The organism is Sporomusa sp. 246TCP1 (assembly GCF_057319775.1).
Genome location: NZ_CM170492.1, coordinates 1,496,544 through 2,419,289, shown reverse-complemented (window position 1 = coordinate 2,419,289; position 922,746 = coordinate 1,496,544). Strand labels below are relative to the sequence as shown.

General features: G+C 43.5%; 793 protein-coding genes, 15 tRNA genes, 1 other RNA gene, 17 pseudogenes, 27 riboswitches and 3 other annotated features (1 of these 856 cut by a window edge). Of the genes and pseudogenes, 435 read left to right on the top strand and 391 right to left on the bottom strand.

What is annotated here, in order from left to right; translation table 11 throughout:
- The first annotated feature begins 269 nt into the window (after positions 1 to 269).
- Positions 270 to 439: riboswitch (M-box (ykoK) riboswitch) on the top strand.
- Between the two features lie 174 nt (positions 440 to 613).
- The 3 genes from AC1ECB_RS11640 (at position 614) to AC1ECB_RS11630 (ending at position 4,372) form a co-directional block, all read left to right on the top strand.
- A complete protein-coding gene (locus tag AC1ECB_RS11640) occupies positions 614 to 1,900 on the top strand; it encodes a magnesium transporter (protein ID WP_485668841.1) in 1,287 nt (428 codons plus the stop codon).
- 2 nt (positions 1,901 to 1,902) lie between these two features.
- On the top strand, positions 1,903 to 3,177 hold the full coding sequence (locus tag AC1ECB_RS11635; protein WP_485668840.1) for an Nramp family divalent metal transporter: 1,275 nt from the start codon (positions 1,903 to 1,905) through the stop codon (positions 3,175 to 3,177).
- A 667-nt stretch (positions 3,178 to 3,844) separates the two neighbouring features.
- Positions 3,845 to 4,372 carry a nucleoside-triphosphatase gene (locus AC1ECB_RS11630; protein WP_485668839.1) on the top strand — a complete coding sequence of 176 codons (528 nt, stop codon included), beginning with the start codon at positions 3,845 to 3,847 and terminating at the stop codon, positions 4,370 to 4,372.
- On the opposite strand, the gene AC1ECB_RS11625 is transcribed toward AC1ECB_RS11630, so the two are convergent.
- Both AC1ECB_RS11625 and AC1ECB_RS11620 read right to left on the bottom strand, forming a co-directional pair.
- Entirely contained in the window at positions 4,373 to 5,353 is a 981-nt protein-coding gene (locus AC1ECB_RS11625; protein WP_485668838.1) for a hypothetical protein, read from the bottom strand.
- A gap of 306 nt (positions 5,354 to 5,659) precedes the next feature.
- Entirely contained in the window at positions 5,660 to 5,935 is a 276-nt protein-coding gene (locus AC1ECB_RS11620) for a LysM peptidoglycan-binding domain-containing protein (RefSeq protein WP_485668837.1), read from the bottom strand.
- Positions 5,936 to 6,083: 148 nt separating this feature from the next.
- Here AC1ECB_RS11620 and lexA point away from each other — a divergent pair, with 148 nt between their 5' ends.
- The 3 genes from lexA (at position 6,084) to rocF (ending at position 8,453) form a co-directional block, all read left to right on the top strand.
- Positions 6,084 to 6,701: a transcriptional repressor LexA gene (lexA, locus tag AC1ECB_RS11615; protein ID WP_485668836.1), complete on the top strand. Its 618-nt coding sequence runs from the start codon at positions 6,084 to 6,086 to the stop codon at positions 6,699 to 6,701.
- 55 nt (positions 6,702 to 6,756) lie between these two features.
- Positions 6,757 to 7,308 carry a flavoprotein gene (locus AC1ECB_RS11610; RefSeq protein ID WP_485668835.1) on the top strand — a complete coding sequence of 184 codons (552 nt, stop codon included), beginning with the start codon at positions 6,757 to 6,759 and terminating at the stop codon, positions 7,306 to 7,308.
- 233 nt (positions 7,309 to 7,541) lie between these two features.
- Entirely contained in the window at positions 7,542 to 8,453 is a 912-nt protein-coding gene (rocF, locus tag AC1ECB_RS11605) for an arginase (RefSeq protein ID WP_485668834.1), read from the top strand.
- A gap of 431 nt (positions 8,454 to 8,884) precedes the next feature.
- On the opposite strand, the gene AC1ECB_RS11600 is transcribed toward rocF, so the two are convergent.
- From AC1ECB_RS11600 to AC1ECB_RS11550, 11 genes are all read right to left on the bottom strand, one after another.
- Positions 8,885 to 9,091, bottom strand: a complete 207-nt coding sequence (locus AC1ECB_RS11600) for a DUF1657 domain-containing protein (RefSeq protein WP_485668833.1) — start codon at positions 9,089 to 9,091, stop codon at positions 8,885 to 8,887.
- A gap of 14 nt (positions 9,092 to 9,105) precedes the next feature.
- The gene (gene spoVAE / locus AC1ECB_RS11595; RefSeq protein WP_021170884.1) at positions 9,106 to 9,459 is read right to left on the bottom strand and encodes a stage V sporulation protein AE; all 354 of its coding nucleotides are present in this window, start codon (positions 9,457 to 9,459) and stop codon (positions 9,106 to 9,108) included.
- A gap of 14 nt (positions 9,460 to 9,473) precedes the next feature.
- A complete protein-coding gene (gene spoVAD, locus AC1ECB_RS11590; protein ID WP_485668832.1) occupies positions 9,474 to 10,475 on the bottom strand; it encodes a stage V sporulation protein AD in 1,002 nt (333 codons plus the stop codon).
- Entirely contained in the window at positions 10,476 to 10,955 is a 480-nt protein-coding gene (gene spoVAC / locus AC1ECB_RS11585) for a stage V sporulation protein AC (RefSeq protein ID WP_485668831.1), read from the bottom strand. It abuts the gene before it with no gap.
- 13 nt (positions 10,956 to 10,968) lie between these two features.
- Positions 10,969 to 11,829 carry a DUF421 domain-containing protein gene (locus AC1ECB_RS11580; protein WP_485668830.1) on the bottom strand — a complete coding sequence of 287 codons (861 nt, stop codon included), beginning with the start codon at positions 11,827 to 11,829 and terminating at the stop codon, positions 10,969 to 10,971.
- Positions 11,830 to 11,844: 15 nt separating this feature from the next.
- Complete coding sequence (locus AC1ECB_RS11575; protein ID WP_485668829.1) at positions 11,845 to 12,051, bottom strand: DUF1657 domain-containing protein; 207 nt, start codon at positions 12,049 to 12,051, stop codon at positions 11,845 to 11,847.
- Between the two features lie 198 nt (positions 12,052 to 12,249).
- Positions 12,250 to 12,954, bottom strand: a complete 705-nt coding sequence (locus AC1ECB_RS11570; RefSeq protein ID WP_485668828.1) for a zinc dependent phospholipase C family protein — start codon at positions 12,952 to 12,954, stop codon at positions 12,250 to 12,252.
- A 36-nt stretch (positions 12,955 to 12,990) separates the two neighbouring features.
- Entirely contained in the window at positions 12,991 to 14,118 is a 1,128-nt protein-coding gene (locus AC1ECB_RS11565) for an MGDG synthase family glycosyltransferase (RefSeq protein ID WP_485668827.1), read from the bottom strand.
- A gap of 100 nt (positions 14,119 to 14,218) precedes the next feature.
- A complete protein-coding gene (locus AC1ECB_RS11560; protein WP_485668826.1) occupies positions 14,219 to 15,331 on the bottom strand; it encodes a YibE/F family protein in 1,113 nt (370 codons plus the stop codon).
- Positions 15,332 to 15,405: 74 nt separating this feature from the next.
- Positions 15,406 to 16,890, bottom strand: coding sequence for an alkaline phosphatase (locus AC1ECB_RS11555; RefSeq protein WP_485668825.1), 1,485 nt, complete (start codon positions 16,888 to 16,890; stop codon positions 15,406 to 15,408).
- 134 nt (positions 16,891 to 17,024) lie between these two features.
- Positions 17,025 to 18,848, bottom strand: a complete 1,824-nt coding sequence (locus AC1ECB_RS11550) for an EAL domain-containing protein (protein ID WP_485668824.1) — start codon at positions 18,846 to 18,848, stop codon at positions 17,025 to 17,027.
- 253 nt (positions 18,849 to 19,101) lie between these two features.
- Here AC1ECB_RS11550 and AC1ECB_RS11545 point away from each other — a divergent pair, with 253 nt between their 5' ends.
- The 3 genes from AC1ECB_RS11545 (at position 19,102) to budA (ending at position 21,371) form a co-directional block, all read left to right on the top strand.
- Entirely contained in the window at positions 19,102 to 20,214 is a 1,113-nt protein-coding gene (locus AC1ECB_RS11545) for a GGDEF domain-containing protein (RefSeq protein WP_485668823.1), read from the top strand.
- 132 nt (positions 20,215 to 20,346) lie between these two features.
- The gene (locus tag AC1ECB_RS11540) at positions 20,347 to 20,499 is read left to right on the top strand and encodes a peptide-methionine (S)-S-oxide reductase (RefSeq protein WP_485668822.1); all 153 of its coding nucleotides are present in this window, start codon (positions 20,347 to 20,349) and stop codon (positions 20,497 to 20,499) included.
- A 116-nt stretch (positions 20,500 to 20,615) separates the two neighbouring features.
- Entirely contained in the window at positions 20,616 to 21,371 is a 756-nt protein-coding gene (gene budA, locus AC1ECB_RS11535; RefSeq protein ID WP_485668821.1) for an acetolactate decarboxylase, read from the top strand.
- Between the two features lie 141 nt (positions 21,372 to 21,512).
- Here budA and AC1ECB_RS11530 read toward each other — a convergent pair whose 3' ends face one another.
- Positions 21,513 to 23,180 carry a PucR family transcriptional regulator gene (locus AC1ECB_RS11530; protein WP_485668820.1) on the bottom strand — a complete coding sequence of 556 codons (1,668 nt, stop codon included), beginning with the start codon at positions 23,178 to 23,180 and terminating at the stop codon, positions 21,513 to 21,515.
- Between the two features lie 766 nt (positions 23,181 to 23,946).
- On the opposite strand from AC1ECB_RS11530, the gene allC reads away from it, so the two are divergent.
- The 15 genes from allC to AC1ECB_RS11455 all read left to right on the top strand — a co-directional run bounded on the left by allC (position 23,947) and on the right by AC1ECB_RS11455 (position 43,656).
- Positions 23,947 to 25,182, top strand: a complete 1,236-nt coding sequence (allC, locus tag AC1ECB_RS11525; RefSeq protein ID WP_485668819.1) for an allantoate deiminase — start codon at positions 23,947 to 23,949, stop codon at positions 25,180 to 25,182.
- A 15-nt stretch (positions 25,183 to 25,197) separates the two neighbouring features.
- Positions 25,198 to 25,959 (top strand): (S)-ureidoglycine aminohydrolase, encoded by a 762-nt coding sequence (gene allE / locus AC1ECB_RS11520; RefSeq protein WP_485668818.1) that lies wholly within the window; start codon positions 25,198 to 25,200, stop codon positions 25,957 to 25,959.
- A gap of 49 nt (positions 25,960 to 26,008) precedes the next feature.
- A complete protein-coding gene (gene allD, locus AC1ECB_RS11515) occupies positions 26,009 to 27,058 on the top strand; it encodes an ureidoglycolate dehydrogenase (RefSeq protein ID WP_485668817.1) in 1,050 nt (349 codons plus the stop codon).
- Between the two features lie 68 nt (positions 27,059 to 27,126).
- A complete protein-coding gene (allB, locus tag AC1ECB_RS11510; protein WP_485668816.1) occupies positions 27,127 to 28,485 on the top strand; it encodes an allantoinase AllB in 1,359 nt (452 codons plus the stop codon).
- A gap of 146 nt (positions 28,486 to 28,631) precedes the next feature.
- The gene (locus AC1ECB_RS11505; protein ID WP_485668815.1) at positions 28,632 to 29,882 is read left to right on the top strand and encodes a porin; all 1,251 of its coding nucleotides are present in this window, start codon (positions 28,632 to 28,634) and stop codon (positions 29,880 to 29,882) included.
- 134 nt (positions 29,883 to 30,016) lie between these two features.
- Entirely contained in the window at positions 30,017 to 31,369 is a 1,353-nt protein-coding gene (allB, locus tag AC1ECB_RS11500) for an allantoinase AllB (RefSeq protein ID WP_485668814.1), read from the top strand.
- A 67-nt stretch (positions 31,370 to 31,436) separates the two neighbouring features.
- Entirely contained in the window at positions 31,437 to 32,837 is a 1,401-nt protein-coding gene (locus AC1ECB_RS11495) for an NCS1 family transporter (protein WP_485668813.1), read from the top strand.
- Between the two features lie 300 nt (positions 32,838 to 33,137).
- Positions 33,138 to 34,082 (top strand): oxamate carbamoyltransferase subunit AllH family protein, encoded by a 945-nt coding sequence (locus AC1ECB_RS11490; RefSeq protein ID WP_485668812.1) that lies wholly within the window; start codon positions 33,138 to 33,140, stop codon positions 34,080 to 34,082.
- On the top strand, positions 34,069 to 35,619 hold the full coding sequence (fdrA, locus tag AC1ECB_RS11485) for an acyl-CoA synthetase FdrA (RefSeq protein WP_485668811.1): 1,551 nt from the start codon (positions 34,069 to 34,071) through the stop codon (positions 35,617 to 35,619). Before AC1ECB_RS11490 ends, fdrA begins: the two co-directional genes overlap by 14 nt.
- Position 35,620: 1 nt before the next feature.
- Positions 35,621 to 37,027, top strand: a complete 1,407-nt coding sequence (locus tag AC1ECB_RS11480; protein ID WP_485668810.1) for a YlbE family protein — start codon at positions 35,621 to 35,623, stop codon at positions 37,025 to 37,027.
- A gap of 11 nt (positions 37,028 to 37,038) precedes the next feature.
- Positions 37,039 to 38,634 (top strand): L-lactate permease, encoded by a 1,596-nt coding sequence (locus AC1ECB_RS11475; RefSeq protein ID WP_485668809.1) that lies wholly within the window; start codon positions 37,039 to 37,041, stop codon positions 38,632 to 38,634.
- Positions 38,635 to 38,638: 4 nt separating this feature from the next.
- Entirely contained in the window at positions 38,639 to 38,794 is a 156-nt protein-coding gene (locus tag AC1ECB_RS11470) for a hypothetical protein (RefSeq protein ID WP_485668808.1), read from the top strand.
- 26 nt (positions 38,795 to 38,820) lie between these two features.
- Complete coding sequence (gene arcC, locus AC1ECB_RS11465) at positions 38,821 to 39,840, top strand: carbamate kinase (RefSeq protein ID WP_485668807.1); 1,020 nt, start codon at positions 38,821 to 38,823, stop codon at positions 39,838 to 39,840.
- Between the two features lie 265 nt (positions 39,841 to 40,105).
- Complete coding sequence (locus tag AC1ECB_RS11460; RefSeq protein ID WP_485668806.1) at positions 40,106 to 41,338, top strand: pyridoxal-phosphate-dependent aminotransferase family protein; 1,233 nt, start codon at positions 40,106 to 40,108, stop codon at positions 41,336 to 41,338.
- A 257-nt stretch (positions 41,339 to 41,595) separates the two neighbouring features.
- Complete coding sequence (locus AC1ECB_RS11455; protein ID WP_485668805.1) at positions 41,596 to 43,656, top strand: methyl-accepting chemotaxis protein; 2,061 nt, start codon at positions 41,596 to 41,598, stop codon at positions 43,654 to 43,656.
- Positions 43,657 to 43,807: 151 nt separating this feature from the next.
- On the opposite strand, the gene AC1ECB_RS11450 is transcribed toward AC1ECB_RS11455, so the two are convergent.
- Positions 43,808 to 43,954 carry a hypothetical protein gene (locus tag AC1ECB_RS11450; RefSeq protein WP_186450840.1) on the bottom strand — a complete coding sequence of 49 codons (147 nt, stop codon included), beginning with the start codon at positions 43,952 to 43,954 and terminating at the stop codon, positions 43,808 to 43,810.
- A gap of 190 nt (positions 43,955 to 44,144) precedes the next feature.
- Between AC1ECB_RS11450 and AC1ECB_RS11445 the strand changes: the two genes are divergently transcribed.
- The 6 genes from AC1ECB_RS11445 (at position 44,145) to AC1ECB_RS11420 (ending at position 46,590) form a co-directional block, all read left to right on the top strand.
- Complete coding sequence (locus AC1ECB_RS11445; protein WP_485668804.1) at positions 44,145 to 45,026, top strand: CPBP family intramembrane glutamic endopeptidase; 882 nt, start codon at positions 44,145 to 44,147, stop codon at positions 45,024 to 45,026.
- A 79-nt stretch (positions 45,027 to 45,105) separates the two neighbouring features.
- On the top strand, positions 45,106 to 45,741 hold the full coding sequence (locus AC1ECB_RS11440) for a LysE family translocator (protein WP_485668803.1): 636 nt from the start codon (positions 45,106 to 45,108) through the stop codon (positions 45,739 to 45,741).
- 55 nt (positions 45,742 to 45,796) lie between these two features.
- Positions 45,797 to 45,881, top strand: a tRNA-Leu gene (locus tag AC1ECB_RS11435).
- Positions 45,882 to 45,979: 98 nt separating this feature from the next.
- A tRNA-Pro gene (locus AC1ECB_RS11430) sits at positions 45,980 to 46,056 on the top strand.
- A gap of 99 nt (positions 46,057 to 46,155) precedes the next feature.
- Positions 46,156 to 46,485, top strand: an RNA gene (gene rnpB / locus AC1ECB_RS11425) — RNase P RNA component class B.
- Between the two features lie 28 nt (positions 46,486 to 46,513).
- A tRNA-Arg gene (locus AC1ECB_RS11420) sits at positions 46,514 to 46,590 on the top strand.
- Between the two features lie 75 nt (positions 46,591 to 46,665).
- Here AC1ECB_RS11420 and AC1ECB_RS11415 read toward each other — a convergent pair.
- The gene (locus AC1ECB_RS11415; protein WP_485668802.1) at positions 46,666 to 46,872 is read right to left on the bottom strand and encodes a hypothetical protein; all 207 of its coding nucleotides are present in this window, start codon (positions 46,870 to 46,872) and stop codon (positions 46,666 to 46,668) included.
- A gap of 223 nt (positions 46,873 to 47,095) precedes the next feature.
- Here AC1ECB_RS11415 and AC1ECB_RS11410 point away from each other — a divergent pair, with 223 nt between their 5' ends.
- Entirely contained in the window at positions 47,096 to 47,515 is a 420-nt protein-coding gene (locus tag AC1ECB_RS11410) for a hypothetical protein (RefSeq protein WP_485668801.1), read from the top strand.
- A 397-nt stretch (positions 47,516 to 47,912) separates the two neighbouring features.
- Positions 47,913 to 49,391 (top strand): nitrilase-related carbon-nitrogen hydrolase, encoded by a 1,479-nt coding sequence (locus tag AC1ECB_RS11405; RefSeq protein ID WP_485668800.1) that lies wholly within the window; start codon positions 47,913 to 47,915, stop codon positions 49,389 to 49,391.
- A 35-nt stretch (positions 49,392 to 49,426) separates the two neighbouring features.
- Here the strand turns inward: AC1ECB_RS11405 and AC1ECB_RS11400 are convergent.
- A pseudogene (locus AC1ECB_RS11400) lies at positions 49,427 to 49,627 on the bottom strand (VOC family protein); the annotation flags it as partial.
- A gap of 311 nt (positions 49,628 to 49,938) precedes the next feature.
- Here AC1ECB_RS11400 and AC1ECB_RS11395 point away from each other — a divergent pair.
- The 4 genes from AC1ECB_RS11395 (at position 49,939) to AC1ECB_RS11380 (ending at position 51,383) form a co-directional block, all read left to right on the top strand.
- Positions 49,939 to 50,334: a flavodoxin family protein gene (locus AC1ECB_RS11395; protein WP_485668799.1), complete on the top strand. Its 396-nt coding sequence runs from the start codon at positions 49,939 to 49,941 to the stop codon at positions 50,332 to 50,334.
- Between the two features lie 284 nt (positions 50,335 to 50,618).
- Positions 50,619 to 51,050: a flavodoxin family protein gene (locus AC1ECB_RS11390; protein ID WP_485668798.1), complete on the top strand. Its 432-nt coding sequence runs from the start codon at positions 50,619 to 50,621 to the stop codon at positions 51,048 to 51,050.
- Between the two features lie 30 nt (positions 51,051 to 51,080).
- A complete protein-coding gene (locus AC1ECB_RS11385; protein WP_485668797.1) occupies positions 51,081 to 51,212 on the top strand; it encodes a hypothetical protein in 132 nt (43 codons plus the stop codon).
- Between the two features lie 3 nt (positions 51,213 to 51,215).
- Positions 51,216 to 51,383, top strand: a complete 168-nt coding sequence (locus tag AC1ECB_RS11380; protein ID WP_485668796.1) for a GNAT family N-acetyltransferase — start codon at positions 51,216 to 51,218, stop codon at positions 51,381 to 51,383.
- Positions 51,384 to 52,252: 869 nt separating this feature from the next.
- Here the strand turns inward: AC1ECB_RS11380 and AC1ECB_RS11375 are convergent.
- Together AC1ECB_RS11375 and AC1ECB_RS11370 are read right to left on the bottom strand one after the other, a co-directional pair.
- Positions 52,253 to 52,576 (bottom strand): hypothetical protein, encoded by a 324-nt coding sequence (locus tag AC1ECB_RS11375; RefSeq protein WP_485664417.1) that lies wholly within the window; start codon positions 52,574 to 52,576, stop codon positions 52,253 to 52,255.
- A 34-nt stretch (positions 52,577 to 52,610) separates the two neighbouring features.
- Positions 52,611 to 53,776 (bottom strand): IS3 family transposase gene (locus AC1ECB_RS11370; RefSeq protein ID WP_485669255.1). Its coding sequence is split into 2 segments (ribosomal slippage): positions 52,611 to 53,503 and positions 53,503 to 53,776, totalling 1,167 coding nucleotides; the frame shifts between segments, so codons are not numbered across the junction.
- Between the two features lie 188 nt (positions 53,777 to 53,964).
- On the opposite strand from AC1ECB_RS11370, the gene AC1ECB_RS11365 reads away from it, so the two are divergent.
- The 32 genes from AC1ECB_RS11365 to AC1ECB_RS11210 all read left to right on the top strand — a co-directional run bounded on the left by AC1ECB_RS11365 (position 53,965) and on the right by AC1ECB_RS11210 (position 86,328).
- Complete coding sequence (locus AC1ECB_RS11365; RefSeq protein WP_485668795.1) at positions 53,965 to 54,189, top strand: type II toxin-antitoxin system HicA family toxin; 225 nt, start codon at positions 53,965 to 53,967, stop codon at positions 54,187 to 54,189.
- 74 nt (positions 54,190 to 54,263) lie between these two features.
- Entirely contained in the window at positions 54,264 to 54,638 is a 375-nt protein-coding gene (locus tag AC1ECB_RS11360) for a type II toxin-antitoxin system HicB family antitoxin (protein WP_485668794.1), read from the top strand.
- Between the two features lie 483 nt (positions 54,639 to 55,121).
- Entirely contained in the window at positions 55,122 to 56,078 is a 957-nt protein-coding gene (locus tag AC1ECB_RS11355; RefSeq protein WP_485668793.1) for an aspartate carbamoyltransferase catalytic subunit, read from the top strand.
- On the top strand, positions 56,062 to 57,351 hold the full coding sequence (locus AC1ECB_RS11350) for a dihydroorotase (protein WP_485668792.1): 1,290 nt from the start codon (positions 56,062 to 56,064) through the stop codon (positions 57,349 to 57,351). Before AC1ECB_RS11355 ends, AC1ECB_RS11350 begins: the two co-directional genes overlap by 17 nt.
- On the top strand, positions 57,348 to 58,424 hold the full coding sequence (carA, locus tag AC1ECB_RS11345) for a glutamine-hydrolyzing carbamoyl-phosphate synthase small subunit (RefSeq protein WP_485668791.1): 1,077 nt from the start codon (positions 57,348 to 57,350) through the stop codon (positions 58,422 to 58,424). Before AC1ECB_RS11350 ends, carA begins: the two co-directional genes overlap by 4 nt.
- A 2-nt stretch (positions 58,425 to 58,426) precedes the next feature.
- Positions 58,427 to 61,648 carry a carbamoyl-phosphate synthase large subunit gene (carB, locus tag AC1ECB_RS11340; protein WP_485668790.1) on the top strand — a complete coding sequence of 1,074 codons (3,222 nt, stop codon included), beginning with the start codon at positions 58,427 to 58,429 and terminating at the stop codon, positions 61,646 to 61,648.
- On the top strand, positions 61,641 to 62,408 hold the full coding sequence (locus AC1ECB_RS11335; RefSeq protein WP_485668789.1) for a dihydroorotate dehydrogenase electron transfer subunit: 768 nt from the start codon (positions 61,641 to 61,643) through the stop codon (positions 62,406 to 62,408). The genes carB and AC1ECB_RS11335 overlap by 8 nt, the downstream gene beginning before the upstream one ends.
- Positions 62,402 to 63,328, top strand: a complete 927-nt coding sequence (locus AC1ECB_RS11330; protein ID WP_485668788.1) for a dihydroorotate dehydrogenase — start codon at positions 62,402 to 62,404, stop codon at positions 63,326 to 63,328. The genes AC1ECB_RS11335 and AC1ECB_RS11330 overlap by 7 nt, the downstream gene beginning before the upstream one ends.
- Positions 63,329 to 63,352: 24 nt before the next feature.
- Positions 63,353 to 64,072, top strand: coding sequence for an orotidine-5'-phosphate decarboxylase (gene pyrF / locus AC1ECB_RS11325; RefSeq protein ID WP_485668787.1), 720 nt, complete (start codon positions 63,353 to 63,355; stop codon positions 64,070 to 64,072).
- Entirely contained in the window at positions 64,072 to 64,644 is a 573-nt protein-coding gene (gene pyrE / locus AC1ECB_RS11320) for an orotate phosphoribosyltransferase (protein WP_021171469.1), read from the top strand. The genes pyrF (AC1ECB_RS11325) and pyrE overlap by 1 nt, the downstream gene beginning before the upstream one ends.
- 376 nt (positions 64,645 to 65,020) lie before the next feature.
- A complete protein-coding gene (gene thiC / locus AC1ECB_RS11315) occupies positions 65,021 to 66,322 on the top strand; it encodes a phosphomethylpyrimidine synthase ThiC (RefSeq protein WP_485668786.1) in 1,302 nt (433 codons plus the stop codon).
- A 236-nt stretch (positions 66,323 to 66,558) separates the two neighbouring features.
- On the top strand, positions 66,559 to 68,565 hold the full coding sequence (locus AC1ECB_RS11310; protein ID WP_485668785.1) for a sigma-54-dependent Fis family transcriptional regulator: 2,007 nt from the start codon (positions 66,559 to 66,561) through the stop codon (positions 68,563 to 68,565).
- A gap of 272 nt (positions 68,566 to 68,837) precedes the next feature.
- Complete coding sequence (locus AC1ECB_RS11305) at positions 68,838 to 69,200, top strand: Lin0512 family protein (protein ID WP_021171466.1); 363 nt, start codon at positions 68,838 to 68,840, stop codon at positions 69,198 to 69,200.
- A gap of 48 nt (positions 69,201 to 69,248) precedes the next feature.
- The gene (locus tag AC1ECB_RS11300; RefSeq protein WP_485668784.1) at positions 69,249 to 70,211 is read left to right on the top strand and encodes a thiamine pyrophosphate-dependent dehydrogenase E1 component subunit alpha; all 963 of its coding nucleotides are present in this window, start codon (positions 69,249 to 69,251) and stop codon (positions 70,209 to 70,211) included.
- Between the two features lie 22 nt (positions 70,212 to 70,233).
- On the top strand, positions 70,234 to 71,205 hold the full coding sequence (locus AC1ECB_RS11295) for an alpha-ketoacid dehydrogenase subunit beta (protein ID WP_485668783.1): 972 nt from the start codon (positions 70,234 to 70,236) through the stop codon (positions 71,203 to 71,205).
- A gap of 27 nt (positions 71,206 to 71,232) precedes the next feature.
- Positions 71,233 to 72,228 carry an ATP-NAD kinase family protein gene (locus AC1ECB_RS11290; protein WP_485668782.1) on the top strand — a complete coding sequence of 332 codons (996 nt, stop codon included), beginning with the start codon at positions 71,233 to 71,235 and terminating at the stop codon, positions 72,226 to 72,228.
- 28 nt (positions 72,229 to 72,256) lie between these two features.
- Positions 72,257 to 73,453 (top strand): dihydrolipoamide acetyltransferase family protein, encoded by a 1,197-nt coding sequence (locus AC1ECB_RS11285; RefSeq protein ID WP_485668781.1) that lies wholly within the window; start codon positions 72,257 to 72,259, stop codon positions 73,451 to 73,453.
- Between the two features lie 47 nt (positions 73,454 to 73,500).
- The gene (locus AC1ECB_RS11280) at positions 73,501 to 73,845 is read left to right on the top strand and encodes a carboxymuconolactone decarboxylase family protein (protein ID WP_485668780.1); all 345 of its coding nucleotides are present in this window, start codon (positions 73,501 to 73,503) and stop codon (positions 73,843 to 73,845) included.
- Positions 73,846 to 73,859: 14 nt separating this feature from the next.
- Positions 73,860 to 74,729: a lipoyl synthase gene (gene lipA, locus AC1ECB_RS11275; protein WP_485668779.1), complete on the top strand. Its 870-nt coding sequence runs from the start codon at positions 73,860 to 73,862 to the stop codon at positions 74,727 to 74,729.
- A 33-nt stretch (positions 74,730 to 74,762) separates the two neighbouring features.
- A complete protein-coding gene (locus AC1ECB_RS11270; protein ID WP_485668778.1) occupies positions 74,763 to 75,062 on the top strand; it encodes a DUF6506 family protein in 300 nt (99 codons plus the stop codon).
- Complete coding sequence (lipB, locus tag AC1ECB_RS11265; protein WP_485668777.1) at positions 75,043 to 75,756, top strand: lipoyl(octanoyl) transferase LipB; 714 nt, start codon at positions 75,043 to 75,045, stop codon at positions 75,754 to 75,756. The genes AC1ECB_RS11270 and lipB overlap by 20 nt, the downstream gene beginning before the upstream one ends.
- Positions 75,719 to 76,813 (top strand): lipoate--protein ligase family protein, encoded by a 1,095-nt coding sequence (locus tag AC1ECB_RS11260; protein ID WP_485668776.1) that lies wholly within the window; start codon positions 75,719 to 75,721, stop codon positions 76,811 to 76,813. Before lipB ends, AC1ECB_RS11260 begins: the two co-directional genes overlap by 38 nt.
- Before the next feature lie 21 nt (positions 76,814 to 76,834).
- A complete protein-coding gene (locus AC1ECB_RS11255; protein ID WP_485668775.1) occupies positions 76,835 to 77,254 on the top strand; it encodes a glycine cleavage system protein H in 420 nt (139 codons plus the stop codon).
- A 45-nt stretch (positions 77,255 to 77,299) separates the two neighbouring features.
- Positions 77,300 to 78,760 carry an FAD-binding oxidoreductase gene (locus AC1ECB_RS11250; protein WP_485668774.1) on the top strand — a complete coding sequence of 487 codons (1,461 nt, stop codon included), beginning with the start codon at positions 77,300 to 77,302 and terminating at the stop codon, positions 78,758 to 78,760.
- Positions 78,757 to 79,926, top strand: coding sequence for a (Fe-S)-binding protein (locus tag AC1ECB_RS11245; RefSeq protein ID WP_485668773.1), 1,170 nt, complete (start codon positions 78,757 to 78,759; stop codon positions 79,924 to 79,926). The genes AC1ECB_RS11250 and AC1ECB_RS11245 overlap by 4 nt, the downstream gene beginning before the upstream one ends.
- A gap of 30 nt (positions 79,927 to 79,956) precedes the next feature.
- On the top strand, positions 79,957 to 80,367 hold the full coding sequence (locus tag AC1ECB_RS11240) for a glycine cleavage system protein H (RefSeq protein ID WP_485668772.1): 411 nt from the start codon (positions 79,957 to 79,959) through the stop codon (positions 80,365 to 80,367).
- Positions 80,360 to 81,469, top strand: a complete 1,110-nt coding sequence (locus AC1ECB_RS11235; RefSeq protein ID WP_485668771.1) for a lipoate--protein ligase — start codon at positions 80,360 to 80,362, stop codon at positions 81,467 to 81,469. Before AC1ECB_RS11240 ends, AC1ECB_RS11235 begins: the two co-directional genes overlap by 8 nt.
- A 15-nt stretch (positions 81,470 to 81,484) precedes the next feature.
- On the top strand, positions 81,485 to 82,564 hold the full coding sequence (locus AC1ECB_RS11230; RefSeq protein WP_485668770.1) for a geranylgeranyl reductase family protein: 1,080 nt from the start codon (positions 81,485 to 81,487) through the stop codon (positions 82,562 to 82,564).
- A 38-nt stretch (positions 82,565 to 82,602) separates the two neighbouring features.
- Positions 82,603 to 83,676 (top strand): radical SAM protein, encoded by a 1,074-nt coding sequence (locus AC1ECB_RS11225; protein ID WP_485668769.1) that lies wholly within the window; start codon positions 82,603 to 82,605, stop codon positions 83,674 to 83,676.
- Positions 83,669 to 84,556, top strand: coding sequence for a radical SAM protein (locus AC1ECB_RS11220; RefSeq protein WP_485668768.1), 888 nt, complete (start codon positions 83,669 to 83,671; stop codon positions 84,554 to 84,556). Before AC1ECB_RS11225 ends, AC1ECB_RS11220 begins: the two co-directional genes overlap by 8 nt.
- A gap of 46 nt (positions 84,557 to 84,602) precedes the next feature.
- Positions 84,603 to 85,166, top strand: a complete 564-nt coding sequence (locus AC1ECB_RS11215; RefSeq protein WP_485668767.1) for a DUF116 domain-containing protein — start codon at positions 84,603 to 84,605, stop codon at positions 85,164 to 85,166.
- Positions 85,167 to 85,281: 115 nt separating this feature from the next.
- The gene (locus AC1ECB_RS11210; RefSeq protein WP_021171447.1) at positions 85,282 to 86,328 is read left to right on the top strand and encodes a PocR ligand-binding domain-containing protein; all 1,047 of its coding nucleotides are present in this window, start codon (positions 85,282 to 85,284) and stop codon (positions 86,326 to 86,328) included.
- Positions 86,329 to 86,409: 81 nt separating this feature from the next.
- Here AC1ECB_RS11210 and AC1ECB_RS11205 read toward each other — a convergent pair whose 3' ends face one another.
- Positions 86,410 to 87,504, bottom strand: a complete 1,095-nt coding sequence (locus AC1ECB_RS11205) for a hypothetical protein (protein ID WP_485668766.1) — start codon at positions 87,502 to 87,504, stop codon at positions 86,410 to 86,412.
- A gap of 592 nt (positions 87,505 to 88,096) precedes the next feature.
- Here AC1ECB_RS11205 and AC1ECB_RS11200 point away from each other — a divergent pair.
- The 19 genes from AC1ECB_RS11200 (at position 88,097) to AC1ECB_RS11110 (ending at position 126,083) form a co-directional block, all read left to right on the top strand.
- Positions 88,097 to 89,479, top strand: coding sequence for an S-layer homology domain-containing protein (locus AC1ECB_RS11200; RefSeq protein WP_485668765.1), 1,383 nt, complete (start codon positions 88,097 to 88,099; stop codon positions 89,477 to 89,479).
- Between the two features lie 600 nt (positions 89,480 to 90,079).
- Positions 90,080 to 91,135, top strand: coding sequence for a 2,3-butanediol dehydrogenase (locus AC1ECB_RS11195; protein ID WP_485668764.1), 1,056 nt, complete (start codon positions 90,080 to 90,082; stop codon positions 91,133 to 91,135).
- 192 nt (positions 91,136 to 91,327) lie between these two features.
- Positions 91,328 to 91,591: a hypothetical protein gene (locus AC1ECB_RS11190; RefSeq protein ID WP_485668763.1), complete on the top strand. Its 264-nt coding sequence runs from the start codon at positions 91,328 to 91,330 to the stop codon at positions 91,589 to 91,591.
- A gap of 461 nt (positions 91,592 to 92,052) precedes the next feature.
- On the top strand, positions 92,053 to 92,859 hold the full coding sequence (locus tag AC1ECB_RS11185; RefSeq protein WP_485668762.1) for a LytR/AlgR family response regulator transcription factor: 807 nt from the start codon (positions 92,053 to 92,055) through the stop codon (positions 92,857 to 92,859).
- 290 nt (positions 92,860 to 93,149) lie between these two features.
- A complete protein-coding gene (fabD, locus tag AC1ECB_RS11180) occupies positions 93,150 to 94,001 on the top strand; it encodes an ACP S-malonyltransferase (protein WP_485668761.1) in 852 nt (283 codons plus the stop codon).
- Positions 94,002 to 94,152: 151 nt separating this feature from the next.
- On the top strand, positions 94,153 to 98,775 hold the full coding sequence (locus AC1ECB_RS11175; protein ID WP_485668760.1) for a type I polyketide synthase: 4,623 nt from the start codon (positions 94,153 to 94,155) through the stop codon (positions 98,773 to 98,775).
- Positions 98,736 to 103,325 carry a type I polyketide synthase gene (locus AC1ECB_RS11170; RefSeq protein WP_485669323.1) on the top strand — a complete coding sequence of 1,530 codons (4,590 nt, stop codon included), beginning with the start codon at positions 98,736 to 98,738 and terminating at the stop codon, positions 103,323 to 103,325. The genes AC1ECB_RS11175 and AC1ECB_RS11170 overlap by 40 nt, the downstream gene beginning before the upstream one ends.
- On the top strand, positions 103,286 to 111,424 hold the full coding sequence (locus tag AC1ECB_RS11165) for an SDR family NAD(P)-dependent oxidoreductase (RefSeq protein WP_485669322.1): 8,139 nt from the start codon (positions 103,286 to 103,288) through the stop codon (positions 111,422 to 111,424). The genes AC1ECB_RS11170 and AC1ECB_RS11165 overlap by 40 nt, the downstream gene beginning before the upstream one ends.
- Positions 111,425 to 111,581: 157 nt before the next feature.
- A complete protein-coding gene (locus tag AC1ECB_RS11160; RefSeq protein ID WP_485668759.1) occupies positions 111,582 to 114,509 on the top strand; it encodes an acyl-CoA dehydratase activase in 2,928 nt (975 codons plus the stop codon).
- A 4-nt stretch (positions 114,510 to 114,513) separates the two neighbouring features.
- Positions 114,514 to 115,914 carry a hypothetical protein gene (locus tag AC1ECB_RS11155; protein ID WP_485668758.1) on the top strand — a complete coding sequence of 467 codons (1,401 nt, stop codon included), beginning with the start codon at positions 114,514 to 114,516 and terminating at the stop codon, positions 115,912 to 115,914.
- A gap of 141 nt (positions 115,915 to 116,055) precedes the next feature.
- Positions 116,056 to 116,880, top strand: a complete 825-nt coding sequence (gene nudC / locus AC1ECB_RS11150; protein ID WP_485668757.1) for an NAD(+) diphosphatase — start codon at positions 116,056 to 116,058, stop codon at positions 116,878 to 116,880.
- An 89-nt stretch (positions 116,881 to 116,969) separates the two neighbouring features.
- Positions 116,970 to 118,070, top strand: coding sequence for an efflux RND transporter periplasmic adaptor subunit (locus AC1ECB_RS11145; RefSeq protein ID WP_485668756.1), 1,101 nt, complete (start codon positions 116,970 to 116,972; stop codon positions 118,068 to 118,070).
- Complete coding sequence (locus AC1ECB_RS11140) at positions 118,067 to 121,153, top strand: efflux RND transporter permease subunit (RefSeq protein WP_485668755.1); 3,087 nt, start codon at positions 118,067 to 118,069, stop codon at positions 121,151 to 121,153. The genes AC1ECB_RS11145 and AC1ECB_RS11140 overlap by 4 nt, the downstream gene beginning before the upstream one ends.
- Before the next feature lie 36 nt (positions 121,154 to 121,189).
- Complete coding sequence (locus AC1ECB_RS11135; protein WP_485668754.1) at positions 121,190 to 121,759, top strand: acyltransferase domain-containing protein; 570 nt, start codon at positions 121,190 to 121,192, stop codon at positions 121,757 to 121,759.
- Positions 121,760 to 121,842: 83 nt separating this feature from the next.
- Positions 121,843 to 122,899 (top strand): IS630 family transposase gene (locus tag AC1ECB_RS11130; protein ID WP_485665795.1). Its coding sequence is split into 2 segments (ribosomal slippage): positions 121,843 to 122,351 and positions 122,350 to 122,899, totalling 1,059 coding nucleotides; the frame shifts between segments, so codons are not numbered across the junction.
- An 886-nt stretch (positions 122,900 to 123,785) separates the two neighbouring features.
- Positions 123,786 to 125,687 (top strand): sigma 54-interacting transcriptional regulator, encoded by a 1,902-nt coding sequence (locus AC1ECB_RS11125; RefSeq protein WP_485668753.1) that lies wholly within the window; start codon positions 123,786 to 123,788, stop codon positions 125,685 to 125,687.
- 86 nt (positions 125,688 to 125,773) lie between these two features.
- Positions 125,774 to 125,849, top strand: a tRNA-Asp gene (locus tag AC1ECB_RS11120).
- A 79-nt stretch (positions 125,850 to 125,928) separates the two neighbouring features.
- Positions 125,929 to 126,003 (top strand) — tRNA-Gly (locus AC1ECB_RS11115).
- Positions 126,004 to 126,007: 4 nt separating this feature from the next.
- A tRNA-Trp gene (locus tag AC1ECB_RS11110) sits at positions 126,008 to 126,083 on the top strand.
- 40 nt (positions 126,084 to 126,123) lie between these two features.
- On the opposite strand, the gene AC1ECB_RS11105 is transcribed toward AC1ECB_RS11110, so the two are convergent.
- From AC1ECB_RS11105 to AC1ECB_RS11095, 3 genes are read right to left on the bottom strand one after another with little or no spacing between them, the layout of a single operon-like run.
- Positions 126,124 to 126,924, bottom strand: coding sequence for an ABC transporter ATP-binding protein (locus AC1ECB_RS11105; RefSeq protein WP_485668752.1), 801 nt, complete (start codon positions 126,922 to 126,924; stop codon positions 126,124 to 126,126).
- Between the two features lie 13 nt (positions 126,925 to 126,937).
- On the bottom strand, positions 126,938 to 127,684 hold the full coding sequence (locus AC1ECB_RS11100) for an ABC transporter permease (protein ID WP_485668751.1): 747 nt from the start codon (positions 127,682 to 127,684) through the stop codon (positions 126,938 to 126,940).
- A 37-nt stretch (positions 127,685 to 127,721) separates the two neighbouring features.
- Positions 127,722 to 128,798 (bottom strand): ABC transporter substrate-binding protein, encoded by a 1,077-nt coding sequence (locus tag AC1ECB_RS11095; protein WP_485668750.1) that lies wholly within the window; start codon positions 128,796 to 128,798, stop codon positions 127,722 to 127,724.
- Between the two features lie 144 nt (positions 128,799 to 128,942).
- Between AC1ECB_RS11095 and AC1ECB_RS11090 the strand changes: the two genes are divergently transcribed.
- From AC1ECB_RS11090 to AC1ECB_RS11050, 9 genes are all read left to right on the top strand, one after another.
- On the top strand, positions 128,943 to 129,608 hold the full coding sequence (locus AC1ECB_RS11090) for a hypothetical protein (RefSeq protein WP_485668749.1): 666 nt from the start codon (positions 128,943 to 128,945) through the stop codon (positions 129,606 to 129,608).
- Positions 129,609 to 129,635: 27 nt separating this feature from the next.
- Positions 129,636 to 129,998, top strand: a complete 363-nt coding sequence (locus AC1ECB_RS11085) for a response regulator (RefSeq protein WP_485668748.1) — start codon at positions 129,636 to 129,638, stop codon at positions 129,996 to 129,998.
- A 141-nt stretch (positions 129,999 to 130,139) separates the two neighbouring features.
- Positions 130,140 to 130,216 (top strand) — tRNA-Asp (locus tag AC1ECB_RS11080).
- 137 nt (positions 130,217 to 130,353) lie between these two features.
- Positions 130,354 to 130,429: transfer RNA gene (locus AC1ECB_RS11075), tRNA-Phe, on the top strand.
- Between the two features lie 73 nt (positions 130,430 to 130,502).
- Positions 130,503 to 130,577, top strand: a tRNA-Gly gene (locus AC1ECB_RS11070).
- Between the two features lie 7 nt (positions 130,578 to 130,584).
- Positions 130,585 to 130,659, top strand: a tRNA-Cys gene (locus AC1ECB_RS11065).
- A gap of 48 nt (positions 130,660 to 130,707) precedes the next feature.
- Positions 130,708 to 130,796 (top strand) — tRNA-Leu (locus tag AC1ECB_RS11060).
- Positions 130,797 to 130,966: 170 nt separating this feature from the next.
- A complete protein-coding gene (locus AC1ECB_RS11055; protein ID WP_485668747.1) occupies positions 130,967 to 131,458 on the top strand; it encodes an NUDIX hydrolase in 492 nt (163 codons plus the stop codon).
- A gap of 662 nt (positions 131,459 to 132,120) precedes the next feature.
- A complete protein-coding gene (locus AC1ECB_RS11050; protein WP_485668746.1) occupies positions 132,121 to 132,672 on the top strand; it encodes a reverse transcriptase domain-containing protein in 552 nt (183 codons plus the stop codon).
- Between the two features lie 924 nt (positions 132,673 to 133,596).
- On the opposite strand, the gene AC1ECB_RS11045 is transcribed toward AC1ECB_RS11050, so the two are convergent.
- The 3 genes and pseudogenes from AC1ECB_RS11045 to AC1ECB_RS11035 form a co-directional block, all read right to left on the bottom strand.
- Positions 133,597 to 134,852 (bottom strand): IS3 family transposase gene (locus tag AC1ECB_RS11045; protein ID WP_485668745.1). Its coding sequence is split into 2 segments (ribosomal slippage): positions 133,597 to 134,543 and positions 134,543 to 134,852, totalling 1,257 coding nucleotides; the frame shifts between segments, so codons are not numbered across the junction.
- Positions 134,853 to 135,080: 228 nt separating this feature from the next.
- Positions 135,081 to 135,311, bottom strand: a pseudogene (locus tag AC1ECB_RS11040) (GyrI-like domain-containing protein); the annotation flags it as partial.
- A 170-nt stretch (positions 135,312 to 135,481) separates the two neighbouring features.
- Positions 135,482 to 136,384 carry a LysR family transcriptional regulator gene (locus AC1ECB_RS11035; RefSeq protein WP_485668744.1) on the bottom strand — a complete coding sequence of 301 codons (903 nt, stop codon included), beginning with the start codon at positions 136,382 to 136,384 and terminating at the stop codon, positions 135,482 to 135,484.
- Between the two features lie 129 nt (positions 136,385 to 136,513).
- On the opposite strand from AC1ECB_RS11035, the gene AC1ECB_RS11030 reads away from it, so the two are divergent.
- From AC1ECB_RS11030 to AC1ECB_RS10985, 10 genes are all read left to right on the top strand, one after another.
- Entirely contained in the window at positions 136,514 to 137,374 is an 861-nt protein-coding gene (locus tag AC1ECB_RS11030) for an EamA family transporter (RefSeq protein ID WP_485668743.1), read from the top strand.
- A gap of 245 nt (positions 137,375 to 137,619) precedes the next feature.
- Complete coding sequence (locus AC1ECB_RS11025; RefSeq protein ID WP_485668742.1) at positions 137,620 to 138,570, top strand: Bug family tripartite tricarboxylate transporter substrate binding protein; 951 nt, start codon at positions 137,620 to 137,622, stop codon at positions 138,568 to 138,570.
- Between the two features lie 642 nt (positions 138,571 to 139,212).
- On the top strand, positions 139,213 to 139,524 hold the full coding sequence (locus tag AC1ECB_RS11020) for a type II toxin-antitoxin system Phd/YefM family antitoxin (RefSeq protein ID WP_485668741.1): 312 nt from the start codon (positions 139,213 to 139,215) through the stop codon (positions 139,522 to 139,524).
- A complete protein-coding gene (locus tag AC1ECB_RS11015) occupies positions 139,481 to 139,825 on the top strand; it encodes a type II toxin-antitoxin system RelE/ParE family toxin (RefSeq protein WP_485668740.1) in 345 nt (114 codons plus the stop codon). Before AC1ECB_RS11020 ends, AC1ECB_RS11015 begins: the two co-directional genes overlap by 44 nt.
- A gap of 1,196 nt (positions 139,826 to 141,021) precedes the next feature.
- Positions 141,022 to 141,249, top strand: a complete 228-nt coding sequence (locus AC1ECB_RS11010; RefSeq protein WP_485668739.1) for a hypothetical protein — start codon at positions 141,022 to 141,024, stop codon at positions 141,247 to 141,249.
- 135 nt (positions 141,250 to 141,384) lie between these two features.
- Complete coding sequence (locus tag AC1ECB_RS11005) at positions 141,385 to 141,786, top strand: hypothetical protein (RefSeq protein WP_485668738.1); 402 nt, start codon at positions 141,385 to 141,387, stop codon at positions 141,784 to 141,786.
- A gap of 323 nt (positions 141,787 to 142,109) precedes the next feature.
- The gene (locus AC1ECB_RS11000; protein ID WP_485668737.1) at positions 142,110 to 142,460 is read left to right on the top strand and encodes a hypothetical protein; all 351 of its coding nucleotides are present in this window, start codon (positions 142,110 to 142,112) and stop codon (positions 142,458 to 142,460) included.
- A 129-nt stretch (positions 142,461 to 142,589) separates the two neighbouring features.
- Positions 142,590 to 143,297: a class I SAM-dependent methyltransferase gene (locus tag AC1ECB_RS10995; RefSeq protein WP_485668736.1), complete on the top strand. Its 708-nt coding sequence runs from the start codon at positions 142,590 to 142,592 to the stop codon at positions 143,295 to 143,297.
- 24 nt (positions 143,298 to 143,321) lie between these two features.
- Positions 143,322 to 144,260: a class I SAM-dependent methyltransferase gene (locus AC1ECB_RS10990; protein ID WP_485668735.1), complete on the top strand. Its 939-nt coding sequence runs from the start codon at positions 143,322 to 143,324 to the stop codon at positions 144,258 to 144,260.
- A gap of 43 nt (positions 144,261 to 144,303) precedes the next feature.
- On the top strand, positions 144,304 to 144,756 hold the full coding sequence (locus AC1ECB_RS10985; RefSeq protein WP_485668734.1) for a GNAT family N-acetyltransferase: 453 nt from the start codon (positions 144,304 to 144,306) through the stop codon (positions 144,754 to 144,756).
- A 213-nt stretch (positions 144,757 to 144,969) separates the two neighbouring features.
- Here AC1ECB_RS10985 and rpmB read toward each other — a convergent pair whose 3' ends face one another.
- Positions 144,970 to 145,161 (bottom strand): 50S ribosomal protein L28, encoded by a 192-nt coding sequence (gene rpmB / locus AC1ECB_RS10980; RefSeq protein ID WP_485668733.1) that lies wholly within the window; start codon positions 145,159 to 145,161, stop codon positions 144,970 to 144,972.
- 194 nt (positions 145,162 to 145,355) lie between these two features.
- On the opposite strand from rpmB, the gene AC1ECB_RS10975 reads away from it, so the two are divergent.
- The 4 genes from AC1ECB_RS10975 to AC1ECB_RS10960 all read left to right on the top strand — a co-directional run bounded on the left by AC1ECB_RS10975 (position 145,356) and on the right by AC1ECB_RS10960 (position 148,732).
- Positions 145,356 to 145,562 (top strand): DUF1858 domain-containing protein, encoded by a 207-nt coding sequence (locus AC1ECB_RS10975; protein ID WP_021170530.1) that lies wholly within the window; start codon positions 145,356 to 145,358, stop codon positions 145,560 to 145,562.
- Between the two features lie 10 nt (positions 145,563 to 145,572).
- A complete protein-coding gene (recG, locus tag AC1ECB_RS10970) occupies positions 145,573 to 147,636 on the top strand; it encodes an ATP-dependent DNA helicase RecG (protein ID WP_485669321.1) in 2,064 nt (687 codons plus the stop codon).
- 183 nt (positions 147,637 to 147,819) lie between these two features.
- A complete protein-coding gene (locus AC1ECB_RS10965) occupies positions 147,820 to 148,020 on the top strand; it encodes a hypothetical protein (protein ID WP_021170528.1) in 201 nt (66 codons plus the stop codon).
- Positions 148,021 to 148,072: 52 nt separating this feature from the next.
- A complete protein-coding gene (locus tag AC1ECB_RS10960; protein WP_485668732.1) occupies positions 148,073 to 148,732 on the top strand; it encodes a TVP38/TMEM64 family protein in 660 nt (219 codons plus the stop codon).
- On the opposite strand, the gene AC1ECB_RS10955 is transcribed toward AC1ECB_RS10960, so the two are convergent.
- Together AC1ECB_RS10955 and AC1ECB_RS10950 are read right to left on the bottom strand one after the other, a co-directional pair.
- On the bottom strand, positions 148,667 to 149,518 hold the full coding sequence (locus AC1ECB_RS10955; protein ID WP_485668731.1) for a HipA family kinase: 852 nt from the start codon (positions 149,516 to 149,518) through the stop codon (positions 148,667 to 148,669). The genes AC1ECB_RS10960 and AC1ECB_RS10955 overlap by 66 nt on opposite strands.
- An 87-nt stretch (positions 149,519 to 149,605) precedes the next feature.
- Positions 149,606 to 150,199, bottom strand: a complete 594-nt coding sequence (locus AC1ECB_RS10950; RefSeq protein ID WP_485668730.1) for a hypothetical protein — start codon at positions 150,197 to 150,199, stop codon at positions 149,606 to 149,608.
- A gap of 196 nt (positions 150,200 to 150,395) precedes the next feature.
- Here AC1ECB_RS10950 and AC1ECB_RS10945 point away from each other — a divergent pair, with 196 nt between their 5' ends.
- Together AC1ECB_RS10945 and AC1ECB_RS10940 are read left to right on the top strand one after the other, a co-directional pair.
- Complete coding sequence (locus tag AC1ECB_RS10945; protein ID WP_021170524.1) at positions 150,396 to 150,581, top strand: 2-hydroxymuconate tautomerase; 186 nt, start codon at positions 150,396 to 150,398, stop codon at positions 150,579 to 150,581.
- A 56-nt stretch (positions 150,582 to 150,637) separates the two neighbouring features.
- Complete coding sequence (locus AC1ECB_RS10940; protein ID WP_485668729.1) at positions 150,638 to 151,126, top strand: hypothetical protein; 489 nt, start codon at positions 150,638 to 150,640, stop codon at positions 151,124 to 151,126.
- Here AC1ECB_RS10940 and AC1ECB_RS10935 read toward each other — a convergent pair.
- Entirely contained in the window at positions 151,123 to 151,407 is a 285-nt protein-coding gene (locus AC1ECB_RS10935) for a ferredoxin family protein (RefSeq protein WP_485668728.1), read from the bottom strand. The genes AC1ECB_RS10940 and AC1ECB_RS10935 overlap by 4 nt on opposite strands.
- Entirely contained in the window at positions 151,407 to 152,786 is a 1,380-nt protein-coding gene (locus tag AC1ECB_RS10930; RefSeq protein WP_485668727.1) for an FAD-dependent oxidoreductase, read from the bottom strand. The genes AC1ECB_RS10935 and AC1ECB_RS10930 overlap by 1 nt, the downstream gene beginning before the upstream one ends.
- Positions 152,787 to 152,936: 150 nt before the next feature.
- Positions 152,937 to 153,073, top strand: a riboswitch (cyclic di-AMP (ydaO/yuaA leader).
- Between the two features lie 4 nt (positions 153,074 to 153,077).
- Between AC1ECB_RS10930 and AC1ECB_RS10925 the strand changes: the two genes are divergently transcribed.
- Together AC1ECB_RS10925 and guaB are read left to right on the top strand one after the other, a co-directional pair.
- A complete protein-coding gene (locus tag AC1ECB_RS10925) occupies positions 153,078 to 153,716 on the top strand; it encodes a peptidoglycan-binding protein (protein WP_485668726.1) in 639 nt (212 codons plus the stop codon).
- A gap of 142 nt (positions 153,717 to 153,858) precedes the next feature.
- Positions 153,859 to 155,313, top strand: coding sequence for an IMP dehydrogenase (gene guaB, locus AC1ECB_RS10920; RefSeq protein WP_021170519.1), 1,455 nt, complete (start codon positions 153,859 to 153,861; stop codon positions 155,311 to 155,313).
- 58 nt (positions 155,314 to 155,371) lie between these two features.
- Here guaB and AC1ECB_RS10915 read toward each other — a convergent pair whose 3' ends face one another.
- Positions 155,372 to 156,313, bottom strand: a complete 942-nt coding sequence (locus AC1ECB_RS10915) for a polysaccharide deacetylase family protein (RefSeq protein ID WP_485668725.1) — start codon at positions 156,311 to 156,313, stop codon at positions 155,372 to 155,374.
- Between the two features lie 126 nt (positions 156,314 to 156,439).
- Here AC1ECB_RS10915 and AC1ECB_RS10910 point away from each other — a divergent pair, with 126 nt between their 5' ends.
- From AC1ECB_RS10910 to AC1ECB_RS10665, 50 genes and pseudogenes are all read left to right on the top strand, one after another.
- Positions 156,440 to 158,428 (top strand): transglycosylase domain-containing protein, encoded by a 1,989-nt coding sequence (locus tag AC1ECB_RS10910; RefSeq protein ID WP_485668724.1) that lies wholly within the window; start codon positions 156,440 to 156,442, stop codon positions 158,426 to 158,428.
- Positions 158,429 to 158,534: 106 nt separating this feature from the next.
- Positions 158,535 to 159,215 (top strand): WecB/TagA/CpsF family glycosyltransferase, encoded by a 681-nt coding sequence (locus tag AC1ECB_RS10905; RefSeq protein ID WP_485669320.1) that lies wholly within the window; start codon positions 158,535 to 158,537, stop codon positions 159,213 to 159,215.
- A gap of 89 nt (positions 159,216 to 159,304) precedes the next feature.
- A complete protein-coding gene (locus AC1ECB_RS10900; RefSeq protein WP_485668723.1) occupies positions 159,305 to 159,946 on the top strand; it encodes a phosphatidylserine decarboxylase family protein in 642 nt (213 codons plus the stop codon).
- Positions 159,943 to 160,620, top strand: coding sequence for a CDP-diacylglycerol--serine O-phosphatidyltransferase (gene pssA, locus AC1ECB_RS10895; RefSeq protein WP_485668722.1), 678 nt, complete (start codon positions 159,943 to 159,945; stop codon positions 160,618 to 160,620). Before AC1ECB_RS10900 ends, pssA begins: the two co-directional genes overlap by 4 nt.
- Before the next feature lie 145 nt (positions 160,621 to 160,765).
- Positions 160,766 to 162,048: pseudogene (locus tag AC1ECB_RS10890) on the top strand (glycosyltransferase family 2 protein).
- A gap of 108 nt (positions 162,049 to 162,156) precedes the next feature.
- Entirely contained in the window at positions 162,157 to 162,534 is a 378-nt protein-coding gene (gene queD / locus AC1ECB_RS10885; RefSeq protein WP_485668721.1) for a 6-carboxytetrahydropterin synthase QueD, read from the top strand.
- A 36-nt stretch (positions 162,535 to 162,570) separates the two neighbouring features.
- The gene (gene surE, locus AC1ECB_RS10880; RefSeq protein ID WP_485668720.1) at positions 162,571 to 163,326 is read left to right on the top strand and encodes a 5'/3'-nucleotidase SurE; all 756 of its coding nucleotides are present in this window, start codon (positions 162,571 to 162,573) and stop codon (positions 163,324 to 163,326) included.
- A 75-nt stretch (positions 163,327 to 163,401) separates the two neighbouring features.
- On the top strand, positions 163,402 to 163,815 hold the full coding sequence (locus AC1ECB_RS10875; protein ID WP_485668719.1) for a TIGR04086 family membrane protein: 414 nt from the start codon (positions 163,402 to 163,404) through the stop codon (positions 163,813 to 163,815).
- 188 nt (positions 163,816 to 164,003) lie between these two features.
- Positions 164,004 to 164,651, top strand: a complete 648-nt coding sequence (gene ppaX, locus AC1ECB_RS10870; RefSeq protein WP_485668718.1) for a pyrophosphatase PpaX — start codon at positions 164,004 to 164,006, stop codon at positions 164,649 to 164,651.
- Positions 164,652 to 164,666: 15 nt separating this feature from the next.
- On the top strand, positions 164,667 to 165,458 hold the full coding sequence (gene mtnP / locus AC1ECB_RS10865; RefSeq protein ID WP_485668717.1) for an S-methyl-5'-thioadenosine phosphorylase: 792 nt from the start codon (positions 164,667 to 164,669) through the stop codon (positions 165,456 to 165,458).
- Positions 165,459 to 165,470: 12 nt separating this feature from the next.
- Positions 165,471 to 166,514 carry an S-methyl-5-thioribose-1-phosphate isomerase gene (mtnA, locus tag AC1ECB_RS10860; protein ID WP_485668716.1) on the top strand — a complete coding sequence of 348 codons (1,044 nt, stop codon included), beginning with the start codon at positions 165,471 to 165,473 and terminating at the stop codon, positions 166,512 to 166,514.
- A gap of 17 nt (positions 166,515 to 166,531) precedes the next feature.
- The gene (locus AC1ECB_RS10855) at positions 166,532 to 167,773 is read left to right on the top strand and encodes an adenosylhomocysteinase (protein ID WP_485668715.1); all 1,242 of its coding nucleotides are present in this window, start codon (positions 166,532 to 166,534) and stop codon (positions 167,771 to 167,773) included.
- A gap of 26 nt (positions 167,774 to 167,799) precedes the next feature.
- Positions 167,800 to 169,080 (top strand): amidohydrolase, encoded by a 1,281-nt coding sequence (locus AC1ECB_RS10850; protein WP_485668714.1) that lies wholly within the window; start codon positions 167,800 to 167,802, stop codon positions 169,078 to 169,080.
- Between the two features lie 124 nt (positions 169,081 to 169,204).
- The gene (locus AC1ECB_RS10845) at positions 169,205 to 170,368 is read left to right on the top strand and encodes an aminotransferase class I/II-fold pyridoxal phosphate-dependent enzyme (protein WP_485668713.1); all 1,164 of its coding nucleotides are present in this window, start codon (positions 169,205 to 169,207) and stop codon (positions 170,366 to 170,368) included.
- A gap of 19 nt (positions 170,369 to 170,387) precedes the next feature.
- Entirely contained in the window at positions 170,388 to 170,735 is a 348-nt protein-coding gene (locus AC1ECB_RS10840) for an ASCH domain-containing protein (protein WP_021170503.1), read from the top strand.
- A 39-nt stretch (positions 170,736 to 170,774) separates the two neighbouring features.
- Entirely contained in the window at positions 170,775 to 171,347 is a 573-nt protein-coding gene (pduL, locus tag AC1ECB_RS10835; protein ID WP_485668712.1) for a phosphate propanoyltransferase, read from the top strand.
- Between the two features lie 196 nt (positions 171,348 to 171,543).
- Positions 171,544 to 172,260, top strand: coding sequence for an SAM-dependent methyltransferase (locus tag AC1ECB_RS10830; protein ID WP_485668711.1), 717 nt, complete (start codon positions 171,544 to 171,546; stop codon positions 172,258 to 172,260).
- A 109-nt stretch (positions 172,261 to 172,369) separates the two neighbouring features.
- Complete coding sequence (locus AC1ECB_RS10825; protein WP_485669319.1) at positions 172,370 to 173,287, top strand: patatin-like phospholipase family protein; 918 nt, start codon at positions 172,370 to 172,372, stop codon at positions 173,285 to 173,287.
- Between the two features lie 40 nt (positions 173,288 to 173,327).
- The gene (locus tag AC1ECB_RS10820) at positions 173,328 to 174,341 is read left to right on the top strand and encodes a chymotrypsin family serine protease (RefSeq protein ID WP_485668710.1); all 1,014 of its coding nucleotides are present in this window, start codon (positions 173,328 to 173,330) and stop codon (positions 174,339 to 174,341) included.
- 80 nt (positions 174,342 to 174,421) lie between these two features.
- A complete protein-coding gene (locus AC1ECB_RS10815) occupies positions 174,422 to 175,033 on the top strand; it encodes a ribonuclease H1 domain-containing protein (protein WP_485668709.1) in 612 nt (203 codons plus the stop codon).
- A gap of 324 nt (positions 175,034 to 175,357) precedes the next feature.
- Entirely contained in the window at positions 175,358 to 175,804 is a 447-nt protein-coding gene (locus AC1ECB_RS10810; RefSeq protein ID WP_485668708.1) for a hypothetical protein, read from the top strand.
- A gap of 117 nt (positions 175,805 to 175,921) precedes the next feature.
- On the top strand, positions 175,922 to 176,170 hold the full coding sequence (locus AC1ECB_RS10805) for a hypothetical protein (protein ID WP_485668707.1): 249 nt from the start codon (positions 175,922 to 175,924) through the stop codon (positions 176,168 to 176,170).
- 46 nt (positions 176,171 to 176,216) lie between these two features.
- Positions 176,217 to 177,029, top strand: a complete 813-nt coding sequence (locus AC1ECB_RS10800) for a hypothetical protein (protein ID WP_485668706.1) — start codon at positions 176,217 to 176,219, stop codon at positions 177,027 to 177,029.
- A 137-nt stretch (positions 177,030 to 177,166) separates the two neighbouring features.
- Positions 177,167 to 177,347, top strand: a riboswitch (cobalamin riboswitch).
- Between the two features lie 351 nt (positions 177,348 to 177,698).
- On the top strand, positions 177,699 to 178,649 hold the full coding sequence (locus tag AC1ECB_RS10795; RefSeq protein WP_485668705.1) for a sirohydrochlorin cobaltochelatase: 951 nt from the start codon (positions 177,699 to 177,701) through the stop codon (positions 178,647 to 178,649).
- A 22-nt stretch (positions 178,650 to 178,671) separates the two neighbouring features.
- Positions 178,672 to 178,852, top strand: a riboswitch (cobalamin riboswitch).
- 314 nt (positions 178,853 to 179,166) lie between these two features.
- Positions 179,167 to 180,810 carry a hypothetical protein gene (locus AC1ECB_RS10790; protein WP_485668704.1) on the top strand — a complete coding sequence of 548 codons (1,644 nt, stop codon included), beginning with the start codon at positions 179,167 to 179,169 and terminating at the stop codon, positions 180,808 to 180,810.
- 4 nt (positions 180,811 to 180,814) lie between these two features.
- Positions 180,815 to 182,539 (top strand): ABC transporter ATP-binding protein, encoded by a 1,725-nt coding sequence (locus AC1ECB_RS10785; protein ID WP_485668703.1) that lies wholly within the window; start codon positions 180,815 to 180,817, stop codon positions 182,537 to 182,539.
- Entirely contained in the window at positions 182,487 to 183,374 is an 888-nt protein-coding gene (locus tag AC1ECB_RS10780) for an energy-coupling factor transporter transmembrane component T family protein (RefSeq protein ID WP_485668702.1), read from the top strand. The genes AC1ECB_RS10785 and AC1ECB_RS10780 overlap by 53 nt, the downstream gene beginning before the upstream one ends.
- A gap of 4 nt (positions 183,375 to 183,378) precedes the next feature.
- The gene (locus AC1ECB_RS10775; protein WP_485668701.1) at positions 183,379 to 184,803 is read left to right on the top strand and encodes an outer membrane protein assembly factor BamB family protein; all 1,425 of its coding nucleotides are present in this window, start codon (positions 183,379 to 183,381) and stop codon (positions 184,801 to 184,803) included.
- Between the two features lie 34 nt (positions 184,804 to 184,837).
- Complete coding sequence (locus AC1ECB_RS10770; protein WP_485668700.1) at positions 184,838 to 185,038, top strand: hypothetical protein; 201 nt, start codon at positions 184,838 to 184,840, stop codon at positions 185,036 to 185,038.
- An 89-nt stretch (positions 185,039 to 185,127) separates the two neighbouring features.
- A complete protein-coding gene (locus tag AC1ECB_RS10765; RefSeq protein WP_485668699.1) occupies positions 185,128 to 186,126 on the top strand; it encodes a TIM barrel protein in 999 nt (332 codons plus the stop codon).
- A 109-nt stretch (positions 186,127 to 186,235) separates the two neighbouring features.
- A riboswitch (cobalamin riboswitch) is annotated at positions 186,236 to 186,417 on the top strand.
- A gap of 222 nt (positions 186,418 to 186,639) precedes the next feature.
- Positions 186,640 to 190,356: a cobaltochelatase subunit CobN gene (gene cobN, locus AC1ECB_RS10760; RefSeq protein ID WP_485668698.1), complete on the top strand. Its 3,717-nt coding sequence runs from the start codon at positions 186,640 to 186,642 to the stop codon at positions 190,354 to 190,356.
- 5 nt (positions 190,357 to 190,361) lie between these two features.
- Positions 190,362 to 191,441 (top strand): radical SAM protein, encoded by a 1,080-nt coding sequence (locus AC1ECB_RS10755; protein ID WP_485668697.1) that lies wholly within the window; start codon positions 190,362 to 190,364, stop codon positions 191,439 to 191,441.
- The gene (locus AC1ECB_RS10750; RefSeq protein ID WP_485668696.1) at positions 191,410 to 192,183 is read left to right on the top strand and encodes a carbon-nitrogen hydrolase family protein; all 774 of its coding nucleotides are present in this window, start codon (positions 191,410 to 191,412) and stop codon (positions 192,181 to 192,183) included. The genes AC1ECB_RS10755 and AC1ECB_RS10750 overlap by 32 nt, the downstream gene beginning before the upstream one ends.
- A gap of 46 nt (positions 192,184 to 192,229) precedes the next feature.
- Positions 192,230 to 193,330, top strand: a complete 1,101-nt coding sequence (locus AC1ECB_RS10745; protein ID WP_485668695.1) for an adenosylcobinamide amidohydrolase — start codon at positions 192,230 to 192,232, stop codon at positions 193,328 to 193,330.
- A 106-nt stretch (positions 193,331 to 193,436) separates the two neighbouring features.
- The gene (locus AC1ECB_RS10740) at positions 193,437 to 194,249 is read left to right on the top strand and encodes a hypothetical protein (protein WP_485668694.1); all 813 of its coding nucleotides are present in this window, start codon (positions 193,437 to 193,439) and stop codon (positions 194,247 to 194,249) included.
- Between the two features lies 1 nt (position 194,250).
- Positions 194,251 to 195,507, top strand: coding sequence for a hypothetical protein (locus AC1ECB_RS10735; protein WP_485668693.1), 1,257 nt, complete (start codon positions 194,251 to 194,253; stop codon positions 195,505 to 195,507).
- A 266-nt stretch (positions 195,508 to 195,773) separates the two neighbouring features.
- A riboswitch (cobalamin riboswitch) is annotated at positions 195,774 to 195,957 on the top strand.
- A gap of 553 nt (positions 195,958 to 196,510) precedes the next feature.
- Positions 196,511 to 196,704: riboswitch (cobalamin riboswitch) on the top strand.
- Positions 196,705 to 196,921: 217 nt separating this feature from the next.
- The gene (locus AC1ECB_RS10730) at positions 196,922 to 197,488 is read left to right on the top strand and encodes a response regulator transcription factor (protein ID WP_485668692.1); all 567 of its coding nucleotides are present in this window, start codon (positions 196,922 to 196,924) and stop codon (positions 197,486 to 197,488) included.
- Positions 197,489 to 197,562: 74 nt separating this feature from the next.
- Positions 197,563 to 197,760 carry a hypothetical protein gene (locus tag AC1ECB_RS10725; protein WP_485668691.1) on the top strand — a complete coding sequence of 66 codons (198 nt, stop codon included), beginning with the start codon at positions 197,563 to 197,565 and terminating at the stop codon, positions 197,758 to 197,760.
- A riboswitch (cobalamin riboswitch) is annotated at positions 197,758 to 197,940 on the top strand. Its footprint overlaps the gene before it by 3 nt.
- A gap of 161 nt (positions 197,941 to 198,101) precedes the next feature.
- Positions 198,102 to 200,354, top strand: a complete 2,253-nt coding sequence (locus AC1ECB_RS10720) for a TonB-dependent receptor plug domain-containing protein (protein WP_485668690.1) — start codon at positions 198,102 to 198,104, stop codon at positions 200,352 to 200,354.
- A 32-nt stretch (positions 200,355 to 200,386) separates the two neighbouring features.
- Positions 200,387 to 205,573, top strand: coding sequence for a beta strand repeat-containing protein (locus AC1ECB_RS10715; RefSeq protein ID WP_485668689.1), 5,187 nt, complete (start codon positions 200,387 to 200,389; stop codon positions 205,571 to 205,573).
- Between the two features lie 115 nt (positions 205,574 to 205,688).
- Complete coding sequence (locus AC1ECB_RS10710) at positions 205,689 to 208,574, top strand: autotransporter outer membrane beta-barrel domain-containing protein (protein WP_485668688.1); 2,886 nt, start codon at positions 205,689 to 205,691, stop codon at positions 208,572 to 208,574.
- Positions 208,575 to 208,657: 83 nt separating this feature from the next.
- Complete coding sequence (locus AC1ECB_RS10705) at positions 208,658 to 209,122, top strand: hypothetical protein (RefSeq protein ID WP_485668687.1); 465 nt, start codon at positions 208,658 to 208,660, stop codon at positions 209,120 to 209,122.
- 39 nt (positions 209,123 to 209,161) lie between these two features.
- Positions 209,162 to 209,587 (top strand): OmpH/Skp family outer membrane protein, encoded by a 426-nt coding sequence (locus tag AC1ECB_RS10700; RefSeq protein ID WP_485668686.1) that lies wholly within the window; start codon positions 209,162 to 209,164, stop codon positions 209,585 to 209,587.
- A gap of 24 nt (positions 209,588 to 209,611) precedes the next feature.
- Positions 209,612 to 216,100 (top strand): autotransporter outer membrane beta-barrel domain-containing protein, encoded by a 6,489-nt coding sequence (locus AC1ECB_RS10695; protein WP_485668685.1) that lies wholly within the window; start codon positions 209,612 to 209,614, stop codon positions 216,098 to 216,100.
- Between the two features lie 403 nt (positions 216,101 to 216,503).
- Positions 216,504 to 222,986, top strand: coding sequence for an autotransporter outer membrane beta-barrel domain-containing protein (locus AC1ECB_RS10690; RefSeq protein WP_485668684.1), 6,483 nt, complete (start codon positions 216,504 to 216,506; stop codon positions 222,984 to 222,986).
- Positions 222,987 to 223,110: 124 nt separating this feature from the next.
- A riboswitch (cobalamin riboswitch) is annotated at positions 223,111 to 223,291 on the top strand.
- Positions 223,292 to 223,410: 119 nt separating this feature from the next.
- Entirely contained in the window at positions 223,411 to 223,935 is a 525-nt protein-coding gene (locus AC1ECB_RS10685) for a hypothetical protein (RefSeq protein WP_485668683.1), read from the top strand.
- Positions 223,932 to 224,600: a hypothetical protein gene (locus tag AC1ECB_RS10680; protein WP_485668682.1), complete on the top strand. Its 669-nt coding sequence runs from the start codon at positions 223,932 to 223,934 to the stop codon at positions 224,598 to 224,600. The genes AC1ECB_RS10685 and AC1ECB_RS10680 overlap by 4 nt, the downstream gene beginning before the upstream one ends.
- A gap of 43 nt (positions 224,601 to 224,643) precedes the next feature.
- A riboswitch (cobalamin riboswitch) is annotated at positions 224,644 to 224,824 on the top strand.
- Positions 224,825 to 224,960: 136 nt separating this feature from the next.
- Positions 224,961 to 225,143, top strand: a riboswitch (cobalamin riboswitch).
- Positions 225,144 to 225,353: 210 nt separating this feature from the next.
- Positions 225,354 to 225,887: a hypothetical protein gene (locus tag AC1ECB_RS10675; protein WP_485668681.1), complete on the top strand. Its 534-nt coding sequence runs from the start codon at positions 225,354 to 225,356 to the stop codon at positions 225,885 to 225,887.
- Between the two features lie 73 nt (positions 225,888 to 225,960).
- A pseudogene (locus AC1ECB_RS10670) lies at positions 225,961 to 226,362 on the top strand (TonB-dependent receptor); the annotation flags it as partial.
- A gap of 1 nt (position 226,363) precedes the next feature.
- Positions 226,364 to 227,548 (top strand): TonB-dependent receptor domain-containing protein, encoded by a 1,185-nt coding sequence (locus tag AC1ECB_RS10665; RefSeq protein WP_485668680.1) that lies wholly within the window; start codon positions 226,364 to 226,366, stop codon positions 227,546 to 227,548.
- Positions 227,549 to 227,701: 153 nt separating this feature from the next.
- A riboswitch (cobalamin riboswitch) is annotated at positions 227,702 to 227,882 on the top strand.
- A 150-nt stretch (positions 227,883 to 228,032) separates the two neighbouring features.
- Here AC1ECB_RS10665 and AC1ECB_RS10660 read toward each other — a convergent pair.
- Positions 228,033 to 228,428, bottom strand: a complete 396-nt coding sequence (locus tag AC1ECB_RS10660; protein ID WP_485668679.1) for a hypothetical protein — start codon at positions 228,426 to 228,428, stop codon at positions 228,033 to 228,035.
- Positions 228,429 to 228,454: 26 nt separating this feature from the next.
- Here AC1ECB_RS10660 and AC1ECB_RS10655 point away from each other — a divergent pair, with 26 nt between their 5' ends.
- The 14 genes from AC1ECB_RS10655 to AC1ECB_RS10590 all read left to right on the top strand — a co-directional run bounded on the left by AC1ECB_RS10655 (position 228,455) and on the right by AC1ECB_RS10590 (position 244,355).
- Positions 228,455 to 228,916: a CHAT domain-containing protein gene (locus AC1ECB_RS10655; protein ID WP_485669318.1), complete on the top strand. Its 462-nt coding sequence runs from the start codon at positions 228,455 to 228,457 to the stop codon at positions 228,914 to 228,916.
- Positions 228,917 to 229,536: 620 nt separating this feature from the next.
- On the top strand, positions 229,537 to 230,433 hold the full coding sequence (locus AC1ECB_RS10650) for a C1 family peptidase (protein WP_485668678.1): 897 nt from the start codon (positions 229,537 to 229,539) through the stop codon (positions 230,431 to 230,433).
- 27 nt (positions 230,434 to 230,460) lie between these two features.
- Positions 230,461 to 231,582, top strand: coding sequence for a hypothetical protein (locus tag AC1ECB_RS10645; protein ID WP_485668677.1), 1,122 nt, complete (start codon positions 230,461 to 230,463; stop codon positions 231,580 to 231,582).
- 32 nt (positions 231,583 to 231,614) lie between these two features.
- Positions 231,615 to 232,190, top strand: a complete 576-nt coding sequence (locus AC1ECB_RS10640; RefSeq protein WP_485668676.1) for an N-acetylmuramoyl-L-alanine amidase family protein — start codon at positions 231,615 to 231,617, stop codon at positions 232,188 to 232,190.
- A 73-nt stretch (positions 232,191 to 232,263) separates the two neighbouring features.
- On the top strand, positions 232,264 to 232,461 hold the full coding sequence (locus AC1ECB_RS10635; protein WP_485668675.1) for a hypothetical protein: 198 nt from the start codon (positions 232,264 to 232,266) through the stop codon (positions 232,459 to 232,461).
- Between the two features lie 91 nt (positions 232,462 to 232,552).
- Positions 232,553 to 233,077 carry an FmdE family protein gene (locus tag AC1ECB_RS10630; RefSeq protein WP_485668674.1) on the top strand — a complete coding sequence of 175 codons (525 nt, stop codon included), beginning with the start codon at positions 232,553 to 232,555 and terminating at the stop codon, positions 233,075 to 233,077.
- Positions 233,078 to 233,080: 3 nt separating this feature from the next.
- Positions 233,081 to 233,911, top strand: coding sequence for a methyltransferase domain-containing protein (locus AC1ECB_RS10625; protein WP_485668673.1), 831 nt, complete (start codon positions 233,081 to 233,083; stop codon positions 233,909 to 233,911).
- Positions 233,912 to 233,939: 28 nt separating this feature from the next.
- Complete coding sequence (locus AC1ECB_RS10620) at positions 233,940 to 235,505, top strand: ABC transporter substrate-binding protein (RefSeq protein WP_485668672.1); 1,566 nt, start codon at positions 233,940 to 233,942, stop codon at positions 235,503 to 235,505.
- Positions 235,462 to 236,487, top strand: a complete 1,026-nt coding sequence (locus AC1ECB_RS10615) for an ABC transporter permease (RefSeq protein ID WP_485669317.1) — start codon at positions 235,462 to 235,464, stop codon at positions 236,485 to 236,487. The genes AC1ECB_RS10620 and AC1ECB_RS10615 overlap by 44 nt, the downstream gene beginning before the upstream one ends.
- 17 nt (positions 236,488 to 236,504) lie before the next feature.
- Entirely contained in the window at positions 236,505 to 237,323 is an 819-nt protein-coding gene (locus AC1ECB_RS10610) for an ABC transporter permease (protein ID WP_485668671.1), read from the top strand.
- Between the two features lie 16 nt (positions 237,324 to 237,339).
- Positions 237,340 to 239,052 carry an ABC transporter ATP-binding protein gene (locus tag AC1ECB_RS10605; RefSeq protein WP_485668670.1) on the top strand — a complete coding sequence of 571 codons (1,713 nt, stop codon included), beginning with the start codon at positions 237,340 to 237,342 and terminating at the stop codon, positions 239,050 to 239,052.
- Positions 239,053 to 239,071: 19 nt separating this feature from the next.
- A complete protein-coding gene (locus AC1ECB_RS10600; RefSeq protein WP_485668669.1) occupies positions 239,072 to 241,132 on the top strand; it encodes a TonB-dependent receptor in 2,061 nt (686 codons plus the stop codon).
- Positions 241,133 to 241,198: 66 nt separating this feature from the next.
- Positions 241,199 to 243,199, top strand: a complete 2,001-nt coding sequence (locus AC1ECB_RS10595; protein WP_485668668.1) for a TonB-dependent receptor — start codon at positions 241,199 to 241,201, stop codon at positions 243,197 to 243,199.
- 25 nt (positions 243,200 to 243,224) lie between these two features.
- Positions 243,225 to 244,355: an FmdE family protein gene (locus AC1ECB_RS10590; protein WP_485668667.1), complete on the top strand. Its 1,131-nt coding sequence runs from the start codon at positions 243,225 to 243,227 to the stop codon at positions 244,353 to 244,355.
- A gap of 65 nt (positions 244,356 to 244,420) precedes the next feature.
- Here the strand turns inward: AC1ECB_RS10590 and AC1ECB_RS10585 are convergent, their stop codons facing one another.
- From AC1ECB_RS10585 to AC1ECB_RS10575, 3 genes are read right to left on the bottom strand one after another with little or no spacing between them, the layout of a single operon-like run.
- Positions 244,421 to 245,203: an ABC transporter permease gene (locus AC1ECB_RS10585; protein ID WP_485668666.1), complete on the bottom strand. Its 783-nt coding sequence runs from the start codon at positions 245,201 to 245,203 to the stop codon at positions 244,421 to 244,423.
- Positions 245,204 to 245,209: 6 nt separating this feature from the next.
- The gene (locus AC1ECB_RS10580) at positions 245,210 to 246,013 is read right to left on the bottom strand and encodes an ABC transporter permease (RefSeq protein ID WP_485668665.1); all 804 of its coding nucleotides are present in this window, start codon (positions 246,011 to 246,013) and stop codon (positions 245,210 to 245,212) included.
- A complete protein-coding gene (locus AC1ECB_RS10575; protein WP_485668664.1) occupies positions 246,010 to 246,987 on the bottom strand; it encodes an ABC transporter ATP-binding protein in 978 nt (325 codons plus the stop codon). Before AC1ECB_RS10575 ends, AC1ECB_RS10580 begins: the two co-directional genes overlap by 4 nt.
- A 551-nt stretch (positions 246,988 to 247,538) precedes the next feature.
- Here AC1ECB_RS10575 and AC1ECB_RS10570 point away from each other — a divergent pair.
- The 66 genes and pseudogenes from AC1ECB_RS10570 (at position 247,539) to AC1ECB_RS10245 (ending at position 339,219) form a co-directional block, all read left to right on the top strand.
- On the top strand, positions 247,539 to 248,498 hold the full coding sequence (locus AC1ECB_RS10570; protein WP_485668663.1) for a hypothetical protein: 960 nt from the start codon (positions 247,539 to 247,541) through the stop codon (positions 248,496 to 248,498).
- A gap of 87 nt (positions 248,499 to 248,585) precedes the next feature.
- Positions 248,586 to 248,767, top strand: a riboswitch (cobalamin riboswitch).
- 519 nt (positions 248,768 to 249,286) lie between these two features.
- Entirely contained in the window at positions 249,287 to 250,219 is a 933-nt protein-coding gene (gene opp1B, locus AC1ECB_RS10565) for a nickel/cobalt ABC transporter permease (RefSeq protein ID WP_485668662.1), read from the top strand.
- Positions 250,220 to 250,221: 2 nt separating this feature from the next.
- On the top strand, positions 250,222 to 251,100 hold the full coding sequence (opp1C, locus tag AC1ECB_RS10560; protein WP_485668661.1) for a nickel/cobalt ABC transporter permease: 879 nt from the start codon (positions 250,222 to 250,224) through the stop codon (positions 251,098 to 251,100).
- A complete protein-coding gene (locus AC1ECB_RS10555; RefSeq protein ID WP_485668660.1) occupies positions 251,100 to 251,933 on the top strand; it encodes an ABC transporter ATP-binding protein in 834 nt (277 codons plus the stop codon). Before opp1C ends, AC1ECB_RS10555 begins: the two co-directional genes overlap by 1 nt.
- Positions 251,926 to 252,690 carry an ABC transporter ATP-binding protein gene (locus tag AC1ECB_RS10550; protein WP_021170452.1) on the top strand — a complete coding sequence of 255 codons (765 nt, stop codon included), beginning with the start codon at positions 251,926 to 251,928 and terminating at the stop codon, positions 252,688 to 252,690. The genes AC1ECB_RS10555 and AC1ECB_RS10550 overlap by 8 nt, the downstream gene beginning before the upstream one ends.
- Positions 252,691 to 252,709: 19 nt before the next feature.
- Positions 252,710 to 253,030 carry an MATE family efflux transporter gene (locus AC1ECB_RS10545; RefSeq protein ID WP_485668659.1) on the top strand — a complete coding sequence of 107 codons (321 nt, stop codon included), beginning with the start codon at positions 252,710 to 252,712 and terminating at the stop codon, positions 253,028 to 253,030.
- Positions 253,031 to 253,207: 177 nt separating this feature from the next.
- On the top strand, positions 253,208 to 254,941 hold the full coding sequence (locus AC1ECB_RS10540; RefSeq protein ID WP_485668658.1) for an ABC transporter ATP-binding protein: 1,734 nt from the start codon (positions 253,208 to 253,210) through the stop codon (positions 254,939 to 254,941).
- 91 nt (positions 254,942 to 255,032) lie between these two features.
- Positions 255,033 to 255,214: riboswitch (cobalamin riboswitch) on the top strand.
- A gap of 122 nt (positions 255,215 to 255,336) precedes the next feature.
- Positions 255,337 to 255,520: riboswitch (cobalamin riboswitch) on the top strand.
- A gap of 134 nt (positions 255,521 to 255,654) precedes the next feature.
- Entirely contained in the window at positions 255,655 to 256,683 is a 1,029-nt protein-coding gene (locus AC1ECB_RS10535) for a magnesium chelatase ATPase subunit I (protein ID WP_485668657.1), read from the top strand.
- Positions 256,684 to 256,705: 22 nt separating this feature from the next.
- Entirely contained in the window at positions 256,706 to 258,592 is a 1,887-nt protein-coding gene (locus AC1ECB_RS10530; protein ID WP_485668656.1) for a VWA domain-containing protein, read from the top strand.
- A gap of 33 nt (positions 258,593 to 258,625) precedes the next feature.
- Positions 258,626 to 259,261 (top strand): MotA/TolQ/ExbB proton channel family protein, encoded by a 636-nt coding sequence (locus AC1ECB_RS10525; RefSeq protein WP_485668655.1) that lies wholly within the window; start codon positions 258,626 to 258,628, stop codon positions 259,259 to 259,261.
- The gene (locus AC1ECB_RS10520) at positions 259,248 to 259,658 is read left to right on the top strand and encodes an ExbD/TolR family protein (RefSeq protein WP_485668654.1); all 411 of its coding nucleotides are present in this window, start codon (positions 259,248 to 259,250) and stop codon (positions 259,656 to 259,658) included. The genes AC1ECB_RS10525 and AC1ECB_RS10520 overlap by 14 nt, the downstream gene beginning before the upstream one ends.
- The gene (locus AC1ECB_RS10515) at positions 259,658 to 260,452 is read left to right on the top strand and encodes an energy transducer TonB (RefSeq protein ID WP_485668653.1); all 795 of its coding nucleotides are present in this window, start codon (positions 259,658 to 259,660) and stop codon (positions 260,450 to 260,452) included. The genes AC1ECB_RS10520 and AC1ECB_RS10515 overlap by 1 nt, the downstream gene beginning before the upstream one ends.
- 32 nt (positions 260,453 to 260,484) lie before the next feature.
- Positions 260,485 to 261,324 carry an ABC transporter ATP-binding protein gene (locus AC1ECB_RS10510; RefSeq protein WP_485668652.1) on the top strand — a complete coding sequence of 280 codons (840 nt, stop codon included), beginning with the start codon at positions 260,485 to 260,487 and terminating at the stop codon, positions 261,322 to 261,324.
- On the top strand, positions 261,324 to 262,064 hold the full coding sequence (locus AC1ECB_RS10505; RefSeq protein ID WP_485668651.1) for an ABC transporter permease: 741 nt from the start codon (positions 261,324 to 261,326) through the stop codon (positions 262,062 to 262,064). The genes AC1ECB_RS10510 and AC1ECB_RS10505 overlap by 1 nt, the downstream gene beginning before the upstream one ends.
- A 74-nt stretch (positions 262,065 to 262,138) precedes the next feature.
- Entirely contained in the window at positions 262,139 to 264,151 is a 2,013-nt protein-coding gene (locus tag AC1ECB_RS10500) for a TonB-dependent receptor plug domain-containing protein (protein WP_485668650.1), read from the top strand.
- 43 nt (positions 264,152 to 264,194) lie between these two features.
- Entirely contained in the window at positions 264,195 to 266,204 is a 2,010-nt protein-coding gene (locus tag AC1ECB_RS10495; RefSeq protein ID WP_485668649.1) for a TonB-dependent receptor, read from the top strand.
- Between the two features lie 368 nt (positions 266,205 to 266,572).
- Positions 266,573 to 267,217: a MotA/TolQ/ExbB proton channel family protein gene (locus AC1ECB_RS10490; protein WP_485668648.1), complete on the top strand. Its 645-nt coding sequence runs from the start codon at positions 266,573 to 266,575 to the stop codon at positions 267,215 to 267,217.
- Complete coding sequence (locus AC1ECB_RS10485) at positions 267,204 to 267,614, top strand: ExbD/TolR family protein (protein WP_485668647.1); 411 nt, start codon at positions 267,204 to 267,206, stop codon at positions 267,612 to 267,614. The genes AC1ECB_RS10490 and AC1ECB_RS10485 overlap by 14 nt, the downstream gene beginning before the upstream one ends.
- 5 nt (positions 267,615 to 267,619) lie before the next feature.
- Complete coding sequence (locus AC1ECB_RS10480; RefSeq protein WP_485668646.1) at positions 267,620 to 268,315, top strand: energy transducer TonB; 696 nt, start codon at positions 267,620 to 267,622, stop codon at positions 268,313 to 268,315.
- A complete protein-coding gene (locus AC1ECB_RS10475; protein WP_485668645.1) occupies positions 268,273 to 269,178 on the top strand; it encodes an energy-coupling factor transporter transmembrane component T in 906 nt (301 codons plus the stop codon). Before AC1ECB_RS10480 ends, AC1ECB_RS10475 begins: the two co-directional genes overlap by 43 nt.
- A complete protein-coding gene (locus AC1ECB_RS10470) occupies positions 269,175 to 270,647 on the top strand; it encodes an ABC transporter ATP-binding protein (RefSeq protein ID WP_485668644.1) in 1,473 nt (490 codons plus the stop codon). Before AC1ECB_RS10475 ends, AC1ECB_RS10470 begins: the two co-directional genes overlap by 4 nt.
- A gap of 48 nt (positions 270,648 to 270,695) precedes the next feature.
- Positions 270,696 to 271,691 (top strand): AraC family transcriptional regulator, encoded by a 996-nt coding sequence (locus tag AC1ECB_RS10465; protein WP_485668643.1) that lies wholly within the window; start codon positions 270,696 to 270,698, stop codon positions 271,689 to 271,691.
- Positions 271,692 to 272,121: 430 nt separating this feature from the next.
- Positions 272,122 to 273,876, top strand: a complete 1,755-nt coding sequence (locus AC1ECB_RS10460) for an ABC transporter ATP-binding protein (protein WP_485668642.1) — start codon at positions 272,122 to 272,124, stop codon at positions 273,874 to 273,876.
- Positions 273,869 to 275,617, top strand: a complete 1,749-nt coding sequence (locus AC1ECB_RS10455) for an ABC transporter ATP-binding protein (RefSeq protein ID WP_485668641.1) — start codon at positions 273,869 to 273,871, stop codon at positions 275,615 to 275,617. Before AC1ECB_RS10460 ends, AC1ECB_RS10455 begins: the two co-directional genes overlap by 8 nt.
- 143 nt (positions 275,618 to 275,760) lie before the next feature.
- Complete coding sequence (locus AC1ECB_RS10450) at positions 275,761 to 277,599, top strand: TonB-dependent receptor plug domain-containing protein (protein ID WP_485668640.1); 1,839 nt, start codon at positions 275,761 to 275,763, stop codon at positions 277,597 to 277,599.
- Between the two features lie 63 nt (positions 277,600 to 277,662).
- On the top strand, positions 277,663 to 278,421 hold the full coding sequence (locus AC1ECB_RS10445) for an ABC transporter ATP-binding protein (RefSeq protein WP_485668639.1): 759 nt from the start codon (positions 277,663 to 277,665) through the stop codon (positions 278,419 to 278,421).
- On the top strand, positions 278,324 to 280,846 hold the full coding sequence (locus AC1ECB_RS10440; protein WP_485668638.1) for an ABC transporter permease: 2,523 nt from the start codon (positions 278,324 to 278,326) through the stop codon (positions 280,844 to 280,846). The genes AC1ECB_RS10445 and AC1ECB_RS10440 overlap by 98 nt, the downstream gene beginning before the upstream one ends.
- Positions 280,839 to 281,786 carry an efflux RND transporter periplasmic adaptor subunit gene (locus AC1ECB_RS10435; RefSeq protein WP_485668637.1) on the top strand — a complete coding sequence of 316 codons (948 nt, stop codon included), beginning with the start codon at positions 280,839 to 280,841 and terminating at the stop codon, positions 281,784 to 281,786. Before AC1ECB_RS10440 ends, AC1ECB_RS10435 begins: the two co-directional genes overlap by 8 nt.
- 56 nt (positions 281,787 to 281,842) lie before the next feature.
- Positions 281,843 to 282,436: an MptD family putative ECF transporter S component gene (locus AC1ECB_RS10430; RefSeq protein ID WP_485668636.1), complete on the top strand. Its 594-nt coding sequence runs from the start codon at positions 281,843 to 281,845 to the stop codon at positions 282,434 to 282,436.
- A 21-nt stretch (positions 282,437 to 282,457) separates the two neighbouring features.
- Positions 282,458 to 283,978, top strand: a complete 1,521-nt coding sequence (locus AC1ECB_RS10425; RefSeq protein WP_485668635.1) for a condensation domain-containing protein — start codon at positions 282,458 to 282,460, stop codon at positions 283,976 to 283,978.
- Between the two features lie 52 nt (positions 283,979 to 284,030).
- Positions 284,031 to 286,070, top strand: a complete 2,040-nt coding sequence (locus tag AC1ECB_RS10420; RefSeq protein WP_485668634.1) for a methyltransferase — start codon at positions 284,031 to 284,033, stop codon at positions 286,068 to 286,070.
- A 223-nt stretch (positions 286,071 to 286,293) separates the two neighbouring features.
- Positions 286,294 to 287,271: a radical SAM protein gene (locus AC1ECB_RS10415; protein ID WP_485668633.1), complete on the top strand. Its 978-nt coding sequence runs from the start codon at positions 286,294 to 286,296 to the stop codon at positions 287,269 to 287,271.
- Positions 287,272 to 287,330: 59 nt separating this feature from the next.
- On the top strand, positions 287,331 to 290,444 hold the full coding sequence (locus AC1ECB_RS10410; protein WP_485668632.1) for an amino acid adenylation domain-containing protein: 3,114 nt from the start codon (positions 287,331 to 287,333) through the stop codon (positions 290,442 to 290,444).
- Entirely contained in the window at positions 290,441 to 291,526 is a 1,086-nt protein-coding gene (locus tag AC1ECB_RS10405; RefSeq protein ID WP_485668631.1) for a saccharopine dehydrogenase family protein, read from the top strand. Before AC1ECB_RS10410 ends, AC1ECB_RS10405 begins: the two co-directional genes overlap by 4 nt.
- Positions 291,523 to 292,605: a Gfo/Idh/MocA family oxidoreductase gene (locus tag AC1ECB_RS10400; RefSeq protein WP_485668630.1), complete on the top strand. Its 1,083-nt coding sequence runs from the start codon at positions 291,523 to 291,525 to the stop codon at positions 292,603 to 292,605. The genes AC1ECB_RS10405 and AC1ECB_RS10400 overlap by 4 nt, the downstream gene beginning before the upstream one ends.
- 33 nt (positions 292,606 to 292,638) lie before the next feature.
- A complete protein-coding gene (locus tag AC1ECB_RS10395) occupies positions 292,639 to 293,745 on the top strand; it encodes a Gfo/Idh/MocA family oxidoreductase (protein WP_485668629.1) in 1,107 nt (368 codons plus the stop codon).
- Between the two features lies 1 nt (position 293,746).
- On the top strand, positions 293,747 to 294,457 hold the full coding sequence (locus tag AC1ECB_RS10390; protein ID WP_485668628.1) for a VOC family protein: 711 nt from the start codon (positions 293,747 to 293,749) through the stop codon (positions 294,455 to 294,457).
- Between the two features lie 31 nt (positions 294,458 to 294,488).
- Positions 294,489 to 300,026 (top strand): amino acid adenylation domain-containing protein, encoded by a 5,538-nt coding sequence (locus AC1ECB_RS10385; RefSeq protein WP_485668627.1) that lies wholly within the window; start codon positions 294,489 to 294,491, stop codon positions 300,024 to 300,026.
- Positions 300,027 to 300,158: 132 nt separating this feature from the next.
- Positions 300,159 to 300,923, top strand: a complete 765-nt coding sequence (locus AC1ECB_RS10380) for a thioesterase II family protein (RefSeq protein ID WP_485668626.1) — start codon at positions 300,159 to 300,161, stop codon at positions 300,921 to 300,923.
- A gap of 266 nt (positions 300,924 to 301,189) precedes the next feature.
- Entirely contained in the window at positions 301,190 to 302,341 is a 1,152-nt protein-coding gene (locus tag AC1ECB_RS10375) for an isochorismate synthase (RefSeq protein WP_485668625.1), read from the top strand.
- 15 nt (positions 302,342 to 302,356) lie between these two features.
- A complete protein-coding gene (menD, locus tag AC1ECB_RS10370) occupies positions 302,357 to 304,003 on the top strand; it encodes a 2-succinyl-5-enolpyruvyl-6-hydroxy-3-cyclohexene-1-carboxylic-acid synthase (RefSeq protein ID WP_485668624.1) in 1,647 nt (548 codons plus the stop codon).
- Between the two features lie 8 nt (positions 304,004 to 304,011).
- Positions 304,012 to 304,803, top strand: coding sequence for a 2-succinyl-6-hydroxy-2,4-cyclohexadiene-1-carboxylate synthase (menH, locus tag AC1ECB_RS10365; RefSeq protein ID WP_485668623.1), 792 nt, complete (start codon positions 304,012 to 304,014; stop codon positions 304,801 to 304,803).
- A gap of 28 nt (positions 304,804 to 304,831) precedes the next feature.
- Entirely contained in the window at positions 304,832 to 305,674 is an 843-nt protein-coding gene (menB, locus tag AC1ECB_RS10360) for a 1,4-dihydroxy-2-naphthoyl-CoA synthase (protein ID WP_485668622.1), read from the top strand.
- Between the two features lie 18 nt (positions 305,675 to 305,692).
- Positions 305,693 to 307,054, top strand: a complete 1,362-nt coding sequence (gene menE, locus AC1ECB_RS10355; protein WP_485668621.1) for an o-succinylbenzoate--CoA ligase — start codon at positions 305,693 to 305,695, stop codon at positions 307,052 to 307,054.
- Positions 307,036 to 308,145 carry an o-succinylbenzoate synthase gene (gene menC / locus AC1ECB_RS10350; RefSeq protein ID WP_485668620.1) on the top strand — a complete coding sequence of 370 codons (1,110 nt, stop codon included), beginning with the start codon at positions 307,036 to 307,038 and terminating at the stop codon, positions 308,143 to 308,145. Before menE ends, menC begins: the two co-directional genes overlap by 19 nt.
- 1 nt (position 308,146) lies before the next feature.
- On the top strand, positions 308,147 to 308,521 hold the full coding sequence (locus tag AC1ECB_RS10345; protein ID WP_485668619.1) for a PaaI family thioesterase: 375 nt from the start codon (positions 308,147 to 308,149) through the stop codon (positions 308,519 to 308,521).
- A gap of 23 nt (positions 308,522 to 308,544) precedes the next feature.
- Positions 308,545 to 310,158 carry a (2,3-dihydroxybenzoyl)adenylate synthase gene (locus AC1ECB_RS10340; RefSeq protein WP_485668618.1) on the top strand — a complete coding sequence of 538 codons (1,614 nt, stop codon included), beginning with the start codon at positions 308,545 to 308,547 and terminating at the stop codon, positions 310,156 to 310,158.
- Complete coding sequence (locus AC1ECB_RS10335; protein ID WP_485668617.1) at positions 310,155 to 318,077, top strand: non-ribosomal peptide synthetase; 7,923 nt, start codon at positions 310,155 to 310,157, stop codon at positions 318,075 to 318,077. The genes AC1ECB_RS10340 and AC1ECB_RS10335 overlap by 4 nt, the downstream gene beginning before the upstream one ends.
- A gap of 188 nt (positions 318,078 to 318,265) precedes the next feature.
- Positions 318,266 to 319,153, top strand: coding sequence for a 3-deoxy-7-phosphoheptulonate synthase (gene aroF / locus AC1ECB_RS10330; RefSeq protein ID WP_485668616.1), 888 nt, complete (start codon positions 318,266 to 318,268; stop codon positions 319,151 to 319,153).
- A 365-nt stretch (positions 319,154 to 319,518) separates the two neighbouring features.
- The gene (locus tag AC1ECB_RS10325) at positions 319,519 to 320,505 is read left to right on the top strand and encodes a helix-turn-helix transcriptional regulator (protein ID WP_485668615.1); all 987 of its coding nucleotides are present in this window, start codon (positions 319,519 to 319,521) and stop codon (positions 320,503 to 320,505) included.
- 187 nt (positions 320,506 to 320,692) lie between these two features.
- Positions 320,693 to 321,430, top strand: coding sequence for an energy-coupling factor transporter transmembrane component T (locus AC1ECB_RS10320; protein ID WP_485668614.1), 738 nt, complete (start codon positions 320,693 to 320,695; stop codon positions 321,428 to 321,430).
- 19 nt (positions 321,431 to 321,449) lie between these two features.
- Entirely contained in the window at positions 321,450 to 322,877 is a 1,428-nt protein-coding gene (locus tag AC1ECB_RS10315; protein WP_485668613.1) for an ABC transporter ATP-binding protein, read from the top strand.
- Entirely contained in the window at positions 322,874 to 323,500 is a 627-nt protein-coding gene (locus AC1ECB_RS10310) for an MptD family putative ECF transporter S component (protein ID WP_485668612.1), read from the top strand. The genes AC1ECB_RS10315 and AC1ECB_RS10310 overlap by 4 nt, the downstream gene beginning before the upstream one ends.
- 63 nt (positions 323,501 to 323,563) lie before the next feature.
- Positions 323,564 to 325,540 carry a TonB-dependent receptor plug domain-containing protein gene (locus AC1ECB_RS10305; protein WP_485668611.1) on the top strand — a complete coding sequence of 659 codons (1,977 nt, stop codon included), beginning with the start codon at positions 323,564 to 323,566 and terminating at the stop codon, positions 325,538 to 325,540.
- A gap of 115 nt (positions 325,541 to 325,655) precedes the next feature.
- The gene (locus AC1ECB_RS10300) at positions 325,656 to 327,443 is read left to right on the top strand and encodes an ABC transporter ATP-binding protein (RefSeq protein WP_485668610.1); all 1,788 of its coding nucleotides are present in this window, start codon (positions 325,656 to 325,658) and stop codon (positions 327,441 to 327,443) included.
- A 1-nt stretch (position 327,444) separates the two neighbouring features.
- Positions 327,445 to 329,190, top strand: coding sequence for an ABC transporter ATP-binding protein (locus tag AC1ECB_RS10295; protein ID WP_485668609.1), 1,746 nt, complete (start codon positions 327,445 to 327,447; stop codon positions 329,188 to 329,190).
- Positions 329,191 to 330,070: 880 nt separating this feature from the next.
- Positions 330,071 to 331,060 (top strand): helix-turn-helix transcriptional regulator, encoded by a 990-nt coding sequence (locus tag AC1ECB_RS10290; protein ID WP_485668608.1) that lies wholly within the window; start codon positions 330,071 to 330,073, stop codon positions 331,058 to 331,060.
- A gap of 375 nt (positions 331,061 to 331,435) precedes the next feature.
- On the top strand, positions 331,436 to 333,400 hold the full coding sequence (locus AC1ECB_RS10285; protein ID WP_485668607.1) for a TonB-dependent receptor plug domain-containing protein: 1,965 nt from the start codon (positions 331,436 to 331,438) through the stop codon (positions 333,398 to 333,400).
- Positions 333,401 to 333,495: 95 nt separating this feature from the next.
- A complete protein-coding gene (locus AC1ECB_RS10280; RefSeq protein WP_485668606.1) occupies positions 333,496 to 334,077 on the top strand; it encodes an MptD family putative ECF transporter S component in 582 nt (193 codons plus the stop codon).
- Positions 334,074 to 335,564, top strand: a complete 1,491-nt coding sequence (locus tag AC1ECB_RS10275; protein WP_485668605.1) for an ABC transporter ATP-binding protein — start codon at positions 334,074 to 334,076, stop codon at positions 335,562 to 335,564. Before AC1ECB_RS10280 ends, AC1ECB_RS10275 begins: the two co-directional genes overlap by 4 nt.
- Complete coding sequence (locus AC1ECB_RS10270) at positions 335,554 to 336,264, top strand: energy-coupling factor transporter transmembrane component T family protein (protein ID WP_485668604.1); 711 nt, start codon at positions 335,554 to 335,556, stop codon at positions 336,262 to 336,264. The genes AC1ECB_RS10275 and AC1ECB_RS10270 overlap by 11 nt, the downstream gene beginning before the upstream one ends.
- Positions 336,265 to 336,520: 256 nt before the next feature.
- Positions 336,521 to 336,889: a hypothetical protein gene (locus AC1ECB_RS10265; protein WP_485668603.1), complete on the top strand. Its 369-nt coding sequence runs from the start codon at positions 336,521 to 336,523 to the stop codon at positions 336,887 to 336,889.
- A 245-nt stretch (positions 336,890 to 337,134) separates the two neighbouring features.
- A pseudogene (locus AC1ECB_RS10260) lies at positions 337,135 to 337,362 on the top strand (efflux RND transporter permease subunit); the annotation flags it as partial.
- Positions 337,363 to 337,453: 91 nt separating this feature from the next.
- Entirely contained in the window at positions 337,454 to 337,885 is a 432-nt protein-coding gene (locus tag AC1ECB_RS10255; RefSeq protein ID WP_485668602.1) for a TonB family protein, read from the top strand.
- A gap of 168 nt (positions 337,886 to 338,053) precedes the next feature.
- Positions 338,054 to 338,814 (top strand): annotated as a pseudogene (locus AC1ECB_RS10250) (carbon-nitrogen hydrolase family protein).
- 96 nt (positions 338,815 to 338,910) lie between these two features.
- Positions 338,911 to 339,219, top strand: coding sequence for a hypothetical protein (locus AC1ECB_RS10245; protein ID WP_485668601.1), 309 nt, complete (start codon positions 338,911 to 338,913; stop codon positions 339,217 to 339,219).
- A gap of 119 nt (positions 339,220 to 339,338) precedes the next feature.
- Here AC1ECB_RS10245 and AC1ECB_RS10240 read toward each other — a convergent pair whose 3' ends face one another.
- Positions 339,339 to 340,175 carry a MerR family transcriptional regulator gene (locus AC1ECB_RS10240; RefSeq protein ID WP_485668600.1) on the bottom strand — a complete coding sequence of 279 codons (837 nt, stop codon included), beginning with the start codon at positions 340,173 to 340,175 and terminating at the stop codon, positions 339,339 to 339,341.
- Positions 340,176 to 340,745: 570 nt separating this feature from the next.
- Between AC1ECB_RS10240 and AC1ECB_RS10235 the strand changes: the two genes are divergently transcribed.
- The 7 genes from AC1ECB_RS10235 (at position 340,746) to AC1ECB_RS10205 (ending at position 344,169) form a co-directional block, all read left to right on the top strand.
- On the top strand, positions 340,746 to 341,030 hold the full coding sequence (locus AC1ECB_RS10235) for a YdeI/OmpD-associated family protein (RefSeq protein WP_485668599.1): 285 nt from the start codon (positions 340,746 to 340,748) through the stop codon (positions 341,028 to 341,030).
- A complete protein-coding gene (locus tag AC1ECB_RS10230) occupies positions 341,030 to 341,326 on the top strand; it encodes a YdeI/OmpD-associated family protein (protein WP_485668598.1) in 297 nt (98 codons plus the stop codon). The genes AC1ECB_RS10235 and AC1ECB_RS10230 overlap by 1 nt, the downstream gene beginning before the upstream one ends.
- A gap of 129 nt (positions 341,327 to 341,455) precedes the next feature.
- Positions 341,456 to 341,692, top strand: coding sequence for a methyltransferase domain-containing protein (locus AC1ECB_RS10225; protein WP_485668597.1), 237 nt, complete (start codon positions 341,456 to 341,458; stop codon positions 341,690 to 341,692).
- Positions 341,693 to 341,838: 146 nt separating this feature from the next.
- Positions 341,839 to 342,210, top strand: coding sequence for a hypothetical protein (locus AC1ECB_RS10220; protein ID WP_485668596.1), 372 nt, complete (start codon positions 341,839 to 341,841; stop codon positions 342,208 to 342,210).
- A gap of 49 nt (positions 342,211 to 342,259) precedes the next feature.
- Positions 342,260 to 342,487, top strand: a complete 228-nt coding sequence (locus AC1ECB_RS10215) for a hypothetical protein (protein WP_485668595.1) — start codon at positions 342,260 to 342,262, stop codon at positions 342,485 to 342,487.
- 289 nt (positions 342,488 to 342,776) lie between these two features.
- Positions 342,777 to 342,972, top strand: a riboswitch (cobalamin riboswitch).
- 407 nt (positions 342,973 to 343,379) lie between these two features.
- The gene (locus AC1ECB_RS10210; protein WP_028971829.1) at positions 343,380 to 343,766 is read left to right on the top strand and encodes a MarR family winged helix-turn-helix transcriptional regulator; all 387 of its coding nucleotides are present in this window, start codon (positions 343,380 to 343,382) and stop codon (positions 343,764 to 343,766) included.
- Positions 343,767 to 343,950: 184 nt separating this feature from the next.
- Complete coding sequence (locus tag AC1ECB_RS10205) at positions 343,951 to 344,169, top strand: cupin domain-containing protein (protein WP_485669316.1); 219 nt, start codon at positions 343,951 to 343,953, stop codon at positions 344,167 to 344,169.
- Here the strand turns inward: AC1ECB_RS10205 and AC1ECB_RS10200 are convergent.
- Positions 344,155 to 344,460, bottom strand: a pseudogene (locus AC1ECB_RS10200) (tyrosine-type recombinase/integrase); the annotation flags it as partial. The gene AC1ECB_RS10205 and the pseudogene AC1ECB_RS10200 sit on opposite strands and share 15 nt — an antisense overlap.
- Before the next feature lie 217 nt (positions 344,461 to 344,677).
- On the opposite strand from AC1ECB_RS10200, the gene AC1ECB_RS10195 reads away from it, so the two are divergent.
- From AC1ECB_RS10195 to AC1ECB_RS10155, 9 genes are all read left to right on the top strand, one after another.
- Positions 344,678 to 344,866 carry a hypothetical protein gene (locus tag AC1ECB_RS10195; protein ID WP_485668594.1) on the top strand — a complete coding sequence of 63 codons (189 nt, stop codon included), beginning with the start codon at positions 344,678 to 344,680 and terminating at the stop codon, positions 344,864 to 344,866.
- Positions 344,859 to 345,371 (top strand): hypothetical protein, encoded by a 513-nt coding sequence (locus tag AC1ECB_RS10190; protein ID WP_485668593.1) that lies wholly within the window; start codon positions 344,859 to 344,861, stop codon positions 345,369 to 345,371. The genes AC1ECB_RS10195 and AC1ECB_RS10190 overlap by 8 nt, the downstream gene beginning before the upstream one ends.
- Positions 345,371 to 345,679 (top strand): Tn3 family transposase, encoded by a 309-nt coding sequence (locus tag AC1ECB_RS10185; RefSeq protein WP_485668592.1) that lies wholly within the window; start codon positions 345,371 to 345,373, stop codon positions 345,677 to 345,679. Before AC1ECB_RS10190 ends, AC1ECB_RS10185 begins: the two co-directional genes overlap by 1 nt.
- Positions 345,589 to 345,993: a Tn3 family transposase gene (locus tag AC1ECB_RS10180; RefSeq protein WP_485669315.1), complete on the top strand. Its 405-nt coding sequence runs from the start codon at positions 345,589 to 345,591 to the stop codon at positions 345,991 to 345,993. The genes AC1ECB_RS10185 and AC1ECB_RS10180 overlap by 91 nt, the downstream gene beginning before the upstream one ends.
- A 167-nt stretch (positions 345,994 to 346,160) precedes the next feature.
- Positions 346,161 to 346,352, top strand: a riboswitch (cobalamin riboswitch).
- Between the two features lie 164 nt (positions 346,353 to 346,516).
- A riboswitch (cobalamin riboswitch) is annotated at positions 346,517 to 346,715 on the top strand.
- A 216-nt stretch (positions 346,716 to 346,931) separates the two neighbouring features.
- Positions 346,932 to 347,129 carry a hypothetical protein gene (locus tag AC1ECB_RS10175; RefSeq protein ID WP_485668591.1) on the top strand — a complete coding sequence of 66 codons (198 nt, stop codon included), beginning with the start codon at positions 346,932 to 346,934 and terminating at the stop codon, positions 347,127 to 347,129.
- An 85-nt stretch (positions 347,130 to 347,214) separates the two neighbouring features.
- On the top strand, positions 347,215 to 347,340 hold the full coding sequence (locus AC1ECB_RS10170; RefSeq protein WP_485668590.1) for a hypothetical protein: 126 nt from the start codon (positions 347,215 to 347,217) through the stop codon (positions 347,338 to 347,340).
- Positions 347,341 to 347,436: 96 nt separating this feature from the next.
- Positions 347,437 to 351,816, top strand: coding sequence for a TonB-dependent receptor domain-containing protein (locus AC1ECB_RS10165; RefSeq protein ID WP_485668589.1), 4,380 nt, complete (start codon positions 347,437 to 347,439; stop codon positions 351,814 to 351,816).
- Positions 351,817 to 351,992: 176 nt separating this feature from the next.
- Positions 351,993 to 352,463 (top strand): type III secretion system chaperone family protein, encoded by a 471-nt coding sequence (locus AC1ECB_RS10160; RefSeq protein ID WP_485668588.1) that lies wholly within the window; start codon positions 351,993 to 351,995, stop codon positions 352,461 to 352,463.
- A gap of 24 nt (positions 352,464 to 352,487) precedes the next feature.
- On the top strand, positions 352,488 to 352,682 hold the full coding sequence (locus AC1ECB_RS10155) for a hypothetical protein (RefSeq protein ID WP_485668587.1): 195 nt from the start codon (positions 352,488 to 352,490) through the stop codon (positions 352,680 to 352,682).
- A gap of 192 nt (positions 352,683 to 352,874) precedes the next feature.
- On the opposite strand, the gene ltrA is transcribed toward AC1ECB_RS10155, so the two are convergent.
- Positions 352,875 to 355,016, bottom strand: a complete 2,142-nt coding sequence (gene ltrA / locus AC1ECB_RS10150; protein WP_485668586.1) for a group II intron reverse transcriptase/maturase — start codon at positions 355,014 to 355,016, stop codon at positions 352,875 to 352,877.
- 1,234 nt (positions 355,017 to 356,250) lie between these two features.
- Here ltrA and AC1ECB_RS10145 point away from each other — a divergent pair.
- From AC1ECB_RS10145 to AC1ECB_RS10130, 4 genes and pseudogenes are all read left to right on the top strand, one after another.
- Positions 356,251 to 357,042 (top strand): hypothetical protein, encoded by a 792-nt coding sequence (locus tag AC1ECB_RS10145; protein ID WP_485668585.1) that lies wholly within the window; start codon positions 356,251 to 356,253, stop codon positions 357,040 to 357,042.
- Between the two features lie 61 nt (positions 357,043 to 357,103).
- A complete protein-coding gene (locus AC1ECB_RS10140) occupies positions 357,104 to 358,126 on the top strand; it encodes a methyltransferase (protein ID WP_485668584.1) in 1,023 nt (340 codons plus the stop codon).
- Positions 358,127 to 358,695: 569 nt separating this feature from the next.
- A complete protein-coding gene (locus AC1ECB_RS10135) occupies positions 358,696 to 359,544 on the top strand; it encodes a sirohydrochlorin cobaltochelatase (RefSeq protein WP_485668583.1) in 849 nt (282 codons plus the stop codon).
- A 79-nt stretch (positions 359,545 to 359,623) separates the two neighbouring features.
- Positions 359,624 to 359,956: pseudogene (locus AC1ECB_RS10130) on the top strand (cobaltochelatase subunit CobN); the annotation flags it as partial.
- A gap of 122 nt (positions 359,957 to 360,078) precedes the next feature.
- Positions 360,079 to 360,260, top strand: a riboswitch (cobalamin riboswitch).
- Positions 360,261 to 360,742: 482 nt separating this feature from the next.
- Here the strand turns inward: AC1ECB_RS10130 and AC1ECB_RS10125 are convergent.
- Together AC1ECB_RS10125 and AC1ECB_RS10120 are read right to left on the bottom strand one after the other, a co-directional pair.
- Positions 360,743 to 361,513: an IS630 family transposase gene (locus AC1ECB_RS10125; protein WP_485668582.1), complete on the bottom strand. Its 771-nt coding sequence runs from the start codon at positions 361,511 to 361,513 to the stop codon at positions 360,743 to 360,745.
- Between the two features lie 20 nt (positions 361,514 to 361,533).
- Positions 361,534 to 361,797: a terminase gpP N-terminus-related DNA-binding protein gene (locus AC1ECB_RS10120; protein WP_485668581.1), complete on the bottom strand. Its 264-nt coding sequence runs from the start codon at positions 361,795 to 361,797 to the stop codon at positions 361,534 to 361,536.
- 332 nt (positions 361,798 to 362,129) lie between these two features.
- Between AC1ECB_RS10120 and AC1ECB_RS10115 the strand changes: the two genes are divergently transcribed.
- The 56 genes and pseudogenes from AC1ECB_RS10115 to AC1ECB_RS09840 all read left to right on the top strand — a co-directional run bounded on the left by AC1ECB_RS10115 (position 362,130) and on the right by AC1ECB_RS09840 (position 435,000).
- A complete protein-coding gene (locus AC1ECB_RS10115) occupies positions 362,130 to 362,321 on the top strand; it encodes a hypothetical protein (RefSeq protein WP_485668580.1) in 192 nt (63 codons plus the stop codon).
- Positions 362,322 to 363,035: 714 nt separating this feature from the next.
- Entirely contained in the window at positions 363,036 to 363,356 is a 321-nt protein-coding gene (locus AC1ECB_RS10110; protein ID WP_485668579.1) for a hypothetical protein, read from the top strand.
- A gap of 122 nt (positions 363,357 to 363,478) precedes the next feature.
- On the top strand, positions 363,479 to 364,240 hold the full coding sequence (locus AC1ECB_RS10105; protein WP_485668578.1) for a carbon-nitrogen hydrolase family protein: 762 nt from the start codon (positions 363,479 to 363,481) through the stop codon (positions 364,238 to 364,240).
- 414 nt (positions 364,241 to 364,654) lie between these two features.
- A riboswitch (cobalamin riboswitch) is annotated at positions 364,655 to 364,838 on the top strand.
- A 158-nt stretch (positions 364,839 to 364,996) separates the two neighbouring features.
- On the top strand, positions 364,997 to 365,809 hold the full coding sequence (locus AC1ECB_RS10100) for a nucleotide-binding protein (protein WP_485668577.1): 813 nt from the start codon (positions 364,997 to 364,999) through the stop codon (positions 365,807 to 365,809).
- A complete protein-coding gene (locus AC1ECB_RS10095) occupies positions 365,796 to 367,094 on the top strand; it encodes a nitrogenase component 1 (RefSeq protein ID WP_485668576.1) in 1,299 nt (432 codons plus the stop codon). The genes AC1ECB_RS10100 and AC1ECB_RS10095 overlap by 14 nt, the downstream gene beginning before the upstream one ends.
- Complete coding sequence (locus AC1ECB_RS10090) at positions 367,021 to 368,382, top strand: nitrogenase component 1 (RefSeq protein ID WP_485668575.1); 1,362 nt, start codon at positions 367,021 to 367,023, stop codon at positions 368,380 to 368,382. Before AC1ECB_RS10095 ends, AC1ECB_RS10090 begins: the two co-directional genes overlap by 74 nt.
- Before the next feature lie 66 nt (positions 368,383 to 368,448).
- Positions 368,449 to 370,422 (top strand): TonB-dependent receptor plug domain-containing protein, encoded by a 1,974-nt coding sequence (locus AC1ECB_RS10085; protein WP_485668574.1) that lies wholly within the window; start codon positions 368,449 to 368,451, stop codon positions 370,420 to 370,422.
- A gap of 35 nt (positions 370,423 to 370,457) precedes the next feature.
- A complete protein-coding gene (locus tag AC1ECB_RS10080) occupies positions 370,458 to 371,297 on the top strand; it encodes a carbon-nitrogen hydrolase family protein (RefSeq protein WP_485668573.1) in 840 nt (279 codons plus the stop codon).
- Between the two features lie 17 nt (positions 371,298 to 371,314).
- Positions 371,315 to 372,418, top strand: a complete 1,104-nt coding sequence (locus AC1ECB_RS10075) for an adenosylcobinamide amidohydrolase (RefSeq protein ID WP_485668572.1) — start codon at positions 371,315 to 371,317, stop codon at positions 372,416 to 372,418.
- Between the two features lie 20 nt (positions 372,419 to 372,438).
- Positions 372,439 to 376,152 carry a cobaltochelatase subunit CobN gene (gene cobN / locus AC1ECB_RS10070; protein WP_485668571.1) on the top strand — a complete coding sequence of 1,238 codons (3,714 nt, stop codon included), beginning with the start codon at positions 372,439 to 372,441 and terminating at the stop codon, positions 376,150 to 376,152.
- The gene (locus AC1ECB_RS10065; RefSeq protein ID WP_485668570.1) at positions 376,142 to 377,158 is read left to right on the top strand and encodes an ABC transporter substrate-binding protein; all 1,017 of its coding nucleotides are present in this window, start codon (positions 376,142 to 376,144) and stop codon (positions 377,156 to 377,158) included. Before cobN (AC1ECB_RS10070) ends, AC1ECB_RS10065 begins: the two co-directional genes overlap by 11 nt.
- Positions 377,159 to 377,207: 49 nt before the next feature.
- Positions 377,208 to 378,251 carry a FecCD family ABC transporter permease gene (locus tag AC1ECB_RS10060; RefSeq protein ID WP_485669314.1) on the top strand — a complete coding sequence of 348 codons (1,044 nt, stop codon included), beginning with the start codon at positions 377,208 to 377,210 and terminating at the stop codon, positions 378,249 to 378,251.
- Positions 378,248 to 379,507, top strand: a complete 1,260-nt coding sequence (locus AC1ECB_RS10055; RefSeq protein WP_485668569.1) for an ABC transporter ATP-binding protein — start codon at positions 378,248 to 378,250, stop codon at positions 379,505 to 379,507. Before AC1ECB_RS10060 ends, AC1ECB_RS10055 begins: the two co-directional genes overlap by 4 nt.
- A gap of 44 nt (positions 379,508 to 379,551) precedes the next feature.
- Entirely contained in the window at positions 379,552 to 380,577 is a 1,026-nt protein-coding gene (locus AC1ECB_RS10050) for a magnesium chelatase ATPase subunit I (RefSeq protein ID WP_485669313.1), read from the top strand.
- 17 nt (positions 380,578 to 380,594) lie between these two features.
- Positions 380,595 to 382,508, top strand: a complete 1,914-nt coding sequence (locus tag AC1ECB_RS10045; RefSeq protein ID WP_485668568.1) for a VWA domain-containing protein — start codon at positions 380,595 to 380,597, stop codon at positions 382,506 to 382,508.
- A 149-nt stretch (positions 382,509 to 382,657) separates the two neighbouring features.
- Positions 382,658 to 382,969: a hypothetical protein gene (locus AC1ECB_RS10040; protein WP_485668567.1), complete on the top strand. Its 312-nt coding sequence runs from the start codon at positions 382,658 to 382,660 to the stop codon at positions 382,967 to 382,969.
- Positions 382,970 to 383,463: 494 nt separating this feature from the next.
- A riboswitch (cobalamin riboswitch) is annotated at positions 383,464 to 383,647 on the top strand.
- Positions 383,648 to 383,825: 178 nt separating this feature from the next.
- Positions 383,826 to 384,686 carry a hypothetical protein gene (locus AC1ECB_RS10035; protein WP_485668566.1) on the top strand — a complete coding sequence of 287 codons (861 nt, stop codon included), beginning with the start codon at positions 383,826 to 383,828 and terminating at the stop codon, positions 384,684 to 384,686.
- Positions 384,687 to 385,634 (top strand): 4Fe-4S binding protein, encoded by a 948-nt coding sequence (locus AC1ECB_RS10030; protein ID WP_485668565.1) that lies wholly within the window; start codon positions 384,687 to 384,689, stop codon positions 385,632 to 385,634.
- On the top strand, positions 385,627 to 386,871 hold the full coding sequence (locus AC1ECB_RS10025; protein WP_485668564.1) for a 2-hydroxyacyl-CoA dehydratase subunit D: 1,245 nt from the start codon (positions 385,627 to 385,629) through the stop codon (positions 386,869 to 386,871). Before AC1ECB_RS10030 ends, AC1ECB_RS10025 begins: the two co-directional genes overlap by 8 nt.
- 11 nt (positions 386,872 to 386,882) lie before the next feature.
- Positions 386,883 to 387,650, top strand: a complete 768-nt coding sequence (locus AC1ECB_RS10020; RefSeq protein ID WP_485668563.1) for an acyl-CoA dehydratase activase — start codon at positions 386,883 to 386,885, stop codon at positions 387,648 to 387,650.
- 82 nt (positions 387,651 to 387,732) lie between these two features.
- A riboswitch (cobalamin riboswitch) is annotated at positions 387,733 to 387,916 on the top strand.
- A 168-nt stretch (positions 387,917 to 388,084) separates the two neighbouring features.
- The gene (locus tag AC1ECB_RS10015; RefSeq protein ID WP_485668562.1) at positions 388,085 to 388,978 is read left to right on the top strand and encodes a sirohydrochlorin cobaltochelatase; all 894 of its coding nucleotides are present in this window, start codon (positions 388,085 to 388,087) and stop codon (positions 388,976 to 388,978) included.
- Between the two features lie 72 nt (positions 388,979 to 389,050).
- A complete protein-coding gene (locus AC1ECB_RS10010) occupies positions 389,051 to 390,577 on the top strand; it encodes an adenosylcobinamide amidohydrolase (protein ID WP_485668561.1) in 1,527 nt (508 codons plus the stop codon).
- 17 nt (positions 390,578 to 390,594) lie between these two features.
- Positions 390,595 to 390,770, top strand: a riboswitch (cobalamin riboswitch).
- 146 nt (positions 390,771 to 390,916) lie between these two features.
- Positions 390,917 to 392,806 carry a TonB-dependent receptor plug domain-containing protein gene (locus AC1ECB_RS10005; protein WP_485668560.1) on the top strand — a complete coding sequence of 630 codons (1,890 nt, stop codon included), beginning with the start codon at positions 390,917 to 390,919 and terminating at the stop codon, positions 392,804 to 392,806.
- A 109-nt stretch (positions 392,807 to 392,915) separates the two neighbouring features.
- Positions 392,916 to 394,169: an efflux RND transporter periplasmic adaptor subunit gene (locus AC1ECB_RS10000; RefSeq protein WP_485668559.1), complete on the top strand. Its 1,254-nt coding sequence runs from the start codon at positions 392,916 to 392,918 to the stop codon at positions 394,167 to 394,169.
- On the top strand, positions 394,166 to 397,279 hold the full coding sequence (locus tag AC1ECB_RS09995; protein WP_485668558.1) for an efflux RND transporter permease subunit: 3,114 nt from the start codon (positions 394,166 to 394,168) through the stop codon (positions 397,277 to 397,279). The genes AC1ECB_RS10000 and AC1ECB_RS09995 overlap by 4 nt, the downstream gene beginning before the upstream one ends.
- A gap of 77 nt (positions 397,280 to 397,356) precedes the next feature.
- Positions 397,357 to 398,154 (top strand): TonB-dependent receptor plug domain-containing protein, encoded by a 798-nt coding sequence (locus AC1ECB_RS09990; protein WP_485668557.1) that lies wholly within the window; start codon positions 397,357 to 397,359, stop codon positions 398,152 to 398,154.
- 16 nt (positions 398,155 to 398,170) lie between these two features.
- Entirely contained in the window at positions 398,171 to 399,304 is a 1,134-nt protein-coding gene (locus AC1ECB_RS09985; RefSeq protein WP_485668556.1) for a TonB-dependent receptor domain-containing protein, read from the top strand.
- A gap of 58 nt (positions 399,305 to 399,362) precedes the next feature.
- A riboswitch (cobalamin riboswitch) is annotated at positions 399,363 to 399,545 on the top strand.
- Positions 399,546 to 399,935: 390 nt separating this feature from the next.
- The gene (locus AC1ECB_RS09980; RefSeq protein ID WP_485668555.1) at positions 399,936 to 401,234 is read left to right on the top strand and encodes a nitrogenase component 1; all 1,299 of its coding nucleotides are present in this window, start codon (positions 399,936 to 399,938) and stop codon (positions 401,232 to 401,234) included.
- Entirely contained in the window at positions 401,227 to 402,522 is a 1,296-nt protein-coding gene (locus AC1ECB_RS09975) for a nitrogenase component 1 (protein WP_485668554.1), read from the top strand. The genes AC1ECB_RS09980 and AC1ECB_RS09975 overlap by 8 nt, the downstream gene beginning before the upstream one ends.
- A 63-nt stretch (positions 402,523 to 402,585) precedes the next feature.
- The gene (locus tag AC1ECB_RS09970; RefSeq protein ID WP_485668553.1) at positions 402,586 to 402,768 is read left to right on the top strand and encodes a hypothetical protein; all 183 of its coding nucleotides are present in this window, start codon (positions 402,586 to 402,588) and stop codon (positions 402,766 to 402,768) included.
- A complete protein-coding gene (gene cobO / locus AC1ECB_RS09965; protein ID WP_485668552.1) occupies positions 402,746 to 403,360 on the top strand; it encodes a cob(I)yrinic acid a,c-diamide adenosyltransferase in 615 nt (204 codons plus the stop codon). The genes AC1ECB_RS09970 and cobO overlap by 23 nt, the downstream gene beginning before the upstream one ends.
- Before the next feature lie 255 nt (positions 403,361 to 403,615).
- Positions 403,616 to 404,623 carry an ABC transporter permease gene (locus tag AC1ECB_RS09960; RefSeq protein ID WP_485668551.1) on the top strand — a complete coding sequence of 336 codons (1,008 nt, stop codon included), beginning with the start codon at positions 403,616 to 403,618 and terminating at the stop codon, positions 404,621 to 404,623.
- Positions 404,593 to 405,498 (top strand): ABC transporter permease, encoded by a 906-nt coding sequence (locus AC1ECB_RS09955; protein ID WP_485668550.1) that lies wholly within the window; start codon positions 404,593 to 404,595, stop codon positions 405,496 to 405,498. The genes AC1ECB_RS09960 and AC1ECB_RS09955 overlap by 31 nt, the downstream gene beginning before the upstream one ends.
- A 93-nt stretch (positions 405,499 to 405,591) precedes the next feature.
- Positions 405,592 to 407,145 carry an ABC transporter substrate-binding protein gene (locus AC1ECB_RS09950; RefSeq protein ID WP_485668549.1) on the top strand — a complete coding sequence of 518 codons (1,554 nt, stop codon included), beginning with the start codon at positions 405,592 to 405,594 and terminating at the stop codon, positions 407,143 to 407,145.
- Positions 407,146 to 407,221: 76 nt separating this feature from the next.
- The gene (locus AC1ECB_RS09945) at positions 407,222 to 408,238 is read left to right on the top strand and encodes an ABC transporter ATP-binding protein (RefSeq protein ID WP_485668548.1); all 1,017 of its coding nucleotides are present in this window, start codon (positions 407,222 to 407,224) and stop codon (positions 408,236 to 408,238) included.
- 1 nt (position 408,239) lies between these two features.
- Positions 408,240 to 409,193, top strand: a complete 954-nt coding sequence (locus AC1ECB_RS09940; protein ID WP_485668547.1) for an ATP-binding cassette domain-containing protein — start codon at positions 408,240 to 408,242, stop codon at positions 409,191 to 409,193.
- 226 nt (positions 409,194 to 409,419) lie between these two features.
- Entirely contained in the window at positions 409,420 to 410,055 is a 636-nt protein-coding gene (locus tag AC1ECB_RS09935) for a MotA/TolQ/ExbB proton channel family protein (RefSeq protein ID WP_485668546.1), read from the top strand.
- Entirely contained in the window at positions 410,042 to 410,455 is a 414-nt protein-coding gene (locus AC1ECB_RS09930) for an ExbD/TolR family protein (RefSeq protein WP_485668545.1), read from the top strand. Before AC1ECB_RS09935 ends, AC1ECB_RS09930 begins: the two co-directional genes overlap by 14 nt.
- 5 nt (positions 410,456 to 410,460) lie before the next feature.
- Positions 410,461 to 411,162, top strand: coding sequence for an energy transducer TonB (locus AC1ECB_RS09925; protein ID WP_485668544.1), 702 nt, complete (start codon positions 410,461 to 410,463; stop codon positions 411,160 to 411,162).
- A gap of 173 nt (positions 411,163 to 411,335) precedes the next feature.
- A complete protein-coding gene (locus AC1ECB_RS09920) occupies positions 411,336 to 411,869 on the top strand; it encodes an ECF transporter S component (protein ID WP_485668543.1) in 534 nt (177 codons plus the stop codon).
- Entirely contained in the window at positions 411,862 to 412,455 is a 594-nt protein-coding gene (locus tag AC1ECB_RS09915; RefSeq protein WP_485668542.1) for a class I SAM-dependent methyltransferase, read from the top strand. The genes AC1ECB_RS09920 and AC1ECB_RS09915 overlap by 8 nt, the downstream gene beginning before the upstream one ends.
- Positions 412,456 to 412,620: 165 nt before the next feature.
- Positions 412,621 to 413,307, top strand: coding sequence for a redox-sensing transcriptional repressor Rex (locus AC1ECB_RS09910; protein ID WP_485668541.1), 687 nt, complete (start codon positions 412,621 to 412,623; stop codon positions 413,305 to 413,307).
- Positions 413,308 to 413,560: 253 nt separating this feature from the next.
- Positions 413,561 to 417,409: a cobaltochelatase subunit CobN gene (gene cobN / locus AC1ECB_RS09905; RefSeq protein ID WP_485668540.1), complete on the top strand. Its 3,849-nt coding sequence runs from the start codon at positions 413,561 to 413,563 to the stop codon at positions 417,407 to 417,409.
- A 15-nt stretch (positions 417,410 to 417,424) separates the two neighbouring features.
- Positions 417,425 to 419,410 carry a TonB-dependent receptor plug domain-containing protein gene (locus tag AC1ECB_RS09900; RefSeq protein ID WP_485668539.1) on the top strand — a complete coding sequence of 662 codons (1,986 nt, stop codon included), beginning with the start codon at positions 417,425 to 417,427 and terminating at the stop codon, positions 419,408 to 419,410.
- Between the two features lie 221 nt (positions 419,411 to 419,631).
- Positions 419,632 to 419,754, top strand: coding sequence for a hypothetical protein (locus tag AC1ECB_RS09895; protein WP_485668538.1), 123 nt, complete (start codon positions 419,632 to 419,634; stop codon positions 419,752 to 419,754).
- 179 nt (positions 419,755 to 419,933) lie between these two features.
- The gene (locus tag AC1ECB_RS09890) at positions 419,934 to 420,302 is read left to right on the top strand and encodes a TonB-dependent receptor plug domain-containing protein (RefSeq protein WP_485668537.1); all 369 of its coding nucleotides are present in this window, start codon (positions 419,934 to 419,936) and stop codon (positions 420,300 to 420,302) included.
- 7 nt (positions 420,303 to 420,309) lie between these two features.
- Positions 420,310 to 421,536, top strand: coding sequence for a TonB-dependent receptor plug domain-containing protein (locus AC1ECB_RS09885; protein WP_485668536.1), 1,227 nt, complete (start codon positions 420,310 to 420,312; stop codon positions 421,534 to 421,536).
- 208 nt (positions 421,537 to 421,744) lie between these two features.
- On the top strand, positions 421,745 to 422,500 hold the full coding sequence (cobM, locus tag AC1ECB_RS09880; protein ID WP_485668535.1) for a precorrin-4 C(11)-methyltransferase: 756 nt from the start codon (positions 421,745 to 421,747) through the stop codon (positions 422,498 to 422,500).
- A gap of 160 nt (positions 422,501 to 422,660) precedes the next feature.
- A pseudogene (gene cobN / locus AC1ECB_RS09875) lies at positions 422,661 to 426,202 on the top strand (cobaltochelatase subunit CobN).
- The gene (locus AC1ECB_RS09870) at positions 426,199 to 427,311 is read left to right on the top strand and encodes an ABC transporter substrate-binding protein (RefSeq protein ID WP_485668534.1); all 1,113 of its coding nucleotides are present in this window, start codon (positions 426,199 to 426,201) and stop codon (positions 427,309 to 427,311) included. Before cobN (AC1ECB_RS09875) ends, AC1ECB_RS09870 begins: the two are co-directional and overlap by 4 nt.
- A 67-nt stretch (positions 427,312 to 427,378) precedes the next feature.
- Positions 427,379 to 428,452 carry an ABC transporter substrate-binding protein gene (locus AC1ECB_RS09865; protein WP_485668533.1) on the top strand — a complete coding sequence of 358 codons (1,074 nt, stop codon included), beginning with the start codon at positions 427,379 to 427,381 and terminating at the stop codon, positions 428,450 to 428,452.
- A gap of 353 nt (positions 428,453 to 428,805) precedes the next feature.
- Positions 428,806 to 429,909: a FecCD family ABC transporter permease gene (locus AC1ECB_RS09860; RefSeq protein WP_485668532.1), complete on the top strand. Its 1,104-nt coding sequence runs from the start codon at positions 428,806 to 428,808 to the stop codon at positions 429,907 to 429,909.
- Between the two features lie 30 nt (positions 429,910 to 429,939).
- Complete coding sequence (locus AC1ECB_RS09855; RefSeq protein ID WP_485668531.1) at positions 429,940 to 430,722, top strand: ABC transporter ATP-binding protein; 783 nt, start codon at positions 429,940 to 429,942, stop codon at positions 430,720 to 430,722.
- 60 nt (positions 430,723 to 430,782) lie between these two features.
- On the top strand, positions 430,783 to 431,838 hold the full coding sequence (locus AC1ECB_RS09850) for an ABC transporter substrate-binding protein (RefSeq protein WP_485668530.1): 1,056 nt from the start codon (positions 430,783 to 430,785) through the stop codon (positions 431,836 to 431,838).
- Between the two features lie 59 nt (positions 431,839 to 431,897).
- On the top strand, positions 431,898 to 433,895 hold the full coding sequence (locus tag AC1ECB_RS09845; RefSeq protein ID WP_485668529.1) for a putative cobaltochelatase: 1,998 nt from the start codon (positions 431,898 to 431,900) through the stop codon (positions 433,893 to 433,895).
- A gap of 28 nt (positions 433,896 to 433,923) precedes the next feature.
- Positions 433,924 to 435,000, top strand: a complete 1,077-nt coding sequence (locus AC1ECB_RS09840; protein WP_485668528.1) for a magnesium chelatase ATPase subunit I — start codon at positions 433,924 to 433,926, stop codon at positions 434,998 to 435,000.
- Here the strand turns inward: AC1ECB_RS09840 and AC1ECB_RS09835 are convergent.
- Together AC1ECB_RS09835 and AC1ECB_RS09830 are read right to left on the bottom strand one after the other, a co-directional pair.
- Entirely contained in the window at positions 434,997 to 436,361 is a 1,365-nt protein-coding gene (locus tag AC1ECB_RS09835) for a nickel-dependent hydrogenase large subunit (RefSeq protein WP_485668527.1), read from the bottom strand. The genes AC1ECB_RS09840 and AC1ECB_RS09835 overlap by 4 nt on opposite strands.
- Positions 436,336 to 437,325, bottom strand: a complete 990-nt coding sequence (locus AC1ECB_RS09830) for a hydrogenase small subunit (RefSeq protein ID WP_485668526.1) — start codon at positions 437,323 to 437,325, stop codon at positions 436,336 to 436,338. The genes AC1ECB_RS09835 and AC1ECB_RS09830 overlap by 26 nt, the downstream gene beginning before the upstream one ends.
- 351 nt (positions 437,326 to 437,676) lie before the next feature.
- Here AC1ECB_RS09830 and AC1ECB_RS09825 point away from each other — a divergent pair, with 351 nt between their 5' ends.
- From AC1ECB_RS09825 to AC1ECB_RS09795, 7 genes are all read left to right on the top strand, one after another.
- Positions 437,677 to 438,129: a MarR family winged helix-turn-helix transcriptional regulator gene (locus tag AC1ECB_RS09825; protein ID WP_485668525.1), complete on the top strand. Its 453-nt coding sequence runs from the start codon at positions 437,677 to 437,679 to the stop codon at positions 438,127 to 438,129.
- A 92-nt stretch (positions 438,130 to 438,221) separates the two neighbouring features.
- Positions 438,222 to 438,359 carry a heterodisulfide reductase-related iron-sulfur binding cluster gene (locus AC1ECB_RS09820; RefSeq protein WP_485669312.1) on the top strand — a complete coding sequence of 46 codons (138 nt, stop codon included), beginning with the start codon at positions 438,222 to 438,224 and terminating at the stop codon, positions 438,357 to 438,359.
- Positions 438,360 to 438,709: 350 nt separating this feature from the next.
- On the top strand, positions 438,710 to 440,767 hold the full coding sequence (locus AC1ECB_RS09815) for a TonB-dependent receptor (RefSeq protein ID WP_485668524.1): 2,058 nt from the start codon (positions 438,710 to 438,712) through the stop codon (positions 440,765 to 440,767).
- A gap of 37 nt (positions 440,768 to 440,804) precedes the next feature.
- Positions 440,805 to 441,578 (top strand): hypothetical protein, encoded by a 774-nt coding sequence (locus tag AC1ECB_RS09810; protein WP_485668523.1) that lies wholly within the window; start codon positions 440,805 to 440,807, stop codon positions 441,576 to 441,578.
- 542 nt (positions 441,579 to 442,120) lie between these two features.
- Positions 442,121 to 443,509 (top strand): esterase-like activity of phytase family protein, encoded by a 1,389-nt coding sequence (locus AC1ECB_RS09805; RefSeq protein ID WP_485668522.1) that lies wholly within the window; start codon positions 442,121 to 442,123, stop codon positions 443,507 to 443,509.
- A 193-nt stretch (positions 443,510 to 443,702) separates the two neighbouring features.
- On the top strand, positions 443,703 to 445,385 hold the full coding sequence (locus AC1ECB_RS09800) for a methyl-accepting chemotaxis protein (RefSeq protein ID WP_485668521.1): 1,683 nt from the start codon (positions 443,703 to 443,705) through the stop codon (positions 445,383 to 445,385).
- A 190-nt stretch (positions 445,386 to 445,575) separates the two neighbouring features.
- Positions 445,576 to 446,472, top strand: coding sequence for a hypothetical protein (locus AC1ECB_RS09795; protein WP_485668520.1), 897 nt, complete (start codon positions 445,576 to 445,578; stop codon positions 446,470 to 446,472).
- A 150-nt stretch (positions 446,473 to 446,622) separates the two neighbouring features.
- Here AC1ECB_RS09795 and AC1ECB_RS09790 read toward each other — a convergent pair whose 3' ends face one another.
- Both AC1ECB_RS09790 and AC1ECB_RS09785 read right to left on the bottom strand, forming a co-directional pair.
- Positions 446,623 to 446,799 carry a hypothetical protein gene (locus AC1ECB_RS09790; RefSeq protein WP_485668519.1) on the bottom strand — a complete coding sequence of 59 codons (177 nt, stop codon included), beginning with the start codon at positions 446,797 to 446,799 and terminating at the stop codon, positions 446,623 to 446,625.
- Positions 446,800 to 446,910: 111 nt separating this feature from the next.
- Positions 446,911 to 447,153, bottom strand: a complete 243-nt coding sequence (locus tag AC1ECB_RS09785) for a twin-arginine translocation signal domain-containing protein (protein ID WP_485668518.1) — start codon at positions 447,151 to 447,153, stop codon at positions 446,911 to 446,913.
- A 360-nt stretch (positions 447,154 to 447,513) separates the two neighbouring features.
- Here AC1ECB_RS09785 and AC1ECB_RS09780 point away from each other — a divergent pair.
- From AC1ECB_RS09780 to AC1ECB_RS09760, 5 genes and pseudogenes are all read left to right on the top strand, one after another.
- Positions 447,514 to 449,658, top strand: a pseudogene (locus tag AC1ECB_RS09780) (heavy metal translocating P-type ATPase); the annotation flags it as partial.
- A 139-nt stretch (positions 449,659 to 449,797) separates the two neighbouring features.
- Positions 449,798 to 449,923 carry a P-type ATPase actuator domain-containing protein gene (locus tag AC1ECB_RS09775; protein ID WP_485669311.1) on the top strand — a complete coding sequence of 42 codons (126 nt, stop codon included), beginning with the start codon at positions 449,798 to 449,800 and terminating at the stop codon, positions 449,921 to 449,923.
- Complete coding sequence (locus AC1ECB_RS09770; protein WP_485669310.1) at positions 449,889 to 450,263, top strand: hypothetical protein; 375 nt, start codon at positions 449,889 to 449,891, stop codon at positions 450,261 to 450,263. The genes AC1ECB_RS09775 and AC1ECB_RS09770 overlap by 35 nt, the downstream gene beginning before the upstream one ends.
- A 97-nt stretch (positions 450,264 to 450,360) precedes the next feature.
- Positions 450,361 to 450,720, top strand: coding sequence for a cation transporting ATPase C-terminal domain-containing protein (locus AC1ECB_RS09765; protein ID WP_485668517.1), 360 nt, complete (start codon positions 450,361 to 450,363; stop codon positions 450,718 to 450,720).
- Between the two features lie 378 nt (positions 450,721 to 451,098).
- Entirely contained in the window at positions 451,099 to 452,820 is a 1,722-nt protein-coding gene (locus AC1ECB_RS09760; RefSeq protein ID WP_485668516.1) for a methyl-accepting chemotaxis protein, read from the top strand.
- A gap of 128 nt (positions 452,821 to 452,948) precedes the next feature.
- Here AC1ECB_RS09760 and AC1ECB_RS09755 read toward each other — a convergent pair whose 3' ends face one another.
- Complete coding sequence (locus AC1ECB_RS09755) at positions 452,949 to 453,101, bottom strand: hypothetical protein (protein WP_485668515.1); 153 nt, start codon at positions 453,099 to 453,101, stop codon at positions 452,949 to 452,951.
- Positions 453,102 to 453,561: 460 nt separating this feature from the next.
- Between AC1ECB_RS09755 and AC1ECB_RS09750 the strand changes: the two genes are divergently transcribed.
- From AC1ECB_RS09750 to AC1ECB_RS09735, 4 genes are all read left to right on the top strand, one after another.
- Positions 453,562 to 453,819, top strand: a complete 258-nt coding sequence (locus AC1ECB_RS09750; protein ID WP_485668514.1) for a hypothetical protein — start codon at positions 453,562 to 453,564, stop codon at positions 453,817 to 453,819.
- Between the two features lie 217 nt (positions 453,820 to 454,036).
- Entirely contained in the window at positions 454,037 to 455,722 is a 1,686-nt protein-coding gene (locus tag AC1ECB_RS09745; protein ID WP_485668513.1) for a methyl-accepting chemotaxis protein, read from the top strand.
- 271 nt (positions 455,723 to 455,993) lie between these two features.
- Positions 455,994 to 456,143: a hypothetical protein gene (locus AC1ECB_RS09740; RefSeq protein WP_485668512.1), complete on the top strand. Its 150-nt coding sequence runs from the start codon at positions 455,994 to 455,996 to the stop codon at positions 456,141 to 456,143.
- A 223-nt stretch (positions 456,144 to 456,366) separates the two neighbouring features.
- On the top strand, positions 456,367 to 458,421 hold the full coding sequence (locus AC1ECB_RS09735; RefSeq protein ID WP_485668511.1) for a heavy metal translocating P-type ATPase: 2,055 nt from the start codon (positions 456,367 to 456,369) through the stop codon (positions 458,419 to 458,421).
- 180 nt (positions 458,422 to 458,601) lie between these two features.
- On the opposite strand, the gene AC1ECB_RS09730 is transcribed toward AC1ECB_RS09735, so the two are convergent.
- The 3 genes from AC1ECB_RS09730 to AC1ECB_RS09720 all read right to left on the bottom strand — a co-directional run bounded on the left by AC1ECB_RS09730 (position 458,602) and on the right by AC1ECB_RS09720 (position 460,363).
- Entirely contained in the window at positions 458,602 to 459,300 is a 699-nt protein-coding gene (locus AC1ECB_RS09730; RefSeq protein WP_485668510.1) for a hypothetical protein, read from the bottom strand.
- Positions 459,301 to 459,515: 215 nt separating this feature from the next.
- The gene (locus AC1ECB_RS09725; RefSeq protein WP_485668509.1) at positions 459,516 to 459,806 is read right to left on the bottom strand and encodes a hypothetical protein; all 291 of its coding nucleotides are present in this window, start codon (positions 459,804 to 459,806) and stop codon (positions 459,516 to 459,518) included.
- A 353-nt stretch (positions 459,807 to 460,159) separates the two neighbouring features.
- Positions 460,160 to 460,363 (bottom strand): hypothetical protein, encoded by a 204-nt coding sequence (locus AC1ECB_RS09720; RefSeq protein ID WP_485668508.1) that lies wholly within the window; start codon positions 460,361 to 460,363, stop codon positions 460,160 to 460,162.
- A 376-nt stretch (positions 460,364 to 460,739) separates the two neighbouring features.
- On the opposite strand from AC1ECB_RS09720, the gene AC1ECB_RS09715 reads away from it, so the two are divergent.
- The 5 genes from AC1ECB_RS09715 (at position 460,740) to AC1ECB_RS09695 (ending at position 468,509) form a co-directional block, all read left to right on the top strand.
- Positions 460,740 to 461,681, top strand: a complete 942-nt coding sequence (locus AC1ECB_RS09715; protein WP_485668507.1) for a phosphate/phosphite/phosphonate ABC transporter substrate-binding protein — start codon at positions 460,740 to 460,742, stop codon at positions 461,679 to 461,681.
- Entirely contained in the window at positions 461,678 to 463,909 is a 2,232-nt protein-coding gene (locus AC1ECB_RS09710) for a cache domain-containing protein (protein ID WP_485668506.1), read from the top strand. Before AC1ECB_RS09715 ends, AC1ECB_RS09710 begins: the two co-directional genes overlap by 4 nt.
- A gap of 398 nt (positions 463,910 to 464,307) precedes the next feature.
- Positions 464,308 to 464,925 (top strand): hypothetical protein, encoded by a 618-nt coding sequence (locus tag AC1ECB_RS09705; protein WP_485668505.1) that lies wholly within the window; start codon positions 464,308 to 464,310, stop codon positions 464,923 to 464,925.
- A gap of 11 nt (positions 464,926 to 464,936) precedes the next feature.
- Positions 464,937 to 465,191 (top strand): hypothetical protein, encoded by a 255-nt coding sequence (locus tag AC1ECB_RS09700; RefSeq protein ID WP_485668504.1) that lies wholly within the window; start codon positions 464,937 to 464,939, stop codon positions 465,189 to 465,191.
- 195 nt (positions 465,192 to 465,386) lie between these two features.
- A complete protein-coding gene (locus AC1ECB_RS09695; RefSeq protein WP_485668503.1) occupies positions 465,387 to 468,509 on the top strand; it encodes a cation-translocating P-type ATPase in 3,123 nt (1,040 codons plus the stop codon).
- 117 nt (positions 468,510 to 468,626) lie between these two features.
- Here the strand turns inward: AC1ECB_RS09695 and AC1ECB_RS09690 are convergent, their stop codons facing one another.
- The gene (locus AC1ECB_RS09690) at positions 468,627 to 469,112 is read right to left on the bottom strand and encodes a hypothetical protein (RefSeq protein WP_485668502.1); all 486 of its coding nucleotides are present in this window, start codon (positions 469,110 to 469,112) and stop codon (positions 468,627 to 468,629) included.
- Positions 469,113 to 469,565: 453 nt separating this feature from the next.
- Between AC1ECB_RS09690 and AC1ECB_RS09685 the strand changes: the two genes are divergently transcribed.
- The 4 genes from AC1ECB_RS09685 (at position 469,566) to phoU (ending at position 473,510) form a co-directional block, all read left to right on the top strand.
- On the top strand, positions 469,566 to 470,198 hold the full coding sequence (locus AC1ECB_RS09685; RefSeq protein ID WP_485668501.1) for a phosphatase PAP2 family protein: 633 nt from the start codon (positions 469,566 to 469,568) through the stop codon (positions 470,196 to 470,198).
- Positions 470,199 to 470,344: 146 nt separating this feature from the next.
- On the top strand, positions 470,345 to 472,324 hold the full coding sequence (locus AC1ECB_RS09680) for a methyl-accepting chemotaxis protein (protein WP_485668500.1): 1,980 nt from the start codon (positions 470,345 to 470,347) through the stop codon (positions 472,322 to 472,324).
- Between the two features lie 243 nt (positions 472,325 to 472,567).
- Complete coding sequence (locus AC1ECB_RS09675; protein ID WP_485668499.1) at positions 472,568 to 472,792, top strand: hypothetical protein; 225 nt, start codon at positions 472,568 to 472,570, stop codon at positions 472,790 to 472,792.
- A gap of 46 nt (positions 472,793 to 472,838) precedes the next feature.
- A complete protein-coding gene (phoU, locus tag AC1ECB_RS09670; RefSeq protein WP_485668498.1) occupies positions 472,839 to 473,510 on the top strand; it encodes a phosphate signaling complex protein PhoU in 672 nt (223 codons plus the stop codon).
- Between the two features lie 115 nt (positions 473,511 to 473,625).
- On the opposite strand, the gene AC1ECB_RS09665 is transcribed toward phoU, so the two are convergent.
- The 16 genes from AC1ECB_RS09665 to AC1ECB_RS09590 form a co-directional block, all read right to left on the bottom strand.
- The gene (locus AC1ECB_RS09665; protein WP_485668497.1) at positions 473,626 to 474,213 is read right to left on the bottom strand and encodes a Uma2 family endonuclease; all 588 of its coding nucleotides are present in this window, start codon (positions 474,211 to 474,213) and stop codon (positions 473,626 to 473,628) included.
- 338 nt (positions 474,214 to 474,551) lie between these two features.
- A complete protein-coding gene (locus tag AC1ECB_RS09660) occupies positions 474,552 to 475,532 on the bottom strand; it encodes a site-specific integrase (RefSeq protein WP_485668496.1) in 981 nt (326 codons plus the stop codon).
- Between the two features lie 454 nt (positions 475,533 to 475,986).
- The gene (locus AC1ECB_RS09655; RefSeq protein ID WP_485668495.1) at positions 475,987 to 477,183 is read right to left on the bottom strand and encodes an MFS transporter; all 1,197 of its coding nucleotides are present in this window, start codon (positions 477,181 to 477,183) and stop codon (positions 475,987 to 475,989) included.
- 494 nt (positions 477,184 to 477,677) lie between these two features.
- Entirely contained in the window at positions 477,678 to 479,069 is a 1,392-nt protein-coding gene (locus AC1ECB_RS09650) for a VanW family protein (RefSeq protein WP_485668494.1), read from the bottom strand.
- Positions 479,070 to 479,158: 89 nt separating this feature from the next.
- Positions 479,159 to 480,007 carry a PRC-barrel domain-containing protein gene (locus tag AC1ECB_RS09645; protein ID WP_485668493.1) on the bottom strand — a complete coding sequence of 283 codons (849 nt, stop codon included), beginning with the start codon at positions 480,005 to 480,007 and terminating at the stop codon, positions 479,159 to 479,161.
- Positions 480,008 to 480,036: 29 nt separating this feature from the next.
- On the bottom strand, positions 480,037 to 481,575 hold the full coding sequence (locus AC1ECB_RS09640; RefSeq protein ID WP_485668492.1) for a hypothetical protein: 1,539 nt from the start codon (positions 481,573 to 481,575) through the stop codon (positions 480,037 to 480,039).
- 140 nt (positions 481,576 to 481,715) lie between these two features.
- Positions 481,716 to 482,957 carry a methionine gamma-lyase family protein gene (locus tag AC1ECB_RS09635; RefSeq protein WP_485668491.1) on the bottom strand — a complete coding sequence of 414 codons (1,242 nt, stop codon included), beginning with the start codon at positions 482,955 to 482,957 and terminating at the stop codon, positions 481,716 to 481,718.
- Between the two features lie 3 nt (positions 482,958 to 482,960).
- Positions 482,961 to 484,754 (bottom strand): GTPase HflX, encoded by a 1,794-nt coding sequence (hflX, locus tag AC1ECB_RS09630; protein WP_485668490.1) that lies wholly within the window; start codon positions 484,752 to 484,754, stop codon positions 482,961 to 482,963.
- Between the two features lie 279 nt (positions 484,755 to 485,033).
- The gene (locus tag AC1ECB_RS09625) at positions 485,034 to 485,624 is read right to left on the bottom strand and encodes a hypothetical protein (protein ID WP_485668489.1); all 591 of its coding nucleotides are present in this window, start codon (positions 485,622 to 485,624) and stop codon (positions 485,034 to 485,036) included.
- Positions 485,605 to 486,207 carry a GTPase gene (locus tag AC1ECB_RS09620; protein ID WP_485668488.1) on the bottom strand — a complete coding sequence of 201 codons (603 nt, stop codon included), beginning with the start codon at positions 486,205 to 486,207 and terminating at the stop codon, positions 485,605 to 485,607. The genes AC1ECB_RS09625 and AC1ECB_RS09620 overlap by 20 nt, the downstream gene beginning before the upstream one ends.
- Positions 486,192 to 487,163: a stage V sporulation protein K gene (spoVK, locus tag AC1ECB_RS09615; protein WP_485668487.1), complete on the bottom strand. Its 972-nt coding sequence runs from the start codon at positions 487,161 to 487,163 to the stop codon at positions 486,192 to 486,194. The genes AC1ECB_RS09620 and spoVK overlap by 16 nt, the downstream gene beginning before the upstream one ends.
- 325 nt (positions 487,164 to 487,488) lie before the next feature.
- The gene (locus AC1ECB_RS09610; protein WP_485668486.1) at positions 487,489 to 488,127 is read right to left on the bottom strand and encodes a class I SAM-dependent DNA methyltransferase; all 639 of its coding nucleotides are present in this window, start codon (positions 488,125 to 488,127) and stop codon (positions 487,489 to 487,491) included.
- Between the two features lie 43 nt (positions 488,128 to 488,170).
- Complete coding sequence (locus AC1ECB_RS09605) at positions 488,171 to 488,530, bottom strand: FmdB family zinc ribbon protein (RefSeq protein ID WP_485668485.1); 360 nt, start codon at positions 488,528 to 488,530, stop codon at positions 488,171 to 488,173.
- Between the two features lie 54 nt (positions 488,531 to 488,584).
- Complete coding sequence (locus AC1ECB_RS09600) at positions 488,585 to 490,276, bottom strand: hypothetical protein (RefSeq protein WP_485668484.1); 1,692 nt, start codon at positions 490,274 to 490,276, stop codon at positions 488,585 to 488,587.
- 276 nt (positions 490,277 to 490,552) lie between these two features.
- On the bottom strand, positions 490,553 to 490,975 hold the full coding sequence (locus tag AC1ECB_RS09595) for an EamA family transporter (protein WP_485668483.1): 423 nt from the start codon (positions 490,973 to 490,975) through the stop codon (positions 490,553 to 490,555).
- A gap of 100 nt (positions 490,976 to 491,075) precedes the next feature.
- Positions 491,076 to 491,834, bottom strand: a complete 759-nt coding sequence (locus tag AC1ECB_RS09590) for a hypothetical protein (RefSeq protein WP_485668482.1) — start codon at positions 491,832 to 491,834, stop codon at positions 491,076 to 491,078.
- Between the two features lie 242 nt (positions 491,835 to 492,076).
- Between AC1ECB_RS09590 and AC1ECB_RS09585 the strand changes: the two genes are divergently transcribed.
- A complete protein-coding gene (locus tag AC1ECB_RS09585) occupies positions 492,077 to 492,784 on the top strand; it encodes a helix-turn-helix domain-containing protein (RefSeq protein WP_485668481.1) in 708 nt (235 codons plus the stop codon).
- 86 nt (positions 492,785 to 492,870) lie between these two features.
- On the opposite strand, the gene AC1ECB_RS09580 is transcribed toward AC1ECB_RS09585, so the two are convergent.
- Positions 492,871 to 494,166 carry an ATP-binding protein gene (locus AC1ECB_RS09580; protein ID WP_485668480.1) on the bottom strand — a complete coding sequence of 432 codons (1,296 nt, stop codon included), beginning with the start codon at positions 494,164 to 494,166 and terminating at the stop codon, positions 492,871 to 492,873.
- A gap of 254 nt (positions 494,167 to 494,420) precedes the next feature.
- Entirely contained in the window at positions 494,421 to 494,660 is a 240-nt protein-coding gene (locus AC1ECB_RS09575; RefSeq protein WP_485668479.1) for a hypothetical protein, read from the bottom strand.
- A 763-nt stretch (positions 494,661 to 495,423) separates the two neighbouring features.
- Here AC1ECB_RS09575 and AC1ECB_RS09570 point away from each other — a divergent pair.
- From AC1ECB_RS09570 to AC1ECB_RS09560, 3 genes are all read left to right on the top strand, one after another.
- A complete protein-coding gene (locus AC1ECB_RS09570) occupies positions 495,424 to 495,723 on the top strand; it encodes a hypothetical protein (RefSeq protein ID WP_485668478.1) in 300 nt (99 codons plus the stop codon).
- Between the two features lie 63 nt (positions 495,724 to 495,786).
- On the top strand, positions 495,787 to 496,107 hold the full coding sequence (locus AC1ECB_RS09565; protein ID WP_485668477.1) for a phosphotransferase: 321 nt from the start codon (positions 495,787 to 495,789) through the stop codon (positions 496,105 to 496,107).
- 77 nt (positions 496,108 to 496,184) lie between these two features.
- Positions 496,185 to 496,595 carry an AAA family ATPase gene (locus AC1ECB_RS09560; RefSeq protein ID WP_485668476.1) on the top strand — a complete coding sequence of 137 codons (411 nt, stop codon included), beginning with the start codon at positions 496,185 to 496,187 and terminating at the stop codon, positions 496,593 to 496,595.
- A gap of 349 nt (positions 496,596 to 496,944) precedes the next feature.
- On the opposite strand, the gene AC1ECB_RS09555 is transcribed toward AC1ECB_RS09560, so the two are convergent.
- From AC1ECB_RS09555 to AC1ECB_RS09485, 15 genes and pseudogenes are all read right to left on the bottom strand, one after another.
- Positions 496,945 to 497,271 carry a hypothetical protein gene (locus tag AC1ECB_RS09555; protein ID WP_485668475.1) on the bottom strand — a complete coding sequence of 109 codons (327 nt, stop codon included), beginning with the start codon at positions 497,269 to 497,271 and terminating at the stop codon, positions 496,945 to 496,947.
- A gap of 92 nt (positions 497,272 to 497,363) precedes the next feature.
- Complete coding sequence (locus AC1ECB_RS09550) at positions 497,364 to 498,257, bottom strand: alpha/beta fold hydrolase (RefSeq protein WP_485668474.1); 894 nt, start codon at positions 498,255 to 498,257, stop codon at positions 497,364 to 497,366.
- A 13-nt stretch (positions 498,258 to 498,270) separates the two neighbouring features.
- Positions 498,271 to 498,450: pseudogene (locus tag AC1ECB_RS09545) on the bottom strand (Tn3 family transposase); the annotation flags it as partial.
- Positions 498,451 to 498,567: 117 nt separating this feature from the next.
- Entirely contained in the window at positions 498,568 to 498,822 is a 255-nt protein-coding gene (locus AC1ECB_RS09540; RefSeq protein WP_485668473.1) for a hypothetical protein, read from the bottom strand.
- 606 nt (positions 498,823 to 499,428) lie between these two features.
- Complete coding sequence (locus AC1ECB_RS09535) at positions 499,429 to 500,154, bottom strand: SAM-dependent methyltransferase (protein WP_485668472.1); 726 nt, start codon at positions 500,152 to 500,154, stop codon at positions 499,429 to 499,431.
- A 243-nt stretch (positions 500,155 to 500,397) separates the two neighbouring features.
- Complete coding sequence (locus tag AC1ECB_RS09530; protein ID WP_485668471.1) at positions 500,398 to 500,625, bottom strand: HEPN domain-containing protein; 228 nt, start codon at positions 500,623 to 500,625, stop codon at positions 500,398 to 500,400.
- Complete coding sequence (locus AC1ECB_RS09525) at positions 500,564 to 500,968, bottom strand: nucleotidyltransferase family protein (protein ID WP_485668470.1); 405 nt, start codon at positions 500,966 to 500,968, stop codon at positions 500,564 to 500,566. Before AC1ECB_RS09525 ends, AC1ECB_RS09530 begins: the two co-directional genes overlap by 62 nt.
- 84 nt (positions 500,969 to 501,052) lie before the next feature.
- Positions 501,053 to 501,343, bottom strand: coding sequence for a hypothetical protein (locus AC1ECB_RS09520; RefSeq protein WP_485668469.1), 291 nt, complete (start codon positions 501,341 to 501,343; stop codon positions 501,053 to 501,055).
- A 141-nt stretch (positions 501,344 to 501,484) separates the two neighbouring features.
- Positions 501,485 to 501,940 carry an IS200/IS605 family transposase gene (tnpA, locus tag AC1ECB_RS09515; RefSeq protein WP_485668468.1) on the bottom strand — a complete coding sequence of 152 codons (456 nt, stop codon included), beginning with the start codon at positions 501,938 to 501,940 and terminating at the stop codon, positions 501,485 to 501,487.
- A 46-nt stretch (positions 501,941 to 501,986) separates the two neighbouring features.
- Entirely contained in the window at positions 501,987 to 502,253 is a 267-nt protein-coding gene (locus tag AC1ECB_RS09510) for a hypothetical protein (protein WP_485668467.1), read from the bottom strand.
- Between the two features lie 81 nt (positions 502,254 to 502,334).
- Entirely contained in the window at positions 502,335 to 502,997 is a 663-nt protein-coding gene (locus AC1ECB_RS09505; RefSeq protein ID WP_485668466.1) for a restriction endonuclease subunit S, read from the bottom strand.
- The gene (locus tag AC1ECB_RS09500) at positions 502,967 to 503,524 is read right to left on the bottom strand and encodes a restriction endonuclease subunit S (protein ID WP_485668465.1); all 558 of its coding nucleotides are present in this window, start codon (positions 503,522 to 503,524) and stop codon (positions 502,967 to 502,969) included. The genes AC1ECB_RS09505 and AC1ECB_RS09500 overlap by 31 nt, the downstream gene beginning before the upstream one ends.
- 17 nt (positions 503,525 to 503,541) lie before the next feature.
- A complete protein-coding gene (locus tag AC1ECB_RS09495) occupies positions 503,542 to 505,041 on the bottom strand; it encodes a type I restriction-modification system subunit M (RefSeq protein ID WP_485668464.1) in 1,500 nt (499 codons plus the stop codon).
- The gene (locus AC1ECB_RS09490) at positions 505,034 to 508,366 is read right to left on the bottom strand and encodes a DEAD/DEAH box helicase family protein (protein WP_485668463.1); all 3,333 of its coding nucleotides are present in this window, start codon (positions 508,364 to 508,366) and stop codon (positions 505,034 to 505,036) included. Before AC1ECB_RS09490 ends, AC1ECB_RS09495 begins: the two co-directional genes overlap by 8 nt.
- 272 nt (positions 508,367 to 508,638) lie before the next feature.
- Positions 508,639 to 509,547: a hypothetical protein gene (locus AC1ECB_RS09485; protein ID WP_485668462.1), complete on the bottom strand. Its 909-nt coding sequence runs from the start codon at positions 509,545 to 509,547 to the stop codon at positions 508,639 to 508,641.
- Between the two features lie 156 nt (positions 509,548 to 509,703).
- Here AC1ECB_RS09485 and AC1ECB_RS09480 point away from each other — a divergent pair, with 156 nt between their 5' ends.
- On the top strand, positions 509,704 to 509,958 hold the full coding sequence (locus AC1ECB_RS09480; protein WP_485668461.1) for a hypothetical protein: 255 nt from the start codon (positions 509,704 to 509,706) through the stop codon (positions 509,956 to 509,958).
- A 21-nt stretch (positions 509,959 to 509,979) separates the two neighbouring features.
- The gene (locus AC1ECB_RS09475; protein WP_485668460.1) at positions 509,980 to 510,150 is read left to right on the top strand and encodes a hypothetical protein; all 171 of its coding nucleotides are present in this window, start codon (positions 509,980 to 509,982) and stop codon (positions 510,148 to 510,150) included.
- A gap of 62 nt (positions 510,151 to 510,212) precedes the next feature.
- Here the strand turns inward: AC1ECB_RS09475 and AC1ECB_RS09470 are convergent, their stop codons facing one another.
- The 4 genes from AC1ECB_RS09470 to AC1ECB_RS09455 form a co-directional block, all read right to left on the bottom strand.
- Entirely contained in the window at positions 510,213 to 510,776 is a 564-nt protein-coding gene (locus AC1ECB_RS09470; protein ID WP_485668459.1) for a hypothetical protein, read from the bottom strand.
- Positions 510,777 to 510,935: 159 nt separating this feature from the next.
- Entirely contained in the window at positions 510,936 to 512,087 is a 1,152-nt protein-coding gene (locus AC1ECB_RS09465; RefSeq protein ID WP_485668458.1) for an amidohydrolase, read from the bottom strand.
- Positions 512,088 to 512,339: 252 nt separating this feature from the next.
- Positions 512,340 to 512,513, bottom strand: a complete 174-nt coding sequence (locus AC1ECB_RS09460; RefSeq protein ID WP_021170639.1) for a DUF2281 domain-containing protein — start codon at positions 512,511 to 512,513, stop codon at positions 512,340 to 512,342.
- Between the two features lie 244 nt (positions 512,514 to 512,757).
- Complete coding sequence (locus tag AC1ECB_RS09455; protein WP_485668457.1) at positions 512,758 to 513,531, bottom strand: hypothetical protein; 774 nt, start codon at positions 513,529 to 513,531, stop codon at positions 512,758 to 512,760.
- Between the two features lie 985 nt (positions 513,532 to 514,516).
- Positions 514,517 to 514,596: riboswitch (ZMP/ZTP riboswitch) on the top strand.
- A gap of 49 nt (positions 514,597 to 514,645) precedes the next feature.
- On the opposite strand from AC1ECB_RS09455, the gene AC1ECB_RS09450 reads away from it, so the two are divergent.
- Both AC1ECB_RS09450 and AC1ECB_RS09445 read left to right on the top strand, forming a co-directional pair.
- Complete coding sequence (locus AC1ECB_RS09450; RefSeq protein WP_485668456.1) at positions 514,646 to 515,821, top strand: phosphoribosylaminoimidazolecarboxamide formyltransferase; 1,176 nt, start codon at positions 514,646 to 514,648, stop codon at positions 515,819 to 515,821.
- 408 nt (positions 515,822 to 516,229) lie between these two features.
- Positions 516,230 to 516,754, top strand: a complete 525-nt coding sequence (locus tag AC1ECB_RS09445; protein ID WP_485668455.1) for a GNAT family N-acetyltransferase — start codon at positions 516,230 to 516,232, stop codon at positions 516,752 to 516,754.
- Between the two features lie 191 nt (positions 516,755 to 516,945).
- Here AC1ECB_RS09445 and AC1ECB_RS09440 read toward each other — a convergent pair whose 3' ends face one another.
- Entirely contained in the window at positions 516,946 to 517,863 is a 918-nt protein-coding gene (locus AC1ECB_RS09440; RefSeq protein WP_485668454.1) for a Fic family protein, read from the bottom strand.
- 655 nt (positions 517,864 to 518,518) lie between these two features.
- Between AC1ECB_RS09440 and AC1ECB_RS09435 the strand changes: the two genes are divergently transcribed.
- Positions 518,519 to 519,684, top strand: a protein-coding gene (locus AC1ECB_RS09435; RefSeq protein ID WP_485669255.1) for an IS3 family transposase whose coding sequence is annotated in 2 segments (ribosomal slippage) — positions 518,519 to 518,792 and positions 518,792 to 519,684 — 1,167 coding nt in all. Because the reading frame shifts where the segments join, the coding sequence is not laid out codon by codon here.
- A gap of 34 nt (positions 519,685 to 519,718) precedes the next feature.
- Positions 519,719 to 520,042: a hypothetical protein gene (locus tag AC1ECB_RS09430; RefSeq protein WP_485664417.1), complete on the top strand. Its 324-nt coding sequence runs from the start codon at positions 519,719 to 519,721 to the stop codon at positions 520,040 to 520,042.
- 757 nt (positions 520,043 to 520,799) lie between these two features.
- Here AC1ECB_RS09430 and hfq read toward each other — a convergent pair.
- The 20 genes from hfq to AC1ECB_RS09330 all read right to left on the bottom strand — a co-directional run bounded on the left by hfq (position 520,800) and on the right by AC1ECB_RS09330 (position 542,584).
- On the bottom strand, positions 520,800 to 521,063 hold the full coding sequence (gene hfq / locus AC1ECB_RS09425; RefSeq protein ID WP_021170641.1) for an RNA chaperone Hfq: 264 nt from the start codon (positions 521,061 to 521,063) through the stop codon (positions 520,800 to 520,802).
- A 40-nt stretch (positions 521,064 to 521,103) separates the two neighbouring features.
- The gene (gene miaA / locus AC1ECB_RS09420; RefSeq protein ID WP_485668453.1) at positions 521,104 to 522,039 is read right to left on the bottom strand and encodes a tRNA (adenosine(37)-N6)-dimethylallyltransferase MiaA; all 936 of its coding nucleotides are present in this window, start codon (positions 522,037 to 522,039) and stop codon (positions 521,104 to 521,106) included.
- On the bottom strand, positions 522,036 to 522,848 hold the full coding sequence (locus AC1ECB_RS09415) for a class I SAM-dependent methyltransferase (protein WP_485668452.1): 813 nt from the start codon (positions 522,846 to 522,848) through the stop codon (positions 522,036 to 522,038). Before AC1ECB_RS09415 ends, miaA begins: the two co-directional genes overlap by 4 nt.
- Positions 522,849 to 522,859: 11 nt before the next feature.
- Entirely contained in the window at positions 522,860 to 524,683 is a 1,824-nt protein-coding gene (mutL, locus tag AC1ECB_RS09410; RefSeq protein ID WP_485668451.1) for a DNA mismatch repair endonuclease MutL, read from the bottom strand.
- Positions 524,680 to 527,289, bottom strand: coding sequence for a DNA mismatch repair protein MutS (mutS, locus tag AC1ECB_RS09405; RefSeq protein ID WP_485668450.1), 2,610 nt, complete (start codon positions 527,287 to 527,289; stop codon positions 524,680 to 524,682). Before mutS ends, mutL begins: the two co-directional genes overlap by 4 nt.
- A gap of 21 nt (positions 527,290 to 527,310) precedes the next feature.
- Entirely contained in the window at positions 527,311 to 528,651 is a 1,341-nt protein-coding gene (gene miaB / locus AC1ECB_RS09400) for a tRNA (N6-isopentenyl adenosine(37)-C2)-methylthiotransferase MiaB (RefSeq protein WP_485668449.1), read from the bottom strand.
- Between the two features lie 41 nt (positions 528,652 to 528,692).
- Entirely contained in the window at positions 528,693 to 529,061 is a 369-nt protein-coding gene (locus AC1ECB_RS09395; protein WP_485668448.1) for a sulfite exporter TauE/SafE family protein, read from the bottom strand.
- Positions 529,058 to 529,414 carry a sulfite exporter TauE/SafE family protein gene (locus tag AC1ECB_RS09390; protein ID WP_485668447.1) on the bottom strand — a complete coding sequence of 119 codons (357 nt, stop codon included), beginning with the start codon at positions 529,412 to 529,414 and terminating at the stop codon, positions 529,058 to 529,060. Before AC1ECB_RS09390 ends, AC1ECB_RS09395 begins: the two co-directional genes overlap by 4 nt.
- Positions 529,415 to 529,431: 17 nt before the next feature.
- Entirely contained in the window at positions 529,432 to 530,259 is an 828-nt protein-coding gene (locus tag AC1ECB_RS09385) for an Asp23/Gls24 family envelope stress response protein (RefSeq protein ID WP_485668446.1), read from the bottom strand.
- 64 nt (positions 530,260 to 530,323) lie between these two features.
- A complete protein-coding gene (locus AC1ECB_RS09380; RefSeq protein ID WP_485668445.1) occupies positions 530,324 to 531,151 on the bottom strand; it encodes a PHP domain-containing protein in 828 nt (275 codons plus the stop codon).
- Positions 531,148 to 532,647, bottom strand: coding sequence for a leucyl aminopeptidase (locus tag AC1ECB_RS09375; protein ID WP_485668444.1), 1,500 nt, complete (start codon positions 532,645 to 532,647; stop codon positions 531,148 to 531,150). Before AC1ECB_RS09375 ends, AC1ECB_RS09380 begins: the two co-directional genes overlap by 4 nt.
- 110 nt (positions 532,648 to 532,757) lie before the next feature.
- Complete coding sequence (locus AC1ECB_RS09370) at positions 532,758 to 533,018, bottom strand: stage V sporulation protein S (protein ID WP_021170652.1); 261 nt, start codon at positions 533,016 to 533,018, stop codon at positions 532,758 to 532,760.
- A 129-nt stretch (positions 533,019 to 533,147) separates the two neighbouring features.
- Positions 533,148 to 533,669 (bottom strand): hypothetical protein, encoded by a 522-nt coding sequence (locus AC1ECB_RS09365; protein ID WP_485668443.1) that lies wholly within the window; start codon positions 533,667 to 533,669, stop codon positions 533,148 to 533,150.
- Between the two features lie 167 nt (positions 533,670 to 533,836).
- Positions 533,837 to 535,381, bottom strand: a complete 1,545-nt coding sequence (gene rny, locus AC1ECB_RS09360) for a ribonuclease Y (RefSeq protein WP_485668442.1) — start codon at positions 535,379 to 535,381, stop codon at positions 533,837 to 533,839.
- Positions 535,382 to 535,552: 171 nt separating this feature from the next.
- Positions 535,553 to 535,990 (bottom strand): regulatory protein RecX, encoded by a 438-nt coding sequence (locus AC1ECB_RS09355; protein WP_485668441.1) that lies wholly within the window; start codon positions 535,988 to 535,990, stop codon positions 535,553 to 535,555.
- Complete coding sequence (recA, locus tag AC1ECB_RS09350) at positions 535,990 to 537,048, bottom strand: recombinase RecA (protein WP_485669309.1); 1,059 nt, start codon at positions 537,046 to 537,048, stop codon at positions 535,990 to 535,992. Before recA ends, AC1ECB_RS09355 begins: the two co-directional genes overlap by 1 nt.
- A gap of 137 nt (positions 537,049 to 537,185) precedes the next feature.
- Positions 537,186 to 538,760: a DEAD/DEAH box helicase gene (locus tag AC1ECB_RS09345; protein ID WP_485669308.1), complete on the bottom strand. Its 1,575-nt coding sequence runs from the start codon at positions 538,758 to 538,760 to the stop codon at positions 537,186 to 537,188.
- A gap of 13 nt (positions 538,761 to 538,773) precedes the next feature.
- Positions 538,774 to 540,021 (bottom strand): competence/damage-inducible protein A, encoded by a 1,248-nt coding sequence (locus AC1ECB_RS09340; protein ID WP_485668440.1) that lies wholly within the window; start codon positions 540,019 to 540,021, stop codon positions 538,774 to 538,776.
- Between the two features lie 141 nt (positions 540,022 to 540,162).
- Entirely contained in the window at positions 540,163 to 541,491 is a 1,329-nt protein-coding gene (gene rimO, locus AC1ECB_RS09335; RefSeq protein WP_485668439.1) for a 30S ribosomal protein S12 methylthiotransferase RimO, read from the bottom strand.
- Positions 541,492 to 541,552: 61 nt separating this feature from the next.
- Positions 541,553 to 542,584: an ABC transporter substrate-binding protein gene (locus tag AC1ECB_RS09330; RefSeq protein WP_485668438.1), complete on the bottom strand. Its 1,032-nt coding sequence runs from the start codon at positions 542,582 to 542,584 to the stop codon at positions 541,553 to 541,555.
- A 170-nt stretch (positions 542,585 to 542,754) separates the two neighbouring features.
- On the opposite strand from AC1ECB_RS09330, the gene AC1ECB_RS09325 reads away from it, so the two are divergent.
- Positions 542,755 to 543,147, top strand: coding sequence for a hypothetical protein (locus AC1ECB_RS09325; RefSeq protein WP_485668437.1), 393 nt, complete (start codon positions 542,755 to 542,757; stop codon positions 543,145 to 543,147).
- Here AC1ECB_RS09325 and AC1ECB_RS09320 read toward each other — a convergent pair.
- The 6 genes from AC1ECB_RS09320 to AC1ECB_RS09295 form a co-directional block, all read right to left on the bottom strand.
- The gene (locus AC1ECB_RS09320) at positions 543,144 to 545,045 is read right to left on the bottom strand and encodes a YgiQ family radical SAM protein (RefSeq protein ID WP_485668436.1); all 1,902 of its coding nucleotides are present in this window, start codon (positions 545,043 to 545,045) and stop codon (positions 543,144 to 543,146) included. The two genes, AC1ECB_RS09325 and AC1ECB_RS09320, sit on opposite strands and share 4 nt — an antisense overlap.
- 21 nt (positions 545,046 to 545,066) lie before the next feature.
- A complete protein-coding gene (locus tag AC1ECB_RS09315) occupies positions 545,067 to 545,804 on the bottom strand; it encodes a helix-turn-helix domain-containing protein (RefSeq protein WP_485668435.1) in 738 nt (245 codons plus the stop codon).
- 5 nt (positions 545,805 to 545,809) lie between these two features.
- Positions 545,810 to 546,853, bottom strand: a complete 1,044-nt coding sequence (gene mnmH, locus AC1ECB_RS09310) for a tRNA 2-selenouridine(34) synthase MnmH (RefSeq protein ID WP_485668434.1) — start codon at positions 546,851 to 546,853, stop codon at positions 545,810 to 545,812.
- Between the two features lie 57 nt (positions 546,854 to 546,910).
- Positions 546,911 to 549,019 carry an FtsK/SpoIIIE family DNA translocase gene (locus AC1ECB_RS09305; protein WP_485669307.1) on the bottom strand — a complete coding sequence of 703 codons (2,109 nt, stop codon included), beginning with the start codon at positions 549,017 to 549,019 and terminating at the stop codon, positions 546,911 to 546,913.
- Between the two features lie 342 nt (positions 549,020 to 549,361).
- Positions 549,362 to 549,811, bottom strand: coding sequence for a CBO0543 family protein (locus AC1ECB_RS09300; RefSeq protein WP_485668433.1), 450 nt, complete (start codon positions 549,809 to 549,811; stop codon positions 549,362 to 549,364).
- A 30-nt stretch (positions 549,812 to 549,841) separates the two neighbouring features.
- Positions 549,842 to 550,402, bottom strand: coding sequence for a CBO0543 family protein (locus AC1ECB_RS09295; protein ID WP_485668432.1), 561 nt, complete (start codon positions 550,400 to 550,402; stop codon positions 549,842 to 549,844).
- A gap of 102 nt (positions 550,403 to 550,504) precedes the next feature.
- On the opposite strand from AC1ECB_RS09295, the gene AC1ECB_RS09290 reads away from it, so the two are divergent.
- Positions 550,505 to 551,670 (top strand): IS3 family transposase gene (locus tag AC1ECB_RS09290; RefSeq protein WP_485669255.1). Its coding sequence is split into 2 segments (ribosomal slippage): positions 550,505 to 550,778 and positions 550,778 to 551,670, totalling 1,167 coding nucleotides; the frame shifts between segments, so codons are not numbered across the junction.
- 34 nt (positions 551,671 to 551,704) lie between these two features.
- Positions 551,705 to 552,028: a hypothetical protein gene (locus tag AC1ECB_RS09285; RefSeq protein WP_485664417.1), complete on the top strand. Its 324-nt coding sequence runs from the start codon at positions 551,705 to 551,707 to the stop codon at positions 552,026 to 552,028.
- Between the two features lie 99 nt (positions 552,029 to 552,127).
- Here the strand turns inward: AC1ECB_RS09285 and AC1ECB_RS09280 are convergent, their stop codons facing one another.
- Together AC1ECB_RS09280 and AC1ECB_RS09275 are read right to left on the bottom strand one after the other, a co-directional pair.
- Complete coding sequence (locus AC1ECB_RS09280; RefSeq protein WP_485668431.1) at positions 552,128 to 552,427, bottom strand: DUF5662 family protein; 300 nt, start codon at positions 552,425 to 552,427, stop codon at positions 552,128 to 552,130.
- A gap of 205 nt (positions 552,428 to 552,632) precedes the next feature.
- The gene (locus tag AC1ECB_RS09275) at positions 552,633 to 553,031 is read right to left on the bottom strand and encodes a hypothetical protein (protein WP_485668430.1); all 399 of its coding nucleotides are present in this window, start codon (positions 553,029 to 553,031) and stop codon (positions 552,633 to 552,635) included.
- A gap of 134 nt (positions 553,032 to 553,165) precedes the next feature.
- Between AC1ECB_RS09275 and AC1ECB_RS09270 the strand changes: the two genes are divergently transcribed.
- Positions 553,166 to 553,909, top strand: coding sequence for a transposase family protein (locus AC1ECB_RS09270; protein WP_485669306.1), 744 nt, complete (start codon positions 553,166 to 553,168; stop codon positions 553,907 to 553,909).
- A 214-nt stretch (positions 553,910 to 554,123) separates the two neighbouring features.
- On the opposite strand, the gene AC1ECB_RS09265 is transcribed toward AC1ECB_RS09270, so the two are convergent.
- On the bottom strand, positions 554,124 to 554,312 hold the full coding sequence (locus AC1ECB_RS09265) for a hypothetical protein (protein WP_485668429.1): 189 nt from the start codon (positions 554,310 to 554,312) through the stop codon (positions 554,124 to 554,126).
- Between the two features lie 1,351 nt (positions 554,313 to 555,663).
- Between AC1ECB_RS09265 and AC1ECB_RS09260 the strand changes: the two genes are divergently transcribed.
- The 6 genes from AC1ECB_RS09260 to AC1ECB_RS09235 all read left to right on the top strand — a co-directional run bounded on the left by AC1ECB_RS09260 (position 555,664) and on the right by AC1ECB_RS09235 (position 563,493).
- On the top strand, positions 555,664 to 557,058 hold the full coding sequence (locus AC1ECB_RS09260) for an effector binding domain-containing protein (protein WP_485668428.1): 1,395 nt from the start codon (positions 555,664 to 555,666) through the stop codon (positions 557,056 to 557,058).
- Between the two features lie 370 nt (positions 557,059 to 557,428).
- Positions 557,429 to 557,974 (top strand): PadR family transcriptional regulator, encoded by a 546-nt coding sequence (locus AC1ECB_RS09255; RefSeq protein WP_485668427.1) that lies wholly within the window; start codon positions 557,429 to 557,431, stop codon positions 557,972 to 557,974.
- Positions 557,971 to 558,723 carry a flavodoxin family protein gene (locus tag AC1ECB_RS09250; protein WP_485668426.1) on the top strand — a complete coding sequence of 251 codons (753 nt, stop codon included), beginning with the start codon at positions 557,971 to 557,973 and terminating at the stop codon, positions 558,721 to 558,723. The genes AC1ECB_RS09255 and AC1ECB_RS09250 overlap by 4 nt, the downstream gene beginning before the upstream one ends.
- A 1,406-nt stretch (positions 558,724 to 560,129) precedes the next feature.
- The gene (gene istA, locus AC1ECB_RS09245) at positions 560,130 to 561,707 is read left to right on the top strand and encodes an IS21 family transposase (protein ID WP_485666228.1); all 1,578 of its coding nucleotides are present in this window, start codon (positions 560,130 to 560,132) and stop codon (positions 561,705 to 561,707) included.
- Positions 561,694 to 562,434: an ATP-binding protein gene (locus tag AC1ECB_RS09240; RefSeq protein ID WP_485666229.1), complete on the top strand. Its 741-nt coding sequence runs from the start codon at positions 561,694 to 561,696 to the stop codon at positions 562,432 to 562,434. The genes istA and AC1ECB_RS09240 overlap by 14 nt, the downstream gene beginning before the upstream one ends.
- Before the next feature lie 213 nt (positions 562,435 to 562,647).
- A complete protein-coding gene (locus tag AC1ECB_RS09235) occupies positions 562,648 to 563,493 on the top strand; it encodes a 5'-3' exonuclease (RefSeq protein ID WP_485668425.1) in 846 nt (281 codons plus the stop codon).
- An 84-nt stretch (positions 563,494 to 563,577) separates the two neighbouring features.
- Here AC1ECB_RS09235 and AC1ECB_RS09230 read toward each other — a convergent pair whose 3' ends face one another.
- The 7 genes from AC1ECB_RS09230 to ribD all read right to left on the bottom strand — a co-directional run bounded on the left by AC1ECB_RS09230 (position 563,578) and on the right by ribD (position 569,774).
- Positions 563,578 to 564,405 (bottom strand): class I SAM-dependent methyltransferase, encoded by an 828-nt coding sequence (locus tag AC1ECB_RS09230; RefSeq protein WP_485668424.1) that lies wholly within the window; start codon positions 564,403 to 564,405, stop codon positions 563,578 to 563,580.
- 434 nt (positions 564,406 to 564,839) lie between these two features.
- Complete coding sequence (hslO, locus tag AC1ECB_RS09225) at positions 564,840 to 565,703, bottom strand: Hsp33 family molecular chaperone HslO (RefSeq protein ID WP_485668423.1); 864 nt, start codon at positions 565,701 to 565,703, stop codon at positions 564,840 to 564,842.
- A 21-nt stretch (positions 565,704 to 565,724) separates the two neighbouring features.
- Positions 565,725 to 566,282, bottom strand: coding sequence for a phosphodiesterase (gene yfcE, locus AC1ECB_RS09220; protein WP_485668422.1), 558 nt, complete (start codon positions 566,280 to 566,282; stop codon positions 565,725 to 565,727).
- Positions 566,283 to 566,299: 17 nt separating this feature from the next.
- Entirely contained in the window at positions 566,300 to 566,770 is a 471-nt protein-coding gene (gene ribH / locus AC1ECB_RS09215) for a 6,7-dimethyl-8-ribityllumazine synthase (protein ID WP_485668421.1), read from the bottom strand.
- A gap of 2 nt (positions 566,771 to 566,772) precedes the next feature.
- Positions 566,773 to 567,984 (bottom strand): bifunctional 3,4-dihydroxy-2-butanone-4-phosphate synthase/GTP cyclohydrolase II, encoded by a 1,212-nt coding sequence (locus tag AC1ECB_RS09210; RefSeq protein WP_485668420.1) that lies wholly within the window; start codon positions 567,982 to 567,984, stop codon positions 566,773 to 566,775.
- Positions 567,985 to 568,021: 37 nt separating this feature from the next.
- Complete coding sequence (locus AC1ECB_RS09205; protein ID WP_485668419.1) at positions 568,022 to 568,675, bottom strand: riboflavin synthase; 654 nt, start codon at positions 568,673 to 568,675, stop codon at positions 568,022 to 568,024.
- A complete protein-coding gene (gene ribD / locus AC1ECB_RS09200; protein ID WP_485668418.1) occupies positions 568,638 to 569,774 on the bottom strand; it encodes a bifunctional diaminohydroxyphosphoribosylaminopyrimidine deaminase/5-amino-6-(5-phosphoribosylamino)uracil reductase RibD in 1,137 nt (378 codons plus the stop codon). The genes AC1ECB_RS09205 and ribD overlap by 38 nt, the downstream gene beginning before the upstream one ends.
- A gap of 108 nt (positions 569,775 to 569,882) precedes the next feature.
- A riboswitch (FMN riboswitch) is annotated at positions 569,883 to 570,018 on the bottom strand.
- Positions 570,019 to 570,313: 295 nt separating this feature from the next.
- Between ribD and AC1ECB_RS09195 the strand changes: the two are divergent.
- Positions 570,314 to 572,046 (top strand): annotated as a pseudogene (locus tag AC1ECB_RS09195) (IS1634 family transposase).
- Positions 572,047 to 572,144: 98 nt separating this feature from the next.
- Here AC1ECB_RS09195 and rpe read toward each other — a convergent pair.
- From rpe to AC1ECB_RS09070, 25 genes are all read right to left on the bottom strand, one after another.
- Entirely contained in the window at positions 572,145 to 572,795 is a 651-nt protein-coding gene (gene rpe, locus AC1ECB_RS09190; protein WP_485669305.1) for a ribulose-phosphate 3-epimerase, read from the bottom strand.
- 9 nt (positions 572,796 to 572,804) lie between these two features.
- Positions 572,805 to 573,680: a ribosome small subunit-dependent GTPase A gene (gene rsgA, locus AC1ECB_RS09185; protein ID WP_485668417.1), complete on the bottom strand. Its 876-nt coding sequence runs from the start codon at positions 573,678 to 573,680 to the stop codon at positions 572,805 to 572,807.
- A gap of 25 nt (positions 573,681 to 573,705) precedes the next feature.
- Positions 573,706 to 575,589, bottom strand: a complete 1,884-nt coding sequence (gene pknB, locus AC1ECB_RS09180) for a Stk1 family PASTA domain-containing Ser/Thr kinase (protein ID WP_021170556.1) — start codon at positions 575,587 to 575,589, stop codon at positions 573,706 to 573,708.
- Positions 575,590 to 575,602: 13 nt separating this feature from the next.
- Positions 575,603 to 577,027, bottom strand: a complete 1,425-nt coding sequence (locus AC1ECB_RS09175) for a peptidoglycan D,D-transpeptidase FtsI family protein (RefSeq protein ID WP_485668416.1) — start codon at positions 577,025 to 577,027, stop codon at positions 575,603 to 575,605.
- Positions 577,020 to 578,282 carry an FtsW/RodA/SpoVE family cell cycle protein gene (locus tag AC1ECB_RS09170; protein ID WP_485668415.1) on the bottom strand — a complete coding sequence of 421 codons (1,263 nt, stop codon included), beginning with the start codon at positions 578,280 to 578,282 and terminating at the stop codon, positions 577,020 to 577,022. Before AC1ECB_RS09170 ends, AC1ECB_RS09175 begins: the two co-directional genes overlap by 8 nt.
- 2 nt (positions 578,283 to 578,284) lie before the next feature.
- A complete protein-coding gene (locus tag AC1ECB_RS09165; RefSeq protein WP_485668414.1) occupies positions 578,285 to 578,998 on the bottom strand; it encodes a Stp1/IreP family PP2C-type Ser/Thr phosphatase in 714 nt (237 codons plus the stop codon).
- A 4-nt stretch (positions 578,999 to 579,002) separates the two neighbouring features.
- Entirely contained in the window at positions 579,003 to 579,485 is a 483-nt protein-coding gene (locus tag AC1ECB_RS09160; RefSeq protein ID WP_485668413.1) for an FHA domain-containing protein, read from the bottom strand.
- Position 579,486: 1 nt separating this feature from the next.
- Positions 579,487 to 580,254: an FHA domain-containing protein gene (locus tag AC1ECB_RS09155; protein ID WP_485668412.1), complete on the bottom strand. Its 768-nt coding sequence runs from the start codon at positions 580,252 to 580,254 to the stop codon at positions 579,487 to 579,489.
- A gap of 63 nt (positions 580,255 to 580,317) precedes the next feature.
- Positions 580,318 to 581,382: a dual-specificity RNA methyltransferase RlmN gene (rlmN, locus tag AC1ECB_RS09150; protein WP_485668411.1), complete on the bottom strand. Its 1,065-nt coding sequence runs from the start codon at positions 581,380 to 581,382 to the stop codon at positions 580,318 to 580,320.
- 13 nt (positions 581,383 to 581,395) lie between these two features.
- Positions 581,396 to 582,739, bottom strand: coding sequence for a 16S rRNA (cytosine(967)-C(5))-methyltransferase RsmB (gene rsmB / locus AC1ECB_RS09145; protein WP_485669304.1), 1,344 nt, complete (start codon positions 582,737 to 582,739; stop codon positions 581,396 to 581,398).
- Between the two features lie 16 nt (positions 582,740 to 582,755).
- A complete protein-coding gene (locus AC1ECB_RS09140; RefSeq protein WP_485668410.1) occupies positions 582,756 to 583,529 on the bottom strand; it encodes a DUF116 domain-containing protein in 774 nt (257 codons plus the stop codon).
- Between the two features lie 13 nt (positions 583,530 to 583,542).
- The gene (gene fmt, locus AC1ECB_RS09135) at positions 583,543 to 584,484 is read right to left on the bottom strand and encodes a methionyl-tRNA formyltransferase (RefSeq protein ID WP_485668409.1); all 942 of its coding nucleotides are present in this window, start codon (positions 584,482 to 584,484) and stop codon (positions 583,543 to 583,545) included.
- A 4-nt stretch (positions 584,485 to 584,488) separates the two neighbouring features.
- On the bottom strand, positions 584,489 to 584,941 hold the full coding sequence (gene def / locus AC1ECB_RS09130) for a peptide deformylase (RefSeq protein ID WP_485668408.1): 453 nt from the start codon (positions 584,939 to 584,941) through the stop codon (positions 584,489 to 584,491).
- A gap of 235 nt (positions 584,942 to 585,176) precedes the next feature.
- Complete coding sequence (gene priA, locus AC1ECB_RS09125; RefSeq protein ID WP_485668407.1) at positions 585,177 to 587,597, bottom strand: primosomal protein N'; 2,421 nt, start codon at positions 587,595 to 587,597, stop codon at positions 585,177 to 585,179.
- A gap of 138 nt (positions 587,598 to 587,735) precedes the next feature.
- On the bottom strand, positions 587,736 to 587,864 hold the full coding sequence (locus AC1ECB_RS09120; RefSeq protein ID WP_021170568.1) for a hypothetical protein: 129 nt from the start codon (positions 587,862 to 587,864) through the stop codon (positions 587,736 to 587,738).
- 10 nt (positions 587,865 to 587,874) lie between these two features.
- The gene (locus tag AC1ECB_RS09115; protein WP_485668406.1) at positions 587,875 to 588,099 is read right to left on the bottom strand and encodes a heavy-metal-associated domain-containing protein; all 225 of its coding nucleotides are present in this window, start codon (positions 588,097 to 588,099) and stop codon (positions 587,875 to 587,877) included.
- A 106-nt stretch (positions 588,100 to 588,205) separates the two neighbouring features.
- Positions 588,206 to 589,396 (bottom strand): methionine adenosyltransferase, encoded by a 1,191-nt coding sequence (gene metK / locus AC1ECB_RS09110; RefSeq protein ID WP_485668405.1) that lies wholly within the window; start codon positions 589,394 to 589,396, stop codon positions 588,206 to 588,208.
- Between the two features lie 68 nt (positions 589,397 to 589,464).
- Positions 589,465 to 589,573, bottom strand: a riboswitch (SAM riboswitch).
- Positions 589,574 to 589,626: 53 nt separating this feature from the next.
- Positions 589,627 to 590,829, bottom strand: coding sequence for a bifunctional phosphopantothenoylcysteine decarboxylase/phosphopantothenate--cysteine ligase CoaBC (coaBC, locus tag AC1ECB_RS09105; protein ID WP_485669303.1), 1,203 nt, complete (start codon positions 590,827 to 590,829; stop codon positions 589,627 to 589,629).
- A gap of 9 nt (positions 590,830 to 590,838) precedes the next feature.
- Positions 590,839 to 591,045 carry a DNA-directed RNA polymerase subunit omega gene (rpoZ, locus tag AC1ECB_RS09100; protein WP_485668404.1) on the bottom strand — a complete coding sequence of 69 codons (207 nt, stop codon included), beginning with the start codon at positions 591,043 to 591,045 and terminating at the stop codon, positions 590,839 to 590,841.
- An 11-nt stretch (positions 591,046 to 591,056) separates the two neighbouring features.
- Positions 591,057 to 591,707: a guanylate kinase gene (gmk, locus tag AC1ECB_RS09095; protein WP_485668403.1), complete on the bottom strand. Its 651-nt coding sequence runs from the start codon at positions 591,705 to 591,707 to the stop codon at positions 591,057 to 591,059.
- 25 nt (positions 591,708 to 591,732) lie between these two features.
- Positions 591,733 to 591,999: an extracellular matrix/biofilm regulator RemA gene (remA, locus tag AC1ECB_RS09090; RefSeq protein ID WP_021170574.1), complete on the bottom strand. Its 267-nt coding sequence runs from the start codon at positions 591,997 to 591,999 to the stop codon at positions 591,733 to 591,735.
- A gap of 50 nt (positions 592,000 to 592,049) precedes the next feature.
- The gene (locus tag AC1ECB_RS09085; RefSeq protein WP_485668402.1) at positions 592,050 to 592,934 is read right to left on the bottom strand and encodes a YicC/YloC family endoribonuclease; all 885 of its coding nucleotides are present in this window, start codon (positions 592,932 to 592,934) and stop codon (positions 592,050 to 592,052) included.
- Between the two features lie 149 nt (positions 592,935 to 593,083).
- A complete protein-coding gene (locus tag AC1ECB_RS09080; RefSeq protein WP_485668401.1) occupies positions 593,084 to 593,686 on the bottom strand; it encodes a hypothetical protein in 603 nt (200 codons plus the stop codon).
- Positions 593,687 to 593,805: 119 nt separating this feature from the next.
- The gene (gene dapF / locus AC1ECB_RS09075) at positions 593,806 to 594,639 is read right to left on the bottom strand and encodes a diaminopimelate epimerase (protein WP_485668400.1); all 834 of its coding nucleotides are present in this window, start codon (positions 594,637 to 594,639) and stop codon (positions 593,806 to 593,808) included.
- A 35-nt stretch (positions 594,640 to 594,674) separates the two neighbouring features.
- On the bottom strand, positions 594,675 to 597,431 hold the full coding sequence (locus tag AC1ECB_RS09070; RefSeq protein WP_485668399.1) for a calcium-translocating P-type ATPase, SERCA-type: 2,757 nt from the start codon (positions 597,429 to 597,431) through the stop codon (positions 594,675 to 594,677).
- 143 nt (positions 597,432 to 597,574) lie between these two features.
- Here AC1ECB_RS09070 and AC1ECB_RS09065 point away from each other — a divergent pair, with 143 nt between their 5' ends.
- Positions 597,575 to 599,329, top strand: coding sequence for an Rqc2 family fibronectin-binding protein (locus tag AC1ECB_RS09065; protein ID WP_485668398.1), 1,755 nt, complete (start codon positions 597,575 to 597,577; stop codon positions 599,327 to 599,329).
- Here AC1ECB_RS09065 and pyrR read toward each other — a convergent pair.
- From pyrR to AC1ECB_RS08955, 22 genes are all read right to left on the bottom strand, one after another.
- Positions 599,316 to 599,879, bottom strand: a complete 564-nt coding sequence (gene pyrR, locus AC1ECB_RS09060; protein WP_485668397.1) for a bifunctional pyr operon transcriptional regulator/uracil phosphoribosyltransferase PyrR — start codon at positions 599,877 to 599,879, stop codon at positions 599,316 to 599,318. The two genes, AC1ECB_RS09065 and pyrR, sit on opposite strands and share 14 nt — an antisense overlap.
- 4 nt (positions 599,880 to 599,883) lie before the next feature.
- Positions 599,884 to 600,840, bottom strand: coding sequence for an RluA family pseudouridine synthase (locus tag AC1ECB_RS09055; protein ID WP_485668396.1), 957 nt, complete (start codon positions 600,838 to 600,840; stop codon positions 599,884 to 599,886).
- Between the two features lie 9 nt (positions 600,841 to 600,849).
- The gene (lspA, locus tag AC1ECB_RS09050; protein ID WP_485668395.1) at positions 600,850 to 601,320 is read right to left on the bottom strand and encodes a signal peptidase II; all 471 of its coding nucleotides are present in this window, start codon (positions 601,318 to 601,320) and stop codon (positions 600,850 to 600,852) included.
- 110 nt (positions 601,321 to 601,430) lie between these two features.
- Positions 601,431 to 602,135: a TVP38/TMEM64 family protein gene (locus AC1ECB_RS09045; RefSeq protein WP_485668394.1), complete on the bottom strand. Its 705-nt coding sequence runs from the start codon at positions 602,133 to 602,135 to the stop codon at positions 601,431 to 601,433.
- Positions 602,136 to 602,290: 155 nt separating this feature from the next.
- Positions 602,291 to 602,968 carry a TraR/DksA C4-type zinc finger protein gene (locus AC1ECB_RS09040; RefSeq protein WP_485668393.1) on the bottom strand — a complete coding sequence of 226 codons (678 nt, stop codon included), beginning with the start codon at positions 602,966 to 602,968 and terminating at the stop codon, positions 602,291 to 602,293.
- Positions 602,969 to 602,983: 15 nt separating this feature from the next.
- Positions 602,984 to 603,511 carry a nitroreductase family protein gene (locus tag AC1ECB_RS09035; RefSeq protein WP_485668392.1) on the bottom strand — a complete coding sequence of 176 codons (528 nt, stop codon included), beginning with the start codon at positions 603,509 to 603,511 and terminating at the stop codon, positions 602,984 to 602,986.
- A 22-nt stretch (positions 603,512 to 603,533) separates the two neighbouring features.
- Positions 603,534 to 603,860, bottom strand: coding sequence for a DUF5665 domain-containing protein (locus tag AC1ECB_RS09030; RefSeq protein WP_485668391.1), 327 nt, complete (start codon positions 603,858 to 603,860; stop codon positions 603,534 to 603,536).
- A gap of 79 nt (positions 603,861 to 603,939) precedes the next feature.
- Positions 603,940 to 606,732: an isoleucine--tRNA ligase gene (gene ileS, locus AC1ECB_RS09025; protein ID WP_485668390.1), complete on the bottom strand. Its 2,793-nt coding sequence runs from the start codon at positions 606,730 to 606,732 to the stop codon at positions 603,940 to 603,942.
- Positions 606,733 to 607,032: 300 nt separating this feature from the next.
- Entirely contained in the window at positions 607,033 to 607,338 is a 306-nt protein-coding gene (locus AC1ECB_RS09020) for a DUF167 domain-containing protein (RefSeq protein WP_485668389.1), read from the bottom strand.
- 2 nt (positions 607,339 to 607,340) lie between these two features.
- Complete coding sequence (locus AC1ECB_RS09015; RefSeq protein WP_485668388.1) at positions 607,341 to 607,793, bottom strand: DivIVA domain-containing protein; 453 nt, start codon at positions 607,791 to 607,793, stop codon at positions 607,341 to 607,343.
- Between the two features lie 21 nt (positions 607,794 to 607,814).
- On the bottom strand, positions 607,815 to 608,609 hold the full coding sequence (locus tag AC1ECB_RS09010) for a YlmH family RNA-binding protein (protein ID WP_485668387.1): 795 nt from the start codon (positions 608,607 to 608,609) through the stop codon (positions 607,815 to 607,817).
- The gene (gene proC / locus AC1ECB_RS09005; RefSeq protein ID WP_485668386.1) at positions 608,609 to 609,421 is read right to left on the bottom strand and encodes a pyrroline-5-carboxylate reductase; all 813 of its coding nucleotides are present in this window, start codon (positions 609,419 to 609,421) and stop codon (positions 608,609 to 608,611) included. Before proC ends, AC1ECB_RS09010 begins: the two co-directional genes overlap by 1 nt.
- 30 nt (positions 609,422 to 609,451) lie before the next feature.
- Positions 609,452 to 609,901 (bottom strand): cell division protein SepF, encoded by a 450-nt coding sequence (locus AC1ECB_RS09000; RefSeq protein ID WP_485668385.1) that lies wholly within the window; start codon positions 609,899 to 609,901, stop codon positions 609,452 to 609,454.
- A 20-nt stretch (positions 609,902 to 609,921) separates the two neighbouring features.
- The gene (locus AC1ECB_RS08995; protein WP_485668384.1) at positions 609,922 to 610,590 is read right to left on the bottom strand and encodes a YggS family pyridoxal phosphate-dependent enzyme; all 669 of its coding nucleotides are present in this window, start codon (positions 610,588 to 610,590) and stop codon (positions 609,922 to 609,924) included.
- 67 nt (positions 610,591 to 610,657) lie between these two features.
- Entirely contained in the window at positions 610,658 to 611,470 is an 813-nt protein-coding gene (gene pgeF / locus AC1ECB_RS08990; RefSeq protein WP_485668383.1) for a peptidoglycan editing factor PgeF, read from the bottom strand.
- A 188-nt stretch (positions 611,471 to 611,658) separates the two neighbouring features.
- Positions 611,659 to 613,740, bottom strand: a complete 2,082-nt coding sequence (gene fusA / locus AC1ECB_RS08985; RefSeq protein ID WP_485668382.1) for an elongation factor G — start codon at positions 613,738 to 613,740, stop codon at positions 611,659 to 611,661.
- Between the two features lie 430 nt (positions 613,741 to 614,170).
- Positions 614,171 to 614,695 carry a cob(I)yrinic acid a,c-diamide adenosyltransferase gene (locus tag AC1ECB_RS08980; protein WP_485668381.1) on the bottom strand — a complete coding sequence of 175 codons (525 nt, stop codon included), beginning with the start codon at positions 614,693 to 614,695 and terminating at the stop codon, positions 614,171 to 614,173.
- Positions 614,688 to 615,140 (bottom strand): nucleoside-diphosphate kinase, encoded by a 453-nt coding sequence (ndk, locus tag AC1ECB_RS08975; RefSeq protein WP_485668380.1) that lies wholly within the window; start codon positions 615,138 to 615,140, stop codon positions 614,688 to 614,690. The genes AC1ECB_RS08980 and ndk overlap by 8 nt, the downstream gene beginning before the upstream one ends.
- A gap of 1 nt (position 615,141) precedes the next feature.
- On the bottom strand, positions 615,142 to 615,663 hold the full coding sequence (locus AC1ECB_RS08970) for a gamma carbonic anhydrase family protein (RefSeq protein ID WP_485668379.1): 522 nt from the start codon (positions 615,661 to 615,663) through the stop codon (positions 615,142 to 615,144).
- Positions 615,664 to 615,738: 75 nt separating this feature from the next.
- Complete coding sequence (gene htpX, locus AC1ECB_RS08965) at positions 615,739 to 616,608, bottom strand: zinc metalloprotease HtpX (protein WP_485668378.1); 870 nt, start codon at positions 616,606 to 616,608, stop codon at positions 615,739 to 615,741.
- A gap of 153 nt (positions 616,609 to 616,761) precedes the next feature.
- On the bottom strand, positions 616,762 to 617,202 hold the full coding sequence (locus AC1ECB_RS08960; RefSeq protein ID WP_485668377.1) for a type II toxin-antitoxin system RatA family toxin: 441 nt from the start codon (positions 617,200 to 617,202) through the stop codon (positions 616,762 to 616,764).
- Between the two features lie 39 nt (positions 617,203 to 617,241).
- The gene (locus tag AC1ECB_RS08955) at positions 617,242 to 618,498 is read right to left on the bottom strand and encodes an acetylornithine/succinylornithine family transaminase (protein ID WP_485668376.1); all 1,257 of its coding nucleotides are present in this window, start codon (positions 618,496 to 618,498) and stop codon (positions 617,242 to 617,244) included.
- A 189-nt stretch (positions 618,499 to 618,687) separates the two neighbouring features.
- On the opposite strand from AC1ECB_RS08955, the gene AC1ECB_RS08950 reads away from it, so the two are divergent.
- The 6 genes from AC1ECB_RS08950 (at position 618,688) to htpG (ending at position 626,623) form a co-directional block, all read left to right on the top strand.
- A complete protein-coding gene (locus AC1ECB_RS08950; RefSeq protein WP_485668375.1) occupies positions 618,688 to 619,956 on the top strand; it encodes a DNA recombination protein RmuC in 1,269 nt (422 codons plus the stop codon).
- 120 nt (positions 619,957 to 620,076) lie between these two features.
- Complete coding sequence (locus AC1ECB_RS08945; protein ID WP_485668374.1) at positions 620,077 to 621,951, top strand: spore germination protein; 1,875 nt, start codon at positions 620,077 to 620,079, stop codon at positions 621,949 to 621,951.
- Positions 621,948 to 623,057: a GerAB/ArcD/ProY family transporter gene (locus tag AC1ECB_RS08940; protein WP_485668373.1), complete on the top strand. Its 1,110-nt coding sequence runs from the start codon at positions 621,948 to 621,950 to the stop codon at positions 623,055 to 623,057. The genes AC1ECB_RS08945 and AC1ECB_RS08940 overlap by 4 nt, the downstream gene beginning before the upstream one ends.
- Positions 623,042 to 624,295 carry a Ger(x)C family spore germination protein gene (locus AC1ECB_RS08935; protein ID WP_485668372.1) on the top strand — a complete coding sequence of 418 codons (1,254 nt, stop codon included), beginning with the start codon at positions 623,042 to 623,044 and terminating at the stop codon, positions 624,293 to 624,295. Before AC1ECB_RS08940 ends, AC1ECB_RS08935 begins: the two co-directional genes overlap by 16 nt.
- On the top strand, positions 624,295 to 624,459 hold the full coding sequence (locus tag AC1ECB_RS08930; RefSeq protein ID WP_485668371.1) for a hypothetical protein: 165 nt from the start codon (positions 624,295 to 624,297) through the stop codon (positions 624,457 to 624,459). Before AC1ECB_RS08935 ends, AC1ECB_RS08930 begins: the two co-directional genes overlap by 1 nt.
- A 202-nt stretch (positions 624,460 to 624,661) precedes the next feature.
- Complete coding sequence (htpG, locus tag AC1ECB_RS08925; protein ID WP_485668370.1) at positions 624,662 to 626,623, top strand: molecular chaperone HtpG; 1,962 nt, start codon at positions 624,662 to 624,664, stop codon at positions 626,621 to 626,623.
- Positions 626,624 to 626,752: 129 nt separating this feature from the next.
- Here the strand turns inward: htpG and tnpC (AC1ECB_RS08920) are convergent, their stop codons facing one another.
- The 3 genes from tnpC (AC1ECB_RS08920) to tnpA (AC1ECB_RS08910) all read right to left on the bottom strand — a co-directional run bounded on the left by tnpC (AC1ECB_RS08920) (position 626,753) and on the right by tnpA (AC1ECB_RS08910) (position 629,143).
- Positions 626,753 to 628,336 carry an IS66 family transposase gene (gene tnpC, locus AC1ECB_RS08920; protein WP_485664464.1) on the bottom strand — a complete coding sequence of 528 codons (1,584 nt, stop codon included), beginning with the start codon at positions 628,334 to 628,336 and terminating at the stop codon, positions 626,753 to 626,755.
- 89 nt (positions 628,337 to 628,425) lie between these two features.
- Entirely contained in the window at positions 628,426 to 628,683 is a 258-nt protein-coding gene (tnpB, locus tag AC1ECB_RS08915) for an IS66 family insertion sequence element accessory protein TnpB (RefSeq protein ID WP_485668369.1), read from the bottom strand.
- Positions 628,684 to 628,774: 91 nt separating this feature from the next.
- Complete coding sequence (tnpA, locus tag AC1ECB_RS08910) at positions 628,775 to 629,143, bottom strand: IS66 family insertion sequence element accessory protein TnpA (RefSeq protein WP_485664427.1); 369 nt, start codon at positions 629,141 to 629,143, stop codon at positions 628,775 to 628,777.
- Between the two features lie 507 nt (positions 629,144 to 629,650).
- Between tnpA (AC1ECB_RS08910) and AC1ECB_RS08905 the strand changes: the two genes are divergently transcribed.
- From AC1ECB_RS08905 to AC1ECB_RS08860, 10 genes are all read left to right on the top strand, one after another.
- On the top strand, positions 629,651 to 630,511 hold the full coding sequence (locus tag AC1ECB_RS08905; RefSeq protein ID WP_485668368.1) for a porin family protein: 861 nt from the start codon (positions 629,651 to 629,653) through the stop codon (positions 630,509 to 630,511).
- A 302-nt stretch (positions 630,512 to 630,813) separates the two neighbouring features.
- On the top strand, positions 630,814 to 630,936 hold the full coding sequence (locus tag AC1ECB_RS08900; RefSeq protein ID WP_485668367.1) for a hypothetical protein: 123 nt from the start codon (positions 630,814 to 630,816) through the stop codon (positions 630,934 to 630,936).
- 14 nt (positions 630,937 to 630,950) lie between these two features.
- A complete protein-coding gene (locus AC1ECB_RS08895) occupies positions 630,951 to 631,373 on the top strand; it encodes a DUF6917 domain-containing protein (protein ID WP_485668366.1) in 423 nt (140 codons plus the stop codon).
- Positions 631,374 to 631,388: 15 nt separating this feature from the next.
- Entirely contained in the window at positions 631,389 to 631,850 is a 462-nt protein-coding gene (locus AC1ECB_RS08890; protein ID WP_485668365.1) for a RidA family protein, read from the top strand.
- Between the two features lie 73 nt (positions 631,851 to 631,923).
- The gene (locus AC1ECB_RS08885) at positions 631,924 to 633,384 is read left to right on the top strand and encodes a hypothetical protein (protein ID WP_485668364.1); all 1,461 of its coding nucleotides are present in this window, start codon (positions 631,924 to 631,926) and stop codon (positions 633,382 to 633,384) included.
- Positions 633,385 to 633,468: 84 nt separating this feature from the next.
- Complete coding sequence (locus AC1ECB_RS08880) at positions 633,469 to 634,770, top strand: FAD-dependent oxidoreductase (protein WP_485668363.1); 1,302 nt, start codon at positions 633,469 to 633,471, stop codon at positions 634,768 to 634,770.
- A 49-nt stretch (positions 634,771 to 634,819) separates the two neighbouring features.
- On the top strand, positions 634,820 to 635,926 hold the full coding sequence (locus AC1ECB_RS08875) for a KamB family protein (RefSeq protein WP_485669302.1): 1,107 nt from the start codon (positions 634,820 to 634,822) through the stop codon (positions 635,924 to 635,926).
- Positions 635,927 to 635,942: 16 nt separating this feature from the next.
- Entirely contained in the window at positions 635,943 to 636,191 is a 249-nt protein-coding gene (locus AC1ECB_RS08870) for a hypothetical protein (protein WP_464260672.1), read from the top strand.
- Positions 636,188 to 638,008 (top strand): cobalamin B12-binding domain-containing protein, encoded by a 1,821-nt coding sequence (locus AC1ECB_RS08865; RefSeq protein WP_485668362.1) that lies wholly within the window; start codon positions 636,188 to 636,190, stop codon positions 638,006 to 638,008. Before AC1ECB_RS08870 ends, AC1ECB_RS08865 begins: the two co-directional genes overlap by 4 nt.
- A gap of 102 nt (positions 638,009 to 638,110) precedes the next feature.
- Positions 638,111 to 639,490 carry a hypothetical protein gene (locus AC1ECB_RS08860; protein ID WP_485668361.1) on the top strand — a complete coding sequence of 460 codons (1,380 nt, stop codon included), beginning with the start codon at positions 638,111 to 638,113 and terminating at the stop codon, positions 639,488 to 639,490.
- 119 nt (positions 639,491 to 639,609) lie between these two features.
- Here AC1ECB_RS08860 and AC1ECB_RS08855 read toward each other — a convergent pair whose 3' ends face one another.
- Positions 639,610 to 639,942, bottom strand: coding sequence for a hypothetical protein (locus tag AC1ECB_RS08855; protein WP_485668360.1), 333 nt, complete (start codon positions 639,940 to 639,942; stop codon positions 639,610 to 639,612).
- Positions 639,943 to 640,169: 227 nt separating this feature from the next.
- On the opposite strand from AC1ECB_RS08855, the gene AC1ECB_RS08850 reads away from it, so the two are divergent.
- Positions 640,170 to 640,616 carry a LysR family transcriptional regulator gene (locus AC1ECB_RS08850; protein WP_485668359.1) on the top strand — a complete coding sequence of 149 codons (447 nt, stop codon included), beginning with the start codon at positions 640,170 to 640,172 and terminating at the stop codon, positions 640,614 to 640,616.
- Between the two features lie 246 nt (positions 640,617 to 640,862).
- Here the strand turns inward: AC1ECB_RS08850 and AC1ECB_RS08845 are convergent, their stop codons facing one another.
- The 10 genes from AC1ECB_RS08845 to AC1ECB_RS08800 all read right to left on the bottom strand — a co-directional run bounded on the left by AC1ECB_RS08845 (position 640,863) and on the right by AC1ECB_RS08800 (position 651,025).
- A complete protein-coding gene (locus AC1ECB_RS08845; protein WP_485668358.1) occupies positions 640,863 to 643,427 on the bottom strand; it encodes a PAS domain S-box protein in 2,565 nt (854 codons plus the stop codon).
- A gap of 14 nt (positions 643,428 to 643,441) precedes the next feature.
- Positions 643,442 to 643,969 carry a V4R domain-containing protein gene (locus AC1ECB_RS08840; protein ID WP_485668357.1) on the bottom strand — a complete coding sequence of 176 codons (528 nt, stop codon included), beginning with the start codon at positions 643,967 to 643,969 and terminating at the stop codon, positions 643,442 to 643,444.
- Between the two features lie 369 nt (positions 643,970 to 644,338).
- Positions 644,339 to 644,854 carry a hypothetical protein gene (locus AC1ECB_RS08835; protein WP_485668356.1) on the bottom strand — a complete coding sequence of 172 codons (516 nt, stop codon included), beginning with the start codon at positions 644,852 to 644,854 and terminating at the stop codon, positions 644,339 to 644,341.
- 643 nt (positions 644,855 to 645,497) lie between these two features.
- On the bottom strand, positions 645,498 to 646,805 hold the full coding sequence (locus AC1ECB_RS08830) for an MFS transporter (RefSeq protein ID WP_485668355.1): 1,308 nt from the start codon (positions 646,803 to 646,805) through the stop codon (positions 645,498 to 645,500).
- A gap of 50 nt (positions 646,806 to 646,855) precedes the next feature.
- The gene (locus tag AC1ECB_RS08825; RefSeq protein ID WP_485668354.1) at positions 646,856 to 648,136 is read right to left on the bottom strand and encodes a dihydroorotase; all 1,281 of its coding nucleotides are present in this window, start codon (positions 648,134 to 648,136) and stop codon (positions 646,856 to 646,858) included.
- A gap of 38 nt (positions 648,137 to 648,174) precedes the next feature.
- Complete coding sequence (gene pyrF / locus AC1ECB_RS08820) at positions 648,175 to 648,900, bottom strand: orotidine-5'-phosphate decarboxylase (RefSeq protein WP_485668353.1); 726 nt, start codon at positions 648,898 to 648,900, stop codon at positions 648,175 to 648,177.
- A gap of 104 nt (positions 648,901 to 649,004) precedes the next feature.
- Positions 649,005 to 649,607 carry a 7-carboxy-7-deazaguanine synthase QueE gene (locus tag AC1ECB_RS08815; RefSeq protein ID WP_485668352.1) on the bottom strand — a complete coding sequence of 201 codons (603 nt, stop codon included), beginning with the start codon at positions 649,605 to 649,607 and terminating at the stop codon, positions 649,005 to 649,007.
- A gap of 3 nt (positions 649,608 to 649,610) precedes the next feature.
- A complete protein-coding gene (gene queC, locus AC1ECB_RS08810) occupies positions 649,611 to 650,267 on the bottom strand; it encodes a 7-cyano-7-deazaguanine synthase QueC (RefSeq protein ID WP_485668351.1) in 657 nt (218 codons plus the stop codon).
- 192 nt (positions 650,268 to 650,459) lie between these two features.
- Positions 650,460 to 650,536 (bottom strand) — tRNA-Pro (locus AC1ECB_RS08805).
- 117 nt (positions 650,537 to 650,653) lie between these two features.
- Entirely contained in the window at positions 650,654 to 651,025 is a 372-nt protein-coding gene (locus tag AC1ECB_RS08800) for a GNAT family N-acetyltransferase (protein ID WP_485668350.1), read from the bottom strand.
- A gap of 333 nt (positions 651,026 to 651,358) precedes the next feature.
- Between AC1ECB_RS08800 and AC1ECB_RS08795 the strand changes: the two genes are divergently transcribed.
- Complete coding sequence (locus AC1ECB_RS08795) at positions 651,359 to 651,496, top strand: hypothetical protein (RefSeq protein WP_485668348.1); 138 nt, start codon at positions 651,359 to 651,361, stop codon at positions 651,494 to 651,496.
- 49 nt (positions 651,497 to 651,545) lie between these two features.
- Here the strand turns inward: AC1ECB_RS08795 and AC1ECB_RS08790 are convergent, their stop codons facing one another.
- The gene (locus tag AC1ECB_RS08790; RefSeq protein ID WP_485668349.1) at positions 651,546 to 651,797 is read right to left on the bottom strand and encodes a hypothetical protein; all 252 of its coding nucleotides are present in this window, start codon (positions 651,795 to 651,797) and stop codon (positions 651,546 to 651,548) included.
- Between the two features lie 333 nt (positions 651,798 to 652,130).
- On the opposite strand from AC1ECB_RS08790, the gene AC1ECB_RS08785 reads away from it, so the two are divergent.
- Positions 652,131 to 652,268: a hypothetical protein gene (locus AC1ECB_RS08785; protein WP_485668348.1), complete on the top strand. Its 138-nt coding sequence runs from the start codon at positions 652,131 to 652,133 to the stop codon at positions 652,266 to 652,268.
- A 359-nt stretch (positions 652,269 to 652,627) separates the two neighbouring features.
- Here AC1ECB_RS08785 and AC1ECB_RS08780 read toward each other — a convergent pair whose 3' ends face one another.
- The 5 genes from AC1ECB_RS08780 to AC1ECB_RS08760 form a co-directional block, all read right to left on the bottom strand.
- On the bottom strand, positions 652,628 to 653,416 hold the full coding sequence (locus AC1ECB_RS08780; RefSeq protein ID WP_485668347.1) for a basic amino acid ABC transporter substrate-binding protein: 789 nt from the start codon (positions 653,414 to 653,416) through the stop codon (positions 652,628 to 652,630).
- 272 nt (positions 653,417 to 653,688) lie between these two features.
- Positions 653,689 to 654,987, bottom strand: coding sequence for an S-layer homology domain-containing protein (locus AC1ECB_RS08775; protein ID WP_485668346.1), 1,299 nt, complete (start codon positions 654,985 to 654,987; stop codon positions 653,689 to 653,691).
- Between the two features lie 643 nt (positions 654,988 to 655,630).
- Positions 655,631 to 655,885, bottom strand: coding sequence for a hypothetical protein (locus tag AC1ECB_RS08770; RefSeq protein WP_485668345.1), 255 nt, complete (start codon positions 655,883 to 655,885; stop codon positions 655,631 to 655,633).
- A gap of 849 nt (positions 655,886 to 656,734) precedes the next feature.
- Positions 656,735 to 657,562: a nitroreductase family protein gene (locus tag AC1ECB_RS08765; RefSeq protein WP_485668344.1), complete on the bottom strand. Its 828-nt coding sequence runs from the start codon at positions 657,560 to 657,562 to the stop codon at positions 656,735 to 656,737.
- A gap of 75 nt (positions 657,563 to 657,637) precedes the next feature.
- Positions 657,638 to 658,219 carry a TetR/AcrR family transcriptional regulator gene (locus tag AC1ECB_RS08760; protein WP_485668343.1) on the bottom strand — a complete coding sequence of 194 codons (582 nt, stop codon included), beginning with the start codon at positions 658,217 to 658,219 and terminating at the stop codon, positions 657,638 to 657,640.
- A gap of 342 nt (positions 658,220 to 658,561) precedes the next feature.
- On the opposite strand from AC1ECB_RS08760, the gene AC1ECB_RS08755 reads away from it, so the two are divergent.
- Entirely contained in the window at positions 658,562 to 660,004 is a 1,443-nt protein-coding gene (locus AC1ECB_RS08755; RefSeq protein WP_485668342.1) for an alpha/beta hydrolase family protein, read from the top strand.
- A 1,410-nt stretch (positions 660,005 to 661,414) separates the two neighbouring features.
- Here AC1ECB_RS08755 and AC1ECB_RS08750 read toward each other — a convergent pair.
- Positions 661,415 to 661,834, bottom strand: a complete 420-nt coding sequence (locus AC1ECB_RS08750) for a hypothetical protein (RefSeq protein ID WP_485668341.1) — start codon at positions 661,832 to 661,834, stop codon at positions 661,415 to 661,417.
- A 121-nt stretch (positions 661,835 to 661,955) separates the two neighbouring features.
- Complete coding sequence (locus AC1ECB_RS08745) at positions 661,956 to 662,195, bottom strand: hypothetical protein (protein WP_485668340.1); 240 nt, start codon at positions 662,193 to 662,195, stop codon at positions 661,956 to 661,958.
- Between the two features lie 1,379 nt (positions 662,196 to 663,574).
- Here AC1ECB_RS08745 and AC1ECB_RS08740 point away from each other — a divergent pair.
- Positions 663,575 to 663,901 carry a hypothetical protein gene (locus AC1ECB_RS08740; RefSeq protein ID WP_485668339.1) on the top strand — a complete coding sequence of 109 codons (327 nt, stop codon included), beginning with the start codon at positions 663,575 to 663,577 and terminating at the stop codon, positions 663,899 to 663,901.
- A 414-nt stretch (positions 663,902 to 664,315) separates the two neighbouring features.
- On the opposite strand, the gene AC1ECB_RS08735 is transcribed toward AC1ECB_RS08740, so the two are convergent.
- Positions 664,316 to 664,792 (bottom strand): YbaK/EbsC family protein, encoded by a 477-nt coding sequence (locus AC1ECB_RS08735; RefSeq protein WP_485668338.1) that lies wholly within the window; start codon positions 664,790 to 664,792, stop codon positions 664,316 to 664,318.
- Positions 664,793 to 666,280: 1,488 nt separating this feature from the next.
- On the opposite strand from AC1ECB_RS08735, the gene AC1ECB_RS08730 reads away from it, so the two are divergent.
- A complete protein-coding gene (locus tag AC1ECB_RS08730; RefSeq protein WP_485668337.1) occupies positions 666,281 to 667,282 on the top strand; it encodes a hypothetical protein in 1,002 nt (333 codons plus the stop codon).
- Between the two features lie 797 nt (positions 667,283 to 668,079).
- On the opposite strand, the gene AC1ECB_RS08725 is transcribed toward AC1ECB_RS08730, so the two are convergent.
- The 29 genes from AC1ECB_RS08725 to AC1ECB_RS08585 form a co-directional block, all read right to left on the bottom strand.
- A complete protein-coding gene (locus AC1ECB_RS08725; protein WP_485668336.1) occupies positions 668,080 to 668,556 on the bottom strand; it encodes a YbaK/EbsC family protein in 477 nt (158 codons plus the stop codon).
- 30 nt (positions 668,557 to 668,586) lie between these two features.
- On the bottom strand, positions 668,587 to 669,081 hold the full coding sequence (locus tag AC1ECB_RS08720; RefSeq protein ID WP_485668335.1) for a DUF1648 domain-containing protein: 495 nt from the start codon (positions 669,079 to 669,081) through the stop codon (positions 668,587 to 668,589).
- Between the two features lie 150 nt (positions 669,082 to 669,231).
- The gene (thrB, locus tag AC1ECB_RS08715; protein ID WP_485668334.1) at positions 669,232 to 670,137 is read right to left on the bottom strand and encodes a homoserine kinase; all 906 of its coding nucleotides are present in this window, start codon (positions 670,135 to 670,137) and stop codon (positions 669,232 to 669,234) included.
- 20 nt (positions 670,138 to 670,157) lie between these two features.
- Positions 670,158 to 671,450 carry a homoserine dehydrogenase gene (locus AC1ECB_RS08710; protein ID WP_485668333.1) on the bottom strand — a complete coding sequence of 431 codons (1,293 nt, stop codon included), beginning with the start codon at positions 671,448 to 671,450 and terminating at the stop codon, positions 670,158 to 670,160.
- Positions 671,451 to 671,460: 10 nt separating this feature from the next.
- Entirely contained in the window at positions 671,461 to 671,910 is a 450-nt protein-coding gene (locus tag AC1ECB_RS08705; protein WP_021170351.1) for an ACT domain-containing protein, read from the bottom strand.
- Positions 671,911 to 672,062: 152 nt separating this feature from the next.
- Positions 672,063 to 673,541, bottom strand: a complete 1,479-nt coding sequence (gene spoIVA, locus AC1ECB_RS08700; protein WP_021170350.1) for a stage IV sporulation protein A — start codon at positions 673,539 to 673,541, stop codon at positions 672,063 to 672,065.
- Between the two features lie 145 nt (positions 673,542 to 673,686).
- Positions 673,687 to 674,730, bottom strand: a complete 1,044-nt coding sequence (locus AC1ECB_RS08695) for an NAD(P)H-dependent glycerol-3-phosphate dehydrogenase (RefSeq protein WP_485668332.1) — start codon at positions 674,728 to 674,730, stop codon at positions 673,687 to 673,689.
- Positions 674,727 to 675,347 (bottom strand): glycerol-3-phosphate 1-O-acyltransferase PlsY, encoded by a 621-nt coding sequence (gene plsY / locus AC1ECB_RS08690; protein ID WP_485668331.1) that lies wholly within the window; start codon positions 675,345 to 675,347, stop codon positions 674,727 to 674,729. The genes AC1ECB_RS08695 and plsY overlap by 4 nt, the downstream gene beginning before the upstream one ends.
- Positions 675,348 to 675,368: 21 nt before the next feature.
- Positions 675,369 to 676,694 (bottom strand): ribosome biogenesis GTPase Der, encoded by a 1,326-nt coding sequence (gene der / locus AC1ECB_RS08685; protein ID WP_485668330.1) that lies wholly within the window; start codon positions 676,692 to 676,694, stop codon positions 675,369 to 675,371.
- A gap of 107 nt (positions 676,695 to 676,801) precedes the next feature.
- A complete protein-coding gene (locus tag AC1ECB_RS08680) occupies positions 676,802 to 678,109 on the bottom strand; it encodes a DUF512 domain-containing protein (protein ID WP_485668329.1) in 1,308 nt (435 codons plus the stop codon).
- A 285-nt stretch (positions 678,110 to 678,394) separates the two neighbouring features.
- Entirely contained in the window at positions 678,395 to 679,600 is a 1,206-nt protein-coding gene (gene spoIIP / locus AC1ECB_RS08675; RefSeq protein ID WP_485668328.1) for a stage II sporulation protein P, read from the bottom strand.
- Positions 679,590 to 680,354, bottom strand: coding sequence for a DUF1614 domain-containing protein (locus AC1ECB_RS08670; protein ID WP_485668327.1), 765 nt, complete (start codon positions 680,352 to 680,354; stop codon positions 679,590 to 679,592). Before AC1ECB_RS08670 ends, spoIIP begins: the two co-directional genes overlap by 11 nt.
- A gap of 103 nt (positions 680,355 to 680,457) precedes the next feature.
- On the bottom strand, positions 680,458 to 681,519 hold the full coding sequence (fni, locus tag AC1ECB_RS08665; RefSeq protein WP_485668326.1) for a type 2 isopentenyl-diphosphate Delta-isomerase: 1,062 nt from the start codon (positions 681,517 to 681,519) through the stop codon (positions 680,458 to 680,460).
- An 8-nt stretch (positions 681,520 to 681,527) separates the two neighbouring features.
- Positions 681,528 to 683,489: a bifunctional 4-hydroxy-3-methylbut-2-enyl diphosphate reductase/30S ribosomal protein S1 gene (locus AC1ECB_RS08660; protein WP_485668325.1), complete on the bottom strand. Its 1,962-nt coding sequence runs from the start codon at positions 683,487 to 683,489 to the stop codon at positions 681,528 to 681,530.
- A gap of 135 nt (positions 683,490 to 683,624) precedes the next feature.
- Entirely contained in the window at positions 683,625 to 685,484 is a 1,860-nt protein-coding gene (locus AC1ECB_RS08655) for a carbon starvation CstA family protein (protein ID WP_485668324.1), read from the bottom strand.
- A gap of 216 nt (positions 685,485 to 685,700) precedes the next feature.
- The gene (locus AC1ECB_RS08650; protein WP_485668323.1) at positions 685,701 to 686,468 is read right to left on the bottom strand and encodes a LytR/AlgR family response regulator transcription factor; all 768 of its coding nucleotides are present in this window, start codon (positions 686,466 to 686,468) and stop codon (positions 685,701 to 685,703) included.
- Positions 686,461 to 688,185, bottom strand: a complete 1,725-nt coding sequence (locus AC1ECB_RS08645; RefSeq protein ID WP_485668322.1) for a LytS/YhcK type 5TM receptor domain-containing protein — start codon at positions 688,183 to 688,185, stop codon at positions 686,461 to 686,463. The genes AC1ECB_RS08650 and AC1ECB_RS08645 overlap by 8 nt, the downstream gene beginning before the upstream one ends.
- 2 nt (positions 688,186 to 688,187) lie before the next feature.
- The gene (locus AC1ECB_RS08640; protein WP_485668321.1) at positions 688,188 to 688,799 is read right to left on the bottom strand and encodes a lysophospholipid acyltransferase family protein; all 612 of its coding nucleotides are present in this window, start codon (positions 688,797 to 688,799) and stop codon (positions 688,188 to 688,190) included.
- The gene (gene cmk, locus AC1ECB_RS08635; protein ID WP_485668320.1) at positions 688,792 to 689,466 is read right to left on the bottom strand and encodes a (d)CMP kinase; all 675 of its coding nucleotides are present in this window, start codon (positions 689,464 to 689,466) and stop codon (positions 688,792 to 688,794) included. Before cmk ends, AC1ECB_RS08640 begins: the two co-directional genes overlap by 8 nt.
- Before the next feature lie 14 nt (positions 689,467 to 689,480).
- The gene (gene aroA, locus AC1ECB_RS08630; RefSeq protein ID WP_485668319.1) at positions 689,481 to 690,779 is read right to left on the bottom strand and encodes a 3-phosphoshikimate 1-carboxyvinyltransferase; all 1,299 of its coding nucleotides are present in this window, start codon (positions 690,777 to 690,779) and stop codon (positions 689,481 to 689,483) included.
- Complete coding sequence (gene aroF, locus AC1ECB_RS08625) at positions 690,776 to 691,630, bottom strand: 3-deoxy-7-phosphoheptulonate synthase (RefSeq protein WP_485668318.1); 855 nt, start codon at positions 691,628 to 691,630, stop codon at positions 690,776 to 690,778. Before aroF (AC1ECB_RS08625) ends, aroA begins: the two co-directional genes overlap by 4 nt.
- 116 nt (positions 691,631 to 691,746) lie before the next feature.
- A complete protein-coding gene (locus AC1ECB_RS08620; protein ID WP_485668317.1) occupies positions 691,747 to 692,307 on the bottom strand; it encodes a hypothetical protein in 561 nt (186 codons plus the stop codon).
- Positions 692,308 to 692,436: 129 nt separating this feature from the next.
- A complete protein-coding gene (locus tag AC1ECB_RS08615; RefSeq protein WP_485668316.1) occupies positions 692,437 to 693,675 on the bottom strand; it encodes a BaiN/RdsA family NAD(P)/FAD-dependent oxidoreductase in 1,239 nt (412 codons plus the stop codon).
- A gap of 80 nt (positions 693,676 to 693,755) precedes the next feature.
- Positions 693,756 to 694,490, bottom strand: coding sequence for a pseudouridine synthase (locus AC1ECB_RS08610; protein WP_485668315.1), 735 nt, complete (start codon positions 694,488 to 694,490; stop codon positions 693,756 to 693,758).
- Between the two features lie 31 nt (positions 694,491 to 694,521).
- Positions 694,522 to 695,505, bottom strand: a complete 984-nt coding sequence (locus AC1ECB_RS08605; protein ID WP_485668314.1) for a hypothetical protein — start codon at positions 695,503 to 695,505, stop codon at positions 694,522 to 694,524.
- 15 nt (positions 695,506 to 695,520) lie between these two features.
- Positions 695,521 to 696,834, bottom strand: coding sequence for an FAD-dependent oxidoreductase (locus AC1ECB_RS08600; protein ID WP_485668313.1), 1,314 nt, complete (start codon positions 696,832 to 696,834; stop codon positions 695,521 to 695,523).
- Between the two features lie 68 nt (positions 696,835 to 696,902).
- Positions 696,903 to 697,448: a spore maturation protein gene (locus tag AC1ECB_RS08595; protein ID WP_485668312.1), complete on the bottom strand. Its 546-nt coding sequence runs from the start codon at positions 697,446 to 697,448 to the stop codon at positions 696,903 to 696,905.
- 18 nt (positions 697,449 to 697,466) lie between these two features.
- Positions 697,467 to 698,048: a nucleoside recognition domain-containing protein gene (locus tag AC1ECB_RS08590; RefSeq protein ID WP_485668311.1), complete on the bottom strand. Its 582-nt coding sequence runs from the start codon at positions 698,046 to 698,048 to the stop codon at positions 697,467 to 697,469.
- A 214-nt stretch (positions 698,049 to 698,262) separates the two neighbouring features.
- Complete coding sequence (locus tag AC1ECB_RS08585; RefSeq protein ID WP_485668310.1) at positions 698,263 to 699,411, bottom strand: D-alanyl-D-alanine carboxypeptidase family protein; 1,149 nt, start codon at positions 699,409 to 699,411, stop codon at positions 698,263 to 698,265.
- A gap of 171 nt (positions 699,412 to 699,582) precedes the next feature.
- Here AC1ECB_RS08585 and AC1ECB_RS08580 point away from each other — a divergent pair, with 171 nt between their 5' ends.
- Positions 699,583 to 699,771, top strand: coding sequence for a hypothetical protein (locus AC1ECB_RS08580; protein ID WP_021170326.1), 189 nt, complete (start codon positions 699,583 to 699,585; stop codon positions 699,769 to 699,771).
- A gap of 77 nt (positions 699,772 to 699,848) precedes the next feature.
- On the opposite strand, the gene ytfJ is transcribed toward AC1ECB_RS08580, so the two are convergent.
- The 5 genes from ytfJ to AC1ECB_RS08555 all read right to left on the bottom strand — a co-directional run bounded on the left by ytfJ (position 699,849) and on the right by AC1ECB_RS08555 (position 703,602).
- Positions 699,849 to 700,298, bottom strand: coding sequence for a GerW family sporulation protein (gene ytfJ, locus AC1ECB_RS08575; RefSeq protein ID WP_485668309.1), 450 nt, complete (start codon positions 700,296 to 700,298; stop codon positions 699,849 to 699,851).
- On the bottom strand, positions 700,291 to 700,968 hold the full coding sequence (locus AC1ECB_RS08570; RefSeq protein ID WP_485668308.1) for a DUF2953 domain-containing protein: 678 nt from the start codon (positions 700,966 to 700,968) through the stop codon (positions 700,291 to 700,293). The genes ytfJ and AC1ECB_RS08570 overlap by 8 nt, the downstream gene beginning before the upstream one ends.
- Positions 700,969 to 701,636: 668 nt before the next feature.
- On the bottom strand, positions 701,637 to 702,167 hold the full coding sequence (locus AC1ECB_RS08565; protein ID WP_485668307.1) for a transposase: 531 nt from the start codon (positions 702,165 to 702,167) through the stop codon (positions 701,637 to 701,639).
- 116 nt (positions 702,168 to 702,283) lie between these two features.
- Positions 702,284 to 702,700, bottom strand: coding sequence for an IS200/IS605 family transposase (tnpA, locus tag AC1ECB_RS08560; RefSeq protein ID WP_485664871.1), 417 nt, complete (start codon positions 702,698 to 702,700; stop codon positions 702,284 to 702,286).
- A gap of 245 nt (positions 702,701 to 702,945) precedes the next feature.
- A complete protein-coding gene (locus tag AC1ECB_RS08555; protein ID WP_485668306.1) occupies positions 702,946 to 703,602 on the bottom strand; it encodes an IS91 family transposase in 657 nt (218 codons plus the stop codon).
- Between the two features lie 666 nt (positions 703,603 to 704,268).
- Here AC1ECB_RS08555 and AC1ECB_RS08550 point away from each other — a divergent pair.
- A complete protein-coding gene (locus AC1ECB_RS08550) occupies positions 704,269 to 705,000 on the top strand; it encodes a class I SAM-dependent methyltransferase (RefSeq protein ID WP_485668305.1) in 732 nt (243 codons plus the stop codon).
- A gap of 513 nt (positions 705,001 to 705,513) precedes the next feature.
- On the opposite strand, the gene AC1ECB_RS08545 is transcribed toward AC1ECB_RS08550, so the two are convergent.
- The 12 genes from AC1ECB_RS08545 to AC1ECB_RS08490 all read right to left on the bottom strand — a co-directional run bounded on the left by AC1ECB_RS08545 (position 705,514) and on the right by AC1ECB_RS08490 (position 716,762).
- Entirely contained in the window at positions 705,514 to 705,876 is a 363-nt protein-coding gene (locus AC1ECB_RS08545) for a hypothetical protein (RefSeq protein ID WP_485668304.1), read from the bottom strand.
- Positions 705,877 to 706,017: 141 nt separating this feature from the next.
- Positions 706,018 to 706,103, bottom strand: a tRNA-Leu gene (locus AC1ECB_RS08540).
- Positions 706,104 to 706,174: 71 nt separating this feature from the next.
- A tRNA-Leu gene (locus AC1ECB_RS08535) sits at positions 706,175 to 706,260 on the bottom strand.
- 157 nt (positions 706,261 to 706,417) lie between these two features.
- Positions 706,418 to 708,046, bottom strand: coding sequence for a peptide ABC transporter substrate-binding protein (locus AC1ECB_RS08530; RefSeq protein WP_485668303.1), 1,629 nt, complete (start codon positions 708,044 to 708,046; stop codon positions 706,418 to 706,420).
- 38 nt (positions 708,047 to 708,084) lie between these two features.
- The gene (locus AC1ECB_RS08525; RefSeq protein WP_485668302.1) at positions 708,085 to 708,654 is read right to left on the bottom strand and encodes a lytic transglycosylase domain-containing protein; all 570 of its coding nucleotides are present in this window, start codon (positions 708,652 to 708,654) and stop codon (positions 708,085 to 708,087) included.
- A 98-nt stretch (positions 708,655 to 708,752) separates the two neighbouring features.
- Entirely contained in the window at positions 708,753 to 709,349 is a 597-nt protein-coding gene (gene coaE, locus AC1ECB_RS08520; RefSeq protein WP_485668301.1) for a dephospho-CoA kinase, read from the bottom strand.
- 16 nt (positions 709,350 to 709,365) lie between these two features.
- Positions 709,366 to 710,190: a DNA-formamidopyrimidine glycosylase gene (gene mutM / locus AC1ECB_RS08515; RefSeq protein ID WP_485668300.1), complete on the bottom strand. Its 825-nt coding sequence runs from the start codon at positions 710,188 to 710,190 to the stop codon at positions 709,366 to 709,368.
- A gap of 13 nt (positions 710,191 to 710,203) precedes the next feature.
- Positions 710,204 to 712,846, bottom strand: coding sequence for a DNA polymerase I (gene polA, locus AC1ECB_RS08510; protein ID WP_485668299.1), 2,643 nt, complete (start codon positions 712,844 to 712,846; stop codon positions 710,204 to 710,206).
- A 179-nt stretch (positions 712,847 to 713,025) separates the two neighbouring features.
- Positions 713,026 to 714,237 carry a L,D-transpeptidase family protein gene (locus AC1ECB_RS08505; protein ID WP_485668298.1) on the bottom strand — a complete coding sequence of 404 codons (1,212 nt, stop codon included), beginning with the start codon at positions 714,235 to 714,237 and terminating at the stop codon, positions 713,026 to 713,028.
- A gap of 110 nt (positions 714,238 to 714,347) precedes the next feature.
- Entirely contained in the window at positions 714,348 to 715,613 is a 1,266-nt protein-coding gene (locus AC1ECB_RS08500; protein ID WP_485668297.1) for a two-component system sensor histidine kinase NtrB, read from the bottom strand.
- 267 nt (positions 715,614 to 715,880) lie between these two features.
- Positions 715,881 to 716,471, bottom strand: a complete 591-nt coding sequence (locus AC1ECB_RS08495) for a MerR family transcriptional regulator (RefSeq protein ID WP_485668296.1) — start codon at positions 716,469 to 716,471, stop codon at positions 715,881 to 715,883.
- Positions 716,472 to 716,676: 205 nt separating this feature from the next.
- A tRNA-Leu gene (locus AC1ECB_RS08490) sits at positions 716,677 to 716,762 on the bottom strand.
- A gap of 229 nt (positions 716,763 to 716,991) precedes the next feature.
- Between AC1ECB_RS08490 and AC1ECB_RS08485 the strand changes: the two genes are divergently transcribed.
- A complete protein-coding gene (locus AC1ECB_RS08485) occupies positions 716,992 to 717,723 on the top strand; it encodes a M48 family metallopeptidase (RefSeq protein WP_485668295.1) in 732 nt (243 codons plus the stop codon).
- 1 nt (position 717,724) lies between these two features.
- Here AC1ECB_RS08485 and AC1ECB_RS08480 read toward each other — a convergent pair whose 3' ends face one another.
- The 4 genes from AC1ECB_RS08480 to AC1ECB_RS08465 all read right to left on the bottom strand — a co-directional run bounded on the left by AC1ECB_RS08480 (position 717,725) and on the right by AC1ECB_RS08465 (position 720,405).
- Complete coding sequence (locus AC1ECB_RS08480) at positions 717,725 to 718,177, bottom strand: C-GCAxxG-C-C family (seleno)protein (RefSeq protein WP_485668294.1); 453 nt, start codon at positions 718,175 to 718,177, stop codon at positions 717,725 to 717,727.
- A 27-nt stretch (positions 718,178 to 718,204) separates the two neighbouring features.
- Entirely contained in the window at positions 718,205 to 719,443 is a 1,239-nt protein-coding gene (locus AC1ECB_RS08475) for a sensor histidine kinase (protein ID WP_485668293.1), read from the bottom strand.
- Positions 719,444 to 719,587: 144 nt separating this feature from the next.
- The gene (locus tag AC1ECB_RS08470) at positions 719,588 to 720,088 is read right to left on the bottom strand and encodes a hypothetical protein (protein ID WP_485668292.1); all 501 of its coding nucleotides are present in this window, start codon (positions 720,086 to 720,088) and stop codon (positions 719,588 to 719,590) included.
- Positions 720,089 to 720,099: 11 nt separating this feature from the next.
- A complete protein-coding gene (locus AC1ECB_RS08465; RefSeq protein WP_485668291.1) occupies positions 720,100 to 720,405 on the bottom strand; it encodes a hypothetical protein in 306 nt (101 codons plus the stop codon).
- A 211-nt stretch (positions 720,406 to 720,616) separates the two neighbouring features.
- Between AC1ECB_RS08465 and AC1ECB_RS08460 the strand changes: the two genes are divergently transcribed.
- Complete coding sequence (locus AC1ECB_RS08460) at positions 720,617 to 720,973, top strand: hypothetical protein (protein WP_021170311.1); 357 nt, start codon at positions 720,617 to 720,619, stop codon at positions 720,971 to 720,973.
- Positions 720,974 to 721,108: 135 nt separating this feature from the next.
- Here the strand turns inward: AC1ECB_RS08460 and AC1ECB_RS08455 are convergent, their stop codons facing one another.
- On the bottom strand, positions 721,109 to 721,876 hold the full coding sequence (locus AC1ECB_RS08455) for an acetoin reductase (RefSeq protein ID WP_021170310.1): 768 nt from the start codon (positions 721,874 to 721,876) through the stop codon (positions 721,109 to 721,111).
- Positions 721,877 to 722,210: 334 nt separating this feature from the next.
- On the opposite strand from AC1ECB_RS08455, the gene AC1ECB_RS08450 reads away from it, so the two are divergent.
- The 3 genes from AC1ECB_RS08450 to AC1ECB_RS08440 are packed head-to-tail and all read left to right on the top strand — an operon-like array spanning position 722,211 to position 724,838.
- Complete coding sequence (locus tag AC1ECB_RS08450; RefSeq protein ID WP_485668290.1) at positions 722,211 to 723,164, top strand: AAA family ATPase; 954 nt, start codon at positions 722,211 to 722,213, stop codon at positions 723,162 to 723,164.
- 5 nt (positions 723,165 to 723,169) lie between these two features.
- A complete protein-coding gene (locus tag AC1ECB_RS08445; RefSeq protein WP_485668289.1) occupies positions 723,170 to 724,519 on the top strand; it encodes a vWA domain-containing protein in 1,350 nt (449 codons plus the stop codon).
- Between the two features lie 55 nt (positions 724,520 to 724,574).
- Positions 724,575 to 724,838 (top strand): hypothetical protein, encoded by a 264-nt coding sequence (locus tag AC1ECB_RS08440; RefSeq protein ID WP_145101309.1) that lies wholly within the window; start codon positions 724,575 to 724,577, stop codon positions 724,836 to 724,838.
- A 207-nt stretch (positions 724,839 to 725,045) separates the two neighbouring features.
- Here AC1ECB_RS08440 and AC1ECB_RS08435 read toward each other — a convergent pair whose 3' ends face one another.
- The 3 genes from AC1ECB_RS08435 to dat all read right to left on the bottom strand — a co-directional run bounded on the left by AC1ECB_RS08435 (position 725,046) and on the right by dat (position 728,943).
- The gene (locus AC1ECB_RS08435) at positions 725,046 to 726,743 is read right to left on the bottom strand and encodes a methyl-accepting chemotaxis protein (RefSeq protein ID WP_485668288.1); all 1,698 of its coding nucleotides are present in this window, start codon (positions 726,741 to 726,743) and stop codon (positions 725,046 to 725,048) included.
- A gap of 981 nt (positions 726,744 to 727,724) precedes the next feature.
- The gene (locus AC1ECB_RS08430) at positions 727,725 to 728,063 is read right to left on the bottom strand and encodes a CC/Se motif family (seleno)protein (protein WP_485668287.1); all 339 of its coding nucleotides are present in this window, start codon (positions 728,061 to 728,063) and stop codon (positions 727,725 to 727,727) included.
- Positions 728,064 to 728,082: 19 nt separating this feature from the next.
- Complete coding sequence (gene dat, locus AC1ECB_RS08425; protein WP_485668286.1) at positions 728,083 to 728,943, bottom strand: D-amino-acid transaminase; 861 nt, start codon at positions 728,941 to 728,943, stop codon at positions 728,083 to 728,085.
- Positions 728,944 to 729,191: 248 nt separating this feature from the next.
- Here dat and AC1ECB_RS08420 point away from each other — a divergent pair, with 248 nt between their 5' ends.
- Positions 729,192 to 730,331: an acyltransferase gene (locus AC1ECB_RS08420; RefSeq protein ID WP_485668285.1), complete on the top strand. Its 1,140-nt coding sequence runs from the start codon at positions 729,192 to 729,194 to the stop codon at positions 730,329 to 730,331.
- 43 nt (positions 730,332 to 730,374) lie between these two features.
- On the opposite strand, the gene AC1ECB_RS08415 is transcribed toward AC1ECB_RS08420, so the two are convergent.
- The 19 genes from AC1ECB_RS08415 to trpD form a co-directional block, all read right to left on the bottom strand.
- Entirely contained in the window at positions 730,375 to 731,742 is a 1,368-nt protein-coding gene (locus AC1ECB_RS08415) for a hypothetical protein (RefSeq protein WP_485668284.1), read from the bottom strand.
- 13 nt (positions 731,743 to 731,755) lie between these two features.
- Positions 731,756 to 733,510 (bottom strand): pyruvate kinase, encoded by a 1,755-nt coding sequence (pyk, locus tag AC1ECB_RS08410; RefSeq protein WP_485668283.1) that lies wholly within the window; start codon positions 733,508 to 733,510, stop codon positions 731,756 to 731,758.
- Between the two features lie 29 nt (positions 733,511 to 733,539).
- On the bottom strand, positions 733,540 to 733,740 hold the full coding sequence (locus AC1ECB_RS08405) for a putative signal transducing protein (protein WP_485668282.1): 201 nt from the start codon (positions 733,738 to 733,740) through the stop codon (positions 733,540 to 733,542).
- A gap of 332 nt (positions 733,741 to 734,072) precedes the next feature.
- Positions 734,073 to 734,219 (bottom strand): hypothetical protein, encoded by a 147-nt coding sequence (locus AC1ECB_RS08400; RefSeq protein ID WP_485668281.1) that lies wholly within the window; start codon positions 734,217 to 734,219, stop codon positions 734,073 to 734,075.
- A gap of 20 nt (positions 734,220 to 734,239) precedes the next feature.
- Positions 734,240 to 734,335, bottom strand: coding sequence for a DUF3311 domain-containing protein (locus tag AC1ECB_RS08395; protein WP_485669301.1), 96 nt, complete (start codon positions 734,333 to 734,335; stop codon positions 734,240 to 734,242).
- A 54-nt stretch (positions 734,336 to 734,389) separates the two neighbouring features.
- A complete protein-coding gene (locus tag AC1ECB_RS08390; protein ID WP_485668280.1) occupies positions 734,390 to 735,562 on the bottom strand; it encodes a M20 metallopeptidase family protein in 1,173 nt (390 codons plus the stop codon).
- Positions 735,563 to 735,725: 163 nt separating this feature from the next.
- Complete coding sequence (locus tag AC1ECB_RS08385) at positions 735,726 to 735,917, bottom strand: hypothetical protein (protein ID WP_485668279.1); 192 nt, start codon at positions 735,915 to 735,917, stop codon at positions 735,726 to 735,728.
- 82 nt (positions 735,918 to 735,999) lie between these two features.
- The gene (locus tag AC1ECB_RS08380) at positions 736,000 to 737,355 is read right to left on the bottom strand and encodes an MATE family efflux transporter (RefSeq protein WP_485668278.1); all 1,356 of its coding nucleotides are present in this window, start codon (positions 737,353 to 737,355) and stop codon (positions 736,000 to 736,002) included.
- A gap of 317 nt (positions 737,356 to 737,672) precedes the next feature.
- Positions 737,673 to 738,653 (bottom strand): 2-hydroxyacid dehydrogenase, encoded by a 981-nt coding sequence (locus tag AC1ECB_RS08375; RefSeq protein ID WP_485668277.1) that lies wholly within the window; start codon positions 738,651 to 738,653, stop codon positions 737,673 to 737,675.
- A gap of 286 nt (positions 738,654 to 738,939) precedes the next feature.
- Positions 738,940 to 739,176 (bottom strand): YkuS family protein, encoded by a 237-nt coding sequence (locus tag AC1ECB_RS08370; RefSeq protein ID WP_485668276.1) that lies wholly within the window; start codon positions 739,174 to 739,176, stop codon positions 738,940 to 738,942.
- 52 nt (positions 739,177 to 739,228) lie between these two features.
- Positions 739,229 to 740,068 carry a prephenate dehydratase gene (pheA, locus tag AC1ECB_RS08365; protein ID WP_485668275.1) on the bottom strand — a complete coding sequence of 280 codons (840 nt, stop codon included), beginning with the start codon at positions 740,066 to 740,068 and terminating at the stop codon, positions 739,229 to 739,231.
- A gap of 37 nt (positions 740,069 to 740,105) precedes the next feature.
- Positions 740,106 to 740,374, bottom strand: a binding site (T-box leader).
- Between the two features lie 96 nt (positions 740,375 to 740,470).
- Positions 740,471 to 741,586: a mechanosensitive ion channel family protein gene (locus tag AC1ECB_RS08360; protein WP_485668274.1), complete on the bottom strand. Its 1,116-nt coding sequence runs from the start codon at positions 741,584 to 741,586 to the stop codon at positions 740,471 to 740,473.
- 186 nt (positions 741,587 to 741,772) lie between these two features.
- Positions 741,773 to 742,342 carry an anthranilate synthase component II gene (locus AC1ECB_RS08355; RefSeq protein WP_485668273.1) on the bottom strand — a complete coding sequence of 190 codons (570 nt, stop codon included), beginning with the start codon at positions 742,340 to 742,342 and terminating at the stop codon, positions 741,773 to 741,775.
- Position 742,343: 1 nt separating this feature from the next.
- Positions 742,344 to 743,834, bottom strand: a complete 1,491-nt coding sequence (trpE, locus tag AC1ECB_RS08350) for an anthranilate synthase component I (protein WP_485668272.1) — start codon at positions 743,832 to 743,834, stop codon at positions 742,344 to 742,346.
- A complete protein-coding gene (trpA, locus tag AC1ECB_RS08345; RefSeq protein ID WP_485668271.1) occupies positions 743,831 to 744,622 on the bottom strand; it encodes a tryptophan synthase subunit alpha in 792 nt (263 codons plus the stop codon). Before trpA ends, trpE begins: the two co-directional genes overlap by 4 nt.
- On the bottom strand, positions 744,619 to 745,800 hold the full coding sequence (trpB, locus tag AC1ECB_RS08340; protein ID WP_485668270.1) for a tryptophan synthase subunit beta: 1,182 nt from the start codon (positions 745,798 to 745,800) through the stop codon (positions 744,619 to 744,621). The genes trpA and trpB overlap by 4 nt, the downstream gene beginning before the upstream one ends.
- A gap of 16 nt (positions 745,801 to 745,816) precedes the next feature.
- Complete coding sequence (trpC, locus tag AC1ECB_RS08335; protein WP_485668269.1) at positions 745,817 to 746,587, bottom strand: indole-3-glycerol phosphate synthase TrpC; 771 nt, start codon at positions 746,585 to 746,587, stop codon at positions 745,817 to 745,819.
- Positions 746,577 to 747,170 (bottom strand): phosphoribosylanthranilate isomerase, encoded by a 594-nt coding sequence (locus tag AC1ECB_RS08330; RefSeq protein ID WP_485668268.1) that lies wholly within the window; start codon positions 747,168 to 747,170, stop codon positions 746,577 to 746,579. Before AC1ECB_RS08330 ends, trpC begins: the two co-directional genes overlap by 11 nt.
- Positions 747,171 to 747,190: 20 nt before the next feature.
- The gene (trpD, locus tag AC1ECB_RS08325; RefSeq protein WP_485668267.1) at positions 747,191 to 748,231 is read right to left on the bottom strand and encodes an anthranilate phosphoribosyltransferase; all 1,041 of its coding nucleotides are present in this window, start codon (positions 748,229 to 748,231) and stop codon (positions 747,191 to 747,193) included.
- Between the two features lie 117 nt (positions 748,232 to 748,348).
- Positions 748,349 to 748,609, bottom strand: a binding site (T-box leader).
- Between the two features lie 119 nt (positions 748,610 to 748,728).
- Between trpD and AC1ECB_RS08320 the strand changes: the two are divergent.
- Positions 748,729 to 748,836: pseudogene (locus AC1ECB_RS08320) on the top strand (glycerate kinase); the annotation flags it as partial.
- A gap of 493 nt (positions 748,837 to 749,329) precedes the next feature.
- Here the strand turns inward: AC1ECB_RS08320 and AC1ECB_RS08315 are convergent.
- Complete coding sequence (locus AC1ECB_RS08315; RefSeq protein ID WP_485668266.1) at positions 749,330 to 749,512, bottom strand: hypothetical protein; 183 nt, start codon at positions 749,510 to 749,512, stop codon at positions 749,330 to 749,332.
- A 131-nt stretch (positions 749,513 to 749,643) separates the two neighbouring features.
- Between AC1ECB_RS08315 and AC1ECB_RS08310 the strand changes: the two genes are divergently transcribed.
- Positions 749,644 to 750,324 (top strand): Crp/Fnr family transcriptional regulator, encoded by a 681-nt coding sequence (locus AC1ECB_RS08310; RefSeq protein WP_485668265.1) that lies wholly within the window; start codon positions 749,644 to 749,646, stop codon positions 750,322 to 750,324.
- Positions 750,325 to 750,394: 70 nt separating this feature from the next.
- Here the strand turns inward: AC1ECB_RS08310 and AC1ECB_RS08305 are convergent, their stop codons facing one another.
- Positions 750,395 to 751,054, bottom strand: coding sequence for a flavodoxin family protein (locus AC1ECB_RS08305; protein ID WP_485668264.1), 660 nt, complete (start codon positions 751,052 to 751,054; stop codon positions 750,395 to 750,397).
- Positions 751,055 to 751,291: 237 nt separating this feature from the next.
- Here AC1ECB_RS08305 and AC1ECB_RS08300 point away from each other — a divergent pair, with 237 nt between their 5' ends.
- Positions 751,292 to 752,122 carry a DMT family transporter gene (locus tag AC1ECB_RS08300; protein ID WP_485668263.1) on the top strand — a complete coding sequence of 277 codons (831 nt, stop codon included), beginning with the start codon at positions 751,292 to 751,294 and terminating at the stop codon, positions 752,120 to 752,122.
- 91 nt (positions 752,123 to 752,213) lie between these two features.
- Here the strand turns inward: AC1ECB_RS08300 and AC1ECB_RS08295 are convergent, their stop codons facing one another.
- The 3 genes from AC1ECB_RS08295 to AC1ECB_RS08285 form a co-directional block, all read right to left on the bottom strand.
- Positions 752,214 to 752,441, bottom strand: a complete 228-nt coding sequence (locus tag AC1ECB_RS08295) for an FmdB family zinc ribbon protein (RefSeq protein ID WP_485668262.1) — start codon at positions 752,439 to 752,441, stop codon at positions 752,214 to 752,216.
- Between the two features lie 86 nt (positions 752,442 to 752,527).
- Positions 752,528 to 753,727, bottom strand: a complete 1,200-nt coding sequence (locus AC1ECB_RS08290; protein WP_485668261.1) for an FAD-binding protein — start codon at positions 753,725 to 753,727, stop codon at positions 752,528 to 752,530.
- 19 nt (positions 753,728 to 753,746) lie between these two features.
- Positions 753,747 to 754,532, bottom strand: coding sequence for an electron transfer flavoprotein subunit beta/FixA family protein (locus AC1ECB_RS08285; protein WP_485668260.1), 786 nt, complete (start codon positions 754,530 to 754,532; stop codon positions 753,747 to 753,749).
- Positions 754,533 to 754,758: 226 nt separating this feature from the next.
- Here AC1ECB_RS08285 and AC1ECB_RS08280 point away from each other — a divergent pair, with 226 nt between their 5' ends.
- On the top strand, positions 754,759 to 755,343 hold the full coding sequence (locus AC1ECB_RS08280; protein WP_485668259.1) for a YdcF family protein: 585 nt from the start codon (positions 754,759 to 754,761) through the stop codon (positions 755,341 to 755,343).
- Here AC1ECB_RS08280 and AC1ECB_RS08275 read toward each other — a convergent pair.
- Positions 755,333 to 758,758 carry a DNA polymerase III subunit alpha gene (locus tag AC1ECB_RS08275; protein WP_485668258.1) on the bottom strand — a complete coding sequence of 1,142 codons (3,426 nt, stop codon included), beginning with the start codon at positions 758,756 to 758,758 and terminating at the stop codon, positions 755,333 to 755,335. The two genes, AC1ECB_RS08280 and AC1ECB_RS08275, sit on opposite strands and share 11 nt — an antisense overlap.
- 53 nt (positions 758,759 to 758,811) lie before the next feature.
- Entirely contained in the window at positions 758,812 to 759,441 is a 630-nt protein-coding gene (locus tag AC1ECB_RS08270) for a DUF1638 domain-containing protein (RefSeq protein WP_485668257.1), read from the bottom strand.
- Between the two features lie 224 nt (positions 759,442 to 759,665).
- On the opposite strand from AC1ECB_RS08270, the gene AC1ECB_RS08265 reads away from it, so the two are divergent.
- From AC1ECB_RS08265 to AC1ECB_RS08255, 3 genes are read left to right on the top strand one after another with little or no spacing between them, the layout of a single operon-like run.
- Positions 759,666 to 760,535, top strand: coding sequence for an ABC transporter substrate-binding protein (locus tag AC1ECB_RS08265; RefSeq protein WP_485668256.1), 870 nt, complete (start codon positions 759,666 to 759,668; stop codon positions 760,533 to 760,535).
- Positions 760,536 to 760,562: 27 nt separating this feature from the next.
- Positions 760,563 to 762,533, top strand: coding sequence for a peptidase U32 family protein (locus AC1ECB_RS08260; protein ID WP_485668255.1), 1,971 nt, complete (start codon positions 760,563 to 760,565; stop codon positions 762,531 to 762,533).
- A gap of 24 nt (positions 762,534 to 762,557) precedes the next feature.
- Positions 762,558 to 763,862, top strand: coding sequence for an aspartate aminotransferase family protein (locus AC1ECB_RS08255; protein ID WP_485668254.1), 1,305 nt, complete (start codon positions 762,558 to 762,560; stop codon positions 763,860 to 763,862).
- 59 nt (positions 763,863 to 763,921) lie between these two features.
- On the opposite strand, the gene AC1ECB_RS08250 is transcribed toward AC1ECB_RS08255, so the two are convergent.
- Together AC1ECB_RS08250 and AC1ECB_RS08245 are read right to left on the bottom strand one after the other, a co-directional pair.
- A complete protein-coding gene (locus tag AC1ECB_RS08250) occupies positions 763,922 to 764,206 on the bottom strand; it encodes a hypothetical protein (RefSeq protein WP_485668253.1) in 285 nt (94 codons plus the stop codon).
- Positions 764,207 to 764,598: 392 nt separating this feature from the next.
- Entirely contained in the window at positions 764,599 to 765,666 is a 1,068-nt protein-coding gene (locus tag AC1ECB_RS08245; protein ID WP_485668252.1) for a hypothetical protein, read from the bottom strand.
- A 552-nt stretch (positions 765,667 to 766,218) separates the two neighbouring features.
- Between AC1ECB_RS08245 and AC1ECB_RS08240 the strand changes: the two are divergent.
- Positions 766,219 to 766,746 (top strand): annotated as a pseudogene (locus AC1ECB_RS08240) (aminotransferase class III-fold pyridoxal phosphate-dependent enzyme); the annotation flags it as partial.
- Between the two features lie 60 nt (positions 766,747 to 766,806).
- Here AC1ECB_RS08240 and AC1ECB_RS08235 read toward each other — a convergent pair.
- From AC1ECB_RS08235 to AC1ECB_RS08095, 29 genes are all read right to left on the bottom strand, one after another.
- Positions 766,807 to 767,586, bottom strand: a complete 780-nt coding sequence (locus tag AC1ECB_RS08235) for a transposase (RefSeq protein ID WP_485669300.1) — start codon at positions 767,584 to 767,586, stop codon at positions 766,807 to 766,809.
- A 20-nt stretch (positions 767,587 to 767,606) separates the two neighbouring features.
- Positions 767,607 to 768,263, bottom strand: a complete 657-nt coding sequence (locus AC1ECB_RS08230; RefSeq protein WP_485668251.1) for an IS91 family transposase — start codon at positions 768,261 to 768,263, stop codon at positions 767,607 to 767,609.
- Positions 768,264 to 768,525: 262 nt separating this feature from the next.
- A complete protein-coding gene (locus tag AC1ECB_RS08225) occupies positions 768,526 to 769,815 on the bottom strand; it encodes an IS91 family transposase (RefSeq protein WP_485668250.1) in 1,290 nt (429 codons plus the stop codon).
- A 275-nt stretch (positions 769,816 to 770,090) separates the two neighbouring features.
- Positions 770,091 to 770,375 (bottom strand): hypothetical protein, encoded by a 285-nt coding sequence (locus AC1ECB_RS08220; RefSeq protein WP_485668249.1) that lies wholly within the window; start codon positions 770,373 to 770,375, stop codon positions 770,091 to 770,093.
- Between the two features lie 81 nt (positions 770,376 to 770,456).
- Positions 770,457 to 770,783 (bottom strand): cell division protein SepF, encoded by a 327-nt coding sequence (locus AC1ECB_RS08215; RefSeq protein ID WP_485668248.1) that lies wholly within the window; start codon positions 770,781 to 770,783, stop codon positions 770,457 to 770,459.
- Between the two features lie 31 nt (positions 770,784 to 770,814).
- A complete protein-coding gene (locus tag AC1ECB_RS08210) occupies positions 770,815 to 771,537 on the bottom strand; it encodes a DUF421 domain-containing protein (RefSeq protein ID WP_485668247.1) in 723 nt (240 codons plus the stop codon).
- 332 nt (positions 771,538 to 771,869) lie between these two features.
- Entirely contained in the window at positions 771,870 to 772,313 is a 444-nt protein-coding gene (locus tag AC1ECB_RS08205; RefSeq protein ID WP_485668246.1) for a cell division protein SepF, read from the bottom strand.
- A 188-nt stretch (positions 772,314 to 772,501) separates the two neighbouring features.
- Entirely contained in the window at positions 772,502 to 774,307 is a 1,806-nt protein-coding gene (gene typA, locus AC1ECB_RS08200) for a translational GTPase TypA (protein ID WP_485668245.1), read from the bottom strand.
- A gap of 183 nt (positions 774,308 to 774,490) precedes the next feature.
- Positions 774,491 to 774,943: a YbaK/EbsC family protein gene (locus AC1ECB_RS08195; RefSeq protein WP_485668244.1), complete on the bottom strand. Its 453-nt coding sequence runs from the start codon at positions 774,941 to 774,943 to the stop codon at positions 774,491 to 774,493.
- A gap of 77 nt (positions 774,944 to 775,020) precedes the next feature.
- Positions 775,021 to 776,082, bottom strand: coding sequence for a DMT family transporter (locus tag AC1ECB_RS08190; RefSeq protein WP_485668243.1), 1,062 nt, complete (start codon positions 776,080 to 776,082; stop codon positions 775,021 to 775,023).
- Positions 776,063 to 777,217 (bottom strand): HD-GYP domain-containing protein, encoded by a 1,155-nt coding sequence (locus tag AC1ECB_RS08185; RefSeq protein ID WP_485668242.1) that lies wholly within the window; start codon positions 777,215 to 777,217, stop codon positions 776,063 to 776,065. The genes AC1ECB_RS08190 and AC1ECB_RS08185 overlap by 20 nt, the downstream gene beginning before the upstream one ends.
- Before the next feature lie 89 nt (positions 777,218 to 777,306).
- Positions 777,307 to 777,717 (bottom strand): response regulator, encoded by a 411-nt coding sequence (locus tag AC1ECB_RS08180; RefSeq protein ID WP_485668241.1) that lies wholly within the window; start codon positions 777,715 to 777,717, stop codon positions 777,307 to 777,309.
- Positions 777,718 to 777,729: 12 nt separating this feature from the next.
- Complete coding sequence (locus AC1ECB_RS08175; protein WP_485668240.1) at positions 777,730 to 780,768, bottom strand: PAS domain-containing hybrid sensor histidine kinase/response regulator; 3,039 nt, start codon at positions 780,766 to 780,768, stop codon at positions 777,730 to 777,732.
- A gap of 62 nt (positions 780,769 to 780,830) precedes the next feature.
- Positions 780,831 to 781,856 (bottom strand): protein-glutamate methylesterase/protein-glutamine glutaminase, encoded by a 1,026-nt coding sequence (locus AC1ECB_RS08170; protein ID WP_485668239.1) that lies wholly within the window; start codon positions 781,854 to 781,856, stop codon positions 780,831 to 780,833.
- A gap of 12 nt (positions 781,857 to 781,868) precedes the next feature.
- A complete protein-coding gene (locus tag AC1ECB_RS08165; RefSeq protein ID WP_485668238.1) occupies positions 781,869 to 782,678 on the bottom strand; it encodes a CheR family methyltransferase in 810 nt (269 codons plus the stop codon).
- Between the two features lie 66 nt (positions 782,679 to 782,744).
- Positions 782,745 to 784,592 (bottom strand): methyl-accepting chemotaxis protein, encoded by a 1,848-nt coding sequence (locus AC1ECB_RS08160; protein ID WP_485668237.1) that lies wholly within the window; start codon positions 784,590 to 784,592, stop codon positions 782,745 to 782,747.
- Positions 784,593 to 784,669: 77 nt separating this feature from the next.
- Positions 784,670 to 786,397 carry a methyl-accepting chemotaxis protein gene (locus AC1ECB_RS08155; RefSeq protein WP_485668236.1) on the bottom strand — a complete coding sequence of 576 codons (1,728 nt, stop codon included), beginning with the start codon at positions 786,395 to 786,397 and terminating at the stop codon, positions 784,670 to 784,672.
- A 32-nt stretch (positions 786,398 to 786,429) separates the two neighbouring features.
- On the bottom strand, positions 786,430 to 786,927 hold the full coding sequence (locus AC1ECB_RS08150) for a chemotaxis protein CheW (protein WP_485668235.1): 498 nt from the start codon (positions 786,925 to 786,927) through the stop codon (positions 786,430 to 786,432).
- Positions 786,928 to 786,975: 48 nt separating this feature from the next.
- Complete coding sequence (locus AC1ECB_RS08145; protein WP_485668234.1) at positions 786,976 to 789,096, bottom strand: HAMP domain-containing methyl-accepting chemotaxis protein; 2,121 nt, start codon at positions 789,094 to 789,096, stop codon at positions 786,976 to 786,978.
- A 28-nt stretch (positions 789,097 to 789,124) separates the two neighbouring features.
- Positions 789,125 to 791,200 (bottom strand): chemotaxis protein CheW, encoded by a 2,076-nt coding sequence (locus tag AC1ECB_RS08140; protein WP_485668233.1) that lies wholly within the window; start codon positions 791,198 to 791,200, stop codon positions 789,125 to 789,127.
- Between the two features lie 25 nt (positions 791,201 to 791,225).
- Positions 791,226 to 791,588: a response regulator gene (locus tag AC1ECB_RS08135; protein WP_485668232.1), complete on the bottom strand. Its 363-nt coding sequence runs from the start codon at positions 791,586 to 791,588 to the stop codon at positions 791,226 to 791,228.
- Positions 791,589 to 791,622: 34 nt separating this feature from the next.
- Positions 791,623 to 792,213, bottom strand: a complete 591-nt coding sequence (locus AC1ECB_RS08130) for a TetR/AcrR family transcriptional regulator (protein ID WP_485668231.1) — start codon at positions 792,211 to 792,213, stop codon at positions 791,623 to 791,625.
- Positions 792,214 to 792,475: 262 nt separating this feature from the next.
- Entirely contained in the window at positions 792,476 to 792,982 is a 507-nt protein-coding gene (locus tag AC1ECB_RS08125; protein WP_485668230.1) for a GNAT family N-acetyltransferase, read from the bottom strand.
- 209 nt (positions 792,983 to 793,191) lie between these two features.
- Positions 793,192 to 794,805 (bottom strand): MBL fold metallo-hydrolase RNA specificity domain-containing protein, encoded by a 1,614-nt coding sequence (locus AC1ECB_RS08120; protein ID WP_485668229.1) that lies wholly within the window; start codon positions 794,803 to 794,805, stop codon positions 793,192 to 793,194.
- Between the two features lie 137 nt (positions 794,806 to 794,942).
- Complete coding sequence (murB, locus tag AC1ECB_RS08115; protein ID WP_485669299.1) at positions 794,943 to 795,866, bottom strand: UDP-N-acetylmuramate dehydrogenase; 924 nt, start codon at positions 795,864 to 795,866, stop codon at positions 794,943 to 794,945.
- 1 nt (position 795,867) lies between these two features.
- Positions 795,868 to 796,218: a YlbF/YmcA family competence regulator gene (locus tag AC1ECB_RS08110; protein WP_485668228.1), complete on the bottom strand. Its 351-nt coding sequence runs from the start codon at positions 796,216 to 796,218 to the stop codon at positions 795,868 to 795,870.
- A 54-nt stretch (positions 796,219 to 796,272) separates the two neighbouring features.
- Positions 796,273 to 797,136 (bottom strand): TIM barrel protein, encoded by an 864-nt coding sequence (locus tag AC1ECB_RS08105; RefSeq protein ID WP_485668227.1) that lies wholly within the window; start codon positions 797,134 to 797,136, stop codon positions 796,273 to 796,275.
- Between the two features lie 24 nt (positions 797,137 to 797,160).
- Positions 797,161 to 797,619, bottom strand: a complete 459-nt coding sequence (trmL, locus tag AC1ECB_RS08100; protein WP_485668226.1) for a tRNA (uridine(34)/cytosine(34)/5-carboxymethylaminomethyluridine(34)-2'-O)-methyltransferase TrmL — start codon at positions 797,617 to 797,619, stop codon at positions 797,161 to 797,163.
- A 61-nt stretch (positions 797,620 to 797,680) separates the two neighbouring features.
- Positions 797,681 to 798,580, bottom strand: coding sequence for a DMT family transporter (locus AC1ECB_RS08095; protein WP_485668225.1), 900 nt, complete (start codon positions 798,578 to 798,580; stop codon positions 797,681 to 797,683).
- Between the two features lie 159 nt (positions 798,581 to 798,739).
- On the opposite strand from AC1ECB_RS08095, the gene AC1ECB_RS08090 reads away from it, so the two are divergent.
- Complete coding sequence (locus AC1ECB_RS08090) at positions 798,740 to 799,837, top strand: PRK06851 family protein (protein ID WP_485668224.1); 1,098 nt, start codon at positions 798,740 to 798,742, stop codon at positions 799,835 to 799,837.
- A 49-nt stretch (positions 799,838 to 799,886) separates the two neighbouring features.
- Here the strand turns inward: AC1ECB_RS08090 and AC1ECB_RS08085 are convergent, their stop codons facing one another.
- Both AC1ECB_RS08085 and AC1ECB_RS08080 read right to left on the bottom strand, forming a co-directional pair.
- Entirely contained in the window at positions 799,887 to 801,509 is a 1,623-nt protein-coding gene (locus AC1ECB_RS08085; protein WP_485668223.1) for a putative polysaccharide biosynthesis protein, read from the bottom strand.
- A gap of 49 nt (positions 801,510 to 801,558) precedes the next feature.
- Complete coding sequence (locus AC1ECB_RS08080) at positions 801,559 to 802,197, bottom strand: DedA family protein (protein WP_485668222.1); 639 nt, start codon at positions 802,195 to 802,197, stop codon at positions 801,559 to 801,561.
- Positions 802,198 to 802,328: 131 nt separating this feature from the next.
- Between AC1ECB_RS08080 and AC1ECB_RS08075 the strand changes: the two genes are divergently transcribed.
- Positions 802,329 to 803,954, top strand: a complete 1,626-nt coding sequence (locus tag AC1ECB_RS08075) for an SGNH/GDSL hydrolase family protein (protein WP_485668221.1) — start codon at positions 802,329 to 802,331, stop codon at positions 803,952 to 803,954.
- Here the strand turns inward: AC1ECB_RS08075 and AC1ECB_RS08070 are convergent.
- From AC1ECB_RS08070 to nth, 11 genes are all read right to left on the bottom strand, one after another.
- Positions 803,920 to 804,831, bottom strand: coding sequence for a prephenate dehydrogenase (locus AC1ECB_RS08070; protein ID WP_485668220.1), 912 nt, complete (start codon positions 804,829 to 804,831; stop codon positions 803,920 to 803,922). The two genes, AC1ECB_RS08075 and AC1ECB_RS08070, sit on opposite strands and share 35 nt — an antisense overlap.
- The gene (aroF, locus tag AC1ECB_RS08065; protein WP_485668219.1) at positions 804,828 to 805,844 is read right to left on the bottom strand and encodes a 3-deoxy-7-phosphoheptulonate synthase; all 1,017 of its coding nucleotides are present in this window, start codon (positions 805,842 to 805,844) and stop codon (positions 804,828 to 804,830) included. Before aroF (AC1ECB_RS08065) ends, AC1ECB_RS08070 begins: the two co-directional genes overlap by 4 nt.
- Positions 805,845 to 805,892: 48 nt before the next feature.
- Positions 805,893 to 806,143 (bottom strand) — a binding site (T-box leader).
- A gap of 55 nt (positions 806,144 to 806,198) precedes the next feature.
- Positions 806,199 to 806,456, bottom strand: coding sequence for a TIGR03905 family TSCPD domain-containing protein (locus AC1ECB_RS08060; RefSeq protein WP_485668218.1), 258 nt, complete (start codon positions 806,454 to 806,456; stop codon positions 806,199 to 806,201).
- Positions 806,457 to 806,529: 73 nt separating this feature from the next.
- Positions 806,530 to 808,161: a putative manganese-dependent inorganic diphosphatase gene (locus tag AC1ECB_RS08055; RefSeq protein ID WP_485668217.1), complete on the bottom strand. Its 1,632-nt coding sequence runs from the start codon at positions 808,159 to 808,161 to the stop codon at positions 806,530 to 806,532.
- 27 nt (positions 808,162 to 808,188) lie between these two features.
- Positions 808,189 to 808,677, bottom strand: coding sequence for a MogA/MoaB family molybdenum cofactor biosynthesis protein (locus AC1ECB_RS08050; protein ID WP_485668216.1), 489 nt, complete (start codon positions 808,675 to 808,677; stop codon positions 808,189 to 808,191).
- Complete coding sequence (locus AC1ECB_RS08045) at positions 808,670 to 809,110, bottom strand: MOSC domain-containing protein (protein WP_485668215.1); 441 nt, start codon at positions 809,108 to 809,110, stop codon at positions 808,670 to 808,672. Before AC1ECB_RS08045 ends, AC1ECB_RS08050 begins: the two co-directional genes overlap by 8 nt.
- A 3-nt stretch (positions 809,111 to 809,113) precedes the next feature.
- Entirely contained in the window at positions 809,114 to 809,593 is a 480-nt protein-coding gene (gene moaC / locus AC1ECB_RS08040; protein WP_485668214.1) for a cyclic pyranopterin monophosphate synthase MoaC, read from the bottom strand.
- A gap of 42 nt (positions 809,594 to 809,635) precedes the next feature.
- Complete coding sequence (moaA, locus tag AC1ECB_RS08035; RefSeq protein ID WP_485668213.1) at positions 809,636 to 810,616, bottom strand: GTP 3',8-cyclase MoaA; 981 nt, start codon at positions 810,614 to 810,616, stop codon at positions 809,636 to 809,638.
- Between the two features lie 20 nt (positions 810,617 to 810,636).
- Positions 810,637 to 811,125 carry a molybdopterin-guanine dinucleotide biosynthesis protein B gene (gene mobB, locus AC1ECB_RS08030; protein WP_485668212.1) on the bottom strand — a complete coding sequence of 163 codons (489 nt, stop codon included), beginning with the start codon at positions 811,123 to 811,125 and terminating at the stop codon, positions 810,637 to 810,639.
- 285 nt (positions 811,126 to 811,410) lie between these two features.
- On the bottom strand, positions 811,411 to 811,863 hold the full coding sequence (locus AC1ECB_RS08025) for an N-acetyltransferase (RefSeq protein ID WP_485668211.1): 453 nt from the start codon (positions 811,861 to 811,863) through the stop codon (positions 811,411 to 811,413).
- 60 nt (positions 811,864 to 811,923) lie between these two features.
- Positions 811,924 to 812,562, bottom strand: a complete 639-nt coding sequence (nth, locus tag AC1ECB_RS08020; RefSeq protein WP_485668210.1) for an endonuclease III — start codon at positions 812,560 to 812,562, stop codon at positions 811,924 to 811,926.
- 485 nt (positions 812,563 to 813,047) lie between these two features.
- Between nth and aroF (AC1ECB_RS08015) the strand changes: the two genes are divergently transcribed.
- A complete protein-coding gene (gene aroF, locus AC1ECB_RS08015) occupies positions 813,048 to 814,061 on the top strand; it encodes a 3-deoxy-7-phosphoheptulonate synthase (RefSeq protein WP_485668209.1) in 1,014 nt (337 codons plus the stop codon).
- 149 nt (positions 814,062 to 814,210) lie between these two features.
- On the opposite strand, the gene AC1ECB_RS08010 is transcribed toward aroF (AC1ECB_RS08015), so the two are convergent.
- Both AC1ECB_RS08010 and AC1ECB_RS08005 read right to left on the bottom strand, forming a co-directional pair.
- Positions 814,211 to 815,374 carry a hypothetical protein gene (locus AC1ECB_RS08010; RefSeq protein ID WP_485668208.1) on the bottom strand — a complete coding sequence of 388 codons (1,164 nt, stop codon included), beginning with the start codon at positions 815,372 to 815,374 and terminating at the stop codon, positions 814,211 to 814,213.
- 118 nt (positions 815,375 to 815,492) lie between these two features.
- The gene (locus AC1ECB_RS08005; protein ID WP_485668207.1) at positions 815,493 to 817,166 is read right to left on the bottom strand and encodes an HIRAN domain-containing protein; all 1,674 of its coding nucleotides are present in this window, start codon (positions 817,164 to 817,166) and stop codon (positions 815,493 to 815,495) included.
- Between the two features lie 322 nt (positions 817,167 to 817,488).
- On the opposite strand from AC1ECB_RS08005, the gene AC1ECB_RS08000 reads away from it, so the two are divergent.
- A protein-coding gene (locus AC1ECB_RS08000; RefSeq protein ID WP_485665795.1) for an IS630 family transposase occupies positions 817,489 to 818,545 on the top strand; the annotation gives its coding sequence in 2 pieces (ribosomal slippage) (positions 817,489 to 817,997 and positions 817,996 to 818,545; 1,059 coding nt in all).
- On the opposite strand, the gene AC1ECB_RS07995 is transcribed toward AC1ECB_RS08000, so the two are convergent.
- Complete coding sequence (locus tag AC1ECB_RS07995) at positions 818,456 to 820,201, bottom strand: DEAD/DEAH box helicase (protein ID WP_485668206.1); 1,746 nt, start codon at positions 820,199 to 820,201, stop codon at positions 818,456 to 818,458. The genes AC1ECB_RS08000 and AC1ECB_RS07995 overlap by 90 nt on opposite strands.
- Entirely contained in the window at positions 820,186 to 820,995 is an 810-nt protein-coding gene (locus AC1ECB_RS07990; protein WP_485668205.1) for a hypothetical protein, read from the bottom strand. Before AC1ECB_RS07990 ends, AC1ECB_RS07995 begins: the two co-directional genes overlap by 16 nt.
- A gap of 408 nt (positions 820,996 to 821,403) precedes the next feature.
- On the opposite strand from AC1ECB_RS07990, the gene AC1ECB_RS07985 reads away from it, so the two are divergent.
- Entirely contained in the window at positions 821,404 to 821,844 is a 441-nt protein-coding gene (locus tag AC1ECB_RS07985; protein ID WP_485668204.1) for a hypothetical protein, read from the top strand.
- Positions 821,845 to 822,011: 167 nt separating this feature from the next.
- Here the strand turns inward: AC1ECB_RS07985 and tnpC (AC1ECB_RS07980) are convergent, their stop codons facing one another.
- The 9 genes and pseudogenes from tnpC (AC1ECB_RS07980) to AC1ECB_RS07940 all read right to left on the bottom strand — a co-directional run bounded on the left by tnpC (AC1ECB_RS07980) (position 822,012) and on the right by AC1ECB_RS07940 (position 831,327).
- The gene (gene tnpC / locus AC1ECB_RS07980; protein ID WP_485665402.1) at positions 822,012 to 823,595 is read right to left on the bottom strand and encodes an IS66 family transposase; all 1,584 of its coding nucleotides are present in this window, start codon (positions 823,593 to 823,595) and stop codon (positions 822,012 to 822,014) included.
- Between the two features lie 89 nt (positions 823,596 to 823,684).
- A pseudogene (gene tnpB / locus AC1ECB_RS07975) lies at positions 823,685 to 823,983 on the bottom strand (IS66 family insertion sequence element accessory protein TnpB).
- Positions 823,984 to 824,033: 50 nt separating this feature from the next.
- A complete protein-coding gene (gene tnpA, locus AC1ECB_RS07970; RefSeq protein ID WP_485664427.1) occupies positions 824,034 to 824,402 on the bottom strand; it encodes an IS66 family insertion sequence element accessory protein TnpA in 369 nt (122 codons plus the stop codon).
- Between the two features lie 381 nt (positions 824,403 to 824,783).
- Positions 824,784 to 824,978: a YwbE family protein gene (locus tag AC1ECB_RS07965; RefSeq protein WP_485668203.1), complete on the bottom strand. Its 195-nt coding sequence runs from the start codon at positions 824,976 to 824,978 to the stop codon at positions 824,784 to 824,786.
- Positions 824,979 to 824,991: 13 nt separating this feature from the next.
- A complete protein-coding gene (locus tag AC1ECB_RS07960; protein ID WP_485668202.1) occupies positions 824,992 to 825,558 on the bottom strand; it encodes a GDYXXLXY domain-containing protein in 567 nt (188 codons plus the stop codon).
- Positions 825,548 to 826,843 (bottom strand): DUF2157 domain-containing protein, encoded by a 1,296-nt coding sequence (locus AC1ECB_RS07955; RefSeq protein WP_485668201.1) that lies wholly within the window; start codon positions 826,841 to 826,843, stop codon positions 825,548 to 825,550. The genes AC1ECB_RS07960 and AC1ECB_RS07955 overlap by 11 nt, the downstream gene beginning before the upstream one ends.
- 19 nt (positions 826,844 to 826,862) lie before the next feature.
- Positions 826,863 to 829,025 carry a DNA helicase RecQ gene (gene recQ, locus AC1ECB_RS07950; RefSeq protein WP_485668200.1) on the bottom strand — a complete coding sequence of 721 codons (2,163 nt, stop codon included), beginning with the start codon at positions 829,023 to 829,025 and terminating at the stop codon, positions 826,863 to 826,865.
- A 33-nt stretch (positions 829,026 to 829,058) separates the two neighbouring features.
- Complete coding sequence (locus tag AC1ECB_RS07945) at positions 829,059 to 829,394, bottom strand: arsenate reductase family protein (protein ID WP_485668199.1); 336 nt, start codon at positions 829,392 to 829,394, stop codon at positions 829,059 to 829,061.
- Between the two features lie 28 nt (positions 829,395 to 829,422).
- The gene (locus AC1ECB_RS07940) at positions 829,423 to 831,327 is read right to left on the bottom strand and encodes an ABC-F family ATP-binding cassette domain-containing protein (RefSeq protein WP_485668198.1); all 1,905 of its coding nucleotides are present in this window, start codon (positions 831,325 to 831,327) and stop codon (positions 829,423 to 829,425) included.
- A 183-nt stretch (positions 831,328 to 831,510) separates the two neighbouring features.
- On the opposite strand from AC1ECB_RS07940, the gene AC1ECB_RS07935 reads away from it, so the two are divergent.
- Both AC1ECB_RS07935 and AC1ECB_RS07930 read left to right on the top strand, forming a co-directional pair.
- The gene (locus AC1ECB_RS07935; RefSeq protein ID WP_485668197.1) at positions 831,511 to 832,833 is read left to right on the top strand and encodes a DEAD/DEAH box helicase; all 1,323 of its coding nucleotides are present in this window, start codon (positions 831,511 to 831,513) and stop codon (positions 832,831 to 832,833) included.
- Between the two features lie 499 nt (positions 832,834 to 833,332).
- On the top strand, positions 833,333 to 834,553 hold the full coding sequence (locus AC1ECB_RS07930) for an IS110 family RNA-guided transposase (RefSeq protein ID WP_485667050.1): 1,221 nt from the start codon (positions 833,333 to 833,335) through the stop codon (positions 834,551 to 834,553).
- 218 nt (positions 834,554 to 834,771) lie between these two features.
- Here AC1ECB_RS07930 and AC1ECB_RS07925 read toward each other — a convergent pair whose 3' ends face one another.
- The 5 genes from AC1ECB_RS07925 to AC1ECB_RS07905 form a co-directional block, all read right to left on the bottom strand.
- Positions 834,772 to 834,993 (bottom strand): nucleotidyltransferase domain-containing protein, encoded by a 222-nt coding sequence (locus AC1ECB_RS07925; protein ID WP_485669298.1) that lies wholly within the window; start codon positions 834,991 to 834,993, stop codon positions 834,772 to 834,774.
- Positions 834,994 to 835,033: 40 nt separating this feature from the next.
- On the bottom strand, positions 835,034 to 835,156 hold the full coding sequence (locus AC1ECB_RS07920; RefSeq protein ID WP_485668196.1) for a hypothetical protein: 123 nt from the start codon (positions 835,154 to 835,156) through the stop codon (positions 835,034 to 835,036).
- A gap of 68 nt (positions 835,157 to 835,224) precedes the next feature.
- A complete protein-coding gene (locus AC1ECB_RS07915) occupies positions 835,225 to 837,237 on the bottom strand; it encodes a DNA topoisomerase 3 (protein ID WP_485668195.1) in 2,013 nt (670 codons plus the stop codon).
- Entirely contained in the window at positions 837,234 to 837,617 is a 384-nt protein-coding gene (locus AC1ECB_RS07910; protein WP_485668194.1) for a rhodanese-like domain-containing protein, read from the bottom strand. The genes AC1ECB_RS07915 and AC1ECB_RS07910 overlap by 4 nt, the downstream gene beginning before the upstream one ends.
- A gap of 101 nt (positions 837,618 to 837,718) precedes the next feature.
- Entirely contained in the window at positions 837,719 to 838,897 is a 1,179-nt protein-coding gene (locus AC1ECB_RS07905) for a DEAD/DEAH box helicase (protein WP_485668193.1), read from the bottom strand.
- Between the two features lie 128 nt (positions 838,898 to 839,025).
- On the opposite strand from AC1ECB_RS07905, the gene AC1ECB_RS07900 reads away from it, so the two are divergent.
- Positions 839,026 to 839,340, top strand: a complete 315-nt coding sequence (locus AC1ECB_RS07900; protein ID WP_485668192.1) for a hypothetical protein — start codon at positions 839,026 to 839,028, stop codon at positions 839,338 to 839,340.
- A gap of 268 nt (positions 839,341 to 839,608) precedes the next feature.
- Here AC1ECB_RS07900 and AC1ECB_RS07895 read toward each other — a convergent pair whose 3' ends face one another.
- From AC1ECB_RS07895 to AC1ECB_RS07885, 3 genes are all read right to left on the bottom strand, one after another.
- Complete coding sequence (locus AC1ECB_RS07895; RefSeq protein WP_485668191.1) at positions 839,609 to 840,967, bottom strand: DUF711 family protein; 1,359 nt, start codon at positions 840,965 to 840,967, stop codon at positions 839,609 to 839,611.
- Between the two features lie 31 nt (positions 840,968 to 840,998).
- Positions 840,999 to 841,268, bottom strand: a complete 270-nt coding sequence (locus AC1ECB_RS07890) for an ACT domain-containing protein (RefSeq protein WP_021170211.1) — start codon at positions 841,266 to 841,268, stop codon at positions 840,999 to 841,001.
- 154 nt (positions 841,269 to 841,422) lie between these two features.
- A complete protein-coding gene (locus AC1ECB_RS07885; protein WP_485668190.1) occupies positions 841,423 to 842,178 on the bottom strand; it encodes a flavin reductase in 756 nt (251 codons plus the stop codon).
- A gap of 156 nt (positions 842,179 to 842,334) precedes the next feature.
- Between AC1ECB_RS07885 and AC1ECB_RS07880 the strand changes: the two genes are divergently transcribed.
- Positions 842,335 to 842,544 carry a DUF896 domain-containing protein gene (locus tag AC1ECB_RS07880; protein ID WP_485668189.1) on the top strand — a complete coding sequence of 70 codons (210 nt, stop codon included), beginning with the start codon at positions 842,335 to 842,337 and terminating at the stop codon, positions 842,542 to 842,544.
- Positions 842,545 to 842,603: 59 nt separating this feature from the next.
- Here AC1ECB_RS07880 and AC1ECB_RS07875 read toward each other — a convergent pair whose 3' ends face one another.
- Complete coding sequence (locus AC1ECB_RS07875) at positions 842,604 to 842,990, bottom strand: DUF1540 domain-containing protein (RefSeq protein ID WP_485668188.1); 387 nt, start codon at positions 842,988 to 842,990, stop codon at positions 842,604 to 842,606.
- Positions 842,991 to 843,047: 57 nt separating this feature from the next.
- Entirely contained in the window at positions 843,048 to 843,281 is a 234-nt protein-coding gene (locus AC1ECB_RS07870) for a hypothetical protein (protein ID WP_485668187.1), read from the bottom strand.
- A gap of 193 nt (positions 843,282 to 843,474) precedes the next feature.
- On the opposite strand from AC1ECB_RS07870, the gene AC1ECB_RS07865 reads away from it, so the two are divergent.
- Together AC1ECB_RS07865 and AC1ECB_RS07860 are read left to right on the top strand one after the other, a co-directional pair.
- Positions 843,475 to 844,866: a [Fe-Fe] hydrogenase large subunit C-terminal domain-containing protein gene (locus tag AC1ECB_RS07865; RefSeq protein ID WP_485668186.1), complete on the top strand. Its 1,392-nt coding sequence runs from the start codon at positions 843,475 to 843,477 to the stop codon at positions 844,864 to 844,866.
- 135 nt (positions 844,867 to 845,001) lie between these two features.
- A complete protein-coding gene (locus AC1ECB_RS07860) occupies positions 845,002 to 846,351 on the top strand; it encodes a pyruvate carboxylase subunit B (protein ID WP_485668185.1) in 1,350 nt (449 codons plus the stop codon).
- A gap of 57 nt (positions 846,352 to 846,408) precedes the next feature.
- Here the strand turns inward: AC1ECB_RS07860 and AC1ECB_RS07855 are convergent, their stop codons facing one another.
- Both AC1ECB_RS07855 and AC1ECB_RS07850 read right to left on the bottom strand, forming a co-directional pair.
- The gene (locus tag AC1ECB_RS07855) at positions 846,409 to 848,085 is read right to left on the bottom strand and encodes a uridine kinase family protein (RefSeq protein ID WP_485668184.1); all 1,677 of its coding nucleotides are present in this window, start codon (positions 848,083 to 848,085) and stop codon (positions 846,409 to 846,411) included.
- 169 nt (positions 848,086 to 848,254) lie between these two features.
- Positions 848,255 to 848,938: an ATP-binding cassette domain-containing protein gene (locus tag AC1ECB_RS07850; protein WP_485668183.1), complete on the bottom strand. Its 684-nt coding sequence runs from the start codon at positions 848,936 to 848,938 to the stop codon at positions 848,255 to 848,257.
- A 258-nt stretch (positions 848,939 to 849,196) separates the two neighbouring features.
- Between AC1ECB_RS07850 and AC1ECB_RS07845 the strand changes: the two genes are divergently transcribed.
- On the top strand, positions 849,197 to 850,135 hold the full coding sequence (locus tag AC1ECB_RS07845; protein ID WP_485668182.1) for a substrate-binding domain-containing protein: 939 nt from the start codon (positions 849,197 to 849,199) through the stop codon (positions 850,133 to 850,135).
- A 79-nt stretch (positions 850,136 to 850,214) separates the two neighbouring features.
- Here the strand turns inward: AC1ECB_RS07845 and AC1ECB_RS07840 are convergent, their stop codons facing one another.
- The 9 genes from AC1ECB_RS07840 to AC1ECB_RS07800 all read right to left on the bottom strand — a co-directional run bounded on the left by AC1ECB_RS07840 (position 850,215) and on the right by AC1ECB_RS07800 (position 858,398).
- The gene (locus tag AC1ECB_RS07840; protein WP_021170200.1) at positions 850,215 to 850,391 is read right to left on the bottom strand and encodes a hypothetical protein; all 177 of its coding nucleotides are present in this window, start codon (positions 850,389 to 850,391) and stop codon (positions 850,215 to 850,217) included.
- Positions 850,392 to 850,448: 57 nt separating this feature from the next.
- Positions 850,449 to 851,696 (bottom strand): pyridoxal phosphate-dependent aminotransferase, encoded by a 1,248-nt coding sequence (locus AC1ECB_RS07835; protein ID WP_485668181.1) that lies wholly within the window; start codon positions 851,694 to 851,696, stop codon positions 850,449 to 850,451.
- Between the two features lie 27 nt (positions 851,697 to 851,723).
- Positions 851,724 to 853,016 carry an asparagine--tRNA ligase gene (gene asnS, locus AC1ECB_RS07830; RefSeq protein ID WP_485668180.1) on the bottom strand — a complete coding sequence of 431 codons (1,293 nt, stop codon included), beginning with the start codon at positions 853,014 to 853,016 and terminating at the stop codon, positions 851,724 to 851,726.
- Between the two features lie 239 nt (positions 853,017 to 853,255).
- On the bottom strand, positions 853,256 to 853,645 hold the full coding sequence (locus AC1ECB_RS07825) for a hypothetical protein (RefSeq protein WP_485668179.1): 390 nt from the start codon (positions 853,643 to 853,645) through the stop codon (positions 853,256 to 853,258).
- 561 nt (positions 853,646 to 854,206) lie between these two features.
- Positions 854,207 to 855,427 (bottom strand): aspartate kinase, encoded by a 1,221-nt coding sequence (locus AC1ECB_RS07820; RefSeq protein WP_485668178.1) that lies wholly within the window; start codon positions 855,425 to 855,427, stop codon positions 854,207 to 854,209.
- 103 nt (positions 855,428 to 855,530) lie between these two features.
- A complete protein-coding gene (locus tag AC1ECB_RS07815; RefSeq protein ID WP_152524036.1) occupies positions 855,531 to 855,971 on the bottom strand; it encodes a hypothetical protein in 441 nt (146 codons plus the stop codon).
- A gap of 533 nt (positions 855,972 to 856,504) precedes the next feature.
- The gene (locus AC1ECB_RS07810; RefSeq protein WP_485668177.1) at positions 856,505 to 856,897 is read right to left on the bottom strand and encodes a class II SORL domain-containing protein; all 393 of its coding nucleotides are present in this window, start codon (positions 856,895 to 856,897) and stop codon (positions 856,505 to 856,507) included.
- Between the two features lie 127 nt (positions 856,898 to 857,024).
- Positions 857,025 to 858,143, bottom strand: coding sequence for a hypothetical protein (locus tag AC1ECB_RS07805; RefSeq protein WP_021170194.1), 1,119 nt, complete (start codon positions 858,141 to 858,143; stop codon positions 857,025 to 857,027).
- 12 nt (positions 858,144 to 858,155) lie between these two features.
- The gene (locus tag AC1ECB_RS07800; protein WP_245867574.1) at positions 858,156 to 858,398 is read right to left on the bottom strand and encodes a hypothetical protein; all 243 of its coding nucleotides are present in this window, start codon (positions 858,396 to 858,398) and stop codon (positions 858,156 to 858,158) included.
- A gap of 231 nt (positions 858,399 to 858,629) precedes the next feature.
- On the opposite strand from AC1ECB_RS07800, the gene AC1ECB_RS07795 reads away from it, so the two are divergent.
- The 3 genes from AC1ECB_RS07795 to AC1ECB_RS07785 all read left to right on the top strand — a co-directional run bounded on the left by AC1ECB_RS07795 (position 858,630) and on the right by AC1ECB_RS07785 (position 859,927).
- A complete protein-coding gene (locus AC1ECB_RS07795) occupies positions 858,630 to 858,974 on the top strand; it encodes a hypothetical protein (RefSeq protein ID WP_021170192.1) in 345 nt (114 codons plus the stop codon).
- 34 nt (positions 858,975 to 859,008) lie between these two features.
- Entirely contained in the window at positions 859,009 to 859,281 is a 273-nt protein-coding gene (locus AC1ECB_RS07790) for a hypothetical protein (RefSeq protein ID WP_485668176.1), read from the top strand.
- 124 nt (positions 859,282 to 859,405) lie between these two features.
- On the top strand, positions 859,406 to 859,927 hold the full coding sequence (locus AC1ECB_RS07785) for a hypothetical protein (protein ID WP_485668175.1): 522 nt from the start codon (positions 859,406 to 859,408) through the stop codon (positions 859,925 to 859,927).
- 113 nt (positions 859,928 to 860,040) lie between these two features.
- On the opposite strand, the gene AC1ECB_RS07780 is transcribed toward AC1ECB_RS07785, so the two are convergent.
- Positions 860,041 to 860,211: an aspartyl-phosphate phosphatase Spo0E family protein gene (locus AC1ECB_RS07780; RefSeq protein ID WP_485668174.1), complete on the bottom strand. Its 171-nt coding sequence runs from the start codon at positions 860,209 to 860,211 to the stop codon at positions 860,041 to 860,043.
- Positions 860,212 to 860,293: 82 nt separating this feature from the next.
- Entirely contained in the window at positions 860,294 to 860,482 is a 189-nt protein-coding gene (locus tag AC1ECB_RS07775; RefSeq protein ID WP_485668173.1) for a hypothetical protein, read from the bottom strand.
- Positions 860,483 to 860,811: 329 nt separating this feature from the next.
- Between AC1ECB_RS07775 and AC1ECB_RS07770 the strand changes: the two genes are divergently transcribed.
- The 5 genes from AC1ECB_RS07770 (at position 860,812) to AC1ECB_RS07750 (ending at position 864,722) form a co-directional block, all read left to right on the top strand.
- Positions 860,812 to 862,233 (top strand): recombinase family protein, encoded by a 1,422-nt coding sequence (locus AC1ECB_RS07770; RefSeq protein ID WP_485668172.1) that lies wholly within the window; start codon positions 860,812 to 860,814, stop codon positions 862,231 to 862,233.
- 65 nt (positions 862,234 to 862,298) lie between these two features.
- The gene (locus tag AC1ECB_RS07765) at positions 862,299 to 862,538 is read left to right on the top strand and encodes a hypothetical protein (protein ID WP_485668171.1); all 240 of its coding nucleotides are present in this window, start codon (positions 862,299 to 862,301) and stop codon (positions 862,536 to 862,538) included.
- 107 nt (positions 862,539 to 862,645) lie between these two features.
- Positions 862,646 to 863,524, top strand: a complete 879-nt coding sequence (locus tag AC1ECB_RS07760) for an RluA family pseudouridine synthase (protein ID WP_485668170.1) — start codon at positions 862,646 to 862,648, stop codon at positions 863,522 to 863,524.
- Positions 863,525 to 863,595: 71 nt separating this feature from the next.
- Entirely contained in the window at positions 863,596 to 864,525 is a 930-nt protein-coding gene (fba, locus tag AC1ECB_RS07755) for a class II fructose-1,6-bisphosphate aldolase (protein WP_485668169.1), read from the top strand.
- Positions 864,526 to 864,593: 68 nt separating this feature from the next.
- Positions 864,594 to 864,722 (top strand): hypothetical protein, encoded by a 129-nt coding sequence (locus AC1ECB_RS07750; protein ID WP_021170113.1) that lies wholly within the window; start codon positions 864,594 to 864,596, stop codon positions 864,720 to 864,722.
- 254 nt (positions 864,723 to 864,976) lie between these two features.
- Here AC1ECB_RS07750 and AC1ECB_RS07745 read toward each other — a convergent pair whose 3' ends face one another.
- Together AC1ECB_RS07745 and AC1ECB_RS07740 are read right to left on the bottom strand one after the other, a co-directional pair.
- Positions 864,977 to 866,047, bottom strand: coding sequence for an SIR2 family protein (locus tag AC1ECB_RS07745; RefSeq protein WP_485668168.1), 1,071 nt, complete (start codon positions 866,045 to 866,047; stop codon positions 864,977 to 864,979).
- Positions 866,048 to 866,748: 701 nt separating this feature from the next.
- Positions 866,749 to 867,012, bottom strand: a complete 264-nt coding sequence (locus tag AC1ECB_RS07740) for a hypothetical protein (protein WP_485668167.1) — start codon at positions 867,010 to 867,012, stop codon at positions 866,749 to 866,751.
- 7 nt (positions 867,013 to 867,019) lie between these two features.
- Here AC1ECB_RS07740 and AC1ECB_RS07735 point away from each other — a divergent pair, with 7 nt between their 5' ends.
- From AC1ECB_RS07735 to AC1ECB_RS07725, 3 genes are all read left to right on the top strand, one after another.
- Positions 867,020 to 867,865 (top strand): type II secretion system protein GspD, encoded by an 846-nt coding sequence (locus AC1ECB_RS07735; RefSeq protein WP_485668166.1) that lies wholly within the window; start codon positions 867,020 to 867,022, stop codon positions 867,863 to 867,865.
- A 15-nt stretch (positions 867,866 to 867,880) separates the two neighbouring features.
- On the top strand, positions 867,881 to 868,693 hold the full coding sequence (locus tag AC1ECB_RS07730; protein ID WP_485668165.1) for a hypothetical protein: 813 nt from the start codon (positions 867,881 to 867,883) through the stop codon (positions 868,691 to 868,693).
- Between the two features lie 73 nt (positions 868,694 to 868,766).
- Positions 868,767 to 869,474 (top strand): phosphatase PAP2 family protein, encoded by a 708-nt coding sequence (locus AC1ECB_RS07725; protein ID WP_485668164.1) that lies wholly within the window; start codon positions 868,767 to 868,769, stop codon positions 869,472 to 869,474.
- A 109-nt stretch (positions 869,475 to 869,583) separates the two neighbouring features.
- On the opposite strand, the gene AC1ECB_RS07720 is transcribed toward AC1ECB_RS07725, so the two are convergent.
- Genes AC1ECB_RS07720 through AC1ECB_RS07710 form a run of 3 tightly spaced genes read right to left on the bottom strand, consistent with a single transcriptional unit; the run spans position 869,584 to position 875,249 of the window.
- Positions 869,584 to 871,731 (bottom strand): peptidase domain-containing ABC transporter, encoded by a 2,148-nt coding sequence (locus AC1ECB_RS07720; RefSeq protein ID WP_485668163.1) that lies wholly within the window; start codon positions 871,729 to 871,731, stop codon positions 869,584 to 869,586.
- Positions 871,732 to 871,734: 3 nt separating this feature from the next.
- Positions 871,735 to 873,093, bottom strand: coding sequence for an HlyD family type I secretion periplasmic adaptor subunit (locus tag AC1ECB_RS07715; RefSeq protein WP_485668162.1), 1,359 nt, complete (start codon positions 873,091 to 873,093; stop codon positions 871,735 to 871,737).
- Positions 873,094 to 873,095: 2 nt separating this feature from the next.
- Positions 873,096 to 875,249: a peptidase domain-containing ABC transporter gene (locus AC1ECB_RS07710; RefSeq protein ID WP_485668161.1), complete on the bottom strand. Its 2,154-nt coding sequence runs from the start codon at positions 875,247 to 875,249 to the stop codon at positions 873,096 to 873,098.
- A gap of 804 nt (positions 875,250 to 876,053) precedes the next feature.
- Between AC1ECB_RS07710 and AC1ECB_RS07705 the strand changes: the two genes are divergently transcribed.
- The 3 genes from AC1ECB_RS07705 (at position 876,054) to AC1ECB_RS07695 (ending at position 879,976) form a co-directional block, all read left to right on the top strand.
- Positions 876,054 to 877,418 (top strand): fibronectin type III domain-containing protein, encoded by a 1,365-nt coding sequence (locus tag AC1ECB_RS07705; protein ID WP_485668160.1) that lies wholly within the window; start codon positions 876,054 to 876,056, stop codon positions 877,416 to 877,418.
- 90 nt (positions 877,419 to 877,508) lie between these two features.
- Entirely contained in the window at positions 877,509 to 878,549 is a 1,041-nt protein-coding gene (locus tag AC1ECB_RS07700; RefSeq protein ID WP_485668159.1) for a calcium-binding protein, read from the top strand.
- 149 nt (positions 878,550 to 878,698) lie between these two features.
- Entirely contained in the window at positions 878,699 to 879,976 is a 1,278-nt protein-coding gene (locus tag AC1ECB_RS07695) for a fibronectin type III domain-containing protein (RefSeq protein ID WP_485668158.1), read from the top strand.
- A gap of 149 nt (positions 879,977 to 880,125) precedes the next feature.
- Here AC1ECB_RS07695 and AC1ECB_RS07690 read toward each other — a convergent pair whose 3' ends face one another.
- The 4 genes and pseudogenes from AC1ECB_RS07690 to AC1ECB_RS07675 all read right to left on the bottom strand — a co-directional run.
- Positions 880,126 to 880,587: an OmpH/Skp family outer membrane protein gene (locus AC1ECB_RS07690; RefSeq protein WP_485668157.1), complete on the bottom strand. Its 462-nt coding sequence runs from the start codon at positions 880,585 to 880,587 to the stop codon at positions 880,126 to 880,128.
- A gap of 26 nt (positions 880,588 to 880,613) precedes the next feature.
- On the bottom strand, positions 880,614 to 882,809 hold the full coding sequence (locus tag AC1ECB_RS07685) for a TonB-dependent receptor (protein ID WP_485668156.1): 2,196 nt from the start codon (positions 882,807 to 882,809) through the stop codon (positions 880,614 to 880,616).
- 91 nt (positions 882,810 to 882,900) lie between these two features.
- Positions 882,901 to 889,071: a GLUG motif-containing protein gene (locus tag AC1ECB_RS07680; protein WP_485669297.1), complete on the bottom strand. Its 6,171-nt coding sequence runs from the start codon at positions 889,069 to 889,071 to the stop codon at positions 882,901 to 882,903.
- Between the two features lie 150 nt (positions 889,072 to 889,221).
- A pseudogene (locus tag AC1ECB_RS07675) lies at positions 889,222 to 889,860 on the bottom strand (two-partner secretion domain-containing protein); the annotation flags it as partial.
- Here AC1ECB_RS07675 and AC1ECB_RS07670 point away from each other — a divergent pair.
- Entirely contained in the window at positions 889,783 to 890,004 is a 222-nt protein-coding gene (locus AC1ECB_RS07670) for a hypothetical protein (RefSeq protein WP_485669423.1), read from the top strand. The pseudogene AC1ECB_RS07675 and the gene AC1ECB_RS07670 sit on opposite strands and share 78 nt — an antisense overlap.
- Positions 890,005 to 890,108: 104 nt before the next feature.
- Here the strand turns inward: AC1ECB_RS07670 and AC1ECB_RS07665 are convergent, their stop codons facing one another.
- A complete protein-coding gene (locus AC1ECB_RS07665; RefSeq protein WP_485668155.1) occupies positions 890,109 to 891,824 on the bottom strand; it encodes a ShlB/FhaC/HecB family hemolysin secretion/activation protein in 1,716 nt (571 codons plus the stop codon).
- Between the two features lie 1,858 nt (positions 891,825 to 893,682).
- On the opposite strand from AC1ECB_RS07665, the gene AC1ECB_RS07660 reads away from it, so the two are divergent.
- Together AC1ECB_RS07660 and AC1ECB_RS07655 are read left to right on the top strand one after the other, a co-directional pair.
- Positions 893,683 to 894,294, top strand: coding sequence for an IS607 family transposase (locus tag AC1ECB_RS07660; protein WP_485668154.1), 612 nt, complete (start codon positions 893,683 to 893,685; stop codon positions 894,292 to 894,294).
- Positions 894,288 to 895,448, top strand: a complete 1,161-nt coding sequence (locus AC1ECB_RS07655) for an RNA-guided endonuclease InsQ/TnpB family protein (protein WP_485668153.1) — start codon at positions 894,288 to 894,290, stop codon at positions 895,446 to 895,448. Before AC1ECB_RS07660 ends, AC1ECB_RS07655 begins: the two co-directional genes overlap by 7 nt.
- Positions 895,449 to 895,606: 158 nt before the next feature.
- Here AC1ECB_RS07655 and AC1ECB_RS07650 read toward each other — a convergent pair whose 3' ends face one another.
- The 10 genes from AC1ECB_RS07650 to AC1ECB_RS07605 all read right to left on the bottom strand — a co-directional run bounded on the left by AC1ECB_RS07650 (position 895,607) and on the right by AC1ECB_RS07605 (position 910,118).
- Entirely contained in the window at positions 895,607 to 897,502 is a 1,896-nt protein-coding gene (locus tag AC1ECB_RS07650; protein ID WP_485668152.1) for a DUF2207 domain-containing protein, read from the bottom strand.
- A gap of 17 nt (positions 897,503 to 897,519) precedes the next feature.
- Entirely contained in the window at positions 897,520 to 898,080 is a 561-nt protein-coding gene (locus AC1ECB_RS07645) for a LemA family protein (RefSeq protein WP_485668151.1), read from the bottom strand.
- A 50-nt stretch (positions 898,081 to 898,130) separates the two neighbouring features.
- Positions 898,131 to 899,243 carry a zinc ribbon domain-containing protein gene (locus tag AC1ECB_RS07640; protein ID WP_485668150.1) on the bottom strand — a complete coding sequence of 371 codons (1,113 nt, stop codon included), beginning with the start codon at positions 899,241 to 899,243 and terminating at the stop codon, positions 898,131 to 898,133.
- A 47-nt stretch (positions 899,244 to 899,290) separates the two neighbouring features.
- A complete protein-coding gene (locus AC1ECB_RS07635; RefSeq protein ID WP_485668149.1) occupies positions 899,291 to 905,218 on the bottom strand; it encodes a hypothetical protein in 5,928 nt (1,975 codons plus the stop codon).
- Positions 905,219 to 905,236: 18 nt separating this feature from the next.
- Positions 905,237 to 905,731: a hypothetical protein gene (locus tag AC1ECB_RS07630; RefSeq protein WP_485668148.1), complete on the bottom strand. Its 495-nt coding sequence runs from the start codon at positions 905,729 to 905,731 to the stop codon at positions 905,237 to 905,239.
- Positions 905,732 to 905,771: 40 nt separating this feature from the next.
- On the bottom strand, positions 905,772 to 906,341 hold the full coding sequence (locus AC1ECB_RS07625; protein WP_485668147.1) for a hypothetical protein: 570 nt from the start codon (positions 906,339 to 906,341) through the stop codon (positions 905,772 to 905,774).
- Between the two features lie 45 nt (positions 906,342 to 906,386).
- Positions 906,387 to 907,205 carry a zinc ribbon domain-containing protein gene (locus tag AC1ECB_RS07620; protein ID WP_485668146.1) on the bottom strand — a complete coding sequence of 273 codons (819 nt, stop codon included), beginning with the start codon at positions 907,203 to 907,205 and terminating at the stop codon, positions 906,387 to 906,389.
- Positions 907,206 to 907,313: 108 nt separating this feature from the next.
- Positions 907,314 to 907,973 carry a zinc ribbon domain-containing protein gene (locus tag AC1ECB_RS07615; protein ID WP_485668145.1) on the bottom strand — a complete coding sequence of 220 codons (660 nt, stop codon included), beginning with the start codon at positions 907,971 to 907,973 and terminating at the stop codon, positions 907,314 to 907,316.
- A gap of 23 nt (positions 907,974 to 907,996) precedes the next feature.
- The gene (locus AC1ECB_RS07610; RefSeq protein WP_485668144.1) at positions 907,997 to 908,500 is read right to left on the bottom strand and encodes a hypothetical protein; all 504 of its coding nucleotides are present in this window, start codon (positions 908,498 to 908,500) and stop codon (positions 907,997 to 907,999) included.
- 178 nt (positions 908,501 to 908,678) lie between these two features.
- Positions 908,679 to 910,118 (bottom strand): helix-turn-helix transcriptional regulator, encoded by a 1,440-nt coding sequence (locus AC1ECB_RS07605; protein WP_485668143.1) that lies wholly within the window; start codon positions 910,116 to 910,118, stop codon positions 908,679 to 908,681.
- A gap of 244 nt (positions 910,119 to 910,362) precedes the next feature.
- Here AC1ECB_RS07605 and AC1ECB_RS07600 point away from each other — a divergent pair.
- Positions 910,363 to 911,498: pseudogene (locus AC1ECB_RS07600) on the top strand (ISAs1 family transposase).
- 407 nt (positions 911,499 to 911,905) lie between these two features.
- Here the strand turns inward: AC1ECB_RS07600 and AC1ECB_RS07595 are convergent.
- The 17 genes from AC1ECB_RS07595 to AC1ECB_RS07515 form a co-directional block, all read right to left on the bottom strand.
- Entirely contained in the window at positions 911,906 to 912,196 is a 291-nt protein-coding gene (locus AC1ECB_RS07595) for a Y-family DNA polymerase (RefSeq protein ID WP_485669296.1), read from the bottom strand.
- A 179-nt stretch (positions 912,197 to 912,375) separates the two neighbouring features.
- Complete coding sequence (locus AC1ECB_RS07590) at positions 912,376 to 912,642, bottom strand: DUF1294 domain-containing protein (RefSeq protein WP_485668142.1); 267 nt, start codon at positions 912,640 to 912,642, stop codon at positions 912,376 to 912,378.
- Positions 912,635 to 912,913 (bottom strand): magnesium and cobalt transport protein CorA, encoded by a 279-nt coding sequence (locus AC1ECB_RS07585; protein WP_485668141.1) that lies wholly within the window; start codon positions 912,911 to 912,913, stop codon positions 912,635 to 912,637. Before AC1ECB_RS07585 ends, AC1ECB_RS07590 begins: the two co-directional genes overlap by 8 nt.
- 709 nt (positions 912,914 to 913,622) lie before the next feature.
- The gene (locus tag AC1ECB_RS07580; RefSeq protein ID WP_485668140.1) at positions 913,623 to 914,279 is read right to left on the bottom strand and encodes a LolA family protein; all 657 of its coding nucleotides are present in this window, start codon (positions 914,277 to 914,279) and stop codon (positions 913,623 to 913,625) included.
- Positions 914,280 to 914,735, bottom strand: coding sequence for a hypothetical protein (locus AC1ECB_RS07575; protein WP_485668139.1), 456 nt, complete (start codon positions 914,733 to 914,735; stop codon positions 914,280 to 914,282). It abuts the gene before it with no gap.
- A 147-nt stretch (positions 914,736 to 914,882) separates the two neighbouring features.
- Positions 914,883 to 915,509: a hypothetical protein gene (locus AC1ECB_RS07570; protein WP_485668138.1), complete on the bottom strand. Its 627-nt coding sequence runs from the start codon at positions 915,507 to 915,509 to the stop codon at positions 914,883 to 914,885.
- A gap of 57 nt (positions 915,510 to 915,566) precedes the next feature.
- Positions 915,567 to 916,382, bottom strand: coding sequence for an OmpA family protein (locus AC1ECB_RS07565; protein ID WP_485668137.1), 816 nt, complete (start codon positions 916,380 to 916,382; stop codon positions 915,567 to 915,569).
- 158 nt (positions 916,383 to 916,540) lie between these two features.
- Complete coding sequence (locus AC1ECB_RS07560; RefSeq protein ID WP_485668136.1) at positions 916,541 to 917,479, bottom strand: helix-turn-helix domain-containing protein; 939 nt, start codon at positions 917,477 to 917,479, stop codon at positions 916,541 to 916,543.
- 609 nt (positions 917,480 to 918,088) lie between these two features.
- Positions 918,089 to 918,658, bottom strand: coding sequence for a DUF4412 domain-containing protein (locus AC1ECB_RS07555; protein WP_485669295.1), 570 nt, complete (start codon positions 918,656 to 918,658; stop codon positions 918,089 to 918,091).
- 32 nt (positions 918,659 to 918,690) lie between these two features.
- Positions 918,691 to 918,993 (bottom strand): hypothetical protein, encoded by a 303-nt coding sequence (locus tag AC1ECB_RS07550; RefSeq protein WP_485668135.1) that lies wholly within the window; start codon positions 918,991 to 918,993, stop codon positions 918,691 to 918,693.
- A 139-nt stretch (positions 918,994 to 919,132) separates the two neighbouring features.
- Entirely contained in the window at positions 919,133 to 919,576 is a 444-nt protein-coding gene (locus tag AC1ECB_RS07545) for a hypothetical protein (RefSeq protein ID WP_485669294.1), read from the bottom strand.
- Positions 919,577 to 919,605: 29 nt separating this feature from the next.
- Entirely contained in the window at positions 919,606 to 919,737 is a 132-nt protein-coding gene (locus AC1ECB_RS07540; RefSeq protein ID WP_485668134.1) for a hypothetical protein, read from the bottom strand.
- 61 nt (positions 919,738 to 919,798) lie between these two features.
- Positions 919,799 to 920,356, bottom strand: a complete 558-nt coding sequence (locus AC1ECB_RS07535; protein ID WP_485668133.1) for a hypothetical protein — start codon at positions 920,354 to 920,356, stop codon at positions 919,799 to 919,801.
- 94 nt (positions 920,357 to 920,450) lie between these two features.
- Positions 920,451 to 921,269, bottom strand: coding sequence for an OmpA family protein (locus AC1ECB_RS07530; protein WP_485668132.1), 819 nt, complete (start codon positions 921,267 to 921,269; stop codon positions 920,451 to 920,453).
- 71 nt (positions 921,270 to 921,340) lie between these two features.
- Positions 921,341 to 921,514: a hypothetical protein gene (locus AC1ECB_RS07525; protein WP_485668131.1), complete on the bottom strand. Its 174-nt coding sequence runs from the start codon at positions 921,512 to 921,514 to the stop codon at positions 921,341 to 921,343.
- The gene (locus AC1ECB_RS07520; RefSeq protein ID WP_485668130.1) at positions 921,507 to 921,794 is read right to left on the bottom strand and encodes a hypothetical protein; all 288 of its coding nucleotides are present in this window, start codon (positions 921,792 to 921,794) and stop codon (positions 921,507 to 921,509) included. Before AC1ECB_RS07520 ends, AC1ECB_RS07525 begins: the two co-directional genes overlap by 8 nt.
- Positions 921,795 to 922,096: 302 nt before the next feature.
- Positions 922,097 to 922,746 carry the 3' portion of a helix-turn-helix transcriptional regulator gene (locus AC1ECB_RS07515; RefSeq protein WP_485668129.1) on the bottom strand. 223 nt of this gene lie beyond the right edge of the window, so only the last 650 of its 873 coding nucleotides appear in the window; its start codon lies beyond the right edge, outside the window; it ends in the stop codon at positions 922,097 to 922,099.

Below are 922,746 nucleotides of genomic sequence, written 5' to 3'. Positions count from 1 at the left end.
GCGGCAGGACTGAAGGTAAGTGAATACACTAATGCCGACTAGACCAAGTAGGGAGATTGCCGCTAATAACTCTGGCATAAAGATACCCTCCCTGGCATTACTGGTTTATATATTATATTGCGATTATCAATGTAATGTTACATAAAGATATTACATTGAGGGTGAAGTCTGATTAAAAAGTCTGAAGGATATCTAGAAAATCCTAGAGAAATATGTCAGTTAGCATTATTAAGTGACATTTCTGCCTGTTAAATCATACACTAAACTAAACAATTCTCTGTTAGGTGAGGCTCCTGCATAAAAAAATGCCACTACCCGGAAACGTCGAGAGACGCCAATGGGTTAACAGGTACTACCGAATTAAGGTTTTACTTAATGTGGCTGAGTAAGAATCAGCTCTACGTTATGCAGTGCTAAAACTAAACGAGTAGAGGAGGTCGCAAACATTGCTACTCATTGACTACTGCTAGGCCTTCTTCACAAACAGGAGAAGGTCTACTTTGTTTTATGCATACTCTGATAGCCAAGGAGGCGGTGTTGCAACAAGCAAAAGTTCTGCCTATCGTTACAGCAAAATTAATAGGCCGGACCGATGTATAGAGGAGGTAATGGTATGACTATGGCAGCGATTATCGGTGAATTTTATTTCAGTCAACTCCTGGGGAAACCAATTCTTGACGTGACTGGACAGCGCATAGGTAAGGTTAAAGACATGGTAGTCAAATGGGACGGCGCCGCACCACGAGTAACTGGCATCAAGTATGGGCGAAGTACCCAGGGGATTGTTCCCATAACGTTTGTATCAGAAGTAAGCGGTAAGCATATACAACTTGACGGAGAATTTGCACCCTATGTAATGATTCCGCTGCAGGATGATGAAATCTATGTCCGCAGATGGCTGCTTGATAAGCAAATTATTGATTTTAAAGGATCGAAACTGGTTCGGGTCAACGACATAACCTTAGCATGGGTAGCGCATGAGAAGCAACGGGGCTTAGTATTTGTGGCTGTAGATATTGGTTTGCGAGGATTATTTAGGCGTCTCGGTTTAGAGTTTTTGGTTAAAAATATGGCGCACAATTTTATTGGCTGGCAGTTTATTAAACCATTGGAAAACCGGACGTCCAGCCTGCAGCTTAGCCGTGATAAAGAGCAATTCAGTCAGTTACATCCCGCTGATATTGCGGACATTGTTGAGCAGCTAGATTATAACAGCAGAGCTAGTTTCATTAAAAATTTAGACTCTCGGCAAGCCATTGAAGCACTGGCAGAAATGGACTTGGATACGCAGATTGAAATTATCACTCAGATGGACCAGGAACAAGCCTCAGACCTTTTGGAGGATATGCCGCCTGATGAAGCTGCCGATATATTAGGTGAGCTTCCTGACGAAAAATCACAAGAATTACTCAATTTAATGGAATCTGATGATGCTGAGGAAGTCCAGGAGTTGATGAATTATCCTGATGACACGGCCGGAGCTTTAATGACTACCGAGTATATCGGCTTGTCCGCCAATATTACAGCCGAAGCAGCAATTGAGAAAATACGCGAACTGGCACCTACTGCCGAGACGATTTATTATATTTATGTTCTTGATGAAAAAGAAATATTACTGGGAGCGCTTTCGTTACGTGAACTTATTCTTGCATCACCACAAGCTAATTTAGGCCATATTATGCATGAAAAAGTGATCTATATACGGCATGATGATAGTCACCGCAAGGTGGCAGACATTATACACAAGTATGGGTTACTGGCCGTTCCCGTGGTTGACGAACAAAGTACAATGCTAGGAATTATAACTGTTGACGATGTATTAGAAACATTGATCCCTGAGCGTGGCAGAGGGGATGTAAGCTCCGGGTACATTGTCAACAGACGGCTCTGGAGGTGGTGATAGTGAAATTGGTTAAAGGCATTCGCGGGCGTATTAGCATTTTTTTAGCTGTTATGGGGCCAGGTATTGTGACTGCTTTTGCTGATAACGATGCAGGCGGTGTTGCTACCTACGCGGCAGCAGGGGCAAAATATGGGTATACACTGTTATTTACAATGTTTGTTGCTACTGTTTGTTTGGCTATTGCACAGGAGATTTCCGCTCGTACCGGAGCTGTCACCGGTAAAGGGCTTGCAGATTTAATCCGTGAACAATTTGGTGTGCGATGGACGCTTTTTGCAATGGTTGTACTGCTTATTGCTAATATAGGTACAACCGCCTCAGAGTTCTCGGGGATTGCCACAAGCTTTGAAATATTTGGTGTGAACAAATTTGCATCGGTCCCTTTAACCGCCGGAGTGGTCTGGTGGCTGGTAGTTATGGGTAGCTATGACCGGATTGAGAAAATTTTCCTTGCATTGTGTATAACTTTTTTTAGCTATGTATTATCAGGTATAGTTGTTAACCCGCCTTGGCAGGAAGTAATAGTTGCCTCGGTAACACCATCTTTCTCCTGGAATGCCGAATTCCTTTTCATGGCAATTGGCGTAATTGGAACAACAATTACACCCTGGGGACAATTTTATATTCAGGCTTCGATCGTAGATAAAGGGATAATGACAAAAGATTACGCCTATACTCGCTGGGATGTATTCATCGGCTCTTTCTTCACTGGATTTGTGGCATTCTTTATCATCGTGGCTACCGCAGCAACATTGTATGTTAACAATATATCAATCGAAACGGCAAAAGATGCAGCACTTGCCTTGGAACCACTAGCCGGAAAATACGCGAGCATGTTTTTTGCCTTCGGGTTATTTGGCGCTTCCATGCTGGCGGCGTTTATTCTGCCCCTTAGCACCGCCTACGCTATCTGCGAAGCATTTGGTTTTGAACATGGTATCAGTAAGTCGTATGAAGAAGCTCCGGTATTTTTCGGATTATATACGGCACTAATCGCGATCGGTGCCGCCTTAGTACTGTTGCCTGGATTGTCACTTTATCATGTCATGCTTACCTCGCAGGTAGTAAATGGTATATTATTACCGCCTATCTTAATCTTTATGGTTTTAATCGCAAGCGATAAGAATATAATGGGGAATTATTCAAATTCACGTCTGTACAATGTGATTGCCTGGTTTTTTACAGTTGTGTTGATTTTATTAACCGTACTTTTGTTAGTTGCGACAGCAGTACCAGAATTGTTGGATTCGGTAGTGAATTTCGTAAGAATGTAATACCAAGATACTAATTAAGTAGGTAACTACTCTCCGATATAGGTAGAACTGTAAAAAATTACTTTTTTGGTTTAATGTGCAATAATAAAATTTACATATCTGCATATCGGCGGAGCAAGGACCGCATTGTTTAACTGGTTTTTGCCCGGCAATGTCAGGGACAGTTTGTTCTTAGAATTGAGGATACAGATACACAGCGACTGAAAAAAGTTCTGTTCGCAGATTTTGGCCAGCCTGAAATGGCAGGGAATAGATTGGGATGAAGGTCAAGAGCAAGGATTATATTTTATATATACCAGTTATGTTTTGCCAAAGTAAAATATTTCGAGCGCAATTGGGATGACTTCCTACCGTATATTCATAGTTGGAGAGAAGGATTTATTGAATGTGAATTATATGATATGGAGTTAATAAAACATAAGTATACGGACATTATTTTTGATCTTCGGGACTTAAAAAAGATCACTGACATAAAAGAGTTTCGTTCTATCTGTGACTATCTTGATGGGCAAAAGAAAACTTTGAATTTAATAAATTAGATTGCTCTGGCGGCATGTTGCACGTCTTACTAAGGCATGGTAACATTAGTCGTATCAGTGCTCTGCCCGCAAAAAGCGGGGGCGTGCTGACTCGTTGTATTCGAAGTCAAAGGGGTCTATAAATCAAAATGCATATATTTCTGACAGGTGAAATACAAGTAGGGAAAAGCACAGTAATTGCTAAAACCCTTTCCCAACTTAAGATAACTCCTGGTGGTTTTAAAACATACTACGGTCCGGACAGGGCATTGCCAAACAAACTGCTGTATATGAATTCTGCCACTGAACCAAAGAGTTTTAGGGAAGAAAACGCTGTCGTGCGTTTTTTCGCAGACCATCCCCCCCAGGCTTTAACGAAGAAGTTTGATAATTATGGCGTTGAACTGATCAGGTCTGCCAGAAACAGTTCAAGTTTGATTTTGATGGATGAATGTGGCAGTTTGGAATGTAAAGCGCTTGCTTTTCAAAAGGAAGTTATTGCTACTCTTGATGGCAATACACCGGTTTTGGGCGTTATAAAACTGGCAAGCAAAGGTTGGATTGATCAAGTCAGAAACCATTCCCAAGTGAAGCTCATCGCCGTTACCAAGGAAAACCGTGATTATCTGCCACAAATACTAGTCCATCAACTTGCTTTTGCTATAGGTTTCAACTAGTTATGGTTTTATTGTAGTAGATCGTAACATAGGACGTTGGTGGCAAAAATTGAATTCTGCATTATATTTTTTGATTAGCTTTGAAAAGGCAATGAGCATACGAAAAGAAGATAGTTCTTCTCGATAATTTTCAAAAAAATTGCTTAATACAAGTTGACGCTGAAAGTGTTTGATTAATCCGAATTGACGCGTACTTATTTCCCATTGAATTTTAGCGGTTAACCCATTTGGGTTTGCAAGTGGCATGGTGTTTTGTTTGCTGCGATAAGTTGGCAATGATTGAAGAATGTTTTTAAGTTGAAAACCATTTTTGCGATACATTGGCTCAATATGTTTTTGAAGTATTCTAATCCCTTCTTCTAATGAACGGTTTGAGCTAATTCGGGCAAAACTCCAGCTGTTAAACATGTCTATAAATAGATGGACATATAAGCTTCCCTTTTTCGCCAATCTTTTTCCGAAAAGACATTTGTATACAATAAGTTCACCAGGGCTGCCTGGACGTATATCGCGGTCATGTAATTCAGGATGCATCTTATAGATGAATTTTAGTTGGGTAGCATTTAATTCGTTATTACAGCCAAGAAAGAGCCGATTTAACAAAATGTTGCAGATCGCCTCATGATTATCTAAACCACACTCTTGCTTTAATCGATAAAAAGTATCTATTGTCAAAGTGGGGTTAGCTTTACGAAGTTTGCCATGAAGATGAAAGTCATTTAAATTCGGGTTATGAAGGCATATAGTAATAAGCTGGTTGTGCATAGCTGTAAGTTCTTGTTCGGGGTTGACGGTGAATGGATTTATGCTTCTATTTAAATCCACCGCAGTTTTAACACTGGAAACATTCTCCTGTAGGTTATTTTGCCTCCTTTTCTGAAATAAAAGTGATTGTGAACAAGCATTGACCAGGGGAGCTTGAAAACCACTATCTGCTTTTTGGGAATTAAATAACGATATCGCCGAACCACTGACCGTCATGAATAATCGCCTCCTAATAGTAGCGCCGGCGCGGATGAATACATCCGGCCGGCACTTCATTGTGACACTGAACTAAAACTAATAAAACAAAACCAAAATTAACTATGGTTATAATTATATAGTAATTAGTTGCTGACATCAATAGTTATTTTATACATGAACGAATAAAAACAAACAACAGATAAATTAATGCTGGTATTGACGTGAGTTCGGTTTGGTTATGAATGCAGGGATATCCTATAGTCAATATTAAGGCTGCAAGAAGAATTAAATGATTGTTTCCTAGCTTCAAGGAGTGGAGGGACGTTATGAAGCGGTATACTTTACCGGCACTTTCAAAGCTTGTCCAGGATAAACCTTTGCGTTGTTATCCAATTTATTTATTCGCCTAATCTCAAAAACGACTTCCCTAACATCGTCTTTATCTGTCATATATTTAGTAGCAATTTGCCAAACTGTATCTCCTGGTTTTACGTAGATCGTCTCATAGGTAGCGGGTTCAACAAAAGCACGGGATATAGCAAACGGTGTAATAGCCAATATAACAAGAACTAGCGACAGTACCAATATTGTCTTTCTCATAATATAAACACCCCTCTAATTGAACGTATGTTTGGTTGCTGTTATTATAGCACAGCACATATGTTCCCCGCAAGTATGTTTGGTAAATTTTCGAACTAATGTTCTTTTTTCTATTGTTTTATGGTACAATTATCTTGAGGTGGTAAAAATGACCGTTGGTTCACTAAACAAAAGGCAAAAAGAAATATTGGATTATATAAAAGAAAACCTTCGGGCTAAAGGTTATCCTCCGTCTGTTCGGGAGATAGGCGAAGCAGTCGGGCTTAGCAGCAGCTCTACAGTACATTCCTATCTGACTAAATTGGAATCTTTAGGTTATATAAAACGTGATCCTACTAAGCCGCGTGCAATTGACGTACTTGATGAAGCACCATGGAGACACAAGACGGTTATTCCAGTTCCGCTTGTTGGTGTAGTTACTGCCGGTCAACCGATACTTGCCGTTGAAAACATCGAAGAAACCTATCCGCTGCCGGCAGAATTAATCGGTAGTGAAGATAATGTGTTTATGCTGGCAGTGAAAGGCGATAGTATGATTAATGCTGGTATCTTAGATGGAGACTACTTGCTTGTCCGGCAACAAAGCAATGCTTGTAATGGTGAAATTGTAGTAGCTTTGATAGACAATGAAGAAGCTACTGTAAAACGTTTTTTCAAAGAAGCAAGACGCATTCGGCTACAGCCAGAGAACGATTCAATGGAACCCATATATGCAGAGAATGTGTCTATTGCAGGCAAAGTAATTGGTTTATTTAGAAGTTTATAGATACCTATATTTGGTATGATGGTAGAAATATAAACATAGAAAAGAGATCGATAAAATGCTTAAAGGGAAAAATATCATTATTGGTGTGACCGGATGCAGTCCGGCATATAAGGCGGCTGATATTATCAGTAAACTGGTCACATTGCACGCCAATGTAGATGTAATTATGACAAATAGTGCCACGAAATTTATTGCGCCATTGACTTTTCGCAATGCATCCGGCAATCCGGTTGTCCTGGATCAATTTGCAGATCCGGTTTCATGGAATACAGGGCATAAAAAGCTTGCAGATAAGGCAGATTTATTATTAATTGCTCCGGCAACTGCAAACATTATTGGAAAAGCGGCTAACGGTATAGCGGACGACATGCTGTCTACGACTATCCTGTCAACAGAGGCAGTCACCGTTTTTGCTCCTCACATGAATCCCAAAATGTACAAAAAACCGGTAGTACAAAGAAACATTCAAACTTTGCGGGAGGACGGGTGCCGGTTTATTCAGCAGGAGAAAACCATGCCTAGTGGTAGAACATTGTATAGTATGCTTGCGGATATCGAATTTATTATTCAGGAAGTAACCGAATTATTGCTTGCGAAAGCTAAATAAAGGTGACTTTTCGGTACAGATTACTTCCAACGAAATATTGTAGAAACAGTAATAATACCCCATAGAGAGCCGTAACAGGCATTCTATGGGGTATTATTATCTAATCTCGTATTAAATTAGGGAAAAATCAGTAACCTAGTTTTGGCTACTAATTTTCCGAACCGAAGTTTCATCCGAGACTATACTTCGTTATGAGTAAGATGATAAGGGATATGTTTAAGGGGGTTCTCCATATGAATCCAACTAGTAATAATCGCATTTCTATTATCGGAGTACCGTTAGATCTAGGTGCGGATCGCCGGGGCGTAGATATGGGGCCTAGTGCTATCCGTTACGCAAAAGTGGGTGAAAAACTCCAGGCACTTGGCTATGAAATTGACGACAAGGGAGATATTGCGGCTAATAGACCAGACTCCTGCTATGTGGACGGAACGAGTCTAAAATATTTGGATGAAATTGAAAGAGTTAACACTGAGCTTTGCCGCATGGTAGCTGAGGAAATGGCAAAAGCCCGTTTTCCCCTGATTCTTGGCGGGGACCACAGCATTGCTATTGGTACCATCTCTGGTGTGCTCCAGCATAAAAAGAAGTTAGGTGTTCTCTGGTTCGACGCCCACGGCGATATTAATACTGCTGCAACTTCGCCATCCGGTAATATTCACGGAATGCCGGTGGCGGTGTGCTTGGGCCGGGGTCATGAGCGGTTGACCGGAGTCGGAGGCCAGGCTGCAAAACTTGAACCGGGGAAGTTTGTAATGATTGGTATTAGAGATTTGGACCCAGGGGAGAAGATATTACTAAAAGAACTTGGTGTTGTTGTGTATACCATGCATGAAATCGACATAATGGGCATGGCTAAGGTGATGGAAGCGGCCATTAAGATCGTAGCTAATGGCACTGATGGTGTTCACGTGAGTTTTGATATGGACGTCATCGACCCTTTGCACGCACCAGGTGTTGGTACACCGGTACTTGGCGGATTAACATACCGTGAAAGCCATTTAGCCATGGAACTTATTTCTGCGGCTAATATTGTTACCAGTGCTGAGTTCGTGGAAGTGAACACCATACTAGATAATAGGAATCAGACCGCTAAAGTAGCGGTAGCTCTGATGGGATCGTTACTAGGAGAAAGGGTTTTGTAGCAGTTTGATGTGTTTCGGAATATACGATAAACTATTTATTCATAGCTTTTTCAATTGTCACTCTCGCCGATAGCGATTATTGCAAGTCCAAGACGCGATTCATGTGGCATACTTTAATCAGCATAAATAATATCCCAATTGAAAATTATAACCATTGTGCAAAGTGTCATAGGGGACAGGTGCATTGACACTGTATTCTCTGATTGCTCGCGAGTGTCATAGGGGACAGGTGCATTGACAGTGTATTCTCTGATTGCTCGCGTGTCAATGGACCTGTCCCCACGACACTCCGTATTTGCTCATGAGATTGGGATCGTCCCAAATGGGGGCGGTAATCTAGCTGAAAGCGGTGGGGTTATATAGCACCGAAGACAGAAAATAACCAAAGCTGAAATAAGATTCGACTTTGGTTAAAATAGCTGCATAAGGCGTTATTGCTGTTTGTATTGTGGTTCCTGCTGCTCAACCTGCTTTTGTCTTTGCTTTAATGTATCAACAGCACTGTCAAGAGTAGTTGCTAATTGTTCGAAGGTTTGTTTTGCCTGCTGATCCTGAGTCTCTAATGAGAATGTCTTCATAGTGGCGGCTGCATTTTGAACAGTTGCAATGGCTTGCGTCATTTGCGTACCTACGGTCATTTACTTTACCTCCTTTATCCTTTCGGTTTACATAGTAAAGACGCCAAAAATCCAAAAATAATTGCCGCTGAAATACCGGCACTGGTGATTTTGAAAATACCTGTCAATACGCCGACTAAGCCGGTTTTTTCTGCTTCCTGGAGAGCGCCTTTTACCAATTGATTGCCAAAGCTGCTGATAGGAACGGAAGCTCCTGCACCAGCAAATTTAATTAAGTCGTCATATAGGCCAAAGCCGCCTAAAACAGCTCCAGACACTACTAAAGCAACCATTGTATGTGCAGGCGTTAATTTCAGTCCATCCATTAGGAGTTGTCCAATTACACATATAGTTCCGCCAACAATAAACGCCAAAACAAACTTTTCCACATAAGCCTCCTGTTTTACATTTCTATTGCTACTGCGTGGGCAACGCACGGTATGGTTTCTTTTTGCTGGTACGACATGGGGGAGAGCAAAGCGCCTGTGGCTATAACCAGAATTCGGTTCAGTTCCCCCCGGCGCATGCGATTTAAAAGATGCCCAAAGGTAGTTGTAGCAACACAGGCGCAGCCACTGGCGCCTGCGAGAACTGGCTGGTCTTCCTTGTACATTAAAATGCCGCAGTCGGTCAACTTTTCTACAGGGATGCTAAATCCATGCTTTGTAAGCAAATCTCCGGCAATGCGGTGACCTACTTTGCCTAAGTCGCCAGTCGTAATGAGGTCATAGTATGATGGGCAAATGTTCAAATCCCTGAAGTGAGCTTCGATGGTGTCAACGGCAGCCGGAGCCATGGCTGCTCCCATATTAAACGGGTCGGAAAGCCCCATGTCGACTACCCGTCCAATCGTGGCCGCTGCAACCCGTGGACCTGTTCCTTGTTTGGCAACAACTGCCGCACCTGCCCCTGTAACAGTCCATTGGGCTGTAGGAGGCTTCTGTGCGCCATACTCGGTAGGATACCTATATTGCTTTTCAGAGGCGGCGTTATGGCTGGATGTACCAATAAGGGCATTCTGTGCGAACCCGCTATCAATGATCAGGGAGGCTAAGGAAAGGCCTTCCATTGAACTGGAGCAAGCTCCGTAGATACCTAAATAAGGAACGGCAAGGGTACGGGCGGTAAAGCTGCTGGGCATAATCTGGTTAATTAAATCACCACTGAGAAAAAACTGGATATTCTCTTTTTTGAGTCCCGCTTTTTTAATTGCAGTTTCACAAGCTTGTTCCAAAAGTTTTTTTTCTGCTTGTTCGTAACTGTCCTGTCCAAGCCAAATATCACCATGAAGCAGGTCAAAATCGTCTGCCAGATTGCCCTGTGCTTCAAAAGGTCCGCCGATTGCAGCAGAAGCAATAATGGTTGGTTTAGATTGGAAAACCCATGTTTGATGACCCTGCAGCATTTACATTCCACCTAACGACGTAATGATTACTTTTACAATAGCAACAATAAAAGCGGAAAAGACACCAAAGACAATAACTGGTCCGGCGATTTTAAACATATTTCCGCCGACCCCTAACACAAACCCCTCACTTTTGTGATCAAGAGAAGCTGAGGCAATTGTATTGGCAAACCCCGTAACCGGAACGGCACTGCCGGCACCGCCCCATTGGGCAATATGATCATATAATCCAAGGCTTGTAAGAATTACTGAAATCAAAATTAGAATCGCAACAGTGGGATCGCCTGCTGTCTTTTCGTCAAAGTTAAAATAGGTAATGAAAAACAACTGTACTCCCTGACCTATTGTACAGATAATGCCGCCTACAATAAAGGCGTGTATACAGTTAGTTACGATTGGACGCTGCGGTTCCCTTGCGCGGGCAAAGTCCTGGTATTGCTGCTGGGCAGGGGTTAGATTTTTGCGTTTACTGCTTGACAATGCAATTCACCTTCTAACGCAATAAATATGGCTTAAGCTTTTCCAAAAGTTGTTGTAACGTTGTGGCATGCGCTGAATACATTTGCTTGGCTGCTTCATTTTTTGTCTCTAGCGCAAAGGTCGTGAGATCGGCTTGGATTTTTTCAAAATTTGCGTATAGCATTTCCTTAACTTTCGGCTGTGGTAATTGTACAGCGTCGTCAAACAGATCCAGGTATAAATCACCAGACGAGTCTACCTGGCCGATAAACACATTATCTAGCGATACGCCGATGGTTTCCAGCTGGATACCTAGCCATTCGGTGTTAAACCCCAAAGAAGCCAGAGGTTCATTGATAATGTTGCCATCAAGTATAACTGTCTGCGGTTCTGCCAGGGGAGCTATTTTTTTCCCTAAATCGTGGGCGGATATTGGTGTTTTGTCAGATTTCAAAAAAACATTTATGTCTCCGGTATCTTCCATTACCGCAAATTCTACATCAGCGAGATTAAAGGCATTCTTAGAACGGAGCTCTCGCAGCAGTTCCTCGCCTGTCAGCCTTGTTTGCAGAAGATTCTCCTCCATGATTTTTCCATGCTTAATTAGTACAGTTTCCTTGCCGTTAACAATGTCATGAACCCATTTGCTTTTTAGGGACAAATAATTCAATGCTAGCGGAAATAGTACCCAAACACCAAGCGCAATATATCCGAAGGCAGGATTGGCAATTAAATTTAGGGATAGTAATGCGGCAATTACTGCTGTTACGATATAGCTTACAAACCTAAACGGTGTCATGCGAGCGATATTTCTTTTTCCCAGCAGCCTGATCAAGAGCAGTAATACAAAAAATAATGAAACTGAACTAACTAATATCTGTATCCATGTCTGCATTGCTCAATCTCCTGACTAGTTCCCTTTGTATTGTGGCTCTTGAAATTCTAAAGTCTGCATTCTTCTTTCAAGGTCATTGATAATTGTTCCGGTAGTTTCCAAAGCTTCTTTGTAAACTAACTTGGTTTCTTCATTCCGGGTCTGCGACGCATATAGCCGTAATGTACCTTGACAACCTTTTAGAGTAGCAAACGTTTGTTTGACCTGAGAAGCAACTGTCATAGATATTACCTCCATTTACCTTATTATTATTGGTTTTTCCAAATTTAATTCAAACAGAATCTTGAAATGAATGGAAGGCCATTATGCTGTACCGATTTCTGTGAATAAAAAAATCTCCCTGGCAACTTGGGCCAGGGAGATTTTATATACAGGGGGGCACAATCTGTGGGTATATATAATTTAAGGGAGTGACGCTGCTTATGTGAATTGCCAAAAGTTATGTATTTCTGTGGTAAAGGCGTGAAATAAGCCTGCAGTCGTGCGCTGGGCCAGCGGAAGAAGAACTTCTGTTGCTTTGTTGTAATGGGCAACATCATCTTCGCAGCGAACCCAATCAAAAAATTCAGCAGCAATACAGGCATTATTGGTGCTGAGAGACTCAAGTCCTTGGCCGTATATGCCCTCAGTTAGTACAGCATACTTATCATAATTTGCTTGCGCCCAGCCTTCATATTGCTTGTGACCATTAAACAGCTTTGCTCTTGCATGGTGAGGGACACATAGATCCTGGAGTATATGGGCGGATGCACCTAAGAAAAAAGCAGCTTTTTTTAAGTCATACTTTTTTGCCGAGCAGAGTGCCAGTTGATAATATAATCTGAAGTTTTCAATAGCATGTGTGGAATGCCATAGTCCTTTGCCTGAACAAGGTTCAAAATAGTGGTGAACGTTCTTCCAGTCTTTGTCTGCCCAGTACACACCTAAGTTAAGTTCTTCAAGGTAGTTTGATAGAAAGTTCGAACATTGCCAGAGGCCGTCGTTTTTGATGATAGCAAGGGCTTGCTGGTTGCAAAATTCATGGGTTAGCCCTGGTTTATCCAAAAAACTTTGAAAGGGGGATACTACCATTAGTATAAAGTGAAGGCAAGCATCTGTAGGTACGGTTTTTAATGTGTTAATCATAACTCTCTCCTTAGATACTATTTTCCTAAAGAGACGCTAGCTTGCAGAGAATATGGCAGGGCGATTGTGTATGCTGGCAGACAGCAGTAATGCGATGTGATTCGCCGCGGCTGGTTTGCTCAGGGCGTGGGCTTTTGAACGCATAGCAGCTAAAATATGCGGTTTAGATAATAGCTCATCAACTAGGCTGGCAAGTGTTTGAGCAGGTGAAATACGAAGGGCAACTCCCTGCTGGGTTAGGTAGTTTGTATTATCTTCTTCTTGTCCCGGCAGGGGACTAAGTAGTAGCAGCGGGAGTTCCTGGGATAGTGCTTCACTGCAGGTAAGCGCACCAGACTTAGTAATGAGTAGCGAGGCATTAGCCATATACTCATTGATCCGCTCGGTATAGCCTATGACTGTGAGTGGGTTGCAGGAAGTGTTTGTTAGGGTTAACAACCGGTCTCTCAGCTTAGCATTATTTCCAGCGACAGCAATGATTTTTAATTGTGTTTTCGCAGACTGTAGACTAATAACGGCCTCTTCGATTGCTCCCAGGCCAAGGCCGCCCCCCATAATCAGTATTTCAGGGATACCCTTGTCTTTTGTACGATTGTTCGGGGAATTTGGTGTAAATTTAGGAGAGATAGGAATGCCGGTTATAGAAATCCGGTTTTTGGCAATCCCATTGTCATGAAGGGCATGCTGAATTTCATGATTAGCCACAAAATAGGCATTAATTTCTTTGTGCAGCCACATAGGATGAAAGGAGAAGTCAGTCATAACGGCAGCCATTGGTATAGAAAGCTGACCGGTGCGGCGTAAGTAAGCGGCAGCACAGCAGGGAAAAGGATGCGTAAAGACTAACATATCAGGGCGGTGCTCATATAGTAATTTTACCATTTTTCTTTTCATAATAAGGGCCGTTACATTCTTTACACTAGCACTAGGTTGAGATTTCTGGGACTTGCGGTAGAGAAAATCATAGGCATTGGGAAGAACATCGAGCATTTTTAGATAGGTTTCTTTAATGAGATGCCCCAGGGAGATTTCCTGGTCCAGAAAATCAACAACTGCGACATTTGTGGCCGGAGAGATACGGTTAAGTTCATCCCGAACAGCATTTGCGGCCTGGATATGACCAGAACCGATCGAAGCGGACACGAGCAATATTTTCTTATTCATAGCACTCACCCCTCAGATTAAAGTAAGGCTCTAGAAGTATTGTAACAAATCGAATGAGAGATGCTGTTAAATCTATGTTATCGTTTAATTAAAAAGTTCATTAGTGATCAATCAGCAGCCAGCCAGCTAGCCACGCTGTAAAGGGTGCAACAAGTACAACACCAAAACTACCAACAAGGGTATGAAGGATCTCTGCGGCAATATAGGTCAGGTTCAAGATATTAATTACCGGTGTACCCTGAGCCAAAAATACCATCATGAGGGCGGTAAAAGAACCGGAGTATGCCAGTAATAAGGTTGTTGTCATTGTGCCGACAACTGCCCGGCCAACATTCATGCCAGAGGCAACTGCCGCTTTGCGGTTAATTGACGGATTTTTATCAACAAGCTCAGTTACGGCTACCGCAATATCAACTGCAACATCCATCATGGCCCCGGAAGAGGCCACAAAGATCCCCGCTAGGAAAACTTTAGTAAGATCAAGATGACTAAACCCAACGTGCAGTAAGGTTTCGGCAAACGGAATAACTGCGCCATGCACTTTGAATAGCTGGCCAAATATAATAGCCAACAAACAAGCGGCAATTGCACCGCACATGGTTCCCAGAAAAGAAACTAAGCCGGTACGGCCAAGCCCTGTTACCAAAAAAGTAACACAGCCGACAATAACACAAATAACTAGTAATGAAAGAATAATGGGGTCCCAGCCCTTCAGAAACAACGGCCAGAGTACCTTCCATAAAACCAGGATGGTAAACATAAAGGAAAGCACGGCTTTTACGCCAGTCCAGCGGGCAAACCAAAACAGCACAAGTATAAATAGCCCAAACAGGAGTATTTCTTTATCAAGCCGATAGTGATCAATTAAATTAGCCGCGATAATCCGGCCATTTTGTCCCTTAATAACGATTAAGGCGGTATCACCAGGCTGAAACACCTTGTCCAACTCCAGCTTTCCAAACAGTGTATTGGTGGCCTGGATTTCCTGACCGGCAAACTCCCCCCCCACAACCTGCAAGGTTACCGCTTGCACTCCGGTCTGAACAACGCCACGCTGATGTACGGACTGGTTATCGACCGCAGTTACCCTGGCTTTACTGCGAATATAATCGTCGTCTTGTGTCGGAAACCCGGTTGGCAAGCAATACAATAGGATACAGAGTAGCGCGATAACGAGCACAAAGGGTTTATCTGTATTTCGGGAATAAGGCATAACCGGCATCCTTTCTTACCTAATTTAGGCCAACCGGGCATGCTCCGCCCGGTTGGCCTAAAGGTTTTCTACAGCTATTGCTGTTTTACACCCATAATGTTCATGATTTTTTTGGCGATATCGGTATTATCATAGTAGCCTTGGAATAATTCGCCGCCAATGCCTTGTGCAAATACGGGTATAGCTACACCGGTATGTGCGTAAGTAGTCCAGCCGATACCGGCCTTTTGGTTGAGTATGTGGGTAATTGTAACGCTAAATGGTTCATAGGTACCATAAAGCAAAGACGTGTTGGGATCTTTGGTCCGTTTTTTCGGATCAATCATGCTGGCAGCCAAGGCAGCGTTCAGCCGGGTTTTATCATATTCCGTCAAATCAGTCAAACCGAACTCGTCCGCAAGAATAGGCAGCCAGTCATTCAGGCTGGCATACTGTGCATCGACGGTTTCCCGATAGGTTTTGATTTTTTTGTCAAAGGCTTCAAAGGAAGTGGATTGCTTATCGATTTTGCTGAAAAAAGTTTCATAGCCTGTACCGGCAAAACCAATTGTCATGCCACCGGTTTCATGGTCACCAGTTACGATAATGAGCGTTTCCTTAGGATGTTGGGCATAGAATTTGAGAGCTTCGTTAATTGCGTCATCAAAAGCCAGAACATCGTGAACCGTTGTTGCCGCATCATTGGCATGACAAGACCAGTCAATTTTGCCGCCTTCTACCATCATAAAAAAGCCCTGAGAGTTGTCCAACAGCTCAATACCTTTTTTGGTGAAATCAGCCAGGGTAACTTGGCTGGGACTGCGGTCAATATCATAAGGCATTGCGGCTTCCGCAGCCAGTTCCGGGGCAATGGCGAATACCTTGCCGTCCTGTTTGCTCAGGTTGTTAAATTCGGCTTGCGTAGTAACCAGTTTATAGCCATTATTTTTTGCAATATCCAATACACTTGGTTTATCTTTTTTGGGACCGGTAGGAGATAACAGACCACCCCCGGCAAAGTAATCGAAGCCACTGTTTGCCAGTGCCAGGCCGATTTCATAATAGTTCTTGCGGGTAGGCTCATGGGCGTAGAACGCGCCCGGCGTAGCATGGTCAATGGATACATTGGATACAATGCCGACCTTCATACCCTTTTCTTTGGCCAGTTCAGCCATGGTTTTAAGTTTTACGGTTTTTGTGGCATCCATACCAAGAATGTCATTGTTGGTTTTTTGCCCGGTAGCTAAAGCTGTTCCCGCTGCTGCTGATTCGGTGATAAAGGTATTATTTGAATGCGTGGTTTGCATACCCTGATGCGGGAATACGGTAAAACCAAGCTTACCTTTGTGCATCTTGTCATCGCTTTCAAGCGTACCTTTAAAAATTTCAGCAGCATTTACTTGCGGCATGCCCATGCCGTCACCAATAAAAAAGAATACATACTTGGCCTGCTTACCGGTGTAACCATTGGTAACACCGGCACTAGCTATCTGCTGCTGTGGGAAAGCAGATGCAAGCATAATAGCAATTAGCGCAATAATCACAGCAGACAAGCTAAACCATTTAATCTTCCTGTTCATTTTGTTACCTCCTTTGAATTTGGTTATGTACATGTCCATTATAAGTAGCTGCTGGATAGTTTTGGTTAATTTACGGTTAAGTCTTTGTTAACTCTGATACGAGAGTAGATTTATTCAGCTATGCTGAAACGAGTTCACTTGATACAATAACAACTTTGCCAATTAAGTTTGCATTGTTTTTTAAGCTGGCTTGCGGTTTCCACTATTTCGAGGATATTTGTATAATTCCTCTGTTTGTCAGTAACAACGGCGATAGACAAAGACATAATAGGAAAGTTTTCATGGATGCCATGCCTGTTTTTGGTGCATATATAGCCTCTGTTACAGTCTTCGTGGTTATAGTAATCTACAATACGACGATTAAAATCAGATATTATGCGCTCGCATAGCTCTGTGACATCATTGCCGCGGGTTATAGCAATGAAATCATCACCGCCGATATGTCCCAGAAAGGATTCTCTAGTGTAATAGCTATGTAAATTCTGTTGTACGACTTCGGCGGTAAAGCAAATAACCTTGTCGCCACGTTCAAACCCGTAGACATCATTGTAGGCTTTGAAATTATCCAGGTCAAAATACAATACGGCATAGTTGCCCGAATTTTCCTTGAGAAGTTTATCTAATTCTCCTTCAATAATTAAGTTGCCGGGTAGACCTGTCAGCGGGTTCGCATGTTTTGCGCGGTTAAGTTCTAATTGTGTGGTTTTTTCCAGAATTTTTTTTATGGTGACAGTACCATAGTATTTGTCTTGATTGGTTATTATTATATAGTCATAGATATCATCATCTTTGCGTGATAATGCTGATTTTGAAACTACCTCTATTGGCGTATCGTAAGTGACAATTAACGGGTTTTTATCCATATGGGAGCGAATTGATCTGTTCATATAGAGCGCAATACCATATTGTGTAGCCAGGTTAGCCAAGAATTTGCTTTTCATCAGCAGTCCGACTGGACGGCCATCATCAACAATGGTAATTCCCTGGCAGGCAGGGTGTTGGCTAAAAAAATCAAGTGCTACACTACCGACCGTTGAAGAGGGGAAAGCTTGCTCCTGCTGGGCGATTTCTCCGACTGGCAGTGTCATGGAAGTATGATAAAGCTCGCGTTTTTTGCGCTTATTTAGATCTAGGATAATTTGTTTAATTGAGCTGGGAATCTCACTGAATTCTGGTAGTGGTTTTTGCAGAAAAAAACCCTGACCATACGGAATACCAATACTGATTAAAGCAGCTAATTCATCTTGTGTTTCAATTCCCTCGGCAATAATTTTGCTATTTGTGCTTACAGAGAAATCGTATAACGCCTTCAGCATGGCTTGTTTAAGGTTATCTTTGTCAATATCGCGTACTAATTCCATGTCTACTTTTATAAAATTAGGGCGGATCTCGGCTAAGGTTCTAAGGCCTGAATACCCTGAACCGGTATCATCAATGGCTATTTTATACCCTTGACTTGTATAGTTGTCCAGAATACAGCAAAAGCCTTTGTAATCATTAATCGCCGTTTTTTCCGTGATTTCAAAAATAATATTACCGGTGTTAGCCTGAAATTGGCAGAGCATATCCTGGGTTTGTCCTTTTTGGAAGCGAGGGTCATTGATGATTTTGGGATCTACGTTTATAAAAACCATTTTAGAAGGAGCAAGGTCTTTTGCTTTTTCCAAGGTTGCCCGACGGCATAAATACTCTAACTCCCAGACAAGATCATATTTTGCTGCTGTTGAAAAAAGGGCATCAGGCCGCTCCAGCATGGAGTCTTTAGGACCTCTGCTTAGGGCCTCATAGCCGATTATTTCTGCATTTGTTAATGATACTACCGGCTGAAATACTGTCCGGATATCACTTTGTTCGAGAATATTCTTTAATTCCATGAAACTCTTCATCTCACTTGTTTGTTTATTTGCGGTTTTATATAGATGAAGGACTTTGGTACGATAAGAAGCAAATGTAGTCAAGATAATTCCTCCGAAAAATACAATTCATAGCCCAAAATTACTAATTGTAGGGAGTATGGTACGTTTTTGGTTTGATAATATCATAATTTGCGCGGCGGGTGAAAGATGTTTTGCCAAAGATTAACAGCAGCTTTACACAATCTTAACAAATATAGCTGTATGTGCGGCGCAAGCTGCCATTGAAGCAGAAGGAATATGGTAGTAGTTTACCGAAATATGTTGAGAAACACTAAAATAAGGAAGAAGGATGTTGTTGAAAGCTCAAACTGATACAATGGATGATTTTGAGTCTGTATACCGGAATTATTTTCTAGTAACTGATGCGCGCCATACCAGAGTTGCCATTGCTGTTTGGTTAATTCCTGTTCTCATTTTAGCTTATTCGGATTATCTTATTTTTGGATATAGCAGTAAATTTATGATCTTATTAGCAATACGGCTAGTGTTTTTCATATTCTCTCTTTATACTATTTACGTTCTATTGAAAGTTTCTACTGCTCGGGAGTATGATTATATTTTCCTGCGCTGGGCTATGTTTGCTATTGCCATCGTATTATTCTTTAACTATATTTTGGCTCCCTATATTACTCCCAGCGGAGCAATCACCATATTGGTTCTGTTCAGTGCTTATATGGTATTTCCTAATAGGTTTTGCGTAAGGGTTATACCTCCAATTGTATTATCTATTGGTAATCTAGGTCTGGATTGGTGGTATGCTCAATTAGTCAATCCGCAGTCCCATTACTCCATGCTGGTAGCAATTGTAATGGCAAATGTGCTAGGCGTTATTTTTTCATCTTCACTGGAACAACACCGGCGCACTGAATTTAAGGCTCGTTTAGAGGAAACTCAGCTCAAGGAAGAATTGAATAGGCTGGCGTCGATTGATCATCTTACAGGGATATTAAACCGGCGAAAACTAGCACAGCTCACTACTAAGGAATTTGAGAGGTTTAAAAACGATGGTCAACCATTTTCCGTACTGATGATTGACATCGATTACTTTAAAAAACTAAATGACAGCTATGGGCATGACGTAGGAGATATGATTTTGTATGAATTTTCAGCCTATGTGGCAAATAACCTTTATGAAAAAAACATATGGGGCCGATTAGGTGGCGATGAATTTGTATTGGTATTGCTCAACATTCCTAGTGCGCAGTCAAAACAGATTGCTGAAAGACTTAGGCTTGGCCTTAAAAAAGAGACTATCATATGCTACGGTAAAAAAGTCACCTTCGACATCAGTATTGGCATTACCGAAGCGCGGGAGCAGGATTCGTCCTTTGAGAGCATACTAAAGAGGGCAGATGATGCCCTCTATCATGCCAAGCGAAATGGGCGGGGACGGATTGAGGTGCTGTAGCAAAAATAATGACTTTTCAGCTAGGTGGATGATGGACAAAATCTATGAACCAAGATATAATCCGTACCGTCAAATCCGGGCTTCCACCGGCAGTAGTAGCTTACTTCATTCAATTAGGAGGAACTGCTCATTATGAAGAAGATATGGCTTGCAGGAGGTTGTTTCTGGGGCGTGGAAGCTTACTTTATGCAACTTGATGGGGTTCTAAATGCAAAAGTAGGCTATGGACAAGGCACTACAGACCGTCCCACATATCAGCAGGTAAGGGAGAAAAAGGGATATTAATATTGTAAATATTTAGAATATAATGGTATAATTAACGTTATGGAGGTGGAAAGAAAGTACAAACCTGTGAGCTTTAACAAAGTGCAAGATATTAAATTACTGGAGGGCTTGTGTAGATGAGAAGAATGATTTTAATGCTATGCTTTATTGTATTAGGCAGTTCGCTGGCTTTGGCCAATCCTGCGGTAGATAAAGAAACCATCTATCAAGGAGCGACAATTGAGGCACTTCTCGCTGGAAATTATGATGGCGTAGCCACAGTTGGAAAAATAAAGCAACAGGGAACTATGGGATTGGGAACGTTTGCTGGCCTTGATGGCGAAATGATTGTATTAGATGGAAAAGTTTATAAGGCGGCGAGGGACGGTAAGGTCACTGTTGAAAATGATAATGTTCAAACTCCGTTTTACGCAGTTAAATATTTTTCTGCCGATATAACGAAAAAGATTGAAACTACGGATCTTAGTCTGGATCTACTAAAGAAGGAACTTGATCAACTTCGCAAACGTAATGATTTACCTTATGCAATTATTATTAAAGGGAATTTCAAATCCATCAAAGTGCGCAGTGTTGGTCCATACGAGCCACCCTATCCACTGCTTTCAGCTGCAGTTAGCGAACAGAGCGTTTTTGAATACTCTAATGTATCAGGTCGATTAGTCGGCTTTTGGCTGCCAGCATATATGGGTAATACCAATGCCGCCGGTTATCATCTGCATTTTCTTTCTGACGATGCTCAAAAAGGCGGACATGTGCTAAACCTTGTTATAACTGATGCACAAATCGGTCTTGATGAGATACCAAAAATGCATATTGAATTTTCTCCCTATCCGACCAAGCCTTTAGAGAAACCTGATAGTTATAAATCTTAATCAGGATAGAACATAAGCATAATGCTCCCTTTGCCAGTAACCTACTGGCAAAGGGAGCATTTTCATGTCAAAAATAAACCAATATAGTGCAGCAGAAAAACTAGCCATATGTGAGAATTTGGAACAGGTCGACTACCCTACCTAGCTATTCTTTCTATGAGCGCTGCTGATTTTCCGTTGTCGTAACGCTAAGCGTAGGCAAAATACTAATTCCCTGTTGTTAAAATCTAAATTGACGATATCCTGGATTTTTTCTAATCTATTAGAGAGTGTGTTCCTGTGGATATACAATTCGCTGGAAGTTTCAGTTAAACTTTTGTCGCATTCAAGATATTTTTCTAGTGTTTGTAATAGATCAGTACCAGAATTTTTTTCCGAATGTTCTAGCCTTTGAATAATAGAGTCGCAGATTTGCGATAAGATGGAAGATGACTCACAGTTTTCTAAAATTGAGTAACAAGCGATTTCATAAGGAAAAGTGATTTGTCCGCCTCCTTTAATTTGCTGGCCTAAGCGCAGACAAGTTAATGCATCATGAAAACTCTGCCGGACTCCACCTAGCTTGGTAGATATTGTACCAATACCAATGGAAATTTTCAGGTTTTGATACATGGTATGAAAAGCATTATGTAATATTATTCCTGGGTGAGTTTCATTTGTGTTAAAGTTGCTGGTAGACGCTACAAGCACAATGATTTTGCCTGTTCGTTCAGACACTATTGACAAAGGATTTGCGGCGGTTACCATTTGTTGCGTGGTTTTGTAGATACGTGTTAGAATAACCGGAACATTTACTATAGTTTCGTTTTCAGCCAGTTCAATAACCCAACACTCAAAGAATTTGGCCTGCATAAGCCTGGAGCCTGATAGAATTTCGTCGACATTATGGTTTGACAAATCATCAAATAATATATAGTCGAGTATGTCTCTGGAATGTAGCCGGTGACTTTGTGCTATTGCTTTTTGCTTTGAAAAATCCAGGGCCGCCACAATACATGCTTGTTCTAAAGCTATACAGTTAATATCTGAGAAAGTATCATTTATCTGGATTATTGAAATATGTCCAAAAGATTCATTATTTGACATAACTGGAAAGGATGTAATCAGATAGCTACTATTTTCAATAGTAAGATTTTGTGTACAGGGTGATTTTGTTTGAGCTAGCAGATCTTGGAGCTCGTCATTATTTGCTGCCTTTTTATCTAAAATGGAATCAAATTGCTTTACTATAGTATCGTCTATTCCAGGGATTTTTTTAGGTATCCACTGGACAAGGGGGAAGCCATTGACATCAAAGCAGCCTACAGGACATTGAGTTAATTTGCCCAAACAGGTTATAATCGAGCATAAACCTTCACCTTGAATAGCGACTCTGGTTAAAGTTTTCTGTATTTCAATCGTGCGGTGGAGTACATAGGATTGCTTGTTAGCGATATTGCTAATGATCGGGTTCATAATTTCGGACAGGGACATGTCTAAAGGGAGATCGAGAATAGGAAAGTTAAGTTCGTCGGCAATCTTTTTAATAATAGTGGGGATTTCCGGCAAAAACCGCTTGGTTTTAATTCCAAGCCCAGCAGCGCCGGTTGCGACAAGATCTCTTATTAAACGCTCCTGTAAGATGGGGTCGTCTTTGGCGACATATGCAGTTGTCAATATTAGATCACCTGGCTTCACCCAATTCAAGATATCTGGTGCATCCATTATATTTACGGATAAAACTATATTATCCAATCCAGCGAATCCTGCAGCTAGGGAGACCGATTTGTCTTGAAAAAGTTGTAAAACATCTTTAATAAGTAAATGCATATCTATCCCTCCCCTGTATTACTTTGATATATGATCGATTCAACATGTTTTTGCAATTTCCTTTCAAAAATTGGAGTAACTATGCGTAATGCACATTTTATTTAGATATTTGTATTTTTGTATGTAAGATTTAATATATTGAGTATCACGTATAATTGCCTATAGCATGCATAGGGTGGGCGGAATGGGAGGAAAATATTCAATTTTGTGACACGTACACTAATGAGCAGAATGCACAATTTATCTTGGAAGAGTGTGCACCTTTGTATTGATGAATGCGTCAAAAATATACGTATGTAGTTATTGAATAAATCAATTGAAACCTTGCCTTGTTTCAGCGAGGCAGGTGTTTTTTATTGCTTGCTAAACCCATTCTAACTATAGCTAGAATGGGGACAACTGGTATGGAGCGGCTCTACAGGAGAAGAATAAAAAAGTATATGCAATATGCACAGTTACCCCTAATTAATTTGCAAATTTTGCACTAGTCGAAAAATGAAAAAATTCAGTATAATTAACACAACTTATAAGTTAACAGGAGTTGTCTCAAAGCACAATGCGATAAACTAGTGACTGGACAGAGTTTAAAAGTATGAAAAGTAGTAAAAAAAGATTGTGGGAATTAGTTTTCCCGGTTGATATTGGTCTAAGAGTGCGACTTTCAATGATGACAACCCCTTAATAGAATGGGATCCCAGAAAAATGATTGGAGGGCTGAAAATAGGAATATGTATATTGGTAATTTCAGTTGTGGCGGAGGGAAACCATGAGTACGTTTGAGTTTGGACAGGAAACCGAGAAACTTTTAAAATGGTTAGGCGAATTTGGTAAGGATTCCGATGGCGGAGTCTCGCGTTTTCTATATAAGCCCGAGTGGACGGAAGCGCAAAAGGCGTTAGAGCAGCACATGCAGCAGCTAGGTTTTGTTGTTCAATATGATGACGTCGGCAATTTGTTTGGACGGCTAGAAGGAACTGAATATAAGGACGAAACTATTTTAACAGGTTCGCATGTAGATACTGTAAAAAATGGTGGGTTATATGATGGCCAATTTGGAATAATCGCTGGGATTATTGCGCTTGATTATTTAAAAAAAGAGTATGGACAGCCGCTGCGTAACGTTGAAGTAGTATCCATGGCTGAAGAAGAAGGCAGCCGATTTCCTTATGCCTTCTGGGGAGTCAAAAATATTCTAGGTATCGCTAAGCGTGAAGAAGTGGAAACAATGGTGGATTTTGAAGGCATACCGTTTACTGAAGCTATGCGCAAAGCCGGTTTTTGCTTCCGGTCAGAAGGCAGTGCTGTACGTAAAGATCTAAAAGCATTTGTGGAAGTTCATGTTGAGCAAGGCGGCGTGTTAGAGAGCGAAAAAAAATCGGTAGGGATAGTTGAGCATATTGTAGGTCAGCGACGCTTTACTATTGAGATTACCGGAGAAGCTAATCACGCTGGTACAACGCCGATGGGTTATAGGAAAGATGCTATTCATGCAGCTAGTCGTAGTATATGTGCGATTATGGATATAACGAAGAACTATGGTGACCCATTGGTGGCTACAGTGGGCAAAGTGGAGCTAACCCCCAATATTGTAAATGTTGTGCCAGGCAAGGCACTATTCACGCTAGATGCCCGCCATACGCATAAAGATATTTTGGTTAAATTTACCGAAGAAGTAACTGCAGTAATGCAGGAAATTGCTTTGCAAGCAGGTGTAGAAATCCATATTGATATGTGGATGGATGCCGATCCGGTTCCCATGGATCCCGGTATCGTAGAGATTATAAAAAAACAATGTGAGAAAAATGGACTGAATTATAAAATGATGCATAGTGGAGCAGGTCACGACTCCCAGATAATGGCTCCGGCAGTACCGACCGCAATGCTATTTGTGCCAAGCCATAAAGGCATCAGTCATTCGCCATTAGAATTTACCGAGCCCCATGACCTGGGAGAAGGGGTAAAGGCGCTAGTGGGTGCGCTGTATGAATTAGCTTATAAATAAAGGAGAGAAAAAACAATGGCATATCCAAAAGATTTATTACTAAGCAGGGCTGTTATAAAACATGGAAGTTATGCAATTGTACCACCGGAGGGTCTGGTAAATAACGTAATACCAGGTTTTGAAAATTGCAGAATTTCAATTCTGGCTTCTCCCAAGATGGGTGCAAGCTTTGTACATTACTTAGTCACTATGGCTAAGGATGGCAAAAATATTCAGGGCTTTGGCGGTGAAGGCATAGAAACCTTTGTTTTCTGTATGGAAGGAAAAATAAAAGCCTATACACAGGAGAAAAGTGCTGTTTTGGAAGCCGGCGGCTATATGTATTGCCCTCCGGGTGAAAAGATGCATTTAGAAAACCTGACAGAAGGTGAAGCCAAGCTAATTCTTTATAAACAAAAATATGAAGCGCTGGAAGGTGCGAAATCCTGGGTTGTCGTGGGCAATGTCAATGAAATAGCGGAAAGAAGTTATGAAGACATGGAAAATGTCAAAATTGTTGATTTACTGCCAACCGATTTGGCGTTTGATATGAATATGCATATACTGACTTTTGAATCGAGCGGGTGTCATCCTTTTGTGGAAACTCACGCGCAGGAACACGGGGCTTATTTATTCTCAGGGGAAGGCGTGTATTACTTAGATAATGAGTGGATACCTGTGAAAAAAGGTGATTATATCTGGTTTGGCCCATATGTGCCCCAAGCCGTTTATGCAGTGGGCCGCGAGAAGCTTGCGTACATTTACTCCAAAGATTGCAATCGTGATGCCGCGTTGTAAGAACAATAACGCAGGGTAGCAGAAAATTAAAATATTTTGAGGTGCTGATATGAGATTAACAAGAGCCGAATTAAAAGAATTAATGAAGAAAAAGTTTTGCAAAGCAGGCTTGCATGAAGATCATGCCGATATTCTTGCAGATGTACTAGTACATGCTGACGCCAGAGGAGTTCATTCTCATGGAGCTATGCGGGTAGAATATTATGCCGAACGAATCTCCAAAGGTGGAACAAATACTAATCCTAACTTTACTTTTACAAAAACCGGTCCATGCAGTGCTATTTTTGACGGCGATAATGCATCAGGACATGTTGCTGCCAAACTGGCCATGGATGAAGGCATCAAAATGGCTAAGGAAACAGGAATATCCATTATTGGAGTCAGACGCATCGGTCATAGTGGCGCATTATCTTATTTTGTACAGCAAGCTGCTAAAGAGAATCTTATTGGTATTGCAATGTGCCAATCAGATCCGATGGTGGTTCCTTATGGCGGTGCAGAGCCTTTCTACGGAACGCATCCGATCGCTTTTGCGACACCAAGCAAAGACGGCAGAATCCTGATGATGGATATGGCCACAACAGTGCAAGCGTGGGGGAAAATACTATATGCCCGGTCCAAGCACGAATCAATTCCTGATACATGGGCAGTGGACGCCGATGGCGCGCCTACAACAGATCCATTTAAAGTAAATGCGCTGGTACCAATTGCCGGTCCTAAGGGATATGCAATGCAAATGATGGTTGATGTGTTGTCTGGCGTATTATTAGGAGTTCCTTATGGCAATAAAGTAAGCTCAATGTATCATGATTTGAGAGAATCCCGTAATTTAGGCCAGTTGCATATCGTAATCAATCCGGAATATTTTACAGATATGAATGAGTTTTTGCAAAACATCACTAATACCATGGATGACTTAAATAAAGTTAAACCAGCACCGGGATTTGACTCGGTGATGTACCCTGGTCAATCCAGTATGATCAGAGAACAGAACTATGAGAAAAACGGAATTGAAATTGTTGATGATATTTACAATTATCTTATTTCCGATGTCATTCACAACAATGCCTTTGACCACAAGGGAGCTTTTGCCAAATAAATAAGCCATAGTGCCCATTAACAAGTGTGTCAAGGACAGATCAGAATATTGCTAGGGGAGGTCTTACGGTGTTTGATTTGGTTATTAAAAACGGGAGAGTTGTAACATCAGATCGGGTTTTCGAGGCAAGTATCTGTATTCAGGGAGGAAAAATAGCAGCAATAGTGGAGCCAGGTGCCTCTGCAGAAGCAGACAAAGTTATTGATGCAAAGGGTAACTTTGTCTTTCCAGGTGCCATAGACAGCCATGCGCACCTTAATGATCCGGGCTATAACTGGAGAGAGGATTATGCCCATGGTACAGCAGCTGCAGGTGTGGGAGGGTATACAACAATTGTTGATATGCCCCTTCAGAATGAGCCTGCACTTACCGATGGAAAGAGCTTTGACAAGAAACTCGCACATGTTTCGTCCAATGCGTATGTAGACTATTGTTTCTGGGGAGGACTTGTAGATTACAATTTTGATGCACTGAAGGAACTTGACAATAAGGGTTGTGTTGCTTTCAAATCATTTATAGGTCCGGTTTCTCCAGATTACGTATCTCTTACAATTGGACAAGCAAAAGAAGCAATAGAAATTTTGAAAAGTTTCGATGCCCGTGCCGGTTTCCACTGCGAAGATTATTCAATAATCAAATGGGAGGAGGCGAGGGCACAGCGGAAGCAAAAGAATGACTGGAAGGATTTCCTTGATTCAAGACCGGTCATTGCAGAGCTGATTGCAACCAAAAACATTATTAGCCTTGCAAGAGAGCTTGATGCTAAGGTCCATATCTGCCATGTAAGTCATCCGAAAGTTGCGAAAGTCATCAGGGATGCTCAGCTTGAAGGTATTGATGTTACGGCGGAAACCTGCGGACATTATCTGGCATTTACAGATGAAGATGTAATTAAAAACGGAAGTTTGTTCAAATGTGCACCGCCGCTGCGGGAAACTGCTGCAGTAGAAGAAATGTGGGAATATGTAAATAACGGCACCTTATGTTCTGTCGGTTCAGACCACTCACCCTGTGAACTCAGCGAAAAAAGCGAAGAGGCTCATGGCGTATTTGGAGCCTGGGGTGGAATTAGCGGTATCCAAAGCACGATGCAGGTGGTTTTCAGTGAAGGTGTGGTGAAAAGAAGCTACAGCCCAACAATACTTGCCAGAGCCATGAGCGAAGGACCAGCAAGAATTTTCGGAATATACGGAAAAAAAGGTGCAATAGAAGTAGGCTTTGATGCCGACCTTGTTATTCTAGATCCGAAAAAAGAGTGGGAGATCACACCTGAATCCTTGTATTATGTTAATAAAATTTCAGCTTTTGTTGGCTTAAAGGGTGTTGGACTTCCAGTATGCACAGTAGTCAGAGGCCATATTGTGGCGGAAGATGGTAAGCTTGTTGGTCAGAAAGGTTTTGGGGAATTCGTGAAAAAAATTAAATAGCCTCTCGGAATGACAAACCAAACTCATCTGGGATAAAAAAAGCGCCGCCTACTCTGCGGTAACAGAGGAAAGCGGCAATAAGAAGTAAACAAATTCAATTACATTATATTAACAAATATTTATGAAGAATTCAAGGAGGCAAATAGATGAAAAAGAATATAGCAGCTACGTTAGCCCTGGTGTTTGGACTAAGTATTGCCGGGACAGCTTTTGCTGCAAATCCTTTCGCGGATGTTCCGGTGAAACATTGGTCGTATGGCGCTGTTCAGCAGTTGGCTAACGATGGCATCATTACCGGTGGCGGTGATGGCAGTTATCAAGGTGAACGTGCAGTTAGCCGCTATGAAATGGCTGCCGTTGTTGCTAGTGCGATAGCTCATGCTGACAAAGCCAATGCGGCGGATAAAGCCCTCATTGAAAAATTGGCTGTGGAGTACGAAGCTGAACTGGAAGGCCTAAATGTTCGACTGACTAAGGTAGAAAAGAAGCAGGGCAATATTAAGTTCTCGGGAGAGTTCCGTGAGCGTTATGAGTGGACAAAGGTTGATCCTAGTACTGGTACAGACTCTACAACGATGAAGACGCGTGTGCGTTTAAATATGGCTACTCAGATGTCGGATGATGTAGCGTTTAATGCCCGGTTTCACAGTGAATCCAATAAAACTAACGAAGCTGGCGATGCATATATAGATCTTGCCTATTTATCAGGTAAACTTTTTGAGGGCGTAAATTTTACCGCAGGACGTATGGTTATGTCTGTTGGTAAGGGTATTACTTGTGATACCGGGCATGATTGGGATGGAGCGAAGATTAGTTTTGGAAATAAAGTGAAAGTTAACGTAGGTGCTGCCAAGTTTCATAGTACAACAGGCTGGGATTCGCCTAACTATGCCTATGCTGATCTAAATTATGCGTTTACTCCTAACTTTGATATGAGCTTAGCTTATTTTACAGATAGTCAAGACTATAATGAATATAAGACGCAGGCCATTGGTTTCAGTTATGCCTTCAACAAATTTGTCCTAAATGCTGAATATGGCAAAAATGGGGCTGACAATGCGAAACAATTAAACAAAGGTTCTGAGGCCAAAGCCTGGTATAGCAATCTGAAATACATGGGTGCTGACGCGGCTAAAGAGCATTCCTATGGCGTTTGGGTAGGCTATCGAAAAGCTGATAAAGGTTTTGACCCAGAATGGTGGAGCACTCCGCAATCTAGCGATGTAGCTGGAAGTCTTGCTGTTTTTAACGACACCAAGGGGTTTGAATATGGTATTGAGTACACGGTATTCAAAAACGCCATTCTAGCTGTGCAATACAATGATATGAAAGATAAAAATGGTAATAGCCCAGATGGTAGACGCAATCTCATTACCAGCTTAACCTATTCCTTCTAGGTAAAAAACAAAGCGAAGGTCTTTTAAGCTTGGGATTTGGTGAAGGAAAGAAGCAAAAAGTCCAAGGCATAACGCCTTGAACTATAAAGTCTCTCGGCTTTCCGGGAGCGTACTTAAATAAGGGAGGGGATCACTTGAACAAGCGTTATGATGTAATCATTCGAAATGGGTTTCTTGTTTGCCCTGATGGCGTGAAAAAAGCAGATGTTGCTGTTTGCGATGGAAAAATTGCGGAAATTGCAGCAGAAATATCGGGCAGTGCAAAAAATACAGTTGACGCTGCTGGAAAACATGTATTTCCCGGCGTAACAGACGGGCATGTGCATTTTAACGATCCGGGAAGAACAGAGTGGGAAACAATCACAACAGGAAGCAGTGCTTTGGCAGCAGGCGGCGGCATCGCATACTTTGATATGCCGCTTAATTGTAGTCCATGCACGCTTGACGCCAAAAACTTTAAGGCGAAGCTTGCTGTGGCGCAGAAGGACTCCTTAGTTGATTATGGATTTTGGGGTGGGTTTACTCCCAAAAATTTAGAAAATTTTGAAGAACTTGCTGAATGCGGGGTAATAGGATTTAAAGCATTTTCCTGTTTTAGCGGTATTGATGAATTTGAAAGAGCGGATGATTATACAGCTCTTGTGGGTATGGAAAAGTTAGCAAAGCTTGGACTGCCGCTGATGGTACATTGTGAGAATGCGGAAATCACCAGAGATTTGACGTCGCTTGCTCTTGCTAATAACAAAACAACAGTACGGGATTATTTTGCCGCGCGTCCGCCGATTACGGAAATAGAAAATGTTTCGCGCATGATTTCCTTTGCGGAGGAGACAGGCTGTAAATTAATCATTGCCCATATTAGCACTGCCAAGGCAGTCGAACTTGTTACCCAGGCAAGAAGTAGAGGTGTTGATGTCTGCTGTGAAACAATTGGGCATTATTTAATTCTTACAGATGACGATGTAGAACGGATGGGAACAGTGGCAAAATGTTCGCCGCCTATTCGCGATTCTCAAAACCAAGTGAAGATGTGGGCAAAACTGTTAAACGACGAGATAGCTTTTGTTTCGTCTGACCATTCGCCTTGTGACCCTAAGCTAAAAGACGGGGAATTTTTAAAGGTTTGGGGTGGAATTTCGGCTTGCCAAACAACGCTGCCAGCTATGCTTACTCATGCCTGCCATGCTAGAAAGGTTTCGCTTGAGAGCATTGCAAGACTGACTTCGCAAAATGTTAACGAGATATTTAGAATTCAGGGTAAGGGGAAAATCGCTGTTGGCTACGATGGGGATTTTGCGCTGGTAGATTTGGATAAGAAATTCACATTACAGGCTGAAGATCTTTTTTATAAGCATAAAGTAAGTCCTTATGTTGGTGACAGCTTCTGTGGAACAGTGACACAAACGATTCTCAGAGGAACAACTGTTTTTAAGGAGGGTAAGATTGTATCAAAGCCTATTGGCAAACATTTAAGACCTAATTTATAACCTGATTTATAAACCGATGCATTCTCAATAGTACGGAAAATAAAAAAAGAGAAGGTGTGGTCTTACGATGTATACAAATTCAGAAAGTAACGAGCCTAAAACGATGCAGGTCCAGCAGGATATGGGTGTGGATGAATCGCTCAATCCGAAAACCGAAGCAGGCAGGACGGTAGGTCCGATAGACTATATGTTTATGTGGCTTGGAGATGGTGTTAATTTAGGTAATATGACGCTGGGATCTAGTTTGGTTGTAGCGGGAATTGCGACGCTAAACATCGTTCAGACATTTACCGCAGCTATTATCGCCATTGCTATCATTTCAACCGTTTTTGCTTTAAACGACAGGCTTGGCTATAGAACGGGAATACCATATGTTGTCCAGCTCAGAATGTCCTTCGGGGTGAAAGGCTGCATCGTATCATCACTTTTGCGCGGTATTCCCGCTATCATCTGGTATGGTTTTCAAAGCTGGATTGGCGGTACTGCTTTAAATGAAATTGCCAAGATTATTACCGGTGGCAGTTTTGATAATATTTTCGCCTGTTTTGTAGTGCTGCAGGTGGTACAGATTGTGCTTTCGCTTTACGGCTTCCATGCCATTAAATGGGTGGAATCGGTTATATCTACGGTCATTATGTTAGCACTTCTCTATGTATTTGGTATTCTTCTGACATCCCACAGTGCGGTTATTACCGCGAAATGGGTTCAGGCACAAGGCACTTGGGGCTTACCGTTTTTTGCCTTCATAATGATGTTTATGGGAAATTATGCGGCCATCTTTTTAAGTGCAGCTGACTATTCAAGAGAATTAAAATCCGGTATTAGTAACGGAAAACGTGGTTTTTTATACTTTCTGCCGATTGTAATAGCGTATGGCTTTGTACTATGCATTGGCGCAATGCTTGCTGCGGCAACTGGTATCTCTAATCCTGTGAAGGCGTTTGCCATAGTGATAGATAATGCTTATATTACCTTCTTTGTATCCGCATTTATTGTTATGGGCGCGGTTGCAGTAAACATGGTTGCTAATATTATTCCGCCGACCTATGTTATTACACTGATTACAAAACTAAAATATAAGACTGCTGTTACCATATCCGGACTGCTGGCGTTATGCGCATGTCCTTGGGTGCTGGTGCAGGATTCTTCGGCAGAGGGTCTGGGGATGTTCATTCTCATATACTCCGCATTTTTAGGGCCGATAGTTTCCATTTTATTAATCGAATATTATGTTTTAAGGAAGCAAAAAATAAATGTTTCAGAATTATATGAAGAAAATGGTCAATTTGCCGGCTATAATCCATGCGCCATTCTTGCAATGCTTATTGGTGCCGGCGCTGCCTTCATGAAAGTGGAATTGGCCTGGATTATCGGCTTTGTTGTGGCAGGTATTTCCTATATGCTTCTGATGAAGTTTGCCTTTGCAGATTCAAAATTCAAAAAAGGCACAATATTTGAGAAAAAGTAACCAGCTCCTATAACCAAAGTGCTAAGCCATCCGCTCTCGTGGCCGTTTTTCTGATATCAGCAAGCCCCTATCCAGAGAGTAATGAAAACGGGGGTATAGTCAGGGGTTGCCTCCAGGGGCTGTGGAAAAACTTAGAGATAAGTTATCCACAGTCCCTTTGCGGCAGCCCCTGGATTTATGCTCAGATAAAATCAACTGATGTGCAATGTGCCTAGCGATTATTCGTTTCTTTGGTGCAAATGCACGATGAGTATAATTAGAAAATTCATTATAATAAAACTCAAGGAAGGTGATATAGTTATGCGGCTACTTAATGCTGCTGCAATTTCAGAAGATCTTTTTTTGTCAGCGGAAGGTACGATTGGGCAAATAAAATCAATCCACCATGACTATATCAATATTCTTACTTCCGACGGAATTGTCACCTTGGTTCGCTCTGGCATGGATCATATTCCTTTTGGCATAGAGGTGGACCTAGTTGGCGGGTGGCTCAATTTTGAGCTGAAGCAGCAAATGGTACGATACTTTGCCGACACTATAGTAATCGGCGAGAGCTTGGCAGTACGGGGATTGCAGACGTGTTCACGATTTTCTTGCCAAGTTTCTTATGATTCTTTAACTGGTGCAGTCGATTTTTTGCCGCGTTTGCGACGGTTACAACAGCTGTGTAATGACGCCGATAAAGAAGGCGGCATTCTGGCTTATGTCGGTCAGTATGATGCCGAAATGTTTTGTAGCCGTAGTAAAATTCCTAGTTTGATCGACGCCAGAATTCCACAAGCGGTCAAGATGTTGATTGCCGGTATTTTGGAAAACAAGGGGAGTTTAATTAACAAAGGTATCTGTGGCCTGCTTGGTGTAGGACCAGGTTCAACCCCTTCCGGTGATGATTTCCTACTTGGTTTTCTCAGTGGGATCATTCATGTACAGCCGGAAAATTGCCAGCAGGCAGCCAAAAAAATGGCACAGCACCTAGTGGTCAATGCTCTCCAATTAACCACCTTTATGTCTGTTGAGTATATCAAGTATGGTGTAAAAGGATTGTATCATCAGCGGGTTGGTGAAATGATTCGCTCGTTTGGTGCCGGAGCCGAGCAAGAAGTGATTGACAAAGTCCGGAAACTAATGCAATTGGGACACTTTTCTGGTGTCGACTTTTTAGTAGGTTTCGTTTACGGCGGTTTTACCGCATTATCTGCAGGTACACCGCCGAAGAGAAAGGAGTCAGTAAATGAAAATTCATAATGTAGTACGAAAAAATAGCTATTATGATTCAGTTACCCTTATGCTTATTTCCAAACAGCTAAAACAGGTTGAGGGATTGGATGATGTTTCGGTTATGATGGGAACACCGGCCAATCGGGTTATTTTGCAAGAAGCTAATTTATTAGGATCTGAGGGAGAGACCGCTGGCCCGAATGACTTAATTCTAGCTTTCCGGGCTCCGGAAGATATTGATGTGCAGTGGGTCATAAACAAAATAGATGAACAAATGAGTAAAAAAGCTGCTGCCGGCAAGAATGCCGATAAGATGGTCATACATTCTGCCGTCAAGGCGTATCAGGATGACCCGGACACAAATTTGGTTTTCATTTCTGTTCCGGGCGAATATGCGGTCATCGAAGCAGAGCGAGCTTTGAAGTATGGTAAAAATGTATTTTTATTTAGTGACAATGTATCTATTGAAGACGAAGTCTATTTGAAAACAATGGCTGCCCAAAAGGGCTTGCTGGTTATGGGGCCTGACTGTGGTACTGCGATCATAAATGGTAACGGCATTGGTTTTGCCAATAAAGTTAAATCAGGAAATATCGGCCTGATTTCAGCGTCTGGTACCGGTTTGCAGGAAGTAATTTGCTTATTAGATGCTATGGAACTAGGAATTAGTCAAGCCATTGGCACAGGCGGCAGGGATTTAAAAGAAGCGATCGGAGCAGCTACTATGCTGCAGGCCATCGATATGCTAATTGATGACAGCAATACTCAAACCATTGTTCTTATTTCTAAGCCACCGGCTCAATCAGTAGTAGACAAGATTATAACAAAAGTAGCTGGGACTACTAAAAAGGTTGTTCTCTGCTTCCTTGGCAGTGTTATTGATAAAGTACCGTCTAACATAACTGTTGCTGCCACTTTAGAAGAAACGGCGTTAAAAACAGCGCTGCTGAGCGGTAAACAACCAAGCTTGCTTACTACTGAAAGCAAGCTTGCTGGCTGGGCGAAAGAGGCTAAAGCAAAATTGGCTTCTGGGCAGCAATGTGTGCGTGCCTTGTATGCTGGTGGGACTTTATGTTATGAAGCAAGCCTGGTATTAGGTGAAACGCTTGGCCCCATATATTCAAACACTCCTTTGCGCAAAGAACTGCTGACACATGATGTTGTGGTATCAGGGCAGCATACGGCAATTGATCTGGGTGATGATCAATTTACTATGGGTAAACCACATCCTATGATTGATGGATCGTTGCGTAATGAATATATTATGAAGGTTGCTAAGGATTCGCAAACAGCTGTATTATTGCTTGATGTGGTAATTGGTTATGGTGCTGCCGAAGATCCGGCTGGGGAATTGGTTGCAGTAATCGAAAACGCTAAAAAAGCGGCTGCGGCTAATGGCAATACCTTGGCGGTAGTGGCATATGTGTGTGGTACAAATCAGGATGAACAAAATAAGGCAGCGCAAGTTGCTAAGTTACAGCAAGCGGGAGTGGTAGTTACCACGACAAATGCCCAGGCGGCCAGACTGGCAAGAATGATAGTTGATGAACGGAGGAATGGCTGAGATGTCAAATAACTTGTTAAACCAAAAACTAAATGTTGTAAATGTTGGATTGGAGCTTTTTTCCCAAACACTTGTCAAACAAGCTGTGCCGACAACACACGTTTCCTGGCGTCCACCGGCAGGCGGCAATAAGGAAGTTGCTAAGATACTTGATAAATATGAAGACCGTATTAATGCCGCCAATGAAAAAGTAGTTCAAATATATAATGATGCTCAGCCGGTACTTACCGGTGTCAAACCGGCACATACTGTTTTAAAAGGATTAACAAAGGAAACAATATTGCACGCCGGACCTCCTATTGAGTGGGATGACATGTGCGGGCCGATGAAAGGCGCGATTTTAGGGGCAATCCGTTTTGAAGGTTTGGCTGAAAGTGATGAGAAAGCGGTTCAGTTGATTAAAAGCGGCAATATTAAGTTATCGCCTAACCATCATCACGGCTCAGTCGGTCCAATGACCGGCATGATTACTTATCATATGCCGGTATTTGAAGTTAAAAACGAGACCTTTGGGAATGTGGCCTATTGCTCTATAAATGAAGGACTTGGCAAAGTAATGCGGTTCGGAGCAAACGATCCTGAGGTACTTGAACGGCTGATCTGGTTTAGAGACAGCTTAGGGCCGGCGATTAATGATGCAATTGCATTATGCGGCGGCATCAACCTCAAGGTTATTATGGCACAGGCTTTGGCGATGGGGGATGAAATGCATCAGCGCAATATTGCTGCTTCTTCCTTGTTTGCCAGAAAAATCTGTCCGCTGATTGCGCAGCTGACTATGGATAATGAAGCTAAGGCTAAGGTTATAAAATTCATCTGTGACAATGACCAGTTTTTCCTCAATATGGCTATGGCTGCCGCCAAATCCATCACTGACCCGGCCAAAGGTATAAAAGACAGTTCGATTGTTACCGTCATGTGTCGTAACGGCACAGAATTTGGCGTCAAGGTTGCAGCAACCGGTGAACAATGGTTTACGGCACCGGCCAATATGCCTGAAGGCTTGTATTTCCCTGGCTACGGTCCTCAAGATGCCAATCCGGATATGGGCGATAGTGCTATCCTGGAAGTAATCGGCCTTGGCGGTATTGCCATGGCGGCATCACCGGCAGTAGTGCGGTTTGTGGGAGCAGGTTCGCAAGACGATGCTGTTCGTTATACCAAAGAGATGGGTGTAATTTCTCAGGGCAAGAGCACACAGTTTTTATTAGCCACAATGAACTTTGAGGGCTCGCCGCTGGGAATTGATATTCGCAAAGTTATTGAAAACGATATTGTGCCGGTGATTAATACCGGTATGGCGCACCGGTTGCCTGGAATTGGGCAGATTGGAGCCGGTGTAGTAAAAGCTCCACATGGTTGCTTTGAAAAAGCCTTGGTGGCATTTGCTGAAACATTGACAGATTAGGGGGAAGTATTATGTCTTTTGATATAGTACAGTGGTTGGCCGCCCTAGTACCGATACTGGTGTTGCTGGTGCTTTTGCTTCATTGCCGGTGGGGCGGTGATGAAGCGGCATCAGCAGGATTGCTGTTCTCGATACTAATTGCCTATTTGGTTTTTGGCGGCGGTGCCGATATGATTGCTTTGGCTGTTGCCAAAGGGATGTGGACCTCGCTGTCTATCATTTTAGTAGTTTTTCCGGCATTGATTATTTATGAAGTGTCGTGGGAATCTGGCGCGTTTGGGGTAATTCGCGCCGGGATGCAGCAATTTACGCCAGATAAAGTACTTCAGGTATTGGCTGTAGGTTGGATTTTTGTCGGTTTTCTGCAAGGTATTACCGGCTTTGGTGTTCCTGTGGTAGTATGCGCACCACTCCTGATTGGTATGGGTGTTAAGCCGCTGACTGCCGTGCTTATTACCTTGCTTGGGCAAGCCTGGGGCAATACGTTTGGCACGTTAGGCCTTGCCTGGGATGGTTTGATTGGCCAAGTTGATGTAAGTAACCCGCTGATCTTGAACAAGACGATTATCTGGACTACAGCAATGCTGGGCGTTGTTAATCTTATTGCCGGATTGTTGATTGCCGGTTTAGCCGGTGGTTATCAGGGAATCAAACATAATGCAGTTACAGTAATTCTGTTGGGATTATTCCAGGGAATAGGGCAAATGGGGATAGCATTGTTAAATCCAATGTTATGCAACTTTGTTGTTGCTTCTGTGGCGCTGGGGTTGATTTTTATAATTGGCAGACTTAATTATTACCGTCAGCCGGTGGAACTCAATGACCCGGCGGAAGAAAAGACTGATGAAAAAAATATAACTGCCAATGCAATGAATATTCAACAAGCGTTTATTCCCTATGTATTCTTGATTGTGATTGCCGTTGTTGTCTTGTTGAATGACAGTGTAAAAAATTATCTTGGGCAATGGAAGCTTTCACTGTCTTTTGCCGGAAAAACAACCTTGCTGGGTTTTTCAACCCATAGTTATCCGGCATATGCGCCGCTTGCACCATTTATTCATTCCGGCGCCTTCCTGCTATTGGCGGCCATAATTGGTTATGTTTGCTATGTGCGGTGGGGCTATATCCAAGCAGGCGGCGTGCAGCGCATTATGAAAAACTCGCTGGCCAAAACGATACCCTCAGCGATTGCGGTTATTGGATTGATCGCTATGTCCAAAGTTATGGATGAGACCGGTCAGACAACCGTATTGGCTCAGGGAGTTGCGGCGGTGACCGGCGGAGTTTACCCAATGCTTTCGCCGTTTATAGGACTGTTGGGGACATTTATGACTAGTAGTAACTTATCTTCTAATATATTATTTGGTAGTTTTCAGCAGCAAGTTGCGCAGATGTTGCAGATCGACAAAGCTCCGTTGTTGGCGGCGCAAACGGTCGGTGGTGCTATCGGCAGCATTATTGCTCCCAGTAAGATTTTATTGGGAACAACAGCAGCCGGGATGTTGGGGCGTGAAGGCGAGGTAATCAGTAAGGTTATCGGTGGAGCCATGTTGCTTTGTGCGGTATTTGGCGTAGTAATTTATATATCTTATCAATTCGGGTGGTGAGAAAATGCAACAACTAGTGCCATTCTTACCGGTATTTATCATCTTTGCTTTTCCGTTATTATACTTTGGCGGTCATTCAGGTAGTAGTATATGTTCTGTAGCTGGAATATTGGTCTTGTTCCTGGGTATGTCAGGGCCGCTTATTAAACGCATAATATAATTTTAAATGGGTAAGGGGGGGAGAATATGCAGAAAGGTATTTGTGTAGTAGCCATCGGCGGCAATGCTATTCTTAGTGAGAATGATCATGGAACAATTGATGAGCAAATTGAGAACATCCAAATTGTTTGTAAAAAGATAGTCGAATTGATTCAGCAAGGTTATCAGGTTATCATTACTCATGGTAATGGGCCTCAGGTTGGGCAAACTTTATTACGGCATAAGCTGTCTGCTAATATTGTTTCTGAGGGAACGCTTGATGGCTGTGGCGCAGAGACTCAAGGGTTGTTAGGGTATTTGATACAACAGGTATTGCGTAATGAATTGGAGAAGGCAGGATTATCTTTAGATGTAGCTGCTATTGTTACACAGGTTGTGGTTGATAAAAAAGATAAAGCCTTCCAAGACCCAACCAAACCAATTGGTCCTTTCTATTCAAAGGATGAGGCTGAGGAAGTTTCCCGGAAATATGATCGGAAAATTATCGAGGATAGTGGAAGAGGTTACCGCATGGTAGTACCGTCTCCCATACCGGTAGACATTGTCGAAAAAAATACAATTCTATCATTGCTAAAATCCGGCAGTGTGGTTATAGCTGCGGGTGGGGGCGGAATACCTGTTGTTAGACAGGATAACGGCTTAGTTGGCGTAGCGGCCGTGATTGACAAAGATGCCGCTTCTTCACTCTTAGCGAGGATGGTTGGTGCGGACTACCTCCTGTTGTTGACCGGAGTTGAAAAGGTATGTATAAACTATCGTCAGCCAAATGAAACCCAATTGGAGTTTTTGCCAGTAGCGCAGGCTGAAAAATATTTGGCAGCAGGACAGTTTCCAGAGGGGAGCATGGCTCCTAAAATCAGAGCAGCAATCGAGTTTGTCAAATTTGGCGGTACGAAGGCTATTATAACCAATTTAAACAACATTTGTGAGGCATTACAAGGTGAAACCGGTACTGCTATTGGAATAGGTCACCAGCCTACGGTGGCGGAATATGCTGCAGATGCTATTGCTGAAAAAACAATAATGGAGTCTTGTCTTAATCAGTAAATTCATACTTGTTTTGTGATCAATATAAAACGGTATAGCAATTGCAATATAAGACAAAGAAGCAGGATGTGACTAGAAAAAGTCATGTCCTGTTTTAGACCGTTTTTGGCTTTGTAAAATAAGCGGTTTATTGACTGGATAGGAAGCTTATGATAAATTGAGAATAATTATTGACAAGAGGCAGTGTCTAGAGCAAGCCAGACTATGTCGGGTTTTATAAAAAACAATAGGTATAAGTTTAGTTTTGGGAAGGAGACATGATAAGATGTATAAAGAATTGGATACTTCAGTATGTACTCTGATGTCACCAGGGCCAGTGGAGGTTGAACCTAGAGTGTTGAGGGCAATGTGCACCCCGATCTTAGGACAGTTTGACCCTGAGTTTACTGAGATTATGAATGAAACTATGGCGATGCTTAGAGCAGTGTTTCAGACCAAGAACCAATGGGCATTTCCGATTGATGGTACTTCCCGGGCTGGTATTGAAGCTGTACTTGGTAGCATTGTTGAAGCTGGAGATCGGGTGTTAGTGCCGATTTATGGTCGTTTCGGTCAGCTGCTTACGGAAATAGCCGAGCGCTATGGCGCAGATGTAGTCAATATTGAGACCGAATGGGGACAGGTGTTTGATCCGCAAGTGGTTATCCAAGAAATGCAAAGAGTTAAGCCTAAAATTGTGGCAATAGTTCACGGGGAAACCTCAACAGGCTGTATGCAGCCACTGAAAGAGATTGGTGAAGCCTGCCGGGCAATGGGTATTCTTTTTGTAGTTGATGCGGTTGCCACGCTTGGTGGAACCGCGGTGAAGGTGGATGAATGGAAAATTGATGCTGCTATTGGCGGTACTCAAAAGTGTTTATCTGTTCCCTCTGGCATGGCGCCGATCACTTTTAATTCACGAGTCGAGGCGCTGCTCTTAGAACGTAAAAAGATTGAGCGGGGTTTAGCAGAACCAGGCAAATATAAGAATAATCAAAACAGGATGATTCGCAGCAACTATTTTGATCTTAGCCAATTAATGGATTATTGGAGTGCGGCACGTTTGAATCACCATACGGAGGCTACTTCCATGCTGTATGCATTGCGGGAAGGGTTACGGATTGTATTGGAAGAAGGTCTTGAGCAAAGGTTTCGCAGACACGCGCTACATGAAAAAGCGCTTATTCAGGGAATTGAGGCAATGGGGCTGAAGCTTTACGGTAATCCCGAATGTAAGCTTCCGGTAGTCACTTCTGTTTGTATTCCCGAAGGAATAGAAGGTGAAGCCATTCGCAGCATGTTGCTTAAGGATTTTCAAATTGAAATTGCCAGCTCATTTGGCTCTTTAAAAGGGAAAATTTGGCGAATTGGAACTATGGGGTATAGTTGCAGGAAAAAAAATATCCTCCATGTCTTAGGGGCTTTGGAGGCTGCTCTTATTCGCCATGGAGCCAAAATTCATATCGGGCGGGCCGTGCAAGCAGCGTTAGATGTTTATCATTCACCAGAATTCAATTAAATTATAGTAAGGTATATTTACATAAAATTGCCACATGCCTAAGAATTATCCTTTGGCATGTGGCAATTTTTGTGTAAACTCGAAGTCAGCGTTTTAATCAGAAAGTAGCAGCTGTGCAAAACGCACATAAATCAATGCGTTTATTCTATATTATGCACTTGGTGAAGAGGCAATATTCTGAGTATAATAAAAATTAAAAATAGAATAGGAATACTTAGGCCTAGGACATGTTTATGGACTGGGAGAGGGGGATATTAATGATGTCTAGCAGCATAAAAAAATGGTTAGGGGAAATAGTAGGAACAATTGCTAAAAAATCAGCGGTAATATTACTATTAATCATGATAATATTTCTTTTGTTTGCCGGTATATTGGTTAAGTCATACACCGAAAATGCTTTTGTTAAGAATATTGAAGATAATATGAGTACTAAAAGCTTAGCGGTTGCGAATCAGGTAAATGGTTTTTTTAGTGAAAAAGGAGTGCTTGTTAAAGAAATTACAACAAACCAAGCTATTATCGATTATCTGAAAACTGCCAATACACGGGAGGAGGCAGTAAGCAATAATTATTATAATGGTGTAATAAAATCCCTGGAAGCTATAAAAAAAACCGATAAAGATGTCGCGATGGTTTGGGTGGCCAGTGAAAAGGGAAACTTCTTAATTGGTACCGGAAATGTTTTATCAAAGCCCAACTTTAATTTGCACGAAAGACCTTGGTATAAACCAGCTATTGGTGCAGAAGGTGTCTATTACACTGAGCCATATATGGATCAGGTATTTGGTAAAGTAATTCTTAGTGTAATGATTCCGGTAAAAGATGGCCCTAATGTATTAGGCATTGTAGCAATTGATTTATTCTTAGATGCCTTGCCTGATATTATGAGATCCTATAAGATTGGGGAAACAGGGCATACAATTTTACTTGCTCCTGACGGAACAATTATATATCATCCCAATGAAAAATATGTGATTAAGGAAAAACTTCCGGCAATGGAAGGTAACTTAGGCGTAGTCGGGAAAAAAATGATTGCTGGCGAAAAGGGATTACTATCATTAGTCATTGATAATGATGAACAATACATTGGATATGCGCCTGTGCCTATTGCTAAATGGTCGATTGCAACAGTAACCGCAAAAAAAGAAATATATCAACAAGTTAATGAATTTTTTACTACTATTACTATTTATTTTGTTTTGTCAATTATTCTGTTAGTAAGTTTGATGTATTTTGTATTAAAGTATCTGTTAAAAGAACTTCCTTATTTGTCAGCGGTAGTTAAAATAATTGGGACCGGTGATTTTACCTCTCGTCTAAGCGTTCAGTCTAATGATGAGCTTGGAATAATAGCCCGAGAAATGAATAAGATGCTTGATTCTATCTGTCAAATTGTTGGGAAAGTTCATGAGGAGGCTGGCAAATTAGCGGCTGCCAGTGAAGAACTTACTAATAGTGTTAATCAGTCTGCTCAGGCAGCAGATCAAGTAGCGGTATCGATAACCCAGGTTGCAGGTGGTGCGGAGAACCAAGTTAAAGTTGTCGATGATACTGCTGTAGTGGTTGAACATATGTCAGATGGAATCCGGTATGTGGCGAACGGTATCAGTCTTGTAGCAGAATCGTCGGTTGAAGCTGCCGAAAAGGCGAAAGCAGGTTCTCTCTCTATTGAAAAAGCTGTTAGTCAAATGTTGATGGTTGAGCAAACAGTTAATAGTTCTGCTGGCGTAGTTACTAAACTTGGTGAACGGTCAAAGGAAATCGGGCAAATTGTTGACACGATAGCAGGAATTGCCAGTCAGACAAATTTACTTGCATTAAATGCCGCTATTGAGGCTGCAAGAGCAGGTGAGCAAGGTCGTGGTTTTGCTGTAGTAGCGGAAGAAGTTCGTAAACTTGCAGAACAATCACAAGATGCGGCCAAAAGAATAGCTGAACTAATTAGTGAAATACAGAGTGAGACCAATGATGCTGTTGTTGCTATGGTCAAAGGTACACACGAAGTTAAGGTGGGAACAGAGGTTGTAAATACTGCTGGAAGTGCATTTGAGGATATTGCTACTTTAGTAACGCAAGTATCGGATCAGGTGGCAGAGAGTTTGGCAGCAATTCAAAAAGTAGTCAGCGAAACTAATCAGATTGTGACATCTGTGAAAGAAATAGACGATCTTAGCGAGATAGCATCCGGCGAGGCGCAGACGATATCGGCCGCTATTGAAGAACAATCGGCGTCCATGCAGGAAATCGCTGCAGCCAGTAAAGGACTATCAAAAATTGCACAAAGCCTTAAAGAAACTATTTGTGAATTTAAAGTCTAGTAACTGTATTGAGTGGATTAGGTGAGTAATAATAGAGATTTCCTCATTTGGGAAAGTAAGACTCTATCCCTACCAATTAAAAAACGGCGACAGTAGCCGCCGTTAGAGGGGAAGGAAATGAGAAGACGGGAGATTGAACTATTTACGAACGTTACCGTTTGCCACCGCAGCCACCACCGCAATCTTTCTCATTACGGCGATCTTCTACGTTAGATAACTCACGGGCGAACTCAAGGTTCTTTTGGTTCCTCTCATTACGGCACTGTTCGTTATTTTTGTTACGGCTTTCGTTTTTCATAGTATCACCTCCAGAAGTATTATGCCCACATGATGAATTATAATAGCTGGTAAATACAGATAGCTGACAATAAACTTGTTTGATGTAAAGGAGTAGTATAAAATACGGTTAAAACCAATTGGAGTAAATTGAAGGAAAAAAAGTATTAGCTAACGAATAGCCTATAGAAACAAGAACCCGAGGTGACGGTATGATATGGCCGGAGATGTTATCGTCTGCAACTATTCTATGCTATAGTTTTCTATATATCTCGGTTCTTCTTTTATGGGTGCCTTACAAAATAAGAATTCCAGCCTGGAGCATAGCCTTTGCGATTGCTTGTATTTTCGGTTTGGTGAGTAATCAGATTGATGTGTATGCCGTTTTGGTGATTATTATAATAGTGTATGCTTTAGATTTTACCGAAAAAAAGTACACGCACCCTGCAGGGCGGGTGATTGCAGGTATAGTAGTTCTATGTGTGGCTTATGGGCTGGGAGCACATGCAATTCCTTATTTTCATAATCTTAAGGTATTATCTAATGTGCATATTAGTAAGGATGGGATTCCATTTACGCTATATCTTAATTTTGATAAAACGATTGTGGGACTATTTATTTTGGGTTTAACCCAACGGTTACTGGCTAATAAAGACGACTGGATTGCTATGTTAAAGCAAACTATCCCTAAGACAATGATGGTTATTTTAGTTTTAGTTTTTTTAGCGCTGAGTGCTGGTGAGGTTCATTTTGATCCCAAGCTGCCAGAGTGTTTGCCAATTTGGCTAATAACAAACTTACTTTTGGTATGTATGGCTGAGGAAGGATTTTTTCGTGGATTTATTCAAAAAAATCTTGCTGTGCTTTTCAGAGATAGTGCGTGGGGGAATTTGATCGCAGTTAGTATTGCATCGCTGCTTTTTGGCTTTGCTCACTATGCAGGGGGAATATCCTATAGTATATGGGGTACTGTCGCTGGACTTGGATACGGATGGATATATCAGCAAACTAACCGAATTGAGTCTAGCATAGTGGCTCATTTTAGTTTGAATTTGATTCACTTTTTATTATTTACGTATCCCGCAATAGCGTAGGTCCCTACCCGCTCCCAATTAGCACCCATCATTTACTGAAAAAGTAAAGTAGTAACCGGTGAATGTTGGAGGTAGACTGATGAATATAGACTTGCATAGTCTATTGTTGTTTGTAATGGCATCTTTTGTTCTGGTGATAATGCCTGGACCCAATACCTTGTATGTGATTACACGCGGAATAACACAGGGTAAAAAAGCAGCTATGATTTCTGCTTGCGGAGCAAGCTTAGGTGATCTTTTGTATGCGATAGCTGCAGTATTAGGCCTAACGGTGATTTTGCAAACATCGGCAACGGCATACGGTGTTGTTAAAATTTGCGGTGCATTATATATGTTCTACACTGGAGTTCAAATCATTCGCAAGAATGACAAGGTAGTCGACAGTAGTGAAATGCAAGCAGATAAAACGAACCGGGATTTATTTGTCAAAGGATTTCTTACTGCAGCGTTAAACCCGAAGACAGCCATCTTCTTTGTGAGTTTTTTTCCTCAATTTATTGATTTTAGTAGTGATTGTGCTGCTTATACGATGCTGTTATATGGAGTGATCTTCTTTATATTAGGATTGATAGTACTTAGTATATATGCGCAAGCATCAAGTCTTATACGACAGTGGTTGATCGTTAAACAAAATGTATATCAATATTTTCGCTGGTTAACAGGAACAATATTTGTAGGAATAGGTATCAAGTTAATAGTAGCAGATCAGAGATAACATACTTATAGTTGACAATAATCGAATCAGCTGGTATAGTATTGTTCTGAGGGACGCGGGAGTGGCGGAACTGGCAGACGCACTAGACTTAGGATCTAGCGCCGCGAGGCGTGCAGGTTCAATTCCTGTCTCCCGCACCAATAAGTAGAGAGTCTAAGAAAGCGAGCCGGTAGGTGAAGATTGCTTAGCGCGAATCGCCTAGTTTTGAACGGTAGCGAAGCACACCTATATAACAATTCGGGGCGTGGCTCAGTTTGGTAGAGTACCTGGCTTGGGACCAGGGGGTCGCAGGTTCGAATCCTGCCGCTCCGACCAGATATTATTAAAAAGGTCAGAAAAGCTGATCTTTTTTATTGCAAAGCAATTAGTTGACATAATATAATAAATCTCTTAGTGAAAATTCCAGCCTTCTTTAAATACGGGAAATTGCGGTACTGCTTTATTGCAGTGTTGAGGAAAGTCCAGACTGCCACAACCTGAGATGGTTGTAATGTTCGTGCCTAGCGCAAGCTGGGGCAGAGCTAAGCTCTGACGACGGCAAAATCGACTCATGCAGCCGAAAGTAGCCATAAAGTGCACAGAGAGTGAGTAGACTGGCGACAGTCTAGTGAAAAGTGGTAAACTCCACGAGGCAGAAACCCAAATTTTGGTAGGGGAACTTCCTGAAGGGAATCAAACCAAAAGGAAGAACGCAGTTTATGCGTTAGATAAATAATTTCCTAAAACAGAAACTGGCTTACGGTTTTTAAATGAAGGCTGTAATAATAAAAAAGACTCCGTAGCTCAGCTGGATAGAGCGTTTGACTACGAATCAAAAGGTCGCAGGTTCGAATCCTGCCGGGGTCGCCATAGGTATATCAAGGGTTTTACGAGGTTTTCGTAAAGCTCTTTTTTCGTTTTCATAGCAGTTTTACAACAACCGTACTAACGTGGTAGAATAATGGTATCTCGTAGACCCGGTTGTAAAATTAGGCCTGTAGTTACAATACCAATTGTATAGCCATCCGTCTTGGTCCCGGCAAGTTCATTCCAGCCGAGAGTAGCCGCCTTGTTTGATATATTCGTAACCACAAGCGGCTGATCAATAAAATTTACTGCTGAAGTTGCCATTGCCCGTGCCAACAAATCCACACTTCCGCCAACAGTAGATGGGAAAATTAGCGAAATCGGTCTAGTAGATACTCTTGTGAAGTGCTCACCATTTTATGCTAGTTTGTGTCAATGCAATATTTTTGCGAAAGCGAGTTATCAGTGATAGCCGCAACTTTTATAAAAACAATTTATTAAGAAAATGTTGGAAAGTGTCGATGCTATTTTAAAGAGCTGTATTTTTAAAAAAGGAGTTGGCTAAAAAATGAATGTGCTCGGAAGTTCATCATTAACCAATAATCAAATTGTTCGCGGACAAGTTGAAAGCAATTCAACACAGAATGGAGATAGTAATTCAACGGGATGGAAATATATTTCTGTTAAAGAAGGAGACACAGTATATACATATATAGTCATTGGAAAAAATATGAAGGTTTTAATTGGCAAGGCTTCTACTCCAAAAGATGATGACAAAGATAAAGAGACTGCTGATGATAAGCAAGCTGCTACTACTAATAATTCGAATACGGCAAATACAGCAAGTCAAAATGATAGCAGTAAAATAAAGGATGAGAAAATTAGTTTTCTCACTGACTACAGAATGCTTGCCTTAACGGCAGCTTATCAAAAAAAATTGCGAGAAGCCATGAAAAATCTAGAAGCTAATATTGGCTGTAATAAATAGAACTTTACAGGGGACCGGGTTACCGGCAACTAGGCATTTAGTGGTTGCTGTAGTTTCTTGGAGTATAGCTTCGCAGTAATTCAGTGTAAATCAAAATAGCTTAACTAGTGACCATTTCATGTTGGCCACCAGTTAAGCTATTTTAATACCATACGGATAATTATTCTTATCAAAAAATGCATCCTCAGAATATTGAAGATGCATTTTTTCATTGGTTTGATCATTAGATAAGTTTCTACTCTTCGAGACAGGAAATAAAGTTGACTTAACGAATGTAAATAGTTATATAATTTGGGTTCTTTATACTTATTACGGCGTTTACTTCTAAAATAGTCCAGCTAGTATACATATCGAAACAGGTTATTTCTACTAAATTGATTGGGAGGGAAATCAATGAATGGGTATTAACAATATTGATAAAGAAAACATAAAAAGTTGTCTATGTTTTACAATAACGGTCATGATTAGTTCGATTGCGTATTACTTTTCCACAGGAGTTTATAATTGCCCGTTATTAACTTGGCTAGCCCCAATTCCACTTTTTATATATGCACTGAAAGCCGCAATGGTACCTGTAGTTTTTGCCAGTATTATTACATATATTATTGGGTTTTCTAGTGGGGTTTTCGCATATTCAGATACGGTAATTCCTATTTGGATACTTGCCTTTGGGAATATCATAAATGCAATAATATTTACGATTTTGATAGTGTTATTCCGTTATATGGTGTTCAAAAAAAAGCATTGGGCGTGGAGTTTCGTTTTTGCAAGCGGTTGGACTGCTTTTGAATTTATTACATCATTACACTCATCTGCTGGAACCTTTGATAGTATAGCCTACACACAAGTATTTAATTTGCCTATAATACAAATTGCCTCGATTACAGGAATTTTGGGAGTTACCTTTTTATTGATGCTTATTCCTGCTGGCCTGGCGTTATCTTGGCATTATCGTAATAATTCAAAATTATGTTTAAAGACAATATTTATTCCGATAAGTATACTAATACTAACTATGATATTTGGCTTATATCGTTTAAATATGCCAGTCCAGGGACCTAGTGTTACAATTAGCATGGCATCGCTTGATATGAGCTTGGAAGAGCTACGTTCTCGAGGACAAGAACAAGAAACAGAAAAAATTATTAGTAGATATATTCATTGTATTGATTTACTTTCACGCTCAGGTGCTGAAGTTATATTACTGCCAGAAAAAATTGTAACTCTAACTCCGAATAACCAGTCGAAATTTTTGCAACTTTTAGCAGATGCGGCACATAAATATCAAATTACATTAATTGCAGGCTTAAGTGTTCAGGAGGAGTTAAATTTGCATAACTCTGCGTATTTATTCTTACCCAGCGGGGAAATCGCATTAAAGTATGATAAGCAACATCTACTGCCATTTTCAGAGGGGAGTTATATTCCAGGGCAAGAATTTAGTATTATAACTTCGGAGAACAAGGGTATGTGGGGTATTGCTATCTGTAAGGATATGGATTTTGAAGAGCCTAGTCGAGGATATAGCCAGCAGGGTATTAACCTTTTGTTTGTACCTGCTTTTGATTTTAAAGCAGATGATTTGTTACATGCACGAATAGCTATCATGCGTGGCATTGAAGGAAATTATGCAGTAGCACGGGCGGCCCAATGGGGATTGTTAAGCTTAAGCAGCAATAAAGGGGAAATTATCAACATAGTATCAAGCAGTAACGAAAAAAATGATGCAATCCTTATCGGAACAATACAGCTTGATCAGGGAAAATCATTATATAGTAAATTAGGTAATTGGTTTGGCTATTTTTCTGAGGGATTATTTATTTTATTGGCCCTTTTCTTCTTTATTTTGAATAGAAGAAACCCGGATAATGATTAATTGTGCCTGCTGAACTATATAAGTTACTCTTTGATTTATAAGCATTTCTTTACAAATTCGATGGGGTGCATAGTTCGCTTTGCTGTTTCTTCAACAGATAATCCCTGCTTCAAAAAGCGCTTAATGACATTTTCCATGTTTTCACCTACCTCAATCATATGCATATCAGGGTCATAAAAACGGATGACACGTTGACCCCAGTCATACTCTTTTACATCGTGAATATATTTAATTCCAGAAGACTCACGGGGACGGTACTATTGAGTCTGTGATTGGAGATCAATTTGCAGACTGTTGCTTAATGGTAAAGTTTGAACGGGACAAGGGGACAGCGAACCTTGTCCCGTTCAAACTTTACCAACTTTACGCCCGGTTTGAGCAAAGAGACGGTGGTTTTGTCTTGTTAACGCAACCCCCCTAAGATAGTACCGCCACCCCCTTGCCTATACTCAAAACATTGAAGATGTATTTTTTCATTGGTTTGATCATTAGATAAGTTTCTACTCTTCGCGACAGGAAATAAAGTTGACTTAGCGAATGTAAATGCATGATTACTGCCTTTTTAAAAGGAGCCCAGGAAGCAGGAGCAGAAACAATAAATATCGTTTTGGCAGAAAAAGATATTAAATATTGTAAAGGTTGCTTATCCTGCCGTTTTAATCATGGGCAATGCGTGATTAATGATGATATGGCCGAAATAGTGTCTCTTGAAAACGGAGTCGACGTTCTTCTCCTCACTACCCCACTGTACATTTATAATATTTCTGGAACGTTAAAAGTCTATATGGATAGAAGTATAATGAAATCGTATGATTTAGGTTATGGTTATATGGAAAAGACTGCAACAGGGGAATACAGAAGTACTGCAAAACCAGAAAGGCAAATACCAAAAATAATTATGATGTCTAACTGTGTAATACAGGAAGATCTCATTTCCAAGTAATATCCCAATGGATTAAGCGAACTGCTTTTATGATGAATACTGAAGTAATTGGAGAAATTTACGCCACCCAAGGGATGCTCCTAACTTCTAAAAATCAAAAAGTAGGACCCATTATTTCCGGTTATTTACAACTATTAAATAAGGCGGGAAAGAAGTTGCTACTAATAAACTCATGTCAGTGACGACCGAAAAAGCATTAGAAAAGAGTTTTGTTCCTGATGAAATTTACATTCAGGGGCTTAATCATCAGATTGAGATCATGAGAAAATCCCAATTGTAACATAATGCCTTGTATTGATTGCAGATATTGCTGGAAAAATAAAGGTTGCTGTCATAACGATGAAATGCAGCAAGTGTATGATTACATACAGGAATGCGATAATATTATAATTGCATCTCCTCTTTATTTTTCTCAACTTACAGGACAATTATTAGCGATTACAAGCAGATTTCAAACGTATTATTGTGCAAGATTTTTTAGAAAAGAAGTTCCGATTGCCAAAAGTAAAAGAGGTGGTGTTATTTTGGTTGGAGGTGGCGATAGAAATTTTGAAGGAGCATATAATATGGCATGTAGTCTTTTACACCATATGAATTCAAAACCAATTAATCCCGCAATTTATACATATAATACAAATAATATACCATCAAAAGATAATAATATTGCAATGGAAGGTGTGAAAAATTTGGCATTGCTTTTTAATAAACATACTTGAAAAAATACAAATTTAAAGGAAGCGTGGAATATGTTAAAGGAAGAATGCTCTTTATGTTATGCAGAAATGCAAGATATAGATTCTTGGTTTAAAATGATTGATATTGTTAGAGATAACTTTCCAGGCTTAGAGACAGTTGAGAAAATGGATAACTATAAATAAACTGTGATTAAAAATGTAAAAAGGAAAACTGCCCTATGCGTAAAGTGTGAAGGTGAGGTTGTTGGAGTTATGATATTTTCTTATAATTCAAAATGTCTTTCTTGCATGGCAGTTCATCCAAATCATCGTAGAAAAGGAATTGCCTCTGTTATGATAAAAAAGATGTTGTAATTATTTCCCGGAATTGTATCCTATTGAGATTAACCCCCAAGTCATGGACGCTTCGATCGGCATGAACGGTGCAGGGAGATTTGGTTCTTAATGTGGCTTGGTTGAAGGGGTGTTAATGTTTATTGGTATCTACGGTATTCATAAGGGTATTCAAAAAGAAAAAAGCATAAGTTCAACTGGAGTTAATCAACTATGATTGAACTTATGTTTTGCGATAAAAAATTAAAGGGACTATGGAAAACAGGTATAGAATAGGGGGTAAATGAGAACTGAAAATGACACTTTACGGGCGGAATTTCAAACGCTAAGGTAAAAGAACACGCAAGAGGTGCATAAAAAACACTCCTAGCGCGTGATACAAGGCTTTTACAGGCAATCAAATCAGGGAATAGATAGGAGGGAAGGCAGGAACAACGAAGACAGGGGACGGTGGTAGATAAAAGTAGCGCTTAAGACGCATGGTTACTGCATTTTTAAGTTGTACTTTCCGAAACTAAGATTAAAGATAAGTGGATAGCGAAACTGTCCTCTGTCCCTTCTCTATCCGATAATTTATGCCATTTTTGTATTTAAAGAGGAAATATATTATAATGTAACGAATGTTATAATTTAGAAGATGTTTAGAAGCTTATTGATGGTACAAGCCTGGTTTAAGGATTGTTACTGCAAAGTACTCAAAGTTTTATTTTATTAAACAATCTACACTTCGTACCCTTTGTGTCCTTTGTGGTTTAACAAACCCATTAAACATTGAGCTTGTTGCTTAAAGGCAAAGTTTGAACGGGACAAGGGGACAGCGAAATGGGGCGTCCCCCGCAAAATAGACAGGAAAAACCCAAGAATTTCTCAATATCTCAAAGCCATGCTCATTATTTCAACAAAGTCACTAACTTTTTTCGTATCGACGCGATAATTTTCCTGATTTCGCTACGACTCATCCCGGCTAAATCGAGATCAAATTCTATGTCGTCTACGAATATGTCGCCCATGGCCCAAATGTCCGACTTCTTTATCGTCCAACCTTTGATAAACTTGTGCTTGGGAGGCGATCCGGCCTGACGATAAGATTCAAGTAGCTTGAAATCAAACGCCGTATCGGTTTTGAGCTTGCGTTTTATTGTTCGTATAAACATGATAACAACCTCTTGTGAAATATAGTCACTACAGCCGATGTTTATAGTCACTACAATCATCAGTCTCTACATTCGCAATGTTTTGCACAATTGCCTACGCCGCCAAGGCGATTGAATAATATTCTTCCGGAGTTAGATAGCCGTTGGTTTCATGCAAGCGCTGTCGGTTGTAAAATATTTCAACATATTCAAAGACGGCAGCTCTTGCCTCATCTCTTGTCTTAAACCGATGCTCATTGAGCCATTCGTATTTCATTTTCCCCCAGAATGACTCCATTGGCGCGTTGTCCCAGCAGTTTCCCTTCCGCGACATACTGCAAGTGAACTTATATCTTTTCAGCAGCTTTTGGTAGTCGTGGGAGCAGTACTGGCTGCCTCGATCCGAATGAAGTAATACGTTTTCTGGCCGGCCCACCCGAAAATAAGCGCTCTTCAAAGCGTTTATCACTAGTTCTTTCGTCATTCTATCCCCCATAGATAAGCCTACTATCTTCTGTCCGCAAAGATCCATTATTCCAGCAACATATAGCCAACCTTCCTCAGTCCATACATAGGTAATATCGCTTACCATCTTCTGATTAGGTTTTTCTGCTGTGAACTCACGATTTAAGAGGTTTTCAGCTACCGGCAGGGTATGGTTAGAATTCGTAGTGGCCTTAAACTTCCTGGCTACTTTCGAGCGGATTCCTTCTTGTTTCATGATTCGTTCGACCCGCTTATGGTTTACATGATTGCCGAGTCGTCGTAGTTCCCGGGTCATCTTCCGGCTGCCACAGGTCCGATTCTTTCTTTCATGAATTTCTTTGATTTTTTCAGCTAATGCTTGATTTTCAAGCGTTCTATTGCTTGCCGGGCGTTTTTCCCATGCGTAATAAGCGCTTCTTGCAACAAAGAGCACTTCACATAGCTTCGCTACCCGATATTCATGGCGGTGTTCTGCGATAAACTCGAACCTTTTTACTTGAGGTTCTTGGCGAAGTACTGCGCCGCCTTTTTTAAAATCTCATTTTCCTCCCGCAGCTCACGAATTTCTCGTTCCAGCTTACGCATCTTTTCATCATCGTCGCTGAGCTTGCCGCTGCCGGGAAAAGGATTTACCGGTTTTTCACGGTGCCGCTTTATCCATCCGTGCATCGTATTTTCATTAACCCCAAGATCAGCAGCCACTTTAGCGACCGATTCACCCGTCTGCTCCAATCGTCGAATTGCTTCCATCTTATATTCTGCGCTGTACTTCTTAGCTTGCTTCATCTTTTCTATCCCCTCTCTGATATCAGTATACTATGTGTTTCTACTGTCCATCAAACGGGGTACGCGGCAAACCTGTCCCTTCAGGCCGTTGAATCCTTTTGCCCAAAATAACCTTTTACCAGCTTGACAGCATATATGATGTCAATTTATAATGAAAATGTGGCCTTCATTCGCTGCGATTTAGGAGTGTGTCGATCTTGTCACAAAAGGAGAAGCTAATACAGGCTATTAAGACCAACCCAAATGATGTAAGTTTTGAGGAACTCCATAAGTACCTTACTATGCACGGTGCGACATTCCGCGAAGGAAAAGGTAGTCATAGAGTTTATCGCCTCAATGGAGAACGCTTAACAGTTCCAAGGCAGAAGCCATTAAAAGGTACTTACGTTAAGCAAGCAATCGAATTAGTAGAAGGCGAGTAATCCCTTCTGCCCACTAAACACACACTAAAAAAAATTTAATAAACACATATATATAATAGGAAGGTGAATTCACCTTGCGTAAAACATTAGAAGATTATTTAAAACTTGAATACCCATTCTCGGTACGTCCGCTAATCGAAGATGAAGGCAGTGGATGGATGGTCGAGTTTCAAGATTTAAAAGGATGTATCGGAACTGGAGATTCGGTGAACGAAGCTATACAAGATGCTATGGAAGCAAAAGAAGCTTATATTGGAGATATACTGGCTGAAGGAGAAGAGGTTCCAGAGCCTTATTCCACCGACCAGTGCAATGGTAGGTTTTCATTGAGAATGCCCAAGAGCCTCCACCGATGGGTAGATTCTAGCGCAAAGCGCGAAGGTATTAGTACTAATCAATATATTAACCATATTCTAAGTATGACTAAAGGCAAAAAATCTAGCACATAATAGGAACCCTCCTAACCTCTTCCGTTAGGAGGTGTTAATTTTGTATAAGGGACAAGGGACAGGTTATCTGTCCCGAATAAAGATATAGTCTACACAAAGGCATTGCAATACGGCAATTAGTAAGAGTATTCATGTTAGTGGTATGCTGGAGGTTGTGAACGAAGGGTAAACGAAGTAGACGATACCCTCTTGACAACCCTTGGCGAAATCTGTTATTATCTTACCAATAAGAATATGGCCTTTAAGCTGGTCCTGTGAGGCTGGCAAGGGGACGGTAAGGATTATTTACGCCTTCTTGTGCGCTTTTCACGGCAAGAAGGCTTTTATTATATCTAACAAAAGCAAATACTATCCTTTAAAATGATCCTGAGAGGTCGGCAAGGATGTTGGTAGCTGTTTGTGCTTATTGGCATGGCTATGAAATAACTCCTTGCGCTATTTAGGCAAGGAGTTTTCTTTATAAATACGAAGGGGGAGTGTGTAATGAGTAAAGCTCAAGTATCGCTCAGAAACAAAGATATCCTGGGTCTGGAAACGATGTCCGCCGATGAAATGGATTTGATTTTGGATACGGCAAAAGAAATGAAGAATATTATTGACAGGGATATTAAGAAAGCACCAACCTTACGCGGTAAAGCGATTGTGAATCTGTTCTTTGAGAATAGCACCCGGACACGTACCTCGTTTGAATTGGCTGGTAAATATCTTGGGGCTGATGTAATTAACATTTCGACAAGCTCAAGCAGTGTGACTAAAGGTGAGAGCTTGCGTGATACTCTCCTTACCGTGGAAGCTATGGGCGTAGACATTATCGTTATGCGCCATGAGGCGGAAGGCTCATCACAATATGCTGCCAATGCCGTAAAACCAGTTATCATTAATGCCGGTGACGGGGCGCATGAACACCCGACACAGGGGTTGCTGGATATGTTTACGATTAAACAATACAAAGGAAAAATTGCCGGACTTAAAGTGGCGATTGTCGGCGATATCTTGCATAGCCGGGTGGCGCGCTCCAATATCTGGGGTCTGCAGAAAATGGGAGCCGAGGTTCATCTTGCCGGACCGCAGACACTACTGCCACGCGATATAGAAAAAGTTGGTGTCAAGGTACACAACCGGGTGGAAGCTGCTCTTGACCAGGCAGATGTCGTTAATGTACTGCGCATTCAGCGCGAGCGGCAGAAAAAAGGATTGTTTCCTTCGGCCAGAGAGTATGCTCGCCTGTTTGGAGTTAACACCGACCGGTTAGCCTTAGCTAAACCTGATGCGCTCTTGATGCATCCCGGCCCGATGAACCGCGGTCTGGAAATTGCACCAGACATTGCCTATGGCGAACAATCGGCCATACAGGAACAGGTAAAAAATGGCCTGGCAGTCAGAATGGCGCTGTTATTTTTAGTTCTGATGGGAGGGACTCGCATTGAAACTGCTAATTAAAGGTGGACGAATCATAAATCCGGCTGAAAACATGGACACTATCGGTGATATCTTAATAGAAGCTGGCAAAATTGCCGCTATTGGTCCGAACCTGGAGGCAGGAGAAGCCCAGGTAATTGATGCGGCAGGGTTAGTTGTCGCGCCAGGTCTTGTTGATATGCATGTCCACTTGCGGGAACCGGGGCTTGAGGCCAAAGAAGATATTGCTTCAGGTACACGGGCGGCAGCGGCAGGCGGTTTTACTACCATTGCCTGTATGCCAAACACCAAGCCTGTTGTGGATAGTTCGATTATCGTATCAGGGATCATACAACGCGGGCAAACCGAAGGTGTTGTCAACGTTAAGGTAATCGGTGCTCTCAGTAAAGGGTTAGAAGGTAAGGAACTGGCTGAAATCGGTGATATGATCCAGGCGGGAGCAGTAGCAATTTCCGATGACGGCGGGCATCTGGACAGTACCCGCTTACTGAAAACCGGTTTTGAATATACAGGGATGTTTGATCGCCCGGTCATCACCCATTCCGAAGATGAGGAGCTTGCCGGTGAAGGGTTTATGCATGAAGGTGCGGTATCGGCCATGCTGGGACTCAAAGGCCGCCCGTCGGTTGCCGAAGATATCGCGGTAGCCAGAGATATTATGCTGGCCGAATATACGGGCGCTCCGCTCCACATCGCCCATGTCAGCAGTAAGGGAGCGGTTGAGCTTATCCGTAAGGCTAAAGAGCGTGGCGTAAAAGTAACAGCAGAAGCCACGCCACATCACCTGACACTGACAGACGAAGAACTAAGAAGCTTTAACACTGCCTTTAAGGTAAATCCACCGCTCCGCTCGACTGATCATGTTGAGGCGCTGATTGCCGGTCTGAAAGATGGGACAATTGATGCCATCGCTACTGATCATGCTCCTCATGCTTTTGAAGAAAAAGATGTGGAATTTCGGTATGCTCCCAGTGGTTTTGCCGGTTTGGAAACAGCACTTGGTGTTATCCTTACAGGACTTTATCATACAGGCAAGCTTTCACTAATGGAAGTAATTGAAAAAATGTCATTTGCACCAGCCAAAATTCTTGGAGTAGCAAGCGGACACTTAAAAGTAGGCGCTCCAGCCGATATTGCGATTATTGACACTGAATATAAATGGAGTGTAGACTGCATAAAATTTTATACTCGTGGCAAACATTCTCCGTTTGAAGGCAGGAATTTAAAGGGTAAATCGCTAATTACTATAGTGAACGGCAGTATAATTATGCAAAATGGCGAGGTGCTTAGATGAATGGCAAACTGATATTGGAAGACGGCAGCGTTTTCCAAGGGATGCTTGCTTCCGGTACTAACACAGTCGGGGAAGTAGTATTCAACACCGGTATGACCGGTTACCAGGAAGTATTAACAGATCCGTCCTACTGTGGACAAATTGTAACAATGACATATCCGCTCATCGGGAACTACGGTGTAGCTGAACTTTTTGAACAAAGCCGACAATCCTTCGTGCGCGGCTTTGTAATCAGTGAATTATGTGGCCGGCCCAGCAGCTGGCAAGCGGAAGACTCCTTGGTTTCCTATCTTAAAGCAAGGAATATTCCCTGTATATATGGTGTTGATACCAGGGCAATTACCAGACGGATACGCGCGCATGGCACAATGAAAGGCGTTATCGTACCAGCAAGTGCCAAAGAGATTGAGATTGCCGAATTGTTTGCTACGCCACCTTTTATTGAGGTAGTGGAAGAGGTTACAACTCCTAAAGCTTATAGAATACCAGGCCAGGGAGCGCATGTTGCAGTTATGGATTTTGGAATTAAACGCAACATTTTAAACTCTATGGCCAAAGCCGGCTGCAATATAACCGTATTGCCTGCCAATACACCGGCAGAGGAAGTACTAGCCCTTAATCCTGATGGTATCTTTTTGTCCAATGGACCTGGTGATCCGAAAGATGCGCCGGTGGAGACAGTGCGCCAACTGATCGGTAAAAAGCCGATATTTGGTATTTGCCTGGGCCATCAGCTCTTAGCGCTGGCATTAGGCGGCGATACCTATAAAATGAAGTTTGGTCATCGCGGATCAAATCACCCGGTTAAGGATTTGACTACCGGCCGTGTATATATCACTTCTCAAAATCACGGGTATGCGATCGAAGAACAATCACTGGCCGGACTTGATGTGACAATAACGCACCGCGCAGTCAATGATAATACCATCGAAGGTTTGCGGCATAACAGCCTGCCGGTATTTTCGGTTCAATATCACCCGGAAGCAGCCCCTGGTCCAGATGACAGTACCTATATGTTCGAAGAATTTATGAATTTACTCGATAAAACGCAGAGTAAGGCGAGGGGGAACTAACGGTGCCCAAAAAAGAACATTTAAAAAAGATTATGGTCATTGGTTCAGGTCCGATAGTCATCGGCCAAGCCGCTGAATTCGATTATGCCGGCACGCAGGCGTGCCGGGCGCTGAAAGAAGAAGGCTTTGAGGTTGTGCTGGTTAATAGTAATCCGGCTACCATTATGACTGATACTCATGTTGCTGACTGGGTATATATCGAACCGCTGACTCCGGAATATTTGGAGGAAATTATTGTAAAAGAACGTCCTGACGGGTTGTTAGCCACGTTAGGCGGTCAGGCAGGCCTCAATTTAGCTGTCAAACTTGCTGATAAAGGCGTACTGGAAAAGTATCAGGTAGAACTTTTGGGTACACCGCTGGAAGCCATCAAAAAGGCGGAAGACAGAGAACTATTTAAGGCCACGATGGAAGAACTTGGTCAGCCTATTCCGGCCAGTACCATTGTCGAAGATATTGACAGTGCACTCAAATTTGCTGAGGAAATCGGCTATCCACTCATTGTGCGTCCAGCATACACGATGGGCGGAACAGGCGGTGGCATTGCCCACAATGATGAGGAGCTTATTGACACAGTTAATAGAGGGCTAAAATATAGTTTTATTGGTCAGGCCCTGATTGAACGCAGTGTCGCCGGTTGGAAAGAAATCGAGTATGAAGTCATTCGTGACGCCGCTGACAATTGTATCACAGTGTGTAATATGGAAAACTTTGACCCTGTCGGCATTCATACCGGTGACAGTATTGTTGTAGCTCCGTCGCAGACGTTGACAGACTACGAATACCAGATGCTGAGAAGTGCATCGCTAAAAATCATTCGCGCTCTGGGGATTGAGGGCGGTTGTAACGTCCAGTACGCACTTGACCCGAAAAGCAGTAATTACATTGTTATTGAAGTAAACCCCCGGGTCAGCCGTTCCAGTGCTCTGGCCTCAAAGGCTACTGGTTACCCGATTGCCAAAGTAGCTACTAAGATTGCTATCGGCTATAACTTAGACGAGATTACGAATGCGGTAACAGGTAAGACCAAGGCTTGTTTCGAACCCGCACTAGATTATGTGGTTGTGAAATTCCCGCGGTGGCCGTTTGACAAGTTCAGTTTTGCTGACCGGATTCTTGGTACCCAGATGAAGGCTACCGGCGAGGTTATGTCCATTGATCGCAACTTTGAGGGCGCGCTCTTAAAAGCTGTGCGATCGTTGGAGATTAGCTTAAATCGTCTGTATATCCCAGAGTTTGCCGCGCTGAGTAAAGAGGAAGTAATCGAAAAACTAAAACTTGCCAATGATGAACGATCGTTTATGATTGCTGAAGCCTTACGGCGTGGGGTTGCTGTAGACGAAATACATGCCATAACAGCAATTGATAAATTTTTCTTAGATAAGATTGAGAATATCGTGGCGATGGAACGGCAAATCAGCCAAAACCTGTCCCCTGACGTACTCTTGGCTGCCAAAAAAATGGGCTTTGCTGATAAGAGTATTGGCGAACTTGCAGGCAAAAAAGTATACGAAATCCGGGAGATGCGCAAGCAGGCCAATATTGTGCCCTGTTACAAAATGGTTGACACTTGCGCCGCTGAGTTTGAGGCTGTTACCCCTTACTACTACTCCACCTATGCGCAGGAAGATGAAGTCATGACAACCGATAAACGCAAAGTCATGGTACTGGGATCAGGCCCCATTCGGATCGGTCAGGGCATAGAGTTTGACTATTGCTCAGTGCATTCAGTCTGGGCACTCAGAGAGCTCGGAATTGAATCCGTCATTGTCAATAACAATCCGGAAACTGTTTCTACCGATTTTGACACATCTGATCGCCTGTACTTTGAACCGCTTACCCCGGAAGATGTGCTTAATATCATTGATAAAGAAAAACCTGAGGGTGTTATTGTCCAGTTCGGTGGACAGACAGCCATCAATTTGGCCGGACCATTATCAAGAGCTGGGGTCAAAATTTTTGGCACAAGTGTGGAAGATATTGACCGGGCTGAAGACCGGGAAAAGTTTGATGAATTACTGAGTAAGTTGAATATTCCGCGTCCTAAAGGAGAATCGATCACTGATGCCGCATTGGCACCGCAGGCTGCCGCCAAGATCGGCTACCCAGTTGTCGTTCGTCCTTCTTATGTACTTGGCGGGCGGGCCATGGAGATTGTTTACAACGAAACCGAGTTAAAGGATTATATGGTGCGGGCCGTTAAAGCCTCACCTGAACATCCGGTTTTAGTTGACCGCTATATGCAAGGTACTGAGGTTGAAGTTGATGCCATCTCAGATGGTAAGGATTTTGTCATCCCTGGCATTATGGAACATATCGAACGGGCCGGTGTCCACTCTGGCGATAGTATCGCCGTCTATCCGCCGCAAACACTCTCCCAAAAGGTTATTGACACCATTGTTGAATACACGGGACTGCTGGCCAGGGGACTTACGGTAAAAGGTCTTATCAACATTCAATATGTAGTCATGGATGAAGAAGTATATGTAATCGAGGTAAACCCCCGTTCCAGCCGGACCATCCCTTACCTTAGCAAGATTACCGATGTGCCGATGGTGGATGTTGCCACCCGCGTAGCTCTTGGTGAAAGCTTGCAGGAAATGGGATATACAACAGGACTGCTGCCTGCTAGAGAATACATTGCCGTAAAAGTGCCGGTATTCTCTTTTGCTAAAATGCAGCAGGTAGATATTTCCCTTGGACCAGAGATGAAGTCTACAGGTGAAGTATTAGGTATTGACTATAACTATGCCCGGGCACTGTATAAAGGAATTATCGGCGCCGGGATGAATGTGCCACAAACCGGAACTATTCTGGTGACAGTCGCCGATAAAGACAAAGCAGAAGCAGGCGAGATTGCCAAAGAATTTGCCAAAATGGGCTATGAACTAATCGCCACCAGCGGCACGGCTAGTTACCTCAGTTCCTTAGGCTTGACTGTTGGTATGGTACCCAAGTTGCATGAACAGCAGCCTCATATTATTGAGATGATTAAAGCGGGAAAAATCAATATGGTGATTAATACTCTGACTAAAGGACGGGATTTTGATAGTGATGGTTTCAAAATCAGAAGGGCCGCTGTCGAGCATTCACTATTGTGTCTGACTTCGATGGATACAGCCAATGCTGTTCTTGATGTACTTAGCATCATACGGCAAAGAAAGTTTCTCTATGTACTGGCACTGCAGGATTATGTAAGTGGAGGCGAAAGAAACTGTGACTAAAACCTGTGTGACTGCTCAGGTGATGAAACATACTGTCCTTGCCGGAGACGTATGGGAATTGGTAGTAGCTGCTGCTGAGATTGCCAGTATTACCAGACCTGGCCAGTTTGTTCATATTCGGCTGACCGACACGATTGACCCGCTGCTCCGGCGGCCATTCAGCATTGCAGACTGTGACCCGGCGAAAGGAACATTAACTTTTATTTATCGTGTTGTTGGTCGGGGAACGGTGCTCATGACTAAGCTTCAGCCAGGTGATACCATCAATTGTATGGGCCCACTTGGCAATGGTTTTGATGTAACTGCTAAGCGCCCCCTGCTTGTGGGGGGCGGTATGGGACTGGCACCGCTGCTCCTGTTGGCCAGAGCTTTTTGTTTCTGCCCAGCCACTATCTTGATGGGAGGACGTAATGAGCAGGAGTTATTTTGGCCAAACCTTTATGCCAGTGTATGTCAAAACATCCATATTACATCAGATGATGGCAGTATTGGTCACCATGGTTTTACCGTGGATCTACTGCCTGAACTACTGAAACAGGACAAGTTTGATGCTATCTATGCCTGTGGGCCTCATGTTATGCTTGCGGGCGTGGCTGAGGTTGCAGCCCAGTATGATGTTCCTTGTCAGGTATCCCTGGAAGATTACATGGCTTGCGGCGTGGGAGCCTGTCTGTCCTGCACTTGTGAGAGTACCGGCGGCAAACGGCACAAGGTGTGCACTGACGGCCCGGTATTCTGGGCTCAGGAGGTGGTATGGTGAATACATCAAAAGCAATGCTGGCGGTCAATATTGCCGGAATAAAAATGAAGACGCCGGTTATGACCGCGTCAGGCACATTTGGCTTTGGTCTGGAATACAGCGACTTTGTTGATTTGAACAAGGTCGGCGCCATTGTCGTTAAGGGCACAACGCTGGCACCTAAGATGGGTAATAACGGGCGCCGCATAGCGGAAACACCGGCTGGGATGATGAACTGTATTGGGCTGGAAAACCCTGGTGTTGACGAATTTATTACGAAGACCATGCCAAAATTAGCTGCCTACCAAGTACCTGTTATTGTCAATATTTCCGGTAATACGGTAGAAGACTATGGCGAGTTGGCAGCCAGACTGGATCAGTCAGGAATTGCTGGCTTAGAAGTCAATATTTCCTGCCCTAATGTAAAACAAGGCGGGATTGCCTTTGGAACCTGCCCGGAAAGTGCGTCTGAAGTAGTACGGGAAGTAAAGAAAAAAACAAGCTTGCCGGTAATTGTCAAGTTATCGCCTAATGTCACTGATGTTGTGCTCATGGCCAGAGCGGTAGAAGACGCCGGTGCAGATGCTATTTCGCTCATTAATACCTTGCTGGGGATGGCGATTGATATCAAGACCTGGCAGCCTGTTCTGGGCAACACAGTGGGCGGCTTATCCGGTCCGGCAATAAAGCCGGTTGCGGTGAGAATGGTATGGCAGGTAGCGCAAGCCGTCAAAGTACCGATTATTGGCATGGGCGGCATTATGACTGCTGAAGATGCCATTGAATTTATTTTGGCCGGGGCCAGTGCGGTGGCTGTTGGCACAGCAAACTTTGTTAATCCTTATGTATCTGTGGAAGTGGCTGAAGGAATTAGAGATTATCTTACTAAACGTGGTTTAACTCAGATTGGTGACCTTGTCGGCAAGGTGAACTGCGGCTAAAGCACCTAAGATGGAGGATAAAGAGTGGAACAAGTACGTAATCGATTAATAGTAGCCCTTGATTTTGCCTCAATGGCAGAAGTCAGAGAGCTTGTCGAAAGCTTAGGCGATGCCGTAAGCTACTATAAAGTAGGCATGCAGCTTTTTTATGCTGTTGGCATGGAATGTCTGACTTATTTGCGCGAGAAAGGCAAAGACGTTTTTTTGGATTTAAAAATGCACGATATCCCGAATACAGTGGCCCAGGGTGCGGCTTCGCTGACCCGGTTAGGTGCAGCGATGATTAATGTCCAGGCATCAGGCGGGCCGGCCATGATGCGGGCGGCTGCCGGGCAAGTAGCTGAAACAGCGACTAGTCTCAACATACCCCGGCCCAAGTTAATTGCTGTCACGGTGCTGACAAGTATGAATAACACCGAATGGGCTGCCCTGCGTTCATCTTCCAGTATTCCTGAACAAGTTGTACATCTGGCCAAGCTGGCCCAGGAAGCGGGCTTGGACGGGGTGGTAGCGTCGCCGCAGGAAGCTGGGCGGATCAGAGAGGCCTGTGGCGAAGATTTTGCCATTGTTACACCTGGTGTTCGTCCTCAAGGCGCAGCCTTAAATGACCAAAGCCGGGTAGCTACTCCAGCTGATGCGCTGAAGGCAGGCGCTCATTATCTGGTAGTAGGCCGACCGATTACTAAAGCTGAAAATCCGCGTGCGGCCGCGCTCTCAATTTTAGAAGAAATGAGGAACGCATAATGAACGAAGCAGAAGTTCGACAAATTTTTGTAGAAACAGGGGCTATCTTAGAAGGGCATTTTTTACTAACCTCTGGTTTACATAGTCCGTTATATGTTGAAAAATTTCAGGTACTACAGTACCCTAAACATACCGAAAATCTCTGTGCAGCCATGGCAGAGCGCTTCGCCAACGACAATATTGAGCTTGTCATTGGCCCGGTAACCGGCGGTATTATTCTGGCCCATGAAGTGGGAAAACATCTCGGTACCCGCGCGATTTTCACTGAGCGCGAAAACGGTAAGATGACACTTAGACGTGGTTTTGTTATTGAGAAAGGACAGCGGGTCCTGATTGTTGAAGATATTGTAACAACCGGCGGTTCAGTAAAAGAGGTAGTTGATGTAGTTCGTGAACATGGCGGTGTTCCGGTAGCTGTTGGTATGCTGGTTGACCGAAGTGGCGGCAAGGCCGATTTCGGCATTCCGGCCCAGGCACTATTACATTTAACTGTTCCTACCTACCAGAGTCAGGATTGTCCGCTATGTAAAGAAGGCATTGCGATAACCAAACGCGGCAGCCGCAAGCTGTAAGTCACAGGCCTTCAGGGCAGATTTAAACTATGTAGCAAAGCGTAGTATATATACGCTACACTTTGCTACACAGTGCTACAAAAACAGTAGTAACTGACGGGGATAACGCAATGCTTAGGCATACTATAATTATTGTGAAAAGGTTGAGATGAAAGGGACCACATAACCTCTGTGAAGAGGAGTTATGTGGTCCCTTTTTTTGTTGGCATAAATCTTGCAATCATATTTAGTATACAATACAGTAATTTTTCTGACCCTTAGAACATGTTGCAGTCAGTGCCAGTAGACGGGAAGCTAGCTGTGATTGTTATGAGACAGGCTTTTCCAGGCCATGTCTCGTTATTTTTGTCGTACATAGTAAAAGGAGGGGATTAGCGTGAACTTTACTACACAAATGAATGCTGCGAAACAAGGACTGATTACTAAAGAAATGCAAATTGTTGCGGCCAAAGAAAAAATGGAGGTTACTCGTCTTCGTGAACTTGTGGCCGAAGGCAAGATTGTTATTCCTGCTAACAAAAATCACACAACACTTAGTCCGGAGGGGGTTGGAGACGGCCTCAGGACGAAGATAAACGTGAATCTTGGTGTTTCCAAAGACTGCTGTGATTTAGCGCTGGAATTGGAAAAAGCCAACAGCGCAGTAGCATTAAAAGCAGAAGCAATTATGGATTTGAGCTGTTATGGTAAGACCCAGGAGTTCCGGCGTCTGCTAATTGATACTTGTCCGGTAATGATTGGGACAGTACCCATGTATGATGCGGTAGGGGCATTAGATAAAGAATTAAAGGATATTACTGTCGATGAATTCTTCCAGGTAGTAGAAACGCATGCGGCAGATGGTGTCGATTTTATGACAATACACTGCGGCTTAAACCGGGCCACGGTCGAAAAAGTTAAGCGCAATAAGCGTCTTACTAATCTGGTATCCCGGGGTGGCTCGCTGCTATTTGCCTGGATGGAACTTAACGGGCAAGAGAATCCTTTCTACGAGCATTATGACCGCTTACTGGATATCTGCGCCAAATACGACGTAACCATAAGTCTTGGCGATGCCTGCCGTCCTGGTTCGATCAATGACTCGACAGATGCTGCACAAATTGAAGAGCTCATTGTACTTGGAGAGCTTACCAAACGCGCCTGGGCGAAAGATGTGCAGGTAATGATTGAAGGCCCGGGACATATGGCACTTAATGAAATTGCCGGGAATATGATGCTAGAAAAAAGACTCTGCCACGGAGCGCCTTTTTATGTTCTGGGGCCACTGGTTACTGACATCGCTCCTGGCTATGATCACATTACCAGTGCCATTGGCGGGGCCATAGCAGCGGCCAACGGTGCTAATTTCCTCTGTTACGTAACTCCGGCTGAGCATCTAAAACTACCTGACCTAAGTGATATGAAAGAAGGTATAATTGCGGTGAGAATAGCAGCTCATGCAGCAGATATCGCTAAAGGATTGCCCGGCGCCCGGGAGTGGGATAATAAAATGAGTGCTGCCAGAGCAGATATTGACTTTCCCCAAATGATTGAGCTAGCTATTGATCCGGATAAGGCCAGAGCCTATCGGGAAGAATCTGCACCTGAAAGCGAAGATACTTGCACGATGTGTGGTAAAATGTGTTCGATGAAGAATATGAAAAAGATTCTTAATGGCGAAGGCATTTGCATTAACTAATGTAATGGGAAAACAATTAGGTAACCTGAAGCATAATTTATCATTCGTGACATTTTATGCTTCATTTATCTTTGGATACGAGTCAAGACTCCAGCCTCAATTAGGCGGCGTTCATTCAGGTGGAGTAGATTTTCCAACTGAATTCCCGATGTTTCAGCTATGCTGAAACGAGTTCACTTGCTATAATATATTATAGATAATACAAATACCTAGATTATCGATAGGTGGTGTGAAAAATGGCATGCGACAACCCTATAAGCATAATCAGTAAGGATTTGATTTGGAAAAAATTTATTAGTAAAGGTGAATTAGAAAGCCGGATCATTTTACCACAAATTGCTGACTCATGGGTCAGATGTTCGCAAATTGATCTAAATCCTAACGACGGTAAATGTCTGAATGTTCTGGAAAAACATGACATTTATATGATGCTGGAAAAGAACCAGGACATTGTAGATATTGCTAAACCCTTCATGGCCAATATTTACGAATTTTTCCGTAATTCTGGCTTTATTGTTGTGTTGAGTGATGAGAATGGGTATATAATGGAACGTTTTGGCGATGCCGAGGTTCTGACAAGTGCCAGGCACCTCTCCTTTGTGCAGGGAGCCAGCTGGCGGGAGGAAGATGTAGGAACAAACGCAATCGCCATTGGCCTGAAGACCGGAGCGCCGGTACAGGTTTCCGGAGCAGAGCATTACTGCCGCAAACACCATTGGTGGACGTGTTCGGCTGCACCTATTTATGGTTATGACGGCCAAATTGTCGCCTTACTTGATATATCCGGACCAGCCCAGTCCGCTTACTCTCATACCTTGGCAATGGTGGCCGCTGCTGCAAATGCGATTACTATGCAAATTGGTATTAAGCAAAAAAATTATGAGTTATCACTGATGAATAAACGCTTGTCCAGTATATTTAACACCATGTCAGATGGCGTAATTTTCTTTGACCGCTGGGGTAAGGTGAGAGAATTTAATCCGATAGCCCAAAAAATTCTGGGAAAAAGCGGTAATATCTTAAATGGTGCTTCAGTGCAGACTATTTTTAAGGGAAAAAATCAGTTAATTCAGACATTATTGAACGGTAAAGCAGCTTATGCAGATGTCGAGTTTTTTACCGACACGGAAATGGGGCCAAGTCGTTGTGTTATATCTGGTGAAACTATATTTGATAAACAGGGCTGTATAAATGGTGGCGTTATTATTTTGCGGCCAATGGAAAAAGTCCACAATCTGGTTAATCGGTTTAGCGGTCATTATACGACATTTAAATTTAGTGACATTATTGGCAAGAGTCAGCAAATTTCAGAGGCAATACGCCAGGCATCGTTAGCAGCAGCGACTTCCTCCAATGTTATTCTGCGGGGTGAAAGTGGTACAGGTAAAGAGATGTTTGCCCAGGCAATTCACTGCCGGAGTTCACGGCGCAGTGGCCCCTTTATTGCCGTGAACTGTGGGGCTATACCACGTGAACTTATCGGCAGCGAATTATTTGGCTATGAAGAGGGGGCCTTTACCGGTGCCAAGCGCGGTGGCAGACCAGGCAATTTTGAATTGGCTTCCGGTGGAACATTGTTTCTTGATGAAATAGGGGACATGCCTTTAGAACAACAGGTGGCTTTACTCAGAGTACTGCAAGAAAAGAAAGTTGCCCGTCTTGGTGGAAACAAAGTCATTCCAATTGACGTACGTATCATCTGTGCTACTAATAAAGACTTAAATCAGTTGGTGGCAAATGGGACTTTCCGTCAGGATTTATATTACCGGTTAAATGTGTTTACGATTGAAATACCACCCTTGCGCGATCGTCGTGATGACATTGAAATACTGTTCCGTTATTTTGTCGAGCAGATTGGTAGTGAGCAAGGCTGTGAGTATACGATAGAGGCTGATGTCTTAGACTGTATTAATTCGTATGATTGGCCGGGTAATGTCAGGCAAGTTCATAATGTTGTTGAACGAGCTTGTAATCTCACTGAAAATCAGAGGATTTCCATAGCCTGTTTACCGCCTGAGCTTTGTTGCTCACCTGGGCGGGAATTTTCCATGAGAGCAAGACACCATGAAAATACCGGAGTATGTCATTATCAGGAAATTAAGAGTGAGATATCAGGCAAAGAGTGTGAAGAAATTAAGATGTTATTGGCAAAGGAACGGGGAAATCTCAGCAAAGTAGCTGCTACGCTGGGTATTGCCCGCAGTACATTGTATCGGAAACTAAAGAAATATGCTATTGAATAACCAAATTGAAGTACTGTAGCAATGTGTAGTAGGTACAACGCTACACACTACTACAGGTGACTACAAAAATAATCGTTATTGCATTAGACATCAGAATGTCTGAGAAATAGTGCAAAATATTCTGGTAACGTGAAAAATAAGAGGAATCACGTAATTCTGATTAGGATTATGTGGTTTCTTTTATTTTTGGCATACATCTTGCAATATTAATTTGGTGTATAGTCATTACCAATGACTACAGCTAAAACCGGGGTAAGAACGGAGGTGAAAGGATGAAACGCGGGCGATATATTGTCGAGATAGGTATTGGCGCTGATTTGCATGGCGGAAATTTTACCAAAGCAGCCCAAAGAGCAGTCAAAGACGCCATGTCACGAAGCTGCTTGTGCGGTTTGTTTGATATTGTCGGAATGAGTGATCCTAATCAAATGATTGTTGAAATTAGGGTCGGGTGTTCAGCACCAGATAAAGTCAATAAAGACGAAGTACAAGCAATAGTACCCTTTGGCACTGTTACCACTGAAATTGTGGCCGGGGGGTTAGACGTAAAGGGCGTACATCTGTCTGCGCTCGGGGAGGGTGACACCATAGTTGTAGCTGTAGCCGCATTAACGGTATATGTTGACATACCATGATCACTAGTTAAAATTATTTACTGCCAAAAAATAAGTGGGGGGAGAATTATGGAACTTAAAAAAGAGAAACTGCTTGCTTTTTATGAAACCATGATGACCATAAGAGCCTTTGAAAGTAAAGCGGTAGAATTATTTGCCGACAACCAACTGCCTGGATTTGTGCATTTATACCTGGGTGAGGAAGCGGTTGCTACCGGTGTTTGTGCCAGTTTAACAAACAAAGACTATATCACCAGTACGCATCGTGGACACGGACATTTAATTGCCAAAGGTGGTAAGGTTGATTTAATGATGGCCGAATTATTTGGTAAGGCGACTGGTTATTGTAAGGGAAAAGGCGGTTCCATGCATATTGCCGATGTTGAATTAGGCATTTTGGGAGCCAACGGCATTGTTGGTGCCGGCCAGCCAATTTCCACAGGTGCAGCATTTGCCTGTAAGTATAAGAAAACCGACTCTGTAGCAGTATGTTTCTTCGGTGACGCCGCATCAAATCGCGGTACCTTCCATGAAGCCTTAAATATGGCTACTATCTGGAATCTGCCCTTAGTATTTATCTGTGAAAACAACCTGTACGGTATCTCCAATTGCCAGCGTGACCATATGAAAGTTACTGATGTTGCCGATCGTGCGTCTGCCTATGGAATTCCAGGCGTAGTAGTCGATGGTAATGATGTCATCGCTGTTTACGAAGCTGCCGCTGAGGCTATTGAACGCGCCCGCAGAGGCGACGGTCCCAGCTTAGTGGAATGCAAAACCTGGAGATGGCGCGGCCATTTTGAAGGTGATCCCGGCGCCTATAAAGATCCTGAAGAACAAGCAGCCTGGCTGAAAAAAGATCCGATACCCCGCTTCGAGCAGAAACTTATGGAACTTAAGTATGCCACCAAATCAGAATTAGAGGAAATTAAGGCAAAAGTCGAAAAACAAATTGACGCGGCAATCCTCTTCTCGCAAAACAGTCCTTATCCGAACCCCGAAGACGCGTTAACAGATGTTTACGCAGAATAATCTAATTTTGGAGGGTGAAATCATGATGAAAGAAATGACATATGCTGAGGCCATTAGAGATGGAATGCGGCTGGAAATGAAGCGCGACCCCAATGTATATATTTGGGGTGAAGATGTTGGTAAGTTTGGTGGTTGTTTTGGTGTGACAGCTGGTCTAGTCGATGAATTCCCTGGCCAGGTAATTGATACCCCTATCAGCGAGACCGCAATTGTGGGTGCGGCGGTAGGTGCTGCAGCAGCCGGCTTGCGGCCGATTGCCGAAATTATGTTTGTTGATTTTATGGGCGTTTGCCTGGATGAATTATTCAATCAGGCCGCAAAAATGCACTACATGTTTGGCGGTAAAGCCAAAATCCCGATGGTTCTCAGAACGCCTTGCGGCGGCGGCATGGGGGCTGCAGCCCAACACTCACAATCCATGGAAGCCTGGTTTACCCATATTCCTGGTGTAAAAACGGTAATGCCTTCGACTCCTGCAGATGCCAAAGGGTTAATGGCTGCAGCGGTTCGTGATAATAATCCGGTAATGTACATTGAGCATAAGCAATTGTTAGGTATTAAAGGTGATGTGCCTGAAGGGGATTTCGTTATTCCGCTGGGCAAGGCTGACATAAAAAAAGAAGGTTCGGATGTTACCATTGTTGCCTGGTCCTGGATGGTTCATAAGGCCCTGGCGGCAGCTGAAGCTCTGGCTCAGGAAGGAATTAATGCCGAAGTATTAGACCCTCGTACGCTTGTACCGCTTGATACGGAAAGTATCCTGAAGTCTGTGGGCAAAACCGGCAAACTTGTTATTGTGCATGAAGCAGTTAAAATCGGCGGTTATGGCGGAGAAATTGCGGCTATGGTTGCTGAAGAAGGCCTTGATCTTCTGGATGCTCCGATTAAACGGGTTGCAATGCCTTTCACTCCAATTCCGTTTAGTCCGGCGCTGGAAAGCTGCGTAATCCCAAGTGAAGAGAAAATTATTGCTGCAGTTAAGAGTCTGTTTTAACTAATGGCATAGGTGGTGGAGGGAAGTATGGGGCAGGTTGGTATCATTGCTAATCCGGCATCAGGTAAAGATATTCGCCGTCTGGTAGCGTATGGCACGATCTTTGATAATCAGGAGAAAGTCAATATTGTGCGCCGGTTGATTTTGAGCCTGGCTGCAAGCGGTATTAAAAAGATTGTCTATATGCCGGAATATTACGGGATTGTACCCGGTGCGGCTGAACGTATCTGCAGCCGTCATCGTCCGGATATTGAAATTGTTCAGGCAGATATATGCATGAGTGGTACGCAAATTGATAGTTTTTATGCAGCAGAGGTTATGGCTAGAAGCGGTGTTGCCTGCATAGTTACCTTGGGCGGTGATGGAACAAACCGTATGGTAGCAAAAGGATGCCGGGATGTTCCTCTTCTTCCCATTTCCACTGGCACCAATAATGTTTTTCCAACCATGATTGAGAGCACAATTGCCGGCCTGGCGGCCGGAGTTGTGGCACAAGGTTTTGTGACTGGGGCTCCCGCAATTAACCCCAGTAAAAAGCTGATTATTTATAAAAATGGTGAGCCGGTAGATATTGCCCTTGTAGATGCTGTAGTACTTAATGACAGCTTTATTGGTTCACGTGCAGTTTGGAACGCCGAACGCATAATCAAGATTGTCGTTACCAGAGGTGAGCCGCATAACATTGGCATAGCGTCCATTGCCGGTAACCTGGCACCAGTAACACCTTATGATGATTTGGGCCTGGTTATTGAGATTGGTCCGGGAAATATCGAGGTACGTGCACCAATTGCACCAGGCCTCAATGAGAAGGTACCAGTCCGGAATTATCATTATATTAATGTGGATGAAGTAATTGAAGTGACGGCACCTTGTGTAATCGCCCTGGATGGCGAACGGGAAGTGGAAGTTCGGCCAGGTGATGATGTACAGATAAAACTTACGTTTGAAGGCCCCAAAGTGATAAAGGCGGAGGAAGTATTACGGGCCGCAGTTGCTAAAGGGTATAGTTATCGAAATATGTAATTGACAGGTTGGCAAAGGAGGAGCAGCTATGGCAACACAAATTAATATGCCAAAACTAGGATTGTCCATGAAGGAAGGTACTGTAGGCAAGTGGTTAAAAAAAGAGGGAGACACCATCAAAAAAGGGGAAGCTCTCCTGGAAGTTATGACAGATAAAATCGCGAATAAAATTGATGCCCCGGTTGATGGGATTTTGCTCAAAATTATTGCTGACAAGAAAGCCAAGCTGCCAGTAGGCGGTTTGTTGGGAATTATGGGAGATGCCGGCGAAGATATCAGTGCCTTATTAGCGGCAGCGCCTAGCAGTGGCAAAGCAGCCCCGGCAGCAAAAGCAGCCGCTAAGCCAGGAGTGCAGAAGGCAGTTGTTGGTGCAGAGCCCGGGGCTAAGGTTAAAATCTCTCCATCTGCCCGTGCTTTGGCCCAGGAAAATGGTGTAGATTACACTCAGATAATTGGCACAGGCCCTGAAGGCCGGATAGTCAAAGAAGACGTGGAAAAAGCCATCGAAGAACTAAGTATGGGAACTGATGAACGACCTACTCTTGAAGTTATTCCTTATGAAGGAATGCGTCAGGCTATCGGCGAGAATATGGCCAATAGCTGGGCGATTGCACCGAAAGTTACGCAGCATGTCGGTGTGGATTTATCAGCTTTGCTAGCCTTACGTGCTACTATCAATAGCGACGTTAAGGATACTGATAAGATCTCAATAACCGATATGCTGGTCAAAGCTATCGCTAAAGCGTTGGAACTCTATCCAAGAATTAACAGTACGCTAGATGGCGAGGAAATAAAAGTATTACAAGATGTCAATGTTGGCGTAGCTATCGCGATTCCTGACGGTTTAGTCGTACCTGCGGTGAAAAATGCCAACAAAAAAAGTTTAGCTGACATCAGTAAGGAAATTAAGGATTTTGCGAAACGCGCCCGGAAAAATAAACTGGACCCCGAAGAGATGACTGGCGGTAGTTTTACTATTACTAATCTTGGTGGTTACGGCTCTGTTGATTACTTTACCCCCATTATCAATCAGCCGGAATCAGCGATATTGGGAATTGGCCGGACAGTGAAGACCCCTGTTGTTGTTGGCGACCAGATCGTAATTCGGCCAATTATGGGATTATCCTTAGCATTTGACCACCGGGTGATTGACGGTGCTCCGGCGGCAGAATTCCTGGCCCTGGTAATGAAGCTGATCGAACAGCCTCACAAAATTTTTATTTAAATTAAAATAATCATCATATATTTTTTAGAAAAGGTAGGGAGATATATATGTCAGCAGATAGTGTTGAATTACTAAGTGAGTTAAATACCGGAATGGGTAATTTGCAAGGTGATAGCCCGGAACTTCTTGCCGCCTTCGTGCAAATGGACCAGGCAGCTTATGTTGAAGGCGAACTGGAACGAAAGGTTAAAGAACTTATTGGCTTCGGTATTGCGCTTGCTGTACGCTGCGAGTATTGCATGAATATTCATATAAAAAATGCCTTGGAAGAGGGCGCTACCAGAGAGGAAATTCTGGAAGCAGCAGCAGTTGCCGTAGCTTTTGGCGGATCACCATCGATGGCCTACCTGGCAACAACTGTGCTTAAAGCTCTTGAAGCCTTCGAAGAATAATGGACTTAGCAGACATGGATACAGACAAACCATCATGGTTGACCTTACCCGTGCCAGAGGGACCGGCGCTTGATCAAATGAAAACACTGCTGGAACAAGGACATTTGCATACTGTATGTGAAAGCGCAGACTGTCCGAATATTGGTGAGTGTTTTAAAAATCAAACGTGCACATTTATGATTCTGGGAAACAGCTGCACCCGTAACTGCCGGTTTTGTGCTGTAAATCATGGTATTCCTGATAGTGTTGATGCTAATGAGCCCGGGATGGTAGCCAGTACGGCCAAGCATTTAGGTTTAAAGCATGTTGTTGTTACATCTGTTACCCGGGATGATCTCAGTGATGGTGGGGCGGCGCATTTTGCCTCCACCATCCGGGCGATCAGAGAACAATTGCCGCAGGCCGCAATCGAAGTTCTTATTCCCGACTTTAAGGGGAGTAAGGAAGCGTTACAGACGGTATTGGATGCTAAGCCTGATATTCTTAATCATAATATTGAAACCGTGCCACGACTATACTCAACTGTAAGACCCCAGGCTATATATGCCAGGTCCTTAGAATTAATTAGACGAGTACGCCAAAGCGGCGGGGGGGCACTGGCAAAATCCGGTCTAATGCTGGGTTTAGGTGAAAAAACAGAGGAAGTAATTGCCGTAATGCAAGATTTATTCGCGGCTGGCTGCCAAATGCTTACCCTGGGTCAGTATCTTAGACCGTCAGCAGAGCATTTGCCTGTCGTCGAATATATTCACCCTGATATTTTTCAATGGCTTAAAGAAGAAGCTTTAAAAATTGGGTTTTCCCAAGTTAGTTCCGGACCCATGGTTCGCAGTTCTTACCATGCTGAATCTTCTTTTGAAAAACTTGGTCACCTGTCTATTTAGTAATCAAATACTAAAATTAGGGGAGGGGTATAAATGCTTAAAGCAGCATTTGTTTTTATTGCACCAGAGGCCAATAGTAAACAGCACAGGTCAATTATCACTACGCCTGCCGTGGAGTTGACAATCGTAGGGGTAGGCGACTATAAGTCAGCCGTGAAAACAGTCGAAGAACTGGTTGAACAAGGAATTGGCGCAATTGAACTCTGCGCTGGTTTCGGGCATGAAGGGGTGGCAGCAGTGAAAAAAGCCGTTAACAACAAAGCTGTTGTCGGTGTGGTTCGTTTTGATGTTCACCCCGGATTAGAAGGCAAAAGTGGCGACGAACTGTTCTAGGATCTGTAAGCTGTTATTATTAGGACGAACCCCGTATGCAGCAGCGTGGAAATTACAGCAGGAAATTTCGTCTGTTCGCCGCAGCGGCCGTGGTGACGATACACTGATATTACTGGAGCATGAGCCTGTGTATACCATGGGACGTTCTGGCAGCCAGGATAATGTTAAAGCCTCACCGGAAACCTTGTTAGCAGCCGGACTTGAAGTTATTGAAGTAGACCGGGGCGGTGATGTAACCTACCATGGCCCCGGTCAATTGGTAGGCTATCCGGTGCTTGACCTAAAGAGGTATGGACAGGATTTACACCACTATTCCTGGATGCTGGAAGAAGTAATTATCAGGACACTGGCTAAATATGGCATTCGAGGTTTCCGGGAAACTGGTTTGACTGGCGTCTGGACCGAAAAGGGGAAAATTGCCGCGATTGGCATTGGTGTCCGTAACTGGGTATCTATACACGGATTCTCTTTAAACATCAATCCCGATATGTGGTATTTCAGTTTAATCAACCCCTGTGGCATCACCAACCGCCCAGTGGCAACTATGCGGGATTTCGGTATTGATGCCAGTCTTGATGAGGTCAGGGGTAAGTTAGAGCAACAATTTTCTGCTGTGTTTAACGTCCAGCTATTGCCGGTGCAGGAGGACTGTGTAGATGAACTTATACCGGCTAGGACTCATGCCATGGGCTGAGACCCAAGCAATCTATCATGTATTGGCGCAAACAAGGCAAGAAGGGCTAGTCATCTGCCGCCCTTCTGCACCCTGCGTCTGTCTCGGCTTACATGATGACCTTGAGCAAGAAGTAAATGCAAAATACTGTCAGGACCATAATATCCCGCTTATCAGACGCGATATTGGCGGTGGGATGGTTTTACTGGCTAAAGAACAAATTTTTTTCCAACTGGTGTTACGTGCTGACAATCCTTTGTTAGCAGGCCGGCGGGATGAGTTTTTTGCCAAATTTTTACAACCTGCCGTAAGAACTTTGGCAAGTTTCCATATCAGAGCTGCCCTTAAACCTCCGGCTGACATTGTTGTTAACGGCAAGAAGATTTCAGGAAATGGTGCAGGCGACATTAATGGTTTTGCCGTGTACACAGGTAATATCTTAGTAGCCTTTGACAGGACAACTATGGCCAATGTCTTAAACCTTCCCAGTCCGCGGTTTCGCGAACTGACCAGGTTATCCATGGAACGGTATTTAACGACCATGGAGGAGGAATTAGGTTATACACCTGACTTTACTGATGTTGAAGAACAGTTAATTGCCAATTTTTCTACCTGGATAGATGACTTGCAGCCTGCGTCGTATTCTGAAAAATTAAAGGCAGATAGTAAGGTTATGGCCGATAACCTAACAAGTTCTGACTTTCTTAACCTGCCAGGCAAGCAAACCAAAGTCCGGCAAGTGAAAATTAACGAAGGAACCTATATACGTCTCCACCGTTTACCGGAGTGTTTTACACCTAATGTCACTGTCAACAGGGAATGCGTTAACCAGGCAGGGCAAGTCTGTCCAGGGTATGCAATTCTTATTATCCAGGGCGGAAAAATAATAGAATTTGAAAGTAACGGCTTTCTTTGTTGGGCGAATTCCCATATTAATTCCCTGAAGGATTATTTGCTAGGTACCAAGTGGTGTGATTCTGATATCAGATCAGCCATCATTAAGTGGCGGCAGAGCATGGCAGGCAATATGGCTGCTGGCAGTGAAGAGCTGCTGCTGCGTTGGCTATTAGCCAGATAAGTAAATAGGAGTGATTAATCAATGGAGCAATATAATATTCCGCAAGGTTTATATTACACTCATGATCATGCATGGGTGAAAGTGGAAGGCAACACAATTCGCATCGGGGTTACTGATTTTTTGCAAAAATTGGCTGGCGAGATTACCTTTATCAGGATTCCACGAGTCGGGAAAGCACTCGCAGCCGGGGCTACGCTTTCTTCAATCCAGTCAGGCAAGTGGGCCGGCAAAATTCAAGTGCCAATGGCGGGTAAAGTACTTGAGGTCAATGGTGAATTGCCGACAAATCCCAAACTGCTCAATAGTGACAGCTATGACGCGGGGTGGATTTGTGTAATGGAGCCTGATGATTTAGCTGCCGGGCTGCAAAACCTAATCCACGGCGATGATGCAGATAAATTTTTTACTGAGGAACATGCCAAATATTCTAAGCCTGAATAATTATTGGGTAGGCATGCCCAATCCCGCTTAGGGAAGGAGTAAGATATGGACGCTCAAATACTGGAAAATTTGAAGACTGCCTTTGGTGACCGTGCAACTACCGATTTGTTCGAGCGCGGCTTTTATCAACGTGATTTGGCACCAGTGCCGGATTTTTTGGTTAACCCTATTGCCGATACTCTGCCGGATATTGTGATCAGGCCCCAAAGCACCGCAGAAGTAGCCGGCATTGCCAAGCTGGCAGCTGAGAAGCGAATCCCCCTGACCGCACGGGCGGGGGGCTCTACTGTTTACTTTAATACGGTATGTACGCGCAAAGGGATACTGGTTGATCTAAACGGTTTGGATCAGATAGTGGCACTTGAGAAAGAAAACAACATTGTGCGGGTCGGGGCAGGTATGACCTGGTGGCAGCTGGAACGTGCCCTCAACCGCCTTGGCTTAGCTACGTGTTCATATCCGAGCAGTGCGCAGGCGGCAACGGTTGGTGGCTGGTTAGTCATGATGGGATACGGGCTTGGAAGCCTAAAGTACGGTCCGGTGGTGGATCAGGTAATTTCAGCTCAGACTGTTATGCCTGATGGCAGTGTGCAAGAGTTAAACGCCATGAGTAAGCCGCCTGTTTCCTGGCTGGCTGGTTCTGAGGGAACCTTAGGACTAGTGACTGAAATAGAATTAAGGGTTCGCTCACTGCCGGAAACCGAGTGGCATGGCTTAGCCGAATTGGATGATGCCAAGCAAATGCAGCGATTTATCGAAAGTGCAGTACTATCTGCGGCACTCCCGTTTAATTTGCACTTTAGCGATCCCGGCTGTAACGCGTTGCGTTACAGGTTGGGGCTGGGCAGTGAACGTGCTGCTAAAGCCTATACGGTAGCTTTTGATGCTGACGGTTCACAAGCAGAAACAGCCGCCGCGAAAAAGAATTATACCAAGTGTTTGCGAATTGCCAATGGCGGCGATTTAGGCGAAGAAGGTGAGCATGAGTGGCAGCACCGCTTTTTTTCTCTAGTCCTAAAAAGAGAAGGCCCCTCCTTGCTTGGAGCCGAGATTTGGTTGCCGATTAGCAGCCTGGCTGTCTATCTTCAAGATATAGAACTATTTGAAAGCAAAAAAAATCTCGGCCTAAAAAGCTATGGGCATGTTGTAACAGCTCAGCATGCTATGGTTATGACGATGTTTAATGCGGATGAGCGTGATACTATAGGCTATCTGCAGGGTCTGGCTTTAGTAAAAAAATTGCATGATATTGGAGCTAAACATGGTGGGTGCCCTTACGGTGTCGGTTTGTGGAATACACCTTATGTAAGCAGGTGCCACACGGCAGCAGAGATGGTTGAGCTTAAACAGCGAAAAAAACTACTTGATCCTAACAATATTATGAATCCCGGTAAAGTGTATCAAGCTCCCTTGCTCTTGAATCCGGCGTTGTTTAGTTTGGGCATGGACTTCTTGGCAGCTACCACACTGGTGTACAGGGGCAAAATAGGAGGGAAACAGGTATGAGTACGGGCAGCTTTTATAAAAATTTGATTGATGAAACCCTAATTTGCGGACGATGTGGTAATTGCCGTAATGACTGCCCGGTATATAAGGAGATTGGCTGGGAGTCAGCCGCTCCCCGCGGAAAGATTTCGCTGGCCCGGGAATTATTTGCCCGAAATAGTGAGACCACTATTAGTCCTGAGTATGCTAAAAGAATTACCCAGTGCACAATGTGCGGGGCTTGCACGCGGGCATGCGCTGCAAGGATTGACCTCCAGTCATTATGGAAGGATTTACGGGCTAAACTGGTAGCTGGCGGCCAGGCACCGGCAGCTTATACGGCAATGATAGATAACCTGAAGGATAAGAAGAATATTTCTAACTTTGCCAATGTAACCAGACTTGACTGGGCGGAAGAGCTAGATGAAATACCAGAGAATTTGGATCAGGAACCAGAGGCGGAAGTCGTGTATTTTGTCGGTTGTGTATCTTCCTTTTTTCCCCGCGCCGCTCAGGTTCCAGTTGCCATGGTACAGTTATTGGAAAAAGCAGGAGTAAACTATACCACAATGGGTTCTGAAGAGTGGTGCTGTGGTTTTCCCATGCTGGCAGCCGGGCATGCTGATGAGATAAAGGAATTTGCCCGGCATAATGTAGATACTGTCCGGAAGATGGGGGCCAAGACCTTAGTGACCGGCTGTGCTTCCTGCTATCACGTCTGGAGCCATGTATATCCGGAGGTGCTGGGTGAGAGTCTGGGATTTAGACTGGTTCATGCCACGGAAATGCTGGCAGAGCTAATTGCTGCAGGTAAGTTAGTGCCAAATGAACTAAGTGAAACAGTGACTTACCATGACCCCTGTGATTTAGGGCGCAACAGCGGTATTATCAACCCGCCGCGGCAAATCATTACCAGTATTCCAGGAATCAAATTTGTGGAAATGGCTACAAATGGAGAAGAATCAACCTGCTGTGGTGGTGGCGGAAATCTCCAGGGTGCAGATGCCGGTTTGGCAGATGCCATCGCTGCTAAACGAATAAAAGAGGCGGCTGAGACAGGAGCCGGTATCGTCGTATCTGCCTGTCAGCAGTGTGAACAAATGCTGGAAAAGGCAGCAAGGGCCGAAAAACTGCCCTTGCAGGTAATGGATGTTGCAGAATTATTATTAATGGCTATAGACAACTAAGTTGGCAAGCAGGGAAAGGAGCAGGAGCTAATGAGCGTAAGCAAATGGAGTTTTCCTGAAGAATTATTGTATGATACCCATTACCAGTGGATTAAACGGGATGGCAACAAAGTGCTGTTTGGATTAACGCCCTACGGTCTGGATATTACTGGTGATGTTTTATATTTGGTTTTACCAACAGTGGGGACTGTTGTTGAAGGCGGGGGCACTTGCGGGTCACTGGAAGCGGGAAAATGGGTCGGGCGTGTTTACGCGCCGGTAAGTGGCCTGGTAACCAAAGTCAACGATATGGTAACTGCGAGTCCGGCGTTAATCAGTCAGTTGCCGTATAACTGTTGGTTTGCAGAAATTGAGCTTTCCCGCCCCGTTGAACTTGACGGCTTGATGTCAGCCGCAGCTATGCAGGCCTGGCTAGCCGAGGACATGAAAGAAAATGCCTAGTACTGAAAATAACACTGTGTTTAGGGTGCTAGATTCTGCGCCCCGTACAGCTGCTGAGCATATGGCTTTGGATAAAGTCATAATGAACGCCCATAGTCAGGGATTGATTCCCAACACAGTGCGATTTTTGCAATTTAAGCCTTGTGTACTGGTTGGGTTGCATCAAAACACGTTCCTGGAAGTAAATGTATCTTATTGTCAGCAGCAAGGAATTGATATCAACCGCCGCATTACAGGCGGTGGCAGTTTATATTGGGGGCCGCTGGAGTTAGGGTGGGAGATCTATGCCGCAAAAAATACTCCCGGGATTCCCCGCAAGATAGAAAGTATGTATAAGTTGTTATGTGAGGCAATGACTCTGGGGCTAAAGAACCTCGGTCTGCCTGCGGCCTATAGGCCGGTAAACGATATTGAAATAGGTGGACGTAAAATTGCCGGTACCGGTGGTACCGAACTAGCAGACTCCTTCGTTTTTCAGTGTAGTATATTGGTTGATTTTGATGTTGATGAAATGCTGCGGGTTTTGCAGTTTCCCCTGGAAAAACTGAGTGATAAGGCCGTTAAGTCAATGCGGGAACGGGTGACTTCCATTACAGAACAAATTGGCTATGTTCCAGAGCATAGTAAAATAAAGTCGGCAATATTGACCGGCCTTAGGGAAGCATTGGGGTATGATTTTTGCCCCGGAGAACTTATAACTGAGGAGATCGAATTGCTGAATGAGTACTTGCCGTATTTCCAGAGCAAAGACTGGATTTACGGCAAAGATAGTACGTTTATCAATACGATTGACTGCATTGCCAATTATAAAGCTCCAGGTGGTCTGATACGGATTCAAATGCGGCTGGATGCAGGCATCAGAGTCATCAAATATCTAATTATTAGTGGTGATTTTTTTGCTTATCCGGCAAGAGCCATTAATGACTTAGAAACAACTTTGAAAAATACACCAATAGACAAGCAGCAGATTATTGCCACAATTAATAAATTCTTTGCTAACAACCAGGTTGAAATTCCAGGTATTGTTGCTGAAGACTTTATCAAAGCTATTTTGCTTGCCATTGAGCAGGCAAAATCAGCTAAACCTGCCGAAATAATATAAAAACAGAGGTTGACCATGAAAAAAATTGGCGATAACTATGACGTTATAGTTATTGGCGCCGGACCTGCCGGCAGCGCAGCAGCTCGGCGACTGGCTCAGGCTGGGTTACAGGTGCTGGTAATAGAGCAACGGCAGAAAATTGGTGACCATGTTCAATGCGCAGAATTTGTTCCCCTGATGATTACCAAGTACGCTGATTTGCGGGCCAGCGATGTGGCGCAGCAAGTAACCGGAATCAAAACGTTTATAAATGGTGAAGTTGCCAGTGTGTTGCGAGCACCTGGCTATGTACTGCACCGCGCCAGGTGGGATAAGGAGTTGGCTGATGCAGCGGCAGCTGCTGGTGCACAACTTATGACCGGAGGACGTGCTGTTACTGTCAACGGCTTAGTAGTAACTCTCTTGTGCGGCAATAAGTATCAAGAGGTTACAGGAAGATTTATTCTCGGTTGTGATGGTCCCCGGTCGCTGATTAGTAAGCAGTTAGGCAATCAAGCAGGTGAAACCTGCATAGCGCTGCAGCAGGAACTGACTTTGGCCAAACCGCTGAAGTATGCAAAGATTTACTTTGACCCGGCTTGGTATGGCGGTTATGCCTGGGTATTTCCCAAAGGGACAACCGCCAATGTCGGTCTGGCAGTCCATACATCTTTTACAGGGCGGTTAAAAGATCTTCTGGCTGATTTTTGCTGTACCCTTGTTAAGGGTCAGATAGTGCTGGATATAGCCGGGCCGGCAACAACCGGCGGACTTATACCATCAGGCGGCCTGGTGCAATGTTTAGCTAATGATCACATGCTGGTAGCTGGTGATGCGGCTGGATGTACACATCCGATTACCGGCGGCGGGATTATGAACGCTGTTGTTAGTGGACAGCTGGCGGCAGCCGCAGTAATTATGCAAGCTAATTCCCCGGATGGAAAGCAGCTGGCTAATGGCTATACGTCGGCAATACAGGCTGAATTCGGGCGACAGTTTGCCATTGCTCGCAACAGACTTGCAAATCGCAATCAAGGGTGGACAGACAATAAAGCGGAATTTTCCACGTTAATCAGGCGTAATTGGATTGCTTTCCCTGAATATTACGCGCAATAGTTGCTGCTATATATATTGAGTTATAGAGGAGGCCGGTCATGGATACTAGCGAAAAGCAGGAAAGTCCGGAGTTTGTACAGACAAGTTTAGCTGGCGCGATGGCATTAGGCTTGGAACCGGGAAGCTTTTATCGTAATGCCTATCCGGGAAGTCTAAATTTACTTATGACCTATCAGAACGGCTGCAGGGCAAATTGCAGTTACTGCGGCTTAGCTAGGGAACGTAAGGCGAAGCCAGACGAAAATACCTTTATTAGAGTGAAATGGCCAATGTATCAAGTAGCTGATATCATTGATATTTTAGCCAGGCCCCGGCAGGAGATAGCAATGAGGGTGCAACGGTTAGGCCGTATTTGTATATCAATGATAACACATCCCCAAGCACCCGGCGATTGCGTGAGTATTGTCAGGCGGTTTAGTGGCGCAATCAGCATGCCAATTAGTGTGTTAGTGTCGCCAACGGTACTGCCTGATGCCGGGGCATTTTTTCAGGAGCTACGGGCGGCTGGCGCAGATTGTGTTGGTGTAGCCATTGATGCTGCTACCCCGGAACTGTTTGCAGCCATGCGCGGACCGGCTGTAGCCGGTCCACATCGCTGGGAAACCTATTGGGCGGCAGTAAAGGAAGCAGTCAGGGTGTTTGGGCGGGATCAGGTCAGTGTGCATTTGATTGTCGGGTTGGGAGAAACAGAGCAGGATATGGTCAAGACCATCGGACAAGTTAGTGACGCTGGTGCTCAGGTACATCTATTTTCTTTTTGCCCCGAACCAGGCAGTTTCTTGAGTAACCACAAGCCGCCGTCTTATGGTCAGTACCGGCGTATACAGCTAGCTGCCTATCTTTTTAATAATAACCAAATAACCCAGAGTGCATTTCAGTTTGATTCCAAGGGTAAAATTGTGAACTTTGGGCAGCCGCTGGAGGAGTTATTAGGGGCAGACCTGGCTCAGGGAAAACCGTTTATGACATCAGGTTGTCCTAATCGGGAGGGTTGTGTAGCTTGCAATCGTCCGTACGGTAATGAGCGTCCCGGACCTAATTTGCGTAATTATCCTTTTTTACCAGAAGAACATGATATGAATACTATTAAGGGACAGATATGGAATGACTAAAATCGCTTTTTATGCTCCAGGTTCGCGACATTATGACAATGGTTTATTCGAAAATAGCGCGAATTCATTTGTTAATATTAGTATTACCGGAACCCAGTGTCAATGTAACTGTGAACACTGCCAGGGGCGCTTGCTGACTACTATGTTATCAGCGACTAAACCGGAATTACTGGTTAGCTTAGCTGCAGATTTACGTAACCGTGGTTGCCATGGTGTACTTGTTAGTGGTGGTGCCTGCAGTGACGGCAGTGTGCCGCTGCTGCCATTTGCCGGCGCACTTAAAGAAATAGCCGCTATGGGTCTCGCGGTAGTAGTTCATCCCGGCCTGTTGACGGCTGAAACAGCAGAATTGTTAGCACAAGCAAACATAACACGGGTGGCGCTTGATTTAATCGGGGACAGTGAAACCGTTCGCGATGTTTACCATTTACAGCGTACGAATAAAGATTATCATAATAGTTTGCGGGTGGCTCGGCGGGCAGGCCTCAAAGTATCGCCCCATATTGTCATTGGACTTCATTTTGGTCAAATTCGCGGAGAATATCAAGCGTTAGAGATGGTGGCGGCAGAAGGGGCCACAAGTTTGGTGCTCGTAATCCTAAATCCCTTGCGAAGTACTCCCATGAGTGAGGTTGTGCCGCCGCCAACAGAGGCAGTAGCAGAGATATTTACCACCGCCAGATGGCTGTTGCCTGCGACGCCAATAGCTTTAGGCTGCGCCCGCCCGCCAGGCCTGTATTCCCGCACAATAGAACGATTGGCAGTGGATGCCGGCCTTAATGCAATTGCCTATCCCGCACGTGAAACTGTCGATTACGTGCAGTCGCTCGGCTATGATATAAACTATTTGGAAACGTGTTGTAGTATTGTGGCAGATTAGTTTAGCCTATATTGGTATGAAATTGTAGCAGGAGGAGATTTTAGTAATGCAGTATCATAGGCTTAGGACACAGCTGATGGAGCTTGGTATCCATCCGGAAGAGATGAAGGATATTACTGTCGTAGGGAATTGGTTTAACGACGGAGTTTGGGCAACATTACCAGATCTTTTTCAGCAAGCAGTCATTCCCCTGTTGCTGCCATACTGCGCGAAAAAAGTAAACTGCAAATTTCGTTATACAGAAGGGTGTGGACGCTGCGGACAATGCGATATTGGTGAGGCATTTACACTTGCAGAGGAATATGGCATGGAGCCGATTACGATCCAGAATTATGAAATGCTGGAAGAAAAGTTAAAAATGTTAAAAAAGAGCGGCTGTAAGGTTTTTTTTGGCACCTGTTGTGAACGTTTTTGGACCAAACATTGTCAGGATTTTGAACGAATTGGATTGCCGGGAATACTTATTAATGTGGATAATTCTACCTGTTATGAAGCTGGAACAGATAAAAAAGCTTACAAAGGTAAGTTTGAAAATCAGATCCGGCTAAAGAATGAATTTATGCGGCGAGTAGTAATTGGCATTAAAAACTCTTCTTTACCCCTAGCGTAATGCCAGGGGGCTTTTAAATTGGCAATATTACAAAAGTATTTGTCAAAACCTTTTGAACATTATATAATATTCAAAAGGTTTTGACTGCAATAGTATAAAAGGGGGAAGAGGCTATATGAGAAGTGATAAAGTGACAGAGGAAGCTGTTAACCAGAGACAAGTAAAATTGCATGAGATTATTGATGTGAACTTTCTGCAACAATTTCAGGATAACTTTGCTGAATGTTTAGGTATGGCAAGTTTGACAGTAGATGTTGCGGGTAACGCTGTTACCCAGCCAAGTAATTTTAAGAAATTTTGTATGGAATATACCCGTGGTACGGAAATTGGCAGCAAGCGCTGTATGGAGTGTGACCGGAAAGGCGGCGAAGAATCAGCGCGAACAGGTAAACCGGCTATCTATCAATGTCATGGCGGGTTAGTCGATTTTGCTGCACCAATTATGTTGGAGGGTCAGCAGATCGGAGCTATTCTAGGTGGACAAGTATTAATTGAACCTCCGGATGAAGAAAAATACCGCAAAATTGCGGTAGAGCTCGGTGTTAACCCTGATGACTATATAGCCGAGCTGCATAACGTTCAGCAAATGCCACTAAAAAGCGTGGAAGCAGCTGCTACTGTTTTGTATTTGGTGGCGAATGCTTTGTCAAAACTCGGGTATCATCAGTACAAACTCAAAAATATGGCGAACATCATCAATGAAAACCTTATCCAGGTGTCTGCAACCATGCAGGAATTGGCTGCTTCTGCCACTGATATAAACCAGAATCAAAATACGTTAAACGAAGAAATTAAACAGGTAAATGTTGTGTCTGGTCAGATTAATGATGTAATGGATTTGATTAAAGAAATTGCGGATGAGACCAGACTGCTTGGTCTTAATGCGGCCATAGAAGCGGCCAGAGCTGGTGAGGCCGGTCTGGGATTTGGGGTGGTAGCTCAGGAAATTCGTAATCTCTCCGGTGATTCTAAGAAAACGGTTGGCAGAATAAAAGAATTTACGAATATGATTAAAGAATCAGTAAACAAGACAGTAGCTACGGGAAATACTACCGCGTTAACGGTGGAGCAGCAGGCGGCAGCTATCGAGCAAGTAACTGCCAGTATTGAAGAAATAACCAGCTTGACCGAGCAGCTCTATAATTTGGCAAATGAATTATAAGTGCAATATATGTGTGGATAGCAGTAGGGGCTGTGCTGAAATTACAATTTCAGCACAGCCCCTATTTTAGTGGTATATAAATTATTTTTGTGATTTCAAAGGCCAACTGGCAAAATACACTGTGTATATTAACAATACACAGTTAAATAAGTCCATAAACATTAACGGATTTCCGCCAAAGTCCTTAGTGACTGGTGCTTCTTGCAGTACAAAGCCAAACCATCTTGTATAGATATAAAAAACCAGTATACCTACCGCGAAGCCGATAATGGTTCGAATTAGTAACCTGGTAGACAAACTACCGGTTGTCGGCCAGCCTTGGAAGCATAAGAGCATGACTAGCTCTACTCCCGCTATGCATACTCCTAATTGTGCCGGCCACAGTGTAATCCCATCGCCCAAAGCTTTTTGGGCATTTGCCGGAATTAAAAAATTTTGCAATAGGTACATAAAGAAGTAAAAAACAGCAGTACCGCCCAAAAAGTTACCAAACAATGAGGCAATCGCTTTAGCAGCCCGCGAACTGAACATTGTCCAGGGCCAGTTTTCACATATTAGAGCGGAAGTCAACCAAAATACTACAACCGAGTAAAACCAGCCAACAACAGTAGGTAAAGGGAGGAGTGGCTGAATTTTGCTTGCATAAGCCGCTAGGGTTGGATACATCAGCAGAAAGTATAGTACTCCGGTAATAAAAGTACCGACAAATATTTCAATTATGCCGACATACGGTTGCTTTAATCCGATATCTTTCCATGGCCAGTGATCCATATTATTAGACTGTACGCCGTAACCATAAAAGCCAAATAGAACAATCATCGCTATAGCGGTCCAGCCGGTACCGCCAGGTGCAGTGCTGAAGGTCGGAATTACGCTGCCGTAGCCGCTTAGGGCATTTACAATAATAACATCTAAGATCAACGTGACAAGAAGGGCCAATATTCCAGCCTGTGGCTGCGGCAATTTGGTGAACGGCCATGATTCGCCGCAAAAACCTAAAAATACAATACATAGTACCGCCCAAAACAAATAGGCGCCGAACATTCCGGGGAACAGTGTTTCGATATCAAGTCCCCACAAAAACCATACAGCTAAACTTAAAACCAGGATTATGATCGTATTGCTTATTCCATAAGTAAAAGTTCCTAGTGCAAATGAACTCTTTTTTTCCTCCATTCGATTAACCTCCTTTTGAATTTTACATACTCGGCAATGGACTTTACCTAGCAAATAATGATTGTAGCTGTCATAAGTATCCCTCCTTCTCAGAGCCTGTCGTCTGAATTATTAGAAAAAAACCTTGCCTATGAGTTTAAATGCAAGTACCATGCCAGTAATTACCAAACCGGCAAAATTGCTGAATTTTCTGTTAGGAGGCTGGTTAGTGCTTTGGTCTATACGGAAGGCAGGATGTTGTGGTGCTGTTGCCTGTGGCCTGATTTTACATTATCGTCTCTGGTTTGCTGAAAAATGTATCAGTGTGTAGTGCATCTTATGGCGACGGGAGCTACACTTTGCGAATGTTCGCGGCAATATGCTACAATTTACGGTTTTAGATTTTGTGGTAACAATCTAATAGCGGTTTTAATTCTTCAGTTTGTCCAAATTCCAGCCGGTGGCATACTTTTTGCAGAGGATGCAATATGTTTTATGATTTTTCTTTAGGAAGACAATGGTAAATAGGAGCAGCGGGAAGGAGGCATAACAATGAATTAACAAACCAAGCAATGTTGATGCCAGAAAAAAATATTTCTAGTAGGAGGCGCTTATGAATAAACGGTATGTATTCATCCTGGTTTTAGTACTTGTTATGACTTTTTCTTCCACGGTAATTGCCGCACAACCGTCTATCTTTGCAGATGTTCCACCTAAACACTGGGCCTACGATGCCATAAATCAACTAGCAAAAGATGGTATTTTAGATGGCTATGGTGACGGATACTTCCGTGGTGACCGCACGATAACCCGCTACGAAATGGCTGTTATTGTCGGTAATGCTATGACAAAAGCGAATAAGGCCGATGCTCAGCAAAAGGCTCTCATTGAGAAACTGGCAAGCGAATTTAATTCCGAAATCGCCAGGCTGGATGCACGCGTAGACAAAGTGGAAGCCAAGCAAAAATTGAACTTTAGTATGAATACTCGTTTTCAATTTACCCATACCTCGCTGGGGCCAAATGATGGGGGCGGTCTGGTTGGTAATGCCAACATTGACCAAAAGGGTCAGTTTTCTGAGCGGGTCCGTATTAATTTTAATCAAAAAGTCAATGAAATATGGCAATGGGATGCCCGCATTCATCAGGACAATTTTAACTTCCATCAGGGAAACTACGACGATAATGCCCAAATAGATTTGTTTTATGTGACTGGTAATGTGCTGGGCGGTAAAGTAGAATTAGGCAGAAATATTCTTTATCCTGGTAAAGGCGGTTTTATAAACCGCGACTTTAAGGCTGATGGCATTAACTACAGTGTTTACAACGCCGACAAGAGCTTATGGTTTCGAGCCGGGACAGGTCGCAGTACCAATCCGCCGTTTGATGTATCGAAAAACCGTACATCATCCTACAACTATGCTGAGTTTATTTTTAAATCATCCAAGACTTCTGATATTGGTGCGTATTATTACCAGCAGGACGGCTGGAATTTTCCGGTAAACGATACTAAAGCAGAGGATCTCAAAGTATTTTCAGTTAATGCTGCCTTCCAGATTCCTAACTCAAAATTGGCACTTTCGGGTGAATGGGCGAGAAATGAGGCTGATAATCCTGCTGTTAAAGGCAAATCCGGTTATTGGATAGCTCTTAATTCGGATTATGGCTTTACCTATTGGAATCCTGCGTTGGTTACCATGGTTGACCCTGCAAAGACAGGTGCGCAGGCCTGGGGATTATCCTATCGTCATATGCCGGCAGGCGTTGCCGGGAGGCATAACTATAACGCGTATGCAACTTGGTCGCCGTGGGCTACCGATACGCAAGGTAATTTGATGAATGCCATTGATAATGTTAATGCTGTTCGGTTCGATTATCAGTGGGTTCCCTGGAAAAATGTCGTCTTAATGGCCGGCTATGATCGAATTAAGCCGATTAATGCAGCGGCAGCTAAAACTAACAGCGTCTTCTACTGTGCTCTGGATTTCATTTATTAAAGCTAGAACTCTGGACAAAAGGTCTACCGTGAGTAAGACGGTAGACCTTTTTTTATAAGATAAGTATAAGTTTTTTGAACCGCAGAGACGCAGAGTACGCAGAGGGAATGTCTCGATATACATCTCTCCTCTGCGCTCTCTGTGTACTCTGCGGTTAGAGCCGTATCCTCAAGGGCGCGATAGTGCTTTTTTAATCCTCACTCTAAGTATTAGCTAAACTAGTTAATGCAATTGTTGTTGGCTTTCGGACAAAATGTTGCAATGTGTAGTGTTGGTTATATGTTTGCAAGAATACACTTTGCAATTTATCGAAACACTTCGCTACAAACCAGTTATAGCGCTACTTTTTTAATATAAAGAAAATGCTTCCATTCCGCAGATTTATTTAAATTGTACAATAATTCGAAATGTTGGCATGTTTTTTGCAATAAATAAAGCTGTGATGTTAGCGCTTATTCAAGAAACTAAAATTTGTAATATTGTGACTTTGGGTATGGTTCATAAATTATAGGTGATCCCAAAGCAGGAAAGGGGAAGGAGGAAAGTGCTTTACATTTAGGATATGTTTTTAAAACAATATAAAAAAGGGGGATTTTTTCGATGAAAGCAGCAGTATGGTATGGTAAAAAGGATGTTCGGGTTATGGATGTTCCGGAGCCGCCAAGCCCTAAAGAAGGTTGGGTAAAGGTTAAAGTTGAGTGGTGTGGGATTTGCGGCTCAGATCTACACGAATATTTGGCTGGCCCAATTTTCATTCCCGTAGATAAGCCGCATGCCTTGACAGGAGATACGGCACCGATAATTCTTGGTCATGAATTTTCCGGGCAAGTAGTAGAGGTAGGTCCTGGCGTTACGAATGTTAAAGTAGGTGACCGGGTTGCTCCTGATGCCTGTCAAGTATGCTGGGAATGCCCGCGCTGCAAAGAAAATCGGTATAGCCTATGCGAGAAACTGGCTTTTACCGGGTTAATGACTGATGGTGCTTTTGCCGAGTATGTAAATGTACCTGCATATACAATGTATAAGATACCAAATGAAATGTCCTATGAAACAGCCGCTGTAGTTGAACCGCTGGCTGTATCCATTCATGCTGTGCGCCGGGCGCCAGTGATTATTGGCGACACCGTAGTTGTTGTCGGTGCAGGGACTATCGGCCTGGGCGCTATTATGGCAGCAAAAGCCGCTGGAGCCAGCCAAATTTACTGTATCGAAATGGCTAAAGCCCGGAAAGATCTTGCTCTACAGGTGGGTGCCAATGAAGTTCTGGATCCTTCGAAAATGGATGTAGTGGCTAGAGTTAAGGAACTGACCCATGGTGGCGCCGATGTTGTGCTTGACTGTGTAGGCAGTGATAAGGCAACCCCTACTGCCATTGAATGCGCGCGGTCAGCAGGTAAGGTAGTTATTGTAGGTATTTATGAAAGAGAAACTGCTTTGAATTTCAATGCGTTGTCTTTCACGGAAAGAGATGTAAAAGGCTGTTTGGGGTACTATGGCGAGTTTGCTCCTGCTATCCAGCTTATATCCGATGGCAGGATAGATGTTGAACCGATGATTACCGGTAAGATAAGTATTGACGATATTATTGAAAAAGGGTTTGAGGAACTGGTAAACCGGAAAGAGCAAAATGTCAAGATTATAGTAAGACCTTACTAAACTAACAAGGATGAAGGGGCGCGACGGGCTTACTACAAAAGTAGGCCCCTTCACTCTTTCTGTACTACTCGGCATTGGCTTAAACTGGCGCTAGTTGAGTTAATGTGACTGGAATGCGAATTGTAGAAATAATCTTAACATCGGTACTTGTATAGGTTGCGGGTACCTGGAAGAGCAGAAGGAGTATTGGATATGACTGATCCATTAAAGATGCAAAACGAAATTGAGCGTCTATGGGCTGTTATTAGATTAGCCAAGGAATATCGTGAGGCTAGAAATCGAAAGCCAACTAAGGGGCGCGAGCAAGAGATTTATGAAAAAGGTAAGGCCTTGGATGTCGCTTTAGCAGAGTTGAACAAGTCAGTAGAATGCAGATGGGAGCTTACTGCTAAATCCAGCAGGCTATACCAGCAATATCCGGCCAGAAATAATTTGGCAAAGAAAATCTCAGGGTAACGATGATGAATAATAATTGTAATTTAGCAAATAAATGCCTTACAGTTCAAAGCCTCGAACTGTAAGGCATTTGTCTGTTATATAGACAGTAAAATAAATAAGCCGTTATTATAGGTGATGTATAAAACGTATCGCTAGTAATGTAAAAACGGTATAAAATTCCTGTTAAATTATGTAAAAATAGCAGGAATTTTATAATTTATGGTAAATATAGTAGTATTATGCAAAAATAATTTAATATATTAATTTTTTCCAAGTAATATTGTGGACAAGATTGTTACACCAGGATTTTCTACCAAAGGGGAAGGGAGGAGTATGGGACTATACAGCCGCAAAAGTAAGTACATAAATATAATGGTGATATTAAAGTGAACAGTGATTGCAATGGTGTTGCTTCAAGGTGATAATACCGGCTGTACCGTTGGGCAGAAAGCAGTTGCATGGGTTAAAGCGAGTTATGAATGGCAAGATTTAGAGATGTTCTTATATTATTTTTATTGGGAAAGGTAATACATTACATGTTAAAAGTTATCATTGCTGAGGATGATTCTATAATGCGACGGGTTTTAAAACAAATTCTGATGGAGATTCCTGGGGTCAGTATTATCGGCGAGGCGGAGAATGGACAGCAACTGGTAGAAATGGTGGAAGAGCTAGAGCCGGAAGTGGTATTTTTAGACATTGATATGCCGGAAATGAGTGGGCTGGAAGTGTCCAGGAAAATTTACGAAATTAACGTCAATATTTTTCTGGTGTTTGCTACCGGATATAATTGCTATACTCATAAGGCATTTGATGTATATGCCTTTGACTATTTGGTTAAACCCTTTAATCTGGAACACATTAAGCACACTATACAACGAATTAAGAAATTGAAGACAGTTATAGACGGAAACGATTTGCTGAAACTGGAAAGTCCATTAGATAAAGGAGATCATATTAAACTTAAGATAGTTTCCAATGACAAAAGTACGTTTATAAATATTTCCGATATCGTATTAATTACACGATGTAATCGTAAAACAATGATTTATGCAGTGGGAGATATTGTCTTGCAGACATATGAATCTCTACAGGATCTGATAGAAAAATTGGGAAGATACCATTTTTTTCGTTGTCACAAGAGTTTTATCATTAATCCGAAGATGGTGAGAGAGCTTTCTCCCTGGGGTAATAAATCCTATCTTGTTAAGTTGGCCAATACGAAGGAAACCGCACTAATGACCTTGGAATGTGCGAAAGAGTTTCAAAATCGATATTGCATATAATAGTATAGTTAGAAGGCTTGTCCATCAATAGGGCAGGAATGCAGCATGTTGCGACATGTTTTGCATTCTTACCCCTTTTTTGTCTGTAAAATATACTACTTAAGCCATTCGATGAGCTGCTAGTTCATTCTGTCTGCTCAACTTTATAAACAAGCATAGTGCCTTTTTAGACAAACTATATGGAAATAAAATCAAATATTTGATATAAATGTAAATATAACTAATGCTTAACAATTCAATAACAATGTATGTTAGTACACTGACTATTAAAAAAAGGGGGCTAGGAAGACATGATTACCTATATTTTTCCCGGTCAGGGTTCACAAACAAAAGGAATGGGTGGAACACTTTTTGAAGAGTTCAAACAATTAACGATGCAGGCAGATGGGGTTTTAGGCTATTCCATTAAAGAACTTTGTCTGGAAGACCCGCAATCAAAATTAAGTCAGACCCAATATACACAGCCAGCTTTATACGTAGTCAATGCGCTAAGTTATTTGCAAAAAATCCAGGAAACAGGGAAGAAACCTGATTTTGTAGCAGGTCACAGTTTGGGAGAATACAATGCATTATTTGCGGCAGGAGCGTTTGATTTTGAAACTGGATTAAGAGTGGTAAAAAAAAGAGGGGAACTCATGAGCCAGGCTACAGGGGGAGGCATGGCCGCAGTTATCGGGCTGGATGAAGAACAAATAACAGCTGTTTTACATCAATTGCAAAATATTGAAATTGCTAATTATAATTCACCATCGCAAATCGTAATTTCAGGTTTAAAAACTGATATCGATCAAGCGAAGGTAGTCTTTGAGAGAATTAAGGCAGTCCAGATGTTCATTCCTTTAAAAACCAGCGGAGCTTTTCATTCCCGGTATATGACAGAAGCTAAAAATAAGTTTGCTGTTTTCCTGGATAACTTTAAGTTTTCCGAATTGGCAATTACAGTAATTTCGAATGTTTACGCCCGGCCATATAAACAATCAGCAATTAAACAGACCTTAATTGAACAGCTTACAAGTCCAGTCAAATGGAATGAAAGCATTAAGAATCTACTGAGCCTTGGGGAAATGGAATTTGAGGAAATCGGACCAGGCAGAGTTTTAACTGGTTTAGTTCAACGAATAAAAAGGGAATCGGATCTTTAAGCGTTATCAGCAGTGAATAAAAAAGCAGTGAATAAAAAACCGTATGACTTGCAACAGGAAATAAATAAAAGTCCTACGTTAATTTCCTTGATACACATAACAGCTCAAGTTTCCGAGAAACTACAAATTTCTTAAGGGAGGAATTGAAGTTATGTCAGATAAAAAGTTTCAACCGGAGAATGAAAGGTATCAAGAAGGGAACGAATGCAAGTATTATCAACAACAGGTAACTGATATAGCCATTATCGGTATGTCATGCCGGTTTCCCGGAGCCAATAATTATGAACAATTCTGGAATAACCTTAAACAGGGACGCTCAAGTATTCAGGAAATTCCTAAAGAACGCTGGGATTGTAAAGCTTTTGGGGGAGATCCTCAAAGTGAAATAAATAAGAGTATTAGTAAATGGGGAGGATTTATTGCCGATGTGGATGCTTTTGACGCTGGATTTTTCAACCTTTCTCCCCGGGAAGCCGAAGTAATGGATCCCCAGCAGCGGATTATGCTGGAACTTGCCTGGGATTGTTTAGAGGATGCAGGGATTTGCTCTTCTCAGGTATCAGGGGAAAAAGTTGGCGTTTACATTGGGGTTTTTAATTTTGACTATAAAGAATTACAAGAAAGAAAATTCCGCAAAATAGATACTTATCATTCTACAGGGACTGCTTCGCCAGTAATCGCTAACCGTATTTCCTATTATTTGAATTTAAAAGGACCAAGTATTGCGCTGGATACTGCTTGTTCCGGTTCTCTTAGCGCCATCCATACAGCTGTTCAGTCTTTGCACTCCGGAGAGTGCAGTATGGCATTGGCGGGGGGAGTTAGCATATTATTGACGCCAACCCGTTATATCTCATTTTCAAAAACCGGTATGTTATCGCCTACAGGGTCATGTAAAACCTTTGACGAAAGTGCTGACGGCTATGTACGCGGTGAAGGTGCAGGTATGATTTTGCTTAAGCCTTTAGATCAAGCTATCGCGGATGGGGATTCTATTTATGGCATTTTGAAGGGAAGTGCTGTTAATCATAACGGAAAAACCCATACCTTAACCTATCCTAGTGCTGACGCCCAGGCAGATGTGATTGCCGCAGCACATAAACAAGCAAGGGTTTCACCTGAGAGTATCAGTTATATTGAGGCTCACGGAACTGGTACTCCCAAAGGTGACCCCATTGAGTTTCAAGGATTGCAACAAGCATTTTCTCGCCTTACTTCGCAGCAGGGACAAACAGTAAAGAAAAATTATTGCGGTTTGGGGTCTGTAAAAACCAATATAGGTCATTTGGAAGCTGCGGCCGGAATTGCCGGGGTAATCAAAGTGTTATTGTCCATGAAATACCGACAGTTACCCGGGCTTCAAAATTTCAAACGGCTAAATCACCGCATTGAAAGTGAAAACAGCCCGTTTTATTTTATAGATCAGTTAACAGATTGGCCTCTCTTAGCAGATGAAAACAATGGATATTTTCCCCGGCGAGCAGGCGTAAGTTCTTTTGGATTTGGTGGTACGAATGCACATGTGGTTCTGGAAGAAGCACAAGTTACTGCCAGGTATCCCAGTCCTGAACTTCCTTATTATTTAATTTGTTTATCCGCCAAAACAGAGACGGCATTGCGGCAGAAAGAAAAAGACCTGCTGCATTGGCTGGAGGACAAGAAACAAGAAAATAAACTCATCGATATTAGTGCGACCTTGCTTTTGGGCAGAGAGCATTTTGATAAAAGGTCTGCTTTTGTGATAAAAGATATACAAGAGCTCCAGGAAATATTAAAGCGAGTTCTGGAAAAAGAAAAAGCGGCAGAATATTTTACACAAAACATCCTGGAAAAAGATCCCAAAACACAACCTCTTTTTGCAGAGTTAGGTAAGACGATTATCAAAGAATTGCAAGCAAATGACTTGCTGGATAAGCAGGAATATGGCAATAAACTCATGGCTTTGGCTGAATTGTATGTCAAGGGACATAATCTCAATTGGAAGATGATTTTTCCTGATGACAAAATATATCGAATCAATCTTCCGACTTATCCGTTTGCCAGAGAGCGTTTTTGGATATCCGACACCGACACTGAGGTGTTCACCAGTACTATAACTGGCTTTGGCACACTGGCTTTGGCCCATCCGTTATTGCAGCAAAACACATCCGATTTTTCCGAACAACGCTTTAGTTCGACCTTCACAGGGCAGGAGTTTTTTTTGGCCGATCATATTGTGAAGGGCCGGAAGATGTTACCTGCCGTGACCTATCTTGAAATGGCCCGGGTGGCAGTAGAACAGGCTTCAGGAGATTGGAAAGCGGGCCAAACTGTAATCAGGCTCAAAAATATAGTCTGGGCCCGGCCAATTGCTGTGGAGGATCAGCCGGTTCAGGTGCATATCGGGCTATTTCCTGAGGATAACGGACTAATATCTTTTGAAATATATAGCGAAGAGAACCAGGCAGAGCCGGTAGTACACAGCCAGGGCAGCGCCGTGCTGAGCAAGGCGGCAGCGCTTCCAGCCCTAAACCTCGAAGAGCTGCAAGCCCAGTGCAGCCGGGCAACACTTTCAGCCCTGCAATGTTATGATACTTTCCGGGCTATGGGGTTCGCCTATGGTCCGGGGCACCAGGGGATTGAGAAAATATATTTGGGCGCAGATCAGGTATTGGCGCAGCTGTCCCTGCCTTCTTCAGTTGCCGCTACACAACAGCAATTTGTTTTGCATCCCAGTTTGCTGGATGCGGCCCTGCAGGCATCGCTGGGATTACTGCCGGGTGCTGATACTATACAGGATACAAGTTCCCTCAAGCTGCCGCTGCCCTTTGCCCTGCAGGAACTTGTCATTCTGGGCAATTGTACAGCAAAAATGTGGGCTTGGATTCGTTATAGTGAATCCGGTAAAGTTGAAGCTAAACTGCCGAAATTCGATATTGACCTGTGTGACGGGCAAGGAAATATCTGTGTGCGAATGACCGGGTTTTCATCAAGGGTTCTGGAAGGGGAATTAGGTTCGGCAGGATCGCAGTCGCAGTCCGTTCCCGGGACATTAATGCTCCGGCCATGCTGGCAAGAGCAAGGCCCTGCCGGACAAACTGCAGGCCTTGAATATGACCGGCAGCTGGTTATGCTTTGTGAACCAGGCGATATTATCCGGGAAAGCATTCAAACGCAACTAGCGGGGGTACGCTTTCTCATCGTAGAATCAAAGGAGCAAGGCATAGCCAAGCGGTTCCAGGCCTATACAACAAAAGCATTTGAAGAAATCCAAACCATCCTCAAACAAAAAACCAAGGATAAAGTGTTGTTTCAGATCGTTGTTTTCAACCAGGGCGAACAGCGGCTTTTTTCAGGACTCTCCGGACTTTTGAAAACAGCGCAGCTTGAAAATCCCAGACTGACTGGACAGTTGATTGAGGTGGAACCGGGAGAATCGGCAGCAGGGCTGGCAGAAAAGCTGAAAGAGAATAGACAAAGTCCTGTTGGCAGTCACATTTGCTATCAAGATGATAAACGTTATGTTGCCGGTTGGCGTGAAATTGAACTTTCCCCGGAAGAAGTAAGAATTCCGTGGAAAGACAAGGGTATCTATATGATCACCGGCGGCACTGGCGGTCTGGGACTTCTATTTGCCAGAGAAATCGCGCAGCAGGTTAAGAGTGCGACATTGATTCTTACTGGGCGTTCTCCGCTTACTGACGGTAAGCAAGCCCAATTAGAAGAACTGGAAGCCTTGGGTGCCTGTGCTGTATACAGACAAACCGATGTGACCCAAAAGCAGGCAGTTACCGACTTAATTACAGGTATCCAGGAAGAATTCGGCGGCCTTCACGGGATTATCCATAGTGCGGGTATGATCCAGGATGGATTCATTATTAGGAAAACCAGCGACGAATTGCAGGAAGTCCTGGCTCCAAAGGTTACAGGGCTTGTAAACCTGGATCAGGCAACAAAAGAGTTGGCACTTGACTTCTTTATTCTCTTTTCTTCTGTGACCGGAGCTTTTGGCAATCCAGGCCAGTGCGACTACGCAGTTGCCAATGCTTTCATGGATGCTTACGCCAAGTATCGTACTACCTTGGTTGCTTCAGGCCAGCGGCAGGGACAAACCCTGTCTGTCAACTGGCCGCTGTGGAAAGATGGTGGGATGAAAGTTGACGCCGAAACCGAAAAGCTAATGTGGCAAAACACAGGTCTGATTGCCATGCAGACCCAAGTCGGCATTAGGGCTCTGTATCAGGGCCTGCTCGCCGGCAAGGAGCAAATGATGGTGCTGGAAGGCGATCTTGCACAGATTCAGGACAAACTCTTAGGGCAATCATCCACAGAAACCGTAAAAGTACCGGTTTCCATCGACGAAAATCAAATAATGCCAGTCATTGCCCAGGATTTGCTCCAGGAAAAAGCCATGCATTATTTCAAGAAAATGCTTTCTTCGGTCATCAAACTATCAACTGATCGTATTGATGCAGATGCTTTGCTGGAAAAGTACGGAATCGATTCGATCATGGTTATGCAATTGACAGCTCAACTAGAAAAAACATTTGGTTCACTGTCAAAAACATTATTTTTTGAATATAAAACTATCCGGGAATTAACCGGATATTTCATGGAAGCTTACCGGGATCAACTGATAACATTACTGGGAAGCAAGGGAAAAGCAGTAGCTGCTGTCTCAGATATCCAAGACCATATCCCTGTGCCCGGGACTAAAGAAGCTGTCCTTGCCAGTCGCAGACGTTCCCGTTTTGCATCCTTGCGTATAGAATCCAGGGAAGAAAAAAACCATTAGATATTGCCATTATTGGTGTTGCAGGCCGGTATCCGCAAGCGAGAGATATCCATGAATTTTGGAAGAATCTGCGGGAAGGCAAGGATTGTATTACTGAAATTCCCAAAGACCGTTGGGATCATAGCTTGTACTTTGATGAAGACAGAAATAAGCCTGGAAAAACCTACAGCAAGTGGGGAGGGTTTATCGATGGCGAGGATCAATTTGATCCGCTGTTCTTTACTATTTCACCCCGCGAAGCAGAAATTATGGATCCTCAGGAGCGTTTATTTTTAGAGTGTGTCTATGAAACCTTAGAGGACGCAGGCTATACAAGAGAAGCGCTTGGACGGATTCAGGGCTCTGGTTTGGAAGGCAATGTAGGGGTTTTTGTGGGAGTGATGTACGAAGAGTACCAGCTATATGGAGCCCAGGAACAGATTCAGGGCAGATCGGTCGCTGTTTGGGGCAATCCATCATCAGTAGCCAACCGTGTATCTTATTTTTGTAATTTCCATGGACCCAGCATGGCTGTGGACACCATGTGTTCTTCCTCCTTAACCGCAATCCATCTGGCCTGTCAAAGCCTGCAACTGGGCAAATGCGAGTGTGCAATAGCCGGTGGTGTCAATGTTTCCATTCACCCTAACAAATACCTATTTCTCGGTCAGAGTAAGTTTGTATCCAGTAAAGGGCGGTGTGAAAGCTTTGGTGAAGGCGGCGACGGTTATGTGCCCGGAGAAGGCGTAGGGGCGGTACTGCTCAAACCGCTGTCGAAAGCCATTGCCGATGGCGATCACATTTATGGCATCATCAAAGCGACCTCTATCAATCATGGAGGAAAGACCAACGGGTATACAGTGCCAAACCCCAACGCACAAGCCAGTGTTATTGGACAAGCTTTTAAGGAAGCCGGGGTTGACCCCCGGACGATCAGTTATCTGGAAGCCCATGGCACCGGGACTTTCCTGGGTGATCCGATTGAAATCGCGGGCTTGACGAAAGCGTTTGAAGAATATACTAAAGATAAACAGTTCTGTGCAATCGGATCGGCCAAATCGAATATTGGGCATTGTGAAAGTGCGGCAGGAATTGCCGGAGTAACGAAAGTATTGCTGCAACTAAAATATCACCAATTAGTGCCTTCCCTGCATTCTGAGGTATTGAATCCCCATATTGATTTCAGCAATACCCCCTTCATAGTCCAGCAGAAACTTGCGGATTGGAACCAGCCGGTGATTAATAGCAATGGCGAAATCAGGGAATGTTCAAGGATGGCCGGAATATCATCCTTTGGTGCCGGAGGAGCAAATGCCCATATCGTGATCGAAGAATATATTCCCAAACTCTTAGAAAGGCCTCAAACGATGGTTACCCCCGAAAATCCGGCAATTATCATGCTCTCGGCAAAGAGTAAGGAGCAGCTGCAAGAGCAGGTGCAACGCTTGCTGAGCGCAATTGAGGCGCAGCAAATTACCGACAACAGTCTGGCCGATATGGCCTATACGCTTCAGGTAGGACGCGAGGCTATGGAAGAACGTCTAGCGGTGATTGTTTGCTCGATCACAGAACTTGAAGAAAAATTAAATGATTTTCTGGAAGGTAAGGCTGATATAGAAGACTTGTACCAGGGGCAGATCAAACACAATAACGAGACGGTATCCATTTTTACTGTGGATGAAGAATTGTCGGAAGCCGTTGATAAATGGATTAGCCGCAAGAAGTATGGGAAATTTCTAGAACTGTGGGTCAAAGGGTTACGGTTTGATTGCAACAAGCTTTATGGCGACAAAAAGCCCCGGCGCATCAGTTTGCCAACCTATCCCTTCACCAGAGAACGGTACTGGATTCCTGAGGTTGACACCAGGGCTGATCACAGCATAGCGGCAGCTACAGCGATAGCTACTGCAGACTCTATTCATCCCCTGTTGCACCAAAATACATCCAACTTATATGAACAGCGTTTTACATCTACCTTCACCGGCAGGGAATTTTTCCTGGCCGATCATATCATAAAAGGCAAACCGGTTTTGCCTGGTGTGGCCTGCCTTGAGATGGCCCGCACCGCAGTGGAACAGGCGGCAGGAGATCCGGAGGACGACCAAACCGGAATCAGGCTCAAAAATATAGTCTGGGCCCGGCCAATTGCTGTGGAGGATCAGCCGGTTCAGGTGCATATCGGGCTATTTCCTGAGGATAACGGACTAATATCTTTTGAAATATATAGCGAAGAGAACCAGGCAGAGCCGGTAGTACACAGCCAGGGCAGCGCCGTGCTGAGCAAGGCGGCAGCGCTTCCAGCCCTAAACCTCGAAGAGCTGCAAGCCCAGTGCAGCCGGGCAACACTTTCAGCCCTGCAATGTTATGATACTTTCCGGGCTATGGGGTTCGCCTATGGTCCGGGGCACCAGGGGATTGAGAAAATATATTTGGGCGCAGATCAGGTATTGGCGCAGCTGTCCCTGCCTTCTTCAGTTGCCGCTACACAACAGCAATTTGTTTTGCATCCCAGTTTGCTGGATGCGGCCCTGCAGGCATCGCTGGGATTACTGCCGGGTGCTGATACTATACAGGATACAAGTTCCCTCAAGCTGCCGCTGCCCTTTGCCCTGCAGGAACTTGTCATTCTGGGCAATTGTACAGCAAAAATGTGGGCTTGGATTCGTTATAGTGAATCCGGTAAAGTTGAAGCTAAACTGCCGAAATTCGATATTGACCTGTGTGACGGGCAAGGAAATATCTGTGTGCGAATGACCGGGTTTTCATCAAGGGTTCTGGAAGGGGAATTAGGTTCGGCAGGATCGCAGTCGCAGTCCGTTCCCGGGACATTAATGCTCCGGCCATGCTGGCAAGAGCAAGGCCCTGCCGGACAAGCTGCAGGCCTTGAATATGACCGGCAGCTGGTTATGCTTTGTGAACCAGGCGATATTATCCGGGAAAGCATTCAAACGCAACTAGCGGGGGTACGCTTTCTCATCGTAGAATCAAAGGAGCAAGGCATAGCCAAGCGGTTCCAGGCCTATACAACAAAAGCATTTGAAGAAATCCAAACCATCCTCAAACAAAAAACCAAGGATAAAGTGTTGTTTCAGATCGTTGTTTTCAACCAGGGCGAACAGCGGCTTTTTTCAGGACTCTCCGGACTTTTGAAAACAGCGCAGCTTGAAAATCCCAGACTGACTGGACAGTTGATTGAGGTGGAACCGGGAGAATCGGCAGCAGGGCTGGCAGAAAAGCTGAAAGAGAATAGACAAAGTCCTGTTGGCAGTCACATTTGCTATCAAGATGATAAACGTTATGTTGCCGGTTGGCGTGAAATTGAACCTTCCCCGGAAGAAGTAAGAATTCCGTGGAAAGACAAGGGTATCTATATGATCACCGGCGGCACTGGCGGTCTGGGACTTCTATTTGCCAGAGAAATCGCGCAGCAGGTTAAGAGTGCGACATTGATTCTTACTGGGCGTTCTCCGCTTACTGACGGTAAGCAAGCCCAATTAGAAGAACTGGAAGCCTTGGGTGCCTGTGCTGTATACAGACAAACCGATGTGACCCAAAAGCAGGCAGTTACCGACTTAATTACAGGTATCCAGGAAGAATTCGGCGGCCTTCACGGGATTATCCATAGTGCGGGTATGATCCAGGATGGATTCATTATTAGGAAAACCAGCGACGAATTGCAGGAAGTCCTGGCTCCAAAGGTTACAGGGCTTGTAAACCTGGATCAGGCAACAAAAGAGTTGGCACTTGACTTCTTTATTCTCTTTTCTTCTGTGACCGGAGCTTTTGGCAATCCAGGCCAGTGCGACTACGCAGTTGCCAATGCTTTCATGGATGCTTACGCCAAGTATCGTACTACCTTGGTTGCTTCAGGCCAGCGGCAGGGACAAACCCTGTCTGTCAACTGGCCGCTGTGGAAAGATGGTGGGATGAAAGTTGACGCCGAAACCGAAAAGCTAATGTGGCAAAACACAGGTCTGATTGCCATGCAGACCCAAGTCGGCATTAGGGCTCTGTATCAGGGCCTGCTCGCCGGCAAGGAGCAAATGATGGTGCTGGAAGGCGATCTTGCACAGATTCAGGACAAACTCTTAGGGCAATCATCCACAGAAACCGTAAAAGTACCGGTTTCCATCGACGAAAATCAAATAATGCCAGTCATTGCCCAGGATTTGCTCCAGGAAAAAGCCATGCATTATTTCAAGAAAATGCTTTCTTCGGTCATCAAACTATCAACTGATCGTATTGATGCAGATGCTTTGCTGGAAAAGTACGGAATCGATTCGATCATGGTTATGCAATTGACAGCTCAACTAGAAAAAACATTTGGTTCACTGTCAAAAACATTATTTTTTGAATATAAAACTATCCGGGAATTAACCGGATATTTCATGGAAGCTTACCGGGATCAACTGATAACATTACTGGGAAGCAAGGGAAAAGCAGTAGCTGCTGTCTCAGATATCCAAGACCATATCCCTGTGCCCGGGACTAAAGAAGCTGTCCTTGCCAGTCGCAGACGTTCCCGTTTTGCATCCTTGCGTATAGAATCCAGGGAAGAAAAAAACCATTAGATATTGCCATTATTGGTGTTGCAGGCCGGTATCCGCAAGCGAGAGATATCCATGAATTTTGGAAGAATCTGCGGGAAGGCAAGGATTGTATTACTGAAATTCCCAAAGACCGTTGGGATCATAGCTTGTACTTTGATGAAGACAGAAATAAGCCTGGAAAAACCTACAGCAAGTGGGGAGGGTTTATCGATGGCGAGGATCAATTTGATCCGCTGTTCTTTACTATTTCACCCCGCGAAGCAGAAATTATGGATCCTCAGGAGCGTTTATTTTTAGAGTGTGTCTATGAAACCTTAGAGGACGCAGGCTATACAAGAGAAGCGCTTGGACGGATTCAGGGCTCTGGTTTGGAAGGCAATGTAGGGGTTTTTGTGGGAGTGATGTACGAAGAGTACCAGCTATATGGAGCCCAGGAACAGATTCAGGGCAGATCGGTCGCTGTTTGGGGCAATCCATCATCAGTAGCCAACCGTGTATCTTATTTTTGTAATTTCCATGGACCCAGCATGGCTGTGGACACCATGTGTTCTTCCTCCTTAACCGCAATCCATCTGGCCTGTCAAAGCCTGCAACTGGGCAAATGCGAGTGTGCAATAGCCGGTGGTGTCAATGTTTCCATTCACCCTAACAAATACCTATTTCTCGGTCAGAGTAAGTTTGTATCCAGTAAAGGGCGGTGTGAAAGCTTTGGTGAAGGCGGCGACGGTTATGTGCCCGGAGAAGGCGTAGGGGCGGTACTGCTCAAACCGCTGTCGAAAGCCATTGCCGATGGCGATCACATTTATGGCATCATCAAAGCGACCTCTATCAATCATGGAGGAAAGACCAACGGGTATACAGTGCCAAACCCCAACGCACAAGCCAGTGTTATTGGACAAGCTTTTAAGGAAGCCGGGGTTGACCCCCGGACGATCAGTTATCTGGAAGCCCATGGCACCGGGACTTTCCTGGGTGATCCGATTGAAATCGCGGGCTTGACGAAAGCGTTTGAAGAATATACTAAAGATAAACAGTTCTGTGCAATCGGATCGGCCAAATCGAATATTGGGCATTGTGAAAGTGCGGCAGGAATTGCCGGAGTAACGAAAGTATTGCTGCAACTAAAATATCACCAATTAGTGCCTTCCCTACATTCTGAGGTATTGAATCCCCATATTGATTTCAGCAATACCCCCTTCATAGTCCAGCAGAAACTTGCGGATTGGAACCAGCCGGTGATTAATAGCAATGGCGAAATCAGGGAATGTTCAAGGATGGCCGGAATATCATCCTTTGGTGCCGGAGGAGCAAATGCCCATATCGTGATCGAAGAATATATTCCCAAACTCTTAGAAAGGCCTCAAACGATGGTTACCCCCGAAAATCCGGCAATTATCATGCTCTCGGCAAAGAGTAAGGAGCAGCTGCAAGAGCAGGTGCAACGCTTGCTGAGCGCAATTGAGGCGCAGCAAATTACCGACAACAGTCTGGCCGATATGGCCTATACGCTTCAGGTAGGACGCGAGGCTATGGAAGAACGTCTAGCGGTGATTGTTTGCTCGATCACAGAACTTGAAGAAAAATTAAATGATTTTCTGGAAGGTAAGGCTGATATAGAAGACTTGTACCAGGGGCAGATCAAACACAATAACGAGACGGTATCCATTTTTACTGTGGATGAAGAATTGTCGGAAGCCGTTGATAAATGGATTAGCCGCAAGAAGTATGGGAAATTTCTAGAACTGTGGGTCAAAGGGTTACGGTTTGATTGCAACAAGCTTTATGGCGACAAAAAGCCCCGGCGCATCAGTTTGCCAACCTATCCTTTCACCAGAGAACGGTACTGGATTCCTGAGGTTGACACCAGGGCTGATCACAGCATAGCGACAGCTACTGCAGACTCTATTCATCCCTTGTTGCACCAAAATACATCCAACTTATATGAACAGCGTTTTACATCTACCTTCACCGGCAGGGAATTTTTCCTGGCCGATCATATCATAAAAGGCAAACCGGTTTTGCCTGGTGTGGCCTGCCTTGAGATGGCCCGCACCGCAGTGGAACAGGCGGCAGGAGATCCGGAGGACGGCCAAACCGGAATCAGGCTCAAAAATATAGTCTGGGCCCGGCCAATTGCTGTGGAGGATCAGCCGGTTCAGGTGCATATCGGGCTATTTCCTGAGGATAACGGACTAATATCTTTTGAAATATATAGCGAAGAGAACCAGGCAGAGCCGGTAGTACACAGCCAGGGCAGCGCCGTGCTGAGCAAGGCGGCAGCGCTTCCAGCCCTAAACCTCGAAGAGCTGCAAGCCCAGTGCAGCCGGGCAACACTTTCAGCCCTGCAATGTTATGATACTTTCCGGGCTATGGGGTTCGCCTATGGTCCGGGGCACCAGGGGATTGAGAAAATATATTTGGGCGCAGATCAGGTATTGGCGCAGCTGTCCCTGCCTTCTTCAGTTGCCGCTACACAACAGCAATTTGTTTTGCATCCCAGTTTGCTGGATGCGGCCCTGCAGGCATCGCTGGGATTACTGCCGGGTGCTGATACTATACAGGATACAAGTTCCCTCAAGCTGCCGCTGCCCTTTGCCCTGCAGGAACTTGTCATTCTGGGCAATTGTACAGCAAAAATGTGGGCTTGGATTCGTTATAGTGAATCCGGTAAAGTTGCAGCTAAGCTGCCGAAATTCGATATTGACCTGTGTGACGGGCAAGGAAATATCTGTGTGCGAATGACCGGGTTTTCATCAAGGGTTCTGGAAGGGGAATTAGGTTCGGCAGGATCGCAGTCGCAGTCCGTTCCCGGGACATTAATGCTCCGGCCATGCTGGCAAGAGCAAGGCCCTGCCGGACAAGCTGCAGGCCTTGAATATGACCGGCAGCTGGTTATGCTTTGTGAACCAGGCGATATTATCCGGGAAAGCATTCAAACGCAACTAGCGGGGGTACGCTTTCTCACCGTAGAATCAAAGGAGCAAGGCATAGCCAAGCGGTTCCAGGCCTATACAACAAAAGCATTTGAAGAAATCCAAACCATCCTCAAACAAAAAACCAAGGATAAAGTGTTGTTTCAGATCGTTGTTTTCAACCAGGGCGAACAGCGGCTTTTTTCAGGACTCTCCGGACTTTTGAAAACAGCGCAGCTTGAAAATCCCAGACTGACTGGACAGTTGATTGAGGTGGAACCGGGAGAATCGGCAGCAGGGCTGGCAGAAAAGCTGAAAGAGAATAGACAAAGTCCTGTTGGCAGCCACATTTGCTATCAAGATGATAAACGTTATGTTGCCGGTTGGTGTGAAATTGAACCTTCTCCGGAAGAAGTAAGAATTCCGTGGAAAGACAAGGGTATCTATATGATCACCGGCGGCACTGGCGGTCTGGGACTTCTATTTGCCAGAGAAATCGCGCAGCAGGTTAAGAGTGCGACATTGATTCTTACTGGGCGTTCTCCGCTTACTGACGGTAAGCAAGCCCAATTAGAAGAACTGGAAGCCTTGGGTGCCTGTGCTGTATACAGACAAACCGATGTGACCCAAAAGCAGGCAGTTACCGACTTAATTACAGGTATCCAGGAAGAATTCGGCGGCCTTCACGGGATTATCCATAGTGCGGGTATGATCCAGGATGGATTCATTATTAGGAAAACCAGCGACGAATTGCAGGAAGTCCTGGCTCCAAAGGTTACAGGGCTTGTAAACCTGGATCAGGCAACAAAAGAGTTGGCGCTTGACTTCTTTATTCTCTTTTCTTCTGTGACCGGAGCTTTTGGCAATCCAGGCCAGTGCGACTACGCAGTTGCCAATGCTTTCATGGATGCTTACGCCAAGTATCGTACTACCTTGGTCGCTTCAGGCCAACGGCAGGGACAAACCCTGTCTGTCAACTGGCCGCTGTGGAAAGATGGTGGGATGAGAGTTGACGTCAAAATTGAAAACACTATGCGGCAAAACATGGGGTTAGTTGCCATGAAGACTACAACTGGTATCAGAGCCTTGTACCAGGGCATTGCCTTAGGCTTTGAGCAAATGGTCATTATGGAAGGTGACCGCAAACGGCTTCATGAAGTTTTCTTGGGGCAATTAATCAATACTGAGACAACGCAAACGCCTGGTGTGAAACAAAATAAAGTGGTTACGGCAGGTGAGCAAAATTTGCTTGGGGAAAAAGTTGCAGATTTTCTTAAGCAACTGTTTTCTTCCATTATTAAGTTGCCGCCGCATCGAATTGAAGAGGATGCTCCGCTGGAAAAATACGGTATAGATTCGGTCATGATTATGCAATTAACCAATCAATTAGAAAAAAGATTTGGGTCATTGCCGAAAACACTATTTTTTGAATACCAGAACATCCAGGAATTAAGTGAGTATTTCTTGCAATCATACCGGGAGCAACTCCTCCAATTATTTGCGATAGAGGATAAAGTTGCAGCAACTATTGAGAATCCCGGCTGCTTTGCAGCTAGGACAAAACCTGTAAAACCATCCTTTGGCAGTCGTAAACGATCCAGATTTATTTCTCTTAGAACACAAGCTCAGGAGAAAAAAGAAATAGGTCCCTTAGATATCGCCATCATTGGTGTTTCAGGCCGCTATCCTCAGGCGGACAATATGCAGGAATTTTGGAGAAATATGCGTGATGGCCGGGATTGTATCACGGAAATACCCCCTTCGAGATGGGATTACCATCAATATTATACCCGTAATAAAGATATAGCAGGAACCATGTATTCTAAGTGGGGAGGTTTCTTAGCTGATATCGATAAGTTCGATCCGTTGCTCTTTAATATTGCCCCCCTGGATGCCCATCAGATTGATCCTCAGGAAAGACTTTTCATGGAGATTGTATGGGAGACTATGGAGGACGCCGGTTATACCAAGAACCGCTTGCGAAAACACGCCAATGTGGGAGTGTTTGCAGGGGTTATGTGGAGCGAATATCAGCTTTTGGGGGATGGACACAGGGAAAATGGTGTACTGCCAACTCAATCCTTTGCCTCGATTGCTAATCGTATTTCCTATTTTTATAACTTTAATGGCCCGAGTATAGCTTTAGATACCATGTGTTCCTCCTCGTTGACAGCTATTTATTTAGCCTGCAATAGCATCTGTCACGGCGATTGTGAAATGGCCGTTGCGGGTGGGGTCAGCCTTTCCTTACATCCCAATAAATATCTGCAGTTGTGTCGGAACAGATTTTTGTCCAGTGACGGTCGTTGCCGTAGTTTTGGCGAAGGCGGGGATGGATATGTACCCGGTGAGGGTGTGGGGGCTGTCCTGTTGAAACCGTTGCAAAAAGCTATTGCTGATCAAGATCAGATTTACGCAGTAATTAAAGATATTTCCATAAACCATGGTGGAAAAACTAACGGCTATACTGTCCCTAATTTAAATGCGCAAGCTGACCTGATAGTAGAATCTCTGCACAAAGCGCAAGTGGACCCGCGTACTATCACTTATATTGAAGCACATGGAACAGGTACTTCACTTGGTGATCCTATTGAAATAAATGGGTTAACTAAGGCTTATCATAAATTTACTCAAGATAAGCAGTACTGTGCGGTCGGATCTGTGAAATCTAATATTGGACATTTAGAAGCAGCTGCAGGGATGGCAGGGCTGACCAAAGTATTACTGCAGTTAAAACATAAGCAAATCGTGCCTTCATTGCATTCAGAGAAGCTTAATTCGAATATTGAATTTGATAATTCACCCTTCTATGTACAGCAAAAGTTGACGGAATGGACTCCCATAACAGAAAACAAAAATGGCATTTTTCAAACTCTTCCCCGAAGAGCGGCTATTAGTTCTTTTGGAGCTGGCGGGGCAAATGCGCATATGATCCTTGAAGAGTACCAAAGTATAACAAAATCACAGGAATGTGAGCGTGTTTCTCCTCAAATTATGTTGCTTTCAGCACGGACTAAGGCTTGTTTGTATGAGTATGCCAAGCGGTTGCGTGATTTTTGCAGCAATTCCCGTGCAGCTCATACAGATAATACTGTTATTGCAGATATCGCGTATACTCTGCAGATTGGTCGGGAACCTATGGAAGAAAGAATGGCTATCGTTGGCGAGACATGGAAGGATTTTATTGACGGATTAACAAAATTTATTAATCCCCAGGAGACGGCCGCTGATCTTAATACCATCTTCTATGGCTGTACAGTTGGATTGCTGCCAGTATTGAGCAAGGAACAATCCCGGGAGAAGGTAAATGTGTTAATCCGGCAACGTGATATGGAGAAATTGGCCGCTTTATGGGTTGAAGGAGTTTCAGTACCATGGGAAAAGCTTGATCACGGAAATATAATTTCGTTGCCAACCTATCCATTTGAACAGAAGTCGTACTGGATTTCGGCAAAAGATAATCATTCAGCGTCAGGCGGGGAACCTGTTACTACAGGAAATCAACTGAATAATCAAGCCGGGAATCTAGCGCGAAACGAAATGGAAGAGATAGAAGAGATAAAGGAGGCTGGAAGTAACTCGAATGCTACGATGAACTCATTCGATGACGAAAATTCTTTGCAGCAGGTAATAATTGACCAATACCGCCAGGGTGAAGAAGAACAATCTGCTGCCGGATTTAACGAAGTTCAAGACTTGCTTAAACAGATTGTTGCACAAGAGTTAGGCTTAGAACCAGAAGAATTGAACCCGGAAGTTGATTTTGAGGTATATGGTCTTGATTCTTTCGCCCGAATTAAAATCATTAATGATCTGCAAAAGGAATTTGGCGACATAGTTGATATAGAGGTTATTTTTGATCAAAATACAGTTAATAAATTGGCCGGGTATATTAATGGGAAAGTTAACCAGCACCGGCCTGCCGCAGCAGAAACAATGATTAGTAACAACAGGGATGCAGCACGGCAAAACAGTAAAATTAAAAAACTGACTTTGACAGCAAAGCAACCATCCCGGTTACCGGCTGACTCACTAGAACTTAAGACAAAAAAAATATTATTAACTGGTGTTACCGGTGTTTTGGGAGGGAGACTGGTCTGGGAATATCTGAATCATAGCGATAGTAAGCTGTATTGCTTGCTAAGGGCGGAAAATATTGTGCAAGCAAAGCAAAGGATTCAAGCTATGCTAGAGGTTCATGATCCGGATCATGAACTATTATCCGAATTTGACCGCCGTGTAATTCCCGTCTTAGGGGACATAACTCAGCCTTCTTTGAAAATGCCGCCTGAATTATATCAAGAATTAGCAGCAACAATTGATATGGTTGTCCATTGTGCCGGAAAAACCAGTCTTCATGGATTATATAATGAAGTAAAGGATGTGAATGTTGCTGGAACTCAAAATATGGTTAACTTTGCTTTGAAAACTCCACAGAAATATTTTATTCATATCTCTACCATCTATGGGATTATGGGTGATCACCAGTTTAAAGAAGGTGAAGTCTTTACCGAAAACGATTTTGATTTTGGCCAGCAATTTAACAAACTTGGCTATTCCCAATCTAAGTTTGAAGCAGAAAAAATCATTCGTTCCACCAAAGATTTAAAATGGATAATAATGCGGTCTGGTTACATTATGGGAGATAGCAAGAAGGGATATTATCCCTTTAATCTGACCAATACTCCTGGTATATTCTATGATTTTTTAAAAACGGCAATTGAGTTGGGAATGGCTATAGATAATCCCTGGCATTTTGATATAACGCCTATTGATTATGTGAGCCGGAGCATAGTATGGCTTAGTATGTCTGTAAAGAACATCTATCAAACCTATCACTTATCAAATCCGGATTATAAGACTTATAAAGATATTATGGCGATGATTGATAAAGTGGGTTATCCTATCAGGTTTGTCAGCGCCGGGGAATATATGAACAACTTGCATAGTGAAAATAATGGTTACCGTTCGATATCAACTGAACTAATTATGTTTAATCCCTCAATGGTACAAAAATCACATGTCGATACTACCTATACCAGAAAAGTGCTGGCACAGGGCGGTATAATTTGCCCTGAAATCAATGAAGAGTTAATCGCGGTTTATTTAGATTACTGCAGCAAGGTTGGTTATCTCAAAAATAGTAGTAGCAACAATAGTTTTTGGAACTGGCAGTTCCAGAAACTTAATATTGCCGGAGGTATGTAACAGCAAGGCTGGGTTTTAGTAAGTGAACTTGTTTCAGCATAGCTGAAACATCGGCTGGTTCAGGTGGGAGTCTACCCCACCTGAACCAGCCGCCTGCAGAGGCGGGAGTCTTAACTCGCCGCAAAAGATAAACAGGGATTAGAGGAGGCAAAGGGACATGGGGAATATTACCGGGGATACTTTTTGTGAGGGTTTGGAGATAGGTTCTGTAGCTGTTAAGTGGGTCCGCAGGATAAATTCACAAGAGTACTATATGGGAATGAAACGACATGAAGGAAACCCATTGGAAAAGGTTCAGGAAATTATCAAACGGTACCCGGCACAAGGAAAAGTCAAAATGGTAGTTACCGGACAAGCTGTAAAAGGATTATTTAATTTGCCATACCGTTCTGAATCGGAATGCTTAGAAAGAGCATTGGCGCATTTTGATTTAAAACCAGATATATTGCTTTCGCTTGGCGGAGAAATTTTTAGTGTGTATACATTGAAAGACGGGCAGATTCGCAATATTATTCCTTCATCAAAGTGTGCCGCCGGGACAGGCGAGTTTTTAGTCCAGCAACTTCAAAGGATGGATTTGACATTAGATCGTGGAATTCAAGAGAGCCTGAAGGGAAACCCGGTGGATTTGGCTACCCGTTGTTCTGTTTATTGCAAATCAGATGCCACGCATAAACTCAATAAAGGCGAATGCAGCCGCGCGGATATTGCCAAATCGTTGATTGATGATTTGGCAAAAAAAGTATATAAAATGGTGGCAGCAGCGCGGTGGGAAACAAGGTCGATTATGATTATTGGCGGGCTAGCCTTAAATGAGCCATTTATTGAACAATTGCGTCGGTTATTTAAAGACTCGGAGCTGATAGTGCGGGAAGAAAGTCCTTGTTTTGAGGCTTTTGGCGCATCATTGTTTGCAGATGAATTACCTCAGCAAGAAGCTGTTTCCTATTCAAATATCAGTGTTAAGGAGCCACAAGCTCCTTTTAGCATGCCGCCTCTTCGCCAGGCGGAAAACCTTCTTGATTATAGGGTACAGGGGAATTATGCCCATAAAGTGGTTGAAGGCGCAGCTTATATTATGGGGGTCGATGCCGGCTCAACTACTACTAAGGCGATTCTTTTTAATCTATCACGGGGAACTGTTGATGCAAACTGTTATCTGCGAACTCACGGAAACCCCATAACTGCGGTGAATAATTGTTTGCAGGAATTGGTTAAACAGGTGGGCGAAAAAAAGATTCATGTTGTTCAAATTGCAGTCACAGGGTCCGGCAGAGGAATTGTTTCCGTATTTTTTGAAAACTGCCCAAGTTTTAATGAGATTTTATCGCATGCCAGAGCAGCGGCAGAAGAAGTACCGGATGTGGATACGGTGTTTGAAATCGGCGGGCAAGATTCGAAGTTTATTTCCTTCCTCAACGGAATTCCTGTCGACTACGCCATGAATGATGGCTGTTCAGCCGGGACTGGTAGTTTTCTTGAAGAAGCAGTGTCTGTAGATATGGGAATTTCTGTTGAAGATATCAGCAAAAAGGCTGAAAGCAGCCTGCAGCCGATTGCTTTTGGAGAACGGTGTGCCGCTTTCATCAATACTGATTTACGCAGTGCCCTGCAACAGGGGGCACTGCCGGAGGATGTTATTGCCGGCCTTGTTTATTCAATTATACGAAATTATATTTCCCGTTTAGTCGGCGTAAGAGAAGTGGGAGAAAGGTTACTGTTTCAAGGCGGAGTAGCCCTGAATAGATCAGTTGCCCTGGCGATAGCGGCTTTAACCCAACGCAAAGTAGTTGTACCACAATATCCGGAGTTAATGGGGTGTGTCGGCAGTTGCCTAATGGCCCAGGATATGATTAACGAAGGAGAACTTTCGCAAAAAACATATAACTTGGGAGAGTTACTCAAAGGTTCTATGGAAGTAAAAGGAACATTCAAATGCCCGGCTTGTGAAAATATATGCGAAATTAAAAAGATTCAAGTCCGGGGCAAAGAATTTCCGTTTGGCGGATTATGTTCAAAATATGAGGTAAAGCCAAAACACAGCCGGTTAAAGGATGAAGGACAGGATCTGGTTGCGGTTCGCAATCAACTGATGTTTGAAAAATATGGTGCCGAAACATTTCGTCACCCCCGGGGTACGATCGGGATTCCCCTGGCTTTAACTACGTATGAGTTCTACCCATTTTATGCTAAACTCATCAATGAGTTGGGATTTAATGTTAGTTTATCCAAGGCCTCCAAAGAGGGAAACGCAAAAACATTGGGATCGATCTGCTACCCCTGTGAGATCGCGCACGGCGCAGTCTATGATTTGTTGCAGCAAGGGGTTGACCACATTTTTTTACCCCATGTTTTTGAGGGGAAAAACCCGGATCACCAAGCGCATAATTATATTTGCGGTAATGCGGAAATTGTTCCGGATTTGGTTCGAACCGCATTTAATCTCGACAGCGGCAGGCTGTTGCAGCTCCCAATCAGTTTTTCGGATGAATTTAGAGAGGCTTCGCTTAAACAGATCGGAAAGTTAGGGGAGCAGCTATGTATTGATAAAAATATTGCAGTGAGAGCCGGTGAACGTGCCTTTGCCCGCTATGAGTCCTATAAAACAGAATTTGAGCAATTTAAAAAGGAGAATTTATACAAGATAATTACTGAGCCAACGATTGTTCTCGCTGGCAGGCCCTATGTAATTTGTTCTGCAGAAGCTAATTTGGCTTTGCCCCGGAAAATAACCAGCAGAGGATATAATGTAGTCACTGCCGATATGTTGCCGCAAGTGGAAGAAAACGGAACTGACCGCAATGGTGTTTGGTATTTTACCAGACAGACTATAAATGCCATCAATTATGCGAAAAAAACGCCTAACGTATATATTTGCCTGGTATCCTGTTTTTCCTGTGTGCCTGATGTCAGCATGTATCATACTTTCCGTAGTAAATTAGCGGGAGAAGTATTTTGCTATTTAGAATTCGACTCACATACTGCTCATGCCGGTTTTGAAACTCGCGTAGGCGCATTTTTAGATATTATTGAACTTAAAGAGCGGGAAATGTCCAAAAAAAGAAATTTTAAATTGGAGGCCTAATAGAATGATGAACCAAAATTTTAAGGCTGCTTCTTTCTCGGAGGATTTCACTCATATTATTGATGGTAATGGTAATAAATTTACTTTCGGTGACCAGCAAGTAGAACACATTTGGCCGATTAACCAGTATATGTTTAATGCAACACCTTTTCTTAAAAGCATCTTTGAACAGCGGGGCTGGCGTGTCAGATTTTTAGAACCAACCTTCGATATGATGTACTATTCTAAGCTATTATGTTCTGGCAGGGAATGTCCATCACTGAATTTATTTGCAGGAATGTACTATGAGGATATTGCCAAAAATTATGTGAAAGATGATCTATTTGTCTATTGGGGGGTTGAACATGCCTGTCCTTGTCAAATTGGCGCCTGGCCTGATGCCTGGGAAGTTTTTTCGGAAAGGATAGGAAACCCTAATGTCCTTTATTCTGTTTTTACTACTTTGGAAAACAATTATCTTGGACAAGGACTTGAATTTGGCAAGGATATAGTAACCGCTTTTGTTTTGGGCGATTTATTTGATGAAGCAGAATGGGCTTTAAAAATCATCTCACTTGATAAGGAAGAAGCATCTGGAATATTCCATGAAGAAATGCTCAAAGTTGTCCCTAATCTTCATAAAGGGATGCAGGAACTGGAAAGCTCCTTGGAAGAATGGGCCAGGAAGATAAGAAAAATCCCTTTAAAAGCCACACTGGATGAAACGCCAAAAGTACTGTTGTTTGGCGGGGGCTCTATGGCTTTTATCCGGGAACCGTTAATCACATATTGCAGCCAACAGGGAATCATTCCCAAAATCGTGGGATTTCACGAATTTCTACTCTATCTTTTTTCCGATTGCGCCAGAAGCTATGGATTTAAAAAGGGGTATGACAGCTTAGAACAGCAATTTAATTTAGGATCAATAATTTCTTCTTCCTTTAATTCCCCGCAAGACGCCCAGGAAGGCAATCTTGCCATATCTTCGTGTTTTACATTACAGCTTGCTGATTTCATGAATCAACGGTTTCGTAAAGCGATTCAAGGTTCAGGTATTGTATATGATAAACATGTATCCTATACAAATATTTTAAAAGAAGGTCACCGGTTAATAAACGACAATGTTTTTACTGAGGCAAGTGTTGCGGTAGGGAAGTATCTAAGTTCAATTGAGACAGGAGTTTTCGACGGACTCGTTAATATAGCTTTGTTCACCTGTCAACCATCCATAAATGGTCAAGCTTTTATTCGAGCCTTATCTCATCAATATGATATTCCTTTTGCCGGCCTGGAGTTGGAAGGACCCTGGTTATCAGCAAACCATCACCGTCTATTAGAAAATGTGATATTCCAGGCGCGGCGTTTACGGCAGGAAAAAAATACCTGGACTATCACCGCTGACTGGCGCTCCACAACAACAGGTTGATCAGCCTGAATCAGCTCGGTCGAATAATTTTTTGCCAGATAATAGAATATTGCACCACTTTTTATTGACAGAATATCCATAATAAGGATACAATGAAATAAATCTGCAGTGATATTTATAATATGAAAAGAGGAGAGCATAATGAACTTTAAATCTGGATGTGTTCCGCCAGAACAGACTGATGAACCGGTATATTATTTTTTATTCCAGCAGAATAAGTTGTTGGTAAAAAAAGTGGACGGAGGTTTTGCGATTCCATCTTCAGATGATCTTGATAGTAGTAAAATTAAACTTACAAATAGGCATTACATTGGCAACATAGGCGAACAGGCATGCTATACAGCAGTATATGCTGCCGGGCAATTAGTGCCAGGTAATATGGAATTTCAAGGACTTATGGACTTATATGGTCAAATTGAAGACAATATGTTTAGGGTTGCAGGTTGTGCAATACAGATAATCACTTGGGATGAGACACATCAATTCTGCGGAAAATGCGGTGAACCTACCGTAACGAAAGCAGATGAACGCGCTAAAGTCTGCCCAAAATGTGGTTATATGTCTTTTCCCCGTTTGTCTCCAGCAGTGATATTATCAATAACAAAGGGAGACAAGATTCTGTTAGTAAAGAATCTAAAAACCGATTTTTATACAGTTGTTGCCGGATTTGTGGAGGCTGGAGAAACGCTGGAGGAATGTTTAAAAAGGGAAGCCAGAGAGGAGGTAGGTATTGAAATAAAAAATATAACTTATTTTGGAAATCAGCCGTGGCCATTTCCCCATTCCCTGATGCTGGCATTTAATGCAGAGTATGATAAAGGTGATCTTAACATCGAACGTAATGAACTTCTACATGCAGATTGGTATACAGTTGATGACATTCCGCGAATCAAACTTAAACCTATTCCATTTAGCATTGCCAGAAAGTTAATTTCTTCATTTATCGAAAAAAATAAACATTCTTAGTTGATTGCTTGGTTACATGGGGTAGGGTAATAACCTTGCCCTTTTATTTTGAAAATAGGTAAATAAAACGGATGAGAGGGGGGGCTTGTGTGACAAAATCAGAAAAACCACGACGATACGTTGTGGGAGTTTATATTTGCTTGATTCTGTTGATAGGTGCAAACCTAAGCGGATGTTCTAAACCGCAGCCTGTAACAGAGGAAATTTCAGCAGTGCGTACGCAAATTGTTGAAGAGAATTTCTATAGTATAAATTCTAACTATTCCGGCGAGGTACGCGGTCGTTATGAAAGCCAGCTGGCTTTTCAGGTAAACGGAAAGATTATTAAACGAAATGTGGATTTGGGGAGTGTAGTCAAACCTGGTGATGTTCTAATGCAAATTGAACCAAAAGATATTCAACAGACTCTGAATATTAATTCAGCTCAGGTAAACTCTGCCGAATCACAAGTAGCACTTGCTGGGAGTAACCTTGCGCGCTACAAGCAGTTATATGAACAAAATGCTATTAGCCGGGCACAGTACGATCAGTATCAAACTGCTTATGACACTGCCGTGGCTGATCGCAACAAAGCGTTGGCCCAATATGCACAAAGCGCCAATCAAATGGATTACAGCAGTCTCTATGCTGATAGTCCGGGAGTGATTTCCGGCATCAATGCTGAAATCAATCAAGTGGTAAGTGCCGGACAGTCGATTATTACGCTTGTCAAGGACGGCGCATTGGAAGTAGAAATCAGTATTCCGGAGAATCGTATCGAAGAAGTTCGTAATGTACAACAAGTATATGTCACATTTTGGGCACTGCCAAATGTTGTAGTAAATGGAGAAGTAAGAGAAATCTCACCGATGGCGGATAAGATATCCCGGACCTATAAAGTGCGTATCAGCCTGCCTGATGCTCCGCAGAGCATTAAGCTAGGCATGACAGCTAATGTCACAATTACAGATCCTAACAGTAAAAAGACATTATATATTCCAGTGACGGCGATTTATCAGACACAAGATCAGCCGTATATTTGGGTTGTCAATAACGACATAGTTAATCTAAGTCCCATTACAATTGGTACCATTGGTGATGGAAAAGTTCAGGTTGTTGAAGGGCTGCAAGCAGGTGCGGTTATCGTCACGTCAGGAGTGCATAAGTTGCGCGAAGGGCAAAGAGTGCGTATTGCAGGTGATGTCTTATGAAGAATATCAATTTAACAGAATGGGCCCTGCAGCATAAACAACTGGTATACTATTTCATTGTGGTTATACTGCTAGTAGGGAGCTTCTCCTATGTTCAATTAGGACGAATGGAAGAACCTGATATGGTACTCCACACAATGCTTGTTTCTATAGAGTGGCCAGGGGCTAACGCGCGTCAGGTAGAAGAACAGGTTACTGATAAAATTGAAAAAAAACTGCAGGATACACCTAAGCTGGACTATATAAGAAGTTATTCACGTCCAGGACAAGCATTGATTTATGTCAATTTAAAAGAAACTGTGAATCCCAAGGATATCCGTCCAATCTGGCTGGAAGTGCGCAATATGGTAAATGATATCAGGCATACGTTACCGCAAGGCATTGAGGGGCCATATTTTAATGATCGGTTTGATGATGTGTTTGGTAACATTTATGCATTGACTTCTGATGAATTTACCTATGAGGAAATGCGAAAAAAGGCTGAACAAATACGGCGGATTTTATTGGGCGTACAAAGCGTGAAGAAAGTTGATCTGATAGGGGTCCAAACAGAAAGAATCTTTATTGAAATCGAAAGCAGCAAGCTGGCTCAGCTTGGAATTGATCCAAATTCCATTATAAGCGCTATTCAAACCCAAGATGCTATGGCAGCTTCAGGATCAATCGAAACATCGTCAGATAATATTTATTTACGTGTCACGGGGATGTTTGACGATATTGAGAGTATTCGTAATTTACCTATTCGTGCCAATAACCATACAATCAGATTAGCTGATATCGCAAATATACAGCGAAATTATGCTGATCCAATTGAGCCAAAGATGTTTTATAATGGTCAAGCGGCAGTCGGTCTTGCGGTATCAATGGAAAATGGCGGTAATATACTAAATCTGGGTAAAGATCTGAATAAAACTATAACCAGGATTAAACAGAATTTACCGGTAGGGTTTACAATTAGCCAAGTGTCAAATCAACCCAGAGTGGTTGAAGAATCAATTGGCGAATTTGTTAAAACACTGGGTGAGGCTGTAATCATTGTACTGGTTGTCTGCTTTTTTAGTCTTGGCATACGTTCAGGACTTGTTGTAGCTGTAGGCATGCCACTGATTTTCGCTGGCGTATTTATATGTATGAGAATAGCAGATATTGATTTACATAAGATCTCATTAGGATCATTAATTATTGCCTTGGGATTAATGGTAGATGACGCTATCATTTCCTTAGAAATGATGTCAGTTAAAATGGAGCAAGGCTGGGACCGGGCTAAGGCTGCTTGCTACGCGTATACGGCTACTGCTTTTCCAATGCTGACAGGAACGCTTATTACGTGTGCAGGCTTCATTCCCTTAGGACTGGCTAAAGGTGATTCAGCAGATTTCACGAGCAGTATTTTCAAAGTTGTTACCATCGCCTTACTGATATCATGGTTTGTATCTGTTCTGGTAACTCCTTTATTGGGGTATAAACTAATTAAGTCAAAGCCTGGCGAAAAAGATGGTTATGCTGTGTATGATGCGAAATTTTATCAGCTGTTCCGGCAGATTCTTACATGGTGTTTAGGTCATCGAAAACTGGTGCTTGGTATAACGATGGTCTGTTTTCTCGGGGCTATTGGTTTACTGCAATTCGTAAGAGAGGAATTTTTTCCGCCATCCATGCGTCCTGAACTTATTGTTGAATTGACCTTACCTGAAGGGTCTTCCCTCCAGTCAACCGAATATGAGGCCCAGAGATTTGCTGAATATCTTACTGACGATACCAATATTAGCAGTTACAGTTATTATGTTGGTCAGGGTGCACCCAGGTTAGTAATATGTATGGAAGCAATGCCTCAGGCTAACAATTATGCCCAGTTTATTATTGTGGCTAAAGATATAAAAACACGTGCAGAATTGATGCAAAAAATCAATAAATTGTTTGCGGAAAAATTTGATAATGTACGTGGGCATATCAATTTAATCCAGACCGGCCCGCCTGCGGACTATCCTGTCATGTTTAGAGTGTCAGGATATGAGCATGCAAAAGTAAAGGAAATTTCTAACCAGGTAAGTGAGATCATGGCGCAAAATTTATGGCTACGCAATATAAATGTTAACTGGAATGAAAAAATTAAAGTCATGCATTTAGAGATTGATCAGGACAAAGCGCGTATACTTGGAATAAATAGTCAGGCATTGGCATCGGCTTTGCAAAACCAGATATCTGGAGCGAAGGTGGCAGAATTTCGGGAACGGGACCAAACAATTGGCATTGTTTGTCGTATGGACTCTCAGAATAGAAAAGATTTAGCCCATATAAAAGATATGCCTATTCATATCGGTAATGGCCAATTTGTTCCACTGGAGCAAATTGCCCGAATCCACTTTGAGGCTGAAGAAGGCTTAATTTGGCGTCGTAATCTTAAACCAACCATAACCGTGCAGGCCGAGGTAGTATCAGGAATTACTGGAAATGACGCAACTAAGCAAGTATATAAAGAGCTAAACGATATCCGTAATAATTTACCTTTAGGTTATAACATCGATATTGGCGGTTCACTCGAAAGAAGTATTTCATCCCAGGAATACCTGGCGCTGCCTGTGCCAATTATGATGTTAATTATTCTTACCTTATTAATGTTGCAGTTTGAGAAAATGTCACTGGTGATTTTGACGATATTAACCGCTCCGTTGGGTATTATTGGGGTTAGTCTCTCAATGATATTGACGCAGCGCCCAATGGGTTTTGTGGCTCAACTTGGCATTTTGGCTCTTTCCGGTATGATCATACGAAACTCAGTAATTCTGGTGGATCAGATTGAAAAGCACATTGCAGCTGGAGCAACACCTTGGGATGCAATTATCGACTCTGCGGTACAAAGGTTTCGCCCCATTATGCTCACTGCCGTAACAGCCATGCTGGGGATGATTCCCTTGGTGCTAAGCAATTTTTGGGGTCCTATGGCTGTAGCCATCGCAGGCGGATTATTTGGGGCCACTGTGTTAACACTGCTGGTCTTGCCGACCATGTATGCGGCATGGTTCAATGTGAATCAAAATAAGGCTGTAGTACAAGATACCGATCATAATGCGATGGTACCATGAACCCTTAACCTTGATGAAGAAAGAGGATGATGGTGATTGAGAAAACCTATTGTTTTTATGTTTTCAGGTCAAGGAGCGCAGTATTACCATATGGGCAGAGAACTCTATCATCAAAATACCGTATTTAGACACTGGTTATCCCATTTGAATGACATGGTGCATCAAAGTGCTGGTATTTCAATTATTGATGAAATTTACAATCCTGCCAAAAGCAAAGCGGATAAATTTGATAACCTTTTATACACTCATCCGGCAATTTTTATGGTGGAATATTCTTTGGCACGTGTATTAGTCGAACTTGGAATTAATCCTGATTATGTTTTAGGGGCAAGTTTAGGAGAGGTTACCGCAGCAGCAGTTGCGGGAATTATTTCACTAACGGATGCGTTAGATTGTATTCTGAAGCAGGTGGAGTTAATTAGGGACCATTGTCAAACCGGCAGGATGGTAGCAGTTATTAATAATCCGGAATTGTATAAACAGTCCTCTGTAATTTTCCGTTACTCAGAATTAGCTGCAGTAAATTTTTCTTCTCATTTTGTCATTTCTGGTGCTATATATGACGCATTAAAGAGTAAAAAAATATCAAAAAGAAGCAACTATTGATAATTATTATTTGTTAAGAAAATGGTTTTTGGATTTTATGGCGAAATCCTTTGTCAATTAATTCATGACGAAGGGGTAGACACATGCGAGACATCCGCCAATTACCATCAGAAGTAATCCATCGAAGAGTCAAACGCCTCAAAAGAAAAATGAAGTCATGTAAGAATTCGCGGATGCAGGAACGTTATCAAACGATTTACCTGTATTTGCAAGGGTATTCAAAAGAAACAATTTCTCAAATAACTGGGCGGGCTCTTAGCACAGTCTATCGATATATTAATCTTTATGTTAATTGCGGATTAAAAGGCTTACGAATGAACCATTCGCCAGGCCGGCCAACCTTTTTAAGCGAAGAGCAATGCCAACAAGTGTATGATATGGTTGCACATCACGTTCCAAAAGACGCTGGATTTTCGGTAGAAATGAACTGGACAGCTCCCTTACTGCAGCAATGGATTGAGAAAACTTTTGGTGTAACTTACAGTATACGCGGTACGTTAAATTTGTTGCATAGCCTTGGATTTAGCTGTACCCGGCCCACATACACTCTGGCTAATGCAAATCCTCAAAAACAAGAAGAGTTTAAAAAAACTTTATGAACTGAAAGATTCGCTTTTGCATGGTACAATCGACCGTCTGCTGTTTCAAGATGAGTGCATGATTAGGGACTATCAAGCCATTTTTCGGACTTGGTTTCCTAAAGGAAAGCAAAGAATAGTTCCAACCTACGGAAAACACAGTGGTGTAAAGCTAATCGGCGTATTAGATTATGAAACCGGAGAAGTAGTATGTAGTCACTCTACCAGTTATGATGCACAGCAATTTCTCGCATTTTTGCAATTGGTGCTTGAGAAATATCCTGGTCAAAAAATCGTGATGATTTTGGACAATGCCCGCATTCATCATGCCAAACTGCTTCAACCTTTTTTGCAACAAAACAAAGAAGTACTTGAGTTAGTTTTTTTACCCCCATATAGCCCACAACTAAATCCAATTGAAAAAGTATGGGGTTGGCTCAAACGCACCTGCATCTACAATGTTTTTTTCAAATCAGTTGAGGAAATTGCTAATGCTGTATTTGCTTTTATTAATGATATTAATCGTAATCCGCTTAAGACCGTCGACCGCATTTGTGTTTAATTTTTCATTGTTTAATGCGTTGTATATAGTGAAAATTTATTAAATATTGAAAACCATTTAAAAGCTATAAATGTTCCATTTTTAACACTTCCTGTAAGGTATGGTTTTCATTCAACAAAAATTGATCCGGCAGGAGGTGAATATAAAAAGTTTTTACGCAATTTTTCTTTTAGAACACCTGAGATACCAATAATATCATGTTTATCGAGCGGACGTATTACTGATATCCCGCCAGAGTATTTTTGGGATATTGTTAGGCAACCAATTCGTTTTCAAAAAACCATACTTATGCTAGAAGAAATTTATCAGTTTCACTATATTGATTTGGGACCGTCTGGAACATTAGCTAACTTTGTAAAGCATAACTTAGAGAAAAGCTCTGAATCACAATTTTATGATGTTTTAACTCCCTTCAAACAGGAGATTAAACAATTGGAAAAATTAGCTGGAATTAATTAGAGAAGAGAATGTAGTTAAAGCATGTGAGAAAGAGGGTTTCCACCTAAAAGTTCACTGAACTTTTAGGCGGAAAAATGTATCGGTGTGTAGTGTACTTATATGCTTGAAAGTAATACACTTTGGGAATTCTTGCAACAATACACTACAATTATGGTTTTTAGACTTTGTAGTATCGATAAAAAACGGTTCAATTTAAATGCTTATTCAATTCAAAATGTTGGCATATATATTGCTATAAGTATGTGATAGGTTCATTTAAGATACTCAGGTTGACTGCATGCCTTACAGTTCAAAAAACTGAACTGTAAGGCATTTGTTTGCTGGAATTTATTATCTAAAGCAAATTTCTATGTAAAATGGTAAAATTAAAGTGGAAACTGGCTTCAGGCCGCCGAGAAAAATGACTGTCGAGGGGAGTGACCTTACAATGACTACAGTAAGATTGACTGAACTTATTGATTTATCCTTTCTCCAGGAATTTCAAGATAACTTTGCCTTAAGTGTCGGTATGGGCAGCTTAACTGAGGATAATGACGGTAATGCGATAACCCGCCCAAGCCGTTTTTGTGAGTTCTGTACAAATATCATGCGGTCAACCAAGGTTGGGCGAAGGCGCTGTCAGGAGGCTGATATGCTGGGGATAGCAGAAGCAATCCGTACGGGAAGGCCGGCTGTGTACCATTGTCATGCTGGTTTAATTGATTTTGTTGCTCCTATTATATTGAACGGAAGCTCAATTGGCGCAATATTTGGGGGGCAAATTCTGACTGCGGTTCCTAATGAAGAACAATGTCTGAAAATTGCCGGTGAAATCGGCGTCGACCCGGATAAATATATAGCTGAAATAAAAAAAATCCCGGTTATTCCGGAAGAAAAGATTCAGGCAGCAGCTAATGTTCTCTTTTCTGTAGCCAATACGATATCAAAGTATGCTTATCAGACTTTGGAATTACGGGAAAAGAACCGGGAAATAGTATTAGCTTATAACCGCATGGATAACGTTTTCAACACGATGTCAGATGGAGTCATGATAATTGATGATAAAGGAATTGTCAGGCAAGTCAATCTGGTAGTGGAAGAAATTTTCGGCAAGTCAGGTTCAGCTCTGCTCAACAAGTCTGTAAATGAATTAGCCGGTAGTGAAGCATCCTTTGTGGAAGGTGTTTTTGAACGGCAGGAAGCTTATAATGATATTGAAATTTTTAATGATGCAAGTTTAGGGCGGCTGCACTGTATATCCTCTGGCCGGCCAATTTTTGATGACCAGGGAATGTTAGCAGGGGGAGTTATTTTACTGCGCCCTATAAAAAAGGTGCATAATCTAATTAACCGCTTAAGCGGTGCTCAGGCTGCTTTCCGGCTTAGTGATATTATCGGGCAAAGTCCGGCCATATTGAAGACTATTCAAACGGCCTCCCAAGCTGCCAGTTGTATGTCTAACGTGCTTATCGAAGGGGAAAGTGGTACAGGAAAAGAAGTTTTTGCGCAAGCAATTCATAATCAGAGTGCGCGGCGAAAAGGTCCCTTTGTAGCTGTTAACTGTGGCGCTATCCCCAGAGAATTGATCGGCAGCGAATTATTCGGCTATGCAGATGGCGCTTTTACCGGAGCTAAACGTGGCGGGAGACCGGGAAAATTCGAATTTGCGACAGGAGGAACCCTTTTTCTCGACGAGATAGGGGACATGCCCCTGGAGCTACAAGTTACTTTACTCAGAGTACTACAAGAACGCAAACTAACCAGAATCGGTGATAATAAGCTTATTCCTACGGATTTGCGAATCATCTGTGCTACCAATAAGAACTTGGCGCATGAGGTCGAAAAGGGTAATTTTCGCCAAGACCTATATTACCGCTTCAATGTTATTTCTATTAAAATACCGCCATTACGGGAACGACGGGAGGATATACTGCTTATTTTTAATTCCATCCTTACGAAAATGGCAAATGAATTGGGACGGACTATTAAAGTTGATTCTGAAGTATACCTGTTGCTCGAACAATATGACTGGCCAGGTAATGTCCGTGAATTACAAAATATTGCCGAAAGGGCAATAAGTGTAACCGAAGGTGATACAATTCGGTTGGAGCATTTGCCAGAGTTTATTATCGATAATAAAGGCATGAGTATTCAGACTTCCACTATAGCAAAAACAGATAATTTACGTGAGCCAGTAAAAATGAAGCACAATCTAAGTGAGCAAGAACGACAGCAGATCATTGACCTTCTATTTAAAGCCAAAGGGAATGTTAGCTATGTTGCTAAGGCAATGGGCGTTGCCCGCAGTACTGTTTACCGGAAAATGCATCAGTATAATATTTTTCATTAAAAATATAGAAATTTCGCTAAAGCCTCTTGATATTATGTCAAAAGCATGGTAATATTAGATCTCGTCAGGGAGATAGTAAATAACACGGCCCAGTAGTTTAGCGGTTAGAATGCCGCCCTGTCACGGCGGAGGTCGTCGGTTCAAATCCGATCTGGGTCGCCATTCCCGACATTCAATGTTTGACATGCGACATTCGATAAGTAAGACGAAAATCGAACGTCTAAGGTCGAAAGTCGAATATGCGGAAGTAGCTCAGCGGTAGAGCATCGCCTTGCCAAGGCGAGGGTCGCGAGTTCGAATCTCGTTTTCCGCTCCATTCTAGGGGTATAGCTCAATTGGTAGAGTAGTGGTCTCCAAAACCATTGGTTGAGGGTTCAAGTCCTTCTGCCCCTGCCACAAAAAACACTGAGAAATTATTCTCAGTGTTTTCTTTGCATTAGTTCTCAGCGTATTCTCTGTCTTTAACTTTCAACACTTCTTCCCGCAGTGTCAGCCAAATCGATTGGAATAACTCGTTATACCTCATTGTAGTTCTGATAGAGGCAATATCGCGGGGGCGGGGCAGGTCTACATTTACAATTGATTTTACGGTGCCAGGGTGGGCAGTCATAATTAAAATGCGGTCACTCAGGCAGAGCGCTTCATCGATGCTGTGGGTGATGAAAACAGTGGTTTTCTTACTTACATCCCAAATCCGCAGCAATTCCTGCTGCAACAGGATTCTGTTTTGTTCATCAAGAGCACCAAAGGGTTCATCCATCAGTAAAATTTCGGGATCGTTAGCAAAAGCCCGGGCAACACTTACCCGTTGTTTCATACCGCCGGAAAGCTGATGCGGATAGGCCTTGGCAAACTTGGTCAGGCCTATCATGCGAATATATTTTTCGGCAATTTGATAACGTTCTTTTTTAGAAATACCCCGTAATTTTAGGCCGTAGGCAACATTATCAATAACAGTTAGCCAGGGAAAGATTGACTGTTCCTGAAATACCATAGAGTTTATCGGACGATCATCAGTTGTAACTTTGATTGTCACAGTACCGTTTGTGGCTGTATCCAGGCCGGCGAGAATACGCAGCAGAGTAGTCTTGCCGCAACCGCTGGGACCGACAATGGAAAAAAACTCGCCATCACCAATAGAAATATTGATGTTAGTCAGAGCGGTAACCTGACCACGGGCATTAGCAAATACTTTGCCAATATGACGTAAAACAATGCTGGTACTGTCGTAAGGCATAACCGCACCTCCTTTAGTTGGTTTGTTTCCATGGAAGCACCAGACGTTCCAGAAAGTCAAGCGCTAGGGCGAAGATATAACCAAGAACGGAAAGCGTAATTAGTGCGGCAAACATTTGCTCAATATCAAACATATCATAGGCTCTCCAGATCATCCAGCCTACACCAGCCTTAGCTGCCGACATCTCGGCGGCGACAATCAGGATAAGAGCCATACCCATGCCCAGCTTTAGGCCGGCAAAAATCATTGGCAATGCTCCCGGTAAGGCGACAGTGAGATAAAAATCTTTGCGACTGGCACCAAAGTTTTTGGCCACTTCCAGATAGATTTTGTCAATATTTAAAACCCCGGCCATCGTATTAATCACCACAAGATAAAATACGCCAATAGCAATGGTAAATATCTTGGAGGTTTCTCCAAGGCCAAATATGAGGAGAATAAGCGGCATAAGGGCTAGTTTGGGAATAGGATAGGTAGCTGCAATCATAGGTTCAATAGCAGAGCGGACAAATGGGGACAGGCCCATACTCATACCAAGCAGGATAGCCGGAATGGAACCGGCAAGAAAGCCGCAGATAACTCGTATAACACTTACCCAAGTGTTATAGATAAGGTCGCCGGAAATGAGCAGTGGAAAAAACGACTGTAAAATGAGCGAAGGACTTGAGAGCAAGCGGGTGTCAACAAAACCTAAATGGGCGGCAGCTTCCCAAAGCAGTAACAGAGTCAATGGAGAAAGAATGGAAATGGCTGTTTTCATGGATTTACCAACTCCAGATAGGTGATATCAGTGGTTGTCACTGATATTTCCCCAAGGTTTTTACAGCAAAGTCTACATAGCGGTTATCAACCGCATCTTCCAGTTTAATTTCCGATTTAAGCAAGTTGTTTTCTTTGTACCAGGCTAAGTCGGCAGCAATGCCGTTTAGCCGCAGGTAGCCGTCAGGGTTTAATCCGGTGGGATACATTGTTTCATATAAAGCAGGGTCTTTGATTACGGAATACTTACACAGCATCTTGATTACTTCTGCTTTGTTCTTATTTTTGAAGAAGGCGTCATTATAGTCGCGTATAGCTTTTACATAGGCAGTCATAAAGAGGTTAGCCACATCAGGCCGGGTAGTCATGCTTGTGCCGTAGACTAATAGCGCAATTTGCGCCTCAGGATCATATTCAGACGGATCTTTCCAGGGATCAACAATGCCTTTGGCTATACCTTGCGTTACAAAAGGTTCAATGACCATGGCGGCATCAATGCTTTTGTTGCCTAGTGAAACAAGCATATCAGGGAATGCCCGGATGACTTGCATATCAATATCCTTAGTTGTCAAATCACCTTTAGCCAATACCCTGGCCAGACATATTTCGTCAAGCGAGGCAGTGCCAACTACTGCAATTTTTTTGCCACGCAAGTCCGTAAAGTCTATAATGCTATTGGCAAGATCCTTCCGTATAACCAAGCGGTAGTAACCTTGGCCAGGTATATTAATACCTTTATCGGCAACGATTTTAACAGGTATGTCACGGGATATTGCATTTAACAGCCCAGAGGCCGTCACGGTAGCGCCCACATCTAACTGACCTGCGGCTAGTTGATTAATCATTTCCTGGCCGCTGTTAAACTGGACTGCTTCAATTTTAATGCCGACATCCTGGTAATACCCTTTTGCCATACCAATGAGAATTCCAGCATCAGAAACAACTTGTTTCATACCAACCTTAATTATCGTTTCCTGTGGCAGCACCCTGAGTGCAGGTGCCCAAGCCGGTCCCGTAAATGGAGTTACCAGCGTGGCAGGTGCCTGGCTGCAGGCGGTAATGAGTAACGTGATGACAAGCAGGATTGCCACTAATCCTCCCCAACGTTTTACCATGGTTTTCCCTCCCCATTGCTGTAAGGTTTTGTCTTGTATCGAGTTACTTCATAGTATTCTGAACTTACTATTTGGTTACTTCGTCTGCAGGTTTTTGTGATGTAATCAAGAATATAGTCATAGAAGAATCGGAGGTTATATATCATGGAAAAAATTATTGAACAAGTGACAGCATGGGAGTTTTTAAAAAAAATGCCACCGGAAATTTTTGGGTTTACCTTGATTAATGAACTCATGACTTGTGGTTCGCAATATCGTATTTTTACCTATAATAATCAACAAGCCCGGCGAAGCTTTACTGGTTTGTATGATGAAGCAACAAAAGATTTTTTGGTTCGTGTAGTCATTGGCTTAACAGAATATTGTGATATAAGTTTTTTTACACCAGACTTGGCGGCTTTTGAAAAGGTTTTGACAGAGCGTATGGAAAAAGTGTTACAGCAAATAGCCGTTTTTGATCCTGCTTCGGTATGTACACAAATTACCGGCAAGAAGATTCTTGAATGGCCTTATGTGACAAAACTGCCAGAGCAGGTAGCGGGATTTACTCTTTTTATCACTCCAGATAAACCAATTAAAGCTTTGAATGGATCTTATGTTATAATAGATTACAGTGACTTTGCGGCAGAGAGTAATCTGACGGTAAACTATAACATCTTTCGGGATGATTTTTTTAGCGAAATTCGACTGAAACGGGTGCCGATCATGACAACTGTTTTTGATGCGAAGACATTGCCTGATCTTGAAATACGGTTAAATGACAATTTAATTCAGACACTTGAAAATATAAGGTTAAAGTTAGCGGAATAGGTTGAGCTCAATAGAGGAGGAAGTTTTATGGCCAGAGTTCTAATATGTGATGATTCTACGTTTATGCGAATGATGATAAAGAAACTGTTACAGGATATGGGACATGAGATTGTTGCGGAAGGGGGTGATGGCAAACAGGGAGTGCAGCTCTATCGTCAGTATAAACCGGATTTGGTAACAATGGATATTACTATGCCGGTTATGGATGGAATTCAGGCGGTAAAGTATATTCACGAAGAAGACCCGGTAGCGCGTATCATCATGGTAACAGCCATTGGGCAGCGTAGTATTATTTCTGAGGCACTCAAAGCAGGGGCAGCAGGTTTTGTTATTAAACCATTTGATCCTGAGCAGGTACAAGAAACCGTTAATAAAGTACTAGCTGAGTGATCTTATTTTACAATAGCCACTTGACGTTTCTGCGATAGTAAGATATAATAAATTTCGTCGCATCGCTTATAAAATAAAGGCAGTTTTTGCGTATTGACTTTTTTGTAAACCTACTATATACTAAATAATGCGATTGCACGTGGCCCTGTGGTGTAGCGGTCTAACATGCCGCCCTGTCACGGCGGAGATCGACGGTTCAAATCCGTTCAGGGTCGCCAATTACCTTAGCCCTTGCTGTGGCTAGAAATGTCCATATGCTAGGCGCGACGAGAACCGTAGCGGAGGCGTACACGGGAGTACGTTGAGCAACGGATCGCAGGAGCAACAAAGTAGATGGGCGTTTATAGACAGTTATGCCTCGGTAGCTCAGTCGGTAGAGCAGAGGACTGAAAATCCTCGTGTCGACAGTTCGATTCTGTCCTGAGGCACCATTCTCGACCTTAGACATTTGACATACGACTTTCGATAGCGAAAATCGAGCGTCTAGTGTCGAACGTCGAATATGCGGAAGTAGCTCAGCGGTAGAGCATCGCCTTGCCAAGGCGAGGGTCGCGAGTTCGAATCTCGTTTTCCGCTCCATAACTATGGCGACATAGCCAAGTGGTAAGGCAGAGGTCTGCAAAACCTCTATTCCCCAGTTCAAATCTGGGTGTCGCCTCCAAATAAAACAAAAAAGCCACAATAGTGGTTTTTCTCTAGATTATTACATGCCGGGGTGGCGGAACTGGCAGACGCAACGGACTTAAAATCCGTCGGAAAGAAATTTCCGTACCGGTTCGATTCCGGTCCTCGGCACCAATATTTAAAAGGCTTCGCAGCACATGCGAAGTTCTTTTTATTTTCATAGTCTGATGGGTTCTGACAACATTTTGATGATACAGTGCTCTAACTCCATTTTGGGCCGTTTATCTTAGTACGTGAGTCAAGACCCTATATTTCTATTTACTAATATAGGGAGGGCAATTTTAATGAGTAAAGATATTTTATTTAAAACAGATGAATTTATATTTTCTTATCGTGTTGCCGGTATTCTAATCAAAAATGAAAAAATTCTATTGCAAAAGCCGAAAAAAGATGATGGCTATTCAATTCCTGGAGGACATGTAAGTTTTGGAGAAACAACATCCGAAACATTAATACGTGAGTTTAAGGAAGAAATAAATGCTGATATTAAAATTGAAAAACTAATTATGGTAGGTGAGAATTTTTTCCCATGGGGCAATAGACCTTGCCAACAAATAAGTATGTATTATACAGTTTCATTGTGTAATGAGCAACAAATACCACTTTATGGAACTTTTGAAGCTGCTGATGAGTTGGGCAATAAAAGAATAGACTTGGATTTTTCATGGATTCCACTATCTGAAATACATAATTTATCTGTTTATCCGACAAATATAAAATATGATTTGATTCCATTGCCTGAACATATTAAGTATTTTGTTTATAAACAACAATAAAAGAGAGATAATAAGAGAGATAAGGGACGTTTCTGTGCGCCAAGAAGCGCACAGAGTATAGCGGGTGGGAATCCCGCCTGAGAAGGCTTAGCCAGCCACTCAGTATCTAGCCTTGGGACTGAAGCGGTAACGCCAGGTCTAAGCGTAGGCAAGAAAGGTAGTAGGCCGAAAGCTGAAGATGTAGAGCCCCGAAATCCCCAAATGGGTAGGTCGATGCCTTAGAAACAGCAGAAGACAACACTGAGTTTAGCGATAAAAGGCAAGCTAAATTCAGATCCCCGGGGTCAAAGGTCTTGGCATGCTACACATCATTACTCTGTGTGAACTTGGGAGACCCTGCCGCCCTCTAACGAGAGTATGGCGGACAAGTCGAAGACGAGGAGGCCAAATAGACGGCAGGGAGTCGGAATGTGCCATACTACTGAGGATGCAGGGTAATGCCTGCGAAGGGAAGGGCGCTACGAAGCAGTGATCTTGAAAAGTGAAACAATGCTGCACTGGAGGCAGAGAAACCATTGGGAACTAAACTAACAAGGATAGCCGAATTAGCCAAACAGCGACCAAAAGTCAAATTGCAAACCCTGATTCATGCTATTGACGAAGAAAGCCTGAAAGCCGCTCACTAGGCGCTAGGAGCAGATAAAGCACTAGGCGTAGATGGAATGAGCAAAGAAGAATATGGTAAGCAGTTAGAAGAAAACATCAGCGATCTTCTGGGAAGAATGAAACGGCAAGCGTATAAACCACAACCTGTCAAGCGAGTCTATATCCCAAAAGGATACGGCAAGATGCGTCCGCTAGGTATCCCGTCCTACGAGGATAAAGTGGTGCAGAAAGCCCTCAATGAAATACTAACAGTCATCTACGAAACAGAGTTTCTCGACTGTTCCTATGGATTCAGGCCGGGAAGAAGCTGCCATGACGCGCTAAAAGAAGTCAGCAGAATTATTGAGACGAAAAAGGTCAGCTATGTGGTAGACGCGGACATTAAGGGATTCTTTGACAACGTCGACCACGGGTGGATGATGCGGTGTCTGCAAGAACGCATACAAGACCCTAACCTTCTGCGGCTGATAAGCCGGATTCTCAAGGCGGGCGTTATGGAAGAAGGCGAAAATAGACAAAGGGACGGTGGAAGTGTCCGGAATGACAAAATTAGTGACCAGGACAATACCACCGTCCCCTTGCTGCTTTTTGAAGTCGTTGCCTGCTGAATGGTGAAACGCGGCGCAGATACAAAAAGGATAGACTTCATAGTATTCTATGAAAGTGTGTAAAAAAGATTTATGAAAAGGTTTATAGAGAATTTTCCGGACTATCGACCTGCGGGATTTTTAGGAATTGCAGCTGGTGGTCATTGGGAAACTTAGTTAAAAGTGGAGGATAGTCTCTGTTTTACTAAGCATCTTTGATTGTATTATGTCTTAAAGATGACTTTTCTTGTAGTAAAGTGGGGAATACAAAATGGGAAAAATAGTTTTCGCACACTCTGACGTTCCTTATTTGTCACAATATAGTTGTAAAGGAACGTTTCCAGATGTCATTACACAAGGTGAGGAGTTTTACTTTTGGCATTGCCCCAAAAGTAACAAAAGGTCTAGGCCCTAAGCCTCCAAAAACTGAAAAGCCGGGCGATATTCCTAAAATCCGTAAACTCGCTACGCTCAAACACTACGGATTTTTTAACGGAATACCGCCCGGCTTTTCTCCTGCGGAACGCTTTTTCCGGCAAAGGCCGAAGAGTTACGGGAGTTACGAGGGTTGCCGGGGTACCACCTTATGGGGGCACAATTTCTAACTACAGCTTTCTCGCCTTAAAAATGAGATAGTTGGGAGATAGTTGGGGGAGATAGTTGGGGACGTTCCTTTTTTGTCACAATAGAATATACAAAGGGATGGTGGAAGTGTCTTGATGTCGGACAGGATGTAGCTGCAGTCGGTTTAACCCCCTAAGTTTGGAGTCTTGTCGCATTATCACGCCGTAGCGCAGCATAGATCAATATTTCATTTGCGCACAGTTTACAGAGTATAGCACTCACCCGTCAAGTTATCAATGGTTCGGCTTCGCCCCGCATATGCGGCCATTGACATCTTGCCGTTTTCGTACTAATTCTATAGTTAAGGGTGCGCAAGAATATTCAAACTTTAATAATGAACGGACTTATCCCAATATTCACTACCATTTCATGGAATTCTGCCGGAGGCATGTCTCTTAGACTACCATGAAGATAGCGGTTTATATAAAAATCAATATATTTTGTTACTGTTTTATGTGCTGAAGTATAACTTTCAAATTCATTCTTAGCGTAGCAGTCGCGTTCAAGAATACTGTGAAATGACTCTATATGTGCGTTAAGGTTTGGTGTCTTAGGTGGAATACGTTCGTGTTCAATAGCTAATGTTTTGCAAGCTTCTTCAAATTTACTACTAATAAACTGTGGTCCATTATCAGTCCTTATTATTGGTTTGGTTGAGGCATTGAGTAGTTTCCTTTTCCACAAGGCTCGCTCTAACAGATGCGCAGCGTGCCGACCTTCACAGGTTAAGCCGATGTGATAGTCAATGATCATGCGGTCATAAACATCAATAATTCCCATGAAATAAAAGAAGCGATCTTCACCAGCAATATAGCCGTACTTAATGTCAATTTCCCATAACTGATTAACACTTGTTATGAATCGATTGCGGGCTAGTTTTCGAGGATATTTGAGAGAAATCTGACGTTGTTTCTTTAATATTCCAAGTTCCTTGCATAGACGATAAACCTTCTTTTTATTGATTATTAACCCATATTGCCGTGTGAGGCTTTTGGCAAGCTTGCGGTAGCCATAGGCATGTTCTTCACCTAAAACAAGCTCTAATAGCCATTCTTTAATTTGCTCGTCACTAATTCGCTTAGATGATTTATCTACTGAATAACCCGGTATAGGTCTACCACCGCTAGGCTTTTTGCTGTGTTCTATTGCAAGGTGGTTTTTCTGGTGATAGTAGGTGGATTCTGCTATGCCGATGATTTTGAGTACAATTGCAGTAGCATATCCCCGGCTAATCCATTCATCGGCAACTTCTATCTTGTCCGATAGCCGGGTTGGGCCTTTTTTATTAAGTCTCTTAATATGGCAATTTCAAGGTCTTTTTCGCCAAGCAGTTTTTTCAACTGCCCATTTTCGGTTTCTATTTGCTTAAACTCCTGAGCCGTAGGGGTGTATACTGACGTTTTTTTAGCGGTTGACTCAGTTGCCTCCCAAGCTTTATGCTTGGACTCCGACCTCCATCGATAGATTGTTTTCGGGTCTAATTCGTGCCGCCGGGCAACCTGGGCTACATCATTTACTTCATTTGCTTCTTGAATTACCATTTCTTTGAATTCTTTAGTATATCTCTTGCCTTTCATGTCCTGTCCCCTCTCTATTTCTATTTTACCTGATTTCGAGACAGGACTCCAATCCAATTACGGGGCTAAAGAGCAGTGCAGGGAAGGGGCACATCTATGTCACCCGCTAATCCTTTACGGAATGGGAACGTTTTTTATCCTTACTTGAGTTTGAACTGTCTCTATAGACGGCGTTAATTCAGGTGGAGTAGATTCTCCACTTGAATCTCGAATGTTTCTATATTTTCACTATAGGTATGTAAATATATATTCCTGATATTCAATCATCATTTTGTGGCGCTGAAAATATTCAAATACGAATCCGGTATCGTTGTAACTAAATTCTGATACTGGCAGCCATTTGTTGAAAATATACCAATATAAAGATGGGATTTTCGTCATATTGAATTTATTGCGCATCGGGCTTACGTAAGTAAAAACAGCATATTTTGATGCAGGAAGCACTTGAAATACCATGCCTTCTGGAAGAGGAGCGTTTACCCTCCTTTACTTGTAGATAAATATATTATACTATGAAATCTGACTATTATCAAATAATTATATGATTAAAACCGGATTAATAAAAATTTATTGTATAGGAATACAAATCAGATGAAAACAGGATATAAGTTTCGTATAGCCGTTCTTCTTTAAAAAGCAGACCAGGATTGAAATACGCCAAAAGTCTCTTGGAGATATTGATTAAGAATACGAATACTTCTCATAGTGGACTCATTAGGAAATTTGTGAATCACTTGCAAACATCGCCATCCTGGTATTTTTTCGGATAACTTTTGAAGTACAAACGGATTGGACTGAATAAGCTGCTTCCCTACGGAAGCGGGAACAATGGCCCAATGTTGCCTATCCTTCATAAAGACGGGAATCAGACCCGCATTATCCAAATGAATGCGCGATGGACAGGCAGGATCCCACCATTGGTCATGTTTAAATTGAAATTCTTTATTTAAATTTATATAGATTTCATAGCCAGGATTTAGGTCTTTTTTATCAACACTGTCACCAGTCTGCCGCTCAGGAGCCGCCAAACGCAACAAGACCATATCTTCTGTAAAAACTGGTTTAACAGTAACACTTGGCGATACAATCTCACGCACCACAAATGCCACGTCCATTTCACGGCTTTCAATGCTATGAAAAGCTTCCTGTGTATGCTGGGTGCGAATTTGCAGACGTATCGGCGGAGAATATTGTTGGAGTCGATGATAAACAGGAGGCAATACAAAATGACTCAAACTTTCAGCAACACTAATGGAAAGGGCCAATTGGGGACCGTTAGTTTGTAAAATTTGCGTTTCCCGCCTCAATGCCTCTAACCGCTCCGCAATGCTAAAAAAACTTTCTCCCATAGGTGTCAGACTAATTTTTTTTAGTCCTTTCTTTCGCTCCACTAATAATCCGCCCATCTCTTCTTCCAATGTCTTGAGCCGGTAACTTACGGTGGCCTGCGATAGATGCAGCAGATTGGCAGCTTTGCTAATACTCTGAGTCTGTACAATTGCTATAAAAGCCTCAATTCCAAGAAAATACACCAATATACACCCTCTAATTATAGAAAATATTAATATAAATCACAAATTATTTAAGTTTTACAAGAAACATCTATATGTTTAAAATTATCATGAATGAATCTATTAGTCAATTTTATTGGAGGGATGTAAATGACAGGGCTTGCTATTGCTTTTGTACTAGTGGCTGCTTTCGCACATGCCGGATGGAACTATCTATCGAAAAGAGCAGCAGGCGGAACAGCGTTTATCTGGTTATTCGCCAGTATGTCGGTTTTAATTTATCTGCCCTTAGCCTTATGGATTGTATTTATACAACAACCTGTTATCGGCTGGCATCAGTTTGCCTTCATGGTTGGCAGTGCCGCTCTTCATTCTTTGTATTTTATCTTACTGGACAAGGGATATACCGTTGGCGACTTATCGCTGGTCTATCCTTTAGCCCGCGGCACAGGTCCCATGCTTTCGACCGTCGCTGCCATTGTGTTTCTTGGCGAGCAACCATCTCTCATTGCACTACTAGGGGCCGGGTTAATTGGACTGGGAATTATTATAATGACCGGAAATCCCCTGGAAATAAAAAAAACTACCGCCTACAAACCTATTCTTTTTGCCATGCTGTGTGGTACGGTGATTGCCGCCTACACGATTTCAGACAAATTGGCTGTTAGCACTTTTTTGGTTCCTCCGCTATTACTGGATTGGTCAGCCAATTTAGGCCGGACATGTATGTTAACTCCTTATGCTTTCAGAAATTGGAACAGCATAAAAGATCAATGGAAAATTCATAAATTAGAAATTTTAAGTGTTGCGATACTATGTCCGTTGGCCTACATTCTGGTCTTGTCCGCTATGGTTTTTAGTCCCGTAAGTTATATCGCACCGGCAAGAGAAATCAGTATTTTAATCGGAACTTTTATGGGAGCTAAATTTCTTGCTGAAAAAAACATAAAACTGCGCCTTGCAGGGGCTACCGCAATACTTTGCGGCCTTGCGGCCTTGTCTATTGGTTAATTTATTTTTGTAAAAAGCAGGAATTTATTGTTATATTGTGGTATTAATTATAATATTGCACAATTTTATAAGAAATACACAATTTACAAGAGGTGATGCCAACTAAGCGAATCCCCAAGAAAAAGCATCATTCCATGATGCCATTACGAGAGGAGATGGAATCTGGTTTAATGAATTCAAAATGGCTTTTACTTATTGGAATTACCAGCTTATTAGGTATGACAATCACGCTAGGAGGTTGTAGCATGGGAGCAAAAGAGAGTATGGTTTCTGAAAAATATCCGACAAAACCCATTACGATAATTGTGTCGTATGCCGCCGGTGCAAGTTCAGATATTATAGCAAGAGCACTGGAAAAGTCAGCCTATAAGCATCTGGGTCAGCCGCTGGTAGTAGTCAATATACCTGGTGGCGGCGCCACCATCGGCATGAATGAACTTGCCGGCGCCAAACCTGATGGCTATACAATTGGAGTTGTTTCCACAAGCGTAATATTGCAACCACTTTACGGGGAGACAAGGTATCATTATCCTAGTGCTTTGGAACCGTTAGTTAATGTTGTATCTTCACATGTGCTAGTGGCCACTCTTGCTGAAAAACCATGGAAAAACTTGAGCGAATTAGTTAGCTATGCCAAACAGCATCCTGGTGAAATCAAGTTTGCACATTCAGGGTTGGGTACGTCCGTACATGTTACGGGAGAAATGTTTGCTAAGGAAACGGGTATTTTTATCAAACAAGTTCCTTTCCGGGGTGGTGACCCAGAAGCTTTGGCGGCGCTCTTGGGCGGTCATACTCAGCTTCTTTTTGCATATAATCCGGCTATTCTAAAAGAACATGTTAAAAGCGGTACTATCAGAATACTGGGGGTTGCCGAAGAAAATAGATTAACCATTCCGGGCTTTGAGGATGTGCCAACCTTCAAGGAACAGGGAATCAATGTTGCTTTCAATTTTTGGAGTGGAATCGCTGCTCCCAAAGAAATGCCGCTAGCCGAAAAGGCCAGATTGATATCAGGGCTAAGGGAAATGGTCAATGACCCTGAGTTCAAAGAGAATATGGAGAAACTGGGAATGTCAGTCCATTATCTGGGACCAGAGGATTTTGGTGACAGATGGATAGCCGATAATAAAAAATTATCGAAAATAGTAAAAGAAACCGGAATTGCAGAACTTATTGCGGCTCAGAAAAACTAATCGTGGGCCGGAGGCCAAAGATGGCGCAAATTATAAGCGACAAATCAGGATCACCCGTAAAAATGGGTGATTCTGATCATAGATAGGGGTGTCACCAACATTTCCGACAATTCTACGCTAATAGAAAAAAAGTAATAAAAGGTCTAAGATCTTAGCTCTTAAAAGTTGGAAAGCCGGGCGATATTCCTAAAATCCGTAAACTCGCTACGCTCAAACAGTACGGATTTTTTAACGGAATACCGCCCGGCTTTTCTCCTGCGGAACGCTTTTTCCGGCAAAGGCCGGGGGGTTACGGGAGTTACGAGGGTTGCCGGGACACCACCTTACGGGGGCACAATTTCTTTAAGGCAAGCACTATCTTAGGGGTTGAGTTAATAAGACAAAAAAACTAAGTGGCCTTAAAATACTTCATTTGCTAGTAAAATTAAAAAAGATATTTAAGAGTATAACGAAGAATTTTCTGATTAAATTCCGATTATATTCTGATTTTATTTGACAACCTCAGCATTTTGGATATAATATAATTAAAGCGCATAACGTAAGTAGATGAAGGTAATAGCCGATTGTGCATTTAAGCGAAAAACAGCGAAAAGCGAAAAGCGAAAACGAAACACGAAAAATAGAAGGTAAAGGTGAACGAAGATGAAAACGATAATCCGTCCATTGACTGATTTAAGCAAGAATATGTCTGTCATTGACTCGTATATGAAGCATAACACGCCGGTATTTGTTACTAAAGGTGGTGCGAGTTATATGGTAGTCTTGAGTCATCAGCAATATGAAAGGATGCAAGAGGAGATTGCTTTCCTCAAACGCCTAGCGGTTGCTGATGCTGAGAGTCGTCAGCGCAACATGGTGGATGTCGATGACCTTGAAAAAGACATCAGTGACATATTGGAGGAACCAACAAATGACGACTTCATCAACTCAGATTCCGAAGCAATTCAGCGTTAAGTACTTAATTACTGCGGCACAAGAGGTAAAAGACATCATTCGTGATGCCAAAACCTACTACGGTGTTTCTGCCGCACAGAAAATACGTGAAGACATTGTGACCAAGACCAAAGAATCACTGGCAAATAACCCACATTTAGGCAGACCTCTGTATGAGTACCCTGAGTACGAAAAAAAAGGTATTCGCCGTTACCTGCCCCACCCGCACTATTCTATATTATACCTACTAAACGGCAAGATAGTTGAAATTTGGCACGTATGGGACAATCGCAGAGATTGGACAACTTTATTTGAAGATTAAAAAAGCGCTATACGCTCTTGAGGATACGGCTCTAACCGCAGAATACACAGAGAGCACAGAGAGGAGATGTATATCGAGATATTCCCTCTGCGTCTCTGCGGTTCAAAAAACATATACTTATCTTATAAGAAAAACCGTTAACGCGTTCCTTCGGCTTACGTTGAGTCAAGAGAATACAAGGAGAGGAGTTTTACTTTTGGCATTGCCCCAAAAGTAACAAAAGGTCTAGGCCCCAGGCCTCCAAAAGCTGAAAAGCCGGGCGATATTCCTAAAATCCGTAAACTCGCTATGCTCAAATAGTACGGATTTTTTAACGGAATACCGCCCGGATTTTCTCCTGCGGAACGCTTTTTCCGGCAAAGGCCGGGAGGTTACGGGAGTTACGAAGGGCTGCAGCGGTAACCACCTTATGGGGGCACAATTTCTTTAAAGCAAGGGGTGGCGGCACTATCTTAGGGCACTATCTTAGGGGGTGCCAACTGGGGACGTTCCCAAATTGACACTCTAGGTATCGAAGAACGGTTTATTTTCATAGACGAATTAATAAGTGGTAAAAAACAATTACAATCAAATGCCTGCTTAAACTTGGTGGAATGACCTTCGAATATTCGTTAAATGCTAATGAAAACATTTAGGTTGAGCAACAAGACCATGGATAGATATGATTGCGAGAGGCTCTACGAGCAGGTTTCTAATGAACCTTACTGATTGAGCAGTATTGAAAACAATCTTTTTGTCTTCACATACTTGCATTCTGTGTAAAAAAGTACTACTATTAGAAAAGGATGGAAATTAAAAAGTAGAGTCGCCGTGTCCCATAGGTGCTGTAACACCTATAGGCACGAGCAGGTGCCACAACACCTACACGTAACAGCGAACTGTTCACGACGACAATCTTATTATACCCGTTTGTCGGCTTGATTACAAGTTTTGACAATTCGGCTGTAATGATTGTCGCGAAAGGCAGAGAGCTGTGCGACTGCATGCAATATTCGCTTGATTCATACCAAGATACAGATTTGGTTGTATCCCTTTGTATCTTGATACTGTTGCAAGTATCGATTGGATCGCATGTGTAGGGTGAATAATCCTGCATTTGTGATCCTTTTTAATTTCCTCCTGTAAAATTCCCATTAATGGGCAGTTACAGGAGGGCATAGAAAGCCTCCGTAGTAAAAAAGGGAGGGTAATTCATTATGGTAACGGTGTATACACCAGGTAAAAAATTTGAATGTGTAGAGGTTAACCTCGCCCAGTTTAAACTGTTAATTGATGAAACTGGGCAAGAATTTCTGCTGATGTACGATTTAAATCGGCAATACCTGTATACCCTACAACGCGTGGAAGGAGAGCGTCCGGATTTCACCTATATTGATGAGGTAATCCAAATTGAAGAAGAACCACAGCGTAGGAAAATCTTTTAAACTTGTCTATGAATAACCATTAATGCACTCAAGCCAATCAATAGCAGCAATTTTATAGAACCGAGAATGTAATATATTGTCATCACTCATGGAAAAAATATCTAGTCAAATACATATTCCAATTGGTGGCTAAATATGAAGATATTGAAAGTTGTTCTAATCGTTGTCGCAATATTGATTGCGACTGGATATTACTTTCTACAACCTTCAGACCCAGTTGTTAAAGAAGTTGTGAAAGTTGAGAAAAGTCCAAATGGAAAGTTTCAGGCTATTGTTTTTACTGACATTGGTGGTAATGCCACTGTTGATTTTTCTAAAAATGTTGTCATTCTAAAAGCTGATGAAAGTCTTAGTAGAAATCAAACAGTAAATAGCGATCAAATTATTTTTAAGGGTTACCATATTCATAATACTAATGTTACATGGGAAAATGACAATACCTTAGTGATATTCCATAACTATGATAGCGGCATTATTAAAAGCGAAACTGACAAAAACAATATAAAAATTAGATATATAAAAACAGACGAAATTTAAACTGACTAAGCCAATTAGATTTCAATCATTATCGTTTAAATCACATAAACAAGCAATTCAATTCATGCGGATTACCACCAAGCAAACTACGGCAACGCAGTTCATTGCTACTTAGCCTCGCAGAGTTTTCAGCACGTCGTATAACAGTTATTATGTTTAATAGTGGAAGAACATTGGCGTGATGATTGCGTTTTTATTTTATTGCAGTCAACATGCCAATGTTTTGTAGCGTTTGCGTCCGGAAAAGGACAAGGGGACAGAGGAACCGACTTGAATTTAAGACGCTACCACCGTCCCCCTGTCTTCCTACCCCCTGTCTTCCTATGCTACTAAATCCACACCACCCATTACGTATTGGCTTAATTGAAGAAGGCGTTGCCGTATATTTTGACCAAGAAAAAAATAATAAGTTAGAAATAGCTAAAGCAAAATTAAAATATAATGAAATTAAGAATATTTCTATAATTGCTCTTTGGCAAAAGTGGGACATGATTCCGGAGAATATTAGCTATCCATTGGCTGGAGCTTTTGTAAATTATCTAATAGAAAAAGAAGGGATAGATAAATTTATTGAACTATTAAATGAACAAACATTTGAAAATGCCGAAAAAATATATGGTAAAGACAAGCTTATACAATTGATAGGAGAATTTGAAACAACCCTCTATCAATAAATGGTTTGGTTTATAGGTTGACATACCCTTAACAACATCCGATTCGAATATTATATGTCTGCGACTATTTTGTCAGAGTCCTTACCGTTACCCGATAATACTGAAATAAAGTGAAGGGGCTTACTTAAAATGGATGCCAAAATGGAAAACCAGCTAGAATTAGTTGAAAAATCTTACGATAAAACTATTGAGTTTGGGAAGAAAGGTATTAATTTATACAATGATTTACCAGAGTATATTACAAATGATCCCGACTATCCTATATTTCAAAAAATGATAATAGAAGGTGGGACTTCAGATAGTGATCGTAAAGAAATTAGAGATTATTTATCGCCCAATACGAATATGAAATTTATTGATCTTGGCTGTTGTCTAAACCTCATGTTTCGGGGGTATGATAAATGGCCCTCAACATATCATGGGGTTGATATAAGCAGCAAAACCATTCAGTTGCTTGATGAGTATGTTACAAAGAAGAAACTGCCTATTGGATCATTGTATTGCGGAAGTATCCATGAAGTACCCTTTGATACTAACTATTTTGACATTGGAGCATGTATAGGAGTACTTGAGTACTTTGAAAAAGATTTTGTTGCAAAAGCAATTATTGAAGCTCATCGAATCATAAAACCTTATGGAAAATTTGTTCTTGATATTCCTGACATTGGAAGTCCAGAGTGCCGAATTATGATGATAATTGAGGAGCATTTAGGGAGACCTGATAAATTTGATCTGTCATTTCAAGAATTTGAGGATATGCTGAAAAATTACTTTGAAATAGATAAAAAGGAAAAGTTTGAGCCTATGATTCAATATTTCTTGAGTTGCAAGAAATGATAGGCTGTAAAGAGAGATGTTTTTATGAATCCATCCCAAATATGGTCAACATATGTACAAAAGGCCGAAACTTTGTATAGAACTCGCAGTGTACGATTTAGATATGACAATAAAGATAATTTTATAAACATGATGGGATTCAAGGACGGCATGAGTATATTAGAGGTTGGTTGTGGACCCGGTCTTCTTTGTCATCGACTGGCAGAATGGTTGCCCAATAGCAAAATAACCGGGCTGGACAGAGATGAGAATTTTATTTTATATGCCAAGAATAAAGCTAGTATACTTGGCATAAGTTGTACTTTTATTCAAGGCGACGCATTATCACTGCCATTTGCAAACAATGCTTTTGATGCTTGTACTTCATATACGGTTATTGAACACCTTCCCCATGCTGCCTTTCTTGCCGAACAATTACGGGTATGTCGTCCCGGAGGAGTTGTTTCGATTATCAGTTCAAGGACAGAAGCAGCCATTAATCCGGAAAACTGGCAGCCTTCCTCCGGCGTTGAGCAGAAATTATGGGACCGCGTTGCCGCGGCGGCCCAGGCGACATTAAAACATAATAAGGTGGGTGCTTACCCTTGCTCTATAGCGGATATACCCCGTTATTTCGAGGAAGTTGGCTTTGAAAATATTAGTGTGGATTTTATTGCTGTTACATCGGCTGCCGACAGCGCCCACTATGATATGCCGCTACGCGAAAAATTTATTAAAGCGAACCGCCAAGTGGCACTAGATGCTATTGTTTTGGCCGAGAATTATGCACCTAGAGTATGGAGTACTGCAGAGGTTCAACAATTGCGCGGCCTAGTTGAGCAAAGATTTGCCAAACGCTTGAATGATCTGCGTACAGGAAGAAAGGTATGGGACATTTCTGTTGAAATGATGATGATAGCACGCGGATATAAACCGTTATCCAGCTTACGGGATTACGAAAGTGAAAAATTATGCAACATATGACAAGATTAATTATGTTTGTTGTATGAAAGCAAGGAGTGCTAGTATGGAATATGTGATTGAAAAACTGGTTCCTTCGGATTATAAAAAATGTTCAAATATATGGAATATGAATAAACAACCAAACACTCAAAAATGGTTTAATGAAATAGTTGAGAGGAACAGAATTGTTTTTGTCTATAAAGTTAATGATGATTTCATTGGCGAAGGGGCGCTTGTATTTGAAAACGGAGATCCAGATTACACCATAAAAGGTCAACGAATTTATCTCTCACGAATGATTGTAAAACCGGGATATCGGAATAAAGGAATTGGCAGCATAATTATTGATTATCTTGCCGATTATGCGAAGCAACTCGGATATAAAGAAATGTCACTTGGAGTTGATATTGATAATGTTAGTGCGCGTCATTTATATGAGAAAAAGGGATTTATAAATATAATCTTTGAGGGCGAAGATGAATACGGTAAGTATGTAAAGTTGATAAAGACTTTATAACTGTGCATTCTAGGCCCTAAGCCTCCAAAAGCTGAAAAGCCGGGCGATATTCCTAAAATCCGTAAACTCGCTACGCTCAAACAGTACGGATTTTTTAACGGAATACCGCCCGGCTTTTCTCCTACGGAACGCTTTTTCCGGCAAAGGCCGGGGGGTTTCTAATACATTAAAAAAGGACTTGATTCTTCAAGTCCTCCAGTGCTTATATTGAGGTTATATCGCGCGTTGAATTTTGCCGGAACGTAAGCAACGAGTGCATACATTTACCCGTTTAATTTCACCTTTAACTAATGCTTTCACTCTTTGTATATTAGGTTTCCAAGTGCGCTTGGTTTTAAGGTGAGAATGGCTGACATTGAAGCCGGAACGTTCACCTTTACCGCAAATTTCACATAAATTTGCCATCTATTTACACCTCCTGTAGGAATCATCCTCATGTACTCAACATGACTATTTTAGCACAATTTACTTATGATATGCAAGGACAAAAAAAATTTTCAGCCAATATTTCCATAAATGCCTGGCATTTAGTGTGCAACAGCAGGAATTATGCGTATTATATTGAAATTAGAAATAAGTAAATGAAGGGGGGCTTACCTATGATTACTAAAAGCACTCCGATAATTGACGCATTACGCTCACATCCACAGGCATGCGAAATTTTTACCAGACACGGTATGGGCTGTATCGGCTGTATGGGCTCAATGACGGAAACAATAGAAAATGGTGCCAGGATGCATGATATTGATATTGAAGCACTACTCGCAGAATTAAACAGCCTGCTGGTGGAACCAGTAAAATTGTAAGGTGATTCTTATTCAAAACTTTTTGTCTGCAAAAATCCAATTTTTAAAGGGTGTCGGACCGGCTAATGCTGCTAAGTTTAACAAGCTGGGGATCTATACTGTTGGTCAGCTGCTGCAGCATTATCCGCGCCGGTATGAAGACCGGAGTACACTAAAATTAATTGGTGAGTTGACTGACGGATTGTATGAAAGTTTCCGGGCAGTAGTTATTAACGTTAGTGACTTAAAATCGCAGCGTGGTCTTAAAATAATCAAAATTACCGTCCGGGATCAATCTGGTATAGCTCAACTCACCTGGTTCAACCAGGCCTATGTGAAAAACAAATATAAACCTGGTATGGAGCTTATTATATCAGGGAAAATTCAGCGTCGTCTCAATGTGGTTGAAGTAAATAAACCGGATATTGAACCAGCCGCTGAATTTAATGCCAGTTCCGGACGCATTATCCCTGTTTATCCAACCACCGAAGATCTGCCGCAATGGCGCTGGCGAGCCCTTATCAGGCAAGCGCTGGAACTCTTTCAAAGTGTTGCAGTTCCGGAAGCTGTTGAATCGCTGCCTGCAGATATAATAGCTGCTCACAAGCTTCTGGATCGTCAGCAGGCAGTAGTAAATATTCATTTGCCTGCGAATATGGAAATCCTGATTAATGCCCGGCGGCGCTTAGTATTTGAAGAATTATTCCTGTTGCAGTGTGGGTTAGCCTATTTGAAGCAAAAAATAAAATCTGGATTGAAGGGTATTAAACATGCTCCTGACGGAGAGTTAGTGTCGAAAGTTGAAAAAAGTCTGCCATTTACCTTAACCAATGACCAATTAAAAACATTACAGGAAATTAAAGCCGATATGGAAGATACTACTACCATGCAACGGCTTGTTCAAGGGGATGTCGGGTCAGGAAAAACAGTTATTGCTGCTATCGCCCTGACCAAAACAGTCGAAAGTGGCTATCAGGGGGCGATGATGGCTCCCACTGAGATATTGGCTGAACAACACTATCACACCCTAGCTCAATTGTTGACTCCGCAGGGTATTACAGTGGCGGTACTAACAGGAAAACTGACTCGCAAGGCTAGAGATAAAATCGTACACCATTTCCGGGAAGGCGTAATTGATATTGTTGTCGGTACCCATGCGCTTATTCAAGATGATGTCGAATTTGCGCAGCTTGGTCTGGTAGTCACTGATGAGCAACACCGGTTTGGCGTACGCCAACGTGCCCGGCTTGAAGCCAAAGGCAAGCAACCAGATGTGCTTATCATGACGGCAACGCCTATTCCCCGAACAATGGCGCTTACTGTCTACGGGGATCTTGATGTATCCGTTATTCGTCAGCTTCCTCCCGGACGACAGCCAATTGCTACTTATTCCCGCAGCAATAGCAGCCGGAATAAGGTTTATCTTTTTGCTGTCGAGCAAATCAAAGCTGGACGGCAGGTATATGTCGTATGCCCACTAGTTGATGAATCAGATAAAGTTGCCGCCCAATCGGCTGTAAAAATGCATGAAGAACTTTCAGCTACTTTTTTTAAAAACATTTCCTGCGGTCTGCTGCATGGCAAAATGAAATCACAGGAAAAGGATGCTGTTATGGCATCCTTTTCCTGTGGTAAAATTAAAGCATTAATTGCTACAACAGTTATTGAAGTAGGTGTTAATGTACCTAATGCTACTGTTATGATTATTGAAGGCGCCGACCGCTTTGGTCTGGCACAACTCCACCAGTTGCGTGGCCGTGTTGGCCGGGGCGAGCACAAATCCTATTGTATTTTGTTATCTGACAACACCAATGAAGAAACGTTGGAACGGCTTACAATTATGACCCAGGTAAATGATGGGTTTGTGCTTGCAGAAAAAGATTTGCTGTTGCGAGGCCCGGGCCAGTTTTTTGGCACTAATCAGCATGGATTACCTGATTTAAAGATTGCTGATATCGTAAGAGATACCGATATTTTGCTGGAAGCCAGACGCGCAGCACAGCAGACGGTTTGCTCAGCCGCGTATTTAGACAAAGTATGGAAAACACTCCAAGATTGGTTTGGCGAAAAATTCAATATGATATTTAGTAGGTAAAGAAAATAAAAAAGGGACGGCCCGAAGGCCGTCAATTATGGGAGAGGAGAAAATTTACATTCATAATATTGGCATTCTAGACAATGTTTATACATGATTTCACCAAATATTTTAAAAAGATTCTTATTTTTTTTGCAACCTCGCACACACTAAAGACAAATAACAGTGAGGAGTGGTGGCAAAATGGAAAAATATACACAAAATCAGCTTAGAAGTATTGCCGAAGAATGTCAGGAGTTTGAACATATTATCAATGCTATGGGGTATGGATATTCACTGCTAAACGTATCAGCTGAAGATTTTAGCCGACGCTGTACTGATTGCACCAACTGGCTAGGTGGCTCATGCACGATTTTCCAAAACGAAATCTCTCAGTGGAAATAGACAGTAAACAGCGCTGCATACAGCGCTGTTTTTAGAGAACAGGATGATATTAATGAATAAACTATTTGGTTGGCTGGCTATTGCAGCAATGATTGGGTTAACCTACATGTGGCAACCTGAATTTTTTCATCATGCATATGGAATTATAGAGAGAGGCGACATTGCAGCGTTAGCTGAATATCTTCGCTCTTTTGGTGCCAGCTCTGTTTTTATCACAATTATTTTATTTGTAATCATGACCTTTACGATTGTTTTTCCGTTTATGATTTTGTCAGGCGCAGCAGGTATTGTCTTTGGACTCTTCTGGGGTACAATCATTTCCTGGACTGGTGAAGTCACCGGTGCACTAGTGATGTTTGTATTTGCCCGCTATTTCTTTCGGCATACAGTTGAAGGTTGGATTAGGAAAAGCCGGTATTTAAAACAGGTGGACGATTATAGTGCCGAAAATGGGTTTAAGGCCCTATTATTTGCCAGACTATTACCACTGGCCCCCTCAGGTATTATTACAGCCATAGCGGCTATTAGCCGCATGTCGTTTAAAGATTTTTGGTGGGCGACGGTAATAGGAAAATTGCCGCCGGTTATTATCAAAGTTCTGCTTGGACATGATATCGTTTTTGCTGGCGAAAACATGGGAAGGCTGCTATTTATTATTGTCATTGTTGTCCTTATTTACGCCATCCTCTGGTGGCGAAGAAGAAGAAAATAACCATCTTCGACCACCACGGCTGCGAGGAATAAACCGGCAGAGTTTTTCCCAGATTTCACCGGCCATATCCCGTCGCAGTTTGGTATAGTTGGCCAAAGCCAGACGCTCTGTTTCACCAGGCAACCATTCGTGAGGAATTTCCTCCACGATGAAGTCAATCTGTTCATCACTAATCTTTTTTACTAACTCAAGGTAAGGAACAAAATCTTGGGGAGTAAGCAGGTCTTTCAGTAAATTTCGATAATGCTGATAATAATACGTCTTTATTTTTGTTCCCAACTTTTGAAAAGAATCAATAGTCCAGCGACTGGATCGAAACAAATGCGAATTATCGATTGCATAGATTTTATAGTGCTCATCTTCAAGTCTAAGTAACAGGTTTTTTTGATTTTTAGCACGGTCTGCATTATGAAACATATGATCAAACAACATAACTCCAGCCATTTCTGATACATTAATTACTTTACATAATCGATTTTTGCCAACATATTCCGCGTGAGTGAGATAGAGAGAGGCGAAATCCAGTCCTGGTTCTAAGCCGATATCCAGCAAAGCAGGATTTTCCTGTAATAGCTGTTTACTAATTTCAATAATATCGCTGGGCGGAAAGCACAAACCCATGAGTGCACCGATCCTAGCTGCAAATAATTCGCTTACTAATACCCGGGAGCCAAGCTGGTTATTTTGGAATTTTACTACATAGATATTTCCATCATGAGCGCGAAAAAACTGAGGCAAAGTGACTCCAACGCCTACTTTGCCCAAATACTCTACCGCCATGAGCATACTGCTCAGCCTCCCACAATATAGTTATAAGAAAGAAGGACCCGGTAAAAAAATCACCGAGTCTTTTACCCTAATAACAGCGTTAAGTTAGCAGCATTCTGCTGAGCGGGATACTGAGGTTATTGCTTCAAGATTAATTACGGCAGTACTTACCACATCATCAGAGATTCCTGAAGAGGTAGCCGGACCAAAAATCTCATCAACCGATATAAATGCCAATTCATCATCGACATTACCCAGTGTTCCCTGAAATACGAAACCACCAAGGGTTGTAATTACTACAAGATCACCGATCATGCGTTTGAGAAGGCAAATTAAATCGCGGCTCTCCTGACGCTCACTTGCTTCGGTTCTTTGTGTTTCTTCAGCCGAGATGCACAGTCCTGGGCTTTTACCATTGTCAAAGGGACTAGTCTTTACTCCCGTAGCTTTGGCGACGATTTGCCATAAATCAAGATTAAGGAATCTTACATCTACAACCTCGCCGCCAGGAGAAAGAATCTCCACATTCGAATCCGCTTCAATGGCTGGCGATAAAAAGGCTACACGGCAGTCATCAATTTTTTGCAGATTGCCAAAATAAACTATACCGTCAAAACCAAACAATAATACGTCAGTGTTTAACTCATGTTCGAGTTCCTTAATTAAGCATTCGTTACGGAGCTCTCTGAATATGCTCATAAGTAGACCCCCTTCAATATATCTGATAAACAGGTATGTTACTATACTGTATGAGCAGTAGCAGCAAAGTGTTACTCGCGAATGGTATTATGTCAGGCTAGTGAATAAAAAGTTTACTGTTGCAGGGATTCTTACTTTTGATAAAGAAAATACTATTTGAAGGTGAAAACAAATCATCATAAGGGAGGTGACTCATATGCCAATCGTACAAATCGACTTGATTGAAGGACGTTCCTTAGAGCAAAAGCGGGAGATGGTTAAAAAAGTAACTGAAGCCATTGTTGATACAGCCAAATGTCCACCGGAAGCTGTAACTATCGTGGTTCGCGAAGCTCCTGCCCAACATATTGGTAAAGCAGGTGTATTAGCATCTGACAGATAAAGAGTAAGCCATTTCGTAAATCAATGGCTTACTCGCTAAAAAGGTGGTGCCTTAGTATGCTACCGCTACATTTTGCGATTGAACTTGAAACCGCGATAAACAGTCAGTTAACAAAGCTAGCTGCTCCAGCTGATATTATACCGGTAATCACGCTGATCCATAACTGCCAAATGAATTTTTTGGAGCTGTTATCAGCAGCCAGCACAGTAAATATCGACATCGCTCCGTATCCGCTGGTAACAGAGGACCAATTACTTGGCTCAGATACCTCATGGCAGCAACTTACTTTACATACCGATGCCACTAACGCCAGTTTGCTGGTATTTACAACTCTGTGGCCTATCTACGTGGCTACCGATAAGACAGTCCAATTTTACCAACAGGCAGCTGCGAACAGCGCCCAGCCTCAGACTCGATTATTTTTTAGTTCCCTTAGTCATGTAAAGAAGATTTTGTGCAGAAGACTGGATGCTATTATCCAGATATACTATAACCACTATTGGGGAGAGATCGGGTTTGCACCGTTTGCACTGGGAAAGGATTAGCCTTCCCGGTACGCCACTCCCATGCCTCCTGGCGGATACTCAAACAGGATGTTGTCAAACCGGCAAATTAGACGGCAGGCACCGCATTCAACACATTGTTTATAATGTACCAGTATGGGACTGCCTGAGTGGCAGTCCCATTTAAATACGCCGGTAGGACAGATGGTTAGGCATTGCTTCTCTTCACAGGTAAGGCAGTGTTCCTGATTTTGTACAGCAACATGCTGAATGGTGTTATCTGGATTAAAATGTATGAGCACAATTTTATCCTGTAGTTGCATTAGTGAATCACCTTCCACGTTTGCCAAATATCGGACAATATCTTCAAGACTGGCTGCATGCTTGTCATTTTTTTGTATATCATAAGCCGCTTGGCCCGTTTGGGCATGGTATATACTCGCGAAACCTGATAAGCCGCTTCGTTTGCCATATGGGAATAAAGATCAAAAGCATAGGGAATTTTACGCATTAACGCGGCAGCACCGGCGTTAGCTTGTAAATCTTGTATAATAAAGCTTTCTTGTAAAAGCCTGGTATATAATGACAACTTACCTATCGAATAATCCCGGCTAATCTTTGCCGCATAGACGGCTTTGGCTGCATAAAAACCAGACCACATTGCAAGGTTTATGCCATGTGTACCATTGACCAGTGAACCGGCGTCACCAATAATCACCAGGCCGGGATGCACCAATGGGGGAATAGCGTTATAACCCCCCTCGGGAATTAATGAGCCGCCATATTCAATCGTCTGGCCCCCGGCAATTAACCGTTTGATGTGGGGGTGTTTTTTTACGCGTTCTAAGAGGTCATTGGGGTTAAAGCCTGCTTGGGCAAAACTGGCTACCGCCATGCCTACACTGATATTAATACTGTCGCTAAAGGTATGTATGGAACCAGTGCCGTTAAATCCGGCAGTAGGATAACCAAGCAACCCGATTATTGTGCCTTGACCTGGCCGCAAATTAAATCGTTCTTCAATCAGACTTGCTGGTAGGGCAATAGTCTCTTTTACATATAGAGACATGTTTTCCGGTGTTACCCGGGGCGCCAGCCCTGAACGTTCTGCCAGCAAAGAATTAGCGCCATCTGCCAGAATAATGATATCGGCCAAAAACTTGCCATCATTTTGCGTTAGTACACCTGCAGCCAGACCATCCTCGTTAAATACGACTTGCTTTACCGTATGGTTGAAAAGTATTTGCGCACCAGCTTCTGTTGCTTTGCCGGCCAGCCAAGTATAGAGGTTAATACGCTTAACAGAAAATTTATTGTAAGGTGCGGCGGCAAGCCGGTCGCTCTGAAATCTTGAAGAAAGAACAGAATCCTCAGTCATCAACCAATAGGCTTGATCAGTGATAATTCGTTCACAATGACACTCTTCCCAAAAGTTAGGGAAAAGTTTATGGGTAGGCTCAGCCATAATACTGGCGCCGCCGCAGTTTTTGGCCCCGGCATAAGGACCGCGTTCCAGGACAAGCACGTTAAGGCCGTCACGAGCCAGAAAATAGGCTGCTGTTAATCCGGCTGGACCGGCCCCGGCAACAATAATGTCATATTTTTTTTCAGCGATGCTACTATCCTGATTTTCTGCTTGTAAGCTGCTGATTTTATCTGGTATTTTGTGTGGTCTTTTAGCCTCATACCAATGTTTTAACATATACTCACCCAGCTTTAGTTTACGCTTAATGCGGAATATATATTTAGGGGCGCGCATACCAAAGCATTATAAAGAAACTAGCTGTTAATAATCAATATTCTCAGATAATTTATTAAAACAAGAATTGCATCATCCCAAACTATCCTGTATCATAACAGCATGCCGAATTTCCTAATAAAAAAGGAAAATGGGGGAACCATTTATGGGGTGAATCCGCAATTGCGGTAGGGATTTCCCTTTGTCCCGAACCCGTCAGCTAACCTCGTAGGCAGTTAGAAAGGGGTGTTTTCTATGAAAAACATCAAAAAAATCGTTACAAGTACTATTGTAATGGCAGTTTTAGCAGCTACCATCTGGACACCGCTGACTTTTGCTGCCCTTGGCGACCAAACACTTAGCATCGGTATGACAGGCCAGGATGTAATTGAACTGCAAACTAAGCTTAGTGATTTGGGGTATAGCAATCTTACTGTTGACGGTATTTTTGGTGAAACTACCGAACAGGCGGTAATGAACTTTCAACAGGCAAAAAACCTTACTGCCGATGGTGTTGTCGGTCAGGATACTTTACAAAGCCTATACGGTGGTCGTATGCCGGAAGCATCGCGCGGCACTGCACCAGGACGTTATAAGGCCGTCCTGGACATAAAAGCTACCGCCTACGCTGCCGGTCCGCACGATAATGCCCAATGGGGCAATTTAACCTATATGGGAACCCAGGTTCGTCCAGGCGTAATTGCCGTCGATCCCAATGTTATTCCGCTTGGTTCAAGAGTATATATTGAATTTGCCGATGGCAATAGCATGTATGGTATTGCCGAAGATACAGGCGGCGCAATTAAAGGAAACCGTATTGACATTGCAATGCATTCTGTCGATAAAGCCTATGACTTTGGTGTCCAAAATGTAAGAGTTTATGTCCTTAACTAGCAACACTGCCTGACGGTTTCGTCAGGCAGTGTATTATTTTTTTTGTACTTACATAAAAAGTGGTAGCTTTGGCAAGTTTATTTATGTTATTATATTGGGAAATACCTTTATGATCATGTTGTGTACGAAAGGAGTTCTGTTAATGTTTGACAACAAATTTGGCCCAGAAGGCTTAACATTTGATGATGTATTACTTGTACCTGCCAAATCCGATGTTTTGCCCAGAGAAGTTGAAGTATCTACCTTTTTAACCAAAAACATTAAGCTTAACATTCCTATCATTAGTTCGGGAATGGACACTGTTACCGAGGCTCGAATGGCAATTGCCATGGCACGTGAGGGCGGGGTAGGGGTAATCCATAAAAATATGCCTATTGCTGCTCAGGCCAACGAGATTGACAAAGTCAAACGTTCTGAGCATGGTATTATTGTTGATCCCATTTTTTTATCACCTGATAATTTACTGCAAGATGCCCATGACCTTATGGAAAAATACCATATATCTGGTGTTCCGGTAACTGATAATGGTAAATTAGTAGGTATCTTAACCAATCGTGACCTTCGTTTTGAAACTGATTTAAGCCGCAAGATTGGTGACTGCATGACGAGAGAGCACCTCATTACTGCACCTGTTGGCACATCGCTAACGCAGGCCAAAGAAATTTTGCGTGAACACCGGATTGAGAAATTGCCATTACTTGATACTGATGGTAACTTAAAAGGACTTATTACCATCAAGGATATCGAAAAAGCCCAGAAATACCCTAATTCCGCCAAAGATCCTAAAGGACGTCTGTTAGTAGCTGCCGCCATCGGCGTAGGTTCTGATATGATGGACCGTGTTGAGGCCGTTGTCGGCGCTAAGGTTGATGTCATTGTTGTTGATACCGCGCACGGTCATTCAACAGGAGTGCTTGACTGTGTACGGAAAATCAAAAATGCTTTTCCGCATGTGGATCTTATTGCAGGCAACGTTGCCACTGCCGAAGCCACCCGTGCCTTAATCGAATCAGGTGCAGATGCTGTTAAAGTTGGCATTGGACCAGGTTCTATTTGTACGACCCGGGTAATTGCCGGTATTGGTGTACCTCAGATTACGGCAATTTATAATTGTGCTAAAGCTGCACAGGAGTACAATGTACCGATTATAGCCGATGGTGGTATCAAATACTCAGGTGATGTAGCTAAGGCTATTGCCGCTGGTGCTCAGATTGTAATGGTCGGTAACTTACTTGCCGGTACCGAAGAAAGCCCGGGAGAAACCATTATTTATCAAGGGCGCAGCTATAAAGTATATCGGGGTATGGGCTCACTGGGAGCTATGGCCGAAGGCAGCAAGGATCGTTACTTCCAGGAAAACATGGACAAGCTGGTCCCTGAGGGAATTGAAGGCCGAGTACCGTATAAGGGTTCAGTAGCTGATACGGTATTCCAGCTAATTGGCGGTCTTCGCGCCGGAATGGGGTATTGTGGTGTACGTAATATTCAGGAACTTATCACTAAAACCCAATTTATCCGGATCACCGGTGCCGGTCTGAGAGAAAGCCATCCGCATGATATCAGTATTACAAAAGAAGCACCAAACTATAGTGGCTGATAAGTAAAACAACAAAAATGCTTTGGACATTTAATTTGTCCAAAGCATTTTATTTATCTTACCACGGTGACGGTGTTTCAAAATTAACTACCCGAAACTCAAATTGGCGATCTTTATAAAATTTAATAATCGCCGGCAGCGCTTTTACTGTTTCGGCATGGCCACGGCCATCATGCATCAGCAAAGTTGCATGGCTCCATAAATTTTTGTTGTCCATTTGGGCAGCAATATTATTTACCAGTTGGCCGGCCTTTGCACTGGAGGCATCGCCTGAACTAATATTCCAGCCAACCTCCGTATAGCCAAGGTTTTTTAAGGTTGCCCAGTATTCTTTGGTAAAACTTCCGGTTGAACCGCCAGGTGCCCGGGAAATGCGGGGGCGTACGCCAAGTATATTTTTAATTATTTCATCAGTATGACGAAGTTGGGAAAAATAACTGTTAGTTGATTGATACAGTTCACGGTAGACATGATTGTAAGAATGATTACCTATAGCATGGCCGTCTTGATAAATTTGGCGCAAAATCGCCGGATATTTTTCAACCTGATTACCGACAACAAAGAAGGTGGCCTTTATGCCCTGGTTTTTCAAAATAGCAAGGATAGCAGGCGTATTTTCCGGCTCAGGTCCATCGTCGAAAGTAAGATAAACTACCTTTTGTCCATAATATGGACTTACCTTAGGAACTTCCAGGACCAATCCTTGTGCTTGCCGCTCTTCCACAGTAAACACGTCGTAAACCGGTTTTGACGGGATGGGGGAATTATCTGGATTTTCATTCATATAGTAGGCATCTATTGCATTGTTAGGTATGGTATACTTACTTTCAGGTCCAGGTTCAGGGTCAGGGTCTTCCTGATCGTTAGGTGGATCGGATACAGGTATAGACGGGGCCGAATCAGAGAAAGCAAGTAAAGCTAACGGTGACGATACCAATAGTGTGAGGCAAATGACACTTAACGCACACATTGTCTGAAAAAATTTCGATGTATGTTGCATATGGCGCTCCTGATTAAATATTTTAATAATCATGTCTAATTTTCGTATATTCTCTATAAGAACGTCTATTCCTGCATGTAAAGTAAGAAAGCTTGGGGATACTATTTCTAAGAGGAGTGTATACCTATGAAAAAAACCAGCATTAGAGTTACTATTCTGGCTCTCCTATTTGCAATGTCGGTTAATACGTGTTTTGCTTTTCTGGGATTGCCGGGAACTGACAGTTTAAACGATTTAAATCTAGTAGCTGCTACTCAGGTATTTGATATAAATGGGCAGTTGATTTCTAAATTGTTTGAGGAAAACCGGATAGTAGTAACTATTAATAGTATGTCACCTTATATTCAGCAAGCCATTATAGCCAATGAAGACACTCGCTTCTATAATCATTTTGGTATAGATCCGATTGGTATTATTCGTGCTGTCGTGGTCAATATCCGCCGGGGCTCTCTGGTGGAAGGCGGTAGTACTATAACCCAGCAATTGGCAAAAAATATGTTTCTTACACAGGAACGAACATTTATTCGCAAAGTAAAAGAGGCGGTGCTAGCGTTAGTTATTGATTATAAATTTTCGAAGCAAGAGATCTTACAAGCCTACTTAAATCAGGTATATTTTGGCGAAGGGGCTTATGGTGTAGAGGCTGCCGCTCAAATGTATTTTGGCAAACATGCTAACGAGCTGACTTTATCTGAAAGTGCTGTGCTGGCAGGACTACCGCGCGGACCAAATATCTATTCGCCTTATGTTGATATGAAGGCAGCTATAGAACGCCGGGCAGTAGTGCTGGACAGTATGGTTAAAGCGGGCTATATCACGCAGCAAGAAGCGGCACGCGCCAAAGTTGAGCCGATTACGCTTGCTGGTAAAAAAAAGCGGGTAGTCCAGGCTTCTTACTTTCTTGACTATGTAGCTAAGGAATTAGTTGATCGTTATGGTGCAGATCGGGTATATAAAGGCGGGCTCAAGGTGTATACAACACTTGACATTAGTCAGCAGCAAGCAGCCGAGGCTGTGTTAGGGCAAATGCAGGGAGCCGTATTGGCACTTGACTCCAAAACAGGATATATTAAAGCTATGGTTGGTGGGCGTAATTATGAGGAAAGTCAGATCAATAGGGTGTTTGCTGAAGTTCGCCAACCCGGATCGGCTTTTAAACCATTTTTATATGCAACGGCGATTAATCAGGGACTCACTGCTAACGCTATTATTATTGATGAACCTATTAATATAAATGGCTATTCGCCACTTAACTATGATAAAAAATACCGTGGACCAATAACTATGAAAAAAGCGCTGCGCTGGTCAGTCAATATAGCTGCCGTTAAGCTAGGACAGCAGATCGGCATTGACCAAGTTTTAAACCTTGCGAAAACTATGGGTATTACTACTTTGACACCTGAAGATAATAATCTGGCCTCGGCATTAGGCGGCTTAACTCAAGGGGTCAGTTTATGGGAATTAACAACAGCCTATACGGCTTTTGCCAATAACGGCGTATTATCTAAACCGATGGCAATCGTGAAGGTACTTGATGAACATGGTCAGGTGCTTGAGGAAGGAAGAATAGAGCAACAGTCAGTGCTTAAGCCAGATACAGCCTACATTTTAACAGATATGCTAAGAGGTGTATTGCAGGACGGTACTGCCACACCGGCTAATCTAGGCCGTCCCGCTGCCGGTAAAACAGGCACTACAGATAACTATGAAACGGCCTGGTTTATCGGTTATACGCCAGATATTGTAGTAGGCATTTATGTCGGGAATGACAACCGCAAGCCTGTCAGCATTTCTGGTACTGAAGTATCAGCACTATGGGGAAAAATGCTTTCTAAAATAGTAGCCGGTATGCCGCCTGCTGATTTTCCCATCCCGCCGAATGTAGTTGTAGGTATTCCTGTTTGTACAAGCACAGGCAAGCTGGCTGGAAGTGGCTGCAGGGAAACTGAGTACAGCGCTTTTATTAAAGGTACTGAGCCAACAGCTCCGCGTATGAACGACCGTATTAAACAATGGTTAACTCCTGACGAAACTCAGCCGCAACCGCCTGAACAACAGGAACAAAAAAACCAGCCTTTCTGGAAATGGCCCTGGTCGAGATTGCCGTCATTTTAAACTTGTGGTACAATGTGCTAAGGAATGTAAAACAATTGTAAGGAGTACATAGTTGTCAGTGGGTATAAAAGCAACCGTCTTAGACGTTTCGATTGATACTGTAACCATGTCTGAAGCAGTAGTCAAACTTGAGCAGTTTATTGCCGAAAAAACGCCGCATTTAGTGGCCACAGCCAATGCTGAAATGGTGATGCTGGCACAAGAAGACAACGAATTGGCTGCTATCCTTGCCAATTCTCATTTAGTAGTTCCCGATGGCGCTGGTGTGGTATGGGCGATAAGACATCAAGGAAATACTATTGTAGAACGGGTAGCCGGCTATGATCTGGCCCAAAACCTGTTATTAGAGGCTTCAAAAAAAGGATATCGTGTATTTCTATTTGGCAGCCAGCCTGACATTGTTGCTAAAGCCAAAACTATGGCGCTGGCGCGTTACCCCGGATTATGTATAGTCGGGACAAAACATGGATTTTTTACGGCAGAAGATGAACCCGCTATTATTCAAACTATTACAGCTGCCAAACCGGATATTTTATTGGCAGCTTTAGGGGTTCCCAGACAGGAAAAGTGGCTGGCTAAGAACCTGGAAAAACTGGGTGTCCCTGTATGTATGGGAGTGGGTGGAACCTTTGATGTAATGGCTGGTGCTGTTAAACGTGCACCGTTATGGATGCAGCGTACTAGTTTGGAGTGGTTGTTCCGTTTACTTTGTCAGCCTCAGCGTGCTATCAGAATGCTGGCATTGCCAAAGTTTGCTCTTAAAGTCATGTTAAGGAAAAAAGATTAGACAAAGTAAACTAAGTATATTATACTGATATACTGAACTTGCTTTTTGGTTTGATACTATGAGGAGGTTTTTGGCAGGGAGGTGGATAGATGGTAAGAAATCCTATAGTAAAAGAAGGATACACATATATTGCAATACTTGGACTGGTTACAATTATTACTGCCTTAAACCTGGGCGCCCCCTGGGCTATTATTCCCGGGATATTAACAGCTTTTGTTACGTTCTTTTTCCGTAATCCCAAACGCAATTTTCCTGATGATGATAATTTAATATTATCGCCTGCAGATGGTAAAGTAATGGGTATTGCGGAAGTTTACGATGACCAGTTTTTAAATGATAAAGGGTTAAAGATTACTATTTTTTTGTCAGTATTTGACGTTCATGTTAATCGCAGCCCTGTCAGAGGGGAAATTAAATTTCAACAATATACTTGTGGTAGATTTAAACCGGCCTATAAAGAATCCGCAGCCTGTGAAAATGAACGTCATGCTATCGGCTTGGAAAATGAGAAAATGCGTGTATTAGTCACCCAAATTGCCGGAATTTTAGCCCGGCGAATAGTTTCCTGGGTTACATTAGGTACTGTTCTTAAACAGGGCGAACGCTACGGACTTATTAAATTTGGTTCTTGTACTGAACTTATTGTACCACCAACAGTAGAAATTTTAGTAAAAAAGGGGGATAGAGTAATCGGCGGAAAAACAGTAATAGGGAGGGTAATGGAAGAGTGAAAAACGCTATTCCTAATATAGTAACTACACTCAATCTTGTTTTGGGTATGTTTGCGATACTATTTACGTTTCAAGGTGAGTTTACCTATGCAGCGTTGTTTGTTGTCTCTGCTATGGTGGCAGATGGCCTGGACGGGCGGGTAGCCCGGTATTTTGGCGTAAGCAGCGATTTTGGTAAAGAACTTGATTCTTTATGTGACTTAGTATCTTTTGGCGTAGCTCCAGCCGTTATGGCATATGCTTATATGCTGAAAGACTTTTCCGGCGGCGCTTTCATAGCCGCTGCGTTTGCGACCTGCGGCGCTTTGCGTTTGGCGAGATTTAATGTTAATACGAGTACAGTAAAAGGATACTTTATGGGCTTGCCAATACCTGCCGGCGGCTGTGTAATTGCGACTTTTGTCATGCTTGATATGAAACCTTCCGGTTGGCTTTTTCCGCTTATGGTAGCTGTTTTTGCCTACTTAATGGTCAGCACCATCCGTTATCCTGATTTTAAAGGCAAAGATGGCGAACCCATTCGCACAATTCCGGCAATTATCACTGTAGCTATCGGTGTATATATATTATTTCTGACATTCAAGTCTGTTTTATTTGTGCCGTTTTTTGTTTATGCGCTGTTTGGTATCTTAAATACAATTTTTGGCTTATTTGACCACCGTCAGGCCGGGTAAGACGATCTTCGCCAGACAGCAAAAAATAAATCATGTACCTCAAAAATCAGCATATGATTTATTATGAAAAGTTTCAGGAAAACCGTGTATAAATCCTGTAAACCATGGTATTCGTTAACACAGGATTTTGTAAGGAGAATAATCCATGAATTATATTTTTGATTATATAATGATTCCCATGCAACTCATTATTGTTTTTTTACTCTGTACTACTTTTTCCTTGCATTTTTTGGGATTTTTAAAAGACATGAAAGTAAAATTACTACTCCCAAGAATACATTCGCCGTTATCGTGGCTGCCCATAATGAAGAACAGGTCATTGGTCAATTAGTAGAAAATTTACATATACTTAATTATCCCAGTGAACTGTATGATATTTACGTCATAGCGGATAACTGCAAAGATAAAACAGCCCTGATTGCAAAAAATGCCGGTGCAATTGTGCACGAGCGGTTTAGTCTTGATCAGAAGGGCAAAGGCTATGCTATGGAGTGGATGTTTGAAAAACTGTTTACACAGAAAAAACAGTATGATGCGGTAGTTGTCTTTGATGCCGATAATTTAGTAGATACAAATTTCCTTCTGGAAATGAATAATCGCCTGTGCAAAGGCGAAAAGGTCATTCAAGGCTACCTTGACGCCAAAAATCCGAATGATACCTGGATTTCGGCTACTTTTGCCATTTCCTTCTGGGTGGTAAACCACATTTGGCATTTGGCTAAATATAACGTAGGGTTGTCAAGTGTTTTAGGCGGCACCGGCATGTGTATTTCAACAGATATCCTCAAAAAATTTGGTTGGGGTGCCACCTGTCTTACCGAAGATATGGAATTTACGATGAAAGTACTGCTGATTGGTATTCGTACCACGTGGGCGCATGATGCCATAGTTTATGATGAAAAACCGCTCACATTCAAACAATCATGGAAGCAGCGTAAACGTTGGGCCCAGGGCCACTTTGATGTTGCCGGTCGTTTCATTCCTAAACTACTTATAGAAGGAATAAAACGGCGCGATATTAGAATTTTGGATGGCATACTTCATTTGATTCAACCGTATTTCTTACTATTATCAACAATGTTTGTGCTATTCAGTTATATTGGTTATATTACGCCATTTTATACCAATATTCTTTATATGGTTTTGCCTATTGAAGTGTGGACAATTATTGGCGTTGGCCAATATATTTTTCCAGCGATTATTTTGTTTAAAATTCGTGCTAACTGGAAAACATGGATTTATTCCATTTTCTACCCGCTTTTTATATACAGTTGGATACCAATAACGTTCGTAGGTTATCTACACCGCCATGAGCGCAACTGGAGTCACACTAAACATACCCGCAGCCTTAGTTATCAAGATGTACTTTTAAGTAATTCGACTGAGTTTTCCAAGGAAAGCCTTGTAAGTAAGCAAGCTATCAAATAAAAGGTGAGTTAACACTCATCTTTTTTTATATACAATTGAATACTTTGACAGAGTGTTCCAAAGTATATCTATATCCTAATAAAATGTATTGTTCAAGGAGGCGTTATTATGTATGAGTTAACTATTCTTGCTGAATTTGAGGCTGCCCATCAATTGCCTGACTATCCGGGTAAGTGCAGCCGTCTGCACGGACATAATTGGAAAGTGGAAGTTACTGTTACTGGTCATGAACTTAATCATTTAGGCATGGTAATGGACTTTAAAGACCTTAAGGCCGAGGTCGGCAAAGTAATTGACAAGCTTGATCATTATTATTTAAACGATTTGCCGGCTTTTAAGGCAATGAATCCTACTGCCGAAAATATAGCAAAATATATCTATGATTCCTTGGCGAAGCAGTCTATCTTTCAGCAAACAATTAAAATACGCTGTGTCCAGGTATGGGAATCTCCCCGGTCAGCTGTTAAATATTGTCCACAGAATTAGAGTGTGATAAATTATAATGTTGGGGGGTTGTGGCTTTTGCATATACTATTGACAAATGACGACGGCATACTTGCACCAGGAATAAAAGCACTATGGCAAGAATTATCTCACTTTGCCAGAATTTCGGTGGTAGCGCCAGATAGTGAAAAAAGTGCCTCAAGTCAGGCCATTACTGTACATCATCCCATTTGGGTAGATGAACATCCTTTAGATGCCAATATTTGCGCTTGGCGGGTCGGCGGCACACCTACCGACTGTGTTAAAGTCGCTTTAGAATCTCTGTTGGCAGATGATCTACCTGATATTATTGTTTCTGGAATTAATCAGGGTTCAAATATGGGTACCGATGTTTTATATTCAGGTACTGTTAGTGCTGCTATTGAAGGGGCACTGCATGGTTTGCCGGCAATCGCGATGTCATTAGACAGTTGGGAGACCTTTGATTTCGAACCAGCCGCCAAAACGGCAAGAAAAGTGATTGAAACCATGATTAATCGAAGTTTACCACCCAATACCCTGCTTAATGTCAATGTTCCGGCTTTACCAGAAAGCCAATTAAAGGGGATAGCCATTACCAAGCTGGGCGTTCGAAACTATGAAAATACGTTTGAACGCCGCCAGGATCCCCGCGGTCGCACCTATTACTGGATGAGTGGTCATGTTTCAGATACCGAAAATGCTCCAGACAGCGACATAGTTGCTGTCCAAAACGGCAAGATTTCAATTACACCGATTCACTTCGATTTAACCAACTATGGGATTATGAATGCATTAGGGACCTGGGGTTTATAAACTTATCAGAAGTCCGGTATATTTGGCCATTATTTGCATAAATTTACAGTAAAAGGTTTTGCAGGAGGGAGTATTATGGCCAAAGCTTCCAGACGGACAAAAAACCCCCAAGTCCCACGAAATATCACTAGTTCTATGGCTATTTTCAAAGGAGTAACTGTTAGTATTGTTATCTCACTCATTTGTGCTGTAGGCCTGTCGATAATTAGTCTGATATCTGAAAATGGATTTATCGACAACTATCTTGAATACATAATGGTAGCAGTTACGATGATTAGCATTTTTGTTGGCAGTGTTTATGCAACAAAACAAACAGCTGCAAAGGGCTTACTTATAGGCTGTGCTGTTGGTATTGTATATGTACTATTCTCAGTAGGTATCGGAATTGAACTAGGTCAGGAGCAGATATCCTGGCTTATGCTGGGTAATAAGATTGCTGCTGGTAGTTTAGCCGGGGCATTAGGCGGCTTTATTGGCGTAAATTTGTAATTTATGCCAACTGTGTAAGCAGGGATTTTTTTTTTAATCTTGAATAATTACTTACATAGCTTGACTGGAATAATGTCGCGGAGAAGTGGGCAATTTTATGTCCACTTTATAAATTGAAAAATAAGATCAAAATACTATATAGGGTGGACAAGCAATTCTTTTTTAGCGGCATATCTAGGAGGATAACATTGGAATTTAAAGGAATTTTATTTGATCTGGACGGTACACTGATCGATACTTCAAATTTGATCGTCCGTTCTTTTCAACACACCTTTATACAGCATTATGGGCGAACACTTACTCCGCAGGAAGTATATGCTTTTTTTGGTAAACCCCTCAGAGATGCCATGGAGCATTACGGCCCGGATAAAGTTGAGGAACTAATTACGACATATCGTCAGTTCAACCTTACCTATCATGATGAACTGACGACCGGCTTTGCCAGTGTACCGGAAACTATGCAGAAACTCTATAACAATGGCATACTTCTGGCGATAGTGACGTCAAAGTCCAAAAGTACTGCTATCCGCGGATTGAAGCTGTTTGCTATGGATAAATACTTTTCTGTCGTTATTGGTCATGAGGAATGCCAAAAACATAAGCCAAATCCTGAACCGGTGCTGCGGGCGCTGGAGCAAATCAAACTTGCGCCGGCTGAATGTTTAATGGTGGGCGACAGCCCCTTTGACCTGGCCAGTGCACGTGCAGCCGGAGTTAAAACTGCCGCTGTCCGTTGGACGCAAATTGCCTGGCACCAGCTGCTTGCCGAGCAACCAGACTATGTGCTTACTACTATTGAAGATTTACTAACTATCTGCAATATAGAAAATAAATAGGCAGGGTGATAAACTATGGAAATTGCCATCATTGGCGGAACTGGTGTATATGATCCCAAAATCTTAAATAATATTCGGGAACAATGGATTCCTACTCCTTATGGTATTGTACATTGTAAAAGCGGTGAATATGCTGGTAAAGAGGTTGCATTCATCCCGCGCCATGGCAGTAATCATTCGATTCCGCCACACTTAATTAACTACCGGGCCAATATCTGGGCCATAAAAAAACTAGGTGTACAAAATATCATTGCGACAACAGCTGTAGGTTCACTTAATCCGGACATGAAACCAGGCGAGTTTGTAGTTATTGACCAATTTCTTGATTTTGTAAAAAACCGGACAACAACCTTTTATGAAGGTGGGGAACGGGGTGTTGTTCATGTTGACGTAACAACACCCTATTGCCCGTCAATCCGTAATGTAATGTTTGAAGCTGCCAAAAAACTTTCCATTCCTTTTCATCAGCAGGGGACATATATCTGCACTGATGGTCCTCGCTTTGAGACACCGGCTGAAATTAAGATGTTTGCTAAATTCGGCGGTGATGTTGTTGGCATGACCAATGTACCGGAAGTAGTTTTAGCCCGAGAGGCTGAAATGTGTTATGCCACAGTTTCGATGGTTACCAACTTTGCTGCCGGTATTTCGCCGCAGCCGCTAACCCATCATGAAGTCCTGGAAACTATGCAGGCTAATACCGAAAATATTAAACGGCTGATTCTCGCAACTATAGAACAGTTGGCTCCGGAAACTGATTGTACCTGTAAGCATGCTTTAGCCGAATATGGAGGATTTAAACTGTAAGGAGGCTTACCCATGCGTTCTATTGTTTGGTCAAATAATTGTCTTACCCTGTTAAATCAGACCTTGTTGCCAGCTAGGCTTGAATATATTGAGTGTCATGACTGGCAGCGGGTAGCAGAAGCCATAAGACGGCTGGAAGTGCGCGGTGCTCCGGCGATTGGAGCAGCAGCAGCTTTCGCTTTGGTGCTGGGTGCCGGCAAGCTTACTGAACTTGCTATGCCTGAGTTTAAGGAAAAAGTAACACAAATTGCCAGTATACTCCGCCAAACCAGACCAACAGCAGTAAACTTGTTTTGGGCGATTGACCGCATGCTGACTGTCCTTGACCAAATGGCCGAAAATACCGATAGTAACGCAGCTATTACGGTGTTAGAACAAGCAGCGATTGCAATTGCTGAAAAAGACAAAGCGGTAAATGAAAAAATGGCAGTTCACGGGGCAAGCCTGTTTACTAAGCCTACCGCGGTGTTGACCCATTGCAACGCCGGAGCTCTGGCTACAGTAGCCATTGGCACAGCCTTGGGGGTCGTCTGTAAAGCATGGGAACAGGGCAATATTACCCAGGTCTTTGCCGATGAAACCCGGCCACTATTACAGGGGGCCAGGCTCACCGCCTGGGAACTAATGCAAGCCGGCATTCCAGTAACTTTAATTACCGACAATATGGCAGGCTGGGTCATGAAAAATAATATGGTTCAGGCTGTTATCGTCGGGGCTGACCGGATTGCGTTAAATGGTGATGTTGCCAATAAGATTGGTACTTACAGTGTAGCCGTGCTGGCTAAAGAGCACGGTATTCCATTTTATGTCGCTGCACCATCATCTACGTTTGACTTCACTATACATTCCGGTGCTGACATTCCCATAGAAGAGCGGTGTGCAACTGAGGTTACATCTTTAGGTGGCAATTGTGTGGCACCACAGGGCGTAAACGTATTTAATCCAGCCTTTGATGTAACCCCCAATAACCTGGTAGCGGCCATTATTACTGAATATGGTATACTACGTACGCCCTATAACCAGGCCATTAGCCAATTAGTCCAAAAATGCAACTAACGGAAGGAGATTATATTATGGAATCAATGATTCGCGATAGTAACTTAGCGCCGCAAGGCATGGATAGAATTAACTGGGTTAAGGAATTTATGCCTGTTCTTAATACCTTAAATGCAGAATTATCTCAGACAAAACCACTAGCTGGCAAAAATCTAGTTATTACCATGCACCTGGAGGCTAAAACAGCCTATCTGGCACTAGTACTTAAAAATGCGGGGGCTAATGTGACCGTAACGGGCAGTAACCCGCTTTCGACACAAGATGATGTAGCGGCTGCCCTGGCATCGCAAGGTGTCAAAGTTTTTGCATGGTACAATACTACCGCCGAAGAATACGAAACGTTTTTACACAAGGCCCTTGATACCAAACCTGATATCATTGTTGACGATGGCGGAGATTTGGTGTCATTACTCCATGGTGACCGCAGTGATATGCTGAAAAATATTCTCGGCGGTTCTGAGGAAACAACAACCGGTGTCCTGCGATTACGGGCATTAGCTGACGCCGGTCGTCTAAAATTCCCGATGATTGCGGTAAACGACGCCTATTGCAAATACTTATTTGATAATCGCTATGGTACCGGTCAGTCTACCTGGGATGGTATCATGCGGACAACCAACCTTACAGTAACCGGCAAAACAGTGGTTGTCGCCGGCTATGGCTGGTGTGGTAAAGGCGTGGCTATGCGTGCCAAGGGTCTGGGAGCCAATGTTATTATTACCGAAATTAATCCTATTAAAGCGATTGAGGCCGTATTTGACGGCTTTAGAGTGCTGCCTATGCAGGAAGCTGCCTCACAGGGCGATATCTTCGTTACCCTAACAGGCTGCAAGGATGTTATCCGTCGTGAACATATGGAAGTCATGAAAGCAGGTGCGATCATGGCAAATTCCGGTCACTTTGATGTTGAAATTAACAAAGAGCACTTAACTGCTTTAGCTCAGACCCGGAAAACAGTACGTAAAAATATTGAAGAATTCGCTATGCCTGACGGACGTAAACTATATCTGCTGGCTGAGGGTCGTCTAGTTAATCTGGCTGCCGGCGATGGCCATCCAACAGAAATTATGGATTTGTCATTTGCCATGCAAACACTAGCTGTGCTTCATATTGCCGAAAATCACGCAAAATTGGATAATAAGGTATATACGGTGACAACAGAAATGGATAACCGCGTTGCTGCACTTAAATTGAAAGCTATGGGCTTTAGTATTGACAGCCTTAGCGCTGAACAGGAAGACTATCTGCATAAAGCCTAGTTCTGAAATGCAAAGGGGGCTAACAAATGATAACTATGCTGCTTAAAGACGGCGACGTCCTTTGCCCTGACGGGCAAGTACGCCAATTAGATATTGCCATCAACGGTTCGCTTATTACTCAAATTGGATCTGTCACAGAGCAAGCTGACAGGATAATCAATTGCCAAAATAAATTAATCGTACCCGGTTTTGTTAATACCCATACTCATGCAGCTATGACACTCTTTCGAAGCTATGCTGACGATATGATGCTCATGGATTGGCTGCAAACAAAGATTTGGCCTGCTGAAGAAAACCTGACAGCAGACGATGTTTATTGGGGAACGCAGTTAGCCATTGCTGAAATGATTAAATCCGGTACTACTTGCTTTGCGGATATGTACTTTTTTATGCCTGACGCCGCCAGAGCAGCAGCCGAAAGCGGTATTCGTGCCGTATTAGCAAGAGGAATGGCCGGAGTAGCCCCAACAGCCAATCAAGCGCTGGCTGAAAGTGAAAACTTCTATAAAGAATGGCATCATGGAGCTGACGGTCGAATCACTGTTATGCTGGGGCCACATGCGCCCTACACTTGTCCGCCGGAGTATCTAAAAAAAGTAACAGCCTTGGCTGCCAAAATAGGAGCACAAATCCATATCCATTTATCAGAAACGGCCAGTGAAGTCGCTGATTGTCAAAAACAATACGGTAAATCGCCAATTGCGCTAATGCAGGAGTTAGGTGTTTTTGATTATGGTGTGTTAGCTGCCCACTGTGTGCATGTATCGCCGGAAGATATTGCTATCATGAAGGATAAGAAGGTAAGAGTGGCCCATAACCCGGGCAGTAATATGAAGCTAGCCAGCGGGGTGGCGCCGGTTCCGGATATGCTCCAGGCTGGAATTTGTGTTGGTTTAGGGACTGATGGCGCAGCCAGCAATAATAATCTTGACTTGCTGGAAGAATTGCGCTTAGCAGCAATGCTTCATAAAGTTCACCGGTTAGACCCATTGGCGATTCCTGCCAAAACAGCCGTAGACATGGCAACCAGCCAGGGGGCTGAAGCACTGGGTTTGGGCAATATAACCGGAAAAATCCAAAGTGCTTACAAAGCAGATATAACTATCTTTGAGATGCAGGAACCCCATTGGTATCCGCGCCATGATCAATTATCGCTCTTGACGTATGCCGCCAGTGCCCGCGATGTTCATACAGTAATTGTTGATGGTAAGATCCTAATGGATAATCATCAGCTTACCACTATCGACCAGGAACGTTTGCTATCCGAGGTTGGCCGTCGTGGTATGAGCTTAATCAACAAATCATAGACTAAGTGAAATCATAAACTTTTTTTGGCTATTCAACAGGATTTGTCCTGCCAGTATTGAATTAATAAATATAGATCGTACATAGTGACTAAACCTGTTATCTAAGGATAAATGGAGGGCAACCATGTTTGAGCAAGCCAAACGTATGCAAACACTAACTTCTGCTGTTTTTACGCAAGTGGATGATCTGCGTAAAGCCGAAGTTGCTGCTGGCAAAGATGTTATTACTTTAAGTATCGGTAGTCCTGATATGGCACCTGCGCCGCATATTGTGGAAGCACTAAAAAATTCTATCGATTGCTGTTTTAATTATGGCTATACCTTATCAAAAGGAGATCCCGGGCTATTAGACGCTATCTCCAAATGGTATTGTAAATTTGGCGTTGAACTAGATCCGGAAACCGAAATTCATTCGCTTATTGGCTCGCAGGAAGGCTTAGCACATATCGCCTTGTGCCTTGTTAATCCTGGTGATATCGTGCTTGTACCTGATCCGGGCTATCCTATATTCAGCGCCGGTCCGCTTGTTGCCGGTGCTGAAATCTACCGTATGCCGCTTACTGCTGCCAATAACTATCTGCCTGATTTGACGGCGATAAAAGAGAATGTACTAAAACAGGCAAAAATTATGATTTTGAATTATCCCAATAATCCATTGGCTGCTACAGCACCACGTAGCTTTTTGGAAGAAGTTGTCGCTTTTGCCAAGCGTCATAACATTCTGGTTTGCTACGATTTCGCTTATAGTGACTTGGTATTTGACGGCTATCAACCGGATAGTTTCCTGTCTATTCCTGGTGCTAAAGATATCGGTATAGAGTTTAATTCGCTGTCAAAAACCTATAATATGGCAGGTTGCAGGATCGGTTATGTTGTAGGTAATGCAAACGTAATTTCAATCTTAAGTCGTCTGAAATCTAATTTTGACTACGGAATTTTCTATCCAATTCAGCAGGCCGCCATAGCCGCGCTTACTGGTCCTCAGAATTGCGTTAGTGAAACAGCTGCTATCTATCAAAAACGCCGCGATATTATTGTTGATGGTTTCAATGAACTTGGCTGGAAGGTAGACCGTCCCAAAGCATCAATGTACGTTTGGGCTCCAGTACCTACTAAACAATCATCCTTTGATTTTACCGTCTCACTGTTACAAAATACCGGAGTTGCTGTTATCCCAGGCAGTGCTTTTGGTAATTGCGGTGAAGGTTATGTACGTATAGCACTGGTACAGTCTGAGAGCCGACTAACAGAAGCCGTATCGCGAATTAAAAAATGGCTAAGTTATTAGTGAATAGGAGGATTTTGGGATGAAAGCATTGAATTTTTATTCATCTAACTATCACAGTCAATTGGTTTGTCGCCGTAAAATTTGCACTATACGGCTTGGTGACAAGACGAATAAATACATGGAAGGCGATATTGTATGGGTAACTGTTGGCAAACGCTTTTCCCAAAAGAAAAGAATATTTACTGCGGCTATTGACCGTGTTTTAGTTAAGCCGATAGCACAATTAACCATAGATGATTTACAAGGTGAAAATCCGGATCTTACCAGCATCGATGATTTAATGGTCTTTTTGCAATCTATTTATGACAAGACCTTAACCTGCAGTGATCTTGTTACTGTAGTGTATTTCTCTGAAGTCATCGAATAGCAGGAAGAATATATATTATTTAAAGGAGTGCATTTATCTATGTCTAAAGCAATTCCCGTAGGTGTTTCAGCCCGCCATGTACATGTAACCCGTGAACATCTTGATATCCTATTCGGTGAGGGCCATCAGCTCACTGTAAAAAAACCTCTGTCACAGCCTGGTCAATTTGCTTGTGAAGAACAGGTCGATTTGATTACCGAAAAGGGTTCTTTCAAAAAAGTTCGTATTCTTGGGCCTGAGCGCAAACAAACGCAAGTCGAGATTTCCCTTACTGACTCTTTAAAACTTGGCATCAAGCCTCCTGTTCGTGATTCCGGCAACTTAGCAGGTTCACCAGGACTTACTATAGTTGGTCCTAAAGGTCAGGTAACAATAGAAGAAGGTGTTATTGCCGCCTGTCGCCACATTCATATGACCATTGCCGATGCTGCTGAATTAGGCTTAAAAGATAAAGATATTGTAAAAGTTGCCTTTGGCGGTGAACGTGGTCTCATATTTGACCAGGTTTTAATTAGAGTCAGCGATAGTTTTAAACTTGATTGCCACCTTGACACTGATGAAGCTAATGCTGCTAAGATTGGTAATAGTGATACCGTAGAACTAATAAAATAGAGAAAATTGGAATCACCCCCATGTCGTGTTTGCTGATACGATATGGGGGGTGATTTTTATTTAATCAATATGCGGGAAGGATTTTTACTACAAATAGCGAATTTTTACAAATACTATATAATACCTTAGGCGCACATAATTGCGGAACAAATAAGGAAGGCTACTGCTGAAAAAGTATGTATTGGTGGTGTCAAACGTGAGTCATGAAACAATAGGTGATTACAAAACGTACTCCTTGGCTGGTACAGATCAGGAGGTCCAATTTATTACCCAGGTTCTTAAACTCAAACCCGGCGAATCTATCCTGGATTTGTATTGTGGTTATGGTCGACATGCGATAGAACTTGCTAAGCAGGGATTTAATATAACAGGCGTAGACGGGACCCAGGATTTTTTAGATATTGCTATCCAAAAATCCCGGGAGGCAAATGTCAGTATAACATTTATAAAAAAAGATATGCGGGAACTTGACTATAGTGAAAAATTTGCGGCAGTGATTAATATGTTTGCTGCATTTGGTTATTTTACTGATGAGGAAAACGCTACTATAATAAAACTAGTTGCTAAAGCCTTGCAGCCAAATGGTCTATTTCTCATTGATTTATTAAATCGGGATTGGATGGTTCGCAACAACTTAAATCGTTACTGGAGACATCCTAGCGGCGAATGCGTACTTTCCTATAAAGTGGAGCTCGAAAACGGTATTGCTACCATGAAACGACAGTTAATTAATCAGGTTACAGGCATTAAAACTCAGTATGAATTTGTTTTAAGAGCCTATTCACTCCCTGAAATGGCTAATCTATTTAGTAACAGCGGTCTTTCTATTCTAGCAACTTATGGTGGCTTTGACGGACGGTTATATAGCTCCGAAACTCCTCGCATGATCATTCTTGCAAAAAAAAATAGCTAGTCTAAACAGAGATCTGCATAAAGTCTCTGTTTTTTTTTGTGCTAATTTATATCATAGTTCGCTGTTCTTTCATAACATAATACGAAGAGGGAATGGCGAGGTGAATGACATGATTGTTACCATAAATAATCATTCGCGTGGCTCTCACCCCAAAGTAGGAGTTGCCTTAAGCGGTGGAGGACTGAAAGGAACATCACATATTGGAGTGCTTAAAGCCTTCGCTGATTATAACATACCAATTGACTATATCTCAGGAACCAGTGCCGGAGCAATAGTAGCAACCATGTATGCTTGCGGTTATTCACCACAGCAGATGCAGTCTATCATTCAAAGTATCAATATTCCGGATTTAATCGACTTAAAAGTAACTACTTCCGATCTATTTAAACATGGATTTAAATGGATGCTAAGTGGCAAGTTCCGTTTTTGGTCTGTACTACCTACAGGATTACTTAAAGGGGAAAAGATTGAAGCCATCCTGAGAAAATTGTGGCAGCAAAGGACTGTTCGCGATACGAAAATACCAGTAGCGATAACTGCTGTTGACTTGAATTCGGCAGATACCGTGTTTTTCACATCTCCATTGCCATGCACGCGAAGTATTCTTAATGCACGATATTATCATAATGCGCTGCTTTGTGAGGCTGTTAGAGCCAGCATCTCTATACCAGGAGTATTTTTTCCAAAAAAGTATCGGGGGATGACATTGGTAGATGGTGCAGTTAAAAATAATTTGCCTACAGATATATTAAACCATATGGGTGCTGAAAAAATTATTGCTGTTGATTTAGGCTATACTGGTCAGCCGAACTATGAAATCGACTCTGTTGGTGAAATACTGATGCAATGTATTGAGATTATGGGCAGAGAAGTCACTTTAATGAAATCTGAGCAGTATGCAGATATAATTATTAGACCACAAGTAGCTGATTTAAATCATAAAGATTTTAAACAGAATAACGAGTTTGTAAAACGCGGTTATCAAGCAGCCTTTGAAAAAATTAACGAAATTAAACAATTACTATAATCTGCTCTTACTGTAGGGAAGCACCGAAGGGGGAGAAGATATGAATATAGTGGATATACCCGGAATCTTTCATGAACTTGTAAAAAAGGATAACCTTGACAATAATATAGTTGGGGTTGGGCAAGGTCATAAATATGTTCGCGGTAAAAATACGGGAAAAGAAACGTTAACAATACTTGTCAAAAAAAAGTACCGTATCTCAGAGTTACAGCGCAGCGAGGTAGTACCAAAAACAATAGCTAACATAGCAACAGACATAATAGAAGTTGGCGATATTAGGCTGCAAAAAGAAAGATTAGATTTTAATCGTCCGGCTCAACCGGGAATGAGTCTGGGGCATTATAAGATTTCAGCGGGAACTTTCGGCGCAGTTGTTAAAGATAAAAACACAGGAGAACTCCTGCTATTATCTAACAATCATGTATTAGCAAATATCACTAACGGCAGCGACGCTCGCGCTAGTATTGGCGATCCTATTATTCAACCCGGGATATATGATGGCGGTAACTTAGAGAGCAGCACGATTGCCCATCTAGCGAGATTTGTGCCATTGTATAGTGAAATGTCTTTTCCACGCTGTAAAATTGCTCAGACCTTTGAATCACTGCTTAATAAATGCATTCACCTTTTTCAGCCCAGATATCAAGTTCGGGTATTGCGGGAAAGCGAAAAACTTAATTATGTTGACTGTGCCGTCGCAGTGCCGGTAAATCCAGCAGATATTAGTGCAGAGATATTAGAAATTGGTTTGGTAGCCGGCGTAAAAGAAGCAACTTTAGGCATGCCCATAAAAAAAAGCGGACGGACAACCGGGGTAACTTCCGGCCTGGTATTGGCAACAAATTTAACTGTAAAAATCAGTATGAGTAATCAAAAATATGGCATATTTACTGACCAGATATTAGCCGGTCCCATGAGTATGCCTGGTGATAGCGGCTCGTTGGTGCTAACAAATGATAATTATGCTGTCGGGCTATTATTTGCCGGCTCAGAACGAGCTACAATGTTCAATAAAATTCAACATGTTCTTGATAAACTTGATATTTGCCTGTGATTTAAAAAATTCATAATGAATTTACTGATATAACATGATAACATAGCATTAGGTTATATGGCTAAAATCAAGGAGGAACTATGGCACCAAAGAAATTTTATGCGGTAAAAGTGGGCAAACAACCTGGAGTATATAAAACATGGGCAGAGTGCCAAAAACAAGTGACCGGATACTCTGGAGCATTGTTTAAGAGCTTCCCTACTGAAGCGGAAGCTCAAGACTATATAAGCGGCAATGCTCCAGGTACACCGCTAGACAGCAATCAAGACGAAAGACCGGCAGGTGAGTACTATGATATATATGTTGATGGCAGCTATCACAACAAGCGCTATAGCTGGGGGTTTGCGGTGTACAATGGCTCAGAGGTAATCCATACAGCCAGTGGCGTAGGTCAGAATGCCGAAGCAGTTGCTATCCACAATATTGCCGGCGAGCTGGAAGCTACTATTGAAGCAGTAAAATGGGCTGAAACACAGGATATTGGCGCAATCACAATTCACCATGACTACATAGGTATATCTGAATGGGCTACAGGTAAATGGAAAACCAATAATAAGATTACGGCAGCCTATTCTGTATTTATTCGCCCTTATCTAAGTTGGGTAAGGTTTAAAAAGGTTGCCGGACATTCTGGTATTGCTGGCAATGAATTAGCAGACAAGCTTGCAGGAGAGGCATTAAGAAGGCAGTGAACAAGAAAAAATCTTGAACTCCTGCGGAACGCTTTTTCCGGCAAAGGCCGAGGGGTTACGGGAGTTACGAGGGGTGCGGGCCTCCTATGCCGGGGTCTTATACTTGAAACCCCTTGTTTTATAATGCCTCCATAACTCTCAAAAATATATACTCTCTTATCTTAGAACAAAAACGGTCCTCCAGATAGAATTTTAATAAATTTTGTGATATATTTAATCAGAAGTGTTCAACTTTCAAGGTTTACCAAGAAGTCAAACGAACTTTTCATGGCAAATGAGGAGAAATAATCGTTGTTTAGCACGCATTGCCGGAGGTGATAACGCATGTCTGGAAAATCGCTTTTCTTTTTAGAAGATATTGCAGACAAGCTTGAAGAAACGATGGATCACTGGGAACAGTATCTGAATATAGCGACAGGCGAGTTTGTCGCCCTTTCTGATGGAGTTTATATTGAAACAGACGAGGAACTGGCGGAGGAAATCGAAAACTCTCGTGATTATGTCAGACTTCCGAACCAGTATGATATTCGCGAGTATGACATTATGGAGGATTTCGCAGAGGCTACCATAGATGCCCGCAAACGCGAGCAGTTGTTCCGCGCATTAAACGGTAGGAAGCCATTTCGTCATTTCAAGGATACATTAAATTATGCTGGGCTTGAAAAGTCCTATTACGCCTTTCGCTCCCTGGCGTTCCTAGGGATTGTCAAGGAATGGTGCGAGGAAAACGATATACCGTACAAATACCGCGACAAACAGGAGAGAGAGTAAATGGCGATACATCCGATCTACAGATTTTATGCCGAACTTGTGGATTACACGCCGAAAATTTGGCGGCAATTTGAGGTAAATGGCAGTAAAACAATAGCGGAGCTTGGCTACATTTAGATGACCATGTTTGAGATGCAAGCCTGTCATCTTTTCTGCTTTACTTATGATTATGGCGCGGAAGTCCTTGAAGATATGCAAGAAAAGTATGAATTCCATAGCTGGGCAGCCCGCGACTTTATTCTTCTGAGGCAATCAAAAATTTTGCGTGTAGATAACTTAGAGGCTAACCTTGCAGATTTTGCTGTGAGGTTAGCCTTTTTGCGCGCAAAACTTCCGATTGAAACCTTCAAGAACCCCCCTTCATAAGATAATAGTGAAAAGACTAATGTTCTTATGAAGGGTGGTATATTTTTTGGAGACTGTAAGATTTGGCTATAAAGAGGAATTGGATCGTTTCACTGTGCCCCAAAACGTAACCTCAATAACAATTACGGCTATTGGTGCGAGTGGTGGAGCATCAACTGGTTTTAGTGGTTTTGGTGCAATAGTACAGGGTAATTTTACTGTAACACCAGGGGAAATTCTTGCAATTCTAGTAGGGGGAATGGGCTATGGTTCAGGTGGCAGCGGTGGCGGTGGCGGCTCATTTGTCTGGCGTGGCAAAGAATATTCCGATATTACTAAAAATAATGCCCTGCTTGTTGCCGCTGGTGGTGGTGGCGGGGCGGATACGGATTCAAATGGACTCAACGCATCAACTTCCCAAGAGGGTAATGCTGGAGAAAATAACACTGGAAGCGGGGGTACAGGTGGTTATGGTGGACTGAGTTCTGCCAGCGCTTCCGGTGGGGCAGGTATATTGTCAAACGGACAAAGTGCGCAAGGTAATTCAGAGGGTGGAACTGCGATTTATGCTGGTGCTAAAGGCGGAAGTGGAGGCGGTGGCTTTGGAGGCGGTGGAGGTGGTGCGGGTGATAGTGGACTAGGAGGTGGAGGCGGTGGTGGATTTAGTGGTGGCGGTGCTGGTTCTAATTTATGTGCTGGAGGCGGTGGTGGCTCCTACAATGCCGATCCTAACGGAACCATTGATCTTGCCCTTGAAAGATACGATAATGGCGAGGTTATTATAACTTATACGCCAATCCGTAGAGGCTATCAGAGTTTTTTTCGGGGACATAGTCATAGACGTAAGAGACTAGGGCGGCTGATTATAGACGTAGATTAACTTCAATGACCGGTAATAACGTTTACGTTAAAGGGCCGTATTGAAACATAAAGTTTCCATACGGCTCTTTAGATTGATAACTAATTAAGGCTTGACAACTGTTTTCAAGAATGATATTCTATTCATATAATAAAAAATTAAATATGTACGAGATAGGTGCCTTAAAGGCTTAATAGGGAAGTCCGGTTAAATGCCGGCGCGGTCCCGCCACTGTAACGGGGAGCAAGCTTAAGATATACCACTGGGACGATAGTCTTGGGAAGGTTTAAGCAAGTAACGATCCGGAGTCAGGAGAACTGCCTATCTGACAATCACCGTTTGTTACCCACGAGGTATGGGGAGGGGATTACAGTAAACGCTTTTAGCGTTCTGAGCTAATTCACTCCTGGTTTATACGCCAGGAGTTTTGTATTTACTCTACTGTTTATTACTCTCAACTTTTAACGGTTGAGAGTTTTAATATTTAAGCCATTTTTCTTTTCTACACTCCTTTTGAACATTGCGCTTTTTTGCGCGGGTCATTTTTGACCCTTTCTTTTTACAATTCTGCTATGATATAAATAAACCAATACGCAAGAGGTAAGTCTACTTATTATTTCAATATGGAGGTGAATTGAGTTCTCTGTAAATTTCCACTAAATATTTGTACTAAATAAGGAGTGAAGAATTTTGAAAAAAACCATTTGGATTATGATGACCTTATTTTTGATGACAGTATGTTTTGGGGTCCTTATTATTGGACAAAAAACCTATGCTGCCGAAGCAACAGCAGGGAAAAAAGCAATTTTAGTTGTAAGCTTTGGCACTACTTTTGCAGATACGCGTAAAATTACAACAGAAGCGGTTGAAGACAAAATTAAAGCTGCATTCCCTGATTATGAAGTTCGCCATGCATTTACCTCTCGTATTATTATTAAACGATTAGCTGATCGTGACGGATTGCACTTTGATACAGAAAAACAGGCACTTGATAAATTGAAAGCCGATGGTTATAAAGAAATTATTATTCAACCGCTGCATATGGAAGCTGGTGATGAATATGCAAAACTTATGCATGTAGTTGATAATTATAAGAAATCCTTTGAAAAAATTTCCGTTGGTCGCCCGGTCCTGTACTACACCGGACAAGAGGGTGAAAAACCGGATGATTATTTGATTGCCATTAAAGCAATGCAAACTCAATTCCCTAAATTAGGAAAAGGTGAAGCAATTGCCCTAATGGGTCATGGCGGCGTAAATCCTTCTAATACAGCCTATGCAGCCCTTCAAATGAAAATTCAGGATGCGGGTTTAAAAAATGTTTTTGTATTCACAGTAGAGGGTTATCCTACCATTGAAAATGTGATTAAGGAATTAAAAGACAATAAAATTAAAAAAGTTACTTTAATGCCAATTATGTTGGTTGCCGGCGATCATGCAAATAACGATATGGCTGGTGACGATAAGGAATCCTTTAAATCACAGTTGATCGCCGCTGGATTCAAAGTAGAAACCTATATTCATGGACTCGGTGAAAATGTTGGCATTCAAGATATCTATGTACAACATGTAAAAGATGCTATTACCGGAGCTTATACCGAAAGAAGCAAAGATCGTCCGGCCATTCCGGTTATTAATTAGACACAAATTTTTTTATGGAAAATTAAATATATCCGAGATAGGTGCCTTAAAGGCTTAATAGGGAAGTCCGTTTAAATGACGGCGCGGTCCCGCCACTGTAACGGGGAGCAAGCTTAAGATATACCACTGGGATGATCGTCCTGGGAAGGTTTAAGCAAGCATTGATCCGAAGTCAGGAGAACTGCCTATCTGACAATCACCGTGTTACCCACGAGGTATGGGGAGGGGATTTAGTAGGCACTTTCAAAGTGTACCTAGCTTAATTCGTTTACTGGTTATTACTCCTGACCTTCCACGGCCAGGAGTTTTAATATTTTAGTCCATTTTCTTTACGCTCCTTAAGAACTTTGCGCCGTTGGCGCGGGTCAATATTGACCCTTTCTTTTTTCAATTCTGCTATGACATAAATAATAGAATTTATGCAAGGAGGCTGCTTATACGACGATAAAAGAAAAAATGCATCCCTTAAAAAATACAGGGGCTGCATTTTTTTATCGCTAAAAAAGGGGGAAAGCATTTGCCCATCAAAAAAGCACTGACCGGTTTAGTAACAGTGCTGTTTGTATTGCTGACAATTACTGGTCAGGCCCAGCATGGCCTGTCTTTTTCCTGTCAATTTCCCTATTATCTCGGGAAAGTCAGGGATTCTGTGACTCCTGGTACGCAAGCAGCAGCGCTTTTTAGTATTGAAAACCGCGATTCAGCCGATAAAGCGATAGTCATAACTATCAGCCTGCCGCCGGGTTTTAAGCCTGCTGGTTCTCAGGAAAATTGGGAGATAAACCAACAAGCAGACCATTATGTTTTAACAAGGCAAGAACTGCTGGCAGGCGGTTACAGCCAGTGGTATGACTTACTGTCCTTTCAAGTGGCATCAGAGCTGCCGCCTGGTAAGTATACAGCTGCTGTTACAGCCGGAGAAATTACGCAGCAGGTGCCGATTAATGTAGAGGTAGGTACCGGTAAAGCTGCCGCTCCTGTAACCATGGCAGGTATTGTTTTACCTTTGGATAAAGACGGCAAAACAGATGACCGTATGGGTCGCAACGTCTTAGTATTACGAGACCGGCAATGGGACTATTACAAAAATCTAGTCGTCGGCAAAGGCGCCTCTAATCAGGAGATTGAAGCCATTCACCCGGTAACGCATTTGGGAGTGGATATTGTAAATCCGTCCGGGGTGCAGAAGCTGGCTGTTGTTACTGTCCGGCTGTTGGATGCAGCCAGTCATCAGCCGGTGAACGGCTTGTTTACTCCTGGCTCAACCAATGAAGATGTAAATGGCGGAGCACTGGACCGGCAAAAAAATTTTTTAGAAGCTTTTACAGCCTTAAATGGTGACTCCTGGCAACGTCTGCAGATACCGGTATATGCAGATGAACGTGATTTGACTGGTGGTACTTATATTCTTCAAGCAGAACTACAAGACGGAATAAAGCCGCCGCTGGTGTGTGAAGTGCCGCTTATTATTGTAAAAAAAGACAACAAGGCGCTGGTAGTGGTCAGTATGGCAACACTAATGGTACTGGCAGGTCTGTTTGTGGCACTTAGACGTTTGCGACAAGTGCTGACGGTGTTAAAAACACGCTGGCTGGTAACCATCGCTTTATTTGGCGCGGCTGCGTTTGCGGTAGTTAATGTTCCGTCAACCTTGCTAAATGATTTTTTTCATATTCTACTGGGGCCGTTCGGTTTTTTGATTACCGGCCTATTTAATGGTGTATTTCTCTATATGATGGTGGTGGCACTGGTTATCTTAATTCCCCGCCCGGGTGTAGTGGCACTTATGACCCTTGTCCGCATGCTCTTAGGTATGCTGGCTTTTGGACAAATTTCACCCATTATTTTGTTGAACTATGGTATGCAGGCGCTCTTGCTGGAGCTTTTGATTTATGGCAGCGGGATGTATGGCTGGCTGCAAAAACGGGAAGATGAAAGCATACCCTGGGGCAAAATCGTGCTTTTGGCTATTAGCTGTGGCGTGGCTGATACTATTTCAACATATGTAGGATTGCAGGCTATGGCATTTTTGTATCGCATGTATTATGCTGCCTGGTATATTGCTTTGGTTTTGAGCATTAACGGATTTATCTATACAGTAGTCGGCGCTGCCTGTGGCACAGCCTTAGGTAAACGATTAGCCAGAGTAGGGGGGGACTGACGAGATGGATAGTATGGTACAGCTATGTAATGTTTCATTTACCTATAGGCATCGCAGTACTCCCAGCGTAAAAGATGTTAGTCTCCACATTTCAGCAGGAGAATTCTTATTGCTGACAGGAGCAACAGGCTGTGGTAAAAGTACGTTATTGAAGATGCTCAATGGCCTGATTCCCCATGAAAGCGGCGGAACACTTGTGGGAGAAGTATTGGTCGGCGGGCGGTCTACGAGTGACTTAGGTGTGGCCGAGATGAGCCGCACAGTAGGCATGGTATTTCAAAACCCGGATGATCAAATTTTTTCAACAACAGTATTTGATGAAGTGGCCTTTGTTCTGGAAAATATGGGAATGACCTCCGCCCAGATTGAGCCACAAGTCAGGGAAGCATTGCAACTGGTAGGCCTTTTAGATAAGGCTGAAGCTAGTGTACATGCTCTGTCAGGCGGACAAAAACAGCGTTTAGCTGTGGCGGCTGTACTGGCAGCAAAACCCAGGGTATTGGCCCTGGATGAGCCTATTAGCCAGCTTGACCCGCAGGGAGCAGTTGAATTATTGTCGGTCTTAAGACAGCTGAATGCTAATCTGGGAATTACCATTATCATTGTTGAGCATCGGCTGCATGAGGTATTGCCTTTATGTCACAAGGTAGCCATTATGGATGCCGGCAAGCTGATTTGGCAGGGAAAATGTGAGGAGGCTTATGGCCGCCAGGAACTGTTCGCAGCCTATGGCCTCCGGTTACCGCAACCTGTTACCATCTGTCACCAATTAGGAGTTGCGGTGAGTTCGGCCAAGGTCAGTGAGGCTGTGGCGGCCATTCGGCAACGCTATGCTGTTCCTCACTATGAGGTGCTAGCGGCAGCGACAGCACCGGGCAGACCGGAGGAGTTGCCAGCAAAGCTACCAGCTGTTGTTACGGCCCGGAGTCTATCTTTTTATTATGATAATCCGACGCAGTTGATACTCAAGGAGGTTGACTTTACTCTTTTTCCCGGACAATTTATTGCTCTTATGGGGAATAATGGGGCTGGTAAGTCTACTTTGCTGCACTTAATTGGCGGTTTACTCAAACCGGCAACGGGTGAGATAGCAGTATTGGGGCAAGAGTCAGCGGTGTCGCCGGCAGTTGGCATGGTTTTACAAAACCCGGATTTTATGCTATTTAACAGCACCGTACGGGAAGAAATTGGCTTTAGTTTGCAACAGCAACGCAAAGGGGATGCTGCTGGATGGACAGGATATTGCCAGCTGCTGGTAGATAAACTGGGGTTAAGTGGCTTGGAAGAAGAGTTTCCATTAGCATTAAGCCGGGGTCAGCGGCTCAGGGTGGCCATTGCCGCCGTACTGTCCTGCAGGCCGCCTGTCCTATTGTTAGATGAGCCGACAACAGGCCAGGATATTGGACATATTGAAGATATTGCGTTGTTGCTCAAGGAATATACCAGGCAAGGCGGCAGTATTGTTTTTTGTACCCATGATACGGAAGTGGCTGCACGGTTTGCTGATCGCATTGTCGTTATGCACCAGGGACGGATTGTGGCTGATGGTGCGCCAGCTGCCATTTTTCAGGATCAGATTATGCTGAAAACCAGCGGACTTAAACCACCTGCGGTGCTGCTTACCGCCCAGGCATTGTATAATGGCACAGCACTTACCGTAGAGGAGGTGGTAGGGTATGTACGACAGACATGTCTGGGAAGCTACTCCGGGGAAAACCCTGCTTCATAAGCTTGATGTCCGTACTAAAATGGTGTTATTAATCCTGCTGGCAGCCATGGTGCTGATTGTAGACAGCCCGCGTTCATTATTTTTGTTATTTTGTCTGGCTCTTAGCCTGCATGTTGTTGCCCGGTCATCTCCAGGCAGATGGCGCATACTTATGGTTTTTATCCTGTTTGGCATCTGGGGATCAATGACAAGTCAGGCACTATTTTACACCAGAGAACCGCGAACTATTGTTGCTTGCCTGCTAGCGCCGACTACACCGGGTATTGGCGGATTGACCGGCGGAGTATACATCTACCGGGAGGGACTGGAATACGGTGCTGTGCAAGCGCTGCGTTCAGGCACGATGCTGACTCTGGGTTTATTGATTAACTGGACTTCTGACCCGCGGCAACTGCTGCGCAGTTTGTTGTCCTGGAAGCTGCCTTATGAATTGGGTTTTATGCTGATAACTGGTCTCCGATTTTTACCGGTTATCTTTCAAGAGACTGGTGTAGTGCTGACAGCGCAGCGCCTCAGAGGGTTTAACCCCTTTCGGGCACTATCACCCCAGCGACTGATTCAAACGGCTTTTCAAACATTATTTCCTATTTTGGCGCGGACGCTGCGCCGGGCAGCGACTTTGGCTTCTTCTGTCGAAAGCCGCGGTTTTGGCCGGGAAACACCGCAAGTGGTATTACCAGTATGGTCACACCAGGAACGTTTTTTTTGTCATACCATGCTACTGGCTGTGTGTGGCCTGGTACTCTTAAAAATCATGGATGCACTGCAATTTAGCGGACTTTATTATGTGTCCTCCTGGCGGGGGTTATATGATTTGATGAAAGTGTGGCTGTAAGGTAATGCAAAAGATTATCATGACAGGGATTACCCTCTTATTTATTTGTACGCTGGGATTACTAGCAGCACATATTTTTGGCATGAGCAGCCATATGAGCTTTTCAAGCAAACAAAGTGGTACACAGACCGGTGCTTATGGCAAAGTAATGGAAACTGTTTTAGGACAAATTGAGGTATATAACTACCAACGAATGGGTTTTAATAAAGGATTTATCTGTTTTTCGCCGGACAGCAGATTTTTGGCAGTTGGATCGGAAACAGGGGAAGTGTTGCTTTATGATACCAAGGGAAGCCTTGTCTGGCGCAAAAATATGGGGTTAGGAAAGTTGGCAGCACTGGAATTTTCACCGGACGGAAGTTCGGTACTTGTTGGCGAAACCAGCCAGCAGGGCTGGTTATTCAGTTTAAGTGTTAAGGACGGTAGTGAGTTATGGCGTCAATCCAGTGTAAATGAACTGGGCACCAATATTAAGGAGAAAACCTATCCCGGCATAGTGGCCATCCGGACAGATGCGGCCGGTATGATTTACGCTGTTGCCCAGCGGTATATCAAGCATGCTGATGGGCACAACGAATATGTTGGCCGTATTTATAAATTTACGGCTAACGGGGAACGGGTGGAAAGTTTTCCTGGCGATCACAATCTGGACTCTTGGGTAAGCTGGATAAGTGTAGATACAGCAGGTGATAAGGCTGCCTTTGCTACGGCTAATTTTGATGTGGCGAAATACATGTATGATCAGAATATCTATTGTCTGGACGGCAAGCTGAATACCGTGTTATGGAGTAAGTATATAGACGTAGTTTCACCCTATCAGAATGTTACCATGCGCACAAGTACTGATATTACCCCCGATGGGCGATATATCACCGGTATTGCCAGCGACGGTCGGTGCTTTTTATTTGATAGTGAGCAGGGGCAGGAAGTGTGGCGGCGCAGTATCAGCCAGCCACAAAAAATCGGCGGCGTATATATCAACGCCACCGGTAATTACAGTCAACTGCTGGGTAAATATGCTGTAGTTACAACAGGTAATACCTACAACCGCGCCAATTGGCAACTGCCAACCCCGGTAGAGCATCCCAATTCCAACAGCTTGTTTGTGTTTGACTTACAGGGCAAGCTAATGAATAATTATAAATTTGGTGGCATGATTGAGCAAATCGCAGCAAGCAATAAGTTAGCAGCCTTAGCAATCGGCCGGAATGTACGTTCCAAAGATCCGTCAGTGCATGGTTTATATATTGTTACAATACCGGAAACCCAGCTGGTTGATTACGCAGCTACCAGCGGCGGTCCGTGTGTTGCTGCCGCTATCAGCGCTGATGGACAGTATGTAGCTGGAATAGAAGCGCCCTTGCAATTAGATGATGGCCAGGTTATCGGAGAGTATAAGCTAACCTTATTGACAAAAAAACAAAGGTAGTCCTTTGGAGTCAGTAGTTTAGGGGGTGGATTTTGTGAAACACCAACAAATTGAAAAGCTAACTCATCAACTTTTGGATTGCGGCTATTATCCTTATCAGATTAAGCAGATCATCAGCGATGCCATGGAGAGTGATACAACAACTGACACTGGCATTTCGAAAGAACAACTGATAATTAATGCTCTTAAAAGTTATGTGGAATTTGGAATCAAGTGCAAAAATGGAAAAATTTAATTGATAAACTATAACAAACGTATTTTATCATAAAGAGAGAAAGTTTGTTTTAGTTACGGCAAAACTTTTTCGAAAGGAGGAAGAACCCTATGCGACAGTTAATTAGCCTGCCTAACTGCAGCAACGGCCAGGAGGTCAGCCATGTTCATTTGGACTGGTTGGAACCCTTGCTTTTACGTCGTCAGCTAGCTGGCATCGAAATATACCTTGGCAATTGCGGGGACCCCAAGTTGTTGCCATCGCAATGGATTCAAGGAGCTCACTTCTCGATGGGTGATTCCTGGCTGGCTTTCTGGCGGCAGGATCTACAGATACTGCTGGCCCAGTTTGGCAGTAAAGCGGGAATCAAAGCCTACTATGGTGGCTTGACCCGGGACGAATGGCTGGAAGGCTGCCGGCAGCAGATTAACATCGCCCGGGCAGCCGGAGCCGGGTATCTCGTCTTTCCTATCAGTGAAGTCAAGCCATGGGAAATCTATACGTGGCAGTTTGGCACCACCGATGATGAAGTTGTCACTGCCGCTATTGAGGTCATCAATGAATTGGCGCCCCATATCCCGGATAATATAGCACTCTTGTTTGCAAACAAGTGGTGGCCGGGTTTGAGGCTGCTGGATAAAAAAATAGCGGCCAAACTAATTCGCGGGGTAAAACATCCCAATATTGGTTTCATGCTGGACACGGGACACCTGATGAATACCAACCAAAATCTAAAGACTGAGGTTGAGGGTGTGGATTACATTTTGGCGGTGCTGAACAAACTGGGGGCGTATCGGCGGTATATCCGGGGCTTACACTTAAGTTGCTCGTTATCAGGAGAATATGTACAGCGCCAGCAACGTCAAGGAGATGGGCACAGTCATGGAGCAATGGAAAGGCTGGCCCATCGACTACGTATCGACGAACAGCGGTCATTTCGGGTGCCGGCTGTTAAGCGCATTGTCTATGCCGTGAGACCGGAGGTGTTGGTGCACCACTTCCGGATGGAGTCAGTAAGTGACTGGGAGCGAAAAATCCGGCGCCAGCAGGAGGCCTTGCTCAGTCCGGCGGACCGGCGGCGACAGGGAGTCAGTGTTGGACGTAGATAAACCTGCCTGTTAGCGAGGGCAGGTTCATTATGCAGGATGCGGATTGTTTATTTAAAGTGTTGACAAAATAGTTGCTTTTCTGTAGTATGAATATTACAAGTAATGGTAATTTAATAGTAGTAAGTTAGGTGCCTGTAAAGGCTTAATAGGGAAGACCGGTTAAAAACCGGCGCGGTCCCGCCACTGTAACGGGGAGCAAGCTTAAGATATGCCACTGAGACAATCGTCTTGGGAAGGTTTAAGCAAGCCATGAACCGGAGCCAGGAGAACTGCCTAGCTGGACAATCACCGTTTTTTCACCCACGAGGTATGGGGAGGGGATTACAGCAATTTGGCTGAATTCGTTCCTGATATGTTTACTATCAGGAGCTTTTTATTAGCTTACGAGACCTTCCTTTATTTATATAAGGGGAGGTCTATTTTTATTATGCAAATAAAATGACTAGGAGAGATTGTAGCCTTCGAGTAGTTTAGGACTGATAGCAGATTAGCGATAAGGGCGAGGAGGGGCATATGGGACGCATAGTATTTATGACTAATATTGACCGTCAATGTGTCATGCTAGAAAAAGGCAGAAGTCAACTAGTTGAGGAAGGACTTCTGCCTAATGAAGGCTGTGTTGTTTTTTTAAGTGACAGCATGATCTGGAATGCAGATTGGCAACAAAAATTTGCTGACAGTGATATTGTACTGTTTTCCTGGATGGGAATGGGACGCGATACGTGCTTTCTTAAGCAGGGGACTGAATTTTTACGCAAAAATAAGATTACTCATGCTATGTTGGCCACTGAAGTACATCCGGAAGATACGCTAGGCGGAGTAACTCCCAAAGACCGAAACACGATGCGCCAATACTTATCATATAGCGGGATTGATAACTACCGCAATTTCTGGCTGTGGCTAAATAGCCAGTATTGTCAGGAACTTTGTACGTGTAAACCACCTCAGCAACTGCTATGGAATGGCATTTTTCATCCCCGGGCTGACAAAATTTTTACTGACATTGAAGAATACCGGCGACTATATTGCCAGCCGGAACGAGCTACTGTCGGCATTATTTTTCCACGGGATGAATGGATATGGGCAGATTTGACCTATCAGACAGAATTGATTCAGGAAATTGAAGCCAAAGGCCTTAATGTCATTGCTGTTTTTAGCCATTGGGCGTGCAATGTTGAATTGAACGCGCCTGGCGTCAATGATTCCGTAAACGCATTTTTTTATGAGCAAGGCATGGTTGCCATTGACGTTTTGATTAATACATTTAAGTTTTCACTAACTGTGGGTAAGCCGGTTGACCCCAAATTTTTATACAATTTAGGTGTACCGGTCTTGCAGGCCTATGTATTATTGCGATCCCGCGAAGCTTGGCAAAACAGTATCGAAGGATTAACGCCGATGGAAATTTCCTGCAGTATTGCTATGCCCGAGTTTGACGGGGTTATTCATGCTGTACCCATAGCCGGGAAAGAGCAAATGCCTGATGGTACAACAAAGTATCAAATCCTTCCGGAACGAATTAAACGAGTGGCGTCTAAAGCTGCCAAATGGGCCAACCTGCGGCGTAAAGCCAATAGCGAAAAGAAAATTGCTATTATTTTTCATAATTATCCGCCCACCAACTCGCACATTGGCAATGCTCAGGGCCTGGACTCACCGGCCAGCATCAGGCTGCTCTTAGAACGCATGGCTGAGCGGGGCTATCAAGTGGATAACATTCCCCCTGACAGCCGGGCACTTATGGATAGTTTGCTGTCCGCTGCCACCAATGACCGTCGTTATTTGTCTGAGGCGATGGTGGAACAAGCACCTGGTAAGGTGACCAATGAGCAGTATCGCCAGTGGTTCGACGTACTTGAGCCGGGGACGCAAGCGCAGCTTAGTAAGGACTGGGGTGAACCGCCTGGTGATGTATTTAACTATGAGGGAAAATTATTAGTACCCGGTATGCTAAACGGCAATATTTTTATTACTGTACAGCCGCCACGCGGCTTTGGTGAAGACCCTGGCAAACTGTATCATTCACCGGACTGTGCCCCCACCCATCATTATCTGGCCTACTATCACTGGATTCGCGATATCTGGCAGGCTGATGCTGTTGTCCATGTTGGCACTCATGGCACGCTAGAGTGGCTGCCAGGCAAAGGGACAGGGCTATCGAACTCCTGCTATCCGGATTTGGCTATTGGTGATTTACCTAATGTATATCCGTATCTTATTACCATTGTTGGCGAAGGCATACAGGCCAAACGGCGCGGTGCGGCTTGCATGATTGGTCATTTGCCGCCGCCTATGAGTCAGTCCGGAACTTATGATCAATTGGCAGAGCTGGAAAAGCTGCTTGATGAATACTGTCATTTTGCCCAAAATCAGCCGGAAAATACCGAAGTAGTTGCTAATCTGATTAAAGAAAAGGTTGTGGAAGCCAATCTGCAGGCTGATATGGGCCAGGCAGTGAATGAAGTCTTTGCCGATTATATTCAGCGGCTGCACGGCTATATTACCGATATTAAAAATATGCAAATCCGGGTAGGATTGCATGTTCTTGGCTGTCCGCCAGCAGGCGATACGCTGATAGAATATTTGTTGGCCTTAACCCGGCTGGCTAATGGAGAAACGCCGTCCCTCTCAGAAACAATAGCTGCTATCCATGGCTATGATTACTATGAACTGCTGGCTCAGAGCGGTAAGCTCTTGCCAGACGGCAGCAAAACCTGCGGCGCCTTGATTGACGAAATTAGCCAGCAGTGCCGGGACGCCGTTGTCTGGCTGTATGACCATGACTTTGCGCTGGCCGGGGCCGAGTTGGCGGCCGAGTTGCCCTGGGCGGTTGGAACCAGTTCTGAGCTTAAAGAGCAGCTGCGGCAAACGGCGCGGTATATTTGCCAGACACTCATTCCTAATTTAAATAAGACCGAGCAGGAAATCACAAATTTGCTGGCTGCCTTAGAAGACCGGTTTGTTGAACCCGGTCCGGCAGGTGCACCCACCAGCGGTATGGCCGATATTTTGCCAACAGGCCGTAATTTCTATGGGGTTGATCCCCGGACCCTGCCAACACCGGCTGCCTGGGAGCTGGGTCAGACCTTGGGAGATAGTGTGATTGAGCGCTATATTGCCGACGAGGGCCATTACCCGGAAAACATTGGCATGATTTTTTGGAGCGGCTCCAATATGCGCAGCCATGGGCAGTGTATTGCTGAATTTCTGTATTTCTTAGGCGTGCGTCCAGTATGGCAACGGGGCAGTCAGCGAGTTATTGATTTAGAGGTTATTCCACTGGCAGAACTTAAACGGCCACGAATTGACGTGACCGCCCGTATTGGCGGCTTGTTCCGCGATACCATGCCGATGCCGGTAAAATGGTTGGATAAGGCCGTCAGTCTTGTGGCTAATCTGAAAGAAAGCAGTGAGGTTAACTATATTCGCAAGCATGTACTGGCAGACTCGGAGCTGTTAACAGAGCAAGGCATGGAGACGCCTGCTGCCTGGGAACAGGCCTGCTACCGGGTATTTGGTTGCCCGCCAGGCAGCTATGGCGCCGGTGTCAGCCATCTGCTGGAGGAAAAAAATTGGGAGACAATCGACGATCTGGCTAAGGTATATGTACGCTGGGGCGCCCATGCCTATGGTGCTAAGAGCAGCGGCGCCTTTGTGCCAGAGCTGTTTAGCCGCCGCCTGGCAAGCCTGGATGTTACTGTAAAAAATGAAGATAACCGGGAAGTCCATATGCTCAACTCAGATGATTTTAACTCCTACCATGGCGGCATGATTGCTGCTGTTCGCAGCCTAAAAGGCGCGGCGCCGCGCTCGTACTGTGGTGACAGCTCCAACCGCCAGCAAGTCAGGCTGCGGAGTTTGGATGAAGAATTTAAACGGTTGTTCCGTGGTGAAACTATGAATCCCAAATATATTGAAGGTATGAAGCAGCATGGTTACAAGGGCGCGTCCGACTTGGCGGCGGTGGTGGCTCATTGCTATGAATGGGATGCCACCAGCGCTGTAATGGAAGACTGGATGTACCAGAGCCTGGCAGAAAAATATGCCATCGACCAGGACATGCGGGAGTGGATGCAGGATGTAAATCCCTGGGCGCTGCAGCGGATTGCCGAAAAACTATTAGAGGCCGAACAGCGTGGCTTGTGGCAGGCCGACGACAAGACCAAAAAAGAATTACAGCAAATCTATCTGGATATTGACGGTGAACTGGAAGAACGGAGTGACAGGTAAGCATTATGGTAAAAATGTTGATATTGAGTCTGACCGGACAATGCAATTTTGCCTGCAAGTATTGTTATGCTCATGAACATCCGGCAGAAAGCATGACCTCCGCTACTGCCATTGCTGCCGTAGAACTGGCGGCCGCAGATGGGCAGGCCTTTGTACTGCAGTTTAGCGGTGGTGAACCGTTACTTAATTTTCCTGTAATGCAGGAGGTTATCCGCTATGTAAGAGAGAATGGCCTGCCTGCTATTATGCAGCTGCAAACCAACGCCTCACTCATGACCAAAGAAAAGGCGGCTGTTTTGAAAGCTGGTCAGGTAGGTATCGGGATCAGCCTGGACGGGCGTCCGGACATTAATGACAGGCAGCGCTGTCTGCCTGATGGCAAGGGAACCTGTTGGCAGATTTTGAATGGTGCCGGTCAACTGGCAGTGCAGGGCATTGCTGCCGGGATAACTACTGTTGTTACCAATGAAAATGTAGCTAAGCTGAGTGGCATTGTGGAAATGGCCTATTACTTGGGAAATATCCGGCGGATTGGTTTTGACCTGTTACGCGCCCAAGGGCGGGGCGGCGAGATGGCGGCACCTTCGTCTGAGGCCGTATGGCTGGGAGTAAAGGAAGCGTTTCAGACAGCTGAACGCTTGGCTAAACAGACAGGTAAATCTATGCTATTTTCTCAGATCGAGCGAGTAGCTACACTGGCTAACAGCCAAATGCAGGGTTTTGCTCACTGTCATGCCATGAACGGCGAAGCTGCTTTTGTTGATGCCCAGGGTAGTTTGTATGCCTGCGCTTCGCTGGCAGGCAATCCGGATTTCTATTTAGGTCATGTAACAACAGGATTGGATACAGTCAAACAGCGCAAGGTGGCAGCTTTGATTCAAGACGGAATGAGTTTTTGCAAAACATGCCCTTCGTTTTCTTTGTGCGGCGGTGCATGCTTTGCCCGCTGGCATGGAGCCAATTGCGGCAAGCAGGGGTATGCCGCTGAATGTGCGTTAAAACAGGTAGCGATAGAATGGTATTTAGAACATCTGGGACAGGGGAGAATAGGGTATGAAAGTTGCATTACTACATGTAGATGTTAGCGGTGGACCAGAGAGCCGCAACCTGGAAATATTAAGCCAGGGCATCCGGTTAGCGGCGGGAGTGGGTGCCAGGTGGATTGTTACGCCAGAGACAGCTGTGCAAGGATATTTCTTTGCATGTGAACGAGAGACCAAACCTATTGAGATACCTATTCAGCCATCAATAGCGGTGGAACCGATTCAAAAGCTGGCCGCCGAGAAGCAGGTAACCGTATTTCTTTGCTGTGCTGAGCAGGACGAGGAAAGCAGCAAGTATTATAATAGTTGTCTGGTTATTGGTCCTGACGGCAACGTACTGGGTCGTCACCGGAAAAAACAGGCTCATAGCGGTGTGTCAGAAGGCTGGGCAGATAAAGGCGAGCAGCTGGAGCCAATTATGTGCGGTGACAGGAAGGCAGGCATCTTAATCTGTGCCGATTCCTGGTATGAAGAAAATGCCGTTGCGCTGGCCGATAAAGGTGCCGACATCATTGTCGTGCCTGCTGCCTGGCCGCCCAATAGCTGCGGCGGTCCACCGGAAAACGCCTGGAAAAAGGCTTCAGCTGTCAGCAAACGGGCATTGTGGGTGTGCAATCAGACAGGAAAACAGGAAAGGCTGGACTTTACTCACGCCCAGAGCGCGGTCGTCGTCGACGGCGAAATGCGCCTGGAATATAGTGGTGATCCTGCCATACTCTTATTTGAATGGGATTTTAATAAACAATGCGCCTGGGTAAATGAATTTGCTGTCTTAACACTGTAAAGAGGGTGGAATTTTGAGCTTTTGGATACATGGGAGGGAACAGGCTTTGAAACTTTGCGTTTTAGCTACCGGTGATTCTGTCTATAGGTATTATAAAAGCATTGTTATCCCGTTTGAGCAGCCGCGCAAAGTGAGTAGTACAGCTATTGTCAATGGCGGCTACCGGGAAGACCTGACAGCCGTGTTTAATAATGACTGCAATCCTGGGGCGGGGATGGAGTGCACCATGCGGGCACCCACCTATCAGGAGCACATGCGGATTATTACTGAGGAAATCGGCCTGGACCCGGCGACAACTGCTGGGATGGGGACGGCAGCTTCGATGGAGAATGTGGCAATACATACGGAGTGTTATCAAAACCTGACAGTAACGGCCATTGTCACCGGCGGGATTGAAGTCAATGGCGGACGGGTTGGCGATCCGGCAGATTATTTTAAACCTATTGCTAAAAGTACACTGGAAAAACCCGGTACCATCAATATTATTCTGGTTATTGACGCTGATTTGCCGCCAGGTATCCTGAACCGGGCGATGGTTACTTGTACTGAGGCTAAAACGGCTGCCTTGCAGGAGCTTATGGCAGGCAGTAATTATTCGACAGGTCTGGCTACCGGTTCAGGCACCGATCAGACCATTGTTGTTGCCAATCCCGCCTCGCCGCTATACCTGGAAAGTGCCGGCAAGCATTCTAAGCTGGGAGAACTAATTGGCAGGGCAGTACTGCCGGCGGTCAAAGAGGCTTTAGGCAAGCAGACAGGTTTGTCGCCACACCAACAGCATAGTATGTTACGCAGGTTCAAACGGTATGGTATTAAGGAAGAAAGCTTGTGGCAGGCTTATGCAGGCAATTCCGACAAGGTTGTGATTAAACCTAAATTTATGGATGCACTCTACCAAATAGACGATGATAATTACTTAGTGACCTATGCCGCTTTATATGTGCACCTTTTAGATGAACTCCAGTGGGAACTATTGTCAGGCATCGAAGTGCGGCAGGCAGCTAATGAACTGCTTACAGCAGCCGCCACCAAATACGGTGTGGAAGCGCCGGTGATTATTGGCACTTGTATTGATTCTTGCTTAAAAGCCTGGCAGTCTATGCTGCTGGCAATTATCAAGGAAAAGTGCAGGGAAATTATAGGGTGATTTCTAAGTCTTGTATATAGTATTGTTTTTAATTTGTTTAAAAGTATTCATTTAGCTGACAATTTTGCTATAATAAAGGAAAAGATTACAAGGGGGATAATGAGCTATGATTGTTCGCTTTGTTGCTCGTTTATTAGTATGCATAATTGTGTGTGGGGTATCTCTTGCTGTGACAATGCCTGATGTCTGTGCTGAAACCAGAATTTTATCGAAAGATACTAAACTTCATCCGCAGGGATGGGGTGTCGGTGATTCTATTCAATTCAAAAAAAATACTAGCATCAGTTTGAATGAACAAGAGGAAGTTGTTTCTGGGACAATTGACAAGGACACTTTGCTGGCGCCGCGTGGCTGGAACCGGGTGATTAATGACTATTACTATACAACTGTCCATACTGATTTTGGACCTTATTACCACCATTTTTATTACCATCCTTTTTTCAACAATGATTATGCTGTGAGCATTCCGGGTTACGGACACTTGCTTTATAAAGGTGGAACAGCGGTGCTTTTTAGTGAACAGGGAGATGTTATTTCTGGGACAATAGCGAATAAGGCTACAGTTCGTTTGGTAGACGAAAAATATGGCTTTGTGACTTTCAAGAGTGATACAATTCTGACGTTTTTCAACTCGGGTGCGGTTTTATCCGGTACTTTGGATGAGGATACATATTTGCGCCCGGTTGGCTGGCAAAAGCTTCTCAAAGGAGATAATTCTGCAGGATTTATTAAATTTAGTAAGGGAAAAACCGTTACGTTCAATGAAAAAGGAGAACTGACTTCCGGAACAGTAAAAGAAGATGTAGTGCTGTTAGCTGAAGCTGGAACGCACAAAGGTTTTTCTGCAGGCTCAGCTGTTGAGTTTAATGAAATAGGAGAAGCTAAGATAAAGGTTAAATTTGAACAGAGTATGCCCTAAAATGAAAAAATTTAATATGTTTATTTTTATTAACAAAAGTTCTTGTTTAATGATACTATGCATTCTTATCCAACAAGCAATAGTCGCATCTTCAACCTTATGGATAGCTAAATTGAGTCAAGCAGTCATATTAAAACAAGATCTTTCATTGTGGTTAGTTTTATTTATATTGTCGTTATCTTTAGTACATATTCCAGGTTCCGGAATGGCTTATTTTCAGAGCAAAGCTACTTTTAGTTCTTTTAGAAAGTATGTTGATATTTTTGCAGTTTCTTTTAGGGGAAAAGCCCAATTAAGAACTAATATCGATTTCAAACAAGAACGACAGCCTTATTTAAATAATGAGGCATGGTTGGTGATCAGTGAATTTGTTGGGTTTATTACAAATTTACTCGGTACTTTTTTTAATATAGTTTTTAACATAGTAACTCTTAGTTTTATTATTGATAAAAAGTTGATGATTGCCTATGCCATAACTATTCCTTTAATAACTATTTCTATTAAAAGTCTAAAAACGCTAGTAACTTCTTCCGCCAAACATGCTCAAGAAGACCGAACTGCTATGATGCAAGCATTATTACCAGCTTGGGACTCAATTTTAATTGGCAATCAATTAAATATACATTTATGGAAAAATTATTTTATCGGTAAATATAAAAACGCGAAAAAGTCAGCTTTGAAATCTGTACTTTTTAGTGAACTGACAACCATAATTTCAATGTTTCTTAACTTATTTCCGGTAATTGGTACTTTGGTGTGGTTAATATATCAAAATATAGGCAATGAAGTATTCCTAAGTATGCTTATTGTTACATTTCCACGACAAATTACAACCTTTCAATGTATGAATTTTATTGTATCTTATGCAACTCATTGGAATAGTTTAAAAACGCGTCTTGAGGGATTAAAATCAGCCTTGATTATTACAGAACCCATAAATGTTGGCACTATTTCATGGAATCGGATTAAGGCTGAAAAAGACAATACGATTATTACTATTGATTCTATTAATTCCATAAAAGATATCACTCAAGACTATAGTCCGGGTAGAATTACTTTACGAGGAGATAATGGTACAGGAAAATCGTCACTTCTGGCTCTAATTAAGGAAAAGTTAAGCGAAAAAGCTTTCCTTTTACCACCTCATTCTGATATGTTTTTTGAATTCAGTACTAATAAAAGCTTATCCACTGGCGAAAAAATTATAGAATCATTAGATGAGATAAAAAAAGCGGAAAGCTTCAACTGCTATTGTTAGATGAGTGGGATGCAAATTTAGATAAAAATCATATTGTTAATATATCAGAAAAATTAAATGAACTCGCAAAAGAAATATGTATTATAGAAGTACGTCATCGAAGTTAGACAAATTAAAGACTTCTGTCAATAGGCAGGAGTCTTTAATTATATTGGTGACATGGAGATGGATGAGGAACCTATTGTTCCAACTGTGTCCCAAATTTTGAAAATTATTTTACAAAGTTAACAAATATTGATATAATCAAATCATAAACTAAACATTAAATAAATATTGTTGGGATAGGTGCCCGAAAGGGCTTAATAGGGAAGTCCGGTTAGATGCCGGCGCGGTCCCGCCACTGTAATAGGGAGCGAATCCAAGGTATACCACTGAGACGTAATTGTCTTGGGAAGGTTTGGATAAGCGATGATCTAGAGCCAGGAGAACTGCCTGTCTGTCAATCACCGTTTTTCACCCACGAGCGATGGGGAGGGGATTACTGGATTAATCTAACCTTCCGGCTATTTATTATGCCGGGATTTTTATCTTAGTACGCGAGTCAAGACTCCCGCTTCTACAGGCGGCGTTGGTTCAGGTGGAATAGACTCTCCACCTGAATTCCCGATGGTTCAGCTTTGCTGAAACGAGTTCACTTAGATAAATCTAGAATACAACCCTCCTTGTAAGCTTACAGGGAGGGTTGTATTTTTTATTAAAATGCACAGAGAAGCTTTTAGGAGAGGAGGTCAGCATTTTGCTAAGAAGGGGGAGTTGAGGCTAATGTGAAACCAGGAGAATATGTGTAAATAAAATATAAATGATTAAGAAATTTCACAAAATATCCTCAGGTGAGGGATTTACGTTTCAAACCAAATAGTCTAATCTAAAAAAAGGAACTGCATAGTGTGTATGCTTAAAAGCAATTAATCTCCTTAACATTAGAAAATAATGCAAGTAACTCAAAACAAAAAGAAAATATTGCTGGGATAGGTGCCTGACGAGAGGTTGCTGAAAATATTCAGACGCAAACGCAAAGATGAGTATTTTCATAACAACATGTAGGGCTTAAAAGGGAAGACCGGTGAAAAAACCGGCGCGGTCCCGCCACTGTAACGGGGAGTAAATCCGCATAGATGTCACTGGAGCATAGCTTTGGGAAGACGCGGGTGAGCAAAGATCCGGAGCCAGGAGAACTGCCTGTCTAAGAATCGCCGTTTGACCTACGAACGATAGGGAGGAGATTACGAAACCTGTAAGTAGAAAGGTTGTATTTCTATTGACAGTATGACGTATGCGCTCCCGTTGAAATCGGGAGCTTTTTTCATGCAAATCCGGATACATTGGAGTTTAACATTACAATTATCCATTCTAACGTCTTTACCCCAATTTTAGGATTGGTGGCAAATATAACGGTGAAAATTGAGGGAAAACGATGTATTGGTCAAACTATTGGGAAGCTTTTCATCAGGATAATCAGGGAATCTGCATTTTAAACCATAAATTGGAAAATATTTATTCAAATGAAAAGGCAAAACAGGTGTTCAAAAACATCACTCCCGGACTATTTCAACAATTCAAAAGCGTTTGCCGACGTTTTATGGCTATGGTTAAAGCAAAAGAAACGAGTTTGTCTAATTATAGCGATATGTTAAATCATCAGCGCGATACCATCAGTTTTAGTTGTTTTTCGTTTTATTTAGACAAGCAGGCATATATTATGGTGGTTTTTGACTATAGCGCCAGTGATGAAATTAACTTAGCCGATGGGACGACGTTTACGTTACGGGAAAAAGATATTCTCCAGGCAATCGCAGCTGGAAAAACAAATAAAGAAATCAGTGAAATACTCAGGATTGGCTTTGAAACCGTGAAATCACATGTAAAAAACCTGCTTGCCAAAACGGGGACAAGTTCCCGGACTGAACTAATTAGTAAATATTGGCACCTTAAAAACAATACCGTTGGCACGCCTAATTATGCAGTGTTTAAAAAAAAGTAATATTGAATAGCCCAAGTGCTTACTCAAGGTGGCAATGCGATCTTGAACAATTAAGCACTACGAGGGGGGGATTTATGAAACACAAAAAAATTGAAGAGCTAACCAAAAAAATGTTAGCTTGTGGCTATAATGATGATCAGATCAAGCATATCCTCAGAGATTCCATTGAGAACAATTTAGATGACGATGGCAGTTTGCAAGAGAAATTAATTATTGATGTCCTGGAAAGTTATATTGAATTTGGAACCAAGTGTAAACAAGGAATTAAATAAAATAATATGGGTACAGGTGCTATTTAGAGCTTAATAGGGAAGACCGGTTAAAGGCCGGCGCGGTCACGCCACTGTAATGGGGAGCAATGCCAAGAAATACCACTGGAGCTAATTGTTCCGGGAAGGTTTGGAGACGCGATGATCCTAAGCCAGGAGAACTGCCTGTCTGACAATCGCCATTTGTACCTGCGTGCGACAGGGAGGAGATTACTGCAAGTGACCGAATACATCATCTGGCCGCTGGCGTAATAAAGCTTAACTCCTGAAAAGGGAGTTTTTTTATTGGAAATTTGTAAATTTAGCAGCAGGTTGCTATCTGTAGAATGAAAGGTTGTGATTGCTTGGCATATTTAAGTATTTTAAAAAGAAATAAAAAGCTGGAAGCAGCTATAGCTTTGGGGTGCCTTATGCTGACACAGACATCATATGCCACTCAGGAAGACCAGGATAATATGAAAGAGTTTAAATTGGAAACTATTACTGTTGAAGCCAAAAGACCGGACTGGGAGAGCAAGTTGTCTCCTGGAACGGTGACGGTCATTAAACCTGAAACGTTTTCCGGCGAGCAAAAAGACTTGCCTGAAATGCTAAAACAGGTTCCGGGAATTTTTGTGCGCGAAGTCAACGGCAAAGGGCAGTACACTACCGTCAGCGTACGCGGTTCCACTGCCGCACAAGTAGGAGTTTTTGTTGACGGCGTTTTGACAAATCTTGGCGGTGACGCTGCCGTTGATATTTCGGCTATTCCCGTAAGAAATGTCGAAAGGATAGAGGTATATCGCGGTTACATTCCTGTAAGGTTTGGCGGTACTTATATGGGGGGAGTTATCAATATTGTTACCAAAAAGCCTGAAAAGACTGATGTTAGCGCTGAGATCGGCATAAGCTCCTACGGAGGAAGAAACTCTGCCCTGGAATTTACGTCTCCTTTAAGCACAGGCTCATTACTATTTGGTCTGAACAGAGAACAAAGCGGCGGCGATTTTAAATACACTAACTTTGCCGCGGAATCATATGGCGAAGATAGTACTCGTTACCGTAAATACAATGACTTTAAAAATACGGACGCTATCATCAAATGGCAGGATGATCACTGGATGATTAAAGGCAGCTACAAGAAAGTTGACAGGCATTTGCCGAATAATCTGTGGCCTGAAGGATCTATTGCCAATGCATATGATCCGGGAGCTAAAACGGATCTGGCGGACATTAATCTTGCGGAAGGCAAACGTCAGACTATCGACAGTAAGGAACTGCAGGTTAGCCGCAGAGCGCAGGCGGGCAATCTGGAATGGGGCTGGTCTTTGAATTATCTTGATCAGGACAAAAATTACCGGGTTGAGAAAATTAAAAATCCTTATTTCTACTATTGGTCTACCCCTCTTCGCGCCTGGAGCACTTATGACAGTACGCGCTGGGGTGAAAAAATTGATGGAAGTTACAAGCTTAATGATAATAACCTGATAGAATTTTTAGTCAGCTATTCGAAAGAAAAAATGGATGTTGACGGCTCGAATCTAAAAACAGCAAATAGCAATTATGATTCATTCCGCAGTTATTATGAGCAGGAATTGTTTAATATCCAATTGCAGGACACAGTTAGGCTGGACAAAGAAGGCACCTGGCAATTGACTCCAAGCATCAGATACAACCGATCTGAAATTCTTGGAAAAAGCCATCGTGACAAAACAAGTGGTCACAGCTGGGTGCAAAAGGAAGAAACTCAGTCTAATGGTAAAACTACCTGGCAATTGGCTGTTAAAAATGATTTTAATGAAAACTTTTCAATGCGGGTAACTGGCGGCACTTATTACCGACTGCTGAATCTCTATGAAATTGCAGGTGATGGTGCCGGAATCTTGCCACCGCCTAAGGACAAGAACGCCAGCGGCACCGCCTATCCGCTGCCGGAGGAAGGGAAGCAGTTTGATCTAAGCGGCCTTTGGCGAAATAAGTGGTTTGGGTCCGAAACCTCCTGCCTGACCTTGACTTATTTCTGGCGGGACTCGGATAGTATGCTGCAGCTTTCCCGCCGCGGTTATGATTATTGGTGTTATTTCAATGACAACAAGGGTAAAGTGTATGGACTTGAAATGCAGAACAACTATTCCTGGAAAAAATTTGACCTCAATCTTTACGCCACTTATACCAAGAGCAAGTTACAGCGCCAGGACAGCGCCTATGCGGATTACGGTTCGGAGTACACCCAGGGTTATAAAGACATCTGGGCCACGTATCAGCCGGAATGGCAGACCGGCTTGCGGCTTACGAATAAACCGTCGGATAAATTCGATATTTATGCCGAACTCAAATACCGTGACGAGATGTTTACCAATGCAGTTAAAGACAAACGGGGCGGGCATTATGCTTATGAAAGCGGCGCTCCGATCAGCGCTTTAACAACGTTTGACCTAGGCGTCAAGTTCAAACCAACCAAAGACTGGCAGATTACTGTCGGCTGTAATGACGTTTTTGACGCTGCCAGTGATTTGAAAATCAGCTATCGCGACTATTCTGACAAGAATATCAGTGTTAATCCTGAATATCCTTTGGCAGGAAGAACTTTCTTTGTAAACGCACATTATGACTTTTAAGTTGTTCGAGGGTTTAATGGAGGTGTAAATATATGAAGTGTTATTTAAACAGGCGTAAAGTCAACCGCGCATTAGCCTTACGCGTCACAACCGCGCTTCTTGGCGGTTATTTATTTACAATGCCGGTTTTGGCGGCCGACCTGGGTGTTGTCACGACGTATTCGTATGGCGGTACTGCTGCCGGGCAGGTAGGCACGATTACGGGCTCCAGAGTAGAAGCTACCGTTGATGCTCAGGGACAGGTGAAAATTGACAGCGGCATTAACGCCGATGCGCAAAGCTTCAGTATCATTGATGACAACGGACAGGTACGCATTTTTATTCGACAAAGGACAGAAAACGGCAAGCAGAGCTTGGTTGTTGATCCGGAAGGAAACTGGAAATCGGTTATTGCCTCCACTGATTTGACTGCCGAGCCCAATATTCATGCGGTTGCCTATAAAGGGCATTATCTCTTTGCAACAGGCTACGACTACGGTAAATTGATTGTTGCTGATTCTGCAAAGAACTATCAACAATCGCATGTTTATGAAGTGCCTGATGCGGTAAAAAATGCTACCGCAGGCTATAGCGCGTCAACTGCTTATCACGGCGAAGGGCTTGTTGGAAGAGGTAATGAACTATACGCGCTGTTTACCTGTAATCCTCAAGGGGGCAATGATACTTATGCCGACAGTTTTGTCATTCATTATACGATTGCTGTCGATGGCAGCCTGGAATATAAAGACTATACCAGAGTCGGCAAAAACACGATGGACATGGAAGAATATAATAACGTACTGCTGACGGCCAGCAGCGGCGGCTATCAGAACGGTGGCGGAAAAGCCAACGCCGAAACCGCGCTGCACTATGTCAGGCTGGACGAAACCGGTACGCCTGTGGCTGAAAAAGTTACTTATAAAGGCGCAGTGGCCTTAAAAGGGGAGTATAGGAGTGTTTCGGTATCTCCTGATGGCTTTGCCTATGTTTTTACAGGTAACTATGATAACAGCTGGGCAGGTATGAACGGAGCTGTTTATCGCACAACGGTAAGTAATTTGCTGTCATCCTCTCCGGACAACTGGCAGAAGATCATTGACGTCGACAATGTTCCGGGTTATGCCTGGGGTGTTGATGTGGAAAGTACACCGCATCGTCTGTGGTTTGTCAGCGGGAATAAGATATTAGTTTATTTGGACGGTCAAACAACACCAATAGAGTTCAATATGACTTCAAGTGGACTGACCAGTCTGGGTGACGCTAACATAAATGGCTTTGACACTATAAAAACAGATGTCGTTACTGGTGCTACAGATAATATTGTCAAGGCCGGCAATCTCGCGGACGCAACTGCGAATTATACCACAAAAATAAGCGGCACAGGTGCTGCGGATGAAATGAATGCCTATTATCTTGGTACGGAAACAATTGCCAATAATCTCTACAACGTTTTTACTTTCAAAAAGGATGCAGTCATCGGCTTGGGCACGAATCAGTTGGGCGATAAAACCACTAACGTACTGGCTGCTGTTTATGGCTGCAACGGCAGGGACCTTACTATCAATGCTGAAAGCAGTTCAGGCGCCAAGGACAAAACGCTTACTCTGAACGTAACAAACTATGCAGGCACTCCCTCAGGTGTATATGCCGGTAATGGGAAAAACGTCACTATAAATGCCGGCACATTGAATATTAATACAGTTGCTTATAAAGATGGTGAAACTGTAACAAATGCTATCTGGAATGACACTGCTCAGGATAAGAGCAGTATCATCACAATAAATGCTGATACGAACATTTCCATGCAAGGGGGACAAGGAGGGCATGCAGTTGCTGTTACCAAGACTGACCGTTGGGGCGAAAAGTCTACTGCTGCTGATCAAAAATCGGAAATCATTATAAATGGTAATTTGAAAATTGGCGATGCTTCTACGGGCGCTTACGGCGTGGGTCTTAATACCAAGAATGTTATTTCGCGGTTTAATAGTGCCGGGCTTTACACCTCGGTTGAAAAAAGTGCTATTACTGTCAATGGTAACGTTGATATGGCAATTTACGGCAATGGCGCTGCAACGGCAGCAAAGGACAGTACAATAACTATCAAAGGTGGCAGTATAAAAGTACCGGCAGGAAAAAATTATGGTTACTATACCCTTGCTTCCTATCTAGGAACCATTAACCTGAATACGGGGTCAGTTGGAACAACCCCAGGCACTAATGCCGTAAAGTTGGATGGCGATATTTTTGCGCTGAGTACAGGTTCAGTAAATCTTGGACTGACAACTGCAGACTCTTATCTTAACGGTATTGTTGATAATGGTGGTACCGTTACTATGTGGCTGCAGAACGGCGCTTTGTGGACGAATACTGCCAATAATACCAGATATACCCAAGACAATGAAGATGTTGGCAACAACGGAGTCAGTCGCATTACGAAACTAACAGGTGGGATAAGCGTTAGTAATGCCGGCGTGATTGCCCAAAAAGCAGCCAGCCGTGATCTTACGATTGATAACTATAACGGATATACTACAGTTTTGTATAATCACGATGCAGCTACTCCGACAACAATTCTTGGTGGAGCTGTGAAAATTGGTAATGCTGCTTCAGGAAGTAATATTACGCTGCGAACTGATTATGACGCTAATATGAGCACCGGCACAATTCAGGATAATGTTCTGAATGCATTAGCAAATAAGCTCTATTACAATGCTTACACGACCGGTGAGCGTAATCTGACCGGCAAAGTCGAAATTGCTGAAGGCTTGACTGCACAATCTGCTGCTAAATACGTAGGTGGTGTAACTTTTAGTCAGACAAATGGTCAGGGCAGTTATGCAAGCAATACACCACAGCCACCTGCGGAACAAGTTACTACCGCATTTACCACCAGCCTGACCGGCATTAAAGATACTGAATATGTAAATGGCGGAGTCTTGAAGGACGGCGCTTATGCTTTTACCAAGGACAGTACTATAACCGTTGATGATGGCGATGTTACTGACGGCAACATCGGTTATAACAAAGCGGTTGCAGGTATTTTGGGTAATGGAAATGACATCATTATTAACGGCGCCGGGAAATCGCTAAGTATAACTGCTTCAACTACAGATGCAAGCAATCAGGCTATTGGTATCTATACAAACAAAAAACTTAATTTGACGGCTGGCAGTCTGACAACTAAGAGCACCTCGTCAGGTAAAACTGCAGCTGGCATCTTTGTCAATAACGGCGGCGAAGCTATTATTAACGGAAATGTTAATGTTAGTGCCAAGGACTCTGCGGCTGGCAATGCGTATGGTGTTCACATTTACAATGGCGGATCAAAATTAACCGTTAACGGTGATCTTACTATGAAAGGCAGTGGAGAAGGTGATGGCGCTTATGGAGTTTCTGCTGCGCAGAAGAGCGGTTCTGGAACTCCTGTATATCAGGCCAAAGGTATCTACATGTACGATGACAGCACCGGCGGTGAAGTAACGGTCACCGGCAAAGTCGATATTGCTGTTAAAGGTACTGGCGTGGATATGTACGGCAGCAAAAATAACAAGATTACTATTGCCAGCGGCAGTATCGTTACGCCGGAAAGCACAGAAGACAAATTCAATGCTCTGAGCATCGCTGCAGGCACCTTCAATATGGGTATGAATAATACTTCTACTGATGCCAACGGCGGGGACGTAACAATTAAAGGTAATATTTACCTTTTGAAAGAGGGTACTGTAAAGCTGGGCCTTGGCAGTGCGGCATCTTCTTTAATAGGTGTGGTAGACAATAGCGATGGCGGCACTGTAAACCTCTACTTACATGATGGTGCAGTCTGGAACAATACGAGTACTTCTAAAATCACTACCTTCACGGACAGTCATATTAGCAAACTGGCCGGTGGCACAAGTGTGGTCAAGCAGGGCGTAATCTTCCAAAAAGACAGCAATCCTATTACTGTTGATAATTACAGCGGGTATACGACTATACTATACAGCCATGACGCCACTACGCCAACAACGATTATCGGCGGCGACGTGAAGATTAATAGTGCGGCAACAGGAAGCAATATTACCTTGCGTACCGATAACACCGGTTTGAATACTTCTTCAACCTTGGCTGCAGATAAGAATCTGGTCAGCGCTACCTTGAATGTATTGGCAAATAAGCTCTATTATACTGCGTATACTACGGGCGAAAGGAATCTGACCGGCAAGGTCGATATAGTCGAAGGACTGACAGCGCAGTCTGCCAGCATGAAGGTCGGCAATATCACATATAAGGCTGATAATGGTCAGGGACAATATGAATACACTCCGGCCGAAGATATTTCAGATCCTCAGAAGAAAACTGAATTCGCTTCGGCAATTACTGGTGATAAGACAACAGATACGGAATATGTTAATTCCGGCGTCTTGAAAGATAACGGCAGATATGTCTTTACTAAAGATAAAACAACTATTACGGCTGAAAAGAATCTGATTGCAGGCGGGCCGTGGCTGCCGCAGATTAGTTCCGCAGTATCCGGCAGCAGCGCAGATAAAGCAGTTAGTATCGAACTTAATAATAAGGAACTCGTAATTAATACTACTACAGATACCCATACGACTGGTATTACTGCTATCGGTGACGGCAAAGTAGAAATTAATAATGCCGGTAAGATTACCATTAATGCCGAGAGCACAGGCGGAGGGCAGACAGCAGCTCTGTTTGTCAATGGCGGCGGGCAGCTTGTGATTCATAACAGCGGTGATGAGCTTGCAGGCAAAGTGCTTACGGTAAGAGCTGATAGTACTACTAAGGCAAATGGTGCTGTGATCAAATTGATGAATGGCGCAAACGGAAAGAGATCAAGCATCACTATTGATGGCTTGGTAGACGTCATAGCTGATGGAGATATGACTGACGGCAAAGGAGCGAACGAAGCCATCAGTGCAGTAGCGTCTGACATCAGCGTCGGCGGCGGCACTATTAAAGCTGTTAATGGAGCGGCATATGCTATCAGGGCCTATGGAGAATTTGTAAGCACCAATACCGGTACAGTAAATGTTAATGTCAGCAAAGACAGCAATGGCAACATAACTGGCGCAGGCGATAAAAAGACAGTTATTGAAGGTGACTTCTGTACCAGCGGCGGTATGGGCACTAATGGTTTGATTAATGTTGGGCTGGGCACTTCGGATTCTTCCTGGACCGGCAATTATACGACCAGCGGTGGTAATGTCAATCTGTACATGAAAGACGGCGCAACCTGACGGGGTATAACAGCGGCAAGAATTTTGCACTGAATATGAAAGACGGTGCAACCTGAAAGTTACAGGCGACAGCACAATCAGCAGCCTGACAAGCGGCGGTAGAGCGGTAAAAACTTTGGCAGCTAACACGGGAGCAACTTCCGGCACTTTCGGCGGAGTAGTTGATATGACGAACGACAAAGCCGGGAATGTAACGATTGATAATTACAGTGGCAATACACTGTTCATGTATGAACATGACACAACTATACCTACCAGTATTTTGGGCGGCAATACTACCATCAAGCACGCCGAGGCGGATTCTGCTATCACGTTGCGTACGGACAGCAGCGGTATTGACCTGGAAGATGATACTACGATTAATTCCGTACTTGATGCGTTGGCTAAGAAGCTATGCTACACCAATTACACCACGGACGAAAGGAATCTCAGCGGCTATGTGCAGATTGCCGAAGGATTGACATCTTCCTCTATTACCAAACAGACCGGTAATATCGTGTTTGATAGTACCACCGGTCAGGGCACTCTGGACAAAACTACCATTACTCCAGGTGTTGACTATCCTGCCAGTCAGACGACAGATAGTTTTACGACTGCTATTAACAGCAATTGGGCTACTGATAAAGAGTATAAGAAGGCAGGCGTGTTAAAAAAGGATGGCAGTTATAACTTCAGCAAAGACAAAACCACCATTACTGTTGGCAAAAATCTGATTGCAGGCGGGCCGTGGCTGCCGCAGATTAGTTCCGCAGTATCCGGCAGCAGCGCAGATAAAGCAGTTAGTATCGAACTTAATAATAAGGAACTCGTAATTAATACTACTACAGATACCCATACGACTGGTATTACTGCTATCGGTGACGGCAAAGTAGAAATTAATAATGCCGGTAAGATTACTATTAATGCCGAGAGCACAGGCGGAGGGCAGACAGCAGCTCTGTTTGTCAATGGCGGCGGGCAGCTTGTGATTCATAACAGCGGTGATGAGCTTGCAGGCAAAGTGCTTACGGTAAGAGCTGATAGTACTACTAAGGCAAATGGTGCTGTGATCAAATCGATGAATGGCGCAAACGGAAAGAGATCAAGCATCACTATTGATGGCTTGGTAGACGTCATAGCTGATGGAGATATGACTGACGGCAAAGGAGCGAACGAAGCCATCAGTGCAGTAGCGTCTGACATCAGCGTCGGCGGCGGCACTATTAAAGCTGTTAATGGAGCGGCATATGCTATCAGGGCCTATGGAGAATTTGTAAGCACCAATACCGGTACAGTAAATATTAATGTCAGCAAAGACAGCAATGGCAACATAACTGGCGCAGGCGATAAAAAGACAGTTATTGAAGGTGACTTCTGTACCAGCGGCGGTATGGGCACTAATGGTTTGATTAATGTTGGGCTGGGCACTTCGGATTCTTCCTGGACCGGCAATTATACGACCAGCGGTGGTAATGTCAATCTGTACATGAAAGACGGCGCAACCTGGACGGGGTATAACAGCGGCAAGAATTTTGCGCTGAATATGAAAGACGGTGCAACCTGGAAAGTTACAGGCGACAGCACAATCAGCAGCCTGACAAGCGGCGGTAGAGCGGTAAAAACTTTGGCAGCTAACACGGGAGCAACTTCCGGCACTTTCGGCGGAGTAGTTGATATGACGAACGACAAAGCCGGGAATGTAACGATTGATAATTACAGCGGCAGTACAGTGTTCATGTATAAACATGACACAACTACACTTACCAGTATTTTTGGTGGTAATACAACTATCAAGCACGCTGAGGAAAATTCTTCTATTACCTTACGTACTGACAGAAGCGGTATTGACTTGAGTAATGATACTGTAATTGATTCCGTACTTAATGCTCTGGCGGCAAAACTTAATTATGCCAATTACGTCAGTGGTGAGAATAACCTCAGCGGGTATGCGCAAATAGCCGAAGGTTTGACAGCTTCTTCGGTTGGCAGGGCTACAGGCACAATTAATTATAGTTCTACTGATGGACAGGCAGCACTTAAACCGGGTTCTGTTATTAAAACCGGTGGTTCTGAGGTAATCTATGGTTCTAAAGAAACAGCAATGATGCGTGGGGCTAAATCGGCAATGGCCTCATCGGCGATGTTGTGGCGCAGTGAGAATGCCGATGCTATGCAAAGAATGGGCGATTTGCGCCTGGGTAGTGAAGAAAAGGGAATATGGGCAAAGTATTACAACGGAAAATCAGAGTATAACAAGCAGAATACGGAATTTGAAACTACTTATAAAGCTTATCAGTTGGGCTTTGACAGGCAGATAGCCAACGACTGGACGGTTGGCGCCGCTGTAAGCTATAACGATGGCTCAAGCAGGTATTCTTTGGGCGGTGAAGGCGATAATTCTGCTACCAGCCTTTCCTTGTACGGAACATGGCAAGGAAGCCATGGTCATTACCTTGATTTACTGCTGAAAGGAAGCAGCTTAAGAAACGATTATACTGTCTATAATGATTTCGGACATAAATTGGCAGGTGACTATAAGACCTGGGGCGCTTCAGTAAGTGCTGAATATGGACGGCATATCGAAGCAGGCAATGGTGTTTACTTTGATCCTGGTGTCAAACTGACTTTAGGCAGGATTAAAGGCAAAGATTACAATGCGCACAGTGACTTCCTTGACTCGCAGGGACTTGCCAAGGATATGTCCGTAAGCCAGGATGGCTTCAACAGTGTTATCGGTAAGTTTGGCGTAAGTATTGGTCAGAAAACGAAGACAAGCAATATTTTTGCTAAATTTGCCCTTGCTCATGAATTTGCCGGTAAATTTACCACTCATTACGCTGCCGAAGGTGAACCAACAGGAAGTACGGAAATTGATTTCGGGGATACCTGGTATGAAATGCAACTGGGTGGCAGTGCCAAACTCAATGATAATTCCTATATTTATGCAACATATGAAAAAACATTCAATGCTGATGTGACAAATAAATGGAGAATTGATACAGGTTTACGCTGGACCTTCTAAATAATTTATTCAAAAATTGAGGATAGCCTTTAAAGGGCATCCTCAATAATAAAAAAATAAACAAATTAAAGGAGTCTGTGGAAATGGAAATCGACAAAGAAATAGAAGAAATCATGAATGCCAAAACTATTAAAATGAGGGAGTTTTTGAAAACTAATAAAATTGAGTGCTTTGAGCTGCAAAAAATGGAAGACGAACAGCAGACGGCAATTTTCCGCAGCCGCATGCAAGTAAAAGGACAAACGTTGCCTTTGGCTATTCTTATTGATACAAGCGTATATACCTTATTACAGGTACAGATTGCACCGGAAGTTATAAAAGGAGATAAGTTCTTGCAGCTTGCTTCTTTTCTCAATGAAATGAACAACAATTACAGGCTGTTTAAATTTATAGTATCTCCTGACGGTGATTTATTGTTGAATGCCTGCCTAACCGCAAAAGATAGCAATTTTGATCCTGCTTTGATTAATGCAATTTTAGGAGAAACACTAAAATTTCTGGAAAGTGAATATCCGAAAATTATGAGTAAAGTATGGGATGAAAAATAAATAACAGCAAAAATAAAACTTTTGAAAAGAGGAACAATCGTGAAAAAGAAATTAATGGCTTTAGTATGTTTTTTAATGATGACTTTCGGTTTTGCCTCTATTGCTTTGGCGGCAGATCAAAGTTCTCTGATTGGCTTCGTGAATGTGCAGTATGTATTGCAAAATTACCCTGGCATTAAAGATATTCTGCAACAGACAAGCGATGAAAAAGTCAAACTCCAAAATCAGTATAATGAGCAAGCTCAGAATATGTCCGATAGTGATAAGAATGCGCTGAGTACAAATCTTTCCCAGGAGTACACGAAATTCGAACAAAGCACAATGGCTCCGGTGCAACAAAAAATTCAGCAGACTATCGCCAAAGTTGCTAAACATAATGGTATTCAAAATGTTGTGAATAGCAACTCTATGCTGTTCGGTGGCAAGGATTTGACAGGTGAGGTAGTAAAAGCTTTGCAAGATTAATGAAACTTAAAGGAGTTGTATGAGGTGTGCGGTAGTTGGGTAAAAGAATTAAGACAAAGGAATTTCCAAAAGAAGCTGGCAACAGCTGTTACGCTGGGCTTGCTTTGCGGCACGTATCTGCCAGGGGTTCAGGCTGCGGAATACACCGGCAAAATAACCAGTGATATTACCAGTGATAATACCGTAGTAAATGGCAAAGCGTCGCTTAATGGCGACACAGCTACGTATAATTTTACTGAGGATACAATTATTAATAACAGTTATACCTGGCAAGAATTAGCCGCAATGGGTATAACAGCAGACTATCAAGGCTATATTGGCACCATCCAGCCTGGTGGTCCGACGGGCCCGAAAGCGAGCAGTGGTGTATACCATAATATGCTGTTTAATCTCAACGGGCATGATTTGACTGTCAACCATATTGTTGACACAGGAATAGGGCAGATTGATCCGGCAAGGCCAACTGCTGGTACTTTAATTTCCAGTACACCTCTTTATGTAGAAAAACCTGTCAGTATTACTTTTGACAATGTAGGCAAACTTACGCTTAATAACCAATCGACAGGCTACTATTTAGCAGGAATTTATGCAGGCTATTATCGCGGCTTAGGAACAGAGGAGAAAGAGCTCGTTGCCGGCAGACCAACCATCATCATCAATAATGATAAAGGCTGGGAGACTGCTGTCACTGTTACCGCTGGTGGCGGTCAATATTCGGAGAACATAACCGGTGTTAAGATATTTAACCGTGGTGAATTGATTATCAAAGGCTACGCAGATTTTGCCAAAGATACGAAAGATGCTGAAGGAAAAGTTATTTCTACCAAATACTATGGTCTAGACGTCAATACCATGGGAAGCAGAGAAAACATGAGTGCGCATTTTTCTGTTGGCGGCGGTCGCTGGGGTCAGATTTATGGCTATGGTAATTCTTTGTTGGAACTGAATACAGTACAGAATGCCAATGGAAATGTCACCGCTACGAACAATGATGTAATTATGGTGGGTGATATCCAAACCAGCAACAGTTCCTGGAGCGAACAGATTACAACTGTTAATTTGGGTCTGACGACAAAAAACTCTTACTGGCAGGGTGCTACTTATTCAGGCACAGGTAATCAGGTTCAGAATTTGTTTATCCAGAACGGCGGCAGTTGGATAAATAATGATGCCAGAGTGTCAAATGTCATCAATTTGCATGGCGGTTCCAGCATAGATACAGCCGGTATTTTGAAATTTTCTAACACCAATGCCGGAGCGAGTATCGATAATTATGAAGGTAATATCGTCGCAATGTATGATCATGCTGACGCAACACCGGCCACAATGCTCGGCGGTAATATTACTATAAAAAGCGCCGTCGTTGACTCATCTATTACCTTACAGACAGGCAGTAACGGCATAGATGTTACTAATAAAGCTAATGTAAACGGCGTTCTTGATTCTTTAGCTAATAAACTTTTCTATACTGGTTACATTACGGGCGAAAGAGATTTGACCGGTAAGGTGAAGATAGCCGAAGGCCTGACTACTCAATCAGCTGAAAAGGTTATCGGGAATATATGGTATGATGCTACAACCGGACAGGGCAATTATATCCAGCAGACCGTGACTGACTATACTACAACGCTGACTGGTACTTCAAACGACATTCAATATATAGATGGCGGTGTTTATTATGCTGACGGCGATATTCGCAGCAAGAAAGCAACAAATATTACCGTCACTGATGTGCCCGCGATAGATGTTGCTGAAAATATTAATTTAGTTGTTGATATGCTTGGCAGTAAATGGAATGTTTCTTCTACGTCTGACACAGGAAATGTTACAGCAATTTCCGTAGATAATAATGCTTCGCTGGTTGTTAATAATATGGGCGATATCACGGTTAATGCGGCTGGACAGAACGCAGTAGGATTATACGCTGGTATTGGCGCTGCTGGAGCAGCAACTGACAAGGCGTCGATAACAATCGACATGAATTATGATAACGAGGACGCTTCTATTCTCTTTGACGGCGACGCGGATCAGGCATATACGGCAGTTAAAGCGGGAAAACAGGGAACTATTACGATTTCTTCACCTATACAGCTATCTGAGGCTTTGCAGAATTCTGCGAATGTCACTATTTTTGCGGCGAACGGCGGTAATATCACTTACTCTAGCGAAAATGGCGGCATTTTAAAAACTAAAGGCTATCTGGTTAAAGCTACTGACGGAGCTCAGGTTAAGCTCGATAATTGTGGAACTAACGAAATACAGGGAGATATTTCAGTCACAAAAGGTACTTCTATGGATGATAAGCTGACAAATGTTTTCCTGAATTTGAACCAAGGCCAGTCCTGGACCGGCAGTGCCGGCGGTGATGAAACTTTTGAATTATATATGTCTGTTTACGGTTCAGGCAGCGACGGTGCTGTCTGGAATAATGCCTGGCTGAACGGCAGTAAGGCCGATACCCATGTATCTAAACTTGAACTGGGATTAGGCAAACCATCAAACATTTATCAGAAAAATGCCGGAAAATTATACTTGGATAAGGTAAGTTACGGTGTTCTGGATATTTACTATGAGCATGATAAAGATAATGTTAGTAGTTTCGCAGCCGGAGATACTATAGTTGAACATGGCGAAACAAGATCTATTAATGATCAAAAAACGGAAATGGTTTTAAAGACGGACAATACGGGAATAAATATGGATAATAAAGAGCAAGTCAACAGTGTGCTGAAAGCTCTGGCTAACAAGCTGACCTATACCGGCTACACTGCCGGCGAACGTGATGTCAACGGGCATGCGGAAATTATGGAAGGTCTGTTAACTTCGTCTGCTAAGCTTGCGGGTGGCATTATCAGCTTTAATGAAACTACAGGTCAAGGCTTTTATACGCCGCAAACCGCAAATTCCTTTACTGCAGCCTTAACTGGCGGTACTGATGCGGAATATGCTCTTAATGGTGTGAAAAGTGATTCTGCCTATTTGTTTAAAGAAGACAGTAGCATTAACACTGCCTATGACAAGAACGGGGCCGTTTATGCAGCTGTAGATGTCGGTGAAGGAAATACCGTCAGCCTGAAACTGGATGGCAATTTGCTTAAGGTGCAAAGCAGCGCCAATGTTACGGACACAGGCAGCGGGTATGCTGCAGGTATCAATGTTCGCAAAGGAGCTTTGCTTACTTCTAACAACGGCAATCTACTTATTAATGCCAGTGGCAACTGTAAGGCGGTTTACGGTATCTATGCTTCCGGCGATGCTGAAGGTATAGTGCGGAACATGCTGAGCATTACTCAGCAAACACAAAATAACAATTTTAATGCGACAAATGTCCTGAAAATTACGGGTACAGCTGGCGAGGGCGGCAAATTCACGGCAATAAAAGCTGATAATAACGCTAATATTAATATAACAAGCAAGGTTAAGATTGATGCTGCAAAGGGTGTAGGTATTGTTGCAGATAATGGCAGTAGCGTAACTGTCAAGTTTGCGAACAGCTTGTTTAGAAGTGATGATCAAACTAGTTACCTTGATGCTGCTGGCGGTATTGCCGTAATGGCAGGTAGAAACAGTAAAGTTACCTTGGCTAATCTCAATGCTGGCGATTCTATAATCGGAGATATTGTTACAGATATCGACGGAAAAGGTGGAGCAGTAAATATTGATTTAGGCTATCAAGGTAAGTGGACTGGCAGTGTGCAGGGGGACGGTACTTTTAATATTACTTTAAACGGTTCCACTGGCGCTGTCTGGACAAACGAATGGCAACAGGGCAGTGGTGATAACCATGTAACGCTTTTCAAGGGTGCCACGAATGACAGCTCTCCTTTTGGCATCATATACCAGAAAAATACAGGCAAACTGAGTATTGATTCTTTTACCGGCATGACAGCTGTACATTACGACCATAACAGGTTGGACCCAACTCAGATTATCGGTGGAGATGTAGTAATCAATTCTTCTGTATCAGGCGGCGGCTATAACAAACGTAATATTGTTTATGTCCGCACTGATACGACTGGTATTGACTTAAATGATACGCTTCAGGTTAATAAGACCTTAAATGCATTGGCTAATAAAGTTTATTATAAAGACGCAATCAAGGGAGGATCTACCGGCGGCTACAGCATAACGGGTTCTGCTGCTATTACGGAATCTATGATTACAGGATCAAAGCTAAGTCTCGGTGTTAAGTCAGGAGCTATCGCCTTTAATACCAAGACAGGCCAGGGCTATTACTATTATGCAGCACCGGAGCAGATAGCTAATAAGTTTGGCAACACGCTTACTGGTCATAATAAGATTAGCGATAAGAAAGTAATTGACTACGAATACGCCCAGGGCGGTGTTATTGACAGTACAGGTAATTATAGCTTCAAAACGACCGGCAGCACGGTTGCCAACAAAATCGCAGCAGATGACGTAGATACTATTACTTTTGGCAATGGCGAAGGAGCTGTCACGGCTGTTAGCGGTATAGCTGCCCAAGACATTGGCATTAAAGTGACAGCCGAAAATACGCTGGATGTTACTGCCAAAGCAACGGCAGAGGGCAAGGCGGCTATAAGCGTCTATACGGCCGCAGGCAAGACTGCTGATTTAAACGCAGAGAATCTGGCGCTTACTGCCAGCAGCGAAAAAGGCAATGCATATGGTATTTATAATGAAGGTACTCTTACTATTGCTAAAAACCTTACTGTTAAATCAACAGGAACCGGTATATTGGCAGCAAGTGGCAATGTTAAGGTTGACGGACATGCAATTATTAACGCTGATGGAATTGGCGTGCAAACCGGAACAACTGGCGTTGTTCAACTGGCCTCAGCAGAAATTAAATCCGGTGAAGGTAAAGCGGCTATTAATGCCGCAGGCGGCAATATAATACTTAATACTGGTGAAACCGGACAGGCTATCGTTGCGGGAGACATTGTTGCCAGCAGTGGCGGTACTGTAGATGTAAGCTTCAGCAATAGTAACGCTTCCTTCAACGGCAACATCGTCAATGACAGCAGTACGGTTAATATGAAGCTGAAGAATGGAGCAGTCTGGACCAATACGGCAAATGACAGCGGCAATGCAAGTGCCGTTATTAACAGCTTCAACGGCGGCGACAGTAAAGCTAACGCTGGTATTATCAAGCAGGAAAGCAGCAATAAAATTACCATCAATAATTACAGCGGCAACACGAAGTTCATCTATGCGCATGATGAGAATGATCCGACGAACATTATTGGCGGCGGTGTAGTTATCGGTGCTGCGGCTAAAGGCTCAGCAATCAGCCTGGTAACGGATTATAAAGGCATAGGCACAGGCAATGAAGCAGTATTGGGCGTATTTGAAGCTCTGGCCAACAAAGTTACTTATGAAGAAGCGGAAAATAAAAAACTGAGATCTGCTTTGAATGCAGGCAGTAACCTTAGCGGCACACTGGAAATAGCGGAAGGACTGCTTACCAGCAGTGCGGCTATGAAAACCAGTGATCTGAGTTTTGACAGCAATGGCCAGGGGCATGTCGGCGGCACGGTGCTTGATGTCGATTCAGATACGGGAAACACAACCGAACATACTCCGGAAATAACTTATGGCAACAAACAAACAGCTATGATGCGCGGCGCAAAATCAGCGATGGTATCATCTGCACTGGTTTGGAGAGCTGAGAATAATGATGTTATGAAACGTCTTGGCGACTTGCGGCTTGATCCTAAGGCTCAAGATGGTATTTGGCTGAAAATGGGCGGCGGCAAAACCAGCTATAAGCAGGATAATACCGATTTCAAAACTGACTTTAAAACCTATCAATTAGGTTATGACAAAGCCGTAGGCCAGGACGGCTGGCGTCTTGGCGCTGCGGTAAGTTATCTTAAAGGCGACAGCGCTTACGAAACAGGCAGCGGCGACAACCGGTCTACGAGCCTGAGCTTGTATGGCAGCTGGCTGGGAGAAAAAGGCCACTATGCCGATGTTATTCTGCGCGGCAGTAAAGTGAAAGCCGATTATACAGTATATAATGATTACGGCTACAAGCTTAACGGTGATTATGATACAACAGGAATGGCAGTAAGTGCTGAATATGGACGACGTATTAAAACTGGCAGCAAAGGCTTCTATTATGAGCCGCAGGTTGAATTTACCTACAGCCGGCTGGGAAGCGACAGCTATAACGCCCACAGCGATTATTTGGGTGGCACGGATCTGCATGTAGTGCAGGATAGTTTTGACAGCCTGATTGGGCGCATTGGGATTGGCGCTGGAGTTCAGAACGAACGCAGCAGCGCCTTTGTCAAGGTATCGTTGCTGCATGAGTTCCTGGGAGACTTTGCCACCAGCTATTCGGCCTCCGGCGAGCAGTCTAAAAGCACAAGCGCGGACTTTGGTGGTACCTGGGTCAATCTACAACTTGGCGGTACAGCTAAGCTCAGTAATAACAGCTTTGCCTACGCTAATGTTGAAAAATCATTTGGCGGCGATGTCAAGATGGACTGGCGTGCTGATGTAGGCTTCCGGTTCACCTTTTAAACAACTGTGAGTATGATTAGAGTTGTTGCAATAACAGATCTAACTGTTTAAGCTGTTGTCGAGTAATGAGTTCTTTTCGATTAAGAACTCGTTACTCACTATTATAACCCGTAAGAATCTTCTATATCAGCTCCGTGGCGGAAACTTTTCAATTCATTCAAAGGTGCGGTAATAAAAAAATTCAGCAAATCAGTTACGATAATTTTGCATGCTAAATCCATGTCATAAAGGACGTCTCTTTTCTGATCATCATTGGTGTGGTAATCATGATTTTACAGAAAGTGCGTTCTTTTGTCTTACCTATTTTTGGTTAATCAACACGGTGCTGCTATTAGGGGGTGGTGAGAGGAACAGGTTAAATGCCAACAATAGGAAAAGAATGCTTGTGAAGGAGTTGTTTTAGTTGAGTGGTAATTGGCTAAAAGTATTAAGACGAAGGAAGCTGCACAAAAAGCTGGCAACAGTTGTTACGCTGGGCTTGCTTTGCGGCACGTATCTGCCAGGGGTTCAGGCTGCGGAATACACCGGCAAAATAACCAGTGATATTATTAGCGATAATACAGTAGTAAATGGCAAAGCGTCGCTTAATGGCGACACAGCTACGTATAATTTTACTGAGGATACAATTATTAATAACAGTTATACCTGGCAGGAATTAGCCGCAATGGGTATAACCGCAGACTATCAAGGCTATATTGGCACCATCCAGCCTGGTGGTCCGACGGGCCCGAAAGCGAGCAGTGGTGTATACCATAATATGCTGTTTAATCTCAACGGGCATGATTTGACTGTCAACCATATTGTGGACACAGGAATAGGGCAGATTGATCCGGCAAGACCAACTGCTGGTGCTTTAATTTCCAGTACGCCTCTTTATGTAGAAAAACCTGTCAGTATTACTTTTGATAATGTAGGCAAACTTACGCTTAATAACCAATCGACAGGCTACTATTTGGCAGGAATTTATGCTGGCTATTATCGCGGCTTAGGGACAGAGGAGAAAGAGCTCGCTGCCGGCAGACCAACCATCATCATCAACAATGATAAGGGCTGGAAGAATGCAGTCACTGTTACCGCCGGCGGTGGCCAGTATTCGGAGAATATAACCGGCGTTAAGATATTTAACCGCGGTGAGTTGATTATCAAAGGCTATGCGGATTTTGCTAAGGATAAGAAAGATGGCGAAGGAAATATTTTATCTACCAAATACTTTGGCCTTGATGTTAACACTATGGGCAACAGAGTGGATACTAGTGCGCATCTTTCAATTGGTGGCGGCCGCTGGGGCACCATTTATGGCTATGGTAATTCTTTATTAGAGCTTAATACTGTTAAAGATTCTGCTGGAAATGTAACCGCTACCAATAATGATGTTATGATGGTAGGAGATATCCAAACCAAAGGATCCTACAGCACCGATATAACAACCGTTAATTTAGGGCTGACAACGAAAGACTCTTTCTGGCAGGGCTCCACGAATTCCGGCACCGGCAATCAGGTTCAACATTTGTTTATCCAGAACGGCGGTAGCTGGATAAACAACGCGACCAGAGTATCAAACATTATTAATTTGCATGGAGGTTCCACTGCGGATACGGCAGGTATATTGAAATTCTCCAACACAAATGCCGGAGCGAGTATCGATAAATATGATGGCAATATCGTTGCCATGTATGCGCATGCTGACGCAACGCCGGCTACAATGCTCGGGGGTAGTATCACGATAAAAAGCGCTGCCGCTGACTCCGCGATTACCTTGCAGACGGGCAGTAATGGCATAGATGTTACTAATAATGCTACTGTAAACGGCGTGCTTGATTCCTTAGCCAATAAACTTTTTTATACAGGTTACCTTACGGGTGAAAGAAATCTGGCCGGTAAAGTGAAGATTGCCGAAGGACTGACTACGGAATCAGCCGAAAAAGCGATCGGCGACATATGGTATGACGCCAAGAGCGGCCAAGGCAACTATATCCAGCAGGCTATAACTGAGTATACCACTACCTTGACCGGAACCTCAGCAGATTTGCAATATATTGCCGGCGGCGTCTATTATGCTAACGGTGATATTCGCAGCAAAAAAGCCACCAGCATTAGTGTCACTAATGCACCGGCCATTGATGTGGCGAAAAACACAAATTTAGTTATTGATATGCGTGGCAGCAACTGGAACATTGCAGCTACTTCTGACCATGGCGAAGTTACGGCAGTTGCTGTAGATGATAAGGCTTCACTGACAGTTAACAATATGGGTACGATTACAGTTGCTGCGAATGGCCGGAACGCCGTAGGGTTCTATGCCGGTATTGGTGCTGGCGGGACAGCAACCGATAAGGCATCCATAACAGTAAATAAAATGAGTACGCCCATTATTTTTACTGGGGATGCGAATTATGCATATACCGCTGTCAAAGCCGGAAAACAGGGAAACATAACGATTTCTTCACCGATACAGATATCTGAAGACTTGCAAAAATCCGTAAATACCACAGTTTTTGACGCTGACGGCGGGAGTATTACCTACGCATTGCCAGCTAATTTTAAAGACGCTAAGAACTTAAAAACTAATGGTTATTTAATCAAAGCCAATAATGGGGCAATGGTAAAGGTTGGAAGCTCTATGGGAACCGCCCCTGAATTGAAAGGTGATATTTTAGTTCAAAAAGGGAATTCAACCGATGGCAAACTGACCAATGTAACTCTGACTGTTGGGAAAACTCAAACCTGGACCGGCAGTGTTGGCGGTGACGGCACTTTTGAATTAAATATGGGCAGAAGCGGCATAACCACTGATATTGGCGGAACCTGGTATAATAAGTGGCTGAATGGCAGCAATGACGATACCCGTGTGTCAGAGCTTACTGTAGGCTCGTCAATGCCGTCAAGCATTTACCAGCAAAATACCGGGAAACTATATTTGGATAATGTAAGTTATGGTGTCTTGGATATTTATTATGAGCATGCTCAGGATAATGTCGCAAATTTTGCCGCCGGTGATACAGTAGTAGGCCATGGAGAAACCAGATCAGGGAAAAATACAGAATTTGTTTTAAAGACTGACAGCACTGATATTGATATGAATAATAAGACACAAGTCAGCAGTGTGCTGCAGGCTTTGGCTAAAAAGCTGACTTACACTGGTTACATCACTGGTGAACGTGATGTCAATGGTCATGCGGAAATAATGGAGGGGTTGTTAAGTTCTTCCGCTAAACTCGCCGGTGGAACTATCAGCTTTAATGAAACTACTGGTCAGGGCTTCTATATGCCGCAAACCTCAAATTCTTTTACGACAGCGATAACCGGTGGTACTGATGCAGAATATACTCTTGGCGGTGTTAAAAATGGATCTGCCTACTTGTTTAAAGAGGATACCACTATCAATACTGTCTATGACAAGAGCGGTGACGTTTATGCAGCGGTAGATGTCGGTGAAGGAAAAACTGTGGATCTGAAACCGGACGGCAACTTGCTGAAGGTGCAAAGTAGTGCCGCTGTTGCAGATGCAGGGAACGGGTATGTTGCCGGTATCAATATTCGCAAAGGAGGTGCGCTTACTGCCAGTAATGGCAATTTGTTAATTAACGCCAGCGGCAATGTTAAAGAAGTTTACGGTATTTATGCTTCCGGTGATCCTGGCGCTGCAGCAAGCAATATGGTAACAATTACACAGCAGGCTCTGAATGGTGACTTTAACGATGGCAATGTTCTAAAAATTTCGGGAGCAGCAGGTGAAGGCGGCAAATTTACCGCTATAAAGGCTAATAATAATGCTAACATTACGATCACAAGCAAAGTTAAAATTGACGCCAAAGCGGGTGTGGGCATTGTTGCCGATAATGGCAGTAATATAAACATAAGCGCAGGCAACGTTTATAATGCAGACAAACAAACCAGCTATTTTGATGCTGCAGGCGGTATTGCTATCATGGCCGGTAAAAACAGTAAAGTCACTTTGAGTTCTATGAAGGCTGGAGAGTTTATCAACGGTGACATTTATACTGATATTGCCGGCGAGGGCGGACAGGTTGATGTCGCCTTAAACGGCAACAGCCAGTGGACGGGAAGTGCCCAAGGCAAAGGTATTTTTAATATTACATTAAACAGCACTCTGTCTCTTTGGACAAATCAATGGCAACAGGGCAGTGGCGACACTCATGTAAATCTTTTCACAGGTGCTGCAAACAGCGGATCTCCATTCGGAGTCATCTATCAGAAAAACAGCGGTAAACTGAATATTGATTCTTTTGCCGGTATGACAGCTATACATTATGACCATAACGGGTCAGACCCTACACAGATTATTGGCGGCGATGTGGTAATCAATTCATCGGTATCCGGCGGTGGCTGGAACAAAGGTAATCTGGTCTATGTTCGTACTGATACTACAGGTATTGACTTTAATAATGAACTGCAAGTTAATAAAACTTTGAATGCTTTGGCTAATAAAATTTATTACAAAGACGCAATGCTGGGGGGTTCTTCCGGGGGCTACAGCATAGCGGGGTCAGCGGCTATTACTGAGACTGTAACTGGCGGCTCACGGACAAACCTCGGTGTCAAGTCAGGAGCTATCGGTTTTAATACCAAGACTGGCCAAGGCTACTATTACTATGCGGCACCCGAGCAGGTGGCAAATGAGTTTGGCAGCACCCTTACGGGTCACAATCAGATCAGTGATCACATATATTGGGATTATGAATACGCCCAGGGCGGCGTTATTGACAGTGAAGGCAATTATAGCTTCAAAACAGTCGGTAGCACGGTTGCCAACAAAATCGCAGCAGATGACGTAGATACGATTACTTTTGGCAATGGCGAAGGAGCTGTCACGGCTGTTAGCGGTATAGCTGCCCAAGACATTGGCATTAAAGTAACAGCCGAAAATACGCTTGATGTTACTGCCAAAGCAACGGCAGAGGGCAAGGCGGCTATAAGCATCTATACGGCAGCAGACAAGACTGCTGATTTAAGCGCAGAGAATCTGGCGCTTACTGCCAGCAGCGCAAAAGGCAATGCATATGGCATTTATAATGAAGGTACTCTTACTATTGCTAAAAACCTTACTGTTAAATCAACAGGAACCGGTATATTGGCAGCAAGCGGCAATGTTAAGGTTGACGGACATGCAATTATTAACGCTGATGGAATTGGCGTGCAAGCCGGAACAACTGGCGTTGTTCAACTGGCCTCAGCAGAAATTAAATCTGGTGAAGGTAAAGCGGCTCTTAATGCCGCAGGCGGCAATATAATACTTAATACTGCTGAAACCGGACAGGCTATTGTTGCGGGAGACATTGTTGCCAGCAGTGGCGGTACTGTAGATGTAAGCTTCAGCAATAGTAACGCTTCCTTCAACGGCAACATCGTCAATGACAGCAGTATGGTTAATATGAAGCTGAAGAATGGAGCAGTCTGGACCAATACGGCAAATGACAGCGGCAATGCAAGTGCCGTTATTAACAGCTTCAACGGCGGCGACAGTAAAGCTAACGCTGGTATTATCAAGCAGGAAAGCAGCAATAAAATTACCATCAATAATTACAGCGGCAACACGAAGTTCATCTATGCGCATGATGAGAATGATCCGACGAACATTATTGGCGGCGGTGTAGTTATCGGTGCTGCGGCTAAAGGCTCAGCAATCAGCCTGGTAACGGATTATAAAGGCATAGGCACAGGCAATGAAGCAGTATTGGGCGTATTTGAAGCTCTGGCCAACAAAGTTACTTATGAAGAAGCGGAAAATAAAAAACTGAGATCTGCTTTGAATGCAGGCAGTAACCTTAGCGGCACACTGGAAATAGCGGAAGGACTGCTTACCAGCAGTGCGGCTATGAAAACCAGTGATCTGAGTTTTGACAGCAATGGCCAGGGGCATGTCGGCGGCACGGTGCTTGATGTCGATTCAGATACGGGAAACACAACCGAACATACTCCGGAAATAACTTATGGCAACAAACAAACAGCCATGATGCGCGGCGCAAAATCAGCGATGGTATCATCTGCACTGGTCTGGAGAGCTGAGAATAATGATGTTATGAAACGTCTTGGCGACTTGCGGCTTGATCCTAAGGCTCAAGATGGTATTTGGCTGAAAATGGGCGGCGGCAAAACCAGCTATAAGCAGGATAATACCGATTTCAAAACTGACTTTAAAACCTATCAATTAGGTTATGACAAAGCCGTAGGCCAGGACGGCTGGCGTCTTGGCGCTGCGGTAAGTTATCTTAAAGGCGACAGCGCTTACGAAACAGGCAGCGGCGACAACCGGTCTACGAGCCTGAGCTTGTATGGCAGCTGGCTGGGAGAAAAAGGCCACTATGCCGATGTTATTCTGCGCGGCAGTAAAGTGAAAGCCGATTATACAGTATATAATGATTACGGCTACAAGCTTAACGGTGATTATGATACAACAGGAATGGCAGTAAGTGCTGAATATGGACGACGTATTAAAACTGGCAGCAAAGGCTTCTATTATGAGCCGCAGGTTGAATTTACCTACAGCCGGCTGGGAAGCGACAGCTATAACGCCCACAGCGATTATTTGGGTGGCACGGATCTGCATGTAGTGCAGGATAGTTTTGACAGCCTGATTGGGCGCATTGGGATTGGCGCTGGAGTTCAGAACGAACGCAGCAGCGCTTTTGTCAAGGTATCATTGCTGCATGAGTTCCTGGGAGACTTTGCCACCAGCTATTCGGCCTCCGGCGAGCAGTCTAAAAGCACAAGCGCGGACTTTGGTGGTACCTGGGTCAATCTACAACTTGGCGGTACAGCTAAGCTTAGTAATAACAGTTTTGCTTACGCTAATGTTGAAAAATCATTTGGCGGCGATGTCAAGATGGACTGGCGTGCTGATGCAGGCTTCCGGTTCACCTTTTAAACAACTGTGAATATGATTAGAGTTGTTGAAATAAAAAAAACGTCGAAATAAGCAGAATGAATTTCCGTGACAATTATAACCATCAGTGCTAGAATTAAACAATAGAAGGAATAATAAGACAAAAAAATAGCGTAAAGGTACAGGTGCCCGCAAGGGCTTCATAGAAAAGCCGGTGAAAGACCGGCGCGGTCCCGCCACTGTAATGGGGAGCAATGCCAAGAGATACCACTGGGATATAAGTCCTGGGAAGGTTTGGCTGCGCAATGATCCAGAGCCAGGAGAACTGCCTGTACAACAATCACCGTAGACCTGCGAGAGATGGGGAGGGGATTTGATGAACAAGCATCCCCCTTTGGTCGTCACAGGGGGATGCTTTTATTTTTTAATTAATTCAGCAGGGAGAGGGCGTAAAGGAGCATTTACAATGAAGAATTCAGTACTGTTATTACTTGTGGGTTGTTTCTTACTTCCCGGTATTTCTGTACAGGCCGCAGAACCGGCAGATACTTCGCCGCTAACTTGGGAGATAAGCGTTTTGCAAAAACCAACCGCAGAAGAAATCGAGCGGCAACGCTGGTCTGATGTATATGCCAATGACATTGGTAGTTATAGATTTGACAATAAATCACTGCACATTGATGAAACCGATAAAAATTTGGTGCATGTTCTGATTAGAACCATTTTTGCCGATTCGAAGATTATCGGCAATTTGAACGAAAAGTATCAGGGAAAACTGAGCGCAGGTGACAAAGTCACTCTCAGCGAAATGCAGATGGTCTTTCAGCTAAAGGAAAAAATGTATGCAGTAACAGAGACCAGGATAGTTAGCGAACAAGGAATTGTAGTGGAAGATACCAAGAAAACTGCCAAATTTGTTGCTGTTACGCCAAATACCTTTGCTGAATCCATGTACTATATTGCTAAAAAGTGTAAGCAGGGATGCCTATGATCAAAATGCCAAATATTGATTTCGTTCACCTGGATACGGCAACCCCCAGTGAGCGGCAAGCGGCCGATCAAGAAATCGTACAATGGGCCGCAGAGGTGTTAGCGGAAGTGGTAAAAAAACCGGATGAGCTTAGCGAAAGACAATTAAATCGGTATTTGTATGTGATAACAAAATTCAGTCTGTTTTTGCCCAATGCCGCCAATCCCCTCGATTTTAATCAGTATTTTCTTTTTATTTTCTGCTATTCGTTATTTAATGCCATATATGTTGACAGACAACAAGGGCGGGTCATAAACTTTAGCACCGAAGATGTATATGCCGTCTTGATACTGATCTTCAAAAAATATTTTACCAACAATCACAATCGGCTGCCGAATTACTTTAAACTAATTCGAAATCTGAATGATACCAAAGCGTTTACCGAACAATTTAGGGAGCACTGTCAGGAAGAACGCAAAAAACTGGATTATTATGCGGTAATAGAATACCTGAACGAGAAAAAACTGGTAGAATTGGTTCCTCCGATACCGTCAATCAAAGTACATCCTAAGATCGTAACAACCATCTTATATGAACTTTGTCATTTAATCAGGCAAAGCAGTCAGAAGACAGCAATGGAAAATGACATGGCCGCCGGTAAGTGTAGTCTAGGGAAAGTGTTTTGAATCTGCTGTCAGGCGGCTATAACAATAGCAAATATAAGACAATACATAGCGTAAAGGTACAGGTGCCCGCAAGGGCTTCATAGAAAAGCCGGTGAAAGGCCGGCGCGGTCCCGCCACTGTAATGGGGAGCAAAGCCAAGAGATGCCACTGGGATACAAGTCCTGGGAAGGTTTGGCAGCGTAATGATCCAGAGCCAGGAGAACTGCCTGTACAACAATCACCGTTGACCTGCGAAGATGGGGAGGGGATTTAATGAACAAGCAGACGTAACCCCCCTATAATATTACAGGGGGGTTATTTTATTTACGCTTGTCACCAGGTGGGACAAGCAATGACTTACCAACAACAGCATAGCAGATATCACAGGATATCGGAATAGGTGCCCTGCGGGGCTTAATAGGGAAGCCGGTTAAAGACCGGCACGGTCACGCCACTGTAAACGGGGAGCAATCTCGCCTAGTTGCCACTGGAGCAATCGCTTTGGGAAGGCGCGGGAAAGCCATGAACCGGAGTCAGGATAACTGCCTATTTGACAATCACCATTTTACCTGCGAGTGACAGGGAGGGGATTACGTAAGGTTACCAGACCCTAAAGAAGCTGGCAGCTTAGCGTAAGCACTCCCCAAAAGGGAGTTTTTTTATTTGCTATAGAAAGAGGTGAGACAATTAATACTGGTCGTCGCGTACCTATATTTAATGAATAGCGGTAGCTAAACAAGTTTAGTATGCGGATTATTTGAAAAGGAGCGGAGAATGAAAAAAAAAATAATCGTATTTTTAGTGCTTTTCAGTTTAGTGCCATTTTTGTCTGTTTATGCTGCCGAAAAGGCTGAAGAACCTGCAAGTGGAAGTTGGGAAATGAAGATTTCACGTGAGAAGAAACTAACACCGGCGGAGGAAGAAAGAGAGCGCTGGGTAGGAGTATTTGCCAATGATATAGGTATATATATGTTTGATTGCAAATCTCTGGCAATGGTTGAAAATGAGAAAAATAGTGTCAATGTTCTTGTGAGAACGATATTCACCAACTCCAAGGTTGTTACTCAATTGAATGAACAATACAAAGCAAAACTCAATGCCGATGATAAGGTAGGCTTTAGCGAAATGCAGATGACTTTTAAAGTCGATAAAAGAAAGTATCTTGTTATGGAAACCAAAGTTTACAGTGCTCAGGGTGTTTTGCTGGAAGAAATAAAAGCAAAAGAAGCAGTTTTCAAGGAGGTACCGGTGAAAACATTTGCTGATTCCATGTATGAAGTAGCAAAGGCTTTTTCGCGGAACCAGTAATGAACGGATTTTATTGAGGATGAGAACCTAATTTATCATTAATGTGAAAAATAATTATTAAAGGGGCTTAGCGATGAATAAAAAAAAGGATTTAGAGAAGAGAATAGTTATTGCTTTGCTTTTGGGGCTTAATTGCGTAAACGCAACTGGGTATGCCGAAGAAAATAGTGACCAGAGTAACACTAACCCCAAATTTTCCTTAGAGGCAATAACAGTAGAAGCGGCAAGACCGGATTGGGAGAGCAAGCTTTCCCCAGGTACAGTGACAGTTATCAGACCGGACGATTATCAGGGAGAACAGAAATCTTTACCAGACTTATTAAAAGAAGTGCCGGGTGTTCATGTACGTGAAGTTAACGGTAAAGGGCAATACACGACTGTCAGTGTGCGTGGCTCTACCGCTGCGCAGGTAGGCGTGTTTGTTGACGGCGTTTTGTCAAATCTCGGTGGTGACGCTGCCGTAGATCAAAATACCTATGCGCAAATGGAGCGCTTATGACAGCAGCCGTTGGGGCGGTGCTATTGACGGTACCTATAAAGCCGGCAAAAATCATTTAGTGGAATTTATGGTTAATTATTCTGATGAAAATATGGATGTTGCCGGTTCTGGTATTACAGATGGTACCTTGGAAACAGGCTATTCTTCAGCTAACCGTTATCGTACGGATTATAGTCAAAAGCTGTTCAATGTACAGATGCAGGATACGATAACACTCAATAGGAAAGGCGACCTGTGGCTGACGCCGAGCGTACGTTATAACCAATCCGAAATACACAGCGGCAATGCCGTAGGCTGGGCCAATAATGCGGGGACTCCTGCCGAGTGGATGTTTAAAGCTATCGACCAGCAGGATAACAAGGCTACCTGGCAGTTGGCCTTGAAAAAACAGGTTAATGAGAACTTTACGCTGCGAACTACCTGCGGTACCTATTACCGTTTATTAAATTTATATGAGATAGCAGGTGACGGAGGCGGTATTTTGCCGGCACCTATTTCAAGCAATAGCAACGTTAAGGGACTAAATTTCCCGGTACCGGAAGAAGGAAAACAGTTTGATATCAGTGCTATTTGGGATGGTAAGCTTTTGGGTGCTGACAGTAAACTCCAATTGACTTATTTTTATCGCGATTCGGACAAACTCTTAATGCTGTGGCGGTATGGCTATGATTACTGGAGTTATTCAAATTCTGCCAATGGTACAGCTCGCGGTATTGAACTGCAGACAGATTTTAATTGGGAAAAATGGGATCTGAGCATAGGCGCAACTTATCTTAAAACTTCTGCCGTTCAATGGAATGATTCTCCTTCTGTTAAGCAGGAACCTTACTCCGTGCATCGAACCTATACGCCGGACTGGGAGGGTTATCTGCGCTTAGGTTATCGCCCTGATAAAAAGAATATTGTTTTTGGCGAGGTTAAATATGTTGGTGAAATGTATACTTCCTATTACGAAAACACACCATCAATACAAGATTCCCTGACGACCATTGGTCTGGGAGTTAAGCACAACTTTACTAAAAATTCCCAATTAGTTATAGGATGCAATGATATCTTTAACAGGGGACCAAAATTGAAGATCCACCAGGGAAATTACGTATATAATGCCGATTATCCTTTGCAGGGACGAACTTATTATGTGACAATGCAATATAATTTCTGATTCTCAGGTTCATTAATTAAAATTCATTACCCTGTAATATATACGTGTCGTGGAAAAAAACAGAAAAAATGTCGAAATAAGCAGAATGAATTTACGTGACAATGATAACCATTAATGCTAAAATTAGACAGAAGAAGGAAATATAAGACAAATATATAGCGTAAAGGTACAGGTGCCCGTAAGGGCTTCATAGAAAAGCCGGTGCAAGGCCGGCGCGGTCCCGCCACTGTAATGGGGAGCAAAGCCAAGAGATGCCACTGGGATACAAATCCTGGGAAGGTTTGGCAGCGTAATGATCCAGAGCCAGGAGAACTGCCTGTTTGACAATCACCATTTTACCTGCGAGTGACAGGGAGGGGATTACGTAAGGTTACTAAACCCTAAAGGAACTGGCAGCTTGGCGTAAGCACTCCCAATATGGGAGTTTTTTTATTTTTCTCGAGGACCCCAACGTCAAAGACCTGCCGCCAACAGACAAGAACGCCTACCGCACTAAAAAAACAAGCGGCTCTGTTCCCGTAAGGGAGCGGCGACCAGACATACTGAAAGATTTGCTATCCAGGGACGAAGAGCACACTGCGCCGGCTGTGGAAACCGCCAGGAAACACGTCAGGCGCAACGCGGCCAAAGTCATCGACTTAGTGGCGAGCATTGCTAACTGGAAGCAGAAATCGCCGGCCTGGAACAGCAGCTTGACACGGTTGGGCTGCCGGACAAGAAGAAAAAAAGCGACCCCAAAAAGAAACCGGCGGCACCGGCAAAAAAAGCGGCACAAAAGGTTACTGTGCTGTTTTTGGCCGCCAATGCCCTGAAAAATGCTCCCTTGCAGCTTGATGCCGAAGCCAGGGCGATTCAGGACAATATCCGCCGGTCCGAACACCGCGAAGCCATCGACTTTGTCACCCGCTGGCAGCAGAGCCGCTCGACATCCTGCAGGCCATCAACGAAGTCAGCCCGCAGGTGGTTCATTTCAGCGGCCACGGCTCCCAGGACGACCAACTGGTGCTGCAGGGCGACGACGGCCAGCCCAAATTCGTAAGCTTAGCGGCCATTGTCCAGGTCATGCTGAGCGCCTCAGACACCATCAGGCTGGTGTTTTTTAATATCTGCTTTTCCGATGATGAGGCGGAAGCGGTAGTCCACTATGTGGAAGCAGCCATCGGCATGAAAACCTCGATCGGTGACGAAGCCGCCAAAGTATTTGCCGCTCAGTTTTATTCGGCACTCGGTTTTTGCAAATCCCTGCAAACTGCTTTTGAACAGGCCAGGGCTGCGCTCATGCTGCAGGGCATCGCGGAAGAAAACACGCCGCAGCTCTATGTCAAAACAGGTCTGGACCCGGCGCAGCTTGTTTTGGTCAAGGCCTAGTACGGCTAAACTTGAAGAGAAATATGATGGCTCTCGTTTAGCACTGCTCACGCTTAGAGTCGTATCCTGCCGGGATGCCATTCATTAGCCAGGGGCACGGTCGCCACACCCTTGCCGCGTACCCCGTGCCAACGGCCTGCCGGCAGCAAGGGAGCCGCGGGCTGCCCGGATTTGCGACGAAAATAAAAAGGCCGCCCTCAGTAGGAAGGCGGTCCGGTCGTGACGTATAGCCAGGAACGAAATTATTTCTGTTCGCCCTGGAAGAATATGCTATAATTAGCCTACAGGCTTGTCGGGAGACGGTTAGCTCCTTCCTTTTTAGGAAGGGGGTGGTAAATGAGTCAGCATTCGAAGCAATGTATCTGATGATTGCATTCGCAACGCTTGTTGTGCTCATGATAAAACCGAAAAGCCGCCTCCTGCTAAGTGTGCGGCTATTTCTTAATAGCTTGAACATGAGCTAACCATTTTCCGGTTAGACAGCCTGTGGGGCTGGCGTGTGTTGAGCACGTCAGTCCTTTTCTTTAGTATACCCATAGAATGAAAAATATGCAAGCGGTCATTCATAAGTTTGCGGATTCAGCGTGAATCCGCGAAATCATCAGAAAGAAGGTGTTGAGATGAAAAAGAATGCAATACTGTTTGGCAATCGAAAAACCGGGACCGGCTGGCTGCCGCCCTTGCCTGATCTGCGCGATTATAGCGAGTGTCACCCCAAGCTGCAAAAAGCAGTGCAAAAACTAGGTATAGACAATAACGCCCCCCTGCCGGCGAAGACCGATCTGCGGCAATGGTGCTCGCCTGTTCAGGACCAGGGGGAGCTGAGTTCGTGTACCGCTCATGCGGCGGCGGCCATTATCGAATATTTTGAGAACCGGTCGTTTTCCCGCAACATTGCCGCTTCCCGCCTGTTTATCTACAAAAATGCACGGAATCTCCAGGGTGTGACCGGTGACAAAGGGTCTTATATCCGCGATACCATGGGCGCTTTGGCCATGTGCGGTGTGCCGCCGGAAAAGTACTGGCCGTATACGGAAAAGGAGCCAGACTTTGATAAAGAACCAACTTCCTTTGTCTACGCGGTGGCGGACAACTATGAGGCGCTGCAGTATTTTTGCCATGATGCGGCAGCAGGAAATAAATCGACAGACGAAGTGCTGACAAGTGTGAAAAAATATCTGGTTGCCGGTATTCCGGCGATGTTTGGCTTTTACGGCTTTCCCTCGTTTACCGAGTCAGATGTTGCCGGCGGCATTCCCTGCCCCGGTGCGATCGAACAGGCACAGTGGGGACATGCGGTGGTCGCCATAGGGTATGATGATGGCCTCATCATCAAGAATACCAAATATAATCTGGAAACCTGCGGCGCGCTGTTAATCCGCAATTCCTGGGGCAGCACCTGGGGCGATCAGGGTTATGGCTGGCTGCCTTATGCATATGTCCTGAATAAGCTGGCGAGTGATTTCTGGTCGCTGCTTAATATGGAATGGCTGGAAGCCGATCAATTTGGGATTTAATACCGGAAAGGAAGGGGAGGTATAACCATGAACATCATCGACTGGTTTAAAAACCTAATAAAACGAGAGGCCAAACACTATGTGTTTACTCCCATCGCAGCTGATATTGAGACGATTGAGTTTAAAGAGGGACAGCACTATTTCCGCCTGCGGCTGGCGGAAATGTTCTTAAAGAATGACCGTAAATTATTCCGCAACTATGTGCCGGTGGTTTCTTCCAGCGTGCAGCTGCAGTTTGGTTCCAATGCAGCGCAGGAATTACCCTATATTGCCGGGCCGCTTACACTTGATCTTGACGAAGCTTCCCTGGGAAAAGGGGTACAGCTCAATTATTCCCTGACAAACCTGGTGCCGTATCACGGCGGCAATGTAGCCATTAGTGCCGCATTACTGGCCTATGTCTCCAAAGACTACTTTCAGGAATTTCTCAGCATGAGTAACAGTATTGCCACTTTGTTGACTATCGGTCAGCTGTCGACAACTCTCAAGGTCGTTGACAGTGCCGTTAGCGGGATGCAAGACTTGTTCGATGCCGGGGATAAAGAGATTCATCTGGTGTTCCACAACGAATATTCAGGTACTGGCAGTCTTGGCGGCGTATCCTTGCAAAACGGCTATTTTGCTGTTATTGCAGCCGATGCGGCTAAGTTTGAAACAGAAAAATTATTTGTGAAAGATTCACAACTGCAGTTCGGCGAGGATGCGCAATCAGCCAAACCACTCACTGGTTACGATTACATGCTATTCCTGATCGAAGCGGCTTTGTACCGGGATGATTTCCGGTATTTTGACGACTATAACAGTTTAATGGATACGGCGATTGAAAAAGGCATGACTAACAAAACAGAAGGCGATGCCATCCTCAAAACCGTAATGCTGGCGGTCTTCAAATCCGATGATCTGACCTACGTCGATAAAACGCGTGTTGCGACCGCATTAAAAAAGGAGTATGAAGAGCGAATCTCCTTCCAAAGCAAACCAGGCAGCAAAACAGACAAAAATACGCAATGGCTGAATGACAGGGTCTTGGCACTTGATCCGGAAATGGTATCGCGGCAAATTTCGCCGGTTTTGGCCGATGAGAATTTGAATGCTGCGGTCATTGCCGATAAGATCCTTGCGATGGTCATGAATGCAGAAATAGAATAGAAAATGCCCCAAAAACAAATGGGGGGATTTTTATGAAAATTGTGATTGATCCTGGCCATTCCGGGCCGGTGGAACCGGGAGCCTGCGCCGAAGGCGTGCAGGAGTGCGATGTGGTGCTGGCAATTGCCAAACTGCTGCCAGAGCAGTGCTGTGAACAAGGTTATGAGTTTTTACTTACCCGCAGTGGCGACATTATGACCGATGATTTGGCTTTCCGGGCGGAAGTTGCCAATACGAACAAGGCCGATGTGTTTATCAGCATTCACACCAACAGTGCAGAAAGTCCGGCCGCCCATGGTACAGAGGTTTATCATTATCCGGGCAGCGTAAGCGGCAAGCAGTTGGCGGCCTGCCTGCAGGCCCGTCTGATAGAGAAACTGGGAACAGCCGATCGAAGTGTAAAAGAAGCTAATTTCCAGGTGCTTAGAGAAACGGACTGTCCGGCGGTGCTGGTGGAAGTGGCCTTTATTTCTAATGAGAGCGACCGGCAATTGCTGACCAGCAGTGCAGGACAGTTGACAGCAGCGGCAGCTATAGACAACGGCCTGGCGGATTATTTTGGGATAAGGCGCATCAGTGTAACCAGGGATAAAGTAAAATATCGTTAACAATTTGCTATAATAAAGGAAAAGAATACAAGGGGGATGATGAGCTAACTTCATCCGCAGGGATGAGGTGTTGGTGATTGAAGAATTATGTACACATATTAAAATTATTGATAAGGGAAAAAAATCACAAAATATATATTTACAAAACACCCTGAAAATGCTAAGATTTGACGTAGAGAAGCGAATTTTGAAAATTCGCAGATATGACAGATGTCATATTAGCGCTTTAAACGACAGGCATAACAGCATAGATGATAAAAATGTGGTATGAAACCATGGGGGGCAAAAGACTGCTCCCATGGTTTCATACTTTTTTTGTTGTCCAATAGACTGTTGGCAAACTAATTTTTAGGGAGGTTACTATGGATAAGCAACAATGGGACAAGTGTGTGGAATTTCATGGACATGAGTGTCCGGGACTGGCTATTGGCTTTAAAGCCTGTGAAGCGGCCATTGAAAAACTGGGGATAAAATTTTCTGAAGATGAAGAGGTGGTGTGTGTTACGGAAAATGATGCTTGCGGGGTGGATGCGATTCAGGTAATCACTGGTTGCAGTATAGGCAAGGGCAACCTCTTATACAGAGGCACCGGTAAACAGGCGTATAGCTTCTTTAACAGAACTACCGGCGAAAGCATCCGGTTAGTGCTGAAACCGTTTAAGGGGGAACAGGACAGGAAAGAGCGGCAGGAGTATTTACTGAATACACCTGCCGGCGAAATTTTTGAATTTAAAAAACCAAAGTATGCTGTCCCGGAAGAAGCACGCTTATTTACTACTATTATTTGTGAACAATGCGGCGAGGGCTCTCCAGAACACAAAATCAGACTTCAGGACGGCAAAAAAGTTTGTCAGGACTGCTTTGAAGAATATAGCCGGGGCTGGTGACGTATGAACATTGATTATTTCACCGAAGCATGGAAAAAAGATCTGTCTGAATTAGAAGATACACAACAATTCTGGAATATGCGAGCCGATGAATTTAATAACCAGCATGGCAATAAACAGGGTGAACAACGGCGGCAGCAGGTTATTGAGTTCTTAACAAGCCGGGACATGCTGCCTGCTGACGCAGAAATTCTTGATATTGGCTGCGGTCCGGGCAAATATTCGGTTGAATTTGCCCCAAATGCCAAACAGGTAACCGGGATTGATATTTCCCCCAAAATGCTCGAATATGCCCGTGAGAATGCCTGGCAGCACAAGATGGATAATGTATTGTTTGAACTGTCGCCTTGGGAAACACTCAATCTGGAGGAGTGCGGCTGGCAGAAAAAATATGACCTGGTATTTGCTTCCATGTGCCCTGGTATCAGCAGCAGCGACAGCCTGCTAAAGATGTGCCGCGCCAGCAAAGACGCTTGTTTTCTTAGTGGTTTTGTCGAGCGGAAAGATAATCTGCGGGATAAGCTGCATCAAGCGGTATATGGCAAAAACCCTGATCACCGCTGGGGAAAAAATATCTACTATGCAATCAATTTACTGTGGTTGTCAGGCTACTATCCGGAAATAACATATTATGACAATGAGTTTGACCATGTTTGGCCGCTTGATAAAGCCGTCGAACTGTACAGCCATCAATTAAAGCGCATGACAAAATTAAGTCCAGTAACCGGGGACATTGATGACAAAATTGCCGGTTATCTGGGCAGCATAGCGGTTGATGGCCTTGTATCCGAGAAAGTACAGTCCAAGATTGCCTGGTTATGCTGGAAAGTATAAGTTTTGCTAAAAGGGGATGCAACTTACGTTGAAAACTTGGCGGCAGAATGCAGTGGTCATAGCAGTAGCTATTATATTACTGGCGTTTGCGGGCGGCTGTGGTACAGACGGACAATCTGCGCCTGCAGCAGATCCCAATAAGCCGCTGGTAATTAACCTGGGCGGCGGTGACTCCGGTCTTCCTTCCCCCTACAGCCACTATCCACGGGGGCCTGGTACCTTTAAAATGAATTTGATATTTGACAGTCTGTTAGAAAGAGGGGAGCAAGGCTACATTCCCTGGCTGGCGGAAAAATGGGAAATATCGCCTGACGGTAAGGTATACAGATTTACTCTGCGGCAGGGTGTTAAATGGCATGACGGTCAGTCAATGACCGCACATGATGTAAAATTCACTTTTGAATATTTTGCAAAAAATACGCCAGTGTCTGATGAACTTACTATTAGTGGTAAAAACATCATTGAAGCCATTGAAGTGGTAAACGACTATACCATCAAGATAACTGTAGATCAAGCCAACGCTACAATATTGGCCAGGCTGGGAAATGTCCGAATTATCCCTAAACATATCTGGGAAAAGGTTAACGACCCGAAAAAGTTCAATACGCCGGAGGCTGTGATTGGCTGCGGACCGTATGTGCTGAAAGAGTATGACAAAGAACAGGGCGCATATAATTATGAAGCTTTTAAAGATTACTGGGGGCCGAAGCCACGGGTTAACGTACTGCAGTTTATTCCGGTCAGTGATAGTGTTTTGGCCTTTAACAAAGGTGAGATCGACTTGACAGGAATGACTCCTGATCTGCTGGCAAAGTATAAAAATAACCAGGAATTTACAATTAGAAAAAATCCGGCATTCTGGGGCTGCCGCCTGATTTTCAACATGGAAAGACGGCCGGAGTTTAAAGACAAGCTGGTACGGCAAGCCTTTGCCTATGCCATTAACAAGCAGGAGATTGTCGATAAAGTAGCGCGGGGAGCCGCGGTACCGGCAAGTGCCGGCTATCTGCCAGTAGATCATATCTGGTATAACAAGAATGTCAAACAGTATGATTTTAACATTGAAAAAGCCAAAGAATTGCTGCAGGGTAAAAAGCTGGCATTCACCTTGCTGATATCAAACTCAGAGGCAAGGATTGCCGAGTTAATGAAAATTAGCCTGGCCCAGGCAGGCATTGAGCTGACTGTCAAAAGTGTTGATGGTAAAACGCGGGATGCAGCAGCCAGAAGCGGTGATTATGAGATTATCTTAAATGGTCATGGCGGCTGGGGCGGCGATGCCGATTTGCTTAGAACAGTCTATGCGTCCAAACAAACTTCCGCCCAGAGTCCGTCAGCAAACGGCATATATGGCTATAGCAATGAGGCTATTAACCAGCTTTGTAGCCAGCAGCTTACAGAAATTGATCAAACGAAACGTAAGGAACTGGTGTTTACGCTGCAGGAACTGATCGCCGAAGAAGTACCGCAACTGCCAATCTATAACACTACCGGCTATATTGTTTACAGACCGGCAAAATATGACGGCTGGAGGTATATGTTTGACCACCATGAAGTCACTCATAACAAGCTCTCCTATCTTGAAAGTAAGTAGTGCCATGCGCAGCCGGTGGCTGAAAAAAAGTATGGAGTACCTGATTACTTTTTTCTGCATCATTACGCTGAATTTTTTCCTCCCCCGCCTCCTGCCCGGGGACCCGTTTACCTTCTTGTCAGGGGAGGTGGATGAGGTAACAGTTGCCTGCTCGGAGGAACAGCTAGCCAAGTATAAAGCATACTTCGGACTGGACAAATCACTGTCAAGCCAGTATGCCGACTATCTTGGCAATATGCTGCAGGGCAATATCGGCTATAGCATCTATTATAACGAGGATGTGCTCGTTATTTTAGGCAAACGCGTATCATGGACTATCGCGCTGGTGGTGGTTTCGCTGCTGCTGAGCTGCGCGTTGGGAATTATTCTTGGCAGTCTTTCTGCCTGGAACCGCGATAATGCGATTGACCGGCTGCTGTATTTTTTGATGATTTGCTTTTCAGAGATTCCCGCCTTTTTAACCGGTTTGGTTCTGCTATTTGTTGGTGCCGCCTGGCTGGGGTGGTTTCCGTTATCCGGGGGAATGAGTACCTTTGTGAAATTTGCTTCACCCTGGCATAAAGCACTTGATCTTGCACAGCATGCTGTTTTACCGGTGATTACGCTGGTACTGGCAAGACTGGGCAGTTTCTACATGATCTCCAGAAGCAGTATGATTACTGTTTTGTCGAAGGACTATATGCGTACTGCCAGAGGAAAAGGTTTATCTAAACCCCGCATCCTGTTTGTACATGCCTTAAAAAACGCCGCAATCCCGGTAGTTACCAGAGTGTATTTGAGTTTGGGCACAGTTTTCGGCGGAGCGGTACTGGTGGAAAATGTATTCTGTTATCCCGGAGTTGGTCAGTTGATGCGCGAATCGGTCATGATGCGGGATTACATTCTTATCCAGGGAATATTCCTGTTTTTCGCCATAACGGTACTTATCATGAACTTTGCAGCTGATTTGCTTTATAAGAAGCTGGACCCGCGGGTTACTTGAACAAGAAGGGGCGACAGATGATTAAGAAGCTATCACTTTCCGGACAAGCAGCAATTATCGTACTCTTCTTGGTATTGGTAATCGGCTTATTGGCAGGTTGGCTGTCGCCCTATTCCCATACTCTGCCTTCCGGGCGGGCCTTGCAGCCGCCAGATACTGTTCACTGGCTGGGTACTGATGAACTGGGAATCGACTTGTGGGCGCAAATCTGCCATGGTGCCCGGCTCAGCATCTTTGTCGGCCTGGGCACAGCGTTGCTGGCAGGGCTTGGCGGGTGTATCATCGGGATCATATCCGGGTATTACGGGGGACTGGTTGACAGGGTCATTATGAGAATAACCGATTTGATGATTGTCCTGCCGGATTTGCCGATGATGATTTTGCTTGGTGTATTCTTAGGTCCCAGTATCTATAACATCATTATCGTGCTTGCCTTATTTTCCTGGACGGCTCCGGCCAGAATTGTGCGCTCGAAAATTTTGTCAATGAAACAGGAAAAATACATTGCTGTAGCAACAAGTTATGGAGCAGGCTTTTTCCATCTGACAACTCGTCATTTCCTGCCAGGTGTACTACCGCTTGCCGTAGTAAGTATCATTCGATTAACCGGCCGGGCCATTGTTGCTGAAGCGGGACTGTCCTTTCTGGGGCTTGGTGACCCAACCTCGAAAAGCTGGGGTTTGATCTTGAACCATGCAGTCCATTTTAAAGGCATTTATTTTACTGAGTTTTGGAAGTGGTGGGTAACCGTACCAATGTCGGCGATTACCCTGCTGGTAGCGGCTATTGCCATCTTAGCAAGGGATTGTGAGAAGTTGGTTAATACGAAACTCTAAGGAGGACGATGTGCAAATGGGACAGGTATTGCTGCAAGTAGATAATTTAACAGTGAATTATGCTGCCGGTGAATGCACGGTAACAGCGCTGGATGACATCTCCTTCTCAGTGGAGGAAGGGGGCAGTCTGGGGATTATTGGTGAATCCGGCAGTGGCAAGACGACCATAGCTATGGCACTTATGGGACTGCTGGAAAAATCTGCTGTTGTTAACGGCAGAATAAGGTACTGTAAAAAAAACCTACAAGAACTTTCTGAACAAGCACGGAATCAATACCGCTGGCGCAGCATAGCTGTCGTTTTCCAAAATAGTCTTGATGTCCTCAATCCGGTACTTACCATTCATGAGCAAATAGTTGAATGTCTGAAAAAACATACAGAACTACAACCGGCAGAAGCGTGTAAAAAGATTGACAAACTATTGCAAATAGTAGGGCTGGACACTTGTTGGCAGGAATATTATCCCCACCAGCTTTCAGGAGGAATACGGCAGCGGGTGTTGCTGGCGATGGCTCTTTCCTGCGATCCTGATGTACTGATTGTCGACGAACCGACAAACGCGCTGGATGCTGTTACTAAAAATGAAATTACCGGACTTTTGTCAGAATTGCACAGGAAAAAAAACTTTACTCTTATCGTTATATCTCATGAAGTTAAGACCGTGGCTAAGCTTACTTCCCGGCTTGTTGTCCTGTACAAGGGCCGCATTGTGGAAGAAGGAGTAACCAAAGACATCATCAACAACCCGATGCATAACTATACCCGGGGCTTGTTGAACTCATCGCCTGATATGAATCCCTACCGGGATTTGTGGGGTATTCCGGATGAAGCCGGATATTTTGCCAATAGCGGTTGTCCATTCTATGCCCGGTGTAATCAGCATATCGAAAGTTGTATGACCAATAAGCCTAACCTGGAATATATTTCCTTAGAACGCAGGGTAGCTTGCAATCGCCAAGGGATTGTGACACTTATCCAAGGATCAGGGATCAATAAAACCTACATATTTAAGGGAAAACAAACTAGGGTATGCAACAACTGCGGACTGGAAATACGTTCAGGTGAAGTTGTGGCGCTCATCGGCCAATCTGGTTCAGGTAAAACCACGTTGGCAAGTATTCTTGCCGGAATACTTGCGGCTGATAACGGTGAAGTCATATTTAAGGACGAAAAAGTGAGCGGCAACAGCGCGACTTGTAAGAAAAACGGTATCCAGATGGTGTTTCAAGACCCCTATTCATCGATCAATGAGCAGTTTACTGTTGAACAGGCGGTACGAGAGCCGCTGGATATTTTGCGTTGCTATTCTTCACTGGAAGAAAAGACAGAGACTGTTATCACTGCATTAAAAAATGTTCAGTTTTCAGGAGAGGAAAGCTTTTTGAAGCGTAACTGCCATACGCTGAGTGGCGGACAGCGGCAAAGGGTAGCACTGGCACGAGCCTTAGTTATGGAACCGGCCTTATTGATCGCCGATGAAATCAGTTCCATGCTTGATCCTTCTACTCAGGCTAATATTTTACGGCTGTTGAAAGGGCTGCAAAATCTCAAAGGTTTTGCCATGCTGTATATAACCCACGATCTGCCTGTAGCGCAAAAGATCGCCGACAGGGTTTATGTTATGCAGCAAGGCAAAATTGTCGAGAAAGGGAATGCACTTGATGTATTTATTAGTCCTACCCAAAGCTATACCCAAAAGCTGGTTAAAGAAGGGCTTATGGTAAATTAATAATAATGGGGATAAGAGAATGATAAAAAAAATAAAGAAAATCAAAAAAAAGAAGTCACTGTTATTAACATTGGCGATGTTGTTGCAAGCTTCTCCAATGGTTTACGCCGATGAAACCATTCCTGATTTTGCTTTGGAAACCATTGTGATAACAGACAGCAAAATTGTGGGTGAAGGTGAGACAACCAAAGTAACTTCCCTTAATGTCAAAGATAAAATTGATGCCGGGCAAATTAATAGTATTACCGATTTGCTTCAGGATGTGCCGGGTATTATTGTTACAACAAGTCCGCAAAGCGGCACAACTGTATATCTGCGCGGGATGAAAGGCGACCGGGTGCTGGTGGCGATTAACGGCAATGTTATCGACAGCCAGGGTCCGATATCCCGGGGGCGTGCTTTAGAATGGGATTCTTTGCCGGTGAGCAATGTCAAAAAAATCGAGATTATCAGGGGCGCCAGTTCGGCGCAATATGGCGGAGCCTTGGGCGGGGTTATCAATATTGTGACAAGCGATACGCCGGGCGAAAACAAAACGTATCTCAAATCCAGCTTTGGCAGTGATGGCGACCGCAAGAACAGTATAAGCAACCAGGGAACTACTAAGGATGGGAAAATTTCCTGGTCAGTCAGTGCCGACAAAAAAGAAAATGACGGCTTTTACCGCAATAACTTCAAGGACAGCCATGATACCAATCTAAATTTGACATACCATTTTACCGATAAACAAAGGCTGTCGCTGGCGATGACCGATAGTTACCGGAAAGAAGGAACCGTGACTGGCAATAACCAAAACGGCGAGGACAATGGCTGGGATTCTTCTTATCCGACGGTGCCGATGGCTCCTAGCACTGGTATGAGCAGCGGTTCGCAGTATTTGGACGGCAGTTTCCGCGAGTTTGATACCCAAAATTATTCGGCTAATTATTATGACGGTAACTGGAAGATTGGCTTGTATAAAAATACCCAGGACCGAACCGATAATCTCAGGTATTCGAATTCGACAAGCATTTCAACGAAGACAACGGAAAATAGTGGTTATAACTGGCAGCAAACCCGGCAATTTGGAAATCATAAGCTCACTACCGGGCTGGATTACAGGGAACTAAAGTATAAAACAGAATCCACTTTGTATGAAACAAAGCTAAACGGGTATTACATTCAGGATAATTGGCAAATGAATAACAAAGTATTATTGGGGTTAGGTTTGCGGTATGACCATTTTAAAGCCGATAACAATCTCACCGGAATTAACTATTCAGATGAATCGGAATTAAGTCCCAAGTTGAACATGACATATAAACTGAATTCCAATGAATCAGTATATGCCAGTGCCAGCCGGGTATTTAAGGCACCTCCCTTATCAGAGTTTTCTAAATGGGCAAGCAATTACTCCCCAAGCGCGGACAGCTTGGCTAAGAAAAACAGCAATTATAATAAATATGTAAAAGATAATTATGGCGGAAACACAAGCAATTTTACCCTGAGCGACTGGCAGAAAAAGTTAGGGGTTTTGGGCACAGAAGATGGTATGTCTTATGAACTGGGATGGCAAAAGCAGTTTACCGAGAAATTCAGCACCAAGATCACCGGATTCTATAATGACATTGACAATTATGTTACCTCTTACTCCGGCGGCAGTATTAATTCTGCTCCGCCTCCTTATAACCTGGGTAATGCAAAAATCAAAGGGGTAGAATTTGCGGCCGATTATCAATTCTCAAAAAAACTGGGAATGGTATTTAACTATACTACCCAGCATGGCAGCAAGAGCGGGGATAGATTTGATCCTACAGGGACAGACCTTGACAGTATTCCCAAAGGCACCGTAAATTTAGGACTTCGTTATAATAACCGGCAAGGTTTCCGAGCCGCATTGGACGGGCAGAGAATTAAACCGGCGTCTAATACAAAGACGGACAGTTATACCTTGTTTAATTTAGGTATATCTTATACAACCAAAAATGACCAGACCATTGCGTTAGCAGTGAACAACCTGTTCGATACCGACTATGAGCAAACCGACGGATTCCCAATGCCAGGAAGAAACTACAGCGTATCATACCAAATTGGGTTCTAACTATAATCAATTTCAATTAAAGCGGAGATGAGAAAGTGTTAAAAAAAAAAAAAAAAGGCGTTGCTGATGACGTTAACAGTTTTACTACAAGTTTCTCCCATGGTTTATGCCGAGGAAACTACGCCTGATTTCGCTTTGGAAACTATTGTGGTGACAGACAGTAAAATTGTGGGGGAAGGCGAAACGACCAAAGTTACTTCCCTTAATGTCAAAGACAAAATTGATGCCGGACAAATCAACAGTGTTACCGATTTGTTAAAAGATGTTGCCGGTATAGTCGTTTCCACAGATCCGCAATCAGGGACAACAGTTAGTATGCGCGGCATGACCAACGAACGCCTGGTTGTGGCGATCAACGGCAATGTTATTGAAAATCAAGGGGGTCTGTATCGGGGGCGTGCCTTGGAATGGGATTCGCTGCCGGTAAATAATATCAAGAAAATCGAGATTATCCGTGGCGCCAGTTCGGCTCAATATGGTGGCACCTGGGGCGGGGTTATCAATATTGTGACAGTAGATACTCCTGGGGAGAATAAAACCTACCTAAAATCTAGTTTTGGCAGTTATGGCGACAAAAAATATTCGATAACTAACCAAGGAACTACTCAGGATGGTAAGATATCGTGGACAATCAGTGGCAATAAACGGGAAAGTGATGGATTTTATCGCAACAACTTTAAGGAAAGTCATGACGTTAATCTTAATCTGACCTACAATTTCACCGATAAGCGGAAGTTATCGGTTGCCATGACTGACAGTTACCGTAAGGAAGGAACATTAGTAGGCAATAATAAGGATGCCAATAATGATAATGGCTGGGACTCTGATTATCCGACAGTGCCGATGGCTCCGACCACTACTACGACAGGTAACCAGTATCTAGATGGAAGTTATCGCGAATTTAACACCAAGAACTATTCGTTAAACTATACTGATGATAACTGGAAGCTAGGTTTGTACAAGAACAAGCAAGACCGGAATGACTGGTTACGCTATTCAAACTCAATTGGAACCGCTGAATTAAAAACCGATAATAGTGGTTACAACTGGCAGCAAACCCGCCAATTTGGGAACCATAAGCTGACTACTGGATTGGATTACCGTAAACTAAAATTTGGTGTGACGAATAGTAGTTCGCTGAAAGCGGAAATGAACGGCTACTTTGTTCAGGATAACTGGCAGGTAAACCAAAAAACACTGCTTGGCTTGGGTTTGCGTTACGACCAGTATCAATCAAGTAATCTGCTGACTTCCAAAGAATATTCAGATAAATCGCAATTAAGTCCGAAACTAAATGTGACCTATCAGCTTACTCCCCAGGAAGCCGTATATGCCAGTGCCAGCAGGGTGTTTAGACCGCCAACGGTGTCTGACTATGTCCGGTGGCAAATGAATTACACACCCAGCAATGAGAGCAACTCAAACTACATGAAGTACAAAACGTATAATAAGCTTTCGGATGAGTGGACCTTGGCAGATTGGCAAAAGACTATCGGTCAATTAGATACAGAAAACGGCATGGCGTATGAAGTGGGTTGGAAAAAACAATTTAATGATAAATTCGGTGCTAAGGTGACAGGATTCTTCAATGATATCGACAATTATGTAATCTACTACATGGGTTCTGGCATCAATTCCGGTCCTCCCACTTACAATATTGATAATGCCAAGATTAAAGGAGTGGAAATAGCTACCGATTATCAATTTTCGAAAACGCTGGGAATGGTATTTAACTACACTACTCAACATGGCAGCAAAAGTGGTGATCCGTTAGATCCTACTGGTACAGAAGTTACCACAATACCAAAAGAAACCATCAATTTGGGGCTGCGCTATAATAACCGGCAGGGTTTTCTGGTTGCATTGGATGGACAACGAATTCAGACAGTAGCTGCGGCTACGACGCGTGGCTATACACTCTTTAATTTAGGGATGTCCTATACTACTAAGAATGATCAGACCGTCGCGCTGGCTGTCAACAACCTGTTTGATGTCGACTACGAACAAACAGCAGATTTCCCAATGCCGGGAAGAAACTATAGTTTGTCATACCAAATTGGTTTCTAAAATATAAAAAAAGGGAGTTGTTATCATGCCTAAAAAGATTGTTGGAGTTTTGCTAATACTGTCCTGTCTATTGGTTTCTGTCAATATCGCCTGGGCAGGTCAGGCTACTGACAAAGGTTATCTTTTCTGGAATGCCGTAACGAAAAAAATGTCTCAGGAATCATGGAAAATGATGGGAGATAAGCCTGAAAACATGATTGTATTGACAAATAGCAGTTATGTGAAGTTTGGAGATTATTCTCCCCAAGCGACGATTGACGGCTTGAGTAAAGAGATTGGCTGTACAGTAGGCAAAGGAAATTTATTAGAAGTTCATGCCGCCCGTACTAATCCTTTATGGTTTGTTTTATATGATAAAGAATCCGGCAAATCTGTATATTGTGTTGTCAATAAAGAAAAAGCATTGGAATTATTGGATAAAGGGGTAACAGACCTGAAAGGTGTATCTTCCCAGGATTTGTTCAGCAAAATAGTCTGTGAAAATATCAAAGCCGACTATTTGTTTGCCCATGCGCAGGCTTGGGATAATAAAACCAAAGAAAAAGTATTTGACGGCAATGAATTTAGAATAGTGACTATTGTCAATGCCGCCGCTAAAGGCGCCCCGGTCGATTTTATGAACGGCGTACTTTACCATGATCATTTTTGTCCGGGAGTTGCCAGCGGCTATTTGCTGGCAAACTTTTTAGAAAGGGAAATGCCGCTGCGCTCAGCCAGTGAGTCGTATTTCATTATCTCCGCCCCTGTTTGGTGCAAAGAAGATGCCTTGCAAACCGTGCTGAATACCACGCCAGGTAAATCTGGTATGGCAATTTTGCCAATGGATGCAAAATCTAAAGAACAGTTATTACCAGAAGCCAAGAATTTGGCAGGTATTTACTTCCGTACTGACAGAAAAACCAAAAAGAGTGAGGCTTTAGTATTGACTTTCGATTTTGCTAAAGGGGCTGCTTTAAGCGGCTTGGATAAACAAAATCTGTTTGAGTGGGAGAAGAAAGTAAAAACAGTGCTGTGGGAGTTGGATAATCTGGACAAACCTGAACTATTTATAACTGTACTGAAGCGTTTTGAATTGAAAGATGGTGAAACCCCGATGAGCTATGTTCAACCTGGAGTCAATCCGTTAGCAAAGTTGGGACTGATAGTGAAAGAATAACTAAAATACTAGGACTATTTTTCGTTGGCTGCGGAAAAAAGAGAGATGGAGAAAGGCGGTTTGTACTACGAGCCTGTTGAACGGTAGTGTCTTACGCCAAAGTTCCAAATGTACAGGCAGGGAATAACGAATAGGATGCCATAAAGTGGTGTTAACATGTACAGGGGATAAGGCCCTTCTGTTTTATCAAGGAGAAATAGCAGCGGCAGGTAATTGACACAACCGAAAGGAATAACAAAGGTAAAAAAACGGGTTACCCATTTTTGATAAATATTAAGTGGATACTGGGCCATTTCCCGACCGCCGTCAGTGAAAACATTGGCTATTTCAATGGCCTGAACCGTCCAAAAGCATAACGTGGCCGATAGTATGAAGATTCCGGTAAAAATAAAGACCCCGCTTATGATCATCAGAATAAGTGTCAGCGCTTTTAGGATATTCCAGTCAAGCGGGAGGTTGAGCAGTGTCCAGGTTAATACACCGCTGCTTTGCAGCAGACGGCCGATACGGGTGAATTCAAACTGGGAACCTATAACCTGCAGTACCGTACTGCGCGGCCGCAGCAGCAGCCTGTCGAATTCTCCGGTACGCACCATTTCGGAAAAGTTATCAAACCCTCTGGCACAGCATTGGCTGATAGCGAAAGACATATGAATAATGGAGAAGCACAATGCCACTTCCAAGAAACTCCAGCCTCTTATTGAACCAAAACGCGCAAACAGAAGATACACGCCGCCAAAAACGGTAAGCGGGAGCAGCAATTGTCCTAAAGCCAGCAGGAAAAACGATGTTCTGTACTGCATCTGGGCATTTAATAATATTCGTAGATAACATAAATACAGTTGCATTATTAATTAACCTCCCTGCACTACAATTTGCCTTAGGGCTTTATGTAAGGCCGCTTTGCCCAGTGGAACAAGTAACATCAACCAGATTACCTGAGCAAGTATTCCCCCAAAAGCTTCATTTACAGGGATATTGCCGCTATATATTCGAAACGGCAAATCCGCTGCCAGCCGGAAGGGGAGAGAATAGGCAATTGTTTGTAACCAGTCCGGCATTAACGGAATGGGAATAATCATACCGGCGAAAAATTCACCGATAACACCAAATAGTAACAATGAGCCTGCTGGTGACATGGTGATAAATACTGAGATATAAATAAACATTGATATTGCTACCAGTATTAGAAGCCCTAAAACCAGTGTAAGCAAAAATAAGGCAAAAGCGGCAAAATCAGGCGGCAGTGACAGCTGGTATGGCCCAGGCAGCAAGAATGCAATTACGAGAATGGGAAAACATCGCAGCAAGGCCCCGGACAGTCTTTGGGCAATAAGCTTTGCATACCAGAAGTGGTATAAGTCACAGGGACGACAAAGCTCATAGGCAATATTGCCACTGGTTATCAAACCAAATATTTCGTTATCCCTAAACCACAGCATAATAAAAGCCAGAAACGCCTGTTGCAACCAGATATAGGAAACCAGTTGCGATAGCGTGATTGGTGGAGGATTAAGCGCATTGGCATAAAATGCTTCATAGAGCATGGTGAATATGAAGCCAAAGAAAAACTGTGTGGCCATCCCGGCGAGTGCGGCGACCCGATATTGCAGGCTGTTGATTAGCCGCATTTTAAATACGGAAAAATAAACATTCATATGGTAAACTCCCGGTATAACTGAACGATAATTTCTTCGATCGGTGGGTTTTCTACGGTAACATCCAGGAGTTCAAGCTGTCCGGCAAGTGCGGTTAGGACTTCGGATATGGTGACAGTGTGTAAATCCACCAGTAAACTGGCTTTGTCAGCAGTTTGGGTTAGAAGCTTTGCTCCTTTAAGCGCAAGGGGGGCGGTGTTTCTGCAAAAATCAATGGTAACAGTTTTTGTTGCACCAAACCGGCTCTTTAAGTCATTCAGGCTTCCATCATAGAGTATGCTGCCTTTGCCAACCAGGAGAATCCTGTCAGCCAGGGCTTCAATATCACTCAGATCATGAGTGGTGAGGATGACGGTAACTTTTTCTTCCTGGTTTATTCTTTTGATAAAATTTCGTACAGCAAACTTAGATATGGTGTCCAAGCCGATCGTCGGTTCGTCCAAAAAGAGGATTTTCGGGCTGTGCAACAATGCTGCGGCCAGCTCGCAACGCATTCTCTGGCCCAGGCTTAGTTGGCGAACAGGATTATTAATGATACAGCCCAGGTCAAGCGTTTCAACAAGCATAGCCACACGCTGGATGTATTTTTCCTGGGGGACTCTGTAGATATCCCTTAATAACTCGAAGGAGTCAATCACCGGGACATCCCACCACAATTGTGATCTTTGCCCGAATACAACACCGATATGACTAACATGGGCAATTCTATCCTGCCAGGGGATGCGTCCCATGATATGGCAAGTTCCTTTATCTGGCACCAGAATACCACTCATGACTTTGATTGTAGTGGATTTGCCGGCACCGTTAGGTCCGATATAACCCACTATCTCACTTTCCCCGATATGAAATGATACATTTCTTAGTGCCTCAATCTCAGTATATTCCCGTTTGAACAGTGCTTTGGCTGCTGCGGTAAAGCCGGCGGCGCGTTTTGGGACTCTAAAGGTTTTACACAAGCCCTTCACTGTAATCATGCTCATCCCCCTCGCTATTCATATGCTGAAACTATTTTAAGCGATTTAGGTTAAATAAGGAAATTCTTCCTGACCTGTAATTAGCAGGTACTGTACGTTTTAGCTAAAGCATGTCCGAAGAGAAGGTGAATTCTTACTCTGACAAAATTTTTCTTGACAATGTTACATTTTGCGGATAAACTAATCTTATAGATATAAAAATGTATCTATCGGGCATTTTATTGGAATAATGTTAAAATAAGTCGGCAGATATTCTGCTGGCTTTTTTATACATAAAGAAAGTATATTTTTTTGAACCGCAGAGACGCAGAGGGAATGTCTCGATATACATCTCCCCTCTGCGCTCTCTGTGTACTCTGCGGTTAGAGCCGTATCCTCCAGGGCGCGATAGCGATTTTTTTACTTAGCATGTTACTCAGACCTTGAGTTTAATTCGCTCCTGGCTAACCGCCAGGAGGTTTATATTAGCTTATTGGTTATCACTTCTGATTATAAACGGTCAGGAGGTTTACTATTTACGACAATTATATTAACACGACAGGAATAATAATATGGATATCTCATTAGCATTATCAGATGTTTTAATAATGTGGAAAACTGCATTGCCGGCCATGTTTTTAGGCTGTTATTGTGGTGTTGTACTTAAGAGCGGACGTTTTTTTTCTTGGTTCAGCAAAGTATTGCGACCAATGACCGCACTGGGAAAATTGCCGGAAGCGTTAGGTCCATTCTTTATTTTATGTTTACTGAACAGGTATGCGGCTAATGCTATGCTGGCGGAAATCGGCCGTAACGCTATTGTAAATAGAAGTGGCATCATTGCTGTTTATCTGATGGGTTCTCTGCCTACCGGGATCTATTTCACTATCTTCTATTTCAGTCCAGCTTTGATCGCCGGTTTGGGCTGGAAGCTGGGCATGGCGTTTATCGCTATAAACATTGGCATGAGTACACTTGTAACAGTGATTGGCATCTTATGGAATCGCGTTAACTTCCGGCAAGATGAAGGCAGCAAACCGGATCACCGGCAGGCATTTTCCGGTACGACAGCCGGCAAGACTGATCTGATAGCTGCGGCAAAGACAGCCTTTTGGCAGTTTTGGGATATAGCCATAGTCTTTATGCCTGTTACGTTTGCCTTTGCGCTGTTTATGCATACAGCTATCATTAACGAGATTCTGGCAGGTGTTGCCCCGGTTTTACACGGGGTTCACCTGACCGCAGCCGGAGCTTTAGTCATTTTGGCCGGTATACCTACGCTGATTGCGGCCATAGGTGTTGCCGGAACGCTGCTGCAAAGCGGCGCACTGGTGGCGGAGGAGATAATTTTTACGCTTTTGGTGGCGTCCTTTTTTCATAATGTATATGATGCTGTATCCCGTATATTACCGACGAATGTTTCGATATTTGGCGTCAAGCTGGGTGTTATGCTTACTATTGTAGGTACCGCTATTTATCTTGCGATGGTGGTGATAACTGCCGGTATTACCTTGTATGCAGGAGCTATCTAATGGTGAATTTTGTAAAAAATAATTGACAACCTTGTCAATTATTGATATCATTAATTAAAATTTAGAATATTATGGTTTCAACCTTCAACTGAATATATTGAGATAGGTGCCCATTAGGGCTTAATAGGGAAGACCGGTTAAAAACCGGCGCGGTCCCGCCACTGTAACGGGGAGTAAGCTTAAGATATACCACTGGGACAACAGTCTTGGGAAGGTTTAAGCAAACCATGATCCGGAGCCAGGAGAACTGCCTGTCTGACAATCACCGTTTTTCACCCACGCGGTATGGGGAGGGGATTACAGTTAAGTGCTATTAAGTATTTTGCTGAATTCACTCCTGGCTTTAAACCAGGAGTTTTTCATTTCACTTTACTGTTTCACTCCCTGCTTTTTTGGCAGGAGTATATCTTTTGCCACTTCTCTTTCATGCTCATTTAAGTATGTCTTATTTGCCGCGGGGTATAAACCTGGAGGATGTAATGAAGCACTAGAAGAGTGAAGTAAGAAACCGGGGAGGAAAATTCATGAATTTTAAAAAGACAGCAGCGTTATTCTACTAGTATTGTTTTGTTTTACCATGCTTGGTTGCGGCGGCAGCAAAGATACCGGCGCCAATAAAGAAAAAACCGAGCTGATATATGCCAACTAAGGCTGTTGCCATCAAAGGCTTGCAGGGAGTTGCATTTAGCGATTCTCAATATGAAATCCCCTTTGAAAAGATGTATTTTGGAAACTAAACAACCTATTGATATGACCATGAACAAATTTTTCTGGATTGGAGAGATCTGATGAAAAATTATATCTTCAAGCGAATTCTTTGGATGATTCCGATTTTTATCGGAATTTCCTTCTTTTCGTTCATTTTGATTAATTTAAGTCCCAGTGATCCGGCTGAAGTGGCTATTCGTGTAAGCGGCACTACACCTACTGCAGAAAATGTTGCTGAGATCCGGCAGGAACTGGGGCTGGATAAACCCTTTATGACCCGCTATGCTGATTGGATAACCAATGCTCTGCACGGCGATTTCGGCAAATCTTATATTACCAGAAAACCGGTTATCAGTGAATTTGCCGCAGCCATTCCCGCTACTTTGTATCTGGCCGGCGTAGCATTGGTTATCATCCTGACGGTATCGGTGGCTGCCGGTGTATTCTGTGCCTTACAGGAAGGCAGTGCCGGTGATATATTTATTCGCGGCCTTGTCTTTGTGGGGACAGCCATACCGTCCTTCTGGGTTGGGATTCTGTTGATGTGGCTTTTCGCTGTAGAAATTCCTATCTTTCCGACCAGCGGTATGAGAACGCCCGATTCAGTCGTTTTACCGGCAGTGACATTAGCTCTTGGTTATATCGCCACCTATGTACGCTTGATCCGTAACAACATGATTCAAAATGAACATGCCAATTTCGTTTTATATGCTAAAGTCAGAGGTTTGAAAAACAGCACCATTACCAGGCATGTTTTGAAAAATTCCTTACATTCGTCATTAACTGCTTTGGGAATGTCTATTCCGAAGCTCATTGCCGGTACTGTTGTCATTGAAAATATTTTTGCCTGGCCCGGGGTGGGGCGTCTTTGTGTTACCGCTATTTTTGACCGGGATTTCCCCACCATTCAGGCGTATGTGTTAATTATGGCCATATTATTTGTAGTCTGCAATCTGCTGGTAGATATTGGCGTGACTGTTATTGATCCCAGAATGCGGCAGGAGGAGGGATAACGATGGCAGGTTTTTGGACAAGATTTAAAGCCGATAAAATAGCACTAATTATGGCTGCTTTTTTAGGTATTGTCATTTTACTCTCGCTGCTGGCACCACTGATAGCGCCTTATAATCCTGCTGCCCAGGATATTGCCAACAAGTTTGCCCCGCCTTCAGCCGAACACTTACTAGGAACAGATCAACTGGGTCGGGATATGTTGTCCCGGATTTTATGGGGCGGTCAAATAACAGTGCTTTGGTCGCTTGCCACTATGTTTTGTACAATCAGTATCGGTATTGTATTAGGAGTTATTGCCGGTTATTTCCGGGGCAGGATAGATGAAGTCATTATGCGTTTCTGTGATATTATGCTGTCTTTTCCTAACGAGGTACTGATTTTGGCGATTATCGGTGTATTGGGAACGGGAATTTTCAATATTCTTCTCGCAATGGTTATCGCCAAATGGGCCTGGTATGTCAGGATGATCCGTTCCATCGTGATTCAGTTTATGGATAAGAACTACATTTATTTTGCCCGGGTGTCTGGCTGCAGTGCCAGGTATATTATTCAAAACCATCTGCTGCCAGGCGCTATGGGAGAAATCTGCGTGCTGGCTACTCTGGATGCAGGCGGCATCATTTTGAATATTTCCGCCTTGTCCTTTTTAGGTTTGGGTGTTCAGCCTCCTAACGCGGAATGGGGAATGATGCTTAATGAGGCCAAAAAGGTTTTGACGATTAATCCTTGGCAGATGCTGCCGCCGGGGTTTGCCATTTTTCTGGTGGTTGCCGCTTTTAATTTTTTGGGTGACAGTGTTCAGGAAGCTTTGGATCCACAACTCAATAAAAGCAGTAAAAAACGTCTGTCTATTTTTAAACGCAAGAAGGCGGTGGCTTAATGGATAATTTACTGGTTGTACGGAATTTAAAGGTTACTGATCTGCGGAATCAAGAGGAAGTCATTCACGGCGTCAGTTTTGAACTAAAAAAGAATAGTTGTCTGGGGATTGTAGGCGAAAGCGGCAGCGGCAAGTCCATGACGGCTAAAGCTATCCTGGGTCTAACCAATCCCTGGATGCACACGGAAGGAGCGGCAAAGTTTTCAAGCGAACAGGGCACTCTGGATTTGTTGCAACAGGAGGCAAATACACTGCGATCTATCAGGGGACAACGCATTTGCATGATTTTGCAGGATGCTATGTCGGCATTTGATCCGCTGGCAAAAATCGGCAGTCAAATGGCTGAAACTTTCATCGAGAATAAAGGGTTTTCCCGATCAGAAGCTATGACTATGGCTTTGGCCGCTTTGAGGATAGTCAATATGCCTGACCCGGAACAGGTACTCAAAAAATATCCCCATCAGCTTTCCGGCGGTATGCTGCAGCGCTGTATGGTGGCGATAGCTTTGGCTATGAAACCCGATATTATTGTGGCTGATGAACCTACAACCGCTTTGGATTCCATTAATCAGCGTTTAGTTGTGGAAGAGTTTAAGCTGCTAAGGCAGCAAACAGGAGCGGCTTTGATTTTCATTTCCCATGATCTGGGTGTGGTGCAGTATCTTTCTGATCAGCTTTTGGTTATGCGCTGCGGGGAGCGGGTGGAATACGGCGAAGCAAAATCGATATTCCAGAATCCTCAGCATGAATATACGAAGTATTTGATTGACAGCAGGCGCGAGTTGGCCCAGTCTTTCCAAAAATCCATGAAACGGAGGGCGGTCAGTGCCTAATTTAGTTGAAATTAATAATGTTGAAAAAAGCTATGTAAAAGCCGGCGGCAATTTTAGCAGTAGTAGAGTCAAGGTATTAAAAGGAGTTACCTTTGCTATTGAGGAAGGCCTATGCGTGGGTCTTATCGGTGAAAGCGGCAGTGGCAAAAGTACGCTGTCCCGGCTGATTTTAGGGCTTGAAAAGCCTGATAAAGGCGCTGTTTTAATTGAGGGGCAGCCTGTGCCAGAGTGGATCAAAGCCAATCAGGGAAAAATGAGCGTGGTCTTTCAGGACTATACTTCTTCAGTCAATCCTAAGTACACCATCAAAGAAACTATCGCTGAACCCATACGCGCCATGAATTATGCGGGAAACTTAGAGGATAGAATTGATGCTCTTCTGGCTAAAGTAAGCTTGTCGCCTGATCTAAAAGACCGCTATCCTCATGAACTGAGCGGTGGGCAGGTTCAGCGTGTCTGTATTGCCAGAGCCATTTCCACCAATCCGAGATTTATCGTTCTGGATGAAGCCATCAGTTCCTTGGACGTATCTGTTCAAACACAGGTAATGAATCTGCTTCATCAACTTCGCCTGGAAATGAAAATGACATATCTTTTTGTAGCTCATGATCTGCAGGCTGTGGCTCATTTGTGCAATAAAATTGTATTTTTGTACAGAGGGGAAGTTGTGGAACAGCTCATGAGCGCAGATTTGGTTAATGCGCAAAATGAGTATGCAAAATCACTGCTGGCATCGGTTATTCCCTTTGATGTATAAACTGGAAATAAAAGCTGTATTGGCACTTGCTGTACCTACTGTCATTGAAAATTTTTTATTGACCAATGTTGGGTTTGTGGATACTTTTTTTGTATCACAAATCGGTTTGCATGAAGTCGCTGCTGTCGGAATGGCTAATGCTATTGTAGCAATTTATATCGCGGTATTTCTGGCAATGGGAATTGGAACGTCCTCGCTAATTGCTCAGTGCATGGGGGCGGGGGAAGTAGATAAAGCTAAAGCAATAGCAAGGCAGTCAACCTCTTTTATATTCAAAAATCAAAAGTATCTTTTCCCTTGCTCAAAGGATCATCCAGTGCATTTACACTTCCTTTGCTGAGGATTTCCGGTCCGGCAGTTATTGAACGTTTGGTTATGCGTCTAGGGCAGTTGTTTTATGCAGGACTAATTGTACAGATTGGAACCGATGTCTACACGGCTTTTCTGTAGGCAGGGAAGCCTCCTTTATTTATATAAGGGAGGTCTATTAGCTATTATTATTCAGGGGGAGGTAGCTATGCTCAAACGATTTATTTTGTATTACCGTCCACATCTGCCACTATTTTTTCTTGATTTCTCTTGTGCCACGCTCATGGCCGCCATAGATCTGGTATTTCCCTTGGCTGTACGGCAGGTTATTGATCATATCCTGCCAGCAGGGGATATTTCCCTGCTGCTATGGGCAGGCGTCGGACTGCTAATCATGTATATGGCAAGTTATGCACTGCAATATACAGTGGAGTACTTCGGCCATGTACTTGGGGCTAAAATGGAGTATGACATGCGCCAGGAACTGTTTGCCCATGTGCAGAAACTGACATTTCGCTATTTCGACAATACCAAGACGGGATATATAATGTCCCGGATTGTCAATGATCTCTTTGAGATCTCCGAGTTTGCCCACCATACACCTGAAGGGATTTTTATCGTCCTTATCACCATGACCGGAAGTTTTTTTATTTTGCTTACACTTAACTGGCAATTAAGTTTGCTTACATTTTTGTTTGTACCATTTATGTTATGGTTTGCCTTGGTCAGGAACCGCCAATTAAAAGATTCTTTCCGGGATATGCGGCTTAAAGTAGCTGATATTAATGCCCAGGTAGAAGACAGCATTTCCGGCATCCGAATAGTCAAAGCCTATGCTAATGAGTGGTATGAACAAGATAAATTTACCCGGAGAAACAGCGATTTTCTTGCGGTTCGCAAACAGGCGTTACGGATTTTTGGGTCTTATCATAGTGGTATCAGTTTTTTCACTAATATAATTTATTTAACAGTACTCATTGCTGGGGGGATATATATTCATCATGGGTGGCTGACGATGGGTGAGTTTATCGGCTTTTTGCTATATATCTCTATTTTCTTTAACCCTATCAAACGCATTACCGGGCTGACTGAGATGTATCAAAAAGGCATGGTCGGTTTTCGCCGTTTTGTGGAAATATTGGATATGGAACCAGATATCGTCGATACTCCCGGCGCCAAAAATCTCACCAAAGTCAACGGACACATTGTGTTTGATCAAGTGACATTTAGTTACAATGACAAGCACAATGTGCTAGAAAGTCTCAATCTTACAATTCAGCCAGGAGAGACGGTGGCGTTCGTTGGTCCATCTGGTGGTGGTAAAACCACCTTGTGCAGCCTTATTCCCCGATTTTACGAAATTGAGCAAGGCCGGATACTGATTGATGGCATTGACATCAGGCAAGTGACGCAAAAATCACTACGGGAAAATGTCGGTATTGTCCAACAAGACGTGTTTTTATTTTCTGATACTGTCAGGGAAAATATTGCGTATGGCAAAATTGGCGCTAGCGATGAGGAGATTATTGCTGCAGCTAAGCGAGCAAATGCCCATGATTTTATTACAGAGCTGGAACAAGGCTATGATACGTTTATCGGTGAACGGGGTGTCAAACTTTCCGGCGGGCAAAAACAACGGATTGCTATCGCGCGAATGTTCCTGAAAAACCCACCCATTCTTATTCTTGATGAAGCGACCTCAGCACTGGATAATGAGACTGAGCGGGTCATTCAGCAGGCCTTAACCAAGTTGTCCTGTAACCGCACAACATTGGTAATTGCTCATAGGCTGGCTACTATTCGTGGCGCGGACCGGATTATCGTGCTTACCGATGAAGGAATTGTGGAAGAAGGCTCGCACGCGGAATTATTGGATAAAGCTGGTTTTTATGCTCGGCTGTACGCGGCCCAGTTTGATGGGTATTTACCTGATGTTGTATAGGATACTGGATTTAGCTGAATATATAAAGAAATGCTTGAAACTATTGACAATGTAGTTGCTTTTCTATAGTATAAATAATACAAGTAAGTAATTTAATATTATTGAGTTAGGTGCCCATATGGGCTTAATAGGGAAGACCGGTGAAATACCGGCGCGGTCCCGCCACTGTAACGGGGAGCAAGCTTAAGATATACCACTGAAACAACCGTTTTGGGAAGGTTTAAGCAAGCCATGATCCGAAGTCAGGAGAACTACCTAACTGACAATCACCGTTTTTCACCCACGCGGTATGGGGAGGGGATTACAGTTAGCAATTCTTCTGGGATATTCCAAGAAGTTTGTGATTTGGCTGAATTCACTCCTGGTATAAAAAACCAGGAGTTTCCTATTTTAACAGAATATTGACAGAGTCAGGTGCCCGTAAGGACTTAATAGGGAAGACCGGTGAAATACCGGCGCGGTCCCGCCACTGTAATGGGGAGCAAGCTTAAGATATGCCACTGGGATGAAACCGTCTTGGGAAGGTTTAAGCAAGCCATGATCCAAAGCCAGGAGAACTGCCTGAGTAACAGTCACCGATTTACCCACGAGGTATGGGGAGGGGATTATATATATTTAACAAGTTTTCGAAAGACCTTCCTTACTATATAAGGGAGGTCTCTTTTTTTAGTTAGAGCTAAATGGATGAAATTTACAAGGAGATGAATTAACGTATGCAACATACTGCTGTATATCCATTTGCTGCCATTGTTGGGCAAGAGGACATGAAATTGGCACTCATATTAAATGTAATTAACCCCCTGCTGGGTGGGGTATTAATCAAAGGAGAAAAAGGAACAGCCAAATCAACAGCCGTTAGAGCGCTGGCCGATCTATTGCCTGCCATGGAGGTTAGCAAAAGCTGTCCTTTTCATTGTGATCCGGCAGATAGCAGCCATTGGTGTGATGTCTGCCGGGAAAAAATGGGACAGGAACAGGGTCTGGCTACTCAGTCTGTCAAGATGCGGGTGGTAGAACTGCCTGTTAGTGCAACCGAGGATCGTGTTGTTGGTACGCTGGATATTGAACATGCCATCAAGCAGGGGGAAAAGAAATTTGACCCCGGCCTGTTAGCACAGGCTAATCGCAATATTTTGTATGTAGATGAAATTAACCTTTTAGATGATCATGTTGTTGATGTGTTGTTGGATGCCGCCGCCATGGGAGTCAATACTGTGGAACGCGAGGGTGTATCTTATTCCCACCCGGCCCGGTTTGTGCTGGTTGGCACAATGAACCCGGAAGAAGGTGATATCCGGCCGCAGTTATTAGACCGCTTCGGATTATCAGTGGTTGTGACCGGAGAAAACCAGCCCGAGTGGCGGGTGGAGGTTATTAAACGGCGTTTGGCCTATGAAAAGGATACAGACAGCTTTGCCCGGCAATACCAGGAGGAACAGGAAACCCTGGCAAAAAGCATTATACAGGCCCAACTTTTGCTGCCCCAGGTAACCATTAAGGATGAGCTGCTCCTGCTTGTCGCCAAACTGGCCATTGCGCTTGATGTTGATGGCCACCGGGCCGATATTACCGTTATTAAGACCGCCATGACGCTGACTGCCTTTGCCGGACGGACGGAAGTAAAGTCAGAAGACGTAAAAAAAGCTGCGCGTCTGGCGCTGCCTCACCGGATGCGGCGGCGCCCCTTTGAGGATGGCACGTTGGACTGGGATAAAGTAGAAGCTGTGTTTGCGCAGCAATAAGCCAAACGGGAGGAATGCTATAATGCAGCGCATGATATTTCCGTTTGCGGCTATTGTCGGGCAGGAAGCTGTCAAGCGAGCGCTTTTGATTGCGGTTGTCAACCCCAAGGCTGGAGGTGTTTTGGTGGCAGGGGAAAAGGGCACAGCCAAATCGACGCTGGTGCGTTCTTTGGCAGAAATTATTGGTGAAACCAAGTTGATTGAGCTGCCGCTCAATGCCACTGAGGATATGGTGTTTGGTGGTTTGGATATGCAGCATGCTGTCGAACGTGGCGAGCGCCGCTTTTTGCCGGGATTGCTTGCCAGGGCCCATAACCATATTCTCTATGTTGATGAAGTTAATTTGCTGCGCCATGACTTTTTGGGCAGTCTTTTAGATGCAGCTACGACCGGTATGCACCAAGTGGAGCGCGAAGGAATTTCCTGCGTACATGAAGCAGCTTGTACTCTTATCGGTACTATGAATCCGGAGGAGGGAAGCTTATCCCCCCAGATTCTTGACAGGTTTGGATTATATGCTGCTGTCAGCCGGGAACAAAATGAGGTTCAACGGGCTGAAATTGTACGGCGGATTCTGGATTGCGAAGCCCAACCGGAAAAATTTTGTCAGCGTTATGCTGCTGACATGGAAGAAATCAAACAGCAGGTGGCTGCTGCTAAAAGCCTGCTCCCTGATATTACTATAGCTGAACCTATGATGCTGCTTTCAGCACAGATGTGTGCTAAGGCACATTCGGCAGGTCACCGGGCTGAACTGTTCTTATTGGAAGTCGCGCGGGCGATTGCAGCACTTGCCGGGCGCACCTATTTATTGCCTTGTGATCTGGACGAAGCTGCCTGTTATGTACTGCCGCAGCGCATGCGCCAGGAGGAACAACCGCTGCCGCCCGAACCACCTGAGCAAGATCAGGATCAGGAACAACCACCTGATGACGAAGATTCTGCCGACCAACAGGAAACTCAGCCACCACCGCCTGATTCGCGCTCAGACCAGCAAAACCCGGAAGAGTCGGAAGAACAGACAGATCCTCCTGCTGAGCAGCCGGAAAGTGAGGGCAGCGATCAGGAAAAAGTGGCCGATATTGATACTGATTTTCCCTTTGTCCGGATGGAATTATCGTTGCCCCAGGATCGGCAGGAACGACGAGGCAGCGGCAAACGCAGTTTAACGCGTACTGATACCAAGCAGGGACGCTATGTGCGTGCAGGTATCCCGAACGGGCCGGTGACTGATTTGGCCTTTGATGCTACCTTGCGGGCGGCGGCGTCTTATCAGAAGTTCCGCGCCAGAAACAAATGCGCCATTGCTATTGAACACGAAGATTTGCGGCAAAAAATCCGGGAAAAGCGCATTGGCAGTACTTTCTTATTTGTCGTGGATGCCAGTGGTTCCATGGGCGCGCGGGAACGGATGCGGGCCGTCAAGGGTGCTGTGTGCGCCATGCTGCAGGACGCGTATCAAAAGCGGGATCAAGTGGGTTTGATTGCCTTTAGGCGGCAGACTGCCGAGGTGCTGTTGCCTATTACCCGCAGCGTGGATTTGGCGCAAAAATGTTTGCGCCATCTGCCGACAGGTGGTAAAACGCCACTGGCAGAAGGTTTGAGAGTAGCCTTGACCGTACTGACTTCCCACCGGCAAAAAGAACAGGAAATGAAGTCGGTGCTGGTACTTGTTACCGATGGGCGGGCCAATACCGCCGCCGCCGGCGGTGATGGTATGGCTGATGCCCTAAAAATAGCAAGCAAGATAAATATGGCAGGCGTACATAGTGTGGTTATTGATACCGAGAATGATTTCGTTAAGCTGGGTTTGGCTCGGACAGTAGCCAGTGAAATGGGATCTACCTATTATAGTCTGCGTGATTTGTCAGAAAACAACATTATGCACATTGTTAAAAACTTATCGTAAACAAGGTGCAGCAAGCAAAACGGAGGAGTAAAAATGAGCTTTATAGTTGAGTGTTTTAGTATATTTCATAAAGGCGGCCCAGTCATGTATTTGATTTTGGCGTGTTCCATACTGGTGGCGGCCATTGGGGTGGAACGGTTTTTGTATTATAGGAAAATGAACACCGATATGCAGCAGTTTACCGCGCAGCTTACCCCTTTACTGGAACGTGCCAACTGGGGCGCTGCCTGTGAATTATGCCGGCAGACCCAAGGCATTGCCGCTGCGGTGGCTGCCAAAGGCATTCGTTATGTGCAGTGCGGCTGCACTAATGTAGAAAGTGTGCTTGAAGGGGAAGCGGCTTTGGCTGTCGCCAGTCTACGGACTAATTTAAGCCATCTGGACACCATTGTAACCATTGCACCGCTTCTTGGTCTCCTGGGAACCGTTGTTGGCATGATTGGTTCTTTTAGTGTTATGAATATCAAAGCTGGTCAGCCCCAGGCCATTACCGGCGGTGTTGGGGAAGCGCTCATTGCTACGGCATCGGGCTTGTGTGTAGCCACCTTGGCCATGATTATATATAGTTATTTTAACCATAGGTTAGATCAACTAATCACCAATATTGAACAGTCCTGTCTGTTGGTGTTGGGGCATATCAAACAGGAGAAACGTCATGAAATTGCGTAATCTGCGTTCAGAACATCAGCCTAAACTGATGATTATTCCGATGATTGATATTATCTTCTTTTTGCTGGTGTTTTTTATTATGAGTACTCTTTATATGGTTGACCAGCAAACTATCCCTGTTAATTTGCCCCAGGCAGCTGCGGCGCAGAACGATAAACCGCGCAGTGTGGCGGTTACCGTTACCAAAGAGGGCCGGATTTTATTTGATCAGGAAGATATTCCACTGGAAATGTTAAAAAAACGGGTACAGCTGGAAATGAATAAGCAGAGCGACCTGGTTTTTATCCTGCGTTCTGATAAAACTGCCGAATACGGCAAAGTTGTGGCTGTTCTCGATGAATTGAAACTAGCGGGAGCCTACAGAGTGGCTATCGCTACTGAAAGGAAGGATAAGTAATGGAATTGGCGGCAGGTTTACGTTGGCGAAAAGCTATGGTTATTTCCCTGCTCGTGCACAGTATTGTGTTAACCGGTGCCGGCTGGTTGGTTAATAAGGCGTTACTGCCTGTTGAAATGCCGCCGGAGACGCTGATTGAGCTGGAGTTAGCCAATGGGCCGGAAGGACCGGAAGGGCCGGAAGGCTCATCCTTGGCGGCTGCTGCCCCAGCGGCCGCGCCAGCCAGTCCAGCTGCTGCGGCCAGTCCGGCGCCTGTGTCTAATCTGCCTAATCTGCCGCAGCCCACACCGGTTCAGCCGGCACCTGTAGCTGAGTCGGTGATGCCAGAGCCGGTAGTAGCGGTTAGTGCTATGGCGTTGGTAGGCGTTGACAGTGGCGCTATTGCGGCTGCCAGTGAATCGGCTGGTGGTGATGGAGGTGGTGGAACTTCGGCCGGCGGCGGTAGTTCTCAAGGAGGCGAGGGTTCCGGCAGTGGCAATGGTATGTCCGGGGGAGGTTCTGGCAGTGCCGGGGGCGTCATTCCACCAGGAATATTGTCACGTCGGGAACCAAATTATCCAGAGCAAGCACGCCAGGGAGGTATTGAGGGCACAGTAGTTCTCAGAATTGAAATTCTGGAGAATGGACATGCCGGTGATGTGACTATTGCTGAATCCAGCGGCTCAGATCTTTTAGATGATGCTGCTGTAGCTGCTGTTCAGCGCTGGCGTTTTGTTCCGGCCAAAATGAGAGGGACAGGTCAAAGAATTGCCTGTCAAACTACCATGCCGGTAGTGTTTAAACTGCGAGCGTGAACTTATGAATTCTTGTAAAGAGGTTTACAAACATGATTCAGATAAGCAATTTGGTTAAAAAATTTAGCGAGCGTACTGCGGTTGACGGAATCTCATTGCATATCAAACAAGGAGAAATTTTTGGTTTGTTGGGGCCGAACGGAGCAGGTAAAACGACCATGATTCGAATGCTGACAATGCTGACCCGGCCTACTGCCGGTATGCTAAGCATAAATGGTTGGCAGTTGCCGCAGGATGAGCAAAAAGTCAAGCAAATACTGGGCATTGTACCCCAGCATTTTAATCTTGATGCAGACTTGACAGCCCGTGAAAACCTGGAGCTGCACGGCAGGCTGCAGCATATTCCCCGTGAGAAGCGCAGGCAGCGTATTCTTGAACTCCTGGAATATGTAGAACTTGCCGAACGTACTGATGATAAGGTACAGAACCTTTCCGGCGGCATGAAACGGCGGCTGATGATTGCCAGGGCACTCTTACACGAGCCACAGGTCTTATTTCTTGATGAACCGACAGTTGGTCTTGATCCCCAAGTCCGGCGGCGGCTATGGGATTTGATCAGACGTATGGCTAATGATAAGCTGACAGTTATGCTGACAACCCATTACATTGAAGAAGCCGAGTTTTTGTGCGGACGGGTGGCCATTTTAGAAAATGGCAGGCTGATTGCACTAAACAGTCCGGCAGAATTATGTCAGCGCTTAGGCGTCTATGTTGTGGAGTGGAGTGTTGATGAAGGCCGTCAGACTAAGTTCTTTCACAGCCGGGAAGAAGCGGCTGTGTTTGCCGGGACATTGACCATGACAACCACCATTCGGCGTTCCAATCTGGAAGATGTTTTTGTAGAGCTAACAGGCAGAAAGGTGGTGGACTAATGTTACAGGATATTGCAACTGTATTTTGGCGGGATTGGGTTGTTTTGCAGCGACGGCTGGGAACTTTTATTCTTTCGCGCATGATCACGCCAGTTTTGTACTTGGTGGCTTTTGGCTGGGGCGTGGGTCGGAGTGTACAGGTTAGTCAGGGTAATTACCTGGATTATATTGTACCAGGCATTCTTGCTCTTAATTCTATGAATATTAGCTTTAACTCAGTAGCTTCACCGCTCAATATGAGCCGGTTATACCATAAAACACTGGAAGAATATTTGGTTGCTCCGATTAGTTCGCTATCATTTATTATTGGCAAGGTATTGGCAGGAACCTTGCGCGGCATGATTTCGTCAGTGATTATTATTCTCTTGGCCTTTGTATTTGGAGCTAAATTTCAGATGACTATATTATTTTGGTTTGTTATTATCTTAAATTGTCTCGTCTTTTCAAGTTTAGGCTTTGTGGCGGCAATGCTTATTAATTCCCATGAAGATATGGGGAACTTCAGTACCTATGTGCTGCTGCCAATGTCATTTTTATGTGCAACCTTTTTCAGCATCGACAAATTACCGGCTATTGTCCGGTGGGTGCTTGAGCTTTTGCCGCTGACACATGCCAGCCATGCTTTGAGGGCTATCGGCAGTGGCAGCGAGCCGGCAGGTCTGTCTTGGCTGGTTATGCTGGTGTATATCGTAGTGTTGTTAGCCATTAGCGTTTGGACTATGGAAAAGGTACGCGAGTAAGAGAAAGTGGTAAAGGAAAAATGTCTATAAAGTGACTAATAAACAAGGATATTTGGATACAAGGAGTGTACTTCATGAAGAAGCTAGTAAACAAAAAAGGGTTAGTACGAAAAATCGCAATTGGAATGTTAGCTCCGACTACCGTTATGTTATTGGCAAGTACGGTAAGCGCGGCGGAACAAGAGGCTTTTAACTTAGATCCAATTGTTGTAACTGCGCAACGTTATGCCACAAAGGATTTGGATACACCGGCAGCAATCAGTGTGTATACTCAGGAAGAATTAAAGGCAACCGGAGCAACGAGTGTGATTGAGGCGCTAAAGTATAGTGAAGGCATTATTTATCATGCCCAAGGGCCGATGGGGAATGCCCAGGGCACGATGACCAGTAAAATTATTATCCGCGGCGTAGAAAAAGGAACATTAGTGTTACTAGATGGTGTACCACTAAATCTGCATGGACGCTATAATTTAGAAGACATCCCGCTGGATGATGTTGAAAAAATTGAAGTGATTCGCGGCGGCGGTTCGGTATTATACGGCAGTGAAGCAACTGGTGGGGTTATCAATATTATTTCCAAGAGTAAAAAAAACAATAGTATATCAGCCTCTGTCGGCAATAACGGCACGCAAAATCATAATATAAGCTTCCAGGCTGGTAAATTTGGTATGAATTATTCTATTAATAAAACAGATGAAATTGACCATATCTCTGGTGGTTATACCAGAAGCACAACGGCATCTACAAGTGCTAGCTATGTTCCTAAACGATATTATGATTTCTCCGGTAATGACCGGGAAGCCTTGTCTTGGCGCTATACATTTGATGACAATTGGGATTTCAGTCATTCGTATGGTACGAGTGATTCAACCTATTTCTATCGTCATGCCGAAACGGCAAATAAAGCGATGGTTGGCAGCCTCAGTTCAGCCAGTAATTTTGATACAACCTATAATCGAATGCAATTAAACTATAAAAAAGATAATGTAAAAGGTACTTTATATTTCAATCAAAAGGAAATGGATAACAATAAAACCGAGTATTGGGCTACTGTAAGTAAAAAATATCAACAACTGACTACGCCGAGTATAACCAATGGTACTGACAAAGACCGAACAATTGGCTTAGATGTGCAAAACAGCTGGAAGTTAAAAGATGATACCTTACTTATCGGTATTAATGCCCAAAGAGAAAGCTATGATGCTAAAGAAAAGGTTGATAGCGGCGACTGGGATATTCGCGCCTTTGACCGTAACGTATATTCTGTTTACGGGCAATATGATCATAAGCTAAATCCTTCGTCAAATATCATCCTGAGCGCCCGGGAAACTTGGACAGACGGTGCTGTCGATAATAAGGATTATAGTAAATTTACACCCCAACTACAATACTTGAAAAAGCTAGGAAATAACACCAGCTTTTATGCTAATGCCGGAATGTCTTTCATGATGCCTACCTTTACTCAGATATACGGTTCAGCTGGCAGGGTAAAAGGCAATCCCAGTGTTAAACCACAGGAAGGAAAACATTATGAAATAGGATTAAAACGGAACACTGATATTCATGCCTGGCGGTTAGCTGTGTTTAACTATGCGATAGATGATAGTATTTCAACGACTTATGTCGAAAGTACAGATACCTTTAACACGACCAATGAAGACATTAAAAATACCGGAATTGAATTATCCTGCAATATTAATAATGGCGGTGGCTGGCATACCAACTGGGGAATTTCCTATAGTAATCCGCAAAAATATGAAACAGATAAAAATGGGGATAGCGAAGGCTGGCATCGCTACTATGGTAAGCTGCAGCTAAACGGGGGAATAAACTATACCAATGAAAAATGGAAGGCGGCGCTTACAGCTACCTATTTAGCTTCCCGTGAACGGGATACTGCTACTGGCGGCAGCATTAAGCCAATGTTATTAACAGGTGCTAATGTCAGATATAACTTGGCGGCTGATAGAGAGATCTTTTTAACAGTAGACAATCTATTTGACCGCAAGGATATTACTTCTCATTCCACGTCTGAATACTATACCTTGGGAAGAACCTTCCAGTTAGGTTATAAAATGAGTTTATAGGTTACATGATTATAAATAAAATCTATACTGATGGAGGTTCATTATGAAAAACGGTAGAAAAAGCGATAAGAAACTTATTGTGTCGGCTTGTTGTGTTTTGACATTATCAGCATTTCTAAACTGTTATAATATTGGGACTGCACATGCTAATGAACATACTAATGATAATGCTTCGTATGAATTAGATACTTATACGGTAAAAGCTTCGAGATATAAAGAAACCTCGACTGATACGTTAAGTGACTTATCGGTTAATAATAAGTATGTAGTTACTAAAGAAGATATTGAACGTAAGCAGGCCCGGACGGTAGCTCAAGCTTTGAACGGCATTCCAGGCTTGATGGTTACGCAACTAGCAGGCGGACATGAAAGATTTGATATGCGAGGACAGGGTGCAACAGCCGCCAGTAATGTAATTGTCTTATATAACGGCATTCCTTTAAATTCTATTGATATGGCCGGCGTTAACACCAGACAGATTGCTGTTGAGCAGATTGAACGTATTGAAGTTATACCGGGTGGCGGTATGGTTATGTATGGTGATGGTGCTATCGGTGGTATTATAAATATTATTACTTCTTTGCCTAAAGATAAAGAGTATTTCGGGAACATTGATACCGGACGCAGTTCATGGGATGGAAAATATGTGAACGGGACGGTGGGCGGTAAGGTTAATGAAAATTTTGTTATTCAAGGTTCGTATAGTAATTGGCAAAATGACGGCTATCGTATGCACTCAGCACAAGACAATTCGCAATACTCTTTTAATGGACGTTATTTTTTAAAAAACGGCTATATAGATACTAGATATAGTCACAGCGATAATAGTTTCGAAAACCCGGGCATGTCTGATCCTAATACTTTGGCAAAATATGGACCTAAATATGGATATGAATATTTTTGGGATAATTACAGATATGAAACAGACAATTTTCAATTGGCTTACAATAGTCAACTTTCCGATAAATTAGGATTACTGGTTTACGGAGGACATTCTAAAGGTGATATGAAATATGTTTCTGCTGATCCGTGGGGAATGGGCAGTTCGGTTTATCTGACCGACCGTGAACAAGATTATATTAAAACACAGTTAAAATATAATTATGGCAATGAAAATTATTTTGTTTTTGGTCATGATTACAGCAACGGTGAAGTCGATAGTTCTTCTTCCAAAGCCGAACGTAAAAACAATGCTTTTTATATTATGAATAAACATAATGTCGGTAAATTCCAACTTATTGAAGGATATAGGCATGAAAAGTTTGATGTTAGTGCTGGAAGCAAATATTCTTCCAAAGATTATAATTTTAATACTAACAGTATTGAATTTTCTGCATTATATCCTTATTCCGTCAAAGGCAATATTTATTTTAACTTCAGTCAAGGGACAAGAATCCCTAATGTTGATGAACTTAATTTGTGGTCAGGTGATTTGGAACCGCAAAAAACTCGCAATTTTGAAATAGGCGTGAGGGAACAATTTGGTATAACCACAGCTAATTTATCGACATTTATAAGTAATACCGAAAATGAAATAGTGTATTATCCTGATCCCCGCAAAACATATTTTTCCGGCAAAAATATGAATTTTGACGGCGATATAAAACGTACGGGTGTAACTTTAGCTTTGGATCATCAGTTTGATAAGTGCTCGTTACATGAAAATATTTCTTATGTTAATCCTAAGATCACTTCGGGTGCGTATGAGGGAAATAGATTCCCTGGAGTATCTAAATTAATTTCTAATGTGGGATTTTCCTACTCTTTTACTAATAAATTGACATTGAACGGGGATTGGTATTACTATGATGGGCGTTTAGCTGAAGATGATTTTAAGAATAAGTATTATAATATAAAAAACAAATATAAAGTATTTGATAGCTATTCTTTATTTAATGTAAATCTTGACTACAAAGTTGATAGTAATTTAAATATTTATATGGGGATGCGAAATGCTACCAATCGCCAGTATGCTACGGTAATAACCAGCAGCATTGCCATATATCCTGAAAATGGTCGTGAAGTATATGCCGGAATGAAATACAAATTTTGATTTTGGATAAAAAATTACAGGCGATACCGGCGCGGTCCCGCCTGTAATGGGAGTTAACCCAAGGTTATACCACAAACAATAGAAACTCTGTTTAGATTCAAACCCCTTTCTGGATTCCGGAAAGGGGTATATTAATTAATGCGTTGTATCTAAAGGTGTAAAAAATTTTTCAATTATTTCAGGAATATATTTGAAATTTTTAGTGTCATAGGTTATAATTTATAACGATAATGATAATCATTATATATACAGTAATTATCATTATCGTTATAAACAGCCTGAAATTTACTGTTTATAACCTATTATTTAACTATCTGGGAGTAGGTTCGCATCCTCATCCAGAAAATAACAAGGGAGAAGATGACACAATGGATTTATTGAACCAAAGTTTTGCCTTATTTCACAAAGGTGGTCCGGTAATGTATCTCTTGGCTCTTTGTTCACTGGTGGTTGTAAGCATTAGTGTGGAGCGGTACTGGTATTACCGGGGGTTGTCAACTAACGGGATGGAATTTTTGGAAAAACTAAAGCCGCTGCTGGCCGAGCAGAATCTGAGCAAGGCTGTACACTTTTGCGAACAAATGCCGGCGGCAATATCCCAGATAACCTTGCAGGGACTCCAGGCTTATCAGCAGGGAGATGATGTGCCTGGAGTATTGGAGAATGCTGCTGTGATCACGGCAGCACGGCTCAGATCTTATCTTAATTATCTGAGTGGTATTGTAACCCTGGCTCCTTTACTTGGTTTACTGGGGACAGTTACTGGGATGATCCAATCTTTTAGTGTACTTAATATCCAGTCCGGACAGCCGATGGCCATTACCGGCGGTGTCGGTGAGGCGTTGGTGGCGACTGCTACCGGCCTAAGTGTTGCAGTACTGGCATTTGTCGCCAATATTATCTTTACTCATCGTCTGGATCATCTGGTGACCGATATGGAACAAACCTGTGCCGTTGTTATCGCTGCTCTGCGAAAATGGCCGGTGCGGAGGCAAAAACATGAGATTGCGTAGCTTGCGGGTGGAAGAGCAGCCACAACTGATGATTATTCCGATGATTGATATTATATTTTTTTTGCTGGTTTTTTTCATGATGAGTACATTATACATGGTGGAGCAGCATACTATGCCGGTCAGCCTGCCGCAGGCGACTGCCGTACAGCAGGATACACAGCGCAATATTAATGTTACCGTCACGCAGGATGGACGGATACTGTTTGAACAGGAAGAACTTCCACTGGCGCTGCTAAAAAAGAGGGTAGGAATGGAAGTCGCCGGTCAGCCTGACAAAGTATTTGTCCTCCGGGCTGATAAACAAGTGGAATATGGTCAGGTTATCAACGTTTTAGATGAACTGAAACTGGCCGGCGCCCGCAAGGTAGCGGTGGCAGCCGAAGTGAAAGCGAGGTAATTGGTATGGCAGTCGGTATAAGTTGGCGGCGGGCAGTAACAATATCTTTTTTTGTTCATTTTTTATTGCTGGCAGGTTCCGGGCATTTGTTCGCCGGCTTATTTCCTGAGACAGTTATCAACGAGCAATATATCGAACTGGATTTCCAAAACGAACCGCAGGTGGCGGCCACGGTCGCAAAAAATATACCGGCGCCTGAGGTGCAGCAAACTAATACGCAGCCGGCGCTTACCGCCCAAGCAGCGACACCCCAACCCCGGATCACTCCACAGTCGGTTGCTGTCGATCCAGTGTCGGCGGCTTCGGCTTCTGCGCCAACTGAACCGGTTATTGGCACAGGAGAGGCAGAAGCGGTAACAGCGGCTTCGGATGCCGGGAGCAGCGTACCAAACGGCAGTCAAAACGGCAGTCAAAGCGCCGGGATAGCGCCACCCGGTGTACTGAGCAGGGTAGAACCTGTGTATCCGCGTGCGGCCCGGCAAGCTGGAATAAATGGAACTGTGGTAGTGAAAGTTCAGGTATTGGAGAACGGGAATCCAGGGAACATAGTGCTGTTGCGGACATCTGGAAATGATTCTTTGGATGAAGCGGCGTTAGAAGCCGTACAGCAATGGCGGTTTGTACCGGCTCGCAACCGGGATACCGGGCGGACAGTCGCGTGCGTCACCACAATTCCCGTATCTTTTCGTTTAAACGGTTAATCCGGATAGGTAATCCTTACGCAAAGGAGGTGGGAAATCTGCAGAATACAGAAGTAGTTATAAAACAAGAATATCCCGGTGATTTTTTAGAAAATAAAAGCGAGAAATTATTTAGGGAGGGAAGAAGAAAAGGCTTGCGGGAGGTAGACCCCAGGTTAAAGATTCTCACATCCATAATTTTCAGCACCATGCTTTTTCTTACTGCCCAGAAGATTACCATTTTTTTAGCTTTGACAGTAACTTTTGCAATTTTGTTGCTTTCCGGAATGGGTAAGAGCGGTGTGAAATTCCTGATGGCTTATGCTTTCTTTGCAATCATAAACTTTTTAGCAGCTTTTGCTGGCACTGAAAGTATCAGGGTACTACTGGATGTCTTCGTTTACAGCTTCATGAAGTTTATTCCAGTCATCATGCTGGGAAACTGGATTGTCGCCACAGTAAGGGTAAATGAATTCATGGCTGCTATGGAAAAAATAGGGCTGCCGAAGGCCGTTGTTATACCGCTGGCGGTGCTGTTAAGGTTTTTACCTACGGTTAAGGAAGAGCTGGGCTATATTAAGGACACTATGAAAATGCGCAATATAGAGCTTTCTGTCAACGGAATAATTTTTCGTCCTATCAAGACGATGGAGTATATTTTGGTCCCCCTGCTTATGAGGAGCGTAAAAGTGGCTGATGAACTGTCGGCGGCAGCGCTGACCCGAGGAATTGATGGAGAGAATAAACGAACATCTCTGCGGGAAGTACGGATTTTATATTCTGACTCATTGATTACTTTTTTATTTGTTGGGCTTGCTGCATTGCTCTGGTATCTGGACAAAAATGTGTTTGTCAGTCTGGAGATGGGGAGGATACTGGCGTGATTGAGATAAAGAATGTAAGTTTTAGCTATAACGAAGGCCGGGCTGAAAGCCTTTCCTCTATCGATTTGCAGATTAAAAAGGGTGAATTTGTTTTGCTTTGCGGCAGAAGCGGTTGTGGCAAGACCACCGTTACCAGGCTGCTGAACGGTCTAATTCCTCATTTTTATAAAGGGTCTCTACAAGGAACTGTTTTTATTGAGGGCAAAAGTATTAGCGATATGAAGCTGCACCAGATCGCAAAGCGGGTTGGCTCTGTATTTCAGGACCCCCGCTCTCAGTTTTTTACCGTGGATACTACCTCGGAAATTGCTTTTTCCTGTGAAAACATAGGCATAGCAAGAGCAGAAATAATCCAGCGGCTGAATAATACGGTTGCAGCTATGAAAATTGAGAAGCTGCTGGAACGGAGCATATTCAAGCTGTCTAGCGGCGAAAAACAGAAGATTGCCATCGCTTCCGTCCATGCAGCCGGTCCCTCTGTTTATGTACTGGATGAGCCTTCTGCCAATCTGGACCAGCAAGCCACAGAAGAACTCAGAGAGATTCTTTGCCTGCTGAAAGAGAAGGGTCATACGGTGATTATCGCCGAGCACCGACTGTATTATTTAAAAGACCTTGTAGACAGAGTGATTTACATGGATGGGGGGAGAATTGCCGCAGAGTATGACAGGCAGAGTTTCGTATCCATGCCTGATACAGAGCGTATCAGCAAGGGACTAAGGTGCCTTTACCCGGAAACGCTATCATTGCAGCCAAGCCGCAGCGAAAGACAGGAACAGGAAGATTTTTTGGAACTGGACGGTGTATGCTTTGGGTATGAAGGTGGATCACAGGTGCTGGACAGGCTGTGTCTTAAGGCTGGAAAGGGCGAAATTATCGGAGTCACAGGCTTGAACGGCGCCGGGAAAAGTACCTTTGCGAAATTTCTTTGCGGACTGGTCAGAGAGCGGAAGGGGAAAGTAAAGATAAATTCTTTGCATGTAAAAGCTGGGGAGCGCTTAAAAAAGGCATACTTTGTCATGCAGGATGCCGATTATCAGCTATTTACCGAAAGTGTCGAGGAGGAGCTGCGGCTGGGAAATGAAGCCATGCCGCTGCTGACAGAAAAAGTGGAACAAACTCTGGGAGCTCTTGGTCTTACCGAATTCAGAGAATGCCATCCCGCATCATTATCCGGGGGGCAGAAGCAACGGGTGACCATTGCCGTAGCTATGGTCAGGAACCCGGACATACTGATTTTTGACGAACCCACCAGCGGTCTGGATGCAGAAAACATGCGGCGGGTTGCTTCCATGCTACAGAAGGTTGCAGAAGAGGGAAAAACGGTATTTGTCATCACCCATGACTATGAGTTTATCGTACATACCTGTTCGCGGGTTGTATATCTGGAAGGTGGAAGGATCAGTGATGATTTTTCCTTCAATGACAGCAGTCTGGAACAACTGAAAAAACTTTTTATGCTTGAATGACACATCGGTAACCTGATCAACAGAACCTGAGTTGAAAGGTGGGGTGATATGATGATGGAAAATGCTGCACAAAAATATCAGATATTTAATCCAAAAGATAAAAACTGCCCTGTGTGCGCCGGACTCATTCGGATATACAAAACAGATTCATTTCAAAATGAGATGGCAATACCGGAAGCAGTTGGAAAGGGCTATTTTAGAAGAATTGTTGTCAAACCATCAATGAGAATATCGATAAGCGATATGACCTTTTATAAAAAGATGGTAATGGGCGGCATGCAAAACAGCTTCCTGTGCAGTTTTGCTTTTTGTCTGGGGGAAGGATTCCGGTGGAGCGTGGACGGGAATAAAAAGGAATATGAGGTAGCCTGTGGGGAAAGCTGTATATTCAACCGCGATCACGGCATCAGTATCAGCAGCTATCATCCGGGTTCACGCTTTTGGGGGATTTGTGTGGAGTTTGAGCTTGACATTATTACCAGTTTTATGCAGCACAGGGGAAAAGACGCATGTCAAAGCCTGTTTGCCGGTAGTAATTTTTTTTGTAATGGAAAAACCTCCCCAAGTATCCGCCTGATTCTTAACGAAATGATGAATTGCCGCTACCAGGAACATCTGAAAAAAATCTATCTGGAAGGAAAAATACTGGAGCTGGTTGCCGTCTATCTGGATGAAGCTGTTTTTGAAGACGACACCAGGCCCTCGGCAGGCGAAGTTTCCGCCTATGACCGAGAGGCATTATACAAAGCCAGGAAGATTCTGGACGAAAATCTTGCGGCGCCGCCGACGCTGGGAAAACTGGCAAAATTGATCTGCCTGAATGAATATAAGCTGAAAACCGGCTTTAAGGAATTGTTCGGACTGCCTGTTCATGCCTATATTATTGACAAACGGCTGGAACTTGCGCGCCTGCTGATCAAGGACAAAAAACTCCGGGTTACGGAAGCGGCTTCACTGGTTGGCTATAATGATTTAAGTTATTTCGCGGAAAAATTCCGGGGAAAATATGGCGTTAATCCGTCACAATACAGTAAGAAACTGTAACTTTGCTTTCATATGGATAGTTAGTTAAGGCACAAGGAATGATGCATTCTTTGTGCCTTAAATACTTTTTACCATGAAATTTATTCTTTTTGACCTAGAAGCAAGACGGGAGAATACGGTATAATTCTTTTGTTGGCGATAATGAGAATGAATATCATTAACAACAAGATGTTCTGCTTATATAGGCAGGTAAAAAGGCAAGGGGGAAGACCTTATGGATGAAATAAAAAGATGCAAATTAAGGAGATGGTTGTTTTAGGTGTGATTAATGCCGGAATGAAAATCCTGATGTCTCCGGCTTTCAGTACGATGCTTTTTTTACTGCCAAAAAAATGGCTTTGCTTCTAGCCTTAGCTGCCGCACAAGGGGGGAATACAGGCGGCTTCTTAGGCTTTTGCCAGGCATTGGCGGGATGATTGGAGGATGAAATATGGGTGGATTCAAAAAAGTTTTATTTTATGCCAGGGAACATAGAAGTAAGCTATATTTCGCATTACTGCTTATTTTGGGCAGCGTTGTTGCAGGAGTCGGCCCTTATTTAATTGTGTATGATATTATTTTACGCTTTGTGGAAACGCATACCGCCACGACGGATTATGTACTCTTTATGAGCGGCGCCGTTGTTGTCTGTTTGTTATTACAGTCATTTTTGCATTACAAGGGATTGGCATTATCGCATGAGGCGGCTTATGATACTCTGATGGGAATGCGAATAAAATTTGCCGATAAGCTGACCAAATTGTCGCTGGGGGATATCCAGGCGAACGGGACGGGTAGTTATAAGAAAAACTTTGTCGATGACATCGAAAGTGTGGAACTGCTCATTGCCCATATGCTGCCGGAAGGCATACCTTATATTCTCACGCCGGTCGCTATTTATCTTATCTTCTTTATTCTGGACTGGCGTCTGGCCCTGCTTTCGATTGCCGCAATGGCCATTGGCCTCATAGCTGTTATTATCATGGCGAAGAGCGAAACTAAAAAAATGGAACACTATTATAGCGCTGCGAGCAAAATGAACGCGACCATAATCGAATATATCTCGGGTATGGAAGTCATTAAAATATTTAACCGGACGACGAGTTCTTACGAAAACTATGTGTCGTCGGTGGAGGATTATAAAAAGTATACACTGGCGTGGTTCCGTGAATCGTGGACGTATATGGCGATTTACGGCGCAGTTCTTCCCTGTACCATACTGTTTTTGCTGCCTGTAGGCACAATGCTTTATCTTGATGGAACATTAACCCTGGCCACCTTTGTCTTTGCCCTGCTGTTATCCATGAGCCTGGGGCAGCCGTTTATCCGGCTGGTGGAATTTTTCCCTACGCTTCCTGTTCTTAAACATAAAATAGGCCAACTGGAAAAAACATTTACCGGTGAAGAATTGACGTTTATTGACCAGGGAACTGTTCCGAAAGATTATAATGTGGAGTTTCAGGATGTTACTTTTGCCTATGATCACAAAGAGGTCATTGACCGGGTCTCCTTTTGCGCTAAAGAAAACAATGTTACAGCTATTGTCGGCGCGTCAGGGAGCGGCAAGAGTACATTGGCTAAGCTGCTGGTACATTTTTGGGATGTTAAAGAGGGCCGGATTACGATCGGCGGCGTCAATATTAACGACATGTCTTTTGAACGGCTGATGAATTTGATTAGCTATGTCTCGCAGGACACCTTTCTGTTTAAGGATTCCCTTATGGAGAATATCCGCGTTGGCAGGCCTGACGCCAGTGATGATGAGGTGCTGTCGGCAGCGAAAATGGCTATGTGCCATGAATTTATTATGAAATTGGAAAAGGGGTATGACACCAACGCCGGCGAGGCGGGCAACAAGCTTTCCGGCGGGGAAAAGCAACGCCTTACCATTTCCCGGGCGATTTTGAAAAATGCGCCTGTTATCATTCTGGATGAGGCTACTGCATTTACCGATCCGGAAAATGAGGATAAAATCCAGGCAGCGTTAAATCAGCTGATTATCGGTAAAACCGTGATTGTCATTGCCCACCGGCTGTCCACAATTGTGGAGGCCGATACGATTTTACTGATGGATAAAGGCCGTCTGCTTATGCAAGGCTCGCATGCCGAATTGTTGGAAAAATCCATAAAATACCAGTCGCTGTGGGATTCTCATCAGCAAACGCTGGACTGGGGAATTCAAGTTAAGGAGGGGCAAAATGCTTAGGATTATCGGCAGGATATTACAACTCTCCGGCAAATATGCCGGGAGAATAAAACTAGCCTTTGTTGCCAGTATTTTTGAAGCCATCTTTACGCAGGTCCCTATTCTCGCGGTTTTATTTATCCTTATTAAGCTGGCGGGCGGCAGGCTTGAGAGCCGCGACGCCTGGATTGCTGGCGCTGTTGTCGCCGCCAGTGTGGTGCTGAGGGCCTTATCCAAACGCCTGGTTGACGGCTTGCAGAGCAGTGCCGGCTACAAAATTTTCGCCGGAGAAAGAATCAGGCTGGGCGATCACTTAAAAAGACTGCCGATGGGGTATTTTTCCGAGGGCAATATTGGCAATGTTACGGCCGTGGTTACCTCGGATTTGGTTTTTATCGAAGAACATTCCATGTCGATGCTGGCCCGCGTCATTTCCATTTATTTAAGCGCGCCGATCAGCTGCATCATAATGATTGTTTTGGATTACAGAATCGGCCTGATTTCCACCGTTACCTTGCTGGCGGCCTTTATTGCTCTGGAGAGGGTTCACCGGGTGGCAAAACGGCAGACCGTGCTCAAACAGGAAAGCCAGTCCCGGCTGATTGGCGCCGTGCTTGAATATGTAAAAGGAATTTCCGTAATAAAAGCCTTCAATATGACCGGTAAACGGGGGGAGAAAATAAACCGGGAGTTTCAAAAGCACCGGGATATGTCCATCCGGTTTGAAGAAGAGTTTATTCCGCCCAGCCTGCGGTATGACAGTTGCTTCGCCTGGGGAACAGGTCTTACCGTGCTGGCGGCCTGCTACTTTACTCTCAAACAGACCATGGAATTGCCTTTTCTGTTGATGATGTTGATTTTTGTGTTTCAATCTTATCTTCCTTTTAAAATGCTGGGGGTACTGAGCATTATTATGCGGATTATGGAGGTTGCCCTTAACCGGTATGATGCCATCAAGCAGATCGCCATTATGGATGAGGCCGGCAAGGATATAAAACTGGCGCATTTTGATATTGAATTTAATAATGTTTCTTTTGCCTATGAGCAGGAAAAAGTGCTGCATAATGTCAGTTTTCGCATTCCGGAGCGCAGTATGACGGCGCTTGTCGGCAAGTCGGGCTGCGGCAAAACAACCATTGTCAATTTGATGGCCCGCTTTTGGGATGTTCAGGAGGGTGAAGTCAAAATTGGCGGCGTGAATGTCAAGGAAATGACCTGCGACAGTTTGCTCAAAAATATCAGTATGGTATTTCAACAAGTATACCTGTTTCACGATACGATACTAAATAACATCAAATTCGGCAAACCCGATGCTACGCAGGAAGAAGTAACAGAAGCCTGCCGGAAAGCCGGTTGTCATGATTTTATCATGGAACTGGAACAAGGCTATGATACCCTGGTGGGCGAAGGCGGCTCCTCCCTGTCCGGCGGGGAAAAGCAGCGCATTTCCATTGCCAGGGCCATCCTGAAGGACGCGCCGATTATTCTGCTTGATGAGGCCACGGCCAGTGTGGACCCGGATAATGAAAAGCATATCCAGGAAGCCATCAATGCGCTGGTTAAGGACAAGACGCTGGTGGTCATTGCCCACCGGTTGTCTACCATCAGGGAGGCTGACCAGATACTGGTAATTGATGATGGGAAAATTATCCAAAACGGCGTTCATCAGGAACTTATTGCAGAAGAAGGCCAATATTACGATTTTTGGCAGCGCCGCCTGCATGCGGGAAGTTGGAAAATCAGTAAGGCTTTACATTCATAGAGGGGGAATAGGCAAGTATGGGTAAGAGGAAAAGGCAAAAACAGATATTGCACATGGTGCTGAGCGGGGTACTGCTGCTGGGCGTGTCGGCGCAGGCGACTGCGGAGGAAGTGGGAGAGGCGGAATTCAGCCTGGATGAATATGTGGTGACGGCCAGCCGTATGCCGACCAAACGCACAGAAACGGCGGCCAATGTCACGGTAGTAAGCCGGGAGGAGATGGAACAAAAAAATATCACTACCATTGCCGAAGCCTTGACCCAGGCCGGCATCAATGTGACCGTGGAGGGCGGCAGTGCGGGGGATAGTTCTTCCGCTATCCTCAACGGCGACAGCCGGGTAGTTGTCCTGGTGGATGGCCGCAGGATTAATCAGGAACAGCGGACTGATCAATTATCCATCGGGTATAGTCTGGGTATCCTGCCTGATCTGTCTAGCGTGGAAAAGATTGAAGTGGTGCGGGGAGCCGCCTCGTCACTGTACGGCAGCTCCGGGGTTGGCGGTGTTATCAATATCATTACCCGCAAAGGGGAGGAGCCCCGTACGACGGCAGCAAGCGAATTCGGTAGCTGGGGGTCAAGGCGCTACAGTCTGCAAACCAGCGGTAAAAGCGGTGATACCGGCTACTATGTAACAGCCAGACGGTGGACACAGGACCATTATGAATACAAAGATCCAAACACCGGTCAGGTTGTGACCATGCCTAACAGCGATTTTTCCCGCGAGACCACTTCGGTCCGCATCGACAAGGACCTCGGTAAGGACAGAACTCTGACTCTGTATTTCGACCATTTGCAGGAAGACGCCGGTTCGCCGATAGCAAAACCGGGACGTTTTCCTTATGGTCCATATTTCGTCGAATTTTTCCAATCGGATGCCAATCGCCAGATCACCCAGAACAATGTGTCTCTGACTTATCATTGGCAGCAGGGAGAAAAAGTGACCAATAACCTGCAGATTTACCGCAATCATAACAAGCTACGCTGGGCGAATGTCAGCCCTGGATCTCTGTCCATTTATATTGACGAGGAGGACGGCATTGAATGGAATCAAACCCGGCGTTTGAGTGACCAGCATACGCTGCTGGGCGGTTTTGACTGGCGCAATACCTATGTCGATGATCGGAATATTGACTATGTCAATAATAAAATGCGCAATCTGGGCTATTTCTTGGAAGACCGTTGGAACTGGGATCCCAATTGGATGTTCACCGCCGGTGTGAGGCATGACGATCCCAGTGAATATGAGAGCAAGTCAACTGCCCGCTTCAGCCTCAACAGGAAACTCAATGAAACCACCAATGCCTATTTGTCTTGGGGTCAGGTGTATAGGGGTCCCAATGCGACCAATTTATTTAAACTGAGTAATTCAGTTTACCGGCACAACCCCGATCTCAAGCCGGAGGATGGACATACTACCACCCTGGGCATAAACACTAAGCTGTCCGGCGGCACAACCATCCAGGCCAGTCTGTTCAGCACTTATTTAAAAAATGCCTTTAAATGGCAGTATGTTTTCACAGATGTAGGCGCTTGCTCCCAAATGGTTAATATGGCGGAACAGAAAAAACGCGGTCTGGATATTAGCGTAATTCACCCGCTGACCAAGCATTGGGACCTGACTGCCGGCTACTCTTATCTCCGGTCGAAAGAGGACGACAAGACCGGCAGCGGGTACCAGTCGGACATTGCCAACAGCAACCCCAATGCTTATCGGCTGGGGGCCCAGTACCACAATAATGCCTGGAATGTAAACGTTTCACTGCGCGGCGCCACCGGCCGCAGCCTGGAGGCATTTACCTCTAAGCAATACTGGGTAACGGATGTTGTGGCCAGCTATCAAATGAACCCCGATGTCAAGGTATATGCCAAAGTATATAATCTGACCAACCGGGCCTATGAAACGCTGTATGTGTTTGATACGATTGGAACGCAGCCGATGGCGTCTCGTCAAATTGTGTTTGGTGTGGAAGGCCGGCTGTAGATTAAGAAAACCCTCGCTGTGCGGGGGTTTTCTTAAGGCGCTAGTGAACAGGAGGGAGCGGTATTGAAAAAATGGTTATCCGGCCTGATGGCAGTGATTTTGCCGCCTTGCCGACCGGATGCGGCAGCAGTGGAACTGGCCGCAGTGCGCAAGGTGTATACGACTGGCGCCGGCCAGTTTACAGCCTTGCAAGGAGTCAATCTGCAGGTGGACCGGGGAGAATTTGTGGCCGTGGTGGGCAAATCTGGCAGCGGCAAGTCCACGTTGATTAATATGATCACCGGCATTGACCGGCCCACCGACGGGGAAGTCTGGGTGGCCGGAACGCCGGTGCATACCTTGACTGAGAACCAGGTTGCCGTGTGGCGGGGCCGGACACTGGGGGTGGTGTTTCAGTTCTTCCAACTATTGCCGACTCTGACAGCGCTGGAGAATGTCATGCTGCCCATGGATTTTTGCAATGTATATGACAAGGCGGCACGTCCCAGACGGGCGCTCGAATTGCTGGGACTGGTTGGTGTCGGACAGCAAGCCGGCAAGCTGCCGGCCAATCTGTCGGGTGGCCAGCAGCAGCGGGTGGCTATTGCCCGGTCGCTGGCCAATGATCCGCCGCTCCTGGTGGCGGACGAGCCGACTGGCAATCTCGACAGCCGGACGGCCGTGGCAGTCATTGAGCTTTTTCGGGAGCTGACCCAGGCCGGCAAAACCATCATCATGGTCACCCATGATCAGGATCTTGCCCGCCAAAGCAGCCGTATCGTCACGGTGGCTGAGGGCGGGATCAGGCCGCCGACCGCAGCGGAGCGTGGCGGCGATGCTTAGGTACCGGTTATTGTCGCCACGCTGGTGCAAGGTATGGGTGGATCTGACGGGCAACAAACTGCGGAGCTTGCTAGTAGTGTTATCCATTGCGGTCGGGGTATTCGCCGTCGGCATGGTGTATAGCTCCTACCTGATGTTTCAGCGGGACCTGGCAGGCAGTTGGGGGGCCGCTTCGCCGGCCGATGTCGGCTTGTATGCCGATTCCTTTGATGAGGAACTCATTGACAGCATCCGCAGCCTGAGGGGCGTCAGGGAAGCCGACGGTCGGTTCAATGCGGACGTAAGGGTGCGCACCGCCGGCGGCGAGTGGCGGTACATGTGGTTAACCGCCATTCCAGACTATATCAAACAAAAGGTGAATGTAGTACGGCCCCAGTCGGGAGCCTGGCCGCCGGGGGACGGCGACGTCCTCCTGGAACGGTCGTCTCTAAAGGAACTGGGAATGGGTGAGGGGAGCCGCATTCTGGTGGAAACCGCCGCCGGCAATAAACGGTTGCTCAAGGTAACCGGAATCGCATATGATCCCTGCCAGATATCCAGCCTGTTCAGCGGCCGCTCCTACGGATATGTTAACATGGATACCCTGGAAAAGCTGGATGAAGAGCGGCGCCTCAACCAGGTGAACCTGGTGGTCGAGCCCTGGGTGCTGCAGGGGAAAGCGACAGCCCCCATCGAGGCGGTAGGCCGGCGGGCCTTCAGCAAACTGGAGCAAGGGGGTACGACAATAACCTGGTTTCAGGTGAACAAACCCGGCGAGCATCTTATGCAGGGGCCAATCAGCGCCATCCTGCTGCTGCTGGCGGTAATGGGAGTTTTATCGCTGCTGTTGAGCACCTTTTTGCTTATCAATACCGTTTCGGCCATTTTGACGCAGCAGGTGCGGCAACTGGGAGTTATGAAGGCCATAGGAGCGCAGCGGGGACAGTTGCTAAGAATGTATCTGACGCTTGTGGGCGCGTACGGGATCCTGGCCCTGGTGATGGCCGCCCCGCTGGGAGCGCTAGCAGCCAGCGCACTGACCGGTTTTATGGCTGGTTTATTTAATTTTGATTCCGGCGGCCTGGAATTACCGGGCCAGGTACTGCTGCTGGAGGCGGCGGTAGCTGTCGGCATACCGCTGGCAGCGGCTTTGTGGCCGGTCTGGCGGGGGGCGGGACTTACTGTGCGGGAAGCGATCAGCGATTACGGTATTCGCAGCCAGGCTGCCGGCGGGCGCTTTGACCGCTGCCTGGACATAGCGCTGGCAAAGTGGCAAGAATTGCCGCGTCCGGTAGTGCTGTCTTTGCGGAACATCTTCCGGCGGCGGGGCCGTTTGGTGCTGACGCTGCTGACACTGACCATGGCCGGTACGGCGTTTATGGCGGTATTTTCTGTGCGGGCGTCGCTCAATGCGAATCTGGAGAATACCCTGGAGTACTATCGTTATGATGTTATGATCCAATTTACGGAGAGCTATCGGACTGGCCGCATAACCCAGGAAGTAATGCGGATACCGGGTGTAAAAGCAGCGGAAGTCTGGGGGTTTACCCCGGGCAGGATATTGCGGGATGAACGGAAGGAATCGGAAAATGCGGCCAGCAGCGAAGTAACCATCTTAGCGCCGACGGCCGGTACGCAGCTCATCCGGCCGGTAATCCTTGATGGACGCTGGCTTGTTCCGGGCGATGAAAATGCGCTGGTGGTGGATACCACAATGGTGAACGACAATCCGCACCTGACGGTCGGTGCGCCGGCCGTTGTAAAAATAGGTGAACATAAACTGCGGTTTACTGTGGTGGGCATTGCGCAGGGGGTGTGGGAAAGGACTTGCGTGTATGCTCCGTATAGTTGGCTGAGCGGGGCGATACAGGAGGCCGGCCGGGCCCGCTCAGTACAAATTGTGGCCGCAGACAACGCGCCCCAGGCGCAGAAAACCCTGGGGCGTGCTGTGGATGAACATCTGAAGCGGCAGGGACTGAAGGTTAAACGGGTGACTACTGTTGCGGAGACCAAGCAGCGTACTCAACAAGGGAATGATATATTGATTACCTTTCTTTTGATTATGGTCGTACTGTTGGCTGTTGTGGGCGTACTGGGACTGGCAGGTGCCCTGGGGCTTAATGTGTTGGAACGGACGCGGGAAATTGGTGTGATGCGGGCCATTGGCGCCTCCAGTCTGGATATCGGCCAGATATTTGTGCTGGAAGCCCTGAGCATCGGCCTGATTAGCTGGCTGGCCGGAGTGGTGCTGGCCGTGCCTGTGGCCGCGTTGCTTGAACGCCAGGTCGGCCTGTTATTTTATCATTATCCACTGGATTTTCATTTTAGTTTTTCCGGCGTGGGCATTTGGCTGGGTGTGTCGGGCCTGTTGTCGCTGCTGGCCGGTCTGCTGCCGGCCAGGAACGCAGCCCGGATGAGCGTACGGGAGGTGCTCAACTATGAATAGTAACAAGCAGACAGAAGAAAAGGCAGGAATAAACCGGGCGGTCGGGTCTGCAAGCGGCCGATTTTTCCGGGGACGCCGGCTGGCGGCACTGTTGCTGCTGGCAGTGATCGTAACCGGCATATGGTGGCTGTCCCAAGGGCGGCAGAATAAGCAGGCGGAACTGCCGCCGGTCAAGGCCGATGAGCGTGTATTGGCCGAAGGAATCGTCTTTCCGGTACGTTATGCGCAGATGGTTATGCCGGTGGACGGCACCATCGGTGAAGTGCTGGTTCAAGAAGGGGAGCGGGTCAGGGCCGGCCAGCCGTTGATTGGCCTGATACGCGGGGACTATCAGGCCCGGGTGGGCAGCGCCGGCGCCAATGTAAGCCGGTCCGCCGCCGCCGTGGAACAGGCTAGGGTTAATGTGGCAGACACCGAGCGGGAGCTTGCCCGTCAACTGCGTCTGGACCAGGCCGCCGCCACCTCCCGGCAGCAGCTTGACCAGTCCCGGACCGCCGCCGAGCGCAGCCGGGCCGCGTTGGCCCAGGCCCAGGCCGATCTAAGGACCCAGGAGAGTTTACTGGTGGAAGCCGAAAGCCTGCTGGATAAGACGGAACTCAGGGCGCCGATCGATGGTACGGTGGCCTATCTGGATGTAAAAGTAGGCGAGCATGCCGCCGGCGGAACGGTGCTGGTACGAATTGCCGATGAAACAGCCTGGGAAGTGAGGAGCGATGATTTGACCGAACTGATGATTGCCAGGGTACGGCCCGGTGACCCGGTACTGCTGACCTTTGACGGCATACCGGACCTGGAGATCACCGGCCGGGTCAGGTTTATTCGGCCCTATGGGGAGAAAAAGCGGGGGGATATTACCTATACGGTGACCATTGACCCGGACCGCTGGGATGATCGCCTGCGCTGGAATATGACAGTCCAGCTCGCAATTAGTAGCCAGTGAACGCACCGGACGGCACGCAATAAGTCTTAAGAAGCCGGAGAGAGAGGGAGACTATTATGAATCAAAACAATAAACTGCAGGTCAAAGACCTGATTATCTTGGGTGTACTTAATGCGGTGTTTATGGTCATTATGCTCATTTTTGCCATGGCTTTAGGGATAGTTCCCCTTGCCAGTATTTTTGTACCGGCAGCCGCGGCGATACCTCTGGGAGTGGTGTTTATGCTGCTGATGGTCAAAGTCGCCAAAACCGGTACGCTTTTACTCAGCGGTATTCTGCAAGGGACGGTATCATTATTTTTGGGAATTTCCTGGCCGTTGATCACGGCCGTCGTCATAGCGGCCCTGTTGGGAGAACTGGTTATCTGGGGGGCATATAAAGACCTGAAAAGAATTGCGATTGGCTATGCGGTTTTAATTGGTGGTTATGCCGTTGGCTCTTTTGCCCCGTTGGTATTTTTTGCGGATGCATATCGGACAATGGCAACTAGTCGGGGCTATGACGAGGTTTACATCAATAAAATTATTGAACTGTTAAACGGACCAGTATTCGCGGGGATCCTGGTGGTGTCCATAGCAGGAGCTTTGCTGGGAGCTTTCCTGGGCAAGAGGATTTTAAGAAAGCATTTTATTAAGGCCGGTATTGTGTGAGATTAACTTAGGAGAAAACATATGGATGAGCAAACAATGAATAGTATTAAAAAACTAGTTGCGGATATGCAATCACAGGGAGTGGCGCTTTGGTTAGAAAATGATAAACTAAAATTCCGTGCACCAAGGAAAATACTGACAGATATCACTGAAACGCTCAAAAATCATAAGGAAGAAATGATCAGGTATCTATCTGAATCACAGCCCATTGAAAAGAGACTCCCGCTAACTCCAATTCAGTATGCATATTTACTGGGCAGTTCTGATGAATATGAACTGGGTAATACCAATGCGCATTATTATCTGGAATATGAAAAAAAATATATTGACGTAAGCAGGCTTGAAAATGCACTTAATCAAATAGTATGTGCCTCGGATGCGCTTCGATTTCGAATCATGCCGGCTGGATATCAATATCTTATGGAAAGCACTCCACCGGTTCGTATTGAAATATATGATGTTCAAAATGCCGAAGCATTAATGAATATACGAAACAAATGGCAGAGGCATGTATATTCTCCGGGTGAATGGCCTATGTTTCGGTTCGCAGTTAGCCATATGCCAGAAAAAGATGTTTTGCATATCAGTTTTGATTGCATCATTCTGGACGCAACAAGCGCAAAACTGATGATAGAGAAGTTGTTTCAGCTTTACAATAGTGAAGAAGTCTCATTCCCAGACTATACATTTCAACAATATCTAATGGAAAAACAAACATTTGAAATGAACTCAAAAGTTCAGAAAGATGCAGAAACATATTGGGCAGATCTGTTTCCAATAATGCCTAAAGCCCCGGCACTTCGATATGTCAAATCGTTCTCGGAGGTAGTAGATCCGGAATTTTTACGATTTGAATATAGTTTTTCTAAAGAAGAGACCGCATCTCTTTTGAATAATGCTAAACAGCACCATGTTACTTTGGCCTCTACCATATGTACAATATTCATGAAAACTCTGTCAGCTTGGGCAGCCTGCCCAGCATTAACTCTAAACCTTACGCTTTTTAACCGTCATATGGTACATCCAGAAATCCATACGGTTCTAGGCGAATTTACGAACATTGGGTTTGTATCTTCTCCAGGAAACGAGGGGAAAGATTTTCTTTCTGAAGTTGGATATGTCCAAAAGCAATTCTGGAAGCTATTACAGTTTAGAGAATATGATGGGACTAAAGTATTAAAAAAATTGGCGCGGGGTAAAGCAGGTAAAGCTGTTATGCCAGTCGTGTTTACCTGTGTCCTTGGTGGAACACAAGCGAATGATTTAAAAACAGATTTTAAAGAAGTATATTCATTGAGCCGAACGCCCCAAGTGTGTCTTGATCATCATGTTCGTGATGATCAAGGATTGCTAAAGCTATCTTGGGATTACATATCCGAACTATTTTCCCCGGAGTACATTAAGAGAATGTTTTCAGACTACATTGATTTAGTATCTATGGTGTGTACGGATAATGATTGGTCAAATATCAGTTATCAGATTGTTGCAGGACAAGGAAACAAGATTAAAAAAAAATACTTGAATGATAATGGCCATAAATAGTCCCTGCTTAAGGCAGTGTGAAAACAGATAATCCGATGGAGGACATTGTTTGATGAAGGATACTGAAAAATATAAACTTATCACTGATTCTTCTATTCCTGCCGGAGAAGAACCGACCGATACTATTTTATCTTTTATGGCACAAGGGCTTTCCGTCCTGTCCCTGTTTCCGTTAAATGCAGATAACTTAAAGAAATGTTTCAAATCTGCCCAAAAAGCTGGCTTACTCTTCGATGTTGCGGATTTATGGGCATATGCTAAGGGTTCAATTACTTATCGTGCGTGTTTTCAAGCTGCAGCCGCGCGTAGTAAGCCAATATCGATAACGGTAGAACTTGACGAAAAAAAACTGTACTATTTTTTGGGACAGTTGAACGACCTGTTACCCAGCCTCCGGCCCATGGAAATCGTAGAAGTATATAACGAGTATGGTGGAATGCAGCAAGGAGTATTCAAATTTTGTGGATATCCCGTTATCATAAATCTACTTTCTAAAGTTGAGTGCGACGGTACAATATTTACTCCAGATGATTATTTGCTATCAACAAGGTTTGTGAATGGCCAACTGACATTTGAGGGGCCGCACGGGCCGGTAATATGGAATCGTCATCCAGTTTCACCTTCTTCACAAGACGAGGCTTCCCTTGCAGAGTCTCTGCAAAATGATACATCAAAACTCAAAGAATTGTGGCATGTTAGCGGACGTGCTTTTCTGAATAACTCTGATGAAAATGATTATGAAATAAATCGATATCTTGAGCAGATTGCGCCTCTGTGGGAATCCGGTAAGCATAATGCAATTCGGATGCAAAAGCAATTGATGCTGGCTGAGTATTATACTCTTCTGAAAAATGCATTTGGTCGTGATAATTACATTTCTGACGAAACTCCTGTTTCCTACTATCAGCTACAGCGTGACTTCCAGCTTTGGAACATATGCTCCGTGGAATATGGTGATATAGGCTCAATAAATCGATGCAGCCAATTTGCCGATAAGATGGTGGACGGATTCGAACGATCATATCTTGAGCAATCCATTTCTGCTAGCGAGTTGCTTGTGCGTCATGCAATGATGAATTTTTTTATACAAAAAGACATATTCACCGAATCACGAGGTTACTGTGAGAAAGAAATTTTCTCGAAAGCAAACGCTAATACCAAAGGTAAAATCATTTTGCGAAGATGGCTTAAGGCTCTCGTAGAAAATGAATATTTGACTTTTAACCGGCAAATGTGGGAAGCCTTGCAATTGGTAAGTACTGAGGACGTTGAAAAAGCACAACAGAACCGGAATGCACTGTGGGATTATCATCTCAGTTCACCCCTGGCAGGTGAATATTTGAGCAAAAATATAAACCAATTGTCAGGGCTAGTATCGGGAACTGTCAATGCAAACCTTCTTCTTTTTCCCGAAGGCAAGATTGGATACGCAAACTCACTATATAAGGATACCATCATCTTCCAATACTTAAACTATAGTATCGCACAAGCGATTTTGCACCAAATACATAGTTTCCCTGGTACGGAAGGGCATAGTGATTACAGAATATTAGAAGTGGGTGCAGGAACAGGGGCAACAACTGATATTGTGTTGAAGTGCCTTTCCGAAAGATATCCTCACAGTTACAAATATCTATATTCTGATTTAAGCCAATTCTTTTTAGATTGTGCAAAAGAGCGGTATCAGAATATAGATCATATTCATTATCAGATCATCAATATTGATGAAGATTTAGAACAACAAGGCATTCCAAACTCCAGTATGGATGTGGTGATAGCAAATGGCGTGTTTAATAACGCTGACAATTTAATAAAGACGTTGGCAAATATCCGACAATGTCTAAAAGTTGATGGATGTTTATATATTTCCGAGCCTGTCCAGGAATCTTTGGAAATCCTGGTATCGCAAGTGTTTATGATGAATATATCTAATGACAGTCATTTAGATGAACAGACGACATTCACTACTAATGATCGTTGGCGTGAATTGTTGGAAACGACCGGATATAAGATATTAGTTGAACTACCAAAACAATCTCATCCAATGAGTGTATTTGGGCAAAAACTATACGTAGTGCAGCGGATAGAGTAATTACACAAATCATGTATTATTAGCTTAGACACAAGGAATAATGATTTCCTTGTGTCTAAATACTTTTTACCATAAAACTTATCCTTTTTGACCTAGAAGAAAAATATGAGATGCGATATAATTTTTTTACTACCGATAATGATAATCAGTATCAACACTAATTTAATTTTTGATCTTGTTCGGCAAAGGGTACCTACTTTGATGAAATACGAGGAGATTTCTTATGAAAATGGTGAAAGGTAACGCAAAAAATTCCTGCATGTTTGAGGGCAAGAAGCTACTATATGTAAAAATAACTTCAGATTGCCCTTGTAAATGTGAGCATTGCATTGAAAAAAATGGTATGGAAACGGTTTCCAATATCGATAAAATTATTTCTAATACTTTAATTAATACCGATGACGATGCAACAATTTTCATTTTAGGAGGAGAACCTTTTGTAGCTCCATATTTGCTTGAATATATAAATCGAATAAAAATTGGAAATCGGAAAGTTTATATAACTACGTGTGGCATTACCTTAGATGTTTTGTCAAATACTGAAAAAGAAATAATTAAGAAAATAGATTGGCTATGTATTTCCATTAATCATTATAATGAATCTAAAAATGCACTAGTATATGGCAAGCAAATTAGTTTTAATGGCGTTAAAAATGCTATCAAATATTGTAGAGACAAAAATGTAAAAGTTAGAATTAATGCTAATTTAATTAAAGGAAGAATTGAAAATTTAGATGATTGTATCAGGACATACGAACTTGTAAAAGACTGGGGAGCTGATGTGTTGAGATTCAATGAATTGCAGCATTGTGATGCAACAACATTTGTAGATGTAAGATCTATTATAAGCGAAATGGGGAATTTAAAGGATATTCAACATTATGCCTATATAAAAAATAAAGCATTTGAAAAACATAAAATTTTGCTTAATGATGAATTGAAAAGAATCGGTGCATATGAACATGATTCATTTACTGAGGGGTGTTCAACCATTATCGGAGAGAGTATTACGGGGCTTGCAATAGAATTAAAAGAGACTTGTAATTGTGCAGATAATATAAAAAGCTATAATGGCAGTCTATACAATCCGATTGTTATAAATTTAAATAAAGTAATATATCCAAACGGAAAAGATTCGAATTTATGGCTCTATAATGGTGGACAAGTTATGGACGACAAACTGGGCCATTGCTTTTTCTAATATTATTGGATAATTAAGATGAATTATCACAAAACCTGAATTATGAAAGGAAATATACCATGGCAGCTACCGTGACTTACGTTAACCAAGCGCTACGTGATAAAGCGCGAAAATATCATATTAGCGACAGAACGCTAGAATCTTATCCTTTACTCATAGTTAATTGTCTTTGGAATGCTGGAAAAGAAGAATTAGTTCCACTTAGTAATTTAACTGTATTAGAAGGACTTTGTCTTTTGGAACAGCAGAATATTCCTCTGGAAAGCCTCTCCTTTGAGGCTGAGCCGCCTGGATATTCTGAAACAATTTCACAAGTATGGGACTATCTTCATCACGGAGATTGGGAAAAACGAATAGTATTTTTACCTGAATCCCAGCAACAAGTACGAGATTCCGTTAATAATACAGTTCACAATATTTCACCTTGTTGTCTCCATCAGGGGCTGTTTGCATGGGCTGAAAAGGATGGTAATCGCACTGCACTGATCGATCATAGTTTAGAGAGCCCCATAAGGATTTCATACAGTGAGTTGGTAAGCAAAATAAAAGAGCGAGCTGCATTTCTCCAGGAGATGGGAATACATAAAGGTGACTATGTTGCGGTTTCTTCGCCAAGAGGGATTGAACAGATTATAGATGTCTATGCCGTGCTCTGTGCGGGCGCAGCTTACGTTCCTGTAGGAACGCATCACCCGCTAGCGAGAAAAAAGAGCATTTATCTCTCTGCTCCTGTAAAGGCTGTGCTAACAGATGAAGCCGGTGAAGCGGAGTTGCAGGGATGGAATGATGTCATGATACTGAATCACGCCGCTTGCGACGGAGTGACGCCATTAACTGTTCCCATATATCCTGAGCCGGAACAGGTGGCATATGTCATATTTACTTCAGGATCAACGGGAAAACCTAAAGGTGTGATGATAACACATAAAGGAGCCTGGAACACTATTTCTGATGTTAACAACCGGTTTGCACTTGATGCAGAAAATCGGGCCATTCAACTCTCAGAGTTGGATTTTGATCTCTCTGTTTATGACTTGTTTGGTATCCTGTCGGCAGGTGGAACGCTTCTGCTGTTAGGTGAAGAACAGAAAAAAGAACCCCGAGTGTGGGATAAACTTGTGCGTGAGCACCAAGTCACTGTGTGGAACTCAGTGCCGGCTATGTATGAAATGCTATTGGCAGTTAATTCTGACAAGGAAGGCCTATTACCTTTAAAAATGGTGTTTCTGTCAGGAGATTGGGTAAAGCCAGAACTGTTCAGCATAACACGACAGCACACAAAGGATTGCCGTTTTATTGCGTTAGGTGGAGCCACTGAAGCTTCTATTTGGTCGAACTACTTCGAAGTGGAAAATATTCCAAATGAATGGCGGAGTATCCCTTATGGCACTCCTTTGGCCAATCAATTATTCCGAATTGTTAATGTTCATGGAATGGATTGTCCAGATAATGTGGCCGGCGAATTGTGGATCGGTGGAACTGGTGTTGCAGAAGGATATCTTAACCAACCGGAGCTAACATCTAATCGTTTCATGGAGTTGAATGGTGTTCGATGGTACAAAACAGGAGATTTGGCGAGATATTGGACAGATGGCAAAGTGGAATTTTTGGCTCGTATGGATACCCAGGTAAAAGTGAACGGTTTTCGGATTGAGCTGAGCGAAATAGAGAATGCTCTTAAAGAATTGCAGGGAGTCGAGCAGGCAATGGCATGTGTTTCTGCTAGCGGCAATCAACTGCTAGCGGCTGTTGTACCGACAGTTAATTGTGGCAAGTGCATTGTTACTCATGAGGAAAGTAATGAGCACATGGAGGACAACGCACTGGTTCAGCGGGAAGAGTTTGTTGAACAGTTATTACTAAATGTCTGTGGGTTTGATCATCTTACTGAAGCTATGCATGTGGAGTCAAAAAACTATAATTTGGCATACCATTTGTGGTTGGATTGGCTTTGCTCCAGGCAGGTTCTTATTGCTGACAATGGAATCGCCCCTGGATCACGCTATGCCTCGGTGATGAGAAAAACAAATCCTGAACAACCGCTTTATAAGGTTATGCTCAGACATATATCTCTGATGCGAGAAGTGCTAACCGGAGTAAAGGAGTCCAGAGTATTGTTGGATGTGCCCGAGCTAAATCCAGAATACCTGGTATTCCAAAGCTTTCAAATCCAGCTTTTTATTTCACAGGTGGTTGCGCATCTGAAGCAAGCAGGTAACGGTGAAAAAAAATATGCCGTCCTGACAGCGCGCAGTGGACTTGCCGCTGAGAAGCTTATTTCTCAAATTCCTAATGCGTCATGGACATTGTTTGATCCGTCCTCCGGTATGCTATCGATTGCAAAAGAACGGTTGGAAAAGGCGGGATTGATTGCTGAATATGCCCTTCAGCGAGAGGGGGCAATTTCTGAAGAAGAGTTCCATAGTTTTGATGCTGTGATAGCCGTAAACACATTACATACTTGGAATAATCCGGAAGAAGCCTTGCGGCAATCTGAATGCCTTTTGAAAAATACGGGTAAGTTTTATGCTGTAGAATTTGATGGGCTGGATTCTATGGGACTATGTATATCCGCACTTTTGGAGAATGGATTTGCTGCAAAAGATGGAACGGTGAAAAAACCCTTCTTTACAGAAAATGAATGGAATGAATATTTTACGGCCTCATCATTTCAACAGGCCAATATCAAGCGCTTATCAAACTCTCCGTCAATAACAATGGAAGCCATTCCATTTGGCGAGAGAGCTGATTTAGATATTCAAACGCTCCGTCAAAAGTTAAAAACTCGACTGCCCGAATATATGCTCCCCATGAACTATACGATTATTCCGTTTCTACAGCTTACCGAAAATGGCAAGATAGATAGAAAACGGATTAATGAGTTGTGCCAAAACTTTTCAACGCGTGCGGCGGAAGAATTGGAAGGCACGCAAGATCTTGTTGGGAAAATATGGAGGGAACTGATAGGATGCGCCCCGGTACCCTCATTGAGCTTTTTTGAAGCGGGTGGCGATAGCATTCTTGCGACTAAATTTCTAGTTACACTAAAAGAACGCTCAGGAGTTCAACTGTCTTTGAAGGATATGATTATGCAGTCCACAATTGAGGAACTGGCAAAATTGGTGGATGAAAAACAAGATGCACAAGGTGAAATTGTCGAGGGAGAGTTATGAATATAGCAATCTTGGGCGGATATGGGAGCATTGGCTTGGAAGTGACAAAACTACTCAGCCGTAATCCCCAAATTCATCTTCGTTTGGGGGGCCGAAATCCGCACTTGGTTCCTTTGGAAGTACGTAACTGTCTAAAACAACATACATTATGTCGAGTGGACGCGGAAAATCCCGATTGTGTGCGAGAATTTGTGTCAAATTGTGAGCTGGTTGTCAATACAAGCGGTCTCTCCATCAACGAAGAAATGACGCTTGCTAAAGTGGCCGCCACAGAGAATATTCCATATCTCTCATCGTCAGGCGACAACAGTCTTGAACAAATAGATAGTCCATGCCTGGTATATCAAGCCGGCTCCCTGCCAGGAATCTCCGGTATCATCCCAAAGGCCATGTGCAAAGGAATAGAGCATTTAGAGCGTATCAAATTCATATATGCAGTAAGGGATGTTTTTTCCCCCACTGCCGCAAGAGAATATATACAAGGGCTTTGGGCACCTGGGAAGTTGCCAATGACTGTGTATGAGTTTGGCAAACGTGTTCCATATCACGAAAAGCGTGAGATTACGTTACCTTGGTCCGACAGTTCTTTATGCCTGTTTCCCTACTTGGACCAAGAATGCGACTGGCTGGAAAAAACATTAAAGCCTCAATACGGCTGCTGGATGACTGCTATGGAAAACGGGTATGCTTTACAAATTATGAGGCATGTGAGGGCTTCATTCACAGCACATCCTGATGAAACCGTCGAGCAGTTATGCAAGGCGTCCCAAAAGGACTGTCAGAATAAAAAAACATATGCCGGAATTGTGTTAGAAGTAGTGGGACATAGTGATTCGTGCTCCACTACACACACTTTGTTAATTCACAGCACTACAGCCAACCGAATGACAGCGGCTGCGGTGACAGCAGGTGTTGAACTTGTGCTTATGGGGAAGCTCCACGGGTGGAAAGGACCCTATTCAGCTATTCCCCAAGCGGATTGGCTTTTTCAATGGCTTCGTGATTCAGGGATTATGGATTTCACTGAGTCGCCATTTACTTTAGAAGAAACCCTAATGGAGAGAGAAGGGACAATTCTTTGAGCGAACGTTTAAAAACGATTGTCTGTGGTACAACGTTTGGACAATATTATCTTAATGCCTTATTGGATCACCATGATGAATTTCAGGTAGCGGGCATTCTGGCAAAAGGGTCGGACAGAAGTAGAAAATTGGCACATAAACATGGCTTTCCTCTTTACACAAACGTTGAAGAATTGCCCAACGATGTAGACCTCGCTTGTGTGGTGGTGCGATCAAACGGAGCAGGCGGCGTAGGAAGCGACCTTGTAGATGCATTATTGCGACGTGGAAGTTCAGTTATACAGGAACAGCCTGTACATAACCGGTTTTTGCGTAAAAGCTGGGAAATGGCCCGCCAATACGGTGTCAAATACAGAACAGGTGATTTTTATACTCGTCTGACAGAAACTAATGTATTTATTCGCGCTGCGAAAGAACTCAATAAAATTGCTCCTCCCCTATATATTCGCTCTTCATTCTGTACACAGGTTGGATACCCGGCCATCGAAATCATGTTGGAAGCGCTTGATTATTCTCAAGGAATGAAAATCAAGTATATCGAACCACAAATAGGGCCTTTTCAGATAGCAACCGGAACGTTTGGTGGCGTACCTGTTACTGTTGAGTATCACAATGAGCTTTGTCCTGAAAATCCAGACGCTTTCATGCATCTGCTGTATAGTTTTACATTTGTCTATGACAGTGGGCGACTTTCTCTTGAGGATGCCTTTGGACCGGTGAACTGGCGCCCAAGGATACAAATTCCTATCGATAAATATAATCGCGATTGGGAATCTTTATCATTTATTCATGAGGAGCCTGTTCACATCTTGAACCCGCAGGAAAGACAAAACAAACAGCACAGCTCAATGCAACAATGGCAAAATGCAATTGGAGAGGAGCTTCTGGATTTCCGCAGGGAAATTATCGAGGGGACAAGCGGCATCAAGCGTGAAAAACAGGAAAGAGAAATTGCTGATAATTGGGAATCACTTCATAAGGTTTTTGGTTTTGCAAAATTAGTGAAACATCGACTTCATAATCAGATTCCGGTGCAATTACTTCTAAACCCTGATGAAAACGAATCCGGGGTACTATAAAGAAGATTTTTATAAAAGCTATAGGAGATGCCTATGGAGTACAGCCATACACGTAAACGGCTGCGGGTTCTTGTTTGTGGGTCCCGCTTTGGTCAATTTTATTTAGAGGCACTCAAGCTGTTGCCTGACACGGAATTCGAAATTGCCGGCCTTTTTGCAAAAGGCAGCGAGCGTTCAAAAATAGGCGCACAGCATTACGGAGTTGAATTATTCACCGACATTGATCGTATTCCCAAGAATATCGATTTGGCCTGTGTTGTAATTCGATCCAGCGTGATGGGTGGCGAAGGCACCGAACTGGCAGTAGAGTTGATTTCCAGAGGAATATCTGTGCTGCTGGAGCACCCGGTACACCATCAAGATATCTCAATGTGTATAAAAGCAGCAAATAGATATGGCGTTCACTTCCACGTTGGCAATCTTTACATGCACCTAAATGCCGCTAGGACATTTTTTGCTTCTGCCAGAGAATTAATATCGCAGATGAAAATCTCATATCTGAATGCCGATTTTTCATCTCATGTCTCTTTTCCCTTTATGGCGTTACTTGTAAGAGCTTTACAAAACACACGACCAATGACAATCGCACACGACCAAAAAAATGAGGGTCCATTTCAAACAATCGCGGGAAAGATTGGCACCATCCCTTTTTCCTTCCGTGTGCATAACCAGGTAGCACCCAATGATTCTGACAATTATTTATACCTTTTTCATGAAATCACACTTGGGACTGAGAGCGGCAGCCTCTCAATGGAAACACATGGCCCTGTCGTATGGAAGCCTCGAATGCATATCACCAATAATATAAATATTCCATGGGGGCTTAGTGGCCCGTTGCCAGAGCATTTGATGGAACCTAGCCAAGTAAAACTGGATAACAGGGAACCGGAAGAGTTTAGAGTTTTATTAGGGAAAAGATGGCCTGAGGCTGTAGGAGCGGATATAGAAGTGATTGCAAAACAAATCTGGGGCGAGGAAAGTCATAGCGACACCTTAAGGCAACAGCAGAGGCTTATACTTACTGCTCAACAATGGCAGGTATTAACCGGCGCATTGGGGCATCCAGACTTAATCAAAAATGCAATCTATGACTATTATCCTGCAAGCCTGCTGTTGAAAAAGATATCTGAGAGGAATTAATATGCTGAAAATCAGTCACGTTCAATGTAAAGTCAATGATATCCATCAGGCAGTAGCTGCGTTTGAACAGCGTGGATTTCACGTTGATTGGGGTACAAACCCCAAAAAATCCAGCAACGCATTCATTTGGTTCCCGCAAGGCCCGTTTATTGAAATATTTCAAATGAGGGCGGCATTGAAATATGCGGCTCCTTTTGTGGGGCTATTCGGAGGACGGGAAATGAAAGATCGATGGATGAGTTGGTACCACTCTCCGGAGGGATTGGCTGATTTTGCCCTGGAAGCCGAGGATGAGCAGTTGGCAAAGCCGGATCAATTTGAGCAGGTTTGCGCCTATGTAAAATCTCTTGGAATTGATATATCCAAGATTGTTAATGGCAGTCGCACTCGGCCAGATGGGTTAAAAGTTCGGTATAGCTTCTGTGCTACTATGCCTAAAACGTTGCCATTTTTAGTCTCTGCATATGACCCACTTCAACATCCTGTACAGATATTACATCAAAATGGTGCTTCAGCGATTTCATGGGTACGATTAGGCGTTAAACCGGATCTGGAGAACAAAATACGCAAACTTGTGGGTAATGATTCCCGGCTGATAATGGTTCCGGCTGATCAAACGAAAATTCAGGCAATAGGGTTAGCCGGACTAAATATACCCCTGGATCCGGAGCGTTTGCACAATGCCCAATGTGAGAGCGCAAATTCTGTATAAAAAATGTGATTATTGATTTTGGAGGTTCGCAATGCAAATAGATATGAAAAAAACAATTGCTATTATGGAGAATAAGGGGATAAAGCTTTGGGAAGAGGATGGAAAACTACGTTATAGAGCGCCAAAAGGCACTTTGGCCGAAGAAGATTTGCAGTTCATGAAAGATAACAAACTTGAAATTCTGGATTATTTGCAGGCGGCAAGCGGAGAGCTTGCCAAAAATGATGAAGAAGACAATAACGCCTTTCCATTGACTGATATACAATCCGCATATTTACTTGGGCGAAATACTTCTTTCTCCTATGGTGGAGTTGCGTGCCATATCTACATGGAGTTGGACTACGGTGAGCTGGACGCAGATAGAGTAGAACAGGCATGGAATCGTTTGATTGTACAGCATGATATGTTACGAGCAGTAATTCGGAAGGATGGCTACCAGGAGATATTAGAGACAACTCCTCATTTTACCGTAACTAAACACGATGGCAAAAATATGCGACCAGAAGAATGGTCTGCATTGTTAAGTAACATTAGGGAAGAGATGAGCCACAAAGTATACGAACCGTCACGCTGGCCTTTATTCGATTTACAAGTAACAAATGGTCTTGATAGCGATATTCTTCACCTATCCATTGAATTTCTGATAGCCGATTGGGCTAGCATTTGGATGCTGCTTGACCAGTTTGACGAACTGTATCGGGAACCGAATATCGAACTACCTAGACTGGAAATGTCATTCAGGGAATATTTAAGTAAGGAAAAACAGTTAAGGAATGGGGAGGCATATAGAGCTGACAAAGCCTATTGGCTATCACGAATGGATGATTTGCCTCCGGCGCCAGACCTTCCCATAAGGCGAGACAGTCTTCAAGCGCCACCGTTGTTTGGTCGTCGTGCAATGTCCTTAACCCCGGAAAAATGGGAGCGGATTAAGCAATCAGCCCAGGCACATAGCATAACACCGTCAGTTGCGGTAATGTCAGCCTATGCAGCTGTACTCAGTCGATGGAGCACTTCTAATAAATTTTGCTTAAATCTGACCTTGCTTAATAGGCATGCTTTCCATGAACAAGTAGGACAAATTGTAGGAGACTTTACATCAATAAACCTATTAGCGGTGGACTGGAAGGAAAGCGGATTGCTTGATAATGCAAAGCATCTGCAACAGCAGCTGTTTGAAGACCTAGATCATAAACTCTTTACCGGCGTAGAAGTGCTTAGAGAATTATCACGAAGGAAAGGCCGTGGAGAGACCTTAATGCCGATTGTTTTTACAAGCGCCATCGGTATTTCAAAAAATGACTCAGAAGAAACCTCAACTTCTCGTAAGCTGAGGTTTGGAATAAGCCAAACTCCTCAAGTCTTTATTGATTGTCAGGCGATGGAGGACTCCGGCTCTCTGGTGGTGAACTGGGATATCAGAGTTGGGATCTTTCCCGAACAGCTGGTTGACGATATGTTTGCTGCATTTGTCAATGTTTTGGAAGAGCTGAGTGATGATGAGGCTCTGTGGGATAAAAGCACTCAAATTCCCCTTCCTGCATGGCAAATCGAGGAAAGAGTACGCGCCAATCAAACGACTTTTTCTTATCCCCCAAAAACATTACATGGGCCAGTATTTGAGCAAATCAAACAATATCCCCAGCGTATAGCGGTATCTGATGCCTCCCTTCAAATGAGTTATAAAGAATTGGGCGAATGGGCATCGGCAATATCTCGTACCCTATTACAAAACGGATGCTCAAAACAGGCACATATCGGCATATTAATGGAACCATCAGTATACCAGGCTGCGGCCGTACTGGGTGTGCTTAATATTGGTGCTGTATATGTTCCTTTAGACGTCAGTCAACCTCCACTGAGATTGGAAAAGATGCTACAGCAGACGTCGGTTCAGACAATACTGACTACTTCTAATACGAAGCGCACCTGGCCGGAGAATTATAACACGATTATTGTAGATCAATTAGAAGTGTCTGAAGGTGCCATTGAATTTCATGATTTTGATCCACTTCTTCCTGCCTATATTATCTTCACTTCGGGTTCAACTGGGATGCCCAAGGGCGTAGTGATTACCCATCAGGCGGCAAATAATACAATTGCCGATATAAACCGGCGTTTTCAAGTTACCCTGAGTGACCGGATTTTAGGCGTATCGCGTCTCAGTTTTGATCTGTCTGTGTATGATATATTTGGCATTCTATCTACCGGCGGGATGTTGGTATACTCCGACTATGCTAGGAGAACTGACCCGTCTTGCTGGGCAGAGCAGATTAATAAGCATGGAATTACCATCTGGAATTCTGTACCGGCGCTGATGCAGATGCTTATTACCTATGTCTCTTCTGAAAAAAAAGCAAATATATCTTCTCTTCGTATGGTACTGCTATCCGGCGATTGGATTCCCGTGCAACAACCAGAGGCAATACGGAGGTTTTCTCCGAAGGTACAGGTTGTTGCTATGGGAGGAGCAACAGAAGCAAGTATCTGGTCAAATTACCATATATGTGAAGAAATTGATCCTTCTTGGAATAGCATCCCATATGGCTATCCTCTTGCCAACCAACAATTCCGGGTGTTGGATAATAATATGCAAGATTGCCCTGTGTGGATGCCGGGAGAATTATTCATTCTGGGAAATGGTCTTGCAGACGGTTACATAGGAGATGAAACCGCCACAAAAAAACAGTTTATCATTCACCCCACTGAAGGTAAACGAATGTATCGTACAGGTGATCAGGGACGCTACCTGCCAGGTGGAGAACTGGAATTTTTGGGGCGAAAAGACGACCAGGTAAAAATCAACGGCCATCGAGTTGAACTGGGGGAAATTGAAACAGTATTACAGCAAAATGAATCTATTGATAATAGTGCAGTTGTCCTTGTCGACGAAAACGGTGATAAAAAACTACTGGCATTTGCGGTGCCGACTACGGTTGGCATTGGCACAGAACGTTTACAGTTTCCATTGAAAACAGTAGAGCAAAATGCGAGACTAACCCTGTCAGCTTACAATGATGGGTACGTTGCCGGCGCAGTCGCTGCTTTGGATCAGGCCGTGTTGGCAACCATGCTTCATACAATGCAGCAGCTTGGTCTATTGCTTCCGGGAAAAAGCTATGTAGCTGATGAAATTCTTCTTCATTCGGAGATTGCAGAGCAATATCGGTGGCTTGTCGGAAGATGGCTTATTGCGATGAATAAATCCGGGTTATTACAACTTGAGTCTTCTGGTGAGTACCGAAGTAACGTGTATGTGGATTCGAATCGGCTGAAAGAGCTATGGGAGAAAGCTGATAGCTTATGGAGCAATAAATTAAGCTCCCCTCAGCACATAGAATATATTCGAAGCAATGCTGAGCATTTACGAGAATTGTTGTCCGGAAAAATGGACCCTGTTAAGCTGCTTTACCCTGATGGAAGCAATAAGTACGTTGAAGCATTGTACACAAATAATTTGATGTCGGATTATCTCAATACATGTTTTTCTCAAAGCATCGCGTGCCTTGTTGAAGGAATTAAGGAATATCCCGTTCGCATTCTGGAAGTCGGTGCGGGAACCGGCGCCACAACCCGCCTTGTGCTAAAAGCATTAGCGGGGAAGGAATATAGCTATATATTTTCCGATGTGAGCGAGTATTTTTTGCCTGCCGCAAAGCAACAATTTGGAGCAGACACGAACATCTGTTTTCAAACCTTCGATATGGATGAATCATATCGCCTTCAGGGATATGCGCCCAACAGTTATGATATCATTTTGGCTGCCGGCGTATTTGAAAATGCGCGTAATATTCCGTGGACCATATCGCAATTGAAAGAATTACAAGCGCCGGGAGGCTGGTTATTATTTACTGAACCGGTAAGAGAAGTCCCGTGGATTCTTGTATCTCAAGCCTTCCTTATGACAAAACCGGCAGATAGCTTACGGGAAGACAGAGCTCTTCTCAACCGAGACGATTGGATGCATATACTTCATGAAGTAAGTGACGAGGTAAATTGCATCCCGTCAAATAATTCAGACAGTATGAGCACTTTTGGTCTTTCGTTTTTTGCAGTACAGATGAAAAATGAACAGTGTTTTGTGATAGACAGTCAATTGAAAGACTACTTACTGCAGTATCTTCCGAAACACATGATACCCCAAAGCATACAGGTGGTCGATGCAATTCCCCTGACTGCCAATGGAAAAGTGGACAAGAAAACCCTTGCCGCTTGGAAAATCAATTCGGTCAGGGAGCAAAAAACTGCTGAGAATACGCAGCAAAAAGCAGGCCGCAATCCAATAGATGATTTCCTGAAAGAACTGTGGCTCAAGGAATTGGGACTGAAAACAATTGCTGGAGAACAAAGTCTCTACGATTATGGCGCTGATTCTTTAATTATGGCCAGAGTTGCCGGAAAAGTGCGAGATCACTTTTCAGCCAAAGAAATACCGTTCGATACATTACTTCATCAATTGCTCAACTATCCGACAATCAACGAGTTGCGAGGCTTTCTGGAGGATTGTATGGCAGAAGGCACCGGTGCAAGACAAGAAGATGCCATTTCACAAGAACCAAAACAGGAAAAAGAACCGGAACAAACACCAGTAAACGAAGGACCGGGAATTATCAGACAACATACCTCGGCTGAGAGCAACGGCGTATTTACCTTCTACAGCGATGATCCGGGTCCCCTCCGGGTAGTTTTTCATGCAGGCATTGGTACAATGAATTGTTTCCGATTTTTGCTGCCGCATTTGCAAAAACAACAGCTTGGACCGGTTATAGGCATATCGATAAAGGATACTCAAAAATACTGCCAATTAGATCCCAACCGTGTAATTGAAGGGCTTGCCGACGATTATGCCAGGGAACTGCTCAAGTTTGGTAACCCATCAGCCCAGTTGATTGGTTTATGCACGGGTGGACTGATTGCTGTTGAAGTGGCGCGACGACTGATGGAAGGTGGAATGGAAGTGGTGGATTTACCAATCATTGATACTCTTCCGGTCGTTAATATTGAAGATGAACTATATTTAGAGGCAATGTTTGTACCCAACCTGAACATCACTTTTTCACAGGTGTTTCCGGGTGTAGATGACGAAGAATTGAACCGTGCTTTGCTGCTGGTTTGCCAGCAGAATACGGAGTCAATTCCGGCAGGAACAATGGCCAGCATGAGCGGCGATGCGGGCTTAGATCAAATCGGCCGGTTATTCAGTGACCTTTCCGGCTGGACTCGAAAAGAGCGCTTCCAACAGTATGCGAAAGCTGTTTCCCGCGTAGCGCAGCAGGAGGTGCCTCCCGAAATGCCGGAGGGCTTGTTTTTGATCTACCGGCAAAGCTTTTACGCCGCGCTGCATATTCCGGGAAGCTATGTCGGAGACATACGATATTTTTCTGCAAAGGAGCCCACAAGCTTTACCCCGAAGATAGCAACTCAAAAAGCCCTTGCGATGTGGGAAGATATATGTTTAGGCGATTTTTCCGTATCGTATGTAGACGGCAATCATGTGACATGTGTCGAAGATCCAATGAATGCAGTTTCTATAGCAAAACTGTTGGCAGAAAAACTGCAAAGAGCATGAATGCGGCTTGGTGACAAGGGAATGCCTGCTGCTGAGAAAACAAGATTAAGCAGCCAGCCTAACTATAGGATGTTCGTCTTGCTAGGTAATTTCCGGTAACCGGTAAAAAGATAAATTTAGGAGTATCAATTTATGGTGACTAATAAATGGTTTCCTTTTGGTCAAAAGCAGGGCAGCAAAAAAGCAGGGTGTGTTTTCTGCTTTCACTATGCCGGTGGCAGCTCAGCTATATTTAAACATTGGACTGCACCCGGTTTACCGGTTGAGTTCATACCTGTCGAGCTTCCCGGCAAGGGGATACGAAGCAGTGAAATGTGTCTGGAAAACTTCGACTATTTAATTGAGCAACTGTTACCCTGCCTGATACCTGCAATCGACTGTCATCCCTTTTGTCTTTTCGGACACAGCATGGGGGCAATAATTGCCTTTGAAGTAGCCTGCCAACTGCAGAGTAATTACGGGATTAAACCTAAAAAGTTGATTGTTGCCGGACGTCATGCGCCTCACTGTCCCGATCGGTCCGTATATAAAAGTTACATGGACGATGAGGCTCTAATCCGGGAACTGAAGAGATTGAACGGGACTCCGCGAGAAATTTTAGAAGATAAGGCAGTGATTCAATTTTTACTTCCGCTCATCCGCAGCGATTATAAACTTCACGAAAGTTACAGGTATCGGGGGCAAAAACTGAACATTCCGATCATCGCCCATGCGGGAAAGCAGGATCACGAGGCCGATGCATCCGTGATGGAGCATTGGCAGGAAGTGGCTGATGGGCCATTTGAGATCAAGGAATTCGATGGTAATCATTTTTTCGTGCAGAATTTAGGAGCAGAGTACCTTTCCGAACTGATCAGTATAGTACTGCAGGGGGACTATACAAGAGGGGAGCTTTAAGCGAACGCACCGCTGCCAATGATAGGAAAACTGGCAAATTGGTATGTATAGTTAGATTTAGCTTAGACACAAGGAATAATGATTTCCTTGTGTCTAAATACTTTTTACCATAAAACTTATCCTTTTTGACCTAGAAGAAAAATATGAGATGCGATATAATTTCTTTATTACCGATAATGAGAATCAATATCAATGATGATTTAATTTTTGATCTTGTCCGGCAAAGGGTATCTGGAGATATCTCTTTATTAAGGGAGGTATGTATTTTGCGTTACCGGAAAAAAAAGATTAAATTGGACAACCCGCTTTCTTTCTGGAAACATTTCACGAACGAAGAACGGATGTTATTTTACAATCCTTTAAAAAAGGAGTGCATTCTTGGCGCCAAACGCTTAGAAACATTGTCCGGGCAGAATGATTATAAAGACTATCCTTATGTTTTTTCTGCCATGCCATTCTTTGGTTCCGTTAAAGATGAAAAATGGGCGGGATTTGGCAATGAATCGATCGCCTTTCAATACTATTTGGTTGAAAAGGGCGGCAGGCAGACGCTGTATTATCATGGAGATCGCATAAAAATAGAAAATCAAAAAATGAAAAAATACAGGCATGCCTACCACTGCCAAGAGGACGATTATGAAGAATGGTCGCAATTATTTGCCAGCCTGACGGCGGCCATAGCGGCCAAAGAAGTAAATAAAGTAGTTATTTCGCGCGAAGTCAGAATTGAATGCGCTACGGTAATCAATATCGAAAGCGTATTACAAAATCTTTTGCAAAAAAATCAAAACAGCAACAGTTTTGTATTTGCCTATTTTAAGGACGGAAAAACTTTTTTGGGCGCAACGCCCGAGATACTCGTGCAAAAAGAACAGGACAATATCTTGAGTTATGCTTTGGCAGGCACAATTTCCCGCAACGGCCAGAATGATGAATTACAAAAGGCAATCCTGTTACGTGATGCCAAAAACCGTTATGAACACCAGATTGTCATTGATACCATCGCTGCCGGGATAAAAAAATTTACCGGTGCGGTGAAGATCGGCAATACCTCCATTTTGACGCTGCGCAATGTACACCATTTACAAACACCCATTTATGCCAAAGATCCGCGCGGAACCCTGCAGGAGTGGGTGACAAGGCTGCATCCCACCCCGGCCTTGGGCGGTAATCCCGTAAACAGGGCATTAGCCTTGCTCCGCCGATATGAAAAGCATGAACGGGGGCTGTATGCCGCTCCCATCGGCATCACCGATGGCAACGGTGATGGTATTTTTGTGGCCGGGATACGGTCGGCCCTCATTCAGGGAAATCTGGCGTTTGCCTACACGGGCTGCGGTTTGGTGGATAAATCGGAGTCCAGGGCCGAATATCTGGAAACCAATGATAAATTGCGCACGATCGTTGAAAGTTTATAGCACTGGGGGAAAACAATGACAAATTATATTGCGGCGTTAGTTGACGAATTGTATCAATTGGGGGTGCGCGAAGTCGTAATCAGTCCGGGTTCAAGGTCTACGCCCCTGGCAATGCTGTTTTGCGAGCATGATTTTAAAACTTTTTTAAACATTGATGAGCGGTCGGCCGGTTTTTTTGCCCTGGGTATTGCCAAAGGCTGCGGGAGGCCTGCCGTATTGGTTTGTACCTCTGGTTCGGCCCCAGCACACTATTTGCCGGCCCTCACCGAGTCCAGGCATTCACGGGTGCCGCTCATTGTTTTAACGGCCGACCGCCCCCCGGAGCTGCGGCAGGTGGGTGCCCCGCAGACTATTGATCAAAACAGGCTGTTCGGTGGGTTTGTAAAATATTATGAAGAACTGGCGCTGCCTGAGGAACAGGAAACCATGTACCGCTATGTGCGGGTGGTAATGCAAAAGGCCTATGCCAGTATCATGTCCGGGGAATATGGGGCAGCCCATATTAATATACCGGTGCGTGAGCCCTTGATTCCGGATTTAAAGAGAATTAATTTTGCCGCAGGCCGGGGCAGGGACAATTTTAAGTATGCGGCCGGAACCATGCAACCAGCCTTTGACCCGGCAATCATTAAAGACAAGCAGGGAATTATCCTTTGCGGCGGAGACGCCGGCGCCGATTATCACCAGGCCGTGCTGGACCTGGGAAAGCGTTTGCAGGCACCGGTGCTGGCCGATCCGCTCTCCAACCTCCGTAATTATGCCGAGGATATCATTATCGACAGTTATGACGCTTTTTTGCAAAGCGATACTGTGAAAATGGCACTAAAGCCGGATTTTATCTTCCATTTTGGACAGGTTCCCGTATCCAAGCGGTTGCAGCAATTTGTGGCTCGCCATCAGGACGTTTTATATTTTCAGGTCGATGAAAGCTTTGCCTACCGCAATCCGGCTCTTTCCACCACCAGCTACATTAGTGCTTCACCCAGATTGCTGGCCGAGTCGATCACTATACAAAATAATAATGCCGGTTACGCGGCAAAGTGGCTGACGCTTCAAAAACAAATGCGCAACCAATTAAATAGCGCCAGATATGAAAAACGACTGTTTGAAGGCAAATTGATTCAACTGCTGCAAGAGCTGCTGCCGCCGGGAACTCTGCTGGCCGTGGCCAACAGTATGGCCATTCGTGATGTGGATTACTTTTTTGCCGCCCGCGTGCAAAATATCAAAGTAATGTGCAACAGAGGGACAAACGGCATTGACGGTACGGTTTCGACCGCCCTGGGTATGGCCGCAATACACAACCCCACGGTACTTTTAACCGGCGATGTGGCATTTTACCATGATTTAAACGGACTGTTAACCGGCAAAATGCATGCCCTGAATTTGACAATTGTGCTGTTCAACAATAATGGCGGGGGAATATTCAACTATTTACCGCAAAGTACAGAGAAACACTTTGATTATTTATTCCGGACGCCTCATGATATAAATTTTCGGGGTTTACAAACCTTGTATGGCATTCAGTATTATGAAGCGGCAGATTACTCTGCTTTTGCGCAGGCTTTCAGCCAGGCGCTGACGTTTCCGGGAATCAGCTTAATTGAAGTGAAAATTGATTCCGCGTTAAGTAAGGTGCTGCATGATCAATACACAGGATAGGTGGCATTATGGTTATAGAAATTGCCAATATCAATTATCATGTGCAAATAACAGGTGAAGGAAAGCCACTTGTCTGTTTGCATGGTTTTTCTGAAAATATAAGTACATGGCGATCACTTCAATTAGAGGAATATCAATTGATCCTTATCGATCTTATTGGACATGGAAAAAGTGATAAACCGTATTCCGGCAAGTCTTACCGGGTAAAGGTAATGATCAAACATTTACATAGGCTGATTGATCAATTAGGCTTAAAAGAATATTCCCTATTAGGCTATTCGATGGGAGGGCGAATTGCATTAGCCTATGCATTAACTTATCCTAATGCGGTTGATAAGCTGATTCTGGAAAGTGCATCTTATGGTGAATGTGGCTGGATAAATCGATTACAACGACGCAGAAGTGATTTTAAGCTGGCCAAAAGTATACAGAAAAATGGTATAGAATGGTTTAATGAGTATTGGCCTGGTTTGAGTATTTTTGAATCACAAAAAAAATTGTCGGCAGCTATCACCGATGAAATAAGTGAAAGACGTTTATCTAATGCAGCGCATGCCCTTGCCAACACACTTTTAGGCAGCGGGCAGGGGAAGTTTCCCTGTCTAAAAAATCAAATAGCCAACCTGCCTATGCCCGTATTATATATCAGCGGGGAATATGATGAGAAATATAAAGAAGTCGGTTATGAGTTTGAAAAATTAAACCCCAATATCCGGCATGAAATAATAAAAGGCGTGGGACATAATACTCATCTTGAAGATTACAGTGCATTTAGTGGGGCCTTAAAAACTTTCCTATAAATATAAAATACAAGGATGGTGTTAAAGGATGAATAGATTTCCCTGGCAGGTCTTACATCGTGATTATGAAGATGTTATTTTTGAAACATACAACGGCATTGCCAAAATTACGATCAATCGTCCGGAAGTACGTAACGCATTCCGCCCTAAAACTATTATGGAATTAATTGAGGCTTTTACCATAGCCCGTGAAGATGATAAAATCGGCGTCATTATTTTAACAGGGGCAAATCATGGGCAAGGCCAGGATGAGGAAGCCTTTTGTTCCGGTGGGGATCAAAGAGTACGCGGACATGGCGGCTATGTTGGCGATGACCGGATTCCACGGTTAAATGTTCTGGATCTGCAGCGGTTAATCCGCATTATTCCCAAGCCGGTCATTGCCATGGTAAATGGCTATGCAATTGGCGGTGGACATGTGCTGCATATTGTGTGTGATCTGACAATTGCATCTGAAAATGCCAAGTTTGGGCAAACAGGACCCAAAGTCGGCTCTTTTGATGCCGGCTATGGCGCTGGCTACTTAGCGCGTATTATCGGCCAAAAAAAAGCGCGGGAGATCTGGTATTTATGCCGGCAATATACGGCCCAACAAGCTTTGGCTATGGGGCTTGTAAACACAGTGGTTCCCTTTGAAGAATTAGAGGCCGAAACAGTTCAATGGGCCGAAAAAATAGTGCAGCATTCACCTACTGCCCTGCGGTTTCTCAAAGCATCCTTCAATGCTGATACAGATGGCCTGGCTGGGCTACAGCAATTAGCAGGAGATGCCACTTTGTTATTTTATACAACAGATGAAGCTAAGGAAGGCAGAGATGCTTTTAAGGAAAAACGCAATCCCGATTTTCAGCAGTTTCCCAAGTTTCCATGAAATTTGATAGGTGAGAGTATGGAATGGCTGGCAAAACATTATCGCGAGAAACGAGAACAAAAGTTTATTAATCAGCTAACCTTTGGCGAGGTTTATGAGCGGGTAACAGAGTTGGCTAAGAAACTATATCCCTATGTTGAAAACGAGAGGAGAGTCGCGCTTTATTCCCATAACTCAGTAGATATGGCACTGTTCTTTTTGGCACTTCAGGCATTGGCAAAAGAAGTGCTGATGCTGAATACCCGTTTAACAGAGGAAGAAATAGCAAAACAGTTAAAAACATTAAACATTCAGGTTGTCTTTTCTGCTGATGACAAATTTATCGCCTTCTCTCAAGTGCATCAGGGTGAAAAGACAGACATAAAATTACCAGCTGAATGTAATAAAGAACAAATAGCAGCTATTATGAACACAAGTGCGACAACCGGTGAATTTAAATCCGTTCCCCTGAGGTGGAGACAGTTTTATTGCCATGCAAAAGCCTCACAAAACAGCTTGGGGGTAACCGCCCGGGATAATTGGCTGATGGTATTGCCGATGTATCATATTAGTGGGTTAACTATATTAATACGCAGCTTATACAATGGAACACAGACTACAATACTGGAAAACTTTGATGAAGAACAGGTAATCAACTTAATTGAAAGCAATAAAATCAATATGTTGTCAATTGTACCGACGATGCTCAAGCGAATTGTTCATCGGATTAAGCAACATAATTTGCGGGTAGTACTGGTAGGCGGCGAATCTATTCCTAAAGAACTTGTTGAAAAAAGCATTATAAAAAAAATTCCTATTTACAAAACCTATGGTATGACAGAGACAACAAGCCAGTCTGTCACTTTTTCAGTGCTAGAGCAGCCGGAGAAGATTGAATCAGTTGGATTACCACTGGCGGGGGTAGATATCAGCATTCAGAATCCGGATGAAAAGGGTATTGGTGATATATTAATTAAAAGTCCAATGCTGATGGATGGATATCTTGGCAAAGAAGAAATTTCCGGTTGTTTTAATACCGAAGATGTGGGGTATACCGATGAAGACGGATTTTTATATATAGTAGACCGCCGCAAAAATATCATCATATCCGGTGGCGAGAACATTTACCCCCAGGAAATTGAGAATATTCTCTATAAGCTGCCCCAAATAAGTGAATGCGCAGTTGTGGCCAAGCGCGATGAGAAGTGGGGGCAGGTTCCTGTGCTATATGTGGTTTCGTCACTGGCTGATGAGGCCATACTACACTATCTTTCCAAGAATCTGGCAAAATATAAGCTTCCCCAAAAAATCATCCATTTGGCTGAGCTTCCTAAAAATGCAGCGGGAAAAATAGTGAAAAAGGATTTAGAAGAGGTATTAGCATGCGGATTGAAACAATAGAGCTTTTTCATATTAGATTGCCCCTGAGGTTTATATTCAAAACATCACAGGCCAGTTTAACGCACCGGGAGACAATGATCATCAAAGTTACAGATGAACTTGGCAATACCGGCTATGGAGAGGTAGTTGCATTTAATGACCCGTTTTATACAAAGGAAACATTGCTGGATTCCAAGCTCGTATTAATAAATACCTATTTGCCTCAAGTGCTTAACAATGAGTTTGAACACCCTTTTGATATCCATAAGCGCTTTGATCTATCATACCCAATGGCAATAGCCGGTTTGGAAAATGCTGTGGTGGATTCGTATGCCAGACGCCGGCAGCAGTCCGTTATGGAGGTTGTATTTAATGAAGCAACAAATGATGAGATTGATGCTGGCGTTGTATTAGGAGACCAGAGTATCCCAAGCCTTATCAAACAAATTGACGATTATCAACAGGCAGGCTATCGCCGCTTTAAAATAAAGGTTAAGCCGGAAGATGGCTTCTTAAAGTTACAGGCGATTAGAGACAAGTATCCTTATCTTAACTTGCTGGCAGATGCAAACAGGAGTTTTCAAATTGAACAAATGCAAGAATTAAAGCAATTTGATGCATTGAAGTTACTTTGTATCGAGGAACCATTAGCTTCATCAGATTTTCTCACATATCAAAAACTTCAAAACGCATTGGATACCCTAATATGTCTGGATGAAAGTATTCAAACAATTGAAGATTTGCAAGCAGCAATTAACCTCAAAGCTTTCAGGGTTGTAAATATAAAAATAGGCCGTGTTGGCGGAATATATTATGCAAAACAGATGATTGAATTATGCAGGAAAAACAATATCCGGTATTGGATAGGAAGTATGGTTGAAAGCGGCATATCAAAAATATTGCATGTTCATCTGGCAAGTTTAAAAGATACCTTTATCCCGGGCGATTTATCCTCATCAAGGCGTTACTTTGCTAAGGATATAATTAAACCGGCCATAACGGCTGAAACTGGCCGGATTAAAGTGCCGAAAGGCTGGGGATCAGGCATAGAAATTGATGAAACCATAATAAAGGGTTTTACAATTGACTACATCAGAATCGGTGGCAAATAGCATGAATCTGATAGACTGCTTAAATATTGAATACATTCATTTAGATGGCGACAACTTTGAAGCCAAGATGACTTTAACCCAGTTTCACAGTCAACCATTTGGTTATCTGCACGGGGGTGCAACTATTGCGTTTGGAGAAACTGTTGCGGGTTATGCATCAAAACAAAAAATCAATGACAATCAGGCAGCAGTGGGTCAGACTGTTATCGCAAATCATATGAAACCCAAAAAAATAGCAGGCTATATTATAGCCAAAGGCAACCTGATGCATGCCGGAACCAGTTCCCATGTTTGGAATATTGAAATGATCGATGAGAATAATGTGTTAATTACCCATGTGACAGTTACCAATGCTATCATTGCGTTAAATAATTGAAGAATATAGCAGGAGGGGATCCTATGATAACAAACCAGGCAGGGTTTAAGCATATTGCCCAAAGATACGAGCTGCTTGATTACTGGGAACCGTTAACGCTTGGAGAACAATTAAAAGTAGCGGCCCAAAAGTATCAAAATCAGGTTGCGGTCATTGAAGATGATATCAGACTTAGTTATGGAGAACTTGATGAAGACGTTGACAGACTTGCTGCCGGCCTATTTGCTATGGGAATTCACAAGGGTGACAATGTTGTTGTTCAGCTACCCAATAGTATTGCTTTTATTACCGTTTGCTTTGCTTTGTTTCGTATTGGAGCGCGTCCCATTCTTGCCCTGCCTGCTCACCGGGAAGCCGAGTTAGATGCGATTTTTAATCTGGCAGAGCCTGTAACATATATTATTCCCACAGGTTTTTTAGGTTTCGACTATGAAAAAATAGCCGACTTTTTATTAAAGAAGCACCCATCGGTCAAATTTATTCTCACAGACGGCAAAGGGCGCAATAGTGTTGATCTGAACAGTATTCCCAGGCCGCCGGTTACTTTTGTTAATCCACCTTCTTATCAAGATACTGCGCTCTTTTTGTTATCTGGCGGGACGACCGGAATACCTAAATTAATTCCTAAAATTCATGCTGCCTATGTATATAATGCAAAAGCTACTGCAAAACGCTGCGGAGTAACCTCAAAAAGCATCTATCTGGCCGTTTTATCGATTGCACATGATTATCCGCTTTGTTGTCCTGGCGTTCTTGGCACCTTATTAGCCGGCGGCACAACTGTTCTCTGCAAAACAGCAAGTTATGAGGAGGCATTTCCGCTTATAGAGAACGAAAAAGTGACAATCACTGCTATTGTCCCGGCGATCGTTAATCTTTGGCTTGAGGCGCTTGAGTGGGATACAACAGTTGATGTTTCAAGTGTAGAGGTGGTTTTAGTGGGAGCAGCTAAACTTGAGCAAGACACTGCCAAACGGCTTATCGCCAGGCTGGGATGTAAACTTCAGCAAGGTTATGGCTTAGGTGAGGGAATTACCTGCTTTACCTCCCTTGATGATCAGGAAGACATTGTTTGCAGTTGCCAGGGACGACCAGTTTCAGAAGCGGATGAAGTAAAAATTGTCGATGAGAATGGAAATGAAGTTCCGGAGGGTGAATTTGGCGAGCTGATCGAGAAAGGACCTTATACTTTCACCGGCTACTACCGGTCACCTGAGCTGAATCAGCAATGCTTTACTGCTGATGGCTTCTTTTGCACCGGTGACCGGGTAAGAATTACGCCGGAAGGAAATATCCAGATTGCCGGACGGATAAAAGAGCAAATTAACCGGGCCGGAGAAAACGTCATTCCCTCCGAGATTGAGACCTATCTGCGGCAATATAAAGGTGTAAAAGATGCAGCTGTACTTGGGCTTCCTGATGAGAATCTGGGAGAGAGGACCTGTGCTTTTCTAATTGTTGATGACGAAACCATCACCTTTGCCGATATCGGTAAATTCTTAACCGAATTAGGTGTTGCCCAGTATAAAATGCCTGACCAGATTGAATTTATCGACTGCTTTCCATACACCAATGTGGGGAAAGTGGATAAGCAAAAGTTACGGGGATTTTGTATGAAATACAGGGAGCATGCATGATGAATAAACAATCAACTAGTAAAAAAGATGTAACGAATATGTTTGTTCTAAGCTATGAAGAAGTAAAAAAACAAATTTGTGAGATGTTAGCCGTACCTGTTGAATTTGAGGATCATCGTAATCTACTGGAGCTCGGCCTTAGTTCGTTGCAAATTATGCGGCTGGTGAGTAAATGGCGAAAAATGGGGGCTGCAGTTACCTTTGCCGAGCTGATTTCATCCCCCACTTTGGGCTGGTGGTGGTCTATATTAAACAAAACCGATGGTGCCGGTTTAAGCAAAAATAGCGGCAGCACAGCAATCAAGGGCAATACAACCATGAATGTCCCCTTTCCCCTTACCGATGTACAATATGCTTACTGGATCGGACGGCGTCAGGATCAATACCTTGGCGGGGTAGGCTGCCATGGTTATTTGGAGGTAGATGGGAAAAATGTTGATCCGCAACGGTTAGCAGCAGCGTGGGTACAACTATTGATGCATCATCCGATGCTGAGGGTCAGGTTCCTGCCTAGTGGACAGCAAGAAGTGCTGGCTGCTCCGGTAGACCCCAAAGTAATAGTAAATGACCTGAGAGGGTATACCTCGGCTGAGCTTGACCAGGTTTTAATGCAACTACGTAATCAGCTGTCACACCGTCTGTTAGCTATAGAAAAAGGCGAGGTCGCGGGACTGCAACTCAGCTTATTGCCAAATAGCAGGACACGCCTGCATTTTGATATTGATCTGTTAGTGGCAGACGTCCAAAGTTTCCAAATCATTTTAATAGATCTGGCGGCTGCCTATGCGCGTAATTGTAAACCGCAGGCACCGGCGAACTGGAATTTTGCTGCCTATTTACAGCAGGAGGAACAGCGAAAAGCTGCAGATCAGGAAAAAGCAAAAGACTATTGGCGTAAGCGTTTACCGGCAATGCCAGCAGGACCGGCAATACCGCTAAAAGAAAACCCGGAGAACATCAGGAAACCTGTGTTCAAAAGGCGCGAACATTTTGTTGAGCCAGTTGTCTGGCAAACGCTGAAGAAACGCTCAGCTGAGAAGCAAGTGACGCCGGCCATGGTTCTTCTAACTGCTTATGCACTTGTTCTGGAACGCTGGAGTACCAATTCCCGGTTTTTAATTAATATCCCGTTATTTGATCGCCTGGCTACAGACGAAGGGATTGAGCATGTAGTTGCCGATTTTACTAATTTACTATTACTTGCAATAGATTGCCGTTCCAGTAACTCCTTCCTGGGACAAGTGCAAAATATTCAGCAGCAATTCCATCAGGATATGGCAAACACCGCTTATTCAGGGGTAAAGGTTCAGCGTGATCTGGCGCGTTTATACCAAGGAGAAAAGGTGTTTGCCCCGATTGTATTTTCCTGCAATTTAGGTGTTCCTCTGATCAATGATGAATTTCGTACAGCCTTTGGTGAAATTGGCTATATGATCTCACAAACACCCCAAGTGTGGCTTGATTTTCAGTTGTTTGATATGGCCGGGGGCTTACTGCTGATTTGGGATGGCATTGATGAGCTATTCCCGGATAGGTTAGTGGATGAAATGTTTGCCGCCTATCAGCAGTGCCTTCAGTGGTTGGCAGCAGAGGATAATGACTGGCTGACCTTGCCTGATATAGTGCTGGATTTACCGCAAATCAACAGACAAACAGCTATTCAGCTACCGAAATCAGAAACCTGTTTACATACCTTGTTTTTTGAGACTGCGGCCGTACATTCACAAAAGGTGGCTTTGATAGAAGGGGTAACCGGAACAGTAATTTCTTATGGAGAGTTAGCTAATTATGCCTTACAGGTTGCTGCCGCTTTACAGGCACACGGGGTAAAAGCAGGCAATACAGTTGCCATAATGATGCCGCGGGGAATCGAGCAGATCGCGGCCGTGTTCGGGGTGCTGGCAGCAGGCGCCTGTTATGTTCCTGTTAGCCCGCAGCAACCGGCCGTACGCCGTGAAAGCATCCTCTGCAAAGCAGGCTGCCGCTATATCCTTACCCAAGGTGAGGTAATAGGCAGTATTTCCTGGCCGGAGAATACAGTTGTAATTAATATGGATCAGATTAAACAAACTGCACCCCTGGCAGAACCTGTCAGGATTGCTGCCGGAAGTTCTGCCTATGTCATATTTACTTCAGGCTCAACTGGCGAACCCAAAGGGGTTGAAATAAGCCATGCAGCCGCATGGAATACAATTGCTGATATTAATAACCGCTATGAAATTAATGCAAGTGACCGAGCCCTGGCAGTTTCCGCCTTGGATTTTGATCTATCTGTCTATGACATATTTGGTTTGCTGAGTGTGGGTGGCTCGCTGGTGCTAATTACAGAAGATACCCGTAGGAATGCCTCCTGCTGGTTAGGTTTAATGCAAGAATATAAAATCTCAGTCTGGAACTCTGTTCCGGTTCTGCTAAACATGCTGCTGACTGAGGCCGGCAGCCGCTTGCGAAAATTAGCAGCCCTGCGGGTGGTTATGCTTTCCGGCGATTGGATAGGCTTAGATATTCCCGCCAGACTGCAGGCTGTGGCAGAGAATTCCCGGCTTGTAGCCATGGGTGGTGCCACTGAAGCAGCGATCTGGTCTAACTATTATGATGTAACAGTGCCAGTGCCTGCCCATTGGGTCTCTATTCCCTATGGACAGCCCTTGGCCAACCAAATATACCGTGTTGTGGATCAAAAAGGCAGAGATTGTCCGGATTGGGTACCGGGTGAACTCTGGATTGGCGGCGCAGGGGTTGCCAGGGGTTATATTGGTGATCCTGAATTAACGCGGAAGCATTTTGTAACGGCTAAGGATATGCGCTGGTACCGCACTGGCGATATGGGAAGATTTTGGGCAGATGGCAACATTGAATTTCTAGGGCGCCAGGACTTTCAGGTAAAAGTGCGAGGTCACCGCATCGAGCTTGGAGAAATTGAAGCAGCAATAAAAAGACATCCTGATATAGAGAATGCTGTAGTTGCCGCAGTTGGGGAGATACGTGGGAACAAACAGCTTATAGGTTATGTAGTGCTTGCTGATGAACAAAAAAACGGGCTGTTAGAGGCTGCAGCGGTTGATTATCAAACAAACCAGGCTATGTGGAATGACTTATTGCGTATTGGGCAAGAAAGAGCTGGCGCTAAGCAGGACGGGGACACAAAAGAAAATACGGTTGCTCTTTTCCATAGATATAGTGAGGCTGTAAGTATTGTCTATATCTGCCGGGCCTTACAGAAGACCGGGGCCTATTGCAAAGCCGGAGAGCGTTATACCGTCTCAGGCCTGATGGAGCATTGTACTATTCGCCCGCGCTATAAAGAGTTGATAAAACAGTGGTTTGAAAGCCTGGCAGATCAGGGCCTGGTAACCAAAGACGAAGCTGGCCTGTTGACAAATACCCGGGACTTCCCAACAAATCCCCGGGAGGTTTTACAGCAAAACCAGGATTATTCGGCATGGCTGCCCTATATGGCGGAGTTATCCCGGTTCTTAGAACAATTTGATAAAAACAGTGCTGATTTATTGAAGGGAAATGTTGATCCCCTGGAGCTGTTTTTCGCCGATACACACCAGGCGCCGGATGATTTCGTACAAAGGCTACCAGGGGCAGAATACAAAAATAATATTGCACAAGCGATTCTGGCGGCAGCAGTGGACGGCTGCCAAAATGGCAAACCAGTTAGAATACTGGAGCTTGGGGCAAGAGGGCTGCAGTTGACAGAAAGTGTATTAACCTTGCTTTCTGCTAAAAAGATTGAGTTTGCCTGCACAGATACCTCAGCCTTTTTTATTAATAATGCAAAAAAACAACTTAAGCACTATCCGTTTGTGGAGTATCGGCAATTAGACATAAATGAGAATCCGCTCTGTCAGGGCTATGCGGCAAATAGCTATGACATTATTATTGCATCAAATTCCCTGCATCGCGCCCGTAATATTAAAACTGCACTAAAGCATGTTTTATCGCTGATGGCACCAGGCGGTATAATATTAATTACGGAGATGACTGGCAATAGTCGATTGCAGCAAATAAGTACAGGCTTTCTGGAGAATGGGTTCACTAATTTTGAAGATGAGCGGCGCTTCAGTCACGCCCCTTTACTTTCAATTGATCGATGGCAGGCATTGCTGCAAGCCGCAGGTTATGCTAATACAGCTGTTTTTCCCGAAGCAGAGGAACCTATGAGCAGCTATAATCAGCATGTGATTATAGCCCAATCAGGTTGTAGAACCTTTAAGGCCGAACGTTTAGTTAAATTTTTAGGTGAAATAATCCCTGAATATATGATTCCCTCGCTCTTCATACCATTACCGGAACTGCCGGTTACTGTGAATGGGAAAATTGACAGAAAGGCATTACCGGCGCCTAATGCAATGCAAAATGAAACCCCGGATAAAGCATTTATTGCACCGGCGACCCCAGTTGAGTTATCGCTTGCTCAAATCTGGACAGAAATCCTTAAAGTAGAAAAAATAAGCATGACAGACAATTATTTTGAATTAGGCGGCGATTCCCTACTCGCAACTCAATTAAATGTTATGGTACGCCAAAAATTTAACGTGGAATTATCGTTAGAGAACATTTTTAACAAGCCGGTATTTGCTGAACTTACTGAGACTGTTCAGCATTTAATGGATGACAATGTGCAAGCGAATAACTTATTGCCGACGATACAACTGCCGCAAGTAGTTCCAAGTCCAGAGGAAACCTACCTGCCTTTTCCGTTAACAGATATTCAGCAAGCCTATTGGATCGGAAGAAGTGGGGTATATGCCTTAGGCAATGTAGCTACCCATTGTTATTTTGAAATGGACGGACAGTATTTAGACTTAAAAAAAGTAAATGAGGCGTGGCAACGCTTAATTGATCATCATGGAATGCTGCGGGCCGTGATTTTGGCTGATGGACAATCCCAAAAGATGTATGAAGCTGTTTCACCTTATCAAATCAAGGTGTATGATTTGCAACAAGCCGGGAATGTAGAAACTGAATTAGAAACTATCCGTGAAGATATGGCTCATCAAATATTTAAAACAGGCCAGTGGCCATTATTTGATATTCGTGCTTCAATATTTGGGCAGCGGCGTATTCGCCTGCACATTAGCTTTGATAATATAATTCTTGATGGCTGGAGTATCTTCTATCTCTTTAAAGAGTGGAAACGGCTTTATGATCATCCGGAAGCGACGCTGCCTGTGCTTGATTTGTCTTTTAGAGATTATATTATGACCTTAGAGGAAATTAAGAAAACAGCCGTATATCAACAGGATGTGGGATATTGGCAGGAACGTCTGGCTGATTTGCCGCCAGCCCCGGAACTGCCCTTGGCCAAGAATCCAGACTTGCTCTCCCACCAGCGTTTTAGTCGTTTGGAAGCGAGGCTTAGCCGTAGTGAGTGGCAAAGCCTTAAAAGAAAAGCCGCAGAAAGCGGGTTAACAGCAGCCGGTATTCTGCTTACTGCCTATGCTGAGGTGCTGAGTGCGTGGAGTAAACGCCCCCAATTCACGATTAATCTAACAAGATTTAACCGGTTACCATTACATCCCCAGATCAAGGAGCTTGTTGGCGATTTCACTTCATTAACATTATTGGCAATAGATACGGCAGCCGGCCAGACATTCATTGAGCGGGCTAAAAACTTACAAGAGCGGCTATGGCAGGATTTAGACCATCCTTATGTCAGCGGGGTTTTTGTAGAACGTGAACTGGGCAGGCTTGTTGATCAACGCCAGGCGATTACCATGCCCATCGTATTTACCAGCGGGCTTGGCATTGAACAGGAAAATGAAAATAATCCAGGTGATAACTATTTAGGGAGAATCGCTTACGGCATTTCACAGACCCCCCAGGTTTGGCTGGATCATCAGGTTTCAGAACAAGCGGGTGAGTTGCTTTTGTCCTGGGATGGGATCAAAGATATTTTCCCGGAAGGATTGCTGGAAGATATGTTTGCAGCCTATTGTCAGCTGCTTAGCAGTTTAGCTAGGGATGCAACAATATGGTCAAAACAGACTACAAGTCTTATCGCGATTCCACGACTGGAAAAGCGGCTTGAGGCAAACAGTACCGGCGCAGCGGTTTCATCAGAAACACTTGTTAGTTTATTTGCCAGGCAAGTGAAAAAAAACCTCAAGAACCCAGCGGTAATCTCCTCAGAGCGCACATTGACCTATGAAGAACTGTCGATGCGGTCAGAGGGTGTAAACCGGCTTCTGATTAAAGAAAAGGTGCAACCGAATACCCTTGTTGCAGTGGTGATGGAAAAAGGTTGGGAAGAAGTTGTGGCAGTACTTGGAGTGCTTAAGGTAGGTGCTGCTTATTTACCAATTGATGTAAATCAACCAGAAAACAGACTTCATTTATTATTACGTGAGGGTAATATCAAAATAGTACTTACCCAGTCAAAGGTGGCGGCACGAGTTAACTGGCCAACCGATATGATCAGAATATCGGTTGATCAAATGGTGGCGAGGGAGGAAGATGATAGCTCACCCACACCTACTGCCCAACCGGAGGATCTGGCTTATGTAATTTATACATCAGGCTCAACCGGTTCGCCGAAAGGGGTAATGATTGATCATCGGGGCGCGGTTAACACAATTTTGGACATAAATAAGCGATTGGGCATTGGTGCAAATGACAGGACAATCGCCCTCTCCAATCTAAATTTTGACCTTTCCGTATATGATATTTTTGGAATGCTCGCCGTTGGCGGTTCCGTTGTTATTCCAGACGCCAACAAAGTCAAAGAACCTGCCTATTGGCTGGAATTAATCCACAAAGAAAAGATAACGATTTGGAATACAGTTCCGGCATTTATGCAAATGCTTGTGGAATATCATCCGGCAGTGGCCAACCCTTTACCGGATGCATTACGGGTAGTGCTTTTAAGCGGGGATTGGATCCCATTAGATCTGCCTGATAGGCTAAAAGGGCTCTTTGCCGGTGTTCAGGTAATTGGTCTAGGCGGAGCAACCGAGGCCTCCATCTGGTCCAATGTATATAATATTGAAAAAATCGACCCAGGTTGGAAAAGCATTCCTTATGGCAAGCCTTTGACCAACCAGCGCTATTATGTGCTGAATCAATTAATGGCGGACTGCCCGGTTTGGGTGCCAGGTAAACTCTATATTGGCGGGACTGGAGTTGCCAAAGGCTACTGGCAAAACGATGAACAGACCCGGGAAAGATTTATTGAGCATCCACGAACTGACGAACGTCTTTATGATACGGGTGATCTAGGGCGTTATTTACCAGACGGTAATATTGAATTTCTGGGACGTGAAGATTCACAAGTAAAAATTAATGGCTACCGGATTGAATTGGGAGAGATTGAAGCTAATATCAAACAACTTACTGCAGTAAGGGAGGTTGTGGTTGGAACCTGCGAAGAGCCTCCAGGCCATCAGAATTTGATTGGCTATGTGGTGCTGGATGAAGAGCAGTCAGCAGAATTCTTTACTATACAAAGTGGTAGCAGTGATAAGGTGTTTAGCCCTGACAGATTTTCTGAAGCAGTCAAAGCTAAGCTTCCCCAATATATGGTACCAGCAGCCTATGTGTTATTGAAGGCTTTGCCCCTGTCACCCAATGGGAAAATTGACCGTAAGACACTAGCCCAATTGATTCCTAAAAAGGAAACAGCACAAAATAAGCAGCGAATTGCCCCAGCCACAGATATTCAGTTGAAAATTGCGAATGTATGGGAATCGGTTCTGAAATATCAAGATGTAAGTATTGAGGATGACTTCTTTGAACATGGTGGGGACTCGTTGCGTGCAATTCAATTTATCAATCTTTTAAAAGATCGTTATGATATTGAATTGTCATTACAAAGTTTGTTTGAAGAATCCAAGATAGTCTTATTAGCGCAAGCTGTTGAAAATGAAATAAGCTCGACCCAAGCTTGCTATTGCATCCGAATGAAATAGCGGCACTTCAAAGCGTACCTTCCTGCCAAAGGCAGAAGGTATCCTTTGACTGCTGGACGTACAAGAAGATTTTTGTTAAAGCGACAGGGGAGGGGTTAAGCCGCCCCCTTAATTTCTTTTTCACCTCCATTGGCGGTAGTAAGCAAGGACCTCTCTCCGTCCTTGTCCTTTGAAAGGAAGTGAACATTGTGCTCAAAGAACTGGTTGATGCTGGTATTAGCGGCGATAAAAAATCACTTGCTGTAACGGAAAGCTACAAACTGGTCAGCCGAAAGTATAAACAGGAAGACACCGTAGTTGATGTGCAAGGGACTAAAATTGGTGGCCGGCATTTAGGGGTTATGGCCGGTCCGTGCGCCGTCGAAAGCCTGGAACAACTGCTGGAAGCAGCCAGGGGGGTGAAAAGAGCGGGTGCACAGTTTTTGCGGGGTGGAGCTTACAAACCACGAACTTCGCCATACTCTTTTCAGGGACTGGAAGAAAAAGGCCTGGAACTGTTGGCTGAAGCAAGAGCGCAGATAGGCCTAAAAATTGTGACCGAAGTAGTAGATTCTTCCTCGGTTGCTATTGTCAGTCATTATGCCGATATACTGCAAATCGGCGCAAGAAATATGCAAAACTTCAACCTGCTTAAAACAGTTGGCAGGTCTGGCAAACCAGTGCTGCTTAAGCGCGGTCTGGCTGCCACTATCAGTGAATGGCTAAATGCGGCCGAATACATCATGTGCGAAGGCAACTACAATGTCATCCTTTGCGAACGGGGCATTCGTACTTTTGAAACATATACTCGCAATACATTGGATCTGGGGGCGGTTGCCGCCGTAAAAAACCTAAGTCATCTACCAGTCATTGTTGACCCCAGCCATGGCACCGGACGCTGGAAGCTGGTCAGACCTATGGCCAGGGCTGCAGTTGCGGCCGGGGCAGATGGATTGATCATTGAAGTTCATCCTAATCCGGCTGAAGCGTTGTGTGACGGCCCTCAGTCATTGACCCCGGAAAACTTTTCACTGCTCATGCATGAGGTTGGCGCTATTGCTACAATCGCGGGAAAAGCTGTTCTATTAAGCAACTGAATATCACTATCACCAGAAAGGTGAGCCGTTTTTTATTTGATATTCGGTGTGAATTGGTTTGATTATTTCTGTGTATTAATGGCAAAACAATTATTCGACAGTTATCTAGAGGATGCTTTTGAATGGAATTATAGTTTCAATGCGGTCAGCAACATATATCGTGATATATGATAAGTTAAGCGGTATTCCAATCAACTTGAATAACGCAATAAAAGTGGTATAATTGATAATAATAATCAATTATACCACTTTTATCGTGCATAGGGATATCCATTGAGTCAATACATACGCCACATCATCTGTCTGATTTTGTATCCGGGCGTACAGATACCGGTGGACACTTTTGATCAAAAGGAGAAAATGCTGTGAATGGATTGCAAGCGGAAAGGCAAAAAGATAATAAACCGGAAGAGCATTGGTTGCTTTATAACAACAGGAGGCATTTGATGTATTCTGTCCAGGACAGTATGAATTCTCTCTCATTTACCCAAGACTTTGGCAGTGGGAAAGTAAAGCAACTGTTAGCCTGTCCTTATGCTCAAATCAAAGAGACTGAATTTACATTTTGTGATACCATGTGTGGCGGCGTCAATTTTGGCATGCCGCGCAAGGTGCTTTATTTTTGTCTGGCAGGGGAATTTGTGTTAGAGGATAAAAACCTGGTTGTAAATCCCTCTCAATTTCTTGCCTTCAGTGCAACCGATCTGAAGCGTGTTATATTTCCCCCCAATGTACGGCAATGGGTTGTCACTGTGGAAATCTATCCAGATAAACTCAAGGATTGTAACGGCGATGGTTTATCAACCGCGATGCGGCATTTTTTAGCCCTCAATACGACTTTTTCCACGCATAAACTGTCACTGGCGATGAAAACAGTACTGCATCAATTGCTCCATTGTCCTTATAATGATTTGGTAAGAACGATCTATATGGAAGGAAAGCTGCTTGAATTTATGGCAGTTTATCTGAATGAGATCATCTATCAACAGGAAACGATGCCTGGAGGTTACCCGCACCTCTCCCGGCAGGATGTAAAAAGTATTTATCAGGCAAAGCAAATTTTAGATCAAAGCTTTGTTTCGCCGCCCACTCTTGCCGGGTTGTCAAAACTGATTTGCTTGAATGAATTCAAATTAAAAAATGGATTTAAGCAATTGTTTAGTCAAACCGTGCATGCTTATGTTGTAACTAAAAGACTGGAACTGGCAAAACAACTGTTTGAGGAAAAGCAATTGAATGTGAGTGAAGCGGCGTCTCATATCGGTTATGCTAATGCTAGTTATTTTGCACTGGCATTTCGCAAAAAATTTGGTATTACCCCGAGTGAATATCTTTTATCGCAAAAGGGATAGGCAAGTTGCTAGTTTATGACTGTATCATTTTTGATACAGTTATTTTTTATGGATAAAAAATCCGTTTACTGTTCATTAAATCCTTTTACAGGTAGAGACGAACTGACGTTTTTTAGTATGCTTTACAAGTGATATTGATAATTATTATCAATATCACTTGTAAAGCAATGAATAGGGAGGTGAAAGCGTGAATGATGCGATTGTATTTAAAGCTTCTAAGCCTGATCCCCGGGTATGGTTGTTTCTGGTTATGATCGTATCCTTATTGACTTTCCTCTGCGGGAGTCGCATTGAACTTTTCAGTTTGTTTGCCATACTTGCCGCGGTCATGATTTGGCAGAAAATGATATCTGCCGCTAGTTATTTTGTGGCATTCTATGCGGTCTTATTGGTACTCAATGCATGTCTTGGGCTGATATCAATACCACTGATCAGTATGGTTGTTGCCATGGTTATCTTGCTTTTGTTCAGGCTTATTCCGATTTATATGGCCTACAGCATCCTGGTGGAAAAGACGTCCATGAATGAATTAATTGCAGCCTTGGAACAGCTGCGAGTTCCCAAAATGTTGATTATTCCCTTAACGGTAGTCTACCGTTATATCCCCACAGTGAGGTACGAAATCGCGCATATCAATGATAGTTTGAAAATGAGAGGGCTGGAACCATCATTTGTGGGGCTGCTGTTACACCCGGTAATGACAATAGAAAAGTTCATGATTCCGTTGCTTGTACGCAGCAGTAAACTGGCAGATGAATTGTCGGCGGCAGCGTTGTGCAAAGGGCTTGATGCCATGCATCCAAGAACGTCCTGCACCAGGGTATGCTTTGATAAACAGGATGCCATTTGTTGCGTTATCTTTGCCGTGGTCGCCGTGACATTTATTGTTATGCATGAGCCTGTTTATGCCCAGTTAATTAGGTAGAAAGGAGAATTTTAAAACGGTGATTCAATTCCGGGATGTGCATGTAACTTACCGAAATCGTGATCAGGAAAGCCTTGCGGGTTTCAATCTGGATGTAAAGCAAGGCGAATTTGTAGTCTTAACCGGCAAAAGCGGCTGTGGGAAAACAACGGTAACTCGCTGTGTCAACAGTTTAATACCGAATTTCTTTGACGCTGAGCTAACGGGGAAAGTTTCTGTTGGTGGATTGGATATCAAAACGGTATCTATTCGCGAAATATCACGCAAGGTAGGCTCGGTTTTTCAGGACCCGCGCTCCCAGTTTTTTACTTTGCATGTTAGCAGCGAACTGGCCTTTCCCAGTGAAAATTATGGGGTTGAAAGGCGCACGATGCAGGCTCAAATAAAAAAGAGCGTGCAGGATTTAAACCTGAAAGAGCTGCTACCGCGACCTATTTTAGCACTTTCCAGCGGTGAAAAGCAAAAAGTAGCCGTGGCAGCTGTTTATACGTTGGAACCAGAAGTTTATGTGTTTGATGAACCATCCGCCAATTTAGACGCAGCAGCAACCGGGCAACTGTTCGCTATACTGCAGACGCTCAAAACCAAAGGCCATACCATTATTATTGCTGAACACAAACTATCCTATTTAAAAGATGTGGTTGACCGTGTGATTTTGATGGAAGACGGGAAGCTGAAGGAGGAATTTAGCGGCAGGGATTTTTTTGCAAAGCCGACTCAGTGGTTCCGGGATAGAGGCTTGCGTTATTGGGACCAGACGATCCAGCAGCCGGTAATCCCTGTGCTGCACCAACAGGCAGACGGCGAACCGCCTTTGCTACAGGCCTTGGATCTATCTTTTGGCTATACAAGAGGGAAGCCGATTTTGAATAAAATCTCCTTATGCGCTTATCGCGGTGAAGTTATCGGTATTATGGGCAAAAATGGCGTTGGGAAGAGCACCTTGCTGCGTGTGCTGATGGGACTGGAAAAACAAAGCAGGGGAGAAATCCGGATTGAAGGAAAACCGACCGGTGCCAAAGTGCGAATTGAAAGGTCCTTTTATGTGATGCAGGATGTGGATTACCAGCTTTTTTCCCCCAGTGTATGGGATGAGATGCTGCTGGGATTTAAAGAACCACAAAGCATGGAGAAAAAAGCAACGCAGTATCTCCGGTTTTTCCAGCTGGGAAACTTTAAAGAGAATCATCCTGCTGCTCTGTCCGGCGGACAAAAGCAACGGTTGGCGATTGCACTGGCTTGCATGCGCAATGCCCAATTTGTATATATGGATGAGCCTACCAGCGGCTTGGATGGGGAAAACATGGCAAAAGTTAGTCAGGCCATAAGAACAATGGCGCACGAGGGGCGATGCATTTTTGTAATTTCACATGATGACGAATTTGCAGGAAACACCTTTGATAAAATATTGTATTTGACAAAAGACGGCAGTCTTAGTATTCAGTGAAAAAAGGGGGAATTACCATAACTGCAAAAACAACCAACAGTCAGACGGTGCGCTATTTGATTACCATTGGTATTTTCAATGCATTAATCATTGGAATTTTTATGCTGCTGGGGTTTACCATTGGCCTCATTCCTTTGATTCTTATCTTCATGCCGGTCATTTTAGCAATACCGGGAGGAATAATCTTTATGCTAATGCTGGCCAAAGCGCCGCTGCGTGGAGTATTTGTCATCAGTGGCGCTTTGCTGGGGTTGGTTATGATTAACATGGCGCCGGTCGGTATGTTTGGACTGAGCATTTTCCTGGGAGGTGTTTTGGGAGAGATTGTCTTTGAATTGATGGGAAGAAAAAAATTTGCTGCGGCGGCAACTGGTTTTGCTTGTTACATGCTGGGATTTGCCGTAGGGGAAAGCTTTCCACTTACCTTTATGAAGGAAGCCTACCTGGCGCAGCAGGCGGCAAATGGAACAGAGCAATTGTCTATCCTTCAACAATGCCTGGATTATATGAATCCGACCCTGCTTGTTATTATTTGTCTGCTTACAGTGCTTGCTGCCTATGTAGGCAGCTTATGGGGCCGGCGATTGCTGCGCACACATTTTAAAAAAGCAGGTATTGCATAACAGGAGAAAGTGGTGCGTATTCGTTTACTGCTTTGTTTTGATTATATTGAATGAGGTGATTTTATGAAGAAAAAGCAACAACAGCGCTTACTCAGCGTTCTGGTGAGTGGGGCTGTATTATTATCCGGATCGGCGGCGTTTGCAGAAGAACAAGAATTCAGTCTGGACGAGTATGTGGTTACAGCCAGTCGGATGCCGGTAAAAAAGACGGAAACGGCAGCCAGTGTGACCGTTGTTACCCGTGAAGAAATCGAAAAAAGCGGGGCAGTCAGTGTACCGGATATCTTGAAAAAGACCACCGCGACAATGCAGAATGACCGTACCGCCAGTGTTCCTACCATTAATGGCGACGTACGTGTGCTTGTTTTGGTCGATGGCCGTGAAGTCAACTGGAAAGGCGGCGGAATGCACATGGGTCAGTCCGGCGCAAATCTTGACTATTTACCCAGCGTGGACAGCATTGAACGGGTCGAGATCGTCAGAGGGCCTGCGTCCGCCCTGTATGGCAGCGACGCGGTAGGCGGCGTCATTAATATCATCACCCGTAAAAGCTCCGAACCGGTCACCCGTTATTCGGCGGAAGCCGGTAGTTGGGGTCTGCGCCGGTATAAACTGACTACCGAGAATAAGGTTGGTGATTTCAGTTATCGCATCAATTTTGAGCGGGAACGCCAGGATGACTATCACTATAAAAGACCTGACGGTCAGGACGCCAGAGCCGTAAATACTGCCCTGGACCAGGATAAACTGGGGATACGACTGGATAAAGAATTCGGCAATGACCGTTCACTTACCCTAACCATTGATCATACCGACGGCCGGAAAGGCTTTAATGTCATGCCAGATGCCATTCTCTTCGCCAAATCTGGTGGGAATACCAACTATTTTGCCAATATAGTGCAACCCTTTGTCGAGAATAATGTTGCTTTAACCTATCGCTGGAATCAGGGAGAAAAAAACAATAATTTTATTCAGGTGTACCGCAACTATCTTACATATAATTACGATCAGCATATGGACTATACGTATCCTGATTATTATTTTAACGGCCTGTCATATACCAATCAGGCTGACGGCGCGGAATGGCAACAAACCTGGCAGCTCAGTGATACCTATACACTGCTGGGCGGCGCGTCCTGGCGTCAGGTCACGGCCGATTCTGAGGAGTATCCGATTCCGTTTATGGGGGTTCAAGGATACAATTACAGCGACAAAAAAATATCCAATAGGGCCTTCTTTTTAGAAAATAACTGGCGGCTGCCGAAAAACTGGTCGGTGACAGCCGGGGTGCGCTATGACGATTACACCTTGTTCGGCGATAAAACCACGGCCCGTATTACAGCAAATCGTGAACTCAATCAGAACACCAATGTTTTTGCCTCTTGGGGACAGATCTTCAAAACGCCATTCATTGCAGATGTCTATGGGGGCGGTTTCATGGTACCCAATCTGAACCTCAAGCCGGAAACCGGCGATGTGATCACGCTGGGGATGAACACCCGCCTGGCCGGGGGAACCGAGCTCCAGGCCAGCGTGTTTAGCAGCCGTCTTAACGATGCACTTGATTATATTATGGTTGGGACAAATAAGTATCAGTGGCAAAATATAGCTGAATTGAAAAGACGAGGGCTGGATATTAGTCTGAAACGCCGGTTATCATCGCAATGGCAGGTAACGGCAGGGTATTCTTATGTAAAAGTGGAGGAGCAGGGGGCTACTAAGCGAGAAGAGTTTAACAACAATGAACCGCATGGTTACCGGCTGGGCCTACAGTACGGACAGGACAAATGGGATGCCGACTTTACTCTCCGGGGCGCAACCGGACGCGATTTGCGGGCGTTTACATCATCAGACTACTGGGTGGCTGATTTGGGAGTAAAGTATCAGGTAAACCCGGCTACCCGCCTTTATCTGAAAGTATACAACCTGACAGACGAAGCTTATGAACTGCATGGCTCCTACGGGGATGCCAGCGGGTTTACAGGACTCTATCCGATGGCGGGAAGACAGATTGTTATTGGTATTGATCAGCGGATATAAAACGAAGTGCAGGGCCAGAAACAAGAAAATGCTATTTGCCTGCAGATGGCAAATAGCATTTCTTGTTGAAAGCGCAGCGCAGATACCGCAAAATCTATGAAAGGAAAAATTACAGATGAAAGAAAATAATTGGCTGCGAATAGTGTTGTCCTTTGCCACAGAGTGTAAACTGAAGATGATTTTTTCGGTAATATGCGCCATTATCAGTGTCGCGGGCGGAATCGTGCCCTATGTTGGTGTGTATCAAATCATCATCTTATTTTTTGATGGAAAGCAGACGGTAACCAGCATCTTATTCTGGGCGGCAATATGTCTTGCCGGGCATATCGTAAAGCTGGTATTTTATGCCATATCTACTATGTTAGCGCATTTTTCCGCATATAGTATATTAGAGAATATGCGGATCAAGATTGCTGACCGATTAATGAAAGCGCCGCTTGGCACTGTGCTCAATCAGACAGTAGGAAAGCTGAAAAATGTGATTATAGACCGGGTGGAAACCATTGAGCTTCCGCTGGCCCATCTGATTCCGGAAGGTATTTCCAACCTGCTTCTGCCCATAGGCGTATTTGCTTATTTTTTGATGATCGATTGGCGCATGGCACTTGCAGCAATGGTTACGGTGCCGGTCGCAGCCGGTGCATATGCAATTATGATGAAAACCTTTAATAAACAGTATGCTGATTATATGGAGTCCAACAGCTATGTAAACAGCGTAATTGTAGAATATGTAGAGGGCATTGAAGTCATCAAGGCATTTAACCAATCCACCTCGTCATATGAAAAATTTGAAAAAGCAGTAGAATCTTTTAAAACGTATACCTTCAATTGGTTTAGAAGTACCTGGAAACTTATGAATTTTGGTGGAGCGGTTTTGCCGTCAACCTTGCTTGGTACAATGCCTCTCGGAATGTATCTGTATCTGAATGGCTCCTTAAGTCCGGCAGAGCTTACAATGTGTTTGATATTGTCGTTAGGAATAGTAGCGCCGTTAACCAGCTTCACGGTATTTGTGAATGATGCAAAAGCCATAGAATACGCAGTGAAGGATGCAGCCGAGTTTTTAAACCTACAGGAACTTGACAATGCGAATGAACCAGCAGAGCTTAATCAGTATGATATTGCGCTTCATAATGTATCCTTTTCTTATGATCCAGATAAAAATTCCCCTGCGTGTATGGAAAACAACGTGCTCCAGGCCGTTAATTTAAAGCTCGCACACGGGACCTTTACAGCGTTGGTTGGCCCTTCCGGAGGGGGAAAATCAACAGTTGCAAGGCTGATTGCGCGTTTTTGGGATGTCGGGAGCGGAGAAATCAAAATAGGCGGTATTAATATAAAAAAACTGCCACTGACCCAACTTGCCGACACGGTAAGTTTCGTAACTCAGGACAATTTCCTGTTTAACTGCTCGCTTAGGGAAAATATCCGCCTTGGTAATCCCAAAGCTTCTGATGAAGCAGTAATAGCAGCAGCGAGAGCAGCTTGTTGCGATGAATTTATCCGTAATTTAGATAACGGGTATGATACCAATGCCGGAGAAGCAGGCGGAAATTTATCAGGTGGAGAAAAGCAACGAATTGCCATCGCCAGAGCCATCTTAAAAAATGCGCCAATTGTTATCCTGGATGAAGCAACCGCTTTTACCGACCCGGAAAATGAAGATAAACTACAAAAATCCATTGCCGCTCTTACTAAAGATAAAACCTTATTGGTTATTGCGCACAGGCTGTCAACAATTAAAAAGGCAGACCAAATTGTCGTTATGGAAAAAGGGCGTATTGCCAAGACCGGTACACATGAAAAGCTGCTTAAGGGCTGCGAACTATATCGAGACATGTGGGAGGCTCATATCGGTGCAAAGAACTGGGCAGCTAACAATGAGAAAGGAGCTGTAAAGTGATATGTTCAGATCAATAAAACGCATTATTGAGTGGTCCGGGCAGCGGAAAAAACGCTTGTACGGCGGCTTTGTATATTCCTTCTTTCATATTATGTTTGCAGCGATGCCGATTATGGGAACTGCATATGGACTGAATCTCATCATCGCAGATATGAACGGCAGCATCTCGCTGACAATAGACTGGGTATTCTATATGTTAGGGTTTATGATCTTTACTGTAGCAGGCAGGTTTCTGTTTGCTTATCTGCGTGCCGCCTCGCAGGAAAGTATTGGCTATGAAGTGGCAGCAGAACAAAGAATGGCAATTGGCGCCAGCTTAAAACGGGTTTCTTTAGGCTTCTTTAGTAAGCAGAATGCCGGAGAGATTGCCTCGGCTGTAACAACAGATTTATCATATATTGAGATGTTTGGGATGAAGATGATTGATGTTGTCGTAAATGGATATATCAGCGCAGTAACAATGGTATTTTGTCTGGCTTTTTATAATATCTGGGTTGCTCTGATTGCGGTGGCCGGGATACTGCTGTCTGTCTTGTTCTTAGCATTGTTGGGAAATAAGAGCAAAGAAAATGCACCGGTGCATCAAAAGGCACAGGATAGCATGATTGCAGCTACAATTGAGTATATCAGAGGAATGCCGGTAGTTAAAGCGTTTAAGCAGGCTGGAGTTTCCCAGGAGGGAATTCGCAAGGCTTATCAGATGAGTAAGAACATTAATATAAAAATTGAAAAGAATTATGTTCCTTATAATTGCCTCCATTTGTTGGCCCTTAAGGCGGCATCTACAGGAATTGTTCTTACCTCGGCAATATTGGCTGTAAATGGAGTGATGGATATCCCGACCATGCTCATGATGGTGATATTCTCTTTTGTCATCTTTGGTCATATTGAAACAATAAATAACGCCGCCCATGTATTGGAACTAATTGATGCCACCCTGGATAAATTAGAGGGCATTGAACAGGCAAAGTTTATTGATCAATACAGCAATGAGATAAAGTTATCTGCCTATGATATTCAGTTTCAGGATGTCACTTTTGCCTATGACCAGCGGGATGTGTTAAAGAATGTATCGTTCAGCATCCCGGAGAATACGACTACAGCAATCATTGGCCCCTCAGGCAGCGGCAAATCGACAATATGCAGTTTGATTGCCAGATTCTATGATGTTGATAAAGGCAGTATCTCTGTAGGCGGCGTCGATGTAAAAGCTATGACTTGTGACAGTCTTCTTAAAAATATCAGCATGGTATTTCAAAAGGTATATTTGTTTCATGATACAGTACTGAATAATATTCGGTTTGGAAAACCGGAAGCCACCTTTGAAGAAATTGTGGAGACAGCAAAAAAAGCCTGCTGTCACGACTTTATTATCAGTCTTCCTAACGGATATCAAACAGTAATTGGCGACGGTGGTTCTACTCTTTCCGGCGGTGAAAAACAGCGTATCTCGATCGCAAGGGCAATGCTGAAAAATGCGCCGATTGTTATTCTGGATGAGGCAACCGCCAGCGTGGACCCGGAAAACGAGCATACAATTCAAACAGCGATCAGTGCTTTGGTGCATGGTAAAACGATGATTATCATTGCCCACCGTTTGGCCACCATCCGGAATGCAGATCAGATCCTTGTGGTCGATGATGGCCGCATTGCGCAGCGAGGAACTCATGAGGAGCTCATGAAACAGGAAGGCGTTTATAAGCGGTTCATAGCAATACGAAAAACAGCGGAAGGCTGGAGCATTTGAAAATTTTTAAGCAACTGGCTGCTAAATAATAGGTATTTCTCAAGAATTTATGGGAAGGACGTTACGAATTGTAAATACCTTGAAATTTCACGCATCAGCTACTGATGACGAAGTGACGGCAGCCTGTACAGCGCACGGTTTTATTAGCATCCTCGACCGGCTATGATACTGTCGTGAGGGAAAACGGAAACAGGCTGTCCGGCGGAGAACGGCAGAGGAAAACAAAAGTATTTTAGGAACAGATAGGTCCCTGTTCCTAAAATACTTTTTTACGTATATGATAACAATCTTCATAAAATTGCATAGATATCCAAAAGCATATATCCCAATTCCAATAGTAAACCATACTGTTCCAATTTTTAAAGGAACCCATATAAAAAGAATACTAATTGCTAACAAAAACCCTATGCTAAAACGGACAGCATATCTATCTTTTGCTGAATACCACGTCATATCGTTCAGGCGTTGTGAGACCTTCCGGTTATTAATGTGAAGCAACACTTGTGTCAAGAATAATACAATTATTCCAATCCAAGCATTTCATATTCCCATGTATAATTCCACATAACCACACATATATTAACACCTCTCGCAATAGTATTAAAACTAATATCATTTTTCGCTTTTGATTATAGTCTGCAATATTTTTTAGTCAATGAACGTGCTTGTGAAAATACTTTACTAAAAAAAAAGAATACTTTTCTCAACAATAAGCGGATAATTATTACAAAAATAAATAAGACTAAAGTTTCTATTGGTATGACGAAAAAAAACGTCGTATTGAAAATGATTATCATTATATGTTATTATAATGATAAAAAGGTAATTATTAGCAAAAAGACTTATTAGGGTATGCATTCATAAAGAAAGGGATGAATTTATGAAATTTGAGTTAAATATTGCCAAGCCTGATGATTATTATGATCTGCTCAATAAAATTGGCTTTATTAACAAAAATACTGATGATTTCTATGCGTTCGAAATTTTTAAAAATTACGGTGATGGTTGGATCAACAGATATGCTTATAAAAATGGGTTAGATATTTCTGTGGTAAACATGTTCCTTAAACGAGAATTCAACTATACTTTTAACATTGAAAATAAATTTATTGAAATTATATTAATTAAATCCGGATATTTTGATATTTTTGATTCTATTAAAAAGCAGTTATATCGTGTAAAATCCGGTGAATATTTTATAAATGTATCTGAAAATTTAGAAGGCTGGGTAAACTATCCTAAAAATGAAAAAATAAGCTATATTGCCATGAATATCACTGCAGAGTTTATTCATTTACTGGAAGAAGATACTTCCGATATCTACGACAAGGTGAACTATTTTCGGGAAATTAACCGCTCGTGCTTAAATCCAATAGGAACAGACGTTGAAATTAAAACATTGATGGAAAAAATATTTACCTGCCCTTATGAAAATTCTGTAATACGTAAATTTTTTTTTCAGTCGGTAGTAATAGAATTGTTGACAACATATATATCCCGTGCTTCACTAATGCAAGCTATGCAAAGGCTGCCTATCAAATTAACCAGGAATGATATCAATCGCTTGCATCTGGCCAAACAGGAACTTGCTGAAAAAATGGTTCATCCTCCCTCTATACAAGCGCTATCTAAACAACTTTGCTTAAATACTTACAAACTAAAAGTAGGATTTAAAGTTCTTTTTTCTAATACCGTGTACGGTTATTTACGGGATATAAGAATGGAAAAGGCAAAATTATTGCTGAAAAACACGGATATAAGCATGCAAGATATTGCCGCGCAGATTGGTTATGGCAGAAGCAGCAGCTTTGCAACTGTTTTCAAAAACAAATATGGAATAACGCCAAAGCAGTATCGCAATCAAGCATGAAGGAAAGTTTGGCTGATTCAGCATCCAATTATGTTTTCAGCCACCTGCCCTGTCAGCTAAAGTCGAGTTTTTTTGCCAAGTTGCCTGCAGGGAACAAATCACATATTACTACCGATATAGCTTAAATCTTCTGTACCTTGACAGGGACTTAGGCTATTTTATTTTGTAAAAAGAAAACGCTCCCGGATCATTGGCGTGCGTTTCCGAGAGCTAAAGATGTCCTTGTTTTTATTCAAAGAAGTTTTTGGGAAAAGTATTCTTTGTTTCGTGTAAAGTATTTTCGCAGTTTAATTTATTGACTGGAAAATATTACACAGTTATAATCAGTGATAATGATATTCTTTATCAACTGGAAACTTGAAGGGATGATTATGGATGGTGAAAGGAAAGAAAAAAATTGCCGGGGCAATCCTGGGGGGACTAATGCTGCTGCATCTGCCGGTGGTGGAAGCAGAGAAGGCTGATGAGGTGGCTGGCGAAGAATTCAGCCTCGACGAGTATGTGGTGACTGCCAGCCGCATGCCGGTGAAAAAGTCGGAGACAGCCGCCAGTGTAACCGTGATTACCGATGATGACATTACCAAGGGGGGCTATACCCGTGTCCTGGAAATTTTGAATAGAGCCAATGTTGGTATTCACGATTCCGGTTCCGCCGGCTCAACCGTAAGTTCGGTATTTATTAATGGTGATGACCGGGTGTTGGTGATGGTTGACGGACGAAGGGTCAACAAAGACTATCTTGTCGGGCATGGCAAGACCGGGATCAACCTGAATGAACTGCCGAGCGTAAAAGATATCGAACGCATTGAAATTGTCCGAGGTCCGGCTTCTTCGCTGTATGGCAGTGATGCTGCCGGGGGCGTTATCAATATTATCACTCGCAAAACAGGGGAAGCGAATACTGTACTTTCCACAGAATTTGGCACTTGGGGACTGCGCCGCAACAATTTTACAACCGAAAACAAGGTGGATGGATTCGGCTACCGGATTACTGCCGAACACAAACAACAAGATGATTTCGAATATAAAGATGCTAAAACAGGCGATGTAAAGCGCATGCCCAACAGCGCTGTAGATCAGGATTTGGTCAGTGTACGGTTGGATAAAGAATTGAGTGGGGATCGCTCACTTACACTGACTTTGGAAGATGTTAACAGCAAGATAGGCTATGGTATGTCGGCGCCAGGATATCCGTGGCATTTTCCTACTAGTCATCAAGTGTATCATGATACCACCGCAGACTTGACGTACCATTGGAAAAACAAGACAGGAAATGATAGTTCCTTCAAGATTTATCATAATTCCTCCGATTATGACATTTACAATTACATGGAAGGTTATGAAGCATACGGTTTATTCGAAGATAAGCATGCAGTACGCAGCCGGACTACCGGCGGAGAATGGCAAGAAACCTGGAAGATCACGGACAATTATACGCTGGTGGGAGGCGTCGATTGGCGGGACACAAAGATAGATCTTCCCAACAGCGGTGTGTATGGCAGGAAATTAACCAATACAGCCTTATTTTTAGAAAATCGCTGGCGGATACCCGGTGCTTGGACTCTGACTGCAGGTATGCGCCATGATGATCACAACATCTTTGGCGGCGAAAACACGATCCGGCTTACGGCCAATAAGGAAATCAACCGGAATACCAATGTTTTTGCTTCCTGGGGGCAAGTTTTCAAAGTGCCGACTATCGATCAGCTTTATAATGTCGGCATGCCTATGGGTAATCCGAATTTGCAACCAGAAACAGGAGATATCATTACCCTAGGCATGAATACCAAATTGAATGATGGTACTAATTTACAGGCTAGTGTTTTTAGCAGCCGTCTTGCTGACGCCATCGGTAAATATTTCGAGAACGGCGTCAGCAAATTTAATAATATCAGTAACCAAAAACGGCAGGGATTGGACATCAATCTGGCCCGGCAGTTGTCCGATTGCTGGAGTATCTCGGCCGGTTATGCTTATGTCAAGATCGAAAATAAAGGACAGGGGGACTCCGATTATGCTAATGATTTTGAGAATACCCAACCCAACGGTTACCGGCTGAGCGCCCAATACAACCATGATAAATGGGATTCTGTACTTACACTGCATGGCGCCACCGGACGCAGCCTGGAAACCTTTACCGCCAGTTCATATTGGGTAGTGGATTTGGCGGTCAACTATCACTTTAATCCTAATCGCCGTGCGTATTTTAAAGTCTATAACCTTACGAACGAGGACTATGAAATGAAAGGAGTATATGATCAACTGAAGAAAACGGGTTATCCGGGAGCATTTCCCATGCCATCGCGTTATTTCTACTTTGGAGTGGAACAACGCTTGTAAAATAAAAAAATTATATAGAGGGGGGCTGAACAACTCCCTCTATAACTCTGCAATTTCAGGAATCAGGAATGGGTGGAAGTTGGAGGCTGTTATGAATGAAAGGTTTAATGATAAGGGATCTAATTAGTATTGGCATTTTTAACGCCGTGGGGATTGTACTGTATCTTGTCATTGGTGTTATAACTATGCCGGTTCCGCCGATACATTTTTTTGGGGCGCAGCCGTTAGCGTCACTGGCAAACGGCGCTGTGTTTTTACTTCTTGCGGCAAAAGTGCAAAAGAGGGGTGTATTTTTCATATCGGGTATTCTCCAGGGCATAGTCTTTTCCGTATTTTTGGGATTATACGCGACACTGCTGTTTGGCCCGGCCACCGGTTTGTTGGCCGACAGAATATGCGGCGATTTTAAATCCCAGCGCAGAATAATCATAGCTTATGTACTATTTGTGCTAGGTGTATATTACGGTCAAATCTTCTTCTTTTTTTTCTTTACCGATTGGTTTCTCTCCCTTTTTCAGGGAACCACACTGGCTCACAAGCAGGGTTTTGCCCATAGTATGACCGGTACGGTGTTTGTTGTCATGACCATTGCGCTGTTGGCGGCCGGATATATCGGCGGGTCTGTCGGGGCAAAAATGCTGAGAAAACACTTTGCTAAAGCGGGAATCATTTCATGATACGGTGCGCCAATGTCAGTTTCCGGTTTTCCGGGACGGATACGTACAGTCTCAAAGATATTAATCTGGAGGTTGCGGCAGGAACCTGTATGATCTTAACCGGTAAAAGCGGTTCGGGCAAGACCACACTTACCCGCTGCATTAACGGACTCGTCCCGTTTTTTTATAACGGTGAATTCTCCGGCCGGATTACGTTAAACGGAACACCTCTTACCAATTCATGGTTATGGGAAACAGAGTCTGTATGCGGCTCGGTATTTCAGGATCCCAGATCGCAGTTTTTTACAACAAATACCACTAGCGAAGTGGCTTTTGGTTTGGAAAACTACGGAGTCTGTCCACAGGAAATTAACCGGCGAATAGATGAAGTGTTAACGGCTCTGGATATTCGGCATTTGAAAGATCGCAGTGTGTTTACTCTTTCCAGCGGAGAAAAGCAAAAAATTGCAGTGGCTTCCGCCCTTGCTTTGCAACCGAAGGTACTGGTGCTAGATGAACCTTCGGCCAATCTGGACAGTGCATCCACTCTGTTGCTGGGGAAAATGCTGAACATACTGAAAGAACAGGGGTACACCATCGTTGTTTCCGAGCACCGGCTGTATTATTTACGGGAGGTAGCCGACCGGATTGTGCATTTGGAACAGGGCCGTATCGTCTGGGAAGCGGACAAAAGGGCAATATCTGCACTAACGGCAGACGATCTGGCGGGTCGTGGCCTCCGGGCGTTGTGCCTTACATCTCTGCCTAAGGACTCTGCCCCACATCCTACAAGGCCTGTGGTCGGGGCGGCGCGGCTGGAAGTTGACGGGCTGGCTTTCGGATATACCCATGATGCTCCGCTGTTGCACAATGTCACTTTTTCCGCGACCGGCGGCGATATTATTGGCATTATTGGCGCAAACGGCAAGGGTAAGACCACACTGGCTAAAATACTATGCGGGCTGCGGGAGCCAAAATCGGGGTCCATTTTATTTAATGAAAGACCTGCGGACGCCAAAGAACGGTTGAAGACATCATACTTTGTTATGCAAGACGCGGATTATCAGCTATATGCGGAAAGCGTGGCGGAAGAAGTAATCCTGGGGTGTCCTGCTGGAGAAGGGCTGACCGGACGGGCGGAGGAAGCCCTTGCCACCCTTGGACTCCGGGCGCTGGCAGCGCGGCACCCCGGTTCTTTATCAGGGGGGCAGAAACAACGTGTTGTTATTGCCGCATTGCTTGTGCAGGACGCCCGCATGCTCTTTTTGGATGAACCCACCAGCGGTCTTGATTATGAACATATGCAGATGGTCAGTTCCGTATTGAAAGTACAGGCGGGACGAGGAAAAATCATATGTATCATATCCCATGACTACGAGTTTTTGCAGCAGACCTGTACACGTGTTATCCAAATTAAGGATGGTATTATTGCTCAAGACTTTGCTATGTTACATGACGGCGACTTGTATGCAAGTATGTTTGCTACGGAGGCTGGCTATGGAGAATAAAACTCATTTTTCCTATCATCCGCTGGTAAAATTTACGCTGATTCTTTGCATCGGCAGTACGGGTTTTATCGTACAGTCACCATATTTGGCACTCAGTCCCTGTTTACTCTTTGCGTTGTTTTTGTTGTATATCCGTGATGATATCTTTGCGCTGGGCAGTTTTAGCATGTCAGTCGCGTTGTCCATGGGAGCCATACTGTTGTGGGACAGCCCGCAGGAGACCTTGCAGGTACTGGCACAGGTGTTGGAAGCATTCCGGAAGATTATCGTAATGGTCATGGGCGCACGGCTGTTCTATAGAACTACAGAAGTGACCGACTTGATAAAAGTCCTGGAAGCTCTGCGTGTACCGGGCTGGATCGTGATTCCGCTGGCTGTGACGTTACGATTTATTCCCACTTTACAGGTGGAATTTTCCGCCATCAGAGACGCAATGCGTATACGCGGCATCCCTATATGTTTTACAGGACTTCTGACCCAACCGGGAAAGCAATTGGAATACATGCTGGTACCCTTGTTGATGCGCAGCGCCCGTATTGCCGATGAGCTGTCCGCCTCCTGTATTACCAGAGGTATTCAATCGGTTCATGCGAAAACGTCATATAAGACAATTGCCATTTCTGGGCGGGATTATCTGTTGATAGCGGTAAGTATCGCCGTATGTGCGGGTATGTTACTGATAGATGGCATCATGATGTAGACCAGAAGCTACTGCAGGTTTTATCCAAAAGCACCCTGACGCTGTTGTTGTCAATAACGGTTGCGGCCTTGACACAGGGTTTTCAAACGCTATTTGTCTTAAGATGGACAAATAGCGTTTTTATTCGAAACGTTCCGCACTTCCGGCAAAAGAGTTGCGCGGATGTCTTTAATAATAATAACAGAAAATCCTTTTTGGCATATCAATAATTCGTTTTGGAGTCAGAGAAAGAAACATTTTAAGGAGGAGATGAATTTTGCAATATAAAAGATTTATAGGAAGGAAGAAATGGTATGGCTTGATGATAACTGCCGTTATCATTTGCATCGCCGGCAGTGTACTGTGGCAAGAAACTCACAGGGCAACACCAGCGCCTGATACAAAAATTCCTTTAGTTCGTACTGCAACGGTTAGCGCCGCGGAAACATCTTTCTCATATACTTACCCGGGCGAAGTGCACGGCCGTTATGAAAGCCAGCTGGCTTTCCAGGTCGGCGGCAAGATCATCAAACGCAACGTAGAACTAGGTTCTGTCGTACAGGCGGGTGAGATACTCATGCAGCTTGACCCCCAGGATCTTAGGCAAACGGTAAACAGCAATTCGGCGCAGCTTAATGCTGCTTAGGCACAGCTTACACTGGCGGAAAGCAATCTCAGCCGTTACTGGCAGTTATACGCTCTGGCTGCCATCAGCCGCGCTCAGCTTGACCAGTATCAAAGTGTTTATGACGTTGCCCTGGCGGCACTCCAGCAAGCAGCGGCTCAATATGAACAAGGAGCAAACAAACTGGATTATAGCCTGCTTCATGCCGATCAGCCGGGCGTCATTGCCGTCATTAACGCAAACAGGTAATGTTCCCGGAGTCTGGGGCTGCTGTCACCCGCTTCCGGCCAATCATGCTTACTGCGGCAGCAGCTATTCTGGGGATGCTGCCCCTCATGGCGAATGTCTTCTGGGGACCAATGGCGGTAGCGATAGCCGGCGGACTTTTCGCTGCCACCGTGTTAACACTGTTGGTGTTGCCGGTGATGTACGCCGTCTTGTATAAAGCGGCACCGGACCTGAACCTGGCTGAGGCTGGGAAAGAACATGAGTAGTGACTTATTTTAGCTATGTTTGACAGGAGTGAGCAGGAATTTTATTCCTGATATCGAAGATATCAAAAAAAGAAAAGAGAGGGTGTTTTGCATGATGTATTTCTCTAAAATGCGATTAATCATTGCCGCCATTTTATTACTAGTTATTGGGATAGCAGTTCCGGCTATGGCGAGTAACAATTCTACTATGACTCCTCCTAAAATTATTACTTTAGCGCCGATTTCACTTTCACCGGAAATGAGGGAAAAATATTCGGAACAAACAATATTGGTCAAAGTAAAGGCGACAATAGCTGAAGCCGGAACAATAGATAGCAATATAAAAATAATTACAAGTTCTGGTGATGAGGCTTTTGATCAGGCCGTAATAGAATCAATTCAGAAATCGGTATTTAGTCCGGCCTATAGCAGTGATAATAAGGCGGTAGCTTGCTCAATTCTTCTTCCGTTGCATATTAATGTGGAAAAATACCTGCCGGAGGAACAAGTTAGCAATGAAACAGTGCAGACTACAGATCCCTAATAAGGATAATAAGTAAATATCACATTTCACCTTCTGCAATGACCAACGCCGATCAGGCAGCTGGTACCCAGGCCTGGTCCAGCCTAGTCGTGAGATTTTAGCGGACAGAAATGCTAATAGGCAGAAATAAGGAAATTTGCATATATTCTTTTTGAGAGGAAAGCGATTATGAAGGTAGCCTTATTGCATTTGGAACTGAGTGAGGGGCCGGAAGATATTAATCTTGGGAAAATTGAATCTGCTATAAAGGTTGCTGCCCGGCAGGGCGCAACCTGGGTGGTTACACCTGAGATGGCAGTACAGGGAGACTCTTTTGATGACCGGCATACAGAATTGACAGTGCCGGTGCAGCCATCTGTGGCGTTGCAGGGAATTATGCATTTGGCCAAAATTTATCAATTGACGGTCTTTTTGTGTTGTCCGAAAAGGATGTAATTAGTGGTAAACTATATAACTGTTGTTTGGTGATCGGACCAACAGGACAAATAGTTGGCCGTCAACATAAATTGCATTTGCATACTATGGCTGAAGCTTGGGCGACAAAAGGCGATACATTGGAGCCGATATTATGCCGGGAATTGATAGCAGGGGTGTTGATTTGTGCTGACTCTTGGTATCTCAATAATGCTCAGATACTAAAAGACAAAAGTGCCGAAATTCTTCTTGTTCCAACTGCCTGGCCGCCGGAAATTTGTGATCCGGATGACTGTTGGGAGCGGTGTTCTGCTGCAACTGGGCTAGTAGTGTGTGTCTGTAATCAGACTGGTAATAGCGGACAGATGGATTTTCGGAATGCAGCAAGTGTTGTGGTAGAAAACGGTGTAACGAAGTTGACCTACAGCAGTCTTAAACCAGCTGTCCTGCTGTTTTCATTGAATGAAGACCAATCACAAGTCCTGTCGTCAGAGTTTACAACTATTATTGTATAAATTCAACATTTGGTTATTGACTCTATCCTAGGAAAATACTTTATTATAAAGGCAGATTAAAAGCTTTAACCTAAAATATATAATGAGGTGATTTAAATGGCACATCCAAAGTATGAACTGCCAAAAACTCCCCATGCCGAATATCGTTATAAGATGGCGATGAAACATGTTGAAGCTGCGAAAGCTGCCGGGAAATCTTCGGAAGAAATCCACGAAATGTTTAACAAAATCATGAATTATGATATTAATAATATGGCTAACGACGAAGCCCACAAAAAATATCATATGGCTGTTGCCCATGCCAAAAAAGCACTTGAAAACGGCAAAACATCGGAAGAAGCACATAAGATTTTTCAACAGGTGTTAGAGTCAAAAGGTGAAGGCCATTGTCATAAACACGAATAAAATACATAAGCGGTCTCATTTGTTTAATGAGACCGCTTAAAAATGTCTCCCGACTTTGGTAGAAACAACATGATTACGTAACGTAAGAATTGTTATTTCAATCAAGGCCGGAAGTTTTTTTAATTTTTGTAGTCAACTTGGATAGCAATTTGTGTGACATATTCATTGGGATTAGCGGTAGCCCAATAATTTCTTAACTGGCTAATGTAGGCATTACCGATAATTTCCAGGTTATTTAGCGCAATAAAGTCAAGCAACTTTTTGAGTGCACTTTTATAGTTGACATGGTAACCGTCAGGAGTGGCAATTTTAGCATAGAGTCCTTTCGGTTTGATTAAAGCCTTTGCGTATTCGTCAGGATGTGAGACCTGAGTGAAGATCTGTGTTATTGCCAGATAGTTTTCTGACAGCAAATCTTCTTGTGGTAAAATATAGCCCATATGATATTCGTTGAAAATTTCATTTTTGGCAAAAGGAAGATTATGCTCAGCAATAAGCTTAATCTGATCTTTCTTTGAGCCTTGTAATGTGGAAAAATCGTCTGCCACAAAATATTCTTCTTCACAATTTTCCAAGGTAATACGGTTGCTTTTGATTTCTTTTGCTTGTTTTAAGCGTTCCACATTAACGAGAAGATTATGCTTGTTGCGTTGCAGCAATTCAATCTGTAACTCGTATTCCAATACCTTGTCTGAAAAGAGCCTTAGGAGAGAGTCAATATTACGATTATTGACATAATTGCTGATTTCTTTTAAAGAGACTCCCAGTTTACGTAAGGTAATGATGATTTCAAATACAAAATATTGATCAAGGGAATAATACCGGTAACCGTTGTCCTCAATAAGTTTAGGGGCAAATATATTGTTTTTCTCATAATAGAACAAGGTTTGCTTGGATATTCCGAATAACTGCGCAAACTCTCCAATTGTAAAATATGATTTAGATTTGTCAGACATGGTAGCATTCTCCTAAACTCTACTATAGGTATATACTTTATATATTGCTTTCATAGTAAGAATGTGTCAAGGCGGCACCTAGAATTACAATTATAGCGATTTATGTAAGTCATTTAAATATAAAGTGGGTTGAGTGCCATATTTAGTCCATTTTTACTTGTCATTATATGACAATAAATAAGCATGCGTCAACGGGGTCTTTACTGCATCTTAAAAACGATCGTTTTTAATGATCGGCGTAAGTTTACCCATTGTAAGAATTATTGGCAGGATTTTCTTTATTTTGGTAGAATTGAGGTAGTAACATACCAAACAAGCATGAATACTGATTCTATGCGCTTAAGCCCACGAAATTTTTGTCGATGAGTAAAGATTTGGTCTGCAATGATCTCTATTTACCCAGTGTATTTTGTAACAACAAACAATCTATGCGTTGTAGCATTGATTACGTTGCCTCTGACTGCAACCGATCCTAATTATTGTGTTTTGGAATTCTTCACAAAGAATGACCGTGTTTTTGATAGACATAATAGTCATTACAATTCAAGAGATAAGGGAGAAAGATGAATAATGAACCAGATAATGTTTAAAAACCGTATGGAGTTTAGAAACTGGCTCATAAAAAATGCACTTTCTGATAAAGGGATTTGGCTTGTATTCAGTAAAGAAAAACCATCTAATACTATCAAAGCTAGCGAAGCGCTTGAAGAAGCATTGTGCTTTGGGTGGATTGATGGTCAAATGCAAAGCATTGATGAAAATTCATATATTAAATATTTTAAGCAACGCAGAAAAAATAGTAACTGGTCGAAAAAAACAAGAAAATTACAGAAGAACTTGAGCAAAGAAACTTGATGACTGATTTTGGCAGAGCAAAGATTGAATATGCAAAACAAAACGGATACTGGGATATACCAGTATCTAATATACTTACCGAAGACCAGATGCAGCAATTTGAAAATATGCTTAAACCCTTCGAAAACGCGTATGAAAACTTTATGGAGATGTCACGATCGGTTCGGAAGACATACGCGGTTTCATACTTTTTCGGCGCAAAAACTGAAGAAGGTAAACAAAAAAAGTTCAACACCATAAAAGAACGTCTAAGTCTAAACTTAAACCCAATGGAAAGCATGGGAAATAAACCCTGAAAATTAGTATAATGATTTCGAAAGGCATTTTTGACAAGAAACTTTGATGAAAAAAAGCTTAATAGTTGGAAATAAAGAGCAAAACCATTCAGCTGCTTGATGAGTTTGTTACAAAGAAGAAACTGCCTATTGAATCATTATAATTGCGGAAGTATCCATGAAGCACCCTTTGATACTAACTATTTTGACATTGGAGCATGTATAGGAGTACTTGAGTACTTTGAAAAAGATTTTGTTGCAAAAGCAATTATTGAAGCTCATCGAACCATAAAACCTTATGGGAAATTTGTTCTTGATATTCCTGACATTGGAAGTCCAGAGTGCCTAATTATGATGATAATTGAGGAGCATTTAGGGAGACCTTAAAAATTTTGAGCCGCAGCTGGTCAGCCTGAGCCTGGACATCATCCTGCGACACCTGACGGAAGAGTACCCCACTCTGAAGCGTACCATCTGGGCCGGGTAAACTGCTGACGGTCCTGTCTAAACCATAAACGAGGGAGGAAAAGACAATGAAAAAAAAATTTTATGCCGTGTTGATTTTCTTTGCATTGAGTGCGACCGGCCTGGCCGTTGCCGCAGCCGAGCCACCGGCTCAGCCGGCCCCTGCCGCGCCTACAGCCACTAACCTGGCCGCAGGCTACCCGGCAGCGGCTGCCCAATTGCCGCCACTGCCGACCCCACCGGTCTCAATAGAGGACGCCAAGGCCACCGCCGCTTACATTGCCGCAGTGGATGCCTATCTAAAAGCGTCCCAGCTCTACATTGACGCCGCGACCAACGATGCCAATCTGGTCATCAAGGAACGAAATGCCGCCATCGAAAACGCCAACAAGGCTGTCGCCGATTATAATGCCTTTTTCAAAATTGATACGAAAAAGTAACCGGCTGTGAGCCGGTGCAGATGCAGCGTAAAGAGGAAGAAACGTATGTTTGCCTTTGTCCTGGGTTATCTGGTGTTGCTTGGTAGCAGAGGTGGTTGTTATCATCCTGATTCGCAACGCCGGTCATGGAGGAAGACGGTCTGCCAGACCGGGCGGCCCGCCCCTACGAGAAAAAGCAGTTAGAACACAAACTCCGGCGGCCGGCAGCAAAGCAAAAAACCACCCTCATAAAAAAGGCGGCATGGTATTGTTGCATTTGCCACTCTCATGGTATTGATCACGACCAAAAAGAAATAACCGCCCCTGCTCAAAAGCGGCGGTTATTTCTTAATAACACAATTTTGGGCTAACCGTTTTCCGGTTAGACAGCCTGTGGGGCTGGCGTGTTAGAGCACGTCAATCCTGTTCTTATATTATACCCATAGAATGAAAAATATGCAAGTCAGGTTTGTTTGATAATTATATGAATAGTGGTGGTAAGGAGAAAATTAGTTTAATCATGGTTTAACTTTCACCCGAAAACGCCTTGGCGTTGCTCCCATGGCCGGAGCCACTGCCGCTCAGGGCCATGATAGTGAGGAATAAGCCGTATGTCGAAAAAAGCGAAGAAACAAAAAACACAACCAAATTGGGCGAAACAGCTCGACAATACCACTGTAATGGGGAGCAAAGCCAGGATATGCCACTGAGACATAACGTCTTGGGAAGGTTGATGAAGCGATGAACCAAAGCCAGGAGAACTGCCTGTATGACAATCACCGTTTTACTTGCGAAAGACAGGGAGGGAGATTTGCGTGCGTGTGGTATGCCGGCTAAGCGAAGAAGCCACCTTGTCTATCAGGCAAGGTGGCTGTTTTTGCACAACCCGCCAAAACGGGGGATTAACGTTATGTTAACATTTAGTCATATGAGGTTCGATTGCAAATAGACTTGAAGTCAGGATAGTTTTAATGGGTATTGCGCGAAAGTTCCGACATTTATAACTTCTCTAGTATTACCGCATATAGTCGTCACTTAATGTTTTGCCAGCTCTTGGATGCCTATCCACGAGTAAGACTATTTACAGAATATAGTTTATATGCTAAACTAATATTATGAATAATATACAAAATAATAACTCGTGTAAATCCAGCACAGAATGCTTTAGTTTCAGTATTGGTCGCTTAATTATGCAGATAAAGCGGCTCGAACGCTATCCCCGTAAATACGGAGCGGCCGGTCTTTTAACGCCTAGCGAAATTCACACCATCAATGCTATAGGGTGTGGGGACGGTATTCTGATGAGCGAATTAGCTTTACGCATGGGAGTTACAAAGGGGGCGATTACTCAAATAATCAGCCGCATGGAAGTTAAAGAGTTTGTCCGCCGTATTCAGCATCCAATTGACTCTAGGGCCACCATAGTATCTTTAACGAAAACAGGTATACTGGCTTATCAGGCACATCATGAGTTGCATAAAGAATTTTATCGAAAACTTTGTTCACAACTGTCACCCCAAGAGATCGAGATATTTAGAATATGCATTGAAAAGTTTTGTGACATTTTTCAGGAATAATTTTTTTTGGAATTTAGTTTATATAATAAACTAAATATATTCAGAATTGGAATGTAGGAGCTTTGTTAAAGTAATCATTAGGACATCATAAAAATGGGTTAGCAAAAATGAAAATATGAAGAAGAAGGATGACAATGAAAATAGATTTACCAAACATGATAATAAATTTGCCTGAGATTGATACATTGAACAATACCATAAAAGGATATCTTCTCCAAGGAAAATCAAATCAGTAGTATTTTTTGTTGCTCAGGCTGGCACGCGGATTCCTGATCATTTACATGCTGCAGAATGGGGCATTATTATCGAAGGCGAATTTGAAATTACCGTGGGAAGTGAAAAAGAAGTATACAAAAAAGGTGACACGTATTTCATTCCAGAGAACATCCTTCAAGAGTTCTAGCGATACTCCGTTTTTGTAAGCATGATAGCCAAATGTTTTTCTCATCGTGTGTGTACCAATTTCTCCGGAAACAATGATTCCCCTGCTATTTCTTTCAACAATTCCAAGATCTTCTGCCGCACTATTTAAAATTCGATATGCCTGTTGTCTCGTAATCGCAATATTATTGCCTTTCCTACTTTTGAAAATGAAGTCCTCTTCTATAATTCCAGGAATTTCTTTAATATAGCTCTCAATCGTTTTTTTTACGATATCTCCCAGGTAAAACTTCTTAGTTTTGCTTGTTTTTATTTACTGTATTATTACATAATCCTTTGCAGTCTTACCATTTGGTCGTATCAAATCTTCTACCTTAAGTTTTATAATATCACTGATTCGTAATCCGATACAATATATATATGTAACTTTCAAATCAATATTTTTCTCTTAACCTTTAAAAACATTGAAATATCAGCCTTTTGAATGTTACTTAATCTGATTGTGTCACTTTTGGAAAGGACAGAAAACCATGACTGTACGTCAGACCGACGTCAAGCAAAAACGTCTGGGGATTCTCGGCGATGATGAAGTCGAGGACATATATGGTAGACCTCGGTTTACTCACGAGGAACGGTGTAATTATTTTTCTTTGTCCCACCCTGAACAAGAGTTACTGAAGTCGTTACGCTCTATTAGATCTCAGAACGATAATGCGTGATCATCTAACGCAAGCGAATATCAAAGCTTTAAAACAACTGTTGGAAGAATCATCTGGACTGCATTCGGTTACCCAGCTTAAACACGAGCCTATAAATTTTAAAGCTGGTGAAATTAAACGTGAAATTCAGCGTGGTAAACGGATACATGGATTGTATCAGCTCGCTCAAACATTATTACCCCAAATGGGCGTCTCCAGTGAAAGTATCAAATACTATGCTTTTTTGGTAGGCTATTACTCATCTTTTAGATTGAAACGATTTGAAGAATGGATAGTTTATGTCTATCTATTATGCTTTGTTTACCACCGCTATCAGAAAGTACATGACAATCTCATCAACACGCTCAATTATAATGTTAAGCGATACAGTGAGGAAGCTAAATGCGCAGCCAAAGAACGTGTGTATGAGTGCCACATTGAAATCAATGAGAATCTAGAAAAAGCAGGTCAGGTATTAAAGATATTTACCGACACCAACCGCGTTACAAAGATATCTACGATGTAGTGACTAAGTCCTTGGGCGGATTTAAACCTCAAAACCAATATGATGCGGAATTGATCATTAAACTTGTTCGGAAAATCAACACAGCACTAATTGAGGAAGAGTGGGAGAATATCCAACGAATCTGCCTATCGCTTGCTCTCAAAACAACAACGCAGAGTATTATTATCGGAAAACTGAGTTTCCATGCGCGCAAAAACAAAACAAAACAAAACGTGCTCTGTGGGAATTTGACAACATCATCAAAAGCCTGTATCTACTTGATTATATTGATTCACCCCAACTACGTCAGATTGTTCAGCGGGCACTAAATCGAGGCGAGAGTTATCAAAAATTACGAAGAGCCGTATCCCATGCTAACTTTGGAAAACTACGCTTCAAAGCGGAACAGGAACAACAAATCCGGGGTGAGTGTGGTCGCTTGCTCGCCAACTGTATTATCTATTATAATACCAGCATCTTATCGAATTTGCTGACGTACCGCGAAAACAATAGTGATGTTCAAGGCGCGGATATCCTAAAACGGATTTCTCCTGTTGCGTGCAGCATGTCAATCTCTATGGGCGCTACGAATTTAACAAGGCTGCGGAGTTTATTAATATGGAGGCACTCATCCATGAATTAGCTCAATTACAGATCTCACAAGAGTAAGTTCAACATACCCTAATTTATAGATATTACGGAGGTTACATAACGTTAATCACCCGTTTTGGCGGGTTGTGCAAAAATACCCAAGGTGGCTTCTTTTTTATTTTGTGGCGACGGACAAGCCGTAGAATGCACTTAACGATTGAGAATTTAGCGGGTACAGGTGCCCTGTTAAGAGGGCTCAATAGGGAAGACCGGTTCAAAGCCGGCGCGGTTCCGCCACTGTAACCCCGAGTTAGCCCCGGAAAAGGCCACTGGCAGGAGATAAAGCTGCTGGGAAGGGCGAGGCTAACGATGAAGGAGAGCCAGGAGAACTGCCTGTACTGACATCCTTGCCGGACCTGCGATCAACAGGGAGAGGATTGGGGCTTGTGTGAGCATTTATCCTTGCACAAGGCAACGAGCAGCAAAGGAGGGAACCGGAGCAACACATAAAAACGGGCAGGAAGCGGACATTTTTCCGGCCTGGCAAGGGAGGGAGCATAAACGTAAGGCGACAACAACATAAAGTGGGGAGAGGTGCCCTTTGGGGCTTAATAGGGAAGACCGGTGAAACACCGGCGCGGTCCCGCCACTGTAACGGGGAGCAAATTTGCAGCAGTACGGCTAACGTACGGGGTCACTGGAGCGCAAGCTTTGGGAAGACGCAAACGAGCGATGAACCGGAGCCAGGAGAACTGCCTGTCCGGCGATCACCATAGCAGCGTGTCAGTCTGCCGTTTTGCGGCGGAGAGTGTGCTGCGGCACCTGCGAGCGACAGGAAGGGGATTACGGCAGCACCTGGAACCGACTTTCCCTGTCTGACGTAATACACTCCTGTAAGGGAGTTTTTTTATTGCCAAGTACAGGCGCTGCATGACCGGACAGGCGGGACAATAGTAATAATGAACAGGAGAGGAGTACAACCATTATCTCATGAACCGGATTCAGGCCATGCGGGCCGAGGCGCAAAAAGACTATGACGCCAACGGCAAAGACCTGCCGCCGGCAGACAAAAAAGCCTACAACGATAAGCTTGCGCAGCAGGAAGCCCAGCGGGAAGACGAACTGATGAAACCGGTGGGAGACAAGATTGAGCGGCCATTAAAGCCGTCGCCGCGGAAAAAGGCCTGACCGTGATCCTCGACGCCGGGGCCGTGGTCTACGGCGGCACCGACATCACCGCTGATGTCATTGGCAAGGTGACCCGGTAGCCCACATGCCGGTAGTTACATTGCGGCATTATCCGCCGGCACCTGACGGCAGAATACCCGGTGATGATGCGCAAGGTCTGGGCAGAGGAACAATAAGACACAGAGAAGTAAAAACGCGCAGCAGGCATTGAATGAAACTACCCAGGGCTTGACACAAGACATTTAGAAAAGAAGTCAGCGGCGGCGTACTGCTGATTCAATTAGCAACAGATAGGAGAGAGAAAACCTTGCGGAAACTAAAGAAACGAGACGGCAGAACGAAAAAAAGGCAGGCACTGCTGGCGGCATTGGCAGTGTCGGCCTTGCTCTATACATCGCCGGCATATGCGAGCGCAATTCTGAACGATGCAACACCAGACTTGAAAAATATGAAAAATACGTCCTTTACCATTGGGGCAGGCGAAACAGTGACGACCTGGTCCGGTACCAAGGAACGGCCCAGCGTTTTGAATGTTCAATACAATGGCGATATCGTCCTGTTAGGCGGCGGTATCTGGCGCCCCATGGATGCAACGTCACTTAAATTGGTAAATGGGACTTTTGAACTGTACAAAGATGCCTTAGTGGATATGTCTTATAAATACGGGGAAAACTATCCGGCTAATACTTGGAACCGCAACGATACCCGTAGCGATCGAGGTTTTGTAGCCTACCACGCTATTTTACATGACGGGGCAATTCTGCGCATGAATGTAAACGAAAATGATTATTCGGATAGCTTTATGTTTAATAATCCTCAACTTGCCGCTGGCGAAGATTCCGCCACGGTCAGGGTGCAGATCCGGTATCGTAAATATTTTTGCGGCACCGACTGGGAAGCTAGTCAGGCGAACTATTTGTCGGGCAGCAGCAGTAATATTGTTTCTCTCACTAATTTAGATTCGAATGTGGCCAACAACCTTAATTTTGCAGCAGAATCCTATTATATTGACGATTCACTGCACAAGTATCTATTTGTGCCGGAATTAACATCCGTTCCTTCTACTGATCCTTATACTGGCGCTGTTTCTAAATATTACAATATAGACTGGACGGCCACCCGTACCGATCTCATTTCCCAGGGCGTGCTCAGTGCGGCCAATGCCCAGCTGTCGATGCGCAATCTGTGGCGGATGGAAGACGGTCTGTTCTGGAAACGGGGCGAAGACCTGCGCGCCTCCAATGCGCGGGGCCAAAGCGAGGGGGCCGACGGCGCCTGGGCGCAGGTCTGGCGCGGCAAATACAGCTTTGACGGCGCCTACGGTTCCAGCTTTGACCAGAGCTACAACGGTATTCAGGTCGGCTATGACAAACAGCGGGAGGGGAAGATTTTCGGCGGCAAGCTGTATACCGGCCTGTTCCTCAGTATGCTCAATTCGGATGCCGATTTTCACCAGCATAGCATGGAAAGCGGCACCGACGCAGCGCTCTACAGCAGCTCCGCCGGTGATCTAAAGAGCGGCGGCATCGGCCTGTATACCAGCTGGCTCGGCGACAAGGGGCACTATCTCGATCTGACCGTCCGCGGCTCCAAACTAAACAACAAATATAAATTCTACGACTCGGATGATGAGTTGTATGAAAACGACTACAGCACCTGGGCTTATGGCGCCGGTGTCCGCTACGGCTATCAAAAACAGCTGCCGAACGGCTGGTATCTGGAGCCGCAGGTCGGCCTTACCTACGGCACAATGAAAGCCTATAGTTATACCCAGGATAATAACATGCGCTATAACCAGGACAAGCTGGAAATGCTCACAGGCCGTCTGGGCGTCACCGCCGGCCGGAATTTCACCCACGGTGACCAAAAAGGCAGGGTGTATGTTAAAGCCGCGGTCAATCACGATTTTAAAGACAGCGGCAGTGCCAGCGCCGAAGCCGTGCACTATGAATCTTGGGGTCAAAAAGAGACTGTGCTCTCCAGCCTGGCGGTGGACACCCTGGCCGGCCACGACACTTGGTATGAATTTGCCCTGGGCACCAATCTGCAGACCGGCAAAGACAAAAATGCCTTTGTCGAGTTGGCCAAAACTGTCGGCGGCAAAGTCAATACCGACTGGCAGCTTAACGCCGGTATGTCCTGGCGCTTCAACGGCCCTTCGTCCGTCGAACGGGCGGTCGCGCAGAACGCAGCCTTTGACCGCAGCATGACTGCGCCGGAAGTTTCCCCGGCGGCAAAAGCGGCTGTTAAACAGCAGACAACAACGTCGACAGGAACAAAGACGGCTGCCGGTAAGGCAACGCAGGCAGCGCAACCGGCACAGGCCGATAAGACGACGCAAGACGGTCAGACCATACAGCCCGTCCAAGAAGCTGCCGGAACGGACAAAACCGTTGCCGGTGACAAACTGACAACGCCGACTGATCAGGCGGATAATAAAACACAGGCCAACCAGGAAGAGCAGGCCAAGACTGGACAAGCCGGTCAGACAGAACCTGCCGGTTTAATGGATACGGGTGAACGCCCAACAGCCGCTGCCGGTACGGCTGTGCCGGCTACAGCGCCGATTGTTACCGGCGGCAATGAAGCCGGCAGCTTCGCTCTGGCGCCGGTGGTTGTCGAAGCCGCTCGTCCCGACTGGGAGAAAAACCTTTCTCCCGGCACAGTCTCCGTCATCCATGTGCCTGAATACAAGGGCGAAATGAAGAACCTGCCTGATCTCCTGCAGACCGTACCGGGCGTCTATGTCCAGCGGCTGAGCGGCACCGGACACTACGCGGTCGCCAGAGTCCGCGGTTCAAGCGGCGGCCAGGTCAATATCTACATTGACGGTGTACTGGCCAATTCCGCCAGCGACGCGGCCGTCGACCTGTCCACCATTCCTGTTGAAAATGTCGAACGGGTCGAAGTCTATCGCGGCTACGTACCGGCCCGGTTTGCCGGCTCGCCTTTAGGCGGCGCCATCAATATCGTGACCAAAAAACCGCAGGAAACTAAAGGCAGTATTTCCACCGGCCTGCGTTCCTTTGGCGGCTATACCGGCAATTTGGAACTGACGGCCCCACTGGGCGAAGGAAGTCTGTTGTTTGCGCTGAACCGCGATCAGTCCCAAGGCAATTTCCGCTATGACAAGATCCATCCGGGGGGAGTCGTCAGCGATGTTACCGCACCGCGCTGGCGGATGAATAATGAGTATCATAACACGGATGCTCTCTTAAAATGGCAGGATGACCACTGGTTTACCAAACTGACGTATAAAAATAACAAAACAAAACTGCCTGAATCGGCATATGATCATTGGGTAGATGTGCCGTTTGACGAAATACCGTATAAAGCGGGTAATTTTGATGATTACCGGAAACGGCATCTGGAAACGACCAAGACAGAATTGCTGCTGGGACGACGGCAGACTGCCGGTAACCTGGAGTGGGGCTGGAAACTGGATACTTCCTACCAGCATAAAGCAGCGACGAATGCTGAGTTTAAATCCGGTAGTGCTGCCATGATTTTTACAACGGCCGATAACGAGTTTCGCAACCGGCGTTATGAGGGAGCGATCGACGGCAGTTGGAAAATGGGCAAAAATCATCTGGTGGAATTTCTCTTTGATTGTTCCCGAGAGACCATGAATGTCGACACCAACAATTTTGATGTTTGGCCGAGGAATGACAGTTTTACCGGCGTAATTGATTCTTACAAGCAATATTTCAAAACCGATTACAGTACCAATAACTATTTTGCCCAAGTACAGGACACCATGACCTTGAACAAGAGCGGCAATCTGTTCTTTACGCCGGTGCTGCGGGCCCAAAAAATGACGATGGATGTGGATCTGGGTGATCCTGATCTTGGCGAATGGAAGTACTCCTACGGACTGGGTCTCAAAAAAGTGCAGAATGACCACTGGACCTTCCGCGGCACCTATGGGACTTATTACAAATTCCCGAACTTCTATGAGCTGTTCGGCGACGGGGTCAATGTGCTGTCCCGCTGGGAGATGTACCGCAGCGCCAGATCCGATTTTATGCTGACTTCCTATGTCGAGCACGGCACCAGCTGGGATGTCAGCGCCAACTGGCAGGGTAAAGCGTTTAAGGCCGACACCGATGTGACCCTGACCTATTTCAACCGGGATGCCAAAAACCTGAGTACCTATGCGATCAATCCGCAGGGTTACGGTTATTATTCCAATCTGGCTGCCGGCAAAATCCAGGGCGTCGAACTGGAGAGCAAAATGAACTGGCGGCGCTGGACACTGTTACAGTCCGTCACCTGGAACGATTCGTTAATCACCAAAAGCGGCATGTTCAATATGGTTACGAAATCGGAATCCCAGGCAGGCAAGCCGTTTCCCTGGGTGCCGGAGTGGGAAACCAATACCCGTTTAAGCTACCGCTTCCCTGGCGACAAACTCACCGTCTTTGGCGAATACCATTATCTCGGCAAGGTCGGCGTCCATTTTGGCGAAACTTCCGCCCTGTATGACTCGCTCGGCTTGACCAATATCGGTTTGAAATATGACTTCAACAGTACAACCAAATTGACTGCTGGCGTCAACGATTTGTTCGACAAAGGTCCGAATCAGTTGTGGCGCAGGACCGGCTACGGTCCATTGGACAGTATCGGCAATGTATCCTATCCGCAGCAGGGACGGACGTACTATCTGACCATGCAGTATTTCTTCTAAGCAGAGACTTCGGCACAACGCTGCAGTTATTACCACAACTAGGTCTGGACGGTAGTTTGTCCAGGCCTGGTTGCTTAAAGGTATCAATGCCAACAAGCAGTATGAAATTTAGCTTGAGGAGCTATTCCTGATTTTTTTATAAGCGGGACAACACTACGATAAAGGAGAATACAGCAATGCCAACAGTTACAACAGCCAATGTGAAAGCCAAAACATTTCAACAGTTCCTGGAAACCAACCAGATCACCTGCTTTGCCATGCAGGAGGCGGCCGATGAAGCGCATACCGTCATTTTTCGCACCCAACTGGAGGTCGGTGGCCAGCAGCTGCCGGTGATGCTCATCACCGACGACAGTCTCTACACCCTGCTCCAGGTGCGCGTCGCTGCTGACGCCGTCAAAGGCGCGAACGGCCCGGCACTGCTGGAATATGTGAATACCCTGAACCGGACCTACAAAGCCTTTAAGTATTACCTCAGCGAAACCAATGATCTGGTCCTGGACAGCTGCCTGCCGGCGGTGCCGGAACAGTTTGAGCCGCAGCTGGTCAGCCTGAGCCTGGACATCATCCTGCAGCACCTGACGGAGGAGTACCCCGCGCTGATGCGTATCATCTGGGCCGGGGAAACTGCCGCCAATCCTGTTTAGCTGCCGCTGCCGACTTCGCCGGCCTTGATAGAGGCCGCCAAGGCCACCGCCGCTTACATTGCCGCAGTGGATGCCTATCAAAAAGCGTCCCAGCTCTACATTGACGCTGCGACCAACGATGCCAATCTGATCATCAAGGAACGAAATACCGCCATCGAAAACGCCAACAAGGCTGTCGCCGATTATAATGCCTTTTTCAAAATCGATACGAAAAAATAACTGGCTGTGACCTGGAGTGGCATGGCGGTCACTCTAGTGAGACCAGGCGGCAACCCAAACGCCGTTGCCGGACGGTCACACCGGTGACAGAGGCAATCAAAAAAGCCACCTTCAAGGCGAAGGCGGCATGGTGTTACAATAGAGCAAGCCAGAAGTGAATTTTCTCTTTTCTGTCTGGCAGAATATGCTATACTATTCGTACAGGCTGTCGGGGAACGGTTGGCCACACCCTTTGTAGAAAGGGGGTGGCAATGTGTCAGCATTTGAGGCAATGTACTTAATGATTGCATTCGCAACACTTGTTGTGCTCATTGCAACAATAGGTAAGGGACGTCCGCGCACGCATTTATACGCCGTTCGGCGTCCCTTTTCCCTTGTTTCGCACCGTACGTGAGACTTTTGCCTCATACGGCGCTCCATCAAATCCTTATGACTTTCCAGTGACAGCTTTTCTCTCATCCTTATAATTTTGCGATTGATCTTCGCAGTATTTTTCGGCGGCAGTTTTGAATGAATTGTGTCGTGACACATTTTGCAGACACTGGCTAGATTAGATACCCGGTTTAGCCTATAAGCAGGCAATAGAGGACGAACATGATGGAAATCAATATCATTTTTGGCCAATGTTTTTTCGCAAACCCTGCATTTCCCTTTATCCCGGTTCAAAGCATAAGCACGGTTGAGAAAATACTCGAAAGTATATTGGGAACTGTGCTGACATTTTCCTAGCCTTTGGTTAAGATGAACAGAGAGTAATTCATCTTGACGAGGAAGAAGCGGAGTTTTACCGGTGCGCGTCTGATATAAACTACGCCCTTGCTGCAAATAGGGTATTTCTTTTTGGTTTTTCAGCTCCGGTTTCTTCCAATGGCAAAACAGCAATGATGTGAGTCCGATGATTTGATCTTTAATGAAGACTGCAGGTATGTGGCTATTGTACTTTTGGTGAACCTTGTGCAGGTTGGTTGTTTGATTAGCCGGGATTTTCTTTGCACCCAGTTTGTACATTTCACGGTAAGACAGATAGCCCAGAATCCACGCATATTTCTTCATAGCGGCAATGACTTGAGTAGCCGTCTGATAGTAGTTGATAATACCCCGTATTTTACTATTAATCAGCTCAATTTTCTTAACGCTTGGTTCTGCCTCTGAATGGGTGCACAACTGGCGAATTTGTTGTCCAATCTCTTTGACTTTGGTTTTTAACCTGGTCATATTGGGTTTCGTGCGGGTAATGTAACCAAATCTCGCTTTCGTTGATTTTATGATTTTGTAAGTAAACCCCAGAAAATCAATGGACTTCTTTTTGAGATTGGTTATTTTGGTCTTTTTCTCCGATAAAGTCAACTTGAAATGAGTGGCAAGCTTATTACGAATGATCTGTTTCCATTTTTGCGCGTTGACCTTTGTATCGGTAATCAGTACCCAGTCATCACAATAGCGGATCAAATACGCCGGCTTTAAATGGCTGCGCAGTTTCAACGCTCTAATGCGTCCCCGTGGATAAGCATAGTTTGTTTTAGTACGCTTGTTTTCCCAGGAGTTAGCAATGAACCAGTCGAAGCTATTGAGGTAGACATTGGCAAGCAACGGTGAAATAATACCACCTTGTTGAGTACCCATTGGGTTTACCGCAATTTCGTTCATAACGCCAGCTTTGAGCATTTGTCTGATGATCATGAGGACGCGGCGGTCACGAATGCCCATATGCCAAAGTTGTTTTATTAGTTTGGTGTGGTTAATTGTGTCAAAGTATTGTTTGATATCACCCTCTACAACCCAGGAATATCCTGTATTGTGCACCAAGGTAGTTGTACGGGCCATAGCCATGGCGGTGTCGCGGTAGGGGCGAAACCCATAGGAGTGCGGGAAAAATTGTGCTTCCAGAATGGGTTCTAGTATCATACGGACGCATTCTTGGATCACACGGTCAGTTGCTGTTGGAATTCCTAATTTGCGCATTTGGCGGGTTCCCGGTTTAGGAATGTATTGTCTGCGGATTGGCTTTGGATGATAACCTTCCAATGATTGTTGTATTGTACGAATTACTTGCGGGTAGGGAAGTTCCAAAAGATTCCTCATAGTGAGATGATCTGTTCCGGCTGTGTCTGCGCCTTTGTTAGATTTAATATTGTGAAATGCCGTCTGAATGGTCACCGATGATGAGATTAATTCAAGCAGGCTGTGAAATTTGGGCAGTCTGTTTTGTTCCAGAACTGCTCTTGTCTTCGCATACAATTGATCCAGAATGTGTTGCAATCCCATTTCATCAGTTGGTGGTTTAAGGATGGGATAGTCAGATTGTTGTTCCAGGCCGGCATTCCTCCTTTTCATGGATTGTGCCTGCCGGTTTCATGTCAGGTATGGGCCACGCCTTCCCTGACAGGCTGTTTGGAAAAATGCGATAAGGATTGACTATGCCCCTTTGCTCCACGGTCATTACTCCGCTTCATCACTACTACGGGCTGCCGCCCTCCGAATTCAGCAAGCATTTCCTCTTGCTTAGAGACATTTGCTGGTATCAGCGTTTACATTCTCTTTTGGAGTTCCACTGTTTCTTGCACTCTGGCTTTACATGACGACTTTAGTCCCTTCCTGTAACCCGCCAACCGTTTCTTTATCCGTTACCGGAGGATGAAAAACTCCATACCTTTACTGATATGGGACAGAAATGCAAGTTTTATATCTTCATTTCCATGATTGGACTCCACTGGGGAGTAGACTTCTTCATTTAGAAATCTCATTTCTTACGAGCCGTACATACGGAAGTTCCTGGTGTGTAAACATGGTCGTTTTATAGCCCCCGACTACTTTGCTAACCGCTTCGCAGGTCTGCGTTTCGCCGACTTCACCGAGCTTCGTACCCCATGAGGATACCTCTCATAACGCACGTCGGAGTATTAGGGCCGGTCTGCCGGTATCCAGTCCGTTACAGGATATTCTCCTGTTTATTGGAGTGCAAAATTCGGATTTACTGTCATTCCGCTTGATTTTATTGCTCATTTCGGAGCAGATTGTTCAAGAACAGTGCGCACATAAAACAGAAATAACCGCTCCCAAGCCAAGGTTTGCGGTTATTTCTTAATAACTCCAAATCGGGCTAACCGTTTCCGGTTAGACAGCCTGTGGGGCTGACGTGCGATCAACACGTCAGTCCTTTTCTTATAGTATACCCGCAGAATAAAAAATATGGAAGCGTTTAGGAAAAATGTGAGCCGCCCCCAAGGCACCCACCCCCATAAAGCGGCAGTGGGCCTGGATAAATGACGTGAGCGCCAGAAAGAAAACAAGAGATACGTGTCGAAAAAAGCGAAAAAAGGACGAAAGGAAATACTTGTCAACAAAAAATATCTGTGCTAGAATAAGGCAAAAGTAAGAATTGGACAATCACATAGCGTAATGGTAAAGGTGCCCGCTGTTGGTAACATTATTTATTTTTTACTGATGGTTGATGTGTTAAGTGTATAAAAGCTCCCGGCTAAACTGGGAGCTTTTTGTAGTTTTATTTATTGAATAAAAAATTGCCGGCGCTCTTATATATCTTTGGATTATATGGCAGGTGTTTAGCTTGGACGATAAAATTATTATTTACGATGTTAAAGATTACTTTCGGTTTTTTATTAATAAATATGTATTTTCCCAGGAAACTGCCGGGCAAGCATATAGATATAAGGTTGCAGATGAATATGGCAGCGGTTGTGTGGACTGGTTTTCCTTAAGAAACGGGATCGAAATTTGTATAGGCGATCTGTATTTAAAAAGAAGTCTCAAGATTTACTATAAAATTGGTAAACCAGCTGCTGAGAGGCAACAGGGTCAGGCGGATGTTATTGCAAGTATTCTTGAGTATCTTCATGGCATTGCCGTTATCAAGGCCTTCAATCTTTCCGGGAATAGCTTTAAAATGCTGGAAAAGAAATTAAGCCGGTTTGAAAAACTGGCTCTTGATTTCGAAATGAAGGCAGTACCCTGGAATGCCGGGTTTAATGCCTGCTTTCAATTGTCTATAGGACTGATATTATATTTTGGACCTTACTACTATTTAGCAAATGAAATATCCCTGGCAACAATGATGATGTTTATTATTTTCGTCTTCAACATCTATTTGCCTGTGGAAGCGGTAGCCGTATTTTCCGGAATCATCAGGTTGATGGATGCTTGCCTCGACAGGGTGGAAAAGATCCGCAATATTGAACTGTTAGACGAAAAGGACATTGATACCGGCATAAGCAGTTATGATATAGAATTAAAAAACGTTTCCTTTGCCTATGAAAAGGTACTCATGAGGAATTGCTGGCAGGCAACGGCAGCTACACAGAGTTCTGGAGAAGACGGCAGAAGGCTGAAAAGTGGAACATAAATAACGGGACGGCTGCAGGAAGTAACAGGGCGGTATGAAGTGAATAAAAGGAGGACTTGGCATGAAAGAATTCCCCAAGGCGGATGCAGGCGCCAATAAGCTATTTGCAATGGTATATTTTTCAATGTATACCAAAATATTATTTGCCGGTATTGAATTGGCGGTGTTTTCAGAACTGGAATCTGCAAAAAAACATACCGAAATTGCCGAAAAGCTGGCTTTGCATCCAGAGAATACCGGGAGATTGTTAGATGCCTTAACGGCAATGGAACTGTTGGAGAAAAAAGCGGGTCGCTACCAAAATACGGTACTGGCAAGCAAATATTTGGTAAGAGGTTGTGACTTATTCATGGGGGAATACCTTATAGCATACAGTCGGCTGGCCGGTTTTGACGATATTGATATTGTAAAACTTGTAAAAGAAGGCCCCGCTGGCGGATATGGGGATAAAAAAGGTTTGGAAGCCCATGCGATATACAGTGACTATACTGAAATGGCAAAAAGCGGACAAAGAGCCGGCAGGGCTGGAGAAATTGCAGCGATTATTGCTGCGCTGCCTGAATTTGCCGGGTTTAAAAAAATGCTTGACCTGGGAGGTGGCCCCGGAATAATCTGCATGGCTGTTGTTACAGCCCATCCTGTGATGAAGGGAGTAGTTTTTGATACTCCGGCTGTTGGCAAGGCTGCAGCGGAAACAATCCGGGAATATGGCCTGGAAGACCGGGTGGAAGTGCTGACCGGAGATTATATGGCGGATGCTATTGGCGGCGGATATGATTTTATCCTGGCCATAGGTACGCTAAATTTTGTCAAGCATGATTTAGACAGGGTAATAAATAAAATCTATGACGCATTAAATCCTTCAGGCGTATTCATGTGCATTTCCGAAGGGTTGACCCACGAAAAAACCAGGCCGAAAGAAATGGTTGCCGGCTGGCTGCCGAGCTATTTAATGGGCTGCGATTTCAGTTTGGAACAGGGAGAAGTCAGCGCCGCCGCTCTCCGAAATGGTTTTCGCAGCGTTTATACACGGACAATGAATCTATTGATGGGGGAGATGGATGTGGATATCGCCAAGAAATAGTGCAGTGCCCCCGTTGTCAAGACACAGGATTAAAAAAATTGGGCTACGCGTTCTTTTTCCACCTCCAATTCTTTTTCCGTGCTGGAGAATTGTGGAGCGGCTTGATAATATGGATAATATTCATTGCCTTACCCATCCGGTGTCTTTGGCGTTGCAGGCAGCTGTACTGCCTGCTCAATCGGGAAACCAGTAAGTCTAAATGATATGACCGAAATGCTGTATCACCGAATTTGCTGGTTATCGGTTTCTGTAGATTATTTACGGAATAATAAATTTTTCATAAAGTTGAGGGGTACAATGACTCGCGAGCTGTATGAAGGTGACAGGGGATGAAATTGACAATCCATAGCAGTAGATGATATTCTAAATATGAAATATTGAATAATGACTAATCGCCAATTATGCCCACGGGTGATGGGAAGGGGATTGTTACGTTTATCCTTCCTAGCTTTTATTTAAGCTAGGTTTATTCATGGGAATAAACTATAATCAAAAACCTTCCTCTTTGTACGAGGAAGGTTTTTGATTATAGAAGTGTTTGACTAAATTAAAATATACAAGGAGGATTTATGAGCAAAAAAGCCGTTCTGGTAGTAAGTTTTGGCACAATTGATGTTGAAGTTTTGAAAAAATCCATTGAAAGTGCGGAAAATAGTTTTAAAGTTGCTTTTCCTGAATATGATGTACGTCGTGCGTTTACATCACAAGCAATTATTAATAAATTGGCTGAACATTCGGACCTTCAAGTCGATAGCGTAGGCGAAGCCCTTCAAAAGCTGGCTGCCGCAGGGTATACAGAAGTGCATATTCAACCCTTATCGATTGTGTCTGACAAAACATATACGCATAGTAAAGAATATATCACCAGCCTTATTCGCAGTAAGGAGAAAGAATTTAAGAAGATGACGGTTGGCCGGCCCTTGTTGCTGTCGCTAGGCCTTAAGGGCCATCCCGATGATTATCATATTGCGATTGAAGCGGTAAAAACACAGCTGCCTGAGCTAGGCAGTGACAAGGCTGTCGTCTTTATGTGCAATGGCAGCAATCAGCTGGAATACGCGACGTTACAGTTGAAACTAGCTGACGCAGGAATTAAAAATGCTTTTGTATATACGGCTGAAGGGTATCCAACTTTTGAGGGTGTACTAAGACAGCTTACGGAAATCAAGGCCCAAGAAGTTGTACTAGTGCCCTTTGTACTGGCAAGCAGTGAACATCTGATGAAATATCTTGCTGAAGACAATGTTGATTCTGCTAAATCCAGACTAGAGGCTGCAGGCTATAAAGTTAGCGTATGCAGAGCCGGCTTAGGGGAAAACCCTGCCATTCAGGCTATTTATGTTCAACATCTCAAGGATGCGTTGCTGGCGCTGGAAATGCGGCATGGTCAGCGCAGGCTACCGGTTCATGCTAAATAAAACGAGGTGGATGGGATATGGTAAAATTCTTTACCCTGGACAAGCCGGTTGGATTCCGACCTAAGAGAGCAACTGCTGGAAGTATATCAATGGCATGAAAGAGCATGGCTATAAAGGCGTGGCCGATATGTCCAGCTATGTGGCGGTCAGCTACCAGTGGGATGCCACCAGTAATGTCATGGAAGACTGGATGTATGAAAAATTTGCCGAAAAATACGCTTTTGACCCGGATACACAAGCCTGGATGAAAGAAGTCAATCCCTGGGCGCTGCACCGCATTACCTGGGTATTGCTGGAAGCCGAGCAGCGTGGGCTCTGGAACGCCAAGCCGGAAACAAAGCAGGAATTGCAGAAGTTGTTTATGAAGATTGAGGGGGAACTGGAAGGACGGAGTGATGTATCCGGCGACTAATCTGTTCTAAGGTCCCCTGCTTCTACCTGTTTATGCTTTTGGCGTTGGGGAAACTCTTTTGTTGACAGATGGTATAGAATCTGTTAGCATGAATTTGTAATTAATTACAAATAAAGATAATTTAATACAATAAGAAGATAGGTGCCCGCAAGGGCTTAATAGGGAAGTCCGGTGAAATGCCGGCGCGGTCCCGCCACTGTAATGGGGAGCGAATCCAAGATATGCCACTGAGACGTAAGTTTTGGGAAGGTTTGGACAAGCGATGAGCCAGAGCCAGGAGAACTGCCTGTCTTTCGTTCACCGTTTTTACCCACGCGCGATGGGGAGGGGGTTATACATGATGTATACATATAACCCGACGTTTTTACGTCGGGAATTTTTATGATTGCTACATGTCAAAAAAAAAACGCATCTCCTTCCTATGACCGGGAGATGCGTTTTTTTGTAGCCTACCATACTAAATAACTGATAGGAGATGGGATGAAGGATGGTTAAAGCAGTTTAATTTACCGATATGATATTGTCCCATAGAGGCTTTCGCATAAGGTTAGTCGGTTGTCTTACGTCGAAGTGCAGGAGCTGTGATTTACACGAATTATATGTGGAGCGCACAGAAGGAGTAATACAATTGTGGAATGGAAAAAACTTACTAAACTAGATATAACACTAATCGCTAGTTATTATTTATTGGGGATTATTAGACACGTTTTTCATGAAATAAAAATGGAAATAGAAATAATTCGTGCATGTATTATTTCTATATACAACGCATTAAACAATGAAAAATTAAACACAAATGCGGTCGACGGTCTTAAGCGGATTACGATTAATATCATTAATAAAAGCAAATACAGCATTAGCAATTTCCTCAACTGATTTGAAAAAAACATTGTAGATGCAAGTGCGTTTGAGCCAACCCCATACTTTTTCAATTGGATTTAGTTGTGGGCTATATGGGGGTAAAAAAACTAACTCAAGTACTTCTTTGTTTTGTTGCAAAAAAGGTTGAAGCAGTTTGGTATGATGAATGCGGGCATTGTCCAAAATCATCACGATTTTTTGACCAGGATATTTCTCAAGCACCAATTGCAAAAATGCGAGAAATTGCTGTGCATCATAACTGGTAGAGTGACTACATACTACTTCTCCGGTTTCATAATCTAATACGCCGATTAGCTTTACACCACTGTGTTTTCCGTAGGTTGGAACTATTCTTTGCTTTCCTTTAGGAAACCAAGTCCGAAAAATGGCTTGATAGTCCCTAATCATGCACTCATCTTGAAACAGCAGACGGTCGATTGTACCATGCAAAAGCGAATCTTTCAGTTCATAAAGTTTTTTTAAACTCTTCTTGTTTTTGAGGATTTGCATTAGCCAGAGTGTATGTGGGCGGGTACAGCTAAATCCAAGGCTATGCAACAAATTTAACGTACCGCGTATACTGTAAGTTACACCAAAAGTTTTCTCAATCCATTGCTGCAGTAAGGGAGCTGTCCAGTTCATTTCTACCGAAAATCCAGCGTCTTTTGGAACGTGATGTGCAACCATATCATACACTTGTTGGCATTGCTCTTTGCTTAAAAGGTTGGCCGGCCTGGCGAATGGTTCATTCGTAAGCCTTTTAATCCGCAATTAACATAAAGATTAATATATCGATAGACTGTGCTAAGAGCCCGCCCAGTTAATTGAGAAATTGTTTCTTTTGAATACCCTTGCAAATACAGGTAAATCGTTTGATAACGTTCCTGCATCCGCGAATTCTTACATGACTTCATTTTTCTTTTGAGGCGTTTGACTCTTCGATGGATTACTTCTGATGGTAATTGGCGGATGTCTCGCATGTGTCTACCCCTTCGTCATGAATTAATTGACAAAGGATTTCGCCATAAAATCCAAAAACCATTTTCTTAACAAATAATAATTATCAATAGTTGCTTCTTTTTGATATTTTTTTACTCTTTAATGCGTCATATATAGTATTGTATTTTTATATTTTATTTATTTTTTAATTAGATTTTTTCGCTGGCAAAAAGATTGCAATTTTAAAAAGAAGTTACTCCTATTGGAATTAGATTAGAGAAGGTATTTCTCATTGTAATAGTTATGCTCTTTTCAGCATTGCTATTGGAAGTATTTACACTATTCAATTTTTAAAAACAAGGAGGTTTAATCAATGTCAAGTATAGTGGATTCAATAGTACAAAGTGTGATTCAACAGGGGGCTACCATGGCGGCTTTTGCAGCCACTGGATATGCTGCTGCAAAAGCCAGTGGAACTAATCCAGTTGTAGGAGGAGCTGCAGGTTCAGGGGCTGAAAGCAGCATTTATTCGATTCCTGTGCTTAATTTTACTAATTTGACCTAGGTTCCAATATGATTTTTTCCAAGTATATTAATCTGAAACCTGGATTCCCGGAAATCTGTAACGAGGAAGCCTTAAACCCGTATAAATACTAGAAAGTTGGCTCGTTATGTGTTTTTAACATAACGATGTATTTTATCGCATCATAATTGTCCTAACCATTGATTTTATTGGACATTCGGAGAAACCTCGTTATGTTAGTCCGGGAGGATAGGCTGAAAGGATAAGATTAAATTTATGGAACAATTTTTTACTTTTTGGCCTGCATTTGGTTATTATGTAGCCATTTTTTTAAAGAGTTCTACAACAAAGGAGTGTTTTTTTGTCTCTTTGTCACAAGCTTTTTCCTATGTTATGGTGATAAGTTTATTACCCAATATATCGTATTCAAACATGGCTTTTTTAGTTTATATATTTGTAAATGCTTTATCAATATACTTTATAAATAAATATAAAAGCAATAATAAGTACTTATTATTGCTTTTGATAAGTGTGTTGTTTTTTTCGTGGATAGCATTACATCGATGGTTGTTTTTTTAATTGTTATTTTTAAATTCTGTAACTAACCAAAATGAACTTAAAAAAGAGAATACCGCAGAAATAATAAGTTGTAGTTTCCAAGAACTTTCATTTTCGTAAGGTTCATCTATATTTTACCGCTTACAGAACGATGTTGTAAGAAAAAAATTACTTAAATTGATGGGAGATGTTTTAATAATGTCAAGTATTTCAGATTCAATAGTTCAAGGCACAATTCAAACGATTGCTTCTTCGGCAGCAGGTTATGCTGCTGGAAAAGCTATAACTGGTACTGAAGCGGGAGGGGCAGCGGGAATTGTTGTTGGAAAAATTGTAGATGTTACAATGAACTCAATTGACAATTATACAGGCTGGAGTGGCGCAGTTATTGATTACTTCAATAGTGTTGGACAATCTTATAGTGAGCAAAATGTAATCTATATCCTCAACAACCAACATTGCGCCAATAATAATATTGCCACCATAAAAACGGTTCGGTGGAACCTGTATATCAATTAAAAAGTCACCAGTTGATTGTATATGATGGATTCCGATTTTATAATAACCCTGATAAATCACTGTTTATATATAAAAAGTGAAATAAACATGAGAAAAATAGAAAATTCTAGTGAGGTTACGATATGCGGGTAGCATTTCTTCATTTGGATTTGAGCCGCGGACCTGAGAAACATAATATAACTTTGCTCTATAAAGCTATTCATTTGGCTGCCGAGCAAGGTGCCAATTGGATTATTACTCCGGAACTCGCAGTACAAGGCTATTATTTTGCTCATAAAACAGGAACGATGGAACTACCTGTGCAGCCTAGTCAGTCACTCTATCTGTTGACACAACTAGCAAAGCGTTACCAGTTGACACTATTTTTGGGTTGTGCCGAACAGGATAGTATGACAGGTAAAAATTATAACAGTTGCTTAGTAATCGGTGTAAATGGTCAAGTACTAGGCTGCCAGCGAAAAATGCAGCCTCATGGGGTAAACACAGAAGTGTGGGCATCTAAAAATGACAAACTGGCGCCTATTTTGTGTAAAGAAATGATGGCTGGAGTTCTAATTTGCTCTGATATTTGGTATATTGAGTACGCGCAGATTTTAAAAAAACAGGGAGCAAAAGTTATAATCGTACCAGCAGCTTGGACTTTAGGGAAATGTCATCCAATTGACTGTTGGGAAAGAAGCTCTGATGCTAGTGGACTGCCAATATGGATATGTAACCAGACTGGCAAGGGGGAAACACTGGATTTTAGTCAAGCGGAAAGTGCAGTGGTTGTAGATGCAAAAGTGCAAATAACCTATAATGGTTTACCCGCAGTACTACTTTTCAATTGGGATTGTTATAGTCAACGCTTATTATCATCGAAATTTACAGTAATAGCCGTTTGAGATTGAAGTAGTTTTTTAGCGGTGTTGGAGGAAGAAGGCGATTTAATGAGTAGTTATAAGTAAACACAGGGAACGGCGAATCAGCGAGAAATAGGTAGGTATTTTTGTATTGAACTAATGTCGTTTAGGCAACTCTTTTGTTGACAGATGGTATAAAGTCTGTTAGCATAATATTGGAATTAACTTCATGTATAATTACATAAATCAGTAATCGCCAATTATGCCCACAGGTGATGGGAAGGGGATTGTTATTAGCAGTTTATCCTTCCTAGCTTTTTTATTAAGCTAGGTTTTTTATTGGAATAAACTCATGGTTTAAAACCCTTTCTTATGCATATAAGGAAGGGTTTTCTGCAGTTGCCTGCCGGGCGTAAGCTATGTTGCGGTTTCGGATTGTGGATGGAAGAATTACAATTTCATAGTATTGAGATAGGTGCCCGACAAGGGCTTAATAGGGAAGTTCGGTGTAATGCCGGCGCGGTCCCGCCACTGTAGTAGGGAGCGAATCCGAAATATGCCACTGAGACAAGCTGTCTTGGGAAGGTTTGGAGGAGCGATGATCTAGAGCCAGGAGAACTGCCTATCTAACAATCACCGTTTGACCCGCGAGCGATGGGGAGGGGATTTGTACATAGACTGATGTTGTATATCAGCATTTGCATATTTTCATCTCCTGAACATTGTTCAGGAGATTTTTATATTAATAGCTGTTTAAGGTATTTAGCGGCTTATTGGTTATTTGATAGGGGGAGAAATATGAAAAAGATAGCGTTTTATGGTAAAGGCGGTATTGGCAAATCAACGACAGCAGCCAATGTATCGGCAGCACTAGCACAGCTGGGAAATTCCGTTTGTCAGATTGGCTGCGATCCCAAAAACGATTCCACGCGGCTGCTATTGGGCAGGACATGCATGCAGACGGTGCTGGATATGACCAGAAAGTATGGCGATGAGGTCACGCGGGAACAAATTGTTCATACCGGCTTTGCCGGGGTGAAATGTGTCGAAGCCGGCGGTCCGGAACCGGGGGTCGGGTGTGCCGGACGCGGCATTATCGTTGCATTGGAAAAAATGAATGCCCTGCAGGTAATTAATGAAGATCAAGTCGTTCTGTATGATGTGCTGGGAGATGTGGTCTGCGGCGGCTTTGCCGTACCCATTCGGGAGGGGTATGCCACCGATATCTATATTGTTTCATCCGGTGAACTCATGTCTTTGTATGCTGCCAATAATATTGCCAAAGGGGTAGCACGGTTTGCCGGCCGTGGCCGGGTGCGTCTGGGCGGCATTATTGGCAACAGCCGCAATATTGTTCATGAACAGGCACTGCTGCAGGAGTTTGCAACAAAATTGAATACCCGACTGATTGCCTTTATTCCCCGTGACCAGATGGTGCATCAGGCGGAAATAAACCGTAAAACTGTCATTGAATGGGCACCCCAGTCCACGCAGGCCGATGTATACCGGGAACTTGCCGGCTTGATCATGGAGAACGCTGCCTTAACAGTGCCGACACCGGTTGGTTTTGAAGAATTGGAGGAGTTGGTGCTGCAATATGGTGTTGAATAAGCGGTATATGATAACGATGAAACGCAGTTGCAGTTGCAGTATGCCGGGGGTCTGGCGCGCTGTGGCCCATAACGAAGGCGCTGTGGTGATTTATCACAGTCCGAAGGCCTGCGGGCATGTAACCCGGGAAATGGACTTAGGCGGGCATTATCACGCATTGGCCCGCGGGACCTTTGTTCCCAGGCATTATACAGCGCCGCTCATCACCAGTAATTTGCAGGAGGAACACTCTATCTTTGGCGGTGCCGATCAACTGCGGCAGTGTATTGAGTATGTTGTTAAGCGGTACAAGCCTTTGTACATTATGATTGCCAATTCTTGTGTGGCCGGTGTAATCGGCGACGATACCCCGGCCATTGCCCGGGAGGCGGAAGCAGACTTCGGCATACCGGTGCTGACAGTACCTTGCAACGGTTTTTTGGACGGAGAGTATCATGCCGGCTTTTATTATACCGCTAAAATTCTGGCCGAACGGTTTATGCAGCGTCAACCGGCCAGAGCCAATACGGTTACGCTGCTGGGCGACCGCGGTGGTCCCCACGGGGCCGATGCTAAAGAAATGGCAACACTGCTTAGTTCTTTCGGCCTGCAGGTACAGGGCCGTTTCCCGGGTTATGCCACACTGGAGCAGATGAAGAACGTGCCGGCTTCGGCACTCTGTATTCCACTGGGAGGAAGACCCCAGTCCTATGAATGGATGCGCCGGCTAGCTGTCGACTTGAAGGAAAGGTTTGGAATTCCTTTTCTGGATCATGATTTTCCGGTAGGCTGGACCGGGACAAAGGCTTGGCTCAGGCAGCTGGGCGCAATGCTGGGCCGGGAACAGGAGGCCCTGCAGGCGGAAGCGGAGCAGGCGCAACGGCTGGAAGCGGCGGCGGCCAAGTGCCGCCGAGCTCTAGAGGAACGCCGGGTGGTGCTCGGTATTGGCCGTCCGCTCATCCACTTACAGCCGGGCTGGGTGCTAGAGCTGCTTACCCTGGCCGGAGTGACGCCGGCCAAGATTCTTTTATTCAAAGGCCTGACCGGCGAGCAGAAAACGGCTATGCGGCAAGAACTGGCAAAGCATACCATCACGCCTATTGTGGATGAAACTGAGGGCGAAGTCCTGCTGCACACCTCAGATGTAGTGGTTACAACCCACGAACTGGAAGACGATGCCCTGCGGCAGTTTTACCTGCCGGTACTGCCGCCCTTGGGCGTAGGGGGCATGATTGAATTATGGAATAAGCTGGGACAACTGGCAAAACGGCCTGGGAGCCAAGGAGGGGTGCAGTATGGCTGGTAAAGAAGAGTGGAGTGATGTTTGCAGCCAGGTCAACACCTGTGCGCTGACCGGGGCAGCGGCTTTCTTTGCCGGTATTCCGGATGCCGCTATTGTGGCGAACGGGCCGCTCTGGTGCTATTTTTACGCACTCAGGTATGTGGAAAAATCCTGTGCCGGTATTGCAAAACGCTTCTTTGGCACACAGCCGGATAATAATTCCGTTGTGTACGGCACCGAGGAATGCCTGCTGGAAACGTTGGAGTCGATTCGTCAATCCTCCCGACCGTCAGTACTCTTAATTGAAAATAGCTGTTCGGTCAGCCTGATCGGCGATGATATTGCCGGCATTGCTGTTCAGGCCGCTATGCCCTGCCCGGTGGTGTGTATAGACAGCGGCGGATTGACCGGCGGCTTTTGGGAAGGATACCGGGCGGCTGCAAAAGCCTATTTTGCAGTAATGCCACTGCAAAACCGCAGCATAGTACAGCCGCATACCGTCAACTTGCTGGGCTGTTCGATCGGTTATTATAACGCGGACAATGACCTGCGAGAGTTAAAACGCCTGCTGGAACTGGCCGGGTATAAAGTATTGGCTTGCCCGGGTGCAGGCAGCAGCATCGAAGAAATCGCAGCCATGACCCAGGCGGAATTAAACCTGGTCATTCATGCCGAACTGGGCCTTAAGCTGGCGCAAGATCTGCAGCTACAATATGGCATACCGTATTTGTCGCTACTGCCGCCTTATGGCTTGGCAGGCTCGGTAGACTGGTTGAACACAATAGGACAGGCACTGCCAATTGGCAGTAATGGCTTACAGGCTGTGCAGCAGGAGGCAGACAAACTGCAGCACCGGCTGCGCACCGTCACGCGGGAGATGCAGCGCCTGTGGGGCGAGCCCTGGTTTGAACACTCGCTGGTGGCTGGGCCTGCATCGGTTGCCTTCGCGTTGGCGCAGGCGTTGCGCTCGGAATGGATAGCCACCGGCTCGCTGACCGTGGTTCTGCATGACGGTGCGGCGGCATATCCGGCGCCGCCAAGTATTGACAGCGTACTGGATGGTCAAAATGACAGCCAGGCGATAGCAGACCGGTTGCTTAATCTGGCACCTGGGCTGCTCCTTGCAAGCGGTCAGGAAAAAGCCTTGCTGCAGCAACAGGCTGTGACCAATGTGGTTTGTCAGCATATCTCCCTGCCGGTGCACGATGAGATCATTCTTCACGACCGGCCATTTATGGGGCTCCGCGGTTCCTGTCATATGACGGAGCGGCTGTGGAATCAATATATGAACTTTTGTCAGTGGGGGAGGTGAAGATCAGCCGATGTTTCAGGCTGGAATCATCGATATCTTTATTTTTACAAGAAAGAAGGGTTAATCATGTCAAAAAAAAGAAAAAAAGAAAAGTATTGTTATTGCTTTGGAGTTGTGATGTCAATGATGCTTATCACCAACAATGCTTTTGCTGCCGAACCTGAATCAAGTGATTCAAAGGTATCAAAATATATCCTGGAGCAAGTTGTTGTAACAGCAACACGAACTGAAAAGTCACTCATTGACACACCGGCCAACACTTCGGTTATTACTGCCGAAGATATCAAAAACGGTGGTTATATTTCTGTTTTTGAAGCTGTAAAAAATCTAACACAGACTAATGTTCATGCCTATCAAGATGATGGCGGCGACTATAGCGTCTCAGGAATGTCGTCGAGAATCAGACTTCGTGGTATTGATCAAGGAACATTAGTTCTCATAAACGGAACCCCTAGCAATTTTATGAATTTTGGTACATTAAATAATATCCCCATTGATCAAGTAGAACGAATTGAAGTTGTAAAAGGTGCAGGCTCTGTTTTATATGGCCCGCAGGCTCTAGGTGGCGTAATTAATATTATCACCAAAAAACCTGGTAAAACCGACAAGGTTACCGGAAGTATTTATAGTACAGTTGGTAATCGATTAAACGAAGCGAGCGTAAATGTGCAGGCAGATTCCTTTAACTTCGGCATGAAAAAGTCTATTAGTAAAGATGTAAACGATATTATGCATGCCAGTGCCACTGGCGCAGGTCCAGCATTAAATATAAAAGATAAGAAGGCTGAACAAATCTATCTTGATGTGAAATTAGCTGATGACTTAACCTTCAGCTATGGCAGAACCAATAATAAAGCCAAATTTGAATCAGGTAAATTTATTAACTATGTTCCTAATATGCAGTATTTATCAAATATCGATACTTCTTTTAATAACTATGCCTTACTGTATGACTGCAAGGATACAGGCTTGAAAATTACAGCCGGTTATAATACTGTCGATAGTTCAGCTGTATATGATCAATCGTATCCTACACACTACTCTGATAATACTTTCTCCGGCTATAATGCTAATTTAGATGTGCAGAAAAAAATAGATTTGCGCAGCAATAAGAATTCTTTGATATTGGGAGCTAATTTCACCCGTGAAAACATGTCATATCATTATGGTGCTACCACAAGTGCTAAAAATAATAGGAATAGTTTTGCTTTATATCAATCATATGATTATCAAGCGACAGATAAGCTTAGCTTTATAGCTGGTCTGCGTGAATATCATGTGACAAGCTCAAGATATCAGGATAGCGATTTCCAGCTCTTACCTCAACTACAAGGGCTATATAAGGTCAATAATCAAGCCTCGTATTATTTTAATGTTGGGAAAGCCTTTGAAATGCCTGCTATCAGTTCTGGCTTTAGCTATGACAGCAACTTTGTCGTTAATCCTGATTTGAAACCCCAGTCCAGTTGGTCGTATGAATTAGGATATAAATTTGAAGACGCACATAAAGCTGTTTCCGCGGATGTATTTTATATGACAGTGAAAGACAAATTTTACTGGGACAAAACTTCCTCAGGCGCCAGTATTATGAAAAATAGAGATAAATGGGAAAACACCGGTTTGGAATTAAATTATACACAAAAGTTAAATCCGGAATTATCTGCAAATATTGGTCTAACCATCCAAGATCCTAAAGCTTATTCCAAAACGACTTCAAAATGGGTGCAAGATGCTTGCAAATATATCCTCAATGTCGGTGCTAATTATAATAAAGACAAGTTTATGGCTGATGCCCGTATTTTTGCTTATCTTGACCGTGAACCTGCATATTATACTTATCAAGGTACTACTGCTACTAAACCTGATCATAATTTAGCCAATAGTTGTGATTTAACAGTTACGTTAAACTATAAACCTACTAAAGTGGATAGTATCAAATTAATAGGGCGTAACCTTCTAAATCGAAAAGACGTTGTTAACAACTATGAATATTATTGTGTACCGGCAAACTTTAGTCTTACCTATGAAAGAAAATTTTAATTATCAATTTTAAGGCTGAGCGGCAGCAGGTGCCTGTGGCGGGCATCTTCTTTCCTTATGAGTCAGAAAAAATATCGGTTAAAAGTAAAATAAGGAGAATTATCATGCGTATTGCCTTATTACATCTTGATGTAAGCGGCGGTCCGGAAGGCTGGAATTTGGCGCTCTTGCAGCAGGCCACAACGCTGGCTGCCGAAGCGGGGGCCCAGTGGGTGATTACCCCGGAAACGGCGCTACAAGGCTACTTTTTCACCCAGAAGGGCCACCCGGTTTCCATTCCGGTGCAGCCGGCGCCGGAGCTGAAGCCGCTGCGGGAACTTGCGGCCGCCTATGGGCTGACGGTGTTTTTATGCTGTGCCGAGCAGGATGAAGTGAGCGGACAGTGTTATAACAGCTGTCTGGTCATTGGCGGCAAGGGGGAAATCATCGGCCGCCACCGCAAAATGCACTCTCACGGCAGCGGTGCCGAGGGCTGGGCGGATAAAGGAACCGAACTGGAGCCTTTTGTCTGCCGGGAGATGACGGTCGGCGTGCTGATTTGCGCCGATGCCTACTTTGAGCAAAATGCCCGGACCCTAAAGGCCAAGCAGGCTCAGGTCATCATCGTGCCGGCAGCCTGGCCTCCCGGACACTGCGGTGGTCCGCCGGTCAATGCCTGGGAACGGTGTTCCCGGGAAAGCGGTCTGCCGGTTTGGATTTGCAACCAGACCGGCAATCAGGAAGTCATGGACTTGAGCAAAGCGCAAAGCGCCGTTGTTGTCGACGGCAAACTGGCGCTGGCTTACAGCGGCTTACAGCAGGCCGTTCTCCTGTTTGATTGGGATGAGTCAGGCCAGACACTGCTGACGGCTGATTTCAAGGTGCTTGGTCTATGAAATGGAGGGCGAAATTAATGCAAGAAGAAATTTTATTACATACATTATCCATGGGCGATGAAGTCATTTGGCGGCCTGGCAACCAAAGCATCGCCATCGCTTTTAAAGGTTCCCGGAAAGTATTGAGCACATCGCTCTTAAATGGGGGCTACCGGGAGGATTTAACCGGAATCTTTAATCACAACTGCGGACCGGATGACGGCAGCCATGCCCGCTTGCGGGCAGGCACCTATCAGGAACATATGCGCTTGTTGGCAATCGGCGCCGGGCTTGATCCAGAGCGGACAACCGGTATGGGAACAGCGGCACGCATGGAAAACGTGGCCATCGTCACCAAAGAATATCGGGAATTGGTGGTGACGGCGATTGCCACAGCGGGGGTAGAAGGCAACGGCGGCCGGGTGGGTGATCCGGCCCAGCATTATACCCCTGTTGAAAAAACGGTCGCCCATAAGCCGGGGACGATTAATATCATGCTGATTATCGACGCCGATATGCCGCCCGGAACACTAGCCAGGGCGCTGGTAACCTGCACGGAAGCCAAAACGGCGGCTTTGCAGGAACTACTGGTGGGCAGTCTCTATTCAAGCGGCCTGGCAACCGGTTCCGGCACCGATCAGAGTATCGTGCTGGCCAACCCGGAATCGCCGCTTTATTTGGAAGGCGCCGGTAAACATAACAAACTGGGTGAACTGATTGGGTTGGCCGTAAAACAAGCGGTGACTGAGGCGCTGCAAAAGCAGAACGGGTTGTTTCCGGCCAAGCAGCACAGTGTATTACGACGACTGAAGCGCTATGGCGTAACTGAGGAAACCTTGTGGCAGGATTATCTGACGGTTACGGCACAGCCAAAGGAAAAAGAAGCGTTTTTACAGTCACTGCGGCAGTGGGAACGAGAATCGCCGGTCGTTACCTATACGTCCTTATATGTTCATCTGCTTGACCAATTGCAATGGAAATTACTGTTGCCCGAAGAAGTTTGTGAATGCAGCAATGATCTATTGCAAAGTGTTGGAAAAAAATTTGGCGTTATAGTTCCGGTAATCCAGCAAATCGAAGTCGCTCTATTAGTGAAAACCTGGGAACAGATGATATTGGCTTGTTTGATAAAGCAAGAATAAGTAGAAAGTGAGGATATAAGATGGGACGAATTATTTTTTTGACAAACATGGAACGTCAATATCTTATGTTGGAAAGAGCCAGGGAGAGTCTTGTCCAAGAAGGCATTAAATCGGCAGGCAGGACAGTGCTCTTAACTGATTCTGTGCCTTGGGGGGCACAATGGCAGCAGACGTTTACAGCTAGCGATATTGTAATTTTTACTTGGATGGGCAGCGGTCTTGATACTACATTTTTGAAAAAATCTGCTGATTTTTTGCATAAACAGAAGATTACCCATAGTATGCTGATTTCTGACCCGAGCGCAGGCGAACTATCTTACGGCGTTTCAATGGAAAAGAAGGAACAGATGCAAAAGTATCTGTCTTATGGCGGAATTGAAAATTTCCGCCAGTTTTGGTGCTGGCTGGCACAAGTCTTTTGCCAGGAACTCATTCCAGTGAAAGAACCGGAACCATTGCTGTGGCATGGAATTTACCATCCGCGGGCCGAGCGTTCCTTTACCGACCTGGCAGAATATCGTGCGGCCTATTGTAAGGTTGACAGGCCAACAATTGGACTTTTATTCTATCGCGATGAATGGGTTTGGGGTGACTTGGCCTATCAGGCGGCGCTGGTGGAAGAGATTGAGCGGCAAGGTATGAACGCCCTGGCTGTATTTTGTCAGTATGTAGGCAATCCAGAATTAAATTCACCGGGACTGCGGGAAACGGTGGCTGAATTTTTCTATCAGGATGATAAAGCCGGTATTGATGTGTTGTTAAATACTTTTAAGTTTTCTATGACATCAATGAAAGCTATTGACCAGGAATCGCTGAATCAATTGGGTGTTCCGATTTTGCAGGCCTATACGCTATACCAGTCGCGGGGGGAATGGAAACAGTCCATTGAAGGGATGACAGCCATGGAAATGGCTGTTAGCATTGCGATGCCTGAGTTTGACGGAGCCCTTCATGGCGTGCCGGTAGCCGGGCGGGAATATCAGTCTGATGGCAATGCCGTCTTTCTTCCCATTGCGGAACGTATCAATATGATGGTACGCAAAGCGGGAAAATGGGCCAAACTGCGCAGCAAGCCCAATGCGGAGAAAAAAATTGGTATCATCTTTCATAACTATCCGCCTACCAACTCGAACATTGGCAGCGCCGCCGGCATGGATTCGCCTGAGAGCATTCGCCTATTGCTGGCCACAATGCGGGAAATGGGCTACCAGATTGGCAGTATTCCTGAAGACAGTCAGTCTTTCATGAATGAATTAATCGCCCATGCCACCAATGACAGGCGGTGCCTGACCGAAAAGCAGATTGCGGAAGCAGATGGACAATTGACAAAAGCTCAGTACCAGACTTGGTTTGATGCCGTGGAACCAGCGACCCAGGAACAATTAGTAAAAGACTGGGGTGAGGCGCCAGGGGATGTGTTTCACTATGACGGAAAAATTTTAGTTCCTGGCATGCTGAACGGGAATGTGTTTATTACAGTCCAGCCACCGCGCGGTTTTGGGGAAGATCCAGCGAAACTCTATCATTCGCCGGACTGCGCTCCTACCCATCATTACCTGGGCTATTACTACTGGCTGCGCGATATCTGGCAGGCAGATGCAGTGGTTCATGTCGGCACCCACGGTTCACTGGAATGGCTGCCAGGCAAAGGTGCCGGACTGTCGCGGACATGCTATCCTGACTTATCCATTGACGATTTGCCGAATATCTACCCTTACTGGATCACGGTGGTGGGTGAAGGCGTTCAGGCCAAACGGCGCGGCGCAGCCTGCCTGATTAGTTATCTGACGCCGCCCATGAGTCATGCCGGGACCTATGAAGAACTGGAAGAACTGGAAAAAAGTTTGGATGAGTACTGCCATTTCAAACAAACCCAGCCGGATAAGCTGGATGCTGTCATCGAACTGATTCGTACTAAAGCGGCTGAGGCTAATTTGCTGGAAGATGTGCCGGAAGATCCCCAGCAGCCATTTGACGACTTTGTGGGACGTTTGCATGCGTATGTTACCGATATCAAAAACATGCAAATTCGAACCGGACTGCATACCTTGGGCTGCCCACCAGCCGGGGAAACACTGATTGAGTATCTGCTGGCACTCACGAAGGTCGATAACGGCGATATTCCTTCGCTTACGCAGACGATTGCTGCTTTATATGGATATGACTATTACCAGCTTTTAGAGGAAAGCGCCATGATGCTGCCAGATGGGAGCAAGACGTATGGTGCTTTGGCTGACGATGTCCGGGAATGCTGCCGCGCTATCCTGGTTATGTTGGCTGAGCATGAATTTAACCCGAATCAGGCGGTAGAGGTCCTGCAATTTTCCTGGGCGGCGGCACTTTCTGCCGATTTGCGGGAGCGTCTATTAGCGGCAGTTTCTTATGTTTGCCGGACGATAGCTCCCAACTTGGCGAATACGACGCAGGAAATCACCAATCTTATGGCGGCAATGGAAGGCTGTTATGTTGAACCAGGGCCGGGCGGGGCTCCGACTAGCGGTGGAGCCGATATTCTACCGACAGGCCGGAACTTCTACGGTGTAGATCCCCGTACATTGCCTACGCCTGCGGCCTGGGAAATAGGCAAGACCATGGGGGATGATGTGATTGAGCGTTATATCGCTGAAGAAGGGCGGTACCCTGAAAATGTCGGTATTGTCCTGTGGGCGACAAGCAACATGCGCAGTCACGGTCAGTGTATCGCACAATTCTTGTACCTGATGGGTGTCAAGCCGGTATGGCAAAAAGGCAGTATGCGGGTGGTTGACGTGGAAATTATCCCCATAGAGGAATTGAAACGTCCGCGTATTGACGTGACCGGACGGATCAGCGGTCTGTTTCGTGATAGTATGCCGATGGCATCGACCTGGCTGGACAAGGCAGTGGAATTGGTTTCTCAATTAGAGGAAGGACCGGACCTGAACTATGTAAAAAAACACATTACCGACGATGCCCAAGCTATGGAAGAACAGGGGATGGACAGCACTGCTGCCTGGGAACAGGCAAGCTGGCGGATTTTCGGTGACCCGCCCGGAACTTACGGAGCCGGTATCGGTGATGTGTTGGAAGCAAAAAATTGGGAAACGATTGATGACTTGGCAAAAGTCTATGTCCGTTGGGGTGGACACGCCTACAGCGGCAACGGAAAAGGTGCTTATGTACCGGAATTGTTTAGCCGCCGCATGGGCAGCCTGGATGTTACCATTCAAAACCAGGATAATCGCGAGATCAGTATGCTGAATTCGGATGACTATAATGCCTACCACGGCGGCATGATTGCAGCCGTCCGCAGCATCAAGGGCGAAGCGCCCCGCTCGTATTGCGGCGACAGCTCAGACCGGAAGAAGGTTATGATGCGCAGTGTACAGGAAGAACTCAAGCGAATGTTCCGGGGCGAAGCCATTAACCCCAAATTCATTGAAGGCATGAAAAAGCACGGCTATAAAGGCGCTGCTGATCTATCCAATTACGTAGCTCACAGTTATCAGTGGGATGCGACCAGTGATATTATGGAAGACTGGATGTACGAAAAGTATGCGGAAAAATACGCGTTTAACGCCGCTATGCAGGAATGGATGAAAGAAGTCAATCCCTGGGCACTGCAACGGATTGCGGAAACTCTGTTGGAAGCGGCGCAGCGTGGCTTATGGAATGCTAAAGAAGAAACGAAGCGCGAATTGGAACAGTTATACTTGTCAATTGAAGGCGAGTTGGAGGAACGCAATGACGCGTAATAGCAAAAGTGCCATGTTGCGAGTGTCCACAGAACGGGGGGATGGCGCAGTCTGGCAGTATGGCAGACTTGTTGCCGTGGTAGTTGTGCTTTTGAGTATGTTGTTGGCAGCAGGCTGTGCCAGTAGTCAGACAGCAAGCGCTGTCTGTGCCACAGGAACAACCAGCTATCAGGTAATCGACACGCAGGGATATGTGCTCAAGCTGCCGCAAAAACCGCAACGGATTGTGACCTTATCTTTGTCCAGCGATGAGATGGTTTTGGGCATGACGCAGCCGGAGCGAGTAATGGCATTGCATTATCTGGCTGATGACCCTGGTATATCGACTATCGCAGACAAAGCAGACTGTATACCTGTCAGGCTGCAGGACTACAATGCCGAACAGATCATTGGGCTGCAGCCTGACCTGGTGATAGCTCCGGACTGGAACCGGGGCGAACTCATTCAAACGCTGCGTGACATGGGGATACCGGTGTTTGTCAGTAAAGGACCCTCCAGTGTTGTGGAAGTAAAGCAGGCTATCCGAGAGATTGCGCAGGCTATTGGAGAAGAAGCAGCGGGTGCGCGCCTGCTGACCCGCATGGAAACAGAACTGGCCGATATTGCAGCTAAACTCAAGACCATACCGTCAGAACGACGCCAGACGCTGGTGCTGATTTCCCATATGGCCGCTTATGGCGGCAAAGGCAGCCTGTTTGACGATATGTGCAGTTATGCCGGGGTAATTAATGGTGCGGCAGCTGCCGGTCTGGGAAAAAATGATGCGCTGACCAAGGAATGCATTATCAGCATCAATCCGGATCTTATACTAGTGCCAACCTGGGGCAGTGGTAAACTCGATGTTAATAAAATCAAGGCCGACCTGGAAAACGATCCGGCTCTGCAGCCCATAAAAGCCATTCGTAACCAACGCCTGGTGCAGTTGCCTGACTTGTATCTATATTGTGCTTCGCAGGATATTGTACAAGCCATTCGAGACATTATGAATGCGGCTTATCCGGAGTAGGGGACTAAATGGCGTTATTCGGCCAGGAACAAGAGAAAGGTTGGAACAGATGGAAAACAGGAGAAAAAGTAAGGGACTTGTTTTTGTTATTCTTGGAATATTGCTGGCCGTTATCATTCTGGTGTCTTTAGGAGCGGGACAAGTCGAGGTTCCTTTGACAGCAACGCTGGCCATTATCGGCCAGCAACTGGGATTACCCGGTTTTGCAGGTGCGGCGCTGACGCCGGAACAGACGGCGGTTGTCTGGCACATCCGGATGCCCCGCACTTTAGTCGGGCTTCTGGTTGGGGCGGCTCTCGGTGTATCCGGCGCTGTCATGCAGGGGGTATTTAGCAACCCCTTGGCTGATCCGGGAATCATCGGTGTCTCCGCCGGTGCTTCCCTGGGGGCGGTGATTGCAGTCGCCTTGGGGCTGACGGCCAATGGATTATATTACATGCCCTTGTTCGCGCTGACCGGGGCGCTTTTGGCTGTGGGACTTACCGTCACTTTGGCCATGCGTGATGGAAAGATTCCGGTTATGACGCTGCTTTTGGCCGGTGTGGCCATCAGTATGCTGTTAGGGGCGATGACATCTGGTATTCTCACTTTTATGAACGAATACCGGTTACGCGAATTTTTATTCTGGATGGTTGGCGGTCTTGATTACCGGCGCTGGGAGCATGTGTTTTTGGCAGTCGGGCCTGTAATTATTGGAGTTGTCATTTTGTGCTTTTTAGCCAGACACTTAAATATTCTGGTTTTGGGTGAACAAGAAGCTCGTTCAGTTGGCCTACCGGTATTCGTCTTCCGGCTGCTGCTATTATTTATTTCGACGGTTACCACGGCGACGGCGGTGTGTGTCAGCGGGTCTATCGGTTTTGTAGGGTTGGTGGTGCCGCACATTATACGGTTGTTGATCGGACCGGATCACCGGGTGTTGTTGCCGGCTTGCGCTCTGGCCGGTGGATTGTTCCTGGTAGGATGCGATACGGTCGGACGGCTGTTGATTCCGCCCGCTGAGATCCGCGTTGGCATTATGACAGCTTTGACCGGTGCGCCATACTTTTTGTACCTGCTGCGCCGGGCACAAAAAGGAGTTGGGCTGTCGTGATAAGAGCAAACCAGTATGCCTTAGTATCTGAGGGTGTATCTGTCAAAATTGGTGAACGCACGATTGTACACCATTGTGGTTTTCGGGTCGGGCGAGGCGAATTCATCGGCATCATTGGACCAAACGGGGCCGGTAAAAGCACGCTTCTGAAAGGCTTGCGCGGCATGCTTCCGCTTGCGTCCGGACAGGTTAGCGTATTTAACCACCCGATTCACAGTTTGGACGACAAAAAAGCGGCCCGGCTGGTTGCCTATATGCAGCAGGAAGTCAATGTCGGTTTTGGTTTTACTGCTTTGGAAGTAGTACTGGCAGGGCGTTATCCTTATCTTAAGTGGTGGCAGAATGAAACAGAAAAAGACCGTCACATCGCTAAAAAATACATGACTTTCACCGGGATCGAGGCTTTGGCGGATAAACCGGTGAACCAAGTGTCTGGCGGCGAGCGGCAGCGTATCTTGTTGGCGAAAGTGCTGGCGCAGGAGACGCCATTAATCTTTCTTGATGAGCCGACTGCCAGTCTTGATTTAGTCTATCAGGAAGAAATATTCCGCTATTGCCAGACTATCTGCAAAGAAGGAAAAAGCGTATTGCTTATTGCTCATGATATTAAAATGGCAGCTAAATTTTGCTCCCGCCTGATTTTGTTGGCGGATGGCCAAATCGCAGCCGACGGTATTCCACGCGATGTGCTTACGGTAGATAATTTAGCGAAAGCATATGGGTTGCATTCGGCTGTTTTTTTAAATAAGGTGACCGGTAATTTGGATATTCATACCTATGCGGCAGCCGGTAACATCAATAGTCAGCCAACCATCCATATTATTGGCGGCGGCGGTTCTACCGGCGATATTATGCGGAGTTTGTACGAGCGTGGTTACCGGTTAACAGCCGGTGTGTTACAGGCAGGGGATACGGATGCCGACGTGGCAACTGCTTTTGGCATTGACTTTGTGGCTGGGCAAGCGTTCAGCGAGATTACTGACCAGCAGGCACAGCAGCACCAGCAAAAAATTGCCAGTGCTGACTTGGTGGTTTTGGGCAATCTCTGCTATGGAAAGCAAAATATGGTTAATTTGAAGATGGCTTTTTCTGCACCAAAACTGATTGTGATTGAAGATACACCAATTGATGAACGGGATTTTACCTCTGGTAAGGCGGCACAGCTATACCGAAAACTAGTACAACAGCAACAGGTTACAGTAATGACTTCGATGCAATTTCTAGCGAAGATCGAAAGCAATGGGTCTGCTGATTGAATTTAAAACAAATATAAAATGAACTTAAAAAGCAGAGGAGATTCATTATGAGAACAGGTGTGTACCCATTTACCGCTATTGTCGGACAGGAAGATATGAAACTGGCTCTTATCCTAAATGTGATTAACCCCGCTTTGGGCGGCGTATTGATTAAAGGCGAGAAAGGGACGGCCAAGTCGACGGCTGTGCGTGCGCTGGCCGATTTACTCCCCGCGATGGAAGCAGTCAAGGGATGTCAGTTCCATTGCGACCCACAGGATCAGCATCATATGTGCGAAGCTTGTGTGGAGAAGAATAAAACGGCGACCTTGACTGCACAATCGGTGAAAATGAAAGTGATTGAATTGCCGGTCAGTGCAACAGAAGATCGGGTTGTCGGAACACTTGATATTGAGCATGCCATTAAGTGCGGGGAAAAGAAATTTGATCCCGGCATCCTGGCCCAGGCTAACCGGAATATTTTATATGTGGATGAAATCAACTTGCTGGACGACCATGTAGTGGATGTACTGCTCGATGCAGCTGCAATGGGCGTCAACACGGTAGAACGGGAAGGAGTGTCTTACTCGCATCCGGCCCGGTTTGTGCTGGTTGGCACCATGAACCCGGAAGAAGGCGATATCCGTCCGCAGCTTCTCGACCGGTTTGGCCTTTCGATTACAGTCACCGGTGAACACCAGTCCGGACAGCGGGTGGAAGTCATCAAACGTCGGCTGGGGTACGAGCAGGATGCAGATGTATTTTCCCGAGCGTATCAACAAGAACAGGATGAACTGGGTAAAGCGATTCTACAGGCCAGCCGTTTGCTGCCGCAAGTAACCATTGCCGATGAGCTCTTGACGCTGGTTGCCAATATGTCAATCAAACTCGAAGTGGACGGCCACCGGGCCGATATTACCGTCATCAAAACGGCTCTTACCTTAGCAGCATTGGATGGGCGGGACAAAACCACGGTGGAAGATATCAAAAAAGCTGTCCGGCTGGCTCTGCCGCATCGCATGCGGCGGCGGCCGTTCGAAGACGGCGTGCTCAACTGGGATGTTGTAGAAGCCATGTTTCAGGAACAATAAATGCGGGAGGAATCAATATGAGTAAACGAATCACTTTTCCTTTCGCAGCAGTTGTGGGCCAGGAGGATGTCAAACAGGCACTCTTAATTGCCCTGACAAATCCCAAAGCAGGCGGGGTATTGGTTGCCGGGGAAACAGGGACAGCCAAGTCAAGTCTGGTGCGTGCCTTAACAAATGTGCTTCCAGATCAGAAAATAATCGAGCTGCCTTTGAATGCAACAGAAGATATGGTATTTGGCAATATTGATCTGGAATATGCCTTGACCTGTGGCAAAAAGGTATTTTCGCCCGGTATTCTGGCGCGGGCGCATGAACAGGTGCTTTATATGGACGAAGTCAACCTGCTGCGCCGGGAGGTATTAATTAGCCTATTAGATACCGCTGACCGCGGCGTGAATATTGTTGAGCGGGAAGGTATTTCTCACCAGCACGAGTCAAGGTTTACCCTAATCGGCACAATGAATCCGGAAGAAGGAACGTTGACATCTACCGTTTTGGATCGGTTTGGAATGTTTGTAGCCGTCAACAGGGAGACAGACCCGGCCGCCAGAACGAAAATCATGCGCCGCGTCTTAACCTACGAGAAAGACCCGGATTTGTTTTGCCGACAGTATGAAACCGCTACCCGGGAGCTGACAGAGAGCTTGCAGGCTGCCAGAACAGTGCTTGCTACCATTGAAATCAGTGTTGCCATGATGGAACTGGCAGCGCAATATTGTGCAAAAGCGCACTCGGACGGACATAGGGCGGAACTTTTCCTTCTGGAGGCGGCCAAAGCTGTCGCCGCCTTGGCCGGCAGGGGTTATCTGCTGCCTGCTGATATGGAAAGAGCGGCTTATTTCGTATTGCCGCACCGCATGCGGCAGCAAGAAAGTCCGCCGCCTGAAATGGAAGAGCAAGAGGATCAGTCGGCGGCAGGAGAGAATGAGCAGGAGAATAACACGGAACAGCCTGACCCGCCACCCCCGCCGCCAGAAAATAATCAGCCGCCGGAGGATACGGAACAGGATGATTCGGAACCTACTGACGATACAGAGGACAAAAAGGAGGACTTACCGCCACAGCCGGAGGATGCCGCCGACCAGGAGCATGTTGCCGATATTGATAAAAATTCCCCCCATGCGAAACTGAATGTGTCACTACCGCAGGACCGGCAGGTCAGACAGGGCAGCGGCAAGCGCAGCCTGACGCGCACCGACCTCAAACAGGGGCGCTATGTCCGGTCTTGTCTGCCGAACGGCAAACTGACCGATCTGGCCTTTGACGCGACGCTCCGGGCGGCTGCTCCCTACCAGCGCCTGCGCACCAAAGGCAACTGCTGCATCACCATTAAGCAGGAGGACTTGCGGCAGAAAGTCCGGGAAAAACGCATCGGCAACACCTTTTTATTTGTGGTGGATGCCAGCGGCTCCATGGGGGCCCGAGAACGGATGTGTGCCGTAAAGGGCGCCATTTTTTCCATGTTGCAGGATGCTTACCAGAAACGGGACCAGGTTGGCCTGGTTGCTTTCCGGCGGGAAACGGCCGAGGTTCTGCTACCGGTTACCCGCAGCGTGGATTTAGCGCAAAAATGCCTGCAGCAATTGCCGACAGGCGGAAAAACTCCGCTGGCAGAAGGACTGGCTACCGCATTTACAGTACTGCAGTCGATGCAGAAGAAAGAAAAAGAAATGCAGCCCATCCTGGTATTGGTGACCGACGGCCGGGCCAATCGCAGCAAGGCGGGCGGCGTGGACCCGGTTGCCGCTGCGGTCAATATGGCGGAGAAAATTAATTTGGCCGGATTAACCAGCGTGGTCATTGATACCGAGATGGATTTTATCAAGCTGGGAGTAGCCCGGACTGTGGCACAGGCAATGGGCGCCGCCTATTACCGTCTGCAGGAGTTGTCGGAACAAAAAATCCTTCATATTGTGAAGAAGCTGGGCTAGGAAAAGAGGATGAAGGGCAAGCAGCTGGCTCCAAGCTGCTTAAAAAAATAAAGCTTAAAATATTTTTGTTGACTCTATCCTAGGAAGATACCTTATCATTTTAGACAGGTTAAACGATTTGACCTAAAATATAAAATGAGGTGATTTACATGGCACATCCAAAGTATGAACTGCCAAAAACTCCCCATGCGGAATATCGTTATAAGATGGCGATGAAACATGTGGAAGCGGCGAAAGCTGCCGGGAAATCTTCGGAAGAAATCCACGAGATGTTTAACAAAATCATGAATTACGATATTGATAATTTAACAACTAACGACGAAGCCCACAAAAAATATCATTCTGCTGTTGCCCATGCCAAAAAAGCACTGGAAAACGGCAAGTCATCGGAAGAAGCCCATAAGATTTTCCAGCAGGTGCTGGAATCAAAAGGCGAAGGCCACTGCCATAAACACGAATAAAATACATAAGCGCTCTCTGCAAGCAAATGAGACCGCTTAAAAAGAAAACACGGCCTGCGCCAAAGGTTTAGCGCAAGCCGTGTTTTACTAATTTTTGTAGTCAACCTGGACCGCAATTTGTGTAACATATTCTTTGGGGTTAGCGGTGGCCCAGTAATTCCTTAATTGGCTAATGTAATCATCGCCGATAATTTCCAGATTATTTAGCTTTAAAGTCAAGCAACTTTTTGATTGCACTTTTATAGTTGCTGTGGTACCCGTCAGGAGTGGCAATTTTGGCATAGAGTCCTTGCGGTTTGATTTGCGCCTGGGGGTATTCGTCAGGATAGGAGATGCGGGTGAAGATCCGGGTTATTGCCAGATAGTTTTGCTTTCCGCGTGGCGCACAGCGGTCTTCAATATAAATAAAATTCTCCTTGACTCTACTACGGGTATATACTTTATAATTACCTTCATATAGGAGTGTGTCAAATATACTGATTTGAATTGCAAAACTGAATACCGATGAGATAGGTGCCCCCAAAGGGGGCTTAATAGGGAAGACCGGTGCAAAACCGGCGCGGTCCCGCCACTGTAATAGGGACAAATCCAAGATATACCACTGCAGCGAAAGCTTCGGGAAGGTTTGGACAAGCGATGACCCAGAGCCAGGAGAACTGCCTATCTGTCAATCACCGTTTTTTACCCACGAGCGATGGGAAGGGGATTATTGGAACAATCTACCCTTTACGGCTATTAATTTATGCCGGGATTTTTATTTGGATGGTTCTTTTTTGTAACAACCCCCTCCCCAGAACCTATGGGAGGGGGTTGTTTAAGTGGTGATGCTTAAAAGACAGCAGGAAGTGGGAAAGAAATGATTTCTAAACTTGCAGGCATTGTTCTATTGCTAGTTATTTCTTTTCAGGGCTGCGCAGAAAGCAGTAACATTGAAGATACTGCCTTTCTTTGGCTTGAATACGGCAAAAAGATCAATGAAACGAACGGCTCGATAACGCAAACTGTATATCTAAATAGCAGTTCTGATTCGCTAACTATTGCTGACATTAAAAATTTAACAGCATTTTATTGTGACGGACGACAGAAAGGTGAAAAACAATATTATATCATCCCGATAGAACAAAAAGACGGCCTTTATTTCTTAAGGGTCAATACTTCCACTCAGTTTCTTTATTATGTATATGTTACAGGAACCTGCGCCCAAGAACATTTTACAGCCCAGATAGCATTTCCTCTGTATGGAGATGGGTTAGATAAAAGTATAAAAAAGGAACCGGTGTTGCTGGAAAGTTCCAAAACATTTACGTCCATTGACCTGGTGTCAGCCGGGAATTTCCCCTGGGCTCAGACTGGCCAAACATTCCAGTTCCTATATAAGCCAATTCATCCGTCCGGCTATCCTGTCCAAGAAATGAAACTCATCGACATAGGCAATAAAAGTTATGAAAAACTTATGCCTGGTGATGATGGTAGGTTTTCCTTTACTCCGCCCCATGATCAACGATTAGATGACGGCGGATATCATGAATATAAAGAGACAATTATCTATACGGAAGAATTCGTGGGAAATGAAGTATATAAAACTTCAATGAATTTTCTCCTGCGCCGCTCATTGTCTGCTCACAATAATCTTACCCTGGGCTTATGTTTCTTCTTTGCTGTAATGGCAGTTATTTCAGGTGTTGTACTATTTCGAAGAAGGAGTTTTAAGTATTAAATGATAGGTACAATACGCTTGCTAATACAAAATCTTATGTTTGTGGTATGGACTTATGGCGGTCGCATTGGCTTGAATTTTGGGTATTCTATGCCCTGCTTTTCCTGCCCTTATGTTCATGGATGCGCTGGAAACTGTTATCTCATGGCGCTGCAGGGACAATGGGGGGTTGGCTTCTATTTTCCCGAGTTGCTTTCCTACAAAGGGTTTAAGGTAATACTGTATTTTTTGATCTTTGCTATTTTAACAATCGTATTGTCAAAAATATGGTGCGGCTGGATATGCCCGTTCGGTACATTGCAAGACTGGTTGTCCCAACTCAGAAAGAAGCTGGGAATACGGGAAACAGAACTTTCCTGGAAAACCCGGGAGCGCCTAAAGCCGGTTAAATATGTATTACTGGCACTGCTTCTTAGTATTCCGCTGCTGATTACATATGCAGGACTACATAGCGATTTTTACTTATTCTTCTGTCAGATTTGCCCGGCAAAACCGATTATGCCTCTGTTTGTTGGGGATACGCGAAATTTCGCGTTGGACTTTACGAACACAATCACCTTGACCTTTTCCGTAATATCCATAATGATTGCAGCTGGTACGCTGATAGGAAGTTTTTTCAAAGACCGATTTTTTTGTCTATTTTGCCCAATGCTGCCCTTGATTCAAATGTCTAAAAAAATCAGTTTTATCCGGTTTGAAAAATCGGTGCATACCTGCTCGGGCTGTGGTAATTGCCAAAGAATGTGTCCTATGGATATTAGGGATGTTCATCTTGAAAAGACGGAAAAAAACGTTATGAGTGAAGACTGTATGCTTTGTATGAGATGTATTGAGGCTTGTCCTGAAGACAATACATTGACTGCAAAATTTCTTAAGTACAACATATTTTCTTCGTCACGAAAATATGTTGCCCAAAACTATCAACAGGGGAAATCATTGGATGAATAAAATTGTGCAAACAGAAGAAGAACGCCGCATAAGACAGCGAACAAAAGTGTATGAAAAAACTTGTGAAGAATATTGTCATGAAATTAACGTATTGAAAGAAAGAACTGACTATACCCCGGAATTTGACTATTTTTTAGATTTATTAGCATGTCCTTTACAGCCAGACCAACTACGGAAAAGAGTAGGCCGTCCGCTAATCGGACTTTTTTGCATCCAAGCACCATTTGAGCTGTTTCATGCTTTTGGGGTTCATCCGGTAAAACTATGCAGCGGTTCCTATTCAGCGCAGCGACTTTCCGCAGCATATCTGCCTGTGCTTATGTGTCCCATGCTCAAGGCATATATTGGCAGTATGAACTTTGGTGCCGCAGCACCTTCCTGTTATGATGCTACGATTGTACCGACAACCTGCGATTGGGTCGTGAAGATGCCTGAAATAGTGAAAGAAAAAATCGGACACTTACATTTTCTCGAACTTCCCCATGTTAAACAGAACGAAAAGGGTCAAAAACGCTGGGTTGAAGAAATTTATGCATTAAAACTGTTTTTAGAGCAAAAAACGGGCAATAAACTAAAAAGACAAGAGCTCATGAATTCGATAAATGCATTTATGAATGTCTGGAGAATTTTTGATGAACTGATTGAGTTAAAAAGAAAAAATATAATCTCCGGAATCTGGTTTACTGCCATTGCCAATACATTTATGTTTGATGATATTGGTAGATGGGCAAAAAAGCTAGAACTTGTAGTGAAAAAATTTCAATCAATAAAACCACAGACAAATCCTCATAAGATTTTTCTCGCCGGTTCACCGATCATCTTTCCTAACTTCAAGATGTTACAACTCATTGAACAGGCAGGTATGACGGTTTGTGCCGATGATCTCTGTTCTTCCGAAAGAATATTCCCCGGAGCGACTGTTTATGACGACCCATCTGAACACGGTCTATTAAAAGCACTTGCTGAAAGATATCATAAGGCCTGCAGCTGTCCAACCTTCGCGGATAATGACAGGCGTATCAATACTATTTTGAGGATAACAGCGAGCCACAATATAAACGGAATTATTTTTCATGTATTAAAGGGTTGTCATCCGTATGATATTGAGAGCTTTACAATTGAAGCTAAATTAAAAGCAAGCGGCAGCAAGTTTCTCAAGATTGAAACTGATTATGTGAAAGAAGACAGCCAAAACATTCTGACCCGTCTAGAAGCTTTTAAACAAACATTAAAGTAGGGGAGATAACTATGGAATTTAAAATTGGCCTTGATCTTGGCAGCACCGCCATAAAAACTGTAATTGTTAAAGATAGAGAACTACTGTGGAAAAAAGTAGTACCAACAGCGCCGGGACAGGAAGCATTGGCCCTCAAATTAATTGACGATGGCCTGACTGATCTGGCGATAAAGAAAAAGGATATTGAAGGTATGTCTGTCACCGGGTATGGCAAGAATCTGATAACGCAGGCACATACCGTCATTGATGAAGTCTCCGCCAATGCTTGGGGAGTATACTTATTAAGCGGTAAAAAAGCGCGTACAGTGATTAATATTGGTGGACAGGATATAAAGATTATCCGAATTTCTGAAGATGGAAAACTTAGTGATTTTAAAATGAACGATAAATGTGCGGCTGGAACCGGGAGGTTTTTTGAAATGGCTGGGCGTATTTTGGACACCCCCATCTATGATTTTGCGGCATTAGCTGACAATGCTGATGCTTCTGTCAACCTCAACAGTACGTGTGCGGTTTTCGCAGAAAGCGAGATCGTATCTCTTTTAGCCAAAGGGACAAAAAAGGAGAACATCATTAGGGGATTGCATGAATCGATTGCCAGACGCATAGCTGGTATGCTGGGAAATCAAGAAATTGAGGACGATTTGTATCTTGATGGCGGTTCGGCAAATAATGGCGGACTTGCATCCGCCATTGAAGATGAAATTTTTAGAGATGTTAATGTTCTATCCTATCCCCAATTCACAGTTGCCTATGGCGCGGCATGTTCTTTGATGTAATGTTCACTCTGCTTGTTACTAATTGTTATTGACAATACCTGCCAAGAGGGTATAGTATTAATGATAATATGACGAATAACAACTAAATATTGCCGAGCCAGGTGCCCTACGGGGCTTAATAGGGAAGACCGGTGAAATACCGGCGCGGTCCCGCCACTGTAATGGGGAGTTAACCCAAGGTATGCCACTGAGACTACTGTGTCTTGGGAAGGGTTGGGTAAACTATGAGCCAGAGCCAGGAGAACTGCCTGTCTGTCAATCACCGTTATTTACTCACGAGCGATGAGGAGGGGATTATGGAGAGAGCTTTTTGGAACCGCTGTAGCAAGGCAGGGATAACCATAGAAAACGAACTCTATTAAAAATAAACCCCCTTTCTGAATTTCAGAGAGGGGTTTATTTAGTTACTATTACAAGAAATGAGGAGATAATGTATGACGCAAGAACAAGCTGCGAAAAAAAAAGCTATCATTGTTGTTAGTTTTGGCACTTCTTATCCAGAGTCCTTGAAGCTAAATATCGAGAGCGTGGAAAACCGCATTCGTGCCGCTTTTCCTGAATATGAGGTGCGGCAGGCTTTTACTTCGCGAACTGTTATCAGGATTTTGGCCGAACGTGACGGGATTCAGATTGCTAATGAGACACAAGCCTTAGAGCGGCTTCAGGCTGAAGGGGTTCAGGAAGTATATATTCAGCCGCTGCATATTGTGCCAGGGGCTGAATATGAAAAGATTCGAAGAATTGTTAGTCATTATACCCATGAGAAGGTTTTTGAAAAAATCCGGTTAGGCCGTCCGCTGCTCTACGCCATGGGGCAGGACAACCATCCTGATGATTACGAAATTGCCATAAAAGCGCTGGCAGCTCAATTGTCGGCAGCGGATTCGGCACATGCTGTTGTACTTATGGGACATGGCGGGATGCATCCGGCCAATGCCGCCTATGGTGTGCTTCAATTAAAGCTTGAAGATGCCGGATTTACAAATACGTATATTTATACGGTGGAAGGATATCCGTCACTAGCCAGAATTATCAGCAAGCTCAAACAGAAACAGGTAAAGAAGGTTACATTGATGCCATTTATGCTGGTAGCCGGTGACCATGCCACTAATGATATGGCTGGCGAGGAAGAGGATTCAGCTAAATCACAGCTAGTAGCGGCAGGCTTTGCGGTTGAGGTATATTTTAGTGGCTTAGGTGAAAATACAGCTATTCAAGATATCTATATAGCTCATCTCAAAGCCGCCATGGCTCATCCGCACCATGGACATGTTCATTGCTGCAGCAAGGGTCACTGCCACAGTCAGGGTCATGCGAGTCATTGTTGACCCGGGGCAGGAGAGCGGTCTGACTGACAATCATCGTTGATTTTGCAAGTAATCGTACGAGGGAGGAAAACAATGAAAAAGTGGTTACAAGGGCTGCTGGTGGTTATTATTTTGTGGAGTGGCGCTATTCCCTGTTTGGGTAGTGATCAAATACCTGTGTCTACCTTATCGACCGGGGATAAGGTATATCGGCAGGGTACCAGTCTGATCGTGGCTTTCCATGCTCCGCGGGATGTATTGAGCACTTCAGTGATCAACGGTGGCATCCGGCATGATCTTAAGGCAGTGTTTAATCATGATATGAAAGGCGCCATTGGTGTAACCGGTGCAAACTACCCTCAATATATGCAGCAAGTGGCCGGACAGCTGGGCTTGAATCCCGGCAAAGTGACCAGTATGGGTACAGCTGCATCGATGGAGAATGCTGTGATACAGTCTGAAAGCTATCAGTCGCTTACCGTAACTGCCATCGCTACCGGCGGTGTGGAAGGCAACGGCGGGCGGGTCGGCGATCCGGCATCGTATTTTACTCCTGGCAAAAAGCCGGCATCGTATAAAGCCGGGACTATTAATATTATGTTAGTTATTGATGCCGATCTTCCCGCTGGCACTATGGCCAGAGCGCTTGTGACTTGCACTGAGGCCAAAACAGCAGCCTTGCAGGAACTGGTAGCCGGCAGCCGGTTTTCGACCGGATTGGCTACCGGCTCAGGAACAGATCAGACGATTGTGATCACTAACCCAGGATCACCTCTATATTTGGAGGATGCAGGCAAACATGCCAAACTGGGAGAACTGATTGGTCGCACCGTCAAACAAGCCGTCAAGGATGCTTTGCTGCGTCAGAGCGGTTTATCCCCGCAAAAACAGCACAGTGTGCTGCGACGTATGAACCGCTTCGGCGTAACTGAGGACAGCCTTTATCAACAATATCAACAAGAATACGGAACAGTTGACAAACAACATTTTTTAGCATCGCTGCGCCAAGTGGACAAAGAGCCGGCTCTGGTAACAAGTACGTCACTGTATGTTCACTTATTGGATCAAAATCAGTGGCAATTGCTAAATACAGATGAACTGGCTAAGGCTGGCAATGATCTGCTCTTACTCACTGCGGGAAAGTATCAGGTATTGTCTCCGGCGGTAGCTACCGGCGAACTGGCGGCTGATGTCCGGGCTTGGTCGGCGCTGGTTGTAAAGATTGTGGAAAATCAGATTAGTCAAGCGCATGGTGGTGAAGCACTGCCACCGGCTGTTTCACCGCAGGATAGGCAACATTCAGCTGATCAATTTACCGAATCTATGCTTACTGGCATTAACCGGAGTGATTACACAAGTTTTTCCGCAAACTTCGATCAGAAGATGAAAAGCAGTTTGCCGGAATCTCAGTTCCGGCTGCTCAGCCAGTCGATCAAACAAAAACTCGGCAACTATGTTTCCAAAGAGCTGGTTACTGCCGAACCAAAAGAGACTTTCACCATTTTTACTTACAAAGTGAAGTTTGAAAAAGAAAAGGCGGCTGTTACCGTGCGCACCGTTTTGACAGAAGAAGATGCCAGGCTTTTGGTTGCAGGTTTCTGGATGGATGCGCCGATGTGAAATTTTACCGTGTAATTGAATATCGAAAGAAGACAGGTGCCGCAAGGCTTAATAGGGAAGTCGGTGAAAAACCGGCGCGGTCCCGCCACTGTAATGAGGAGCAACTCCACAATATGTCACTGAGAATATCTTGGGAAGGCGTGGAGAAGCGATGATCCAGAGCCAGGAGAACTGCCTGTCTGACAATCACCGTTTGACCCGCGAGCGATGGGGAAGGGGATTTTTAGCAATGGTTTGTTAGGTTTTTAACAAACTACAAAAGTACCGCCAATATACTTCCGGGTCAGTTCTGGAAGTGTATTTTTTTTGTTAAATCTTTAACTAAAGGAGAAATCATTGATGAAAAAAATGAAAACGACTAAAAAAAGAAATGCTTTGCTGTATGCTATGGTGACAAGCGCGTTGTTATGTCAGATTCCAGGCGGCGCTCAGGCGGAGGAGCAAGACCAGTTTGCTTTTGACCAGGTAGTGATTACGGCCAATCGCATGCCAACTAAAATATCGGAAACGGCAGCGAATGTAACGGTAATCACCAGTGAAGAGATTGAGAAAGGAAATTATCACAATTTAGGAGATATATTAAAACATACTCCCGGGGTGAATATCGGCTCATATGGTAATCCAGGCAGTATTAGTGCTCCTTTTATCAATGGTAGTGAACAGGTCATTGTTATGATTGATGGCCGGCGAATGAACATGCCAAATGGCATTGGCGGCTTTGGCTCGGCAACTACTAACTTGACAGGCCTTGTAGGTACAGAAAATATTGAACGTATTGAAATTGTAAAAGGTGGGCGATCGGCCTTATATGGTGCGGATGCTGTTGGCGGCGTAATTAATATCATCACCAAAAAGGGGGAAAAAAATCAAACTACTGTCAAGGTTTCTGGCGGCAATTGGGATGGTCGCAATTTTTCAATGACAAATCAGGGAAAAGAGGGTGACTTTGGTTGGTATTTTAGTGCTGATAAAAAACATTTAGGCAATTATACCGATGGCAGTGGTAAGACTGTCGATTATACAGGTGTTGATCAAAATGCGTATACCCTGAGGCTGGATAACAAGGTGGGCAATGGTGATTTGACAGTATCCTATGAATATTTTAATGATGAAAATGAAACTAAAGCTGCGGCTGAATATGACAAGATCAGGCAGCACAATTGGGATATTACTTACAAAGAAAGCACCTCAGCCACTACCGATTACCAAGTAAAGGTCTATCAGAATGCTTCCCATCGGTTTAGTGAAAGCTCTGACCATGATGTAAGAATTAAAGGATTCAATTACCAAATTAATTCAAAACTTGGTGATAAGCATACGTTGACCTCAGGAATTGACTGGCGTAAGGATGAAATCCAAAGTTCATCTTATGGCAATAAAGATAATACCGTAAAGGGGCTTTACCTCCAGGATAGATGGGATATAGCTGAAAAATTTAGTTTAACTCCGGGCTTTCGTTACGATGATAATGGCGTATATGGCAAGAGTTCAACTCCACATGTTGCGGCAAATTATAAAGCCAGTAACAGAACTACTTATTACGCATCATGGGGCGAGGTATTTCACGCCCCGCGGTTTGACGATTTGTACTGGCCGCATCAGGTAAATACCTATGGATCGAAGACCTATACATATGACGGCAATCCTGATTTAAAGCCGGAAACCGGCTGGAGTATGGAAGTGGGTATGAACCACAGATTTGATGATACTACCGAAGGAAAAATTTCATATTTTAAACGCAAATTGTCGGATGCCATTACCTGGAAGGATATTGGCACAGATGTAAATAACCAACATTGGATACCGTCAAATATTGATAAACAAAAAGCCGATGGCATTGAACTTCAGGTAAGTAAACAGTTGACTCCTGTACTAACAGGATTTGTCGGCTTTAATTATGTGGATGCCCAAAATAAAAGCGGCAGCGCGAATTATACCCAAGACACCAATATTCCTAAAAAGACCTGGAATATTGGTGTATCCTATGCGGATAAAAAAGTAAGTGTTGATGTTAAAGGCACAGCGGCATTTGATAGAACAGACCCTAAATACTACAAGTATATCGAAAAAAGTTTTTGGGTGTGGGATGCTGATGTCAATTGGAAATTAAGCAAGGAATATACAACCTTTCTCACTGTTAACAATATTTTTGATAAGTATTATGACGGTTATGCCAGTTATCCGCGTGGCGGGCGTAACTATGTAATAGGGGTAAAAGCTGTATTTTAATGGATAAATTTTGCAATAACCGTCAATCAGATTAGTTGGCGGTTATTGGCGTGTTACGATAGGCGGGATAGCTGACAGTTTGGCAGGAAGGGAGTGAACATATCTAAAAATGAGAAAAATTATTAACAGCAGAAAGCGCCGACTGATGTTCGGAGTTGTGGTGGGAGCTGTAGTTTTTCTCGGAGCAATGATGTCTTGGAAAACCCATAATACTAGTTCGGTAAATATGGCTAAGATTAGTGCGATGAAACCTTTGGTGTCAGTAGAGACTGTCCGGCGGCAGGATATGTTGTCAAGGATTGTATTAAACGGCCAGACAGTGGCGGCAGCGCAGGTCGATATAGCCCCCAAGTATAAGGGGTATATCACACAGGTTGCCGTAGAATTGGGGCAGCCTGTAACTGCCGGGCAAGTGCTGGTTGTGCAGGATACTAAGGATATCGAACTTGCCATTGCCCAGACAATGGCAGCCATCCGGCAGGCCAGAGCTGAAACCATCGAAACAAAAGCGTCCTTTTCTGCAGACTATCAGAAAGCAGCGGCTGATTATGAACGGAATCTTGCTAATTATCAGCGTTATGAGACCTTACATACTAGTGGAGCTGTTTCCCGTGAGACGCTTGATACGGCAAAGCAGCAAATGATTAATGCCAAGTCTGCTTTGGCGGCTTTACAGGAACAGGCCATGGAAGGCGGCATTCCGGCAATATTGGAAAGCAAACAGGCCGCACTGGCTAAGGCAGACTATAATCTGGAAGCGTTGGAAAAGCAGCGTGAAGATATGATACTGCGTGCACCGCGGGACGGAATCATCGGTTACCGGCAGGCGGAAGAAGGCGCTTTTGTTCCGGCAGGTCAAAAGCTACTAACTGTTGTTGATAATGGCAGCAGCTACATTGATTGTCAGGTCTCCGAACAGCATGCAGCTCAAATTCGTATTGGCATGCAGGTGAAGATTGCTATTGACTCGCTGGGGCAGGAATATCCGGGCACGATTATTTATGTGAGTCCGGCAAGTGATGCTAAGACTCAGGCTTTTACTGTTAGACTAGTACTGACGCAGAGAGAGCCGGCGATAAGAAGCGGTATGTTTGCCCATGCTGATATTATTGGGCTACTAAGAAAGCAGACTATATTTGTTGCCAAAACGGCTATTTCGGAAAAAAATGGTAAGAAATACGTATTTGTAATTAATGATAACAATCAAGCCGAACAACGCCTGGTGACAACTGGCCAACGCAATGATGATTCTGTGGAGATACTTACAGGCATTAACGAAGGAGAGCGCGTGGCGGTCAGTAATATCGCCCGCCTTAAACAGGATACGGTGGTTGAAGTGGAAGCAAGAGGAACAGTCTTATGAACATTACTCGCTTTTCCATTCAACGTCCTGTAGGCATAACAATGATTGTTATGTTATTTGTGGTGCTTGGTTTATATAGTTTCTTTCACATCGGGGTTGAGTTATTGCCGACACTGAATAATCCTTATTTCTCTATATCTGTTGAATATTCAGGGGCAAGTGTGGAGGAAATGGAAGAAAGTGTCATTAAACCTTTAGAGAAGGAACTTGCATCTTTATCACATTTGCAAAAGATTCTCGCGATAGCAAAACCAGAAAAAGCTACGATAGTATTAGAGTTTGACTATACGGCCAATACCGATATCGCGTCTATTGATGCGTCTAAGGCGATTAACCGGGTGCGCAAAAATCTGCCAGATGAAGTCGATGAACCTGTAATAATCAGGCGGGACGCCAACTCTGAGCCGATTATGGAAATTGCGGTAAAAGCCAAATATACATTGTCCGATATTTATGGCAAAGCGGATCAGATTTTCAAAGAACGGCTGCAGCGGGCTGATGGTGTTTCTGATGTTACGGTTGGTGGCGGGCGTGACCGGGAAGTGGCTATTTTGGTGAACCGTGATAAATTATCTTTGTACAATTTGTCGCTAGACCAGATTGCTAAGCGCATTGAAGAAGATAATCTGCTGCTGCCTGCCGGTTCGGTATATACGGATACGCAGGAAAGTGATGTACGCTTGGCAGCCCGTTATAATTCACCAGATGAAATTAAGCGGTTATATCTTCCCAATGCCAATGGTGCCGCTATTCCTTTAACTGAACTTGCGGAAGTAACTGAGCAAGACAGCCGTGTAAGCCGCTATGCCAGGATAAACGGAGATGATACGGTTTCCTTAAAAGTGTATAAAAACAGTGATGCCAATATTGTTAATACTGTTAAGGCTATACAGGCGCAACTGGCAGCGCTGCAAAGCGAATATCCGGACTATCAGTTTATTGTGGTGGCTAATGATGCCAATTATATTGATAAATCCTTGAAGAACACACTGACTGCGCTGGTCGAGGGCATAATTACCACTGGCTTGGTGCTGTTTTTGTTTCTGCGTGGTTGGCGGTCAACGGTTGCCGTCATGATTGCCATACCTACCTCATTAATCTCTACTTTTTTGGTTATGTATGCGATAGGCTTTACCTTTAATATGATGTCTTTGATGGGTATGGCTTTGTGCATTGGGATACTGGTTGATGATGCGATTGTTGTGCTGGAAAATATTCACCGGCACCGGCAAATGGGTAAGTCACCTGCAGCAGCGGCGGAAGAAGGCCGCAATGAAATTGGTATGGCCGCAATTGCGATGACCTTGTGTGATGTGGTCGTGTTTTTGCCGATTGCCTTTATGACTGATATGACTGGTCAGTACTTTCGCCAATTTGGCTTAACGATTGTATTTGCCACGTTGTTTTCCTTGTTCATATCATTTACGCTGACGCCTATGCTGGCCTCACGTTTGTTTACAACCGGAGCATCGCAGGAAGCATTGGGGAAAGTATGGGCGTTTGTGGACAAGTTAGAAACAGCCGCAGTTAGGAGATACGAGCAGCTATTATGCTGGAGTCTGGCAAATGGCAAGCGGGTTGTCGGTGCTGTTTTTATTTTGTTTATTGCCACTATTTTGTTGTTGCCAACCGGAATTATTGGTGCCGAGTATATGCCGCTAACAGATGAAAGCAGCTTCCAGATTTCTGTTGAATTACCGGTAGGTCAAAATCTGGAGATGACAGATGCGGTAGTGACTGAGTTAGAGCAGTATGTACTATCAATCCCGGAAGTGACTTATTGTTTAAGTGATGTAGGGTTGACCAGCAGCAACAAAGCCAAGCTGACTGTGCAGCTTGTTAGTAAAAAAGAACGCAGTCGCAGCGTTTGGCAAATTACTGATGCTACTCGAAGCTTTGCTAAAAACAATCTTCCCCAAGCAGCGGTACGAATTTCTGAAGCAAAGTCATCCGTAGCCGGTATTTCGACAGGTGGCGGAGAAGAGCATTCCTCACTGCTGATTTATTTGTTGGGATCAGATATGGATAGCTTGATTAAAGCTTCCTATCAAATGCAAAAAATACTGACAAAGGTTACAGGCACCAAAGATATTCGGAGTAACTACCGGGTGGGGGTTCCAGAATTCAAACTAACAGTGGATAGGGACAGAATGAAATTTTTTAATACCTCGGTGCAGGATGTTAAGGAAGCGTTTTCCGGTGCTATTAGTGGTAAGAAAGCCGGTGTACTACCAAATGACAGCCAAAATAACGGGCGGGATACAGATATTATTGTCCGGCTCAAGGGCAGTGATAGTTTTAAACTCTCAGACCTGACAAGTATTCCGGTTAAAGCTGATAATAAAACAGTATTTCTTGGTGATGTGGCTCATATTGAAGAAACGGTTGGGCCTACTGGTATTACCCGGATTAATAAGCAGCGCTCTGTCATTGTACAAGCCAATGTAACTGATCGACCGTTAAACGAAGTGGTGCAAGAACTGGAAAGTTTGATTAAACAAGACGGGTTGTCTGAGGGCGTGACCTACCGTTTGGGCGGTCAGGCGGCTAATATGGGGAGCAGCTATGGCGAAATTATCCAGGCGTTACTCTTGTCCCTGCTGTTGGTGTATATGCTGTTGGCTGTACTGTATGAATCGGCGTTTACCCCCATGATACGAATGCTATCATTACCGCTAGGTTTAATAGGAAGCTTGTTATTGCTCCTATTTACCAATAATACCATCAATATCTATTCGCTTATCGGTTTTTTGGTCATGGATGGTTTGGTAGCTAAAAATGGCACGTTGCTGCTTGATTATACCCTGACGCTAATGGGGCGGGGGATGAGCGCCTATGAGGCGTTGGTGGAAGCAGGCAAGACCCGCCTGAAACCCATCTTTATGACCACCCTTACCATGATTGTGGGGATGCTGCCAACTGCTCTGTCTTTAAGTGAAGGATCAGAGACAAGAGTTAGTATGGCCTGGGTAATCATTGGCGGGTTGTTGTCATCTACAGTATTTACGTTGCTTGTTATCCCGATTGTTTTCTTGTTTTTTGAACACTATCCTGTACGGACCTGGTTTGTAGGCGCGCTCGGCTATGTAAAAAGATGGACAGGTTATTAAGATTACTGCCGGTGGTGAGGCCGGGAAAAAGAGGCTTTTAAAGAAGCTTTTATTGATTATTGAGAGGGGTTTTTCCATTGAAGAAACAATGTCTTGTCAAGTCAGTTTTATGGAAGAAAGTGTGTTTAGGACTGTTACTTGCCAACAGCGTATATTTTCCTGTTAGTAGTTGTTTGGCGGCAATAACCGATGAAACAGAAAAATTTACGTTAGATTCAGTGGTGGTTACGGCACAACGAAGTGAAACCAGGGATTTGAATACACCGGCGGCAGTAACGGTAATTACTGCCGAAGAACTGAAAGAAACCGGCGCGGTAAATGTTTTTGATGCGTTAGAACATACCATTGGCTTTAACAGTATGTCCTATGGACCGGCAGGTACTGACTATGGCATGTCTCCCAGCAGAACGATGATTCGCGGTCTTGACAAGGGGACTTTGGTTTTGGTCAACGGTGCCCCAATCAATTTATTGAATTATAATGGGTCTGGCGGAATTCCGCTGGAAGCAGTCGAGAAAGTTGAAATTATTAAAGGGGCAGGGTCTACACTGTATGGTTCGGAAGCATTAGCCGGTGTAGTAAACATTATCACCAAAAAACCGGGGGGCAAGCAGCAAAGTACTGTGGGTATCTCGGGTGGCAACTATAGTAAAAACTGGTCTGTAAGTTCAGACCTTGGCAACAGCGCTATTTATCTTAAACGGGAATATATTGCCGCTGTTGACAGGACTTCAAGAGAAAATATCACTAATAAATCGACTAATGCCGCAATCCAGCCTTATGGCTTATATAAAGGCACTAAAGATAGTTTTTATTATACAACCCAGTTAGGTGATGAACTGAATTTTAACTGGTCTTATACCCATACAAACTAACCGTCCGCGGTTCAATGTGAATGGTTCGAACTACATGTTATATAAATATGATGATATACGTAATAATCTAAATCTAATCTATGATAGTAAAAACAATAATGTTAAATCGGTGCTATCTTTTAACAAAAGATATTCATTTGGTGATAAATATACCTATTCAACCGGAAAGTGGGCTATTAGTGAACGATATAACATGTATGGTCTAAATTGGGATACCCAAAAAACATGGCAGTTAAGAAATGACCTTGACACATTGATTGCCGGAGTTACGTTAGCGCAAGAGCATTATAATGACCCTTCTACTGATGCTGCGGCTATTCGTAAAAATGCTTTGCGCAATAGTCTTGCTGTATATGGGTCCTATACCTATGCAGTTAATCCTAAGTTTAGTACAACACTAGGATTGCGGGGGCATTTTATTGATGATTATGCGACAACCGAAAATGTCTTTTTACCGCAAATCCAGACACTTTACAAAATAAATGACAATACTTCCTGGTATACTAATATTGGCAAGTCCTTTCAGATGCCGGCGCTCAACCAGTATTTTTCAAAGCAAGATGCTGATTTTAACCGCTTAAAACCCCAACAAGGCTGGAACTATGAAACCGGGCTAAAAAAGATAATTGATCAAAGCCAGTCTTTTAAATTAGCAGTCTATCATATGGATATCAAAGATCAGTTTGTTTGGAAAAAGAATGCCGACAATACCGACTATATGACTAACGCGGGGGATTTTCGCAATACGGGTATTGAAGCAGAATATGTAAAAATTCTTAATGACAATTGGAAATATAATATAGGCTTCAGTTATTCTAACCCTGAGAACAATGAAAATGGCTCATGGGAACAATGTAATAGTAGGATACAAACAACCACCGGGGTTACATACAATAAAGAAAAATGGCTGGCTAACCTTAATTTTTTATTTTTAGGTGATCGCGAAGAAAGTTACTACAGAATTAATGGCGCCATCAGTGATATTCCGGATCGCATACAACTAAATGCCATAATTAATTTTCATCCGGAATATAATCAATCAGTTATTTTGAATTTATATAATATACTTGACCGTGATAATTCTGTAAATAAATATGAGAACTTGGATTTACCGTTTAACTGGACGTTAAGTTACAATTATAATTTTTAAATAGTGTAATGAAAATCATTTGACAATACCTGCCAAAGAGTGATAAAATTAATAACAATTAAATATAGTTGAGTCAGGTGCCCATATGGGCTTAATAGGGAAGACCGGTGTAACACCGGCGCGGTCCCGCCACTGTAATGGGGAGTGAATCCAAGAATATGCCACTGGGACGAGAGTCTTGGGAAGGTTTGGACGAGCTATGATCCAGAGCCAGGAGAACTGCCTGTCTAAAGATCGCCGTTTTACCCACGAGTGATGGGGAGGAGATTACAGTTGCATCTGCTTATTTGGAGTCATTCCAAGTAAGTTATGTTGTTTTGCTAAATTTACTCCTGGCCATAGACCAGGAGTTTCTATTTGGTTTTATGCTGTAGAATCCTCCCGGCTGCCCACGGTAGCCGGGAGTTTCTTATTAGTGTCATTCTTCTAAACTCCTTCATGTTTGCGGGCCTATTATGGCCCGCGCTTTTTTTACTTTGCGGACTAAACAGTTATATAAGTTAATGGCAGCGGTATATGACACTGCTTATTGTGATAGTGTAACAGGAGAGGGTAATGGATTATGCATATACATGGTTGAGTATACCAACTCCCATGGCCTTTGCAGAATTAGAGGAGTTGGTAGTAAAATATGGTGATGAATAAACGGGCGACAACAGTCGGTAAGCGTGGCTATAGCTGCACTATGCCGGGAGTTTGGCGGGCTGTCTCGCATAATGAAGGGGCTGTGGTTATTTATCATAGTCCGCAGGCATGCGGACATATTTGCCGGGAAATGGATTTGGGGATGCATTTCCGCTTGTTGGCAGAGCAAAAATTTAGTCCGGAGCAGTATTCTGCTCCGTTGGTAATTAGCGGCTTACAGGAAGAACATTCAATTTTCGGTGGAGCCGGACTGCTGAGAGAATGCATTGAGCATGTTGCGGCAAAATACCAGCCTAAGTATATCATGATTGCCAATTCCTGCGTAGCTGGCGTGATTGGTGACGATACAGCATCTGTGGCCAGTGAGGCGGAAGCGGCTCTGGGAATACCGATTCTGTCAGTACCTTGTTACGGATATTTGGATGGCGATTATTACACTGGTTTTTATCATGCAGGTAAGATACTTGCTGAGCGATTTATGATTCCCCGGCCCAAGGTGATTAATACGGTAACCTTATTAGGAGACCGCGGGGGACCCAACGGGCCTGATGTAGCAGAAATTAAACGATTGCTCAGCTATTTTGGTTTAAAGGTGTATTGCCATTTTCCCGCCTTTGCGTCGATGGAAGATATAAGGCGGGTACCGTTTTCTGCTATGACTGTACCGCTTAGTGGCACCCTGTTGTCTTATCCCTGGATTCGTAAACTGGGAATAGACTTGGTCGGTATGCTTGGTGTACCGTTTTTTGACGGTGATTATCCGGCAGGGTGGCAGGCGACAATTCAGTGGTTAAGAGACCTTGGCCGTTTTTTACAGCAGGAACAACAAGCAGCCGCAGCTATTGAAATGGAACAGCAACGGTTAAACAGCCATGTTACAGAGTGCAATACAATACTGAAGGACAAACAAGTTGTCCTGAGTGTTGGCCGACCACTGATTTATTTTGATGCTACCTGGGTTTTGGAGTTATTTTCATTATATGGGATAACTGTGGCCGGCATTGTTGTGCTAAATGAAATACTCACACCAGAGCAAGAGCATGATTTACTACAGAAACTGCACCGGCAAACCGTCATCCCATGCTATTTTCAGCTAGAGGGTAAAGCAGTGTTAGCAGCAGCAGATATTGTTGTCACTACCCATGAGTTGGCTGATATACACACAAAGCAGCTATATCTTCCTTTATTACCTTTGGCAGGCGTGAGTGGCATTATAACGCTGATGACCAAACTGGTACGCCTCGCGCAACGTCATGACAAGCGGGGAGGGCTTATGTATGTGTAAGAATCAATGGAAAGATACGCGCACACTGGTGGAGTCCTGCGCGCTTACAGGTTCTGCCGCTTTCTTTGCCGGTATTCCTGATGCGATATTAGTGGCTAATGGCCCGATGTGGTGCTATTATTATGCGCTTCGTCATCTGGAAAAGCAGTGTCCGGCAATCAGTTCACAATTTTACTGTACGCAAGCTGATAATCATGCTGTTGTCTATGGCACAGAAGAATGTTTGCAGGAAACCCTGGATACAATTCGCCGCCAGACTTGTCCAGCCATCATACTGATTGAAAACAGTTGCTCGGTCAGCTTGATTGGTGATGATATTGCCGGTATTGCCAGGCAGGCCAAACTGGACTGTCCGGTGGTTTGTGTGGATAGCGGCGGGCTAGTCGGCGGGTTTGGTGCAGGCTACCGTGTCGCTGCCAAAGCTTATCTGGAGCAAATGCCGCTCAACCAGCCAGGCAGTGTTCAGCCGAATGCTGTTAATCTGCTGGGAGGCACGATTGGTTATTATAATGGTGCTAATGATGTCGAGGAACTAAAACGTATGCTCACGCTGGCAGGCTATCAAGTGTTGGCTTGCCCGGGAGCAGGTAGCAGTACGCAGGAAATATCCAATATGACTAAGGCAGCACTCAATATTGTTGTGCATGAGGAGTTAGGCCAGGATTTGGCTAAAACCCTACAGGAGCAGTATGGTATGCCCTATGTATCGCTGCCACTGCCTTATGGTTTGCAGGGTTCATTTTCTTGGCTAAAAAATATTAGTCGGAATTTACCATTGGTCTGCTTTGATTTATCTAAGGCTCAAAAGGAAGTCAGTGTCAGGGAATGGAAGCTGCAGGCAGCTACGCTGGAAATGCAGCGTATATGGGGCGATCTGTGGTTTGAAAAGACGCTTGTTGCTGCACCAGCTTCGGTTGCTGTAGCTATGGCCGAAGCTATTCGTACTGAGTGGCTGGATACAGGCTGGCTAACGGTAGTAACCTATGACCGACGACCATCTTATTCTGGAACCGGCTGTATTGATACTTTCCTGGCGGCTGATGGCGACAGTCAGCTCATAGAGCAGCAATTAGCGGCATTGAAGGGTGGCTTGCTACTGGGCAGCAGTAATGAAAAAGCCATACTGCTGCAACAATCAGTAACAGAGGTAGTTTGTCAGAATATTTCGTTGCCGGTATATGATGAAATCAATCTTAGCGACCAGCCCTGCATGGGTTTTCGCGGGTCCTGCCATATGACAGAACGTCTCTGGAATCAGTATATTGCTCATTGTCAACAGCGAAGTTGAAATAGATGGGTATAACCTTATGTTGCAAATGTGTAGACAATACAAGCAGGAGGAGAAAAGGATATGTGTAAATATGTTCCAAAAAATTGGCCGGTAGATACCACTAACCAGTCAGAACAAGTAAGTAACTCTGCCAAGCGCGTTTACTTGCATAATAGTACCGCGCAGGTAACTGCTTCACAGTATCAGGAGGGGTGTTTTAAGGCAAGACAGATGGCTTATCTTGGAAAAAAATGTTGGATATGAATGCAGAGGTCTTGCACATTCTGTCCGGTATTTTACTAATAAAGCGAGGTCTACTATTATGTCAGAAACCAAAGGCATGATTATTGTAAATACGGGAGCCGGCAAGGGAAAAACGACTGCTGCCTTGGGGGTGGGGATGCGAGCGTGGGGACAGGGACTTAAGGTATTGGTTTTACAATTCATCAAGGGCGGCTGGGAATATGGTGAATTACAGGCTGCCGGGAGAATGGGAGATAATTTTGTCATCCGTCAATTGGGCGAAGGTTTTGTGACAAATACAACCGGAGATGGCAGAACTGATCACCAAGCGGCTGCCGAACAAGCGCTCCATGACGCGAGAACAGAAATCATGTCCGGTAAATGGGACATGATTATCCTGGATGAAATCAATTATGCAATTATGTTCGGACTGGTTCCGGTGAACGAAGTAATTCAGTTGCTGGAAACTAAGCCACAGTCCTTGCACTTGGTGCTAACCGGACGTGATGCGCGGCGGGAAATCATGGACAAGGCAGATTTGGTAACTGTAATGGAAGAAATTAAACATCCTTATAAAACGGGAGTGATGGCGCAAAAGGGTATCGAATTCTAAAGACACTACAAGTTGCTGTGCGTAGAATGCCAGCATGCCCTGGTTTGCTTAAAACTGATTATAGACATACAAAAATATATATTATATAATTACATATGTTGAGTCAAGAAGACTCAAGACGAGAAATCAATGATTCTGTGCTTATATTTAATACTACTATCAGCCATGAAGGTTGTAAAACTCTGCGCAAGCAGTGTTTCAATTTTTGTGGCTTTTTTATATTTTCATATCTAACTATGAAAGGACAGGACTGGTGTGAGAGATATAATTTATATAAATAGAAAAATATTACAATTTACTTTTAGTATATTTCTGTTGTCGATCATTGTTTTTTTTATGGCAAGATTATCACCGGGAGACCCTTTGATGTCTTATTATGGAGAAGGCGTTGAAAGAATGACTACTACGCAAAAGGTGCAGGCAATGGAAAATCTCGGACTAAACGGCCCGCTATATAAACAATATAGCAGCTGGTTAGCCAATGCCGTTCAGGGCGAATTTGGTATATCTTATAAATATAAACAAAATGTTACGACCGTAATTGGAGATGTCTATAAAAATACAATTGTTCTGGGTGGACTGGGTTATGTATTGACTTTTTTATTTGCGCTCTTGTTAGGCATTTTTTGCACCTTACACGAAGATACACTCATCGATAGGATCATCTGCAAGGTAGGTGTTGTAACAACCTGTATTCCATCATTTTGGGTATCCTTAGTACTCATTTTGATTTTTGGCATTAATTTAGGAATGTTACCTTCAAGTGGTGCTTATGCAATGGGACAAGCAAATAATCTTGTAAGCAGGCTAGAGCATCTTATATTACCTTTAATTGTTTTGATAATAAGCCATCTCTGGTATTATACGTACATGATTCGCAATAAGCTTGTGGAGGAAATTAGACGAGACTACGTATTATTATGCAAAGTGAAAGGCTTAAATAAACAGGAAATTGTATGTAAACACTGTTTACGAAATATTATGCCTGCCTATATTAGTATTATGGCGATATCTGTTCCTCATATTTTAGGTGGAACTTATGTGGTAGAAAAAGTTTTTTCTTATCCTGGACTTGGTACGCTCTCTTTTGAGAGTGCTAAATATCATGATTATAATATGCTGCTGGTGCTTTGTTTACTAACCGGGACAGTAGTTGTTTTCATAAATATGATGGCCCAAATAATTAACGATAAAATAGATCCCAGAATGAAACATGATCGGAGCGAGAACGATTGGAACGACAATACGGCGACTTTGAAATAGTTGGAGAAAATTATCTTTCCTATGAGATAAAAGTACCCAAAAGAAAAACCTTTAGAGAATGGATAAAAGAAAAACCTTATATCTCGATAAGTGTGCTATTGATAATCATAGTAGGATGTGTTTTTCCCGGGATAATAACAAAATCGGCGCCTGCGTACATGGATCTTAGTAATACCAATGTAGCTCCTAACAGCACCTTTTATTTCGGTACCGATTCCTTGGGTCGAGACATTTTTACTATGATTTGGTATGGCGGTAGAATCTCTTTATTTATTGGCGTATTTGCCACAGTTATATCAACTACAATCGCAATTGTCTATGGAAGTATCAGCGGAGTTGCTTCTGAATTGATAGATGATATGATGATGCGATTTACGGAAATCATACTTAGTATACCCTCAATTTTGATCATAATTTTTGTGCAGGCAATGATTGGTCAGGCAAATCCAGTATCTATCGCTATTGTCATTGGGATTACCAGCTGGATGAATATTTCTAAAATTGTCTGCAGCGAAGTAAGACAAATTAGAAATAGTGAATATATTTTAGCAGCCAAATGTTCTGGAGCTAGTTTCTTTTATATTTTAAAACAACATCTGCTGCCAAATTTTATTTCTGCAATAATGTTTATGGTGGTAACAAATGTTGGCAGTGCCATCGGTGTAGAAGCAACTTTGAGCTTTTTGGGAATTGGTCTCCCGCTTGAAATTATTTCATGGGGCAGCATGCTTTCTTTAGCGGAAAAAGCATTGTTATCAAATTATTGGTGGATTATTTTAATTCCGGGCCTATTTTTAGTGATTACTTTAGTTTGTATTACCAATATCGGCGACTATGTAAGAAGGAACAACAATAAAGAATTTAGCAATTTGTAAAGGTATAAATCAACGAATTTCATTGCATTATTCACTATCCATAATGCAATTTAGTATAAAAGAAAAGTTCAAAACAATACCAGGAGGGAAATAATGAAGGTGAAAAAATGGTTAGTTTGGGGATTTGTCTTGGTTATGAGCATGGTTTTACTGGCCGGTTGTGGTGGCGAAAAGAAAACAGCAACCGCATCAAATGAAAAGGTTTTGGTTTATGGCAGTGGCGATTACTCCAGTATTAATCCGGCACTGTATGAACACGGAGAAATTAATTCTTTAATTTTTTCTGGGCTTACTGCCCACGATAAAGCCAATAAGATTATTCCCGGACTTGCAAAAAGCTGGAGTTTTGACAAAGCAACAAATACATATACTTTTATTTTAAGAAATGATGCAAAATGGCATGATGGTCAACCTTTTTCGGCTGATGATGTGAAGTTTACCCTGGAAACAATTATGAATCCCAAGAATGCTTCCGAAATAGCATCAAACTATGAAGATATTACCAAAATTGAAGTGGTAGACAAGGCTACAATAAAAATAACTTTAAAAGCACCCAATGTGGCGATGCTGGATTATTTGACAATTGGCATTTTACCTAAACACCTCTTAGAAGGCAAAGATATTGCAACAGATAAATTTAATCAATTCCCAATCGGAACCGGTCCCTTTAAAATGGAGAGTTGGGATAAAGGACAAAGTATTACTCTCGTAAAAAACAAGGATTTCTATGAAAAAGAACCTAAAATTGATAAAATTATTTTTAAAATTGTGGAAGATACCAAAGCGAGAGCCTTACAATTAAAGTCAGGAGAATTAGATTTAGCCCAAGTTACACCACATGATGCAGTACAATTCGAAAACAACAAAGATTTTGTCGTAGATGTAATGAAAACCGCAGACTACAGAGGCATTATGTATAACTTTAATAATCCTTTCTTTAAGGAAAATCGGGAAATACCTAATGCTTTAAGTTATGCTATTGACCGAAAAGCTATTTTGAGCAGCGTTTTATTGGGACATGGGCAAATAGCTTATTCGCCATTGCAGGCGGGAGAATATAATAATCCTAATATAGAGAAATTCGATTATAACCCGGACAAAGCCAAACAAGAATTAGAAAAAGCGGGTTGGAAGATTGGCAAAGATGGCATTTATGAAAAAAATGGCAAGAAATTGTCGTTTACAATCAATTGCAAAGAAGGAGACCAGGTTCGGGTTGATATGGCGACTATTTGCGCCCAACAACTCAAAGCAATTGGCGTGGATATGAAAGTCACTGTACAAGCAAAAATTGATTGGGATAAGCAAGAAGCCTTTCTGGTTGGCTGGGGAAGCCCCTTTGATCCTGATGATCATACTTATAAGGTATTTGGAACAGATAAGGGCAATAATTACAGTAAGTATTCAAATGCCAAGGTTGATGCGTTGTTACAGGAAGCCAGAGAGACTGATGTGAAAGCTGAGCGATTGAAATATTATCAAGAATTCCAAACTGAATTAACTAAAGATATGCCCTATACATTTATTACATACATTGATGCCTTGTATGTTGCTAAAACTAAAATAAAGGGAATTACGCCTGATACAGTACTGGGGCATCATGGTGTCGGCTTGTTTTGGAATGTTGCAGATTGGACGATAGAATAACAGACTTTTTTAAAAAACCAGAAACTGCAAAGGCAGAGGTAACTGCCTTTGTAGTTTCTAATAAGCAGGTGTGAATATGAGCAATTTGTTAGAAGTTAATAACTTATCCGTAAGTTTCAAAACTAAAGCAGGAGAGGTGCAGGCGGTAAGAGATGTTTCTTTTACTCTGAAAGAAGGGGAAGTGTTAGCAATACTTGGCGAATCAGGCTCTGGAAAGTCAGTGTTATGCAAAAGCCTTTTGCATATACTTCCGGAAAACGGATTTATAAAAAACGGCGAGATTGTTTTTGCAGGGGAAAATTTAGAAAATTTATCCCAAAAGGCAATGGATAAGATAAGAGGTAAAGATATATCGATGATCTTTCAAGATCCCATGACAGCCTTAAATCCAACAATGTCTATTGGTAAACAGATTATGGAAGCAGTGCTAATTCATCAGCAGATGAGTAAAGCTGAGGCAAAAAAGAAAACCATTGAATTAATGAAGCTTGTTGGAATTGATCATGCAGAAAAAAGATTCGACCAATATTTACATCATTTTTCTGGCGGAATGGGGCAGAGAAGTGTTATTGCGATAGCGCTTGCCGGCAATCCTAAAATATTGATTGCCGATGAACCAACTACTGCTTTGGATGTTACCATTCAAGCTCAAATATTAGATCTTATCCGGGAATTGCAGGTAAAAACGGGAATATCAATTATTTTTATAACTCATGACTTAGGAGTAGTTGCCAATATAGCCCAAAAGATCGCAGTCATGTATGCGGGGAAAATCGTTGAAATAGGAACAACAAACGAAATTTTTAGTGATCCACGCCATCCATATACATGGGGATTGATTTCTTCTTTACCCAAAATAGATGCTGATGAAGAATTTTTGCAATGCCTACCAGGAACACCGCCTAATTTGTTACATTTACCCCCAGGCGATGCTTTTGCCGTGCGAAACAGCTATGCTTTAAAAATAGATTATTTCTTTGAACCCCCGATGTTTACAATTAGTGATACCCATAGTGCTGCAACCTGGCTCTTACATAAAGACGCTCCCCCAATTGACCCACCAACAAAATTTCAAGAATGCAGAGTGATATAAAATGAAAAACGAGAAACTATTGAGCGTGAAAAATTTAAAGCAATACTTCAAATTAGACAGAAACACTGTCATTAAAGCAGTTGATGATATATCTTTCGAGATTTATAAAGGGGAGATATTTGGCTTGGTCGGTGAATCAGGGTCGGGAAAATCTACAACAGCAAGAAGTATTCTTACTATCTATCAACCGACAAGCGGCAACATTTATTATCGGGATAAACTCATTTCTAATCCCAAAATTTACCGGGCGGAGAAAAAATTCATAAACAGTAATATGCAAATCATATTTCAGAATTCAACATCAGCGCTAAATTCTCGCATGACAGTAAAAAAGATTATTGAGGAACCTTTGCTAATTCAAAAACTGTATCCGAACAAAGAAGATAGACTGGCAAAGGTCTATGAGCTGATGGATTTAGTCGGGCTGGATAAAGTTTATCAGGATAAGTACCCCTATGAGTGCTCAGGTGGGCAAAGGCAGCGGATAGGAATTGCGCGGGCACTTAGCCTTAGTCCGGAATTTATAATTGCTGATGAACCAATAGCATCGCTAGATGTTTCCATTCAAGCCCAAATCATCAATTTATTTAAAAAACTCCAGCAGGAAAAGGGCATGACATGTTTATTTATTTCGCATGATCTGGGAATGGTAAGGTATGTCTGTAACCGGGTGGCTGTTATGTATCGGGGAAAAATAGTTGAGATGGCTGAAACGAAGGAATTATATCGAAATCCGATTCATCCTTATACGCGAGCATTATTTGCCTCAATACTTGTTCCTGATCCAAGCTGTGTGAAAAAGAGAAATCATAGTAAGTATAATCAGCTGAGAGATGACTATTGGGAAGGGGAAAATCACTTACTTGAAGTATCAGATGGTCATTTTGTGTTGTACAATAGCAGACAAGCAGTGGAAGAACGGATAATTAACTGGAACGAATATGTAACAATTTAAGAAAATTTTATATTGTCAAATCTACTAAGATTATGTTATTATTTTAACAAATACAGTCAAGAAGGCTGTGCTATGTAAGTAGTAAAAGACAATAACACAATGTGAGCAAATAACCACGAAGGTATTACGGTAAGAATGACGTAGATCTTTTTGGTTTTTTTATTGGAGGTGGCACGGTTTAATTCATTGCAAAATAAAGTTCGGATAAGATACAAGGAGGAGAAAAATGGAACTTATTAATAGTAGTTTTGAATTGTTCAAAAAAGGCGGTCTGGTGATGTATCCGCTGCTCGTATGTTCGTTTATGGTAGTAGCGATTGCTATTGAACGGTATTTGTATTATCGCCAGGCAGCTACCGATCATAACAAACTATTGCCTGAACTGACCACCCAGCTTAATAACGATGATTGGACCGGAGCACAGAAGGTGTGCGACAGTGCCGGCGGTGTTACAGGCAGGATGTTGTCGCGTGGATTAGATAACATTCATTTTGATGCCTGTGATCTAGAAAGCGCTATGGCTAGCGTCGCAGCGCAGTCAGCCGCAAAACTACGGGAAAAGCTTGGCTATCTTGACACCATTGTCACCTTATCACCACTTCTGGGATTATTGGGTACAGTTGTTGGTATGATTTCATCATTTAGCATTATGAATGTTAAGACCGGACAGCCTCAGGCCATTACCGGGGGTGTGGGCGAGGCGCTTGTGGCAACAGCCACCGGACTTTGTGTAGCGGTTGCAGCACTTATTGTCCACACCTACTATAGCCATTGGCTTGATTCCATTATTACCGGCATGGAAGAGTGCAGTACGGTGTTAGCTGAAGCCAAGAGACGGAGTGACAGACGTGAAACTGCGTAATTTACGGGTAGAGAGCCAGCCTAAGATTATGATTATTCCCATGATTGATATTATCTTTTTTTTGCTGGTATTTTTCATGATGAGTACCTTGTACATGGTGGAGCAGCGCACATTGCCGGTTAATTTGCCGCAGGCCAGTGCCGCCCAATCAGATCTGGCTAAGAATGTAGCTATTACTGTAGCTAAGGACGGTGCTATTTATGTTGATCAGGAACAGATTCCAGTCGAACTATTTAAAAACCGTATTCAGGTGCAACTAGCCCGCCAGTCTGACAGTGCTTTTATCCTGCGGGCCGATAAGCAGGCCGAGTATGGTCGGGTTGTCATGGTATTGGACGAGCTTAAAGGCTTAGGTGTAAAAAAGGTAGCTGTGGCTACCGAACAACAGGCGCAGAGGTGAGTTTCATGTCCAACCAATCCTATTGGCGGCGTGCTGTAGTAGTCTCCTATTGTATTCATTTTCTGCTATTTATCGGGGCAGGATGGTTAGGTGGGAGCATATTTAGTAAAGCAGTAGAGCCAGAAACGATCGAAATGGAACTTATCAGCAGTGTGGCTCTGCCGGAACAAGCCGCTCAGGTACCGGTAACCATGCCTCAGGCTGCAAGTTCATCAGCCGTGAAACCGATAGTATCAGACCCTGCCCGTCCAATTACCCCTGATACAAAGCCAGTTGCAAGTGCGCCGGCCAGTGATGTTGTAGCAGATCGTTTTAGCCCGGCAGCCGAATCCTCAGCACCGTCCGGTGCCGCAGTACCTGCTGCAGCAACAGGTGCAATAACAGGTGGATCAACAGGAGTGGAATCCACAGCACCGGCAGCACCGAAAAGAATATCAGCGCCGCGGATCTTGAATAAGGTAGAACCTGATTACCCGCAGGATGCCAGGCAGGAAGGGGTTGGTGGTACGGTGGGAGTAAAGGTTGAGGTATTGGAAAATGGTCGGCCTGGTGAAGTACAACTCGCACATTCCTCAGGCCGACGGTCTCTGGATGAAGCGGCATTACAGGCTGTTCGTCAATGGCAGTTTGTGCCTGCACAAGAAGCTGGCAGTGGCGAGGCTGTTAGGTGCTACACCACGTTTTCGGTAGTCTTTGAATTGAGTTAACAATTTCTTTATCCTTCGCAAAAGATCGATTTATGGGAGCCTATGTTGACGACAGCTGGAAACTGAATAATAGATGGTCTGCTTATTTAGGGTTACGCTATGATCATTTATCAGCCAGTCGGATAGCAGGAGCAGGGACTACGATACGCGATCATCAGAGAGAAGGGTTTTTTATGACTTATACTCGAAAATTAATATATGTAGCCATGTTCATTGCACTGGGTGTAATGTTACCAATAGCCTTCCATTTAGTTGGCGGGGTTGGTTCTGTTTTTTTACCGATGCACATTCCGGTGCTTATGGCGGGCCTGATGCTTGGTGTAAAAGGTGGTTTGGCAACAGGTATGCTGACACCGCTTATCAGCAGTTTAACTACCGGAATGCCACCAATTATGCCTACGTTGCCGATTATGGTAGTGGAATTAGGAGCATATGGGATTGTGGCCGGGTATTTATACCGGCAATGTAAGTTCCCTCTAGTTTGGTCACTTGTTGGAGCCATGCTGGCAGGTCGATTGGCAGCCGCTCTCGTAGTAGCGGGCATGGTTGCTATGCTGGCAGTCAGGCTGAAACCACTGACATATATTATTGGCGCTATTTCTACAGGATTGCCAGGAATCGTTATCCAATTACTATTTGTCCCGCTGTTTGTGCGAAAGCTTGAGGCAATATCAGGGACATTTAAGCAGGTGAAATTACATGAGTAATGGACGTGAGTTTTTTGACAAAATTGCCAGCCAATGGGATAGTACACGTGCGGTTGATTCCAAAAAAATAGCAGCGCTGGTAGAAATGGTTGGTTTAGAGCCTGGCTTTAGCGTACTGGACGCCGGCAGCGGCACAGGTGTGCTATTGCCTTTCATCAAAAAATCTATTGGCTCGGCAGGCAAAATTACGGCAGTAGATTTTTCAACCAATATGCTAGCTAAAGCTGAGGAAAAATACGGCAGTCTTGGTGGTATTGCTTTTGCTGTTGGCGATATTATGGAGTTTGTACCTGAACACGGCGTATTTGATGCCGTGTTGTGTTTTAATTTTTTCCCCCATATTATGGATAAACAAAGGTTCATGACCCATATGCGCGGTCTATTACGGGAAGGTGGATTTTTGGTCATTATGCATGACATTTCCAGACAACAAGTCAATGCTATCCATCAGGACAGTGAGGTTGTCAAGAATGACCGCCTGGCGCCTGGAGAAACAGTAAGCGAGTGGCTGACAACTGCCGGATATCAAGTGAACCAAATCATTGATGCCGAGGATCGCTATTTTATTAAAGCGGTAAAGAGCTAGGTAATATGCAGAAATGGCGTAAGTTAGAAATTTACGCATGGTAGAATCTTTTTACAAAAACTCATATGTGTACAAACGTAGGTATGAAGCCAACGGTAATTTACCGCAGCTTCATGCCTTTTTCTTTGAAGAAAATCAAAAATTATACTAAGGAGATGACGTAGCGTGATTAAAGCGCGAGAAGATGTATCTAAGCTTACTATTGCAAGAATGGCGATATACTATAATACCTTGAAGAAAATGAAGGAAGAGGGGGAAGTGCTTTGTGCATCTAACCAATTAGGTCAGAGTACAGGAATTTCTTCCTCGGTTATTCGCCGGGACTTAGCTTGCTTTGGCGGCTTTGGCACAAAAGGAGTCGGCTATGAAGTGGAATTCCTCTTGGCTTGGATTGGAGAAATTCTTGGTTACAATACGGAGTGGAAGGTGTTGCTTGCCGGTATGAGCAGTCCGCTGACGGGGATTGGCAACTATAATGACTTGTTGCCGCCTGGCTTTACAATTACTGCTGTTGCTGATTTGGATAAAAATAACCATGGTTATAAAATTCCCGGACTTAACTTGACAGTTCAGCCAATGAAAAATCTGGCAAGCGTAATAAAAGAACAGGGGATCTCAATTGGCTTGATCAATGTACTGCCACAACAGGCGCAAAAAGTGACTAATATGATGGTTAAGGCCGGGATAAAAGGAGTGGCTAATTTTTCAGCTGTGTCGGTATGTGTTCCAGGTAATATTTCGCTAAGTCAGATGAATGTGAATTCTTGTCTTAGTCAGTTATCTTATAATTTAAGTACCGGAGTATCAGAAGAGTATCTTTGTCGGGGAAAAGTATCATTTAGTGGGAAATAGTAGCCAAATTTAACTGAATGGACATGCTGTTTATGATTTTGACAAAGTTCTCATTGACAGAGAAAAATAGTCTGTGTAAAATGTAACATAGTGGTAACTGAAGTTGCTGCTATGTTACTGAATGTAAGTTAAGCAATAACTACATAGTTAAGAAACAGGCAACCATGAAGGTAAACAACTCTCTGCATGAGGGAAGTTTATTTGTCATGGTTATTTTTGTTGCAAAGCCATTTTATAAGGAGGAGATGTTGTAATGAAAATCGGCGCAATTATGTGGACAAGCTACATGCCGGCATTAGCAGCGGCTGTAAGAGATATTCCAGGTCTTGAACTAAAAATGTGCAGTGTGCGTGAATTAGAAGACCTTAGCTACAAGCAAAGATTTTTGGAATATCTGCGTTCCGAAGCGAATGCACTTTTTTTATTTCCATCAACTAGCGGTGTATGGGAGGAAATAGCTGAGGAAGTTGGCAACCTAACCAGGCAAAAACCGACAATTGCTTTTGGTTATGATCCCGGTCTGCTTGCCTATAACACAGTGGGGGCTAAGGTGGCCTTAACTGTACAGCATTATCTAACATTAGGCGGCATAGAAAATGCCAAAAATGCGCTGTTATATATTATGAAAGAAGTGCTGGGCACCAATGTTGCTGTTTTGGCACCGGAAGAAATTGCCTGGCAGGGAATTTTTTACCCTGGCAGTGAGCGTTTATATGAAGATGCAGTTGATTTTATGAACAACTGTCCAGCCTACCGTCCAGGCAGGCCGACAGTGGGAATACTCTTTTACCGGCATTTGTGGGTTAATCATAACACCGAAGTAATTGAAGCGCTTGTGCAGGAATTTGACAAAATGGGGTATAATGCACTACCTGCTTTTAGCACTGGGCGACAAGATTTCGAGACAGGTTCGGAAGATAATGTTTTTGCGATCAACAACTATTTTATGATTCATAACAAGCCGGTCATTGATTGCTTAATTAATCTGCAGTCTTTCCTGCTGGTAAAACAAGGCGAAACGGAACAAAGAGCCAGGCCCGCCGGCGATGATTTGCTCAGGTGTTTGGATGTACCAATTATTAAAGGCCTGTTGACCTACAGTAAAACAGAAGAGGAATGGCGATCCGATCCCTATGGGATTTCCGGTCCTACTATGGTGATGTCGGTAGCCATGCCGGAATGTAACGGCATCATTGAGCCTATCGTTATCGGCAGCTTGAGCCGGGTTGAGGAGCAAAGCATTGGCGGAACACTGGATTTTTATCTGCCAATTCCAGCGCGGATTAAGTATATATGCAGGCGGGTAAAAAAATGGCTTGCACTTAAAGCCAAGCAACCCTCTGAGCGTAAGGTAGCTATTATTCTGCATAACAGTCCCTGTCACGGGGTGGAGTTGGCTGTAGGCGGTGCTGCCAACTTAGATTCCTTAGAAAGTGTGGCCCGGATTATGTCAGCCATGCGGCAGGCTGGTTATTCCATAAAAAACCTGCCAGAGTCAGGTAAAGAAATTATTGACCGAATCATGGAAACAAAGGCCATATCCGATTTTCGCTGGACGCCCATTGAAGAAATTGTAAACAAGGGCGGTGTGCTTAAATACCTAAGTGAGGCCGAATACCGCCGCTGGTTTGACAATTTCCCGGCCAAAGCGCAAGCCGCAATGATCGAAACCTGGGGCAAGCCGCCAGGGGAAGAAAAAGACGGCGTGCCTGCCGCCATGGTTTACCAGGGACAGATACTGATTACCGGCGTTGAATACGGCAATGTAGTCATCTGCTGTCAGCCTAAACGGGGCTGTGCCGGGCCGCGCTGCGACGGGCAGGTATGCAAACTATTGCATGACCCCGAATGTCCGCCTACTCATCAATATGTAGCCACCTATCGCTATTTGGAAGACATGTGGGGTGCGGATGTCCTGGTACATGTGGGTACTCATGGTAATCTGGAATTTTTGCCTGGCAAATCAGTCGGGCTTTCCGAGGATTGTTTCTCTGAACTGACGTTAGGGACAATGCCACATCTATATATTTATAACACCGATAATCCACCGGAGGGAACTATTGCCAAACGGCGCAGCTATGCGACGCTTCTCGGGCATATGCAGACTGTGATGGTGGAAGCCTCAACATACGGGCACCTCGAAGAACTGGAAAATTTTCTTGATCAATACATAGAGGCCAAGCATACCGACCCTACCCGCAGTCAAGAATTGGAACATTTGATTATGGACAAAGCAGTAGAAGCTAAGCTAATGGACAATATCGGTAATCATGATGATTTTTCTGGTGTTGTAGAAAAATTACACGGACTGATTACCAGTTTGAAAAACCGGATGCATCAGGATGGCATGCATATTTTTGGTGATATTCCTGAGGGTGAGCGCCGGGTTAATTTCATCCAGGCTGTACTCAAGCATGATACTAGCGATTATGGTACTTTGACCCGCTTAGTGGTAGAACTCATAGGTCTTGACTATGACCAGGTAAAGGACAATCCTCATGTGTGGCATGAAGGCTTTGGCCAGAATTACGGCGCATTGCTACAAGATGCTAATAGTTATGTTAAAGTATTTATCCAGAATTTAATGGTTAGTTTAGACATTAATTTATTGACGTTAGCAAAAGAAGTAATGGGAACACATTTGGTCAATCTGCCCAGGGTTGAAGAGTTAGGGTATTGGCGGGACAAGGTGAAAAATATAGATGCTAATCTGACAGCTTCCAAGGAAATTGATAGCCTGCTGCATGGTTTTGACGGCGGTTATATTCCTGCCGGTCCGTCAGGGCTCATTACCAGGGGACGGGCCGATATTTTGCCGACAGGCCGGAACTTTTACAGTGCTGACCCGGCGCGGATTCCGACCAAAGCGGCTTGGAAGATAGGGCAGAAGCTCTCTGACGCGCTAATTGCCCGGCATGAACAAGATACCGGGCGAGTGCCGGAAAACTGCGGTATGGTGCTATTCGCCACTGACTGCATGTGGACAGATGGTGAACAGGTTGCACAAATATTGGCTCTATTAGGAGTTGAACCAGAGTGGATTGCTGGTGGGCGGGTAAAAGGATTCCGGGTTCTGCCACTTGATGAACTGGGGAGGCCGCGAATTGATGTGACCTTACGTATTGGTGGCGTTACCAGGGATTGTTTTCCGGGAATTATCGAATTTCTGGATGAAGCTATCCGGGCAGTGGCTGAACTTGACGAACCCTATGAGCAAAACTTCGTGCGCAAACATGCACTAGAGCAAATAGAGCAGTTGCAGAAAAATACTCCTGAAGCCTGGGAGCAGGCGACTGCACGAATCTTTGGCAGCAGACCCAACACCTATGGAGCAGGAGTCAGTCTGGCGGTTCATGCGTCAGCCTGGAAGACGGAAAAGGATTTATCAGATATTTTTATTGCCTGGAGTGGTTATGCCTATGGCAAAAACCGTGGCGGCCAGGAAGTGACAGAACAGTTCAAACGCCAGCTCACAACAGTCGATCTAACCTACAATAAGGCGGCTACTGATGAATATGATCTCTTTGGCTGCTGCTGTCACTTTTCCTACTATGGCGGCTTGACTGCTGCCGCCCGGACACTAAATAACAGTGAGGTTAAGACTTACTATGGCGATACCCGTGACCCGGAAAGACCAGCAGTTACTAGTTTATCAGAAGAAATCAACAGCATTATCAGGGTAAAAATCCTCAATCCGGACTGGATTGATGGTATGAAGCGTCACGGCTACAAAGGGGCTGGCGATATGGCGAAACGCATTACCCATGTATATGGCTGGGAAGCCACCACCGGCGAGGTGGCTGACTGGGTATTTGACGACTTGGCCAAGACTTATGTGCTGGATCAGGACATGCGGGAATGGTTTGCAGAGAACAATCCCTGGGCGATGGAAGAAATCAACCGCCGCTTGCTGGAGGCAGCTAAGCGGGGACTATGGGAAGCCGACCCGGAAGTACTTGATGAGCTGAAAGATACCTATATGGAGATTGAAGGCTGGATGGAAGAGCGTATGGGAGATGTAGAGGGCGAGTATCAGGGCGGTACGATTGATATCATTACCGCTGAAGATGTGCCGGCGTGGAAGGCTAAATTGAAATTGTAATTAATGGAGGAAAATATGAAAAAGAAAAGAGAACAAAAAAGTGTAGCCTTAGCCCTAATGGTAGGTTTGGCGCTTTCCTCGCTGAATCTTACTTCTGTGGCAGCAGAAGAGGAACCGGTCTTTGATTTGGATCAAGTGGTAGTTACGGCTACTAAAACAGAGAAGAAGGTTAAGGATGTGCCGGCAGCGGTAGAGGTTATTACCAAAGAAGAAATGGATAAGAAAAATATTAAAAGAGTAGACGATGCACTGAAAAGTATTACCGGTGTCTATGTTCGGCAAACTAAAGGGGTTATCGGTGGTTCAACTTCGGATAAGATTACCATGCGGGGCTTTGGCAATTCAAACCAAGTACTTGTGATGATAGATGGTCAGCCTGTTAATGACGGCTATAATGGCGGGGTTGGCTTAGCTAATATCCCTACAGACAATATTGATAGAATTGAGGTAATCAAAGGTCCAGCATCTGCGCTGTATGGCTCTAACGCTATGGGCGGTGTTATTAATATCATCACCAAAGATAAAGCCAAGCAAGAAACTATAGTTCGCAGCGGTATCGGAGGACTGGGAACGGATAGTCAATCGGTTTACACCAGTGGCAGTACTGGTAAAATTGATTATTTTATTACGGCTCAGAGAACTTCTAGCGATGGCTATCTAACCAATCCCACTGCACCTGCGCAAGGCGACAATGGAATGAAGCGAGAACTGTATGATGGTAAATTGGTGTATCATTTAGATGATAATAGTAAGCTAAGCCTGTCTGGTGGCAGTAACAATTATAAATATTTCTATAAAGGTAATACTGATTGTGGAGAGTCAAATGAAGATGTCTGGGCTTTAAACTATGAAAATAAACTAAATAGCACTAGTTCTTTAAAAGTAAGCTATGGAGAAAAGAAATTAGATTATCACTATGTATCTGGCGGTAGCTATACCACTAATCCTTCCAAAACTACCCAGGGAGAAGTGCAGTATAATTTCAAACAGGGAGATAAGGATTCGTTTACTGTTGGCTATTCACGCAGAACGGAGCAAGCAGACTCTTTTGCTAGTACTACGAATATTGGGGGAAAAACGAAAACCAACTCCTTCTATCTGCAGGATGAACACAAGGTAAATGATAACACTACGCTTTATTTGGGCGGACGGTATGATGACTGGCGGTTCTATGACGGATATACTACTGTTAAGAGCACTGGAACTACTACGCAAACTCCAGAAAGCAAGGAAAATAGTTTTAATCCTAAAGTAGGGATAGTTCATAAGATGAATGACAAGCTGACCCTGCGTTCTTCTATTGGCACGGCATTCCGGGCGCCTAATGAGTATGAATTGGCCAAAGACTGGGTAAGCATTTCTGGTAAAAATTCAACTATTTATAAATGCAATCCTGGTTTGAAGCCGGAAGAATCTACCAACTATGAAATAGGTTTTGATTATCAGGCAGATAAAACCTTGTTGGCCAAAATAAGTATTTATCACAGTGATATTACTGATGCAATTGGGCTAAAAACAACAACAACAGGTACAAAAGCAACAGGTACAACAACAGTGAAGGAATACATTAATTCGGACAAGGCACGAGTTAACGGATTTGAAATTGGATTGACTAAGCGTTTGAGCGATGCTTGGAGTAGTTTTGTTAATTACACTTATACTGATGCGAAAATATCAAGCAGTACACTTGGTAATGATGGGGAACACGTCGAATATGTTCCCAAACAGATGTTTAATATTGGTGTTAATTATACACAAGACCGCTGGCAGGGCAGTCTAACTGGTAATTATGTAAGTGATGCCAACAACATTGCTAAACAAGGTCAAACAGGGTATGGAACTTATGAATCCCATTTTACTGTAGATACTAAAGTAACTTATAAAATGACGAAAGACACAACGGTTTCCCTTAGTGTAGACAATTTATTGGATAGAGAATACTATGCTTCTTACTTAGCTGCGCCTCGGACAACTTATCTAGAAGTGACTCATAAATTTTAAGGATTAAGAAGTGATTGTAATTTTTTATTAGTCACAAATTTCACTTATTTATATTGACAAGTAAGTGAAATTTGTGACATAATATAACAAATAAAATGCTGCATGAAGTAGCAGAAATTGAATTAAGGTCAGTTACATAATTATTAGAAAAGCCATGAAGGTTTACACGTCTCTATATTGAGTTGTGAACTTTCTGGCTTTTATTTTTTAGGGGGAATTGTTTGGGAAAAATCGTAATGACTATTATAAAAATACATAGGAAGAAAGATTTGCCGAAGGAAGAAAAGGAGGCCATTACATTAGCCAAGAAACTTTTGAAATCGTTGGGAGTTAAGCATAAATAGTAACTATAATAGTTGGAAGATTAGCCATGAAGGTAAATGTCCTGCTGAAAAAGGGATGTTTATTTTTCATGGCATTTATTTTTGACAGTCGATGGAGCGTATATTGAAAATAAGCTCAAAGCCTAACAGGTTTATTCAGATTTGTGCCTTGGGCGAAGTGAAAGGAATGGTTTATGCCAATGAAAAAGCAACGGGAACAAAAAAGGTTAGCCTTAGCGCTAATGGTAAGTTTGGCGCTGTCCTCGCTGAATTTTACTTCTGTGACAGCAGATGAGTCACAGGTCTTTGATTTGGATCAAGTGGTAGTTACGGCTACTAGAACAGAGAAGAAGGTTAGGGATGTACCGGCAGCTGTAGAAGTCATTACCAGGGAAGAAATGGACAAACAGAATATTAAAAGAGTCTCTGATGCTCTGTCAACTGTTTCCGGTGTATATGTTCGGGCAACTAAAGGTATAATGGGTTCTACAGATTCGATCACTATGCGGGGATTTGGCAGCCAGAAACAGATTCTCATTTTAATGGACGGTCAACCAATTAAATTATGAGAACAAGTTGACTGATGACACTTTATTGAAAGTGAGTTATGGTGAAAAGAAATTAGACAGTTGGTATGTATCTACTTCTTATAATACAAAAACGAATAATATCTCTTCCTATTCTTATACCCAAACTCCCTCCAAAACTACGCAGGCAGAGTTGCAATACAATTTCAAACTGGGAGATAAGGACTCAGTGACTGTTGGCTATGCACGCAAGACCGAGCAATCAGATTCTTTGGGAAAAACGTTAACTACCGCATCAAACGGACGAGACTTAACTTTGATAACAGCCAATTCCGATTCCAATATTGGCGGCAAGACAAAGACCGACTCCTTCTATATCCAGGATGAACGCAAGTTGAGCGAGAAAACTACGCTGTATTTAGGCGGACGGTATGATGACTGGCGCTTTTATGACGGTTATACTTATGGCTATGACAGCGCAGCAAAAAGTTATGAAATAAATAATACTGCCGAAGGCAAGGCAAATAGCTTTAATCCTAAAATTGGGCTGGTTCATAAGATGAATGACAAGCTGACTCTGCGCTCTTCTATTGGGAAAGCATTCCGGTCACCAAATGTGTATGAGCTGGCCAAAGACTGGGAAAGCAGCAGTGGCACGATTTATAAATGCAATCCCAATTTGCAGCCGGAAAAAGACACTAACTATGAAGTGGGTCTTGACTATCAGGCCGATAAAACGTTGGTGGCCAAGCTGAATCTTTTCCATACTGATGTTACGAATGTTATTGACAAACGCACCTATACCAATGCGGACAATCGCACTGTATCTCAATTTATCAATTCTGGCAAGGCAGAGGTCAACGGGTTGGAAATTGGTTTAAATAAACGCCTGAGCCCGGCCTGGAGCAGTTTCCTTAATTATACCTACACTGATGCCAAAGTAAAGGAAAGTCTGGCGGCTCCTGAAAATGTAGACAAGCAATTATCTACTGTGCCGAAAAATATGGTTAATATCGGTTTTAATTATGCGCAAGGTCCATGGCAGGGCAGTTTAACCGGTAGTTATGTGAGTGAGTCCAATGATCCAAGTAAACAAGGTAAAACAGGTTACGGAACCTATGAATCCTATTTTACTGTAAATACTAAAGTATCTTATAAAATGACGAAAGACACAACAGTTTCCCTTAGTGTAGACAATTTATTGGGTAGAGAATATTATTGCTATTATATGGCTTCTCCCCGGACAACTTATCTGGAACTAACCCATAAATTTTAAGGATTAACGTTGAAGCATGTTACATATTTGTTTATGAGTAAGAAATAAAGTTAGTTCTATATGAATATAGAACAGCGGTTGTTTGTGAAAATTTTAATATAATGAAATTAGCCATGAAGGTTAAATTATCAGACTGAGATTACAGTCTGATAATTCTTCATGGCTTATTATATTATACAAAAAATATGACCATATGGAGGAAACACACATGATAGTATCTATTGTAGGAGCAGGGCCGGGAAATCCGGAGTTAATTACAGTGAAAGGCCAGAGACTCATCAGTGAGGCCGATGTTATTATCTACGCCGGTTCACTGGTCAATCCTGCTTTGCTGGAGAAAGCCAAAGAAGGTGCGGCTATTTACAACAGTGCCTCAATGACCTTGGAAGAAGTTCTTACTGTTATAGAAAAAGCGGCGGCTGAAGGGAAAAATGTAGTTCGCCTGCATACCGGCGATCCGGCCATTTATGGTGCTATTCAGGAACAGATGGATGCATTGGCTGCCAGGAATATTGAGTTTGAGGTTATTCCCGGTGTCAGCTCATTTCTGGCTTCGGCAGCGGCGCTTAAACGGGAATATACGTTGCCTGATGTTTCGCAAACAGTCATTATTACCAGGCTGGAAGGGCGTACCGCTGTGCCAGAAAAAGAGAGTCTGGCAACATTGGCGGCTCATAATGCCACTATGTGTATTTTTCTTAGTGTACAGATGATGGAGAATATCGTCCAAGAATTAATTGCAGGTGGTTATAGTGTAGACACCCCGGTGGCCATTGTTCAAAGAGCCTCCTGGCCTGAGGAAAAAATTATTCAGGGAACACTCTCTACTATCAGCCAGCGTGTGGTCGAAGAAGGTGTAGACCGGACTGCTATGATAATTGTTGGTCATTGTTTAGCCAGAGAGTATGGTTTATCCCGTTTGTATGCTGCCGATTTCGGCCATATGTTCAGAGAAGCGAGATAAATAGTGGCTGGGCACTCTTAATGGCCGAAAAATCAGCGACACCAAAAAGGACGGTAGTACAAGCGGCAAATATGGTTCCTATGATTCTGTCTTCCTGGTAGATATGAAAATTTCCTTTGCGGCGAGGTAAGAGTATGGGGATAGCAGAGCAGAACAAAATATTTGGAACTTTAACCAGATCTTTTTAATGTTGGCGGCAGAAATATTGCAGCTCGATACTGCCTATATTGAACCTAAGGAGTTTCCCTGGGAAGGAATTTATCACCCGGATGCTACGGAAATCTTCAGCACTACGGAAGATTATCTCTCTTGGTATTATAAGCAAAGACCCGATTTTGTAAGAAATCCTGCTGTCGGGCTTTTATTTAGCCGCAGTTACTGGGTTAACAAGAATACCGCTGTAGAAGATATGGTGATTCACACCTTGGAAAGTCGAGGACTCAATGTCATCCCGGTATTTTGCTACTCGGTCAAAGATGAGGGCTTGGGAACCCGAAGTCCGGGTCAGATTGTCCGTGATTATTTCATGCCGGAGGGAAAACCGGTCATCAATGCCATGATTAAGATGATTGCCTTCTTCCTGGAAAGCGGCAGACAGGATGTTAATGATGCTAACCAAGCCATAGCCGGACAAGGGGTCAAATTGTTAACAGAATTAGGTGTGCCGGTTTTTCAGCCGGTAGTGTCTAATTTTAAGACAGTAGCAGAATGGACAGATGATCCACAGGGCTTGAGTACGGACATTACCTGGACTATTGCTATGCCGGAATTTGAAGGGGTAATTGAGCCACTCTACATTGGCGGTATCAAACGGGACGGCGGCATGGAGACCCGGATGCCGGTTGAGGAACGGGTTAACAAGCTGGCTGACCGGATCAGCCGTTGGATCAGATTGCAGCGTAAGCCGGTGGCTGAGCGCAAAGTGGCCTTTATTTTGCACAACAACCCCTGCGCCTCAGTGGAAGCCACCGTGGGCGGCGGCGCGCATCTTGATACCCTCGAAAGCGTCAGCCGCATTATGCATGCCATGAAAGCGGCCGGGTATAAGGTGGAGCCTCCGGCCAGCGGCAAGGAGATGATCGAAACAATTATGGACAGGAAAGCCATCTCCGAGTTCCGCTGGACAACAATTGACGAGATTGTGAAAAAAGGCGGCGTAGTCAAATTAATGGATAAAGATGAATATTACCGTTGGTTTGACACTCTCACGCCTATTGTTCGGAAACGAATGATTGATGCCTGGGGCAACCCGCCGGGTGAAGAAATCAATGGGGTTCCGGCAGCGATGATCTATCAGGATAAAATTGTCATTACCGGTGTGGAATACGGCAATGTATATGTGGGCGTTCAGCCGAAACGGGGCTGCGCAGGCTCCAAATGTGACGGACAGGTATGCAAGATACTGCATGACCCGGATATCCCGCCCCCCCATCAATATATGGCGACATATAAGTATCTGGAAGAACAGGTCGATGTGATCGTCCATGTAGGCACCCATGGCAACCTGGAGTTTTTGCCGGGGAAAAGTGTGGCCTTATCCCAAAACTGTTATCCTGATTTGTCCATTGGTGTTATTCCTCATTTATATATTTATAATGCCGATAATCCGCCGGAAGGAACTATTGCCAAACGCAGAAGTTATGCGACTCTGGTCAATCACATGCAAACCGTCCTGACCCAGGGCGGTTTGTATGAGGAATTGGCTGAGCTGGATCAATACCTGGAAGAATATGAAAAAGCCAGAATTGCTGATCCGACCAGAGCTCATACGCTGCAACACATGATTATAGATGAAATTAAAAAAGCCAAGCTGGATCAACAGATTGCGCTGGATGAAGAACATGACGAGTTTGAAGTGGTTGTGGAAAAGGTTCATGCCGCACTCTCGACTATCAGAAATACGCAAATTCAGGACGGAATGCATATTTTTGGTGAGTTGCCTGTTGGGGAACGGCGTCTTGACTTTATCAATTCAATTCTGCGGTTTGACAGTGGTGATGGGGTTTCACTCAGAAATGCTGTGGCAAAACTAATGGGTCTTGATATTGGTGAATTACTGGAAGAACCAAGTAAAATATCCCCCCGCTACCGCAAATCCTACGGTGCGATGATGGAGGAGGTTGACAGCTTCTCCAAAGCCTTTCTGGTGCATTTTATTGAGGGCAAGACGATTAAACCTGCTCTTGCTGCCAGATTTCTTGCAGACAGGTATGTGTGTCCGGAAGCCCTGGCTGAACTTAATGCGCTCTTGCCGCGGGTAACTGACTTGAATGAGCGTATTGAGGCTTCCAAAGAAATTGAAGCACTCTTATCCGGTTTTGAGGGTAAATATATCCCGGCAGGACCGTCCGGCCTGATTACACGGGGGCGGGATGATGTCTTGCCGACAGGCAGAAACTTCTACTCGTTGGATCCGAACCGGGTGCCTACCAAAGCCGCTTATGAAGTCGGCAAACGTCTGGCCGATAAAGTCCTTGAGAAACACATGACCGAAGAAGGCCGTTATCCGGAGAATATTGCCATCTACTGGATGTGTAATGACATTATGTGGGCAGACGGCGAAGGCATGGGGCAGATCATGTACCTCTTAGGAGTACGGCCCAAATGGCTGGCCAATGGACAGGTGTCTGGTATCGAGATCATCCCGCTGGAAGAACTGGAACGACCGAGGATTGATGTGACTATCAGAGTTTCCGGTATTACCAGGGACAACTTCCCCAATTGTATCACCCTTTTGGATGAAGCCATTCAGGCAGTGGCTGCTCTCGATGAACCCTTGGAACAGAACCTTGTCAGAAAGCACACTCTGGATCAATTGGAAGGCAAAGAGCCTGAGCAAATCCAGGCTGAGGAATGGCGCAGCGCCACTTACCGGATTTTCGCCTCCAAACCAGGCACTTATTCAGCTGGTGTCAACCTGGCGGTATATGCTTCGGCCTGGAAAGAAGAAAAAGATTTGGCAGAGATCTTCGTTTTTTGGAACGGCTATGCCTATGGCAAAGATACCTTTGGTCAGGAGTCGTACCAGGAATTGCAGTCCAGTCTGAAAACTGTGGACGTTACCTATAACAAAGTAGTTAGTGATGAATATGATCTATTTGGCTGCTGCTGCTATTTCGGTACCCATGGTGGTATGACGGCCGCTGCCAGAGTGGCTTCCGGCAAAGATGTCAAAACCTACTACGGTGATACCAGAGAACCACAGCATGTGGAAGTGCGGACGTTGGCTGACGAAGTGCGCCGGATTGTCCGGACGAAGCTATTGAACCCCAAATGGATCGAAGGCCAGAAGCACCACGGCTATAAAGGCGCTGGTGATATCTCCAAACGCGTGGGCCGTGTATTGGCTGGGAAGCAACCACGCAGGAAGTGGATGACTGGATCTTTGATGATATTGCCAGAACCTTTATGCTAGATGAAGAAAACCGCCAGTTCTTCCAGGAAAACAACCCTTGGGCCATGGAAGAAATCGGCCGCCGGCTACTGGAAGCCAATCAAAGAGGTCTCTGGGATGCTGATCCGGAGGTACTGGAAAATCTGAAAGAAACCTATCTGGAAGTAGAGGGCTGGTTGGAGGAAAACACCGGCGAAGTTGAGGGCGATTTCCAAGGAGGGTCTGTAGACATTATGACACCAGAGGAGGTTGCCGACTGGGGTGCCAAAATGAATGAAGTCAGAACTAAGTTAAACGCGAAAAAATGAGAAAACCAGTAGGCTTTTTACTGATTGCTGCTTTAGCGGCAATGGTGGTTATGGCGTTAGTTTACTTCAACAGGGCTGCACCGGCCGGCAGCCTTGTTGAAACAGGCTTGAATCAAGAAAAGGCTGCAGACATTACTATTGTCGATGAGATGGGACGAAAAGTAATCTTCCCTGTTAGTCCTAAACGGATTGTCGTATTAACCAGTTATCCTGCGGAAGTAATTTGTGCCCTAAACGCCGAACAACGGATTGTGGGGATTTGCAACCCGCAGCATGAAGATCTGCCGGAATTGCGCAATAAACCGTCAGTTGGTAATAGCAGTGTTACACCTGATTTGGAAAAGATTTTGGAGTTGAAGCCTGATCTAGTCATTGCCTATCAATGGACAAAAAAGGAAGCTATTAATGAACTGGAAAAATGCAACATACCAGTGCTGTGCTTCCGGGGCTGGACTTTTGAAGAATTGCACTACTTTGCCGAACAGATGGGGAATTTGCTGGGACAACAGGCAAGAGCCCAAGAACTGTGGCAGTTTATCCAAACTAAAATGGACTTTATTGAGGCGCGGACAAAGCAGCTGCCACGTGATCAGCAGCCACAGGTGTTTTATGAATCGTTTATCCCTTATCAGTCATCGTCTGTGGGGGCTAAACCGCTGGAAACGCCCTGGGGAACCTACCAGACTGAGAACTCTGAAGAAGCAAAACTCGCTCTGTCCGGCGGGATTAACTGTGTGGGGCAGCAGCCAACTCGCTCTGCTATTTTCAGTGCGGAGTGGGTAGTGCAAAAAAATCCGGACATTATTATCAAAGTACCGCGCACAACGCCAAGTCTGGCGATACCTTTGCTGGAAGAAATGCGGGAGATCAGAGCAGAAATCTTGCAGCGGGAAGGGCTAAAAGAGGTTGCGGCAGTAAAAACAGGCAGAGTCTATGTTATTCATTGCAATATGTGTGCCGGTCCCAGACAAATTATTGGTCTTTGCTACTATGCCCGTTGGCTCCACCCGGAACTTTTTGCCGATCTTGATCCCCAGGCGGTGCACAGGGAGATGCTGGAACGGTTTTGGGGACTGAAGCTGCAGGGGACTTGGGGGTATCCTGAATAGAAACAGTACATCACCTGTAATGTAGTTCGCTTTGACAGGCTGATCCAGAAATACCGGAGGATTTAAGATGAACAGGAAGAGCATTGGGTTGATTTGTGTGTTGACAATTTTTGTATTGCTGGCTTCCGGCTTAGTGTTATCTAAGCCGGAACAGGGCAGTCAAAAACCAAAAAATGATACAACAGATACATTAACCATTACCGATTCAACAGGAAGGCAAGTGGTGACGCCTAATCCGCCACACCGGATAGTCAGTATTGGCAGTGGACTGGAGACCCTGCTCGCTTTTGGGGTGCAGCAAGACATTGTCGCTATGTCTAATTATTCCAGAAAACGGCAGGATTACAAAGTGTTTTTACCAGATATACCTGATGTAGGAGGTTCGAACAAGCCTAATATCGAAAAAGTACTGGCAGTCAATCCAGATATGGTTTTGGGCTATGCAATTTATCCTTATACAGAAATGAGGCCGGTATTGGCCGAACGCGGGATTCCGCTGGTGCAGTTGGATTTTTTTATACCGGAGAAATACGAGCAGGAAGTACGGACATTAGGAAAGGTACTTCGCAAAGAAAGCCGGGCTGAAGAGTTAATTGAGTTTGAAAATAAACATATTGGCTTGATTAGGGATCAGGTAAAACACATTAAAACCGAAAATAAAGTACGCGTTTATGTGGAGTCCTACCAAGCCTATCAAATTGAAGGCCAAAAAGAAATGAGTCGTAGTGCAACCATTGGGTGCGGCGGGATTAATATTTTTTCTGATGTGCCAGTAAATGGTTCGATTGTCAGCGCAGAAGCGGTGGTAGAGAAAAATCCTGATATCATTATTAAGCTTGTTAATATCCAGACTTATCCCAGCGGCTATGGTATTACCGATTCAGCGGTATTAGCCAGCCTGCATCAGGAGATCATGAACCGCCCGGGCTGGCAGCAGATCAATGCTGTAAAAAACGGCAAGGTGTATATTATATCGACAGATACCAAATCAATCCATCCCAGTGTTTACTATAGTTATCTGGCCAAATGGTTTTACCCTGAGTGCTTTCAGAATCTCAATCCGGTTAGTATCCACCAAGCCTGGTTTCAGCAGTTTTTTGGGATAAAACTGCAGGGAGTATATACCTATCCTGAATCATAATCAGCTGAATTAACGAATTGTTTAGGCAATGGGTATGGTTTTGATTGACAGAAAAATAAAGTATGTGTAAACTATAACTTAGTAAGCAGCTGAAGCTGCTGCTATGTATTGCAGCGTAACTTGACCATGAAGGTTATTGTCTTAAAATAAGACTGTAATTTTCATGGATTTTTGTGTACAAGGTGCATTACTCAGAAACTCGGAATTACTGATTTATTTGCATAATAAAACTGAATTTTATTGCGATTGCAGCCATGAAGGTGAACAGAGCTCACAGTAGTAAGCGGGCATGTTTATTTGTCATGGCTGTTTTTATACATATCCTGAATCATAGCAAGGAAAGGTGAAGAAATTTGTCGAAGATAAACAGCAATCATTCCTGTACTGATGCAGCAAAACTCAAGGAGATATATACCAGGCAAACTGGAAAAAAATATTTTATTATAGTAACCTTGCTTTTGCTGCTAATAACGCTGGTCTTACTTTCTATTTCTATTGGCACAGCTTCTATCAGTGTCGGCGATGTAGTTAAATCTATCAGCAATAAAGTGCTCCATACCCAATACGAATATACCAACAATTTGGCTGATACGATTGTAATGAAACTTAGATTTCCCCGCGTTTTACTGGCTGTTCTTACCGGGGTCAGCCTGGCGGGGGCTGGCGCTGTTATGCAGGGCATTCTCCATAATCCGTTGGTGAGCCCATACACTTTGGGGATGTCAGGGGCGGCGTCTTTAGGTGCAGCTATTGCTATTGTACTGGGAAAAGGGTTATTTGGCAGCAGCTTTGACAGTATGGGACCCTATTTTATTGCGTTTAATGCCTTCGTTTTTGGTTTTATTACGATTTTCGTTATTATTGGCTTTGCCCGGATGAAGAGCGGTTCACCGACAACACTGGTGCTGGCTGGGGTTGCTTTGGGTTATATTTTCTCTGCAGGGGTATCGGCGTTGAAGTATTTTTCCAATAATGATGCCTTAAAAGACCTTGTTGTTTGGCTGATGGGCGGTATGTGGGGAGCAACCTGGCAGGCGGTAGGATTATTGGTACCGATTGTAAGCATCTGTATGCTGATTTTGCTGAGTTACGCCTGGGATATGAACGCTCTTTCGGCTGGTGAAGCGGTGGCAACTAATCTGGGGGTGAATATAAAACGGCTGCAGTTTATTTGCCTTACAGTGGCTACACTGGCTGCTTCAGCCACAGTAGCTTTTACCGGTATTATCGGCTTTATTGGCTTGGTTGCACCGCACATATCCCGAATGCTTATCGGTAGTGACAATCGATTTTTAATTCCCTGTTCTTGTATCATGGGGGCGCTAGTCTTACTTTGTGCGGATACGGTGGGCAGGACTATTGTTTCGCCGGTAGAGATTCCGGTTGGTATTGTGACAGGTTTGCTGGGCGGTCCCTATTTTCTCTATATGCTCTTAAAGAAAAAACAATTTCACTAAAAATCCCGAATAAGAAAAAAGGTGGATAACATGAACATTGCCGTACAAAATGTCTGCTTTTCCTACAATAGTCATCCCATATTACAGGATGTGAGCCTGAATGTACAACAGGGGCAGGTTGTCAGTATCGTCGGTCCTAATGGAGCCGGGAAATCTACGCTATTAAAATGCATGGTTCGCTTATTGAAGCCGCAAACAGGCACAGTGCATTTAGACGGTAAGGATATTGCCAGGAAAAACTCCCGTGAACTGGCAAAAGCTCTGGGGTATGTGCCGCAAAATACCAGAGATGTATTTTCATTTACCGTACTGGAAACCGTATTGATGGGCAGAAAACCACATGTAGCCTGGGAAGTTAGTGACGAGGATTTTCGGGTGGTTACGCAGGTTATGAATTTTTTAGGAATAGAAAATTTGGCCGAGCGGCCGCTTGATCAGTTAAGCGGCGGGCAAAAGCAAAAAGTGTTTGTGGCTCGTGCGTTAGCGCAACAACCCGCGATATTTCTGTTTGATGAACCGACAAGCAACCTTGACGTCAGACATCAACTCGAGGTTTTTGCAACCATTAAACGATTGGCAGAGACTGAAGGACGGACAGTCATTGTGGTGGTTCATGATTTGAATCTGGCATCCCGTTTTTCCGATACTCTGGTGATGCTGAAACAGGGCGCCATTTATGCGGCGGGAAAACCAGAGCAGGTGATTACTGAAGACAATATCCGGGAAGTGTATAATATTTCGGCTACGATTATTGAAACGCGATACGGCCATTATGTTGTACCCATTGAACCGCTTGGAGAAACGGCAGGTTGAGATATGTAGCGTTGCATACATTTTCGATTTGACAACAGAGCATGAGAAAGGATGCCAATAATGACTAGAAAAATATGCTTGATAGTTCTGGCGATTAGTATGGCTGCAGTGCTATTTGCTGGCTGCAACCGGACAGATACTGCAAAACAATCGGACAGTGCTGCCGCAACGACTGCAACAATCAAGGATTCAACCGGCAGAGAGATCAAGATCCCGGCGAAGATGCAACGGGTGATTGTTCTTAACTCCTCGACCTATAATATGGTTACGGCAATTGGGGCTGCGGATACAATTATCGGCGTGAATGACAGTACACAACAAGTCGAGCCTGCTGCCGTCAATCTGGAGGTTTTTGGAACATTCAGGCAGCCTAATGTGGAAAAAATAATTGAGGCCAGGCCAAATGCCGTGCTTGGAAATAGCAATATAAACCCAGCGCAGATAAAACAGTTGGAAGACGCGGGTATTACGGTGATATTTTTTGAGTTTTATTTGCCATCCATTTTGCAGGATGAGATTCTTACATTAGGAAAACTGTTTAACAAAGAGGCTGAGGCGCAAAAGTATGCTGAATTTATTATGAAGTACCGGAATCTTATTGAAACCAGGGTGAAGGATATTAAACCAGAGGACAAGGCGACTGTGTATTTTGAGGGTTATAGCGATTACTCTACTGTGGCACGAGGAACAGGTGGTGACGAACTGGTCAACAGAGCCGGTGGTATCAATATTGCTGGTCAGGAGAATGTGAAATACCCAAAAGTTAGCGCAGAGTGGGTGCTGCAAAAAAATCCCCAGGTCATCATTAAAACGGTATCCAGTAATAACCAGACAATGGGAGAAGGGTTGACTGACAAGGCTAAGGTTAAAGCTTTGTATGACAGCTTGATTGCTAGGACTGGCTGGAATGAACTGCCTGCTGTAAAGAACAACAAAGTAGTGTTATTGGCACAGGATATTGGCACAACTCCGGAAGGCAGTATTATCGGCATGTTGTATATGGTGAAGGAAATGTATCCGGATAGATTTGCAGACATTGACCCTTATGAAGTCTACAAACAAATGAAAAAAGAATTCTATCATGTGGATGCAAAGGGAATTATTGTATATCCTTAAGTAGTAAAAAACGGAAAATGGTTTTAGATAAAATAGTGAAATAAAGTAGAGGCGAGAGTATGGGAAAATCAAACAAACAACGCCGCGTCGTGTATCCCTTTGCGGCTTTGGCCGGGCAGGAGGAATTGCAGTTGGGGCTTTTGCTGCATGCTGTCAATCCCTGTCTGGGAGGAATATTGATTCGTGGTGAAAAAGGAACAGCTAAATCGACAGCTGTTCGCGGTCTGGCGGAAATGCTGCCAGATATGCTGGCCGTGGCAGACTGCCCGTACCATTGTGAGCCAGGAAATAAAGGCAAAGCCTGTGACGATTGCCGCAACCGGGGAGAAAATCTGCCGGCAAGGGTTATGCCGGTGCCTGTTATTGATATTCCGGTATCAGCTACCGAAGACCGGGTTGTTGGCAGTCTGGATTTTGAACAAGCCATTAAGGCTGGACACCGAGCATTCCTGCCTGGTTTAATGGGAGAAGCCAACCGGGGTATTATCTATATTGATGAAATCAATCTTTTGGATGATCATATTGTTGACGTGCTGCTTGATGCCGCTGGCAGCGGTATTAATGTTGTTGAGCGGGAAGGCATCAGCGTCACCCATCCGGCAGAATTTATCCTGGTGGGTACGATGAATCCGGAAGAAGGCGATCTTAGGCCGCAACTCTTAGACCGCTTTGCGTTGTGTGTTGATGTGCAGGGCTTGCTTGACAGGCAAGCCCGGGTGGAGATCATCAAGCGCCGTGAAGCCTTTGAAAAAAATCCGGATGAATTTATTGCCGCGTGGCAGGCTAAACAGGCTGAACTGCGAGAAAAAGTCATGACAGCCCGAACCCTGTTACCGACTGTTACCTTGGCGGACGAACTTTATACAAAAATTAGTCAATTATGCGCAGAGTCTTTTGCCGCCGGGCACCGTGCCGACATTATGCTTGTTAGGGCAGCACTGACACTGGCCGCTTGGCGTAGTCACCCAGCGGTAACAGAAGAAGACATACTGGACATTGCCCCGCTGGTACTGGCGCACCGCCGCCGTCAACCGCCGGAAGAATCAGAAACGCCCCAGCAGCAGGAACAAGAACAGCCAGAACCACCAGACGACCAAAACGAAGAGTCCCCGCCCCCACCCCCGCCTCCTGAAGGCGAACAGGAGGAAGATCAGGAAGAGAATAAAGACCAGGATCAGGACAAAGACAATAACAGTGAAGCCAATCCAGCCATGGAGGTCGTATTCGCCATCGGCAAACCCTTTGCCATCAAACGAATTACCATGGACAAAGACCGCCAGGCACGACGGGGATCTGGCCGCCGTTCACGCACCAAAACCGACTCCAGTGTGGGCCGCTATGTAAAAAGCACCAGTCACCGGGAGCGGGACGACCTGGCTATTGACGCTACCATTCGCGCTGCGGCGCCCTTCCAGCGGAGCCGTCAGTCCAACGGCATGGCTATTGTCATCAAATCCAGCGATATCCGGGAAAAAGTCAGGGAAAAACGTATCGGCAATTTTATGCTGTTTGTTGTAGACGCCAGCGGCTCCATGGGAGCTAAACAGCGGATGATTGAAACCAAGGGAGCCATCTTGTCACTCTTGCAGGATGCCTATCAGAAAAGAGATAAAGTGGGAATGGTTGCCTTCAAAGGCGAGCAGGCCGAAGTACTGTTGCCTCCGACCAACAGCGTGGAATTGGCGCAAAAGTGTCTAGTAGAGATGCCGGTTGGCGGCAAAACGCCGTTAGCGGCTGGTCTGGTCAAGGCCCAGGAGGTCATTAGACAGCAATTGAAGCGCAGTCCGCATATGCGACCCATTGTTGTCATACTATCAGACGGCAAAGCCAACGTCGCCATGGCTGAAGACAAACCTATGGCTGAAGCACACCGGGTAGCCGACAACCTGCGGGAAGAGTTCGACATCAAATATATTGTCGTTGATACTGAACAAAAAGGACTATTATCCTTTGGTAAAGCACAAGAATTGGCAGTGCGGCTGGGTGGTGAATGCTACACCATTGAACAGCTTAAAGTGGATAGTTTGGTCGATTTAGTACGAGGAGCTTTAGCATAATAACATAATAGCAGAGGAGATAGAAAGCATGCATAATCATAAACAAAGGAATTATCCATTTTCGGCTATAGTAGGTCAGGAAAGTATGAAAAAAGGGCTGATGCTCAACGTCATCAACCCCCGGTTGTCAGGGATACTCATTCGCGGCGAAAAAGGAACTGCCAAATCGACAGCCGTACGGGCCTTAGCCGAACTTTTACCAGAAATCGAAGTAGTGGCAGACTGTCCTTATCATTGTGATCCGGATCAGCCGCTGACTCATTGCCCGTCATGTCATGAGCGTTACGAACAGGGAGAAATCTTGCCCCGGGCCAAACGCACCATGAAAGTAGTTAACCTGCCGGTATCGGCAACCGAAGACCGGGTTGTTGGCACTCTGGATATCGAATATGCTATCAAACATGGCGAAAAGAAATTTGAGCCTGGCGTGCTGGCCGAAGCCAACCGGAGCATTCTCTACGTCGACGAAGTCAACTTATTGGACGACCACATTGTGGACGTCCTGCTGGATGCAGCGGCCATGGGCGTAAACACTGTGGAACGGGAAGGCGTATCCTTCTCCCACCCGGCTCAGTTTATCCTTGTAGGTACTATGAACCCCGAAGAAGGCGAGCTTAGGCCGCAACTGTTAGACCGTTTTGGCCTGTGTGTCACCATTGAAGGGATTGCCGATCCGGGCAAACGGGTAGATGTTATTAAGCGCCGCACGAATTTTGAAGAAAACCAAGAGGCGTTTGCTGAAACCTGGGAAGCCGAGCAGGGCAAGCTGCGGGATAAAATGGTGGCAGCGCAGCAACTGTTACCAAAGGTTAGCTATGATGATGAAGTGTTATATAACATTGCCGACATTGCCATTCAAATGGGTGTTGACGGTCACCGGGCCGACTTAGTCATGCTGAAAGCAGCCAAGGCGCTGGCGGCACTTAATGGCCGCGATAAAGTCGAGCAAGCCGATGTGTCCGAGGTAGTTGAACTGGCCCTTATGCACCGCATGCGGAAAAAACCTTTCCAGGAAATTGGTTCAGACCAGAAAAAACTGCAGGAAGTTATGTCTCACTCACACTCTCATCAACATGCGCATTCCCATGATCAGCATATTATCTAATGAGTCGCACACGCAATACAAGGATCAAAGGAACGAATGATACGCCCAAGTATAACGTATTTCAGTTCAGGTGCTGGAATGCTTGTGCCTACCAGCGCTGACTCAACAGGCCCCCGGCGACCGGTTGCATCCTTGGGCGAGAAGTTCCAAACAGTTGGTGTGATGATATCATAATACTTGACTTTTTCGTCTCTAATTTGTGCGCTATGGAGCAATGGGCCCCGCATGGCATCTGTTACAGCAATAGCCTGATCTGTAACCAGTTTATCTTTTTGCTTGATTGGCGGTTCACCGGGTTCAAGTTCGGTGAGCCATTTTTCTACCAGCTCTGCTATCAGCTCTGTTTCCAGTGACCGGGCCACAATTCGATCCATAGTTGACGTTCCACCTGAGTAGAACCCATTAAATAGCATCCGGGCCAGGGGGCCACCTTCATAATGCCTGCCATCGTAAAGCACCGCTTTTGTCCAGGAATAAGCCGCTGGTTTGTAGGGGGCAGGCTGAACGTTGGAGTTGGCAATGGACTGAGAACGTTCATACCACGCATGGGTTATGTCTTCTTGAAGGAGGTTTAACCTTGGTTTGGAGTAACGATCACCAATAAGAACTCCATCTTTCCAAAGAATTTGTTCATTTTTACTCCCAAACCGGAAAAGACCAAAGGACAGAAAACGTCCCGGAGTCCTGCCAATAGTAAAGTAATCTTTGTAGCAATGAGCAATTAGTTCGGTATCAGGCAGTAAACAGCCACTGATAAAATTGCGGATATCCCGAATTAAGGCTAGTGCCTGATTAATTTTATCAGCAGTTGGAGCTACCGCTACGCCTCCGTGGACAAAGCTGTGCTGATGTGGCGCTTTCCCGCCGAAGAGTGTCAACAGTTGATGGCATTTTGCAGATGCTTTTACTGCATTAATATAATGGGAGGCTACATTGCGGTTATCTGCGTCGTTTAAACGACAGTCATCACAGTTTTGCTCAAGAAACGGCGGATAATCCGGCATGATGACATAGTCTGGCAGACCAAAGAAATAAAAATGACGGATATGATTTTGAAGGAAATCGGCTCCTAACATAATGTTTCGTAAATACTGAGCGTTATCCTGAATCTCATTGTCATATAGTATATCCAGTAAGTAACTGGCAATAGCGCCGTGAGCAGTAGAGCATATACCGCATATTCGCTGCGTTAGATACACGGCATCAGTAACATGATGCTCACGCATAATATATTCGAAACCGCGAAACATAGTACAACTGACATCAGCTTCCTGAATAATGTCGTCCTCAATTGTTAATTCCACGGATAGCAACCCACTCAGACGAGTAACTGGGCTAAACAGGATTTTTTTTTGGCTCATAGGTATCTCCTTTCACAGCAGAATCCGATATAGCTCCAGTTTGCGTGCTTTTATCTTTTTTGGGTAGAGGAACAAAGAATGGAGTAGAACCATCGGGAAAATCCTGATTAGTACAGCCTATGCATGGGGTATTTACTTTGACAGGCCAACTGACATGGTTGGTCCACTGCCGGTAGGGGCAGTCTGCACTGGTTTTCGGCCCCACGCAGCCTAAAGAAAACATACATTCTATATCGCCTAACTTTTCAGCATAGTCCTTGTTATCAAAATAAGAACGGCGTTGACAGTGCCGGTGAACAGTAGCACCATAAAATAGAGTGGGACGTCCCAGGGAGTCAAGTTCCGGCTTGCCATACATGAGTAAATGAGCCAGTGTACCTACAAACCAATCGGGATTGACGGGGCAGCCGCTTACATTTATCACTTCCCGGTTCAATACCTTGCTGACTCCAACCGAGCCTGTCAGGTTAGGCGCAGCTGATGAGGCACCGCCGAAGCTGGCACAAGTTCCGATGGCTACAACGTACTCAGCCATCCTACCCAGAGTGGTCACTGCTTCTAAGGCGGTAATCACTCTTTTTTTAGTTCGGGCCACCACGTTATAGATGCCGTTATTCTGAGTTGGTATAGCTCCTTCCACAACAAGCGTGAACGATCCCTTGTATTTTTTGGCCGAGCCAAACAACAAAGCAAGAGCATCTGCACCCTGAGCGGCCATAAAGGTATTGCTGAATAAGAGGTTAATCATATCGGTAAATACCTGATGCAGATAGGGATAAGTCGTATTCATAAAGGCGATATTGTTGTCTCCGCTATCGCTGGTTTCCAACCATATTACTGGTAGTTTAACCTTGTTGTGACGCCGGATATGGTCGGAGGCGGCAGGAATAATACTAGCTGATAAGCTATGATTAGGGGAGCATACCTTTTGACGGCAAATAGCTTCAAAATCCTTCTTTTCCATAGTGCTCCTCATTTCATTATTTTTTAAAAGAATATGACCTTATAGCTGAACTAAGTACAACAATTTGAAACAGTAAGACGTCCCTACCTAAATATTTATTTAAACATGGCAGGAATTTCATAATCAATGTAGAAAAAATATAAAAACAAAAGCAGCAAATATAAATAAACATAACCATACTAACTGATGAATGGATATACGGTTTAATGCTGACTATATTCTATATGGTGTGTAAATTTACTTTAATCACAGATTTATTTAACTTTTCGTTATAATACCTTAATTGTTAAACTAACAATTACTAATATAAATACATTTAGATCACCTAACTATTTTTTCTGAGGTGATTCCTTGTCTTTAAATGACAAAACAGAGCGGCTGTATACCCTGATTCATAAAATAAACCGCAAACTGCGTAACCCGAAGTTCGACTCGACAGACCAGGATGTAGTACCACCTATTACAAAGGTTCAGTGGTGGATATTGAAGACTGTGTGGGAACGGAAGCAATGTACCGCCGGATTTCTTGCAAAAATGATAGGTGTTCGCCCCAGTACCATGTCGCAAATACTCGATCGCTTGGAGAAAGCCGGTTACGTTTCTCGCTTTGCAGATCCTGCCGATGCCAGAGTGCGGATAATTTGCTTAACTGATAGAGGACAAAACATATTTCACCACTCTGAATCCAAGTTTGTCGAAAAATTGGCCGGTCCACTTGGGTACTTGTCCCCGGAAGAACAGCAGTTTTTAATAGTATTACTGGAAAAATTAGCTAAGCAATTTCCACAACAAAAAAATTGCTGACTACACCCCAAGCGAGAAACTGCAAATTAATAAACTAATAACCAGGATAAATTGTAACACTATTTATTTAGTTCAACTAACTATTATGATTTATTCAGTCCGCCACGGAAGTTATCAAAGCTGTTCCAGGGACTCAGCTAGCGGAAATGTCGCGTTCAAAGCAACGAACTTTTTGCTGCGGGGCTGGGGGAGACCCCGGATTTGGACAACGCCTACCACCGATAATCTGATCACCGGTAATCGCGTTAAAGAAGCCGCCGCAACCGGAGCAGAAGTAATCGGTACTGCCTTCCGTTTTGTAAAATGGTTTTCTCTGAAGCAGTTAAATTGGAAGGTCCTTATAAAAGATTATGATTTTGGATATCGCTGAAATTTTAGCATCAAGTTTGTAATCTAGAATAAATAAGTCACTGGTGCAGGGAAGGGGGGACATCGGATAAGTATTCGATGAAAGGAGCGATAAGGTACTTTGAGCCTGCATAGCAAGCTCTTTGGCAGGAATAATTAATTCAAAAGAGTTAAGAACCACAATGCACAATTAGATGCAATTAGATAGGGTGTTTATAAGGGGGATAAGAAAATGAGAAAACCAAAAAAAGTAGCAGTTATAGCTGCATCAATCCTGATATATTCTAGTTTTGCGGCTATGGCAGCTGCAGAAGAAACCAATAACAGTGATACAACACTCGACGAAGTAGTAGTAACTGACTCCAAGCTTAATCCGCTTAAAATTCCTGTCAAAATGACTGTTATCACAGCGGATGAGATAAAAGCCAAAGGGGCTCAAGATGCGGCTGAAGCCTTGAAAGATGTAGCCGGCTTATATGTTACCAGTAGTAATACAAAGAGCAAAAAGTATGCTCAATTTCGCGGTAGTGATGCTAATAGCACTAAGGTAATTGTTGACGGAGTGATGCTCAGTACAGTTGGTGACGGGAGGACAGATTTATCACTTATACCTGCAGATAATATCGAGAAGATTGAGGTGATAAAAGGTCCTGCTCCCGTTATATACGGTACCAACGCTCCTGGCGGAATAATATTTATAACTACTAAAAATGGCAGTAAGGGAAGTTCCGGTTCGATATCGATAGCAAAGGGAAGTTGGGACACCGAGACGTATTCGCTCTCATTTGGCGGAGATACCGGAAAGGTTAACTATTATTTTGGCGTGAAAAAACAAGATACTGACGGCTATACAACCCACTCTGCCGAAAAATCAGAATACTACAATGGAAAAATTCGTTGGAATCTTAATCCTAAAGCCTCTCTGACTGTATTTGGCTCGTATTCCGACACGACCAAACAATTTCCTAATCGTATTGATGCAAATGGCAATATACTTAAATACCCTGGTCAAGGTGGCACTCTTACTTCACGAAATAATTATTTTGGCGGTGGTGACGCCCCTGGCAATACTTATGACTGGGCATATGATCCGATTAAACAATCATACATCGGTGCTGTATATGATCAAAAGCTAAACAATAATAGCGATTTCAGCTTGAGAGTTTATCAATCCAACCAAAAAAGTTTGCTTACTACTTCCGGTTATCAACGTGTGGATTGGGATGGCGATGTAAAGGGCTATGAATTGCAGCATACGATTAAAACAAGCCGAGTAAATACTGCTACCTGGGGTTATTCCTACGAAACCAGCGACTTCGTTGAGAAAACGCCCAATGGTTCTGGCACAACTCCAAATGGTACATATAACCGCGGTGACTATGATTACACCGGCAAAAGCTTTTATCTTCAAGACGTACTTAAGGTCAACAACAGACTGGATGCCAGCTTTGGATACAGGCATAATGAAACCGATGATCGCATCATAGTAAGAACAACAGCATATACCCCAAACTATCAAGATATACGTGGTAATTATTCATCAGATGATCCGGTTTTCACTTTAAATTACAAGCTAAGCGAAAATACTGTTTTACATGGCTCAATCGGGCAAAGCTTCAGATCGCCTAATGCAATGGAACGGTCTGCACCGCTTGCCAATACTAATCTTTTGCCTGAAGAAGCCCTTAACCGCGAAGTGGGACTGTCATCCACGACGAAGTCCGGGATTGGATTTGATGTTACCTACTTTACCAGAGACATAACAAACATGATTAAAGGCAATGGTGCGGGCGGCGGTCGTACCCAATACTACAACATACCTGATGTTGACATGCATGGCTTTGAGATGGAAATCAGCAAAAAACTCAGTCCATGTATTAAAGGATTCGCAAATTACTCATATACAAATGCTTATGACACTCGAGTGAAGACGCAAGTGAGTGATGTCCCTTATCGCAAGTTCTCATATGGTTTTAATTATGCAGGAAAAGATGGATTAAATGCCAACCTGGCCGTTAACTATGTTGGAGCAGTGAGAAGTATGTATAGTCAGGGCAATGGCAATGGTTCTAGCGATGGTAATGCAAGTGTAAGTGACAATGTCTGGGGATCTTGGAAGACCAAGGGTTTGCCAGCATACCATGTCGTTGATCTAAAAGTCAGCAAGACAGTAAAGAATACCGAGTACTATGTTAAGGTTCTAAACCTATTTGATAAGGAGTATTACCAGGGGGCATACCTTGTCGCGCCTGGCCGGTATACAGAGTTTGGTACAACCATCAAATTTTAATCAATACTAGTGCATTTTAAGAGTTGAGGTGTAAGATATGCAAATTCTGGTGTGTATTGATGATACGGATAATATAGAAAGTAGAGGAACAGGTGAACTTGCCGAAATGATTGCGCAGGCCATTGAGGAACATGACTGGGGTAAATGTTCTTGGGTTACACGCCACCAGTTGCTGCTTGATCCAGCTGTTCCATATACCTCGCATAATAGTTCAATGTGTTTTAAAGCTGATATCAAAATTGAATATTTACAGCAGATTATTGACTATGCAGCTATGTTTCTGGAACAGGAAAGTCAAGTTGAGGCAGATCCCGGTTTATGTGTAGTCGTTATTGATGACTTTCTTGATAATAAAAGTTTGATCGATTTTGGATACAGAGTAAAGCGGGAAGTAGTCACAAAAGATGATGCCTATAACCTGGCTAGCCGGTTGAATGTTCATCTTTCTGAGCATGGAGGCACTGGACAGGGAATCATCGGGGCTTTAGCCGGAGCAGGTTTGCGTTTAAGTGACAACGATGGCTGGATAAAAGGAAAAATCAAAATTAATGCACCTAATAACATCATAAATGTTAGAGATCTTTGTTCCCATCCCGCTGTTGACAAGGTAAGAAACATGCACGGAGTATATTTAGAAGATTCTGAATTAATTTTATTGGGGAATATGGTTAAGTCGATTATTATGGAGGGCAGGGCCGTAGTTTTAGTCCACAAATTAGATGAAGCTACTGATTTAAATTTATGGACAACCTGTTCAAAAAAACAACTTGCTAGCTACGAGGAGATGAGAACACTTGTGGAAAACCAATGAAAATGGCGAAAGAAACAATTTCCTGCTATAACTGCCGTTTTCGACGTTGGACCAGATCTTCTTTTATCTGTTGTAATTTGACAACAGATAAAGTATCAAAAAATAGGTATTGGCAAGAACTGCTGCTAAACAGCCAAGTCCATCGAAGCTTCCATAGATGAGTTGCCGATTGACGACGGAACTGATAATCCGGATTTAAGTCAATGAGGTGAGGTAATTGACAGTGGGGACCCTTTTGTTCATTTTCCCCCGTGGTAGTTGAGAAATTCGCAAAGTGGCAACACATTTTTCCCATTTTATATACTGATGGGATGCCGAGTGCATGAATGAGCAAGCTGGAAATTCATGATGGAATTTATAAATTCCGGAATAACAAGGTGCCGTTAGAAAATTGCTAACGGCACCTTGTTATCTCCATGTCAGTCTAATATAAACTACACCATATTATTTTTAATATTAATTTAACGTTTTCTTAACTTTTTTGCTCTTGGAATATGTCAAAATTTATATAATCAATATAACAAAAAATGGAGGAAACTTACGTGAAGAAACGATTCCTTTTTTCTCTGGCGGTTATCGTATCGGTTACAGCCAGTGTGTTTAACGGATTGGCGTTCGCTGAGGATTTACCGCAAATAAACAAAATTACTAAGTATCAGCTTAGCGTTCCCGAAAAGTACTATGTTAAATACGACGGTCCAAACAAACAAAATTTTACTAATGGATTTTTAACAGGCTTTGGCTCGGCAATTGCCCTCAAATCGATAAATAAAGATGGTTCTATTGATTTTTATGGTATTACTGACCGTGGGCCTAATGGAGATGGACCAATTTATCAAGATGGAGTAAAAAAATATAGCAGCAAGTTCTTTCCTACTCCGAAATTCCAGCCGCATATTGCTCTGATTCATATAAAAGACGAGAAAGCAACCGTTAGTGATATCATAGGTCTAAAAGATGAAAAAGGAAAGGCCATTACCGGTCTCCCCATTGAACCAGGCTTGGTTGGTGCCACCAATGAAATTGCCATTGATGACAGCTTCAGTCGTCTAGGTTATGACAATAATGGCATGGATACAGAAGGTATTGCGCTAGATGCAAAGGGCAACTTTTGGATTTGTGATGAATATGGTCCGTTTATTGCCCAATATAACAAACAAGGTAAACTTTTAAAAAAATATGCCCCAGGCAATGGTTTGCCGGAAATCATGAAATATCGCACCCCCAATCGTGGTTTTGAAGGACTAACCATAGCACCCAATGGTCTTGTCTATGCAGAAGAACAAAGTCCGCTAAATATTGATGGTAAGTCCGGAGCAACGGCTCAATTTACTAGAATCGTTCAGCTCGATCCCAAAACAGGGAAAACGAAAATGTTTGCTTATCCCATTGACGTAGAGGCTTACAAATCACCCCAAGATGCCAAGCTGGGAGATATCTATGCTATATCTGACACGCAGTTTCTTATGATTGAACAGGCAAAGGACAAATACAAGAAAATGCGCAACTTGATTTATCTGGTTTCTATTCAGAATGCCACTGATCTTACTGGAGTGACTGTCAATGGAAAAGAACCGGAGTTTACAGCCGATAAGGAAAAACTGGCGCAAGCTGGGATTAAATTAGCAGAAAAACGCTTGCTGGTCGATCTTCGAGCCAATAGTTGGGACATTGAAAAAGCGGAAGGTATTACCATGTTGCCTGATCATAAAACGATTGTTGTAACCAACGATAATGATTTTGGTATGACCACGGAGGTAGATGATTCCGAAAATAATAATCCAAATATAACTAAGTATGTTCTTATGCCTGATGGTAGCTTTACATATAAAGAGAAAGCTGCTAAGCCAAACGTTCATATTGTACCTAATGAAGAGTCTGAACGCAATCAATTTATTTGGTTTATTGAACTATCAGAACCACTAAAATAGCAATAACAAAAGCACACTTACAGATTGCAGCATGCAAGCCGTAGGTGTGTTTTGTTATTTACGCGCCAATGGCGAAGGGTGGCGCAGGGGTATAGATATATGGTTTTAAAAGGAAAATTATGACTAATTACGCGCGATATAGGCCTTGTGCAATAGGAGTCCCTCTTGGGAGAAAAATGAGAGGATGTTAATTTTGAAGATTAGAACTAAGATGTTAATAGGATATTTAGTAATTGCAATATTTCTTATCGTTGTGTGCTCAGTTGCGGTTTATGGGATGAATAACATGAGAACTGGCTACCAACTAGTTACAGACGAATCGGACCCGGCTATAATTGCCTTGCGCGAAATTCAATTCTATTTCACGGGTCAAGCCAATGATGAGAGGGGCTTTCTCCTGACTCAAGATAAACAGTTTAGACAAGAAATTCAGACTAAATCTACTCAAGTAAAAAAACGCATAGCGTTACTTGAAGGTTTAGTTAAAACCGCCGAAGAGAAAGAACTACTAAATAAGATTACCAGTTCACACACTCAGTTCACTGAAATCAATATAGCCGTAATAGAAAATTATAGTGCAGGCAATGTTGATGAAGCCAAACGGTTATCATGGGAAGATGGTCGTACAGTACGAAAAAAATTACAGACCAATTTTGACCAGTTAGTTAAAATAAATGAGGATCGAGCTAAGAATAACGTCACAAATGCTGAAGCAACGGCAAGGATGGCGATACAGATAATAATGTATGTTTCCGGGTTAGCAGTTGTCATATGTATGATAATAGGCTTCTATTTGGCGAGACGTATTTCAAAACCAATTAATTCGTTAGTCGAAGTGGTAAAAAGGGTTGCAGAAGGAGACTTGAGACAGGACATAAAAGTTGAATCTCAGGATGAAATAGGACAACTTATCGTGTCCTTCAATAGCATGATTGCGAGATTAAGAGCCTTGGTTCAGGGGATTCAAAATAATTCTGAACAGCTTGCTGCTTCCGCTGAGCAACTTACGGCCAGCGCTGAACAGTCAGCGCAAGCAGCAAACCAAGTAGCCACATCAATTAATGATGTAGCTACTGGCGCAGAAGAACAATTAAAAGAAGTAGGCGAAACCTCTGCCGTAGTAGAGCAGATGTCAGCCAGTATTCAGCAAGTTGCTGCTAGCGCCAATCAGGTAGCTGACAATTCATCGCAAGCCGCCGAAAAGGCAATAGATGGAGAACATTTTGTAGAAAAGGCCGTCAGTCAAATGACCTACATTGAACAGACTGTTAACAATTCTGCACAAGTTGTTTCTCAGTTGGGTGAAAGATCGAAAGAAATCGGACAGATTGTTGATACGATATCAGGAATTGCAGGGCAGACAAACCTATTAGCGCTTAACGCAGCGATTGAAGCTGCCAGAGCGGGTGAGCAAGGAAGAGGTTTTGCCGTAGTAGCTGAAGAAGTTCGTAAACTTGCAGAACAATCACAAGAGGCGGCAAAACATATCGCTACCCTGATTGGTGAGATTCAAGGGGATACAGATAAAGCTGTTTTCTCTATGGGTGAAGGTACCCGTGAGGTTAAGTTGGGGACAGAGGTTGTCACTACGGCAGGCCAGGCATTTAAGGAAATTGCTATGCTGGTAACGCACGTATCTGAACAAATAAAGGGGATTTCCGCTGCTATTCAGCAGATGGCCAGTGGTAGCCAGCAGATAGTAGCATCAGTGAAGGAAATCGACGAGCATAGCAAGACGGCAGTTGGAGAATCGCAGACGGTGTCGGCGGCAACAGAAGAGCAATCGGCATCTATGGAAGAAATCGCTTCATCCAGCCAAAGTCTCGCCAAGCTGGCCCAGGATCTCCAGACAGCCGTTAGCCAATTCCGTGTTTAGTGAATGAAGGGGAGTAAACTAATACAGGATATCATTGACGGCTCGTTGTAGCCGTCTTTCATTTTTTGTTTTTGACTTCAGAAGACTAATTTAATATGAAGTTAACAATTACTTAACCCTATTTTTATACATCTTGCCTATAATATAAATGTGTATAGGTTAGAGTAAATTACCGAAAGTAGGGAAGAAAATGTTACAGCTACTATCTGGAGAATCATATAACAAACAAGCTTCCCATACCATAAAAAGTAAATTTAAAAGCGCAAAAAAATTGCATCCCCTAACGGTTAAAAACATTGGATTGCAACAGCGTGGTAAGCTAAAGCAAAGCTTACTAGACGCATTACATCGCAGACGTTGTCAAAAAGAAATCGAGGCTGCTGTAGCAGTTGAACGTTGCTACAACTTGATTGATTTGCAGGTTAATGCTTTTATATTGAAAGGGACTGAAAGTATTAGATTGCATGCGCCCCAAATACTGGCAGGAAAAACCAGGGTAGAGAACTACTTATTTCAAGAGATTCTTAGCCCTGAAGCTATAGATAATCTTTTCCAAACAATAAAGCATGATATACAATTGGAAATCAGAAGATTCTACGGCACGATATCAGCTGATCTTGTTTCTTTTCAATTTAATGCCGAAGGTTCCGCAGCGATTACTCAACTAGTAACCAGTGTTGATGAGTATAGAAATACTCTTTTTATGGCTGAGATAGCAACAGAAGTGGGCGACAAAACTTGGCAGAAGGCTATGGGTAAAATTGACATAAATCCTATATTAGGAAAACTGCTGCAAAAAATAAAGTTAGGAACTATTTGTATGAAGGCAGTAGGTTGTGATTACAATTTGCTTGTTAAACAATGTTGTCAGCAACTGGAAAAAGAATTGACAGGTATATTGTTTAATGTTGCACACAATGCTAAGCTGCTTTTGCGTAAAAAAGTAGCTCAAGTGTTTTATGGTATGTATGATAATACATATAGCATGGACTTTGCGATTATGGAGCATACTATAAAGATGCGAGATTTTCAATGCCAAAAACAACCAAAATACATCAAAGAACGAATTGAGCAACAGGCCATGTAGTGTTGAGGACCTGTTTTTTGGGGTTTACTTTTGTACGGCAAAGAGATGATCAAAATAAGCATATGGTAGAAGGGCTAGCTGGGCAAAAGAGCTCTTAGAAGATAGAAAGATAGAAGCACCTTAGATGGCTAGGGAGCCTTGAAACACAAGCTATTCCATAATGTCCGCATCATCTTCCATGGATTCATAACCAGTAAAAGCTGTTTGGTTGGTTTCTTTCTTTGATGCACACATTTTCCCCATTTTGTATACTGCCGGAATAGCAAGAGCATGGACAAACAGGAAGGCTCCCCAGCCAATCGCAGGGCGCATGAATAACCAATACATTAAGATGTCACCTCCACAAGAGGATGAAATAATACTCTTATCAGACTATCTATCATCTAATTCCACATACCTGTAAACAACTTGAGAATGTGTGTAGATTTCATACCGGATCTAATCCATCGTGAACTTCTCAATCATTATGTTTTTTTCACTATGCATTTGTCCTTTTTGGGGGTCAACTGTCACTCCTTTAAGTTTCTTTCGTGGTGATTGCGCCTGCTCTGAAACAGCCAAGGCACCGCCGGCAGCCGTGACTGCCATTCGGTGAAATTGCCGCCTGGTATTATGTTTAATGCGTTCGAATTGTTCTGATAGAGTTTCTGCAGGCTGGGTAGTACTTTCCCGCTTCAGCAAAAATATCCTCTAATTCCTCTTTCATGGCAGTGCCTACATGTTGAACTTGATCGGTTATGTTTAATAATCCTCGTGTTGTGAGTACTGCAGCAGAACGCAGTCCTTTGCGGATCGGCGGCAAAGCCAAAGCTAGAGCTGTGCCTGAAGCAATTAGTGTAATCGGGGAAGTGTGTCTTAGAACACGAGATCCCCAGCGAACAATATTATACAAAAAGATCCCTCCTTGTCCTTTTATTCATTTTTCCCCGTGAATAAACTTCTATGCATGCGTATTATTATCCTAAAAATAACACATATGGTTAAAATAACATGGATACAATAGTTCATATGATTTCTTAAACTTATCTAGGGGGAACTTGAATGCTTGCTTTGTTTTCAGAAAAAGACTACCGACTTTTGCCAGGACGGCTAAGAATAACTATTCCTGGGCTTCGAAAAAACTCAATGTTGGGTACTTTTATTGTTGAGCATATTAGTAAAGTTACAGGCGTTAAGGCAATAACAGCAAGCGCTTTGACTGGACGCGCACTTATTTATTTTGATCAAAGCAGGATTAGTTTTCCCTTGTTATGTAAAAAAATTGAAAGTGTATGGGAGCGTTTTGGGGGCCGACCGGAAAAAAAGGAAATAAATGAAAATGTAATTCCGCCAAGTATATACAGCCAAAATAGTAACGACCCCGGCGATATGAAAAAGCTGTACGTATTAGCCACTGGCGGAGTACTGGTAGGGTTACTTGCCAAACGGATGTTTGTCGGGCGCTCGCCACTGGCGTCAGCAGCTAACATTTTTAATCTAGCTGCTTTAATAACAATTATAGGGAGTTACCCCTTATTACGACGCGGGGTAGATTCATTGGCTAAAAAGAAAAGAGTTAACTCAGATCTTTTGTTGTTTGCGACAACGCTCGTCCTGCTGGTTATGCGGGAAAGCATAACCGGATTGTCAGTTTTGGGAATTGTGTATTTGAGCGACTTGTTCCATTATGTTATGCAAACTCGCTCACGGAATGCCATCAATAAAATAATGGCAGCAAAAAAAATGACTGCTAGATGTTTACATGATGGTGAACTAAAGATGGTGTCGGCCCAAGCGGTGAATGTTGGCGATACTGTTATCGTGCAGGCTGGAGAGCGAGTCCCGGTAGATGGTGAGATTACAGATGGTAAAGCCATTGTAAAGCAAGCTGCCGTAACTGGTGAGTGTACGCCTATCAGCATGAAGAGTGGTGACTACGTCTACGCAGGCATGTTAATTCAATCAGGCATGCTTACCATTCGGGCAGCACGGGTAGGTAGAGACACGTCCATAGCCCACATGCTTAAGATGGCTGAGCAGGCAGCTGCTACGCGAGGTTCATTGCAGCATACAGAAGATTACTATGCACAGAGACTGATGCCATGGACAATGGGGATTGCTGCCATTATCTTTGTAATGACTCGCAATTTCTATCGTGCATTAACTGTGTTACTTGCCGGTTGTCCGATTGCTGTATCAATAGCTAAGAATACGGCTCTAGGTACAGCAGTAGCCGATGCCGCTCGAAAGGGCATTTTCATTAAGGATTCACGGTGTTTAGAGGTTGCAGGGCAGACTGAGGTAGTTTTGTGGGATAAAACGGGTACTCTAACTACGGGAGATCCCACGATCACGGAAGTGATATCACTAGAACGAGCGCATAACAGCCAAGAAATATTGCTTTTGGCTGCCTCAGCCAAACAAGACAATTGCCACCCGTTGGCCAGGATGATCGTAGACGAAGCCAAGCACAAAGAGTTAACTATCGAACCAGTCAAAACTGAAGTGCTTGTTGGCTATGGAGTCAGAGCCTATATCAATAAACGAGTAGTTTTAGTAGGCAATGATTTTCTGATGCGGAAAGAACATGTAGATATAAAGAAGAGTAAGGCTCGTGCATTACGGTTGGAGCATTTTGGAAATAGTGTTATATATGTTGCAGTTAATAAAAAACTGGTAGGTTTAATCGGTGTAAAGGAACATATACGACCGGAAAGCTATCAAGCTATTGAACAACTAAGAGTCGTTGGTATACCACATATTGGATTAGTAACAGGGGACTCGGCAAACACGGGTAATGCGGTGGCAGAGGAGCTGGGTATTAAACACTACTGGAGCAATATGAAACCGGAGGATAAAATTCAGACAATTAGCCAACTAAGACGAAAAGGGTATCCAGTTATGATGGTGGGGGATGGGATTAACGATTCGCCTGCACTGGCAGCTGCTGATGTTGGTGTGGCCATGGCCGATGGTTGCCCGGAGCTTGCCCTGCGAGCGGCCAATGTCGCTATTGCAGGGGACGACCCGAGAAAGGTTCCTCAGATGATAGCCATCGGCAAGCGAACCAACCAAGTAATACGTCAGAACCTTTCCTTTGCTGTTGGGGTTAATGTAACGGGTATTGCCTTGGCAGCAGCCAATATCATCTCTCCCTTGGTTGCATCGCTTTTACTTAATTTTAGCACTCTTGGCGTTATCGCCAACTCTGCCCGGTTACTTTCAATAGGTAACGGTTCAAGCTGCAAGCAGGGTGGTTTTGATTTACAACATTTGGCTTCCTCTGAACAGATTGCCGCAACAGTCCCCCTACCTGTGAAAAGCGCAGGATTTAGTACCAGGAGATATCATTGTATTAGAAGCCGGCGATCGAGTACCTGCCGATGCCAGGCTGCTTACTGCTTCCCAATTTGAAGTAGAAGAATCTTCATTATTTGATGAAAGCATTGTTGACAGCAAGTCTTTGCAATAATGCCAAATTGGTGCCAGGTAAGAAATTGCAAGGAACGTTAGCCAGGCTGAATGACCAGCGAAAAGAATGGGCAATTGATGGAGATCCCACAGAGGGTGCGCTTATTGTTGCGGCGGCTAAAGCAGGTATACAGGCTAAACAGTTAGAGAACAAGTTTAGCAAAGTAAAGGAAATACCTTTTGAATCAGAGCGAAGAATGATGTCTGTTGTTTGTCAAGAACAAGAAGACAAGACAGCGCTGTATTGTAAGGGGGCGCCCGACACTGTAATAAATGTCTGTTCACATTACCTGTTAAATGGTGTTCCTGTTCCTTTAGGTGAAAACACCCGTGAATTCTAAAAAAGAACAATAAAATGGCAAGCCAGGCTTTGCGAGTGCTAGCGGTAGCATACAAACATATGGATACTAAAGAGGAGTACACAGATGCGCTTGGAAATTGGCATCTAGCGGCAATGTAGTTGTCGCTAGAACATTGACGTTAGCCATGTTAGCTATTAGTCAATTCATTCATATCTTTGATTGCCGAATAGAAAAGGAAGCGGGAAGAGTAAGTTTGCTTAGTAACCCCTTACTGATTGCTGCGGTTACCTTATCCATGGTTATGGTAATTGGATCAATCCACATACCCTTGCTTCAACCAATATTTGGTACAGTAGCACTACGTGGTTTCGACTGGCTATTGGCGGTAGTTGTGGCTGCTGCCACAGCTGTTATTGATTTTAGCAGTGCTCCTGTGTTGTCAAAAGCCATTCCTAATAGTACGTACCCATTGTACCTTGCGTGCCAAAGCCGATGAATGCCTAAAGAAATAACAGCCTGATCTCAATGAAACGAGGGCAGGCTGTTTTTTGTACAAGTGGCGTTGAGTGCCTGTAGGGGTTGACCATTGAGTTCAATCAAACGAGGTAAATTCTACCCGATTATGTAAATAAATTGTTAACATATTGTAAATTACATTGATTATCCAGGGTTTTTATATATATAATGGCTTCATAGTCCAAGGATCAGATAATCATACTACGGTTTTATATTTACATAAATAAAGGGGTGACCTAAATTAGAACTATACAATCTGATTAAATCACGGACTTCAATCTGATATAGCTTTCAATATGGATCACGTATTAATCTTGAGGATCAGAGAGAGTACAATTGGTAATAAGGGGTAATATAAATGAAATGGTTTGCTAACATAAGAATAATTTATAAGTTAAGTATTTTAATTGTTTTGGCTGTTATATCTCTAGCCGTTGTGGGCTATACGGGTTATTATTATGTGTCAAAATCTAATCAAAACTTGACAACAATGTACAAAAATAACTTGTTGCCGGTGCAATTTCTGAATAATAGTGAAGCACAATCGAGACACTTTCAAGTTGATATGTTGGAGCTTCTGCTTGCTAAAGATAATAAACGTATTAAAGAAGTGAAAGATGATATGGACAAAAGAAGAACTGCATTTGCCACCGATCTGGAGGAATTTGAAAAGGCAGATTTAGATCCGTTTGAGGTTGAAACGCTTAGAAAATTGCGTGAGGAACTAAAATACTATGCCGAGAGCAGAGATACAGTAATTAATTTGTCAATGAAGAGCGACAAAAAAGCAGAAGAAATCTACGAGTTATATGTACAGACTGTTGTTTCCCGTATGGACACATTTCAAAAATACACGCAAGAGCTTGCGGATTATAATGTAAAAAAGGCCAAGGAGAAAAATGATCAAAATCAAATCGATTTTGAAAAATCTAAGATAATAATCTTTGGAATTATGATGACGGCAATTCTCCTGTTTATTTTGTGTTCCTGGATGATTGCCAGAATAATAACAAAACCCTTACAGGCAATGGTATTAGCGTGTGAAGAGTTAGCTACCGGAGATTTTCGTGATAGACCACGTAGGTTTGTGACGAAAGATGAAATTGGTCAATTAGGTGATGCTCTTGCAAACATGCGGGGGAGTCTCCGTACCGTTCTCAAACAGGTCAATGAGTCGGCTGAACAGGTGGCAGCTTCTTCGGAAGAATTGACTGCCAGTGCCGAACAGTCAGCGCAAGCAGCGAACCAAGTAGCCGTATCTATTAGCGATATTGCACAAGGCGCGGAAAGTCAACTAAAATCAACAAATGAAGCATCTGCCGTGGTAGAGCAGATGTCAGCCGGTATCCAACAAGTAGCTGCTAGTTCCAATCAGGTGGCCGACAATTCCGCTCAAGCTGCCGAGATGGCAAAAGAAGGCGACAAGTCGGTGGAGAAGGCTGTTAGTCAAATGGCTCACATTGAACAGACTGTCAATAATTCGGCACAAGTAGTTGCTAAGTTGGGCAAAAGATCGCAGGAAATCGGCCAGATTGTCGATACGATATCCAGGATTGCCGGACAGACAAACTTACTGGCGCTCAACGCCGCAATTGAGGCTGCCAGAGCTGGTGAACAGGGAAGAGGATTCGCTGTCGTGGCGGAAGAAGTCCGTAAGCTTGCCGAACAATCACAAGATGCGGCCAAACAAATTGCTGATTTGATAAGCGAGATTCAAGGGGACACCAATAAAGCCGTTGTGGCTATGAATGAAGGCACCGAGGAGGTTAAGGTTGGGACAGAGGTTGTCACTACAGCTGGCCGCGCATTTAAAGAAATTGTGGCACTGGTAACACAAGTATCTGAACAAGTAAAGGAGATTTCCGCTGCTATTCAGCAAATGGCAGGAAATAGCCAGCAAATCGTAGCATCGGTGAAGGAAATCAATGGGCACAGTCAAACGGCGGTTGGACAAGCCCAGATGGTGTCGGCGGCTACAGAAGAACAATCAGCATCCATGGAGGAAATCGCCTCATCCAGCCAGAGCCTTGCCAATTTGGCTCAGGATCTCCAGACAGCCGTCAGCCACTTTCGGGTTTAGTATTGTATGAAAGGATGGATGGTTATCGTGGCATCTGAACATTTTTCCGATATATTAAAATGCGGCATAAAATAGTGAATATCTCTCATTCCCTATTTTATGCTAATCATACCAGCTAAGTGGAACGCCTATATGAAAGCGCCTTTGGTAGCAAGAAGATCAGTGGTGCGTAATCCCCGGCGTACAAATGGAAAAGCTAAGGTAACTGTTGCACTTGTTAGGATAAGGCCTGTAGGTGTAAAACTAGCCAGCATTCGCGATCCCCATCGTAAAATATTCATAGAGCAAGTCTCCTTACTTAATTAATTGTATTCACCTTAATGTTTCCTGTCCGTGCTTGTCCTATGTAATATTCTTAAATGGTTAACTGTTTTCATTCGAATGAAAGGAATTTCCATTTTTTATTGAAATTATAGATAAGTATACTAACGGAACTATCAAAAACAAAATTGAAAAGCCGAGAAACACTGGATAGATAGATTTATTTAGGCAGCGAACGGTAAGGAAAGGTTTGCGAAGATAAATTACTGGACGGAGTGTAGTATGGTTTATTAAAGATTAACGTTTAAGATTAGTCAAGGTGAACCGTAACCATTAGTAACGGCGAAAAATGGCCTCAACTCTTGTAAAATCAAGGGTGGGGCTTTTCTACTGTTAGGTCATAAACTATTGAATTATAATCAGGTGTTCTGTGTATTTAGCGGTAATCTAATTTATTATGGTGTCTGGGAGGTGTAATAATTGAATTGTATTAGCGAAATAGAGCTGCAGGAGTATTTGGAGGGGAATGTGCATTCCCTGGAAAAAGTGATTATTGAAGAGCATCTTAAAACCTGCAACAACTGTAAAAGCGAGCTTTTGGTACTCAAGCTTTTGCTGTGGGAGCTAAAAAATGATTACAAACTAACCGCTGAAGAAAAACACCCGTTTTACGTTAGAAAATGTGCTAACGGCACTTTTATGATTTCCAGGCCTGACAATGGGAAATATGTTGTATAAAGTAGAAAATTGTCAATATTTACAGAGTCTTAATATAAAGATAATATTCGCAGGAAGCTGCTGGTGTAAGATTATTATGTGAACTATGAACAGTGGACTTATGATAAACATCGGTGTTATGGGGCCTAAAAAGGGGGGCATAGTTAAATCTGTAAGTGCCGCAGAATTAGCCCAAATGCTACAAATTAATAAACCAAAATATGAGGGAGACGGTAAAATGAAGCTTACGGCAAAAATGATCTTGTCTTTTAGTTTGGTGGTATTGGTTGCTTTCATGGGATTTGCTTACACAATTTATAAGGTTGGCGATACAGTAAGCGAAGTAAATGACCTTAAGACAATAGCCCTTCCCAGTCTTGAAAAAATTAACGAAATTTCCTATAATTCTTTAGGCCAGTCAGCCAATCTTCGTGGCTATTCCATGTATGGGAAACAACAGTATGTGGATGAATACCGGAGATTGTTGGCGACGAATGGAAAACTGGAAGAAGAATTGATTACCTTGGCTCAAGATGAAGACACAAAACGTAAAATTAAAGAAATCCAAGCTCTGGAAAAGCAATATGGTCAGTTAGCCGACAATAAGTTTTTTCCGGCGATGCAGGCCGGTAAAAGAGATGAAGCAGATCGGGCGGCCGTAGAGATGGCTCCTGTAGCCAAAGCCATGTATGATAAAGTAGTCGAAATAAAAGCAACAAATAACAAGGCTATGAATCAATCTATGGAAGATGCCGTCAACAGTGCTAATGCCGCTAAGCGCACTTCGATTATAGCTGCCGTTCTGTCCGCTATTCTTGGTGTTGTTATTGGTGCCTTCAGCGCCCGCAGTATTGTTAAACCGTTAAAATTCATGGTAACAGTATGTGACGAATTAGCTGCTGGTGATTTTCGGGATAAACCACGTCAGATGGTCCGTAAAGATGAGATTGGTGACTTAGCAAATACGTTGGCAGCCATGCGAGACAGTTTACGTGCTTTAATGAAACAAGTTAATATTAGTGCAGAACAGGTTGCCGCATCAAGTGAAGAACTTACGGCCAGTGCTGAACAGTCGGCGCAGGCATCTAATCAGGTGGCCGCAGCCATTACCGATGTCGCTCAGGGTACTAACGAGCAAATTAATGCTGTTAGCCAAACAATGGCAGAAGTTGAACAAATTTCCGCCGCTATTCAACAAACAGCAGCCACTGCGAATCATGTTTCTGCTGCAGCCACTAACACAACTGATGCAGTAAAGCAAGGGCAAGAAGCTGTAAATAAAGCTGTTTTCCAGATGGGGAATGTCGGCAAAGGTGCCAATGAGCTGCAACAGACTGTAGACAAGCTGGCAGACAGTTCAAAAAAAATTGGTCAAATTGTCAATGTTATTAGCGGTATTGCCGGACAGACCAACCTGTTGGCCCTTAACGCTGCTATTGAAGCGGCACGTGCTGGTGAAGCTGGACGTGGGTTTGCTGTGGTTGCAGAAGAAGTCCGGAAACTTGCCGAACAATCAGAGACTGCTGCTAAGCAAATCACCAATCTCATTAATGACAATACCAACAGTATTGATAATGCTGTTGCCGTTATGAATACCAGCGCTGAAGATGTTAAGGTTGGCATCGACGTAGTAAACGGTGCTGGACAGGCTTTTGAAGCCATTGCTGAACAAATTACGGTGATGGCTGGTCAGGTTAGAGAAATATCGGCAGCCACCCAGGAAGTTGCTGCCGGTAGCCAAAGGATTGTTGAATCAGTCAAACATATTGAAGAAACATCTAAAGCTGCATCTGTTCAGGCTGAAACCGTTTCGGCTGCAACAGAAGAACAATCGGCCTCGACGGAGGAGATCGCATCTTCCAGCCAGGCATTGTCTACGTTGGCTACAGATATGCAACAAGCCGTTAGTATTTTTAAAATATAGGACAATCCCTTGTGTTATTTCGTGTCCTTAGAGCATACTATTAGGACACGAGAATTCCGTAAGGCTAAACAAGCTAAGTTTATTACGGAACGAATTGACCAGCAGGCCATGTAACTGGCCTGTTTTTTTACCTTTGAATCGGCAAAAATAGGGCAGCACACTATAGATGGTTCTCTTTAGCTATGTAGCCAAAGAAGTGTGGATTTAATTCCTAGTTGCAGGATAGAAAACACCCGCTTGTTTGATACTAGTATACCAAGGAGGTGTTTTTATGCATTGGTTACTGATGCCAGCAGTAGGCTGGGGCGCTTTTTTGCTAGTACATGCTATCGGAATACCAATTATCTATGGTCTTGGCAAGAACATGGGAAAAGAAAAAGCCAAGAGCACTTGTTCTGAACAAAGATTCGAGGACATGTAATAAGCAGGTTAAAAAGCTGTTGACATATATGGTCAACAGCTTTTTAGCGCCCCAACCGGCCAGTCAAGACCGCCTTCGCGGCTAGGTAGGGTTCAGCCAGTCATTTTTCCCCATGAATAATGCTATGGTCATCTTTATGCTTTTATTTAGCACATATGGCTTAGCTAACATGGATACAATAAGTACATATGATTTGTTCAAACTTGGCTAGGGGGAACTCGTAATGCTTGCTTTGCTTTCGGAAAACGACTATCGGCTTTTACCAGGACGATTAAGGATAACTATTCCTAATCTTCGAAAAAACAGCCTGCTTGAAGCTTACTTTGTTAAACAGTTGAGTAAGGTTACTGGCGTTAAAACAATAACAGCAAGCTCACTAACCGGGCGTGCTCTTGTTTATTTTGATCAAGCCAGGATTAGTTTCCCAGTGCTATGTCAAGAAATTGAAAATACGTGGGAGCTTTTTTTTGAACAGCAGGTACACCAGGAAAGTAAGTATGAGGTACTGTCGCTGCCAAAGGAAACCAGTCAAATCATGAACGATCAGGGCAGTATAAAAAAGCTATATGTACTAGCCACAGGCGGGGTTCTGACCGGGTTACTTGCCAAGCGGATGCTTGTGGGGCGCTCGCCGCTGGTGTCATCCACGAACGTCTTTTACCTAGCTGCCTTGACGACAATTATAGGGAGTTACCCTTTATTAAGAAGAGGGGTAGACACCTTGGCTAGGAAGAAAAGAATCAATTCCGATTTATTGCTTTTCGCAACAACGCTTGTCCTACTGGCTATGAAGGAAAGCATAACCGGTCTGTCAATCTTGGGGATTGTGTATCTGAGCGACCTGTTTCATCACGTTATGCAAACCCGCTCACGGTATGCCATCAGTAAGATGGTAGCAACAAAAGAACTGGCTGCTAGACGTTTGGAAAACGGCGAAGCAAGGCAGGTCTTAGCCGGAGATACTGTTATAGTACAGACTGGAGAACGAGTTCCGGTAGATGGTGAATCTATAGCCTATATGTTTAAGATGGTTGAGCAGGCCGCCGCTACACGAGGAGCGCTACAGCAACCAGAAGATTACTATGCGCAAAAGCTGATGCCTTTGACAATGGGTATTGCTGCCATGATCTTTCTCATTACTCGTGACTTCTACCGCGCATTAACCGTGTTACTAGCCGGTTGTCCGATCGCAATATCGATAGCTAAGAATACGGCTCTAGGTACGGCGGTAGCCGACGCAGTACGAAAGGGTATTTTTGTAAAGCAATCCCGGTACTTAGAGGTTGCAGGGCAGACAGAGGTGGTTTTGTGGGATAAAACGGGTACTTTAACTACGGGGAATCCTACAATAACAGAAGTGATATCACTACAACAAAAGCAGAGCAACCAGGAGATATTGCTACTGGTTGCGTCAGCTGAACAAGGCAATTGCCATCCGTTAGCCAGGATGGTAGTAGAAGAAGCTATGAAAAAAGGACTAACTCTTGAGCCCGCCGAGAGTAAATTACTTGTTGGTTATGGAGTAAGAGCCTATATAAATCAGCAAGAGGTTTTAGTGGGCAATGATTCTCTGATGTACAAAGAACACATAGACATAAAGACAAGTAAGGCTCGCGTATTACGGATGAAGCACTTTGGCAATAGTGCTATTTATGTTGCGGTTGATAAAAAGCTAGTAGGCTTAATTGGGGTAAAGGAACACATACGTCCGGAAAGCTATCAGGCCATTGAACAATTACGAGTTGTCGGTATACCTCATATCGGCTTGATAACAGGAGATACGGCTAATACGGGTAATGCAGTGGCCGATGAACTGGGTATTAAACAATACTGGAGCACCATGAGACCCGAAGACAAGATTCGGATAATAACCCAGTTAAGACGAAAAGGGTATCCAGTCATGATGGTGGGGGATGGAATTAACGATTCGCCCGCCCTGGCAGCGGCCGACGTTGGTGTCACTATGGCCGACAACTGTCCGGAGCTTGCCCTGCGAGCGGCCAATGTCGCTATTGCCGGGGATGACCCAAGAAAAGTTTCCCAGATGATCAGCATTGGCAAGAAAACCAATCAAGTCATACGTCAGAACCTTTCCTTTGCTGTCGGTGTGAATGTTGCGGGTATCGCCTTGGCAACAGCCAATATTATCTCGCCATTAGCAGCATCGTTATTACTAAATTTTGGCACCCTCGGTGTTATCGCCAATTCTGCCCGGCTATTTTCAAAAGGTAACCATTCAGCCTGTAAACAGGATAGACAAATGGTCTGTACAGGATGATTCATTTTTCGCGATAAGAAATCCTCGCCTTTAATCTTTACCAAGGCAAAGGGACAATCAAAACTACGAACAGGATAAGTATGGTAAGGGAAGAAGAGTTCTTGGAAGATAGGAATGCGCACCCATAGCCTAGGGCTTCGGGTGCGCTTATACTGTAAATAAATTGTGATGTATGTAGATTTATGCCGGATCTAATCCATCGTGAATTTCTCGATCATTGTGTTTTTTGGCATTACTATGCATTCGCCCTTTTTTGGGGTTCTCTACCACTCCTTTAAATTTCTTTCGTGGTGATTTAGCCTGATCGGAAACTTCCGAGGTACTGTCTACAGCCGTAACTTCCGTATCATTATGCAATTGTTCTTCTTGAGGAACATCCACCACTTCTTTAAATTTGTTTTGTGGTGATTGTGCATGCTCGGAAACTTCCAAAGTACTGCCTGCAGCGGTAACTTCTATATCACTATGCAGTTGCTCTTCTTGAGGGGCATCTACCACTTCTTCAAATTTGTTTTGTAGTGAATGTGCATGATCCGAAACAGCTAAGGCGCCGCCGGTAACCGTGACTTCATTTCGGCGAAATTGACTTTTGGTATCATGCTTGAATCGTTTGAATTGTTCTGATAGAGTTTCTGTAGGCTGTGTAGTACTTTTCCTCGCTTCAGCAACAAAATCTTCTAGCTCCTCTTTCATGGTGGCGCCTACGTGTTGTATTTGGTCGGTTATGCTAAAAAATCCTCGTGTTGTGAGGATTGCTGCTGATCTTAGTCCTTTGCGGACAGGCGGTAAAGCTAAAGCTAAAGCTGCGCCTGTTGCGATTAGCATAGTTGGGGAAGAACGTGTCAAAACACGAGATCCCCAGCGAATGAAATTATGCATAGTAAAAATCCTCCCTTATCTTTTTGTTCATTTTCCCCGTGATGGCCTTTTTCTATGCATGGTATTTGTCGATAACTAGGAGAACAAGCCCAAGGATTGTGTAGCGGCGTCAAAAACAGATCTGGAAAACTTAAAAGCTGAGAGCACAGTCGGTACAGAATAAGAACGAAGTTGCCCGACTGTGGGAGGAATTACTGGGTCCGATTATTTGGCTATTAAACAGCGAAATAAGGAATCCCGCGATAATCTATTAGCCGGTATTTCGCGGATAAGAATGAAATTATTTTAAAACAATCAAAACCACCCGTTGGACGGGTGGTAGCTTCGTCAATTGCATCGCGCAACTCGTGTTTAATTTCCGTGGCCTTATCCGACATAGCTACTACACCAGTAGCGGTAGTAGCTATAATGCGGCGACGATGTCTCCGGGCATGATCATTTACTTCATCTGATTTTTTACTAATGTCTCTGGTGGTAGTTTCTTCTGTTGTACGTGCTTCAGCCATAAATAAAGTCTTCGGCATTTTCTTTGAATTTGGCAATAACACCTCTCGTCTGATTCGTTATTGCCTGAACTCCTTTAGCCCCCTTATTACAGTTATTAATACAAATATTCCTTGTACTTTGAAACAGGAAACACTGCACTTTTATGCGGAAAGTAAGGTGGTTTGATGCAATTTATCTCATTATGCTAATAATACTCTTGCCAATAAGGCGAATTATTATTGGCACCATTAGATTGCGCAGCAAGCTTAGTTGCAGGAGGAATACAAAGCTAAAAAAAGTAAAAGTTGCAGCAAGGTCTCGTACCGTACTGCAACTTTTTTCCTATGGAATTTGCGAGATCTGTTTATGGTTATCAGGTATTTGAATATTGGTTTAAAAAAAGCAGTAATTCGTTTATGGACCAATGTTCAGTTTCAACTTTGCTAATAACTTCGTCAGTATTTTTAGTAATCGTCGTATCAACTATATGTATATTTTTAGGGGAGTCTTGAAAGATAAGTCGTTGTCCTTGTTCCACAGGCCAGCTTTCTTTAAGTATCCATTGATGTTTATTCATTGCCAGTTCCCCTTTTATTGTTATATAAATATATTCCAGCATAATACTCAGAAATCCTGCCAATAAATGTTATGTCAAAAAATATACAGTTTAAACGAGAAATCAATAAATCCTAGTATTATTGCTTCGCTTCAGGGGAAGGAAATTGGAATGGTTGGCTTGTTCGATACACGAATAAGAACGAAAAAATATTTTATAGGCTTAAAGTATTGTTAATTTATTGTTAAAATATATATTATGTGCAGGATATAAGTTAAATTAGGCTGAACTTCCAATATATAATAAAATGCAACAAAAGCAGCATTTGCTAATTGAATTAAAGGATAGGTGAACGGCAACTCATGCAAAATGTACAATCCAGCCGATTATTGAAGAAATGTGCTTGGATATGAAATCGAGAAGACTTTTCGTTTGTAGTAAGTGGTTTAGTCTAATGCTGGCCTGCTTTTGTTTTTTGGTATTGGTTACAGGAGGATGCGCTTTTTATCACCCGCAAACAACGTCAACCGAACCGTCAGGCCAAAGACAATCACTCCGTATAGGGGCAATACCGGTTGAAAGTATTGAGAAGACAACGGATCAACTGCAACCGTTTATTGAATATCTAGAGAAAAAAAACGGTTTTAAGGTCGAATTAATTGTCAGCAACGATTATCGAAGTGTGATTGATAAAATGCACTTGAAAGAAATTGACATAGCAATGTTTGGACCATTTTCCTATGTCTTAGCACATAAACAAACTGGTGCTCAAGCGTTTGCCAGTACTGAGAGCAGTAAGACCGGTAAGAAGTACTACAGTGTACTCATCGTTCATCCGGAAACTGGCATCGAAAATATCCACCAGTTGCGGGGCCGCCGGTTGGCCTTTACTGACCGGGAATCGACTTCAGGGTACTTGGTTCCTAAAGCTATGCTGCTGAAGAACGGGATTGATCCGGATAAGGATTTGGAATCCTTAGAATTCTTAGAGCATCATGATGCTTCGGTTTTAGCGGTAAAAAAACGTTTAGTTGATGCAGCCGCAGTTTCGAGCACTATTTTGCACAATATGCGGGAAAAAGGGCTCATTGGAGACAAGGATTACCGTATAATCCAAACGTCAGAGGCGATACCTGGTTCAGGAACGGTATGGGCTTATCGCGAAGGGCTTTCAGCAGATTTCATTGCAAAAGTAAAGGCATCTTTTTTTAGTGCCAATCATGAAGAAGGTGCCCTAGGAATTTTTGCAACAGAAGTAGGCACCTTCTTTCCGGTTGACGACCGTGAGTACGATGTCATCAGGGACACTTCTCATATGTTGGAGATGGAAAAAGAGTGAATGTTACCAAATATTTTAGTAGGAAAGCAACAGATTGGTCGGTTTCGATCCAACTTAGAACCTTAGGTGCCGTACTGATTATGTTGGCTGGTTTTGGTTTCGCTGTTTCAATCTATGTGCATACCTTTTCAGAGGATATCTATGCAACCCGCAAAAATAGCTTAGAAGTTATTATTTCACTCGCTCATAATTCTATCAATCCTGTTTTAGAAGATAAAAACAACGGAAAAATAACCATCGGTGACGCACGAATCAGTTCAACCGAGATAATAAACCAGTTGGTCTATGATAACCAGGGTGTTGCTAATTACGTGTTTTTAGCAACTTATGAAGGATACGTTTTGGTTGAACAGCCTTCTCCGGAAACGGTCGGAACTTATCAGATGCAACGAAAGGATGCTTACGGAAACTCAATTACCAAGCTTCTTCTTGAAAAAGCTAAGGCTGGCGGCGGATTTGTTGAATATTATGAACCAAAACTTCCCGAAGGGAAACCGCAGAAGAAACTCTCCTATGTTATTGGCCTTCCTGAAATTGAATGTTATCTAGGGACCGGAATTTATGTAGATGATATTGCTGAGTCAATTGATCAGCTTAAGCAAAAGCTGCTGTGGCTGGGTTTTATCATAATAACAATTGTTATTATTTTACAATATTATTTTTTGCGGCCATTACTACGTTACCAATATTGGTTATCGGATGTCTTTAAGCATTTGAGCAAAAATCCGGCGACAATAAATTCTGTCCATATGCCGTCAGGATTTAATAACGCGGACACTGATCAGCTGTTAGCCAATCTGCGCCTCATGCTTTTAAATTTCACTAACCATCAGCAGAGTATTGAGAAAAGTGTTGAAAAGTTTCGACAGATTGCCTATGCTACCAATGAAATAATATGGGAATGGAACAGCGAAAGCCGGACTACCGAGTGGTCAGGAAACATAAAAGAATTGATAGGCTATGAACCATCAGGCTTCGGAGCTCATTTCGAAGTTTTTAACGACTGGGTTTACCAGGATGATCAAAAAAAGCGCCGTCAGGCATTAGCAAGTTATTTTTCGGGGAGCGATGAATTTTACAAATCTGAATATAGATTATATAACTCTGCTAAAAATGAATATAATTGGGTTCTGGCCAAGGGGATAAGTACTTTTGACAAAAACAAGGCTCCTATCCGGTTTGTCGGGTCGATTAACTTGCTACCGGAACGTCTCCGGCTAAATAAGCCGGAACTGAAAGAAGAACATGTCAGGTTTGAATTGGGTAACTATCAGACCATCGGAGCTATTGTTCAACTTACGCCATCTTTTAATACTGACGCGTTGGTAATTGATGTAAAAAAACGTTTAGACAGTGAATTATGGCAGGGCGTAGTAGTTGTCGAAAATAACAGACCGGTTGGCTTAGTGATGAGAGATGCTTTGAATTTCCAACTAAGCAGCCAATACGGAGTATCACTTTATTATGGGCGACCAATACGGATTATAATGGATGAACAGCCGCTTGTTGTCGATGTGGGCTGTTCCTTGGAGCAAGTGTCCGAGATGGCCCGGAATAGGGCACAGGCCAAACAATATGATCTGATTATCGTTACCGATAGTGACGAATATCGGGGCATTGTTTCTGTAATGGACTTGTTGTCAAGCATCACCGATTTACGGATTATGTTGGCAACTAACGCGAATCCGCTCACAAGACTACCGGGTAATCTGGTTATTGAAGAAAAGTTGAAACAAGCATTACAACAAAATTTTGCCGCAATTTACATAGACTTGGATAATTTCAAAGCGTTCAATGACAAGTATGGTTTTGAGATGGGCGACAAAGCTATTAAGCTTACTGCTTCCATCATGAAAGAAGTAGCAGCGGAATATGATGAAAAGGATGCGTTTTTAGGCCATATAGGTGGAGATGATTTTTTAATTTTGCTCTATAACCTAGATTACGCAATAGAATGGGTTGAACGAATTATAGCAAAATTTGATGCTCAGATTTCCAGCCTTTATTTGCAAGAGGATTTGGAAAGAGGATATATTATGGTTCTCGATCGTAGAGGTGAAAAACAACAGTTTCCTTTAATGGGTATTTCAATTGCGCTTGTAGATAACCAAAATCATCAGTTTACAAACTATCTTGAAGTCAGCGAAGTTGCCGCTCAGTTAAAAAAAAGAGCCAAAATGATTGAGGGATCGACATGGGTAAGTGATCGGCGAGGGTCAGTTAAGTAGTATTGGATAGAAACCGGTTGAATGGGAAAATCAAACGACAAAGGGAGGGCTAAAAATGGCGAAGAAGGATACAAGCCCTAACGGTCTCAATATACTCGGCAGAGCCTGGAAGGAATTGAAGAGAATTAATTGGCATGAGATAAATAGACTTTGTCAACGAGAGTAAATGGGTGCTTCTTCCGTGACAGTATCCGTGAGCATTATGCGGAAGGAGAAAAATTAGTAAACAATATAGTAAATCATAAATCGGAAACTTTTTAGGAACACCTTTACCTTCGGGTGCTCCTTTTATTATTGGTACATAGCTTCCTGTTTCAAGATTCGCCAGTATATACATGGTACATTTTGGACAATATAACCAATGAATTTGGGAATAAGATTGGGGGGAAAGAGACATAATGAAAAACATGGAGGAGCTGCAAAAAGATGAACGCCAAGAGCAACCACCGGTAAGACGAAGCCAAAGGCTAAAAAATAAAATCGTCCAGTCATCAAACGAAGAGACGTTAGCCGGTTTGGAACAGGTCTTTGAGGCCAAATTAGCAGCCGTACAGAGCTATGAGCAGCGCATGTCTACGATAACTGACCCCTATGCACTCAAGGCTTTACGGCAGATGATAGAGCAAGAGCGGCGCGAATTGATGCGTTTGGCTGAACTTATCGAATATGTAGAAGTCAGCCCTGATATGAGCGGGGTCGGACGTCTTAACAGGCAATTTAATCATCGCGTTAAGTCAAGTACTGGACGCCCCCCTGGTTTCTGGCTGGCGGCGGCTTTGGTAGGAGCTGTGCTAGTTCCGAGTGTCCGTGAGACTCTGCGACCATTAGCGTTAAAGACTGTTCAGGGAGTAATGGAACTAGGAGAACAAGCCCAAGGATTGTTTAGCGGCGTCAAAGAGGATCTGGAAGACTTAGTAGCAGAGGCCCAATTTGATAAGTTCAAACAGTCTGTCGAAACTTCCTTTGATGAATTGCCAGTTGACGGTGGAATTGATAATCCGAATTTAAGTGAATGAGGTGAGGTAGTATGTCAATAGGGACCGAGCGGCAACTTCGAATTGAGTATTTAGCCGAAAAATTGCGAGGACTCAGCCGTGAATTGAAAGACACGGTAGATTTAAGTATCCAGCTGCGGGCGGAGTCGGCGCAGAATAAGAATGAAGTTGCGCGGCTGTGGGAAGACTTTTTGGGTCAATTATTCGGTTACATCAAGCAGCGAAGTAAGGAGTCGCGCGATAATCTGTTAGCGAGTCTTTCATGGTCAAGGATGAAACTGTTCTAGAACAGCCAGAATATTGGCAGCAAGGTTTCATACCGTGCTGTCATTTTTTTGCCCAGCAGTAAAGTAGTTTTCTGGATACGACTAAGGCTTCTGCCGGCGTCCAAAAGGAAAGGGGTGACATGCGAGACTATTGTCACCTCTGTGCATAGGAAATCTGCATTATACTGAAACCGTAAACTGTAAGGAGGAAACAGCTTGTTCTTATCCGTAGAACAACGACAAACTTATCGCGCATTACCCGGACGATTACGTGTCAGTGTACCGGGATTATGCCACAATAAAAAATTCGCAAGCTTTTTAACCGAACAGCTGGCATCTGACCACAACATTATCTCAATCAGTGCAAATTACCTCACTGGGCGAGCGTTAATTTATTTTAACCAGAATAGGCTCAGCGTAAAGGAAATCCAACAAGTCTTAACACAGGCATGGGGGCGGTTTTGTCGGGGAAACAACAGTCTAACGTTAAACCTACAGCAGTTTGCCGACGGCAGTCCTAGCCTGGTATCTTTACCAGGCTCTAACCCGCAGATAGCAGGCCTTGCGTACACTGGTTCCAGTAAGCTGTGGCATACTGAAAACATGGAAAGTGTCTGTGATTTACTTAATACCTCAGATCGTTTTGGTTTGAGCGACTGGGAAGCTGCCAGCCGCCTTAAGAAGGTGGGCCCCAATAAGCTTACCGAAGGAAAGCGGGCAACGTTTTGGGAACTGCTGCGCAATCAATTCAAAGATTTTATGGTGCAAGTGCTGCTTGGAACCGCCGGGATTTCTTTTGTTTTGGGGAAACGTAGTAACGCCCTCCTGACAGGGTCTATTGTAGTGGCTAATGCCGTTTTGGGTGTTATTCAAGAACGCAAGGCCGAGCAGTCTATGGAAAGCTTGCAGAAACTGGCCGCACCACAGGCACGCGTGATTCGTGCGGGCCGGGTTAGAAAGGTGGCGGCTGAGAATTTGATTCCGGGTGACTTGATCGTCCTGGAAGCAGGTGATCGGGTACCTGCTGATGCCCATCTAATAACTGCAGTTCAATTTGCTACTGAGGAAGCGTCGCTTACTGGTGAAACAGTACCTGCCAAAAAAGATCCGAAATATCGTGGAAGTGAAGACACTACTCTTGGAGATCGCAAAAACATGGTGTTTATGGGCACAGGTGTAACGCGGGGGCGAGCCACGGCGATCGTAGTTGCGACAGGAATGAAAACAGAGATGGGTAGAATCGCTTCACTTATCCAGCATCAAACCGAAGAGCTTACGCCGTTGCAGTGCAAGCTAGAGCAACTAGGAAAGTACCTTGTTTACGGTTGCTTAGGCGTCTCTGGAGTTGTCATGGTCACCGGAATATTACGGGGTCAAGGATGCTTGAATATGCTGCAAATTGCGGCAAGTCTAGCTGTAGCAGCCATACCGGAGGGCTTAACTGCGATTGTTATCATTGCCTTAGCCATGGGCGTACAACGTATGAGTAAACGAAATATAATCATCCGCCAATTATCATCGGTTGAAACACTTGGCTGTGCTACTGTAATTTGCTCAGACAAAACAGGAACCCTTACCAAAAACGAGATGACGGTTCGCATGGTATACACGCATGGGCGTAATTGGCAGGTAGCAGGCGAGGGCTATGCACCTGTAGGCGACTTTTTTCTGGATGAAGGGGGGCCTGTTAATGTTCATGAGAATGCCGAACTCTATCAAACGCTGCTCACTGGCGCATTATGTAACAATGCCCGATTGAATCAAAGTAGGGTTTCTAAAGAAGATAATGTATTGCCGATGAATGAACAGTGTAATGTTGTTTGGAAGGTGGAAGGTGACCCTACTGAAGGTGCCATCCTGGTGGCAGCGGCTAAAGCGGGCTTATGGCGAGACGAACTAGAAAAAACATTTATAAGAGTTTACGAATATCCGTTTGAATCAGATCGACGCATCATGTCAACTATCTATAAAACTCAAGTGGGCGATATGATCCTGAATGTTAAAGGGGCAACAGATCGTGTATTAGCCGCGTGTACCCACTATCTTCGGAACGGTGAGATTCGCCAGTTGGACGATACGATTCGTGCTGAAATTATGTGCGCGAATGATGAGATGGCCAATAAGGCTCTTCGCGTTTTGGCCTGCGCGTATCGGGTAATGGAGCAGTTTGACGAAGATAGCGATGAAGAACCGGAGCAGGAAATGATCTTTTGCGGTCTCATGGGCATGATCGATCCGCCCCGTCCGGAAGTTCCGCCGGCAATCGCCAAATGTCGTCAAGCTGGAGTAAAAGTCCTTATGATCACAGGTGACCATCAACAGACTGCAAGTGCTGTCGCAAGAGAAATCGGCCTGTTACGAACTGGGGACAGAGTTTTACTGGGTAGCGAAATAGACCGGATGTCTGACCAACAGCTTGCCGATGCGGTCGAGACCAGCACGGTATTTGCCCGTACTTCGCCGCAACATAAGCTGCGGATAATAAAAGCATTAAAGCAACGAGGCTATGTGGTGGCAATGACCGGCGATGGTGTCAATGATGCACCGGCAGTAAAAGCGGCAGATATTGGGATCGCTATGGGAATTATGGGGACAGACGTAACCAAAGAAGCTGCTAGCATGACACTGTCAGACGATAATTTTGCTACCATAGTACGCGCCATGGAGGAGGGGCGGTCTATTTATGCGAACATTCGCAAGGCCATTCGCTATCTGATAGCGACCAATGTCGGTGAGGTTATACTGATGTTGCTGGCTGTGTTAATGGGATTACCGTTTCCGCTCATCCCGATTCAACTTTTATGGATCAATTTGGTGGGAGACGGGCTTCCAGCCGTGGCGCTGGTGAATGATCCACCTGCCCAGGATATTATGAGCCAACCGGCAAGAACGGCGAGCGATAGTGTGTTTGCCGGCGGTCTGGGGATGAAAGTGGTCGTTAGGGGCTTGATTATCGGCCTTACTAGTTTGGCGTTGTATGTATGGAAATTGCGATCAACCGGCAACCTGGCTTTTGCGCAAACCATCGTATTGGTTCAACTTGCACTCAGCCAATTTGTGCATATTTTTGATTGCCGCGGCGAAAAACAAACAGGAAGGGTAGGTTTGTTTAGTAATCTGTGGCTTGTTGCTGCGGTAGTCTTGTCGATGGGTATGGTTGCTGCCAGTGTCCACATTCCATTATTACAGTCAATTTTTGGTACGGTTTCTTTATCTGCTGGCGACTGGGCTGTGGCTAGTGCTCTGGCGTTGGCGACTGGGATAATTGATGCCGGAATTTCACGTGCGCGCGCTATTCCAGACTTAGAAAGTACTACCGCTTGTAGTGACGCAATATAGAAGGTAGACGACAGCTAATAAAGCGTAAATAAAAAAACAAGAAACGCACTAGCATGGTGCGTTTCTTGTTTTTTACGTGGCGGGAAAAGTAATTGTATGGTGACTTGTGAGAGACAGTTAAACTGGATCGGTTACTAAGTTATCCCTTTCGTGTTGGTGTGTCCCAGGTTCAGGTGAAGCTGGATCACCACCTTGGGCCCCCTTGCTCTTAGCTTCGTCGATTGCGTCGCGAAACTCATGTTTAAGTTTCTTGGCTTTATCCGACATAGCTACAACACCGGTAGCAGTAGCGGCTATAAGGCGGCGGCGATGCTTCCGTGCGTGATGCCTTACTTGGTCCCATTTCTCAGCAATTTCACTGGTTGTATCTTGTTCTGTCATGCGTGCTTCAGCCACAAAATCCTCGGCATCTTCCTTGACGCTGGCGATAACACCTTTCATCTGGTCTGTTATCGCCAGCACTCCTTTAGTAGCCAGAAGAACTGTAGATCGTAGTCCCCGACGTACCATTGGCGACGCTAATGCAACTGCTGCTCCGGTTAGGATAAGACCTGCAGGCGTAGTTCGAGCCAGCATGCGCGATCCCCAATGCAAAACGTTCATAGATTATCCCCCTTTTTTCAGTTAATAATACAAGCTTTCCCTGCTATTGCTTGACTTATGTACTACTCACTCTGGCTGAAATAGTCTTCCTTTTATCTACTTGAAATATGAATGTAAGGTTAATGAAACCTTTACATAGAGTTAACTTGTACCCATAGTAAATGGTTTACACTTTTCTTAAAGTGAAGAAAGGATGATACAGGCTATAGCTATTTGGCAGATTAAGTTAGTTAACCGAGATGTTGTTCAATATCGTCAAAGGTTGAAGAGCCGGGGCTTTATTTCTGCAAATTATTTTTCTTCTAATGGTTTTGATTTGACAAAAGTACGCTGACCTTATATCAAGAGCTGGCTAATAAATTATGATAGTGTTGTTTTTTATGCCCGAAATTTTACAAAGACGATCCTTCCTTTATCTTATAGGATTTCTAAATGAACTGGAGGGCATTTAAAGTGCAGGCTGTAATGAAATGGTTAAATAGTAATAATAGTTTTTTTAAAGCTTTTAACTGGGCAGTTACCATCGGTTGTTTGACCATCATATTTGTTATATTTGTAGGAAAAAGCGGAAATCCGTACATTTGGTCGTTCGCCCATTTCCTTGGCGGTATTGGTAACGATCTTTTCTTAATAAGTACGAATATACTGATCATTGTTTGGGCATGGAGGCAACGCTTGCGAAGCATTATTAACCTCACGTTGGGAGTTGATTTGCTCGTTTGGATGATTGTTCAGGGTATTAAACTCCTAAAAATCAGTCCATGGTATCTTCGACCCAACGGCGGTGCTGGTGGTTTCCCAAGCGGTCATGCTACCCATGCATTTGGTATGGCATTTTTATTAACCTTGTTCTTTCCGCGATTTGCCTGGTTATGGTACGCTATTGCCGCAGCCATCTCCTGGTCAAGAGTAGAAACCGATTGGCACACGGGTTTTCAAGTGGTTGTGGGCGTTATTTTAGGAATTGTTATTGTCTGTGGAATGGTCATCAGGTGGCTTAAACATCAAAATGCGGTAATTATTCAGACGGCACCGCAAGTACAAGGTAAGTCTGTTCAGTCACAACCGGTCGTATTAGTTGAGTAAAATGTACGAAAGCATGTTTTTGTTTCCTATCAGCTAAAATTAACACTGCTTTAATCTTCGTTTTTGCAAACATGATACTATATTTTCTGAGTTTGAATCAATGTATCTTGTAAAAAAGTAGGTAAACAAATATGGGAGGCGATAGAATGAATTTAAAGACTAAACTTACAATTATTTTTTCAGCGTTAGCTGCATTGATTCTTCTATTATCATCAGTAGCTGGTTATATGTTTACTAAAGAACAAGTAACTAATGGCATTCAGGCAGAAATGACGGCTACTATAAATTCTCATGTTAACAAACTAGATGGATGGCTCGTGAGTAAGGCAAAGATGTTAGAAATAACTGCTGGAACATTACAAAGTTCATTTGGTGATAACGAAATTACTGTGCCCATGTTAGCTGGTTATAAAAGGGTTGATAAAGAATTATCTGATGTATATTTCGGATCAACGGAAGGTAAAATGGTGGATGGAAGCGGTTGGACGCCGCCCGCAGATTACGATCCCCGTAGTCGGAGTTGGTATAAGTTATCGATAGAGCAAGGAAAACTCGTTTTTTCTGATCCCTATTTGGATCAGGTAACAAAAAAAATGGCGGTATCGGTGGCTATGCCTTATAACAGTCCAACAGGGCAAGTGCGCGGTATAATTGCTCAGGATATCTTGTTGCAAACGCTTGTTGATAATGTAAAAGAAATCAATCTGTATGGGGCAGGCTATGCTAATTTATTTGACACCAAAGGCTTAATCTTGGCTCACTCAAACCAAGATCTAGCGTCCAAGAATGTCTTTGAAGTGGATAAATTAAAAGATGTGTCAGCCTATTTTAAAGAGATGATGGACAAAGAACAAGGCTATGTCAAATTCAAAAATAATGGTGAGGCCATGCTAACCGTTTACCAAAAAGTACCGTCCACTGGATGGATATTAGCCATAACAGTACCGGAGGAAGTTATCTTTAGGCCGCTTGCCCACTTGGAGTGGCTGCTAATCTTAGTAGCGTGTGGCGCTATTATACTAGTGGTTATAGTTACATTTATTACAGTAAAGCGTGTAACCAACCCAATTGAAAGTCTAGCAGGACAAGTAAACCGGGTGGCGGATGGCGATCTTACAGTACAAGCAAAAGTTGACGGCAAAGATGAGATTGCAAAGCTTGCAACTGATTTTAATAAAATGGTACATAACTTGAGAAGCTTGATATCACATGTCCATAATAGTGCTGAACAGGTGGCGGCATCCAGCCAAGAACTTACCGCAAGTTCCGAACAATGCTCTCAAACGGCCAATCAGGTAGCGACGTCTATTATCAAAGTGGCTACAGGTGCATCTGAACAATTGGAAGCGGCAAATGAAACATCTTCTGCAGTAGACCAGATGTCAGTAGGTATTCAACAGATTGCTACCAATGCCAACCATGTGGCAATTCAGTCAGTTCAGGCGGCTGACAAAGCCCAAGAAGGTAGCAAGGCAGTGGAGATGGCTGTAACCCAGATGAGTCACATTCAGGACACTGTTAATACTTCGGCCATGGTAGTGGCCAAGTTGGGGGAAAGATCAAAGGAAATTGGTCAGATTGTAGATACTATTTCAGGTATTGCCGGACAGACTAACCTTTTGGCTTTAAACGCTGCTATTGAAGCAGCACGAGCGGGAGCCCAGGGCCGGGGTTTTGCGGTAGTGGCGGAGGAAGTTCGAAAACTCGCTGAACAATCTCAAGTTGCTACGAAAAAGATTACTGACCTTATCAGAGAAATCCAAGGAGATACTGACAAGGCTGTAGGGGCTATGAGCGATGGTACACGTGAAGTAAAAACCGGGGCCGAGGTTGTCAATGCAACTGGGGTTGCCTTTCAAGAAATTACAGAATTGATAACTGAAGTGTCGGGACAGGTAAAAGAAATTTCGTCAGCTATCCAACAGATGGCAACCAGTAGCCATCTGATCGTGGATTCAGTTAAGAGAATAGATGAACTTAGCAAGAAATCTGCGGGTGAGTCTCAAAGCGTTTCGGCTGCAACAGAAGAACAATTTGCTTCCATGGAAGAAATCGCCATATCTAGCGAAGCTCTGGCGAAACTAGCCCTGCAACTGCAGGCGTCGGTGACCGAATTCCAGATATAATATGTAAGATAACACAGAAGGCTCTGTCGAAAGCGGCAGAGCCTTTTGTGTTCATTGAGTCTGATAATCGCATGGAGATTGTCAAAAGCCATTGCCAGCTGACTTCCTGATAGTACTAATTTTCATTAAAATGAAAATTGGTATTGACTTAAATTAATTTCGGTATATACTTAAATTAACATAGTAATATATGGGTGTGGCTATTGGCGGTTATACTATATCTTTATTAAGGAGGTTGGCAATATGGGATGTAAAGACGAAAAAACAAAAGGCGTAGGTCGTCCTAAGGTCAAGGAGAAAAGAAAACCACGATCAATCAAGGCGACAGAGGCAGAATGGAAGCGTATCGTAAAACTTTTAAAACAGATTGATAGTCCGAAGGCAGTGGCTATTATGACTGCTCTAGAAAGTTATCTTAGCCAAAAAGGAATAGATCAAGTCGACGAAACTCCCCAAAGAGAGAACTAAAGTTAATTTTCACCCGTGAAAAAGATAGTTTGGAGGGGATAATTCTATGAATGTAAGAAAAGGCTACCAGGAAGAACTCCACGAAGTCAATGAGCAAATTAGTCGGATGGGAAAACAAACTACAACATTTGTTGCTGAGGCGGTGGAGGCCTTAATTATCTTTGATACCGAGAATGCGGAAACTATTCGTCATCATGAGCGTGAAATAGATGCATTACACCGCGAAATTGAAGAAAAATGTATTGCTATCATAGCCACTCAACAACCAGTGGCCGTTGATCTGAGATTCCTAATCGCCAGTATCAAGATTTCTGCAGAAATTGAGCGAATTGCCGATTATGCAAACAATATTGCTAAAATAATTCACAGAAAACTTTCGGGATTGGACTTAACACCAGTTTCCCATTTAGGTAGTGTTATCGGAGATATGGGGAGTTTGGCAATAAATATGTTGACTGATACATTGAGAGCCTATGAAAGCAGAAACCACGATTTTGTCGTTATTGCCAAAGAGCAGGATGCAGAAGTAAATTCAGCTAATTATAAATTGTTTAACCTAATGATTGACTCTGGTAAAAGAAACGGTGGCCTATCCCAGGCTATGTTAGAAATACACACCGCCATTCGCTATCTTGAACGGTCTGCTGACCGGGCGGTAAATATCGCAGAATGGGTGTTCTATATGGGAACCGGGTTTCGTTATGTTGGGCTGAGATGAATTTTAGTCTTAGTCTTATATACTGCGGAAATCCTAGTAATGCGAGTGTTCTCACGATTTTCAGAGGATTTGCGCTGTCATGGACAAAAAACGAGGAGTAAGGCTATGATTAGTCTTACTCCTCTGTATTTTTGAAAATATCTTCCAGTTTTATTTCAAACTCAGGAAAAATGATAGGGTTTATGATATTCTCGCGAACAAAATACTCTGGCTCTCTGTATTTAGATAGTTGCTCATTCATATAAAAGCGAGTAATTATTTGGTTCGCTGAATCAACGATCCAATATTCAAAAACTCCGTTTTGTTCATAGAGCCGACGCTTCCTAAGAACATCATGGCTGGCTGTAGAGCGGGATAGAACTTCAATTATTAAATCTGGAGCGCCTTTGCAGCCTTTCGGAGTGATTTTTGACTTATCACAAATTACCGTAATGTCAGGCTCTACAGCATGTGTGTTCTTTTCGTCTTTTGTATTCTTGTCAAAGGTTACTCCAAAGGGAGCTATAAATGCCTCACAGGGCTTACCTCTAAGGTAAATAGTAAACTCAACAAACAGTCTGCCTGCAATTCGTTGGTGCTCGGTAGAAGGGGGAGACATAGCATAAGCTACACCGTTGATAATCTCCCATCGCTCATCTTCAGGCCAGTTCAGGTAGTCAGCGTATGTATATACTCTATCGTTCTTAATGGCATTATTGCCCATGCTGCTCATCTCCCTAAAACATCCTTTATATATTATATCAAATTATTGGTAATTTACAAAGAAGTAAAGAACTGTCGCCAAACGCTCCAAACTCCATATATTATAATATATTACTTTAAACTATGAATGAGGAGGTCTACTTATGGGAGGAAGATTTGGCTGCGGTGGAGGTGGCAGTTTTAGTTGGATCATAATAATCATTATTATTATTTTGTTATTCTGCTGCTTTGAAGATGATTGTAGTCCAACCTGTTAGGTAATTTGTTCAGATCAAATTCATAATGAGATATCGGAACGAACTTGTAATGCATCGCTGAGCGATGCCTTACAAGTTATCCTCAAAACATTTTATTCAATGGATTATTTTTAAATAAATTACCCTGTTCGATATATCTACGTACCATTTTTTCAGATTTATGGCGTGTTTGCTGCATTATTGAACGTTCGTCAACATCATGTTGGGCTGCACTCGTGGCGAATCCTCGTCGGAGGCTGTGTCCAGCAAAATTATCTGGGTTTAGACCGGAAAGTTTGGTATATTTCTTTACAATGATTGCCACAGACTGATTTGTTAATCTTCGATTACGAATTTGTTTATATTTATTTAAAGGACGGAATAGGGGACCTGAATCTAAATTTGCTCTATGTATCCAAGATTTTAAAGCAGTAACCGCACAGATATCCAGATTTGAGCTGTAGGGGATGGCTACCTGTGCACCCTGGCCTAGCTGATCGCCTTTAGATTGTGCTACCAGAATGATTACACCTTCTTGCGTAAAAGTTAAATCTTCAATATCAATTTGAACCAGCTCAGATCGGCGAAAAGCACCCATAAAACCAACCAGCAACAAAGCTTTATCTCGAATTCCTGCTATATCTGTATTATCAAAGTAAGATGTAATATTTCGCAAATCTTCCATTAAAATTGGCGCTTTGCCTCGTTGCAGAGTACCTTTTTCACGTTTGATGGCATCCAATGCATTTCGAACAAGACCACCGCGACATGGATTATTGTCAACACATCCAGCGGCTTTATGATTTTCCGAAATAGCGCTTAAGCGTCGAGATACCGTATTAGCTTTGGCATGATCAGCTAAGTCATTAATATAATTGACAATAGTTTCGGGTTCCGCAGGTAAAGCTTGCAAACTATGATATGTACACCAATCATAAAAATCCATCCAGTCAGCTTCATATGCACGTAAGGTATTATCCGATTTAGATTTTTGTAAGCGTTTTTTGCTTTTTATTGATAGCTTCTTGTTATTTTGAATAAAATTATTTTTACGTAGTACAAAATCTTTATCATTGCTATTCATATCAGACTCCTCAAAAAAAACATTCTCAACTAGTGATAACTATAAATTATCATTAGTTATAAAATACTTGAATTTATATGGTTTATACGTTTTAACTATCGCATATTTCCTTTATATCTTAATGCATCTTTATCTTAGTACGCGAGTCAAGGCTCCCGCCTCTACAAGCAGCATTTATTCAGGTGGAGTAGACTCTCCACCTGAATCCCCAATGTTTCATCTTTGCTGAAACGAGTTCACTGGTACTATCTATTCGTATGATATGCCTAGAGCTACTCTGGCCCAAGACCCAAGAAGGGAACTCGCCGAAAGAAGAGCTACCGTAGTTAGCCTACCATATTTCTTTCCAATTGACCATACCATATGCTGAATATTTATGGATTTTGTGCCTCTTTCTGTTTTAAATTTACATAATAAATATTATCGGACATAAAATTTATTAATTTATAGAAAACTAATTTGTTTTTACCACTAGATTGCGTTGAAACCGTGCTGCCGGACGGCTCTTCATTCCCAGCGCAATAATGCCAGCAACTATTGGAAGCAAAAATAGGACAAAAATCGCTGCCGAAAGACCACAAATATCAGCGATACGGCCAATTAATACTACAGCTAGACCGCCAATTCCTCCCGCAAAACCCATAGTCAGACCGGCGGCAAGTGCTTTATTGTTTGGAATAGCTTCTTGTGCTGCTAAGACAGTTACTGCAAAACTAGAAAGCAATGCAGCTCCAGCTAAAGCCAAAAAAATTGTACTTAGCAAGCCTTGAGTATAGAGAAAGCCAAAAAACAGCGGTGTAGAAAAAACTAGCGAACCAACAATAAGTCGTTTACGTCCATAATAATCAGAAATAAAACCACCAATTACGCCACCAATGGCACCTGCTGCCAGCATAATTGTCATCAAGTGCCCTGCCGCAATATTTGATACATTCTCTGATTTGAAATAAAGTGGAAGCATTGTTAATAGTCCGGTATAGGCTAAGGAGCGAATTGCTATAACTCCAATAATGGCTACAAGTTCCCTGCCTGATGATTTTAACGATTGTACAACAACGGAAAGTGACGGAGTTGTACCTGATAATATGTTATTTTTTGGTGCAAAGAATGCTAATATAATTGCAACAAGCAGGCCGGGAATTACAGTTATGACCGTAGCTTCTAATCCATACGTCTGAAATAGAGGAATTAAAATAAGTGGTCCCAAAGCAAAACCAAAATTTCCAAAAGCTACGAAGCCAGATAGTAAGACCGCTTTACGGTCACCACTTAAGACGTTAACCATAGTAGATGCCTGTGGATGAAATGCAGCCGTTCCGAGTCCGGCTAAAGCCGACAAGGTAACAAGTAACCAGTAATTTTGGATGATTCCTGTTAAACTTAGCATAACTGCCATCCACAACGTTCCTACATAAACAAACCATCGTTTGCCTGCCCGATCCAAAAAATAGCCAAACAGCGGCTGAAAAAATGAAGATGTTATTGTAAAAGCCGATATTAGTATCGCTGCACGTGTAGCCGTAAATCCGGGATACAATACTACTAGAAACGGCAGCATTTGGGGTAGATAGTTACTGTAAAAGTCATTTAACATATGAGATATTGATAATATTCCGATCTTTGAATATTGAACAGATTGATTGCGACTCAAAAAAATCACTTTCCTTTCAGCTTCATGTATATATATATATATATTTGATTACTACGTTTACCGTTCAATCCATTAATTTCCTAACAATGGACTTCTGCTAAATTTACGCCATCAAAAGCAACATCTTCTCCATGACGCAATAGATTAGCTTTTTCTTGAATTTTTGTGAATAACTCAATAATTTCCACGACTTGATCCATATAATAAAATATAACTTCCTTTCTTCTTTGTTAATTTTGTTGACATGGAAACAAAATAATAATACCAAATTTTTGTTTCCACGTCAACAAAATTCGATATGTTTTGGTAATCTAACTACTATGATTAATCTCGCCTATTAGTGAACTCGTTTCAGCATAGCTGAAACATTGGGAATTCAGATGGAGAGTCTACTCCACCTGAATTAACGCCGCCTGTAGAGGCGAAGTCTTGACGATAAAAAATCAGCTCACGTGAGCTGATTTTTTATTATTACCTCAATTAAATTTAAATAATTAATAATTAGTGCTATTCTTAGGTTTAGGTTGCTGGGCTGAAATCTTAGCTCCAACACGTATGATCCTGTCAACAGGTGAAAATTCATCGATTGCCAACAGTTCCTGTTTAACAACTTGCCCGTCGACTTTTTTAATACGATAGGTAGATACCTGAATCCCTCTTTGTCCTTCTTCTTCTACAATTTCTTTTCCTAATTCAAGCTGCTGATCTTTTAAGATGATGGTATTCGGCTCTAATATCTTTTTATCTGTAGAGACTATATAAATTTCAGGCTGCTTTTGGATTTGTTTTCCCCAAATATTTATAGTAAGCCTACTCCCCGATACTTCACTAGTAATATAAATATTCTGAGGTAGAGTATTCTTAAACTTAAAATCTAATTGATTATCGGCAACGGTTGCATCCTGTCCCAGAGGTACATACCCAGGTGGATGAAAATGAGCTGTTCGTTCTTCAATACTTAAGTCAGCTAATAAAACAGCATTGTACAGGGTACTACTAACCTGGCATACTCCTCCCCCCCAATCAGGTACTAAAATTCCGTTAATATATCCAGGAGCTTTTTTATAGCCAAATTGGGGCAACCGTAAGCCTACAGCATCATTAAAAGAAAATACTTCACCTGTTTTCACCAGCAAACCATTAACACTGCGAGCTGCTAAAATCACATTTTGCATACGGTTTTGATCCCAAGGATCAAAATGCGTAATATAAGAAGCAATTACTCCATCAATTTCTGCGAAATCGCTAGCAACTACTGACGGTATAAAGTCGTTGACCGGTATTGTAAAGGTAAAAGTAATCTTAGTATTAAGATTATCAAACGCCAACGCCAGAGTTTTAGCTAAATCAACTTTATGTCCGACTATCTCGGGAACGATCTCAAAATTTTCAGCTAATTTTATCCTGGCATTCTGAGGTTCTTTATTAATACTAGTAGCAATATTGGCGAAAATACTTTGAATTTTTGCTTGGTTATACTGGAAAGATAATGGCAGTATATGTCCCTGATTTACCGCTAAATATCTTTCTTTTAAGCGATTAATAATGTTACCGGTCCGTCCAATATCATATGCCTGCTGAGCTAATTGTTTTGCTTGAATACTAAGGTCAATGTCTTGTGCAGAAATTGTCCATTTTTGATTTTGATATACTGCTGTAATCACTGGTGTTTTTGCAGTCCGTTCTTTAAATGTAGTCGCAATCTTTTCCTGCGCTTGCATTATTGATAAACCGCCAACGTGAATATCTCCAACAGTGACTCCGTGGTAAATTTCATTTTTGACTAAAAAAGCTGTATTAGCCGCAATCATACTTACTGAACTAAATAGCATTATAATAAGTAAGAAAAATAGTATGTTTGCATTTTTTGATGTTACAGTCTGCACAAGGCATAATCAATCCCTTCGTTATGGTAACAAACCCCCGCCGATATGCCGATATAGCGGGGGAATCTTGGATACTATTGGGAATACTATTATTGAATGTTCATCGACAGTTCAACAAATTTACCGGCAAGCTTTGCTTTTTGCAAAACTTCCTCAGTAATCTCATCACCCTGATCAACAATTAACATTCCATTATCAGTCTCAATCCGACGAGCAGCTTTCTTGCCAAGTAAAAACTTACGATGTTTGTCATCAAATTTTTTCGCAGAATCATCAACAGGCTGTTGCTCTGCTTCACGAGCTTCATTAGCTGGAATTGGATCAGCAACCTCAACCTGAGGAACAGGTTGAGGATCGAGTTTAGCTGCTGGAATAGGTTCAGCTTCAGGCTCAACCACTGGTTCTGGTTGAACAGGTACAGTAGGGATAGTTTCAATAACTTCAACACTGTTAGCTGCAGATACAGTACTTACCTCATCACTATCGGAAACAATTAAGACCTCTTTACCAAACGTAACTATATTTTGTGCTGGAAGTTGAACAACTTCACCGTCTGTTTTTTCTAACTCACAAGTAATGATTTTACCTGAGTTATCAACGATAAATTCATTAATTTTACCTTGAATTTTTCCGCCTTTAGTAAGCACTTTGGTACCAATAATTTTAACACCGACTTCAAACATTTTTTCAAACTCAGGTTGTCCGGTAATAGCTATGATATCACTGCTATTATTAATAGTAACGGCAGATTCACCAAGACCGGCAATTGCAGTGAATGGTAAAAGCTTAGCACCTAAATACCATTTACCATCATCAATAACTAATGCAGCTATTGTACCATTAGAATAGTTAACAAGAAGCTCTTTAACATTACCCAATTCTTTACCTTCGGTAATGCTAATAATTGGTTGTCCCATAATGTCTACACTTTTTTTCATTTTATGACCTCCATATATCTCTTAATAAATTAGATATTACCTACACTACGCCACTCACGAAATTCTTCATCAATCTGCTTTATTATCTGTGGCGGAATTTTTAAAAACGGTATGTTTGCAAGGCTATTTTGGAGTAACACATTTTTAATAATACGTAAATAAGCAATTGTACAAACAAATTCCTGTTCCATCATTTCGTCTTGCTTGGTTTGAGATAAATTACGACCATCCCCAAATACCCTAATGGCACCATCGTAGTCTCCTTTGTTTTTTAATATATTACCAATTTCAACGACGAGAAATGGAGCAGCTTCACTATTTGGATATAATTTCAATGCTTTATTAAAAGCATTGAATGCAATTTCATAATTTTGACTTTCTTTATTTAAAAAAGCAAAATCAATCAAATCATCTAATTTCTCGGATTCCAACTGGTTAAGATCTACCAGTTTATTGGATTTCACTATTGAATTTGTTTCCTCTAAATTGAAATCAGATTCGCTAACTGCAACAACTTGAGAATCTGATTTCGATTTAGCCGCCTCCTGCAAAGATAATTGCTCTGGGGAAAGCGCACCATCAGCTGGCATTAATACATTCTCGCCAACTGTCACGTCAGAGATTTGTGGCGAAACTTCTGTATCTTCCCCACTCTCATGATTATCCATGAGTGGCTGCTGCTCAACTAATTCATTGAAATCAGATTCGATAACTGGTGCAACAACTTGAGAATCTGATTCCGATTTAGCCGCCTCCTGCAAAGATAATTGCTCTGGGGAAAGTGCACCCTCAGCTGGCATTAATACATTCTCGCCAACTGTCACGTCAGAGATTTGTGGCGAAACTTCTGTATCTTCCCCATTCTCATGATTATCCATGAGTGGCTGCTGCTCAACTAATTCATTGAAATCAGATTCGATAACTGGTGCAACAACTTGAGAATCTGATTTCGATTTAGCCGCCTCCTGCAAAGATAATTGCTCTGGGGAAAGTGCACCCTCGTCTGGTACTACTACCGCCTCACCAGCTGTCACATCAGAGCTTTGTGGTAAAACTTCTGCATCTTCCTCATTCTCATGCCTATCTCTGAGTGGCTGCTCAACGATAAGGTCTTCAGAAAGACCAATACTTTCAGCAGTCGAACCCTTACTTACTGGTTCCGCTACATCAGCTTCAATAACTGACGTAACAGCTAGAGAATCATCCTGATTGGGTTCTTCCTGAGTCATCATCTTAGCTGTTATCTCAGGCTGGATTAACGGTTCAGCCTGGCAACATGCACTTTCTGCCTCAGTGTCGAGTTTTTGCTGCGGCGAAGGTTCATTATCACATCGGGCAACAAAGTAAGCAAATACCACTGAAAAAATTGCCAATACAGCCAAGGTGCCAGGTAAACCGGCAAATCCCACAACAATTTTGGGTAAAACCAGGCTGATAAACATGGCACATACTGCACATAACAAGAGCGGCTTTATTCGCAAGCCAAGCCCAAATAGGTTGTTTGCCACCTTATAGACAATCAGCGTTGCAATGAAAATAGCAACCGAACTGGCAATTATATATTCCACGATAAACCACCAAAAGCTACATATTTTATCCAAGTCATAACAAGCCATAATAAGTCATACTTTTACTGTATTCGACGCTTTAGACTTTTTTCCTGTCATAAATGTATTCTATTTATGAAATGTACGAAGAAATACCTAAATTACATGTTTATAATAGCATTCGCTGCTCCTAGAATGCCGAGTGCAGCATGCTCGAAGGTTAATCCACCCTGGAGGTAGATGATATAAGGCGGACGTAACGGACCGTCCGCACTAAGTTCAATTGATGAACCTTGAATAAACGTCCCGCCTGCCATAATTACCTGATCAGTATATCCCGGCATCGGGCCAGGTAGTGGCCGTACATGTGCATCTACGGGAGAATATTGTTGTAATCCCTGGCAAAATGCAACCATTTTCTCCGGTGACCCAAGTTCTATAGCTTGAATAATATCGCTTCGTAATTCGTTAAAGTGTGGTAACGTTTTATAGCCCAGCAAATCAAATAATATGGCAGCAAATATGGCTCCTTTTAACGATTGCGCCACAACATGAGGCGCTAAAAACAAACCTTGATAAAGTAACCGGCTATCAGCAAGACTAGCGCCCAAATGTCCACCCAAACCCGGTGCTGTTAAACGATAGGACGCCATATCTACTAATTCTGCTTTACCGGCAATATATCCGCCTGATGGCGCTAGACCACCGCCCGGATTTTTAATTAGTGATCCTGCCATTATATCTACACCTGCTGCTGTTGGTTCAATGGTATCCACAAATTCGCCATAACAGTTATCCACAAAGCAGATACAATCCGGCTTGTGTCTCTTTATTTCAGCACAGGCGGCACTAATTTCACTAATAGATAATGGTTTTCGCAAACTATAACCCCGTGAACGTTGTAGCAATGCTATCTTAGTATTACTTTTAAGATAGCCGGCTATTGCATTAAGGTTGATTCCAGTTGGAGTCATCGGTATCTCCTGATAGGTTATGCCACTTTCTATCAGTGAACCTGGGGTATGAACTTTTTGGCCAATGACTGTCTGCATGGTATCATAGGGTGTACCTGTAAGAGCCAGCAACTCATCCCCTGGACGCAACAAGCCAAATAAGACACAGGCTAGCGCATGTGTCCCAGATACAAATTGAGTACGCACCAAAGCCTTTTCCGCTCCACATAGCTCTGCCCATACCGCTTCAAGGCGATCGCGTCCACTATCGCCATAACCGTAACCAGTTGTTGTACGAAAAAGATACTCGGAAATTTGATGATTGCGAAAAGCCTTAAGTACCTTGGCTGTATTACTTTCTGATATCTCATCAATGCTCGCAAATAGCGGCCGGGCCTGTTCCATGGTTTTTGCTTTTAACGCCATAATCTGATCGGAAAATAAATTCATTAATTACACATCTCCTACTACATACTTCTTAAACCGCTCCCAATATTCCGGTGATAAAGAAGCAGAAACATAAATTCCTTCTGCCTGGTATTCGACTGAATTTACAGTAGCAACGGCATATAGTTTGGCCATAAAACCACTGTCATCGTAGGGTATTATTAGCCTTGCATCAATACTTGTTGCTTTAATACTGCCTTCTATCATGGCAAGCAGCTTATCAATATGGGTTCCTGCAACTGCCGATACGGCAATACTGTCGGTTTGCCGGAGCATACGCTCAATTACATATTCATTGTCTATTTTGTCTATTTTATTGAATACTGTTATTACTGGTTTGGTATCAGCTCCCAGTTCTTTGAGCACTTGGTATACAGCGATACTTTGCTTTTCAAATTGTGGATGACTGGCATCAATAACATGAAGCAGTAAATCAGCCTGCACTACCTCTTCCAGCGTACCACGAAATGCCGCTATCAACTGATGGGGAAGCTTTTGAATAAATCCAACCGTGTCTGTTAGTAATATTTCTTGCCCACCCGGTAATTTAGAACGCCTTGTTGTTGGATCTAATGTTGCAAACAGCTTGTCCTCTGCTAATACTTCGGCAGCAGTAAGTTTATTAAGCAAGCTTGATTTGCCGGCATTGGTATAGCCCACTAATGCTATTGTGGGAATTTCAGATGCCTGACGCCGTTCACGGTGCAAAGACCGATGGGCTTTTAGGTTTTCAATTGCTTTTTCAATATCACTGATTCTTGTTCTTATTCGCCGCCGGTCAACTTCTAGTTTCGTTTCCCCTGGTCCTCTAGTACCAATACCACCACCTAAGCGTGACAGCACCAGCCCCTGGCCGCCCAGGCGTGGCAGATTATATTTTAATTGGGCCAGTTCAACCTGTAACTTACCCTCATGAGAGTGCGCGCGTTGGGCAAAGATGTCCAATATTAATGCTGACCGGTCAATTACCTTAACACCTAATGCTTGCTCTAAATTGCGTTGTTGAGCCGGTGAAAGTTCGTCATCAAAAATAATAACATTGACGCCCAACTCCTGGCGAATAAGACTAATCTCCTGAACTTTGCCGCGACCAATATATAAAGCAGCATCAGCGCGACTGCGCTTTTGCCAAACTGAACCTGCGACTTCAGCGCCTGCTGTCTCAGCCAATTGTGCCAGCTCACTAAGCGAATCGTTAACATCCCATTCTCCTTGCCGTTCAATGCCAACCAATAGAGCTTTTTCTGTTTGCCCTATAGTTGAACTAACATCTTTAGTTTCCAACAATTGCTCGATTTGGTTGGTGAGATAGTTTAAATCGATCTGGACAAACTCCGCTAATGACAATGGCCCCACTGTCTGTACTTCATAACTATCAGGACAATGCCCTGAAATAAAACCAAGACTAAATTCAAGGATATTTTCTCTAACAGCTAAGGCGACCATGATATCAAACCGCATTTTTTTTAGTGAGGCCAGATCAACACTACTTAATTGACTGTCTCCACCTGGATGAGTATGTATGCAGCGAATACCGCTCAGCCGGTTTAAAGCGCGTCTTCCATCCGTTTCCGGCAGTGGCACGGTCTTAGTATCGCCAACTGCCACTTGAACAACGTTTCCCCGTCTATTAATATATACCGCAATTTCCTTGTTTAACTGTTCGGCAATAGCCCCCATGGCTTGTGCCAATTCATCCGTAATTGTCTGACCGAAGGGAACTGTATATTCATATAACTGTTCTAAATTCTCAATGATTGTTTTTTTTAAGCCAGTCTTTTCTCCATATATCTCAGGCAATCAGCAAACACTCCTAACTTCAACCTTAATTTTGGTCATTTAATATTGTACAACACTTTTGTTATAAAGTATTCAAATCCCTGCTAAAATTTTCAGGATTGCTTGTTTTTGTCCAGCATTCAGCACAAATAGTGCATTTCCCTTCCTCTAAAGATTGCCGGCGTAGTTCTAAGGGCAAAGTGGCGGCTGCTTCCTGATAACCTTTTTCCCAGCCATGATGCTTTCCTAGAATGTATCCTAATAAAAAAGCAGCTAGAATACCGAATATAACATATATTATCATATTCGCACCGTATTATTAAAACGAAATGATAATATATAAACGATAGCCGTTCCGGCTAGTGTCGGGGCAAATAACCTTTCATCCAGCCAAAAAGCTGCTATGGTACAAAATAACCCTACAAGTAAACATTCCATTTTACCATATCGATTAGCAAAATTACGTTGACCAGATAAATTGTCACTCTGGGCATCAATATAGTCATCAAATAATTGGATAGCAAATACAAAGCTTAACGAAAATAGCATAGTATTCCAGCCAAATAATACCAGGCCAACAGTAACGGCAACAAGTGATTCCTGAAATCCGTTTAAGCGACTGGGATACTTATCGCGCATAGCACTAAACATCCCAACAATATAGCTGCCTAAAAATAAAGACAGAGCCAAAGGTGCATTAATGCCTGCTGACAGGGCTAACAAAAACATAGCGTACACCATCGTCCCTTTGTCAAAAATCTCGGCCCAGTTAGTTTTCCCTGCTATAGCATCATATTCCTTATCCAGGTAATCATCGGCTAGTTTTACTGCAGCTGAACAACAGGCAACCGCTGCAATAGTAGACAAAAATTCAAATATTTCTGGCCACACAAGCCTTCACCTCCCTAAAACCCTGACTGTATAACGCGGAAATGGGCATGATCCTTGCTTTAGGAAAAGCAGCTGCCAGATGAGGCAGATTATTTTTGGCAGAACTTAAATCATATTTATTTCCAAGCAGTACATAAGATTTGCAAATCATACCATAGTTATAAAATTCATAATCAATAGAGGATTGTTTGGAAAACGCTTTATTGATAAGCGATAAGTCCACTACATGCAAAAGCAGGTCAACCGAACGTAACAAACCGATAGTTTGTGCCATCCCCTTACGAATTCGTTCATCAGCATGTATTTGTTCGCTGACACCACAAGTATCGGTAAGCTTAAAATTCACGGTTGCTTTGCCCACTTTCATATTTAGGAGCATGGACTGTAGAGAACATGTTTTATGTAAGGTGCTGCTGCATAATTCCCGTTTCGCTTCTTCGATGGAAAAATGCCGGCAAGTCATTAAACCATCATATGTCCGGAATGTAACGTCAATATTTTTTGTTCCGAGATATCCGGCAAAATTTAAGGCAAATAAGGTTTTGCCAGAATTAGGACGACCGATAATCACACATTCCCGCATGGTCCCACCCCCATTAAATCAGATGGTTCAATAACCATCAATTCTTCCCTGGTGGTAGAATGTTTGCTTATTAATCGAACAGCCTGCCGCCGAATAGACTTCTCAATAATGTTCCGTACCGTACGGGCGTTGCCAAAATTATCGTCACTGTTATTTGCTGGAGGATTAAGCAAAGTCAGCAATGCAATTTTGGCTTGGCTAGTAAGCTGATATTGACGCGTTACACACAGTTGTTCAGCGATTTCCAGTAATTCCTGTTTGTTGTAATCGGGAAAATTAAGATGGATAGGAAACCGTGAATGCAGACCTGGATTTGTTTGTAAAAACTTTTCCATTTCCTTTTGGTATCCCGCCAAAATTAAAATGAATTCATCTTTATGATCTTCCATGGCTTTCACCATACAATCAATAGCCTCTTTACCGAAATCTTTTTCTCCGCCTCTGGCCAATGAATACGCTTCATCAATGAACAATATTCCTCCATAAGCTTTTTTTAGTTGTTCACGCATCTTTTGGGCTGTGTGACCTATATACTCACCTACTAAATCGGCCCGCTCTACTTCGATAAGATGTCCCCTTGACAGTACTCCCATCTCCCGGAATACTTTGCCCATAATTCTGGCTACCGTGGTTTTTCCAGTACCGGGATTTCCCTTAAAGATCATGTGCAACACCATTGGTTCAGTATTTAAATGTTCTCTTTCCCGACGCTTTTGAATTTCAATAAAGGCATATATTTCACGAACTAACTTTTTAACTTCATTAAGGCCAATCAGGCTGTCTAGTTCGCGCAGTATATTTTCGATACGCTGTTCTACAGTAAAGTTAATATCATTCACATAATCGCTGGCAAAAGCAGTACTATCTAATTCACGCAGTTTCTTAAACGCTTCGATAGGAGATATTTGGCCGGATTCAACTGCAGTTACTATATCTTCAGGCCACTGGCAATTCATAATTATCACCCCCACAGAGGCTTCGTGGTATATAGTATACGCCGCCGACGCTTAATGGTGAATGATTTCTTTGCCAATTAAGCACCGAAAGCTCCAACGGGTAGAAAAGCTACCCAATTGGTAACCTAAACCCCCAGACCCCGCCAGGATTGGATACAATCAACCAACCGCTTACCAGCGATTCAAGCCACATTTAATAATGTAAAAAGAGGGTTGCTCTTACAGCAACCCCATTGTGTGTTATGATTTTCCCCAAACCACTTCTCATAAATCTTATAATATTTTTTCAACCTTTACCTCTATCCTTAATAACGAAACGCCTGTTTTATTGACTTGCAATCCGCAACTTCTTCGCTTTAATGACGCCAAATAGACCTTCGCCAGTTCCTTGTTTAATTTCTTGCAATTGGTTATCCAAGTTAAAAACGGTCTGTTTTTCCTCGATAACCGAAAATCCAGCCAATAACAAATACTGCTTTATCTCTTGGGCAGAGTGAAAATGGGCATGTTTATATGACAAACTGGTTTGTTTCTTTTGGTCATAAATCTGTCCTAAAGGCGTTTCCCGGTCAATGAAAGCTATGAGAAAGAATTTGTCTTCGACCAAAATCCTCCAGGCTTCCTTAAATGCTTGCAGAACATCACCGAGAAAGCAATCCACCGTGACCATTAGCGCAAAGTCATATGTCCCAGTTGGAATTGGCAAATTTTCCGCAACCCCTTCGCAGACATTTATCCCTCGCTCAATGGCTTTCTGACGCATTTTTCCCGAAGGTTCAACCCCCTCTTTTATGCCAAGTGCCAACGCAAACAGACCGGTTCCCACGCCGATTTCAATGCCTGTTCCGCCGGAAGGCAGTAATTGTTGAATTGCTGATACCTCGGATTGAAAAAGCTGGTTATTTTCCATGAACCAAGCCTCATATGAATCTACCTGCGAATCGAAACCTTGTTCCTGGCCCATATTTTATTCTTCACCTCCATCTCTCCTAGCAGAATTAAGATGTTCATTTAGAATCTTTCTGTTTAGAAATTACGATTGAGTCTTTCATTAGCTGACTGCCCTCTAAAGGCACATTCCTAAATATTTCGTCATTAGAATTATCATCTCTAACCCTCTTGGTACTCAACACTTTGCGATAGTGAATAAAGGAGCCTTTCGATCCACACTCTGGACAATAGGTATTATCACTTCGGTGGCGATTGGCTTTCCAAGAAAATAAATTAAAGTGAAGCCCGCAGTTCTGGCAAATAAATCCGTTTACAAATACCCCCTCACGTTCTTTTTCTTTAACTCCTACGGGTCTGTTTTCTAAGACAGGTATTGGCTGGTTTTCTTGATTAAAATAGTTGGCATCATCTTTCATAATGTAACCTCCCTAAAATAGATTTATCATTTACAGATACTTAATCTAGGGTAACTATGCTCTATTTACAATAGATGATAATTTCTTTACCTTTGCAAGTTCGCTTTGAAAAGCTCTGTGGCGGGGATACTTGCTCCTGTATTTTTCTAGCAAAACCATGGCTTCGTGTTTCTCTCCTCTCTGACTTAAACCTTCTGCCGCAGCCACCAGCAAGTTTACCGCTTTTCCATAGCTTCCCCGATACTGATTGCTCACAATAGCATCGACACGCTTTCCGGTTTCGAGCACGCACCATTTTATATAACAGTCCAATTCGTCTTTACTGAATGGTCGTAACGTTTTCGTTGCTAAGACGATCTGTCGGTACTGTTCTAGATGATCTTTTTCTTTACTTGAAGGAAAATCTACAATCGCACTCGCTAATTGCCCTGACAGTACAGGCGAATAGGATTTTTCCTCAACCAATACCGACAGGATAAAGGCAATAAAGGCGGGTTTCGGATTTGTTCCACCAGACCATCCTAACGAGTCTTTGTTTTTGCACAGTTCAAACACTTGCTCATATTTGCCGCCAAACAGCAATACATGAACCCATACATTGTCCGGTACATACGCCTTTCTCAGCCCACCATTCCACTCCATATCAACCTGTTTTTTGACTTTACCCCGAAGTTCCCTCATTTTGTTTTCTGTCTCATGCTGCACATCTTCAAAACAACCATACTCTATGGCTGTCCCATACAACTTAAGCAAATATTCCATGCTGGGATTGGCTGAAAAACAGTGCCTGTATCCTTCTAATTTTAGCGCATTATCGTGTCGTTTTTCTCCCAACCTCACTAATTTTACAGCAATGTCAGACCGCATGACATAGTCGCAGGGTATATTAGCCAATGCTTCCCTAACAACTTGAATGACCACTTCTTCATCGCCGTTATTCTCAATCGCCTCAATCCAGTCCAGATAAGCAGCCGGAAAAACGCCCGGATTTTCTTGGGCAAACTTGGCGATAGCAGCAACTCCGCCCTGTAATAAAACGGCCTCCCGCAATAATTTGCTAATATGCCCAGTTGGCTGTTTTTTTAGAAAACTAATCCATCTTAACAAAAAATTGCCCCACTCTGGCAAAACGGTGTCGCCAGCATTCACCATATCGTTAAGCAAAATCCCGTGTGTCAGATAACCATACTCCTGGATTGCTCCATATAGGTATTCCGCGCGCTTTTCTGTACTGGTATTAAGATACACTGCCCTTAGCAACAGCGCCACTTGCTCTGTTATATCCACAGACAGCAAATTATTGTAATCGGAGTCACCCGGCAGATGCCCGGGCTCCTCACCCATGGCAAGTATTTCAAAAAGCTTTTTATACATTATTTCCGCCAGTTGGGAATTTTCCTGGAATAAAAAATCCCGGGCTTTTAGAAAAAAATCATCCATTTCTTCAGCCCAGCTTTCATCACCCCAGTCCCGCTCTTCACCAAGAGTCTCATCCCAGCCCCAGCCGTCACAATAGTCACCATTAGCAACCCGTTCTGCAAAAGACATAATTTCTTCAAAAATATCTTTTCCCATTTGTTCGCTAAGCTTAGTTTCCTGTGAACTTATTAGCTTAACCAGAAACTCGCATCTTGCTGTAGGCTGTACTTCACTGGCCCATTTTGCCAATAGGCTCCGCAAATCTTCTGTTGACATTTTATCCAAGCGGCTGTTCACTTGTTTCATAAAATCTTGATAGTTCAACATAATCTCCTTTCATATTAAACCCGTGAAATTACACTTTGACTGATTCCTGTCAATCCGGCAATATAAATGCCCATACCTTTTATATTTTCGATTATACCATGATACAAAACGCACTCCAATGCGTTTCATAATGCAAGATAAATTTTTTCTTCAGTTTCTTTGATGACCAAATGAATATGATTGTCCATAAGGCAATATCCATAAACAACATAATTGCAAATCATTTTCTAACCTTCAATTAGTCTTTTGGAATATTCTTGCTTCAGTAATCATTTTCTAATATCTCAACAAGACAATTCCGGCAACAATAAGCACTGATGCTAATAATTTGTAGAACGTGACTTTTTCCCCCAGAAATATAATTCCTAAGAATACGGCAACCAGAGGAAAAGCAGCGACAATCGGTGACACACGCCCCACTTCCCCAAATTTCAAGGCATAATAATAGGCGAGTTGACCCAACAGCGCGGCGCAAATTCCTTCCAAAGCTATGTACATGGCGTTTTTAGCGGTCATTTCGGCCACTAATCCCCATTGGCCCTTGATGGTTACTATTACCAAGAGTAATAGACTGATAATCACACTGCGTACGGTAAGGGCGGCCAGAGGCTGAACGCCCCCCAGCCCGAGTTTTCCGAAGATCGGCGCAATACCCCAAAATACCATGGCAATTCCAGCCAATAAATATGCATTTAGCATTCATTCTCAACCTCTTCTCTGGATATCAAGGCTAAATAATTCTAAACGGTGGGTATCACAAATTGCTTTGTTCAATGTCTTCCTTGAATATAAATGGTATTTATTTCTCGCACAAGTTAACTACCGGAACTAATACTCTGCAACCGTCTTTTGCAGAAGTCAAAAAATAATATTTTGGTGCAAGGTCATATGCAAATCTATATCCATACAATTCCGGCTTGTAATTTTGAATGGCATTATCCATTTCAGAATGCGCACCGCCATACCAGCTTTCATTTTCATAAGGCGCACCCTGAAACCAAAGCATTTTTTGTCCAGCCAGTTCAATGATGTCGCAACCTCCCGGAATAGACGAATTATAGTCCAATGGCACTTCTACGGCACAGCCAACTTTCGAAGTTCCTTCGGTTATTAAATATTCCGGCAAAATAACAAACGAAACTTTATCTATACGGTTTGGTACTTTTTCTAAAATGTCCCAAATATCACACCCGATTTCATCGCAATAGGTAAAATAGTCAGTAGACAAAATTCCGCGTTTAATAATCAATTTGCGGGCTGGTTTTGTGATGAAAGTTGCGGTAATTGTTCTTGCTTCACTCATAGTATTCATTCCTTTTGAACGCAGTAGTAGATAGTAATAACTCATAGGAGTTGGAGCCAAATAGTTGTTGGGAAACATCTCTCGTATATATTCGAAAACTGTTTTATTCAACAACTCTTTGAATATCCGCAAAGAATGTCTTTTTGAATATCCTGCTTCGGAGCATATATCATCAATGGTTAATTCAATATTAATATTTTGGTGAATATAATCCTGCATACGTATTACAGCTTTTATCGGCTCTGATTCAGTCATTTCCTACCTCCACTATAAGTATATAGCATAAACATTATAATTTCTCGAACTGCATTGCCATTTTCACCTAACAAGTCATGTTATTTTCACATTTCTTTTCAGTACATAACAAGGATGCTCCCACTATCCCTTGTACGCAACTTCAGGTTGCACACATTGCTAAAAAAGGAAATGCAAATTGGTGTACTTACATTTTTTCATCTGTCATAATATATTCATCAAATGCAAAGGAGAATAATGATATGAGCTTTGGACAGAATTTGCAGTTCCTCAGAAAAATGCACAAGGGGATGACACAAGATAAATTAGCAGAGAAGATGGGAGTATCCCGACAAACTATATCAAAATGGGAAATGGATTCGGCTTTCCCGGAAATGGAAACGGCTATTGAGCTGTGCAAACTATTCTCTTGCTCTTTAGATGAACTGTTGCGTGGAAATATGAATTCAGATAGTGATGCATATACAAATATCAGATTGGAAGAGTTACCGTCTTTCAAATATGTCAGATACGCAGTCATCAGCGGAATGCCAGAAGATGATGCTGTAAAGCATGTAAACGCTTGGGCAACTTCTTGCGGGATAGAGCAGCCGGAAATCATCGGATGGGATTTTCCGTTTGTATCTCAGGAACAAATCAATGTGTATCATATGCACGGTTATGCAGCTGCATGTATTCTGCCACCAGGCTTTCATTCAACTTGCACAGACTTGGAAATTATTACGCAAGCAAGTCAGCGGTATGCGGTTATCACAATTAGCGAACCATTTAGGGCAGCATTCTCATTGATTCCAAATGCATATAAGACGCTTATGCGATATATAGAAGTAAACGGCCTCCAGCATAAACAAGCAAAAGAAATCTTACCTTGTTTTGAGAAGGTATATGAAACAGACGGCGTAACTAATATGGATGTATATATTGCGGTCGCCTCTCCTTATGGTCTATAGTCTCTTATACTACTGGAACGTCCCTTTCGCAGTAGTATATGTCATACTTTTACAGATTAATTAATATCAACTATAGAATTCTCATTTCATAAGCAAAACGCAGCATATAAGGGAACCGTTTTTTTACCAGACTCAAAGCCGAAATTCTTTGTTGACAACTTAATGGCATACTCCGGTTTATAATTTTGAATATAGATGGCGAGGCTTTTCGACTTTGTATTATCAGCAGCTTTTACCTCAATCGGAATGATATTCCCATTCCGTTGGATAATAAAATCAACTTCTGCGCTACGGTTAGAGGCCCAATAATAGCTGATGTACCCATTTGCTGTGAGCTGGCAGCATACATAGTTCTCAACCATTCCGCCTTTAAAATCGTTCAGTTCGTCCGACAAAAACAGCACATCTTCCGGAACAATATCCTTTTTCGCGCACAAGAACCCCACATCGGAAACATAGATTTTAAAAGAATCAATATCACGATAATTCTCCAGTGGTTTCTTTGGCTGTTCGGCACGATATATTTTCGTTACAATACCAGAAAGTGTAAGCCATTCGATAGCATTTTCAAATTCGGATGCTCTGCCACCTTTTTTCATCAACTTGTATTGAAAACGGGTATTCTGCTTTGAAAGCTGAACCGTAATATTATCATAAACCAGGTGTGTTTTCTTGATTTCATTTGACGTATTGTATTTGCTCATATCATTAAGATAGCTCATCAGAATCGTATCCTGCGTGTGCCGGACGAGAACAAAGTCTTTTGTTTCCAAATATTTATTGACGCAATCCGGCATCCCCCCGACCACCAGATATTGGCGATAGTATTGTAACGCCGCTTCATGTAGAATGGAAGGCAACGGTGTATCATGATCGAAACATTCTTTTATTTGACTGACAAGATCCTCCTCTCCATAGGCAAGCAAAAATTCTTCCAAATCCATCGGATGAAGCGTCTTGATATCCACTTTCCCCACTGGGAACGAAAATTGTTCACGATTGACAGCAACACCCAACAGACTTCCTGCAACAATCACATGATATTCTGGCGCATTTTCACAAAAGTATTTGAGTGAGGTTAAGGCCCTCTCACAAAGTTGAACCTCATCCAGAACAATTAGCGTTTTTTCCCTGACAATCGTCTGATTAGCCAGCCGGGAAAGTATCGGAATAAGGTAGCTTGGTTCCAAGCTCTCGGCAAAGGTTTTAATAAGCTGCGGATTGGTTTCAAAATTGAAATAAGCAACATTTTCATAGTGCTCACGGCCAAACTCTAGCACAGAATAGGTCTTCCCTACTTGTCTTGCGCCCTGTAAAATTAGTGGTTTCCGATAGGGGCTCCTCTTCCATTCCGTAAGATATTGCATTATTTTTCGGTACATAACGAGCAACCTCCTTGCAGTTGTTGTCAATAATATAATATATTTTACTGTAAAATTCAATAAATTTATTCATAAATTAACACTAAATTACACATATAAATTACTAAATTCAACATTTTTTAAGGAAATATATAACGGAGTATGGAAAATCCATACTCCGTTATCGCTGTTCCACTTTCAAAAATACTAGGAAAATGTTCGTATCTTTTATGCCAAACTCGTTTTACCTATTTTATCTAACACGCTAATGGTTATCATAGACAAGTTTGAAAGATTTTCCTACGCTGCGGTTCTTCTTCGATTTGGATTACCTCATCAATATAGGTGAAATCCGAACGCTCTCCGTCCACACGTTGTAGGGTATACAGGTATTGCCGATTTAAATCGTACATCAGCAGAAATTCTTGCCCAGTTTCATCAATTAACAGTTTAAACTGGACGAGGTTGATCTCTGCACATTCAATTTTTTTACCTGGTGTATACACCGTTACCATAATGAATTACCCTCCCTTTTTTACTACGGAGGCTTTCTATACCCTCCTGTAATCGCCCATTAATGGGAAATTTTACAGGAGGAAATTAAAAAGGATCACAAATGCAGAATTATTCACCCTACACATGCGATCCCATCGATACTTGCAACAGTATCAAGATACAGAGGGTACAACCAAACCTGTATCTTGATATGAATCAAGCGAATATTGCATGCAGTCGCACAGCTCTCTGCCTTTCGCGACAATCATTACAGCCGAATTGTCAAAACTTGTAATCAAGCTGGCAAACGGGTATAATAAGATTGTCGTCGTGAACAGTTCGCTGTTACGTGTAGGTGTCTGTGCACCTGCTCGTGCCTATAGGTGTCCTACCACCTATGGGACACGGCGACTCTACTTTTTAATTTCCATCCTTTTCTAATAATAGTGCTTTTTTACACAGAATGCAAGTATGTGAAGAGAAAAAATCGTTTTTAATACTGCTCAACAAGTAAGGTTCATTAGAAAACTGCTCATAGAGCCTCTCGCAATCCTATCTATCCATGGTCTTGTTGCTCAAGCTAAATGTTTTCATTAGCATTTAACGAATATTCGAGTCATTACTACTACCAGGTTTAAGCAGGCATTTGATTAAGAGATTTTTGCTGTTTTAATTACTTTATGTTGACGATGATTTTGTAAAATATTACAATTACATATATGACACATTTCTATAATGTTGCAGTACTGATATTTATATAATATGCAGATTGGAGTTAATAGAGTGCTGGATTTAGACTGGGAACGCTCAACACCAATTATTGATGTAAAGACTGAAGAATTGAAAAGTATATTTACTGAATATGACAATACATTAACTATCACAGATTTTAAGGCGATACAGATTGGATGTCGAAATAGCAACTTTGTAGTTGGTACAAATAAAGGCAAATTTTTATTAAGGACAGCTAATAGTAACGACCTTAATAATGAAACTATGGCTTATGAATTAGTAAAAGATAAAATAAACGTTCCGAACCTATTGTTTCACACCACGAAACATAAAGCAAATATTTTTATATAACAGTATATTAACGGCGTCTCTTTGCAAAAGCATATTATAGAAAGCAATCAATGTGACCATTCTTTGCTGGAACAAGTAGCTAGAGCCGCCGCGATCATACATAATACTCCCAAAGAAAAAACCATAGGACTTGCAGAATTTGATGTGCCACCCTATGCAATGTGGTATCAGTGTTTTTTAGATAATCCAACGGTAAGAATGCGAGTAGGCGAAGAAATACACGGCAGGATAAAACGGTTGGTTTTAGAAAAACAAAAACTAATATCAGAAATTGATAGCTTTAAATCATTTATTCATTGCGATTTTCGACCTGCAAATATGCTTGTTGATGAACATAAAAAAGTGTTTTTTGTTTTACCATTCGCAATGAGAATTCTCGTATAAATAAGAATAAAGCTTTACAGAAACAAAAATATCAGGAACTAACTGATGCAAATAGAGAGAAAATTCAGTTTAAATTAATGGATGATTATGAACGGTTAAAAGTTCAAAATGCAGCCAGAAGACAAACTCAAACCAGCTTTGTTACTGACCGTGCTGGTCGTAATATCGAACAGTTTTCAAATGGTGAAACAGCTCTGTCTTATTTTGATAAACAGTTTCAAACAAATAGTTTATATCTTTTAGATGAGCCGGAAAATAGTTTATCTCCAAAATTCCAGCTCCAGCTTTCAAAGTTAATAATCGATTGTGCTTATTATTGTAAATGTCAATTTATTATTGCAACCCATTCACCGTTTATACTGTCAGTTGATGGTGCACAAATTTATGACCTTGATTCTGTTCCTGCTAAAGTTAGAAATTGGTATGATTTAGAGAACGTTAAGATATATTTCGATTTTTTCAAGGAAGCTGAAGAGTTCTTTATTTAACAGAGGGACGAGGTAGCGTCTTAAGTTCAAGACGGTTCCTCCGTCCCCCTGTCCTTTTCCGTTTCCCCTGTCCTTTTCCGAGCATATGAACCAAAAAGCAGCATCCACGCAACCAGGGGCAAAGTAATCGCAAAGTTCGACAAATTAGGTGTCAGGTGTCGAGGGGAGCAGGTGTCGAGGGGAGCAGGTGTCGAGGGGACGGGGTTATCGACATATAGGTGTTTTAGTAAGGTAGAACGAAGGTTGGTATGCAAGAAATACGCAAATGTCGGCAACCCGTCCCTGTGACACCCCCACTTGCTTTGCGTGTATGGTGAAGATTGTTTTTACTAACTTTCAGTTGAAGTTTTCAGTTTAAAGTATCCCTCATCATCAAATATATCAAAAGAGATAACATCCGTAATATAATATCCGGAGTGAAGAGTGTTCCCTGGAACAAAATATGTATCACCTTTTTTGTATACTTTTTTTCGCTTCTGACAGTAATTTCAAATTCACCCTCAATGACAATTCCCCATTGTGCAGCATGTAAATGATCAGGAAACCGTGTGCCAGCCTTTACTTCGAAGAAAATTGCTTGATTTGATTTTCCCTGGATAAGATGCCCTTTTATGCTATCATTCGGCATATCAATTTCGGGCCACCTTGTAATCATGTCTGGCAAATCCACTTTCATAGTAGTAATTCCTCTCCTTCAAATGATATTTTAACAAATTTTAAAAGGCCCTTATTACATCACGCTACTTACAGCAGGCTCTTTTCTGACTCCTACTGCCATGCATCTTTAAAGAATCCTGCCACCTCGTGTTGAAACAAGCGATGGCCTTTTTGGAGATGCATCATATGGCCGGCGTTGGGAATGACAATATAGCGCTTATAAGGATTGGGAAGGTGTTTGAAAAACTGTAATAGCCCTTCGATGTCAGCCACATCATCGTATTCGCCGTGAATTATCATCGTTGGGACCGATAAAAGCCGGGGATTTACCATAGGCATAATGGTGACCATATCAAGATGGGGTCCAGTGGGAGTCCGAACCTCGATTCCGATGGCAGCTTTGGCAAAGCTGTCCACGACTTCAGGATCATTGGCCTCAGCCGGTGTCATCGAATAGAAACGGTCTTTCCAGCCAGTTTCGGGAATGCTGACATAGGGGTTTTTTCGGAAAGCCTCGATCTTGGGGCGCCTCTTAGCAAGATCCGGACTGTCGACATGCATCTGTGCGTAACTCACGAACTTTGCCGTTTTTTTAGGGTAAGCCATGATAAACATTCCGGCGTACTGCGTACCCCATGACCAACCAAGGAGGTTGACCTTCTGTACGCCTCTTAACTTCAAAATGTAATCCACCACAGCATTTAAATCTTCGCTCGCTTCCGAGGTGGTAATGTGCCCTTCGGGACGAGTGGAACGGCCCATGCCCCTGCAATCCAGAGCAAACACATCGAATCCCTCACGCACTAAAAAATCCATAAGACTGTAGGAAGGCTTTCCTGGTACTTGGAGATCAAAACTCTCCCGACTGGCCGTCCCAGAGCCGTGAGCCAAGACGACAACCGGTTTTCCGTCGGCTCCTCCCGTACATTTTTCCCAGATATAAAGCCTGACATCAGCATGATCTACCCAATGTTCCGTGCCGACAATTTCACAGATTGATTCCATTAATTCAACCTCCTCATTTTGGAGATATCCTCGAATTCAGCCAAATATGTACATTATGATTATCCAGATATGCATCCATGGCTGCCTGATCATTGACTGCCTGTTTTTGTTCGTATACCCGCGATAGCAACGCGGTATTGTAGTAGATAACTGCGTTGGTGATCAGTCGAGAGTACTCGTTCCATATCTGTTGCTCTCCTTCGGTTTGAAAGAAAGGACAGGGGGACGGTGGTAGCGTCTTAAATTCAAGACGGTTCCTCCACCCCCCTGTCCTTTTTAGTAGTTACCATGCAATGCGGCGGATAAAAAATTAGATAAGGTTTATCCTGGACCAGTTTTGAAAGCTGCTTTTACGCAGCGGTTCCTCTTCGATATGGATTACTTCATCAATATAGGTGAAATCCGGCTGATCCTTTTTCTGATGTTGTACGCCATATAGGTATTGCTGACCCAAATCGTACATCAGCAGATACTGTTGCCCATTTTCATCAATAAGCAGTTTAAACTGGACTTGTTTAAGCTCTACACATTCGATTTTTTTACCTGGTGTATGCACCATTACCATAATGAAATGCCCTCCCTTTTTGATACGGAGGCTCTATGCCCTCCTGTAATCACCCGTAATTTAGACTTAGCTTCAGGTGGAGTTCTAATCCCAACTGAAAGTTAGTCCTCAGATCATGGGAATTTTTACAGGAGGAAATTAAAAAGGATCACAAATGCAGGATTATTCACCCTACACCTGCGATCCAATCGATACTTGCAACAGTAACAAGATACAATCAAACCTGTATCTTGATATGAATCAAGCGAATATGGCATGCAGTCGCACAGCTCTCTGCTTTTGGCGACAACCATTACAGCCGAATTGTCAAAACTTGTAATCAAGCCGGCAAACGGGTATAATAAGATTGTCGTCGTGAACAGTTCGCTGTTACGTGTAGGTGGTGTGGCACCTGCTCGTGCCTGTAGGTGGTGACACACCTATAGGACACGGCGACTCTACTTTTTAATTTCCATCCTTTTCTAATAGTAGTATGTTTTTACATAAAATGCAAGTAGATTTACGAAAAATAGACAGCCATGTGGCTGTCTATTTCAGATCCGGCGTAAATAATACTTATTTGGTACGCCTTTGCGGGTTAGGTGAGCGGTAAAATTGCAAAGATATTCAGATAATTTTAGCTATCAGCTGAATAAGATTAAAATACTTTCCGCCCTCAGCTTCCATCATTTTGATGTCATTAGCGATAACGGGGTGATAACCGGTCAGCCATTCTTCCCATGCCTGTCTGCAACTGACCATTTCACGACTGTCCACTAGTTCAATACCCTCTGTCCTCTTCCACAAATTTTTCCACCAATCAAGAGAGTGCAAGGTTCTTTCCATCTCGCTATTCCAAAACGGCTGCATTTCAGCGGGAACATTTTTCTCAAATTCGTATTGTAAGCCGGGAATAGCCACGGCGATATAGCCGCCCTTTTTCACAAAAGGAATGAGCGCCGGGAGCATTTCCGCCGTATCACCGAAATAATGGTAAGCGTCCACGGTGATCAACAAGTCAAAATATCTATTGGCGAATGGCAACCCTTTGGTTGCGTCTACGAAAATTGGAACGGCCTTATCATCAATTCCGATAGATTGGAAACGCTCATAGTTTTCAGTTGGCGAAATCCAAAGGTCGGCGGCGAAAACGAACGCACCAAATTTTTTCGCTAATAAAATCGTGGAAAGGCCACACCCGCAACCGAGGTCAAGTATTCGCATATTCTCATTGATGTGTAGGTGTGACGTTAATTCCTCCGCTACTCGCATGGCATTTGGCCCCATCATAGTGGCTTTTAAGAAATCAGCTTTTTTAACATTAGAAATAAACTGGTTTGTAAATGTATACATGTTATTCTTCCTTTCTAATTTTGCCTTATAGAAAGAAAATAAAAAAAGCACAGTATGCTACTGCGCTACAAATTACTCCATTATAAAAATGGATGCTCATTCAATCTGTAAGGCAGTTTTTGACAACACAAATAAGAGCAAAACAATTGCTCATCTCATGCGCTTAACCTAAATCCTTACAGAATTACCGACATCAATACACTCCCTTTTTCCTTAACTTATTATATATATATCATGGCAATATCAGTATGTCAAGGCAATAAATGGCTTAGCGTCCAAAGACCCCGGATGCTTTTTTGAATCGAACATATCTAAAGCAAGTACAGCGCGCATAGCATGAAAGATACTATAATAAGCCCTATTAAGTGCCTGATTATAGAGCTCATCCTCTATTAATACATTTGTTGCTTCAAGCTCCAACTTGGCCTTCTCTAATCGGTATTTCGATAGCTCCCTGATTGGTTCGTTCATATACCACTATACCCTCCTTCCGAACGTTTTGGAAGAATGGTATATAGGGCGACCACTTCTCATACTCTTCAAGATCCTGAGATAAAATTGAAATATCTACATCATGTTCTAGAGACAGTTCGAAGGCAATGTCCACCAAATTGTCGCGGAATTTCTTCAGATCGTGCCCATCGGCTCTAATTAAGACCATTACGTCGATGTCTGAATCCTCCTGCGCTTCACCCCGGGCACAGGAGCCAAAAAGAATTATCTTTTCAATATGATTATCAAGTTTAGCCTGAATACGATATATTAATTTATTAAGTAACTCTAGCGACAGACAACTATTCGTCGGTATAGCCATGCAAACACCTCCCTTTTGGAAGTCCCAAGCCTTTTCATCTCATATTTATTATTACATAGTATTGCCACTTTGAAAATTCGAAAGTCATATTTTCTTTCTTATGGCAGCAATTTCGTCCAGCATAGCGGGTCGGCGCTGATACAATTCATTTAACCGCTCCATTATCTCTAGTGCCCTAGTTTTTCCACCCGCAGCCGATAGGGTTTTGATAATGCGACAAACATTTTTGTATTTCCCACGGTCGGTTGCCGCTTTGGCTTCAGTCAGTATATACTCTTCAAATATTTCGTAGGTCACATGCGAAAAATCTGGCGGTTTTATTTCCTGAACATCAATGCACAGGCTATCTATCTCGCTAATACAGTCATAAGTCAAGACCACCCGTAAAACGGGTGGCTTGCTCGCCCCTATAAGGGGCAGTTACTGGCCAGCGCCTAAAGACGCTGGCTTTCACTTTGTTCAAGCCTTAACGCCTTTGACCCGTTGCTACCCTTAAAAGGGTTTTTGTATTACCTGCTACCCCTTAAAGGGGTCCTCATACTCCTTGACACTTAATTTATCCATTGCTATATCATGTTTTTCTTGCTCTTCAATATACTTTTTTATTGTTGCTTCATTGAGTCCTACTGTACTTACATAATAGCCTTCTGACCAAAAATGCCTATTCCCAAATTTGTACTTCAAGTTTGCATGCTTATCAAACATCATTAATGCACTTTTCCCTTTGAGATAGCCCATGAATGCTGATACGCTAATCTTCGGTGGTATACTCACCAGCATATGAACATGATCTATCATTACGCGCCCCTCTAATATCTCTACACCTTTGTATGCACATAGCTGTTTCAATATATCCCTTACACTTTCTTTGTATTGATTATAGATTATTTTTCGTCTATACTTGGGTGTGAATACTATATGGTATTTACACATCCATTTAGTGTGTGACAAACTGTGCGCCTTTGTGTCCATTTACAATCACCTTTCCTTCGTTATAATTTTGGCTTGAACACCTACATTATAGCGAATAAGGTGATTTTTTTTTTGTATAACCTCCGTTTCCGCACCCGCATAGCGGGTGGTTTATTGTGGAGCGCAAAATGCACGCGCTCCACTGGCTGAAGCCAATAATCACATCCCCGGCGGCGCCGGAGGAATCGTCGGCATAAGCAATCAGCTTAATTGCTTCGACAAGTACCATGAGGTAGATGTCAAAGGCCTGCTGAAAATCACCGGCTTGGGCCTGTTCCTCGGCTACTGCATCACCGCCATCATTTCGGCGCATACCCGGTTGCAGCCGATATAGGGTACGAAGCCCCGGTCAGAATTTCGACGAATGGCTGTTTTGATTAGGGTTTTAATTCATTTACCATAATTCACCCTTAAAAGCCTGCTGCATCAGGCTGCTCATGTTATTTTCCATTTCGGTCAGGCTCTGCTGCATCAGGGATTTTTGTTGTTCGGTTTTTTCGACGATGGCAGTGAATTGGTTTTGGAGGTTTAAGGGGGGGATAAAAACTGATATACGTTCGAGACCTTGCTGATTTATCGTATATTGCCCTGCAGATGTTTTAATATATTTTCTGATTTCCTTCTTTCCATATACACTATTAAGATAGTACGACACAAAAGTCGAATTCAAGTATTGACTATTAATACGTACTCTCATTATATGATCATTAAAATATACCGATTCGCTATAGCCCTGAAATACTGCACAGCGACCAACGTATTCATCATTACCATTTACCCTAATAAATAACAAATCGCCTTCTTTAATCCAATACATATCCATTTCTTTATCATCAAGCTTAATCCTATTAACATCACTAAAATCAATTAGATTTGCTTTTATATCTCTAAGCCTAAGCACAATGCAACCCGTATTTTCTATTTCTTTTCTTCTTCTAGTCAACCCATTTTTAACATCGAGTATGTTCACTCCAAATTCAGTCTTCTTCCACCCCTTTTCATTCCGAACCGGATCACCAAACATCTCTAAAAACACACTCTGCACAAACTCATCCATTTTGGCAAGCTGCTCTTTGCGTTTTTCGATGAGTTCCTGGGCTTTGTCCAAAACAGCGGCAATTTTTTTCTGGGTTTCGAGGGGGGAAGGGGGATATGCAAATTTCTTATATTTGCAAGAGACACAAACTCCTGTGTTCCACCTCTTCTTAAAGCTTGTAGTTGGTTTATTACAATGGGAGATCTCAATGAATAATAGACATAACGATTATCCACATTACCTTGTAACTTAAATAATGCCACATTTTTTATTGCAAATAATACGTCTGTATTAACAATTACTGGATTGCCGATTGTTCCTATCATTGGCATAATGATATCGCCTATATCAACTTTTGAACGTTGATTAATCTTCTCAAAGTCCTCTTCTGAAATTAAACTAACGTTCCCAAAATCCAATTTGCCATCCTTAATATTTTTAGAAGTAACAAGCGGATATCCCTCTGAAACATATTTCGGGGAGTCATGCGTTCCATCTCTAACATCAATAATATCGGAAAGTTTTTTCAATGGATAACTACTTCTCATAATTCTACCTCATTAAACTATTGGCTCTTTATTATAGATTCTAACTCATTAATGCCCATAATTATTTCGCTTTCCATTATGCTAATTTTTGCTAATATTTTAGTAGGTGAGTCATACTCTACTTCCGCATGCTCAATTTCCTTATACTTATTAATTGACAAGTCATAATCATTGCCCATTATTTCATCTTTGGGCACAAAGAACGATTTATCTGTCCGTTTTCTCTCCTCTTCGCCTTGCAAATTCTTAAACCGCGCAGTAATATCAGGTATATCATCATCGTCTATCTTATTACGCTTATCATCCAGTGAATACCCGTCAGATTGCATATCGTAGAACCAGACATTATCGGTTCTGCCGCCTTTGGTGAAGATGACTACGGCAGTAGACACGCCTGCATAGGGTTTGAATACTCCTGAGGGCATGGAGATGATGGCTTCCAGTTGGTTTTCTTCAATAAGAGCTTTGCGAATGCTTTTATGGGCGGTAGACGAGCCGAACAGCACGCCGTCAGGTACGATGACGGCGCAGCGGCCACCCAGGTCAAGGGTACGCAGCATGAGGGCTAGGAATAATAGCTCGGTCTTTTTGGTTTTTACTACTTTACGGAGCGAAGAATTGATATCACCTTCATCCAGACTGCCTTTAAAGGGCGGATTGGCCAGAATCATGGTATAGCGGTCTTTCTCTTCGTAACGGGAGGATAAGGCATCGGCGTAGGCGATGTTGGGATTATCAAAACCGTGGAGCATCAGGTTCATAGAAGAGATTCTGAGCATGGAAGTATCGAAGTCGGTGCCGTGAAACATATTGTTTTGATAATGATTCCACTGGTCTTTAGTTAACTGGTCACCGATTTTATCATGTACATTACCGGCTTCATCGGTAAATATTGCACCAGGGCTGGTGTACTTACGCAGGATGTGTTCGGCGGCGGTCACCAGGAAGCCAGCCGTACCGCAGGCCGGATCACAAATGACATCGTCAATACTGGGGTCAAGAAGTTCGACCATCATTTTGATTATATGGCGGGGTGTGCGGAACTGACCGTTGACGCCGGCGGTGGATAGCTTGGACAGTAAGTATTCGTATAAATCCCCTTTGGTATCCTGGTCATCCATATTCATGCCGTCAATAAGCTGAATAGCCTCAAACAACAGACTGGGTTTCTGGATCATAAACACGGCATCTTTCATGTATTCATAGAAGGCGGTGTTTTCTTCTTTGCCATAGGTTTTGATAAAGGGAAATACTTTCTCCAGCATGTTATCCAGCATTTTTTGTGAGTCGAAGTGACAAAAAACAGACCAGCGGCATTCTTCACTAGGGAAGATGGACTGGTACTGACGGCCTAGCTGGTTTGCTTTTCTTTCTTCGAGGATTTCCCGGTCATCTAAACGTTTGATAAATAACAAGTAGGATATTTGTTCGACAACGGTCAGGGGGTTAGATATGCCTCCTGACCAAAAATTGTCCCATAATTTATCTACTTTACTGCGTAGCTCTGCATTAAGCATGTTTTTCCTCCAACTCTACTTTGTATGGTGTGATGAGTGCAAAGACTTCTGGTGTTTTACCGCCGAAAATCCCGTCAATACCGTTTTGACTGCGGGCAGTATAAGGTGGTTCGTATAGAGCGGCAAAGGATATGCCTTTATTCTTAATGATATCGTTTTTGATCATTTCCAAGGTACTAATCTGCATAGCCGACATTTTACCGCTATGAGCCTGGATAAACTGGTTAAAGCGATTATCAAGTTCCTCGATATCGATCCCAACGAACTGTCGTAGCAGTCCGACAAGGTCGCTTTGTTTGACATGGGTGGTCTGCGCCAGCTCGTCAAGGGTAAATTCCACGCGCCCGGAGTTAAAGATTTGATAGATGGTATCCACATCCTGCTTTGTCAGCAGTTGGCCGCGACGTATTTTTTGAATGACAAGCTGCATTTCGAGTTGGGATTCCAGGGCTTTCTTCACCCGTTCTTCATAGGGGCCCATATCGGTTGTGTAGCTGGCAGTGGCCTCTTTTATTTTGACGACCTGATGCTCGGTGTCGGCAATATCTAATTTTATAAAAGGTTTACCGGGTTTGTCCCCGCGATATTTCATATAATCCCTTAGTGTCTGACGGGCCTTTTCGATAGCGTCATAATCAGCTTTGTGCCAGAACTCAGGCTTCATGAGTTCTAAACAATAGTCGCGGATATTGTTAAACTGGTTAAGATTAAGCCGCAAACGGGAAAGCTCGTACACAATATTATCAATATGTTCCTCCAGCTTGGGATCGTTTTGCAATTTTAGAAGTTGCATACGGTACATTTGATTATCAAACCAGAGAGCATCTTTTTGCCCTTCAACATCCACCCATTGCATGAGCGGTGCAACCTCGGTTTTCAACTTGGTGGTAAGTTCATTGCTGAGGAGGTTCCAGGTTTGGTCAAGCTTTAGCCATTCCAGCGTCTTCCAGTTCTTGCGTACCTCGACTGAGGTGGCAGGCAGTCCCTCAATGTCTTGTCGGATGGTCGCAATGAGATCAGCCTGTTTATTCGTCATTCCTTTTTGGCCAAGGGTATGGAGCATCTGGATTCTAAGCTCCAGGCTCATTTGCAGGGCGGCTTTGGTTTGGCTGGGTAAATTGCCGTCCGGTTTGATATCAAAAAACTCAAAGTTTTTCCAGTGATCAAGTACCATAAAGCATTCTTTATGCTGGCCTTTGCCAAACAGGTCAGGGCATAGGCGTGTCCCCCGCCCCAACATTTGCATAAACTTAACTTTCGAATACACCGGCTTGGCAAATACCAGATTGACCACTTCGGGCACATCGATGCCTGTATCCAGCATATCTACCGATATGGCGATACGCGGCCGGTCTTTTTCTTTGAAGTCGTTGAGTACTTCTTCTTTCTTCTCAATTTTTGAATGTATAATAGCAGCTAGCTTGCCGTTGTACTGGGGATATAATTCTTCATCAAACAATTGGATTAACAGTTTGGCATGGTTTATATTACGGGCAAAGATGATGGTTTTGCCAATATCGTCCCCTACCCGAATGCCTTTGGTCATCAGGGTCTCAAGGATAAAGCGATTGGTATCTTTATTAGTGACAAATTCCTCAAGGGCTTCTTTGTCAAAATTGATCTGGGTTTCATCCAGCCCATCTTCTTCGATTTGCTGTTTCTGCTCTTCGGTCAGGTTTTCCCATTTGATGCCTTGACGCAGGATTTTGGTGGTAGCATCTAAGGCTTTGTAACGCAGCAAATACGGCGGCAGGTGGTCGCAGGCTTCTTCGTAAGGATAGTAGAAAGTCGGGTCGCCGCTAGGACAATTAAACAGAGTAAAAGTATTGCGATTGATATAGCCAACCGGTGTGGCGGTAAGACCAACCACATGGGCATCGAAATATTCGATAATGTCACGGTAGGTTTGATAAATACTACGATGGGATTCATCGCAGATAATCAAATCAAAAAAACCGACACTAAACTCGGTATAATAGCGAATCATGGTCTGGTAGGTGGCAAAATACAGGCTGCTTTCCCGATTATCGGCAGTCATCCCGGTGATGCGGGTGCTGGTAGCCTCAGGCATAAATACCTTAAAACTGTTTTTCTGTTCTTTGGCTTGTTTAACAAGCTCATCCCTGTCGGCTAGGAACAGGATACGTTTGGCCCATTGAGCCTTCAGCATGCCTTTAGTCAAGGCAATAACTGTCCGTGTTTTACCGCAGCCGGTCGCCATGACGAGTAAGGCTTTGCGCCCGCCATTGTCAAAGTTTTCATAAACCCGTTTAATGCCTTCGATCTGATAAGGGCGTCCAGCTATAGAGCCGTCAATGCTTACTGTGCTTAACGGTTGCTTATGTGTATGTTGAAAGAATAAGTATTCTAAATCTGCTAAGGTATAGAAACCCCAAATTTGCCGTGGTGCACTGTATCTGTCATCCCAGATAAAGATTTCATGTCCGTTAGTATAAAAAATAACGGGACGGAATCCGTGCATCTGTTCTAAGGCATCGGCATATAGGTTTCCTTGGTGCTGACCGGTTAGGGCATCAATAGCTGTCTTCTTGGCTTCAATGACAGCAATGGGTTGTCCTTTTTTATCCCAGAGAACATAGTCGGCACGGCCTTTGCCGGATTTACTGGGGAAAGGTGCAACTGGGTATTCCCTTTCCACCTGCCGCTTATCGTCGGCATCCCACCCGGCTTCTCTAAACATAATGTCAATGAGTTCACGGCGGGTTGCGTTTTCAGTGAGTCCCAGAGTATTGGTGACAACAGCCACCGCTTCCTCTGTTTTTTCTTGGTCTGGAGGATTTTCGGACAATTTTTGTTTGAGTTTATTAAGTTCCTGCTCATAAGCTGCTTTCAATGCCTCGATTCCCTTAGCGTAGGCAGCTTCATCAACTTGTATCTTAGCTACTGATTGTTTCTTAATTAGTGACCAATTGAAGGTGAGCGGAAAGAGTGATTTATCGCCAGTAACTTTAGCATAAAACCAGGCAGATAATTTATAGATGCTGAGTAAACATTTTTTAGCATCTTCCAAATCGTTGTGCCCATCATGGGCTGCTTTATTGCCAAGTTTCCTTACTATATCAAACAAGTCAGGTATTGCGCTATTGATTTTAGCTTTACGTAGCACTTGGATCTTTTCGTGTTGACTAAGGTTATACTCTGTTTGTATGTTTAGCACAACTAAAGTCAGATCCATAAGTTTTTCTGAAAATATTCTGATTTTGAACATGGCCGCATTCGGATCGGTGCTTATGTATTGCTCTGCCAAACGGGCACTATCCGAGAGTACCGGCCATTTTTTATTTAAAAATGCGAAGTTGGACATAGGAGCCTCCAATGGATTCAAAATGCAGCTTATTTGTTACTTCGTTAAAGCAATTTTTAAAACCTTTATTTTTCTGTGTTTTTGCCATTTAAAACAGCTATATAATCATATTCTTCTCAGCTTTATGAACCTAGGTCCACCCGCATAGCGGTGGTTTATTGCGGAGCGCAAATTGCACGCGCTCCTTGCTTTGATGTCATCTTGCGAGTCTACCTATTTTTCAATCATTCGAAGGGCAAATGTATCGTTGTTTTAACTTTTTTGCTGTTTGGTCAATTCTCATCTTTTCTTTTAAAAAGTGGCTCCATCATTTCTTGCGGACTATTTCTATATTCAAAGCGTGTTTCATCAGGGCAGATGCCATAATATAGATTTTTAATTGTATTTCTTCCACTATCTCTTATATATGATGGGGAGTATGATATAAAGCCTAATCTTAAACATGAAACATAACCTTGCAACTCATGATAAAATTCCACGAGTTTTATATATATCAGTGTTTGACCGTGGCTTTGTTCATACGCAGCTAGTATATCGGTCTCGATAGTTTTCAGAAAGTTATCTGTCCTATCTAACAAGTTATCATCAAGAGAAACCATTGGGTCATAGCGTATAAAATCTTCCATGCAATAGTCTTGAATAGCTTGCTTGAAGATTCCACGTATTTGCTCAGTTGTTGTTTCCGTTTGAGATATAATCTCACCTTTATCATTATTAAATGAGGACAAGGAAGCTGTTGAAAAAACAGGAACTTCGTTAACCATTGGTATGTTTTTGGCTGGTTCTTTCGAGGATGGTAAGCCAAGTGACTCCACGAACTCATCAAGAAGGCTCTGATAAAATACCTCTTCGTCCTCGTTGGAACAATTAAAACAACCATTATCATTTCTTAAGGAAAGATTTTTTTGCACTATCTGCCAATTATTAGCTATATTTTCCTGGAAGAAGTTAACGGCTTTGACTTTATTGATCCTACCATTAGGGAAGTAAGAACTGATATTATCAGGAACTTTTCTATCAATCCATTTAGCAACTGAATCAATATCAATTTTTTTATCTTCAAGAATTCCCAAAGCATTTAACAGTCGATAACCAATCTCATTGCGTGGAAACGAAAATACTTTCTTGCCATTTCTACGTTTTGAATTATTCAATTCTTTGATTAAATCACCAAATGTCATATATCTCCCATCCTCATAAAGTGTTAAACTCGTCCTTAAAATATCTCCATTATTTCTTTAGTATGTCTTTGAAGTCGAACACCATTTTTTTTATAATTAATCATGGCCAAGTTCAAGAAAGGCCGTGTGTGATCTGTCTTCAAGGAGGCGAAAAGAATGCCAAAAGGTGATAAAACCCCAGCATCATATGATAAAACTGCCATTTATTACATAAAGAAGGGTGATAAAGAATGGGCAAAAGCGAGTAGTGACCCAAGTACTGCGTACCGCTACAAGTATGCACGAGATTTTTATACGCAAGCCAAAAAAGTTTTAAAAGCTAAAGTTGAGCGCTATGAATTACCTGAAGATGAAAATACGCTCAAGGAAATTAAAAAACTCATCAAACAAGTAGAAAAGCATGTAAATTAAAATAAATTATGAGGTGAAAAGATGATAATTGAGTCAGTAGACAACACAACCCATTTATTGGAATTGGATGATGGCCAACCGGTGTTTAACGAACGCGGTGGCCTCCTAACTAAATGCGGATTATGGGTGGAAAAGAAACACCTTTATAACACCGGTGATATTGAAATAACTTGTAAAAAGTGTTCTCAATAACAGACAACACCATAGCATCGACAAAATCATTTATCACTTGCTTGGAATATTGTGCGGTTATTTCATGTATAGCTTGTTCTCAGTTTGTTCATAAGGAGCTGGGTCATTTGAAGGAAATTTTCCTCAACAGAGGTCATACTTTTTTCAGCAATATCGGGCTGAGAATAAAGCTCTGTAATATTACCCCTGATATTTTGCTGATGCAAATGCTCAAATTCGTAATATAACAAGTCAGTATCAATATCGGCAAGCTGCCTCAATTCTTGCTCTTTCAAATCAGCAAGCCCGTATTTCGCAAAAATAACTTGCTGCAAGGTTTCTTCTATTTTTCTGTACTCATCAAGATAACCTTTTACCGGTCTTGTGATATCAGCAATATAGGCTTCACTGCCATCATGAAGCAAGCATGCTAATTGTATTCTAGCAGATAATTTTCTTTCTCTGGCCTCCTGAGCACAATTAATGGAATGCTGCGCGACACTGTAAAAAGTTTTGAAGTGGCCGTTTGCCCGGCACATTTGTGATAATGCGTGCGCAATATCTTCTATTTTTACGTCCTCCATCTGCGGCTCAAGCGGATAGAATACAGTATTGGTATACGTTAAAATTGCACCTTTTCGTGTCATTGATAAAAAATCTCCTTTTTTTTGTCACACAATATCACGTATTACTGGATACATAACTTTCTTCACTTGGTTATGCTATTTTGTATTTTATTAGTTGCCGATTGTTGTATGTAAACAGTATTATCCAAGTTATCTGCTATTGAACTCTGAGTCAGCCGGTTATTCATCTATTAAAAAATCGATTTGTCCGTCGACCATGACAATCTCTGGGTGAGCGGAAACCATCATGGGGTCTTCACTCCACACGACCAAATCGGCATCCATTCCCGGTGCCAGACTGCCAAGCCGGTTATCAAGGCCTAAAATCTTAGCGGCATCGCAGGTGATCATTTTCAGAGCCTGGTACGGTGGTAGGCCGTAGCGGGTGGCTAACCCGGCATATACTGACAGAAAGCAGCTAGGCGTTACCGGATGATCGCTCATCATGGCACATAATACACCCTGCCTGTATAACAGTGCCGGTGATTCCATGGTTTTATCTTTTAATTCCACCTTTGACCTGGTGGATAATGTTGGCCCTACTACAACTGGAATTTCTTCGGCTGACAGCAGTTCGGCGATAAGATACGCTTCTGTTCCATGTTCGATAATGATATCAACATCAAATTCCTGAGCGATCCGTACGGCCGTAACAATGTCATCGGCCCGATGTGCATGTGCCCTGAGCGGCATTTCTTTCCGCAATACCTTAGCGATTGCTTCCATTCCCATATCATATTTCCAGTCTTTTTTTCCCTGGCTGGCCAGGTACTCACGGGCCTTCCAGAAGGCTTCCCTGATTAAGGCTGCGGTTGCCATGCGCGAGAACGGCATTTTTCTCTGATCGGCTCCGTAAACACGTTTAGGGTTTTCGCCAAAGGCAATTTTTAGCCCTGCATACCGCTTGAGCAGCATCTGCTCAACTGTGGGTTTGGGCGCTGTTTTAAGAAGAACGCATTGTCCACCAATTGGATTGGCACTGCCAGGTGCCACCATGACGGTGGTTATGCCTCCCTGATATGCTTCCAACAGGCCGAGGTCTGTTGGGTTAATGGCATCAAGAGCATGCAGACCGGGAGTAATCGGTTCACTGCGTTCGTTCTCATCAGAGCCGGCCCAACCCATACCTTCGTTGTCAATGCCTAAATGGGTATGAGCGTCAATGAGTCCTGGGGTTATAAACTTGCCGGTTACATCGATGGTCCGGCAGCCCGGCGGGATGTCAATATTTTTGCCAACGGCCTGTACTTTGCTGTTATGAATCAGCACGGTGCCATGATCCAGACTTTTACCGCACATTGTCAGGATTTTAGCGCCTGATAATGCAATCATGTTAACCCCTCCCAGGTGGATAGGTCCAACTTAGATCTGGTATCCTACTGCCAATGTTATATTATATTCATTGTAATGCAGTAGCAACTTCGCATGCAAGAAAAATAAGTCTATCCGCAAAAAAAGACCTTGCAGTTAAAACCTGTAAAGCCTTGATTTATCTGGGGTTAATTGATGTACCATCACTACCACCGGTTTGTTCTATCAGTTTTTTGTGCAGTAGGATGATATCCGTAACAGTTAATAGGCGCATCACTTAGCCAACTCCAGCAGCGCCTCTTTATTTTCGTTAATGATATCATCCATGGCTGTTGCCAATTCATTTTGTTGTTTACTGTTAAGAAATTCAACAAAATCAATTACCTGATGTTTTTTATCTTCGGGCAATTTTTCAAAATCCTTTAATAGCTTTTCTGCTAGGGTCATGATGATGCCACCTCCTATATGTTTATTATACCCAATAAAACAATTTGGGAAAAGGAGGAAACCGAACTATGATACCTTTACAGGAGACAGGTCATTTGTCCAAAAAATTCGGCAAGGCCAATTATAGTTATTACGAGATGTTATCCCCACTAGCTTCCGGGACAGTACACCTGTCCCGGAAGCTAGTGAGTGTGTTGCCTTCAATATCTCCTGTATAATACCAATTTAAGATATGTCATAGTAATCAGAAAATGAGTGAAGTTTGACGACGTTTAGGTGGATAATATACGCCTAATACTACCCAACTATTATATGGGAAAGTAGTTCCGACGAAAAAATATGTATCGCGTTCTGAAGAACATAGTTCATTTAAGAATTTATTTTTAACACTTGCAATTGCTTTTTCCTCACTACCTAGACGGTCAACCTCATTAAGAAATAATACACCAAGTTCCCAGTCCTCAATCATCATACGGTGCGGGTTTTCACTATCTTCGCATTCGAAAACATAGCGAAAATAATAGGGAATCTTTCTTAATGGTTTTGGCGGCGGACCAAATAAACGTAATTGATCATATAACAATTGCCACTCCGGTTTCCACTCTCTATCCGTTTCTTCAACATCAATATCAAGAATGCGTACTGGTTTTACAATACCAAGAGAAGTTTTATCAACTTCGTGCATTTTTCGAAGCTGATTAATAGTGTGTACTGGCATACATTCTACAACTCTGGATCGAGCTTCCCAAGCATTGTCGGTAGAAAGCTGCGACCCTAGAATAACAATAGAATCTAAGTTTGGTTTCCGGCTTTCCTTCCGATTATCACTACCCTTACCACGACTCTCAAGTTTGATCTCAATCCACTGATACTTATGAAATTGTTGATTTGTTGGACGATATCGGTAATCTATAGGATAAAGTCTAACCCATTCACCAGCTTCAGTGATTCCAGCTGTACATACTAGTTCATCATAGCCACGAGAAGGGTGTGGGTAAGTCATCACTGTAATAAGCAATCGCAAAATTATAAGGATGAGAGAAAAGCTGTCACTGGAAAGTCATAAGGATTTGATGGAGCGCCGTATGAGGCAAAAGTCTCACGTACGGTGCGAAACAAGGGAAAAGGGACGCCGAACGGCGTATAAATGCGTGCGCGGACGTCCCTTACCTATTGTTGCGATTAAAACAACAAGTGTTGCAAATGCTATCATTAGATACATTGCCTCAAATATTGTCATCATACCACCCCCTTTCAAAAAGGGTGTGGTCAACCGCTCCCTTGACAACCTTACGCTTATTATAGCATATTCTGCCAGAGTGAACAGGAAAATTTTAACTTTAATCAGGGTCACTGCGCCGCCTTCTCAACACGAAGGCGGTCTTTTCATTTTCCCTGCCGCGCAGTTCGCGGCTCCCTTGCTGCCGGCAGGTCCGTGCGCTCCCTGCCTAACAAACTAACGGCAACCGGCCAGATTTACAAAAGGACAAGGGCAAAAGGACAAGGGGACGGTGGTAGCGTCTTAAATAAGACGGTTACTCCGTCCCCCTTTTCTAAAAAAGGAGTGTCAAGTATAAAACCTGGCACAGACGGTCGTCACCCTTCGTAACTCCCGTAACCCCCCGGCCTTTGCCGGAAAAAGCGTTCCGCAGGAGAAAAGCCGGGCGCTATTCCGTTATAAAATCCGTACTGTTTGAGCGTAGCGAGTTTACGGATTTTAGGAATACCGCCCGGCTTTTCAGCTTTTGGACGCTTAGGGCCTAGACCTTTTGTTACTTTTGGGGCAATGCCAAAAGTAAACCCCTTCCCCTGTCCTTTTCTGCTATCAATGTAGTTCCTTCCTCCCCCTAGTCTCTTCGAAAAACTAGAACAAATTAAATTATTATTGTATAGTCCCGAAAATGGTCGTTTTAGGGCAAAACAACATCTCTTTCTAAAAATGCAATTGGATACGCTATATTGATGTATAGATCTTTCTGTGATAAAATATCATAAAATACAAAAAACAATTATGCAACTGGCGGAAATAGCGATTACTATAGGGGAGCATAATTGAATATTATCGACCGCCTGGGTAAATATATTATTTGCTCAGGCGGTTTTGTATTTATTTAACTTTGGAGGTTGTGCATATGAAGAGTTCAGAAATTACACTTAAGTACGGATGTAATCCACATCAAAAACCTGCTAAAATGTATATCCACGAAAGAATACTACCATTTGAAGTTTTAAATGGTACACCGAGCTATATTAATTTTATGGATGCATTTAACTCATGGCAGTTGGTAAAAGAACTAAAACAGGTAACAGGATTACCTGCAGCTGCTTCTTTCAAGCATGTAAGCCCAGCCGGGGCAGCTATTGGGATTCCTTTGAGTTTAGCATTAAAAAAAGCATATTTCGTGGAGGATATAGAGTTATCCGCTGTGGCAACTGCCTATGCAAGAGCTAGAGGGGCAGATAGAATGTCATCTTATGGGGATTGGGTCGCCATAAGCGATACTGTAGATCTTTCAACTGCGATTATATTAAGCAAGTCGGTTTCAGATGGAATAATTGCTCCAGGATATACAGATGAGGCGCTAACGTTATTAAGGAAAAAGAAAAAAGGAAACTATTGTATTATTGAGATGGACTGTAACTATACCCCTAAAGAAATTGAAACAAGAGAGATATATGGTATGACTTTTGAACAAAGGAGAAATGAGATACCGATAAATACTGACTTGTTGCGTAATATGGTATCCTGTAATAATAACATAACCGAAGAGGCAAAACGGGATCTGCTGATTGCAATGGTCACATTAAAATATACCCAGTCAAATTCAGTCTGTTTTGCTTTAGATGGACAGGTAATCGGCGTAGGCGCAGGGCAACAGTCCCGTATACATTGCACAAGATTGGCCGCTTCAAAGGCAGATAAATGGTATTTAAGACAACATCCTGCTGTGTTTGATTTATCATTTAAAGAAAATGCCTCAATACCAGATAGAGATAATGTTATTGATCAATATCTGAGTGATGAAACTACCTCGATAGAAATGAAGGGCTGGGAAAGAGTGCTTGCTAAAGTTCCATCCCGACTAACAAAGGAAGAAAAATCATCATGGCTTTCCAAGTTGCATAATGTTTCATTAGGCTCTGATGCATTTTTTCCATTTAGAGATAATATTGATAGAGCTGCCCTAAGTGGAGTAAAATTTATTGTTCAACCAGGTGGTTCTTTGAGAGACGATAGTATAATTGAAGCATGTAATGAATATGGTATGGTTATGTTTTTTTCCGGTTTAAGGTTATTTCACCATTAGAATTAAATTCTTATACCCTCAGCGTAGGTTTTATCAGAAGTGTTGGCGACACCCCTGTTTTTGGGCAAAACAAAAGACTCCGTGTGTACTCACGAAGTCTTTTGTAACCCCCGTAACCCTTCGGCCTTTGCCGGAAAAAGCGTTCCGCACTTTTGTTACTTTTGGGGCAATGCCAAAAGTAAAACCCCAAAGGACAGGGGGACGGTAGTAGCGTCTTAAGTTCAAGACGGTTCCTCCGTCCCTCTGTCCTTCGTCCTTTTCTGAGACGGTTGGGGTTTTGGTCAGTAGCGAGCATAGCTGGACCTCCTTTGTGCAGTCAATATTTGCGTGGTACAATAAAACTAATTGATTAGAGAACTTATCCTGAAAATATGGATTTTAATTTGGCGAAAAGGCGGTATTTATTGGATGAAAATTGAAACAGAAAGATTGGTAATAAGAAATTTCAAAGAGAATGACGCCGCGGGATTATGGGATTATCTCTCCCACCCACGTGTAAATTGCTTTCTTAATGAAAAACTCAATATATTTGAAGATGCCATTGCCGATGTTAAGCTTAGAAGCAAAGATGAATCACAGTTCGCCGTTTGTTTGAAAGAAATTGATACAGTTATCGGGAATTTATTCGCAATAAAAGATGAACCAGATACCTACAGCGTTGGTTGGCAGTTTAATGAAAAATACGAAGGAAAAGGATACGCAAGCGAATCAGCAAGGGCATTTCTTAATTTTCTATTTAGTAATAAGAAAGCAAGACGCATATATGCTTACGTAGAAGATGATAATATTCGTTCACAAAAACTCTGTGAGCGGCTCAATATGCGTAGAGAAGCATATTTTATAGAGTTTATATCGTTCATTCAAAACCCAGATGGAACACCAAAGTACGAAAATACGTTTGAATATGCCATTTTAAAAAGGGAATGGAAATAACGGTAAGAAATGGTATGTCGGGAAAGTATCAAAAGCGGTTATGATTTTAATGATTTACACGAACATGGTACCAGTGGCACGTAATAGTACTATCGACAAGAGTCTGTAGTGGACTTTCACCACCAAGTTATCGCCCATTCGGGGGCAAACCGCAAAAAACAGCCTCACGGAGCAAAACCACGAGGCTGTTTTCAATCCTGCAACAGGCTCAAATACTGCGAAAGTCTTTCTTTTACATATTCACCCACCATGTTCACCATCGGGGAGGCGTCGTTATCCCGATAATAACTGTCAAAACAGGCGTAATATTTTCTCCTGTCCGAAAACTTCACATCGATGGGCGGGTAACCCGCCTGCATCAGCATAAGGTTTAATACCAATCTGCCGGTTCGCCCATTGCCGTCGATGAAAGGATGGATTCCTTCAAAATTCAAATGGAACAATGCCGCTGTTTCTATCCTATGTCGGCTGTCGTGGGGCAGCTCCTCAACCAGCCGCTCCATCTGAACAGGGACAAGATAGGGCTGTGGGGGTTCGTGGTGCGCCCCCATAATTTTCACCGGAATTCTTCGATATACCCCCTTGTCCTCCGGCCTGTTCATCAGGACGAGTGAGTGAATTTCACGGATGACCCTTTCCGAAATCGGAACCTTAGTACTGACAAGTGAAACGATATAAAGGAACGCATCGCGGTGACCCACCGCCTCCAAATGGTCTTTGAGTGGCTTTTGGTCAATCGTCACGCCCTCCAAGACAAGCGCGGTTTCTTGCAGCGTGAGCGTGTTACCCTCGATGGCATTTGAGTTGTAAGTAAATTCCACGAGGAATTCTTCCTGCAAGCGTTTTAGCTCCCCACTGGTCAGCGGGCGCCGACGGTCAAGCTCCGCCTTCATCTCGTCTACGGATACGAAGAGCGCGGCGTATTGTTCCGGAATCTTCTTGCCCCGCAGACTGCGCCCGTCAATCGGTTTTAATGTATCCAGCGGAATGAGGTAGGAACGTCCCTTTTGAATGACGCCCTCTATCCGCCTCTCCAAACAGAGGACACGAACGCGGCGGTCGGATATACCCCACCGCTCCGAAGCCTGTTTTACCGTAATGTATTGCACAATTTCACCACCCTAGCCCTTTTTCATAGTATAGCACATTATCGGAATAATATAAATAATTTATTCTATATATAAACTCATATTATTCCTATAATGTTAGGCAATCCCTAATCCTCCATCCGCTTCGTCACTCTATACCAGTGAAAGTCATTCCTTATTCTAGCTGCAAATAAACAAAACGACACCATCCGAGAAAAAAACCGAACAGTGTCGTTTGAAAACAGGGTGCAGAAGACCTATAAATTTGATATGATTTTTTAATGCTATGCAGAAGAATAATCTGCTACATACAGCTGTTACATTTCATGACTAATCGGTATGACAGTACCTTCTAAAAAATCAACGATGAACCCCTTGTCCTTTCCCCTGTCCATTTCTAAAACAAGGAGTGTCAAGTATAAAACCTGGCACAGGCGATCCGTCACCCTTCGTAAACCCCGTAACCCCTCGGCCTTTGCCGGAAAAAGCGTTCCGTAGGAGAAAAGCCGGGTGGTATTCCGTTAAAAAATCCGTACTGTTTGAGCGTAGCGAGTTTATGGATTTTAGGAATATCGCCCGGCTTTTCAGCTTTTGGAGGCGTGGGGCCTAGACCTTTTGCCGCGTACCCCGTTTGATGGACAGTAGAAACACATAGTATACTGATATCAGAGAGGGGATAGAAAAGATGAAGCAAGCTAAGAAGTACAGCGCAGAATATAAGATGGAAGCAATTCGACGATTGGAGCAGACGGGTGAATCGGTCGCTAAAGTGGCTGCTGATCTTGGGGTTAATGAAAATACGATGCACGGATGGATAAAGCGGCACCGTGAAAAACCGGTAAATCCTTTTCCCGGCAGCGGCAAGCTCAGCGACGATGATGAAAAGATGCGTAAGCTGGAACGAGAAATTCGTGAGCTGCGGGAGGAAAATGAGATTTTAAAAAAGGCGGCGCAGTACTTCGCCAAGAACCTCAAGTAAAAAGGTTCGAGTTTATCGCAGAACACCGCCATGAATATCGGGTAGCGAAGCTATGTGAAGTGCTCTTTGTTGCAAGAAGCGCTTATTACGCATGGGAAAAACGCCCGGCAAGCAATAGAACGCTTGAAAATCAAGCATTAGCTGAAAAAATCAAAGAAATTCATGAAAGAAAGAATCGGACCTGTGGCAGCCGGAAGATGACCCGGGAACTACGACGACTCGGCAATCATGTAAACCATAAGCGGGTCGAACGAATCATGAAACAAGAAGGAATCCGCTCGAAAGTAGCCAGGAAGTTTAAGGCCACTACGAATTCTAACCATACCCTGCCGGTAGCTGAAAACCTCTTAAATCGTGAGTTCACAGCAGAAAAACCTAATCAGAAGATGGTAAGCGATATTACCTATGTATGGACTGAGGAAGGTTGGCTATATGTTGCTGGAATAATGGATCTTTGCGGACAGAAGATAGTAGGCTTATCTATGGGGGATAGAATGACGAAAGAACTAGTGATAAACGCTTTGAAGAGCGCTTATTTTCGGGTGGGCCGGCCAGAAAACGTATTACTTCATTCGGATCGAGGCAGCCAGTACTGCTCCCACGACTACCAAAAGCTGCTGAAAAGATATAAGTTCACTTGCAGTATGTCGCGGAAGGGAAACTGCTGGGACAACGCGCCAATGGAGTCATTCTGGGGGAAAATGAAATACGAATGGCTCAATGAGCATCGGTTTAAGACAAGAGATGAGGCAAGAGCTGCCGTCTTTGAATATGTTGAAATATTTTACAACCGACAGCGCTTGCATGAAACCAACGGCTATCTAACTCCGGAAGAATATTATTCAATCGCCTTGGCGGCGTAGGCAATTGTGCAAAACATTGCGAATGTAGAGACTGATGATTGTAGTGACTATAAACATCGGCTGTAGTGACTATATTTCACAAGAGGTTGTTATCATGTTTATACGAACAATAAAACGCAAGCTCAAAACCGATACGGCGTTTGATTTCAAGCTACTTGAATCTTATCGTCAGGCCGGATCGCCTCCCAAGCACAAGTTTATCAAAGGTTGGACGATAAAGAAGTCGGACATTTGGGCCATGGGCGACATATTCGTAGACGACATAGAATTTGATCTCGATTTAGCCGGGATGAGTCGTAGCGAAATCAGGAAAATTATCGCGTCGATACGAAAAAAGTTAGTGACTTTGTTGAAATAATGAGCATGGCTTTGAGATATTGAGAAATTCTTGGGTTTTTCCTGTCTATTTTGCGGGGGACGCCCCAGGACAGAGGGACGGTGGTAGCATCTTAAGTTCAAGACGGTTCCTCCGTCCCCCTGTCCTTTTCGGGACGGCTTCTTTATTTATGGGCTTTTTTTGATAATGGGGGCGTGGCTCAGTTGAATGACCGGCTCTTTAGACAGGAAGTTGAAGTGGATAAATTAAAAGCAGTTAAGTAACCAGCCCGGCCATTGCACCGGGTTTATTTTAGTATAAAAAAAGTATAAGTTTTGGAGTCATGGAGGCCTTAAAGAAATTGTGCCCCCCATAAGGTGGTACCCCGGCAACTCCCGTAACTCGTAACCCCTCGGCCTTTGCCGGAAAAAGCGTTCCGTAGGAGAAAAGCCGGGTGGTATTCCGTTAAAAAATCCGTACTGTTTGAGCGTAGCGAGTTTATGGATTTTAGGAATATCGCCCGGCTTTTCAGCTTTTGGAGGCGTGGGGCCTAGACTTTTTGTTACTTTTGGGGCAATGCCAAAAGTAAAATCCCTCTCACAAGAAAAAGCAAAATCGAATCCCTCCGCCAGTGCGCTGGCACCTCCCTTTTGCAAGGGAGGCAAGGAGTAAAGGGCAAAAATCAAGACTCCGTGTGCATTCACGGAGTCTTGATTTATTTAGATATGTATTGGTCAAATCAACACGACTTGAACGTATGTCCTCTACCACCCCAACCGGGAGTACGGCAAGACATTTCTTATTTATCGGCTTTAACAACCTCATCTTTCTTCTCATGCATATTGGCCGCTATCGGGCGAAATGGGGTTATGGTTGAAATAGCATGTTTGTAAACCAACTGCTGTTTACCGTCATTTTCAATAATTACAGTAAAATTGTCAAATCCCCTTACAGCCCCGCGTAATTGGAATCCATTAACCAAATATATAATTACAGGCATATTTTCTTTTCGTACTTGATTTAAAAAACTGTCTTGCAGATTAATGACTTTATTGTTCGTCAAATGAAACCCCTCCGTATTATGTTCTTCTCTTTTTTCTATTTTACCTTACACCAAACTTTCCTGCAATACCATTGTAAATTGTTTCCAATAGATTATTGTACTCCTCAAAGTTATCTACATTATACCATGTTATATAAGGCATCCGCCGATAAAAGGTCAATTGACGCTTAGCAAAATTACGGGTAGCCTGTTTTAATTGGTCAGTAGCGGTTATCAAATCCTGATCTGTGAGCAGGTACTCAACAATTTCTTTATAGCCAATCCCCTGCATTGCCTGGCAGCTTGGTGGTACACCCTGCTGCAAGAGCCCTGCCACTTCATCAACTAAGCCCTGTTCGATCATCTGATCAACCCGGCGATTAATCCTTTCATATAAGGCAGCACGTTCCATAGTAAGGCCAATCACCACAGCATCAAACAGCAATTCATTTGTTGCTGTTTTTTCGCGGGAAATAGTTTCACCGCTTAGGTAATATACTTCAAGGGCTCTGATTATCCGGCGCTGATCATTAGGATGCAGTCTAGCGGCCGTAAGCGGCTGAACTTGCTGCAAAAGATCATGCAGGTATTGATTACCATATTGCTTTGCCAACTCAGTTAGTTTTTGGCGCAGCTTTTCATCACCCGGTGCCTGGTTGAACTGATAGCCCTCAAGCAGCGCACGCACATAAAGACCAGTACCACCTGCCAGAATCGGAATGCGGTTGTCGTTATTTATTTGGATAATGAGTTTTTGCGCATATTGTTGAAAATCAACTACATTAAATTCTTGATCCGGTTCCAGGATATCAATAAGATGATGAACAATACCCTCGCGTTCCCTCATATCTGGTTTGGCAGTACCAATATCCATTCCCCGATATACGAGCATGGAATCACCGGAGATAATTTGGGTATCAAGCTTTTTAGCTAAATCGATGCTTATTTTAGTCTTGCCTACAGCAGTAGGACCAATAATTACAATTAGACGGTTCATAGTGGGCCCCCGCCGGTCATTTTCGGCTTGCATTCAATAATACCATAATTAATACTGCTATATTTGCCGCCAACTGCTCGATTCATTCCCAGTCGGGCAAATTCACTACTGCCGGCAGCTTCTTTGACCACAACCTTCTGTTTTGCCACCCGGCAAGCCTGGCTAATCGCTTCCGGTGTAACTGGCTGCGTATTTGCCAAAGTCCTAATGGGATTTACATTCGAGCTTTTTAAAATAGGCTCACGAAACATGGGATCAAAATAAACGATGTCAAAACTGTTATCAGGCAAAGCTGCTAGTTGATCACTGTAGTCGGCATTTTCCACCTTCACTCGTCGCAAAGCTTTTGTAATAGCAGGTTCGGATGCAAGCGTAAAGTTTTGTAGACCATAGCTGGTTATCAATGAAATTACCGGTGAACTTTCAAAGCCAACAATCATACCCTTTTCACCGGTCACAAAACTGGCAACAATGGCATCTGTCGCGAGTCCTAAGGTACAGTCAAGAACTGACATACCCGGCATAAGGCCCATTGCAGTCACCATATGGTCATGATTTCCATTTAGTAGGTTTTTTATGCGTAGTTCAGCCATGCTTAAGTGAAAAAAGTACTCCCCCGCAGGGGTATGTACGATTGGCCCGGTAGTAGTAACTACGATAAGCTCATTTAGCTCATATTTTTCCTTGAGGGCAGCTAACGAATAATGGTTGCGCGGCACAAACGGCACTGCTAGTTTGTCGGCTATCTCTTTTGCTTGTTGGGTGATACCTGGCAGAGTATGTTGGGCAGTGGTTACAATTAAGTTCATATACTCATCACCTATGTACGCTTAAACAATTTTGCCAGCTCATCTGGACCAAATCGTATGATAGTCGGACGACCATGTGGACAAGTGTAGGGCAGGTCAGTTGTATAAAGTTCACTTAGTAAAGCCTGTATTTGCCGCATGGTAAGCGTCTCACCCGCCTTAATGGCACTACGGCAGGCTGCCATTTGCAAATAGGCGTGACGCAATTCCTGAGCCGTAGGCTGGTGCATATCGGTAACTAGCTGCAACACTTGCCGCAGCACTGCTTCTGCATCAGCCAGGGGAATATCCACAGGCAGCTCTAGTAGTCTCATGGTGTCAGGGCCAACTTGTTCGAGAGTAAAACCCAGTTGATACAAGGTATCCTGATTTCCGGTAATGATGTTGCAATCATCTTTGGTAAATTCCAGATACTGAGCTACTAATAACTGTTGTGCCGGTACACGCCCTGTGGAGCGGCTCATGCGGTCATAGAGTATTCGTTCATGGGCCGCATGCTGGTCAATGATATAGAGGCCATCCTGGCCTTGTGCTACAATATAGCAAGTCTCAATCTGCCCCAAAGGATACAAGGGACAGTCAGACTCTGCGGCGATAGCTTCACTACATTCCCGCAACTGGTCCTCTTGCTGTATAGTCTGTCTGACCTCGGCCAAAGAAGTATCTTCTTCACGCCATAATGCTGGCGTCCACGACTGAGCTGCAGATTCTTCAGATTTATTGGCGAAAATATATTTATGCGTATTACTATACCTGTCTTTGCCGGTACTAGCTGGAAATCGTGGACTTATTGGCGCTGACGGCCCTGGCTGCACAGTTGCCGCTGCTTGCATGTGGGACACCGGCGCAGTTAGACTAGCAGAAACAGCTTTATATACTGCCCGGTAAATCCTTTGATCATCACTGAATTTAACTTCTTTTTTCTGCGGATGAACATTAACATCAACTGCTTCAGCGGCAATTTGGATATCAAGTATCGCTAAGGGATGCCCGTTTTTCGGCAATAAGGAAAAGTAGGCATTGTCTAACGCTTTTGCCAGCATCCTGCTATTTACCACCCGCTGATTGACCATAAATGTCTGCCATTGACGACTGCTTTTAAGCAAAACCGGCTTGGCTACATAGCCTGATACCCTAATACCCTCGTTACTGTATTCTACCGGTAAAAGTTCCGGGGTAACCTTATGCCCATAGATATCGGCAATTGTATCAAGCAAGCGTCCATTACCACCGGTGGAGAATGTCAAACGCCCATTACTGATTAGTTTAAAAGCGATTTGTGGATGAGACAGCGACAACTTTGTGACAATATCGCTAATATGACCACTTTCGGCAGGTGGTGTTTTTAAAAACTTGCGGCGAGCCGGCGTATTAAAAAATAAATCAGTTACTGTTATGGTTGTGCCACACCCTGCCCCGGCTTCCCGGATATCGGCAATTATCCCTCCATTAATCTCTACATAGGTTGCCAATGTTTCTGCCTGCAAGCGGGAGGTCAGTGTAAATTTAGACACAGCAGCAATGCTTGGCAAGGCTTCGCCGCGAAACCCCAGGGATTGAATTGCTGCTAAATCTTCAGCAGTACGAATTTTGCTGGTAGCGTGGCGTTTTACAGCAAGTTGAGCATCTTCATGACTCATCCCCTGGCCATCATCAGTGACCCGGATGGATTTTATTCCACCTTCGGCAATTTCAATTTCAATGTTCTTGCTGCCGGCGTCGATTGCGTTTTCAACAAGTTCTTTAATAACCGCTGCCGGGCGTTCAACAACTTCGCCGGCAGCAATCTTATTGGCTGTATTCTCATCTAAGATATGAATTACTTGCTGGCTCATATGCTTCCGTTTTCCTCTCTGGCCTGCGTTTGCAGCCGAAATAAGATATTAAGCGCCTCTAAGGGAGTCAGGGTCATAATATCAAGAGCTAGTAATTCATCCGCAATGCATGAGTTAAACAAAGAAACCGTAGTGACGGCAGCAGGCTCGTTGCATCGTCCATTAGCAGGCAGCGGCATAGGTATTGCAGACAGCTTACCTTGTTCCAATTCATGTAAGGTCTGCTGAGCCTTTTCAATAATTCGCTTCGGCAGTCCGGCAAGCTGAGCAACATGAATACCATAGCTCTTATCAGCACCACCTGGTATTATGCGGCGCAAAAATACAATCTCATTACCCCGTTCTTTTACCGCTACCGAGTAATTTTTTATTACTTTGCTGGTATCAGCCAACTCTGTTAGTTCATGATAATGAGTAGCAAATAAAGTTTTCGCTTTCACTTTATCCTTGATATACTCAACAACTGCCCGGGCAATACTCATACCATCAAAAGTACTTGTTCCACGACCAATTTCATCTAAGATAATTAGGCTATTGGCTGTAGCATATTTCACAATTTGGGCAGTCTCAGTCATTTCAACCATAAACGTGCTTTGTCCTGTAGCCAGATCATCACTGGCACCGACTCTGGTAAAAATCCGGTCAACAGGGCAAATGGATGCTTCTCTTACCGGAATAAAACTGCCCATCTGGGCCATAATTGTGAGCAGTGCCACTTGTCTCATGTAAGTAGACTTGCCAGCCATGTTTGGGCCGGTAATAATCAATATTTCACTGTCACGGTGATTGAGTTCTGTATCATTAGGCACAAACATTTCACCGTGCAAGAGGCGCTCAACTACCGGATGCCGGCCATCTTTTATAATAATATCCCTGGTTTGGTTAAGCTTAGGCCGAATATAATTAAAGCGGGCTGCAGCTTCACTTAGAGAAATAATGACATCTAACTGGGCAACATGCAAGGCAGTCTGCTGGATTTCACCAATACGTTCTTTTATATAGTCTCTGATTACAGAAAATAGTTGGTATTCAATATTTACAATTTTTTCCTGAGCGCCAAGTACTTTGGTCTCAAACTCCTTCAGTTCAGGCGTAATATACCGTTCCGCATTAACAAGGGTCTGTTTGCGGACATAGTTTGGCGGTACCGCCCCCGTATTGGCATGGGTTATCTCAATGTAATAGCCAAAAACCCTGTTATACCCTATTTTAAGCGACTTGATGCCCGTAGTTTCGCGTTCACGCAGTTCCAGATCATGGATCCATTGTTTACTATCGCGGGCAATACTTCTAAGCTCATCAAGTTCTAAGTCATAACCTGTTCTGATAATACCGCCTTCACGAATAGTAAATGGCGGATTATCAGCGATTGCATTGTCAATCATAGTAGTTACATCGACGTGCGTTTTAATAGCCATACCAATATCGGTAAGCAGCTGCGACTGACATTCTTGCAGCGTTAGCTTTATCTCAGGCAGCACTGACAGTGAAGTTTTTAGCGCCGTTAGATCACGGGCATTAGCACTGCCTACCTCAATCCGGGTTAGAATGCGCTCAAAATCATAAATATTACCAAGAAGCTCTTTTAACGGCTCACGCACTACCCGTTTATCTAACAAATCGGCAATAGCGTCCTGACGTTTAGTAATCGTAACCGGGTTTAATAAGGGAAACTCCAACCACTTTTTAAGCAGCCTGCTGCCCATTGCTGTTTTTGTAAAATCAATTACTGACAGCAGGGTGTCTTTACGCCCACCATCACGCATATTCCGGGTGATTTCAAGATTGCGCAAGGTGGAAGCATCTAGTACTAAATACTCCTGCGTATTGATTCTTGTCAGTTTGTTAAGATGGGAGAGATGGCTTTTTAAATTATAGTGCAAATAATACAGCAGATAGCTTACGGCCGCTTGTGCCGCAGGATTTGCGGGAAGCTCTTCTTCCGCAAAATGATTATGCGGTAACTGTGCAGCTACCGTAAGGTCTGCATTTGACAGGGTAGTAACTGCACAAGCAGACACTCTTTGTGATACGAAATTTGTTATAGCTGTGATTCCATCTAATTTACCTACCAGCACTAATTCTGCCGGCAGCAGACGATACAGTTGATCACAAACAGTATTTGTCCGCGAACTGCCTGAAAATATGGCCCATAAGCATTCACCTGTTGATATATCTGTTGCGGCCAAACATAATTCATCATCTTCTTCGTATAACAGTGCCAAATAATTATTGGCCTTATCAGGCAGACTGGACTCAGACAGAATCGTCCCGGGTGTAATAATCTTAACGACTTCTCTGCGCACAATCCCTTTTGCTTGTTTGGGATCTTCAACCTGTTCACAAATAGCTACTTTATATCCTTTATTAATTAATTTAGCGATATAATTATCAGCCGCATGGTAGGGTATACCGCACATCGGGACCCTTTTGTTATTGCCCCCCTCGCGGGATGTTAATGTAATCTCCAGTTCACGCGCAGCTAGCTCCGCATCTTCAAAAAACATTTCGTAAAAATCGCCTAAACGAAAAAACAGTATTTCACTGCTAAGGTTACTCTTTACCTCCCGATACTGTTCCAGCATCGGAGTATAATTTGTTGTCATACTGTAAATTCTCCTCTGCTATTAGAGCAAGCGCCCCTTTAAAACCCAAGTTTGGGCTTTGTCAATTTGTATATTTACTAAATCACCAATCTTCTCGGTACCCGTTTTCTCCCATAATACAATCTTATTGGTACGAGTTCGCCCCATTAATTTCATCGCATCATTTTTACTTGCACCTTCAACCAATACCTCAATAATAGTCCCTGTCAGCTGTTTGTTTATTTCTAAGCTTATCTCATTTTGCACAGCCATCAGCTGATTAAGACGCGCTTTTTTGACTGCCAGTGGCAGTTGGCCCTCATATTGGGCTGCCGGTGTCCCTGAGCGCGGCGAATATAAAAAAGTATAGGCTACATCATACCTGACACTTTTGATAAAATCAAGCGTTTCGAGAAACTGCTCCTCCGTCTCCCCAGGAAAACCCACAATTAAGTCGGTTGTTATACTGGCGCCAGGAATGGACTTACGAATATGAGTAACAAGCTGACGATAATACTCGGTAGTATAGCCGCGATTCATCTGTTTCAGAATAGAATTACTACCGGATTGCACGGGAAGATGAAAGTGCTCACAAATTCTGTTACTGTTTTTGATAATGTCAATCAGCTTAGTATTCATATCCCGCGGATGGGATGTCATATAACGAATACGGGCTATGGTTTCAATTTGATCAGTTGCTTGCAGTAAATCGGCAAAATCGATCTGTGTATCAAGATCTTTGCCATAGGAATTTACGTTTTGACCAAGCAGGGTTATTTCTTTAAAGCCCTCTGCTCCTAACTGCCGGATTTCGGCTATTATATTTTCCATTGGGCGGCTGCGTTCACGGCCTCTGACATAGGGAACTATACAATAGGTGCAAAAATTGTTGCAGCCATACATAATTGGTACCCAGGCCGATATCTGACTTTTATGGACAGTTGGGACATCAGGGACCAAACGTTCAGCCTGATCCCATACCGATACAACCTTTTCCCCGCTTGTTTCTATCTGGGAAATGAGTTCTACCAGTTGATGCGTATTATGTGTTCCCATAACCAGACTAACATGAGGGAACTTCTTTACTATTTTATCTTTATCCTTTTGCGCCATACAGCCAACAACGCCGATAATTATATTGGGATTGACTGACTTTAGTCTTTTCATCTCCCCAATCTTGCCGTAAATCTTCTTTTCCGCACTTTCCCGGACACAACAAGTATTTAGCAAAATTACATCAGCCTGATCAATATTTTCTGTAGCTTCATAACCAATTGTTCGCAATTGGCCAGCTAACCTTTCTGAGTCGTTGAGATTCATCTGACACCCGAAGGTGATCGTATAAAAAAGTTTATGACCTAAGTCTTTCTGGTCCAAATCCATCTATGTATCAGCTCCAATGGCAAAGTTATCTATAATTTGTACTATTTTTTACGTGTTGCCCAAATCATTCTAAAACCTAAAAGGATAACAAAAATACCAAAAATCCGTTTAAGCTCGTTTGCCGGCACCGCTTGAACAAAATTAGCACTGATTAAAGCCCCCAAAGCAGCTCCTCCTGCCATATAAACTGCCGCTTGATAATTGATAAGTCTTTCTTTATAAAAATACCATACACTTACAATTGATGTAGGTATGATAACTAGCATTGATATTCCCTGTGCCGTATGCTGAGCTATCCCTAATAGTAAAACCATCATCGGTACTAACACTACTCCGCCGCCAATACCCAAAATTCCACTTAAAACACCAGCAGTAAGTCCTAAGACAAAAATTATCAATATCATAGTCATGTTAGTACCATCCTTATGCCAACAACAATCAACAAAGCAGCAAAAAGCTGTTTTAAGCGAATGGGCGGAATTCTTTTCATTATCCGTGCACCGATACCGGCCCCCAGAGTGCTGCCTATGATTAAATTCAGAGCCAAAAATACATCAGTATTGCCATGAAAACCATAGATAATACTGCTAATTAATGCTGTAGGAATAACTATTGCCATCGATGTAGCCTGAGCAATATGCTGGGTAATGTTGAAATAAGTCACCATAATTGGCACAAGAAAAATACCGCCACCAACTCCAAGTAAACCGCTAAGTACACCGACTACAAATCCGGCACCGGCAAATTTCAATCGTTCAGTCATAATTAAACCCCTTACTCTTATTCAATGCTTAGCCGTTTAACTGCAATATTTACTTCTCTAACCATCATACCTGTCATATATTCAACCATTTGTTTTATACGTACTTGGGCATCATGTACTACCTGCCAAATAGGCTGCCCATATTTTATAATTACATCAAGTGAAATTGAAATTCCCTTTTCTCTGTCATGGGAGTTTTTTATATTTATTTGCCCAGTCTTGGTAATAACACCCTCACTGATAGCAATATAGTCAACAACGGCAGCTATCGCTGCATCTGAAATAAGCAGTTTTCCATAGTAGCTAAAAGTTGGCCGGACAATTGATTTTTCACCCAGTTTACGTCGTTGCTTGGAACGAGGTTTTTTGAAAAAAACATCAAGCGAATCAATCAGATAACCGGAAAAATGTGGTTTAAGTTCAATAGTTGGTACAGGAATAATATGTTTTCCTTCTTTGAGCCTACTCTCTTTTGCTTTGGCAATTTCGCCTTTGGTAGCAATATCTTCAATCCGGATTATTTTACTAATTGCTGGTAACCCTAACACATCAACAATCTTTTCTACCATATTTTTGGAAGTACCAAGTAGTAAGATACGTTTAGGCATTACTCTGGCGATAGCATCTCTAACTTCGTTAGCATGGTCAGGTTCCATAAATATGGCACGTTTTACAGCTTTTATTTTGCTAGGTTCTTTTTTGGCCGAATGACCTGCAATAATTTTACTGTCCATAATTAACAGCCCGTCGTCAATAATTGTATCAACATCATACTCATGTGCTACGATTAACGCCCGATGGCTTTTGCCCGTTCCACTTGGACCGACCAAAGCGATGGTGTCCATAGGCAGCCTCCTGATAAAATAGTAATAGGGTATAGCATAAAAATAAACACCTTTGCAGGTGTTGTCAAGTAAAAGTATTACATTGACAAAAATCAACAAGTTTAGCAGAAACAGTGAAATTTCCTAATTTTTCAGGATACCGGCCAGGAATACCATGGAAATCGGAACCACCGGTTATTTTTAAATTATATTTATTAGCAATAGCTAAATATTTATTAGCCGCTGTCTGATCATGTTTCGGATGATAAACCTCCAGCCCACGAATACCGGCTCTAATCAAATCAAGTACTAAATTATCGTCACCCACCAGGCCAGGATGAGCCAATATTGCAATGCCTCCAGATTGCTCTATAAGTCTGATGACTTGTTCTGGAGTTAGTTTGTAATGGGGAACATAGGCGGGAGAGTTTTTGGTTAATACTTGTTCAAATGCTTCCGGTATCGTTTTAAAATAGCCGGCTTCAACAAGTACCTGAGCAATATGCGGTCTCCCTACTGCCCGCGTTTGACCAGTCATATCCAGTACCTGATTATAATTGATCGAATAGCCCAATTTACTCAGCTTATCTACTATCATTTGTGACCGCTTTAACCGGGCATTACGGATAATTTCCAGTTGATCGCGTAATTTCACATTATTAATATCAATGCCATATCCCAAAATATGTACTTCATGGTGCGGCAGGTCAGTGCTAAATTCTATTCCAGGAATAATTGCCAGCTTCGAGGCTGCAGTATGCAAATATCCTGTTAAATCCGCATAAGCAGCAACCGTATCATGGTCAGTAATAGCTATATAGTTAAGACCGGCAAGTTCGGCTTGCTGAACTACTTCCAGCGGTGATAACCGCCCGTCAGAAGCGGTAGTATGAATATGAAGATCTGCAATCATGACTTGCTTAACGTAGTCGCCAATTGGATTAGGGTACGAACTCCTACCCCTGTACCGCCCTTGCGATTATAGCCTTTATCTTTATCGGTATCAGCTGTTCCGGCAATATCGACATGCACCCAAGGCGTTTTATCGGCAAATTGTCCAATAAACAAACCAGCTGTAATAACTCCCCCCGGCCTGCCGCCGGTATTTTTAAGATCGGCAATAGAACTTTTTATTTGCTCAAGATACTCTGCATCATTAGGCAATTCCCATAGTTTTTCCCCGCTTTGCTGACTGGCGTCAATAATAGTCTGACACCACTGTCTGTTGTTACTAATAACACCGGAATAAACAGTTCCAAGACCAACAACACAGGCTCCTGTCAGAGTTGCTATATCAATTATTTTGGTAGCACCAAGCTTCTTAGCATAGGTAACAGCATCTGCTAAAATTAACCGTCCTTCGGCATCAGTATTCAACACCTCAATTGTTTTACCGCTCATGGAAGTCAGGATATCCCCGGGCCTGAATGCACTACCTGAAGGCATGTTTTCTGCACATGGTACAACGGCTAAAATATTTACTTTGGGTTTTAGTTGTCCAAGAGCCATCATAGCTCCTAATACGGCAGCTCCCCCCGCCATATCACCCTTCATCTCATCCATCTTTTGACCAGGCTTAATTGATATGCCACCGCTGTCAAAGGTAATACCTTTACCAACAAAAGCTACTATTTCCTGGCTAACCGGATCTCCCTGATATTTTAAGGCAATTAGTTTCGGTGGTTCAATACTGCCTTGCGCTACAGCCAGTAATGCACCCATACCTTTTTGCCGCATATCTTCTTTTTCAAGGACAGTAAGCTCAAAACCGTACTGCTCTGCGATCTCCCCGGCATGCCAGGCCATCTTCACTGGCGTCATGTACTGAGCAGGATGGTTGATTAAATCCCTGGCAAAGTTTACGCTTTCGGCAATGATTTGACCAGCCTTAATCCCTGTGGTAATTGCATCCGCCTTTGCTGGATCATTTTCAATAAGTAGCAACCTTTTAGTACCAGGATTATCATTTTTGTCTGTTTTATAGTACGTAAACTGGTACACACCCATTACGGCACCTTCAACAACAGCTTGTGCTGTCCGGCAAGCTTCCAGCTTGTCACTGGCACTATGGATGATGGTTGCTACAGTTTGAGACTGCATTTTTTTAGCTGTCCGCATAGCTACAGCCATCAGGGCCCGTACTTTGTCTACCGTGATTTCATTCTCTTTACCCATACCAAGAAGAAGAATACGTTTAGCACCAATAGCACCAAATGTATGTATAACCATAGTTTCCCCGTATTTACCACAGTCTAGCATATCACGGATTATTTCACTTATATGTGAATTTAATGCTTTGTCTACGGTTCCTGTTGCCCCACCGGGAGTCATTACTCCTTCAAATAAGCTAACAATGACTGTATCACATAGTATTTCAGTTATTGGGCCAGATACAACTTCAATATTCATTTTTCCCTCCCTAATTTGATATCGATAATACTAGTATATTATGCCACAAATTACTTATTAAAAACACTAAAACCTGTTCACGGTGAACAGGTTTCGAGCATTATCTATTGTTATCGCGGTTCAATGATTAGCTTGATAGCTGTTCTCTCTTCGCCATCAATAAGAATATCTGTGAAGGCTGGAATACATATTAAATCTACACCATGTGGTGCTACAAACCCTCGAGCAATCGCAACTGCCTTAACAGCTTGGTTAAGTGCTCCTGCACCGATTGCCTGCATCTCGGCACCGCCACGTTCTCTCAGCACTCCGGCCAAAGCCCCTGCTACAGAATTAGGATTAGATTTTGCTGATACTTTCAAGACGTCCATGTTTATATGTGCCTCCTTTGATAAAAAAACATTTATTAGTTCTATAAATTAGATATATTCGTTATACGGGAAAAAATTCCTTTTTTCACATAAAAAAAATCTAATTATTTCAAATAATTCATCTTATGTTTATTTATTAAACACAAAAACACGTCCATCTTCACGAATCCCAATAAGGTTATGATGATCATTATATTGTTTACGCATATTTTCCAACATGTCTTCAATTACTTCTTCCTGAAATAGAAGGTCTTCCTCTAACATAGCATCATTATGATCAGCAACTAAACGCTCACTAAAACGTTCTCGAAGAATTTTAATTGTCAGGTTGATTTCTCCTCGTGTCAAGGTCTGTACATCGCGAATAATAGTTACCATTGCCACCTGTTCATAGGAACTTAATTCGATAGCAACACTAATAGTAGTAATACCTTCAAGCATATGATAAGCCGCAATACTATTAATAATTAGCTGCTTAGTGCTTTCAAAGTCTCCAGCAGCAGGAATACCGGAAATCATAAAAGTAAGCTTTAATGAGTTTGCTTCTGGATTAAAATTAATAGTGCCAATCTCAGGATAACGCACTAACATAGATATTATTAAATTTGCACCATCAGAAACTTGCTGATCTGTTTGGGAAATTTCAGGCATATAGTTTCACCATCCAATAAAATTATACAATATAAGCTTTACTTACAAAAGTTTCTGAATTAAGTATTCTCTAGAAGATAATTAAATCCTGCTTTTAATTTGTTGGGAAATAATCTAAAAAACGGCTTTACCTAAAGGTAAAGCCGTTTTAAATAACTGTTTAATATCTATTTAGCATAATCAACAGCACGTGTTTCACGAATTACTGTAACTTTTATTTGACCTGGATATTCAAGTTCACTTTCGATCTTCTTTACAATATCCCGTACTAAACGAACAGACGTCAAATCATCAATTTTATCAGGCTTAACCATAATGCGAATTTCGCGACCTGCCTGAATAGCGAATGATTTTTCCACACCATCAAATGATTCAGCGATTTCTTCCAATCGTGTTAATCGCTTAAGATAGCTTTCTAACGTTTCTCTGCGCGCTCCCGGCCGCGCAGCAGATACGGCATCAGCAGCTGCTACAAGTACGGCTTGGACAGTTTTTGGTTCTTCATCACCATGATGTGCACCAATTGCATTAATAACCTCGGCTGCTTCACGATATTTCTTCGCCAAATCAGCTCCAATGGTTACATGAGGTCCCTCAACTTCGTGATCTACAGCCTTACCAATATCATGGAGCAGACCTGCGCGCTTGGCTAACATTACATCGACGCCAAGTTCACTTGCCATAACTCCCGCCAAATGTGATACTTCAATGGAATGCTTGAGTACATTTTGACCATAGCTGGTACGGAATTTTAACCTTCCGAGAAGTTTTATCAGTTCTGGATGCAAACCATGAACTCCTGTATCAAAGGTAGCTTGTTCGCCTGCTTCCTTAATTTTCTGTTCAACTTCTTTTTGAGCTTTCTCAACCATTTCTTCAATGCGTGCAGGATGAATGCGGCCATCAACGATTAGTTTTTCCAGTGCGATTCTAGCAACCTCGCGCCGGACAGGATCAAATCCTGATAAAATGACTGCTTCAGGCGTATCATCAATAATCAGATCAATACCAGTGAGTGTTTCCAAGGTTCGAATATTACGGCCCTCACGACCAATAATCCGACCTTTCATTTCATCATTAGGTAAAGAAACTACAGATACCGTAGTTTCGGCAACATGATCAGCTGCACAGCGCTGAATAGCTAAGGATATAATTTCTTTAGCTTTCTTTTCCGCTTCTTCTTTGGCCTGTTGCTCCAGATCCTTGATGAGCATTGCTGTCTCATGCTTGATTTCTTCTTCAACATTTGCAAGCAGTAATGTACGGGCATCTGCGGATGTCAATCCAGATAGTCTTTCAAGTTCAGTTAGTTGCTGGGCATAGAGTTCACTAATTTTTTCTTGACTTCTATCTACCTCAATCTCTTTACGACTAAGGATTTCCTCCTTCTTTTCAAGGGAGTCAATTTTTCGGTCAAGGTTTTCCTCTTTTTGCACCAAACGACGCTCTAGCCGCTGAAGTTCTGTACGACGTTCTTTAATCTCCCGTTCGAGCTCACTTCTTTGCTTGTGAATTTCTTCTTTTGCTTCAACCAACGCTTCTTTTTTCTTAGATTCGCCGGCCTTCTCAGCATCTTCTAAGATTCTTTTGGCTGCAGTTTCAGCAGAAGCGATTTTGGCCTCGGCAATATTTTTACGTATCCAATAGCCTCCGGCAGCACCCAACAGTCCGACTAAAATTGCGGTAATAATAATCTCTAGTATATATTCCACCTCCTTTTTTCCATACTGATATTAAGGGTAAAGCCGAGTTATACTCGGCTTTTACAAGTAGCTTTTCGTTTGCTTTGTAAAGCATCCAAGCTCTCCTAAAAGATTGTCTAAATAGATTTAGTTTGACTACACGATTGGATAATTTTATTGTAAATGTTTTTCAAATGTGTGTCAAGGAGCCATATCCCTTAGATGCGCTAAAACTTTGCTGATAGTTGCCGCTTTAAAGCCTTTTGCAGACAAACGGCGAATTATTTTATGTAAATCCTGAGTCTCCTTACTGTGCAGAATTTTTATTGCTGCCTGGTATTCCAAATTACTATCCCAGTCTGCTAATTTTTCATTAATCAAAGTAGTTGGTAGACCTCTGCGCCGCAGTCTGAGATAGGTTTCTTTCAAACTATATTTGTTGCTTTCCGCATACCGCTCTACAAGCATATCACAAAGCGCGGCATCATTCAGATAACCGCGCTTTGTGACATATTCAATAGCCTCGCCGACCGCCACTTCATCATAGCCTTGTTTTAGAAGCTTTTGTTCCAATTCCTGTTGGCTGTAGGTTCTAATTTTTAAAAGCTTAACAGCAGCTTCAGATACATTCTTATTCATTAGGCTTCGAAACCCTCATCATTATCCTCAAACGGCTCATCGCCAACACTAACTACCTTATCAAGCTTGGTATCGCCGGCAAGTAAATTTTCGCGGACCTTTTGCTCAATTTCGTCAGCAATGCCCGGGTTTTCTTTAAAATACTCTTTAACATTTTCTCTGCCTTGCCCCAGCCGTTGTCCATTATAAGAAAACCAGGCACCGCTTTTATTTATGATCTCAAGATTAACACCCATATCAACGATACTCCCTTCGCGGGAAATACCTTCGCCATACATTATATCAAATTCCGCCAGTTTAAATGGCGGTGCCACTTTATTTTTAACAACCTTAACCTTGGTCCGGCTGCCTACGACATCATTTCCCTGTTTCAAAGTCTCTGCTTTGCGAACATCCAAACGAATTGAAGCATAGAATTTCAGAGCCCTGCCACCAGTAGTTGTCTCCGGATTACCAAACATAACTCCCACTTTTTCGCGGATTTGATTAATAAAAATAACAGTGGTTCGTGATTTACTAATAACACCTGTTAGTTTACGAAGCGCCTGGGACATTAGACGGGCATGCAGACCGACATGGGAATCACCCATATCACCGTCAATCTCATTTTTAGGCACCAAGGCTGCTACCGAGTCAATAACAACGACATCAATAGCCGCACTGCGCACAAGTGCTTCCGTAATCTCCAGCGCTTGTTCACCATTATCAGGCTGCGATATTAAAAGATTATCAATATCAACACCCAGTTTTTTGGCATAAGAAGGATCAAGTGCATGTTCGGCATCGATAAAGGCAGCAATTCCGTCCATTTTTTGAGCCTGAGCAATAACGTGCAACGCTACTGTCGTTTTCCCTGATGATTCTGGCCCAAATATCTCAATAACCCGTCCCCGCGGCACTCCGCCGACCCCAAGAGCAATATCAAGCGGCAACGACCCTGTGGGAATAACCTCAATATTCATTTTAGCAGCGGCTTCGCCAAGCTTCATTATTGCACCTTTGCCAAAATCTTTTTCTATTTGACGCATGGCATTTTCAAGCGCTTTAACTTTATCCATTTCCAGATTCTTTTCAAAATCTTTGGCCTTATCCATAGTACTATAAACCTCCCCCGACAACTCTAAGCACATTATACAAACGTTTGTTCGTTTTGTCAATGACAATATCGCGGTTAAGTCTATAATTTTCCTCTATTTTAGCGTCCTTTTGCCGGCTCAATATTAATGCGATAGCCTTTGATCGTGTTCTTATTCATGACCGATAATACCCGTTCAGCAACACTTTCCGGAACTTCTACAAATGTAAATTTGTCATAAATATTTATGACACCAATAATGCTGCCTTCAATATCTGCCTCTTCCGCAATAGTACGAACAATATCCTGGGGCTGAATTCTTTGAGCTCGCCCGGCATTAATAAACAGCCGTACCATGCCTGGTTCGGCACCAGTATTACCAAACTGAGCTTTTTCAATAACAGCTTGTTCTTTATAACCTTCCTGAAAAAGTTTTAGCGCTGCCGCGGCAAGATCAATTGGATCATAGTCTGCCGCTAAATCGGCAACGATGCCACTGTATGCATCAAAACTGCCTCTGGCAATGGTCTGTGTAAGTTGATTCTTAATAACCTCAGTTTGACGCTCAAGGATATCTGCCGGCGATGGCAGCTGCCGCCGTAATATCCGTGTTTTTACTTCTTTCTCAATAAGTTTTAGTTGCCTGTATTCGCGCGGCTGAATAAATGTAATCGCTACTCCTTTTTTCCCGGCCCGTCCGGTACGGCCAATTCGATGAACATAGGACTCGGGATCTTGCGGGATATCATAGTTGATAACATGAGTTATATCGTCAATATCCAATCCACGTGCAGCTACATCTGTAGCAATAAGTATATCTAATTTACCATCCCGGAATTTTTTCATAACCCGGTCACGCTGTGCCTGGCTAAGATCGCCATGCAAAGCGTCTGAAATATAGCCGCGTGCCGACAGAGAAGCAACTAAGTCATCAACACCTTTTTTGGTTCGACAAAAAATAATTACTCTGCCAACTGTCTCCGAATCAAGTACCCGGCATAAACCGTCAAGCTTATCACGGGTTTCATAATATATTTGATCGGTAAGCGGTACTGTCAATTGTTCTTTACTAATCGTTACCGTTACTCTATCCTTCATATACTTATTGGCTAAAACCATTATTTCTGTTGGCATAGTAGCCGAAAATAGCAGCGTTTGCCGTTCAGCAGGAACATGCTGCAGGATACTTTCGAGATCATCAACAAAACCCATATCCAGCATCTCATCTGCTTCATCAAGAATCAGCATTTTTACATTGTCTAGTTTGATGGTATTTCTGCGAATATGATCTAAGAGTCGTCCTGGAGTTCCTACAACTACTTGCACACCTGATTTGAGAGTTCTAATCTGCCGGTCTATAGCCTGACCACCATAAATCGGTAATGTCTTTATCCGCTTAAATTTTCCGATTTTCCCTAATTCTTCTGATACCTGGATAGCCAGTTCTCTGGTAGGCGTTAATACTAGAGCCTGAATTTGTTTGAGCTCAGTTATCCGTTCCATAATGGGTATACCGAAAGCAGCAGTTTTTCCAGTACCGGTTTGTGCCTGTCCCAAAACATCGTTTCCTGCCAATACCAGCGGAATCGTTTGGTTTTGAATCGGTGAAGGTTCTTCAAAACCCATTTCAGTTATAGCTGCCGCTGTTTTTTTACTTAACGAAATAGTACCAAATAAAGTTACTGTATCTTTCAACATAAAAAACCTCCTATATATTAAGCAAATAATGCCTTACATGATTAAGGGCAGCTAAAGCAGTCCGGTGTTTTATATCCATGCGTGTTCCATTAAAGTAATGCTCATAACACACTGTTCCTGCCGAACCATCAATAGCAATATAGACAAGGCCTACAGGCTTATTTTCAGTTGCTCCGTCCGGACCAGCAATACCCGTAATACCAACGCCGATACTTGTTTGAAATCTTTCCCTAATACCTTGAGCCATACATTCAGCTGTCTCTTGACTTACAGCACCCTTAGATGCAATTATTTCTTCAGGGACACCGACATAGCGCATTTTGACAGTATTACTGTAACATACTATTGAACCTAATAGATACTGTGAACTACCAGGAACATCGGTAATACGGCTGGTAACAAGCCCACCGGTACAAGATTCCGCTAATGCTATTGTTAATTTTTTGGCTAAAAGCAAGCTACCTACAGACTTTTCCATAGTTTCTTCATCAATGCCAAAAATATATTCGTTTAATAACGGCTGAATTTGTCCTTCAAGTTCGTTAATCAACTGTACTGACTCAGTTTCACTGGCTGCCCGCGCCGTGATCCGTACATGAATTTCACCATTTCGGGCTAACAAAGCCAATGTCGGATTCGATTGGGCTGAAATATACTGCTTGATTCTTTCTTCTAATGCAGATTCTCCCAGTCCATATGTCCGGAGAACTCTCGACACAATTGCGCCTTGAACTCCAAATCGCTTCGTAAGATAGGTAATGATCGATTTCTCAAACATTGCCGCTAATTCATGCGGTGGACCTGGCAAATTTATAATTACTTTTCCTGTTGTCTCTTGTTCTACAATAACCCCTGGTGCTGTACCACAAGTATTTTCAATAATTTGTGCGCCTTCCGGCATCATAGCCTGACGCAAATTGTTATCTGTCATACATAAACGGTGTTCGGTAAAGAAACGTTGTATTCGCTCAGCACTGGCTTCATGCAAATACATTGGTTTATTGAGTAGTGAAGCAGTTACTTCTTTCGTTATGTCTCCTTGTGTAGGCCCTAAACCGCCACTTGTAATAACGATGTTGGCCCGTTCTAAAGCTGTTTTTAAAACACTTTTCATTCTTTCACGGTTGTCACCGACTGTAGTTTGATATAATACACTGAAACCTAGCTCGTTTAACCGAGCTGCTAAAAACGGTGCATTTGTATTCACGATTTGCCCCAAAAGAAGTTCTGTTCCAGTGTTTACTAATTCAATAATCATATAGCTCATTCCCTCCCAACATTAATTCATTCGCGCTGTAAATTGGTAATTCCTTTTTATCATTGAACTTTAACAAAAAATAGCAGAGCCTAAGTGCCTCTACTATTTTTAAGCTTGCATTATACTATTATGCAGCTGCTCTTACTTTTTTTCGGCCACTAAATCATATGTGAAGCCCTGTACGACTTCTGCCTGTACAAGTTCTCCCGGCAACAAACCTATAGCGTTTTCAACATAAACACAGCCATCGACATCAGGCGCTTCCCGGTAAGATCTGCCAAATGCCACACTAGGCTGATCCTGGTTATGTCCCTCAATCAATACTGTCAGCATTTTCCCCTCCATATCACGGTTCAACTCTTCAGAAACGCGGCATTGTAAAGACATTAGTTCATGGAAGCGCTCCTCTTTGACACTATCAGGCACTTGATTCTCCATAATGCCAGCAGGCGTGTCCTCTTCCTGAGAATAGGTAAATATACCTACTCGCTCAAACTTTTGCTCCAACATAAAGTTCTTCAATGACTCAAAATGTTTATCTGTCTCACCTGGAAAACCAACAATAAATGAAGTACGAATGACCACGCCGGGAATAACAGTGCGAATTTTCTTCAGTAAGTTTTCAATATCAGATCGTGTGTCACGGCGATTCATCGCCGACAGAATCTTGTCATCAGCATGTTGTAGTGGCAAATCAATGTAGTTGCAAATCTTCGGTTCATTAGCAATAAGTTCAATAAGTTCTTCGTTAAAATATTTAGGATAGCAATATAGCAATCTAATCCAAAAAACACCTTCAATTTTAACCAGTTCGCTAAGCAGATTCGTTAATTGGGGCTTATCATAACGGTCACGCCCATAACTTGTAGTATCCTGAGCTATAAGGTTGATTTCTTTTACTCCCCGCTCAGTAAGATTTTTCACTTCATTTACAATTGATTCTATTGGGCGACTACGGTATTTTCCCCGCACCAGAGGAATTACACAATAGGAACAGCAGTTGCTGCATCCTTCTGCAATCTTTACATAAGCACTATATGCCGGAGTAGTAGTAATTCGCCGCATAGTATCATCATACAGTGTGTCTGTTTCACCAATAAGCAAAACCCGTTCATCTGCCAGTACTGCATTAACAGCTTCCATAATTCGATGCCATGCACCTGTACCAACAATGGCGGATATTTCCGGTAATTCGTCTAATAATTCCTGCTGATAACGCTGTCCTAAGCAACCGGCAACAATAACCCCCCGGCATTTACCAGTTTGTTTATACTCAGCCATCTGCATAATGGTTGAGATCGATTCCTCTTTAGCAGAATCGATAAAACCGCAGGTATTAATAATTAATAGTTCAGCTTCCTGGGGATTATCGGTAATATGTATATTATTATCCGCTAAAATGCCCAACATTACCTCGGTATCTACGAGGTTTTTGGCACATCCCAGACTAATAAATCCTGCTGTAAGCATTACGTGCTCCTCCTTGTATCTGATGACCAAATTATTCTATAATCCCACTTGAATCTAAGTCTCAATGTATCCCCAAACGAGCTTGTTGTACCCATTTATCCAATATTTTCCGCTGCTGCTGGGGAGAATACATATCATGATGGTCCAGGAGCTTTATATTTTTAGCGGCATATTCCCGATACATTGGTGTTCCTGGGTTTGTCGGCATAAAATAAAATTTATGTTCTGCCATACATGCGAGTGCTTCCGCTTGAGTGAGCCAATCAATAAACTGCTGTGCCTCAACCGTATGGGCAGCGCTCCTAACCAGGCCTGCCCCCGTCAATAAAAACGCAGTTCCATCTTCAGGATAGATTATTTGTACAGGAAAACCATCTTTAACATAACGCATAGCTTCACTATGCACAGCTATAGCCAGGTCAACCTCTGCCATGCTGGCCATTCGCGCCGGCGTTGCTAAAAATTTGGCATACTGCACAACCTGTGGATGGATTTTTTTTAACAAGTCTAAGGTTGGTTGCTCGCCGTTAGCCGCAACCAGCGTATATAAAAGATTAGCGGCAGCATCGGCTGCCAGAAAGTCAGTCAAACCCAACCTCTGTTTAGAATCTGCCGGCAAGTCAGACCATTTTGCCGGTTTTTTCTTGGTTGAATTTAAATAATCCTGATTGACTGCAAAAATTATCGGATCATACCAAATACCTACCCAATAACCATCAGTATCTTGAAATCTATTTGGTACTATATCTGTATATTCAGATTGGTAAGGTATCAGCAGAGCATTGTTTCGTGCCTGTTTTAATGTTTTGCGGTTAGCAAGAATAAGATCTGCTTGCCGTTCTCCTGCTTCTTCGACCAGCCTACTAAACAAATCCTTTTCCGTAAGCGGTGTAATCGTAACCCGGACCTTTGCGACCCGCTCGTATTCCTGAGCTAACACGGCTACCTGCTCAACAGGCAAGGTCGTATAAACATTAATCGTCGGTAAACTGCTGTTATTTTGTTTACCTGCATAACCGATAAGGTAAGTAGTAGCCGTAATTACTAGTGCTACAAAAATAGCCATTACTACTAATGGCAGATAGCGTTTCATACATTACCTCCATATGATTGATCTGGTTACTAGCATTAACAACTAAGGCAAACATATATACTATAACTTTTATTAGTTCTTTATGCAAGTCCTAATCCCTTCTATGCAGAAGATAGCATTTTAAAAAACGGCGAATTATGATAAAATAAAAAAAGAAAGGAGTTGTTTTTTTGACACAAAAGCCTTCATTCTTATCTTTTTTCCATCCAGATTTGACCGCACGTTTGATTATTGTCATATTTTTTTTGCTGCTTATTGCTATTGGTTATGTATTTGGCATCTACGATGGACTGGTAAATAATAACCCTACTGCTGTCTTTAATTCGTTTGTTGCAGTGTTACTTTATGCTATCCCGGCTTTTGGATTATTGCGGCTTAAGCGTTGGGCCCGCTTATTTGAGTTGGGATTGTCCATATTATTTGTAATAATTGGCCTGGTAATCCTATTTGGTTATAGCCTAACAATGGGTATTATGACACTTGTCCCCCATGGGTTAATTGCCATTTACCTTTTATCAAATGACTGCCGGCGTGCATTTGGTATGAACCAAAAAGAAGCCTAGATTTTGAATCTAGACTTCTTTTTGGTTTCTTTGCTGCGGGAAGAATGTAATCTTCGGGACTTATTTAGCGATTCCCCTTTGCTTACGCTGGTAATAGGCTGTTTGTTGCGGGGCGGCCGAATTAAACATTTTGGTTCATAACCGATTAAATCCTGTCGACCTGCTTTATTAAGTGCTTCATAAACCAAATTGTAGTTTTTGGGATCGCGGTATTGTAGCAATGCTCGCTGCAACCCTTTGTCATGGGGGGTTTTGGCAACATAGACTTTTTCTCCGGTTAACGGGTGAATTTCTGTATAGTACATACAGGTTGATAAGCTTCCCGGAGTGGGAATAAAATCCTGTACTTGTTCCGGGCGATAACTGGTATCACGCAGAAATTCAGCCAATTCAATAGCCTCTTTTAGGCCGGCTCCCGGATGGCTAGACATAAAGTAGGGTACTAAGTACTGTTTCTTCCCTAAGTCGATATTAATTTGTTCAAATGCTTTTTTAAATTTCAGATAGATGTTTTTACCAGATTTACCCATTAAGTCTGTAACTTTAGGCGAAACATGTTCAGGAGCAACCTTTAGCTGCCCACTGACATGGTGCTCGCATAATTCTCGTAAAAATCCCATATCATTGGCAGCCAACAGATAGTCATAACGCAAACCTGACCGGACAAAGACTTTTTTTATTCCTGGAATTTGTCGAATTGCCCTAAGTAATTCTAAATAGTCGCGATGGCTGGTGTTTAAATTCTTGCAGGCAGTGGGGAACAGGCACTGTTTGCCACGACAGGTTCCTCGATCTGCTTGCTGCTCACAGGCACGCTGACGAAAGTTCGCAGTAGGACCGCCGACATCATGGATATAGCCTTTAAAATCCGGTAACTGAACGATTTGGGCAGCTTCCCGGAGTATTGATTCCTGACTGCGACTTTGGATCATTCTCCCCTGATGGGCATATAAAGCACAAAAAGAGCAACTACCATAACAGCCGCGATGGCTAACGATACTAAACTTTACCTCCTGGATAGCCGGAACACCACCAGCTGCACTATAAGAAGGATGATATGTCCGCTGATAAGGTAAATCATATATTTCATCCATTTCTGTGGTGGAAAGCGGCATTGCTGGTGGATTTTGCACTACATAGTGTTCACCATGCCCCTGAGCTATCGTTTTTCCCCGAATAGCATCCTGCTCTAAGTATTGGGTTTTAAAAGCTTTTGCAAATTGCACCTTATTTGCAGTAACAGCCTGATAACTCGGTGTTTCGATATAGTCCCACAGATGCTCTATTGATTCTGCAGGATAACAGGTTCCAGGTATATCTCGAATATCTTTGATATTTATACCAGTCGATAATTGTGCGGCTAACTCTTTAATCTGACTTTCGCCCATACCATAAATTAACAGATCTGCTCTACTATCAATCAGAATCGATCGTCGTACGCTATCTGACCAGTAATCATAATGAGCAAATCGTCTTAAACTGGCCTCAATACCGCCAATAATAAGCGGGGTATGTTTCCAAATCTCCCTTATTCTGTTACAATAAACAATTGTCGCCCGTTCCGGCCTAAGTCCAGCCTGGCCACCGGGCGAATAGTTATCTGTACTGCGGTATTTTTTAGCGGCGGTAAATTTATTGAGCATAGAATCAAGGTTGCCTGCCGAAACCAATATACCCAGTCGCGGTTTGCCTAAACGTTTAAAATCAGAAGTTGAACGCCAATTTGGCTGAGCAATTATTCCAACCTTATACCCGTATTTTTCCAGCAACCTACAAATAATCGCCGGACCAAAGCTGGGATGGTCAACATAAGCATCACCACTGATAAAAAGAAAGTCCAACTGTTCCCAGCCACGTTTAGCCATATCTTGCTTGGTCATTGGTAAAAAATCTGTCATGCTGCTAGATTTACCTCATTCCTATTTTGTAATTCCGGTCAGTGTAAACGTTTTGACCACTACTTCACCATTACCACCAATTTTACCCACAGGGCTGCCGTTGTATACTACATCAACAACACCGGCATTGCCAAATTTGACTGATAGTTTATTCGCGGCTTCCCAAGTTATTGATTCGCCACTTTTAGGAGTACCTTCATATATTTCCTTACCGTCTGCTATTATTTGCGTCCAACACTGAGCACTATATTTAGCAGTTACAATCACTTTGGCTGCCGGAGTTGCCGGAGTACCCGGCTGAACCGCCGGCGCCGGTGGTGGGGTTACAGCCGGTGGTGGAACCGGAGGAGCAGGTTGTTGACTCTCTGACGACCACCAGATTAACCCACCCACTATAAGGACACCTGCCATAGATGCTACTACAGTAAGCATTTTTTTAAAGCCTCCGCCGCCACTAACTCTACGTGGGGTTGAACTGACTGGTATTACTTCCTGCTGCTTCTCTGCAATGATATCCTCATTTGTCTGCGCTTTATTTTGGGAATATAAGTCTATTGCCGTATGCGGGTCAAGTCCCAAAAAGGTAGCATAATTGCGGATAAAACCCTTTAAATATACTTCACCGGGGACAATGTCATAGTCACCTTCTTCAATAGCGTTAAGATATAGCGCTCTAATGCTTATAGCACTTTCAACATCTTTAATTGACAGGGCTTTTTTTAAACGTTCAGCGCGCAAAAATTCCCCTACTGTTTGCAAAATAACTACCTCCCCAACTGTTGTAAGTATTGGATTATCAATTCTGTTGCCTGTTCCAAATTATTAGCACTTACTGCTCCATCATAGTCTGCAAGATCTGACTTCTCATAACCGTACATTGGATCATAATATTCTACGAGCAAAGTCTCAACAACCACTCGAATCTGTCCTGCTTTAAATTCATCGATCAACTTATCGGTTTTCTTATTGCCAAGGCGTCGGCGTAATGACGCAATACTACTGATTATCGCTTCTGCATTATCATTGTAGATATCCAGATACTCTGCTATCAATCTATCTACCCTTACTTCAATGCTGACAGATACCAGTAATTTGGGGCCCTGCTGCATAGCGTTAAATAGACATTCAGGTAGATATACATTACCAATACGTTTGCTTTCACATTCAACGACTATATAAGGCTGATTATTTAGCGCATCAAGTTCTTTAAGCAGATTTGCATCAAAATTTTGCGCTGTTGCCGACCTGCCTAAACCGATTTGACCAAAAACTGATCCTCTATGATTAGCTAAATTCTCCAGGTCAATTACCGGGATATTGCGTTTAGCCAATTGCTTTATAAGCAAGGTTTTTCCAGTTCCCGTTGAACCACATAGTACTATTATCTTTGGTTTAACTTCAAACTGTTTTAATCTGTCCAAAACATATTGACGATACGCTTTATATCCGCCAATTAGCTGTGAGGCTGGAATTTCCATCATTTCCAGCACACTTACTATTGATTTAGAACGCATTCCCCCCCGCCAGCAATACACGATAACCTTTCGTTCCGCTTTAGTAAACTGGCGAATTTGCTCAATGATATCCGGCAACTTTGTAGAAACAAATGACAGGCCTAGATGCTTAGCATCTTCGACACTCACTTGCCTATAAATAGTTCCAATTTGAGCCCGTTCCTCATCGTTAAATATCGGTATGTTCACGGCACCAGGAATATGCCCACCTGCATATTCTGCCGGTGAACGCACGTCTATAAAAATCGTTTTATCTAAGGTTACAGCTTCCGCTACTTTAATTACTATATACAATATAATTCACCACTACTATTCTGCCCTGTCGTAAAATGCTGTAAGCATAAAAGCAATTTATTTTTTAAAATATCTTGAATAAACTTGTTCTGTTGTCATAATTATTTCTCGTGCTTTACTCCCAATATTAGGACCAACGATTTTCATTTCTTCCATAGTATCAATTAGCCTTGCAGCACGTGTATAGCCGATGCGGAATTTGCGTTGTAACATGGATACGGAAGCCTGACCTGTCTCAAGCACCATGCGCACAGCCTCTTCTAAAAGTTCATCCTCAAAATGAGTTAGATCTTCTTTACCGGCGACCGCAGTTTCAACAGTAGTTACACCATCATTATATTCGGGTATAGCCTGTTCTTTGATATAGACTACTAAATCTTCAACCTCAGTGTCGGCAATAAAAGCCCCCTGTACCCTGATAGGCTTAGAAGCTCCAACAGGATAAAACAGCATATCACCCTTTCCTAACAGTTTTTCAGCTCCAGCCATATCTAAGATAGTTCGTGAATCAACCTGCGATGAAACAGCAAAGGAAATACGAGAAGGCACATTGGCCTTGATAGTTCCTGTAATGACATCTACAGAAGGACGCTGTGTAGCAAGAACTAAATGCAATCCCGCTGCCCTTGCTTTTTGTGCCAATCGACAAATAGCATCTTCAACATCAACAGGCGCTACCATCATTAAGTCAGCAAGTTCATCAATTATAATCAAAATCAATGGCAGTCGCCCATCATTATGCAGTTCATTATAGCGGGTAATATCCCGCACTCCCGTAGTAGCAAAAACTTCATAGCGACGTTCCATTTCCTGGACCGCCCAGTTTAAAGCTGAGGCTGCTTTCTTCGAATCAGTTACTACCGGAGTAAGTAAATGTGGAATACCATTATAATTTGACAGTTCCACCATCTTGGGATCAATAAGCACCAATTTTACTTCGTCTGGCCGGGCTTTAAATAATATACTTGTAATCAACGTATTGATACAAACGCTTTTTCCTGATCCGGTTGCACCAGCTACTAATAAATGCGGCATCTTCCCTAAGTCTGTAACAATTGGCTGCCCGGCAATATCTTTCCCTAACGCCACGGTCAAACTGGAAGACGCACGTTGAAACTCATTGGTTTCCAATACCTCCCGCATTGCAACGCCAGATAATTCTTTATTTGGCACTTCAATGCCAATCGCTGCTTTACCTGGAATAGGAGCTTCAATCCGCACCCCTGAAGATGCCAGTTTTAGTGATAAGTCATCTGCCAGGTTTACTATTTTACTTACTTTTACACCTGGAGCAGGTTCCAATTCATAACGGGTAACTGTCGGTCCCTGACAAGTATTAATAACCCTGGCACTAACTCCAAAGCTATCAAGCGTCTGTTCAAGTATCCGGGCGTTATCGGCAACTTCTTTAGGCATTTTGGTTACACGTGGACGATTAGGTTTTTTTAATAATGACACAGGCGGTAACTGATAGTCGGTATTACTATCAGTAATACCCTCTTTAGTTACTGTAAATGACTGCCGTTGCGACTGCTGCATAACTGGATCTTGATTATTATCAGGAATAATGCTCTCTTGGGGGTACTTTTGTATCGCCAATTCAAGCTTATCATCACGCTGTTGATCGTAAAATACCGGCAGATCCTTTTCCTCTTCTTGCTCGGAAAAAATTGTTTCTGCCGACGCAGCAATGGCTTCCTTCGCTGAAGACATACTCTCTACGGCCTTGTCTTTGGCATTTAATAGCGTTTCTGCCAGCGACCAGGTTGTAGTCATCAGAATTGAGCAAAGCAGCAATGCTGAGAGCACAATAATTGAGCCATGTACACCCAGTAGTTTACGCAAGGAAAAAAGTGCCATCCCGCCGGTTAATCCCCCGCCTGTCACCAAACTATCAGGCATTATTTCCTGACCAACAGGAATTCTAATATGATGATAAATCGCTAAAACCACAAAATATAAAAGCAGAAAACCCCAAAACTTAACTGAATAAACAATTGGACTCTTTGCCACAATATACTTCAGTCCAACAATAAAAAATACTAAAGGTACAGCTACAGCACCTATTCCAAAAGTATATTTGAGTATCTTGGCTAAAAATAACCCAAACGGCCCAACATTTAGACCGATCAAGCTGATTAACGCTAAAATTCCTCCTGTAACCATGGTAATACCCAACAATTCATGCCGTAATTCAGGAGTTAAATGGGTCAACCACTTAGGCAAAACATACCACCTCTAACATTATCTTGTTCTACGTAATGGTAAAAATCCCTTTATTTTATTCACTTATTCATAACAACTGCCTTCACCATGGACAAGTGTTCGCATGATACTGAAAACATCGCTGAAAAATAAGCCCCCGGCACTACGCCAGGGGCAAAGTTATTGATATTGGGGTAACCGGGAAAGGCGCTACTTTGTATTATGCTCTCACCGGTTCACCAAAATATGAACCGCGATAAGAATGACCGCTTATGGTTATACAATTATTTAGTATCAGACTTGCTACCTCATTCTTTCAAACTCAAATATCTTATAGTAAAGATAAAACATTAAAAATAATACCCAATCTGCAAGGTAAGACCAATGTATCTTCCACCATAAATGATATGTCATATGTCCCGTATGTACATGAAACCATTCTATAGATATTGTTGCACTGGTCCAAAGAAACCAATAAACAAACATTCGCCCAAACGTCTTTTTTGATGGAAGCCACTGCAGAAATAAATACACGACTACTATATATATTCCCCATGTATTTACCAGGTGGGGAATCGGCGAAATATTATCATCGTATTTCCATAGTGGGTAATACTGAGTAATGGTATCTGTGGTAGCCCCATATAAGCCCGCAATAAAGCCCACGGGAAATAACTCACGCCAACGTTTTTTATCTGCAAAAATAAGCCATATAGTCCATTCTAAGACAAAGCGAATATACCAAAAAAGCACAAAATCAACTCCACATACGAGTCATAGTTTTTAAGGATTGCTATTTTTTTGCTCAATATCAGCAAACATTCTAACTATCCATCTTGAAAGTAGTCCCATAATAATATAAATGATAAACGAGGCCCAGTATGTCCATTTTAGAAGTTGGTAAAATCCCATCAATACTATAAGCGGCTCTATTATAAATGAAAATATTGCAGATGTAGCAACTAACGCCCAGAAAAAACTCCTCCAGGTAGTGAAGTATTGGTATAGCAGCGTAAAAACAATTGGCACTACCGTGTAGTCTACCGAAGTAAGCCGGGGGAACATCGGGATAACATCTACTGGATAATGCCACAAGGATAGTACGAACCCAAGTTCATCCAGCGTAATTGTAAATACCATCACTATCATTCCGAAAAAAGCCAAATGACGAAGGTGTTTCTTGTTGGCAAGTTTATACCAAATTAACCAAGGCACAATGAGCAACATAACAAGAACCCACCATCGCCAAGAGCCAAAATCCTCCCCTATCCAGTTCTCCACTCGTGCTTTGGTTAGTAGCCTTTCCATTTCTGCTAGCTGCTCATTAGATGGATATAAACCCATTGAAAGATAGCACCGCCTTTTCTGAAAAGTAGACTTAAATATTGCCGCGTACCCCGTTTGATGGACAGTAGAAACACATAGTATACTGATATCAGAGAGGGGATAGAAAAGATGAAGCAAGCTAAGAAGTACAGCGCAGAATATAAGATGGAAGCAATTCGACGATTGGAGCAGACGGGTGAATCGGTCGCTAAAGTGGCTGCTGATCTTGGGGTTAATGAAAATACGATGCACGGATGGATAAAGCGGCACCGTGAAAAACCGGTAAATCCTTTTCCCGGCAGCGGCAAGCTCAGCGACGATGATGAAAAGATGCGTAAGCTGGAACGAGAAATTCGTGAGCTGCGGGAGGAAAATGAGATTTTAAAAAAGGCGGCGCAGTACTTCGCCAAGAACCTCAAGTAAAAAGGTTCGAGTTTATCGCAGAACACCGCCATGAATATCGGGTAGCGAAGCTATGTGAAGTGCTCTTTGTTGCAAGAAGCGCTTATTACGCATGGGAAAAACGCCCGGCAAGCAATAGAACGCTTGAAAATCAAGCATTAGCTGAAAAAATCAAAGAAATTCATGAAAGAAAGAATCGGACCTGTGGCAGCCGGAAGATGACCCGGGAACTACGACGACTCGGCAATCATGTAAACCATAAGCGGGTCGAACGAATCATGAAACAAGAAGGAATCCGCTCGAAAGTAGCCAGGAAGTTTAAGGCCACTACGAATTCTAACCATACCCTGCCGGTAGCTGAAAACCTCTTAAATCGTGAGTTCACAGCAGAAAAACCTAATCAGAAGATGGTAAGCGATATTACCTATGTATGGACTGAGGAAGGTTGGCTATATGTTGCTGGAATAATGGATCTTTGCGGACAGAAGATAGTAGGCTTATCTATGGGGGATAGAATGACGAAAGAACTAGTGATAAACGCTTTGAAGAGCGCTTATTTTCGGGTGGGCCGGCCAGAAAACGTATTACTTCATTCGGATCGAGGCAGCCAGTACTGCTCCCACGACTACCAAAAGCTGCTGAAAAGATATAAGTTCACTTGCAGTATGTCGCGGAAGGGAAACTGCTGGGACAACGCGCCAATGGAGTCATTCTGGGGGAAAATGAAATACGAATGGCTCAATGAGCATCGGTTTAAGACAAGAGATGAGGCAAGAGCTGCCGTCTTTGAATATGTTGAAATATTTTACAACCGACAGCGCTTGCATGAAACCAACGGCTATCTAACTCCGGAAGAATATTATTCAATCGCCTTGGCGGCGTAGGCAATTGTGCAAAACATTGCGAATGTAGAGACTGATGATTGTAGTGACTATAAACATCGGCTGTAGTGACTATATTTCACAAGAGGTTGTTATCATGTTTATACGAACAATAAAACGCAAGCTCAAAACCGATACGGCGTTTGATTTCAAGCTACTTGAATCTTATCGTCAGGCCGGATCGCCTCCCAAGCACAAGTTTATCAAAGGTTGGACGATAAAGAAGTCGGACATTTGGGCCATGGGCGACATATTCGTAGACGACATAGAATTTGATCTCGATTTAGCCGGGATGAGTCGTAGCGAAATCAGGAAAATTATCGCGTCGATACGAAAAAAGTTAGTGACTTTGTTGAAATAATGAGCATGGCTTTGAGATATTGAGAAATTCTTGGGTTTTTCCTGTCTATTTTGCGGGGGACGCCCCATATTATGCGTTAAAAGTGACTTTTTAACACTACTAAACTAACCATTGGGGAACGTCCCGTGAGCCAAGAAGTGTACGATATATACCTAATTTAGTTTCGATCCACTCCCTTGTTTCCGGATGCAAAATAATTTTATCTTTGTTTTGTAAGTACCAAGGAATCACATCTAACCGGTCAGGCAATCTTGAGACAGCTAACCAGTCAGCCAGCATTTCTCTTCTATATTCGTCAGACATTGGTAGTGTTACCATACTTCCAGTATCTAAAAAAGTAATCCACCATTGCCAATGATGAGGGTTTTTTCGATAATGTTCAAACCAACTCCTAATCAAGGGGTGTCAGCGGGGACAGGGATGTCAGCGGGGACGTTTCCTTTTTGTCAACAAAGTTGACGGAAAGTAGAGTAGAGGCCTACCTCACGGCGGCCCCCGCTACCTAAGCCGGAAAGGTTGCCCCTCCGGCTCGGCTCCAGAACCGGACGTGACAATTTTTCGTCATCCGGCTCCTCAGTTATTTGGCCAAATTATTGGTACTTCTTTATTGGCAGTGACTATGTGTTAACCAGTACGTTGTTGGGTGATCCTTTTGCGCATTTGTCACGGTATTCGGCAAATCCAATTCAATGAAGTAAAGGCCGCACACGGCGCATTTACCTTGTTGTTTCTTCAACGCCTCGGCAACCTTTTTATCGAGTCCCGGATATCTGCCCATTCGCGTTGCCCAGTATAGCCAGTCCCCATCAAACGGGCTGCGCATCCCCTTTACCTTTATATGACGATGAATTGGAGTCTCTTTATGACCAAACAAGGGCGGGGAGTCTTTGTCTTTGAATACTAGTGTCCCCTTGTTTCTAATCCAATATCGTTCATATATCCAGTGTCTTGATTTCTTAGGATGCCGTCGCTTCGCCCAGGCCCACAACATCTGAATTTCCAATGAAGCGTCTACCCGTTTATCCTTTTTTGGGTAGGGAGTGCTGCTTCAATGTCTGTTTCTAGCCCATGCAAGGCCACGTTCGCCAATAACGGACTACAGATGCCCCCTTATGCAAAGCTTCGCAACATTTTCTCATTTTACCGGAATTTCACATCAAAAATTTAGCTTCCAAGATATTGTCACTGAATCTCAAACGACTGTCGCAAGATTGGACAAACATACACGGTCACCCAGTGATAGTGGCGGAAACATTTATTAACCATCAACGATTTACTGGTACTTGTTATCAAGCATCTAACTGGGTGAAGCTTGGGATAACGCGAGGATTTGGCCGAAATGGCGGAAAGTATTTTCTGCATGGTCATTCAAAAACAGTATATGTATATCCATTGCATTCGCAAGCTGCGTCCTTGCTCTCTTCCTCTTTCTTGCCTCCAGTACTGACTGGAGAACAGAAAACAATAATCGACTTGAACCTAGTATCAATTGAGGGTAAACAAGGATTATTTGACGTTTTAATGAAATTAATTGACCCACGAAAGGCACGAGGAATTCGCCATTCTCTCATTTCAGTACTGGCAATCGGAGTATGTGCGAAACTGGCCGGTAACTGTAGCTTCATTGCGATGGGAGAATGGGCCGCCAAATTACCGCAGTCATTATTGAAACGGTTTGGATGTCGGTTTGATGAAGATAAGAAGATTTACATCGCACCGAGCGAACCTACAATTCGCAGGACCTTACAGGCGGTTGATGCAGATGAGTTAAACCATCTAACCGGGGAATGGTTGGCAAAACAATGCAATAAAAGAATTTCTCTCCATGGAAAAACGTTTCATATTTCTAGTAATAGCGTCAAAAAGCCTGGTTCATATTAATCATACTTAGACATCAATAGAAAAGCGTGTTTGTATTGGGGAATTAACAATAATCAATCTGAATTTATTTCTTCGTCGTGTAAAGGACTGACCCCCTAAGACTCTATATTAAGAGGAGGGAATATCATGTCCGCTTCTACTTTAGCTTCTCTGGTTGGTTCAGAAAATGTGTCACAACTAGTAGCGGTTTTTGCATCAATGCTGAATTCTTTTCTTACTGAGTATTATACGAGGAGGTGCAGTATGAAATCACTATGGGGATACCTAGCGGACGCATCTTGCCGTTTCCTTTTGGGATATAGACTCGCTTGACAGGTTGTGGTTTAAACGCTTGCCGTTTCATTCTTCCCAGAAGATCGCTGATGTTTTCTTCTAACTGCTTACCATATTCTTCTTTGCTCATTCCATCTACGCCTAGTGCTTTATCTGCTCCTAGCGCCTAGTGAGCGGCTTTCAGGCTTTCTTCGTCAATAGCACAGGGTTTGCAATTTGACTTTTGGTCGCTGTTTGGCTAATTCGGCTATCCTTGTTAGTTTAGTTCCCAATGGTTTCTCTGCCTCCAGTGCAGCATTGTTTCCCTTTCAAGATCACTGCTTCGTAGCGCCCTTCCCTCCGCAGGCATTACCCTGCATCCTCAGTAGTATAGCACATTCCGACTCCCTGCCGTCTATTTGGCCTCCTCGTCTTCGACTTGTCCGCCATACTCTCGTTAGAGGGCGGCAGGGTCTCCCAAGTTCACACAGAGTAATGATGTGTAGCATGCCAAGACCTTTGACCCCGGGGAGCTGAATTTAGCTTGCCTTTTATCGCTAAACTCAGTGTTGTCTTCTGCTGTTTCTAAGGCATCGACCTACCCATTTGGGGATTTCGGGGCTCTACATCTTCAGCTTTCGCTTTCGGCCTACTACCTTTCTTGCCTACGCTTAGACCTGGCGTTACCGCTTCAGTCGCAAGGCTAGATACTGAGTGGCTGGCTAAGCCTTCTCAGGCGGTATTCCCACCCGCTATACTCTGTGCGCTTCTTGGCGCACAGAAACGCCCAACTATCGCTCTTATATCAATGTTGCCTCGGTATCATCAATAATAGGCCTAGTTGGGGATCTGATACCGCAATTATTGCACTAAAAGTATAGCCTAAAAGGAATCGTGTCCCCATAAGGTGGTGCCCGCTGCAACCCTCGTAACTCCCGTAACCTCCCCGGCCTTTGCTGGAAAAAGCGTTCCGCAGGAGAAAAGCCGGGCGGTATTCCGTTAAAAAATCCGTACTGTTTGAGCGTAGCGAGTTTACGGATTTTAGGAATATCGCCCGGCTTTTCAGCTTTTGGAGGCTTTGGGCCTAGACCTTTTGTTACTTTTGGGGCAATGCCAAAAGTAAAACCCCTCTCCTTGTGTAATGACATCGGGGACGTTCCTTTAGACAACTATATTGTGACAAAAAAGGAACGTCCCCAACTATCGTCCCTTCTGGTTTTTGTTTGCTTATTATCCGATTTCTTGCAAAATAGCAGTAAGTTCCTGAGCGGAAAATTGATACTTTTCGCTGCAAAAATGACAACAGACTTCTGCCTGGCTTCAATAATCGCCTGAATCTAGTTCTGAACTGCCTGTAAAGGATTGCTTGAGGCCAACAAAGGCGGGTGAGCTTTCGTTCACCTTTACCTTTTATTTTTCACGTTTTCGCTTTTATTTTGATAAAAAAAGTCAGGTACTCCGAGGCCAGTTATGCTAAAGTATTCTTGACAAGGAGGGATTAGATGAATTATTATGAACGGATTCAAAGATCTATTAATTTTATCGAAGATAATTTGAAATCCGGTCTTCCACTTGAACTTGTGGCTTCCAAAGCCTATATGTCAATTGCCAATTATTATAGGTTATTTTATGCCTTTACTGGGCACAGCATTAAAGATTATATTCGTCGACGACGTCTTAGTAATGCTTCCCTAGAGATTCTTGCAACTTCAAAAAGAATTGTTGATATCTCGCTGGAATACCAGTTTGATTCTCCAGAAAGCTTTTCAAGAGCATTCAAACGCGAATTTTGCATAAGTCCGGCTGATTTCCGGAAGGCAAGGAACCATATTAGAGTTTTGGAAAGGATTAATCTTATGGATAATATTTTTTTGTTGTCACCGGAAGAAATGGAACAATATCCTGATATTAAAATCATCAAAGAGCTTCCACCTATGGAAGTGGCATATTTCGTAGGATGTGGCTACAATGCGGAAGATGATTCACAAAAGGCTCTTTTTAAATGGCTGAAAGATAATCAATTTAACCAAAAAGGGTTTAGGATTTTTGGCTTTGATAATGGCAAATTTGGCGAGGAACATAAATATGAGACATGGTTTGCCTTCGATAGAAATGAAAATATAAGTCAGTATCAAAATTCCGTGGTAAAAGTGAAAACCTTTTCCGGCGGCCACTATGCTGTTATGAGTACCCGCCTGGAGCAGATTGAGAGTGCTTGGGAACGTTTTCAGAGGTGGCTCAAGAACAGTCGTTATGACTATGGTTCCCATCAATGTCTGGAAGAGTGTTTACCGGACAACGATGAAGGTATTAACGGCAAAACCAAAATAGACTTATATATGCCCATATATAAGAAGTCAGTACTGAGCAAAAAAGCAGAAGTCCAGTCTGCAGCAAGTACCAGTCCAAAAATTATTCAAATGGATTCGCTTACTATTATCGGACTAAAATCTGATACCAATTCACAAGACAACGTTATAAACTTTACTGTTGCTAAACTTTGGGACCGATTTAACAAAAAAGAATACCGAAAAATCCGCGATATCCAAGATTGTTCCGGTGGATATGGAGTATTTCTTCCTTTCCCTAAATGCGAGGGCGATTACAGCTATATTGCAGGATTTAGCACAAAAGAAAACGCTCCTCTTCCAGAAGGCATGGTATTCCAAGTGCTTCCTGCATCAAAATATGCTGTTTTTACTTACGTAAGCCCGATGCGCAATAAATTCAATATGACGAAAATCCCATCTTTATATTGGTATATTTTCAACAAATGGCTGCCAGTATCAGAATTTAGTTACAATGATACCGGATTCGTATTTGAATATTTTCAGCGCCACAGAATGATGATTGAATATCCGGAATATGATATTTACATACCTATAGTGAAAATATAAAAACATTCGAGTTTCAAGTGGAGAATCTACTCCACCTGAATTAACGCCGTCTATAGAGACAGTTCAAACTCAAGTAAGGATAAAAAACGTTCCCATTCCGTAAAGGATTAGCGGGTGACATAGATGTGCCCCTTCCCTGCACTGCAGCTACATCCTGTTCGACATCAAGACAAACTATCTCATGGATATCACAGGCTTGTTTATGGGTTGTTTATAAGTGAATAAAGTACGTTAAAGTAGTAATGTAAGATTCTCTTTTTTGTCGATTGGATTGATATTGGAATGTATTTACAATGGATAATTTTTTTAGTATAATGTATATCAAGTTGATATATATTTAATTGATATTATAACGAAAGGTAATTTTAATATGATCGAGTACATTATTTTAGGTTTTTTAATGGAAACGGATATGAGTGGTTATGATTTTAAACAAAAAATTACCATGAGTACATCAAATTTTTACGATGCTAGTTTTGGTAGTATTTATCCTGCACTAAAACGTCTACAAGCAGCGGGATTGATCACTTCAACGGAAACTATCGTAGACGGAAAGTTTAAGAAACTTTATCGAATCCTTGATGTAGGAAAACAAAAATTTATAAGATGGTTGGAAGAGCCACTAATTATACACCCCTCTCGCCATGAGTATTTAATTAAAATATATTTTTTTAAGTACCTAACCATGGATAAAGTTCTATTTTTAGTTACTCAGTTTATTGAGCTGTTAGCTGAACGTAAATCCATTTTAGTAAAACTTGAAGCACGGGCAATATTGAAGGCAGATTACTTCAAGCTGTCAACTTTGCAATATGGACTGGATTCTTATCAGTTTATGATTAATTGGTTTCAGCAATATTTAAAAACGATAGAAAATAACTGCGCCATGCAAAATGAGGGGATGATAAAACAATGAAAATTGTAGCTATCAATGGGAGTCCCAAAGGTAAAAATAGCAATACTAATGTAATGGTTACCGCCTTTTTAAAAGGAGCAAAAGAAGCAGGTAGTGAAATCGTCAACGTCTTTTTGGCAGAAAAGGATATTAAATATTGTAAAGGTTGTTTATCTTGCAAATCTAATAGCATTGGCCAAAATGTTTTTGGCCAATGCATGATTAAAGATGATATGGCCGAAATACTTTCCTTTTCTGAAGGAACGGATATTCTTGTCTTGGCAACACCACTATATTGCAATAACATTTCTGGAATATTAAAAAGCTTTATGGACAGAAGAATAATGAATGGAAGTATTCGGCACATTCAGAAAGATGCGCCGGGAGAATATCGACATGAAAAAAAAGATTTGCCATCACCGAAACTAGTGATGATAGCCAATTGTGCTCTCCCAGGAAGATCACAATTCCAAGTGATTTCACACTGGATTCAAAGAATGGCATTTACTATGCATACAGAAATAATTGGGGAGATTTATACTACCCAAGGCCCACTCCTAACGGTTCAAGACAAACAGTTTCAGCCTATTATTGCTAACTACCTGCAAATTTTAGAAAGAGCAGGTATGGAAATTGTTACAGACATGAGGTTAGCGATAGAAACTGAAAAATTGCTAGATCGGAGCCTTATTCCCGATGAAATATATATTCAAGAATATAATCGGCGTATTGATACAATGTTGGAAAAGCAGCTTCATAGTGAACTTTAATAAAAGTACTAAACCATTTTTTATACATTCCTTTTATAGCTTGCGAATCTGACACAATGACATTGTGTCAGATTCATAAAATGCCTGCAACCCCATATACTTCAAGGGGTTGTGGACTTTTACCAGCAATGCGTGACATCAGGACGTTGTGACAAAAAGGAACATCAGAACATTCTTTGAAAATTATAAACAGAACATCCTGCAATTCTTGAAATAGTTTCATAAGATATTTTTCGCGGAATATTTTCCTCTATGTAGTTTATTGCCTCATTCAACTGCTTAACCCAGTCCATCTTTTCACCCCCAGTTCAATCATATATTATTCAAATAATAATCACTCGACAATTTGTGTCATTTTTATCGGATGATCATTAATATTAATTTTGTTTCATCTTATAAAACGAACACATAATATAAATCTTTTTTACACACTTTCATAGAATATTATGAAGTCTATCCTTTTTGTATCTGCGCCGCGTTTCACCATTTCAGCAGGCAACGACTTCAAAAAGCAGCAAGGGGACAGGGATTGTCCTGGTCACTAATTTTGTCATTTCCGGACACTTCCACCGTCCCTTTGTCTATTTCGTGCTGTTTGAGCATAGCGAGTTTACGGATTTTAGGAATATCGCCCGGCTTTTCAGCTTTTGGAGGCGTGGGGCCTAGACCTTTTGTTACTTTTGGGGCAATGCCAAAAGTAAAACCCCTCCCCTTGTGTAATGACACCTGGAAACGTTCCTTTTAGAAAACTATTTTGTGACAAATAAGGAACGTCCCCAACTATCCCCAAAAAGGAACATCCCCAACTATCGTCCTTGCTTTCATTACATCTTACTTATACGTCCCAACTATCTTCAACCTCTAAGATAGTAACGCCACCCCTTGCCTTAAAGAAATTTGCCCCCATAAGGTGATACCCCGGCACCCCTCGCAACTCCCGTAACCCCCGGCCTTTGCTGGAAAAAGCGTTCCGCAGGAGAAAAGCCGGGCGATATTCCGTTAAAAAATCCGTACTGTTTGAGCGTAGCGAGTTTACGGATTTTAGGAATATCGCCTGGCTTTTCAGCTTTTGGAGGCTTGGGGCCTAGACCTTTTGTTACTTTTGGGGCAATGCCAAAAGTAACACCCCTCCCCTTGTGTAATGACACCTGGAAACGTTCCTTTTAGACAACTATTTTGTGACAAATAAGGAACGTCCCCAACTATCCCATGAAAATATGAATATTCCGTGCGTGGCGTACCGCTAATCCGCACAATGATACCGGCACTCCATGGCAATGATACCACCACGTCGATTCCCTAATCTACCGCAATCGTACCATCAGTCCATGACAATGATACCGGTTTCCTTTATCTTACTAGTAAGAACCATTTGGTTCAAATCTAAGATAAAGGAGACCATCACTATGGCAAACAAAATCAAAGTCAAACTGATTTTGGAACTGCGGGATGCACACATGTCTCAGAACAGCATTGCTGCCACTCGAAACATGTCAAAATCCTCCGTCAGCGAAGTATGCCACATCGCTGATGAGAAACAGATCCGCTATGACGATGTTAAAGAATTGGCTGAAGATGAAGTCTATCAGATGTTCTTCCCCAACAAATACTCGGATCTAAGCCAGCTCTATGAATTACCGTCGTATGATCAGGTTCATGACGAACTCAAAAAGGTAGGTGTTACCTTAAAACTTCTCTGGAAAGAATACAAAGCCGAGTGCGAAGCAAACGGAAGAATACCAGTCGGATACTCCAAGTATTGCGAAGATTACGGCCAATACGTTGCAGAGAAGGCGCTTACCAATCATCTTATCCATAAGCCGGGAATCCGGTGCGAAGTGGACTGGAGCGGACCTACCATGAAATTTATGGATCCGGACACTGGTGAGCTCATAAAGGTTTACCTGTTTGTAGCGACTCTTCCTTACAGCCAGTATTCTTATGTTGAGCCCTGCCTTGATATGAAACTGAATACCTGGCTCAGATGCCATATCAACATGTATAAATTCTTTGGCGGTGTGCCTGTGAGAACTGTATGCGATAACCTCAAGACGGGCGTTATCAAACACCCAAAAGAAGGAGACATCCTCCTTAACAGCGCATATGAGGAACTTGGCAATCACTACTGCACCGCTATCATGCCTACCGGCGTCCGCAAACCCAAGCAGAAAGCCTCTGTAGAAGGGACGGTCGGTAAAATTGCCACTGCGGTCATCGCAAAGCTTAGGAATGAAGAATTCCATTCCTTCGGTGAACTCAGGATTGCAGTGAGCAAAGCATTGGCTGAATTGAATGAAGCGCCGTTTCAGAAGCGGGAAGGCAGCCGCTACCTCGTGTATGTGGAGGAAAAACCCTATCTGCATGAACTGCCGGCAGTTCCTTATGAGATCTGCGAGTGGAAGCATGGGGTAAAGGTTTATCCTGACTGCCATATCGTGTTCTGGAAAAATCATTATTCCTGCCCGTTTCATTATCGCGGCAAGGAAGTAAGTGTACGGATCACGGATACGCTTCTCGAAATCTATTACAATCACGAGCGCATTGCCACCCATCCAAAGTTCCCCGATTACCGGAGCAACGGATGGAGCACGCACAAGGAGGATATGCCGGATGCATACAATCAGCCTGAAATGGATGAAAACCGCATCAAACGCTGGGCTGCGTCCATAGGAGAAAGTACGGCGGAAGTCATTGACCGTATTTTCCGTAGCGTAACTATAAAAGAGCAGGGCTATAATTCGGCCCTGTCGGTGTTACATCTGGCAAAGACGTATTCCGAAGAGCGTCTGGAAACCGCATGTGAAATCGTCCTGTCCAGTATACGGGTGCCCCGTTACCATCATCTTAAAGCCGTTCTTTCCGGCAATCAAGATAAAATCTATCTTGCCCAGAAAGAAGAAAGCGAAATCCGTCAAAAGAATAGTGAGGTGCGCGGATATGTCCGCGGTGCCGCTTATTATGGAGGATACGATGATGATAAATGAGGAAACCCGCCGCAAACTGGAAGAACTCAATCTGAGCGAAATGATGCGTGGACTGGAGCTCCAATCCGGTCAACAGAGCTGCCAGACCCTCACTTTTGAGGAACGCATGCAGCTCCTGGTTGATTATATATACCAGGAAAAATATACAAACAAAGTGAAACGTCTGACGAAACTTGCAAAGTTCCGCTTCCCACAGGCCAATGTCGATGATATCTACTACACAGACCGTCATCTTGACCGGGACAAGGTACTTGGCGTTGCTAGCTGTCAGTTCCTGAATTCCAATACGAATATCATTATTGACGGTTTCACGGGATCAGGCAAGAGCTATTTAGCCTGCGCATTTGGCAAAGCTGCCTGCAGGTTGGGATACAGAACTAGATACATCCGGATGCCGGATCTGTTACAGCTGCATGATGAAGCCGCTACCACTGTCACTGGCGTATCAAAACTCCTCAAGAAGTTTGAGAGTTACACACTCCTGATTCTGGATGAATGGCTTATCGATGATCTGTCACGCCAGCAGGAACATTTCCTGTTCGAACTGATTGAGCGTCGTTATACTGACAGAAGCACCGTATTCTGTACGCAGTATCGAATTGAGGATTGGCACACACGCCTTGGTGGTGGAATCCATGCGGATGCGATCATTGACCGCATTGTGAATAATTCCATTCGGATTTATTCCGGCGATCTGAATATGCGCAAGGTAAAGGTTAACGAGTAACAAAAAAGCTGTGTTGGGTACCGCTCTTCGGAGCGGTACTGACCAGCGGACTACCAGTACGCTTAGCATGGACAGACAGTATCTATAATTGCGATTCGCGGTACGAATCGTGCGGAATAATCAAATATACGCTATGAGATTGATGTATAAGGGGAACATAATCTGGAATCCAAATTTTAATAAATTAATAAAGCGAATTAGTGGGTGAATAATATGGAGAATTTATTACTGGTTGATGGACATAATTTGTTATTTCAGATGTTTTATGGTATGCCATCAAGAATTATTGGTAAAAACGGTCAAGCGATTCAAGCAGTAGTTGGTTTTATCGGCGCGTTATTAAAGGTTATTAAAAATGTTAATGCGGCATATGTAATTGTTTTATTTGACGGTGAAAAAGGCAGTTATCGTGTTGATCAGAATGCGGCATATAAAGGCAACAGAAAAGACTATACCGATGCGATAGATGATGATAATCCTTTTCTTCAATTAAACAAAATAAAAAAAGCACTTGATTTTATTAAAATCAAGCAATTTGAAATCACTGAAAGAATAGAAACAGATGATGTAATTGCCAGTTATGTATTAAAATTAAAGAATGATTTTGATATTTATATCCTATCAAATGATACTGATTTTATGCAGCTGGTTGAAAAAAACGTTAAGGTCTTTGTTTATAGAGGGAAAAAGTCCATTATATATGATGATACCGCCGTACTCGATAAGTATGGGGTCTTTCCACAATATTTTGCTGATTTTAAATCATTAGTAGGTGATTCATCCGACAACATTCGGGGAATAAAAGGCATAGGCCCTAAAACCGCAAAAAATTTGATTAATAGATTTGGTCATATTGAAGACATTGTTAGCAGTGTAGATTCAATTGAAAGTAGCTTTATTAAATCGCTAATAATAAATAATACTGATATCTTATTCTCAAATATAAAATTGATAAAGCTATCTAATTTAACCGCAATGCCTTACGAAATAGATGTGTTGCGTTTTAATGATTATGATAGCAAAACTATGGATATATTAAAAAAAGTCAACTTAATATGAGTTAAGTAAGCAGTGATTTGTTGCCTCGTTGGGATAATACCACCCCCCAGTAGTTTTGGTACTGAAAATGCTTATACTGTACTCTTACAGTTTTCTTGCTTTGACTACAAAAGTTACCGGAAGCATCTTTGCTTTTTTGGCAAAATCGTTGTTATCGCCCCGCAATTGCATAATTTCATCATCAGATTGCTCAATCATTTGCTCAATGACAAATCCCGCTTTTGCCAATGCATTCACATAGGTTGATAGTTTACGGTCTGATAATGTTAGCGCACCTTCATCAAGAGATACCGAATACCAAGATTCATCGAAATAACATTTTTTAAAAGCAAGTATATTATTTTCTGCAACAACACATTTGTGTATAGGATGAGACCAACTGAAAATAAATGCGCCGTCTTTTTTAAGGTAAGAAGCGATCCGGCAAAAAGTACCCTCAAGGTCGGTGGTCCAGCCTATGGCATAAATCGAATAAACAAAGTCAAAATAATCCAATGGTATGCCACATTCTTCTTCCATGGGAGAACAGATCAATTTTGCTGAAAGACCGCAGGCCTTCAAATGTTGCTTTGTCTTTTCGATTTGTTTTTCAGATATATCCATACCCCATAGTTCAGATGCTTTGCGTTCCCCCTGATATTGCAAGGAATGACCCGCTCCACAGCCTATCTCTAGCATCTTTTTTCCTGATACATCGCCAAAAAGTTGGCATTTTTCTTCTGAGACAAATGCTCCATAAAAAGGAAGCGAGGTTGCTCCTAAAACGTCATTTCCTTTAGTATCCCAAAAGAAGCTGTTTGTTTTATAAACAAAATTCTTGTCCATGTCGACCGAGATGGCGCAGCCAACCTCGCCAGCACCTATAATGTTTGTTCTATAATCAGAATTCTTGTCTATGCCGACACCCTCCATTAATATAAATAATCTTTAGTTCACAATTTACTACTATTTCGTAATAACGTATTTCCAAATTATACCACTATGTGTAAGGATTCGTTATAGCTTAGAAAATTGACATTTCACTCGGTTTTTGTCTTAGCGTAGGTTTTGTCGGAAATGTTGGCGCTACCCCTTAAAGAAATTGTATCCCCATAAGGTGCTACCCCGGCACCCCTCGGAACTCCCGTAACCCCTCGGCCTTTGCCGGAAAAAGCGTTCCGCAGGAGAAAAACCGGGCGGTATTCCGTTAAAAAATCCGTGCTGTTTGAGCGTAGCGAGTTTACGGATTTTAGGAATATCGCCCGGCTTTTCAGCTTTTGGAGGCGTGGGGCCTAGACCTTTTGTTACTTTTGGGGCAATGCCAAAAGTAACACCCCTCACGTTACACCGCTGGTTTTGTTTGCGTATTATTCGATTTCTTGCAAAATAGCAGTAAGTTCCTGGGCGGAAAAATGGTACTTTTCGCTGCAAAAGTGACAACAGACTTCTGCCTGGCCTTCAATAATCATTTCTTTAATTTCGTCAGCGCCAAGACTAATGAGCATATTTTCCACTCTTTCCCGGGAACATTGACAGTTAAACTTAAGTTCCAGGGAATCATAAAAGGTGATTGGCAGTCCGGCAAATAGCATTTCTAAGATCCCTTTAGCATCTTTGCCACTACTAATCATTTGGGAAACTGGCGGCAACTGCCGAAGATTATCTTCAAGCTGAGCCAGTGCAGTTTCTTCTGCACCTGGCAATGCTTGAATAAAAAATCCGCCTGCCGCCGCTACAGTTGTGTCAGGGGCAATTAAAACACCTAACGCAACGCTTGACGGCGTCTGTTCTGATACGGCAAGATACTGGGTTATATCTTCCGCTATTTCGCCTGAAACTAGTTCTGCACTGCCTGTAAAGGGTTGCTTGAGGCCAACAAACCGGGTGACATAGATGTGCCCCTTCCCTACAGCCTGTCCGACATCCCATTTACCCTGCTTAAGTGGTAGATCGACAAAGGGATTTTTGACATAACCACGTACTGAGCCATCAGGATAGGCATCAGCCACGATCTCTTTTAACGGCCCGTCGCCAGATATCCTTACAGTCATACTTTCGGCTGTTTTTAGGTTAGCAGCCAATAATAATGCCCCTGTCATGGTGCGCCCCAGCGCAGCTGTAGCTGTAGGATAACAATTATGCCGCTCCCGTGCTTCTTCCACTAAATTAGTGGTAATAGCCGCAAAGGCACGAATTCCGGGCGCTGTCGCCCGGATAAGGTGATCGTGCATAGTTTCTTAAACCTCCGGATACTAGGCCAATACCTCGGAAATAAGAGGTTGACCTGTTGCTATCTCTAGTATTTCAACTTTATTATCATTTATCCAGGCAATGGTACCGCGACCATCCGGTCGTTTGGTCATGCCAGGCGAGCCTGGATTCAAATAAATAATTCCATCAAGCTTTTCCATTGTGGCAATATGGGTATGACCAGTAATGAAGATATTGGCCTTCAGACGCTCTGCCAACTCCCGTTTAGCTTCATCAGTAAGATTGTGGCCATGAGTGACAACAATTCGCAAGCCGTTTAGCAGTAGATAAGAATACGGTGATTGAATAGGCAGTTTAAGCACCATACTGTCAACTTCGGCATCACAGTTACCACAGGCAGTTACAATCGGCACCGGGCAGTTGTTAAGAACCTCAGCCAGCTGCTTCGGGTTATATTCAGCCGGAATGGCGTTACGCGGGCCATGATACAGAACATCCCCGGCATGGATGATTAGATCAGAATCCTGAAAATATGCATGAAATACTTGTTCCCAGGTTTCCAGACAACCGTGAGTATCGCTGATTATGCCTATTTTCATAGTAACCCTCCCTGGAACTATAATCCTTTGAGCAAATTGGCCATTTCAATAGCTGAAACAGCGGCGTCAAAGCCTTTATTGCCTGCTTTGGTGCCAGCGCGTTCAATGGCTTGTTCAATGGTATCGGTGGTAAGAATGCCGAAGATTGTGGGAACACCGGTCTCCAAACCAACGTGGGCCACACCTTTGGAAACTTCGGCACAAACATAGTCGTAATGACTGGTGCTGCCTCTGATAACTGTCCCTAAGCAAATGACGGCATCATATTTTTTACTTACAGCCATTTTTTTGGCGGCAAGGGGAATTTCAAAAGCACCTGGTACCCAGGCAATCTCCACATTGTCCACGCTGGCGCCGTGGCGCTTTAGTGCGTCTAAGGTGCCACCCAGCAACTTACTGGTAATAAACTCATTAAATCTGGCAATAACAATACCAAATTTTAATCCCTCGGCAACTAAGTTTCCTTCGTAGGTTTTTATTGTTTCCATTATTATTTTGCCCCCTCATATTGTTTTAATAGGTGTCCAAGTTTGGATTTTTTGGCAGATAAATATCTGTTATTAAATTTATTGGCAAGGATTTCCAGTGGCACTCGTTCGCTGATGGTTAAGCCATAGCCCTCAAGACCTACCCGTTTACGAGGATTATTCGTTAACAGTCTAATACTGGATAAACCCAGGTCTGCCAAAATTTGTGCTCCAATACCGTAATCTCTAAGATCTGGGGCAAAGCCTAACAATTCATTGGCTTCGACAGTATCTTTGCCTTTGTCCTGGAGTGCATAAGCCCGAATTTTGTTCGCAAGTCCAATACCCCGGCCTTCCTGACGCATATAGAGCAGGACGCCGCAGCCTTCTTTTTCAATGCACTTTAAGGCATGAGCCAACTGATCACCACAATCACAGCGTAGTGAGCCTAAAACATCGCCTGTCAGGCATTCTGAATGAACCCTGACTAACACATTTTGTTTGTTAGTTACATCACCTTTAATCAGTGCAATATGGCACTGGTTATCCAGCTGGCTTTCGTAAGCAATCAGGTTGAAGTCACCATATTTTGTTGGCAGCTTGGTTTCGGCCGCTCTGGTGATAAATTTTTCGTGCTTTTTACGGTATTTTATCAAGTCGGCTATCGTAATAATTTTTAAATCATGTTTTTGAACAAACTCCATTAACTCCGGTGTCCGGGCCATAGTGCCATTTTCATTCATGATTTCGCAAATTACACCTGCCGGGTATAAACCAGCCAGTTTAGCTAAATCGACAGCAGCTTCGGTATGGCCGCTGCGGCGCAGTACACCCCCTTCGCAATACCTGAGCGGGAAAATATGACCAGGTCGTCTAAGATCACTGGCAATTGTTTTTTTGTCTAACACAGCCTGTACTGTCATCGAACGTTCGTAAGCAGATATGCCGGTAGTTGTATCTTTGGCATCAATGGATACCGTGAATGCCGTGCAATGATTATCTGTATTTTCCATTACCATCTGACCGATATCAAGTTCATCCAGCCTGCTGCCGATGACTGGCATGCAAATAAGACCTCTGGCATGAGTTGCCATAAAATTAATGACCTCCGGTGTTGCTTTTTCAGCTGCTACTAGTAAATCGCCTTCATTTTCCCGGTCTTCGTCATCAATTACGACAACCATTTTACCATTCTTTACATCAGCAATAGCTTCCTCAATCGTATTGAATTTCATGTAAATTCCTCCATTTCGTATTGGCAATCACTCTATTTCATAGGGTAAATCCATGCTGTTCGAGAAATCCCAGTGTTATCTTTTCCTCTGGTTTCGTATTTTGTTGTAAGCCTAGCAATTTTTCCACATACTTGCCAATAATATCTGTTTCCAGATTAACCGGCTCCCCTGCCGCCTTCAGGCCTACTGTGGTCATAGCAGCCGTATGGGGAATAAGTGACACGGTAAACCAGTCGGCACCAACGTCAATAACCGTAAGACTTGTACCATCAATAGCAATAGAGCCTTTGGAGATAATGTAGCGCATAACTTCAGGACCAGTGCCGATCCGGACAAGTATGGCATTATCATTTTGTTCTTTAATCAAAATAGTTCCTACCCCGTCGATATGACCGCTGACTATGTGTCCACCCAGTCGATCACCTACCCGGAGGGTACGTTCGAGGTTGACAGTATCACCTGTTTTGAGACCGGCCAGCGCTGTACGGTCTACTGTCTCAGGCATAACATCAGCAGTAAACCAATCACGGCTAAAGTCGACTACTGTCAGACAGGTGCCATTTACGGCAATGCTGTCACCCAGTTTGACGTCAGCTAACACTTTACTGCCAAAAACCGAGAGCCGAACTGATTTACTGCCGCGTGCAATTTGCTTAACTTTCCCTAATTCCTCCACAAGTCCGGTAAACATCTCGTCCCTCCCGTCCTGTTATATAACCATTTAGTAAGACATCTGTCCCGATGGTTTGTGTGGCAATATCCTCAAGCAGTATGGCTTGATCTACTGTTTCTACGCCTGTACCGCCAACTGGGCCTGGCGCCGCTTTACCGCCAAGTATTTTAGGTGCTATAAAGCAATACACCTTATCAATCAGATTAGCGGCTAAGAGTGAGGAGTTTATGGCTGCACCGCCTTCAACAAACACGCTGGTAATACGGCGTTCGCCCAAAATCGTAAACAGCTGACGCAAATTAACACCAAGAGGCGATCGCGCAAGCACCAACACCTCTACCCCATGGCTCTGTAGTGCAGCTATTCGTTCTGGCGGTGCTGCCTGGCTTACCGCAATGATGGTTGGCGCCTGCTTGTCTGTTACGACGTTAGCAGTCAGTGGTGTGCGGGCCATGGTGTCAATAACAATTCGTACAGGGTTTTGGCCGCCTGCCGGCAAACGTGTTGTTAGCCTGGGGTTATCTGTCAGTACTGTACCGATACCTACCAGTATGCCATCATATATATCACGCAGTCGATGCACATACTCCCGGGCAGCCGGGCCTGTTATCCACTTAGAATGGCCCGTATAGGCAGCAATTTTTCCATCAAGTGACATCGCTGTTTTAAGAACACCAAATGGCATTTTGGTAGTAATCCACTTAATAAATACTTCATTAAGTTTTGCGGCTTCGGCTGCCAGTATTCCCTCGACCACTTCAATACCAGCTGCTCTGAGCCGGGTTAGGCCCTTGCCGGCGACCTCAGGATTAGGATCAGTCATGGCTGCAACAACTTTTTTTATTCCCGCCGCAATCAGGGCATCAGCACAAGGGCCGGTTCGCCCATAATGAGAACACGGTTCAAGAGTAACATATATGGTTGCTCCTTTTGCTAACTCGCCAGCCTGGGCCAAAGCATGAATTTCCGCATGCGGTGTACCGGCCTGACGATGCCAGCCCTGGCCGACTATGTGTCCATCTTTTACAATAGCGGCACCCACCAGTGGATTGGGGCTGGTACGGCCTGTTGCATACTTCGCAATGGTAAGAGCCTGCTGCATATAATATTTGTCCATAGAAGTCCTCCAATGCAAACTTGAATAAAATAAAAAACTGTTGATTAGCTTTGGGGCTATCAACAGTTTAATAGGCAATGTGGTTGGGAAATGCCAATATGGCAGAACTTACGCCTTTTACCATCCAGACTATACTGTCGGCTCTGGAATTGAACCAGATCAACCGTAAAAACGGCTCGCGGGCTATACCGCCGGTCAGGAATTAAAAGATTTTACTCTTTTTCACCTTGCCCCAAAGGCTTTAGTATGTAATTTTCATCCAGAATGTAACTATCTACTACATATGTTACCACTAAGCAGCAATTTAATCAAGCCCCCGGATGTCTTTAATTGCCTGCGCCATATCTGGCGCTCCATATACTGCTGATCCGGCAACTAATATCGTTGCCCCGGGTCTTTGACACTTACTCATATAATGAAATCTCTGAAAGCCTTGAAAACAGGGCTTTTTTTGTTGGAAAAACGTCAAATCTGCCTTGTTTAATATTGCGTAATATAGCGTAACATGTTATAATATAAGGGATCGGAGGTGTTTTTAAATGAGACTTAGTATTTCTAAATCAAAGAATTCAACTTCGCTTTATGTCATACAATCTGTCTACGAAAACGGTAAGCGTTCCACAAAAGTTGTTGAAAAGTTAGGAACGATTGCTGAATTACAGCATAAGCTAAATGGACAAGACCCTTTTGAATGGGCTAAATCATACATCGAAGAACTTAACAAAAAAGAAAAAACTCAATTACGCGAAGTCACAGTTAAATATTCTCCATCTAAGATTATCTCCAAAGATCAACAACGCTGCTTTAACGGCGGATATCTCTTTCTCCAACAGCTTTATCATGAACTCAATCTGCATAAGCTATGTGCTGAAATTTCAAAGAAGTATAAATTTACTTTCGATCTGGATGCCGTACTATCGCGGCTCCTTTACGGACGAATCCTTTTTCCTTCTTCCAAACTCGCAACTTACCAACATTCCTCAAAATTTATTGAGCAACCCAACTTTGATTTACAGCATGTCTACCGATCTCTTGAGGTCATTTCAAAAGAAATGGATTTTATCCAATCTTCTCTTTACAACAACAGTCTTAAACTCTCAAAGAGAAATACCGGCATTCTCTATTATGACTGCACCAACTACTTTTTTGAAATCGAACAGGAAGATGGCCTTAAACAATATGGCGCTTCTAAAGAACATAGGCCAAATCCCATTATTCAGATGGGATTGTTCATGGATGGCGATGGTATTCCCCTAGCTTTTAACCTCAACAGTGGTAACACCAATGAGCAGATTACCCTTAAACCCTTGGAAGAAAAAATACTGTCTGATTTCAAGCTTTCCAAATTCGTTGTTTGTACTGATGCCGGCCTGGCTTCTGAAAGCAACAGGAAATTCAACGACAAGGGCGAGCGTGCCTTTATTACTACTCAATCTATTAAAAAGCTAAAGAAGCATTTAAAGGAATGGTCGCTTGATTCTGAAGGCTGGCATCTTCCAGGTCATGATAAAACTTATGATATTTCCTCTATTGACGAGAACGCATACAAAGACCACTGCTTCTACAAAGAACGTTGGATTAAAGAAAACGGCCTGGAACAAAAGCTCATTGTCACCTATTCCATCAAATATAGAAACTATCAGCGTAAAATTCGCAATTCACAAATCGAACGTGCTCAAAAAACGATTGATACGAATCCGACTAAAATCTCAAAAAACAATCAGAATGATTATAAACGCTTTATCAAGAAAACCAGTTGCACACCTGATGGTGAAATAGCCGATACTTCTATATATACGCTGGACACAGAGACTATCTCTAACGAAGAAATTTATGACGGCTTCTATGCGGTATGCACGAACCTCGAAGATAGCGCCCAAGACATCATCAAAATCAACCAGCGCCGCTGGGAAATTGAAGAATGTTTTCGGATCATGAAAAGCGAATTTAAAGCAAGACCGGTGTATCTAAGCCGTGAAGATAGAATTAAAGCGCACTTTACTTCCTGCTTTATGTCACTTGTTATTTATCGTTTATTGGAAAAAAACTAGGAAATCGGTTTACGTGTCAAGAAATAATCGACGGCCTGAAAGAAATGAATTTCTATAAGATTCAGGGCGAAGGTTATATCCCAACCTACACAAGAACTGATTTTACAGATGTGTTACATGAAACTTATGGGTTTCGAACAGATTATCAGATCATACCAAAAACACAGATGAAAAAAATTTTAAACATGACAAAAAAACAAAAACATTACTCACTTTTCTAAAAAAGCAAAAAAGCTTGATACCCCTTGCAAATCAGGGATTATCAAGCTTTTTATCGTCTTCAACTGTCAAAGACAGGATGTTACCACTAAGCAGCAATTTAATCAAGCCCCCGGATGTCTTTAATTGCCTGCGCCATATCTGGCGCTCCATATACTGCTGATCCGGCAACTAATATCGTTGCCCCAGCGGCGATTACCTGACGCGCAGTACCGGCATTAATGCCCCCGTCAACTTCAATATCAATGGTGAGTTTGCGTTGCTCAATTTTTGATCGCAACCGTGCAATTTTGTCAATTGCTCCCGGGATAAACTTTTGACCGCCATAGCCAGGATTAACACTCATAATAAGAATCATATCCAGGTCATCAAGTACTTCTTTAACTACAGCAAGTGGCGTTGACGGGTTTAATGATACCCCGGCCTTTTTGCCATGCTCTTTGATGGTTTGCAGCAAGCGGTGCAGATGGGGGGCGGTTTCGGCATGAACAGTAATAATATCGGCACCCGCCCTGATGAAGGGTTCAATTAAATCTTGCGGATTAGTAACCATTAAGTGAACATCAAAAGGCAATTTGGTTACTTTGCGAATAGCAGCAACAACCGGTGGGCCAAAGGTCAGATTAGGGACAAAATGACCATCCATAACATCAATATGAACCCAATCAGCGCCTGCTTTTTCTATCTTGATTATTTCATTAGCTAGCTGGGAAAAGTCGGCGGATAAGATAGAGGGAGCAATTTTAATCATCGTATTCATCTAGTATCCCTTCTTGTTTTCTCTGATTTCGTTCAATATTTCAAGATAAGACTGATATCTGTCAGCATGAATAAACCCTTCAGCTACCGCCTGTTTAACAGCACACTGTGGCTCCTTATAATGAATACAAGTGTTAAATTTGCATTTAGGAGCTATTGGGGAAATCTCGGGAAAATAGTCCATTAAATGCGTTTCTTCCATATCCTTAAATTCGGTAAAGCTGAACCCGGGGGTATCTACTACAAAGCCGCCACCTTCAAATGGTAAAAGTTCGGCAAACCGGGTGGTATGTTTACCACGACCAATTTTTTGGCTGACTTCACCAGTTGTAAGGCCAAGTCCGGGTTGGATAGCATTAAGTATGGTGGATTTTCCCGCGCCTGACGGACCGGCAAAAACTGATATTTTATTATGCAGCTGTGCGTACAATTGCTCTATACCTGTACCTAATTTAGCAGCTATAGAGAGCACCTTGTAACCAATTTGCTGATAACGCTCAACTAATTCAGCCAGAACCTCGGTATCTGCTAAATCAATTTTGTTAATGCATAGAATGATCTCAAGTTCTGAGAATTCGGCAATTACCAGGAACCGGTCAACTAAGGATGAACTAATATCAGGATTAACAGCGGCAAAAGTTAACACAACCTGATCTACATTGGCGACCATTGGACGTTTTAGCAGACTGCGTCTAGGCAGTATTTCTTCAATAATGCCTTTTTCCGGGCCGGTTAGAGTATAGGCCACTTCATCGCCTACAATTAGGGAAAAACGCCCTTTCTTAAACCGGCCGCGCAAATGGCAAGTGACAATTTTGCTGCCTGACTGGATATAGTAGTAACTATTATAGGCTTTTACTACGATGCCATTCAGCACATATGACCTCCTACGATAAAAATGTCTAAATTGTTTGTTCTTGAAGCAACTTTTCGTTGATATAAACTTGAACGCGTACCTGGCCGGTGCCCTCTACTGTTTTTTCAATCCGTTCACCCGGTTTGTGTGTGCCCTCATAAGCAACCCGGCGACCATTGGTATCGGTAACTACTATTTGCAGTGCCTGGCGGCCTGATCCGTCGGGAACAGTTACTTGAACAATTGCCCGCTTGACAGCTCCAGGCACACCTTTAGCAACAGAGAAATCAATAGTTGTTCCTTCCGTAACTTCAGTAGCTGGCGGCGGATTTTGACTAATTATTGTTCCTGGTGGATATTTGTCATTAGGAGTTTCTGTTATTTTTCCTTGCTTAAGCCTCAAGCTTTCGAGTTGAGTTGCCACTGTAGTTAAGAGTGAACCCTGGAAATCCGGCAGGGCAACTTTTTTCGGACTACTCCCTTTACTTATGACAATATCAATCATTGTGCCTTTGGTTACTTGTGCCGGCGGACGGGGATTTTGGCTAATGACCGTATCAGCCGGCGCAGCATCAGCAAATTGTTCGTCAACGCGCCCCAGTTTCAGACCGGAGTTTTTAATCTGCAGCTCGGCATCCCGGCGGCTAAGACCGCGTAAATCCGGAACAACCGTAACTTCACCGCCTTTGCTAACAATGATAGTTATTGTCCGTTGTTCTTTGACTGTGGTTCCGGCTTCTGGCTGCTGGGAAATGACCTGGCCTGCCGGAACTTTGTCATTAAAGGCCTCTGAGACAGAAACTCTGAGATTATTACTGGTAATAATATTACGGGCAGTATCTACCTGCTTGCCCACAACGTCCGGCACGGTAACTTCATTTAGACTCCAAAACTTACCAAATCCCAGAAAAGCAACCACTGCTGAGACCAGCAACAACAGTGCTATTCCCAAAAGCCAGGCTTTAGAAAGCCTGGCTTCCCTTAACAAAGAGGCAGGCGTATTGGATGGTACTATATGCTTTGAATCATCCTGCTGCGATGGTGCAGTAACTGTCGGTAATATTTGTGTAGGAAAATCAGTAGGAGATAATCGCCGGGTATGATCATCTCTTAAATAATTTTGGGCTAATTTAAAATCAGCAATCATTTCACCAATATCATCAAATCTGGCAACTGGATCTTTATGCATCGCCTTTACGACAATGGCCTCAATCAATGGCGGTATAGAAGCGTTTAGTTCCCGCGGTGACTTTGGTTCTTCCTGAATGTGCTTAAGGGCAATACTGATTGGTGATTCACCAATAAATGGCACCTGACCTGTAAGCATCTCATAGAGTACCACACCAAGAGAATAGATGTCGGATTTAGCGCCGACAGACGTACCTTTGGCCTGTTCGGGTGAAAAGTAATGTACGGAACCAATAATTGTACCTGAATTAGTCATTGTTGACGACGTAACTGCTCTGGCAATACCAAAATCAGTTACCTTAACTCGCCCTGAACGGGTAATAAGAATATTATGTGGCTTAATATCACAATGTACTAAATTATTTTGGTGAGCATGTTCCAGTGCCTCTGCTATTTCCATCGCAATAAGTACCGCAGTTTCTACAGGCAGCGGAGCTTCTCTGTCAATTTTATCTTTAAGCGTTTCGCCGGAAATATATTCCATAATTATATAGTACGCTTGTTCATCAAAGCCAACATCATAAATGTTAACTATATTAGGGTGAGAAAGCTTAGCTGCTGCCTGGGCTTCCCGACGGAAGCGACTAATAAACTCTTCATCATCAGTAAACTGAGAACGCAATACCTTGACAGCTACTGAACGGTCTAACAGTTTGTCATGCGCGCGGTATACATCAGCCATCCCGCCGCCGCCAATTCGTTCTAATATTGTATAACGATCATCAAGTGTGCGATTAAGCATTAATTCACCCCCCTTAACGTAATACTTGTAACAAAATTTGCCTGGCAAGTGGTGCTGCTACCTTACCACCAGAACCTGCATTCTCAACAATTACCGCTACTGCAACTTGTGGATTGTCTGCTGGTGCAAAGCCGATAAACCAAGAATGCGAAGCACCATGCGGATTTTCTGCAGTACCTGTTTTGCCGGCAACCTGTATGCCGCGAATTGCTGCCGCAGTGCCGGTACCTTCATCTACCACACTTACCATCATAGCAGCTATCTGACCGGCCAGCTGGCTATTTGTGGGTGACAGCCAGGCAGTTGGTATCGTTTGCTTTACAATAGTGCCGTCAGGTGCCATAATTTTTTGTACTAAATAGGGTTTCATCATAGTTCCCTTGTTCGCAAAAGTTGATGCCAGCATGGCCATGCGAAGTGGTGTAACTAAGAGACTACCCTGTCCAATGCCAATTTGCGCCAAATCACCATCATTTAACCGGGCAAAGTCTGGCATCCGGTTAGCAGATTCTTGAATATCACCGTTCACCAGTTGAGTAAAACCATAGCGTTCAAAGTTCTTGGCCATTTTTGTGCGGCCAAGCTCAAGTGCTAACTGACCAAAAGTGACATTACAGGACACAGCCAGCGCTTCGCGCAAATTTACTTTGCCATGAGCTATATTATTAGATTCTGTCAATGTATAATCAGAACCGATTTTGAGAGATCCATTACAGGTAAATTGGTGGTTGCCAGCAACTACTTGTTCGGCTAACGCGGCTTCAGCCACCATGACTTTGATAATGGAACCTGGGGGATATAATCCCTGCGCAGCCCGGTTAAGAAGCGGACTATTTGCAGCTTGTGAAATACTTTCCCACGTAGTGTCAAGAGTGTTTGGATCAAAACTTGGGCGACTAACCATCGCCAATATTGCACCCGTTTTAGGTGACATGACAACAATTGCACCACGCTGATTGCCCAGGGCCTTATAAGCTGCTTGTTGCAGCTCAGTATCAACCGTAAGTACGACCGTATTACCGGCAGTATTTGCAAACAATTGACTGATTGCACCTAAGCGTTTTTCAGGATTAATTTGTCCTGATAAATAGCCGTCATAGCTGCCTTCGATGCCTGTTTTGCCATAGGTAGAATTAGCATAACCCACAACATGGGCAAATACTGCATCATAGGGATATTCCCGCAGGTATACTTTTTGTGCTGTGAGTTTGCTTACAGCCAGAACTTTTCCATGAATGTCAGTAATTTGACCTCGTTCTACCTTGCGGGACGCCTCAGCTGTCCGGCGATTAAGTGGATGAAAAGCAAGTGTATTACTTTCGATAACCTGAATATATACTACATAACTGAGCAGTAACACCAACAAGCCGATAGAAAATAGTGCTGCTTTATGGATACTCCTGCGGATTGCCTTATGGGGAATGTCGTATTTATTCATAGGTGGCTGTCGCCTCCGATATGGCAAATAACATACCCAGCAGGATAAAGCTTGCGACCATAGAGCTGCCGCCATAACTAATAAGTGGCAGTGTTATGCCTGTCAGTGGCAAAAACTTAGTGACCCCGCCGATAATAATAAAAACCTGCAATGCGGTAAGCACACCTAAGCCTGCAGCCAGCAGCATAGTAAACGGTAGTTGCGAGGCAAGTGCAGTGCGAAACGCACGGTAAACAATAAGAATATAGGCAATGATTACCCCGGCAGTACCAGCAAGACCCAGTTCTTCACCAATAGCAGCAAAAATAAAGTCAGTATGTACTTCAGGAATAATGCCGGGATAGCCGAAAGTTAAACCGCTGCCCAGTACTCCGCCTGAGCCTAACGCAAATAGTGACTGGACTATCTGGTACGAACGTCCAGTCGGATCAGACCACGGATTTAACCAGATATCAATTCTAACTTGCACGTGAGGAAATAAAAGATAACATACAGCAGAGCCGGAAAAAAACAGACAAAGTGCTAACGCTACATAGCTCCATCTACCACTTGCCATATAAGCCATCGTTACCGTTGTGCCAAAATATAGTAAAGCTGAACCTAAATCCCGCTGGACGATCAGCATCGCCATAGTTAACGCCCACAGCACCATAAGCGGTGCAATAAAGCGTGGATGCGGCAGAGTTAACGGACCGTAATGGCGGGTAGCATAAGTTAGCAACTGACGCCGCTCGCTCAAGTACGCTGCTAAAAATATAATAATCAATAATTTGGCAAACTCGGCAGGTTGAAATCGCACCGGACCTAGAATAATCCAGTTTTTGTTACCGCCGATGTCGACACCAAACGCAATTGTACTTACCAACAAAACAAGGCCGGTTATGCCGCAAAGATATTTGTATTTAGAAATATCTTCCGGCTGGCGAAAAATAACCACTGTAATAATAAAAGCGATTAATCCTGCAGCTAACCACATAGCCTGCGGAAAAAATAAATCAGGACGCAGCCTTAGAATAAGTGTTAACCCAATAGAAGCTAAAAATACAGCTAAAGGCAACAGCACCGGATCTGCCCTGAAAAAATAACGGCGAAGCGCTAGTGCAGTAATCGTCCAAAGAACAAGTAAACCGACAATGATGCCAAGACCCTGAGAGGAAAATCGATGATTTGCCAGTGTTACGACAAGGTAACCATTTATCAAAATGAGACCAGCCAGGAGTAAGAGTCCAAACTCGGTTAATTTTGTGCGTCTCATGGTCAATCCCTGTATTGCAGTAAAATAGCAGTAATATTGTCATAGCCGCCTGCCTGTCTGGCTTGGTCCACAAGGCTATTAATAATTGTTTGTGGACTGCTGGGTTGCAGGCAGATACTGAGAATGGTTTCTTCACTAAGCATGTTGGTTAACCCATCTGTGCATAATAACAAATTATCGCCTGGTTGCCACAAGAACTTACCTGAATCTACAGCAAGTGTATCACTGGTACCGACAGCTCTTGTTAATATATTGCGATGAGGATGGGCTTGTGCTTCTTCGCTGGTAATACTGCCGTTTTGCATCAGTTCCCAAACCAGCGAATGGTCGTTGGTTATCTGGTGCAGCTTGTTTTCTCTGATTAGATATAGTCTGCTGTCACCTACGTGGCCCCAATAGATTTCCTCATTATCAAGATATACAGCAGTAACTGTAGTACCCATACCCTGGCACTCACTTTTAGCTTGAGACATTTGATAAATTCTAGTGTTCGCCTGGACAATTGCTGCTTGTAAAGACTGCTGCCACTCTACTGGTGGTGAATTTCTTTCTATGTATTCCTGAATAGTATTGGCACCAATGTTGCTGGCAATTTCTCCGGCAACATGTCCCCCCATGCCATCAGCAACTACAAATAAGTGCGGTGGCAAAAAAACATAACTATCTTCATTGGTTTTACGTACCATACCAATGTCTGACTGTGCAAATGCCAGCATGGAATCACCTCTCAAACTTAAGCGTAACTGCCCCAATTTGTATTATATCACCATCTACCAGGGCAATTTCTTCTTCTACCTTTTGACCATTAACAAATGTCCCGTTTGTACTGTTTAAATCAGCCAGCAGATAGTTGTGTTTCACTCTGGATATACAGGCATGTTCATGTGAAACAAAACTACTGTCAATAACTACATTATTATGCTGACTGCGACCAATGGTTAAGCTGTCGACTATTGTAAAAAACGTCTGTGATAGCAGTTCCTGGCGATCATCAATTACTATTAATCTGGGATGGGAAGAAAAATCAGCATCGCTTACCCCGGTGTCGTGAACAACCGAATCATCTGAATCATCAAAGGCCAATTGATTCAAATCTCGGGCTGCCAGTTTTACTACCCGGTACAAAAAGAAATAGAGCAGCACTACCAGGCTATACTGCAAAGCGATTACAACCATATTTAAAACTTGCAATTTACCAGGCAATCTACTTCACCTCATATAAAATAACGGTGTTACCTACTTTTATTCTATCACCGTTTTTTAGATGCTTATGAGTAATACGAATTCCTCCGACATACGTCCCGTTAAGGCTTTTTGCATCATGGATGACATGGCTGTTGTCTTCGTAAACAATGTAAGCATGTAAACGTGAAGTATTCATATCTGTAAGCGGCAATTCGTTGGTGTTGCGACGGCCAATGTTTATTCTGCTTGTTGTGCAGTCCACTTTTAAACCAGCATCTAAGCCATCAATCACTGTTAAGAAACTATGCAAATGTTGCTGCACAGATGGGATTAAGACCGTGGGTTCTAGTTTATCAAATACTTTGGTTTCACTGTCTGTTGACATGTTTTCAGGTTTTTTCACACTTTCATCGTAAGAAGTTTCCGTAAAACCTGATGTAATACGAAACACCTGTCTGCCTAACTTTTCATCCACAAAGAATTCAATTTGCGGTCCGCCAGCCATAGTATAACCTTTGCGGCGGCTCTCATCAATCAAGTAGGACGCCAATTCGCTGCACACGGATTCAGCATATGGTTCCAGTCGCCCATAGTCTTCATGATTTATATAGATGGCATAGTGATTTGGCACATAGACATGGGAAACACCAACTGTACGCTCGTCTTCCATCTCTCTGGCTAATTGTTTGGCAATTTCAATCGGCTGCAAGCTGCTGGAAAATTGTTTGTTAAAGAAACCTTCAATATATTTCTCAAAAAAACTCTCAATATTGCGGACAAACTTCACTTAAAACACTCCCGCTAAACTGCATAAAATAGGATCTTTTTTATTATACGCGATATTAGCAGTCTAGTCAAAAGTAACCATTCTAACAAATTTGTGTCGCAGTTGTCCGCAGGCAGCAGCAATATCGGTGCCCATCTCTCGCCTGACAGTTACATTGATGTGTTCGTTTTGCAAGAGTTTCTCGAATTTAATAATATCGCCGGCTGCAGGACGAAGCAAACCACGTTCGGGTACCGCATTAATGGGAATTAGATTGATGTTTGCCAATCGTCCTTTAAGAAGTGTTATCAGTTCTCTTGCTTGTGCGGGCCCGTCATTAACACCGGCAATTAAGATATATTCATAGGTGACGCGTCTACCTGTTGCGGCGGCGTAACGATCACCGGCGGCCATGACCTGTTCGAGGGGATAACGGGCATTAATAGGCATAAGCCTGGTTCTAAGGGGATTATTAGGTGCATGTAAAGAAATTGACAGGGTAACCGGTAATCCCTCACCTGCAAGTTTATCAATTTGAGCAACAAGTCCTGAAGTTGATAGCGTGATATTACGGTAACTCATGTGGAGACAGTAATCTTCATGGACAAGCCGGATAAAGCGCAAAACATTGTCATAGTTCGCTAACGGTTCACCTGAACCCATAATAACAATGGAGTCAATTTTTTGTTCTTCCTGTTTTAATAACTCAGTAATATACAGTACTTGGGCCAAAATTTCACCGCCGGTGAGATTCCGCACCAGCCCACTCAGCGTTGAAGCACAAAAAGAGCACCCCATAGCGCAGCCTACCTGGGTAGATACACAAACACTGTTACCATAGGAGTGGCGCATGAGAACAGTCTCTACAGCCATATCATCAGGAAAGGCCAGTAAAAATTTGCTCGTCCGGCCATCGGCCGAGTGTTGCGTTGCCTTACGATTAACTTGGGTAATTGTAAAACTATTATCCAGGCTAGTACGCCATTCTTTTGCGATGTTGGTCATCGCTTCAAACTGGCGTACATTATGCTTATACAACCATTCAGCAATTTGCTTGCCACGGTATGCCTGTAAACCCAGCGGTTTTATTTGCTTGGCAATCTCGTGGGCAAACAAGCCGAATAAGTCTGTTTTTACGTTGGTTGTCATAGTTGTTACCGCCTTATTTTTGCCTTATCATACGAGCAATGAAGAATCCGTCTACCCCGTCAGTGTGCGGCCACAGTTGAATCATAGGTTCAGACCTTTTAACTACAGGCAGATATTGACCGGTAGTTTCCAGTATAAATGCAGGATTGGCCAGCAAAAAGGCATTAACAATATCCTGGTTTTCTGCAGGTTCAGTTGTGCAGGTGCTATAAACTAATACCCCACCAGGTTTTACACACTGAGCAGCACTTGCTAAGATAGCGGCCTGTAAGGCAGGCAGATCCCGCAAAATGTCCTCAGATTTACGCCAGCGGGCATCTGGTTTGCGCCGTAGTACTCCAAGACCTGAACACGGGGCATCTACAAGTACTCTGTCAGCCTCAAATGGATACATAGTACCTAAATTAACGGCATCCAAGGCCTTAGTCTCAATATTTGTTAATGCCAATCGCTCAGCATTTTCACGGGTAAGTGCTAATTTGTGCTCATAAATATCGGTAGATAAAACCTGACCGGTATTATTCATCAAAGCAGCAATATGGGTAGTCTTTCCACCTGGAGCACCGCAGGCATCAATAATAAATTCGCCTGGTTGAGGATCAAGAATATGTGCTACCAACATCGAGCTTTCATCCTGTACCTGAAATAGTCCCTCCTGCAGGGACGTAAGAGTGGCAAAACCTGGATGTTCATAACAGACAATGCCTTCCGGCGTCCAGTTTGACGCCCGGCATACTACTCCTTCTCCTGCCAAACGCCGCAAAAGTGAATCACGATCTATTTTGATGGTATTCGTGCGAACCGAAAGCGGCGGTACTGTATTATTGATTTGACACAATTCTTCACAGGCCGCTGCTCCTAAGCGTTTAACCCAGCGTTCGATAAGCCACTCGGGATGAAAGTATCTAAGGGCAAGATATTTCACAGGTTGTTTATCTCTATTTGGATAAACAATTTTTTCCGGACTGCGGGCGGCATTTCGCAAAACGCCGTTAACGAATTTGACTGTACCGGCATGGCCATATTTTTTTGTCAATTCAACAGCCTGATTGCAGGCTGCCGATGCAGGTACTTTTTCAAGATAAAATAACTGGTACATACCTAGCCGCAAAATATTTCTAATAATAGGAGCTACTTTGGCAAGCGGACGGCTCAAATAGCAACTGAGCATCCAATCCAAAGTAGCGCCGGTTTTAACAGTTCCATATATTAGCTCTGTAATAAACCGCCGGTCCTGATCAGAAAGCTGTCCCTGAAGTGTTTGACGGTTTATTTCTTTTGCGAGTGCAATATTAGCATAAGCACCATTATTTTCAACTTCATTAAGTATTTTTAACGCAATTTCCCGGGCGTCCACTATTTTATTAGTCATGTCAATGCACCTCTTTGGGTAAAAAGCTTTGGATAGCTGCTTCCACCTTAGCAAGATCAACGCGTGTATTACAGCAAGGCCCAAATGGTCGTTCATTGAGCACGCCAATTACCGGTAATGGAAAAACATCCTGAATACCACTCGTAAGATCGCGCTCACAGGCAATAGCCAGTACGGCTTGGGGACGGATAGTCTTTATTACCTTGCGGGCTAACGTACCACCGGTTACTACTGCCAAATGAACACCGTAGGTTTCAGCAAGTGTCACTAAGTCGCCGATCTGGCACTGCCCACAGTGATGGCAATTTGATACATCGCGCGTAATTTTATAAGGACAGGACTCATGTTGTAAGCAGTGTGGTGTCATAATCAGCAACTTAGACGGTTGCACCATTACTTTTTTTTGTTTGATTAAATGATTGCTTACTTCAATAAAAGAACGTTCAACCCGTTCCTTATCCACATCAAACAGCTTACCAATGGAAATTGCCACTGGGAATAGCAGGTTAATCGCTGACCATGCCAGACCCTGAAAAATACCCAGTGTCCTAAATCCTAAAATAGCCAAAATAATACCGCCAACACCACAGGCAATCGCTAAAATAGCAGCTGCTAAAACAATGCCCAGCATCATCGGTAAGTAGGCACTGATATTTGCTAACCCTGGCAGACTGACGACCCATATACCGTAACTTGATACAGTTGCCAGGAATAAACTAACAAGAATTAGCGTTAGAAACAAACGTTTACGAGGTCTGTGCATTATTTCAATCATCCCTGACACCTTCTTATTCAAACATATTGCCTATTGTAAGGGAGTAGCCACAAACAAAGTCACAGGCCTTCATTCGCCGTTTAGATTCAGGCTGCACTTCCAGCAACTCAATAGTCCCTTTACCAGTTTCAACAACCAGCCCTTCTTTGGTGATCCCGACAACTTGTCCCGACTGAGAGCAGGGTGATGATTCGTTAACTATTCTAGTCTGCCATATTTTCAACAATTTATTTTGGTGTTTGCAGTACGCTCCCGGCCAGGGATTCAGGCCGCGTACTAAGTTATGGATAGCTACTGCAGGTTGGTGCCAGTCGATGCGTTCCGTGTTGCGGCAAAGCAGCGGGGCATAAGTTGCCGCAGCATCGTTTTGCGATACGCGTGGTGCATTGCCGGCTGCGATTTGCTGCAAGGTATCTGATAGTACGGTTGCGCCTAAGTCTTTTAATTTGTCGTGAAGACTGCCGGTAGTATCAACTGGTAAAATTGGTGTTGCGGCTTTAATAATCATATCACCGGTATCCATGCCGGCATCCATATACATAGTAGTAATACCGCTCATTGATTCGCCGTTGATTATCGCCCAGTGGATGGGTGCTGATCCCCGATAGTTAGGTAAAAGCGAGGCATGCACGTTAATACAGCCCTGAAGCGGTAAGTCTAAGATTCTTTGGGGCAGAAACTGTCCAAAAGCGATAACAATAATAACATCAGGTTGAATAGCGGCAATCTGGTTATAGAAATCATCGTTTTTAATGTTGTCAGGCTGTAAGATGGCAAGATTATAGTGTAAAGCCGCTTCTTTAACCGGCGAATAGGCAAGTTTTTGACCACGTCCCTTGGGACGATCAGGCTGGGTGACAACTGCGGCTATCGAGTAGCCCTCCCTAACCAGCATATCTAAACAAGGTACCGCAAAATCTGGTGTTCCCATAAATACTGTCCGTAATTTTTTCATCTAATTACCCCTTGTGTATGGTTTTAGCCAATTCAATAAACAAAATACCTTTAAGATGATCTGTTTCATGCTGCAACGCCCGCGCCAACAGACCTGAACCGCTAATCCGAAACATTTTACCAGCTCTATTTTGCGCTTCCACTGTTACGGTAGCGTATCTTTCAACTTCACCAAACATACCGGGCACACTTAAACAGCCTTCAGTAGCAATTTCACAGCCTTCGCAGGCAACAATTTTAGGATTAATAAGCTCGATGATACCCTCGCCAACATCAATGACAACTAGCTGTAGAGAAGCACCAACCTGCGGTGCGGCTAGCCCTACCCCATCGGCAGCGTACATGGTTTCAGCCATCTCATCAAGTAATTGTTTGATTTTGCGATCAATCTTTTCAACAGGGGCAGCAATTTTTTTTAAAACCGGGTCACCTGCTTTTCTAATTTCCATTACTGACATTCTGTGTTCCTCCTTACCTATCAGAGTGTGTTTCAAAAAACACACTTTCCTTACTATTCTTTTAACTGTTATAAAATACCCCGGTGTTAAACACCAAAAAGTCGCACAGCAAGGGCATACCCGGTTTCTATGCTGAAAGGCTCAACAGCAAAGAGGGGTATTTTATAACAGCCTCTATAGACCATCAAAAAAATTTTACCATAGATTAGCTCAGCATGAAAGTAGTTCTGCTAGACTATAGAACATTAACAGGATCAATATCGATAATAATATTTTTTTGATTCGCTATGCTCATCGTGCTAATTTGTTTAGTTATTGTGGGTAAATCCTTGGTTTTAATGAGAATATTCACCCGGAAAATATCCTTAACTTTATTTACCGCAGCCGGAAATGGTCCAATAATGGCAGCGCCGGCCATAGCCAATGACTGCGTAAGTTCTGAGGCTACTTGGTTAGCCTGACGGTGAACTATGGTTTCGTCATTAGCTTGTACTGTTATTTTTATCAGATTCGTATACGGCGGGTAGCCTAACTGCTGACGAAAGCTCAGCTCTTGTTGATAAAACTCCCGATAATTATGCTCTGCCCCGGCAGTTATCGCATAGTGCTCCGGATTATATGTTTGCATGACTACTCGTCCTGTTTTACTGCCACGTCCGGCTCTCCCCGCAGCTTGAGTCAGGAGGGCAAAGGTTTTTTCCGCTGCTCGAAAGTCAGGTAAGTTGAGTGCTGTATCTGCTGAAATAATACCAACTGCGGTTACATTGGGAATATCATGACCTTTAGCCACCATTTGTGTACCGAGGAGAATATCATACGAACCGGCAGCAAAAGCAGCAAGAATCTTGTCATGGGCCAGCTTGCCACGGGTAGTATCTTGATCCATACGTACAATTCTGGCGGCTGGGAATAACTCTTTCAGCGCTTCTTCCACCTTCTGGGTGCCTGCACCAAAATAACGGATGTACCGGCTGCCGCATTCAGGACAAACGTCTGGTACTGCATGGCGTTCCTGACAATAATGGCAGCGCAGGATACTAGTGGGAGCATGATAGACAAGTGAAATATCGCAGTGGCCGCATTTAAGGACATGACCGCACTCACGGCACAGAACAAATGTTGAGTAGCCGCGACGGTTAAGCAGAATAATAGCCTGTTCTTTCCTGGCTAAGATTTCGGTTAACATGGTCTGCAAAGGCAGTGAAATGACACTGCGGCGACCTTGTGCCAGTTCTTGCCGCATATCGACAATAGTAACTGCCGGCATCGGTATATCATCCACCCGTTTATTCATCGGCAATAATTTATGTTTTCCCTGCAGTGCATGGTAATAGGTTTCAATAGCAGGTGTCGCACTGCCAAGCAGTACAGTAGCTCCAGCAAATTTAGCTCTGGCTGCCGCCACCTCCCGGGCGTGATAACGGGGTGTTTCCTCCTGCTTATAGGTAAACTCATGTTCTTCATCAATGATAATAAGGCCTAACTGACTAACCGGCGCAAACAATGCTGACCGGGCGCCAATGACAATGCCGGCCTGTCCTGCATGCAGCCGTCGCCAGGCATCATACCGTTCACCTACTGAAAGCTTGCTATGCATAACGACTACATCATCACCAAAGGCCGCCCGGAAACGAGCGACAATCTGGCTTGTTAACGCTATTTCCGGTACCAGTACGATAGCCTGGCGGTCAAGACGCCGCGCTTCAGCTGCTGCATTAATGTAAACCTGCGTCTTACCACTGCCGGTAACACCATGAATTAAAAAGGATTTATATATACTGTCATTTATCGCTGGAATAATTTGCTGCAGGGCCTGTAACTGCTCTGTAGTCAAGGTCAATTCAGCAGCTTTGGGCTGAGCTCCAGCATAGCTATTACGAAATACCGGCACACTGCAGATAGTGATAAGCCCTTGTTCAGCTAGTTTTTTCACAGTAGCCTGGGTAACAGCCAAACTGCGCAGCTCAACTGCATTTAGTTCTTGTGTAGATAATAGCGCCTTGAGCAAACGCCGTTGGGCAGTTTTAGAATTAGGCAGCGCTTTTTCCATTTGGTCAGCGACTTCCCGGCTTACGGCCAGCTTAATAAGCATTGTTGAGTTAGCCTTGCCGCGCTTACTGACAGTATCAGCAGTTACAATTAGCTTGTGCTGTAAACAGAATTTTATCATGCCTGCAATACTGGTGAATCTTTTAGCAAGGTCGGTCAATGTGACCGGACCGTGTTCATCAATGTAGTTAAGTATTGCAAGGTACTCTGGTGGTTTATCATTTAGTAACCTTTTGGTATACTCCCAATCAAGCGTACCCGGTACTTGATATGCTTTTTGCGTTTTGATGCCTGATTGCCCTGGAATAAATAACCGCATTGCTTCAGCCAGAGAGCACAGGTAATAATTACTTAGCCATTTGGCAGTTTCTAACATGTTGTTATCAAACCACGGATAATCATCCAGAACATCAAGAATGGTTTTTAAGCCGGGAATATTTTCAGCCTCTAACCCGACAATAAATCCCTCTACTTTTCGATTACCAAATGGCACCAGCACGCGCCAGCCTATATCTGCAAAAGACAAGTGTGCGGGAATAAGATAAGAAAAAGGCTTAGTTATGCTGCGAGTAGGAATATTTACAATTATTTGGGCGGTATTTGACATGTTTTCACCTAAAGTATTATTTCTTTATTCACCGGATTAGCTCTCAATCCAGGAAAGGTTAGCCTTTCCCTCTGGATAAAGAGAAGGGGACTTGTTCAGTCCCCTTTTTTAACTAAAGTATATATTCGCTTTTATCTATCAAATACCTGCTACCGGTTTTTCATGGTAATGAGCGGCCATTTCCCAATCAAGACCGGTGTCCATCGGCAAACGTTTAAAAAAATGTTTAATCCGTTTCCTTTTTTGCGGCGAAAAATGAAGCTTCATATGCTTATTCCTAACTTAGAACTGAATAGCCAAGTGATTGTAGTGTTTCTTCAATTCCGCTAGAAGGTAACGATTCATCGTGGCTAACTGCAACTTGCCTGGAAGCCATATCCACCTTAACTGAGGCAACACCCTGGAGATGGGACAACGTATGTTCAATACGGTCCCGGCAGTGGTCACCTTTGATGCCGCCAACATGGTAAACAGATTGTGTGGTATTTTTCTGAGTAACCAATAGAATACCTCCTTATTACTGAATTATAGGTCCAGCAATGTTAGTATTACCATTGGCTATCAATTAATAAGTTTATCCGCTGTCCCAGGTTTGTGCTAAGGTCACTTTAGATATTGGCTTCTTGGCGAAGAAGTTCGGCTTTATCAGTATGTTCCCAGGGCAAATCCACGTCAGTACGGCCAAAGTGACCGTAGGCGGCTGTTTGGCGATAAAGAGGCCGTCTAAGATCAAGCGACTTAATTATCCCGGCAGGCCGTAAGTCAAAATGTTTGTTGATAAGTTCAACGATTTTATCTTCTGCAATTTTGTTAGTTCCAAAAGTTTCTACCATGACAGAAACCGGACGAGCAATACCGATGGCGTAAGCCAATTGAATTTCACATTTATCGGCTAGTCCGGCTGCAACTACGTTCTTAGCAACATAGCGGGCAGCATAAGCAGCAGACCTGTCAACTTTTGTGGGATCTTTACCCGAAAAAGCACCGCCGCCATGACGCGCCATACCGCCATAGGTATCAACTATTATTTTACGTCCGGTTAAACCGGAATCTCCTTGCGGTCCACCCACTACAAACCGGCCGGTTGGGTTAATATAGTATTTAGTTTTAGCATCCAATAATTCTTCTGGAACTATGGGAAGGATTACTTTAGCGATAAGGTCTTGTTCAATGGTCTCACGGTCAACGTCAGGGCTATGCTGGGTTGAGATTACGATTGTGTCAACACGCACTGGTTTGCCATCTTCGTATTCAACAGTGACCTGTGTTTTACCATCAGGACGCAAATAATTCAGGTCGCCATTTTTACGAACTTCTGACAAACGTCGAGCCAATTTATGGGCTAAGGCAATAGGCAGCGGCATAAATTCCGGAGTTTCATTTGTTGCGTAACCAAACATCATGCCCTGGTCACCGGCGCCAATAGCACCAATGGCATCAATCTCACCTTGCTTTGCCTCTAGTGCCCTGTCTACACCTAAAGCAATATCAACCGACTGTTCATCAATGGAAGTTAATACACCGCAGGTTTCACCATCAAAACCATACTTGGCACGGGTATAACCAATGCTTTTAATGGTCTCACGTACAATTTTGGGAATGTCAACATAGCACTTCGTGCTAATTTCACCTACTACATGTACGATCCCTGTGGTAACTAATGTTTCGCAAGCTACCCGGGCCTCAGGGTCCTGGGCTATAATAGCGTCAAGCACACTGTCGGAAATTTGGTCAGCTATTTTATCAGGGTGGCCTTCCGTTACCGACTCAGATGTAAACAGCACACGTTTTTTGGTCAAAATAGTATTCCTCCTAATCCTACTGGTTACTAAAAAAAGAACTCCCGCAAGGGAGGTGTGATATTCCACTCCCATCTCACGGTTTTACCGTCGGAATTGGCACCGTTTTTAACATAAACATGCTAAATGGTTGCCGCGGTTTCATTGGGCCAGTCCCTCCACCACTCTTGATGAGTATAGTATATGCTATTTTCACTTCAAAAAAATTTTAAACCAATTGCCTAAAAAAATCAAGTAAATTTTGTCAGTAGTGTACTGATTTTATCTAAAAGGATCTCAGCTACTTGCTGTTTGCTCAGTTGAGGAAGTTCTTCGACACCGCCATCTTTATGGATGATTTTTACAATATTTGTATCAATATTAAAACCGGCCCCAGGCAAAGTGATATCATTAGCAACGATCATATCAAGATTTTTTTTAGTCAATTTTTCCCGGGCATGAATCATAAGGTCTTTCGTTTCGGCGGCAAAACCCACTAGTATTTGCTTTTTTTTTCTTTGCCCCAGCTCAAACAGAATATCCGGATTCTTAACGAGATTAATGGTCAAAGTGTTCCCTGTCTTCTTTATCTTTTGTTCAGCTACCAGTTCTGGACGATAATCCGCGACAGCTGCAGCTTTGATTACAATATCAACAGTATCAAATTCAGCAAGTACAGCAGCCTGCATTTGGGCAGCTGTTTCTACTCTGGTAATACTTACTCCCGGTGGAGCAGACAGATTTGCCGGACCGGAAATAAGTATGACTTCAGCCCCCCGTCTGGCTGCTGCCCCGGCAAGAGCATACCCCATCTTGCCGCTCGAACGGTTACCAATATATCTGACAGGGTCAATAGCCTCACGGGTACCGGCCGCTGTAATTAGTATGCGTCGCCCCCGTAAATCCTGACAGTTATGTAGCAGCGCTGCTACTTTATCCACGATGAATACCGGTTCCGGCAACCGACCCGGCCCTTCAACACCACACGCTAACAAGCCGGTAGCAGGTTCTATAATATGATAACCTAGCCCTGCCAATTTGGCTAAGTTTTGCTGAGTAACCGGGTTAAGATACATATTGGTATTCATAGCCGGTGCCAGTATTACCGGGGCTTTGGTAGCCATAATGGTAGTTGAAAGCATATCATCAGCAATGCCATTGGCGATTTTACCGATAATATTGGCAGTAGCAGGTGCAACAAGAAACACATCCGCCCAGTTAGCTAAGGCAATATGCTGTACGTTCCAGGTTTTGGGTTCTTCCCACATATCAGTTACTACCGGATTACCGCTAAGTTCACGAAAAGTTAACGGTGTGACAAACTCTGTGGCCGCTTTGGTCATGATAACGTTGACGTTACAACCCGCTTTTTTCAAACGGCTGACAACCTCAACTGCCTTGTAGGCTGCGATTCCGCCGCTAACTCCCATAACAATGTTTTGACCTGAAGACATCATTGACTCCTATTTAATACCAGTTTTAGTGCGCTCATAGGTCATCTTTCCCTGAGCAACTTCTTCTAACGCAATTGTCACTGGTTTGTTGGATTTGCATTCAATAAGCGGTTGCTGCCCATCCATAATTTCCCGCGCCCGTTTGGCGGCTAGCACTACCAGTGTGTATTTACTGTCAACCTTTTTTACTAAAGAATCTAATGACGGATTAATCATAGCGTTTCCCCTTATTTATTATTTAACAGTATTGGTACCTCATTACCAACACAACCAGTACAATAGAGATGATCAATTAAAGCTGTGTTACGCTGTGCCCTTAATTTTTCAGCCGCAATAATGGTTTGGATTTTCTGTACGGCTGTCGCCACCTGATCATTCATTACAATATAGTGATAGTTATGTGCCAGGGAAAGCTCACTACTGGCGCACTCCAGGCGTTTTTTGATGACATCAGGACTGTCAGTGCCGCGCTTGTGAATTCTGTCAGCCAATTCATCCAGCGAAGGTGGAATAATATATATATATACACCTTCCGGAAATTTTTCTTTAACTTTCATGGCTCCTTGTGTATCTATTTCTAATATGACATCATATCCTTTGTTTAACTGCTCAACCACATAGTGACGTGGTGTCCCATAAAAATTACCGTAGACTTCGGCCCATTCCAGGAGATCGTCATTTTCAATCATCGTTTTAAATTGGTCTTTGGCAACAAATAGATAATTTATTCCTTCCACTTCTCCTGCCCGGGGCGACCGTGTAGTAGCCGATATAGAGTATTTCAAATAGGGGTTGCTATGCAATAACTCTCGACAAACGGTGCCTTTACCAGTACCCGAAGGACCGGAAACAACAATTAATATTCCTTTTTGCGGCATGGCATAGGCTATCTCCTTTCCAAGATTATTCAGCAGGGTCATCAGCAGTATCTTTGCTAGTCAGGCGGTGAGCTACTGTTTCAGGCTGCACTGCCGATAAAATGACATGATCACTGTCGGTAATAATTACAGCGCGAGTCCGGCGGCCGTATGTAGCATCGATAAGCATACCCCTGTCACGCGCTTCCTGAATAATACGTTTTATGGGGGCTGATTCAGGACTGACAATAGAGATAATCCGGTTAGCCGAAACAATATTACCAAAGCCAATATTAATCAATTTTATATCCATTAGAACTCCTCCTATAAATTTATAGGCTATTTAGATGTAATGCTTCTATATTACTCTATGTTTTGGATTTGCTCTCTGACCTTCTCTATTTCACTTTTAATTTCAACCACAACATTGGCAATAGTAGAATCATTTGCCTTGGAAGCAATAGTGTTTGTTTCCCGGTTTATTTCCTGAACAATAAAATCCAGTTTACGTCCTACCGCTTCAGAGGATTTAATCGTTGTGTTAAACTGTGCTAAATGACTTTTGAGCCGGACAATCTCTTCCGTAAAATTAGTCCTGTCAGCAAATATGGCTGTTTCCTGGAGCAGTCTGCTTTCATCAGGCTCGGCCCCTGCGGCAGCTAGTAGTTCACGCATGCGGACTAACAATTTTTCCCGGTATTCGACAAGAATTTGCGGTGCCCTTTCCTCTACTGTTGCAATATAGGTCTGGAGCTTATCAACCCGCGCTTCCAGGTCTTGCTCAATGTTGGACCCTTCCGCTTCCCGCATTTTCATAAGATTACCGATTGCCCCTTCAATGGCGGTAAGCAGTTTGGGCCATAAGCACTCTACATTTTCAGTTACTTCCTCCACTTTGAGAACTTCGGGATATTTTGATAAATGGTATATATTGTCAGTTACTGGTACTTTTAACAAACCAGCTAATTCTCTCATTGCATTATGGTAAGCCATTGCCAATTCTTTGTCAACCCTTACGGCCTTTTTCTTTTCCCCATATTCGTCGACGGTAATAAAAGCATCTATCCGTCCGCGTAAAATAGTATTGGCAATCGTGCGACGAATCCTATCCTCCAGACTGCCCAGAGTTTTAGGCATGCGAATGACAATTTCATTGTAACGATGATTTACTGCTTTAATTTCAACCACAATACGGTGAGTAGAATCAATATATTCTCCCCGGCCAAAACCGGTCATACTTTTGAGCACAAATTTGCACCTTCCTTTGCGTATGTTATTATTGACGGATAACACGATTTTAACCGTAGTTTTTTACATTTACTTCGCTTTGCTCGTTATAAATCCCTTTTTCGCCAAATAAAAATATAAATGGAGATCATCTCCATTTATTTTTAAAATTATTTAAAGTTAGGTAACTCAAAATAAAAGCGACGTTCTTGTTTGTCTTTGGTAGTTACCGTCAGGGTAATTGGTTTGCTCAAAACTACATCTTGCTCATAAAAGTAAAAATAGTAATGAGCAGTATAATGCGGCTCATTTGCGGCCCAGGGGTTTTTTACCGGGGGGTTGATTACAGCATGGTAGGGTTTGATTGTCTTTTTTTCCTGCTTAATAATAACTTGAACATTATCACTAAATTTTTCAGTATTGCCATTTACGATTATACTGAAAACAAGACATCCGGCATAGTCGGCCAAAATCTGTTCACTATTAGCAAGCTCAATCGATTGCTTGCTAATAGCTTTATCACGAGCGTCGTAAGCTAAGAGCAAAAATGGTGTGTACAAATAAGCTCTTTCCGTTGTTTCGTTGATGATCGCAGCTTGTTCCTCATAAGCAAGCCAGGGCTGAAGAAAATCTGAGAGCGGCATTTTGCTGCGTTTGACGCCATATTCTTGCGCTTCTAAGATAACATCGTTATTAATTAAAGTGATAGCCCCAGCAGACAGTGGAACAGAAAGCAAAATGATTAAGCCGAGAATAACGGTAACAAGCTTCACCCTAACACCTCCGCGGACAAAATACTTTCTGTATATCTATTATACTTCCGGCAAAAAAAATCCTTTTATTTCTGAATTTTAAATCAACAATTAATCGGATCTGCATGAGCCAATTAATTTTATAACAAATAGTTACCGCGAAATACCTCTACGGCCGGACCTGATTTATAGATATGGTTGTTTGCGGCCCACTCAAGGTAAAGATCACCGCCATCTAATTTGACTGTGGCCTGGCGATTAGTACAGCCGTTTAAAACCGCAGCTACCAGGGCGGCGCTGGCTCCTGTGCCACAGGCCTTGGTTATGCCGGCACCACGTTCCCAAACACGCATTCTTATTGTTTTTCTGTCAATAATCTGCAGAAACTCAACATTGGTTTTTTTGGGGAATAGGGTATGTGTTTCGATTTTGGGCCCAATAAGTGCCAGATCAACTTTAGTGATATCGTTGACAAAGATCAGGCAATGGGGATTACCCATAGAGACACAGGTGATGTGATAAGTTTCTCCATCTATCGCAAGAGGCATACTAATTACTTGTTCTTCAGGATTACCAATAATAGGAATTTCGCCCCGTTTAAGTCTGGGGAGTCCCATATCAACCTTAACCGTTGCCAGTGTGCCATTTTTAAAGATAAGTTCAGGCGTAATAATTCCCGCCAGGGTGTCTAGGGTAATAACGGTTTTGGCAGTTAATTTGTTTTCGTAGAGATACCTGGCAACGCAGCGGGTAGCATTACCACACATATCAGCTTCACTGCCGTCTGAATTAAAGATTCGCATTTTAAAATCAGCAATGTCTGATGGCAGCAGCATGACAAGTCCGTCGGCCCCAATCCCAAAGTTCCGGTCACAGACAGCAATCGCTTGTTGCTGGTAATCAGCAATCTGTTCTTCCATGCCATTGACAATTACAAAATCATTACCTAATCCATGCCATTTAGTAAACTGCATGCTATTTCCTCCTAGGATATTATCTAATAGTATCGCTATCGGCTTTGTGGTATAGTGGCCCGGCGGACGGGACGACGTTTGAATATCTGTTTGCAGGCACTTATTAGTAGTGTCCAGCCTGATACGATCAAGATAAACAGCCAATGACCCACAGATAAAGGTACCGTCGAAAAGATGGCGCTAAAAAAAGGTATGTACATTACAGAAAGTTGCATGATACTCGAAAAAGCAACGGCGGCCAGCAAGTATCTGTTGGTCATGAACTTAAGTTCAAAGATAGTAGCCATTTCCGACCGGCAATCGAATACATGAAACATCTGACAATATACTAATGTTGCAAATGCCGCTGTACGGGCTAGCGCTAAATCGTCCTGCATATAGTATATCACACTAAAGACAAAAAGTGTGCTCAAACCAATTTGGATGCCGCGACCAATGATTTTCTGACTTAATCCCCGGGAAAAAACGCTTTCTCCGGGATGGCGGGGTGGCCGCTGCATAACGTTGGGGCTGCTGGGGTCAACTCCCAGTGCCATGGCAGGCAGCCCGTCAGTGACAAGATTAACCCACAGTATTTGTACCGGTAAAAGTGGCATCGGCAGCCCGAAAAGTGCAGCCAAAAACATAGTAAGGACTTCGCCAATATTGCAAGCTAGCAAGTAACGAATGAATTTTCGGATATTTTCATAGATACCGCGGCCTTCTTTCACCGCTGCCACGATTGTTGCAAAGTTATCATCAGCTAAAACCATAGCCGAGGCTTCTTTAGTTACATCGGTGCCGGTAATTCCCATGGCAACGCCGATATCAGCTTCTTTTATGGCTGGAGCATCGTTAATGCCGTCACCGGTCATAGCTACAATATGCCCTTGCCGTTTAAGCGCCCGAACGATTCTTAATTTATGAGCTGGCGAAACACGGGCATAAACGGTAACACGATTGACAATTGCATCAAGCTCAGGCTCGGTCAATGCGTCAAGTTCTTTACCAGTCAGTGTCTTATGCTTGTTTTCTTTATAAATATTTAGCTCCTGGGCAATAGCAATCGCTGTATTCTTATGATCGCCAGTAATCATTACTGTTTTAATACCAGCTTCACGACACAGGGCAATCGATATTTTAACCTCTTCCCTCGGGGGATCAATCATGCCGATAATGCCGGCAAATACCAAATCATTTTCGATGGTTTCATCAGGATTTTGGGCTTGTGCAGGGGTTAGGCGACGGTAAGCGACTGCCAACACTCTGAGGGCGCCTGAAGTCATTTGTTCATTAATGCTATTTATCTGGGCAATGTGATTCTTGGTTATCGTAGTGGGACCTGCATCTGTATGATAATACCGGCATAATTCCAGGATCACGTCAGGAGCGCCTTTAACATAGAGTATATTGTTGTTATTGCTATCATGGTACACAACCGACATCCGGCGACGTTCGGATTCAAAAGGAATTTCAGTTACCCGTTTCTGGACTTTCTCAATTTCGCTTTGCCAAATGCCTGCTTTGCCTGCTGCTACAATAATAGCCCCTTCTGTTGGGTCACCTTCTATCGACCAGCCAGTTTCAGTTTTATTACGCCATGCACCGGTAATAGCAATCGTATTCTGTTTTAAGATACTGTTATTACAAAGAACGCCGATTGTAAGGCATTGTTGCAAAGCTTTATTTTTATTTAAATCAAGGGGCTGCTGATTGAGCAAGATGTTGCCTTTAATATCATACCCCGAACCGGTAACTTCATAATGGTTGCCATCAGCGAATATTTGGCGTACCGTCATGGCATTTTGTGTTAGTGTACCAGTTTTATCTGAACATATTACTGTTGTACAGCCTAATGTTTCAACTGCTGGTAATTTTCTAATAATGGCGTGTTGTTTAATCATTCGTTGCACACCAAGTGCCAAAGCGACTGTAACAATAGCGGGCAGCCCTTCCGGAATAGCAGCAACTGCCAGGCTAATACCGGCCATACACATCAGAAATACAGACTCTCCTCTAACTACCCCGGTAATAACGACAATTAAACAAATAGCCAGACAAGCCCAAACTAACCATTTTCCCAAATGTTCAAGGCGTCGTTCCAGCGGCGTGGTTTCTTCTGTTGTAGCCTGAATCATATCTGCTATATGACCGACTTCGGTAGCCATGCCAGTCGCACAAACAACAGCCCTGCCACGGCCCCGGACTACGTTAGTGCCGGAAAAGACCATATTTTTCCTGTCGCCTAAAGGAGCATCCTCACTAAACTTGCGGTCAGCGACTTTGCGAACAGACGTAGATTCTCCGGTTAACGCTGCTTCTTCTACCTCCATATTATGTACATCAATGAGCCGGCCGTCAGCCGAAAGCTTGTCACCTGCTTCAAGTACTAAAATATCACCAGGCACAAGTTCACTGGCTGGAACTTGTTGGACCATGCTGTTTCTCACTACTCTGGCAGTAAGTGAAGCCAGTTTTTTTAGTGCAGCCAGTGACTGCTCAGCTCGATACTCCTGAATAAAACCTAATACAGCATTCATAAGAACAATGACTAAAATGGTAATGGCATCAGCATATTCACCCAGAAAAGCCGATATCAGTGTCGCTCCTAACAGTACTAATACCATAAAGTCTTGAAATTGTGCTAAAAACCGTTTCCACCAAGCTGGTTTTTCTTTTTCAGCCAGTTCATTACAACCGAATTTTTCCAGCCTGTTTTTGGCTTCTGCAGTAGATAAGCCATCAGTAAAGCTAGTTTGCCAGAATTGAACTGCCTCCTCAGACGTACGTGTATACCATTTTTTCCTATCCATGCAGCCACCTCGCTACCATGTGTTGTTTTTGCTATATTAACCATAGTATTCTATTGGCAGCAGAATTAGACCGGGTTTGACCGCTAAATAGCAGGGTGTTATACTATTGGCAAATTGTCTTACGTTTTTGCGGAGGTTATGTTATGAATATTGATGGATTATCGCTTGCACCGCTGGTAGGTGAGCTTAATACAGCGCTTACTGGCGGACGCATTGATAAAGTATTTCAACCAGACTCTTACTCCCTCTTGCTATGGGTACGCCAGCCAGGAGAAAACCTGCGTTTTTTTCTCTCGGCAAACCCTGAGCGTCCTAAATTGCTTATTACAACGACTATACCCGAAAATCCGGCTGTAGCCCCTAATTTTTGCATGCTGCTCCGGAAACACCTGGAAGATGGGCGCATTGCCAGTATTGAGCAGCATAGCCTTGACCGTATTGTCAACGTCAATATTGATGTTCGCGGTGAACGCGGCCGGATTTTTACTAAACGCTTAGTCATTGAAATAATGGGAAAATATAGCAATATTATTTTACTGCAGGATAATATTATTATTGATTCAATAAAAAGAGTCAGTGCTCATGTAAGTCGTCATCGTCAGGTTTTGCCTGGTAAAGAGTATATTTACCCGCCTGGTCAGGATCGTCTGAATATCCTGGATATTGATTCTACCCGGTTTGTCACGCAAGTATTAGCTGCGCCTGCCACTTCGCTGAGTAAAGCTATTATTGCTACCGGGATTGGTCTTGGCCCGCTTACGGCAAAAGAACTTGCCTGGCGCGGTGGGTTTTCCCCTGATATTCGCATGAACGATCTTGATACTGCCGACATAGGCGCACTAAGTGAAGCAGTCGCCAGTATTGCCAGCCAACTCAGGGACGGTTTAATAGCACCGACTGTTGTAGTTGAGGGGCAGGACAAGCCTCTAGCCATTGCCGCCTTTGTTCCCGAACATCTTAGACAATATAACCTGCACAATTTTTCTACAATGAGTGCTGCTGTCGATTTTTTCGATAAGTTTAAAGGCCGGCCGCCCTTGCCGGCAAAAGAATTATTAACTAAGCTACTAGCTGCAGAAATAGCAAAGCTAACCCGTAAACAAGCTGTGCTGGCAGAAGAATTGTCTCAGGCCGAAAACGCCGATGAGCTCAGAAAGTGCGGCGATATTCTTATGGCCAATCTGTATAGCATTATTCCAGGCGCCGACAAACAGGCTTTATTAGACATATATAGTGAGATAAACGAAGCGCAGGAAATTATTATTAACCTTAATCCGGCGCTATCTGCCATCGAAAATGCACAGCAATATTACACCAAGTACAATAAAGCCAAACGTTCTGAAGAGCATTTGACCGGTCAGCTGCAGGAATGCCGGACAGACCTTACCTACCTGGAGAGCATTGCCGTCGCCCTTTCCCATGCCGGTGCCAGTGCTGAGATAAATGAAATTCGCCAGGAATTAGTCACCGCCGGATACATAAAAGCAGCCGACAAACGACGTTTGTCAGCTGCTCCATTAGCACCGCTTTCGGTGATAACTACCGATGGTTTTACTGTTATTATTGGCAAAAATAATCGTCAAAACGACTTGGTAACTTTCAAACAGGCTCGCCCGGATGACATTTGGCTGCACACTAAAGATATTCCCGGTTCACATGTTATTATTCGTGGTGAAAACCGGGAAATATCACCACAGGCGATCAATGAGGCCGCACAATTAGCCGCCTATTACAGCAAAAGCCGTCAGTCGGCCAGTGTTCCTGTCGATTATACAAAACGTCGCTATGTGCGCAAACCTTCAGGTGCAAAACCAGGCTTCGTTATCTATGACCATCAAAACACTATTTATGTAACTCCTGAAGAAGCGCTTATCGGTAAATTACTTAATCCTCAATAATTTCTTTAATGACAACCTGTTCACTGCAATCTGTTGAAGTCAGCTGCACGCTGACTATTTCTTTGCTTGAGGTGGGCACATTCTTGCCGACATAGTCAGCCCTAATCGGCAGTTCACGGTGACCGCGGTCGATTAGTACCGCTAATTGAATAGCAGCTGGCCGGCCAATGTCGATGATAGCATCAAGTGCTGCTCTTACTGTTCGTCCGGTAAATAAAACATCGTCAATTAGTACGACCTTCTTGTTATTAATGGAAAACGGGATTAGCGTCTCATGAACAATGGGCTGATAAGCCAAGGTTGATAAATCATCCCGGTATAAGGTGATGTCCAGTACCCCAACAGGCAGGTCAACCCCTTCGATTCGCTTGATCTCTTCAGCAACTCGCCGGGCTAAGGGAACGCCGCGTGTTCTGATACCAACTAGTGTTACATCGCTAACACCTTTGTTGCGTTCGACAATCTCATGGGACACCCGGGTCAGGGCGCGTTTAATCGCTTGAGAATCCATAATGATGGCTTTATCTAACATCGTAACCTGCTTTGCCATATTCTTATATCTCCTTTCTTCTTCTACTCGCCTGTAAGCGGTTAAGTATATCAGTCATGTCTGATGGAAGTGGCGTGGCAAACAGCATGTCCTCCCCTGTAACCGGATGCTTTAGTGACAGTTCAGCGGAATGCAGTGCCTGCCCTTTTATCGCAAATTGTTTTTTTTCAGGACCGTATTTAGGGTCACCTACAACAGGGTGGCCAATATACTGCATATGTACTCTAATTTGGTGAGTCCGTCCTGTCTGTAATTTGCACTCAACCAAAGTAAAGTTAGTAAACCTTTCAATAACGCGAAAACGGGTTATCGCTTCTTTGCTGTTACTAAATGTGACGGCCATTTTTTTTCGGTCAGCAGCGTGCCGACCGAGAGGAGCATTGATAATCCCCTGTTCTTCCGCAATATTCCCATGAACAATGGCCAGATATTTGCGGCTAGCCGTGCGGGTTTTAATTTGTTCAGCAAGATTAAGATGAGCATGATCATTCTTAGCCGCTACCATGACACCAGAAGTGTCTTTATCCAAACGATGCACGATGCCGGGACGGATTTCGCCATTGATACCGGATAAATCCTGACAGTGATCCAAGAGCGCATTGACCAGCGTGCCTTGATAATTGCCGGCTGCCGGATGAACAACCATACCGCGTGGTTTATTGACCACAATAATATCTTTGTCCTCATAAAGGACATCAAGCGGAATGTTTTCAGCCAGAATCTCGACCGGTTTAGCTTCAGGAATGGTTACACTTATAGCGTCGTCAGCCTGGGTTTTATAGTTAGCTTTAACTTTCTTACCATTTACAATAATCAGCTCATCGGCAATAAGTTTTTGCAAATGGGAACGGGACAGTTCCCCAAACCGACCTGCTAATAAAACATCCAGGCGAGTGCCCTCTTCTTCAGCTGTAACTTTGAAATTAGATGTGCTGCTACTAGCTTTTTCATTTTGTTCCATGATATCATCCTATCTTGGGTTTTCTTGGTTTTCTGTTGGAAAAGCGCTAAACACAAGGGTATAAATAACACAACCAACACCGGTTACAATGGCAATATCGGCCACATTAAAAACCGGCCAAATGCGAAAATCAAAAAAATCCACCACATGCCCGGTTTGCACTCGATCAATAACATTGCCAATAGCTCCGCCCGCGAGCAGGCTTAACCCCAGCCGCATAAGCCGGAAGGGTTCCGGTATATGTTTTAAGAAATAAGCGGTAAGTCCCAGCATTAAGAGTGCAATTGCAATAAAAAGCATTCTTTGATTTTCTAAAATACCAAAAGCAGCGCCAGGATTTAATACATAGGTAATATGAAATATCCCGTCCACCACAGGTATAGACATTCCTGGCAGCATGTGGCCTTGAATATACTGTTTTGACCACTGGTCAATAAGTACTACTGTTGTAGCAATGACTGCTAATAGTGATATCGGCACCAATCTTCTCTCCTATCCTTACACCAACTGTATAGACTATGATAACATGATACCTGCAAATTTCCAAATATAAGATAGTAAAGAAAACACGACTTGCGCCAAGCCGTAATTTACTTCTCTTTTTGGAAAGTGAAATAACGTTCAATAGTGTTACGATAGTAATAGGCTATCAGGCCAGCCGCTATTAATATGGAGGTAATAGCGGCTGCTGCCTTAATATTATGGGAAAGGTGTTGTCCAAGGAGCGAATAAAGCACAATGGCTGGTGTTTGACCGATAGCAGTCGCGGTAGTAAACTCCCAACAGGTAAGTCTGGTCAGACCAGCCCCATAGCTAATAACTTTAAAAGGTACAATTGGCACTAGTCTGGTGATAAATACGGCTATGATACCATGGCGTTTAAAAAAACGATCAGTAAAGTTTAAATATTTACTGCTGACAAATCGCTCTATTACCGGGCGGCCATACCAGCGGGCAATCCAAAAATCAAGGACGGCTCCCAAGAGCGCTCCAGACCAGGAATACAAGGCACCGTATTGCCAGCCAAATATCCAGGCATTGGTAATCGTTATGATAATTCCCGGAACTAGTGGTACCAGGGACTGTAGTGCCATAAGGGCAATGCTTGTTACCGGTGCCCATATCCCATAAGACAGGATAAACTGGCGCAGACCTTGAAAATTTCGATATTGCAGATAGGTAATGCCTTCACTGGCAAACTGCTGTACTCCAGGTAAACAAAAATAAGCGGCTACAATCAGTCCAAAAACGCCAATTCTACTTAGCACTATATAGGTGTTTTTGGGACTGGTCATTAGGCGCCCTCCTAGTACATTAACTTTTCCCATAAATATTATCGTCTCGCTCTTATATGATGACTATGATAGCAACCAAAATAGTGTATCCACTTGCACAGTTTATAATTAAACACAGGCAATTGAATTCCTGCATACCAAGTAAAGAAACCAGGCTATCGCCCGGTTTCTTTTTCTTTTCTCTGTAGTCGTTTTCTAGCGTGGTTACTAGTGCTTCCAGGTTCATTAGGAATAGCATCAGCCAAGTCAACAATACCCTGGTGTTCATTACTATTGAGAAATAAAGCTTTATAGTCATAGGTTCCGGGGATATCCTGCGGTGTGTCTGAGCTGCCATAGCGGGCTACGTCCTGCCAGGCGTCCTCCCCGTCATAACCGACAGAATCAACACTGTCTGAGTCTAGAAAACTTCGATGAAACGGCGGCGCAAGTGAATCTTCTTCCAGTGGACGGGGTGTAACATCAATCTGTTCTGATTCCTCTTGGCACTCTTTGCACTGAGTGGCCCAAGGAAGCGCTTCAAGCCGTTCAGTTGCTATCTCGGCGCCGCATGTGTCACAGCGTCCATAGGTTCCTTGGTGAATTTTATCCAGCGCGTGTTCTACACTTCGTAAGAGTACGCGCTCGTTGTCTCTCAGTCCTAAATCCTTGCCACGCTCAAAGGTCTCACTACCTAAGTCAGCCGGGTGATTATCATAAGCCGACAGTTCACCGGTTGTATTCGATAATGCAGCACGCAGGCCATTATCTTCTAACTGCAAGATGGTATGAACTAAATCCTGTTTTTTGGCTTCCAGCTGTAGTTTAAATTTTGCAACTTGTTCAGGGCGCAAGGTAAAGCCCCCTTGTCAATGAATAAATTTGACGACTTCATTCAATCGTAGTCGCTCTTTATATTCTTTTGGTTGTTCACCACTGTAGCCTAAACAAATCATGGCTACAGCCCTAAGGCGAGGCGGAGCCTCTACGGCCTCCTGGACTTTTCTTTCATCAAAAGCGCCGACCCAGCAGGCTGCAATACCTACTCCTTCTGCTGCCAGGAGAATATTTTGGGCTGCAGCAGCTGAATCCTGGAGACAATATAACTGGGCACCACGTTCGCCGTATCTTTCGTTGGAACGGGCGGGATCAGCTAAAATAACAACAACAGTGGGCGCATCGCTTATTTGTTCTTGATCAAAGGACGCTTCAGCCAATTTTGCTTTTACTGATGAGTCTTGTACTACATAAAAATACCAGGGCTGCAGGTTACCGGCACTAGGTGCCATATTACCGGCGTCTAAAATTCTAGTTAATGTTGGTTCCGGAATTTGTTCAGACTTGAATAGGCGAACACTGTGACTTTCACGGATGCAATCAAAAATGTCTTTTGTCATGCGTCATCCTCCTGAATTGGAATTAGAATGTTCCGTTTTTGGTTTCAACAAACCGGAGAATATCAGCGATAAAACCACCGATACCCGGTATATTGAGCATAATCAGCTGCTTGAGAAAAGCGAGTAATAAGGCGAACACCAAGCTGGCTCCAATGGCAATGCCTAAGCCGCGGGCAATACCGGCCACAAAATTAGTCAAAATTAGTTTGGCCGGACGTTCCAGCGTTTCCATATAATCAGCAATTCTCATGGCCTCTAACCGGTTTGCAAGCCGTTCTAGCTGTTTGGCCACAAATTCGGGCTGCTCTTTCGCAGCCTTTGTAGTATTTACCGGATGTTTATTATCCATACAATAGTCCCCCACTTGTATTATTATTACCCGGCGAATAAAAATAAACCGGAATTTAGTTCCGGTTTATCATACATGCTTACATGTTTTTTACTACAGCAGCGCACCGTTGACAAAGAGCTGGATGCTCTTTGTCCTGGTTCACTGTCGGGCTATAAATCCAACAACGTTCGCATTTCACGCCCTGGGCCGGAGCCACAGCAACTGCAAGTTGCATGTCGGCGGCCCGGTAGGCTTCACCCGGAACCTGTTCCATATTATCAGATAAAGTTACTTCAGACACAATGAGGAGTGTGGCTAAATCGTCCTTAATGGCCGAAAGTGCAGTCAGTTCCTCCCCGGCAGCATAAAGGCTAACCGCTGCATCCAGCGAATGACCAATAACCTTATTGCGGCGGGCTGTTTCAAGTGCTTTCGTAATTTCACCGCGTAATTCAAGTATTTTTCCCCATTTAGCTTCCAGCGCAGTATCCAAGTATTCAGGACGGGCTGCCGGCCAACTTGTTAACTGAACGCTTTCAGCGCGGTTTGTCTCTTGGGGCATATACTGCCATACTTCCTCGGCAGTAAAGGTTAATACCGGCGCAACCACAGCAACCAGGGTGTTGAGAATTTCATACATCGTCGTTTGGGCAGCGCGGCGTTCAATCGAAGCTGGCAACCCAGTATAAACGCGATCTTTGAGGATATCAAGATAAAAAGCGCTTAGATCCACGGCACAGAAGTTATGCACTGTATGATATAACAAATGGAATTCGTAATCTTCATAGGCCTGAGTGACTTTAGCCCGGACTTGTTCTAAACGCATCAGCGCCCAGCGATCAATCTCAAGCAGTTGGTTGTAGGACACTTTGTCGGTGTCTGGGTTGAAGTCATGCAAACTGCCTAGAATGTAGCGGAAGGTATTGCGGATTTTGCGATATACTTCTGACAGCTGCTTAAGGATATCATTGGAAATGCGGATATCAGCTTTATAGTCGGCTGATGCTACCCAAAGGCGCAGCACATCGGCACCATATTTCTGGATAACCTCCTGCGGGTATATGACATTGCCAATCGACTTGGACATTTTCCGGCCATCACCATCAACAACGAAACCATGGGTCAATACCGCTTTGTATGGCGCTACCCCCCGTGTGGCTATTGAAGTTAATAGTGAGGATTGAAACCAGCCGCGATGCTGGTCGCTGCCTTCCAGATATAAATCAGCCGGCCACTGAAGTTCTTTACGCTGTCCAAGTACAGCCGCATGGCTGGAACCGCTGTCAAACCACACATCCATAATATCGGTTTCTTTCCGGAATTCATCGTGGCCACAATGCGGGCAGGTAAAGCCTTGTGGCAGAATTTCCTCCGGCTTTTTGGCCCACCAGGCGTCAGAGCCTTCTTGGCGGAAAAGTTCTTTGACAGCAGTAATTGTCTCATCATTAATTATATGCTCATTACATTTGGTGCAGTAGAAAATCGGAATAGGAACACCCCACACCCGTTGCCGCGAAATACACCAGTCTTGACGATCAGCCACCATATTGCGGATACGATCTTCGCCCCAGGTGGGAATCCACTGAATTTCGTTGGCTATGGTTTTGAGAGTAGCCTCTCTAAATCCATCAACTGAGGCAAACCATTGCTCAGTTGCCCGATAGATAATCGGGTTCTTGCAGCGCCAGCAGTGAGCATATTGATGTTTAACCGAGCCTTTGCCGAGTAGCAGCCCACGCCCAGCCAATTCTTTTATAACAGGCACGTTAGCATCAGACACCGTCAGGCCTTCAAATTTACCAGCTTCTGCAGTAAATTTGCCTGTAGGGTCAACAGGACTAATGATCGGCAGGCCGTATTTCATACCTACCTCAAAGTCTTCCTGGCCATGGCCGGGAGCCGTATGTACACAGCCGGTGCCAGCTTCCAGGGTGACATGTTCACCGAGGATAATAGGTGACTCACGCTCAAAGAACGGATGACTGAATGTCATACCTTCAATAGCAGCACCTTTCATTGTTCCCAGGATTGTGTATTCTCCCAGATTATTAGCCTTAACAACTGTTTCCACCAATTCACTTGCAAAGAGATAAATTTCATCATTAATTTCTACCCAGGCATATTCAATTTCAGGGTGCACACAAATGGCAACATTTGCCGGCATAGTCCAGGGAGTTGTTGTCCAAATAACGGCATACACTTTCTCGTGGTCAACACCTACAGGCAGGTTACCTTTATCATCAATAAGAGGAAATTTAACATAGATAGAATGCGATTTTTTCTCGGCATACTCAATTTCGGCTTCAGCTAATGCGGTTTCACACGAAGTACACCAATAGACCGACTTCAGGCCTTTATAAATATGGCCCTTTTTGGCCATTTCACCAAACACTTCAATTTGTTTGGCCTCATATTCGGGGTATAGTGTTATATATGGATTTTCCCAGTCGCCGGCAACGCCCAGGCGTTTAAAGTCTTCCCGCTGAAGGTTTAAGCATTTGAGAGCATATTGCTTACATTCACGCCGCAAATCAAGCGGGTTAAGCTCATGGCGGTTTAACCCCAGAATTTTAATGGCAGCATGTTCAATCGGCAGGCCATGGGTGTCCCAGCCGGGAACGTAAGGAGCATCGAATCCCTGCAGCGATTTGTATTTGATAATAATATCTTTAAGAATTTTGTTTAAAGCAGTACCGATATGAATATTACCATTGGCATATGGCGGGCCGTCATGCAAGATAAATTTGGTTTTACCCTTGCTTTGAGCCAGTTTTTTCTCATAGATCTGTTGCTCATTCCAGTATTCCAACATTTTCGGTTCCCGTTCGGGAAGATTCGCGCGCATTGGAAAATCGGTTTGGGGCAAGTTAAGTGTTTTGCTGTAATCCAAAATTAGCACCTCCATATAAAATAAAAACTCTCATCCCCAAAAAGGGACGAGAGATAAGTTCCCGTGGTACCACCCTACTGGCTGATATAGCCGCTTTACAACGCGGTAACGGGCGTTAGACGGCGGAGCCTACTTGAGCCTTTCAGTCCGCAGTTCAAGAGCGATTTTAGGCCATGATCTTGATTACCAGGCTCACACCATGTCCTGATTCGCTGTAAACCGCCATCAAAGCGTGTCTCCGTCATTACTGATAAAATATTATCATGTACGCAATATATTATACATGATTGGCGCATAAAGTCAAATATCCAGGCAGAGCATAGTGAAAAATTTCTTTTTATCAATACCGGTAACCTTAATCACTTTTAACCGGCTATTTTGGCCGGTAGTAATAACTACAGAGCTTTTTGCTACATCCAGAATACTGGCAATAAAGGCAATACAGGCAGCATTAGCTGCACCATCTACCGGCGGTGAAGTCAGTTTAATTTTAAGACAATCGCCCATAATGCCGGCAACCATATTTTTACTTGCACGCGGCTGAACACGAACTTTAAAGGCAATGCCGTCTGGCAGCTCTCTGATGTCAAGTAAATTGTCAGGCAAGACTAGTTTTCATCCTCATCATCATTGTTAAGCATTTCCATTTGCGCTTGTAAAAGAGTACGCAGACGAGTACGGAATACCTTCGATTGTTTTTGTAATTCTTCATATTCGCCAGTCATTTTACGAACTTTTGTCAAGGCTTCCTCAACCAGTTTTTGCGCACGAATTTCAGCTTCCTTAATTATCAGCTCTGTTTCTTTTTTGGCATTAAGTTTGACTTCTTCAGCTGTTTCCTGTGCAATGACCAGTGTGCTATGGAGAGTGTTTTCCATATGCTGGTAGTGCTCGAGTTTGCTGTTAAGGCGTTCAATTGTTTCTTTCCCCTCAATATTATCACGATATAGGGTCTCATAATCTTTAATTACTCCGTCAAGAAACTCATCGACTTCATCTTCTTTATAGCCACGGAAACTACGCTTAAACTCTTTATTATGGATGTCTAATGGCGTTAGCATAACTCCCCACCCCTATTCAAATTACATAAATCGTCTAAGTAAAACGCTGTATCTGCCTTTTTTCGTTTGCCCAGGCACTTCAATAACTTCTACCCGTCCCCGGCCACGCATAGAAATAATATCCCCCACCTTTATTACTTGTGATGGGCTTTTGGCTTCCTGCCAGTTGATTTTTAGTTTGGCGGCTACGATATCTTCAGCCATTCGGGTGCGTGAGGTTCCAAAACCAGCGGCGGCTACAGCATCTGCTCGCATAGAAGCCACTGTTGCCCGAATTTCCTTGATTTTTTCTTCTTTTGCCGGAATATCATCAAGTGAACCTTGTGAAACAAAGACCGCAGCTTGTCCAACTTCAGTTACGTTCTGTTCAATATACGCAGCCATAGTTGCGTCGGCTAAGACATAGCATTGATCCCCAGCCACAATAATGTCACCAAGGATTTCACGTTTTATGCCAATACCCATAAGTGCTCCGAGCACGTCCCGATGTGACAGGCGATAATAACGACTATCCCATTTTATCAAAATGGCTTTTAACCCAAAATCAAATGAATCAGCATACTCAAGAAACTCAGTGTCAACAAAGGCCACTTTAACCCGTTCTGCACCAGGATAACCGCCATTTGTTTCCAATGTCAGCCTATCATAATGGGCAACGATAGTTTCAGCAATACTTAAACCATACGGATCAAGAAATTCGCTGACTTTGTATTTGCGACTTTTGAGCGCAATCTCTGCCAAATCCAAAAGCTTTGCTGCTAACTCTGCATCACCTGAAGCGCGGTAATAGCGTAAAATTTTGTCCCGTTCACTCATTACCTTTTTCCCATCTCCCGGGACCGTTCTGTAGCGGCAACCACAGCATCAATAAGTGCAGCCCGTACTCCCTTTTGTTCTAATACATGGACACCGGCAATAGTAGTACCACCCGGCGATGTTACCATATCTCTCAGTTTGGCAGGATGTTCGTTTGTTTCGAGTACCATTTTAGCAGCACCCATTAACGTTTGGGCTGCCAACAATATTGATGTCTGCCGGGTTAAACCAACTCTGACACCAGCATCAGCGAGAGCATCAATTAAAACAAAGGCATACGCCGGACCGCTGCCTGACAGGCCGGTAACAGCATCCATCGAATCTTCGCTAACAGTAACAACCTTGCCAACAGACGAAAATACTTCGGCCACCGGGTCACTAACTGCTTTTGTTGCATACTTCCCTAGCGCCATAGCGGATATGCCTTCACCAACGGCCACCGGGGTATTAGGCATAACCCGAACGATTGGAACTTCAGCCAGTTTGCTTTGCAATGTAGCAATTGTTACGCCGGCTGCCACTGATACCACTATCGTAGTTTTCGGTACTAGCGGTGCAATTGTGTCAATAACGTTAGCAATAACTTGTGGCTTTACTGTTAGAAATACGATATCAGATTGTTTGATAATTTCCTGACTATCAGGATTTGTTGCAATTGCAAACGTACTGTTTAGGTAAGCCAGACGTTCACGGGAAATATCATTCACCATTATTTGGGACGGCATTACCAATTCTGCATGTAAAATACCGCGAATAATTGATTCGGCCATCGCACCGCCGCCAATAAAACCAATCTGTTTATTTATTAACATAATCCCTCCATTTGGCATTCGATCTATTTATCACTGGCCCCAGGGCAAGAACGTCTTATCACTGACATCTTCCCGCGGACTATAGGCAACGTCAACATTATTGGGGGCGCACAGGAAAATATTATTGCCGACTTTTTGAATTTGACCATTTAATGCATAGGTTGTACCACTAATAAAATCAATCATGCGTTTGGCAATTTCGGGGTCAGAACTTTCGAGGTTAACAACTACTGGTTTACGGCTTTTAAGATAATCGGCAATATGTTGAGCGTCATCAAACGAAAAGGGTTCAACAACCATAACCTTGATTTGTTTCGATTGCTGGGTATTATTGTTATTTTGGGCCATGGGTAGTGAGACCACATTGTTGTTTTTTGGTTTAACTTTTGTTTCGGCCTCTTCTAGTTTCGAACGATCTTCCTCTTGTTCTGCTGATTCAAACAGACCAAGACTGCCCCAAACTTTTTCCATAAACTTCATAACTTTCTTTCTCCTCCTTACTATTGACGCGATCCAAATATTCCAGTACCAATACGAACCAAGTTTGCTCCCTCTTCGATAGCTACCATATAATCATTGGTCATTCCCATGGATAACCATTTAATGTCAGTATTTGCAAGATGCAAGCTATTTAATTCGGCGTATAACTGATAAAGTTCTTTAAATACCGGACGCACTGTTTCCGAGTTTTCACTATAGGGCGCAATCGTCATAAGACCGCATAACCTGACATGTTCGAGCTGGCTAATACATTTAGCTAATGGTAAGGCCTGACCAATTTCAGCGCCAAACTTGCTTTCTTCATCGGCGACATTAACCTGTAGGAGTACATCCTGGCATTTACCTAGCTTAGCAGCTACCTTATCAATCTCAACAGCCAGCTGTTCACTGTCTACAGAATGAATAAGGTCTGCCAGCGGTACTGCCTGACGAACTTTATTTGTCTGCAGGTGACCAATAAGATGCCACTCAGGCGTTAGACCAGCCGCCTTTATCTCAGGATACTTAGACAGCATTTCCTGAACCCGATTTTCTCCCACAGCTGTTATTCCGGCAGCCAATGCCTCCAGCATAGAGGAAACGCTATGGTTTTTGGTCACAGCTACCAATTTTACCTTATTGGCGGCTAATTTGGCTGTTATTTCAGCAATGTTTTGCGCGATAGACATGTTAAAACCCTCCATCCTATTAATTGATTCGCTCACAAACATAATTTTCCTCTTTATTTGCAAACTTCTATAAAGAAATAATTGCGCCTATACGTCCAGTGTGCCCGCTTTCGGCACGATGTGAAAAGAAAATTGGTGTATTGTCAGCTGTACATATTGAACTGACTGTAATATTAGTATCCCCTATACCAATTTCTCTAAGCTGCTGGCGGTTGGCTTCCCACAAATTAAGCTGCCGTCGCTTTTCCTTGGTTATCACCAACTGCTCCCAACAGGGGAACTCAGCTCGAAGTTTACTTAGTACAGCTTCGTCAACTTCATAACAGCAAGGACCGATTGATGGTCCAATGCCTACCAGGCAGTCGACCGGGTTGGTATTAAACTGATGCTGCATTGCAAGTACTGTTTTTTGTGCTATTTTGCCAACAGTGCCTTTCCAACCGGCATGGCTAATGCCAATAGCTTTAGCTACCGGATCAACAATGAGTACAGGTACACAGTCAGCGAAGAACAGCATAAGTGGCAGCCCTGGCACGTTAGTGATAAGGGCATCAGTGCCTTTAATAGCTTCATCATAATGCTTAGCACCGCGACCCGCATCTGCCATAGTAACTTGCCTAACCACATTGCCATGTATCTGTTCGGCAGTAACCACTTTGTCCGGTGGCAGACCTACTGCTTGACAAAAAAGCTGCCTGTTATTCCATACTGTCTCAGCGTCGTCACCAGTATGTAGTCCTAAGTTCAGGCTAAGAAACGGCGCTGTGCTGTGACCACCCAGCCGTGTAGATATACCATGCCTGATACCTAACGCAGCAAAACTGGTGAATATTCCGTACCAAACTTTATTTACACTTTGTTTCAACATAAATTCACCCATATGGTAACCCTCCGTAAATAGTAATGCTACTTCTATTTTACACAAATATAGTTACAAGCGCAAAATATGATTACTGCTGATACAACGTGCTAAAAATTTTTTCAGGCTGGTGGAGCATTGTCAATCCTGCAAATGCAAAAAACCTTGGCAGACGTTTATTTCATGCCAAGGTTTTTTCCGCTTAGTTGCTAGGCTTCCTCTATTTTTTCTTTCTTAGCATTAGCAATAATCGCTTCCGCAATACGTGCCGGAACATCTTCATAATGGGAGAAATTCATATCAAAAGAGCCCCTCCCCTGGGTAATGGAACGCAAGTCAATGCTGTAGCGAAACATTTCTGCCAATGGTACCTGGGCTTTGACCCGGCCTAAGCCGCCCCCGATGGGCTCCATGCCCTGAATCCGCCCTCGCTTGGTATTAAGATCGCCAATGACATCTCCCATATAAGATTCAGGCACGATAACTTCTATGGCATAGATGGGCTCAAGTAAAACAGGCTTGGCTTGTAATACCCCTTTGCGCAAAGCCAAAGTGCTGGCAATTTTGAAGGCCATTTCTGATGAGTCAACCGTATGATACGATCCATCGGTTAACGTTACCTTAACATCAACCATCGGATAACCGGCGAGCAGGCCGCCAGCTAATGCCTCTCGTACCCCCTTTTCAACAGCCGGGATATACTGGCGAGGTACCGCTCCGCCAAAAATAGAGTCAACAAACTCAAACTCAGCGCCTGGTGCTAACGGGTCAAGCTGCAGCCAGACATGACCGTACTGACCATGTCCCCCACTTTGCTTTTTATGTTTGCCTTCTACTTTGGCTGAACCGCGAATGGTTTCGCGGTAAGGTACTTTGGGGGTTGCAAGCAGTGTTTCGACGCCGAACTTGCGTTTCATGCGCTCAGACATAATATCCAAATGCAGTTCGCCCATACCTGAAATCAGTAACTGATGGGTTTCCACATTCTTATGCACTTTAAATGTAGGATCTTCATCCATGAGGCGCGCCAATGCCTGACCAATCTTATCCTCGTCGCCTTTATTTTTAGCCTCAATAGTTCTGGTGAACATTGGTTTAGGATAGGCAATTGATTCAAACAGAATAGGTTTATCTTTGTCGCAGAGCGAATCACCGGTAGCCGTTTCCTGTAGTTTCGCTACCACAACAATATCGCCGGCATATACATTCGAAATTGGCTCTTGATGTTTACCACGCAAGGTAAAAATTGAACCGATACGCTCTGACTTCTCTTTGGTGGCGTTATACAAGGTACTGTCTGGCTTCATATTGCCTGAGAATAGACGAATATAGCTTAGGCGGCCGACGAACGGGTCGGCAGTGGTTTTAAATACCATTGCCGAAAATGGATCGGCAGCGCTTCTTTCAACAGGATCTTTACTTACCGGATGATAGCCGAGGATTGGTGTGGCATCTGGCGCCGGCAGACAACTGATAATCGTGTCCAATGCTTGCCGCACACCAATGTTTTTAAGAGCCGAACCGCAAAGAACCGGAAATACTTTGGCTTGGGCAATACCAGCCAATAAACCGGTGTTTATTTCTTCATTGCTCAACTCTTCCCCTTCAAGGTATTTCGTTAACAGCTCATCATTTCCTTCGGCAGCAGCTTCAATAAGTGCCACTCTTGCTTCCTGCGCCTGCTCCAGCATATCTGCCGGAATATCTGCCTCAGTACATTCTTTACCACTTTTCGCTGCTAAATAAGCCTTCATGGTAATCACATTAACAACGCCGTTAAAACTATCCTGGGTACCAATAGGCAATTGAACCGGGATAACGCCATTGCCGAATTTCTCTTTCATACTTTCGACAACACTATAAAAGTCAGCGTTTTCCCGGTCCATTTTGTTAATAAATCCTATACGTGGCAAAGATAATTCATTGGCATAGTTCCATACTTTTTCGGTTTCTACCTCGACGCCGGCAGCAGCGCATAGCACAATGAGCGCACTATCTACAGCACGTAGAGCGCCCTTAACTTCAGCTACGAAATCAGCATAACCGGGAGTATCAACAAAATTTATCTTATGATCGCGCCACTCACAAGGCGCCAAAGCCGTACTAATTGTTACTTTCCGTTTTACCTCTTCCGGTTCAAAGTCAGTTGTCGCCGAACCATCATCAACACGTCCTAAACGGTTAACCGCGCCAGAATTAAATAGCATGGCTTCTGTTAAGGATGTCTTACCGGCTCCACCGTGGGCTACAATTCCAACATTTCTCAACTTGTCGCTCTTGTACTCTTTCATGGCTAGTCCCCTCCTGTTGTGGTCTGCTTAAATTCATTACTGACATATACCTTTACCAATTCTCTGTTTACTGTAAATATTCCTGCTTTTCTGTCTATTTAGTTTAAGTTAAAATGAGCAAAACATTCATGCTTTATTCCATATTTATAATTTTTTTCCAATAAATATGACGAAAACAACAGTTGATAAAATTATCGGAGCTTTCAGTACATACAAAAAGAGCTACTGCATTACAATAGCTCTTTTTGTATATATGGGACCGTTCTATCCTTTTAAGAACATACGCATCAATTTACGCAGCGGTCCTGGCAGCGACATAACATAAAACCGAAAATTCACAGTGCTCGCCCCCTCATTTTAGCTATTATCTATAGCTAATGCATCCTTATGCTGTCGATATAGTTTATGCGGATTGAGCAAAGATGTGCAATTATAAGTTGGCAGTACTTTCGGCCTCAAAACGGGATAATACAAAACAAAAATCTGACAGACGATTTAGGCTGATAAGTAAAGGTTCTGTGACACCGGCATCAGTTTCAGCTTCTTTGAAACGTAAGGTCTGGCGCTCAGCCCGCCTGGTTACTGTTCTCGCCAAATCCAGTGCTGCAGCTCCCGGAGTATCGCCGGGTATAATAAAATTTTTTAGCGGCGGCAGCTTGGCATCAAACTCATCAATCATTTGTTCCAGTGTTATAACATGGTCATTCGTTACATATTGCTCTTTATTGCCGCCACTGGCTAAATCGGCCATAATCAACATCAGCAGTTTCTGTAGTTTTACTATGGCTTCTTTGACCTCCTGATTGCTGCAATTAGCGCGGGCCAAGCCTAATGCTGAATTAATTTCATCGACAGTACCATAGGCTTCTACTCTGGCACTGGTTTTCTTGACTCGCTCGCCGGTTAGGAGACCAGTTGTTCCTTTGTCCCCGGTTTTAGTATAAACTTTACTCATAACAATCCTCCAAGTGATACTGAACAATTTCCTGTTCAGTAAAATAAATAGCTATTTCCCGTGCTGCGCTATCGGCGCTATCAGAACCATGTACAATATTGTAGGACATAACTTTAGCATAGTCACCACGAATGGTCCCTGGCAATGCATCAACAGGATTGGTCGGACCCATCATGGTTCTGACTACTTTAACGGCATTAGATCCAGTTAGTACCATGGCTACTACCGGTCCGGAAGTAATAAATTCGATAAGAGCCGGGTAAAATGGTTTGCCTATATGTTCAGCATAATGCTTTGCAGCCATTTCAGGCGTTAATTGAAGCAATTTAAGCGCTGAAAGCAACAAGCCTTTACATTCAAATCGCTGAATAATTTCACCGCAAAGCTTTCTTTGCACTGCATCAGGTTTTAAAAGCACCAGGGTATTTTGGGCGATATCACTCATATTATGTACTACTCCTCATATAGTTTTGGGCGATTTCAGCATATTTTAAAGCCGACTGGCGTATGGCTTCAATCTCTCCCGGGCTGACCTGGCGGATGATTTTGCCAGGTGAACCCATAACTAACGAATTGGGTGGAATCTGTTTACGTTCAGTAATCAGCGAGCCAGCTCCAATAATACAGTTTTCACCAATCTCGGCATAGCCTAATAAAATGGCTCCCATACCGATCAAGCAGTTATCAGCTACGGTACAGCCGTGGAGTATTACGTTATGACCCACTGTAACATAATCACCAATAATGCAGGGAAAGTCATACATAACATGCACCGTACAATTATCCTGAATGTTAGTATACTGGCCAATCTTTATCGGGTTAATATCGCCTCTGACAACTGTGTTATACCAAATACTGGAGTTTTTTGCAATAGACACATCCCCGACAACTCTTACTCCTTCAGCTAGAAATACGCTGCTGTCAATTTCCGGAGTCAAGTCTTTATATAGAAACAGTGGGTTTTCCAATCAAACAATCTCTCCTTTCTTAAAAGAAGCCACTAGATAGCCTTGGCTAATAGTGACTTCTGCTTATGCTTGCTATTACCTTGTTTTCCTTGCCTGTTCTTCCAATTTAGCCACTCTATCAGCTGTTGCCGGGTGGGTGCTGAATAGACTAACCATCATGCCGCCGGCACCACTAAACGGGTTAATGATAAAGAGATGAGAGGTAGCAGGAGTAGCTTCAGCCATCACACGATGCTGGGCAAAGTATTCAATCTTCTTGAGAGCACTGGCAAGCGCTAATGGATTGCCGGAAACAGCACCGCCTGTTTGGTCAGCCAGATATTCGCGCGAACGGGAGACACCAAGCTGGATAAGAGTAGCAGCGAGCGGCGCCAGCACCACCAGGAAAACAAACTCAATAATACCGCCGATACCGCCCCCATCCTCGTCATCGCCACGACCCAGGCCAAAGATAGCTGTCCATTGTGCAATATTAGCAATCATGGTGATAACACCAGCGAGACTTGCAACAATGGTACTAATCAAAGTGTCGCGATTTTTGATATGAGACAATTCATGAGCGACAACGCCTTCTAACTCTTCATAATTGAGCGCTCGCATAATACCTGTTGTCACAGCGACAGCAGCATGTTCAGGATCACGACCGGTGGCAAAGGCATTAGGCACATCGGTATTGATAATATAAACCTTAGGCATCGGCAGTTTGGCCTTTTGAGCCAAATTACTCACCATGCGGATTAAATCTGGTGCATCCTGGGGCGTAACCGCTTGCGCACCATACATATTGAGCACAATTTTATCACTAAACCAGTAGCTGGCAAAGTTCATCAAAATCGAAATAACAAACATGAACGTCATGCCCTTAGTGCCACCAAAAAAGGCACCAACTGCAATTAGTAAACCTGTTAGTGCAGCAAGTAAAACAGTAGTCTTAAGCGTGTTCATTAAGACACCTCCATAGCGTATTTTATTCTATATAAACAATTACCGTCTTAACTATTCCACGCTAGCTAAAGATGACATCGCTCCTCCCTTCTTTTTCTGAATCTATTATTACTATTAATTATAAGTGATTTGCTTATAATTAACAACAAGCGTTTAAGCCCGATTTTCCATGCGTTCCTTGATGGCGGTCAGCATATTCATACTGTTGTCCCGTACCTTTCGCTTAAGAATCGGATTAAGCAATCCCGCAATCATCGGAATTCCAAATTCAAAATCAACGGTTAGTTTGATCTCAGTACCGCCCTCAATTGGTGTTAATATCCATTCGCCTTGAAACTTTTTTAAATCGCCCTCGGTTTGCTTATAGCTAATATGCATGTTGGTATCATCAAAATTATCAAGCTCAGTCCATTTGATAATTCGACCATCTACATTGGATACCCATTTCGTCATAGTGGTATTGTCTTTTCGTTCAATAACCTCAACACTAACCAAATCAGACATAAACTCGGGATATTTTTCCATATCCTTCAAAATAGGATAAATTTGGCTGCGATCAGCGTTAACAGGCAAAGTCACTTCTACATATGGCATATTCATTTCCTCCTGTCCAATTATGCTATTCATGCAAAACTATAGGTCTTCCAGCATATCCTGTGCCTTTGCCAATGCGCTTGACAAAGCTGAAATGACATAATCAATCTGTTCTTGTTCAATGATCAGCGGCGGTTCGATCCGCATAACTTTAGGATTATTAAGTGTGTACGCAATAAGAACACCTTTGTCAATCATTTCCGACATGATTAACCCGCCAATACCTTCTTTAGTCAGTTCTATGCCAATCATCAGACCCTTACCGCGTACTTGGGCTATTAGCTCAGGGTAGGCCTGGGCTAGTTCTGTCAGCTTACCCATAAAATAGTGACCGCTTTGTTCAGCTCGCCTGAGCAGGCCCTCTTCGCGGATAACGCTGACAGCGGCGATAGCCGCTGCACAGGCCAGTGGGTTGCCGCCGAAGGTTGAGGTATGCAAAAAAGGACTGATGATATACTTATCCCAAACCTTTGGCCGCGCTGTAAACGCACCAATCGGCATAACTCCGCCGCCTAAGGCTTTAGCGGTTGTTATAATGTCAGGCACCACACCATAGTGTTCAACCGCAAACATCTTACCAGTACGGCCTAACCCTGTTTGTACTTCATCACAAATTAACAGCGCTCCCGTTTTGTCACAGATCTCACGTGCCGCAGGCAGATAGGTATCAGGCGGGACAATGATTCCCCCTTCGCCCTGAATGGGTTCAATAATGACAGCTGCTGTCTCATTGTCCACAACTTGGGCTAAAGCATCAATATCACCAAATGGCACATGACTAAAGCCGGCAAGCAGCGGTTGAAACGGTTCCCGGAACATCTCCCGTCCGGTAGCACTTAAAGAGCCTAATGTTTTGCCGTGAAACGAATTGGTGGTAGCAACAAACTTACTCCGGCCGGTGTGAACCCGTGCCAGCTTGAGACTGCCTTCTACTGCTTCGGTTCCACTGTTGACGATGAAACTATATTGAAGATCACCAGGCGTTATTTCAGCCAGAAGTTCTGCTAAATCAGCCATCGGTTTATCAAATAACACCTTACTCGATAGCGGCATGAAATCTAGTTGGCGCTTAACAGCCTCAACCACTTTGGGGTGACGGTGTCCCAGACTAAATACCCCATAGCCCCCCAGACAGTCGACATATTCTTTACCGCCAATGTCCTTGATAATAGTACCTTCGGCCTCCCATTCAATTGTGGACAGCCCCATAAAGCGGAACAGTTTGGCCATGGCTGGGTTAATATATTGCTCATACTTGTTAATTGTTTGGTTTATCATTTGTTCTTTATTAGACATATAAACCCTCCTTGTAAATGCCACAATTTATAAAAATCTACTCATGACATTATTTTCTATTAATATCAAAAGAACTCCTGCTTTATTCAAAAAAAGCAGCCATCAGGAGAAAATTCTATTCACTAACAGGATTTACCCTCACTAGTCTTGAATAAGAAAGAGCTAATTATTCAAGGGATGGTGTAACTGATGAATGACATATTTGCTGCAATCACTCTGCTTGTCCTCATAGGTAATGTCGGGTTACTCTTACTGCTGCTGGTAAAAGTCACCAAGGCCGGGAGTCCGGACTTGACACCGTTCAAGCAACTCACCTATAATCAGGAACGCCTGGAGGCCATGCTTCGCGATGAGCTGGGAAAAAACCGCCAGGAACTGACTTTCAACATTAAAATACTGCGGGAAGAACTGGCAGGTCAACTGCATGAATTTACGAATAGTAATGACCAGCGATTTTCGCGTCTTGTTCAGCTTAATGAGCAAAAACTTGACAAGCTCCGTGAGACAATTGAAGGCAAACTCATAGATATTCAAAATGATAACAGCAAAAAACTCGAAGCGATGCGAGCAACGGTGGATGAAAAACTGCATGCAACTCTGGAAAAACGCTTAGGTGAGTCGTTTCAACTTGTGAGCGAGCGCCTGGAACAGGTGCACAAAGGGCTGGGAGAAATGCAGCAACTGGCATCCGGGGTCGGCGATCTCAAAAAAGTCCTGTCCAATGTTAAAACCCGTGGTATCTGGGGTGAAATGCAGCTGGCCTCGCTATTAGAACAAGTCCTAACTCCTGAGCAGTATTCTGCCAATGTGGCAACAAAGCGTGGCAGCCAGGACCGGGTAGAATTTGCCGTATGCCTGCCAGGCAGAGATAGTAATGATACCCCTGTTTGGCTGCCCATTGATGCCAAGTTTCCCCAGGAAGATTACCAAAGGCTTTTAGAAGCCCAGGATATGGCTAATGCCGAACTGGCCGCCGCTGCGGCGGCCAGTTTAGAGACCAGGATTCGCCTGGAAGCTAAAACCATCAAAGAGAAGTATATTGATCCACCCAATACTACTGACTTTGCTATTATGTTTCTGCCTATCGAAGGATTATACGCCGAAGTATTACGGCGTCCTGGACTATGTGAAAGCCTACAGCGGGAATACCGTATTAGTATTACAGGTCCAACTACGCTGGCGGCGTTATTGAATAGTCTGCAAATGGGATTTCGGACATTGGCAATTGAGAAACGGTCAAGTGAAGTCTGGGGCCTTCTGGGCGCTGTAAAAACAGAGTTTGGTAAGTTCGGGGATGTTCTCATAAAGACCAAGGAAAAACTAGACCAGGCCAGCAAGCAAATTGACGCCGCTGCCGTACGCACCAGAGCCATCGAACGAAAACTTAAGGATGTCGAACAACTGCCTGCAGCAGATGCTGTTCGTATCCTGGGACAATATGATAGTATGCAAGAGTAAAGCAAAAGCACATCCGACCATGTTTGGATGTGCTTTTGCTTTACTCTCAGAATTATTCACATAATACACTATTTTTTGGTAATAATAACCACAAAATAGTACGAGAGGAGGAACGCTGCTGTGGAGACTATCTTTTCTAAAACCTATAAATATTTAAAAACCCTCCTGGTCTATCAGCCACCGCATACTCCTACTCCCTTTGTATTAGATGATAAGTTAGACAAACAGCAACCCAACAGCAGTTTAGAGGACGGACTTGCGGGGCCGTTGGAGGAACTCCAGATACTTTTGCGCCAAGCCAAACAACTAAAAGAAGTCTTAGAAATGACGGCTAAACATCTTAAAGCAGGTCAGTTTACTCATCTAGCACAAATGAAAGCTGTGGAAAAAAAACTGGCAGCAATTAAGGCAGAGCGTTCCCCCGTTCGACTGGCCTATGATGCCGCAACTCACCCGGATAACAGGCAGGTGAGTGCTGTCCTTGCCGAAAACCGTGAGCTGCTAGAAAAACTATACAAGCTGCCGCACAACAAGGATGTTATTATTCGTAATCTTATTTTGCCTTTTTCCCCGCCGGTAAAAGCTATACTGGTGTTTATAGATGGTATGGTTGATAGTAAAACACTCAATCTGGCTGTTTTACAGCCATTAATGTATTTCTCGGCTGATCATGTGCGCGAAGGCGGTACCACCGGCAGTATTACTACCCAGATTATCGAGGAATGTTTACCTGCCAACCAGATCAACAAAGCCATAGATTACCAGTCCGTCCAGCATGGTATCAACAGTGGGGATTCAGCACTCTTTATTGATGGTGTTCCGGAAGCTATCTTAATCAACACCAGAGGTATGGTGCAGCGCGGCGTAAATAAACCTACAACAGAGCAAACGGTGCGCGGCTCACAGGCATCTTTTAGTGAAGGGCTGCGCATTAATACCGCCTTGATTCGCGGTACATTAAAGAGCAGCGAGCTTGTTACCGAGATCCTGTCTCTGGGTAAAAAAACCAATACCAGCTGTGCCATTATGTATTTAGAGTCTGTGGCCAATCCGTTGCTCGTAGCTGAACTAAAGCGCCGAATTGAGGGAATTTCCATCGACTACATGGGAGATATCGGGTCGCTCCAGCAGTTCATTGAGGATCATCCTGGCAATCTGTTTCCCCAGGCCCTTTCGACTGAACGGCCTGACCGGGTGTGTGTGCATCTGGCCGAAGGCCGGGTAGCCTTGATACTAGATGGTGTGCCGCTTGCCCATGTTGTGCCTGTCAGCTTTTTTACCTTTTTTCATTCAGCAGAAGATTTCTCGTTTAAAGCTATTGCAAGTACTGGACTGCGTATATTGCGTCTTGCTGCTGCCTTTATTACGCTATTGCTGCCTTCTCTATATTTGGCAATTAACTACTTTCATCAAGAGGCACTCCCAACCGAAATTGCTCTGGCTATTGCCGGCGCCCGCGAGAAAGTGCCATTTCCGGCGCTCATTGAGATTGTCCTCATGGAATTTTCTTTTGAACTTATTCGGGAAGGGGGATTACGCATTCCCGGAGTGCTGGGGGCGACAATCGGAATTGTCGGTGCACTTATTCTGGGACAGGCGGCAGTTACTGCCAATATTGTCAGTCCAATTGTAGTTATTATTATTGCCTTAGCAGGTCTGGCTTCCTTCGCTATTCCTGATTTTCAGATGGCAATGGCTTTCCGCATTATCCGCTTTCCTATGCTTATGCTGGCAGCAACATTAGGGCTGGTCGGTGTTGCTTCCGGGTTTCTACTGCTTGTACTCCAATTATGCAGTATGAAATCTTTTGGTATGCCATATATGCTGCCGATAGCTCCCCGGGTGGAGGGCAACCTGGATGTGGTGGTACGCGGTCCGGTGTTTCAGCAAGAAAAACCACCAGACGGTTTGAATACCAAAGAAACTATTAAACAGCCTGCTATAAGTCGGGAATGGTTAAAAGAAAAACCACTGAGAGGACAAGATAAGCCATGAGTTATCAGCCTGGCCGCATGGGTATAGCTGAGGGTATGGCCTTAGTATTTATTATACTATTGCCGCGTATTTTTCTAACAACACCTGCCAATGATGCCGCTATTGTCGCTACTGCCGACTGGTGGATGATCCTTGTTTCTGGCTTACTAACGATCTTGACCATTATCGCCTGGGTTTATATTTTGCAACAAACTCCTGGCGACCTTTTTAGCATCTCTGAAAAACTGTTAGGACGTATTGGCGCATGGCTAGTAACAATCACATGCATTGTATTTTTCTTTCTTAATGCGGCACTCCTGTTGCGCCAATTTGCCGAGAATACCTTACTTACAGCCTTACCACAAATGGAGTTTAGTTTCATTATCGGCTGGTATGCTTTTGTCGCTGCACTAGGTGCTCTCTTAGGCCTGGAAGCACTGGCGCGCGGAACCTACCTGTTATTGCCGATAAGCATTTTTAGTTTACTAATAGTCCTGCTCCTATTAGCTCCCAATTATGACATCTATAATCTGGCTCCCTGGCAGGGTTACGGGCTTCTGCCTTCACTAAAACACGGAATGCAGAACGCGGGTACCAACTTTGGCGCGCTGATTCTTGTGATTGTTGCACCTGCTATGCAGAATGTCCGAACTTTCAAATGGGCCAGTATTTTCGGAATAATGGGCTGTGTCTTTCTCAAAGCATTATCCATTATGGTATTCACTATGGTATTTGGAATTGCCGTGGCAAGTGAAAAAACACTACCTTTTTTTGAGATGGCCCGCTTAGTATATTTGAGCCGCTACCTGCAACGGATTGAGTCGTTATTTATCATACTGTGGGTTATTGTAGGGTTGCTGGGAATTGCTATCAGCCTTTATATGGGAGCCTATTTAATTACCCGTTTATTGAAGCTGCCGGCTCTCCAACCACTCATTCCACTGTCGGCTTATATTATTGCGCAACTAGCCATGATACCGCCTGACATTGCCACAGTTATTCGCATAGATGGGCTTGTAGTAACAAACTTCTTTACTGTTGGTCTAGTCGCTATCCCACTATTACTGCTAATTGTATCTATAGTGAAGGCTATAAAAAAGGAGGGCGCGTCGTGTTCTTCCGATTGATTATTATATCTTTAAGCTTGGCGGTATGCCTTGTATTATCAGGTTGTTCCGGTGCTAAGGAAACTGACGAAGTGGCCTATGTTTTGGCTGTTGGGATTGATTATCTGCCAAACAAACAGATAAATATTACCTATCTGATTGCTGTTCCCAGGGCACTAGGCGCCACTGGAGGTGGCGGTGATGCAGACAGTGGCAAAAGCCTGGTTGTTACTACCATCAAGGCTCCCTCCTTAATCGAAGGCCGTTCTTTGCTCAGCGCCTCACTTGGCCGGGTCCCTGATTTATCCCATATTAAGGTATGGGTTGTCGGTGAAGAATTAGCACGACAAGGACTGGAGAATTTAGTAGGACCACTCCTCCGGTTTCGTGAATATCGCGGATCTATGTTTTTGATGGTGGTTAGTGATACAGCACAGGGATTTATCAATAAAAATAAGCCGTCAATTGACGTATTACCTTCACGCTGGATTGAAGGTCTCTTGTTATCAGGGTCTGAGACCGGCTATTTATTGCCTACGCATGTTCATGAGTTTTATAATCGGCTAAAGACTACGAGCGGTGCTCCCTATGCTGTATATGCGGCAATTAATCCCTTATCAGGTACAGATAGGCCTAGCGCTCAACCAATCCCACCAGAACGAGCTAAGGAGTATCTTCCCGGCGATATACCGCGTGAAGGCGGTAATCCTGCCGCTATTATTGGTACGGCTGTATTTAAAGGTGATAAGCTGGCAGGGATGCTGACTAACGAAGAAACGCGCATGGTTGCTATCCTTATGGGGAATTTCCCCAAAGGCTTTTTAACGATAGTCGATCCCCAAAAAACCGAGCGGAATGTGCACATTCTTTTGCGGTTAGGCAAAAATCCACAAATTAATGTTAGCTTCGTAAATAACCGGCCTGTTATTGATATTAATGTGCTGTTAGAAGGCGAACTCGCCAGTATTGCCAGCAATATCAACTATGAGTCCGAGGATAACAGGGAATTATTAGAAGAAGAGGTGTCAAAAACCATCAAACTAGAAATGGTAGAGATGCTTAACCATACACAAGCGCTTGGTACTGATGTTGTTAATTTTGGCCGCTACTTCCGGCCTAAGTTCCAGACCTACGATGAGGTTGCCAATTTTAATTGGAATGACCTTTATCCTGAGGCTGAATTTCAAGTACAAATCCATACTAAAATCCGTCGTACCGGACTAATGTTTCAGAGCATGCCGATAAGGGGTAATGACTAATGGATTATATATACCTTGGTATAGGTACTGTCATTGGTTTTCATGCCCTGACATATGCCTGGTGGCTGAAAAAAAATGGCAATACAGTGGGGGCAATTGGAATAGTTATCTTGGTTATGACTGGTCTGGCCCTGCCATTGCTGCGTATGCTCACGGGAAATTAGAATAGTATTTTGAGAAAAAACACGCTATTTCACAAAAGCAGGAGATATTTTGCAAATTTGGTAGCAATACGCCGGTATCTGTCTATTTTATGTTATCGAATATTTGATTTTATAAAATATTTTCGTTATTATTTAAATAGTGTTAGCACTCAACTTCTAAGAGTGCTAACAACAGAATTTTTGATAATATTGGAGGTTCGTAATGTCTCAAGAAACAATTAACAAAGAAACAAAAGAATTTCAGGCTGAGACTAAGCAGCTACTGGATCTAATGATTCACTCAATTTATACAAACCGGGAGATTTTTTTACGGGAGCTTATCTCAAACGCCTCAGATGCTATTGATAAAATTCGGTTTGAATCATTAACAAATCATGACTTGCTTGAAGGCACTGATGATTTTGAAATTTTTATCCTTCCTGACGAAACGACCAACACCCTCACTATCTCTGACAATGGCATGGGTATGACCTACGCCGAAGTTGTGGAAAACATCGGCACCATTGCCAAATCTGGCACCAAAGCCTTTCTAGATAAAATAAAAACAGCCGGCTCAGCAGCTGATACTGAACTAATCGGTCAATTTGGCGTTGGTTTCTATTCAGCCTTCATGGTAGCAGAAAAAGTTACTTTACTTACCCGTGCTCCCGGTCAGTCTAAGGGCATTCGCTGGGAGTCCAACGGTGACGGCACTTATACTATTGAAGAGTGTGCCAAAGATACTCGTGGTACAACCATTATCTTAACCCTTAAAGAGGAATATCGCTCTGCCGAACATGCTGAGGAAAACTTTCTCAACAACTATCGCTTGGAGAACCTGATCAAAAAATATTCTGATTATATCCGTTACCCAATTAAGATGAATTTTACTAAAGAGGAAAAACCGTTGGATGCGGACGGCAAAGTGATCGAAGATGCCCCGCCCACCAAGACAATTGAAGTTCGTACGCTCAACTCTATGGCACCCCTCTGGACTAAGAATAAAAACGACATCACTCAGGAAGAGTACTATCAATTATACAAAAATCTCTTCCATGATTGGGAAAACCCCCTGGAAATTATCCACTCCAAAGTGGAAGGTGCTGTAGAATATACCAGCCTGCTGTTTCTTCCATCTCACGCGCCTTTTGATTTTTACCAGCGAGAGTCTACGACAGGCATCCGTTTATATTCCAAAAACGTTTTTATCATGGACAATTGTCAGGATCTCCTGCCTGATTACCTGCGTTTTGTTCGCGGGCTAGTCGATTCTCCCGACTTTTCTCTCAATATCTCCCGTGAACTTCTCCAACAGAGTCAACAGTTGAAACGGGTTGGCAAAAATCTGGAGAAAAGCATACTAAAGACACTGGAAACCATGCTAACAAAAGACCGGCCTAAATATGAAAAATTTTGGCATGAATACGGCAAAGCCATCAAAACTGGCATATATTCTGAGTACCAGAGCCGGGACAAGTTAAAGAATCTCCTGCTCTTTGCCACCTCACACGCGGCCGATGAACTGACTACGCTGGAAGACTACACCAAACGCATGCCGGAAACCCAAAAGGTTATCTACTACGCGACAGGCAAAGACCGCTCCGCAGTGGAACGCTTACCACAAATGGAACTACTGCGCGAAAAGAACATCGAAGTGCTCTATCTTTTTGACCGGGTAGATGAATTTGCTATTGATGCCTTGCAAGAATATGAAGCGAAAAAGTTTCAGTCAGTTAGCCGCGGCAACCTCGAACTTGACGACATTGACTCCCCTGAAACCAAAAAGGATATTGATGCATTAGCCAAAGAAAATGAGCCGCTGATTAAAGCCATTAAGGAACGTCTAACTGGCAAAGTAGCTGACGTTAAAATCAGTAATCGCCTAAAAACCAGTGCCGTATGCCTGGTTAGCGATGATAACGGCATTAGCCTGTCTATGGAACAAATTTTATCGGAAATGAACAAAACTATGTATAAAGCTAACCGGATTCTTGAAATTAATCCTGAACACGAGCTATTTGGGATACTGAAGAATCTGTATCAGACGGCCCCTGACTCTGACCCATTTAAAGATTATTGTGATTTACTGTATGGACAAGCATTACTCATGGAAGGGATTACCCCGGATGACCCCATCAGTTTTGCTAATAAAGTGGCCAATCTTATGGCCCATAGCGCACAATAGCACCAAGCGCCTACCAGACTTATTCTGGGCGGCGCTTTTCTTTTCTTTATATAAAAAATAATACTGCCTATTCCGTTTTTGCAAGCGGATAGTAGTAAGCGTCAAAAATGCCGTCACCTTGACAACAAGTCATTTGGTAACGGCATTAGTTTTACAGTAATCTGGAACAAAACTGGGCATTAGTCGTTGTAGTGCCTCAACATCATTTCGTATATCCCAGTTGGGTGCGTTTTTAAAAATATAAGTCAGGTAGGCATATGGATTGAGCCCATTTTCCTTTGCGGTTTCTATTATGCTAAACACAACTGCGCTGGCTTTAGCTCCTCGCGGTGTGTTGGCAAAGAGAAAATTTTTGCGGTCAATCACAAACGGCTTAATGCTGCGCTCGGCGCGATTGTTACTGATTTCCAGCCTTCCGTCCAGTAGATATCGTTCGAGATATTTCCATTGCTCCAACGTATAGTGCACGGCTCTGCCAAATCCGCTCTTGGTAGATGCCTTTACTGTATGAAGGTACGACAAAAACTCGTCAAGCACTGGTTTTGCCAGTTCCTGACGCTTTTTATAGCGTTCTTCCGGTGTACAATCAGCTAGTTGGCGCTCAATAGTAAATAGCTTATCGCAATATTGTTTGCCACGTTGCGCCCCAGAGCCTTCTCGGTCTTTTTCCAAAAGGCCTTTTAGCGCCTCGTCAAATTTTCTTCTGGCATGTGCCCAGCAGCCCACAATGACGATTCGCTCCGGCAAGCTATGATACCCGGCATAACCATCCGTATGAAGGTAGCCGCTAAACTCCTGCAAAAATTCTAAAGGATGCTTTGCCTTCCGGTCTGGCTGATAATCACACAGCACAATAGGTATACTAGCACACCCGCCAGTTCTATACAGCCACATGTAGCTTTTGCTTTGCGCAGATTTGCCCGGCTCGTGAAGTACCTGTAAAATGGTTTCATCTGCGTGGAGCACTGGCTGTATGGAAAGTAGCTCTTTAAAGGCATCATAGATTGGCTCCAGCCAATCTTCAGAACACCGAATTAGCCAGTTAGACATAGTTTGTTTGGAAAGAGCTATGCCCATACGGCTCAAATCTTGCTCCTGGCGATGCAATGGCATTCCATTTGCAAATTTCTGTGTCATAATATGAGCAACTGCTTCTGGAGAAGCAAAGCTTCCTTTGATTACCGGCTTGTCCATTGGTGCCTTGATAATAGGCACGCTGCATGAATTGACTTCACAGTCGCGGCAGGCATATACATAGTCAATATGTTCTACGATAACTGCCTTGGCCGGGATGATCTTCAATTCGCGGCGGACATTTTTACCCATAATATGCAGTTTTGAACCACATTCCGGGCATTCCTGTTCATGTTCCGGTAAAAAATGCTCTACAACCTCTATTGGTAAATCGGCAGGAATGGTCTCTTTTCTTTCTTTGACATTCTTACGATAATGCTTCTGAACTTCAGTCAATTCAGGCTCGGGCACCCGTTCATCTGCTGTTGCCTCCGCCTCGTTAAAAAGATTAAACTGATCGTATTTGCTTTTTTCACTGGAGGAGCCGAACTGTTTTTGTTTGGAAAGACGCATTTGCTCCATCAGCCACTTGACCTGTTGAGTCAGTTCCTCATTTTGTATTTTTAGTGCCTCATATTCAGTACGAGAAACAGAGATCATTTCTTCTTGTGTATTAGTACCGTTCACTAGAATTTTCATGTAATAATTATACCATATTTTATGGCTTTTTTCCATGAAAAATCCGTTAAATCCATTGATTTTGCAGGATATTTAGGACTTTCAGCAAATTAGACGATTTGTATTTTATCGACTTTTTTATGCGCCCTCGGCTGTTGAATGCTTAACCCTTCCATTAGCCAACGAAACTGTTGTGGCGTAATGTGTTTGACCTCTTTTTCATCTTTTGGCCACTGAAAGCCTCCGTTCTCCAGCCGTTTATACAAAAGTACAAAGCCATCGCCATCCCAAAAGAGCGCTTTGATTCGATCACGCCGACGGTACAAAACAGGAACAGACTGCTGGAGAACGGATCTAGGTGAAAGCATTGCTGTATGGTCGCTGCCAGACCATCAATAGATCTTCTCATATCGGTGTGGCCACAGGCGAGAAAGATATGTTCGATTTTAGATATATCACCTAACATAAATGTTTCAGTGCCAGAAGCGTAGCCTCCACGGTTACCATATCAGCGCCTTGATAGACATGGATTTGCATATCGTTACGCTCAATCGTGATAGCCAATGTTTCCGCACGATGCTTAGGCATCTTCATTTCTGCAAATACCGAACCCTGTACGGGAACAGCCTCGCTGGAGGCAGGGAGACTTACCGAAATTGCCCGGCAAGTCTCCTGACATACAAGTTTCTGCCAATGATAGTATGTTTTCACGTTAATGTTATTTTCGCTGCACCACGTTTTAATGGTTTTGCCACTGTTGCGGCAAGCCGTAACAATATTGCGCCATTTCTCCAATCGAACTTCATGCGTCACTTTCTGTACGCTCATAAAAGTAGACCTCCTGCGAGTTTCTAAGAATCCAAATGACTCCAACAAACTCTATGTGATTCTCTTGGACCTATTGTCTCATCCGGAGGCCTGGTTGTACATGTGACGATTTATTTGACGCTTACGGATAGTAGCTTACTTTGTTAAACGTATGTTCGGAATTATTTCGAACATACGTTTTTATATGGTAGTATACATAATTAATAATATAAAAATTATTCCATTAATTACACAGGCTTTTTTACAAAAAGACAGAAGGTTTTATGTTAACTTTATAGAACTATCCTAGCATAAAGAAAAATTACTTATTACATGCTGAACCAGCAATATAGAGTGATGGGGAACGCTCTTATGAGCAGGTCAGTAATGTTATAAGATAACCTGTACCTACCTAAGTCTACTAAGAGGAAACATGGAAACTCTTATGAACACTGTTGGATAGAATATGGGTTATTAGTTACAAGTCATTTGAAATTTTCCCCCGAAAAAATTTTAGGAGGAACAATTATGAAAAAGGAATTATTAACTGCTGCCGTACTATCTGCCCTAACTCTATCTGCTGCTTCGGTTTTCGCTTCCCCTATTACGTTTTCCGGTGATGGCTACATTCAGTACAATAATACTACCCAAGCTCCCAGTGCCTTTAACTGGGATAACTGGAACGGCATTGACACCCGTTTTCGTCTGAACGTTGATGGTAATATTACTGATAACCTTCGTGCACATGTTCGCTTTGTACAAGAACAAGACGTTTCAACCGAATATGCATCAAATCAGGCCAGAATGGATATGGCCTATATCGCAGGCAAGTTTGATAATTTTGAAATCCAGGTCGGTAAAGATGATCTTTTCACAGGTAAAGGACTTTTAATTGATGACCATCAATTTACCGGTGTCAAAGCAAGCACCACTCTGGATGTATTAAAATTAAGCGGTTTCTACGGCAAAGATAGTGACCGTACAAGAACTGGCACTTTAGATTTAAGTACCTCATTAAATGGCGTAAACCTTGGCGCTAACTATGTTTTATTTGATACTACCCATTACTATGGCGTAAATGCCGATACTACAATTGGTGATGCCGTGCTGAATGCCGAATATGTTAAAAATTCCGAGACTTCTGCTGATGGCTATATGGCCGGCATAACTAAAGGTGCCTACACTGTTTCTTACCGTGATATCGAAGATGGTGCAGTACCAACTTTCCACACTACTAATCTTAACTATGATAATTCCAAAGGCTTCAAAGTAAGTGCCAAATACGATGTAACTAAGAACTCCAGCATTACCCTTTACCAAGATTTTGCAAAAGATCAGGCTGGTGCTAAAAAACATCGTACGAATGTTGAATACGACTTTAATTTCTAGCTCAAAGTAACGCAATTTCTGGCAGTCTCTCGCAGACTGCCTTTTTTTATAAGATAAGAAAGTATATGTTTTTTGAACCGCAGAGACACAGAGTATGCAGAGGGAATGTCTCGATATACATCTCCCCTCTGCGCTCTCTGTGTCCTCTGCGGTTAGAGCCGTATCCTCAAGGGCGCGATAGCGCTTTTTTAATTTTCATAAGCATTAATTTCCCTGGACTGCAAAATCTCTTAGTATACTTCAAACAAAGTTGTGAGAATCTATATTCAATTACAAAAAATACATTAAATGAGGTGCTATGCATGACTCCTGAAAAAAATCAAGATAAAGACAAAAATACTAAACCCGCTAACCAGCCTACAAAACAAGAAGAAGAGGCAACGCAAGTAGTAGAAATCCAGAACATAATTAGTAGTTTGCCATAAGGAGAGGAACTATAGTGAATGATCCCTATGCCCGAAATATGTTTGGTAAATTTAACCCCTATTTTGCCAAACGACAAACAACAGGAAATTTGGCAGTAGTACTTGACGGCACTTTCGACGATCGAGGTCTAGAGCTAATCTCCCCCTCGTCACGAGCTGTTAGAGCATCAGAAATTCATGAACTCATTCTCTCTGATGAACAAACCGGACCAGGACAAAGGGTGAATCGCATTGCTTATGTCGGTTTTATCGAAATAAACCGTGGCGGAGTAATTGTCGTTGGAGATTCGGTGAGCGCAGGCGATACCGTTATCGGTACAATTGCCGGTTTTGACGAAACACATATGCCAAACCATCTAAATATAGTTTTGGCTGGCAATAGAAAAACCGGTCGGGAACTACAACTTTCTGTGGAAAACGCTATCACGATAGGATAATAAGGAGGAATCATTTTGAGTTTTGAGGCCAAAGTAAAAGAGCTGGGCTTAACCATTCCAGAAGTAGCCAAACCTGTAGCAGCATATGTTCCTTCGATTAAGGTTGGAGATTATGTATATACTTCTGGTCAAATACCTTTTGTTGAAGGTAAGCTGGCGTATGCTGGTAAAGTCGGCAAAGACCTTTCGTTAGAACAAGGCTATGAAGCGGCCAAAGTTTGCGCTTTAAACTGCCTGGCTGCAACAAAAAGTGTGATTGGCAGCTTAGATAACATTGAGCAGGTAGTAAAAGTCGTAGGTTTTGTAAACAGTGCACCTGGCTTTGTCGATCAACCAAAAGTAATAAACGGCGCTTCTGAGTTAATCGGAACTGTTTTTGGCAAACAGGGCGAACACACTCGTTCAGCCGTTGGTGTAGCGGAACTACCGATTAACGCTGCTGTTGAAGTGGAAATGATTGTTAAGGTAAAGTCATAATATAACAACTATGTACATTATTTTGGCCGCTAAACGCGATAAAATAGAATTGAAATAATGGGGGAATTTCAGCATGGCTTTTAAATATAAATTCCAAATGTACAAACACCTTCAGGCAAATATCGCAAACATTTATGCCGATGCCCGCAAGGCGGCTGATGAACTAAATATTCCTGCAGATATTCGTGGTAAATTTGGTATGACAGGCGGTATTTCAGGTTGTCCGGCACCGCTTCGTGACGATATCATGCACGCCGGGGAAGAAGCAGGTAAAAAAGTAATTCCTTTAGCTGGCATGGTTGACCAAATACGCGAATTAGTTAAAGATATTTACGGTGACGAATACGATGCTGCTCCGACTAGCACCTGCGAAGCCGGTCTGTGGGTAGCCTTTGATTCCTTGTTCACCCCTCCTAATCTAGGTCGTGGTGACAACTATCGCGCTCGCTACTTTGCTCCGCTTGAGAAACATTTTCATCATCAAGGCGGCTACGGTCGGCCGTTTCCCGGACGGTATAAAGATATTATTGCCGACCGCGGAACCACTCCGGGTGAACTCGGTTTCTATGGTAAACGTCAAAACAATTTAGATACCGTTATTATTCCATTGGCTGGTGCCAAGTATGATGTTCATGGTATCAAATATCATCCTTGTCCTTTGTTAACTACAGTTGATGCTAAGCAAGTGTATGAGGATATGAAAAAATTCGCTCAGATTCATGCCAGCATGTTTACCGGTATCACATCGCTAGGTTATGAGACCCCAGGCTACGGCTACGGCGAAAAAGACGCAGATGGCACTCCTGTACTGCAAAAAATGTATGCTAAACTGGCTAATGAATATGGGGTTCCTTATGTTATTGACAATGCTTGGGGGGTACCAGGCATTGGTCACAATATTCGCAAATCCGGTGCTGATGTCATCATCTACAGCATGGATAAAGCTAGTGGTGCTGCTACAAGCGGTCTGATTATCGGTAAAGAGGATATTATGGTTCCCATTCGTCGTGCGATGGGTCTACATGGGGATAGATGGGGTACTGGTTCATCCTACGGTAAAGCTGCCTATGTAACATTTGATCCTGGCAAAGAAGCTCTTGCAACGCAAATTCAAGCCTTAAAAGTACTGCGCGATAACCCCGAAGTATATACCAAATCAGTAGATGATCTCTATGATGTAGTTGTCGAAGAATTTGCTAATATCCATCCCAAACTAAAGGCGGGCATTATTATTAGCAAGTCGTATAATTCCCGCGCAGTTGAGGTTAACTACGAAGGAACTTGGGGTAAAGGTGAAATGGGTCTCCCCATCTTCTCCATTGAAGATATGTATTCCGGTACTAACCTGCTGCAATCCGGAATGGCTCAAATGGGTGTAATTCCGACAGTTGCTTATGATGGAAATATCTATATTTCCCCTGACCTTGCTACTACCGACAGCAAAGGAAATCTTTTAAAAGATGTCATGCGGTATGGTATTAAGGCCCAAATTATGCTAATGGAAATAATCGCCAAGTATGCAGAGATCCTCTAAGCACTAGCTGCAAAGTAAAAGAAGGAGGCATTGGGGACAATCCTTAATGCCTTCTTTCTGTAAAAAACGCACAAGGAGGATATCATGGCTAAAAAAGTAGTAATTGTAGGTGGCGGATGGGCAGGTACTGCTGCCGCGTTAGCAGCCAAAAAAGCTGGTTGTGAGGTAGAACTGTTTGAGCGGACAGACATGCTATTGGGTACCGGTTTGGTTGGCGGCATCATGCGTAATAACGGACGATTTACGGTTACCGAAGAAATGATTGCCATGGGTGGCGGTGATTTGTTTGAAATTACCGATGCCAATTCACGTCATAAGAATATTGAGTTTCCCGGACACCAGCATGCTAATTTATACGATGTGTCAACAATTGAACCAGCTGTTCGCAAAGCACTTTTAGATGCAGACATAAGAATCAACCTTAAATCCCGGGTCAAAGACATTGTTATGGAAAATGGAAAAATAGTCCGAGTAATCGCTGATGTATTCCATGAAAATCAAAGCATTGAAGCCGCCGGTGATGCCTTTGTCGATGTTTCCGGTACAGCCGGACCTCAATCTAACTGCAGTAAGTATGGTAATGGTTGTGCAATGTGTATTTACCGCTGTCCGACCTTCGGACCGCGCTTCAGTATTGCCGCTAAAGCCGGTATAAAAGAGATGATTGGTGAAAAAGCTGACGGTACTTTGGGAGCAATGAGCGGCTCCTGTAAATTACACAAAGATTCTTTAGCACCCGAAATTAGAGATACCTTAGATCGCACCGGCGTCTGTGTAATTCCCGTCCCTCCTCATCTGCAAAATAGTATTTCCTCCCTTGGACAAAAAGCTTGCCAACAATATGCCCTTAAAGAATTTGCAGAAAATATCATTCTATTAGACACTGGACATGCTAAATTAATGACTGCCTATTATCCGCTTGACATACTCCGTCAAATCCCCGGTTGTGAAAATGCACGATTTGAAGATCCATATGCAGGTGGTATAGGCAACTCTATGCGTTATTTTGGGATGTTACCCCGTGACAATGCTTTGAAAGTAGAGGCACTAGAAAATGTCTTCTGTGGCGGCGAAAAGGCTGGTTTGCTAGTAGGACATACCGAGGCAATTATAACAGGAACTTTAGCCGGCCATAATGCTGCCAGACACGCACTAGGTCGGGAGAACATTGAAATCCCCAAAACCTTAGCCTGCGGCGAAGGTATCGCTCATGTAAAGGAACAGATGCATACTAAAGAAGGTTTAACGAAAAAGTATACCTTCTCAGGGTCGGTATTGTTTGAGCATATAAAAAGCAAAAATCTCTACATTACCGACATTGATAAAATTAAAGAAAATGTCCAGCAGGCTGATATGACCGGCATTTTCGCCCAATCGCTAACGTAATACTCGTAGTATTTCCCTTGAAGCAGGGAGATGATAAGTTTTGCTTGAGGTGGTTATTGGTATTGCCGGCACAGCAAAAAACACAGGAAAAACGACGACCAGCGCAGCAATTCTTGATGAGCTAAGGTATCGCGATATTCCTATTTTCTTAACCAGTATTGGTTATGATGGTGAAAACCTAGACAATATTACCGGCCTTCCCAAACCAAAATTAAAAGTAATGAGAAAAGACATCATTGCTACTGCAGAAAAATGTGTAGCAACCAGCACCGCTCAATTAAAGATACTTGATATAACGAATATCCATACACCACTAGGAAAAGTAGTAATCACACAAGTACTTTCGCCGGGACTGATAGTAACTGCCGGTCCCAACAAAAGCACTGAAGTACGCTTACTCCGGGATTTACTGCACCAAATCGGTCCGGGTGTAACTATTTTTGATGGTGCACTCAACCGTATCGCACCAATGGCCGAAACAGATGGTATCATCCTGACTACAGGTGCAGCCCGTACAACTAATATTCCAGTTCTATCACTAGAAACGGAAATGTTGTGGCGATTATCCAATCTGCCATATGCCGGGCAGATATCCAAACTAACTGAAAAAAAGATGACATGTGTCACTTTACTTAATTCAAATCTACAAGAAATAGCCAGTAGTCAGCACCCTTCCCTCTTGACTGTGCAGGAAGCAGCGCGATTATTTCAAGGTTTTGACGATAGCGAGGGCCACCTGATTATTCCGGGAGTCACCACTGAAAAAGTACTGCAAACTCTTTATGAATTTTTTATCAATAGTGAACAGCGACTGTTCTTAACTTTTGCCGATCCAATTAAGCTTCTTACTGCTGACAATCTGGTAACCTTTTACCAAAAATTAGACAAGCTCTATGAAGCCGGCATTTTTGCTGTCGTACTGCGTCGGGTACCCTTGTTCGCCGTAACGATAAATCCTTTTTACCCTGAATACCGTTTTGAATCAAAAACTTATGTTCCCAATCATATTGATTTCCACACTCTAGAAGTATCGGTAAGACGTAAAATTGCAATTCCTGTATACAATGTCGCACGGCATGGAGCCAAGCACCTTGTAGATATCATCCTGACCCATGCCCACCATTGGGAAGCTCCCGAAACGGTATATTTTGAGTAACGAGGTGAACTGGCATATGACCAATCCGCAACATCAGATTATGGACGCACTTGATGTAGAAACCTTCTTTGTGTGTGATACTGAACAACAGGGCCGCAATCTTATGTTAAGTATGCTAAAAAACTGGGGCTTTACTGATGTAGACATTGTATTTGCCCAACATATCGGTCCTGGCACGCGAATCCGGGGTCGTGCCTATGCTTACCGCCCATCAGATAAATATACCTGGCTGCTAAGAGAAGCTGCAAAGGGGGAACAAGCTTGAAAAAAGTAGTGATTTTAGCTCCCCTTGATCCTGTACATGATATTGGGCTAAAAATGATTGGACGAGGTTTAAATCAAGCTGGGCATGAAATTTTTTTGCTACCTCCGGATCTCACTCCAGATGAAATTGTTGAAATGGTTTTCAGCAAAGGCAAAGTTGACATTCTCTTAGTAAGCCGTACCCTTGGCTATGGCGTAGGTGAAATTTTGGCGCGTTTCATCGATCTAGCTGATGCCGCCGGTCTCCGTACCAACACCAAGATTGGTATCGGCGGTATGGCGATTCGCCCTGAACTAGCTGCAGAGTTGGGCTTCGACGCCGGATTTGGTCCAGGAACGACAGTAGAAGAAGTAGTTTGTTTCGTCGAGGGCCGCGAATACCACCCTGACCCCTTCCGCAGCAAAAAAGACAAGACAGATATGACGGCAAATTATGATTACCAGTACCGCCATAGTGCTATTGGAGAAAAACTTGGCCGTATTTCGGAAATGATTTTAGATTGGGTAAAAAACAAGACCTCGCCTGCCGTAAAACGGGCCAAACTCAGAGATGAGCTGTGGGATGTAGAACGCTGGCGTAAACGCCAAGGTAATGGTGATTTATATAACCATTATCCCCAGTTATGTAGTGAAATCCCTCAAAAATACTATACTACAGGCGAGCTGCACCCCAAAACCCGACGGTTTACCATTGAAGAAGTACGAGGCCTTGAAAAATATTTAGAAGAAACCAAGGCGCGTATGTCGGTGCTAAAATTACAACATACGCGCAAAAAGCCGCTGGTCTTTAACCAATATGGTACAGGCTGTCCATTTATGGATGTCGGTCATATTCTCGCCAGTGAAGCCTGGGGCGCAGATGGCGTAGTCCATTTTGACCCTTCCTGGGGTGCACGTACTGAAGGCTTTTTGGATGGCTTCCTGACCCACCAAGAAGATGGAACAGTGATAACACCGGCTAATCTGAATCGCATTCATGGCTCGTTAGAAAAGTCCACGTTATGGCAAGTACGTGCCCATCGAGGACTCAACACACCGGAAACGGTAGTGCTGTCCGGGAAAATCGGGGCCGATTTAACCAAAATCAATATCTGCTATGGAGCATTAGGCGCAGGGACTGACCCGGAACGTATGACAGTCGATGGCTATCATTCCATCTTATATGCCCAGAAATACAACATGCCGTTTGATGTTGTGACCAATGAAGAATTAGCGGGTGTACCTGCCTACAAGGCCTTTGCCGGGATGCTCATTGTAAGCGATTTGGCTGTCCATTTAGGTGCACGTCCCATTTTGCAACCACTCTTTGCCTATTCACCCGAAGTAATGATTCATGAATATATGGAAGATAACTATATTGATTTCAATGCTGGTAAAATTTTCGCATTGCGCAATATCATCAATGCTCCCATTTGGCCAGGTGCACCCATTGGCTTTCTGACCCATACGGAAGACCGTGTCCAATCCGCCACAACTACTGCCCTACATGCTTGTCTGGCTATGGCACTTGAAGTAGACGCTATTTCTATTGCTTCCACAGACGAAGCCTACTCGGGTGGCCCTATTTCGGTTCCAGCCAAAATCGACACCCTCCGAGCTGTACAAGACAGTTTTCGTTTCTTTGGCCAAGCAGGCATCCAACCTACTCATCAGGCAGATAAATATGCGGAACAGATCACCGCAGAAATTGAAAAAGTTCTCGACGACGTCTTAGCTACCGGTGATTTTGTCACCGCTATTCACAAAGGTGTGCTCGGCAGTCGCGAGGAAGGTGCCTATCCTGGCCGAACTGGCAAGGATACGGTTACGACTATATAAGCGCCCCATAATTACCTACCTAATACTAGCAAAATATCAAATAAAAAATATGTCTTGTTATTTCACACGTAAAATAGAGCATGTTAGAAGGGGGATTTAACATTGGTAGCATTGACTTCAGCTCATTGGTTGTTTCTATTTTGGGTATTTGTTGTAATTGTTGTTATGGCACTACGTAAGGATCCTCTTGTTCCCTGCATTCTCGGGCTGTTAACGGTGGGATGGGTGGTCAAGCAATCTGTGGTGGGCGCTGTTTCTACTGTTTTCAATGCCCTTATTGTCGCCGGCAATGAGTTTTGGGGGATTATCGTAGTAATTTCGCTGATTGTTGCTTTATCAAAACTGCTAAGCGACACCGGAGCTGATTATCTTGTTATGAGTCCTGCTGCTAAATTAATGATCAACCCTGATATTGCATTCTGGGTCTTGGGCTTATCTATGCTGCTTGCCTCCTGGTTTTTTTGGCCGTCACCGGCAGTTGCATTAATTGGCGCGATTATGGTTCCTGTTGCAGTTAGAGCCGGACTCCCGGTAATGGGCGCAGCTATAGCCATGAATTTATTCGGTCATGGAATTGCCTTATCAACCGATTATGTAATTCAAGGCGCACCTACAATTACTGCCAAAGCAGCCGGATTTACTGACCCCGGGCCAATCATATCGGCTAGTATACCTTTGGCTATTACAATGGGTCTGGTGACAACGGTTACAGCCTATTTTCTGATAAAAAAAGATATGAGAAATAATCCCGAGGCTTTAAAAAATGAACAAACCACGTTTCTTGCCAAGGAAGTACAAAAGGATGTCAACACGACTTCCTACATTCTTGCTTGGGTTACGCCATTGGCCTTTCTTGCTGATGTAGCTGCAATGTGGGTTTTAAAACTGAAAGGTGGCGACGCCACGGCCCTCCTGGGAGCTACTGCATTGATAATCTTAGCGTTTGGTACTATGCTAAAGGATGGCTGGGAAGGATTAGAGAAAATAACTGAATACATTAGAGATGGATTTATGTTTGGTATTAAGGTTTTTGCGCCAGTACTCATCATCGGAGGTTTCTTTTTTCTTGGAAAGGGTGATTTAGCTAAATCTATATTAGGCGTAAACACAGCTACAGGATTTCTAGAGGACTTTGGTATTGTTCTGTCGCAAGTAATTCCCTTGAATAAATTCTTTGTAGCGATTGTCAGTTTAGCTACAGGTATTATAGTCGGACTAGACGGATCGGGTTTTTCTCCGTTGCCTCTTGTTGGGAGTGTTGCAGCTACCTTCGGTTCAGCAATGCCTATTGATAAAGCTACGTTGGCGGCATTGGGACAAATTGCCGGGGTATGGACAGGCGGGGGGACAATTATCCCCTGGGGACTTATTCCTGTGGCTGCTATAACAGGTGTGAATCCAATTGAATTAGCTAGGAGAAATTTTGTACCAGTTGTTTTAGGATTCATTGCGACAACCATTGTGGCTATTTTTTTACTGTAGCACCCTATAGCAATAGTACCTGCTGATCCTAATAACATAACAAGAGTAACTCCAAGGTTTTGATAAAACTCTGGAGTTACTCTTGTTACTATTTGCATGTGTAAAGTATTACGTATTTACTATGTGCATTGGGCTACATTTACCATCACTATAACCTCATTAAGCTTACTGGGAAATAACGGCACCCTCGTTGCCTGGCCGCAATGGTTTAGTATCATTGACAAATCCTTGCCTCCACGCAAAAACCGGTTAGCTATAAGCATAACACTACCTTTCTCAGCAGTGAGGCACTGGGCAGCCTCATAATTAACCAGCTGTTTAGAACGTTTAACATTAAATCCGTTTTTTTCAAGGATACTCTGACATTCATCCAATTCTATATTAATAGAGTCGCGGATGTCGATGTTTTTTTCTGCATAAAGGAAATCTAATATATTTTTCATAATAGACATAAATATCACTCCTATTTTACGTAGCCACAGACCAAGCCTCGGTCTTGCATCAGCTCTTTCTGATATCATTATAGCCTCAGGCAAACTATAAGTAAAATAGATACTAATGATAATTACTATATACGAAATAGATAGTAATGTACTTGTTTAATTTGTAAGATAATCGATATGGCATACTATACTTCACTTATATCTATGTCGAAGTTATTAATATAGGGAGATTTATCATGGAAATAATCCATCTTCAGTATTTTATTGCAGTCGCTCGCTATAAAAGCTTCAGCAAAGCAGCTGCTGCATCTCACGTCTCCCAGTCAGTCATAAGTAAATTGGTAAAAAATCTAGAAGAGGAACTAGGCATCGCGTTGCTAAATCGCACTTCTAAAAAAGTAGCATTAACTGATGCAGGAGCAATCTTCCTTACTGATGCTGAAAATGTTGTTACTCTTTTCAGAAATCTTATCAGCGACTTTGAAAATAAATGTAAACTTCCTAAAGGAAAAGTCAGTATTGGTCTGCCACTAATGACTGAAGCAGTATCATTTGCTCAATTATTGGGGGAATTTCGCAAAAACTACCCGGAAATTGAAACAGACTTATATGAGGAAGAAAAGTCATCCTCTATCCTATCCAGCCAAACTATTTCTAGAGTTCACCCAAGCATATTTGCATAACGACAACCTTAAGTGATATTTCCCGAATTTTAATTAGATTACCCATCATTTTACTCCTTTTGCAATTATATGATGACTATAGCATAATCTATTCCGTAACGGTAAAGTCAAGAGAATAGTAATTTTAAAATTAACCGAATGTTTTTCCAGCAGTAAGGAGTAAATCGTTTTGAATACTAAGTTTTTTGAGTATTACGATAAATATTGGGGCTTAGTATGTCGAGCAACCATTGTCCTAGATGAGTTCTACCATACTTTCTTTAGAACTTGTTCGACAAATACCCTGGCAACATCGGCATCAACTTGTTTACCTGCATTGTTTTTTAGTTCCTTGATGGCTGTCTCTTCACTCAAGGCCGCTTGATAAATTTTATCAGTAGTCATTGCATCATAGGCATCTGCTATAATTAATATTTTTGATTGCAATGGTATTTCGTTATTTATCAAACCCCTGGGATAACCTTTTCCATCTATTCTTTCATGGTGAGCTAACACGAATTCCGCTACCCGTGAAAATTCATTTATAGATCTCAGTATTTGATACCCAATTTCAGGATGGCGCTTAATCTCTACCCATTCATAAGCATTGAGGGTTTCAGGTTTATTCAATATATTTTCATTAATTCCTATCTTACCGATGTCATGTAACAAACCAGCTATTTTAAGCTCATTGACTTCATTCGACCCCAAGCCTAAAGCAATGCCGATGTTTTTGCAAAATTCACTGACACGCTCAGAGTGATGTTGTTCTCTTTCATTTTTTTCATATAAGGTCTTGGTAATTAGCTTTATTGTTTCGCTCTTCATACTAGTGCTTTCAGACAATTTGTTTCTATACATATGATCTTCGGCTTGCATATAGATTTGAGTGATATCTTTGTTAGCTTGATCCTTTGTGCCCCAACCAAATGAAACAGATAAAATCGTATTATTTATTTTCGTTTTGCCAATTGATACATTGATGCGTTGCACGATTCCTTCTGCTTCTGCCGAATCAGTTTTAGGCAATACAAGCATAAATTCATCGCCGCCAATTCTTGCTACAATATCATCATTCCGACATTCCTTCTTCAAAATGTCCGCAATTCCTTTTATCAACTGATCTCCTGCTAAATGACCAAAAGCATCATTGGTTAACTTTAATCCATTGACATCTGCCATAATTAAAGTGATTGGCAGGTTTCTTGCTGTATCAAGCCGTTTTAATTCTTCTTCATAAAACCTACGATTATACAAACCAGTTAACTGATCGTGATAGCTTAGATATACAATTTCTTCTTCCGACTGTTTACGTTCGGTAATATCGCTTTGAAAATTTAATGTAGCATCCCTTCCCTCCCATTCAATTAAAACTGAATTCATTTCAACCCATCGAATACTCGTATCTTTTCTTAACATCCTGTATTGATATCTAAAATCAGCAGATTCACCACTTACCTGCCTTAGATAATAACTAGCGACCAACTCCCTGTCCTCAGAAAAAATAAATTCTGCAAAGGGGATTGAAGTCAGTTCCTCCTGTGAATATCCTGATAATTCAGCTGCCATGGGGTTAGAAAACTTTAATTTTCCATCTTGGATAACCAAAATAGCTTCCAGAGCATGCTCAATCAACAGTCGATATTTTTCCTCTGACTGTTGTAGCTTTTTTTCCGTCAGCTTACGTTCGGAGATGTCACGTGTAACACCTCTTACCTCTACATGACCATTTTCTTCATTCCTGTAAAAATTTGCAATAACTTCTGTCCATACCGTCGTTCCATCTTTACAGGGCTGTTCAAGTTCTTCCATGAAGTACCTATCAAGGGTTTCCTTTTCAGAAAGAAACCCTGTGACTTTCTGACTAATAACCCCCCGTACATATGCTGCACCCTCTGGGGTAAGCGCTGCCTCTAATGGTGCTGACATAACTTCTTCCGCTGTATATCCTCTAAGGTTATATACCGAGGGACTTACATAAACAAAGTGCATTGTTTCCGTGTCAAGAATCCAAATTACATCTCTAATATTTTCTGCTAATACACGATACCGTTCTTCGCTTTTTTTCAACCTTTCTTCTGACTGCTTACGCTCGGTAATATCACGAACAACACTAATAATATGTGAGTAGCCATTCAGTGTGATGACTTTAGCAGATAGGAGAGCTGTGATTTTCTCTCCACTCTTTTTACGAAAAACCATTTCCCTATTTTTAGAGAATCCCTGCTCTTGGAGTTCCTTCATCCAATTGTGTCGATCGCCATGGTTTTCATAGAAGTTGATTTCCAGCGTATTGGCGCCAATAACTTCATCTCTTGTGTAGCATGTCAGTGCTAAGAAAGCCTGATTGATATCCACTATTACACCATCACTATAACGGGTAATTAGAGTTGGATCAGGACTTGTGCTGAAAATTGCCTCAAAATGCTCTTTTGCTTCTTTAAGCGCTCTTTGCGACTGAGCCGATTCATGCAAGGTTTTCTCCAATTGTCTGGTCATATCATTAAACGCCTGAGAAAACTCACCCAAAAAATCTACGCGTTGGCTAAAATCACCTGAGGCTATGACTTTTGTCTGCCATATCAGATGTTGCAGGGTGGCTTGCATGCCTTTGAGCACACCTGGCAAATAGCCTTTTCCCCTAATTGGATATGTTAGTTCACCGTTTCCGATGTCAATAAACGCCTTGCGGAATTCCAGCAAGGCGTTATATAGAATTTCAAACCCTTCAATATTTGATAACTCCTGAGGCGGATGGGATGGAATTTCTCTGTCAGAAATTAGACTCTGCAATAATTTAACTACAACCTCGCTCTGCCTTAAATGACTCATAAAAAACCTCAATATTATTTTGATTTGACTGCCTTAGCAATAAAGCGGCAGGTTCGATCGCCCGTACACCAACAATCTATCTCTTTAACATGATATTGAGTTCCAGAATAGCATTCAAACAATGATGCTATAAACCCTTCGTCATAGGTACATATCTCATAGTCTAGTTCTGGCAACCCGGAACAGTCCAAGTCTTCTGCAACCGTAAGGACAAACTCTCCATTTTGCGTATCTGCTTTTTCGACACGCAAAATTCCAATCCCCAGTTCCTTTAACGCTACCTGTAACTGCCTAACAAATTCGTTGAGATCATTTGTGGCTGTAAGCATATGATTATAGAATTCTTTTCCCGCCATTTTACCTGCTTCAAAGAAAATCTGGTCGGTTTTTTCAGTACCAACATGCTGCTCAATAACATCACGAAAAGTAAACTGCATCAGACGGTACACTTCAAGGCGTGTTTGATTTCCTAGATTTGGGCGACCATCAGCTATATCACCAATAAGGTTCCATGAAAACTTATACTTACGTTCTTTGTCCATAAATATGCGCTCCCTTCTATTAGCACTAAACTCGCCAGGGAACCCCTCAGGAACGGTGTAGATGTTGCAAGTTAGCCTCTCTTTACATAAACCAATGACATAGTTGCCGTATTCAAGCTATTTGAAGTAATTTACTTCGTCAATTAATGGCAAATTCCTCTTAGAGTGTGTTTCAAAATAAGAGTTTTGAAAAAAGCCCCTAGGGATGGTTACGCTGCATTCTCAGTGGTTTAACTTTTCAAATGGTCCAGTACCTTTACCAACACTGAATTTAAAATACTAATTTGTATCCTGAGTTTCACAAAACCCAGGATACAAAACAGCATAAAGAAGAGTTACAATTATTTCCTGGAAATAATTGTAACGCAACTATCTGAAGTCACGCGGCAGCTTAATTGAACCTGCCGGCAATTTTGCTTGTCCAAATTCATAGGCCGGACATCGTATTGGCGTACCCTCTTTGTATCTACTATTTCCGAGTAAAAAATTTTGTTTAAAGTGGTCACAGCGATTTGCGTTTTTAAAGCGGCAACCCGGACAATCAATGGTAGGCGGAATGCTTCCTTGCTTGGCCTTATGAATAAACTGCCTGGCATGTAAGAGGTCATTCAAATAATAGTTTACAAGCCGCGTTACACCCTCTGTCTGCAAATCATTCAATTTTTGCAGATTTTTAATGGCCTTGTTAAGTTCAATCTCATACGGTAATGTATCAGGTATTTGATCGAGAAGAGCCAAATCATCGGTAAGTGTTTTAAGCTTAGCTTTTGCCTGCAGGGGATTGGAACCAAGATAAACAGAGGTGTTTTTAGGAAGCTTGGTTTCAGGATTATAGCTGCTGTCTTTCAGATAAAACGTTCCATTTTTGCGTAGCTCAATATTCATTTTCAGTTTCCTCTCAAAACTAAATATGTATATATACTCACGATAGATTTGTGAGTATATATTCCAGGAAAACCAATATACTCACAAATCTATCGTGAGTATATTATAGCATGTGAACCGTATACTCACAAACTAAATGTGAGTTTGCAGATAGACGTGCTCAGATTCGATTAAGCCAACTGCCCTGGCCCAGTGGTATTTTTCCGAGCCACGTTCTGAGCCGTTACTGAAAAGGTTATCGATTTTCAATAAAAATTCCGTCAAGCAGACAACCTGAGCCGGCATAAGATTAACTGAGGTGATGGGAGTAATGCTAAGATAAATACTTAAAAAGAGGAAAATTAGTGGTACCAAACCATTTGGTTATAGCTATGATGCTGTTAAAAGCTCCTCTGCAATCAATGAAACTGAAGCCAATATTGTTTGAATAATTTCCAACTTCACTATTACCAATTAAATGGGTACAGCACGTATCTGCAGGGAGCTCACTGCGCGGGGTATCCCCCTCCCCGCGCAAAAAATAACGGTCGGAATTGCCGCTACAATTAAGACCATTTTTGAAATCAATGTTCGACTTAGACTAAAGTAAAGAAGAGGTCATACCTTGATTGGCAAGGTATGACCTCTTCTTTGGGGATGTTTTCTAATCTAACGTAACATCCTTTGTTTCTGGTACCAGGAAAAATACATTCACTGCGGCTGCCACATACATAAAGGCCAGGATTACCAGGGCGCCGTTGAGAGTATACTTGGCTGCCAGCATACCGATAATAACCGGGGCAAAACCGCCGACAGCCCGGCCTGAATTAAAGATAAAGTTTTGCGCTGTAGAGCGGGCGTCGGTAGTGTAATGCTCGGATAATAGTGCACCATAACCGGCCATCATTCCATTGCAGAAGAAGCCGAGGAGGGCGCCGCCGATGAGAAGGAAAATCGGATCGTTCAAAATGGAGTATATCCAAACAGCCGCCGCTGAACAAATATAGAATGTAATATAGGCTGGTCTTCTGCCCACGCGGTCAGCAAATTGTCCAAAAAGGTAAATGCCGATAACCATTCCGATTACCGTGACAACCATCCAGGTAGTCGTTTTATTGAGCGAGAGGTTATGCTTTTGCATCAAGATAGTTGGCAGCCAAATCATAATGCCATAATAACCGAAGTTTTGGACACTGGTCATTACTGTGAGTGCAAAAGTAGTTATGGATTTTCTTTTGTTGGCAAAGAGATGAGCAAGCGGAAACTTGTTAGCCTTATTCCAAAATTCTTTTTCAGAATCGGAAAGTTCTTCATTATTAGCTAATTTTTTAGCGACTGTTTCTTTCATTATTTTGCGGTTAACCCAAATATCAGGTTCAGGAAGTCCGCGCCGTGCCCAGGCAGCAAATAAGGCTGGTAACACGCCAATCGCAAAAAGACCTCTCCAGCCGAAATGCGGTACTACCATAGCTGCGAGAACGGCGGCCAATACTGCACCTAACTGCCAGCCAATAGCTACACCGGCAGTCGCCCGCGCCCGTTTGGCAGCAGGCCAGGTTTCGGCAACAAGCGTCATGCCGATGCCGAATTCTCCTCCAAGACCTAATCCAGATAGAAAACGGTAGATATTCAGTTCAGTTAGGGAACTTGCTATTGCGCACAGTCCTGTAAAAATTGAAAAAAGAATAATTGTAAGTGCGAATACTTTTACTCGGCCTATGTAGTCGGCCATAATGCCAAAAATATAACCGCCCATGACTGCCCCGATCAACGTATAGGTCGCAATTAAGCCGGCATCAACAAAAGACAAGCCGAATTCCTTTATTATGGCGGTCATCACAAAGGATAGAATCAGCATATCCAATCCATCCATGGCATACCCCGCTATCGAGGCATACATCACTTTCCAGCGGCGTTTCCAGGTGGCTTCATCCTCACCCGAAAACAAATTTTGCTTGCTTTGCAATTCCACTTTTTCTCCTCCTTGTTTCATCAAAATAATATATTAACAAAATGTAATCTTTAACGGCTTGCTCTACCATCAAAGATTACATTTCCGTTAACTAAAGTAAGCCAAACACTGCCTTTTACCCTGACTCCGTGGTAGGGTGTATTACGACTCTTTGAAAAAAAAGCATTTTTGTCGATTGTCCACTCCCGAAGCGGATCAATAATACAGACATCTGCGGCTGCTCCTGCTGCCAGCGTTCCCCCGGGAAGACCAAAGATTTGTGCCGGATTGCTGCTCATGCGCTTAATCAGCCAGGCAGGTGATTTGCCTTGCTCATGCACAAGTTTAGTAAGTAAGGTAGGCAGCGCTGTTTCAAAGCCAACAATTCCATTGGCCGCTAAGTCAAAAGTCACATTCTTGTCATCCAGGGCATGTGGCGCGTGATCGGTGGCAATCATATCCACTGTCCCATCGTCCAAGCCGCGAATTAATTCAGCAATATCCTCGTGGGTGCGTACAGGCGGAGCCATTTTGGCATTTGTGCCTTGATGGGGAACATCGGCTAATGAAAGCGTTAAATGATGGGGACAAACTTCTGCTGTTACATTAAGTCCTTCTTTTTTTGCCCGGCGAATCAACTCAATACTGTTTGCTGTACTCAAATGCTGAAAATGTACTTGTCCGCCGGTAACACGCAAGATCTCGAGATCGCGCGCTATAGCGGCAATCTCATTAACCGGCTCATAGGCAGTCGGCCAATACGATTTTAAGGTTGCATCTTCCTCATGGAGCGAAAGAACGACCTTTAACTTTCTGGCTAACTGTAAAGCTTGATACAATACCGAAGCACGATCAATATACAGCCCATCATCGGAAAATATCCGAACCCCTGCAGCCGCCAGCGTAGCCATATCACAAAGGTCACGTCCTTTTAAATCCTTGGTGACGCTGGCAGCCTGAATAACATGTACGACTGCTTTTTCGGCAATAAGTTTCTGGATTTTGTTATACACACTGAGCTTATCCGGAACAGGATTGAGATTAGCCATGGCTACAATTGTTGTGAAACCACCGTGAGCGGCAGCTTTGGTGCCAGTTTCAATTGTCTCTTTGTGTTCAAAACCCGGTTCGCGCAAGTGACAATGAACATCAATCAATCCCGGCACCACCCACTTGCCGGTACAATCAAAACTACTAACTCCCTCGCAAGACAATTTTGGAGCGAGAGCAGCTACTCGACCCTCAGAAATTAGAACATCTGCAGGACCATCGATACCTTGGGCCGGATCAATAACCCGGCCATTTTTCAGGAGTATTGGCTCTGCCAATTTTATGATTTTTTCTTCTTCCATTATGACACCACCTTCCGTGCTTTAACTAAAATATCATCCTACTGCTCGGCGGGTTTCATATCATTTAGGATACTGGCGGCTACTTCACGAGGATTATCTGCTGATAAAATCGGGCGACCGACAACTAAATAGTTTGCGCCCACCTTCAGCGCCTGCGCCGGTGTGGCAGTCCTCATTTGATCACCCTGCTCATCAGGAAGAAGGCGTATGCCTGGTGTAACAATCAAGAAGTCCGGCCCGCACAAGGCGCGAATGGCTCCAGCCTCCCGGGGAGAGGCAACAACACCGTCAAGTCCTTCTTCCTTACACATGACTGACATCCGCAGTACTGACTCACGTATGGGACTCTGGTAGCCAATTTCAACCCAATCACGCTCGCCGATGCTTGTCAAAACTGTGATAGCCAGCAGTTTGGGACGCGGTCGATTGGTTTTACCGGCCCATTCATCTGCTGCCCCAATCGCTGCCTTAATCATCTTTGATCCGCCTGCTGCATGTAAGGTAAGAAATGCCGGTGAAAATTGACAAAGGGTTGTTACTGTTCTGGCTACCGTTGTGGGAATGTCGTGCAGCTTGAGATCGAGAAATGTTTTCTTGCCGCGACCGGCGATTTGCGCCAATACTGCGTGACCCATTCCATAAAATGCTTCCATCCCAACCTTGTAATATTGCACAAGTTCTCCTAATGAATCTACCACACTAATGGCCTGTTCTGTTGTAGGAACATCGAGTGCAACAATAAGTCGATTTGTTATGTTTTCCATGTATACCCATCCTTTCCCTTCATGTTATATAAAATACACTTGCCCCAAATAAATAGGTGAGCGTTTGGTCTGCATAGGGTTTTACTATACAAAATACTAAACTCTCACCTAAAATTAAGAACTTTATGCATCTGTATCCCTAATCGCAACCGTAGTTCCGGATGGCGGTTAATTAAATTATATGCTTTTTGGAGTGACTCTTGCCGGCCACTTTCTATCTGAAGAAAGATCCTTCCTTCTGGTACAATGTGCTTGCTGATAACATCAATGCTAAATTCGTCATCCACTACATATTTCAATTCATCTGCCCGGCAAGCCAAAACAAATCCATTAGCGGGTTTTGGGGATGCAGTAATCCAATCAATCCCCCATTCAACCGGTATTGGATTTGTGCCATTAGTTTCTATAGCGACGTACTTACCTAATTTATGTAATGCCTGTACTAATGGTTCAAGATTGTACAAGGACGGTTCTCCGCCGGTAATAACAACATGATGATGAGAAAAACACTCAGCAGCTACTATCTCATCAACATTCATCCATTTTGATTTGGACAAATCAAAGGAATACCCGGTGTCACACCAGGAGCACCTCAGATTACAGCCGGCAACCCTAATAAAGGTTGCTCCCTTACCCATATGATAGCCTTCGCCTTGAAGACTACTAAATATTTCGATTATCGGATAAAGGATGTCAATTTTCCTCAATTATTACTTACCTGCCTTTGTTTCAAGATATTTTTTCAAACCAGCATTCCGTAGTTTGCATGCGGGACATTCGCCACACCCGTCTCCGATGATGCCATTATAACAGGTAAGTGTATGCTGACGAATATAATCCAATTTATCTAATTTATCGGCTAACGCCCATGTAGCGGCCTTATCTATCCACATCAATGGAGTATGAATGACAAACGGGTAGTCCATTGCCAGATTTAAAGTAACATTCATTGATTTGACAAAAACGTCACGGCAGTCGGGATAACCACTAAAATCAGTCTCACAAACCCCGGTAACAATATGACGAATCTGCTTTTGTTTGGCAGCTACTGCTGCAAATGACAGGAAGAGTAAATTACGACCATCTACAAATGTTGTTGGCAGTTGTCCGTTTTCACCGGCTTTTATTTCGATATCACTTCTGGTTAGCGCATTAGGAGCCAACTGATTCAGCAAGCTCATGTCTAAAACCATATGAGGTATATTAAAATCACTGGCAATAGCAGCAGCACACTCTATTTCCTGTTTATGTCTTTGGTTATAGTTAAACGTAATCGCTGCTACTTTATCAAAGTGTTGCATCGCCCAGAACAGACATGTAGTGCTGTCTTGTCCACCACTGAAGACTACTAGTGCTGCTTTTGACATTAATTTTTACCCCCTGATATGATTAGTTGGGTTACTTTTTCTGATCAAATACTAAGAATGGTCAAAAGTGACAGTAAAAAACCAAAAACTCCTACCCTCGGTCAAAAGAGTAGGATAACGGCATAGAAGCCAAGGATTTTTACTATCATGATTATAAAGAAGGGGATTCCAAGATGGAATCCCAAACTTTTTTGGTCGGAGCGACAGGATTTGAACCTGCGACCCTTAGTCCCCCAGACTAATGCGCTACCAAACTGCGCTACGCCCCGATTTTTTTGTCTTCACCATTAGCAATTGATACCTAGTATCTGACTGACAAAATTCATTGTACCCAATTTAGAGAAAGATGTCAACCCTAAATGCCAAAAATCTTATGGAAACACACACTATTTTTCATCTTTTTCTGTTGAAACTACCAATTCTTCTGCCATTATTTGAAACCCAATGCTTAGAGCCAATTTTAACGAGTTAACGTTCAAAGAGTCGATCCAATATATAGGTAGTACATCATTTTCCAAACACCATTTTGCAGCTTTTGAGACTACTAATCTGCCATAGCCAAAGTTTCTATATTCCGGCACAGTATTAACAACAATATTTCCGCCATTAAAATCAATATTTGACACTATTGCCAAAGACAATATTTGATTTTGGTGAACATGTCCGGTCAAGGGGACGGGATTATCGACATAACAGTGTTTTAGTAAGGTAGAACGAAGGTTGGTATGCAAGAAATACGCAAATGTCGGCAACCCCATACCTGTGACACCCCTATGCTCAATGATGAATGATTTCTTGCAAATTAAGCAGGAAATCTCCGCCGGGTAGAGAAGCTACCCAATGTCAGCTCAAACAGAGAAAATTGCAGCAGCCAACATAATTGATATAAAAAATATTGGTGTAGAACTATATTGATACGCGGTTATTCTTAGAAAAGAATAGAATGGCAAAGTTAGATTATCTGGTTAGCGTACAATCTTTCCCGTTTCGTGAGCAGACTCCAATATACCATTTGGGAGAGCTGGCAAAAATACCTAATTACTCAAAATTGGGAATAGTTAAAAGTGAATATTAGAAAGGACGGAAAACGTATGCCAGTTGAAAGCAAAACGAATAGTACCGAAGAAATGTCTTTTGAGATTACCATTCCGCTTGATTCGGAAGATACAGTCCAAGAGAAAGTGCTGCGAAAAAAAATGGCTGAATTCTTCGCGTCCAGTCAAAGGTAAACAAGGGGACAGGGATTTTGTTTTCAAAAATAACATCTTTTTAGTTTATCTATTCTGAATAAATGATATTATTTTTGTAGAAAACTTCAAAACACGGTCCCTGTCCCTCTGTTTTTTTCGGCACAGTATTAACAACAATATTTCCGCCATTAAAATCAATATTTGACACTATTGCCAAAGACAATATTTGATTTTGATGAACATGTCCGGTCAAGGGGACGGGATTATCGACATAACAGTGTTTTAGTAAGGTAGAACGAAGGTTGGTATGCAAGAAATACGCAAATGTCGGCAACCCCATACCTGTGACACCCCTATGCTCAATGATGAATGATTTCTTGCAAATTAAGCAGGAAATCTCCGCCGGGTAGAGAAGCTACCCAATGTCAGCTCAAACAGAGAAAATTGCAGCAGCCAACATAATTGATATAAAAAATATTGGTGTAGAACTATATTGATACGCGGTTATTCTTAGAAAAGAATAGAATGGCAAAGTTAGATTATCTGGTTAGCGTACAATCTTTCCCGTTTCGTGAGCAGACTCCAATATACCATTTGGGAGAGCTGGCAAAAATACCTAATTACTCAAAATTGGGAATAGTTAAAAGTGAATATTAGAAAGGACGGAAAACGTATGCCAGTTGAAAGCAAAACGAATAGTACCGAAGAAATGTCTTTTGAGATTACCATTCCGCTTGATTCGGAAGATACAGTCCAAGAGAAAGTGCTGCGAAAAAAAATGGCTGAATTCTTCGCGTCCAGTCAAAGGTAAACAAGGGGACAAAGGTAAACAAGGGGACAGGGATTTTGTTTTCAAAAATAAAAGGTAAACAAGGGGACAGGGATTTTGTTTTCAAAAATAACATCTTTTTAGTTTATCTATTCTGAATAAATGATATTATTTTTGTAGAAAACTTCAAAACACGGTCCCTGTCCCTCTGTTTTTTTGTAGTACTCAATCTAAGCATTCTCCTGATTTTATAATTATCAAATCTTTTATTTAAAAAATTATTTACTATTATTATGAGGCTTTCAACTTATAAAGGATGAGGATACATCACCTCTTGTTTATGCAGACATAAATCCAAAACGATGTTAAAAAGAGTTGCTCTTGAGGCAACCCTTTTTGTGTTATGGTTTTTTCCCAAACCACTTCTCATAAATCTTGTCATATTCGCCATTTTGCTTAATTTCATCAAGGGCATTGTTAACTTTTTCAATCATCTCAGTATTGTCCTTCTTCACAGCAATACTACAATATAATGCCTTATGGACATCGCCGACCATTTTAGCGTCTTTTGAACCGCCACCGTTCTTCAGATAATATGCATTTACCGGAACGCTGTTGACTACTGCATCCACGCCACCAGTTTTTAGCTCTAAGTTAGCTTCTGAGGTATTGTTAAACTCGCGAATAGTAGCATTAGGCACTTTTTTAGCTTCCGTCGCTCCGGTTGTACCAATTTGCACACCAATTTTTTTACCTTCAAGATCATTCCAATTCATTATGGTATTATTGTCAATTCGAACTAAAATATTTTGTCCTGACTCATAATACGGTTTAGAAAACAATACTTTTTGGGAACGTTCTTCTGTAATTTGCATAGCGGAAACAATCGCATCAATTGTTCCTGAATTTACCGCTGGAATGAGGCCATCAAACTGAGTACTTATGATCTGAGTTTCATAGCCAGCTTTTGTAAACACCGCCTTGGCTAAATCAATATCAAAACCAATATACTCCTGGGTTTTTTCATCCTGAAATTCGAAGGGTGGAAAAGTTGTTTCTGACCCGATCGTAACAATTTTTTTACCAGAATTAGTGGGCTCTGCCTGTTTTTGTTGACCACATCCAGTAAGCACCGTTAATGACAGTAAAAAAGCCGCTAATGTAAAACACATCACTAATTTTTTTAACATAGTTAACCCTCCCTCTATTTAATCAAAATGGTAATATTGTACACATTATTACATACTATTCCTGTCTATGCAACGCCTTCCTACGGTGAACTTCAATCTATTAATTGCCAAAATTTTTAGCTAACTGACGTTCTGTTAAATAAACAGTAAGTCACTCAATATATATTTTCGATACGCTAGAACTACAATTATAAAGTAAGCCCCCGGCTCACTTTATGCCGAGGGTTACTTATATTTTAGAATAACCGAATGGAATTGTGAAAAATCAATAATTAGAAACTATACTCTAACTGAGCAAAGAAGTTTTTCTTGTCTTTATCCTTATACCAATCATCTTTAGCTTCTAAGTCGTTGTATTGGAAAGTAAAGATACCATTACGGAATACAGTGTACTCAACACCAAATTCAGCACCTTTGACATTATCTGAATTACCGAAATACCAGTCTCCCTGGCTACCACTGTCAAGCGTAGTTAATTGACATAAATCAAAACCAAGATCAGCCTCTCTATAACCAATCCATGCTCCCAAGGAACCTACTTTGTCTTTCTTAGCACCTGCATATTGGATTTTGGCCATCCAAGCTTTTGCTTTTTCGCCGTCGTCGGTATACCAGTCTTTTATACCATCGGAGTCATTTTGGCCGTATTCACCACTAACAGTGAAATTTTTGATACCAGTATAGTTTAAGCCGACAGATGTGCTTTTATAAGCACTCTTGCCAAAATAATCGTCGTTCATTTTTAGGTAAGACAATGAAACATGCAAATTATTATTTACTTTTGCATCAATATTTGCAACCTGAAAATTTCCATCTATATCCTCGTCGGGCCAATAATAATTTGTTCCCGAAACTTTGAAAGCTCCTACACTAACTTTCACATCTTTACCACCGCTTACCAACAAACCATCGCAATTACCTTCGATATCTGCAAGCAGGCCTTGCCCCAGCCAAATGGGCTGACGACCAAAACTATAATCTAAACTGCTGACTTTGCCAGTAATATAGGCGTGTGTAAGGTTTGAAGTTGCCGAAGCTCCCCATTCACTTTCCGCTTCATACCGGCCATGGAAGGTTACATTTTGGTCTATCGGTGCTTCCATATTTAAACGAAAGCGAGTTGTACTATTGTTGCCATTTTCTGCATATTCAGAAGGACTTTGAACATTATCTTGATCATTATGCCTTACACGTACTTCACCGGTGAATTTTACTTTGGAGGCGTTCTTTTCAAGGTTATCAACACGGACGCCAAGATTATTGAGTTCTGTACCAAATTCAGCTTTTAGAGCTTCAATCTCCTTTTGGGATGCAGCGTCAGCTTTGTCACTGTTAGCCATTGCTTTGGCAACTATAGTAGCAACTTCATAACGGGTAAGGGTTTTGTCACCATGGAAGGTGCCATCGCCATAGCCGGAAATTACGCCAGCTTGAGCAAGTTTGTTGATGGAATCATATGCCCAGTGTTTTGCAGGTACATCGACGAAGGGATTAGCAGGAGCAGCCAAGGCAGTTCCTGCTATGCTCATTGCAAATACTGCTGCAAGAGCCATAGCTGTTTGTCTTTTCATTGTGTTTTCCTCCTTAGACTTCAAAGCTTATTTTTTGAGCTACCTAAAGAGAGATGTTTGTAAGTGTCCATGTTTCCTTACACTGCTCTCAGAATTTTGCTCATTGGGATATTATTCTATATAATCTAACATATTCCTGCTTAAAACAACAAAAAACGCCCACCCGAAGGTAGACGATTGGAATAGTCGTTTGGGTATAGCTCACCCCTACTTTTGGAGTATGGTAATCTTCCAGGGGACAGGTCGTTGGCTTGTCCCAAAAACTTTGGCAAGGCCAATTATAGTTATCACGAGATGTTATGCCACTAGCTTTTGGGACAGTACACTTGTCCCCGTCCTTCCAGCCTCCAGAATTTTAACTTGCCCTTAGATCCCGGTGTTGCTGGCATTGCGCACACGCTCCTTTTAATTCCGACTAATTACACACGAGTTCATCATCCTATTTGTGACCTTCAATCTATTAATTTCCAATTTTTGGGCTAACTGACATTCTGATAAAACTCGACTTTTTAAAACACCCATAATGGCAAAGGTATGGTATTGTGTATACCATACCTTTGCCGGAATAACTTCTTGGTAATCCTTGGCGACCGCGTACGTTAGCTGCTCTTGGTAGTTACCATGCGATGCGGCGGATAAAAGATTAGATAAGGTTTGTCCTGGACAAGTTTTGAAAACTGCTCTTACGCTGCGGTTCTTCTTCAATATGGATTACCTCATCAATATAGGTGAAATCCGGCTGGTCCCATTTCCTATGTTGTACGCCATATAGGTACTGCTGACCCAAATCGTACATCAGTAGATACTGTTGCCCATTTTCATCAATGAGCAGTTTAAACTGGACTTGTTTAAGCTCTACACATTCGAATTTATTACCTGGTGTATACACCATTACCATAATGAAATACCCTCCCTTTTTGGTATGGAGGCTCTATGCCCTCCTGTAATCACCCATAAATAAGACTTAACTTCAGGTGGAGTTCTAATCCCATATTGAAGTTTATCATCAGATCATGGGAAATTTTACAGGAGGAAATTAAAAAGGATCACAAATGCAGGATTATTCACCCTACACATGCGATCCAATCGATACTTGCAACAGTATCAAGATACAAAGAGATACAACCAAACCTGTATCTTGGTATGAATCAAGCGAATATTGCATGCAGTCGCACAGCTCTCTGTTTTTCGCGACAATCATTACAGCCGAATTGTCAAAACTTGTAATCAAGCTGGCAAACGGGTATAATAAGATTGTCGTCGTGAACAGTTCGCTGTTACGTGTAGGTGTTCGGGCACCTGCTCGTGCCTATAGGTGGTGAGACACCTATAGGACACGGCGACTCTACTTTTTAATTTCCATCCTTTTCTAATAGTAGTACTTTTTTACACAGAATGCAAGTATGTGAATACAAAAAAATCGTTTTCCATACTGCTCAACCAGTAGGTTCATTAGAAACCTGCTCGTAGAGCCTCTCACAAGCATATCTATCCATGGTCTTGTTGCTCAATCTAAATGTTTTCATTAGCATTTAACGAATATTCGAAGGTCATTAATACCACCAAGTTTAAGCAGGCATTTGATTGTAATTGTTTTTTACCACTTATTAATTCGTCTATGAAAATAAACCGTTCTTCGATACCTGAGTGTCAATTGACACTCGTAAAAGCCTAAATCTAATTAAATTTATAGGCATCCAAAACTTTCTTTCTAAAGCAATTCAAAGCGTACGAATTTCCTAATTATTTATCTCCACTCCACAGAGGCTTGCTTCCGTCTGGGGATATAGTGATATTGGTAGCGGGGCTTGCCTAGGACCATTGCGCCAAGCAGAACGTGGTCCGCCGGCAGAGCTAACGATTTTTGCAGAGTTTCTGACTGAACAGCCAAACGCTGAAATCCTCCAACCCAACATGCCCCCACACCGTACGCTGCGGTAGTAAGTTCAAGATATGTTAATGCAATCACCGCATCCATAGGCGCAAATTGGTAATCCTTATGAGCATGCACTAGCACTAAGTGAGGCGCATCGTGACAAATCACATCTTTGCCTTGCCTCCACGCCTCAACATAATGCTCATACCACTTATAGTCAGGAAGAATAGTGTCACATGATCCTAGCTTTTGCTTAATCCAATCAATCGCTAATGCTACCAGCGAATGAACTTGTTTACGGTCATAAATCACTAACCAGTGCAATGGACGCAAATTACCTGCCGAAGGCGCGAACCGTACAATATCAATTAGTTCTTTCATGACGGTAATATCAACCGGTCCTTCTTTAAAATGTCGGATGGAGCGTCGTCCCCGCAGGTGTTGTTCTAATTGCGCCAGTGATACTTTCAGTTCGTTAAGCAAGACAGTATTTTCTCCGGGAAGATCATTTTCCAGCTTAATAGCTCCTTGCTGACAACCTGCTTCGCAGTGACCGCAAGCCCAACAGCTTGCTTCCATATTAGGAACAATTGACGGTACGGGTTTCGCTTCCGATTTATCTATTCCTATTATTCTGAACGGACAAATTTTGACACACATCCCACAAGCGATGCATTTCTCCCTGTTAATTGTTAGCAAAATTATAACCCCCTTTATTATTAGACCGGTCGTCTATAAAATTCTTATATTGGCACTTCTATGTAGACGTTTCCATTAGGCTAGAAGATTATCAAATATTTGTTCCAGAAAAATATCTAAGGGTTTTATATCTTGATTGATTTGCATACTGGTAAGTGCTCCCTGCCAGGCGGCGCCTATAAACTCAGCAAGAGATTGAGGGCTATGAGTAGACGAAATTTCTCCCTGGGCTTGAGCCTCAGCAATAATGCCGGCAATAACTTTCACCTGACGTTCAGCTTCTTTTTTCATAGCAATACGAATTGCTTCACTAGCTTTAGCCATCTCTGTACCCAGATTTCCAATCAAACACATAGCGTTACAGCCATGTTGCGCCCGATAGTCGCGTCCAAAAATGAACAGTTTATTTAACTTCTGCTTGGGTGACAAATTCTGATCATTGTAAACAGACATTGTTATATCAAAGTTTATTCGCCCATAATATTCCACAATAGCGACGCCAAAATCTTCCTTTGAGCGGAAATAATAATAAAATGATCCCTTGGGAACACCCGCTGCTGTTAAAATCGCCTGCAGACCAGTTGCATTATAACCTTTGGCAAGAATAATTTCAGATCCAGTTTCAATTATTTTCTGTTTTGTGTCATTGTTTTTCATAATTATATATTAGACCGGTCATCTATTAGTTGTCAAGCAGAGAAGAGGCATCATGTAATAATTATCCTAATCTTTGCTAAGTAACAAATCTCATCCCATTCTTATCTATATTATTCTCAAAATTAGATACTATATTTTTCAGGACAGAAATTAACCGAATCTTTTAATCCTTTGATAAATATATTTGGTCTACGGTGTCTGATTCAATACACTACCACCGTCCCCCTGTCCTTCTGCTTTTCTTTTATACCTCGGCTAGACATTTAAAACTAAATCGGTTAACCTAATAATATATGGTATTTTTTTCAAAAATGTTAATTAATTATTTTGAGGGGGATATAAATGAGAAAAAGTTTTACTATACTAGCAATTACTTTCTTTATCATGATTATGAGTATGGGAGTAATATTAGCAGAACATAACGTTACTGAGGACATATCTGGAATATGGCTGGGAACACTCAAAGTTTCTGGAGCACCGGAACGAATAGTATATCTAAGAGTTGCTCAAAATTCGGATGGTTCTTTGGTAAGTAGACTTGGTAGCCCTGATAGAGGTTCCGCAGATATTTTAGCTAGTAAGACTGAATTTAATAACGGAAATTTTTTTTGTGAAATACAAAATATAGGTACTTTTAAGGGCAGTCTAAACAGTAAAGGAAAGTTAGTTGGTGAATTCAGAATACCTTCAATATCATCAACTGCTCTTACTGTAACTATGGAACGAACAAACACTATACCGAAAATAACTCGTCCACAAGACCCAAAACCTCCATTTACGTATAAAGAAGAGGAAGTTACCTATGAGAATAAAGCTGGAAAGGTAACACTTTCGGGCACACTTGCAATACCGCAAGGAGAAGGACCGTTTCCAACAGTTATTTTAATTACCGGCAGTGGAGCTCAAGACCGAGACGAAACAGTCGCAGGGCACCATCCTTTTTGGATTCTGTCCGATTATTTAGCCAGGAAAGGAATCGCAGTTTTGCGAGTGGATGATCGTGGTGTTGGCGACTCTACTGGTAATGTTGATTTGTCTACCAGCGCTGATTTTTGTGGCGATGTCTTAGCTGGAGTTGAATTTTTAAAAAATCGAAAGGAAGTTAATCCCAAGCAAATTGGCTTAATTGGGCATAGTGAAGGTGGCATGATAGCCCCGATGGCTGCGATAAAAAGTGCAGATATTGCCTACATAGTATTAATGGCTGGACCAGGCCAGCCTAGCGACGAATTACTATTGTTGCAAACAGCATTATGCTGCAAGGTCAGTGGTCAAAAGGATTCTGATATTGCAAAAATACAAGCTATAATGAAGAAAACCTTTATGATTGTAAAACAAGAAACGGATGCCGCTGTTATTCAAAATAAATTTCATGAACTGGCTAGCGATACTTATAACAATCTGAGTGATTCCGAGAAAAAAATGATTGGTAGTCCTAAAGCAATTGAAGATTCCCTAAAAGCTTGTTCGACTCCTTGGTTTCGTTTCTTCATATATTATGATCCTAAACCTACATTAAAGGCAGTCACTTGTCCCGTATTAGCGATTAATGGTGAAAAGGATTTGCAAGTGCCACCAAAAGAAAATTTAGGAGCTATACGGATAGCGTTAACCGAAGGCAATAATAAAGATTTTACGATTAAGGAAATGCCAAATCTTAATCACTTGTTTCAAAATTGTCGGACCGGATCTCCTTCTGAATATGCTACTATACAAGAAACAATAGCACCAAGTGTTTTGCAGACAATTGGCGATTGGATTATTAAACATACAGCTCCTCAATAATATGCTAGGCGTGGTAAAGGAGATAATTCATAGCATATATTGAAAAGTAATACTAATTATAAGTGATAAAAAGCCGTTTTCCCATAAGGAATAACGGCTTTTTATCACTTACAATGTTCTTAGCGTACGTTTTACACGCGTTTTACTGGCGAGACCCTTGATTTACAGTCATATTAATCCATATGGATACTTTCATCTAAATATGGAAGAACGAATTTCGCTTGAGATTATTGCCAGTTAAACAACGAGTTTACCATGACTACCTACTTTGCACTTGGTGTAACAGCTATGCTCCCACTGGGCCATGTTGTTGTACCCTTCCTGGCGAGGCCCGTATGCCGAAGCCAGAGCGCGAGCAAAAAAATAAAACCCCTACGCAAGGGCTTTAAATAAATTTATAGCTCTACCAAAAGAATTATTATAACCTTCAGAAAAGCGCCCATTTATTGTATTTTTCGGCAATTTAGGATATAATAAAAACAGAAGCCGCGAATGGCGTTCGCGGCCCTGCTTGGAAAGTGGTACACACCGCGCGGTAATTGGATAAGGGATTTTAGATGGCCGTCAACCTTTACGAGAGGTTGACGGTTCTATTTTACGCCATATCGCGGCCAACAAGACCTCTATAAAGCCAGGCAGTTTAAGCCGAAGCTGAAACCGAACACTTTTTAGATCAATCCTGATCGCCCCCCCTTCGCACGCTGGCATTAATTGCCCGGTGCGCCACTCGACACCGCGAACGAAGGGTATTTACTCGCCTAATGAGCAGATTACAGCCTAACTCGCCATGACCGCAACCCGTCAAGTATTAGTATATACTAACGACTAGTAAACAGCAACAAGGATTAAAGGACTTCCCATGCTTTCCATTGTTGCCAAACTTTCGGGACGCGTTTTCCAAGCCCATGTACAGACCTAAAGTCGGGCAACCATGACTCGGTACTCATACCAGCTCCAGTAAAGACAACAACGTTTTTTTGCTTCCGCCCACTCTTTAGCAATTTCGGCTATTTTATCTTGTTCGACATTCATTCGAATTTTTTACCTGGTGTATGCACCATTACCATAATGAAATACCCTCCCTTTTGATACGGAGGCTCTATGCCCTCCTGTAACCACCCATAAATTAGACTTAGCTTCAGGTGGGGTTCTAATCCCATATTGAAGTTTATCATCAGATCATGGGACATTTTACAGGAGGAAATTAAAAAGGATCACAAATGCAGGATTATTCACCCTACACATGCGATCCAATTTCCATCCTTTTCTAATAGTAGTACTTTTTTACACAGAATGCACGTATGTGAAGACAAAAAGATCGTTTTCAATACTGCTCAACCAGTAGGTTCATTATAAACCTGCTCATAGAGCCTCTCGCAAGCATATCTATCCATGGTCTTGTTGCTCAATCTAAATGTTATCATTAGCATTTAACGAATATTCGAGGGTCATTAATACCACCAGGTTTAAGCAGGCATTTAATTGTAATTGTTCTTTACCACTTATTAATTCGTCTATGAAAATAAACCGTTCTTCGATACTTAGAGTGTCAATTGGGGAACGTCCCCAATTGACACCCATAATTTGATCACTATTTACTGTTTGATTTCTACTAAGACTTTCATCAGCTTTTAGAATGACAACATTATTAGAAAAATCAACAGTGGCATTACCACCAATGTCAGTAAAAACAATAGCCTGAAACTTTCCATTTGGACTTTTCTCAACCTTTACAACTTCTTTAACAACTGGGTCTGAAGGTTGTAGAAAGTAATATCCAGTCGCAATCAATATTGCGACAACGAGTAGAACAACTTTCAATATCTTCATATTTAGCCTCCAATTGGAATATGTATTTGACTAGATATTCTTCCATGAGTAATGACAACATATTATATTTTCGGTTCTATAAAATTGCTGCCATTGATTAGTTTGAGTGCATTAATGGTTATCATAGACAAGTTTGAAAGATTTTCCCACACTGCGGTTCTTCTTCGATTTGGATTACCTCATCAATATAGGTGAAATCCGGACGCTCTCCTTCCACGTGTTGTAGGGTATACAGGTATTGCCGATTTAAATCGTACATCAGCAGAAATTCTTGCCCAGTTTCATCAATTAACAGTTTAAACTTGACAAGGTTAATCTCTACACATTCAAATTTTTTACCTGGTGTATACACCGTTACCATAATGAATTACCCTCCCTTTTTTACTATGGAGGCTTTCTATGCCCTCCTGTAACTGCCCATTAATAGGAATTTTACAGGAGGAAATTAAAAAGGATCACAAATGCAGGATTATTCACCCTACACATGCGATCCCATCGATACTTGCAACAGTATCAAGATACAACCAAACCTGTACCTTAATATGAATCAAGCGAATATTGCATGCAGTCGCACAGCTCTCTGCCTTCGCGACAATCATTACAGCCGAATTGCCAAAACTTGTAATCAAGCCGGCAAACGGGTATAATAAGATTGTCGTCGTGAACAGTTCGCTGTTACGTGTAGGTGTTCTGGCACCTGCTCGTGCCTATAGGTGTGTCACCACCTATAGGACACGGCGACTCTACTTTTTAATTTCCATCCTTTTCTAATAGTAGTACTTTTTTACACAGAATGCAAGTATGTAAAGACAAAAAGATCGTTTTCAATACTGCTTAACCAGTAAGTTCATTAGAAACCTGGTCGTAGAGCCTCTCGCAAGCATATCTATCCATGGTCTTGTTAAATGTTTTTATTAGCATTTAACGAATATTCGAAAGTTATTAATAGCACCAGGTTTAAGCAGGCATTTAATTGTAATTGTTCTTTACCACTTATTAATTCGTCTATGAAAATAAACCTTTCTTCGATACCTAGAATGTCAATTAGGGAACGTCCCCAATTGACAATGGTCTACGACTCCGGAGAGGCTAAAATATTCTCGCTTATCGATTATTTTAATGTTGCTTTCTGCTCTGTCCAAAGCATCAGCCCTCTCGATTTGTATTTCGGAGCTCTATCCCTTCAACTTACGCTTACGGCCTACTACCTTGCTGTCTACGCTTAACCATATAAGTTACCTCATTATCGTCCAAGACTCGCTATGAATGGTTTGCTAAACCTTATTCAGTGGGGTTCACACCCACTATATGATGCACCCTTCGCTTGGCGCACGGACAGGTTGTTTGTCCCAGAAACTTTGGCAAGGCCATTATAGTTATCATGAGATGTTATGCCACTAGCTTCTGGGACAGTACACCTGTCCCCTAATTCCTTCCCTGTCCCCTAGTCTCTCATCAAGAATCTGCCCATTCATGCGTAATGCTCCCAGCAAAAGCTGAATTACTTCGAGTTGCGTAGTTCGCATCATTTAACTGTTTATTTTTAAAAACGATTTCCACTACAAACATAATGTAAATCTTCCTTTACTACTCAACACAGGGGTGGTAAATAGTCCCTCCCAGGCTCGCTGGAATTTTCACGGCTGAATTTTCAGCCGTGAAATTCGTACAACGAACAATAGTTCTGGCTTGTCTGTCCCGTCCCAGCAGTTTATAATAACTGTGAAGGAAGGTGTCTGCATGGAAGAGTTATTAAAACAGATACTTGGTGAGCTTAAAAACCTAAAAGAAGGCCAACAACAAACAAATAAACGCCTTGACAGGATAGAGTCTGACATGGCAAGCGAACGCCAACAAATTGAAATTAGCCAAATCGTTCACGCTCTCCGGCATAACTCAGAAGAAGTTAATGCTCAGCTCCACAGTTTTGGCCATGATCTCAATGTCCTGACGGGTAAAGCCGCTACGAAAGATGACGTTAATGACCTGTCGGCTCAGTTTAGAGTATTGAATGACCGGCTCTTTAGACAGGAAGTTGAAGTGGATAAATTAAAAGCAGTTAAGTAACCAGCCCGGCCATGACCGGGTTTATTTTAGTATAAGAAAGTATAAGTTTTGGAGTCCTGGAGGCCTTAAAGAAAGTGTGCCCCCATAAGGTAGTCCACAGTAACCCTCGTAACTCCCGTAACCCCTCGGCCTTTGCCGGAAAAAGCGTTCCGCAGGAGAAAAGCCGGGTGGTATTCCGTTAAAAAATCCGTACTGTTTGAGCGTAGCGAGTTTACGGATTTTAGGAATATCGCCCGGCTTTTCAGCTTTTGGAGGCTTGGGGCCTAGACCTTTTGTTACTTTTGGGGCAATGCCAAAAGTAAAACCCCGCTCCTTGTATTCCATTGACTCAACAATAGGATTCATGGATTTGGGTATTGGATAGCTGATGTGCTCAAATTCAAAGGACGCGTAGCGTTTTTCTTATAACACACACTATTTTTCATTCCAGCATTTACATACATCCACCCACGCAGAATAGTTCGAGTATTTTTCCAGTTTCTCTTTTGTCAGCTCAATGGCGCTATTGCTGCTACCGCAAGGCGGAAATACCGTTTCAAATCTTTTTAGAGATTCATCCAGATAAATGACAACTCCCTCTTTGACGGCAAAAGGACAAACCCCACCTATAGCATGGCCAATCAGATCAACCACCTCGCCGGAAGTAAGCATTTTCGCTTTCGTTCCAAATTGCGCCTTGTATTTTGCATTATCTATTTTGGCATCACCGGCGGTGACGACCAAAATAGCCTGTCCGCCGACCATAAAGGAGAGCGTTTTTGCAATTCTTTGCGGTTCACAATTTAATGCAGCTGCGGCAAGCTCCACGGTTGCACTGGACACCTCAAATTCCTGTATCCGGTCCGCCAAGTTATATTTTTCAAAATACGCTTTCACTTTTTCAATCGCCATGATGGTCTCCTTTTCCCAAAACATTTTAACAATCTTCAAATCGAGTGCTTAATTTTCTGAATAATCCGGAGCACTTTTCCCAATGAATCCGGAAGTTGCTGTCACTAACTTCTGGGACAATACACCTGTCCCCCCGTCCCTTCCACCTGTCCCCCCGTCCCTTCTGGAAAAGCACCTATTTACTTGTATTTTTCGGTAATTTAGGATATAATAAAAACAGAAGCCGCGAATGGCGTTCGCGGCCCTGCTCGGAGAGTGGTACACACCGGGCGGTAATCGGATAAGGGATTTTAGATGGCCGTCAACCTTTACGAGAGGTTGACGGTTCTATTTTTTACACCATATCGCGGCCAACAAGACCTCTATAAAGCCAGGCAGTTTAAGCCGAAGCCGAAACCGAACACTTTTTAGATCAATCCTGATCGCCCCCCTTCGCACGCTGGCATTAATTGCCCGGTGCGCCACTCGACACCGCGAACGAAGGGTATTTACTCGCATAATGAGCCAGATTACAGCCTAAATCGCCATGACCGCAACCCGTCCAAGTATTAGTATATACTAACGACTAGTAAACAGCAACAAGGATTAAGGGACTTCCCCATGCTTTCCATTGTTGCCATACTTTCGGGACGCGTTTTCCAAGCCCATGTACAGACCTAAAGTCGGGCAACCCTGACTCGGTACTCATACCAGCTCCAGTAAAGACAACAACGTTTTTTTGCTTCCGCCCACTCTTTAGCAATTTCGGCTATTTTATCTTGTTCGACATTCATTCGAATTTTTTACCTGGTGTATACACCATTACCATAATGAAATACCCTCCCTTTTGATACGGAGGCTCTATGCCCTCCTGTAACCACCCATAAATTAGACTTAGCTTCAGGTGGGGTTCTAATCCCATATTGAAGTTTATCATCAGATCATGGGACATTTTACAGGAGGAAATTAAAAAGGATCACAAATGCAGGATTATTCACCCTACACATGCGATCCAATTTCCATCCTTTTCTAATAGTAGTACTTTTTTACACAGAATGCACGTATGTGAAGACAAAAAGATCGTTTTCAATACTGCTTAACCAGTAGGTTCATTATAAACCTGCTCATAGAGCCTCTCGCAAGCATATCTATCCATGGTCTTGTTGCTCAATCTAAATGTTATCATTAGCATTTAACGAATATTCGAGGGTCATTAATACCACCCGGTTTAAGCAGGCATTTAATTGTAATTGTTCTTTACCACTTATTAATTCGTCTATGAAAATAAACCGTTCTTCGATACTTAGAGTGTCAATTGGGGAACGTCCCCAATTGACACCCCGGATGTGCTCGAAACCAAAAGGCCGCAATAGCGGTTTTCTTATCGTAACTGTCTTCATCGACTAGGGATAGAAACAATATTTACAGACGTCTTAGCACATTGCCATAATTATTTGCATATTTTAAAGTATAACCAATTTTTTACTAAAGAGGGAGGGCGAGATTACTATGCTTTCTGATGATCCCAAAAGTATTCAGGTAAGCGACAACAGTGATAAGACCGATTCCAGACCAGGAAGCGTCGAGTCCAATGACCGAATTCCATATTTCAAATGCTCTAAATGTCATAAATATCATACAGATGAAGACTGTTCTTGCGATAAAGAAGATTCTGAAGACCAAGAATGTACTGAAGACCAAGATTGTCATGACGACCAAGAATGTCCCCCAATATGTCCCGTAATATGTCCACCAGTATGTCCTACCGGACCTGCTGGGCCTGCTGGGCCTGCTGGTCTTGCCGGACCTGCTGGGCCTGCTGGGCCTGCTGGTCTTGCCGGTCCTGCTGGTCCTGCTGGTCTTGCCGGTCCTGCTGGGCCTGCCGGGCCTGCTGGTGTTGCCGGGCCTGCTGGTGATACTGGGCCTGCTGGTGCTGCTGGGCCTGCCGGGCCTGCTGGTGCTGCTGGGCCTGCTGGTGTTGCCGGGCCTGCTGGTGTTGCCGGTCCTGCTGGTGCTGCCGGTCCTGCCGGTCCTGCCGGTGCTGCTGGTCCTGCCGGTCCTGCCGGTGCTGCCGGGCCTGCTGGAGGAGTATTAAGTGCTGCAGATTTTTATGCGTTGATACCTACTGATGCTCAGGTAGTTGCTGCCGGTAGCGACGTAATGTTTCCGCGAAATGGACCTGTGGTTGGGACTAATATTACCCGTCTCAGCGCCAGCGAATTTAATTTGGGTGCAATTGGCACTTATCAGGTCTTATTTCAGGTGGGTGTGGACTCAAACGGACAACTGATTTTAACTCTCAATGACGCTGACCTAGACTATACGGTTGTCGGGCGAGCAACAGGTACTACACAGATAGTAGGAATTGCGCTTGTGGAAACGGAAGTTATTGATAGCGTACTCACTGTACGATATCCTGCTGGCAATGCACCACCGACTATAGTCCCCACTACTTCGGCTGGAGGGGAAAGGCCTGTTTCAGCACATATTGTTATCACGCAAATCGCATAGAGAGAAATAGGATGGCTTACTCGATGTCAATTCTATCTCAATGAAGCCCTATCGGAGTATAGAAAACCCGATTACTTTAGCCAAGATACCGCCATAGCACTAATCGTATTCCCCGAGCTGCAGATAGATATTAAAGAAATATTTCCAGTGGAAAATCAGGAATAGGCATAATAGCTTACTCCTGATTTTTTTGTCTACCAGAAGTTATAACGCAATTCTGTTGACATAAGAACGACTAAGGCTTCTGCCGACGTCCTGAAGGACTTGGCACAAGTCAAGTCTTTTCTTATAAGATAAAGTATAAGTTTTTGAGAATCGTGGAGGTCTTATAAAACAAGGGGTGTCAAATACGAAACCCGGAACAGGTGGCTGTACTGTTTGCATCCAGTAACCCTCGTAACTCCCGTAACCCTTCGGCCTTTGCCGGAAAAAGCGTTCCGCAGGAGAAAAGCCGGACGGAATTCCGTTAAAAAATCCGTACTGTCTGAGCGTAGCGAGTTTACGGATTTTAGGAATACCGCCTGGCTTTTCAGCTTTTGGAGGCTTGGGGCCTAGACCTTTTGTTACTTTTGGGGCAATGCCAAAAGTAAAAGGCCTTCACCTTGTATTCGATTGGCCAAATATCTGATGTGTGCAAATCCAAAGAACTAGCCAAAAGTCAAGCCCATCCCATTTTAAGGATTGTTACCGCAAAGTATTCAAAGTACGCAAAGGAATAACGGTATCGTGGACTATAGCATTACTATTTTTTGGCTGAAGATTAAAAGGCCGCGATAGCGTTTTTCTTATAACATACACTATTTTTCATTCCAGCATTTACATACATCCACCCACGCAGAATAGTTTGAGTATTTTTCCAGTTTTTCTATTGTCAGCTCAATGGCGCTATTGCTGCTACCGCAAGCCGGAAATACCGTTTCAAATCTTTTTAGAGATTCATCCAGATAAACGACAACTCCCTCTTTGACGGCAAAAGGACAAACCCCACCTATAGCATGGCCAATCAGATCAACCACCTCGCCGGAAGTAAGCATTTTCGCTCTCGTTCCAAATTGCGCCTTGTATTTTGCATTATCTATTTTGGCATCACCGGCGGTGACGACCAAAATAGCCTGTTCGCCGACCATAAATGAGAGCGTTTTTGCAATTCTTTTCGGTTCACAATGTAATGCGGCTGCGGCAAGCTCCACGGTTGCACTGGACACTTCAAATTCCTGTACCCGATCCGCCAAGTTATATTTTTCAAAATACGCTTTCACTTTTTCAATCGCCATGATGGTCTCCTTTTCTTAGCGTTGGTCATGTTATTTTAGCTTATAAGCGCGGTATACGAAATAGCATAAAGTCCCCAGCAATATAAATAAAAACACAGGTAAAAACAACGCTTTAGTCTTAGTTATCATAGTCCATTGGATGTAGATAAAAATCAACACTATTTCAGTTTTTACCGCTATTATTAAAGTGCGAGCAGTTCTATACTGTCTTTCTGCGTTTTCCTCAGTAATATTGACTGGATAGTTGTAAATATGCGGAAAACGAGTTAGTACAGATAAGAAAATATAAATGATAACCGCAGGCGTAATGGGAAAATAAAGAAGATTCTTATTGCCCCATGCATCGATTTCTCCTGTAGGACCGAAATGTTTTGGCACTATTTCTGAAATTGATGACCACGAAGAAACCAGTGTTCCAATCATGAAGATTAAACCAATAACCGCAATACATTCTAAGATAAGTTCGGTGCTTGTAAACGGTAATTTTATGATTGGTCGAACACTCTTTTTTTCTGAAAAAGCCATATATTTTGCCCCCTTAACAATCGCTATAATTGTTAATTATGCTCGCTGGCAATTAATTGTTTTAATCTTCATTGGCTTAGTATCAAAAGAACACCTGTTCGCGCTAATTATGAACAGGTGTTCTTTTTTACTTGTAATCCAATCAGATAGCTATATAATGACAGCACCTTGCTGGTCAATTTGCAAAAGCTGATAGCTTGCTTTTACTTTGTGAATATGAAAGGCTTTAACCATAGCCCTGCCGATCTTGTCAGAGTTACCATCAGTAAAGGCTAACAGGCAAGGCCCGGCACCGCTTAGAACTGCCCCCAGTGCGCCTGCCTGGCGAGCAGCTGACAGGACTTGGGCCATTCCGGGAATGAGTTTTTCCCGGTAAGGCTGGTGTAGTCTATCTTGCAGTGCATGCGACAATAGCTTCAATTCGCCGGTACATAGGGCACCAATTAGGAGTGCTGCCCGGCTGACATTGAATACAGCATCAGTAAAAGGTACTGTTTCAGGCAGTACCTTGCGGGCGGCTTTAGTAGATAGATTAAACTCGGGAATTACAACCACCATCGAAAAATCTGCAGGGGGTAAAAAACGGAGATACTTAGCGATGCCACTATCCATAATGCTTACAGTAATCCCACCAAATATGGCGGGAGCAACATTATCAGGGTGACCCTCGATGGTTGTTGCCATAGCCAAAATATCTTCTTTGGTAAAGTGGCGGCCAGTAAGCTCATTGGCGCCGACCAGTCCACCAACAATAGCTGCTGCGCTACTGCCAAGACCCCGGGCAAGGGGAATTTTATTAATCATCGTGAGCTTTATGCCTTTGGCTGTATGGCCGGTTTTGTTTAGAATCATTTTTATCGCCTTAATTACAACGTTAGAATCGTCAGCGGGAATGAACTCGGCTCCTTCTCCCGTTATCTCCAGCGATATACCGTCCTCGTCACTCAAGGTAAGCTCAAGATCGTTGTATAATGTACATGCAATGCCGACTGCATCAAACCCGGGGCCACAATTGGCTGTTGTTCCCGGCACGCGAATTTTTACGGTACTTGCCATAGTATCGCCACCCTTTGAACTTATGAAATTTGTTCTGCTTCTACTCGAATAACACTACCTAATTTACTTACTACTGACATACCCAGCAAGGTGCTCATGGCCAAACGAATATTTTCATCAGATACCCGATAGGTAATAAGGACAAGTTCAGTAGAACCTTCGACTTTTCGCTTTTGAATAACAGAATGTAAGCTGACTTGCTGAGCGCCAAATGCGCCGGCAATGGCTGCTAATACGCCAGGTTTATCTTCAACAAGCAGTCTAATGTAATACGGGGATTCTATTTTATTGACCGGATAAATAGGTTTTTGATCAAAACAGGTACATAAAATACGGCTGCTGACATGATGGCGAATATCACGGGCGACATCAATTACATCAGCAACAACTGCACTGGCTGTCGGCAATTCCCCTGCACCACGGCCGTAAAACATAGTTTCACCTACGGCATCTCCTTTGACGAATATTGCGTTATACACGTCATTGACTGAGGCTAACGGGTGGCCGGCTGGCAGGAGTGCCGGATGAACCCGGACATTAATCCCCTGCTCGTTTTGCTTGGCAATGGCCAGTAGTTTGATAATAAAACCAAGTTCTTTAGCATATTCAATATCTTGAATAGAGATGTTGGTTATCCCTTCGATGGAGACATCATCCAGTGTAATTCGGACACCAAAGGCAATTGATGCCAGAATGGCAATCTTGCGGGCAGCATCGAAGCCACCGACATCGGCTGTTGGATCAGATTCGGCATAGCCTTTGGCCTGCGCTTCAGCTAGTACGTCAGCATAGTCCAGCTTCTCATTTGACATTTTGGTAAGCATATAGTTAGTGGTCCCATTTACTATGCCCATAATTTCGGTAATCTTATTGGCAGCTAAACACTGCTTAAGCGGACGGATAATGGGAATACCACCGCCCACACTGGCCTCAAAGAGAAAATCAACCTGGCTGGCTTCAGCCGCCTCAAAGAGTTCACGACCATATTTGGATACAACATCTTTGTTGGCAGTGACAACATGCTTACCGGCTTTAAGCGCAGCCACCATATAGTCCTTAGAAGGAATTTCTCCGCCCATGATTTCGACGACAATTGAAATGTCAGGATCATTTAGGATTTCTTCCATGTTAGTCACTAGCTCAGCCTCTGTTGTTACGGTTCTAGCTTTGGTAAGATTTCTCACCAGTATTTTCTTAATTACAACTGGTATACCTACTTTTTGGGAAATATTATGGGCGTTATTAGTTAAAATTTTCACAACGCCGGTACCTACAGTACCCATTCCCAACAAAGCAATATTAATTACACTCATAGTTTGCCTCCTAAGCCTGGCCTAAAACTTCCAGTCTCTTTACTCCATCTACCATTCTCAACTTGTCAAGCAATGCCTCCAAGTCGATAACTAACTCGGCAGTTTCAATCGATATTGTCGCGTTTGCCACTCCCTGAAGTGGAATGCCCTGATTAATTGTTAGTACACTGCCATGTTCGTTGGCTACGGTGTTCAAAACCCGTGATAATACACCTGATTTGTGTTCTAACAGTAAAGCGATTGTTACAATTTTTTCTTTACTTGCTTCGTAAAACGGAAATACATAGTCCTTATATTTGTAGTAGGCGCTACGGCTCAATTCCATTTTTTCGACTGCTTCGTTGATAGTTCGCGCTTCACCACGTTTTAATAATTCTTTTACTTTAATTGTTTTTTTTATGGCTTCGGGTAAAATCTCCTCCCGAACTAGATAAAAAATAGCTTTTTGTCCTGTAACCATATTGACCTCCTTGGTACTGCTGTTGCGGATGGATATCTTTATATGGTAGACATTATATCATCAAAATAGCGGCTTTTACAAGCAAAAATACAAAAAAATTAGTCAGTCCTTTACAGAACTGACTGCTAATCATGGATATAGTATTGGTTTATTTAAAAAATGATACATATTAATCCGCCACTACCATCATTAACGATTTTCTGAAGTGTATCTTTTAGTTTCATTTGTGCATTTTCCGGCATACTTGTCAATTTATTTTGAATACCTTCACGAACAAGTTCATTTAACGATTTTCCAAACAGATTAGTACGCCAGATTTTTTCCGGCTCGCCTTCAAATTCTCGCATTAGGTATTGAATCAGTTCTTCGCTTTGTTTTTCAGTGCCAATAATCGGTGAGATTTCAGCTTGCACATCAGTGCGGATGATATGTAAAGAAGGTGCTGAAGCTTTGAGTTTTACGCCAAAGCGATTGCCTGTACGAATAATCTCTGGTTCTTCCAGAACCATTTCATCAAGCTGCGGCGGCACAATACCATAACCTGTTTGTTCAACCTCTTCCAACGCAGTCGATATTTTGTCATACTGTCGTTTGGCCACTGAAAGATCCTTCATAAGCCTGAGCAGGTGATGTTCTCCCGTGATGGTAAAGCCTGTGAGCTCTTCAAGAACAGCGTAGAATAGGTCTGTGCGAGCGGTCATTTCAATAACAGCAATACCGCTGCCAAGATCCATATCATGAAGAATTACATCGGCGACAAAATCGTAGCCTGATAAATCGTCAATTGCCCGGTCAATATCACGCAGGCGTCGAATATATTGCACTACATTGCTGACTGCACCTTCGAATTTCTGGCGTAACCAGTGATCTTTATCAAGCTCCTCAACCCACTTAGGTAAGGTGATATTGACTTCTCTAACAGGAAACTCATAGAGTACCTCTTGCAAAATGCCATATATATCATCATGGGATAATTGGGCACAGTCTACCGGAATTACCGGTACATCATAAGTACCTTCTAGTTTTGCTACCAGCTCCCGTGTTTCTTTTGCATTGGGTTTGCCGGTATTTAGAATTACTAAGAATGGTTTTTGTAGTTCTTTAAGTTCGGTAATGACCCGCTCTTCAGCTAATAGATATTTATCTCGTGACAGATCGGTAACAGTACCATCAGTAGTAACGACTAAGCCAATTGTTGAGTGTTCAGTAATTACTTTGCGAGTGCCTACCTCAGCTGCTTCCTGGAAGGGAATTTCGTTCTCGAACCAGGGTGTGAGCACCATACGAGGTCCCTCAGCTTCTTCATAACCTAACGCACCATCTACTGTGTAACCGACACAATCGACCACCCGCACTCTAACATTCACGTTGTCTTTTACATTAATTTCTACTGCCTCATTAGGAATAAATTTGGGTTCAGTCGTCATTATGGTTTTACCGCCGGCACTTTGCGGCAACTCATCTTTGGCACGTTCTTTGTCATAGGGATCAGTTATATTAGGCAGTACCATAGTCTCCATAAAACGCTTGATAAAGGTTGATTTACCCGTGCGGACCGGGCCGACTACACCAATATAAATATCTCCACCAGTGCGTTCGGCGATATCTCTAAACAAGTCGAATTTTTCCATCTGGCGTATCCCTCCCTGATTACGGTAGTTGTCATTATAAATATATGACAGGCCACTCCAAATATTACAAAATAAAAAAAGTATGGTAACTAAAAAGTAACTTACCATACTTTATTAGTCACCATACATTTTTATGCCAAGTTTATTAATTCCAGTTTAAATTAGTAAGCGCAACTTCCTCGACCTCGTGGGTGCGACTGCGGGTCATTAACTCCAGGACAGCGTCTTTGGGAGACTTATTTTGATAGAGTACTCGATATAGCTGATCGGTTATAGGCATGTCAACCTTATACTTAGCTGCTAATTGGAAGGCAGCTTTGGTTGCTCTGATGCCTTCTACCACCATTGATGTTTCAGCTTGGATTTCATCTACCGTCTTACCTTCTGCCAACATAAGTCCGGCTCGCCGGTTACGACTGTGGATACTTGTGCAGGTAGCAATTAGGTCGCCAATACCTGCAAGTCCGGCAAAAGTCAGGGGATTGGCCCCCATGGCCATACCCAGACGGGCAATTTCAGCCAGTCCGCGCGTCATAAGCGCAGATTTAGCGTTGTCGCCAAAGCCTAATCCATCAGAGATACCAGCCCCCAGCGCTATAACATTTTTTAGTGCGCCGGCTAATTCAACGCCAATCATATCAGGATTGGTATAAACACGAAAATAAGGGAGCATAAAAGTATCCTGGATATATTCAGCAACTTTGCGGGACTTAGCTGCTATGACGGTGGCTGTTGGATAGCGTAATGCCACTTCTTCCGCATGATTAGGGCCGGATAATACCGCTATTTGGCCGGCAATTACCGGTAATTCTTCAGTAATAATCTCCGATAGTCGCTTGACACTGCTTAACTCCAGGCCTTTAGCTGCAGTAACAAGAATAGTCCCTGATCTGATATAGGGAGCTAACTTTGCCGCTGTTTGCCTGATAGCGTGTGATGGGGTTACCAGCACAATGAGGGAAGCCTCTGCCGCGACCTTTTCCAGGTTATGGGTAACAGCAACCGAATGAGGTAGGTTGCAGCCCGGCAAGTACGTTGCATTTTCTCGGGTTAGCTGAATCTGTTCAGCTAGCGCAGGTGAACGAACCCATAGTTTAACAGCTGTGTGTTTTTGACCTAATACTGTAGCCAAAGCTGTACCCCAGCTGCCTGCACCAATGACGGCTATATGCATATTAGTAATTGTCACTTCTCTTTCGCGGAGCCTGGTTCAGTTTTACTGCCGGCTTTAATTTTGGACTCTGTCCCGGTTAGTAATCGTTCAATGTTTGGCCGATGTCTGATAATGACAAACAATGCAGCTAATACACCAAAATAAAAGAATTCCTGCCTGGCGTTCAGCAGCCACATGGAAACGGGAACTAAGGCGGCGGCGATAATCGATGCGAGTGAAACATAACGGGTAAAATAGACAATAATTACCCAGATAACAAAGACAATTATTGTAACCTTTGGTGCGAGCATTGCAATTACGCCCAACCCGGTAGCCACACCGCGTCCGCCTTTAAATCCCAGGAATATTGACCAGTTATGCCCGGCAATGGCCCCCATTCCACCAGACAATTCAGCTATCGCCGTTTGGCCGATATACTGACCGAGAAGAACCCCGGCGATTCCCTTGCAGGCATCTGTAAGAAATACCCAGGACGCCGGCCAAGGACCCAGTATTCGATAGGCGTTTGTTGCACCAATATTTTTACTGCCAAACTGCCTCAGATCAATTTTATAGAATTTTTGACCAATAATCAACCCATTAGGGATTGAACCAATCAAATAGCTGGTGACAATAACCAGCAAATATTCCATTCTCCCACTCCCTCAATTTGTTTACTCATCTTTCTCTTTGCGTCCGCGAACAATCAGTTTGAGTGGAGTTCCTTCAAAGCCAAATGCTTCTCTTAATTTATTTTCCAAAAAACGCAAATAGGAAAAATGCATGATCTCAGGATCATTGACAAAGAAAATGAATGTAGGTGGTTTAACTTGCGGCTGGGTAGTAAAGTAAATTTTGAGCCGCCGTCCCTGTTCGGAAGGCGGTGGATTGATGGCTGTTGCATCTTCAATAACCTGGTTAAGTACACTTGTTGTCACCCGCATCGCATGTTGATCAGCTACATATTTAACAAGCTCGGTTACCCGCTGCACCCGTTGTTTGGTAAGGGCTGAAGTAAATAATACTGGTGAATATTGCAAAAAGCCGAATTCGTCACGGATGGTTTCGGTAAATTTAAGGGAAGTCTTACTGTCTTTTTCAACGAGGTCCCATTTATTGACGACAATAACACTGGCTTTCCCGGCCTCATGGGCATAGCCGGCAATTTTTTTATCTTGCTCGGTTACTCCCTCTTCAGCATTAATAACCATGAGTACTACGTCACAGCGGTCAACAGCCCGCAGTGAACGAATAACACTATATCGCTCAACAGGCATATCAACCTTAGCCTTACGGCGCATTCCGGCAGTATCAATCATCACATAAGACTGTCCCTCTTTAGTGAAGTGAGTGTCAATAGCATCTCTGGTTGTTCCGGGTATATCGCTGACTATGACTCTATCTTCACCAATGATAGCATTAACCAATGAAGATTTGCCAACATTGGGGCGACCGATAACGGCAACTTTAATCTGATCATTTTCTTCCGGTTCAATATGTTCTTCAGGCAAGTTTTCGATCAACCTATCCAGCATGTCGCCAAAATTAAGTGCATTGGTGGCCGAAAGAGCAATTGGATCGCCTAGTCCCAAGTTGTAGAACTCATAAATGTCAGCCTCGTTCTTCATGTTGTCAACTTTGTTTACTACTAATAAAACTGGTTTTCTGGTATTGCGCAGAATCACGGCTACTTCGTTGTCGGCAGTCGTCATACCTACCTTGCCGTCAACAACAAACATGATGACATCAGCCTCGTCAATGGCCAGCTTAGCCTGATTACGAATTGCTGTAAGCATTTTGTCAGTAGTTTCAAATTCGATACCACCAGTATCAATCATGGTAAAATTACGGCCCAGCCACTCGGAATCCATGTAGATGCGGTCCCGGGTAACACCAGGTATATCTTCTACAATAGATAACCGATTTTTTCCAATATAATTAAATATGGTTGATTTGCCGACATTGGGCCGGCCAACGATTGCAACAATTGGTTTACTCATCAAATATCACCTTGTATCTTTCTAATAATCAACGCTTGTTGTGCACAGACAAGTTACCGGTTAGCAATAGTTTTGCCTGTCCCTGCCACGCTATACTATATACTATATTACCGCCAGGCGGCAAGCAGCTGTTTTAAATCCTGAGCAAAGTAGGCCGTGCGCACAGGAACATCCAGTTTGGCGGCAATTGTATCAGGTGTCAGGTTATCGAGAAAAACGTGTTCGCCTTTTCGGAGTGCCACCCCTGGAATAATAACAGCGGTACGGGGACCTGGTATTTCTTGTAAAGCTGTCACTATATCACTGCCTGTCAAAAGTCCGGTGACAGTTATGCTGCTGCCGAAAAACTTATTATCTACGGCAATTATTCGGACTGTTAGGTTTGGAATCCGAAAATCAGCTAAAAGGGGCGAAAGAATTTTCTCTGCTGAAATACCACACACAACATCAATATAGTGAGGTTCACTGTATCCTTCCATTGCTACCTGTTCCTGCTCCCAATCAGCCAGAAAGCTGCGGACAAGGCCGATACCATTTTCAAGCTGCGGAAAGCCATCATACGATTCATAACCAGGAATTTCTTTACCGGCAGCCAGATAAAATTCATCAGCCAAATATACAAAGGATGAGTGGCTTTCTTCACGACATTTTTTTTGCCAGTGGTGTACTAGCTTAATTATCTCTACAGCAGCTGAAGATGGAAATCTGGTCAGGGGGTGACAGTTATCACGATAACGGGTAAGACCAACAGGCACAATGGCCAGTGATAAGATCGCAGGGTGCATAGCATATAAATCACGGATGGTTTTCTCTAATTCTTTGCCGTCATTAAATCCGGGACATAAAACAACCTGAGTGTGGAGCTCAATATCTTTCGCTACTAGTTCATGTAGCTGTTGCATAATTTTTCCGGCGTGCTTACTGCCTAGCATTTGCTGTCTAAGCTCACCATTTGTCGTATGTACTGAAACATAAAGTGGTGATAAGTGAAGTCTGGCGATTCGATTCAGATCGCGTGAACTTAAGTTCGTCAAGGTAACAAAATTCCCATACAAAAAGGACAGTCGGTAATCATCATCTTTGATGTAGAGACTATCACGCATACCGATAGGCATCTGGTCAACAAAACAAAAGATGCAATTGTTGGCACAGTGCCGTACGTTGTCGAATACCGCACTTTCAAATTCCAGTCCTAAATCCTCGTCGTACTCTTTTTCAAAGGCAATTAGTTCCTGATTGCCTGAAGCATGTTCAATTAGTAGTTCAATTTCTTCCTCTGCTAGTGCAAAGCTGAGATCAATAATATCTTGAACCGCCTCTCCATTGACCTCAAGTAGACGATCTCCAGGCACAAGGCCGATTTCAGCGCCGATACTATCTGGTATAACAGTAGATATAATGCCTTTATATGTCAAAGTATTCCCCCCTTTCTTTACTATTCCGTTAGTAGCTATAATTTCCTGCAAACTGTTTAGTAAACAATAAAATAAAGTGAGAATTAGCTTCAATAAACTTTAAGGCATTAAAAAAGCGCTATCGCGCCCTTGAGGGTACGGCTCTAACCGCAGAGTACACAGAGAGCGCAGAGGGAAGATGTATATCGAGAACATTCCCTCTGCGTACTCTGCGTCTCTGCGGTTCAATAAACTTATACTTTCTTATCTTATAAAAAAAGCAGGCATAAGCCTGCCTGGGAAGAGCTACTTTTTTTCGTCCTGCTGATCTGTGTCCTCTGACTTTGCCGGGGTATTACGCTGCTTGCTTTTTTTTGTTCCCAGGAAGTTAGCAAACTCGGTGGAAGTGAAATTTTTAAGTTTGGCACCAGCTTCCTTTAGACTACCTGTGCTTAGCAGCAAAAAGGCTGCACCGCCGACAAGTAATAATCCTAAAATCCATCCCATCGATTTAGTGGCCCCTGATGCGCCACCAGCTGCCGAACCTAAACCGGTATTACCAGCTGCACCAGTCGTACCGGCAGCATTGGGTCCTGTGGGAGTGCTGGATTTTCCTAGCACAGTGGGAACAATATCAGAAAACAAAGCAATCCCTTTTTCGGCTGATTCACGATCATTGGTGTGAGCACCTACTTCCAGCAGCATGGAACGCGGGTGCAGATCCTGATTGTAATCACCGCCTTTGGCAAAGAATACTCCTTTTACCAGACCAGGATGTTTTTTGTCCGCAGCAGCTTTGATTTGCAGGGCATAATCTTCGATTTGCTTGCCGGTAGGCCCGTATTTGCCAACAACTAATTGGACTTTACTCACTTCTTGTCCATCAATGTTGCCTTTATATACCTGCGGTGGTACTGCATCACGATGAATATCAAAAATAGCATCAGGCTGTTCTTTTTTTATCAAATCCAGTGCCGTACGACGAGAACGCTCATAAGCCATATCGTCATGCGGATCATGCTTTGCCTGTGAGTGGATGACGGTAATTCCCTTTTTCTCTAATGATGCGGTAAAGGCATCGCCAACTTTGTAAATGCCGCCAGCTCCCAAGATGCTTTCTTCACCATCTGTAGGCACATAGGATTCGTCCGAGTGGGTATGGTAAACAGCAACTTTACCACCACCTTCTGCTTCGGCAATGGCCGGCTTAAGATAGGCTTTTAAGCGACCAAGTATACTTGTATCTTCATTATAATAGGCTGATAAGTTAACATCCCCGAGAAATTTAGCATAGGCAATGTTTCCCTCAACGCGAACCACTTCATAGCGCCGGTTATTTTCAGTAAGCACCTGATCGCCGGCTTGCATTTTCCAACCGGTCATATATACAGAATTACCGGCTTCATCAACAACTGTCGAATAATTTCCATTGCTGCTTTCATTAGCGTAGCATAAAGCACTTGTTGCAATAAATAGCAGCGCCAGTAATGTAGTAAGAAGCTTATTTATCACTGTTATTTCCCTCCTTGTCAGAGGTATCGCTGTCTTCCATCTTCTTAGCCACTTCGTGATCTGCTATTTGTTTTTCTTTGGGATGTAATTCTTTACTAAATTCATATAATCCTTCAGGCCGGTTGGGGCCGAGTACTGGCCCGCCTTGGATCTTTTCCCGGGTTTCGCCCACAAGTTCGGCAATCATTACAGCGATAATACCAGCGATAATGGTAACATCAAAGGCTCCAGCTCCGCCAAGTGAAGTAGTGCCGGGAATGCCCAGACCTGAAAGTGTAATAATATGGACAATATCACTGAGCACGACGCCTAGAACACCGCCGACAAAAGCGCTGCGACGAGAACGACCAGCTATATAGGCGATGAGACCAGCTGCTAATCCATAGATCAGTTTGGGATCAAGAAACATGTTTTCCGGCTCATATGGCAGATAGCGCGAGCCTAAGGATATGGTCGCAGCAACAAGCACTGCGGCTACAATTGCCCGTACTCTTTCGGCTGTTTCATCTGCTTTGACAATTAAGTAGATGCACAGTATAATGGGTAGCACTGCCCCGCCGACATTGATCGTAATCTCCATCGGAGAACGCATAATGGGAATGTCAATGAAACTGCCGACAACAATACCGGCAATAAATAGTAATGCCTGTTTATCCGTCATACGCATGCGATCTAAGATTCGTTGAGCTAATCCAAAGTAAACCAGCACACTGACAACTAACAGTAAAATCATCCCAAGCGGCAAATTCATCATGTTATCTCACCTCATAGCCCTGTAATGTTGATTTATCAAGGCTAGTTTGTGCTGTTACCGCTTAATTAATGCAAAAAGCATGGCCTTAAGCCATGCTTTTTGCCTATTTTTTTCGCTTTGCAAATTGCGCTGTAGTAATTCCTCGGGCTGATAGCCATTCTTGACTGAAACCGGTAATTACCAGCGGGACTGACCGCAGATCAGTGATAGTATGAGCACCGCTCAAGAGCATGAAGCGTTTTATATCAATAATGAAATTTTTATACCAGCTGATAGCCTCTTCTAGTCCCTGGCAAGTAATTACTTTTAATACAGGACCGGCAATGCTTACTGCCATACCGCCAAGAGCAAGAGCTTTTACGACGTCAAGTGGTGTCCGCACGCCGCCTGATATAACCACATTCACGTCTGGTGTGACTGCCGACATTACTTCGACGGCTGCAATAGCAGTGGGAATCCCCCAGGACATCATCTCAGCATCCAGGGTTAGCTGTCCGCGGGCAGCTTCAATAGCTAGAAAGTTGGTGCCGCCGCTGCCGCCTACATCTATGGCTTTAACACCAATACCGGCAAGTGCTTGCGCTTGTTCACGGGCAATACCGCAGCCCACTTCTTTAACAATAACAGGCACGTTAACTTTTTTGACAATAGCTTCAATATGAGACAGATAGCCGCTAAAATTGCGATCACCTTCACTCATAATAATTTCCTGGCCGGCATTAAGATGAATTTGGATAGCCTGTGCACCAATCATGTCAACAGCACAAAGAGCAGCCTCAGGGGAAGCATGGGCGCCCAGATTGGCAAATATCACGCCATTTGGATTAAGCCTTCTTACCACTTTATAAGACTCAGCCGCCGCCGGGTCCTCAATAGCGGAATATTGTGATCCTACCGCCATCGCCGCTCCTGTCAGCCGGGCAAACTCTGCTAACTCACAGTTAATAGGCATGACATCGGCTGCGCCGCCGGTAATTGCATTAATAATAATGGGTTGTGACAAGGGGATGTCAGCAATAGCTGTATTGATAGTAATATCCTGCCACGCCAAATCAGGAAGGCAGTTATGCACCAAATGAAAATCAGTAAATCCGGCAGCCGCCGGGCCATCATCTAAGAGCAGAGAATACTTCAAGTGTTCCAATTTGCGTGACTGCCGTATCATGTGTTTTTTTAGTCCTCCCGCTTGAATAAATGACCAAACTTATCGCCAAGTGTAACTCCCGTTGAAGGAGCTTGAGTTGAGAGATAATCGCTGAATTCGGCTCGTTCTTTATCTTGTTCGGCTTGGGCGATACTAAGAGCAATCCGCTTGTTTTCTTTGTCGATAGCAAGGATCTTAACCGCTACTTGTTGACCGACGCTAACTACTTCTTCAGGACTAGCTACCCGACGCTCGGCCATCTCGGAGATATGTACCAGTCCTTCAATCCCTTTTTTTAGTTCAACAAACGCGCCAAATTTGGCAAGCTTGCTAACTTTGCCAATCAGAACGGTTCCCACTGCCAACGTTTCAACGGTGGCGAACCAGGGATCACGTTCTAAATCTTTTAAGCTGAGGGCAAGTTTTTTGGCTTCCGGGTCAACTTTGAGGATAACCACAGTTACCTCATCGCCAACATTGACAACTTCCTGGGGGTTTTTTACTCGCTGCCACGACAAATCCGAAATATGGATAAGTCCATCAATGCCACCCACATCGACAAACGCGCCAAAGTTAGTCAGGCGGCTTACTCTGCCGGTAATGTTTTGTCCTACTGTTAGTGTGGCAAACAGCTCTTTTTCTTTTGTTGCTCTTTCTTGCGCTAAAAGCTGCTTACGGGATAAGACGGCTTTTTGTTTTTCTCTATCAATTTCAATCGGGATTACCTGAACAGTCTGGCCGACAAACGGCTGCAAATCTTCGACAAATCTAAGGTCAACCTGCGAAGCCGGAATAAAGCCGCGTATGCCGAAAACACTGGAAACTAGCCCCCCTTTCACAACTTCGGTAATTTTAGTTTCCAGCGGCAGTTTGTCAGTAAGTGCCTGCTCTAATTTATCCCAGGCAGTAATTCTATCTGCTTGTAGCTTGGACAGTTTGACCTGACCATCAGCACTGTCGGCGTCAAGCACCAACACCTCAATGACCTGTCCTACGCTAACAAGCTCAATCGCCGTTTGCGGTGCCGGGTAGGCCAGTTCTGATAACGGAATTACTCCTTCGGCCTTATAACCAATGTCAACAAATACCTCATCATGCCGGACACCAACCACAGTGCCTTTTATAATACTACCATTCTCTACTTTTGCAATATCAGTCATAGTTAGTGCTTCCATTTTTTCATATACCTCCTTAATTACCCAATCAGGTGTTGATGCTCCAGCTGTAATCCCGGCAGTTTGTACACCTGTAAACCACTCAGGCTGTAGTTCATCAGCTAATTCGATGTGATAAGCAGCTTTGCCGGTATCCTGGCAGACACTGACCAAGCGAGCGGTGTTGGCACTATTTTTGCCGCCTACAACAATCATTATGTCTACTTTTTTGGCCAAATCTAAGGCTGCCTGCTGTCTTAGATCAGTTGCCGTACAAATAGTGCGTTCAATTTTGAGTTCCTGGCATTTGGCTTGTAAAATTGTAACAATCGCTTCAAATCTCTTGGCGGCAAATGTAGTTTGAGCTACTACTCCCAGGCGGGAATAACAGGGCAGCGCTTCGGCCTCGGCAGGTGTTTCTACTACTGAGGCTGCTTGGTTTGTCCAGGCAAGAATACTTTGAACTTCAGGATGGTGAGGTTCGCCAACAATAACTACCTTGTAACCTGCTAGTAAAAGCTCATGGGCCGCTTGTTGAGCCTTCTTAACATGCGGACAGGTAGCATCTACTACCTGCAATTGCTTGCTTTCGGCCTGGTCATATATGTCGGGGCCAACGCCGTGTGACCGGATAATGACTTTGCCTGCTGTTATTTCTTCCAGTTTATCAACCGTACTAATACCTATTTTTTTGAGGTGACTTATCATCTGCGGATTATGGATAATCGGCCCTAAAGTATGTACCGGACAGTTTACGTCAAGGGAGCTGACAGCCATATCGACAGCTCGTTTGACGCCATAACAAAACCCCCGGTGTTCAGCCAGGAAAATTTTCACGTTAGCCTCCTGCATGGTAGTCTCTGGTATAATTATCTTATTATTATAACCCCTTTACCCTTGGGTTTCAAATAAAAACCGCCACTATTCAGCCAAAGCTAACATAGTGGCGGCTTTATTTCCTTAATCTAATTATTAGCTGGGAATGTTGGGCGGAGGATTGGAATTAATTGGGCAAGACTGAAATGAAATTTCAGTATTCATACCAACAGGTTTATCCGTTTTTAAGAGTTTGAGCCACACTCTAATCGAGTCAGCCAAAGTAACAATTACCAGAATAATGAGGGCAATACTTATCGAACCGTTGGTAGTACCAAGTGCATCACCACGTTTAAAAAACATTTGTATATTCATTACGCCTGCGGTAAGAACAGTTATTGCCAGGAAAACAAGTGGCGTAAATGTTATCAGGGCATATGATTTTTTCGGAGCAATTTTTAAGATAATGGTGGTGCCAAGAGACAGGGCAATAACGGCCAAAAGCTGGTTGGCGACACCAAATAGCGGCCAGATAGAAGCAACATCACCACTATAGAGCAAATAACCCCAGAAGTAGGATACGAGAGCACTGGTAAAGAGAATGCCAGGCCACCAGTTAGCTTGTTTGAGTGGAGCATACAAATACGTGCCAAGCATATCCTGGAGAATATAACGGGCTACACGGGTACCGGCATCAATTGTGGTTAGAATGAAGAGCGCCTCAAACATAATGGCAAATTGATACCAATAGCTCATAAGGTGCTTCATACCGCCGATATTGGAGAAGATATGAGCCATACCAACGGCCAGCGATACTGCGCCGCCAGGGCGATGGGCAACATCCATTTCTACCAGCCGGGACAATTCTTTGAGCTCAACAGGTGGAATTCCCAGTTTAGCAAATACTGCCGCGGGACTGTTAATTGCAAAATAGTCGCCAGGCATAAGTACAACTGCCGAAATAATAGCCATTACAGCAACAAAGCCTTCTGTAATCATACCGCCATAAGCAATCATGCGGGCCTGAGATTCTTGTTCGATCATCTTACAGGTAGTGCCTGCACTAATGAGCGCATGGAAACCGGAAATGGCTCCACAGGCAATGGTGATAAACAGATATGGCCACCAGGGTCCGGGAATGATAGGTCCGCCACCATCCATAAATCTAGTAGTAATAGGCATATTAATCGTAGGCTGTACAATGAGAATACCAAAGGCCAACGCAAAAATAGTACCAATTTTCATGTATGTGCTTAAGTAATCACGAGGAGCCAACAGGAGCCATACTGGCAGAACAGCCGCAAAGAAGCCATAAAGTGGCAGTGCGACTGATAACTGTGGTTTGGTAAGGTCAAAGATACCGGCTATACCAGCCCACGGCTGACCAGGGCTCAGCCAGTGACCGGTAAATACTGCGCCCAGTACTAAGAGGAAACCGATAATTGAACCAGAACGAATGGCACCTGGGCGAATTTTAAACATATAAAGACCAACAAAAATAGCAATCGGGATGGTCATCGATAATGTGTATAAGCCCCAGGGATTTTTAAATAGAGCATTTACAACAACGATAGCCAAACCGGCAAGAGCAACGATAATAATAAAGAAAGTGGCAAGTGAGGTTGTTATCCCGCTCAATGGGCTAACCTCACGCCGGGCAATAACGGCCAGTGATTGACCATTGTGGCGTATTGCGGCAAACAAGACGATAAAATCATGAACAGCGCCTGCAAATACGGAGCCTAGCAAAATCCACATAAAACCGGGACCCCAGCCATACTGGGCAGCAAGTACCGGACCAACAAGCGGACCCGCACCGGCGATGGCAGCAAAGTGATGACCAAATAATACCCATTTGTTGGTGGGAACAAACTCACGGCCATCATTGCACCGATAGGCAGGAGTTATGTTGGCATCATTTAAAGCCAGAACTTTTGCAGAAATAAAGGCAGAATAATACCGATATGCCAGAACATAGACACAGACGGCAACTACCAAAAGATTCACTGAATTCATTTAATAAGTCCTCCTTTCAAAATAAGAAGTAAAACATAAAGAAGAGCCTATGTAGTAACTACTAGCCTCCTTTCATTGGAATTTTCTTTATAGTAAAATAATACAGTATATTGTGTTAGCTAACAATATGTATGCGGTGAAATGACAAAAAAAAAGGATGAAATACATTATTATCCTGGTCAATGGCAGAATTTATTTACATAGTTACACGACTTTTCACAAACCAAACATTCTTTTTAGCTTTGAGACTTGCTGGCGACTTACGGGGATTTCTTCGGTTAATCCCTCTACTATTAGATTATAAGTACCGTTAAACCATGGGATTATCTCGCGGATCTTTTCAATATTAACAAGATAGGCACGATGTGTACGAAAAAACAAGCGTTCATCAAGGCGAGACTGCAAATCCTGGAGAGGCATATTGGAGTAGTAGCATCTATTAGCCGTCCGTATGGATAATTGTCCTTCAGTACAATACGCGGCAATAATGTCTTTGGTGTCAATTACAGAGGCTTTACCATTATGCTCTATCGCTATTCTCTGTAAGCTATAGAGTGCAGGCAAGTCGTTATTTTGCTTATTGGAATTTACCGGCATTGATTCAGAGAGTAGTGTACGAACTTTTTCAATACATTTTGCCACCCGTTTTTCAGAGAAGGGCTTTAGTAAATAATCAACGGCATTAAGTTCAAAAGCTTTTACGGCAAATTCTTCATGAGCAGTGGCAAAAACAACCAGCGGTACGCCATTGGCAAAATTCAATTTTTCGGCAGTTTGTAGTCCATTTAAACCTGCCATTTCAATATCCATGAAAGCTACATGGGGATTAAGTGACGGTATAGCAATAAGAGCTGCTTCACCGCTTGAAAATTCCCCAACAATAGTTACTTCGGGAAATTGCTCTAATAGGTATTTTAACTCACTGCGTGCCGGTACCTCGTCATCAATAATCATAACCCTAATTGTAAGGTATTGCTCAGTCATTCACAACCACCTCTGCGTCAATAGGAATATGAAGCAATACTGTTGTCCCCTGCCCTTCTACACTGTGAATGACAAGAGCATATTTGATTCCATATATGGCTTTAAGTCGTTCATTAACATTGGTTAGTCCCACGCCAGCACCTTTGCCAAAGCCCGGTTCCAACACTTGCTCCCGGATAGCGGGGGGAATGCCCTGACCATTATCGGTTATGGCAATTTCGACATGGTTCCCGATCATTTTAGCAACAATCTGAATGGTACCTCCATCCGCTTTAGCTAAGAGACCATGCTTTACCGCATTTTCCACTAAGGGCTGAAGCGTAAAGGTAGGAATTAATATCGCAAGAGTATCTGGGGCAACATCTTGTTCAATAATCAGCCTGTCGCCAAACCGGGCTTGTTCCAGGGTTAGATAAGAGTCTACATGCTCCAATTCTTCTTTGAGGGTTACAAAATCACGGGCCGTTTTCAGACTGCGGCGGAAGAATTCGCTCAATTCGATTAAGAGCTTACGTGCTTTATCCGGATTGGTACGACAGAAAGAAATAATCGTATTTAGAGAATTAAACAGAAAATGCGGATTAATTTGCGCTCTGAGAGCTTTGAGTTCGGCTTTTGCGGCCAATTCTGCCTTATGCTGAAGGGCGGATAATTCAAGCTGGGTACCAAATACCTGTCCAAGACCTTGAGCAAATTCAATATCAAGAGCTGTAAGTGCTTCTTCGTGGGCGTAATACATTTTCAGAGTGCCGACAAGCTCATCCCGGCAGTAAAGCGGTACTACTATGGCTGACTTTAAGGGACAAGACGATACCGTACAGCCAATTTCCTTTTTGCTCTGTGCTACAGTAATCTGTCCCTGAGCCAGGCAGGCTTTGGTTAATTTGGTAAATATTGGCATCCCTTTGGCATGGTGATCGTTTCCTAATCCAATATGGGTTAAGACCCGCTCCAAGTCAGTAATTGCTACTGCTGCAGCGGAAGTCATGCTTAATATGTTGACCGCCACCTTTTCAGCCGATATCGAATTAAGTCCCTGGCGAAAGTGAGGCAAAGTTACATTGGCTATTCTAAGCGCTCTGTGTGTTTGCAGAGCAGCAATTTTGGTCTGATGTTCCCGGGCATTATGAATAATAATCATAAAGATGGCTATTCCCAGAGAATTGGCCATTACCATGGGAATGGTAATTTGTGTCACAAGTGATAAGGCTGTTTCATAAGGTTTAGCAAATAATACAATTAACCCCATGCTTAGTAAAATAACGCCAATGCCAGTAATTACACCAGTAATCCATTCGGGAGCTTTGGGCTTTGTTTGTTTGTGGATGTAACCTGCAAGGATACCGCCAAGCAACGTACCAATGCCGCATTGCAGAGCCGTATAGCCTCCCAGACAAACGCGATGGAAACCGCTAATCAGGCCAACTGCGGTTCCAACTACCGGTCCGGCCAGGAGGCCGGCGACAATGGTTCCCGTATCCCGGACATTAGCAAGTGCGCCTTCAATAGGGATACCAAAATATGTGCCGGCAATAGAGATCAGTGAAAAAATAAAGACCAATATGAGTTTCTCACGGGGAGTGGTATTTTTTTTAAAAATTAGTCTAAAGGCTTGTGTATGAGATAATACATAGGCGAAAACAGCAATTATTGCAATCCTCTGCACTAAGATTATGGATAAGTTTGTGTCTAACACTTCAATTGTCGTGTTTTCCATGCTTATACCTGCTTAGTTATTGAAGTATCTGCTTCTTCCAGTAGGTGACTAATTTCAGTCATAACCTGAGTACTCATTTTTTCCATACATTCTTTACCGGCAGCGCTACTGCCAGGCAAGATCGGTTTACCAAACCGTATGCAAAACTTAGGCAGCACATGACCATCACGAAAAATCTTATTTGTGCCAGTAATAGCAGCAGGGATAACCGGAACACCAGCCTTGAGCGCTAGCAGAGCCAGTCCTGCTTCCGGAGTCCCTAGTTTTCCATCTTTACTGCGGGTTCCTTCGGGAAATATCACAAGAATAGAACCTTTTTTAAGGAGCGATAATGCGGTTTTAATTGCAGTTCTGTCGGCTGCGCCGCGTTTCACGGGAAAAGCCCCTAATTTGCTAATCAGCCAGCCAAACACAGGATTGGCAAATAACTCTTCCTTAGCCATAAAGTGCGCTCTGCGTGGTAAGGCGGTACCGACTACCGGTGGATCCCAAAGGCTTATATGATTTGCTGCAATGATAGCGCCGCCGGCAGGAATATTCTCAATTCCAGAAGTTCTCCAGCGAAATGCGATTGAAAAAAGAACGGCAAAAAACATACGCAATAATTCATACACCTGTCAGTTTCTCCTTACACAAGTCTATTATTTTTGTAACCGTAGCTTCAATAGATAGTTCGGTAGTATCAATGTGAATAGCATCAGGTGCGGCTAGTAAAGGGGCAAGTTCACGTTCGCAGTCTTCCTTATCGCGGTAAGCAATTTCAACTTCCAGTTCACTCAATTGTATTGTGTACCCCTTAGCTACTAACTCCTGCCAGCGGCGTTTAGCCCGTTCGGCAATTGAGGCAGTCAAAAAAATTTTTATATCGGCATGTGGTAAGACATGGGTACCAATATCACGGCCATCCATAACAACCCCACCCAGTCCGGCCATATCCTGCTGTAATTTTAACATAACCTCTCTAACTTCGGCTACTTGTGCTATCTTGGGTACAAGACGGCTGATTTCCGGAGTGCGAATAGCCTCGGTAATATCCTGGCCGGCTACAGTTATATTCGTTTTGCCATTTCTATAGTCCAGCTTTAAGTCAAGATTTTGGGCTAATTCAGCAATTGCTTGATTAGAAGGTTCAACGCCCTGTTGGAGTGTCTGCCAAGCTACTGCCCGGTACATAGCCCCGGTGTCGATATAGTTATAATTTAATTTTTGGGCAGTAAGCTTAGCCACAGTACTTTTTCCTGCACCTGCCGGCCCATCAATGGCAATAATTAATCGCTTCATAAGTTGTCTCCTTATTAATCCTGTCGAAACTTAGATAAAACGTCAAAAAAGTCCGGATAAGAAATTTTTACACAGTCCGGTTCGTTAATTATAACACCTTGAGCGGCCATGCCGGCAACCGCCAGCGACATGGCCATACGATGGTCATGGTGGGAATCGCAGCTAGCAGAGTTTATACTTTGTGGTCCATCGATAACAAGGCCATCCGGATTTTCAATAATTGTAGCTCCCATTTTTCCCAGTTCGAGTGCAACGGCCTTTAAACGATCAGTTTCTTTTACCCGGAGCTCTTCGGCACCTTTAACAGCAGTTTGTCCCTTGGCAAATAAAGCAGCTACGGCAAGTATGGGAATTTCATCAATAAGACGCGGGATAATCTCAGCTTCAATCGTCACGCCTTTTAGATTAGCCGAACGAACAATAATATCAGCGACCGGTTCCCGTCCGCTCCAGCGATTATTGGTAATGGTTATATCTGCCCCCATTTGCGCTAAAACATCAAGAATACCCGTACGCGTCGGATTAATACCAACATTAATTAAGGCTAGTTCACTATTAGGAATTATCGATGCCGCTACCAACCAAAAGGCAGCTGAACTAATATCGCCAGGTACATCAAGGCGCTTAGGCGCGGCAATTTTTTGTATCGGTTCAAGGATAATAGCCCGTCCTTCCCGTTTCACAGGTATCCCAAATGTTTCAAACATGCGCTCAGTATGATCGCGTGAGGGTATGGGTTCTATAATGGTAGTCGGCGTATTAGCATAAAGTGCTGCCAGCAATATCGCTGACTTTACCTGGGCGCTGGCAACAGGCATATCATATTCAATACCGCGGACTTGCTCAGGTGCACTGATGGCCAGCGGCGCATAGCGTGATTGACCACGTCCTGCTATTTGTAAGCCCATTTTTGCTAGTGGTGCGATTACTCGCGCCATCGGACGTTTTCTAATGGAAGCATCACCTGTCAGAACGCTAAAAAACGGCTGAGCACCCAGTAAGCCTGTTAACAGCCTGATGGTGGTTCCTGAATTACCAGCGTCAAGTACATCACCAGGCTCGCTCAGTCCATAGAACCCCTTGCCTTGGACCGTAAGTACGCCGCCCCTATCTTCCTCAACGCTTACCCCTAAGGCCCGCATACAATTAATTGTTGACCAGCAGTCAGCTGCATGCAAAAAATTTGTTATTGTCACTGGCGTATCCGCAAGTCCGGACAGCATGATACTTCGATGTGATATTGACTTGTCTCCGGGAACCGTGATTGCCCCTGTTAAGCCTCCGGTTTTTGCTATTTTAATGATTTTGCTCATAATCTTCCCTCTTTACTATTTGATTTTGTTGTTAATGAACGGCCGAGTACTGTGGTTAAACTACTCAAGTCTACCATAAGTCGGGCAAAATTTTCCGGTGTTAAGGACTGTGGTCCATCAGACAAGGCTTCTTCCGGGTTTTGGTGCATTTCAATTAAGAGGCCGTCTGCCCCGGCAGCTATCGCAGCCTTGGCCATAGGACTAACCCAACGCCAACTGCCTGTACCATGGCTGGGATCAACAATAACAGGCAAGTGACTTAGATGTTTAATTATCGGCACGGCGGTCAAATCTAAGGTATTTCGTGTATAGGTTTCATAAGTCCTGATCCCCCGTTCACAAAGTACGATTTGATTATTGCCACTTGACAGTATGTATTCGGCAGCCATAAGCCATTCCTCGATAGTTGCCGCCAGACCACGTTTAAGCAAAACCGGTTTCTTGCTCAAGGCTGCTTCTTTGAGTAACACGAAGTTTTGCATATTACGTGTGCCAATTTGCAGCATATCTACATATTCTGCCATTAACTCTACGTTACGCGGATCAGTTACTTCCGAGATAACCGGCAAAGCTAATTCTCGCCCAACTTTCTTAATTATTTCCAGTCCTTTTTTTTCTAATCCCTGAAAACTATAGGGTGAGGTACGTGGTTTATATGCGCCACCGCGCAGCATGGCTGCGCCGGCGGCTTTGGCACTTACACCGGCTTGATATAGCTGCTCATAACTTTCAATCGCACATGGTCCGGCAATAACCGGTATGGATTTACCACCAAAACTGGCGCTGCCAACCTTGACAACAGTATTTTTTTGCTGCAATTCTCTGCTGGCCAATTTGTAAGGTGTTATCATAATAGGCCTCCACAAATATCGAAAAATATATTAATATAATTTCCCTGCCAAATAAAAATTTCCTCTAATCTTTAACAACTGTTGGCAATTTTATCTGATAGCTTGCCAGCAATAGTTTAGCGTTTTAATATAACCTTGCCGACAACTATGACATTACTCTGGCTTTGGAGTAGAATACCATCTAACGGTGATAGTATTCTATCATTTTTATGGGTATCAATAATAAATTGAGCAGGCTTTGTAAGCTTGGTAACATCAATTTCAATATAATCACCATTAAATACAGTAACTTCAAGGTTTCCCTTGGCAAAGTTGCCAGCTACTTCACCATTTATTGTTAACAATCCATCGCCAGTAGCTGCCGGGGTAATCATTCGGATCGTAATCTCTTGACCAGAACGTAAAGAACGTATAGATTTAGCAATAACTTTATCTACTGCAGTCATTATTTTATTCGGGTCAACCCGGGAAATGTCAGCAGCATACATGGTAGGAGGAGATGTTAGTTGTTCTCCCTCCAATTTATCTACCAGCGATAAATATTTCCGGGTTTCGTCATGTAAGAGGAGTGCTTGAACAACTACTAACAGGATAACAGCCATTGTCGTCAGTCTTATAAGCAGGCGATCAATAGTAATAAAGTATTTGCGACGGAACCTGTTATTCCTGTTTTCCATACGACTCCCTCCTATACTATATACAAGATGTACGATTTTTGCAGGCGGGTGGTGTGTTGGCAAAAGCGGAAGTCAAACGCTAGTGGTGGAGCGTTGTCAATACACCACCCGCCGGGCCTGCAAATAGTATTACGTTGCAGCATACTTGCCGGCCACATAACCGGTAGAGAAGGCTGCCTGCAAATTAAAACCACCAGTGTAACCGTCGATATCAATGACCTCTCCCGCAAAAAAAAGCGCGTTAACCAATTTGGACTCCATTGTGCGGGCATCTATTTCTTTAGTGCTGACACCACCGGCGGTTACAATAGCTTCAGCCACCGGCCGGGTTTGAGAAATTGTAAATGTGAGATGCTGTAAAACATTCAGTAAACGGGAGCGTTCCTCTTTAGTAATTTGATGGACAAATTTATCGGCGTCAATAAACGACAAATCAAGCACAACAGGAATTAGTTTGCTTGGCAGCAGTTCATGCAAGGAATTTTTCAGTTGTTTTTTGGCAAATTTGGTAAAATCACGTTGTAATCGCTTGTCCAAAATCTCCATGCTGAGTGCAGGCTTAAGATTAATTTCTATTGTTACTTCTTTATCAGGAGTGGTAACAAATAGTTCTGCGACCTTTTTGCTCAAGGATAAAATTATCGGTCCAGACAAGCCGTAATGGGTGAATAGCATCTCACCAAATTCATCAGCCATTTTTTTACCGTCACAGATAACAGTTGCCGTAACATTTTTGAGTGATAATCCCTGTAGCTCAGTTATCCATTCTTCTTCGACTTCAAGCGGTACCAAGGAAGGTTTGAGCGGTACAATGGTATGACCGATAACCCCGGCCAATCGATAGCCATCGCCTGAAGAGCCTGTACCCGGATAGGATGCGCCACCCGTGGTGACGATTATAGCATCAGCCCGATACTCAGCATCCATCGTGGCAGCGCCAACGGCTTGGCCATTTTCTACGATTAGTTTTTTTACCGGCTGCCCCAATTTAACAGCAACATCCAGTTTGGCCAGTTGCCTGGCGAATGCTTTAATGACATCTTTAGCCTGATCGCTAACTGGAAAGACTCGTCCGCCGCGTTCCACCTTTGTTGGTAAGCCGGCTTGATTGAAGAATTCAATACTATCAAGATTGCTAAAGGCATGAAAAGCGCTGTACAAAAAGGAACCGTTCCCTGGCATGTTTTTTACTAGTTCAGAAATATCACAACTATTAGTAAGATTACAGCGTCCTTTTCCCGTAATGAGTATTTTACGACCGATATCCTTCATTTTTTCCACTATTGTTACCTTAGCTCCGTGCTGTGCGGCGCTGACTGCGGCCATAAGGCCGGCAGCACCGCCGCCAATGATAAGAACCTGTTTCATATCTCACTCTCACTTTTCAAAAGTAGTATAGTAGTTAATTTAGTAAAAAACCCTTATTCTCCGAAATAAGGGTGAAAAAATTAATCGCTTTGTTTTTTGCCCAGTTTTTTCAATTCCTCCACTTCCCCCGCGTGCAGATGGCGGTACTGCCCACGGCGAAGCCCTTCTAATGTTAAGAAGGCAATTTGAATTCGTTTGAGATTTTTCACAGGATAGCCGATGGCTTCACACATCCGGCGTATTTCCCTGTTTTTACCTTCATAGATAACAATCTCCAGTGTAGTCAGTTCTTTTTCCTGGTCAACGGCGATAATATTGATTTTAGCAGGGGCAGTCATGCCATCTTCCAGTTTAATACCTACCCGTAACTTATCAAGCTTCTCCTCCGGAGGATACCCCTGAACTTTCGCTAAATAAGTTTTAGCAATTTCATGACTGGGATGGGTTAAGGTATTAGTTAAATCGCCATCATTGGTCATAATAAGTAATCCTTCGGTGTTATAATCCAGTCTGCCAACAGGATAAATTCGCTCCGGAATGTTGTCAACAAGGTCGGCCACTGTTTTGCGGCCCTGAGGATCTTCCAAGGCTGTTATTACTCCTTTGGGTTTGTTAAGTAAAATATAGAGATATTTTTCGGCTTTTATCAGTTTGTTATCAACGGCAATCCGATCCCGTTTAGGCTCAACCTTGGTACCAAGTTCGGTAACAACCTTGTTATTAACCGTTACCCGTCCCGCTTTAATGAGCTCTTCGGCATCCCGCCGTGAAGCAACTCCAGCTTGCGCAATTACTTTCTGCAAACGTTCTAACATTAAATTTCGATTCCTACTTTCAAAATGTATTTTACTCTTGAATGAATTGACTAAAATCAGTCTGGACTTTACAGGTACGCACACGTTTATTGTCCTTGGTTACTCGTTCACAACTGCCACAAATTCCTTCACCACAACACATAGTGGTGTTATTCGTAGCTGCCATTGGCAGACTAACTCTCGCGGCATGCATAGCAGTAATAATTCCATAATGTTGGTCATCAGGGCCGGCACTGACGATTAGTTCCGGACGCTTTTGGCTATCGGCCAAATGCCCGGACAAAAGGCGTATTCCTAGTTCACGCATAGAGGCTACTTCCTGAACGTTAATTCCTAGTTCGATAAGTTCGCCGGCAATAAATACCTTTCCAATCTTTCCGGGTGCTACAATAGCCTGAACAGTGTTGTTGTTTTTTACTAGTTGCCGCGCTATTGGTATAGCCGGTGACTGTCCGATACCTCCAACTATTAATAATATTTTACCATCATCTATATTGTCAATCCAGGGTTGACCAAAAATACCATTATAATATGGTCCACGTACTAATACTTGTTTATTAGCATTAGCTAGCAGACGCGCAGATTTGGGACCAATTGTTTCGACCACTACCTGAATAGTATTCCCGGTTACCTTCATTACACCGGTGGGAAAGTGGTAAAATTGCTGGTCTGTTGGCCGGCGCAAAAAAACAAAAGAGCCACATTTGTCAACTGATTGTGCAAGTTCAGGCGAAACTTCAATTTCTAATAAGTATGTATGCTCAGAAATTTTCTGTTTTACGGCAAACTCAGTATCAGATTCCAAACGCACTGGCGCATCAATGTCACTTAGCCAATTACTTTTTTTCATTTGCCACTGTTTTTCATATAGTATGCACACTCCACTCCAGTTACAGTCACATACCTCCTCGCCTTTCAAATGACTGCAAAAAGTGCAATGATTAGTTTCCGCCAGCAGACAGGGACAATAGGGTGAATTGATATCAATACAGCGGCTAACCAATTTTTTAAGCATAACAATCCCTCCTCATTATACCAAACAAGTATTATAAATATCGGTAAGGCTAGCCTTGTTTATTCGTTCCGCAATATCTCTGCGTTGTGCTGAATAAAGCCCTAAGCTTTTCATGCGTTCGAAATATATCGAGCCTGAGAAGGTATATCTTAATCTAATTCCTTCCTCTGTGGTCATTTGTTCATGAATAAACCGAATAAAATCACCGGAAGCCAATTCGGGCGGGAGTTCAAGATACTGCATATCCAGACAGCAGCGAACCGCATTGTGTCCAGCTAGCAGCCCGGTTACCACAGCTTCCGTATGACCAACTAATATTCCTGATTTTTCACCTGCACAGAATAAATTATCTATTCCCTCCACTTTTAGTGAACTATCACAGGGGGCAATGCCCAGATAACGGATAGAGTTGCCTACTCCGCCAGAGTAGGGATCTTCATAGCGGGCGCGCTCAAGTCCGGGTATCGTTCGCAACATGTCAAGCGGAAAAAAAGGGGTCATCAGCTTGGCATGACCGGTATCAATAAGTACAATATTCTCGGCATAGTCAGCAATGGCATATTGTGAACAAGCCTTTTTGCCGAGCATACCTGTTTTTTTGAGATTTTCGGGCAAAGGAATTACTACCATACCCTCTTTTTCCAATTGAGCTTTAAGCTCAAAGCTAAGTGAATCTTTATTAATCTTGCAGGAGCCACTCATTGCACCATAGGAGCCATCTGCTTTTTTACCCATTATTTCTTTGATTTCAGCTTTGGCGGTTATGCTCACCCGCGGCCCAAAAGTCGGGCAGCGGAGAATACACATAGCACAGCCATTACCATATTTTAAGCAATTGCCCATTGGACCGGTAGTTCCTGTTGTGTCAACAAAGGCATCACCGTTAATAATCTGTTCATTGTCGTCAGTGAGATACTGGATTTTCTTCCCATGTTTAACAACACCAGATACTCTTGCGCAGGTTTTAATATCAATACCATAGTTTTGGAGAATTCTTTTTACCAATGGCTCCATGGTAGTTACATCATAAAAAGACGCATGGCTATGTCCGGGAAAATCTATGCCCCGGTGTCTGGTATTAGCATCCATGGCCACAAATAAGTCTCCGCCGCCCATGGCAATTGCTTCTTCAGCTGCTGTAAACCTGCCGTTATTTCGGAATATCCCGCCAACTAAACCAGTTCCCAGCAATAAGTCGGTGCGTTCAAGTAAAACTACCTGAGCTCCCGCTTTAGATGCTGCTAACGCTGCGGCACATCCAGCCCAGCCACCACCGACCACGACCACCTTAATCATGGACTTCCCCTCCAATTTCTGCTTTAAAATCACACTACAGTGTATTCGGTGCTCCTTGAAGTGCCACAAAATACAAGCATAAAAATACTGGTAACAAATTGTTACCAGTTAACACTGAACAAATATTGACATATGTAAACTGATGCCAGGAAACTGGCAATATCACCAGACAATCCAACTAACAGTGCATAGCGGGGATTATTGATAGCCACTGCACCAAAATAGACTGTCAACACATAAAAGGTTGTGTCCGTACTGGCTAATACGGTTGAGGCTATTCGCCCAACCAGGGAATCAGGACCATAGGTGTTGAGGATTTCGGTCGCTATTCCCAGCGAGCCGCTTCCTGACAGTGGTCGCATGATTGCCAGCGGCACTAAGTCGGCTGGTACACCTAACACATGCAGTACTGGAGCCATAAACTGTACACACGCATCTAAGGCACCTGATGCCCGGAAAATACTGATAGCTACTAGCATGGCAACAAGACATGGCAGGATACGGATGGCGGTGTGAAACCCTTCGGCAGCGCCTTCAACAAAGGCTTCATATACTTTTACTTTTTTAAAATACCCAATTACCGGAATTAGGAGCAGTACGGCAGGAATTACCCAGACTGATAACTGCTCACACAGTTCAATCAACATGTGGACAGTCCCCCTTGCTTACCGTTTACATATCGCTTGACACAGTCGATCAATAACAAGTACCAAAATGGTAGCAAACAAACTTACAATAAGGGTTGATCCTACAATCTCGGTAGGATTGACTGAACCTGCTGCAGAGCGCAAAGCAATAATTGTGGCTGGAACAAGAGTAAATCCGGTAGTACAGAGTGCCAACAAGGTGCACATAGCTGCAGTAGCCGTATCTTTTTTAGGATTAAGGGTTTGTAACTGTTGCATAGCTTTAATCCCAAGTGGTGTTACGGCATTACCTAGTCCTAACATATTAGCACTAAGTGTCATAATGATGGCACCCATAGCCGGATGGTTTTTTGGTACAGAGGGAAACAGTAAACCAACAATGGGCTGTAAAAGATAGGAGATGATTTTGATTAGGCCTGATGACTCAGCAATTCGCATAATACCCAACCATAAACACATGACGCCAATTAAGTTAATGGATAATTCTACTGCGCTTTTGGCCGCACTGATAGCACTAGCTGTAACAACTTCAATACGTCCATTCATGCCGGCATAAATAATACCACTGGCTATAAGTATCATCCAAATTAGATTAATCATGGTCATATCACCCATTATGATGGTATGACAAATTATAGCCGGCTAGAACACGTAAAAAAGCGCTATCACGCCCTTGAGGATACGGCTAACCGCAGAGTACACAGAGAGCGCAGAGGGGAGATGTATATCGAGACATTCCCTCTGCGTACTCTGCGTCTCTGCGGTTCAAAAAACATATACTTTATCTTATAAAAAAGACGCCTAATGGCGTCCTTCAAGCAAAGTTATGAATTACAAATGTTACAAAACTAACTAATGATCCCCAAAATATTGTAAAAAATGATTTTTTTTCTACCGGCTGGTCTGCAATTAAATCTGTATTGGCGACCTCTATGTTATTATACATAATTTTAACTGTGCCAAGTTTTTGACCAACAGCAATAGGCGCCGTAATTTTGGTGGGAGCTTCGACAACAGTGGTAAATTTGTCGTGTTCATTGTCTGCTATCGGTAAGATGATATCATTGGCTGCCAGTAACTTGATATTGCTTGCTTTTCCCTCTTTGATTTTAACAGTTTTTAAGATATCACCTTTAGTAATGACAGGAACTGGTTTAAGCTGCGCAAAGCCATAATCCAAAAGCTTGATCGAATCATCCCACATGCGTTCACTATCTAGTACGATCGCAACGATTTGGATACCATTTCGATTGGCAGCTGAAACCAGGCAGCGTCCCGCTGCGTCAGTATAGCCGGTTTTTACCCCATTTGCCCCATCATATAACCATAACATTCTATTTTCGTTGTATAAATCCCGATCATGGTCTTTGCCAGGCCAGGGAATGACTTTGTTCTTGGTTGAAACAATTTGAGTAAATAGCGGATTCTTATAACCATATGCCGTAATTTTAGCTAAATCATAGGCAGTGGTGTAATGTCTTTCATCAGGTAGTCCGCTGGTATTTACAAAGTTGCTGTTGACTGCACCAATCGCATGCGCTTTTTCAGTCATTAGTTTAGCGAAGCCTTCGACCGATCCGGAAATATGTTCAGCTACGGCTACGGTAGCATCATTACCAGAAACAAGCATTATACCATACAACATGTCACGTAGTTTAAGTTGTTCTCCAGGTGAAAGCCATAGTGATGAGCCTTCGGTGGTAGCGGCATTAGGACTGGCAATTACATTATCATCAAGATTACCATACTCCAGCGCGGTAATTAATGTAATAATCTTGGTAGTACTGGCCGGATAACGCCGTTCGTTGGCATTTCTGCTATAAAGCACTTTTCCTGTTGACGCTTCCATGACGATGGCAGCTTTAGCCGTAAGTTCTGGTACAAAATCTCCTGCGAATACTGTTATTGGCAAAAACACCAGGCCTATAACTAGCAGTATTCCAAGATTAGTTAGTTGTCGCATGAGTCCAATCCCTTCGTTTAAGATAAAGCTAAATCTTATTATATAATTAATTTGGCTCAAGGTCAAAATTAACTTATTCCCGGACTTGTCTAATTCTGGATGTAATAATTCCGGGGATTATTTAATGCATAGCCGGAGATAATAGTAACAAATTCAAGGAGGTGATTCACTATGGAAACTCTTGACCTCAAAACAGCCTTACGTACCACACTTACGCAAAAGCAAGAACTTGTGCGTGATTATCAGTCTTTCGCTGATCGCATTGGCGACCAGGATGTCGCTAAAATGTTCAAACATTTTGCTGAAGCAGAGGCTTTACATTCTACTCAGATTAAAGAGAAACTTGATGATTTAGCTTAATAATTAGTAAATTTATATGTAAAAACCCACACAATTATGTGTGGGTTTACATATTTTAAAAAAATTACCAAATCAAACTATTTGTAAGCCGAATGCTGGTGAGAAGAATCAGTTGCGGCTGGATGAGCAAGCTGTTCAAGGTCTGTTTCCTCATCAGTATCACCTTTTAGCATATTTTCAATTTTAGTCATTACTTGAGGCACCATATCTATCAGACGGTCATAAAAAAGATTGCTTTCTACAGACATAAACCGTACACCGTTAGTTGGCGAGCATACTAAAAAGCCTACCGGCTTAACGCTAATACCGGCGCCGCTGGCACCACCAAAGGGGTGGTCGGTTTTTAACTCCTCCGCTTCATAGTCACCGCCGCCAGCTGCAAATCCAAATGCTACCCGCGAGATGGGAATAATTACTGTGCCATCAGAAGTTTCCACTGCATCGCCAATAATGGTATTGACATCTATCATGCCTTTAATGCTTTCCATAGCCGTTTTCATCAGACCCTGTATTGGATGCTCAGCCACTGCGAGTCGCCTCCCTGTGCATTGAATTTATTATATTTGCCATAGTTGCAGTAATAACATTACCAAATCGTATCCTGAATATACACTTGAGCTCAATCTCTAGTTGACAATGACCATAAACTGGCTGTATTTTAATACACGGCTTGGCATCTAATACCAGTCGATTATGTATAGATCTCAGCATTTTTTCAGTCAAAGCACCTAGTATACCCATCACAATGCCAGTAAAGGCGGCATCTTCAAAGCCATATATTGTCTTTAACTCAAGTTTTTCACAATGAATTCCCGGGGAAAGTCTATTCACATAGCGAAGATAGCCACGAATTAGCTTGTTAGCTGTTCTAAGCAGACGCAGAAAGCGTTCCGGATTATAAAATAATAATTTGATACATTTTCGTACAAAGCGCTGTTCACGACTTACCTGTGTTGTTGCTGCTCCATGCGGAGCGTCTATTTTAGACGTAATCCAAGGCAAATCGCCATACTGAACAAGTTTAATTATTGGGATTTTCATAGTATAAATAAAGAGTTTCTGCAAGGCATATATAGTAACGGCAACATAATCATCATCGTTACGGCGGCAAAAGCGTAAATCCATATATACGTTGACACGAAAAAGCAGTACTAGCAAAATAGCTGTCGATATTAAAACAAATAGCCAATTGTTCATGTACTTTACCCTCTTTGTCTCTGGTATATTAGATTTTCTACACTACTGCCCCAAACTATGCATTTCAGGTCTACGACACGTTTAACGCTATATAAGAAAACCGCTATCGCGGCCTTTGGATTTGAGCACATCAGCTATCCAAACCCAAATCCACGAATCCTATTGTTGAGTCAATAGAATACAAGGAGCGGGATGGTTACTTTTGGCATTGCCCCAAAAGCAACAAAAAATCTAGGCCCTAAGGCTCCAAAAGCTGAAAAGCCGGGCGATATTCCTAAAATCCGTGAACTCGCTACGCTCAAACAGTACGGATTTTTTAACGAAATACCGCCCGGCTTTTCTCCTGCGGAACGCTTTTTCCGGCAAAGGCCGAGGGGTTACGGGAGTTACGAGGGTTACTGTGGACTACCTTATGGGGGCACACTTTCTTTAAGGCCTCCAGGACTCCAAAACTTATACTTTCTTATACTATAAGAAAAACGCTACGCGTCCTTTTGGTCTACCTCAAATCAGATATCTTATACTCAAATCCATGAACCCCTTTGTAATACTCAGGATACATCGCATTGCCACATTTTTGACAAGCAAACTGTGGCGGTACCGTTGGATCACCGTCATCCATTCTGTCAAAATTCCTAACAACTTGGTATGGAATATTCTCAATCTCATCACACACTAAACAAATATACTTTACCGTACTTGGGCGAGGAGGCGTTGGCTTCCCGCCTATTTTCTTTGCTTTCTTTTTTCTCATTGCCTGTGCTATCGTCAATCATCCTTTCTAAATAAGCTCTCGCCATACTATCTTTTGCATATTTTACTGTCAATTTACCTTCTTTTAGACAGACTTCTCCCTTGTATTCATAATAATTACTACAATGGGGACATATCATTGGATCTTTTCCTGTCTGTTCTTTGATTCTTTGACTCCAATTTCTTTTTACTAACCGCTTTATCTTTACTAGCCACTTACGTGCATTTTTTTGCCAAACTGTTATTAATTGTTTGCATAGGGTTTTGATTCGTCTAGAGTAGATTCCATAATGACGAATCACTTTAAATTGTTCATCTGGTATATGTTTTATGATTCGACCTATAAATTCTTCCACCGTTATTGTTTCAACCTTTTCTTGACCATCATTTTTATCATGATAACGAAAACTTACCATTTCACCATCGTAGTCTACTATTCGAGTCATACGACCACCACTTCAAGTGGTGGCTTGTTATTAGCCCTGTAAGGGCTGATTACTTGCTACGCCTAAAAGGCGGGTATCGCAAGCATTGTTACCATCGGCCTCTGAAAGAGGCTCTTTTAGTTCTTTTCTTCTTTTTTTGCTTCTTCCTGTTGTTCTTGTATATATCTCTTAATTGCTTCCTCCGTGATATTTCCCACTGTTGCTACATAATAGCCTCGTGCCCAAAATGCTCTATTCCACTTACTCCCCTGATCTGGATGTACATCGTATATCATTAACGCACTCTTCCCTTTCAAATATCCCATAAATTCTGCTACACTCAATTTGGGCGGGATACTTACGCATAAATGTACATGATCAGCACATACTGCTCCTTCAATAATTTCTACATTTTTGTATTTGCAGAGCTTTTTTAATATTTCTCTCACATCCGCCCTTATTTTTCCGTACAGAACTTTCCTTCTGTACTTCGGTATAAAAACTATGTGATACTGGCATTTCCATTTTGTATGTGATAAGCTTGAACTGTCCATTTTGGATAACCTCCTATGTTCTCTGATATTGGCTTGCGACACCAGTATCATACTAACACAGGAGGTTTTTTAGTTCACCCGCAGTAACGCTTCTGCTTACTCTGTTCTCCCCAGCATAGCTGGGGGATTAGGATTATCATTTATACCGATTGCAGGACGTCTCATATAACGACCAATGTATTGTAATTGTTCTTTAAAATTTCCCTTTTGTTTCGGGGCATATATATAAAAGCCATCTGCATTATTTACATAGGCTTGTTGTAATAGCGGCTGAACTTTTTCTTCTCTTCTGCCGTAATACTCTTTCGAATCAGTTTAAGCACCACTGTTTGCCATTGCTTACGGAGCATGGGAAAAGGGATAAAGTCATAACTTTTCCATTCCCCATTTTCCTTCATACCACCCATACTTACTAACATATGGACATGCGGATTAAAGTTCAGTTTCGATCCAAAAGTATGTAATCCGGATATAATTCCAGGTATTACTTTATGTTTTTTTTGAAAATAATCACGAATCATACGCGCTGCTTCATCCATTAAGCCTTTAAGCAAATTACGGTGCTTCTCAAATATGATTCTAAGATTTTCATCTATCGTAAAGACAACATGACGATGATTGGTTTGGATAACATCTTCTGACATCATCCTACTCCATTCTTCGCTTTCACCACAGGAGCAGGTCGTGCAAAATCTACTTTTACAGCGATAAGGTATAATTTTTACATCATGACACCCTTCACATACTAGCATTTTATAACCATGCTTGCTATCACCACAATAACGATATTTGTTGATTTCTTTTTTCACAACTTCTCGAATACGTCTACCATGACGCTTTATAAATTTATCCCAATGCTCATTCTTGTCGAAGAATATTTGCCATAATGTATTGTGTGCCATGCTTTTACTTTACCAAAATTCCAAGTAAAGGACTACACCCCGAATCTTATACTTTCTGATATATCAAGTAAAGGACTACACCCCGAATCTTATACTTTCTGATATATTAAGAAAAACGCTACGCGTCCTTTGAATTTGAGCACATCAGCTATCCAATACCCAAATCCATGAATCCTATTGTTGAGTCAATGGAATACAAGGAGCGGGGTTTTACTTTTGGCATTGCCCCAAAAGTAACAAAAGGTCTAGGCCCCAAGCCTCCAAAAGCTGAAAAGCCGGGCGATATTCCTAAAATCCGTAAACTCGCTACGCTCAAACAGTACGGATTTTTTAACGGAATACCGCCCGGCTTTTCTCCTGCGGAACGCTTTTTCCGGCAAAGGCCGGGGGATTACGGGAGTTACGAGGGTTGCCGGAGACCACCTTATGAGGGCACAATTGCTTTAAGGCAAAGGGGTGGAGGTACTACTATCTTAGGGGGTTGCATCAACAAGACTATACCACTGTCTCTTTGCTCAAACCGGGCGTAAACAGTACGGAGGCACAGACGGAAAACGGGAGATACTTTAAATTAACATATTTTCATTAATTAACCTTACAAATGATGTAATGCAGGCGTTTCTTTTGGTAAAATAGAATTATCTAAAACATCTCAAGGAGGAAGTTATGGGCCAAGAAAATTATGATAAAATTATAAATTCAAATGAAGATTTATTAAAAATGCTTGATGCTATGTTTAGAGAACCAGCTCCGTTTTGGAATAAATTCTTTTCTGAGCGAATTAAAGAAATACCATTTTTCGTTGAATTCCCAGATGAAAATTTAGTATCTTACTTCCATAAAGGGTTCTTAACAAAGGGAAAAGTATTGGAATTTGGATGCGGAAACGGTAGAAATGCTATCTTCTTTGCAAAGCAGGGATGCACTATAGATGCAATTGATATTTCAAATGTTTCCATAGAATGGGGAAAAGAATTAGCTTTAAAATATAAAGTAAATATAAATTTCTCTTGTAAATCGGTTTATGATTTAGATTTAGCGATAAATACATACGATATGATTTATGATTCGGGATGTTTACACCATATAACACCGCACCGTAGAATTGGATATGTAAATCTTATTAAAAAAGCTTTAAAACCAGGAGGATATTTTGGTTTAACCTGTTTTAGGCCAGGTTTCATTGAACTTGGCGGCGGCAAAAGTTTTACAGACCTGGAAGTTTATAAAATGGGTAGCCTTAAAGGCGGTTTAGCCTATTCAGAGAATCAAATTAGGTTATTATTTGAAGATCAGTTTGAAGTAATTGAGTTTAGACCAATGCAGGAAACCAGTGTGGAAGACAGTTTATTTGGAAAGAGCTTTTTATGGGCTGTTTTATGTAAGAAAAAGAAATAAGTTCATGACAATGGTACGTGGCATGGTGATTTCGGATGCGGATATTCGAAGATTGTCGCTCTTGGATTTGAGCCTTTAATATTAGAGAATCTAAATATTTTTCAAAAAGAAAAAGCTGCTTGTCTATGTTCATTACTACTCAAAGGCCAACATATCTAATGATCAAACCAATAAAAAAATGCATCCTAAATGTTTTGAGGATGCATTTTGGGGATAAAGCAAAAAGCTTCTGAGTGACTATCTCAAAAGCTTCATTTTGGTGCGGTAGACGTCAGGTGTTACCTGCTCAGCAGGGTGGTTTAATACCTCCCTTAGAAAGGCGTTACCCTTTCCTCTTCACTATAACATCTATTGGGTTTATTTATTTCCGATTGAATGATATTATTTTTGTAGAAAACTATTACGCTCCCTGCTACATGAAATACACTAAGAACCGCCATCCTGTAAGGGAAATAACCATGCATATGAATGACCCCCTCACTTAAGACCTAAACATAATTTACTTTATGCTTCTTAATCATTGGACGCGCTACCAATCACGATACCAAGCAAAAGAGCTCCAATTTCACGCAGTTCACGGTCATGCCGTTCCCTTTCACGCGCTTGCCGCTCACGCCATGCCCGACGACCCTCATTCGGGTGCCGCCTCATTTCTCTTTCATGCCGCTCATTTTCTTGCCGCATCCGTTCGTCATGCTGACGCCGCCGGTCATTATCACGGTTGCCATGGCCATCATGACGGTCAAGCTGTACTATTTGTTGCGAACCACTGTTATGTAAAGGTCCCGGTGCTGCGGCAGCTACCGACGAGAACATACCAACTTGCATTAGGCCGAGCATTGAGTATATGATTACTTTTTTGGCTACAATTTTCATAGGAACACTTCCTTTTGTCCTGTTGTTTTGATTCCGAATCCATAATTTAATAATAAACTCCATATTTTAGAATTTGTTTAGAATTTATTGGATAGAAATAAAAAAGACCTTTGAGCTATTCTCAAAAGTCAAAATTTCCTTTGGTGCGGTAGAATGGATTTGAACCATCACGAGGTTGCCCCCGCCAGCCCCTCAAGCTGGTGCGTCTGCCGTTCCGCCACTACCGCGTATTTGATTTTCGATCTTCGACTTACGATTTTCAATACGAATATCGAATGTCGTACATCGAACGTCAAGTTGGTGCGGCCGAGTGGATTTGAACCACCACGAGGTTGCCCCCACTAGCTCCTGAGGCTAGCGCGTCTGCCGTTCCGCCACGGCCGCATGATCATTATCAACAATCGATATTATATGACAAAATAACTTTTTCGTCAAGCACAAATATTATAATACCTCCCGCCTCTATAGGCGTCGTTCATTCAGGTGGAGTAGACTCTCCACCTGAATCCCCCTTGTTTTAGCTATGCTGAAACGAGTTCACTCATTTGGCAGCAGTAAACCCCCACTGCCAAGCATTCCATAGATTACCAGCCGGAGTAGGATTGGTCTGGTAGTTAGCCACTGTTTCTTTTACTGCAGCAATATTCCCTCTAAAGTATAACGGCACAACAGGACAATCTTCTCTAATTATATCCTGAATGCGAAAATAAATATCTTTTCTGGCAGTAATATCTACTGTTCTTGTTCCCAGTTCAGTCAATTTATCGATCTCCGGATTACGCCAGCCAGAATAATTCTGGCCGTCATTGCCGCGACCTGGGATTTTTCGCGAATGCCAAAGATTGAGATTATCTGGATCAACACCGGCAACCCAGGCATAAATAGCCGCCTCAAATCGACGGTTCTTTAAAATATCACTAAAAAACAGCTGTGTATCAATAGGCCGTACTTCAACAGCAATACCAACTTCTTTAAGCTGCTCAACAATCTTTTGCGCCGTTTGTTCGCGCTGTCTATTCCCGTTGGGTATGGCCAAGGCGAATGCCAGTTTCTTCTTTTCCTTAATCATTATCCCATCCGGCCCGGGAGTCCAGCCAGCTTGCGCCAGCAATTCACGGGCAACGTTAACATCTCTGGTGGGCGGCTGCTGCATCGGATTATAGGCCCAGGATAAAGGTGACTGATCACCATAAGCTGGAACAGCAACCCCTTTAAGTACATTTGCAACAATGGCTTGACGGTCAATTGCAGCAGCAATGGCTTGGCGCACCCGCAGGTCTTGAAACAATACATTATCAAGATTAAAATCCATATGTTCCCAAACCATAGTTGGTTCAATTACTGTTCGGATTCCGTCTATGGTCTTGACTTGTTCCAAATTAGAAAAGGCAATATTACTGACAATATCCAATTCTCCTGTTTTTAGCTGCGTGAGCAAAAGGCTTTGTTCAGGAACAATTTTATAAATAATACTGTCTAAAACTGGTTTACCACGATAATAGCCGGAGTTGGCATCAAAAATAAGAGCCTCCGCCACCTGCCATTCCCTAAATTTAAACGGACCAGTACCGATTGGCGCTCGGTTAAAAGGATCTTTATTGAGATCGCTAACATTTTCCAATTTATGTTTTGGCAATATTGTGCCAAACAACGTTAAATATGGCGCATAGTATTCGCGAAACTTGACTACAACAGTATACTTATCCGGGGTCTCAATCGAAGTAATCCGATCATAGCCATCTCTTGACACAACATTTACTTTCGGATTCATAATATACTGCCAGGTAAACTTAACATCTGCGGCAGTAAAGGGTGTACCGTCATGCCACGTTACTCCCTGGCGCAAACGGTATGTTACTGTACGTCCATCGGCAGCAACGCCCCCATTAGCAGTTGTTGGCACATCAACTGCTAAATCGGGAACCCATTCCCCTTTATCCCCGGTAACTACCAAGCCGCTAAACACCAGTTTACCTACTTCAGCGGTAGCCAATAGATTTGAAATCAGTGGATTTAGCGTGTTAGGCTCATTCACACTGCCATACTTAAGCTGACCACCCTGCTGGACATTCACTTTTTTCTCTTCTGGAGTTAAAGTATCTTCCTTATGACTACAACCGGTAATGACAACAATGAATAGTACCAATAATAGAATCATTAGCTTACGCATTTATGATGCATTCTCCTCGTTTCCCTTGTTCTAAAACTCTATCTACCATACAATTCAATATACCGTTTCTTACTGAACATTACTTTTTCTACATACTCTCTGGTCTCTTTAAAAGGAATTTGCTGAATATCGTCAAAATCTTTGGACCAACCATACCGTTCGATCCATTGCTTCACGTTGCCGCGACCGCCATTATAAGCGGCAAGAATCAATACCTCATTGCCACCAAACTCTTTTTTCAAGGAGGCCAAATACCAGCTGCCAAACCGAATGTTCAAGTCCGGATCTATCAAATCGGCGGTCATGTATTCTGTTTCACCAAGCTGCTCGGCAATCCATCGACCGGTCTCAGGCATAATTTGCATTAACCCTAATGCCCCTTTGGGTGATCGGGCTTCACTAATAAATTTACTTTCTGTTCGAATAACTCCGGTGACTAAAAATGGGTCGAGTTCTCGTTCCAGTGCATAGGTATATACGGCTTCCTGATATAAAAACGGATACATATACTTCTTCTGAAACCAATCACTGGTGAATACAGCATATACTCCTATGGCAGCTAATAACAGACCAATTATCAGGACTTTCAGCCAAGTCCAGATACGCAATAAAATCACTCCGTAATAAGAAAATCACTGTAGAAAACTATGTGTACGCTCGCTAAAAAATACCACTAATTTTACTGCTCTTTACTATTTACAACGCATTAAAGATTTTCTATCTCCTTCCAAGCTTTTAGTACATTTTTTCGGGTAATTTCAATAGCGTCACCGTTATTAATAACAACATCGGCATATTTCAGTTTTTCCGTAAGTGGAAGTTGAGCATTCATTCTGGCTTGTGCAGCCTCCCTGTCACTATTGTCACGCGCCATTAGCCGCTTGAGCTGCGTCTGTTCATTGACATAGACTACCCATACAGCATCAACCCTGGTATGCCAACCCACTTCAATTAAGAGCGGGGCGTCAAGTACAATCACATTAAAACCGTCTGCCGAGGCAGCAGCCATAGCCGCTTTTGCTGCTGCCTCAATATGTGGATGGGTAATCGCTTCTAATTCAGAGCGAGCCTGCTTGTTGGCAAATACCAATTGGCCCAAACGTTTGCGGTCAATTTCACCATTATCCTGAATAATATCCTGCCCAAATTTTTTAATAATTTCTTGCCAGGCTGGTTTTCCCGGTTGGGTAATCTCTCGGGAAAGCTTGTCAGCATCGATAATAAATGCACCTAATTCACTAAGCATCCGGCTTACTGTGCTCTTACCGCTCGCAATTCCGCCGGTTAATCCAATTAAATACATAACTTCATCCTCCCGGCTACTTCTGGCAGTTAGGACAATAATGCGTACCACGGCCAGCCACTTCCTTGCGGGCAATAATACCGCCGCAGCGCTTACAAGGCTCGTTGGTTCGTCCATAAACCTGCAGATGCTGCTGGTGGCTGCCACTCTGGCCGGTGCCGTCGCGATAATCACGAAAGGTAGTGCCGCCATGCGCTATGCCGTCTGCAATAACCTGATTAATCGCCTGATGGAGGTAGTTTGCCTCTTGTGCAGTAAGGCTGCTTGCTATACGTTCCGGATCAATGCAGGCAATGGCTAGGGCTTCATCAACATAAATATTACCAAGACCGCCAATTAATTTCTGATTAAGCAGCACCGTCTTTATCTTAGCCCGGCGTTTACTTAGCATGTCAGCAAAATATTCCAATGTAAATTCTGCTGACAATGGCTCCGGTCCCATAGAGGCCAGGCCGGCAATACGCCACAGTTCCTCCTCCGGCATCAGATAAAGTGTTCCCAGCGTACGCGTATCAGCATATAACAAAATGTCGCCATTATCAAGCTTAAATAAAATATGAGTAAACTTATCAAACTCACTGCCTGGCGTTTTATAATACAAACGGCCGGTCATCCGTAAATGAATAATGAGTACAAAATTGGTATCAAGATAAAAAAGCAGATATTTGCCGCGGCGCACCAATTTCGTAATCGTTCTATCTGTAAGAACAGCCTGGAATTCAGATGCTGTCGGCCATTTTACCAGGCGGGGCAGACCAATATCCACCCGAATAATCTTGCGCCCCTCTACCTTATCCGCAAGTGTCCGACGAATTGTTTCAACTTCCGGCATTTCCGGCATAATACACCCCTTCTTACTTAGCTTTGGCCCAATTGAGACCGGTTTTAACATCGGCCACTAACGGTACGGTAAGTTCCACCGCTTGCTCCATAGCTTCCTTTACAAGTGAAGTTACCTGATTAAGCTCCTCTGCTGTGACTTCCAGCAATAATTCGTCATGTACCTGTAATAACAGCCGGCTCTTAAGTCCTTTGGTCTTAAGGGCAGCGTAAACCTTATTCATTGCAATTTTAATGATATCAGCCGCAGCACCCTGAATAGGAGTGTTCATCGCCGTACGTTCCGCAAAGGAACGTTGATTAAAGTTGCTGCTATTAATATCCGGTAACTGACGGCGACGCCCAAACAGAGTAATAACATAGCCATCCCGGTGGGCACTGGCAACACTCTCGTCAATATAGCGCTTTACCCCCTGGTATTTGGCGAAATAGCTGGCAATATAATGAGCAGCTTCTTTCCGGCTAACGCCGATATCCCGTGACAAACCATAATCACTAATACCATACACAATACCAAAATTGACGGCTTTGGCTCTGGAGCGCAATTCTGGCGTAACCTCTGACATGGCTACACCAAAAACCTCAGCCGCCGTCCGGGTATGTATATCCTGATTATGTCTAAAGGCCTCCAGCAAACTAGTATCTCCAGCCATATGGGCCAAGATGCGTAATTCAATCTGCGAATAGTCGGCAGACATAATATATTGATAGCCTTCACCGGGAACAAATAACTCCCTGATTTTCCGGCCCATATCAGAACGAACAGGAATATTCTGCAGGTTAGGCTCAGAACTGCTTAGTCTGCCGGTAGCCGTAACCATTTGGTTAAAGCTAGTATGAATTCTGTCTGTTTCCGGCTGGATTAACACTTCCAACCCATCAAGATAGGTTGATTTGAGTTTTGTCATCATCCTGTACTCTAACAGCTTGTCAATAAGTGGATGCTGACCTACTAGTTTTTCCAATACTTCTGCGTCAGTAGAGTAACCGGTTTTCGTCTTTTTAATAATCGGAAGCTGCAATTTTTCAAACAGAATGACACCCAATTGCTTCGTAGAATTTATATTAAAATTTTCACCGGCAAGCAGGTAGATTTCACTAACAAGCTTATCAATTTTAGTGGCAATACTTACTGCCATCTCCCTAAGGTATTCCCGGTCAACTCGAATGCCGGCAACCTCCATGGCTGCTAACGTCTCGACAAGTGGTAATTCAACTTGTTCGAACAAGTTGTCCAGTCCGTCCTCAGCCAGTGCTGTGGCGAGACTGGCTTGCAATTGCCCCACAACCTTGCTGGCCCAGCAGGCAAACTCCGGTCGTTGCGTCATCTGCTTGTCCCCGACCGGCAAAGAGGCAGCCTGCCCCAAGTACTTTTCTGCCAAAACGTCAAGCGGGTAGGAGGCTGCCGTAGGTTCAAGCAAATAGGCGGCAATCAGAACATCAAATAGCTGCGCATGTAATGCAGAGCCTTTTAGCTGGCAGATATGATATAGTTTTTTCGAGTCATAGGTATCTACTATTATACTAGCATCAGCCAAAAGATCAAAAACGACCTCCCAGCCTTCACAGTCAGCAGGAATAAAAACGGTTTTATCTGCGCAAGTAATACCAAGACCGAGCAGGCCGGCTAACAGCGAATGCCCTGCCGGCAGCGGATAACAACTGATTCGCTCCAGATCTTTTGCTTCCGTATAAAGCGCGATTGCCGCCGAGCGGCTAGTGACCGTAACCAGCGGCAAAAACTCTACCTCGTTCACAGGTTTCTCAGCGGCATCTGGCGCACAGTATCCCGGAAACAGCGTATCGACCTTGTTTATCAGGCTTTTAAATTCAAATTTTATAAACAATTCTTTGACAGCTTGTTTTGCCGGAGTAATGCCAAAAGCTTCAGGAATAAACTCGATGTTCATATTACGTATAATAGTTGCCAATTGTTTAGATAATACTGCTTGGTCTGCATATTGCCGGAGATTCTCCTGCAATTTTTTCCCGGCAACTTTATCAATATTATTCAGGACATTTTCCATGGTACTAAATTCGGCCAATAGCTTGAGCGCCGTCTTTTCGCCAATGCCTGGAACACCCGGAATATTATCAGAAGTATCCCCCATTAACCCTTTCATATCAATCATCTGACTTGGAGTCAGCCCATATTTTTCTTTAAGTGCCGGCACGTCGACGGTTTCCATTTCTGTTATGCCTTTTTTAGTAAGCAATACCTTGACTGCTGGTCCTATCAATTGCAATGCATCACGGTCACCGGTAACAATAAGAACTTCAAACCCCAGCTTAGCTGCCTTTTCAGATAATGTCCCAATAATGTCGTCAGCCTCGTAGCCTTGTTCTTCCAGGGTAGTTATCCCAAGTGCCTGGAGTAATTCACGCACCAACGGAAATTGTTCAGATAACTCGCTGGGAGTAGCCTGCCTTTGCCCCTTATACTGCTGATAGACCTCTGTTCGAAAGGTAACCCGGCTTTTATCAAACGCCACAGCAACTAAATCAGGGTTATACTCTGTTAACAGTTTGACAAGCATAGTAGTAAACCCATATACCGCATTAGTATATAGCCCACCTGCCGTACGCAGCATGGGTAATGCATGGAATGCGCGATGCACTAAACTACTACCGTCAATTATAATAAATTTTTGGGACATATGCCCACCACCTTATGCTCCAATATTGTGTCCAGTCTATTTGTATTGGCTATTAAGACTTTAAATCCCTTCTCTATTTTTCTAAATATACTCCTACCTTATGTATTAAAGGAAAAACGAGATTGCTTTCGCATACGACGAAGCAATCTCGTTTCAAAATACCCCGCTACCCCTTGGCTTTACGGATAAATAAATTCTATCGTTTTAGCTTCTTTATTCCAATATACATAGGCATTAAAATATTGATTGATATTCGTGATTTTGATGAAAGGAACACTATCTACCATAACAATAGGTATAGTAACAAGTTCCCCTTTAGCTGCCATAGTTAATACTTGTTTCTCCTGATTCCAGTTAACTTTACACCCGAGATCCTCTGCCAATGGCAGTGCCGGTACTGCTGCTATTCCCTGCAGCTCATGTACCTCAAGGTTGACTGGCTTATCATTCAGGAATACTCCCTGGTATTCCAAAAATAACGCATTTTCTTCGTTTTTCCAGCTAGGCTGGCAGGAAAATAATGCTGTCAGCTTGTCTGCAGCTACATATACCACATTGTCAACTACATTACCCGGTACGGTGGTTGCTCCATGTTGAACGACCTTGGTTTTTTCATCCCACTTTATTTGCCGCTTGAGCGTCCCGGCAACCGCGTAAACGGGAACATATCGCACATCCTGAACAATTAGCCCTTGCTCACTTATTTGCTTACCGTTAACCTGAATCGTAAACCGATTCGCAATAACGACCTGCTCATCACTTGGATCATTAATCATGTCACGCAATAGCTCGTCAGTTACCAGCGTATTTAGGCGGTACGTATTTAGTTTGTTTCTAACATCCTGGATGGTAATACTGCTATAACCATAAATATCAGGATAAACAGCCAGTAACACCTGCCCCCGGGCATTGGTTCGAACCTTTACCCGGTCATAGGTTATATTTACCGGTGTTCCGCAATTTACCAACTCAAAAAGTTCTTCTACATCAACTTCCTGCATGCGAATGCAGCCATTTGACACAGCGTCACCAATTGACTCAGGTGCATTGGTACCATGGATTCCATAATTATTCCAGATACCCAGCCAGCGGTAGCCTAATGGGTTGTCTGGTCCGGATGGTACTACTTTCCCCGGCTGATCTGGCGGATACCAGGCAGGATTTATATCTTTAGAGAGAATAGCAAACGTACCGATCGGGGTAGGGGTAGACGCTTTTCCAATAGCTATGGGGAATTCTTTTACTACTTTATTGTCTGCAAACAGTTCAATCGTTCGACTAGGCAAATTCACCGTAATACTGGGTCCAGCTAATGCAATTGTTGTGGAGTAACAACTTACAATAATTAATAAAAAAAGTGTAGTAAACCAAAAACTAAACCGGAGTAACACTTGCATCCCTTCTTCACATTAATTTTTGTAACAATAACATAATATGAAGAATACCAGGCCCAATATTACCCCTACTTACAATAATATTTATAGTGATTTTCATTATCTCCTTACTGTAGGTTAAGTATCTGCTGATCTATTATCCGTAAATGCCGGTGGCGGTCATCAATTATGGGAAGATAGATATGGATACAAGCACCTGTGTTTATCTGCTTAGCCGGGCTGATATTAATAAAGCCACCATGCTCACCAATGATTCGATGAGCAACAGGCAAACCAAGTCCCATATGCTCAAGTTTCGTTGTATAAAATGGTTCAAATATCCGGGGCAGAATCTCTGGATTTACCCCCGGTCCAGTATCACTGATGGCAATAACCAGCATATTAAGCTCAGAATTGAGCCAAGACTTTACTGACAGCACCCCTTCTCCCGGCATTGCCTCCATAGCATTTTGCATTACATTTACAATGGCCTGTTTTATTAAATTACTATCCACCTTGAGCGGCGGCAGGTTAGGAGCCAGTTGTTTATCGATTTCGATTTTTTCACCATCAAGTTGTTTAAAGGTCAAAAGCAGTGCTTCCCCAATAGTACAATTTATATCAACATTATCTTCTTTACTAACTGGAGGATTGGCAAATAAAACAAGTTCTTTAACTACACTATTAATAGAAGATACTTCATCTAGCATCATCTCCAGCACATCGCGTCCCACCGTGTAGCGATCATCTTCCAAACGACCAAGCATTACCTGCAAATAGCCGCTGATGGTAGTAAGCGGTGTCCTGACATGATGCGCCACCCCTGCCGCCAATTCGCCTAGTGACATTAACATTTGCGTTACCTGTATTTGTTTGATAGCGGCCCGGACTGCTGATAAATCCTGGATAATAACAATCAACCCATTGGCTTGTCCGGCATTGCCCCGAAGTTTGAGCGTATCAATATGAGCATAGATAAATTGATCTTGTACTTTGAGTTTTAAATTAATCGTATTCAATTCTTCATATTCTTGCAGATGAAAGGCTTGTAAAAATTTATCGCCATGCTGCTTAAATACATCATCTGCTCTTCTGCCAATTGACCTGACCCGCTCAACTCCACAAATTTTTTCAGCTTCGCGATTTAGATTTTTCACCCGAAAATCACTATCTATGAAAATAATTCCTGTTGTAGTGTCAATGGAGTCTTGATAACCATCGTCTCCGTGCAAATATACTATTTTACTGTTGAGCGCTTCTGCTGCCGACATTTTCGTCTCCTCCTGCTGACCAATTTTATTTCTTGTAGTAAACATTCTTGTAAATTTTTGTAATTCCTGCCAAATCAGCAGAATAACTTTTCGTAAAAAACCGACACTTTTTAATATTACCATGTCGAATTAGCTCCAGGGAGCCATTCAGACCTTTGGTTGTCTACATTTTCACAGTTGCCTAATTCGACATGTTGCCGCCTTTCCGGATTACTATCCACTATATTCGCAGCAAAACTAGGTACTAAACTGCATTGATTTCCATTATTTGTAATTCAATATATTGTTTTTACATTTTCTACCATGTATTAGCCAAATAAATATAAAAGGCAGCAGCCTAGGTCGTTACACCTTTTGCTGCTGCCTTTTCAATTGTTTAGCATCTTACATTTATGCAAATAACCGCTGCCAGAACGACTTGGGCTTTCTGGTTTCCCTTTGCTCTATAGCCTGGCGCAACTGGGTATCTACCAACTGGAAATGATTAGTCAGCTCTTTTTCCAGCCGTTCCTCCAAATTGGTTACCTCTTCCTTTAAATTGTGTAATTCTTCCTGCTGTTCATTTACAATACTAATTGTAGCAGCTATTTGCTGTAAAGCTTGATTTTGCGAAGCAATCACAGCCATTATCGCCGAACCGTCAAGCTGCGTTAGTGACGTCAGGGCTTGCGATTGATGGATTTCATCATTTTGCGAATATGTTGCGCTGCCTTCCTGCGTTTTTTCATCGGCTTCTTTAACGTCAATAAAGCGGGTAAAACGCTGATTGAGATCACTGGCAATATCATCAGCATTTTTGTTTTTATGCATACCTTTGGCAATAGTCTGAAACACGACAACTGCCTCGGGATAAAACCGTTTCTTTTTACCTTCACCGGCAGCTGGCAAATAATCCATGAATAAGTCACGATAATATCGCAAAGTGCTTTGAGGAATGCCCAGTTCCTGCGATATCTCTTTGATACTCAACAATTCTGACATAAAAACCACCTCTACAATTTTGTTGTTGCGATACTATTCGCGATCACAAAGTAATTTTCCTGCTATTTTTATGAATTTATGTAAAAAAATTACAAAAATTTTATTTTTATTATATTACTGGAAATATCGTTGACCAAAGAGTAACAAAAATGATATTGAGAGCACAATACAAAAAAAGTTCTAAGTAAACTTAGAACTTTTTTAATGGTGCGGGTGAAGGGACTTGAACCCCCACCTAGTTACCCAGAGCAGATTTTGAGTCTGCCGCGTCTGCCATTCCGCCACACCCGCATAAATTTTTGGAAGGAAATATCCCACCCGAGCAATTATTTTGTTTATGTCCTGCACCGGACATTAGTTATGATATCATTTGGGCGTATTATTGTCAAGTACGTTTATAGGGATTTTTTTATTTTATGTTTAAAGGAGAATATCGTTTGCTGACAAATATATATCTTGATTACACCACAATCACTGGGTAAAAGTACCCCCTCGCGATAACCAGGAAGGATTGAACTTTATGTCAATAATGAATATCAATGGACAAAACATTACCTATACCATCCGAATGGATAAGCGCCGAAAGGCCATTCAGTTACGGATACTCCCCTCTGCTGCTGTTGAAATTGTCACCCCTGGTAAATTAACTCAGTCTGAGGTTGAACATATTTTTACTGTTAAAAGCAAATGGCTTAGCAAACGATTAGACAAACTGGCTTCACTGGCTGAAAACCCTGTTAATCAGCAATTGAAATCTGGCTCGCAGCTACTGTATAAGGGGGAACCCCATACTTTGACAATCTTACCTGGCAGCACCAAGATAGAATTAGTCTTACTTCCCAGCGAACTACAGTTACAGTTGCCACAGAACTATGCTGACCATCAACAGGTTGTATCTATTGTAGAACAAATAGTAAAAGCCTGGCTTGTTGACCAGGCTGGTAACTTATTTCTTGATAAAACCAAGCAGTGGGCCGCTGTTATTGGTGTTCGCCCTGCTAAGATAACTATTAGAGACCAAAAAACCCGTTGGGGCAGTTGCTCAAGCCTTGGCAATATTAATTATAACTGGCGGGTTATCATGGCTCCCCTTTGGGTGACTGATTATCTGGTAATTCATGAACTGTGCCATATGCTTGTTCCTAATCATTCTGCTAAGTTTTGGGAACAAGTCGGCCGGTTTTCGCCCAACTATCGGGAATGCCGCAAATGGTTAACCGATAATGGCAAGCTGTTATCCCGACTATTTTAGCTTATTTTGCTGGTACCAATTGTTTATCCTGGAGATATTTCAGCAATATTTCGGCAGTAGTCGTCGTTAACTTGAAACAAGTATGCCGTTGCTCCTTGCTGCCAAATTCATGAGGGTTAAGCACCCGGCAACAGGTAGCACCAAATTGCCCGGAAAAAATATCATGGAACTCTTGCGCGCTGCCATAAATAGGTCCCCGGCTTTGCTCTTTATTGGACCGGCCTTGTAGCATTCCCAGTACCATCGTAGCACCAGAAAGCGCGCCACACATACAACCGGCATGTCCCAGCCCACCGCCAAAGCCTGATGCCATCTTTAGTGCTTCATCAGAAATATCTAATTTATAAAAATCCCGGAAGGCCCTAACAACTGATTCGGCACAATTAAAACCTTCTTTAAAGTGTTGTCCTGTCAAATCCTTAACTGTTAACTGTACCTGATTTTGTTCGCTCATAATATCCTCCATTTGGTTAGTGTTTTTTTACAATCTAATTTCTTGTGTGGTAAATTCATACGGCAGGGAAATTTTCACTGTTGTCCCCTGGTCCTGTTCCCCGCTAATAACAAGCCCGCATTGTGGCCCAAAATAGTGCTGAATACGTTTATGAACATTAATGATTCCTAGACCCGTAGTTTGCCCTTTACCAGCAATCCGCTTTTCATTACGGAAGATCCACTCAATTTGGCTTTGGGTCACACCAACACCTGTGTCGGTTATGCTTAGCTGATATTGATTCCCATGGATGCCGCCGGAAATATGAATATTGCCACCACCCCGTTTAGGCTCAAGGCCATGAATGATGGCATTTTCTACTAACGGCTGCAACGTCATAACCGGAATTTTTTGTTCCAGCAATGCCTTTGGAATCATAATCGTAGCCTGAATTCGATCACCAAAACGCATTTTTTGAATAAGCAAATAGTTTTTTATATATTGAACTTCCTCATCAACGGTTATCATTTCATCAATATTTCGCAGATTGTTGCGCAATAGATCTGACAAGGCATAGACCACTTCCTGAGTACGGGGCGCCTCCTCTAGTAAGGCAAGGCGGGCAATGGTATTTAAGGTATTAAACAAAAAATGAGGATTCACTTGTGATTGTAAGGCTTTTAATTCCGTTTCCCGTAACACTTTCTCCAAATCAGCCTTGGCTTTCAATTCATCCATTAATTGCTTTTGCGCAATATTGGCCATAGCAATTTCCACAATATAATTTGTCATGATATAGAGCAAATCAGCAGCTGCTTTAACCCGTTCTTCGGGAATTACCCGAATTTCTGCCAACATGTCGAGCACAGCCTTTTGATCTAGGTTTAAATCAGCCACTCCGTTTAACACTTCATTCGCAATATTCCCGTCATCTTCTGGCAATATCACTTGGCCTGCCAAAAAACCTCCTAAATGCTGTTGGTTGATGCTGATAGGTGCCCCTAAATCGATAAGCCCGGCATGACACCGATACACAGAAGGACATAACTGACTAGCCGCCATTCTGCCCCCGCAATCATCAGAGCCCATACACCGTGACAGCCCCTGCGGTGTGGAACGAATTAAATTGCAAAGCCGGGTAAAATTGCTAGGGGTTGTAACCGGCTGCCCAGCACTATCTACAATTACAGCAGCCAGACCAGTAGCATCAGAAAACTTATCCTGAATTTCCTGCAACACTTTAACATTAACAATATCCGCCAGGGTTAAGCCTTGATAAACAGGCATAGTAACGCCTCCCTTGCAATAGGCCTGGATTTGAAAAATAGCAATATATAAAATAGTATTACTTGATTATGAATATTTTGCTATATTATCCTCAAATTCCTGCTTTAACCCAAAACAAAAAAAGAACACTCCGGTGTGGAGTGCTTACCGAATGCGTTTAACTACCAGCGAAGCCAGCAAGCCCCCCAGGACACCAGTAACTAATTGCGGCCAACTCATTGCAAGCATTATCCCGGCAGCCAATTTGGCAGGAATAGCTATAAAGGTTAGCAACCAAGTAAATGTCAGGTATAAAAATCCCGTTTTGCCTACTGTTGCTAAAACAGTGCCTGAAATGTGCCCCCATTTACAGGCAAACAAAAACAAGCAAATATAAACCGCATTTCCTAACGCAACAGGAAGAATAAACACCGGTAATGGCAGCAGCATTTGAAAATAGGCTACCAACGGTGTAACTGCCGCAATAACGAGCGCCGGCCATAAACCTGCCTTTTCAGCAGCAATAAGTAATGAAGAGTTAACCAAACTTCCAATAATAAAAGTAGATAGAAAAGGCGGCAGGGGAATTAAAAACCGCAGTGACTGAAAGAGCAGGGTAAGTGCCAACAATAGCGCTGTTCTCGTAATAATCCGATTGTCTGACATAATTACTCCTGTTATCTGCGCCGACGGCGAGTGTAGTCGCGGCCAAACATCATATAGGCTAAAAGAGCCAATAGAACAAGATTGCCAATCATTCCCCCAATTATTCCTAAGTCAACCAGTACATTGACGACTGTTAGCCCGCCAATAAACAGCATCGAATGCCTCATATCTGTAAAAGGATCGCGTCGTAATAATAAATAAGCTACTCCCAGTACGGCTAAATCAATAACCACCCAGGCTAAGGCGCTGAAAACAAGATACTTAAGCATACTGCCTATAATCATCGCTGCCAGTATTTTAAACCATGTTTGATTCATTGTCATCTCCCTCTACTTTCTGCGATAGCCTATGACTATCAACTAAAGACTTACTAACATAAATTATGCCCAAGTTTATAAAATTCCTGCCTTCTGCTGATTAACTATAAAAATTATCAAAAATAATATGATTTTTTTAAAATAATGTTTATAGTTTTGTTAATTTGAGCATACTTTTTATTGCAGACTAACTTTCCAAGGAGTGAATACCATGAGTGAAGAAAGAGATTTTTCCTTTACTTTGTTTGAGCCACATCGCACCCGCCTGCCAAAAAATGATCAACCGGCAGTGGAAGTGCGTCCCAATGGTCGTATTGTTTTTAACAAAAACGCCACCCAGTTGTTAGAAAACAGCAACTTCTGCATGCTTGGTTATGATCCTGAAAACCGGGCACTCGGCATTTTGCCGACAGAAGAGTTGAAACCTAATGCTTTTCCTGTAAGATATGCGGCTAAAGGCGCCTATATCGGCGCAAAGAAGTTTTTTAAACACTTTGATATCTTACCAAGCCAGTTAGTTGAAAATACTCCATTCAAAAGTGGTTCCTTTATTGGCCTAACTTTATAGCCTCTACATTTTAATTTCTACGACATTTCAAAAAAAAGTAACCAGCCTCTACCCTGGATGGGCAGAGGCTGGTTACTTGGTATAGGATTTTTGATGAAAACAGATCTGATATACAAATGTGGCTTGTTTTCCTCTTTAATTCATCACTATTCCACCGTCAATCATAATGGTTTGACCTGTCATATAATTAGAATCAGCTGAAGCTAGGTAGGATACAAAACCAGCAACATCATCTGGAGTCTCAACTCGTCCCATAGTAATAAGTTTGGTGTATTCTTTCAGTACTTCCCCTTTGCCAAGGTTCAAATAAGGGCCCATCTTCTCATCAATTAGATCCCACATATCTGTACCTACGATGCCAGGGCAATATGCGTTTACAGTAATTCCATAACGTCCTAATTCTTTGGCCAGAGCTTGGGTGAAACCCCGTATGGCAAACTTTGTTGCGCTATAGGCGGACAATAGGCTAAAGCCGTCGTGACCGGCGATACTCGAGCAATTGATAATTTTTCCGCCTTTTTGCTTAATCATCTGCTTAGCGGCGGCCGTGTCGCATAAAAACGCTCCCCGGCAGTTTACCGCAAAAGCTTGGTCCCACTCGGCGGTAGTCAATTCGGTAGCCCACTTGATATGACATATACCGGCATTAGCAACCATTACATCTAATTTGCCGAACTTTTCGACCACTTGGTCAACCATGGCATAAACATCTTTTTCTTTGGATACATCACCTACAATAGCTAATGATTTACGTCCGAGAGCTTCAATTTCCATTGATACCTTTTTAGCGTTTTCGGCATTAATGTCACAAACTACTACATCCAAACCATCTTTAGCCAATCGTAGTGCGATTCCTCTGCCAATACCCCGGCCTGAACCTGTTACAATCGCTGTTCTAGTCAAAATTAGATCCTCCCCCTTATTTGTTTTCGATTTTTACTTTATAACTACATTAAGATAAAGTAAATTTCATAAACTTTATAGTTGCATATTTTATGCCAAAGCCATATATTTATAGAATTTTTAATATTTATCTTCTTTCCAGCTTAATTGGTATAGTTTGCCCCCATTAAAATCGTATCCAGAATAGGAAAATGATTCAAGTGTAGCGATACATTTGTTCTTAAATGATTCAAGTGTAGCGCTACATTAAAAAAGAACGGTTTTCTCTTGTCAATTATTATCAATATGCTGTAAAATTAAAGCAACAGCTATTATGGAGATAGGAGAACAAAAGATGGACAATCAATTGAACACGCTCACCGCAACAGAATTAAAAGCTGCTTTTGAGGCCCAAGGATATATTAGTGATAAGGAACTAATAACTACGGTTTATCTAGCCTTAAAACTGGAAAAACCACTATTAATTGAAGGTGCGCCTGGTGTTGGTAAAACAGAAATTGCCAAAGTCCTAAGCAGCATATTTAATACTGAGCTTATCCGGCTGCAATGCTATGAAGGCTTGGATGAAAACAAAGCCTTATATGAATGGAATTATCAACGGCAATTAATTAAAATCCAAATGATCCGGGATAACGCTTCCCAAGATATTTCCGAGCAGGATATCTTTTCCCCGGAATACTTATTGGAACGACCGCTGCTCAAAGCTATTCGTGCCGAAAAACGTGCGGTATTACTTATTGATGAAATTGATAAAACAGATGAGGAGTTTGAAGCTTTTTTATTTGAAATCCTTTCTGATTTCCAAATCTCCATTCCCGAGCTTGGCACCCTCAAAGCCAAGCATATTCCGATCGTGATATTGACAAGTAACCATGACCGTGAGCTTTCAGAAGGCTTACGCCGCCGTTGTGTATATCTATATATTGATTATCCCTCGATCGAAAAAGAAATCAATATTATTCGCACTAAAATACCAGAAGCTACAGAAAAACTAGCCTTACAGATTGCCACTGCTGTCAACCACCTGCGGCATAGTCTGACACTCAATAAACAGCCATCGATTGCTGAGACGATGGATTGGACAAGATCCTTGATTGCTATGCATGCTGATTACCTGGATTCCACATTAGTAAAACAAACTATGGGCTTGCTATTAAAAAACCATGACGATTTGCTGGCATTTCAAAAAGATTTGGGTGTAGACGGATTATGTGCAGCAGTCAAACAAGCAACTGCCACTAAAACGCAAGCTTGTGACTGCAATGGCAGAGCAAGCTGTAAGGGCTGATTATCTTGAACTCGCTTGCTGATAATATTGTCGGGTTTATCCAGATCTTGCGCCAGCTTGGAGTACGGATCAGCACGGCTGAAACCATTGATGCTGTTGATAGCTTAACAGTCATTGATAATTTTGATCAGGCTGAATTCCGCGCAGCATTAAAAAGCACCCTAATAAAACATGCCGAAGATCAAGCCGCCTTTAATCAGGCCTTTAACCTGTTCTTTGTGCCGCCTGAAGCAAAAAAAGAGCAGCAAACTGCCTGGGATTCCAAACAACAGCTTGACCTGGAACAAACCAAACAGGCCGAAGAAGAACTGGTTTTCCAGGGACGCCCGCTGGAAATTCCTGATAACCTTAAAGATGTCTATAAACGCTTACCTGAACAGGAAAAGCAACGACTGCAGGACTTTTTAGAAAAAACCTCCACAGGTAACAAAGTTAAAGAATCCTTTCAACCAATTGTTGAAAACCTGCTTAGGAGTTCACTTTCCTTTTGGCAACGCCAGCTATCACCTGAAGATTTGGCTCAGCTTGCTGCTGCCCGTCGTCAATTGCTAGGACATGACGAACTTGACCATGTCGTAGACTCGGCGGCAGGGCTTGGCGGAACTGGCGGCAACCCGCTCCTCTACAAAAATATGCAAGATATTGCCGAACATGAAATCCCACAAGTTACAGCCTTAATTAAGCGATTAGCCAGCCGTTTAACAACCCGTATCTCCCGTCGCTTTCGCATGACCGGCCGGCGCAAGCTTATTGATATTCGCAAAAGCATCCGTCGCAATATGCGTTATGGCGGTATTATGATATCCTTAAAGTATAAAACAAAAAAAATTCATAAACCTAATATTATTGTTGTCTGTGATGTATCTGCCTCGATGACAAAATATGTCCGGTTTACCCTACCGCTGCTGTTTGGCCTATCCAGTGTTGTAAAAAATATTGAAAGCTTTATTTTTGCCACTGATTTGGAGAAAGTAACCGATTATTTCCGCCGTGGTGCCGACTTTGCCCAAGTTACGGAAAAATTAGCCACAAATTCTTCGCAAATGGGACAGGGTACTAATTTATTTATTGCCTTATCAAGCCTGGAAGAAGATCATAAGCAATTGCTTACTCCGTCTACTCTGCTCTTTATCATCAGTGATGCCAACACATTAGCACCGCTAGAAACGGCCGGTCAATTATCCCTAATCAGCAAAAAAGTTAAACGTGTTTTGTGGCTCAATACCCAGCCCAAAGAACGTTGGCCCCAAAACAATGCCATACCGCTGTTTGCCAAATTCTGTGCCATGTTCGAATGTTATTCACTGGCACACCTGACTAAAATATTATCTCTCAACCTAACTCGTCAATCTTGATATATACGTACTATGTAAGTATAAAGTAGTATAAAAAAATAAAGGATGTGTTCTTATGTATTTCGACGGACCTTCATTGCTTGCCCACTACCAACGCTGGCTAACTACCTATCGTGAGCCAATTGAAGAAAAGCTCACTACCGCGCTAAGCCATAGAGATCAAAAGCAGGCAATGCACAACGCTATGGAAGTGCTGTTAACCGAGGTTTTACCGATGGCCATATCGGAAATGATTTTGTTTAACAATGGCCGGCTGGAAGAAGCAATCCAAGAGCAAGATGGCGGTTGCTCAAGCTGTGCAAGTAACATAATTAAATAAAAAAAAACTGCTGGAGCCTTTGGCCTCCAGCAGTTTTTTATATCCAGGGGCACCTCACGAAACGGAATCTAAAGCACGTTAAGACTGTACAAAAGGTCGCAAGGGTCTAAATTTTCCCATAGCGGCCTTTTTATTTTGCCGCCAGATATAACCAGCAAAACGTACGCTAAGATTTTGGACTACGTCCGATAAATTTTTTAAGCGATTTTATACCTTGAATTTACAGATAATTTTGTTTAGATCAGTAGCCATTTTTGCCAAAGCCTCTGCGTTAGATGATACCTCGTGCAAACTGGCGGTCTGCTCCTCTGCTGCTGCAGCTACAGTCTGAGTGCTAGCACTTGTCTCTTGCGCGACAGCACTAATATTTTGCACATTATTGACGACAGCCTGCATGCCTTTGGACGTTTCTTCGACTGCATGACTAATCTGCTCAATACCGGATTGGACTTGCCCCAACTTATCGACAATAGCTTCAAAACCTTTTAACGTATCAGTCGCATTCGTTTTCCCTGCCGCGACTTCCGTGTTAGCCTTATTTACCACATTAACAGAGAAATCAATATCGGTCGTCATTTTTCGAATGATTTCTCCAATATGACCGGTTGCGTCCGCACTTTGTTCCGCCAGTTTTCGTACTTCCTCCGCAACAACGGCAAAACCTCTGCCTGCTTCCCCGGCACGAGCGGCTTCGATGGCCGCATTCAGAGCCAGCAGGTTGGTCTGATCGGCAATATTCTTGATGACTGTAACTATTTCCTGGATTTTTGTAGAACCTTTGACCAGGGAACTAGATACGTCGGTGATTTCATGCATGGACTTTTCAATTGCCTCATTCTGGGACACCACTTTTCGAATGAGGTTCATACCCTGGTTCGCGTCGGTCACCGCTTTATTAGTGCTGTTATTTACTTCGGCTGCAGTGGCGTTCATCTGTTCGGCACCAGCGGTTACTTCTTCGATAACTGCCGAGATTTCAGTGATATTATTGGTGTTCTGGACGGAACCGCTGGCAACTTCACCAATCGTGTTGGCGATGACTTGCGAAGTGCGTTGCTGCTCTTCCACAGTGGAGGTCAGTTCTTCACTAGCGGCGGCTAAGGTGTCGGCGCTGTTTTGAACCTGGTTAACCACCCCGCGCAACGATTTTTTCATAGCAATGAGAGCCAGTGCCATGTCGCCGATTTCGTCGTTGCGGATGGGCTGTACGTCTTTACTGGTCAAGTCAAGGTCGCTTGCTACCAATAATTCGTTACGCAAATTATTCATCCGCTTAGCAAGGCCACGACTATACCAGAATATGAGGGCGATGACTGCAAAGAGAATGACTGTACTACAGATAATAACAAGCTTGAACACCAGTCTCTGCTTGACGTTGAGGTCATCAGCACGCTGCTTTAGAGCAGCGTCCTGGGCTTTAACGGTAGCGACGAATCCGGCATTGATCAGTTCGGTCTTCTGCCTAGCGGCAACTAGCCTAGAATCCAGACTGGGATCGCCTGCCTTTTTGGCAGCGACAAGGTACTTAATGTCTTCAATATAGGACGCCAAATTGGCCTGAAGTTTTTCACCTTCTCGCTTGCTTTCCACAGCGGTGGTGGCAACGGTAAATTTCTGTACCATCTGAATGCTTTCGGTTAATTTTTCAACCGCCGAATCGGCGTATTGGTCGACATTATAAGCCATGTAGCCTCTGATCTCGGCGATACTGGTATGGAAACTACTCTGGGCATCTTTTACGGCCATGGTCCGCTGCACCGGACCTGTAAGCATATTCTGGTAAGCGTCGGTAGCGGACTCAAACTGATACATGGTGACTGCCAAGAGTACCACTAAAAGTACTAGGGTCGTGGCAAATATCGCGCTAAGCTGGATTCCTATTGTAATCCGTCGAATTTTAATCACTCCTCCTAATTTTCAAACCATTATACAACAAATTTCGACATTTTTTTTGGATTTCCTTTTTAAACTAAACTGTGAATTTAAAAACTTATTTAGTCCAATAATCACCGAAAAGGGAAAAGCAGGGAGCATTAAACAGGTCAATCTCTATGAGTTTCTGGCCAAACGAGGCGTTACCAAAGCAGCAACCTCGGTTTTGGTCTTCTCGACCAATCCCTCGCCGTTCATTCCGTCCTCACTTATCCCGCCCTTCTAAAAGAGGAAGTCGACGATCCACTCGGTCTCAAAGACACAACTGTTTCCCTTTCCCCCGAGCAAATAGCTCGCTTCATCCCCGGCCACAACGGAGGTCATCGTCCGGCACACGCCTGGGCTATATTCGGTTTGAGAATTGTGCTCCTAAGGTGGTACCCCGGCAACCCCAGTAACTCCCGTACCCCCCGGCCTTTGCCGGAAAAAGCGTTCCGCAGGAGAAAAGCCGGGCGATATTCCGTTAAAAAATCCGTACTGTTTGAGCGTAGCGAGTTTACGGATTTTAGGAATATTGCCCGGCTTTTCAGCTTTTGGACGCTTAGGGCCTAGACCTTTTGTTACTTTTGGGGCAATGCCAAAAGTAAAACCCAAATCCATGAATTCTATTGACTCAACAATAGGATTCATGGATTTGGGTTTTGGATAGCTGATGTGCTCAAATCCAAAGGACGCGTAGCGTTTTTCTTATTATGATAGAAAGTATAAAAATGCAGAGGTTATTGTTACCGCAAAGTGCTCAAAGGACACAAAGGTTCTTTATTAAACAGTCCACTCTTCGTAACCCTTTGCGCTCTTTGTGTCCTTTGTGGTTAACCAAACTTAACCCCATAGCCCAAAACCAAGCCTATTTTAAGGATTGTTACTGCAAAGTACGCAAGGTTTAAAGGTATCGTGGACTATAGCATTACTATAATTTTGGTTGAAGATTAAAAGGCCGCGCTAGCGGTTTTCTTAGCACAGTGTGCAGTCACCACAGCCTTGGGTAGGAATTGGCATGCCATACACGGCCAGCTGTTTGCCAAACAACGTGGTTTCAATATCAACGCGTAAAGGAACTTGGCCATTATAATTGATAATCGAACTATGAGCATAGACTTCAACACCATCAATAGTTGCTGCTTCATAATCAGCTTGTTCATAATCCGCAGGTTTTCCCAATTGTATAGTCGGAAGATCGGCTGTCTTCGTGGCCGTGCAGCCAGGTATCAGACGTTTGGCGATCCTTACCGAAATTACGTTACCTTCCTGGGCAATATATTCCTGTGCCCGTTCTGTAACTGTCATGTTCATACTTTTCACCTTCCTTAGTTTACTTACGCTTACATTCTTTGTCAATCAACATCCAGTACGCCTTCTGAATTTTGTGAGTGACAGGACCAACGCTGCCGCTGCCAACAGGCTGATTATTTAACGTTACAATGGGTGTAATCTCGGTACTGGTCCCTGAAATAAAAGCTTCCTGTGCCGATTTAACAAACGCCTCATCAAACTTTTTCTCGACAACCACAATACCCAAGTCTGATGCTATTTTTTCGATCACCAACGTTCTGGTAACACCAGTTAAGATCAGGTTGCACTTAGGATGTGTCCAGACCACATCATCCTTAACGACAAAGAAGTTACTGCTTGTGCCTTCAGTCACAATACCGTCACGAACTTGGATACCTTCCCAGCACCCTGCGCTCTTGGCCTTTTGTTTTCCTAATACATTACCGAGAAGATTAAGTGATTTAATATCACATCTGAGCCACCTTTCGTCTGGGATTAGCATAGCTTTGCATCCCTCGGCTTTATTCTTATCAATGACAGCACTGGAGGGACGAATTGACATCGTTAACCGCGGTACAACATTTTCGGGAAAGCTGTGTGTCCTTTGTGATACCCCGCGCGTGATTTGAAGGTAGATGGCTGCATCCATAATACCGCTTTCTTTGATAAGCAGCTCATGAAATTCAGTCAATTCTTCATACGTATATACGGCCGGAATTGCCAGTTCACGTAAGGAACGGTATAACCTGTCCATATGTGGCTGCAAAGCAAAGCAATGACCGTTATACACCTTTGTTACTTCATAGACTCCATCGCCAAACTGATGACCCCGATCTTCCATCGGTACAATATTTTCACTTATATCTATTATTTTACCATCTACCAAACCGATTGGTTTCATGAAAAAATCTCCTTATAAATTATTATTATAGATAAACTATTATCTATACAAATTATGCAGCATTTTCCCAATTTCCTGCTGCTTTTAAAATTTTTTGCCTTTTTCGTAAGGTAAAAGTTTCTTGCAGCCAAACGCGTTACAGCCTATAATTGATAATAGTGTCTTATCTACTGGTAATATCTAAAATAGCAATATAAGCTGTGACAACACAACCTGTCGCAGCTTATATCGTAAGGAGCAAAAAAACTATGGCTAATCAACGCATTGTTGCTCTTGATTATATTCGCGGTATATCTATGTTAGGTGTGCTAGGCATCCATACTGGTGCTTATTCGCTGACATATGAAGCTGTTAATTTACATCTATTTGCTATCTATGAAATAGTTACCCGCTTTAGCGTGCCGATATTTTTCTTTGTATCAGCTTTCGGCTTATTTCTCAGCCAACCACTAAAAAAAGAATTTCACTACCCCACGTTTATGTATAGACGCTTTCGAGCTGTACTATTACCTTATTTGACTTGGTCTATTCTTTATATGTTGCATTATACCTGGATAAGTGGCGCAACAGACATCTGGCACAGGCCGCTAATATATAAATACTTTTTGTTTGGGTTAGCTTCTTACCAGTTATATTTTTTAGTGATTTTGGTTTGGTTTTATGCGCTTATGCCCTTATGGCGGCAACTTGTCAGCATGATACTTAAGGCCCCGTTAGTAGGATTAGTCAGCTTGTTACTTGTTCAAATAGCTTTTAATTATTATTCCAGTTATCTGCTTCACGCCAGTTATAATAATCATTATCTTAACCTTGCTATCCAGCACCGCATGAGCTATTGGGTTCTTCATTATCTGTTTATCTTCATCCTTGGTGGAGTTTGTGCCGAACGTTATTCACAGTTTCTCGCACTCCTAAAACAAAACAACAGACGAATCACGGCCTGTTTTATCCTTACCTTAGCCGGAATGCTGTCCCATTATTACTACCTTGTCTATCAACAGCACTACACGCTGGAAGCAACCGCTAATACTGTTCACCAGCTCAGTCCACTGGGTGTGCTATATACCGCTGGTGCAACCTTATTCTGGTTTAAAATATTTACCAGACCATTACCTGAATCACTTGCCGCTATGTTACACCACTTAGGTAAGTATTCCTATGTAATCTATCTTATTCATCCATTGGTAATGTATTATTTACTTATTGAACTTAATCAGCGTTCCCAGGCTTTAACGCCATTGACTACGATTGGCTTTTATGTAACAACACTTGCTTTAAGTTCCGGCTTGGCCTGGAGCATCAATAAACTAGGCATCCACGTCCCCTTACTCGGGTTGTTACTTACTGGTTCATTTCCCAAGAAAAATAGACTTGACGCGAAAGCATAGACAACTATAAGTTAAGGCGGACAATCATTGTCCGCCTTTTGGTTTAGGATAAGTAACCTATTGTTTTCAAATGCTCCCGGTCCGCCACTGTAATAACATTTTCAGCATTAAAGCTACCTTCTTCGTTGAGCAGCATCTTCTGCCGGCGTTTAATCCGTGTACAATATAGAAATAGCAGTTGACAAAACCGTTTTATCGATTTGTGTTGACCTGGATTAAGCGGGCACTTAATCCATTCTTGATATATCTGTTCAATAATATCTGCTATAGTTGTAGTAAAATTTTGTCTTGACACAAATTCTACCAACTGCAGGCATTCGCGTATCAGTATATAAAGCGCCTTTTGACGAAACAAATCACGCCTTGGGGCAGCAGTAAGTTCAGCAGCTAACAGACGGCGTCCTATTTCAAAGAGCGGGTAAATAACGGTAAAGCTTTCTGTCAAACTCCGCTGGTTTACAGCCAGCCTGGCTGCTTGAACAACCCCGTCAAGTGACTGTCGCCAAATACTAATGTTTCTAATTTCCACCGCTAATTCAAGGCTGAACATGGCTATCTGTCCACTTAATTGACTAAATGGATCAAGACTATCCATACTTGATAAATGAGCACATTCTACAATGAGGCTTGTCAATGCCTTCTCTGACAAAGTATTTTTTTCGGCCAATTGTTCAATATATTGTGTTATTAGCTCAAACATAGGAACATTACCAGCTTTAACTATCCGGTGTAACCACGCTGTTAATACCCAGGCTGCCTGTTCGTGCAAGGGACTGTCTCCATGTTCAGTTGCCAGCCAACTGGCTAGCTTCGCCAATATTTCACGAACAAGACCGGTGTCTTTCCGTCGCAAAGCAGTTAACCCGATTAGTCGTATAGCCCGAATAACAGCCCGGCAAACAATCTCATCCTGAATCCCGACGACGGAAAAAATAACGTCCACCGCACGTGCTGCTAAAAAGTTCTGTCGTTGTTTCAAACTCATAACTGCAATCAAACCAAGCTGTTCAATGGCAACCGGCAACTCTAGCACAGTCATATTTTTCAGCAATGGCCGAAACGCGTCAATACAATGACCAGCAACATCAAGCTGGTTAGTGCGCAAAGCTAAATAGATAACAGCAGTCAATCGTGCTGGCTCTCCGTCCCTGCCCAGACCTTGACCTAACGCTAACTTTAGCAAGTCAAGAGCTTGATAAGCGTCATCCGCTCTATTGGCGGTCAGACTAGTATGCAGGATTCTATAGAGCGAACGCATACTAGCTTTGCCGACCCTGCTACCTACTTGCCGTTTTTGCGTAATAGTACTCAATTGAGACTTTATATGCTTAAACTGCCAAGCAAGCCGCCTAGTGTACAACCACCAAGCGGCTAAGCTTATCCCAGCAAGCACGATCAACCATACAGCCATAAAAGGGTTCTCCCTATCTAGCGTTAATTTCTCCCTGATATACAATACCGCGGGAAGCATCCACAGTAACTATCGCCCCATCCTGCAAACGCTCTACAGCGCCATCCACACCGACTAGCACCGGCATACCAAAGCTTACCCCGACAATAGCAGCATGCGATGTAAGTCCACCCTCTTCGGCTATGATAGCAGCTGCTTTGGCAGCATAGGGGGCAATTTCTTCATCAACACTATTTACAACCAAAATATCACCTGCTTTAAACTTGGTCGTAATTTCTTTAATTGAGGTAACCACAACAATTTGACCGGTGACAGCCTGCTGACCAATCCCCGTGCCGCGCAACAGAATATTGCCAACAACATGCACCCTAATCATATTGGTTGTACCTGACAGTCCTGCAGGCACACCAGCCGTAACGACAACTAAATCACCGTCTTTAACAACCCCGGCGGCTAATGAAGTGGCTACAGCACTTTGCACCATTTCATCCGTATTATTAAAGCTAGGTCCCAAAATAGGATAAACGCCCCATAATAATAGCATTCGCCGCACCGTTTTGATACAAGGCGTAACAGCCACAATTGTGGACTGCGGGCGATATTTGGATACCATTCGTGCCGTATAGCCCGACTGGGTTGAAGTTACAATAGCAGCAGCGCCCAGTTCATGCGATATTTGCACCGTAGCATGGCTGATCGCATCTGTCGTAGTCCGCTGCAATTGAATCCCTTTACCAATCAAAATATCGCTAAGCTGCAGGGAAGTTTCCGTACGAACGGCGATGCGGGCCATCGTTTGCACTGCTTCCAGCGGGTATTGACCTGAAGCTGTTTCACCGCTAAGCATAATCGCATCAGAGCCATCAAAAATAGCATTAGCAATATCGCTGGCTTCCGCTCTGGTAGGACGAGGATTAGACACCATAGACTCCAGCATTTGAGTCGCAGTAATAACAGGCTTGCCGGCCTTATTACATTTTTGTATCAGCATTTTCTGTACAAGTGGTACTTCTTCAGCAGGAATCTCTACCCCGAGATCACCTCTGGCTACCATAAGGCCGTCTGCAACCTTGATAATATCATCTATATTTTTGACACCCTCGGCATTTTCAATTTTAGGAATAATATCCATCGAATAATTGCCATCTTCCAATATCTTGCGAATAGCTAAAACATCAGCTGCCCGCTGGATGAAGGAAGCAGCAATAAAGTCCATTTGACTAGCAATCCCAAACCTAATATCTGCGATATCTTGTTCAGACAGAGGCGGCAGATTAACAGCAACTCCCGGTGCAGCAACCCGTTTGCGATCACTAATCTGGCCGCTGTTATTTACAGTAGTAATAATGTCGTCGCCCTCAATAGCATCGACATGCAAACTGACCAGACCATCAGAAATAAGGATGGTTTGTCCAACAGCAACCTCTTGCGGCAAGAACTTATGATTGACAGAGGCCATTTCCTTGGTACCGATTACCTCACGACCTGTCAGAACAAATTTCTGCCCTTTATCTAAATTTACTTTACCTTCAGTAAACAAACCTAACCGCATTTCCGGGCCCTTGGTATCAAGCATCAATGCAATTGGTTTCTTTACATTGTTAGCCGCTTCTCTTACCCTGGCAATTCGTTTTGCATGATCTTCATGCGAACCATGAGAAAAGTTAAACCGGGCAACATTCATACCCGCTTCCATCATTGATTTTAAAACACCTGGCTTATCAGTGCTAGGACCTACAGTGCAAACAATCTTAGTCTTTTTTAGCATACTATTCACTCCTTCAGCCTTACTACTGCTTAGCGTATTACATATTGACATAAAATAGCATGTGCTTCATCGGCTTCTGATTCTAAAACCATAATTTCATACAAGCCATCGCCTAAGGCTGAAACCAGTCCCGCCGGGCGTATATCGGCGAGCACCCCTTCATTACACAGCACGTTTTTAAATTTTTCGGCCTGTGCCCGATTAGAAGCTATATATACTACGGTCCACATAAGTATCCTCCTATTAGCTTCTCTCTAATAATAAACCACTAACCGCATTAATTTAATAATGACAATAAAGCTAATTACTAAACTTTGTTCTCCAAACTTAGCTGTATTCCTGCTAAAAATAAAAAATAGTAGCCCGGACATAAGTCCGGGCTACTGCCTGCCGTCGCAGTTAAAAATTCTTCATACTAGCAGAACCGGACTGATCAGTTTTAACACTGGCAGTCAACATGCTGACTACCACAAAGACAATGAAAAGCTTCAAACATGACGCCAAAGCTGCCAAAAAAATGAATGGGCAGATATAAGCCAAAAAATACGACAGCAATCATCATTTACACAAACACATCTTTAATGGCCGCGGTGGTTGCAACCCCTTTTAAACCACTAATATATACAAACAAAGCCACCATAGTAAAGGCTATCAGCATGGCCTTTACCCTGGTAATTTGCCCATAAGAGCAGGTTTCTATAATATTCATTCAACGTTCCCTCTTTATTATTATACAAGCCAAAAGGCTAAGAATGGCAGCCCAAAAACAAAAGGTTTAACACGGTTAACGAAGGGAATCATGCCAATTGTCCAAATAAAAGGAATTAGCGTTAAACTAATTTTACCGGACTCAAATGAAACATCTCCTTATTTCCCAAATCACGCCTGTAGTAAATTCAATGCAGAAACTACCATAATCTCCACTCCATGACTAAATCCACTTTCATCCATGTCAAACTTAGGGTGATGGTGAGGATAGACAATTTCCTTGTCTTTATTACCAACACCAATGAACATAAAACAGCCTGGCACTTGTTGCTGATAATAGGAAAAATCCTCGGCAACCATCGTTGGACTCATCTCAAAAACAGCCGTCTTACCCAATACGGCTTCCCCCGACTTGGCGACAACCTTAGCTACCTCCGGATTATTAATAACAGGTGGGTAACCATAATAGCAATCTAAGATATGGTTTGCACCGGCGGCGGCGCAAATACCGCTGCACATCCGGTCAATCGCAGCAAAGATTGTCTCCCGGGTATTCTGCGCAAATGTCCGTACGGTTCCCTTCAAAATAGCTGAGTCAGGTATGATATTAAAAGTGTCACCGGCGTTAAAGCCCCCTAGTGATAATACTGCCAGTTCATTAGCATTCACAAGATTGCCGGTAATCGTCTTTAATGCTAATACAATTTGTGCGCCAACATACAGTGGATCAATCGTCTGATGTGGCATAGAACCATGGCCGCCAGAACCCTTTATAGTAATAGTAAAATTATTAGGAGAAGCCATCATCGGCCCATATGTTAGCCCCATGGTCCCCACTGCGAACGGTTGCCACAGATGCGCCCCAATTACAGCATCCACTCCCTCCACTGCGCCATCAGCAATCATCGCTATCGCACCACCCGGAAACTTTTCCTCGCTTGGCTGGAACAGCAGTCTGACAGTACCAGGCAGTTCTTCCTTAATTGCACTAAATACTTTCGCGATCCCCAGCAGCACAGCTGTGTGACCATCATGGCCGCAGGCATGACAACGCCCCGCATTACATGAGCGGTACGGCTGATCAATTTCATCTTGAATCGGCAAGGCATCAATATCGGCGCGAATGGCAACCGTTTTTCCCTGTCGGCCTCCTTTAATCTCAGCAATAACACCAGTACCAGCAGCTAAACGGGGATTTAATCCCATTGCCGTGAGTTCGGCGATAATTTTCTTTTGAGTTTCAACCTCTTGACCACCAAGTTCTGGAAAGGCTCGAAAATGCCGCCGCAGCTTAATGACATAGTCGCTACCATCTTTTACTAATTCATGAATATGTTTGTTCATATGTATCGCCCTTTCTTGTTTTTGAAAATTAGTCAACATTGTATTTTATACAAATACTACTACAACTCCTGCATATTACCTTAATTTATCAATCTATTCGATATTCAAGGCAAAAAATAAAGGCTAAAACCCTGCGGTCCAGCCTTGCTACAACGTATGAATTTTACCAATAATAATACATTTTATTTTTATCATATGTAATATAACCGTGACGAAGTTTTTCTACCCTCTTGGCATCAGCCTTCACTGGGGTTAAATTTGTCTCCTGATCACTCAGTTTAGCCGCCTCTACCGGCGTAGTCGCCATAGTCAAGACAGCTATGGAAAGAATGGCAACAAGCAACCTTCTTTTCATATCCACCAGCCTTTCTTACTATTACTACAGGTAATATTCGTCTCCTATAGATTAGTTCCTGCGGCTAATTTGCCGCTTTTGTTTAAGAATTATTTCCCAATAGTTTAGGAGTTATTCGGCGAAGTTCCAGCCATAAAAAACTCCCAGTAAACAGTGATGAAATGACATCAGATACCGGCATTGTCAACCATATTCCTTCTAAACCAAAAAATTGAGGTAAGATAATAAGTGCCGGGATTAAGATAATCACCTGCCGTGACATACTAAGAAAAATGGCATATCCGGCCTTGCCAGTTGCCTGGAAATAACTAGCTCCGATGATTTGGAACCCGATCAGCGGCAGCATAATCAAAGAAGTTTCAATTCCATTTGCGCCTAGTGCAATGAGCTCCGGATTGTTATTAAATAACCGGATAATCTGGCTGGAAAAAAGTTGTGTTACCACAAAACCAATTACCGATACCAAGGTAGCCGCATATGTACCAAGCTTCACGACTTCAATTACACGCTCATAAGATTTAGCACCATAGTTATATCCTAAAATTGGCTGAACACCCTGGCTGATGCCAAATATAGGCATTAGTATTAACATTGCCACTCTGTTAATTACCCCGTATGCCGCTACAGCCAGCTCTCCTCCATAACTGAGCAGGCTGTAATTCGATAATATGGTCACCGCACTGGCAGCAATCTGCATTAAAAACGGCGATAAACCGATTTTGCAAATACCAAAAACAATATTTTTATCAAGCCGCAAATTAGACCAACGCAGCTTAAGAACCCCCTGATCGCTGATAAGATAGCGTAGTACCCATACAGCGGCAGCTGCCTGAGCAACTACTGTAGCCAAGGCCGATCCTGCTATTCCCAGTTTGAAAACAAAAATAAATAATGGATTTAGTACAATGTTCAGCACAGAGGCAATTAACATGGTCACCATTGCCATTCTCGGATTGCCTTCAGCCCTGATAATATTATTGAGGCCAAAGCCAATATGCATAAAGATACTACCTAAAAGAATGATGCGGGTAAACTCGCGGGCATATGGCAATACGTTAGGTTCTGCCCCTAAGAGCACCAGAATTTGATCTAAATAGATAAGGGCAACCACAGTAGTCGATAACACAGCCACAATCATCAAGCAGCAGGCATTGCCAAGAATAACTTCGGCTTCATGCTGGTTTTGTTCTCCTAAACGAATGGATATCAGTGTCGAAGCACCAATACCAATCAACATACCAATCGCCATTAAAATAATCATAATAGGAAAAGCTATCGTTACCGCAGTAAGACCAATATCACCAACCCCATTACCAACAAAGATACTATCAACAATATTATATAGCGCATTCACTACCATCCCAATAATGGCCGGCAGGGAAAACTCCCATAATAGCTTACTTATTTTTTTCTGCCCCAAGGCTCCAGATTGATCCATACGTTCCTCCATAAAATAGAATTTATATCCATCCATAAACCATAATAATCTTTGCAACACATAGCAATATTTTATTCAATTATTTTTCATACTATTTATCGTCTTACTGCAATTCATTCTGGGCAAAATTACCAACGAGAGAGCTAATGAGGAAAATAAAAACGAGCATTGCCGCGTGACTACCCGTAATGATGATGAATTCTGAACTCCATCATTGCAGAAGAGGTAGGGCGAAGCAATTCCCGCATTCGGCTTATCTCTAAATTCACAGTTAACCTTTCAATCCAGGACAAAAAGTATGTATAAACAAAACTTGGTTAACGATAATTCACTTCAAAATTTACACAAGTCACCAAGGGTTTACCGGCTAAACCAAGTAAGAGATTTTCAGTTGCCAGCATTGCCATCCGGTTACGGGTTTCGGTTGTCGCACTGCCAATATGTGGAACAACAAGAATATTCGGCAGTTTTAGCAAAGGATGCTCTGCCGGCAACGGTTCAGGATCAGTAACATCCAGCGCTGCATAAGCAATCTGTTTGTCAGATAGCGCCTTGTATAGAGCCAGCGGATCTACAACCCCGCCTCTAGCCGCATTAATGAAATAGGCTGTCGGTTTCATTTGAGCAAACTCTTTCGCCCCGAACATTCCCCGGCTTTCAGGAGTCAGCGGGGTAAGCACAACAATAAAATCTGCTGTTGCTAAAAGCTCTGACAAGGTACGATACTCGGTTTTGAGCTGCTCCTGGTCAGGACGGGGATGGCGGTTATTATAGATGACTTTCATTCCACTGGCCTGAGCCCGTCTGGCAACAGCTGAACCAATAGCTCCCATACCGACAATACCAACTGTCTTATTATACAAATCTACGCCTAGTGGCAGTTGTCCCGCTTGCCATTTCCCGGCCCGTACCCAATCCCAGCCTTCATGAATACGCCGGGCTGCTGACAAAAGTAGTCCGAAAGCCAAATCTGCCGTTGCCTCAACAAGCACGCCAGGGGTATTAGCAAAAGGAATCTTCCGGCTGGTACAGGCCTTAATATCAACATTATCATAGCCTACCGACGATTGCGCAATCACTCTTACTTTGGGCGTAGCCGCTAATAATGTTTCATTTACTGCAATATTGCCAGTAACAAACAACCCTTCAGCATCCTCCAGCCACTTTGCTAACTCTTCAACGCGCGGCGGCGCTGACTTCTGCCATTGGCAAACTTCACACTGCTCCTCAATGGCCGCCAGTGCTGAAGGTAATATTTCTCCGGTAATTACAACTTTATATTTGGTCAAAAAGTCCACCGCCCTTACTTATAGAATGTTACTTGCAATATCATTTACTTCGCCATTATTTTTATTCTACCTGCTCGCAAGATCTGTACTCATTTCCAAAAGGTGCATAGCTGCATTAAAACAGCGCTAGGCGCGCCCTTGAGGATACGGCTCTAACCGCAGAGTATACAGAGAGCGCAGAGGGGAGATGTATATCGAGACATTCTCTCTGCGTACTCTGCGTCTCTGCGGTTCAAAAAACTTATACTTTATGCATAAGAAAAACCCTATCGCCGGAGCGAAAGGGCCTTACTTACTATTGAAGCGATTCAATGCGGGAAATTACCTGCTCAGGCGTCATACCTGTCGCATCAATAACAGGGGCTTTAGTAATAGTATTTTGAATATTCATTAGGTTGTTATCCATACCCATTACTACGCACGCCATTATACCACCATCTTTGCTTGTAGGACTTACAACCGTGTAACCATTCTTTTCTAGTGCTTGCTTAATTGTTGATAAATTATCTTCCACAGCTACCTTTTTTGCCACAAGAACACCTCCTTCGAGCTTATTATTGCCCAAATATAAGTCTTCCATTACGTTATCGTTTTTCAACATGATAGACCGGGTAGGAACCAAGGTTTTTATACCACAAGCATTTATCCTTAATCGCACTAACTGCGGCAGCAATATTGCTTTCTGATGCACTGCCTTCGATGTCGAAAAAGAAGATGTACATACCCAGTCCAGTACGGGCAGGGCGGGACTCAATCCGCATTAGATTCACCTGTCTTTGGGCAAATTCCCCCAATAGATTATACAAACTACCTGGATTCTCGCCGTTAATTTGACAGACTAGTGTCGTTTTACAGTTTCCCGGTTCACAAACAATCGGCTGCCGCTGCAAACCGATGAAGCGGGTGGAATTAGACGCAATATCCTGAATATTGCTTGCTGCAACAGTTAATCCATTAAATTCACCGGCCCGTAAACTACCTACAGCCGCACACAACCCATCACTTGTTGCCACTATTCTGGCCGCGGCGGCAGTGCTTTCAACTGGTTTGAGTTTGGCTTTCGGATACAGTTTTCCTAATGTTTTTCGGCATTGAGCCAGGGCCTGGGGATGAGACACAATGACAGCAATTTCTTCACTGCCTTTTTTCATTAACAAATTATGTCTAACAGGCAAAACAATTTCTTTGGTAATATATAAATTAACCTCATGAGCCATAGTGTCTAATGTAATATTGACAGAACCTTCTAGTGAGTTTTCCACAGGTACAATACTTTCATCCACTTCACCTGACCCGACTGCCCGAATGGCATCATCAATCCCATTAAACGGTTTTAAACAAACATCTGTTTTACCATATAAATGTAAAACGGCTTCTTCACAATATGTTCCCTGTGGGCCAAGATAACCAACTGTCCTCACCATAATCATCCCTCCAGTAATATAAAAAACTCCCGTCCTTGAAAAGGACGAGAGCAACTCTCGCGATACCACCTTTGTTATCCGCCTTACGGCGAATCACCTTAAAAAGTACGGGCAAACACCGATACTCTCCTTCGTTGATAACGGTGAAGGTCTCCGGCTACACCTACCATCTGCGACTGCTATCAGACCAGATTTCAGCAAGCAACTCCAAGGCGAACTTCAGTAGACCAATCCATGCCGTTTCTCAGCCTCCCGGCTCTCTGTGAAGAAATCAGTATACCTACTTTTCCTCTTCTTAGTCTTTACTGCTATTTTTTCTACTATATCATGCTATTGGTATTTATTCAAGTACCAATAAACAGTCTGCATTATTATTCTCAAATTTCATTAATTTTTAAGTAGCTACTTTTCCAAGGTGTGATATTGAACAGGTGTTTCTACATAAACACTGGTGCTCGGGAAAGCGATAGATACACCCTCATTTTCTAAGACTTCCATAATCTTTAGATTAATATCCTGCTTGATATTGAGATATTCTTCCCACACAATGGTTGTTGTAAAAAAGTACAAAAATAATTGCAATGCACTATCCCCAAAAGCATCGAACTTCACAAATATCGTTTTTTGATCAATATTGGGATGCACCCGAAGAATTTTTTCAATTTCAGCAATACATACTTTCAATTTATAACTGGGTGTACTATAAACCACTCCGATTTGAAATGTAATCCTGCGCATAGAGCGTTTAGTAAAGTTAATAATCGGGTCATTTACCAGCTTTGAATTTGGAACAGTGACCAGTGCCTGGTCAAAAGCCCTTATTTTGGTGCTTCTGAAATTAATGTCTTCAATCGTTCCTTCAATCTCACTTGTTTTTACCCAGTCCCCAATACTGAACGGCTTATCTGTTATAATAATAATCCCCGAAAAAATATTAGCCAAGAGGTCTTTAGCTGCCAAAGCAAATGCTAACCCACCAAGCCCCAAGCCTGCAATAAAACCATTTACATCATAACCCCAGGTGCTAGCGATTGTAACAAAGGATAACGCCAATACAATAAATTTTAATACTTTTGAAAGAAAAGGTATTAGAATCCGATCAACTTCGCGATTGAAGATTCGATTGATTTCTTCTTGATTTTCTGCATAATAGCTGATCAATCCATATATTGCACTTGCAAATAAAATAATAATACCTGATCTAAATAAACTACTCAGCAAAGAATTAAATGTGCCCGGCAAACAATTTTGCAGAGCAAGATAAACTCCGACAAGAACGATCATATTCTTGCTAGGATTGCTTATAGCCATCAAGAAAGAATTCTCTGGATTGACTTTGTTCCTATGAATGAGATTCAATATAAAATAAAAGATATAGTTAGTAAATAGATTTTTGAATCCCCAAAAGACAAAAAAGATAAAAATAGAACCGGCTAACTTATATAAATAAGAATATGTTGTAACATATGCCAGTATCGTATAAAATTCATCAGGTATTTGTATGCCGCCAACTTGCATCTTTGCTAACTCCTCTCTGTGTTTTCAAAATATGAACGGCCGAAATTCTTGGAAAGCCAAGTATTTCGACCGTTTATCCTTCCTTGACCACTAATCGACAAAGTACCGGAAGTCATATATTCTACAACCAACTTAATTATATTGTAAGGGTTTTTACTTTAATTTTCAAGAACTTTTTCGGAGGACTTATCTTGTCTTCACAAGAAAGTTCTCTAAAATTTTACTACCCTGGGGTGTGAGAATTGACTCAGGATGAAACTGTACTCCTTCTACCTCGAATTCTTTATGTCTAAGCCCCATAATTAAACCATCCTGTGAAGTAGCCGTAATTTCCAGGCAGTCAGGCAAGCCGGTTTTATCAACAATTAGCGAATGATATCTACCGGCCGTAAAAGGTTTGGGCAAATCCTTGTAAATTCCCTTTCCCCGGTGAATAATATACTCAGCCTTGCCATGTACCGGCTGTGGTGCGCGAATAACCTTGCCGCCAAACACCTCACCAATAGCCTGATGGCCAAGGCAGATTCCCAGTATTGGAATTTTGCCTGCAAACCGGGCAATAACTGCTTTACATATCCCGGCCTTAGCAGGTGTTCCTGGTCCTGGTGAAATGATGATCCCGCTATAATCTGTACGCTCTATTTCCTCAAGCGTTATCCTGTCATTGCGGATGACAGACACCGGATAGCCCAGATTGGCTACATACTGGTACACATTATAGGTAAATGAATCGTAATTATCAAGTAGCAAAATCATGTCACTCAGCCTCCTCAATGAGTTGCATTAAAACTCTGCCTTTATGCATGATTTCCTTGTATTCCATCTCTGGCACAGAATCGGCAACAATCCCGGCCCCTGTTCGTACAGTAACCTGCTGACCATCAATAATTAATGTGCGGATAGTAATGCAGGTATCCATATTGCCCCGAAAGTCAAAATATCCTACCGCACCGGCATAAGGGCCGCGGCTGTCGCCTTCCAACTCATAAATGATTTCCATGGCCCGTACCTTTGGTGCGCCGCTTACCGTACCTGCCGGAAAGCAGGCGGCCAGCACATCAACCGCGGAAAACTTTGGATCAACCTGACCTGATACCTCTGATACAATATGCATGACATGGGAGTACTTTTCCACTTCCATCATCCGGTCAATCGTAACAGTTCCTGGCAGGCTGACCCTGCCAATATCATTGCGACCCAAGTCTACCAACATCGCGTGTTCTGCACATTCTTTAGTATCAGCTAATAATTCAGCAGCCAACGCTTCATCCTCTGCCGGAGTCTCGCCCCGGCGGCGCGTACCGGCAATCGGACAAGTTAGCACCTTACCATCCTCCAGCTTGACTAACCGTTCCGGGGATGCACCAACAAGCTGCTTATCGCCAAAATTAATATAAAACATATACGGCGACGGATTAGCTTGTCGTAACCGGCGATATAGCGCAAATGGGTGCTGGGTCAACCTATAATGGAAAGGACGCGATAACACGACCTGAAATATATCTCCGGCTGCGATATATTCTTTAGCTTGCTCTACCATGTTGATATACTGCTGCTTACGGAGAGCTTCGTCCTCCTCACCATTTAGTTCAGCCGTTAAATTGGGTTGGCTGTCCTGAGCGGACTGGTCATCAGGCAAAATGACAGGCTGGCTGAGTTTAGCCACAAGTTCTTCCAGTTCCTGCAGTGCCTGCTCATATTCCGCCGCCGTATCCTGAACCTCGGGGGTAAGGTGTACCAAATTAATCAGTTGCGTGCAATGAGTAAGATGATCCATAACAATGATAAATTTACAAACCAATAATTCAATGAGCGGTAAGTCATCTGGTATTGTTAGACCACATACCCGTTCCCAGGAAGCCACTGATTCATAAGCGGCATAGCCCACCGCACCACCGGCAAATGACGGCAATTCCGGCATTTCCGGCATGGAAAATCGTTTTAAAAAATCAGCAAGCAATAGGTGCGGTTGCCCCTGCTCTTTAAAAATACAGTCACCAAAACTAAGTTCAGCCTTGTTACTATAGGCAGTAAATGTAGCCAACGGCCTTGTTCCAATGAAGGAATAACGGCCAAAGTTTTTGCCGGTCTGGGCACTTTCTAAGATAAATCCCGGCTCATCGCCTACCAGTTTATAATACAGCGAAACCGGAGTTTCCATATCGGTTGGTAACTCAACACTTACCGGCATCACAGAGTAGGTTACCGCTAACCGGCAAAATTCCTCTTTTTCGGGAAATGCTTTCATCCTTGCACCCCCTTATCAAGTGCCTGCCTAAGCGTACTGGTAAACTCCTGCACAGCTGCAACACCTTGTTTCGCCAAACGATCCACAACCGCGCTGCCAACAATAACCGCATCTGCATATTTGGCTGCCTGACACGCAGCTTCTGGAGTGCCGATACCAAAACCAATCGCCAGCGGCACTGTGGTTTCCTTGCGCACATCAGCCAATAGCGGCGCAAGCTGGCTGTAGTCAATCTGACGCACACCGGTAACACCCGTATTTGATATGCAATATATAAAGCCGGACGCCTGACTGCAAATGGGTTTTAACCGCTGCGGTGTCGTAGTCGGCGCAATAAATCTGATTAGATCAATTCCCGCCTGCTGACACGCAGGTTCAACAACAGCAGATTCTTCTATTGGCAAATCAGGAAGAATCAGGCCGCTGATACCAGCCTTGGCAAAGTCGGCGGCAAATTTGTCAATCCCATACTGTAATACGATATTATAGTAGGTCATAATCGCCAGGGGAATGTTCGTTTCCTTAGTAAGCTGTTCTACCAGCTTGAGCGTTTTATCAACAGTAGCCCCGGTGGCTAATGCCTGCGCAGCCGCCTTCTGGATGATGGGACCGTCAGCCATTGGGTCAGAAAATGGTAACCCTATCTCCACCAAATCGGCACCGGCTGCTTCTACTGCCTTGACGGCCTGTAATGTCGCATTATAGTCAGGATAGCCGGCTGTTATATAGATAATCAGACCTTTGCGGCCAGATGACTTACATTCCTGCATTTTTTCTGCTAGCTTCATGCTAATCCCCCCAATACATTTGATACCATCTGTACATCTTTATCCCCGCGGCCAGACAAACAAACAACAATCGCATCTGTTATTTCGGTCTTGGGCATCAACTGCTCTAAATAGGCGAGCGCATGAGAGCTTTCCATTGCCGGAATAATGCCTTCCACCCGTGACAGCCGTTGAAAGGCGGCTAACGCTTCTTTGTCTGTAACTGCCGTATATTGTACCTTGCCGGCATCCTTGAAGAAGGAATGTTCCGGCCCGACACCAGGGTAATCCAGGCCGGCTGATATCGAATAAGCCGGAATTACCTGACCATCACTATCTTGGCGCAAATAGCTTAAAGCGCCGTGAAGTACTCCTGGTTTGCCATGAGTCAGCGATGCCGCGTGTTCGTTGGTAGTTAACCCTTTACCGGCAGCTTCGACACCAATTTTGGTGACTGAGGTATTATCCCGGAACTGATAAAAGATTCCCATGGCATTACTGCCGCCGCCAACGCAGGCTACTATATATTTTAGATTTTCCCCTTTTTCAACAATCTGCGCTGCCAGTTCCTGACCGATAATTGCCTGAAAATCCCTGACAATCATCGGATACGGATGCGGCCCGGCTACAGTACCAATAATATAATGCGTATCCCGAATATTAGTAACCCAGTATCTGATAGCTTCCGTGGTTGCGTCCTTTAAAGTACCGGTACCGCTGGTGACTGGTATAACCTTGGTTCCGAGCAGCCTCATCCGAAAAACATTCAGAGCCTGCCGTTCCATGTCTTCCTCACCCATGAATACACAGCATTCCATACCAAACAGTGCGGCCACCGTAGCACAAGCCACCCCATGCTGCCCGGCTCCAGTCTCAGCCACAATGCGTTTTTTCCCCATGCGCCGCGCCAACAGCGCCTGACCGATCGCATTATTAATCTTGTGAGCACCAGTGTGCAGCAAATCTTCCCGTTTTAAATAAATTTTCCCCTTCCCATAATGCTTGGTTAAATTATCGGCAAAATAGAGCTTGGTCGGTCTGCCGGCATATTCCTTAAAATAAAATTCTACCTCAGCTTTAAAACCCGGATCGTCTTTTAATTTGCGATAATTATCATCAAGCTCAATCAGCGCCGGCATAACTGTTTCCGGCACAAACTGACCTCCATATTGTCCAAACCTTCCCTTTTCATTAGGCATTGTAACCTCTCCTCTCTTATTTTGAACCGCTTAACGCCAGTTCACGTGTCATAGCCGCCACATCACTGGCGATAACCAAACTTTCACCAACCAGAATACCCTTTACACCGGCCGTTTTTAGCTTTTGGGCATCTTCCCTGTTTTTAATACCGCTTTCACTGATAATCACGCGGTCTGGCTCGCAATGCTTCAACAACGTGAAGGTCTGAGCAATATTAGTTGTAAAAGTCTGCAAATCCCGGTTGTTGATTCCTATCAGTTTAGCCTCCGTTTGCTGCACCCGGATAAGTTCTGCCAAGGTATGCACTTCCACCAAACAATCCATTCCTAACTCCCTGGCAATTTGCAAAAAGCGCACCAACTCAGCATCTGATAATATAGCGGCAATTAGCAGTACAGCGTCGGCTCCAGCTGCTCTGGCTGTATACAGCTGATATTCGTCAATGATAAATTCCTTGCACAGTACCGGCAGCTTCACTGCTGCTTTTACTTTGATAATATCGTCGATATGGCCGTCAAATGCAGTATTGGTATGCACCGATAAGGCGGTAGCACCATTACCGGCATAAATCTGCGCCAATTCAAGCACTGTGTACTTATTACATAATGTTCCTTTGGCCGGTGAAGCCAGCTTGCACTCGGCAATTAATGCCCATTTGGATTCTTTTATTGCAGCACTAAAAGCAAAGTTGCCTGCTACTACCTGATTTTCTATTTTCGCCAGCGGTTCATCCATTTTGGCTGCCGCAACCGCCAGTCTTGTCTGCACTACAATTTTATCTAACATGCTGCACCTCGGTTCTTCTGACAGCGGCAATAAACCGCTCTATTTTTGCTATATCCTTAACGCCATTGGTTTCAACACCGCCAGAGACATCAACCCCGTCCGGCTTAAGGACCTGAATGGCCTCTGCCACATTGTCTGGTGTTAAACCACCGGCTGCCAATAGTGGCCTTGGCGCTTGCTGCACCAGTGCCTTGGCTTGCTGCCAGTCAAAAGCTATCCCTGTTCCGCCCTGCTGTCCGGCGCTAAAGCTGTCAAACAAAGTCCATGCCGGCTGATACCCAGCAAATGCCGTTACCCTAAATTCAGGGCTGATGCGGAAAGCTTTGATAACCGGGTAACCAACCTGTGAGCAGTATTCCGGTGATTCATCGCCATGGAGTTGAACATAGTCTAGCTGGCACTCTCGCGCCACCGACTGTACTTCACTTAGTGGTGCATTGACAAATACACCTACCTTAGCAATGCCTGACACCTGACGGGAAATTTTCTGTGCCTGCGCTAGCGTAATCTGCCGTTTGCTGCTAGCAAACACAAAACCCAGTAAATCAGCACCAAACTTCTTGGCGGCCAGCGCCGCTTCCACTGTGCTGATGCCACAAATTTTTATGATAATGGCAATTCCCCCCTATCCTGGTAGTTTTGTGTAAAGGTTTTTAGCGCTTCTAGCTTGGTATATGCACTACCACTATCAATACTTTTGGCCGCCAATGCAATCCCTTCCTCAATATCGCCTGCTGCATCGGCGACAACCAGTGCCGCAGCGGCATTCAGCAATACGATATCCCGTTTAAATCCTTGCTCACCCTTAAGCAGTCTGATAATAATCTGCGCATTTTCTTCGATCGTGCCACCTTGATAATCGGCCAAAGTGCACCGCGCAAAGCCATAGGCTTCTGGTTCAATTATATAAGAACGAATTTCCTCACCGCGTACTTCGGCAACCTGGGTTGGCGAAGCTGTTGATATTTCATCAAGTCCATCAAGACTATGCACAACCATGGCACTTGTTACCCCCAATTCAGCAAGCGCATGAGCCACCTTGGTAGTCAACGCCTGATCATACACACCAATAAGCTGACAGTTTGCGCCGGCCGGATTAGTCAGCGGACCAAGCAAGTTAAATACAGTACGAAAACCAAGTTCTTTCCGTGGCTTTACAGCATACTTCATGGCCTGATGAAAACTAGGAGCAAAGATAAAGCCAACACCAATCGTGTCAATAGCCTCAGACACGCCCTCAGGCGGTAATTCCAGCTTTATCCCTAATGCATTCAGCACATCGGCGCTGCCACAGGAGCTGGACACACCCCGGTTTCCATGCTTAGCTACATTAAGTCCGGCTCCGGCCAAAACAAAAGCTGCTGCTGTTGAAATATTAAAGGTCCCCTGCCTGTCACCACCAGTGCCGCAGGTATCAATTATTTTATTTGAGCTGCACTCTACCTTCAGCGCCTGACTACGCATACTTTCAGCAAAACCGGCAACCTCCAAGCTGGTTTCCCCTTTCATGCGCATGGCGGTTAAAAAGGCACCTATTTGCGCTTCACTGGCCTGTCCGGACATGATTACCTGCATAGCCGCTTTGGCTTCCTCCCGTGAGAAGTCTTGACCAGCAATTGCCTGTGAAAGATAGTCTTTTAACATAACCTTCCGCCTCCTTCAGAAAATAAAAAGAACCATTTCGCCGTAAAAGGGGCGAAATGGTTCGCGGTACCACCCTAAATTGGAAAGTGCGGGCGGAAAATAAAAAGACCATTTCACCCCAGGGGCGAAATGGTCGCGTTACCACCCTATTTGAAAAGCCTAACACTTTCCCTTGTTCAGGTACGGGATATAATCATCCGATACCCTAGCCCGCTAACGGTGGCATCCGACCCAGCCTACTTGCATTTGCGTTTGGTGGGCAGCTCACAGGTCCATTCCATATGCTCTCAAGGCCGGTCATCACACCTCCGGAAAATCCGGTCACCAGCTCGCTGTACTAAAGTGTACACATGTACTCGTCCTGCTCACAGCTATTTACAGTATGTAAATTTAAAGTTATTATAACGTATCAATTTTGTATTGTCAAGACCATTTTTCATTTTCATTATTGATAATTTTATATAATTGAATCTACTTCCCTTTGCTAGTACAATGATACAGGTCAACTAATGAAAGCCGCGCTCAATCAGGATATCTTGAAAATTATTATTGGTATTGGCGGCAGCGCAACTAATGATGGCGGGCTCGGTATGGCGCAGGCGGTCCAGAGGTGTAAAAACACAAAGGACAAAGAGCGCAAAGGGATACGGGAAGGGTAGAAGTGGTTTGTTGTATGGGTCCTGAACCAAAGGACGCGATAGCGGTTTTCTTATAAGATAAAGTATAAGTTTTTGAGAGTCGTGGAGGTCTTATAAAACAAGGGGTGTCAAATACGAAACTCGGAACAGGTGGCTATACTGTTTGCGTCCAGTAACCCTCGTAACCCCTCGGCCTTTGCCGGAAAAAGCGTTCCGCAGGAGAAAAGCCGGGCGGTATTCCGTAAAAAAATCCGTACTGTCTGAGCGTAGCGAGTTTACGGATTTTAGGAATACCGCCTGGCTTTTCAGCTTTTGGAGGCGTGGGGCCTAGACCTTTTGTTACTTTTGGGGCAATGCCAAAAGTAAAAGGCCCTCACCTTGTATTCGATTGACCAAATATCTGATGTGTGCAAATCCAAAGAACTAGCCAAAAGCCAAGCCCCTCCCATTTTAAAGATTGTTACCGCAAAGTATTCAAAGTACGCAAAGGAATAACGATATCGTGGACTATAGCATTACTATTTTTTGGCTGAAGATTAAAAGGCCGCGCTAGCGGTTTTCTTATCATTTTAAACGCCTGTTTGGTATCATCACATAAATTATTTACATCATACAATAAAATCGATACAATACTATTATGCATGATTTTATCTCGCCACTTGTCACCAAACGTCAAAAACAAGAAGTATATTTATAATCCAACCTCGGGTGAAAAAATACGTAATACCTAATTTGTTTACCCCCAAAAATTACCCATATTGGAGGATAGTGATTATGACCCAACGATGCATGAAAAATTTAGATATTTTTTCCGCTTTAAGTCACACTGATCGAGAACAGATTGGCGATCTCGCTCTTAAGAAAATTTACCGTAAAAATGAGCTGGTTTTCACTGAAGGAGTAGAGGCAGACTCAATCTACCTCATTAAATCCGGTAGGGTAAAGCTATATAAGATATCAGAAGATGGTAAGGAATTTACGCTCGACTACTTGAAATCTGAAGACATTTTTGGTGAAGTTACTTTTTTAGAGAACGCTGTGCATACCATGAACGCCGTAGCCATGGAAGACACATTTATATGCTGCTGCACTAAGAAACTCTTTGTCAAGCTCTTAAGCAATCCCCAAACGGCGCTCAAAATTGTCCAATATTTGGGCAAAAAAATGAATGCGTATACTGAGCACATGTCCCACACCGCCTTTAAAGACGTAAAAGGCAGGGTGCTAGGTGTGCTTTGCCGATTGGCGGAAAACTACGGGACACCAACCGGTGCCGGACTTACTATAGCACTGGATCTCACACATCAGGATATCGGCAGCCTTGTCAACGCCTCTAGAGTAATGGTGACAAATGTGTTAGGTGAATTACGCAAAGAGCATCTGGTTCATATTGATGGTCATCGTATTACCTTGCCTACTAAAAGCATTACGATGTATCAGAATCGGGGCATTTAAGAAAATTATTAGTCTGGATTATAATCTTTTAATAGAAACATGCCTCTGCTACTTTAGCAGAGGCATGTTTCTATTTTTGTTCCTTTTTAAGTATCTCAGTAATTAATCTGCCCAATCTACTGGCTTCTTCCATTGATGGCTGATCCTCGAAATTGTTAACACCGGCTTTTGCTACCGTGGCGGTCGAACCTAATAGCATTTTAAGACCAGATATCTCACACGTGTCACCAACACCACATCTAATACAAGGCACATTCCCCATGACTTTTACCCCACCGAGATAATTCATTCCTTCCTCCATCATATAATACATGATGGAATTTTGCCCCATAGAAGCCGCCTGCGGCAACTCAAGATTTTCTTCTGGCGCTGCATGTGTAATCACGGAAACAGCTGGTTTGCCTTTCATATAGTTCTTTAAATGCCTGTTAGCAAAACATCTCTCCATGAAGGCCTTTGTACGTGAATCCAATGATGAATAAGGCGTCCATCCTCCTATCACAATTGCAGCTGCTTCCCTAGCTTTTTCAATTAGCATAGGACCATCGTCATCTGTAATTGCACACTTATTCGTGTATACACATTTCAGACAGTGCATGCAACCAGAGAATTTATAATCGCTCAATTTGATAAACTCTGTTTCCAATCCTGTTGCATCCAAGATTGCCTTGACAGCGCGGTCGGTATTACTGTTGGAAATAGGTGAACCTGAAACTCCAAGTACTTTCACTATTTTTTGCCTCCTTTAAATTCTGCTGATCACAACTATGTTGTTAAAAAATATATTATACTAATTTTCTTATTATAGTTGTAAAGTACTTTACACAATCTAAAAAAATATGAAGACAGGGATGTTAGGCAGGAGTCGCCCGATTTTTATTGTATAGTAACATTGAGGTGTTTAGATGCGTGTACATTTACTCTTAGTCCTTGTTGCTTTTTTCTCTGGGGAATAAACGCGCCAATCATGAAGATTGGACTTATCCATATTCCACCCATGCCGTACAATGCAGTCCGCTTATTTGCTGCTTTAGCTGTTGGCTGGTTTATTTTACGGCAGATGTGTACATGGATACCCCTCAGGCGCGAAGATTGGAAAAATCTTGCCATATCCAGTCTGGGTTTCTTCTGTTTTCAACTTTTTTTTACCTTTGGCGTGCAGTTAACCACTGCTGGTAATGCCTCACTTATTTTGGCCTGCCTGCCTGTCAGTATCGCCATTATCAACCACTTTCATCAGCTTGAAAGCATCAAGTCACATACCCTCGCAGGTATCGTCCTCTCGCTGGCCGGCATATCCCTGATGATAGCTGGCACAAACGCAGAAGTCAGCCTTGCGGGAGACCATAGTATCGGTGCTGGGCTACTTTTGTTTGCTCAGTTAAGTTATGGCTACTACACGGTCTTTTCCCGGCCATTGTCAGCCACTTACTCAGCCTATCAAATTACCGCTTATATTTTGCTGATTTCCACCGGGCTGTTTACCCTTGTATCCTTGCCATCAGTTATCGCGGTAGACTGGCAAGCAGTACCCTGGCCTGGCTGGGCCAGCATAATATATTCAGGGATTTTTCCGCTATGCTTGGCTAACTGTCTTTGGGTATGGGGAACAGCCAAAGCCGGCAGCACCACAGCCTCTCTGTACAACAACCTGGCACCTGTTTTTTCCGTTGCCGGCGGCTACTTCTTCCTGGGAGAAACCTTTGGTTGGTTCCAATTTATTGGTGCAGTTACCATCTTGGTTGGTCTGTATGTTTCCAAAGGCAAGAACCCCAAAACTGTAACAGATATGCAATGAGTCGGCCTAGCTAAATGACTTAATTAGGGTAAAAAGAAAAGCCTTTTCTCTTAATATATTAAGAAAAGGCTTCTTCCTGCCAAGCGTTATTTTAATGGCATCCAGAACAACAACCACCACAAGCTCCCGTATGATTGGGCATACTGCACCCATTCATCGATTGTTTCCCCATTTGAGACGGTGCTGTTACGGATAGTACTTTAATTAAGGCGTCTTCACCGCAATCCGGGCAATTAATACCGGGTTTATCTACACCCGTTTTCTGCAGCAATTCTACTGATTTACCACACTTTTTACATGAATACTCATATATTGGCATTTAATTATTCCTCCACAATTGTATTTGTACCCTTAGAAAAAAGTCCCGCACGCTAATATCCCTGCGCGCGGGACTTATTGCATTCATTAACAAGCCTGTTTAAGCTTCTTAATTTCCTCAATTAATATCGGCAATACTTCCAAAACATCACCGACAATGCCAAAGTTGGCCGACTTAAAGATAGGTGCATCAGCATCTTTGTTGATGGCGATAATGATGTCAGATGTCGACATCCCTGCCAAGTGCTGGATAGCGCCGCTAATGCCGCAGGCAATGTAGACCTTGGGGGCTACTGTTTTGCCAGTTTGCCCAACCTGGTGAATGGCTGGTTTCCAACCAGCGTCAACTGCGGCGCGGGAAGCGCCAACAGCACCGCCTAATACAGCAGCCAGTTCCTCAATCAGCACAAAATTCTCCGGTTTCCCCATACCCCGGCCACCGGCAACAATAAACTCAGCCTCTTCCAGATTGCAGGAGGCCGTGTCAGCAAGTGACAAAATTTCAATCAGCTTAGTGCGAATGTCAGCTGCCTTAACTTTGCTGGCAACTCGAACCAGTTCCCCTGAACGGGACATATCCGGCTTGGGACGTTTGAAAACATTTGGCCTGACAGTCCCCATCTGTGGGCGATGGTTAGGACAAAGAATAGTAGCCATAATGTTGCCGCCAAAGGCCGGACGAGTCCAGGCAACAAGCCCTGATTCTTCATCAATCCCCAGACTGGTACAATCAGCTGTCAGACCTGTACCTACCCGGCAGGCTACCCGTGGGCCAAGATCACGCCCGTCATTGGTCGCCCCCATGAGAATAACCGCCGGCTTATAGGTATAAATTAAATCCGTAATTGCAATAGTGTAAGCATCTGTACTATAGTGCTTATATTCTGCACCTTCGATTAAATACACTTTATCTGCACCACTGGCAAACAGGTCCCTGGCTAATGGTGCCACATCATCGCCGATAAGTACGGCGGCTAATTCCTGTCCCATAGCGTCTGCTAATATGCGTCCCTGGCCTAATAGTTCAAGCCCGACACTCCGGGCTTTACCCTGAAACTGCTCAATATATACCCAAACGCCTTTATACTCACTGGTATCTACCGCCGGTTCTCCGGCAGCAGGACGGGTGATAGCCGTTACAGCACATACATCAACACAGGCGCCACATACTGTACAAGTATCGGTAACTACAGCTTTATCATCTTCCATAACAATCGCGCCGAATGGGCAGGCGCCAACACAGGCACTACAGCCAATACACTGTTCTTTTTCTATAATTACACCCATTTAAAATACCCCCTGTTAATCAGATGATTTTCGCCTGATTCAGTTTCGTCAGCAAGCGATTTACAGCAGTACGAGCGTTATCTTCCTGAATAATCTCACCTTGTACCCGCTGTTTGGGGGTAAAGATACGGCGCACTTGGGTAGGCGAGCCTTTAAGTCCAATATGCTCAGGATTTACGTCAACATCAGCAGCCGTCCAGATAGGAATCTCTTTGCGGTTGGCTTTCATAGTGCCTTTGATACTAGGATAGCGTGGTTCATTAATTGATTTCACCACACTCAAAAGCACTGGCAGCTTAGTCTCAAAAACTTCATAACCTTCTTCATGTTCGCGTTCAGCCCGAACAACACCATCAGTAATTTCCAATTTGGAAACATAAGTAATTTGGGAAATGTTCAGATGCTCGGCAATCTCCGGTCCAACCTGGGCAGTATCACCATCAATGGCCTGCTTGCCACAAAGAATTACGTCAAAATTACCGATTTTCTTAATCCCGGCAGCTAAGGTACGGCTGGTAGCTAACGTATCCGCTCCGCCAAAAGCACGATCACTTAGTAAAATAGCTTCATCAGCCCCAAGTGCAATACACTCTTTCAAAGCATCTTTGGCCTGAGCCGGTCCCATCGAAATAACCGTGACCTTGCCGCCATGCTTTTCTTTTAGCTTCAAGGCTTCTTCTACCGCATTTTTATCAAAAGGATTTACAATGCTTGGTACGCCCTGACGAATCAATGTATTTGTCTGCGGGTCAATTTTAACTTCAGTGGTGTCAGGCACTTGCTTGACACAGACTACTATGTCCATTAAATATCCTCCTGTTGTAATATCTCATAGTAAGGGTCACAAATTAGGCCTTCTCTTATTCTAATATTATTTACTGGGAAACTGCAACATTTTTTGTAAAACTTAAGACTATAAAGGAAAGCATTACCGATTTTTAGAGGTGGCTTTACGTCAGTTATCACACAAAATAACTCATGGTGTTATAATAAGGGTAAAGAAAAACTTGCATCATCCGGAGGCAACAAGTATGAAGCTATTCATCCACCAAAAACTACGTCGTTATCTATTACTGCTAGTCATACTCACTGTGGCTGTTGTTGAAATCCCCATTATTGCGGTAGGCCACCTGACAAAACCACTGCCCAGCGATACCATCATTGTGTTAGGGGCCAAACTTATTGGCAGCCAGCCTAGCACTATGCTCAGGTTACGTCTCGATGAAGCCATCCAGCTGTATAAGCAGGGCTACGCACCAACTATTATCGTCAGCGGTGCCCAGGGACTTGATGAGATAGCCACCGAAGCCAGTATCATGCGCAGCTATCTGGTCGACGGCGGTATTCCAACTGAAAAAATTTATCTGGAAGATAAATCCTATAATACATACCAAAATCTGCTCAATTCAAAAACGATTATGCGTGAGCAAGGCTTTCGTCAGGCCATCATTGTTTCTAATGCCTCCCACATTAGACGTTCCTTAGTACTTGCCCGGCAGCTGGGTATAGAGGCCAGCGGTTCGCCAGCCCCTATGGCAGACAACGCCTACCTTACGGCCAAGCAGTATGCCCGTGAAGGAGCGGCCATGTTATCGCTTTTAGTGTTTAACAAGTAGTGACTGTCCCTTTTCCCAAAAGCCCTTCAATGGCGGCAAGCGCCGCCGGTGTCGGCTCAATCCAAAAATCCCGCTCGGTTTTGATTACCCGGCGACTATCCACAAGATGCAAATAAACGGTCGACGAACCGGTATATTTATTGAGCAGTTTTTTTAGTCCGGCTAAAACGTCAGACGTTTCCTGGTCTTTATTCAAGGTGATTCTAACCTCTGCCCCGGCATTGCCAAGAGGAAGAATATCGTCAGCCATAATTTTGGCACCTTCTTCATGAATATTAAGACGCCCGTAAACCATTACCGGCAAGTCAGGAGCCAGCAGACGACCTGTTTTTTCAAAAACCCGGGGAAATACAATGACTTCTACCTGTCCGGTGAAATCTTCAAGAGCAACAAAGCACATCATACTGCCATTTTTGGTATTAATGCGCTTAGCACTGGCAATCAGTCCACCCACACGAATGAGCTGCCCATCGGTGTACTGCCCTTCTGCCAAACTTCCCAGCGCAGGCAAAGTCTCAAGCTTAGCACGATATTTATCTAACGGATGACCGGTTATATAAAAACCGGTTATTTCTTTTTCCAACGCCAACAGTTGTTCCTGAGGCAATTCGGCTATGTCAGGCAGAACAACATCATTAACACATTCCAGCGTATCATCACCAAACAGCCCTAATTGTCCACTTGCGGCATCCTTTTGCCGGCAGGCGGCCACCTCCACGGCCTGTTCTAACACTTCCAAAAATTGAGCCCGGCGAGCCTTGAGCGAGTCAAAGGCGCCGCACTTAATCAAACTCTCAATCACGCGTTTATTGACAAGCCGCATATCTACGCGAGAGCAAAAATCGACGAGTGAAGTAAAATTTCCGCCTTTTTTCCGGGCCGCAATAATGCTTTCCAACGCATTATCGCCGGCATTTTTTACACCTGCCAGACCAAAGCGTATCGCGCCGCGGTCAACAGAAAAGGCCCTGCCGCTGGCATTAATATCTGGTGGCAAAACAGCTATCTTCCGGCGACGGCATTCTTCAATATAATAACCAATCTTATCATTCGTACCCATGACACTTGTCAGCAAAGCGGCATAAAATTCCTGGGGATAATGTGCCTTGAGATAAGCTGTCTGGTAAGCAACCAGTGCATAAGCAGCGCTGTGAGATTTGTTAAAGCCGTAGTCAGCAAAATGGGTCATGAGTTCAAACACCTCGTGGGCTAGTTTGGCATCAATCCCCCGCTCAGCTGCTCCACTGAGAAAATTCTCGCGCTGCGCGGCCAGTACTTCATGTTTCTTTTTCCCCATGGCCCGGCGCAAAAGGTCAGCCTGTCCGAGCGTAAAACCGGCTAGCGTCGAGGCGATCTGCATAACCTGTTCCTGATACAAAATAACCCCAAAAGTATCTTTCAAAATCGGCTCAAGTATTGGGTGCAAATAAGTAACGATCTTTTTGCCGTGACGACCCTCAATAAAGTCGGACACCATACCACTGCCAAGCGGTCCTGGGCGGTAAAGCGCCACTAGTGGAATCAAATCGTCAAACCGCTCCGGCCTAAGTTCTTTTACAAGATTCGTCATGCCGCTAGACTCCATCTGAAATACGCCTGAGGTATCACCGCTTGCCAGCATGGCACAGGTTTTGGTATCGGCAAGCGGAATTTGTTCGATATCCAGTTCTTCGCCCCGGTTCTCCTTAATAAGCTTAATGGCATCGCCGATGACAGTCAGCGTTCTCAGTCCCAAAAGATCCATCTTTAACAGACCGATTTCCTCAATCCGGTCTTTATCATACTGAGTGACAAGAAAACCCTCGCTTGACAACTGCAGGGGTGCAAAATGTGTCAGCGGCTCTTTGGCAATAACTACGCCGGCAGCATGAGTTGAGGCATGACGCGGCAAGCCCTCCACTGCCATCGCCAGGTCAACCAGTTTTTTTACCGTATCCTCCGTATCATATAACTCTTTTAGTTCCTTATTAGCGGTTAATGCCTTTTTTAGCGTAATCCCCAGTTCGGCAGGCACCAATTTAGCAATACGGTCAACATCGCCATAAGGCAGGTTTAGCGCCCGGCCTACATCACGAATAGCTGCCCGCGCTGCCATAGTACCAAAGGTAATGATTTGCGCCACCCGGTCGCTGCCATAACGGGCTACAACATACTCAATAATTTCACTGCGGCGTTCATAGCAAAAATCAATATCAATATCAGGCATAGATACTCGTTCAGGATTTAAAAATCGTTCAAATAATAAGCCGTATTTAAGGGGATCAATACTAGTAATGCCTAATAAATAAGCAACAATACTACCTGCCGCTGAACCCCTCCCCGGACCTACGGGAATCGACTTTGTGCGAGAATAGTTGACGAAATCCCAGACAATCAGAAAGTAGCTGGGATACCCCATTTTCTTGATTACGTCAAGCTCATAGTCAAGCCGGGCCGTTACTTCAGGTGTAACCTCAGAATACCGCCAGGAAAGAGCCTCACGGCATAGCTTGGTAAGGTATTCAGCATCACTTGTTCCGTCCGATGTCGGGAAATCAGGTAAATAGAGTATATCAAAATTGAAGGTGACATCGCACCGCTCGGCAATCTTACAGGTATTTGCCAACGCTTCCGGATATTCAGCAAAGAGTTCAGCCATTTCAGCTGGGGTCTTCAAGTAAAAATCGTCACTTGGAAACCGCATCCGGCCTGGCTCGTCCACTGTCTTTCCTGTTTGAATACAAAGCAACACATCATGGCATTCGGCGTCCTGCTTGTTAATATAATGAGCATCATTTGTGGCAACAAGACCCAGACCCAATTTTTGCGCTATTTTGACGAGCTGCTGATTGGCTTGTTTTTCCTCAGGCATTCCATGATCCTGAAGCTCAATAAAGAAGTTTTCCGCCCCAAAAATCTCCTTGTATTCGCTAGCCAGGGCCTCGGCTTTGTCAGTATCTCCCCGCAGTATGGCCGCCGGGATCTCCCCGGCAATACAGGCACTTAAGCCAATAAGTCCTTCGCTATAGCTGCGTAGTATCTCCCTGTCAATACGGGGTTTATAGTAAAATCCTTCACTATAACCGCGTGACACCAGTTCGATCAGGTTGCGATACCCCTGCTCATTAGCAGCCAGCAGCACCAAGTGATAGTAGGATTCCCCTTCGACAGCTGCTTTATCAAATCGTGAACGGGGCGCGACATATACCTCGCAACCGATAATGGGCTTAATGCCTTGTTTTTTAGCCTGTTTATAAAAATCGATAATACCATACATGGTGCCATGGTCAGTCACGGCTACTGCAGGCATTCCCAGTTCTTTGGCCCGGGACACCAGGTCTTTTATTCGTCCGGCCCCGTCTAATAGACTATATTCAGTGTGATTGTGGAGATGGACAAAGCCTCCAGTGTTGGCATCATATTTTTCAGTATTCATAAAGACTTATTATCCTTCCTCTATAGTCATCAGATTGTATTGGTAGCTTGAACTTAATCGGTTGGCCTCCGTCCCACAAAATCTTTTTCACTTGCCAAGGCCTCCCGCACCGCTTCCATCATACTATTTTTAAAATACGTCAAATCTCCTGTTTCAATTTCAATCGGTACCTGCGTATGTTCAAAAAACTCCAGTATATCCTCATCCGTATATTCGCAAATGCCGGTATCAACCAGCACAATGTTGTCATAAAAGGCAAAAGCCTGTCTCATAGCCACTTCATCCACACCCCAGCCCGGATCAAAAAATTCACGCCACTTCTTTAGCCAGCTGGGTGTCATATAGAAGGTTTTGGGATCGCGCTTCTGCCCATCCGGCAACAGCTCTCCCAGAAAAATTTCCCAACAACTTGAGCCCCGCAAACGAATCAAATCATAGCCGCGCAAAAATTCATCAAACAGCGAATGACATTTCTCGCCAAACATAAAAATCACTCTATCTGCCTGCACCGCGTCTAAGGCCTGCACTACTTTTTCCTGTAATTTTTTTAAGTCTACATGCACACGCAGCGGCAGATACACTACGGAAAACTCACAATCAAAGAGCTTTTCCTGCTCAAATTCCGCGATAATTTTTTCCAGTTCCAATTGAAAAATACCACAGCCGAGAAAGCATATTTTCATTTAAACCCTAACCTCCTGCCTATTGGCTTGACTGCCGCCAGTATCCACTTCCAAACTGCGCCCACGGTGTGACTGCTTTTTCAGAGCCACTCCATAGAACACAACTGTAAACAATTATAACACATATTCTGGTTTTCTTTAAAGATTGCTCCAGCATTATGGCAGGTATTAATCCAGCCCATGTGGAAAATGTAATAAAAAATAATCATCGAGGTGTTATACACTTGCATCAAATCGGTATTTTACAACTAACTCAAAACCTGGATGATGCAGTCCGCGGCTTTAAAGCCGGACTGACTGAAGCGGGTTTGACTGCACATTTTCATTACTTGAATGCAGATGGCGCTGTGAGCGATTTACCGCAGCTTGCCGAAAAACTGGCCAACCAAAAGGTAGAGCTCATTTTTGCCTGCTCCACCCCCGCCGCTCAGGCGGCTATTCAGTTAGCAGGCACTATTCCGGTAGTATTTACGCCTGTGTTTGATCCTGTAGGCGCTAAGTTAACACAAAGTATGGCTAAGCCAGGTGGTAAAGCCACCGGCGTGGCCGGTATGGTTCCGGCTGCCGCCAAATTAGACTTTATCCGCGAGCTTTTACCTTCCGCTCAAACAATCGGTATCTTATATCATACTGGTGACAGTAATGCCTTGCTGGAGGTAACCAATTTCAAACAGGCTGCCAGTACTATCTTTACCCTTATCGACCTGCCTGTCGACCGGGCAGAGGATTTGTCTGCCTTGCCGGACAAATTACCTGCTAACCTTGATGCCCTGTTCCTGCCTATTGGCCGGGTTATTGAAGAGAATTTTGCCAGTGTTGCCTACTATGCTGAAGAAGCTAACCTGCCAATCATTACTTCTCATGCCCCCAATGTTCCGTCAGGCGCATTAGGTGCGCTGGTAGCTAACCACTATAAGCTTGGACTTACCTGCAGCGTGAAAGCGGCCCAGATTCTTGCGGGTACTCAACCTGCTGCTATACCTGTCGGTATAGTTGATAACCCCGAAATTCTGCTTAATGCGTTTGTTGCTGCTAATTTAGGCATTGAACTGCCACCAACATTACTAGCAAAAGCTGCTGAAGTATTTGAATAATAATTCTTTAAACATGGAGTGAAATACATGCTGTTAACCCCGCAATCTGTCGAACTTTTAGCCCCTGTCGGCACCTGGGACGTGCTTGAAGCCGCCATTGGTGCTGGTGCTGATGCTGTATACCTTGGCGGCAAACGTTTTAATATGCGGCTCCACCGCACTGATACCAATTTTGATGATGAAAAACTAGCCCAGGCGGTAAAATATGCTCATGCCCATAATGTCCGTCTCTATGTCACTGTCAATAACTTAATTAGCGAACAGGAACTTCCTGGTGTGCGCGAATATCTCAAGCTATTAAACCAAATTCAGCCAGATTCACTAATTGTCCAGGACTTAGCTACCTTACAACTGGCCTGTGACATGAATATTACAGTGCCGCTGCACGCCTCGGTTATGATGAATACTCATAATGAACATTCTATCAAAGCTCTGATGGACTATGGCGTTACCAGGATAGTAGCCAACCGTGAGTTAACACTGACTCAGCTTACACTGCTCAAACAACGTACTGGTATTGAACTGGAATACTTTGTCCATGGTGATATGTGTGTGGCCCATAGCGGCCAATGCTATCATTCGGGGATTGTTTTCGGGCAGAGTTCTAACCGTGGACGCTGTTTAAAGCCTTGCCGCTGGCCCTATCAGTTGATCGATACCACTACCGGACAAATGGTGGCCGCAAATGATCGCGGCCCCTATAAATTAGCGATGAAAGATATGTGCATGTACTTGGCTTTACCGCAGCTAATTCAATCTGGTGTCTGCTCTTTTAAAATTGAAGGCCGGATGCGTACTGCTGATTTTGTCAGCCGGATTGTAAAAGTCTATCGCCGGGCTATTGACCGCTATATTGCCGATCCCGCAGGTTATACTTTTGATATGTCTGACTGGCAGGAGCTCTCCGAATACCGCACCCGCGACTTCTCCACCTGCTTTGCGCTTGGTAATCCTGGTGCCAGTTCCATTGGCTACACAGGTGAACGCGAACCGCGCTTTTTCAGCCAGGCTGTCAAAGAAGCAAGCGTTGCCGCCACTGTTTCCCTGCCACCGGTAACTGTTACCCGCACAAAATCTTCTGCTCCAGCCAACCGACCCCGACCGCAATTAGCAGTCCGTGTGGCTTGCCCAGACTCGTTAACCAGCGCATTGCAAAATGGCGCTACAATTGTCTATGTCGGTGGTGAAGCCTTTAAACCTAATAACCCCTGGACATTAACCGACCTGGCAGTTGCCGTCAAGGAAGCCAACAACTACCAGGCTAAAGTCATTGTTACTACGCCACGCATTACGATGGAACGGGAAATCGGTGAAGCTGAACAATTCTTCAACAGCCTGGAGGCCGTAAAACCTCATGGCGTTATGGTTTCCAACAGCGGTATGCTGCGCTTGGCACAACAAACCCTCAACATGCCAATTCAAACTGACTTCTCCTTTAACCTATTTAATCACCTTACTGCTGCCTGGCTAAAAGCCAACGGTGCCAGCAAGGCTACAATTTCCCCGGAAGCAACCTACGAGCAAATTGCCGAGTTATTCAAAAATAGTCTCTTACCTCTGGAAATGATTGTCCATGGAGCTATTGAGGCCATGGTGCTGGACCATTGTGTTCCTTCGGCAATTCTGGAAGAAACAGCAACTTATCCCTGCCACCATTTGTGTTCAGAAAAGCACTACTCTCTCCTCGACAGTGCAGGCGAGCGTCATGACATTGCAATTGACCAATACTGCCGCAACCATATTCTGTTTGCTAAAGATTTGTGCCTGCTTCCCCACCTGCCGGCACTTATGAGTGCCGGCATTAACCATTACCGGATTGAAGGCCAGCATTATACGCCAGAACTTGTCGGGTTAATCACCTCGCTCTACCGGACAGAACTTGACAAACTGGCTGCCGGCGATAACTATACTTTTGATAAAACCTGCATGAATAGACTTACTGACGCCAGTCCGCGGCCGCTGGGCATCGGTGCCTTCCGCTACCGGATATCACGGTAATTTAACAATTTAAGAGGTGAAATCATGAGTGACATAAACAGCAGCCAATATATTGGCCCGGAAAAAGTTTTGCAAAAAAAGCAAGACTATATCATTCCTTGCGTATACCATTTTTATAATGAGCCCATGCAGCTAGTCAAAGGAGAAATGCAATACCTGTATGACCATACCGGCAAACAATACCTTGATTGTTTTGCCGGCGTATCGGTTGTCAACTGCGGACACTGCAATCCTGAGATTACCAAAGCTATCTGTGACCAGGTCCAAACCTTGCAGCATACCTGTACCATTTATCTTACAGAAAATATTGTGAATCTGGCGGAACGTCTAGCACAAATCACACCTGGCCGGCTGCAAAAGACTTTTTTTTGTTCCAGCGGTACAGAAGCTAACGAAGGAGCCGCTTTGCTAGCCTCTATCTATACCGGCAAACAGGAATTCATCAGCTTACGGCAGGGGCTTCACGGACGCACCAAACTGACTATGAGCCTGACTGGCCTCTCACTGTGGCGTACAGATACTAATCCTGTCGGCGGTATCAGTTTTGCCCCCAATGCCTACTGCTACCGCTGCCCCTATGGCAAGCGGCATCCCGAATGTGATTTTGCCTGTGCCAACGAAATTGAAGCAATAATAAAAACAGCCACCTCCGGCCAGGTAGCTGCCTTCTTCGCTGAGCCTATTCAGGGCAATGGCGGTATTATCACCCCGCCACCCGGCTATTTTAAACGCGTGCAAGAAATTCTTAACAAATATAACATTTTGCTCATCATTGATGAAGTCCAAACAGGCTTTGGCCGTACAGGTAAAATGTTTGCCATTGAGCACTATGGTGTAGAACCGGACATTATGACCATGGCCAAGGCCCTCGGTAATGGCGTTCCAGTCGGCGCGTTTACTTCCCGGCCGGAAATTGCTGATACCTATACCCGCCCTGGTGCATCAACCCTTGGCGGCAACCCGGTGACTTCGGCTGCCGCTTTAGCTACCTTGAATGTAATTGCCAAAAACAATTTACCGGCCCGTGCTGCCGAGCTTGGTGAATACCTAAAGAGCAGTCTGACCGAGCTGCAAAAAAAGCACCCTCTCATCGGCGATATTCGTGGTCACGGCCTGATGTTGGGTGCCGAACTGGTTAACCCTGATAAATCTCCGGCCGCCCAGCAGCTTGACACTATTTTAGAACAAATGAAAGACCGAGGCTTCCTATTTGGCAAAAATGGCCCTGACCGCAATGTTATGGCCTTCCAGCCGCCACTGGTAATCACCCGCGAGGATCTGGATAATCTGTTAAATAATCTGGCAGATGTGTTGGCCCATATGGCTTAATAAGCCTTCCGAATCAGACTGGATATAACATATTAAAAATTTGTTGGCAACTTCTGCTGTCAGCCGCGCATAGCCTGCACCCTGCGAATATTTTTCCGGGTGCGGGCATCTTTTTTCCCTGCTAACAGTATTACTGCCGCCCGCTGACGCTCAGTCGTTAAGCGAATAGCATGGGTCACAATCATAAGAACTGAAAAGCTGGCCCACATACCGGCAAAAACCTGTCCGGAAACAGATTTCATAAATACCGGAAAATTGGCAGCAAAAAGCACTAGCATTGCACTAAGCGCAAGTAAACTAACCAGTGAACCAAACTTGCTGGTTCGATTCTTAAATCCTATCATCAAACCCCATCCCTTCTTAAAGGCTTACTGAAGTATATGACACTGAAATTGGGTTTATTAATTAAAATGCATATAAAAAACGCTACTTATCCTAGGCAGGCGTTCACGCTACCACCTCTATCCATTTCCCCCCAGTAATCGAACAGAGTCAGGCTTCGTAATATACAAAATTGTTTTATTTTCTACTTTAAATAAAGCAATTTCTTAATAACGCAAGCCTGACCCTAAGTTCCTATTTGCCATATTGCACTACCTTGTTTAGACTGTATCTTTCTTTATTCGGAACAGATAGCCTGTCCCTTTGTACCTGGGAAAAAATAGTAGGCAATATCGGGTTAATTGGTTTCTAAAAATAAGGTTAAAATATAAAATGCACCATTCATTTAAAAGTGTTAAGCTCCTTTCGTCATGAAGCTTATCCACCGATGTTTACTAGAAAACATATCAATTGCTTCTTTGGTTACCATCGAAGCCCCTGCGACAGTTGTTGCTGTTGCTGCTACTAAAGGATTACCAGTAAAAGCCCCCGCAATTGCAACCGGAACAGAAACCATGGTAGTAACATTTGCCCACCGTTTTATTCGAGGGAATATTAAATTAATATTTTTTTGGAGTTTGTTCTTTTCCTTGTTAAATTCACGAACAATATCATCTGCAACTGCCAAATCACCGTATGTTTCCTGCTTCAGAATTATGTCATTAACTACGTGCCTCATTTGCTGAATTTCATCGTAATTACGCCACTTTATAATATTGCCAAAACTTTTTTCGACGTAAGACAAATATTCATCAGAGCATTTTTGCTCATTTCTGCATGTAGGACAATTTTTTTTATGAAAAAATGTATAATCATGTATAAGTGGTTCATTTGGAACGTAGGTTTCAAAAATGTTTTGCAAAGCCTCAAACTTAGCATCAGAGATTATATTTGATGAATAGTCCAAACCAAATTTGTATTTGCAATAATGTAGTTTTCTTCTATCTAATAAGCATTGGGCACCAACTGCCCGTGACAAAAATAATCCTGCATATATTTGCCAAATAACAGAGGTGCAATATTCTTGGTCATCAATAAAAAGTTGACTGGGTACTTGCTCCTCGTTGCCTAACTTTATATGTTCAGCGAATGTAGTTGCCAAAGCTTTTCGGTCTTTAGCAACTTCTAAAGCCAAAAATTCGCTGAACTCATTTGACATTATATCCTTAGTTGAAACAATCTCAATAATATTCTCCGCCTTAGCCATTTCAAAAAGTAGTTTAATTGAGTTGTTTAATTCGGGGTAATCGTCTGGATAATTGGCTTTGAATACACTTTCCCATATTGTAGATGGAACAACCACTTTATCTGCCCATAAAAAAACTGATGGATTTGTAAGTATCCATTCATAATCGAAATTACAACTCGAACACATCTCGTGGTCTATGCCTATTGCTATACCGGTGACAATTACTTTATTCATTAATCGACTCTCCTAGGCAAAAAATATAATGGTTATTTTTTCTACAATTATTTTAATAATCCTGCCCAATACCAGAAACTAATTGATATTCCACTATATTTCTATATTTCCAATATCTTCGATTCAAGGGACTGGAAAACACGGGGAGTGTCAAGGGGACGGGGTTGGCGACACTCTCTTAAACTCTACTGAATCCATTCTTCCCTTAAATCATTCAACTAATTATCAGTTATCCAAAGATCTGCGTAATCAGAAAGGTTCCGTGGAAGCAATAGAAGAACAAAATCGCTCCCGCGATGGCTTATTTACAGTTCAGCCTGGATAAGATAAAATTGTAATGTATACATTTATAATTTAAGAAAACGTCGAAATAAGTCGAAAAAGATTGAAATTCCATAGCTGGGCAGCCCGCGACTTCATTCTTCTGAGGCAATCAAAAATTTTGCGCGTAGATAGTTTTGTGGCTCAACTGGCAGCCGGGAGCTGTTAGTTGAGCCTTTTTGCGCGCAAAACTTCCGATTGAAGCCTTTGAGGACCGTCCTATTGCTTCTTTCAGGTAAAATGTTTGCCATTGAGCACTATGGCGTGGAACCGGACATTATGACCATGGCCAAGGCCCTCGGTAATGGCGTCCCAGTCGGTGCATTTACTTCTCGGCCGGAAATTGCTGATACCTATACCCGCCCTGGTGCATCAACCCTTGGCGGCAACCCGGTAACTTCGGCTGCCGCTTTAGCTACCTTGGATGTAATTGCCAAAAACAATTTACCGGCCCGTGCTGCCGAGCTTGGTGAATACCTAAAGAGCGGTCTGACCGAGCTGCAAAAAAAGCACCCTCTCATCGGCGATATTCGTGGTCACGGCCTGATGTTGGGTGCCGAACTGGTTAACCCTGATAAATCTCCGGCCGCCCAGCAGCTTGATACTATTTTAGAGCAAATGAACAACCGGGGCTTCTTATTTGGCAAAAATGGCCCTGACCGCAATGTTATGGCCTTCCAGCCACCGCTGGTAATCACCCGTGAAGATTTAGATAATCTGTTAAATAATCTGGCAGATGTGTTAGCCCATATGGCTTAACAAACATTACGCATCAGACTGGATATAACATATAAGAAAAACGCTACGCGTCCTTTTGGTCTACCTCAAATCAGATATCTTATACTCAAATCCATGAACCCCTTTGTAATACTCAGGATACATCGCATTGCCACATTTTTGACAAGCAAACTGTGGCGGTACCGTTGGATCACCGTCATCCATTCTGTCAAAATTCCTAACAACTTGGTATGGAATATTCTCAATCTCATCACACACTAAACAAATATACTTTACCGTACTTGGGCGAGGAGGCGTTGGCTTCCCGCCTATTTTCTTTGCTTTCTTTTTCTCATTGCCTGTGCTATCGTCAATCATCCTTTCTAAATAAGCTCTCGCCATACTATCTTTTGCATATTTTACTGTCAATTTACCTTCTTTTAGACAGACTTCTCCCTTGTATTCATAATAATTACTACAATGGGGACATATCATTGGATCTTTTCCTGTCTGTTCTTTGATTCTTTGACTCCAATTTCTTTTTACTAACCGCTTTATCTTTACTAGCCACTTACGTGCATTTTTTTGCCAAACTGTTATTAATTGTTTGCATAGGGTTTTGATTCGTCTAGAGTAGATTCCATAATGACGAATCACTTTAAATTGTTCATCTGGTATATGTTTTATGATTCGACCTATAAATTCTTCCACCGTTATTGTTTCAACCTTTTCTTGACCATCATTTTTATCATGATAACGAAAACTTACCATTTCACCATCGTAGTCTACTATTCGATTTATACCGATTGCAGGACGTCTCATATAACGACCAATGTATTGTAATTGTTCTTTAAAATTTCCCTTTTGTTTCGGGGCATATATATAAAAGCCATCTGCATTATTTACATAGGCTTGTTGTAATAGCGGCTGAACTTTTTCTTCTCTTCTGCCGTAATACTCTTTCGAATCAGTTTAAGCACCACTGTTTGCCATTGCTTACGGAGCATGGGAAAAGGGATAAAGTCATAACTTTTCCATTCCCCATTTTCCTTCATACCACCCATACTTACTAACATATGGACATGCGGATTAAAGTTCAGTTTCGATCCAAAAGTATGTAATCCGGATATAATTCCAGGTATTACTTTATGTTTTTTTTGAAAATAATCACGAATCATACGCGCTGCTTCATCCATTAAGCCTTTAAGCAAATTACGGTGCTTCTCAAATATGATTCTAAGATTTTCATCTATCGTAAAGACAACATGACGATGATTGGTTTGGATAACATCTTCTGACATCATCCTACTCCATTCTTCGCTTTCACCACAGGAGCAGGTCGTGCAAAATCTACTTTTACAGCGATAAGGTATAATTTTTACATCATGACACCCTTCACATACTAGCATTTTATAACCATGCTTGCTATCATCACAATAACGATATTTGTTGATTTCTTTTTTCACAACTTCTCGAATACGTCTACCATGACGCTTTATAAATTTATCCCAATGCTCATTCTTGTCGAAGAATATTTGCCATAATGTATTGTGTGCCATGCTTTTACTTTACCAAAATTCCAAGTAAAGGACTACACCCCGAATCTTATACTTTCTGATATATATAAGAAAAACGCTACGCGTCCTTTTGGTCTACCTCAAATCAGATATCTTATACTCAAATCCATGAACCCCTTTGTAATACTCAGGATACATCGCATTGCCACATTTTTGACAAGCAAACTGTGGCGGTACCGTTGGATCACCGTCATCCATTCTGTCAAAATTCCTAACAACTTGGTATGGAATATTCTCAATCTCATCACACACTAAACAAATATACTTTACCGTACTTGGGCGAGGAGGCGTTGGCTTCCCGCCTATTTTCTTTGCTTTCTTTTTTCTCATTGCCTGTGCTATCGTCAATCATCCTTTCTAAATAAGCTCTCGCCATACTATCTTTTGCATATTTTACTGTCAATTTACCTTCTTTTAGACAGACTTCTCCCTTGTATTCATAATAATTACTACAATGGGGACATATCATTGGATCTTTTCCTGTCTGTTCTTTGATTCTTTGACTCCAATTTCTTTTTACTAACCGCTTTATCTTTACTAGCCACTTACGTGCATTTTTTTGCCAAACTGTTATTAATTGTTTGCATAGGGTTTTGATTCGTCTAGAGTAGATTCCATAATGACGAATCACTTTAAATTGTTCATCTGGTATATGTTTTATGATTCGACCTATAAATTCTTCCACCGTTATTGTTTCAACCTTTTCTTGACCATCATTTTTATCATGATAACGAAAACTTACCATTTCACCATCGTAGTCTACTATTCGATTTATACCGATTGCAGGACGTCTCATATAACGACCAATGTATTGTAATTGTTCTTTAAAATTTCCCTTTTGTTTCGGGGCATATATATAAAAGCCATCTGCATTATTTACATAGGCTTGTTGTAATAGCGGCTGAACTTTTTTCTTCTCTTCTGCCGTAATACTCTTTCGAATCAGTTTAAGCACCACTGTTTGCCATTGCTTACGGAGCATGGGAAAAGGGATAAAGTCATAACTTTTCCATTCCCCATTTTCCTTCATACCACCCATACTTACTAACATATGGACATGCGGATTAAAGTTCAGTTTCGATCCAAAAGTATGTAATCCGGATATAATTCCAGGTATTACTTTATGTTTTTTTTGAAAATAATCACGAATCATACGCGCTGCTTCATCCATTAAGCCTTTAAGCAAATTACGGTGCTTCTCAAATATGATTCTAAGATTTTCATCTATCGTAAAGACAACATGACGATGATTGGTTTGGATAACATCTTCTGACATCATCCTACTCCATTCTTCGCTTTCACCACAGGAGCAGGTCGTGCAAAATCTACTTTTACAGCGATAAGGTATAATTTTTACATCATGACACCCTTCACATACTAGCATTTTATAACCATGCTTGCTATCACCACAATAACGATATTTGTTGATTTCTTTTTTCACAACTTCTCGAATACGTCTACCATGACGCTTTATAAATTTATCCCAATGCTCATTCTTGTCGAAGAATATTTGCCATAATGTATTGTGTGCCATGCTTTTACTTTACCAAAATTCCAAGTAAAGGACTACACCCCGAATCTTATACTTTCTGATATATCAAGTAAAGGACTACACCCCGAATCTTATACTTTCTGATATATTTAAAAAAGCGCTATCGCGCCCTTGAGGATACGGGCTCTAACCGCAGAGTACACAGAGAGCGCAGAGGGGAGATGTATATCGAGACATTCCCTCTGCGTACTCTGCGTCTCTGCGGTTCAAAAAACTTATACTTTATCTTATAAAAAATTTGTTGGCAACTTCTGCTGTTAGCCGCGCATAGCCTGCACCCTGCGAATATTTTTCCGGGTGCGGGCATCTTTTTTCCCTGCTAACAGTATTACTGCCGCCCGCTGGCGCTCAGTCGTTAAGCGAATAACATGAGTCACAATCATAAGAACTGAAAAACTGGCCCACATACCAGCAAAAACCTGTCCGGAAACAGATTTCATAAATACCGGAAAATTGGCAGCAAAAAGCACTAGCATTGCACTAAGCGCAAGTAAACTGACCAGTGAACCAAACTTGCTGGTTCGATTCTTAAATCCTATCATCAAACCCCATCCCTTCTTAAAGGCTTACTGAAGTATATGACACTGAAATTGAGTTTATTAACTGACACCAGAATCGCCTACTTACATTTCATTCTTTACCCGCACATAAGTAGGCACTGAGTAAGCAAATATCTTTTTATCCACTTCAATACTTGCATACGTGTAAAGTAATACTCTTTCCGAAATCCGCTGGACGTGACCGCCCAAAACATAACATACGCCATTTAAAAAGTCGCACATCCGTTGCTGAGTCGCATCATCTACCTGCTGATAATTTACAATAATAGCAACATTGTCTTTGAGATAATCAGCATAACTTTGCACATCGTCGAAAGAGATTGGTAAATCGACAAAGAAAACGCGGGGACAGGGATTGCGTTTTTGCCAAATTCTCTGAAAGAAAAACAAATACCCTGTCCCCTTGTTTCTCCCTTTGCGCTCAAAAGCTAAGCGGAATTTCTGTATCCATGACCGGTTCATTTCGGGTTGATATGTGGAGATGTCGATTTTCAACAACCATAGCAAAGAATACTTCGTCGAGTTTCTTTCCCTGACAATTTAATTGCTCAAGCAGCCAGGCTTCCTCCAAATTAAGACTGGCCAATGTCTTTTTGATTATCCGGCCTTCGATAATAATCGGATAGGCAATATTTCCTTTTGGCTTGGAAATGTTTAAGTCCTGTGGGGTAACCGGTGCTTTCTCGGGTTTTTTATACACCGATAATTTTCCGTTGGCTTCCACTACGGCAAGCTGTACTTCTTCCAGGTTGAACACACCGTATTCCCGTAGGAGTTCCAATATGTTGTCCACCGTATATTTGATTTGTTTAAGGTTTTTGGCATTTAGTTTTCCATCTTTTACAACGATGACGGGCTCGAAAGTAATCCATTTTCTAAATTTTACGCTCCGTATTGATATTTCCGACACTACTCTTTGCAGCAGTGCAATGGCGACAATGGCAAACGCGGTATGAATATGTTCTATTTTGGGGTCTGCAATATCAGCGCCAACTACCGCTCCCAGGCTTAAAACAACCAAAAAATCAAAAACCGGCAGTTCACCGATTGATCTTCGCCCCATAAAAAGTGCCATAAAAAGCATCAGCGGCAAAATCGTAACGATCCGCCCAAGAACCTTTGCCATATCAAATAAAGTCTCCATGTGTCTTCTCCATTCGTCAACAGTACTATTATATTCAAGCCACCCAGGCTCGAATCCATGCCTGTCCTCCATCTACAGGATATTATTTCCAAAACATTAAAAAACATGCAATAGATAAGATTAACCTGACTGAGGACGATTTGGATTGCGGCACCGCGAATCCTTATAACAAAGATAGGAATGAATAGCTATCCGGCATGAAAAAACCCTACGAAACTATCTCATTCGATAATAGACCGAACACAAAAACCGCCCACCAGGACATCGTCCCAGTAGGCGGTTTTGTGTACTTTGCGGTATAGCCTCTGAATTTTTATACGCTCAGTTATAACTTACATTTCATTCTTTACCCGTACATAAGTAGGCACTGAATAAGCAAATATCTTTTTATCCACTTCAATACTTGCATAAGTGTAAAGTAATACTCTTTCCGAAATTCGCTGGACGTGGCCGCCCAAAACATAACATACGCCATTTAAAAAGTCGCACATCCGTTGCTGAGTAGCATCATCTACCTGCTGATAATTAACAATAATAGCAACATTGTCTTTGAGATAATCAGCATAATTCTGTACATCATCGAAAGAGACTGGCAAATCGACAAATAATTTTAAATGACCTGAATGCTGACTGTGTACTTTTAACTTGGGACGTCGCTCAAGTTCCTGTACAGGCAATTCTTTAGCAACAGGCGTATCCGCTTTTTCTGGCGCTACCATATCTTCTTCCATCGGTATTAAAAAATTTGCTAATTTATCCATTAATCCAAGCGCCACTGGTAAACGCCTCCTCAAAAAATTCCAATTTTTAACCTTGTTAGTAGAGTAGCTTCGACACCTTTTATGGCAATTCCTGCATTACAACAATGAATTTTCACATTACTAACAAATTGAGGAGGAATTTCCTAGTAATTTAGGACTTTAGCACTATAATTGACCTTCTCTATTTACAAATCTCACTACGTTTATTGTTTGCGTTCGCGGCCACGGATGTGCCGGTCTAAAATAAGCTTACGCAAACGAATGCTTTGTGGTGTGACTTCTACAGCCTCATCATCATTAATATATTCAAGTGCCTGTTCCAGACTTAAAATTCGCGGCGGTGTCAGACGAATACCGTCATCAGTACCACTAGCCCGCATATTGGTTACATGCTTTTTCTTACAGGGGTTAACATCCATATCCATATCCCGGGCATTTTCCCCGATAATCATACCTTCATATACAGGTTGTACGGGGACAACAAACATAATGCCTCTGTCTTGGATACTATTAATGCCATAACCAGTGGTTTCGCCTTGCTCAAACGCTACTAATGCGCCCCGGGTACGACCGGGAATATCGCCTTTATATGGTACATAACCATGGAAAACATGATGCATAATGCCATTGCCCTTGGTATTGGTCAGAAACCCTGATCTAAAACCAATTAGTCCACGAGCCGGAACAATGAATTCCATCCGTAAGTAACCAGCCAGTTCGATCATATTGACAAGCTCAGCCCGGCGGGTACCTAAGCCTTCCATAACCGGTCCCATAAATTCCTGTGGTACATCAATTGTCAAAAACTCCATCGGTTCGCAGCGCTTGCCGTTAATCTCCTTATAGATTACCTGCGGCTTGCCGATCTGCAGCTCATAACCTTCGCGGCGCATTGTTTCAATAAGAATCGACAAATGCAGTTCCCCCCGGCCTGCCACCACAAAAGAATCCGGGCTGTCAGTTTCTGTTACCCGCAAGCTAACATTGGTTTCGGCTTCCCTAAACAGACGGTCACGAATGTGGCGTGACGTAACATACTGGCCCTCCCGTCCGGCAAATGGGCTCGTATTTACTGAAAAAGTCATAGCAAGTGTCGGTTCGTCAATTCGAATTGCAGGCAGTGCTTCCGGATTCTCGGTATCAGCTACCGTATCACCAATATTGATTGTTTCAAGACCAATCATAGCAACAATGTCACCTAAAGCAGCCTCTTGGACCTCAGTACGCTTCAGCCCCTCGTATATATATAATTTGCCGATTTTGCCTTTGGTCTCCGTCTCACCGTTCACCAATACTACATTTTGGCCGTTTTTAATTCGTCCCCGTACAACCCGGCCAATAGCAATCCGGCCGACATAGTCGTCATAATCCAGCGTAGTAATCATAACCTGCAGCGGTCCGTCAATCTCGCCCCGCGGCGCAGGGATGGTTTTCTCAATACACTCAAACAACGGTTGCAAATTGTCGCTGTTATCATCCATGGCCATTTTGGCAATACCCGCGCGGGCAGTTGCATATACTACCGGAAAGTCAAGCTGTTCATCATTAGCATCCAGCTCAATAAATAGTTCTAATACCTCGTCAAGAACATCTTCTACCCGCTGATCAGGACGGTCAATTTTGTTGATAACAACAATTGGCTTAATCTTTTGCTCTAAGGCTTTGCGCAATACATACTTGGTCTGAGGCATCGGTCCCTCAAAAGCATCTACCAGGAGCAATACACCGTCAACCATATTAAGCACCCGCTCAACCTCACCGCCAAAATCAGCGTGGCCCGGAGTATCGACAATGTTAATTTTGATATTATGATACATTACCGCCGTATTTTTAGATAAGATGGTAATGCCACGTTCGCGTTCAAGATCATTTGAGTCCATAACGCGTTCAATAATATGTTCATTCGCGCGGAAAACACCGCTTTGTTTGAGCATAGCGTCAACTAAAGTTGTCTTACCATGGTCAACGTGGGCAATAATAGCGATATTACGTAAGTCATTGCGTTCCATATAAAATGATAGCCTCCCCTATAATGAGCAAAAGGATGCTTATATTTTGCACCCTTTTGTAGTGTCATGCACACTCCACTATATTATACCACTTGTCATATGTCAAATTAAATTTATTTTAATTGAAAAAAACAAATATACCTCCAACATCCATTGCTCCTGGCAATGGGGCAAAGTCCTTTACTATTCTAATGACCCAACAACTTTATTTAAAGTAAACAAAGCACGGGGATCAACCTTTAACGTTGTATTTTCTTCTCCTAAACCACCATAAACAAACGAAAACCTGAGAAGTCTCTTATCCACAATGTAAGGCAATGGAATTCCAAACATTGGTACATTTCCAACGGAAAATCCTGTTACTGATTTAACTTCATCTTTTGTCGCTAGTCTGACATTTTTGCAATGTAACAAGTGTTTTATTTCTTTGAAAATAACATGACCTCTTTCCCCTGAAATAACTAACACATGAAAACCTATACCTGTATATAGTATCAACGTTGGCGCTATTTGAGCAATATCAACATTAAAATAATCTGCACCTTCCTGTGCTGTACGAATAGGCATATCATTATATATTAATTCAAATAAAAAACTACTTTTTTCCAAAATATCTTTTGTATTTACATTTTTCATTTATGTAAAAAAACTCCCTATAATACTTCACTACTATCTAAAATATTATCTTAACTTGCCTGTTTATGCATCTTTTTTCAATGCTTATGCTGATGGTGAGCATCGGGGAAGTGCTCATGCCTATGAACCAGTGCCGAGTGCCGGTGTTGGTGACTGTGTTTTGTTCCATCTGCAGCAGGGCTATCATGTGTATGCTGATGATGTTCGTCATGTATATGTTCGTGTTCGTGTTCTAACTCTGCGTGCATGTGTTCGTGTTTGTGGTGCTCTGTTAGGTGAAGCCAGACGCCCAGTGCCATCAGCGCCCCCGCAATCACCAGTGGCAGCGTCAATGGCTCACCAAAGGCCAGTGCTATTACAGCCCCAATGAACGGAGCAATAGAGAAGTAAGCCCCGGTACGGGCAGTGCCAAGGAGGCGTAGACCAACTACGAACAAGGCCAAGCTCACACCATAGGAAAGAAACCCCACCACCATCGCCAAAACCAGATTATGGAGCGGCGGCAAGGATGCGCCGAGCAGGAAGGCTAAAGCCAGATTAACCGAACCGGCAACCAGACCTTTGATTGAAGCAATCCACGTTGTATCCGACAGTGACACCTTGCGCGTCAAATTGTTGTCAATGCCCCAGGCGAAGCACGCGCCCAGCAGCGCTAAAGATGGCCACAGACCGGCAAAGCTGGCATCCCCCTGCCAGCTCAGGACCACTGCACCGGCTACGATGGCAAACATGCCCAGTGCAATGCGCCGGTCGAAATTTTCCTTGAAAGCGAACCAGGCCAGTAAGGCCGTAAATACGCTTTCGGCATTAAGCAATAGAGATGCCCCGCATGCAGGCGTTTTGGTTAAGCCAAACATCAGTAAGACCGGGGCAACGATACCACCAGCCACAATCGCACCAGCAAACCAGAACGCCTCATGGCGTGGCAGTTTGACGGCAGGAGCTTTGGTCATACAGCGATATAGAGTTAGGCCAATACCGGAGCCAATGTAAAGCAGCCCCGCCATTAGCCATGGGTTAATAGCATTTAGCAATAGCTTCGCAAATGGCGTTCCTGCGCCAAATAACAAAGCAGCGGTAAGCGCTGCTAAAATACCTGGTTGGCATAACCACTTTTTCTTAGTCATAGCATTTTCCATCTATAGGTACACCTTCTCCTTTGAGTGAACTTTTATTTTTACAAGCTTTTGCCCTTAATGAAAAAATCTCTTCCGGATTCAAAACTTTAACAATAAATCGAATTAAATCTTTAGTGAAGTCCACCAGTTTCTCCGGCCCCGGCCACGGGTTGCCGAATTGATCGATGATAATCCGCACCACTGGCCGTACTTGTAACTGCGGGTGAATCTCAACGACCACACCAATTTCACCGGTGTCCAGTAATACAGTGGTACCAACTGGGTATATCACCACATTTTCCAGAAATAGATCAACAATCTTAGGGTCTAGCTTAGTCCCTCTTGAGGCTAGCATAATATCATAGGCCTCATGGGGCAAAAAGGATTTTCTATAAGGCCTATCCGAGGTAATCGCATCATATAGGTCTGCAACAGCAACTATTCTCGCATAAATATGAATATTTTCCCCTAATAAACCTCGACAATAACCAGTGCCATCAAAATTTTCATGGTGTTGGAAAGCCACATGAGCGGATACTAAAGGAATTGGACCAACTCTGCGAATAATTTCAAACCCTTTTTCAGTATGGGTTTGCATTAGCTTCCAGTCAGTAGGCGAAAGTGAGTCCGTCTTTTGAAGAATTTCGGTGGGAACCAGCAGCATTCCTAAATCGTGCAAAATGGCCCCCATCGCGAGTTCAAGTAACTGCTGGTGATTCAAATTCATTTTGATTCCGATCATAATCGATAGTAAGCAGACATTAATCGAATGACCAAATGTATAATCAGCACGGGCACGAATGTCTGTCATTTGTATCAGCACATGGCGGTTACCAATTGCATCTTCGATAAGCTTCTTCATAGCCTCGAATATTCCAGTTAGATTGAATGTCCGATTTTCACGGATATTTCCGAAAGCTTGACTTGCCATTTTGATGATCTCCACTCGAGTTTCTTCGTTAACAATCTCCTGGGGTGTAATTTCCAAGTGTGGATGACGAACAAATACGGAATCTATACCCAGCGTCCCCAATTTTGCAATCAAATGTTCATCTAAAATTGCATTTTCTGACAGCAAAAGTTTTCCGTTGGCACTAAAAATATTCCGGGCAATAATCATCCCCGGTTGAAGTTGCGAAGTTGCTAAACGGAGCATAACTATCCTCCCAACTACAGTTGCGTTGTCCAGGTTTGCACCTTCCACATGAATAACACATTAACCTGAGACAACCTTCAACATAATACTTACTCTACTATATTTTGCTGAACTAGCCCCAGCTTTTCCATTACTTTCACCAGTTGGTCAATATCTATAGGCTTTGCGGCATAGGCATCACAACCAAGTTCAAAAGACTGCTGAACATAGTTCGTTTCTCCCAATGCAGTTACCATGATTACCTTGGCGTGCTCTTCAGGCAAAACCCCATTCTGCCGTTCCAACTGCCGAATAGTTTTTAACACTTTAACGCCATCAACTTTAGGCATCATAATATCCAAACAGATCAAATCGTAAGGATTGTTATCTTTCAGAGACAATAAAAATGCATCCAAAGCCTCTAACCCATCTACCGTCAAGTCACATTCTCCATACTGAGAAAGAAACTTCGAAAGGAACTTTCTACTAACCATATCGTCTTCTGCTATTAATATCCTCATCCCTATTCCCCCCTAAAACTTTTTTCTTTTGCAAAATTCGCATATCTGCCGAATATTTTCTAAATGCACAAGCGTTTCTCGCAAATTTCCGCGCCTAGCGGCCAATTCAGCTTTAAAAGCCATACTCTTTAAATCATCTGAACCAATTTGGGCCGCTACTATTTTAATCTTGTGGGCAGACTCCTCCATCAGCCGTAAATCTTTTTCGTCACCACTGCACTGTTCAAGCAATTTTACTATTTCCAGCAATACCGAAGACTCCGCATTTACCGCATCTGCTTCGCAAGCCAAAACAACGTCCCCATTTTCACTAATTTGCAAACTGCGAATAATACCGGCAGGATTCATGCACTTATTTTGTGGTGAAAACAATTCAATTTTTTTAATCAGTTCCTCAAACTGCACCGGTTTAGCGATATATTCATCCATTCCTGCTGCCAAAAATCTTTCCCTGTCTCCTAAAAGCACGTGTGCCGTAAGCGCAATAATCGGGATATGTTTGCCGGTATGAACTTCTTCTTTCCTGATGTGCTTTGTGGTCTCTATCCCGTCCATTTCAGGCATTTGAATATCCATCAAAATGATATCATAGTGTTTTTGCCGCCAAAGCAGTAATGCTTTGACACCGTTTTCTGCCGTATCAATTTGGTAGCCCAGCTTGCGAACCATTCTTTCAGTCACAACACGATTAATTGCATCGTCTTCAACTAACAAAAGATTCAACGGTATCAATGGCTTGACAAATTTCTGCGATAACTTCGACCGGTCATCAAATGCGCCGGCTTTTAAACTGATAGTAAAGTAAAAAACGCTCCCCGTATCTTTGACACTCTCAACCCACATCTTTCCGCCCATCAGCTCTACAAGCTGCTTAGAAATAACCAGCCCCAATCCTGTGCCGCCATATTTTCTAGTAATGGAGCTATCTACTTGACTAAATGTTTTAAACAGCTTATTCATTTCGCCAGAAGCAATTCCGATGCCGGTATCGCGCACAGCGAAGGTCAGCTCAAACGTTTCAGCATTTCCTCCGCTTCTTTTAATTGATAAGCTAACTTCACCATTTTCGGTAAATTTTATGGCATTGTCAAGTAAGTTATTCAATATCTGCCGTAAACGGTTCTGATCGCCACTCACAATATCCGGAACATCAGCTGATAGGGTATAATTTAATTCCAGCCCTTTGCTTCCGGCACGATACGAATAAGCTTTCACTATTTCAGCGATCAAATCCCGGAATTTAAAGCTGGCAAGATCAAGCGACAGTTTTCCGGCTTCCATCTTGGAAAAATCCAGAATATCGTTAACAATTTCCAGCAACTGACGTGCACAAGATTTTGCGACCGTTAAGTTATCTTTTTGCTCGCCGACTAATTCGGTCATTAACGTTAAATCAATCATTCCCATAATGCCATTAATCGGGGTTCGGATTTCATGACTCATGTTGGCAAGAAACTCACTTTTGGTTTTATTTGCCGCTTCAGCTTTGTCCTTAGCCCCTTTGAGTTCTTCTTCCACAAGCTTTCGTTCAGATATATCCCTGATAATATTTAGCAGTACTTTTCTTTCACCAATCATCGTACCTTGAGAATTTATTTCCACCGGGAAAAATTCACCATTGTTTCTTTTATGCACTGCTTCAAAAAATATACCCTTCCTGTCAGCTATGGCCATCTGGCACTTCATGAATGCTTCCTTATCTTTTTCACACAGATCGAAAATAGTTAAATTTAGCAGTTCCTCGCGTGAATAGCCATAGGCTTTAACAGCGGCTTCGTTGGCCTCAATAATCCGCCCGTCGATATCAATAAAGGTGATTATATCCTGCGCCTGTTCAGAAAGTACTTTATACCTGTTCAAACCTTCTTCGGCAATTTTTCTGTCAGTGATATCGATCCCCATACCAATATACCCTTCAGGTATCCCATGCATATTATAGTACAGCTTGCAAACTCGATAAAGCCAGCGGTACTGCCCATTACGATCAAGTACCCGGATTTCACTTTCCTCCAAAACCTCTTTGTCCCGCAGCCCCAGGTCGGAATCGATGTATTTTTTTTTGTCATCAGGATGGAGCCGCTCCAGCCAACCATGCCCTAATGCCTGTTCAGTGGCCTGGCCTGTTAATATGTACCAGTTTTCATTTATAGATTCAGTCTCGCTATTTATGTTATTTCGCCAAATAATTGTTGGAAAACTCTCAAAAATCCGCAAATAAAAATCTCTTGTTTTGATAATAGATATTTCTTTCTGTTTCTGATCAGTTATATCAACTAAAGCTACCACAACACGAATTTTACCATCTACGATAATTGGTGCGGCACTGGCTCTAAACCAAAATACCACTTTTTTCCCTTCATTAACAATGGTTTTGTAGCATTCAATGCCAGACGCAGGCAAACCTTCGAAAGCAAGCGAAGTGGCCCGCCGGAATTCGCAATATTGACAAGAAGTTCCGTACCCACAGCCCTTCTCATTCTCAAGACTACCCTGACACCCAACTGCATTGCCGAAACTCTTTCCCACTACCTTTATCCGGTCTCCGCCAAGCATCTTTAGTGCCGCATCATTGACCTGGATAATCTTTTCAGTTTCATCGACAGTATACATGCCTACCGGAGCGGAATTAAATATCATTTTAAAATTATTTTCTTCACTCTCGATCTTCTTTTCCAACATTTTATAGCGCGTAATATCACGAAATACCACCACTACACCATCAATTTTCTCGTCGGTTTGTTTAATCGGCGTGCAGCTTGCAGATAGATACTTTGCCGCTCCATCCTTCATGATAATTACCGATTCATTCTGCAAACCCGTGGCGGTATGCGTTTGCAGAACCTGGGTAATAGGGCTGAGCAACGGTTCTCTGGTATTGGCACTATAGAGACTGAACACAGTACCAAATGGCTGACCCATAGCCTTTGTCCTACTCCACTCAGTAATTTGTTCAGCTGCTTCATTCATAAAAATAATCTTCTCTGCCGTATCAACAGCAATAACTCCATCTCCAATGGAAGCTAGTATTCCGGCCATGAAGTGCATATTCATCAGCCTATCACCCGCAATCTAATTTTTATAATAGTAATAGGGACAACAGTTAACTGCAGTGCCTATTGTGTCAAAATGGAATAAATTTGCCGGGATATCCTTTCTAAGGGAACTTGCTTACTTACAGCTCCGATATCATAAGCAACTTTAGGCATCCCATAGACCACACTGGATTGCGCATCCTGCCCAATGGTATTTGCACCGGCCTGCTTCATTTTAAGCAAACCTTTCGCGCCATCACAACCCATCCCGGTCAAAATAACACCAATTCCTGCAGCCCCGGCCTTCTCGGCCATCGAATCAAATAAAACATCTACTGAAGGACAGTGTCCATTTACCCTGTCGCCTTTAAAACACTCAACGGCATATATTTTTCCGTTGCGATTTAAGCGCATATGATGATCTCCCTGTGCGATTAACACCCTTCCGGGTATAACAGTATCGCCAGTTTCTGCCTCTTTTACTTCCACTAAACATGAATTGTTCAATCGTCGCGCATACATACCAGTGAATACAGGCGGCATATGCAGAACAATAACTACACCTGGTATATCCCGGGAAAATGAGCGAACAACCTCATACACTGCTTCCGTACCGCCTGTTGATGCCCCTATGGCTATGATTCGGTCTCTTTTTATCGGAACAGTTCCAGTTATAGGTTGACCATTGACATATTCATGCTTTAGCCGGCCGACCTTTGCAGTTGCTGCAATCTTTAGCTTAACAATCAACTCACGAAAAAACATTTCCCAATTTACTGGTGACTTAGCGTCCGGCTTAGTAACGAAATCAACAGCACCGGCGTTCAAGGCGTCAAATATATTCTCGCTCGCTGCGCTTACTACAACAACCGGTAACGGATATTGCGGTATAAGCTTTTTTAAAAATTCAATCCCGTTCATGCGTGGCATCTCAACATCTAACGTCATAACGTCTGGCTCAAATTCTAAAATCTTGTCTCTGGCCATATAGGGGTCGGAAGCTGTCGCCACAACTTCGAGCATGAAATCTTTACCAATCCCCCGGAGTAAAAATTCCCTGAATACGCTTGAATCATCGACCACTAAAACCCTAATCTTTCTTTTCATGGTAATCATCATTTATTCCTTTCTATAGATTGCAGGCGCTACAAAAACATATTTACTTTCATGGCGACTTATGGCTTCAGAATGGCCGATAAATAGATATCCCCCCGGTTCCATATGGTCATAAAACCGGTTGACCAAATTTTGTTTCGTGTCGGCGTCAAAATAGATCATTACATTTCGGCAAAGAATAAGATGAAACTTCTTTTTAAAAGGAAATGTTGCGTTCATTAGATTGAAACGTCTGAATATGACTTCTTCTCGTATCTTCTCATTAATAACACTATATTCATCATCAATTTTAGCAAAATATTTTGTTCGCCAACGATCAGGCAATTCATTTAATTGACTATTAGGATAAATCCCACGCTGCCCTCGTTCCAGAGCAGCCGTGGAAATGTCGGTTGCCAATATTTTAGCGTCCCACTGGCACTTTGCCACCCCGAAGAAAGAATCGATAAACATTGCCACAGTATATGGTTCTTCACCTGTTGAGCAGCCGGCACTCCATATGCGTAAATCTTTACTCGCGCCCTTGGCAAAAGCAGGCAGCACCACTTGTTCCAAAAAATTAAAATGCTGGGGTTCCCGCAGAAAATAAGTATGATTTGTTGTCAATTTATTTAGCAATATTGATCCGGCCTTACCTGTGCGATCATTTACTATATAATGAAAATACTCAGAAAAACTATCAAAGCCATTGTGCTCAATATAGTTGTGCAACCGCCCCAACACCAAGCCTCTTTTCTGCGTAAGGTTAATACCAAAATTTCGCTTGATGAACTGAACTAGTTCGATAAACTCTCTGTCGGTTATTGCTTTCATGTCTTCCGTCCTTTAACAAATACAAAAGTAGTCAGCGCCCTTATGACCTGCAAATTTGACTTCCGCTTAGTATTTGCCGAATTCACTATCATCGTCAAGAACGATTTTTCCTTTCGGCATTAATGCCGCTTCGTTATTACCTATGTGCCCAGCCTGCTTATACCCCTTCTTTTTTTGCTCAATCATTAATTCGATGGCACGCAATACATCAGGACTTAAATTTTCTGCATCCTGAATCTTTCGTCCAGTTTGCTTCAATTTAAATTTTGCTACACTGTTTTTTAGTATCTCGGCCTGACTGGCTAATTCCTCGCTTGCCGAAGCGCTTTCTTCTGCTGTCGCAGAGTTGGTCTGCACGACCTGCGATACCTGCATAATAGCCTGATTAACTTGGGCAATGGCTGTAGCCTGCTCATTTGATGCCCCGGCAATATCATCGACCAGTGCCGCTGCATTAGCTACTTCCTGCACAATACCTTCTAGCGCCACTGCCGTGTCATTAGCAAACTTTGTTCCGGCATCCACTTTTTGAATTGATCCTTCGATCATTACTGTTGTTTCTTTCGCGGCATTAGCGCTTCTGGCAGCAAGATTTCTGACTTCCTCCGCCACTACTGCGAAGCCTTTGCCGTGCTGACCGGCCCTTGCCGCTTCTACTGCCGCATTAAGGGCTAAAATATTTGTTTGAAAGGCAATTTCGTCAATCACTTTGATAATTTTGGATATATTTGCTGACGATTCATTAATCTCCCGCATCGCTTGCACCATATCCTTCATTTGCTGATTTCCGTTCATAGCCTGTTCCTTGGCAGCAGTCGCCAAAGAACTGGCATTATTCGCGTTGACCGCATTCTGCTTAGTCTGAACAGCCACTTGCTCCACGGTGGCGGTAATCTCTTCAATTGAACTGGCCTGTTCTGTAGAACCCTGTGATAAAACCTCCCCAGATGCAGAGACTTGCTGGGCACCAGCCGCAACCTGCTCTGCTGCCTCGTTGATACTGTTTAAAATTAAATTATTGTTTTCTACCATCTCGCTAAGCTTCCTGCCTAGCAAGTCATTCTCAGATCTCAACTTTACTTGAACCGTCAGGTCGCCTGCCGCGATCTTTTCGGCAACAATTGCCTGTTCATGAATACTCTCAACCATCCTGCCAAACGCCCGCATTAGCGCTCCAATCTCATCCTTCGTCGTAGCAGTAACATTTACTTGCACATCACCAGCAGCAAGCTTGTCCGCAGCTTCCACCAATTTACTTATCGGCGTACTAATAATCCGTGAAATGATTACGCCTAGGAACATTGCAATTGTTACAGCCACCGCAATAATTACCGCAACAGTCATTGTCGCAGTGCCGGCAATATCTTGATTTTCTTCGGCTTTTTGCTTAGCGATGGCAATCTTAAGACCCTTCAGGTCACTAATACCGTCATCCATCGCCTTATTGATCCTTACTCCTTCACCTTCCATGAGTTGTGTTGCTGCTTCCATCTGATTCGCCTGCGCCATTTTAATTAATTTTTCACTATATGGTTCGTACTCACCGATGGAATTTTTAAAGGCTGCAACAATTCTGCGCCCTTCATCAGTATAAGTAGTTTGCTCAAAGTCTTGCAGCGCCGTCTTGACTTTTTGAATCGCTTCCCGGATTCTAACTGCATACAAGCCGCGCTTACTCGGGTCTTTTTCCAGTAACATATTTCTAACCTCAACCCGAATCTGCCAATAATTCTCCGTCATTTCTACTAATTCGCCGACTGGCACTGTGAATTTTTCGTAAAGCATCTTGTCGGCAGCAGTAATGTGCCGGAGATTATATATGCCGAAAATACCCACAACTCCAGCGAGCAAACTGATAAACATAAAACCAAATAGTAACTTCTTCCTAATAGTTAAGTCATAAAACCAAGCCATCCGTACGCCTCCTTAACCTCATAATTTAATCTGGTTTTCTAAAGTACTGCATACTTGCTATTATGACTGTTTACTGACTAATATTTGCCGAATTCGCTGTCATCAAGAAGAATTTTCCCTTTCGACGTCAGTACCATTTCCGGTTTACCCGCTCTATCTTCACGCTTTTGACCCGGCTTGTTTTGCTCGATCATAGCTTCAATGGCACGCAATACATCCGGACTAAGGCCCTGTGTCCCTTGAACACCACAGTCAGTTTCTTTTAATTGGAATTTGGAAACATTAATTTTTAATATTTCAGCCTGACTGGCTAATTCCTCGCTTGCTGAAGCGCTTTCTTCCGCTGTTGACGAATTAGTCTGCACAACCTGCGATACCTGCATAATAGCCTGATTAACTTGAGCAATGGCTGTAGCCTGCTCATTTGATGCCCCGGCAATATCATCAACCAGTGCCGCTGCCTTTGCTACTTCCTGTACAATGCCATCCAGCGCCGTTGCCGTATCATTGGCAATTTTAGTGCCAGCAGCCACTTTTTGAATTGACTCTTCGATCATTACCGTTGTTTCCTTCGCGGCATTGGCGCTTCTGGCAGCAAGATTTCTGACTTCCTCCGCCACTACCGCAAAGCCTTTACCATGTTGACCGGCCCTGGCCGCCTCTACCGCCGCATTAAGGGCCAAAATATTGGTTTGAAATGCAATTTCATCAATCACTTTGATGATTTTTGATATGTTGACAGACGACTCATTAATTTCCCGCATCGCGGTTACCATTGCCTGCATTTGCTGATTTCCCTGCATCGCCTGTCCCTTGGAAGAATTGGCCAACTCATTAGCGTGGTTGGCGCTGGCCGCATTCTGTCTAGTCTGAACTGCCACTTGCTCAATAGAGGCCGTAATCTCCTCTATTGAGCTGGCCTGCTCAGTAGAACCCTGCGATAGAATCTCGCTGGATGCCGCAATCTGCTGAGTACCCGCAGCCACTTGCCCTGCAGCTTCGCTGATACTTCTCATTGCCTGATTGACGTTACCGGCCATCACGTTGAAAGCCTGCGCTAATTCGCCTATCTCATCCCTGGTCGTAACCTTGACTTCAACATTTAAATCACCACCGGCAATTTTTCCTGCCACCTTAACAACTTCCTTAACCGGCCGGGAAATCACCCGGGCGATATAAAGGCCAAGCACCATAGCCAGAACAACTCCTGTTACAACAAAAGCAACCATAACCAGGATAGCAGTGTTCGCTTCCTGTTTGTTATTAGCAGCTTTTTGTTTAGCAAGTTCAACTTTGAGAGCATTCATAGTATTCAATGTATCCTCAAAGATATCTGCATAATGAATCCCCTCGGTAGCCATCATCTGATTTGCCTGCTCATACTGACCAGCTTGAATCGTGGCATATAACCGCTTGATATACGCTTCATAATCATTTATCACACCAACAAGAGCTTTTTGTAATTTCTGTCCTTCCTCAGATACGAGAGTTTTGCCAATCTTCTCTGTTTCTTCTTTCATTTCTCCAATACGTGCAGTAGTCTTGCTCATGTTATCTGCCTGTTGCACAGGATTTCTATCCAATATTATATCTCTTACATTGATACGGCTTTTTTGATAAGATTCTGTCACACTCCCCATCTGTTCAAGCGGCACAGTATAATACTCAAACAATATTGTATCTTCCCGAGCCAGGTTATAAAGATTAATTATACCTACTATACCAACAATACTAGTCACCACAGCCACACAGAGAAAGGCAATAATAAGCTTATTGGCAATTTTAAGATTTAGATACCAATTCATACCTAGACCTCCTTATTGTTATCTATATACAGCTAGTTAATTTTTTCCAGGAAATTCACTTCATCATTGCTTAATACTCGCTCACTATCAAGGATTAATTTTACGTCATCACCAACTTTTCCAATCGCCTTGGTAAACCGCTGATGGTAACTGCCATTTTGCAATTGTGGCGGTGGAACGATATCTTTTTCCGCAATTGTCAGTACTTCGGCAACAGTATCAACAATTAACCCTACGGCAATTTCATGGATATCAACTACCACGATACAAGTCCGGTCATTGTAATCTATAGAGGATTTCTTAAATCTTAATCGCATATCAATAACCGGAATGATTTTCCCTCTCAGATTAATAATCCCTTTGACGTATTCCGGAAGATCAGGTACCTGAGTAACAGGCTGCATACCGATAATCTCAGTGACATACTTAATCTCTATGCCATAAGCTTCCGCGCCTAGAGTAAATGTCAGAAATTTTCCTTTTTGGGTATCTTCCTCTAATTCCAGTTCATTTTCGCTAATCTCGGACATAACACTTCTCCTTTCTTGTTTTCAAGTAATTTTTAAAACGTTTTCCTGTTAATACTTGCCAAATTCACTATCATCAAGAACGATTTTTTCTCTTGCTGTCAATACTGCTTCATTCTTCCCCGAACGCGCTTCTTGCTTAGAACTTTGATTCTTTTTCTCAAGCATAATTTCGATGGCGCGCAGTACATCCGGACTTAATCCCTCTGTATCTTGCATCTTTTGACCGGTTTGTTTCAGTTGGAATTTGGACACATTGTTTCTTAATATCTCAGCCTGACTGGCTAATTCCTCGCTTGCTGAAGCGCTTTCTTCTGCTGTCGCGGAGTTAGTCTGCACAACCTGCGATACCTGCATAATAGCCTGATTAACTTGGGCAATGGCTGTAGCCTGCTCGTTCGATGCCCCGGCAATATCATCGGCCAGTACCGCTGCTTTAGCTACTTCCTGCACAATACCGTCTAATGCCACTGCCGTATCATTAGCAATTTTTGTTCCGGCAGACACTTTTTGAATTGATCCTTCGATCATTACCGTTGTTTCCTTCGCGGCATTGGCGCTTCTGGCAGCAAGATTTCGGACTTCCTCCGCCACCACTGCAAAGCCTTTGCCATGCTGACCGGCCCTGGCCGCCTCTACCGCCGCGTTAAGGGCTAAAATATTTGTTTGAAAGGCAATTTCGTCAATCACCTTGATAATTTTGGATATATTGACAGACGACTCGTTAATTTCCTGCATCGCTGTTACCATTGCCTGCATTTGCCGGTTTCCTTGCACCGCCTGCTCCTGGGAAGAGTTAGCCAATTCATTGGCATGATTAGCATTAACAGCATTCTGCTTAGTCTGGACTGCCACTTGCTCCATCGTAGCAGTAATCTCCTCAATTGAGCTGGCCTGTTCGGTAGAACCCTGCGATAGCACCTCGCCGGATGCTGAAATCTGCTGGGCACCTGCCGCAACCTGTTCTGCAACATATTTTACATCGCCAAAAGCTTTGTTTAGTGCGTCCAACGTTTCGTTCATGGCATTTTTAATTGCCGCATGATCACCACTATAGTTTCCCTCAACCTGTTGCTGCAAGTTTCCTGAAGCCATTTCCCTTAATACCGCCAGGGCCTCTCTAATCGGTTCATTTATCATATCTAAAATGTGATTAATGCCTTCAACAATCTGCCGGTAACTACCCCCATGTTTTTCGGCGTCAGCTCTGGTTGTCAGTTTTCCTTCCGCAGCTGCTGTAGACAAAAGATTAACGTCGGCGATCATTCGGTTGATGTTATTGATGCATTTATTCAGACTCTTACCTAACAGGTCATTTTCTGAGTGTATTTTAACTGCAACGTTCAGGTCCCCTGCTGCTATTTTTTCGACTGCCAGCGCCTGCTCCCTGATATTAGTAATCATCCTGTCAAACGCCTGCATAAGCGTTCCAATTTCATCCTTTGTTATTGCAGTCTTACTAGTAACATTCACATCCCCTACGGCAAGTAAGTCGGCGACTGCAACTAAATTTCGTATTGGCCGGCTGATGGCGCGCGCTATAAATACACCTAAGATTATCGCAATTAACACCCCAGCAGTTATAATTAGGCCAACTACAATAATTGCCTGGCTAGCCGCTGCTTGATTGCTCGCCGCCTTTTCGCCAGCTTGTTTAATCTTGATAATTTGTGCCTCCTGCAAAGTATTCTCAATCATCTTACCAATTCTCGCTCCGTCGGTTTGCAAGAGTTGTGCAGCCACATCCAACTGATTGGCCTGCTCTAAACTAATTATTTTTTCAATATACGCTTCATATTCCGTTACACCAGCTCGTAAGGCAACAAAAGTATTCCGTCCCTCGTCAGTATGAACCGTTTTCTCATAATTTTGCATTGACTTTTTTAATTCTTGCAATTCTTCTCTAATCTTACCCTTGGCTGTCCCTCTTGTGCCGGGGTCGCTTGCTAGAACTATGTTTCTAGACTCATTTTGCATAATATAATAGTTTTCTGTTATATCCAACAAATCGCCTAATGGAACAGTATAAAGATCGTACAGTTTCTTGTCTTCTGCTATAATGCTAGAAAGGTTATGAATTCCCAAAGAGCCTACTGCCGCAGCTATCATTGACACCAGAACAAAACTAAACAGTAATTTTTTTGCGATATTCAAATTATGAAACCACGCCATTATCTTTCACCTCTCTTGTGTTCTTCGCCTATGAAATTTTTTCGCGCTTTACCATTCCACCAATATCTAATATCAGACTAATACTGCCGTCACCCAAAAGCGTGCATCCCGCTAATCCTTCCACCTGCCTGATATTTTTTACATAGAGAGGCAGTGCCTTTACAACCACTTGTTGCTCGCCGATAAGTTCATCCGCAAATAGGCATACTATATTGCCTTCGTTTTCAACCATAATAATAATTCCATCCGTAAAACCATTCGTACGAGTATCCACTTTAAATACCTGACTAATACGTAAAATTGGAAAACATTGCCCTCTCACCATAATCATTTCGTTTCCATCCGGATCAATGATAATATCTTTTTCCCTAGGCTTAAATGATTCTTTTATCGCGGTAATTGGAATCGTATACCGGGCATCTCCTACTCCTATATTCATAGCGTCAACAATTGCCAATGTAAGAGGTATCCTCAGCGAGATTGTTGTCCCTGCGCCCGGAATACTATCAACTCCTACCATACCACCGATGCTAGTAATATTTTTAGTAACTACATCCATACCAACGCCTCGACCGGAGAATTCAGTCACTTTATCGTTGGTAGAAAAACCTGGAGCAAAAATAAAGGAATATATTTCTTTATCAGTCATCTCATTCCCGGGCTTATGCAATAAGCCATTATCTCCAGCGCGTTTGAGTATCTTGTCCCGGTTCAATCCGCGGCCATCATCCTTTATTAAAATAACAACATCGCTGCCATCATGCTTCGCTTCTAACGTAACTTTGCCGTTTGCCGGTTTTCCCGCTGCCATCCGTTCCTCGCCTGATTCAATCCCATGGTCAACAGCGTTGCGAATGATGTGCATTAACGGATCTGATATATGTTCGATAATATTTTTGTCAACTTCCGTTTCTTCACCGACTAAATCCAGTTGAACTTCCTTGCCAAGTTTTTTACACATATCGCGAATTATTCTATTCATTTTTTGGAAAGTAGCAGCAAGCGGCAACATCCGGATCGACATCACAATATCCTGCATCTCCCCGGTAATTTTCTCAAGCTGCCGTACCGCTTTAGCAAAATTAGTAAGAGACAACCCCCGCAAATCAGGATTTTGTATCACCATAGCTTCTGCTACAACCAATTCACCAACTAAATCCATAAGCGTATCCAATTTAGCCACATTAACACTGATCATACTCGGCCCGCTATTGGAAACAGCCTTTTTGTTCACATTAGTGGGCTGTTGTGCAATTGGGTTGCTGGTTTTATCAGGGAAATCATCCAAAATAATCTGCTTTGGCCGTGACTCTTGTTTCTCGGTTACCGCACCGTCAATCTCTACTAATTCTAAGGTTTTAAGAAATATTGTCTTTTCCAGTAATTCATGTATTTCACTATAAGTACGGCCAGATGAAAAGAATATCTTAAATCCTTCTTTGCGAATAATTTCTGCCGTCGCATCGTCTTCCATAATATTTTCCGGTATGTATTTAATATCCTCGGCAATATCGCGCAAACTAGGGATAATAGTGTATGCCCGAATATTCTCCATATCGCAGTCATCTTCAAAAAAAACTGTCACCATGAAAAGCTGCTTTTTTAGAGAAACTGCCTTCTTGTCCTGACTGATATAATATTGTTTTTGACTGGGTATTGTATTTTCCTTATCCACCGGCTGTACGCTCGGATTCACTTTTTTTAACTCATCAAGAAAACTGTGTGTTTGATCAATTAACGAGGAGGCGTTGCCATCTGCATTACTGCCACTCCTAATCTTGTCAATCTCATTCTTAATAAAATCGCCACTTGCCAAGATTAGATCTGATAGTATCATGCAATCTACGTTCTCTGGCTTACCCTCACGCAAATAATAAAATACATCTTCAACACAATGAGCAAGCTGTGCAATAGTATCAAACATCATCATTGCCGCTGCCCCTTTGATGGAATGCATAATACGGAAAATCTCATTAATCGCAGTTGCGTCATAGCCGTCGCATTTTTCGCTGTCAATTACACTTTGCTCTAATTGCTCCACAAGTTGAGTGGTCTCAAACAAGAATAGCTCCAGCATTGGTTCCATTGTAGATTCATCTGCCACAATAATCATCCCCTTTGATGACTCTTTACCAAGCCACAACTTTATTAAGAGTTTCTAGTACTTTGGCTTCTTTAAATGGCTTTACAATGAAATAGTTGGCACCGTTCATAATTGCCTCCTTAACAAACCGCTCCTGCCCCATGGCGGAAACCATGATCACTTTAGCATCCTGATCATATTCCTTAATCTTTTTCAACGCCTCCAATCCTGACATTTCAGGCATGGTAATATCCATTGTAACAAGATCGGGTGCACATTCCATGTACTTTTTTACCGCTTCAACTCCATTCTCGGCATTACCAATAACCGAAAACCCGTTTTTCTCCAAAATTGATTTCAAAGCCATCCGCATAAAAAGCATATCATCAACAACCAATACTGTTTTCATTTTTTTACCCTCCAGTTTATCATTTTACTTTAGACTACAAAGCGCCAAGTATCATATTTATAGCCATTAGGGTTTTACTTCGTAAAGAAAAGTTACGTCCGTTTAAACGCCACTCCAAACAAATGTTTCCGAATGTTCCAATAATAATATCTGCTACTATGCCACTATCAATTTCAGGATTAATCTCACCCGCTTTCTTTCCTTCCTCAATCACATCCTTTAAAAAATTTTTACGACTGCAAAGAATGCTTTTAATCTTATCAACAAAGTCTGGTTCGGATAACAGGACACCATATATTTGTGTCACGGCAGTAATGGCCGGGTAATTTTCATAATAGGTTACATAGGAATCTACCAAAAATACGATTGCCTCCTTCATTTTTAGACCTTTTAATTTGACTGACTGAAATATATCGGAATCATACTTTGAAAAATAGTCTAACACGTCAAGAATAATATCACTTTTCGACTTAAAATGTCGAAATAATGTTCCTTCTGATATACCTTGTCTTTTCGCAATCTCACGTGTTGATAAGCCTTGAATACCAAGATCATCAATTATTTCAATAGCAGTTAAAATAACATTTTCTTTTCGATGGAGAAACTTATTTACATTATTACTCATTATCTATGTCCTCACCTTATCGAGCGAGTGATTACTCGCTTTTAAATTTATTTTATGACTATTTCATTCCATTGTCAAACAAATTTTGTCAAATTAGGTTATTTTTTTGTTAAATTTTACAGCAAAGTACCAGTTTTGCTAAAAATTCAATTTTAAACACACTAAAAAACCGTGCAAAGCTTTCAAAGCCTTGTACGGTTTTTATAGTCTTTTATGTTAGTATGATTCTAATAATTGCATAAAGCGTCAAAAAATTTCTATATTAATTAGCCTCATCATATTCTATCCAGCAGGTATTTTCCCCTTGGCTTTCGTGCTTATCATCTTTCATGCCAATCTTGCCACCCATTTTATGATAAAAAGCCAACGCATTCCGATTTTCAACATTACATTCGTTATAAAATTTATTGATATGATTTTCTTTGCAATACGTTTTGAGCATAGTAAATGCCTGCGTTCCGATTCCTTGACGCTGATATTTCGGTAATATGTAAAGGGATTTTAAGCATATTTCAAAATCTTTATATGTCCCTAGCAGATTTTTTCCATAAATAAAGTATCCAACCGCTTCTTTACCATCTTCAATAAGATATACTTTCAATTGAGGATTTTTTATCTGCATCAAATCTTTTGGATAATATCTATCAAAATCATACTGGTCAATGATTTCATCAGGATAGATTCCTCGATATGTTGTATTCCATGCTTTCTGCCTTATTTCCGTAATTGTCTGTGCATCTTTTTCTGATGCCAGTCTAAAAATTACCATAACTATTTCTCCTAAACTAATTGTAATTTTCACATTTTTATAATTACAATGGGATCAATGGAACGAAAAGACCGTACAGAGCTCCACAAGCCTTGTACGATCTATGTTTTTTCTGGTGGGACATGCTAATTTCGAACCCGCGATCCTCTTGAATGTGAATCAAGACTCCCGCCTAAATTAACGATATTTTCAGCTATGCTGAAATGATCTCACGCCCATAAATCAGTAAGGGTTTTTTTAATGAATTTGCGGATTTTATCAATACGCTTAAGCACATCTTGCAGCTTGTTGCCATTGATAAGAACCAGGTCTTCCATTTTGCTCCGGTATTGGGCGAATTCTTTCTCCACTTCATCAAGAACATCTCTAAGCTGTTGAACAGCAGGTTCAAACTCGATAATGGCCGAAGGCTCAATCTGCCAACTACGGCCAGTCAATGTGACCGAATCACCATACTTGGGTATATAGGTTGGTATGTTAAACTTGTCAGCAATAAGTGCCGCAAATGGCTCCGACATTTCTTGTTCACCATGAACAATAAAAACAGTAGCCGGTTTGCTCGTAAAATTGCTTAACCAGGTTGTTAGCTGCTCCTTATCAGCATGCGCGGAAAAGCCCTCAAGGTTAGCAATCCTGGCCTTGACAGTAATTTCTTCGCCCATAATTCTAACCTTTTTAATGCCTTCTAATAATCGCCGCCCTAAGCTGCCTTGCGCCTGGTACCCAACAAACAACACGGTGCTCTCTGGTCGCCACAAATTATGCTTCAGGTGATGAAGAATACGTCCTGCATCGGCCATGCCGCTCGCTGAGATAATAATGGCGGGATGGTCCAAATTGTTAATGGCTTTGGATTCCTCGGCTGTCTTGGCAACAGTCAATTGCGGAAATTGTAAAGGATGCTCCTGGCCTTTATACAACAGATCATAGGCTTCGCAATCATATTCCTGTGAGTTCTTTAAGAAGATCTCTGTAGCTGAAATAGCCAGTGGACTGTCAATAATTACCGGAATTTTGGGAATCAGACCGCCTTTAAACAAAGTATACAAATTGTAAAGAAGAGTTTGCGTACGACCAACAGCAAATGACGGGATTATGACATTACCACCTAGCTCAATCGTTTCATTAATATATTGAGCTAATTTTTCTAGCGGGTCACTCGGATCATGAATCCGATCCCCATAGGTTGATTCAAGAATAAGATAGTCAGCCTGCTCTATGATAGCCGGATTCCGAATAATTGGTTGGTCAGGCTGACCCAAATCTCCGGAAAATAAAATTTTCGTAGTCTCGCCGTTTTCTGCTGCCACAATCTCCACCATGGACGAACCTAATATGTGGCCAGCCTCCCGAAAGGTAAGTGTCACCTCGTCTGATATTTTTATCGCTGTATCATAAGCCATCGGTGAAAATTGTTGCAAGCAGTTATAAGCCTCATCTACAGTATACAGCGGCTCGACCGGTTTGCGTCCGGCCCGCTGTCCCTTCCGGTTAGCAAGCTCAGCCTCAAACTCTTGAATATGCCCACTGTCAGGTAGCATAATACTAGATAATTCGGCAGTTGCTTTAGTCGCATAGATGGTTCCTTTGAAACCTGAATTGCACAGGCGAGGCAGCAAACCGCTATGATCAATATGAGCATGGGTTAGAAATACAGCCTCGATATCTGCAGGATTATAGAGAAATGGCCGTCTGTTGAGGGCAGTAATCGCCTTGGAGCCCTGAAACATGCCGCAATCAACTAAAAACTTTTTTTGCCCGACTTCCAAAAGATAAGAAGATCCGGTTACCATACCTGCGGCTCCCAAAAATGATAAATGCATAAGCTTGTCTCCTTTTTCAACTTTTATGCTATCTTTAATTTTCTAAATTCTACATTTGTTCTCTTTCCCCTGCAAAAAATAGTAAAAACCGGGGCATTATTGCTCCCGGTTCCTTGTTGATATTAATTATATGGTAGTTACGCTTCGCCCAATATCCGTACTTCAGGATGGAGAGAAACGCCAAACTGCTTATAAACACTATCCTGAACCTTGTTGATTAAAGCCAGCACATCCTGAGCAGTTGCACCTCCGGCATTAATAATAAAACCTGCATGCTTTGTAGAAACCTGCGCACCACCGACACTAGTTCCTTTCAGTCCGGCTTTTTCAATTAACGTACCCGCAAAATGACCATTAGGACGTTTAAAGGTACTGCCCGCACTTGGCATTTCAATTGGTTGTTTGGTTTGACGCTTAGCTGTGTAGTCGTCAAGTCGTACGCGAATCAAGTTATTTACACCATTTGAGAGCGCCAGTTCTACTTCACAAATAAGACAGCCATTTTCCTGGAATACACTATGACGATAACCAAACTTTAGTTCTTCCCCTGCAAACCGCTTTAACTCGCCGCCCGCACATACTGCCGTGACAGCCTGCACCACTTGGCTCATCTCACCTTCGTAGGCACCGGCATTCATAAAAACTGCACCGCCAATACTGCCTGGAATGCCAATAGCAAATTCAAACCCTGTCAGATCATGTTGGGCAGCATACTTGGATACCGCTGCTAAAAGCGCACCGGCACCAGCAACGACAGTATGACCGTTATGCCGGATACAGCCCATCTCAAGACCAAATTTCAAAACCAAACCACGGATTCCCCGGTCCAATACCAATACATTAGATCCATTACCTAACACTGTAACAGGTATGGCAAACTGTTTAGTTATATGTAAAATCGCAGCCACCTCCTGAACTGAAGCAGGCAGTGCAAGATAATCAGCCGGACCACCGATGCGAAAAGTAGTGTGTTTAGACATAGCTTCATTAACTAGCAGTCTTTCCGGGGGAATAGCTTTATTCAATTCGGCAGCAAAATCCACATTTCTACTAACCAACATCTCATTCTTTGCCAAATAAATCCATTCCTTCAGCGACCGCATCGCCAATTATTTTATAGATATCTGCAGCAAGCTGCTGAAAACGCATGTGGGCGTGAATAAAGTCTCTAGCTTTAGTATTTAGAACAATAAGCTCATACATTTTTTGGAGTTCCTGAGATTTCTCTTTATTTTCCGGGTTACCAGCCATTAGATCATATTCAGCTGCCAGCTTTTTCTTAAAAAAATCGTGCACCATAGTTTTGCTTGTTGTGTCATTATCAAGATTTTTCTTGGCAGCTAAAAAGGCCTGATACTCCTCAGAATTTCTCAGCGTCCTCCCTAATTCGTGAGCTTTATCATGTACAGTCATGAAGATTCCTCCAGTTCACCATCTATTTTATGCGTTATATTCAGCATGTATACACTAAAAATCCTTCTTCACCATTGCCAAATAATAATCCTGCATCGTTTTGGCATCTTTAGCCTGGGTACCTGCTGACTCGCAAATAATCCGGGGGGTATACCCTTGATCTGCGATGACAGTTAATAACGGTTCATACGGCGGCCCATAAGGATCGCCAAAACTCCAATGCCGTTTTTCGCCCGCCCTGGTAAACTCAATAGGGCTGAAATGGATATGCAAATTTTTTGCCGCCTCAGCCCCCAGTGCTTCGCCTATTTTTTCAAATACAGCAGCAAACTCTGCACTTGTCGTGTATAGACCACCTGTCACAGCATGCATATGACCAAAATCAACTGCCGGCCGGACCCGTTCATCCAGCTTACATAGCTCAAGTACTTCTTCCAGCGACCCCAGCTGATTTTGCTTACCCATAGTTTCTGCCAACAGTTGCGAACCTGTTAAGCCCTGCTCTTCAGCTTGCTCTAGAACCTTGGCAAACAAATGCTTGGCCCGCTCCATAGCCTGACGCCTGTCGGCACCTTTACCAGGGCCGCCAATATGAAACACAATCCGGTCAGCTCCCATCCATTTGGCTACTTCCAATGATCGCAAAAAGTGCCGCTGCGTGTTACTTGCAGTAGTCTCATCTTCAGTAGCCAGACTAATATAATACGGCGCATGGATACTAAGCTTAGTGCCATATTGAGCGGCCTTCTGTCCCACCAATTCAGCCGTAGGCTGCTTGATAGTAACCCCTCGACTGCATTGATACTCATAGGCCTTAAGTTCCTGGCCTGCTAACCATTCCGGCATGTCGGCCGAAGCCTTATATCCAGACTCATAAAACGCATCTGGATTTCCTGCCGGTCCAAATTGTGCAAACATCGTATCACCATCCTAAAGGCTTTGCTACCTCAGTCCCGGAAACTCCTGTTGCCTAAGTGCTTCATATACTGCAATAGCCACCGCGTTCGACAAGTTAAGCGATCTGGCATCTTCGATCATTGGAATGCGGATACAGTTATCTGGATTGGCATTCAGCAGTTCCTGCGGCAACCCGGCAGTCTCTTTGCCAAATACCAGCAAATCATCACTCTGATAAGCAATATCACTATGGCGTTTACTGGCTTTAGTTGTATTAAAATAAAAATTATGTCCCTGATATAGCTTCACTACTTCGGCAAAATTCTCGTACACATGCACTTTGACTAAATGCCAATAGTCAAGCCCGGCCCGTTTTAAATAGCGGTCTTCAATAGAAAATCCTAATGGCTTTACCAAATGTAGTTCGCAGCCAGTGGCCGCACACAATCTTGCGATATTACCTGTATTGCCGGGAATCTCCGGTTCTACCAGTACAATATGCATCAAAATCACTCCAATTATACAATATCTGTCTTTTTCGCCGCTGCTTCAGGGCTTCAGGGCTTCAGGGCTTCGGTGCTTCGGTGCTTCGGTGCTCATTGCCGGTTTGCAACATAATAACAGCCAGTACTACAAGCAGCCCACCCAGCATTTGCAGCAAGCCCATAACCTCATTCAAAAAGAAATAGGCAACAGCAGCAGCAATTACCGGTTCCAAACAAGCGGTAATACCAACATTGGTCGGCGATAAGAAGCGTATGCCGAAAAAATACAACAAAAAAGGTACCACTGTCGAAAATACAGCAATATAAGCAAAGAGCCACCAATTTTCAGCAGTTATAGTCCCCTGGCCCCAGGCTTCCGGTGATACCAGCCACCAAAATAAGCCGGCAAAACCAAACGAATAGGTTACAGCCGTCAGTGGATGGTAACTTCGTACTGCCCGCCGGCCATATACTGTGCTAAATGCCATTGACATAGCCGCTAATAAACCGCTGGTAAGCCCTAGCACACTAATCGAATCCCCGCCGCCGGCATTAAGCATAATCAAAAAACCACCGAAAGTGGCTAAAACAATAGCCATACCACGCCTTATACCTAACCGCTCTTTTTCGAATACAACAGCATAAACAGCCATAAATACGGGTGCCAGATACTGCAAAAAAACAGCGGTAGCTACATTTGTTAGGCTAATGGTATAAAAATAAAAAAACTGCAGCAGTGCCATTCCCCCTGTACCCAGCAGCGCAAAATACGCAATCTCCCGGCGTGGAATAACAAGCAGCCGTCTATTGTAAACAAAAAGTCCTAGTAGCATTAATAAAAATGCCAAAGTCAGACGAATCTTCACCAACAGAAAGGGCGTAATATTTTGGTTAAATAACGCTTTGGCTGCCGAACCACCAATACCCCACATACAGGCAGCAGCAATAACGGCCAAATAACCGTACACTTCTTTGCGCATGGACAACTCCTTAGTAAAAGATCAAAGTAAACTCTATTCTACACCAAAAGCAAAAATCCTACCCCTTGCAGCTGATTTTTGATATACTCACGCAACACAACTCATACATTGTAGAGAAATACCACTGGTAATATCATAAACAAAAGAGGGAGGATAAAAATGGCTGAAGGAAAAATCAGACATCTGTTCCCTGGCGGCAATACTCCCCAAGGCTTTTTTTCTTATTATGATTATGTAATACCCATTGATGCAACACGCATTTTTTTACTAAAAGGTGGGCCTGGTGTCGGTAAATCCACTTTTATGAAAAAGATTGGGCAGACACTTGTTGAACATGGTTATGATGTTGAACATCACCATTGTTCCAGTGACCCTAATTCCCTTGACGGGTTGGTCATACCAGCGCTCAGAGTTGCCTTAATTGATGGCACTGCTCCTCATATTGTTGACCCTAAACATCCTGGCTGTGTTGATGAAATTCTCAACCTTGGCGAATATTGGAACGAAACTAAGCTAATTCATAACAAAACTGAAATAATAGCCTATACCAAAGAAATTAGCAGGCGCTTTCAGCGTGCATATCGTATGCTAAAGGGTGCCAAGGCAGTCTATGACGATTGGGAAGCCGCCAACTGTGAAGCCATGAATTATAATCTGGCTAACCAAAAAGCTGCAAGTATTATCGAATCAATTTTTAGTAATATAACCACTGTTGGTTACGGCAAACAGCGGAAACTTTTTGCTTCAGCCATTACACCTATTGGCCCGGTAAATTATATCGATTCTATCAGTGCCGGCTTCGCAAAACGTTATATTATCACCGGCTTGCCTGGTACCGGTAAAGCAACCCTGCTGGCTAAGGTTGCCGATACAGCCATAGCCAAGGGGCTCAATATTGAAGCCTTTTTCTGCCCGCTTGACCCGCTTAAACCAGAACACATCCTTATTCCTGCCCTGGATACAGCCCTCATAACCTCAACCCCGCCGCATAACCAAAGTTTTACCAACGCTACCGCTGTCATTGACATGAATGATTGCCTTGATACAGACATCACCTTCCGGTTAGAGCCGGTAACTGATTATGACCGAACGACTTTCTGGGAGCTTTTTGGCAAAGCAGGTGCTTATATCCATGAAGCTAAGAAGCTGCATGATGAACTTGAGACTTACTATATACCCAATATTAATTTTAACGGTGTCGATGTGCTCAGAGTAAAAACGTTAGCACGCATATCCGGTTATGCAGCTGAGCAGTGAACCCGTTTCAGCAAAGCTGAACCCTGTAAGTCACAACTTATTTCTCAACTTAGGCCCTTAGCAATCCCAGCCGCGTTAATAGCTGCGATAATTTGGCACCCAAGAAGGGGATTCTGCTAATATCACGATCTGTCAATCCACCAAGCAGTAGTAGAACAACGCTGTAAATGACGGCCGCTAAACACATAACCCCAAATGTCGCAATAGCAGCACTAACTCCGCCTGCTACCGTGAATTGATAGATAACATCAATACTTGCCCCCATAACAATGGCTGCAAGGACACATTTCCATAGTTCCTGCCAGTCCATGCACAAACCCGTGTATTTGGCAACAAAATATAAATTTAGTAATGCAGCAACACCAATATCGGCATTAGTCGCCCAGCCAGCCCCTTGTATCCCCAGACTGGGTATAGCCGTCAGATTCCAATTTAACAGGACTTTGGCTGCAGCCGCAATACCCATATTGATTACCGGCAAAACAGTATAACCCATCCCCTGTAAAACCCCTGTTGTTATCTGATGAATACCTAACAGGTATACACCAAAAGAAAGTACTTGCACTACTTCCCCCGCCTGGGGCGCATGGTATATAAAGGCCGCAATTGGGGTTCCCAGCACCCACAGCCCCGCAACAGCAGGAATTGTCACAATATTGCCAAGCCGCATAGCTGAAGCTGCCCGTTCACGAATTTGCCCGATATTTCCCAATGCCTTGGCCTCAGACACAGCAGGCACAATGCTTGTCGCCAGCGCTGCCGTAATAACGGTTGCAAGGTTAACCAGCGGCACCCCCATACCTGTCAAATAACCATATAATTCAGTAGCCTGCTCGACAGTATACCCAGCTACTTCCAGCCGGACAGGAACGATCAACATATCTAAATTAGCCACCAGTGGCAGCATAATACTGGCTAATGAGACTGGCAATGCCAAGACTACAATGCGCCGCACAATACTGCCTGGAGCTTCCTGCTTCCGCTCTATTGGGCCTGCATGAAATCGTTTGCAATTGCGCTGTAGCCGCCAGTAGTAATAGAGTAATACACACAGTCCGGCTGCTGCTCCGGCACCAGCGCCCATACTTGCACCACCAGCAGCATATTCAATACCTCTGGGAAGCAGCCAAATAGCAAATAACAGCATGGCTCCCACGCGAAATAGCTGTTCTACAATTTGGGACACAGCAGTGGGGGTCATGTTTTGCCAGCCCTGAAGATAACCCCGGAAACTGGAGAGTAACGTAACTAAAAAAACAGCCGGTGCCAACGCCAGTAATGCGTAATAGGCCCGTGGGTCACGAATGACCTGATATTCAATTAACCAACCGGCACCAAAATAAACTAACGTACTTAAAGCAAGGCCTGTCACTGTAAGAATAGACAGCGACAAATAAAAAACCCGGTTAGCTCCCCGGTAATCTTGAAAAGCAACTTTTTCGGCGGTAATAACAGAAATAGCCACCGGAATACCGGCAGTTGACAGACTAAGCGCCAATAGATAGATAGGAAAGGCCATTTGATAGAGGCCGATCCCTTCCCCACCCAACACGCGCGACAGAATGATCCAGTTGAGCGAGCCAATAACTTTTACGACAATACCAGCAACTGTCAACACAAGAGTTCCTTGAAGAAGACGGTTAGGCTTACATATTATTTCCTGTTGCTTCATATCCTGAGCTATTCATCCCTTCCCCAAAATCGGTCTTCAGTCCAGTATACTAATTTTGGTCAGACTGTGTCCTGTTCTTCCAAAAGTAGAATACTGCAACAGCGATAAGCAAAATTGCAACTATCAGACTAGCCTCATGACCCATCGTATTTAACTCGCGCCAATTTTCGCCCAACATTTCGCCGGCATAAATTAAAGCCACTGTCCACGGAAGAGAACCCAACACGGTATAAAGCATAAATTTACCTAGATTCACTTTGGCAAACCCGGCAGGCAGCGAAATAAAGGTACGGACAATGGGTAATAACCGGCTGAAAAAAGTTGCTTTCAGCCCATAGCGGTCAAACCATCTTTGCGCAGTATCAACATGTTTTTTAGACAAAAACATGTATTTCCCATACTTAGTAACAAAAGGTTGTCCACCGTAAAACCCAATCAAATAAGCAACAATCGAGCCTAGCAATCCGCCTGACACCCCAGCAATAACACTCATAGTAAACTCCAGCCTGTCAAGATATACCAGATACCCTGCAAAACCAAAAATAAGTTCACTGGGGACAGGTATGCATGCACTCTCCAGCGCCATGCCGATAAAAATCCCGGTATAACCCCAAAGAGCAATATAATCGATTACAATTTGAAAAACCTGTTCCGCGACAATCGCCTCCTTCGCTTCATATTCTACCATGATTTAGTAGTAAACTGCAAAAACCGCTATTCAAAAAAGAACAGCGGTTTACCTTCTGATTTGTATTACTAATAAAATGTGGTAATATATATTTATATTTCTACTCTATAAATACTATTAGGATTCGGCAGGTGTACACGTTGAAACGATTTTTTATTATTATGGCTCTAACCATTTCCCTGCTTTACGTATTAGAGGTCTCCGAAGCTGTTGGCCTTAAAAGTTTTAAACCACAGCTGGAAATTAATCATATGTCCAATGAATATATTTTACAATGGCAACGATTACCTTATTTTGCTTATTATAAGGTAGAAGCTTTGAGTGTTCCTCCTGACAACGACGCTGAGCAAGCCACTGATACAGAGCTAATTGCCAGCTATCGCACTTGGAAAAGTCAAATGCCAATTGACGAAAATTTCCCTTTTCGCACCTACTGGCGCGTATCAGCCCAAACTCTGTTTCATCAGCCGATAGGCAAATACTCTGACTACATTAACCTAACACAAACCATCAATGGAATGGCCGCCGACTTTAACAATGTAAAGCCAGAGCCCACCTCCTTTTACCCGGACAATGCCCCAGCCTCTATCCGGCCAATGCTAACCTGGACGGTAGTATCAGGCGCGGTATACTATGAGCTCGAATTTTTAACAGAACCACCGGAAAACCCCAACGATGTTTTTTCATCTGACAAACAGGTTCTCTTAACCCGCGAGGTGTTTACCAATGGCTATAATGCTGATTTATCCTGGTATGATGGCAACCGTATCTTCTGGCGCGTCCGCGCACTAAATAATCACGGCAACCCCCTAGGCGTTTTTTCTGATGCCACTGAACTTTACCTTAACCGCGATATAATCCCTGTCACCAGACCGCTGGTCAATGAGCACAAACCGAGCAGCCTACCAGCACCACTCTATCCCGCCTATTCCCTGATACCCGTATTGGGAGCTTTAAGCCATGAAGTTGAGCTTACCCGTCAACCACCGGAAAACCCTGGTGGCATTGAACCCTCCCAATACCGTATTTGGAGTCAAACAGTCACCGGCTTAAACGACTGTTATGACGACCAGCCTCGTATTATTCCCGGAAAATACTATTGGCGGGTACGTGGTATTGATGCCGCCGGTAATCCGGTCGGCGGCTATTCCGACGCCGCTGAATTTAGCGTTGACTTGAGCCGTGGACACTATGCAGCCACCTTTGGTGACAGTATTACCCACGGCGGCGGCGCAATCTCCTATTCACCAGCCGATTTTGATTACAGTTATCAAACCTATCTTAATTTTCCCGCTGTCAATCTTGGTAAAAGCGGTGATACTACGGCAGCTATGTTAGCAAGATTTGATCAGGATGTATTACCCTTCAAACCGAAATATCTACTAATTCTGGGTGGTACCAACAGCCTGCGTGGCGGTATCCCTGCTGCTCAAGTCATTACTGAGCTTACAGGTATTCGTGATAAATGCCTGACAAATGGCATTCGACCTATCTTTTTAACCTTGCCACCAATCAACCCGGATGCAATTAATGATGTCTTCCATGAAGAAACAGTTACCAATTGGCGGGAAGAGTTTGATGCTGTCAATCAATTTATCCGGCAGCAGCGTTACTTTATCGACCTTGAACCTCACTTTCTTGACAGTAACCGTGAGCTTCCGGATTATTTGGCTATTGACGGCTTACACCCGGATATTGAAGGCAAAAAACTCATAGCACAAATTATAAATGCTCATTGGTCAAGGGTTGTTCGCTAGCAGCCTGTTCCAGTAGTAATAACTCATCTCGCCGCTGTTTGGCATTAGAAAAAAATTTATGAATACTTTCCCTGTCGCCTTGACGAACCGCTGCCGCAACCTGGCTGACAATTTGACTAAATTTATCTAAACTGTCGGCAATTGGTTCAACATTTGTCATGCAAATATCAGCCCACATATCAGCATTGGAAGAAGCAATGCGTGTTGTATCCCGAAAACCGCCGCCTGCCAGTTTGATACTGTTTTCCTGGTCTTGCAAATACGTAAGCAAGTTTACCAGCGCGGCAGCGCCAATATGTGGTACATGACTGATTAAAGCAGTACACCAGTCATGCTCGGCAGCATTCATTTCCGTGACTCTGGCCCCTGTCCAGTTAACCACCTGCCGTACTGCTTCTACAGCTGCAGCGTCCCCATCCCTTGTAGGAGTAAGTATATACCACTTATCATAAAAAAGTGTGTCAACGGCAGCTTCAATGCCACTTTTTTCACGCCCGGCCATGGGATGACCGGGAACATAATGAACACCCTGCGGTAATACTGCCGCAATTTCTTGTATTAGATAGGTTTTAGTACTGCCTGTGTCTGTCAAAATAGCACCTGGTTTTAGATAGGGTGCTATTTCTTTTATGAGCGTCGCTATTTGCAGCACAGGCGTACATACAAAAATCATATCGGCACTCGTTATACCGGTTTTATAATCAGCAGTAATCCGGTCAGCAGCGCCGCATTGTTTGGCTTTGAGCATTGACAATTCGTTCGTGTCAATGCCCGTAACTTCAACCTTCTCCCCTTGGGAGGCTTTGATGGCCAAACCGAGCGAACCGCCAATTAACCCCATACCGATGATTGCAATCCGCTTAATTGCTGGCTTCATGCCATTTTCCTGCCAACTGCTGTAGCAATAATACCCACTTCATTCATCAGAGCTTGGAAATTAACAGGAGTCAGCGACTGGCTGCCATCAGACAAGGCCTCTGCCGGGTTAGGATGAACCTCAATCATTAAACCGTCAGCCCCGCCTGCCACGGCTGCTTTAGCCATAGGTTTAACCAGTTTCCATACGCCTGTGCCATGACTGGGATCGACAATCACCGGCAGATGACTCAATTGTTTAAGTGCTGCTACCGCACTCAAATCCAACGTGTTGCGGGTATAATCCTCAAATGTCCGGATACCACGTTCGCAAAACATAACATTAAAATTGCCTTCACTCAATATATACTCGGCAGCATGCAGCCACTCATTGATAGTTGCCGCCATCCCACGTTTTAACAGCACAGGCATACCGCTTTTTCCTACTGCCTTTAGCAGTTGAAAGTTTTGCATATTGCGGGCACCGATTTGTAATACATCGGCATAGGCACTTACCACCGCTACGGATTGGATATCGACAACCTCGGTTACTATTTTTAGCCCAGTCACCTCCCGGGCCTCGGCCAACATTTCCAGCCCCTTTTCTTCAAGCCCCTGAAAAGAATATGGTGAAGTCCGCGGCTTGTAGGCACCCCCTCGCAAAAACTGAGCACCAGCTGCTTTAACAATTTTTGCTGATTCCAGCAATTGCTCTCTGCTTTCCACTGCACAGGGACCTGCCATCACTATCAGATTAGTACCGCCAACAAGTACCCCGCCAATATTAATCACTGTATCTTCGCTCTTGACTTCCCGGCTGACCAGCTTATAACCGGCAGTAACAGATATCGCCTTCTCTACACCAGCCATGGCCTCCAAAGGTAGTTGAGCCATTAATTTTTTTTCACCAATCAGGCCAATAATTGTACGTAATTTTCCTTCTGACAAATGTACTCTTAATCCAGCGTCCATTACCCGGGCAACCACGTTGTCAATCTCTTTTTGAGTAGCTGCCGGGCTCATTACAATAATCATAGTTATCTCCTCCTAAAATTTTCGAAAATAAAAAAAGCCCCATCCCTTAACAGGGACGAGACTTTACTCGCGGTACCACCCTGCTTGCTTAAAAATAGCAAGCCACTCTTTTCAGGTACAGGACATTCCGATACCCTAGCCTCTGATAACGGTGACATCCGGCGCGGTCTACTTGGAATCTATCCGTTCAACCTGCTGCTCACAGGTGTATTTCAATAAGCACGCCTACCGGGTCACACCACCCCCCGGCTCTCTGATAATAGCGCAGCCAATTTACTTATCCCGTTCATTGCATTTATATATGCTGTTGCCAATGAATATATCACACATCAAAATTTCTGTCAATAGCTTTAGTTATTCTAAAGTTTTTTGGTTCGTTAACTGCATTAGCGCCTGAGCCAGCTGGTCAGGACAAGAAGTTGCTTTAGCGCCACATCTTATCCCTTTTAATTTAGTAATAACCGCATCGACTGTCATTCCTTCTGCCAGCCGGCTTACGCCCTGTAAATTACCAGGGCAGCCTGATTGAAAATAAATTTCCTTTACGATATTGTCTTCTACCAGGAACTCAATCTTTTTTGAACACACACCGCTGGGTATGTAAGTATTCATGTTCCGCTCTTCCTTCCTACCTATGGATTATGGAAACATTATAGCATACAACCTGTGTGTTGACATTAATTTTTTATGCCCGGCGGGCAGCATCAATCAAGGGCGGTACAACCTGTTTTTTACGTGACATAACGCCAGGCAAATACCAGGTACCATCTGGACGTCCTTCGCCAAAAGCGGCGGCTATCAGTCCTGCCGGCTGCCCGTAATAGAGCAAATATGTTGCCTCATCTACTATGCCCGTAATAAGCAATATTGCCATATTATACGGCTCTTTATTGCAAAGGGCCTGTAATGCAGCTTCCAGTTGACTTTGTTGCTGAAGCACACCTTCCGGATCCATAACTGAGAGTTGACTTATGGCAACATAATACTCGTCAATCTGAAATTCCTTCAAATCGGCAGTCACAATATCAGCCGGTGTCAGCTTATCAATGACTGAACCAGCTTTCAGCATCGTCATACCAAAATCCTGAATAGTAAGCCCAACAATTTGGGCTAGTTTATTGGCCGTATCACAGTCTTTTTTCGTTGCTGTAGGTGATTTAAAAAGAACGGTATCAGAAATGATGGCAGCTAATAACAAACCGGCAATCGACTTAGGTATTGGTACACTGCGCTGCCAGTGCATATTGGTCACAATAGTAGCTGTCGACCCTACCGGTTCATGCCTGATAAATATTGGTTCACTGGTCTCTAGTCCGCCCAACCGGTGATGGTCAATAATTTCAACAATTTTGGCTTCTTCTATTCCGTCTACTGCTTGTGAACGTTCATTATGGTCAACCAAAATAACCTGATCACGCTCAGGCACAATCAACCGGTCCCGATCAATAAGCCCCACCAGGTTTCCTGCCTGGACAACTGGATAATTGCGGTAGCCGGTACGAATAATACTATTTTTTATATCAGAGACCAGGTCCTCAGGTTTAAAAGAAGCAACATTAGTTTTCATGATGTTCCGCACCGGAATACTCTGGTTGATCAAGCGTGCACAGGTATAAGTATCATGCGGTGCTCTAATGATATAGGTGCCTGCCGCCTGAGCTGCAGTTTCCACCTCAGGTGCAACCTCAAAATCACCGGTGACAATTAGGCAGGATACACCAACCTCAATACAAGCCAGTTGAGCCTTGGTACGATTGCCTACCAGAACGATATCACCAGGCTTAATGACTTTAGTCATCGTCTGGGTATGAGATGCAGCAATTTTCACACGCCCCTCAATGATCCGTGACAATTCCCCACCACACACAAGTGTGCCATTAAGGCAGCGTAAAATTCCCGCATAGTTAACACCCGTTTCCCGTAAATCCTGCATACCCAGTTCACTGACATACCGTTCAGCCAAATCGCTAACTGTGACTATTCCTACTAGCTTGCCGTCATTTTCAACAACAGGAATGGATTTCAGATTATGGGACTGAATAAGCTGACCAAGCTTCCGCAAGGTATTCCAGGGATGAATTGTTATAATGTTTTCATGCATTACATCCTTGGCCCTGGGATATATGTCTAAAATAAGTTGTGGCGGCTGAACACCAAAAAATTCTAACACATATTTGGTCTCGGCATTAATCTTTCCCGCCCGTGCCGGAACTACGTGCTCGCCCAAGGCTGTTTTTAGATTCGCATACGCAACTGCTGAGCAAATAGAATCCGTATCAGGGTTGCGATGACCAATAATATAAATTGGTTTGGGCAAGCTCTTCTCAACTCCTCAATCAATGTATTAAGGTCTGGCACATTCACCAGCTTCCCCTTTCATAATGGCTAAGCCATGATCAAGTGCTGGCAAAATAACTTCCAAACATTCGCGTACCCCCTTGGGACTACCAGGAAGATTGATAATGAGCGTTCTGCCACGTAACCCAGCTACCGCCCGTGACAACATAGCCCGTGAAGTTTTTTCCAGCGACTTAGCCCGCATAACTTCCGGAATACCAGGAACTTGTCTGTCAATTACTGCCAAAGTAGCTTCTGGCGTTACATCCCGGGGCCCAAGCCCAGTGCCACCGGTAGTAAGAATGATATCTATTTTTACATTGTCAGCCATGTTAATCATAGCCTGACTAAGAACCTCACGCTCATCAGGAACAATTACATACTGCTTTACCTCGCCAAGCTCGGCCAGTGTCTCCGCAATAACCTTACCGCTCAAATCCTCGCGTTCACCGCGTGAACCTTTATCACTGGCTGTGATAATGCCAATACTATACATTTTCGATCACCTCAATTGTGTCACCCTTAGCTACCCGTCCGCCAGTCACTACGATCGCAAATATGCCTTCTTTAGGCATAACACAATCACCAGCCTGGTAGTAGATATTACAGCGGTTGTGACACTCTTTACCAATTTGACTGACTTCCATTAGTACATCACCAATCTTTAATTTCGTCCCAATAGGCAACGCTGGTAAATTAATTCCCTCAGTCGTCAAATTTTCAGCAAAGTCTCCCGGATGAACATCCAGCCCTTTTTGCCGCATTTTTTCAATGCTTTCTATAGCTAAAAGACTAACCTGGCGGTGCTGGAACCCGGCATGGGCATCTCCTTCCAAACCAAGTCCGAATAAAAGATTAGCCTCCCCGACATTTTTCTTGCGTTCGCCTTTATTTTCGCTGGTGGAAACTGCTACAATCTTTCCCTGCATGGTTTAGTCCTCCCTTACAAAATTGCCGCTTTTACCGCCTGACTTAGCACGTAGCCGGACATATTCAATAGTCATCGCCTTATCTACTGCTTTGCACATATCATAGATCGTCAAGGCAGCTACTGACACGGCTGTCAAAGCTTCCATTTCCACCCCAGTCTTGCCGGTGGTTTTTACTATCGCCTTAATATTAATAGCATTGGCTGCGTCTTCAATGGTAAATTCAAGGTTAACGCCAGTCAGCAAAAGCGGGTGACACATGGGAATTAAATCCCATGTCCGCTTGGCACCCATTATCCCTCCTACTTGAGCTACTCCTAAAACATCACCTTTGCCCATAGCACCTTGTTTCACTAGCGCAAGAGTAGTTGGCTTCATAGTAATCCGGCCTTCAGCCACAGCTTCCCGTTTGGTCTCATCTTTAACAGTTACATCTACCATAAGCGCCTTACCGGCGTGATTAAAGTGTGTTAATTCTTCCATGACTACCTCCACCATTAGTAAAATATCTTTTATCTATTTAACTCATCCACCAATTTGCGACATTTTCCGAAAAAACTGTGTTGGTTCATCCGGGTTTGTTAAGGTATGGCCCTGCGGCTTTTTAGCAATAGTCTGATAAAAAAGTTCGGCAATTTCATCGTCACTGGCACCATTGCGCAGAGCAGTCTTAACATCAATCTCCTGATTAGACAATAGACAAGGCTTGAACTTTCCGTCAGCAGTCAGGCGGACCCGGTTGCATACACTACAAAAATGTTCAGAAATCGGGGTAATGAAACCAAATGATCCTTTGGCCTGTGGCAAATTATAGTATTTCGCCGGACCATTGCCGCAAATATCAATAGTGGGCTTTAGCTTTCCCCGCCCAAAACTATTAATCATAGTCTTAATCTCTTCAATACTCGGTCCAGGACCAGTCGCGCTTTCGCCTATCGGCATGTATTCGATGAACCTGACCGATACCGGCTCACGGTGTATAATATCAACAAAATAAGCAATATCCTGTTCAGTAATCATATTCGTAAGTACAATATTTAGTTTAACCGGCGTCAGTCCCACCGCCAAAGCGGCTTCAATCCCCTGGAGTGTCTGGGTAAGATCACCGCCGCGGGTAATTTGCCGAAATAGTTTGGGATTAATAGTGTCAAGACTAATGTTAACGCGTGTCAAACCGGCTGCTTTTAACTTTCCTGCCATAGCTGCCAACAGACTGCCGTTCGTCGTCATTGATATATCTGTAATGGTTTGTAATGCGGTAATGTCGCGGATAAATTCAACAATACCTTTACGAATAAGCGGTTCGCCACCGGTCAAACGGATCTTCCTTACTCCATGATTGCTAAGAATTCGTATAATCCGTAAAAATTCTTCATATGACAGAATTTCGTCATGGCTGAGCATTTTTACACCCTGTGCCGGCATACAATAAACGCAACGAAAATTACATCGGTCAGTCACAGAAACCCGCAAATATTGGATTTGTCGGTTATAGCTGTCAAACATACCACTCACGCCTTTGCTGTTTACTTATTTAATACCTTTACTTCTAGAAAATCGGCCATAGCGGCAGGATCATCAAGCGCAAAATGTGGTATTGTCTCATATACAACAGTATCCGAAACCACGGCCAAAAGTTCCGGTTTCACGCCAAGCGGAGCATTAATGTTCCCTTGACGATATACTTCAATTTTACACTTTGTTTCCTGCTTATAACCTTCGGTAAAAATAATATCCACACTGTCTATGTAACTAGCCACTTGGTCAAGCGACAGTTCTTGGTCAGTCTTTTTTATCATGGCCATTTTATGTGGTGAAGCTATACACACTACATCAGCACCAGCTTCTGCATGCCGCCAGGTATCTTTGCCTGGCTTATCTATCTCAAAGTCATTGTGATGATGCTTAATAACTGCAACTTTATAGTCTCGCCGCTTGCATTCAGTAACTAATTTTTCCAAATATGTTGTTTTTCCGCTATTTGATCGCCCTACTACAGATATTATCGGTATCATTATTCTCTCCTTAAAAGGTGATTCTTAAAGCAACTTGATTATCAGCAAAAACCGATCAATTACTCTATATTATGAAAAGTTCTTCATCTGACCCAATTAACCTTCCTCAAAAATTATTATTTACAAATTTTTCTCACAATAACAGCGTTTATCACAAAGGAAAAAAGTGGAAATATTGCATATTCCTCTACCTAATTAGAAACCCTAGACAAAGTATGACCATATTTACTAAATATATATACAAAAAACGTCCGTGGCAAATTTTCATTGACACGGACCGCTTTTTTATAATTTTTTAACCATAGCAATCTCATCACAATTAGGGAATTTAGGACAATTAATACATTCTTTCCACATCTTATGAGGCACGTTCTCTTTTGGCACTTCTTCAAAATCCAATTTGGCAAAAAAACCCGGTTGGTAGGTTAAAGCAAACAAGGTTTTAATACCTAGTTCTCTAGCCTCTTCTGTTAATATTTCAACAATTTTAGTACCTACCCCGGTCTTTATCTTGCTAGGATGGATAGCCAGTGCCCGTATCTCAGCCAGTTCATCCCATATCAAATGCAACGCGGCAACACCAATGATTTGCCCATCTTCTTCAGCCAGGATGAATTCCCGCAGACCTTCATACAGGGTATTGCGTGCCCGCGCCAGCATCAACCCCTGTTCAGCATAATCATTAATTAATTTAAGGATGTCTTCCACATCACTAAATTTCGCCTTACGAAAAATCATATTCATTCCCCCAATTTTTTGTATCATTATACATCCAGGATAATATTTATACAAGATTCATCAGATTTTAATTTTACTACTCGGACATAGATGATTGAGTGGGCAAACGGTACAGGCTGGGCTGGTTGCCTTACAAATCTTGCGACCATGCCAGATTAACCAGTGATGAGCGTCGCTCCATTTTTCCTTAGGTATTGCCCGCATAAGTTCCTGTTCCACTGTGAGCGGCGTCTCACCAGTTGCCAATTTGAGGCGGTTTGACACACGAAATACATGGGTATCCACAGCAATCGCCGGAACGCCAAACAATTGACTTAGCACGACATTAGCCGTTTTACGGCCCACCCCCGGTAATTTAATTAATTCATCGAATGTATTCGGTACTTGTCCGTCAAATTCCCGGCACAAAACTTCGCAAGTAGCTAGAATATTTTTCGCTTTACTCCGAAAAAGACCACAATCCCTAATTTCTTTTTCAAGTCCATTTTGGCCTAATTTAAGAATTTTTTCCGTCGTATTGTAATGAGGAAACATTCGCGCTGTAATAATGTTTACTCTGGTATCAGTACACTGTGCAGATAGAATTACAGCAATCAAAAACTCAAATGGCGCTGTATACTGCAGCGCTGTGGTCGTATTTTTATAATGCTCTTCCAACAACTCCAGCATTTGCTGCTTAATGGCCCTGGTAATACGCACATCTTTGCCCCCAATTTAAGAAAGTTACTGCATTAAGGTAAAGTATATAAGTAAATTATGGCTGCGTCAATTTGTTTCGGTTACGGACGTTGATACACTGGCTAGCTTTCCCATACAGGAAATAACTACGTACATATATATCATTCTTTTAGTACCTTATTTACATTAACATTAAATTTTATTAATATAATTAAACATGCTTGACACCGCCTTATCGTCTGCTATAATGAATACATGATTTAAATACTACACATTAGGTGATATATTATGATAACCAATATTAATTTATATACAAACCAATACTTTTATTTTTTTGCTTGGGCCATCTTTTTTGGCGCAGGCTTATTTATGTGGAACAACTTAATACGGAGTTTGCCTATGAGTCCTTACAATTAATTAGCAATGTTGCGAAAGCAAAACCTAAGGCTCATTGAGTCTTAGGTTTTTTTGTTTTAAAATCTAAAAACTTACAGGAGGCGCTATTCATGATTATTGTATTAAATGCTTCGGCTACACCCGAGCAAATTGAAAAGCTAAAACAGGAGTTAGAAACTTACGGTTGCAGTGTTTGGCCTACTTATGGCCAATTTCAGACGATTTTGGGTATTGTAGGTGATACCGGTAAGCTTGACCGCGACTATTTACTGAGTAAAATGTATGTCGAAAAAGTACTGTCCGTACAAGAACCCTACAAAAAGGCCAACCGGACCTTTCATCCTGAAAACACCGTAATCAATGTTGGCTCACAAACAATCGGCGGCAACAAGCTGGCCATCATTGCCGGACCCTGCTCTGTTGAAAGCCGCGAACAAATTGTCGGTATCGCACAGGATGTTAAAGCCGCTGGAGCTGGCTTTCTGCGAGGCGGTGCCTTCAAACCACGTTCTTCACCATATAGCTTCCAGGGGATGCAGGCTGAGGGACTTGAGCTGTTAAAACAAGCCAAACAAGCAACTGGTCTGCCCATTGTTACTGAGATTATGTCGATATCTCAGTTGGAACAATATCACGAGGATATTGATGTTATCCAAATTGGCGCCCGCAATATGCAAAATTTCGATCTTTTAAAAGCAGCCGGTCAACTTACTAAACCCATCTTGCTCAAACGGGGTTTAAGTGCAACTATCGAAGAACTTTTAATGTCTGCCGAATATATTCTGGCTGGCGGCAACGAAAATGTAATCTTATGCGAACGCGGCATCCGTACTTTTGAAACCTATACTCGTAATACTCTTGATCTCAGTGCCGTACTGGCTATCAAAAAGCTCAGTCATTTGCCGGTCATTGTTGACCCCAGTCATGCGGCCGGACTGTGGTGGATGGTGGAATCCCTGTCTAAAGCCGCTGTAGCCGTAGGCGCTGACGGGGTCATCATTGAGGTTCACCAAGATCCAAGCAATGCCAAATGCGACGGCCAGCAATCTATAAAACCTGAACGATTTGCCGCCCTTATGAATTCCCTGCGGGAAATCGCCCGCATTGATAATCGTACTGTTTAGAAAAATGAGCTAAGTTTCTAGCTATGGAACTTAGCTCGTTTTTTATTTATCTTAGTACGCGAGTCAAGATTACCGCCTCTACAGGCGGCGTCGGTTCAGGTGGAGTTATCCGCGACCTTGCAAATCCACCCAAAATTCCCCCATATCTCTTAATATTTGCTTGCTATTCTTTTGACAATTAAAATATCCTCATCAGACAACACTTTATTATGTTCTAAAATCCAGTTGTTTTCAAATAACTTCACAACGCTTCTGAATATGTTATGATATGGCTCATTAAATATTTCTTTATGTTCTAAATACATTTCATATTCGCTTGAATGCCAACTTGGCGTATGATAATTGCTTGATATGGATGTAAAATAGCCCAATATGCTACAATCAGGATAAATGTGACTTAGCTTTATTCCTGCCTGTAGCATTTCCAAAATTACTTGTTCATAGGAACCAAGCAAGTGTTTCTGCGTTTCTATTTCATCAAGTGCCTCAATATGGAAAGCATTGTTTCTTACAACATCAAAGACTGACGGAATCATTTTTTCTTTTATGGCAAAATGACTGCTAAATTCTTTGAAAAAGCAAGTACTTTTAATTTTTCCAATAATATCCTCTGACAAATATGTTTGAAAAAATTCCACATCTACTGCTTCTGTAATAGCATCAAAATTAAATCTAGCTGAAAGATCTTCATCTGCGAGAACAAGGCTAAGAGGTTCTAAAACAATAAAAAGGATTATGACCTTTCCAATACAGCTTTTTAATAGTTTAAGATAAAATCGTGTTTCTTCCTCTTTATCAAATTTCTTTGAATACTGATGTATTCTTCTAAATGAGTAAAATGTATCAAATCCTTGTTTGTGTATAATTTTATGGGAAAATTTTATAAGCTTATCATGTTCTTTAAAAAAATCCGACAACACAGCCTTAACTTCGGAATAATTAGTATCGATCTTTCCTAACTGCTCTATAATTTTTGTATTCATAGGGAAATAATCTTTACTATTCCATTTATTTAGCTCTGGCTTTCCTTTATTAGAAAGATATAGCATATTGTTTGTAATTTCCGCTGCTTGCCTAATTGAATAAAATGCACAATCAAAATTGCCGTCTTCATAAAGAAAGATAGAGTTTATCAAAAGCTGAATGGCCTCCGTAATAAAGCTGTTACAAAACATTATGTCCACTCGACCCGTCATCATGTTGCCCAATCTATGCAGACAAAACAATAGTTTATCATGCTCATCCAAAATAAGAAGTTGTTTATTTTCGTGTCGCATAAATTCGATAATTTGCTTTTCAAAATCGGTAGTCATATAAGTCCCCCAAGTTCATTCGTTGAGAAAATGCGAACTTCATTCTGACCGGGAATATAGCAAAGCATGCTCTCATATGAAATTTAATAACTGATGTGCATTGATAATTTACGAGTATTTATTGTTCAAGGCTAATTTCTATAACAATTTCAATATAGGTTGTAATATCAACTACTTTAACACTTTTGAGTTCAATTCGAGGCTTATAATACAAATCTAAATAATAAGCGATTTCTTCGTTTACTTTCCTTGGAATATATCCAATCTTATCCTCCCCACAATAAACTGCTATAGCGTTATCGTCATAAAAATTTTTTGCTTCCCTTTCAAGTCTGAGCTCAGTGTTGGGTATAAAATTAATAATCTCTAGACAATGTTCCAGTTTGCATAAATTATACTTAGTTGAAGCAACATGAGTCTGAATCCGGCCTACTAACTCTATATAGCTTGACATATCTTTGAAACTATTAGCCAATGCGGTGATTTTTTTTACCTCATAATCAGTAAGCGATTTTACACTATCCTTCAACATTAAAGGATCAAACTCCATAAAAAACTTCTTAAGTTCGTCCAAATCCTTATATTCAACATATCTTTCAATAAATTTAGCTAAATCCTTTATTGTTTCTCGTGAGTTAAATCCGACTCTTACTAAATCAACTTCAGTCTCCGAATTAAGTCCGAACTTCACAAACATTGGTAAATTTTTCAGAAGATAATATACTTTGATATTATCAAAAATTAAGCCTAGTGAATCACAGCATATTTTCGATATAACTGTAAATATTCTTGGTAACTTATATTCATACATATCTCTTATATAATCAAAACAACGACTCGAACGAAATTCCTCATTAACTTCATGGAAATATTTATCTGCAAGTTCGGTAATGACGATACCATTTTCAACCCAATCAATAAATAAATTGTAATGATTAATTTGGACAGTTCGGGAGGTAGGCGTACTTCTATGAACCTTGAAACATTCACATTCATGAAGGCTTATTATAACGTTAAATTTTTCTTCGGTAATAATATCATGAATATTTGCTACATCCGGCAGATTACTTGCATTTTGCAATATAGTATTAGATAATGATCGCAGCACCCCGTAAGACCTGAAGGATAGCCCACTATGCTGAACTGCTTCTCTTTCTTTGTTATCCCTCTTGCTATAGAAGTTATACGCCCTTCTTGAAGCTTCAACATATGGCATAAGTGCTTCCGTATTCGACTGCCTACCAAATAATGAACTTAAAAATAAGTTGTCTAAATTTTCCAAAGACTGATAACCATAGTTAAAAAACAACAAGAGCGTTTTAAAAAAGCCGTTATCACTAACCTGATCGAGATATCCATCAATTTCGTTTTCTTTTTTTTCGTTTAATATATCAACTAATTTCTTAAGTACATCATCTCGAAAAGCAGCACTCATCACACCATTTGAATATTGTTCATAAACTAAATGAGTCTGGACAATATTTGCTGGATAGAAGTCGACAAATAAAATTTGTCCATATGTACTCTGATAGGCTCTTCCGGCTCTTCCAACAATATTTTTAAAATCCCCTATATCAACAGTCCTTTGTGCTGGATATTTTCTACCTGTATATATAAAATTCTGGATAGGAAAATTAACTCCCTCGACAAGAGTTGTTGTGCAAACCATTACTTTAAGATATCCCTTACGAAAATAATCTTCCAAAGCCTCTCTTACATCTAGAGGTATACTACCGTGATGGTAAACAACACCTTTTCTTAATCCAATTATTAAAAGATGGTTTTTTCCCAACCTTTTTTCTATGAATTTTACTAATAATTCAACTTCATTGATAATCCGAAGGTTTTCTGGAAAGAATGGCTTATATTCACGTATAAATTCTTCACAATCTGCCTTAGTGTTGAAAAAAATTAAGGTCCCCCTGTCTTTTTTATAGACTGAGCTATTCCCATAATAAAATTATTTAGTTTAATATTATTATATATGACGCATTAAAGAGTAAAAAAATATCAAAAAGAAGCAACTATTGATAATTATTATTTGTTAAGAAAATGGTTTTTGGATTTTATGGCGAAATCCTTTGTCAATTAATTCATGACGAAGGGGTAGACACATGCGAGACATCCGCCAATTACCATCAGAAGTAATCCATCGAAGAGTCAAACGCCTCAAAAGAAAAATGAAGTCATGTAAGAATTCGCGGATGCAGGAACGTTATCAAACGATTTACCTGTATTTGCAAGGGTATTCAAAAGAAACAATTTCTCAAATAACTGGGCGGGCTCTTAGCACAGTCTATCGATATATTAATCTTTATGTTAATTGCGGATTAAAAGGCTTACGAATGAACCATTCGCCAGGCCGGCCAACCTTTTTAAGCGAAGAGCAATGCCAACAAGTGTATGATATGGTTGCACATCACGTTCCAAAAGACGCTGGATTTTCGGTAGAAATGAACTGGACAGCTCCCTTACTGCAGCAATGGATTGAGAAAACTTTTGGTGTAACTTACAGTATACGCGGTACGTTAAATTTGTTGCATAGCCTTGGATTTAGCTGTACCCGGCCCACATACACTCTGGCTAATGCAAATCCTCAAAAACAAGAAGAGTTTAAAAAAACTTTATGAACTGAAAGATTCGCTTTTGCATGGTACAATCGACCGTCTGCTGTTTCAAGATGAGTGCATGATTAGGGACTATCAAGCCATTTTTCGGACTTGGTTTCCTAAAGGAAAGCAAAGAATAGTTCCAACCTACGGAAAACACAGTGGTGTAAAGCTAATCGGCGTATTAGATTATGAAACCGGAGAAGTAGTATGTAGTCACTCTACCAGTTATGATGCACAGCAATTTCTCGCATTTTTGCAATTGGTGCTTGAGAAATATCCTGGTCAAAAAATCGTGATGATTTTGGACAATGCCCGCATTCATCATGCCAAACTGCTTCAACCTTTTTTGCAACAAAACAAAGAAGTACTTGAGTTAGTTTTTTTACCCCCATATAGCCCACAACTAAATCCAATTGAAAAAGTATGGGGTTGGCTCAAACGCACCTGCATCTACAATGTTTTTTTCAAATCAGTTGAGGAAATTGCTAATGCTGTATTTGCTTTTATTAATGATATTAATCGTAATCCGCTTAAGACCGTCGACCGCATTTGTGTTTAATTTTTCATTGTTTAATGCGTTGTATATAGTACTAACCTTATTATCATTAATATTGTGATAACGAGGAAATTCAAAGAGTCGAAAGCTCTTAATTATCTTTCCTTGTTGGTCAATGAATTTAAGATTAGCTTGAGCTAAATATCCTTTATAGCCCGCTTTATATAATTTATGATTAGATAAAATCTCCGCCCAACGACCTGCTCTTTTTTGATAACTAAAATCGACTATGGATTTCAATTTTGCTGTAGGCTTCCAATCATTAGTGATTGGTTTCTTAGCTATCGGAACATCATTTTCATTACAATTCAACCAATCCAGTATCTGTTCACCATTATCTAAAATAGCAGATAGAAGCAACAGCTTGATTTTATTATATTTACTATGATTTATTAGAAACCATATAGCCCCTTCTATTGCCCAGCCCCTCTCTGGTTCAGATATCTTGTGTGCCTCGTCGAAAATAATTAAGGCAACATTCTCAAAAAAATTACCAATATCATGATTTAGTAAAGAGCTAAACAGTTTTTCAGGAGTTGTAACAATTATATTAGATTTTTCATCAGGTACGTCGCCCTCAAAGCCATCGGGGGATATTTGTACACTGTAATTCAATCGTCTAAATCGTGACCGCAATCTTTGAGTAACCTCATAAGCAAGTGCATTGGTCGGGACTATATAAATACATACTTGTCCTGTTATCGCCTCTAGTTCTCTAACAATAGCAAGCTCTGCTAGTAAACTCTTACCACCACTTGTTGGTAAAGTAATGACTCCTCTTCGAATACAAATGTCAGAAAAAAAACCATTTGGACTATTCAGTATCTCGATTTGATTAGGCCAAAGCTCGATTACTGAAGGGCGTGATTTAATCAGTTGTTGTATGTACAAATCACTATATTTTCCTTTTAGTTGAGCCCATACACTATTTTCATATATTTTTTTAAGGCACATTTCTAAATATGATAACACCCAAAATTCAGTGATATCATATTTAGATAAGTACTCATGCTGTAACTGCTGTAGCTTCTCAATTCCAAAGTGAAAACTTTGCCGATTTCCAGATTGTAAATATTGTTTCAACAGATTTAAAACTTCTCCAAGGGCTGATTCAGAGAAAGTACTATTAACTTGTATAGTACGATTTAATATTTGTCCCGCAAATTCATAAATCTCAAGAATCCCTGATTGAATGATCCCTAGTTCTTCTATTTTTTTTAGCTCTCTTTGGAACTTTCGAGCAATAACTACACTATTGGGTGGATTATCTCCAAGTGTATAAGCTATAGAAGCCCGCAAATAGTATCTAGCTTTCTTGTATGAAAGATCTTCTGGCTTAACATCTTCCGATATCGTGTGCTCTAAATAATCTCCTAGTTTTTCAAAAGCCATCCCAGCGGTTTCCATTGCCAATTTAACTATCCCATATTCTTTATAAGACCCTAAAATTTTGGAGTAATTTGAGAATAAGAATAGAGATATTCGTTCCGCTAATATAAGACTTTTTATAACATTTTGGGTATCTTTCTTTGCTTCAGTAATGTCCAAATGTATAGTACTAAGATATAGTTCTTGCAATAGGTTGTGCATACTATCAGGATTAACAGAAACTTCTTTTAAAAGCTCTGTCATATTAGCCTTATTTAAAATTTGTTCCATATCGAACTCCTAAGATCGGTTTTAATCTTATCAATGGCTTGTACTATTATGAATTTGACAAGCCGTTGCTCTTTAGTTAGTTCAGGTAAACATTTTTGAAACGTCTTGAATGTGACCTGAGTCGTAGAGTCTTCAGGAATTATCGCACAGGCACCAATCATCATATGTCTATCTCGCTCAAAAACGTGGTAAGGCATATTAGCAATTACTTTGCGTAAATTGGGATTTTGCTCATTACTAAACTCCTCCTGAATAGCTCTCATTTCAGCATCAATATTTTCATCGAAACTTCCGTCTTTTGAAAAGAAATCGTATATCTCAGCTGCCCTTGTGGAGGCTTTATTCTCGGTTGCTTTAGTTTCCCATACAATAAAACGAATATCGTCCATATTTGTTGAATCGCCAACAAAACAAATATAATCTATTCCTGGTTCAGCTGAAGACCTACCTTTTGGGCCGTACCCTAAAAGAAAATCACTTGCGGCTTTATTATAAAAGAAAGCTAATAAATGTTCTCCGATTAAGCCCTTGAGATGATTCTCATCTAAAAAAACACGTCGGAGAGTATTTTTTAAATAACTTTTCTTTTTATCTTCTAATACTCTCCCTTTAAGAAATTCTTGCATAAACTCGTAGGCCATAGGAGTTAATCTTTTTGATAAGAAAAAGTTAACAAACTCTGAGAAAAACATATTATACTGACTAACATCGTTTAGAATGATACTCAAATTCTTTCTAATAAATTGATATGGTACAGGTACATCTACACAATTAAAACAACTATTTATTGTCATATTTTTCACCACTTTAATAATTAAATTACGAAAAACATTTTTTCCGACTTTATGAGTCAAGAAAATCAGATGATGGTTTCTTTAACTCACAATATGCTTTCCAATCTATACCATTGTTTACTATTCTAGCTAAATCCGACAATCTCCTTGTGCATAAATTCGATTGCTGCCTTTTAAGTAAATCATACTTAGTCGTCTCCACCGCCTACACTCCCAATAAACAGCAAAAAAAACGCAATATTCGCAGGTTTTAGTAATTTTCAATTTTCAGAAGAAACAATCCGATACCCAGCAAAAGACAAACTTCCTACACTACACTTCGAAAACAGGTCATCAAATAGCCTAACAAAGGCATAAAAACCTGCTAAAAAAAACCGCTAAAACGGTCCTTTGTCTTAAGTTGAGTCAATGGAATACAAGGAGAGGGGTTTTACTTTTGGCATTGCCCCAAAAGTAACAAAAGGTCTAGGCCCTAAGCCTCCAAAAGCTGAAAAGCCGGGCGATATTCCTAAAATCCGTAAACTCGCTACGCTCAAACAGTACGGATTTTTTAACGGAATACCGCCCGGCTTTTCTCCTGCGGAACGCTTTTTCTGGCAAAGGCCGGAGGGTACGGGAGTTACGGGGATTACGGGGGTTGCCGGGGTACCACCTTATGGGGGCACAATGTCTTTAAGGCCAGGGGGTGGCGTTACTATCTTAGGGGGTTGCATTAACAAGACAATACCACCGTTGCTCAAGCCGGGCGTAAACAGTACGGAGGCACTGGCGGTTGTTATGCATAAGCGGAGGTTAAGCGCCAGCGGCGAAGCGTTGTATGACGACCGCCTGTGCCGGGTTTGTACTTGACACCCCTTGTTTTATAATGCCTCCGCGACTCCCAAAACTTATATTTTCTTTTATAATAAGAAAAGTACCCATACCATTGTGGCATAGGTACTTTTTTCTTGTGACTATAACCAGAATCACTCTCAATCAAAGGTAAGCGTCAAAAATGCCGTCACCTTGACAACAAGTCATTTGGTAACGGCATTAGTTTTACAGTAATCTGGAACAAAACTGGGCATTAGTCGTTGTAGTACCTCAACATCATTTCGTATATCCCAGTTGGGTGCGTTTTTAAAAATATAAGTCAGGTAGGCATATGGATTGAGCCCATTTTCCTTTGCGGTTTCTATTATGCTAAACACAACTGCGCTGGCTTTAGCTCCTCGCGGTGTGTTGGCAAAGAGAAAATTTTTGCGGTCAATCACAAACGGCTTAATGCTGCGCTCGGCGCGATTGTTACTGATTTCCAGCCTTCCGTCCAGTAGATATCGTTCGAGATATTTCCATTGCTCCAACGTATAGTGCACGGCTCTGCCAAATCCGCTCTTGGTAGATGCCTTTACTGTATGAAGGTACGACAAAAACTCGTCAAGCACTGGTTTTGCCAGTTCCTGACGCTTTTTATAGCGTTCTTCCGGTGTACAATCAGCTAGTTGGCGCTCAATAGTAAATAGCTTATCGCAATATTGTTTGCCACGTTGCGCCCCAGAGCCTTCTCGGTCTTTTTCCAAAAGGCCTTTTAGCGCCTCGTCAAATTTTCTTCTGGCATGTGCCCAGCAGCCCACAATGACGATTCGCTCCGGCAAGCTATGATACCCGGCATAACCATCCGTATGAAGGTAGCCGCTAAACTCCTGCAAAAATTCTAAAGGATGCTTTGCCTTCCGGTCTGGCTGATAATCACACAGCACAATAGGTATACTAGCACACCCGCCAGTTCTATACAGCCACATGTAGCTTTTGCTTTGCGCAGATTTGCCCGGCTCGTGAAGTACCTGTAAAATGGTTTCATCTGCGTGGAGCACTGGCTGTATGGAAAGTAGCTCTTTAAAGGCATCATAGATTGGCTCCAGCCAATCTTCAGAACACCGAATTAGCCAGTTAGACATAGTTTGTTTGGAAAGAGCTATGCCCATACGGCTCAAATCTTGCTCCTGGCGATGCAATGGCATTCCATTTGCAAATTTCTGTGTCATAATATGAGCAACTGCTTCTGGAGAAGCAAAGCTTCCTTTGATTACCGGCTTGTCCATTGGTGCCTTGATAATAGGCACGCTGCATGAATTGACTTCACAGTCGCGGCAGGCATATACATAGTCAATATGTTCTACGATAACTGCTTTGGCCGGGATGATCTTCAATTCGCGGCGGACATTTTTACCCATAATATGCAGTTTTGAACCACATTCCGGGCATTCCTGTTCATGTTCCGGTAAAAAATGCTCTACAACCTCTATTGGTAAATCGGCAGGAATGGTCTCTTTTCTTTCTTTGACATTCTTACGATAATGCTTCTGAACTTCAGTCAATTCAGGCTCGGGCACCCGTTCATCTGCTGTTGCCTCCGCCTCGTTAAAAAGATTAAACTGATCGTATTTGCTTTTTTCACTGGAGGAGCCGAACTGTTTTTGTTTGGAAAGACGCATTTGCTCCATCAGCCACTTGACCTGTTGAGTCAGTTCCTCATTTTGTATTTTTAGTGCCTCATATTCAGTACGAGAAACAGAGATCATTTCTTCTTGTGTATTAGTACCGTTCACTAGAATTTTCATGTAATAATTATACCATATTTTATGGCTTTTTTCCATGAAAAATCCGTTAAATCCATTGATTTTGCAGGATATTTAGGACTTTCAGCAAATTAGACGATTTGTATTTTATCGACTTTTTTATGCGCCCTCGGCTGTTGAATGCTTAACCCTTCCATTAGCCAACGAAACTGTTGTGGCGTAATGTGTTTGACCTCTTTTTCATCTTTTGGCCACTGAAAGCCTCCGTTCTCCAGCCGTTTATACAAAAGTACAAAGCCATCGCCATCCCAAAAGAGCGCTTTGATTCGATCACGCCGACGCCGCAAAACAGGAACAGACTGCTGGAGAACGGATCTAGGTGAAAGCATTGCTGTATGGTCGCTGCCAGACCATCAATAGATCTTCTCATATCGGTGTGGCCACAGGCGAGAAAGATATGTTCGATTTTAGATATATCACCTAACATAAATGTTTCAGTGCCAGAAGCGTAGCCTCCACGGTTACCATATCAGCGCCTTGATAGACATGGATTTGCATATCGTTACGCTCAATCGTGATAGCCAATGTTTCCGCACGATGCTTAGGCATCTTCATTTCTGCAAATACCGAACCCTGTACGGGAACAGCCTCGCTGGAGGCAGGGAGACTTACCGAAATTGCCCGGCAAGTCTCCTGACATACAAGTTTCTGCCAATGATAGTATGTTTTCACGTTAATGTTATTTTCGCTGCACCACGTTTTAATGGTTTTGCCACTGTTGCGGCAAGCCGTAACAATATTGCGCCATTTCTCCAATCGAACTTCATGCGTCACTTTCTGTACGCTCATAAAAGTAGACCTCCTGCGAGTTTCTAAGAATCCAAATGACTCCAACAAACTCTATGTGATTCTCTTGGACCTATTGTCTCATCCGGAGGCCTGGTTGTACATGTGACGATTTATTTGACGCTTACAATCAAAGGACGGTTATTGTAAAAGTAAACTTTGATTCGTTCGCCTGCGTCAAGCTTTGTCATGGCTGTTCTATTGATTCATTTTTTAGGTTAAGATACACCCTCCACCAACCACTTTAACATAAGCAAAAACCCGCGAAATTTCGCGGGTTTTAGTCATTTCCAGATTTGCATGGTGGAAGCGACTCTCCATCTGAATTCCTGATGTTTCAGCCGTGCTGAAATGAGTTCACTAGTGGCTCAAGCATATGAGTCACTAACCCATAACTTCTTGAACCCTGCCAACTGTTCCGTCGGTTAACCGTACTTTAATGCCCCGATGATGTACAGCGCTGCTTGTCAAAATATCTTTGACTATCCCTTCAGTTAACTGTCCTGTTCGCTGGTGCGGTTTTTGCACAATTTTAACTTTCGCACCAGGTGTAATATTTTTCCGTTGTGTTCCGTCCATTACTTTATTCTCCTTATTCAGTGTACCCCTGCGGTGATTGCTGCAAAAATTCTAGTAATGTCTTATCACCGACATACAACTGCTCAATAACTCCATAACCGTCTTTAATACGAACAACTGCTATACTTGTTTGTTTACCTGCACTTTCGCGATAAGCAGCTTCAGCCGCAGGAGCCAGGTCTTCCGGCAAATAATACCGCGTAAATGGTAAGTTAACATGAATTGTATTTTGTCCATTCTCGTAGGCTTTCGCTTTTATATAGTAACCTGTTTCCGGACGAGTTACACTCACCCCGCTGATATAAGCTTTGCCTTCTGCATTCTCACTAATAATAGCATATACCATCTGTCCTGCAACCAAATCGGCAGTATTGCTGCGAGGAGCTGTGTTTTCTTTAAACCGCAGTTCAACATAGCGCCCCTTAAACGCATCATAGGGGTCAACCGGGGCCGTCTGCCAGTAAAACTGCCGGCCAGTCTGCAATACATCCTCCCAGCGCCAAGCCATAAAGAGCGGTACAGCTGCCTGCAGTAAAGCGACAATGATAAATATGCCTAACAGCCATTTTCTATTTTTCATGCTGCCACCCCGCTTTGCGGCGCAGTAAAACAATATTTGCCACAAGAAAACCCATACCTACCAAAACAAATACTATGCCGCGCACAACAAAACTTACATCAATATCAAAAAAACGAGCAACAATCAGCGCTACGATCAGCAGCATACCCAAATTTACGACGCCAATACGCTGGCTACGCACTCCTGTGGTCATAATACTGATACTTAGCCACAGCAGGTAACCATTTAATAGGATAGTTGCGCCAGTACCACTGGCATCGTAAAACTGAATTAAGTAAGCGACTCCAATTACACAGGGTATCAGCGAAAAACGCCTGAAGTCCTGCTCGCTGCAGTTGCGCAAAAGAAAAGTACCACCTATTACCATGAATAGCAGCACAGCAGCTAATCCATAAGCCGGCAATGACTCTGAGCGCAAACCTGATGCCATATGCCGCCAAACATCATTAAACGTTAAAATAAAGGTTACCCCGATACTCCCTGTCATGCCTGCCGTTTTGAAGGGCAGGCGCCAACTGTGTTCTTCCTGCTTCGACCATACTACTCCAATCAGATAGGTCATGGCAAATAGCGCGCTATATATGAGTAGCCCCAGCCGGTCCAGATAATTTGAAAAAGCTGCCCCAAAAATAAAATAGAAACAAATAGTTACCACCCAGGATAAAATGACTGTAGCATTGGCCTGACGGCAGTTGGTAAGCATTACCCGGTAATAGGGCAGTGCTAAACCGAATAATACCCAAATAAATTGCTTACTCAGACCATACTGACCGCCACTCCAAGCCGTTACTCCGATAAAATACAGTATCGCTGCCACTACGGAATTCATCAGATACAGCAGCGGCAGTGACAGCAGCATCCAGTTGAGCATAAAAGCATCCATATCCTCCACCAGATGGTAAGTCTGTCCCACCAATGCCAAGGCGGCACCAACCATCAGCATTAGCAAGGTTGCCGCCGCCTCGCGCCATGCCCTGCTGTTGTGCTTAAACCATAATACGCTGCCAGCAATAATTTGCGCAGTTACAAGCAGCCCAACCGAAATCATGAGTCGATGCAGCTTGGTTAATTGCGCCCAGTTATGGGCTAAAATCAAAATAATGCCTAGACCCACCAGGAGCGCACCAATGATTCCAAAGACCAGCACAAAGATCCTGTTACCTGTGTTTTCAGCTACAGACCCATAATGCTCTTTTAGCTTATCAGCACTTTCCGACGGAATAATACCCTTAGCAACAAGTTCTGGCAATTGCTGATATAACCATGCTATTGCTTTCTTATTCATCGGTAATTATCTTTACCCCCTACGCCTTGCCGGCTGCGGCAAAATGCTTACATAAAACCGCCTTAATGGCACCATAGCTCACGCCATCAGGCAGGGCCTCTTTAAGTGGTCTCAATTGGCCTGTGCCAATTTGTTTTATCGCAGCAATAATAAGCTCTTCATACTGGGTGGGAATAAGTCTGTCCCAATCAACAGCATGCCCCTCCTGCGCGCAACGTACCAGATGATTTTGCAGTGTGTTCACCGTTAAATCCCGCGACTTAGCAATGTCCTCTAAGTCAAGACCTTGCTGGTACATAGCCAGAGTTACAACATGACTGGGTTCAGAATCTGCCTTGCTGCTCTTTTTGGCTGCCACCTTTTTGGTTGGCGCCGAAATAACAGCCGTGTCTGCATAACTTACTGCAGTAGCATTTTCTGCCAGATAGGTAGTAATTATCCCCAGAAATTCCCCGCCATATTTTTGCAATTTAAGCTCACCAACACCCTTGATTTGGCGCATAGCAAGTAAGTCTGCCGGGCGCTGCTGGCTCATTTCCCGCAGGGTTGTGTCGGCAAATACAACAAATGGCGGTATATTTTCCCGCTCTGAGATGCGTTTTCGACACTGCCGCAGCAATTCAAATAAGGAATCGTCCTGGACTGGCTGACGTTCAGTAAATACCTTTTGCCAAACTCTAGCCTCGCTGCGCAACACTAAAAATGCTTCCGGTTCTAATTTTACTACCGGATATTCACTCTCAGTCAAACGCAGATACCCTGTGGCCAGCAAGCGTTGCACCAAGGTTTTAATGTCCTGCACAGTACGCTCTGCCATCAAGCCATAGGTCGGCAACTGGTCAAAGCCCAGTTGCTGGACCTTTTTGTTTTTCGAGCCTTTTAGCACATCGGCAATAACAGCAATACCGAACCGTTCCCGCATGCGATAAATGCAGGAAAAAACCTTCTGGGCATCAACTGTAATATCTACCTGTTCGCCGTCAGCCATACAGTTGCCACAATTACCGCAGCCTTCGTTTGTCGTCGGTTCGCCAAAATAATGTAATATATACTGCCGCAGACAGTCCGGAGTGTGACAATAATCCACCATCTCCTGCAGTTTCTTTAGTTCATGTTGTTTGCGCTCCGGATGCTCAACAGACTTATCGATCAAAAACCGTTGTAACAGCGGATCTTGCGGCCCAAACAGCAGGATACATTCTCCCGGCGCACCATCCCGTCCGCTGCGACCAGCTTCTTGGTAATAAGATTCCATATTCTTCGGCATATTATAATGCACTACATAACGCACATTGGATTTGTCGATCCCCATGCCAAAAGCATTAGTGGCCACCATAACCCGGATATCATCATAGAGAAATTGTTCCTGCTGGGTCATACGCTCCTGATCACTTAACCCGGCATGATACCGCCCGGCAGCAAACCCTTTTTTCCTGAGCAATTCATACAGACTGTCAACTTCTTTACGAGTAGCTGCATAGATAATGCCGGCTTGATTAGCGTTGGCCTTAATATATTTCATCACAAACTGCTGTTTGTTTTCGCCGCGTAGGACGGAAAAAGAGAGATTGGGGCGATCAAACCCTGTTATATGGACTTGCGGCCACCGTAAGGCCAGCAGGTTCTCAATGTCATTTTTTACCTCAGGGGTGGCAGTAGCCGTAAAAGCACCAATTACCGGCCTTTCAGGCAAACTGGCAATAAACGTACCCACATTTCGATAGCTTGGACGAAAGTCATGGCCCCATTGCGAAACACAGTGGGCTTCGTCAATAGCCAGCATACTTATTTTAAGTTCACCCACCACCGCTTGGAACCAGTCGGCAGTCAGCCGCTCAGGTGCCACATAGACCAGTTTGTAATGGCCGGCGCGCATATGCTGCAACCGCCGCCCCGCCTCTGCACCTGTCAGCGAACTATTAATAAAAGTAGCAGATATCCCTTGCCCAGCTAGTGCATCCACCTGATCCTTCATGAGCGAAATAAGCGGCGAAACCACTATGGTAATGCCAGGCAGCAGCATCGCCGGAATCTGAAAGCACAACGATTTGCCTGCCCCTGTCGGCATAATGGCTACTGTGTCCTTACCGCCAAGCAGACTACCAATGACCTTAGCCTGTCCTGGCCGAAATTCGTCGTAACCGTAATATTTTTTTAATATTTCCCGAGCCTTTGTTAACATATATTTTTCTCCAGTTTTAATTGATATAGTTGCTTAAAGCCAGCTGCCCCACACCTCAGGACAATACCCAACAGTAGCCTTGGCTCCGTTCCTTACTACCGGCGTTCGAAGTAGCAATGGATGCTCCAGCAACACCTCTTCCACATTGTGTACCAGGTATTTTAAATTGCGTTTGGCATATTCCTTGCCTGTTTTATCAATCAGATTTTCCAGCCCACCGACAGCTGCCCTTACTCTGTCCAGTTCCCCCTTGCTTAAGCCCTTTATATTTAAATCAATAAACTGAAACAGTATCTTACGTTCTTTAAAATACCTTTCCGCTTTCTTCGTATCCTGGCATTTTTTTGTGCCAAATATTTGTATATTCATCGCCTTCCAACCAGCTCCTTTGTTGCCATCAGTTCGCGAACTGGTCCACCAGTTCATTAAGATAGGTCCAGCGTTCAAGCAGTTCATCAAGCCTAGCTTCCAGCTCCTGCTGCCTGTCAGTAAGCTTCTGCAGCAGTTCGAAGTCACTGCCTGCCGTATTAATGCCTGCCGCCACCTGAGCCAGCTCCTGCTCAACGCCGGTGATTACCTCTTCAATCTGGTCATATTCCCGCTGTTCTTTGAAAGACAGCTTGCGAGGCCGTTCTTTGGGTTTGTCCTGCACTGCTGGTTTCTTTTCTGCTGCAGCTTTGCTTTTATCGGCATTTTCAGTTTCCTGCCCACTGATTTTGTCCTGATAATCTGAGTAATTGCCAGGATATTGTGTAATCTTGCCCTGGCCTTCAAAAACAAACAGTTTTTCAACAACCCTGTCGAGAAAATATCTGTCATGAGAAACCACAATCACCGCACCGGGAAAGTCTTCCAGGTAGTCTTCCAGAATGCTTAAGGTCTGCACATCCAGGTCATTGGTGGGTTCATCCAACAAGAGCACATTAGGTGCGCTTATAAGAATCCGGAGCAAAAACAAACGACGCTTTTCTCCGCCTGACAGTTTGGCAATCGGTGTCCATTGCAGGCTGGGCGGAAAGAGGAATCGTTCTAAGAGCTGTCCTGCGCTTATCGTACCACCATCAGCGGTAGGTAAAAAGTGAGCTTCTTCCTTGATATATTCAATCACCCGCAAATCTTGGTTCATTTCGCTGCTTTCCTGCGAAAAATAACCGATTTTAACAGTCTGACCAATCTCCACCTGCCCGCTATCAGCAGTCAACCTCCCTGTAATCAGGTTGAGCAAGGTGGATTTTCCGCTGCCATTAGGTCCGGTAATACCTACTCTGTCATTCTTGAGTACAATATAATTAAAGTCCTGAATTAGCGTTTTGCCATCAAATTTTTGGGTAATACACTCCAGCTCGATAATCTTACGCCCTAACCGGCTGGCCCCCACAGCAATCTCCAATTGTCCGTTTGCTGATTCAGGCGTCTGGGCACTTAGCTCCTCAAACCGTTCAATTCTAGCCTTTTGTTTGGTACTGCGGGCCTGCGCACCCCGCCTTATCCAGGCCAGCTCATTTCTCAGGATATTCTGGCGCTTACGCTCGCTGGCTTCCTGTTGTTCTTCCCGCTCTGCTTTGGATTCCAGAAACTGACTGTAGTTCCCCATATAGGTATACAGATTCCCCTTATCCAATTCGATAATCCGGTTTGTCACTCTGTCCAGGAAGTAACGGTCATGGGTAATCATCAGCAGTGCGCCCTTACGTTTGGCCAGGTATTGTTCCAACCAGGCCACCGTCTGGTTATCAATATGGTTGGTAGGTTCATCGAGGATTAAAAGGTCTGCAGGATTAATTAGCGCACTGGCTAACGCGATTCGTTTGCGCTGTCCGCCGGATAAGGTGCTGACAATAGCTGAAAAATCAAGAATTCCCAGTTTAGTAAGCACTGTTTTAGCGTCACTTTCTAATTGCCAGGCATTGCTGGCATCCATTTGTTGACTTAATGCAATAAGCCGTTTTTGACACGCCTCATCTGCCGGACAATTTTGCACCTGCAGCAAAACCTGTTCGTATTCCCGCAACACCTGCATCACTGGGGAATGGCCTTTGAAAACCTGTTCCAATACAGTAGCAGTAGCATCAAATTCAGGGTTTTGCGGCAAATATTCGATCTGCAGGCTGTTGCCTGTCGTTATTTTACCGGCATCAGCTGTATCCACGCCGGCAATAACCTTAAAAAAAGTTGATTTACCTGTGCCATTGACGCCAATCAAACCAATTTTATCACCCTCGTCAACGCCAAAGGTAACTTGCCTAAATAAGACTTTCTCGCCGTAGCTTTTCGTCACATTCTCTAGAGATAGTAAGTTCATGTTCTAGTCCTTTTCACCATTTTTCTTCATTTTAACATAAATATCAGCTTTATTGAAGAAATACTCTTTACTTTGATGGAAAATAGTAGTATATTAGATTTTTACCCCACTCTGTATACCCTTAGTTTTGCTTGCGCAAACTGAAATAACAGCTATTTATTTGGAAAAGAAGGTGTTTTATTGATGGCAACAAATTTCTCAGCCCTGGGTATTCGCCCTGAGCTGACTCAATTTTTAAAACAATCTGGCATTAGCCAGCCTACTCCGGTTCAGGTACAAACTATACCGGTAGTACTGACAGGCAAAGATGTCATCGCTCAGTCGCAGACAGGCACCGGCAAGACGCTGGCGTTTTTACTGCCTATTTTAGAAAAAATAAGAAACTCGGCCCCGCATGTACAAGCCTTAATTGTCACCCCTACCAGGGAATTAACAATGCAAATCCGGGATGAAGCCGTAAAACTGGCAAACGTACTAAGTATTAACGTGTTAGCCGTATATGGCGGTCAGGATGTGGATGAACAAATTCGCAAACTCCGCGGTCAGCCACATCTTGTTATCGGTACCCCCGGCCGCTTGCTTGACCATGTACGCCGCAAAACACTGGTGCTTTCAGGAGTCTCTAAGCTGGTATTGGATGAGGCCGATCAAATGCTCCATATGGGCTTTTTAGACGAAGTGGAAGAGGTTATTCAGTTGACATCCCCCAAACGGCAAACCCTGCTGTTTTCGGCCACCATGCCGCCAAAGGTACGAGCGCTGGCCGCACGCTATATGACCAAACCGGCAGATATTCATATCCAGACGCAAAATATAACCTTAGATGAAATCAAGCAGATTATGATTGAACTGCCTGAAGCCGGTAAACTTGATAAACTCTGTGCTATGATTGACGAATACCAACCCTATCTAGCCATTATCTTCTGCCATACCAAGGACCGGGCCAAGGCTCTCAATACGGCACTCATTCAGCGCGGCTACAAAGTAGACGAACTGCATGGCGACTTGTCCCAGGCCAAACGCGCTCAGGTTATGAAGCGTTTTAGTGAAGCCAGGCTACAGCTCCTGGTTGCCACTGATATTGCCGCCCGCGGCTTGGATATCGAAGGTGTAACCCATGTATTTAGTTATGATATCCCGCATGACACCGAAAGTTATATCCACCGCATCGGACGTACCGGCCGGGCCGGTGAAACCGGGACAGCCATCACCTTCATTATTCCCGGTGAGCATATGTATTTGCGTTTAATAGAACAGGGCATCGGTTCAACAATTGAAAAATATAAGGCCAATGGACAAAAGGTAATTAAAAATGCCACCAAAAAAGCAAGCGCTACTGCACCTAAGAGATTCATGGAAAAACCAGTGGCCGACAAAAAAACTGCTGATAAAAAAACTGACACTCATGGCGGCAATAATTTAAGAAGCCGTCGCAAACCGAAACCCGCCAGCACCAAGACCTATGGTGCCAAGCGAAAAGTGAAAGTATCCAAGGGCAAGGCGTAATCAGCCTTGGTGAAAATGTCTCCATATCTAAAAAAACTGAGTTGTTCAGCTAAAATTCCTTACGATAAGTCTTTTTAATGCCTGCATACTCACGTTCTCCAGAATGCTAGCTTCCCAGTCCAATAATAGCACTTATATAAAAATAGCAATAGTTTACTTTTTCAATAAACTATTGCTATTTTCTTTACCTACAGTAATATATCCTGCTATATTTTTACTAATCATACAATAGATAAAGACTAAAGAGAGGTTTTACTTTTGGCATTGCCCCAAAATTAGATGCAACGCGCGCTGTAGCATCACCATAAACGAAAACAATGTCGTATAATTAAAGTGTGGCATAAGGTCGATACTTTTTGAGCTAAGAACTCGACCCCAAAATTGATATGACTTCCTGCTTGAACCACATATTGTCCAGCTCATTCGGGCGAAAGGACGTGTAGTAAAATAATAACTTACAGGAAGTCGCGCCATATTTTATCTACAAGGGGATGATATTGTGGACATAACTTATGAGCGTTGTTGTGGGATTGATGTACACAAAAAGATGATAGTTGCCTGTCTAATCTGTGGTGGAAAGCAGGAACTTCGTCAGTTTGGTACAACGACAAAAGAACTGCGGGATTTATCAGCCTGGCTAGTTGAGGCTAGATGTCAAATGATTGCCATGGAAAGTACCGCTTCCTACTGGAAGCCATTGTACAACATCTTTGAACTGTCCGGCTTGGATGCCATGGTAGTCAACGCCCAGCACATGAAATCTTTGCCTGGTCGTAAGACCGACGTCAAAGATGCAGAATGGATTGCGGATCTTCTCCGACATGGGTTACTAAAAGCAAGCTATATTCCAGACCGTGAACAACGTGAACTGCGGGAAATTTCTCGCTACCGCAAGAGCTTGACTGATGAGAGAAGCCGTGAGCTGAACCGATTGCAGAAAATGCTAGAGGGAGCCAATGTGAAACTATCTAGCGTAGTAAGTGCTATCAACGGCAAGAGTTCCCGGCGACTTTTGGAAAGCATTGTCCAAGACAAAAAGCTGGATGAAGACGAAATTTTAAGGCTACTTCATCCCAGCATGCACGGTAAACTCAATGAAATCATGGCTTCTGTTGACGGAGTTATCTCGCCTTTGCAACGCAGATTGCTGCGCAATGTCCTGGATCATATTGATGATATGACAAAGCGTATCGAAGATATGGACAAACTCATCAAAGACTACTTAGACAAATATGAAGCTGCCATCACAGCCATAGATGAAATTCCGGGTGTTGGGAGAATCAGTGCAGAAACCATCTTAGCGGAAATCGGGCTTAATATGAATCGGTTTCCCACAGATGGCCATATTAGCTCTTGGGCCGGTGTGGCTCCAGGTAACCATGAGAGTGCAGGAAAACGAAAGAGTGGAAAAACCACTCATGGAAACAAAACATTAAAAGCCATCTTAATTCAATGTGCTAAGGCTGCGCAAAAAGTGAAGGGAAGCTTCTTTTCAGCCCAATATCAACGGATTGCGGCACGAAGAGGAAGCAGCAGAGCCGCCGTAGCTGTCGCCCATTCCATACTGATAGCGATCTACCACATACTAAAAACAGACGTTCCTTATCGAGAGTTAGGTTCCGAGTATTACAATCGATTTAACCGGGAGAAGAAAATACAATCATATTTGAAGAAATTAGCGGCTTTGGGTTGGGAGCTCCCCACCACAGCTACGGCCTAATTGCCTACATACCATAAATTTTTTGGCCCTAGACTATAAGGCTTGTATTTGTGCGCCTTTTTTTCTGGCACATAGGAGATGTTTTCATAGTAAAGTAACAAAAAGTCTAGGCACTAAGCCTCCAAAAGCTGAAAAGCCGGGCGATATTCCTAAAATCCGTAAACTCGCTACGCTCAAACAGTACGGATTTTTTAACGGAATACCGCCCGGCTTTTCTCCTACGGAACGCTTTTTCCGGCAAAGGCCGGGGGGTCAGCAATATCCACCGCTGCCGGAATCGGCATTTCTTCTAAATCGGCTTTTAAATCTGTCAATAGGCGAGCAGGTACTTTTTCTTGAGTATAATAACCGACATCATAATCTGACCGTTCCCGCACAGTTCCCTGGGCTCGAGACCCAAACAAAAACACATCGGCATCTACATTGGCAAACGTTTGCAGGATACGATTTTTAATCGCTTCTTGTTCATGATATACTCTGTTACACCGTCTTTATCCAAAATTCGGTAACCAAATTTTTTCCACGGTCGCCATTCTTGCCGTCTAACAGCGGATTCTTTGTTGAAAGCCGGATATACGGTTTTATTTCAGCCGGATTCATCATGCCACCTGCTTTCTTCTAAACATTTTACCTGTCCCTCAAGCTTTATCATGGACAAAGGCAAGGCGTAATCAGCCTTGCTCTTGTTTTTTTACTGGTGGTACCGGCATATCAGGTTTATCATTCTTGTCATTATAAGAAGCCCGGCAAGCCGGATAGCGGGAACAGCCCCAAAACTTGCCATGCTTACCATTGCGGAGTTGGAGCACCCCTTTGCGACAGCGAGGACAATGATACTCGCCATTGAGAGGAATATCGGCCCCCCTGGCCTTGGTGCACAGACTGGCCGTAAACCTTGCTTGCTGCATTAAAAAAGTGTCCAGGCTGGCATTGCCTTCAGCCATCTGGTGTAAAATATCCTCCCATAAAGCAGTAAAGTCAGGATAGGTAATTTCTTCCGGCAGTATATCGACAAGCAAATACGCCGGTTCAGTGGGTTTAAGATATTTTCTTTTCGTTTCTTCCTTCAAAAAGCCACGGTCAATCAGTTCTTTAATAATGGTAGCGCGGGTAGCCTCAGTACCAATGCCGGCCACATCTTTGAGCTGCTTTTTCAAGTCAGGATTTTTTACATATTTATGTATTTCCTTCATGGCAGCCAACAGCGTAGCAGCCGTAAACCGACCAGGTGGTTTTGTTGATTTCTTTTCAGCAGATGCCCGTATAAATAAAGGCCGATCTCCCTTCATCATGCCTGGCAGCGTTGTGCTGTCATCCTCTTTCTTTTCTTCGGTGTCGGCACTATAAATTTCTTTCCAGCCCAATTCCTTAACAATGCGTCCATTAGCGATAAAGGTTTCACCGGCATGCTCCAGTTCAGCCCGCGTCTGATCATAAACATGAACCGGATAAAATTGGGCAATATAGGTCTGAGCAATAAGAAAATAAATATTTCTTTCCGTCTCATTCAAACTGGCAAAATTGCATCGTTCCACAGTAGGTATAATAGCATGGTGAGCGGTGATTTTCTTGTCATTCCAGGCACGGCTGCTAATATTGGTATCGGCTTTCGTCGCCCAGCCTGCCAGTTCGTTATTGGCAATCCGGCCTAAATTGCCAATAATTACGCCAGCATCTTCATGCTGAGCCTCAGGCAAAAATTCACAGTCAGAACGCGGGTAGGTAGTCAGCTTGCGTTCATATAGCTTTTGAGCCGTATCTAATACCACCTGCGGATCATAACCAAACTTTTTACCAGCCATGACCTGCAGAGTCGAAAGCGCTAGCGGCAGACGCTGCTGCTCCTTCTTTTCGGTTGTTTCGCAGGAAATTACAGTCGCCGGCTCTTTAGCCGACTTCAGACTTGCCAGTAAATCTTTGGCAATGGTTTTATCAGCCAGCCGGCCTTCCGTATCAAGACCTGGTTGTTCCTCATGCGGTTTCCAATAGGCGGTAAATACAGTGCTATCATGCTCAAAATCAGCTTTAACAGTAAAATACTCCACTTGTTTGAAGCCTTCTATTTCCCGCTCCCGGCGGACAACAAGTGCCAAGGTTGGCGTCTTAACCCGGCCTACCGGCAAGGTTGTGCGGTGACCTGCCTGCTGGGCTGCTAATGTATATGCCCGGGATAGATTCATGCCAATCAGCCAGTCAGCACGGGATCTGGCTAAGGCTGACTGTTTCAAGTCATGAAACTCCTGGTTATCTCGCAGGCTGATAATGGCTTTTTTTATGCTATGCTCGTCAAGTGCATTTAACAAAATCCGGCGGACCGGCTTTTGGTTATTAACATAATCCAATACTTCATCAATCAATAACTGTCCTTCCCGGTCAGGGTCACCGGCGTGAACAATTTCTGTTGCCTGGTCGATCAAGCCTTTGACAATTTCAAATTGTTTTTTGCAGGAATCAGCCACCAACAGCTTCCAGTTTTGCGGGATTATCGGCAAATCTTCTACCCGCCATCGTTCATATTTGGGATCATATTCATCTGGTTCAGCCTGGCGGAGAATATGCCCATAGCCCCAGGTAATTACGCCATCGCCGGTAGTAATATAACCATCCTTGCGGCTTACCGGTCCTGGCAAATATTTCGCAATTTCAGCAGCCATGCTGGGTTTTTCAGCAATATATAACTTCACTTAACCACCGGTCCACGCCAGGCGAGCATACCGCCTTCGATGTTTACTACCTGTTCAAAACCCTTGCTGCGCAGCAAGTTTGTTCCCTGAGCACTTCTTCTGCCACTACGGCAAATAAGCAGCACCGTCTGATCTTGGGGTATTTCATCTAACCGAGTTTCTAACTGATTGAGCGGGATAAGCATTGCATCAGGAATATGACCTGCCTGATATTCCTGGGAAGTACGCACGTCAATAATGACAGCTTTTTGGGCCTGCCACAAAGAAAGCGCTTCCTCGGTAGTCATACTAATTCCTCCTTGACCGGCAACAACCTGGTTGCAGCCAGCGCTGATAGCCACTACTACTACCAGCATTACTATCATCATTATTTTATTCATTTTTACTATTTTCTCCTTGTAACATTTTAACATAACTCTTAGCAACTGTGACAAGTGCAAGAGGAATAGTAAGGGAAATGCAGAATATTTTACATACAAGATTATTTCTTTATCTTACTGCCTGGCTTAGTTCCTGCTTTTGTAGCAAAAATTTTACCATGGGCTATTTCCTTTGGCAGCATTTCTATCTGTAGCTGTTTTTCATAGTGAGTAATTAAAGCAGCTTCACGTGGTGATACTATGGAAATCGCGATCCCACTTTTCCCCGCCCGCCCGGTACGACCGGTTCGATGCAAATAGATGGCCGGGTCTTCCGGCAAGTCTAAATTAACTACAAAATCTACTCCGGGGATATCAAGCCCCCGGGCTGCCAAATCAGAGGCAATCAGCAATTGAAGTTTACCACTCCGAAACCCATCCAGGGCTTTTTTCCGGTCTTCTTTAAGAAAACGCCCATGGATACCGGCGGCAGTTAAGCCATTATAGTTGAGCTTGTCCACCGTTAACTCAACATCATCACTACGATTGATAAAGACCAGCGCTCTGTCAATGGGAATGGCTCGCACTATTTTGCGCAGCAATTCAAACTTATCCCGCCGCTCAGCTACAAAATAAATATGCTTAATATCCGGCTTATTACCGGCTTGGTCTTGCGCCGCCAATATTTCAACAGGGTTATTCATAAGTTCTTGCACCCGCACAAGCGTCACCTGCGGTACTGTTGCAGAAAAAGCCAAAAGTTGTCTGTCCTTTTGCGTAGTCTTAATGACAGCTTTGACACTGTCCGTATTATTATCATCAAGCAACCTGTCAACCTCATCGAGAATAATGGTCTTAACAGTCTGGGTGTTTATCTTCTTTTTCTGCACCAATTCGAGGATACGCCCACTTGAACCGGTAATGATATGCGGTTTTTCCTTTAATTTATCAATTTGCCGCATAATATTGACATCACCGATGATCGGGGTGGCCGTCACCGGCAGGCCGGTATTAGTTGCCAACAATTCAATTTGACGCTGGATCTGGATGGCCAATTCATGAGTTGGTGCCAAAATAAAAGCCTGCGTCTCGCGTTTGGCAGTGTCAATTTTTTGGAAAAGCGGTAAAAGATAGGCCAGTGTTTTTCCTGTACCGGTAGGCGATTGACCGATAATATCTTTGCCAGCCAATGCTGGTGGTATAACTTCAATTTGTATCGTTGTAGGTTCAGTGATACCCGCCTTGGTAAGCCCCTGAGCCAGCGGTGCTATCAGCCCTAATTGTACAAAGTCTTTTTTCATATACTGTTTATTCAACCTCCCGTTACCTAAATCTGTTAGTTATTATCATGCCCTAATTCAACAACAACTACTTGAATCCCTTTTCTAGCAATAACAACCATTCAATAATCTTAAGGAGATGAGCACGTATGAGTGACAACATTTTAGAATTTTACCAATCGCTAGGCTTTGAAGAAACCGAAGTGGAAGATGGGCAACCGGTGCTGGGTATTGAGCTTACGCCAGAGGGGGCTTACGCCTTACTCACCGATGCGGAGGGCCTCATGCCGAAAACTCCCAACCAGGAAATCATCTTTGCCTACTACACGCCGGAAGATTCCTACCTCTGGAGCGCGAGCTTCAAAAATTCCACTGTGTTTAAAAACCTTTGGACAGCGGCAGCAACTATCGAAGACAAACTGGCGGCTATCACCATCCATCGGGAGGCCAATCAAAGGTTTTAGTAAAATAGACCCCAAAAGGCGAGATTGCTTCACTATTGTTCACAATGATTGAGAGCAGGTGCTCCCTGTTCCCAATCATTACGAGCGACAGTACGGCAATCTCGCCTTTTATTTTAAGATAAGTATATGGTTTTTGAACCGCAGAGACGCAGAGTACGCAGAGGGAATGTCTCGATATACATCTCCCCTCTGCGCTCTCTGTGTACTCTGCGGTTAGCCGTATCCTCAAGGGCGCGATAGCGCTTTTTTATTCTAAGTTACTTACCTGCTAATTAGTCAGGCTGCGAACAGGAGCCGGGATTCTCCCGCCCCGGGCAATAAAATCGTCTGACTTGAACTTGCTCACAGGTATAATCGGGCTATAGCCCAACAGTCCGCCGAATTCAACATTATCCCCAACTTTTTTACCTGGTACAGGAATAACCCGCACAGCCGTTGTCTTGTTATTTATCATGCCAATGGCCGCTTCGTCGGCAATAATCGCCGATATGGTAGCTGCCGAAGTATCTCCCGGAATAGCAATCATATCAAGACCAACCGAGCATACACAGGTCATCGCCTCTAATTTTTCCAACGTCAAGCTGCCACGTTCGATAGCGGCAATCATACCCGCGTCTTCGCTGACTGGGATAAAGGCTCCGCTAAGACCTCCTACATGGGAGGAAGCCATCAAACCACCTTTTTTAACAGCATCATTTAACAGCGCCAGGGCTGCCGTTGTACCTGGTGCTCCACAACTTTCCAGGCCCATTTCTTCCAGGATATGCGCTACACTGTCACCAACCGCCGGCGTCGGTGCCAGCGATAAGTCGATAATGCCAAACGGATAACCAAGCCGCCGTGAGGCTTCCTGAGCCACTAATTGGCCAACACGGGTAATTTTAAAGGCCGTGCGTTTTATTGTTTCTGCCACAGCACTAAAATCCTGCCCACGTACATCTTCCAGTGCCCGTTTAACAACACCAGGACCGCTTACGCCTACATGGATAGTAACCTCAGGCTCACCAACACCGTGGAATGCGCCAGCCATAAAGGGGTTGTCCTCAGGCACATTAGCAAACACTACCAGTTTAGCACAACCTAGTGCGTCCCGGTCTTTGGTCTGTTCGGCAGTAAGCTTGATAATCTCGCCCATTTCCCGGACACAGTCCATATTAATACCCGCTTTGGTTGAACCTAAATTGACTGATGAACATACCCGTTCCGTTACAGCCAACGCCTCGGGAATAGAGCGTATCAGTATGCGGTCCCCGTTGGTATAGCCTTTTTGCACAAGCGCCGTGAAACCGCCAATAAAGTTTACCCCTACTTCCTTGGCAGCAGCATCCAATGCCTGCGCCACTGCAACATAGCTATCTGTATGGCAGCTTTCGGCAGCAATAGCAATTGGCGTTACCGAAATACGTTTATTAATAATAGGTATGCCATATTCAGCTTCAATATCTTCCCCGGTCTTAACCAATTTTTTTGCTGTACGGGTGATCTTGTCATAGATATTCTGACAAAATATCTTAGTATCCGGGTGCCCGCAGTCTCGCAGGCTGATTCCCATCGTGATTGTCCGAATATCGAGCTTATTTTCTTCAATCATGCGATTAGTTTCATTGACGTCCTTCATTGTGAACATGTGTATATTCCTCCAAGCTTAAAGACAGTTATTATACGCGGTGCATTACATTGAATATATCCTCATGTTGCACTTTAATATCAAGACCCATGGCAGTACCCTTTTCGCCTAGCAGTTGACCTAAATCTTTCAGACTGATAATAGCTTGCGACATATTAACCAACATGACCATGTTAAAAAAGCCTTCCAGGATATTCTGATTGATATTAAGAATGTTAATATTGTTCTCCGCTAAAATATTACTGATCATGGCAATAATGCCGACCCTATCTTGTCCGACAATTGTTATGACCGTTTTCATAGTATCACACTCCAAAATTTTGTATTATCTGCTTAATGGTATGATAATATTATACTCATTTTCGTGAAAAAGCCAAGCGTATGTACAGAAAAAACACCTGCCGCCCATGACAGGTGTTTTTTTATTCGTGCATTTACTTATATTTCGCCAGTCATCATTTAATGCTCCTATAAAAACTATATGTTAGTGCTTCCTGATCTACTACCATTCTCCCGGCAGTAACATCGGCAACAAATAACGTATGAGTACCCACATCCACCATTTTTTCCGGCAATATGCTTGCTTCGATATACGCAAGACAATTTTTCAGAATAGGACAGCCATTTTTTCCGGCAATATATTCCACACCGGCAAATTTATCTGTAGTACGGCCAGACTGGTAGCCAAACCGGCGGACGGCTTCCGGTTGACTGGTAGTTAACATTGACACTGCCAATACACCGCTATCCATAAGGTATTCATGGGTAAGATTATTTTTATTAAGACATACCGACACCCGCAGAGGATTGCTTGTTAATTGAAACAGAGTATTACAGCATTGCCCGTTAAACTTATTATCTTTAACAGAGGTAACAATATACAGCCCGTAGCTTATTTTATCTACAGCCGAATTAGCCGTATCAAGTCCTGCCGTAAGTACCGCCTCTGTGGTTAGTTCCAAAATCTCATCAAGCAGCAAAACAAATAATTCCGAGCCAACGCCGCAGACAGGACATTTATCAGGTGGTGTATCGCCGGAATGAACATAATCGCATACTGTACATTTCCAGCGCTTACCTGCCTTCTTTGGCGCAGGCGTTTCTATAACGACAGTGAATTCCTCCGGACCAACACCACAAATCGGGCATTTTTCCGGCAGCTCTGCTCCTTCATGTATGTACCCACACACACTACAACGCCATTTATTCATAAGCTTTTCCACCTTTGTCAAAAAATTATTATTCTTTGCTTCTTATTTTCATTCTAACTTGCGTATTTGTCAATAATTTGTTACTATTTTTTATAATACAATGCATTTACTGTGAATAGTAGTTTTTAAAAAATTTTAGGAAAGTGAGGGGAAAAGATGATAACGCCTGAGCTAATTGCCAGAATAAATGCTTTGGCCAAAAAAAGTCGCGAAACAGGTCTTACTGACAATGAACGTTCTGAACAAGCCGAGCTTCGCCGTCGTTATCTTGACAATATACGAACACAGGTGAAAGCACAGCTTGACTGTATAGAAATTGTCGATCATGAGGAAAACTGCAAATGCGACTGTCATAACCAGCACTAATAGATAACGCCGGAGCCATGGCTCCGGCGTTATCTATTATACTCCAGCAAGTGAATAAATTATTTATTTTCTTGAAAGGTTTCACAGTCAGTGTCTGATGTTTTGGAAGCATTAGGACCTGCTACATGAATGCTTTCGGCGTTGCAATAATTGCCATTATCCCAAAATTTGCAGTTATTAACAAAACATTCTACTGCTGGAGTGATTTGTGTACCTTCCAAAAAGGCGGCTGACATAGTACCGCCAATATTGGCGTTGTGGAAAGCACCAACCATATCCCCCATTGTCTTGCGGTGATGAAAAGCCTTGCACAAGGTATCCTGCGGCTTGCCTGAAGTCCCTTTGAGCTCATCATTATAGACACTAATTTTTGCGGCCATACACTGCTCGCCAGGCATATAGTGGGTACATTGATCAACACTGCATTTAACCATTGGATTCGACATATAGTTCACCCCTTCGTTTTTTTATAGTATTTATCTGTTTTTCATCTTTTATGCTCATTAAATCATCACAAATGCTAGTTGGATTCTTGTATCATATTGGCACACAGGACAGTATAGCAGATGTAAACAATAGTCCTCTGATTTATAAGGCAGACATTGAGTATCCATATATGGACTGTATGGTCCAAGATAGCTGCTGACAGCGCCACCATCAACTAGTGTGGCGCCACATTGAGGACATTTTTCTGTAATTTGCTGCAAGGCATTACACAGTGGGCAAATCTTTTCCATATGTTCACCTCATTAAGTTACATCCTGGTTAGTGTGTGCCTGTCGCAGATGATTCATCCGGGAAAACAGGCAGTCAGACAGCTTTATCTTTTTTTACGAATACTACCTATAAAGAATTACATACACTACAAAAGATCTGAACAAAAAACCTCCAAAATTTATATGAGAATATTATATTGGATAGGTGATACATATGCCAAAAAATACCCCTCCTGACCTCAATATCCGTCCAAGAATTCTGTACCAAGTTGCCAAAGCTGCCTGGGAAGGAACATTATTTGAACGCAAAGGAGAAATATGCCATTTATTACAACAAGAATTTACAGATAAAGCTACCCGTCGCTTTGTTGCCAATCAGATTCGCATTGCCATGGGACTGGACCCTACCGATTCGGAAGAAGTCATCAATGAGTATGATGCAGAAGCGCTCATGGGCATAGGCAGCGAACCTGTTGTTATTGCCAATCCAGAAGTTTGCGAAAATTGCCAGGATTCCACCTGTGAACAATCCTGCCCGCTTGGCGCTATTACCCGTGACGAACTGGGACGTCCCTCCATTGACAGAACCAAATGCGCGCATGACGGCTATTGCATTAGCGCCTGTAAATTTGGTGCCTTAGCCGACAAATCCCAATTTGTCCCACTCATTAATCTCCTGCGGCAAAACTCTCATAAAGTATATGCATCTGTTGCACCCGCCTTTGCCGGACAGTTTGGCTCTGAAGTAACTGCCGGAAAGCTGCGCAGTGCCTTGTTAAAATTAGGCTTTAGTGAAATGGTAGAAACGGCCTTATATGCTGACCTTATCACCATAAAAGAAGCCTTCGAGTATGATGATAAGGTCAAAAACGAAGATGATTTTTTAATCACTAGTTGCTGCTGCCCTATCTGGATTAAGTTAATTGAAAATAAATTTCCTGATTTAATGGTCCACATATCACCATCAGTATCGCCTATGATCGCCTCTGGGCGGTTAATCAAAGAACTTGAACCTGAGGCCAAGGTCGTTTTTATCGGCCCCTGTGTTGCTAAAAAGTCTGAAGCACAGCTACCTGAGCTTAAAGGTGCTATCGATTTTGTCTTGACCTTTCAGGAGCTAGAAACTATCTTTGAAGCAGCTGCTATCAAGCCCTCCGAGGAGCCAGATGAAGAAAATCCAGTAGCTTCCTGGGGTGGTCGGGTCTATGCCCGTACTGGCGGCGTCAGCGCCGCGGTTGGCACCACTTTGGAAAAATTAATTCCGCGTCGGGCTGAGCTGTTTAATCCCATTAAGGCAGACGGTATTCCTGACTGCACAAAACTATTAGAAGAAATCAAAGCAGGCAAGCGGGAATTCAACTTTATCGAAGGTATGGCTTGTAAAGGTGGCTGCGTGGGTGGACCTGGACGGCTTCTTCCCCCTGAAGAAGGCACCAAACATGTAAATGATTATGGTAATGCCGCTCCTGCTCATAGTCCAGTTGAGAACCCGCATATATATTCTACCCTAACCAAGCTTGGTCATTACAACGGTATGCCCACCATGACTGGTACAAGTAAAATGGCGGCCATTCTGGCCCGGAAACTTGACTGTATTCCAAAATAATAATACATATTTTGGTTTTTGTGTCATGTATACAGTATTTTTTTTAAAATAATACTGGTAAAAATGCTAATAACCGACTAAAATTTAATTATTCGCATTCATATCATATTTTTTAATACAATAAGGGGGATTTGCATGACTACAAATAATCCAGTAAAAATAACAGAAACCATCCTGCGCGATGGCCATCAATCACTAGCAGCTACACGGATGCGCACTTCAGACATGCTGCCTGTTTTGGAGCAACTTGATGAAATTGGCTATTTCTCGATTGAGGCCTGGGGCGGCGCTACCTTTGATAGCTGTCTGCGTTTCTTAAATGAAGATCCCTGGGAGCGGCTGCGTACGCTTAAGAAGTATTTGAAAAAAACCCCCATTCAAATGCTTTTACGCGGCCAAAATGTACTTGGCTACAATCACTATGCCGACGATGTTGTTCGCGAATTTGTTAATCGTGCTGTTGACAATGGCGTAGGCGTAATTCGCATTTTTGATGCGCTTAATGATGTCCGCAATATGGAAGTTTCCATGCGGGCTGCCAAAGCGGCTGGTGCTCATGTGCAAGGCGCCTTCGTCTACACGATCAGCCCTTACCATAACAATGAGTCGTTCCTCAAGGTAGCCAAAGACCTTGTCAGCCTGGGCACTGATTCTATCTGTATTAAAGATATGGCCGGCTTACTCGCTCCCTACAAAGCATATGAGCTCATCAAGACTCTTAAAGCCGAAATTACTGTTCCTATTCACCTGCACACCCATTACACCAGCGGCATGGCTTCCATGACATACTTAAAGGCCATTGAGGCCGGTGTTGATATCATTGACTGTGCCCTGTCACCATTTGCCCTCGCTTCCTCCCAACCGCCTACTGAAGCCATGATTGCCACACTGGAAGGCAATGAGCGTGATACCTGTCTGAACAAAGAAAAACTTTTCCCAATTGCCGATCATTTTAGAAGGGTAAAAAAAGAGCTTGCTGAAACTTTCCACCTTAATACAAATATTGAAATTGATACTAAGGTATTGTCCTTCCAAATCCCCGGCGGCATGCTCTCTAATCTCTTGAACCAGATGAAGGAACAGGGTATGGCTGATAAATTTCCTGAACTTATCGAAGAAATGCCTAAAGTGCGGGCCGAACTGGGTTATCCGCCGCTGGTTACACCAACAAGCCAGATTGTCGGTTCCATGGCCGCCTTCAACGTTATGCTGGGCCGCTATAAGGTCGTGCCCCGGGAAGTCAAAGACCTGGCCCGTGGCAAATATGGCCGCACGCCAGCCCCTATTGATCCTGCGTTTTTACAATCACTTATTGGTGATGATGAGATTATTACCCACCGCCCGGCTGATGATATTAAACCACAAATGGCTGCGCTTCGCCAGGAGCTAGCTGAAAAAGGCTACCCCAATGCTTCTACTGAAGATGTGCTGTCTTATGCCGTGTTCCCTGAAGTAGCGCTTAAGTTCTTTGAGAGTAACAGATAAGTAAAAATAGAAAAAACCCTGTCGTTTTAAAGACGGACAGGGTCTTTTCTATTTTTACTATTTTTCGAAACAGGACTTACCGATAAATTCGCGCAGTATAGAATTAGGAGGAATTTCATCATCTTCCACTGAATCAAAGAATTCCAGGAAATTTAGTAACCGCCGTGCTTCAGAATACTCAGGTTCTTGACTGGTGATTTTTTCCAAGAGCGGCTCGGCATACTTTTTAAGCACCGCCAATTCATAAATAAGAGCTGAATTAAACATGAGATCAGCTTGTTCCTGGAAAGGAAAAATATTGCGCTCCTCACCACGCCGCACAGAATTCCACATCTTTAGTGTCATTAGCGCATCATGCGAACGAAATTCACTGTCACGTACAATCCTGCGAATAAGACGGGCATCGGTTGTCGGGATACGGTTATGACTGTCTATGGATAATTGTGTTAACGCACTAATATATATCTTTATTTTACAGTGACGGGGAACAGCACTTGTCAGGCGTTCATTTAAGCCATGAATACCTTCAATGATTAACGGTTGACCTTTATCCACTTTAATCCGGTGTCCCCGGTGCTCCCGCTGCCCTGTCTTAAAGTTATAGGTAGGCATCTCCACTTCTTCTCCGGCTAAAATCCGGGCCAAATGAGAGTTGAATAATTGCAAGTCTATGGCTTCAATAGCCTCAAAATCAAAAGCTCCCGTTTTATCAATGGGTGTCTTATCTCGATCAACAAAGTAGTCATCCAGGGAAATAGGTACAGGCCACACACCATTAACCCGTAGTTGAATATTAAGTCGTTGGGCAAAGGTTGTTTTTCCGGAAGAAGATGGTCCAGCTACCAGGATTACTCGCACATCATTATGATGGGAAGCTGCAAAATCGGCAATCTGGGCAATTTTTTTCTCATGCAGTGCTTCGGCTACCCGGATAATATCGCCAATCCCCCCCGCTTTCGTACACTCATTAAGGGTAGCCACATACCCGCACCGCAGGATATTGCCCCACGCCTCGGCTTCCTGTAATACCTTAAACAACTTTGGATTCTCAATAAACTGTGGCAATTTATTGGGATTTTCCACTTCAGGGAGTCGTAAAATAATCCCTGGCGGATAATTTTTGAGCTCAAACACTTGCAAATACCCTGTAGATGGTGTCATCGTCCCGTATAAATAGTCGTAAATCTGTCCACAATAGTAAATGTTTACCTTTTCCCTATTAAGCTGCTCTAACAGACTGACCTTTTCCTTGCGTCCAGCTGCCTTAAACAATTCTATTGCCTCAGTTTTGAGCAATGTTATGCGGATAATGGGACGATCCTCAACCATAATCTGACGCATCTGCTGCTCAAGTTGAGTAATATCCTCAGGCGTTACATCCCGCCCGTGGTGCAACTCACAATATAAGCCTTTACTTAAAGAATGTTCCACTGTCACTTCACAACCGGGAAACAATTCTTGCGCAGCAACAATCATAACCAGCGTTATGCTGCGTTGATAAACCTTCATCCCGTCACTGCTGCGAAGCTCGATAAAGTCTACCCTGCTATCTTGCTCTAACACACTTTGCAAATCTTTAATTTCGTTATTCACTTTAGCAGCCACTACTGGTGTTATATACCTATGCGCAGCATTCCGGCTAAGTTCCAACAGCGTAACACCCTTAGCATACTCACCCGTATGGCCGTTAGAAAACGTAATACGAATTTTCGCTGACACAAAAAGGCCCCCCATCAGGATATACTTCCTTACACTATATTTAATTTATTCAACTATATGCCTCTAATTTCCTGCCACTATTACCCCCAAACTAAATTAGACGTATACCGGAATCCATCATCCATACGGATAATGAATTCCGGTATACGTCTAGTTCACACTCGGAAGATTCATCACGTTCCTATTACCCAATGTTTTGACACTGAAGAAACTCACTTGGCCGCAAAACAGGACTGCCCATTTTTCTGCCTTTCTCCAAAAATAGGAATTGATCGCCTAACGTCTTGGCCTCAGAAAGATCATGGGTTACAAGAACAAAAGGAATATTCCAGATTTGTTGAATTTTTTTCAGTTCTGCCTGTAATTCCAGCCGGGTATCACTATCAAGCGCTGACAAAGGTTCGTCCAGCAATAAAATAGCAGGCTCGGCCATCAAGGCACGCGCAAGAGCAACACGTTGCTTCTCCCCTCCTGATAACCTATCAATAAACCGCGTTATCAGATGCTCAATCCGCAGCAGTCCCAGCAGCCTTTCATAAAGTTCCTGCGACTTATTATCATATTGTTTAACGCCATACCATATGTTTTCCCTTACATTCATATGGGGAAATAAGGCAAATTCCTGAAACATATATCCCACACGCCGAAATTGCGGTGGTACGAATGTTCTGTCCGTGGAAGAGAATAAAATGTGTTCATTATGAATAATGGTTCCTTCATCTGGGCGCAAAAGACCGGCAATCGCGCGTAAGATGGTTGTCTTACCTGCTCCTGAATGACCAAACAAAACCAAAATATTATTTTCAACAGTAAACTCAATGTCCAGCGTAAAATCTGCTAATTTTTTCTTTATCGTTACTTGCAGCACTTAAAACACACCCTTTACTGATTCTCCTAATATCATATCTTTTAGACCAGCCAATAAGCGAAAATCAGATGTTGCTGGTTGGCCAACTGGCTAGAAATAAGCTCTTGACTGCCTTCTGAAGCAATAATTTTAAATCCAATAAATATAAACTAACAAAACATAACATAATCCCTATGGTGTTATTATAATATTTGTTGTATGATATTGGCAAGAGCTTGCTCTTAAATTATTACAACTTTTTTATTGAGGTGCATACTTATGAGTGATACAACTGCCTACACCCCCGAAGAGGTCGCTAAAATCCTGAAAATATCTCGTTTCACTGTTTATGAAATGATTAAGCGTGGCGATCTTGCAGCCTATCATATTGGGCGGAAAGTCCGCGTCGAAGCACCGGATTTAGAAGTCTATATCCAAAGATCAAAAAAGAACAATATGCTTACCAAACAAACCGCTGTCCAACCGCCAACAGATGACCCGGCTACGGAACCCGAGAGTTTCATTATCTGCGGGCAAGATATTGTACTTGATATTCTAATACGACACCTAGAAAGAGCCCTGCCTCACGTTCGCTGTTTTCGTAATTACTCTGGCAGCATCGACGGCTTGTTAGCCCTTTATCGCGGGACTGCTAATATCGCTACTGCCCATTTGTGGGATAGCGACACTGATACGTACAATACTCCTTATGTACGTAGGTTCTTACCAGGACACCGGACGCTGGTCTACAATTTGGCATATCGTAATACCGGTTTCTATGTTGCTAAAGGCAATCCGAAAAATATCAACATTTGGCAGGACTTGACCCGGCCTGACATAACACTTATCAACCGGGAACGTGGCTCAGGTTCAAGGGTCTTACTCGACGAAATGCTTCACGTTCTTGACATTGATTATCATCAGATTAAAGGCTACTCCAGAGAAGAAACGAGCCATTTGGCAGTTGCAAGCTGTATTGCCAGAGGTGAAGGCGATGTAGGTATCGGCATTGAAAAAGCTGCACTACAAGTCAATGATATTAATTTTATTTTTCTGAAAAAAGAGCGTTATGACATTGTCCTTCGTAAGGAAGATATCGATAAACCACATTTTCAAACTCTGCTAGACGTTATTCGTTCCGATGTATTTCGTAACGAAGTGGGCGGCATGGGCGGTTATGATCTGTCCCAAACTGGTCAACTTATGGGCAATAGCTAAAACAAATACGGCCATCTTATCCCTATACAGTATTGGGAAAGATGGCCGTATGAAATTATAGCCAGTCTATATACAGCGCTTACCGCAGCCTTTTGAATAGTCGGTAAGCAATTATTGGTATTGACGCGTTTCTTACCGCCAAACGCATGCCGAATAAAACAAGGAACATGGCTCCCAAAACATGTACCATCCAAAAACCAGTACGAGGAAATTCCAATGAAGTATTCTTAAGTAAGTTGCGGTGATCACATTTCATGAGCATCAAACCTCCTTTTAAAATAGTATTTCCCGCACCTTACTTATCAAACATGTTTTATCTATCCACGTCAGCCATGGCCTGAGCCATTTTGGCTGCCATACCGGTAATTTTAAAGGACGGCACAGCACATACGGCAATGCGAATACCCTTGGCAAGCGGTACAGCAAAAATATGGTCTTCATGTAGCTTATCGCACACAGCATCAGGATTATTAGCCGGAACAGTTAAGAAAAACCCTGCGATATATGGCAACATGTGCAGATTAGCCGCTTTAGCCTCACGGACAAAGATGTCCGAACGGTCACGGATCATATTGTAATATTCATTGCGTTCCTTTTCCACTTGTGTCAATATGGCTTTATCGTTGTAAATGGTCGCTAAGAGCCGCATACAACCGCGGTTGATATTAGACCAGGTAGCTCTGCTGGTAAATTGGTTAATATCAGCAAATTCCTGGACAACATCCTTATTTGGGGAAATACCAATCATAGCACCGGTACGCTGCCCATACATAGTATACCCTTTGGACATACTAAAGCCCAAAATGATAAGCAAATTATCCGGTAAATTGCCGAATTTCTTCATAAAGGTACAGCACGCATTCTTCTCACCTGCATAATCAATATATGCTATGTCTACTAGCAGAATCACGCGTTTGGATTGGTCCTTAGCCGCCATTTTAAGAACCTCCAGCACATTGTCCCATTCACTGTCACTTAAGCTATAACCAGTAGGGTTATGGGCTGGAGTATTAATAATAGTTACTAAACTATCTTGTTTAGTCAAAAGTTCATTGACTTTGCTTGCAAATGACTTACTATTGAAGTTTTGTTTTTCATCAAACAAAGTATATGTATCCAACTTGCGCAAGGCATCCTGGCATAATACCTTGTACGGACCCCAGTACCAGTCAGAAGTCAGTAACGTATCACCAATCTCTGTATAATTCGCAATCGTGTGATGGATTACCCCTGACCCACCAGACGTGGCTACCGCGCTGGTGTAAGCCTCAGGACGGTTATCACCAAAAGCTAAGGCCGTGGCAGCCTCTAAGAACTCAGGTAACCCAGCAATAGGTGCATAGTTTACGACTTCATTTATTGGCAGATTTCGATATACCTTTTCGACTGTAGGCAAACATACCAAAGCTTCCTTATCATCTAAAATTGCGCCGATAGTAGCGTTGACAACCTTATCTTTCCCATATTGAGCAGCATCCTGATTAGCTGCTGCTGAAGCTCCAAAGATTTTGTCAGTAGCAAATTTACCCTTTGCGTGTGTTGCGGCAAGACTTACTGTCATGCTTCTCTCCCCCTGTTTCATTCTAATTCAAGGATACATTTTATGCAGCATGCGCGGGAATGGAATAGTCTCACGAATGTGCTCAAGACCGCATAACCAGGCAACTGTCCGTTCAAGGCCCAGTCCAAAACCGGAATGCGGTACTGTTCCAAACCGTCTTAAATCCAGATACCACTCAAAGGCCTCTTGTGGCAACTTATGCTCGGCAATCCGCTGCTCTAGTAATGCCAAATCATCAATACGCTGACCGCCGCCAATGATTTCGCCATAGCCCTCAGGAGCTAACAGATCAGCGCCTAACACTACTTCAGGATTATCTGGATCAGGTTTCATATAAAAAGCTTTAATTGCAGTTGGATAACGGTGAACAAATACCGGCGCATTAAAGTGGCTGGAAATAATGGTCTCATGGGGTGCACCAAAATCATCTCCCCAGGTAAATTCTTCGCCTGCTTGTTTCAGGATTTCAACAGCCTCTGTATAGCTAATACGCGGAAACGGCAGCTTAATGGCCTTCAGTTTTTCGACATCTCGCTCCAGTGCTTTGAGATCATTCGTGCATTTTTCCAGCACCCGTTCAATAACATAGCTAATCATTTCTTCCTGGAGCTTCATGGTATCATTAAGAGCAAAATAGGCCATTTCGGCCTCAATCATCCAAAATTCCAGCAGGTGCCGACGGGTCTTCGACTTCTCAGCCCGGAAAGTAGGACCAAAACAATATATGCGTCCTAAAGCCATAGCATTAGCCTCATTATACAGCTGACCACTTTGCGATAAATAGCCTTTTTCGCCATGATAGTCAAGTTCAAATAAGTTAGTTGTACCTTCACAAGCCGCTGGTGTGATAATCGGCGCATCAGCCAAGACAAAATCACGCTCATAAAAAAAGTTTCTGAGCGCATGTTCAATCTCAGAACGGATACGTAACACAGCAGCCTGTCGCGGTGTGCGAATCCAGAGATGCCGGTGTTCGGCCAGAAAATCAACACCATGCTCTTTATGGGTAATGGGATAATCTTCGGCAATACTGACAATCTCTAAGCCTGTAATTTGCATTTCATAGCCACCAATTGACCGTGGTTCCTCACGCACCAAACCGGTTACTTTAACAGCGCTTTCCTGGGTTAGCTTTTTGGCCTCAGAAAACAGGACTTCGCCTGCTTCCTGCTTAACCACTACCCCTTGCATCAGCCCTGAGCCATCCCGGACAATAAGAAACGCTATTTTTCCGGAAGAGCGCTGATTATAAATCCATCCTTGTATAGTTACTTGCTCGCCAACATGGCAAGACAAATTTTTTATGAGTGCTATTTCCACCCAATGCCCTCCTTTCCAATACGTGCATCTAGCGTACATATACTAGACACTACTGGGGTTATATGGCTATTATGTACTTATTCTGGATATATCATTATTTTTCCTTTTGAAAGTTGTTAAATAAACCCGGGTACAGCAAAAAAGACAGTCCCTCTTTGTCACACCCGTTCCGTTTTGAAACGGATTTTATAGCCCAATATTTCACCACTAAGGCACTTGAAAGTACTATCGTATTTTTGTTAATAAAATTTACTCCGAATAAAAACATAATGACCGGCACCTAAAACGACAACCATAATAGCTGTAAATAGAGCATGGCGTTTTCGAAGATTTTCCGGTGTTTCTTTAAGAACCAGCTTATAGTCAAAGAAGTAAAAATATACCCCAAAAACTATAAATGCAATGACAAGTTCTATGTCAAAATAATTTTCTCTATGTTTCAAATATAAATCAAATAAATAAAATGGGATAAGTGTTCCACCAGTAAACAAGGCATTATGGTAAGCCAAGTGTTGTCTCTCAGATATAGCTTTTTCTCCATAAAAATAGTACGTACCAAAATAAGCTAAAACTATGAAAAATAAAGGTCCGAAGATGGCTTCCAGAAAACCAAACGTTAATGCAATCATCTAATCCCCTCCAATAGCAACTAGGCTTAGTATAGAGTCGTATTCGTCGAAACATTCTCATTCTCCTCCCAGTGTATGGGAATGTAACCCACTGCAAAAGAGCCTTGTGATTGCATTTAATTAATAATTATTATAATTTTCATGTCAAATCACATAAGAAAAACGCTACGCGTCCTTTGTCTTACGTTGAGTCAATGGAATACAAGGAGCGGGGTTTTACTTTTGGCATTGCCCCAAAAGTAACAAAAGGTCTAGGCCCTAAGCGTCCAAAAGCTGAAAAGCCGGGCGATATTCCTAAAATCCGTAAACTCGCTACGCTTAAACAGTACGGATTTTTTAACGGAATACCACCCGGCTTTTCTCCTGCGGAACGCTTTTTCCGGCAAAGGCCGAGGGGTTACGGGAGTTACGAGGGGTGCCGGCCGCCTGTGCCTGGTTTTGTACTTGACACCCCTTGTTTTATAAGGCCTCCACGACTCTCAAAAACCTATACTATCTTAAAAAAAGACAGTCCCCTTGTCAGGACTGTCTTTTGCTTGATCCTTTACTTGATCCTTTGCTTTAACCGGGAAAAAAGCGGGCGTGAATGGCATTTACAGCTTCTTTGACTCTATCTAATGCAATCAAACATGAAATACTGATTTCAGAAGTGCTAATAACCTCTATATTAATACCGGCATCAGCCAGCGCACCAAAGGTAGTAGCGGCAATCCCCGGGTTACCTAGCATGCCAGCACCAACTACCGATACTTTGGCTACATTCTCATCAATCATCAAGCCGCTAAATTCCATTTCCGTTTTCAGTCTCTCCAAAATTTTCTTAGCTTGGGGAGCATCGCCTTGGGCAATAGTAAATACCATGTCGATAATGTGTTTGTCCATAGCACGAACACTTTGAACAATCATGTCTACGTCAACATTGGCCTCTGCCAAGGTAGAGAATATCTTATAGGCAATTCCAGGCTGATCTGCTACTCCCAGCACAGCTATTTTGGCAACATTAGTATCATGTGTTACGCCACGAATGACAAACTCTTTTTCTTCCATAGTATATTCCTCCCTGATAAATGTACCTGGTTCCTGTGTAAACGTAGAGCGGACATGAATGGGCATATCATAATGCATCCCTAATTCTACTGAACGTGGATGCATTACGCCGGCACCAAGCCGCGCCATTTCGAGCATTTCATTATATGTAATTTCTTTCATGCGCCTCGCAGTCGGAACAACTCTGGGATCTGACGAATAGATTCCATCAACGTCAGTATAGATTTCGCAGTGATCTGCCTTTAAACCGGCTGCTACCGCCACTGCCGTAGTATCAGAACCGCCCCGCCCTAAGGTAGTGATATCACCATTTTTAGTCAATCCCTGAAAACCTGCTACTACAACAATCTTACCGGCATTAAGTTCTTGCCGGACTCTGTCGGCAGCAATGCCGGTTATCTTTGCTTTGTTAAACATCTCATTGGTGGTAAAGCCAGCTTGAAAACCAGTCATAGATACTGCCTCATGCCCTAGTTTGGCAAATGCCATGGCTAAAAGCGCAATCGATACTTGTTCGCCGGTTGCCAGAAGCATATCCATCTCTCGTCCAGTAGTCTGATCTGTAATCGCTTTCGCCAAACTTATTAAATCATCTGTAGTATCTCCCATTGCTGATACTACAACGACAATTTGATCATCAGAATTTTTTTCCTTTAATACCCGCCTGGCAACTGCTATAATTTTTTCCGGTGTAGCTACAGAGCTTCCGCCAAATTTTTTTACAATTAGTGCCATGCCTATCCCCCTTTATCTACGCTGCATATAATTAAGCACGGCAGTTTATATTCTCCATATAAATACAATATCCTTCTACAAGTGGACAAAACAGTAAACTTTTTTACTTCATTACATACACATTGATAAAAATTAAGCCTGCAAGGATAATCTCCCAACAGCCTTTAGTAACCAAAATAATACTATCTTCCTGATTGTAACACCACTCAGTAAAGTTCCGATAAGCGCCTTCCATATCCTGCCATAAAACAATAGTTCCCAAAATAGCAGCAAGCAATGCTACCAACTTAAGCCCAATTGTCTGAAAAGTAGCGCTAATGGCAATAAAATAACACGAAAGGCTCATCCAGGAAAAAAACAGCAACATAAGCGTTAAGCGGCGGGCAACTTTAGCCCCAACGTGTCTTCCCATCCTTAATAGCGTTAGTCTAACCAGGCGACGGCCACAAAGTACCTGACCATTTTCATAACGTCTGTAACGCTGAGGAATGTCATAATTCCAAACAATAGAACAACAAGCCATGACTAATAGTAGTTTCTGCATACAATCAACCTCCCGGTACATTATGATGCAGTTCCCCTTTAAGTCCTCAGCTATATTATACCATTTATTAATTAATCGAACAATCAGACATTTATTGTTTCACTAATCCCCACCACTTTATCTGCTGGAATAAGCAAACCGCTATCGCGGCTTTTTGTCTTAAGTTGAGTCAATGGAATACAAGGAGAGGGGTTTTACTTTTGGCATTGCCCCAAAAGTAACAAAAGGTCTAGGCCCCAAGCCTCCAAAAGCTGAAAAGCCGGGCGATATTCCTAAAATCCGTAAACTCGCTACGCTCAAACAGTACGGATTTATTAACGGAATACCGCCCGGCTTTTCTCCTGCGGAACGCTTTTTCCGGCAAAGGCCGGGGGTTACGGCCACGGAGCACGGAGCACGGGGTCGCCTGTGCCGGGTTTTATACTTGACACTCCTTATTTTATAAGGCCTCCATAACTCTCAAAAACATATACTTCTTATCTTATTAAAAAGGCCAGGGACTAACTCCCTGGCCTCAAGAACATCTTATGTAATTATTCTACAGAAATAGTCTTAGTCCCTTCCCACAAACCATGAATATTACAATAGGATTCAGCAACTAACGTACCGGAGCCGTTAAGTTTAATTACTGCTTTACCGAAAGGTTCGGTAAAGACCGGACCTTTATTAGCACCTTCCGTAGATTCACCGTGAGCTGCAAATTCAAAAGTAGCAACCTCAGAGGCAAATTTAGCGTTATCAGGCTTAAAGTAGAGTTTTATCCAGCGAATATGGTGTTCGGTAGTATTCGGATGAGCAATTTCTTTACCAACACAAACCTCAATACTAACCTTTTCCCCTGCTTTACCTTTATCTGGTGCCTCAATCACCGGTACATGCTTCTCAGCTTTCCAATCAGCACTTTGTACTAAATCTGCAATTTTCATTGAATATTCCCCCTTGAAATTACTTAGCATTCATTGCCAATTATTTTAAGGATAATTATTCTCTATAAAAATTAGAATTCCTCTTATGTGATAATCTATTTCACATTTTTTTAGTATTGGCTATCCCCTATTGAAATATTCGCACCTTCAAACTTTTTAACTCTTGCTTGTCAATCTCTTCCCATTCAGGCGGACATAACATATCTACAGGATAAAGTGCCAGGGAAGTATCACACTCATATATGGCTGCAAATGCCTGTAAAGCAGGAATAGCACTGTTAGCCCGATTAATAGAGGCAATCTCTTCTTTGGGAATTTTTACAGATAAAATACAATCGTCAGTTAGGTCATTTTTTACAACACCGGCCGCATAGGCCTCCTGGAAAGACGGTATATTTGCCAAAATAACGGATACTACCTGTAAAATAATAGCACCACATAGCTCAAAATACTGCTTGTTAAACACCCGTGTATCTTTATCCTGGAATTGAAGACGACCTGAGGGTAACATTTCGCAAGTTTGTTTGGGGATAACCGCTTTTGAAGGCAACCACACCTTAACAAAGGGAATATCAGCAAAAAAATCAATATCCACTTCAACAACTACCGGCAATTTTAAATGACTCAAGACCTCGTCAAGTCTGGCCCTAACCGCACCTGGTGCTCCTGTCAGCAACTGCTGAATTAGTGCCAGCCGAGCGGTTTCTTTTACTTCATGCTGACGCCTCTTTTCTTCATAAACCAGCCTTTCTTGCTCGTTACGCCGCGCCATTTCTTCCCTGGCTTCCCGCTCGGCCTCTTTGATCGCATGCTCCCGGTCTTTCCGGGTAAAGTGCAGCGATACTGCTGCCGCCACTCCCATCGCCACTGTAATTAAAAGAACAATAGGACTAAAGAAAATAACTAATATGACAAATAGAGAGATGATTATTGCAATCCTAATCCCCTGGGGATAAACATAGCTCTCTTCTGTTTTGGTCACTGCTTTATCAATAAGATAACTATGGTCTGTTAAAACAAGCTCTGGGAATGGTTCCTGAACAAGCAACGGTTCATAGTCTGCCGGCTCATAACTTAATTTGCTGACAGCCGCTAATTTAAGCTCGTTGTCTTGATGCTGGATAAACTCCTTACGCCAGCGCTCAAATTGTTCCTCACCCTTAAAATAGCGAACCTCAGCCCGTTCGTTATTCTTAATCTTGTTCTTTTCCCGCAAAGAAGTTGTCTTATCAGGCTGTAACGACATAGGTTGGCCTCCTTATTTATGAATTGTTATCCTGATTGTTTTACGCATAACAACGTAACAAAAGGCCAGTACCCCACCTAATGTAAAGAAGAAAGCGACTGGCTTTATCATCATAATTTCCGAACTGGCAATAAGGCTGAATAAAAGCGCCGTCATATAGGCCAAAAAAAGTTCCCCATAGCGTGGACTATTCACACGTGGTGCAATAATTAGCCACACTAAAAAACCAATAAGAATTATATTACTGTTTTTCATGAACTCCATTGCTTGAAGCTTCACCTACCTACTCTCAAGAATAGCTCTATATTCGCTACTTATTACTTTTTTCCCTGCTTACCAACTATTTCCCTTTATTTTTTAGTTGATTTATCGTTGAAATTGTTAACGGTTGTAACATTATGTTTTTGTTCTTCATATATTGAAGTAGAACAGGTATATAAGAATTATAAGTTTTCCTATAGTAAATAAAGGAGGTCATTAATATTTATGGAAACCAAATATCCGCATTGGTATGGCCCTGAAGATAACATGTGCTGCGACTATCCCGACAAAGAAATGATGTGCTGTGATGATCATTTCATGGAAGAACCCATGTCTTACAAAATGCAACATGATAACTTTAAAGACCGGTTGCTTTGCTTTTTAGGTGACGAAGTCATCCTTGGTACTGACGCTGTGATTGATCGCAGAGGCTCCACTTTCTGTGGTACTGTCTGCTATATTGGTTGTGATTACATCATTGTCAATAGCACCCATTGCCATCGTTGTGTTTCACTGCATGTGCCTATTAAAATGATTCGTTTCATCGCTCCATTTAAAGGCCGTCGGTAATATTGCAAGCCTTGGCATTGGGAGATGATATACCATGAAAAAACTATTCAGCCGTCGCCTGTTAACTGTTGATCCTGCGCACATGATTACATTACATCAAGAAGCGATTGAACAACTTGAGCTTATGAACACAGTCGTAGAAGCGTCAGAACATGCCAGTGATGGGATGCATGATACACTTACCCGGATGGCCGAAAACCACTGGGAAGCCTATTTGGATGTACTCCACATGATAGAGACACAATGTAGAAAAATATCATTGCTACAATTAAACTATGTTAGCAGCTTGGACTACATTTATCATTGAAGCAGAAAAATAGTAAAAGTATTATAATGCCTTGATGAAATGAGTTCACTAAATACCGCAATTTGGGGTATTAAAGCGATGCAAAAGACAGATAATATGGTACATGACATAAGGAGGGAATACTATGAGTAATCAAGTTATATTATGGGCCACATTAATTGTTCCTTGGTTAACCCTCTTTTTTATGCCCAAAGAAGATTTAAAACGCTTTATAGGTGCCGGTTTATTAGGTGGTTTTTTGAGTATAGTCGTTAGTGAGATAGGAGTCGCAAATGGCTGGTGGTATTTCAGAGAGACTACATATCCCCTCGCTATGATGTCTTCATATACCTATGGACTCTTCCCAATAATTCCGATTTGGATATTAAAATTCATCTATGGACGTTGGGGCCTATATTTAGCTGTAGAAGCTGTCGCTAATTTTATTTTTTCCTACTTGCTTTTGCCATGGTTTAGCAGTAGGGGATTTTTAGATTTTAAAGCTGCTTTAATAGCTTTTATTCTATCATCATTACTTGCCCTAATAATTTACAGGTTTCAAATGTGGCAAGATGATATTTTTGTGCAATCAACAAAAACAAACCTTTCGTTGCATTTACAACCAGCAGCATCGAAACCAACCCCAGATGACAATCCTGATGAATAACTGATCAGTAAAAAAATTTTTTTGCACAAAATTACCGCCAGCGGCTTGGAACGCTGGCGGCTTTGTCTGCTCCGACTTCAATTTTGAGGCATGAAAAAAGATCCCGGGGGCTTCTATTTATTAATTTTTTCTGATAGCATTCGCTGGTACTCATTTAATAACACATCAAGCATTTGACTTGCTCGCACAACTTCTGAATCAGTTAATGTTTTCTTTAGAGCAACTTCATTCATTTTACTGCGTAGCTTTTCAATCATTTCCTGAAGCTCAATTAAGTCAGCCATATTATCTTCCTTTCATTCTTGGATAACTACATTGTTCCCAAGAGCGAAGGGATATATAGCAACACCTCACCACCTTGTCCATTTATGCTACGGAATTGTCCGGTTCATCACCGGCCTTTTCCTTACGAGTAGACTCAGTATCCAAAACAGAATCAAAGGCTATGCCTAACCGCTTGATAAACCATTCAGGCGGCTCCGTACTAACAACACCATCACCGGCAACATAGCCTAGAAACTGTACAGGATTCTTTTTTTTAGGTTTACTTGGCATAGTTACCCCCTCCCGTTTAATATATATGCGGCCACAGGTTGTATCCTTGCCTGCTTGCTTTTTTAAAAAGGTGACGTCACCTTTAGTTCCACAATGACGCGATTACCATTTGAATTGAAAAAAACTGTTTCAGCAGTACCAAAAGAAAATGGTAATTTAAGTGGGATACTGGTAATTCTGCTGACATACCAATATAGAAGCAATGTAAAACTTACGGTGCAAATGGTTTAATAAGAGACTAGAAATCATAATCTTCTACTCTCATGAAGATGCTGTATCTGACTCTAGTATGCAAACCGAGTTCATTTAAACATCTGGGAGTGATACTTATGAATGCAGTCTACTGCCGCGTAAGTACAGATGAGCAAGCGCGAACAGGTTATTCACTACAAGATCAGTTACAAAGTTGCCGCCAGCGTTTATTATCTCTTGAGCTTCCTAATATCAGTGAATATGTTGATGACGGCTATTCAGGGGAATTTCTTGAACGGCCCGCGCTTGAGCGGTTACGTGACGATCTACGGGCTGGGACTATAGAAAATGTCTGTGTTTATGACCCTGACCGGCTTAGCCGCAATCTTACTAATCAACTTATCTTAGCCGATGAAATAGAAAAAGCCGGAGCAAAACTACTGTTTGTTACCGGCGACTATGACGCGAGCCCGGAAGGACGATTATTCTTCTCTATGCGCGGCGCTATATCAGCCTTTGAAAAAGCTAAAATTCGTGAACGGACTATGCGCGGTAAGAGAGCCAAGGTATTATCAGGGAAACCGTTATTCGCCGCTCCCCCATTCGGCTATTCTTGCGACAGGGTTGCAGGCCAATACGTTATCGTGCCGGAAGAAGCTGAAATAATTCGATATATATTTGCTCGTTATTCAGAGAAAAAATACGGTATCTTGCCTTTAGCTGCCGACCTTAGCGCCTGCGGGATTGTCAATATTAGGACAGGAAAACCCTTCTCAGCTTCTGTCCTGCACCGGATGATTACCAATGAAATGTATGCCGGCACGAAATGGACTTTTAAAATTTATCAGAAATTAATTGCCCAGAAAAAACGCAAAATACTGCATCGTGATAAATCGGAATGGGTTGCAATTACAATCCCGGCTATAATAGACAGAGATACATGGGATAAAACCTGCGAAGTAAGAGAACAGAATAAAATCATAGCTAAACGCAATACAAAGCATGAATACCTTCTTTCAAGCATTATCAAATGTGCCGGATGTGGATATGCTATGCGCGGCATAACATATCCCAAACGCACAAAGAACGAGTACAGTTATTATGTTTGTACCGCCTATATTAATGAGCGTATATGCGATTGCCGAACCGGAATACCCGTTCAAGAATTAGATGAAGCTGTATGGAATCATATAATACAAACATATTCATCCTCATACATTGCCGCAAATAAGCGCCATAAGACAATAAACAGGCCACGTCACAATGCCGAAGCCCAACTTGTCAATTTAAAGACGCGTAAGGCCACAATTTTAAACTGGGTATCATCTGGTACTATTGACATGGATGAGGCTGAAAAAGAATTAAACAATTTAAACGCATCAATTTACACGGTTATGGAATCACTTGAAAGTAAGCCAAAAATAATTGATATTTCACCGAAAGAAATTGCCAGTGCCAAGACGCTGGAACAAAAACGCCGGGTTCTATTAAAGCTAAAATTCACTGTTCATGCAAAAAAAGAAAACGGCAAGATCTCTTATACCATAAGGGATTCCTGACTTTCCAACATTGTACCCATATTCTCCACATGATCTGCATGCATGAAGAGAGTTTTGCCGCCGTCATGAAAAAACACGGCTTTACAACGCACGACAATGAACCTGTTGACACCGAGCAGCGACAATTCTTTGGCAGCCGCTTACTAATTATGGCACTCCTTTTAGGTCTTATCCGTCGCCACCGGCGTTTTGCCTACTTCTACAGCTTACGGGCAAATCCCATGGGAGACTATATCAAAGAATCTGTAGCGATGGAACGCGAACATATAGTAGAAATTATTAGTATGGTACAAAATATGATGTAATCCCATCATTCGTCCAAGGAGGCAGCTTGCCTCCTGTATTTTTTAAAAGGATTTTTTTACTGGCAATGCGAATAATAGAATATAACCAGTTAGCGCAAGGAGTCACTATGCCTGATTTTAAAGTATCTCCCACCTGTCCCGCCCTGCCAGTAAAAGATTTTTTACGCCGGCAGGCTGGATTATCATTAACACTATGGCGCAAAATAAAAAATAGTGGTAGTATTGTCATCAACACCCGCCCGGCAGCAATAAATGACCTAGTCTACCCTGGAGACATCATTACAGTTTCCTGGCCGAATAATTCCTCTATTACTCCGGAAAACCTGCCGCTTACTATTTTATATGAGGATGAGTGGCTGTTGGTGGTAGAAAAATCTGCCGGTATGCTTGTTCACCCAACGTCTGGTCAGCCCTCAGGTACGCTTGGCAATGCTGTGCTGCATTATTATAGCACACATAACTACCTATACGGCTTTCACCCTGTCAATCGCTTAGACCGCAATACCTCAGGTCTGGTACTAATCGCTAAGCGACCTGATATTCAGCATGTGCTAAATCAAAACCTACAGCATATAACTAAACAGTACCTGGCTATAACTGCAGCAGTCCCGAAACCACCCCAGGGCGTAATTGATGTACCTATTGGCCGAAAACCGGGCAGTATTATTGAACGTGAAGTTCGACCCGACGGTCAGCAGGCAATTACCCGTTATTCGATCCTTGCCACCTTCAGTAATGCCTGTTTACTTGACATCACACTTGAAACAGGACGTACCCATCAGATAAGAGTCCATTTAAGCTATATCGGCTGCCCCCTGCTAGGAGATGATTTATACGGCGGTTCTATCACCCTGCTTAGCCGCCAAGCTCTCCATGCGGCAAAACTAATCTTACCGCATCCTATTACCAAGCAGCAACTTACGCTTGTCAGTCCACTGCCTGCCGATCTCAGCAATTTAATAACCAACTTGGCGAGTAATTTATAGCCAATTGTGCTATAATGAATACGATATATGCTATACTATATGGTTTTCCAAAAAATAAAGGAGGGATTTCAATGCCATTAGTCACTTCGAAAGAGATGTTTAAAAAAGCCTACGAGGGTCAGTACGCCGTAGGCGCATTTAACGTCAACAATATGGAGATTATCCAGGGCATTGTTGACGCCGCCAAGGAAGAACAAGCTCCACTCATTCTCCAGGTATCGGCCGGCGCTCGTAAATATGCCAAACATATCTACCTTGTCAAACTGGTAGAAGCCGCCCTGGAAGACACCGGCTTACCCATTTGCTTACATCTAGATCATGGTGAAGACTTTGAAGTTTGCAAATCCTGCATTGATGGCGGGTTTTCTTCAGTAATGATTGACGGCTCTAAACTACCGTTTGAAGAAAACATTGCGCTTACTAAAAAAGTTGTAGACTACGCCCATGAACGCGGTGTTGTCGTTGAAGCAGAACTTGGCCGTCTGGCTGGTGTTGAAGATGCAATTAAGGTCAACACCAAAGATGCTACATATACTGATCCTGATCAAGCTGTAGAATTTGTAAAACGCACCAATGTCGACTCATTAGCTATTGCTATCGGCACAAGTCACGGTGCTTATAAATTCAAAGGCGAGTGCAAACTTGACTTCGATCGCCTTGAAACCATTTCTAAACTTCTACCCGATTACCCACTGGTACTGCATGGCGCTTCGACCGTACTGCCTGAATTTGTAGGAAAATGCAATGACTTTGGCGGACAAATTAAAGGCGCACAAGGTGTTCCTGAGGATATGCTGCTCAGAGCCGGAAAACTGGGAGTGTGCAAAATTAACATTGATACCGACCTCCGCCTTGCCATGACCGCTTCCATCAGAGAACACTTTGCGAAAAATCCCTCCGACTTTGACCCGCGTCAATACCTCAAACCAGCCCGTGCAGCCATTAAAAACATGGTTCAACATAAGATCCGCAATGTCTTAAACTGTAGCAACCGCCTATAAAATCACGGCATATAAATTCTATAATAGGAAAAAGTAATAGTAAGCCTATTATAGAAAGGGGATTTCTCATGGACGCTAACAATGTCAATTTTGCTACTTTGTCTACTGATGAACTTGATACCGTTAAAAAGTTTGAACAAGAATTTGCCGCTAAATACGGTAATAACATCTTGCTGTTAGCCTTCAAACAAAAATAAGCAACATCATTTCAGCCTAGCTGAATAAAAAAAGACTTGACTTAGCCGTTCAATCCAGGGAAATCCTCTGGATAAAAATAAGCCGCCCATTGGGCGACTTATTTTTTATGCATAAAGAAAGTATAAGTTTTTTGAACCGCAGAGACGCAGAGTACGCAGAGGGAATGTCTCGATATACATCTCCCCTCTGCGCTCTCTGTGTACTCTGTGTACTCTGCGGTTAGCCGTATCCTCAAGGGCGCGATAGCGCTTTTTTATTCTATAAATTTCTCCGTTTGGCTGCAAAAATCCTCAAAAGTATTATTTGTAAAACGAATATCTGTCCCTAAAAAGCGCAGATATCGTTCTTTTTCTTCATCTAGCTTTTCCGCTTTTTTGCCTGGATAATTATTAATCACCGTTATCTTTAGCTTATCAGTCCGGTTGGTCTGAATTCGCTTTATTAGATACTTAATATGCATATCAGCATCAGGAAACGAATACCCACAAAAAATAAGATGCCCAATATCATTAAGGCTCATTTCCGTTTTGTGCCAAACAATAGTTAAAAAACTATTAGACATATCCTTAAAAAACGTTGGTGGCACAATCACAGGAGTTCTCACTGATTGGCATTGGGAACATCGCGACTGTAAAGGATCTGTTAACAAATTAAGAATACCCTGTTGCTCATCAATTAATTTCACTGAATTACAGGTAGGACAATAAGACCAGTTCAGCGAGCCATGCACTTTATAAAGAGTTACTGGCGACACAGTTTTGGGGAGTGATAACAAACCGGCTTCTTTCCTATCCTTAGTAAATTCAATCCCGTAATCGATTGCAATACCGTCTCTAAAAGATAGCGCCCGATCAATCAAAACATCATAATTAGTTGATATAAAAATTGTGTCTGTTAGACAGCCAAATTCATTCAAGTGTTCAACCAATTCACGATGAAATCCCCGGACAACTGAAGTTTTATCTTCCAGTACTTCAGCCATTAGCAGTACTAGATACTGCCTAATATAACCTATCCGATTAGAATTTTGGGCAAGATTCTCAAGATCAAAATTTTTAAAAGACTGGCGCTTGCGCACTGCCAAATCTAAAAGACCAATTGCCTCCTCAAAAGTTGGAAAATGAATCTTATCCAAATCATCCTGAAGCACATCAATATAAAACATTTGTTTAAAGTACGCCCTTAGCTCTCGTACCAGCGTACAGTCACTATAGTTATTTTCTGCGCGGAGTGCTGTAAAATATTTTTGGAAAATCATACTTTGTACTGGTGCTCCCTCCGCCGCTGAAGCACCGCCGCCTAAAAAAATCGCTGTCTTCCTCATACAAATTTTTATACTTTCCCAAGCCGCAGCAAAATATACAAAAAAGTATGGTGAGTATGACAAATGCGAAGAAATCTGTTTTAGTCAGCAGTTGAACATGACATACATAAATAAATATAAGCAAATATAAACAAACCATATTAAACCATAATATATATAAAATACTAATTTAATTAAACTTAAATAAACAAACACTCTTGACAAAACAACATATACAATTATAAAATGTAACCATGTAGAAAAAAATGCCATTTCATGTAAAATATAGTATTTTACAATTAAGCTACAAAGATAATCGTTAAGGATACAAAGAATGTCAAAAAAGAACAGAAGTCTTTGGCGTCATTGGCATTCTGCCAATAAACAGAATACGAAAGTATAAAGAGTAAGGTTATTGCAGCGGCGAGAACTTTCTAAAGGGCTTGAAAAAAGTTGAGCGATCTAGTCTGGTCCGTTTAGAGCTAACTCTATATAATCGAGGCGAAGGATATGTTTTTACGACATTATCGAAGACGCGCGTTATGGGTATTTATTTGGGGGCTGTTCATTTCAACCATGTCGATTGCCGCTTTGACTGCTCCGACGAATGATGGAACGCCCGTGGACGCTGCGAAGGCACCGCCGGCAAGTGTAACTAAGCAAATGTCTAATCCATCGGAACCTTCTCAAACACCAACGTCTCCCACGGGGCCACTACCGGATCAGGCTGTTATGACCGAGCCAGCTACTGCTCCACCAACTGCGTCTGCTACTGCTCTGCCAACTGCGCCAGCTACAACTCTGCCGACTGAGCCAGCTACAACTCCGCCGACCGAGCCAACTACAACTCCGCCGACCGAGCCAGCTACAACTCTGCCGACCGAGCCAGCTACAACTCCGCCGACCGAGCCAGCTACAACTCCGCCGACCGAGCCAACTACAACTCCGCCGACCGAGCCAACTACCGCTCCACCAACTGATGGCATGTCGCCGATGGTCTTTAAGTTGGAATATGTAAAAGCGGATCAGCTTAAACCTGCGCTCGCCACTTTATTTCCCGATAACCAGATTAGGGCAGAAATTATCAATAACATGCTGGTAATCTCAGGCAGTGATGAAGACTGCGCTAAGGTTAAAGCTATGATGGCCAAGCTTGACACCCCACCAAAACAAGTCATATTTGAAACCGAAGCGATTGAGATATCCCGCGATGAGGTCCGGAACATTGGCATCGACTGGGGAACTGTTACCGCCCTGCCGAGTGTGCCGGCTACCGACGGCAGCGCATACAACATCAGCCTCGGTATTCACAATTACCCGGAATACGTTGTTAAGGTCGCGGGCACGATTCACCATCTAATGGAAGATAAAAAAGGCCGGTTATTAGCCAGCCCGCGCATTGCCGTCCTGGATGGACAAACCGCCCAAATCCTCATCGGGGACAAGCTGGCGGTGGAAAGCACGCAAATTTCCAATGGCACTACAATCACCTCAGTAACCTACGTGGAAGTTGGTATCAAATTGGAAGTAACGCCCACTATCCATGAAGACGGTACAATAACGACCCATATCAAACCGGAGGTCAGCAACAAAACAGATACCACTACAGCTGGAAACCCGAATATTCGAACCCGCCAGGCCGAAACAACGCTGCGGGTAAAAAACGGGGAAACAATTGTTTTGGGCGGCATGATCCAGAAGCAGCAAACCAATGATACGGTTAAATTCCCGTTATTAGGTGATCTGCCGGTAATCGGTCAATTCTTTCGCTCTACACATAAGGAGGAAACCGAAAGCGAACTGATTATTATGCTTACTCCGAAATTAATAGACATATGAGGTAGGTGAAAAACCATGAAGCATATCTTACTTACCGTATTATTCCTGCTCGGACTATTGGTTGAACCGGTTCAGGCCGGCACTGTGAGTGATGCGAATATGATTGCGCGGTGGGCACCGGCTATTTTTCAGCAAGATGACACCCGCAACCCCCTGGCGCGGGAAAATGTTTTTACAGTCGTAAACTATGACCGTGACTGGCGGGGGAATAACAATTGGGAGAACCTATCGTACTATCCACAAACCCCGGCCGTCTACTATTCACTGGTGGAAAGTGACACACACTATTTTATCGGGTATTACCTGTATTATCCCCGGCGTACCGGCGGGAACAAGCATGAACATGACATGATCGGAGCACTGACTGTGGTAAAGAAAGGTTCCGAGAAATTCGGGCATCTGGAATTACTATTAGTTTTCAGTGATAATAATTGGTTAACAGTCAAGGGTTCTCAGGTGTGGTGTAAAAATGGATATCCCATCCTGATAGTTAGTGATGGCAATCATAAAATATCGAACGAGCGGGCGCCAGGCCCGGGCGGAGCTTATCCCCGGTCCCCGGTCCCCAGTCAGGATGCGGATCACTGCGGCTACAAGTTGGTCGATTTGCAGGAATTATGGCAGCATCGCAATGATATTGGCCTGAACCGTACATTTAACCGCTGGGGCTACTTTGATAGCAAGTCTTATCTTAATGTAGCCGCGCCTTGGGCGTGGGAATATCGCCGGATCAACTGGTTGGCAAACCCGGCTGAAATGCTGCAACGTATTCAAGGAAGAGCGAAGCAACCCGTGAAGTATCTAAATAATCCGTACTCGGGTACTTAGGAGGAGAAAGGCGCAGACATCCTCCCAGTAAGGGAACCATGAAATTAGTGAAGAATAAGGAAAGGTGATATGAATGAGAAGAGATTACTATATAATTTGGGGATTGCTGGTATTTTGCATTGTGGGCTTTTACAGCGTCAGTCTGTTCATCGCCGATCACAGTATTGATGGATTTGATAGGTTGGCTGCAACACGGGTGCAAAGCGTCCAGTCGGATAGTTTGAACCGATTAGCAGATGTATTAGCTGCTGCGGGTGCGCCGAGAACGGGGGTAAAACTGGCGGTCGGCTTGGCAATATTGGGAATGGGTATGGTATTTTGCTTACGGCGACAGCAATTTAGAACCTTGGCGCCGCAGTTTATTATCATCGCGGTTGTAAATATTGCGTCATTTTACAGTAATTTTTGGCTTAAACATTTCTTTCATCGGATGCGACCAACAGATCACATTCTGTCCTACAGTTTTCCTAGTGGTCACGCCATGGCTTCTTTTGCTTTCTATGTGACGGCTGCCTATTTGTTATGGGGGAACATACCATCCAAAGCTGGTCGTGTGATTATGGCGGTGGCTTGCAGCCTGCTGACACTGCTGATTGGGCTTAGCCGGATTTATTTAAACGATCACTATGCCAGCGACATACTTGGCGGTTATTTTGTCGCTAGCGGCATTCTCCTGGTAACAGTTCTACTATTCCGTTGGCAGGAGTGGCATTTGCCCCATAGTCAACAAAGTATTACTGGGGAAACGCAAAAAGCGCAACCCCCACTTAGGAGCCGATAGCGCTTAATTCAGGCGGATACCCGTAATATCTCCATGATATAAACCCCCTCTACAAAAGGTGTACACCTTTTATAAAGGGGGTTTTATATTTATGAATACGCTATGCAGCTTATCTCTCCTGTTGCCGGTGCAGATTATAATACATGCCTTTCCGGCTTAGCAATTCCTCGTGGCTACCCTGTTCCACAATTTCACCTTGTTCCATAACAACAATACTATCACAACGCCGCACAGTGGAGAGACGATGGGCGATCATGATCATCGTACGCCCTGCTGCGATCTGATCCAAATTATCCATGATAATACGCTCAGATTCATAGTCAAGAGCGCTCGTGGCTTCATCAAATATCAGCACACTGGGATTGGTTAATAGCGCCCGGGCAATAGCAACGCGCTGTCGCTGTCCGCCAGATAGTGCCGCGCCACGCTCGCCAACAGGCGAATTATAGCCGTTGGCTAACTCTGCCGCAAATTCCTGAACACCGGCGATGTTTGCCGCCTTTACAACCTCTTCCAGTGAGGATTCCGGTCTGGCAACGGCAATATTATCGCGAATACTACCATTAAATAAATAATTTTCCTGTAATACCACACCAATTTGCCGTCTAAGCCAAGCAGGTTCTACCTGAACGAGATCTACACCGTCAATCAGTACACGACCTGATTCCGGAACATAGAGGCGCTGTAACAGTTTCGTCAGTGTGCTTTTACCTGAACCCGAACGCCCGACAATACCTACCCGGGAGCCGGGTTTGATAGTAAGATTGATCTGGTGTAATACCTCATTGGTATCGTTCCGGTATCGGAAAGTAACGCGATCCAGTACAATACCGCCCCGGATGGACGGCAGGGTTGTACGATTCGGATTAAAGGCCGGTTCAACGTTTTCGTTAAGTATATCGCCCAACCGGTCAACAGAGACCATGGTTTGTTGGAAATACTGCCACATGTTAACCAAACGCAGTACCGGCGCAATTACTTGTCCGGACAGCATTTGAAAGGCAATGAGTTCGCCAACACTCATCCTGGCATCCATTACAGCATGCGCGCCAAACCACAGAATGCTGAGATTGAAAAGCTGCTGAATCAACCCGCCAATATTGACGGCAATGTTAGCAACGTTAGCCGTACTAAGGGCGGTTTTAGCATAACGTGCCAGCAATTGTTCCCACTTTTGAATAAACTGAGACTCGACCGCCAGCGACTTGACAGTCTGAATGCCGGTGATAGCTTCAATTAAGAATGCTTGTTTTTCCGTACCGGCAACGAAACGCTCATTCAGGCATTTTTTGAACACCGGCGTGGAAACAAGGTTGAGAACAACATAGATAGGCAAAGCAATCAGTGCTACCAAACTCAGAGAACTGCTATAAGTAAACATGACAATAATATATATAATGGCAAATATTGTATCAAGTACGACAGTGAGTGCCGATCCAGTAATGAACTTGCGCACATTATCAAGCTCCTGCACTCGCGCTACTACGTCGCCAACCTGCCAGGTCTCAAAATACTTGATCGGCAGTGCCATAATATGGCGAAACAGTTTGGTGCTGAGCATTACATCAATCCGGTTCGTGGTATGGGTGAATAAATAGCTGCGCAAGGCTGTAATCCAGGCTTGAAAAAGGGAAATAGCCACCATGCCAAATACGAGAATATCCAGCGTATTGAGACTACGGTGTACCAATACCTTGTCAATAATAACCTGCGTAAACATGGGGCTGACCAAACCAAATAATTGCAAGATAAAGGAGACAACTAGCACTTCACAAAAAAAACGCTTGTACTGCATTACTACAGGAATAAACCATGCCAGGCTAAATTTGCGTTCTGCCATTTGTTTGAGATTGAAGCGGCACGTAATAAGTACCAGTTTTCCGCTCCAGATAGTAAGCAAGTTTGTCATAGGAATAGTAAACGGCTTAGTTTTATACGGATCAATAATCAGAGAATTGGTGCCATCTGTCCGCACCAATACTATATAATTGTTATTCTTTAAAATCATAATCGCCGGCAGCGGTAATTTGGGGAATTTCTCCGGCTCAGGCTGTACCAGCCGGGATTTTAAGCCCAACTCTTTCGCCGCTCGTATGAGAGTTGTTGTATCCATGCCCGAGCTGCTCATGACATAAGCGCGCCGCATTTGCCCTTCGTCAGCAGGGATGCCGAGAATTTTAGCTACAATAACAAGACAGCTAAGCGCCGTATCCAATTTACGGACGGCTTGGGGTGGATTATTTCGCTGTGTATTCATGTTTTATCTCTCCCTTAACCCCTCGCTCTGGTATTGACGGAATGGGTCAAGGAAAAATTCAATAATCCGCTTTTGTCTGATTTTAATTTCAGCGGTGACACTCATACCCGGCCCGAGATAGACCTCGTGGTCATTAACCATAACCTTGTCTTTATCCAAACTGAGTGCAACCCGATATACACGACCCTTATCTTTGTCTTCTACCGCATCAGGACTAATTTCGACGACTTCACCATCAATTGTGCCATATTTCTGAAAGGTAAAGGTTTCTACTTTTACTTCGGCCCGCTGCGCCAGTTGAATAAAGCCAATATCCTTATTGGCAATCCATGCTTCCACTTCCAATTTTACATCGTCAGGCACAATTACCATCAAGGGTTGGGCCGCTGTCACCACTCCGCCGATGGTATGTACAGAAAGCTGTGTCACCCGGCCATCAACCGGCGAAACCATTCTTGAGAAGTTATCTGTCTCCTGGGCTTTTTTTAACTGTTCGATATAATCCTGCAATTGTCTGCGGTCATCAACCAGTTTAGTCGTAATATCACGGTTATTATCTGCCAGGACGCTTGCTAACTGGGCACGCGCCTGGCTGAGGGCCGATTCCTGACGAGCAATTTCCGAATCCTGGGCCACTAAGTTTTGTTCGATCTCCATGCGCTTGCCGCGATATTCAAGTACGGTGAACAGTGATATGGCATTTTCATTGTTCAGCTTTTCAATCCGTTCTTCCCTATCTTTGGCAATGTCATACTGTCCTGCCAACTTGATCTTATTCACCCGGGCGGCTTCCAGACTGGCCTGACTCTGCTCGATATTGGACTCGGCAGCAGTTGTTTTAGCTGTAAGCGCACTCATGCGGCTCTGGTAGAGGCTCATATGAAAGGCCAGGTCGTTGGCGTCGATATCTGGTCGAGTACCGACAGTAAAGGGAACGCCATCCCTTTCTGCCGTCAGTCGTTCAATTTCCAGCTTTAAGAAAGCTACCTGCTTTTTGAGCCGCGCCAAATCGGCAGCAGAAAAAGTAGGGTTTAACTCCAGTAACAGCTGCCCTTGTGTTACTTTTTCCCCATCATGAACATAAATGTCTTTGACAACACCTTTATCTTCAGCCTGGATGGTTTTTACATAGCCGACCGGAATGATTTTCCCTGGCGCTATCGCTACTTCATCGACCTGTCCCAGGATAGACCAGAGCAAGCCAACGATAACCAGCGCGAATAAAGTCCATAGCACACTCCGGCCTATTGGCGAAGGCGGCGTTTCAGTGACTTCCATAACTGCCGGTAAAAATTCCGTCTCGGTTTTATTCAGTTGCCCTTTATTCCGGCGTCTAAATAATTTTAATAAAGTAACAAACATTTTTATACCTCTTGTTGTATATATAGCTGATAGTATAACCCCTTACCGGCCATTAGTTCTTCGTGACTACCCTGTTCTATCACCTTCCCCCGGTCGATAACAAGAATCGTATCACAGTGTCTGACGGTAGATAGCCGGTGTGCAATCATTAGCAGCGTACGTCCTGCTGCAATCTGATTAAGGTTTTGCATAATAATGCGCTCTGACTGATAATCCAGAGCGCTGGTGGCTTCGTCAAAAATTAGAATACGCGGATTAAATAATAACGCCCTGGCAATGGCAATTCGTTGGCGCTGGCCGCCGGACAGCGCTGTCCCGCGTTCGCCAACCTTGGTATCATAGCCTTCCGGCAATTCCAGGATAAATTCGTGTGCCCCGGCGACCTCTGCCACTGTAATGATTTCTTCCATCGAGGCGCTGGGACGGGCAGTCGCGATGTTGTCCCGCACGCTGCCGCTAAAAAGATAATTTTCCTGGAGTACCACACCGATCTGTCGCCTAAGCCAGGCTGGTTCGACTTTGGCAATATCAATTCCGTCAACAAGCACCCGCCCTGCTTCGGGCAGATAAAGTCGCTGCACTAGTTTAGTCAGCGTACTTTTACCTGAGCCGGAACGCCCGACAATGCCGACGCGCATACCTGGTTTGATATTCAAATGAATACCGTTTAATACCACTGGTCCATCGATACTATAACGGAACGTTACATCTTCCAAAGCCACTGCTCCCTGCACTGCCGGCAAGCCGGCCTGTCTGGTACTATGCGCTTGCTCCGGCAGCGTATTTAGGATGTCGCCCAGCCGTTCAACCGATAGTCCAACCAACTGGAAAGACTGCCACATGCCTACCAGTCTAAGCAGCGGCGCATTTGCCTGTCCGGAGAGCATTTGAAAGGCTATCAACTGACCTACTGTCATTTTCCCTGCCATAACCATATGCCCGCCAAACCAGAGAATGCTGAAGCTGGACAGCCCCTGAATCAAGTTACTGCTATTGCTAATGACAATATTGAAGGTGGCACTAGTAAAGGTTGTCCGTACATATTTTGCCAGCAATTGTTCCCAGCGGTGATTGAACTGTGGTTCTATTGCCAGGGATTTCACCGTATGGATGCCGGTGACTGCCTCTACCAGAAAAGCGTTGCTTTCTGCACCGGCTGCCCATACGGCATCCAATCGCTCACGATACCTGGGAGTCGCAATGATGTTCTGCAGCAGATAGACCGGCAAGACAAGTAAGGCAATCGCGGTAAGTGATGCGCTATAATAGAACATCACTGCCAAAAATACAATAGAAAAAAATGTATCCATGACTACAGTCATGGCTGAACCAGTGAGGAAGTCGCGAATGGTGTTCATTGCCGCAACACGCATTAATGTATCGCCCACGCGCCTTTGCTCAAAGTATTTTAGCGGCAATGCGGCAATATGCCGGAATAGTTTGGTACCAAAAATGACATCCACCCGATTGGTTGTATGTACCGATAAATAGGTACGCAGAATGGTCATGCCTGTTTGGAATACGGCACAAACTATGAGGACTACTGCCAGTATGTTTAGTGTGGCCACGCCTTTATTTACAAGTACTTTATCAATGATAACCTGCGTGAAAAGCGGGGTTACCAGTCCAAATAGCTGCAGAAAAAAGGAAGCAAGTAAAATTTCTCCAAAAAAGCGTTTATATCGCAATAAAACAGGTACAAACCACGCTATATTGAAATGCCTTTCAGCATCTTTTATGCTGAAAGGACGAACAATTGTCACCAGTTCTCCAGACCATTCATTGATAAAATGTTCAAAAGAAATAACTTCCGGACGACCTCGATAAGGGTTGATGATCGATACTTTTTTATCATTGTTGCGCCCAACTACTACATAAACACCATCCTTCATAAGTGCAATAAATGGAATAGAGAGCTTTGGTAATTCTTCCGGCTGCGGCTGACGTTGTTTTGCCTTTAGCTTGAGATATTTCGCCGCACGCAAAATATCCCTGGTACCTAATGTTCGTTTTTCCAAACCGCAGGCTGCGCGGATTGTTTTCTCATTTGTAGACGTTCCCAACGCCTTGGCTGCTGTCACCAGACTAATTAGTGCTGTGTCCAGCTTTTCAACCCCATGGATATCAGATTGTTGTTTGGCTAATTCTCTTGTCATGCTTTACCTCGATCTAATAACCCTATTACTACAAATAAAATTAACAAAAACAAACTATATTGTACTACGAATTGTAATTTTATTAATTATTTTCGTAGTATTCTGCATTTATATTGAAATACCTGCCTATTTTGTGATAAATTTGAATTTTTCCATCTGCAAAAGGTTCTAATTGTATGCAAATCGCTGAAAAAGGCCATGATTCTCTGTAAAAGCAGAGAGTCACGGCCCTTTTGTTACTTTTTACAATATAACTATATCAATTTAAAACATACTATAATAAATTAAATCAAACAATAACGATCTCAATGGTTTAAAATTTTTCAACATAAACAAATAAACATTGACAAAACAGAACATATGGGGGTAAAATGTAATTACTTGGAAATAATGTTAATAAATTATTAATCTGTAAATAAAGTCTTAGTGTCGAACTTTGTCCAGGCATAAGGAATGGACAAGCCTTAACGCTTGTCTATTGAACTAAAGTTGATCCAAAACAGCTTTAGAAGGCCAATTCTAAGTCGGGCTCTTGCTTTCTGGTGCGAAAAGAGTTACCGGTTGGAGATTAAGCCGCCATGCGCATTTGCATCCCGACTTAATTTTTAATAAGAAGCTGCTACAAAACCCATTGCGGCAATTCATGACTCAATACCACAATATAGTGGGTTACCCAATTAACCCGCTACACAATATCGCACTTCAATAAGTGTCCGGGGTGAGTTTTGCAACAGATATCTGGAAGAAAGAGAGGTGATGTAACGTCCTGGTCCCAATTAGCAAAAATTTAAGGAGGTTAGAAGAATGTTTAATGGATTACTGAAAAAAAGTGCCAAACTAGTTGCCGCGCTCGCACTTGGCGTGGCAGTGAGCCTGGTGGCGGTTCCTAGTTCCTTCGCGCTGAATCGCGATGGCAGCACAGGGGTAAGCGGCCACAAGCCATTGAGCTTTACCGGCTACCAGTATGTGGATAGAACTCACGTGGCTATTTTCATTGACAAAACAATAACCGCCCCAGCCAAACCAGGAGCCATTGACGGCGAATGTGATAAGAGCATGTTTACCATCACACAACATACTAATGGCGCGCCTATTACCGTCACCAACGCCGTGTACAATACTACCGAAAGTGACCACCTTGGCTACAGCGGCTGCATCGACCACGGCCTGGACAAGGGCACGACAATCACCTTAACTCTGGGCTCGCAGTTGTCTTACGACACTCTGTATGACGTAAAGATGCAAAATACTCTCTTCGCGAACCAATCGCTGAATAATTTCAATAATAACCAGTCTGATCCCAATCTGTACGACACTAACTTTACTTTCAGGACACCGACAGCGACTGGAACTTACAGTAATACCACACCTTATGTCACCTATATCGTAGGTGGTGTGCCCACATCCTCATTAAGCGGCGGAGCAACAAACGTGTCCTATGAGTCCAGTCTGACTGTCGTTTTTGACCGGCCCATTCTTGCCAGCACACGTGATACTTTTTTAGCCAACTTAAGTAATAATTACAAAAGAGGCGGAGTAAAAGTAGTACAGGCAACCGGCAACTGCCTAACCACAGACTTCCCCACAGCCGAAACACATTACCCGACCTCTAACAACAAGAATAACGTGAACACTACCTTCTACTTCCCTGGGACAAATTACCCCGGATATTGGAGCACGCACGAAACCCCTGCTCTTAAACAATGGTCCTTTAACAGAAAAAATCCGGGCAGCTACAGCTACACGCTGGCTCTGCCAAGTTTCACCGACACGAGCAACCATACTTTCACCAGCTTCATCAACGCCCGTACAAGCACCGGCAACACTCAGAACTCCACTACCGGGTACACTTTCAGCACAGTAACCGCTGACCTTCCCGGCCATACAAACCAGATCACTGTTGCCCCCACTGCCATTGCCGGCCAGTTATTGGTAACCTGGGATCCCAATAAAATCGAGCCAACCCCAACCGGAGTTAAAATATACGTAACCAGCGGCAACAAGTGGACGTCAACTTATCAGGTGAAAGCCTATACCAGTTCATCCTCGACAAGTAGTAAGGTTATTACTGGTCTTACCTCAGGCACGCTATATTGGGTTCGCATAGCGGCTTACAACAGTATCGGAACGACAGGCTTCTCCCAAGAATTCTCAGGCACACCTCTATAATAGGCACCTCGGTTAAGCTTATGCCCCGGTTCTCGCAGCCGGGGCATATACCCATAATACCAAAATACAAAATTTCAGGGAGGGAATAATATGGCTATCGATTATGGCACCAACGGTAACAATTTTATATTCGGAGGCAGCGAACCTGATGAGATTTATGGCTTAGACGGCAATGACTTTCTTATCGGCAATGATGGCGATGACTATATTTATGGCGGCACCGGTAATGACGTACTCCTGGGCGGGAGCGGCAATGACTTTCTGGATGGCGCCGAAGGTTATGACTTTCTTGACGGTGGTACCGGCAATGACACACTCCTTGGTTCAGACGGCAATGACTTTCTTTTCGGCAATGCAGGCGACGACTATCTGGACGGCGGCGAAGGCGATGACATACTTGCGGGCGGAATCGGCATTGACACGCTTTACGGTAGGAACGGCAATGACGTGCTCTTTGGTGGGAGCGACAATGACACGCTTTACGGCGGCAGCGGTAATGACACGCTTGCGGGCGGAAAAGGCGATGACGTTCTTTACGGCGATGATGAGGACGCTCTTGCGGCTGGCGATGACTACCTGGACGGCGGTGCCGGCAACGACACGCTCTGGGGTTATAGCGGCAATGACTTTCTTTCCGGCGATGAAGGCGATGACTATATTCTTGGCGGCACCGGCAATGACACCCTTTCAGGCGGAACCGGCAACGACTTTCTGACCGGTGATGAGGGCGATGACATTATTCTTGGTGGAACAGGCAATGACACGCTCTGGGGTTGGACTGGCAACGACACCCTAGCCGGCGGTGAAGGCAGTGATAGTCTGGACGCGGGCACTGGCAATGATACCTTGTTCGGCGGCGCGGGCGCTGACACCTACACCTTCCAAGGCGACTTCGGCAATGATATAATCGGCGCTTCTACTGACAACAGTGAGGACAGAATCGATTTAAGCGCATTTACCAGTTCCTCTGCCTCAGTCAGTATCGGCGGCACCGGCGGCGACGACCTCATCATTACCATCGGCACTAACACCGTGACAGTGGCCGACTGGAGTCAAAGTGACGGCAACAAGCTCAACAGCTTCACTTTCAGCGATGGCACCAAGACAACCAACGGCACAAGCTGGTTGTAAGGTAGGAATGATTTAATACAATTTCATAGTACAAGCACGCGAAGCAATCCCACAATCTTAGCAATTAGCAGGGGTTGCTTCGCCATATCTCCTCACGAATAACAGCAAAACCATAGGTAATATATACAAATAAATAGGGAGGCAAAACAATGATCAACCTGTTTAAATTGCTGTTTAAGAACAGCGCCAAAATAACTGCCGCGCTCGTACTTGGTGTGGCGTTGAGCATGGCAGGGGCTCCCAGCGCTTTGGCGCTGAACCGCCAAAGCGATACTGATGGGCCATTTAGCTTTACTGGTTATCAGTATGTGGACAGAACTCATGTGAAGGTCTTTTTTGACAAAGAAATCAAAGAATATGATAAGTGTATGTTTACCATCAAACAACATACTAACGGTGGTCCTATTTCCGTGACCGACGTTGTCAAGTCCTCCGACGGTAGCAGCGGCTGTACCACCATTGGGTTGGACAAGGGCACGACACTCACCTTAACCCTTGGCTCGCAGTTGTCTTACGACACTCTGTATGACGTAAATATGCAAAATACTCTCTTCGCAAACCAATCGCTGAACAATTTCATTAATAACACGACGGATCCCAATCTGTTCGACACCAACTTTACCTTCAGAACACCAACATCAGCAGGAACTTACAGTAATACCACACCTTATGTCACCTATATGGTAGGTGGCGTGCCCAAGTACTCATTAAGCGGCGGAGCAACAGACGTGTCCTATGAGTCCAATCTGACCGTCATTTTTGACCGGCCCATTCTTGCCAGTACACGTGATACCTTCTTAAGCGCCTTAAGCAATAACTACAAAAGAGGCGGGGTAAAGGTAGTACAGGCAACCGGCCTGTGCCAGACCTCAGACTTTCCGCAGGCCGAAACTCATTATCCGGACTCCAACAATATGAATAACGTGAACAATACCTTCTACTTCCCTCAGACAGATTATTGGATTCCCGAACATGAAAAATATGCCTTTAACAGATGTAATCCGGGCAGCTACAACTACACACTGGATCTGCCAAGTTTCACCGACACGAGCAACCATACTTTCACCAGTTTCATTAATGCCCGTACAAGCACCGGCACCACTCAGCACTCCACTACCAGGTACACTTTCAGCACAGTTACCGCTGACCTTCCCGGCTATATAAGTCAGATCACCGTTGCCCCTACTACCATCGCTGGCCAGTTAAAGGTAACCTGGGATTACAATAAAATCGAGCCAACCCCAACCGGAGTTAAAATATACGTAACCAGCGGCAACAAGTGGACGTCGACTTATCAGTTAAAAAGCTATACCAGTGCAACTATTACCGGACTTACCTCAGGCACGCTATATTGGGTTCGCGTTGCACCTTACAACAGCATAGGGACGAGAGGCTTCTCCCAAGAATTCTCAGGAACGCCCCTATAATAAAGTTCCTGCTTCTCTAGTCTCAACTTTCATTATAACAAAGCTTTCTTAAAACTTTCTTAAATGATACGAAAAATGATACTACTTTGTTTTTATTAGTACATCCAACAACAAAGAGTGCGGCAATTGCCGCACTCTTTGTTTATCGTCTATTTTCCGGTAATCTTCTTTAGTACTTCATCAGTGATATCCAGCCCGCCATAAGCGACAATATCTTTTTGTATGACAATCTTCAGTCCTTTCGCTTCGCCCGTTTCTTTAATGGCGGCATTGACTTTGTCGGCGATGGCGATCATTAGGGTCTGTCGCTTCAGTTCGACGCGCTGTTCGAGTTGGGCGATGAGGTCCTGTTTTTCTTTATCGCTGAGATTGGCTGCTTGGGCGGCTAATTCTTTATTCGCCTGCTCGCTTGCGGCTTTTAGCGCTTCATTGGCCTGCGGCATGTCCGGATGACTGGTCATGAGCCGATCGTAGTCTACGACGCCCACCGTGGCTGCCGGCGCGGCGGTGGCTGTGCCGGCAGCCATAATAAGGCTTACCAGGAGTACGACCACCCAGACGGCAGCCGGGTTCAACAGGCTGATTTTTTTCTGGTTCTTTACTAGCTGCATGATAACGGAACCTTCCTTTCCTATTGTTAAAAACTAATATTGGTGCCGAACTCGACATATCGGCCAGGGGCAACAAGATAATATCCGGAGTAATACTTCTTATCCAACAGGTTAGTGACTCTAACATAGTACTCTTCGTTATTTATCTGCTTGCTGACTTTAAGATCAACGGTATGGTGGCCCGGTATAGTCAAAGGCTTTGCTAGATTGGATTCGCCATTGCCATTACCATTGCCGGTGGAGAATTGACTTTGGTAGGAGCCCACATAGTTCATTGACAGGTAGGCATTGACGCCGTCCTGGCCGGTGTAGTTAAAGCCATAAGAGAATTTCCGCGATGCAATATCACATACTTGATGCGCTACAATCGGATCCCAGGCATTGGTGTAGGAATAACTTAGAAACCCTTTGATTCGTTTGCCGATTTTATGACTGACTTCCGCCTCGAAGCCATGCATCTGGACACTGGGTATGTTGTAATAGTAAAGAGTACCCGAATCCGCATAGGCATAAGCTTGTCCTTTAATCATGTTCGTGATGTTTTTGCTGAAATAAGTGACGTCAAATTTCAGCCCGGAATGAAACGTGTGCGTTAGTCCAATCTCCCGGTTAATGGCTTCTTCCGGCAATACATACGTACAAGTAGATGAGGCTTGATGCCATTTTCCATCAGCCCATTTGTACAAAAATTGCGGTGGATCATAAGTTTTACCTGTATAAGGGTCATTCTTAAAATAATCATACTCGTTAGACACTCCGTATGCTCCGCCAGGGTGTAACCTTTCCGAGACATTAGGCCATCGGTAGCTTTTGCCAAACGCACCATGCAACGCTGTTTTGTCAGTTAGCGCATAGTTAAAGTTAATTTCCGGTTTATCAGCAGTCCCTTTACCGCGTTGATCAGGCAAAGCTAGTCTAGAAAATTGATGTATGCTCGCATAGTCGTTTAGATCGTCATGCCTGACACCAAAATTGACGGCCAGTTTGCGGCTGATATTGGCAGTATCTTGCAGATAAAAGCTTTTGGCGGTGCAATCATATATTGAGCGATCAGTTCCCAAATAATAAATGGGGACGCCCCCCGGTTTCGGGTCGTTATACTTCAAAACCGCATCTTGCCGCTGATAATAATTCTTCTCCTCATGGGTATAACCCCAAGTGATGGTGTTGGCCCGGCTTGTTCTAATTATATTTTGTAATTCAAAGCCTTTTACCGTGCCATCTGTATATATGTGGGCCCAATCATGATTTATGTCTGCTACGGCACCCTGTAACCAGCCAAAACCTTTTAAGTGACTGTTTTCATTGGTGCGGTACAATCTCAGGCTTAGATCGCTGTTGCTGGTAAGCTTTTGGTTATAGAGCATACCGACATATTTGTTCTTCCAGGGCTCATATTCCCAATTATAAGTGTAAGACAAATAATCACCTGAGGATACCGTAGCCAAACCACTTTTTCTTAAAATCATGCCGGTGGCAGGGTCAATGCGGTTGGCAATCTGATAGTTTCTTTCGGTATATGATCCTACTATGGTCACTGAAGCTTTGGGACTAATATCAAAGTTGAATTTACCGTCAAAGTAGTCGTCTTTCCCCTTGGCATGAGCAGTATACCCGTCGGTATTTTCTTTCTTGACGTCCACAAGATAACTGAGCTTGCCATTTTTCCCGGATGCGGAGGCAAAAATGCTCTTTTCCCGGTGACTGCCTGTGGTAATGCTTACTGTCTGACCGGCTTTATCCCCGGCTTTTTTAGTGGTGATATAGATGATTCCGCCAGGCGCATTGGTGCCGTAAATAACTGGCACGGCACCTTTGATTACCTCAATTTTTTCAATATTTTCCGATGGAATGGCGCGTAGATCCACCTTGCCGTCCCCCACCGGACTTAGTGGTATGCCGTCAACAAACACCCGGGTATTTTCCGCATCGCTGCCGCGAAACATGGCAATGGCTTTGCCTTGGGCATCATTGCTGGTAATATATAAGCCTGATACATCCTTCAAGGCTTCGGCCACGTTGCGAGCCCCCTGGGCTTTGATCTCGTCGGCATTAACAACCGTGATATTGACAGGATTAAGTTGCTTAATCCTGTCAGCCGTTACTTCTACTTCTTCGACGTCGCTGCTGGTGTTGGCCGCCTCTTCCGCGTTTGCCACTGGCGCAAAACTGGAATATAGCAGCATGACGCTTACGATAACCGACAGCTTGCTTTTTTTCATTGAATTTCCCCCTCATATAGGATTAACTGCCAAGGATGCCAAAGCGCATCCTTGGCGTTAATAAACTCCCCTAAACTCCTTTAACTACGATTTATTTTTCCGCCGCCGGTGCAGCAGGCTCACTGCCTGGTGCCGAATTTACCGAGCCGGTTTGTTGCTCTACCGTGATCTGGCTGGCGTCAACGGCAGCCAGGGCCACGCCGGTGCCGTTGACAGTCAGGAACGGGAGGTTCGAGGTGATAAGACTTGGCACCCTGGTGGTCGCAGCTCCCAGACCCCGCCCTTGGGCATTGTAGCGGTAGGCCTCAGTGATCGCCGCCGAGCGTCTTGCCTGGGATGGCGTCAGTGGCCGGAGGGCTGACGTGAGTGCCGAATAGACAAAACCATTGCCGGTAGCCGGGACTGCTTCGCCATAGGTTGTTCCCCACTGCGTAAAGCCGCCGGTCAGCCCGCCTCGGCCATCATATACTTGATCAATGCCAGCTAAATAATTTTTGAAATAGTCAGCCCAGACCCCGTAATATTCATTGAGCAATTTTGAGTATTTTGGCTGTTCATAGAATAGTATGGAGGACCGCAAAAGATACTGGTCAGGGGCATAAACCAGCCAACGCCCGCTGCCGGCCTTGAGCACATTAGCTCCGCCGTTGTTGAGAAAACCCTTATTGGCGACCAGGGTAACATTACCGCTGGCAGAAAATTGCCCACCTTTGCTGATAAGCAAATTGCGGTCGGTGATGTAGGTAATGTCGCCGCCGATGGCGGTGATATGTGTGCGGATCTCATCAACATCAGAACGTACTTTGTTCTGATCGCCAAAACTCCGTACGTAACTCGGATCATTTGCATAAAAAAAGGCATACCCACTGCCGGGATTAGTAATAGTAATTGAACCATATGCCGTCAGGTTATTGATGAAGAGAGGATGATTATATGCGAGTCCAACGTTTCCGCTGTCATACTCTGGGGTACAAAAAAAATTGTAGCCTTGGAAGTCGCCGTTTACTACTAGGTCTTCCCCTGAATAGGAAAAAACACTGTCCTCTGTCGGTACCGCAGGAATACTACTGATCGGGAAGCTGCCGCCATTGACGATCAGCGTATTGCGGATCAGATTGCCATTGGCTACGCCGTTGCTGCCGTAGCGGTAGAGAGCGTTAGCCTTGTAATTGCTGTCGCCGGTTACATAGTACTCTAGCAAAGTGTTGTCTGGCACTGTAAGGGATGATGGTACAGTCATATAATAGAAGCCGTTGGCCGCGACAGTAGTAAGCTGAATCGTACCAAGTGTAGTTCGTCGAGCTTCATAAAAATGATTATTTGTATCCCAGAGAATAATATCGATAGTTTTGCCGCTACCGCCTCCCTGCACTATTCCGGAGATAAACTTCGGGGTACCATCGAACTGCCAGGTAAGGTAGGGGAAGGAGGTGCCGTTGACAATATTCCAGGTATTGGTCAGATCCCAGCCGGCATAGGTGCTGCGCTGCATCATTTCGGCCATTGTCAGTCCTTTGACGCTGTCCGCCGAGCCGGAGCCGACCCCCTTGGGCTGCCCGGCAATTTCCGTATTCCAATAGCCGTTGTTAATCTTACCGGTACTGCCATTCAGACCGACCAGCGCGCCAACGGTGCTGTTAGAGCCGGTGGCTGATAGCGGGGTGATCGTGTAGGAGTAGCTAATATCGCCGTCGTTTTCGCCCACCAGGCCACCGACGATGTTGTTGCTGCCGCTTGCAGTCAGCATAAAGGTACTATTGTAGGAGTTGGCGATGCTGCTGCCCAGTGCATTCAAGCCCACCAGGCCGCCGACCCGGTTGCCGTCACCGGCGGCGGTTATCAGGGCGGCATTGTAGCAGCCGGTGATGGTGCTGTAGTTTTTCCCGGCCAGGCCGCCCGCCCAGTTATCGGTGGCGTTGACTGTTGTTACCACCGTGCCGGCATTGTAAGAGTTTATTATGCTGCCGCCTTGAAGGTTTTCACCTACCAGGCCACCGATGGCATTATCGGCGGCATCGCTGGTTATCGCGCCGGTGTTGTAGGACTTTATAATACTGCCATAGTTTTTGCTTGCCAGACCGCCGATGGCGCTATTGGCGACAGTAGTGGTGATCGCGCCGGTATTGTAGGAATCACCCTTGATAGTGCCGTAGTTTTCCCCCACCAGGCCGCCGATTATATTGCCGGCGAAATTATTGGTCAACGCACCGGTATTGTAGGAACCGGTAATGGTCTTTTTGTTTTTTCCCACCAAACCGCCGAGAATAGTATTGCTGCTATTGGTGATAACTACGCCTTTATTGTAAGAAGAGGTAATGGTGCCGTCATTTTCGCCGACCAGGCCGCCCACTGTCGTTTCGGCGGCGTAGCTGGTCACGGTGCCGGCAGCAGTGCCGTTCATCCAGTCGGCATCCGCATTGTAGGAACCGGTGATATCACCGGTATTGATCCCCGCCAGGCCGCCGACTGTGCTGCCGACGGCATTGGCGTTTACCATGCCGGCATTGTAGGAACTGGTAATGGTGCCGTCATTTTCACCGGCGAGGCCGCCGACTATGTCCTTGTCGGCATTGCCATTCACCGTACCGCCGCCGGCACCCCACATGCCAGCGGCATTGTAGGAGCCGGTAATGCTGCCGGTATTGCTCCCCGTCAGACCGCCGACTTTGCTGCCCGCGCCCCCGGCAACTGTTTCCACTGTGCCTTTGTTATAGCTGTTGGCAATACTGCCGGCGTTGGTCCCCGCCAAGCCGCCGACATTGCCTGTGCCGCTAACCATACCGGCGTTATAGCTATTTATCATAATCCTGCCGCTATTCAGGCCCGCCAGGCCGCCGACATTGCCTGTGCCGCTAACCATGCCGGCGTTGTAGCTGTTTACTATATCGCCGTTATTCAGGCCCACCAGGCCGCCGACAGTGGTAACACCGCTGACAGTGCCGGTAATGTAGGCATGGAAGATGCTGCCGCCATCGTTATAGCCTGCCAGACTGCCGACATACGTGTTATTAGCTCCGCCGGTGATAGTTACATCGCAAAGGCCGATACTGCTGATAGTCGCGTTCTTAACATAGCCAAACAGACCGACTGCCGCTGCGGCCGGGTCGTTAATCATAAGTCCGTTGATGGTGTACCCGGCACCGACTAAAGTACCGGTAAAGGGAGTGTCGCTGCTGCCGATGGATGCAAAGCCAGTGGTTGTATTCCACATGCCGGACGCCCTGGTAAGCTCGCTCATGCCGATGTTGCTGCCAAGGGTGTAATCGGCATTTAGATCTGCGGCCATTAACTGCAGTTGGTGAGCGTTGGTGATGGCGGAAACGTTCTCTGACCACAGGAAGGGGCGGGTATGACCGTCAATCATGAACCATGTTTTGGTAAAGTCTAAACCATGTTCTGCCAGGTATGCTTTGTCCATCATCTGGGCTGTTGTCAAACCAGTAACACCGGAGTTGCTGCCGCTGCCTACGCCTTCGGCTTGGACAGAGGTTTCTTTATCCCAGTAGGAATCGGTGACTTTGCTGTCACTGCCGTTATAGCCGATAAAGCCGCCGACCGAACTGCCGGCATCGCCGGTAACCTGACCGGTACTGTAAGAATTGGTAATCTGTTTGTCATTTTCCCCGGCCAGACCGCCAACTTTGCCGTTGCTGCCGCTACCGGTGACCTGGCTGGTGGTATAGGAGGTTGTTACTGTGCCGTCATTAAGACCGACCAGACCGCCCACTGTGCCGTAACCACTGACGGCACCGGTACTGTAGACATTGCTGATGCTGCCGCCGCTGTTATAGCCGACCAGACTACCGACATAGGCACTGGTGGCCCCGCCGGTGATATTGGCGTCATACAAACCGACGTTGCTAATGGCCGCGTCCTTAATATAGCCGAACAGGCCCACCTCAGAAGACGCGGGGTTGGTGATGGTTAGCCCATTGACGGCATACCCGTTGCCGTTTAAAGTGCCGGTAAAGGGTGTGGCACTACTGCCGATTGGCATAAAGCCGCTACGAGCCATGATATTGCCACTCATGTCGATGTTGCCGGCCAGGGTGTAATGCTCACTCAGATTCTTGGCCATTAACTGCAGCTGGTGGGCATTGGTGATTGTGGTACTGTATTCCCACTGCAGGAAGGGGCGAGTATAACCGTCCACCATATACCACGTCTTGTCAAAGTTGAAACCGCTGTAGCTGCTGGCTTTATAAGGGTCGCTACCTGCCGCCGACAGGCCGGTAATCCCGGTGATGCTGCTGTCGTCGTAGCTACCGGTTTTTTGCCCGGAAGTGTCGATATCCCAGTAGGAACCGCTGATGCAATTTTCACCTTGAATATACCCGACAAAACCGCCGACCATGCTGCCATCGCTGCCGGTTACCTTACCTGCGCTGTAGCTGCCGGTAATAGTGATATTGTTGGCGTCGTTGATTATCCACCCGACCAGACCGCCGCTGCCCCAGCCACTGTTATTTACCGCACTGGTGCTGTAGCTACTGGTAATCTGGCCGCCGGACATAAGCCCGACCAGACCGCCGCTGACCCCGGCACCGCTGGTTACAGCACCGGTGCTGTAGCTACTGGTAATCTGGCCGCCGGACATATACCCGACCAGACCACCGCTGAACTGAGAATCGTCACCAGTTACTACTGCACCTGTACTGTAGCAATTCTCAATGCTACCAGTGTCAGCATTCCTCCCCACCAAGCCTCCAACCTCCACCTTTTTGGAATTAATGGTCACAGCACTCGTACTGTAGGAATTTTTAATACTGCCATTGCTACTGTTGTACCCCACCAAGCCGCCCGCTGCTATTTCGCCGTCAGTATAAATGTTTTTGACAGGAAAGTTGACTGAGCCTGTGGCGTAACTATTTTCGATGTTGCCGCCTGAGTTGTAGCCGACAAGGCCGCCGACAAAATTACCTATGCAATCAGTACTATCGATGACGCTTTGGATTGCGACCGTACTGTAGGAATTGGTGATATTGCCTTGTGAATGACCCACCAGGCCCCCGATATAAGTACTGTAATTGCCGATGATTGTGCCCGTAACATAGCAATTGGTGATGCTGCCACTTCCTAGCGATCCTGCCAAGCCGCCGACATATGCGGTAGAAGTCCTACTGGTTATGTCTACATTTTTTAGCCCCAGATTACGGATAGTCCCACCACCATTAACGCCAACAAACAAACCAACATACTTTTTCAACTGCGTACTATCATAGGCATTAATATACAACCCGTTGATCACATGCCCGTCGCCGTCAAAAATGCCAGTCATGTCGCTAAGATTAGTGTTAGTCTCGAACCGAGAATATGCCGGATTATACACAGATTCTTCCCATATACCGATTGGTACAAAACCCGCCCCACTGTTCCAACCGCGGGTAGCGCTGGCGTCGATATCTTTACCTAGGGCATAGACGCCATCCATATTGTTGCTGACGGCCTGGAGTTCGTTCACGTTATTCACCAGCATGTAAGCGGTGAGGTTGCCTGTGCCGCCGGCCGTCTTCTGTACATAAGACGAGTAGTCTTTGGGATTCTTATAGTCCTTCACGGTAGTCGCTGCCCCGTTGATCGTGGTAGTAGTTGTGCCGCTGGGGTTATAGTAGATGGACACTGCGCCGTCGGTGGTTACCTTGCCAGCGGTTCCGAAATTGACAGTACCTGTGCTGTCGGCGTCGCTATCCGCCCGCAGTACCACATTACCACTGCCGGTGCTTTTGACATTGGCATTGACGTTGATGTCGTTGTTGGCTTTGAGGGTAAGGGTATTGCCGCTTGTCCAGTTGGTCACATCGGCGGCGACGGTGATATCACCGGTGCCGGCGCCGTCGGTTGCCAGGGTGACGTTAGCGGAGTTTAGCTGGGTGCCCAGCTCGGTGACGTTATAGATATTGCCGCTAGTGGCACCGGTACTGATGGTGTACTCCCCGGGGTCCAGCAGCAGTGTTCCGGTTGTCCCGTTTGGTGCCCGGAGGTCAGTATAGCCTTTATAGAGGAGCGTCTTCTTGCCTGACACTTCAGCATTGCCGCCGTTGCCGCTTACCGCGCCGCCTGCGGCACTGATGCTGCCATAGAAATTGGTGGTATCATCCGCCCACACGACCACTTTGCCGCCGTTGCCGGCAACAGTGGCGTCAGCGTTGATGGTGGCGCCTTTGGCCACGGTGGTAGTTGTGGCGTTTTGTTCTGCGCCCTTGCCTTGGGCATTGCCGCCGATGAGCGCCGTACCGCCGCCGTTGGTGCCGGAGACGTCCACCTTGGCGGTATCAGTGAGGGCAACTTGGCCGCCCAGCACTTTGACCGTGCCGCCTGTCGCGCCCACGTTTTTACCTGAGGCGTCGAGGGTGCCGCTATTGGCTACCAGGCCATTGGTACCGCCGTCCAAAATAATCTCGCCATTAACGTTGTTAACACTCTGAGCCTGGATAATGCCGCTATTGTTGACCACCGTACGAGCCAGGGTGTTGGCCGCTTTGGCCGAGATAATGACCTGCCCGCCGTCTGCCTGGATGAGGTTATGGTTAGCAGCGCCGGCATCCAGCGCTGCCTGGTCCACCGCCAGACTGAGCAGCTTGTCACCGTTCATATCCAGCGTGACAACTTTGCCGGCCGCCAAGGCTACTGTGCCTTTGTTGGCAACAATAATACCTTCGTTTTTCACATCTGAGCCGAGCAGCGCCACATAGCCGCCATTTGCGGCGGTAATGGTTCCTTGGTTGACTACTGAGCCCAGGGTAGTGTCTTGGCCGGTGAATTTATATCTTCCCGCCATAAAATCGCTGTCAGATATATTGAGAGTAGATGCCGCCAGGCCGCCTACGTCAACCTTGGCGCCGGGAGCAAACAGGATGCCGTTGGGGTTGATGAGAAATACTTTGCCGTTGGCGGTCAGTGTGCCATAAATAGCCGAGGCATCGTTGCCGATGACTCGGTTTAAAGCAATGGAACTGGCGCTTGGCTGGATGAATTGCACCTTTTCTCCTGTGCCGATGTTGAAGGTCCGCCAGTTGATGCCCAGCTTATCCGTATTCTGAATGATAGTCATAGATTTGCCGTTCTGGGTAATGGTACCCGCACCGCTGATGATCGTGCCATCAGTAGAATTAGTAGCATAGGTGCTGGTCATGCCGACCAGCAGGATACCAGCCGTTGCCAATGGAACCAATACACATTTGGCCAGTGTTTTTAAAGGATTACCTGTTGAGTTTGGGTTTGTTACTCCTTTCTCCCGCCGGCTTGCTTTGCTACGCTCCCACTCGCGCTGCCATTTTCGTTGCATCTTTTATACCTCCTTTAAAAGTATCGAGTGCCTTTAAGCCACAAACGGCCTGATTTATCGTCATCCGAGGTTGCCCGGGCAGAACCCAGTCTCCAGGCGTAATCCACCCGGATGTCATAGTCTTTCCGGGTACTAATAAGTAGTCCAACTCCGGCGCCGGTGAGGGTACGGTTATTATCGCCCGCACCCGGTATAGGACTTTTATTGATTGTTACCCTGCCATTGTCGACAAAGACGGCCAGTTGGTAGGAAGGCGTCGGCAGATTCCAACGCAATTCGCCGGTTAAGAGGTAGCCCTGGTCGCCTGACGCTTCGCCTTGGGGATATGCTCTTACACCGTTGGCACCGCCGAGATAGATTTTTTCGGAGGAGTCGAGATTTTTGCTGGCCAATTGACCGGAGAAGCCGAGATAGAAGTTTAGCCGGTCATTTATGTATTGCAGGCGATTGAAGCTGAAGTTGCCTTTCGTGTAGGTGCCGGCAGTATTTAGCCCCTCTTTGTCAAAAGTTTTCGCTGAGTTGCCATAGGCATCCCGGCCACCGTCAATACCAAGACGCCCGGTTGCAATTGTCAATGCAAAGGTGTTGATGCCGCCGCCGTGGAATTTATCCTGGCTGTCGCCGCTCAGGCCGAGGATCAAGGAATTAGTATGCTTGCTGGTGAAGGCATTATTGAAGTAGTCGATGCGGTCTTTGAGTTTGCTATGCTCAAATCCGATTTGGGCATAGAGATTGCGGTTGCGGGAGCGGATAAGAGGATATTCGCCGTAGATAGTGGAGGATTTGGCTGTGCCGCTGGCATTAAGATCCTCGAATTCCCGGCCCAGGCTATAGTGCAATTGCGAATAGCCCACCCCCACCCGGGCGCCGCGATTCCCCGCCTGCATCAGGTAGCTGAAGTTGAAATTGTTCATGCCGTCACTTGATTTGTTGCCGCTGAGGTTAGCCATATCGCCTGCACCGCTGAGGTTATTGAAATTTAGGCTGATGTTGCCGCGGTCTTCACCGGTATAGCGGTTGCCGTAGTTGTCCATGGAAAACTCAGAGGTTAACAGGTTGGTGTCATTGATTTCCACAATAAGATCAGAGGTGCCGGTTGTTTTGCCTGGTGCCAGAGTGGCGTTGATACTGATGCCGCCAATATCGCTGATGAGCAGCAGGGTGCGGTCCAGGACATCTTGTTTTACATAGTCACCGATTTTTATTTGGCTGAGAAACCGGTTGGCCGCACTAGAAGAAAGTTTGGAATGATTACGAAGGTCAATGCTGCCGTATTGTCCTGGTACAACGGTGATTTCCACTATGCCGTTTTTGATTTTTTGGGCTGGAATATAGGCGTTGGCCACCATATATCCCCGGTCATTAAAGTATTGGGCAATACGAGCAGCTGTAATTTGCAGTTCATCCAAGTTTAATTCCTGGCCAATGGAGTCTTTTACTAAATCCTGTAGTTTGTCCTCGCTGTAGACGGTTTGTCCGGTGATATGAAAGCCGTTGACTTTGAACTTGATGCCTGCCGCCTGTGGAGGTGCCGTTTTTTGTTCCTGGGTGACTTCAATTTTGACATTGGTTTGGGGAGGAACGATCTTCTTGTGTTCTTTCACGCTGTCCATGATTACACCAGCATCAATTCTTTCGAGGGCGTAGGCCGGCAAGGCGGAACAGACGATAAGTGCTAAAGCCAAACTTAGGCCACGCTTACCAGTACATACTAATCGGTCTTTAAGCATAATCTCATCCTTTCTTGAGTAATTAATCGGATTCGGTTTTTTGCAGAGTCCCTTGGATAACATTCCTCCCCTGATAAATCAGGTGCTGCCGATATAGCTTTTGTTGGCAATGATATGATAACTTAACACCGATCTCACCTCCTTTATGAGTAGGCAGCTTTCTGGTTGCCGCCCATGTAGTTAGCGTTTGATTGCGCTATTTCGCTACTTCCGGGGACAGACGAGACGTATCAATTACGTGTCGAGCTAAAATAAACATAAGCAAATTAAAATAAACAATATTTAATGTTTGTTATCGATTATGTTTATTTATTGTTAGATATTTTTACTGCTTTCTACATTATCAATGAAATTCCTCCCATTTTTGGTATAAATCCAGAAAATTCCCTATTTTGTTCAAATAAAAAGGTCTCAGTTGGAGTCTTTAAAAGTAAACATAAGAAAAGCACCCAATAAATGAGTGCTTTTCAGTTAGCAAGAATATATATAATTATAGTTAGGGACAGTTAGGGACGTTCCTTTTTTATCACAATACAGTTTTCTGAAGGAATGTCTCCAATGTCATCACACAAGGTGCGGGTTTTACTTTTGGCATTGCCCCAAAAGTAACAAAAAGTCTAGGCCCCAAGCCTCCAAAAGCTGAAAAGCCGGGCGATATTCCTAAAATCCGTAAACTCGCTACGCTCAAACAGTACGGATTTTTTAACGGAATACCGCCCGGCTTTTCTCCTACGGAACGCTTTTTCCGGCAAAGGCCGAGGGGGTTTACGGGAGTTACGGGGGACACGGGGTACGGGGTACGGGGTCGCCTGTGCCGGGTTTTATACTTGCCACCCCCTTGTTTTATAATGCCTCCATAACTCTCAAAAACAGGGCAAAGAAAGCGCCGCAAAGAATTCATACATTTCGAATGAATTGCAAGTAAACTAAAGCCACAGACAGGATTTTTTCCTGACCGGTTGCATATTTTTATTTCACTGGGTATAATATAGAAAAGGACTGACGTGCGCTAACACGCCAGCCCCACAGGCTGTCTAACCGGAAAACGGTTAGCCCAAGTTCGTTAGTTATTGAAATAACCGCCGCTTTTGAGCAGGGGCGGTTATTTCTTTTTGGTTGTGACCAATACCATGAGCGTGGCAAATGCGACAGCAAATGTCAATGCTTCATAAATAGTCATCTTACCACCCCCTTCCTAAAAGGAAGGGGCTAACCGTCCCCCGAGCAGCCTGTACGATTATTATAGCATATTCTTCCAAGTGATAAGAATAAATTTCTGCTGCTAGTTTTACACAGTGCTGCCTTCATCGAATGATGGCGGCTTTTATTTTCTTATGCGCACAATCACAGCTCCCTGTCGCCGTCAATTTTTCACTGTAGGAATGAGTGGCTCATAGTGACAGTTAGGGACGTTTCTTTTTTGTCATAAGACATTTTTCTAAATGAATGTCCCCAATGTCATCACACAAGGTGCGAGGTTTTACTTTTGGCATTGCCCCAAAAGTAACAAAAGGTCTAGGCCCCAAGCCTCCAAAAGCTGAAAAGCCGGGCGATATTCCTAAAATCCGTAAACTCGCTACGCTCAAACAGTACGGATTTTTTAACGGAATACCGCCCGGCTTTTCTCCTGCGGAACGCTTTTTCCGGCAAAGGCCGGGGGTTACGGGACTTACGAGGGGTACCGGTTACTTGTGCCGGGTTTTATACTTGACACTCCTTGTTTTATAAGGTCTCCATCACTCTCAAAAACACATAATTTCTGATAAAATAAAAAAGAATCGAACATCATACGTGAGGGAGTAAGAGAACAGTTAATAAAAATATAGACAAATATATCTAATAATGGCATAATATGGACATGGATAAACAATACAAGCCTAATGAGTTTGTAAAACTTATCAATGTTTCAGTAAGAACTTTGCAACGATGGGATAACGAAGGTACTTTAACCGCTTTTCGTTCACCAACAAACAGGAGGTATTATACGCATAATCAATATGTAGCGTATATTGGTCATTCTTCTAAACATGAAGAAAATAAAAGAAAAGTAGTTATATATACTAGAGTGTCTAATCGTGGGCAAAAAGACGATTTGGTTAATCAGGTTGAGTTTTTGAAACAATATGCTAATTCTAAAGGGATTATAGTAGATGAAGTTTTAGAGGACATTGGTAGCGGGTTGAATTATAATCGCAAAAAATGGAATGAGCTTCTTGCAATGTGTAGAAATAGGGAAGTAAAGCAAGTATTGGTTGCACACAAAGATCGGTTTATTCGATTTGGTTATAGTTGGTTTGATGAATTTTTGAAATCATGCGGAGTTGAACTTGTTGTAGTAAATAATGAAAAATTATCACCAGAACAGGAATTGGTTCAGGACTTAATTAGCATAACTGATGTTTTTTCTTGCAGAATTTATGGCCTCAGAAAGTATAAAAAAAGATTGAAAGAGGACAATGATTTATGCTAAGAGCCTATAAGACTGAACTAAATCCTACGACAGAGCAAAAAACTAAAATCCGTCAAACTATCGGTACTTGTCGATATGTTTATAACTTTTACATTGCACATAACAAAGAGATATATGAGCAAGAAAAGCGGTTTGTGTCTGGTATGGATTTCTCCAAGTGGTTGAACAACGAATACTTGCCGAATAATCCAGAATACCAGTGGATTAAAAGCGTATCATCTAAAGCTGTTAAACAGGCAATAATGAACGGTGAACAGGCATTTAAGCGATTCTTTAAAGGCGAAAGCAAATTCCCACGATTCAAGAAAAAGAAAAACCAAGATGTTAAATCTTATTTCCCTAAAAACAATAAAACTGATTGGACGGTTGAACGGCATAGAGTAAAAATACCTACTATTGGCGTTGTTCAACTCAAAGAAAAAGGCTATATACCTACTAATGAAGTAGTTAAAAGTGGAACTGCATCCATGCAAGCAGGAAGATATTTTATATCTGTTCTGATTGATAGTAATGAAAAACCAAAAGAAGATATTGAACCGACTAATGGCATTGGCATTGACCTAGGGATTAAGACATTAGCAACAATAAGCAATAACAAGGTATTCAAGAATATCAATAAGACAAATTCGGTTCGTAAACTCAAACGGAAGTTAAAACGTGAGCAAAGACGTTTATCGAGAAAGTATGAACACAAAAAGGAAAGAGGTGAAAAAACTGCTACTTACTCTGCAAACATTGCAAAACAAGTTAAGAAAATACAAGCCATTCATTACAAGCTAACTACTATCCGTAATGATTACACCAATAAAGTGGTTAATGAGATAGCGAAAACCAAGCCCTCTCATATTACTATTGAGGATTTGAATAGTAGCGGCATGATGAAGAATAGGCATTTAGCAAAAGCAGTAGCGGAACAAAAGTTCTATTGCTTCAAGCAAAAACTAGAGTGTAAGTGCAAAGATAACGGCATTGAATTAAGGGTGGTTGATAGATTTTATCCATCGTCAAAAACCTGTTCGTGTTGCGGAAATATCAAGAAAGACCTAAAACTTTCTGACAGGACTTACACTTGCCAAGAGTGTGGATTAGTAATAGACCGCGATTTGAACGCTAGTATAAATCTTGCAAATGCCAAAATATACAAGATAGCATAATCAAGCTATTGTATATGTGTACCGATGGCTAGTCGGGAATTTACGGCTGCGGAGTGTTATATAAACGGTGGTAGCTTCGGCAAAACCGGACACGATGAAACAGTAATTTTCTTAACATGGATATATTTGTCTATGTTTTAAGTAGCAGACTGCATTTCCTATCGTCCTCCATAGCTGGAACCGCCACCTCCACCACCTCCGCCAGAGGAGAAGCCGCCCCCGCCGCCGGAGTCTGAGGACGACTTGCTTATTGCTTTCTCAGCGGTTTTAATTGAACGCTCCACGACATCTTCTATATCGCTAAAGGAGCCGTGCAAGGCGTCAAAACCGGTATGGGCTCCGTAACTGTACCAGCCATAGCCAAAGCGGTAATTGCCGTCCTGCAGATTGGGGAATACTAGCTCCAGTTGTTTCATGACTTCGCGGGCCACTCCCAGGGTCACTGCGTAAACCAGATAATGTTCCCAGATGATCAGACTGGGTATTTCATAACGCTGCATTTGCGAAAAATGCAGGAGGAAGCGTTTAAAAGCCTGCCAGCGTACGAAATCTTCCTGCCCGGACGGTGAGCGCCGCTTAAATGAACGCGGTATCAGGGCGATAATGGCTGCGGCGATCAGCAGGGACACTCCCAGTATGGTCATCAAGCTATTGAAGATGACGATAGCTCCCAGTGTAAAAAGCAGCAGTCCACTCAAAACAGTAACCAGAGGCATATTGCCGCTGTGGTCAAAAAAGTCGGCCTGCTCCATCTGCTCGTTTATGCCTGCAACCCATGATCGCCAAAACCCGTAAAAATCTCTACTGCGGCTTTTGGCAAAGGCTTCAATATCAGCTAAAAATAAATATTCACGGTCGCCGGCAATCGTATGACGCAGATAGTCCAGCAGATCCTGCTCATGCGCGCGCAGTTCGGCTTCTGCCGGATTCCGCAAAGCACCCGGCTGCGGCGCGTCGAGAAAAGTGAGACGATAGGTTTTTACTTCCCTGTTGCCCAGCAGCTTGCCTACATTGACGTGTTCTTCCTCAATCCGCAAGAATTTGCGCCGGGCCAAGTCCAGTATGGTAGCAGTCAGATCATGCCCCTGCACCTTGCTATAGTTCCAAAGCACACTCAGTTCCGCAGGGCTGTACGGCGCAGGCAGCTCGCGGTAGTAAGTCCCGTCAAACTTGACAGTGTAGGGCCGCCCATATTTGCGCCATAAAAGCAATACCACTCCGCCGGCACATACGATAACCAAAAATGCCCCGGCTATTTCCGCCCGAGCCAGCCAGCGCTCGCGATTGGCTTCTTGAGCCCAGGCCTCTTCTTCCGCTAAGATGCCGGCAAGAGCAGCCCGGTTGGTATAAGCAGCGGAGGAGGCGTTAGGAAACAACGCCGTCGGCATGACAACCCGGCCCTCCACAAAGGTATAGGGAGGAAGTTTTAAAGCCTGCCACGTTATCGTATCAGCGCCGGCAAAGGCCACTTCGCCCTGCAAAGGACCGTGTCCCCAGATTTTTATGTCTTTTCCCTGCGTCAAGCGCTCCGCACCCGCCGGCAGTTTTAATTTAACCCTGACCTCGCGAATCCTTTGCGGATTCGCGCTTCCAATAAACTTGCGGTACAGTTCGGCCACATCATTGTGAATTGCAACCGCATTCATAATCCGGTAAGATACGTCGAAGGTTCGTACTTCATCCTGAGCTGCGATACTCCAGTCAATCGTTATTTGATACCCTTCATCCTTAATCAGGAAGGTGCCGGGGGTGCCGTATTTAGTGCCGGGATTAAAGGTGTAGGGCTGGCCGTTTTCCGAAACCTTTACTTCCCTGACCGGCGTGCCGCTCTGGGGAATTTTTATGTGAAAACCATTCCACTTCCCGGAAAAGTCAATGGTTAATCTTTCCGTTACCTGCAGGGAAGCATCCGGCAGGACTTCCGCCTCGACAACCACCTGCTCCATGCTGAGCGAGCGACTTGCCCGGGCGGTACCCGGCAAAAACAGCAGCAGCCCTAAAAACAGGCAAAACCAGCCGATTTTATGTTTCAGGAAAACGCCATTTCTGTTCATAATTTAAGAAATCTCCTTTAAAAAGTCACCTGCACGTTCTGACGGGCTTCCGCTTCCTCCCGCAGGGTAAAATAATCAACCATCGCAAACCCCAGCATGCCGGCCACCAGATTCGCCGGGAACAATTCTATTTTCGTGTTGAAATTTTGCACCGTATCATTGTAAAACTGGCGGGCAAAGGCAATCTTGCTTTCCGTATCGCTGAGTTCGGTCTGCAACTGCAGGAAATTCGTATTGGCCTTTAGTTCGGGATAGGCTTCGGCCACTGCGAACAACGACTTTAACGCTCCGCTTAGCATGGTTTCCGCCCGGGCCTGCTCGGTCACGCTCCCGGCCGCTATCGCCATATTTCTCGCCTGGGTCACTCTGTCCAGCGTATCTTTCTCATGCTGCGCATAGCCTTTAACCGCATTTACCAGGTTTGGAATCAAGTCATAGCGCCTTTTAAGCTGAACATCGACCTGTGACCAGGCATTCTGAACCCTTTGCCGCAAGCGCACCAAAGTGTTATAGGTAACAATTAAAAATAGGACCACAAGGAGCACTAAAGTGCCGCCGACAATCATTCCGACAAACATTCCCCTTCCTCCTTCTTTGCCTCATACGCCTTCACCCCGCAATCCTTGTTTCATAAGGCAGCCCCGCAATGACCGCAAAACTTTTTGTCCGGGCTAATCTTTCCGCCGCACTGCCCGCAAAAATTCCGCTGCGGTCCGGCCCCGGTCGCCGCCCCTGCGTCGACAGGAACAGCGGCCGCCCGGCGCAAAGCAGTCGTCCATTGCAGCAAAGTCCCTGCCAGTTCAGATGCGTTGGCGGTCTGGTGACGGAAGCGACCTTCTCCCCCGCTGCCGGTTTCAAAGGAAAACAGGTGATTGGTAAAGGCGGTTGCGGCCAGAAATACCCGGGACAGGCCCTTTTCCTCCCCTTTGATCAACGCACTGGCCTGCCAGCCGGTGGCGTTCATCCAGGCGCTGATAAATTCTGTCCCCATCTGCCGGGAGCGTTCCGCCAGCGTGAAAACAGCATCTTTGCTGGTGATAAAGCCCAGTTCCTCAATTTTTTGCAAATGTTCCGGCTTTAAGGCTACTGGAATGCTCTTCAGGCCCGGCGTAATTTCAAACAGAGCCGGCAGCAGCCAGCGCTTATCACCGCTGGCCAGGGCCCGTTTCAATAGTTGCACAAAATCCGCGCTGCTGACGGCTACATCTACTACCCTGCGAAAATCCAGCATGCTCTCCAGATAAAAGCGGCGATACATATCCACGCAATGCAGGGCGCAGATCAGAACCTCGCTTTCCAAAATACCGTTGCCGAATACCGCCGGATAGTCCTCCATACCCGGGGAGGCGTAAGTGCCAGCCCACCATTCCAGAAAGGCTTTTTCCCCGGGGAAATACAACAGGAGCAAATCTCCCTCGGCGTTGCTAAACTGTGCTAAAACCGTACTTGTTGCCTTGGACAGCAGGGCGTAATACTGATCTTCCGCCGCATTGGCCCCGCCGGTATGGAAGGAAATCTTTAAATCCGGCTCCAGCAATTGCCGGGCAATGGTCTGGAATGCGGGACTTTCCGCCAAAGCTTTAAACCAGGCTGACGGACTGCTGACCGCCGCCTGCTCCGCGTTATATCGAAAGACTGACAAAGGATTGCCGGCCAGGCCAGATCGTCTGAACAAATGGTCGATATCCCCCGGCGCCAGTTTGAAAACCTCCACGTTCGCCGGGCCTTGATTCATGTCCATTTTCATGCCTCCTTACCTGCTCAATAATCGCTGATGTTTTCATTTCCCTATTTCCTGGCCGCTCTTAGCGATCCGATGCGGCTGGTCAGTTTATCTACAAAATCCCCCGGGCTGTCATAGCCCAGCTCCGCCAAACGGGCGGCCCGGGTAACCGGAGACAGGCTGCTGTCATTGACCACAGCAAGGCCTTTCTTCATATTTTCCGGCATGTCGACAATTTTATAGCCCATATTTCGATAGCCCTGTTCCAGATTCTGCGCCTGGGATCCAGCCTTGCGCAGCTGCTCCATGGCCTCGGTCTGGCTCTTGATATCGCCCTTTTCCCAGTAATGATCGATTTTGTACTTTTCCATCATGCCCAGTTGTTCCGAATCCAGCAAGGTCCCCTGCCCCCTTTGGACCAGTTCGGAGCCGCTGGCCGGCCGCATTTGCCTGCCGTCAATCGTCACGGTCTCAACACCGCGTGCAATCTCATCCGGTGTAGCCTCAATCATGGGCCGTCCCGGGAGATCGCCGTCTTTTCTAATCCAGGTTCTCTGATTGCTGAAATCCCGGCCGGCTTCCAGATGCGCAACATCGGTGGGACTTTCGCCGTGCAGTTCTCCCCACTTGCGGTACTGTTCCGCCGGAGACATGTTATGCCAGTTTTCATCAGGAAACCTGCGGGCCGCATCCTGGGGATCAAAGCCGGTATGCTTGGCATAGGACTCAAAATAGATATCCTCCCATTCACTGCGGGGTATCTCCACCCATTCCGGACCATTGGGTCCATTTACTTTACGCAGGGCGATAATATCGTTGTCGGTGTTGATGTCCCAGGACTGATATTCCTTGCCGGGCGTCCTAACCGTCTCCACCCTGACTTCTCCGTATTTACCCTTCAGCGAATCGACAACCTCTGTGCGGCTGGGTTCATATACTCTGCCTTCTAAGGTTTCATTAAATTTTTTCTGCACATTGATGGCTCCCGACTCTCCCAATTCCGCTCCCAGGCCATCCATATTCTGCATATCTTTCAGCTTCCGCATCGCCGCCGGATCGGCTTTCATTTTCAGGACATCGTCGACGCTGAGTTCTTCGCCCCGCTGTACTTTGTCGGCCAGTTCCCAGTTTTTCTCTTCGGCTTGCAGCCGATATTCGTCATAAACGGTCTGATCCTTTATGAGTTCCTGCTTTTTGGCCTCAGGCAGCTTATCAAAGTCATCCATCTTCTTTTGCAGAGAATCTTCCGCTTTTGCCACTGCCTTCGGGTCATTTAACACTTCCGTCTCTGTACGGGCGCCCCGGGTCGGTCTATCAGCAGGAGCAGTTTTCCCCGCGGCCCCGGCCGCCTCATCTGCTGCACCGGCCACTTTGTGGCCGGGCAGGTCAGGCCCGTTGACCGCATTGCCGGCTCCTCTGGCCATATCGTCACCGCCGCCTGCGGCCGCCTTGCCGATTGCTTTGCCCAGATCATCACCGCCGTCCGCCGCTTGTTTGCCAAAGGCTTTGGCAAAGTCGTCCGCGCTGGTCACTTTTAGACCCGCCCCGGCAATCTTATCGTCAAGAACCTTTCTTAGCCCGTCGGCACCGATGTCATCAAGCCGTTTGGCCAGGTCCGCCAGCGCCTCCTCGGCGCTTTGTTTGCTGATGAGCCCCAGTTTGCTGCTGGCGATTTGATCGCCGGCGGCAACGGCCAAGCCGATTTTTTCCGCTACATCTCCTGCCTTTTGTGCGAAGTTGGGGAATGTATCCGCAAACTGCTGCATGGCCTTGCCCCCGGCGGCGCCAATTAATTCTCCGGCCGCTTCTTCCAGAATCAGTTGTCCGATAGCTTTGGCAACAGCCCGAAAATCCGTTTCGCCTTTGTCTACCGAATTTTTGATGCGATGCATGGCTTCCGCCACGGTCATGATATACTCTGAAGAACCTCCGGTGGCTGCTCCGATAGCCGCTCTGGCTCCCATCCCCACCCAGGAAATGCTGCCGTCAGCTTTTTCGCCGGTCACTACTTCCCTGGCCGTCTCCGCATTAGCTTTCAATGCCGACTCCAGGTCTTTGTACCAGGGGACTTCTTCCCAGCGATCCCCGGTATCGGCAGTTGTTTTTCCCAGTATGCGGTTATCAATTACCCGCCTGATCTTATCCACTTGTTCCTGGTCGAATTCTCTTCCGGCCAGCATATCATCTTTCAGCTTCTGGATGGCCTTGTCAACATCCCCGGGTCCGCCTGGTTCGCCAATGTTATATTTATCAGCCGCTTTCTGCATTTGCTCCAGCTTTTTCCATTCGGCCAGTTTCTGGTCGACGGCCTGGCTGCGGGCATCCTGGCGCTGGCTCATCTTTTCTATATCTTCCGCGATCCGTCTCCGGTCTTCCGCCAGGTCGTCCTGCCAATGCTCAAATTTGTCCGGGTCAAAGCTGTTGCCGGTTTCTGTATTGACCCATTCGCCGGTTTTACCATCATATTCAATTTCAATGCTGCGTCCGTCCGTTTTTCCTACTAGGATGCGTTTTTCTCCAGCTTGAGGCCATCCCGGTGTGCCGGGCTCCGAGGCTTGCGTATCCTCAGGAACCGGCGCTCCTTCTCCGGGGATAGCCGGCCTATCCGCCCCTTCCGGTTCTGCAGCGGGAACAAATCCTCCCTTCTCACCGGCCGCGGGGGCGTCTTTATCCTGGCCGTGCTGTTTCAGCGTGTTCATAGGGTCCTCCGGCCCGATAACGCCTGAATCTTCCGGTTTGGCAACAGACGGTTTTTCCGGTTCCGGTCGCGGTATCTCATCTGTCCAGGGTTTGGCCCCATATTTTTCCACCGTTTTAGGATACGGATCCCCTAAAGGCGGTTTCTTCGGCTGCCAATCTATTTCACTAATCTCGGTCGTGCCGTGCGGGATGACCTTTCCTTCGCCAAAAGTGCGCTGGGCGTTGCTGGTAAGGACATTGAACGGATTACCGTCTCCCTTATATGGATTCTCACTCCAATGCCGCCCATTGCGGTCGTATCCGTCGGCGTTGTAACCGCTCCAGTGGTAGCCGTCCTTGCCATAGCCCCGTTTGTCATAGCCCCAGGGATCATACCCACTGCGGTTGTAGCCTTCATAATTAAAGCCTTCCCGGTCATAACCGTCCTTGTCGAAGCCGTCTTTGTTAAAGCCTTTCTTATCGTAACCGTATTCGTCATAGCCTTCCCGCTGCCGACCCTGTTTGTCATACCCTTCACGATTATAACCCTGTTTATCATAACCGGACTTGTCATACCCCTGCCGGTCAAAGCCTTCCTTGTTTAACCCGTCCCGACCATAGCCTTCAGCATCCCAGCCCTCTTTATTAAAGCCTTCCTTATCAAAGCCGGCCGCATTGTAGCCCTTGGCATCATAGCCACTGCGATTAAACCCTTTGGCATTATAGCCGTTGACGTCATAGCCTTCCCGGTCGAAACCCTGGGCGTTAAAACCGTTGCGCCCATAACCTTCTTTGTCAAAGCCCGCTTTATCAAAGCCTTCCCGGTCAAAACCTTTAGCGTCAAAGCCCTCTTTATTATAGCCCTCCTTATCAAAATTCGCTTTGTTGAAGCCTTCTTTCTTAAAACCTTCTTTATCAAAACCTGCCTGGTCGAAGCCCTCCCGGTTGAACCCTGCTTTGTCAAAACCCTCTTTGTTAAAACCTTCTTTATTAAAGCCGGCCTGGTCGAAGCCCTCACGATTAAACCCTGCTTTGTCAAACCCAGTTTTATTATAGCCTGCCCGGTCATAACCTTCGGCGTTAAAGCCCGCTTTGTCAAAACCTTCTTTATTAAAGCCGGCCTGGTCGAAGCCCCCACGGTTAAACCCTGCTTTGTCAAACCCAGTTTTATTATAGCCTGCCCGGTCATAACCTTCGGCGTTAAAGCCCGCTTTATTAAAGCCTTCCTTATCAAAGCCTGCGGCATCAAAGCCCGCTCTATTGTAGCCCGCTTTGTCGAAACCTTCTCTGTTAAAGCCTTCTTTATCAAAACCGGCCTGGTCAAAGCCCTCCCGGTTGAACCCTGCTTTGTCAAACCCAGCTTTATTATAACCTTCCTTATTGAAGCCTGCGGCATCAAAGCCCTCTTTATTGTAGCCCGCTTTGTCAAAACCTTCTTTGTTAAAGCCGGCCTGGTCGAAGCCCTCTCGGTTAAACCCTGCTTTGTCAAACCCAGCCTTATCAAAGCCGGCCCGGTCATAACCATTCTTATCAAAGCCCTGTCGATCATAGCCTTCAGGGTCAAAACCACTTTCATCATAAGTTTCAGCCAGTTCTTCTTTATCATCCGGGCCTGCGCCTTCGTCCGCCGTCTGTGGCCCTTTCTCTGCGGCATTTTCAACCGGCGCATCTGTCGCAATTTTTGTTTCAGACCTAATTGCGTCGGCAGCCGGACCGGCAGCCTCAATGGCGCTGGTATCGATTAATATGCCCGTGTCAGAGACGCCTGCTTCCGGCGAAGGCGGCTGTGCGCTTTGCTCTGTTTGAATGAAAATCCCGGCCTCAGCAGCAGTTTCAATTATTATGCCGGACTCCGGTTGAATCCGCAGCGCGGCTTCTTCAGCAGCTGTCTCCACGATTAACTCGGATTCCGAAGCTGCCTGTTTCCCGGTAGTGATAGCCCCTTGACCCATATCAGCCGTATCAATGATGATTTCCGGCTGCCTTCTTCTGCCCAGTTGGCTGACTGTTTGCGCTGCGCCGGGCTGTCCAGTTCCCGCTCCCGGATAAGATCCTCCCGCCCCGGGAAATGAGCCTCCGCCAGTCGGCGATAAAGGCGTTCCTCCCGAAGGCGCAAAGCCCCCGCCTCCTCCGCCCAAGCCGGCCAAAGCCCCCAGGCCGGTGGCGATCAAGCCCGGCACCGCCACACCGACGATTGCTTCGGTGGTATTGGAGGGACCGGGTATGTTGCCGACCGAACCGACTCCGGCCGGGCTTGACGTCCATCCGCCGGGTGACGAACGACTGCCAGAATGGCCGTCGTTCACTGCAAAGTGTGGCGTAGCCTTTACTTCCGCCATGCCCCGTCCGCCGGACTGCGTATTCTGCGCCCAGGTGGCCGGGTCCGAGTCGATAATCGTATAGGTCCCGGCCGAAATAATGATATTAGGCGCTACTTCCCAGTAAGCGTTGGGGACGCCCCCCTGGCCCGGCCGGGAGCCGGCCTGCCAAGGGCCATATACCTTGCCATTGCCGTCCCGCAGCGCGATGCTGCCCGGCGCCGCCCCCCGACCATTATTCCAGTGATAGGTAACTATACCGGTTACCAGCTGCGGCTGGCTGAGGGTAAAAGTTGTCGGTGTAGTAGGCTTGTTATATACTCCGGCAATATTCATGGTATTGGCTACCAACGTAGATTCCTCCAGCGGCTTGCCGGTAACCGCCGTCGAAGGAGCGGGAGCCGACTGGTCGCTGCTCTTAACAGTCTTTTTGGAGTTATCCGGAACTGCCGGTTTCACCAGACCGCTGCGTGTTAGTCCCTCAACCATCTGCTGGATTAAGCTTTTGGCCTTCTGTAAATCGGCCGCTTTACCGCTGCCGGTATTTTTTATGGAGGCCGTAACCAAATAGCCCGGCAACTCTGCCCACACAATAGTGTCATTGGGGAAATTGCGCCGCATAGCCCTCTGCTTTATTTCATAACCCTGCATGGGGGAAACCAATATTTCGCCTTCGCCAAAATCGTGCAAATTAATTAGCACCTGTATGTCCGTTCCTTCAAGCGGTTCATTTATACCAATATGAACACCGCCGCTGCCTCTGGCTGTACTATATCTAAATTTACCACCCGACTCGGTTTCTTCAATACCAGAGTAAGTGCTGGGTGATTTAAAATTTCGGCCGGCCACTTCAGCAACCACATCCCCAACGCTTCCGGCCAAAGCTGTTCCGGGATAACCTGCTGCCAGCAACATAAACACCATGCAAAAAACAACTGTCCCCACCAGATTTTTTTTAATTCGCTTTATATTTCCTGTCAGGTTTAGCATCGACAAACTTCCCCCCCTTCATCTTTACGGCAGCATTGCCACCAGCATCATCCAGCCGGTGGAAAGCACAAACGCCAGGCCTGAGGGGATCAACACGTTTTTGATTCCCTGGGCGCCTTTTTTCATCACTTCTGTTCCGGCCGTGGCGGCGGCTGTCATGATGGCCGCCGAAGCAAACGGCATCACCGCATCCCAGTTTAATAACAGCTGCGCCAAAACCGCCAATGCGGTGAAGGGGATCATAAACAACATGCCGGCGCTCACCGCTTCAGGGGCGAATTGACCGGCAGTTTCCGTCCGCAAGACTGGATTACCACTGTTAAACAGTATAATAAGCAGCTTCACGGTCAGCAGTCCCACGGTCAAAGCAAGCAGAACCGATACTATAACGGTAACCGCTTGAACATCTGATTTACTAAAGGAAATCAACACTCCCAATACCGTAAAGCACAGGTAAGCCGGCCAAAAGACTGTTTTTTTTCCAATCGAAGTACCAGCATAGCCTAGTTGCGTCGCCATGCGCATCAGCCTCCCGAATATCTTTCATTTAACACCTATCTTAACCGGCAAAACGGCCCAGCAAAGACCATCCCATCAGCAGTATGGCCCCGCAGAGAGTGGACATGGCCACACTGAAAGCCGTCCGGTCACCTGACATCTGTTTAATCGTAAACAAAGTGGGACGCAAAGCCCATAAAACCCCGGTAACGCCAAAGGCAACAGCCGTTTTCCAGCCCAAAGCCACCGAGAACAGTATCCCGGTCAGTGCATAAACCAGCGTGGCGGAATAGCCCAGGGCAAAAGCGGATATGGCCCAGCCAATATTGTACCCCTGCTCTCCGGCCTGGGATAACGCCCATACCATTACGGCGAGAAGGGCAATACCGACCGTGCCGTAGAAAAGGCCCAGCATCGTAATAAGAATGACCGTTATTATTTCGATTTGTCCTGAACGCAGCATATCCAGGCCGGTTTGCAAGAAAAACAAGGCAAAGGATAAACCGGATATAAGGATGGAATAAGGCCATGGCACCCGGGACATTTGACTTTTTACCACCTCGCCGGGATTTATTACCATATTCAGGGCTGCTTTCCATTGGGGCCTTTCATCTGTCGCAAATGTATTCATCTTGTTATTGATGTCCCTCCTTTTTAAATAGCGTCGCAGGATCACTTACCTGTATTTCACCGTAACACCGTCCCGGCGGCAATGTTTCAGAATCCATTCTTGCACGAATTCAAAATCCTCCTGGGAAGAGTAAATCAGGTTGCGGGTCATGTCGGAGGCAATCAGCTTTATAATCTTCTTCCGGCGGTCCACCTGGATCTTCCGCACCTTTTTAAATTCGGTATAAAGCTGTTTTCGGGATGTCGCCAGCAGATTGGCGCCCACCACGGTGGGGTTGCCTGCCAAAGCGCCTGCCAGGATGCCCAGCCAAGCCAGCAATTCTGTATTATCCTGCTTCTTGGGCATTTGAATATGGCTGATTCCTTTTTGGTCCATCTCGAAAACCACGGGATAGCGGACACCCCGGATGGGGATGAAGACCAGATAGTAGCCAACGGCGACCAACGCAGTCATAATAGCGGCTACCAGCCCGAACAGACTAAAAATAGAGACCAGGTTTTCAGTCAGATTTCCCTCGGCAATGGCCAGAATTATAGTTAAAGCCAATGGAATCAGACCGCACAGCAGTAAAATTTTCCATACTGTTAAAGGAATGGTACTGTCTTTAAGCAAATTGATTTCCACCAGCCAGCGGTATGTTCCGTGCTGATCCTGCCGGATGCCGGGGCTCACGGCAAGAGCGGACGCTTCCGGCATATTTTCCGGCAGACCGGGTTCCGCGTATACGCTGTGCTTCTCTTCCGGCGGAGCATCGTCCTTGACCGCCGCTGTTGCGGTCGGCGCCAGCCGGGTTCCGCATACTTCACAGAACAGGATCTTGCCCGGCACTTTTTCTCCGCATTTTTCACAAAATCGCTGTTTCATAGGCCATTGACCGTCTCATTTTGAAAATACGGAAACTGCGGCGCACCATTGAGTATGTAGTCCATTTTTTTCTCCATTTTTTCTTAAATTTTTTTCGACTTCCAGGCCCTATTTTAGCAACGGGCATTTACACCGGGGACACACGTCCTCCTCAATATCCCAGATGTCCCCGCAGGCGTTGCAGAAAATGACGCTGTCCTGCGACTTGTCGTATTTCTCATAGGAGTTCAGTCCGGCATGATGCCGCAGTCGGTCTCCAATTTGGAAATAATTGTATCGAGCGTCGTCGTCTTTTACTATACTGCAATACTTTTTTCCGCGCTCATCCTCGACCACAACAACGTATTCCGTGTAATCTCTCCCGTTTTTGTCTCTCCCATAGTTGACCTCTTTGTTCACTACCGTCCCGTCCCAGGTTCTGCTCTTTTTTCTCCCCAGAATCTGCAGCAGAGCTATGACCAGAAACATGCCGCCAATTCCAAGTCCGATGAACATTGATTCGGGATTTTCCATTTCCGATCCGACCTCGCCGGCAATGGTAAAGCCGATAATGGCGGCAACAGCCAGCATACCGGCAAAGATGACCGACCAAAGGTAGGTGTGCCTGACATACCGGGCGAAAGCCGGATCGTTTATTCTAGATGAAAACCCGACAGGACAGGCCTTAAACTTTGAAGAAGTTGGCGATTCCGGTTTTAGTCGGCCGCCGCAGAATGTACAGAAGTGCTCATTCTCCGGGCAGGTCTCGCCGCAATGCGGGCAGTGCATACCAATCCCTCCTTATATTTATTTCAGTCCATTATTACGGGAACTACGCCTGTCTCATAGCGAAAACTTTCGACGATTCTTTTCAATTCACGGCTATCCGGCGCCCCGTAGAGAATACGCGTTTTTTGCGTGCTGAATTTTGTACCATAAATGAGGCACATGTATTCACGCCCGATTTCCACGCCTTTCAGATAAATCCCGTCCAAGTTGAACTTGATAATTTTGCTATCCAGCAAAATGCCGAAACAGGAGATAAAAACCTCTATGCCGCCGGTTGATGACGCGCCGTCAGGTCCGTAGACGCCGGCACCAATGATGGCAGACTGAATATGCAGGATTTGGTTTTCGATAATCAGTTCCGCGATTCTCAGCTTTTTATACTCCTGCATTGACAGGATGGCGAAAAACAGGGTCGCGCATATTACAACGCCCAAAAACATTTTCGGGTGAAAGACAGGGATAACACCGTCCAGCATGAGAATAAGCAGGGAAACCAGGAAACCTGCGCCGGTCGCTATAATCAGCAAGCAGGCCCTCCATCTGATCGCTTTCACCACTAACACCCCTCTTTCCGGTAGTCTTATGCCATTTATTATATCGGACTTCCCGGGCCAACAATAGTCACCTGAATGGGTGATGACCGCAAAAAAACCTCACCTTTTCGGGTGAGGAGGGCTGAAATGCCATTTTCAGAGGGGGTTCCGGCTACTTCTGCGCGGGATATTGATCTTCCAGCATAAGCTTTATAAGTTGAGCCCGGCTTTGAATTTCGTATTTGGCATAAATGTTTTTGATATGCGTTTTAACCGTATTTTCACTTAAAGCTAATTCCCCGGCAATAATCCGGTAAGTTTTTCCTTGAAAGAGCAGAGCCGCGATTTCTTTTTCCCTATCCGTGAGCCGTCCCAGCAGCACAATACTGTTGGCCATACTGCTTTGCGGCTCCGGCGGCATTTCCGGAAATACGGTCAGATAAGCGTGGTCTTTTAACAGGACGGAAAGATGTTTATGAAGCGGGGGAAGAATGACCAGTGTGACGCAGACTACCGCCAGGGCCAGCGCCGAAGAGTTGTGACTGGGTAAGGCGGATGCGGTAATGGCATTACCGATCAGTCCGCCCAGCAATACGCCCAGCACATTGGCAGAAAGCCCCACCCCAAAGATTTTTGCTGGATTTTGCGCAAAATCCAGCATTTCACCGAGAATGCTCCACCAGAACAAGTCGTATATTCCGCAGGCGCCCAGCATCAGGGTATTGACCAGCAGGTAACTGCCTGTCGAACGGTCGACGATCATAAAGCTGATGAAAGCAAAGCCGATCATAGCAATGGCGACATAAAGGATGTAGGTTCGATTCGTTTGCCGCCGCAGGTTCTTCATGACATAAAGAGCAACAATATACGGGACGGCCCAGTACCAGCTCGCCAGCCACCGGTGGTGGGCAAAGGCGGGGTTGATCACTTGATACATCAGACCCGAGTTGATGGTGATGACCGTAATAAATAAGCATAATAAAGCCAGGGGCCTGGCAACACTGACCGCCATTTTGGCCTTACCAGGCGGTGTAACCAGGGCATCGGCGGGAAGTTGAAATGCAAGCAGCAATGCACCGCCCAGCATGAGCATGGACAAACCCAGACCGGCGTAAAGCGACAGATGGATGGCGGTCATATTAATAAAAATCATGAGCATGTTGGAATAAATCAGCACTTCCGCGGCGGTTTTCAGCCGCTCATGGGGCGGCGTACAGCTTTTATAAAAAAAGCCCCAGGCCGCTACGCACCCCCCGGCCAAAAAGGAACTGAAAAACAAAGACGACTGCCAGAGGAGGGAAGGGTTGAAAAAAAATACGCCGGTTGCCGGTATGAAAAAAGCAAAAGAAAACAACATTAGCCGCTTAGCCGCCTGACTAGTCTTGATGATAAATCCCCAGAAAGACAACCCCGCTAAAAGAGCGGCGATAGCGCCAAAGATCAGGTTGCGCGCATCAATCCCAAAGCTGTTGGCCAGAGCGTACAAAACCTGCCCCTCAAAAAGAAAGGCCAACTGCCAGGAGGAGAACAGAGAAAACATAATTACGGATAGCCGGCGCTGATCCAGTTGATCTATGAAAAAAAGACTTTTGCCGCTTTCACCGTCCGCCAACAATACCACCCCGCCGTTCCCCGATATATTACAACTTTTGCCTTTGCCCTTTCACGGTCTTTCGCCGGAGGGCTTTGCAGCGTCCTTGATCCTTTTTTCAGGCTATTTAGACTTAATAATACTATAAGTTGTTATATCTTTCAATAGAGCGGTATTCTAGCCCAGGGCATGTTCATGAAATTTAAATAGGTAAAAAGCAGGAAAAAATGTAAAGATAGAAAATTATAGTAATGAGGTGAAGAAGATGGAAAACATCATTGCTATAATGGAAAAAATGCCCGATCCCAGACAAGCTTGGAAGGTAAAACATAAATTATCGGATATTTTGATTATTTGCTTGTTGGCGGTTACGTGTAATGCCAATAGCGCTTTAGAAATCTATGATTTTGCAGTAGTAAGAACAGAGTGGTTGCAAAGATTTTTATCCCTTGAAAACGGTATTCCAAGCCGTTTGACCTTTGCACGAGTTTTGCAAATCATGCAGCCTAAAGCGTTTGCTGTATTGTTTTCTCAAATCATGTCTCATGTTGAAGTGGTGAGTAAAGGACGGGTAGTTGCTATAGATGGGAAGGCGCTTGCCGGCACCTACCATAATGAAGGAAGAAAAGGATTAATATATATGGTCGGTGCTTGGTGTAGTGAAAAAAAATTTCTTTAGCACAGGTGAATACTCAAGCTAAAAGTAACGAAATTACTGCTATTCCTGAGCTGTTAGATTTATTGGATATAAAGGGCGCTATTGTCACAATGGATGCCATGGGATGTCAGAAAGAACTGGTTAAAAAAATCATAAACGAAAAGAAAGCGGATTATCTTATTGGGCTCAAAGGAAATCAAGAAACAATGCACCGAGAGATTCTTGAATATGCGCAGTCTGTCCTCCAAGATCCGCTGGAAAAAGACCAATATGAAATGTACCGCACCATTGAAAAGGGACATGGTCGGATAGAAGAACGCCATTATTACTTATTTCGTAATTTGGATTGGTTTCAAAATAAGAATCAATGGGCTGGATTGTCTGGGTTACTTATGACAGAAAGCCGCAGGACTGACATTAAAAGTGATACCGAAACACCCACAGAAATTCGCCTTTATATCACGAGCGCTCAAGGAAGTGTGGAAGAAATTGCCCAAGCCTCTCGCTCCCATTGGGGAATCGAAAATAATCTACACTGGGTACTAGATGTGGGTTTTCGTGAAGATCAATGGTTAACACGGTTGAATATGGAAGCGGTAAATCTGTCTCAACTACGGAGATTATCTGCTAATTTATTAAAATTGGACGAATCTAAGATGTCCATTCAGAGAAAACGCTATCGATGTTCATTGGATTTGGCGTATATGGAATCTGTTATTTTTAACCCTAAACTTTTTTCATGAACATGCCCTGATTCTAGCCGAACCATCCTACGGCCTTGCCGGAAAATCCACATCCGCCAAAACGCCATAAAGGTTCCATGTCCGCACTTCCAGCCACCTTCCTTGCAACCAGATAAACAAAATCAAAAGCGCATGCGAGGTTTTTATACCCTACGCATGCGCTTTGCTTCGTCGTAGGCTAAAGCCCAATATCAGTGAACTCGTTTCAGCAAGGCTAAAACATTGGGAAATTCAGGTGGAGAGTCTACTCCACCTGAATTACGCCGCTTGTAGAGGAGGGAGTCTTAACTTGCGTACTAAGATAAAACAAGGAGTGTCAAGTATAAAACCTGGAGACAATTGGGGACGTTCCCATTTTGTCATCTTTAACGGAGACAGTTGTGTGACAAAAGGGAACGTCCCTGTTGTCATTCTTCGATCTGATCCGAATAGTCCGCGTATATCGCCCGAGCCTTCCTAGAGAAACGAAGGTATTTGTGAAAGTCAGCCGACAGAGTCACTAATCCCGAACATTTTATCCTAGCTTCCCAGATTACGTCACCTGTTTTTACACCAGCTTTCTTTGCCATTTCGCTCTTCGCGAGCACTATACCGTGACGGGCTTCGGCATCACCGCATACAGCGACCGGCTTGTCTCGAAGCTCCGGTCTGTGAATTAATTCAACGGGGGCATAAAACGAATTTAGGTCTACATGCAAAATTGTTCGAGACAAAAAAAGCCCCCTTACTCTCGGAACATTTGTTCGGTTTTATTATAGAACAAATGTTCTTGGATGTAAAGAGGAGTTAAACTGTAGTTCTCCATTTTTGGTCAAATCTATTTTTATAGCGATAACACAAGGTTTGCGTCCGTATGTTTTTACTTAGGCTATTAACTTCACAAAAAATATCCAACAATAAGATTAAGCAAACATAACACTGGTATGCCTATAGTAAATAATCTATGGCGTGTCTTATGGCGGAAAACGTGCATGCCCAGCAAAATCCCTGACGCTCCAAAGGCTGCAGCACAAACGAAAAAAGTTTGCTCACGGATGCGCCACTCATTCCTGCGAGCCCGGCGCTTGTCCAGCATAACCATCAGAAATGTAACTAAATTCCATAGAATGAATAGCGCAAACAACGGCGGAAAGCTACTAATCATATCGCCGATCCCCTTTATTGCTTATCTTGCTGCCGTTAAATAAAAATCGTAGAACAGTTAATATTTCAGAAGGTCTCATGTTTTCTTCAAAACCTAACTCTTTAAACTCTGCCCAGACGCTTTTTTGCAATTCTGGTGAAACCGCCGACAGGCTCCGAATTTCAGAAACAACAGCTTTGATTTCGTTATTATCCATTAACTCAAGGATACTTTGGCCTTTTTTCATGCCAAGCATCATAAGAAAAACAGCCACCTTTTTTACCGGTAACAAAAAAACTACCTCCCGGAAAGTTTAATAGCGGATAATTAAACTGCACCCCATAGGTAGCTCGTCGCCTCCTATGACATCCACAGCTGGGCTGACTGAAGCCGTTGCGCTCGTTTCTTTGTTTTTCGCATATGTTTTCTCCCATACATACGATTTGCTCAGCAACTGGCAACTTTCATCTTTCCCAGCTGCTTGTATATTAAAAAAATCTGCCCAACTAAAGTCCGGACGTTACTTTGCGGTGTTTTTATTTTCCGTATTATTGCGGAACAAAATTGTTACCGATATCTCCATCCTCCGCAAATCAGGAACCATCACCTGGATTATACTTGTCTTCCTTTGTCCCCATGAGTTACACTCTCGATAATCGGTAAAACAAATTAGTGAAATTCCGTTGTCAGGCGGAACCGTCCCGATTGGCATCGCACTCTCGATAATCGGTAAAACAAATTAGTGAAATTCCGTTGTCAGGCGGAACCGTCCCGATTGGCATCGCCGATTGGCATCAAAAACCAATCAACAGAGCAAGGGTTAACATACAAATACATGATTTGTGTTTCAACATAAATTTCTCCTATTCAAACCTGATTTGTTTTGCCAATATAATTAATATTGGCAAAACAACAACTATCGACAAATTAGCGCTGAACGATAAAATAGCGCACTAACTTTTTTTAACTAAATCGCCTCCACGTCACCGCCGATACTGCAGTTATTTTTCCGTCATATCGCCAAAATCACTTATTTGCATCCCTGACGGAAGTTTGAAGATATCCTCCGATTGCGGGCCGATCTTCATGTTTTTATACTCAACGATCATCTTATCGTCATTTTCGTCGTTTGTCTCCACCCGCAGCGGAATACCATAGTCTTCCCTCACCCACAGCTTGGACTGTTCTTTATCTTCTCTTACAGACAAAACCTTACATTTCACGCCTTCGTAAACAGTCATCTCCAACATAGTAACTTTGGCAGCATCGACATCGTGAGCATACCGGTCAGGCGCATCAGACTTAGCCTTATCAAACGGTATCTTAACAGCCATGTTTTGCTCAGTATTACACATATAAGCCGCGTTAGCTTCGCCGTCGATAATTGTAACCATTTTTTGATTTTGCACTACCATCTCGCTTCTCATGCTTTTGCCGCCGACCCACATCTTGCCGCTAATTTTACCTTCTTTAGAAGTTATGATAACATCGGACGAAAAACCGGGCAAATTACTTCCTTTTGCCAAAAGCTCGACAGCCGTTTCTTCCTTTACTGGTTTAGTGGCTGCAGATTGTTTTTCACTCCCGCTACACCCCGCAAACCACAAACTAGCTGTCATAAATGCAACTACCAAGAATAGCATCAATAGCCTTTTCATTTATACCCCTCCGTCAAAATTATTGTAAACTCTAAAATAGTATACCTTTATCTGGAACAACAGGTAAACACCCAGCAAATCCAAAGCAATGCCAAAAATGCTGAACGAAAATAGATGAACTACAGCACCCAGCAACAGGGAATATAAGGCTAGTCGCCAACCTCTAAGCTGCCGGCACAACATAAAATAACCGGCGGCAAGAGTCATCACCTGCATAGCCATAGAAAATGCAAAGATGAGCATCAGAAAAAAGCTATATCCGGCGACATATCCCCATCCCACTATCCCGACATAACCGAACAAACCGCTGGCCGAAAGCAAAGCCAACAGGCCAACAGTCCCAAGAACGATTAGAATCCAGGGCATGACCTTTGCCACTATATCCTTGGCATTGCCTGATAATCCCGGCAACTTGTCATTAAAAATTCTACTAAGCTGCTCTTCCACTCCATTCATGCCAATCATCTCCTTTCTTTTTCACCTATCTCAAATAAACACATAGTTTTTAGCTGCCGAGCAGACATTTTAAGGCAACCCAATTAATCTGTTGTAAAACCGCCCGCGCTCGCTCAGGATCGGCATATCGCCCCTACTTTACCCGCACTATTTGCATGCGGCGATCAACTGCTGGAACCACTCATCAGCCTGTCCTCTGGAATCGGGAATGTTGACATCAAGCGTAGCTACAAAATCGCCAACTCGCGTTGCATAATGACATTCGTAATAAATTTGTTGGCTTCCTTCAACAACATGCGTAGTGCGCTGAAACCAAACTATCCCGCCGACCGCTGCTGCCTTTTGTGGCCAGTCGACAGTCGTTGTAGCTACAATATTAGTACAAGTGATTATCCCGTTGTCTGAACCCGCTTCTTTAAACTCTAGGGGCGTTCCCCAATATAAATAAGAACCATTAGCAAACAGCGCTAGTTTCTCCTTTACTGCTAACTCGCTTTGTTCCCTGCAGTAATCCAAAATCTGCTTGCAGATTTTGAAATGCACATTGTACTCTAGATCCGCACCGGAAAGCTTCTCTTTATATGGGATTGTCACGATAATCTCTGAGCCACAATATCCCTCTCCATGCACGTTGAAGGTTGCATTTTCTACAACATTCCCCCCTGGAAACATCGCCGCCAGCCCGGCGCCGCTGATTTCGGCGGCGGCAGTTGCCGCCTGGCATAACAGCAATACAAGCACGACAATCACAACCAACCTACTTCCTTTTTTCATACTGACCTCCTGATTTAAATACCGCTTTTCTTCATCATTGAAGCACGAAAGCGTGCTCTATCTCTTTACCAACTCCACCCGGCGGTTTTTCGCCCGCCCGTCGTCGGTCGAATTATCAGCCACCGGTTTTTCCTGTCCGCACCCCACCGCTTGAAGATGATCGGTGGCAATGCCCTTTTGCACCAGAGCGTTCAGCACCGCATTGGCGCGCTCCTCCGACAGCGTCTTATTGCTGTCCGGGTCGCCGACATTGTCGGTGTATCCCTCAATAGTCAACCGCAAACCGGGGGTTTGATTCAGCAACGCAACTATCTCATTGATTACCGGCTGATGCTCTGGCTTAATAACCGCTTTGCCTGTATCAAAATTTATATACAGCGGTACATGCCCGTTATTATTCAGCGCGCTAAGCAGATCGCTGGCTTTAACGTCCTGACGCATTGCCTCTTTCTCAACGATAGTCACACGGTACTCCCCGCTTGTCCATGCCAAAACCTCCAGCCAGACTTCCTTGCCATTGCTTTGCATACTAGCTGTAAGAGTCCCATCATCATGTGTGTACAGCACCGTTCCACCCTTGCTGACTGCCGCATTGGCATAATTGCGGATGATCTGTAGGACAGAAGGCGGGTTATTTTCGTCTTTGGGAACATATTCAACAATATTTTTTTTGCCCTCAACCCTGACTTCACCACCATCAGGTGTGACGAACACGTGGAAATCATACTCCTGCTGTAAACTCTCGGCTACATAATAGTTTGGCATTCGGGAAAAATAGGGCGCATCCTTACCGTTATCCGGGTTGGCAAAAGCTATAGCAATCGGAAATAAACCCAACATGAACACCAACAAAACTTTACGTAAAATCATCATAATCTCCTCCTTAATGCATTATTGTCTTTATATTACCGAATAATAGGAGAAACATATACCAAATACAAGTGCTTTTCAGTACGAATATTGCTCGATTTAATGCAAAAAGCTTCCGTATGTCCTTACAGGTATACGGAAGCTTTTTGTATATGTGTTCTTTATTTTTGTCCAATCATTTTTCGGTATTGAGAAGGTGTCATACCAAACTTTTCCTTAAATACTCTAGCATAATTTCCATTGTAATCCACACCACAGGCAGAAAAAGCTTCGCTAACGGAAAGGCTTTTGTCGCAAAGTTTATCCTTCAGCTTACTCATCTTGATTTCCTGATAGTAGTTGAAGGGAGTCATAGAGGTATCTTTTTTGAAAAGACGCGAGAAGTGATATTTACTCAAATTTACTGATTGAGCTATTTTGTTCAAGTCAAATTCTTCAAGCCAATGTTTTTCTATGTATTGTTTCACTTTAGCCATCTTTTCCCCATTATTATATAGTTTGGATGTAATGAAAACATGCACCACATAAACCAGCTGAAGATTATCATTATAAATAGGGAAGCATGTAATATTTTGAAAACTAATGTCAGAACACAATTCATTTAATTCAAATCTACGCAATATATTTTGGATAGGCATTACCAAATCATGAAATTGAACGATTTCACCTTGAAATGATCTTAAAATTTGTTTTCTCGTATCTTCTCCCCATTTATCAATAATAGGATCCCTTAACACATTAAATTCCCCAACAATTTTATCTTTTGATGGTATATGCATTACCCTCAAGCATTCTTCGTTGGTTAAAACCATCGTGCCGTCCGGTGCATATACGTGAATTGGATAAGGAAAAAATTCTATAATCTTTGAAAGCATCTCGATATTTTCACCCAGCGATTGCATAGGTTGAATAATGTCATTTTGCTTTTCTTCATTTAATTTATATCTGCTATCCCTTGGTTTACCGACATCTTTGGGGATGATCCAGAACTTTCCGAGCTTGGCGATTCCTTGTATTTTCTTATGTTTGCAAAGATATTGCACGCGCCTTACAGATACACCCCATTTTCCCGCCGCTTCCTGCACCGTCATGTATTCCATATGATCCTCCCCCTTGTATGATTGAGGCAAATGTTGGATTATTATTATTTTAGTACGCATTAGCGTACAATACCAGATATGAATTAAGAAAATTGTATAGCAAAAGAAATCTAATGCTATACAGAGTGTCAAAAACTTTAGAAAGTGTTAAAAAGAGGACCATCTCGACGTAGCTGCCGATAAACTTCCTGATCTCCGGGACGTTTCTTTTACCTGATGTATTGGCGGAACATCCCGAACAGAGCCCGCCGTCCGACATCGCTGATTTCCTTTTGCTGCCGCGAGTCCCGCAGCACCAGGGCCCTCGATGTCCGACTTCTCCCCCTCCAGCTCCCTTGAGCTTCGCCGCTATGGACGTCGCCGCGAAGCCCTTGGCGATGTTGCCGATCTGCTTTTTAGACAATTGTAGACAATAGACAATTGGGGACGTTCCCAGTTTGTCATCTTTAAAATAGACAATTGGGGACGTTCCCAGTTTGTCATCTTTAACGGAGACAGTTGTGTGACAAACAGGAACGCCCCTGTTGTCATTCCCAATAACTAACCCGCTCCAACACTCCCTCATCGAGGAAGCAAAATGAACGTCCCTATGCTTCCTATATTATTTTGTTAATACGGCATGAAACTGCCAATACTCGGCATATTCATTTTAGTGTACTCAGGAGAAATTTCGAATAAAGCTGGATTTGGGGTGGCAAGGCTGATTTTACGATATTCGGTCCACCAGCTTCCGTCGATTGCGGCTGTTTTGACCGCCATCGTTATGCCAGGATCGCCCGAAATCCATTCATAATGTGACTCTTGCTTACTTATGGTTACTTTGTATTTGTCGGAAACATAGCCGTTGATTGTTTCACGAAGAATAAAAACCCGCTCGGTTTCATTGGATACTGGTTCGTTTGAAGGAATATGATACTTCTGTTTTATGTTGTCAGAGTTTAATACTCGTTCCATATACAGCTTTTCTTCAGGCATTAGCACCCAGATAAGTTTTTTATCATGGCGTATAATGCTAATCATTTCTTTTGTTTCCATTCTTACTTTATCCGTGTCTATATAAATTTTTCCGTTCTGTCCGTCGGAGCTGTAGATATCGGCGGAAAAAGTCATCGCCGATGCCGGAGTCGTAAAAGCAAAAAGACATGACAACATCACCGTTACCAATAACAGGCTTTTCATAAAACGCAATATTTCCTCTCCCTTCAATATTCTCACATATATTTACCAATCTTCATTATTGCCTTTCGGGTTCGATCCCAACAGTCGTCCATAGAGTAGTTGGAAGCATAGGAAAACATAAAATGTTCTCCATCTGCCACCTTCAAGAATGGGTCAAAAACCGCGTCAAGGGCAATCGGAAAGTCGTGCAGGCTTTGGGGTATCGTACGTAATGTCCAGGTTTCTCGTTGGCGTAAAGTCTGCCACGTGCTGCCTGCTGCATATGTGCCCACAGGGAAAAGCCCCACCAACAGGGCGAGGGTTAATATACAGATACATAATTTGCGGTTCAACATAAATTCCTCCTTCAAGTCTGATTTGGTTTGCCAATATAATTAACATTGGTAAAGGTTGTAATGACTCCCTACAGGTTGCCGGAGGTTCTATGTTTTTGCAGTCTTACAGGGACAGGATTTTCTAATCTCCAATACTTGATTATTCTTTTATCATATTACCCAAATCGTTAACCTGCACCCCTGGAGGAAGCTTAAAGATATCTGCCGATTGTGAACCGATTATCATGTTTTTATACTCGATAACAGTCTTCTCGCCAGCGTCGGTTGCTTCCACCCTCAGCGGAATGCCATAGTCCTCCCTCACCCACAATTTGGTCTGTTCCTTATCTTCTTTTACAGATAAAACCTTGCATCTCACACCTTCGTAGACAGTCGTCTCCAGCACTGCTACCTTGGCAGCATCGACATCACGGGTATAGCGGTCAGGTGCACTAGATTTAGCCTTATCAAAAGGCACCTTGAATGCCGCATTTTGTTCCTGGTTATAAACATACGCTAAACAAGCGTTACCATCTAGAAAAGTAATTATTTTCTGATTCTGTACATTCATTTCACTCTTCATACTTTTGCCGCCGACCCAAATCTTGCCGTTAATTTTACCTTCCTTGGAAGTTATAATAATGTCGTTTCTTCCTTTGCGGGTTTAGTTGCTGTAGATTCTGGTTTACTCCCGCCGCACCCCGCAAGCCCCAAGCTGACCATCATAAACGTAACTGCCAGGAATAACATTAATAGTCTTCTCACATTTACCCCTCCCTGTAAAAACTATTCCTCACTCCTTTTCCCCTAATAATTACCTGTGCCATCATCTTGGCGTCCTAGCCACCATCATATCCAGCCACTCCCGTATCTGCCCCCGGGAGGCATGAACGTCAAACATCTTAATATCCAGGGTCTGCATCTTTTCATCCGCAACCAGCCATACCTCGTAGACAACCTCCGACTCCTGCGGCCCCAAACCCCCTTTTTGAAGAGTTGTCTTCCACCAGTATACCGTGCATCCCCTCAAAGACTCCCGCTCCAGAAAAACGGTACATTCTAAATCCGTAGACTGCCGATCCTTGACAACCTGCTCGGCGGTATCAGCCAAATCACCCAGCCTATCGTTGTAGAATGGTTCCCTATAGAACCTATGCTTATATTCCAACCGAGCCGTTCGAAGACCTTCCCAAAGCGGCAACGACACATTATTAGGCTTCTCTGCCTCAAATTCCGTCTCGATATAACTGTATAGATCCCTCTGCACCTGGGTTGTCACCGTGAATCCTGATGGACACAACTCATTGACCGGTGTGGCCATTGCCGACCCCATCAACGCAAAAACAATCGCGAACGTCAAAATCAATACTCTACATCTTTTCATAAATAACCTCTACTTCCCTTACCTGTCTTAATTAACCTAACCCTCCTGACCTCCTGATTGAAGTATCGCTTTATTCACATAGCGAAAGTATGCTCTATTTTTTAACCAGCTCTACCCGGCGGTTTTTAGCCCGTCCATCATCAGTCGAATTATCGACGGCTGGTTTTTTCTGCCCACACCCCACCGCTTGCAGGCGGTCAGAGCTGATACCTTTCTGTACAAGAGCATTGACCACCGCCTTGGCACGCTCTTCTGACAGCACATTATTGCTTTCCGAATCACCCACATTATCGGTATGACCCTCAACAATTAACCGTATGCCAGGATTCTGAGTCAATAAAGAAACTATCTCTTTAATTACAGACTGATGCTCCGGCTTTATATCCGCCTTGCCTGTATCGAAGTTTATGTACAATGGTACATGTCCGTTATTATTCAGCGCGGTAAGCAGATCGCTGGCTTTAACGTCCTGACGCATTGCCTCTTTCTCAACGATAGTCACACTGTAATCCCCACTTGGCGATGCCGAAACCTCTAGCCAAATTTCCTTACCATTGCTCTGCATTCTAGCTGTAAGAGTTCCATTATCATGTGTATATAGCACAGTTCCACCCTTACTTAATGTCGCATTGGCATAATTGCGAATAATCTGCAGAACAGAAGACGGGTTATTCTCGTCCTTGGGGACATATTCGACATAAGTTTTTTTCCCCTCAACCCTGACTTTATCATCATCATCCGAAGTGACGAACTCGTGGGAATCATACTCTCGCTGTGAACTATCGTTTACATAATAGCTCGGCATTCGGGAAAAATAGGGCGCGTCCTTACCGTTATCCTGGTTGGCAAAAACTATGGCAACCGGTAATAAAACTAACATTAGCACCAGCAAAACTTTACGTAAAATCATCATATTTTCTCCTTTTAGCTATTGAAATATTACTATTAGGGTCTTTATAGGAATACTCATCTGCTTCCCACGCCTCACCGTTTTTCAAATGTCACTTTGCCGCCTGTCGTTTTGACGACCATCACCGTCTTATAACCTTGAGCCATATCGGTCGGCGATACATTGCTCGCGCCAAGTATGGATTTGTACTGTAGGTTTACGTTTTTATCCCCTGTAGCAATTATTACTTCTATTTCTTTATTATTCATACTTATAAATACACACGAAGCTTCCTTGCCCTCTCTCACATAAAATGATTGAGCAACATACCGTTCGGCAAACGATTTCCGTATAATCGTTGACAAAGGCGGTCAGTGCCGTCTTGGGGTCAAGATAATCCCCGCTGCCGATACCTCCGTTTTTCTGTTTAACCGATGTGGCCTGCGATGAATCGGATTTGGATGGCATTGACTCAGGTTTGCCTCCGCACCCAACAAGCATAATCGCAATAATAAAAACCGTAAACAAAGAAATTACCCTTATCTTCACTAATTATTAACCTCCTCTCAATGTGCCTTTAAACTAAACAGCATTGTCATATTTTGTATTTTTACAGATCACATTGTTTATAATGATTATATACGTTTAGTGAAAAGATAATTTCGCATAAATTGCCCTAGATCATTCTCAAAAATTGCTTTTATCCGCATAAGATAAGACTTGGCTTGTGCCAAGTCCTTTAGGACGCCGGCAGAAGCCTTAGTCGTTCAATCCAGGGAAAGTTATACTTTCCATCTGGATAAAGAAAACCGTCCAACTAAGCGTTGAACGGCGCAAAATCATATAGCATTCTAGGGAAAGGTTACAGCACTCCGCATTTTTTTGTATTCCGACGGTGATATTCCCATATTGCGCCGGAAAAATGAGGAAAAGTGGCCAGGACTTACGAAACCGCACAAATAAGCTACCTCTTCCACGGAATTCGTTCCGTTCCTCAACATTGCTTCAGCCTGCTGTAATCTAATATCCAACAGATATTCATGAGGAGTTTTTCCCGTATGAGCCTTAAACAATCGAATAAAATAATAAGGGCTCAAATTAATCTCCTGGCAAATATCATCTATTTTTATGCCCGCACTAAAGTAGGCATGCATATACTCAATAGCTTTGCGTACATAGTTATGCTCTCCGCCAGTTTTCGCGTGGTCTTTGGCAGCGCTGACACCCGTACCGCGTAATAATTGAACGACCATTTGCACGCATATACTTTCAATCATCAACGGACAATTCCCGTGATAATCTATCACTTCTTCCTCGAATCTGGCTATTGTCTGCAACACCTGCAGGCAACAGGCATGTTCCAGCTTTTTAATTTTGACATCCCTTTTCCCAGTCACTTGCCAGGCTATTTCCTGAAAAAAATCTTTATTGATGCAAAGAGTCTGGTATTCTCGTGTTGGAGTTATGGCTTTGGTCAGCACCGTTACTTCCGGCTCTATTG

Excerpts from the sequence above, each read along its gene's own strand:
- AC1ECB_RS10875 (WP_485668719.1), top strand. The coding sequence starts at position 163,402 with ATGGCCAAAGCTTCCAGACGGACAAAAAACCCCCAAGTCCCACGAAAT.
- phoU (WP_485668498.1), top strand. The coding sequence starts at position 472,839 with ATGAATGTAAGAAAAGGCTACCAGGAAGAACTCCACGAAGTCAATGAG.
- AC1ECB_RS10430 (WP_485668636.1), top strand. The coding sequence starts at position 281,843 with ATGAATCAAAACAATAAACTGCAGGTCAAAGACCTGATTATCTTGGGT.
- AC1ECB_RS09230 (WP_485668424.1), bottom strand. The coding sequence starts at position 564,405 with ATGGAGGGTGTCGGCATAGACAAGAATTCTGATTATAGAACAAACATT.
- AC1ECB_RS08440 (WP_145101309.1), top strand. The coding sequence starts at position 724,575 with ATGTATTTCGACGGACCTTCATTGCTTGCCCACTACCAACGCTGGCTA.
- AC1ECB_RS10410 (WP_485668632.1), top strand. The coding sequence starts at position 287,331 with ATGGCAGCTACCGTGACTTACGTTAACCAAGCGCTACGTGATAAAGCG.
- AC1ECB_RS08710 (WP_485668333.1), bottom strand. The coding sequence starts at position 671,450 with ATGAGTGTAATTAATATTGCTTTGTTGGGAATGGGTACTGTAGGTACC.
- AC1ECB_RS10085 (WP_485668574.1), top strand. The coding sequence starts at position 368,449 with ATGTCAAAAAAAAGAAAAAAAGAAAAGTATTGTTATTGCTTTGGAGTT.
- AC1ECB_RS10170 (WP_485668590.1), top strand. The coding sequence starts at position 347,215 with ATGCCGGTAGTTACATTGCGGCATTATCCGCCGGCACCTGACGGCAGA.
- plsY (WP_485668331.1), bottom strand. The coding sequence starts at position 675,347 with ATGGAATATTTGCTGGTTATTGTCACCAGCTATTTGATTGGTTCAATC.
- AC1ECB_RS10220 (WP_485668596.1), top strand. The coding sequence starts at position 341,839 with ATGAAAAAAAAATTTTATGCCGTGTTGATTTTCTTTGCATTGAGTGCG.
- allC (WP_485668819.1), top strand. The coding sequence starts at position 23,947 with ATGAGTACGTTTGAGTTTGGACAGGAAACCGAGAAACTTTTAAAATGG.
- AC1ECB_RS09690 (WP_485668502.1), bottom strand. The coding sequence starts at position 469,112 with ATGAACGTTTTGCATTGGGGATCGCGCATGCTGGCTCGAACTACGCCT.
- AC1ECB_RS08880 (WP_485668363.1), top strand. The coding sequence starts at position 633,469 with ATGGCTAAAAAAGTAGTAATTGTAGGTGGCGGATGGGCAGGTACTGCT.
- opp1B (WP_485668662.1), top strand. The coding sequence starts at position 249,287 with ATGAAAAATTATATCTTCAAGCGAATTCTTTGGATGATTCCGATTTTT.
- AC1ECB_RS09380 (WP_485668445.1), bottom strand. The coding sequence starts at position 531,151 with ATGATTGCAGATCTTCATATTCATACTACCGCTTCTGACGGGCGGTTA.
- AC1ECB_RS07760 (WP_485668170.1), top strand. The coding sequence starts at position 862,646 with ATGCCTGATTTTAAAGTATCTCCCACCTGTCCCGCCCTGCCAGTAAAA.
- AC1ECB_RS11475 (WP_485668809.1), top strand. The coding sequence starts at position 37,039 with ATGTCTTTTGATATAGTACAGTGGTTGGCCGCCCTAGTACCGATACTG.
- trpB (WP_485668270.1), bottom strand. The coding sequence starts at position 745,800 with ATGCCTAATGAAAAGGGAAGGTTTGGACAATATGGAGGTCAGTTTGTG.
- AC1ECB_RS08845 (WP_485668358.1), bottom strand. The coding sequence starts at position 643,427 with ATGAGTCATTTAAGGCAGAGCGAGGTTGTAGTTAAATTATTGCAGAGT.
- AC1ECB_RS08885 (WP_485668364.1), top strand. The coding sequence starts at position 631,924 with ATGGCTTTTAAATATAAATTCCAAATGTACAAACACCTTCAGGCAAAT.
- AC1ECB_RS10100 (WP_485668577.1), top strand. The coding sequence starts at position 364,997 with ATGAAAAAGATAGCGTTTTATGGTAAAGGCGGTATTGGCAAATCAACG.
- menC (WP_485668620.1), top strand. The coding sequence starts at position 307,036 with ATGCGGATTGAAACAATAGAGCTTTTTCATATTAGATTGCCCCTGAGG.
- AC1ECB_RS10025 (WP_485668564.1), top strand. The coding sequence starts at position 385,627 with ATGAATAAAATTGTGCAAACAGAAGAAGAACGCCGCATAAGACAGCGA.
- AC1ECB_RS09845 (WP_485668529.1), top strand. The coding sequence starts at position 431,898 with ATGGGAAAATCAAACAAACAACGCCGCGTCGTGTATCCCTTTGCGGCT.
- AC1ECB_RS11020 (WP_485668741.1), top strand. The coding sequence starts at position 139,213 with ATGAAAACGATAATCCGTCCATTGACTGATTTAAGCAAGAATATGTCT.
- AC1ECB_RS10645 (WP_485668677.1), top strand. The coding sequence starts at position 230,461 with ATGAACATCATCGACTGGTTTAAAAACCTAATAAAACGAGAGGCCAAA.
- AC1ECB_RS11540 (WP_485668822.1), top strand. The coding sequence starts at position 20,347 with ATGAAGAAGATATGGCTTGCAGGAGGTTGTTTCTGGGGCGTGGAAGCT.
- AC1ECB_RS10065 (WP_485668570.1), top strand. The coding sequence starts at position 376,142 with ATGACGCGTAATAGCAAAAGTGCCATGTTGCGAGTGTCCACAGAACGG.
- ribH (WP_485668421.1), bottom strand. The coding sequence starts at position 566,770 with ATGGAAACAATAAAAACCTACGAAGGAAACTTAGTTGCCGAGGGATTA.
- AC1ECB_RS07965 (WP_485668203.1), bottom strand. The coding sequence starts at position 824,978 with ATGGACGGAACACAACGGAAAAATATTACACCTGGTGCGAAAGTTAAA.
- AC1ECB_RS08460 (WP_021170311.1), top strand. The coding sequence starts at position 720,617 with ATGAGTGAAGAAAGAGATTTTTCCTTTACTTTGTTTGAGCCACATCGC.
- AC1ECB_RS08080 (WP_485668222.1), bottom strand. The coding sequence starts at position 802,197 with ATGGTAGAATATGAAGCGAAGGAGGCGATTGTCGCGGAACAGGTTTTT.
- allD (WP_485668817.1), top strand. The coding sequence starts at position 26,009 with ATGAGATTAACAAGAGCCGAATTAAAAGAATTAATGAAGAAAAAGTTT.
- AC1ECB_RS09585 (WP_485668481.1), top strand. The coding sequence starts at position 492,077 with ATGAGCTTTGGACAGAATTTGCAGTTCCTCAGAAAAATGCACAAGGGG.
- AC1ECB_RS09890 (WP_485668537.1), top strand. The coding sequence starts at position 419,934 with ATGAAAAAGCAACGGGAACAAAAAAGGTTAGCCTTAGCGCTAATGGTA.
- AC1ECB_RS10975 (WP_021170530.1), top strand. The coding sequence starts at position 145,356 with ATGATTACTAAAAGCACTCCGATAATTGACGCATTACGCTCACATCCA.
- AC1ECB_RS10105 (WP_485668578.1), top strand. The coding sequence starts at position 363,479 with ATGCGGGTAGCATTTCTTCATTTGGATTTGAGCCGCGGACCTGAGAAA.
- AC1ECB_RS07665 (WP_485668155.1), bottom strand. The coding sequence starts at position 891,824 with ATGCTTAAAGACCGATTAGTATGTACTGGTAAGCGTGGCCTAAGTTTG.
- AC1ECB_RS09705 (WP_485668505.1), top strand. The coding sequence starts at position 464,308 with ATGAAAAACATGGAGGAGCTGCAAAAAGATGAACGCCAAGAGCAACCA.
- AC1ECB_RS08825 (WP_485668354.1), bottom strand. The coding sequence starts at position 648,136 with ATGGAAGAAGAAAAAATCATAAAATTGGCAGAGCCAATACTCCTGAAA.
- AC1ECB_RS08420 (WP_485668285.1), top strand. The coding sequence starts at position 729,192 with ATGGCTAATCAACGCATTGTTGCTCTTGATTATATTCGCGGTATATCT.
- AC1ECB_RS11270 (WP_485668778.1), top strand. The coding sequence starts at position 74,763 with ATGCTTAAAGCAGCATTTGTTTTTATTGCACCAGAGGCCAATAGTAAA.
- AC1ECB_RS07855 (WP_485668184.1), bottom strand. The coding sequence starts at position 848,085 with ATGGGGGGCCTTTTTGTGTCAGCGAAAATTCGTATTACGTTTTCTAAC.
- AC1ECB_RS07560 (WP_485668136.1), bottom strand. The coding sequence starts at position 917,479 with ATGGAATACATGACGGTGCAGGAAGCGGCGGGAAAATGGGGTGTATCT.
- AC1ECB_RS08745 (WP_485668340.1), bottom strand. The coding sequence starts at position 662,195 with ATGGTAACGGTGTATACACCAGGTAAAAAATTTGAATGTGTAGAGATT.
- AC1ECB_RS08380 (WP_485668278.1), bottom strand. The coding sequence starts at position 737,355 with ATGGATCAATCTGGAGCCTTGGGGCAGAAAAAAATAAGTAAGCTATTA.
- AC1ECB_RS11445 (WP_485668804.1), top strand. The coding sequence starts at position 44,145 with ATGATATGGCCGGAGATGTTATCGTCTGCAACTATTCTATGCTATAGT.
- AC1ECB_RS09840 (WP_485668528.1), top strand. The coding sequence starts at position 433,924 with ATGCATAATCATAAACAAAGGAATTATCCATTTTCGGCTATAGTAGGT.
- coaE (WP_485668301.1), bottom strand. The coding sequence starts at position 709,349 with ATGTATTTAATTGGATTAACCGGCGGAATTGCGAGCGGTAAGAGCACA.
- AC1ECB_RS09510 (WP_485668467.1), bottom strand. The coding sequence starts at position 502,253 with ATGCGCCGAAATGATGGCGGTGATGCAGTAGCCGAGGAACAGGCCCAA.
- AC1ECB_RS10585 (WP_485668666.1), bottom strand. The coding sequence starts at position 245,203 with ATGCAACTGTATTTATGTTATCTACGAATATTATTAAATGCCCAGATG.
- AC1ECB_RS10000 (WP_485668559.1), top strand. The coding sequence starts at position 392,916 with ATGAGAAAAATTATTAACAGCAGAAAGCGCCGACTGATGTTCGGAGTT.
- AC1ECB_RS10785 (WP_485668703.1), top strand. The coding sequence starts at position 180,815 with ATGGATAGTATGGTACAGCTATGTAATGTTTCATTTACCTATAGGCAT.
- AC1ECB_RS08870 (WP_464260672.1), top strand. The coding sequence starts at position 635,943 with ATGACCAATCCGCAACATCAGATTATGGACGCACTTGATGTAGAAACC.
- AC1ECB_RS07870 (WP_485668187.1), bottom strand. The coding sequence starts at position 843,281 with ATGGAAAAGATTTGCCCACTGTGTAATGCCTTGCAGCAAATTACAGAA.
- AC1ECB_RS07890 (WP_021170211.1), bottom strand. The coding sequence starts at position 841,268 with ATGAAAACGGTCATAACAATTGTCGGACAAGATAGGGTCGGCATTATT.
- AC1ECB_RS10705 (WP_485668687.1), top strand. The coding sequence starts at position 208,658 with ATGGAAATCGACAAAGAAATAGAAGAAATCATGAATGCCAAAACTATT.
- AC1ECB_RS11205 (WP_485668766.1), bottom strand. The coding sequence starts at position 87,504 with ATGGAGGAAAAAAAGAGTTCATTTGCACTAGGAACTTTTACTTATGGA.
- typA (WP_485668245.1), bottom strand. The coding sequence starts at position 774,307 with ATGGAACGCAATGACTTACGTAATATCGCTATTATTGCCCACGTTGAC.
- aroF (WP_485668318.1), bottom strand. The coding sequence starts at position 691,630 with ATGATAACACCTTACAAATTGGCCAGCAGAGAATTGCAGCAAAAAAAT.
- AC1ECB_RS08790 (WP_485668349.1), bottom strand. The coding sequence starts at position 651,797 with ATGGGGTTGCCGACATTTGCGTATTTCTTGCATACCAACCTTCGTTCT.
- AC1ECB_RS10950 (WP_485668730.1), bottom strand. The coding sequence starts at position 150,199 with ATGAGCATATTCAGAGAGCTCCGTAACGAATGCTTAATTAAGGAACTC.
- AC1ECB_RS10110 (WP_485668579.1), top strand. The coding sequence starts at position 363,036 with ATGTCAAGTATTTCAGATTCAATAGTTCAAGGCACAATTCAAACGATT.
- AC1ECB_RS09140 (WP_485668410.1), bottom strand. The coding sequence starts at position 583,529 with ATGATTGAAATAATGCACAGACCTCGTAAACGTTTGTTTCTAACGCTA.
- AC1ECB_RS10755 (WP_485668697.1), top strand. The coding sequence starts at position 190,362 with ATGGTAAAAATGTTGATATTGAGTCTGACCGGACAATGCAATTTTGCC.
- opp1C (WP_485668661.1), top strand. The coding sequence starts at position 250,222 with ATGGCAGGTTTTTGGACAAGATTTAAAGCCGATAAAATAGCACTAATT.
- AC1ECB_RS09555 (WP_485668475.1), bottom strand. The coding sequence starts at position 497,271 with ATGAAAGTGGATTTGCCAGACATGATTACAAGGTGGCCCGAAATTGAT.
- AC1ECB_RS09815 (WP_485668524.1), top strand. The coding sequence starts at position 438,710 with ATGAGAAAACCAAAAAAAGTAGCAGTTATAGCTGCATCAATCCTGATA.
- AC1ECB_RS10845 (WP_485668713.1), top strand. The coding sequence starts at position 169,205 with ATGTTTGAGCAAGCCAAACGTATGCAAACACTAACTTCTGCTGTTTTT.
- AC1ECB_RS07625 (WP_485668147.1), bottom strand. The coding sequence starts at position 906,341 with ATGAATACATTTGCGACAGATGAAAGGCCCCAATGGAAAGCAGCCCTG.
- yfcE (WP_485668422.1), bottom strand. The coding sequence starts at position 566,282 with ATGAAAATAGGCATAATCAGCGATACTCACGGTTGTCTGGAAACCTGG.
- AC1ECB_RS08930 (WP_485668371.1), top strand. The coding sequence starts at position 624,295 with ATGGATTATATATACCTTGGTATAGGTACTGTCATTGGTTTTCATGCC.
- ltrA (WP_485668586.1), bottom strand. The coding sequence starts at position 355,016 with ATGAAAAGGAGGAATGCCGGCCTGGAACAACAATCTGACTATCCCATC.
- spoVAD (WP_485668832.1), bottom strand. The coding sequence starts at position 10,475 with ATGCTGCAGGGTCATCAAACATGGGTTTTCCAATCTAAACCAACCATT.
- AC1ECB_RS11260 (WP_485668776.1), top strand. The coding sequence starts at position 75,719 with ATGAACTTATACCGGCTAGGACTCATGCCATGGGCTGAGACCCAAGCA.
- AC1ECB_RS10675 (WP_485668681.1), top strand. The coding sequence starts at position 225,354 with ATGAAAAAAAAAATAATCGTATTTTTAGTGCTTTTCAGTTTAGTGCCA.
- AC1ECB_RS10615 (WP_485669317.1), top strand. The coding sequence starts at position 235,462 with ATGAAGTCACTCATAACAAGCTCTCCTATCTTGAAAGTAAGTAGTGCC.
- AC1ECB_RS11385 (WP_485668797.1), top strand. The coding sequence starts at position 51,081 with ATGTTAAAGGAAGAATGCTCTTTATGTTATGCAGAAATGCAAGATATA.
- AC1ECB_RS07725 (WP_485668164.1), top strand. The coding sequence starts at position 868,767 with ATGAGAAGAGATTACTATATAATTTGGGGATTGCTGGTATTTTGCATT.
- AC1ECB_RS07620 (WP_485668146.1), bottom strand. The coding sequence starts at position 907,205 with ATGAAACAGCGATTTTGTGAAAAATGCGGAGAAAAAGTGCCGGGCAAG.
- AC1ECB_RS09010 (WP_485668387.1), bottom strand. The coding sequence starts at position 608,609 with ATGAGTGAACGGGACAAAATTTTACGCTATTACCGCGCTTCAGGTGAT.
- AC1ECB_RS10840 (WP_021170503.1), top strand. The coding sequence starts at position 170,388 with ATGAAAGCATTGAATTTTTATTCATCTAACTATCACAGTCAATTGGTT.
- AC1ECB_RS10650 (WP_485668678.1), top strand. The coding sequence starts at position 229,537 with ATGAAAAAGAATGCAATACTGTTTGGCAATCGAAAAACCGGGACCGGC.
- AC1ECB_RS08615 (WP_485668316.1), bottom strand. The coding sequence starts at position 693,675 with ATGAAACAGGTTCTTATCATTGGCGGCGGTGCTGCCGGCCTTATGGCC.
- AC1ECB_RS08295 (WP_485668262.1), bottom strand. The coding sequence starts at position 752,441 with ATGCCAATATATGAGTATTCATGTAAAAAGTGTGGTAAATCAGTAGAA.
- AC1ECB_RS09465 (WP_485668458.1), bottom strand. The coding sequence starts at position 512,087 with ATGATTGCATTATCAGGCGCTAAAATCCTGACAATGTGCGGTAAAAGT.
- AC1ECB_RS11190 (WP_485668763.1), top strand. The coding sequence starts at position 91,328 with ATGACTGATCCATTAAAGATGCAAAACGAAATTGAGCGTCTATGGGCT.
- AC1ECB_RS11300 (WP_485668784.1), top strand. The coding sequence starts at position 69,249 with ATGGAACTTAAAAAAGAGAAACTGCTTGCTTTTTATGAAACCATGATG.
- AC1ECB_RS10940 (WP_485668729.1), top strand. The coding sequence starts at position 150,638 with ATGCTACCGCTACATTTTGCGATTGAACTTGAAACCGCGATAAACAGT.
- budA (WP_485668821.1), top strand. The coding sequence starts at position 20,616 with ATGAGAAGAATGATTTTAATGCTATGCTTTATTGTATTAGGCAGTTCG.
- AC1ECB_RS10395 (WP_485668629.1), top strand. The coding sequence starts at position 292,639 with ATGGAGTACAGCCATACACGTAAACGGCTGCGGGTTCTTGTTTGTGGG.
- AC1ECB_RS08095 (WP_485668225.1), bottom strand. The coding sequence starts at position 798,580 with ATGCGCAAAGAAGTGTACGGTTATTTGGCCGTTATTGCTGCTGCCTGT.
- AC1ECB_RS09725 (WP_485668509.1), bottom strand. The coding sequence starts at position 459,806 with ATGGCTGAAGCACGTACAACAGAAGAAACTACCACCAGAGACATTAGT.
- AC1ECB_RS11225 (WP_485668769.1), top strand. The coding sequence starts at position 82,603 with ATGGATACTAGCGAAAAGCAGGAAAGTCCGGAGTTTGTACAGACAAGT.
- thrB (WP_485668334.1), bottom strand. The coding sequence starts at position 670,137 with ATGGCAAGTACCGTAAAAATTCGCGTGCCGGGAACAACAGCCAATTGT.
- trpE (WP_485668272.1), bottom strand. The coding sequence starts at position 743,834 with ATGAAAGCATTTCCCGAAAAAGAGGAATTTTGCCGGTTAGCGGTAACC.
- AC1ECB_RS07550 (WP_485668135.1), bottom strand. The coding sequence starts at position 918,993 with ATGTTGAACCGCAAATTATGTATCTGTATATTAACCCTCGCCCTGTTG.
- AC1ECB_RS07810 (WP_485668177.1), bottom strand. The coding sequence starts at position 856,897 with ATGAAAATTGCAGATTTAGTACAAAGTGCTGATTGGAAAGCTGAGAAG.
- AC1ECB_RS09700 (WP_485668504.1), top strand. The coding sequence starts at position 464,937 with ATGTCAATAGGGACCGAGCGGCAACTTCGAATTGAGTATTTAGCCGAA.
- AC1ECB_RS10600 (WP_485668669.1), top strand. The coding sequence starts at position 239,072 with ATGATAAAAAAAATAAAGAAAATCAAAAAAAAGAAGTCACTGTTATTA.
- AC1ECB_RS07535 (WP_485668133.1), bottom strand. The coding sequence starts at position 920,356 with ATGAAAAGATGTAGAGTATTGATTTTGACGTTCGCGATTGTTTTTGCG.
- AC1ECB_RS10625 (WP_485668673.1), top strand. The coding sequence starts at position 233,081 with ATGAACATTGATTATTTCACCGAAGCATGGAAAAAAGATCTGTCTGAA.
- AC1ECB_RS11235 (WP_485668771.1), top strand. The coding sequence starts at position 80,360 with ATGCCTAGTACTGAAAATAACACTGTGTTTAGGGTGCTAGATTCTGCG.
- AC1ECB_RS09940 (WP_485668547.1), top strand. The coding sequence starts at position 408,240 with ATGAAAAACGAGAAACTATTGAGCGTGAAAAATTTAAAGCAATACTTC.
- AC1ECB_RS09485 (WP_485668462.1), bottom strand. The coding sequence starts at position 509,547 with ATGACATTTGGTGATTTAATCAAAGAATTGAATAATTCAAAACGTAGA.
- AC1ECB_RS09305 (WP_485669307.1), bottom strand. The coding sequence starts at position 549,019 with ATGGTTACAGGAGGAATTTTAGCGTTAATCAGCTTGATCGGTCTAAAT.
- proC (WP_485668386.1), bottom strand. The coding sequence starts at position 609,421 with ATGTTAATAAATAAACAGATTGGTTTTATTGGCGGCGGTGCGATGGCC.
- pgeF (WP_485668383.1), bottom strand. The coding sequence starts at position 611,470 with ATGGGTGAATTTATGTTGAAACAAAGTGTAAATAAAGTTTGGTACGGA.
- AC1ECB_RS07690 (WP_485668157.1), bottom strand. The coding sequence starts at position 880,587 with ATGCAGCTAGTAAAGAACCAGAAAAAAATCAGCCTGTTGAACCCGGCT.
- AC1ECB_RS11575 (WP_485668829.1), bottom strand. The coding sequence starts at position 12,051 with ATGACAGTTGCTTCTCAGGTCAAACAAACGTTTGCTACTCTAAAAGGT.
- AC1ECB_RS10425 (WP_485668635.1), top strand. The coding sequence starts at position 282,458 with ATGGATGAGCAAACAATGAATAGTATTAAAAAACTAGTTGCGGATATG.
- AC1ECB_RS10725 (WP_485668691.1), top strand. The coding sequence starts at position 197,563 with ATGAAACACAAAAAAATTGAAGAGCTAACCAAAAAAATGTTAGCTTGT.
- AC1ECB_RS09590 (WP_485668482.1), bottom strand. The coding sequence starts at position 491,834 with ATGACTGAATCAGAGCCGATAAAAGCTGTAATACGTATGCAGGATTAT.
- AC1ECB_RS10300 (WP_485668610.1), top strand. The coding sequence starts at position 325,656 with ATGAAAGAAAATAATTGGCTGCGAATAGTGTTGTCCTTTGCCACAGAG.
- AC1ECB_RS11580 (WP_485668830.1), bottom strand. The coding sequence starts at position 11,829 with ATGCAGACATGGATACAGATATTAGTTAGTTCAGTTTCATTATTTTTT.
- AC1ECB_RS11015 (WP_485668740.1), top strand. The coding sequence starts at position 139,481 with ATGACGACTTCATCAACTCAGATTCCGAAGCAATTCAGCGTTAAGTAC.
- AC1ECB_RS09240 (WP_485666229.1), top strand. The coding sequence starts at position 561,694 with ATGATGATAAATGAGGAAACCCGCCGCAAACTGGAAGAACTCAATCTG.
- AC1ECB_RS08245 (WP_485668252.1), bottom strand. The coding sequence starts at position 765,666 with ATGAATAAAGTAATTGTCACCGGTATAGCAATAGGCATAGACCACGAG.
- ndk (WP_485668380.1), bottom strand. The coding sequence starts at position 615,140 with ATGAGTGATATCGCCCAAAATACCCTGGTGCTTTTAAAACCTGATGCA.
- AC1ECB_RS11215 (WP_485668767.1), top strand. The coding sequence starts at position 84,603 with ATGCAGTATCATAGGCTTAGGACACAGCTGATGGAGCTTGGTATCCAT.
- AC1ECB_RS07820 (WP_485668178.1), bottom strand. The coding sequence starts at position 855,427 with ATGGCACTAATTGTAAAAAAATTTGGCGGAAGCTCTGTAGCTACACCG.
- AC1ECB_RS07795 (WP_021170192.1), top strand. The coding sequence starts at position 858,630 with ATGGAAACCAAATATCCGCATTGGTATGGCCCTGAAGATAACATGTGC.
- AC1ECB_RS10990 (WP_485668735.1), top strand. The coding sequence starts at position 143,322 with ATGAATCCATCCCAAATATGGTCAACATATGTACAAAAGGCCGAAACT.
- remA (WP_021170574.1), bottom strand. The coding sequence starts at position 591,999 with ATGGATATAAAATTGATTAATATTGGCTTTGGTAATATTGTTTCGGCT.
- AC1ECB_RS10630 (WP_485668674.1), top strand. The coding sequence starts at position 232,553 with ATGGATAAGCAACAATGGGACAAGTGTGTGGAATTTCATGGACATGAG.
- AC1ECB_RS08470 (WP_485668292.1), bottom strand. The coding sequence starts at position 720,088 with ATGTCAGACAATCGGATTATTACGAGAACAGCGCTATTGTTGGCACTT.
- priA (WP_485668407.1), bottom strand. The coding sequence starts at position 587,597 with ATGTCAAATACCGCCCAAATAATTGTAAATATTCCTACTCGCAGCATA.
- AC1ECB_RS08800 (WP_485668350.1), bottom strand. The coding sequence starts at position 651,025 with ATGGGGTTGCCGACATTTGCGTATTTCTTGCATACCAACCTTCGTTCT.
- recA (WP_485669309.1), bottom strand. The coding sequence starts at position 537,048 with ATGGATAAAGTTAAAGCGCTTGAAAATGCCATGCGTCAAATAGAAAAA.
- AC1ECB_RS09375 (WP_485668444.1), bottom strand. The coding sequence starts at position 532,647 with ATGAATATTGAAGTTGTATCTGGCCCAATAACTGAAATACTATGTGAT.
- AC1ECB_RS08960 (WP_485668377.1), bottom strand. The coding sequence starts at position 617,202 with ATGCCATATGTAGAAGTGACTTTGCCTGTTAACGCTGATCGCAGCCAA.
- AC1ECB_RS08485 (WP_485668295.1), top strand. The coding sequence starts at position 716,992 with ATGTCAATAATGAATATCAATGGACAAAACATTACCTATACCATCCGA.
- AC1ECB_RS07525 (WP_485668131.1), bottom strand. The coding sequence starts at position 921,514 with ATGAATAATAAAGAAATAGAAGTAATAATTGCTACAGGGGATAAAAAC.
- AC1ECB_RS09430 (WP_485664417.1), top strand. The coding sequence starts at position 519,719 with ATGATTGTAGTGACTATAAACATCGGCTGTAGTGACTATATTTCACAA.
- AC1ECB_RS09295 (WP_485668432.1), bottom strand. The coding sequence starts at position 550,402 with ATGGGTTTATATCCATCTAATGAGCAGCTAGCAGAAATGGAAAGGCTA.
- AC1ECB_RS08480 (WP_485668294.1), bottom strand. The coding sequence starts at position 718,177 with ATGAGCGAACAAAATCAGGTACAGTTAACAGTTAAGGATTTGACAGGA.
- htpG (WP_485668370.1), top strand. The coding sequence starts at position 624,662 with ATGTCTCAAGAAACAATTAACAAAGAAACAAAAGAATTTCAGGCTGAG.
- AC1ECB_RS11155 (WP_485668758.1), top strand. The coding sequence starts at position 114,514 with ATGATGAACCAAAATTTTAAGGCTGCTTCTTTCTCGGAGGATTTCACT.
- AC1ECB_RS10510 (WP_485668652.1), top strand. The coding sequence starts at position 260,485 with ATGATTCAGATAAGCAATTTGGTTAAAAAATTTAGCGAGCGTACTGCG.
- AC1ECB_RS09390 (WP_485668447.1), bottom strand. The coding sequence starts at position 529,414 with ATGACTGAACGATTGAAATTTGCCGGTGCCGGATTTGTAGTCGGTGTA.
- AC1ECB_RS08110 (WP_485668228.1), bottom strand. The coding sequence starts at position 796,218 with ATGACTGTACATGATAAAGCTCACGAATTAGGGAGGACGCTGAGAAAT.
- AC1ECB_RS11220 (WP_485668768.1), top strand. The coding sequence starts at position 83,669 with ATGACTAAAATCGCTTTTTATGCTCCAGGTTCGCGACATTATGACAAT.
- AC1ECB_RS11600 (WP_485668833.1), bottom strand. The coding sequence starts at position 9,091 with ATGACCGTAGGTACGCAAATGACGCAAGCCATTGCAACTGTTCAAAAT.
- AC1ECB_RS07785 (WP_485668175.1), top strand. The coding sequence starts at position 859,406 with ATGAGTAATCAAGTTATATTATGGGCCACATTAATTGTTCCTTGGTTA.
- mtnP (WP_485668717.1), top strand. The coding sequence starts at position 164,667 with ATGGAAATTGCCATCATTGGCGGAACTGGTGTATATGATCCCAAAATC.
- AC1ECB_RS08795 (WP_485668348.1), top strand. The coding sequence starts at position 651,359 with ATGCCAGTTGAAAGCAAAACGAATAGTACCGAAGAAATGTCTTTTGAG.
- AC1ECB_RS11105 (WP_485668752.1), bottom strand. The coding sequence starts at position 126,924 with ATGCCTTACGACAGTACCAGCATTGTTTTACGTCATATTGGCAAAGTA.
- AC1ECB_RS08580 (WP_021170326.1), top strand. The coding sequence starts at position 699,583 with ATGGAAACTCTTGACCTCAAAACAGCCTTACGTACCACACTTACGCAA.
- AC1ECB_RS11570 (WP_485668828.1), bottom strand. The coding sequence starts at position 12,954 with ATGATTAACACATTAAAAACCGTACCTACAGATGCTTGCCTTCACTTT.
- AC1ECB_RS10850 (WP_485668714.1), top strand. The coding sequence starts at position 167,800 with ATGATAACTATGCTGCTTAAAGACGGCGACGTCCTTTGCCCTGACGGG.
- AC1ECB_RS10035 (WP_485668566.1), top strand. The coding sequence starts at position 383,826 with ATGATTTCTAAACTTGCAGGCATTGTTCTATTGCTAGTTATTTCTTTT.
- AC1ECB_RS10405 (WP_485668631.1), top strand. The coding sequence starts at position 290,441 with ATGAATATAGCAATCTTGGGCGGATATGGGAGCATTGGCTTGGAAGTG.
- tnpC (WP_485664464.1), bottom strand. The coding sequence starts at position 628,336 with ATGAAAATTCTAGTGAACGGTACTAATACACAAGAAGAAATGATCTCT.
- AC1ECB_RS10575 (WP_485668664.1), bottom strand. The coding sequence starts at position 246,987 with ATGATTACAGTGAAGGGCTTGTGTAAAACCTTTAGAGTCCCAAAACGC.
- AC1ECB_RS10665 (WP_485668680.1), top strand. The coding sequence starts at position 226,364 with ATGCGCAAATGGAGCGCTTATGACAGCAGCCGTTGGGGCGGTGCTATT.
- mutS (WP_485668450.1), bottom strand. The coding sequence starts at position 527,289 with ATGACAACAAATTATACTCCGATGCTGGAACAGTATCGGGAGGTAAAG.
- AC1ECB_RS07570 (WP_485668138.1), bottom strand. The coding sequence starts at position 915,509 with ATGAAAAAAGGAAGTAGGTTGGTTGTGATTGTCGTGCTTGTATTGCTG.
- AC1ECB_RS10455 (WP_485668641.1), top strand. The coding sequence starts at position 273,869 with ATGCTTAGGATTATCGGCAGGATATTACAACTCTCCGGCAAATATGCC.
- cobN (WP_485668540.1), top strand. The coding sequence starts at position 413,561 with ATGAAAATCGGCGCAATTATGTGGACAAGCTACATGCCGGCATTAGCA.
- AC1ECB_RS11200 (WP_485668765.1), top strand. The coding sequence starts at position 88,097 with ATGAATAAACGGTATGTATTCATCCTGGTTTTAGTACTTGTTATGACT.
- AC1ECB_RS09505 (WP_485668466.1), bottom strand. The coding sequence starts at position 502,997 with ATGGATGAGTTTGTGCAGAGTGTGTTTTTAGAGATGTTTGGTGATCCG.
- AC1ECB_RS09330 (WP_485668438.1), bottom strand. The coding sequence starts at position 542,584 with ATGAAACGCTATCTGCCATTAGTAGTAATGGCTATTTTTGTAGCACTA.
- AC1ECB_RS08070 (WP_485668220.1), bottom strand. The coding sequence starts at position 804,831 with ATGAAGCCAGCAATTAAGCGGATTGCAATCATCGGTATGGGGTTAATT.
- dapF (WP_485668400.1), bottom strand. The coding sequence starts at position 594,639 with ATGCAGTTTACTAAATGGCATGGATTAGGTAATGATTTTGTAATTGTC.
- AC1ECB_RS10255 (WP_485668602.1), top strand. The coding sequence starts at position 337,454 with ATGATGTATTTCTCTAAAATGCGATTAATCATTGCCGCCATTTTATTA.
- AC1ECB_RS07840 (WP_021170200.1), bottom strand. The coding sequence starts at position 850,391 with ATGAAATGTGATCACCGCAACTTACTTAAGAATACTTCATTGGAATTT.
- AC1ECB_RS10590 (WP_485668667.1), top strand. The coding sequence starts at position 243,225 with ATGCCTAAAAAGATTGTTGGAGTTTTGCTAATACTGTCCTGTCTATTG.
- AC1ECB_RS08185 (WP_485668242.1), bottom strand. The coding sequence starts at position 777,217 with ATGCTCCGTTTAGCAACTTCGCAACTTCAACCGGGGATGATTATTGCC.
- AC1ECB_RS09950 (WP_485668549.1), top strand. The coding sequence starts at position 405,592 with ATGAAGGTGAAAAAATGGTTAGTTTGGGGATTTGTCTTGGTTATGAGC.
- AC1ECB_RS08570 (WP_485668308.1), bottom strand. The coding sequence starts at position 700,968 with ATGAACAATTGGCTATTTGTTTTAATATCGACAGCTATTTTGCTAGTA.
- AC1ECB_RS11565 (WP_485668827.1), bottom strand. The coding sequence starts at position 14,118 with ATGAATAAGAAAATATTGCTCGTGTCCGCTTCGATCGGTTCTGGTCAT.
- AC1ECB_RS10750 (WP_485668696.1), top strand. The coding sequence starts at position 191,410 with ATGAAAGTTGCATTACTACATGTAGATGTTAGCGGTGGACCAGAGAGC.
- AC1ECB_RS09680 (WP_485668500.1), top strand. The coding sequence starts at position 470,345 with ATGAATTTAAAGACTAAACTTACAATTATTTTTTCAGCGTTAGCTGCA.
- AC1ECB_RS10955 (WP_485668731.1), bottom strand. The coding sequence starts at position 149,518 with ATGCTCATGGCGGTAGAGTATTTGGGCAAAGTAGGCGTTGGAGTCACT.
- AC1ECB_RS07940 (WP_485668198.1), bottom strand. The coding sequence starts at position 831,327 with ATGAACTTACTATCTCTAGAGAATGTGACGAAAAGCTACGGCGAGAAA.
- AC1ECB_RS11090 (WP_485668749.1), top strand. The coding sequence starts at position 128,943 with ATGGAAAAAATTATTGAACAAGTGACAGCATGGGAGTTTTTAAAAAAA.
- AC1ECB_RS07900 (WP_485668192.1), top strand. The coding sequence starts at position 839,026 with ATGAGTGACAACATTTTAGAATTTTACCAATCGCTAGGCTTTGAAGAA.
- AC1ECB_RS11005 (WP_485668738.1), top strand. The coding sequence starts at position 141,385 with ATGAAGATATTGAAAGTTGTTCTAATCGTTGTCGCAATATTGATTGCG.
- AC1ECB_RS09850 (WP_485668530.1), top strand. The coding sequence starts at position 430,783 with ATGACTAGAAAAATATGCTTGATAGTTCTGGCGATTAGTATGGCTGCA.
- AC1ECB_RS11285 (WP_485668781.1), top strand. The coding sequence starts at position 72,257 with ATGGCAACACAAATTAATATGCCAAAACTAGGATTGTCCATGAAGGAA.
- menB (WP_485668622.1), top strand. The coding sequence starts at position 304,832 with ATGAATAGATTTCCCTGGCAGGTCTTACATCGTGATTATGAAGATGTT.
- AC1ECB_RS07875 (WP_485668188.1), bottom strand. The coding sequence starts at position 842,990 with ATGTCGAATCCAATGGTTAAATGCAGTGTTGATCAATGTACCCACTAT.
- tnpA (WP_485668468.1), bottom strand. The coding sequence starts at position 501,940 with ATGGACACAAAGGCGCACAGTTTGTCACACACTAAATGGATGTGTAAA.
- fusA (WP_485668382.1), bottom strand. The coding sequence starts at position 613,740 with ATGAAAGAGTACAAGAGCGACAAGTTGAGAAATGTTGGAATTGTAGCC.
- AC1ECB_RS08940 (WP_485668373.1), top strand. The coding sequence starts at position 621,948 with ATGAGTTATCAGCCTGGCCGCATGGGTATAGCTGAGGGTATGGCCTTA.
- AC1ECB_RS08605 (WP_485668314.1), bottom strand. The coding sequence starts at position 695,505 with ATGCTTAAAAAATTGGTTAGCCGCTGTATTGATATCAATTCACCCTAT.
- AC1ECB_RS08150 (WP_485668235.1), bottom strand. The coding sequence starts at position 786,927 with ATGTCCGAGATTAGCGAAAATGAACTGGAATTAGAGGAAGATACCCAA.
- AC1ECB_RS11610 (WP_485668835.1), top strand. The coding sequence starts at position 6,757 with ATGCTTAAAGGGAAAAATATCATTATTGGTGTGACCGGATGCAGTCCG.
- AC1ECB_RS10815 (WP_485668709.1), top strand. The coding sequence starts at position 174,422 with ATGGCACCAAAGAAATTTTATGCGGTAAAAGTGGGCAAACAACCTGGA.
- AC1ECB_RS08060 (WP_485668218.1), bottom strand. The coding sequence starts at position 806,456 with ATGAATACTTACATACCCAGCGGTGTGTGTTCAAAAAAGATTGAGTTC.
- AC1ECB_RS09480 (WP_485668461.1), top strand. The coding sequence starts at position 509,704 with ATGCCAAAAGGTGATAAAACCCCAGCATCATATGATAAAACTGCCATT.
- trpD (WP_485668267.1), bottom strand. The coding sequence starts at position 748,231 with ATGTTAAAAGACTATCTTTCACAGGCAATTGCTGGTCAAGACTTCTCA.
- AC1ECB_RS08175 (WP_485668240.1), bottom strand. The coding sequence starts at position 780,768 with ATGAATATGCACTTCATGGCCGGAATACTAGCTTCCATTGGAGATGGA.
- AC1ECB_RS09755 (WP_485668515.1), bottom strand. The coding sequence starts at position 453,101 with ATGAATATTTTACGATGGGGATCGCGAATGCTGGCTAGTTTTACACCT.
- AC1ECB_RS08415 (WP_485668284.1), bottom strand. The coding sequence starts at position 731,742 with ATGGCTGTATGGTTGATCGTGCTTGCTGGGATAAGCTTAGCCGCTTGG.
- AC1ECB_RS10915 (WP_485668725.1), bottom strand. The coding sequence starts at position 156,313 with ATGCAACATACATCGAAATTTTTTCAGACAATGTGTGCGTTAAGTGTC.
- AC1ECB_RS08855 (WP_485668360.1), bottom strand. The coding sequence starts at position 639,942 with ATGTCTATTATGAAAAATATATTAGATTTCCTTTATGCAGAAAAAAAC.
- AC1ECB_RS09170 (WP_485668415.1), bottom strand. The coding sequence starts at position 578,282 with ATGAGACGCACAAAATTAACCGAGTTTGGACTCTTACTCCTGGCTGGT.
- AC1ECB_RS10570 (WP_485668663.1), top strand. The coding sequence starts at position 247,539 with ATGGATATCTCATTAGCATTATCAGATGTTTTAATAATGTGGAAAACT.
- AC1ECB_RS10385 (WP_485668627.1), top strand. The coding sequence starts at position 294,489 with ATGCAAATAGATATGAAAAAAACAATTGCTATTATGGAGAATAAGGGG.
- AC1ECB_RS07805 (WP_021170194.1), bottom strand. The coding sequence starts at position 858,143 with ATGTCGTTACAGCCTGATAAGACAACTTCTTTGCGGGAAAAGAACAAG.
- spoVK (WP_485668487.1), bottom strand. The coding sequence starts at position 487,163 with ATGAATTGCCAGTGGCCTGAAGATATAGTAACTGCAGTTGAATCCGGC.
- AC1ECB_RS08390 (WP_485668280.1), bottom strand. The coding sequence starts at position 735,562 with ATGAACAAACATATTCATGAATTAGTAAAAGATGGTAGCGACTATGTC.
- AC1ECB_RS10005 (WP_485668560.1), top strand. The coding sequence starts at position 390,917 with ATGAAAAAAATGAAAACGACTAAAAAAAGAAATGCTTTGCTGTATGCT.
- AC1ECB_RS10115 (WP_485668580.1), top strand. The coding sequence starts at position 362,130 with ATGTCAAGTATAGTGGATTCAATAGTACAAAGTGTGATTCAACAGGGG.
- AC1ECB_RS08170 (WP_485668239.1), bottom strand. The coding sequence starts at position 781,856 with ATGAAAAGAAAGATTAGGGTTTTAGTGGTCGATGATTCAAGCGTATTC.
- AC1ECB_RS10280 (WP_485668606.1), top strand. The coding sequence starts at position 333,496 with ATGAAAGGTTTAATGATAAGGGATCTAATTAGTATTGGCATTTTTAAC.
- AC1ECB_RS08145 (WP_485668234.1), bottom strand. The coding sequence starts at position 789,096 with ATGGCGTGGTTTCATAATTTGAATATCGCAAAAAAATTACTGTTTAGT.
- carA (WP_485668791.1), top strand. The coding sequence starts at position 57,348 with ATGAATGGCAAACTGATATTGGAAGACGGCAGCGTTTTCCAAGGGATG.
- AC1ECB_RS07590 (WP_485668142.1), bottom strand. The coding sequence starts at position 912,642 with ATGATTAGTAGCTTTCCGCCGTTGTTTGCGCTATTCATTCTATGGAAT.
- nudC (WP_485668757.1), top strand. The coding sequence starts at position 116,056 with ATGAACTTTAAATCTGGATGTGTTCCGCCAGAACAGACTGATGAACCG.
- AC1ECB_RS10680 (WP_485668682.1), top strand. The coding sequence starts at position 223,932 with ATGATCAAAATGCCAAATATTGATTTCGTTCACCTGGATACGGCAACC.
- AC1ECB_RS10765 (WP_485668699.1), top strand. The coding sequence starts at position 185,128 with ATGCGACAGTTAATTAGCCTGCCTAACTGCAGCAACGGCCAGGAGGTC.
- AC1ECB_RS11480 (WP_485668810.1), top strand. The coding sequence starts at position 35,621 with ATGTCAAATAACTTGTTAAACCAAAAACTAAATGTTGTAAATGTTGGA.
- AC1ECB_RS09285 (WP_485664417.1), top strand. The coding sequence starts at position 551,705 with ATGATTGTAGTGACTATAAACATCGGCTGTAGTGACTATATTTCACAA.
- AC1ECB_RS08730 (WP_485668337.1), top strand. The coding sequence starts at position 666,281 with ATGCTTTCTGATGATCCCAAAAGTATTCAGGTAAGCGACAACAGTGAT.
- rpoZ (WP_485668404.1), bottom strand. The coding sequence starts at position 591,045 with ATGATTAATCCGTCATTAGATTCTTTAGTAAAAAAGGTTGACAGTAAA.
- AC1ECB_RS09015 (WP_485668388.1), bottom strand. The coding sequence starts at position 607,793 with ATGCTAACGCCATTAGACATCCATAATAAAGAGTTTAAGCGTAGTTTC.
- AC1ECB_RS09175 (WP_485668416.1), bottom strand. The coding sequence starts at position 577,027 with ATGAATAAATACGACATTCCCCATAAGGCAATCCGCAGGAGTATCCAT.
- AC1ECB_RS10640 (WP_485668676.1), top strand. The coding sequence starts at position 231,615 with ATGAAAATTGTGATTGATCCTGGCCATTCCGGGCCGGTGGAACCGGGA.
- pheA (WP_485668275.1), bottom strand. The coding sequence starts at position 740,068 with ATGGTGAGGACAGTTGGTTATCTTGGCCCACAGGGAACATATTGTGAA.
- AC1ECB_RS09265 (WP_485668429.1), bottom strand. The coding sequence starts at position 554,312 with ATGAGCAAAGAAGAATATGGTAAGCAGTTAGAAGAAAACATCAGCGAT.
- AC1ECB_RS10935 (WP_485668728.1), bottom strand. The coding sequence starts at position 151,407 with ATGCAACTACAGGATAAAATTGTGCTCATACATTTTAATCCAGATAAC.
- AC1ECB_RS07775 (WP_485668173.1), bottom strand. The coding sequence starts at position 860,482 with ATGCCAAGTAAACCTAAAAAAAAGAATCCTGTACAGTTTCTAGGCTAT.
- pduL (WP_485668712.1), top strand. The coding sequence starts at position 170,775 with ATGTCTAAAGCAATTCCCGTAGGTGTTTCAGCCCGCCATGTACATGTA.
- AC1ECB_RS08275 (WP_485668258.1), bottom strand. The coding sequence starts at position 758,758 with ATGAATACTGAAAAATATGATGCCAACACTGGAGGCTTTGTCCATCTC.
- AC1ECB_RS11390 (WP_485668798.1), top strand. The coding sequence starts at position 50,619 with ATGCCTTGTATTGATTGCAGATATTGCTGGAAAAATAAAGGTTGCTGT.
- AC1ECB_RS07905 (WP_485668193.1), bottom strand. The coding sequence starts at position 838,897 with ATGAAAAAAGACTTTGTACAATTAGGGCTGATAGCACCGCTGGCTCAG.
- AC1ECB_RS08270 (WP_485668257.1), bottom strand. The coding sequence starts at position 759,441 with ATGAAAATATGCTTTCTCGGCTGTGGTATTTTTCAATTGGAACTGGAA.
- rimO (WP_485668439.1), bottom strand. The coding sequence starts at position 541,491 with ATGCTTACAGCAGGATTTATTAGTCTGGGATGTGCCAAAAACCTCGTA.
- tnpA (WP_485664427.1), bottom strand. The coding sequence starts at position 824,402 with ATGAGCGTACAGAAAGTGACGCATGAAGTTCGATTGGAGAAATGGCGC.
- AC1ECB_RS08135 (WP_485668232.1), bottom strand. The coding sequence starts at position 791,588 with ATGAAAACAGTATTGGTTGTTGATGATATGCTTTTTATGCGGATGGCT.
- AC1ECB_RS09530 (WP_485668471.1), bottom strand. The coding sequence starts at position 500,625 with ATGAACGAACCAATCAGGGAGCTATCGAAATACCGATTAGAGAAGGCC.
- AC1ECB_RS11280 (WP_485668780.1), top strand. The coding sequence starts at position 73,501 with ATGTCAGCAGATAGTGTTGAATTACTAAGTGAGTTAAATACCGGAATG.
- AC1ECB_RS10210 (WP_028971829.1), top strand. The coding sequence starts at position 343,380 with ATGCAGATAAAGCGGCTCGAACGCTATCCCCGTAAATACGGAGCGGCC.
- AC1ECB_RS08770 (WP_485668345.1), bottom strand. The coding sequence starts at position 655,885 with ATGGTAATGGTGTATACACCAGGTAATAAATTCGAATGTGTAGAGCTT.
- AC1ECB_RS09620 (WP_485668488.1), bottom strand. The coding sequence starts at position 486,207 with ATGCGGGAATGTGTGATTATCGGTCGTCCTAATTCTGGCAAAACCTTA.
- AC1ECB_RS10855 (WP_485668715.1), top strand. The coding sequence starts at position 166,532 with ATGGAATCAATGATTCGCGATAGTAACTTAGCGCCGCAAGGCATGGAT.
- AC1ECB_RS08650 (WP_485668323.1), bottom strand. The coding sequence starts at position 686,468 with ATGACTGAGCAATACCTTACAATTAGGGTTATGATTATTGATGACGAG.
- AC1ECB_RS09660 (WP_485668496.1), bottom strand. The coding sequence starts at position 475,532 with ATGAATAGCAATGATAAAGATTTTGTACTACGTAAAAATAATTTTATT.
- AC1ECB_RS10040 (WP_485668567.1), top strand. The coding sequence starts at position 382,658 with ATGGCACATCCAAAGTATGAACTGCCAAAAACTCCCCATGCGGAATAT.
- AC1ECB_RS11330 (WP_485668788.1), top strand. The coding sequence starts at position 62,402 with ATGGTGAATACATCAAAAGCAATGCTGGCGGTCAATATTGCCGGAATA.
- AC1ECB_RS08835 (WP_485668356.1), bottom strand. The coding sequence starts at position 644,854 with ATGAATATTGAGCTACGCAAAAATGGAACGTTTTATCTGAAAGACAGC.
- AC1ECB_RS09920 (WP_485668543.1), top strand. The coding sequence starts at position 411,336 with ATGACTTATACTCGAAAATTAATATATGTAGCCATGTTCATTGCACTG.
- AC1ECB_RS08705 (WP_021170351.1), bottom strand. The coding sequence starts at position 671,910 with ATGGTTACAGGACAAAAAGCTATTTTTTATCTAGTTCGGGAGGAGATT.
- AC1ECB_RS11455 (WP_485668805.1), top strand. The coding sequence starts at position 41,596 with ATGATGTCTAGCAGCATAAAAAAATGGTTAGGGGAAATAGTAGGAACA.
- AC1ECB_RS11240 (WP_485668772.1), top strand. The coding sequence starts at position 79,957 with ATGAGCGTAAGCAAATGGAGTTTTCCTGAAGAATTATTGTATGATACC.
- AC1ECB_RS08500 (WP_485668297.1), bottom strand. The coding sequence starts at position 715,613 with ATGGTAATATTAAAAAGTGTCGGTTTTTTACGAAAAGTTATTCTGCTG.
- lexA (WP_485668836.1), top strand. The coding sequence starts at position 6,084 with ATGACCGTTGGTTCACTAAACAAAAGGCAAAAAGAAATATTGGATTAT.
- miaA (WP_485668453.1), bottom strand. The coding sequence starts at position 522,039 with ATGAACCGTCTAATTGTAATTATTGGTCCTACTGCTGTAGGCAAGACT.
- AC1ECB_RS10735 (WP_485668693.1), top strand. The coding sequence starts at position 194,251 with ATGAAAAAATTTAATATGTTTATTTTTATTAACAAAAGTTCTTGTTTA.
- AC1ECB_RS07880 (WP_485668189.1), top strand. The coding sequence starts at position 842,335 with ATGATAACGCCTGAGCTAATTGCCAGAATAAATGCTTTGGCCAAAAAA.
- AC1ECB_RS11175 (WP_485668760.1), top strand. The coding sequence starts at position 94,153 with ATGTCAGATAAAAAGTTTCAACCGGAGAATGAAAGGTATCAAGAAGGG.
- AC1ECB_RS07955 (WP_485668201.1), bottom strand. The coding sequence starts at position 826,843 with ATGAATAAGAAAGCAATAGCATGGTTATATCAGCAATTGCCAGAACTT.
- AC1ECB_RS11160 (WP_485668759.1), top strand. The coding sequence starts at position 111,582 with ATGGGGAATATTACCGGGGATACTTTTTGTGAGGGTTTGGAGATAGGT.
- allE (WP_485668818.1), top strand. The coding sequence starts at position 25,198 with ATGGCATATCCAAAAGATTTATTACTAAGCAGGGCTGTTATAAAACAT.
- queC (WP_485668351.1), bottom strand. The coding sequence starts at position 650,267 with ATGTCAAAAGCAGCACTAGTAGTCTTCAGTGGTGGACAAGACAGCACT.
- AC1ECB_RS10595 (WP_485668668.1), top strand. The coding sequence starts at position 241,199 with ATGACGTTAACAGTTTTACTACAAGTTTCTCCCATGGTTTATGCCGAG.
- AC1ECB_RS08130 (WP_485668231.1), bottom strand. The coding sequence starts at position 792,213 with ATGAGTAATAATGTAAATAAGTTTCTCCATCGAAAAGAAAATGTTATT.
- pyrF (WP_485668353.1), bottom strand. The coding sequence starts at position 648,900 with ATGGAAAACATAACAAATCGACTTATTGTTGCACTCGATGTTCCTACA.
- AC1ECB_RS08565 (WP_485668307.1), bottom strand. The coding sequence starts at position 702,167 with ATGACTCGAATAGTAGACTACGATGGTGAAATGGTAAGTTTTCGTTAT.
- AC1ECB_RS08405 (WP_485668282.1), bottom strand. The coding sequence starts at position 733,740 with ATGTGGACCGTAGTATATATAGCTTCTAATCGGGCACAGGCCGAAAAA.
- AC1ECB_RS07740 (WP_485668167.1), bottom strand. The coding sequence starts at position 867,012 with ATGCCATCAGTTGGTGGAGCGGTAGTTGGCTCGGTCGGCGGAGTTGTA.
- AC1ECB_RS11530 (WP_485668820.1), bottom strand. The coding sequence starts at position 23,180 with ATGCATTTACTTATTAAAGATGTTTTACAACTTTTTCAAGACAAATCG.
- AC1ECB_RS07655 (WP_485668153.1), top strand. The coding sequence starts at position 894,288 with ATGCTAAGAGCCTATAAGACTGAACTAAATCCTACGACAGAGCAAAAA.
- AC1ECB_RS10485 (WP_485668647.1), top strand. The coding sequence starts at position 267,204 with ATGAGATTGCGTAGCTTGCGGGTGGAAGAGCAGCCACAACTGATGATT.
- AC1ECB_RS08750 (WP_485668341.1), bottom strand. The coding sequence starts at position 661,834 with ATGAAGATATTGAAAGTTGTTCTACTCGTTGTCGCAATATTGATTGCG.
- AC1ECB_RS07650 (WP_485668152.1), bottom strand. The coding sequence starts at position 897,502 with ATGAACAGAAATGGCGTTTTCCTGAAACATAAAATCGGCTGGTTTTGC.
- AC1ECB_RS10015 (WP_485668562.1), top strand. The coding sequence starts at position 388,085 with ATGACGCAAGAACAAGCTGCGAAAAAAAAAGCTATCATTGTTGTTAGT.
- AC1ECB_RS07555 (WP_485669295.1), bottom strand. The coding sequence starts at position 918,658 with ATGAAAAGCCTGTTATTGGTAACGGTGATGTTGTCATGTCTTTTTGCT.
- AC1ECB_RS08955 (WP_485668376.1), bottom strand. The coding sequence starts at position 618,498 with ATGTCTAATAAAGAACAAATGATAAACCAAACAATTAACAAGTATGAG.
- AC1ECB_RS11490 (WP_485668812.1), top strand. The coding sequence starts at position 33,138 with ATGCGGCTACTTAATGCTGCTGCAATTTCAGAAGATCTTTTTTTGTCA.
- AC1ECB_RS10555 (WP_485668660.1), top strand. The coding sequence starts at position 251,100 with ATGGATAATTTACTGGTTGTACGGAATTTAAAGGTTACTGATCTGCGG.
- AC1ECB_RS09720 (WP_485668508.1), bottom strand. The coding sequence starts at position 460,363 with ATGAATAAACATCAATGGATACTTAAAGAAAGCTGGCCTGTGGAACAA.
- AC1ECB_RS10480 (WP_485668646.1), top strand. The coding sequence starts at position 267,620 with ATGGCAGTCGGTATAAGTTGGCGGCGGGCAGTAACAATATCTTTTTTT.
- AC1ECB_RS08010 (WP_485668208.1), bottom strand. The coding sequence starts at position 815,374 with ATGACTACCGATTTTGAAAAGCAAATTATCGAATTTATGCGACACGAA.
- AC1ECB_RS09830 (WP_485668526.1), bottom strand. The coding sequence starts at position 437,325 with ATGGAAAAGAAGGATTTTGAAGCTATTTGCCGTCAAAAGGTATGCTCC.
- AC1ECB_RS07995 (WP_485668206.1), bottom strand. The coding sequence starts at position 820,201 with ATGGAACAAATTTTAAATAAGGCTAATATGACAGAGCTTTTAAAAGAA.
- AC1ECB_RS10195 (WP_485668594.1), top strand. The coding sequence starts at position 344,678 with ATGACTGTACGTCAGACCGACGTCAAGCAAAAACGTCTGGGGATTCTC.
- AC1ECB_RS11050 (WP_485668746.1), top strand. The coding sequence starts at position 132,121 with ATGAGCAAAGAAGAATATGGTAAGCAGTTAGAAGAAAACATCAGCGAT.
- AC1ECB_RS10515 (WP_485668653.1), top strand. The coding sequence starts at position 259,658 with ATGGAATTGGCGGCAGGTTTACGTTGGCGAAAAGCTATGGTTATTTCC.
- AC1ECB_RS08355 (WP_485668273.1), bottom strand. The coding sequence starts at position 742,342 with ATGATTTTGCTACTTGATAATTACGATTCATTTACCTATAATGTGTAC.
- rpmB (WP_485668733.1), bottom strand. The coding sequence starts at position 145,161 with ATGGCAAATTTATGTGAAATTTGCGGTAAAGGTGAACGTTCCGGCTTC.
- menD (WP_485668624.1), top strand. The coding sequence starts at position 302,357 with ATGACAAATTATATTGCGGCGTTAGTTGACGAATTGTATCAATTGGGG.
- AC1ECB_RS08655 (WP_485668324.1), bottom strand. The coding sequence starts at position 685,484 with ATGAATTCAGTGAATCTTTTGGTAGTTGCCGTCTGTGTCTATGTTCTG.
- AC1ECB_RS11230 (WP_485668770.1), top strand. The coding sequence starts at position 81,485 with ATGAAAAAAATTGGCGATAACTATGACGTTATAGTTATTGGCGCCGGA.
- AC1ECB_RS07770 (WP_485668172.1), top strand. The coding sequence starts at position 860,812 with ATGAATGCAGTCTACTGCCGCGTAAGTACAGATGAGCAAGCGCGAACA.
- AC1ECB_RS10945 (WP_021170524.1), top strand. The coding sequence starts at position 150,396 with ATGCCAATCGTACAAATCGACTTGATTGAAGGACGTTCCTTAGAGCAA.
- AC1ECB_RS08755 (WP_485668342.1), top strand. The coding sequence starts at position 658,562 with ATGAGAAAAAGTTTTACTATACTAGCAATTACTTTCTTTATCATGATT.
- AC1ECB_RS09370 (WP_021170652.1), bottom strand. The coding sequence starts at position 533,018 with ATGGACGTCTTGAAAGTATCAGCAAAATCTAATCCTAATTCTGTAGCA.
- mobB (WP_485668212.1), bottom strand. The coding sequence starts at position 811,125 with ATGATACCGATAATATCTGTAGTAGGGCGATCAAATAGCGGAAAAACA.
- AC1ECB_RS09675 (WP_485668499.1), top strand. The coding sequence starts at position 472,568 with ATGGGATGTAAAGACGAAAAAACAAAAGGCGTAGGTCGTCCTAAGGTC.
- AC1ECB_RS08225 (WP_485668250.1), bottom strand. The coding sequence starts at position 769,815 with ATGGCACACAATACATTATGGCAAATATTCTTCGACAAGAATGAGCAT.
- AC1ECB_RS09065 (WP_485668398.1), top strand. The coding sequence starts at position 597,575 with ATGAATATTGATGGATTATCGCTTGCACCGCTGGTAGGTGAGCTTAAT.
- AC1ECB_RS10805 (WP_485668707.1), top strand. The coding sequence starts at position 175,922 with ATGACCATGTTTGAGATGCAAGCCTGTCATCTTTTCTGCTTTACTTAT.
- tnpC (WP_485665402.1), bottom strand. The coding sequence starts at position 823,595 with ATGAAAATTCTAGTGAACGGTACTAATACACAAGAAGAAATGATCTCT.
- AC1ECB_RS09900 (WP_485668539.1), top strand. The coding sequence starts at position 417,425 with ATGAAAAAGAAAAGAGAACAAAAAAGTGTAGCCTTAGCCCTAATGGTA.
- AC1ECB_RS10905 (WP_485669320.1), top strand. The coding sequence starts at position 158,535 with ATGTCTGAAGCAGTAGTCAAACTTGAGCAGTTTATTGCCGAAAAAACG.
- AC1ECB_RS11185 (WP_485668762.1), top strand. The coding sequence starts at position 92,053 with ATGGCAAGATTTAGAGATGTTCTTATATTATTTTTATTGGGAAAGGTA.
- AC1ECB_RS08050 (WP_485668216.1), bottom strand. The coding sequence starts at position 808,677 with ATGTATAGTATTGGCATTATCACAGCCAGTGATAAAGGTTCACGCGGT.
- AC1ECB_RS08475 (WP_485668293.1), bottom strand. The coding sequence starts at position 719,443 with ATGCCTGTTTATCAAGGCTTAACCCTGGCGGATATTGTTAATGTTAAA.
- AC1ECB_RS07945 (WP_485668199.1), bottom strand. The coding sequence starts at position 829,394 with ATGAATATACAAATATTTGGCACAAAAAAATGCCAGGATACGAAGAAA.
- AC1ECB_RS11255 (WP_485668775.1), top strand. The coding sequence starts at position 76,835 with ATGGAGCAATATAATATTCCGCAAGGTTTATATTACACTCATGATCAT.
- AC1ECB_RS10380 (WP_485668626.1), top strand. The coding sequence starts at position 300,159 with ATGGTGACTAATAAATGGTTTCCTTTTGGTCAAAAGCAGGGCAGCAAA.
- AC1ECB_RS10490 (WP_485668648.1), top strand. The coding sequence starts at position 266,573 with ATGGATTTATTGAACCAAAGTTTTGCCTTATTTCACAAAGGTGGTCCG.
- AC1ECB_RS08450 (WP_485668290.1), top strand. The coding sequence starts at position 722,211 with ATGGACAATCAATTGAACACGCTCACCGCAACAGAATTAAAAGCTGCT.
- AC1ECB_RS09550 (WP_485668474.1), bottom strand. The coding sequence starts at position 498,257 with ATGGAATCAATCTGTGAAATTGTCGGCACGGAACATTGGGTAGATCAT.
- tnpB (WP_485668369.1), bottom strand. The coding sequence starts at position 628,683 with ATGCTTTCACCTAGATCCGTTCTCCAGCAGTCTGTTCCTGTTTTGTAC.
- AC1ECB_RS10245 (WP_485668601.1), top strand. The coding sequence starts at position 338,911 with ATGGCACATCCAAAGTATGAACTGCCAAAAACTCCCCATGCCGAATAT.
- AC1ECB_RS10465 (WP_485668643.1), top strand. The coding sequence starts at position 270,696 with ATGATGATGGAAAATGCTGCACAAAAATATCAGATATTTAATCCAAAA.
- AC1ECB_RS09450 (WP_485668456.1), top strand. The coding sequence starts at position 514,646 with ATGAAGAGTTCAGAAATTACACTTAAGTACGGATGTAATCCACATCAA.
- AC1ECB_RS10415 (WP_485668633.1), top strand. The coding sequence starts at position 286,294 with ATGAAAATGGTGAAAGGTAACGCAAAAAATTCCTGCATGTTTGAGGGC.
- AC1ECB_RS11440 (WP_485668803.1), top strand. The coding sequence starts at position 45,106 with ATGAATATAGACTTGCATAGTCTATTGTTGTTTGTAATGGCATCTTTT.
- rocF (WP_485668834.1), top strand. The coding sequence starts at position 7,542 with ATGAATCCAACTAGTAATAATCGCATTTCTATTATCGGAGTACCGTTA.
- AC1ECB_RS09595 (WP_485668483.1), bottom strand. The coding sequence starts at position 490,975 with ATGCTAAATGCATATTTATTGGCTGGAATTGCCATGGTATTTTGGGGT.
- AC1ECB_RS10930 (WP_485668727.1), bottom strand. The coding sequence starts at position 152,786 with ATGTTAAAACATTGGTATGAGGCTAAAAGACCACACAAAATACCAGAT.
- AC1ECB_RS11640 (WP_485668841.1), top strand. The coding sequence starts at position 614 with ATGACTATGGCAGCGATTATCGGTGAATTTTATTTCAGTCAACTCCTG.
- AC1ECB_RS10120 (WP_485668581.1), bottom strand. The coding sequence starts at position 361,797 with ATGCGAGACATCCGCCAATTACCATCAGAAGTAATCCATCGAAGAGTC.
- AC1ECB_RS09475 (WP_485668460.1), top strand. The coding sequence starts at position 509,980 with ATGATAATTGAGTCAGTAGACAACACAACCCATTTATTGGAATTGGAT.
- AC1ECB_RS09580 (WP_485668480.1), bottom strand. The coding sequence starts at position 494,166 with ATGTACCGAAAAATAATGCAATATCTTACGGAATGGAAGAGGAGCCCC.
- AC1ECB_RS09865 (WP_485668533.1), top strand. The coding sequence starts at position 427,379 with ATGAACAGGAAGAGCATTGGGTTGATTTGTGTGTTGACAATTTTTGTA.
- AC1ECB_RS08950 (WP_485668375.1), top strand. The coding sequence starts at position 618,688 with ATGAATGACATATTTGCTGCAATCACTCTGCTTGTCCTCATAGGTAAT.
- AC1ECB_RS08720 (WP_485668335.1), bottom strand. The coding sequence starts at position 669,081 with ATGGCTTTTTCAGAAAAAAAGAGTGTTCGACCAATCATAAAATTACCG.
- AC1ECB_RS09460 (WP_021170639.1), bottom strand. The coding sequence starts at position 512,513 with ATGACCCTAGCAGAAAAGCTATTAAAGGATTTTGAAAAATTGCCCGAA.
- AC1ECB_RS10580 (WP_485668665.1), bottom strand. The coding sequence starts at position 246,013 with ATGAATGTTTATTTTTCCGTATTTAAAATGCGGCTAATCAACAGCCTG.
- AC1ECB_RS09320 (WP_485668436.1), bottom strand. The coding sequence starts at position 545,045 with ATGACAGATTTTTTACCAATGACCAAGCAAGATATGGCTAAACGTGGC.
- AC1ECB_RS07765 (WP_485668171.1), top strand. The coding sequence starts at position 862,299 with ATGAAAAAACACGGCTTTACAACGCACGACAATGAACCTGTTGACACC.
- AC1ECB_RS09665 (WP_485668497.1), bottom strand. The coding sequence starts at position 474,213 with ATGGGCAATAATGCCATTAAGAACGATAGAGTATATACATACGCTGAC.
- AC1ECB_RS11100 (WP_485668751.1), bottom strand. The coding sequence starts at position 127,684 with ATGAAAACAGCCATTTCCATTCTTTCTCCATTGACTCTGTTACTGCTT.
- coaBC (WP_485669303.1), bottom strand. The coding sequence starts at position 590,829 with ATGTCTTCAGGTCAAAACATTGTTATGGGAGTTAGCGGCGGAATCGCA.
- AC1ECB_RS10240 (WP_485668600.1), bottom strand. The coding sequence starts at position 340,175 with ATGTCTGACAAATCTAAATCATATTTTACAATTGGAGAGTTTGCGCAG.
- AC1ECB_RS07530 (WP_485668132.1), bottom strand. The coding sequence starts at position 921,269 with ATGATGATTTTACGTAAAGTTTTGCTGGTGCTAATGTTAGTTTTATTA.
- AC1ECB_RS08315 (WP_485668266.1), bottom strand. The coding sequence starts at position 749,512 with ATGCATAATAGTATTGTATCGATTTTATTGTATGATGTAAATAATTTA.
- AC1ECB_RS10520 (WP_485668654.1), top strand. The coding sequence starts at position 259,248 with ATGAAATTGCGTAATCTGCGTTCAGAACATCAGCCTAAACTGATGATT.
- hslO (WP_485668423.1), bottom strand. The coding sequence starts at position 565,703 with ATGCACGATCACCTTATCCGGGCGACAGCGCCCGGAATTCGTGCCTTT.
- pyrE (WP_021171469.1), top strand. The coding sequence starts at position 64,072 with ATGAACGAAGCAGAAGTTCGACAAATTTTTGTAGAAACAGGGGCTATC.
- AC1ECB_RS08645 (WP_485668322.1), bottom strand. The coding sequence starts at position 688,185 with ATGGAAAACACGACAATTGAAGTGTTAGACACAAACTTATCCATAATC.
- AC1ECB_RS10235 (WP_485668599.1), top strand. The coding sequence starts at position 340,746 with ATGAACCAGATAATGTTTAAAAACCGTATGGAGTTTAGAAACTGGCTC.
- AC1ECB_RS09610 (WP_485668486.1), bottom strand. The coding sequence starts at position 488,127 with ATGGGCCAGGAACAAGGTTTCGATTCGCAGGTAGATTCATATGAGGCT.
- AC1ECB_RS08155 (WP_485668236.1), bottom strand. The coding sequence starts at position 786,397 with ATGAATTGGTATCTAAATCTTAAAATTGCCAATAAGCTTATTATTGCC.
- AC1ECB_RS10030 (WP_485668565.1), top strand. The coding sequence starts at position 384,687 with ATGATAGGTACAATACGCTTGCTAATACAAAATCTTATGTTTGTGGTA.
- AC1ECB_RS11250 (WP_485668774.1), top strand. The coding sequence starts at position 77,300 with ATGGACGCTCAAATACTGGAAAATTTGAAGACTGCCTTTGGTGACCGT.
- AC1ECB_RS11405 (WP_485668800.1), top strand. The coding sequence starts at position 47,913 with ATGGGTATTAACAATATTGATAAAGAAAACATAAAAAGTTGTCTATGT.
- AC1ECB_RS11410 (WP_485668801.1), top strand. The coding sequence starts at position 47,096 with ATGAATGTGCTCGGAAGTTCATCATTAACCAATAATCAAATTGTTCGC.
- AC1ECB_RS09760 (WP_485668516.1), top strand. The coding sequence starts at position 451,099 with ATGAAATGGTTTGCTAACATAAGAATAATTTATAAGTTAAGTATTTTA.
- AC1ECB_RS08290 (WP_485668261.1), bottom strand. The coding sequence starts at position 753,727 with ATGGGTGTAATTATAGAAAAAGAACAGTGTATTGGCTGTAGTGCCTGT.
- AC1ECB_RS09120 (WP_021170568.1), bottom strand. The coding sequence starts at position 587,864 with ATGAAGCTTCATTTTTCGCCGCAAAAAAGGAAACGGATTAAACATTTT.
- AC1ECB_RS11055 (WP_485668747.1), top strand. The coding sequence starts at position 130,967 with ATGAGTAAAGATATTTTATTTAAAACAGATGAATTTATATTTTCTTAT.
- AC1ECB_RS09540 (WP_485668473.1), bottom strand. The coding sequence starts at position 498,822 with ATGGTAATGGTGCATACACCAGGTAAAAAAATCGAATGTGTAGAGCTT.
- AC1ECB_RS10275 (WP_485668605.1), top strand. The coding sequence starts at position 334,074 with ATGATACGGTGCGCCAATGTCAGTTTCCGGTTTTCCGGGACGGATACG.
- rpe (WP_485669305.1), bottom strand. The coding sequence starts at position 572,795 with ATGATTAAAATTGCTCCCTCTATCTTATCCGCCGACTTTTCCCAGCTA.
- AC1ECB_RS11000 (WP_485668737.1), top strand. The coding sequence starts at position 142,110 with ATGCTACTAAATCCACACCACCCATTACGTATTGGCTTAATTGAAGAA.
- AC1ECB_RS08900 (WP_485668367.1), top strand. The coding sequence starts at position 630,814 with ATGACTCCTGAAAAAAATCAAGATAAAGACAAAAATACTAAACCCGCT.
- AC1ECB_RS09210 (WP_485668420.1), bottom strand. The coding sequence starts at position 567,984 with ATGAAATTCAATACGATTGAGGAAGCTATTGCTGATGTAAAGAATGGT.
- AC1ECB_RS08120 (WP_485668229.1), bottom strand. The coding sequence starts at position 794,805 with ATGCATTTATCATTTTTGGGAGCCGCAGGTATGGTAACCGGATCTTCT.
- AC1ECB_RS08300 (WP_485668263.1), top strand. The coding sequence starts at position 751,292 with ATGAAGATTGGACTTATCCATATTCCACCCATGCCGTACAATGCAGTC.
- AC1ECB_RS10610 (WP_485668671.1), top strand. The coding sequence starts at position 236,505 with ATGATTAAGAAGCTATCACTTTCCGGACAAGCAGCAATTATCGTACTC.
- AC1ECB_RS10985 (WP_485668734.1), top strand. The coding sequence starts at position 144,304 with ATGGAATATGTGATTGAAAAACTGGTTCCTTCGGATTATAAAAAATGT.
- AC1ECB_RS08610 (WP_485668315.1), bottom strand. The coding sequence starts at position 694,490 with ATGTTAGAACGTTTGCAGAAAGTAATTGCGCAAGCTGGAGTTGCTTCA.
- aroA (WP_485668319.1), bottom strand. The coding sequence starts at position 690,779 with ATGAGCAAAATCATTAAAATAGCAAAAACCGGAGGCTTAACAGGGGCA.
- AC1ECB_RS07865 (WP_485668186.1), top strand. The coding sequence starts at position 843,475 with ATGCCAAAAAATACCCCTCCTGACCTCAATATCCGTCCAAGAATTCTG.
- AC1ECB_RS08735 (WP_485668338.1), bottom strand. The coding sequence starts at position 664,792 with ATGGCGATTGAAAAAGTGAAAGCGTATTTTGAAAAATATAACTTGGCG.
- AC1ECB_RS10285 (WP_485668607.1), top strand. The coding sequence starts at position 331,436 with ATGGTGAAAGGAAAGAAAAAAATTGCCGGGGCAATCCTGGGGGGACTA.
- AC1ECB_RS07565 (WP_485668137.1), bottom strand. The coding sequence starts at position 916,382 with ATGATGATTTTACGTAAAGTTTTGTTGGTGTTCATGTTGGGTTTATTT.
- AC1ECB_RS09730 (WP_485668510.1), bottom strand. The coding sequence starts at position 459,300 with ATGCATAATTTCATTCGCTGGGGATCTCGTGTTTTGACACGTTCTTCC.
- trmL (WP_485668226.1), bottom strand. The coding sequence starts at position 797,619 with ATGCATATTGTACTGGTAGAACCGGAGATTCCCGGCAATACAGGTAAT.
- AC1ECB_RS09970 (WP_485668553.1), top strand. The coding sequence starts at position 402,586 with ATGTGTAAATATGTTCCAAAAAATTGGCCGGTAGATACCACTAACCAG.
- AC1ECB_RS08280 (WP_485668259.1), top strand. The coding sequence starts at position 754,759 with ATGAAGCTATTCATCCACCAAAAACTACGTCGTTATCTATTACTGCTA.
- AC1ECB_RS10540 (WP_485668658.1), top strand. The coding sequence starts at position 253,208 with ATGCTCAAACGATTTATTTTGTATTACCGTCCACATCTGCCACTATTT.
- AC1ECB_RS11195 (WP_485668764.1), top strand. The coding sequence starts at position 90,080 with ATGAAAGCAGCAGTATGGTATGGTAAAAAGGATGTTCGGGTTATGGAT.
- AC1ECB_RS10435 (WP_485668637.1), top strand. The coding sequence starts at position 280,839 with ATGAATAGTAACAAGCAGACAGAAGAAAAGGCAGGAATAAACCGGGCG.
- AC1ECB_RS10420 (WP_485668634.1), top strand. The coding sequence starts at position 284,031 with ATGAAGGATACTGAAAAATATAAACTTATCACTGATTCTTCTATTCCT.
- AC1ECB_RS10160 (WP_485668588.1), top strand. The coding sequence starts at position 351,993 with ATGCCAACAGTTACAACAGCCAATGTGAAAGCCAAAACATTTCAACAG.
- AC1ECB_RS09470 (WP_485668459.1), bottom strand. The coding sequence starts at position 510,776 with ATGACACGAAAAGGTGCAATTTTAACGTATACCAATACTGTATTCTAT.
- istA (WP_485666228.1), top strand. The coding sequence starts at position 560,130 with ATGGCAAACAAAATCAAAGTCAAACTGATTTTGGAACTGCGGGATGCA.
- AC1ECB_RS07895 (WP_485668191.1), bottom strand. The coding sequence starts at position 840,967 with ATGTTCACAATGAAGGACGTCAATGAAACTAATCGCATGATTGAAGAA.
- AC1ECB_RS10525 (WP_485668655.1), top strand. The coding sequence starts at position 258,626 with ATGAGCTTTATAGTTGAGTGTTTTAGTATATTTCATAAAGGCGGCCCA.
- AC1ECB_RS10290 (WP_485668608.1), top strand. The coding sequence starts at position 330,071 with ATGAAATTTGAGTTAAATATTGCCAAGCCTGATGATTATTATGATCTG.
- AC1ECB_RS08220 (WP_485668249.1), bottom strand. The coding sequence starts at position 770,375 with ATGATAGGATTTAAGAATCGAACCAGCAAGTTTGGTTCACTGGTCAGT.
- AC1ECB_RS10295 (WP_485668609.1), top strand. The coding sequence starts at position 327,445 with ATGTTCAGATCAATAAAACGCATTATTGAGTGGTCCGGGCAGCGGAAA.
- AC1ECB_RS07695 (WP_485668158.1), top strand. The coding sequence starts at position 878,699 with ATGATCAACCTGTTTAAATTGCTGTTTAAGAACAGCGCCAAAATAACT.
- AC1ECB_RS08255 (WP_485668254.1), top strand. The coding sequence starts at position 762,558 with ATGAGTGACATAAACAGCAGCCAATATATTGGCCCGGAAAAAGTTTTG.
- AC1ECB_RS09915 (WP_485668542.1), top strand. The coding sequence starts at position 411,862 with ATGAGTAATGGACGTGAGTTTTTTGACAAAATTGCCAGCCAATGGGAT.
- AC1ECB_RS08045 (WP_485668215.1), bottom strand. The coding sequence starts at position 809,110 with ATGCAGGGAAAGATTGTAGCAGTTTCCACCAGCGAAAATAAAGGCGAA.
- AC1ECB_RS08545 (WP_485668304.1), bottom strand. The coding sequence starts at position 705,876 with ATGAAAATTGTAGCCAAAAAAGTAATCATATACTCAATGCTCGGCCTA.
- AC1ECB_RS07835 (WP_485668181.1), bottom strand. The coding sequence starts at position 851,696 with ATGACAGTAAGTCTTGCCGCAACACACGCAAAGGGTAAATTTGCTACT.
- fabD (WP_485668761.1), top strand. The coding sequence starts at position 93,150 with ATGATTACCTATATTTTTCCCGGTCAGGGTTCACAAACAAAAGGAATG.
- AC1ECB_RS10135 (WP_485668583.1), top strand. The coding sequence starts at position 358,696 with ATGAGCAAAAAAGCCGTTCTGGTAGTAAGTTTTGGCACAATTGATGTT.
- AC1ECB_RS09635 (WP_485668491.1), bottom strand. The coding sequence starts at position 482,957 with ATGAATTTATTTTCCGATCAGATTATGGCGTTAAAAGCAAAAACCATG.
- AC1ECB_RS09835 (WP_485668527.1), bottom strand. The coding sequence starts at position 436,361 with ATGAGCCAAAAAAAAATCCTGTTTAGCCCAGTTACTCGTCTGAGTGGG.
- AC1ECB_RS09235 (WP_485668425.1), top strand. The coding sequence starts at position 562,648 with ATGGAGAATTTATTACTGGTTGATGGACATAATTTGTTATTTCAGATG.
- miaB (WP_485668449.1), bottom strand. The coding sequence starts at position 528,651 with ATGGATTTGGACCAGAAAGACTTAGGTCATAAACTTTTTTATACGATC.
- AC1ECB_RS08180 (WP_485668241.1), bottom strand. The coding sequence starts at position 777,717 with ATGAGGATATTAATAGCAGAAGACGATATGGTTAGTAGAAAGTTCCTT.
- AC1ECB_RS11505 (WP_485668815.1), top strand. The coding sequence starts at position 28,632 with ATGAAAAAGAATATAGCAGCTACGTTAGCCCTGGTGTTTGGACTAAGT.
- AC1ECB_RS11375 (WP_485664417.1), bottom strand. The coding sequence starts at position 52,576 with ATGATTGTAGTGACTATAAACATCGGCTGTAGTGACTATATTTCACAA.
- AC1ECB_RS08590 (WP_485668311.1), bottom strand. The coding sequence starts at position 698,048 with ATGATTAATCTAATTTGGATGATACTTATAGCCAGTGGTATTATTTAT.
- AC1ECB_RS09855 (WP_485668531.1), top strand. The coding sequence starts at position 429,940 with ATGAACATTGCCGTACAAAATGTCTGCTTTTCCTACAATAGTCATCCC.
- AC1ECB_RS07735 (WP_485668166.1), top strand. The coding sequence starts at position 867,020 with ATGGTCTTTAAGTTGGAATATGTAAAAGCGGATCAGCTTAAACCTGCG.
- AC1ECB_RS10460 (WP_485668642.1), top strand. The coding sequence starts at position 272,122 with ATGGGTGGATTCAAAAAAGTTTTATTTTATGCCAGGGAACATAGAAGT.
- AC1ECB_RS09500 (WP_485668465.1), bottom strand. The coding sequence starts at position 503,524 with ATGAGAAGTAGTTATCCATTGAAAAAACTTTCCGATATTATTGATGTT.
- AC1ECB_RS07815 (WP_152524036.1), bottom strand. The coding sequence starts at position 855,971 with ATGCAGAAACTACTATTAGTCATGGCTTGTTGTTCTATTGTTTGGAAT.
- AC1ECB_RS07845 (WP_485668182.1), top strand. The coding sequence starts at position 849,197 with ATGAGTGATACAACTGCCTACACCCCCGAAGAGGTCGCTAAAATCCTG.
- AC1ECB_RS10925 (WP_485668726.1), top strand. The coding sequence starts at position 153,078 with ATGAAAAACATCAAAAAAATCGTTACAAGTACTATTGTAATGGCAGTT.
- fni (WP_485668326.1), bottom strand. The coding sequence starts at position 681,519 with ATGATACGGCAGTCACGCAAATTGGAACACTTGAAGTATTCTCTGCTC.
- AC1ECB_RS08025 (WP_485668211.1), bottom strand. The coding sequence starts at position 811,863 with ATGATTTTTCGTAAGGCGAAATTTAGTGATGTGGAAGACATCCTTAAA.
- AC1ECB_RS07710 (WP_485668161.1), bottom strand. The coding sequence starts at position 875,249 with ATGACAAGAGAATTAGCCAAACAACAATCTGATATCCATGGGGTTGAA.
- AC1ECB_RS10820 (WP_485668710.1), top strand. The coding sequence starts at position 173,328 with ATGAATATAGTGGATATACCCGGAATCTTTCATGAACTTGTAAAAAAG.
- AC1ECB_RS10995 (WP_485668736.1), top strand. The coding sequence starts at position 142,590 with ATGGATGCCAAAATGGAAAACCAGCTAGAATTAGTTGAAAAATCTTAC.
- mutM (WP_485668300.1), bottom strand. The coding sequence starts at position 710,190 with ATGCCGGAAATGCCGGAAGTTGAAACAATTCGTCGGACACTTGCGGAT.
- AC1ECB_RS08230 (WP_485668251.1), bottom strand. The coding sequence starts at position 768,263 with ATGGCACACAATACATTATGGCAAATATTCTTCGACAAGAATGAGCAT.
- moaA (WP_485668213.1), bottom strand. The coding sequence starts at position 810,616 with ATGTTTGACAGCTATAACCGACAAATCCAATATTTGCGGGTTTCTGTG.
- AC1ECB_RS09490 (WP_485668463.1), bottom strand. The coding sequence starts at position 508,366 with ATGTCCAACTTCGCATTTTTAAATAAAAAATGGCCGGTACTCTCGGAT.
- AC1ECB_RS10810 (WP_485668708.1), top strand. The coding sequence starts at position 175,358 with ATGTCTGGAAAATCGCTTTTCTTTTTAGAAGATATTGCAGACAAGCTT.
- menE (WP_485668621.1), top strand. The coding sequence starts at position 305,693 with ATGGAATGGCTGGCAAAACATTATCGCGAGAAACGAGAACAAAAGTTT.
- AC1ECB_RS10075 (WP_485668572.1), top strand. The coding sequence starts at position 371,315 with ATGCAAGAAGAAATTTTATTACATACATTATCCATGGGCGATGAAGTC.
- queD (WP_485668721.1), top strand. The coding sequence starts at position 162,157 with ATGTATGAGTTAACTATTCTTGCTGAATTTGAGGCTGCCCATCAATTG.
- AC1ECB_RS08555 (WP_485668306.1), bottom strand. The coding sequence starts at position 703,602 with ATGGCACACAATACATTATGGCAAATATTCTTCGACAAGAATGAGCAT.
- AC1ECB_RS11025 (WP_485668742.1), top strand. The coding sequence starts at position 137,620 with ATGGGAGCAAAAGAGAGTATGGTTTCTGAAAAATATCCGACAAAACCC.
- AC1ECB_RS09935 (WP_485668546.1), top strand. The coding sequence starts at position 409,420 with ATGGAACTTATTAATAGTAGTTTTGAATTGTTCAAAAAAGGCGGTCTG.
- AC1ECB_RS07640 (WP_485668150.1), bottom strand. The coding sequence starts at position 899,243 with ATGGACATGAATCAAGGCCCGGCGAACGTGGAGGTTTTCAAACTGGCG.
- AC1ECB_RS10095 (WP_485668576.1), top strand. The coding sequence starts at position 365,796 with ATGGTGTTGAATAAGCGGTATATGATAACGATGAAACGCAGTTGCAGT.
- murB (WP_485669299.1), bottom strand. The coding sequence starts at position 795,866 with ATGTTGGTTAGTAGAAATGTGGATTTTGCTGCCGAATTGAATAAAGCT.
- AC1ECB_RS08670 (WP_485668327.1), bottom strand. The coding sequence starts at position 680,354 with ATGATGAATTTGCCGCTTGGGATGATTTTACTGTTAGTTGTCAGTGTG.
- def (WP_485668408.1), bottom strand. The coding sequence starts at position 584,941 with ATGTCAGTAATGGAAATTAGAAAAGCAGGTGACCCGGTTTTAAAAAAA.
- AC1ECB_RS10190 (WP_485668593.1), top strand. The coding sequence starts at position 344,859 with ATGCGTGATCATCTAACGCAAGCGAATATCAAAGCTTTAAAACAACTG.
- AC1ECB_RS08530 (WP_485668303.1), bottom strand. The coding sequence starts at position 708,046 with ATGCGTAAGCTAATGATTCTATTATTGGTACTATTCATTGTTGTCATT.
- AC1ECB_RS08785 (WP_485668348.1), top strand. The coding sequence starts at position 652,131 with ATGCCAGTTGAAAGCAAAACGAATAGTACCGAAGAAATGTCTTTTGAG.
- AC1ECB_RS11305 (WP_021171466.1), top strand. The coding sequence starts at position 68,838 with ATGAAACGCGGGCGATATATTGTCGAGATAGGTATTGGCGCTGATTTG.
- ribD (WP_485668418.1), bottom strand. The coding sequence starts at position 569,774 with ATGGACAAATATTATATGCAGCAGGCTCTTACCATTGCGAAGTATGCA.
- AC1ECB_RS11310 (WP_485668785.1), top strand. The coding sequence starts at position 66,559 with ATGGCATGCGACAACCCTATAAGCATAATCAGTAAGGATTTGATTTGG.
- AC1ECB_RS09925 (WP_485668544.1), top strand. The coding sequence starts at position 410,461 with ATGTCCAACCAATCCTATTGGCGGCGTGCTGTAGTAGTCTCCTATTGT.
- AC1ECB_RS10270 (WP_485668604.1), top strand. The coding sequence starts at position 335,554 with ATGGAGAATAAAACTCATTTTTCCTATCATCCGCTGGTAAAATTTACG.
- AC1ECB_RS08430 (WP_485668287.1), bottom strand. The coding sequence starts at position 728,063 with ATGAACATGACAGTTACAGAACGGGCACAGGAATATATTGCCCAGGAA.
- AC1ECB_RS10780 (WP_485668702.1), top strand. The coding sequence starts at position 182,487 with ATGTACGACAGACATGTCTGGGAAGCTACTCCGGGGAAAACCCTGCTT.
- AC1ECB_RS11630 (WP_485668839.1), top strand. The coding sequence starts at position 3,845 with ATGCATATATTTCTGACAGGTGAAATACAAGTAGGGAAAAGCACAGTA.
- moaC (WP_485668214.1), bottom strand. The coding sequence starts at position 809,593 with ATGGAAGAATTAACACACTTTAATCACGCCGGTAAGGCGCTTATGGTA.
- AC1ECB_RS10495 (WP_485668649.1), top strand. The coding sequence starts at position 264,195 with ATGAAAAACGGTAGAAAAAGCGATAAGAAACTTATTGTGTCGGCTTGT.
- rlmN (WP_485668411.1), bottom strand. The coding sequence starts at position 581,382 with ATGACAACCAACGTAAAAACAGACTTATTCGGCTTGTTTGCCCACGAG.
- htpX (WP_485668378.1), bottom strand. The coding sequence starts at position 616,608 with ATGAACACGCTTAAGACTACTGTTTTACTTGCTGCACTAACAGGTTTA.
- AC1ECB_RS10340 (WP_485668618.1), top strand. The coding sequence starts at position 308,545 with ATGATAACAAACCAGGCAGGGTTTAAGCATATTGCCCAAAGATACGAG.
- AC1ECB_RS09980 (WP_485668555.1), top strand. The coding sequence starts at position 399,936 with ATGGTGATGAATAAACGGGCGACAACAGTCGGTAAGCGTGGCTATAGC.
- AC1ECB_RS11625 (WP_485668838.1), bottom strand. The coding sequence starts at position 5,353 with ATGACGGTCAGTGGTTCGGCGATATCGTTATTTAATTCCCAAAAAGCA.
- AC1ECB_RS09795 (WP_485668520.1), top strand. The coding sequence starts at position 445,576 with ATGTTACAGCTACTATCTGGAGAATCATATAACAAACAAGCTTCCCAT.
- cobN (WP_485668698.1), top strand. The coding sequence starts at position 186,640 with ATGGGACGCATAGTATTTATGACTAATATTGACCGTCAATGTGTCATG.
- fmt (WP_485668409.1), bottom strand. The coding sequence starts at position 584,484 with ATGAAAAAATTACGGACAGTATTTATGGGAACACCAGATTTTGCGGTA.
- AC1ECB_RS08495 (WP_485668296.1), bottom strand. The coding sequence starts at position 716,471 with ATGTCAGAATTGTTGAGTATCAAAGAGATATCGCAGGAACTGGGCATT.
- AC1ECB_RS07790 (WP_485668176.1), top strand. The coding sequence starts at position 859,009 with ATGAAAAAACTATTCAGCCGTCGCCTGTTAACTGTTGATCCTGCGCAC.
- AC1ECB_RS07750 (WP_021170113.1), top strand. The coding sequence starts at position 864,594 with ATGGACGCTAACAATGTCAATTTTGCTACTTTGTCTACTGATGAACTT.
- AC1ECB_RS10440 (WP_485668638.1), top strand. The coding sequence starts at position 278,324 with ATGATCAGGATCTTGCCCGCCAAAGCAGCCGTATCGTCACGGTGGCTG.
- tnpA (WP_485664427.1), bottom strand. The coding sequence starts at position 629,143 with ATGAGCGTACAGAAAGTGACGCATGAAGTTCGATTGGAGAAATGGCGC.
- arcC (WP_485668807.1), top strand. The coding sequence starts at position 38,821 with ATGCAGAAAGGTATTTGTGTAGTAGCCATCGGCGGCAATGCTATTCTT.
- AC1ECB_RS09945 (WP_485668548.1), top strand. The coding sequence starts at position 407,222 with ATGAGCAATTTGTTAGAAGTTAATAACTTATCCGTAAGTTTCAAAACT.
- AC1ECB_RS07580 (WP_485668140.1), bottom strand. The coding sequence starts at position 914,279 with ATGAAAAGGCTATTGATGCTATTCTTGGTAGTTGCATTTATGACAGCT.
- pknB (WP_021170556.1), bottom strand. The coding sequence starts at position 575,589 with ATGCTTAATCGCACACTTGATGATCGTTATACAATATTAGAACGAATT.
- AC1ECB_RS09250 (WP_485668426.1), top strand. The coding sequence starts at position 557,971 with ATGAAAATTGTAGCTATCAATGGGAGTCCCAAAGGTAAAAATAGCAAT.
- AC1ECB_RS08550 (WP_485668305.1), top strand. The coding sequence starts at position 704,269 with ATGGGCCAAGAAAATTATGATAAAATTATAAATTCAAATGAAGATTTA.
- gmk (WP_485668403.1), bottom strand. The coding sequence starts at position 591,707 with ATGCCGCAAAAAGGAATATTAATTGTTGTTTCCGGTCCTTCGGGTACT.
- AC1ECB_RS07630 (WP_485668148.1), bottom strand. The coding sequence starts at position 905,731 with ATGGCGACGCAACTAGGCTATGCTGGTACTTCGATTGGAAAAAAAACA.
- AC1ECB_RS08090 (WP_485668224.1), top strand. The coding sequence starts at position 798,740 with ATGGCTGAAGGAAAAATCAGACATCTGTTCCCTGGCGGCAATACTCCC.
- AC1ECB_RS07660 (WP_485668154.1), top strand. The coding sequence starts at position 893,683 with ATGGATAAACAATACAAGCCTAATGAGTTTGTAAAACTTATCAATGTT.
- cmk (WP_485668320.1), bottom strand. The coding sequence starts at position 689,466 with ATGAAGCGATTAATTATTGCCATTGATGGGCCGGCAGGTGCAGGAAAA.
- AC1ECB_RS08595 (WP_485668312.1), bottom strand. The coding sequence starts at position 697,448 with ATGTTGATTGAACTGTGTGAGCAGTTATCAGTCTGGGTAATTCCTGCC.
- AC1ECB_RS07745 (WP_485668168.1), bottom strand. The coding sequence starts at position 866,047 with ATGAGGAAGACAGCGATTTTTTTAGGCGGCGGTGCTTCAGCGGCGGAG.
- AC1ECB_RS09205 (WP_485668419.1), bottom strand. The coding sequence starts at position 568,675 with ATGTTTACCGGACTTGTGGAGGAATTAGGGAAAGTTAAGCAAATTGCA.
- AC1ECB_RS08160 (WP_485668237.1), bottom strand. The coding sequence starts at position 784,592 with ATGGCTTGGTTTTATGACTTAACTATTAGGAAGAAGTTACTATTTGGT.
- AC1ECB_RS08465 (WP_485668291.1), bottom strand. The coding sequence starts at position 720,405 with ATGAATCAAACATGGTTTAAAATACTGGCAGCGATGATTATAGGCAGT.
- AC1ECB_RS07705 (WP_485668160.1), top strand. The coding sequence starts at position 876,054 with ATGTTTAATGGATTACTGAAAAAAAGTGCCAAACTAGTTGCCGCGCTC.
- der (WP_485668330.1), bottom strand. The coding sequence starts at position 676,694 with ATGAGTAAACCAATTGTTGCAATCGTTGGCCGGCCCAATGTCGGCAAA.
- AC1ECB_RS09030 (WP_485668391.1), bottom strand. The coding sequence starts at position 603,860 with ATGGATAATAAACATCCGGTAAATACTACAAAGGCTGCGAAAGAGCAG.
- AC1ECB_RS08620 (WP_485668317.1), bottom strand. The coding sequence starts at position 692,307 with ATGGAAAACAGGAATAACAGGTTCCGTCGCAAATACTTTATTACTATT.
- AC1ECB_RS08995 (WP_485668384.1), bottom strand. The coding sequence starts at position 610,590 with ATGTCTATCGCGCAAAACATTGCTGAAATAACAGCCAAATTAGCCGCC.
- aroF (WP_485668219.1), bottom strand. The coding sequence starts at position 805,844 with ATGATTATTGTAATGAGCCCGGCAGCTACTCAAAAAGAGATTGACAAC.
- AC1ECB_RS11395 (WP_485668799.1), top strand. The coding sequence starts at position 49,939 with ATGATTACTGCCTTTTTAAAAGGAGCCCAGGAAGCAGGAGCAGAAACA.
- AC1ECB_RS11095 (WP_485668750.1), bottom strand. The coding sequence starts at position 128,798 with ATGGTAAAACGTTGGGGAGGATTAGTGGCAATCCTGCTTGTCATCACG.
- AC1ECB_RS09445 (WP_485668455.1), top strand. The coding sequence starts at position 516,230 with ATGAAAATTGAAACAGAAAGATTGGTAATAAGAAATTTCAAAGAGAAT.
- AC1ECB_RS09770 (WP_485669310.1), top strand. The coding sequence starts at position 449,889 with ATGAAAGCATTGTTGACAGCAAGTCTTTGCAATAATGCCAAATTGGTG.
- AC1ECB_RS09870 (WP_485668534.1), top strand. The coding sequence starts at position 426,199 with ATGAGAAAACCAGTAGGCTTTTTACTGATTGCTGCTTTAGCGGCAATG.
- AC1ECB_RS09495 (WP_485668464.1), bottom strand. The coding sequence starts at position 505,041 with ATGCTTAATGCAGAGCTACGCAGTAAAGTAGATAAATTATGGGACAAT.
- AC1ECB_RS08385 (WP_485668279.1), bottom strand. The coding sequence starts at position 735,917 with ATGAAAAGAAGGTTGCTTGTTGCCATTCTTTCCATAGCTGTCTTGACT.
- AC1ECB_RS07935 (WP_485668197.1), top strand. The coding sequence starts at position 831,511 with ATGGCAACAAATTTCTCAGCCCTGGGTATTCGCCCTGAGCTGACTCAA.
- AC1ECB_RS11560 (WP_485668826.1), bottom strand. The coding sequence starts at position 15,331 with ATGCCTTATTCCCGAAATACAGATAAACCCTTTGTGCTCGTTATCGCG.
- AC1ECB_RS07985 (WP_485668204.1), top strand. The coding sequence starts at position 821,404 with ATGGAATACAAGGAGAGGGGTTTTACTTTTGGCATTGCCCCAAAAGTA.
- AC1ECB_RS11495 (WP_485668813.1), top strand. The coding sequence starts at position 31,437 with ATGTATACAAATTCAGAAAGTAACGAGCCTAAAACGATGCAGGTCCAG.
- AC1ECB_RS10605 (WP_485668670.1), top strand. The coding sequence starts at position 237,340 with ATGGGACAGGTATTGCTGCAAGTAGATAATTTAACAGTGAATTATGCT.
- AC1ECB_RS08780 (WP_485668347.1), bottom strand. The coding sequence starts at position 653,416 with ATGTTAAAAAAATTAGTGATGTGTTTTACATTAGCGGCTTTTTTACTG.
- AC1ECB_RS10390 (WP_485668628.1), top strand. The coding sequence starts at position 293,747 with ATGCTGAAAATCAGTCACGTTCAATGTAAAGTCAATGATATCCATCAG.
- AC1ECB_RS08585 (WP_485668310.1), bottom strand. The coding sequence starts at position 699,411 with ATGCGACAACTAACTAATCTTGGAATACTGCTAGTTATAGGCCTGGTG.
- menH (WP_485668623.1), top strand. The coding sequence starts at position 304,012 with ATGGTTATAGAAATTGCCAATATCAATTATCATGTGCAAATAACAGGT.
- AC1ECB_RS09810 (WP_485668523.1), top strand. The coding sequence starts at position 440,805 with ATGCAAATTCTGGTGTGTATTGATGATACGGATAATATAGAAAGTAGA.
- AC1ECB_RS10715 (WP_485668689.1), top strand. The coding sequence starts at position 200,387 with ATGAAGTGTTATTTAAACAGGCGTAAAGTCAACCGCGCATTAGCCTTA.
- AC1ECB_RS08980 (WP_485668381.1), bottom strand. The coding sequence starts at position 614,695 with ATGAGTAAAGTTTATACTAAAACCGGGGACAAAGGAACAACTGGTCTC.
- AC1ECB_RS07990 (WP_485668205.1), bottom strand. The coding sequence starts at position 820,995 with ATGACAATAAATAGTTGTTTTAATTGTGTAGATGTACCTGTACCATAT.
- pyrR (WP_485668397.1), bottom strand. The coding sequence starts at position 599,879 with ATGGCAAAGCAGGTTACGATGTTAGATAAAGCCATCATTATGGATTCT.
- AC1ECB_RS10230 (WP_485668598.1), top strand. The coding sequence starts at position 341,030 with ATGACTGATTTTGGCAGAGCAAAGATTGAATATGCAAAACAAAACGGA.
- tnpA (WP_485664871.1), bottom strand. The coding sequence starts at position 702,700 with ATGGACAGTTCAAGCTTATCACATACAAAATGGAAATGCCAGTATCAC.
- AC1ECB_RS08725 (WP_485668336.1), bottom strand. The coding sequence starts at position 668,556 with ATGGCGATTGAAAAAGTGAAAGCGTATTTTGAAAAATATAACTTGGCG.
- cobM (WP_485668535.1), top strand. The coding sequence starts at position 421,745 with ATGATAGTATCTATTGTAGGAGCAGGGCCGGGAAATCCGGAGTTAATT.
- AC1ECB_RS11030 (WP_485668743.1), top strand. The coding sequence starts at position 136,514 with ATGACAGGGCTTGCTATTGCTTTTGTACTAGTGGCTGCTTTCGCACAT.
- AC1ECB_RS08085 (WP_485668223.1), bottom strand. The coding sequence starts at position 801,509 with ATGAAGCAACAGGAAATAATATGTAAGCCTAACCGTCTTCTTCAAGGA.
- AC1ECB_RS10685 (WP_485668683.1), top strand. The coding sequence starts at position 223,411 with ATGAAGAATTCAGTACTGTTATTACTTGTGGGTTGTTTCTTACTTCCC.
- AC1ECB_RS07860 (WP_485668185.1), top strand. The coding sequence starts at position 845,002 with ATGACTACAAATAATCCAGTAAAAATAACAGAAACCATCCTGCGCGAT.
- lipA (WP_485668779.1), top strand. The coding sequence starts at position 73,860 with ATGGATACAGACAAACCATCATGGTTGACCTTACCCGTGCCAGAGGGA.
- AC1ECB_RS11290 (WP_485668782.1), top strand. The coding sequence starts at position 71,233 with ATGGGGCAGGTTGGTATCATTGCTAATCCGGCATCAGGTAAAGATATT.
- AC1ECB_RS09260 (WP_485668428.1), top strand. The coding sequence starts at position 555,664 with ATGAATTATTATGAACGGATTCAAAGATCTATTAATTTTATCGAAGAT.
- spoIVA (WP_021170350.1), bottom strand. The coding sequence starts at position 673,541 with ATGGAAAAATTCGACTTGTTTAGAGATATCGCCGAACGCACTGGTGGA.
- AC1ECB_RS07720 (WP_485668163.1), bottom strand. The coding sequence starts at position 871,731 with ATGAATACACAGCGAAATAATCCACCCCAAGCCGTCCGTAAATTGGAT.
- AC1ECB_RS07960 (WP_485668202.1), bottom strand. The coding sequence starts at position 825,558 with ATGAAAAATAGAAAATGGCTGTTAGGCATATTTATCATTGTCGCTTTA.
- AC1ECB_RS11555 (WP_485668825.1), bottom strand. The coding sequence starts at position 16,890 with ATGAACAGGAAGATTAAATGGTTTAGCTTGTCTGCTGTGATTATTGCG.
- AC1ECB_RS09715 (WP_485668507.1), top strand. The coding sequence starts at position 460,740 with ATGTGCTTGGATATGAAATCGAGAAGACTTTTCGTTTGTAGTAAGTGG.
- AC1ECB_RS10775 (WP_485668701.1), top strand. The coding sequence starts at position 183,379 with ATGCAAAAGATTATCATGACAGGGATTACCCTCTTATTTATTTGTACG.
- AC1ECB_RS08250 (WP_485668253.1), bottom strand. The coding sequence starts at position 764,206 with ATGATAGGATTTAAGAATCGAACCAGCAAGTTTGGTTCACTGGTTAGT.
- AC1ECB_RS08850 (WP_485668359.1), top strand. The coding sequence starts at position 640,170 with ATGGAAATAATCCATCTTCAGTATTTTATTGCAGTCGCTCGCTATAAA.
- AC1ECB_RS11460 (WP_485668806.1), top strand. The coding sequence starts at position 40,106 with ATGTATAAAGAATTGGATACTTCAGTATGTACTCTGATGTCACCAGGG.
- AC1ECB_RS07920 (WP_485668196.1), bottom strand. The coding sequence starts at position 835,156 with ATGATGAATCCGGCTGAAATAAAACCGTATATCCGGCTTTCAACAAAG.
- AC1ECB_RS08310 (WP_485668265.1), top strand. The coding sequence starts at position 749,644 with ATGACCCAACGATGCATGAAAAATTTAGATATTTTTTCCGCTTTAAGT.
- AC1ECB_RS11210 (WP_021171447.1), top strand. The coding sequence starts at position 85,282 with ATGAGAAGTGATAAAGTGACAGAGGAAGCTGTTAACCAGAGACAAGTA.
- AC1ECB_RS07885 (WP_485668190.1), bottom strand. The coding sequence starts at position 842,178 with ATGAATAAATGGCGTTGTAGTGTGTGTGGGTACATACATGAAGGAGCA.
- AC1ECB_RS07615 (WP_485668145.1), bottom strand. The coding sequence starts at position 907,973 with ATGCACTGCCCGCATTGCGGCGAGACCTGCCCGGAGAATGAGCACTTC.
- AC1ECB_RS11295 (WP_485668783.1), top strand. The coding sequence starts at position 70,234 with ATGATGAAAGAAATGACATATGCTGAGGCCATTAGAGATGGAATGCGG.
- AC1ECB_RS08775 (WP_485668346.1), bottom strand. The coding sequence starts at position 654,987 with ATGAAAAGACAAACAGCTATGGCTCTTGCAGCAGTATTTGCAATGAGC.
- AC1ECB_RS10900 (WP_485668723.1), top strand. The coding sequence starts at position 159,305 with ATGGTAAGAAATCCTATAGTAAAAGAAGGATACACATATATTGCAATA.
- AC1ECB_RS08905 (WP_485668368.1), top strand. The coding sequence starts at position 629,651 with ATGAAAAAGGAATTATTAACTGCTGCCGTACTATCTGCCCTAACTCTA.
- polA (WP_485668299.1), bottom strand. The coding sequence starts at position 712,846 with ATGTCCCAAAAATTTATTATAATTGACGGTAGTAGTTTAGTGCATCGC.
- trpC (WP_485668269.1), bottom strand. The coding sequence starts at position 746,587 with ATGTTAGATAAAATTGTAGTGCAGACAAGACTGGCGGTTGCGGCAGCC.
- AC1ECB_RS11245 (WP_485668773.1), top strand. The coding sequence starts at position 78,757 with ATGAGTACGGGCAGCTTTTATAAAAATTTGATTGATGAAACCCTAATT.
- AC1ECB_RS07825 (WP_485668179.1), bottom strand. The coding sequence starts at position 853,645 with ATGATTGCATTAACGTTTGGTTTTCTGGAAGCCATCTTCGGACCTTTA.
- AC1ECB_RS09560 (WP_485668476.1), top strand. The coding sequence starts at position 496,185 with ATGGATGATTATGAACGGTTAAAAGTTCAAAATGCAGCCAGAAGACAA.
- AC1ECB_RS08840 (WP_485668357.1), bottom strand. The coding sequence starts at position 643,969 with ATGGACAAAGAACGTAAGTATAAGTTTTCATGGAACCTTATTGGTGAT.
- AC1ECB_RS09255 (WP_485668427.1), top strand. The coding sequence starts at position 557,429 with ATGATCGAGTACATTATTTTAGGTTTTTTAATGGAAACGGATATGAGT.
- AC1ECB_RS08125 (WP_485668230.1), bottom strand. The coding sequence starts at position 792,982 with ATGGTAATTTTTAGACTGGCATCAGAAAAAGATGCACAGACAATTACG.
- AC1ECB_RS09645 (WP_485668493.1), bottom strand. The coding sequence starts at position 480,007 with ATGAAAAAAAGTGTAGACATTATGGGACAACCAATTATTAGCATTACC.
- AC1ECB_RS10965 (WP_021170528.1), top strand. The coding sequence starts at position 147,820 with ATGGAAAAATATACACAAAATCAGCTTAGAAGTATTGCCGAAGAATGT.
- AC1ECB_RS10825 (WP_485669319.1), top strand. The coding sequence starts at position 172,370 with ATGATTGTTACCATAAATAATCATTCGCGTGGCTCTCACCCCAAAGTA.
- AC1ECB_RS09975 (WP_485668554.1), top strand. The coding sequence starts at position 401,227 with ATGTGTAAGAATCAATGGAAAGATACGCGCACACTGGTGGAGTCCTGC.
- AC1ECB_RS10740 (WP_485668694.1), top strand. The coding sequence starts at position 193,437 with ATGATTGTTCGCTTTGTTGCTCGTTTATTAGTATGCATAATTGTGTGT.
- recQ (WP_485668200.1), bottom strand. The coding sequence starts at position 829,025 with ATGTTAACAAAGGCTCGGGAAATATTAAAAAAATATTACGGTTACGAC.
- AC1ECB_RS11450 (WP_186450840.1), bottom strand. The coding sequence starts at position 43,954 with ATGAAAAACGAAAGCCGTAACAAAAATAACGAACAGTGCCGTAATGAG.
- AC1ECB_RS11085 (WP_485668748.1), top strand. The coding sequence starts at position 129,636 with ATGGCCAGAGTTCTAATATGTGATGATTCTACGTTTATGCGAATGATG.
- dat (WP_485668286.1), bottom strand. The coding sequence starts at position 728,943 with ATGAAACCAATCGGTTTGGTAGATGGTAAAATAATAGATATAAGTGAA.
- AC1ECB_RS07730 (WP_485668165.1), top strand. The coding sequence starts at position 867,881 with ATGAAGCATATCTTACTTACCGTATTATTCCTGCTCGGACTATTGGTT.
- AC1ECB_RS07685 (WP_485668156.1), bottom strand. The coding sequence starts at position 882,809 with ATGAAAAAAAGCAAGCTGTCGGTTATCGTAAGCGTCATGCTGCTATAT.
- AC1ECB_RS09790 (WP_485668519.1), bottom strand. The coding sequence starts at position 446,799 with ATGTATTGGTTATTCATGCGCCCTGCGATTGGCTGGGGAGCCTTCCTG.
- AC1ECB_RS07910 (WP_485668194.1), bottom strand. The coding sequence starts at position 837,617 with ATGAATAAAATAATGATGATAGTAATGCTGGTAGTAGTAGTGGCTATC.
- AC1ECB_RS10335 (WP_485668617.1), top strand. The coding sequence starts at position 310,155 with ATGATGAATAAACAATCAACTAGTAAAAAAGATGTAACGAATATGTTT.
- AC1ECB_RS11140 (WP_485668755.1), top strand. The coding sequence starts at position 118,067 with ATGAAGAATATCAATTTAACAGAATGGGCCCTGCAGCATAAACAACTG.
- AC1ECB_RS09745 (WP_485668513.1), top strand. The coding sequence starts at position 454,037 with ATGAAGCTTACGGCAAAAATGATCTTGTCTTTTAGTTTGGTGGTATTG.
- trpA (WP_485668271.1), bottom strand. The coding sequence starts at position 744,622 with ATGAAGCTAGCAGAAAAAATGCAGGAATGTAAGTCATCTGGCCGCAAA.
- mtnA (WP_485668716.1), top strand. The coding sequence starts at position 165,471 with ATGCGTTCTATTGTTTGGTCAAATAATTGTCTTACCCTGTTAAATCAG.
- AC1ECB_RS07715 (WP_485668162.1), bottom strand. The coding sequence starts at position 873,093 with ATGTTTGTTACTTTATTAAAATTATTTAGACGCCGGAATAAAGGGCAA.
- AC1ECB_RS09395 (WP_485668448.1), bottom strand. The coding sequence starts at position 529,061 with ATGACTATGATATTGATAATTTTTGTCTTAGGACTTACTGCTGGTGTT.
- AC1ECB_RS08760 (WP_485668343.1), bottom strand. The coding sequence starts at position 658,219 with ATGAAAAACAATGACACAAAACAGAAAATAATTGAAACTGGATCTGAA.
- AC1ECB_RS11620 (WP_485668837.1), bottom strand. The coding sequence starts at position 5,935 with ATGAGAAAGACAATATTGGTACTGTCGCTAGTTCTTGTTATATTGGCT.
- AC1ECB_RS09605 (WP_485668485.1), bottom strand. The coding sequence starts at position 488,530 with ATGAAAGATGATGCCAACTATTTTAATCAAGAAAACCAGCCAATACCT.
- AC1ECB_RS07575 (WP_485668139.1), bottom strand. The coding sequence starts at position 914,735 with ATGAATGGAGTGGAAGAGCAGCTTAGTAGAATTTTTAATGACAAGTTG.
- AC1ECB_RS08165 (WP_485668238.1), bottom strand. The coding sequence starts at position 782,678 with ATGAAAGCAATAACCGACAGAGAGTTTATCGAACTAGTTCAGTTCATC.
- AC1ECB_RS09055 (WP_485668396.1), bottom strand. The coding sequence starts at position 600,840 with ATGGAACAAAATGAAAAAGCTAGTAGCAGCACATCTAATTTCAAAGTT.
- AC1ECB_RS09000 (WP_485668385.1), bottom strand. The coding sequence starts at position 609,901 with ATGAAGTTTATGGAAAAAGTTTGGGGCAGTCTTGGTCTGTTTGAATCA.
- AC1ECB_RS07800 (WP_245867574.1), bottom strand. The coding sequence starts at position 858,398 with ATGAAAAACAGTAATATAATTCTTATTGGTTTTTTAGTGTGGCTAATT.
- AC1ECB_RS10500 (WP_485668650.1), top strand. The coding sequence starts at position 262,139 with ATGAAGAAGCTAGTAAACAAAAAAGGGTTAGTACGAAAAATCGCAATT.
- cobN (WP_485668571.1), top strand. The coding sequence starts at position 372,439 with ATGGGACGAATTATTTTTTTGACAAACATGGAACGTCAATATCTTATG.
- AC1ECB_RS09340 (WP_485668440.1), bottom strand. The coding sequence starts at position 540,021 with ATGATTATTGAATTAGTAAACACTGGAACAGAACTTCTTTTGGGGCAA.
- mutL (WP_485668451.1), bottom strand. The coding sequence starts at position 524,683 with ATGAGCCAGCAAGTAATTCATATCTTAGATGAGAATACAGCCAATAAG.
- AC1ECB_RS08195 (WP_485668244.1), bottom strand. The coding sequence starts at position 774,943 with ATGAAAAATGTAAATACAAAAGATATTTTGGAAAAAAGTAGTTTTTTA.
- AC1ECB_RS10175 (WP_485668591.1), top strand. The coding sequence starts at position 346,932 with ATGAACCGGATTCAGGCCATGCGGGCCGAGGCGCAAAAAGACTATGAC.
- AC1ECB_RS09355 (WP_485668441.1), bottom strand. The coding sequence starts at position 535,990 with ATGAATAAGAATGTATCTGAAGCTGCTGTTAAGCTTTTAAAAATTAGA.
- AC1ECB_RS08210 (WP_485668247.1), bottom strand. The coding sequence starts at position 771,537 with ATGGAGACTTTATTTGATATGGCAAAGGTTCTTGGGCGGATCGTTACG.
- AC1ECB_RS09735 (WP_485668511.1), top strand. The coding sequence starts at position 456,367 with ATGCTTGCTTTGCTTTCGGAAAACGACTATCGGCTTTTACCAGGACGA.
- AC1ECB_RS07780 (WP_485668174.1), bottom strand. The coding sequence starts at position 860,211 with ATGGCTGACTTAATTGAGCTTCAGGAAATGATTGAAAAGCTACGCAGT.
- AC1ECB_RS08285 (WP_485668260.1), bottom strand. The coding sequence starts at position 754,532 with ATGGACATAGTAGTCTGTGTCAAGCAAGTGCCTGACACCACTGAAGTT.
- AC1ECB_RS09070 (WP_485668399.1), bottom strand. The coding sequence starts at position 597,431 with ATGGATAGGAAAAAATGGTATACACGTACGTCTGAGGAGGCAGTTCAA.
- guaB (WP_021170519.1), top strand. The coding sequence starts at position 153,859 with ATGTTTGACAACAAATTTGGCCCAGAAGGCTTAACATTTGATGATGTA.
- AC1ECB_RS09415 (WP_485668452.1), bottom strand. The coding sequence starts at position 522,848 with ATGAACTTAATTGTAACCACTGCCCAACATACTCTGCCAGGTATCACC.
- AC1ECB_RS09575 (WP_485668479.1), bottom strand. The coding sequence starts at position 494,660 with ATGGTAACGGTGTATACACCAGGTAAAAAAATTGAATGTGCAGAGATC.
- AC1ECB_RS09165 (WP_485668414.1), bottom strand. The coding sequence starts at position 578,998 with ATGCTGGCATTTGCACAGTCAGACATTGGTATGGTACGTAAAACCAAT.
- AC1ECB_RS11010 (WP_485668739.1), top strand. The coding sequence starts at position 141,022 with ATGGTAACGGTGTATACACCAGGTAAAAAATTTGAATGTGTAGAGGTT.
- AC1ECB_RS08740 (WP_485668339.1), top strand. The coding sequence starts at position 663,575 with ATGGAAGAGTTATTAAAACAGATACTTGGTGAGCTTAAAAACCTAAAA.
- AC1ECB_RS09385 (WP_485668446.1), bottom strand. The coding sequence starts at position 530,259 with ATGGACACCATCGCTTTGGTCGGTCCAAGTGGAACGGGCAAAAGCCAT.
- AC1ECB_RS11355 (WP_485668793.1), top strand. The coding sequence starts at position 55,122 with ATGAGTAAAGCTCAAGTATCGCTCAGAAACAAAGATATCCTGGGTCTG.
- pyk (WP_485668283.1), bottom strand. The coding sequence starts at position 733,510 with ATGCTAAAAAAGACTAAGATTGTTTGCACTGTAGGTCCTAGCACTGAT.
- AC1ECB_RS10910 (WP_485668724.1), top strand. The coding sequence starts at position 156,440 with ATGAAAAAAACCAGCATTAGAGTTACTATTCTGGCTCTCCTATTTGCA.
- AC1ECB_RS10020 (WP_485668563.1), top strand. The coding sequence starts at position 386,883 with ATGGAATTTAAAATTGGCCTTGATCTTGGCAGCACCGCCATAAAAACT.
- AC1ECB_RS10730 (WP_485668692.1), top strand. The coding sequence starts at position 196,922 with ATGTATTGGTCAAACTATTGGGAAGCTTTTCATCAGGATAATCAGGGA.
- AC1ECB_RS08400 (WP_485668281.1), bottom strand. The coding sequence starts at position 734,219 with ATGAATATTATAGAAACCTGCTCTTATGGGCAAATTACCAGGGTAAAG.
- AC1ECB_RS10960 (WP_485668732.1), top strand. The coding sequence starts at position 148,073 with ATGAATAAACTATTTGGTTGGCTGGCTATTGCAGCAATGATTGGGTTA.
- AC1ECB_RS08260 (WP_485668255.1), top strand. The coding sequence starts at position 760,563 with ATGCTGTTAACCCCGCAATCTGTCGAACTTTTAGCCCCTGTCGGCACC.
- AC1ECB_RS09535 (WP_485668472.1), bottom strand. The coding sequence starts at position 500,154 with ATGTATACATTTACAAACCAGTTTATTTCTAATGTTAAAAAAGCTGAT.
- AC1ECB_RS10305 (WP_485668611.1), top strand. The coding sequence starts at position 323,564 with ATGAAGAAAAAGCAACAACAGCGCTTACTCAGCGTTCTGGTGAGTGGG.
- fba (WP_485668169.1), top strand. The coding sequence starts at position 863,596 with ATGCCATTAGTCACTTCGAAAGAGATGTTTAAAAAAGCCTACGAGGGT.
- AC1ECB_RS11470 (WP_485668808.1), top strand. The coding sequence starts at position 38,639 with ATGCAACAACTAGTGCCATTCTTACCGGTATTTATCATCTTTGCTTTT.
- AC1ECB_RS10345 (WP_485668619.1), top strand. The coding sequence starts at position 308,147 with ATGAATCTGATAGACTGCTTAAATATTGAATACATTCATTTAGATGGC.
- AC1ECB_RS08105 (WP_485668227.1), bottom strand. The coding sequence starts at position 797,136 with ATGTTTGCACAATTTGGACCGGCAGGAAATCCAGATGCGTTTTATGAG.
- fdrA (WP_485668811.1), top strand. The coding sequence starts at position 34,069 with ATGAAAATTCATAATGTAGTACGAAAAAATAGCTATTATGATTCAGTT.
- AC1ECB_RS10140 (WP_485668584.1), top strand. The coding sequence starts at position 357,104 with ATGAAAGAATTCCCCAAGGCGGATGCAGGCGCCAATAAGCTATTTGCA.
- AC1ECB_RS10535 (WP_485668657.1), top strand. The coding sequence starts at position 255,655 with ATGCAACATACTGCTGTATATCCATTTGCTGCCATTGTTGGGCAAGAG.
- AC1ECB_RS08360 (WP_485668274.1), bottom strand. The coding sequence starts at position 741,586 with ATGCAAGTTGGCGGCATACAAATACCTGATGAATTTTATACGATACTG.
- AC1ECB_RS10505 (WP_485668651.1), top strand. The coding sequence starts at position 261,324 with ATGTTACAGGATATTGCAACTGTATTTTGGCGGGATTGGGTTGTTTTG.
- AC1ECB_RS09365 (WP_485668443.1), bottom strand. The coding sequence starts at position 533,669 with ATGCCTGAAATTTCCCAAACAGATCAGCAAGTTTCTGATGGTGCAAAT.
- AC1ECB_RS09740 (WP_485668512.1), top strand. The coding sequence starts at position 455,994 with ATGCATTGGTTACTGATGCCAGCAGTAGGCTGGGGCGCTTTTTTGCTA.
- AC1ECB_RS09045 (WP_485668394.1), bottom strand. The coding sequence starts at position 602,135 with ATGACCAGTCCCAAAAACACCTATATAGTGCTAAGTAGAATTGGCGTT.
- AC1ECB_RS10060 (WP_485669314.1), top strand. The coding sequence starts at position 377,208 with ATGGAAAACAGGAGAAAAAGTAAGGGACTTGTTTTTGTTATTCTTGGA.
- aroF (WP_485668209.1), top strand. The coding sequence starts at position 813,048 with ATGATTATTGTATTAAATGCTTCGGCTACACCCGAGCAAATTGAAAAG.
- AC1ECB_RS09525 (WP_485668470.1), bottom strand. The coding sequence starts at position 500,968 with ATGGCTATACCGACGAATAGTTGTCTGTCGCTAGAGTTACTTAATAAA.
- AC1ECB_RS09600 (WP_485668484.1), bottom strand. The coding sequence starts at position 490,276 with ATGTTGAACTATCAAGATTTTATGAAACAAGTGAACAGCCGCTTGGAT.
- AC1ECB_RS07700 (WP_485668159.1), top strand. The coding sequence starts at position 877,509 with ATGGCTATCGATTATGGCACCAACGGTAACAATTTTATATTCGGAGGC.
- AC1ECB_RS08190 (WP_485668243.1), bottom strand. The coding sequence starts at position 776,082 with ATGGAAAATGCTATGACTAAGAAAAAGTGGTTATGCCAACCAGGTATT.
- AC1ECB_RS11125 (WP_485668753.1), top strand. The coding sequence starts at position 123,786 with ATGACTACAGTAAGATTGACTGAACTTATTGATTTATCCTTTCTCCAG.
- AC1ECB_RS10045 (WP_485668568.1), top strand. The coding sequence starts at position 380,595 with ATGAGTAAACGAATCACTTTTCCTTTCGCAGCAGTTGTGGGCCAGGAG.
- AC1ECB_RS09995 (WP_485668558.1), top strand. The coding sequence starts at position 394,166 with ATGAACATTACTCGCTTTTCCATTCAACGTCCTGTAGGCATAACAATG.
- AC1ECB_RS09035 (WP_485668392.1), bottom strand. The coding sequence starts at position 603,511 with ATGACAAAAGACATTTTTGATTGCATCCGTGAAAGTCACAGTGTTCGC.
- AC1ECB_RS10010 (WP_485668561.1), top strand. The coding sequence starts at position 389,051 with ATGAAAAAGTGGTTACAAGGGCTGCTGGTGGTTATTATTTTGTGGAGT.
- AC1ECB_RS10530 (WP_485668656.1), top strand. The coding sequence starts at position 256,706 with ATGCAGCGCATGATATTTCCGTTTGCGGCTATTGTCGGGCAGGAAGCT.
- AC1ECB_RS07645 (WP_485668151.1), bottom strand. The coding sequence starts at position 898,080 with ATGTTTGTCGGAATGATTGTCGGCGGCACTTTAGTGCTCCTTGTGGTC.